Origin of the sequence: Companilactobacillus baiquanensis, from assembly GCF_003946605.1 — a bacterium.
Classification (GTDB): Bacteria; Bacillota; Bacilli; order Lactobacillales; family Lactobacillaceae; genus Companilactobacillus; species Companilactobacillus baiquanensis.
Window position 1 is genome coordinate 1 of the sequence record NZ_RHOQ01000001.1, and the last position, 768,246, is coordinate 768,246.

745 protein-coding genes, 5 tRNA genes, 2 other RNA genes, 6 pseudogenes, 2 riboswitches and 4 other annotated features are annotated in these 768,246 nt (G+C 34.1%); of the genes and pseudogenes, 373 read left to right on the plus strand and 385 right to left on the minus strand.

Translation table 11 applies throughout. The annotated features are described in order from the left end of the window. The first annotated feature begins 248 nt into the window (after positions 1-248). Positions 249-1,604: a type I glutamate--ammonia ligase gene (gene glnA, locus EKM77_RS00005; protein WP_125591391.1), complete on the plus strand. Its 1,356-nt coding sequence runs from the start codon at positions 249-251 to the stop codon at positions 1,602-1,604. A 53-nt stretch (positions 1,605-1,657) separates the two neighbouring features. Here glnA and EKM77_RS00010 read toward each other — a convergent pair whose 3' ends face one another. After that, entirely contained in the window at positions 1,658-1,978 is a 321-nt protein-coding gene (locus EKM77_RS00010) for a DsrE family protein (protein ID WP_125591393.1), read from the minus strand. 133 nt (positions 1,979-2,111) lie between these two features. Here EKM77_RS00010 and EKM77_RS00015 point away from each other — a divergent pair, with 133 nt between their 5' ends. Together EKM77_RS00015 and EKM77_RS00020 are read left to right on the plus strand one after the other, a co-directional pair. Beyond that, positions 2,112-2,564, plus strand: a complete 453-nt coding sequence (locus tag EKM77_RS00015; protein WP_125591395.1) for a MarR family winged helix-turn-helix transcriptional regulator — start codon at positions 2,112-2,114, stop codon at positions 2,562-2,564. 1 nt (position 2,565) lies between these two features. Then, positions 2,566-3,078 (plus strand): GNAT family N-acetyltransferase, encoded by a 513-nt coding sequence (locus EKM77_RS00020; RefSeq protein ID WP_164507672.1) that lies wholly within the window; start codon positions 2,566-2,568, stop codon positions 3,076-3,078. A 24-nt stretch (positions 3,079-3,102) separates the two neighbouring features. On the opposite strand, the gene EKM77_RS11100 is transcribed toward EKM77_RS00020, so the two are convergent. Beyond that, the gene (locus tag EKM77_RS11100; RefSeq protein ID WP_263852881.1) at positions 3,103-3,237 is read right to left on the minus strand and encodes a hypothetical protein; all 135 of its coding nucleotides are present in this window, start codon (positions 3,235-3,237) and stop codon (positions 3,103-3,105) included. Between the two features lie 94 nt (positions 3,238-3,331). Between EKM77_RS11100 and EKM77_RS00025 the strand changes: the two genes are divergently transcribed. Continuing rightward, positions 3,332-4,084: an NADPH-dependent oxidoreductase gene (locus tag EKM77_RS00025; protein WP_125591399.1), complete on the plus strand. Its 753-nt coding sequence runs from the start codon at positions 3,332-3,334 to the stop codon at positions 4,082-4,084. Positions 4,085-4,301: 217 nt separating this feature from the next. Here EKM77_RS00025 and EKM77_RS00030 read toward each other — a convergent pair. Next, positions 4,302-4,372 (minus strand) — tRNA-Gly (locus EKM77_RS00030). Between the two features lie 156 nt (positions 4,373-4,528). Here EKM77_RS00030 and EKM77_RS00035 point away from each other — a divergent pair. The 4 genes from EKM77_RS00035 to EKM77_RS00050 all read left to right on the plus strand — a co-directional run bounded on the left by EKM77_RS00035 (position 4,529) and on the right by EKM77_RS00050 (position 9,394). After that, on the plus strand, positions 4,529-5,008 hold the full coding sequence (locus tag EKM77_RS00035) for a hypothetical protein (protein ID WP_125591401.1): 480 nt from the start codon (positions 4,529-4,531) through the stop codon (positions 5,006-5,008). 483 nt (positions 5,009-5,491) lie between these two features. Next, entirely contained in the window at positions 5,492-6,529 is a 1,038-nt protein-coding gene (argF, locus tag EKM77_RS00040; RefSeq protein ID WP_125591402.1) for an ornithine carbamoyltransferase, read from the plus strand. A gap of 249 nt (positions 6,530-6,778) precedes the next feature. Continuing rightward, entirely contained in the window at positions 6,779-8,464 is a 1,686-nt protein-coding gene (argS, locus tag EKM77_RS00045; RefSeq protein WP_125591404.1) for an arginine--tRNA ligase, read from the plus strand. A gap of 9 nt (positions 8,465-8,473) precedes the next feature. Next, positions 8,474-9,394, plus strand: coding sequence for a prenyltransferase (locus EKM77_RS00050; protein WP_125591406.1), 921 nt, complete (start codon positions 8,474-8,476; stop codon positions 9,392-9,394). Between the two features lie 98 nt (positions 9,395-9,492). On the opposite strand, the gene EKM77_RS00055 is transcribed toward EKM77_RS00050, so the two are convergent. After that, positions 9,493-9,825, minus strand: a complete 333-nt coding sequence (locus tag EKM77_RS00055; protein ID WP_125591407.1) for a winged helix-turn-helix transcriptional regulator — start codon at positions 9,823-9,825, stop codon at positions 9,493-9,495. Between the two features lie 112 nt (positions 9,826-9,937). Here EKM77_RS00055 and EKM77_RS00060 point away from each other — a divergent pair, with 112 nt between their 5' ends. From EKM77_RS00060 to EKM77_RS00070, 3 genes are all read left to right on the plus strand, one after another. Then, positions 9,938-10,663: an SDR family oxidoreductase gene (locus EKM77_RS00060; RefSeq protein WP_125591409.1), complete on the plus strand. Its 726-nt coding sequence runs from the start codon at positions 9,938-9,940 to the stop codon at positions 10,661-10,663. Between the two features lie 72 nt (positions 10,664-10,735). After that, the gene (locus EKM77_RS00065; protein WP_125591411.1) at positions 10,736-11,164 is read left to right on the plus strand and encodes a hypothetical protein; all 429 of its coding nucleotides are present in this window, start codon (positions 10,736-10,738) and stop codon (positions 11,162-11,164) included. Positions 11,165-11,268: 104 nt separating this feature from the next. Next, entirely contained in the window at positions 11,269-11,901 is a 633-nt protein-coding gene (locus EKM77_RS00070) for an NUDIX hydrolase N-terminal domain-containing protein (RefSeq protein WP_125591413.1), read from the plus strand. Here EKM77_RS00070 and EKM77_RS00075 read toward each other — a convergent pair. Together EKM77_RS00075 and EKM77_RS00080 are read right to left on the minus strand one after the other, a co-directional pair. Further along, positions 11,898-12,716, minus strand: coding sequence for a helix-turn-helix domain-containing protein (locus EKM77_RS00075; protein WP_125591415.1), 819 nt, complete (start codon positions 12,714-12,716; stop codon positions 11,898-11,900). The genes EKM77_RS00070 and EKM77_RS00075 overlap by 4 nt on opposite strands. 69 nt (positions 12,717-12,785) lie before the next feature. Beyond that, on the minus strand, positions 12,786-15,311 hold the full coding sequence (locus EKM77_RS00080) for an isopeptide-forming domain-containing fimbrial protein (RefSeq protein WP_125591417.1): 2,526 nt from the start codon (positions 15,309-15,311) through the stop codon (positions 12,786-12,788). A gap of 215 nt (positions 15,312-15,526) precedes the next feature. Between EKM77_RS00080 and EKM77_RS00085 the strand changes: the two genes are divergently transcribed. The 4 genes from EKM77_RS00085 to EKM77_RS00100 all read left to right on the plus strand — a co-directional run bounded on the left by EKM77_RS00085 (position 15,527) and on the right by EKM77_RS00100 (position 21,405). Then, a complete protein-coding gene (locus EKM77_RS00085) occupies positions 15,527-16,420 on the plus strand; it encodes a zinc-binding dehydrogenase (RefSeq protein ID WP_125591419.1) in 894 nt (297 codons plus the stop codon). 249 nt (positions 16,421-16,669) lie between these two features. Beyond that, positions 16,670-18,391, plus strand: a complete 1,722-nt coding sequence (locus tag EKM77_RS10990) for a collagen-binding domain-containing protein (RefSeq protein ID WP_125591421.1) — start codon at positions 16,670-16,672, stop codon at positions 18,389-18,391. A gap of 151 nt (positions 18,392-18,542) precedes the next feature. Beyond that, a complete protein-coding gene (locus EKM77_RS00095; RefSeq protein WP_125591423.1) occupies positions 18,543-19,538 on the plus strand; it encodes a tRNA dihydrouridine synthase in 996 nt (331 codons plus the stop codon). A 139-nt stretch (positions 19,539-19,677) separates the two neighbouring features. Continuing rightward, a complete protein-coding gene (locus EKM77_RS00100) occupies positions 19,678-21,405 on the plus strand; it encodes a hypothetical protein (RefSeq protein ID WP_125591425.1) in 1,728 nt (575 codons plus the stop codon). Here the strand turns inward: EKM77_RS00100 and EKM77_RS00105 are convergent. Further along, complete coding sequence (locus tag EKM77_RS00105) at positions 21,402-22,280, minus strand: RluA family pseudouridine synthase (protein WP_125591427.1); 879 nt, start codon at positions 22,278-22,280, stop codon at positions 21,402-21,404. The two genes, EKM77_RS00100 and EKM77_RS00105, sit on opposite strands and share 4 nt — an antisense overlap. A gap of 85 nt (positions 22,281-22,365) precedes the next feature. Between EKM77_RS00105 and EKM77_RS00110 the strand changes: the two genes are divergently transcribed. The 5 genes from EKM77_RS00110 (at position 22,366) to EKM77_RS00130 (ending at position 29,329) form a co-directional block, all read left to right on the plus strand. Continuing rightward, a complete protein-coding gene (locus EKM77_RS00110) occupies positions 22,366-24,435 on the plus strand; it encodes a PBP1A family penicillin-binding protein (RefSeq protein ID WP_125591429.1) in 2,070 nt (689 codons plus the stop codon). 9 nt (positions 24,436-24,444) lie between these two features. After that, complete coding sequence (locus EKM77_RS00115; RefSeq protein ID WP_164507674.1) at positions 24,445-24,792, plus strand: YlbF family regulator; 348 nt, start codon at positions 24,445-24,447, stop codon at positions 24,790-24,792. A 70-nt stretch (positions 24,793-24,862) separates the two neighbouring features. Beyond that, on the plus strand, positions 24,863-26,017 hold the full coding sequence (locus EKM77_RS00120) for a metallophosphoesterase family protein (RefSeq protein WP_125591431.1): 1,155 nt from the start codon (positions 24,863-24,865) through the stop codon (positions 26,015-26,017). Between the two features lie 2 nt (positions 26,018-26,019). Then, positions 26,020-28,404 carry an ATP-binding protein gene (locus tag EKM77_RS00125; protein WP_164507675.1) on the plus strand — a complete coding sequence of 795 codons (2,385 nt, stop codon included), beginning with the start codon at positions 26,020-26,022 and terminating at the stop codon, positions 28,402-28,404. Then, positions 28,397-29,329: a 3'-5' exoribonuclease YhaM family protein gene (locus EKM77_RS00130; protein ID WP_125591435.1), complete on the plus strand. Its 933-nt coding sequence runs from the start codon at positions 28,397-28,399 to the stop codon at positions 29,327-29,329. The genes EKM77_RS00125 and EKM77_RS00130 overlap by 8 nt, the downstream gene beginning before the upstream one ends. A gap of 41 nt (positions 29,330-29,370) precedes the next feature. On the opposite strand, the gene EKM77_RS00135 is transcribed toward EKM77_RS00130, so the two are convergent. From EKM77_RS00135 to EKM77_RS00150, 4 genes are all read right to left on the minus strand, one after another. Next, positions 29,371-30,027 (minus strand): HAD hydrolase-like protein, encoded by a 657-nt coding sequence (locus tag EKM77_RS00135; RefSeq protein ID WP_125591437.1) that lies wholly within the window; start codon positions 30,025-30,027, stop codon positions 29,371-29,373. 119 nt (positions 30,028-30,146) lie between these two features. Beyond that, the gene (locus tag EKM77_RS00140) at positions 30,147-31,064 is read right to left on the minus strand and encodes a peptidylprolyl isomerase PrsA (RefSeq protein WP_125591439.1); all 918 of its coding nucleotides are present in this window, start codon (positions 31,062-31,064) and stop codon (positions 30,147-30,149) included. Between the two features lie 102 nt (positions 31,065-31,166). Continuing rightward, positions 31,167-31,460, minus strand: coding sequence for a hypothetical protein (locus tag EKM77_RS00145; protein ID WP_125591440.1), 294 nt, complete (start codon positions 31,458-31,460; stop codon positions 31,167-31,169). A 3-nt stretch (positions 31,461-31,463) separates the two neighbouring features. Further along, positions 31,464-31,892, minus strand: a complete 429-nt coding sequence (locus tag EKM77_RS00150) for an HIT family protein (protein WP_125591442.1) — start codon at positions 31,890-31,892, stop codon at positions 31,464-31,466. A gap of 226 nt (positions 31,893-32,118) precedes the next feature. On the opposite strand from EKM77_RS00150, the gene EKM77_RS00155 reads away from it, so the two are divergent. From EKM77_RS00155 to trmB, 3 genes are read left to right on the plus strand one after another with little or no spacing between them, the layout of a single operon-like run. Beyond that, positions 32,119-32,850: an ABC transporter ATP-binding protein gene (locus EKM77_RS00155; protein ID WP_125591444.1), complete on the plus strand. Its 732-nt coding sequence runs from the start codon at positions 32,119-32,121 to the stop codon at positions 32,848-32,850. Further along, positions 32,850-34,064, plus strand: a complete 1,215-nt coding sequence (locus EKM77_RS00160; protein ID WP_125591446.1) for an ABC transporter permease — start codon at positions 32,850-32,852, stop codon at positions 34,062-34,064. The genes EKM77_RS00155 and EKM77_RS00160 overlap by 1 nt, the downstream gene beginning before the upstream one ends. A gap of 21 nt (positions 34,065-34,085) precedes the next feature. Continuing rightward, a complete protein-coding gene (trmB, locus tag EKM77_RS00165; RefSeq protein ID WP_125591448.1) occupies positions 34,086-34,727 on the plus strand; it encodes a tRNA (guanosine(46)-N7)-methyltransferase TrmB in 642 nt (213 codons plus the stop codon). Positions 34,728-34,732: 5 nt separating this feature from the next. Here trmB and EKM77_RS00170 read toward each other — a convergent pair whose 3' ends face one another. Further along, positions 34,733-35,047, minus strand: a complete 315-nt coding sequence (locus tag EKM77_RS00170; protein ID WP_125591451.1) for a hypothetical protein — start codon at positions 35,045-35,047, stop codon at positions 34,733-34,735. A gap of 125 nt (positions 35,048-35,172) precedes the next feature. On the opposite strand from EKM77_RS00170, the gene EKM77_RS00175 reads away from it, so the two are divergent. From EKM77_RS00175 to EKM77_RS00205, 8 genes are all read left to right on the plus strand, one after another. Beyond that, the gene (locus tag EKM77_RS00175; RefSeq protein ID WP_125591453.1) at positions 35,173-35,499 is read left to right on the plus strand and encodes a thioredoxin family protein; all 327 of its coding nucleotides are present in this window, start codon (positions 35,173-35,175) and stop codon (positions 35,497-35,499) included. Positions 35,500-35,517: 18 nt separating this feature from the next. Continuing rightward, complete coding sequence (ytpR, locus tag EKM77_RS00180; RefSeq protein ID WP_125591454.1) at positions 35,518-36,150, plus strand: YtpR family tRNA-binding protein; 633 nt, start codon at positions 35,518-35,520, stop codon at positions 36,148-36,150. Positions 36,151-36,160: 10 nt separating this feature from the next. Next, positions 36,161-37,492, plus strand: a complete 1,332-nt coding sequence (murC, locus tag EKM77_RS00185; RefSeq protein ID WP_125591456.1) for a UDP-N-acetylmuramate--L-alanine ligase — start codon at positions 36,161-36,163, stop codon at positions 37,490-37,492. Between the two features lie 156 nt (positions 37,493-37,648). Then, positions 37,649-39,373, plus strand: coding sequence for a hypothetical protein (locus tag EKM77_RS00190; protein ID WP_125591458.1), 1,725 nt, complete (start codon positions 37,649-37,651; stop codon positions 39,371-39,373). A gap of 2 nt (positions 39,374-39,375) precedes the next feature. Next, positions 39,376-39,549, plus strand: coding sequence for a hypothetical protein (locus EKM77_RS10920; protein ID WP_164507676.1), 174 nt, complete (start codon positions 39,376-39,378; stop codon positions 39,547-39,549). Next, entirely contained in the window at positions 39,549-39,992 is a 444-nt protein-coding gene (locus EKM77_RS00195; RefSeq protein WP_125591460.1) for a hypothetical protein, read from the plus strand. Before EKM77_RS10920 ends, EKM77_RS00195 begins: the two co-directional genes overlap by 1 nt. 14 nt (positions 39,993-40,006) lie before the next feature. Continuing rightward, positions 40,007-41,575, plus strand: coding sequence for an AAA family ATPase (locus tag EKM77_RS00200; RefSeq protein WP_125591462.1), 1,569 nt, complete (start codon positions 40,007-40,009; stop codon positions 41,573-41,575). Positions 41,576-41,595: 20 nt separating this feature from the next. Beyond that, positions 41,596-42,057, plus strand: coding sequence for a hypothetical protein (locus tag EKM77_RS00205; protein ID WP_225425156.1), 462 nt, complete (start codon positions 41,596-41,598; stop codon positions 42,055-42,057). Between the two features lie 49 nt (positions 42,058-42,106). Here the strand turns inward: EKM77_RS00205 and EKM77_RS00210 are convergent, their stop codons facing one another. Next, positions 42,107-45,697 (minus strand): SLAP domain-containing protein, encoded by a 3,591-nt coding sequence (locus tag EKM77_RS00210; RefSeq protein ID WP_125591467.1) that lies wholly within the window; start codon positions 45,695-45,697, stop codon positions 42,107-42,109. 244 nt (positions 45,698-45,941) lie between these two features. Then, positions 45,942-47,129 (minus strand): hypothetical protein, encoded by a 1,188-nt coding sequence (locus EKM77_RS00215; protein WP_125591468.1) that lies wholly within the window; start codon positions 47,127-47,129, stop codon positions 45,942-45,944. Positions 47,130-47,362: 233 nt separating this feature from the next. Between EKM77_RS00215 and EKM77_RS00220 the strand changes: the two genes are divergently transcribed. The 32 genes from EKM77_RS00220 to EKM77_RS00375 all read left to right on the plus strand — a co-directional run bounded on the left by EKM77_RS00220 (position 47,363) and on the right by EKM77_RS00375 (position 80,689). Continuing rightward, on the plus strand, positions 47,363-48,559 hold the full coding sequence (locus EKM77_RS00220; RefSeq protein WP_125591470.1) for a metal-dependent hydrolase family protein: 1,197 nt from the start codon (positions 47,363-47,365) through the stop codon (positions 48,557-48,559). Between the two features lie 193 nt (positions 48,560-48,752). Next, positions 48,753-49,904, plus strand: a complete 1,152-nt coding sequence (locus EKM77_RS00225; RefSeq protein ID WP_125591472.1) for a multidrug effflux MFS transporter — start codon at positions 48,753-48,755, stop codon at positions 49,902-49,904. 118 nt (positions 49,905-50,022) lie between these two features. Continuing rightward, positions 50,023-51,405, plus strand: a complete 1,383-nt coding sequence (locus EKM77_RS00230; protein ID WP_225425157.1) for an MFS transporter — start codon at positions 50,023-50,025, stop codon at positions 51,403-51,405. Positions 51,406-51,519: 114 nt separating this feature from the next. Next, on the plus strand, positions 51,520-54,177 hold the full coding sequence (gene polA / locus EKM77_RS00235; protein ID WP_125591476.1) for a DNA polymerase I: 2,658 nt from the start codon (positions 51,520-51,522) through the stop codon (positions 54,175-54,177). Between the two features lie 21 nt (positions 54,178-54,198). Further along, positions 54,199-55,026, plus strand: coding sequence for a DNA-formamidopyrimidine glycosylase (mutM, locus tag EKM77_RS00240; RefSeq protein WP_125591478.1), 828 nt, complete (start codon positions 54,199-54,201; stop codon positions 55,024-55,026). Continuing rightward, entirely contained in the window at positions 55,023-55,616 is a 594-nt protein-coding gene (gene coaE / locus EKM77_RS00245) for a dephospho-CoA kinase (RefSeq protein ID WP_125591480.1), read from the plus strand. The genes mutM and coaE overlap by 4 nt, the downstream gene beginning before the upstream one ends. 21 nt (positions 55,617-55,637) lie before the next feature. Then, the gene (gene nrdR, locus EKM77_RS00250) at positions 55,638-56,111 is read left to right on the plus strand and encodes a transcriptional regulator NrdR (RefSeq protein WP_125591482.1); all 474 of its coding nucleotides are present in this window, start codon (positions 55,638-55,640) and stop codon (positions 56,109-56,111) included. Positions 56,112-56,122: 11 nt separating this feature from the next. Further along, positions 56,123-57,487, plus strand: coding sequence for a DnaD domain protein (locus tag EKM77_RS00255; RefSeq protein WP_164507677.1), 1,365 nt, complete (start codon positions 56,123-56,125; stop codon positions 57,485-57,487). Between the two features lie 2 nt (positions 57,488-57,489). Then, entirely contained in the window at positions 57,490-58,398 is a 909-nt protein-coding gene (gene dnaI, locus EKM77_RS00260) for a primosomal protein DnaI (protein WP_125591486.1), read from the plus strand. A 304-nt stretch (positions 58,399-58,702) separates the two neighbouring features. Beyond that, a complete protein-coding gene (gene thrS, locus EKM77_RS00265) occupies positions 58,703-60,649 on the plus strand; it encodes a threonine--tRNA ligase (RefSeq protein WP_125591488.1) in 1,947 nt (648 codons plus the stop codon). A 188-nt stretch (positions 60,650-60,837) separates the two neighbouring features. Beyond that, positions 60,838-61,368: a translation initiation factor IF-3 gene (infC, locus tag EKM77_RS00270; protein ID WP_057763533.1), complete on the plus strand. Its 531-nt coding sequence runs from the start codon at positions 60,838-60,840 to the stop codon at positions 61,366-61,368. A 14-nt stretch (positions 61,369-61,382) separates the two neighbouring features. Then, positions 61,383-61,580: a 50S ribosomal protein L35 gene (gene rpmI, locus EKM77_RS00275; RefSeq protein ID WP_057763535.1), complete on the plus strand. Its 198-nt coding sequence runs from the start codon at positions 61,383-61,385 to the stop codon at positions 61,578-61,580. A gap of 32 nt (positions 61,581-61,612) precedes the next feature. Next, complete coding sequence (gene rplT / locus EKM77_RS00280; RefSeq protein ID WP_125591490.1) at positions 61,613-61,969, plus strand: 50S ribosomal protein L20; 357 nt, start codon at positions 61,613-61,615, stop codon at positions 61,967-61,969. A 62-nt stretch (positions 61,970-62,031) separates the two neighbouring features. Beyond that, positions 62,032-62,559 (plus strand): YqeG family HAD IIIA-type phosphatase, encoded by a 528-nt coding sequence (locus EKM77_RS00285; RefSeq protein WP_125591492.1) that lies wholly within the window; start codon positions 62,032-62,034, stop codon positions 62,557-62,559. Continuing rightward, a complete protein-coding gene (gene yqeH / locus EKM77_RS00290; protein WP_125591494.1) occupies positions 62,546-63,661 on the plus strand; it encodes a ribosome biogenesis GTPase YqeH in 1,116 nt (371 codons plus the stop codon). The genes EKM77_RS00285 and yqeH overlap by 14 nt, the downstream gene beginning before the upstream one ends. 29 nt (positions 63,662-63,690) lie before the next feature. Beyond that, the gene (locus EKM77_RS00295; protein WP_125591495.1) at positions 63,691-64,008 is read left to right on the plus strand and encodes a YhbY family RNA-binding protein; all 318 of its coding nucleotides are present in this window, start codon (positions 63,691-63,693) and stop codon (positions 64,006-64,008) included. A 13-nt stretch (positions 64,009-64,021) separates the two neighbouring features. Further along, the gene (locus tag EKM77_RS00300) at positions 64,022-64,657 is read left to right on the plus strand and encodes a nicotinate-nucleotide adenylyltransferase (protein WP_125591497.1); all 636 of its coding nucleotides are present in this window, start codon (positions 64,022-64,024) and stop codon (positions 64,655-64,657) included. Beyond that, positions 64,650-65,252: a bis(5'-nucleosyl)-tetraphosphatase (symmetrical) YqeK gene (gene yqeK / locus EKM77_RS00305; RefSeq protein WP_225425158.1), complete on the plus strand. Its 603-nt coding sequence runs from the start codon at positions 64,650-64,652 to the stop codon at positions 65,250-65,252. Before EKM77_RS00300 ends, yqeK begins: the two co-directional genes overlap by 8 nt. Further along, entirely contained in the window at positions 65,253-65,609 is a 357-nt protein-coding gene (gene rsfS / locus EKM77_RS00310) for a ribosome silencing factor (RefSeq protein WP_125591499.1), read from the plus strand. Continuing rightward, positions 65,609-66,337, plus strand: a complete 729-nt coding sequence (locus EKM77_RS00315) for a class I SAM-dependent DNA methyltransferase (protein ID WP_125591501.1) — start codon at positions 65,609-65,611, stop codon at positions 66,335-66,337. The genes rsfS and EKM77_RS00315 overlap by 1 nt, the downstream gene beginning before the upstream one ends. An 8-nt stretch (positions 66,338-66,345) precedes the next feature. Beyond that, the gene (locus tag EKM77_RS00320; protein WP_125591502.1) at positions 66,346-67,440 is read left to right on the plus strand and encodes a nucleotidyltransferase; all 1,095 of its coding nucleotides are present in this window, start codon (positions 66,346-66,348) and stop codon (positions 67,438-67,440) included. Next, entirely contained in the window at positions 67,440-67,997 is a 558-nt protein-coding gene (locus EKM77_RS00325) for a DUF177 domain-containing protein (protein WP_125591504.1), read from the plus strand. Before EKM77_RS00320 ends, EKM77_RS00325 begins: the two co-directional genes overlap by 1 nt. A gap of 71 nt (positions 67,998-68,068) precedes the next feature. After that, positions 68,069-69,490, plus strand: coding sequence for an NADP-dependent phosphogluconate dehydrogenase (gndA, locus tag EKM77_RS00330; RefSeq protein WP_125591505.1), 1,422 nt, complete (start codon positions 68,069-68,071; stop codon positions 69,488-69,490). Positions 69,491-69,691: 201 nt separating this feature from the next. Continuing rightward, positions 69,692-70,378: a response regulator transcription factor gene (locus EKM77_RS11230; RefSeq protein WP_125591507.1), complete on the plus strand. Its 687-nt coding sequence runs from the start codon at positions 69,692-69,694 to the stop codon at positions 70,376-70,378. After that, entirely contained in the window at positions 70,375-71,457 is a 1,083-nt protein-coding gene (locus EKM77_RS00340) for a sensor histidine kinase (RefSeq protein ID WP_125591509.1), read from the plus strand. Before EKM77_RS11230 ends, EKM77_RS00340 begins: the two co-directional genes overlap by 4 nt. Before the next feature lie 54 nt (positions 71,458-71,511). Further along, complete coding sequence (locus tag EKM77_RS00345; protein ID WP_125591511.1) at positions 71,512-72,243, plus strand: class I SAM-dependent methyltransferase; 732 nt, start codon at positions 71,512-71,514, stop codon at positions 72,241-72,243. 121 nt (positions 72,244-72,364) lie between these two features. Further along, the gene (locus EKM77_RS00350) at positions 72,365-73,483 is read left to right on the plus strand and encodes a hypothetical protein (protein ID WP_125591513.1); all 1,119 of its coding nucleotides are present in this window, start codon (positions 72,365-72,367) and stop codon (positions 73,481-73,483) included. A gap of 10 nt (positions 73,484-73,493) precedes the next feature. Then, positions 73,494-74,978, plus strand: a complete 1,485-nt coding sequence (wsfD, locus tag EKM77_RS00355; protein WP_225425159.1) for a glycan biosynthesis hexose transferase WsfD — start codon at positions 73,494-73,496, stop codon at positions 74,976-74,978. After that, the gene (locus tag EKM77_RS00360; protein WP_125591517.1) at positions 74,968-76,521 is read left to right on the plus strand and encodes a hypothetical protein; all 1,554 of its coding nucleotides are present in this window, start codon (positions 74,968-74,970) and stop codon (positions 76,519-76,521) included. Before wsfD ends, EKM77_RS00360 begins: the two co-directional genes overlap by 11 nt. Before the next feature lie 5 nt (positions 76,522-76,526). Further along, positions 76,527-77,780: a glycosyltransferase gene (locus tag EKM77_RS00365; RefSeq protein ID WP_191987439.1), complete on the plus strand. Its 1,254-nt coding sequence runs from the start codon at positions 76,527-76,529 to the stop codon at positions 77,778-77,780. Continuing rightward, positions 77,725-79,842, plus strand: a complete 2,118-nt coding sequence (locus EKM77_RS00370) for a cellulose biosynthesis cyclic di-GMP-binding regulatory protein BcsB (RefSeq protein ID WP_318530702.1) — start codon at positions 77,725-77,727, stop codon at positions 79,840-79,842. The genes EKM77_RS00365 and EKM77_RS00370 overlap by 56 nt, the downstream gene beginning before the upstream one ends. Next, the gene (locus EKM77_RS00375) at positions 79,832-80,689 is read left to right on the plus strand and encodes a GGDEF domain-containing protein (RefSeq protein WP_125591523.1); all 858 of its coding nucleotides are present in this window, start codon (positions 79,832-79,834) and stop codon (positions 80,687-80,689) included. The genes EKM77_RS00370 and EKM77_RS00375 overlap by 11 nt, the downstream gene beginning before the upstream one ends. Before the next feature lie 204 nt (positions 80,690-80,893). On the opposite strand, the gene metF is transcribed toward EKM77_RS00375, so the two are convergent. Continuing rightward, entirely contained in the window at positions 80,894-81,754 is an 861-nt protein-coding gene (metF, locus tag EKM77_RS00380) for a methylenetetrahydrofolate reductase [NAD(P)H] (protein ID WP_125591525.1), read from the minus strand. A 1-nt stretch (position 81,755) separates the two neighbouring features. Continuing rightward, positions 81,756-84,002, minus strand: coding sequence for a 5-methyltetrahydropteroyltriglutamate--homocysteine S-methyltransferase (metE, locus tag EKM77_RS00385; protein WP_125591527.1), 2,247 nt, complete (start codon positions 84,000-84,002; stop codon positions 81,756-81,758). A 130-nt stretch (positions 84,003-84,132) separates the two neighbouring features. Between metE and EKM77_RS00390 the strand changes: the two genes are divergently transcribed. Further along, the gene (locus tag EKM77_RS00390; protein WP_125591529.1) at positions 84,133-85,056 is read left to right on the plus strand and encodes a LysR family transcriptional regulator; all 924 of its coding nucleotides are present in this window, start codon (positions 84,133-84,135) and stop codon (positions 85,054-85,056) included. A 146-nt stretch (positions 85,057-85,202) separates the two neighbouring features. Here the strand turns inward: EKM77_RS00390 and yidC are convergent, their stop codons facing one another. Both yidC and EKM77_RS00400 read right to left on the minus strand, forming a co-directional pair. Continuing rightward, entirely contained in the window at positions 85,203-86,192 is a 990-nt protein-coding gene (gene yidC / locus EKM77_RS00395) for a membrane protein insertase YidC (protein ID WP_125591531.1), read from the minus strand. Between the two features lie 56 nt (positions 86,193-86,248). Further along, positions 86,249-86,524, minus strand: a complete 276-nt coding sequence (locus EKM77_RS00400) for an acylphosphatase (RefSeq protein WP_125591533.1) — start codon at positions 86,522-86,524, stop codon at positions 86,249-86,251. Between the two features lie 65 nt (positions 86,525-86,589). On the opposite strand from EKM77_RS00400, the gene EKM77_RS00405 reads away from it, so the two are divergent. The 13 genes from EKM77_RS00405 to EKM77_RS00465 all read left to right on the plus strand — a co-directional run bounded on the left by EKM77_RS00405 (position 86,590) and on the right by EKM77_RS00465 (position 98,463). Next, the gene (locus EKM77_RS00405) at positions 86,590-87,348 is read left to right on the plus strand and encodes a TrmH family RNA methyltransferase (RefSeq protein WP_125591535.1); all 759 of its coding nucleotides are present in this window, start codon (positions 86,590-86,592) and stop codon (positions 87,346-87,348) included. A gap of 48 nt (positions 87,349-87,396) precedes the next feature. After that, positions 87,397-87,578 (plus strand) — a binding site (T-box leader). Positions 87,579-87,613: 35 nt separating this feature from the next. After that, a complete protein-coding gene (gene pheS / locus EKM77_RS00410; protein WP_125591537.1) occupies positions 87,614-88,660 on the plus strand; it encodes a phenylalanine--tRNA ligase subunit alpha in 1,047 nt (348 codons plus the stop codon). Between the two features lie 4 nt (positions 88,661-88,664). Then, positions 88,665-91,073, plus strand: coding sequence for a phenylalanine--tRNA ligase subunit beta (gene pheT, locus EKM77_RS00415; RefSeq protein WP_125591539.1), 2,409 nt, complete (start codon positions 88,665-88,667; stop codon positions 91,071-91,073). A gap of 52 nt (positions 91,074-91,125) precedes the next feature. Then, on the plus strand, positions 91,126-92,274 hold the full coding sequence (gene mltG, locus EKM77_RS00420; protein WP_125591541.1) for an endolytic transglycosylase MltG: 1,149 nt from the start codon (positions 91,126-91,128) through the stop codon (positions 92,272-92,274). Between the two features lie 110 nt (positions 92,275-92,384). After that, positions 92,385-92,861, plus strand: coding sequence for a transcription elongation factor GreA (gene greA / locus EKM77_RS00425; RefSeq protein ID WP_125591543.1), 477 nt, complete (start codon positions 92,385-92,387; stop codon positions 92,859-92,861). A gap of 51 nt (positions 92,862-92,912) precedes the next feature. Next, the gene (locus tag EKM77_RS00430) at positions 92,913-93,209 is read left to right on the plus strand and encodes a HesB/YadR/YfhF family protein (protein WP_057763585.1); all 297 of its coding nucleotides are present in this window, start codon (positions 92,913-92,915) and stop codon (positions 93,207-93,209) included. 28 nt (positions 93,210-93,237) lie between these two features. Beyond that, complete coding sequence (locus EKM77_RS00435; RefSeq protein ID WP_125591545.1) at positions 93,238-95,349, plus strand: peptidoglycan D,D-transpeptidase FtsI family protein; 2,112 nt, start codon at positions 93,238-93,240, stop codon at positions 95,347-95,349. 86 nt (positions 95,350-95,435) lie between these two features. Further along, a complete protein-coding gene (gene rpmG / locus EKM77_RS00440) occupies positions 95,436-95,585 on the plus strand; it encodes a 50S ribosomal protein L33 (RefSeq protein WP_083480699.1) in 150 nt (49 codons plus the stop codon). Between the two features lie 49 nt (positions 95,586-95,634). Then, a complete protein-coding gene (locus EKM77_RS00445) occupies positions 95,635-96,198 on the plus strand; it encodes a 5-formyltetrahydrofolate cyclo-ligase (RefSeq protein ID WP_125591547.1) in 564 nt (187 codons plus the stop codon). Then, a complete protein-coding gene (locus EKM77_RS00450; protein WP_125591549.1) occupies positions 96,185-96,856 on the plus strand; it encodes a rhomboid family intramembrane serine protease in 672 nt (223 codons plus the stop codon). Before EKM77_RS00445 ends, EKM77_RS00450 begins: the two co-directional genes overlap by 14 nt. Beyond that, positions 96,849-97,082 (plus strand): YqgQ family protein, encoded by a 234-nt coding sequence (locus tag EKM77_RS00455; RefSeq protein WP_125591551.1) that lies wholly within the window; start codon positions 96,849-96,851, stop codon positions 97,080-97,082. Before EKM77_RS00450 ends, EKM77_RS00455 begins: the two co-directional genes overlap by 8 nt. A 2-nt stretch (positions 97,083-97,084) precedes the next feature. Beyond that, positions 97,085-98,047 (plus strand): ROK family glucokinase, encoded by a 963-nt coding sequence (locus EKM77_RS00460; protein ID WP_125591553.1) that lies wholly within the window; start codon positions 97,085-97,087, stop codon positions 98,045-98,047. 11 nt (positions 98,048-98,058) lie between these two features. After that, positions 98,059-98,463: a rhodanese-like domain-containing protein gene (locus EKM77_RS00465; protein ID WP_125591555.1), complete on the plus strand. Its 405-nt coding sequence runs from the start codon at positions 98,059-98,061 to the stop codon at positions 98,461-98,463. Between the two features lie 44 nt (positions 98,464-98,507). Here EKM77_RS00465 and EKM77_RS00470 read toward each other — a convergent pair whose 3' ends face one another. Next, complete coding sequence (locus EKM77_RS00470) at positions 98,508-98,702, minus strand: DUF3042 family protein (protein WP_125591556.1); 195 nt, start codon at positions 98,700-98,702, stop codon at positions 98,508-98,510. Between the two features lie 82 nt (positions 98,703-98,784). Between EKM77_RS00470 and miaA the strand changes: the two genes are divergently transcribed. From miaA to EKM77_RS00485, 3 genes are all read left to right on the plus strand, one after another. Continuing rightward, complete coding sequence (miaA, locus tag EKM77_RS00475; protein WP_125591558.1) at positions 98,785-99,720, plus strand: tRNA (adenosine(37)-N6)-dimethylallyltransferase MiaA; 936 nt, start codon at positions 98,785-98,787, stop codon at positions 99,718-99,720. Further along, positions 99,704-100,960: a methionine gamma-lyase family protein gene (locus EKM77_RS00480; protein ID WP_125591560.1), complete on the plus strand. Its 1,257-nt coding sequence runs from the start codon at positions 99,704-99,706 to the stop codon at positions 100,958-100,960. The genes miaA and EKM77_RS00480 overlap by 17 nt, the downstream gene beginning before the upstream one ends. Positions 100,961-101,539: 579 nt before the next feature. Further along, positions 101,540-101,613 (plus strand) — tRNA-Arg (locus EKM77_RS00485). A 65-nt stretch (positions 101,614-101,678) separates the two neighbouring features. Here EKM77_RS00485 and EKM77_RS00490 read toward each other — a convergent pair. Both EKM77_RS00490 and EKM77_RS00495 read right to left on the minus strand, forming a co-directional pair. Then, on the minus strand, positions 101,679-101,963 hold the full coding sequence (locus tag EKM77_RS00490) for a hypothetical protein (protein ID WP_125591562.1): 285 nt from the start codon (positions 101,961-101,963) through the stop codon (positions 101,679-101,681). Positions 101,964-102,104: 141 nt separating this feature from the next. Then, the gene (locus EKM77_RS00495) at positions 102,105-102,296 is read right to left on the minus strand and encodes a hypothetical protein (protein ID WP_125591564.1); all 192 of its coding nucleotides are present in this window, start codon (positions 102,294-102,296) and stop codon (positions 102,105-102,107) included. Between the two features lie 209 nt (positions 102,297-102,505). Here EKM77_RS00495 and EKM77_RS00500 point away from each other — a divergent pair, with 209 nt between their 5' ends. The 15 genes from EKM77_RS00500 (at position 102,506) to recN (ending at position 114,524) form a co-directional block, all read left to right on the plus strand. After that, positions 102,506-103,876: a carboxylesterase family protein gene (locus EKM77_RS00500; protein WP_125591566.1), complete on the plus strand. Its 1,371-nt coding sequence runs from the start codon at positions 102,506-102,508 to the stop codon at positions 103,874-103,876. Between the two features lie 150 nt (positions 103,877-104,026). Next, positions 104,027-104,272: a hypothetical protein gene (locus tag EKM77_RS00505; RefSeq protein WP_125591568.1), complete on the plus strand. Its 246-nt coding sequence runs from the start codon at positions 104,027-104,029 to the stop codon at positions 104,270-104,272. 99 nt (positions 104,273-104,371) lie between these two features. Next, positions 104,372-106,027 (plus strand): DUF6541 family protein, encoded by a 1,656-nt coding sequence (locus tag EKM77_RS00510; RefSeq protein ID WP_164507678.1) that lies wholly within the window; start codon positions 104,372-104,374, stop codon positions 106,025-106,027. A 44-nt stretch (positions 106,028-106,071) separates the two neighbouring features. Continuing rightward, positions 106,072-106,139, plus strand: a sequence feature (ribosomal protein L21 leader region). Between the two features lie 9 nt (positions 106,140-106,148). After that, positions 106,149-106,460, plus strand: a complete 312-nt coding sequence (gene rplU / locus EKM77_RS00515; RefSeq protein WP_057763614.1) for a 50S ribosomal protein L21 — start codon at positions 106,149-106,151, stop codon at positions 106,458-106,460. Between the two features lie 2 nt (positions 106,461-106,462). Continuing rightward, on the plus strand, positions 106,463-106,804 hold the full coding sequence (locus EKM77_RS00520) for a ribosomal-processing cysteine protease Prp (protein ID WP_125591572.1): 342 nt from the start codon (positions 106,463-106,465) through the stop codon (positions 106,802-106,804). Between the two features lie 16 nt (positions 106,805-106,820). After that, the gene (gene rpmA, locus EKM77_RS00525) at positions 106,821-107,093 is read left to right on the plus strand and encodes a 50S ribosomal protein L27 (protein WP_125591574.1); all 273 of its coding nucleotides are present in this window, start codon (positions 106,821-106,823) and stop codon (positions 107,091-107,093) included. Between the two features lie 166 nt (positions 107,094-107,259). Then, a complete protein-coding gene (efp, locus tag EKM77_RS00530) occupies positions 107,260-107,823 on the plus strand; it encodes an elongation factor P (protein WP_125591576.1) in 564 nt (187 codons plus the stop codon). Between the two features lie 23 nt (positions 107,824-107,846). After that, complete coding sequence (locus tag EKM77_RS00535) at positions 107,847-108,266, plus strand: Asp23/Gls24 family envelope stress response protein (RefSeq protein WP_125591578.1); 420 nt, start codon at positions 107,847-107,849, stop codon at positions 108,264-108,266. Positions 108,267-108,277: 11 nt separating this feature from the next. Then, complete coding sequence (nusB, locus tag EKM77_RS00540) at positions 108,278-108,679, plus strand: transcription antitermination factor NusB (protein WP_125591580.1); 402 nt, start codon at positions 108,278-108,280, stop codon at positions 108,677-108,679. Positions 108,680-108,717: 38 nt separating this feature from the next. Further along, the gene (locus EKM77_RS00545) at positions 108,718-109,566 is read left to right on the plus strand and encodes a bifunctional 5,10-methylenetetrahydrofolate dehydrogenase/5,10-methenyltetrahydrofolate cyclohydrolase (protein ID WP_125591582.1); all 849 of its coding nucleotides are present in this window, start codon (positions 108,718-108,720) and stop codon (positions 109,564-109,566) included. Beyond that, the gene (xseA, locus tag EKM77_RS00550; protein WP_125591584.1) at positions 109,559-110,905 is read left to right on the plus strand and encodes an exodeoxyribonuclease VII large subunit; all 1,347 of its coding nucleotides are present in this window, start codon (positions 109,559-109,561) and stop codon (positions 110,903-110,905) included. The genes EKM77_RS00545 and xseA overlap by 8 nt, the downstream gene beginning before the upstream one ends. After that, positions 110,898-111,137 carry an exodeoxyribonuclease VII small subunit gene (locus EKM77_RS00555; protein ID WP_125591586.1) on the plus strand — a complete coding sequence of 80 codons (240 nt, stop codon included), beginning with the start codon at positions 110,898-110,900 and terminating at the stop codon, positions 111,135-111,137. Before xseA ends, EKM77_RS00555 begins: the two co-directional genes overlap by 8 nt. Before the next feature lie 2 nt (positions 111,138-111,139). Next, positions 111,140-111,979, plus strand: a complete 840-nt coding sequence (locus EKM77_RS00560; protein WP_125591587.1) for a polyprenyl synthetase family protein — start codon at positions 111,140-111,142, stop codon at positions 111,977-111,979. Between the two features lie 14 nt (positions 111,980-111,993). Next, on the plus strand, positions 111,994-112,818 hold the full coding sequence (locus tag EKM77_RS00565; protein WP_125591589.1) for a TlyA family RNA methyltransferase: 825 nt from the start codon (positions 111,994-111,996) through the stop codon (positions 112,816-112,818). Between the two features lie 8 nt (positions 112,819-112,826). Then, the gene (gene recN, locus EKM77_RS00570) at positions 112,827-114,524 is read left to right on the plus strand and encodes a DNA repair protein RecN (RefSeq protein WP_125591591.1); all 1,698 of its coding nucleotides are present in this window, start codon (positions 112,827-112,829) and stop codon (positions 114,522-114,524) included. Here the strand turns inward: recN and EKM77_RS00575 are convergent. Next, positions 114,516-114,842, minus strand: coding sequence for a hypothetical protein (locus EKM77_RS00575; RefSeq protein WP_125591593.1), 327 nt, complete (start codon positions 114,840-114,842; stop codon positions 114,516-114,518). The two genes, recN and EKM77_RS00575, sit on opposite strands and share 9 nt — an antisense overlap. 146 nt (positions 114,843-114,988) lie before the next feature. Between EKM77_RS00575 and gmk the strand changes: the two genes are divergently transcribed. The 10 genes from gmk to EKM77_RS00625 all read left to right on the plus strand — a co-directional run bounded on the left by gmk (position 114,989) and on the right by EKM77_RS00625 (position 125,546). Then, positions 114,989-115,600, plus strand: a complete 612-nt coding sequence (gene gmk, locus EKM77_RS00580; protein WP_125591595.1) for a guanylate kinase — start codon at positions 114,989-114,991, stop codon at positions 115,598-115,600. Positions 115,601-115,604: 4 nt separating this feature from the next. Beyond that, positions 115,605-115,859, plus strand: a complete 255-nt coding sequence (rpoZ, locus tag EKM77_RS00585; protein ID WP_057763643.1) for a DNA-directed RNA polymerase subunit omega — start codon at positions 115,605-115,607, stop codon at positions 115,857-115,859. 76 nt (positions 115,860-115,935) lie between these two features. Beyond that, positions 115,936-118,341: a primosomal protein N' gene (priA, locus tag EKM77_RS00590; RefSeq protein WP_125591597.1), complete on the plus strand. Its 2,406-nt coding sequence runs from the start codon at positions 115,936-115,938 to the stop codon at positions 118,339-118,341. Between the two features lie 13 nt (positions 118,342-118,354). Continuing rightward, positions 118,355-119,311 carry a methionyl-tRNA formyltransferase gene (fmt, locus tag EKM77_RS00595; protein WP_125591599.1) on the plus strand — a complete coding sequence of 319 codons (957 nt, stop codon included), beginning with the start codon at positions 118,355-118,357 and terminating at the stop codon, positions 119,309-119,311. After that, on the plus strand, positions 119,301-120,611 hold the full coding sequence (gene rsmB, locus EKM77_RS00600) for a 16S rRNA (cytosine(967)-C(5))-methyltransferase RsmB (RefSeq protein ID WP_125591601.1): 1,311 nt from the start codon (positions 119,301-119,303) through the stop codon (positions 120,609-120,611). The genes fmt and rsmB overlap by 11 nt, the downstream gene beginning before the upstream one ends. A gap of 16 nt (positions 120,612-120,627) precedes the next feature. After that, positions 120,628-121,371, plus strand: a complete 744-nt coding sequence (locus EKM77_RS00605; protein WP_125591603.1) for a Stp1/IreP family PP2C-type Ser/Thr phosphatase — start codon at positions 120,628-120,630, stop codon at positions 121,369-121,371. Next, positions 121,372-123,315, plus strand: a complete 1,944-nt coding sequence (pknB, locus tag EKM77_RS00610) for a Stk1 family PASTA domain-containing Ser/Thr kinase (RefSeq protein ID WP_125591606.1) — start codon at positions 121,372-121,374, stop codon at positions 123,313-123,315. It abuts the gene before it with no gap. Between the two features lie 3 nt (positions 123,316-123,318). Further along, a complete protein-coding gene (gene rsgA, locus EKM77_RS00615; RefSeq protein ID WP_125591608.1) occupies positions 123,319-124,209 on the plus strand; it encodes a ribosome small subunit-dependent GTPase A in 891 nt (296 codons plus the stop codon). A gap of 12 nt (positions 124,210-124,221) precedes the next feature. Then, positions 124,222-124,887, plus strand: a complete 666-nt coding sequence (gene rpe / locus EKM77_RS00620) for a ribulose-phosphate 3-epimerase (RefSeq protein WP_125591610.1) — start codon at positions 124,222-124,224, stop codon at positions 124,885-124,887. After that, entirely contained in the window at positions 124,884-125,546 is a 663-nt protein-coding gene (locus tag EKM77_RS00625; RefSeq protein ID WP_125591612.1) for a thiamine diphosphokinase, read from the plus strand. Before rpe ends, EKM77_RS00625 begins: the two co-directional genes overlap by 4 nt. A 46-nt stretch (positions 125,547-125,592) precedes the next feature. Here the strand turns inward: EKM77_RS00625 and rpmB are convergent, their stop codons facing one another. After that, entirely contained in the window at positions 125,593-125,778 is a 186-nt protein-coding gene (rpmB, locus tag EKM77_RS00630) for a 50S ribosomal protein L28 (RefSeq protein ID WP_010019437.1), read from the minus strand. 184 nt (positions 125,779-125,962) lie between these two features. On the opposite strand from rpmB, the gene EKM77_RS00635 reads away from it, so the two are divergent. The 14 genes from EKM77_RS00635 to rplS all read left to right on the plus strand — a co-directional run bounded on the left by EKM77_RS00635 (position 125,963) and on the right by rplS (position 141,035). Beyond that, positions 125,963-126,331: an Asp23/Gls24 family envelope stress response protein gene (locus EKM77_RS00635; protein ID WP_125591614.1), complete on the plus strand. Its 369-nt coding sequence runs from the start codon at positions 125,963-125,965 to the stop codon at positions 126,329-126,331. Positions 126,332-126,397: 66 nt separating this feature from the next. Beyond that, entirely contained in the window at positions 126,398-128,035 is a 1,638-nt protein-coding gene (locus tag EKM77_RS00640; protein ID WP_164507702.1) for a DAK2 domain-containing protein, read from the plus strand. A 53-nt stretch (positions 128,036-128,088) separates the two neighbouring features. Further along, entirely contained in the window at positions 128,089-130,125 is a 2,037-nt protein-coding gene (recG, locus tag EKM77_RS00645; protein WP_125591618.1) for an ATP-dependent DNA helicase RecG, read from the plus strand. 12 nt (positions 130,126-130,137) lie between these two features. Continuing rightward, complete coding sequence (gene plsX / locus EKM77_RS00650; RefSeq protein ID WP_164507679.1) at positions 130,138-131,142, plus strand: phosphate acyltransferase PlsX; 1,005 nt, start codon at positions 130,138-130,140, stop codon at positions 131,140-131,142. Between the two features lie 37 nt (positions 131,143-131,179). Beyond that, positions 131,180-131,422, plus strand: a complete 243-nt coding sequence (acpP, locus tag EKM77_RS00655) for an acyl carrier protein (RefSeq protein WP_125591622.1) — start codon at positions 131,180-131,182, stop codon at positions 131,420-131,422. A gap of 86 nt (positions 131,423-131,508) precedes the next feature. Further along, entirely contained in the window at positions 131,509-132,198 is a 690-nt protein-coding gene (rnc, locus tag EKM77_RS00660; RefSeq protein WP_125591624.1) for a ribonuclease III, read from the plus strand. Positions 132,199-132,211: 13 nt separating this feature from the next. Continuing rightward, complete coding sequence (gene smc, locus EKM77_RS00665; protein ID WP_125591626.1) at positions 132,212-135,766, plus strand: chromosome segregation protein SMC; 3,555 nt, start codon at positions 132,212-132,214, stop codon at positions 135,764-135,766. A gap of 3 nt (positions 135,767-135,769) precedes the next feature. Next, the gene (gene ftsY / locus EKM77_RS00670; protein ID WP_125591628.1) at positions 135,770-137,107 is read left to right on the plus strand and encodes a signal recognition particle-docking protein FtsY; all 1,338 of its coding nucleotides are present in this window, start codon (positions 135,770-135,772) and stop codon (positions 137,105-137,107) included. A 1-nt stretch (position 137,108) separates the two neighbouring features. After that, on the plus strand, positions 137,109-137,450 hold the full coding sequence (gene ylxM / locus EKM77_RS00675) for a YlxM family DNA-binding protein (RefSeq protein WP_125591630.1): 342 nt from the start codon (positions 137,109-137,111) through the stop codon (positions 137,448-137,450). Positions 137,451-137,459: 9 nt separating this feature from the next. Beyond that, positions 137,460-138,896: a signal recognition particle protein gene (gene ffh, locus EKM77_RS00680; RefSeq protein ID WP_125591632.1), complete on the plus strand. Its 1,437-nt coding sequence runs from the start codon at positions 137,460-137,462 to the stop codon at positions 138,894-138,896. 86 nt (positions 138,897-138,982) lie between these two features. Further along, the gene (gene rpsP / locus EKM77_RS00685) at positions 138,983-139,255 is read left to right on the plus strand and encodes a 30S ribosomal protein S16 (RefSeq protein WP_025024051.1); all 273 of its coding nucleotides are present in this window, start codon (positions 138,983-138,985) and stop codon (positions 139,253-139,255) included. Between the two features lie 67 nt (positions 139,256-139,322). Next, positions 139,323-139,838, plus strand: a complete 516-nt coding sequence (gene rimM, locus EKM77_RS00690; RefSeq protein ID WP_125591634.1) for a ribosome maturation factor RimM — start codon at positions 139,323-139,325, stop codon at positions 139,836-139,838. Further along, the gene (gene trmD / locus EKM77_RS00695) at positions 139,838-140,584 is read left to right on the plus strand and encodes a tRNA (guanosine(37)-N1)-methyltransferase TrmD (RefSeq protein ID WP_125591636.1); all 747 of its coding nucleotides are present in this window, start codon (positions 139,838-139,840) and stop codon (positions 140,582-140,584) included. The genes rimM and trmD overlap by 1 nt, the downstream gene beginning before the upstream one ends. A gap of 97 nt (positions 140,585-140,681) precedes the next feature. Continuing rightward, positions 140,682-141,035, plus strand: coding sequence for a 50S ribosomal protein L19 (gene rplS, locus EKM77_RS00700; protein WP_125591638.1), 354 nt, complete (start codon positions 140,682-140,684; stop codon positions 141,033-141,035). 46 nt (positions 141,036-141,081) lie between these two features. Here rplS and EKM77_RS00705 read toward each other — a convergent pair whose 3' ends face one another. After that, complete coding sequence (locus tag EKM77_RS00705; RefSeq protein ID WP_125591640.1) at positions 141,082-141,951, minus strand: LysR family transcriptional regulator; 870 nt, start codon at positions 141,949-141,951, stop codon at positions 141,082-141,084. 115 nt (positions 141,952-142,066) lie between these two features. Here EKM77_RS00705 and EKM77_RS00710 point away from each other — a divergent pair, with 115 nt between their 5' ends. Beyond that, a complete protein-coding gene (locus EKM77_RS00710; protein WP_125591642.1) occupies positions 142,067-142,606 on the plus strand; it encodes a prolyl-tRNA synthetase associated domain-containing protein in 540 nt (179 codons plus the stop codon). Between the two features lie 55 nt (positions 142,607-142,661). Here the strand turns inward: EKM77_RS00710 and lexA are convergent, their stop codons facing one another. Next, complete coding sequence (gene lexA / locus EKM77_RS00715) at positions 142,662-143,285, minus strand: transcriptional repressor LexA (RefSeq protein WP_125591644.1); 624 nt, start codon at positions 143,283-143,285, stop codon at positions 142,662-142,664. A 91-nt stretch (positions 143,286-143,376) separates the two neighbouring features. On the opposite strand from lexA, the gene EKM77_RS00720 reads away from it, so the two are divergent. Both EKM77_RS00720 and EKM77_RS00725 read left to right on the plus strand, forming a co-directional pair. After that, positions 143,377-143,619 carry a DUF896 domain-containing protein gene (locus EKM77_RS00720; RefSeq protein ID WP_125591646.1) on the plus strand — a complete coding sequence of 81 codons (243 nt, stop codon included), beginning with the start codon at positions 143,377-143,379 and terminating at the stop codon, positions 143,617-143,619. A 61-nt stretch (positions 143,620-143,680) separates the two neighbouring features. Beyond that, positions 143,681-143,899 carry a YneF family protein gene (locus EKM77_RS00725; protein WP_125591648.1) on the plus strand — a complete coding sequence of 73 codons (219 nt, stop codon included), beginning with the start codon at positions 143,681-143,683 and terminating at the stop codon, positions 143,897-143,899. Between the two features lie 26 nt (positions 143,900-143,925). Here the strand turns inward: EKM77_RS00725 and EKM77_RS00730 are convergent, their stop codons facing one another. Beyond that, positions 143,926-144,552: a lysophospholipid acyltransferase family protein gene (locus tag EKM77_RS00730; protein ID WP_125591650.1), complete on the minus strand. Its 627-nt coding sequence runs from the start codon at positions 144,550-144,552 to the stop codon at positions 143,926-143,928. 61 nt (positions 144,553-144,613) lie between these two features. On the opposite strand from EKM77_RS00730, the gene EKM77_RS00735 reads away from it, so the two are divergent. The 31 genes and pseudogenes from EKM77_RS00735 to EKM77_RS00880 all read left to right on the plus strand — a co-directional run bounded on the left by EKM77_RS00735 (position 144,614) and on the right by EKM77_RS00880 (position 179,316). Then, the gene (locus EKM77_RS00735; RefSeq protein WP_125591652.1) at positions 144,614-145,336 is read left to right on the plus strand and encodes a tRNA1(Val) (adenine(37)-N6)-methyltransferase; all 723 of its coding nucleotides are present in this window, start codon (positions 144,614-144,616) and stop codon (positions 145,334-145,336) included. Further along, the gene (locus EKM77_RS00740; RefSeq protein ID WP_125591654.1) at positions 145,326-145,607 is read left to right on the plus strand and encodes a GIY-YIG nuclease family protein; all 282 of its coding nucleotides are present in this window, start codon (positions 145,326-145,328) and stop codon (positions 145,605-145,607) included. Before EKM77_RS00735 ends, EKM77_RS00740 begins: the two co-directional genes overlap by 11 nt. A 123-nt stretch (positions 145,608-145,730) precedes the next feature. Continuing rightward, the gene (rpsB, locus tag EKM77_RS00745; protein ID WP_125591655.1) at positions 145,731-146,513 is read left to right on the plus strand and encodes a 30S ribosomal protein S2; all 783 of its coding nucleotides are present in this window, start codon (positions 145,731-145,733) and stop codon (positions 146,511-146,513) included. Between the two features lie 66 nt (positions 146,514-146,579). After that, on the plus strand, positions 146,580-147,458 hold the full coding sequence (gene tsf / locus EKM77_RS00750; RefSeq protein ID WP_125591657.1) for a translation elongation factor Ts: 879 nt from the start codon (positions 146,580-146,582) through the stop codon (positions 147,456-147,458). Positions 147,459-147,610: 152 nt separating this feature from the next. After that, positions 147,611-148,342: a UMP kinase gene (pyrH, locus tag EKM77_RS00755; RefSeq protein ID WP_125591659.1), complete on the plus strand. Its 732-nt coding sequence runs from the start codon at positions 147,611-147,613 to the stop codon at positions 148,340-148,342. Continuing rightward, positions 148,335-148,895, plus strand: coding sequence for a ribosome recycling factor (gene frr / locus EKM77_RS00760; protein ID WP_125591661.1), 561 nt, complete (start codon positions 148,335-148,337; stop codon positions 148,893-148,895). Before pyrH ends, frr begins: the two co-directional genes overlap by 8 nt. Positions 148,896-148,912: 17 nt before the next feature. Beyond that, positions 148,913-149,656 carry an isoprenyl transferase gene (locus EKM77_RS00765; protein WP_125591663.1) on the plus strand — a complete coding sequence of 248 codons (744 nt, stop codon included), beginning with the start codon at positions 148,913-148,915 and terminating at the stop codon, positions 149,654-149,656. A 13-nt stretch (positions 149,657-149,669) separates the two neighbouring features. Then, on the plus strand, positions 149,670-150,464 hold the full coding sequence (locus EKM77_RS00770) for a phosphatidate cytidylyltransferase (protein WP_125591665.1): 795 nt from the start codon (positions 149,670-149,672) through the stop codon (positions 150,462-150,464). An 18-nt stretch (positions 150,465-150,482) separates the two neighbouring features. After that, the gene (gene rseP / locus EKM77_RS00775; protein WP_125591667.1) at positions 150,483-151,748 is read left to right on the plus strand and encodes an RIP metalloprotease RseP; all 1,266 of its coding nucleotides are present in this window, start codon (positions 150,483-150,485) and stop codon (positions 151,746-151,748) included. A 16-nt stretch (positions 151,749-151,764) separates the two neighbouring features. Continuing rightward, the gene (locus tag EKM77_RS00780; protein ID WP_125591669.1) at positions 151,765-153,471 is read left to right on the plus strand and encodes a proline--tRNA ligase; all 1,707 of its coding nucleotides are present in this window, start codon (positions 151,765-151,767) and stop codon (positions 153,469-153,471) included. A 39-nt stretch (positions 153,472-153,510) separates the two neighbouring features. Next, positions 153,511-157,809 carry a PolC-type DNA polymerase III gene (locus EKM77_RS00785; protein ID WP_125591671.1) on the plus strand — a complete coding sequence of 1,433 codons (4,299 nt, stop codon included), beginning with the start codon at positions 153,511-153,513 and terminating at the stop codon, positions 157,807-157,809. A gap of 120 nt (positions 157,810-157,929) precedes the next feature. Then, positions 157,930-158,397, plus strand: a complete 468-nt coding sequence (gene rimP, locus EKM77_RS00790) for a ribosome maturation factor RimP (RefSeq protein WP_125591673.1) — start codon at positions 157,930-157,932, stop codon at positions 158,395-158,397. Positions 158,398-158,443: 46 nt separating this feature from the next. Next, positions 158,444-159,496, plus strand: a pseudogene (nusA, locus tag EKM77_RS00795) (transcription termination factor NusA); the annotation flags it as partial. 82 nt (positions 159,497-159,578) lie between these two features. Next, positions 159,579-159,887, plus strand: coding sequence for an RNase P modulator RnpM (rnpM, locus tag EKM77_RS00800; protein WP_125591676.1), 309 nt, complete (start codon positions 159,579-159,581; stop codon positions 159,885-159,887). After that, positions 159,884-160,183 carry a L7Ae/L30e/S12e/Gadd45 family ribosomal protein gene (locus EKM77_RS00805; RefSeq protein WP_125591678.1) on the plus strand — a complete coding sequence of 100 codons (300 nt, stop codon included), beginning with the start codon at positions 159,884-159,886 and terminating at the stop codon, positions 160,181-160,183. Before rnpM ends, EKM77_RS00805 begins: the two co-directional genes overlap by 4 nt. A 13-nt stretch (positions 160,184-160,196) precedes the next feature. After that, positions 160,197-160,259: pseudogene (locus EKM77_RS11205) on the plus strand (hypothetical protein); the annotation flags it as partial. Between the two features lie 978 nt (positions 160,260-161,237). Continuing rightward, positions 161,238-163,037 (plus strand): annotated as a pseudogene (infB, locus tag EKM77_RS00810) (translation initiation factor IF-2); the annotation flags it as partial. A gap of 11 nt (positions 163,038-163,048) precedes the next feature. Beyond that, positions 163,049-163,408: a 30S ribosome-binding factor RbfA gene (rbfA, locus tag EKM77_RS00815; RefSeq protein WP_057763742.1), complete on the plus strand. Its 360-nt coding sequence runs from the start codon at positions 163,049-163,051 to the stop codon at positions 163,406-163,408. 72 nt (positions 163,409-163,480) lie between these two features. Beyond that, a complete protein-coding gene (locus tag EKM77_RS00820; RefSeq protein ID WP_125591682.1) occupies positions 163,481-164,020 on the plus strand; it encodes a TetR/AcrR family transcriptional regulator in 540 nt (179 codons plus the stop codon). 99 nt (positions 164,021-164,119) lie between these two features. Next, positions 164,120-165,103 (plus strand): DUF5692 family protein, encoded by a 984-nt coding sequence (locus EKM77_RS00825; RefSeq protein ID WP_125591684.1) that lies wholly within the window; start codon positions 164,120-164,122, stop codon positions 165,101-165,103. 227 nt (positions 165,104-165,330) lie between these two features. Continuing rightward, the gene (locus EKM77_RS00830; protein ID WP_125591686.1) at positions 165,331-167,436 is read left to right on the plus strand and encodes an LTA synthase family protein; all 2,106 of its coding nucleotides are present in this window, start codon (positions 165,331-165,333) and stop codon (positions 167,434-167,436) included. A 73-nt stretch (positions 167,437-167,509) separates the two neighbouring features. Then, positions 167,510-168,418 (plus strand): tRNA pseudouridine(55) synthase TruB, encoded by a 909-nt coding sequence (truB, locus tag EKM77_RS00835; RefSeq protein WP_125591687.1) that lies wholly within the window; start codon positions 167,510-167,512, stop codon positions 168,416-168,418. Positions 168,419-168,430: 12 nt separating this feature from the next. Then, positions 168,431-169,369 carry a riboflavin biosynthesis protein RibF gene (ribF, locus tag EKM77_RS00840; protein WP_125591689.1) on the plus strand — a complete coding sequence of 313 codons (939 nt, stop codon included), beginning with the start codon at positions 168,431-168,433 and terminating at the stop codon, positions 169,367-169,369. Between the two features lie 164 nt (positions 169,370-169,533). Then, complete coding sequence (hrcA, locus tag EKM77_RS00845; protein ID WP_125591691.1) at positions 169,534-170,580, plus strand: heat-inducible transcriptional repressor HrcA; 1,047 nt, start codon at positions 169,534-169,536, stop codon at positions 170,578-170,580. A 16-nt stretch (positions 170,581-170,596) separates the two neighbouring features. Beyond that, complete coding sequence (gene grpE, locus EKM77_RS00850) at positions 170,597-171,172, plus strand: nucleotide exchange factor GrpE (RefSeq protein WP_125591693.1); 576 nt, start codon at positions 170,597-170,599, stop codon at positions 171,170-171,172. Positions 171,173-171,201: 29 nt separating this feature from the next. Beyond that, positions 171,202-173,055: a molecular chaperone DnaK gene (dnaK, locus tag EKM77_RS00855; RefSeq protein ID WP_125591695.1), complete on the plus strand. Its 1,854-nt coding sequence runs from the start codon at positions 171,202-171,204 to the stop codon at positions 173,053-173,055. Positions 173,056-173,294: 239 nt separating this feature from the next. Then, positions 173,295-174,422, plus strand: coding sequence for a molecular chaperone DnaJ (gene dnaJ, locus EKM77_RS00860; protein ID WP_125591697.1), 1,128 nt, complete (start codon positions 173,295-173,297; stop codon positions 174,420-174,422). A 130-nt stretch (positions 174,423-174,552) separates the two neighbouring features. Further along, positions 174,553-176,394, plus strand: coding sequence for a translation elongation factor 4 (gene lepA, locus EKM77_RS00865; RefSeq protein ID WP_125591699.1), 1,842 nt, complete (start codon positions 174,553-174,555; stop codon positions 176,392-176,394). 79 nt (positions 176,395-176,473) lie between these two features. Further along, complete coding sequence (locus tag EKM77_RS00870; RefSeq protein ID WP_125591701.1) at positions 176,474-177,811, plus strand: dihydrolipoyl dehydrogenase family protein; 1,338 nt, start codon at positions 176,474-176,476, stop codon at positions 177,809-177,811. Positions 177,812-177,849: 38 nt separating this feature from the next. After that, a complete protein-coding gene (locus EKM77_RS00875) occupies positions 177,850-178,416 on the plus strand; it encodes a sugar O-acetyltransferase (RefSeq protein WP_125591703.1) in 567 nt (188 codons plus the stop codon). Between the two features lie 78 nt (positions 178,417-178,494). Next, positions 178,495-179,316 (plus strand): Cof-type HAD-IIB family hydrolase, encoded by an 822-nt coding sequence (locus tag EKM77_RS00880; RefSeq protein WP_125591705.1) that lies wholly within the window; start codon positions 178,495-178,497, stop codon positions 179,314-179,316. A gap of 68 nt (positions 179,317-179,384) precedes the next feature. On the opposite strand, the gene EKM77_RS00885 is transcribed toward EKM77_RS00880, so the two are convergent. Genes EKM77_RS00885 through EKM77_RS00895 form a run of 3 tightly spaced genes read right to left on the minus strand, consistent with a single transcriptional unit; the run spans position 179,385 to position 181,604 of the window. Next, positions 179,385-180,311 (minus strand): polyprenyl synthetase family protein, encoded by a 927-nt coding sequence (locus EKM77_RS00885; RefSeq protein ID WP_125591707.1) that lies wholly within the window; start codon positions 180,309-180,311, stop codon positions 179,385-179,387. 15 nt (positions 180,312-180,326) lie between these two features. After that, complete coding sequence (locus EKM77_RS00890) at positions 180,327-181,322, minus strand: hypothetical protein (RefSeq protein WP_125591709.1); 996 nt, start codon at positions 181,320-181,322, stop codon at positions 180,327-180,329. Next, entirely contained in the window at positions 181,323-181,604 is a 282-nt protein-coding gene (locus EKM77_RS00895; RefSeq protein ID WP_125591711.1) for a hypothetical protein, read from the minus strand. It abuts the gene before it with no gap. Positions 181,605-181,742: 138 nt separating this feature from the next. Here EKM77_RS00895 and EKM77_RS00900 point away from each other — a divergent pair, with 138 nt between their 5' ends. The 6 genes from EKM77_RS00900 (at position 181,743) to EKM77_RS00925 (ending at position 187,792) form a co-directional block, all read left to right on the plus strand. Beyond that, positions 181,743-181,946, plus strand: a complete 204-nt coding sequence (locus EKM77_RS00900; RefSeq protein WP_125591713.1) for a heavy-metal-associated domain-containing protein — start codon at positions 181,743-181,745, stop codon at positions 181,944-181,946. Then, complete coding sequence (locus tag EKM77_RS00905; RefSeq protein WP_125591715.1) at positions 181,946-182,827, plus strand: DMT family transporter; 882 nt, start codon at positions 181,946-181,948, stop codon at positions 182,825-182,827. The genes EKM77_RS00900 and EKM77_RS00905 overlap by 1 nt, the downstream gene beginning before the upstream one ends. Before the next feature lie 144 nt (positions 182,828-182,971). Further along, positions 182,972-185,167 carry a Tex family protein gene (locus EKM77_RS00910; RefSeq protein ID WP_125591717.1) on the plus strand — a complete coding sequence of 732 codons (2,196 nt, stop codon included), beginning with the start codon at positions 182,972-182,974 and terminating at the stop codon, positions 185,165-185,167. A gap of 48 nt (positions 185,168-185,215) precedes the next feature. Then, positions 185,216-185,527, plus strand: coding sequence for a bacteriocin immunity protein (locus EKM77_RS00915; RefSeq protein WP_125591719.1), 312 nt, complete (start codon positions 185,216-185,218; stop codon positions 185,525-185,527). 211 nt (positions 185,528-185,738) lie between these two features. Beyond that, positions 185,739-186,737 (plus strand): GTP 3',8-cyclase MoaA, encoded by a 999-nt coding sequence (gene moaA / locus EKM77_RS00920; protein ID WP_125591721.1) that lies wholly within the window; start codon positions 185,739-185,741, stop codon positions 186,735-186,737. A gap of 164 nt (positions 186,738-186,901) precedes the next feature. Next, a complete protein-coding gene (locus EKM77_RS00925) occupies positions 186,902-187,792 on the plus strand; it encodes a helix-turn-helix domain-containing protein (protein ID WP_125592697.1) in 891 nt (296 codons plus the stop codon). 116 nt (positions 187,793-187,908) lie between these two features. On the opposite strand, the gene EKM77_RS00930 is transcribed toward EKM77_RS00925, so the two are convergent. From EKM77_RS00930 to EKM77_RS00965, 8 genes are all read right to left on the minus strand, one after another. Then, on the minus strand, positions 187,909-188,562 hold the full coding sequence (locus EKM77_RS00930) for a response regulator (protein ID WP_125591723.1): 654 nt from the start codon (positions 188,560-188,562) through the stop codon (positions 187,909-187,911). A gap of 11 nt (positions 188,563-188,573) precedes the next feature. Further along, positions 188,574-189,596 (minus strand): sensor histidine kinase, encoded by a 1,023-nt coding sequence (locus tag EKM77_RS00935; protein ID WP_125591725.1) that lies wholly within the window; start codon positions 189,594-189,596, stop codon positions 188,574-188,576. A gap of 27 nt (positions 189,597-189,623) precedes the next feature. Further along, positions 189,624-190,055: a GAF domain-containing protein gene (locus tag EKM77_RS00940; RefSeq protein ID WP_125591727.1), complete on the minus strand. Its 432-nt coding sequence runs from the start codon at positions 190,053-190,055 to the stop codon at positions 189,624-189,626. Positions 190,056-190,163: 108 nt separating this feature from the next. Further along, positions 190,164-190,640: a hypothetical protein gene (locus tag EKM77_RS00945; protein ID WP_125591729.1), complete on the minus strand. Its 477-nt coding sequence runs from the start codon at positions 190,638-190,640 to the stop codon at positions 190,164-190,166. After that, positions 190,640-191,119: a cyclic pyranopterin monophosphate synthase MoaC gene (gene moaC, locus EKM77_RS00950; RefSeq protein WP_125591731.1), complete on the minus strand. Its 480-nt coding sequence runs from the start codon at positions 191,117-191,119 to the stop codon at positions 190,640-190,642. Before moaC ends, EKM77_RS00945 begins: the two co-directional genes overlap by 1 nt. Before the next feature lie 104 nt (positions 191,120-191,223). Next, positions 191,224-191,388, minus strand: coding sequence for a FeoB-associated Cys-rich membrane protein (locus EKM77_RS00955; protein ID WP_125591733.1), 165 nt, complete (start codon positions 191,386-191,388; stop codon positions 191,224-191,226). 12 nt (positions 191,389-191,400) lie between these two features. After that, positions 191,401-193,395 carry a ferrous iron transport protein B gene (gene feoB / locus EKM77_RS00960; protein WP_125591735.1) on the minus strand — a complete coding sequence of 665 codons (1,995 nt, stop codon included), beginning with the start codon at positions 193,393-193,395 and terminating at the stop codon, positions 191,401-191,403. Next, positions 193,392-193,625: a FeoA family protein gene (locus tag EKM77_RS00965; protein ID WP_125591737.1), complete on the minus strand. Its 234-nt coding sequence runs from the start codon at positions 193,623-193,625 to the stop codon at positions 193,392-193,394. Before EKM77_RS00965 ends, feoB begins: the two co-directional genes overlap by 4 nt. A gap of 215 nt (positions 193,626-193,840) precedes the next feature. Between EKM77_RS00965 and EKM77_RS00970 the strand changes: the two genes are divergently transcribed. The 3 genes from EKM77_RS00970 (at position 193,841) to EKM77_RS00980 (ending at position 197,282) form a co-directional block, all read left to right on the plus strand. Then, a complete protein-coding gene (locus EKM77_RS00970) occupies positions 193,841-194,707 on the plus strand; it encodes a SufD family Fe-S cluster assembly protein (protein WP_125591739.1) in 867 nt (288 codons plus the stop codon). Between the two features lie 50 nt (positions 194,708-194,757). Continuing rightward, positions 194,758-194,965 (plus strand) — a binding site (T-box leader). Positions 194,966-195,011: 46 nt separating this feature from the next. Next, positions 195,012-196,451 (plus strand): proline--tRNA ligase, encoded by a 1,440-nt coding sequence (gene proS, locus EKM77_RS00975; RefSeq protein ID WP_125591741.1) that lies wholly within the window; start codon positions 195,012-195,014, stop codon positions 196,449-196,451. 246 nt (positions 196,452-196,697) lie between these two features. After that, positions 196,698-197,282: a GNAT family N-acetyltransferase gene (locus tag EKM77_RS00980; protein ID WP_125592698.1), complete on the plus strand. Its 585-nt coding sequence runs from the start codon at positions 196,698-196,700 to the stop codon at positions 197,280-197,282. Positions 197,283-197,486: 204 nt separating this feature from the next. Here the strand turns inward: EKM77_RS00980 and EKM77_RS00985 are convergent, their stop codons facing one another. Genes EKM77_RS00985 through EKM77_RS01010 form a run of 6 tightly spaced genes read right to left on the minus strand, consistent with a single transcriptional unit; the run spans position 197,487 to position 201,146 of the window. Beyond that, the gene (locus tag EKM77_RS00985) at positions 197,487-197,744 is read right to left on the minus strand and encodes a hypothetical protein (protein WP_125591743.1); all 258 of its coding nucleotides are present in this window, start codon (positions 197,742-197,744) and stop codon (positions 197,487-197,489) included. Further along, positions 197,741-198,283, minus strand: coding sequence for an NTP transferase domain-containing protein (locus EKM77_RS00990; protein WP_125591745.1), 543 nt, complete (start codon positions 198,281-198,283; stop codon positions 197,741-197,743). Before EKM77_RS00990 ends, EKM77_RS00985 begins: the two co-directional genes overlap by 4 nt. Beyond that, positions 198,273-198,755: a molybdopterin-guanine dinucleotide biosynthesis protein MobB gene (locus tag EKM77_RS00995; protein ID WP_125591747.1), complete on the minus strand. Its 483-nt coding sequence runs from the start codon at positions 198,753-198,755 to the stop codon at positions 198,273-198,275. Before EKM77_RS00995 ends, EKM77_RS00990 begins: the two co-directional genes overlap by 11 nt. Continuing rightward, complete coding sequence (locus EKM77_RS01000; RefSeq protein ID WP_125591749.1) at positions 198,734-199,963, minus strand: molybdopterin molybdotransferase MoeA; 1,230 nt, start codon at positions 199,961-199,963, stop codon at positions 198,734-198,736. The genes EKM77_RS00995 and EKM77_RS01000 overlap by 22 nt, the downstream gene beginning before the upstream one ends. Further along, on the minus strand, positions 199,963-200,430 hold the full coding sequence (locus EKM77_RS01005; RefSeq protein ID WP_125591751.1) for a MogA/MoaB family molybdenum cofactor biosynthesis protein: 468 nt from the start codon (positions 200,428-200,430) through the stop codon (positions 199,963-199,965). Before EKM77_RS01005 ends, EKM77_RS01000 begins: the two co-directional genes overlap by 1 nt. After that, entirely contained in the window at positions 200,427-201,146 is a 720-nt protein-coding gene (locus EKM77_RS01010) for a HesA/MoeB/ThiF family protein (RefSeq protein WP_125591753.1), read from the minus strand. Before EKM77_RS01010 ends, EKM77_RS01005 begins: the two co-directional genes overlap by 4 nt. A 113-nt stretch (positions 201,147-201,259) precedes the next feature. On the opposite strand from EKM77_RS01010, the gene EKM77_RS01015 reads away from it, so the two are divergent. From EKM77_RS01015 to EKM77_RS01070, 12 genes are all read left to right on the plus strand, one after another. Next, positions 201,260-204,928, plus strand: a complete 3,669-nt coding sequence (locus tag EKM77_RS01015) for a nitrate reductase subunit alpha (protein ID WP_125591755.1) — start codon at positions 201,260-201,262, stop codon at positions 204,926-204,928. Then, complete coding sequence (gene narH, locus EKM77_RS01020) at positions 204,918-206,477, plus strand: nitrate reductase subunit beta (RefSeq protein WP_125591757.1); 1,560 nt, start codon at positions 204,918-204,920, stop codon at positions 206,475-206,477. Before EKM77_RS01015 ends, narH begins: the two co-directional genes overlap by 11 nt. Then, positions 206,470-207,060: a nitrate reductase molybdenum cofactor assembly chaperone gene (gene narJ, locus EKM77_RS01025; RefSeq protein ID WP_125591759.1), complete on the plus strand. Its 591-nt coding sequence runs from the start codon at positions 206,470-206,472 to the stop codon at positions 207,058-207,060. Before narH ends, narJ begins: the two co-directional genes overlap by 8 nt. Continuing rightward, on the plus strand, positions 207,053-207,757 hold the full coding sequence (narI, locus tag EKM77_RS01030) for a respiratory nitrate reductase subunit gamma (RefSeq protein WP_125591761.1): 705 nt from the start codon (positions 207,053-207,055) through the stop codon (positions 207,755-207,757). The genes narJ and narI overlap by 8 nt, the downstream gene beginning before the upstream one ends. 62 nt (positions 207,758-207,819) lie before the next feature. Next, positions 207,820-208,749: a FecCD family ABC transporter permease gene (locus EKM77_RS01035; RefSeq protein ID WP_225425177.1), complete on the plus strand. Its 930-nt coding sequence runs from the start codon at positions 207,820-207,822 to the stop codon at positions 208,747-208,749. Continuing rightward, complete coding sequence (locus EKM77_RS01040) at positions 208,742-209,518, plus strand: ABC transporter ATP-binding protein (protein ID WP_164507680.1); 777 nt, start codon at positions 208,742-208,744, stop codon at positions 209,516-209,518. Before EKM77_RS01035 ends, EKM77_RS01040 begins: the two co-directional genes overlap by 8 nt. A gap of 2 nt (positions 209,519-209,520) precedes the next feature. Next, a complete protein-coding gene (locus tag EKM77_RS01045; protein ID WP_125591767.1) occupies positions 209,521-210,552 on the plus strand; it encodes an ABC transporter substrate-binding protein in 1,032 nt (343 codons plus the stop codon). Beyond that, positions 210,549-210,959 (plus strand): molybdenum cofactor biosynthesis protein MoaE, encoded by a 411-nt coding sequence (locus tag EKM77_RS01050; RefSeq protein WP_125591776.1) that lies wholly within the window; start codon positions 210,549-210,551, stop codon positions 210,957-210,959. The genes EKM77_RS01045 and EKM77_RS01050 overlap by 4 nt, the downstream gene beginning before the upstream one ends. Continuing rightward, entirely contained in the window at positions 210,956-211,195 is a 240-nt protein-coding gene (locus tag EKM77_RS01055) for a MoaD/ThiS family protein (RefSeq protein ID WP_125591778.1), read from the plus strand. The genes EKM77_RS01050 and EKM77_RS01055 overlap by 4 nt, the downstream gene beginning before the upstream one ends. Before the next feature lie 27 nt (positions 211,196-211,222). Then, positions 211,223-212,395, plus strand: a complete 1,173-nt coding sequence (locus tag EKM77_RS01060; protein ID WP_125591780.1) for a nitrate/nitrite transporter — start codon at positions 211,223-211,225, stop codon at positions 212,393-212,395. Between the two features lie 12 nt (positions 212,396-212,407). Continuing rightward, entirely contained in the window at positions 212,408-212,743 is a 336-nt protein-coding gene (locus EKM77_RS01065; RefSeq protein WP_125591782.1) for a metal-sulfur cluster assembly factor, read from the plus strand. A 130-nt stretch (positions 212,744-212,873) separates the two neighbouring features. Continuing rightward, positions 212,874-213,734: an aldo/keto reductase gene (locus tag EKM77_RS01070; RefSeq protein ID WP_125591784.1), complete on the plus strand. Its 861-nt coding sequence runs from the start codon at positions 212,874-212,876 to the stop codon at positions 213,732-213,734. 128 nt (positions 213,735-213,862) lie between these two features. On the opposite strand, the gene EKM77_RS01075 is transcribed toward EKM77_RS01070, so the two are convergent. Continuing rightward, positions 213,863-214,993 carry an AI-2E family transporter gene (locus tag EKM77_RS01075; RefSeq protein ID WP_125591786.1) on the minus strand — a complete coding sequence of 377 codons (1,131 nt, stop codon included), beginning with the start codon at positions 214,991-214,993 and terminating at the stop codon, positions 213,863-213,865. Positions 214,994-215,100: 107 nt separating this feature from the next. Here EKM77_RS01075 and EKM77_RS01080 point away from each other — a divergent pair, with 107 nt between their 5' ends. From EKM77_RS01080 to EKM77_RS01090, 3 genes are all read left to right on the plus strand, one after another. Then, positions 215,101-215,421: an ArsR/SmtB family transcription factor gene (locus tag EKM77_RS01080; RefSeq protein WP_125591788.1), complete on the plus strand. Its 321-nt coding sequence runs from the start codon at positions 215,101-215,103 to the stop codon at positions 215,419-215,421. A gap of 67 nt (positions 215,422-215,488) precedes the next feature. Beyond that, the gene (locus EKM77_RS01085) at positions 215,489-216,427 is read left to right on the plus strand and encodes an NAD(P)H-dependent flavin oxidoreductase (RefSeq protein ID WP_125591790.1); all 939 of its coding nucleotides are present in this window, start codon (positions 215,489-215,491) and stop codon (positions 216,425-216,427) included. Next, on the plus strand, positions 216,417-217,286 hold the full coding sequence (locus EKM77_RS01090) for an arginase family protein (protein WP_125591792.1): 870 nt from the start codon (positions 216,417-216,419) through the stop codon (positions 217,284-217,286). Before EKM77_RS01085 ends, EKM77_RS01090 begins: the two co-directional genes overlap by 11 nt. 151 nt (positions 217,287-217,437) lie before the next feature. Here the strand turns inward: EKM77_RS01090 and galE are convergent, their stop codons facing one another. Further along, on the minus strand, positions 217,438-218,430 hold the full coding sequence (galE, locus tag EKM77_RS01095; RefSeq protein ID WP_125591794.1) for a UDP-glucose 4-epimerase GalE: 993 nt from the start codon (positions 218,428-218,430) through the stop codon (positions 217,438-217,440). Between the two features lie 172 nt (positions 218,431-218,602). Between galE and EKM77_RS01100 the strand changes: the two genes are divergently transcribed. The 7 genes from EKM77_RS01100 (at position 218,603) to EKM77_RS01130 (ending at position 224,809) form a co-directional block, all read left to right on the plus strand. After that, positions 218,603-219,265 carry a class A sortase gene (locus EKM77_RS01100; protein WP_125591795.1) on the plus strand — a complete coding sequence of 221 codons (663 nt, stop codon included), beginning with the start codon at positions 218,603-218,605 and terminating at the stop codon, positions 219,263-219,265. 60 nt (positions 219,266-219,325) lie between these two features. Then, the gene (gene recJ, locus EKM77_RS01105; RefSeq protein WP_125591797.1) at positions 219,326-221,635 is read left to right on the plus strand and encodes a single-stranded-DNA-specific exonuclease RecJ; all 2,310 of its coding nucleotides are present in this window, start codon (positions 219,326-219,328) and stop codon (positions 221,633-221,635) included. Positions 221,636-221,655: 20 nt separating this feature from the next. Next, positions 221,656-222,174 carry an adenine phosphoribosyltransferase gene (locus EKM77_RS01110; protein WP_125591799.1) on the plus strand — a complete coding sequence of 173 codons (519 nt, stop codon included), beginning with the start codon at positions 221,656-221,658 and terminating at the stop codon, positions 222,172-222,174. A 24-nt stretch (positions 222,175-222,198) separates the two neighbouring features. Further along, positions 222,199-222,286, plus strand: a tRNA-Ser gene (locus EKM77_RS01115). Positions 222,287-222,518: 232 nt separating this feature from the next. Continuing rightward, positions 222,519-223,085 (plus strand): GNAT family N-acetyltransferase, encoded by a 567-nt coding sequence (locus EKM77_RS01120; protein WP_125591801.1) that lies wholly within the window; start codon positions 222,519-222,521, stop codon positions 223,083-223,085. 12 nt (positions 223,086-223,097) lie between these two features. After that, a complete protein-coding gene (map, locus tag EKM77_RS01125; protein ID WP_125591803.1) occupies positions 223,098-223,889 on the plus strand; it encodes a type I methionyl aminopeptidase in 792 nt (263 codons plus the stop codon). Between the two features lie 62 nt (positions 223,890-223,951). Then, positions 223,952-224,809: an SDR family oxidoreductase gene (locus tag EKM77_RS01130; RefSeq protein WP_125591805.1), complete on the plus strand. Its 858-nt coding sequence runs from the start codon at positions 223,952-223,954 to the stop codon at positions 224,807-224,809. A 47-nt stretch (positions 224,810-224,856) separates the two neighbouring features. On the opposite strand, the gene EKM77_RS01135 is transcribed toward EKM77_RS01130, so the two are convergent. After that, positions 224,857-225,600, minus strand: a complete 744-nt coding sequence (locus EKM77_RS01135) for a sulfite exporter TauE/SafE family protein (RefSeq protein ID WP_125591807.1) — start codon at positions 225,598-225,600, stop codon at positions 224,857-224,859. Between the two features lie 73 nt (positions 225,601-225,673). Between EKM77_RS01135 and EKM77_RS01140 the strand changes: the two genes are divergently transcribed. The 4 genes from EKM77_RS01140 (at position 225,674) to EKM77_RS01155 (ending at position 228,030) form a co-directional block, all read left to right on the plus strand. Further along, positions 225,674-226,225, plus strand: a complete 552-nt coding sequence (locus tag EKM77_RS01140) for a TetR/AcrR family transcriptional regulator (RefSeq protein ID WP_125591809.1) — start codon at positions 225,674-225,676, stop codon at positions 226,223-226,225. 130 nt (positions 226,226-226,355) lie between these two features. Beyond that, complete coding sequence (locus EKM77_RS01145; RefSeq protein WP_125591811.1) at positions 226,356-226,910, plus strand: M15 family metallopeptidase; 555 nt, start codon at positions 226,356-226,358, stop codon at positions 226,908-226,910. 90 nt (positions 226,911-227,000) lie between these two features. Continuing rightward, a complete protein-coding gene (locus EKM77_RS01150; protein ID WP_125591813.1) occupies positions 227,001-227,501 on the plus strand; it encodes an acyl-CoA thioesterase in 501 nt (166 codons plus the stop codon). Positions 227,502-227,601: 100 nt separating this feature from the next. Beyond that, positions 227,602-228,030: a universal stress protein gene (locus tag EKM77_RS01155; RefSeq protein WP_125591814.1), complete on the plus strand. Its 429-nt coding sequence runs from the start codon at positions 227,602-227,604 to the stop codon at positions 228,028-228,030. 80 nt (positions 228,031-228,110) lie between these two features. On the opposite strand, the gene EKM77_RS01160 is transcribed toward EKM77_RS01155, so the two are convergent. After that, positions 228,111-228,650, minus strand: coding sequence for a phosphatidylglycerophosphatase A family protein (locus EKM77_RS01160; RefSeq protein WP_225425161.1), 540 nt, complete (start codon positions 228,648-228,650; stop codon positions 228,111-228,113). Between the two features lie 20 nt (positions 228,651-228,670). Next, positions 228,671-229,327, minus strand: coding sequence for an HD domain-containing protein (locus tag EKM77_RS01165; RefSeq protein ID WP_125591818.1), 657 nt, complete (start codon positions 229,325-229,327; stop codon positions 228,671-228,673). 107 nt (positions 229,328-229,434) lie between these two features. Here EKM77_RS01165 and EKM77_RS01170 point away from each other — a divergent pair, with 107 nt between their 5' ends. The 3 genes from EKM77_RS01170 (at position 229,435) to EKM77_RS01180 (ending at position 232,126) form a co-directional block, all read left to right on the plus strand. After that, complete coding sequence (locus EKM77_RS01170; protein ID WP_125591820.1) at positions 229,435-229,998, plus strand: peroxiredoxin; 564 nt, start codon at positions 229,435-229,437, stop codon at positions 229,996-229,998. Between the two features lie 345 nt (positions 229,999-230,343). Beyond that, positions 230,344-231,111 carry a nicotinamide riboside transporter PnuC gene (gene pnuC / locus EKM77_RS01175; protein ID WP_125591822.1) on the plus strand — a complete coding sequence of 256 codons (768 nt, stop codon included), beginning with the start codon at positions 230,344-230,346 and terminating at the stop codon, positions 231,109-231,111. 106 nt (positions 231,112-231,217) lie between these two features. Then, positions 231,218-232,126, plus strand: a complete 909-nt coding sequence (locus EKM77_RS01180; RefSeq protein WP_225425163.1) for an alpha/beta hydrolase — start codon at positions 231,218-231,220, stop codon at positions 232,124-232,126. 60 nt (positions 232,127-232,186) lie between these two features. On the opposite strand, the gene EKM77_RS01185 is transcribed toward EKM77_RS01180, so the two are convergent. After that, on the minus strand, positions 232,187-232,573 hold the full coding sequence (locus EKM77_RS01185) for a hypothetical protein (RefSeq protein ID WP_125591826.1): 387 nt from the start codon (positions 232,571-232,573) through the stop codon (positions 232,187-232,189). 99 nt (positions 232,574-232,672) lie between these two features. Between EKM77_RS01185 and EKM77_RS01190 the strand changes: the two genes are divergently transcribed. Both EKM77_RS01190 and EKM77_RS01195 read left to right on the plus strand, forming a co-directional pair. Then, positions 232,673-233,419: a TraX family protein gene (locus EKM77_RS01190; RefSeq protein WP_164507681.1), complete on the plus strand. Its 747-nt coding sequence runs from the start codon at positions 232,673-232,675 to the stop codon at positions 233,417-233,419. 89 nt (positions 233,420-233,508) lie between these two features. Beyond that, complete coding sequence (locus EKM77_RS01195) at positions 233,509-234,612, plus strand: lactate oxidase (protein WP_125591830.1); 1,104 nt, start codon at positions 233,509-233,511, stop codon at positions 234,610-234,612. Positions 234,613-234,754: 142 nt separating this feature from the next. On the opposite strand, the gene EKM77_RS01200 is transcribed toward EKM77_RS01195, so the two are convergent. Continuing rightward, on the minus strand, positions 234,755-235,930 hold the full coding sequence (locus tag EKM77_RS01200; RefSeq protein WP_125591832.1) for a cation:proton antiporter: 1,176 nt from the start codon (positions 235,928-235,930) through the stop codon (positions 234,755-234,757). A gap of 179 nt (positions 235,931-236,109) precedes the next feature. Between EKM77_RS01200 and EKM77_RS01205 the strand changes: the two genes are divergently transcribed. From EKM77_RS01205 to EKM77_RS01235, 7 genes are all read left to right on the plus strand, one after another. Beyond that, entirely contained in the window at positions 236,110-236,571 is a 462-nt protein-coding gene (locus tag EKM77_RS01205; protein ID WP_125591834.1) for a GAF domain-containing protein, read from the plus strand. Between the two features lie 155 nt (positions 236,572-236,726). After that, on the plus strand, positions 236,727-237,680 hold the full coding sequence (locus EKM77_RS01210; protein WP_125591836.1) for a quinone oxidoreductase family protein: 954 nt from the start codon (positions 236,727-236,729) through the stop codon (positions 237,678-237,680). A gap of 2 nt (positions 237,681-237,682) precedes the next feature. Beyond that, complete coding sequence (locus tag EKM77_RS01215; RefSeq protein ID WP_164507682.1) at positions 237,683-238,117, plus strand: MarR family winged helix-turn-helix transcriptional regulator; 435 nt, start codon at positions 237,683-237,685, stop codon at positions 238,115-238,117. A gap of 21 nt (positions 238,118-238,138) precedes the next feature. Next, the gene (locus EKM77_RS01220; protein WP_125591839.1) at positions 238,139-238,681 is read left to right on the plus strand and encodes a 5-formyltetrahydrofolate cyclo-ligase; all 543 of its coding nucleotides are present in this window, start codon (positions 238,139-238,141) and stop codon (positions 238,679-238,681) included. A 128-nt stretch (positions 238,682-238,809) separates the two neighbouring features. After that, positions 238,810-240,156 carry a C40 family peptidase gene (locus EKM77_RS11165; RefSeq protein WP_125591841.1) on the plus strand — a complete coding sequence of 449 codons (1,347 nt, stop codon included), beginning with the start codon at positions 238,810-238,812 and terminating at the stop codon, positions 240,154-240,156. A gap of 106 nt (positions 240,157-240,262) precedes the next feature. Then, entirely contained in the window at positions 240,263-241,756 is a 1,494-nt protein-coding gene (gntK, locus tag EKM77_RS01230) for a gluconokinase (protein ID WP_125591843.1), read from the plus strand. Positions 241,757-241,767: 11 nt separating this feature from the next. Beyond that, on the plus strand, positions 241,768-242,790 hold the full coding sequence (locus EKM77_RS01235) for a YhdH/YhfP family quinone oxidoreductase (protein ID WP_125591845.1): 1,023 nt from the start codon (positions 241,768-241,770) through the stop codon (positions 242,788-242,790). Positions 242,791-243,028: 238 nt separating this feature from the next. Here EKM77_RS01235 and EKM77_RS10925 read toward each other — a convergent pair whose 3' ends face one another. Continuing rightward, the gene (locus EKM77_RS10925) at positions 243,029-243,187 is read right to left on the minus strand and encodes a hypothetical protein (protein WP_164507683.1); all 159 of its coding nucleotides are present in this window, start codon (positions 243,185-243,187) and stop codon (positions 243,029-243,031) included. A 399-nt stretch (positions 243,188-243,586) separates the two neighbouring features. Next, positions 243,587-243,862, minus strand: coding sequence for a MerR family transcriptional regulator (locus tag EKM77_RS01240; protein WP_125591847.1), 276 nt, complete (start codon positions 243,860-243,862; stop codon positions 243,587-243,589). Between the two features lie 104 nt (positions 243,863-243,966). On the opposite strand from EKM77_RS01240, the gene EKM77_RS01245 reads away from it, so the two are divergent. Continuing rightward, a complete protein-coding gene (locus EKM77_RS01245; RefSeq protein WP_164507684.1) occupies positions 243,967-244,419 on the plus strand; it encodes an arginase family protein in 453 nt (150 codons plus the stop codon). Positions 244,420-244,436: 17 nt separating this feature from the next. Then, positions 244,437-244,601, plus strand: a complete 165-nt coding sequence (locus EKM77_RS01250) for a hypothetical protein (RefSeq protein WP_164507685.1) — start codon at positions 244,437-244,439, stop codon at positions 244,599-244,601. A gap of 518 nt (positions 244,602-245,119) precedes the next feature. Here EKM77_RS01250 and EKM77_RS01260 read toward each other — a convergent pair. After that, positions 245,120-246,049: a helix-turn-helix domain-containing protein gene (locus tag EKM77_RS01260; protein WP_125591853.1), complete on the minus strand. Its 930-nt coding sequence runs from the start codon at positions 246,047-246,049 to the stop codon at positions 245,120-245,122. A gap of 127 nt (positions 246,050-246,176) precedes the next feature. Between EKM77_RS01260 and EKM77_RS01265 the strand changes: the two genes are divergently transcribed. Together EKM77_RS01265 and EKM77_RS11170 are read left to right on the plus strand one after the other, a co-directional pair. Further along, positions 246,177-248,462: an ATP-binding cassette domain-containing protein gene (locus EKM77_RS01265; protein ID WP_125591855.1), complete on the plus strand. Its 2,286-nt coding sequence runs from the start codon at positions 246,177-246,179 to the stop codon at positions 248,460-248,462. A 9-nt stretch (positions 248,463-248,471) separates the two neighbouring features. Beyond that, positions 248,472-249,122 carry a sugar O-acetyltransferase gene (locus EKM77_RS11170; RefSeq protein WP_125591856.1) on the plus strand — a complete coding sequence of 217 codons (651 nt, stop codon included), beginning with the start codon at positions 248,472-248,474 and terminating at the stop codon, positions 249,120-249,122. Between the two features lie 316 nt (positions 249,123-249,438). Here the strand turns inward: EKM77_RS11170 and EKM77_RS01275 are convergent, their stop codons facing one another. The 5 genes from EKM77_RS01275 to EKM77_RS01295 form a co-directional block, all read right to left on the minus strand. Further along, positions 249,439-250,089: an NAD(P)H-binding protein gene (locus EKM77_RS01275; protein WP_125591858.1), complete on the minus strand. Its 651-nt coding sequence runs from the start codon at positions 250,087-250,089 to the stop codon at positions 249,439-249,441. Between the two features lie 15 nt (positions 250,090-250,104). Then, positions 250,105-250,707 (minus strand): NAD(P)H-binding protein, encoded by a 603-nt coding sequence (locus EKM77_RS01280; protein ID WP_125591860.1) that lies wholly within the window; start codon positions 250,705-250,707, stop codon positions 250,105-250,107. 100 nt (positions 250,708-250,807) lie between these two features. Continuing rightward, positions 250,808-251,380, minus strand: a complete 573-nt coding sequence (locus EKM77_RS01285; protein ID WP_125591862.1) for a flavodoxin family protein — start codon at positions 251,378-251,380, stop codon at positions 250,808-250,810. A 59-nt stretch (positions 251,381-251,439) separates the two neighbouring features. Next, positions 251,440-252,024, minus strand: a complete 585-nt coding sequence (locus EKM77_RS01290; protein ID WP_164507686.1) for a TetR/AcrR family transcriptional regulator — start codon at positions 252,022-252,024, stop codon at positions 251,440-251,442. 161 nt (positions 252,025-252,185) lie between these two features. Beyond that, positions 252,186-252,866 carry a YjjG family noncanonical pyrimidine nucleotidase gene (locus EKM77_RS01295; protein ID WP_125591866.1) on the minus strand — a complete coding sequence of 227 codons (681 nt, stop codon included), beginning with the start codon at positions 252,864-252,866 and terminating at the stop codon, positions 252,186-252,188. Positions 252,867-253,036: 170 nt separating this feature from the next. Between EKM77_RS01295 and EKM77_RS01300 the strand changes: the two genes are divergently transcribed. The 7 genes from EKM77_RS01300 to EKM77_RS01330 all read left to right on the plus strand — a co-directional run bounded on the left by EKM77_RS01300 (position 253,037) and on the right by EKM77_RS01330 (position 261,414). Continuing rightward, positions 253,037-254,038 (plus strand): tRNA dihydrouridine synthase, encoded by a 1,002-nt coding sequence (locus EKM77_RS01300; protein WP_125591867.1) that lies wholly within the window; start codon positions 253,037-253,039, stop codon positions 254,036-254,038. 112 nt (positions 254,039-254,150) lie between these two features. Then, a complete protein-coding gene (locus tag EKM77_RS01305; RefSeq protein ID WP_125591869.1) occupies positions 254,151-255,131 on the plus strand; it encodes a LacI family DNA-binding transcriptional regulator in 981 nt (326 codons plus the stop codon). A 129-nt stretch (positions 255,132-255,260) separates the two neighbouring features. Further along, positions 255,261-256,613, plus strand: coding sequence for an SLC45 family MFS transporter (locus tag EKM77_RS01310; RefSeq protein ID WP_125591871.1), 1,353 nt, complete (start codon positions 255,261-255,263; stop codon positions 256,611-256,613). A 12-nt stretch (positions 256,614-256,625) separates the two neighbouring features. Further along, a complete protein-coding gene (locus EKM77_RS01315; protein WP_125591872.1) occupies positions 256,626-258,869 on the plus strand; it encodes a glycoside hydrolase family 65 protein in 2,244 nt (747 codons plus the stop codon). A 77-nt stretch (positions 258,870-258,946) separates the two neighbouring features. Continuing rightward, complete coding sequence (pgmB, locus tag EKM77_RS01320; protein ID WP_125591875.1) at positions 258,947-259,618, plus strand: beta-phosphoglucomutase; 672 nt, start codon at positions 258,947-258,949, stop codon at positions 259,616-259,618. A gap of 5 nt (positions 259,619-259,623) precedes the next feature. Next, a complete protein-coding gene (locus EKM77_RS01325; protein WP_125591877.1) occupies positions 259,624-260,619 on the plus strand; it encodes an aldose epimerase family protein in 996 nt (331 codons plus the stop codon). A 12-nt stretch (positions 260,620-260,631) separates the two neighbouring features. Continuing rightward, positions 260,632-261,414: a Cof-type HAD-IIB family hydrolase gene (locus EKM77_RS01330; protein WP_125591879.1), complete on the plus strand. Its 783-nt coding sequence runs from the start codon at positions 260,632-260,634 to the stop codon at positions 261,412-261,414. Between the two features lie 62 nt (positions 261,415-261,476). Here the strand turns inward: EKM77_RS01330 and EKM77_RS01335 are convergent, their stop codons facing one another. Both EKM77_RS01335 and EKM77_RS01340 read right to left on the minus strand, forming a co-directional pair. Continuing rightward, complete coding sequence (locus tag EKM77_RS01335; RefSeq protein ID WP_125591881.1) at positions 261,477-262,472, minus strand: aldo/keto reductase; 996 nt, start codon at positions 262,470-262,472, stop codon at positions 261,477-261,479. Positions 262,473-262,777: 305 nt separating this feature from the next. Then, the gene (locus EKM77_RS01340) at positions 262,778-263,995 is read right to left on the minus strand and encodes a M20/M25/M40 family metallo-hydrolase (RefSeq protein ID WP_125591883.1); all 1,218 of its coding nucleotides are present in this window, start codon (positions 263,993-263,995) and stop codon (positions 262,778-262,780) included. 101 nt (positions 263,996-264,096) lie between these two features. Between EKM77_RS01340 and EKM77_RS01345 the strand changes: the two genes are divergently transcribed. Continuing rightward, positions 264,097-264,288, plus strand: coding sequence for a hypothetical protein (locus tag EKM77_RS01345; protein ID WP_125591885.1), 192 nt, complete (start codon positions 264,097-264,099; stop codon positions 264,286-264,288). Positions 264,289-264,323: 35 nt separating this feature from the next. On the opposite strand, the gene EKM77_RS01350 is transcribed toward EKM77_RS01345, so the two are convergent. Further along, a complete protein-coding gene (locus tag EKM77_RS01350; RefSeq protein WP_125591887.1) occupies positions 264,324-264,506 on the minus strand; it encodes a hypothetical protein in 183 nt (60 codons plus the stop codon). Between the two features lie 170 nt (positions 264,507-264,676). Between EKM77_RS01350 and EKM77_RS11105 the strand changes: the two genes are divergently transcribed. Then, the gene (locus EKM77_RS11105; protein WP_263852882.1) at positions 264,677-264,808 is read left to right on the plus strand and encodes a hypothetical protein; all 132 of its coding nucleotides are present in this window, start codon (positions 264,677-264,679) and stop codon (positions 264,806-264,808) included. A 38-nt stretch (positions 264,809-264,846) separates the two neighbouring features. Here the strand turns inward: EKM77_RS11105 and EKM77_RS01355 are convergent, their stop codons facing one another. From EKM77_RS01355 to EKM77_RS01370, 4 genes are read right to left on the minus strand one after another with little or no spacing between them, the layout of a single operon-like run. Beyond that, positions 264,847-265,359, minus strand: a complete 513-nt coding sequence (locus tag EKM77_RS01355; RefSeq protein WP_125591889.1) for a hypothetical protein — start codon at positions 265,357-265,359, stop codon at positions 264,847-264,849. Beyond that, a complete protein-coding gene (locus EKM77_RS01360; RefSeq protein WP_125591891.1) occupies positions 265,343-265,981 on the minus strand; it encodes an ATP-binding cassette domain-containing protein in 639 nt (212 codons plus the stop codon). Before EKM77_RS01360 ends, EKM77_RS01355 begins: the two co-directional genes overlap by 17 nt. Continuing rightward, positions 265,982-266,677, minus strand: coding sequence for a hypothetical protein (locus EKM77_RS01365; RefSeq protein WP_125591893.1), 696 nt, complete (start codon positions 266,675-266,677; stop codon positions 265,982-265,984). Next, positions 266,667-267,470 (minus strand): hypothetical protein, encoded by an 804-nt coding sequence (locus EKM77_RS01370; RefSeq protein WP_225425164.1) that lies wholly within the window; start codon positions 267,468-267,470, stop codon positions 266,667-266,669. The genes EKM77_RS01365 and EKM77_RS01370 overlap by 11 nt, the downstream gene beginning before the upstream one ends. Positions 267,471-267,803: 333 nt before the next feature. Between EKM77_RS01370 and EKM77_RS01375 the strand changes: the two genes are divergently transcribed. From EKM77_RS01375 to EKM77_RS01385, 3 genes are read left to right on the plus strand one after another with little or no spacing between them, the layout of a single operon-like run. Then, positions 267,804-268,580, plus strand: coding sequence for an ABC transporter permease (locus EKM77_RS01375; protein WP_125591895.1), 777 nt, complete (start codon positions 267,804-267,806; stop codon positions 268,578-268,580). Beyond that, positions 268,580-269,584: a taurine ABC transporter substrate-binding protein gene (locus tag EKM77_RS01380; protein ID WP_125591897.1), complete on the plus strand. Its 1,005-nt coding sequence runs from the start codon at positions 268,580-268,582 to the stop codon at positions 269,582-269,584. Before EKM77_RS01375 ends, EKM77_RS01380 begins: the two co-directional genes overlap by 1 nt. Then, on the plus strand, positions 269,585-270,325 hold the full coding sequence (locus EKM77_RS01385; protein ID WP_125591899.1) for an ABC transporter ATP-binding protein: 741 nt from the start codon (positions 269,585-269,587) through the stop codon (positions 270,323-270,325). A 75-nt stretch (positions 270,326-270,400) separates the two neighbouring features. On the opposite strand, the gene EKM77_RS01390 is transcribed toward EKM77_RS01385, so the two are convergent. Continuing rightward, positions 270,401-270,910 (minus strand): aminoacyl-tRNA deacylase, encoded by a 510-nt coding sequence (locus EKM77_RS01390; protein WP_125591901.1) that lies wholly within the window; start codon positions 270,908-270,910, stop codon positions 270,401-270,403. 148 nt (positions 270,911-271,058) lie between these two features. On the opposite strand from EKM77_RS01390, the gene EKM77_RS10935 reads away from it, so the two are divergent. The 11 genes from EKM77_RS10935 (at position 271,059) to EKM77_RS01445 (ending at position 282,361) form a co-directional block, all read left to right on the plus strand. Continuing rightward, entirely contained in the window at positions 271,059-271,235 is a 177-nt protein-coding gene (locus EKM77_RS10935; RefSeq protein ID WP_164507687.1) for a hypothetical protein, read from the plus strand. Positions 271,236-271,379: 144 nt separating this feature from the next. After that, entirely contained in the window at positions 271,380-271,781 is a 402-nt protein-coding gene (locus tag EKM77_RS01395) for a hypothetical protein (RefSeq protein WP_125591903.1), read from the plus strand. A 69-nt stretch (positions 271,782-271,850) separates the two neighbouring features. Continuing rightward, on the plus strand, positions 271,851-272,768 hold the full coding sequence (prmA, locus tag EKM77_RS01400) for a 50S ribosomal protein L11 methyltransferase (RefSeq protein ID WP_125591905.1): 918 nt from the start codon (positions 271,851-271,853) through the stop codon (positions 272,766-272,768). Continuing rightward, positions 272,749-273,501: an RsmE family RNA methyltransferase gene (locus tag EKM77_RS01405; protein WP_125591907.1), complete on the plus strand. Its 753-nt coding sequence runs from the start codon at positions 272,749-272,751 to the stop codon at positions 273,499-273,501. Before prmA ends, EKM77_RS01405 begins: the two co-directional genes overlap by 20 nt. A 492-nt stretch (positions 273,502-273,993) precedes the next feature. Then, positions 273,994-276,165 carry a RelA/SpoT family protein gene (locus EKM77_RS01415; protein WP_125592700.1) on the plus strand — a complete coding sequence of 724 codons (2,172 nt, stop codon included), beginning with the start codon at positions 273,994-273,996 and terminating at the stop codon, positions 276,163-276,165. Between the two features lies 1 nt (position 276,166). Beyond that, positions 276,167-276,604, plus strand: coding sequence for a D-aminoacyl-tRNA deacylase (dtd, locus tag EKM77_RS01420; protein ID WP_125591911.1), 438 nt, complete (start codon positions 276,167-276,169; stop codon positions 276,602-276,604). A gap of 1 nt (position 276,605) precedes the next feature. Then, on the plus strand, positions 276,606-277,229 hold the full coding sequence (locus tag EKM77_RS01425) for an HAD-IA family hydrolase (RefSeq protein WP_125591912.1): 624 nt from the start codon (positions 276,606-276,608) through the stop codon (positions 277,227-277,229). A gap of 198 nt (positions 277,230-277,427) precedes the next feature. After that, positions 277,428-279,047, plus strand: coding sequence for an APC family permease (locus EKM77_RS01430; RefSeq protein WP_125591914.1), 1,620 nt, complete (start codon positions 277,428-277,430; stop codon positions 279,045-279,047). Positions 279,048-279,195: 148 nt separating this feature from the next. Continuing rightward, positions 279,196-279,735: a DUF1836 domain-containing protein gene (locus EKM77_RS01435; protein WP_125591916.1), complete on the plus strand. Its 540-nt coding sequence runs from the start codon at positions 279,196-279,198 to the stop codon at positions 279,733-279,735. Then, the gene (locus EKM77_RS01440) at positions 279,735-280,589 is read left to right on the plus strand and encodes a DegV family protein (RefSeq protein ID WP_125591918.1); all 855 of its coding nucleotides are present in this window, start codon (positions 279,735-279,737) and stop codon (positions 280,587-280,589) included. Before EKM77_RS01435 ends, EKM77_RS01440 begins: the two co-directional genes overlap by 1 nt. 125 nt (positions 280,590-280,714) lie before the next feature. Further along, positions 280,715-282,361 (plus strand): alpha,alpha-phosphotrehalase, encoded by a 1,647-nt coding sequence (locus tag EKM77_RS01445; protein WP_125592701.1) that lies wholly within the window; start codon positions 280,715-280,717, stop codon positions 282,359-282,361. A 25-nt stretch (positions 282,362-282,386) separates the two neighbouring features. Here EKM77_RS01445 and EKM77_RS01450 read toward each other — a convergent pair whose 3' ends face one another. Beyond that, positions 282,387-283,679: an N-acetylmuramoyl-L-alanine amidase gene (locus EKM77_RS01450; protein ID WP_125591920.1), complete on the minus strand. Its 1,293-nt coding sequence runs from the start codon at positions 283,677-283,679 to the stop codon at positions 282,387-282,389. A 442-nt stretch (positions 283,680-284,121) separates the two neighbouring features. Between EKM77_RS01450 and hisS the strand changes: the two genes are divergently transcribed. The 6 genes from hisS (at position 284,122) to EKM77_RS01480 (ending at position 290,275) form a co-directional block, all read left to right on the plus strand. Then, on the plus strand, positions 284,122-285,393 hold the full coding sequence (gene hisS / locus EKM77_RS01455; RefSeq protein WP_125591922.1) for a histidine--tRNA ligase: 1,272 nt from the start codon (positions 284,122-284,124) through the stop codon (positions 285,391-285,393). A gap of 2 nt (positions 285,394-285,395) precedes the next feature. Then, positions 285,396-287,165, plus strand: coding sequence for an aspartate--tRNA ligase (aspS, locus tag EKM77_RS01460; protein WP_125591924.1), 1,770 nt, complete (start codon positions 285,396-285,398; stop codon positions 287,163-287,165). Between the two features lie 142 nt (positions 287,166-287,307). Then, positions 287,308-287,748, plus strand: coding sequence for a peptide-methionine (R)-S-oxide reductase MsrB (gene msrB, locus EKM77_RS01465; RefSeq protein WP_125591926.1), 441 nt, complete (start codon positions 287,308-287,310; stop codon positions 287,746-287,748). Then, positions 287,748-288,266 (plus strand): peptide-methionine (S)-S-oxide reductase MsrA, encoded by a 519-nt coding sequence (gene msrA, locus EKM77_RS01470; protein ID WP_125591928.1) that lies wholly within the window; start codon positions 287,748-287,750, stop codon positions 288,264-288,266. Before msrB ends, msrA begins: the two co-directional genes overlap by 1 nt. Before the next feature lie 70 nt (positions 288,267-288,336). Then, positions 288,337-289,215, plus strand: a complete 879-nt coding sequence (locus EKM77_RS01475; protein WP_125591930.1) for a YitT family protein — start codon at positions 288,337-288,339, stop codon at positions 289,213-289,215. A 160-nt stretch (positions 289,216-289,375) separates the two neighbouring features. Next, complete coding sequence (locus EKM77_RS01480; RefSeq protein ID WP_125591932.1) at positions 289,376-290,275, plus strand: deoxyribonuclease IV; 900 nt, start codon at positions 289,376-289,378, stop codon at positions 290,273-290,275. 1 nt (position 290,276) lies between these two features. Here the strand turns inward: EKM77_RS01480 and EKM77_RS01485 are convergent, their stop codons facing one another. After that, entirely contained in the window at positions 290,277-291,098 is an 822-nt protein-coding gene (locus tag EKM77_RS01485) for a pyruvate, water dikinase regulatory protein (protein WP_125591934.1), read from the minus strand. 124 nt (positions 291,099-291,222) lie between these two features. Here EKM77_RS01485 and rpsU point away from each other — a divergent pair, with 124 nt between their 5' ends. The 20 genes from rpsU (at position 291,223) to EKM77_RS01585 (ending at position 313,319) form a co-directional block, all read left to right on the plus strand. Beyond that, positions 291,223-291,405, plus strand: a complete 183-nt coding sequence (gene rpsU / locus EKM77_RS01490; RefSeq protein WP_057765315.1) for a 30S ribosomal protein S21 — start codon at positions 291,223-291,225, stop codon at positions 291,403-291,405. Between the two features lie 98 nt (positions 291,406-291,503). Then, positions 291,504-292,478 (plus strand): PhoH family protein, encoded by a 975-nt coding sequence (locus EKM77_RS01495; RefSeq protein WP_125591936.1) that lies wholly within the window; start codon positions 291,504-291,506, stop codon positions 292,476-292,478. Between the two features lie 16 nt (positions 292,479-292,494). After that, on the plus strand, positions 292,495-292,965 hold the full coding sequence (ybeY, locus tag EKM77_RS01500) for an rRNA maturation RNase YbeY (RefSeq protein WP_125591938.1): 471 nt from the start codon (positions 292,495-292,497) through the stop codon (positions 292,963-292,965). Positions 292,966-292,983: 18 nt separating this feature from the next. After that, positions 292,984-293,379 carry a cytidine deaminase gene (locus EKM77_RS01505; protein ID WP_191987440.1) on the plus strand — a complete coding sequence of 132 codons (396 nt, stop codon included), beginning with the start codon at positions 292,984-292,986 and terminating at the stop codon, positions 293,377-293,379. A gap of 1 nt (position 293,380) precedes the next feature. Next, entirely contained in the window at positions 293,381-294,289 is a 909-nt protein-coding gene (era, locus tag EKM77_RS01510; RefSeq protein ID WP_125591942.1) for a GTPase Era, read from the plus strand. Beyond that, on the plus strand, positions 294,289-295,044 hold the full coding sequence (recO, locus tag EKM77_RS01515) for a DNA repair protein RecO (protein WP_125591944.1): 756 nt from the start codon (positions 294,289-294,291) through the stop codon (positions 295,042-295,044). The genes era and recO overlap by 1 nt, the downstream gene beginning before the upstream one ends. Before the next feature lie 222 nt (positions 295,045-295,266). Next, positions 295,267-296,175: a glycine--tRNA ligase subunit alpha gene (gene glyQ, locus EKM77_RS01520; RefSeq protein WP_125591946.1), complete on the plus strand. Its 909-nt coding sequence runs from the start codon at positions 295,267-295,269 to the stop codon at positions 296,173-296,175. Then, positions 296,168-298,234 carry a glycine--tRNA ligase subunit beta gene (gene glyS, locus EKM77_RS01525; protein ID WP_125591948.1) on the plus strand — a complete coding sequence of 689 codons (2,067 nt, stop codon included), beginning with the start codon at positions 296,168-296,170 and terminating at the stop codon, positions 298,232-298,234. The genes glyQ and glyS overlap by 8 nt, the downstream gene beginning before the upstream one ends. Positions 298,235-298,314: 80 nt before the next feature. Continuing rightward, complete coding sequence (gene dnaG / locus EKM77_RS01530) at positions 298,315-300,135, plus strand: DNA primase (RefSeq protein ID WP_125591950.1); 1,821 nt, start codon at positions 298,315-298,317, stop codon at positions 300,133-300,135. Between the two features lie 21 nt (positions 300,136-300,156). Continuing rightward, on the plus strand, positions 300,157-301,269 hold the full coding sequence (rpoD, locus tag EKM77_RS01535) for an RNA polymerase sigma factor RpoD (RefSeq protein ID WP_057765331.1): 1,113 nt from the start codon (positions 300,157-300,159) through the stop codon (positions 301,267-301,269). A gap of 124 nt (positions 301,270-301,393) precedes the next feature. After that, a complete protein-coding gene (locus EKM77_RS01540; RefSeq protein WP_125591952.1) occupies positions 301,394-302,590 on the plus strand; it encodes an SAM-dependent methyltransferase in 1,197 nt (398 codons plus the stop codon). 9 nt (positions 302,591-302,599) lie between these two features. After that, positions 302,600-303,289, plus strand: a complete 690-nt coding sequence (locus tag EKM77_RS01545; protein WP_125591954.1) for a tRNA (adenine(22)-N(1))-methyltransferase — start codon at positions 302,600-302,602, stop codon at positions 303,287-303,289. After that, positions 303,289-304,080, plus strand: coding sequence for a Nif3-like dinuclear metal center hexameric protein (locus EKM77_RS01550; protein ID WP_125591956.1), 792 nt, complete (start codon positions 303,289-303,291; stop codon positions 304,078-304,080). Before EKM77_RS01545 ends, EKM77_RS01550 begins: the two co-directional genes overlap by 1 nt. Before the next feature lie 12 nt (positions 304,081-304,092). Next, entirely contained in the window at positions 304,093-305,334 is a 1,242-nt protein-coding gene (gene pepT / locus EKM77_RS01555) for a peptidase T (RefSeq protein ID WP_125591958.1), read from the plus strand. A 142-nt stretch (positions 305,335-305,476) separates the two neighbouring features. After that, a complete protein-coding gene (locus EKM77_RS01560; protein ID WP_125591960.1) occupies positions 305,477-307,798 on the plus strand; it encodes an L-type lectin family protein in 2,322 nt (773 codons plus the stop codon). Positions 307,799-307,933: 135 nt separating this feature from the next. After that, positions 307,934-309,298 (plus strand): hypothetical protein, encoded by a 1,365-nt coding sequence (locus EKM77_RS01565; RefSeq protein ID WP_125591962.1) that lies wholly within the window; start codon positions 307,934-307,936, stop codon positions 309,296-309,298. Positions 309,299-309,524: 226 nt separating this feature from the next. Beyond that, entirely contained in the window at positions 309,525-310,964 is a 1,440-nt protein-coding gene (locus EKM77_RS01570) for a MucBP domain-containing protein (protein ID WP_125591964.1), read from the plus strand. A 142-nt stretch (positions 310,965-311,106) separates the two neighbouring features. Further along, positions 311,107-311,292 carry a 2-hydroxymuconate tautomerase gene (locus tag EKM77_RS01575; protein ID WP_125591966.1) on the plus strand — a complete coding sequence of 62 codons (186 nt, stop codon included), beginning with the start codon at positions 311,107-311,109 and terminating at the stop codon, positions 311,290-311,292. Positions 311,293-311,348: 56 nt separating this feature from the next. Beyond that, on the plus strand, positions 311,349-312,536 hold the full coding sequence (locus EKM77_RS01580; protein WP_125591968.1) for a DUF2075 domain-containing protein: 1,188 nt from the start codon (positions 311,349-311,351) through the stop codon (positions 312,534-312,536). Between the two features lie 195 nt (positions 312,537-312,731). Continuing rightward, complete coding sequence (locus tag EKM77_RS01585) at positions 312,732-313,319, plus strand: TetR/AcrR family transcriptional regulator (RefSeq protein WP_125591970.1); 588 nt, start codon at positions 312,732-312,734, stop codon at positions 313,317-313,319. Here EKM77_RS01585 and EKM77_RS01590 read toward each other — a convergent pair. The 3 genes from EKM77_RS01590 to lepB form a co-directional block, all read right to left on the minus strand. Continuing rightward, a complete protein-coding gene (locus tag EKM77_RS01590; protein WP_125591972.1) occupies positions 313,309-314,190 on the minus strand; it encodes a helix-turn-helix domain-containing protein in 882 nt (293 codons plus the stop codon). The two genes, EKM77_RS01585 and EKM77_RS01590, sit on opposite strands and share 11 nt — an antisense overlap. Before the next feature lie 141 nt (positions 314,191-314,331). After that, the gene (locus tag EKM77_RS01595; protein WP_125591974.1) at positions 314,332-314,517 is read right to left on the minus strand and encodes an LBP_cg2779 family protein; all 186 of its coding nucleotides are present in this window, start codon (positions 314,515-314,517) and stop codon (positions 314,332-314,334) included. Between the two features lie 45 nt (positions 314,518-314,562). After that, the gene (lepB, locus tag EKM77_RS01600) at positions 314,563-315,228 is read right to left on the minus strand and encodes a signal peptidase I (RefSeq protein WP_125591976.1); all 666 of its coding nucleotides are present in this window, start codon (positions 315,226-315,228) and stop codon (positions 314,563-314,565) included. A 169-nt stretch (positions 315,229-315,397) separates the two neighbouring features. Here lepB and EKM77_RS01605 point away from each other — a divergent pair, with 169 nt between their 5' ends. From EKM77_RS01605 to EKM77_RS01620, 4 genes are read left to right on the plus strand one after another with little or no spacing between them, the layout of a single operon-like run. After that, positions 315,398-316,420 carry an acyltransferase gene (locus EKM77_RS01605; protein ID WP_125591978.1) on the plus strand — a complete coding sequence of 341 codons (1,023 nt, stop codon included), beginning with the start codon at positions 315,398-315,400 and terminating at the stop codon, positions 316,418-316,420. 12 nt (positions 316,421-316,432) lie between these two features. Then, positions 316,433-317,200, plus strand: a complete 768-nt coding sequence (locus EKM77_RS01610; protein ID WP_125591980.1) for a hypothetical protein — start codon at positions 316,433-316,435, stop codon at positions 317,198-317,200. Positions 317,201-317,257: 57 nt separating this feature from the next. Continuing rightward, on the plus strand, positions 317,258-318,244 hold the full coding sequence (locus EKM77_RS01615) for a hypothetical protein (protein ID WP_125591982.1): 987 nt from the start codon (positions 317,258-317,260) through the stop codon (positions 318,242-318,244). Next, positions 318,234-319,577 (plus strand): RsmB/NOP family class I SAM-dependent RNA methyltransferase, encoded by a 1,344-nt coding sequence (locus EKM77_RS01620; protein WP_125591984.1) that lies wholly within the window; start codon positions 318,234-318,236, stop codon positions 319,575-319,577. The genes EKM77_RS01615 and EKM77_RS01620 overlap by 11 nt, the downstream gene beginning before the upstream one ends. Here the strand turns inward: EKM77_RS01620 and fni are convergent. From fni to mvk, 4 genes are read right to left on the minus strand one after another with little or no spacing between them, the layout of a single operon-like run. Further along, positions 319,566-320,615: a type 2 isopentenyl-diphosphate Delta-isomerase gene (gene fni / locus EKM77_RS01625; protein WP_125591987.1), complete on the minus strand. Its 1,050-nt coding sequence runs from the start codon at positions 320,613-320,615 to the stop codon at positions 319,566-319,568. The two genes, EKM77_RS01620 and fni, sit on opposite strands and share 12 nt — an antisense overlap. Continuing rightward, positions 320,608-321,687 (minus strand): phosphomevalonate kinase, encoded by a 1,080-nt coding sequence (locus EKM77_RS01630; protein WP_125591989.1) that lies wholly within the window; start codon positions 321,685-321,687, stop codon positions 320,608-320,610. The genes fni and EKM77_RS01630 overlap by 8 nt, the downstream gene beginning before the upstream one ends. Before the next feature lie 26 nt (positions 321,688-321,713). Further along, positions 321,714-322,676, minus strand: coding sequence for a diphosphomevalonate decarboxylase (gene mvaD, locus EKM77_RS01635; protein ID WP_125591991.1), 963 nt, complete (start codon positions 322,674-322,676; stop codon positions 321,714-321,716). Then, the gene (gene mvk / locus EKM77_RS01640) at positions 322,669-323,616 is read right to left on the minus strand and encodes a mevalonate kinase (protein ID WP_125591993.1); all 948 of its coding nucleotides are present in this window, start codon (positions 323,614-323,616) and stop codon (positions 322,669-322,671) included. The genes mvaD and mvk overlap by 8 nt, the downstream gene beginning before the upstream one ends. A gap of 111 nt (positions 323,617-323,727) precedes the next feature. On the opposite strand from mvk, the gene EKM77_RS01645 reads away from it, so the two are divergent. The 6 genes from EKM77_RS01645 (at position 323,728) to EKM77_RS01670 (ending at position 335,545) form a co-directional block, all read left to right on the plus strand. Next, positions 323,728-327,225: a PD-(D/E)XK nuclease family protein gene (locus tag EKM77_RS01645; RefSeq protein WP_125591995.1), complete on the plus strand. Its 3,498-nt coding sequence runs from the start codon at positions 323,728-323,730 to the stop codon at positions 327,223-327,225. Next, positions 327,225-330,848 carry a helicase-exonuclease AddAB subunit AddA gene (addA, locus tag EKM77_RS01650; protein WP_125591996.1) on the plus strand — a complete coding sequence of 1,208 codons (3,624 nt, stop codon included), beginning with the start codon at positions 327,225-327,227 and terminating at the stop codon, positions 330,846-330,848. The genes EKM77_RS01645 and addA overlap by 1 nt, the downstream gene beginning before the upstream one ends. Positions 330,849-330,870: 22 nt before the next feature. Beyond that, positions 330,871-333,675 carry a helicase C-terminal domain-containing protein gene (locus tag EKM77_RS01655; RefSeq protein ID WP_125591998.1) on the plus strand — a complete coding sequence of 935 codons (2,805 nt, stop codon included), beginning with the start codon at positions 330,871-330,873 and terminating at the stop codon, positions 333,673-333,675. Between the two features lie 47 nt (positions 333,676-333,722). Continuing rightward, complete coding sequence (locus EKM77_RS01660; protein WP_125592000.1) at positions 333,723-334,202, plus strand: cell wall elongation regulator TseB-like domain-containing protein; 480 nt, start codon at positions 333,723-333,725, stop codon at positions 334,200-334,202. 63 nt (positions 334,203-334,265) lie between these two features. Beyond that, positions 334,266-334,889 (plus strand): DnaD domain protein, encoded by a 624-nt coding sequence (locus EKM77_RS01665; RefSeq protein ID WP_125592002.1) that lies wholly within the window; start codon positions 334,266-334,268, stop codon positions 334,887-334,889. After that, entirely contained in the window at positions 334,889-335,545 is a 657-nt protein-coding gene (locus EKM77_RS01670) for an endonuclease III domain-containing protein (protein WP_125592004.1), read from the plus strand. Before EKM77_RS01665 ends, EKM77_RS01670 begins: the two co-directional genes overlap by 1 nt. Before the next feature lie 36 nt (positions 335,546-335,581). Here the strand turns inward: EKM77_RS01670 and EKM77_RS01675 are convergent, their stop codons facing one another. Further along, a complete protein-coding gene (locus EKM77_RS01675) occupies positions 335,582-338,017 on the minus strand; it encodes a transglycosylase domain-containing protein (protein WP_125592006.1) in 2,436 nt (811 codons plus the stop codon). Beyond that, complete coding sequence (recU, locus tag EKM77_RS01680) at positions 338,017-338,637, minus strand: Holliday junction resolvase RecU (RefSeq protein ID WP_125592702.1); 621 nt, start codon at positions 338,635-338,637, stop codon at positions 338,017-338,019. Before recU ends, EKM77_RS01675 begins: the two co-directional genes overlap by 1 nt. Before the next feature lie 66 nt (positions 338,638-338,703). Here recU and EKM77_RS01685 point away from each other — a divergent pair, with 66 nt between their 5' ends. From EKM77_RS01685 to EKM77_RS01700, 4 genes and pseudogenes are all read left to right on the plus strand, one after another. Beyond that, positions 338,704-339,255 (plus strand): SLOG family protein, encoded by a 552-nt coding sequence (locus tag EKM77_RS01685; RefSeq protein WP_125592008.1) that lies wholly within the window; start codon positions 338,704-338,706, stop codon positions 339,253-339,255. A 172-nt stretch (positions 339,256-339,427) separates the two neighbouring features. Further along, positions 339,428-339,727, plus strand: a pseudogene (gene gpsB / locus EKM77_RS11210) (cell division regulator GpsB); the annotation flags it as partial. A gap of 305 nt (positions 339,728-340,032) precedes the next feature. Then, an RNA gene (gene rnpB / locus EKM77_RS01695) (RNase P RNA component class B) lies at positions 340,033-340,390 on the plus strand. A gap of 71 nt (positions 340,391-340,461) precedes the next feature. After that, the gene (locus EKM77_RS01700; protein WP_125592010.1) at positions 340,462-341,580 is read left to right on the plus strand and encodes a THUMP domain-containing class I SAM-dependent RNA methyltransferase; all 1,119 of its coding nucleotides are present in this window, start codon (positions 340,462-340,464) and stop codon (positions 341,578-341,580) included. On the opposite strand, the gene EKM77_RS01705 is transcribed toward EKM77_RS01700, so the two are convergent. The 3 genes from EKM77_RS01705 to EKM77_RS01715 form a co-directional block, all read right to left on the minus strand. Further along, positions 341,577-342,521, minus strand: coding sequence for a magnesium transporter CorA family protein (locus tag EKM77_RS01705; protein ID WP_125592012.1), 945 nt, complete (start codon positions 342,519-342,521; stop codon positions 341,577-341,579). The two genes, EKM77_RS01700 and EKM77_RS01705, sit on opposite strands and share 4 nt — an antisense overlap. Positions 342,522-342,659: 138 nt before the next feature. Next, positions 342,660-343,673 (minus strand): lipoate--protein ligase, encoded by a 1,014-nt coding sequence (locus EKM77_RS01710; RefSeq protein WP_125592014.1) that lies wholly within the window; start codon positions 343,671-343,673, stop codon positions 342,660-342,662. Positions 343,674-343,756: 83 nt separating this feature from the next. After that, entirely contained in the window at positions 343,757-344,146 is a 390-nt protein-coding gene (locus EKM77_RS01715) for a reverse transcriptase-like protein (protein WP_125592016.1), read from the minus strand. A gap of 27 nt (positions 344,147-344,173) precedes the next feature. On the opposite strand from EKM77_RS01715, the gene EKM77_RS01720 reads away from it, so the two are divergent. The 7 genes from EKM77_RS01720 (at position 344,174) to EKM77_RS01750 (ending at position 351,717) form a co-directional block, all read left to right on the plus strand. Beyond that, positions 344,174-344,572 carry an EbsA family protein gene (locus EKM77_RS01720; RefSeq protein ID WP_225425166.1) on the plus strand — a complete coding sequence of 133 codons (399 nt, stop codon included), beginning with the start codon at positions 344,174-344,176 and terminating at the stop codon, positions 344,570-344,572. Next, positions 344,556-346,238, plus strand: a complete 1,683-nt coding sequence (locus EKM77_RS01725) for a formate--tetrahydrofolate ligase (protein WP_125592020.1) — start codon at positions 344,556-344,558, stop codon at positions 346,236-346,238. Before EKM77_RS01720 ends, EKM77_RS01725 begins: the two co-directional genes overlap by 17 nt. After that, positions 346,238-346,702, plus strand: coding sequence for a signal peptidase II (gene lspA / locus EKM77_RS01730; RefSeq protein WP_125592022.1), 465 nt, complete (start codon positions 346,238-346,240; stop codon positions 346,700-346,702). The genes EKM77_RS01725 and lspA overlap by 1 nt, the downstream gene beginning before the upstream one ends. Continuing rightward, positions 346,692-347,594, plus strand: a complete 903-nt coding sequence (locus tag EKM77_RS01735) for an RluA family pseudouridine synthase (RefSeq protein WP_125592704.1) — start codon at positions 346,692-346,694, stop codon at positions 347,592-347,594. The genes lspA and EKM77_RS01735 overlap by 11 nt, the downstream gene beginning before the upstream one ends. Positions 347,595-347,695: 101 nt before the next feature. Beyond that, positions 347,696-348,217: a bifunctional pyr operon transcriptional regulator/uracil phosphoribosyltransferase PyrR gene (gene pyrR, locus EKM77_RS01740; protein WP_125592024.1), complete on the plus strand. Its 522-nt coding sequence runs from the start codon at positions 347,696-347,698 to the stop codon at positions 348,215-348,217. 21 nt (positions 348,218-348,238) lie between these two features. Next, positions 348,239-349,327, plus strand: a complete 1,089-nt coding sequence (locus EKM77_RS01745) for a carbamoyl phosphate synthase small subunit (protein ID WP_125592025.1) — start codon at positions 348,239-348,241, stop codon at positions 349,325-349,327. Beyond that, on the plus strand, positions 349,318-351,717 hold the full coding sequence (locus EKM77_RS01750; RefSeq protein WP_125592027.1) for an ATP-binding protein: 2,400 nt from the start codon (positions 349,318-349,320) through the stop codon (positions 351,715-351,717). The genes EKM77_RS01745 and EKM77_RS01750 overlap by 10 nt, the downstream gene beginning before the upstream one ends. 14 nt (positions 351,718-351,731) lie before the next feature. Here EKM77_RS01750 and EKM77_RS01755 read toward each other — a convergent pair whose 3' ends face one another. Next, the gene (locus EKM77_RS01755; RefSeq protein ID WP_125592029.1) at positions 351,732-353,387 is read right to left on the minus strand and encodes an Rqc2 family fibronectin-binding protein; all 1,656 of its coding nucleotides are present in this window, start codon (positions 353,385-353,387) and stop codon (positions 351,732-351,734) included. Positions 353,388-353,533: 146 nt separating this feature from the next. On the opposite strand from EKM77_RS01755, the gene EKM77_RS01760 reads away from it, so the two are divergent. Together EKM77_RS01760 and EKM77_RS01765 are read left to right on the plus strand one after the other, a co-directional pair. Further along, positions 353,534-354,400: a DegV family protein gene (locus EKM77_RS01760; RefSeq protein ID WP_125592031.1), complete on the plus strand. Its 867-nt coding sequence runs from the start codon at positions 353,534-353,536 to the stop codon at positions 354,398-354,400. Between the two features lie 116 nt (positions 354,401-354,516). After that, entirely contained in the window at positions 354,517-355,728 is a 1,212-nt protein-coding gene (locus EKM77_RS01765; RefSeq protein WP_125592033.1) for a CAP domain-containing protein, read from the plus strand. A gap of 234 nt (positions 355,729-355,962) precedes the next feature. Here the strand turns inward: EKM77_RS01765 and recQ are convergent, their stop codons facing one another. From recQ to EKM77_RS01780, 3 genes are read right to left on the minus strand one after another with little or no spacing between them, the layout of a single operon-like run. Further along, positions 355,963-357,771, minus strand: coding sequence for a DNA helicase RecQ (gene recQ / locus EKM77_RS01770; protein ID WP_125592035.1), 1,809 nt, complete (start codon positions 357,769-357,771; stop codon positions 355,963-355,965). Between the two features lie 58 nt (positions 357,772-357,829). Further along, a complete protein-coding gene (locus tag EKM77_RS01775; RefSeq protein WP_125592037.1) occupies positions 357,830-358,603 on the minus strand; it encodes an HAD-IIB family hydrolase in 774 nt (257 codons plus the stop codon). Then, positions 358,596-359,102, minus strand: coding sequence for a methylated-DNA--[protein]-cysteine S-methyltransferase (locus EKM77_RS01780; RefSeq protein WP_125592039.1), 507 nt, complete (start codon positions 359,100-359,102; stop codon positions 358,596-358,598). Before EKM77_RS01780 ends, EKM77_RS01775 begins: the two co-directional genes overlap by 8 nt. Positions 359,103-359,179: 77 nt before the next feature. Between EKM77_RS01780 and EKM77_RS01785 the strand changes: the two genes are divergently transcribed. From EKM77_RS01785 to EKM77_RS01795, 3 genes are read left to right on the plus strand one after another with little or no spacing between them, the layout of a single operon-like run. Then, positions 359,180-359,749 (plus strand): bifunctional transcriptional activator/DNA repair enzyme AdaA, encoded by a 570-nt coding sequence (locus EKM77_RS01785; protein WP_125592041.1) that lies wholly within the window; start codon positions 359,180-359,182, stop codon positions 359,747-359,749. Then, positions 359,742-360,578 carry a phage integrase N-terminal SAM-like domain-containing protein gene (locus EKM77_RS01790; protein ID WP_125592043.1) on the plus strand — a complete coding sequence of 279 codons (837 nt, stop codon included), beginning with the start codon at positions 359,742-359,744 and terminating at the stop codon, positions 360,576-360,578. The genes EKM77_RS01785 and EKM77_RS01790 overlap by 8 nt, the downstream gene beginning before the upstream one ends. A gap of 5 nt (positions 360,579-360,583) precedes the next feature. After that, positions 360,584-361,147, plus strand: a complete 564-nt coding sequence (locus tag EKM77_RS01795; protein ID WP_125592045.1) for an LOG family protein — start codon at positions 360,584-360,586, stop codon at positions 361,145-361,147. 257 nt (positions 361,148-361,404) lie between these two features. Here the strand turns inward: EKM77_RS01795 and rbsU are convergent, their stop codons facing one another. The 5 genes from rbsU to parE all read right to left on the minus strand — a co-directional run bounded on the left by rbsU (position 361,405) and on the right by parE (position 368,927). Next, positions 361,405-362,292, minus strand: a complete 888-nt coding sequence (rbsU, locus tag EKM77_RS01800) for a ribose/proton symporter RbsU (RefSeq protein WP_125592047.1) — start codon at positions 362,290-362,292, stop codon at positions 361,405-361,407. Positions 362,293-362,489: 197 nt separating this feature from the next. Beyond that, positions 362,490-363,425 (minus strand): manganese-dependent inorganic pyrophosphatase, encoded by a 936-nt coding sequence (locus EKM77_RS01805; protein WP_125592049.1) that lies wholly within the window; start codon positions 363,423-363,425, stop codon positions 362,490-362,492. 23 nt (positions 363,426-363,448) lie between these two features. Next, positions 363,449-364,405, minus strand: a complete 957-nt coding sequence (locus EKM77_RS01810; protein WP_377729283.1) for a LysR family transcriptional regulator — start codon at positions 364,403-364,405, stop codon at positions 363,449-363,451. A gap of 75 nt (positions 364,406-364,480) precedes the next feature. Next, complete coding sequence (gene parC, locus EKM77_RS01815; RefSeq protein ID WP_125592053.1) at positions 364,481-366,916, minus strand: DNA topoisomerase IV subunit A; 2,436 nt, start codon at positions 366,914-366,916, stop codon at positions 364,481-364,483. A 10-nt stretch (positions 366,917-366,926) separates the two neighbouring features. Then, complete coding sequence (gene parE / locus EKM77_RS01820; protein WP_125592055.1) at positions 366,927-368,927, minus strand: DNA topoisomerase IV subunit B; 2,001 nt, start codon at positions 368,925-368,927, stop codon at positions 366,927-366,929. Between the two features lie 205 nt (positions 368,928-369,132). Between parE and plsY the strand changes: the two genes are divergently transcribed. Continuing rightward, positions 369,133-369,750, plus strand: a complete 618-nt coding sequence (gene plsY, locus EKM77_RS01825; RefSeq protein ID WP_191987438.1) for a glycerol-3-phosphate 1-O-acyltransferase PlsY — start codon at positions 369,133-369,135, stop codon at positions 369,748-369,750. Positions 369,751-369,762: 12 nt separating this feature from the next. Here the strand turns inward: plsY and EKM77_RS01830 are convergent, their stop codons facing one another. From EKM77_RS01830 to EKM77_RS01895, 14 genes are all read right to left on the minus strand, one after another. Further along, on the minus strand, positions 369,763-370,635 hold the full coding sequence (locus EKM77_RS01830) for an aldose 1-epimerase family protein (RefSeq protein WP_125592056.1): 873 nt from the start codon (positions 370,633-370,635) through the stop codon (positions 369,763-369,765). A 13-nt stretch (positions 370,636-370,648) separates the two neighbouring features. After that, on the minus strand, positions 370,649-372,079 hold the full coding sequence (gene hslU, locus EKM77_RS01835) for an ATP-dependent protease ATPase subunit HslU (RefSeq protein ID WP_125592058.1): 1,431 nt from the start codon (positions 372,077-372,079) through the stop codon (positions 370,649-370,651). A gap of 16 nt (positions 372,080-372,095) precedes the next feature. After that, positions 372,096-372,620: an HslVU peptidase proteolytic subunit gene (gene hslV / locus EKM77_RS01840; protein ID WP_125592060.1), complete on the minus strand. Its 525-nt coding sequence runs from the start codon at positions 372,618-372,620 to the stop codon at positions 372,096-372,098. Between the two features lie 13 nt (positions 372,621-372,633). Next, complete coding sequence (gene xerC / locus EKM77_RS01845) at positions 372,634-373,533, minus strand: tyrosine recombinase XerC (RefSeq protein WP_125592062.1); 900 nt, start codon at positions 373,531-373,533, stop codon at positions 372,634-372,636. Then, positions 373,534-375,618, minus strand: a complete 2,085-nt coding sequence (gene topA / locus EKM77_RS01850; RefSeq protein WP_125592064.1) for a type I DNA topoisomerase — start codon at positions 375,616-375,618, stop codon at positions 373,534-373,536. 116 nt (positions 375,619-375,734) lie between these two features. After that, complete coding sequence (dprA, locus tag EKM77_RS01855) at positions 375,735-376,556, minus strand: DNA-processing protein DprA (RefSeq protein ID WP_125592065.1); 822 nt, start codon at positions 376,554-376,556, stop codon at positions 375,735-375,737. Positions 376,557-376,599: 43 nt separating this feature from the next. Further along, positions 376,600-377,370 carry a ribonuclease HII gene (locus EKM77_RS01860; RefSeq protein WP_125592067.1) on the minus strand — a complete coding sequence of 257 codons (771 nt, stop codon included), beginning with the start codon at positions 377,368-377,370 and terminating at the stop codon, positions 376,600-376,602. After that, complete coding sequence (ylqF, locus tag EKM77_RS01865; protein WP_125592069.1) at positions 377,360-378,214, minus strand: ribosome biogenesis GTPase YlqF; 855 nt, start codon at positions 378,212-378,214, stop codon at positions 377,360-377,362. Before ylqF ends, EKM77_RS01860 begins: the two co-directional genes overlap by 11 nt. A gap of 9 nt (positions 378,215-378,223) precedes the next feature. Continuing rightward, on the minus strand, positions 378,224-378,448 hold the full coding sequence (locus EKM77_RS01870; protein ID WP_125592071.1) for a YozE family protein: 225 nt from the start codon (positions 378,446-378,448) through the stop codon (positions 378,224-378,226). An 11-nt stretch (positions 378,449-378,459) separates the two neighbouring features. Next, positions 378,460-379,050, minus strand: a complete 591-nt coding sequence (locus tag EKM77_RS01875; protein WP_225425167.1) for a YpmS family protein — start codon at positions 379,048-379,050, stop codon at positions 378,460-378,462. Further along, entirely contained in the window at positions 379,050-379,901 is an 852-nt protein-coding gene (locus EKM77_RS01880) for a DUF459 domain-containing protein (RefSeq protein WP_125592075.1), read from the minus strand. The genes EKM77_RS01875 and EKM77_RS01880 overlap by 1 nt, the downstream gene beginning before the upstream one ends. Before the next feature lie 87 nt (positions 379,902-379,988). Next, a complete protein-coding gene (locus EKM77_RS01885; protein WP_125592077.1) occupies positions 379,989-380,831 on the minus strand; it encodes a DegV family protein in 843 nt (280 codons plus the stop codon). 237 nt (positions 380,832-381,068) lie between these two features. Next, entirely contained in the window at positions 381,069-382,130 is a 1,062-nt protein-coding gene (locus tag EKM77_RS01890) for an acyltransferase family protein (protein ID WP_125592079.1), read from the minus strand. Positions 382,131-382,450: 320 nt separating this feature from the next. Further along, positions 382,451-384,802 carry an ATP-dependent DNA helicase gene (locus tag EKM77_RS01895; protein WP_125592081.1) on the minus strand — a complete coding sequence of 784 codons (2,352 nt, stop codon included), beginning with the start codon at positions 384,800-384,802 and terminating at the stop codon, positions 382,451-382,453. 150 nt (positions 384,803-384,952) lie between these two features. Here EKM77_RS01895 and trhA point away from each other — a divergent pair, with 150 nt between their 5' ends. Continuing rightward, positions 384,953-385,609, plus strand: coding sequence for a PAQR family membrane homeostasis protein TrhA (gene trhA / locus EKM77_RS01900; protein ID WP_125592083.1), 657 nt, complete (start codon positions 384,953-384,955; stop codon positions 385,607-385,609). On the opposite strand, the gene EKM77_RS01905 is transcribed toward trhA, so the two are convergent. The 17 genes from EKM77_RS01905 to EKM77_RS01985 form a co-directional block, all read right to left on the minus strand. Next, positions 385,606-386,094 carry a dihydrofolate reductase gene (locus EKM77_RS01905; protein WP_125592085.1) on the minus strand — a complete coding sequence of 163 codons (489 nt, stop codon included), beginning with the start codon at positions 386,092-386,094 and terminating at the stop codon, positions 385,606-385,608. The genes trhA and EKM77_RS01905 overlap by 4 nt on opposite strands. Before the next feature lie 12 nt (positions 386,095-386,106). Next, positions 386,107-387,057 (minus strand): thymidylate synthase, encoded by a 951-nt coding sequence (locus tag EKM77_RS01910; protein ID WP_164507688.1) that lies wholly within the window; start codon positions 387,055-387,057, stop codon positions 386,107-386,109. A 10-nt stretch (positions 387,058-387,067) separates the two neighbouring features. After that, positions 387,068-388,957 carry an ABC-F family ATP-binding cassette domain-containing protein gene (locus tag EKM77_RS01915; protein WP_125592087.1) on the minus strand — a complete coding sequence of 630 codons (1,890 nt, stop codon included), beginning with the start codon at positions 388,955-388,957 and terminating at the stop codon, positions 387,068-387,070. Positions 388,958-389,053: 96 nt separating this feature from the next. After that, positions 389,054-389,518, minus strand: a complete 465-nt coding sequence (locus EKM77_RS01920) for a hypothetical protein (RefSeq protein WP_125592089.1) — start codon at positions 389,516-389,518, stop codon at positions 389,054-389,056. A 45-nt stretch (positions 389,519-389,563) separates the two neighbouring features. Continuing rightward, positions 389,564-390,766 carry a CCA tRNA nucleotidyltransferase gene (locus EKM77_RS01925; RefSeq protein ID WP_125592091.1) on the minus strand — a complete coding sequence of 401 codons (1,203 nt, stop codon included), beginning with the start codon at positions 390,764-390,766 and terminating at the stop codon, positions 389,564-389,566. 18 nt (positions 390,767-390,784) lie between these two features. After that, on the minus strand, positions 390,785-392,029 hold the full coding sequence (locus EKM77_RS01930) for a tetratricopeptide repeat protein (protein ID WP_125592093.1): 1,245 nt from the start codon (positions 392,027-392,029) through the stop codon (positions 390,785-390,787). 62 nt (positions 392,030-392,091) lie between these two features. Continuing rightward, positions 392,092-392,367 carry an HU family DNA-binding protein gene (locus EKM77_RS01935; RefSeq protein WP_010623460.1) on the minus strand — a complete coding sequence of 92 codons (276 nt, stop codon included), beginning with the start codon at positions 392,365-392,367 and terminating at the stop codon, positions 392,092-392,094. 186 nt (positions 392,368-392,553) lie between these two features. Next, a complete protein-coding gene (gene der / locus EKM77_RS01940) occupies positions 392,554-393,867 on the minus strand; it encodes a ribosome biogenesis GTPase Der (RefSeq protein WP_125592095.1) in 1,314 nt (437 codons plus the stop codon). A gap of 27 nt (positions 393,868-393,894) precedes the next feature. Next, complete coding sequence (gene cmk, locus EKM77_RS01945; RefSeq protein WP_125592097.1) at positions 393,895-394,554, minus strand: (d)CMP kinase; 660 nt, start codon at positions 394,552-394,554, stop codon at positions 393,895-393,897. Between the two features lie 62 nt (positions 394,555-394,616). Beyond that, positions 394,617-395,660, minus strand: a complete 1,044-nt coding sequence (locus EKM77_RS01950; protein ID WP_125592099.1) for a LysM peptidoglycan-binding domain-containing protein — start codon at positions 395,658-395,660, stop codon at positions 394,617-394,619. Between the two features lie 82 nt (positions 395,661-395,742). After that, positions 395,743-396,303 (minus strand): ECF transporter S component, encoded by a 561-nt coding sequence (locus EKM77_RS01955; protein ID WP_125592101.1) that lies wholly within the window; start codon positions 396,301-396,303, stop codon positions 395,743-395,745. Positions 396,304-396,370: 67 nt separating this feature from the next. Then, positions 396,371-396,490, minus strand: a riboswitch (FMN riboswitch). A gap of 33 nt (positions 396,491-396,523) precedes the next feature. Next, a complete protein-coding gene (locus EKM77_RS01960) occupies positions 396,524-397,255 on the minus strand; it encodes a pseudouridine synthase (RefSeq protein ID WP_125592103.1) in 732 nt (243 codons plus the stop codon). Between the two features lie 2 nt (positions 397,256-397,257). Then, entirely contained in the window at positions 397,258-397,764 is a 507-nt protein-coding gene (gene scpB / locus EKM77_RS01965; RefSeq protein WP_164507706.1) for an SMC-Scp complex subunit ScpB, read from the minus strand. A gap of 20 nt (positions 397,765-397,784) precedes the next feature. Next, on the minus strand, positions 397,785-398,513 hold the full coding sequence (locus tag EKM77_RS01970; protein WP_125592107.1) for a segregation and condensation protein A: 729 nt from the start codon (positions 398,511-398,513) through the stop codon (positions 397,785-397,787). Then, complete coding sequence (locus EKM77_RS01975) at positions 398,510-398,887, minus strand: DUF829 domain-containing protein (protein ID WP_125592109.1); 378 nt, start codon at positions 398,885-398,887, stop codon at positions 398,510-398,512. Before EKM77_RS01975 ends, EKM77_RS01970 begins: the two co-directional genes overlap by 4 nt. Before the next feature lie 11 nt (positions 398,888-398,898). Further along, entirely contained in the window at positions 398,899-399,786 is an 888-nt protein-coding gene (xerD, locus tag EKM77_RS01980; protein ID WP_125592707.1) for a site-specific tyrosine recombinase XerD, read from the minus strand. A 37-nt stretch (positions 399,787-399,823) separates the two neighbouring features. Then, positions 399,824-400,684, minus strand: coding sequence for a CvfB family protein (locus EKM77_RS01985; protein ID WP_125592111.1), 861 nt, complete (start codon positions 400,682-400,684; stop codon positions 399,824-399,826). A 188-nt stretch (positions 400,685-400,872) separates the two neighbouring features. On the opposite strand from EKM77_RS01985, the gene EKM77_RS01990 reads away from it, so the two are divergent. From EKM77_RS01990 to EKM77_RS02010, 5 genes are read left to right on the plus strand one after another with little or no spacing between them, the layout of a single operon-like run. After that, positions 400,873-401,319 (plus strand): PTS fructose transporter subunit IIA, encoded by a 447-nt coding sequence (locus EKM77_RS01990; protein ID WP_125592113.1) that lies wholly within the window; start codon positions 400,873-400,875, stop codon positions 401,317-401,319. A 12-nt stretch (positions 401,320-401,331) separates the two neighbouring features. Beyond that, a complete protein-coding gene (locus tag EKM77_RS01995; protein ID WP_125592115.1) occupies positions 401,332-402,765 on the plus strand; it encodes a PTS fructose-like transporter subunit IIBC in 1,434 nt (477 codons plus the stop codon). A 52-nt stretch (positions 402,766-402,817) separates the two neighbouring features. Then, positions 402,818-403,984 carry a MalY/PatB family protein gene (locus tag EKM77_RS02000; protein WP_125592117.1) on the plus strand — a complete coding sequence of 389 codons (1,167 nt, stop codon included), beginning with the start codon at positions 402,818-402,820 and terminating at the stop codon, positions 403,982-403,984. Between the two features lies 1 nt (position 403,985). Beyond that, complete coding sequence (locus tag EKM77_RS02005; protein ID WP_125592118.1) at positions 403,986-405,659, plus strand: HTH domain-containing protein; 1,674 nt, start codon at positions 403,986-403,988, stop codon at positions 405,657-405,659. A 49-nt stretch (positions 405,660-405,708) separates the two neighbouring features. Further along, positions 405,709-406,494, plus strand: coding sequence for a Cof-type HAD-IIB family hydrolase (locus tag EKM77_RS02010; protein ID WP_125592120.1), 786 nt, complete (start codon positions 405,709-405,711; stop codon positions 406,492-406,494). 73 nt (positions 406,495-406,567) lie between these two features. On the opposite strand, the gene pyk is transcribed toward EKM77_RS02010, so the two are convergent. From pyk to dnaE, 3 genes are all read right to left on the minus strand, one after another. Next, entirely contained in the window at positions 406,568-408,337 is a 1,770-nt protein-coding gene (gene pyk / locus EKM77_RS02015) for a pyruvate kinase (RefSeq protein WP_125592122.1), read from the minus strand. 40 nt (positions 408,338-408,377) lie between these two features. Next, positions 408,378-409,337, minus strand: a complete 960-nt coding sequence (gene pfkA, locus EKM77_RS02020; RefSeq protein WP_125592124.1) for a 6-phosphofructokinase — start codon at positions 409,335-409,337, stop codon at positions 408,378-408,380. 105 nt (positions 409,338-409,442) lie between these two features. Beyond that, complete coding sequence (gene dnaE, locus EKM77_RS02025) at positions 409,443-412,757, minus strand: DNA polymerase III subunit alpha (protein ID WP_125592126.1); 3,315 nt, start codon at positions 412,755-412,757, stop codon at positions 409,443-409,445. 102 nt (positions 412,758-412,859) lie between these two features. On the opposite strand from dnaE, the gene EKM77_RS02030 reads away from it, so the two are divergent. Further along, a complete protein-coding gene (locus tag EKM77_RS02030; RefSeq protein ID WP_057764219.1) occupies positions 412,860-413,042 on the plus strand; it encodes a YjzD family protein in 183 nt (60 codons plus the stop codon). A gap of 68 nt (positions 413,043-413,110) precedes the next feature. Here the strand turns inward: EKM77_RS02030 and EKM77_RS02035 are convergent, their stop codons facing one another. From EKM77_RS02035 to obgE, 7 genes are all read right to left on the minus strand, one after another. Further along, positions 413,111-413,839, minus strand: coding sequence for a hypothetical protein (locus EKM77_RS02035; protein WP_125592130.1), 729 nt, complete (start codon positions 413,837-413,839; stop codon positions 413,111-413,113). Between the two features lie 54 nt (positions 413,840-413,893). Beyond that, positions 413,894-414,076 carry a 50S ribosomal protein L32 gene (gene rpmF, locus EKM77_RS02040; protein WP_057764109.1) on the minus strand — a complete coding sequence of 61 codons (183 nt, stop codon included), beginning with the start codon at positions 414,074-414,076 and terminating at the stop codon, positions 413,894-413,896. An 89-nt stretch (positions 414,077-414,165) separates the two neighbouring features. Next, the gene (locus EKM77_RS02045; RefSeq protein ID WP_125592132.1) at positions 414,166-414,480 is read right to left on the minus strand and encodes a LapA family protein; all 315 of its coding nucleotides are present in this window, start codon (positions 414,478-414,480) and stop codon (positions 414,166-414,168) included. 12 nt (positions 414,481-414,492) lie between these two features. Beyond that, entirely contained in the window at positions 414,493-415,290 is a 798-nt protein-coding gene (locus EKM77_RS02050) for an SDR family NAD(P)-dependent oxidoreductase (protein ID WP_125592134.1), read from the minus strand. Between the two features lie 2 nt (positions 415,291-415,292). Then, positions 415,293-416,231, minus strand: coding sequence for a ribonuclease Z (gene rnz / locus EKM77_RS02055; RefSeq protein WP_125592136.1), 939 nt, complete (start codon positions 416,229-416,231; stop codon positions 415,293-415,295). Between the two features lie 13 nt (positions 416,232-416,244). Continuing rightward, the gene (locus EKM77_RS02060) at positions 416,245-418,167 is read right to left on the minus strand and encodes an acyltransferase family protein (protein ID WP_125592138.1); all 1,923 of its coding nucleotides are present in this window, start codon (positions 418,165-418,167) and stop codon (positions 416,245-416,247) included. Positions 418,168-418,180: 13 nt separating this feature from the next. Further along, positions 418,181-419,458 (minus strand): GTPase ObgE, encoded by a 1,278-nt coding sequence (gene obgE, locus EKM77_RS02065; RefSeq protein ID WP_125592139.1) that lies wholly within the window; start codon positions 419,456-419,458, stop codon positions 418,181-418,183. Positions 419,459-419,658: 200 nt separating this feature from the next. Here obgE and EKM77_RS02070 point away from each other — a divergent pair, with 200 nt between their 5' ends. The 4 genes from EKM77_RS02070 to EKM77_RS02085 all read left to right on the plus strand — a co-directional run bounded on the left by EKM77_RS02070 (position 419,659) and on the right by EKM77_RS02085 (position 424,246). After that, on the plus strand, positions 419,659-420,411 hold the full coding sequence (locus EKM77_RS02070) for a DeoR/GlpR family DNA-binding transcription regulator (RefSeq protein ID WP_125592141.1): 753 nt from the start codon (positions 419,659-419,661) through the stop codon (positions 420,409-420,411). Next, positions 420,412-421,335: a 1-phosphofructokinase gene (pfkB, locus tag EKM77_RS02075; RefSeq protein ID WP_125592143.1), complete on the plus strand. Its 924-nt coding sequence runs from the start codon at positions 420,412-420,414 to the stop codon at positions 421,333-421,335. A gap of 14 nt (positions 421,336-421,349) precedes the next feature. After that, the gene (locus EKM77_RS02080; RefSeq protein WP_125592145.1) at positions 421,350-423,290 is read left to right on the plus strand and encodes a PTS fructose transporter subunit IIABC; all 1,941 of its coding nucleotides are present in this window, start codon (positions 421,350-421,352) and stop codon (positions 423,288-423,290) included. An 86-nt stretch (positions 423,291-423,376) separates the two neighbouring features. After that, complete coding sequence (locus tag EKM77_RS02085; RefSeq protein ID WP_125592147.1) at positions 423,377-424,246, plus strand: SPFH domain-containing protein; 870 nt, start codon at positions 423,377-423,379, stop codon at positions 424,244-424,246. Positions 424,247-424,301: 55 nt separating this feature from the next. Here EKM77_RS02085 and EKM77_RS02090 read toward each other — a convergent pair whose 3' ends face one another. Both EKM77_RS02090 and uvrC read right to left on the minus strand, forming a co-directional pair. Next, positions 424,302-424,808 carry a VanZ family protein gene (locus EKM77_RS02090; RefSeq protein ID WP_125592149.1) on the minus strand — a complete coding sequence of 169 codons (507 nt, stop codon included), beginning with the start codon at positions 424,806-424,808 and terminating at the stop codon, positions 424,302-424,304. A gap of 130 nt (positions 424,809-424,938) precedes the next feature. Continuing rightward, the gene (uvrC, locus tag EKM77_RS02095) at positions 424,939-426,756 is read right to left on the minus strand and encodes an excinuclease ABC subunit UvrC (RefSeq protein ID WP_125592151.1); all 1,818 of its coding nucleotides are present in this window, start codon (positions 426,754-426,756) and stop codon (positions 424,939-424,941) included. A 146-nt stretch (positions 426,757-426,902) separates the two neighbouring features. Here uvrC and EKM77_RS10940 point away from each other — a divergent pair, with 146 nt between their 5' ends. Then, positions 426,903-427,052, plus strand: coding sequence for an SPJ_0845 family protein (locus tag EKM77_RS10940; RefSeq protein ID WP_164507689.1), 150 nt, complete (start codon positions 426,903-426,905; stop codon positions 427,050-427,052). A gap of 129 nt (positions 427,053-427,181) precedes the next feature. Here EKM77_RS10940 and EKM77_RS02100 read toward each other — a convergent pair whose 3' ends face one another. From EKM77_RS02100 to EKM77_RS02120, 5 genes are all read right to left on the minus strand, one after another. Further along, on the minus strand, positions 427,182-427,628 hold the full coding sequence (locus EKM77_RS02100) for a hypothetical protein (protein ID WP_125592153.1): 447 nt from the start codon (positions 427,626-427,628) through the stop codon (positions 427,182-427,184). Between the two features lie 99 nt (positions 427,629-427,727). Continuing rightward, on the minus strand, positions 427,728-428,435 hold the full coding sequence (locus EKM77_RS02105; RefSeq protein WP_125592155.1) for an MgtC/SapB family protein: 708 nt from the start codon (positions 428,433-428,435) through the stop codon (positions 427,728-427,730). 45 nt (positions 428,436-428,480) lie between these two features. Continuing rightward, complete coding sequence (locus EKM77_RS02110; RefSeq protein ID WP_125592157.1) at positions 428,481-428,936, minus strand: low molecular weight protein-tyrosine-phosphatase; 456 nt, start codon at positions 428,934-428,936, stop codon at positions 428,481-428,483. A gap of 14 nt (positions 428,937-428,950) precedes the next feature. After that, positions 428,951-429,226 carry a helix-turn-helix domain-containing protein gene (locus EKM77_RS02115; protein WP_125592159.1) on the minus strand — a complete coding sequence of 92 codons (276 nt, stop codon included), beginning with the start codon at positions 429,224-429,226 and terminating at the stop codon, positions 428,951-428,953. Positions 429,227-429,831: 605 nt separating this feature from the next. Continuing rightward, the gene (locus EKM77_RS02120) at positions 429,832-430,713 is read right to left on the minus strand and encodes a LysR family transcriptional regulator (protein WP_125592161.1); all 882 of its coding nucleotides are present in this window, start codon (positions 430,711-430,713) and stop codon (positions 429,832-429,834) included. 106 nt (positions 430,714-430,819) lie between these two features. Between EKM77_RS02120 and EKM77_RS02125 the strand changes: the two genes are divergently transcribed. The 4 genes from EKM77_RS02125 to EKM77_RS02140 all read left to right on the plus strand — a co-directional run bounded on the left by EKM77_RS02125 (position 430,820) and on the right by EKM77_RS02140 (position 435,136). Continuing rightward, the gene (locus EKM77_RS02125) at positions 430,820-432,442 is read left to right on the plus strand and encodes a malolactic enzyme (protein ID WP_125592163.1); all 1,623 of its coding nucleotides are present in this window, start codon (positions 430,820-430,822) and stop codon (positions 432,440-432,442) included. A 39-nt stretch (positions 432,443-432,481) separates the two neighbouring features. Continuing rightward, positions 432,482-433,444, plus strand: coding sequence for an AEC family transporter (locus EKM77_RS02130; RefSeq protein WP_125592164.1), 963 nt, complete (start codon positions 432,482-432,484; stop codon positions 433,442-433,444). Between the two features lie 159 nt (positions 433,445-433,603). Continuing rightward, a complete protein-coding gene (locus EKM77_RS02135; RefSeq protein ID WP_125592166.1) occupies positions 433,604-434,332 on the plus strand; it encodes an alpha/beta hydrolase in 729 nt (242 codons plus the stop codon). Positions 434,333-434,407: 75 nt separating this feature from the next. Then, complete coding sequence (locus EKM77_RS02140) at positions 434,408-435,136, plus strand: alpha/beta hydrolase (protein WP_125592168.1); 729 nt, start codon at positions 434,408-434,410, stop codon at positions 435,134-435,136. A 139-nt stretch (positions 435,137-435,275) separates the two neighbouring features. Here EKM77_RS02140 and EKM77_RS02145 read toward each other — a convergent pair whose 3' ends face one another. The 3 genes from EKM77_RS02145 to EKM77_RS02155 form a co-directional block, all read right to left on the minus strand. Continuing rightward, complete coding sequence (locus EKM77_RS02145; RefSeq protein ID WP_125592170.1) at positions 435,276-435,779, minus strand: DoxX family protein; 504 nt, start codon at positions 435,777-435,779, stop codon at positions 435,276-435,278. A 151-nt stretch (positions 435,780-435,930) separates the two neighbouring features. After that, entirely contained in the window at positions 435,931-437,202 is a 1,272-nt protein-coding gene (locus EKM77_RS02150; RefSeq protein WP_164507690.1) for an NCS2 family permease, read from the minus strand. 119 nt (positions 437,203-437,321) lie between these two features. Next, positions 437,322-438,527 (minus strand): NupC/NupG family nucleoside CNT transporter, encoded by a 1,206-nt coding sequence (locus tag EKM77_RS02155; protein ID WP_125592709.1) that lies wholly within the window; start codon positions 438,525-438,527, stop codon positions 437,322-437,324. A 698-nt stretch (positions 438,528-439,225) separates the two neighbouring features. Between EKM77_RS02155 and EKM77_RS02160 the strand changes: the two genes are divergently transcribed. Beyond that, positions 439,226-440,569 carry a uracil-xanthine permease family protein gene (locus tag EKM77_RS02160; protein ID WP_125592172.1) on the plus strand — a complete coding sequence of 448 codons (1,344 nt, stop codon included), beginning with the start codon at positions 439,226-439,228 and terminating at the stop codon, positions 440,567-440,569. A 167-nt stretch (positions 440,570-440,736) separates the two neighbouring features. Here the strand turns inward: EKM77_RS02160 and EKM77_RS02165 are convergent, their stop codons facing one another. From EKM77_RS02165 to tyrS, 15 genes are all read right to left on the minus strand, one after another. Next, entirely contained in the window at positions 440,737-441,570 is an 834-nt protein-coding gene (locus EKM77_RS02165; RefSeq protein ID WP_125592174.1) for a Cof-type HAD-IIB family hydrolase, read from the minus strand. Positions 441,571-441,609: 39 nt separating this feature from the next. Beyond that, on the minus strand, positions 441,610-442,908 hold the full coding sequence (gene aroA, locus EKM77_RS02170; RefSeq protein WP_125592176.1) for a 3-phosphoshikimate 1-carboxyvinyltransferase: 1,299 nt from the start codon (positions 442,906-442,908) through the stop codon (positions 441,610-441,612). 167 nt (positions 442,909-443,075) lie between these two features. Continuing rightward, positions 443,076-444,587, minus strand: coding sequence for a YfcC family protein (locus EKM77_RS02175; protein ID WP_125592178.1), 1,512 nt, complete (start codon positions 444,585-444,587; stop codon positions 443,076-443,078). Positions 444,588-444,728: 141 nt separating this feature from the next. Then, complete coding sequence (locus EKM77_RS02180; protein WP_125592180.1) at positions 444,729-446,108, minus strand: DUF4097 family beta strand repeat-containing protein; 1,380 nt, start codon at positions 446,106-446,108, stop codon at positions 444,729-444,731. Positions 446,109-446,110: 2 nt separating this feature from the next. Next, positions 446,111-446,452, minus strand: coding sequence for a PadR family transcriptional regulator (locus EKM77_RS02185; RefSeq protein WP_125592710.1), 342 nt, complete (start codon positions 446,450-446,452; stop codon positions 446,111-446,113). A gap of 120 nt (positions 446,453-446,572) precedes the next feature. After that, positions 446,573-447,940 (minus strand): NAD-dependent succinate-semialdehyde dehydrogenase, encoded by a 1,368-nt coding sequence (locus tag EKM77_RS02190; RefSeq protein WP_125592182.1) that lies wholly within the window; start codon positions 447,938-447,940, stop codon positions 446,573-446,575. 77 nt (positions 447,941-448,017) lie between these two features. Continuing rightward, on the minus strand, positions 448,018-448,371 hold the full coding sequence (locus tag EKM77_RS02195; protein ID WP_125592184.1) for a metal-sulfur cluster assembly factor: 354 nt from the start codon (positions 448,369-448,371) through the stop codon (positions 448,018-448,020). 21 nt (positions 448,372-448,392) lie between these two features. Further along, a complete protein-coding gene (gene ilvD, locus EKM77_RS02200) occupies positions 448,393-450,099 on the minus strand; it encodes a dihydroxy-acid dehydratase (protein WP_125592186.1) in 1,707 nt (568 codons plus the stop codon). Positions 450,100-450,293: 194 nt separating this feature from the next. Next, positions 450,294-451,310 carry a quinone-dependent dihydroorotate dehydrogenase gene (locus EKM77_RS02205; RefSeq protein ID WP_125592188.1) on the minus strand — a complete coding sequence of 339 codons (1,017 nt, stop codon included), beginning with the start codon at positions 451,308-451,310 and terminating at the stop codon, positions 450,294-450,296. Then, positions 451,310-451,945: an orotate phosphoribosyltransferase gene (gene pyrE / locus EKM77_RS02210; RefSeq protein ID WP_125592190.1), complete on the minus strand. Its 636-nt coding sequence runs from the start codon at positions 451,943-451,945 to the stop codon at positions 451,310-451,312. The genes EKM77_RS02205 and pyrE overlap by 1 nt, the downstream gene beginning before the upstream one ends. Then, on the minus strand, positions 451,945-452,637 hold the full coding sequence (gene pyrF / locus EKM77_RS02215; RefSeq protein WP_125592192.1) for an orotidine-5'-phosphate decarboxylase: 693 nt from the start codon (positions 452,635-452,637) through the stop codon (positions 451,945-451,947). Before pyrF ends, pyrE begins: the two co-directional genes overlap by 1 nt. Before the next feature lie 9 nt (positions 452,638-452,646). After that, positions 452,647-453,915, minus strand: a complete 1,269-nt coding sequence (locus EKM77_RS02220) for a dihydroorotase (RefSeq protein ID WP_125592194.1) — start codon at positions 453,913-453,915, stop codon at positions 452,647-452,649. Further along, positions 453,872-454,813: an aspartate carbamoyltransferase catalytic subunit gene (locus EKM77_RS02225; protein WP_125592196.1), complete on the minus strand. Its 942-nt coding sequence runs from the start codon at positions 454,811-454,813 to the stop codon at positions 453,872-453,874. Before EKM77_RS02225 ends, EKM77_RS02220 begins: the two co-directional genes overlap by 44 nt. 342 nt (positions 454,814-455,155) lie before the next feature. Next, complete coding sequence (locus EKM77_RS02230) at positions 455,156-456,577, minus strand: Na+/H+ antiporter NhaC family protein (RefSeq protein ID WP_125592198.1); 1,422 nt, start codon at positions 456,575-456,577, stop codon at positions 455,156-455,158. A 24-nt stretch (positions 456,578-456,601) separates the two neighbouring features. Then, complete coding sequence (tyrS, locus tag EKM77_RS02235) at positions 456,602-457,846, minus strand: tyrosine--tRNA ligase (protein ID WP_125592200.1); 1,245 nt, start codon at positions 457,844-457,846, stop codon at positions 456,602-456,604. Positions 457,847-458,250: 404 nt separating this feature from the next. On the opposite strand from tyrS, the gene EKM77_RS02240 reads away from it, so the two are divergent. Further along, a complete protein-coding gene (locus tag EKM77_RS02240) occupies positions 458,251-458,838 on the plus strand; it encodes a histidine phosphatase family protein (RefSeq protein WP_125592202.1) in 588 nt (195 codons plus the stop codon). A gap of 12 nt (positions 458,839-458,850) precedes the next feature. On the opposite strand, the gene EKM77_RS02245 is transcribed toward EKM77_RS02240, so the two are convergent. From EKM77_RS02245 to rpsO, 13 genes are all read right to left on the minus strand, one after another. Continuing rightward, positions 458,851-459,729: a DNA-processing protein DprA gene (locus EKM77_RS02245; protein ID WP_164507691.1), complete on the minus strand. Its 879-nt coding sequence runs from the start codon at positions 459,727-459,729 to the stop codon at positions 458,851-458,853. A 103-nt stretch (positions 459,730-459,832) separates the two neighbouring features. Continuing rightward, the gene (gene sufB, locus EKM77_RS02250; RefSeq protein WP_125592206.1) at positions 459,833-461,275 is read right to left on the minus strand and encodes a Fe-S cluster assembly protein SufB; all 1,443 of its coding nucleotides are present in this window, start codon (positions 461,273-461,275) and stop codon (positions 459,833-459,835) included. A gap of 12 nt (positions 461,276-461,287) precedes the next feature. Further along, on the minus strand, positions 461,288-461,722 hold the full coding sequence (gene sufU, locus EKM77_RS02255) for a Fe-S cluster assembly sulfur transfer protein SufU (protein WP_125592208.1): 435 nt from the start codon (positions 461,720-461,722) through the stop codon (positions 461,288-461,290). Then, positions 461,709-462,941: a cysteine desulfurase gene (locus EKM77_RS02260; RefSeq protein WP_125592210.1), complete on the minus strand. Its 1,233-nt coding sequence runs from the start codon at positions 462,939-462,941 to the stop codon at positions 461,709-461,711. Before EKM77_RS02260 ends, sufU begins: the two co-directional genes overlap by 14 nt. Further along, positions 462,928-464,211, minus strand: coding sequence for a Fe-S cluster assembly protein SufD (sufD, locus tag EKM77_RS02265; RefSeq protein ID WP_125592212.1), 1,284 nt, complete (start codon positions 464,209-464,211; stop codon positions 462,928-462,930). Before sufD ends, EKM77_RS02260 begins: the two co-directional genes overlap by 14 nt. Before the next feature lie 11 nt (positions 464,212-464,222). After that, a complete protein-coding gene (gene sufC / locus EKM77_RS02270; RefSeq protein WP_125592214.1) occupies positions 464,223-465,017 on the minus strand; it encodes a Fe-S cluster assembly ATPase SufC in 795 nt (264 codons plus the stop codon). A gap of 143 nt (positions 465,018-465,160) precedes the next feature. After that, on the minus strand, positions 465,161-465,748 hold the full coding sequence (gene yihA, locus EKM77_RS02275) for a ribosome biogenesis GTP-binding protein YihA/YsxC (protein WP_125592216.1): 588 nt from the start codon (positions 465,746-465,748) through the stop codon (positions 465,161-465,163). A 63-nt stretch (positions 465,749-465,811) separates the two neighbouring features. Next, positions 465,812-467,059 carry an ATP-dependent Clp protease ATP-binding subunit ClpX gene (gene clpX / locus EKM77_RS02280; RefSeq protein WP_125592218.1) on the minus strand — a complete coding sequence of 416 codons (1,248 nt, stop codon included), beginning with the start codon at positions 467,057-467,059 and terminating at the stop codon, positions 465,812-465,814. Between the two features lie 165 nt (positions 467,060-467,224). Continuing rightward, on the minus strand, positions 467,225-468,511 hold the full coding sequence (tig, locus tag EKM77_RS02285) for a trigger factor (protein WP_125592220.1): 1,287 nt from the start codon (positions 468,509-468,511) through the stop codon (positions 467,225-467,227). Positions 468,512-468,714: 203 nt separating this feature from the next. Then, positions 468,715-469,905 (minus strand): elongation factor Tu, encoded by a 1,191-nt coding sequence (tuf, locus tag EKM77_RS02290; protein ID WP_125592222.1) that lies wholly within the window; start codon positions 469,903-469,905, stop codon positions 468,715-468,717. Positions 469,906-470,109: 204 nt separating this feature from the next. After that, entirely contained in the window at positions 470,110-471,060 is a 951-nt protein-coding gene (locus EKM77_RS02295; protein WP_125592224.1) for a tetratricopeptide repeat protein, read from the minus strand. Positions 471,061-471,091: 31 nt separating this feature from the next. Then, positions 471,092-472,789 (minus strand): ribonuclease J, encoded by a 1,698-nt coding sequence (locus EKM77_RS02300; RefSeq protein WP_125592226.1) that lies wholly within the window; start codon positions 472,787-472,789, stop codon positions 471,092-471,094. A gap of 177 nt (positions 472,790-472,966) precedes the next feature. Beyond that, complete coding sequence (rpsO, locus tag EKM77_RS02305; protein WP_125592228.1) at positions 472,967-473,236, minus strand: 30S ribosomal protein S15; 270 nt, start codon at positions 473,234-473,236, stop codon at positions 472,967-472,969. A gap of 253 nt (positions 473,237-473,489) precedes the next feature. On the opposite strand from rpsO, the gene rpsT reads away from it, so the two are divergent. Beyond that, positions 473,490-473,738, plus strand: coding sequence for a 30S ribosomal protein S20 (gene rpsT / locus EKM77_RS02310; protein WP_125592230.1), 249 nt, complete (start codon positions 473,490-473,492; stop codon positions 473,736-473,738). Positions 473,739-473,833: 95 nt separating this feature from the next. Here the strand turns inward: rpsT and holA are convergent, their stop codons facing one another. From holA to EKM77_RS02400, 18 genes are all read right to left on the minus strand, one after another. Continuing rightward, positions 473,834-474,847: a DNA polymerase III subunit delta gene (gene holA / locus EKM77_RS02315; protein ID WP_125592232.1), complete on the minus strand. Its 1,014-nt coding sequence runs from the start codon at positions 474,845-474,847 to the stop codon at positions 473,834-473,836. Continuing rightward, a complete protein-coding gene (locus EKM77_RS02320) occupies positions 474,822-477,080 on the minus strand; it encodes a DNA internalization-related competence protein ComEC/Rec2 (protein ID WP_125592234.1) in 2,259 nt (752 codons plus the stop codon). Before EKM77_RS02320 ends, holA begins: the two co-directional genes overlap by 26 nt. Further along, entirely contained in the window at positions 477,081-477,674 is a 594-nt protein-coding gene (locus tag EKM77_RS02325) for a helix-hairpin-helix domain-containing protein (protein WP_125592236.1), read from the minus strand. An 83-nt stretch (positions 477,675-477,757) separates the two neighbouring features. Continuing rightward, positions 477,758-478,804: a SepM family pheromone-processing serine protease gene (locus EKM77_RS02330; protein ID WP_125592238.1), complete on the minus strand. Its 1,047-nt coding sequence runs from the start codon at positions 478,802-478,804 to the stop codon at positions 477,758-477,760. A 5-nt stretch (positions 478,805-478,809) separates the two neighbouring features. Continuing rightward, positions 478,810-479,301: a pantetheine-phosphate adenylyltransferase gene (gene coaD / locus EKM77_RS02335; protein WP_125592240.1), complete on the minus strand. Its 492-nt coding sequence runs from the start codon at positions 479,299-479,301 to the stop codon at positions 478,810-478,812. A gap of 2 nt (positions 479,302-479,303) precedes the next feature. Further along, positions 479,304-479,852 (minus strand): 16S rRNA (guanine(966)-N(2))-methyltransferase RsmD, encoded by a 549-nt coding sequence (gene rsmD, locus EKM77_RS02340; protein WP_125592242.1) that lies wholly within the window; start codon positions 479,850-479,852, stop codon positions 479,304-479,306. A gap of 2 nt (positions 479,853-479,854) precedes the next feature. Next, a complete protein-coding gene (locus tag EKM77_RS02345) occupies positions 479,855-480,121 on the minus strand; it encodes a YlbG family protein (RefSeq protein WP_125592244.1) in 267 nt (88 codons plus the stop codon). A gap of 4 nt (positions 480,122-480,125) precedes the next feature. Next, a complete protein-coding gene (locus EKM77_RS02350) occupies positions 480,126-481,304 on the minus strand; it encodes an FtsW/RodA/SpoVE family cell cycle protein (RefSeq protein ID WP_125592246.1) in 1,179 nt (392 codons plus the stop codon). 140 nt (positions 481,305-481,444) lie between these two features. After that, complete coding sequence (gene typA / locus EKM77_RS02355; RefSeq protein ID WP_225425168.1) at positions 481,445-483,292, minus strand: translational GTPase TypA; 1,848 nt, start codon at positions 483,290-483,292, stop codon at positions 481,445-481,447. A gap of 84 nt (positions 483,293-483,376) precedes the next feature. Next, the gene (locus EKM77_RS02360; RefSeq protein ID WP_125592250.1) at positions 483,377-484,153 is read right to left on the minus strand and encodes an inositol monophosphatase family protein; all 777 of its coding nucleotides are present in this window, start codon (positions 484,151-484,153) and stop codon (positions 483,377-483,379) included. Then, positions 484,137-484,430, minus strand: a complete 294-nt coding sequence (locus tag EKM77_RS02365) for a UPF0223 family protein (protein ID WP_125592252.1) — start codon at positions 484,428-484,430, stop codon at positions 484,137-484,139. Before EKM77_RS02365 ends, EKM77_RS02360 begins: the two co-directional genes overlap by 17 nt. Before the next feature lie 147 nt (positions 484,431-484,577). Continuing rightward, positions 484,578-486,005 carry a dihydrolipoyl dehydrogenase gene (lpdA, locus tag EKM77_RS02370; protein WP_125592254.1) on the minus strand — a complete coding sequence of 476 codons (1,428 nt, stop codon included), beginning with the start codon at positions 486,003-486,005 and terminating at the stop codon, positions 484,578-484,580. 7 nt (positions 486,006-486,012) lie between these two features. Further along, a complete protein-coding gene (locus tag EKM77_RS02375; RefSeq protein WP_125592256.1) occupies positions 486,013-487,299 on the minus strand; it encodes a 2-oxo acid dehydrogenase subunit E2 in 1,287 nt (428 codons plus the stop codon). A 43-nt stretch (positions 487,300-487,342) separates the two neighbouring features. Next, positions 487,343-488,320: an alpha-ketoacid dehydrogenase subunit beta gene (locus EKM77_RS02380; RefSeq protein WP_125592258.1), complete on the minus strand. Its 978-nt coding sequence runs from the start codon at positions 488,318-488,320 to the stop codon at positions 487,343-487,345. Positions 488,321-488,322: 2 nt separating this feature from the next. Further along, entirely contained in the window at positions 488,323-489,423 is a 1,101-nt protein-coding gene (pdhA, locus tag EKM77_RS02385) for a pyruvate dehydrogenase (acetyl-transferring) E1 component subunit alpha (protein ID WP_125592260.1), read from the minus strand. 152 nt (positions 489,424-489,575) lie between these two features. Further along, the gene (locus EKM77_RS02390; RefSeq protein WP_125592262.1) at positions 489,576-490,574 is read right to left on the minus strand and encodes a D-2-hydroxyacid dehydrogenase; all 999 of its coding nucleotides are present in this window, start codon (positions 490,572-490,574) and stop codon (positions 489,576-489,578) included. 21 nt (positions 490,575-490,595) lie between these two features. Beyond that, a complete protein-coding gene (locus EKM77_RS02395) occupies positions 490,596-491,342 on the minus strand; it encodes an LrgB family protein (RefSeq protein WP_125592264.1) in 747 nt (248 codons plus the stop codon). A gap of 2 nt (positions 491,343-491,344) precedes the next feature. Continuing rightward, positions 491,345-491,770: a CidA/LrgA family protein gene (locus EKM77_RS02400; protein ID WP_125592266.1), complete on the minus strand. Its 426-nt coding sequence runs from the start codon at positions 491,768-491,770 to the stop codon at positions 491,345-491,347. A 657-nt stretch (positions 491,771-492,427) separates the two neighbouring features. On the opposite strand from EKM77_RS02400, the gene def reads away from it, so the two are divergent. The 4 genes from def to EKM77_RS02420 all read left to right on the plus strand — a co-directional run bounded on the left by def (position 492,428) and on the right by EKM77_RS02420 (position 496,018). After that, positions 492,428-492,988, plus strand: a complete 561-nt coding sequence (gene def / locus EKM77_RS02405; protein ID WP_125592268.1) for a peptide deformylase — start codon at positions 492,428-492,430, stop codon at positions 492,986-492,988. A gap of 134 nt (positions 492,989-493,122) precedes the next feature. Next, positions 493,123-493,335: a DNA-directed RNA polymerase subunit epsilon gene (locus EKM77_RS02410; RefSeq protein WP_125592269.1), complete on the plus strand. Its 213-nt coding sequence runs from the start codon at positions 493,123-493,125 to the stop codon at positions 493,333-493,335. Between the two features lie 3 nt (positions 493,336-493,338). Further along, positions 493,339-495,027, plus strand: a complete 1,689-nt coding sequence (gene rnjA / locus EKM77_RS02415; protein WP_125592271.1) for a ribonuclease J1 — start codon at positions 493,339-493,341, stop codon at positions 495,025-495,027. Positions 495,028-495,070: 43 nt separating this feature from the next. Continuing rightward, positions 495,071-496,018 carry a diacylglycerol/lipid kinase family protein gene (locus EKM77_RS02420; protein ID WP_125592273.1) on the plus strand — a complete coding sequence of 316 codons (948 nt, stop codon included), beginning with the start codon at positions 495,071-495,073 and terminating at the stop codon, positions 496,016-496,018. 54 nt (positions 496,019-496,072) lie between these two features. On the opposite strand, the gene EKM77_RS02425 is transcribed toward EKM77_RS02420, so the two are convergent. Genes EKM77_RS02425 through EKM77_RS02435 form a run of 3 tightly spaced genes read right to left on the minus strand, consistent with a single transcriptional unit; the run spans position 496,073 to position 498,565 of the window. Next, entirely contained in the window at positions 496,073-496,885 is an 813-nt protein-coding gene (locus EKM77_RS02425; RefSeq protein WP_125592275.1) for a PTS system mannose/fructose/sorbose family transporter subunit IID, read from the minus strand. Next, positions 496,860-497,660, minus strand: coding sequence for a PTS mannose/fructose/sorbose/N-acetylgalactosamine transporter subunit IIC (locus EKM77_RS02430; RefSeq protein WP_125592277.1), 801 nt, complete (start codon positions 497,658-497,660; stop codon positions 496,860-496,862). Before EKM77_RS02430 ends, EKM77_RS02425 begins: the two co-directional genes overlap by 26 nt. Before the next feature lie 2 nt (positions 497,661-497,662). Then, a complete protein-coding gene (locus EKM77_RS02435) occupies positions 497,663-498,565 on the minus strand; it encodes a PTS mannose/fructose/sorbose transporter subunit IIAB (protein WP_125592279.1) in 903 nt (300 codons plus the stop codon). Positions 498,566-498,780: 215 nt separating this feature from the next. Here EKM77_RS02435 and EKM77_RS02440 point away from each other — a divergent pair, with 215 nt between their 5' ends. Continuing rightward, positions 498,781-500,016 (plus strand): alpha-L-fucosidase, encoded by a 1,236-nt coding sequence (locus tag EKM77_RS02440; RefSeq protein WP_125592281.1) that lies wholly within the window; start codon positions 498,781-498,783, stop codon positions 500,014-500,016. A gap of 15 nt (positions 500,017-500,031) precedes the next feature. Continuing rightward, positions 500,032-500,757 carry a GntR family transcriptional regulator gene (locus tag EKM77_RS02445; protein ID WP_125592283.1) on the plus strand — a complete coding sequence of 242 codons (726 nt, stop codon included), beginning with the start codon at positions 500,032-500,034 and terminating at the stop codon, positions 500,755-500,757. A 52-nt stretch (positions 500,758-500,809) separates the two neighbouring features. On the opposite strand, the gene recD2 is transcribed toward EKM77_RS02445, so the two are convergent. The 26 genes from recD2 to mraZ form a co-directional block, all read right to left on the minus strand. Next, positions 500,810-503,194 (minus strand): SF1B family DNA helicase RecD2, encoded by a 2,385-nt coding sequence (recD2, locus tag EKM77_RS02450; protein ID WP_125592284.1) that lies wholly within the window; start codon positions 503,192-503,194, stop codon positions 500,810-500,812. Continuing rightward, entirely contained in the window at positions 503,181-503,849 is a 669-nt protein-coding gene (locus EKM77_RS02455; protein ID WP_125592286.1) for a tetratricopeptide repeat protein, read from the minus strand. The genes recD2 and EKM77_RS02455 overlap by 14 nt, the downstream gene beginning before the upstream one ends. 8 nt (positions 503,850-503,857) lie before the next feature. Next, entirely contained in the window at positions 503,858-504,511 is a 654-nt protein-coding gene (locus tag EKM77_RS02460; RefSeq protein WP_164507707.1) for a histidine phosphatase family protein, read from the minus strand. 184 nt (positions 504,512-504,695) lie between these two features. Next, positions 504,696-505,814: a tRNA 2-thiouridine(34) synthase MnmA gene (gene mnmA / locus EKM77_RS02465; RefSeq protein WP_164507692.1), complete on the minus strand. Its 1,119-nt coding sequence runs from the start codon at positions 505,812-505,814 to the stop codon at positions 504,696-504,698. Between the two features lie 10 nt (positions 505,815-505,824). Then, positions 505,825-506,160, minus strand: a complete 336-nt coding sequence (locus tag EKM77_RS02470) for a hypothetical protein (protein WP_125592292.1) — start codon at positions 506,158-506,160, stop codon at positions 505,825-505,827. A gap of 47 nt (positions 506,161-506,207) precedes the next feature. Then, positions 506,208-507,356, minus strand: coding sequence for a cysteine desulfurase family protein (locus EKM77_RS02475; RefSeq protein WP_125592294.1), 1,149 nt, complete (start codon positions 507,354-507,356; stop codon positions 506,208-506,210). A gap of 14 nt (positions 507,357-507,370) precedes the next feature. Further along, positions 507,371-508,060 carry a 5'-methylthioadenosine/adenosylhomocysteine nucleosidase gene (locus EKM77_RS02480; RefSeq protein WP_125592296.1) on the minus strand — a complete coding sequence of 230 codons (690 nt, stop codon included), beginning with the start codon at positions 508,058-508,060 and terminating at the stop codon, positions 507,371-507,373. A 13-nt stretch (positions 508,061-508,073) separates the two neighbouring features. Beyond that, on the minus strand, positions 508,074-508,367 hold the full coding sequence (locus tag EKM77_RS11010; RefSeq protein WP_225425169.1) for a hypothetical protein: 294 nt from the start codon (positions 508,365-508,367) through the stop codon (positions 508,074-508,076). Beyond that, a complete protein-coding gene (locus tag EKM77_RS02490; RefSeq protein ID WP_125592298.1) occupies positions 508,357-508,920 on the minus strand; it encodes an NUDIX hydrolase in 564 nt (187 codons plus the stop codon). The genes EKM77_RS11010 and EKM77_RS02490 overlap by 11 nt, the downstream gene beginning before the upstream one ends. Then, on the minus strand, positions 508,913-510,334 hold the full coding sequence (locus EKM77_RS02495; protein ID WP_125592300.1) for an MFS transporter: 1,422 nt from the start codon (positions 510,332-510,334) through the stop codon (positions 508,913-508,915). The genes EKM77_RS02490 and EKM77_RS02495 overlap by 8 nt, the downstream gene beginning before the upstream one ends. Positions 510,335-510,377: 43 nt before the next feature. Beyond that, positions 510,378-510,605, minus strand: coding sequence for a cold-shock protein (locus tag EKM77_RS02500; protein WP_125592302.1), 228 nt, complete (start codon positions 510,603-510,605; stop codon positions 510,378-510,380). Positions 510,606-510,607: 2 nt separating this feature from the next. Next, positions 510,608-513,388, minus strand: coding sequence for an isoleucine--tRNA ligase (gene ileS, locus EKM77_RS02505; RefSeq protein WP_125592304.1), 2,781 nt, complete (start codon positions 513,386-513,388; stop codon positions 510,608-510,610). Positions 513,389-513,569: 181 nt separating this feature from the next. Then, a complete protein-coding gene (locus tag EKM77_RS02510; RefSeq protein WP_125592306.1) occupies positions 513,570-514,301 on the minus strand; it encodes a DivIVA domain-containing protein in 732 nt (243 codons plus the stop codon). A gap of 16 nt (positions 514,302-514,317) precedes the next feature. Further along, a complete protein-coding gene (locus tag EKM77_RS02515; RefSeq protein ID WP_125592308.1) occupies positions 514,318-515,115 on the minus strand; it encodes a YlmH family RNA-binding protein in 798 nt (265 codons plus the stop codon). A 1-nt stretch (position 515,116) separates the two neighbouring features. Continuing rightward, entirely contained in the window at positions 515,117-515,386 is a 270-nt protein-coding gene (locus EKM77_RS02520) for a YggT family protein (RefSeq protein ID WP_125592310.1), read from the minus strand. 13 nt (positions 515,387-515,399) lie between these two features. Then, positions 515,400-515,783, minus strand: coding sequence for a cell division protein SepF (locus EKM77_RS02525; protein ID WP_125592312.1), 384 nt, complete (start codon positions 515,781-515,783; stop codon positions 515,400-515,402). A gap of 14 nt (positions 515,784-515,797) precedes the next feature. Further along, complete coding sequence (gene ftsZ / locus EKM77_RS02530; protein ID WP_125592314.1) at positions 515,798-517,018, minus strand: cell division protein FtsZ; 1,221 nt, start codon at positions 517,016-517,018, stop codon at positions 515,798-515,800. Between the two features lie 34 nt (positions 517,019-517,052). Beyond that, the gene (gene ftsA, locus EKM77_RS02535; protein WP_125592316.1) at positions 517,053-518,393 is read right to left on the minus strand and encodes a cell division protein FtsA; all 1,341 of its coding nucleotides are present in this window, start codon (positions 518,391-518,393) and stop codon (positions 517,053-517,055) included. A gap of 78 nt (positions 518,394-518,471) precedes the next feature. Next, positions 518,472-519,173 carry a cell division protein FtsQ/DivIB gene (locus EKM77_RS02540; RefSeq protein ID WP_125592318.1) on the minus strand — a complete coding sequence of 234 codons (702 nt, stop codon included), beginning with the start codon at positions 519,171-519,173 and terminating at the stop codon, positions 518,472-518,474. A gap of 13 nt (positions 519,174-519,186) precedes the next feature. Beyond that, positions 519,187-520,293: an undecaprenyldiphospho-muramoylpentapeptide beta-N-acetylglucosaminyltransferase gene (gene murG / locus EKM77_RS02545; RefSeq protein ID WP_125592320.1), complete on the minus strand. Its 1,107-nt coding sequence runs from the start codon at positions 520,291-520,293 to the stop codon at positions 519,187-519,189. After that, entirely contained in the window at positions 520,293-521,663 is a 1,371-nt protein-coding gene (gene murD / locus EKM77_RS02550; RefSeq protein ID WP_125592322.1) for a UDP-N-acetylmuramoyl-L-alanine--D-glutamate ligase, read from the minus strand. The genes murG and murD overlap by 1 nt, the downstream gene beginning before the upstream one ends. 10 nt (positions 521,664-521,673) lie before the next feature. Further along, positions 521,674-522,639, minus strand: a complete 966-nt coding sequence (mraY, locus tag EKM77_RS02555; RefSeq protein ID WP_125592324.1) for a phospho-N-acetylmuramoyl-pentapeptide-transferase — start codon at positions 522,637-522,639, stop codon at positions 521,674-521,676. A 15-nt stretch (positions 522,640-522,654) separates the two neighbouring features. Beyond that, positions 522,655-524,826 carry a penicillin-binding transpeptidase domain-containing protein gene (locus tag EKM77_RS02560; protein WP_125592325.1) on the minus strand — a complete coding sequence of 724 codons (2,172 nt, stop codon included), beginning with the start codon at positions 524,824-524,826 and terminating at the stop codon, positions 522,655-522,657. Then, positions 524,823-525,179 (minus strand): cell division protein FtsL, encoded by a 357-nt coding sequence (ftsL, locus tag EKM77_RS02565; RefSeq protein WP_125592327.1) that lies wholly within the window; start codon positions 525,177-525,179, stop codon positions 524,823-524,825. The genes EKM77_RS02560 and ftsL overlap by 4 nt, the downstream gene beginning before the upstream one ends. Positions 525,180-525,194: 15 nt before the next feature. Continuing rightward, positions 525,195-526,142 (minus strand): 16S rRNA (cytosine(1402)-N(4))-methyltransferase RsmH, encoded by a 948-nt coding sequence (gene rsmH / locus EKM77_RS02570; protein WP_125592329.1) that lies wholly within the window; start codon positions 526,140-526,142, stop codon positions 525,195-525,197. Continuing rightward, the gene (gene mraZ / locus EKM77_RS02575; RefSeq protein ID WP_125592331.1) at positions 526,132-526,563 is read right to left on the minus strand and encodes a division/cell wall cluster transcriptional repressor MraZ; all 432 of its coding nucleotides are present in this window, start codon (positions 526,561-526,563) and stop codon (positions 526,132-526,134) included. The genes rsmH and mraZ overlap by 11 nt, the downstream gene beginning before the upstream one ends. 237 nt (positions 526,564-526,800) lie before the next feature. Between mraZ and EKM77_RS02580 the strand changes: the two genes are divergently transcribed. Next, complete coding sequence (locus tag EKM77_RS02580) at positions 526,801-526,920, plus strand: DUF4044 domain-containing protein (protein ID WP_083480759.1); 120 nt, start codon at positions 526,801-526,803, stop codon at positions 526,918-526,920. A gap of 82 nt (positions 526,921-527,002) precedes the next feature. On the opposite strand, the gene thiT is transcribed toward EKM77_RS02580, so the two are convergent. The 12 genes from thiT to EKM77_RS02640 all read right to left on the minus strand — a co-directional run bounded on the left by thiT (position 527,003) and on the right by EKM77_RS02640 (position 540,882). Continuing rightward, complete coding sequence (gene thiT / locus EKM77_RS02585; protein ID WP_125592333.1) at positions 527,003-527,590, minus strand: energy-coupled thiamine transporter ThiT; 588 nt, start codon at positions 527,588-527,590, stop codon at positions 527,003-527,005. A gap of 50 nt (positions 527,591-527,640) precedes the next feature. Further along, a riboswitch (TPP riboswitch) is annotated at positions 527,641-527,743 on the minus strand. A gap of 27 nt (positions 527,744-527,770) precedes the next feature. Then, entirely contained in the window at positions 527,771-528,571 is an 801-nt protein-coding gene (gene minD, locus EKM77_RS02590; RefSeq protein WP_125592335.1) for a septum site-determining protein MinD, read from the minus strand. Between the two features lie 2 nt (positions 528,572-528,573). Next, positions 528,574-529,236 carry a septum site-determining protein MinC gene (locus tag EKM77_RS02595; RefSeq protein WP_125592337.1) on the minus strand — a complete coding sequence of 221 codons (663 nt, stop codon included), beginning with the start codon at positions 529,234-529,236 and terminating at the stop codon, positions 528,574-528,576. Further along, positions 529,233-529,775, minus strand: coding sequence for a rod shape-determining protein MreD (gene mreD, locus EKM77_RS02600; protein ID WP_125592339.1), 543 nt, complete (start codon positions 529,773-529,775; stop codon positions 529,233-529,235). Before mreD ends, EKM77_RS02595 begins: the two co-directional genes overlap by 4 nt. Then, entirely contained in the window at positions 529,775-530,635 is an 861-nt protein-coding gene (gene mreC / locus EKM77_RS02605; RefSeq protein WP_125592341.1) for a rod shape-determining protein MreC, read from the minus strand. The genes mreD and mreC overlap by 1 nt, the downstream gene beginning before the upstream one ends. 45 nt (positions 530,636-530,680) lie before the next feature. After that, positions 530,681-531,682 (minus strand): rod shape-determining protein, encoded by a 1,002-nt coding sequence (locus tag EKM77_RS02610; RefSeq protein WP_057765642.1) that lies wholly within the window; start codon positions 531,680-531,682, stop codon positions 530,681-530,683. A 94-nt stretch (positions 531,683-531,776) separates the two neighbouring features. Next, positions 531,777-532,412, minus strand: coding sequence for a RadC family protein (radC, locus tag EKM77_RS02615; protein WP_125592343.1), 636 nt, complete (start codon positions 532,410-532,412; stop codon positions 531,777-531,779). An 11-nt stretch (positions 532,413-532,423) separates the two neighbouring features. Then, positions 532,424-533,683: a bifunctional folylpolyglutamate synthase/dihydrofolate synthase gene (locus tag EKM77_RS02620; RefSeq protein WP_125592345.1), complete on the minus strand. Its 1,260-nt coding sequence runs from the start codon at positions 533,681-533,683 to the stop codon at positions 532,424-532,426. A gap of 130 nt (positions 533,684-533,813) precedes the next feature. After that, complete coding sequence (locus EKM77_RS02625; RefSeq protein ID WP_125592347.1) at positions 533,814-536,462, minus strand: valine--tRNA ligase; 2,649 nt, start codon at positions 536,460-536,462, stop codon at positions 533,814-533,816. A gap of 37 nt (positions 536,463-536,499) precedes the next feature. Further along, positions 536,500-536,687 (minus strand) — a binding site (T-box leader). A gap of 39 nt (positions 536,688-536,726) precedes the next feature. Continuing rightward, entirely contained in the window at positions 536,727-537,944 is a 1,218-nt protein-coding gene (thiI, locus tag EKM77_RS02630; protein ID WP_125592349.1) for a tRNA uracil 4-sulfurtransferase ThiI, read from the minus strand. 29 nt (positions 537,945-537,973) lie between these two features. Next, a complete protein-coding gene (locus EKM77_RS02635) occupies positions 537,974-539,119 on the minus strand; it encodes a cysteine desulfurase family protein (RefSeq protein WP_125592351.1) in 1,146 nt (381 codons plus the stop codon). Positions 539,120-539,193: 74 nt separating this feature from the next. Next, positions 539,194-540,882 (minus strand): septation ring formation regulator EzrA, encoded by a 1,689-nt coding sequence (locus EKM77_RS02640; protein ID WP_125592353.1) that lies wholly within the window; start codon positions 540,880-540,882, stop codon positions 539,194-539,196. 309 nt (positions 540,883-541,191) lie between these two features. On the opposite strand from EKM77_RS02640, the gene rpsD reads away from it, so the two are divergent. Then, positions 541,192-541,800, plus strand: a complete 609-nt coding sequence (rpsD, locus tag EKM77_RS02645) for a 30S ribosomal protein S4 (RefSeq protein WP_125592355.1) — start codon at positions 541,192-541,194, stop codon at positions 541,798-541,800. A gap of 57 nt (positions 541,801-541,857) precedes the next feature. On the opposite strand, the gene EKM77_RS02650 is transcribed toward rpsD, so the two are convergent. Then, positions 541,858-542,457 carry a DUF1054 family protein gene (locus EKM77_RS02650; RefSeq protein WP_125592357.1) on the minus strand — a complete coding sequence of 200 codons (600 nt, stop codon included), beginning with the start codon at positions 542,455-542,457 and terminating at the stop codon, positions 541,858-541,860. Positions 542,458-542,508: 51 nt separating this feature from the next. Here EKM77_RS02650 and EKM77_RS02655 point away from each other — a divergent pair, with 51 nt between their 5' ends. From EKM77_RS02655 to EKM77_RS02665, 3 genes are all read left to right on the plus strand, one after another. Further along, positions 542,509-543,813, plus strand: coding sequence for a replication-associated recombination protein A (locus EKM77_RS02655; protein ID WP_125592359.1), 1,305 nt, complete (start codon positions 542,509-542,511; stop codon positions 543,811-543,813). After that, entirely contained in the window at positions 543,803-544,084 is a 282-nt protein-coding gene (locus EKM77_RS02660; protein WP_125592361.1) for a hypothetical protein, read from the plus strand. The genes EKM77_RS02655 and EKM77_RS02660 overlap by 11 nt, the downstream gene beginning before the upstream one ends. A 79-nt stretch (positions 544,085-544,163) precedes the next feature. Beyond that, a complete protein-coding gene (locus EKM77_RS02665; protein WP_125592363.1) occupies positions 544,164-544,643 on the plus strand; it encodes a universal stress protein in 480 nt (159 codons plus the stop codon). Positions 544,644-544,712: 69 nt separating this feature from the next. Here the strand turns inward: EKM77_RS02665 and EKM77_RS02670 are convergent, their stop codons facing one another. The 22 genes from EKM77_RS02670 to EKM77_RS02775 all read right to left on the minus strand — a co-directional run bounded on the left by EKM77_RS02670 (position 544,713) and on the right by EKM77_RS02775 (position 561,476). After that, the gene (locus tag EKM77_RS02670; RefSeq protein WP_125592365.1) at positions 544,713-545,576 is read right to left on the minus strand and encodes a helix-turn-helix transcriptional regulator; all 864 of its coding nucleotides are present in this window, start codon (positions 545,574-545,576) and stop codon (positions 544,713-544,715) included. Positions 545,577-545,677: 101 nt separating this feature from the next. Next, positions 545,678-545,971 (minus strand): glycine cleavage system protein H, encoded by a 294-nt coding sequence (locus EKM77_RS02675; protein WP_125592366.1) that lies wholly within the window; start codon positions 545,969-545,971, stop codon positions 545,678-545,680. 10 nt (positions 545,972-545,981) lie between these two features. Further along, positions 545,982-547,184 (minus strand): FtsW/RodA/SpoVE family cell cycle protein, encoded by a 1,203-nt coding sequence (locus tag EKM77_RS02680; RefSeq protein WP_125592368.1) that lies wholly within the window; start codon positions 547,182-547,184, stop codon positions 545,982-545,984. A gap of 11 nt (positions 547,185-547,195) precedes the next feature. Then, positions 547,196-547,417, minus strand: coding sequence for a DUF2969 family protein (locus tag EKM77_RS02685; RefSeq protein ID WP_125592370.1), 222 nt, complete (start codon positions 547,415-547,417; stop codon positions 547,196-547,198). A 9-nt stretch (positions 547,418-547,426) separates the two neighbouring features. Then, positions 547,427-547,717 carry a membrane protein insertion efficiency factor YidD gene (yidD, locus tag EKM77_RS02690; protein ID WP_125592372.1) on the minus strand — a complete coding sequence of 97 codons (291 nt, stop codon included), beginning with the start codon at positions 547,715-547,717 and terminating at the stop codon, positions 547,427-547,429. Positions 547,718-547,721: 4 nt separating this feature from the next. Next, positions 547,722-547,904 carry a DNA-directed RNA polymerase subunit beta gene (locus EKM77_RS02695; protein WP_125592374.1) on the minus strand — a complete coding sequence of 61 codons (183 nt, stop codon included), beginning with the start codon at positions 547,902-547,904 and terminating at the stop codon, positions 547,722-547,724. 7 nt (positions 547,905-547,911) lie between these two features. Next, positions 547,912-548,901, minus strand: a complete 990-nt coding sequence (gene mreB / locus EKM77_RS02700) for a rod shape-determining protein (RefSeq protein WP_125592376.1) — start codon at positions 548,899-548,901, stop codon at positions 547,912-547,914. A gap of 96 nt (positions 548,902-548,997) precedes the next feature. Then, positions 548,998-550,320: a UDP-N-acetylglucosamine 1-carboxyvinyltransferase gene (gene murA, locus EKM77_RS02705; protein WP_125592378.1), complete on the minus strand. Its 1,323-nt coding sequence runs from the start codon at positions 550,318-550,320 to the stop codon at positions 548,998-549,000. Positions 550,321-550,354: 34 nt separating this feature from the next. Further along, positions 550,355-550,588 carry a DUF1146 family protein gene (locus tag EKM77_RS02710; protein WP_125592380.1) on the minus strand — a complete coding sequence of 78 codons (234 nt, stop codon included), beginning with the start codon at positions 550,586-550,588 and terminating at the stop codon, positions 550,355-550,357. Between the two features lie 136 nt (positions 550,589-550,724). Continuing rightward, positions 550,725-551,168 carry a F0F1 ATP synthase subunit epsilon gene (locus EKM77_RS02715; RefSeq protein WP_125592382.1) on the minus strand — a complete coding sequence of 148 codons (444 nt, stop codon included), beginning with the start codon at positions 551,166-551,168 and terminating at the stop codon, positions 550,725-550,727. Between the two features lie 17 nt (positions 551,169-551,185). Further along, positions 551,186-552,637, minus strand: coding sequence for a F0F1 ATP synthase subunit beta (atpD, locus tag EKM77_RS02720; RefSeq protein ID WP_125592384.1), 1,452 nt, complete (start codon positions 552,635-552,637; stop codon positions 551,186-551,188). A gap of 20 nt (positions 552,638-552,657) precedes the next feature. Continuing rightward, a complete protein-coding gene (locus tag EKM77_RS02725) occupies positions 552,658-553,575 on the minus strand; it encodes a F0F1 ATP synthase subunit gamma (protein WP_125592386.1) in 918 nt (305 codons plus the stop codon). A 17-nt stretch (positions 553,576-553,592) separates the two neighbouring features. Next, positions 553,593-555,119 (minus strand): F0F1 ATP synthase subunit alpha, encoded by a 1,527-nt coding sequence (atpA, locus tag EKM77_RS02730; RefSeq protein ID WP_125592388.1) that lies wholly within the window; start codon positions 555,117-555,119, stop codon positions 553,593-553,595. 15 nt (positions 555,120-555,134) lie between these two features. Then, positions 555,135-555,683, minus strand: coding sequence for an ATP synthase F1 subunit delta (gene atpH, locus EKM77_RS02735; protein WP_125592390.1), 549 nt, complete (start codon positions 555,681-555,683; stop codon positions 555,135-555,137). Further along, on the minus strand, positions 555,670-556,191 hold the full coding sequence (gene atpF, locus EKM77_RS02740) for a F0F1 ATP synthase subunit B (protein WP_125592392.1): 522 nt from the start codon (positions 556,189-556,191) through the stop codon (positions 555,670-555,672). The genes atpH and atpF overlap by 14 nt, the downstream gene beginning before the upstream one ends. 74 nt (positions 556,192-556,265) lie before the next feature. Next, complete coding sequence (gene atpE, locus EKM77_RS02745) at positions 556,266-556,478, minus strand: F0F1 ATP synthase subunit C (RefSeq protein WP_057765691.1); 213 nt, start codon at positions 556,476-556,478, stop codon at positions 556,266-556,268. 26 nt (positions 556,479-556,504) lie between these two features. Further along, complete coding sequence (gene atpB / locus EKM77_RS02750; protein WP_125592394.1) at positions 556,505-557,215, minus strand: F0F1 ATP synthase subunit A; 711 nt, start codon at positions 557,213-557,215, stop codon at positions 556,505-556,507. 88 nt (positions 557,216-557,303) lie between these two features. Next, positions 557,304-557,933 (minus strand): uracil phosphoribosyltransferase, encoded by a 630-nt coding sequence (upp, locus tag EKM77_RS02755; RefSeq protein WP_125592396.1) that lies wholly within the window; start codon positions 557,931-557,933, stop codon positions 557,304-557,306. A gap of 1 nt (position 557,934) precedes the next feature. After that, positions 557,935-558,954, minus strand: a complete 1,020-nt coding sequence (locus EKM77_RS02760) for an L-threonylcarbamoyladenylate synthase (RefSeq protein ID WP_125592398.1) — start codon at positions 558,952-558,954, stop codon at positions 557,935-557,937. A gap of 2 nt (positions 558,955-558,956) precedes the next feature. After that, positions 558,957-559,841, minus strand: a complete 885-nt coding sequence (gene prmC, locus EKM77_RS02765) for a peptide chain release factor N(5)-glutamine methyltransferase (protein WP_125592400.1) — start codon at positions 559,839-559,841, stop codon at positions 558,957-558,959. Continuing rightward, positions 559,786-560,883: a peptide chain release factor 1 gene (gene prfA, locus EKM77_RS02770; RefSeq protein WP_125592402.1), complete on the minus strand. Its 1,098-nt coding sequence runs from the start codon at positions 560,881-560,883 to the stop codon at positions 559,786-559,788. The genes prmC and prfA overlap by 56 nt, the downstream gene beginning before the upstream one ends. Before the next feature lie 20 nt (positions 560,884-560,903). Continuing rightward, entirely contained in the window at positions 560,904-561,476 is a 573-nt protein-coding gene (locus tag EKM77_RS02775) for a thymidine kinase (protein WP_125592404.1), read from the minus strand. A gap of 149 nt (positions 561,477-561,625) precedes the next feature. On the opposite strand from EKM77_RS02775, the gene EKM77_RS02780 reads away from it, so the two are divergent. Then, positions 561,626-562,963, plus strand: coding sequence for a Mur ligase family protein (locus tag EKM77_RS02780; RefSeq protein ID WP_125592406.1), 1,338 nt, complete (start codon positions 561,626-561,628; stop codon positions 562,961-562,963). Between the two features lie 31 nt (positions 562,964-562,994). Here the strand turns inward: EKM77_RS02780 and EKM77_RS02785 are convergent, their stop codons facing one another. From EKM77_RS02785 to EKM77_RS02800, 4 genes are all read right to left on the minus strand, one after another. Continuing rightward, positions 562,995-563,975 carry a serine hydrolase domain-containing protein gene (locus EKM77_RS02785; RefSeq protein WP_125592407.1) on the minus strand — a complete coding sequence of 327 codons (981 nt, stop codon included), beginning with the start codon at positions 563,973-563,975 and terminating at the stop codon, positions 562,995-562,997. Positions 563,976-564,090: 115 nt separating this feature from the next. Next, positions 564,091-567,009, minus strand: a complete 2,919-nt coding sequence (locus tag EKM77_RS02790; RefSeq protein ID WP_125592409.1) for a BspA family leucine-rich repeat surface protein — start codon at positions 567,007-567,009, stop codon at positions 564,091-564,093. Between the two features lie 274 nt (positions 567,010-567,283). After that, a complete protein-coding gene (locus tag EKM77_RS02795; protein ID WP_125592411.1) occupies positions 567,284-569,158 on the minus strand; it encodes an ABC transporter ATP-binding protein in 1,875 nt (624 codons plus the stop codon). Beyond that, on the minus strand, positions 569,158-570,879 hold the full coding sequence (locus tag EKM77_RS02800) for an ABC transporter ATP-binding protein (RefSeq protein ID WP_125592413.1): 1,722 nt from the start codon (positions 570,877-570,879) through the stop codon (positions 569,158-569,160). The genes EKM77_RS02795 and EKM77_RS02800 overlap by 1 nt, the downstream gene beginning before the upstream one ends. An 89-nt stretch (positions 570,880-570,968) precedes the next feature. On the opposite strand from EKM77_RS02800, the gene EKM77_RS02805 reads away from it, so the two are divergent. Further along, on the plus strand, positions 570,969-571,646 hold the full coding sequence (locus tag EKM77_RS02805; protein ID WP_125592415.1) for a CPBP family intramembrane glutamic endopeptidase: 678 nt from the start codon (positions 570,969-570,971) through the stop codon (positions 571,644-571,646). Then, entirely contained in the window at positions 571,647-571,853 is a 207-nt protein-coding gene (locus EKM77_RS02810) for a hypothetical protein (protein WP_125592417.1), read from the plus strand. A gap of 24 nt (positions 571,854-571,877) precedes the next feature. Here EKM77_RS02810 and EKM77_RS02815 read toward each other — a convergent pair whose 3' ends face one another. Beyond that, positions 571,878-572,258, minus strand: coding sequence for a VOC family protein (locus EKM77_RS02815; RefSeq protein WP_125592418.1), 381 nt, complete (start codon positions 572,256-572,258; stop codon positions 571,878-571,880). Between the two features lie 215 nt (positions 572,259-572,473). On the opposite strand from EKM77_RS02815, the gene EKM77_RS02820 reads away from it, so the two are divergent. Beyond that, the gene (locus EKM77_RS02820) at positions 572,474-573,157 is read left to right on the plus strand and encodes a hypothetical protein (protein WP_125592420.1); all 684 of its coding nucleotides are present in this window, start codon (positions 572,474-572,476) and stop codon (positions 573,155-573,157) included. Between the two features lie 402 nt (positions 573,158-573,559). On the opposite strand, the gene EKM77_RS02825 is transcribed toward EKM77_RS02820, so the two are convergent. Beyond that, positions 573,560-573,632: transfer RNA gene (locus tag EKM77_RS02825), tRNA-Glu, on the minus strand. 172 nt (positions 573,633-573,804) lie between these two features. On the opposite strand from EKM77_RS02825, the gene EKM77_RS02830 reads away from it, so the two are divergent. Beyond that, positions 573,805-574,602 carry a DUF5067 domain-containing protein gene (locus EKM77_RS02830; protein ID WP_125592422.1) on the plus strand — a complete coding sequence of 266 codons (798 nt, stop codon included), beginning with the start codon at positions 573,805-573,807 and terminating at the stop codon, positions 574,600-574,602. A 67-nt stretch (positions 574,603-574,669) separates the two neighbouring features. Here the strand turns inward: EKM77_RS02830 and EKM77_RS11175 are convergent, their stop codons facing one another. The 5 genes from EKM77_RS11175 to EKM77_RS02855 form a co-directional block, all read right to left on the minus strand. Then, positions 574,670-575,833: a cobalamin-independent methionine synthase II family protein gene (locus tag EKM77_RS11175; RefSeq protein ID WP_318530704.1), complete on the minus strand. Its 1,164-nt coding sequence runs from the start codon at positions 575,831-575,833 to the stop codon at positions 574,670-574,672. Between the two features lie 67 nt (positions 575,834-575,900). After that, complete coding sequence (gene yedF, locus EKM77_RS02845; RefSeq protein ID WP_125592426.1) at positions 575,901-576,236, minus strand: sulfurtransferase-like selenium metabolism protein YedF; 336 nt, start codon at positions 576,234-576,236, stop codon at positions 575,901-575,903. A 255-nt stretch (positions 576,237-576,491) separates the two neighbouring features. Then, the gene (locus tag EKM77_RS11110) at positions 576,492-576,620 is read right to left on the minus strand and encodes a hypothetical protein (protein WP_263852883.1); all 129 of its coding nucleotides are present in this window, start codon (positions 576,618-576,620) and stop codon (positions 576,492-576,494) included. 83 nt (positions 576,621-576,703) lie between these two features. Then, positions 576,704-577,528 (minus strand): aldo/keto reductase, encoded by an 825-nt coding sequence (locus EKM77_RS02850; protein WP_125592428.1) that lies wholly within the window; start codon positions 577,526-577,528, stop codon positions 576,704-576,706. A gap of 63 nt (positions 577,529-577,591) precedes the next feature. Continuing rightward, positions 577,592-578,671: a serine hydrolase domain-containing protein gene (locus EKM77_RS02855; protein WP_125592430.1), complete on the minus strand. Its 1,080-nt coding sequence runs from the start codon at positions 578,669-578,671 to the stop codon at positions 577,592-577,594. Between the two features lie 169 nt (positions 578,672-578,840). Between EKM77_RS02855 and EKM77_RS02860 the strand changes: the two genes are divergently transcribed. The 4 genes from EKM77_RS02860 (at position 578,841) to glyA (ending at position 582,457) form a co-directional block, all read left to right on the plus strand. After that, a complete protein-coding gene (locus EKM77_RS02860; RefSeq protein ID WP_125592432.1) occupies positions 578,841-579,389 on the plus strand; it encodes a LemA family protein in 549 nt (182 codons plus the stop codon). A gap of 12 nt (positions 579,390-579,401) precedes the next feature. Then, positions 579,402-580,313, plus strand: a complete 912-nt coding sequence (gene htpX / locus EKM77_RS02865; protein ID WP_125592434.1) for a zinc metalloprotease HtpX — start codon at positions 579,402-579,404, stop codon at positions 580,311-580,313. Between the two features lie 86 nt (positions 580,314-580,399). Next, positions 580,400-581,215, plus strand: a complete 816-nt coding sequence (locus EKM77_RS02870; RefSeq protein WP_225425171.1) for a DNA/RNA non-specific endonuclease — start codon at positions 580,400-580,402, stop codon at positions 581,213-581,215. A gap of 12 nt (positions 581,216-581,227) precedes the next feature. Beyond that, positions 581,228-582,457, plus strand: a complete 1,230-nt coding sequence (gene glyA / locus EKM77_RS02875; protein ID WP_125592438.1) for a serine hydroxymethyltransferase — start codon at positions 581,228-581,230, stop codon at positions 582,455-582,457. Positions 582,458-582,630: 173 nt separating this feature from the next. Here glyA and EKM77_RS02880 read toward each other — a convergent pair whose 3' ends face one another. The 3 genes from EKM77_RS02880 to EKM77_RS02890 all read right to left on the minus strand — a co-directional run bounded on the left by EKM77_RS02880 (position 582,631) and on the right by EKM77_RS02890 (position 584,757). Next, positions 582,631-583,404 carry a DUF4931 domain-containing protein gene (locus EKM77_RS02880; RefSeq protein ID WP_125592440.1) on the minus strand — a complete coding sequence of 258 codons (774 nt, stop codon included), beginning with the start codon at positions 583,402-583,404 and terminating at the stop codon, positions 582,631-582,633. A 69-nt stretch (positions 583,405-583,473) separates the two neighbouring features. Further along, positions 583,474-584,007 carry a DapH/DapD/GlmU-related protein gene (locus EKM77_RS02885; protein WP_125592442.1) on the minus strand — a complete coding sequence of 178 codons (534 nt, stop codon included), beginning with the start codon at positions 584,005-584,007 and terminating at the stop codon, positions 583,474-583,476. A 9-nt stretch (positions 584,008-584,016) separates the two neighbouring features. Next, positions 584,017-584,757: an SDR family oxidoreductase gene (locus tag EKM77_RS02890; RefSeq protein ID WP_125592444.1), complete on the minus strand. Its 741-nt coding sequence runs from the start codon at positions 584,755-584,757 to the stop codon at positions 584,017-584,019. 107 nt (positions 584,758-584,864) lie between these two features. Here EKM77_RS02890 and EKM77_RS02895 point away from each other — a divergent pair, with 107 nt between their 5' ends. Then, on the plus strand, positions 584,865-585,743 hold the full coding sequence (locus EKM77_RS02895) for a LysR family transcriptional regulator (protein WP_125592446.1): 879 nt from the start codon (positions 584,865-584,867) through the stop codon (positions 585,741-585,743). Here EKM77_RS02895 and EKM77_RS02900 read toward each other — a convergent pair. Then, a complete protein-coding gene (locus EKM77_RS02900; RefSeq protein WP_125592448.1) occupies positions 585,740-586,363 on the minus strand; it encodes an NAD(P)H-binding protein in 624 nt (207 codons plus the stop codon). The genes EKM77_RS02895 and EKM77_RS02900 overlap by 4 nt on opposite strands. 14 nt (positions 586,364-586,377) lie before the next feature. Then, positions 586,378-587,034 (minus strand): nitroreductase, encoded by a 657-nt coding sequence (locus EKM77_RS02905; RefSeq protein ID WP_164507693.1) that lies wholly within the window; start codon positions 587,032-587,034, stop codon positions 586,378-586,380. A 134-nt stretch (positions 587,035-587,168) separates the two neighbouring features. On the opposite strand from EKM77_RS02905, the gene EKM77_RS02910 reads away from it, so the two are divergent. Further along, entirely contained in the window at positions 587,169-588,245 is a 1,077-nt protein-coding gene (locus EKM77_RS02910; RefSeq protein WP_125592451.1) for a helix-turn-helix domain-containing protein, read from the plus strand. A gap of 42 nt (positions 588,246-588,287) precedes the next feature. Here EKM77_RS02910 and yjeM read toward each other — a convergent pair whose 3' ends face one another. The 3 genes from yjeM to EKM77_RS02925 are packed head-to-tail and all read right to left on the minus strand — an operon-like array spanning position 588,288 to position 591,597. Continuing rightward, positions 588,288-589,793: a glutamate/gamma-aminobutyrate family transporter YjeM gene (gene yjeM / locus EKM77_RS02915; protein ID WP_125592453.1), complete on the minus strand. Its 1,506-nt coding sequence runs from the start codon at positions 589,791-589,793 to the stop codon at positions 588,288-588,290. A gap of 37 nt (positions 589,794-589,830) precedes the next feature. Further along, positions 589,831-591,261 (minus strand): C69 family dipeptidase, encoded by a 1,431-nt coding sequence (locus EKM77_RS02920; protein WP_125592455.1) that lies wholly within the window; start codon positions 591,259-591,261, stop codon positions 589,831-589,833. Between the two features lie 9 nt (positions 591,262-591,270). Then, complete coding sequence (locus EKM77_RS02925) at positions 591,271-591,597, minus strand: heavy metal-binding domain-containing protein (protein ID WP_125592457.1); 327 nt, start codon at positions 591,595-591,597, stop codon at positions 591,271-591,273. Positions 591,598-591,721: 124 nt separating this feature from the next. Here EKM77_RS02925 and EKM77_RS02930 point away from each other — a divergent pair. From EKM77_RS02930 to EKM77_RS02940, 3 genes are all read left to right on the plus strand, one after another. Next, a tRNA-Gln gene (locus EKM77_RS02930) sits at positions 591,722-591,793 on the plus strand. Positions 591,794-592,280: 487 nt separating this feature from the next. After that, positions 592,281-593,426, plus strand: coding sequence for an Ltp family lipoprotein (locus EKM77_RS02935; RefSeq protein WP_164507694.1), 1,146 nt, complete (start codon positions 592,281-592,283; stop codon positions 593,424-593,426). 44 nt (positions 593,427-593,470) lie between these two features. Beyond that, a complete protein-coding gene (locus EKM77_RS02940) occupies positions 593,471-594,022 on the plus strand; it encodes a zinc-ribbon domain-containing protein (protein ID WP_125592461.1) in 552 nt (183 codons plus the stop codon). A 273-nt stretch (positions 594,023-594,295) separates the two neighbouring features. On the opposite strand, the gene EKM77_RS02945 is transcribed toward EKM77_RS02940, so the two are convergent. From EKM77_RS02945 to EKM77_RS02970, 6 genes and pseudogenes are all read right to left on the minus strand, one after another. Beyond that, positions 594,296-594,577 (minus strand): hypothetical protein, encoded by a 282-nt coding sequence (locus tag EKM77_RS02945; protein ID WP_125592463.1) that lies wholly within the window; start codon positions 594,575-594,577, stop codon positions 594,296-594,298. 44 nt (positions 594,578-594,621) lie between these two features. Beyond that, on the minus strand, positions 594,622-594,978 hold the full coding sequence (locus EKM77_RS02950) for a phage scaffolding protein (RefSeq protein ID WP_125592465.1): 357 nt from the start codon (positions 594,976-594,978) through the stop codon (positions 594,622-594,624). A gap of 102 nt (positions 594,979-595,080) precedes the next feature. Continuing rightward, positions 595,081-595,338 carry a hypothetical protein gene (locus EKM77_RS02955; protein ID WP_125592467.1) on the minus strand — a complete coding sequence of 86 codons (258 nt, stop codon included), beginning with the start codon at positions 595,336-595,338 and terminating at the stop codon, positions 595,081-595,083. 12 nt (positions 595,339-595,350) lie between these two features. Then, positions 595,351-595,734: a hypothetical protein gene (locus EKM77_RS02960; protein WP_125592469.1), complete on the minus strand. Its 384-nt coding sequence runs from the start codon at positions 595,732-595,734 to the stop codon at positions 595,351-595,353. Positions 595,735-595,746: 12 nt separating this feature from the next. Further along, positions 595,747-596,343, minus strand: a pseudogene (locus tag EKM77_RS02965) (phage minor capsid protein); the annotation flags it as partial. Between the two features lie 50 nt (positions 596,344-596,393). Beyond that, positions 596,394-596,804, minus strand: a complete 411-nt coding sequence (locus EKM77_RS02970) for a nucleoside 2-deoxyribosyltransferase (RefSeq protein ID WP_125592473.1) — start codon at positions 596,802-596,804, stop codon at positions 596,394-596,396. Between the two features lie 163 nt (positions 596,805-596,967). On the opposite strand from EKM77_RS02970, the gene EKM77_RS02975 reads away from it, so the two are divergent. Together EKM77_RS02975 and EKM77_RS02980 are read left to right on the plus strand one after the other, a co-directional pair. After that, positions 596,968-597,594, plus strand: coding sequence for an NAD(P)-dependent oxidoreductase (locus tag EKM77_RS02975; RefSeq protein ID WP_125592475.1), 627 nt, complete (start codon positions 596,968-596,970; stop codon positions 597,592-597,594). A 17-nt stretch (positions 597,595-597,611) separates the two neighbouring features. After that, on the plus strand, positions 597,612-598,325 hold the full coding sequence (locus EKM77_RS02980) for an alpha/beta hydrolase (RefSeq protein WP_125592476.1): 714 nt from the start codon (positions 597,612-597,614) through the stop codon (positions 598,323-598,325). 40 nt (positions 598,326-598,365) lie between these two features. Here EKM77_RS02980 and EKM77_RS02985 read toward each other — a convergent pair whose 3' ends face one another. The 9 genes from EKM77_RS02985 to pdxA all read right to left on the minus strand — a co-directional run bounded on the left by EKM77_RS02985 (position 598,366) and on the right by pdxA (position 610,606). Next, a complete protein-coding gene (locus tag EKM77_RS02985; protein ID WP_125592478.1) occupies positions 598,366-599,298 on the minus strand; it encodes an NADP-dependent oxidoreductase in 933 nt (310 codons plus the stop codon). A 15-nt stretch (positions 599,299-599,313) separates the two neighbouring features. Then, positions 599,314-600,804, minus strand: coding sequence for an MFS transporter (locus EKM77_RS02990; RefSeq protein WP_377729217.1), 1,491 nt, complete (start codon positions 600,802-600,804; stop codon positions 599,314-599,316). 107 nt (positions 600,805-600,911) lie between these two features. Further along, positions 600,912-601,400, minus strand: coding sequence for a GNAT family N-acetyltransferase (locus tag EKM77_RS02995; protein WP_125592482.1), 489 nt, complete (start codon positions 601,398-601,400; stop codon positions 600,912-600,914). 59 nt (positions 601,401-601,459) lie between these two features. Next, on the minus strand, positions 601,460-603,451 hold the full coding sequence (ppk1, locus tag EKM77_RS03000; RefSeq protein WP_125592484.1) for a polyphosphate kinase 1: 1,992 nt from the start codon (positions 603,449-603,451) through the stop codon (positions 601,460-601,462). Continuing rightward, positions 603,441-604,814: a DUF2252 domain-containing protein gene (locus tag EKM77_RS03005; RefSeq protein WP_125592486.1), complete on the minus strand. Its 1,374-nt coding sequence runs from the start codon at positions 604,812-604,814 to the stop codon at positions 603,441-603,443. Before EKM77_RS03005 ends, ppk1 begins: the two co-directional genes overlap by 11 nt. A 64-nt stretch (positions 604,815-604,878) precedes the next feature. Then, on the minus strand, positions 604,879-607,164 hold the full coding sequence (locus EKM77_RS03010; protein ID WP_125592488.1) for a hypothetical protein: 2,286 nt from the start codon (positions 607,162-607,164) through the stop codon (positions 604,879-604,881). 200 nt (positions 607,165-607,364) lie between these two features. Then, positions 607,365-608,591 carry a four-carbon acid sugar kinase family protein gene (locus tag EKM77_RS03015; protein WP_164507696.1) on the minus strand — a complete coding sequence of 409 codons (1,227 nt, stop codon included), beginning with the start codon at positions 608,589-608,591 and terminating at the stop codon, positions 607,365-607,367. Next, positions 608,584-609,564 carry a putative sulfate exporter family transporter gene (locus EKM77_RS03020; protein ID WP_125592492.1) on the minus strand — a complete coding sequence of 327 codons (981 nt, stop codon included), beginning with the start codon at positions 609,562-609,564 and terminating at the stop codon, positions 608,584-608,586. The genes EKM77_RS03015 and EKM77_RS03020 overlap by 8 nt, the downstream gene beginning before the upstream one ends. A gap of 13 nt (positions 609,565-609,577) precedes the next feature. Beyond that, positions 609,578-610,606 carry a 4-hydroxythreonine-4-phosphate dehydrogenase PdxA gene (gene pdxA / locus EKM77_RS03025; RefSeq protein WP_225425179.1) on the minus strand — a complete coding sequence of 343 codons (1,029 nt, stop codon included), beginning with the start codon at positions 610,604-610,606 and terminating at the stop codon, positions 609,578-609,580. 183 nt (positions 610,607-610,789) lie between these two features. Between pdxA and EKM77_RS03030 the strand changes: the two genes are divergently transcribed. Together EKM77_RS03030 and EKM77_RS03035 are read left to right on the plus strand one after the other, a co-directional pair. Then, positions 610,790-612,538, plus strand: a complete 1,749-nt coding sequence (locus EKM77_RS03030) for a sigma-54-dependent Fis family transcriptional regulator (RefSeq protein WP_125592494.1) — start codon at positions 610,790-610,792, stop codon at positions 612,536-612,538. A gap of 12 nt (positions 612,539-612,550) precedes the next feature. After that, complete coding sequence (locus EKM77_RS03035) at positions 612,551-613,180, plus strand: HAD family hydrolase (protein ID WP_125592496.1); 630 nt, start codon at positions 612,551-612,553, stop codon at positions 613,178-613,180. Positions 613,181-613,333: 153 nt separating this feature from the next. Here the strand turns inward: EKM77_RS03035 and EKM77_RS03040 are convergent, their stop codons facing one another. The 19 genes from EKM77_RS03040 to EKM77_RS03130 form a co-directional block, all read right to left on the minus strand. Beyond that, positions 613,334-614,113, minus strand: a complete 780-nt coding sequence (locus EKM77_RS03040) for a hypothetical protein (RefSeq protein WP_125592499.1) — start codon at positions 614,111-614,113, stop codon at positions 613,334-613,336. 32 nt (positions 614,114-614,145) lie between these two features. Beyond that, complete coding sequence (locus tag EKM77_RS03045) at positions 614,146-614,874, minus strand: sulfite exporter TauE/SafE family protein (protein ID WP_125592500.1); 729 nt, start codon at positions 614,872-614,874, stop codon at positions 614,146-614,148. A gap of 10 nt (positions 614,875-614,884) precedes the next feature. After that, positions 614,885-615,469 carry a sugar O-acetyltransferase gene (locus EKM77_RS11115; protein WP_125592502.1) on the minus strand — a complete coding sequence of 195 codons (585 nt, stop codon included), beginning with the start codon at positions 615,467-615,469 and terminating at the stop codon, positions 614,885-614,887. Between the two features lie 106 nt (positions 615,470-615,575). Further along, a complete protein-coding gene (locus EKM77_RS03055; protein WP_125592504.1) occupies positions 615,576-615,938 on the minus strand; it encodes a ribonuclease G in 363 nt (120 codons plus the stop codon). A 258-nt stretch (positions 615,939-616,196) separates the two neighbouring features. Further along, a complete protein-coding gene (locus EKM77_RS03060) occupies positions 616,197-616,568 on the minus strand; it encodes an iron chaperone (protein ID WP_125592506.1) in 372 nt (123 codons plus the stop codon). 35 nt (positions 616,569-616,603) lie between these two features. Then, a complete protein-coding gene (locus EKM77_RS03065) occupies positions 616,604-616,831 on the minus strand; it encodes a bacteriocin immunity protein (protein ID WP_164507697.1) in 228 nt (75 codons plus the stop codon). Between the two features lie 137 nt (positions 616,832-616,968). Beyond that, positions 616,969-617,244: a hypothetical protein gene (locus EKM77_RS03070; RefSeq protein WP_125592511.1), complete on the minus strand. Its 276-nt coding sequence runs from the start codon at positions 617,242-617,244 to the stop codon at positions 616,969-616,971. Between the two features lie 16 nt (positions 617,245-617,260). Beyond that, positions 617,261-617,551, minus strand: a complete 291-nt coding sequence (locus EKM77_RS03075; RefSeq protein WP_125592513.1) for a hypothetical protein — start codon at positions 617,549-617,551, stop codon at positions 617,261-617,263. A gap of 134 nt (positions 617,552-617,685) precedes the next feature. Beyond that, positions 617,686-618,396, minus strand: a complete 711-nt coding sequence (locus tag EKM77_RS03080; protein ID WP_125592515.1) for a gamma-glutamyl-gamma-aminobutyrate hydrolase family protein — start codon at positions 618,394-618,396, stop codon at positions 617,686-617,688. A gap of 76 nt (positions 618,397-618,472) precedes the next feature. Next, the gene (locus EKM77_RS03085) at positions 618,473-619,426 is read right to left on the minus strand and encodes a sugar-binding transcriptional regulator (protein ID WP_125592517.1); all 954 of its coding nucleotides are present in this window, start codon (positions 619,424-619,426) and stop codon (positions 618,473-618,475) included. Between the two features lie 81 nt (positions 619,427-619,507). Then, positions 619,508-620,428, minus strand: coding sequence for a ribokinase (gene rbsK, locus EKM77_RS03090; RefSeq protein WP_125592519.1), 921 nt, complete (start codon positions 620,426-620,428; stop codon positions 619,508-619,510). Between the two features lie 11 nt (positions 620,429-620,439). Beyond that, the gene (locus EKM77_RS03095) at positions 620,440-621,459 is read right to left on the minus strand and encodes an aldose 1-epimerase family protein (protein WP_125592520.1); all 1,020 of its coding nucleotides are present in this window, start codon (positions 621,457-621,459) and stop codon (positions 620,440-620,442) included. Between the two features lie 19 nt (positions 621,460-621,478). Then, the gene (gene fucP, locus EKM77_RS03100) at positions 621,479-622,825 is read right to left on the minus strand and encodes an L-fucose:H+ symporter permease (protein WP_125592522.1); all 1,347 of its coding nucleotides are present in this window, start codon (positions 622,823-622,825) and stop codon (positions 621,479-621,481) included. Positions 622,826-622,842: 17 nt separating this feature from the next. Next, on the minus strand, positions 622,843-623,490 hold the full coding sequence (deoC, locus tag EKM77_RS03105; RefSeq protein WP_125592524.1) for a deoxyribose-phosphate aldolase: 648 nt from the start codon (positions 623,488-623,490) through the stop codon (positions 622,843-622,845). Between the two features lie 141 nt (positions 623,491-623,631). Then, the gene (locus tag EKM77_RS03110; RefSeq protein WP_125592714.1) at positions 623,632-624,264 is read right to left on the minus strand and encodes a YczE/YyaS/YitT family protein; all 633 of its coding nucleotides are present in this window, start codon (positions 624,262-624,264) and stop codon (positions 623,632-623,634) included. A gap of 70 nt (positions 624,265-624,334) precedes the next feature. Next, positions 624,335-626,281, minus strand: coding sequence for an Ig-like domain-containing protein (locus EKM77_RS03115; RefSeq protein WP_125592526.1), 1,947 nt, complete (start codon positions 626,279-626,281; stop codon positions 624,335-624,337). A 161-nt stretch (positions 626,282-626,442) separates the two neighbouring features. Beyond that, positions 626,443-626,646 (minus strand): zinc-binding dehydrogenase, encoded by a 204-nt coding sequence (locus EKM77_RS03120; RefSeq protein ID WP_125592528.1) that lies wholly within the window; start codon positions 626,644-626,646, stop codon positions 626,443-626,445. 20 nt (positions 626,647-626,666) lie between these two features. After that, entirely contained in the window at positions 626,667-628,193 is a 1,527-nt protein-coding gene (locus EKM77_RS03125) for an ABC transporter permease/substrate-binding protein (RefSeq protein WP_125592530.1), read from the minus strand. Beyond that, the gene (locus EKM77_RS03130) at positions 628,186-629,130 is read right to left on the minus strand and encodes an ABC transporter ATP-binding protein (protein WP_125592532.1); all 945 of its coding nucleotides are present in this window, start codon (positions 629,128-629,130) and stop codon (positions 628,186-628,188) included. The genes EKM77_RS03125 and EKM77_RS03130 overlap by 8 nt, the downstream gene beginning before the upstream one ends. 170 nt (positions 629,131-629,300) lie before the next feature. On the opposite strand from EKM77_RS03130, the gene EKM77_RS03135 reads away from it, so the two are divergent. Then, on the plus strand, positions 629,301-629,741 hold the full coding sequence (locus EKM77_RS03135; RefSeq protein WP_125592534.1) for an Rrf2 family transcriptional regulator: 441 nt from the start codon (positions 629,301-629,303) through the stop codon (positions 629,739-629,741). A gap of 9 nt (positions 629,742-629,750) precedes the next feature. Beyond that, entirely contained in the window at positions 629,751-632,285 is a 2,535-nt protein-coding gene (locus EKM77_RS03140) for an excinuclease ABC subunit UvrA (protein WP_125592536.1), read from the plus strand. A gap of 59 nt (positions 632,286-632,344) precedes the next feature. On the opposite strand, the gene EKM77_RS03145 is transcribed toward EKM77_RS03140, so the two are convergent. From EKM77_RS03145 to EKM77_RS03175, 7 genes are all read right to left on the minus strand, one after another. After that, positions 632,345-633,202, minus strand: a complete 858-nt coding sequence (locus tag EKM77_RS03145) for an SDR family oxidoreductase (protein ID WP_125592538.1) — start codon at positions 633,200-633,202, stop codon at positions 632,345-632,347. Between the two features lie 143 nt (positions 633,203-633,345). Further along, entirely contained in the window at positions 633,346-633,969 is a 624-nt protein-coding gene (locus tag EKM77_RS03150; protein ID WP_125592540.1) for a WxL domain-containing protein, read from the minus strand. Positions 633,970-634,161: 192 nt separating this feature from the next. After that, positions 634,162-635,184 (minus strand): DUF916 and DUF3324 domain-containing protein, encoded by a 1,023-nt coding sequence (locus EKM77_RS03155; protein ID WP_125592542.1) that lies wholly within the window; start codon positions 635,182-635,184, stop codon positions 634,162-634,164. A 199-nt stretch (positions 635,185-635,383) separates the two neighbouring features. Continuing rightward, positions 635,384-635,563 carry a hypothetical protein gene (locus EKM77_RS03160; RefSeq protein WP_125592544.1) on the minus strand — a complete coding sequence of 60 codons (180 nt, stop codon included), beginning with the start codon at positions 635,561-635,563 and terminating at the stop codon, positions 635,384-635,386. 46 nt (positions 635,564-635,609) lie between these two features. Then, complete coding sequence (locus EKM77_RS03165) at positions 635,610-637,916, minus strand: lectin-like domain-containing protein (protein WP_125592546.1); 2,307 nt, start codon at positions 637,914-637,916, stop codon at positions 635,610-635,612. Between the two features lie 270 nt (positions 637,917-638,186). Next, positions 638,187-640,481, minus strand: a complete 2,295-nt coding sequence (locus EKM77_RS03170; RefSeq protein ID WP_125592548.1) for a lectin-like domain-containing protein — start codon at positions 640,479-640,481, stop codon at positions 638,187-638,189. Between the two features lie 172 nt (positions 640,482-640,653). Beyond that, positions 640,654-641,346 carry an NAD(P)H-dependent oxidoreductase gene (locus tag EKM77_RS03175; protein WP_125592550.1) on the minus strand — a complete coding sequence of 231 codons (693 nt, stop codon included), beginning with the start codon at positions 641,344-641,346 and terminating at the stop codon, positions 640,654-640,656. A gap of 161 nt (positions 641,347-641,507) precedes the next feature. On the opposite strand from EKM77_RS03175, the gene EKM77_RS03180 reads away from it, so the two are divergent. Next, positions 641,508-641,942, plus strand: a complete 435-nt coding sequence (locus tag EKM77_RS03180; RefSeq protein ID WP_125592552.1) for an ACT domain-containing protein — start codon at positions 641,508-641,510, stop codon at positions 641,940-641,942. A gap of 288 nt (positions 641,943-642,230) precedes the next feature. Here EKM77_RS03180 and EKM77_RS03185 read toward each other — a convergent pair whose 3' ends face one another. From EKM77_RS03185 to EKM77_RS03200, 4 genes are all read right to left on the minus strand, one after another. After that, positions 642,231-642,851, minus strand: a complete 621-nt coding sequence (locus EKM77_RS03185) for a LysM peptidoglycan-binding domain-containing protein (protein WP_377729288.1) — start codon at positions 642,849-642,851, stop codon at positions 642,231-642,233. Between the two features lie 268 nt (positions 642,852-643,119). After that, the gene (locus EKM77_RS03190; protein WP_125592556.1) at positions 643,120-643,806 is read right to left on the minus strand and encodes a hypothetical protein; all 687 of its coding nucleotides are present in this window, start codon (positions 643,804-643,806) and stop codon (positions 643,120-643,122) included. After that, positions 643,799-644,191, minus strand: coding sequence for a MerR family transcriptional regulator (locus EKM77_RS03195; protein ID WP_125592558.1), 393 nt, complete (start codon positions 644,189-644,191; stop codon positions 643,799-643,801). Before EKM77_RS03195 ends, EKM77_RS03190 begins: the two co-directional genes overlap by 8 nt. Positions 644,192-644,201: 10 nt before the next feature. After that, positions 644,202-644,798 (minus strand): NAD(P)H-binding protein, encoded by a 597-nt coding sequence (locus EKM77_RS03200; protein ID WP_125592560.1) that lies wholly within the window; start codon positions 644,796-644,798, stop codon positions 644,202-644,204. Between the two features lie 136 nt (positions 644,799-644,934). On the opposite strand from EKM77_RS03200, the gene EKM77_RS03205 reads away from it, so the two are divergent. Together EKM77_RS03205 and EKM77_RS03210 are read left to right on the plus strand one after the other, a co-directional pair. Then, positions 644,935-645,378 carry a flavodoxin gene (locus EKM77_RS03205; protein ID WP_125592562.1) on the plus strand — a complete coding sequence of 148 codons (444 nt, stop codon included), beginning with the start codon at positions 644,935-644,937 and terminating at the stop codon, positions 645,376-645,378. Positions 645,379-645,797: 419 nt separating this feature from the next. Then, positions 645,798-648,527: a glycoside hydrolase family 65 protein gene (locus tag EKM77_RS03210; RefSeq protein WP_125592563.1), complete on the plus strand. Its 2,730-nt coding sequence runs from the start codon at positions 645,798-645,800 to the stop codon at positions 648,525-648,527. A gap of 57 nt (positions 648,528-648,584) precedes the next feature. On the opposite strand, the gene EKM77_RS03215 is transcribed toward EKM77_RS03210, so the two are convergent. From EKM77_RS03215 to EKM77_RS03225, 3 genes are all read right to left on the minus strand, one after another. Continuing rightward, complete coding sequence (locus EKM77_RS03215; RefSeq protein ID WP_125592566.1) at positions 648,585-649,658, minus strand: hypothetical protein; 1,074 nt, start codon at positions 649,656-649,658, stop codon at positions 648,585-648,587. Between the two features lie 308 nt (positions 649,659-649,966). Beyond that, positions 649,967-650,308, minus strand: coding sequence for a MerR family transcriptional regulator (locus EKM77_RS03220; protein ID WP_125592568.1), 342 nt, complete (start codon positions 650,306-650,308; stop codon positions 649,967-649,969). A 78-nt stretch (positions 650,309-650,386) separates the two neighbouring features. Continuing rightward, positions 650,387-651,262, minus strand: a complete 876-nt coding sequence (locus EKM77_RS03225) for a LysR family transcriptional regulator (protein WP_125592570.1) — start codon at positions 651,260-651,262, stop codon at positions 650,387-650,389. Positions 651,263-651,384: 122 nt separating this feature from the next. Here EKM77_RS03225 and EKM77_RS03230 point away from each other — a divergent pair, with 122 nt between their 5' ends. From EKM77_RS03230 to EKM77_RS03245, 4 genes are read left to right on the plus strand one after another with little or no spacing between them, the layout of a single operon-like run. After that, entirely contained in the window at positions 651,385-652,320 is a 936-nt protein-coding gene (locus tag EKM77_RS03230) for an aldo/keto reductase (protein ID WP_125592572.1), read from the plus strand. Positions 652,321-652,336: 16 nt separating this feature from the next. Beyond that, positions 652,337-652,978, plus strand: coding sequence for an SDR family oxidoreductase (locus EKM77_RS03235; protein ID WP_125592574.1), 642 nt, complete (start codon positions 652,337-652,339; stop codon positions 652,976-652,978). A 4-nt stretch (positions 652,979-652,982) separates the two neighbouring features. Next, positions 652,983-653,906 (plus strand): amidohydrolase family protein, encoded by a 924-nt coding sequence (locus EKM77_RS03240; RefSeq protein ID WP_125592576.1) that lies wholly within the window; start codon positions 652,983-652,985, stop codon positions 653,904-653,906. Next, positions 653,906-654,916: an aldo/keto reductase gene (locus EKM77_RS03245; RefSeq protein ID WP_125592578.1), complete on the plus strand. Its 1,011-nt coding sequence runs from the start codon at positions 653,906-653,908 to the stop codon at positions 654,914-654,916. Before EKM77_RS03240 ends, EKM77_RS03245 begins: the two co-directional genes overlap by 1 nt. A 71-nt stretch (positions 654,917-654,987) precedes the next feature. Here EKM77_RS03245 and EKM77_RS03250 read toward each other — a convergent pair whose 3' ends face one another. Next, the gene (locus EKM77_RS03250) at positions 654,988-658,206 is read right to left on the minus strand and encodes a hypothetical protein (RefSeq protein ID WP_125592580.1); all 3,219 of its coding nucleotides are present in this window, start codon (positions 658,204-658,206) and stop codon (positions 654,988-654,990) included. Between the two features lie 236 nt (positions 658,207-658,442). Between EKM77_RS03250 and EKM77_RS03255 the strand changes: the two genes are divergently transcribed. Beyond that, the gene (locus tag EKM77_RS03255; RefSeq protein ID WP_125592582.1) at positions 658,443-659,789 is read left to right on the plus strand and encodes an MATE family efflux transporter; all 1,347 of its coding nucleotides are present in this window, start codon (positions 658,443-658,445) and stop codon (positions 659,787-659,789) included. Positions 659,790-659,827: 38 nt separating this feature from the next. Here the strand turns inward: EKM77_RS03255 and EKM77_RS03260 are convergent, their stop codons facing one another. From EKM77_RS03260 to EKM77_RS03275, 4 genes are all read right to left on the minus strand, one after another. Continuing rightward, positions 659,828-660,871: an alpha/beta hydrolase fold domain-containing protein gene (locus EKM77_RS03260; protein ID WP_125592584.1), complete on the minus strand. Its 1,044-nt coding sequence runs from the start codon at positions 660,869-660,871 to the stop codon at positions 659,828-659,830. Positions 660,872-660,883: 12 nt separating this feature from the next. Further along, positions 660,884-662,257, minus strand: coding sequence for an MFS transporter (locus EKM77_RS03265; RefSeq protein ID WP_125592586.1), 1,374 nt, complete (start codon positions 662,255-662,257; stop codon positions 660,884-660,886). A 430-nt stretch (positions 662,258-662,687) separates the two neighbouring features. Next, positions 662,688-663,794: an NADH-dependent flavin oxidoreductase gene (locus tag EKM77_RS03270; RefSeq protein WP_125592587.1), complete on the minus strand. Its 1,107-nt coding sequence runs from the start codon at positions 663,792-663,794 to the stop codon at positions 662,688-662,690. A 79-nt stretch (positions 663,795-663,873) separates the two neighbouring features. Beyond that, positions 663,874-664,239, minus strand: a complete 366-nt coding sequence (locus EKM77_RS03275) for a MarR family winged helix-turn-helix transcriptional regulator (protein WP_125592589.1) — start codon at positions 664,237-664,239, stop codon at positions 663,874-663,876. 296 nt (positions 664,240-664,535) lie between these two features. On the opposite strand from EKM77_RS03275, the gene EKM77_RS03280 reads away from it, so the two are divergent. Beyond that, the gene (locus tag EKM77_RS03280; protein WP_125592591.1) at positions 664,536-665,255 is read left to right on the plus strand and encodes an MIP/aquaporin family protein; all 720 of its coding nucleotides are present in this window, start codon (positions 664,536-664,538) and stop codon (positions 665,253-665,255) included. A 159-nt stretch (positions 665,256-665,414) separates the two neighbouring features. Here the strand turns inward: EKM77_RS03280 and EKM77_RS03285 are convergent, their stop codons facing one another. Further along, on the minus strand, positions 665,415-666,077 hold the full coding sequence (locus EKM77_RS03285; RefSeq protein WP_125592593.1) for a ribose-5-phosphate isomerase A: 663 nt from the start codon (positions 666,075-666,077) through the stop codon (positions 665,415-665,417). A gap of 9 nt (positions 666,078-666,086) precedes the next feature. Next, positions 666,087-666,659, minus strand: a complete 573-nt coding sequence (locus EKM77_RS03290) for a TetR/AcrR family transcriptional regulator (RefSeq protein ID WP_125592595.1) — start codon at positions 666,657-666,659, stop codon at positions 666,087-666,089. Positions 666,660-666,872: 213 nt separating this feature from the next. On the opposite strand from EKM77_RS03290, the gene EKM77_RS03295 reads away from it, so the two are divergent. Together EKM77_RS03295 and EKM77_RS03300 are read left to right on the plus strand one after the other, a co-directional pair. Beyond that, positions 666,873-667,139, plus strand: a complete 267-nt coding sequence (locus EKM77_RS03295) for a hypothetical protein (protein WP_125592715.1) — start codon at positions 666,873-666,875, stop codon at positions 667,137-667,139. Positions 667,140-667,294: 155 nt separating this feature from the next. Then, the gene (locus tag EKM77_RS03300; RefSeq protein ID WP_125592597.1) at positions 667,295-668,212 is read left to right on the plus strand and encodes an L-lactate dehydrogenase; all 918 of its coding nucleotides are present in this window, start codon (positions 667,295-667,297) and stop codon (positions 668,210-668,212) included. A gap of 221 nt (positions 668,213-668,433) precedes the next feature. Here EKM77_RS03300 and EKM77_RS03305 read toward each other — a convergent pair whose 3' ends face one another. Next, positions 668,434-669,762, minus strand: coding sequence for an enolase C-terminal domain-like protein (locus EKM77_RS03305; RefSeq protein ID WP_125592599.1), 1,329 nt, complete (start codon positions 669,760-669,762; stop codon positions 668,434-668,436). Between the two features lie 175 nt (positions 669,763-669,937). Here EKM77_RS03305 and EKM77_RS03310 point away from each other — a divergent pair, with 175 nt between their 5' ends. Next, positions 669,938-670,837, plus strand: a complete 900-nt coding sequence (locus tag EKM77_RS03310) for a LysR family transcriptional regulator (RefSeq protein WP_125592601.1) — start codon at positions 669,938-669,940, stop codon at positions 670,835-670,837. A gap of 160 nt (positions 670,838-670,997) precedes the next feature. On the opposite strand, the gene EKM77_RS03315 is transcribed toward EKM77_RS03310, so the two are convergent. Both EKM77_RS03315 and EKM77_RS03320 read right to left on the minus strand, forming a co-directional pair. Next, entirely contained in the window at positions 670,998-672,125 is a 1,128-nt protein-coding gene (locus EKM77_RS03315) for a lactonase family protein (RefSeq protein ID WP_125592603.1), read from the minus strand. 15 nt (positions 672,126-672,140) lie between these two features. Continuing rightward, positions 672,141-673,358 (minus strand): mandelate racemase/muconate lactonizing enzyme family protein, encoded by a 1,218-nt coding sequence (locus EKM77_RS03320; protein WP_125592605.1) that lies wholly within the window; start codon positions 673,356-673,358, stop codon positions 672,141-672,143. Positions 673,359-673,739: 381 nt separating this feature from the next. Between EKM77_RS03320 and EKM77_RS03325 the strand changes: the two genes are divergently transcribed. From EKM77_RS03325 to EKM77_RS03335, 3 genes are all read left to right on the plus strand, one after another. Then, positions 673,740-674,717 (plus strand): hydroxyacid dehydrogenase, encoded by a 978-nt coding sequence (locus EKM77_RS03325; protein WP_125592607.1) that lies wholly within the window; start codon positions 673,740-673,742, stop codon positions 674,715-674,717. Positions 674,718-674,747: 30 nt separating this feature from the next. Continuing rightward, on the plus strand, positions 674,748-676,160 hold the full coding sequence (locus EKM77_RS03330; RefSeq protein WP_125592608.1) for an SLC13 family permease: 1,413 nt from the start codon (positions 674,748-674,750) through the stop codon (positions 676,158-676,160). A gap of 92 nt (positions 676,161-676,252) precedes the next feature. Beyond that, positions 676,253-677,590, plus strand: coding sequence for a gluconate:H+ symporter (locus tag EKM77_RS03335; RefSeq protein WP_125592610.1), 1,338 nt, complete (start codon positions 676,253-676,255; stop codon positions 677,588-677,590). Here EKM77_RS03335 and EKM77_RS03340 read toward each other — a convergent pair. After that, the gene (locus EKM77_RS03340; protein WP_125592612.1) at positions 677,587-678,573 is read right to left on the minus strand and encodes a zinc-binding alcohol dehydrogenase family protein; all 987 of its coding nucleotides are present in this window, start codon (positions 678,571-678,573) and stop codon (positions 677,587-677,589) included. The two genes, EKM77_RS03335 and EKM77_RS03340, sit on opposite strands and share 4 nt — an antisense overlap. A gap of 211 nt (positions 678,574-678,784) precedes the next feature. Here EKM77_RS03340 and EKM77_RS03345 point away from each other — a divergent pair, with 211 nt between their 5' ends. Together EKM77_RS03345 and EKM77_RS03350 are read left to right on the plus strand one after the other, a co-directional pair. After that, on the plus strand, positions 678,785-680,392 hold the full coding sequence (locus EKM77_RS03345; protein ID WP_125592614.1) for a bifunctional aspartate transaminase/aspartate 4-decarboxylase: 1,608 nt from the start codon (positions 678,785-678,787) through the stop codon (positions 680,390-680,392). Between the two features lie 16 nt (positions 680,393-680,408). Further along, positions 680,409-681,614: a glycosyltransferase family 4 protein gene (locus EKM77_RS03350; RefSeq protein ID WP_125592616.1), complete on the plus strand. Its 1,206-nt coding sequence runs from the start codon at positions 680,409-680,411 to the stop codon at positions 681,612-681,614. 52 nt (positions 681,615-681,666) lie between these two features. On the opposite strand, the gene EKM77_RS03355 is transcribed toward EKM77_RS03350, so the two are convergent. Continuing rightward, positions 681,667-683,019 carry an NCS2 family permease gene (locus tag EKM77_RS03355; protein WP_377729290.1) on the minus strand — a complete coding sequence of 451 codons (1,353 nt, stop codon included), beginning with the start codon at positions 683,017-683,019 and terminating at the stop codon, positions 681,667-681,669. Between the two features lie 254 nt (positions 683,020-683,273). Between EKM77_RS03355 and EKM77_RS03360 the strand changes: the two genes are divergently transcribed. After that, positions 683,274-684,686: a C69 family dipeptidase gene (locus EKM77_RS03360; protein ID WP_125592620.1), complete on the plus strand. Its 1,413-nt coding sequence runs from the start codon at positions 683,274-683,276 to the stop codon at positions 684,684-684,686. 68 nt (positions 684,687-684,754) lie between these two features. Here EKM77_RS03360 and EKM77_RS11120 read toward each other — a convergent pair whose 3' ends face one another. Genes EKM77_RS11120 through EKM77_RS03370 form a run of 3 tightly spaced genes read right to left on the minus strand, consistent with a single transcriptional unit; the run spans position 684,755 to position 687,225 of the window. Further along, the gene (locus tag EKM77_RS11120; RefSeq protein WP_263852889.1) at positions 684,755-684,883 is read right to left on the minus strand and encodes a hypothetical protein; all 129 of its coding nucleotides are present in this window, start codon (positions 684,881-684,883) and stop codon (positions 684,755-684,757) included. A 20-nt stretch (positions 684,884-684,903) separates the two neighbouring features. Further along, positions 684,904-686,991 (minus strand): AAA family ATPase, encoded by a 2,088-nt coding sequence (locus EKM77_RS03365; protein ID WP_125592622.1) that lies wholly within the window; start codon positions 686,989-686,991, stop codon positions 684,904-684,906. Between the two features lie 12 nt (positions 686,992-687,003). Beyond that, the gene (locus tag EKM77_RS03370; protein ID WP_125592624.1) at positions 687,004-687,225 is read right to left on the minus strand and encodes a transcriptional regulator; all 222 of its coding nucleotides are present in this window, start codon (positions 687,223-687,225) and stop codon (positions 687,004-687,006) included. Between the two features lie 137 nt (positions 687,226-687,362). On the opposite strand from EKM77_RS03370, the gene EKM77_RS03375 reads away from it, so the two are divergent. Further along, positions 687,363-689,072 carry a DUF6792 domain-containing protein gene (locus EKM77_RS03375; protein WP_125592626.1) on the plus strand — a complete coding sequence of 570 codons (1,710 nt, stop codon included), beginning with the start codon at positions 687,363-687,365 and terminating at the stop codon, positions 689,070-689,072. Between the two features lie 99 nt (positions 689,073-689,171). On the opposite strand, the gene EKM77_RS03380 is transcribed toward EKM77_RS03375, so the two are convergent. The 5 genes from EKM77_RS03380 to EKM77_RS03400 all read right to left on the minus strand — a co-directional run bounded on the left by EKM77_RS03380 (position 689,172) and on the right by EKM77_RS03400 (position 694,878). Beyond that, positions 689,172-690,419: an SLAP domain-containing protein gene (locus EKM77_RS03380; RefSeq protein ID WP_125592627.1), complete on the minus strand. Its 1,248-nt coding sequence runs from the start codon at positions 690,417-690,419 to the stop codon at positions 689,172-689,174. 128 nt (positions 690,420-690,547) lie between these two features. After that, positions 690,548-691,174, minus strand: coding sequence for a TetR/AcrR family transcriptional regulator (locus EKM77_RS03385; RefSeq protein ID WP_125592629.1), 627 nt, complete (start codon positions 691,172-691,174; stop codon positions 690,548-690,550). A gap of 11 nt (positions 691,175-691,185) precedes the next feature. Next, on the minus strand, positions 691,186-692,550 hold the full coding sequence (locus EKM77_RS03390; protein WP_125592631.1) for an Nramp family divalent metal transporter: 1,365 nt from the start codon (positions 692,548-692,550) through the stop codon (positions 691,186-691,188). Positions 692,551-692,866: 316 nt separating this feature from the next. Continuing rightward, complete coding sequence (locus tag EKM77_RS03395) at positions 692,867-694,207, minus strand: glucose-6-phosphate isomerase (protein ID WP_125592633.1); 1,341 nt, start codon at positions 694,205-694,207, stop codon at positions 692,867-692,869. Positions 694,208-694,260: 53 nt separating this feature from the next. After that, positions 694,261-694,878 (minus strand): VanZ family protein, encoded by a 618-nt coding sequence (locus EKM77_RS03400; protein ID WP_125592634.1) that lies wholly within the window; start codon positions 694,876-694,878, stop codon positions 694,261-694,263. A gap of 115 nt (positions 694,879-694,993) precedes the next feature. Between EKM77_RS03400 and EKM77_RS03405 the strand changes: the two genes are divergently transcribed. Together EKM77_RS03405 and EKM77_RS03410 are read left to right on the plus strand one after the other, a co-directional pair. Further along, positions 694,994-697,138, plus strand: a complete 2,145-nt coding sequence (locus tag EKM77_RS03405) for an LTA synthase family protein (RefSeq protein WP_125592635.1) — start codon at positions 694,994-694,996, stop codon at positions 697,136-697,138. A 460-nt stretch (positions 697,139-697,598) separates the two neighbouring features. Next, positions 697,599-699,002, plus strand: a complete 1,404-nt coding sequence (locus tag EKM77_RS03410) for an amino acid permease (protein ID WP_225425172.1) — start codon at positions 697,599-697,601, stop codon at positions 699,000-699,002. Between the two features lie 85 nt (positions 699,003-699,087). Here EKM77_RS03410 and EKM77_RS03415 read toward each other — a convergent pair whose 3' ends face one another. Further along, positions 699,088-700,575, minus strand: a complete 1,488-nt coding sequence (locus EKM77_RS03415; protein WP_125592636.1) for a sensor histidine kinase — start codon at positions 700,573-700,575, stop codon at positions 699,088-699,090. Between the two features lie 3 nt (positions 700,576-700,578). Beyond that, the gene (locus EKM77_RS03420; protein ID WP_125592637.1) at positions 700,579-701,322 is read right to left on the minus strand and encodes a response regulator transcription factor; all 744 of its coding nucleotides are present in this window, start codon (positions 701,320-701,322) and stop codon (positions 700,579-700,581) included. A gap of 94 nt (positions 701,323-701,416) precedes the next feature. Between EKM77_RS03420 and EKM77_RS03425 the strand changes: the two genes are divergently transcribed. Next, positions 701,417-702,193, plus strand: coding sequence for a Cof-type HAD-IIB family hydrolase (locus EKM77_RS03425; RefSeq protein ID WP_125592638.1), 777 nt, complete (start codon positions 701,417-701,419; stop codon positions 702,191-702,193). Positions 702,194-702,259: 66 nt separating this feature from the next. Here the strand turns inward: EKM77_RS03425 and EKM77_RS03430 are convergent, their stop codons facing one another. Continuing rightward, entirely contained in the window at positions 702,260-703,252 is a 993-nt protein-coding gene (locus EKM77_RS03430) for a zinc-binding alcohol dehydrogenase family protein (protein ID WP_125592639.1), read from the minus strand. 104 nt (positions 703,253-703,356) lie between these two features. Next, the gene (locus EKM77_RS11025) at positions 703,357-703,998 is read right to left on the minus strand and encodes a hypothetical protein (RefSeq protein ID WP_225425173.1); all 642 of its coding nucleotides are present in this window, start codon (positions 703,996-703,998) and stop codon (positions 703,357-703,359) included. A 294-nt stretch (positions 703,999-704,292) separates the two neighbouring features. On the opposite strand from EKM77_RS11025, the gene EKM77_RS03440 reads away from it, so the two are divergent. Together EKM77_RS03440 and EKM77_RS03445 are read left to right on the plus strand one after the other, a co-directional pair. Beyond that, on the plus strand, positions 704,293-704,841 hold the full coding sequence (locus EKM77_RS03440; protein WP_125592640.1) for an NADPH-dependent FMN reductase: 549 nt from the start codon (positions 704,293-704,295) through the stop codon (positions 704,839-704,841). A gap of 213 nt (positions 704,842-705,054) precedes the next feature. Continuing rightward, a complete protein-coding gene (locus EKM77_RS03445; RefSeq protein WP_125592641.1) occupies positions 705,055-705,306 on the plus strand; it encodes a RodZ family helix-turn-helix domain-containing protein in 252 nt (83 codons plus the stop codon). Here the strand turns inward: EKM77_RS03445 and EKM77_RS03450 are convergent. Both EKM77_RS03450 and EKM77_RS03455 read right to left on the minus strand, forming a co-directional pair. Next, complete coding sequence (locus tag EKM77_RS03450) at positions 705,303-707,915, minus strand: glycoside hydrolase family 3 protein (RefSeq protein ID WP_125592642.1); 2,613 nt, start codon at positions 707,913-707,915, stop codon at positions 705,303-705,305. The genes EKM77_RS03445 and EKM77_RS03450 overlap by 4 nt on opposite strands. A gap of 190 nt (positions 707,916-708,105) precedes the next feature. Next, a complete protein-coding gene (locus EKM77_RS03455; RefSeq protein WP_125592643.1) occupies positions 708,106-708,747 on the minus strand; it encodes an NAD(P)-dependent oxidoreductase in 642 nt (213 codons plus the stop codon). Between the two features lie 154 nt (positions 708,748-708,901). On the opposite strand from EKM77_RS03455, the gene EKM77_RS03460 reads away from it, so the two are divergent. The 4 genes from EKM77_RS03460 (at position 708,902) to EKM77_RS03475 (ending at position 712,085) form a co-directional block, all read left to right on the plus strand. Then, entirely contained in the window at positions 708,902-709,768 is an 867-nt protein-coding gene (locus EKM77_RS03460) for a LysR family transcriptional regulator (protein WP_125592644.1), read from the plus strand. 235 nt (positions 709,769-710,003) lie between these two features. Next, on the plus strand, positions 710,004-710,345 hold the full coding sequence (locus EKM77_RS03465) for a MerR family transcriptional regulator (RefSeq protein ID WP_125592645.1): 342 nt from the start codon (positions 710,004-710,006) through the stop codon (positions 710,343-710,345). 2 nt (positions 710,346-710,347) lie between these two features. Continuing rightward, positions 710,348-711,205, plus strand: coding sequence for an aldo/keto reductase (locus tag EKM77_RS03470; RefSeq protein WP_125592646.1), 858 nt, complete (start codon positions 710,348-710,350; stop codon positions 711,203-711,205). A gap of 16 nt (positions 711,206-711,221) precedes the next feature. Continuing rightward, positions 711,222-712,085 carry an aldo/keto reductase gene (locus EKM77_RS03475; protein WP_125592647.1) on the plus strand — a complete coding sequence of 288 codons (864 nt, stop codon included), beginning with the start codon at positions 711,222-711,224 and terminating at the stop codon, positions 712,083-712,085. A 1-nt stretch (position 712,086) separates the two neighbouring features. Here the strand turns inward: EKM77_RS03475 and EKM77_RS03480 are convergent, their stop codons facing one another. Next, on the minus strand, positions 712,087-712,278 hold the full coding sequence (locus EKM77_RS03480; protein ID WP_125592648.1) for a hypothetical protein: 192 nt from the start codon (positions 712,276-712,278) through the stop codon (positions 712,087-712,089). Between the two features lie 79 nt (positions 712,279-712,357). On the opposite strand from EKM77_RS03480, the gene coaBC reads away from it, so the two are divergent. Then, positions 712,358-713,563, plus strand: a complete 1,206-nt coding sequence (gene coaBC, locus EKM77_RS03485; protein ID WP_125592649.1) for a bifunctional phosphopantothenoylcysteine decarboxylase/phosphopantothenate--cysteine ligase CoaBC — start codon at positions 712,358-712,360, stop codon at positions 713,561-713,563. A 56-nt stretch (positions 713,564-713,619) separates the two neighbouring features. Here the strand turns inward: coaBC and lpdD are convergent, their stop codons facing one another. The 6 genes from lpdD to EKM77_RS03510 all read right to left on the minus strand — a co-directional run bounded on the left by lpdD (position 713,620) and on the right by EKM77_RS03510 (position 720,161). Next, positions 713,620-714,030, minus strand: a complete 411-nt coding sequence (gene lpdD / locus EKM77_RS03490; RefSeq protein WP_125592650.1) for a prenylated flavin chaperone LpdD — start codon at positions 714,028-714,030, stop codon at positions 713,620-713,622. After that, positions 714,030-714,599 (minus strand): UbiX family flavin prenyltransferase, encoded by a 570-nt coding sequence (locus EKM77_RS03495; RefSeq protein WP_125592651.1) that lies wholly within the window; start codon positions 714,597-714,599, stop codon positions 714,030-714,032. The genes lpdD and EKM77_RS03495 overlap by 1 nt, the downstream gene beginning before the upstream one ends. Positions 714,600-714,610: 11 nt before the next feature. After that, on the minus strand, positions 714,611-716,086 hold the full coding sequence (locus tag EKM77_RS03500) for a UbiD family decarboxylase (RefSeq protein WP_125592652.1): 1,476 nt from the start codon (positions 716,084-716,086) through the stop codon (positions 714,611-714,613). A gap of 79 nt (positions 716,087-716,165) precedes the next feature. Beyond that, positions 716,166-716,861 carry a LysR family transcriptional regulator substrate-binding protein gene (locus EKM77_RS03505; RefSeq protein ID WP_225425174.1) on the minus strand — a complete coding sequence of 232 codons (696 nt, stop codon included), beginning with the start codon at positions 716,859-716,861 and terminating at the stop codon, positions 716,166-716,168. Positions 716,862-716,927: 66 nt separating this feature from the next. After that, on the minus strand, positions 716,928-717,053 hold the full coding sequence (locus EKM77_RS11030; protein WP_225425175.1) for a helix-turn-helix domain-containing protein: 126 nt from the start codon (positions 717,051-717,053) through the stop codon (positions 716,928-716,930). An 84-nt stretch (positions 717,054-717,137) separates the two neighbouring features. Continuing rightward, the gene (locus EKM77_RS03510; protein ID WP_125592653.1) at positions 717,138-720,161 is read right to left on the minus strand and encodes an MMPL family transporter; all 3,024 of its coding nucleotides are present in this window, start codon (positions 720,159-720,161) and stop codon (positions 717,138-717,140) included. Between the two features lie 296 nt (positions 720,162-720,457). On the opposite strand from EKM77_RS03510, the gene EKM77_RS03515 reads away from it, so the two are divergent. Continuing rightward, complete coding sequence (locus tag EKM77_RS03515) at positions 720,458-721,036, plus strand: TetR/AcrR family transcriptional regulator (protein ID WP_125592654.1); 579 nt, start codon at positions 720,458-720,460, stop codon at positions 721,034-721,036. A gap of 82 nt (positions 721,037-721,118) precedes the next feature. Continuing rightward, on the plus strand, positions 721,119-721,475 hold the full coding sequence (locus EKM77_RS03520; RefSeq protein ID WP_125592655.1) for a bacteriocin immunity protein: 357 nt from the start codon (positions 721,119-721,121) through the stop codon (positions 721,473-721,475). A 164-nt stretch (positions 721,476-721,639) separates the two neighbouring features. On the opposite strand, the gene EKM77_RS03525 is transcribed toward EKM77_RS03520, so the two are convergent. From EKM77_RS03525 to EKM77_RS03560, 8 genes are all read right to left on the minus strand, one after another. Continuing rightward, positions 721,640-721,828 carry a PspC domain-containing protein gene (locus tag EKM77_RS03525; protein ID WP_125592656.1) on the minus strand — a complete coding sequence of 63 codons (189 nt, stop codon included), beginning with the start codon at positions 721,826-721,828 and terminating at the stop codon, positions 721,640-721,642. A 9-nt stretch (positions 721,829-721,837) separates the two neighbouring features. Further along, positions 721,838-722,023: a PspC domain-containing protein gene (locus EKM77_RS03530; RefSeq protein WP_125592657.1), complete on the minus strand. Its 186-nt coding sequence runs from the start codon at positions 722,021-722,023 to the stop codon at positions 721,838-721,840. Positions 722,024-722,116: 93 nt separating this feature from the next. Beyond that, positions 722,117-722,803 carry a DUF4097 family beta strand repeat-containing protein gene (locus tag EKM77_RS03535; protein WP_125592658.1) on the minus strand — a complete coding sequence of 229 codons (687 nt, stop codon included), beginning with the start codon at positions 722,801-722,803 and terminating at the stop codon, positions 722,117-722,119. 111 nt (positions 722,804-722,914) lie between these two features. After that, complete coding sequence (locus EKM77_RS03540) at positions 722,915-723,604, minus strand: methionine ABC transporter permease (RefSeq protein ID WP_125592659.1); 690 nt, start codon at positions 723,602-723,604, stop codon at positions 722,915-722,917. Position 723,605: 1 nt separating this feature from the next. Then, positions 723,606-724,649, minus strand: a complete 1,044-nt coding sequence (locus tag EKM77_RS03545) for a methionine ABC transporter ATP-binding protein (protein ID WP_377729292.1) — start codon at positions 724,647-724,649, stop codon at positions 723,606-723,608. Positions 724,650-724,701: 52 nt separating this feature from the next. Next, positions 724,702-725,532 (minus strand): MetQ/NlpA family ABC transporter substrate-binding protein, encoded by an 831-nt coding sequence (locus tag EKM77_RS03550; protein ID WP_125592661.1) that lies wholly within the window; start codon positions 725,530-725,532, stop codon positions 724,702-724,704. Positions 725,533-725,544: 12 nt separating this feature from the next. After that, on the minus strand, positions 725,545-726,360 hold the full coding sequence (locus tag EKM77_RS03555) for a MetQ/NlpA family ABC transporter substrate-binding protein (RefSeq protein ID WP_377729294.1): 816 nt from the start codon (positions 726,358-726,360) through the stop codon (positions 725,545-725,547). 607 nt (positions 726,361-726,967) lie between these two features. Next, positions 726,968-727,633, minus strand: a complete 666-nt coding sequence (locus EKM77_RS03560) for a LysM peptidoglycan-binding domain-containing protein (RefSeq protein ID WP_125592662.1) — start codon at positions 727,631-727,633, stop codon at positions 726,968-726,970. A gap of 267 nt (positions 727,634-727,900) precedes the next feature. Here EKM77_RS03560 and EKM77_RS03565 point away from each other — a divergent pair, with 267 nt between their 5' ends. Next, positions 727,901-728,461: a YitT family protein gene (locus tag EKM77_RS03565; RefSeq protein WP_164507699.1), complete on the plus strand. Its 561-nt coding sequence runs from the start codon at positions 727,901-727,903 to the stop codon at positions 728,459-728,461. A gap of 54 nt (positions 728,462-728,515) precedes the next feature. Here the strand turns inward: EKM77_RS03565 and EKM77_RS03570 are convergent, their stop codons facing one another. From EKM77_RS03570 to EKM77_RS03635, 14 genes are read right to left on the minus strand one after another with little or no spacing between them, the layout of a single operon-like run. Continuing rightward, positions 728,516-728,827, minus strand: coding sequence for a rhodanese-like domain-containing protein (locus EKM77_RS03570; protein WP_125592664.1), 312 nt, complete (start codon positions 728,825-728,827; stop codon positions 728,516-728,518). 1 nt (position 728,828) lies between these two features. Further along, positions 728,829-729,248: a hypothetical protein gene (locus tag EKM77_RS03575; protein ID WP_125592665.1), complete on the minus strand. Its 420-nt coding sequence runs from the start codon at positions 729,246-729,248 to the stop codon at positions 728,829-728,831. A gap of 9 nt (positions 729,249-729,257) precedes the next feature. Further along, complete coding sequence (locus EKM77_RS03580) at positions 729,258-730,121, minus strand: nucleoside hydrolase (RefSeq protein ID WP_125592666.1); 864 nt, start codon at positions 730,119-730,121, stop codon at positions 729,258-729,260. Next, entirely contained in the window at positions 730,121-730,750 is a 630-nt protein-coding gene (locus EKM77_RS03585; RefSeq protein WP_164507700.1) for a TIGR04282 family arsenosugar biosynthesis glycosyltransferase, read from the minus strand. The genes EKM77_RS03580 and EKM77_RS03585 overlap by 1 nt, the downstream gene beginning before the upstream one ends. Beyond that, on the minus strand, positions 730,747-731,748 hold the full coding sequence (locus tag EKM77_RS03590; RefSeq protein WP_125592668.1) for an aminoglycoside phosphotransferase family protein: 1,002 nt from the start codon (positions 731,746-731,748) through the stop codon (positions 730,747-730,749). Before EKM77_RS03590 ends, EKM77_RS03585 begins: the two co-directional genes overlap by 4 nt. 1 nt (position 731,749) lies before the next feature. After that, positions 731,750-732,421 carry a TIGR04283 family arsenosugar biosynthesis glycosyltransferase gene (locus EKM77_RS03595; RefSeq protein WP_125592669.1) on the minus strand — a complete coding sequence of 224 codons (672 nt, stop codon included), beginning with the start codon at positions 732,419-732,421 and terminating at the stop codon, positions 731,750-731,752. Continuing rightward, a complete protein-coding gene (locus EKM77_RS03600; RefSeq protein WP_125592670.1) occupies positions 732,422-733,408 on the minus strand; it encodes an ABC transporter ATP-binding protein in 987 nt (328 codons plus the stop codon). Further along, the gene (locus EKM77_RS03605; RefSeq protein ID WP_125592671.1) at positions 733,409-734,203 is read right to left on the minus strand and encodes an ABC transporter permease; all 795 of its coding nucleotides are present in this window, start codon (positions 734,201-734,203) and stop codon (positions 733,409-733,411) included. After that, positions 734,193-735,068 (minus strand): ABC transporter permease, encoded by an 876-nt coding sequence (locus tag EKM77_RS03610; RefSeq protein WP_164507701.1) that lies wholly within the window; start codon positions 735,066-735,068, stop codon positions 734,193-734,195. Before EKM77_RS03610 ends, EKM77_RS03605 begins: the two co-directional genes overlap by 11 nt. Then, positions 735,058-736,302: an ABC transporter substrate-binding protein gene (locus EKM77_RS03615; RefSeq protein WP_125592672.1), complete on the minus strand. Its 1,245-nt coding sequence runs from the start codon at positions 736,300-736,302 to the stop codon at positions 735,058-735,060. The genes EKM77_RS03610 and EKM77_RS03615 overlap by 11 nt, the downstream gene beginning before the upstream one ends. 12 nt (positions 736,303-736,314) lie before the next feature. Beyond that, on the minus strand, positions 736,315-736,968 hold the full coding sequence (locus EKM77_RS03620; protein WP_125592673.1) for a TVP38/TMEM64 family protein: 654 nt from the start codon (positions 736,966-736,968) through the stop codon (positions 736,315-736,317). A 33-nt stretch (positions 736,969-737,001) separates the two neighbouring features. Continuing rightward, positions 737,002-738,141, minus strand: a complete 1,140-nt coding sequence (locus tag EKM77_RS03625; RefSeq protein ID WP_225425176.1) for a TVP38/TMEM64 family protein — start codon at positions 738,139-738,141, stop codon at positions 737,002-737,004. Between the two features lie 25 nt (positions 738,142-738,166). Then, positions 738,167-738,799 (minus strand): YdjY domain-containing protein, encoded by a 633-nt coding sequence (locus EKM77_RS03630; protein WP_125592674.1) that lies wholly within the window; start codon positions 738,797-738,799, stop codon positions 738,167-738,169. Between the two features lie 14 nt (positions 738,800-738,813). Beyond that, positions 738,814-739,854: a sulfurtransferase gene (locus EKM77_RS03635; protein ID WP_125592675.1), complete on the minus strand. Its 1,041-nt coding sequence runs from the start codon at positions 739,852-739,854 to the stop codon at positions 738,814-738,816. 486 nt (positions 739,855-740,340) lie between these two features. Between EKM77_RS03635 and ssrA the strand changes: the two genes are divergently transcribed. The 5 genes and pseudogenes from ssrA (at position 740,341) to EKM77_RS03655 (ending at position 744,853) form a co-directional block, all read left to right on the plus strand. Continuing rightward, positions 740,341-740,708, plus strand: a transfer-messenger RNA (tmRNA) gene (gene ssrA, locus EKM77_RS03640). Positions 740,709-741,260: 552 nt separating this feature from the next. Beyond that, entirely contained in the window at positions 741,261-741,344 is an 84-nt protein-coding gene (locus EKM77_RS11215) for a putative holin-like toxin (protein WP_225425180.1), read from the plus strand. 592 nt (positions 741,345-741,936) lie between these two features. Further along, positions 741,937-742,026, plus strand: a complete 90-nt coding sequence (locus EKM77_RS11220; protein ID WP_125592676.1) for a putative holin-like toxin — start codon at positions 741,937-741,939, stop codon at positions 742,024-742,026. A gap of 506 nt (positions 742,027-742,532) precedes the next feature. Then, positions 742,533-743,720, plus strand: coding sequence for an MFS transporter (locus EKM77_RS03650; RefSeq protein ID WP_125592677.1), 1,188 nt, complete (start codon positions 742,533-742,535; stop codon positions 743,718-743,720). A gap of 254 nt (positions 743,721-743,974) precedes the next feature. Further along, positions 743,975-744,853: pseudogene (locus EKM77_RS03655) on the plus strand (cation diffusion facilitator family transporter). On the opposite strand, the gene EKM77_RS03660 reads toward EKM77_RS03655, so the two are convergent. Beyond that, positions 744,850-745,974 (minus strand): glycerate kinase family protein, encoded by a 1,125-nt coding sequence (locus tag EKM77_RS03660; RefSeq protein WP_125592678.1) that lies wholly within the window; start codon positions 745,972-745,974, stop codon positions 744,850-744,852. The pseudogene EKM77_RS03655 and the gene EKM77_RS03660 overlap by 4 nt on opposite strands. A gap of 121 nt (positions 745,975-746,095) precedes the next feature. On the opposite strand from EKM77_RS03660, the gene EKM77_RS03665 reads away from it, so the two are divergent. The 3 genes from EKM77_RS03665 (at position 746,096) to EKM77_RS03675 (ending at position 748,281) form a co-directional block, all read left to right on the plus strand. Next, the gene (locus EKM77_RS03665; protein WP_125592679.1) at positions 746,096-746,941 is read left to right on the plus strand and encodes an aldo/keto reductase; all 846 of its coding nucleotides are present in this window, start codon (positions 746,096-746,098) and stop codon (positions 746,939-746,941) included. Between the two features lie 128 nt (positions 746,942-747,069). Then, the gene (locus EKM77_RS03670; RefSeq protein ID WP_125592680.1) at positions 747,070-747,390 is read left to right on the plus strand and encodes a DMT family transporter; all 321 of its coding nucleotides are present in this window, start codon (positions 747,070-747,072) and stop codon (positions 747,388-747,390) included. Between the two features lie 39 nt (positions 747,391-747,429). Further along, on the plus strand, positions 747,430-748,281 hold the full coding sequence (locus tag EKM77_RS03675) for a glycerophosphodiester phosphodiesterase (protein ID WP_125592681.1): 852 nt from the start codon (positions 747,430-747,432) through the stop codon (positions 748,279-748,281). A gap of 250 nt (positions 748,282-748,531) precedes the next feature. On the opposite strand, the gene EKM77_RS03680 is transcribed toward EKM77_RS03675, so the two are convergent. Then, positions 748,532-749,878, minus strand: a complete 1,347-nt coding sequence (locus EKM77_RS03680; protein WP_191987442.1) for an NCS2 family permease — start codon at positions 749,876-749,878, stop codon at positions 748,532-748,534. A 193-nt stretch (positions 749,879-750,071) separates the two neighbouring features. On the opposite strand from EKM77_RS03680, the gene add reads away from it, so the two are divergent. Then, positions 750,072-751,091 carry an adenosine deaminase gene (gene add / locus EKM77_RS03685; protein WP_125592721.1) on the plus strand — a complete coding sequence of 340 codons (1,020 nt, stop codon included), beginning with the start codon at positions 750,072-750,074 and terminating at the stop codon, positions 751,089-751,091. 35 nt (positions 751,092-751,126) lie between these two features. Here the strand turns inward: add and EKM77_RS03690 are convergent, their stop codons facing one another. The 6 genes from EKM77_RS03690 to EKM77_RS03715 all read right to left on the minus strand — a co-directional run bounded on the left by EKM77_RS03690 (position 751,127) and on the right by EKM77_RS03715 (position 760,475). Next, entirely contained in the window at positions 751,127-753,061 is a 1,935-nt protein-coding gene (locus tag EKM77_RS03690) for an elongation factor G (protein ID WP_125592682.1), read from the minus strand. Positions 753,062-753,071: 10 nt separating this feature from the next. Then, positions 753,072-754,652 carry a cation:proton antiporter gene (locus EKM77_RS03695; RefSeq protein WP_125592683.1) on the minus strand — a complete coding sequence of 527 codons (1,581 nt, stop codon included), beginning with the start codon at positions 754,650-754,652 and terminating at the stop codon, positions 753,072-753,074. Between the two features lie 287 nt (positions 754,653-754,939). Then, the gene (locus tag EKM77_RS03700) at positions 754,940-756,091 is read right to left on the minus strand and encodes a mannitol-1-phosphate 5-dehydrogenase (RefSeq protein WP_125592684.1); all 1,152 of its coding nucleotides are present in this window, start codon (positions 756,089-756,091) and stop codon (positions 754,940-754,942) included. 1 nt (position 756,092) lies between these two features. Beyond that, positions 756,093-756,536, minus strand: coding sequence for a PTS sugar transporter subunit IIA (locus EKM77_RS03705; protein ID WP_125592685.1), 444 nt, complete (start codon positions 756,534-756,536; stop codon positions 756,093-756,095). 4 nt (positions 756,537-756,540) lie between these two features. Continuing rightward, complete coding sequence (locus EKM77_RS03710; protein WP_125592686.1) at positions 756,541-758,619, minus strand: BglG family transcription antiterminator; 2,079 nt, start codon at positions 758,617-758,619, stop codon at positions 756,541-756,543. A 20-nt stretch (positions 758,620-758,639) separates the two neighbouring features. After that, positions 758,640-760,475, minus strand: coding sequence for a PTS mannitol transporter subunit IICBA (locus EKM77_RS03715; RefSeq protein WP_125592687.1), 1,836 nt, complete (start codon positions 760,473-760,475; stop codon positions 758,640-758,642). A gap of 213 nt (positions 760,476-760,688) precedes the next feature. Here EKM77_RS03715 and nagB point away from each other — a divergent pair, with 213 nt between their 5' ends. Further along, positions 760,689-761,420, plus strand: coding sequence for a glucosamine-6-phosphate deaminase (nagB, locus tag EKM77_RS03720; protein ID WP_125592688.1), 732 nt, complete (start codon positions 760,689-760,691; stop codon positions 761,418-761,420). A 289-nt stretch (positions 761,421-761,709) separates the two neighbouring features. Here nagB and rhaD read toward each other — a convergent pair whose 3' ends face one another. From rhaD to EKM77_RS03745, 5 genes are read right to left on the minus strand one after another with little or no spacing between them, the layout of a single operon-like run. Next, the gene (rhaD, locus tag EKM77_RS03725; protein WP_125592689.1) at positions 761,710-762,540 is read right to left on the minus strand and encodes a rhamnulose-1-phosphate aldolase; all 831 of its coding nucleotides are present in this window, start codon (positions 762,538-762,540) and stop codon (positions 761,710-761,712) included. 36 nt (positions 762,541-762,576) lie between these two features. Continuing rightward, positions 762,577-763,842: an L-rhamnose isomerase gene (locus EKM77_RS03730; protein WP_125592690.1), complete on the minus strand. Its 1,266-nt coding sequence runs from the start codon at positions 763,840-763,842 to the stop codon at positions 762,577-762,579. An 18-nt stretch (positions 763,843-763,860) separates the two neighbouring features. After that, complete coding sequence (gene rhaM, locus EKM77_RS03735) at positions 763,861-764,175, minus strand: L-rhamnose mutarotase (RefSeq protein WP_125592691.1); 315 nt, start codon at positions 764,173-764,175, stop codon at positions 763,861-763,863. Then, positions 764,172-765,644, minus strand: coding sequence for a rhamnulokinase (gene rhaB / locus EKM77_RS03740; RefSeq protein ID WP_125592692.1), 1,473 nt, complete (start codon positions 765,642-765,644; stop codon positions 764,172-764,174). Before rhaB ends, rhaM begins: the two co-directional genes overlap by 4 nt. A gap of 3 nt (positions 765,645-765,647) precedes the next feature. Continuing rightward, positions 765,648-766,961, minus strand: a complete 1,314-nt coding sequence (locus EKM77_RS03745) for an MFS transporter (RefSeq protein WP_125592693.1) — start codon at positions 766,959-766,961, stop codon at positions 765,648-765,650. A 134-nt stretch (positions 766,962-767,095) separates the two neighbouring features. On the opposite strand from EKM77_RS03745, the gene EKM77_RS03750 reads away from it, so the two are divergent. Then, positions 767,096-768,070 carry an AraC family transcriptional regulator gene (locus EKM77_RS03750; RefSeq protein ID WP_125592694.1) on the plus strand — a complete coding sequence of 325 codons (975 nt, stop codon included), beginning with the start codon at positions 767,096-767,098 and terminating at the stop codon, positions 768,068-768,070. Positions 768,071-768,246 lie beyond the last annotated feature (176 nt).

Genomic DNA, 768,246 nt, shown 5'->3' on the forward strand with positions numbered 1-768,246 from the left:
ATGACTTACGGCGTAGGCATAAAGGCATTCATCAACCTGATTAAAATCAGGAGATTTCTGCCATAATGTTTATTAAACTTTAAAAAAATTTGTTCAAGTTCTTTAATCTTTAGTACAATTTATAGGTACAATTAAATTAGTTTTAAAATTCGTATTTATATATTTGACAGTCTAATGTCAAATTGGTATTATCGTTCTATTATTAAAGAACACCAATAGCAAGGGCGTTAATTAATAACTCGCTAAAAATGGTATATACAATAGGAGTGGTAAAAGTGCATAAGTATTCTTCTGAAGATATTAAAAAAATGGTTGCTGATGAGAACGTAGAATTTCTATGTTTGATGTTTACAGACATCAATGGAATTATTAAGAACGTTGAAGTTCCCGTTTCTCAAATTGATAAGGTTCTTGCAAACAAGATCACTTTTGATGGTTCGTCAATTGATGGATTTACAAGAATAGAAGAAAGCGATATGTTATTGCATCCCGATCTATCAACATGGCTAATTTTCCCATGGGGATCAGAACATGGTAAAGTCGCTAGATTGATTTGTGACATCTATACAACTGATGGCGAACCTTTTGCAGGGGATCCTAGAGTTAATCTTCAACGTATTATTAAGAAAATGAAAGACATGGGTTACAGTAATTTCAATATTGGACCTGAGCCAGAGTTCTTCTTATTTAATACAGATGACAAAGGAAATCCAACATTACATTTGAACGATGATGGTAGTTATTTCGATTTTTCTCCAGTTGATCTTGGTGAAAATTGCCGTCGCGATATTGTTTTAGAATTAGAAAAGATGGGCTTTGAAGTTGAAGCAAGTCACCACGAAGTAGCACCTGGACAACAAGAAATCGACTTTAAGTATGAAGATGCTCTTTCTGCGGCTGATAGTATCCAGATGTTCAAATTAGTCGTTAAAACAATTGCTAAACAACATGGACTATATGCAACATTTATGCCAAAACCACTACAAGGAATCAATGGTTCCGGAATGCACATTAATATGTCACTATTTGATGGTGATACGAATATCTTTGATGATGAAAACGATAAATTGTCACCTATTGCTAAACAATTTATGAGCGGTATTTTAAAACATGCACGTGCACTAACAGCCGTTAATAATCCTACAATTAACTCATATAAGAGATTAGTTCCTGGATTTGAAGCACCAACATATATTGCTTGGTCAAGTAAAAACAGATCTCCATTGATCCGTGTACCAGCTGCTAAAGGTAAGTCAAAACGTGTTGAGATGAGAAGTGTTGATCCAACAACTAATCCATACTTAGCAATCGCAGCGATCCTTGATGCCGGACTAGATGGAATCAATAGCAGTTATGAACTAGTTCCAGAAGTTAAAGAGAATATCTATGAAATGACAGAAGAAGAACGTGCTGCAGATGGCATCATTGACCTTCCTTCAACATTGCATAATTCATTAAAGGCATTACGTAAAGATGAGTACGTTCAACAATCACTTGGCAAAGGACTTACAAATAGTTTCTTTGCTGCCAAGAATGCTGAATGGGCACAATATCAACAAACCGTTTCTCAATGGGAACGTGATACATATATGCCACTATATTAAAAATTAAAAAAAGATCGATAATTCCCAGACGAATTATCGATCTTTTTGTGTTTTTAAATAGTTACTGTATTATCTGACCAATCGACCATATTTACGCAATCGATCATTGTAGAAATTGGACATTCTGTTGAATCCTCACGGTGTCTACTCTTGATGCAAGTTCCACAAGCTAAGATTTCTCCACCATTCTCAAGGAATTCATGCATTTTTTCACTAACATCAAACTTTTCATCATGGATGTCCTCAACTTCAACACCTTCACCCATTAAGAAAATTTTAACTTCGTGACCTTGACCAAGTGAAGCAATAGCTAATCTAAAGCCATTCCATGCCTTTTCGTGCTCTTTAGTTTCTAAAATTATTCCTAGTTTCATATTGCCCTCCAAATATGTTAACGTTTTCACTTTCTATCATAGATTATTATTATTCGATGGTCAAATGGATTTTTAGTTGCAAATGCAACAAAAAGTGTTTATAATAAATCCATTCTTAAAAGAAGGTGACTAAATGCCAGAAATATTGCGATCTATTGGGGTTATTGCACGATCACTAGATTCAATCAGTAACATTGAATTTAAAGAAATCGAGTTGACGAAAGGTCAATACCTCTATGTTGTTAGGATAGGCGAGAATCCAGGAATAATTTTAGAAGATTTAGCAAATATCATTAAAATCGATAAAGCCACAGCTTCAAGAGCACTTCAAAAATTGGAAAAGAACGGTTTTATCGAACGAAAAAATGATGAAATCAATAAGAAAATCAAAAAATTATATTTAAGTGAAAAAGGTAAGGAAATCTATCCATTTATTAAGCGTGAAAATGAACATTCTAACAATAAGGCTTTGCAAGGTTTAACCAATGCTGAAAAAGATCAGATCAAAAAGTTACTGTCCAAAGTTCAAAAGAATATCGAATCGGACTGGGATCTAGTTAAAAATGGTGGAAAGAGGATTTATTAATATGGAAAAAATAGTTGATTGTAATTTGTCAGATTTACAAGCTTTGAGTGATATTAGTGTTCAAACGTTTTCTGAAACATTTGCCAAAGATAACACAGAAAAGAATATGAGTGAATTTCTGCATGATTCATACAATAATCAAACTTTAAAAGACGAGCTAGAGGATGATAATTCTCGTTTTTATTTTCTATTACATGATGATAAAAAAGTTGGATATTTGAAAATTAGATTGAAAGCCGATTTAGTAGATTTTGAAAACATTTTGGAAATTGAAAGAATCTATTTGCTAAAAGAATATCAAAATCATGGATGGGGCAAATTATTGATGAATTATGCACAGGATATGGCGGTTAAATTAAAAAAAGACGGTATTTGTCTAGGCGTTTGGGAAAATAATTTTAAGGCACAAAGATTTTATGATCGACAAGGATTTGTTAAGATTGGTTCGCATGATTTTAACTTGGGAGATTCGAGACAGACAGATTTTACTTTACTAAAAAAATTTGACCATTAAAAAAATCGGCATACGCCGATTTTTTTACATGTCGCATTTGTTGCTTAATAGACAATGTATTTCTTGATATAATTTTACTAATAAGTAGATTCCACCAGTTACAATTGAAGCAATAAACAACCATTGGTATGATTTTGCAGGTTTATTAACTTTTTCCATCTTAATTCTCCTAAAATGTTTTAACTTAACTATACTATCAATATGTGCAAAAATATATATCATGATACAAAATAATTTATAGTGAGGAAAATACATGGATAAGTCAGATAATAAAACGATTGAGGGCCTTTTAAAACACGTTTCAGTACGTTCTTTTACAGATGAACAATTAGACGATGAAACAGTAAAACAACTTGTAACAGCCGCTCAATCAGCCTCAACAACAAGTTTTCAGCAATCTTATTCAATAATTGATGTAGTCGATGAAAATATACGTGAAAAAGTAACCCAGGCAGCTCGTAATCAGCGTTTTATGAATCAAGGAGGACGTTTATTTGTCTTTTGTGCAGACCTAAGTAGAAATAACGAAATGGCAAAGAAATTAAATCTAGATGTTTCTCAGACAATTGAGGGAGTAGACGCAACCTTAGCAGGAACGATCGATGCAACATTGGCCGCCCAAAATATGGTTATCGCCGCGGAATCTATGGGTCTTGGAGTCTGTTTTATTGGTGGAGTTAGAGATAATATTCAAGTTGTGTCTGATCTTTTAAATATTCCAGAACACGTCTTTCCAGTATATGGATTGGTCATTGGCCATCCTAAAGGAAAATTAAATGATATTAAACCAAGACTGCCATTTGAAGCTGTTTATCATCAAAATAAATATGATGCAAAAATTGATGTAGTTGAAAGTTATGATAAGCAGACGAATAATTATTACAATAAAAGATATGGCCGACAAACAGATCGTAGTTGGGCTAAAACTGCCGTTAATAGTTTGATCAAGTTACCAAGGTCATTTATGAAAAAGTATCTTAATAGTCATCATTTGAGTGAGCATTAGGAGAGTCTAAAAAGGGCCACGACAATTGTCGTGACCACATGTATTCTTATTCTTTATTCCAATGTATTAACTTATGAATATTTATTGCGATTGAAAAAATATTTAAAATTGATGATATTGAAAGTAAAATGATGATTGCTTTTGTTTTGTTTGATTTCATTTTAATAAGACCACCTTATTGACATATATTCATAGCTAATAAAGCATATTTTTGATAAGCGAACTACGAGAATCGAACTCGCGACACTAGCTTGGGAAGCTGGCATTTTACCATTAAACTAAGTTCGCATTTGCTACAACTATTAATTATACAACAAAGTATTACAAATTAATAAAAAATTCGTAAATTTGACAGGAAATTGTGTAATATAAATTGATTTTTATTCCTGATTACAATAGAATCAAACATGATGAATGATTTTAAAGAGCATCGAGGAGAATAATATGAAAAAAACATTAGTTACATTGATGGCTGCTATCACTTTGATGGGTGGCTTCACAACTGTTGCTACTGGTTGTTCAAACGCAAGTACAACTCAAAAGAAAGATGTCCACTCAGCTAAAAAAATCACAAAGTCAGAGATCAAAGGTCATGACTATGTTGGTGTAAGCAAGGACAACAAGGACGAGTACATTACTTTCTTCACTGGTAAGGATAAGAAGGATGTTAAGTATTTCCGTGTAAACAAAGATGGCTCAAAGAAAACAATCACATATTTCCAAAAGTCTAAGTTAGTTATGAACAAAGACAACAAGAAGAAGTTTAAGATCACTGGTTTCAGAATTATTGCTGAACCTGACTTCTCATGGAAATTTACTAAAGTTGGTAAGACAACAATTAAGACTCCAGACGGTCAAAAGTGGAAGTTATACGAAGGCAGTCATAAGAGTGTTGTAAAACATGTTGAAAAGAGTGCTAAATAATAAATTGTAAAATTGGGGTGTGATATTCACATCCTTTTTTGTATTACGATTTTATTATTGAAACGCGCAACATATGGCAGAGACCTCCGCTTATCTACGAATATCGAACAATTGAAAGTACACAATTATTCGATATTCTAGGATATGCTCAGTATCTAACCGCCATATGTTGCGCTCTTTTTGTAAACTTTTAAATTGCATCTTCACTGGTTAGCGCTTACAATTAAAATATCTTAATGAGGCTGAGGGTGATTTGCAATGTTTAAATTACAAACTGGACTAGGATCGTTAATTGGAACAATTGGTGGCAATATATTAAGTGAAATTTTTATTTGGCGTGATAAAGCCTTGAAGAAATAGGCTATTAGAACATTCTAAAGTTAGAATGTTCTTTTTTTGTATGGATTTATTAAAATCTTTGCGTTATCATTACAGGCAGATTTTAACTTTATGAAATTATTTTTAATTTTAGGAGGATATATTATGGCATATCAAGGACAAGAATCATCAGTATTTCAAGGCAGAAGCTTTTTAAAAGAAAAGGATTTTACTCCAAAAGAATTGGAATATTTAATTAATTTAGGATTACATTTGAAATCTTTAAAGAAACAAAATATTCCTCATCATTATCTTGAGGGCAAGAACATTGCTTTACTTTTTGAGAAAACTTCAACAAGAACACGTTCATCATTCACAACGGCAGCTGTTGATATGGGTGCACATCCAGAATTCTTAGGTTCACATGATATTCAACTTGGCAAAAAGGAAAGTGTTGAAGATACAGCTAAAGTTTTAGGCAGAATGTATGATGCAATCGAATTTAGAGGTTTCAAACAAAAGACAGTTGAAGATTTGGCAAAATTCTCTGGTGTTCCAGTTTGGAATGGTTTGACTGATGATTGGCATCCCACACAAATGATTGCCGATTATATGACTGTTAAAGAAACTTTCGGAAAGATCAAAGGTATCACCTTAACATTCGTTGGCGATGGTCGTAACAATATGGCCAACAGTTTCTTAGTTGCCAGTGCAATGTTGGGTGTTAATATTCATATTTTGGCACCAAAAGAATTATTCCCAGAACAATCAGTTATCGATACTGCCAAGGGATTCGCTAAAGATTCTGGTAGTGAGATCTTAATTACTGACGACATCGACAAAGGTGTGAAAGGTTCAAATGTTATTTACACAGATGTTTGGGTATCAATGGGTGAAGAAGATAAGTGGGACGAAAGATTAAAACTTTTAACACCTTATCAAGTAAATATGGACATGTTAAAGAAGGCACAGATGCCGGATGATCAATTGATCTTTATGCATTGTTTGCCTGCATATCATGATACTTTAACAACGACAACTCATGATGTTTACGAAAAGTACGGTATAACTGAAATGGAAGTAACCGATGAAGTATTTAGAAGTAAATATGCTCGTCAATTCGAGGAAGCTGAAAACAGAATGCATTCGATCAAAGCTATCATGGCAGCAACATTAGGCCACATGTTTATTCCTGAAGTGTAGAATTAAATTGTAATTAATTTTTCTTTGTGCTAATATACTTATGCAAAAGAAGGATTAATTAATCTAATGATTCTAAGCGAGATCAGATGTTGGTGAAAGCTGATCGTATCAATGATTAAGTCGCACCTTTTTAAACAGTTAAATACTTTTTGAGTGGATATTTATCAATTAGAGTGGTACCGCGGGAATTCTCGTCTCTTTCAAATTATTTTATTTGAAAGAGGCGTTTTTTATTTTGAGGAGGACTTTATGAATTCAAAGAAACAGATTGTAGAAGCCTTGGCCAAGGTTTTACCAGCAGAAATTACTGCTGAACAAATTACAAAATTAATTGAAAAACCTAAAACATCAGATTTAGGTGACTATGCATTTCCAACTTTTATTTTAGCTAAAACAATGCATAAAGCACCAAATATGATCGCCGAAGAATTAGTTGGACAGATGGATCAAACAGGGTTTGAAAAAATCGTTAATACAGGCGCATATATTAACTTTTTCTTAGATAAAGCAGCATTTTCAGATGCTATTTTAAAAGAAGTTTTAAAAGAACAAGATAATTACGGTAATCAAAACGAAGGTAGTGGTAATGTTCCAATCGATATGTCATCACCTAATATTGCTAAACCAATGTCTATGGGACACCTTCGTTCAACTGTGATCGGTAATTCGATTGCCAAGATCTTGACTAAACTAGGATATTCACCAATTAAGATCAATCATTTAGGTGATTGGGGAACACAATTTGGTAAATTGATCGTTGGTTACAAGATGTGGGGTTCAAAAGAAGACGTTGAAAAAGATCCTATCAACAATCTTTTGAAGTATTATGTTCGTTTCCACAAGGAAGCCGAAGAAAAGCCTGAACTTGATGATGAAGCTCGTGCTTGGTTTAAAAAAATGGAAGATGGCGACAAAGAAGCTCTTGCATTATGGACATGGTTTAGAAGTTTATCATTAAGTGAATTTCAAAAGATTTATACACGTTTAGGTGTTGAATTCGATTCATTTAACGGTGAAGCTTTCTATAACGACAAGATGGATGCTGTTATTGATACTCTTGAAGAAAAGAATTTGCTTAAAGAAAGTCAAGGTGCTGAAATCGTTGATCTTTCTGATTTAGACCTTTCACCAGCCTTGATCAAAAAGACTGATGGAGCAACACTTTATATCACACGTGATTTAGCTGCTGCGATTTATCGTAAGAATACTTACAATTTTGTGAAATCACTTTACGTAGTTGGTAGTGAACAATCTGAACACTTTAAGAAATTAAAGGCTGTTTTGAAGATGATGGGTTATGACTGGTCAGATGATATTCACCATATCGAATTTGGTTTGATCACAAATGGCGGTAAGAAACTTTCTACTCGTAAGGGCCGTGTCATCTTATTGGAAAATGTTTTGAACGACGCTGTTGATCTTGCTAAAAAGCAAATTGAAGAAAAAAATCCTGACTTGAAAGATAAAGATCAAGTTGCCGAATCAGTCGGTGTCGGTGCGGTTGTTTTCCACGATTTGAAGAATGAAAGACGTGACAGTTTCGACTTTAACCTTGAAGAAGTTGTTCGTTTTGAAGGTGAAACAGGTCCATATGTTCAATATACAAACGCTAGAGCTTTGAGCATTCTAAGAAAAGCCGGTGATGTTGATTTTGATGGTGATCTTACATTAGCCGATCCAGAAGCTTGGGATACTTTGAAGATGATTCAAGAATTCCCAGAGATCTTATCACGTGCCGGACGTATTTACGAACCATCAGTAATTGCCAAATATGCTTTGAAATTAGCAAAGAGTTTCAATCAATATTATGCACATAGCAAGATTTTGACAGAGGATGATGGGCGAGTTGCTAGATTGGCACTAGTTAAATCAGTAACGATTGTATTGCAAATCTCCTTGGCACTGCTTGGTGTTAAGGCTCCAGAGGAAATGTAGAACATAGTTATGAATCGAAAACTTTTCGTTGAATTATCGGAAATTAGGACCACTGTACTTGATTTTGCTTGGCTAGTATTAGCAGCCAGTTATTCTTATTTAAATATTGGTAGATTCGATATTATAAATGGAATTTTAGGATTTATCACAGTATTTTTTATTCACATAATTATTAATTTTCATAATAACTATATGGATTTTCGCCATTCTAAAAGTGAAGAATATCGTAAAAAAATCAGTACCATCGGTGTTAATCGTGAATCATTGGTAATAGTCAAAAAATGGATGTACGGTTTGACCATTTTTCCATTATTGATTGGTGCATTTCTGGTTTATCGGACTAATTGGTGGACACTTTTGATCGGGATTATCTGTGTTCTCATTGGTTTATCATATTCAGCAGGACCAAAACCATTGAATTCAACAATGTTTGGATCGTCAGTGGTGGCTATTGCCATTTCCATATTGATTCCAGTTGTCTACGTCTATCTAGGGACAGTAACTAGTGGAAAATTGACTTCCAGTGCAATTATTAATGCGATCATAGTTTGTTTGCCGAATACATTTGCTATGTTTTCAGCACAATTATGTAATGATACTTGTGATTTGGAGGCTGATAAGAAAAATGGTCGTCATACATTAGTTACCAAGATCGGTAAAACTAATGCCTTGAGTTTGTTTAAAGCTAGTTGGTGGTTAACATTCTTGTTGATCCCAATACTAGCGGTTTTAAAGGTAGTACCTTACATTACAATGATAGCCGTGCTACTTTATCCCAATATTTGGGACAATTATCATCCTTATTTAAAGGAACAAGTTAAAAAGAAAACTTATCCTTTAGTTATGAAAGCTGTTGTAAAATTGGTCAATACATATGTTTTCTTAGTTGCTGTCGGGGCGATTATTAAACTAGTTAAAGCAATTTTATAGTAGTAATCAAAGAGATCACTCCTAAGATTTCTTTCGTGTAATAATTAAAAATGACCGTAATCCAAAGTCGGATTGCGGTCATTTTTTTAGTATTTAAATTAATTGCACAGTGTTTGTTTTAATTTTGAAGTATCTATATTAGCCAGTCCCCAATCACAAATTGCATCAACTACTGGGATAAGTGACTGTCCTCTTTTAGTTAAATGATATTCAATATGCAAAGGTTGTTCGTGAAAGTCTATTCGTTTGACTAATCCATCGTTGATCATTTGTTGGATTTGTTCCGATAAGATTTTGTGAGTCACAGGATCGAGATTTCTCTGCAAGGCATTGAAGCGGGTATGCGGGTCAGAATTTAACTCGTATAAAATTCTGATTTTCCATTTACCTCTAATTAACTGCATTGTTGCATCGAATTCATTTTCGTACATATTTAAAACTCCTGCCTGCCCAGTAACTAAAAAGTGCGTACTAGGAAAATAATTATCTCAGTCTATAATATTAATTCGTAATCGTCAAATTGATTTAATAGGAGATATATAAATGAAAAAATTAATCGTAATTACCGGTGCCAGTTCTGGGTTTGGTGCTGAAATGGCCAAAATATTTAACGCTGATGGTTTTCCATTATTGCTACTAGGACGTCGAACTGAAAAAATTGAGGCATTAGGCTTGAGTGGTGAAATAATAATCAGACATGCTGATGTAACTGATCAAGATGAATTGTCAAAGGTTATTAAGGAAGCAGAAAATGTTTATGGACCAGTGGACTTACTAATAAACAATGCTGGAGTAATGTTGTTAGGAAATATTTGGAAACAATCATCTAGTGAATGGCAAACAATGCTTGATACTAACGTTATGGGTGTCCTGAACGGTATGCAGGCTGTTCTTCCTGGTATGAAAGATCGTCAACATGGAACAATTATCAATATGTCATCAATTGCTGGATTTAAGGCTTTTTCAAATCATGCAGCCTATGTTGCAAGTAAGTTTGGAGTTCATGGTCTAAGTGAGACGATCAGACAAGAAGTTTCTGGTGAAAATGTACGTATTATGTTAGTAGCACCAGGTGCCGCGGAAACGGAATTATTAACTCACGTGACCGATAGCAGTGCTCTAAGTGAATATGAAGCATGGAAAAAATCAATGGGCGGCATTACGCTTGACCCGAAACATGTCGCAGAAACAGTGAAGTTTATGTACGATATGCCACAGGAAGTTAATATTTGTGAGATTGATATTGCAGCAACTAGACAAGATAGTTAATTAATTGTTATTGCTAGTTCATGGTGGTTCAATGAAGTTGACAGATCTATCGAGTCACAGGAGTAATGAATTATGAAAAAAATATTTAAGATCTTGTCACTGTTATTGTTGTTATTTTTGGTAGGATGTTCAGTTGAACCTTCGAGTGAATCAAATACTAAGAAACAGGCTGTAAATTATCAAAGTTTATCTAGACATGATAGACGGGATGTATCCTTTCAGTTTCACAAATCAAAAACAACATATAATTATGCAGTTAATATGACCGTTAAAAATAATTCAAGTAGAGATATTAGATTCTACTTAACTAAGTTTGCTATTCTGAATTCTAATAATCCTGATGTCAAAGTTGATTCTGATTCCAAAAAAATTATTGTTGTGGAGCCTAACAGTGAAGTAACTGTTAGAAATTTGTTTGAGCATGTATCAAGTGCGCTCTTCAATGGACCGAGTGGATATTATTATTTGAACAGTAATTATCTATTAGCAAATTTAAAGTAATAATTTAATAAAGTATATTTTTGTATATCGCTTTTGCTATATGAATCGTTATTTTAATGTAGGATAATTTTAATAATGAAATAAATTGGCAAAGGAGATAGATTATGAGTGATTTAAAAATGATGATCCAGCAATTACAAGCAATAGCTCAATCAGGACAACATTATACTAAAGATGTTTTTGATCATGAAAGATATAATCAATTAGAAGCGGTAGCCAAAAAACTATCAGCTGAATTAACTAATGCTACACCTAAACAAATGGATATTTTCTTTGATTCAGATAACGGATATGTCACTCCTAAAGTTGACGTTCGAGCAGTAACTTTTAATCATGAGAATAAGATATTGCTAGTTCATGAAAAAATGGAAGATACTTGGTCGATCCCTGGAGGATGGGCCGATATTGGATATACCCCAAGTCAAATTGCAATTAAAGAAACGCGTGAGGAAGCTAATATTCATGTGACTCCGAAGCGTCTTATTGCGGTAAAAGATATTCAAATTCATAATTATGAGCAAAGAAATCTAAATTATGTTTATAAACATTTCATTGAATGCGTGCCCGATAATGATCAACTTAATAGTGTTGATAATTCTGAAACTAGTGATGCAGAGTATTTTACTTTGAAAGAAGCTTTGAAGTTAAATTTGTCGCTTCACCGTAATTTACCCGAAGATATTGAATTAGCCTTTAAATGCCACGAAAGTGACGTTTGGCAAACAGTTTTTGATTAGTTGAATTCAAAGATTTTTTCATTAAACAAATCTGTAAAAATCTTCGATCTAGTTTGCGAATCTAGCGCCAGATCACCTTTATTTTCAGCTATCAAAACTTTGGCAAATAAATAATACAAATTTGCCAACATATAATGAGAATTATTTTTAGTAGCAAAATCGATGCCTTGATTGATCCAATTAAGTGCATCGATATTTTTTCCCATTAAAATATTTGCATACGCCGCTAAATAGAAAAGTATGATTTGGTTGTCTTCAAAATGGACTTCATTAAATTTAATAAAAGCATTATTTAAGTAGTCTAAGTATTTTGAATTTTTCCTTTTTGCATAAAGAACAGCCATTGAAATAAAGATCAAGCGATCCAAGGTGGTCAATGCGATAGAGTGGGGATGTTCAGACATTGCCAAATTTAAATTATATTCAAACTCGTCTAAATCATTGTCTGCCTGCAAATAAGCGATACTCAAATAATAGTAATAGGCTTTTTGCTGACTGGCTTTAACTTGTGCAATCGTATCGTCTGATAAAAGAAATTTTTTTAACTCAATGTAATTGTGATCGTTACATAATTTTTCAAGTTTTTGATTAAAGCTATTCAAAGAACTTATTTGATAATTACTACTAAGACTAAGCTGATCTATATTAATTCTTAGTCTTTTGCATAACAAAATTAATATGTGTGAATTGGGGATATATTTTCCTTGTTCAATAGAAGAAAGCATGGGCTGTGAACAAATATTTTCACAGGCTTTTTTTTGTGATAAATGCAAGGCGATTCTTTTTTCTTTTAGAGTTTTACCCAAATTATCCATATGTTTTCCTAAGTAAACTAAATTTTGGTATAAGTATAGCAATTTAAAAGTCTAATTAATATCGCCTATTTACAATGTATCTGCAATTGACCAAGTAATAATACCGTTATATTCTCCGGCTTGGCTATTGCCAGGCACACGTAATTGCCATTTATTCGTATCAACATAATTAGTTAAATCAAGATCATCATATGATCCAGCAAAACCATCAGAATTGATTGGGATAGGCGCCGTTGACAGTGGTTGCCAAGTATTTCCATCAGTTTGAGCTTGATTAATTAGTAGTGTATGCCCATCATCTTGAACTAGTTTATTACCATTACTAGAAAGAGAGTTATCACCACTGCCGTCATAACTAACGTTTACTTGAAATGGTGTATCCGAAGTATGACTAACTCGTAATTTACCGATGGTACTGATATTTTTTAAGAGACGATCAGTATTCAAACTATGAACAGTACCAAATTTAATTTGGGATGGTACTTCCTTGAATGAAGTTGTTCTTGGATTCTTAACATCCACTATGGCGGGTTCTTCTGTGTCTGTACGGTAGTTCAGATTACCACCGTCAAGAAAATATATTAGAGTGGATTTGTTGGAAATTGAAGATTCAGGTGTGTCTTTTTTAACTTTGGCTTGGAAAGAAATGGTATATGTTACGCCATTAGTAAGATTCCCAAGTGGGAAGTATAGTCCGTCATCACCGGGACCACCATTCCAGGTAACACTATTAGGTACTACCTCTAAGCCATCTGTTCCAAGTGTATTATAAAAACTTGTATTAGTTACAGTACTAGATCCATTGCTAACAAAGTTGACTTTATAATCAATAATATCTCCGGCTTTAGCGTCAACTCTGTTAGTGAAAGTACCATTAGGATCATCAGTATTATTTCTTAATTGTTCCGTGAACCGGTATTTAAAACTTGGGGTTTCCACAGGTATTTTGACACTATCAGTAAGTGTTATCGAATCATCTTTACCACTATTATTACCAGTCACACTAGCCTTGTTGATCAAATTTCCACTGGAGTCTAAGTTATATGGAGCAGTGTTATTGATAGTTGCCTCAAAAGTTAACACCCCAGTTGTTCCATCTTTAATAGCTAAATTAGGATCGTAGTCTATCGAATTGTCTTTAATACCAACTGTTGAAGGATCAAGCGTTAATCCTTGTGGCAGAACATCTAAAAGATGATTTATTATCCAAGTCGAGTCATAACCGTCATTTGGGACTTTAATTGTGAACTCTAATTTATCATTTACCTGATTTGTACCGTCTGAGCGGTTTAAATTTTTATATGTCATTTTCATTGAAGGTATAGAAATTCCCTTAATAGTTGCTCCAATTTTAGCAGAAAATCCCTTTATCTCACCTGCTTTTATGGATACTTCAGGCCATCTTAATGTATATGCAGAATCCTGCTTTCCATCACCATCAACGACATCATATTCTTGTCCGGCAAGAGTAGTGCGTAAAAGATTGGTATCCAGTGCAGTATCAGTGTCACCATTTTGTGTTGAGGTGGGGTTTGAAGCCCAGGGAAGAGTAGGGCTAGATATTGAAGGAGCATTTCCACTGCCGGTTTTACCCTTAACACCCCAATTACCAGGGTTAGTTAAAACTCTACCCATAAAATCCTTAAATCCATTATTGACATCATTAGAAATAAACAATTTTGAAGCGGGATCGTATTTGTCTCCGTTTTCATCCACCCCGCTTAATAGATATAAACCTTGTTTATTACCCATTGAGTACATTGGGACATTATCCACAGCTTGGGAAGAATCATTGTTTGGATCAAGACCAGTATCTTCGCCATAAAATACTTGGAATTTTTTCGCGGAATTTGCGTTATATATGTACAATTCACGCCGGACGATAGGTGCACCACTAGGATCAGCTTTTAAAACTATTTCTACATAGATACTTGATTTTGCATAGTAACCGGCTAATTTATATGCTGGTCTTCCGTTGGCATCTGATCCTTTGAAGAATAGTTTGGTACAACCATTATATGTACTAGAAATAGGAACTAATTTTGCAAGAATATTGGAAGAACTGTAGAATTCTGAGTCTAGATTACCAGTAGGTAAAGCAAAATCAATTGAGGTATCTGAAGCCGTTTGAGGTGTACCTCCATCACCAATATATGAGTTTTTTCCTTGATGTAAAATACCGTAGTATTGGCCATTTATATCTAAGAAAATATTAACCTTTGAATTAGTAATTGAAGGTGCGCTACTATTTGGACCTAGAACGGCATTAGTAACAGTACTTTCCTGAGTAATAGTTGTATCACCGCCAACTACTTTACCGGTAGCATCACGTGCAGCACCAAAAGTGTAGCCAAGTGACACATTGCCCCCAATAGGAATTCGCCCGATTTCATTAGGTGGTTGACCAGGTTGCAAGTCCCAATTATCTATGCCATCAAACTTTGCCATACGATTAGCACTATCAAAAACGGCTGAATTTGTTATAGAGGTCATAGCGGCATTGACAATTGTATTGAATTGATTAGAAATCAAAATTATTGAAATGTTTATAAATAATGCAAGAAATATTTTAAAAATAGCCTTAATTAATCTCATTTTTATCCCCCTGTGGTTATGGAATGAATAGAAATAATTTAACTGATGTTATTTACAAAAACTCTCTCACATTAATTATAAATCATAATAAATATATTTGTATCCTATATATCATGTTATTTTTTATGAAAATTGAATCTACTAATATAAGAACTCTTATTATCTTGAAAAATTGTTTCTTGTTATATTTTTGGTGAACAAAAGGAGAGATTATCATGCAAGCAATTATTCAAGATTCGTTTAATGGAATTGAAGATTTAAAAATCAAAGAAATTGCCGATCCGAAAATAAGTCCACTGTCGGTTTTGGTAGAAACCAAATATACACCGGTCCTGCCTTATGATTGGCGAACGGAATCTGGTGAATTACAAAATATCCGTCCGTTAAGATTACCGATCATTATAGGGTATGGGTTTGGCGGAATTGTTAAAAACGTCGGCAGTTTGCGGAGCAGTAAATTAATTGGTCAAAAAGTAATTGGAGCATCAATGTCTGGTTCCAACAGTGCATTAATAGATTCAAAAATACCGCCTTTGCTGTTTAAAGTCCCAGATAAAGTTGATCTATCAAAAGCGACAACGATTATCGGTGGTGCTGATGCGGCATTAGGAATAATTAATAAATTACAAGTTAAGGCGAATGAAAAAATTTTGATTACCGGTTCTTCAGGCGGGATAGGAACTTATTTGATTCAATTGCTAAAGCTTAAAAATGTACAAGTTGTTGCGCTAGGACATAGTTCTAACCTTGAATTTTTAAAGAAGATTGGAGCTGATCAAGTCATTGATTATTCATCCAATGTATTAAAGCAGCTGTTAAACCATAAGGATATTACTCAGATAGTTGATACGGCCGGAAATATTAATCTGCTTAAAATTATTTCTGAAGTTTTCCCAGATAGAAGGATATTTTCAATAGCGAATGACCAATTTGGACAATTCATTCAGCCTCGTATTTTTCCTAAAGATTATGAAAATCTATTAAATATGCTATCGAGTGGACAATTACAGGCATATATTCAAAATATCTTTAATTTTAGGGATGTAAGAACAGCACAAGCCTTATCGAAAAATCATCATTCGCAGGGAAGGATCCTATTAAGTTATTAGAGGTGGTCTTATGTTTGAACATTTGATAGTAATGTTTTTTAGTTCTTACTTGGTAATTCAAGCCTTGAGAATTGGAATAATCATCGTTTTAGTCTTATATTTTAGAAAAAAATTTAAAAACTATATTTAATGAAGAAACTGGAAATTAGAAATTAATTTCCAGTTTTCGTTGTGTTTAAACGTGACAAAGTTACAAGTAAATTTATAAAATATAATTATAATAAAAATCATGAAAAAGGAAGTGAAATTATGAAGCGAAGAGTAATTATGACGGCAACAGGTTTATCGATGGGAATTGGGTTGGCTAAGTCAGTCATCTACGCTCCCATGTTACCTAGTCTTGTGAGAACTAGAAAAATATATGCGGAAACTAATATAGATAATTTGCAACAAAATTTCAGCATTCAAACTAGAGCTAATAATGCTGATGTGAAGGATGGCTTGACCGTTGATAAGGACTTTCCGACGGCACCGCTTAACTTATTAAGTTATGCAGCCTACTTTCATATTTTTGCTGAATCAGCTCACTTAACAGCACATACTCACGGTAATTTAGCCGTCGGTGTGTTAAGCGGAACATCCAATTTTGGAACTGGTATTCATGAAGGTACTTTGGAAAGAGATATTCATTACATTCAAAATTTAAGTTCAATCGCTAACAGTTCGTTTATAGATAAAAATGATAATAGAGAAAACAAAGTTGTTTTTGGTAATGGTTTAAATCTTGATGTTTCAGGAACCACTATGACGGTGAATGGAATTAGTTTGGATCATTTAACTAAAGATGAAATTTATCAAGACAAAGATGATAATAAATATATTGATTTTGATACAATTTTTAAATTTCTAAGCGTACAATCAAGTGAGTTGTCACAGATGGAAAGTTATGGAGAAAAACTTACTAGAGCGGATTTTCCAAATGAAAATAATCGTGTGATCAACTTACGAGACTATACTCCGAATGCTGACAACGAAATCGTGATCAATATTTCTGCTGATGTTTTAACGCTTGATCGTCCGTTAACAATTGATGGCATAAGTGATGAAGTTGACGGTACAACTGTAATTATTAATGTTGATAATGAGGGTGATGATAACATTGATATGCGAGCACCCATTAAGATTAGATATAGTAACGGGGAGTATAGATACAACAAAGAAACAGATAAATTTGAGGACAATCATTTACTGTGGAATTTTTATGACAGTACATCAGAAGACAACTTATTCTACGGTTTGATTACGATGAATGCGACTTTTCAAGGAAGCGTCTTAGCACCTAAAGCTGATATTGTTGTTGAACAAAATTTAGATGGTAACATTGTAGCTAAAGTCGTTAATATTAAGGGTGGAGAGACTCATAGATGGGATCTTCAGGACGGTTCAAGGGAGGTTACTACTTATCCAGATCCGGATCCAACGGACCCAACAGATCCAGTAGATCCGACAGATCCAGTGGACCCAACAGACCCAGTGGACCCAACAGATCCAGTAGATCCAACAGATCCAGTGGACCCAACAGACCCAACAGATCCGGTAGATCCAGTGGACCCAGTAGATCCGACAGATCCGATAGACCCAACAGATCCAGTAGATCCAGTGGATCCAACAGACCCAACAGACCCAATTGATCCAGAAGACCCATTTAGACCAGAAACAGATGGTGGCGCGGAAAATCCATTCCCAGAGTTAACACCAGATCCTGAAAAGGAAGAAAAAGATGAAAAAGAAACTACTCCAGATACAGTTAAAGTGGAAAGTGCTTCAGAAAATCCTCTGAAAGCAACTAGAGTAGAAGAATTAACAAAAGAAGTAAGTACACCAGTTACTACACCAAATACTTCAGTGACTCAAGCAAGTAGTGAAGGATTTCTACCTAAAACAGGATTGTCCAGAAGTGGAGTTTTGGGAATTTTAGGAGCATCCCTGCTGGCAATCATTGGTACATTTGGATTTAGACGTAAGCGTTAATATTCGAAAAAAGATGTGACGAAAGTCGCATCTTTTTTGTATCCTAAGTATGGATTATTTTACAATCTTTAGATTAAAAACTTGCGTTAACTAGTAAGACATCGGTATAGTTGATAAGTTATAATTAACTATTTTGATTGGAGATGAGATTGTGACCCAGTCACCTTACTGGAATCGCATCGCAGAAAAGGCAAAAAAAGAGAATCGGCCATTTTTTAGTCTGGCGCCAATGGAAGCTGTAACTGGTTCGGTTTTTCGTCGTGTAGTTGAAAGAGCTGCATCACCAGATGTCTTATATACTGAATTTACTAATGCACTAAGTATTACGCATCCTAAAGCTAAAGAAACGACTAAAGGCAGATTATATATCGATTCCAAAGAAGATCCTAAGCCAATCGTTCAATTGTGGGGCAATAATTTTGAGGATTTCGCTAAAGCTGCTAAAGAAGTAAAAAAGCAGGGCTACGAAGCAATCGATGTTAATACAGGTTGTCCTGATATTGCGGTAATTAAAAATCATAGCGGAAGTGATTTGATCCGCCATTTTGACCGTGCTAAAGAAGTTATCGAAGGCGCACGTCAGTCAGATCTTCCTGTAACGGTTAAGACTAGAATCGGTTATAGCGAAGTGGATGAATACAAAACTTGGATTCCATTTTTGTTAGAACAACAAGTTCCAGTTTTAACGGTCCATGTTAGAACTCGTGAGGAAATGAGTAATGTTCCGGCCCATTATGAATTGATCGATGATCTAGTTAAAATGCGTGATGAGATTGCACCAGATACTCTTTTACAAATTAATGGTGATATTGCTGACTATCAAGCAGGGATGAAACTTTATCACGAACATCCTGGAATTGACGGTATTATGATCGGACGTGGAATTTTTACCAATCCTTTTGCTTTTGAAACAACCGCTAAAGAGCATTCAACGCATGAATTGTTAGGGTTATTGCGCTACCAATTAGATCTATACGATCAGTTCGTGGCTATGGGAATCCCTGGTCATTTTGCACCATTACAACGCTTTTTTAAGATCTATGTCCGTGGTATGAAAGGAGCATCTGCAATCAGAAATGATTTGATGCAAACTAAAACTACCGATGATGCACGTAAGATTATTGATAGGATCGATATTGGAAAATAAAAAAATGAACTTGTGACTTTGTCGCAGGTTCATTTTTTTAGTAGAGATTATAAAAATAATTTGTAGTTAATATTGGATTTATTTTTCACTTTTGTTTAAAATTTGTTTAAACAAATTGTAGATAAAGATGTGGAATTTTATGAATAAATTAATTAGAAAAAATTATTTCATTCTGTCACTTTTCATTTTGATCAGTATCGTGTTAATTGCTTTAGTCGATTGGCATATTGGATATATTTTTGCGACAGGTGATTATCATTACCACCTTGACCGAATTGAGACATTGGCGGGTTCAATGAAACATTTTGATTTCTGGCCCAAAGTTGATGGTCATTTTATTGGCGGTTATGGTTATGCATCAAGTCTTTTTTATCCAGATATATTTTTATATTTACCAGCTTTATTGAGAGTATTCGGTGCCAGTCCGGTGATCACTTATTTATTTACATTATTTTTGATCAATTTAGCTACGCTTTGGGTAGGGTATACTGCCGGAAAGAGAATGTCCTTTTCCACCAAAAGAGCTTTATTGTTCACACTTATTTATACTTTAAATCCTTATCGCTTACAGACTTTATACAGTCGTCAAGATCTTGGCGAGTTATTAGGACAAATATTTTTTCCACTAGTATTGTCAGAATTAATGAACTTTAAAAATGGATATTTTAGACAATGGTACGTATTAGCGTTTGCCATGATAGGTATAGGCTGTTCACATACGATTTCTTTATTTATGGCAATTATCTTTGTCGCAATGTACGTTATTTTGAATGCTAAATACTTTTTGAATAAGAAAAAAATCGTTGCTCTTATTAAAGCAGCTTTATTAACTATTGGCGCAACGGCAATGATATATTTACCCATCCTTGAACAAATGTACGGGCAAAAATATGCACTGACGACTGATCCGTTGATCAATATTGTAGGACAAGTATTTCCTGCATCGGATTTAGCTAAGAATTCTTTGCTGAATTCTGTTTTTCATGGCGATACAGTGAATATTGGGGTCATAATTTTTGTAAGTTTAATTGTTTATACGATTTATAACTTTATTAAAAGAAATAATTTAGATTTAACTGTTATTGCGTTATTTTTACTTTTTGCCTGTACGAATATTTTTCCATGGCATTTAATGAATCACTCAATTTTTGCGGTTATTCAGTTTCCATGGCGCTTCTTCTCAATTATTTCCTTAATAACAGCTTATTTGTTAGTAAATGATGACTTACATCTATTTTCTAAAAGATATTTTACATATGCCTTCTTGGCACTTTTGGCAATTTTTACGTTTAGTTTATCTCAACAAACTGTTGCCCAATCTAAAGAAAAGCTAGATAGTTATTCTGATTTTAATCAAATTGATAGTTATTATATTGGAGCTGGACATGAATATTTACCAAGTCAGGTTAATTATTCAGAGATCAGACAACATAAAAATCGTGTTCTTGATTATAATAAATCTGATATTTCTATCCAAAATCCAACGATCAATCGTCAATATATTGCCTTTGATTTCAAGACACTCAAAAAATCTGCAAAGATCCAATTACCTTTAATTTATTATAAAGGCTATCAAAGTGAGGTCTATGGTTCGGGCGAATCCACTGTACCTAAAATATCAGCACTAGGATTGGCAGAAATAAATCTAAGCGGTAGTGGTATGGTCAAAATTCAATACGATCATACATTGATTCAAAAAATTGGTCTATTTATATCAGGGATAACTTTCTTGTTAGTATTGTTGCACTTCCTAATTAATAGGAGAAGATACCGAGTTTCAGTTGTTAACCAAGTACCGATCTTTGCTTCACCAGGTTCTCCAGGTTACGTTTTTGTTTATCGAATTGTAGAAAAGGTGAAAGATTAATCACTTTTCGTTATGATGTTTGGTGCTTGCACTTGAACAACTTTAGTTTGCGTGGAAAAAGGGATTTGGTAACTTAATTTATAAGCAAATAGCTTTAAAGGTCCGGTTTTATGGTTGGAATTATACAGTGGATCATTGACGATTGGCCAACCTTGATTTGACAAGTGCACTCGCAATTGGTGAGTTCTCCCAGTGTATAATTTCAAGTCGATCAAAGCTTGTTTAGAATTTTTACTAAGTAGATGATAGTCTGTTTTGGCATTTTGACCATCGTTTCTAACCATTCTTTTTCGTTTGTCGTTAGGATCAATCCCAATCGGCTGATCAATTGTTCCAGCAGTATTGATCGGTTGGTTGAGGTCTACAACTGCAAGGTATTCTCTTTGTAAAATCTTACTGCTAAGCTGACGATTAAATATTGGAACTAGATATGGTGTTTTTGAAATGAGAACTAATCCAGAAGTTTCTTGGTCAATACGATGAACCATGTAGGGATGTTGGTTTTTTTGACTTAAATAACTTTCAGCGTCATTGAACAGTGTATCGTTTTCACGGTTTAAGTTAGGGTGAGTCTTTTGTCCAGCGGGTTTATTGACAACTATTATGTCGTCATCTTCATAAGCTATATTGAGTTTACTGTGACCAGGCAAGTATTTTTGTAAATTTGTTCTAGGAGAAAAATCAAAGTTCATAGTTACAACATCTTTATCTTTAACAATCGTATTAAAAGTTTGGTAGCTTCCATTGATCAATACTTTTTGTTCTACTCGTAAAAAATGCTGCCATTTTTTTGGGACTAGCCATTTTTTGAGTAGTTCACGTACTGATAATTCCTCTGATCCAACTTGATTATAGACAACTTTTTTTTGATACATTTATTTACCTCTGGTTAAGATTTTAATTGTAATTCAAAAAGTACGCAATTATATGATAAAATTTGTTCTTACAGAGGTATGTAAGATGAATAAGAATAATAGGTTTTGGGAATGGTTAAAACCAAAATTAGCCATTGTTTGGGCCTTCATAAGAAAATATTGGAAGAGATTCCAAATTACTCGTTGGTTAATTTTACTTTTTCTAACGTTAATTTTAATACTTAGTTCCTTTTGGACTTTTAAAGCCAAATCAGCTGATGTTGAAAATTTGCAATCGTCATTACAAACAAAGACGACGGTGGTTGATAAAGATGGGGATGACGCTGGTGAATTATATGCTAGTAAAGGAACCTATGTCAGTTTAAAGAAGATTTCACCAAATATACAAAATGCAGTTATTTCAACTGAAGATCGTACATTTTGGACTAATCCAGGTTTCAGTATCAAAGGATATGCCAGAGCGGCTTTAGGATATTTGATTCATCATGGAATTACCGGTGGTGGTAGTACCTTGACGCAGCAATTGGCTAAAAACGCCTTATTAACTCAAAAACAAACTCTTTCTCGTAAAGGTGAAGAATTGTTTTTATCAATTGAAATTAATCGTGTTTATTCCAAAAAAGATATTTTAACAATGTATTTGAACAATACTTACTTTGGTAATGGTGTCTGGGGTGTTCAAGATGCTTCAGAAAAATACTTTGGTAAAAGTGCTAGTGAATTGAATCCGGGTGAAGCAGCTGTTTTAGCAGCTACTTTAAAGGGTTCTACCATGTATAATCCAATCAATAACTATAATAATTCCGAATCAAGACGTAATTTGATCTTGGACTTGATGGTTCAAAATAATAAGTTGTCAGAATCACAAGCTAAATATTATCAAAGCCAGCCAATTAATTTGGATGATAATTACAATGATGGTAATTCTTATAAATATCCATATTTCTTCGATGCAGTAATTGCTGAAGCCGTTAATAAATATGGCTTAAAAGAAGACGATGTTTTAAACAAGGGTTACAAGATCTATACAACGCTGGATCAAAGTATGCAAAAATCAATGGAAAATTCGTTTGATAATAGCAATTTGTTCCCAGCTAATGCTAGTGATGGTACTGCTGTTCAAGGAGCTTCTATTGCTGTCGATCCTAAAAATGGCGGAATACTAGCGGTAGTTGGTGGTCGTGGTGACCATACATTTAGAGGCTTTAATCGTGCTACTCAAATGAAGCGACAACCCGGTTCATCGATCAAACCGCTTGCTGTTTATACACCAGCTTTAGAGAAGGGGTATAGTTACGATTCAGAACTTCCTGATCAAGTAACAAGTTTTGGTAAAAATAAATACACTCCAACCAATGCTGATGGATTGTACCAAGATGAAATTCCAATGTATAAAGCTTTAGCACAGAGTGAAAACGTTCCGGCTGTTGCTTTATTGGATAAAATCGGTGTAAAAGCTGGTGTCAATTCAGTCGAGAACTTTGGTATTAAAGTTCATAAAAACGATCAAAATTTGGCATTAGCTTTAGGTGGTTTGGAGACTGGTGTTTCGCCAATGCAAATGGCAAGAGCATATACGGCCTTTGCCAATGAAGGTAAATTATCAGAGACACATTTTATTACAAAAATTGTTGATTCAACAGGAACAGTAATTGTAAATAATACCGATACATCTAATAAGCAAATAATTAGTAAAGATACAGCTAAAGAAATGACAAGTATGATGTTAGGTGTTTATAACGAAGGTACAGGTAAAACAGCTAAACCAGCAGGATATAAGATCGCTGGTAAGACTGGTAGTACCGAAGTTCCTAATTCATATGGTTATCCAGGAACTAAGGATCAGTGGATGATCGGTTATACACCTGATGTAGTTGTTGCTAGTTGGATCGGATATGATAACACTGATAAGGATCATTTCTTGTATGGTGTCAGCGAAACAGGAGTGTCATCATTATTTAAGAATGAAATGAGTAATATTTTACCTAATACTGATAATACTTCCTTCAATGTTAAAGATGCATCAGATATTGCCAACGAAGATAGTGGAAGTAATAATGACAGTTCAACAAATTCCTTCCAAGATGGAGTAAATACCATTAAAGATAAGGCTTCGGAATGGTATAATGATATTAAAAGTTTTTTTGGTCAGTAGGAGGACAACATGATTAATATTTATGATAGTGCCAATCAATTAGAAGAAGATTTAAGAAAGACACAAGAGGTTGCCGACTTAAAACTTGCTTTTGAGGCTGTTAAAGCTAATGATTTAGCTTTCAAGCTATTCGATAAGGTTCAAAACAAACAATTTGAACTACAACAAAAGCAAATGGCAGGTCAAGAAATAACTGATGAAGATGTTGAAGCAATGCGTCAATTAACTGACCAACTTCAAAACTACACAGAGATTCAAAACTTGATGGAAAAAGAACAAAAGATGAATTCCATGATGGAAGAATTAAATAAGATCATTTCAAAACCAATTGCTGAAATTTATCAAGGTGAGAAATAAATTTACTTATCCAAAAAGTCCGGTATTTGCTTAGCAAATATCGGGCTTTTGTACTTTTAAAGGAGTTATTATGAAATTTATACATGCTGCTGATCTTCATTTGGATACACCATTTTCAAGTATTAGTAAATTTTCCAAACAGTTACAAGAAAATTTAAAACAATCGACGTATACTGTGGCTAAAAAAGTCTTTAAAACAGCTATTGATCAACAAGTAGATTTTATTATTTTGGCAGGAGATACATTTGATGACACAGATCGATCCCTTGAAGCACAGATGTTTTTGCGTGATGAATTTGAGCAACTAAATAATTTTGGTATTAAAGTTTATTTAATTTATGGAAATCACGATTATTTTAGAGATAATTTTTCTGTAATAAATTTCCCCAATAACGTAACTGTTTTTGGCAAAGATGTCTCAACTGCCGAACTTATTGCTGACGGTTTACATGTTGGTATTACTGGATTTAGTTATTACCAGCAACACGTTAATCAAAATGTCGTCGCCACGTATCCTAGTCACGGTAACTTTGATTATCAAATAGGTATTTTACATGCTGGAGTTATGGATAATAATTACTCTCCTTTTAAAATTTCTGATCTATTATCAAAAGGATACGATTATTGGGCACTAGGTCACATCCATAAACGAGAGATCCTGCATGAATATCCTTATATTATTTATTCAGGAAATACTCAAGGGCGTAATCAAAACGAAACAGGAATTAAAGGGTTCTATTTATTAGAAGTAAAAAACAAAGTAACTACTGCTAAATTCATTCCTAGTTCAGTCTATACTTGGCAAAATAAAAGCCTCAATGCCAGTGAGGACGAAACCATTGATAGTTTGATTTTAAAAATTAAAAATTTATTGTTAGATAAAAACAACTTGGTCACGATAGATATAAATAACGCTCAAAAATATGCCGCTGACGTTGTTAAGACAATTGATCGTGGAGAATTGTTAACACAATTTAAAGATAGTCCAGCAATTTTATATAAAATAAATTTAAAGTATGGTCGTAAAAGCAATCTGTCTGAAATTGACCAAAAATATTGGAATGAAAGTAAAGAAAAGACTTTCGATTTAAATGAAATCAAAGACTTAGATAGTCGATTATATGGTAATGAAGTTTTAAGAAAGCATATCAATCAGCCTGAATTTCTTTCCCACATGGAAGAACTGGTACAAAATACGATCAATAAGAAATATAACGGAGAATAAGTTTGAAATTAACAAAGGTAAAAATATATGGATTCGGTAAATGGATCGACCAAGAATTTGATATTGCTACCGATTATCAAATTATTTTTGGTCCAAATGAAGCTGGAAAAACAACACTTTTGACTTTCATAAAAAGCATCCTTTTTGGCTTTGCTACTAATCGTGGTGAAAATAAGTATCAACAATATAAACCAAAGCATGCAAGTAGATATGGTGGAGAATTGGAATTTTTTGACGGCAATTCTACTTGGACTGTGATTAGAGTTGATGGTAAATCGGGTGGTGATTTAACCTTATTTAGGGATGATCAGCAAGTCCCAGAATCTTTAATAACACAAATTACCGGTGGATTTAGTAAAGAAGAGTACGAGAATACACATGTTTTAAATGATGAAAGTATTTTCTCGATTTATAAAATGACTGAAGATCAGTTGGAAACTGAAATAATGTCAGTTGGAGCGGTTGGAAGTAAGGATTGGCTGGCAGTAGCTGATAATTTAGAAAATGATAGCGAACAAGTATATAAAAGCCGTGGGAAAAAACAGCCTTTAGTGCAAGCTTTAGTTCAAAATCAAAAACTTCTACAAAAAAAGGCCAGTTTTGAAAATCAACAAGCAGCATATAATGCTGTTAATGAACAACTGGACTCGACTAATGAGACTTCAAAAGAAAATCAATTGGTGCATCAAAAAGCTGTAAAAGAACAAACTGATTTGTTAAATCTATCTAAAAAATGGTCTAGATTTCAAGAATATCAACACCTTTCAATAAGTGACACGAATCTATCGAATCCAATTTCAACACAGGATTGGGAGCAGGCACTTAGACTTGATCAGGAATTAAAGACTATAAATAATAGCCAGCAGACAAGTGATCTAACCGCTAATGAGCAGACATATTTACAATTTTATTCAGCAAATAAATTTGAGTTAGATAATATTAAAAATCATAAGAGTGATATACAACAAATTAAATTTCAAATAGATAATTTAAATCGATCGTTGAATAACAACGATAATCAAATTGACCAATTGTTTGCTAAAAGTCCGCAGTTAGATGAGAATATGCAAATATTAACGACTGATGAATTAGATAGTTTAAAATCAACTAAGAAAGCTTTAAATACACCGTTGTTAGCGATTTCTGCCGCAGCATTATTATTGACCTTTTTTATGTCGGGTATACTTCGTGTTGCAGCGGGGATAATTTTTTTGATCAGTATAATTTCAGCCATTTATCAACAAAAATCTCTTACAACACCAATTGATTCACAGAATTTTTTAAATAAAAAAGGTTATTCAAACATTTCAATTGAAACTGTTAAAAATTTGCAACCCAGTTTGATCCAATTACAACAATTGCATAGAGAACAAAATTCATTAGAGAAAAATCTTCAGCAACAAGAATTTCAATTGGACACTTGGGAAAATAAACTGCAAAAACTTAATCTGATCGATAATTCGCAAGATCCAATAGTTAATATTGATAATTACTTTAATGAATTGAGTCGTATTCAAGCTAAATTCAATGTTATAAATTCAAACAGTTCAAAAGATGAGCAAATTCAAACTTTGCAACAAACTTTAAGCCGTATTTTTAATAAGTATCAAGTTGCCAATATGGATACATTAACCAAATTACATTCTGATCAGCAAAATAAACGTAATTTAGTTAATCAGTTAAGAGCTGATAAAGAATATTTAGGCAGTGATTTTAATAAACTGATGGAATTTAAAAATTTTGAGGAACTTTCTAATAGGATTGCTTTACTTGATAAAAAGGTGAAAGATTTAGCACAGACAAATGATCAGTTAAATCGTCAATTAGGTACGTTAAAAGCTAAAAAAGATCAAATTTTTGACGATAAAGAATATCGACAAGTTGTTGATGAACTAACTCAAAATGAAGCTGATCTAGTTGAATGGTATGATGAATGGCTGGCAGATAAATTGGCTAGTAATTGGATTCATGAAATGTTAAATCTCGCTAGTGAAAATCGTTATCCTAAAATGTTAGAAACTGCCAAGAGATATTTTAAATTGCTGACAACTGAAAATTATATAAATATCGAATTACAAGATAATAAATTACTGTTAACTAATCGAAATAAGACTAAGTTTGATGTTCACGAGTTATCTAAAGCTACCACGGTTCAGTTATATCTTTCACTAAGACTAGCTTTCATCAAAGAAATATCCGATATAGTGAATTTACCGATCTTGATCGATGATGCTTTTGTTGACTTTGATAGTAAGAGAACGGAAAATATAATAGAATTAGTAAAAGATATTTCAAAAACGAATCAAATAATTTATGTTACAGCTAAAAAAACAATTGAAATGGATAATAAACATATTTTGGATTTAAAGGAGGAAGATCATGCCTAAGATCATTGATTATAAAAACGGCGAACAGATGAGTTTAGAAGCAATTATAAAGAAATCTGATTATCGTTTAGCAAAAAACGGGAAAAACTTTTTATCATTAGTATTTGAAGATAAATCAGGTCAAATACCAGGTAAATTTTGGGATGCCAGTGAAGATGATGCCAAGAGGTTTCGAGTAGGTACAGTCGTCCAATTAGACGGAAAAAGAGATGTTTATCAAGGTAAACCTCAAGTTATTATCAATCACTTAGGACCTTTGGACCCTAATACGGTTGATATGTCACAGTTCATTCAGACTGCACCAATAAAACGGGCAGATATGGAAAATGAATTTGAAGATATTTTTCTTGAAATCACCAATGGAGCTTGGAACAGAGTAGTCAGATATTTATTTAAAAAATATCATAACCAATTTTTTACTAGTGCAGCAGCTAAAGTTAATCATCATGATTTTCAAGGCGGGTTAGCATTCCATACACTTAGCATGGTTCATTTGGCTGAAAAAATTGCGGATCAGTATCCTCAAATAGATAAAGCCTTATTGATTGCTGGCACTTGTTTGCATGATTTAGGTAAAACGATTGAATTATCAGGCACCTTAGATGTTGAGTATACTTTTGAAGGAAATATGTTAGGCCACATTACTATTATTGATGAAGAAATCGTCAAAGCCGCCCAAGAGTTGAAAATAGACTTGGATTCACAAGATATGGTTATGCTTCGCCATATGGTCTTGTCACACCACGGACTGTTAGAATACGGATCACCAGAACGTCCAAAATTGCTGGAAGCCGAAGTTCTACATGATATTGATGTTTTAGATGCATCAATTAATATGATAAGTAAAGCACTCGATAAAACAGAAGAAGGTAAGTTCTCTGAAAGAATCTTTGGAATGGATAATCGAGCATTTTATAAGCACTAGCAAACAAGCGAAGTAATCCGATTTTGGACTACTTCGCTTGTTTATTTCAATATTGGCAATATTTCATCTAACTTGGTTACTTCATAAGTGGGTCGAGCACTTCCGTAAGGCTTTTCTTGAAAACGATTGACCCAAATTGACTTCCATTCCATCTGTTCGCAGGGGACAATATCGTAATCATATCCTTGAGCAATATGGATATGATTTTTTTGTGTAAAGTTGTAGTGTTCTTGAACTGCTTTAAAGAAATGCAGATCTGGTTTATGAGCATGCACATCTTCTGCTGTCCAAACATCAAAGGGTACCTTTAGAGCATCAGAATTGTTTTTCATTAAACTCCAGGCAGAATTGGACATTATGATCAATTTGTAGTCCATCTCTAAGAATTCTTTTAAGGTTGAAATAACTTCAGGAAACGGTTTTAAATTACGATGTGCTTCTAAAATATCAACATAGTATTCTTCAAATTTATGATTCAAATTAAATTGATAGTCTAAATTGATCAAATTATTTCTAGTAAACAGATCATAATCCACATATGGATGAACGTTACTAGGATCTTCGCGGTATTCAATAAATTTTTTCAGAGCTTGTTTGCCATCGACACCAATTTCATTGCCAATTTGTTCAACTTTTTTGTAAAGAATATCTTCGTTTAATAAGGTTCCGTAACAATCAAAAGTTAAATACTTATCCATTTCTTTTTCCTCACAGTCAACTTATATATCGATACAAGCTGATTGTATCATTTTGTGAATAATTTAACTATCCAAGTATTAAAAAAAGCAACCATCAAAAGATGATTGCTTAATCGTAATTATTTACTTGATGAAGAACTTGATGATGATGATGAGCCTGAAACATATCCTGAAAGAATATCTTTAAGATCATTATCCTTGATTGAAACATCAGCCTTCTTCAAGACTTTAGAAATAACTTTTTGCATAACGGTTGAATCTTGCATCCATTCTGCATAGATCTTAGATTTCAATAGAGCCTTGTGGTCAGCAAGTTTACCCTTAGCAGGTTTCTTAACTAACTTGATTACTGAGTAACCATAACTTGTCTTAACTGGTTCTGATGTAACATCGCCAACTTTATCAAGTTTGTATGCGGCTGTCTTGAAGTCTGAATCAATTGTTGTACTGTCTTTATCAAATGCTGCCATCTTACCACCATTATTCTTTGTGGCAGAATCAGTTGAGTATTCTTTAGCTAAATCAGCGAACTTCTCACCGTTATTAAGTTTATCAATAACTTCTTGAGCAGTAGCCTTCTTCTTAACTAAGACTTGAGCAACAGTGATTTTTGGTTGATATGATTTCCATTCACTCTTAAGTTTCTTATCAGAGATCTTCTTGTTATCCTTCAAAGCAACTTTTGTAAGAAGGTTAGTACGGATATTCTTCTTAAATTGTTTTGTTGTCATACCATTTTGTTGAAGAATTGAACTGAATGAAGAACCATATTGTGACTTGTATTTGTTATATTCTTTAGTAACTTGTTTGTCACTAACTTTTTTACCATATTGTTCTTCAAGAGCCTTAGAGATGATCATTGTTTGAAGTGTTTGCTTACCAGAAGAAGAACTCTTCATTTCATCGTAATATTCTTGTTGAGTAATTCTTCCACCCTTCATAGAAGCAACGGTCTTGTTACCAGAACAACCAGCAACAACGGTTATCATTAGAAGACCAGCAATTGCTAAGATCCACTTAGTAAATCGTTTATTCATCCTTTACACATCCTTATTTAATATGTCTACAATTGAAGAGAATACCATAAAAAGGCAACTTAAGCCTGACAATTCGGGAAAAATTCATAAAAACTTCATAAATTATCCATTTATGCTCTTAAATTCATCAAGATTGTCTTGCATCTTAGAAATTGTCGATTGTATATTCTCAACATCAGGTTGTATATCGCTAGTATAATCCGAAAAGTCTTTTTGGAGGTCTTTAACGACTCCAGGAACAACTTTGACATTATTCGAAAGTTCTGTCAGCGATTCTTTAATTATTTTGATGTTCTTTAGGACTTTATTAGCGTCTTTAGTTAAAGAACCCTTTTGGTAATAATTTAATGCTACACCGGAAATGGTTCCAATAATAAAACCAGTAGCAAACTTCATAAATTAGCCCTCCAAGTTTTTCTTGATAGCATCGGCACGTTCTTGTAGTTGTTCATTTGATGCAAGTCCAGTGTTATCTGCCCATTTCATTGAAAAACCATCTTGATCAGAATATCTAGGTACTAAATGAATATGTGAGTGCATAACACTTTGGTAGGCGATCTCACCATTATTCAAACAGATATTCATACCAATGATATCTGGATTTGATTCTTTGATAGCACGAGCAATCATAGGAACCTTCTTGAAAACACGTTGAGCAAGATCTTCATCATATTCAAAGATATTTTTAACGTGCTTCTTAGGTACTATTAATGTATGTCCAGGAGTTACTTGAGAAATATCAAAGAAAGCTTTGATATCGTCGTCCTCATAAATAGTAGTATTTGGAATTTCGTTCTTGATTATTTTACAAAAGATACAATCGTCCATAAAAATCTCCTTTCAAAAACAGTATATTTATTATAATGCTATCATAATTGATTGCATCAGTTTACACAATTTCTATCTAAAAATGAATTTAGCTTTAATTGACCAATCAACAATAATGTAATTGATTAGCGCTTGGGTTATAATATTAATAAGTATAAGCACAGTTCAAAGTCATGTCGGCTTAGAATTGTGCTTTTGTAATTAAAACAGGTATAGGTGGTTATCTATGACTCTAGAACTTAAAGAATTGACCGGAGGTTACGGTCAAGTATCAGTCTTAAAAAAAGAAACTTTTACGGTTGAGGATGGTCAAGTTGTTGGATTGATTGGACTCAATGGTGCCGGAAAGTCGACAACTATTAAACATATTATTGGATTGCTTACTCCTCGTGGCGGTCAGATCCTTATTGACGGCTTGAGTTTGCAAGATAACGTTGAAGAATATCGCAAAAAAATTGCCTATGTTCCAGAAATGCCGATCCTTTATTCGGAATTAACTTTAAAGGAACATATCGACTTAACTATTATGGCTTATGATCTGGATCATGATAAGACTTGGGCAAAGGCGCATGAACTTTTGAAAACATTCAGACTTGATAATAAATTGGATTGGTTCCCACAAAACTTTTCAAAAGGTATGAAGCAAAAAGTCATGATCGTTTGTGCTTTTATGACTGATGCCAGATTGTTTATTATTGATGAACCGTTCACAGGACTAGATCCATTAGCAGTTAATGATTTATTGAATATTGTCGAAGAAAAGAAACAAAAAGGTTGTTCAGTATTGATGTCTACTCACGTTTTAGCAACCGTTCAAGATCACGCGGACAAGTTTATTCTATTAAATCACGGACAAGTCAGAGCTGATGGTACTTTAGATGAACTAAAGGAGAAGTTTGACATGCAAAATGGTAACTTGGATGATATTTATATCAAGATGTCAAACGAAGATCAGTAATGACAAAGTTGTGGAAAGAAAGATTAAGAAGACATCAGCTTGATCAATTCAAATATTTACGTTTGATATTTAATGATAATTTTGTTTTAGCATTCATTGTTTTAATTGGTGCATTAGGATTTTGGTACTCTAATTTTCTCGACACTATTAATCAAGTCAACGTTTTTGGAAAACCAGTAGTAATAATTCTTTTTTGGTTGATTGCTCAATCTGGTAGTGTTGCTACTTTATTGGAAGAACCCGACAGTACCTTTTTATTAGTAAAAGAAAAAGATTTTTATGAATATTTTCAAGCGGCCAAAAATTACAGCAGTATGTTGCCAGTTGTAACGATTGCTTTAGTAGGATTTTTAATGTCGCCATTTGCCTTTAAAGCTGCAGGTTTGTCGGTATTATCGATCGTCATGCTGACCTTGGGTGTTGTAGTTTATAAATTCGGTATGCTGAATTTTGAAGTCTTTGGTATTTACGGTAAGGACAATTTTAAAGGTTTATCTGCCAAAAATTGGATAAATCTGATTTTAATTGCTTTATTAATTTTAGCGGTCTATCTGAATAGTTTTATTTTATTGATAGGTGCCATAGTTTTACTTGGTATCGCGATCTCAAGAAGTAAACAGATCTGTGGATCTGGACAGCTTCAATGGCAAAATGCAATTGCTAAAGAGAATCAGAGAATGTTTAGGATTAAACGTTTTTATAATTTATTTACCGATGTTCCTGGTGTTAATAGTAAAATCAGACGTCGTAAGTGGTTAGATTTCCTATTTAAAGGGATCAAACAAGAACAGAGCAATACATATCTTTATCTATTTGCTCGTGGTTTTGTTAGAAATAACGAATATATCGGATTATTCTTTAGGTTAACAGTGATTCAGGCAATCATGCTATGTTTGATCGATAATTTTTATATTTCGTTAATTGTCGAGATGCTATTCATTTACTTAGTAGGATTCCAATTAAAGCCCTACTTTAAAGAAACCATGCAAAATTTGATGCAGCGGATCTATCCTGTTAAACAGACTGATAAAATCAAAGATTTTACTAAGTTAAGTACATTTGTACTGTTTGTCCAATGGATCATCAGTGCCTTTGCAATTTTGTATAAGTTCAGTTTCAGTATGAATAGTTTGATAATTATCGCAGCAGGTCTTTTAGTATTAGTATTTGTGGGATATTTTTATATTCCCAGACAGCTTAAAAAAATATTTTAATAGTGGAGTGTATTTAGATTTATGAGATTAAGAAACAAACCTTGGGCCAAAGATATGATCAATGACAATTTAGATTTGATTTCGGTTCAACCAGAGAATATGCAAGGTAAGTGGCAAGATAGATTTGAAAAGAAACAGCCGCTTTATCTTGAGTTAGGTTCAGGTAAGGGAGCATTTATCACTGAACTGGCAAAAAGAAACCCTCAAAATAACTATATTGCCATGGAAGTTCAAGAGGGTGCTATTGCTTTGATTTTGAAGAAACAAGTTGAGAATAAATTGCCTAACTTACAATTATTATTAGCCAATGGATCAAACTTATCTGATTTATTTGCTGAAAATGAGATCAAAGGTCTCTACCTTAATTTTTCTGATCCTTGGCCAAAGACACGTCATGTAAAAAGAAGATTAACTTACAAATCATTTTTAGAACAATATAAGTACGTGCTTGAAGATGATGGAAATATCGAATTTAAGACGGATAATCAAGGATTATTCGAGTATTCTTTAGTAAGCATGAATAATTTTGGTATGAAGTTTGATGAATTGTCATTAGATCTGCATAATGATGAGGCTTTAAATGAGAACAATATTCAGACTGAATATGAAGAAAAGTTCTCAAAAAAAGGCTTCAGGATAAATTACCTGAAAGCCTCGTTTTAAATTAATTATTGTACTTTTTTAATGTTTAGTAATTCGCCAGATACAGCGTCAGCGATAAAGTGGTATTGAGCAACATCGAATTCGTCCATAGTTGTTACGCCACCAACGATTCCCCATGAGGATTGTCCGTTAACATCGACACGTTGGTAGAATGGCTCAACCCATGAACCAATTACTTTGCTGTCTTCGCCAAGAACTGATTTAACTTTATCAATAATTTTCGCACTATCTAAATGATGTTTTACTAGAACAGTAGTAGCGGCACTAGCTACAAGCACAGCACCACAAGCAATTAAAGAACCGAAACCTTTTTTACTCATTTGAATCACTCCTTGATGTTTTATTAACCATATATTAACACTATTATATATTATTCTACTAGCCAAGGACATTTAATTGACCGAATTAGAAATAAAAAGTATCTTAATTACGAGAGGTGAATGATATGAAAGAATTTGAGGACTATGGAGTTAAAGATTGGCATGAAGTAACAAAAGAAGGCAAGTTTATTTTATTCTTCCACGCTGACTGGTGCCCAGACTGTAAATTTATCGAGCCTAAACTACCAGAGCTAGAAAAAGAATATTCTGATTTCGATTGGATCAGTTTTAATCGTGATAATAATATGGATATTGCCAGAGAATTAGATATTATGGGAATTCCTAGCTTTGTTATTATTGAAAATGGTCAAGAAATTGGTAGACTAGTAAATAAAGATCGTAAAACTAAAGAAGAAGTTGAGACCTTTATTAATTCAGTAGTAAATAAATAATAGTTGAGTGAGGAAATAATGTTATTAAGCTTTTATAACCCTGATGTCCTAGGTGACATTTTGATTGTGGAACTAGCAGATGATGCTGGTGTTAGTCAATCAAGCGAAAATAAGAATAATGTTGTAAGAATTTTTAATGATGAAACAAATGAAGCCATCGGCTTCAATTTTTTTGGTCTAGGTAAAAAGCTTAATTTGACCGAAAAGGGTCAAGTATTTTTGGATGACGACCAAGTTTCAATTTTAAATGATGCAATTGCAAATTCAGGCTTTAGCGACCAGTTAGTTGCTGACAATAGTCCAAAATTTGTGATCGGTCATGTTGAGGAAATGAAGGAACATCCTGATTCTGATCATTTACATATTACCCAAACAGATGTTGGACTCGACAAGCCTGTTCAAATCGTTTGTGGAGCTTCAAATATCGATCAAGGCCAATTAGTAGTAGTCGCTTTGCCAGGGGCTGTAATGCCAACTGGTACAGAAATATGGCCAGGTCAATTGCGTGGCGTAGATAGTTTTGGGATGATTTGTTCCGCTAGAGAACTGGGCATTCCTAATGCTCCACAAAAGCGCGGTATTTTAGTATTAGATTCAGGTAATGCTGGAGAAGCATTTGATTTTGATAAAGCAGCAAAAATGTTCGATTAGGAGTTATTTTATGGAAAATACAGTCTATCATTTCGTTGGTATTAAAGGTACAGGAATGAGTGCACTAGCACTTATTTTGAAAGATTTAGGATATACAGTTCAAGGTTCAGATATTGATAAATATACATTTACTCAAAGAGGCCTTGAAAAAGCGGGCATTAAGATTTTACCTTTTGATGAGAAAAATATTCATGAAGGTTTAACTATTGTTAAAGGTAACGCCTTTGATGATGATCAAGTAGAAATTAAAAAAGCCAATGACATGCATTTGCCAGTTGTCACATACCCACAAATGGTTGGTAAATTAGTTTCAGAATATACATCTATTGGTATTGCTGGATCTCACGGTAAAACTAGTACGACCGGATTATTGGCACATACACTAAGTGGTATTGCTAAGACGTCATATTTAATTGGTGATGGTTCGGGTAAAGGTGTTAAAGATGCTAAATTCTTTGTTTTTGAAGCTGATGAATATCGTCGTCACTTCTTAGACTATTCACCTGACTATTTGATCATTACAAATATTGATTTTGACCATCCAGATTACTTCTTTGGTGGGATCAATGATGTTGTCGATGCTTTTGAATCAGAAGCACGTAAGACTAAAAAAGGTATTTTCATTTGGGGCGAGGATAAGCACGCTAAGTCGATCAAGACGGACGTTCCTATCTATTATTATGGTCTAAATGAAACTGATGATATTCGTGCAACTAATATCAAACGTACTGTCAAAGGATCTTCATTTGACGTTTCTATCAAGGGTGAAAATATTGGTAATTTTGAAGTTCCATTGTATGGTGAACATAATGTATTGAATTCACTTGCAGTTATTGGCGTTGGTCACATGGAACATCTTGACCATGCTTTGATCAATAAGGAATTGCAAACTTTCAGTGGTGTTAAGAGACGTTTCAGTGAAAAGAAAGTCGCTGATATGGTTATTATCGATGACTATGCTCATCACCCACAAGAAATCAAAGCCACAATTGATGCCGCTAGACAAAAATATCCAGACCGCGAAGTAGTAGCTGTTTTCCAACCACATACTTATACAAGAACACTTGCATTAATGGATGATTTTGCTAAATCGCTAGATCTTGCCGATGATGTTTATTTAACAAATATCTTTGGATCCATTCGTGAAAAACATGGTGATATTACAAGTAAAGATTTAGGTGATAAGATCCATAAAGGTGGACAAGTTCTTAAACTAGAAGATATGTCACCATTATTGGACTACCATAATGCTGTTATTATTTTCATGGGTGCAGGGGATGTTCAAAAGTACGAGACTGCTTATGAACAAGTTTTGAGTAATTTGAATCCTAATCAACAATAAAATTTAGAATTAAAGGTGTATCAGATAAAATCTGATACACCTTTTTTTTATTTCAAACAAAAATATTTATATACGGAAAAATTAATGACAACGGTAGTTGCACTTGAGTATAATGTTATTGTTATAAGGAATTTTATAGGAATAGGGAGAAAACTAATGACAGAGGCGATTCAAGAAGCAGACCTTAGAACAATTGAGAGAAATTTGAGTGTTTTGGCTAATAATATAGGAAATGTTGATGCTAATGTTCAAGATGTTGATAATAAAGTCGCATCAGTACAAAGTGAAATTTTGACTTTGAGACGACAATTTAACAACTATGTGGAGCAACAAATGCTCAGTAATAATTTGAGTGTTTCAGAGACTAGAGTCGTTAAAATTAGACAAGAAATTGAAAAGAACTATGGTCATTATGATGAAATAAGAAGAACAACAGTTGGTATCCTGCAAGCAGATGATTTAGAAATAGTTCGAAAAGAAGTAATTACTTCTGCTAGTGAAAAAATGATGATTTCCGCTCCTGGATATTGGTTAGCACCTTGTTTGGTGGCATTGTCCGCATGGATAAACGATGATCATGAGTTAGCTGATAAAGCATTAAATGAAGCATTAAAGCGCGATAAACAAAAAACAGCATTGTTATTTGCATTAATATGTCGCAGAGCCAATCGAAAGAATGCTAGCCTTAAGTGGACTTCATATTATTTAAGAAGCCAAGATGAAACACAATTAGACCGAAACTCTATTATTATAATTGATGCTTTTGCTAATGGTTTATTAGGTGTTGATGCAGAAGGTACTGTATCCAATACCCTTGAACGTTGGTTAACTAACCTTGAAAATCGTCCGAACTTCACTCAACAGCAAGAAAAACAATGGGGTGAAGCTTTAGCCCTTTATAAACCTGATAAATTGAATAATCCGTATCCAATGTTGCAACAATATTCTTCAAACTGGGTAGATCTTGAGGATACCTTGAAAGGCGCGTATCTCCACCGAAACATTTTGGATTATTTTAAAGAAATATTCAGTAAAGTTGATTCAACTGAAAATACCAAAAAACAGTTAGATGAGATTTTAATGTCATTAGTTACCGGATTTGATAGTGAGGAACTTAAATATAAACGTGAGGAACGATTAAATGAACTTATCATTAAATATAGTGGTAATAAAGTAAGAGCTAATCAGGATATGAAGGTGGAGGATAAATCATATGTTGAAAGAAAGGATTTCTCTCAACTGTTGACTGATGCTGCTTTGATGAATGGCGGCAGTGGTGGTAGCTCCTCAACTCAAAAATTTGCCATTGCTCTATCAAAAGATTGGATCAAAGATGCTTATGGTGATTTAATTTTAAAAAACCGTAATCGAGTACCTGAAAAAGTTAAGTACACTGTAAATGGCTTTTCTGGTGTGACTGAAAACGGTGAGAATGAAATTGATAGTATAAATAATTATCAAACTGATGTTGAAGCTAAGAAACAAGTCGAATTAAATAAAAATAAAATAAGCAAAACTCGGTTTTATATTGGAGGAGTTTTGGGTGCAATAGGGATTATCCTTGCCTTATCTGGACACACAATTATAGGAGTTGTTTTGGCCTTATTTGGTGGTTATTGGGCTATTCATTCTAAACGAAAAATTGACATTATCGAAAAGAGAAAACAGGAAATAATTCAACAGTTTGAAGATCAGAAAAAAGATGGAGCTAATATAATTAGGCAAATTATGGCAGAAACCGTGGATATTAGGGATGAATTTGCGGTAGCAGATGCCGAATACAATAAAGTTATTGAGTTTTTAGATCAACTGACTCCACAACAATATGTACGTAATTTAAAAACTAGTACTCGTCACATTAATGTGAAAAGTGAGGCTTAATAATGGATAATAAAAATAATTCTGCATTTTCAACAATAGACGAAAATATCTTTAAACCAATTCAAACCTCGGATAATGAAAATTCAAAGACAGTGGAACACGAAGACGTATTTGCTAAAGGTCTACCTGACTGGGACCTAGTACCAGACAATATTTTAGTTAGGAGACATCAATAATGGCTAATATATCAACGTATCGTGAGTGGGTAGATTTATTAAAAAAATTTGATACTCATGAAAATGACGATCAAGTTTTAGAGATTGCAAAGAACGGTATACTAGTTTGGCAAACGGGTGTCGCAGATAGATTTATGAAACGTTTAACTACTGTAATTAATAAACGCATGACGGATTCAGTCAAAACTTTTGAAAAACAAATTAGTCATCCAGGTATACAGGAAGCTAATTTTGTTAAATCCGTTCATCAATTAAAAAAAGAGTTTGATACTATGAAATCCTTGGTTAATATAGAAGCAATTCCAACAGATCCAAGGCGAAAATTAATTGAGATGTTATACAATTCACGTAAAGATCTACAAAGTAACTTAGAAGAATCAGCAGAGGCTGATAAAAGTGGAAAATTATCTAGTTTAGTAAGAAATAATAGAGTGGATAATTAAGGAGGAAAACTTTTTTGAGCGGAATAAAAGAGGCTAAAGACTTATTAACGAGATATTCCATCGCTAGAATACCGTTCATTGCGTTGAATACGATCGAGAGATCAAGAGCGTTAGATTTACTAAAATCGATTTCTGAGGAATTAAATTTAGGCTTTTTAGTACATACCTTATCAAAAGGCACGTATAATATTGAAAATGACCAAGTAGTTAATGAAGATAAGTCAGTTTATGGTGCGATGGATTATATTGGTGAAGAGATGAAACATCGTCAAAATCTTACTTTGATTTTGACTGAAGTACCAGATATATCTAGCGGAAATGATGGTGCAAAGCAGATTCTTGATTTAGTTACGCTGGCTAATGAGTCAGGTGGAATGGTAATTACTTTAACGAATACAACTGTATGGAGTCAGTTACAGCGCTTGGGGATGGTTCTTAAACTGGATCTTCCTGATGAAAACGAAATGTACGATATTATTTCTGAATATATTGATGATTATCGTAGTGAGATCCCAATAGAATGGGATGATGAAGATGTTAAAGAAGCGGCAACATCATTAGTCGGTGTTACTAAAATAGAAACCGAAAATGTTATAGCTTCCCTTATTGCTAAGAAGTCGATTAAAAAAGATGATATTGATGAAATTAGAAAGTCCAAAGATAGATTATTTACCAATATATCCGGATTAGAAAAAATAACTGTTGATGATAGTGTCAAAGAAGTCGGTGGACTATCAGGTTTGCAACAGTGGTTAGCATCTAAAAAGAAATTATTAACACCTACTAAACATGCGGAGTTACGAAAACGTGGATTAAGACCTCCAAGAGGAATCCTGTTAGTCGGTGTTCCCGGTTGTGGGAAGTCTTTGTCTGCTAAATCAATTGCTGCTAATTGGAAGTTACCGTTATACAGATTAGATTTTGCAACGGTCCAAGGAAGTTACGTAGGCCAAACTGAACAACAATTAAAAGATGCACTTAATACAGCGGATCAAGTTTCACCGTGTGTATTATGGATCGATGAGATCGAAAAGGGATTATCAGGAGCTAGTTCAAGTAATGACGGCGGTGTGTCAACTAGAATGGTTGGACAATTTCTTTTCTGGCTTCAAGAAAGCAAGAAACAAGTTTTTGTTGTAGCAACGGCCAATGACGTTAGTAAACTACCTTCGGAATTATTAAGACGAGGACGTTTTGATGAGTTATTTTTCGTTGATTTACCAACTGCTGAAGAGAGAAGAGAGATTATTTCGCTTTATATGAAAAAATATCTCAAAGTTCAATTTGCCGGTCCGTTGTCTGATAATATCGTTGATATATCGAATGGTTTTACAGGTGCCGATTTAGAATCAGCTGTCCGTGATCTAGCGTATACAACGTTATCTGAAGATACTGATCTGTCAGAAAACTTAATTACGGAAACTTTTCAAAATGTGGTTCCCTTATCACAAACTAGTCCCGAAAAAATCGATGATATAAGAGAATGGGGTAAAAGTCGTGCTGTTCCCGCATCCGGTCGACCAATTGGAGCAGAGAAGAATGACTTAAATAAAGTTTCTAAAACTAGAAAGGTACTTTTGTAATGCCAAGAAGGTTACTCAATATGAGTTCTAATAGTTCCATGAATTTGTCTAGTAAGAAGAGGATAGATAATAATTCTAATACAGGAACTAAAACAGGCAGGGTTGCTAATATTTTACGAAAAAAACGTTCCAAAAAATATATGGATGCGCTTAGTAAATTAGATATTGGTGATGGTCGGTTAAATCAAGCAGAAATAGATCAAATCATTGCTACGATTCAAGGTGAATTTCCAGAAGTTAATTTAAATGGAATCCTAATGGGCTATATTTCTAAATGTTATTTAGGTGGTACTTATGAAGTTCACACGTTGACGTATGTTTTAGAAATATTAACTCATTATCATACTGGAGAAGTTTTACCGGATGGTATGGATCGCGCACGATCATTGGCGAAAAAGGGCATGTATGAATACATTGAAGTTTATTCTGATTGTTGTAGAGCAATTAGTAGAAATGGGGATGTTTCGGTTATAGATATATAAAAAAATAAGCTAAATTCCTATTTGGAATTTAGCTTATTTTTGTGTCTAATTAACGATTAATATCAACATCAGCTGCTTTAACAAATTCATTTGTTGAAACACGATAATATTGTTCACCGTTAATATTTGTAATACTATCAGTCTTCCAACTGCTGTTGGCACTTAATGATCTATTTGTAACTAGATCACCTTTAGCAGTGTACAGACTTGCATATGAACCAGCATGAGTTGTTACGACTGCGTCTATTGGAGTGTAAACATAAACATCTTTTTCGTTAACAAATTCATTAGTAGAAACACGATAGTGTTTTGTATTGTTGATTACATATGTTTGATGATCAGCAACCCAACTACTGTTTGGAGCAAGAGATCTGTTTTCAATCAAATCACTTTCAGCTTTGTAAAGTAGTTTAGCAGAATCATCATAAGCTCTGACATAAACATTAGGTGCAGTGTATGGATAAGCTTGGCTCATCTTAGCCCATTCATTTGTTGAAACACGATAGTATCCAACACCGTCAACTGTGATTACAGCATCACTTAACCAATCAGTTGCAGAAGCAAGTGAACGAGTTGTTGAAAGTGTCATCTTGCCATCTTCACCAAGTTGATAAAGTTGGACGGCAGGTTTGTCAGCGTATGTGGAGATTGTTTGGTTCTTGTACTCGATATCACCATTTTCAGGTGTATCTGGATCTGTTTCGCCTGAACTAGTTGGGATTGGTGTGTAAGTTAATGTACTTTGATCATCCACCTCTTTAGTTGGATCATTTGCGTAATTTAATGACGGTGTACCGTCTTCATTATTAAATGTAACAAGAACAGCAGGAGCTGTATATCCATTTATTGAATCAGGTGTAATTGTTATGGGATCATCACCATATTTATGAGAACCAGCGAGTATAGGAACTACTTGTGTACTACCATCAGGTTTTGTAAATGTGATAGAAATTGCTTTATTTGGTACACCTGTGTAAGTAGGTAATTTGTCACTAGTGATTTCAGAACCATCTAGATTAGTAACAGTTGCAGTCCCATCAGGATTGTAAGTAACTGATACTTCAGGAGCATCATAACCAGGTTTACTTTCAAGAGTTACTGGTTTAACAGTAGTACCAACTTCACCTTCAGGGACAGTTAGAGTAACAGGACCTTTATTTGTCTGAACGGTGACAGGGTCTGGTGTAATATTTTCACCATTAAGTTTAAGAGGGTCTTTAGTTGTACCAGTAGCTACATCTGCATCAGTATAAGTAGCGGTGTAATTACCCTGTTCATCAACAGAAATAGTAGCTTCAACCTCTTTAGGTTCGTATCCTTTTACGGAAACAGTGACCTTAGTAGGGGTACCGATTACAGCATCATCAGGAATTGTAACTGAAACTGGAGCGGAGATGGCGTTACCTGAAGCATCTGTACCTTGATCAGTAACGATAGTTACTTCGGAACCAGCTTTGACGGTTTTACCTGTGTAGGTAGGTAAGTTGTCACTAGTGATTTCAGAACCATCTAGATTAGTAACAGTTGCAGTCCCATCAGGATTGTAAGTAACTGATACTTCAGGAGCATCATAACCAGGTTTACTTTCAAGAGTTACTGGTTTAACAGTAGTACCAACTTCACCTTCAGGGACAGTTAGAGTAACAGGACCTTTATTTGTCTGAACAGTGACAGGGTCTGGTGTAATAGTGTCTCCCTCTAAAGTGATTTTTGAGTCTTCAGAAGCAACCACTGGTTCATCCGTGGAATTTTGGAATGTTACTTGAACTATAGAATCATCTGAAATGTGATATCCCGTTGGCAATTGTGCTGTTATCGTGGGATCACTCAAATCAACGTTAACGGTGTCGCCAACTAAATGATTGGTTGGATCAACTGTAATGGATATAGGGGTATTACTTTCATCGCTAGTATTTATTGTTACAGTTCCACCTGTAGCAGGAAGGGAATCATATGTTGCTTCTGGCAAAGCCGTGGCCATTGTTTGCCCAAATGTAAAACTAGCTGTTGTTGCGGTAGATGTTCTTGTGTAAGGGTTACCGTCTGCAAAAGTATACGTAGCTGGGATTTCTATAGTTCCGGTATCTCCAACTTTACCAGAAATATCCTGAACAATATCGCCTTTGTTAGTATGTAGGGTAACGTGGTTTACAACAGATGTCCCTGTTGCTAACTTATCAGTTGCATTTAATACTATTTTTACACTTTGACCATCTTGTTCCTTACTTGAGGATCCTTTAAAGACATCACCAAGACCATTTGATATTCCGGTTGCTGGGTTATCCTGTGGAACTCCATATAGGGATACAGACTTATCTTCCGTTGACCAAACGGTTCCTTCATTAGAAGTCAATAGTGTTTTGGGGTTAAAAGAAAGGATTGAACTTAATGTTAGTGAACTCAAGTTAGTTCCATCAAACATACCTTCACCAATTGATGAGTCACCTGTTTCAGCCCGGTCACTTTCAGAAACCGTCGATTTTGCCCATGCCCATGTGTACATATTAATTGTAGAAAGGGACACGTCATTTTTAAACATAGCTCTTAAATCTCTTTTACCTGGCACACTGCTGTCGGTATTAACAATCCAAGAATTGGTTCCTGAATTATCTGGATTTGGACTTAGTATGTCAGTTAATGAAGTACAATTAGCAAATGCATAACTTCCGTTAACAATTTTAGTGAAGCCAGTACCAATTCTATTAAAGTTTTTGTCAAGACCACCGAATTTGACCGTTATAAGACCAGTATCATTTTCAAACATATGGCTGATATTTGTGGCCATTTTAAATGAGTTTTGAGAAAAGTCAGGATTCGTTAAACTGATATCGTTTTTGAACATTCCTTCGGTACTTGCCACGTTGCTAGTGTCTAATTGACTCATATCAATAGAAGTAAGCTTAGGCATATTGGCAAATAAATAAGATGAATCAGTAGGCGCAGTTACGGCAGCAGTAACATTAATAGTAGTAATACTATTTAAATTATCAGTACCTCCCCAACCTTGGTAATCACTAGGGTTATCAGTGTCCAATTGACCATTAATTTCCAAAGTTTTACCATCTTCACTAATTAACCAACCAGTTCCGCTTGTTCTAGGACTAGTATTGTCACTTACTGGTTCGTCTTCAGCAACGGGTGCAGCTTCCGCACTAAATGCCTGTGCTTGTAGTTGTGGCTGTTGCTGTGTTGTTTCATTACCTGTATTAGTGGCATCAGTGCCACCATTTTCAACATTATTATTAGTTGGATCAGGTGTTGTTGATGTATCATCTGTTACTTGGTTAGTAGTATCGGCTGTATTAGCGGTATTTTCTGATGTTGCATCAGTATCTTTTGTTGTATCAGTAACATTTGTATTATTGCTATTTAATTGTGGCGTTTCTTTAGATCCGTCAGTTACAGGGGCTGCAGTTGTCGTTTGTGCCGACGTGGTCCCCGAACTGGAAGGGTCAGATGTTACGACTTCTTGTTGTACGGTGTCAGTTGTTGCAGCATTTGCAACGTAACTAGGAGCACCGAATAAGAATAATCCCCCTGCGATTGAAAGGCTGCTTACTACAACCCAATTTTTATTCGATTTAACCAATTTCTTTTTCATGACAGTATTTGGGTCATGATTTAGTTGTTGAAATCTCATGTTTTTTACCTCTATCCCTGATAATTGTCAAATTATGAATACCCTGTATGACATATTTAAATTATAATATTCATTCTTTGCTATATAATTCATTTATTGTAAGAGATGTTTTCTTAAAATGAGTATTTTTATGAAAGATTCATTTTATTAATTGGAAAAATCATGAAAATTGAATATCTAAATTTTGGCAAAAAAAATAAGTATTTCTTAAACTATATAAAATAGGAAAGAAATACTTTATTTTTTAAATTAGTTTCAAGAAAACCGAAGCAATAATTACTGATGCCATTGAAACTGTGGCGAAACCACCAACGAGCATTTTCGGTAACATATTTTGTGTTAAATATTCTTCTTCTTGATCGTTATCGGCAATGGTACGGCAAACTTCAGTTGTTAAAATAAAATCAGCCGGGAAGCCGAACAAGGCAGTAAGTGAACAAGCAAATGCCATTTGTTTACTCATACCAAAGGGTTTTGCTAGAAGATATGAAGCAACGAACATTCCAAAAATTCCCAAAGCAATTAAAACTAAGATTTGAACTAGTATGCCACCAATGATATCTGGTGTAGTTAAACTTAGTTGCGAGAATACGTAAGCCATTAATCCATAAATCAACCAATTGAAAACACCAGCTCGTGTTAAGGCGTTATCTTCTAGTAGTCCTAGTTGATGTGCTATAACACCTAAGATAAGGCAGATAACATTGGCGTTAATAACTCCATTCATCAATCCTGCTAACCAATTACCCAAAAGAGCAATCAAGGCGACACGTACGATAATGAAAACTGGAGATTGAAACTGTTCAGGCAAATTCAGAATATGTTTTTTAGTATCTAATGAATCAGCCATACCGGTGATTTTCGGTGCATTAGGATCGATGTGTCCTTTGCCACTCTTAAATTCATCTTTTAATCGTCGTCCTTCTTTTCGTAAAAGAATAGCGGTCATTGGGTAGCCAATAAATGAATGCAAGATAAACATTGAAACTGGTAGTGCGACTAATGTTGTTGCACCGGCTGCTTTTAAACCATCTGTCATCAAAAGTGTAGCAACCATACCACCTGTTAGTGGAGGAATGGCAGCAACAACTGTATGCCAGTCAAAAATCAATGTACCTACAGTAAGTGTTAGAACTAAAGTCCCCAAAACTCCTAATAGCGCAATACAAACTGCTTTCCATTGATTAATAAGTTCTTTTAAACTCATCAAAGTACCAAGGTGTACTAGTAATAGTGAAACCCCCATACCAGTGAAAGCGGTATTGAAAGATGCTTTTGCAACAATATCCTTAGGAATGATCGTCCAAAATCCAATAGCGAAAAGAACCGCCGTGATAAAGATAGATGGTATAAATGCTTTGGTGGCGGCTGAAATCCAGTCACCGATCAACATGAATACCATAACAATAGTGAATGCAATTAAGTATTCCATAAAATAGATCCCCCTTGAATATTAAGTAAAGAATAGGTCTAAATTTAATCTTTTCTAATCTTTATGTCAATGGAAAAATCGATAAAATGGGCAATATATGTCGATTTTGTTAATGTAAGTCACATGAAAGTATTAATTTTTTAATTTTAATTTGACAATAATTAGAAAGACTCTTAGAATTTGGAGTACATTTTAAAAAGTAAGGCGAAAACCTTCAATAAGGAGAGAATTTTATGACAACATTCACTAATTTTAATTTATTTAACGGAACCGATAACAAGATAGTTGAAAATAGCTATTTTACAGTTGATGATGGTGGAAAGATTACTGAAGTCGGTACAGGTACTCCAAATAGTGACGACGTTGTTGATCTTCATGGTAAATATGTTATGCCAGGTCTTATCAATGCCCATACCCATTTAATGATGGATCCTGATGACAGTGATAAGCTTGAATATTTATCAGAAACAGAAGTTACTTTCTTAGCTCTGAAAAATCTAAATACCTTATTACACGCAGGTGTTACATATATTAGAGATTGTGGTTGTGCCTTTAACACCGATATCAAGCTGGCAAAGATCCAAGCCGAAGGAAATTTGAAAGGGACTGAAATCTTACCATCAGGTCGTCCGATGACAATGACTGGTGGCCATGGTGATTTTACTGAAGGTTTAAACGGCGAAACTACTATGGGTCATTTAGTTGATTCACCAGATGCAATGAGAAAAGCAGTTCGTGAAAACTTCAAACTCGGTGCTAAAAATATTAAAGTTATGGCTACTGGTGGGGTTATGTCCTCAACTGACCAAGTTGATGATACTGAATTAACTGAAGGTGAAATGGCAGTTGCCGTTCAAGAAGCTCACACAAAACACATGACAGTTGCTTCACATGCTCAAGGTAATCGCGGTATTCAATTATCACTTGATGCTGGTGTCGATTCAATTGAACATGGTATCTATGTAGATGAAAAACAAGCTGAATTTATGAAGAAAAACAATGTTTACCTTGTTCCAACTTTGAATGCCTGTGCTGGAATTGATAAATACGGTGTTGGTAAGATCCCAGATTACATGATCAAGAAAAATGACATTGTTAAAGATGATTTCTTCAAGAATATTGGTATGGCTTTAAAGAAGGGTGTTAAAGTAGTTGTCGGAACAGATGCCGGAACTCCATTCAACAGTTTTGAGACAGGTACAACTGATGAATTAGCTCTATTAACAAGTATTGGCGCTACACCATATCAAGCACTTCTTGGTACAACTAAGTACGCTGCAGAATTACTTAGAATTACTGACGAATATGGCAGTCTTGAAGAAGGCAAGTTTGCGGACTTCCTAGTCTTAGACAACGATCCTTTGGAAAGTGTCGAAGCAGTAGCTCAAGCTGATAAGGCAATTTACAAAAAAGGCGAGTTAGTTAAATAGGAAACATTATTAAATAAGGACGGTAATCCGATTTTGGATTGCGGTCCTTATTTTGTGGGGGCTGTATATGCCGTCTCCGGAACTGGAAAAAATCACTGGCTGTGCGGAACGGTCAGAGCCTGAAAGGCTGTCTCTGACCTCGGTTTGAAGCCTTGCAAGTTCGGCAAGTCTCCAAAAAAGAGTACCATCATTATTGTTAATTATTGTTTTAGTAGGATTTCCACAAATAAGTGAATCCATTTTTACACCTGTATTGCCACAAATTAGTACGAATATGTTAGTCAGTGCCTCTAAAGCACAGTTGACTATGAGTATTTATTTTATTGCTTTTGCGTTGGGAGTATTTTTCTGGGGACAACTATCAGACAAAATAGGTCGTAGAAGTGCGATGCTTTCGGGTATTGTAGTTTATTTGGTCGGTAATATCGGTTTACTGATCAGTTTTAACTTTCAATTATTACTGTTAAGTAGATTTGTTCAAGCGTTTGGTGCAAGTGTTGGATCTGTTGTTACTCAAACCATTATGCGTGAAAGTTTTGATGGTATAGAAGGTGCTAAAGTGTTTTCTAAAGTAGGTGCAGCAATGGCGCTTTCTCCTGCTTTTGGCCCTTTGATAGGTGGAATCGTACAACAGTATTTAGGATATCGAAATGTATTCAGTACATTGGTAGTTATGGCTGTTTTAATATTGTTTTATAGTTTTTATCGTTTACCAGAGACACAAGTTATTACAAACACAGAAACAGTTTCAATTTTAAAAGTAACTAAACGACTTTTAACGGACTCTCGGGTTTGGTCGTATGGGATTCTGATAGGTGGTATCAATGGGATACTTTTTGGTTATTATTCCGAAGCACCATTTATATTTATGGATCATTTCGGTTTTACATCAGTACAATATGGAAGTTTGGGAATTGTTTTAGCACTAGCCAGTTTATTAGGTGCTTTTTTAGTTAACTATCTGGTTAATTACTTTAAATCAGAGATGATCTTAATATCTGGATTGGTCTTCAGTGTTATTTCTAGTGGCGTGTTGTTACTATTATTGTCATTTGACCAGTCGATTATTTTGATAATAGGATTTTTCTTAATATTTTTAGGATTAAATACTTCCTTGCCAATCGCGTTAAACTTAGCTTTGAAAGGTTATGAAGATGTCATTGGGACTGCTAGTGGAATTTTTAGTTTAGGTTATTATTTGATCGTCAGTCTTTTAACTTATGTGGTAAGTTTGATTCACAATGGAACGATTGCTTCTTTGCCAACTTTTATGTTTTTCATTAGTTTAATAATGCTAGTGGCTTGTGTTAATTTGCGTGTTAAAGCGGATCTGATCGAGGAATAATTTTGCTTTGACAAATTAATAATCTTGGCTTAGAGTAAAAGTCATTAAAATAATGTCTGTAACGGAGATATCGTTGAATACACGGTATCTCTATTTTTTTTGGAAAAGAGGAAGTAATTTGGATCAAAGAGTATCTACACGAGTTAAGTTATCAATTTTAGCGGTTGGATTACTATCCTTTGTGGGAATATTGGTAGAAACTTCGATGAACGTAACTTTTCCGACCTTGACTAAAGATCTCAATGTTAGTTTAGGAACGGTACAGTGGCTGACAACGGGGTATTTGTTATTGACGACCATTGTTATGAGTACGACTGCGTATATTTTGAAAAAGTTCAAACCGATAAAAATTTTTAGTTTTGCGGCGCTATCTTGTTTTGTCGGAACTCTAATATGTATGTTTTCACCAAATTTTGTTGTTTTGCTATGTGGCAGACTAATTCAGGCAATTGCAACTGGTTTAGCGACACCATTGATGTTTAATCTGATTTTTGAAGAGGTCCCTCCAGCAAGAATTGGTGTCTATACTGGATTTGCTAGTATTATTATTTCATTAGCGCCTGCACTTGGACCAACTTATGGTGGAATCGTGAGCGGTATGTGGTCATGGCGGGCTATTTTTATTGGCGTTATTCCTATTATTGTTTTACTTAGTATCATCGGATTTTTAAGTATTAAAGGTGAAAGTATAGGGACGCAGACTTCTTTTGATTATTTGAGTGTTGCTGGGTTAGCGGCAATATTTACAATGATCTTATTCACGTTTGATCAAGCTGGGCGTCATGGTTTTATTTCGATGCAATTTGGTATCTGGATTTTAATGACAATAGCAGTAGTGGCAATTTTTGGTTGGTACAATGCTAAAAGTAAACGCCAATTGATCGATTTTTCTATTTTAAAGATCCCGGTGCTTAGATTTAGATTATTCGGATATTTTGGTTTGCAGTTCATTAATATTGGATTATCGTTTGTACTGCCTATTTTTGCGCAGACGGTTTTAAAAATGAATTCGGCACAAGCTGGGTTGATGTTATTGCCAGGTTCATTGATCGGTGCGATGGTTGGACCTGTGGCGGGGTATATATATGATAAAAAAGGTCCAACTATTCCGTTAGTTTTAAGCGGATTCTTAGTTACTATTGGTGCATTTCTATTCTTTGTTGTCGGAAAGGATCTGACACTGGTAAGTATTATTTTAATTTACTTAGTGCTACGAGTTGGCTTTAACTTTGGTTTTGGACCGTCTTTGTCAGATGGTAGTATGCAAGTTACCGGACGCAGTAAATCTGATCAAAATTCACTTTTTAGTATGATGCAGCAATACGCCGGATCATTAGGGACTAATGTTTTGTCAGTCATAATTTCAGTGGCAGCTTTGAATCATGGTGAAGTTGCTAGTACAATAATTGGTTCAAAACTTGATTTTGGGATTTTAACCGTTATTTCATTGATGATCTTGATTTCAGTTATTTATGTTGAAAGAAAATATAAAGTAAAATGATTTTGAAGAGGAGCGCAGTTTGTTGCGTTCTTTTTGTTTGACCCTTTATTTTTCAATAAGTGGGATACTTTGTTAAAATAGATATGATTAATTTCGTTTTCAATGGGAGAAAATATGACGGAAAAGAAAAAATTACTTTTAATTGATGGGAACAGTGTTTCTTTTAGAGCATTTTTTGCCATGCATAATGTCTTAGATAAATTTGTTTCAGGCGACGGTATTCACACGAATGCTTTGTATGCCTTCAATAATATGTTAGAAATAGTTTTAAAGGACGAAAAACCAACACATGCTTTAGTAGCGTTTGATGCTGGTAAAACAACTTTTAGAACAGAGATGTTTTCTGATTATAAAGGTACTCGTGCCAAAACTCCACCAGAACTTATGGAACAGCTTCCACTAATTCAGGAACTACTGAATTTACGCGGGATCAAAACTTATGAGTTAAAAAATTATGAGGCTGATGACATTATTGGAACTTTGTCTAAAGAAGCTGACGAAGACAATATGGACGTAACTGTCATTACTGGTGATCGTGATCTAACTCAATTAACGACTGATAAAGTTACTGTAAAAGTTAATGTTAAGGGAGTTACTGAAACTGAAGCCTATACTCCAGAACATGTTAAAGAAAAATTAGGGATAACTCCGGAACAAATCATTGATATGAAAGGTTTGATGGGCGATAACTCTGATCACTATCCTGGTGTTGAAAAAGTCGGTGAGAAGACTGCCATTAAACTATTAAATGAATACGATACGATGGAAAATCTCTATGAACACGTTGACGAAATGAAGAAAAGTAAGCTCAAGGAACATTTGATCAACGATAAAGATCAAGCTTTTTTGAGTAAGAAATTGGCTACGATCAATAAAGAAGCTCCAATAGAGATCAAATTAACTGATTTGGAGTATCAAGGTGATAATCAGGAACAACTGATCAAGTTTTATCAAAAATTAGGTTTCAATTCATTTTTAGAGAGAATGAATGTTGAACCAGAACAAACTCAAGAGGCCTTATCTGAAATAAAATATTCAGAACTTAATGATGAAGCAGCTAAGAATATTTTAAACAGTACAGAACCTCAGACTTTGATCATTGAAAGCTTTGGAAGCAACTATCATCTTGATCCAATTATCGGTTTAGCAGTTAAGAGCGGTGATAATTATTACGCTACAACTGATATTTCTATCTTAGAAAATCCGGATCTTAAAGCATGGATAGAGGATGAATCTAAAGAAAAGTATACTTTTGACAATAAGAAGACGATTGCATTATTGCATCGTTATGGCTGTGATCTAAAAGGTGTAAGTTTTGATATGTTGTTAGTTTCATATCTTTTGGATACTAATGACAACAAGTCTGATATTGGGATCGTTTCCCAAAACTACGGTTACAACTTGCCAATGGAAGAAGAATTTTATGGTAAGGGTGTTAAAAAAGCCGTTCCAGAAGATGATCATGTCTTGATGAATTTCCTATCTCAAAAAACTAAAATTATCGCTGAATTAAAAGATAAGATGATGTCAGAGTTAAAAGACAATGACCAAGATAGTTTATATGATGAAATTGAATTGCCATTATCTAATGTTTTAGCCGAAATGGAGATCAAAGGTGTCAAAGTTGATGCAACTCGTCTAAAAGAGATGGAAAATACTTTTGCTACAAGACTTACAGAAATTGAGCAAAAAATTTACAAAGAAGCTGGACAAGAATTTAATATCAATTCTCCTAAACAACTTGGAGTTGTTTTATTTGAGGACTTAAAATTGCCAGTTATCAAGAAAACTAAGACTGGTTATTCAACTTCAGTCGACGTTTTGGAAAAATTAAAAGATAAGTCACCTGTTGTGCAAATGGTTTTGGATTATCGTCAAATATCAAAAATTCAATCTACTTATGTAGTAGGATTACAAAAATTTATTCAACAAGATAACAAAATTCATACGATTTACTTACAAACTTTGACTCAAACAGGACGCCTTTCTTCAATTGAACCTAATTTGCAAAATATTCCAATCAGGATCGATGAAGGAAGACAGATCAGACGTGCCTTTGTACCACAACATGAAGACTGGGAAATGTTTTCTGCCGATTATTCACAAGTTGAATTGCGTGTTTTAGCTCATATTTCTGGTGATGAACATATGCAAGAGGCATTTAAAGAAGACTATGATATTCATGCACATACTGCTATGAGGATCTTTGGACTAAATAGTACCGAAGATGTCACACCTGACATGCGTCGCCAAGCCAAAGCTACTAACTTTGGAATTGTTTACGGAATTAGTGACTACGGTTTGTCACAAAATATTGGCATAACTAGAAAGCAAGCCGCAGCATTTATTGATTCTTATTTTGAGCAATACCCTGGTGTTAAAAAATATATGGATGATATCGTTAAATATGCTCGTGAAAATGGTTATGTTGAAACGATCATGCATCGTCGTCGTTATTTGCCAGATATTCATTCTAAGAACTTTAATGTCAGAAATTTTGCTAAGAGAACCGCAATGAATACACCAATTCAAGGTAGTGCTGCTGATATTATTAAAGTTGCCATGATAAATATGCAAAAGATGCTTGATAAAGAAAATCTGCAAGCTAATTTGTTATTGCAGGTACATGATGAAATGATTTTTGAAGCTCCAAAAGAGGAAATACCAATTCTTGAAAAATTAGTTCCAAGTGTTATGGATTCAGCGGTTAAGCTAGATGTACCTTTAAAGGTTGAGTCAGCACATGGTAAAACTTGGTATGAAGCCAAATAAATTATAGAGTAGGTGAATTAAATGCCTGAAATGCCAGAGGTAGAGACGGTCAGACGTGGTCTCATTAAACAAATTAAGGGACGTAAAATATTAGATGTAGAAATACGTTATCAAAATTTGATCACTGGGGATGTTGAACAATTTGTCGACATGGTTACCGGTGCTACTATTACTGATATTGGTCGTCGTGCAAAATTTTTATTGATTCATTTGGATAATGGTTATACAATTATTAGTCATCTTCGTATGGAAGGTAAATACCGTGTTTCAAATGATCCCGCAATGATCGATAAGCATTCGCATGCCATTTTCACATTAGATGATGGTCAAAAACTTATATACAATGACGTTCGTAAATTTGGTCGCATGCAACTTTGGCGAACAAGTGATTTGGATGTTAATAAATCCATTCAAAAGTTAGGTCCGGAACCACTTTCAAAAGAATTTACTTTTGAAAATGTTAAACCAAGGATCATGCGTCATCGTAAAGATATTAAGACTGTTTTGCTGGATCAGTCAGTTATGAGTGGTCTAGGCAATATTTATGTTGATGAGGTTTTGTGGAATGCTAAACTGCACCCAGAAACTCCTGCCAACCATTTAAACGATGAAGATATTAAAAATGTTATCAAGTATTCTAATATGGAAATGAAAATGGGTATCGAAGCTGGAGGATCAACGGTTAGATCATATCTTGATTCAACTGGCCACGCTGGTCATATGCAGGATTTTTTGCATGCATATGGTAAAGAAGGTACTCCTTGTGATCGTTGCGGAACTGAAATTGAAAAAATCAAAGTCGGTGGTCGCGGAACACACTTTTGCCCACACTGTCAGGTAATCAAATGAGTAAAATATACGGGTTAACTGGTGGTATTGCTTCAGGAAAAACAACCGTTTTAGATATTTTGGCTGATAATGGCTGTAAAATTTTCAATGCTGATGATATCGCGCGTGAAGTAGTAGAAGTGGGCACAGTCGGATTAAATAAAATTGCCGCTTCATTTGGGAAGAATATTTTATTAGCTGATGGTAGTTTAGATCGCAAAAAAATGAGTCAAATTGTTTTTAGCGATAAACTGCAATTGAAAAAGCTGACTGATATTACCGCACCACTTATTCGTCAGCGTATTTTACAAATAGTAGAAAATATTCATTCATTAGATGACAAAGTTATTTATATCTTTGAAATTCCATTGCTATTTGAAAGTGATTATCAATCGTATTTTGATGCCGTTATTAGTATTTATGTTGATTCCAACACTCAATTGACTAGATTGATGAAACGAAATAATTTAGATGAGCAAACTGCTAAAAAACAAATTTCATCACAAATGTCGATGTTAGAGAAGAAAAAATTGGCTGATTTTGTTATTGATAATTCGGGTAATTTAGACGAATTAAAAATTGAAGTAAAAACGTTATTAAAAAATCTATAATCAAGAAAAGAGGTCTGTCTTATGATCTGTCCACATTGTCATCATGATTCATCAAAGGTTGTCGACAGTAGACCAAGTGATGAGGGACGTGCTATTCGCAGAAGACGTGAATGTGAGTATTGCGGTACTAGATTTACTACTTTTGAACGAATTGAAAAAGCACCTTTATTAGTAATTAAAAAGAATGGTAATCGCGAAGAATTCAGCCGAGAAAAATTACTTCGTGGTTTAGTTCGTGCGGCTGAAAAACGCCCGGTAACAATGGATCAAATGAATGAAATAGTTGATAAAGTTGAAAACCAAGTTAGAGCAACTGGCGAAAATGAAGTACGTTCACAGGTGATAGGTGAACATGTCATGAAGATCTTGGCTGATGTAGATGACGTTACTTATATTCGTTTTGCCAGTGTCTATCGTGAATTCAAGGATATGAATAATTTCATGAAAGAAGTTCAAGAAATGATGGCTAATGACGGCCAAAACAAACATGATTAAGGATGGGGAATTTGGATAGAGATAATAATTCCATTGTGGAAATTAATCCTTTAACAGGTTATTGGTGTCTTCCTCACGGCCAAATAAACGATTATGATCGTCATATTTTGACGGATCTTTATTTGCCGTTGTTAGGAACTGCCGCATATAGCGTGTATCTATTGTTGTGGGAAAAAATCCCTAACAAAGAAGTGATAACAGATCGAAAAAAACACAGTGATCTGTTGAGTTTACTAAATATTGACTTGAATAAATTCAATGCTGCTAGAGTTCGCGCAGAAGCTTTGGGTTTGATCAGAACTTTTACAAAACAAGATGACTTAGGTGAATACTGTGTTTATCAGTTGTTTGAACCTCTAACCCCTAAGGAGTTTTTTAAAGATGACCTGATGAGTATCTTTTTGTATGAGAAAATTGGACAAGTTAATTACAGTGAATTAATTTCTAAATATTCTAGATCTGAAAAAATTTTAGAAAATTCAACCGAAATAACTAAAGACTTTTTGGAAGTATTTCAACTAAATAATGACGATTTGATCAACACGCCGGCTGAAGTAAAGAAAGGCCAAAATGAGTTTTCAGGTGGATCTGATGAAAACAAACCTAAAGTTGATTCCAAAGCCATGGAACAGCTAGATTGGGAACTGATTGAAGATAGAATTGGCCAGCTATATAAGATCAATCCAGCTGATCTTTTGCAAAATCAGGAATTGATCATTAATTTGCATTTGTTTTATGGGGTCAATGAAATAGCTTTGATCGATTTGATAGGCAAGACTGCCAATATTGTTGATAACAAGATCGATCCAGTTCGTTTACGAAAAGCAGTACAGGATCGTTTTGAAAAGAATGCTAATATCACTGTTAAAGAGACGGTTCAGCCTGAAACAAATGCACCAGTGACTAATAATTTGAGCCGGGCCGATAATTTGTTATTGCAACAGGCAAAATCAATGGTCCCAGCTGACTTTTTGGCAGCTGAAAAACAAAAAAGTGGCGGTTTTACTGGTGCTGCTGAATCTAAAGCTCTTAGAGATATGGCTATGAAGACGTATCTTTCTCCAGCCGTATTGAATATTTTAGTAGATTATATTTTACAAAATTCACCAACACTATCAGTGGCTCTAATGGAGACTGTTGCCAATGACTGGCAGCAAAATCAGGTCAAGACACCAGAAGACGCACTGAAAAGATTGCGTGATTTTCAAAATAGACCTCGTAATACTCGCCGTTATAATAATCGTAATAAAAAAGTTGAAAAAGCTACTGACTGGAGTAAAGTCAAATCAAATACTCAAACTGACGATAAAAATGCCCAAGTTAAACGTCAAGAATTACAAGCAAGACTTAGAAAAATGCGAAATAAGGATAATTAATCATGGAAAATTTAGGAAAAACACTCTCAGACTATTTAAGCTCGAAAAATTTGACCGACGATTATCGAAAATTATTGAATAAAGCTTTGAATGATGTTGATGTTCAAAGATTTTTAAAAGAAAACCAAGAGTCGATCAATCAAGATGCTATTTCTGTTAGTGCGGCTAGTATTTATGAATTTTATAATCATAAAACTAATCAAAGTGAATTATCCAAGGGATACTATCCAAAATTAGTCGTTAATAATCATAATATCGAAGTAGCTTATGTGCCCAATGCTAAAAAACGTAATGAGGCGAAAAAGTCTGAATATGAATCTCGTTTTGTCTTGATGGATATGCCTAGTGATATTCGTAAGGCTACTTTAGACGATTACGACGGAGATGGCAGACAAGAGGCTTTAAGTGCCGCTATTGACTTTATTGAAAGTTACAATAACCACAAGGGCTATGTTCCCGGACTTTATTTAGCAGGGGATTTTGGCGTTGGTAAAACTTATTTATTGGGTGCGATCGCCAATGAACTGTTTAAATCCGATGTCAGAACTACGATTATGCATTTTCCAACCTTTGCTGTCGAAATGAAAAATTCTATTGGGCAAAATAATGTTTTGGATCGAGTAAATAAAGTTAAAGATTCAGAAATTTTAATGCTGGATGATATTGGTGCTGATTCAATGTCTAGTTGGATAAGGGATGAAGTCTTAGGAGTTATCTTGCAATATCGTATGCAAGAAAATTTACCAACATTTTTCTCGTCTAATTTTTCGATGAACGAACTGGAAGAACACCTTGCCGTTAATCAGCGTGGAGAGCAAGAGCCCGTAAAGGCAAAGAGAATTATGGAACGGGTCAAATATCTTTCAAAAGAGGTAATCGTCACTGGTCCAAATAAAAGATTTCAGCGATAAGACTTGCAAAAATAAAAAATAAATGTTTCAATGTGTTCATGAAAGACAACACTTCGGTTCTAATTCAGGGAGGGTACGATTACTGAAAGCTTACCCATTACTGGAGCTACCACTTTCATATTAAAACTGTATATTTGTAGTCGGTAACTTTATAACTAAAGAGAGAAAACTGTTCAATTGTCCAGTTTTAATGTGGGTGGAACCGCGTAGAAATGCGTCCCTGAGGTATATATGCAAATTTTGTATACATACTTCAGAGACGCATTTTTTTATTTGTTGTCAAAGAATTAGGAGGAAACAAGATATGTCAAAAATCAAACTGCAATTCCCAGATGATTCTGTTAAGGAGTTCGATCAAGGCACCACTGTCTTAGAAGTTGCTAAGTCAATTAGTACATCTCTAGGTAAAAAAGCTGTTGCCGGTAAAGTTAATGGCATCTTAGTTGATATTGAAAGTGCCATCAAACAAGACGGAAAAATTGAAATCCTTTCACAAGATGATAATAAGGATTCATTGATCACCTTGAGAAATACAGCTAGCTTAGTATTTGGTGCTGCTGCTAAGGAAATCAAAAAAGATCTACACTTTGGTGAAAAACAAAGTAATGATGATGGTTTCTATGTAGACACCGATGATAAAGAAGGCCAAATCAGTGTTGACGAACTTGAAGACATCGAAAAGTCTATGGAAAAGATCATCAAGAAAAACGACAAGATCGAACGTACTTTGATGGACAAATCAGAACTTGTTGAAATGTTCAAAGATGATCCATATAAGTCATCATTGATCGAAGCTATCGAATCTGTTCAAATTCCAGTTTACAAGTTAGATAACTTTGTTGACTTTGGTTATAAAGCAGTTCTTCCTAGTTTAAGCGGTCTAAAACACTTCAAACTTCTATCAGTTGCTGGTGCTTACTGGCAAGGTAAGTCAAGTAACCCAATGCTTCAAAGAATTTATGGTACAGCATTCTTTAACCAAGATGACCTTGACGCTGATATGAAACGCCGTGCAGAAATCAAAGAACGTGACCACAGAACATTAGGACGTGATCTTGACTTGTTCTTCGTTGATCCAGAAGTTGGTGCTGGACTTCCATACTGGATGCCAAATGGTGCTACTATCCGTCGTGTTATCGAAAGATATATCATTGATAAGGAAGTTGCTTGGGGTTACCAACACGTTTACACACCAATCCTTATGAACTTAAATGCTTATAAGACTTCAGGTCACTGGCAACATTATCGTGAAGACATGTTCCCACCAATGGACATGGGTGATGGCGAAATGCTTGAATTACGTCCAATGAACTGTCCTTCACATATTCAAATTTACAAACATCACATTCGTTCATATCGTGAATTACCAGTTCGTATCGCTGAATTAGGTATGATGCACAGATATGAAAAATCAGGTGCTTTAAGTGGTCTACAACGTGTTCGTGAAATGACTCTAAACGATGGTCACACATTCGTTGCTCTTGATCAAATTCAAGAAGAATTCAAACGTACACTACAATTAATGGTAGAAGTTTACAAAGACTTCGATATTACAGACTACTCATTCCGTCTAAGTTATAGAGATCCAGCTAACACAGAAAAATACTTTGATGACGATGAAATGTGGAACAGATCACAATCAATGCTTAAGGGTGCTATGGATGATCTTGGTCTTGACTACTATGAAGCAGAAGGTGAAGCTGCTTTCTATGGTCCAAAACTTGATGTTCAAACAAAGACAGCTCTAGGTAATGATGAAACACTATCAACAATCCAACTTGACTTTATGCAACCAGAACAATTCAAGTTGACATATGTTGGATCAGATGGTGAAGAACATAGACCAGTTATGATTCACCGTGGTATCGTTTCTACTATGGAAAGATTTATTGCATACTTGATCGAAATGTACAAAGGTGCTTTCCCAACATGGTTGGCTCCAATGCAAGTTAAGATCATCCCAGTTAACAAAGAGATCCATGGTGAATATGCTAAGAATCTTCTTGCTGAATTACGTGCTAAGAACATTCGTGCCGAAATTGATGATCGTGACGAAAAGATGAACTACAAGATCCGTGACGCTCAAACAATGAAGGTTCCATATACAGCCGTTGTTGGTGATCAAGAAATGGCCGACGCTACTGTTTCAGTTAGAAAATATGGTGAAGAGGATTCAAATTCAGAGAATGTTGCCATGTTTGTAGGTAGTGTTAAAGCAGATATTAACAATTTCAGTCGTAGAAATGGATAAAAACATCATATTTTGTTGACATATAAAGATTATGTTGTTACAATTTATAACTGTTGAGATTAAGCAGAAGCGCCCGCTTCTCACCTATGCAATTGCCTCTAGGTTATAATACGATTGTATAAATAATGGTGGGCGTTGTATGCGCCCACTTTTTTTGTGGGTCCAAATAATTATGGAGGTGGCTACTCATAGCAAGAGATCTATTAATAAACGATCAAATACGTGCCAAAGAAGTGCGATTAATTTCTGAAACCGGAGATCAAGTTGGGGTTAAACCAAGAGCAGAAGCACAACGTCTAGCTGACGCAGCTAGTATGGACTTAGTGCTTATGTCCCCTGGTGCAAATCCTCCCGTAGCTAGAATTATGGACTACGGTAAATATAAGTTTGAACTTCAAAAGAAAAACCGTGAAGCACGTAAAAAACAAAAAACCGTTAGTTTAAAAGAAGTACGATTAAGTCCTACTATTGAAGACAATGACTTTAATACAAAACTTAACAACGCTCGTAAGTTCTTGTCTAAAGGTGATAAGGTCAAAGTTTCTCTTCGCTTTAAGGGTAGGGCTATTACTCATAAAGAGATAGGTAAAGAAGTTTTAGACCGTGTTGCTGAACAGACTAAGGATATTGCAAACGTAACTACAAGACCTAAGATGGATGGTCGTAACATGTTCTTGATGCTTGATCCAATTAGTTCAAAAGATAATAAGAAAAAATAGTGGAGGGACTTTCAATGCCTAAACAAAAAACACACCGCGCATCAGCAAAAAGATTTAAGAAAACTGCTAATGGTGGCTGGAAGAGAAGTCATGCTTATACAAGTCACCGTTTCCACGGTAAGACAAAGAAGCAACGTCGTCAATTGGCTAAACCAGGAATGGTTGATGCAAGTGATATGAAGCGTATCAAACAAATGCTCGCTACATACTAATTAATTTTTGATAATTTAAAGGAGGAGTCATTATGCCACGTGTAAAAGGTGGAACAGTAACTCGCAAACGTCGTAAGAAAGTTTTAAAATTAGCTAAGGGATATCGTGGATCAAAACATATCACTTTTAAAGCAGCACATACACAAATCATGGTTTCATATCGTTATGCATTCCGTGATCGTCGTCAAAGAAAACGTGATTTCCGTAAGTTATGGATCGCTAGAATTAATGCTGCCGCAAGATTGAACGAAATCAGCTACAGCAAGATGATGCATGGTTTGAAGTTGGCTAATGTTGACATCAACCGTAAAATGCTAGCACAAATTGCTATTGAAGATCCAAAGGCATTTACAAGTTTAGTAGACACAGCTAAGAAAGCCTTAGCTTAATGATTAAAACGTAATTTGGACATTCCAAATTACGTTTTTTTACTAAGGATAGAGGATTGAAAATGTTTAAACCATATATTATGCTCAATAAAATTACTGATATTGATGCTCAAGATTTAAAAAAGTTGGGTATTACAACAATAATGACTGATCTTGATAATACTTTGTTGCCATGGGATAGTAACGATTATAATTTGTCGTTAAGAAAATGGCTTAATCAAATGAATCGTGCGAATGTCGAGGTAATGGTGGTTTCAAATAACAGTTATGAACGTGTGGAAAAAGCCGTTTTAGATTTGCCAGTAAGTATTGTTGCCAGAGCCGTTAAACCATTGCCATTTGTCATCATGAAGCACTTGCATGAAATGCAGATCGATCCACAAAGTGTCTTATTTGTTGGGGATCAAGTAATGACGGACGTTTTGGCTGGCAATATGTCAGGTCTAAAAACTGTCTTAGTAAAACCATTGGTTAATACCGATGCTAAAAAAACTCGTGTGAATAGATTTTTTGAACGTCCTCTTTTAAAATTTATGCAGAGTCATGATTCAAATTTAAATTGGAAGGATTCATTAAATGACAGAGACTAGTGAAAAAATGTATTGTATCGGCTGTGGTGCTGAACTTCAAACGGAAGATAAGAATAAACCCGGCTATGTACAAAATTCTACCTTGAAAAAATATCAAGAAGATGATTCACGTGAACTCTTTTGCAAGAGATGTTTTAGATTAAGAAATTATAATGAAATAACTGATGTTGATATTAGTGACGATGATTTCTTGAAATTATTGGATTCCATTGCTCAAGAAGATGGATTAATTGTTAATGTAATCGATATCTTTGATTATGAAGGTAGCGTTATTCCCGGATTGCAAAGATTCGTTGGCGATAAAGATATTCTAGTAGTAGGTAATAAGGTTGACTTATTGCCAAAATCAGTTAATCAAAACCGTCTGCTGAATTGGTTGCAACAAAAGAGTAAGGAAAACGGTATCAAGTCGGTTGATCAAATCATGGTATCAGCTGAAAAGGGCACTAATATAGATAAGTTAATGCGATTGATCGAAAAATATCGTAATGGTAAAGATGTATATGTCGTTGGAACGACTAATACTGGTAAATCAACGTTAATTAATAAAATTATTAGTCAAAATTCAGATGTAAAAAATTTGATCACAACATCTAGATTTCCTGGAACTACTTTAGATCGTATCGACATTCCTTTGGATGATGGTAAGAGTTTAGTTGATACACCCGGAATTATTCACAAATATCAATTGGCACATTTCTTGAATGATCAAGATTTAAAGACTGTTACACCTAAAAAGCCTCTTCGACCAGCAACTTTCCAATTAAGAGATGGACAAACTATCTTTGTTGCCGGATTGGCAAGATTTGATTTTCTTGATGAAAAGACGAACGTTGTTTTCTATGTAAATCAAAATTTGTTATTACATAGAACTAAGACAATTAATGCGGAAGAATTTTATCAAAAGCATTTGGGTGAAATGTTAACACCACCATCTGACATTGATGAATTCCCTACTTTGAAAAAAGAGGATTTTGTGGCACATCAAAAGTCAGATATTGTTATTTATGGTTTGGGATGGGTTACTATTCCTGCAGGTAGTAAGGTTAGAGTCTATGTTCCAGATGGTGTAAGTGTTTCTATTCGCGATGCCATTATTTAATTGTTAAAATGTAGATAAGGAAAAAATTAATGATAATAAAAGGTAAGAAGAATCGCTATTTGAGAAGTCAAGCAGCTACTATGAAACCAGTTATTCAAGTTGGACGTGAGGGTATCAGTGAGAATCTTTTAAATCAACTTGAATTGTTGATCAATAAAAAAGAGCTTATCAAAGTATCTTTGCTTCAAAATACAATGGTAGAACCAGCTGATTTAATTGATTCATTGTCAGAATTCGATGAACAAATAGTTCATATTCAGACAATTGGTTCCAAATTGGTTTTCTATAAAAAAGCGCCTAAAATCAAATATCGTAAGTATTCGATCGAACTAGAAAATATTCAGTAATAAGTGATGAAAAATGAACACACAACAACAAATATTAACTAAAGTAAAATCGCAATTTCAAACAAGTCATCAAAAGCGACATGTCGGAATATTGGGCGGAACTTTTAACCCGATCCACTTAGGACATTTAGTTATTGCTGACCAAGTTTCGGAGCAGCTTTGTCTAAATAAAATATTGTTTTTGCCGGATAAAATACCGCCACATCGTGGTGTTGAAAAACAAGAGCCGATCAATAGTGATGATCGTATCGAGATGGTAAAGCTGGCAATTGAGGATAATATTCACTTTGATTTAGATCTAACTGATGTAAATCGTGGTGGTGTTAGCTATACCTATGACACGATCAAATTACTTAAACAATATAATCCTGATACTGAATATTATTTCATTATTGGGGGAGACATGGTTGAAAATCTGTCAAAGTGGGCTCATATTGATGAATTAGTCAATATGGTTCATTTTGTCGGAGTTTGTCGAAAAGGTTTTGAGAAAAAGTCTAAATATCCTATACTTTGGGTAAATACTCCGGAACTAGAAATCAGTTCTAGTATGATCCGTCAACATGTCAAAAAGGGACAGTCGATCAAATATTTAGTTCCTAAAAAAGTTGAAGAGTATATAAAGGATAGGAGGCTATATCTTGACTAAATTCAATTATGAAAATATCAAACACGATTTGGATCGCGATAAACTTTTGGATCGTATGAAAAATCAATTAAGTGATTTTCGTTTTAACCATTGTTTACGAGTTGAAAAAGAAAGTCGTAGATTAGCGGCAAAATATAAAGTTGATGTTGATAGAGCGGGCCTAGCTGGTCTTTTACATGATTATAGTAAGGAACGTTCTGACAAAGAATTTATTGATGTTATAAAATCTAAACATTTAGATAATGACCTGCTTAACTATGGAAATGCCATTTGGCATGGAATTGTTGGAGCAGAGATCATTAAAAGTGAATTAGGTATCTATGATGAGGATGTCTTAAATGCTGTCCGTCGTCATACTGTTGGATCGACGAATATGACAGGAGTCGATAAGTGTGTTTTCGTAGCTGACTTTATTGAACCGGAAAGAGATTTCCCTGGTATCGATAAAGCTCGTAAGTATGCAGATAAATCTTTAAACGCAGCAGTCGCTTTTGAATTAAAGCATTCTGTTGCATACTTGGTTAAAAAAAATCGCGTAATCTATCCTGAAACATTTGATAGTTACAATTACTGGATAGATAAAGGAGAACTTTAATTGAATTCAAAAGAAAAGATGGAAATTGCTGTTAAAGCAGCAGATAGCAAACATGCTAATGATATTAATGTATTAAATATCAGTGAAGTAAGTATTATGGCAGATTATTTTGTCATTATGGACGCAAGTTCACAACGTCAAGTTGATGCGATAGTTCAAGCTGTTTTAGATGAAATGGGCAAGAATAATGTCGATGTTGGTCATGTTGAAGGTAAACGTGACTCTAAGTGGATCCTAATTGATCTTCATGATGTTGTTATTCATGTCTTTATTTCAGAAGAACGTGACTTTTACAATCTAGAAAAACTTTGGTCAGATGCACCAAGTGTTGATATTTCTAATTTGGTAACTGAATAATGATCTACAATTCATTTGCACGAGTTTACAGTGAATTAATGGATGACACTTTGTATGCCAAGTGGGCAGATTATGTTCAAAAACAGACACCAGATGCTAAAAGTCTACTTGATGTTGCCTGCGGTACAGGTGATTTGACGATTCAATTGGCAGATAATTATCAAGTAACTGGGACTGATCTGTCAGAAGAGATGCTAAAAATTGCTGAAGAAAAGGCAAAGTCTAATAATGTAGAAATTCCTTTTGTTCAAAGTAATATGATGGATCTATTTGAATTTGAAAAGTATGACGTCATAACTTGTTTCGATGATTCAATCTGTTATTTAAATGGTCAAGAAGAGCTAGAGATCGCTTTTAATCAGGCTTATAAACATCTAAATGAAGGTGGGCATTATCTTTTTGATGCGCACTCACTTTACCAGATGGATCAAGTATTTCCAGGTTACATGTTCAATCATAAGAGTGAAGATTCAGCATTTATGTGGAGCAGCTATGAAGGTGAGTACCCTCATAGTATTGAACATGAATTGACGTTCTTTAATTGGAATGAAAAAATCGGCGGATATTCAGTTAATACTGAGATCCATCGTGAAAGAACTTATCCAATTGAGACCTTTGTTAATATTCTAAAGGAAACTGGCTTTAAAAATATTAATGTAAGTGCAGATTTTGGTAGTTCAGAAGTTAAGGATGATTCTAATCGCTGGTTTTTCTCTGCTCAGAAATAGAGGTTAATATGCAAAAAATCTACGGATTTGTAGCTGAATTTAATCCATTTCATAATGGACACAAGATTTTTATAGATGAAATAAAACAAAAATTTCACCCCGATGTTTTAATTGCCGTAATGTCTGGTAATTATGTACAACGAGGTGATTTTGCCGTTCTCGATAAATGGACTAGATCACAAATTGCCGTAGAAAATGGAGTTGATTTAGTTGTCGAATTGCCATTTGCCTATGCAGTGCAACCTGCAGAATTATTTGCTAAAGGTGCTATTTTTTTGTTAGATCAATTAGAAGTCAATAATCTAGTATTTGGATCAGAAAGTGATCTAGATTTTGAATCATTAGCTTTCAAGATGTTACAAATGGATACGAGTTTTCAACAAGACTACCAAAAAAATACCGCTAGTAATTTGAATGAGTTTTATAAAAAGGCTGGAATCAATATCTTGGATCAGCCGAATCAACTGTTAGGGATCAATTACGTTCAGCAGATTTTAAAAAATAAATATCAAATTAAAACTAATGTTGTTTTAAGACAAGATCAGTCGTACAGTGCCACAAAAATTAGACAAAATTTACGTGATAATAATTCTGTCGCTGATTTAGTACCTGATAGTATATTGAATGCACTTAAAAATGATAAAATTATTATGTGGGATGATTTATATCCTTTCTTGAAATATCGAATTCTTAGCGAAACAACTGATAGTTTGCATAATACGTATCAGATGGTGGAGGGATTGGAAAATAAATTAAAAAAAGAGATTTCCAATAATAACTTTGAATCATTTTTAGATGCAATTAAATCTAAACGTTATACTAGAGCAAGGCTCAGAAGATTGTTGATGTATACTTTGGTCAATGTTAAAAACGAAGAAATCAGCGAGGTTTTTGAAGAACCTTATTTGAGAGTATTAGCTTTTAACAAAGTTGGCCAAGAATATTTAAGTCAATTGAAGAAGAGAACTGAATTTATCACGAAAGTTGGTAAAAATGAGCGTCAAGAATTGAGCTTAGAGTTAAAAGCTGATAGTATAATAAAACTCATTAATAATAGAGAACAAAATTTTGGAAAAATTCCTTTTATGGAGGGAAAAAATTAATGCTTAATTGGAATGTTTCAGATATTCGAAAGTACAAAGACAAGCCATTTGGTTTTAAAGAGGAAATCGATATAGAAACAGAACTAAAAAGTCGTTCAAAGGATATTTTGAATGCAGATAAAGTTATGGTTGACGGACAATTATTCAATGATAACGGATTAGTAATTTCAGATATTAAAGTATCAACAAATGTTACGCTTCCATCTACAAGAAGTCTTAAAGAAGTTAAGGTACCATTGGAATTTAGAATCAATGAGGCTTACAACATAGACAATGTAGATACGGAAGAATTTGAGGAAAACACGATCATTATTCCGATTGACGAAGAGGATCCAGTTATCAACGTCTATGAATCGATCGTCGATAATATTTTGTTGAATGTCCCAACTCAAGTTTTAACAGTTGAAGAACGAGAAGAAAACTTGATGCCTTCAGGTAATAATTGGACAGTTATTTCAGAAGAAGACTACAACAAGCAAAAAGAAGAAGATAAACAAGTTAATCCTGAATTTGTTAAATTAAAAAATTTATTTAAAGATACTGATAATGAGGAGTGATATTATACACTCCTTTTTTATTTTTTTGTTACTATTAAAGGTGTACATAATTACAGGTCGGAGGTATTAATATGTCAAAACCACAAATTGGTGTTATCGGAATGGCTGTTATGGGTAAGAACTTAGCCCTTAATATTGAAAGTCGTGGATACGAGGTTGCTATTTTCAACAGAACAGGCTCAAAGACTGAAAATGTTGTTAAAGAACATCCTGACAAGAAATTGGTACCAAGCTATACTATTGAGGATTTTGTGGATTCCTTGGAAAAACCTCGTCGTATTTTGATGATGGTCAAAGCTGGTGCTGGTACAGATGCAGTCATTAAAGAATTGATCCCATTACTTGATAAAGGTGATGTTTTGATCGATGGTGGTAACACATTCTTTGAAGATACAATTAAGAGAAGTGAACTCTTAGACAAATCAGGTATTAATTTCATCGGAATGGGTGTCTCCGGTGGTGAATTAGGTGCCTTACAAGGACCTTCATTAATGCCAGGTGGTCAAAAAGAAGCTTATGATCTAGTTGCTCCAATTTTGGAACAAATTTCTGCTAAGGCTGATGAAGATGGTGCACCTTGTGTATCATATATCGGACCAAATGGTGCCGGACATTATGTAAAGATGGTTCATAATGGTATTGAATATGGTGACATGGAGTTGATTTCTGAAAGTTACAATCTATTAACTCACTTGTTCAACAATGATTTGAACAAAGTTGCCGATGTCTTTAAAGACTGGAACAAAGGTGAACTATCAAGTTACTTGATCGAAATTACAGCTGAGATCTTAACTAGAAAAGATGACGAAGGCAGTGATGACTTTATCGTCAACAAGATTATGGATAAAGCTGGTAATAAAGGTACTGGTAAGTGGAGTTCACAAAGTGCCCTTGAACTTGGTGTTCCACAATCACTTATCACATCTGCTGTTTATTCACGTTACATTTCGGCTTATAAAGATGAACGTGTTAAGGCAAGCAAGATCCTTGCTGCACCAACAAGTAAACCAGAAGTAAATATTGATGAATTCGTTGAAAAGATCCGTAAAGCTTTGTACTTCAGTAAGATCATGAGTTATGCTCAAGGATTTGCTCAAATGAAAGCTGCTTCAGATCACTATGACTGGAACCTTCAATATGGTGAGATAGCACAAATCTGGCGTGCTGGTTGTATCATTCGTGCACAATTCTTGCAAAAGATCACTGATGCTTATGATAAAGATGCTGACCTTGATAACTTATTGTTGAACGATTACTTCAAAGATATCGTTGATAAGTACCAAGCAGCCGTTCGTGACGTTGTTAGCTATGCCGTTCAAGCAGGAATTCCTGTTTCAGGATTCATGTCTGCTGTTTCTTACTACGATCAATATCGTTCAGAAGTATTGCCTGCTAACTTAGTACAAGCACAAAGAGACTACTTTGGTGCCCATACCTATGAAAGAAATGACAAACCAGGTATTTTCCACTATACATGGTATAAAGAACAATAAGATTAAATTAGACCTCCGATAATTAAGTTTATCTGAGGTTTTTTTTACTTTCTAAAATTTTGTGAAAGAATAAAAATAAAAACTTGCCTTCTTTTAATATTTGCTATATGTTAAAATCATTAATGCATGTCCATAGACGGGCAATACAAATAAAAATGATTAAGCTATAATTAAAGATTATTTAATATATAGGAGATAAAAATGGCTAAGATACTTGTTATTGAAGATGAAGAAAATATGGCCAAGTTTGTTCAACTCGAGTTACAGCATGAAAACTATGATGTAACTGTTAAACGAGATGGCCGTACTGGTTTAGAAGCCGCACTAGGCGAAGAGTGGGATTTGATCCTACTCGATTTAATGTTGCCCGAATTAAACGGGATCGAAGTATGTCGACGTATCAGACAAGAAAAGAATACGCCAGTTATTATGATGACTGCACGTGATTCAATTATTGACCGTGTATCTGGACTTGATCACGGAGCAGATGATTATATTGTTAAGCCATTTGCAATTGAAGAACTATTAGCAAGAATTCGTGCTTTGCTTAGAAGAATCGATTTAGATATTGATGTGACAAGAAATAACGATCAAGTTTTGAAGTACAAGAACTTAGTTATTGATAAAACAACCCAAACTCTAAAACGCAACGGGGAAGTTATCGACCTTACAAGACGTGAATATGATCTTTTAAGTGCTTTGATGGAGAATGTTGGCACTGTTTTGAGTCGTGATGACTTGTTAGAACGTGTTTGGGGTTCAGGATCAAGTACTGAAACTAACGTTGTTGATGTTTATATTAAGTATCTTAGAAATAAGATCGACCGTGGCGGTGCTCCTAGTTATATTTCAACAGTTCGTGGTAAAGGATACGTGATGAGACGATGAGAATCTCGATCAAATTCAAATGGACTTCACTTATATCGTTAGTTATCTTGGCCGCATACGTTATTGTTGCGGTTATTGCTTCAAAAACTGTTGATGGTATAGCTACTGCTAATGAAATTCACGCCTTTAATGTAAAATTGATCATTGGTGGCGTGATAATTGTAATTATTGGGATCTTGATCAGCTATTTTGCAGTTAATCAAGTTCTAAATAATCTCAAGGTTATTAATCGAACAATTGATGATTTAAATAAGAAGCCTGATTCAGATTCCAGAATTAAGATCAGAAAACGTGATGATGAAATATATGATTTAACAGTTAATATTAATAAAATGCTAGATCGTATGCAGGCATACACGAATCAGCAAAAAGAATTTGTTGAAGACGTATCACATGAATTAAGAACTCCGGTTGCTGTGTTAGAGGGGCACTTGAGCATGTTGCAACGTTGGGGAAAAGATGATCCTGAAGTCTTAAATGACTCGATCAATTCGTCCTTGCAAGAATTAAAACGAATGCAGTCATTGATTCAAGAAATGCTAGATTTAACACGTGTTGAACAAATAGATAGTGACTATCTAAAACAAACAACTGAAGTTAAACCTTTGTTTATACAAGTTTATAATGATTTCAAAATGTTGCACCCTGATTTTGTGATCAATTTTGATGATGATATTAAAGAAGGCAGTTTAGTTCAAATATATCGTAATCATTTGGAACAAGTGTTAGTCATTCTATTAGACAACGCCTTTAAGTATTCTGCCGATCGTAAAGAGATCAGTTTGTCTGCTTCAACTAATTCAGCATTGCTAGAAGTGGTTGTTCAAGATTATGGCTTAGGAATCGCCAAAAATGACCTCAAAAGGATCTTTAATCGTTTTTATAGAGTTGATAAGGCACGCTCTAGAAAACGTGGTGGGAACGGTCTGGGGCTTTCTATCGCCAAAAGACTGATCGAAATATATCATGGTAGTTTGGAAGTAGAAAGTGTTGTTGGTTCAGGAACTGTATTTAAGATCGAATTGCCGATCGTAACTATTGAACCTGATGATGAAAAAACTAAAGATACTAAAAAATAAAATTAAAAGAATCGGCATATTTAATCAGTCGATTCTTTTTTTGTAGGAGAAACTATGAATAATATTTATGACAATGAAAAGTTTTTTGAAAAATATAGTCAAATGAATCGCAGTGTAAACGGATTAGCCGGTGCTGGCGAATGGAGCACGTTGAAAAAGTTACTGCCTGATTTTACCGATAAAAAAGTTCTTGATCTGGGATGTGGATATGGCTGGCATGACAGATATGCAGTAGAAAATGGTGCTAGTAAAGTTATCGGCATTGATTTGTCTGAAAAAATGTTAACAGTCGCAAGAGAAAAGACGTCTAGTAAAAAAATTGAATATATTCAAGATGACATTTCAAAAATAGATTTTAAAGAGGATCAATTTGATATTGTTTTAAGTTCCTTAGCGTTACATTACGTTGAATCATTTGATGATTTAGTTAAAAAAATCAGTAAATATCTTAAATCTAATGGAAAATTTATTTTTTCAGTTGAGCATCCTATTTTTACCGCACAAGGTAGTGAGGAGTGGGATTACGATAAAGACGGAAAAATAAAGAGTTTCCCAGTTGATAATTACTTCTATGAAGGAAAAAGAGAAACTGACTTTTTAGGTGAAACTGTTGTTAAATACCATAAAACTTTGACCACTTATATTGATGGTCTGTTAACGAATGGTTTTAAAATCGATCGTCTTGTTGAACCAATGCCGCCAAAAGATATGATGAATATTGCTGGTATGAAAGATGAAATGCGTCGTCCGATGATGCTGATTATTTCAGTTACAAATGAAAACTAGTAATCCGATTTTGGATTACTAGTTTTTTCATGTTTATTGTAATATTTACAATTTGAATCGATTAAAAAAGTATATAATGACCTATAATTATTTATGTAGATATACGGAAAGCTGTGCGTGTATGAAAAAAATATTTATTTTATTATTGTTGTTGCCATTAGTGCTTTTGTCGGGATGCAGTAGTGATGCCAAAGTCAATTTACCAAAAATGAGTTCCAGCAATTTTTTAAATAACAGCAGCTACGGTAATTATTCAGCTAAAAACAAGTTATTGGATAACTTTGTTAGTAAGAAGATGCTGACTAAACAAGGTATTTATACTAATTATCATCAAACCAATACCACAAAAAATGTCGCGACTGGTCATGAATTATTATCAGAATCGTCAGGTTTGTGGTTGGAGTATTTAGTTTATACACATCAATATAAGAAATATCGAGCGTTTTACAAAGAAACTAAGAAAACTTTCGATCAGGGAGATCAGTTTAGTTATCGCTATGATGCAAGTAAGAAGAAGCAGTCTAACGTCAATGCTACGCTGGATGATTTGAGAATTATTCGTTCACTTCAAATGTATGCTCAAGCTACTAAAAATAGTAAATATCAAAAAGAAGCGGCGACTCGTTTTGCAAAACTAAAATCTGGTTCGATCCCTAATGGTAAACTGGTAGATTTTTATGATACAAAGTCGAAAAAATCCAGTACCAATAGTTCTTTAGCCTATTATGATCTCAAAACTTTGAAGTATTTTGAATCTACGTCAGCTAAAGAAAAAAAATATTACAAGAGTCAGCTAAAACTTGTACAAAAAGGATATCTTGGGGATGCTTTCCCTCTATATGCATCAAGTTATAGTTGGAGTTCCGGTAGTTATAGCAGTAAAGATCTTAATACGTCTGAGGCTTTAGAAACGATCTTGCATCTTTCGGAAGTTGGAAAAGTTAAGCAAGTAACGTTGAATTGGCTTGAACAACAAGTCAAACATCATAAGTTGTACAATACTTATTCCATTAATGGAACAGTCGTCGATAAGGACCAATCCACCGGTAGCTATGCTTTAGCAGCAATGATTTTTGCGAATGCCAAGGATAAAAAGATGTATAGGTATACTATGAAGGTGATGTGGAAATCACAAGTTACTGATAAGAGTTCACCTATTTATGGAGCTTTAGGTATTAAACATTTAAAACAGGCTTATTCATTTAATAATTTGTATGGTTTAGTTGCATCAAAATATTGAGGGAATGAATTTGAAAAAAATTGTGAAAGTGTTGAAAGAAAATTTTAGTAAATATATTTCTCCTGCACTATTTGCCATGATTTTAGCTGCGGTGATCAGTGGGATACTACTTTTTGTACCACCGATTCATGGATATGCTGACAATGGTGACTTTTATCAAGCAATGACTACAAATGGTATTTATCGTTTAGGTCATGGTTCGATAAGTAATTATGTGATAACAAAATTTGGTATTTATCAATATTTTAATGGGAATGGAATAAATGGATTTTCATCTCAATCTATATTTATTCAAATTGCTTTGTTGCTGAATAAAATATTTTACAGTTCCAAATTTTTTGACATTAGATTTTTGGGGATCGTTTATTATGCGTTTTATTTAGGTGCTATTTATATGTTGACTAAAGCCCTAGTTTATCCTTATAAAGCATTAAAAAGTTATGCCATAGCTTTGGTAGTTGTCGTTATGTTCACTGACTCCTCATTTATGTTGTATTTTAATTCCTTCTTTGTTCAGCCAGTGATGATTATTTCTTTGATATATGGATTTTCTTCAATATTGCTGTTAGGACGGCAAGTCTACAAAAAGAATTGGCCCTTAATAACACTTTTCTTTGTCAGCGTGATGATATTGATCACATCTGAAGCACAGAATGCTTTGTTAGCTTTGAGTTTTTCAATTGTAGCAATTGGGTTGATGTTTTTACCTCATTTTAAAACTAGAAGATTTGCAGTCGCACTTGGGATGCTGGCTCTTATTTGTTCGGGTGTATTTACATATACGACTATGAATAATGAAAGAGAAGTTGATCGGTATCAATCATTCACGCACGGTGTCTTAATGGATGCTGGAGATCCTACTAGAAAAATTAAGAAAGAAGGGGTCAACGAACAATTTGCTTTATTGCAATCTCAAGATTACTACCCGCAGACATATACGGCTGTTGAACCTCAAGGAAAGATGATCAAAACTCATTTGTTATCAAATGATGGGATAATTTGGAAATTAAAATATTTTTCTCATAATACTAAACAATTTGGTCAGTTAATAAATTTTGCTTCTCAAGGCATTATGTTTACCCAGGTTAGATCGGTTGGAAATTACGTTCCAAGTAGTAATAAACCAAAGGGACAAGTTAGATACTTTACTATATATAGTCAATTGATGGGCGACTTATTTCCAAGTAAATATGCATTTCTTGTTCTGCTGATAGTAGGCTTGGTAAGTTGCTACGGTGTTGGATTGTATTTAGATTATAAATCCAAGCAATCTCTTGGGGTCATGCGCTTTTTCTTAGTATTGGGACTAAGTACCATCGTATTGTTTGTACCTGTAAATACGATTTTAAATTATGGTGTTATTAATATATCAGCCCATATTTTTATGGTTCCCTTATCTTTAGATTTGATGTTTATTTTGTTTATATCGGATGCTTTACATGATCGTTTGTGGAATACAGAAGTTAAAGAGGGGTCTTTGGATCATGCAAAATAGAGTTATCAAAGTTTTATTCCTTGTATTTTTGAGCATGATAATTGTTTTTGGATTCAATACTTCGCAAAAAGTAAATGCGGCTGAAAATAAAGATCAGGTCATGCTTGTATACGATTCTGAAAATACGACAGATAAAGGAAACAAGAAAATTGATGCTTTGCAGCGTGTTTTAACTAGTATGAATTTAAAAGTCAGGACCTTGAGCCAATCAAAATATAAGTCCGGTATGTTGACTAAGAAGTATCTTGGAATAATTTCAATGGTCAATTGGGATCAAGTTGGATTTGTTAATAAATCGTTTATAAAAGATAGAAATAATTTTTCTGGAATCAAATTACATATTGGAAATAATATTTCTAAAGATGAAGTATCTTCGTTGGGTGCCAAATCAAGCAAATTATACCAACAACAACTTACTTTAAAAAATAAGGGTAGTAGTCAAATACTTCCATTTAGTGAAACTATAACTGTTTTGACTGATCTTCCCGACGGATCACAAACAATTGGGGTTTTAAATACTCAACAACCTGATTTGAAGACTTATGGATATGGAATCATCAATGGTAAAAACGGTTATCTTCCTTATTTTGATTCGACTGGTTTAAGTTACCTTACAGCGGTAGAAATGATCTCTAAATTATTTGCTAAACAAGGTAGTTTTTTACCTATGTTGACTATTACCGGAGTATCGCCAATTAGTGATTTAAAAATGCTAGATAAAGTCAGTGAGTTTTGTTATAAAAACAAGATCCCATTTGCAATTAGTACTACTTCAGTTGCTGATAATACTGGAATGAAGGCTTTCACAAGATTTACTTCTGAGTTGCGTAATATTGAAAACAGAGGTGGGATCATCTTCATAAAATCTCCAGAAGTTGCTGGATCTGGGAATAACAGTAGCGAACTGCGACAAGTTTTAACTAGTTATATTGTCAGTCTTGCTAAGGATAAAGTTTATCCAGTTGGTATCAGTACAGATGGATTTTGGAATCAAGATAAAATTTTGCGAAAGAATTTTTTGATGAGTGCTGATCATTGGATATTACTTCCAAATTCAAATGTTACTTATTTAAAGCAGGACAATAGATCCCAAATTGCTGACATGTCGTATTTGGGAATCAAAGCGTCGTCATTAAAAGACGTTAAAAAATCTGCAAAGACTAAATTCACGACCCCAACAGCAATTCTGTTTCCTTTACCAGGATCTAATGTGGAGTTAGCCAGTTTTAAAGAAGAAATCAACAAGTTTGTGTGGTTCAACCCGAAAAAAGCGGGAATGACGACTGCAATCAGTACAGGGACTTCGACAGTTTCCTTTAAGAATGGTGATTATTTTGTTAACGGTAAGAAGGAAAATATTGATACAGCAAATTCTTCTAGTGTTTTCAATAAGACAATTAAAAAGAAAGCAGTATTGAAAAATTATTTCAATGTTCAAGGAAACGTTTTAATGATTTTGTTTGCAGTCATAACAATTATTTTAATCATATTCATATTACTAGGCAGAAGAATTTATTGGAATGGATTTAATAAGAGGAAGTGATAGGAATCACAGTCTTAGATGTATTCTTATTCATAGCAGTAATAGCAATTTGGGGAACCTTAGTAGTTAATCTTATTTTGACTATCGCTGGATATACTTGGTATCTTGGCCACGTCAATAAGCCCGATCCAAAATTACCAAAAGAAGTGCCTTTTGTATCCGTAATGGTTCCAGCACATAATGAGGGTGTAGTTATTGTTAAAACCGTTCTATCTTTATTGTCCTTTGACTATCCTCAAGATAGATATGAGATCATCGTTATCAACGATAATTCAGATGATAACTCGGCACAATTGCTGGCGAATCTTCAAGATAGATTTTCAAAAGAACGTTTGAAGGTCATCAACACTGATAAAACTAATGGTGGCAAAGGTAAATCCAATGCCCTGAATATTGGTCTTAAACAAGCAAAAGGCAGTATTATTTCAATTTATGATGCTGATAATACTCCCGAACACCAAGCGTTAAGAATTTTGGTAGCGGAGTTATTAAAAGATGATAAAGTGGCTGCGGTTATTGGTAAATTTAGAACACGTAATAAAATGGCAACTTTATTGACTAGATTTATTAATATTGAGACCTTGTCTTTTCAGTGGATGGCACAGGCTGGAAGACAACAGTTATTTCATCTTTGTACGATTCCTGGGACTAATTATGTTATCCGTCGTAGTGTGATCGAAAAAGTTGGCGGTTGGGATGTTAAAGCCTTGGCTGAAGATACGGAAATTAGTTTCAGAGTTTATCGGATGGGTTATCGAATCAAATTTCAACCTAAAGCAGTAACTTGGGAACAAGAACCACAAACCTTAGGTGTATGGTTTCATCAACGAACCCGTTGGGTTAAAGGAAATATTTATGTAGTTGTTAAAAATGCTCATTTATTGTTTAAAAAAGAAGGTCGTAGAATTAGATTTGATTTACTGTACTTTTTATCAATATATTTCTTATTGATGACATCGTTAATTTTATCTGATTCAGTTTTTGTCCTCTCGGTAGCAGGTATAGTTCATTCTGATTTGCAGGGATTTAGCAATTCACTATGGTTATTTGCGGTTTTGATGTTTGTCATAAGTACTTTTTTGACAATAACGACCGAGCGAGGGGAATTAACCTTTAGCAATTTGTTGTTAATAATATTTATGTACTTGGTATATAGTCAAATGTGGCTTGCAGTTGCGGCCTATGGAATGGTGGGGTATATTCGTGAACAAGTATTTCATAAACAGGCAAAGTGGTATAAGACAAAGCGTTATCAATAAATTTTTAATGGTGGTTTGTTTTGCTCTAGCAATAATATTTATCAGTAAAACAACAACTACAAATGTGTATGCAGATACCTACACACAACAGTTTCAAGATAATACGACTACTCTTTCCGGCAGATCAGTAGAATCGAATATGTATCTGACTAAGATGGATTATTGGGATGTAAAAAAAGTTACCTTTAACTTTAATTTTCAAGTGTCACAGTTAGCCTCACGTGATAGTTCAGATATTACTGTTTCACTTAATGGTGTGAAATTTTATTCGTTCAGACCATCAAAAAAGATGGGCGTCCAAACTAAGGCTATTAATATACCTGTAAAATTATTAGGCAAAAGTAACAAATTACAAATTGATGGTCAGGTTATTAGTTACGATAGAAGTAACAATTACCAGTTGGCACAAACGCCAGCTAATTGGCTGACAGTCGAAAAAAGTTCCAATGTTAATTTCGACTATGATTTAAAAGATGCTGACGTTTCAATTAAATCTTTCTACGATCATTTTTTGGGTCAAGATACGATTTCAACCGCACATTCAAGAATCGCTACGGCAAATGATCCAACCGCAGATGAATTGACGGCAAGTATGATAGCTCTTGCTGGCGAGTCGCGAGTCGTAACTAATGTTAATGATCAAATCCCAGTCGTCAAAATGGATAATATGAATGTGGCAGTTGGTGATTATATTATGATTATTTCTAAATACGATCATCTGGCTAAAAAGTTTAAAGATCAGTTCGATAAAAACGATTTGAATGATCACGGAGTTATAAAAACTTTTTACGACAATGGTAAACATTATTTAATCGTTACAGCAAATAGTGGATCAATACTAAAACGTGCGGCTCGATTCATTGCTAATGCTGAATTAATGAAAGAAACGGCGACAGACACAGAAAAAATTACCGATAAAACGGCCACATCGTCTGCTTCTTTGCACAGTGGCGATGTCAAAACTCTTACTTCGACTACGGATAAAATTACTGGGGTAGGTCATAGAGAAAATAATTACTTAATAAGTTTGCCCAATGATCGGACTAACGCTGATGGATCCGAAGTTCATTTAAAGTTTAGATATAGTAAAAATTTGAATTTTAAACGTTCGTTAGTAACTGTCAAGGTAAACGATACGATTTTAGGCAGCAAAAAATTAAGTTCAGTTAGAGCAAATGGAGATACTTTGAATTTGAAAGTACCTCGTGGTCTAAATCTAGGTAATAGTTTTACTGTAAATGTTGCTTTTGATTTGGAAATGAAAGATCAAAAAACTTCTGATAACAGTCAAACCCCTTGGGCAGAAATAGATAAAAATTCAAAGATGTTTGTCCAATCAAAAAGAAGTAATGATCTATTGTTTACAAATTATCCAACGATCTTTATTAATAATGAAACGTATGACAATATTGCGGTTGTTGCTCCACGTAATTTAAGTAATGATGATTTCAAAACATTAACGAATGTATTTAACTTGATTGGTAATTTTTCAAAGAGTAATACTGGTAATATCCAATTTTATTCTAAAATTCCAAGTAAGAATGTTTTAAAGAATAAAAACGTTATCGTAATTGGTACACCCAAAAATAATTCAATGATCAAAAAGTTGAATCCTAAATTATATTTTAAATATTCGAAGAATTTCAATCGAATCGTTTCCAATGAAAAATTAAGTATTGAACAAAATTATGGAAAAACTATCGGTACAGCGCAATTACTTCGTTCACCATATAATGATAAGCGCGGGATGATGGTTATTACGGGTGCCAATGATAATGCCGTTTATCTAGCTTCAACTCAAATTAATTTCCAGTCGAATATTCAGCAGTATTCTGGTGATGGAATTGTTGTTGATGCTAATAATACGCATCACGGTTATCGTTTCAAAAAGAATAAAGCAATTGATGAATCATTGACTACAAAACAACTGATAAGTAATAATACTCAATTGATCATCTATTTGATCATTGCCTTGGTCATTATTTTGATGATTGGTATTGCTGTATTTTTAGTTATGAGAAAGCAAGGTTTGATGAACGGAGGTAATAAAAATGGAAATTAAAGATCAAAAACGTTCATCATTGTTAGCCGATGTTGGTTTGTTGATGTTTTTAGTTCTGTTCAGCGCCACGGCGATATTAATGTCTCTATCAGGTCAAATCCTACTTAATACGATTTACTTGTTTGGAACAGTGGCATTATTGATGCTGACATATTTCTTTGGCATTATGCCTAGTTTGATCGCTAATATTTTGTTCATTGCCATGCAGGCAGTAATTATGATTTATCAATATGTTTCAAAAGGTAGTGATATTCATTGGCAAATAGCTTTTTGGATGTTGATCCCGATACTTTTATGTTTGACGTTGTATTGTATGACTTATAATCAATTGAAATTACAGAGTGCCAATAAAGAATTGCGAACGGCCATGGTCGAACAAGGTGCCTTCGATGAACAAACTCATTTACGTACTACGGTGGCTTACATGGAAGATGCTGCAGTTTACGCTGAAACTAATAAACGATTTGATCTTCCAGTTACCACTGCAATTATAAAAATTGGTTATTTTAATGATATTCGTCGAATGATGAGCGAAAATCAATTACAATCATTGTTACAGATGACGACTGACGCTATTAAGGATAAAACGCGTGTGAACGATATTATTTATCTGGTAAATAATGATGATCCGACATGGGCCATACTGTTATTTTCAAATGCTGATGGGGCCAAAATTGCTACTAATCGTGTTAGAAAAGGGTTTGATGAACGATTGAAAAAGAATTCAGAATTATCAACCATGGCAATTTCACTAGTAGTTGGGATTGCTTCTTGGGATGCTGAAAAGATGAAGACCCCTTACGATTTAATGAATGCCGCTATCAGAGAAACACAGTATGATGTCTGATATTTACAAAGTAAAGAAAATGAGATAGCTTTCTAGCATTAAGTTAAATAGGTCCAGTAATCCGATTTTGGATTACTGGACCTATTGATTTAAGCTGAAAAGATATGTTTTGTTCCAGACTATTTTGAAACGCGTGATATAAGGCAGAGACCTCCGCTTAGCCTAGGCTATGCTCAGTCTCTAACCGCCTTATATCACGTTCTTTTACTTCTTTAAATTGAAAAACGCAGCGGTATTTTTATAAATATGTTTTGCAGTTTTTGAGCTATTCATTGTATAAATATGAATACCGTCAACGTCATTTGTCACTAGATCAACAATTTGATCGATCGCATAGGCAAGGCCGGCATCCCTTAAAGCAACGGGGTTATCCTTATATTTATCCAAAATTGCTAAGAACTTTTTAGGTAGATGAGCGGAGCAGTTTTCTAAAACATGCAGTGCTTGTTTACGATTTATTATGGGCATGATCCCTGCCAATATAGGTACATTTATGTCAGCAATTGCACACTCTTCTTGAAAACGATAAAACTGTTCATTGTCATAAAAAAGTTGAGTTATTAATTGATCACACCCAGCATCTACTTTTTCCTTTAAATGCTTGATATCGTCGATCCTATTAGTAGATTCAGGATGGACTTCTGGATAACATGCGCCACTGACTTCAAAGTTAGGCTTTTCCTGTTTGATAAATTTTGTTAGATCACTAGCATATTTGAAATCACTTTCGGGTGCGTGACCGTCGATAATATCGCCACGTAACGCCAAAACTTGATTGATATCGAGTTCTTCTAGTTCATCAAGTATTCGTCTAACTTGTGCTTTATTGACGTATGCGGCGGGCATATGAACCATTGCGGGCAGGTTTAATTTATTATGGACGTGTTTGGCAAGTTCGATCGTGTTTTTCTCATAGTCGACATTATGATTACTACAAGTAACACTGATAAAACTAGGATCGAGTTGTTTAAGTTCATCCAATGTTTCAGTTAGTTTATCGACACCAACTTGAGAGTTAGGAGGGAAGACTTCAAATGATAGAGTGGATCTATTAGTTTCTGTCATATTAAAGCTCCTTTCTAACTTCCTTAGCGGCGGTTGTTAAGTTTTCGACACTAGCTTTGGCTTCAGTGATTCCACGGGTCTTTAATCCACAGTCTGGATTGATCCAAACTTTTTCCTTAGGAACTTTAGATAAAATAGCATGGATCGTGTTTGTGATCTCTTCAACTGAAGGTATACGTGGAGAGTGAATATCATAAACTCCCGGGCCAACTTGCAGTTTGAAATGTTGTTTTTGCAATTCATCTAAGATCTCTAGATTTGAACGAGAAGCCTCAAATGAGATAACATCGGCGTCCATACTTTCAATAGCAGGAATAATGTCAGTGAACTCGCTGTAACACATGTGAGTGTGGATCTGTGTTTCAGGTTTTACTTTGCTGTGAACTAGTCTAAAGGCGGGGATTGCCCAATCGAGATATTCCGAATACCAATCTGTTTTTCTCAAAGGTAATTTTTCACGTAGGGCAGCTTCGTCAATTTGAATAATTCTAATACCGTTTGCTTCAAGATCAAGAACCTCTTCTTGAATAGCCAAGGCAATTTGTAAAGTCGATTCTTTTATTGAAATATCTTCTCTAGGAAATGACCAGTTGAGGATCGTTACGGGACCTGTCAGCATACCTTTAACGATTTTATCAGTTTTACTTTGAGCATATTTGGACCATTTGACAGTTATCGGTCTGATCCTAGAAACATCACCCCAAATAATTGGAGGTTTAACGCCACGAGTTCCATATGATTGTACCCAGCCATTTTTACTGAATAAGTATCCGTCTAAGTTTTGACCGAAATATTCAACCATGTCATTTCTTTCAAATTCTCCATGAACTAAGATATCCAGTCCAATATCTTCTTGCCATTTAAGCCATTGGTCAATATGTCCAGCAATAAAACTATCATATTGTTCTTGAGAAATTTCATTGTGTCTAAATTTTGAACGTGTTTTTTTAACTTCTCTTGTTTGAGGGAATGAACCGATAGTAGTTGTTGGCAATAATGGTAGGTGGAATTCATTTTTTTGGATCTCGGCACGTTTTTCTAAGGCTGGTTTTCTAGTAAAAGAATCATCTGTCAAGTTGTTGATTGCTTGAGCCACTTTTTCATTTGGAGTTACACGGGCATTTTTAAATAAAGTATCATTTTGAGTTTCAACAGATTTGTCAGAGCCTTCTAAAATAGCTTGGAGCTCAACTAATTCAGTCAATTTTTCTTTAGCAAAGGCAAAATGAGCTTTAATTTTTGTTGGAAAGTCTTCGTTTTCGATCGTAAATGGTACATGTAAAAGTGAGCAGGAAGTCGATAATACAATGTTTTTGACATTTAAGCTATTTATTAATGAAATCGAATTCTGATAGTGATTACGCCAAATGTTTTTACCGTTAACAATCCCAGCAAAGAGGATCTTATCATCAGGAAAGCCTGATTTAACTAACTCTTTTGTCTTACGACCTTCAATAAAATCAAGTCCGATCCCTTCAACTGGCAGTTTTATTAAATCATCATAAACGTCACGAACATCACCGAAATAAGTTTGAATCAGAATTTTTAAACCAAATTTATTTTTGAGTAATTTTTGATAGATTTCTTTAAATAACTCTTTATCAGAGCCAACGACATCTTTTACTAATTCTGGTTCATCTAGTTGGATCCATTCAGCGCCTTGATCGGATAATTTTTGAAAGACTTCTTGATATATCGAAACGAGATCATCAACAAAATCAGTAGGTTTGGTGTTGTTAAATTCACTTAAACTCAAAAATGTAAATGGTCCAACAATGACAGGTCGTGTAGTAATGCCAGCGTCTTTAGCTTCTTGAAATTCGTCGAAAATTTTCGTATCTGTTAACTTAATATCAGTGTCTTTAGAGAATTGTGGAACTAAATAATGGTAGTTAGTATTGAACCATTTTTTCATGGGGAGGGCCTTAATGTCGCCTTTTTCACCTTGATAACCACGTGCTAGTGCAAAATATCGATCAAGCTTTGATAACTTTAATTCTTCATTATCTTTAGGAACGATATTAAAAAGAAAAGCAGTGTCCAGAGTAGTATCGAAGAATGAAAAGTCATTACTTGGAATATTGTCGATCCCGGAATTTTTGAGTAATTGCCAATGTTTTAAGCGTATGTCTTTAGCAAAGTCCTTTAATTCCTGTTCACTAATTTCATTTCTAAAATATTTTTCAGTTTTAAATTTTAATTCACGTTTTTCACCGATGCGTGGAAAACCAATAATTGATGTTGTCATATGAAAGCCCCCTTGTTATTGGTATATACGATAACATCGTGCACTAAAAATTAATAACTGGAAAAAACAATCAGTTATTATAGTTTTAAACTATAACCTGGAATATAATTATTGAAAATGGAGGTCAATTATGCGAATCCAACAACTAGAATACCTTGAAACAATCGTCAAAATGGGATCGATCAATGAGGCAGCCAAGGCACTTTATTTAACACAGCCTAGTTTATCCAACGCCATTAAAGAATTAGAAAAAGAAATGAGCATCACTATTTTAAAAAGAAGTAAATTAGGAGTGTCTTTGACCAATGAAGGTCGTGAATTTATGATTTATTCACGACAAGTGTTAGATCAGGTTCAACTATTGGAAGGTAGATACCAAAAACAAGTAATCAGAAAACAGGCCTTTTCAGTTTCAGCGCAACATTATGCTTTTGTCGTGCATGCGTTTGTTCAATTGATCAAAACAGTCGATGCTGACGAATACCAATTTACCTTACGCGAAACTGAAACAGAAAATATTTTAAGCGATCTGACTAGTTTCAAAAGTGAGATCGGTATTTTATATTTAAATCACTTTAATGAACGGATCATGCAAAAACTATTTAAAGAAAAGGACTTAGTTTTTACTCCTTTATTTAAGGCTTTGCCGCATGTTTTTGTCGGTAGGCAAAATCCTCTAACCAAAAAGAGGCGAGTTAGTTTAGATGATCTAGCTGACTATCCCTATTTATCATATGAACAAGGAGAGAGTAATTCATTTTATTTTTCAGAAGAAATTTTGAGTACCTTAGATCATAAAAAGAGTATCAAAGTAAGTGATCGGGCGACTATTTTTAATTTAATGGTCGGTTTAAATGGCTATACTATAAGTTCTGGAATTATTAGTAGTGCGCTAAATGATGATAAAATCGTTGCCATTCCTTTAGATGTAGATGATTCGATGACTTTAGGATGGTTAAAAAAGAGGCAGTTGGAATTGACCCCGATCGCCGAAAGTTATTTGGAAATGCTGAAGCAGCATATTCGTGGGTATGGCTTTGACATTATGGAGTAAAAATAGACAAAAAAATAGACCTGCACCAATCCTAGGTACAGGTCCAAGATTACATTATAGAAATCTTTGGAATGTATAATGCAATCCCATATGCAAGTAGGCTACTTGCATAGATAACAATACACTTTTTTAACTAAAATAGCTAATTATTTTTTATCTATATTTTGTTTACCCTTATTTAATTCACGAATCTTATCATGTTCGCTCTTAGGGGTATCAGTGTTTTCGTTAGAATCAGCTGAGCTTGTAGAATTATTATTTGAACCATTAATAATTTTATCAAGGATCTCTTCACTAACAACGACTTCAATGGGATGTTCTTTAAGATATTCGTCAGTTTCACGTCTAACTTTAGGAACCATTACGTAGTTAGTTAGTGCTTGTTGGATTAAAATTACAACACCACCAACTAGGAAGTAAAGTGCCAAAGCAGCCGATGCATACATTGAAATGAAGAATGTGAACATAGGATTCATGAACAACATCATTTGCATTTGTTTTCTTTGTTCAGGTGGGACAATTTGTAGAGACATCCAACTTTGGATGATATAGAAAACAGTAGCAACGATCGCAATGACGAAACTTGGTTTTCCAAGTGGGATCGTCAAGAATGCGGCAGATCCGATTTGTTTAGAATATTGCACCGCTTGATAAATGGCAATCAAGATCGGCATTTGTAATAATAGTGGCAAACATCCCATTCCACCAGTAATACTAAGATTGTTCTTTTTGTAAATATCCATCATTAGAGCACTTAATTTTTGAGAAACAGCAGGATCTTTAACTTCTTTTTGCTTTTCTTGAAGTAAAGCTAATTGAGGTTGTACAGAACGCATCTTTTCTTGTTGTGTAGTTGACTTGTACTGTTGATTTAGAGAAAGTGGCAAGAGTAATAAACGAACGACAAAAGAAATGATAACGATTCCCCAAGCGTAAGCATTTTTACCACCAACGATCCTAGCAGTAGCTAAAATCAAATTCTGGAACGGTACCCCCAGATACTTATAGATCAGTCCGTAAGGTCCGCTGCTTGGAGCATGCATATTGGCACCAGATTGAGCACAACCTGAAACAACTAATGCCAGCACTACAACGACCGATAGCACTGATACGTATTTGATAAATTTTTTATTCAATTATAAACCATCCTTTTAACCATATAAAAGTAATATACTTTAAAGTATTTGGTCTTTCAACCAATGACTTTGAAATTATCATATGATTTTAAATTATCGGAAAAAGTATAATCCAAATGTTTAACTTTTCCAAATGGAGATGGCGATTGCTGAATTTTACTCAAAAAAATGTATAATAGGCGTTCATCACCTTGAGCTTCGATTGAAACTGATCCGTCGCGTTCATTTTTTACAGTTCCAGTTACGCCTACATCAGTTGCTAATCTAACGGTTGAATATCTAAAACCCACCCCTTGAACGAGGCCGGTTACTTTAATTGAAAGATGTTTCATTTCTTTTCACTCCATATTTACGGTGTATGTTACGATTTAATTATAAAACAAGAGGGAATAAATATATGAAATACATTGAATCTAAAAAAAATGACGAGATAAAACAAATCTCTAAGCTGTCTTCTACTAAGTATATCAAGAAAACAGGTACATATTTGATCGAAGGTTTTCATCTAGTACGTGAGGCTGATGCTAATGATCAAAAAATCATTAAGTTATTGGTAACTGAAAATAATGAAAACGATCGTCTAGTAAAGAAATACTACGACAATGCAATTGGTATTTCAGATGATATAGCACAAAGTCTATCTGAAACTAAGACTCCCCAAGGTATTTTTGCGGTCATTGAAGTGCAAAAACATGAAGAATTAACTGCTCTAACAGGACAATGGGTCATGCTTTCTGATGTTCAAGATCCAGGAAATGTTGGAACGATCATTAGAACAGCCGATGCCGCAGGATATAATGGAGTTATTACTAGTCTTGATTCAGCCGATTTTTATCAACCAAAAGTTCAGCGAGCAATGCAAGGAAGCCAATTTCATTTACCAATTTATCGAATGGATCTAACAAAGGCAGTTTCTTTAGCTAAAGAATCTGGTCTTAAAGTTTATGGTTCAGAAGTAAATGATCAAGCAAAACCATACACTGAACTAACTAAGGTTTCTGATTTTGCCGTCATTATGGGAAATGAAGCTCATGGACTAGGAAAAGATATTTTAAGCGAGACTGATAAAAATATCTATATCCCAATTTTAGGTAAGGCAGAATCGCTTAACGTCGCAGTTGCAGCCGGAATTTTATTGTACGGTTTGAAGATCTAACAACTTGCTAAATTAAATACTTTTTGTATAATCGTAGATATATTAATAATTAAAACGTTGAAGAAAAATAGTAACTAATAAGTTTGTGACAGGAAGAATCGTTAACTGAGAAGATTTGACAAACAAATTGGTGAATTCACTTTTGGAGTTTTAGAGCCGGTTACTATATAACCATTTGAGTGCATGTCTTAACATGAACTAGGGTGGTACCGCGAGTCCTCGTCCCTTATTTGGGATGAGGACTTTTTTGTGTAGGAGGAAAAATATGTCATTAAATGATAAATTAAAAGATTTAAGAAAAAATGGTATTAACGAAGCTAAACGTGCTGAAAGATTACAGGAACTAAATGATCTGAGAGTTAATCTTTTAGGTAAGAAAGGTCCGATCACTAAGGCATTGCGTGGGATGAAAGATGTCCCAGCTGAAGAACGTCCAGAGATTGGTACTTTAGCTAATAATGTTAAAAAAGATATTCAATTAGCCATCGAAGAAAAAATGAGCGAATTGAATGAACAGATGATTGCTAAAAAGTTAGAAGAAGAAAAAATTGATGTAACTTTGCCTGCACAATCAAGAAATATTGGAACAAGACATATTTTGAAACAAACTATTGAAGATATCGAAGAATTCTTTATTGGACTAGGCTATCGTGTTGATGCTGGTCATGAAGTTGAAGAAGATCATTACAATTTTGAGAGATTGAACATACCAAAGGATCATCCTGCACGTGATATGCAAGATACATTTTATTTAACTGATGAATTGTTAATGAGAACACAAACGTCCGCTCAAGAAGGTCGTGATATGGAATCTCACGACTTTTCAAAGGGACCTCTAAAAGTCATTTCACCAGGTGTCGTATACCGCCGTGATGATGATGACGCTACTCATTCTCATCAATTCCATCAAATTGAAGGTCTAGTAGTTGATAAAAACGTTAGTATGGCCGATTTAAAAGGAACCTTAGAAGCTCTTTGCCGTCACGTCTTTGGACCAAACAGAGAAATTCGTTTCCGTCCAAGCTACTTCCCATTTACCGAACCTTCTGTTGAAGTTGATGTTTCTTGTTTCAACTGTAACGGTCAAGGCTGCCGAATTTGTAAATATACCGGCTGGATCGAAGTGTTAGGTGCCGGACTAAGTCATCCTAATGTCTTAGAAATGTCTGGAATTGATTCAACTGTATATAGCGGGATTGCCTTTGGTCTTGGACCAGAGAGATTTGCCATGCTTAAATACGGAATTACAGATATCCGTGACTTCTATCTAAATGATGTTAGATTCTTAGAACAATTCAAAGGAGTAAATTAGTAATATGAAAATTTCACTAAGTTGGTTAAAAGAGTATATTCCTGTTACTCATACGGTTGAAGAAATCGCAAATAAAGTATCATTAACAGGTATCGAATCAAGTCCCGTTAAATTGGGCCAAGGATTAGATAAGTTAGTTGTTGGTCATATTACTAGTATCAAACCACATCCTGATTCTGATCATTTGAACGTTTGTATGGTAGATGTTGGTGAAGATGAAGATATTCAAATTGTCTGCGGTGCTCCTAATGTTGCTAATGGACAATATGTCATTGTTGCCAGACATGGTGCTCATTTACCAGAAGGCAAGCGAATTAAACATGGTAAAATTCGTGGGATCGAATCTAATGGTATGATTTGTGGCCTTGATGAAATAGGAGTTCCTGAAAAATATGTTCCAGAAGCCTTTCAAAATGGAATTTATCTTTTCCCAGAAGCAGAAAAACCAGGTGCTGATGCTTTAGTATTGTTGGGATTGACTGATGAAATGGTCGATTTGGATATTACTCCTAACCGTGCCGATACTTTAGGTATGAACGGTGCAGCTTGGGAAATCGGTGCTACTTACAATGAGAAACCAGATATTAAATCAGCTGAACTTGATGAATCAAAAGTAAATGGATCAGTTGATATAACTGCTGAAGTAGACGATGAAAAATTGGTCCCAGATTTCTTATTACGTGAATTAAAGAATATTACAGTTGGTGAAAGTCCTTTATGGATGCAACGCCGTCTTTGGAATCAAAATATTCAACCAGTTAATAATGTTATTGATTCTGCTAATTACGTTATGATCGAATATGGTCAACCAATTCAAGCTTATGATTTAGATAAGCTACAAGAAAGTAACGTTGTTGTTAGAAATGCTAAGAGTGGTGAGAAGTTTACTCTTGAAGATAAAGAAGAAAAGGTTTTGAGTCATAATGATTTAATCGTGGCATCAGGATCACAAATTTTAGGACTAGCAGGTGTTGCTGGTGGGATCGATGCTAGAGTAACTGCTGATACTAAAAACATTTTATTAGAAAGTGCTGTATTTGATGGCGCTAGTGTTCGTAAATCAGCACAACGCCATGATCTACGTGGGGATGCTTCTAATCGTTATGAAAAAGGTGTCGACAACGGAAAAGTTTCAGAGGCACTTGTTCGAGCTGTTCAATTAGTTGAACAAACTGGCAATGTTGGTTCTATTTCAAAAGAAATTGTTGGAAACAAAACAGAAGCAAAACCAACAGTGATCAAGGGAAGCATTTCTCATATCAATCATTTAATGGGATTAGAGTTATCTTCTGATGAAATTATGGATATCTTTGATCGACTTGGCTTTGAAGCAAAACAAGATGGTGATAATGTCACCGTAACTATTCCAACTAGACGTTATGATATGTCTATTGAAGCTGACCTAGTGGAAGAAGTCATCAGAATTTATGGTTATGAAAACTTGAAAGGTACTTTACCTTCAGGAATGGAAACTAGTGGTGGTTATTCTCCTAAACGTGAGTTTGGCAACAAGTTGCGCAACACATTATTAGGTCAAGGTTTAGATGAAGTTATTAACTTTGCTCTATTGAGTAAAGCAGAAGTCAAAGATTTCAATATTAAAGAAACCGACTTAACGAAATTGTTGCATCCAATGACTGAAGATCATGAATACCTTAGAACTAGTTTAGTACCTGGCTTGATCAATAATGTAGCTTACAATCAAGCTAGAAATAATAATGACATTGCAATTTTTGAACAAGCTAGAGTATTTGATCGTCCAAAGGGTGAGGATCGTCCAAACGAAGTAGAATATATTTCAGGAGCTGTTAGTGGCAACATTGCCAATGATTCATGGAATACAACTAGTAAAGAAGTTGATTTTTATGATGTAAAAGGGATCGTTGAAGAACTGCTATCATTTACCAATGCCAAAGCGCATTTTGAATATGTTGCAACAGATCAAATAACTAATCTACATCCCGGACAATCAGCCTTAATAACTGCAGATGGACAAAGGGTCGGTTATATTGGTAAACTACATCCTAGTTACCAAAAAGAACATAATGTTAATGATGCTTTTGTTTTTGAATTGAATGTTGATGAATTATTTGATTTGAATAAACGTAAAGTTCAATCACAAGCAGCTCCAAAATATCCTAGCGTAAGTCGAGACTTAGCTATTTTGGTTGGCAAGGAGGTTGAAAGCGGACAAATTGTCAATGACATCTTCAATAATGGTGGCAAATACTTGATCGATGCTAATATCTTTGACCTTTATCAAGGTTCACACGTCAAACCGGGCCATAAGTCATTGGGGTATCATTTGGTCTTCCAAAACCCTAACGACACACTAACTGACGAAACAGTTGAACAAGCTTTTGATGTAATTAAAGAAAGTTTGGTTCAAAAATTTAATGTGGAAATAAGATAATAGCGCCCAAACTAATGGTATAATTTAATAAATTAACTCGGGAGGCTGTGTCTTGAGCCAAAAGGATGACAAGAAAGAAGCATTAAAAAAAGAATCAGAAGAGAAAATTTCAACACGTGCTAAAGAACGGACCGTTGCAAATCATATTGCGTATTGGATCGTTGGGGTAATTGCTGTTTTGGCGGTGATAGTAGCTATTATCGGTTTTAATTATGTTAATAGTTCACTTCAGCCATATAATTCAAAAAATACCGAAGACATCGTTGTTAAAGTACCTGTTGGTTCTTCAAGTAAAGATATCGCAAAAGAACTTGAGCAAGATAAAGTTATTAAAAGTGGTACAGTCTTTAATTTCTATATTAAGGCGCAAAATTATACTGATTTTCAAGCAGGTTATTATCACTTCAAGCAATCCATGTCGATGAATGAAGTCGTCAAACAATTGCAAAAAGGTGGTAGTGCTGAACCTACTGGAGCAGCATCAAATACTGTTCTAGTTCGTGAAGGTGTAACCATTGATCAAATCGGTGACCAAATTCAAAAATCTACTAGCTTTAAGAAGAAGGATTTCTTGAAGTTGATGAAGAATAAGAAATATCTAGCTTCACTTCAGAAGAAATATCCGGAATTATTGGATTCTTCAATGAAGAAAAAGAATGTTAGATATCATCTTGAAGGTTATTTATTCCCAGCTACATATGGACTTTATAAGGGAATGACTTTAAAAGAATTAGTCAACCAAATGGTTTCAAATGAAAATGATAAATTACAACCTTATTATGAACAAATTAAAGAAAAGAACTTAACGGTCCAACAAGTATTAACTCTTTCTTCATTAGTTGAACGTGAAGGTGTTACAAACAAAGATCGTAAGAAGATCGCTGGGGTATTTTTCAACCGTATAGATGTTGATATGCCATTACAATCTGATATCTCTGTTATGTATGCCTTGAATACGCATAAGACTAGTTTGACAAATAAAGATACCAGTGTAAAATCTCCATATAACTTGTATAAGAACAAGGGATATGGACCTGGACCATTTAATACACCAAGTTTACAATCTATCGAAGCGGTCTTGAATCCTTCTGATAGAAGTGAAGACTATCTATACTTTGTTGCCAATCTAAAGACGGGTAAAGTTTATTACTCACATACTCTAGAAGAGCACGAAAACAAGAATTCTTCACTAGGACAATAGTCCTAAGTTAGATATAATGGATAAGTGTCATCTGACCTCCTGGTTAGATGACATTTTGAAGTTTCAATAAAAATGATTAAAAAGATAAGTTAAAAGCGAGGAAGTTTAAAATGGCAGACAAAAGTTATCCAATGACTGCAGAAGGTAAGCAAAAACTTGAAGAAGAATTGGAAGATTTAAAGAAAGTTAAAAGACCAGAAGTAATTAACAGAATTAAGATCGCCAGAGGTTTTGGTGATTTATCTGAAAACTCAGAATATACATCAGCTAAAGATGAACAAAGTGTTGTTGAATCACGTATTTCACAAATTATTGAAATGCTACAATATGCTAATGTTATTGATACTGACAAGATTGCAAACGATGAAGTATCTGTTGGTAAAAAAGTAACTGTCCAAGAAGACGATGACGATCCAGAAGAATACATTATTGTTGGATCAGCTGAGTCAGATCCTGATGCAGGTAAGATTTCAAATGATTCACCTATTGCGAAAGCTTTGATCGGTAAACACGTTGGCGATGTAGTTACAGTTGAAACTCCTGTTGGAAGTTACGATTTAACTATCAAAGCCGTCGGAGTTGCATAATGTAATCGTTTTCTGCTATGTTTATTTCATACATATAGTGGGGTGAAAGAAATGAAAATTGAATTAACTGAGGAAGCATCAAAATGGTTTGAGGATGAAGTTGGCGTTAAACCAGGTGATGGTATTCATTTTTACGGTAAGGTATACGGAAAGACAATGGTTCATGAAGGCTTCTCTATTGCATTTAGAACTGAAAAACCAGTTAAACCAGAATCAAGTACAGAAATAAATGGTGTCACATACTTCATTACTGATAGTGATGTTTGGTTCTTTACACGTTATGACCTTTTAGTAGAATATGATCCAGAACTGGATGGTCCCAAATACATTTTTAAATCTAACGAATAATGCTTTTTAATGTTTTGAAGGGAAACCTATGAGAAAAATACTCGATATAATAAAGAAAAGAACAGGTAGTCAATCAAAGTCTACTATTCCATTTAGACTGAACCTGCTTTTTTTTATTGTTTTTGCCTTGTTTGCTTTATTGGTAGGACAACTTGCATATTTACAAATTGTTTATGGTGGTAAATTTGCTGCTGAAGTTAATCGAACGGACAAAACAGTAATGAGCGGTAATGTACCTCGTGGAATGATTTATGATTCAAAAGGAAGATTGCTAGTTGGTAATTCAACTGAAAATGCTATAACTTATACGAAAAGTTCAGGTGTTAAATCAAGTGATATTTACCAAATCGTCAATCGTCTAACTAAGTACGTCTCTTTTGAAAAAGAAAATCTATCAACTCGTGATAAGGCTGATTACATCCTAGCTGCACCGGGCAAGTCAGCTAAGGTGGCAAAACAAATGCCTAAGTCATACAGAGTTGACTCAAATGGTGATCAACTCTCTTCAAGCAAGATTTACAATAATGAAATTAAGTATATTAAGAATCAGGGAATTCATTTGAATTCAGAAGAACTTGCGAAAGCTTCTGTTTTTAAGAAAATGAGTTCTGCTTATTCTCTTTCTTCAATTTTTTTGAAAGATAAGAATCTTTCTTCTAAAGAGATTGCTCAAGTAAGTGAGCATTTAACTGAACTTCCAGGTGTAAGTATTGGTACTAATTGGAATCGTGAATACCCTCAAGGTAAATCCATCGCAAGTATTATTGGTGGTGTTTCGACTGAACAACAAGGTATTCCAGACGATGAATTAAATACTATGCTTGCATATGGTTATTCTCGTAATGATCGTGTTGGTACTAGTTACTTGGAAAAGAGTTATGAAACGATTCTTTCAGGTACTAAGAGTCAAAGAGAAGTTCAAATCGGTGGAAATAATCAAATCAAGCAGAGTAAACTAGTTTACAAAGGCCAAAAGGGTGGCAATTTAAATCTAACAATTGATTCTAAATTCCAAAAAAAGGTCAAGAGTATCTTAGACTCTGAATACAGTGCTGCACAAGCTGACGGTGTTACTTCATATTCTGATGGTGCCTATGTAGTTGCTACAAATCCTAAAACCGGTGCTATTTTAGCGATGGCAGGTATCAAAAATGATCCTACTACTGGTAAAACAACTGAGGATTCTTTAGGAGTTATCAATAGAGCCTTTGTTATGGGTTCTGCTGTTAAGGGCGCTACTGTTTTAGGTGCCTTGATGGATGGTGTAATTACACCAACTAATAATACTCAAGCGGATGTTCCTATTTACTTGCCAGGTACGGCAATTAAAAAGTCAGTTTATCCAATCGGTACTTTTAGTAGTTTGAATGCCGAAATGGCACTTCAAGTTTCATCTAATGAGTATATGATGGCTTTAGCTATGAAAGAAGCCAATGCTAAATACACACCTAATAAATATATCCATATGGATTCGGATATCTTCTCTAAGATGAGAGGTTACTTTAATCAATTTGGTTTAGGTGTCAAAACTGGTATTGATATTTCAGGTGAAACAACTGGACTTGTTGGTTCAACTCATACTAGTGATGGACAACTAAAGACTGGTTCTGCACTTGATTTGTCCTTTGGTAACTATGATTCGTACACTTTAATGGAAATGGCACAATATATTTCCACGATTGCTAATGGTGGATACAGAATGCGTCCATATATTGTTCAATCAACTCAAAAGACCACTGATAATGGTAAAAAGGGTGCTATTGAATCAGTTACTGAACCTAAAGTTTTGAATCGAGTAGGGTTTACTAGTTCAGAATTGAATGTTGTTAGAAAAGGTATGTATGCTGCTGTTCATGGGACTAATGGCTGGACCACAGCTACAAAGCTTAAGGACTTGAGTCAGGATGTCGCTGCAAAGACTGGTACTGCCCAAACATTCTACTTCAATCCTAATGACCCTGATAATCCTGATCCACCTGAAACAATCAACAACAGTTTAGTAACTTTTGGTCCATATGATGATCCTAATATTGCCATTGCAGTTGTATTCCCTAATATAACTTCTGAATCTGGTAATTATTCTCAAATGGTCGCAAAACAAATTTACGAATATTACTTTAAAGCTACTGGACAGGATTAATCTAAATTAATTCTTTTAATATCACTGAAAAAATGGTATATTTAATTAGTTGAATTTTAGTTAAGTATAATGAAAGGATGTTCCTAATGAGAGTAAATATAACAATGGAATGTACTTCATGTCATGAACGTACATATCTAACAAATAAGAGCAAACGTAACAATCCAGAGCGTCTTGAACTTAAGAAGTATTGCCCACGCGAACGTACTGTTACATTGCATCGTGAAACAAAATAAACAACAGGTGAATAGCCCTGTTGTTTTTTTTTACTAGGGAGGCAAAAATTTGGACAAAGTAAGTTTCAGAAAAAAGCAAATTGATTTAATTGATGAATTTATGAAGTCTGGTAATGCACAAGAAGAAATCAACGATCTTTATATGCAATTATTTCAAAATGAAGAATTTATTGAAGCTAAAAGTATTGGTATTACTTTAAGTATGAATAATGAGATTCCTACTTTTCCGATTATTAAATACTGCTGGGATATGGGAAAAAATGTATTTATTCCTAAGACATTTTCCGATTACACTATGACTTTTGTTAATTATACAAGCGAAACACCACTGGAAGAGAGTTCGTTTGGTGTAAAAGAACCAGTTGATTATGAAACTGATACTTTAGATCCTCCAGAACTGATAATCGTTCCAGGATTAGCATTTTCAAAAGAAGGAAATAATCGCTTAGGATTTGGTGCTGGATATTATGATCGTTATTTAGCATCATTTCCTACTAAAACCATTGCCTTAGCTTTGTCACAGCAATATTATTTAAAAACTCCTTGGCCTATTTATGTACTCGATAAATCAGTAGATAAAATTATTACGGTGAAAGGCAATGATAATGTATAGAGAAGAAGAACCATATGTTACGTGGTTTCTGTTAGCGCTGACACTTGCTGTCTTTGTGTTGGAGACTCTAAGTGGTGGTTCCACTAGTACTAGCACTTTAGTAAATTTTGGAGCTAAATTTACTCCACTGATACAAGATGGGCAATGGTGGCGATTGATTGCGCCAATATTCTTGCATATAGGTATTTTTCATATCCTGATGAACGGATTCACTCTGTATATCATGGGTAAGTCACTAGAACCTTTAATGGGACATGTGCGATTCTTTGTTTTATATATGCTAAGTGGGATAGTTGGAAATCTGGCCAGTTTTGCTTTTGGTAGTTACTATACAATTTCAGCCGGAGCCAGTACGTCATTATTTGGAACTTTTGCAGCATTTTTAGCGTTTGCTCTGATGTATCGCGATAACCCAGGATTTTTAGAATTAGGGAAATCATTTCTAACATTGATAGTTCTGAATCTATTGATCAGTTTAGTAGGATCGAATTTTGATATTTGGGGACATATCGGAGGCATCATCGGTGGATTCTTCTTAGGATTTGCCTTGGGATTGCCAAAGAGTAATCGTCCTAAGTTGATAATTCGAATAGTTTCAGTAATAATTATTATTGTTGTTTCTTACTTTATGTATTCAAGAGGTATGAACATTGGATAATTTGAGTTTTAAAAATCTCTACGATGTGCAGCAATTATTGAAGCGTTTTGGGACCTATGTTCATTTAGGAAAAAGACTTTGGGATATTGAATTGATGTCTATTGAAGTCAGAAAACTATATGACGATAAAATGATCGATAAAAACACCTTCATTAATGCACAATTAGTATTGAAGTCGGAACATAGAAAAGAAGAAAATAAAGATAAAAAAGAAAAGGATAGATAAAAGTGACAGAAAAGAAATTAATCGGTGTTGATCTAGGTGGCACAACAATCAAGTTTGCAATTCTTACTGCTGATGGAGAGATCCAACAGAAATGGAGTATTGAAACTAATGTCTTAGCTGATGGACAAATGATCATTCCTGATATTATAGATTCAATCAACCACCATTTGAAGATGTATGAAATGACTGCTGATCAGTTCAGTGGAATTGGTTTGGGTTCACCTGGTACTATTAATTTTAAAGAAGGTACAATTAAGGGCGCATATAATCTTAATTGGACTAATTCAGTTTATCCAGTTCGTGATATCGAAAAAGGTACAGGTATTCCTGTTACCATTGAAAATGATGCAAACGTTGCCGCCCTTGGTGAAAGATGGAAGGGTGCTGGTAACAATGCCGATGACGTTGTCTTTGTAACCTTAGGTACTGGTGTTGGTGGCGGTATTATCGCTAATGGTAATATCCTCCATGGTGCTAGCGGTGCTGCTGGTGAAATAGGTCATGTTACAGTTGATCCTAATGGTTTCTTATGTACTTGTGGTAAACGAGGATGCTTAGAAACTATTGCTTCAGCAACAGGTATCGTTCACGTTGCTAGAGATCGTGCTTCTGAATATGCTGGTGATTCTGAACTTAAGGCCATGCTTGATGACGGACAAGATATTTCAGCTAAGGATGTTTTTGATTTAGCTAAAAAGAATGATGATCTTGCATCTATCGTGGCAGATTATGTCTGTGCTTCACTTGGGTTTGCTTTAGCTAACGTTGCAAACTCATTGAATCCTAAATATGTTGTTATCGGTGGTGGTGTTTCTGCCGCCGGTGAGTTCTTATTGGATAAGGTTAATGAAACAATGCGTATTAATGAATTTGCTACTATCAAAGATTCAACCGAATTACGTTTGGCAAGTCTTGGTAATGGTGCGGGAGTTATCGGTGCAGCTTCATTGATCAAGATGAAATAGGGGGATTATTGATGGAAGTTTTAAATGTTGTTTTATATATTATTGTAATTGCTTTCTTCGTTTACATGGTTGGATCATGGGCTTACTACAAAATACAAGCCAAAAGATTACATGGTGCGATTGATCAAGATGAGTTTGAATCAAAAATGAGACGAGCTCAAATCATTGATCTACGTGAGAAAAACAATTTTGATTCTAAACATATTCTTGGGGCCAGAAATTTACCTTATACTCAATTGAAATACAATGAAGGTGAATTGAGACCTGATTTACCTGTATTCTTATATGAAGAACGTCCTTCTGTAAGTATTAGAGCAGCTTTGAAACTCAAAAAATGGGGTTTTGAGGATGTTAAATGGCTTGATGAACGCTTTTCTGAATGGAAAGGTAAGACTAAGAAGACTACTAAAATATAAAAAAAGTCGAGACATTGTCTCGACTTTTTGCTATGGATAAATGTTTAGCCTTGATGTGCTTGTAGACTTTTACGGTTTGCACGACGACGGTTATCTTCAATACGCTCATTTTCTTGATCCTCTGGTTCGATCACATGTTTCTTGAAAGCGTGAAGAGCACCATAAACTGCTGTTGCTGTAGTTATAGAACCAATTAAAAAGCCTTTAGCAAAGCGAAAATGTTTTTGTTCTTTAGCCATAATGTCATACCTCCTATCCTTGATTCCATTATGGCGTATTTTTGTAAAAATATCTATAAAATTGGCGTTAGAGGTGATTTTTTTGGAAAAAATTATAGCAATTGTTGGACCAACTGCAGTAGGAAAAAGTGCTTTAGGTTTAAAACTATCTCAAAAATTCAACGGTGAGATCATTTCTGGTGATTCGATGCAAATTTATCGCCATCTGGATATTGGGACTGCTAAAGATTCGCCTGACGAATTAAGAATGGTCAAGCATCATTTAGTTGATATTTGTGACGTAAATCAACGTTATACGGTTAAAGATTTTCAGGAAAAGGCAGTTCAAATAATCCATGATCTTGATGATCAGAAAAAAGTTCCATTTGTGGTTGGTGGAACAGGATTCTATCTAAATTCACTAGTAAGAAATTTGAATCTAGGCGGCGAATCTTCAGGAGATGATGACTTACGACAAGAATTACTGACTTTAGAACAGGATAATAAATTAGATGTATTGCAAAATATTTTAAAAGAAACTGATTTAGAGGCATTTAATTCAATTGATATAAGTAATTCAAGACGTGTTATCCGAGCTATTGAGGTATACAAAACTACTGGTAAATCAATTGTTGATCAAAGTAACGGATCTAAGTGGGCTGATTTTTATATCATCGGTTTAACTGATGATAGGGCTAAATTATATGATCGAATCAATTTACGAGTTGATAAAATGGTAGATATGGGTCTTATTGAGGAAGCTAAGACTGTTTTTGATAATCGTGAGAGTATTCCTCAAGCTAAGAATGGTATTGGCTACAAGGAGCTATTTCCTTATTTTGAAGGCATTTCTGATTTAAATAGTTGTTTAGATGAGATAAAAAAGAATTCTCGTCATTTTGCAAAGAGACAATTGACATATTTTAGAAATCAAATGGATGTAGATTGGTATAATATCAGTGAGGTCAATGATTACCAGCAAGTAATCAGCCAAAAGATAGAACAATTTTTAGGAGGAAAAAATGACAACTTGGGATAAACAATTTCCAGAAGAGTTAAAGGAAGTAATAAAGAAGACAGATCAACAAATTGCTGATAAATTGTCTGAGATCGATGATCGTGTTTTGGATAACCAAGACAAAGTATTAACTGCTTTTAGAAACGAAGGAATCGATGAGAGTAGTTTACTAGGGACAACCGGTTATGGGGATGACGACCGCGGACGTGATCAATTAGAGGCTATTTACTCCGAGGTTTTTAAAACTGAAGCAGCATTAGTAAGACCACAATTTGTATCAGGAACTCATACCTTGGCAACAGCACTATTTGGTATGTTGCGCCCTGGAGATAATTTATTATATGTCACAGGCGAGCCATACGACACTATGCAAGAAGTTGTTGGTACTGCTGGCAATAAAAAGGGTTCTTTGATCGATTATAAAATTGGCTTTGATTATGTTGAAATGATTGGTGACAAAGTTGATTTTGAGACTATGGAAAAGAAAATTAAAGAACAACAGCCTAAGGTCGTTGCGATTCAAAGATCAAGAGGATATTCAACCAGAAAGAGCTTAACAGTAAGTGAAATAGCTGAAATTATTAAGCATGTTCGTTTGGTTGAACCTAATGCCATAGTTTTTGTTGATAATTGTTATGGTGAATTTTCCGAAACAATTGAACCAACTGAAGTTGGAGCAGATATTATGGCAGGATCATTAATTAAAAATGCTGGTGGTGGTATTGCTAGAACTGGTGGATATATCGTTGGTAAAAAAGATCTTGTAGAACTATCAAGTTATCGCTTGACTGCACCTGGAATTGGGGATTCAGAAGGGGCAACGATCGATCGTTTAGCAGAGATGTTCCAAGGATTTTTCTTAGCACCAAGAGTCACAGGAAATGCTATCAAAGGTGCCATTTTTGAAGCTGCTATTTTTGAAAATCTAGGTCTAAATGTTTCTCCTAAATGGAATGAAGATCGAACAGATCTAATTCAAACAATTACGTTTAATGATCCAGATAAAATGGTGCAATTCACTAAAATGGTTCAAAAATTCTCACCAATCGACTCTAATGTTTTACCTATTCCTAGTCAAATGTCTGGCTATGAGGATGAAGTTGTCATGGCAGCGGGAACTTTTGTATCGGGAGCTAGTGTAGAGTTTTCAGCCGATGGTCCAATGCGTTCACCTTATATTATCTATATTCAAGGTGGATTAACTTATGAGCATGTAAAAATAGCTATCGCCAATGCATGTAAAGAATTATTCTTTAGTTAAAAATATGTTTAAACATATGAGCTGATTTTTTTATTGTTTTTATAAAACTTGTTATAATAACGGCAATTAAAAGATTGTGTCCAGATACGGATGACATAAAAAGCTGTCTAAAAAACTGGAGCGTAGGCCTATGAAATTAGAAAATCTAATTCAAATTTTGAAGAATAGCCCTAAGGAATCCAAAGAGACCGTTCACGATCGTGAAATTGCCGCAGAGTTACAAAGGGAAAATAAATAGTAGCCAGAATACGACAAAGTAAGGTCAATTTTCGGGCGTTCATGTAGAGAGTGGGACAAAACATGTTCAGCTTTCGAGCATTAAGGTAACTAGGTCCAGTAATCGTTTTAGATTACTGGACCTAGTTGTTTTAAGCGGAAAAAGCTATGTTTTGTTCCACGTTTATGCTGCATATTATGAGATATAATAGTTCTATCTCATTTTTTTGTTTTTAATAGATAAAAAAAGGTGTATTATATAAAACATTGGTGTGTTGATTTTAGCATTTTCTAATAAAAATGATTTTTTTTATTTTTCCGTTGACAGACCAATAGTTAGTTCTCTATAATAGTACAAGTGATGTTGCAGTGGCTCAGCTGGATAGAGCAACGGTCTTCTAAACCGTAGGTCGTGAGTTCGAATCTCACCTGCAGCATAATAAAAAAGTCGTAAGTATTGTTTATCAATACTTACGACTTTTTGTTTTGCATTTTTAAAATATTATTCTCTAGTAATGCTCAAGATTGCGGATGTTTTAATAGATCTGGAACTTTCTTTTCCAATACTGAACCAATCGCTTGTTCCAAGTAGACCTTCAATTTTTGCTACTTCGTCGATCGAATTGTATTGTTTCCCATCTTTAAAGAATCCTTCAAAGATTTCTTCTAAATAGTATGTATCTCCTTCGTCACTAAAACGTGATGATAAGGCCTTGCTAGTTTTAATGTATGTATCTGGATTAACTTCTAACTTTTCTCCATTTACTAACGTGATGATTAAACTCATAATCTTCACCCCCTATGGCAAGTATAGCAAAATCTTGCAAATAAATGATTGTAAGCCCTAACTTTTTTGTTTTAAGTCAATTTTAATTTTTGGATAAATAAAAAAAGTCGATAACTGAAAGTTACGCTTTCAATATATCGACTAATTAATTTTTTTGATCAATTCTTTTTTTCGGTTATCCATTATTTGTTGTAATTCTTCAAGATCGTCAAGAGTAGATTTTTTGCGGATGAAACTTCTGGCCGAAGATCGCATGGCAATATAGTTTGCTCGCTCTTTATTATTTTTATGCCATTTTTTATTTGCCTTTCGTTGTGCATCTGATAAAACCATAATAGTCTCCTTTAATTCCCCTGTTTACAAGATTATACACAGTTGCTTTAAATTAAATCAAGAAAATTCATAAAATGAACCTATAAAAAAATAATCTTGGTTAGTAAATACTCACAATAGATATTTCTTGTAGATTATTTTGATTGTTATACAATTATTATTAAAATAATTCATTATATAATAACTTTTAAAAGAGGGTTGAAGAATTTATGGAAAAGGTTATTGATACCACGACTGGAAAATATCAGGGGATAGAAACAAACAATGGTGTGAAGTTCATGGGTATTAAGTTTGGACATCCCAGACGATTTAAGCGGGCGGTACCTTATCGGGCTAAAGATAAACTAAATTTTGCGACTCGTGCTGGTACACAACCAATGCAAGAGGCTGCATTAGATCATGATTATAGTGATATCAAATTTAGTGAAGATTGTTTGAATCTGGATCTTTTTACACCGAATCCTAATGGCAAACATCCAATTGTAATTGAATTTTATGGTGGTGGCTTTCTTCATGGCGGAACTTTAGACGAGGTTATGCCTTGGCTTAATAACGGTAAAGTTATTCATATTATTCCTAATTATCGTTTGGGTCTATTTGGATGGGCAAATATTGCAGACGGTGATACAAATGTAGGTCTGTCTGATCAAATTTTGGCGATCAAGTGGGTAATTGACAACGCTGATAAATTTGGCGGTGATGTTGATGATATTAGTTTGGTAGGACATTCGGCTGGCGGAAAATCGATCGCCGCTTTGATGGCATCAAATTCAAATGTTTTAGATCATATTAAAAAGGTGGTTCTTTTTAGTGGATCTTTACAAACTATTCGAGATAAAGAAACTTCTAAAAAAGTTCTAGAGCGATTTTGTAGTGATAATAAGCTTACTTCAAAAGACTTATTCAATTTGACAGACGACGGTTTGTTGCTTGCTCAAAATAAAGCTATTGGAAATCATCTAGCAACTAATTGGTTTGGTCCGATAATTGATGATGATCTGATTTCTGATAACTGGCAGGATGTTTTGATAGATCGTCAAAAGAGGACTAATTTTAAGACGTTAGTTGAAGCGGGTAGTAATGAATTGATCCAACTTGAAAACTTCTCAATTAATGAATTAAAAAATTCTATTTTGGAAGATTTATTTGGAATAAATTCAAAAGTTATTTTAAAGCAACTGCCTGATGATTATCAAAAGTCAGAGTTATTAAATCTGATCGGCGAGGCTATGTATACTTACCCAGCTGATAGAACTGCACAATTATTGAAAGATAATGGTGAGGTTTATGGAAATTACTCCAATGTTCTTGATGGTCGACACGGTGGCAATGTTGAATATCTAGCAACTAAAAATGCCGATCTTCCGATCGATCAAAGAAAGAATCAAAAATTTTATTTACAATTGATCATGGACTTTATTGTAAATGGGAAACCATATAATGACAATTTGAAATATGAATGGCCTTTATTTGATGATAACCAATTAGTGATGAAATTAGATCCAGATGATATCAGTAGTGTTTCAATGATCAGTCACCAATGGATCCAAAATTTACCATGGCAAACATATAAATTATAAAAAAATAAACGCTATTATATGTTGATATATCAATTTTTCTGATTGTTGGAAAAAATATAGTATTGCAATTCTAAAAGAATGATTTTAGAATATGGTTGTTGTGCTTAAAGTTTAAGCGGTAAAACGCTTAGGATTTTCGAGGTGGGATGCTTGAAAAGAGAGTATTCATATTTAATTACGATAGCTTTTATACTGTTCGATTTAGTTGTTTCGGTTTTGACACAATTAAATGTCATAAGTAATTTGGCTGGAATAATGATAGGAATCTTTTTGATCGGTGCTCTGATTATTTTGACCAGAGCTACTAGGGGAATTAACCTTAGACGTGCTAGAGTGGCTATATCATTTTTTATGGCATTGTTCTTATCACTAATGGTTACGTCTTTGGCAGTTTAATTAATTTTGAATATTTGAAAAAGATTGTTGCAATGTATTTTGCTTCAATCTTTTTTAGTGTAATCTAAAATGTATATTGATTTTAAAAGGGGTATTTGCATGTCCAATAAAGCATTGAAACGGACCATTCTTGGAACTGTTTTCTTAGTTCTAAGTATCTTGTATACAATTTTATTTTCCCCACATGCAACGATTCGATTATTAGATAGTTACGATATGCTTTTTCATTTAAATCGAGTCAATAGTTTGGGTAATATTTTAGTTTCACCAGTCAACTTCAACTATTGGGATCACGTAGGTAATTTTACGAACTTATTTTATCCTTGGTTTACTATCACACCGGGATTTTTAATTTTTAAAGTCTTTAGTGATCCAGTCATTAGTTTTTTGATATTTTTGACTATAATAACCTTTTTGACTTTCGTTAGTTCATATTATTTTATGGCTAAATTTTCAAATAACACGCTTCAGGCATTTCTTTTCTCGATTCTTTACACCTTGTCATTTTTCAGAGTTGCAAGTGTTTTTTATCGGGTAGGGTTGGCAGAATATATTTCTTATATTTTTATTCCAATGATTTTTTATGCCTTTGCAAAAATTCTGTCAGGAGAATTTAATAAGTGGCCTTTGTTTGCTGCTGGATTGACGCTGACAGTTTTGACTCATCCGTTAACAGCTTTTATTACGGTTGTTATGCTGGTTCCTTTAGTTGTCTTAGTTTTATTTTCTAAGGTATCTCATAGTTTTAAATATTGGGGTAAATTGATTTGGGCTGGTATTCAGTCAGTTTTCTTGGTGGTAATTGCTTCATTAGGCTTTATTTTGCCGATGGTAGAGCAGAAAAGATCTTTGGCTGTAAACAGACCGGCGTTATTAGATCTAGCTCAAATGGCACAAAAGCCAATGGATCTATTTAATAACGCTCTACATACTGACGTGCGCAGTTATTCTATTGGTATTATTTCGTTACTAACGATATTAGTTATTGTGATTTTTATTTGGAAAGACCAATTCAAATATCGTGTAGTAGCAATTGAAGGTTTAATTGCATTGGTTTTATCGACCAGTATTTTCCCATGGCAAATTGTTCAAAATACATTTTTCAATCTAATGCAATTTCCTTGGCGATTTTTAAATATGGTAACGTTCTTCTTTGCAATTTATTTAAGTCATATTTTGGCAAAGTTAATGAAAGATAGGTCGTCTCTGACTAAATTATCAGTTTTAGTTTTAACTACTATTGCCTGTGGCAGTCAGGTGTATCTAAGTGCTACAAGAGTTAATAGTCAACCGTCACCATTTGCAATTGTTGATTCAAAAAATGCTGATCAGAAGATCCAAAGTTTTCATCAAGAAGATTACTATCCGCTTCAAAGTCTGCCTTATAGTAATGAGATCAAAAGTCATAAGTTCATTATTAATGACAAGAAAACTAAGATTCCTTTTAAAACGACGGATAATACTTATTTAGTTAAGTATTACAATAAGGAGTCTGTAGATATGGATATTCCAGTTTTATTTTATAAGGGACTTAATGTTTCAATAAATAACGAAGCCGTTAAAACAAAGATCTCTAAACGAGGAACAGTTGAGATCAAAACACAGCAAGGTCAAAATAATATCCAGATCAAATATCATTACACTAAAATTGCCATCGCTTCTATGTTAGTAAGTGTAGTCGGATTTATTATTTTAATTTGGTTATTAATTAATAATGGACATTGGTCATTTAGAAAACTTATTAAAGATAGTTGAAAATTATCTTAATATTTGCTATATTTTATTAGTTGCAATCACTATTGCATCTACAACCGCTCAAAATCAGGTTTAAGCCGTAGGCACCTGATTGGCGAGTCTTAGAAGGGAGTGTACACATATGTACGCAATTATTAAAACTGGTGGTAAGCAATATAAGGTTGAAGAAAATGACTCAATCTTTATTGAAAAACTTGATGTTAAAGAAGGGGACGCTGTTACATTTGATGATGTAATCTTAGTTTCTGACGGAGACAGTATTAAAGTTGGAGATCCTGTTGTAGCAGGTGCTTCAGTTACAGGTAAAGTTGAAAAACAAGGTAAGGACAAGAAAGTTGTTACTTACAAATACAAACCTAAGAAGCATTCACATACTAAGACAGGCCACCGTCAACCATATACAAGAGTTCTTATTGACAGTATCAAGGCTTAGTTATGATTAGAGCAAGTTTTTACCAGAATGAGGAACAAAAATTCCAATCTTTTTTGATCAAAGGACATGCTGATTCTGGACCATACGGTCAGGATCTTGTCTGTGCAGCTGTTTCGGCAGTTTCTATTGGTACGATCAATAATCTGGAAAAACTTACTAAGGATAGTCCGATTGTCGTTCTCGATGAAGAGAATGGCGGACACCTTGGTTGCCGCTTTGACAAAGAAGTATCCCATGATACAGCTTTGTTATTGGAAAACTTATATTGGACATTGAAAGATATCCAAGAGAGTTATCCTAAAAATATAGAAGTTCAGATCCAAAAAAATAAAATCGACTTTTAATTAGGAGGTAAATTTCATGCTTAAAATGAATTTACAATTTTTCTCTCACCACAAGGGTGGTGGATCAACTGCTAATGGACGTGATTCAGCTGGTCGTAGACTAGGTGCAAAGCGTGCTGATGGCCAATCAATCACTGCTGGTGCAATTATTTATAGACAACGTGGAACAAAGATTCATCCAGGTGCTAATGTTGGTCGCGGTGGCGATGACACATTGTTCGCACTTACAGATGGCGTTGTTAAGTTTGAAAGACTTGGCAAAGACAAGAAAAAGGTTTCAGTTTACTAATATGAGTTAGAGGTAACACCTCTAAGCAACTCAATTTGTTGAAAAAGAGGACATGGTCCTCTTTTTTTTATATAATAAGCGTGGGTTATTGCCATATTCATAGAAATATTGGTAAGATAATATGTAAAGTGTTTTTTAACGTTTAAAGTAATCGAGGAGATAAATTATGTCAATTTCAGTAAATGAATTTAAGAATGGCTTAACAATTGAAGTTAAAGATGGTATCTGGCGTGTTATTGAGTTTCAACATGTTAAACCAGGTAAGGGTAGTGCTTTCGTTCGTTCAAAATTAAAGAACTTGAGAACTGGCGCCGTTCAAGAAATGACTTTTAGATCAACTGCTAAAGTTGAAAAAGCTCAAATTGAAAACAAGAAGATGCAATATTTGTATGCTGACGGTACTAACCATGTCTTTATGGATATGAATACATACGAGCAACTTTCATTGCCACAAGAACAAATTCAAGAAGAACTTAAGTATCTTAAAGAAAATATGGAAGTTAACATCATGATGTACAATGGTGAGACATTGGGTGTTGATATTCCTAATACTGTTAACCTTGAAGTTAAAGAGACTGAAGCTTCAATTAAGGGTGACACACAATCTGGTGGTTCAAAACCAGCTACTATGGAAACAGGCCTTGTAGTACAAGTTCCATTCTTTGTTAACCAAGGTGATATGCTAACAATTAACACACAAGATGGTACATACATTTCACGTGCTAACTAATTTTTGATTATGGAGATAAGTTTATGGCTGAACAAAAATATGTTTCTCTAAAACAAGATAGTGGAAAAATAAATGGAAACGTTGAAATCTCACATCAAGTTATTGAGATTCTTTTAGGAATCGCTACTAGTCAGGTCGAGGGCGTTTATGAAATGAGAGGAAGTCTATCAAGCCGATTAGATTCTTTATTTGGAAGAATCAATCATGGCAAAGGTGTAGACGTAGTCTTAAGCAACAATCGAGTTTCTGCTGACGTGTTTGTTTATCTAGAATACGGTGTATCAATTCCCAAGGTATCATTGGAAATTCAAAAGTCAGCCATCGAACAACTTGAATTCATGACCGATTTGACTTTAGATGAGATAAATGTGCATGTTGTAGGTTTGATCGCTAAAAAAGAAGATGGCGATATAGAACGTGTAACAACGGAAAAAAAGGAATAAAATCAGTGAGTATGAATAGACATAAAATCAGAGAACTTGCAATTCAATCACTTTTTTCCATTGAAACGACAAAAGATGATTCACAAACAGCAATTAATTCTGTTATGAAAATATCTGATCTTGGTGAGGAAGAGGCACCTGATTATTTAGAGTTTTTAGTATCAGGAGCTTTAGAAAAACAAGATGAGCTGGATAAAGAAATTGCCGAACACTTAAAGAAGAAGTGGACAGTTCAACGTTTATCTCGAATTGATCGAGTTATTTTGCGTATGGGATTGTTTGAAATGGAAAATAGTTTAGAAGTCCCAAAGAAGGTAGCAATTGATGAAGCAATTGAGCTAGCCAGGGAATATGGTGACAAAGATTCTAAATCATTTGTTAATGGTATATTATCTAACTTTGTTGAAGGGTAAGGCTGGTACATAGTACCAGCCTTTTTATGGTGAATGAGATGGAAATTTTAGATGGTAAAAAAGTAGCTAGTGCATTAGATGAAAAAATGACTCAACGTGTTGCCAATTTGAAAAAGCAAAATATAACTCCCGGTCTTGCCGTAATTTTGGTTGGTGATAATAAAGCTAGCTCGATATACGTTAGAAATAAAAAAAGACGTGCCGAAAAATTAGGGATCAACTTTCAGCTAATTCATTTTGATGCTTCAGTGTCAGAAGCTGAATTACTAGAAAAAATTGAGCAGTTGAACCATGATGATGCTATTGACGGCTTTATTGTCCAATTACCTTTACCAGACCATATAGATGAAGAAAAGGTTATAAAGGCAATTGATTCAAAGAAAGATGTTGATGGTTTTGCACCTGATAATGTTGGTCATCTTTGGATCGGTGAACCTCATACATTACCGGCCACAGCTTCAGGAATTTTGATGATGTTAGATTTTTATAATGTCGATTTAGATGGTAAAAATGTCGTAATTATTGGTCGCAGTAATATTGTTGGAAAACCAGTTGCAGCCATGATGCTGGCAAGAAATGCGACTGTCACAATAACTCATTCTCATACTAAAAATTTAGCTGAAATTGCTAAGCGTGCTGATGTTTTGGTCGTAGCAATCGGGAAAGCTAAGTTTATTAATAAAGATTATGTTAAAGACGGCGCTGTCGTGATCGATGTTGGGATGGATCATGATGAAAATAATAAATTGTGCGGTGACGTTGATTTTGATGATATTAAAGACATTGCAAGTATGATCAGTCCAGTTCCCGGTGGTGTTGGACCAATGACAATTACTGCGTTAGTTGATCAAGTGATAGAACTTGCTGAAGGTCGCGCCAATGGATAATTCTCAATATTTGACAGTTACTGCCTTAACACAATATTTAAAAAGAAAATTTGATGTTGATCCATATTTAGGTCACGTATATTTGATGGGGGAAATCTCTAATTTTCGTCTAAGGCCGACTCATCAATATTTTTCATTAAAAGATGATAAAGCAAAAATTTCAGCAGTGATGTTTAAATCTAATTTCAGTAAAGTGAAATTTAAGCCCGAAGAAGGTATGAAGGTACTTGTAAAGGGAAAAATTTCCCTGTATGAGCCTAGTGGAACATACCAGATGTATGTTGAGTCTATGGAGCCAGACGGTTTAGGTGCATTGTATTTAGCGTTAGAACAATTGAAGAAAAAATTGTCCCAACAAGGGATCTTTGATTTGCCTAAACGTGAAATCCCACTTTTTCCAAAGCGGATCGCAGTTGTAACTAGTCAATCTGGTGCTGTTATTCATGATATTATGACAACAATAAAGCGTCGCTATCCAATCGTTCAATTGGTTCTTTTCCCAGCGCAGGTTCAAGGTGATACAGCTGCTGAGACAATTGTTCAACAATTAAAAAGAATAAATGAATTAGGTAATTTTGATACGATTATTATTGGACGGGGTGGGGGTTCTATTGAGGACCTTTGGCCATTTAATGAAGAAATCGTGGCACAAGCAATCGTTCAAAGCCAGATTCCAATTATTTCTTCAGTTGGACATGAAACTGATACGACAATTGCCGATATGGTGGCTGATCTTAGGGCAGCAACTCCTACTGCAGCTGCAGAGTTAGCAACACCTGTTTTAAGGGATGTTTTGTTGCATATTCAAGATTTGAAGGGTCGTCTTGCTAATGCTCAAGTTAAACTAATTCAAAATTATCGAGATCAAGTGAAAAATTACTCTCAAAATACTTTCTTACAACATCCTGAAAGAATTTATGAGGTATATTTACAGAAGGTCGATAACTTATCGTCTCGTTTAAATAAAGTTATTTCAGAAATGATATATAAAGATAAACAGACGTTATGGAATGTTCGGGGCCGATTAAATGATCAGTCACCAATGAGCCAACTACATTATTACGACACGGTAGTAACTGGGTTTCAGCAGAGAATTTTGAATTCGACTATAAGAATTATTAATAATAATCGAAATTCATTTAGTAAAGAAGTCGCTGCACTTGATTCTTTAAGTCCGTTAAAGACATTGAGTCGAGGTTTTTCAATTGCAACGAATAAAAATGGTAAAATATTAAAACAAGTTAAGGACTATCAAGTTGATGAAACCGTTGATCTAAAGGTTACTGATGGTCATGTTAAACTGATAACTAAAGAAATAAGCGAGGAAAATAATGGCTGAAGAAAAGAAATCATTTGAAGATAATTTAAAAGATTTAGAAGATATTGTAACTAATATTGAAAATGGAAATGTTCCTTTGGAAGAAGCCATGGAAAATTTCAAAAAGGGTGTTTCTTTAAGTAAAAAATTGGAAAAAACTCTAAGTGATGCTGAAACGACCGTAACAAAAATTATGCAAAAAGATGGTTCTGAATCTACTTTAGAAGATAAAGACAATGAAGGTAATGAATAGTTATGGATATAAAAAAATTTAGAGATTTTCATGAAAAGGTTTTACCTGAATTTGATAAATTTTTAACTGACAAGTTGACTAGAGAAATCAAACAGCCTAAATTAAGAGAAGCAATGCTATATTCTCTTAATTCTGGCGGAAAAAGAGTTCGTCCAGTTTTAATGCTGGCGGTTATTTATTCTTGTGGAGTTAAACTTGAGGATTTAAAAGATTACTATGACATTGCTGGTGCGATCGAACTGATCCATACTTATTCGTTGATTCATGACGATCTCCCAGAAATGGATAACGATGATTATCGTCGCGGTCAATTGACTAGTCATAAAAAATTTGGAACTGGTTCAGCCGTTTTAGCTGGTGATGGTTTACTAACACAGGCATTTTATTGGATCGCAAAGTCAAGTTTGGATGCATCTAAAAGAATGGCTGCCGTTCGTATTTTAAGTCATAACGCTGGTCCTATGGGAATGGTTGCCGGACAGATGACAGATATTAGTGGTCAAAAGTTGGACGAAGAAGAATTAACTGAACTTCATCAACATAAGACCGCCGATCTTATTGTTGCAGCCATTACTATTGGAGCATTTTGTGCTGATCATGAGTTATCAACTAATTTAGTTGAATATGCACAAAAAATTGGTTTAGCCTTTCAATTGAAAGATGATCTGGATGATAGTGACGATGGAGAAGATGTAAATAAAAATACATTTCCTAATTTGATCGGTAAGACTGCGACAGAGAAGAAATTACGTAATTTAGTTAAAGATGCCCTGAATGCAGTATTAAAAGAAGATAAGTTTGATAAGAATTTAATGGTCAGTTTTTTAGACTATTTCAAGTAGACAGGTGAAAATTATTGGCAAAAAAAAGAGTAGATGTTTTATTAGTCGAACAAAATTTATTTGAATCACGTGAACAAGCTAAACGATCGGTAATGGCAGGAGAAGTCTATAACCAAGACAATCTACGCTTCGATAAACCTGGTGAAAAAGTTGATCCCGATACTGTTTTTCACGTTGTTGAAGGTGCGCATAGTAAATATGTCAGTCGTGGCGGTTATAAGTTAGAAAAAGCTGTTGAATCTTTTGGTATCGATCTAAAAGATAAAATCTGTTTAGATATAGGTTCATCGACAGGCGGCTTTACTGATGTTGCTTTGCAGAATGGTGCTAAAATGGTCTATGCATTGGATGTTGGTTATAATCAATTAGCTTGGAAATTACGAAGTGATGAGAGAGTCGTTGTTATGGAACGTGTTAACTTCCGTTACAGTAAACCTGATGATTTTCATCAAGGTTTACCAGAATTTGCGATGACTGATGTTTCATTTATCTCTTTAGAGTTAATTTTGCCACCAATGTTCAATATCATTTTGCCAGGATCACAAGCTGTATGTTTGATCAAACCACAATTTGAAGCTGGTCCTGAAAATGTTGGTAAGCACGGAATTGTTCGTGATCATAAAGTACATCAGATGGTTTTAGAGAAGATTTTGAACTTTGCTAAAGAGACTGGATTTATCGTCAAGGGATTGGACTTTTCGCCAATTAAGGGTGGAGAAGGTAATATTGAGTTCTTGATGCAAATTCAAAAACCCAATGTAGAACAACCTGGTGAAATTTTGGATAATGTTTCTATTGAAGATACTATGAATGCAGCATATACAAGTCTTAATAAATAGGTGATTTGATGTTAAAGGAATTAATAATCAATAATTTTGCAATTATTAATGAACTACGGCTTGATTTCAATAAAGGAATGACTGCTTTGACAGGTGAAACTGGTGCCGGTAAGTCAATTATTATTGATGCTTTGGGACTTTTAGTCGGGAGCCGTTCGTCAATCGATTTTATCCGCACTGGAAAAGATAAATTAAAAGTACAAGGATTATTTGAAGTTAATTCAGATAGTCCTGTTTTTGCTATTTTGGATCATTATGGAATCGATCACACGGATAGTTCGATCATTATAAATAGAGAAATAAATCGTAAAGGACGTAATGTCTGTCGAATTAATAATGAATTAGTTAAAACGAATACTTTAAAAGATGTTGGAAAATTTTTGGTTGAGATACATGGACAAAATCAACAACAAGAATTAATGGATGAGGATAATCATATTGATATTTTAGATAGATTTTCTGATGATGATTTCAAAAAATCACTTCATCAATATCAAGAATTATTTCATCAATACCAAGAAAAATTAGCTAGATTACGTGCCATTCAAAAGGATTCACAAAATATTGTTCAAAGAATTGATATGCTGAAATTTCAAATAGAAGAAATTGATAGCGCACAATTAAAAAAGGGTGAGGATGAAGAATTAGAAACTGAAAAGAATCACCTTGCAAACTTTGAAAAAATTAATAGCAGCTTACAAGAAAGCTATCGTATTTTGTCAGAAAATAATATTGGCGCCGTTGATTCACTAGGAAATGTTCGTAATAATCTCGACGATATCAAAGAGTTCGATAAAACCTACCAAGAATTGTATGACTCAATTAATGGCGCTTATTATCAAATTCAAGATGATGCAGCCACTATTTCAGATGCTTTAGAAAATTTAGACTTTGATGAGGACCGCTTAGATGAGATCCAGAAGCGTTTGAATGTAATTGATAATCTTGAAAAAAAATATGGACCAAGCTTGGATGAAATAATTCAGTATGGGCAAAATGCTCATGATGAACTCAACAAAATTGATATTGATGATTCAACTGAAGATAAATTGACGAAGTCTATTGAAAAAGATAAGACTGATTTACTTGAATTAGGAAAAGCATTATCTGATGACAGACATGCAATTGCTAATGATTTAGAGAAATCGATCAATAATCAATTAAAAGAATTATTTATGAAAAATTCAAAATTCAATGTTCAGTTTAAAACTTTAGATAGTGATTCATTAACTGAAAAGGGGATAGATCAAATTAGATTCAATTTGAAAACTAATGTTGGAGAAGATTTCAAACCTTTAGTACGAGTTGCATCTGGTGGTGAACTTTCTCGTGTTATTCTTGCTTTTGAATCTATCATTGCTGAAAAAATGAATGTTGATACGATTATTTTTGATGAGATCGATACCGGTGTCAGTGGTCGTGTGGCACAAGCAATCGGTGATAAAATTTATCGAGTTGCTCAATCTGTTCAAGTTCTTTGTATCACTCATTTGCCACAGGTTGCCGCAATGAGTGATCAACAATTGGAGATAAAAAAAGAGACCGTTAGAAATAAGACGCAGACAAAGGTCTTATTACTTAACGATCAAGATCGAATTGAAGCTGTTTCATTGATGTTGGCAGGTACGAAAATAACTGATCTGACTCGAGAACATGCACAAGAATTATTGGAACTTGCACAAGGAGAACAAAAAAGACTAGATTAAATTTATTGATTTGAGATTCTTTAGATCAATTATTTGAAACAGGTTTTTATTTACTTCTAAAATGTATTTATTTGCATTAATTCTTTTAATCAACTTGCCTTGCATAGATTCTTCGTTTACCATAGTTACATTAATATAATATTGTTTTTGAAAACTTTGTTTAGCAAAGATAAACAGTTGTTTAATAGGCATTTGCTTGATTTGGGAAACACTTTTACTATCCATATTAAAATCGAAGTTCCTATCGATAAATTTAGCAGTATTGTTAATGATATTTTTGGTAAAGGTATTTGATAGATGTTGTTGTCTTAATTGCATGGTTTAATTCCCCCGAACGCTTGTTTGTGTCTTTATTATACGAACCTTTGTTCGTATAAGCAACTTTATTTTAGTATTTCTTAATATTTATTTGTATGCAACGAGTTTTTAATTATAAGAAAATAAGATAAGTAGGGATAAGTGATATGTCAACAAGGGGAATGTTAATCGTTCTATCAGGTCCGTCCGGTGTGGGTAAAGGTACTGTTAGAAAAGCAATGGTAAAGAAGTCTTCGATCAGATTTGATTATTCTGTTTCAATGACAACTAGGAATATGAGACCTGGAGAAGAAGATGGTGTCGATTATTATTTCCGAACCAATGAAGAGTTCGAAGAAGAAATTAAAAATGACGGAATGCTGGAATATGCTAAATATGTTGACCATTATTATGGAACACCGTTAAAATATGTTAATCAAAAGTTAGATGCTGGTATCGATGTTTTATTGGAAATTGAAGTAAATGGTGCTATGCAAGTGCGTGACAAGATGCCAGATGGAGTGTTTATTTTCCTAACGCCTCCAGATTTGCCAAGTCTTCGCCGTCGAATTACTCATCGAGGAACTGATGATACTAAGACGATCGATAAACGTATGGAACAAGCCAAAAAAGAAATTGAAATGATGTCAAACTATGACTATGCCGTAGTTAATGATAAAATACCTAATGCAGTCAAAAAAATTGAAGGTATAATTAGAAGTGAACACCTAAGAGTGCCACGTGTAATTGACAAATATAAAAAAATAATAGGAGAATGATAATATGATTATTTATCCATCAATTGACAAACTATTAGATCAAGTTGATTCAAGATATTCTTTAGCTGTTTTAGCAGCAAAGCGTGCTCATCAACTTGAAGATGGTGATGTAGAATTACTTAATAAGTACGAATCACCAAGAACCATCGGAAAAGCATTTGAAGAAATTGCTGACGATAAAATTGAAATCGATCCTAATTCAATTCTTCTTGAAAAAGAAGCTGAACGAGTTGAGGAAGAGAAAAAAGAAGAAAAATAGTTTTAAAATTCCTTCACTGATTGTCTGAATGATAATTGTGGGGGTTTTTTATTTATTGTGTAGGTGATTTTTTAATATGACAGTTGCAGAAGTTATTGTTGATGTACCAACAATGCAAACTAATCGTCCTTTTGAATATGATGTTCCAAGCAGCTTGTCAGAAGTTGTTGAGCCGGGAATGCGTGTCGAGGTACCTTTTGGACGTGGGAAACGTAAAATACAAGGCTTTGTGATGAAGTTAAAGGATACCAGTAATTTTAAAGGAAAGTTAAAGCCGATCGATCGGATAATTGATCTTCGGCCTGTTTTGTCGTCTGAAATGTTAGATTTATCATCTTGGTTAGCTGATCGAACTTATTCTTTTCAAATATCTTGTTTACAAACTATGTTGCCAAGTGTCATGAGAGCTAAATATCATCAAATGGTGATGCCAATAGACAATGAAGATACGGAAGTTAAACAATTATTTAAAGATCAAGATAGTTTAGAAGTAACTAGTCAAATGAGTGATGAAGAAATAAAACTGATCAATCATTTAAAGAGACAAAGTAAAGTAGAAATTGAGTACGTCGTTGAAAATAAAGCTAATAAAATTAAACGACAAGCCATTACAACTAATTTGAATCCAATTCAGTTACGTGAAAAAAGAAGTGAATTGCGATCTAATGCTAAGGCTCAATTGAAATTAATAAATTATATGATAGATAATTTAGATAAAATGCCAGTAGAATTGAGCGTATTAGCTGATTTAGATATAAATAGGGCCGCAATCAAGACCGCTGAAAAAAATAATATTCTATCTATTATAGAGGTTACTAAAAGACGCAAACCAGTCGGGATCACGCCTGAAAAAACGACTAAAATGGATTTGTCCAAGGAACAGTCAGATGCGGTAAAACAAATAAATCAGGCCATTGATAGTGAAGAAGATAAAACCTTTTTAATCGAGGGAGTTACTGGTAGTGGTAAAACAGAAGTTTATTTACAGACAATTGATCGAGCTATAAATAAGAATAAGACCGCTTTAATGCTAGTACCTGAAATTTCTTTAACTCCACAAATGGTAAATCGAGTAACAGGACGTTTTGGTGGTAAGGTAGCTGTTTTACACAGTGGCTTGTCTAATGGTGAAAGATACGACGAGTGGACAAGAATTGAAAATGGCAGCGTTCAAGTAGTTGTCGGAGCTCGTAGTGCCGTTTTTGCACCATTGATGAATATTGGCTTGATCATAATCGATGAGGAACATGAAGCAAGTTATAAGCAAGATGATAATCCTCGCTATCATGCAAGAGACGTCGCTTTATGGCGTGCTAAAAGGCATAATTGTCCAGTTGTTTTAGGTAGTGCAACTCCTAGTTTGGAATCTCGTGCTAGAGCTCAAAAAGGTGTTTATACGTTAATTAGGATGAAAAAAAGAATCAATCAACATCCGTTACCGCATGTTCAAATAGTAGACATGAGGGATGCAGAAAACTCTGCTGTAAAAGGAGATTTATCACCGCTACTACAGGATAAACTTTGGCGCGTCTTAAAAAGAAAAGAACAAGCAATCGTTTTATTGAATCGGCGCGGTTATTCTTCATTCATGATGTGTCGTGAATGTGGATTTGTTTTAAAATGTCCTAATTGTGACGTTTCATTAACTTATCATAAAGATTTAGGTAAGATGAAATGTCATTACTGTGGTCATGAAGAAGAAGTTCCTCAGATATGTCCACAATGCCATAGTAAAAAAATTGGATTTTATGGTACCGGAACACAAAACATTGAGCGACAATTAAATGAGTCTTTTTCAGAAGCTAGAATTTTGCGAATGGATGTCGATACCACCCGTAAAAAAGGTGCACATGCCAAGATTTTAAAGCAATTTGGAGATCATAAGGCAGATATTTTATTAGGAACACAGATGATTGCTAAAGGGCTTGATTTTCCAAATGTTACTTTGGTTGGAGTGATAAATGCCGACACAACATTAAGTCTTTCTGATTATCGTGCTAGTGAGAGAACGTTTCAGTTATTGACGCAGGCTAGTGGTCGTGCCGGAAGGGCGGATAAACCCGGAAATGTCATTATTCAAACATTTAATCCCGATCATTACGCAATAAAAGATGCAGCGGTTCAAGATTATGAAACTTTTTATAATCAGGAAATGTATTTGAGACATCAGGCAAACTATACGCCGTATTACTTTACAACTTTGATCAGCGTCTCTCATAAAGATGAAGGTCAGACTTTAAAACAGGCGTATTGGATCAAACGACAATTAAGTGCGGTGTTATCTGATCGAGCAATTTTATTAGGTCCAAGTCCAACTATGATTTCAAGAAAACAAAATAAGTATTATTATCAAGTTATTGTAAAATATAAACATGAGCCAAAATTACATCAAAAATTACTTGATATTTTAAATGATACTCAAGCAGATACTAAAAAAGGTTTTAATATCGCAATTGATAACGAACCACAACACATTGATTAAGGAGAATGATTAAATGACAAGCGTAATTTTTCTAGGTACACCAGATTTTTCGGCAACCGTTTTGAAGGGACTTTTGAAAGCTAACTATCAAGTAGAGGCCATAGTGACTCAACCCGATAAGCCGGTTGGACGTAAACAAAAACTTCAAAAAAGTCCAGTTAAACAAATAGCCGAACAAGAAAACATTAAACTGTATCAGCCAGCTAAACTTTCTGGAAGTGATGAAGTTGAGGAATTGAAAGCTTTACATGCTGATTTGATCATTACGGCAGCATTTGGACAATTTTTACCAACATCATTCTTAAATTCTGCCAAAGTTGCTGCAATTAATGTTCACGGATCTTTGTTGCCTAAATATCGTGGTGGCGCTCCGATCCAATGGTCGATCATGAACGGAGATAAAGAAACTGGAATTACGATCATGTACATGGTTAAAGCAATGGATGCCGGGGATATCATTAGTCAGGTTAAAGTTCCAATTACTCCAGAAGACGATAATGGTTCCATTTTTGACAAAATGGCTATTGCGGGCCGTGATTTGTTAATGGAGACAATTCCTCATATTTTAGATGGAACAATTGATCCTATTAAACAAGATGAAAATAAAGTTGTATTTTCACCTAATATTTCTAAAGAACAAGAAAAATTAGATTTTAGTCAATCAGCGGAACAGATTTTCAACCATATTAGAGCTTTAAGTCCAGAACCTGGCGCTTGGGAGAATTTTAATGGTCAAAGAACGAAGTTTTATAAGAGTGAAGTAGTCGACATCGACACTGATCAAGCTCCTGGAACAGTTTTTGAAACTGGTAAAAAGAAATTGGTTATTGTTGCTGGTGATAAAAAAGGCCTTTCAATTAAAAAAATTCAACCAGCCGGTAAAAAAGTAATGGATATTGCTAATTATATGAATGGTTTAGGCAATAATTTAGAAAAAGGACAAGTAGTGGTCAATATAAATGAAAAATAATCCTCGTGCAGTGGCAGTTGAAGCTTTAACTCGTATTTTACAAAACAAAGCATATTCTAATATTGAAATTAATAATTTGTTGAAGAGATCCGATTTGTCTAATGCGGACTCGAGATTGATGACCAATATTGTCTATGGTGTTTTACAAAATATGTACGTACTTCAGTATCAACTAGAACCTTATTTGAAAGATAAAAAAGTTAAACCTTGGATAATGAATCTTTTGATGAGTGCTATTTATCAAATGCATTATTTGGATAAAGTACCAGATCATGCGATTTTAAATGAATCTACTGAAATTGCTAAACAAAATGGCAGTATCGGTTTGGCCAAGTTAGTTACTGGAGTTTTAAGAAATTATCAACGTCACGGCTTCAAAGAATTACCTACTGGTCATGGCGAAGAGGACTTGAGTATTCGTTACAGTACACCTTTGTGGTTAGTTAAGCTTTTAATTGAACAACAAGGTATCAACAAAGCAATTGAAGTTTTGGAATCTATTAATCAGCCATCTCATGTTTCTATTCGTGTAAATACTAGAAAAATAAGTGTCGATGATTTGAAACGTCGTTTGGAAGAACAAGATTTTGAAGTTGAAAATAGTCGTATTTCTCCAGTTGGATTAACTTTGAATAGTGGTAGTTTATTTGATACTGAAGAATTTAATGAAGGACTTTTCACGATTCAAGATGAGAGTTCAATGCTTGTTGCACCAGCTTTAGATCTTAAACCTGATGATTTAGTTTTAGATACATGTGCGGCTCCTGGTGGTAAAACTACTCATATAGCAAGTTATTTGACAGATGGTCAAGTTACAGCACTAGATATTCATGAACGTAAGACAAAATTAATTCGTGAAAATGGTCAGAGACTTGGATATAAGGATATAATACAGACAAAAGCTATGGACGCTAGAAATGCTAAAGATCATTTTCCTGTCCAGAGTTTTGATAAAATTTTAGTAGATGCACCTTGCTCTGGTCTTGGTTTGATCAGAAGAAAACCAGAGTTGCGTTATTTTAGAAAATTTGAAGATCTACTGAATTTGCAAAAGATTCAACTAGATATCTTGGATAGTATCAGTGATTTATTAAAAGTAGATGGCAGATTAGTTTTTAGCACTTGTACTTTTGATGATGAAGAAAACGAAGCAATCGTTACGGAGTTTTTAAAGAATCACGAAAACTATGAATTAACACCAATAAAAAATGACCTTTCAAGTGGAGACACTATAAAGCTATTTCCTAGTGATTATTTTACGGATGGATTCTTTATAGCTGCCTTCAGACGAAAAAATTAATGAGGTAAAGTTGGATATGGATTACGCGTTATTAACCGACGTCGGTAAATTAAGAAAAAATAATCAAGATTATGTAAACGTATTTAAAAATAAAAAAGATGTTATTTTCGGTATCGTTGCTGACGGTATGGGAGGACATCGTGGTGGGGATGTTGCCTCTGATATGGCAGTTTCTCACTTAGGACACAATTTTGAACAGTCAGATATTGATGGATTAGATGATTTACGTGAATGGGTAATTAAAGAAATCAGTAAAGAAAATGATCGAATTGTCTCTGTGTCTAATCAATTTGATGATTTAAACGGTATGGGAACAACAATGGTCGGTGTTTTCTTTGCTGGAAAAACTATGATGGTGGTAAACGTTGGCGATTCACGTTGCTATATTTACCATGATCAAAAGCTTGAACAATTAAGTGTTGATCATTCATTAGTTCACGAACTCTTAGAAACTGGACAAATTAGTCCCGAAGAAGCAGAAAATCATCCGCAAAAAAATATTATTACGCAAACTTTGGGTGTTTCTCAGACTGTTCAACCACGGATCAAAAACTTTGATCTTATTGATGATGCAATTATTCTTCTATGTACTGACGGACTCACGAATATGATTTCTGAAGACGAAATAAAAGATGTTTTGAGTAAAAAGGATAGTTTAGACGCTAAATGCCATATTTTAATCGATAAAGCTAATCAGGCTGGTGGGAGAGATAATATCACCGCATTACTTTTTGCCTCAGGAAATGGGGGTATTGAGTAAATGGATAAAGGTTACCTTGTTGGTGGCCGTTATGAGATCTTAGGTACGCTTGGCGAAGGCGGAATGGCTAATGTTTATTTAGCAAAAGATATAAGACTCAACAGGAAAGTTGCTGTTAAGGCTTTAAGATATGATCTTCAAGATGATGAATCTGTTAAAAAGAGATTCGGACGTGAAGCTAAAGCTACCAGCGGTCTTTCAAGCCCTAATATTGTTAATGTTTTAGATGTTGGCAGTGATAATGGGATTCAATTCATTGTAATTGAATATGTTGACGGCCCCAATTTAAAAAAATATATCAAAACTCATTTTCCAATTCCTTATCATGAAGTTGTTGATATTATGGAACAAATTTGTTCAGCTGTTACGACAGCACACGAACATGGAATAATCCATCGTGATTTGAAACCGGAAAATATTTTAGTTGACGAATCACAAGATCCGATACAGGTAAAAGTGTCAGATTTTGGGATTGCACTGGCTCTAAGTGAACAATCGATCACGAGAACAAATTCACTTTTAGGCTCAGTTCATTATATGTCGCCTGAACAGATCCGTGGAAAATCGGCAACAGTTTTATCTGATATTTATGCTCTAGGGATCATTTTATTTGAACTATTAACAAAACATGTTCCCTTTACAGGAGATACAGCCGTATCTGTTGCTTTAAAGCATTCTAAAGAAGATATTCCTGATCTGCATGCAATTGATCATAATATCCCACAACCTTTGGAAAACGTTGTTTTAAGGGCAACTGCTAAAGATCCAGAAGAACGCTATCAAACAGTTAGAGACATGTGTGAAGATATTAATACATGTCTTTTACCAGAACGTGCTAATGAACCGAAGTTTATTCCGATATCTCATAATGACCTAGAAGAAACTAAGGTTATGCAACCAATACGTGAAGAAAATCAAGAAAAGCCAATTCAGAAGAAAAATAGTAAACGTAAAAAGATAATATGGATGTCATTGATACCGATTTTATTATTATTATTTTTAATTTTTGCAATTGTCAGAGGTAGTGCCGAGACATCGGTTCCAGATTTAAGTAATTTAACGATCAAGCAGGCTACGGTCATGTTGAAAGGGTCTAACTTACAAGTTGGATCTATATCTAAAGAAAATGACGATGATGTAGTAGCTGGACATGTTATTAAATCAATTCCGGCAAGAGGTCTCAAACTAAAGAATAATGCTAAAGTTAATTTAGTCGTTAGTTTGGGAGCAAGGTATTATAAGATGCCGAAGGTAACTGGTAAGCAATATGATGATGTTTCAGACGGTTTAAAGAAACGAGGATTTAGTATCCACTTGAAATATAAAGCAACTAAGGATTATTCAGCCGGGATCGTTATGAAACAAAGTATTAAGGCCGGAAGTAAAGTGGTGGCGAAAAAGAAACGTTTAGTTTTAACAATTGCCAAAACCCCGACGGTCAAAAAGAAAACTTACAAGGTACGTGATTTAACTGGCTATAATTTAAAGAGTATTCAAGATTATGCTGATGAGATAGATGCTGTTTTGGATGTTGACTATCAATATTCAGATACTATTACAACCGGAGTTTTAATTTCTCAAAATCCATCTGCTGGTAGTAGTATTATGCAAGGAGCAACGTTAACCGTTGTTATGTCAAAGGGTAAGGACGAAAGTGATAGTGACTCTTCTGACAGTGATAAAGATAGTGACACAAATAGTGATACAACCAAGACAGTTACAAAAGATGTAAGCATACCTTATGACGATGGTAGCGGCACTACTAATTCAGTCACGATTTATATTGGTGATGCTACTCATAGTATTAGTAATCCATATAAGACAATGACGATTACACAGACAACACCAGTAACATTGAGTTTTAATTTAAAGAGTGGTCAAACGGGTACTTATAATATTGTTAGAGATAATCAAACAGTTGTGACTGGCTCAGTAAGTGGGTAATGGATGAAAAAAGAAGGAAGAATTATTAAATCAATCAGTGGTTTCTATGACGTTTTAGATCATGAAAGTCACGAACTGGTTAGAACTAGAGCACGAGGAAATTTTAGAAAAAGAAAGATCAAACCAATCGTAGGTGACATGGTCACTTATGAGTCTAGTGGTGATCTTGGTTATATTCTGGAAATTGAAGATCGTGAAAATAGTTTGGTTCGTCCACCGATAGCGAATATTGACCAAGCTATTGTAGTAACTTCATCAGTCGAACCTAATTTTTCAAGTAATTTACTAGATAAAATTTTAGTAAATATTGAACACAATGATATTGAACCATTGATCTATCTTACAAAAACTGACTTACTAGATGACGCTAAGTATGATGAGCTTAAAAATGTCTTAGATGGTTATCATAAAGCTGGTTATACGGTTTTTGATAGTCGTGATAGTTACAGTAAAGAACAGGTAAACAACTTAATGGAGCATTTTTCCGACAAGGTTACTGTTTTTACTGGACAGTCTGGTGCTGGTAAATCGACATTACTCAATCATATTGATCCAGATCTTGGTTTAGCAACCGCTGAAATATCACAAACGTTGAATCGTGGTAAACATACCACTAGACAAGTATCATTATTTGATATTGCCGGTGGTTTAGTTGCCGATACACCAGGATTTTCTTCGTTAGAGTTAATTGAAATCGATCAAGAAGAACTACCGAACCTTTTTCCAGAGTTTGTTAAATATAGTGGTGAATGTCAATTTCGTGGTTGTCATCATGTCAATGAACCTAACTGTAAAGTTAAAGAAATGGTTGAAAAAGGTACAATAATGAAAAGTCGTTATGATAATTATTTATACTTTTTAAATGAAATAAATTCATATAAGAAAAAATACTAAGGAGTGTATCGAATGACAAATAAAATAGCCCCATCGATTCTTTCCGCAGATATTATGAATCTGGAAAGAGATGTAAAAATGGCCGAGGCTGCCGGTGCTGATTTATTCCATATTGATATTATGGATGGACACTTTGTTCCCAATATGTCTTTTAGCCCCAGCGTTGTTGAAGGGATGAATAAGGTTACTGATAAACCTTTGGATGTTCACTTGATGATCGATAATCCGGAAGAATATATTAAACCTATCGTAGAAGCTGGTGCCGATACGATTTTAGTACATGCGGAAAGTACACATCATACTTATCGTTCAATTCAAATGATCAAACAATTAGGTGCTAAAGCCGGGATCGTAGTCAATCCTGGTACTGCACTTGAAAATGTTAAAGAATTGTTCCCGATCATTGATCAAATTTTAGTTATGACGGTTAATCCTGGTTTTGGTGGACAAGAATTTTTGCCCGGAATGACCAAGAAAATTCAACGCTTAGATCAATTACGTCAAACGTCTGCTACTAATGACTTTCAAATTGAAGTCGATGGCGGGATCAATGACGAAACGATCACTAAATGTGCAGACGCCGGAGCTGATATTTTTGTTGCTGGTTCATATCTCTTTGGTAGTAATGATTTTGAGGGCAGAATCAATAAATTAAAGGCTTTAGTGGAAGACGAATGAAACGAGTCAATATTTTATTAGGCGGTCCACAAAGCGAGTATCCTGAAGAAATGAACAGTATCAAAGCTATCCCTGGGCCTTGGGTTGGCGCTGATAGAGGAAATCTTTATTTAGTAAAAAATGGAGTGATCCCGGAAATTGCGATTGGGGATTTTGATTCAATAAATAAAAAAGAACAAAAATTCTTAAAAGATAAAATTTCTAATTTTTACAAGTTTCCTCCAGAAAAAAATGATACCGATTCAGACTTATGTCTCTTAGCTGCTAGAGAAAAGTTCAATGCTCAGGAATATATTATTTATGGTGGCACTGGTGGTAGGATAGATCACTTCTTACGTAATCTGTTCATGCCTTTTGATAAAAGATTTTTCGATTTTTATGATAAGCTTTATTTCAAATCAGCTAATAATACTATTAGATTTTTTAAACCTGGTAGTTATACTGTTTATCATGAACATGGAATGAAATATATTGGATTTATAAATCTTGGACCAGTTACACGTTTAAATATAGTGAATGCCAAGTATAAGTTAAAAGATTTTAGTGCCGATCATCCTGTCAGTTGGTCCAGCAATGAATTTGTTGGTGATTCAATTGATTTTAATTTCGGCAGTGGAGTAGTGGCAGTAATTCAAAGCTCCGATAAAAAGGCAAAATAAAAAGGACTAACGATTAATCGTTAGTCCTTTTTATCATTTTAAAAAATTATACGCGGGTAACTTTTCCTGATTTCAAAGCTCTAGCTGAAACCCAAACACGTTTAGGTTTACCATCAACCATGATACGAACTTTTTGCAAGTTTGGCTTCCAAGAACGTTTTGATTGATTAAGAGCGTGAGAACGTTTGTTACCAAACACTGTCTTACGGCCTGTAATAATATCTTTTGCCATGGGACCGACCTCCTTTGGCTACATGTTTTCTTTTAAAATATCACCTGACTAATTTACCATAACATTGCAACTAAAGCAATAGAGTAATAATATTGATCTTAAATCTTTAATTCAAAATGTTGCTATGATAAAATTTTTATGGTTATGATAGGATAGATAAGGTCCAAAGATAGGAGGATCCAGAATGGCAGTTACAATTAAAACAAAGCATGGCGAAATAGTCGTGTCCACTAACAGTGTTTCGACAATTGTTGGCGGTGCTGCTTCAGACATATACGGTATTGTAGGTATGGCAAGCAAGAATCAATTGCGTGATGGAGTAAATACAATTTTAAACCGTGAGGATTTTTCTCGTGGCGTTGTTGTTGATCAAAAAGATGGTAAACTTGCCGTCGATGTATATATCATAGTAGGATATGGAATTAAAATATCAGAAGTTGCTAAAAATTTAAAAGCGAAAGTTAAATATAACCTAGAGACAATGCTCGGAACACCGGCCGGCACTGTTAATGTGTATGTTCAAGGAATTAAAGTTTTGGACGACATTAAATAGGTATTAAGCTGGTTGGAGGGAATTTTTTTGAGCAAAGAACTTATTACCAAAAATGAATTTTCTGATATGGTGCGTGTAGCATCACATCGTTTAGAAAAAAATGCTAAATTTGTTAATTCATTAAATGTTTTTCCTGTTCCAGATGGTGATACAGGAACAAATATGAGTCTTACAATTCAAAGTGGATTTAAGGCCGTTAATGAATCAGAGAGTACACATGTTGGTACTTTGGGCAAAGCTTTGGCTAAGGGATTATTGATGGGAGCTAGAGGTAACTCTGGTGTCATCACTTCTCAATTATTTAGAGGTTTTTCAAAGAGTATCGAGAAAAAAGAATCTTTAAATGCTGATGATTTGGCCTTAGCATTTGAAAATGGTGTAAAAACAGCCTATAAGGCCGTTATGAAGCCCGTAGAAGGAACTATCTTAACAGTTGCTAAATATGGTGCAGAAGCTGGTATGAAGAAGGCTAAGAAAACAAAAGACGCTTCAGAAGTTATGTCTGCTGTTGTTCAAGGAGCTAAGATCGGCTTGGAGAAGACACCATCACTATTACCTGTTCTAAAAGAAGTTGGTGTTGTCGATTCTGGTGGACAAGGATTAGTGTTTATTTATGAAGGCTTTTTAGAAGGACTTTCAGGTGAATCTGTAAGTAGTGAAGCTTATACGCCTGATGAAGCTGAAATGGATGAAATGATCAATGCAACCCATCATCAAGAGTCCGTTCAAAGTCAATTTAATACTGATTCGATCGAGAATGGCTACTGTACTGAAATGATGGTTGAATTGGGCGAGAACCCAACTTCTGATGAGAAGTTTGATTATGATAAATTCCGTCAATACTTAAGTGAAATTGGTGACTCATTATTAGTAGTTTCTGATGATGAAGTTGTTAAAGTTCATGTTCATACTAACTATCCCTATAAAGTATGGGAAGCTGGTAGAAAATTTGGGGCTTTAACAAAGATTAAAATTGATAATATGCGTATTCAGCATGAAACTATTGTTGATGAAGATGAAATTGCTACACCAGTTAATAGTCAACCGATCGATTATGCGGTTATTACCGTTTCTTCAGGAGAAGGGCTGTCTACTTTATTTGAAAGTCTTGGTGTAACACATGTTATTAGTGGTGGACAAACAATGAATCCATCCACAAACGATATTGTTGATGCAATCAATGCTTCTAATGCCAAACGCGCAATTATCTTACCAAATAACGGTAATATTATTATGGCCGCAAAACAGGCTGCAGAACTAGTAAATATTCCGGTTGCAATTGTCGCTTCAAAGACAATTTCACAAGGTATGACAGCCATGTTGTCGTTTAATCCAGAAGCTGATTTAGATGAAAATAAAGAAAATATGGAAGATTCATTAGATACCGTTAAGAGTGGACAAATTACTAAGGCGATCCGTGATACAGAAATTGATGGCTTGAAGATAACTAAAGGTCATTATATGGGAATAATCGACGGAAAGATCTTAGTAGACTCTGAAGAAATAATTAAAGGTACAGAAGAAACATTAGATAAAATGATCGATGAAGATAGTGAGGTAATCACGATTTTAATCGGTCAAGATGGAAATGAAGCTGATGCTCAAAAGATCTCTGATTATTTAGATGATAAGTATTCTGATTTAGAAACTGAAATACATCAGGGTGATCAACCAGTTTATCCATATTTAATTGCTGTAGAATAATTAACACTAAGTTTGGGACTTTTGTTCCAAACTTGTTTTGTTTAGGAGGGAAAATGGACTTAAGAACAGTTTCAGTATCGACTTTGCCAGGAGTGGGAACTAAGCGATTTGAGGCAATCAAATCCTTAGGGATTGAAAATATTTATGACTTATTGTTCTATTTTCCCTTCCGGTATGAAGATATGGAAGTAAAATCGTTAGATGATGCCATTGATCAAGAAAAAATTTTGTTGAAAGGTATAGTTGCCAGTGATCCAGTCGTGGCACGATTTGGATATAAAAAAAATCGCTTAAATGTGAGGATCATGGTCGAAAATGAATCCATAATGGTGACTTTTTTCAATCAACCGTGGCTAAAAGATAAATTTATAACCGGAAATGAAGTTGCGGTTTATGGCAAATGGAATGAAAATAGGCGTGCTATCACAGGAATGAAAGTTTTAGGCGATGGCCATGCGCAAGATTCAATAGATTCAGTTTATTCAGTGAATAAGAACATTCATCAAAAAACTTTAGTAAATCTCATTAAAGTAGCCTTTGATAAATATTCTGATCAAATCAAGACTGTTATTCCTGAATCACTAATTGAAAAATATCATTTGATGAATGATCGAGATATGGTTTTAGGAATGCATTTTCCTAAGACAGATGAACAAAACGAGTTAGCTAGACGAAGTGCCAAATTCCGAGAATTTTTCTTGTTTGAATGTGGAATTCAAAATATGAAATCCCGTGATAAGAAGGCACATGTCGGTTTATTAGAAAAGTACGATAAAGAGTATATTGATAAATTTATTTCAGGATTGCCGTTTGAATTAACTAAAGCCCAAACAAGAGTAACTGCTGAAATATTAGCTGATATGAATTCTTCACATCATATGAATCGGCTACTTCAAGGTGATGTTGGCTCTGGTAAAACGATCGTGGCGATCATTGCTATGTTAGCTTCTGTAACTGCTGGTTATCAGGCGGCAATTATGGCACCAACAGAAATCTTGGCTCAACAACATTTCGATAAAATTGGTAAGTTGCTTTCACCATTAAAAATCAGGACTAGTATCTTAACTGGTTCGCAGACAAAAAAAGAGCATGACACAATAGCTCAAAATATTCGTGAAGGTAAAACTAATATCATCGTGGGAACGCATGCTTTAATTCAAGATAGTGTTCAATTCAAAGATTTAGGGTTGATAGTTATTGATGAGCAACATCGTTTTGGTGTCAATCAACGTAAAAATCTGCGCGAAAAGGGAAATAATCCTGACGTTTTGGCTATGACTGCCACACCGATCCCTAGAACTTTAGCAATTACAGCTTATGGAGATATGGATGTTTCAAGAATCGACGAATTACCAGCTGGTAGAAAAAAGATTGAAACATATTGGATCAGAAGTACCAAAATAGAACAAATGTATCGCTTTGTGACTAAAGAATTAGCCAAAAAAGCACAGGTTTATGTTGTGACACCACTAATTTCTGAATCTGAAAAAATAGATTTAAAAAATGCCGAGTTAATTTTTGACAAATTTAATGAGTTATTTGCGCCTAAATATAAAATCGGCTTATTACATGGTCAGATGCCAAATGATCAAAAAGAAGATGTGATGAATCAATTTAGTCATCAAAAAATAGATGTTTTGGTTTCTACGACTGTTATTGAAGTTGGGGTTGATGTTCCCAATGCTTCAGTTATGGTGATCTATGATGCTAACCGTTTTGGTTTGTCACAATTACATCAGCTAAGAGGTCGAGTTGGTCGTGGTGAAAAACAATCATATTGTATTTTGATTGCTGATCCTAAAAATGAAACTGCTTTGGAAAGAATGAAAATTCTGACTTCAACAAATGATGGTTTTGTTTTGGCCGAAGAAGATTTGAAGATGCGTGGTGCTGGGGATGTTTTAGGCAGTCGTCAATCGGGGTTACCTGATTTCAAGGTTGGTGACCCTATTGCCGATATAAATATTCTAGAAACCGCTCAAATTGAAGCTGAAGCACTTTTTAAGAATGATGCTATGGCTAAACCAGAAAACAAAGTGTTAAAATCTTTCTTGAATGATGAATTTGAACAGTTAAATAATTTTGATTAGTGAGGAAATATAATGAAAATTGCCGTAGATGCTATGGGTGGAGATAATGCACCAGAGGTTGTAGTTGAGGGTATTGAAAAAGCACGTGATGAATGGACAGATTTAGAGTTTGTTCTTTATGGTGATGAAACTAAAATAAAAGAATATTTAAAAAATGATAAAAGAATAACAATCGTTAATACGGATGAGGAAATTTTAGGGACAGATGAACCTGTTAAAGCAATCCGCTCTAAAAAGAACTCTTCAATGGTATTAGCAGCTAAATCGGTTAAGAATAATGAAGCCGATGCGATGCTTTCTTTGGGTAATACGGGTGCTTTGTTAGCGGCTGGCATCTTTATTGTTGGACGTATCAAGCAAGTTTCAAGACCAGCTCTGATGCCAACTTTGCCAGTTACAAATTCTTCATTAGGGGTCAATGTTTTAGACGTTGGGGCCAATGCTGAAGCTAAAGCGGCTTATTTACAACAATGGGCAATAATGGGTTCGATTTATGCACATGATATTAAGCAAATTGAAGAACCTCGAGTGGCTTTATTAAATAACGGAACTGAATCTGATAAAGGGGATCCACTTCATAAAGAAGCATATGAACTACTGAAAAATACCGAAGGAATAAACTTTATTGGTAATGTAGAGTCGAATAATATCTTGGCAGGTGTAGCTGATGTTATCGTTACTGATGGATTTACTGGTAACGCTGCTTTGAAGGCTACTGAAGGAGCTGCAACTATCTTATTGAGCCAATTAAAGAATGCCTTGCTTAATAGTGGATTCTTTACTAAAATGGGTGCTGCTATTGTTGCGCCATCATTGAAATCTTTAAAAGATATGTTTGATACTTCTAAAGCTGGAGGAGCTGTTCTTTTGGGATTGAAATCACCAGTGGTTAAAGCGCATGGAGCAGCTGATTCTAAGACTGTTTTCTATACAGTAAAACAGATCTATGGTATGTTGCTTAACGATACAATTAATAAAGCAAATAAGTATTTCGAACAAATTGAAGAAAAGAAATAATTTAAACAAACTTGGGAAAAACAGGAGAGTTATTTAGATGTCAGAACAAGAAATTTTTGAAAAAATCAGTAAAATGATCGTTGATAAATTTGAGGTAGATCCAGATGCTGTTAAAAATGAAACTTCATTTACAGATGATTTGGATGCTGATTCGATCGATCTAGTAGAATTTGTTTTGGAACTTGAAGAAGAATTCGATCAAGAAATTCCTGATGAAGATGCTGAAAAGATCACAACTGTGGGTCAGGCTGTTAGTTATATTAAGGAACATCAAAAATAAGACCGCTAGGTCTTATTTTTTTGCTTGAATAAATATTTTAAAGCCAAAAATTTAGTATAATTAATATTATCGGAAAGGGGCATATCATGTTAGATCCGAAATTTTTAAGTTACTTAAGTGAAAACTATGGAATAACTTTCAATGATAAAAAATTGGTTGAACGTGCGATGACGCATTCTTCCTTTGATAATGAACATAAAGAATTAGGCATTGGTGATTATGAAAGATTGGAATTTTTAGGGGATGCTGTTTTAGAAATAAATATTTCTAAGTATCTTTTTGAAAAATTCCCACAATTGCCAGAAGGTAAATTAACACGTTTGCGTTCAGATATTGTAAGAACAGATAGTTTTGCAAGATTTGCCAAACAAATTCAAATAGATAAATATTTACTGATCGGTAAAGGTGAAGAAAAACAAGGTGCGCGTCAAAGACATACTCTACTAGAGGATATTTTTGAGGCTTTTAACGGAGCGCTTTATTTAGATCAAGGTAATGAAAAAGTAGATGAATTTTTACAAAGAGTAGTTTATCCACATATTGATTCAGGAGAATTTTCAGAAGATACCGACTTCAAAACTCATATTCAAGAAAAATTGCAACAAGCTGGTGAAGTTGAGATCGATTATGAGGTTATCGATGAAGAAGGACCGGATCATGATAAAAAATTTGAAGTGGAATTATTAGTAGATGGGAAATTCTTATCCAAAGGCTTTGGTTACAGTAAGAAACATGCAGAGCAAATGGCCGCTAAGAAAGCGTTAGAAGAATTATAGGAGTTAGTATTTTATGCCATTAAAATCATTAGTAATAAATGGATTCAAATCTTTTGCTGATAAAACAAAGATTGATTTTACAAGTGGAATTACCGGCGTTGTCGGACCAAATGGAAGCGGGAAATCAAATATTACTGAAGCTATCCGTTGGGTTATGGGTGAGCAGTCAGCAAAAAGTTTACGTGGTGACAAGATGGCAGATATTATTTTTGCCGGTAGTGATACTCGTCCACAAATGAATCACGCTGAAGTTATTTTAGAATTTGATAACTCGAAAAAAGAATTGAAATCAGATCAAGTTAATCTTTCGATCAAAAGAAAATTGTATCGAAACGGCGATACTGAATTCTCCATTAACAACAAAGATTGCCGTCTAAAAGACATCACTGAATTATTTATGGATTCAGGAATGGGCAAGCAATCCTTTTCAATAATTTCTCAAGGAAGAGTTGAAGAAATTTTTAATAGTAAGCCAGTTCAAAGACGGGCAATTATTGAAGAATCAGCCGGGATTGCTTTATTTAAGCAGAAAAAAATTCAAGCTGAAAATAAATTAGCTGAAACAACTGACAACTTGCATCGTGTATCAGATATTGTTTCTGAACTGTCTAAACAAGTGGAACCACTTAAAGAACAAGCCAGTATAGCTAGAGATTATCAAAATCAAAAGAGTCAATATGATGCCATTTATCAGCAACTTTTGACAATTGAGATAAAAGATACATCTGCTATTAAACGCAAAACAAATAATGAATTGCGTGAAGTGAAGTTGAGCTTACAAGAAATTGAGAAAAAAGTTAAAAGATCAACCGCTAATTTAAATGAAAACCGAACTAAAATAAGTAAACTGGCTAAAGAAATTGATTCTAAACAAAATGAATTAATGGAAAATACTCGAACTTTAGAAGTGCTTAATGGTCAAATTGCGGTTTCAGATGAACGAAATGGTTTTAATACTAGCAATCAAAATTCATTAAATGATCGTTTGGAAAAGCTTTTAGAAAATCAACAAGTTGAACAACAAAAATTAGACAATTGTCGAATTAAGCTTAGTAATTATCAAAAAAAGATCAAACTTTATCAGACTGAATTAAAAGAGATCGAACATCTTAAAGAGCAAACACCAGAAGATCTTCAAAATGAAATTAATCAATTACAGGACCAATATGTAAATACTTTGCAAGATCAAGTTTCTAATAATAATGAACAAAAATTTAGTCAGCGTCAGTTGGATAGAATTTCACAGCTAGAAAATGAACAAACAAAGAATAGTGAAGAAATATCTGAAAAAATCACTAAATTGAATCATGAGTTAGAACTTACTAATGAATCAATCAATAAATTAGTCGAGGATAATCAAGATTTAATAAAGAAAGGTCAAGATATTTCTTCGGCAATTGACCAAGTTACTGAACAAGGTCAAAAAGAGAATCAAGATTATTTGAAAGAACTGGAGAGCCTTCAAGAAATAAAAGCTCGTAAGACGGTTCTGGAGAATATGGAACAAGAGCATGCAGGTTTTTATGAAGGTACAAAAAATGTTTTAAACAATCAAAAAAACTTAGATGGTATTGTTGGTGCAGTCGCTGAATTAATTACAGTTCCAAAAAAGTACCAATTAGCGATTGAAACAGTTGTTAGTAATCAGCTTCAATCGATCGTGACAAAAGATGAAGCTTCTGCTAAGAAGGCAATTGGATTTTTACGTCAAAAGAATGCTGGACGTGCAACCTTTTTACCTAAAAATATTATTCAACCGAGAACAATTTATTCCACGGATTTAAATTCAGCACATAATGTGACTGGGTTTATTGATGTAGCAAGTAATCTAGTCGAATTTGATATGAGTGTCGGGAATATTGTGCAAAATATTTTGGGTAATTTGTTGATTGCTACTGATATTGACTCTGCTACTAAAGTTTCTGCAGCTGTAAATAGAAAATATCGAGTTGTAACTTTAGATGGAAACGTTGTTAATGCCGGTGGATCTTTGACAGGTGGACAAAAAAGACGTGTTAATTCGAGTCTTCTAAGTAGAAAAGAAGACTTGAAAGAATTAGTCGCTAGCTTGTCCAAAAAAGAAGTAACTTTAGATCAAAGACAAAAAACAGTGTCTGATCTTCGTAAAAAGTTAGTTAGTTTGCGTCATGAAAAAGCCAGTGTTGATGAAAAACTTTCGGCCTTTAATCAGCGTAAAGGTGAAATAAATAACACTTTATTAACTCAAGAAAATGAATTGAAACATTTAAAAAATCAGGAATCTGCTTATACATATAATCAGACGAAAACTCAAACTGAGAAAGACGAATTAACTGAAAACTTAAACCAACAAATCAGTACGGCAGATAAGTTAAAGGATAATTTGACTGAATTACAAAAAAGAATTGATGATAAAAAGAAGACACTTAAAGATTTTGACTCAAAATTATCTTCTACTAATGAAAAAATTCAAAAATACCAGACTGATTTGGCAGTCGTAAAAAGTAATTTTGAAAATGAAAATTCACAAGAGAACAGTTTACTAGCTGAAATCACTTCAAATGACGAACAAATTAAAGAACTGCGCATACGTTTAGATCAATTGAATAGCGAAAAAGATAATTTAGACCTTAGTAATTCAGAAATCAAAGCCAAAATAAGTGACTTAAATGTAAAAATTGATCAAATCAAACAGGAATTGAAGTCACTGCAAGAAAATCGTTCCGATGAAGAAATCAAAGCAAAAGAATTAAATGAGTTAGCTCAACGAAACTTTGATTTACAAAAGAGTGCTTCTGATCAACAAGAAAATTTGGCGATAAAAGTTACTAAGTTGACTAATGAGATCGATAGTCGTTTAGACATTTTGGATAAAGATTATCAATTGACTTATGAAGCAGCAATGGTTAATTTGAAGAAACAAGACGCAGAACCTGATGAATTAAAACGTAAGGCTGATTTATTGAAAATGGGAATAGATGAGTTAGGATCAGTTAATTTATCTGCAATTGCCGAATATGACAAAGTTAAGGACCGATATGAATTTTTAACACAGCAACAAGATGATTTATTAACAGCTAGAAAACAACTTCTAGACACTATGTCAGAGATGAATAATGAGGTTATGACTCGCTTTAAGAGAACTTTTGATGACGTTTCAGCCGCATTTGAAACCATCTTCCCTGAAATGTTTGCTGGGGGACGTGCTAAACTAGTTTTAACTGAACCCAATAATCTCTTGGAAACAGGAATTGAGATCATTGCTCAACCACCTGGGAAAAAATTCCAAAGATTAAGTCTTCTTTCAGGTGGAGAAAAGGCTTTAACAGCAATTACTTTGTTGTTTGCCATTATTAAGGTTCATCCTGTACCGTTTTGTATTTTAGATGAGGTAGAAGCATCACTTGATGATGCCAATGTTTATCGTTTTGCCAATTATTTAAATAAATATGACGATAATACCGAATTTATCGTAATTACTCATCGTAAAGGTACAATGATGAATGTAAATCGACTTTATGGGGTCACGATGGAAGAATCTGGTGTCTCTAAAATGTTATCTGTCAAAGTAGAAAAACAAGGAGATTAGTATATGGGACTTTTTGATCGAATTAAAAAAGCCTTCACAGGCAAAGATGATGAACCAAAAGAAAATGAAAAAGTTGAAGAGACAAAAGAGGAATCTGCTGAATCTGATATCAAAGATACTTCTGTCAATGAAAATCAGGACCAAACAGATTCTTTAGAATCTCATGAAGATGAGAAACAGGATGCTACTGATTTAGAAAAAGAAAAAGCCGAACCAAAAGAAGCCGTCGAAAAAGAAGTTACTGAAAAAGAAGCTACTAATGAGGAAGCCGAAGAAGAAGTTGTTGAAGAAAAAGAACCAGAACCTGCTGAAAAGCCTGAAACAACAGATGAAGAACCTGATGTACAGCCAGAACAACCAGAAGAAGCTGATTCTGAAGAAGAACCAAAAAAAGACGATGTCAAAGAATACGATGAAGGTTTAAAAAAGAGCCGTAATTCGTTTAGTGCACGTTTTAACCGCTTCTTGGCTAATTTCAGAAGTGTTGATGAGGAATTCTTTGATGATCTAGAAGAATTACTTATTGAATCAGATGTTGGATATGAAACAGCCATGCGTTTATCAGACGAATTGCGTGAAGAAGTTAAGCTAGAAAACGTTAAAAAGCGTTCTGATGTTTCTGATGTCATCGTTAAAAAATTAGTAGATATGTACGATGAAGAAGGAAAAGAAGAAGACAATAGCCTAAAATTTAGTAAAGATAAAACACCAACTGTTTTCTTATTCGTAGGTGTTAACGGAGCTGGTAAAACAACGACTATTGGGAAATTAGCTCATCGTTATCAACAAGAAGGTAAAAAGGTTCTTTTAGCTGCCGGAGATACATTTAGAGCTGGTGCAATTGAGCAACTACAAGTTTGGGGTAAGAGAGTTAATGTTCCAGTTCAAGCAAGTAAAGCTCAGACTGATCCAGCTTCAGTAGTTTTTGATGCAGTTCATCGCGCTGTTGCTGAAGATTTTGATATTTTGTTGGTCGATACTGCCGGCCGTCTTCAAAATAAAGAAGGCTTAATGCGTGAACTAGAAAAGATCAAACGTGTTATAACTCGTGAGCTTCCAGAGGCACCACAAGAAGTTTTACTAGTTCTTGATGGATCTACTGGTCAAAATGCGTTGAGTCAAGCCAAACAATTTAATGAAACCACTGATGTTTCCGGGATAGTTTTAACTAAGATCGATGGAAGTTCACAAGGTGGGATTGTTTTGGCAATTAGAAATGAACTCCACATACCAGTTAAATTAGTTGGTTTAGGTGAACAAATGGATGATTTACGTGATTTTGATCCTGAGAAATTTATCTATGGTTTATTTAAAGAGTTAATTGTCGGTTCTGGTGAATAATATGGAAATTGATGAAACAACAAAAGTAAATTTGTTGTATAATTTTTATCATTCTTTGTTGACGAAAAAACAGAGTGAATATTTAAATTTGTATTATGTTGAGGATTTATCCCTTGGCGAGATATCAGAACAATTAAAAGTGTCAAGACAGGCAGTTTTAGACAACTTGCATCGTTCAGTCAGTTTGTTAGAATCATTTGAGAAAGAGCTTGATTTAATTAAAAAAACTCAAGAAATCGACGATATTTCAAATAAACTAGAAAAAATTGTTTCCAGCAGATATCCAGAGGATAACGAATTAAGTGAATTAGTAAATCGTATTTCAAAAATAAATGAGATGTAGGAGTAAGATATGGCTTTTGAAGGATTAAGTGAACGACTTCAAAAAGTTTTTTCTACACTAAGAGGTAAGGGAAAACTTTCAGAAGACGATGTTCGTAAAGTAATGCGAGAAGTTAGAATGGCTTTACTTGAAGCTGATGTTAACTTTGACGTCGTTAAAGGTTTTGTTAAACAAGTTAGAGAGCGTGCTTTAGGCGCTGAAGTAATGGATAGTTTGAGTCCATCACAACAAGTTATTAAGATCGTTGATGATGAATTAACTAAATTAATGGGTGAAGAGGCTGTTCCATTAAATAAGGCTCCTCACATTCCGACGATTATTATGATGGTCGGTCTTCAAGGTGCTGGTAAAACTACAACAGCCGGTAAGTTAGCAAAATATTTAATTAACAATGATAAAGCTAGACCAATGTTTATTGCAGGAGACGTTTACCGTCCGGCTGCTATTGAACAGTTAAAGACAGTTGCACAACAAGTTGGTGCCCCAGTATATGAAGAAGGTACTGATAAAGACCCGGTTGAAATTGTTAAAAATGGTTTAGCACAGGCGGCTGAAAATAAAAATGATTATGTAATTATTGATACTGCCGGACGATTAGAAATTGACGATAAATTGATGGATGAGTTAGCTAGAATAAAAGAGCTAGCACATCCGAATGAAATTTTGTTTGTTGCCGATTCTATGACTGGTCAAGTTGCAGCTAAAGTCGCACATGGATTTGATGAACAGTTAGATATTACTGGTGTTGTTTTAACTAAGTTAGATGGTGATACCCGTGGTGGTGCTGCATTATCTATTCGTTCAGTAACTGGTAAACCAATCAAGTTCATTGGACAAGGTGAAAAACTTGATCAATTAGACGTTTTCCATCCTGATCGTATGGCCAACCGTATCCTTGGTATGGGTGATATGCTGACTTTGATCGAGAAGGCTCAAACTGATTATGACGAAAAGCAAGCCAAAGATATGGCCGAAAAGATTCGTGAAAATAGTTTTGACTTCAACGATTTCATTGATCAAATGGATCAGATCCAAAAAATGGGACCAATGGACGAATTGATGAAAATGATTCCAGGGATGGCTAATAATCCTGCCATGGCTAATGTCAATATTGGTGAAAAAGATATTGACCATTTAAAGGCAATCGTTTACTCAATGACTCCTAAAGAGCGTGAAGATCCAGATCTATTGAATCCATCAAGACGCCGCCGAATTGCTGGAGGCTCTGGTCAAAGTGTTCAAGAAGTTAACCGAATGATCAAACAATTCAAACAGTCACGTGACATGATGAAGCAGATGAGTAAAGGTAACATGTCTGGTATGGAACAAATGATGGGTGGCGGAATGTCCGGTAAATTGGGCAAGATGGCTATGCACTCAATGGTTAAGAAACAAAAGAAACGTAAAAAGAAGCGTTTAAAGAAAATCAAACGTTTTAAATCATAAAAAAAGAGGTGTAAAGAAAAAAACTTTACACCTCTTTAGTTTTTGTGTATACTAACAAAGTTAAGTATTTAGGAGGAAACAAAAATATGTCAGTTAAGATCAGAATGAAACGTATGGGTAGTAAGTTAAGACCATTTTACAGAATCGTTGTTGCTGATTCACGTGCACCACGTGATGGTCGCTTCATCGAACAAGTTGGTTATTACAACCCAATCACTCAACCAGAAGAAATCAAGTTGGATGATGACAAGATTATGGATTGGTTACAAAAAGGTGCACAACCTTCAGATACAGTTCGTAACTTGCTTAAGACACATGGTATTATGCAAAAGTATCATGAAAGCAAATATTCAAAATAATGAATAATAATGGGATCAGATAAAACTTTGTTTTGTCATGGTCCTATTTATTTATGCGGAGGAATTTATGGCTGATAATTTATATCGGGTCGGAACGATCGTAAATACACATGGTATCAAGGGTGAATTACGGATCATTCCCATTACAGATTTTCCTGAAGAACGATTTAAAAAAGGTGCTAAACTTTTTTTGAAGAAAGCCAATAATTCAAAAGAATTTATTGTTGAATCATCAAGAAAACATAAGAACTTTATTTTGATTAAATTTAAAGGTTACGACAATATTAATGATGTTGAACAATTCGTTAAATCCGAGTTGTTTTCAAATAATGATGTTAAACCAAAACTAAACGATGGTGAATTCTTTTACAGTCAAATTATTGGATTAAAAGTAATTGACGATAAGCTTGGTGAAATTGGTAAAATAAAAGAAATTATGGAATTAGGTCCAAATGATGTTTGGGTCGTTAAAAGTTCTAAATACGATGAAGTTTTAATTCCTTATATTGATGACGTTGTAAAAAAAGTAGATCTCGAAAATGGAGTTATTAAAGTCGAGATCCCGGATGGATTGATAGACTAATGGATATAACAGTATTAAGTATTTTCCCAAAAATGTTTCAAGCATTAAATGAGTCCTTAATTGGTAAAGCACAAGAAAAGGGCTTAGTAAATTTAGATATAGTCGATTTTAGAGATTTTACGACAGATAAGCAAAACCATGTCGATGATGCTCCATATGGTGGGGGAGCAGGGATGCTATTGCAAGCTCAACCCATCTATGATGCTATGGATCACGTGAACAAAGAAAAACCGGGTAAAAAACGAGTTATTTTACTTGATCCAGCTGGAAAAACTTTTAATACCAGTGTTGCTAGAGATTTTGCTAAAGAAGAACAATTAGTATTTATTTGCGGTCACTATGAAGGTTTTGATGAAAGAATAAAGAATCTTGTTACTGATGAAGTCTCGATCGGCGATTATATTTTAACTGGTGGCGAGTTGCCAACTATGAATATGATTGATGCCACATTGAGATTTGTTCCAGGTGTTTTAGGAAATTCTTATTCTGCCGAAGATGAATCATTTTCAAATGGACTTCTAGAATATCCGCAATACTCTCGCCCAGCAGACTTTAGAGGTATGAAAGTACCTGAAGTTCTTACAAGTGGGAATCATGAAAAGATTCGCATTTGGCGCTTAAAGGAAGCCTTGAAAAAGACTTTAGAGAGACGTCCAGATCTTCTTAAAACTACTGAATTGACAGACGAAGAGGAAAAACTGCTTCGTGAAATTCGTTCTGAAAATCAGTTTACAAATGATATTTAATATTGTAATATTGTAAGAGTGTTTTAACACATATTAACGATATTCCGCTGTGTATTAATTAAGATATATAAGAGTGTCGAATTAGGAGAAATTATTTATGAAACCATTAATTCAAGATATTACTAAGGAACAATTACGTTCTGACATTCCTGACTTCCGTCCTGGTGACACTGTTCGTGTCCATGCCAAGGTTGTTGAAGGTTCACGTGAACGTATCCAGTTGTTTGAAGGCGTTGTAATTAAGAGACGTGGAACTGGTGTTAGTGCTACATATACTGTTCGTAAGATGAGTAGCGGTGTTGGTGTTGAAAGAACTTTCCCACTAAACACACCACGTGTTGAAAAAATTGATGTTGTAAGACATGGTCTTGTTCGTCGTAGCAAACTTTACTATCTACGTGATCGTAAAGGTAAGGCTGCACGTATTAAAGAACGTCGTCTTGAAAAATAGATATTTAATTGAAGACATTTCGGTGTCTTCTTTTTTTGTCCAAAAATTACTTATTTCTGTAATCCAAGTAATTCAAGAATTTTTGACTGGCCAAAGATAAGGTATCTTGATCTTTCATAGCAATTACAATTTCTCGATGAAATTGTTGTGAAAGAGGTAAACTAATTATTTTATAAGAAGTTCTTTTTAAAATAAGTTTTGGCAAAATACTGATGCCTAGACCGCTTTCCACCATTGACATCACAGCATAGTCGTCCCAAGTCGTAAATTGAGTATTTGCGACAATATTATATTTTTCAAAGAAAGATGTTATATCTGAATTTTTATTTTTATCTAATAAAATAAAATTGGAATTATTAAAATTGTCGATGTCGAAAACTGCTGAATTAATTGGATAATCTGCTGGTAAAACGGCCATTAATGGATCATCTTCTAAATAAATAGTATCAAATTCATTTAGAGTCGGATTTCTAACAAAACCTAAGTCGACCCTACCATTAACGATCCAATTTTCGATTTCATGGTAGTCGCCCAAAAGAAGTTCGAATTCAATTTTTGGATAATCTTTTTTAAATGCGTTCATAATTTTTGGTAACCAGTGTGTGGCCACACTTGAAAAAGTTCCAATTCTTATCGTTCCTGATTGTAAGCCATGTAATCCATCAACAACTGAATTCAATTTTTGATAATCATCATTAAGGTTTTTAATATATGGATAAAGAAACTTTCCATCAGAAGTTAAAGTTAGTCCGGATTTGTTTCTCTCCAGTAAGGAGATGTTCCATTCTTTTTCTAGATCATTTATCATACGACTTATTCCTGATTGAGAGTAGTTCAATTTTTCGGCAGCCTTAGTAAAACTTCCTAAGTCAATCGTTTCGATTAAGGCAATATATTTCTGTAAATTAGTATCCATTTGTTCATCCTTATATCTGATTTTGTAATGCTATTCATTACATATATTCGCTTTTGTAATGTTAGTCTTGATGTTACGCTAATTAAGAATTGAATCAAGGAAATGAGATGAAAATATGTTCTATATTAGTGAAGTAAAAAATACTATGCCTAGTGAATTTGTGACACCTCTACAAAAAAAGGTTTATCAAACTTTAGATGAATTGAACTTATCATATGAGAGGGTTCATACGGATGAAGCGATAACGATGGATGACTGTACGTCAATAGACAATAAGTTAAATATGAAGATGGTAAAAACTTTATTTTTGTGTAATCAAAAGAAGACCTTGTTCTATTTATTTGTAACAACAGGTGACAAGAAATTTAAATCAAAGGATTTTAGCCATGCTTTAGATGTTTCAAGAGTTTCTTTTGCTCCCAAAGAGTTGATGAATCAAATGCTTGGTACTAAGATAGGCGCTGCTACTATTTACAGTTCTCTATTGGACGAAAATAATGACCTAAAAATTGTTATTGATAAAGACGTAATTAATGAAAAATGGTACGGCTGTTCCGACGGGACTACAACAGGATATATGAAAATCAAAACAGATGATATTTTGAATAAATTGTTGCCAAAAACTCATCATATTCCGGCAATTATTGAAGTTTAGACTAAAAAAGCTCTTATGTTGATCGAATTTCTCGATTTAACATAAGAACTTTTTTTTAGAATATATCGGAACGATAAAGTCCAACTACTTTTCCTAATATTTCAACGTTGTTTAGAATAATGGGGTCCATAGTGTCGTTTTCTGGTTGAAGTCTGTAATGATCCTCTTCTTGATAGAAACGTTTGCAAGTAGCTTCAATATCTTCAGTCATTGCAATTACGATCTCACCATTGTTAGCTGTATTTTGTGAATGGACAATTACAAAATCACCATCAAAGATTCCTATATTGACCATACTTTCTCCGTGAATCTCTAGCATAAATAGTTCGCCGGAATCACGATTTAAATCAGGTGGGATAGGGAAGTATCCATCTGGATTTCTTTCAGCAGTAATTGGTTGTCCAGCAGCAACTGCACCAAGTATTGGAATTTGTTTAGATTTAATTCCGATGGAATTTAATCCAGCAGTAGTCAACTCGATTGCCCTAGGTTTAGTAGGATCACGTTGAATAAAGCCTTTTTTCTCCAATCGTGATAAATGTCCATGTACTGTTGATGTAGATGATAGATCAACGGCTTCACAGATTTCTCTGACTGTTGGAGGATATCCATGATCATCTAAATAATCGTGGATACATTGTAAAATTTGGGATTGTTTAGAAATCTCGACTTTTGACATTAAAACACCTCATTGTTAGTATCTTATTTAGATTGTATCAAAATAGTGATACAAATTCAAACAAGTGTTCGCTACACAGGGGTGTTTATTAATGAAAGAGCAAGAGGAATTAATTGCTAAAATAAATGAACTGGCTCATAAGGCCAAAGCAGGTACGATTACACATGAAGAAGAGAAGCAACAAGCTGCTTTACGTGAAAAGTATTTGGAAAATTTTCGCGCCAGCTTTCGTTCACAAATTGAAATGATGAAAGTGTATGATAAAGAGGGTAAAGAAGTAACTCCTAATAAAGTTAAAGAAATTCAACGTAAAAAGGGATTACGTGACGATTAGTCTTTTAATTTAGTGAATTTTTTTGTAGTATTATTAGTTGTATAGAAAGGGTGAACGATATATGTTGACAATAATTCTTGTCGCAATCATTGCTTTATTAGCAGGATTGGCTGCAGGTTTCTTCATTGCAAGATGGTATATGAAAAAATACTTTGAAGAAAATCCACCAATCAGTCCAGACATGATCAAACAAATGATGGCACAAATGGGACAAAAGCCTTCACAAAAGAAATTGAATCAAGTGATGAGCTCAATGAAAGCCCAACAAAAGAAGAAATAAAAAAACTAGACAATGTCTAGTTTTTTTTATTTCTTCTTTTTGACCGGAACATACGTGAAATCTGGATCGATTTCATTATCGACTTTCTTCCAGCTACTTTCCATGTCAGCATTTACTTTTTCAGTTTGCTCATCATCAAGTTTTGCTTTAAAATCAAAGTCGATTTCTGGTCCAATTCCAATTGTTATTTGTTGATGCTTTAACAAACCGGAAAATTTCAATGGTCCTTGATAAACAAAAGGTACTAAAGGCGCTTTTGATAACTTTGCAATCAATGATGCACCGCCCTTTAAATCTTCTGAGTATCTTGTTCCTGATGGAAACATGATCAAGACTTGACCTTTTTTTTTCAAAGCTTTTACAGGCGTTTTGATAACTGATGGTCCAGGATGCTTACGATCAACTGGAAAAGCATGTGAATGGTTTAAGATAAAACGAATGATCGGATTTTTAAATAATTCTTTTTTTGCCATAAATGTTGCTTCTCTGGGTGCAATCACGAGTGCAAAGAAAACTGGCTCCCACCAAGTTCTATGGGGTGCCACAATGATGTATGGTCCGTTTGGCAGGTTTTCTTTACCGACAACGTTATATTTACCGTTTAAAATGAAAACCAACCCTTTAACTAAAGCTCGGATAAATTTATAAAACATAAAATTATCATTCTCCCTAAAATTAATTTACTTAAATAAAATACCATAAAGCAGGTGTACAATGTCCAATTTGTCTCAAGATATAATTTCAAACAGTGGAGTTCGAATATTCCAAGACAAAGAACTTTATTCTTTTAATTTAGATACCATTCTACTCTATAACTTTGCAAAACCGGTAAATAAAGGTACAGTAGTTGACCTTTGTTCTGGAAATGGAGCAATTGGTTTATCGTTGACCGCCAAAACTAAAGCTAAGATCTATTTAGTGGAATTACAAAGTGTTTTATCGGATTTGGCAAAAAAAGGCATCGACGAAAATGGATTAGGTGATCAAGTTAGTCTTATCAATGATGATATTAAAAATATTCAAAATTATATATCTCACGATACAGTTGATACGATAGTATGTAATCCACCATACTTTCCAATCAATGAAAATTCTCGAATTAAAGATAATCCGGTGTTAGCTGTTGCTAGGCATGAGCTTAAAACAAATTTATCAGAAATTTTGTATACTTCAAAAGTCTTACTAAAAGAGAATTCACATTTGTTTTTAGTTTATCGACCGGAACGTATGACAGAAATGATTAATGAAATGTCAAAAAACAAATTGAAACCTAGCAGGATCAAATTTATACGCTCTTCTGCAAATAAGGATGCTAACTTGATGCTGGTAGACGCCGTTAAAACGGTCAAAGAAACGTCTTTGAATGTTGAACCTGATTTAGTCATGTACAAAGATGATAGTTTAACTAAGGAGGCAAAAAAGATTATTGAAGGATAATTATTATGTCTATATTCTATTGTGTGCTGATAAAACATTTTATATTGGAACTAGTAATAATGTAGAAAAAAGAGTCCAGACACATAATTCTGGAAAAGGTGCGAAATATACAAAAACTAGAAGACCAGTGCAATTACTATATACTGAAACTTTGCCGGATAAGTCGTCAGCTTTGAAAAGAGAAATCGAGTTAAAAAAATTTACTCGTGCCAAAAAAGAAAAATTATTATCCGATGCAGGGATAAATTGGCGTAACCACTTGATTAAATAGTTTTTTTTCTATATAATATTTGCTTGTATTGAATACACACACTTAACGATTCTGTTGACGGTGCGCGATTGCGTATCAATGGAACACGACTTAAGTGGAGGTAAAAACCAGGAGGAATTTTTTATGTCAGTTATTTCTATGAAACAACTACTTGAAGCCGGTGTACATTTTGGACACCAAACAAGACGTTGGAACCCTAAGATGAAGCCATTTATCTTTACACAAAGAAATGGTATTTACATCATTGATTTACAAAAAACAGTTCGCATGATCGACGATGCTTACAATTACATGAAGGCAGTTGCCGGTGATGATGGTATCTTCTTGTTTGTTGGTACAAAGAAACAAGCTCAAGACGCTATCGAAGAAGAAGCAAAACGTGCAGGTCAATATTACGTTAACCATCGTTGGTTAGGTGGTACTTTGACTAACTGGAATACAATCCAAAAACGTATTAAGAGATTAAAGGATCTTAAGACAATGGCAGAAGATGGAACATTCGAACGCCTACCTAAGAAAGAAGTTGCCTTACTAACAAAACAACAAGCTAAGTTGGAGAAGTTCCTTGGTGGTATTGAAGATATGCCAAGAATTCCTGATGTTATGTTTATTGTTGATCCACATAAAGAAAACATTGCTGTTAACGAAGCTAAGAAGCTTAATATTCCTATCGTTGCTATGGTCGATACAAATACAGACCCTGACGATATCGATGTTATTATTCCTTCAAACGATGACGCTATCCGTGCCGTTCGTTTGATCGTTTCTAAGATGGCTGATGCTATCGTTGAAGGTCGTCAAGGTGAAGACGATATTTCAAGTGATGATTTTAATAAAGACCAACCTCAAGATGATAAATCTATTGAAAATGTAGCTGAATCATCAGATAATGGTAATGAAAAATAAAAATTAATAACTGTGAATAGAGTCATCTGAATAAGATGGCTTTATTTTACGACTGGAGGATAATTGATGGCTAAAATAACTGCTGCTCAAGTTAAAGAATTACGTGATAAAACAAGTGTTGGTATGATGGACGCTAAAAAGGCTTTGGTTGCTACTGATGGTGACATGCAAAAAGCTATTGACGAATTACGTGAAAAAGGTATTGCTAAGGCTGCTAAGAAAAATGATCGTATCGCTGCCGAAGGTTTAGCTGAAATTGTTATTTCTGGTAACAAAGCTGCTATCTACGAAGTTAACTCAGAAACTGACTTTGTTTCTTCAAATGATAAGTTCAAGACTCTTGTTGCAAATATTGGTAAAGCTCTTGTTGAGAATGAACCAAAATCAATGGATGAAGCTTTGGCAATCAAGACAAGTGATGGGGAAACGATCAATGACGCTATTACTGGTTTAACAGCTGTTATTGGTGAAAAGATCACTTTGAGACGCTTCCATATCGTTGAAAAGAACGATTCACAAGTATTTGGCTCATACTTACACAATGGTGGCTTAATTGCTGCTCTAACACTTCTTAATGGTTCCGATGAGGAAGCTGCTAAGGATGTTGCTATGCACGTTGCTGCTATCAATCCAACATATCTTAATCGTGATGCTGTACCTGCTGATGTTTTGGAACATGAAAAGAAAATTTTCACTGAAGAAACAAAAGCTGAAGGTAAGCCTGAAAAGATCATTCCTAGAATCGTTGAAGGACGCTTAAACAAATATCTATCAGAAATTAGTTTGGCTGACCAAGAATTTGTTAAGGATTCAGACATGACTGTTCAACAATATGTTGAATCAAAGAAGAGTTCATTGGTATCATTTGTTCGCTTTGAAGTCGGTGAAGGAATCGAAAAGGCTGAAGATAACTTTGTTGATGAAGTTATGAATCAAATTAAGTAATTATTTTTTTGAGAGGGGATCGCTTAATTCTTATGAATTAAACGGTCTTTTCTTGTATAATCAGCTTTTTTTTAATTAAAAATAGTGATTAATATAATTTAGCTTAATTGATTATGTTAAAATGTTTAGTAGCAAATTTAAAGGAGAGAACTATGCCTGATATCAAGTATAAAAGAATAATTTTAAAAGTTTCTGGTGAGGCCTTAGCAGGAGAAAAGGGATTTGGAATCAATCCACCTGTTATTAAACAAATTGCTGAACAAATCAAGAGTATCCACGAATTAGGTGTCGAGATTGCTATTGTTTGTGGTGGCGGTAACATTTGGCGAGGAGAAACTGGTGCCGAAATGGGTATGGATCGTGCTCAAGCCGATTACATGGGTATGATGGCCACAGTTATGAATGGTTTGGCATTGCAAGATGGATTAGAACAATTGCATGTCCCTACACGAGTACAAACATCAATTGAAATGCGTCAAGTTGCAGAACCATACATTAGAAGAAGAGCTATTAGACATCTCGAAAAGGGACGTGTAGTGATCTTTGCTGGTGGCACTGGTAATCCATATTTCTCAACTGATACTACTTCAGTATTGCGTGCAGCTGAAATTGAAGCTGATGTCATTTTAATGGCTAAGAACAATGTTGATGGTGTTTATTCAGCTGATCCTAAGAAAGACCCTAATGCTAAGAAATATGATGAATTGTCACAACTTGATATTATTAATAAGAATTTAGGTGTAATGGATTCAACCGCTTCATCATTGTCAATGGACAATAATATTCCATTGATCGTTTTTAATTTGAACAAACCTGAAAACATTAAACGTGTTATTCAAGGTGAAAATATAGGAACAATTATAAAGGGTGGTAATGATGACTGATAATATAGCTATTTCAAAAGCAAAAGAAAATATGACAAAATCAATTGAAGTTTTAAATAGAGAGCTTGCCAATATTCGTGCTGGTAAAGCAAATGCTTCAATTTTGAATAATATTAAAGTATTTTATTACGGTACAGAAGTTCCATTAAATCAAGTTGCTTCAATCAATATTCCAGAAGCACGTGTTTTGTTGGTTACTCCATATGATAAGACAGCTTTAGATGATATTGAACATGCTATTAATGCATCTGATCTTGGATTGAATCCTGCAAATGATGGAAATGTTATTCGTTTAGTTATTCCACAATTAACAGGTGAACGTAGACAAGAAATTGCTAAGCAAGTTGGTAAGGAAGCTGAAGAAACACGTATTGCCGTTAGAAATGTCAGAAGAGACGCAATGGATGATATCAAGAAACAACAAAAGAATGGCGACATTACTGAAGATGGATTACACGATCTAGAAGATCAAATTCAAAAGGTTACTGATAAAGCCGTTGCAGATATCAATGATCTTGCTGAAGCTAAAGAAAAGGAAATTACTGAAGGGTAACCTTCAGTTTATTATTTATGGCAGATCTAAATAATAGTAAACAAAATTCTGATTTGAGGGTTCCAAAGCATATTGCAATCATTATGGATGGTAATGGACGTTGGGCTAAGCGTTTAGGTCAACCAAGAATTGCTGGACATAAAGAGGGCATGAATAATGTCAAACGTATTGCGATCGCCGCAAATAATCTTGGAGTAAATGTTTTGAGTCTGTATGCGTTCTCGACTGAGAATTGGACTCGACCAAGTAAAGAAGTTAATTTTTTAATGCGTCTACCGGTAGATTTTTTCGGTACCTTTATGCCTGATCTTATTGAAGAAAATATCCAGGTCATGGTAACAGGCTTTACGGACAAACTCCCTTCTAAAACAAAGAAAGCTGTTTTGGATGCGGTTGAAGATACTAAGCAAAATACTGGAATGATTCTTAACTTTGCCTTTAACTATGGAGGAAGAGCTGAAATCGTTAATGCTGCTAAAATGCTAGCAATCAAAGTTAAAAATGGAGAAATCAGTCCGGATGAGATTGATGATCCTTTATTTGAGGAGCAGTTGCTCACTAATCCATTGGGTGATTTAGCAGATCCAGATTTGTTGATCAGAACTAGTGGAGAAGAACGTATTTCAAATTTCATGTTATGGCAAATGGCATATTCTGAAATGGTTTTTGATAAAACATATTGGCCAGATTTTACTTCTGACGATCTAGTTAATGATATTAAGATTTTTAATGACAGAGACAGAAGATTCGGGTCTGTTTAACTGGGGGAATATTATGAAACAACGTGTAATTACGGCAGTGATAGCACTAGCAATTTTTATCCCAATTTTATACTTTGGGGGAATTTGGCTAGAAGTTGCCGCTGCGGTATTAGCAGCAATTGGTGTATTTGAAATTTATATCATGAGAAAAAGAATTATTGTTTCGATTGATTTTGTTCTTACGATTTTGGGTACATTGGCTTTAGCGGTACCGATCAATTTCTATCGTGGCTGGTCTCCAAAGGGCTTTTCAAGACTAGATATTTTTTACGTTTTCGCTGTACTTTTGATGATAGTTACAGTTCTGACTAAAAATAAATTCAATTTTGAAGATGCAGCGGTTTCGGTAATTTCAATGATTTATATTGGAACAGGTTTTCATTATTTGGCATCTGTCAGAAACTCTAGCGGCGGACTTGGACTTTTAATGTTTGCGCTGATAGTTGTCTGGTCAACGGATATCTTTGCGTATACATTCGGAAGAAAGATTGGAAAGCATAAGCTATGGCCTGCTATAAGTCCCAATAAAACTTGGGAAGGTACGATTGCCGGAATTATTTCAGCCTTGGTTTTATCAGGAATTTACATGTACTTTGTTCCACAAAAGTATTCAATGGTTTCAATGCTGATAATTGCCTTGATCCTATCTGCATTTGGACAAATGGGTGACTTGATCGAGTCAGCTTATAAGAGATATTACAAAGTGAAAGATTCCGGAAATATTTTACCAGGACATGGTGGAATTTTAGATAGATTTGACAGTATGTTGATCGTATTGCCACTATTACATGTTTTTGGTTTAGTTTAAAGGTTCGTGGAGGTTAAAATGACCGCAATAATTACATTTATTATTGTCTTTGGGATATTGGTGGTAGTTCATGAATTTGGACATTACTATGCTGCTAAAAAATCAGGTATCTTAGTACGTGAGTTTTCAGTAGGTATGGGCCCAAAGCTTTATGCTTATCGAAAGAATAATACAACATATACATTGCGGCTTTTACCGTTGGGTGGCTATGTCCGAATGGCGGGAGCTCAAGAGGATGATTCTGAAATAAAGCCCGGAACGATGGCCTCTTTATTGATCAATGGTGATAAGGTTACAAAAATCATCACTTCAAGCAAGGTTTATGATGCACAAGCTGTACCAGTTCAGATTTCAAAGGCTGATTTGGTCGATGATTTAACAATTGAAGGCTATGAAAATGGTGATGAGTCAGAAATGAAGCATTACAATGTTGATCACGATGCCACGATTGTTGAAGAAGATGGTACAGAAGTTCAAATAGCTCCAAGAGATGTTCAACTTCAGTCAGTTTCAGTTTGGAAAAGAATGATCACAAACTTTGCGGGTCCATTCAACAATTTTATTTTAGCAATTGTTTGTGCCATCATTGCTGCATTTATGATGAATGGTATTCCCATGGAAACTAATCAATTAGGACATATCGAGAGCAACAGTGTTGCAAAAACGGCAGGTCTGAAGAGTAATGATAAGATCTTAGCTGTTGGAGATAAAACAACTTCAAATTGGACAACTTTAACAGAAGCAATTAGAGATGAACCTGGTAAAAAGGTTGATCTCAAAGTTGAGTCAAATGGAAAAGTTAAACATGTAACGGTAACTCCTAAAACAATAAAAGTCTCTGGTCAAAAGTATGGACAATTGGGGATAATGGCTAAGAGAGACTATAGTTTGGGAGCCAAGATAAAGTATGGTTTTACTTCTAGTTGGCAAACTACAGTATCTATTTTTCAAGTATTAGGTAAGATGGCTTCAGGTGGTTTCAATATAAACCAGCTATCTGGTCCAGTAGGAATTTATTCAATGACTTCACAAGTAGCATCGCAAGGTATCATTAATATTATCTTATTCATGTCGATGCTTTCACTTAACTTAGGAATTGTTAATTTGATCCCAATACCAGCATTAGATGGTGGAAAAATCTTATTGAACATAATTGAAATAATTAGACGTAAACCAATTCCTGAAGAGTATGAAAATATCATTACTTTGGTCGGGGTCGGCATATTAGTATTATTAATGGTTGCTGTCACATGGAATGATATTCAACGGTTCTTTATAAAATAGGTGGGGAGAATCAGTTATGAAACAATCCAGACTTTATATTCCAACTTTAAAACAAACTCCTAACGATACTGAGTCTATTAGTCATCAGTTAATGTTAAGAGCTGGGTATGTCAGGCAAGTATCGGCGGGAATATTCGCATACTTGCCTTTGGCATTGTCAGTGATAAATAAAGTTGAAACAATCATTCGTAAAGAAATGGATGAAATTGATGCTGCTGAAATGAAACTTCCGTCACTTTTACCCGTAGAATTATGGGAAGAAAGCGGACGTATCAATACTTATGGTGATGATTTATTTAAATTAAAAGATCGTCATGATAGAGAATTTATTCTAGGACCAACTCATGAAGAAACTATAACAACAATTGTTAAAGAACGTTTAAACAGTTATAAAAAATTGCCGATGGTTTTGTATCAGATGCAAAATAAATATCGTGATGTAACTTCTACAAAGTATGGACTATTGCGTAGTCGTGAATTTTTAATGGCAGATGCTTATTCGTTCAGTGCCAACTTGGAACAGTTAGATATAATTTATAATCAAATCGAACAAGCCTATCGAAATATTTTTGAGAAATTAGACTTAGATTTTAGAGTTATCTATGGTAATGCTGATTTAATGGGTGGTACTGAATCAAAAGAATTCTCCGCTTTGGCAGATATTGGCTCTGATACAATTGCCTATTCAGATGAAAGTGATTATTCAGCTAATCTGGAAATGGCATCAAGTAAATTACCTGATAATCCGATTGAAGCAAAGCAAACATCAGAACTAGTGGAAACTCCTGATGTACATACTATTGCGGGATTAGCATCTTTTTTGAATATCGAAGATGCAAAAATTATGAAGGCGGTAGCGTATATGGCCGATGATCAACCCGTTTTGGTTATGATCAGAGGAGATTATGAAGTAAATGAAATTAAAGTAAAGAATTTTTTGGAAGTACAAACTTTAATTGCCGCTACGCCAGATCAAGTAGTTAAAAATTTTGGCAGTATTCCTGGATTTATTGGTCCTAAAAATTTAGCTGCCGATGTAAAAGTCTTATATGATAGTTCACTCGAAGGACTTACAAACTTTGCAGTTGGCCCCAATATAAGAAATAAACATCTTGTAAATGCTAATTTTGAAGATATTACTGATGGTCAACCTGAATTCCATGATTTTCGTGTCGTTAAAGAGGGAGAGATCTCACCTGACGGCTATGGAACGATTAATTTTACAAAAGGTATAAAAATTGCTAATATTTTTAAATTAGGTACAAAGTTCTCAAAAGATTTTGGTGCTAATTTCTTAGATGAAGATGGGAAATCAGAACCTATAATTATGGGTTCATATGGTATTAGTATTTCTAGAGTTTTATCAGCGGTTATTGAGCAACATAATGACGAGAACGGTATTATTTGGCCAGCAAGTTTGGCACCGTATCAAGTACATCTTGTGCCGATTAATTATTCAGATGATACTCAAAAGCGTCTCAGTGACGAAATTGTAAAATTATTGAAGGACGAAGATTTTGATGTCTTATTAGATGATCGTAAAGAACGTCCCGGTGTTAAATTTGCAGATTCTGATCTGATAGGAATTCCCATCAGAGTAACGATCGGTAAAAAAGCTGCAGACTCAATTGTCGAATTGAAAATCAGAAGTACTGGTGAAACAATTGAGGTCAATAAGGATGAATTAGTAAATTCAGTAAAAATATTGCTTAAGAATCAGTAAATGAGGCTTAGGCCTTTTTTTATGTTTGAAGGGTAAAAAATGTCAGATAAAAATCAACTTTTTAAAATTTTAATTAAACAAATAAAACTAGAAAATTTATTGAATGAAGATCAATTGTTTGCTAGCGCTAATTTGAATAAATTGGATGTACATAAGGTCTCAAAAAAATGGGTCTTCTTTTTTGAATTTGAAGATGTTCTACCATTTAATGAATTTAAAATTTTTACGGAATCATTAAAAGAATCATTTAATGGAATCGCCTCTATTGATTGGGAAATTTCTACTACCAATGCACATTTAGACGAAAAAAAGATTCGTGATTATTGGGACTTTGTTTTGCAGACGGGCCAATTAAATTCACCGGTCGTGTCGCAATTAATGAAGCAGACGCCGCCAGTAATGGAAAATGGTCAATTATTTTTATCCGTCTCTAATGGATTTATAGCTGATTTTATGAATGGAGATCTGACAAAACAAATTCAAGATAAGTATCGAAGCCTAGGATTCCCTGATTTTAAATTGCATATTAATGTTGATGAGGAGAAGTCTAAAAAGAATTTAGAGGCTCTTCATACAGCAAACGATGAGAAGACAAAGCAATTTCAAACTAAGGTCCAAGAAATTAGTCAAACAAAGTCCAAGAAAACTCCAAGTAATATTTCTAAAGTAGGGCGTAAGATACCTGATGATCAAGAGATCACTCAAATGGTTGATATTATTGAAGAGGATCGTGGAAAAGTAGTTGAAGGAAATATTTTTGACAAAGACGTTCGGAAATTAAAGTCAGGTCGTTCATTGTTGATTTTGAAAGTTACTGATTATACTTCTTCGTTTAGTATTAAGAAGTTTTCTAACGGTGAAGATGATGAAGCATTCTTTGAAGAATTGAGTGAAGGTTCTTGGATCAGAGTTCGAGGTAGTGTTCAAGAAGATAATTTCTCACGTGAACTTGTCATTATGGCTAATGATATTAATATTATTAAACATACTGAGCGTCAAGATACGGCCGAAGAAGATAATAAGAGAATTGAGTTGCATGCACATACGAATATGAGTCAAATGGATGCAATACCGAGTGCGACTGATTTAATTAAACGAGCTAGTCAATGGGGACAAAAAGCAATTGCAATCACTGACCATAGAGCTTTGCAGGCCTTTCCAGAGGCATACAGTGCTGGTAAAAAATTTGGCGTTAAGATCGGTTATGGTGTAGAGGTCGATCTTGTTGATGAAGGAAATCCAATTGCTTATAATTTGCGAGATGAAGATCTATTAAATGCTGAATATGTAGTCTTTGATGTCGAAACAACTGGATTATCAGCTGTTTATGACAGCATCATTGAACTTGCAGCCACTAAAATGAAAGATGGCGAAGTAATTGATTCGTTTGATGAATTCATAAATCCTGGACAAGAACTATCTGAGTTCACAACTAATTTAACTAGCATTACTAATGACATGGTTAAAGATGCTCCAGATGAAAAAACGACTATTCAAAAATTTATTGATTTTGTCGGTGATGATGTTCTTGCTGGACATAATGTAACTTTTGATATCGGGTTTATAAACGCCGCCCTAACTAGAATGGGACACGATCGTGTGTCAGTTCCGGTTATAGATACATTGGAAATGTCCAGGACACTACATTCCGAATATCGTAATCACAAGTTAGACTCATTAGCTAAACGCTACAATATTGTTTTGGAACATCACCATCGTGCCAATGCTGATGCGGAAACAACCGGTTATTTAATGTATAAATTGTTTGAGGAAATGGAATCAAAATTTTCTACTACAAATATTTCTCAATTAAACGATCATGTCGGTGGCGATGAAGCATATAAACAAGCACGTCCTAGTCATGCTATTTTATTGGCACAAACCCAAGAAGGGTTAAAGAATATGTTTAAAATAGTTTCATATTCAATGACTGAATACTATTATCGAACAGCTCGTGTACCAAGAAGATTACTAAATAAATATCGCAAGGGTATTTTAGTAGGATCTGCATGTAAAGATGGTGAAGTTTTCAATACCATGATGCAAAAAGGTTATGAAGATACTCGTGAAGTTGCTCAGTATTATGATTATTTGGAAGTCATGCCCAAGCCGGTTTATCAGCACTTGTTAGATATTAAATTAATTAAAGATGAAGCCGGCCTTGAAGAGATCCTAAAAAATATTATTAAACTAGGAAAAGAGATCAATAAACCTGTTGTAGCGACTGGGGATGTTCATTATCTTGACCCACATGATAAGGTTTATCGAGAAATAGTTATTAAAGCCGTTAAAAGCAATCCTTTGGCACGTCAAGTTTTGCCAGATGTTCAGTTCCGAACGACTAATGAGATGTTTGATGAATTTGATTTCTTGGATGAAGCAACAAGAAAAGAAATCATTGTTGATAATCCAGCCAAAATAATGGATCAAATCGATGAAATTTCACCAGTTAAAGATAAATTGTACACCCCTAAAATGGAAGGTGCCGAGGACGAGATTCGTAGTTTAACTATGAATAAAGCCCATGAGTTATATGGTGAGAAATTACCAGAAATTGTTCAAGAACGCATGGATAAAGAGCTGAAAAGTATTATTGGTAATGGTTTCTCAGTTATTTATCTAATTTCACAACGACTAGTTTATAAATCAAACAAAGATGGATACTTAGTTGGTTCCCGTGGTTCGGTCGGTTCTAGTTTCGTTGCCACCATGACAGGTATCACTGAAGTTAATCCACTACCACCACATTATCGTTGTCCTAAATGTAAATACTCTGAATTCTTTACTAAGGGTGAAGTTGGTTCAGGTTTTGATTTACCAGATAAGAAATGTCCTAAATGTGGGGCGGAACTTAAAAAAGATGGTCAAGATATTCCTTTTGAAACGTTCCTAGGTTTTAAAGGTGATAAAGTTCCAGATATTGATTTGAACTTCTCGGGAGACTATCAACCAGTTGCTCATAATTATACAAAAGTATTATTTGGTGAAGATCACGTATTTAGAGCCGGTACAATTGGTACTATTGCTGATCGTACAGCCTTTGGTTATGTTAAAAATTATGAAGAACTAACTGAACAACAATTCAGAAATGCTGAAGAAGAAAGACTGGCTATGGGTTCAACTGGTGTAAAAAGAACCACTGGTCAGCATCCAGCTGGTATCATTGTTGTTCCAGATTATATGGATATTTTTGATTTTACGCCGATTCAGTATCCAGCTGATGACCAAAAAGCAGCTTGGAAGACAACTCACTTTGATTTCCATTCAATTCACGATAATATTTTAAAACTTGATATTCTGGGACATGATGATCCGACAATGATCCGTACTTTACAAGATTTATCTGGGATCGATCCATTAACTATCCCGGTTGATGATAAGGAAGTTATGGCACTATTTTCAGGTACCGAATCGTTAGGAGTTACACCTGAACAGATCTTTTCTAAGACAGGTACACTTGGTGTTCCAGAGTTTGGTACTAGATTTGTTCGTGGAATGTTAGAGAAAACTCATCCAACAACTTTTGCCGAGTTACTTCAAATCTCTGGTTTGTCACATGGGACTGACGTTTGGTTAGGTAACGCTGAAGAATTGATCGATAAAGGTGTTGTTACGCTAAAAGAGGTTATTGGTTGTCGTGATAATATTATGATGGATTTGATCCATTGGGGTATGGATTCACAAATTGCTTTTCAAATTATGGAACATGTTCGTAAGGGACGTGGTATACCTGATGAGTGGAAGCAGCAAATGAAAGACGCAGATGTGCCAGATTGGTATATTGATTCTTGTTTGAAGATCAAGTATATGTTCCCTAAAGCACATGCGACGGCCTATATTTTAATGGCGTTGCGAATTGCTTACTTTAAAGTTCACTATCCACTTTATTATTACAGTGCTTATTTTTCTGTTCGTGCTGATGACTTTGATTTAGTTGCCATGACAACTGGCAAGCAAGCCATTAAAGATGCAATGAAAGCCATTAATGATAAAGGGATGGACGCTTCTACCAAAGAAAAGAATTTATTGACGGTTTTGGAACTAGCTAATGAATGTGTAGAGCGTGGATTTACTATTAAAATGGTAGATTTAGAAAAATCCGATGCTTTTGAATTCAAGATTATTGATGATAAAACATTGCTGGCACCATTTAATGCCATACCTGGATTGGGTGATAATGTTGCTAAACAAATCGTAGCAGCTAGAGAAGAACAGCCATTTCTTTCTAAGGAAGACTTAGGGACTCGTGGTAAGGTTTCAAAAACCATCATTGAATATATGACAGAAAATCATGTATTAGATGGAATGCCAGATGAAAATCAACTATCGCTCTTCTAGTATCAAGGCTTCCAGTTGATTTTGTTTCACAAATGTGTTAAATTACTACTAGTTAATTATTGAGTTGAGTGAGCAGCAATGCTCACTCTTTTTATTGCCGATTACTTTGGAGGAGTGTTTTTGAATACAAAAGTTGATGAATTAAAAGCCATTTTGCAACCTATATTAGATCAACATGATTTCTTTTTAGTTGATTTAGAGTTTGTACATGAACATGGCGATTGGTATTTAAGAGTTTATGCAGATAAAAAAGGCGGAATCAGTATTGATGATTGCGCCTTGATTAGTGAAGAATATGGGGAAAAATTAGATGAATTAGATCCAATTGATCCAGCTTATTATTTAGAAGTTTCTTCACCGGGTGCTGAACGTCCCTTGAAAAATGATGAGAGTCTCTCAAATTATGAAAGCGACTATATTAATGTATCTTTATACCAAAAACAAGATGGACAAAAAGCTTTTGAAGGAACTTTAACAAAGGTAACCGCAGAGCAAATAACTTTAGATGTTAAAATTAAAAATCTTCATAAGCAAGTTGAGATAAGTCGAGATAAAATTGCTAAAATTCGACTTGCAATTGAATTCTAAGATTGAGAGTTTTTAGAAACTTAAAAACTCGTTAAGGAGAAATAGCATGAGTAAAGAAATGATCGATGCATTGGATGCGTTAGAATCCGAAAAGGGTATCAAAAAAGAATATGTGATCGAATCTTTAGAAGCAGCTCTAGTTGCAGCTTACAAACGTAACTATAATCAAGCTCAAAATGTTGATGTTGAGTTTGATGCCAAAAAAGGTAACATTCACGTGTATGCTGTTAAAGAAGTTGTTGAAGAGTCAGTTGATGATAGATTAGAAATTAGTCTTGCTGAAGCTCAAAAGAAGAGTAAGGGTTATGAGATTGGTGATCATATCAAAGAAGAAGTAACTCCGAAAGACTTTGGACGAATTGCGGCTCAAACAGCTAAGCAAGTTATTATGCAACGTGTTAGAGAAGCCGAACGTGACGTTATTTATAATGAGTATAGTCAATATGAACACGAAATTATCCAAGGAATCGTTGAACGAAGCGATAATCGTTTTGTTTATATTAACTTTGGTAAGATCGAAGCTGTTATGTCAAAGGCAGATCAGATGCCAGGCGAAACTTATAATCCTAGAGATCGAATCAGGGTTTATGTTACTAAGGTAGAAAATGCTACAAAAGGACCACAAGTATTTGTTTCAAGAACAGATCCAGGTTTGGTTAAGAGATTGTTTGAACAAGAAGTTCCAGAAATATATGATGGAACAGTTGAGATCGTTTCAATTGCCAGAGAAGCTGGAGATAGAACTAAAATTGCTGTTAAATCGGATAATGATGATGTTGATCCTGTTGGAACTTGTGTTGGACCAAAGGGTACTCGTGTTCAGGCAGTTGTTGATGAACTTAATGGTGAAAATATTGACGTAGTTCCATACGTTGATGATCCAATTGATTTCATTGCAAATGCTCTAAACCCAGCTGAAGTTATTGCAGTTCAATTTGATGATGATAATAAGAAACAATGTATGGTAATTGTTCCAGATTATCATTTGTCATTAGCAATTGGTAAGAAAGGTCAAAATGCTCGTTTGGCCGCTAAATTAACTGGTTATAAGATTGATATTAAACCAGAATCACAGGTTGAATTCGTTGATGATAACGATCAAGATGTAGATATTGATGATATCGATAAAAAAGATGTCGATAAAGATGACAGTGATTCTGAATAATTAGGGGGTGATTGATTTGGCAACTCGTAAAATACCCATGCGTAAAGATATTTTAACAAGTAAGATGTATCCAAAAAGAGAAATGGTCCGAATCGTAAAAGATAAGGATGGTAATATTTTCATTGATCCAACTGGTAAAAAGGCCGGTAGAGGTGCTTATGTTGGTTTGGATCCTGAAGCCGTGAAAAAGGCCAAGTCGCAAAAGATTTTGGAAAAGGTCTTTTCACATGCTGTACCAAGTGAATTCTATGATGAGTTATTCGACTTTGTCGATCATCAAAAAGCCAGAATGGATTTATTTGGGGATTTAGGTAAGAAACATTGATAAATAAATTTTTAAGTTTTTTAGGAATAGTTCTAAAATCTGGTAATATGGTCAGTGGAACAGACTTAACACTGCAAGGAATTCGTAATAAGAGTGTTAAACTAGTAGTGATGGCTAGTGATTGTAGTGATAGAACTAAAAAGGATTTATCTAATAAAACAGATTATTATCAAGTACCACTAATAACAGAGTTTACAAGTTATGAAATTAAAAAGTCTATTGGAAAAGATAGAAAAGTTATTGGAATAACAGACTTAAAAATGGCTAAAAGGTTGAGTGAACTTATGGAAAACTAAGGAGAGTGATAGGATGGCCAAAAAACGAATCTATACTATTGCAAAAGAAAATAACGTCGACAATCAAGTTGTAATTGACGCTGCCGAGAAACTAGGAATGGATGTAAAGAATCATATGTCATCTGTTGATGAAACAAGTGAATCAAAAATTGTTAGTAATCTAAAGAAGAATACTAATTCAAAACCTAGTACAAATAACGCCCATACTAATACCGAGAAGAAGGCTAGCACGACAGCAAGTAACGGTAATAGCAATAATGGACAACATAAAACTAAGATTAAGATTACGGCTGTAAGAAGAGATGCTACTAAGAGTAATAATAAGGGGCATTTCGACCATAATAACCGTAACAACAATAATCACCATGATAATAATCATGGTTCGGTAAATTCAAGTAATAGTAGACATAATACAAGTAATAATAGAAACGATAATCGTACTAATAGCAATAATAATAGTAACAATAATCGTTCATATAATAGTAATAATCGTTCTAACAACTCTAATAACAATGGTCGACCAAATAATAATCGACCTAACGATCGTCGCAACAATCAATCACGTGATAATCGTAACAATAGAAATGTTAGAAACAACCAAACGCAACAAGCTCCAAGACCAAGACAAAGTGCTGGAAATAAGTATCTAGAACAATATAAGACAAATATTCAAGATGCTAGTCGTGCAACAACACCTAGTCGTCCTAGAAACAATAATCATAACGGTAATAACGCTAACCGTAATAATCACAACAATAGTAATAATAGCCGTCCTAACAACAATAATAGTAATAACAATAGACGTTTCAATAACAACAGTAACCACACAAATAATAATAGTCATAATAACAATGTTAGAAAGCCAGTTGAGGCTAATAAAGTTCAATCAACTTCAAAGCCAAATACAGCTAAAGTTGAAGTTCCAAAACCAGAATACAAGAAACCAAAGACAACAAATAACCGTGACTTTGGACACAAGCAAAACTTGGCAAATCCTTTCGGAACTCGTAAGAAGAAGAAGGAAAGAAAGAGACAACAACGCCAACGTAATAATGAACCTAAGAAAGTAATGCCACAAAGAAAAGAACGTCCATTACCAGAAACACTTGTTTATACAGTTGGTATGAATGCTCAAGATATTGGTAAGTTATTGCATCGTGAACCAGCAGAAATTGTTAAGAAATTATTTATGCTTGGAATTATGATCAATCAAAACCAATCATTAGATAAAGATACTATCGAATTGTTGGCTACTGATTATGGAATTAATTCTGAAGAAAAAGTTGAAGAAGATATTGCTGATATCGACCAATACTTTGAAGAAGAAACTAAGAGTACAAAACACTTAGTTCCAAGACCTCCAGTAGTTACTATCATGGGACACGTTGACCATGGTAAAACAACTCTATTGGATCACTTGAGACATACTCACGTTACAGCTAGTGAAGCTGGTGGTATTACTCAACATATTGGTGCTTATCAAGTAAGATTACAAGATCGTTTGATTACCTTCTTGGATACACCTGGACATGCTGCCTTTACAAATATGCGTGCTCGTGGTGCTGATATTACTGATATTGTTATCCTAGTTGTAGCTGCCGATGATGGTGTAATGCCTCAGACTATTGAAGCTATTAACCATGCTAAAGCTGCTAATGATCCTATTATCGTTGCCGTTAATAAGATCGATAAGCCAGGTGCAAATCCACAACACGTAATCGAACAATTGATGGAATATGAACTTATTCCTGAAGATTATGGTGGTGACACGATCTTTGTTGAAATTTCCGCTAAGGAAGGTACAAACATTGATCAACTACTAGAAATGGTTCTATTACAAGCTGATGTTCTTGAATTAAAGGCCAACCCTGATCAAAAGGCTGTCGGTACTGTTATCGAAGCCAAACTTGATAAGGGTCGTGGACCAGTTGCATCACTATTGGTACAACAAGGTACACTTCACGTTGGTGATCCAGTCGTTGTAGGTAATACTTTTGGTCGAGTTAGAACTATGACTAACTACAATGGTAAAGAAGTTAAAAAGGCCACACCATCAGAACCAGTTGAAATTACTGGTTTGAATGATGTTCCAGAATCAGCTGATAAGTTTGTTGTCTTTGCAGATGAAAAGACAGCTCGTGCAGCTGGTGAAGAGCGTGCTAGTCGTGCAATTCAAAAAGAACGTCAAAATACTAACCCTGTAACACTTGATAACTTATTTGAAACAATGAAAGAAGGAGAACTTAAGAAAGTCGACGTTATTATTAAAGCCGATGTTCAAGGTTCTGTTGAAGCCATTGCTGGAAGTTTGAAGAAGATCGAAGTTGAGGGTGTTCGTGTTAATATTATTCATCAAGCCGTAGGTGCAATTACTGAAAGTGATGTTAACTTAGCTGCCGCAAGTAATGCTATCATCATTGGATTTAATGTTCGTCCTACTGCACAAGCTCGAGTTCAAGCTAAGGATGAAAATGTTGATATTCGTTTACACAGAGTTATCTATCAAGCAATCGATGAGATTGAAGCCGCTATGAAGGGTATGCTTGAACCAGTATACAAAGAAAAAATTACAGGTAACTTATCTGTTCGTGAAACATACAATGTTTCTAAGATCGGTACGATTGCCGGTTGTTATGTAAACACTGGTAGTATCACCCGTGAATCTGGTGTACGTTTAATTAGAGATGGTATCGTTGTCTACGAAGGAAAACTTGCTTCACTTAAGCGTTTCAAAGACGATGCCAAAGAAGTTAAAGCAGGATTCGAATGTGGTATCACAATCGAAAACTACAATGACATTAAAATTGGTGACGAAGTTGAAGCCTATGTGATGGAAGAAGTTCCAGTCAAATAGGAGATGATAATATGGTAAAACATCGAATTGGTCGTGTGGAACAAGAAATACAAAAAGAAGTAAATGATATTTTACTTAAACGTATTCGTGATCCACGAGTTCAAGGTGTAACCGTAACAGGTGTTGAGATGACAGGTGACTTGCAACAAGCCACAATTTACTACAGTATCCTTTCAGAAAAGGCTAGTGATGTTGAAAAAACTCAAGCTGGCTTAGATAAGGCCAAAGGTCTGATCAGAAAAGAGCTTGGTTCACGTCTAACACTTTATAAAGTTCCGGAATTAGAATTTAAGCAAGATCAATCAATTCGCTACGGTGAAAAAATTGACCGCTTGATTGCTAAATTACATCAAGACGAAGCTAATCGTTAAAAATGTCCGCTGAAATGAAAATTTCAGCGGGCTTTTTTCATGTTAAAATTTTTGATATAGGGAGGAAAAAATATGGATACAAAAGAGATACTTGCTCAAACCCTAAAAAAATTAATGAACGATACGCCAGTAGATAAAATTACGATCAATATTTTAACAAGTGAAGCCAACGTTGCTAGAAATACCTTCTATTATCATTTTGAAGATATTAAATCAATTTTGGAGTGGATATACGCAAGAGAAATAGTTGTTCAATTGGCGGCATTTCAAAGCCAATCCAAGTGGACTGATGGATTTGAAACTTTGTTAAATTATATAGTAGAAAATCAAAAATTTTGTTTGAATACTTTTAGTTCCACCAATCGTTCGTTTTTAGAACATTTCTTATATCGATTAGCCTTTGATATGGTTTCTGGAGTAGTCCTGGATCTACAACCAACTTGCAAGAATGATCTGCGTGATGAAATTAGTAATTTTTATGGTCGGGCCTTATCTAGTCAGGTCATTCAATGGTTAGTGACAGATATGCGGGAATCAGAAGATGAATTTGTTGATCTAATGGAAAGAATGCTCGGAGGAACGATTGAGGCTGTAGTTAAGAGAAACTCTTAAACTTTGGACAATAGGCTCTCTTTGACCATATGAACCTTCATAGTAACCGGTTACAATTAACTTGTGAAGTAATAAACATGGTGAATGGAGGGGATCAAAATGTTCTTATTTCAAAATATTACAGCTATTGATTGGGTAATGTGGATCGCAGTTATTGCTGCATTGATGTTACTTAATGAGGCTGCAAGAGCTAATAAGTGGGTAGGATTAACGCTCTTTGTCGCCGTTCCAATTATTTTAACGATATTTGTTTGGCCTAATACGGCAGGTTCTGGTAGTAGTACCGGTACTTGGTTTCATTGGGTAAAGGTTTATTCGGCTTTAGCAGGATGTTTAGGTTTTATGGCATTAAGATTTATTCCGAAATTACAAAATAATAAGTGGATGCTAATGTTTCCACCAATTATTCTTTCAGTTAATATTATGGAAGCCGTTTTTAGAGACTTCCAAGTTTATGGATTACACGGAATGGTAGACGGTGTTTTCATGAACGGTGGTGCCTGGAATATTATGAATGGTATTGCTGGTATCATAAATATTATTACAATCACTGGATGGATGGGGATCATTGTCAGTCGTGATAAGCAAAAGGATATGATCTGGCCTGATCAAATTTGGCCTTGGATCATTGCATATGATATTTGGAACTTTGCCTATGTTTATAATTGTGTTGGTGATCACTCGTTCTACGCTGGAGCAGCCTTATTATTATCATGTACCTTTGCAGCATTCTTTATTAAAAAAGGTTCTTGGCTGCAAGCTCGTGCACAGACATTGGCATTTTGGATGATGTTCACGATGAGTTTCCCAGCATTTGTTACAGATTCGCAATTTGCAGTTCAAAGCTCGCATAACAGTACTGCATTGATGGTAGTTAGTGCATTAGCATTATTAGCTAACGTTGGAGTACTTGTACTACATATTTATCGCGTGGTGAAATTACGCAGAAATCCATTGAAAGATTCTGTTTACGCTGGTACTAGAGCACATGATCAAGTATTAGCTGATAATTTACCAGAAGATAAAGTTACTAATGATTTAAATACTAAGGATTCAGATCCTAAAGATTCAGCGTTAATTTAGTTAAATTAGAAACATATACAAATCGCATAAGCCCAGTAATCCGAATTTTGGATTGCTGGGCTTATGTGTTTTAGGCTGGAAAATATATTTAATAAAAATAGTGATTTTGTTATAGTCAGATTTTTTTGACTAATCGTCAAATGACTTTTAGTGATAGAATTTGATTTTGCAAAGATTACTAGTATATGATTATTAATACGAAAAGTTGATCAACGGGAGTAAGTATAATGACCAAAAAGCCAGTAACTAAAATATCTCTATTTATATTTACATTGGTTATTATTTTTTGGCTAAAAAATATTTTTTCATATTATTTAGACTTTTCACTTGGAGTTCAAGGCATTATACAAAATTTCATTCTTTTAATAAATCCTCTTGCTACTATTACTATTTTACTAAGTCTTGGACTTTACTTTCGAAATCCTAAAATTGCCTATATATTTATGACTGCAGTTTACTTGATTGATTCTATTTTTCTATACAGTAATGTTTTATACTATCGAGAATTTACAAATTTTATTTCGTTAAATACTATCACTAGTTCAGCTAAGGCTGTTAAAAGTCTTGGTCCAAGTATTTTAAATTCAATGAAATACTATGATTTTATCTACTTGTTAGATTTGCCAATTATTGCTATCGTTGTAGGTTTAATAATTTTTAAAAAGAAGTTAGACGTTTTGAGAAAATTAAATGCTTTGGCCTGGACAACTTTTGGAATAATGTTGTTTTCTTTGAATTTAGCCTTAGCAGAGATGAATCGGCCTCAATTATTAACTCGACTGTTTGATCAGACGTATATTGTAAAATATTTAGGTCTCAATTCTTTTTTTGTTTATGACTCGATCAAAACTATTAATTCTGATCAGGTTAGAAAAAACGCAACGGCCACTGGTATAGATGGTCCATTGAATTTCCAGCAAGCAAATTATGCGATGCCAAATTCTAAATATTTTGGAGTAGCTAGGAAGAAAAATATTATCGTTATCCATCTGGAAAGCTTCCAGCAATTTTTAATTAACTTTAAAGTCAATGACCAAGAAGTGACACCGTTTTTGAATTCTTTGTATAGTAATAAAAATACTCTGTCTTATAGCAACTTTTTTCATCAAGTAGGACAAGGCAAGACTAGTGATGCGGAAACAATGCTTGAAACAGGTTTGTTTGGTTTACCAGAAGGATCTTTTTTCCCTCAATTAGGACCTAGTAATACTTTTCAAGCTGCACCGGCAATTTTAAATCAAAAACAAGGATACACTAGTGCAGTTTTTCATGGTAATGTTGGCAGTTTTTATTCTCGGAATAAGGTTTATCCTAATTTCGGTTATAATTATTTTTTTGATCAAAGTTCCTTTAATAGTTCTGAAAATAGTGATCTTGGTTTTGGTTTGAAAGATAAATTGATGTTTGCTCAAAGTATCAAATATTTGGAACAACTGCAACAACCGTTCTACGTAAAATATATTACTTTAACTAATCATTATCCGTTTGATCTACCGATTGAAGATAATGACGGCTTTGTTACTACGCAGACAAATAACAATGTAGTAAATAATTATTTTTTGACAGCACACTATTTAGATAATGCACTAAAGGAATTCTTTGCTTATTTGAAAAAAAGTGGTTTATATAAAAGATCGATGATCGTTTTGTACGGTGATCATTATGGAATTTCTAATGACAAAAACCCTGATCTCACGCCTTTATTAGGGTATTCTGAATCTCAACCAGAATTTAATAATGCAAAACTTCAAAGAGTTCCCTTTATGATTCATGTGGATGGATTAAAAGGTGGAATCAAAGATACATACGGTGGTGAAATTGATGTTTTGCCGACAATTTTGCATCTTGTTGGAATCGATACAAAGAACTATTTGCAATTAGGTCAAGATCTATTATCAAAAGAACATATTCAAATCGTACCGTTTCGAGATGGCAGTTATATGACATCTGAATATACGGTTATCAAGAAGGGTAAGAAATTTTATAATGTTTATTCAAATTCCACTGGAGAGCAGATTGATTTAGCAGAGAATCCTGTTTTATCCGGAAATATAAAGGATTGGGGCAAGCAAGTTGATCAGAGATTAAGTATTTCAGATAAAATCAATAATCAAAACCTATTGAGATTTTATACACCAGATGATTTTAAACCGGTTGATCCTAATGATGATAAATATGAATATAAAGATCAATTGAACAGGCTTTTAAAAACTCGAGATGATAAAGGTAATAGTTCCACTAGTATGTATTCTCAGAATAATGATAATTCCAGCACAGGTGATTATGAAACTGATGCTCCGGAATTAAAGCAATCAGATGTTAATGGTCTGTAAAACTTCCAATTCAATGGAAGTTTTTTTGTTATAATTAATAAAGTTGTTTATTAATAGGTACGGAGATAGATAAATGAATGGTGTAATTCCTTTACATAAAGAAATCGGATTAACTAGTTCTGATTGTGTTTACAAATTAAGAAAAATTTTGCATACAAAAAAAGTGGGCCATACAGGGACGCTTGATCCGTTGGTAGATGGTGTTTTGCCAATTTGCGTAGGTCAATCAACAAAACTGGTCAATCGTTTGACAGGCTCGCCTAAAGAGTATGAAGGTGAGATAACTTTAGGTATGTCGACAACAACTGAAGATCGTGAAGGGGATGTTGTTGAAGAAGTTAAATTAAATCAACCTTTTGAAATTCCCAAATTGGAAGAGACTTTTAAAAGTATGATTGGAGATTTAACTCAAATACCGCCAATGTATTCTGCCGTTAAGGTCAATGGCAAGAAGCTTTATGAATATGCACGAGCTGGTTTGAAAGTAGAACGACCTGAAAGAAAAATTCATTTGTACGATTTTTATCTAATGGGTGATCCAGTATTTGATTCTACCAGTGGCAAACAAACGGTTAGATTCCATGTCAGATGTTCAAAAGGAACATACGTTAGAACCTTAGCAGTTGAGTTTGGGTCAATACTAGGAGTTCCTTCTTATATGTCGAAATTAACTCGAACGCAAAGTGCTGGTTTTGATTTAAAAGACACATTTACGTTGTCAGATATCGAGTCAATGATAGAATCAAATGAGTACGGTTTTTTTAAAAGTATTGACGATGTCTTAGTAGATCTTCCAGTTCATGAACTAACTGATGAGGAATGGGAAATCAACGTTCAACATGGAGGCTTCTTGGAGTTTTCACAATATGATACAAATAAAAATCTCAGAGTTACCAAGAATAATATTACAAAGGCCATCTACAAGTATGATCCTAAGGATTCCATGTGGAAGCCAGAAACAATGTTACTGAACAATGAGTAGAAAAGATTGAATATGCAGACTTTAAATGTAAAGCACCCATTAAAAGCAGATCAGATACCTTCTGAAGATACAGTTTTGATAATGGGATTTTTTGATGGTGTTCATGAGGGACATCAAAAGGTTATTAATAAAGGTGTTAAAATTGCTAAAGAAAATGGCTTAAAATCGGTATTATTAACGTTCGATCGCTCACCAAGAGAAGTATATCAACACGAGAAAAACTATCAGTATTTATCAACAGTAGCTAGAAAGTCTGAACTAGTTGCTAAGTTAGATGTTGATTATTTATATGTTATGGAATTTAGTCAAAAATTTTCTAAATTAACTCCGCAAGAATTTGTTGATCAGTATATGGTAAGAATGAATGCGAAGTATGTTGTTGCTGGATTTGATTATACTTATGGCAAACGCGATATCGCTAATATGAAAAATCTACCCAAATATGCTGCCGGTCGTTTTGAAGTTGTAACGATTCCTGAACAGACTTATGATGGCCGAAAAATTGGATCTAGTTCGATCAAAGAATTGATCGAGAACGATAAAGTAGATCAGGCAAATACGGTTCTAGGGTACAATTATCAAAATCAAGGTGTGGTTATTCATGGCTTGCAAAGAGGGCGTACTTTAGGATATCCAACGGCAAACATACTAACTACATCTGATCAAGTTAAACCATCTATTGGTGTCTATGTGACTAGAATTAAGGTTCACGATCGTTGGTATCGAGCAATGACTTCGGTTGGTTACAATGTCACTTTTAAAGAAGATACTGGCGTTACGATCGAAGCTAATATCTTTGATTTTGATGAAGATATTTATGATCAACCTGTAAGAGTCGAGTGGCTCCATTACTTGCGTGGTGAAGTTAAATTTAACAACGCTGAAGAATTGATCGAGCAGTTACACTTGGATAAAGAAAATTCGATAAACTATTTTCAGCAAAATAATTAAAACGGGATAGAGTAGATATTGTTCTAGCTCTATTTTTGCGTGCTTATTTTCAGTAAAATTCTTTTTAGTTTCTAAGGCTCAGCACTTGACACTAATAGAAGAGATTGTTATATTTTACATTGTTAGCACTCATAGATGATTAGTGCTAAAAGGAGGGCGGTATAATGTTATCGAAACGTCAAGATGCTATCTTGAAAGAAGTAGTGCGCATTTTTACAGATACCGGCCAACCGGTTGGTTCAAAGACATTAATGAATGCGTTGTCGTTTCATGTTAGTTCAGCCACTATTAGAAATGAAATGGCAACGTTAGAGGAGATTGGTTATTTAGAGAAAACACACCTTTCTTCCGGTCGCATTCCATCTGCAATGGGATATCGTTATTATCTTGATCATTTGGTTCGACCTATGTCAGTACCTCAAAATATTGCTCAAAGAATCGATGAAGATTTTGGAAAGACTTATCATCAAATAGATGATATTATCGAACAATCCGCAAAGATCCTTTCTCATTTAACAAGTTATACAGCAATTACATTAGGTCCTGAAAGCAACGCTGTTTTATTGACCGGTTTCAGAATCGTACCATTAAATTCACGTCAAATAATGGCAATTATTGTTACTAGTGATAATAATGTTGAAAGTAATATATATACAATAAATGAAGAGTTTGATACGGAACTGATTGAAAAAATTGTTAGGGTAGTAAATGATAAATTAGTCGGACAACCTTTACCTAAGGTTATTAAAATGTTACATAATGATGTTCCAGCAATTTTATCTGAATATATGTACTCCAATGATGGATTGATCGATATGATCGATCAGCTCTTTAGAAAAGCCGGTTCTGAAAAATACTTTGTTGATGGTCAGCTTAATTTATTGAATTACGCCAACAATGAAGATTTGTCAGAAGTACAGTCACTTTTCTCAATTATTAATGAAAGTAATGATTTGAAAAAATTATTAGATCCAGATATTGCTGATGACGGCATTCGTGTTCGTCTTGGTAGTGAATTGGGTTCAGATGCATTTAAGAATTACAGTATTATTACTGCTAATTATGATGTTGGTCATCATGGAAAAGGTGTTATTGCCTTATTAGGTCCAACTACAATGCATTATTCACAATTGATCGGATTGCTTGGAGAATTCCGCCAAGAATTAGCCAAAAGATTGATCGATTATTATTCACGGTATGATGATTCTTGATACTTAGGAGGAAGTAATGGCAGATAAAGATGAAACAAAGCAAAAAGTAGACGACCCTCAAAAGCCAGAAGAAAAAGTTGAAAGTTCAACTAAAGATAATTCTTCAAAGGAAAGTCCAAAAGAGAAAATTGATCCAAAGGACGTTGCTTTAAAGGATCTAAAGGCAAAGAATGCAGAGTTGGAAGACAAGTTTTTAAGAAGCCAAGCTGAAATTCAAAATATGAATAATCGTCATAAAAAAGAAGTCGCTGGTATTCTTAAATATGATGGTCAAAAATTGGCCACTGAAATACTTCCAGTGCTTGATAATTTGGAACGTGCTTTGACAGTTGAAGTTGATGACGATGCTGGCAAGCAATTGAAAAAGGGTATCGATATGGTCCAACAACATATGGTAAAAGCTTTAAAAGATAATAAAGTTACTGTTATCGATGGTGTTGGAGATAAGTTTGATCCTACTGATAGCCAAGCAGTGCAAACTGTTCCAGCAGATGATGATCATCCTAAAGATACTATCGTTCAAGTTTTACAAAAGGGTTATAAATTAGAAGATCGTGTATTACGTCCTGCAATGGTCGTTGTCGCTCAATAATATAAAATTTTAAAAAGAGGTTTTAATTTATGTCAAAAGTTATTGGTATTGATTTAGGTACTACAAACTCAGCTGTTGCAGTACTAGAAGGTGGATCACCTAAAATTATTGCTAACAAAGAAGGTGCCAGAACTACTCCTTCAGTTGTTGCTTTTAAAGATGGCGAAATTCAAGTTGGTGAAGTTGCTAAGAGACAAGCAATCACTAACCCAGATACAGTTTCATCAATTAAAAGACATATGGGTGAACCAGGTTATAAAGTAACTGTTGCTGGTAAATCATATACACCTCAAGAAATTTCAGCTATGATTTTGCAACATATTAAGAAATTCTCAGAAGAGTATCTTGGTGAAGATGTTACAGATGCTGTTATTACAGTTCCTGCATACTTCAATGATTCACAAAGACAAGCTACAAAAGATGCCGGTAAAATTGCTGGTTTAAACGTTCAACGTATCGTTAACGAACCAACTGCTTCTGCACTTGCTTATGGTCTTGACAATGACAAGGGTGACGAAAAGATCCTTGTTTATGACCTTGGTGGTGGTACATTTGATGTTTCTATCCTTGAATTAGGTGACGGTGTGTTTGAAGTTCTTTCAACTAATGGTGATACACGTCTTGGTGGTGATGACTTTGACCAAAAGATCATCGACTGGTTAGTTGAACAATTCAAGAATAAGAACGGCGTTGACTTATCACAAGATAAGATGGCACTTCAAAGATTGAAGGATGCCGCTGAAAAAGCTAAGAAGGATCTATCAGGTGTTAGCCAAACATCTATCAGCTTGCCATTTATTTCATCTGGTGCTAACGGTCCACTTCATTTGGAAGAGACTTTGACACGTGCTAAGTTTGATGAGTTAACATCAGAATTAGTTGAAAGAACAAGAATCCCTGTTGATAAGGCTTTGAAAGATGCTAATCTTACAGCTGCAGATCTTGACAAAGTTATCTTAAATGGTGGTTCAACACGTATTCCTGCCGTTCAAGATGCTGTAAAGAACTGGACAAATAAGGAACCTGATCACTCAATCAACCCTGACGAAGCCGTTGCTTTAGGTGCTGCTATTCAAGGTGGTGTTATCTCTGGTGATGTTAAAGACGTTGTTTTACTTGATGTCACACCACTTTCATTAGGTATTGAAACTATGGGTGGAGTATTTACTAAGTTGATCGATAGAAATACAACTATCCCAACAAGTAAATCACAAACATTCTCAACTGCTGCAGATAATCAAAGTGCTGTTGATATTCATGTTTTACAAGGTGAACGTCCAATGGCTGCCGATAACAAGACCTTAGGTCGTTTCCAATTAACAGATATTCCAGCTGCACCACGTGGTGTACCTCAGATCGAAGTTAAATTCGATATTGATAAGAACGGTATCGTTAATGTTTCGGCTAAGGATCTTGGTACTAATAAGGAACAAAAGATCACTATCAAGAGTTCGTCAGGTTTAAGTGATGAAGAAATTGATAAGATGATGAAAGAAGCCAAGGAAAACGAAGACGAAGATAACAAGCGTAAAGAGGAAGTAGACGTTAAGAATGATGTTGAACAAACATTATTTGCTACTGACAAGACTCTTAAAGATATTAAGGGTAAAGTTTCTGACGACGAAATCAAGAAGGCAGAAGACGCTCGTGATGCTTTGAAGAAGGCTCAAGATTCTGGTGACCTTGAAGATATGAAGAAGAAACGTGACGATTTGAATAAGATCGTGCAAGATCTATCTGTAAAGCTTTATCAACAAGCTCAAGATCAACAAAAAGACGCAGGCAATGCTGCTGAAGGTACTACTGACGACAAAGGCAAAGACGACGGTAAGACAGTTGATGGCGACTTTGAAGAAGTAGATCCAGATAAAGATAAAAAATAAGTTTTGTGATAAAGAGCAGCGATTTTAATTACTAGACTGTTAATGGTATAGTATAAAAATGTACTGCTCTTTTGAGCTTGAAAATGAAAAACAGAGCGTGACTTAAGGCGGTTAGAGACTGAGCATATCGTAGATAAGCGGAGGTATCTGCCTTATGTCGCGCGTTTCAATAAATAATAATCGTAATACAACAAGAGGGCGTGACGAAAGTCACATCCTCATCACAAAGGTGATTTTTAATGGCAAATAGAGATCCATATGATGTTTTAGGCGTTGATAAAAGCGCTTCTGAAGATGAAATAAAAAAAGCATTTCGTAAGCTTTCAAAAAAATATCATCCTGATATCAATAAAGCACCTGATGCTGAGGCAAAGTTTAAAGAAATAAATGAAGCATATGAAACTCTTAAGGACCCTCAAAAGCGCGCCCAATATGATCAATATGGATCAGCAGGTATGAATGGCGGACAAGGATTTGGCGGTTTTGGCGGCGGAGCTGGCGAACAATTCGGCGGCTTTGATGATATTTTCAGTCAATTCTTTGGCGGCGGTACTGCTAGACAGAGTCCTAATGCTCCAAGACAAGGTTCAGATCTGCAATATCGAATGGATCTTTCTTTTGAAGAAGGAGTTTTTGGTAAATCGACTAATATTAATTATAATCGTGAAGAGGAATGTAAGACTTGTGGCGGTAACGGTGCTAAACCCGGTACTCAGCCTGAAACTTGTCATAAATGTCACGGTTCAGGACATATTGAAGTAGAACGTGCAACTCCACTAGGCCGTATGCGTACTAGAGTTGTTTGTGATGTCTGCAATGGTACTGGTAAAGAAATTAAAGAAAAGTGTCCAACATGTCATGGTAAGGGTAAAGTAAATAACAAGCATACCCTTAAAGTTACAGTTCCAGCTGGTGTTGAAGATGGACAACAAATGAGATTAGACGGTCAAGGTGAAGCCGGAGAAAACGGTGGTCCTTACGGTGATCTTTATATTGTCTTTAGAGTTAAACCAAGCAAGGAATTTACCCGTGACGGTGGAACTATTTATACATCTGTAAATATCAGTTTTCCTCAAGCAACTTTAGGTGATGAAATTGAAGTCAATACAGTTCATGGACCAGTTAAATTAACTGTTCCTGGTGGTACTCAAACGGGTACATCATTTAGATTACGAGGTAAGGGAGCACCAGTTTTAAATAGTGATAAAGTTGGTGACGAAAAAGTTACAGTAAACATTGTTACTCCTCGTAAGTTATCAAGTGAACAAAAAGATGCTTTGAAGAAATTCGCTGAAGCAGGTGGAGATAAGGTCAAAGAAAAAGATAGTAATTTCTTTGATAAATTAAAGGATACTTTTAAGAGCTAAAATTTTATTAAAAGAGAGCTTTAATTAGGCTCTCTTTTTTGCTGTATTTCAAACTGCCTCCTTTATGGTGGTATTAGGTCAAATAGTGTAAAATGAAAAGAATGAGATAATTGATAGAAGGGAATAATTTATGGATCTAGATTTAGATAAATTAAAAGAACGACAAAAAAGAATTCGTAATTTTTCTATCGTAGCGCATATCGATCATGGTAAATCAACGATTGCCGATCGTATTTTAGAGAAAACTAAAACCGTCTCCAAGCGTGAGATGAAGGCTCAAATCTTAGATGATATGGATCTTGAGCGCGAACGTGGAATTACAATAAAATTAAACGCAGTTGAATTAGAGTATGAGGCTAAGGATGGAAAGGATTATATTTTCCATTTAATAGATACACCAGGACACGTGGATTTCTCATATGAGGTTTCACGTTCTTTGGCAGCTTGTGAAGGAGCATTGTTAGTTGTTGATGCTGCCCAAGGTGTTGAAGCACAAACCTTAGCTAATTCTTATTTGGCAATTGATAACGACTTAGAGATATTGCCAGTCATCAATAAAGTTGATCTACCATCAGCTCAACCTGAAAAGGTTCAAGAAGAAATAGAAGAAATGATTGGGATTGATGCTGAAAATGCTGTTATGACTAGTGCTAAGACTGGCCTTGGCATTGATGAGTTACTCGAAAGAATCGTTTCAGATTTTCCTGCTCCAGAAGGTGACCTTGAAAAGCCTCTGAAGGCACTTATTTTCGATTCGGTTTACGATAGTTATCGTGGAGTTGTTTTGAATGTCCGTGTTCGTGAAGGAATCGTTAAAGTCGGTGATACGATCGAATTAATGAGTAATAAAAAGACTTTTGAGGTCACTGATGTAGGTGTCATGTCGCCAAAGGCTGTTTCGCGTGATTATCTTATGGCCGGCGATGTTGGTTATATCACAGCCAGTATCAAATCAGTTGTTGAAACACAGGTTGGTGATACAGTCACATTAGCCGACAATCCGACTGATGAACCATTAACTGGCTATCGTAAGAGCACACCGATGGTTTATGCTGGTATGTATCCAGTAGATAATGCTCGTTATGAAGATCTCCATGAAGCTTTGGAAAAGTTAAAACTTAACGATGCCGCCTTGGAATATGAACCTGAAACTTCACAGGCCTTAGGATTTGGTTTCCGTGTAGGATTTTTAGGTTTACTTCACATGGATGTTGTTCAAGAGCGTCTGGAAAGAGAATTTGATCTTGATTTAATTATTACCTCACCATCGGTTGATTATCATGTCACAACTAATGGTGGTGAAGAAATAGTTGTCGATAATCCGGCCGAATTGCCAGATGCATCGGAAATAAAAGAAATACGTGAACCCTATGTTAGAGCTGAAATAATGGTTCCTGAAGACTATGTTGGTCCGGTTATGGAACTTTGCCAGCGTAAACGTGGACAATTTGAAACAATGGATTACTTAGATAAATATCGAGTTAATGTTATTTATAAGTTGCCATTGTTGGAAATTATTTTTGACTTCTTTGATGATCTTAAGTCTAACACTAAAGGCTATGCCTCATTAGATTATGATGTAGATGCGTATGAAGCTAGTGATTTGGTCAAGATGGATATTCTTTTAAATGGGGAAATCGTCGATGCTTTAAGTTTCATCGTTCATCGAGATTTTGCCTATCAAAGAGGACGTGACATTGTATCTCGTTTGAAAGAAGTTATCCCTAGACAAATGTTTGAAATTCCAATTCAAGCTGCCATCGGTAATAAAATCGTTGCCCGTGCGACTGTTAAAGCTTATCGTAAAGATGTTACTGCTAAACTTTATGGTGGTGACCGTACTCGTCGTGATAAGTTATTGAATAAACAAAAAGCTGGTAAAAAGCGTATGAAGGAAGTAGGTAAAGTTTCCATTCCTCAAGAAGCTTTCATGTCAGTTTTGAATTTGAATAAAGGCAAAGCGGATGACTAAGCAAATTAATAATTAAATTTAATCGGAACACTTATAATAGAAATGTTATAAGTGTTTTTTTATTGAGGAGGTATTTTTAATGGTTGATTCTGAAAATAAATTTGACGTTATTGTTCTTGGTGCAGGTCCGGCTGGATTAGCAGAAGGTTATGCCTTAAAATCTGCTGGTAAAAGTGTTGCCATAGTTGAAAACTATCAATGGGGTGGAACTTGCCCCAATCGTGGCTGTGATCCTAAAAAAATACTCTTGAGTGGCGTGCAGGCTAGAGATAGAGTGGAACAACTTCAAGGAAAAGGTTTTTCAAGCGTTCCGTTTGTTAACTGGAGTGAGCTCGAAGCTTTTAAAGAGACATATACTAGTAAGATTCCTAGTGGTAGTCGTAATGGAGCTGTTAGCGCGGGTATTACGGCTATTGATGGGGATCCTGAATTTATTTCAGATGATAAAATTCAAGTTAATGATAAAGTTTATCAAGCTCAAAACTTTGTGATCGCAACTGGTCAAAGACCTAGTCAGATAAATATTTCTGGAAAGGAAAATTTACTAACTAGTACTGATTTTTTGAGTTTGAAAGCAATGCCTAAGAAAATTACATTTATTGGAGCTGGTTATATTGCCTTTGAACTTGCTACAATAGCTAACTCTACTGGTGCAGAAGTCCATATTGTCCATCACAATGATCGTCCGCTTAAAGGTTTCGATAAACAATATGTTGATGAATTGATTAAACAATTAGAAAATCGCGGTATTAAATTTCATTTTAATGTTGATACAAATGCCATTGAAAAAAATGATCAAGGATATACTTTAAAAGCTAAGAATTTTAGTTTAGATAGCGATTTAGTTGTCGGTGCAACTGGTAGAATTCCTAATACTGATAAACTAAAGCTAGATAAAGCTCATGTTGAATACTCTGCTAAAGGTATTCAGACGAATGATCATTTACAAACATCCAATAAAAGAATCTATGCTATTGGGGATGTACTTGATAAGAATGAACCTAAATTGACCCCTGTTGCTGGTTTTGAAGCTCGTTATGTAGCAGATATTTTGAATGGTAAAAATGATCAAGCAATAGTTTATCCAGCTATTCCAACTTTGGTTTATGGAAGTCCGGAATTAGCTAAGGTAGGTTTAAGTACGATCGATAAAGAAAACTCTGATCAATTTCATGTGGTCGATCAAGATCAGACTAAGTGGTTTACGTACTATCGTACAAATGAACATGTTGCTAAAGCTAAGATCGTTTTCGATAAAGATGAACAAATCGTTGGTGCAACTATTTTGAGTAATGAAGCTGATGAAGTTATTAATTATTTAACAACAGCCATAAATAAAAAAATGACACATGATGAGGTAGTTAATACTATCTTTGCCTATCCAACTCCTGCTAGTGATCTTCAATATTTACTTTAATTGAAGAGTATAATATTAATTATGCTGGGGGTAAATTTATGAAGACTGAGAAAGAAAAATTTTTAGCTGGTGAGCCATATCAGATCATGGATCCAGAATTAGCAGCTGATGAAACTAGATCGAGAAGATTATGTAAAATATTGAATGAATTAGATGATGCTGCCATCTCAGAAAAGGATAAGGTGATTCGACAACTCTTTGGTTCAGTTGGAAAAGATCCTTATATCCAGCCTAATTTTAGATGTGATTTTGGCTATAATATTCACGTTGGTGACAATTTCTTATGTAATTACGACAATGTTATTCTAGATATTGCACCAGTAACGATCGGAGATCATTGTTTGATGGCACCGCATGCGCAAATATATGCCGCATACCATCCCTATGATCCCACACAGAGAGCTAATTTTATCGGCTTAGGCAAACCTGTTACAATCGGGGATAACGTTTGGATAGGCGCTAATGCGGTTATTTTGCCAGGTGTGACTTTAGGTAATAATGTTATCGTTGGTGCTAATTCAACCGTAACAAAATCTTTTGGCGATAATGTGATTATTGCCGGTAGTCCAGCTAAGGTGTTACGTAAAAATATGCCTAAAAATTAAGTTGTTATATTTAAGTACACTCTTTAAGTTAGACACAATCTTAAAGGGTGCTTTTCTATATTTGAAGGAGAAGAAGTTATGACCATTAAATTAGTTGCTTTTGACATGGATGGAACTTTCCTAAATGATCAAAATGGATACAATCATCAACGTTTTGGAGAGATTTTAAGTAAATTACGTTCTAAAAATATTCGAGTAGTTGCGGCCAGCGGTTCACAATATCAACGTTTATTAAATCAATTTGATGAATTTAAGTCGGAGATGGATTTTGTTTCTCAAAATGGAGCTGCTGTTTATAGCAATGGGGAACCACTTTTAATTCAGGCTATCCCAGAAGAATCAGTTAAAGCTACTTTGGATATTATTAATCATCAGTTTAAAGCAACAGATATTGCTGAACATTTAGTCGTTGGCGTAAAGTCAGCTTATGTTGATCAAAGTATTTCAAAAGAAGCTTTTGATTTAACGTATCGCTATTATAATCATTTAAAACGAGTGGACAATTTACCAAAGGTCACTCCACAAATTTTACAAGATCAGGTTACAAGTATTGGAATAACGTTTGATGCTGGTGTTAATTTTAAAAAGGTGATCACTGATCTTCGTCAGGCTTTGCCAATTGGTTTATCTAGTCAGACATCTGGATATAACACGGAATTGATCAGTGAAAATTCAGTTAATAAGGCTGCAGGGTTAAGAGAATTTCAAAATAGATACAATATAGCAGATGATGAGATCATGACTTTTGGAGATAATGAAAATGATTTAAGTATGTTGAAATTGACACCATATGGTTATGTTGTCGATAATGCTTCAGATAAAATGAAAGCACAGGTTGATCATATTACTGACTCAAATAATGACGAGGGCGTATTAAACGTATTGAGTAATTTGATTTAAAATTTTTTACAGACTAAAACGGGAGTAAACAGACTTTTTTGTCTATTTGCTCCCGTTTTTTTAATGTTTTAAAGCAACATATTAACTAGCTTTTTTAAACTTTCTTTTTCAGGTATTTCTGGCAACATGTTGATATCAAAAATTGCCTGATCCTTATATTCTTTGACCATAACTTGAGCGGCGTCAACGCCACTATCTATTACTTGTTCAGCCGTTTCAGCTAAGGCTTTATCTCCGGTACGTCCGGCCTCGGCAATCTTGTTCATGAAGTCATTACCATTTTTTCCGATCGCAAAAATTACTGGTAAGGTAAATTCACCGTTTTGTAGCATGTATAGAGGTCCAAATTCATTTTCAGAAGTATTGATGCCAATTAAATCAAATATTTCACTTTTAATTTGATAGGCGATACCAATTGTTCTGCCAATTTCACCTGCAGAATCAATTAATACATCTGAAGCATGCGCGGCCTGTGCACCAAAACGACAGGCAAATTCAAACATGACAGCTGAACGAGCTTCAACTCGTTTAATATATTCGGCAATGTCTTCAACTGGCTTGATCATTTCTTCATCAGCTAATAATTGATTAGTTGTGATTTCTTGAACAGCATCAATTTTACCTTGAAGGTCATCATCGTCAGCTGAACATTTTCTGAATTCAACGTCGATCAAGTCAGAAAAATATTCGACCATAAAATTTAAATTGATCGCATCTGGTCCGGCTTGATGTTTTCTCATTAATTCGTTTCTAATATAGAACATTTGAGCAGCAGCAGCGGCAGATTGAAGCGAATTTTCACGTAATTTATCTGCATCTCCGAAACCAGCAAACAAATAAAAGAATGCCGCGTGTAAAAATCTGCCTGAGTGTAGATATCCCTTAGCTTCATTGATAATGTCATTTTTATTTAATTCGATCAATCTCAACATATAATCTTCTAAATTGATCAATTTAGGATTCAATTTTGGAAATTGTTGGAAAGGAGATTCCATTAATTTTTACTCCCTTTATTTAAATTTATCGATTTCTACTTCTAGATTTTCAGCGATAGGTAAAAATACTTCTGTAAAGAATTTTTGAGATTCAAATTTCTTTTGATCCTCGATGATATCATTACAACGTTTCCATGCCGCATTACGCATATTAGTTGCAAGATTTTTGCGAATAGAGTGTAAATGCTTTTTTAGATTAGCATCGGTTGCACCATAGGCTTGAATATAAAAGAAGATTATTTCGTTATAGGTGTTATCTAGTATCCAAAAGAAAGTATTTCTTAGTTGAGCAATATTCATCATTTGAGTGAAGACTTTACCTTTTAAGATTTGATCTTTAGTGAAGGTACTTGCAGAAACGATAATTGAATTTACTTGGCTCATATCAGCAATGTAGTTTGAATAATGCTCCCATTGTGATTCTTTGAGATCAATGCCGATTTTTTCTTTAATATCTTCTTTTGAAAGAGATTTTAATTGATTTAAGGTGTTTTCTTTTATTTCATCTTTTTCTTCAACGAGTTTTTTTTCAAGATTATAAAGAATGGTTTGATTTTCGTTCAAATATTTCATAACAACAGGCCAAATGACTTTGTTAAAAGTATCATGAAAGTGATTGAACAGATCATCAGTATAAGTATTTAAAATTTGTTTATCTGATTCTTCGTCTTTAACATGAGAATCAAATTTCACAACGAGGGGAGTTCCTTCTTTTTTATCAGTCGTACCGAAAGTTACGCCACTTTTTTGACGTTGTTTGTCTTCCCATTCTTTCAGTTCATTCAAGTCGAGTAATCCTAAAGGCATAATTGTAATATCTGAATGAGTTGCCATTATTTGCAGTGCAAAAGGAGTTGTAATATTTTGTGTCTCTGTGAACGACTTTAAAGTTACACGTAATTTTTTTTGATTATCCAGATGATCCTCTGGGTCAGCATAAAAGGCTGAAGATTGAATCGGTGAATTTTCAAAACGATCATTTATTTGTTTTTTTAAATCATTAATATCCATTTATTTATTATCCTTATCTACATCGTATTTAACTTTTAATTCTTGTAATTTTTTTTGACCTTCATTTGTTAAGGTTGCATCTTTAAGAGTTACTGTTGCTAAAGAGTAATTTTCAATAGCCTCAATTTTAAGATTTTCAAACCAATCACTATTTTGAACTTCTTCAACTGTTTTATATAACATTGATGTTTTATTTAATTGTCGATTTGAAGTGAAGTAATTGCGATCAACATCTTTTAGTAATTGATAAATAGATTCTTCCATAGTCACATTAATTGTCATAATTGATTCTCCATTCCTATTTAATTATAGTTTACCGAAAATCAAAATAATAAAAAATTAGTAAAATTCCTAAGTTAAAAGAAATTGTCCATCTGTTATGATAAAAAAGTAATAAAATTGATATATGGAGGGAATATTATGTCAAAGAAAATTTTAATTAGCGGTTTACATTGCGAGAAGTGTCCAGTACATATCGCAGAAATGATTAAAGATATACCTGGAGTTGAAAAGCAGGAGAAAGATATGGACAAAATGACTTTAACTCTAACTGGTAATATGGATTTAACTAAAATCCAAGAAGCTCTAAGCAGCAAACCATTTACTGTTGAGGAGATTGCTTAATGAAGTCGGCTTCAAACAAAAAAGCTCAACTTTTAGGAGTTGAGCTTAATTTAATTTCTCTATTGTTCAGTAGTATTAGTCCAGTATTAAACAAATTTTCATTGGTTAGTTTAAATCCTATTTTAGGTGCCTTATTAACTAGTGTCTTTGCGGCAATTCTGAATTTGATTTTAGTTTTTATTATGTATCATGATTTTTCTATTATAAAAAATAAATGGGTGATCTTTTTAGGATTATCAAATGCAGTCGGGGTTATTTTACAATATGTGGCCTTATCGCTATTGAGTCCCGTTACAGTTACATTGATCGCACGTATTTATTTAGTTTACGTATTTGTGTTGTCTTACGTATTCTTAAAAGAAAAATTGACCAAGTTAGATTATTTAGCAATTGTCTTATGTATTGCTGGATCGATCTTTGTTTCTCAAGGACGAATCCAGATCGATAATGTTTGGGGAATTCTTTGTGCCTTTATTTATCCATTGATGTACGCAATCAATAATATAATTGCTAAATATTTAGTTGAAGATAATAATCCAGGGAATGTTTTATTTTATAATCATTTAGTTTCTGCAGCTATGCTTTTGATCTATGCATTGTTTGCTCCAGGAACTTTCTCAGGTATCCAAGCTAAAGCTGTCACATTTAACTTTTTTGGAGCTTTCTTTAATGGATTTTTATCATTATTATTGTTCTATACAAGTTTGAAATTTATTACTGCAGGGAAGGCTAATATTGTCCGTGCTTTAGGACCAATAGTAGTTATAATTTATTCATACTTCTTCTTCCCAATACAAATTACAACTAATATTATTTTAGGTGCTTTGTTGTTGATTTCTTCAACCGCAATAGTAACTTTTACTAAGACGAAGAATGCTTAGTTAGAAAAATATCGAGTAGACCTAGTAATCCAAAAATCGGGTTGCTAGGTCTTTTTGTTTTTACTCTCTTTAACTAGATACATGGTATAATTGCTAGCGTCGTTTAACTACAAATAAGCAACTTGATTAAAACTGGAGGATAACATGGTAGTAAATAAATCAAAAAAAGATTTAATTGATTTTGTCAAACCTGTTCAACAACAATTAAATCAGTACAAATTTCAGCAAATTAAAGCAGTTTTGGAATTGTTGGATGAAGATAATACTGTGCCCTTTATTGCCCGTTATCGAAAGGAACGTACCGGTACTTTGGACGAAGTTTCTATTCGTGAAATTGAAGATGAAGCACATCGATTAATGAAATTAGATCAACGTCGTGAAGATGTAATTAATTTGATCCAAGAGCAGGGTAAATTAACTCCTAAGTTAAAAGAACAGCTTGAACATGCAACAGTTTTACAACAAGTAGAAGATCTGTATCTTCCGTATAAGCAGAAAAAGCAAACTAAGGCTAGTATTGCCAAAGAATCTGGACTAGAACCCTTAGCAAATTGGTTATTGAGTTTTCCAGCTGAAAACTTGAATAATAAAGCAACGTCATTCATAGATCCTAATAAAAATTTAGCTGATTTAGAATCAGTCTGGGCTGGAGTTCATGAGATCTTAGCCGAGAAATTCAGTGAAAAAGCTAGTTTTCGTGAATGGATCAGAGGTTATACATTTCAAAACGGTGAGCTAACCAGCAAAGTAAAACGTGGCGCCAAAGAAAAAGATGAAGGTCAAACATATGAAACATATTATGACTTTCAACAATCATTGAAACAGATCCCTCCATATCGTATTTTAGCGATCAATCGTGGTGAACGTGAAAAAATATTAACTGTTGGTGTCTCAGTTGATACTGATATTATTTTTAAATATGGATATTCAAAAATAATAGGTCAAAAAAAGGGTCCAGCTGTTAAAAAAGTAGAAGAGGCCTTTTTAGACTCGTATAAACGATTTTTGGGACCAGCTATTGAAAGAGAAATTCGTCGTAAGCTATCTGATCAAGCTAATGAACATGCAATCAAAGTTTTTGGGAATAATTTATATCATCTCTTGATGATGTCGCCATTGAAAGGCAAAGTTGTCATGGGCTTTGATCCCGCTTATCGTACGGGATGTAAATTAGCAATTGTGGATGCTAACGGACGCTTTTTGACCAAGCAAGTGATATATCCTCATAAACCAGCAAATAAAGAGAAAAGAGCAGCTGCTAGCACCGAGTTTGAAAAATTACTCGAAGACTATCAAGTTGAGATGATTGCTATCGGTAATGGAACTGCTAGCCGAGAATCAGAAGAATTTGTCAGTGGTATTTTAAAAACTTTGAAACGTCCAGTTTATTATGTAATTGTTAATGAGGCAGGTGCTTCAGTTTATTCAGCAAGTGAAAATGCCCGAAAAGAGTTTGGTGATCTTCATGTAGAGGAACGTTCAGCAATTAGTATTGGACGCAGATTGCAAGATCCATTAGCTGAATTGATCAAAGTCGATCCTAAAGCAATTGGTGTAGGACAGTATCAACATGATGTTCCTGAAAAGGATTTAGATGAACAACTAGATCGAGTGGTAGAAACGGCTGTGAATCAAGTCGGGGTAAACGTTAATACAGCAAGCCCGGAATTATTAACTCATATTTCAGGATTAACTAAAACTACAGCTAAAAACATCGTTAATTTTCGAAATGATAATGGGACCTTTAATGATCGGAAATCTTTAAAATTAGTTCCAAGATTAGGACCAAAAGCCTATCAGCAATCAGTTGGATTTTTGAGGATTATCTCTGGAAATGATCCATTAGATAATACTGATATTCATCCGGAAAGTTATGCAGCAACACGCAAATTATTAACTGGGATCGGGATGTCTAATGAAAAAATCGGTACTACTGAAATCCATCAAAGCTTGATGAAGTTAAATAAAAGTGAATGGTCTCAAAAGCTAAATATTGGTGAACAGACGCTGTCTGATATTATTGACGGGCTAAGTAAACCAGGACGAGATCTTCGTGACAGTATGCCCGCACCGCTTCTTAGACAAGATGTGTTAAGTATGGATGATCTTAAACCAGGTATGGAACTGCAAGGAACGGTTCGAAATGTAATCGACTTTGGTGCTTTTGTTGATATTGGCGTAAAACAAGACGGATTAGTCCATATTTCACAATTGGCCGATCGATATGTCAGTGATCCAAGTACGGTAGTTACAATTGGAGATATTGTGACTGTCTGGGTATTGAGCGTTGATAAGGACCGCAATCGTATTCAGTTGACGATGCGTCAAGATCATGAATAACAAGTTAGTCATCCCAAATAGTATAATTACTCTTGGAGGGGATACTTTATGGCTGACAATTTAGAAAATAGAACTTTTGCGATCATTGATGAAATGTATCAGGATCTCAAAGATAATAATCGTGATCAAGAACTCTTGGATTTAGCTTTAAAGGCAGCAACAGCCCTTGATAAGGGAGTAAATGCACAAATTGTCGCAACAAAAATGGTTAATGGGTTTAGTTTGTATATTTTAACTCATAAAAGAGAAAGTTTTGGTCCTAAAATAGGTCAGAGCCTTTCTGAATTAACCAAAATAGCCAGAACTGGTGGTTATGTGTGGAGTTCCATTGGCTTAGGGGATTTACGAGTACAATTTTAAAAGAAACATGTTCAGCTTTCGAGCATTAAGACAGGTCCAGTAATCCGATTTTGGATTACTGGGCCTGTTTATTTTAAGTGGAAAAAATTATGTTTTGTTCCAGACCATTTTTTAAGTTCAGATATTATTAAATTCTTTTTATTAGGGATTTAACCAATTCATTTTGATGCTTACTTTTGAAATAATATAAACAAGATAGCGAGGGATAAATATGGAAAAATTATATGATAGTTACGGTCGATTACATGATTATGTTCGTCTTTCAATTACTGATAGATGCAATTTGCGTTGCGTTTATTGCATGCCAAAAGAGGGACTCCCGTTTTTCCCAACAGATAAAGTGTTATCCCAGGATGAAATTGTTAAATTGATTGAGAATTTTTCTGAAATGGGTGTATCAAAAGTTAGAATCACAGGTGGAGAACCATTATTAAGAACTGATGTGGTTGATATTATTCGACGCATCAAAGACGTTGATGGAATTGAGGATGTTTCCATAACTACTAATGGATTATTTTTGGCTAAAAAAGCCAAGGCACTAAAAGAAGCTGGACTTGACCGATTAAATATAAGTTTAGATACTTTTAAACCAGATAGATACAATGAAATAACTCGTGGTGGAAGTATCGATCAGGTGCTAGAAGGAATTGAGGCTGCTAGTGAACTCAACTTCAGAAAGATCAAACTTAATGTAGTGCTGATCAAAGGTCAAAATGATGACGAAGTTTTAGATTTTCTAGAATATACGAGAAATCATAATGTGAATGTCCGATTCATTGAATTTATGCCAATTGGTAATCCAATCAAAATGTGGAAAAAAGAGTATGTTGGATTAGATAATGTTTTTAAAATATGTGAAGAAAATGACTTTAAATATGACCCAATTGAGTTGAAGGGAAATGGTCCATCGGACAATTATCAAATTTCTGGATTTAAGGGCAGTTTTGGATTGATCCATCCGATCAGCGCTAAATTCTGTGAAAATTGTAATCGTATGCGTATTACTGCTGACGGCTATGTCAAGGCTTGTTTGTACTGGAATGAAGAGATCGATATTCGTAAGGCGATCCCTGACAAAAAAGAATTTCGTCGTTTGATTCAAAAATCATTAGATAATAAACCTTTAAATCATGAAATGGCCATGGATGAGGCAGATAAGATCATAGATAAAGCCCCAACTTGGCGACATATGAGTCAAATAGGCGGATAAAGCTGTTATTACAAGGTTTATCAGTAAGAAAATTCTTATAAAGCAGGTTTAACCCTGTAAAAGTTACTTATTTTATAATATTATAATTATAGTAATAAAGTTTTTTCAGGTTGATAAATTGTCGACACTTGTAGGCAGATTTTGGAGAAATAATAGTGAAAGAAATAAATATTGATGTATTCATAAAACGTCGGAAACAACTTAAATTATCACAAGTAAAACTTTGTGAAGGAATATGTACTCAAGCAACACTCAGTAAATTTGAGAATAACGGTCGTGTACCATCGTTATCGATCTTGAATAAACTGTGTGTTCGTTTGGGTCTAATCGTTGATGATCTATACCAAAGTTCTACGGCCAATACTTCTAGACTTCATGATTTACTAGATACCGCCGAGAAGAAATTGATGATGGAGGATTATCAGGAAGTTATCAAGTTGTTAGACGAAATTGATCCCGAAAAAATTGAATTTGCACCGCTTAAAACTCAATTTTACTATTTAAGGGGATTATTGAATGCGCTAACAAATCAGCAGCCAGTTGATGTTCTCTTTGATTTTTCGCAGATCCTAGATGATTTAGATGATGAGCATGAAACAATTTTTACGCAACTAGCTTATGTTGGATCAGGAATAATGTACTCTCGGAAAAAACAATTTAGTAAGGCCGACTTTTATTTTGATAAAATTTGCCAATTCATCGATGAATATCGTCAAAACTCAAATCCTGATGAAGAAGATAAAGACAATTACTATTTAAGAATATTGACCTTGATTTTCTTTACAGCAGAATATCATGCTCAACAAAATGACTTTAGAGTCAGTGATAATTTAGTTAAATTAGGTGTTAAATTATGTTCTGAATATCATGTCACATATTATTTACCAAGATTAAAATTATTGGAAACACAAAATGCCATCAGTGAAGGCAAACCAAGAGATTTGATCGACCAGTTAATGAATGAAACGCTTGCTTTTGGGCGTATAAATAATAATCAGGTCGTTGAAGTTAGATTAGCAGCTTTAAAAAAACAATATGAAACTTTGAATAAATAATAATAGTCTGGAACAAAACTATTTTTTCCACTTAAAACAAATAGACCCAGTAATCAATCAGATTACTGGGTCTATTTGCCTTAATGCTCGAAAGCTGAACATGTTTTGTCCCACTCTTAAAATTCAATTAGATGATGATGAATTGCGTATCGAACTAAATCCGTTCTTGAATCAAGATCTAACTTGCGAATTATACTTGCTTTATGAGCCTCGACAGTTTTTGTTGAAATAAACATTTGACTGGCTATTTCTTTATTGGAATATCCTAAAGCAATTAACGGAAATATTTCTTTTTCACGTTTTGATAATCCGTTATATCCCTCAAGATCAACGTCAACACCGTCTGAGTTGATTTGCTGGATATCTGATTTGGTTATTTTAATATTTTGATCAATGTAATTTTCACCATTTGAAAGTGACTTGAGTGCTTTTAATAATTCCTCATCAGATGAACTTTTTAAGACATATGACATTGCACCATTATGAATCGCTTTATTGATATATTCTTGCTCTTCATGCATGGATAAAATTAAGATCCTTACATCCGGACAATGTTCATGAATGCGTTTAGTAGTTATAAGTCCACTTTCACCAGGGGGCATACTAAGATCCATAATTAAAATATCAATTCCACCTTGTTCAACTCTTAAATAAGTGTCAGTTCCATTTGCTTCTTCATCGACAACTTTAAAATTAGCTTGTTGATTGACTAAAAAAGATAAGCCGGATCTAACAATTGCATGGTCATCTGCAATTAAAACGTTATACATATTTTCCCCCTCTAAGCTACTGGAAATTTTACGGTAATAGTAGTCCCTTCACCGGACTTAGACTCCATTTTAAATGCACCGTTAAATGTTTTAACTCGTTCATTCATATTCATCAGTCCCATCGACTTACCATTAAAGTGCTGATACTTTGGAACATCAAAACCATCACCATCATCCATTATCTCTAAAGTAATGTAATGGTTATGAGCTACTAGTAGAACCGTTATTTCATCGGCATTAGCATGTTTTAAAGCATTATTTATGGACTCTTGTGTTATGCGATATAAGACACTTTGGATATCATCAGATAGATGTTCAGTATTAGCATTCCCGGCAACATTGATCGTTACACCAGAGTTTTCCTCTAATCTCTTAGCTAAAACTTTTAGAGCTGCTAGTAGTCCAAAGTTATCTAAAACAGAAGGTCGTATATCAAGTGCCATTTCTTTGACCTCTGTTAAGGTATCGTTTAGTTGTGATTCAATGACAGTCGTTAATTCCTTGATCTCTTCAGCTGTGAAGTGGTTATTTTCCAATCTTCTTACACCCATTATTGCTGAATAAACACCTTGAGCAATACTGTCATGCAGATCTTCTGAAATTCTTTTGCGCTCTTTTTCATGGGCTCTATTTACATATTGTGTTAATTTTCTTTGCTGAGCCAATTGATCCATTCGATCGATCGTTCCACGATTTTTTAAAGTTAAAGAGAAAACTTTTTCGTTTTGATCTATGACATTGTAAATCATGAAATAATTAAGGGGATGGGGCATGTTCTTTGCTAAAGTTATTGGAATTGAGATTTCCTTCATTTTGTTTTGAATAATACAACTAAAGCAATTATCAGTTGGAGAAAATTTTTGTTTAACTGATGAGTCGGCAACTTCGACTAAGTATTGTGGATTTAACTCTAATTCATTTTGCAGATCTTTGGCAATTTGGTTACTAAGGATCAACTCATCATCTTTAAATATCATAATTGCATCGGTAGAATCATTGAAATAATTATTTATCCACCGTGTTGTTTCAAGCAAAAAAATACCCCTCCTCAAATAACTGAATTACAGGTATTGAGAAAGGGTCAGGGCTGTTTGTCCTGAAATTTTTATTTTATTTGAACGATATCCTGCTAATAACACCCCTCGTACTAGATTAGTTAAAGGTGAAATAATCGGAATTGCAACGGCCGATCGTAGTGATTCAGTTTTAGCAATAGGGGTATACATTTCATCGGAAAATTCGTAATGGTTCAAATTATTATCCCAAAAAGGTTTACCAGTTCTAACAACTAGTCCGGCAATCCCAATACCACTTCTCAAGACGATTTTTCTGAATCTTTCATTAGTATTACCAGCTACAAAATCCCATTTGATAGAATGAGGTGCCTCTGAAGATTGAAGGGCAATTCCTACAAAATCAAATTGTTCATTTTGATAAATTTTATTGACGATTGTTTGAAAGTCGTTTGGACTGTTCAACTGTTCTGGATTCACGTCTTGCACCTCCTAATAATAACATTATTGAATTAATATAACAGATTATAAAACAAATTTTTATGATTTTTATTTACTTATGGAATATTAAATAAGGATATTTATATATTAAAACATATCACCACTGCTAAAAGTAAGTGGCAAACACTGCATTTCTTGAGTTATGAATTGTTTCAAATCAAGATCATCCAGATGTAAGTATTGAGATAAGTCAGGATTACTGATATTGAAATGACTAATTTGATAGTAACTGTGATCGATCGTTGCTGCGTAACAGTTTGAATTATTAACTAAGGTGGTCAGAATTGAAGGTCTTAGTTGATCATATTCAGTTGAGAGTGTTATAAAGTCAGTTTTATCAGGATATATTGAGCTAGCGGCATAAATCTCACCGAGTTGATTTTTATTAGTAAACGGTTTTTGTTGAGAAATTACTGAAATATTTGGGTGCTCACCAAAAATACTTTCAACTTGTTTGTCGTTAGTAACAATCACAACATTTGTTGAAACTAGTAGGAGTTTATTAGCGGTAATGCGGAGTTTTGAAATTGAGGTTTTATTAGAATTTAAAGCAATTCCGATCATTATTGTTCCTGATAAACGAAGTGTCCACTTTTACCGCCGTCTTTTTCTACTAAGTGAACATCAGTAATAACCATACCGCGATCAATTGCTTTACACATATCATAAATAGTTAATAAAGCTGTTTGGGCGGCAAGTAATGCTTCAATTTCAACACCAGTTACATGTTTAGTTTTAACAATAGTTGTTATAGTTATCGTATCCTGATCATTGTCAGTAAACTTTATATCAACACCTGTCAAAGGAATTAGGTGACACATGGGTATCATTTGACTAGTCTGTTTAGCTGCCATGATACCAGCTATTTGTGCTACCGCTAAAACGTCACCTTTTTTTATTTTTCCTTCATGAATGCGGTTTAAGGTTTCAGGATGCATTGTTATTTTTCCGGTTGCCTGGGCGATTCTTGAGGTCACGTCTTTATCTGTGACATCGACCATTTTAGCCCTATTTTGGTCGTTGAAATGTGTTAATTTATCCACTTTGACGGCCTCCTTTAAAGTTTGATAAGTTCTTCATTGACCAAAGTATAACAAATAGGCCATCTCTCTAATATTAGGGAAATGGCCTATCTTTATTATTATATTTATCCGTTTTGTCGTTTGGCACGTTCAGCCATCATTTTGGCCTCACATTTATAATCACAAGCTGCACATTTACCTTTTTTGGATTTTTGAGCAACTTTGTAAATTTCATATCCGGCAAAACCAATAATGACAGAGGCAATAATTAAGTTTGTTAATAGTGACATCTTTTTTCTCCTTTACATGAATAATGATCCAACTTGGAAGATAACAAATGACAAAGCATAGGCAATTAAGATACTAGAAAATACTGAATAGACTGCCCATTTAGTGGAGCCTGTTTCTGATTTAATAGTACCGATCGTAGCAAAACAAGGTACGTATAACAGAATAAAGACTAAAAGAGCGTAGGCCGAAATAGGTGTGAACAGTTGCCCAAAAGTAGCAATCAAGGTTGTCTGGCTAGTTGTGTGGAAGAGAACCATCATACTTGAACTAATAACTTCTTTAGCCAAAATACCAGTGAATAGAGCACTAATGGCCTCCCAAGAAGTTATCCCGATAGGAACGAAAAGTGGTAGTAAAAACTGGCCCAACATCGCTGAAAAGCTCTTATCGATATTAGTAACAAAACCACTAGGTCCAAAGTTAGAAAGTAGCCAAATTAAAACAGTTCCGGCAAAAATGATCGTTCCGGCTTTTCTAACAAATCCTTTACTTTTATCCCAAGTACCACGCCAGATAATGTCAAACCTTGGTAAATGGTATTGTGGTAATTCAACGATAAAGACGGTATTTTCTTTGACGTGGAAAATTAGTTGATAAAATTTTGCCATAGCTAAGGCGACTATAATACCTAGAAAATAAATTGATAAAACTATTAAGGCTTGATTTTTGGGAAAGAAGGCAGCTACAAAAAGACTATATATTGGTAATCTAGCTGAACAACTCATAAAAGGAGAGATCAAGGTGGTAATTAACCGCTCTTTTGGCTGTTCAATAGTTCTGGCTGCCATGATTCCAGTAACGTTACATCCAAAGCCAATGATCAAGGGAATAAAGGCTTTACCGTTTAGTCCAATAGCTTGCATAACTCGATCAGTCACTAATGCAGCTCGAGCCATGTATCCCGAATCTTCTAATATTGATATACAGGCAAATAAGACCATTATTTGCGGAATAAAAGTTAAAACACCACCGACACCAGCTATTATCCCATCAACGATCAATGAACGTAAGAAGGGCATTGCACCGATACTTTTAAGAAAAGTATTGGAATAATTTGAAATTGGCCCTGATAAAAAGGCGTTTAGCTGATCAGATAATGGGGTCCCGATCCAATCAAATGATAATTTGAACATTAAATAAAAAATGGCAACAAAAATTGGTAATCCTAAGATTGGATTAGTAACAACTTTATCGATTTTAGAAGTCATTTGAATATTACTTGAAGATGAAACGTTTTCTCTGGCAGACGTCAAAGTTTCCTCAATAAAATTTAGTCGAGTTTGGAAAATTTTTTCTTCAAATTTTTCTTTATCAAACAAATCTGCTTTTTCTAATAGTGGTTTAAAATTATTATGTGAAGCAAATTGTCGAACAATTTTGTTTTTGTTCATGAACTGAATCGTTAGCCAAGTGGCAAATTTTTCTGAAACTTGATAATTTTTGACTAATTTTGTAGTTGCGAGATTTAATTCTTTTTTTATTTCTTTTGGATAATCTAATTTAAGATTTGCCGTAGGGAACTCATCTACAGGACTGTTTTTTAATTTGTCACGTAGTTGTTCTATTCCATCGTGATTTCTAGCGTTGGTAGTTTTTACGATACAGCCAAGTCTTTTTTCAAGTGTTTGAATATCGTAATAAACACCTGTCCGCTTGAGATCATCGATCATGTTTAATGCGATGATGACGGGCTTGCCAAATTCAAGTAACTCAATTGAAAGTAATAAGTTGCGTTTTAATTGATTGGCATTAGTGACATTTAAAATAATATCAGTATCATTTTCTAGAAGGTAATTAATGGCAACGGATTCATCCTTAGTGATTGGATTTAAAGAATAAATTCCTGGAAGATCAACAACAACGATTTTAGTATGTTTGATACTTCCCATCTTTTTTTCAACGGTGACGCCGGTCCAATTACCAACATATGCGTACGAATCGGTCAATTGATTGAAAAGGGTAGTTTTGCCAGTGTTGGGATTTCCCATGAGTGCAACAGTTGTCATTGATCGATCCCTCCCATCAAGAGCTTAAATACTGCATAACGAAGGCCAATTTTTTGATGATCTATTTCAACTATTACAGGCCCATGAAAGGGAAGAAATCTCATAATTGTCATTTGACTTCCAACGTGAATACCCAGACTATGTAATCTTTGTTTTGTTTGATCATCTAAATAATCAAGATCTTTTACGTAATAGCTTTTATTAATTGATTGTTCAGAAATAAGCTGCATCTATGATTCACGCTCCTTGAATATAAATATTCCAAAAATAAATAAAAAATATCTATTAGTGAAATAATTAACTTTTAAGCATATTATGCAATAATTTCAACACTTTGTACATAAGCAAAATGCTCAATTAATTTGTTTATTATCTGTATTTTTCTGATGAAAACGGTATATATTATATATATGATGAATATTTATTTTATTCGAGGGAGGATCTTATGAAAGAAGAAGTTCTGGAAGATATTGAGATGGCCGCAAATGATCATGGTGAATCACATTGGATGGTTGATCGAAGATTAAATGCTGCAAAATCAATCACTAGTCTGCCAGCAGGATTTGAAATTGATAAACTTAATTTTAAAAGATCGAATAAGGATTTAGCCAAAATTACTGATGAACCTGGGATAAAGGTTGTTCAGTTAGGACAAAAAATTATTAAGAATGAACTTCCTGATGAATTAGATGACAAGGGGGTAGTATTAACTGATATTTTTACAGCTTTACGTGAGCATCCCCGCTTAATTCAAAGATACTTTATGGATAAAGTTATTAATTATGATGAATCAAATTTAACGCGTTATCATTTAGCGATGATAAATTCAGGAATATTCCTATATATTCCTAAAGGGATCAAAATAGATCAGCCAATAGTTGCCCAAATAATTCAAGATAGTACGGTTAAGAATCCGATGGTGAGTCACATCTTGATCGTGGCAGAAGAGGATAGCCAAGTTACCTTTAAGCAAACTTCGATCACTGTTGGTGATGAGTCAAATATCGTACAGCCATTCGTTGAAATTTTGACAAGAGCCAAGAGTATTGTTCATTATCAGTCCAAAGATAAATACGCTAAAAATAGTCAAGTTTTCTTTGATAACCAAGGATTTTTGAATCGAGAATCTCAAATAGATTGGGATATTTCTATTCAAAATGAAGATAAAACAGTTGGCAAAATTGTTAATAATCTGTTTGGATCTAATTCAACTGCCAATGTTAATTTAGATTCAAAAAATAAGAATAATGAAATTGATTTATCGGTTAAAAAACATGGTAAAGATGTCAATTATTCAGAAACGATTATCTAATTAAATAAATTAGTCACTTGACAAACTGAATTATAAATAATATCGTTGTGTCATGAATTAACATTTGGATCATTAGTAAATTCGACCGATCAAAGAGAGCCTGTTATGCTGAGAATCAGGTATCGAAGTCATTTACGAACCTACCAATTTGACTTTATCGTTGTAATGACGATACGCATATCGGCGTTAATGATTTGAGTGAATCTTTATAACAAAGATTAATTAAGGTGGTACCACGGAAGCTGTTTCGTCCTTTTAGGATGGAGCAGCTTTTTTATTTTCTATAAATTTAGGAGGATGTAAAATGTCAGATTTACAAAAAACAGATTTTTCAAAATGGTATATTCAAACTATTCAGAATGCTGATTTAATGTCATATTCACCAGTTCGAGGCTGCATTATTTTCAAGCCAGATGGGTATGAACTTTGGGAAAGAATTCAACAAAGATTTAACGATTATTTGAAGACTCAAAAGATCAGAAATGCATACTTCCCAATGTTGATCCCAAAACACTTCTTTGAAAAAGAAGAGGAACATATTGAAGGATTTGCACCAGAACTTCCTTGGGTAACTGAGGTTGGTAATGAAAAGCTTGAGGAACCTTACGCTTTACGTCCTACTTCAGAGACAATGATCGGTAATGCTTTTAGTGATTGGATTCAATCATATCGTGATTTACCTTATGAAATTAACCAATGGGCTAATGTTTTCCGTTGGGAAAAGAAAACACTACCTTTCATGAGAACTTCGGAATTTCTATGGCAAGAAGGACATACTGCCCATATTTCAGAAGAAGATGCTCGTAAGAGAACTTTAAGTGTGCTTGATGCATATACTGATTTAATTGAAAACTTCTTGGATATTCCAGTTTATAAGGGTCAAAAGACTCCTTCAGAACGTTTTGCTGGTGCGGTCGATACGTATTCAGCAGAATCAATGATGCGCGATGGAAAGGCTGTTCAAGCTGGTACATCACATTATCTTGGAAATAACTTTGCGAAATCATTTGATATTAAATATCTTGATAAAGATAATCAAATGAAGTATGTTTTCACAACATCATGGGGAATTTCAACACGTTTAATTGGTGCTATGATCATGGAACATGGTGATGAAAATGGTTTAGTATTGCCTCCAGCAATTGCTCCTACACAAGTTGTTTTGATCCCAGTTGGACCATGGCAAAAGAATCCTGAAATTATGGAAAAACTTACTGCCCTAGAAGAAAGTCTTAAGGCTAAAGATATTCGAGTTCAAATCGATGATACTGATGCTTCACCTGGTTACAAGTTCAATGATTGGGAACAAAAAGGTGTTCCAATGCACGTTGAATTTGGACCACGTGATTTGAAGAATGATTCTGCAGTTATTAAGATGCGTGATCTTGATGATAAGGAATCCGTTGCATTAGATGGTATTGAAGATAAGATTGCCAATGAATTAGACATTATGCAAAAACGTCTTCTAGAGTCAGCTCGTGCACGTAATAAGGCAAATGAGTATTATGATATCGATACACTAGATGATCTTAAGAAACATATTGAAACAAAGAAAGAAGCTAATGAAACTCCTGGATTTGTCTTGATCGGTTGGGACGGAACAGAAGAAACAGAAGCAAAGATCAAAGAAGAAACTGGATTCACAACTAGAAATATTCCTTTCAATCCACCAATGGAAAAGAAAGTAGATATTGTCAGCGGCAAACCTGCTAAGTATACAGTTTGGATTGCCCGTGCATATTAATAAGTTTTAAAAAATCCCGGAATACCGGGATTTTTTTGTATGTTATAATCATTAATAATGAAATTTAAGGAGTATTAAATATGACAAATAATAGACTGGACATTGTTGCATAGCCGGAAGGTTTGCAACAAAGAAAATTTTCAAACCTTCCTTAAGTAGTTAAATTAGGAGGAAGATATTTTGAATTTAAACAATAATATTATCATTAGAACTGAAACACCTGCCGATTATCAAATCGTTGAGGAAATGATCCGAGAATCTTTTTGGAATTTGTATGTACCGGGATGTGCTGAACATTATTTGGCACATACAATTCGGACACATAGTGACTTTATTCCTGAATTAGATTTGGTCTTAGAAAAAGACGGTCAGATAATAGGTAATGTCATGTATACAAAAGCTAAATTGACTGATGAACAAGGCAATGAAAAAACTATTCTGACATTCGGGCCTGTCTGCATTCGACCACAATTTCAACGTCTTGGATACAGTAAGTTATTACTTGAAAAGTCTTTTACGATTGCTAAACAATTAAATTATGAGGCAATTGTGATTTTTGGGATGCCAAGTAATTATGTTAGTCGTGGTTTTGAAGGTTGTTATAAGTATCATGTTTCAATGGATGAAACTTATTATACGGCGATGTTGGTTAAAGAATTAGTACCTAAGATTTTAGAGGACCATACTTGGTCTTATCAGGAAAGTCCGGCACTAGAAATTGATCTAAGTCTTGTAGAAGAATATGATCGTAAATTTCCGCCATTGAAAAAACTTTGGCAAGCAAGTCAAGAAGAATTCGATATTATTAGTAAGTCGATAATTAAAAGCTAGCCGTAGGAAGAGAGCGTGTCATAAGGCGATTAGAGACTGAGCATAGCCTAGGACATCGAATAATTGTGTACTTTCAATTGTTCGATGTTCGTAGCTAAGCGGAGGTCCCTGCCTTATGGAACGCGTTTCAATTAAAGAATAATCGCAATACAAAAAAGGGGTCGTGACGCAAGTCACGGCTCCTTTTGGCGTTAAAAGTATTTTTTAGTCTACATCATAAGTAGCTTCTGATTTATCAAAGGTAGGATCAGAAAATTCTTTAAAATGTTCATAATCCTTTTTTATTAACATAATATTACGCTCTAATTTTTCAATAGCTTGATCTTGTTCAAGTGTTCTTAGATCATCACGCTGATGTTGAATCTCATTTTCTAGTAAGGTACGTTGAATACTTAAATCATTTAAGCCGATAGCTAACAATTTTTGAAAGTCACCATTACTCATATCGTCTTTTGATTTCATTTTAGATCCTCCGGATAATTAATATTTTTAACATTACCGTTAAACTGAATTTCTTGGCAATTGGCTTCGTTTAACAAGCTGCGCCAACGATAATTTTTTTGACGGATATATTTTTCCAATAGTTCAAGTTTAATCTTCAAATGGCAACAAGTGTAGTAGGGAACACGCTTAATTTCGATATAGCCAACGTTTTTAGATAAACAATCAATTGCTGATTCGTCAATAATATAGTCTGTGGCGATTACTAAGAGATCAGCGGCATTTTTTTTAGTTATTTTAAAATAGGACCATAAAGCAGACATTGGTCCACAATCGATCAGTGGTTCAACATCTTGAATAACGACTTGTTTACTAAAAAGTTTCTTAATTGTTTGATAATTATTGGCATTAGTTGAAATAAAACATTGATCTACATATGGAATAGTCAAGTTAGCTGTGTATTTGACATTAGGAATAATTAAATCGTTAAAATGAGCGAGTGCTTTATCACTATTGAATCGAGTAGATTTACCACCAGCCAATATGAGACTATCTGTCATTTTTTAAATCCTTTAAAAATTTATTTATAAATTCTTTTCTATCATCTAGATTTTCAATATCCATCGCCAAATTGTTTTTTTGAATGGAAATAAAAGATTTGATATTAGTCACATTATTAAAATCGGCTTTAGTTTCAGCAGGTTTTAATAAAACTAGTTTGGGAAAATTTAATTCTTTTATTCCTTCAATAATAATAAAATCAGCGGAAGTTTCTTGTTGCATTATTTGAATGTTTTCTAGTTCAGTCAAAGACAAATTTCTTTGATAATGAATGGCCTGTTCATTATTCAACAACAATACATCGTCCGAGTTTTTAAAGAATTTGCCAGTATCATTGCCATCTGAAACAGTAATGGGTAGATGAGTATGTTTAACAACACTGAACTTATAGTCAGTCATGGTTAAAAAATTTTCGATCAAGGTCGTTTTACCACTTTTTTTATGACCAATTATTTGAAAGGTAAGAGCCATGTCTTTAAAACACTTCCTTTAGGAGTAATTGATTTACCGCGAGGGATCTCAAACATACAAGTAGCACGTTGTAAATTATTAAGATTACCGGAGGCGTCTCCACCAACACGACCGATTTCAATGTTATTTCCTTTAAAACTATATTGTCCACGAAGAATACGATCGTACATATTAGTTTTAGTATATTCAGCGTTCAAAGTTCCTAGGCATTCAAGACAACGACTAGCTTGATGTTGCATTAGTCGCAAAGCGTACTCTACATATAGGTAGAAACCGGTGAAACATGCTCCAGGATTTCCTGATAATCCAAAGAAAAGAGTTTGATCGTAAATAAAGGCGGTTGTAACACTGCCGGGACGCATTTCCAGTTTGTTGAATAGTAATTTTTCAGATGATTTAGCCAAATCGGCAATAATATCAAAATCTCCAACCGATACTCCGCCATCGGTAATAATGACATCACATTTTCCTAGGACATCATTAACGGCATTCTTCAAAGCCTCTGGATCATCTTTTATTTGCGTATAACTAATGACATCGGCACCATTTTCAGTACATAATTCTCTGATCATAGGACCATTGCTGTTAAAGATTTTTCCATTAACGATTTTTTCACCAGGATTTAACAATTCAGATCCGGTTGTGATGATCCCAATCGTAGGTTTTTTATAGACAGAGATTTCTTGAACATCAAAGGCGCTTAATAAACTGATTCCACCGGGATTTATTTCGGTATTTTTAGCTAAGAGAGTATCACCTTGTTTAAAGTAATCGCCGATTTGAGTTATATTATCCTTTTTTTGAATTTCGGTGATTTGAACGGTGTCGTTGTCTATCATTTTAGTTGTTTCTAGCATGACAACAATATCTGCACCATCGGGAACATAGCCACCGGTCATGATTCTAACAGCTTCGCCAGAAACTAATGGACGATCAAAATCTGCACCGGCAGGGATGTCACCAACAACTTTTAAATTAGCGGGTAGATTTTTTAAGTCTGACTGCAACATGGCAAAACCATCATAACCTGAACGTCTAAAAGTAGGGAAGTCATGCGGTGCAGCAATATCTTCAGCAATTATGCGGTGATTTGCTTTAGTGGTCGGTATTTTTTCTGTTTTAAGCGAAACACTTTCAATATTATCGACAATAACTTTTCTAGCTTCATCAATACTGATAGCATTTCTTTGATCAACTGGTTTATACATTATTTAGTGATCTCCTTAATTAAATGATTTAAATCGGGTAAAATAATTTTTTCTAAGGCTGTTTTACAAGCATTGGTCGAACCTGGTAATAAGTAACAAATTTGGTCACTGTCGGTAATTCCAGCCGTAGCACCTGATACTAAAGCTTTTAATCCAATATCTGCAATGCTTATTTGTCTAAAGTATTCGCCAAATCCGGGAATGACTTTGATAAATTTGGGCTCAAGAGTATCAATTGTAACATCGCGTCTTGCAATACCAGTTCCTCCATTTACCAAAATCAATTTGCAGGATGAGACAAGTAGTTTATTATATGCTGCGGTTATTTGGCTGGCATCATCTTTGACGATATATTTTTGAACAAAATTGTTTCCAGCTTCAACCATAGCCTTTTGAATATAAAGTCCAGATTTGTCAGACTCTTCTGTTCTGGTGTCACTTACGGTGATAATTCCAAAGTCGATCATTTACTTACCTCCAAAGGACAATCCTTTCTTTTCTTGACATGTATTTTTCTAAAATCAAAATTCCAATTATCTACTACTATTAAAGATCCAAATTCGATATTTTTAGGATTAGTTAAATATTTTAGAGCCATAGATGCCTGCAAACTGCCAGTAATAGCGACGATCATCGGATTAGTACCAATATTTTTACTTAATCCTAGTTTATCAATTGTTTCTTTAGGGTAGAGACATTCTAAACATGCTGAATTCTGATCAATAAACATTACCTGACCTTGATTAGCAGCACAAGTTCCAAAAATATGCTTCAATCCCAATTTTTGGCAATCTTCATTAATTTGATATTTAATAGGAAAGTTGTCCGTACAATCTATAACTAAGTCATATTCTGCTGATAATATATCAACGGAATATTTTTTATTTATAATATTAATCTTAACATTACTATTTGCTTGTTGAAGATGATTTCTCATAGCTTCTAATTTATTTGTTCCAACATCTTTTTCAATATAAAGATTTTGTCGATGGAGATTAGTTAATTCAACGTCGTCAAAATCTACGAGCGTAATTTCTCCAATTCCTGCCTTTACCAATTCGGAAGAAACAAAACTACCTAATCCTCCAACTCCAATCACCAATACATGTGAATCCTCAAATTTTTCTTGACCAACTGTACCAATTTGTTTGATTTTTAGTTGTCGATCGTATCTATTTGCCATATTAATCACCTGCCTGTACAAAATGTTAGGGAAAATCCTAATCAAAATCAATTAGGATAAGTGCTAGATTTATAGTTAGAACAAAGTATGTAGAACTAGGTGGGAATTTACATATGTTAAAATCGAGATTTTTTAAAAAAGTAGAAAAGTTCAATGGTAATTTCACTCAACTAGAAGAAGATTCAAGACGTTGGGAAAAATTATACAAAGAACGTTGGTCACACGATAAGGTAGTCCGTACAACACATGGTGTTAACTGTACTGGATCATGTAGTTGGAATGTTTATGTTAAACAAGGGATCGTTACTTGGGAACATCAATCGACTGATTACCCATCTTGTGGACCCAATATGCCAGAATTTGAGCCCCGTGGTTGTCCTCGTGGTGCCAGTTTCTCATGGTATGAATACAGTCCATTACGGATAAAGTATCCATATATTCGTGAGCGACTATGGAAAATGTGGCAAGATGCCAAGGATCAATTTGAAAATCCAATTGATGCCTGGGAATCTATCGTCACTGATCCAGAGAAAACTAAATCATATAAGAGTGTGCGTGGACATGGTGGTTTGATCCGTGTTAAATGGGATGATGCAACTGAACTTATTTCAGCCATGCTTTTATATACCATTAAAAAATATGGACCTGATCGAATTGCCGGATTTTCTCCAATTCCTGCAATGTCGATGTTGAGTTACGCTTCAGGTGCCAGATTCATGTCATTGATTGGTGGAGAAATGTTAAGTTTCTACGATTGGTATGCCGATCTACCACCAGCATCACCTCAAGTTTGGGGTGAACAGACTGATGTTCCTGAATCTAGTGACTGGTATAACAGTCAATATTTGATGATGTGGGGTTCTAACGTTCCATTAACTAGAACACCGGATGCTCATTTTATGGTTGAAGCTAGATATAAGGGAACAAAGGTCGTTTCGATCAGTCCTGACTATGCGGAAAATGTAAAATTTGCTGACAACTGGCTAGCACCAAATCCTGGATCAGATGCTGCTTTAGCACAAGGATTCACTCATGTTATTTTGAATGAATATTACAATAATCAACAAGTTCCATACTTTACTGACTATGTTAAAAAATTCACTGATTTACCATTCGTTATTATGCTTGATCAAAGTGAAAATAATGAAGAGCATGTTGTATCAGGTCGTTTCTTAAGAATTTCAGACCTTAAAGATACCAATGAAGCTAATCCAGAATGGAAACCAATGTTAGTTGATGAACCGACTGATAAATTGGTCGTTCCAAACGGAACAATTGGTCAAAGATGGGATAAGAGCGAAAAATGGAATCTGGATCTAACTTCAGAATTTGGTCGTGAGATCAGTCCTAAACTTTCATTCTTGGGTGAAGACTATAAAGTAATTGATATGCCTAATTTCGATAATGAAGGTAATTCAATTTATTGCAGAACTATCCCTTGTCGAGAGATCACTTTAAAAGATGGATCGAAGAAATATATTACGACCGTGTTTGATTTAATTATGGCTCAATACGGTATCAAACGTAAAAAGATCGATGTTTATGCAGCTAAAGGCTATGACGATGCGGACAGTCTGTTTACACCAGCTTGGCAAGAAAAAGTTACCGGCGTGCGTTCTGATCTAGTTGTTCAAATAGCACGTGAGTTTGCACAAAATGCAGCTGATACTAAAGGTAAATCCATGATCATCGTTGGTGCAGGTATTAACCACTGGTTTAACAGTGATATGACGTATCGTGCCATTATTAATATGCTGATGCTAACAGGATGTATCGGTGTTCAAGGTGGTGGCTGGGCTCACTATGTTGGACAAGAAAAATTACGTCCGGCTGAAGGTTGGGCTAACATTGCTTTTGCCAATGATTGGCAACCTGGTGGCGCCCGTCAGCAACAAGGAACATCATTCTTCTACTTTGCAAGTGATCAATGGAAATATGATGAACTTGATAACGAAGGAATGAAGTCGCCAGTCAAAACAATTGAGGATGGATATAAACATCCAGCTGACTATAATCAAATGGCGATCAGATTAGGTTGGATGCCATCATATCCACAATTTGATCGTAATAATTTGAATTTTGTAAAAGATTACAAGACAACTGATATTAAAGAAATATCTAAGAAAGTCGTTCAAGAGTTAAAAGATGGCAGTCTTCATTTCGCTGCTGAAGCACCAGATAAAGATATCAACCAACCTAAGGCTTTATTCATTTGGCGTTCTAACTTATTCTCATCATCTGGTAAAGGTCAAGAATACTTTATGAAACATATCCTTGGTTCAGAGAATGGTTTATTGGCTAAACAAAGTGAAAACTTTAAGCCAGTTGATATGGAATGGGATGAAAAGAGTGTTACTGGTAAATTAGATCTTGCCGTAGCATTTGATTTCAGAATGGTAACGACACCACTTTATTCAGATATAGTTTTGCCAGCAGCAACTTGGTATGAAAAAGAAGATCTTTCAAGTACCGATATGCATCCATTCATCCATCCATTCAATAAAGCAGTCGATCCACTTTGGGAATCACAAAGTGACTGGCAAGCTTTCAAGCATATTTCAAAACGATTCTCAGAAATGGCTAAAAAGTATTATAGTGAACCACAATACGATTTGAAGACCCAACCGCTAGGTCATGATTCAATGGGAGAAATCTCACAACCATACGGTAAGATCAAAGATTGGAAACGTGGTCAAATTGAACCTATCCCTGGCAAGACTATGCCAAGCTTGTCATTAGTAAAACGTGATTATACGGCTGTTTATGATAAGTATGTTGCTTTAGGACCAAACGCTTGCGGCAAAGTTGGATCAAATGGATATAGTTACAGCGTAGCTGATGAATATAACGAATTGAAAGATATTATCGGAACATATTCTGATGGTGTCGATAAAGGCTATCCAAAACTTGATGAGGATAAAAATGTTGCGGAATCAATTCTTCATCTTTCAAGTGCTTCAAATGGTCATGTGGCTAAAAAAGCTTGGGAAGATGCAGAAGAGATAACTGGTAAGAAATTAACAGATATTTCAGCAGGTTTAACAGAGAAACAAATGACGTTTGCTAATATCACTGCTCAACCTAAAGAGGCTATCCCAACACCAATTTTCTCTAGTGCGAAACATGATGGTGACAGATATTCACCATTCTCTGTCAATATCGAAAGAAATGTTCCATTTAGAACTTTGACAGGACGTCAACAGTTCTATCTAGATCATGAGATCTTCCAAGAATATGGTGAGGAGTTAGCAACTTATAAACCAACACTTCCACCACATGTTTTAGGACCAGCTGATACTAAAGTTGAACCGGCTGATAAAGAATTAACACTTCGTTACCTAACACCGCATGGTAAATGGAACATTCATACAACCTACCAAGATAATCTATACATGTTGACCTTATTTAGAGGTGGTCCAACTGTTTGGTTGAGTTTGGATGATGCTAAAAAGATCGATATTAAGGATAACGATTGGGTTGAACTTTATAACAAGAATGGTGTTGTAACTGCAAGAGCAGTTGTTTCACAACGTATGCCTGATGGCACAATGTATATGTATCATGCTCAGGATATGGAAATTGAAGAACCATTATCAACAATTACTGGTAACCGTGGTGGTAGTCACAATGCTCCAACACAGATCCACGTTAAACCAACTCAAATGGTTGGTGGTTATGCTCAATTGAGCTATGGATTTAACTACTATGGACCAATCGGTAATCAAAGAGACTTATATGTAAATGTTAGAAAATTAAAGGAGGTCAAGTGGCATGAAAGTTAAAGCACAAATTTCCATGGTATTGAATCTGGATAAGTGTATTGGCTGTCATACTTGTTCAGTAACATGTAAACAGACATGGACAAATCGACCAGGCGCTGAATATATGTGGTTTAACAACGTTGAAACAAGACCTGGTGTTGGTTATCCTAAAAAATGGGAAGATGAAAGTCATTACAAGGGTGGCTGGAAACTTAATCGTAAAGGTAAATTGGAATTACGTGCCGGTAGCAAGTTAAATAAAGTTGCTCTGGCTAAGATTTTTTACAATCCTGATATGCCTAATCTAGACGATTATTACGAACCATGGACTTATGATTATCAAACACTTTTTGGAAAAGAATCAAAACATCAACCAGTTGCACGTGCAAAATCACAAATTACTGGTGAATATATGGACCTTACCAATGGTCCTAATTGGGATGATGACTTGGCCGGTTCAGACCGCAGTTTTGGTGAAGATCCTAATATGCAAAGTATTGAATCAGACATCAAAGGTAACTTTGAAAGAACCTTTATGATGTATCTTCCAAGACTTTGTGAACACTGTTTGAATGCTGCTTGTGTCGCTTCATGTCCAAGTGGTGCCATGTATAAACGTGACGAAGACGGAATTGTTTTAGTCGATCAAGAACGTTGTCGTGGCTGGAGATTTTGTATGACAGGTTGCCCTTATAAGAAGGTCTACTTCAACTGGAATACAAATAAAGCCGAAAAATGTACATTTTGTTATCCAAGAATTGAAGAAGGTTTACCAACAGTTTGTTCTGAAACTTGTGTTGGTAGAATCAGATATATCGGGGTCATTCTTTATGATGCTGATCGAGTTGCAGAAGCTTGTGAGGAACCAGATGATACAAAACTTTATGAAGCTCAATTAGGATTATTCCTTGATCCTAATGATCCAGAAATTGTTGAACAAGCATTAGCTGATGGTGTAGATATGGAAACAATCAGATGTGCTCAAAAATCACCTATTTATAAGATGGCAGTTGAACAAAAAATTGCTTTCCCACTACATCCTGAATACCGTACAATGCCAATGGTTTGGTATGTGCCACCATTGTCACCAATTATGAATTATTTTGAGGGAAAGAATTCAATCAAGTATCCTGAAATGATTTTCCCTGCAATCAATGAAATGCGTATCCCGGTTGAATATTTAGCAAATCTTTTGTCAGGTGGAAATACCGAAGTTATTAAGAGTGCATTATATAAATTAGCAATGATGAGATTATATATGAGAGCAAAGACTAGCGGTAAAGACTTTGATCCTGAAAAATTGGATCGTGTCGGATTAACTGAAGATTCAGCTACATCACTATATCGTTTACTTGCTATTGCAAAATATGAAGATAGATTTGTTATTCCAAAGAGTAAAAAAGAAAAAGTTGCTCCTGTTGCTGAAGACCAAGGTGGATTGGGCTTTGAGCAATGTAACGGTTGTGCATTAGCTCCAGTTCATGGAAGTATGCTTCGTAAAGCCAAGGCTGGTGAATCAACTAAAGACATTTACGCAGAAAGCTTCTACGGAGGAATTTGGCGTGATTAATATTGAAAAGTTAAATTCTTTAAAACAAGGTTTTGTCTATCTTTCCAGATTATTGGATTATCCGCAACAATCTATCTTAACTGATGATTTTATCAATGATTTTAAAAATGACTATGCAGAAACACCATCAAAGGAAAAATTGCTAGATATAATTTATAAAATGCAAAGATATTCATTAGAAGAATTAAAAACACATTATGTTTCACTTTTTGAGTTGAATAATCGTTATACTTTATATATGAGTTATTATAAAATGACGGATTCAAGAGAAAGAGGACAACTCTTAGCCAAATTGAAGATGCTTTATGAAATGTTTGGAGTGCGAATTGATGGGACAGAAATGTCTGATTATTTGCCGCTAATGCTAGAATTTCTGGCTTTTAGTGATTGGAGAAACGATGATCGTCAACAAGATTTACAATTACTATTCTCCGTTATTGAAGATGGTACTTATAATTTGTTGAAGAATTCTAAAGTACAGTCAGATGATTCGTACTTTGAGATTATCAAAATCGTTAGAGCCGAGTTCAAGTCTTGTCTTGAAGGTAATTCTGTTCAAGAGGGGGAAGTAAGTAATGGATAATGTTTGGGGCTATATCTTATGGGTAATATTCCCTTATGTTGCTTTAGGATCATTCTTCTTTGGTACAATTATTCGTTTAGCTTTATACGGTGGAAATATAACTGCTAAATCTAGTGAATTATTGGAAAAGAAGCAATTAATGGTGGGAAGTATTTTATTCCACATCGGAATTATTTTTGTATTCTTTGGACATGTCGTTGGGATCTTTATTCCTAAATCATTTACTGATTTTTTAGGTATTCCAAATGAGGTGTATCATATGGGTGCTTTAGTAATGGGAGGATTAGCTGGATTTATGGCTTTGGCCGGGATGTTGATCTTATCTTATCGTCGATTTTCTAATAAGCGTGTTTTCAGAACTAGTTCTTTTAGTGATTTAGTAGTTAATGTTTCATTCTTGATAGTTATTGTTTTAGGATTGAGTGCTTCATTAATAGAAGGTACTATTTTTCATCCCGAATTTAACTATCGTTTAAATCTTTCAGTCTGGGCTCGTCAATTGTTTTATTTCCACCCAGATTATCATTTGATGTTACAAGTTCCGATCGTCTTTAGAATTCATGTTATATGCGGATTACTTATCTTTGCCTTTTTCCCATATACAAGATTAGTTCATGCCTTAACTTTGCCATGGCAATATATCTTTAGACGTCCGATTGTCTATCGTAAAAAAGGCTTGAGAGGAAGATCAAAATAGTAATCAAAAAAAATCAAAATAAATTTTTAATTACATTAACGTTTATCGTACTAATAATTCTAATATTTTGTTCGATGATGATTGGACGATACAACTTGTCGATGACCGAGGTTTCTAAGTTCTTTTTTGGCAACGCTAATAGCGCAACCAAATTGATTTTAAATCTTAGATTCATTCGTATCATTGCTGTGATTTTAGTTGGCGCTGGTCTATCTATGGCTGGCGCCACTTTTCAATCTGTCTTCAATAATGGTCTAGCTTCACCGAACATTCTTGGTGTCTCTACTGGTGCAAGTGTCGGTGCGGCAATTGCCATTTTGAATAATGCTCCAATTTATATAATTGAGTTGGCGGCTTTTGTAATGGGAGTTGTCACGGTTGTTTTGACACTAGTGATCGACAGTTTTTTGCATAGTAAATCCAGTATTGGTTTGATTTTGTCAGGAATAATTATGTCCGGTTTAATGCAATCAATTTTAGGATCTGTTAAATATGTCGCCGATCCTGAAGACCAATTACAAAGTATTGTTTATTGGGAAATGGGTAGCTTTATGAAGGTTGATAAACAAGCACTATATTCAGTTGGACCCGTAATAATAGTAGGGATAATTTTCTTGCTTGTTACTAGATGGAGATTAAATACTTTATCACTAGATTTAGCTACCGTTAAAACAATCGGTATTAATCCTAGATTGAATCGAAATGTCATGATTGCTTTTGCAACATTGTTGACTGCTGCAGCAGTTTGTCTTTGTGGCGTTATTGGTTGGATCGGGTTAGTCGTACCGCACATTAGTAGACAAATAGTTGGGGATGATAATCGTTATGCCTTACCAATGTCAGCAGTTGTCGGTTCAGTGCTGTTGTTGATTTCTGATACTATTGCCCGGAGCATCTCTGTGAATGATATTCCTTTAAGCATCGTTACAGGATTTATCGGGGTACCGATTTTTATTTTTATCTTAATAAAAGGAAGGAATATTGGTGTTTAGTTTAGTAACCAGTAATTTGTCATTTTCATATAAAGATTCCAACACTATTAGTAATGTTGATTTAAAAGTTGAATCAGGTCAGGTTCTGGTGATCTTGGGCCCTAATGGTATTGGTAAAAGTACACTTATAAACTGCCTGAGCGGCGTTTTTAACAATTACCATGGCAGTATAAAATTAGATGGTGACGAATTAAAAAAAATTAGCAGTAAAGAATTATCACACAAATTGGCTCTAGTTAGTCAGGGAGTTAATATAAATACCAATCTGAGTTTGTTTGATTATCTATTGTTAGGACGAAGTTCGTTTCATTCTATTTTCAGCCAACCAAATAAGATCGATGAAGAATTAGTAGATAAAGTTATCGATCGAATTGGTTTAGATGATTTAAGATCCACTAGCTTGCAAAATATGAGTGGTGGACAAAAGCAATTGGCTAGTATTGGTCGTGCTTTGGTTCAAGAACCTAAATTATTGATTATGGATGAACCGACATCGGCACTGGACTATAAAAACCAAGTTAAAGTTTTAAAATTAGTTAAAAGACTTTCAGATCAAGGCATTGCAGTTGTGATGAGTACCCATGATCCCAATCAAGCAACGATGGTTGCTAGTAATGTTGGTCTATTGATGAGTAGAGAAACTTATCATCAAGGTTCAACTGAGGAAATTTTAAATGATGAATATTTATCGAAATTGTACCAAACGCCGATTATTTCTACTTTTAATGAAGTATTGCAACGAAATGTTTTTGGAATAGGAATGGGGTAATTATGAGGAAATTTAAAACATTAATCATTTTGACTTTAGGAATATTATTCTTGTTTATGGGTGGATCGAAAGTTCAAGCTGCTGCAACTAGAACAGTAGTTGATAATACTGGTAAAAAAGTAAAGATACCAAAAAAAGTTAAACGTGTCGCTGATTTATGGCATGCTAACAACCCCATTTTTTTAATGTTGGGTGGTGAAAACCAATTAGTGGCAACCACTCAATTGATTCATGATAATGCTTTGCTGACAGATCTATATCCAGAAGTTAAAAAACAAGCCGTGCCTTTTAATGGTGATAGTTTTCAATTGGAAGAATTGATCAAACAAAAACCAGATGTAGTAATTAGTTCTGATGACGCGCAGATCGAGACAATCAAAAAAGCTAATATTCCAGCAGTAAATTCGATGTTTCAGGATTTCACAGGATTAAAGAAAACGGTTACACTTACTGGTGATATAATAGGCGGTAAGGCTGATAAAAAGGCTAAAGCTTATAATAAACAATTGGATAGTGATATTAAAAAAGTTAAAAGTAAAGTTTCAAAGTCTAAAACTAGACCAAGTGTTTTGCATATCGTAAGTAAAGCGGATCTAACCAAGGTCGATGGTAAAAAGACGATCGTTGACCAATGGATAAATATTGCCGGTGGCAAAAATGCTATTAAGACTAAAGGGAATATGATTGAAATTTCTGCCGAAGAAATTATCAAAGCAAATCCCAACATTATAATAGTAGGTGGAACCACAAGTAAGAATGCTTTGAAACTTCTAAAAAAGGATTCACGTTTTTCGTCGTTAAAAGCAGTTAAGAATAAAAAAGTATACGGTAATCCAACAGGTATTTTCGCACTTGATAGATATAGCGCTGAGGAAGATTTGCAGATCTGGTGGGCTGCTAAATTATTCCATCCTAAACAGATGAAAGATGTTAATTTAAAAAATAAATTTAGAAGCTTTTATGTGAAATACTTTGATCATAAGTTTACTGACAAAGAACTTGAAAAGATTTTATCCGGGGAGGTCATTAAATGAGTTTAATTAAAATAACTGATCAACCCATTAATACAGATGAACTTACAAAAAGTTTAATTCATCCTGAATTTGGCGGAGTAGATATTTTTATTGGAAATATCCGTAAGTTTACTGATGAAATCGAAACTGAAAAAATTGAATATACGACTTATAAGCAAATGGCTGAAAAAGAAATGCAAAAATTGGCTGATCAAGTTTTAGCTAAAGGAATGGATGTTGTTATGGTTCATCGCGTCGGTGAACTTGAACTAGCCGATATTGCGGTATTTATCGGAGTCGCCGCCCCACATCGAGCGGAGGCATTTGAGAATTGCCAATTTTTGATCGACCAGTTAAAAAAGACCGTACCGATTTGGAAAAAGGAGTACGATCGAGACAAAATACGTTGGGGAGGTTTAGGAGAATGAAAGTAAAACTATTTTCAATTTTGGCAGAAGAAATTGGTTCAACAATTGATTTAAGTTTGAATGACGGTTTTTATGCTAAAGATGTTAAAGATAGTATTAAAAAAGCTTATCCTGATTTTTCAGATATTTTAGATCAATCGTTAGTTGCAATTAATGAAGAATATGCTAATGATGAAGCTTTTAAGTTAGCCGATGTAACAGAAATAGCAATCATTCCACCTGTTAGTGGGGGCTAGAATTTATAACGAATGGAGATATTTAATATGGGAAGTAAATCCAGATCTTATTTTGCTTTGGCAATGGGAACGTTAGCGATGATGGTGTGCTTTATGGTGTGGCTTAGTTTAGCACCCATGATCGATATTATTCTAAAGAATGCAGGTGTTGAGGTTTCAGAGCTACAAAGATCATTACTTTTAGCTACACCTATTTTGCTTGGTTCTATCATGAGAATCCCAATGGGGATCATGAGTGATAGATTTGGCGGTAAAAAGACTTATATAATTTTAATGTTATTTTTGATCATTCCAGTCTTGATGATCCCAAGAGTTCATTCATATGGAATGTTGGTTTTTTCAGCACTCTTATTGGGTATGAGTGGTACTTCTTTTGCTATTGGTGTTTCGTATGTAACTAGATTTTTCCCACCGGAAAAACAAGGTTTAGTTTTAGGTATTGCTGGTGTAGGTAATATTGGTACTGCATTTTCAGCCTTCTTTTTCCCAAGATGGGTTAAAACGATTGATTTAAATGGAGTATTTTACGTTTTGATTGGATTATTAGTTTTATTTATTATTTTATTACTATTCAGTCCTGAATCAGAGACGAATAAGAACGCTAGTCTTGTTGCATCCCTATCCGTTGCAAAAGAGCGTGATACTTGGTTGTTAGCACTATTTTATTTCTTAACATTTGGTATGTTCATGTCAATGACTAATCTTTTATCAACTTTTATGGTGGGATTATTCCACGACAATTTGGTTGATGCTGGATTATGGGCTGCCTTATTTGCGGTAATTGGTACTTTAGTACGTCCAGTTGGCGGTTATTTGTCTGATAAAATTAGACCAATGTCATTATTGCGGTATGACTTTATCTTAATTATCATTGCTGCTATTGTTTTGGGAATCTTCTTAGAAACAAAAGGAATATTTACGACTATTATTGTTGCACTCGCTATTTTAGTTGGTTTAGGAAATGGGATTATCTTTAAGATGGTACCATTTGTTTCATCAGGTAATACCGGTGCTGTTACAGGATTTGTTGGAGCCATGGGTGGACTTGGCGGTTATTTCCCACCAATTATTCTTGGATTAATTAAACAAATGACCGGAAGTTATAAAATTGGAATATATCTGATAGCTATTTTTGGTATAATATGTTTAGTATTATTACAGAAAATATATATTTCTGGTAGCAGAAGAATCGTTAGCTAAAGGAGTCCAATTATGAGTGAAGAACAAGCACAAGATCCAAAGGTTCAAGCAGAAACAGAACAAGTAACAGAAGCATTGGAGAGCGTTATTGATCCAGAATTGGGAATCGATATTGTAAACCTTGGTTTGATCTATGGAATTGATATTAAAGGCAGTCATTGTACTGTAACGATGACTTTAACAACTATGGGTTGTCCTTTGAGTGATATGATCAATGACGATATTAATAAAGCCGTTAAGTCCGTTGAGGGGCTTGATACTTGTGAAATAAATCTTGTTTGGTATCCAATTTGGGATATGAGCAAGATGAGCCGTTTCGCACAAATTGCCTTAGGTATTCACGGATAATAAAAAAAGTTCTAAGTAGAGATCAAATTTTCTACTTAGAACTTTTTTAATCCAACTGAATGCTTATTAAGAGAGTTTAAAAAAGAAAAGTTGTAACCTAATAAACAGTGGAAAGTGAAAGGAGTCGGAAATGACGAAATTAAATAGTTTAACAGATACATACACATTAAGTAATGGTGTTAAAATTCCTATCGTAGGTTTTGGAACTTGGCAAACTCCAGATGGTGAAGTTGCTAAAGAAAGTGTTAAATCTGCAATTGAGGCAGGATACCGTCATATTGATACAGCTGCAGCATATGGAAACGAAGACAGCGTAGGTGAAGGTATTAAAGCTTCTGGTATTAAACGTGAGGATCTATTCTTGACAACTAAATTATGGAATGATGATCATGGCTATGAATCAACCAAGAAAGCAATGGATAAATCATTGTCAGAATTGGGCGTTGATTATGTAGATCTATACTTGATACACTGGCCTAATCCAGTTAAGTTCCGTGATAATTGGAAAGAGGTTAACGCCGAAACATGGCGTGCAATGGAGGAGCTATTAAAAGAAGGAAAAACTCGTGCCATTGGTATTTCTAATTTCCGTCAGCATCATATGGACGAACTTTTGAAGACTGCTAAAGTTACACCGATGGTCAATCAAATATTTTTGAACCCAAGTGAATTACAGTCAGAAGTAGTAGCCTATAATAATGCCCATAATATTTTAAGTGAAGCATATAGTCCACTCGGTACTGGTAAAATATTTGGCGTTCCTGAATTAAAAGATATGGCTTCAAGATACGGTAAGACAGTGGCTCAATTAGTATTACGCTGGTCATTGCAACATGGATTCTTGCCACTACCAAAATCAGTTCACGCTGATAGAATTAAAGAAAATACTGATCTTTTTGATTTTGAAATTTCTGATGCAGATATGAAAACAATTGATGGTCTTCATGGTCTTGCCGGTGAAGTTCAAGATCCTGATACAGCCGAATTTTAAAAAATTCAAATTATTTGTTATTAATCGTTAGCGGCCGTAAACTAAATGTGAGGAAGAGATAGCTTTCTTCCTTATGAGATCCGTGTCACCAAACGATAGAAACGATATTTCATATATATGCCAGCTCATTAATCTTGAGCTGGTATTTTTTTTGACTCTTTTTTTAAAGTTGCATTTCTAACTAATTGATAAATAGTAGCTACAATAGGGACACTTAAAAGCATTCCGACAATTCCAGCAAGCCCACCTCCAACTGTAATGGCGACTAAAACTAAGATTCCAGGTAATCCAATTGAACCTCCAACAACTCGTGGGTAAATTAAATTTCCTTCTAGTTGTTGTAAGACGATAATATAAACAACAAATAAGACACCTTGAAGTGGGGATGTAACAGCAATAAGAACAAAACCAACTCCACCACCGATCCATGCACCGATCATTGGGATCAGTGCAGTCATACCAACTAATGCACCAATTGAGAGAGCATTAGGGAAACGGAAGATCCACATTCCTAAGGCACACAAAGTCCCTAAGATAAATGCTTCAGTAACTTGTCCTGCAATAAAACTGGAAAATGATTGATTAGCTACATGTAAAACATAACGAGTTTTTTTCATTATTTTAGGAGATACAAAGGCATCTAAAACTCGACTTAATCTTTTACCGATAATTTCTTTTCCACTTACTAAATAAATTGCAAAAGTTAATGCCAAAATAAAGTTGAAAAGACCTTTTGATAAACTACCAAAAATAGAGATGGTAGAAGAAAAGACACCAGACAATCCAGTAGAAACAAACTTCATAATTTTAGATTGAATAGTATTCCAATCGATTTGTGTGGTCTCTAGTTGTGAAGATATTGCGCTGGCTTGATTGGAGTTATTTAACCATTTATTAAATTGATCGATCAAGTCAGGAAGACTTGAGAAAAATCCGCTGATGGCTGTTATAAACTGTGGCAAAACTAGTCTTAAAACCCAAGCAATTATTGCTACGATCAAACAAAGAGAGATCAATAAGGCAGTCGGTCTTCTAAACCCGATCGCCCATTTATTCTTGGCATTGGGCCAAAACCACTTTTCTAATTTTGATGATAATAGATTGATACAATAGGCAAGTGCTGCCCCAATTATCAAAGGAAATGAGGCACTATAAATAATTTTAAAGAGATTGAATATTTGTGCCGGATAAACTAATAGGACTAAAAAGATAGCAATTAATACGCCATATCGAATAAATTCATGCTTAGTAAGTTTCATAAACGGTGCTCCTCAAATTGTTTTTACAAGTTTATAATATTTTAACATTAGTTAGGTTTAATAAAATTATATATTTACATATCGAGAATAAGTGATATGATTATTTTATGAAAATGAATGCAAAGTTATTTAAAGTACTTTCTAATCAAACTAGATTAGATATTTTAGGATGGCTTAAAGATCCTGAAAAAGAGATTACCAGTGTAACTTGCGAGACGGTTCAATATATGATGAATGAAATGGGGGGTATATGTGTAGGGGATATTGTTGAGAAGTCAGGTTTGGCACAATCGACAGTATCTAAATACTTGAACGATATGCAAGAAGTAGGACTACTTGAGTCTGAACGTCATGGTAAGTGGACGTATTATCGTCGTAATGAAAGGAACATAGTTGAGCTAGCAAAAAAAATTAAAGAAGAGTTGTAAGATACTCTTTTTATTTTTAAGAATAATATCGACAATTCACGATATATAATTATGAGGTAAATTAATTATGAATAGAGTATCAAAAATATTAAAAACAAAATATCCTTTGATCCAAGCACCAATGTCTTGGCTTACAGATGCAAAAATGGTGGCAGCCGTAAGTAATTCTGGAGGAATGGGAGTTTTGGGTCCAAATGCTGGACGTAGTGAAATAATACATGGACCAAAAAATATTTCTGAAAGTATGCGTAAAGAAATTATCAAAGTAAAACAGCTAACTTCTAATTCTTTTGGAATAAATATCAATACTCCCGATCCAAGGGAATTATTGTCAGAAAATAAATATGTATCAGAACTGTTAAAAGTTGCTTTTGAAGAAGAAGTAAAATTCTTTGTTGTCGTAGGAAGTGTTCATAAAGAATTATTTGATTTAATCAAAAAGAATAATGGAGTAATTATTTTTCGACCTTTGACCCCAACTATTGAGCAATTTAAATTGGCTGAGAAATATGGAGCAAGTATCGTTGTGGCTACCGGATATGACGAAGGAGGAGTTTTACCGGAACACTCTTTTGGGACATTTACAGTTATTCCTAATACAGTTGATGAAGTATCTATTCCAGTAATGGGAGCAGGCGGGATAAATGATAAAAGAGGCGTCAATGCAGCTTTTGATTTAGGTGCTGAAGGAATATATATTGGTAGTAGATTCTTAGTCACCAAAGAGTCACCAATGAATTTGAAGGCAAAGCAAATGATTATTGAAAGTGACTCTAGTGATTTAATCAGTGTGTCTAAAACACAACGATCAATAAAGACAAAAAAAGCGTTACAATTGGCTAATTCAAAATTTGATGTGGCCATGAATTTACGACCAGCAATGAGATTGGGAGAGATCGATCAGGGGATAATTACTGTTAATACTGGTCTAGCAACAATAAAACAGCTTTTGAGTGTAAAAAAATTAATAAAGAATTTAATGGAGGATTTTGAAGATGTCAGTTAATAAAACAGTACGTTTAATTTTGCCACAATGGCAAGGTGGAGTTAATCCAGACTATTATTTAGGTTCAAAGATACTTTCGGCCATAGTACCTGAAAGTAATTCGATAAGAACCATTGAAGTACCAGTGAGTCAAGATTTTGATAGTGATCTTAAAATAGAACAAGATATTAATGGTAGAAAAGTACTTTTGAAACAAACCGAACTGACTAAGAATATTTTAGATATTCAAAATCCTGATAAAGTAATCACATTAGGCGGCGATTGTTCAATATCAGAAGCTCCGATTGACTATTTGAGTGGTAAATACGGTAAAAAATTAGGAATAATCTGGTTGGATGCGCACCCTGATGTTTCAACAAATCAAGATTCGAATCATCTTCACGAAATGGTTTTAGCTAATTTAATGAATAAAAGTTCAAATGAATTTGACCGACATATCAAGAATCATATTGATAGCAGTCAGATCATGTTAGCCGGTTTACAGTATCAAGATTTACGTCCAATGGACCATCTTGTTAAAGATCTGAATATGAATTTCATTACACCGGATCAGATAAAGATAAGTTCAAAAAAAGTTATTGATTGGATAAATCAAAATGATTTTGAAAAACTGGTAATTCATTTTGACTTAGATGTACTAGATTCAAATGACTTTAGATCTGTTTTGTCAGCTGAACCATATATTGATAAAGAATCGCTAGATTATGCGACCGGTACTATGAAGTTAAATGAAGTATTTGAATTTATCGAAAATATTTCAAAAGATAGCGAGATAGTTGGTTTTAATATTGCTGAACATATGCCCTGGGATGCGATAAATTTACATAATATGTTATCTAAAATTGATATATTTAAATAAAAAGCAGGTTAGTCTTTGACAAAACCATTTTGACCCTAAATATGCAACATTAACGTAAATAGTTCCAGTAATCTAAGATCTGATTACTGGAACTATTTACGTTAATGCTCGAAAGCTGAACATGTTTTGTCCCACTCTTTAATATTCTAAATTATTCTTCTTCGTAACCGTTTAAGTGTTTCTTTTTGAAATTCCAGGCATCTTCAATTACTTTATGAACGTCATCATATTTTGGTGACCACTTTAAGACTTTACGAGCCTTAGTAGAATCGGCAATTAAGGTACTTGGATCGCCAGCACGTCTAGGACCTATTTCTGCCGGGATTTCTTTGCCAGTAACTTCACGAGCAGTTTTTAAAATCTCTTTGTTAGAAAATCCAGTTGACGAACCTAGATTAAAGACATCGCTGTCATTTCCAGAACGAAGATATTCCATTGCTAAGCGATGTGCTTCAGCTAGATCTTCAACATGAACATAATCACGGACATTAGTACCATCTGCTGTATCATAATCATCGCCAAAAATCGTTAACTTGTCTCTTTGCCCTGCAGCAACTTCTAAAACTACAGGAATCAAGTGAGTTTCAGGATTGTGATCTTCACCAATCGAACCATCGGGCTTTGCACCGGCAACGTTGAAGTATCTTAATGCGACATATTTAATGCCATACGCAATTTCTGACCAGTGGATAATCTTTTCCATTGCCAACTTACTTTCACCATAGGGATTAGTTGGGATCGTTGGATCAGATTCTTTAATTGGAATCTGTTTAGGTTCACCGTATGTAGCTGCGGTGGAAGAGAAGATTATATGTTTTACATCAAAATCACGCATAACTTCTAATAAAGAAATCATACCAGAAGTATTATTATCAAAATATTTCAGCGGATCTTTCATTGATTCTGGTACAATTGAAAAAGCAGCAAAGTGTATCACATCAGTTATTTTTTCAATTTGAAAAATTCTACTTAGAAACTCCCTATCACGAATATCACCTTGATAAAAAGTTGCGTTTTCGTTAACAGACTGTTTGTGACCAGTTTCTAAATTATCCGCTACAACGACGTCATAGCCCATTTCACAAAGATGGTCGACTGTGTGAGAACCGATGTATCCGGCTCCACCTAAGACAAGAATGCTCATAAAGTACCTCCAAAATTGTTTAAACTCTAAATCTAGGTCTATTATAACTTATATTTGTAAATTAACAGAGCTACCTTGAGTGAAACTTAAATCTATACTAATAATTTAACTTTTTGTTGCGGATGCCTTATTATGGTTAATATAACAAATTACCCGAATGGAATGAAAACCTATGAAAAAATTCTTCTCGATTTTTGGGACAATTTTATTATTATTGATTGCTCTTGCATTGATCTTTAATGAACCAATCAAAGAATATGCTGTAAATTATATGTCAGAACAACATATGAATTCGTTAACAGCTAAGAAAGTTAAGTCAAATGAAAAGAAAAAGGGGCAGTATGACTTTAAAAAAGTTAAACCTATAAGTGCCTCGCAAGTCGCCAAAGCGTCGGTAAAGAATACCGCTGCACCGATCGGGAAAATGGCGGTTCCATCAGTTGATTTATATCTACCTATTGTTAAGGGGCTAAGTGATGATGCACTATCAACTGGTGGTGGAACGATGAAAAAGGGCGAAAAAATGGGCAAGAGGAATTATGCTCTTGCAGGTCATTACATGACTCAAAATGGTGCCTTGTTCTCACCTTTAGAGAATGTCCAATTAGGAGATTTAGCTTATATAACAAACATGAAGAAAGTTTATGTTTATAAAGTATTTTTTAAGAAGATCGTTGCTCCAACGGCAGTATACTTACTAGATGATGATGAGCATAAGGTTATGCTTACTTTGATCACTTGTGCAGATGGTGGAACTAATCGCTGGGCTATCCAAGCTTCATTGGTCAGAACTCTTCCAGCAAATAAAACTACTTTAGCAACATTTTCTAAATAAGCCGATTAGGCTTATTTTTTTGTTTTCTTAATATATAATAAAGTAATAGTAGGTGATGTATTGGTTTCTAAAAATTGGATAAAAAGAAAAGAAGTATCGTCAAAAGAGATTGATGACTTTTCAAAAAAACACAATTTTGACAAAATTTTGTCTGAATTATTATTAGAGAGAGATTTAACAGATAAAACAGAGTTAGAGGATTTTTTAAATGCGGACATTAGTGGTTTGCAGGACCCATTTGGATTACACGATATGGATAAAGCCTTAGAAATAATTGATGAGGCTGTTGAAACAAATAGTAAGATCGCTATTTATGGAGATTATGACGCCGATGGTGTAACTAGTACTTCGATCATGAAATTAACTTTGAAAAAATTGGGCATAGACCCGATCTTTTATATTCCTGATCGCTTTAAAGATGGTTATGGTCCTAATCTGGATGTTTATAAATTTTTGGCTGAACAAAATATTGATTTACTAATAACAGTGGATAATGGTGTTAGTGGTAAAGACGAAATTAAATATCTAAAAGATCAAGGTATTAAGGTCATTGTGACCGATCATCATGATTTGCCGGAAGAATTACCAGATGCTGACGCAATTGTACATCCGACTATTCCTGGTTTTGAATATGTTTGTCCGTATTTATCAGGTGCCGGAGTGGCGTTTAAAATTGCAGATGCCTTACTAGGTGACGAAGCGCTAGAGTTGATCGACCTGGCTGCAATCGGAACAGTGGCCGATTCAGTACCTCTTTTAGGTGAAAATCGTGTTATCGTTACTGAAGGTCTTAAACGTATGTCTGAAAATAATCATGTTGGTCTTAGTGAACTGATCAAAAAGTGCAAGTTGAAGATCAATAACATGAGTGAGGAAGATATTGGTTTCAAAATTGCCCCACGGATCAATGCTTTAGGTAGAATGGCTAATGCTTCATCAGGAGTAGAACTTCTAACCACTGGGGATGCTGATTTTGCTAAAGAAATAGTGGATGAAACTGAAGACATCAATAAGAAGAGGCAAGAAATTGTTTCAAAAGTATATGAAGATACTTTGGTACAAGTTGAGGAACAAAAAGATAACGGTGTTTTAGTTTTAAGTGGTAAAAATTGGCATCAAGGGATTTTAGGCATTGTCGCCAGTCGAGTGGTTGAACAAACTCATAAACCAACACTAGTTTTACAACTTGATGCAGAATCAGGAATTTATAAGGGTTCTGGTCGTAGTCCTGAAGGATTTAATTTGTTTACAGCCTTAAATAATTATCGCGAGTTGTTTGTAGCCTTTGGTGGTCATGCTCAAGCGTGTGGATTTTCGGTAGATGAAGATAAATTGGGTGAATTAACTGAAAAAATACAATCTGAAACAAGTAAGCAGAAATTTGATGTTAATGGATCTGTAAATGAAAAATACGATTTGGATTTAAATGTTTCTGAATTGAGTTTTGATTTGATTAAAACTATAAATAATTTAGCTCCATTTGGAATGGGAAATCCTAAGCCAGTTATTAAATTGAAGAATGCTGATCTAAGTCAAATACAGTCGATTGGTAAAGATGGGACTCATTTAAAAGCAAAAGTGGCATCTGATAAATATCAAGTGGACGCAATCGGCTTTGGGATGTATGAGAAAGCAAAAGAACTAACTACTAGTATTTGTGACGTTTACGGTGAACTAGGCGTCAACGAATGGGCTGGCAGGAAAAATCTTCAGTTGATGCTTGATGATTTTGAAGTATCCGCTGAAGGTAAAAAAATGAGCCAATTGAAATCTATTTATTTGGATTATCGTAATAAAAGAATTGCACCTTCAATTTTGGATAAATTTGATAGTATCGTTTTCTTTAATGAGACATATTATGAAGTAGTTAAACGCCATGATGCCAATGCTAAGTTAGTCATGTATGATCAATCTTGTGATGGTGAAAATATTTTGATTTATGATCGTCCGCATGATATCGAATTATTTAAGAAGTTTATCAAAGAGAATAAAACCTTACATACAGCTCTTTATTTCCATACAGATTTAAATAGTCGTTATTTAACTCCGGATATGCATAAGATGAAAGTTTTACTTAAGTATTTATATACACATCAAAATATCCGTGAAACTGACATGCAAATGGTGGCAGATTATTTAAAAATTCAAAAAAGTGATGTAGATTTCTATTTAAAAGTGTTTTTTGAGTTGGATTTTGTTAAAATAGTAAATGGTTTTGTTGAAAAAGCAGATGCTTCAAAACAACGCGAATTAACTGAATCTCCGACTTACTTGAAGAGATTAAAACGTAATGATGTTGAAAAAATATTAATTGAGTCTGACTTCGGCAGTCTTTTATCATGGATTAGTGAATATGATTGCCACAGCTAGATTGAATGGAGAAATTTAAGATGGATATTGATTTTAAGAAATATGTTGCTAATGTTCCGGATTTCCCAGAACCAGGTGTACTATTTCGTGACATATCACCATTGATGTTAGACGGCAAAGCATATGCTGCTGCTACTGATAAAATAGTTGAATACGCAAAGAGTCGTGGAGCTGAAATGATTGCTGGACCTGAAGCCCGTGGGTTTATCGTGGGTTGTCCAGTAGCTTATAGATTAGGAACTGGTTTTGCACCAGCTCGTAAAAAAGGCAAGTTACCTCGTGAGACTGTTTCAGTTACTTATGATCTTGAATATGGTCAAGGTTCTTTGTATATGCAAAAAGACTCGATCAAACCTGGTCAAAAAGTATTAGTTGTTGATGATTTAATGGCAACAGGTGGGACACTTGCTGCTACGATCGATTTAGTTGAAGAACTTGGTGGCGAAGTTGTCGGAACAGCTTTCCTAATTGAATTGAAGGACCTTCATGGTCGTGATAAAATTAAAGGGTATGATATGTTTACCTTAATGCAATATTAATAGCAGGGCAGATGCCCTTATTATGGAGAGTTGGCAGAGTGGTAATGCACCGGACTCGAAATCCGGCGAACCCGTTAGTTCGGGCGCGCAGGTTCAAATCCTGTACTCTCCTTAAATTGAATAAATAAGAATGTACGTTCGTAAAATGAAAAGTAAGAAAGCTGATATAGCGGCTTTCTTACTTTTTTGTTTTGTATAAAATGGTATAGAAAGTAAAAACGTTTTGCACGTCTTTTTTGAATTTAAAAAATTAAACGATACAATAAAATAGTACATACAATGAATAATTTGGAGGAAGTATAATTATTAAAATTCAACAATTTAAAAAGCAGGATCTATCAAAATTGGCCGAATTTTCAGCTGTGGGGATGAATTTTGACCGTTATACAAATTCAAAATTCACCGAAAGTTTATATTCTAAATATTTTGTATGGGATGCTTATATAAATGCAACTACTGCCATTGCGGCTTATGATGGCGATGTTCTTTGCGGTGTGATCATGGCTAAGTTCGATAACGAACTTATGATCGATCAAAAGGTTGTAGATAAGGTACATGCCAGCTCATTACAATATATGATGGGATTAGTATTCGACCAAGGAATAATTACTTATGATCAAGTTAATCAGGCAATGTTAAAAGAGTTAAAGGCTAAAACTAACCTAGATGGTGAAGTCTTACTATTTGCTGTTAATCCAGATATTAAGAATAAAGGCATTGGAACTAAATTATTGAATGAACTTGAACGTAAATATTCAGGTAAAAGAGTTTACTTGTTTAGCGACAGTAACTGTTCATATCAGTTTTATCAGCATCGTGGTTTTCATCAAAATAATGCTATAAGGATACCTGAACCAGGACGAGTTGATGGATCAAAATTAACTTGTTTTCTATTTGATAAACAATTATAGAAGGAAAAATAAATGATAACGATAAAATCAGCTAGAGAAATAAAAGGAATGCAAAAGGCCGGAGAAATTTTGACCGGTTTGTTTCATGAATTAGAGGACTATATCAAACCAGGCATGAGCACTTGGGAGATTGATAAATTTTCTTATGAATATATTGTTGGTCATAACGCTACACCCGGAGAATTGAATTTTGAAGGATATAAATATTCTACTTGTATTAGTGTTAATGACATGATTTGTCATGGCTGTCCTAGTAAAGATATTATTGTAAAAGATGGTGATCTTATAAAACTAGATACCGTTATTGAATATGATGGCTATTTAAGTGATTCTTGTCACGCTATTGTTGTGGGTAACGCCTCACCGGAAGTAAAAAAGTTAATGGATGTAACACATAAGGCCTTGTATTTAGGAATTGATCAAGCTGTGGTCGGTAATCGCATTGGTGATATTGGTCATGCGATTCAAAGTTACGCAGAGAATCTTGGATACGGTGTCGTACGTGACTATATTGGACACGGAATTGGTCCTACTATGCATGAGCTTCCTGACGTTCCACATTATGGAAAACCGGGGCATGGTACACGTTTAAAAGCTGGAATGACTATTACGATCGAACCAATGATCAATGTTGGTGATTGGCGTTGCAGTGAGCCGGCAGATGATGGTTGGACTATTTATACTGTTGATGGAAGTTTAAGTTGTCAATACGAGCATACGATCGTTATTACCGATGATGGTCCTAAAATCTTAACTTCATTTGATAAAAATGCGGATGCAAAATATTTAATAAAAGAAATTTAATACTTGCATACCTGTAATTTATAAAGTAACATGTAGGTATTAAATTTTGGGAGTTGTTAAAGATGAAATATATCGTTACTGGTGCAACTGGACACTTAGGATCACAAATTTTAAAAGAAATTATGAAACTTGTACCTAATTCGGATATCAGTGTTGGTGTTCATACCGTTAGTAAGGCCAAGAATCTATCTGATCAAGGTTTAGAAGTATTGCCAATCGATTATATGAATGAAAAGATGATGATCACTGCCTTAGCTAATAAGGATATTTTCATCTACGTTCCAAGTAAAAGCCATGACAGTTTTAGTCGAGTTACTGAACTGGAGAATGTGATAAAAGCAGCTGAGAAAGCCAATGTTGGACAAATTTTAGCAATGGGTTTCATTGCGGATCAGGAAAACAATCCGTTTGATCTATCAGCTTTTTATGGATATTTACCAAGAAGATTGGCTGAATCAGATTTGAAATTCACTATTATAAAAAATGCCTTATACGCTGATCCGTTAGTCCCATATTTACCAGAATTGATTGAGCGTAAAAACGTTATTTATCCTGTTGGCAAACAAGCTTTGACATTTATTAGTTTGGAAGATAGTGCTAAAGCGTTTGCCAAAGTAGCTACTTCAGAAGATTTGCGAAAAGATGGAAAAATTTATACCTTAACGCAGTCTAAAAACTACACTATGCCAGAATTAGCCGATGTATTAACAGAAGTTTCAGGTCACAAGATTGGCTATCAACCGGTAACTTTACAAGAGTTTTCTGATATGTATGATCAAGGTGGTGAAGGTCACATGCTTGGATCAATGTATCAAGCAGGGGCCATGGGACTATTAGATATTGTGACCGATGATTATCAAAAAATAATGGGACATCCAGCAACTGACTTAAAAGCGTTCTTAAATTCAAAATTAAACTAAAAAAGTACAGAATATATGATGATTAACATCAATATGTTCTGTACTTTTTAAATAATCATTTTTAGACCTAAGAAGACGATCAATACTGCAATTATAGGTTTAACATATGTATTGAATTTTACGGGATTTACTTTGGACAATAACTTTGGTGCTAAAAAGGCCCCAATTACAGCACCAATCATTAAACTTATTCCAATGGACCAATCGATATTTCCATTTAAATGAAAAATAAGTCCGATTACACTGGTTCCGACTAATACATAAGATGATGTCGCTACAGCTCGGACCATATCCAGATTCAACAAAAGTAATCCAGCTAAAATTGGAGCACCACCACTTAATCCAGCAATTCCGACCATTAATCCACTAACGATTCCAAAAATTGATGCCTTCAAATTATCGTATTTGGATTTTTTAATATTCTTACTTGGAAAAAACAATTGAATAAAAATTTGTAAACCAAGTGCTATTAAGACAATCGCTATGATCCAAGTATAGATAATTTTTGGGATGTATGGTGATAGTAGTGACCCAATAATTGTTGCGGGTATAGCTGTAATGATCATTCTATTACCTATTTTGAAGCGAACATTTCCGGATCGGTAGTGGCCAATTGCTCCTACTACTAATGATGGAAAAGCAGTGAATAGTGACGTAGCCGCTGCCACTGGTGCACTCAAGTGAAATAGTCCAGTTAAGACGCCTAAATATAAAGCGCCACCGCCTCCACCAGTTGATAGAACTAATAAACCTATCAGAAAGCCAATTGCTATTAATGCTATATAAGTCATTTTTGCATCTCCTTGTTTACAATTAGTAATTTTAATTTACAAAGTGTAAAATGTAAAGCAAGGAGAGTTATAAATGACAAAAAAACGTGATTTATCAATAGAAAAAATTATTCAAACGGCAAAAGAATTAGTTTTGGACAGCGGCTCTCATTCAGCAACGTTCTCAAATCTTGCTAAAAAGTTAGATTGTAAAACGCAGGCGCTTTATTTCTATTTTAAAAATAGGGATGAATTAAATCAGGCCGTAGCCCAAGACTACATAATATCCCTCAGTGAAGTTTTGAAGAATGAATGTCTAGGATATAGCGGCAAAGCTGGATTGATTCAAATGGCAAAAGTAATGCGTAAATATGGACTAAATAATCTGTCGTTATCTTTATTGACACTAGAATCCTTAAATCTGTCTACCGAAGAATCTTATAAAAATGTTATTCATATTAATTCTATGATGAAAGTATTTATGGATAGCTTTGTTCAAGATCCCGCCAAACAAATGACAATTACTAGAGGTATTCGTGGATTAGTTATTGGTGAGGTAGTCAGCGAAAGTGTAGGTATGTTCCATAATCCGTTGATCAAGAATACTCAAAGTTTTGAGGACAATCTAAATAAGATATTGGAATAATTATATGCTTTGAAGTTGTGGACTATATATAGCGCTTCCAATTCCGTCATAATAGTATGAGCAAGAAAGATGCTCACATAATAATAACTTAGTATACTGAAGTCTAATACGTATTTTTGGAGGATACCCTATGTCAAAAACAAGATCGGATTTTACGAATATTCAAGTTTTAGATCCTAGTATTATTGTTGACTTAAGATATGCGACCACAAATAATTTTACTGGACAAGTTGTTTACGATTTTAATACTGCAATTGCCCGTACAGGAACTGCGAAAAAGTTAGCAAAGGCCAGTGCTGATTTGAGGGAAAAAGGTTATAGGATCAAAGTTTGGGATGCTTATCGTCCTGTATCTGCACAAGAGAGATTATTCGAGGTTTACCCAGATCCATCCTTTGTCGCCAAACCAAATCCTAATTTTTCTCATCAAAAAGGTGTTACTTTTGACTTAACTATATGTGATTTAGACGGTAACGAAATGTCCATGCAGACAGAGTTTGATAACTTTACTTCAGCTGCTTTTAGAAATGCTAAACGATCGGCAATTCACGAAAAGAATTATAATATTTTAAACGATGCGATGATTGCCGCTGGTTTTGTTGGATATGAAAATGAGTGGTGGGATTATCGTGATTCTGAAATGGATTCTTATGAACCGGCGATCGCCGATCCTAACATGTACTAAATTTCTTTTCACAATATGAAAACGCTTGAATTCATAGTACAATTGAAGTTGCGGGTTTAAAAATCTATTAAAAAGTGAAGGAAGTTTAATATGAGTTCAATCGACTGTTCAAGAACCTTATCAATTAGTAATCATCGAGTATTTTCATCGGATTTAAATGAACATAATACTGTATTTGGTGGAAAAATCCTGGCTACGATCGATGATAATTCTTCAATTCCAGCCTCTAGAGTTGCCAGAATTGAAACAGTCACAGCTTCAATTGATCAAGTGAATTTTATTCTGCCTTTTAAATTGCAGGATTCGATGTGTACTGAATCATATGTGTCAGGAGTTGGGAGCCGTTCAATTGAAGTGTTCACTAAAATCATTGGCGAACACTTGAAAACTGGTGAGAGATTTTTAGGATTAACTTGTTTTTCAACCTTTGTCGTTATTGATAAAGATATAGAATTGCCAAAGATCAATCCTGATAACCCTGAAGCTAAGTATGTTTGTCAAGGGTATGAGAAGCGTCAATCGGAACGAATGAAAAAATTGTTAACACAGGAAAAGTTTAATGAGAATATTAGTTTAGATTTTCCATGGTAATTTGGTCTTAAAACTTGACTAGTATCGGATTGGTAATTTCTTGTTCTTTGTTCATGGCTCTTATAATCTTTAATTAAGAGAATTATAGGAGGATATAATAATGTTCAAAACAATTTTGATAGCTTTAGATGGCAGCCCAGTTTCATTTCGAGCTTTAGAGACAGGAATGGAACTTGCTAAGAAGTGTGACTCAAAAGTGATCGTGACTTCAATTTCTAATGTCGATAATATTCCTGTTAATGTTGGCGTTGATTATATGCCTGATTTAATTCACGATGTAAAAAAACAGACCAATCAAATTTTACGAACAGCAGAAAAGCAATTGGTCAATTCTAAGATGTTTTATGAAGTGATTTCAAAAGAGGGAGATCCTAAATCCCTAATAGCTAAGGTGATCCCAGAAAATAGTCATGCCGATTTAATTATTTTGGGAAAAACTGGTAAGGGAATGATGACTAAAATATTTATGGGTTCAGTTGCAAGATATGTTTCTGAGAATGCTGAACTGCCAGTTTTATTGATTCCTTAAAGTTAAATATAGTCCAAAACTATTAAATTCATTAAAATAAAGCTCAGTAATCTAAAAAAATCAGATTATTGAGCTTTATTTTAATTCTCTTTTTTTGTTAAATTATTTTCCAACCATTCTTGAACGGCTTCTTCATTATGAGCTAACCAGCCACAGGCTGCAGCGGCGATGGCTCCAACTAGATCATCTAAAAAGACATTGATCTTACCAGTTGATTTATCGTTTAGTTTAGCTAATACACCATGTTTTAATTTATCAACATATCCGTAATTTGTAACAGATACAGAACCATAAAGACTGGCTAGAGTGATCGCCATATTTTCATCAATACCATAGGTTGATTCATCAGTTTCCATAATACGTTGCATAGGTGATGATAATAGTCCTTTTTCAGCTAGGACGTCTAACTCGATGCCGGTCATTATCGCATTTTGAGCTTCACGTTTATGTAATACTTTATTGATCGCATGTATCGATAATTCTTCATCCAGTCCTTCAACATAGTCTTTTTCTAAAAAAATTACTATTTCGGCAATGTCTTTAAGATGTACACCGCGTTCTTTTAAGTTTCTTACAATATGATTGTAGTATTCTTGATCCTGTTGTTTGAATGATGTCAAAATTAAACACTCCTTAAGATCTATTTTTCGCCATTCCATTCACCTTTAAATTCTTCTAGAAATTGAAGCATGAATTCATGACGCTGATCAGCAATTTTCTTTGCAGTATCCGTATTCATCATATCTCTTAATTTCAGTAATTTCTCATAAAAATGATTAATAATAGTCTCATCTTTTAAATTGCGATATTCTTTTTTATCCATATTAGTTCTTGGTTTCATCTTTGGATCGTAAATAACTTGAGCGTTTGCGCCTCCATAATAGATTGCCCGAGTAATTCCAATTGCCCCGATTGCATCTAAACGATCAGAATCTTGGACAATTTGTCCAGCTAATGATAGTTTTGGGGGGTTAAGACTTAAGGTCTTACTAAAGGAGAGATTGTGAGTAATATAAATGATTTCAGTTATTTGTTCATTTGCTAGCTCGATGTCGTTCAAAAAATCAGTAATTTCGTTTTCTAATTTTTGAGGATCATCGACTAATTTATCATCGGCAACATCGTGTAAATAGGCTGCACCATAGGTAATAAGTGGGTCAGCTTTCTCAGTTAGAAGAATTTTATCAACATTTTTAATTACACGTTCGATATGATCAAAGTTATGTCCAGTAGCGTCATTATGCATTTTATTATATGCAAAATTTCGGATGTATTGTATTTGTTGTTTAAATTCCATAATTTCCCCTTTTTGATATAAATATTTTATCAAACTTGAATTATATTTAGTATTAATAGTGATAAAGTATAACTGTAACCGAGTAATTAAATTTGGGAGGACTAGTGATGAATTACATTAACAAAGAACTACCTGATTTTGATGTTAAGGCTTACCACCAAGGTGAGCTAGTAAATTATAAAAAGAGTGATCTCTTAGGTAAATGGTCAATTTTATTTTTCTATCCAGCTGATTTCTCTTTTGTTTGTCCAACTGAACTTGAAGATCTAGAAAGTTCGTATTCAGAGTTTAAGAAAAATAATGCTGAAGTATATTCAGTTTCAGTTGATAGTGAATTTTCACATATGTCATGGGCTCAAAATACTAAGACGATCAGTAAACTTGAATATCCAATGCTGTCTGATCAAAAACACGAATTGGCTAATTTCTTTGATTTGATCGAAGAGGATAGTGGTCGTGCATATCGTGGAGTATTTATTATCAACCCAGAAGGAATTATTAAGTCATACACAATTAATGCGATGGGTATAGGACGTAATGCTCAAGAAATCCTTAGAACACTTCAAGCAGCACAATTTGTTGCCGAGAATGGTGATAATGTTTGTCCTGCTAATTGGCATCCTGGTGAAAAGACAATTAAACCCGGTGCAGATCTTGTAGGTAAAATTTAAATTAGTGAAAAGTCGGAATTGTTCCGGCTTTTTTTATTTTCTATATATAGTGTCTTTAAGATATTAACATACTTCATATGGTATTTATCGTTTTAAAAATTTATCCAGTGATAAATTTTGTATAACTCCTTGTCCCTCTAAGTATATTTAATTTTAATAAAATAATCACAAAATAAATTATCTCAAAAGACTTGATTTAGGTGTGGGTGTTAGTGGTATTATTTTAGTCGTTGTCTGTCAGGTGAACAGACGTTTGATTGTAAGACCAATTTATTTTATATCCTAGGTTAATTTATTGAGGCCTTTTCAATAATTCGAGGGGGAATGTTTTGTTACATTCTCAAAATGAGGAGAAGATTTTTTATGACTAGTATTTTCAGCCCTAAGTGGTATGTTGAACAAATGAAACATTGGAGCTTCAAGAGTTATATGCTTTTAATGTTTGGATTGGGTGCTATCACAGCTTCAACATTATCAAGCCATATTACAACTATCGCGATATTAACATGGTTTGCTGGTGTTCTTGGTTTTACATGTACCGTAGCAATTACTAATGCTAAACCATTAAATGGTGTGTTAGGTTTAGTTTCCGCTCTTATTTATATCATTGTAGCTATCAACGCTAAGAACTTTGCTGACGTTGTTTTACAAGCCAGTTATATTGTACTTTTGGATATTCCAGTTCTAATTAGTCCACAATGGGCCAAAGATGCTGAAAAGCATATCCATGGATTAACAGCACCTAAATGGTTGCTAACAGCATTATTCTTCTTTGCATCATGGGGATTGCTTTACTTGATGGATACTAATTTATTCATCAGTCCAAGACCTATTATTGATTCAGTTGCCAGTGCGATCGGATTTACTGGTGCTTTATTATGTACCTTACGTTTCCGTGAACAATATTATTTCTGGACTGCACAAGGAGTTATGTCAATTGTTTTATGGGGTGTCACTGCTATGCAAGGAGATGCAAGTCCAGTATTATTCCTAACATACATTATGTACTTTATGAATGATATGATCGCATTCTTTGATTCACATACACATTGGTTCCATAAACCTAATGAAATTAAAACTAATAATGAAAAACTTCAACAACAAGTAAATTAATTTAAAAAAAAATTCTATTTTTGTTAGCGCAAAAATAGGATTTTTTTGTTTTCTAATTGTAAGTTTTAGTTTAAACTCTACTAAAATCAAAAAAAAGGATATAAAAATGAAAAAGGGATTAAAAATATTTTTAGTAGTTTTAGTCGGTATATTGTTGGTTGCCGATTTAGGTGGGGGAGCCTATCTATTTAATTTTGCCTTTAAAAAGGGTAATTATAGTAGTAAAGATGCAAACATGGAACTAAAGGGTAACGACAAATGGTTTGCCTCACAAGATCAGACTATTTGGACGGAAAAGTCAGAGGATGGACTAAAGTTAAAAGCCCGTTATTTACCTGCAGCTAAAAAGACTAATAAAACTGTTGTAGTGGTTCATGGATACGGTAGTGCCAGTAAATATATGGGATCTTTCGTAAAGATATTCCACGATTCTGGTTATAATGTTTTAGCACCAGATAATCGTTCTTTTGGAATGAGTCAAGGTGAATATGCTGGTTATGGCTGGCCAGATCGAAAGGACATAATGGGATGGATCAATCGAATAAATAAAAAAGATCCGCAATCTAAAATAGGAATGTATGGAATTAGTATGGGAGCCGCAACGGTTATGTATACTTTAGGTGAACATCCCAAAAATGTAGATTTTGCAATTGCTGATTGTGGTTATTCAACTATTTCTGGTGAACTGAATTATCAACTTAAGGAAATGTTTAATTTACCAAGTTTCCCATTAGTTCAAACAGCAGCTATCTATTCTAAAATTTTTGCAGGCTATAATTTTTATCAAGCTGATACTAAAAAGACCTTGAAGAACAGCCATGTACCAATATTCATTATTCATGGTTCTAAAGATACGTTTGTTCCGGTATCTAATGCTTATACGAATTATAAAAATGCCAATGATCCAAAGAAATTATGGATCGTAAAAGGTGCTGAACATGGAAAATCCTATAATACAGATAAGAAAGATTACGTACGAAAAGTAGATGATTTTTCTCAAAAGTATTTTAAATAGTAATTTTCTAGTGTTAACGTAAATGATCTCCGTAATCCAAAGGATTGCGGAGATCATTTTTTAATTTCCAGTTATCAAAGTATCGTCTTGATATTCACCGTGATCTGTATGATATTTGATAGAAATCTTTTTAACAGATTCAATTTTTAATGAATATATCTCTTTAGGATTTATTGAAATACTGGGCAAATCGGGAAGTTCATTTTCATCAATTACTATCGAATCAATTTCTGCCTGAGAATTACCGCTATTTTTGATGATTAAATGTTTTTTTGATAATGTGCAATTTAGATAAGGACGTTCTGAATTTTGAATTAATTCATTATGTTTTTTCAAAGACTTACTGATTCTAAATAGATTGGTAGTTATTAAGATAGTTCCAACTATTATCGTAGTAGCAAGTATAATTAAAGATATTGATATACTAAATTGATTAAATAATGACATAAAATTCTCCTTACATTTTTGTAAGCTGCTCGAACACAATTGCAAGGTCTATTTACTCTAAATAAATTATCAATAATAATGATACTAGAGGAGAGATGCATGCAAAAATTCGCTTATGATCGAGAAGTATTTAAAATTATTTTAATGTTACTTATGGTATTAGATCACATATCATATTTTATTTCACCATACTTAGCCGATACTTTCCACTTAATTACACGTGTTGTAGCAGTCGGTTTTGGTTATTTAGTCATCGAGGGTTTAAGATACACACACAATAAGAGAAACTATTTAGGAAGATTATTTGGTTGGGGAATATTCATGTTAATTGGTAATTTTATCATGAATCAATTTTTGAAACCGGAATTTCAAATGTCGATACTTGGTGACAACATCTTCCTAACTTTATTTCTTGGAGCAATAATTGTTACGTTATGGGAGTCCGATAATCGTCGTAATAAATTTATTGCCTTTTCCATGCTTTTGATCGGATGTATTCCTTTACTCGAAGGTAGTTATTTATTACTACCATTTATGTTTATTACCAATCTAAATTATGATGATGTCAAAAGAAGAGATCTATCGTATTTGGTATTAGCGTTGTTCTTTGCAATCATCGAGATTTCCATGACAGTGCCAGTGATCGATTTTAGCAGTTGGTTGAATATATATGATGGAATTGCTATGAACGCAAGTAGTATGTTTTTTATTTTAATAATTCCCATGCTCCATTTCTATAATGGAAAACAAGGCAGGCTAGGTCCAAAGTTAAAATACCTATTCTATATTTTCTATCCACTACATCTCTGGATAATCCACCTTTTGGCAAACTATGTGGTTAAATAAAAATTTATTTATAATTAAGAGAACAATCATTTGCGACTATTTATAAGTAATGCTAAATTGATCATGTATTTTAAACAAGAGGTATTCATATGACAGAGGTAAACGGTTACATTCAAAGTGATCGAGAGGAAAAAATTGATGTTTTGAATTTGGCTAGTTTGGAAAAACGAGCTGAAAAGATTATTCCTGCAGGTGGTTTTGGTTATATTAGTGGTGGTTCAGAAGATAACTGGACTTTGAAGGAAAACACTGAGGCTTTTAACCATGCACAAATCGTTCCTAGAGTTTTGAGCGATATTGATGATCCACAAACAAAAACAAGTATTTTTGGGATCGATCTGGATACACCTATTATGATGTCTCCTGCCGCTGCACAAGGTTTGGCTCATTCACAAGGTGAAAAGGATACTGCCAAAGGCATGGCTAAAGCAGGAGCCTTGATGGCACAAAGTACCTATTCATCAACATCTATTTCTGATGCTGCTAAGGCAGGAGATGGCGCACCACAATTTTTCCAACTATACATGAGTAAAGACTGGGAATTTAACAAGAGTTTGTTAGAAGAAGCTAAAAAAGCTGGTGTTAAAGCTATTGTTTTGACATCTGATGCTACGGTTGATGGTTATCGTGAATCTGATATTGTTAATGACTTCCAATTTCCAATTCCAATGGCTAATTTAACTAAATTTAGTGAAGGCGATGGAAAAGGTAAGGGCATTGGTGAAATTTATGCTGCCGCTGCTCAAAAAATTAGTCCTAAGGATATTAAACGTATTAAGGATATCGTTGATCTACCAGTTATCGTTAAGGGTGTTCAAAGCCCAGAAGATGCTTTATTAGCTATCGGTGCAGGTGCTGATGGTATTTATGTTTCAAACCATGGTGGTCGTCAATTAAATGGTGGACCAGCCTCATTTGATGTTTTGGCCGATATTGCAAAGGCGGTTAATCATAAAGTTCCAATTATTTTTGACAGTGGTGTACGCCGTGGATCTCATGTATTCAAGGCTTTGGCAAGTGGCGCTGATATGGTTGCACTTGCAAGACCAATTATTTATGGTTTGGCACTTGGTGGTGCTGACGGAGTTTATTCAGTTGTTGAGCATTTGAATGATGAATTTAAGACAATCATGCAATTAGCTGGTACTAAGACAATTGATGATGTAAAACATGCAAAATTACTTCATAAATAGTTTAATTAGTATGTTGTGAAACATGTTCAGATTTTGAATATTAAGACAAGGCCCAGTAATCTGATTTTAGATTACTGGGCCTATTTCGTCTTTATACGTATTGAAACGCGTGGCATAAGGCAGAGACCTCCGCTTAACCGCCTTATGCCACGTTCTTTTTATTTTTGGCGGAACTAAGTATTTTATTAAAGATCATTGGACAAACGATACATGTAATGATTGCTGCCAAAGTGATGGCACCATTTTGAGCTTCATTAATGATTTTAAGATTTTGTCCAACTTGTAAAATTGGTAATACCAAAGTAATAGTAGTTGACATTAAGACTGCTGCGGCGAAAGAAAACTTGTTTCCAAATCTATGACGTAAGACTAAAAAGATGATCGACTTTGCTAAAATGAATGCTACAAAGAATATTGGGATTAAAATAAGAGCTTGTTGGTCCTTTAGCATTGTTCTTAAGTTTAAATTAACTCCAGTAACAATGAAAAATATCGGTACAAAAAATCCATAGGCCATGGAACTAAGCTTTTCTTGTGTGTCTGGTTTAGGATTCAGTAATTTCATTACTACTCCCGCTAAAAAGGCCCCCAGGATACTTTCAGCGCCAATTTGTTCAGCAACCGTTACCAGTGTAAAAATCAAAAAGAAAGCAAGTCTAATGTCTAATTGTGTAGTTGTTTTATCGATTTTATCGAAAAAAACATAAACTTTTTTAAATCTACTTAGTAAAATAATTGCTACAATAAAAATCGTTGGTAAGAGTAGGGCTGAAAAGTAATTTTTTTGTTGTATTGCAGAATAAATAGTCAAGGCCACCAGTGGAATAAATTCTCCCATGGCTGAAATCAATAGAAGTGTTTGTCCATACTCGATTTTTAAAAGACCTACTTCTGTTAACAGAGAAATAATTACTCCTAGTGCAATTGTGCTGACTAAAATTGTTGATAATATGACGTTGTCGAACAGACCAGTATAGTAAAGTACCAAACTCAATACGATTGACATTGCTAAAACTGACATAAAACTTCCAAATGCTAATCCTAGTGGTGATTTTTTCCCATCAGGATCAGTCTTCTTTTCAAATAGTGAAAAATCGATCTCCATTCCACCTAGAAAGATCAGCATGATGACACCAAGATTTGCTAAATAGGTCAATGTATCACTTGGCTGAATTAAATCGAATCCTGTTTTCCCGATAATGATTCCCATAATGATCTCGGCCACAGTTCCAGGAATTCTGGTTATCCTGAATCGTGCCATTATCAAAGGAGTTGCTAAGGCGGCAAACAATGTAATTAATACTGAAAATTTACTCATAAAAATTTCCTCTTTTGTATAATGAAAATATAGAATATGAACATTTTAAACCATTAATAGTATTTGAGTAAAAAAGTATGGTTTTTTGTAATCTTAGCAGCGAGGGATAATAATGATAATTCGCTTTTACAAGTGATATACTAATTTACATTATTTGAAATGTTTGAGAGGGATCACATATGGCAGATACAAAATTATCACTTATAAATAAGCAGTTGGACGCTTTACTTTTTGAGGAGAAGAATCTGGTAGCTAATTTAGCAAATGCTAGTGCTTTGATCAACGATATGTATACTGATTTAAACTGGGCTGGATTTTACTTATATAATGAAGAAACTGATGAATTAGATCTTGGACCTTTTCAAGGTAAAGTAGCTTGTATGCATATAAAGGTTGGGTCAGGGGTAGTGGGTACCGCCTTTAAAGATCAAACTGTACATAGAGTTGCCAATGTTCATGAATTTCCTGGTCATATTGCTTGTGACAGTGCCAGTAATTCAGAAATCGTTGTGCCAATAACTAAAAATGGTAAAAAAATTGGTGTTTTAGATATTGATTCACCTTCTTTAGATAGATTTACTGTAGAAAATGAACAAGAGTTAAAACAATTCGCTGAAGTTTTAGTAGAACATATTGATTAAATACGTAATTATAGTGAGTAAATATATTTCAGGTGGGAAATGTATTTACTCATTTTTTTATGCGTTATATAAAATTTGTTTGCGTTTTGCACATAATGATGCTAAATTAAATACGTGCATAAAGCACATAAATTTAAAAACAAGAGGCAACAAATATGAAAGCAGCAATCGTAACAAAAAAAGGAACAGCACCAATTTATGGTGATTTTGAAGAACCACAAGAAGATGAGAATAATGTAGTTGTAAATGTAACAGCATCAGCCTTAAGCAATTTAACAAAAATGAGAGCTATGGGAAATCATTATTCAGCTAGTCGAATCTATCCAAATTTTGCTGGAACAGATGGTGTTGGAATTTTGAATGGCAAAAGAATTTACTTTGTGGCAACTAATGCACCGTATGGCACTTTGGCAGAAAAGACACTCATTAATAAAAAATTGATCATGTCAGTACCAGATGGAATTGATGATATAACCGCTGCAGCAATTGCAAATCCCGGAATGTCATCATGGGCAGCACTAGTTGATCGCGCTAATTTTAAAGCAGGTCAAACGGTTTTGATAAACGGTGCAACAGGAACTGCTGGAAGTTTAGCTGTCAAAATTGCCTACCACCTGGGTGCTAAAAAAGTTATCGTTACTGGACGTAATTTAGAGAAACTCAATAATCTAGGAGCAGATGTAGCAATTGCATTTGATATGACGGATGAAAACGGAACTAATAAATTTATTTCTTCATTAGAAAAAGAGTGTAATTTAGGAATAGATGTCGTACTTGATTATTTATGGGGTGACAGCGCTTTATCAATTATGACGGCGATTGCTAAATTTAGTCAAAATGATAGAACCAAATTTATTAGTATTGGTTCAGCTTCAGGTCAAGCAAATATATCATTACCATCAGCCATTTTACGTTCATCTAAAATTGAATTATTAGGTAGTGGGGTCAAAAGTGTATCAATGAAACAATTAATGTCTGCAATCAGCAATGTCTTTAACTGGGCGGCCGAAAATAATATCACAATGAAGACTAATGAGTATGACCTTTCAGAAATATCAGAAGCATGGAAGGCACCGTTGACACCACGTGCGGTTATAAAGGTACAGTAATAATGGAAAAAGAATTAATTCAGGCTTTAGTGACGATTGTTTCTTTTTTCAACCGAACTGATCGTGATCAAGCTTTTATAAAAGATGCTGGGGTTGACTTAGAAGCTACCTCGTTTCAGCTATTTGTAACTATTGGTCGAATTCAACCAACTAATATTAGCGATTTAGCCAATTTGTTAGGTAAAAATCATTCCAGTATCAGTCGACAAATTGATAAACTAGAAAAGAAACAGTTAGTTGAAACAAGATCCGCAAGTGATGCAAGAGTGCGCTCGATTTGTTTATCAGAATCAGGAGAAAAGTTAAAGAAAATTTTGGATGCTACGAGGATTCAAAATATAAATAATGCCCTGTCTGATTGGACGACGGAGGATAAGGATTTATTGCTGAAAAGTTTGGATCATTTAGCAGATACGTTGAATAAATTTGAAAATTAATTATATTAGGAGAAAAGAAATATCGATAAGAAAACATTACGTCAACAACAAATAAAGAAATTGAATAGTAATCAATCAAAGACCGTTTCTGAGGGTATTGAACTGCTACACAAATTACAAGAAACAACAGAATGGAAGAATGCTAAAACGATTGCTACTACCGTTAGTGGACCGTTTGAATTACCAACAACTCCAATTATTAAGGCGGCACAGGCAGGTAATAAAAAAATCTATTTACCTAAGACTATGCCGCATCGTCAGATGGCGTTTTTACCCTTCACTAATTCCCAAGATTTAGTAAGAAGTGATTTTGGAATATTAGAACCAGTTTATAATGAAAAATTAATGAATCAGACACCAGATTTAGTTATTGTTCCGGGACTTGCCTTCGCTAAAGATTCTAATTACAGAGTCGGTTTTGGAGGCGGATATTATGATCGTTTTTTGGCTGATTTTGAAGGCAATACAGTTGCCTTAGTTCCTTCGATAATGTCTTTTGATAGCGCTATTTGGGATGTACAAGATCATGATATAAAAATTCAACGTTTGATTTGCTTAGATTAAGCTTTGAAAAAATTTTTCTAATTCTTCTTTTACATAACAAAATTCTTATTGAATGATTCATGATGAGATGATAGTCTTGGATAGTGAAATAAGATTTGATTTTTTGGGATAAATTAAGAGGAATAATAATGAATAAAAGAATAATAACCGCTTTTGCAATCGGCGCTAGTTTCGCCGGGGGAATTTTATTAAATACCGGTTTGGTACATGCTGATACGGACTTTAATGGTATTGTTAATACAACAAAAGTTACGTCATTATATAACGACGACGGAAAACTAGTTACTAATCGTGCTTTGGCAGCAAATACACCTTGGATTACTGATAAGAAGATTCAAATCGGTGATAAAGGTGATTTTTATCGAGTATCGACTCACGAATTCGTTAAAGCTGGTGATGTTCAACTTCAACACGGACAATCAGAAAATGGAATTGTTAAAGCTGGATCAAATGGTGCTTTAGTTTATACATATGATAATGGTGATTATAAGTCCACTGATAGAAAGCTATCTGCAAATAGTGCTTGGAAGTATAATCATATCGATACTATTGGTAGTAAAACTTGGTATCAAGTCAGTGACAATGGTTGGATCAATAGTGATGATGCTTCAACATCGACATCAATTACTAATACTGGAGTTGCCAAAGTAAGTTATGCTCCAGATAGTGGAATTGATTTGTGGCAAGGTTATGGCACTAATAAAGTAGCCACAGGTCAAAAATTATACAATGGTTCAGAATGGCGCTTTGATTCTAAAGTAATTGACTCTAATGGTGATGCTTGGTACCAGATTGGTACTAATCAATGGATCGAAGGTACATACTTACAAATAACTAATGAATCCTTTGATCAGGCGGCTGCTGAAATTTGGGATCCTAATTTTGCAGCGGTAAAGGTTAACAGCGATACGAATATATACAACAATAATGACTATAATTCTGGTAAGAAGGCCAGTGCATATGCTGGTCAAACTTTACAAGTTGATTCAACCCTACAAAATGGTAATACAACTTGGTATGAAGTAAGTAATGGTGGTTGGATCCCATCTTCCGCCGCAACTCAAATTACAACATATCGTTCCCCAATTGTTTTGAATGGTAAAACAAAAGACCAAGCAATTAGCGATGTAATAGCTGCCGCTAAGCAAGAACTTGGAAAACCTTATGTATGGAATGCCAAAGGTCCTGATAGTTTTGACTGTTCTGGGTTGATGCAATATGTTTTCCGCCAAGCCACGGGTCAAAATATTGGTTCATGGACAGTTCCACAAGAGACCGCTGGGACCAAAGTTTCATTAAGTGATCTACAACCTGGAGATCTTGTTTTCTGGGGTCCAGCAGGTGTTACTTATCACGTTGGATTGTATCTAGGTAATAATCAGTATCTAAATGCTTTAAGACCAGGTACTAATGTTAAAATAGATACAATTTCATCTGATTTTGCACCATCATTTGGTGTTAGAGTTATACAATAGTTAAAAATAAAAAAATCTATTACGTAATAATTGCGTGATAGATTTTTTGTGTTAATCGACAGTTAGTTTTAATATATAAGAAATATAGCTAAGTAGGAGACAAAATATGGATTACACAATGGGCATTGATGTGGGAACGACTAGTACAAAATGTGTTCTGTATGATTTGAATGGACAAATCATTGCACATGCTGATAAAGGATATCAACTGTACCAAACAAAACCCGGTATGGCAGAAGAAGATCCTGAAGAAATTTTTGAAGCAGTGATTAAAACTATGCAAGAAGTTTTGAAAAATATCGACTCTCAAAGTTTAAAATTCGTTTCCTTTTCGACAGCGATGCACAGTTTGATTTTAATGGATGATAATGATCGTCCTATCACAAAGGCAATCACTTGGGCGGACAATCGTGCCGTAAAGTATTCTGACGAGTTAATTAAGAGTGGTTTGGGAGCTGAAATATATGCCAAAACAGGTACTCCAATTCATCCAATGGCACCATTGTCAAAAATGCTTTGGTTAAAAAAAGAACACTCAGATTTGTTTGATCGTGCCAAAAAATTTATCGACATTAAATCTTATATATTTTTCAAATTATTTGGCATCTATAAAATTGATTATTCGATTGCTTCAGCAACCGGAATGTTTAATATTTTTAATTTGAAGTGGGAACCTCAAGTATTGAATTTACTTAATATAGAAGAAGCACGTTTGCCAGAGGTTGTTCCTACAACAAATGGTGTTACAGGAATCTCTGAAAAGTATCAAGAAAGACTAGGAATTGGTTCAGATATTCCATTTGTTTTTGGAGCTAGTGATGGGGTTTTATCCAATCTAGGATTAAATGCAATCGATCCAGGCGTTGTTGCTGTAACCATTGGTACCAGTGGTGCGGTAAGAGTTGTAGTTGATAAACCTGTTATTGATCCTAACGGCAATTTATTTTGTTATGCTTTGACAAAAAATAAGTGGGTAGTCGGTGGACCGGTAAATAATGGTGGAATTGTATTTCGTTGGGTTCGTGATCAATTGTTCGATTCAAAAGTAAGTTATGACGAATTAACAAAGATGGCCAATGAAGTTCCAGCTGGATCAAAAGGATTATTATTTCAACCATATCTAGGAGGAGAACGAGCACCCATTTGGAATGCTTATGCACGAGGGTCATTTTTTGGACTTACTCGTCAACATACAAGATCTGATATGGTTCGCTCATCACTTGAAGGTATCGTGTTCAATTTATATGCTGTCATGTGTCTGATTGAAAAAATCACTGGAAAACCAGTAAGTATCCAGGCTACTGGTGGTTTTGCAAGATCTTCAATGTGGCGGCAGATGCTAGCAGACATTTTTGATCAAGATGTAGTTGTGCCAGAAAGCTTTGAGAGTTCTTGTTTAGGAGCGGTGGTATTAGGCATGTACGCTCAAGGATATATTGATGACTTATCTGCAGTAAAGGATATGGTCGGTATAACCGAGATTCATCATCCTGATCCTAAAAATGTAAAAGTTTATCAAGAATTATTTCCCATCTGGCAAAGAATCACACACGCTCTAGAACCAGAATATAAACAAATTGCAAAATTTCAAGATCGTTAGAAAGAGTGCTTATGAAAAATTTTAAAGCGATTGTTGTAGAAAATGATAATAAGGAAGTCAATTATGGTTTAAGAAATATTTCATTGGATAACTTGTCTGCTGGAGATGTTTTGATAAATGTTTGTTATAGTTCACTGAATTTTAAGGATATGCTGGCAGTTCAAAAGAATGGTGGCGTTATCAGAAATTATCCGATGATTCCAGGTATTGATTTGAGTGGGATAGTAGTTGAATCCAATAGTGGTAAGTTTGTTGCCGGAGAAAAGGTTTTGGTGACTGGCTTTGGTTTGGGGATGTCTCATACAGGGGGCATGTCGGAATATGCCAGAGTTCCCGCTAATTGGATCGTCAAATTGCCAGCCGAATTATCATTAAAGCAGGCCATGATGATTGGAACTGCTGGTTTTACTGCCGCATTATCTGTCATCAAATTACTTGATAATGGTATGAGAATTGAAGATGATCCTGAAATTTTAGTGACTGGTGCTAGCGGCGGTGTTGGAAGTATTGCGTTACTTATTTTGTCAGTTATGGGATTTAAACATATCAATGCGCTGGTTCGTAAAAAATATCAAATTGAAGTGGCCCAGAAATTGGGGGCAACTAGAATAGTTACGCCAGAAGACTTAAATATAAGTGGTAAATTGTTGTCTAAGCAAAAGTATAATTATGTCATTGATACGGTTGGCGGAGAAGTAGCGTCTGAATTAATACCTCAAATTTATTATGGTGGAGGAATGACAATGTGCGGCAATGCAGGTGGAATAAACTTATCTACTAATGTATTACCGTTTATCTTAAGAGGTATAAGTCTTTACGGAATTGATTCAGTTAATTATCCGATTGAAGAACGAAAAATTGTTTGGGATAAGTTTTCCGATCAATGGAGGATTTTCGATAAAATTGAATATAGTGAAGTGACGCTAGATGAAGTATCACAAGTTCTGGAACAAATAAAAAAAGGCAATCATCTAGGTAGAACTATTATTAAGATTTATGCAAGTACAATTAAAAAAAATCCTAATAATAATTGAATTCATACAGTTGTGGATGGATTATTTGAGGATTGGCGTGGTAAGTCTAAAGTTGATTTTGAGATGAAGGATTAGGATGCTATAAAGCCTGATGGTAAAGAAATATGGTAGAAAAATCAGTTTTGGTATTATAGGATTTAACAATAAGAAAGCCTCCTAGTTTGGGAATAAATCCAATCTAGGAGGCTTTGTTCATAATATAGTTGAATGCTTTGATCAAATTTTATTTCATAAAAAGTTACTTTTCAGGTAATTTAACTCTAAGTTCGGTAATAAAATCATTTTCATCATGGTAGTCATAATAATCAACTGAAGAAATCTCGTATACAATTTCTGATGTATCTGGATATTGCTGATTGAATTCTTGTTGAATTTTTTGATAATAATTAAAATACATACTGCGATCCCAATAGAAGGAGATACATAAATAATTACCTTCAAGAATTTTTTTTGAGTAATTTTTCAATTTAGGAATATTATCAGTGAATACTTGAGTAAGTATTCACTGATAATGAATATCCTTTAATGATTGATACTCTTTTAAAGGAAAACTGAACCCATATTGTAAATTTCCAATAGTGCCATTATCAATTAGTATCCGATCCAGTTCATTGGTTTCTTTATCTGGGTAATTTAAAGGTGTGATGATTTGTTGAGTAGGAATTTGAATAACATTTTGTTCTTTGATATGTCGTTGATAAACTTTTTCTAAGGGATGTTGCGTGATATTTTTAAGTTCTTTTAACTGCCTTATTTGTCCATTGATTAACTGTTGACTATTTTGAAGTTGCCCTATTTAATCATAAATGTTTTGTGATTGTTCAGTTAAAAAATCTGCTAAGACATCACCTTTTAGGTTGATGGTTCGGCGTATTTCCTCAATCGATAGTCCCGCATATTGCAAGTATTTGATGATATTGATTTGAAATACTTGTTGAATTAAGTAATAACGATAGTTATTCTCAGGATTACGCTCAGCTGGGTTGATTAGATCAATTTTGTCATAATATCTGAGAGTTTGAATAGAAACATTACAAATTCTTGCCATTTCACCAATAGAAAATTTTCTCATAATTGCCTCCTTGACACTATTGTATGTATAGACTTTATGATTATCTCAACAATGAAAAAAGAGATAAGAAATATGACTAAGACAATAAGAATGATATACCCAGATTGGCAATCTGGGTATATCATTCTTATTATTTCGGAGCACAATTACTAAACTGGTTAGCTCCGCAAAATCCACAACAAAAATCGATTCAAGTTCCAGTTGTTGCGCCGCAAAAGGATCAACCTAAATTAAAAGTGGAAAGTGGTGTTACAGCTAAGTCAACAGTATTAGACAATGTCCATCAAGCACAGAAAATAGTTGACGCAGAACAACCAAATAGAATAATTACTTTGGGTGGTAATTGCATGGTATCACAAGTACCGTTCTCATATTTACATGATAAATACGGAGATGACGTAGGAATAATTTGGATCGATGCTCATCCTGATATTTCAAATCCGCAAATATTTTCTAATGAGCATGCAATGATTTTAGCTAATTTGATGGGGAAAGGTGACCCGGATTTATCAAAATTAATTAAACATCCATTCTCCAATAATTCAATTTGTATGTAGGATTGCAAGAACCGACTGTGGACGAGAAAAAATTATTGCCAGAATTAGGATTAGATTATCAACTGGAAGATGATCAACAAGTTGATGTAAAAAAAATTCAAAAGTGGATCGACCAACATCATTTTTCAAAAATTTTAGTTCATTTTGATATCGATGTCTTAGATCGAAAGCTATTTTTTTGATCAGTATTTTGATAAACCAGTGGTAACTGATTATGAAGTATCCGGTGGAAAGTTAAATCCTGATAAAGCAATTCACGTACTGAATAAACTTGGTTCTGATAACGATATTGTTGGATTGACGATTGCTGAATACCTTCCTTTTTTTAGAAGTTTTCAATACAATCACGATGAATTTATTGTCGTGTATATCTGCAATGATACGATATTTTCCGACATGATATCTCCACAGTGTCCCTAATTATCCCTTAAGGCCTTTACCCTTGATTTGGGATTATCAGAATTCTCAATATGAGTATCAAGTCATTTAACTATTCTAATTTGAATTTGTTTGTCTAGTTTACTAAATTCCTTATGTGCTTTTTTTGCAAATTCTCAAGTGTATTTATTCATTCTAGATCCAACCTTTTTATAATTTCAGAGCGCTTAACAGTTTTACCCTGATTTTTTTTGAGGTTTTCCATCGCATCAGCGTAATTATTTTCGTCACGGTCATTCAACCTACTTTTTGAGTGATTTGTTTAAGTTAATGGTGTTTTGTAGTCTGAAGTGGGAAGCTTTTGAATTTTTGATCGATATTGTTTTGGTGTCATTTTAAATAATGATTTGAATTTCTTTCCAAAATAACTAGCAGATTGGAATCCACAAGTTGTCGAAATCTCCGTTAATGGTTGTGAGGTGTCTTTTAAAAGGGAAAGAGCCATTGACATCCTATAGTCATTTAGAAATTCATTTGGAGTTTTATCAAAGGCCGATTGAAAAATACGAAAACATGCGGTGCGACTAATTTGTGCATTTGAAGCCATATCTTCAGCGGTGATTTTTTTTGAATAGTTTTCGTGAATGAATTGAATCAATTGCTTAATTATTTCTTCATTCTGTTTGTCACCACCTGATTTATCTTTGAAGGACTGAAATTTAATTACTAGTTGATTCCAAATTTTGAAAGTCAATTCGAGACTTTGTAGGTCATACGTAATTCCGGTATCTGATAATTCACAAAGATGATTAATACTAGAAATTATCTCATCATTACTATGATTATTTTTTTGGAAAAAGAGATATTTTCGATTTGAGTTAACTACAGGTGAAAGTGCTTGTTCCTCAAAATTGCCAAAAGTGGGAGAACTAAATAGTGTCCTTGGAAGAACAAAACAATTTAAAATGGTGTTCTTATCTAGAGCATTGGCACTGTGTAGAACCTCTGAATTGATAAAGATACCATCGCCTGGAGATAATTCAATTACTTGCGTTTTATTATATGAGTTAAAGATTGTGTATTGTAGTTTCCCACTAACCAAGACACCAAATTCAAATTCTTCATGCCAGTGGCATTCCCATTCACGCTTGTAATAATCATCAAAGTGATCAACGCAAATTGATAGAGGGATAGTGTGGCTATTGTAAACTACATGTTCTCGAAGATTTGATTCTAGGGTAAGTGATTTCAAAATTATTATTACCTCCAATTTAGTTTGATACGATAATACTATAATTATGTACTAATTTTGCTTGTTTGGGTACTATTTTGACACTATACTTAGATTCCGTTGTGGAAAATAGTTGAAGGAGAGAATAATGATAGAAAATGATTATTCATCAGAAGATAAAATTGAAATACAAAATGCCCATGAACATAATCTAAAAAATATCAATTTAACGATACCTAAAAACAAAATTGTTGTTTTTACTGGAGTATCGGGTTCTGGAAAAAGTTCACTAGTATTTGATACATTGGCCGTTGAGAGTAATCGCCAGTGGCAGTCTTCATATTCGCAATATATTCGTAATAAAATGCCTCACTATGCTCGTCCACAAGTTGATTCGATTAAGAATTTAACACCATCAATTGTAATTAGACAACAGACTTTGAATTCTAATAGTCGTTCTACCGTTGGAACTATGGTTGATACGGCACCCTTAATGAGATTATTGTTTTCCAGAATTGGTCATCCTAGTGCAGGAGGATCAATGTCATATTCTACTAATCATCCCTTAGGGATGTGTCCTACTTGCACTGGTTTAGGTAAAGTTCAAATCTTAAATGAAGAAAGTTTATTCGATACTAGTAAAAGCATTAATGAAGGTGCAATAAAATTCAGTCAATTCAATTCTGGTTGGCAAAGTTATATCTATTCCACTAATTCACTTTTAGATCCTGATAAAAAGTTAAATGATTATAATGATGACGAATTGTCAATATTAAGGAACGGTCCTTCTAAAACGGTCAGCATTGAGATACGTTCTAATAAATCTGGACGTGTTGATCGTGTCAATTATGAAGGAGTTATTCCCCGATTTAAGCGCCTATACCTGACAAGGGATATTACTAAACTTAAAAAATCTTTACGGGATGAAATAAAAGAACATATTAATACTATACCTTGTTCTATTTGTCAGGGGACAGGTCTAAATCCCAAAGCAATTGCTTTTAAAATTAATGGTTTAAATATTATAGAGATGATGCACATGGACGCTAGTCAACTAATAGACGAGTTGCGTAAAATTACTGAGCCTAGAGGTATTTCAATTGTAAATCAATTAATAGATTCTCTTAAGAGAATGGTTGATATTGGAATTGGCTATCTTGATTTTGCCAGGAAGACCAGTACCTTATCCGGTGGTGAACTTCAACGAATCAAGATAGTTCGTAATTTAGGTGGAATATTGAACAATGTAACTTATATTTTTGATGAACCAACAATTGGACTCCATCCTTCTGACATCAGTAAAATTATTAAGATGTTACAGCAATTGCGTAACGCTCATAATAATGTTCTAGTCGTAGAGCACTCAAAACAAATTATGAAAATAGCTGATGAAATCATTGATATTGGCCCCTTGGCTGGGAAAAATGGTGGGAAAGTTGTTTATCAGGGGGATGTTAAAAATATCAGTTCAGTTTCTACTCCAACCGCTGAAGCTATAAATAGTAGAGTTGGTGTCAATCAACAGCCATTAAAATGGACCAAAGGTTTTGAAATAAAAAATGCTTCGAATAATAACTTGAAACATTTAAATATTACTATTCCTAAAAATATTTTAACAACTGTTTCAGGAGTAGCCGGTTCCGGTAAAACTTCTCTTATCAGGGGAGATTTTGCTAAGCAATATCCTGGTTCGATTATCATTGATCAAAGTCCAATTGGTACTTCGATTCGATCAACTCCTGCCACGTACACCGGGGTTATGGACGAAATACGAGAAGTCTTTAGTAAGAAAAATAATGTTCCAGCATCCTGGTTTAGCTTCAATTCTAAAGGAGCATGTCCAGTATGTAATGGTAAAGGAAAAATTAAATATGATATGGCGTTTGCGGATTCTGTTGAAGTGATTTGCGAAGAATGCAATGGTCGGAGATACAATGAAACAGCATTGGGGTATTTATATAACGATAAAAATATAATAGAAGTTCTTAATATGACTATTGATGAAGCATTAAATTTCTTTAATGACAGAAAGATAACAAAGCGATTGATTAGTCTTAAGAATGTTGGTCTTGGTTATCTTACTTTAGGCCAGCCAACTAGCACTTTATCCGGCGGTGAGACCCAAAGAATAAAAATAGCAGCGGAACTAACGAAAAAAGGAAATGTTTATATATTTGATGAGCCAAGTGTTGGGTTACACCCTAAAGATGTTCAGGTACTAAATAAATTGTTGCGGAAACTTGTTCAAAATAGAAACACTGTTATCACAATTGAACACAATTTAGATATTATTGGTAATTCAGATTGGGTTATTGATCTTGGACCAAAAGGCGGTAAAAACGGGGGTCAACTAGTTTTCAGCGGAACACCAAATAACTTGTTGCAGTGTTCAACATCACTGACAGCGAAATATTTAAATTTAGCATCTAAATAAGGAGAAATTATGATTTCACAAGAAAAAATCAAACAATTTAAAAAATTAATTAATTCAGGAGAGATTTATGACAGTGTCGATGAAGAATTCATCGAATATCAGCATTCATTAGTCCAGAGAATTAATGAATTGAATCAGACTTCGGATAATCCAGATGGGTTGAAAAAACGACAACAGATTTTAAAGGAAGTCGTTGGAACATATGGTGATAACTTATACGTGATTCCGCCAATTCATTCCAATACCGGATTGGTCAATGTTCATTTTGGTAAAGATGTGTTGATTAACTTTAACTGTAATTTTGTTGATGACGGAGCAATTTATTTTGGCGATAATTGTATGGTTGGCCCCAATGTAACTTTTGCGACAGCTATACATCCAGTTTCACCTAAGTTAAGAGAAAGTAAACTTCAATATAATAAACCAATTACAATTGAAAAAAATGTTTGGATTGGTGCTAGCGCCACAATCCTACCTGGTGTAACTGTTGGTGAAGGTTCAATTATTGGAGCTGGAAGTGTTGTTACTAAAGACGTAGAATCTAATGTTGTTGTAGTTGGAAATCCTGCAAGAAAAATCCGTTCAATTGATGAAAATGATGATAAGTATTATGACAGTGGTAAAAAAATTCCTGAAGATATTATTGAAAAATATTTATAGGATAAGCTAGTATATCTAATTGAACTCTTTGATGTTCGTAAATCAGCGAATGGAATTATTTAATAATTTAAAGGTTAGAATGGTAAGTATAAAACTGACTCCGAGATGAAAGCTTGGCATGTTACGAAGCCTGAAGGTAAAGAAATATGGTAGAAAAAATTTCTAAACCATGATATATAATTTTTTCTTTCTTTATGAGTAGTGAAATTAGAAAATAATGGTTTTGATAGTAAAATAAAAATTAAATTAAACTTGGCCACATAAAAAGTGCTCCATAACTGTTAAATTTCTTGTTTAACAATTATGAAGCATTTTTTTAATATACAGGACGATCTAATCCTTGTGTATCAGGATCAGCCATACCAAGACTATCGTTAGCACCAAACTTTGGATCTTTAACAATGTGTAATACGACATCGGCAACACTTTGGCGTGAACCTGATACACCATCGTATTGTTGATTCTTAGTAGTGACTGAATACTTTACTTCATCACGGTCATTCAACCAAGGAAGGCGAAGGGTGGTATATGTTAATCCAGATTCTTCAAGTAATTTGTCTGAATTGATAGCGGCTTGTAATCCACCAGAAACTTGTTGATGATTCCAGCGACCAAATTCGCCAGGGACTTCGTTATAGAGACCGAGAATGTTAGTGAATGCTACACGATCGACATTGTTATTTTTCATAGCATTAATAACATTGTGGGTCATTGCATTGTCACCATCATGGTCAACTACTGCAACGAAGACCATATCTTGTCCTACAACTGCATCATTAACTGACTTTGCATCTTCAAGGTCAGTTTCAATGACGTTTACTCGAGGATTACTTGCCAGATTTGATAGTCGATTGCTATTACGTAATCCTAATGTCAGTTCTACATCTTTAAATTCGTTCTCATTTAAAATTCTATTTTCAACGATACGGGCGATTTGTCCGTTTGCTGCTAAAATTAATAATTTCATTTTATTACCTTCTTCTTATTTTCTGTTGATTCCTAAACTGTCACGTGAACCTAGTTTGGGGTCGTGGGATAGTCTAACCACTAAATCGGCGATATTCTTGATTGAAACATTATGGCCGCCGAACGGTTCACCTTTGTGTGTGACTTCGTAATTTGTATCATTACTATTATCAAACCAGCCGGGACGAATAACTGTGTAGTTTAAGTCTGATGATTCAATGATATCAGCGGCATTACGATAAGTTTGTAACATTGGATTAGATGATAAATTACCACCAGCACCAATGGAAGCGGGGATTTCATCATAAATACCCATTGAAGTAATGAATAGGAGACGTTTAACATCTGACTTGTCCATTGCCTTAACGATACTTTCAGCCATTTTTGCCAAGTTGCCACTTAAAGCAGCGAATACTACATCTTGACCTTTAAGTGCCTCTGCTAAAATAGATTGATCTGTGACATCACCTTGAATAATTTTTTCGCGGTTATCATTGACGTTCAAACCTCTAGGATGACGTGCCATTAATGTTAAGTTGTCATCCGTATTGTCTAAAAAGTAGTTGCGTGTTGTTTGTCCAACGGAACCTGTAGCTCCGATTATTAATACATTTGTCATTATTATTTTCCTCTTTTGTTTAATTGATGTGGTCATCATAAACCTTGAAGTTTACTTCAATGCAACAGTTTTTTGTAAAAAAAGTGACTAAAAGTCATAATTATTTAATTTCTTCTAGCCAGTTAATAAAATTAACTTGGTCTTTTCTAGCATGGATATCTTGAACGGAATAATTGTTTAGAATCTTTGTAGAATTCGGAGTTAATTCTGAAATAACTCTTTGTGTTTCTCCTGAACCATATCCCGCATTAGTGGAGAATGAGGCAACTTTTTTATTTGCAAGTAATTCTCCGTACTCTTCAAGAAATTCTCTCATGGGATTGGCAATTGTCATTGCCCAGATAGGGTGCCCAAGTAATATTGTGTCGTATTTGTTTAAATTAGGGATTTTACTTTGAAGTTCTGGCCAAACCTGTGATTCTCTCTCATCGGTTGATCGATTAACGGTTTGAGTATAGTTAGATGGGTAAGAATTTTTGACACTCAATTCAAAAATATCAGCGTTCAAAAACCCTTGTGCTATTTTGGCTTGTTTCTCAGTATTGCCACTTCTGGAAAAATAAATTATTAATGTTTTGGTAGCATTATTTAATAATTTGGTTAGTTTTTCATTAGCATTAGTATCCATTCCATCAGAAACAGCACCACGACCAGTTGTTAGTATTTTATTCATCTAAATACACCTTCTATAATATGACTGGTGGTCATTTTATTTTTAAAATTAAAACCTTACTATATAAAATAAGGTTCCAGCAAACTATTTAATTGTATGTCACAAAATTTATTCATAGATGTGACGGGATCGATAGTAGTGGGGGAGATACACCAACTGAATATTATTCCATAAACTTCAGTAATTAATAAAAGTGAAATATCATCAATAGGAATAGATGGTTTTAATTTTTGATTAGTGATCAGGCCTTTAAATAGTTTTTGTAATAATTTGTTATCATATTGCCACTTATCCTGATTTGATGATGAAGCTACAAACCTGACCCATTGGCGTGCCATATTTACTTTTGAGTTTACAACTATTTGTAAAAAATTAGTTAGATACAGGCGAATACTATTTTCGGCTGGTTCTTTTGCAAGATCGTCTATTTGATCAGATAAATCATCCATGTGACGTTTATTCAGTTCAAAAATAATATCTTCTTTTTTTTCAAAGTAGTTATAAAAGGTACCTTTGGCCACGCCACTTGTTTTCGCTATATCAGCTACAGACATTTTTTCGTAACCATTCTTTTGTAAGATATTTTCTGCAGTATTTATTAATTTTTCTCTTGTTGCTGCAGTAGCAATTTCTCTTTTTGTCATTATCATCACCACGTAAGCTAATATAAATCATTAATATGAGTAAGTCCAATACACTGGTCCTGCGATTTCGTATAATATGTCGATGGTTTGGATCACAGTTTTGTCAGTTATTGCCATGGTATTCGCTATTGAAATTGTGAAGGCTGATAAGTAAATATTTTTTAAACAATCTTTGTTAACTGATTTAAATTAGTAATTGTATATGTTGATTTAATTTCTGAATCATTCCCTGCATTTTTGGTATCATACCAAACACTATCGATGTGTGAGCGATTGGCTCCATCAATGTCAGCACTTAGAGAATCACCAACGACTAGCATATTGGATAGCGTTGCACCATTAATATCCGATTGAACAGAATCAAAAAATTGAGTGTCCGGTTTTTTGAAACCAATATCTTCCGCTAAAAATATTTCATTAAAATACTTTGAAATATCAGCACCAGCTAATTGAGTTAACTGTTTTTGTTTAGATCCATTGGAAACTACGAAAAGATTGTGATTTTGATTAACAGCTTCTAGCATACTAATTACGTTGGGCATCAATGAGTGTTCAGCGGCAAATAAAGCCTGAAATTCTTTTTCAAATTTTGCACTATCAACTTCGATGTTATATTTACCAAAGAAAGTTTTAAAACGTGAGTCCAAAAGTTCTTTTCGACTAATTGATCCATTCTCAAACTTACCCCAAAGTAAATCATTAACTTTAAACCACCAATTCATTTTTTCTGAATCAAAAGAAAACGACTTCGCAATTCTCATTTTATGTAACGCTAAAGTAGCATTCTTTTGAGTATCGAAAATTGTATTGTCTAAATCAAAAAGTATATTTGTATAATTCATTTCTATCCCTCAAAGTCTGAAAAATTTTTTTAAAAATTATATATAGTATTATATGGTAAATGGTTGTAGAAGACTATGTTAATTGAAGTGACACATTATTAGATTCTCAAACCATAAACTAGTAATATATTAGTGATATGAAACTTTCACAATTAAAGAGGTAAACTAGTTTGACAGAATCAACATTTTGGCAAGAAATTTCAACTAAAGCTAAGTCAGAAGATCGTCCATTTTTCACGATGGCACCGATGGAAGCTGTTAGTAATACGGTCTTCCGTCAGGTAATCACTAAAGCATGTCCACCGGATAAATTTTTTAGTGAGTTTGTTTATGCTAAGGCGATAACTGATCCCAATACTAAATTTCCTATTCATGGACGACTTTACATTGATCAAAATGAGAAGTCATTACCTGTTGTTCAATTATGGGGAAATGAAGCTTCAGACTTTGAAATTGCAGCCGTTACTTTGGCAGAACGTGGTTTTCAAGCAATAGATATCAACATGGGATGTCCAGATGGAACCGTTATCAAAAATCATGGTGGCAGTGACTTAATTAGGAATCATCAGTGGGCCCAAAATGTAATCGCAGCCGCAAAAACTTCAGGACTAGCTGTCAGTGCTAAAACACGTCTTGGTTATAGCAAAGTTGAGGAGTTTAAAGACTGGATTCCATTCTTGTTGCATCAAAATATTGATGTTTTGACGATCCACTTGCGTACAAAGATGGAAATGAGTAAAGTTCCCGCACATTTAGAGGTCATTGATGAGATCATTAAAATGCGTGATGAAATAGCTCCGCAAACTTTGATTCAAATTAATGGTGATATTCCTGATTATCAAGCAGGGATTAAATTGTATCAAGAACATTCCGGTCTAGACGGTATTATGATCGGACGTGGGGTATTCGCAAATCCTTTTGCATTTGAAAAAAAACCTAAAGAACATCCTTTAGATGAATTATTGGATCTGTTACAAATGCAGTTAAATCTATTTGACGATTTTTCACAGCATTATGATTATCCACGTTTCCCATCCCTCAAACGTTTCTTCAAAATCTATGCTCGACCAGAATTAGGTGCAACTGACTTAAGAAATGCAATGATGGATACAAAATCGACTGATGACGTCAGAAAAATTTTAGCCGAAAAAGATAAATATTTGAATGATTAAAAGACAGGCAAATTTTGCCGGTCTTTTTTAAAAACAATTCTTATTTATACATTGTTTACCAAAAACTATATTAAAATAGTAATAAGAGCAATTGTACAAGTGGGGTTCAATAATGATTACAATTAGAGATATAGCCAAAAGAGCTGGAGTTTCAGCATCTACAGCATCAAGAGCTTTAAATAATAATTCACGTATCAGTGAAGCGACGATAAAAAAAGTTAAAAAAATCGCTGATGAAATGGGGTACTTGCCAGATTATAATGCTAAAAATTTAACTAACGGTGAAGCAAATGCAGTCGGTGTTGTATTTCCAGTCGGTAGTGAAACAGCAAGTAATCCATTCTTTATCAACATTCTTTCAGGTATCAATTCAGAATTAGTTAAAAGACAATATTCATTATCAGTAGCAATTGCTAATACTGATGAGGCGTTGTTAGAAAATGTTCGTTCCATGGTAGTGCAGGGAAAAATCAAGCGCTTTATTTTGCTTTATTCAAAATTTAACGATGCCATCAGTGAATTCTTGAGAGAGAATAAATTACGTTTTGTTGTTATCGGGCAGCCAACTTCAAGTAATGACTTTTACGTTGATAATAACAATGTAGAAGCAGGTATTACTGCTACTGATTTCTTGTTAAAAAAATTGCATGTTAAATTTCCAATATTTGTTGAATCAAGTAACGATTGGACTTACGAACAACAAAGATATCAGGGATTTAAGAAGATCAGTAACGAAAGTTTAGTTGATTTTGATAATGTGCAGGTTTCTTCAGATAATGTTGAGGAAATAGAAAAGTTTATTTTTGAACATCCCCAAATTGATGGAATTGTTGCTACTGATGATTTTAGAGGATTGAGATTTTTGAATTATTTTAAGAAAATTTATCCTAAAAAGAGTCTTTCGATCGTAGGATTCAATAAGTCATTTCCGGCATCTTTGGTTCAAGATAATTTTCATTCAATAGATGTTTTTCCGGATCAAATGGGAATTAAAACAGTCATTTTGCTATTTAGTGATCGAGAAAATCAAGAAATAAATATAAAAAAGCATTTAATTGTTTCACATAAAATTAGTGATGAGATAGGGTTTTAGAAGAGAAATTATCATTTTGGGTATTTTCTTTTTTTATTTTTATTTGTGCAAACGGTTGCACAAAAAATGAAAGCGTTTTATAATGAAAAAGTAATCAAAAATGATTAGTCAGAAAGAGGGATATTAAATATGGCAGATAACAAAAAGCCAAAAGAGGGCCAAGGACTTCCAAAACTGCCAGCAAGTACCATTTGGATGTTGAGTTTTGGATTCTTAGGTGTTCAAATGGCATTTACTTTGCAGAGTTCACAAATGAGTCGTATTTTTCAAACAATTGGAGCTGATCCAAATAACTTAGGTTGGTTCTTCATTTTGCCACCATTGGCTGGATTGATCGTTCAACCAATCGTTGGATATTATTCAGATAGAACCTGGGCACCAAAATTAGGTGGTAGACGATTACCTTATTTAATTTTAGGTACGATCGTTGCCGCAATCGTTATGTTCTTATTACCAAATTCTGGATCGATGGGATTTGGATATGCATCATTTGCTGCATTACTATTTGGTGCTATTACAGTTGCATTTTTGGATCTATCATCTAATGTCGCCATGCAACCATTCAAGATGATGGTTGGTGATATGGTTAATGATGATCAAAAGAGTTATGCATATGGTATTCAAAGTTTCTTATCAAATACCGGTGCCGTTATTGCCGCAATTTTCCCATTTGTTTTAACAGCCTTTGGATTAGCTAATACAGCTAAAAAGGGTGTCGTACCACAGTCAGTTATTTGGTCATTTTATCTTGGAGCAGCTATTTTAATTATTTCAACACTTTTCACTATGGGACGTGTTAAAGAATACGATCCTCAAACATATGCTAGATACCATGGAATTTCAGAGGATGCTAACAAAAAGGGTGGAAATTGGCTAAATCTACTTAAAAAAGCTCCTAAAATATTCTGGACGGTTACACTAGTTCAATTCTTCTGTTGGATGGCGTTCCAATATCTATGGACATATTCAGCTGGTGCTATCTCAGTTAATGTTTGGCACACAGCTAATGCCAGTTCATCAGGATATCAAGCTGCTGGTAATTGGTATGGTGTTTTAGCAGCTGTGCAATCGATTGCAGCCGTGATCTGGTCTTATGTACTTGCTAAAATTCCTAATAGTAAACATAAACTTGGTTATAGTTTGAGTTTACTTCTCGGTGCAGTCGGATTTATTTCAGTATTTATGATTCATAGTCAATACGCTTTAGTTGTTTCATATATTTTAGTTGGTATGGCTTGGGCAGCTATGAATACTTATCCGCTAACAATGATCACAAATGCATTATCAGGTGAACATATGGGTACTTATCTTGGACTTTTCAATGGTTCGATTTGTTTACCACAAATTGTCGCTTCATTAGCAAGTTTTGGATTGTTCCCATTATTCGGTAATTCGCAACCACACATGTTCTTACTAGGTGGAATTATTATGGCAATCGCCGCATTATCAGTTGGATTTATTAAAGAAACTTACAAGGCATAAAAGGAGAAACTAATGAAAAGAATATTTGAAGTACAACCTTGGGATGTTGTCACACATAAATTTGATCCTCAAGATAAGCGTTTACAAGAATCAATGACTAGTTTAGGAAATGGTTATATGGGTATGCGTGGATTCTTTGAAGAAGACTATTCTGCCGATACTTTGCAAGGCCTATATCTTGGTGGCGTTTGGTTCCCAGATAAGACTCGTGTCGGTTGGTGGAAGAATGGTTATCCTAAGTATTTTGGTAAAGTGATCAATGCTGTTAATTTTATTAAGATGAATTTCTTAATTGATGGTGAAAAGCTAGATCTTGCTAAAGATGATTTTACTGACTTTACTCTTGATTTAAATATGAAGGATTCACTATTGACTAGATCATTTATCGTTAATAAAAATGGTAAAAAGGTTAAACTTACATTTGAAAGATTTTTAAGTGTTGAACAAAAAGAACTTTCAGTTCAAAAAGTCAGTTTTGAAAACCTCTCTGATGATACGGTTAATATCAAAGTTATTTCTGCTATCGATGCGAATGTTAAAAACGAAGATGCCAATTACGATGAACGTTTCTGGGATGTTTTAGATTTAACAGATGACAGTATCGTAGCTAAAACAAAACCTAATAATTTCGGAACTCCTCAATTCACTTCCGCTATGCAGATGAGCCATGTAACTTCACTTAAAGAAGTTGATCAGACAAAGACAGAAACTGAAACAAGCAAGACTTTTGAAATCGATTTGGCTAAGAGTGCACAAGCTTCAATTGAAAAACGTGTGATCGTAACTACCTCAAGAGATTACGATACAGTTGATGAGTTAACCGCTGCAATGAACTCTTTGACTAAGAAAGTAATGTCTAGAACCTTTGACGAATTGTTTACTGCACATCGTGATATTTGGGCAGAACGTTGGAATAAATCTGATGTTCAAATTAAGGGGGATGTCGAAGCACAACAAGGAATGCGCTTTAACTTATTTGGATTATTCAGCACTTATTATGGTGACGATGCTAGATTAAACTTTGGTCCTAAAGGATTTACTGGTGAAAAATATGGTGGGGCTACTTATTGGGATACTGAGGCCTTCTGTATTCCAGTTTACTTAGGTATCACAGATCCTAAAGTAACTAGAAACCTTTTGATGTATCGCTATAAACAACTTGATGGAGCCTACGTAAATGCCAAAGAACAAGGTCTTGATGGAGCTTTGTTCCCAATGGTTACCTTTAACGGGATTGAATGTCACAACGAATGGGAGATCACTTTTGAAGAGATCCATCGTAATGGTGATATTGCTTTTGCCATTTATAACTACACACGTTATACAGGTGATAAGTCATATGTTCTTAACGAAGGTAGTAAAGTTCTAACAGAAATTTCTCGTTTCTGGGCTGATCGTGTTCACTTTAGTCAACGTAATAATCAGTATATGATTCACGGTGTTACTGGACCTGATGAATATGAAAACAATGTCGATAATAATTGGTATACAAATTATTTGGCACGTTGGACACTTGAATATACCCTCAAAGTATTAAATGAAGTTTCAGATGAACAAGCTGCTAAATTAAATATTTCAGCTGATGAAAAGAAGCATTGGCAAGATATTGTCGATAGAATGTACTTACCATATGATGAAAAATTAGGTATTTTTGTACAACATGATGGCTTCTTAGATAAAGATATTAAGCCAGTCAGCGAATTGCCAAGTGATCAATTGCCATTAAATCAAAACTGGTCATGGGATAAAATTCTTCGTTCACCATATATTAAACAAGGTGATGTTATTCAAGGTATTTGGGACTTTATGGATGACTTTACAGAAGATGAAAAGAAGAAGAACTTTGATTTTTATGAGCCATTAACAGTTCATGAATCAAGTCTTTCAGCCTCAATTTATTCTGTTCTTGCCGCTGATTTACATTACGAAGATAAAGCGGTTGCATTATATGAAAGAACAGCTAGACTAGACTTAGATAACTATAATAATGATACCGATGACGGTTTGCATATCACTTCAATGACAGGTGGTTGGATCTCAATTGTGCATGGATTTGCAGGTATGCGTGTCCATGATGATGGAACTTTGAGTTATAAACCATTCCTACCAAAGAAGTGGGATAGTTATTCATTTAGACAAGTATTTAGAGGACGTGTAATTGAAATAACAATTGATAAATCTGGTTCACACTTTAAATTAATTTCAGGTGAACCACTATCAATTAAAGTTAATGACGAGTTAGTCGAATTAAATTAAGGAGTTGTGAGGGAACGCCGTTTTGCTTAGTGTGCAAAAAACGTTTCGTCACGCTTTTTTTATAAAGGAGAATTCAAATGGTAAAATTTGAGCAGATTAAAGGATTCGTTTTTGATTTAGATGGAGTTATTGCTGATACATCAGTCTATCATGCTAAGGCATGGCGCCAATTGGCAGAAAAATTAGGTGTTACTTGGACAGATGAATTAGCTGATGGACTTAAAGGAATCAGTCGTATGGACTCATTAAATTTGATTTTAAAGAGCGGCGGAATCGAAAATAAATATTCAGAAGCAGAAAAAGAAGATTTTGCAGCAGAAAAGAACACTAATTATTTAAATCTTTTAAAAGATATGGATGCTACAGCAATTCTTCCAGGAATTGCAGACTTTTTAAAGGATCTTAAAGAGCATGATTATAAATTATCACTTGCTTCAGCCTCAAAGAATTCACCATTAGTTTTAAAACAATTAGGACTAGCAATGTATTTTAAGAACAAAGTTGATCCAACAACTCTAAAGCATGGTAAACCAGATCCTGAAATATTTGCTCGTGGAGCAGAGGCTTTAAATCTTAAACCAGAAGAATGTATCGGGATCGAGGATGCTAAAGCTGGAGTTCAATCGATCAATGGAGCTGGAGAATTATCTATTGGTATAGGTGATAAAAACATTTTAAGTGAGGCTGATATTAATTTTGCTGATACAAGTGAATTAACTTTGGCAAATATTAAAAAGGCTTTGGACTGATCTCGATGAAAATAACTAAAGAACAGTTTGGGACTTATCAAAATGGGCCGGTTTATTTATATAAAATTGAGAATAAGCATAAGACGCAGTTAAATGTATTATCTTACGCTGCCACTTGGCAGGATTTCAAAGTTGTTGAAAATGGAATCACGCATTCACTGATCAGTCATTTTGATAATTTGGATGATTATATCAAGACTCCTTATCAAGTAGGGAAAACCGTTGGTAGAGTTGCAGGTAGAATTGGTCACGCTAGCTTCAAATTGGATGATAAAAATTATCATTTACCAGCAAATGATGGTTCAAATTTGATCCATGGTGGAGATAATGGATTTCAAAGTGTTAACTTTTCCGGTTCGGTTATTAAAGATGAAGTTATACTGTCACATAAATTTTTAAGTGCTGATGATAATTTTCCAGGAGATCTGGAACTAAAAATTACTTATAGTTTAAGTGAAGAAAACGAAGTTAAAATTTCCTATACTGCGACAAGTACCGCAAAGACACTCTTTAATCCAACTTGTCATGTTTACTTCAATGTAACGGATAATGAAGATGTATTTGGACAAGATGTGAAAATCAACTCTAACTCGATACTTGAGGTTGATTCCAATAAAGTTCCAACTGGTAAAATTTTGCCAGTAACGAAGGGATATGAATTTAAAGAATTCAAAACGATTGCTAAAGCTTTAGATGATTTGAAATCTGATAATGGTAAACTAGAATTTGACGATACATTTGTTACTGATGGAAATTCAGTAGCTACTATAAAATCGAATAAGCGAGCCGTTGATTTTTCTTCTGATCGAAATGGTTTGGTCATTTTTACAGCAAACCCCAATGATCCCAAAAAAGCGGATAAAAGAGAATATAATTCCCTAGCAATGGAAATGCAGACGTTGCCTGATGCAATCAATCATGTAGGATTTGGTAATATAGTTTTGCCTGCAAATGAGTCTGTAACTTATACCAATAGTTATAAGTATCGTCAAATTAATTAAAGGAAAATTTTGATGAAACTTGTAATAACTGATTTAGATAGTACCTTTTTAGATAAAAATAAGAATTATAATGTAGAACATTACAATAAGATAAAAGAAGAGTTAAAAGCCCGAAATATTAATTTCGCTGCTTGCACTGGCAAACAAGCCGAAAAGGTTGAAGAGATTTTAGGTTCTGACATCTGGATCGTTGGTGATGGTGGGGCTAGAATTAAATATGAAGGTAAATTCTATTATAAGAACTTGATTCCTAACAAATTAGGTCAAGAATTTATTACTGCTTTGCAAAATCTGAATATTGATTTTAATATTGTTGCTTCAACTGAAGATCGCAGTTATATCCCAACTGGTCGTAGTGATGCCGAGATCAATCGAATTAAAAAAAGTTATCACCTAGTAACCGAAATAGCAGATTTTAAAGCGATAACTCAAGATTTTACTAAAATTTCTGTATACGATGCTAAGGCACATACTTTTGAATATTGTCATCGTTTAGATAATTTTAAAGATAGATTATTTATCGTTGCTCCAGAGCCGACTTGGATCGATGTTTCCAATTTTGGAGCGCATAAAGGAACCGGAATTCAAAAGCTTCAAAATATCCTCGACTGTACTAAGGATGATACGATTTGTTTTGGTGATGGCTATAACGATTTGGAAATGTTCAACCAATCTGGAGTTAAATTTGCCATGGGTAATGCTTTTGATGATGTAAAAGATAAAGCTGATTTTGTAGTCAAAACTAATAATGAAGATGGCGTTTTACGTGCAATTGATAAATTACTAATGATTTAAAAAAGGAAACTTTCACTCACTTAATTAAGTGGAGAAAGTTTCCTTTTTGTAATTATAAAATTTTATTTTATTAATTTGTTTATTTCACTAATTTCATCATTTGAGAATTCAAGATTATCGAGAGCCTTTAAATTTTCGTCTAGATGATCATTATTAGTTGTTCCAATAATAACGCTGGCAACGACAGGATCTTTTAACAACCAGGCAAGTGACATTTGACTAAGTGTCTGATCTCGGTTCTTGGCGATATCATTTAATTTATTCAATTTAGCGACTAAAGCATCAGGACCATCGTCTAAGAGTTCAGAATTTGTATGATGTATTTTGAATGAATCGGTAATTCCATTAAGATAGCGGTCGGATAATAATCCTTCACAAAGTGGACCATAGGCGATTACACCAGCACCGTTATCCTTTAATAATTGAGCTAATCCACTAGTTTCTACATGATCATTTAATAAGTTCATACTCATTTGATCCAAAACAAATGGGGTACCGAGTTTTTTAAACAGGGCAATAGCTTGTTTTAATTCGGGAACTTCATAGTTTGAAACACCGACATATAGCGCCTTACCAGAACGTACTATATCATCCAAAGCTCTAACGGTTTCTTCGATAGGGGTTTTATCATCATATCTATGAGCATAATAAATATCTACATAATCCAAATTTAGTCTTTGTAGTGAGTCATTGATACCTTGAAGTAATGATTTTCTGGAAGTACCGATACCATAAGGTCCATCATGAATTTCATAACCAACCTTAGTAGAAATGACTAATTCATCACGATAAGATTTCAAATCATTTTTCAAAATCTGACCTAGTAATTCTTCTGAAGTACCAAAGCCAGTATTGCCATCACCATAGTGATTAGCATTGTCAAAATGGAATACACCTTTGTCAAAAGCATGTAGAATCGTATTTCTGCGTTCGCTTAATGGATCAGCACTACCAAAATTACGCCACAATCCTAAAGAAATTGGGGGTAACATTAAACCAGTTTCACCAGCGTGACGAACAGAGTAATTGTCATAACGATTTTCTGAAGCAACATACATTTTATCTTCCTCCTCATTGTTCATACTATTAATAGTAAGCCATTGCAAACGGTTACTCAAGGAGATAGGTTGGGATCATTTTGAATTGATCAAACGATAGTAAGTGAAGTGAGCAGCCGATAACCAAAATAGGATCGTAAACGACCAGCCAAAAATTCCATGTGGCTTATTGTGAGTAATAACAGGCCCAAGTGAGGACCAGCCGTAATGTGAGCCCCAAAATATAAATAAACCTATCCATAAGATCCATAATAGTATTAGAAGTATTCTTGATAGTTTGCGCATTGTTGTTTCCTTAATTGTTTTTATTCAAAATATTTCAGAGCAATTTTTTCGTAAATATTAATAAATTGTAGGTAATCATCTTCAAAAACAAATTCATTAACTTGATGAGCACTTTCGTTACCAGGGCCAGCGACAACTACTTCTAAATCAGGATTGACCTTAACAAATTGAGATGCATCAGTACCACCAGGTGCACCAACTGCCAAAGCTTCTTTTTCAAATACTTCTTGATAACTTTGACGAACGATCTTTAGAAAGTTAGAATCCATATCAGTTTTAACTGGCCAGTTGCTGCTTGTTTCATTAAGTTCCAAAGACATATGTGGAGTTTGATTTAACTCATTAATAATATTTTTGAGATCAACGATTAATTTATCGTTATTGTATTCTGGAATAGTTCTGATTTTAACATTCATTTCTGCATAGTCGGGGATAGTATTCTCTTGGTCACCGGATTTTATAATTGTAACTGCAGGTGTTGTCTTACCAAGAATTTCATCTTTAGCAATTAATCCATTGAAGTATTCTTTTTGTTTGTTATAGAAAGTAATCAAATTGTCTAAAGCATTAATACCAGCTTCTGGCATAGAACTATGTGCGGCTTTACCATGTGAAACTTTGTAGTCAATTGAGCCCTTATGAGCGCAAAAGATAGCATGACGTCCATATTCAGAAGGATTAGAGTCTGGAATTTGAATCAAACCACTGTTAATTAGTTGATCCATAACAGGTGTCGAAGAAGCATTACTTGGCTCACCGACAACAAGTGCATTAAGATCATCAGCGTACCCAGATTCTGATAACTGTTTAGCACCAATTTCACCTAATTCTTCACCGACAGTGGCGATAAATTTAATATTACCCTTAAAATTATCATCTTCGTTTAACTCGATCATGGCAATCGTTAATCCAGCTAGGCCAGATTTCATATCTGATGTTCCACGTCCAAAGATTTTTCCATCGATGTGCTTAGGGTTAAATGCTCCGTAATTCCATTTCTTTTCATCAACTGGAGCAACAACATCCTCATGTCCTGTAAACCCAAGTGTTTTTTCGGCATTATTATTAATAGAAGCAATTAAATTAAAGCGATTATCATCTGTTTTAACTAATTCCGTCTTAATTTGATGTCTTTCGAACAGTTTTTTAAGATAATTGGCCACCAATTCTTCATGACCATTTACGGTCTCAAGTTTTATTAAATCGTCTAAAATAGATAACTTCTCTGTTTTATCCATTATGATTCCTCCAAGAATAAAGTTTCATGTATAATAGTAAGTATCGAACAACTATATATTAGTATTAATTAAACTAAAAAGTAATAAAAGGTGAATAAAAATTGAATTTATTGATGAAGATCGATCGATGGCTAGGAGCCATCTTGGTAATCGTTGCCATATTAGGATATTTATTTCATTGGTTTACAAGCCAATTACTATTAAGTGCACTTGCAGCAGGTATTTTGCTGGTGATAATTTCTTTTACATCTGACAAGGGAAGATCCAGAGGTACTAGAAATAAAAAAGACTAGAAGTCCAGATGGATTTCTAGTTTTTAATTTCAATATTAGTTAACCTTCTTACGTCCCTCAGGAGTATAGCGGCTAGATTTGTAGCGCTTGTATAAATAATAGATCCCAAACGCAATGGCAGCCATAATTAATAGAGGGATACCAATGTAGAAGAAAATAGCTATTGCAACAGCAACGATCAGAAACCATTTAATGAATCTCAAAAATAAATCGAACATTTAGTTCTCCTTTTCATAAGTCTACAACTATATAATTATTTATATTCTTTATTAAGTCAAGTAAAACGATTAAAAAACAAAATGATTGACTATTGTCGGACACCCTAGTATAGTAACCACTATCGCTACCTCTTAGAGATATAACTTTGTAAGAAGGAGGTGTGAATAATATGAAATATAGAATTCTATTAAATACTAATGATCAATTATTCACAGCAATTGATGTTAAAAATAGCAATAACTTTGGTAACGGTACAACCATTGAAAAAGCTATTACTGATTTAAAAACTAAAGTTGCTTAACCAATGACTATAAGAGAGTCTAAAAAGGCACTGTCAGATTAATTTCTGACAGTGCCTTTTTTTAGTGGTAAAGCATATTTGATCATAGATTTATTATTGGATACTAGGAAATAAAATTTGCCATTCTCAAGAGCTTTATTATTTCTGAAGGAAACTTTAGCAGTCATCTCTTTTCCGTCAGCGTATTTCTTCATATCAAATTTTCGATTGTCTTGATCAGTTATCGCTTTATTATAATGCTGACTGAACACATAAGGACTAGCGATCCACATATTCTCGTAAAAATTATCACTACTTTTCATACCATAGAATCCTGGACCAGTTTGTTTGATATTTAGCGTTACGATAATGGAATCTCGATCAGAAAAAATATCTACAACTTTGAATTCAACGTTATTAGCCGTTATTTTTTTGTTTTTAACAATACTTATTTCTCTAGTATTGTAATATTCAGCGTTAATTTTTTGATATTGTAATGTTAAAAAAATAAGAGTAATCATTGAAATGGTGAACAGCAGAATCACTTTTAGATGATTATGATATTTTTTCATGTATTCCTCCATTTTCAATACGGAAATGCTTTGTAGAGATTTTTTGTAAAAATTGAGCATCATGGGATGTTACTAGGAAAGTAGTTTTATTGGTATTAAAATCTTTAATGATTTTAACTAGTGATTCTATGCTTTCTTTATCTAGAGCATTAGTCGGTTCGTCTAACACTATTAATTGATTTCTTCCCAATAGAGCTTGGGCAATTCCTACTTTCTGTTTCATACCTAAGGAAAATTTCTTAACTTTTTGATGAATGTTTTCTTTAAGACCTAGTAAAGTTAATAGTTGTGTAATGTCATTATTATTTACGTTGTCCTGCAGTCGAGCTAATAGTTTTAGATTTTGAAACGCGGTCATATTTTCAAATAAACTAGGTCTTTCGATTAATATTCCTACACTGATGGGATATTTAATCTTGGGATTTATTATCTGCTGATCAATTGAAATTTTACCGTCAATTTTTATCAAACCGAGAATAGCTTTTAAAATAATCGTTTTACCAGAACCATTGATCCCTTCAAATGTAACAATTTCTCCTTGGTCTATTTTGAGATTTACATTGTCGATTAAAAGCTGATCGTTTAATCTTTTATTCACTGCTTCTAGTTCTATAAATTTCATTTAATTTACCTCTAAAAATTCTTTTTTAAATATTATTTTGTTGATCGAGACGGTGAATACAATCGTCAAGATGACCATAATAATGGATCTTACCAATATTCCTAGTAAACTTTTTGGCGTTACAAAGTAATAGATCAAAGAGTTAATTTTGATTTTTGATAAATAAAAGTCGAAGCAATTAATTCCAAATGCCGTTGTAAAGGCTATGATTTTGCTTCTTATTATTGTAAGGATAAATAATTCAACTAAAGATAGAAGAAGAAGGACAAGATAGACATAAAAATATAAAATCAAAATTTCAAATCTTGTTAAGATAAGAAGATTTCCAAGACCGCTTAAAGTTATTGTAAGTATCGAAGAACACATCCAAAGTAGCCAAATAATAAGTTGTATGAATCCTGTTCTAATGATTATTGAGACAGTAATACTAGTTCTGGTTCGAGTGATCAAAAAATCATTCAGTCTAAATTTTTCGGTATTCAAACTAGCAATTAAAGAAATTGTGAATAATCCAAAACATAGTGTGTAGGGACTAAATATGGAAGTTAAAAATTGTGACATATCAGCAGATTTTCTTAAAATAGTTAATTGTCCAAATGGTGATAAACCTATAACTATTGCAAGAACAGAAAATAGAATGATTGAACGATCATGGTAAATCAGGCTAAGCTGTTGTTTTAAAATTTTACCAAACAATTTTCCTGTTCCTTCCTATAAGTAATAGAAAAATACTCGAAAGTGAAAATATAATAGTCATGATAATTACAGTTGCGATATTTATTACACTAGGTGCGGTCTCTCTTAAAAAGTCAGATGGCAAAAAGCTAACAAAATGAGGAATTTTTATAAAAATATTTAATATCAATATAGAGATCTGAAGAAGTAAAGTTGAAAGAAGAGATAAAAATTTCCCTTTGATCCATATAGAAAATGAACAAGTTAAGACTGCAAATAAGCCTCCCCAAAATGAGGTTAGTAAAATGGAAAAAATTCCATGCATTAGTGGATGTTGATAATATAAGTCAACAAAAAGCGTATTTTCGTTTATTATTAATAAATTTTCATTGATGAGAAAATCAGGTCTTATATTAGGTATAAAAAGAAAATAAGTTAGAAAATTGGTAACTAGGGGAATAATTGCCGAAACGAATCCGCCAATAAATGCTGCTGATGCGTAAGAAAAGACAATTTTATTCAAATTAAATTTATTTCTAAGATAAAAAATGAATCCGGAATCTAGATCTTCTTTTAAGATAAGTGATGTTGGTATGCTGGCTATTAGTGGCAATAGTATATAAAAAATAATTGGTTCAAAATTAAAAGGATCCACTGAAAACCATCTAGTGTATGGAGATTCTAGAAATGTATTACCAAATTTTAAAATTGGAGTGAGTGATTGTACTATTTGAAGACCGGAGAGGATTAAACTAATACCTAATGAGATCAGGGCCAATCGCTTAACAATCCGCATTTTTAAGTAATTTATCATTAAATATTGTCCTTCTTAGAATATATTTTGAAAATAAATATCATTAACAAAATGTATCATATGATATAACTTAATCATAATTTAAATGATAATAAAACTAGATTGTGACACTATATAATTACATATGTTCATATCTTTTGAAACTAAATTTACTTGGTAATGGCAACGCTTTAAAATGGTGCTGAATTGGGTTTTTCAATGTAATTTTATGGTGTACACTGGATAAGTAAGTTCTATTTAATTATTTTGAACTACAAATTTGATTCATAATATGAAGAAGATGTAGTTATCCATTGGGAGTAACTATATTTTTTTCGGTCTACGGAGGGAAGTATGAATTCGAAAGGGAAGAAGAATTATTGGCTGATTACCATTGCAACTTGGTTACTTATCTTTGTTGCTTGGCAAATTGCCACGTCATTTAGAATGGTTCCAGAAATACTGTTACCGAGTCCAGAGAAAGTTGTTTCAACTTTTGTAAAATTGAGTGAATATGGATATAACGGTATACCGCTTTGGCAACACTTTTTGATAACAATGGCGAGATTATTGAGTGCCGTTTTTTTGGCTATTGTTACAGCAATTCCGTTAGGTTTGATCAGTGGGAGGATCAAAATTGTTTATTCAATATTTGATTCAATAATCCAGTTTATAAGACCAATCCCACCACTTGCGTACTACACTATTTTGATTTTGTGGGTCGGTATTGGAGAGACATCTAAAGTAGTTCTGTTGTATTTGGCAGCTTTTGCTCCCATTTATTTAGCTTGTATATCAGGGGTAAATCGTGTTAAGGACGATTATATTAAAAGTGCTGAATCTTTAGGCGCTAGTTCCAAACAAGTTTTCTTTCATGTAATTTTTCCGTCAGCATTGCCAGATATATTTACTGGGATCAGAACAGCAGTCGGTATGGCATATACGACTGTTGTCGCTGCTGAAATGGTAGCTGCTACATACGGAATAGGATGGATGATTATTAACGCTTCCAAATATCTAAAGAGTGATGTTATGTTTGTTGGAATCATTATTTTAGGTATAACCGGAGTTGTTTTAGATCAAATTTTAAAATATATTGAAAGAAAGATCGTCTTTTGGAGTGGCCGCTAATGAAAAAAATAGTTAAGCTTCTTACTCTTTTAGTAGTTTTTTTATTGTTATCTGGGTGTACTAGTAGTACAAACGATAAGAAAACCACTGAAGTTAGAATTGGAATTTTACAAGTTCCAAATGATGTAGCCGCTTCAAGACAATTAAAATATATAAGTAATTATTTTGATCAAGAGCATATTAAAGTAAAATATATAATTTTTGATTCTGGTGTCGACGCTAATAAAGCTTTGATTTCAGGAGATATAGATTTTGCAACTATGGGGGATACTAATGCCGTCGTAGCATTGACCTCAAAAATTGATGCAAAATTAGTCTGGGTTAATGATGTTTTAGGAAATAATGAAGGTCTCGTAGTTAGAAATGGCAGTGGTATTAAGGATTTTGACGATTTGGCTGGTCAAAAAATAGCTACCCCATTTGCATCAACTTCGCATTACAGTTTAATGATGACTTTAAAAAAACATCACTTATTGAATAAAGTCTCATTGTTGGATATGGATACACAAGATATTGTTGCAGCTTGGAATAGAGGAGATATTTCGGCGGCTTATACTTGGCAGCCTACTTTAACGCCAATGTTGAAAAACGGTCATTTTTTAATAACTAGTGAAAATCTACGTGATCAAAATCGCATAACCGCCAATGTGACTCTAGTTAGAGGTGGATTTGAACGAAAGAATCCCAAACTAGTTTCAGGATTATTGCAACAATTGAATAAAGCTCATATTGAGATGCAAAAAGATCCTAATATTACTATTAAGGCTGCCTCTAAACAGATGGATCTTAGTTATTCAGAAGCTAAGTCACAAATTGGTACTTCAAAATGGCTGACTTCAAAACAGATGGTTGATGATAAATTTCTCAGTGAAACATTTCCTGAACAACTTTATATAACTGGTAAATTTATGTCTCAACAACAAACAATTGACCATGCACCAAGTAAAAAAGAGATAAATGACTTTATAGCAGATAAATATGTGAACGAATTGGGGGATGATTAGATGGAAAAAATTATTGAGGTTAAGGATCTGACTTTAACTTATGAAAATGATGATAAGCCAACTTTAAATTCCTTAAATTTGGATATTGAGCGTGGCGAAATTGTTACTGTTATTGGAAAGTCTGGATGTGGTAAAAGTACATTACTAAATACTATTGCTGGCTATTTAGAACCAACTTCTGGGGAAGTTTTATTAAATGGCGAGCCAGTCAGTGGACCTAATTGGAAATTAGGAGTTGTTTTTCAAAATAATGCCTTATACCCTTGGCTAAATGTTGCTGACAATATTGGCTTTGGACTTAAAATGAGACATTTTGATAAAGAAACGATCGATAAAAGAGTAACCACCCTGCTGGAACAAGTTCAATTGACTGATAAAAGAAAAGACTATGTATTTTCTTTATCCGGAGGAATGAGACAAAGAGTCGCAATTGCACGTGCTTTAGCTAATCAGCCGCAGTTGGTAATGTTTGACGAATCCTTTGGAGCATTAGACGAGTTCACTCGTAATGATATTCATGATGTTATTTTAGGATTATGGAAATCTTTAAACTTAACTTTCTTTATAATTACTCATGATATTGATGAAGCTATTAAATTGGGAAATCGTATCATGATCATGACACCAGATAAAACATCACAATTAAAAGTAGTCCAAAATCCGTATTTTAATATAAATTCAGATAATATCGATTCGAATTATATGAAATTTAAAAATAGTATTTTGAAACAAATAATATAGATAGTTTCTTTACTTAAAAAAATAGGAGCAATAATCCAATTTTGGATTACTGCTCCTGTTTTTAATCAAAAATTTTTATTCGGGTTCGTTGACTGCAAAATCTCCAAATTTAGCATTAACAACTTTAGCTAAATCGTGAGGTTCGATCAATAGTGACTGTCCAAGTTTTCCGGCAGAGACGATAATTTTTTTGGATCTATCAGCCTCATCATCAAAATAAATTGGATAATTATGAAGTGAATGAATACCAACTGGACTATTGGCACCATGTTCAAATCCACTAGTTTTAATGAGATCTTTCAAAGGGACCATACCAACCTTTTTGTTACCTGATATTTTAGCTAATTTCTTATAGCTTAAATGTTTATCCAAGGGGATCATACCGACTAAGGGACCGGTTTTGTTCCCAGTTAAAACTAATGTTTTGTATATTTTGTATCCATCTTGCATACTACCATCATGAACTAATTCTTGAGTATCACCATCAGCTTTTGTAGGAAAAGTCATAGCTGTATATTCGACTTTTTCCTTATCAAGAATTTTTTCGACTAATGTTTTTGAAACTTTTTTTTTCTTCTTACTCATTTTCCTCACCAGATTAATAGATTACTGATTCAATCATAACAAAAGTCAGAACTTTTGAAAGTTTTTAAGCGCTAAATTAAAATAATAAGTAATATTTTAATAATTTGTTATATAATAACAACGTTTAATAGTTGAAGGAGCGAAAAGAATGAGTTTTTTTAAACGCAACAAAAAGGATAATGATCCTATTCAAAATGATTTCAGTAGAATATCTCAAGAAATCAAAAAAAGCCCGGAAAAGTTATCAGAAGCACAAAGATTGTTTAAAGATAATGAATCTTTAAGAAAAGTTGCTGCTAAAGAAAAACTTAATCAAGAAAAGTAGTCTTTAAATACTGTTATGGATGCGTATTGATCATATTGATTAATGCGTATTTTTTTACAAAAAAATTTATTATATTTATAACTTATGGTTTCCATAAGTAAAAATGTATGATATATTATAAAAAACAGAAATGAGGTGTTTTAAATGGGAAAAACAATGGAAAGAAGTCAAGTATTAGAAACTAATGTATTCGTTGAAAGGTTTTTAACATATCGTGAAGTTTTCGTTGAGTATTTTAAAACGATGAGTCTAATTGAACGTGGAGAGGCTTTGACTCATGAGAATTATTCTCGTTTAACTCACAATTATGTAATAAACGTTAAACGATTCAGCCAGCTTTGCAATTCATATATAACTAAGTATCATCTTGAGGGATCTAAAGTAGATCAGACTTTAAATAATTATTTCATTGAATTGATCAATGGTTTAGAGTGTATGGATGAAAAACACAATGTGCTCAATAAGGAACTATCAAATAAGGCACAAGATAAAATTAAAAAATGTGAATTTAACTTTATGGAAACAATTAGAGGATATATTAACTAAGACGCGAGAAACGTCTTTTTTTTATTGTTAATTTTTAGTAACCTTAATAGTAATTACGGAGGAATTTTTATGATTTGGAAAAAGCTTAGTGTTTCAATTCCTGATGATTTTGATCAAGAAATTATTTCTGATATTTTTATGAAGATCGGCGCTAATGGGACTGAATTAGTCGATGATGAAAATAAATCAGTTAAAACCAAAATAAATTCATATTTTGATGATAAGGTTTATAGACCTGAGATAAAAAATGAATTAATAACTGAAATAAATAATTTGGCAAATTTTGGCTTTGACGTAAGTAAGGTAACAGTTTTTGAAGATACAGTTGACGATAAAAGCTGGGTAGATGAATGGAAACAATATTATCATCCGGTTCATATTAGTCGTTATTTGACTGTTGTACCGAACTGGGTTGAATATCAACCTAAGTTTGCCGACGAACATTTAATCGTCATGGATCCAGGAAAGTCGTTTGGGACCGGAACTCATCCTACAACATACTCGTGTATGCAGGCATTAGAAATGATCTTAGGCGATGCACGATCACTATATGATGTCGGTACCGGATCAGGGATTCTTTCAATTCAAGCCCGTCAATTAGGTGTCTCAAAAATAACTGCCTTTGATTTAGATCCCGAGGCAGTAGAAGCTGCTAAAGCTAATTTAAAATTAAATGAGGGCTGTTCAGATATTGAAGTTTACGAAAATTCATTACTCGATGGAGTAAATGGAAAAGTAGACGTAATCGTCGCTAATATTTTGGCTGATGTTATTATGAAATTTATTCCAGATATTGATCAACATTTAAATAATAAAGGATTTGTTATTTTATCAGGTATAATTAATGAGAAGGAATCAATTATTAGTTCTGAAATGAAGAAACACGGTTTTACGGTACTAGAAGTTTTCCACCTCAAAGGTTGGTCAACATTGATTTGTAAAAGAGTAAAGGACGCTGAATTACAAGATGGAGCAATACTTCGTTAATCAAATATTCACTGATGAATCGGTTATAATAGAAGATACTGAAATTTTTAAACATGTTGTGACGGTTTTACGTCATAAAATATCTGATCAGATATATCTGGTCGATGAATCAAAAAGTCTTTATTTAGCAACTATTGAAAACATAAATAAAGATGAAAAAACAATTAAATTTCAAGTCGCCAAGAGTGAGAAAGCATCGACCGAATTACCAGTTGAAGTTACTATAGCTTGTTCTTTGTCAAAAAAGGATAAGATAGAGTGGATAACCCAAAAGGCAACAGAATTAGGTGCAAGCAAATTAATCTTTTTTAATTCTAAATATTCAATTATGCATTGGAAAGCAAACGTAATTGAGAAGAAGTTGATCAGATTACAGGAAATAGCTAAAAATGCGGCACAGCAGTCAAAGCGCAGAGTAATACCTGAAGTTACTTATTTAAATGATTTAGCTTTATTGAACGATGATAATTCAGATTTAAAATTTATTGCCTATGAAGAATCCGCTAAACAGGGCGAAACTAGTACATTGGTGAAATCGTTAGAAGAATCAGTGACTAATTCTATAATTGGTGTTTTTGGTCCAGAAGGTGGTTTCTCACCTGATGAAGTAGAACTTTTAAATAGAAATGGGTATTTATCCATTGGATTAGGACCAAGGATTATGAGAGCTGAAACTGCACCACTGTACTTCTTGTCAGTGCTATCATATAATTATGAATTATCGTCAAAATGAGGAATAAAAAATTGAAAAACATTTGGAAAAAAATAGAACAATCGAAAACAACTTATATAGCACTTATTTCTATTATTTTGGTTTTTATTATGCCAATCTTGTTTAATTTGTTTCACTTAGGAAAATCTAATCGGATTATTTGGTTATTCTTCGTAATCAATATTTTCTTCTCTGGTTTTCTAGGCTGGTTTTGTCGAAAATATTCATTATCGTTTTATAATATGATTATTTTTCCAGTTATATTTGTAATCAGTGTTTTTATAAAATATGGCCGTTATGGTTACTTTCTGGCTGGGATCTACTTAATTTTGAGTATTTTAGTATATTTCTTATTTGATAAGGAAAATTGATTGTTTTTTCTTAATAAAGCAAGCATAATAATACGTAAAGAAAGCACTCTTAGAGTGCTTTTTATTGTAGAAGGGGCGGGGTAATTTGAAAAAAAATAGAGACTATACTCCTGACGAAGTCCTAGATATTTGTCGAAAATATATGAATGAAGAACATGTTGAATTTGTTAATAAATCATATAAATTTGCGGCATACGTCCATAAAGAACAAAAACGCGCTACTGGGGAACCTTATATTATTCATCCAACACAAGTAGCTCAAATTCTTGCTTCTTTACATATGGATCCATATACAGTAGCCGCTGGATATCTGCATGATGTTGTTGAGGATACTAATATCACACTCGGCGATGTCAATGAATTATTTGGGGACCAAGTTGCTACCATCGTTGATGGAGTTACAAAGATAAGTAAGTATAAGTATCATTCACATCAAGAACTATTGGCTGAAAACCATCGAAAAATGCTTTTGGCTACCGCTAAAGATTTACGTGTGATCATGGTTAAATTGGCTGATAGATTACACAACATGCGTACTTTGAAAGCATTGCGTCCCGATAAACAACGTCGAATTGCCACAGAAACTTTGGAAATTTATGCTCCATTAGCTGATAGATTAGGTATCAGTAAGATCAAATGGGAGCTTGAGGATCTATCACTGCACTATATTAATCCTCAACAATATTATCGAATTGTTCATCTAATGAATAGTAAGCGTGACCAAAGAGAGGCTTATATTGCTGAAGCTATCGATTATATTAAAACTAGTGTTGATGCTTTAGGTATCAAATATGATATTTATGGTCGTCCTAAACATATTTATTCCATTTATAAAAAAATGCGTGATAAGCATAAGCAATTTTCAGAATTATATGACTTGTTGGCAATTAGGATCGTTGTAGATTCAGTTAAAGATTGTTATGCGGTTCTTGGTTCGATCCACTCGAAGTGGAAGCCAATTCCTGGTCGTTTTAAAGATTACATTGCCGTACCAAAGGCTAATGGCTATCAATCATTACATACGACCATCATTGGACCAGGTGGACAGCCACTAGAAGTTCAGATAAGAACCTTTAAGATGCATGAAGTTGCCGAATATGGTGTCGCAGCTCATTGGGCATATAAAGAAGGTAATTTTGAAGGCGTCAAATTAGATGAAAATGAACAAAAAATTGATGTCTTCAGAGAAATTCTTGAATTACAGGAAAATTCTGATAATGCCGCTGACTTTATGAAATCAGTTAAGGGTGAAATTTTTAATGATCGTGTGTATGTGTTTACACCTCAAGGTGAAGTAGTTGAGTTGCCAAAGGGTTCAACTACTCTAGATTTTGCCTATCAAGTTCATACAGAAGTTGGTAATCATGCGGTTGGTTCTAAAGTCAATGCGAGAATGGTGCCATTAAACTATCAATTGAAAAATGGCGATATTGTAGAAATCATGACAAGTGCCAATGCTAAGCCTAGTCGTGATTGGGTCAATGTCGTTTATACATCAAGATCAAGAAATAAAATCAAACGTTATTTTAGAGTTAAAGATCGTCAAGAAAATATCGAACTTGGCCGTGAATCAATTGAAGAAGAACTAAAGAACCGTTCAATGTCAGGAAAGAAGTATCTTGATAAGAAACATCTTGAACTAGCAATGGATATTTTTAACTTTACTGATCCAGATGAATTATTTAATGCAGTCGGTTATGGGGAACTATCAGCTATCAACGTGGTACATAAATTGCTTAGTGAAGACCCTGATCGAAAGAAACAAGCGGAGAAAAAAGAGCTTGAAGAATCATTAATAACTGATGATGAAGAGAAAAAGCCGCAACAAAATGAAAGCACTCAAGTTAAAAAGACTCAAGATAATCCTAATAATAGTATTTCAGTTCAAGGTATCGATAATCTCTTAATCCGTTTAGCAAAATGCTGCAGTCCGATTCCTGGGGATGATATCGTCGGCTATATTACTAAGGGACGTGGATTGACAATTCATAGAGCTGATTGTCCTAATGTCCAAAGTGAAGAGGCAAAACGTAGATTTATTGAAGTTAGTTGGGATAACGTTACTCAAGAAAAGCGTTACTCTGCTGAACTAGATATCTATGCTTTTAACCGCAATGGGTTATTGAATGAGGTCTTACAAGTCATTAATTCCACTACTAATTCTTTGAATAATGTTAACGGTCGTCTAGATAAAGCGAAGATGGCAATTATTCATGTTAGTGTCGGTGTTAATAATAAGGAACATCTAGATAAAATAATTTCTAAACTGAATAATATACCTGATGTTTATGAAATCAAAAGGACGATAGAATAATATGAAAGTAGTTATCCAAAGAGTTTCAGATGCAAAAGTTTCAGTTGATAATAAGGTTTTAGGTCAGATTGATCAAGGCCTTTGTTTACTAGTAGCCTTTGCGGATGAAGATACAACAGATACTCTAAATTATATGGCTCATAAAATTGCTAATATGCGTATATTTACTGACAGTGAAGGGAAGATGAATCTTTCTCTAAAAGATGTAGGAGGAAGCATTCTATCAATTTCACAATTCACATTATATGCTGATACAAAGAAGGGAAACCGCCCTAGTTTTGTTGGGGCAGGTGGTTTTGAATCATCAAGTCAAAAATATGATCAGTTTAATCAAACCCTAAGAAGCTACGACTTAAAAGTTGAAACTGGTGAATTTGGTGCTGATATGCAAGTTGCATTAACTAACGATGGACCTGTAACAATAATAATGGAGCGATAAAATGACAAGTATAATTTGGGATTTTGATGGAACGTTGGCAAACAGCTATCCTGGAATGGTAGCGGCAACGCAAAAATCTCTAGAAGAAAATTTTAAAATAAAACTTTCAAAAGATACAATTTATAGCGGAATAAAAGAAACTTCGATTAAAAAATTTGTAACGGAAACACTAAAAAATGCCGATAATGTAACTAACGGCGGACTAACAGAATTTTATAAAATCTATACGCTGTATGAAAATGAGTATCATTCTCAAATACGATTGATGCCGCATGCAAAAATAGCCTTGGACTATTTAAAATCTGAAGGCTTTGAGCAATTTATAGTTACGCATCGGGATGAATCCATCTTTGACATAGCTAAGAATTTAAATATATCTGAATACTTTAAAGAAATAGTTAGTGTCAGTGATAATTTTGTTAGAAAACCAGATCCTGATATGTTGAACTATCTAATTAGAAAGTATGATCTCGATAATCATGATATGTTTGTTATTGGTGATCGTAAGATAGATATAGACTTTGGTAAAAGTGTTTCTGCTAAAACTATTTTATTAAGCGATGATAAAAATATGGACGCCGATTATAAAATTGAAAGTTTAAATGATATAAATACAATTCTTTAAAATTTTAAGATAGCAAGACTAACAGACTAAGTTTTTGTGCATTAAAATGAAGCCAGTGATCTAATTTTAGGTTGTTGGTTTTATTTTTTTCTAAAAAATTTAAATTTTAAAACGTTTTCCCCTTCTCTAATTAACAATAAGTTGTAAAATATTAAGTTGCACGTAATATTTTTATATTTTATTATCGGGGGAATCATTATGGAGAGTTTAGAACCGAAGAAGTCTTTCATTAGTTGGCCAGTTTTGGCGCTAATGAGCTTCGTTACGGTAATTGGTTTTGATGACTTAACCTATAACTTTCAAAACCAGGGAATGGGCGTTATTACCTCTTGGGTTATTATGCTATTCTTGTATGTCATTCCATATTCACTTATGGTTGGACAATTAGGATCAGTTTTTAATCATGAAGGAGGGGGCCTTTCATCATGGGTTCGTGGAACTAGTGGTGAATTTCTAGGATATTTTACAGCTTGGACTTATTGGGCTGCTTCAGTACCATACGTTGTCGATACAGCAAACTCAATCGTTGTTGGATTAGGTTGGGCTTGGTATGGCAATGGTAAATTGCAAGACACAATGTCTAATGGCTGGTTTGCCTTTTGGACTGTGATCACTTTTATTGTTTTCATTTTTGTGCAATCTCGTTTTAAGCATTCATTGGAAGTTCTAAGTACCATTGGTGGTGTGGCAATGTTTGGAATGACTGTATTATTTGTTATTATGACTTTTGCTGCATTAGGTATGGGTGGACATATTGCTACTCAACCTATGAATATTCATACGATCATACCAAAATTTGATTTACATTATTTAACTACTTTAGGTCTATTGATCTATGCCATGAATGGGGCAGAGTTAATTGCACCATTTATTACTAAGATGAGAAAGCCTAAGAGTGAATTTCCTAAGGCAATGATCATGTTGGCTGTTATGACAGCTTTCTTGACTATTTTTGGATCATTTTCATTAGGAGTTTTCTTTAATGCTTATCATTTACCAAATGATTTGAAGATGAATGGTTCATATTACGCTTTCTTGGCATTAGGTGAACAATTCCATATGGGTAGTATACTGATGTATATTTTTGCTTGGACGGAAGTATTTTATTTGGCAGCACTTTTGGCTGTCCTATTAGATGCCATGACCAGAATGTTGATTTCAGATACAGGTGCCAAATTTATGCCGAAAGTTCTTCGTAAGAAGAATAAATCAGGATTACCTGTTAATGGTTATTTATTAACATGTGGTTTAAGTGCGTTTATTATGCTACTTGGTATTTTCTTACCAAGTATGAACGATATCTTTAATTGGTTACTAAATCTTAATGGAATTATTTCCCCCGGTGTTACATGCTGGATTTTCTTTGCTTTCATTAAAATTCGTATGGATAGTAAGAAATTCCCATCTGAGTATGTTTATATTAAAAATGATAAAGCAGCCCTAACTGTGGGCTGGTGGTGTTTGATCGTTACGATAATCGCGACAGTATTTGGTATCGGACCACAAGACGTTGCCTTTGGAACCAGCACTTGGTGGTATGAATTGATCATCAATTTTGTGGCAATTATTGTTCTGATTGGTTTAGGTACGATCATGCCTTACGTTACACGTCGTGAAGAAAGAAGTAAGACAGGTTCTGCCTTCACACGTTTACAATGGACAGGGATTTTAACTGCATTGTTAATCGTTATTGTTGGTGACTTATATCTAGGTGGATCTAAGATCAATAATAATATTCCTATGGTCATTGGCTTAAGTGTTATCGGTATTCTTGTAATTATAGGTATTGGTTGGCATGAACGTGATCTAATTTCTTAAAATTTTAAAATATCTCATGAATGTTAGAGGAATACTCTATCATTTGTGAGATATTTTTTTATAATTTCAATCTAGTTTTTAAAACTAGATTGAATGGTAATTAATATTATGATAAGTTATATTAGTAATTATAAAGAGGTGCTTTTTGATGGACGAACTGCAAGAATGGTTAGATAATTTAGAAGAGTTCAAGTTGCCTAGGTGGAATGACCTTCCCGAACTTGACCTATATCGTGATCAATTATTAACGTTAATAGATAAGTATTTAAATCCAATTTGGATTGAAGACGGTCCTATCGTTACAACATCGATGGTTAATAATTATGTTAAAAATGGTTTACTGCCGCATCCCATAAAAAAACGATACACCAGGGAACACTTGGCATATCTTATTGCCATAACTTTTTTAAAACAAGTCGTTTCAATTAATGAGATTAAATCAGGATTAAAAGTTATGACTGATTTAAATGGCGGCATCGAAAAAGCTTTTGATTTTTTTTGTGACAAACAAGAATTAGCTTTGAAAATGTTAAATTACCGAAATGAAAAACAAAAAATTTCTGAAGATAATTCAACGTCTGCCTATTTGATGGTTGAAATGGTAACCGTATCTTTTGCAACCAAATGGATGACACGTAAAGTATTGATGATTGAAAATGAAGCATCAGAAGAAAAGAGTAAAAAATAATGACTGAAAAAATTGCTGTTCTGGTAGATTCTTGTTGTGATATTCCAGAAGAATATTTACAAAAAGATGGTGTTTATGAAATACCTATGCAAATTATTTATAAAGACAAAACTTACCTTGATCGTGTAAATATTTCCGCAGTGGAAGTATATGACGATTTAGAATCTGAAATACCAAAAACTTCACTACCATCAGGTGAAGAGATCCAAAAAACTTTAGATAAAATTTATAATGATGGTTATACTCATATTATTTCTATCTCAATTTCTTCTGGGTTGAGTGGAACTTATAACTTTTTGAAAGTGTTGTTAGATGAAGACGGAAGATTTACCTATACATCATTTGATACCAAACAAGTTGCCGTTGCAGCTGGACTAATTGCCGTTGGAACTAAAGATGCTATTGATTCAGGAATTGTCTATGAGAGAGTTTTAGAGAAGACAAAAAGAATGATCGATAATACTGTTGTTTATTTCTGTATACCAACTTTGGAGTATTTAAGAGCAGGAGGCAGAATAGGCTTGGTTACATCAGTAGTTGGTAGTATGTTGAAACTTGCTCCGATCATCACTTGCAATTCTGATGGAATTTATACTACTGCCGCTAAAGCACGTGGTATGAAACGTGGTCAGAAGATGATGTTAGACATGGTTAGCAAGTTTATTGGTGATCACAAAGATTATCTATTAGCGGTTGGACATGGTGCTGATGAAGTGTCTGGAGGTCATATGATGGCATTGTTAGATAGTAAAGGTATCAATGGTAAAAAGGAGTTCTTTGGCCAAGTTGGTCCAGCTCTTGGAGTTCATACTGGACCGGGATTAGTTGGCGTTGGAGTATGTTTATTGGATTAAAAAAAGTTCTAAGTGGAATTTATCCGCTTAGAACTTTTTAATAGTCTAATTTGACATATGTTTAGACAAATTATAATATACTAGTTATGAAAAAGTGCTTGAAAGAAATTGAGGAAATTACAGAAATGCAGCAATGGCAAAAATCCACCGTTTATCAAATTTATCCTAGAAGTTTTCAAGATTCCAATGATGATGGCATTGGCGATATTAAAGGCATTATTTCACGTTTAGATTATTTACATGATTTAGGGATCGAATTGATTTGGATCACTCCAATGTATGTTTCACCAGGGAATGATAATGGATATGATATTGCCGACTATTATCAAATTGATCCAATCTTTGGCACGATGGATAATTTTGAAAAACTTTTAAAAGAAGCCCATAAACGAGATATTAAGATAATAATGGATATGGTCTTAAATCATACTTCAAACGAACATAGTTGGTTCAAAGAAGCTATTAAATCAAAAGACAATCCTTATCACGATTATTATCTTTTCAAAGATCCAGTCGACGGCCATGAACCTAACAACTGGGTTTCAAAATTTAGCGGCAGTGCTTGGGAATACGTCCCATCGTTAAACCAATATTATTTGCATCTGTATGATGTTACCATGCCAGATTTAAATTGGCGTAATCCAGAACTTCGTCAAAAGATATTTGAAATGCTGACTTTCTGGGCTAATAAGGGTATTGATGGTTTTAGATTGGACGTTATTAATAACATCTCAAAGACCAAAAATATGCCAGATGATACATTTGAAACGCCGACAGATGATGGTCGAAATTTTTATACAAATGGACCGCATGTGCACGAATATATTCATGAGATGTATCGAAAAGTCTTTGGTCCTAATAACTTCGTGACGGTAGGCGAGTTATCATCAACACCGATCAGCGAAGCAGTTAAGTATACTGATCCCAAACGAGAAGAACTATCAATGGCCTTTACATTTCATCATGTCAAAGTCGACTATACCAATGGTAAAAAGTGGACCTTAGGTCATTATAAATTGACTGATTTAAAGAGTATCATCAGTGATTGGCAGATAAAAATGCATAAAAATAATGGTTGGAATGCCTTATTCTGGAATAACCATGATCAGCCACGTGCCATTTCAAGATTTCTAGATGATAATAAATATCGTGATGAGTCTGCCAAACTATTGGCGTTGGTGGAATTTGGATTGCAAGGTACACCTTATATTTATCAAGGTGAAGAAATTGCAATGAAGAATTCTTATTTCACAGATATTAAGCAATATAAGGATCATGAATCGATCAATGCCTATAATGATTTGTTAAAAAAAGGAACTGATAAGAAAACTGCAATTAAGATATTACAACAAAAATCACGTGAAAATTCACGTATACCAATGCAATGGGATTTAAGTGAAAATTATGGTTTTACGAAAGGTATGCCTTGGATTAAATCATTCCAAAAAGATAATTACTCTGTAAAGTCAGTAAGAAGTCATTCAAACAATATTTTTAGTTTTTATCAAAATTTAATCAAATTACGAAAGACAAATAAAACTCTGATGGAAGGTAGTTATAAATTATTAGATCCTGAAGACAACAGTGTATATTCTTACATTAGACAAAAAGATGATAAAAGAATTATGGTAATAGCTAATTTTACTGAAAAAGAACAAAAGAGAACCATTCTCAACGATTGTAAGTTGATTTTAGGAAATTATGGAAATATTCGTAAGACAAGTAATATTGTTAAGTTACGTCCTTATGAAGCGTTAATGTTAGAACAATAAAAAAAGCATCCCTAAGGATGCTTTTTTACTTGAAGTATTCTTTTAGTCCATTTGTAACGTCTTGAGCTACTTTTTCTTTATAGCTATCTGATTTAATATTCTTATAATCAGTTGAAGAATTAATATAACCAAGTTCAATTAAAACTGAAGGCTGGCTATTGTAGTGAAGTACGTATAGATCTTTTTTCTGTGTTCCACGATTATCTATAGCCAAGTTTTTTAATTGATCATTGATACTAGTTGCTAATTGACCATCTTTATTCTTTTCGTAGTAATACGTTGTAACACCAGAACCGGCATTTGATTGATCACTGGAATCAAAATGCAAACTGATATATGCATCTGCTTCAATTTTACTTGAAAGACGAGCTCGATCACCAAGCGATTTAGTATCATCACCAGATCGTGTCAAAACAACACGTGCACCAGTTTTTTCTAGATCAGCTTTTATAGCTTTGGCATATTCTAGGGTGAAGTTTTTCTCATAAGTCTTCTTTTGCGATTCAGCACCAACATCACTACCACCGTGGCCGGGATCAATTACGATCGTAGCTTCTGAAATGTTTGTTGCTGCTGATTTTACAGCACTTTTAGATCCAGAAATAGTTACTAACCAACTAGCTACATAGCCAACAGAACCATCACTGTCACGAACTTTATACCAGTTGCCGGATTTACTTAAGTAGTCAAACTTCTTACCAACGGCAACACTTTTGACTATGCGACCACTATCATTTGGTTCAATACGTAATTTGGTGTTAGCTTGCGTCACTGTAACAGTTTTAATGTCATCACTTGAGTTATTTGAAGATCCAGAGGTTTCTTGTGTTCCTTGAATAAATTCTGTTTTTACCCAGGCTGCCGTGCCTTTGTAAAGGATTTGAGACCAATTTTGTTCTTGGTACATAACAGTTACTTTTTGGGATTGCTCAATTGTTCCAAGAACCTCACTGTTAGAATTATTCTTTTTAAATACGGTTGTATTAGGAACTTTTACAATTCCTACTTTATTAGTCGCTGAACTGACTTCAGTATTATCAATTAGCCAGCTTGCGACCCAACCAATTTTATCGCCAGAAAGGCGGACTTGATACCATTTATTTTTTTCTGCCAAGATGGCCAGTTTGTCACCTTTTTTTACTTGTCCCATATTAGAATAAGATAAGCCCGGACCAACACGTACGTTGACTGAATCAGACTCTACAACAATTGAATTGGCGTTTGCCAAGGCTACAGTTGACCAACTAGATAAGGAAATTAAAAAAATAATGGCAACAAATAGCTTATTTTTAATTAAAAAAGTTATTATCTTTTTCATTTAAAGGATTCCTTTGTTGTCGCTATAATAGGTATATATATGTATATCTTACTGAAAAAAGTCAAAACTTAAAAGATAGAAAGTAAAAAAATCACAGAAAATTGACAAATTTATTTAAAAAATATTCATTAAAGTGAATTATAGTTAAAAATATTTAAAAAAACAGTCTTCATAACCACTTAATTATAGTGTATTGTAGCAAAATCGGCTTGACAATTAACTTCATTTTGATTAGTTTATATTTATATTCTTAATCAGATCAAAAATTACTGTACAGAGAACCTGCAGGCTGAGAACAGGTGAGTAATCAGATTGTGACGTTTTATAAACGTTTGACAGGCGTTAACTGTAGAAAAAATACTAGGTGGTACCGTGCAAGAGCACCCTTGTCAAAAGACAGGAGTGCTTTTTTTATGCGGTGATCCTTAAAAAGGAGAGTTTTATGCGTTACCAAAAGCCAAAAGGTACGATGGATATCTTACCTAACGAATCAGTTAAGTGGCAGTATGTAGAGTCAGTTGCTGAAAAAATTTTTAGTCGCTATCGTTTTTCAGAAATAAGAACCCCAATTTTTGAATCATATGAGGTATTTGAACGTTCATCTGGTGATACATCTGATATCGTTTCAAAAGAAATGTATGATTTCAAAGATAAAGGTGATCGTCATTTAGCACTTAGACCTGAAGGAACAGCTGGTGTTGTTAGAGCTTATGTTGAAAATAAGCTTTATGGACCAGAACATATTAAACCTTATAAAGTTTGGTATAAGGGACCAATGTTTAGATATGAACGTCCACAATCAGGACGTCAAAGACAATTCCATCAAATTGGGGTTGAAGCATTTGGATCAGATTCACCTGAATTAGATGTTGAAGTAATTACAATGGGTCTTAACTTTTTAACTGAATTAGGAGTTAAAAACCTTAAAGTAGCAATCAATACATTAGGTGATCCTGAATCACGTGCAAATTATCATCAAGCTTTAGTCGATTACTTCACGCCATTTAAAGATCAACTTAGTGATGATTCTAAAATTAGATTGGAAAAAAATCCCTTGAGAATTTTAGATAGCAAAGATTCCAATGATAAAAAGATCGTTGCCAATGCACCATCTATCTTGGATTATTTAAATGAAGCTTCAAGTGAACGTTTTGAATATTTGAAGAAACTATTAGATGATTTAGATATAAATTATGAAGTTGATTCAACAATGGTTCGTGGCTTGGATTATTACAACCATACGATTTTTGAATTCATGGTCACTGATCCAGCCTTTGATAACAAAGAAATTACCGTTCTGGCTGGTGGTCGTTACAATGGTCTTGTTGAAGAATTAGGCGGACCACAAACACCGGGAATTGGTTTTGGACTTGGTGTTGAACGATTGATGTTACTACTAAAAGATGAAGATTTGGTTATTAATAATGATCTAGATGTTTATCTTGTTACTATTGGTCAAAAAGCTGAACAAGCTTCGGTAAAGATTTTGTCCAAAATCAGAAAAGCTGGATTTACAGCTGATAAAGATTATCTACAAAGAAAAATCAAAGCTCAATTTAAGACTGCCGATCACTTACAAGCTAAATACACTGTTACTATCGGTGACGATGAAATTGAAAATAATACAGCTAATGTAAAAAATATGTCAACAGGTGATCAAGTTAGTGTTGCTTTAGATAATTTAGCTGAAGAATTAAAGAAAATCGAGGGATAATAATGGAAAAGAGAACAGACTACTGCGGCAGCATAACTGAAAAATATGTTGGTCAACGAGTATCTCTAGACGGCTGGGTTCAAAAACGCCGTGATCTTGGTGGGTTGATTTTTATCGATCTCCGTGACTATAAGGGAATCGTTCAATTAGTTTTTAATACAGATCATAAAGAAGCACTAGAAATTGCTGAATCATTGCGTTCAGAATATGTTATAAACATTTTAGGTACTGTAAGATTACGTGATGAAAGTGCTATTAATGACAAAATGACAACTGGTAAAGTTGAAGTTGTTGTTGATACAGTAGAACTTTTAAATAAATCAGTTACACCTCCATTTGAGATCACTGACAATGTTGATGCTTCTGAAGAAACAAAATTGAAGTATCGTTATTTGGATCTTCGCAGACCAGAAATGCAAAAGGCCATTAGAACAAGAGCTCAAATAAAACATTCAGTTCATGAATATTTACATGATAATGGTTTCATTGATATTGAAACTCCTAATTTAACACCATCAACACCGGAAGGTGCTCGTGATTACTTAGTACCATCTCGTGTTTATCCAGGACATTTCTACGCCTTACCACAATCACCACAACTATTTAAACAATTATTGATGGTGGGTGGTTTTGATCGTTACTATCAACTAGCTCACTGTTTCCGTGATGAGGATCTTCGTGGAGATCGTCAACCAGAATTTACTCAAATCGATCTTGAAATGAGTTTTATGTCTGCTGAAGAAATCCAAGAAGTTACTGAAGGATTGATTGCCCGTGTCATGAAAGACGAAAAGGGTATTGATGTTAAATTGCCATTCCCAAGAATTGATTGGGATGACGCTATGGCAAGATATGGTTCAGATAAACCAGATATTCGTTTTGGTATGGAATTACAAGACTTAAATGATATTTTTGCTGAAAGTGAATTTAAAGTATTTAAAGGAACAATCGATAATGGTGGTCACGTTAAGGCTATCGTTGTTAAAAATAATGCTGACAAATATTCAAGAAAAAATATTGAAGCATATCAAGAATACATTAAACGTTTTGGAGCTAAGGGACTTGCTTGGCTTAAATTTAACGATGACAAGATCACTGGTCCAGTTGCTAAATTTATTACTGCTCAAGAAAGTGCTTTAGTTGAGCGTTTAGGACTTGAAAACAATGATTTAGTATTATTCGTTGCTGACAAGAAAAAAGTTGTTGCCGATGCATTAGGTTACTTACGTGTTGCGATCGCTAAAGAATTAAAACTGTATGATCCTAATGAATTTGCCTTCACATGGGTAGTTAACTGGCCATTATTTGAGTATGACGAAGGTATTCAAAGATGGACAGCGGCTCATCATCCCTTTACAATGCCAAATGAAGAAGACATTCATTACTTAGATGAGGATCCACATAAAGCTTATGCTCAAAGTTATGATATCGTTCTAAACGGCTACGAATTGGGTGGTGGCTCGATCCGTATTCATAATGCTGAAATTCAAGAAAAGATGCTAAAGGCCCTTGAATTCACTAAAGAAAAAGCCTACGCACAATTTGGATTCCTATTGGATGCTTTGCAATATGGATGCCCACCACACGGTGGTTTAGCAATAGGTCTAGATAGATTTGCAATGCTTCTATCAGGCAAAGATAATATTCGTGATGTTATTGCATTCCCTAAGAACTCAAATGCCACAGAACCAATGACACATGCACCAAGAGAAGTTGATCCTAATCAGTTAGTTGACCTAGGAATCGAAGTTTCAAAGACAAGCGACAAGTAAAATTAATCAAAAATTAAAGATGAAAGTGTGATGTAAATCATATTTTCGTCTTTTTTTAATTGCTTTTTAATTAATATGAGCAAAATTATAGAAATACCAATATACTTGGTTATACTAAATAGTACAGTTAGGAGTGAGAGAGTTGACCAAAGAATATAAAAAAGATCTAGAGGGTTTAAGTGATCTTCAATATAATGTCACACAAAAAGCCGCCACTGAACGGCCTTTTAGTGGGAAATATGATGATTTTTACCAAAAGGGAATTTATGTTGATATTGCTAGTGGCGAACCATTATTTTCATCTGCTAAAAAATTCGATGCTGGATGCGGGTGGCCTTCATTTAGTCAACCAATTGCGAAGTTAACTGAAAATAAAGATAATTCATTGTTAGTCCAAAGAACTGAGGTTAGAAGTGAAATAGCTAATTCCCATTTAGGACACGTATTTGACGACGGTCCAAAAGAATTAGGCGGTTTGAGATACTGCATTAATTCCGCTTCTTTAAAATTTATCCCATATGAAAATATGGATAAAGATGGATATGGTGAATTTAAAAAATTTGTTGATGAGGGTGACAAATAATGAAAAAAGAAACAGCTATTTTTGCTGGTGGATGCTTTTGGTGTATGGTAAAGCCATTTGATACTCAACCAGGAATTATTTCAGTAATATCAGGTTATACAGGCGGACATGTTCCCAATCCAACCTATGAGCAAGTATGTACAGGTACAACAGGGCATACTGAAGCCGTTAAAATTACTTATGATGCAGATGTTTTCTCATATAAGCAATTAGTAGAGATATATTGGCAAGTTGCCGATCCAACAGATGCTACTGGACAATTTCAAGATCGTGGCGATAGTTATCGACCAGTGATCTATTATGCAAATGAAGAACAAAAAGAAATTGCTGAATCAGAAAAGAAAGCACTAGCAGAATCTGGTCAATTTGACGAACCGATCGTTACTCAAATCCTTCCCGCAAAAGAATTTTATGTTGCAGAAGATTACCATCAAGATTTTTATAAAAAGAATCCTGAACGCTTTGAAATGGAAGAAAGAGGCGGAAGAGGAGAATTTATCGAAAAACACAGCAAATAAGCTGAAAAATACTGTATCTGTGCTAAGATTACATTGGTGAAAATGAATTTATTATAGGAGTAATCTTAATATGGATGAAATAGATAAGTTAATTGAGAGGCATCAAAACTTATCAAAACTTTCAGTAGCTTTCTTATATTCAATCACAGTTTCAATTGCTGTTAATATGTTTTGGACCCCCGGAGGAATATACGGTTCAGGTGTTACCGGTGCAGCCCAGTTAGTTTCAACAGTAACTGAGCGCTGGTTTCCATTCCATATATCAACTGCCATAATGTACTTTGCTTTAAATGCTCCATTATTTGTTTTGTCTTGGCGCAAAATTGACCACAAATTCACCCTTTTTACCGTGGTTGCAGTCGCTTTAGCCAGTACAATGATGCATTTATTGCCTAGTACAAAAATCACGGCTGACCCGTTGATCTGTGCCATCTTTGGTGGTGTAGTAAATGGATTTGGTACAGGGATGTCATTGAGAAACGGTATTTCGACCGGTGGTATCGATATTTTAGGAATCATTTTAAGGAAAAAAACCGGAAAGAGTGTAGGAACGATAAATATTATCTTTAATGTCTTTATTATTTCCTGTGCTGGTTTAATATTCGGTTGGGTTCATGCTTTATATAGTGCTGTAAGCATTTTTATAAATGGTCAAGTAATTGACATGGTTTATAATAAGGATCAAAAATTACAAGTTATGATCGTAACATCAAAACCTAAAAATGTAATTACCCAGATCCAAAGTGAAATGCGTCGTGGGATCACGATCGTTCATGATGCTGAAGGTGCTTACAAGCATGAAGAAAAAACCATTCTTTTTACGATTATCTCTAGATCAGAATTGCATGATTTAGAAACTGCTATGGAAGCATCTGATCAACATGCGTTTGTCAGTGTTACCGATACAGTTAAGATAATGGGAAGGTTCTATCAAAAGCATATTTACTAAATAGTGTTACAAAATGCGTTAAATTTTTTAGAATCAAAAAATCAAGCCAGTGATCCGATTTTGGGTTACTGGCTTGATTTGGTTCAAGAGAAAAAATAATGGTTTTGTCATCGACTTTTTTGTTTTAAAATTATAATATCATTTCAAAAGGAGCGTAATTATGATAATTGGTTCGCATGTTGCAATGAAAGCACCAAAAATGTTGGCAGGATCAGCGATAGAAGCACATAGCTATGATGCCAACGCGATGATGATCTTTACTGGAGCACCACAAAATACTCGTCGAAAAGATATTTCTGAGATGAATATTGAAGAAGGACAGCGCCTATTAAAGCTATATGTGATAGATCACATAATTGGTCATGCGCCATATATAGTTAATCTAGGTAATACTGTAAAACCTGAAAATTTACCCTTTGGAATTTCGTTTATGCATGATGAAATAAAGAGAGCTGATGCTTTAGGTATTGAAGCTCTTAGTTTTCATCCGGGAGCACATTTAAAACAAGGCCCAGAAGTGGCTTTAAAACAAATTGCTGAAGCACTAGATGAAGCAATAGATAATGAACAAAAAGTAAGCATAGCTTTAGAAACAATGGCTGGTAAGGGAACAGAGGTCGGAATAACTTTTGAACAGTTAGCGATGATCTTTGATCACTGTCAGCACAATGATAAATTATCGGTAACGATGGATACTTGTCATATGAGTGACGCTGGATATAATGTTAAAGATGATTTTGATGGAGTTCTAAACGAATTTGATCATATACTTGGAATCGATAAAATTTCTGTGGTTCATTTGAACGATTCTAAAAACGAACAAGGATCACATAAAGATCGTCATGATAATATTGGCTTTGGAACGATTGGCTTTGATGCTTTAAATTATGTTGCTCATCATCCACAATTGGAACAAGTTCCTAAAATTATGGAAACTCCATATGTAAAGAAAAATGAAGATGATAAAAAAGGCGTGGCTCCATATAAATTAGAAATTGAAATGTTGCGCAATCAAAAGTTTGATCCAGATATGAGAGAAAAATTAAAAAAGCTAGCCTAGGCTAGCTTTTTGTATATCCATTGATATTTAATTGTTCCATGATCAACGCTGCTGTTTCCTCAATAGAACGATCAGCTACATTGATAACGGGACATCCCAATTCTTTATAGATTTTATTGGAATAATCTAATTCCTTTTGAATTTCATCTTCTTCTGAATAGGTTGTGTCAGGATCAAGTCCGTAAGCAATCATTCTTTGGCGCCTTATTTTTGTTAGGACATTCATATCATTTGTTAATCCAACAATTTTTTTAGGATTTACTTTCCATAGCTCGTCTGGTATCGCGGCTTTTGGAACTAATGGTAAATTAGCTACCTTGATGTTTTTATTAGCCAGATAGAGTGATAATGGCGTCTTGGAAGTTCTGGAGATACCAAGCAATACTAAATCAGCTTCAAGTAATCCTTTGGAGTTTTTTCCATCATCATTGTTAACGGTAAACTCCATAGCAGAGATCATGTCAAAATAGTTTTGATTTAGTTCGTGGATCAGGCCCTTTTGTCTTATTGGTTCTTCATGGGTCATTTGTCCAAAAGTTCCAATGATGGGATTAAGTATATCGTAGTAAGTAATTTGATGTTCCTGACAGTAAGTATTGATGATCTTACTGATTTCCTTTGATACTATGGTATGTAAAATAACTGCTTTTTTCTCATTTGCCAAAGTTAAGATGTTTTTTAATTGATCATCATTTTTTACGAAGGGATATTTTGTATAAACAATATCCAATTGTGGGAACTGTGCGAAGGCCGCTTTAGCAACACGCACAGCCGTTTCTCCGGCAGCATCTGATAGTGCAAAGACATCAACTCGTTGGGACATAACAAATTCCTCCTAAAAAATTTAAAAAATTGTTTGAACATTACCTTCTTTTTGTTATAATAACATATGAACTGTGAAAGAAATAGACAGTTACGCTTTAAATCGGAAGGAGGGATATCATAATATGTCAAAAACAGTCGTTCGTGAAAATGAATCGCTAGATGATGCTCTTCGTCGTTTTAAACGCTCTGTCTCAAAAAGTGGTACACTTCAAGAATATCGTAAGAGAGAATTTTACGAAAAGCCAAGTGTAAAGAAAAAGCTTAAGTCAGAAGCTGCTCGTAAACGCAATAAGAAACGTCGTTAATATAAAGAAAGGGTTAAAACATTATATGTTTTAACCTTTTTTTATAAGTTTTTTACATTCTTGTGCTATCATTCAAGATAATAGGAGGGTATGTGTGATTGACAGAAAATAGCGAACAAGTTAAGCAAAATATTACTATTAAGAACCCACAAGATGCCGCAAATATATTTGGTATCAATGATAGCAATTTAACACTTATTGAAGAGGGTATGAATGTCAAAATACATGCCTTTGGGGATCAGTTGGATGTTACTGGGGATGAAGATAATGTTGCTAAGACAGTTACCTTCTTAAAAATGCTCATCAAATTATCCAGTAATAAAATTAGTATAGGTGCTCCTGACGTCGTTAGCGGCTTGAAGATGATCGAACGCGGTACGTTGGATTACTTTGAAGAACTGTATAAAGATGAATTGATCAAAGATTATGGCGGTAAACCTGTCAGAGTTAGAAATTTTGGTCAAAGACAATATATTAATGCGATCAAACACAATGATATAACTTTTGGAATTGGTCCTGCTGGTACAGGTAAAACTTATTTAGCTGTGGTCATGGCAGTTGCTGCGCTTAAAAAAGGCACTGTTAAACGGATCATCCTAACACGTCCCGCTGTTGAAGCAGGAGAGAGCTTAGGATTTTTGCCAGGTGACTTAAAGGAAAAAGTTGATCCATATATGCGCCCAATATATGATGCTTTATATGCTATTTTGGGGACAGAACATACAGGAAGATTATTAGAACGTGGAGTCATTGAAGTAGCACCACTTGCTTATATGAGAGGTCGTACTTTAGATGAAGCGTTTGTGATCTTAGATGAGGCTCAAAATACAACTCAAGAACAAATGAAAATGTTTCTGACAAGACTTGGTTTTGGTTCAACAATGATCGTTAATGGTGATATTTCTCAGATCGATTTACCTAGAAATGCTAAAAGCGGTCTAGTTCAGGCCAAAAAGATTTTAAATAATCTACCACACATCGGATTTGTTAACTTTACTTCAGCAGATGTTGTCAGACATCCAGTTGTGGCAGAAATCATCGATGCATACGATGAAACAGATAAAACAGAATAATGATACGGGGATAAAAATGGATTTAGAAATTTTTAATGATGATAAATTAATTGATGAAAAACGTGAAGATTGGGTAAAAAAATTAGTTCAATTTACTTTTGATGATTTGGAATTAAAGGATAGTACCGAACTCTCTATTCATTTTGTAACTAAAGATAAGATTCACGAAATCAATAAAAAATATCGTGATGTTGATCGAGCAACTGACGTTATCAGCTTTGCAATCAATGATGGTGAAGATTCGTTGGACTTTATTGAAAGTCAAATTCCAGATTTACCAGTTGATTTAGGGGATTTATTCATCAGTGTTGAAATAGTTGATGAACATGCTAAAGATTACGAGCATTCGTTTGATCGAGAATTAGGATATACTATTGTTCATGGAATTTTGCATTTAAATGGCTATGATCATATAAAGCCTGAAGATGAGAAAGTTATGATCGGACTACAAGAAAAAATTCTCAGTGCTTACGGACTAGAGAAATAAGGAGTTTACCTAGTGGAAATTAACGAAAAAGATTTATTCGATGTTGCTATAAAAGCTATGGAAAAAGCATATACACCATATTCTCATTATAATGTGGGTGCAGCTTTAGTTGCCGACAATGGTAAGGTTTATTCCGGTGTAAATATCGAAAATGCTTCATATGGATTGACTAATTGTGCTGAAAGAACAGCTATTTTTAAGGCAGTTTCTGAAGGTGTACGTAGTATAGAAGCATTGATCGTTGTTAATGGGACTAAAGAGATGTCAAAGCCTTGTGGCGCTTGCCGTCAAGTCATGAGTGAATTTATGGGTGGATCAGCACCTGTTTTCTTGTCAAATAATAGTAATGATTTTAAAGAATATAAATTTAAAGAAATTTTGCCGCTAGCATTTAGCGATAAGGATATGGATTAATATGAATAAAAATTTTCGTTCTGGTTTTGTAGCAATTATTGGCCGTCCAAACGTTGGTAAGTCGACTTTTATGAATCGTATTATTAAAGAGCAAATTGCAATCACTTCACCTAAAGCCCAGACTACTAGAAATAAAATACAAGGAATTTATACAGATGATGAACGTCAGATCATCTTTTTAGATACACCGGGTATTCACAAACCTCATAATGGCTTGGATCAATATATGGATAAAGCGGCTGTATCTGCTTTAAAAGAAGTTGATGCAGTATTATTTATGACTGAAGCCGGCCAAAGTGCCGGACCTGGAGATAAATTTATTATTGATGAATTGAAGAAAGTTAAAGCTCCAGTTTTCTTAATTCTTAATAAGATCGACTTGATCAATCCTGATGAAATGGCACCTCAAATCAGTGAATACATGGATCTATTAGATTTTGCCGAGGTTATTCCGATTTCAGCTACTAATGGTAATAATGTCGAGGATTTGATCAATTCATTAACTAAAGCATTACCTGAAGGCCCACAATATTATGATGACGATCAGATTACTGATCATCCTGAATACTTTGTCGTTGGAGAACTTATCCGTGAAAAAATACTGCAAGATACACATGATGAAATACCTCATGCGGTCGCAGTTATTGTCGACTCAATGAATCAACGCAGTGAGACTGGTAAACTTCAAGTTGAAGCTACTATTTATGTAGAACGTGATACACAAAAAAAGATCGTTATCGGTAAGGGTGCCAGTATGTTAAAGAATATTGGGATCGGTTCTCGTATTAAGATAGAACATTTATTAGGTGAGAAAATCAATTTGAAGCTTTGGGTTAAAGTTAAAAAGAATTGGCGTGATGATCCACTATTTTTGTCTCGTGCAGGATATTCGGTCAAGGATATTAATTAATGAAATTACCAACTAATTTTTTTGGAATTGTTGTTAAACGTCAGCGTTATCGTGAAAAAGATGCTTTAGTGACAATTTTGACTAAAGAGTATGGTTTTAAAACCTTTTTGGTTAGAGGAACTCAAGGTCCTAAATCTAAAATTTCTGGGTCGGTCATTCCTTTTTCATATGGAGACTATTCAGGAATTGTAAAAGAAGAAGGATTGTCTTACTTGAATTCGGCAAGTAATATAAAACAATTCGACGAGATAGTTAAAGACATTGAATTGAATGCTTATGCGACATTTTTGTTTGATTTACTGTCCAATGCGTTTTTGAATGAAGTCTTATCTGAAGATTGGTATAAAGATCTATTTAAAGCTTTACTTTATATTAATAATGGTTACGATGCTCAAATAGTGGTAAATATTTTACAAATGCATCTTTTGAAAGTCTTTGGAGTTGAACCCAATATGGATCGTTGTGTTGTTGGAGGTGAGACGACTGGACGCTTTGATTTTTCAGTTATTTTAGGAGGATTGATTTGTTCAAAACATTTTGATCAAGATATCCATCGATTACATTTATCTGAAAAGACGATTTATTTTTTAAGATTGTTTAGTAAAATATCTCTAAACCAAATTAGCAGCATTAGTATAAAAGATAGTAATAAAGATTTGATTCAGCATGCGATCGATTCTATTTATACAGGTTCGATCGGATCTTATCCGAAAAGCAAAATATTTATTGATAATATGCATACTTGGCATATTTAATGAATTGACAATTTTTATGAAAATGGTTATCATTTAACTATATATAACAGCGACACGGGGTAGTGAAAGCCGTGATTAGTTTTATGGTGCACAAACTTTATTTTTATACAAAAGTGCAGGACTTAGGTCCTGAATAAGGGTGGAACCGCGATTAGTCGTCCCTTGCATGTATTTAGTATACTTGCAAGGGCTTTTTTTGCGTCTATCTGAGAGGAGAAAGTAATGGATAAGAAATTAGATGTACAAAATATGATTTTGACATTGCAAAGTTTTTGGAGTGAAAAGGGCTGCATGTTGATGCAGGCTTATGATACTGAAAAAGGTGCCGGGACAATGAGTCCGTATACTTTTTTAAGAGCTATCGGACCAGAGCCTTGGAATGCAGCATATGTTGAGCCATCAAGACGTCCTGCTGATGGACGTTATGGTGAAAATCCTAATCGTTTGTATCAACATCATCAGTTTCAAGTCGTAATGAAACCAGCTCCCGAAAATATTCAAGAGTATTATTTAGATTCTTTACGTGCTTTAGGAATTGAACCATTGGAACATGACATTCGTTTCGTTGAAGATAACTGGGAGAATCCTTCAATGGGTTGTGCTGGTGTTGGTTGGGAAGTTTGGCTTGATGGTATGGAAGTCACACAATTTACTTATTTCCAACAAGTTGGTGGCTTGCAAGTTCATCCTGTAACTAGTGAAATTACATATGGTGTTGAACGTTTGGCATCATATATTCAAAACGTTAATTCTGTTTATGATCTTGAGTGGGGTGACGGTGTTTTATATGGTGATATTTTCAAAGAACCAGAATATGAACACTCTAAGTATTCCTTTGAAGAAAGTAATCAAGACATGCTATTCAAATTTTTCAATGCGTACGAAAAAGAAGCTAACCGTTTGATGGATTTAGGATTAGTACATCCCGCTTATGATTATATTTTGAAATGTAGTCATACATTTAATTTACTCGACGCCAGAGGAGCCGTTTCTGTTACTGAAAGAGCTGCTTACTTATCAAGAATCAGAAGAATGGCGCATAAAGTTGCCAAGGCATTCGTTGAGGAACGTGAAAAATTAGGTTTCCCATTGTTGGCAAGTAGCAAAGTAAAGGAGAAAGAAAATGACTAAAAATTATTTATTAGAAATTGGTTTGGAAGAGATGCCAGCCCACGTTGTTACTCAAAGTGAGAATCAATTAGCACAAAAGGCAGCTAAATTTTTAAAAGATAATCGTCTATCTTTCTCTACTATTGAAAAGTATTCAACACCTAGACGTTTGTCGATCCTTATAAAAGATGTTGCCGAAAAGCAAGAAGACATCGATGTTAAAGCAAAGGGTCCAGCAAAGAAGATCGCAAAAGATGCTGATGGCAATTGGACTAAAGCTGCACAAGGATTCGCCCGTGGTCAAAAGATGACCGTCGATGATATTTTCTTTGAAGAATTAAAAGGTGTTGAATACGTTTACATTCAAAAACATGAAGCTGGTAAATCAGCTAATGAAATTTTAAGCAATATTACTGAAGTTATTGAGTCACTAACATTCCCTACAAGAATGCGTTGGGGATCATACGATTTTGAATATATCCGTCCAATTCATTGGTTAGTTTCATTACTAGGCAGTGAAGAGATTCCTTTGAAAGTTTTGGATGTTAAATCAGGACGTATAAGTCGTGGACATCGTTTCTTAGGCAAAGATGTTGAAATTGACAATGCTGATGATTATGTTGAAAAATTACGTTCACAGTTTGTCATAGTTGATGCAACAGAGCGTAAAAATATTATTAATGATCAAATTAAAAAAATTGCTGCTGATAATAATTGGGTTATCGACATTGACAGTGACTTGCTAGAAGAAGTTAACAACTTAGTTGAATATCCTACAACCTTCTACGGTTCATTTGATAAAAAGTATCTTGAAATACCAGAAGAAGTTTTGATCACATCTATGAAAGATAACCAAAGATATTTCTTTGTGAGAGATCAAGCTGGTAAATTATCACCTCACTTTATTGGTGTAAGAAATGGTAATACTAAATATCTTGAAAATGTTATCCAAGGTAACGAAAAAGTTCTTGTCGCTCGTCTAGAAGATGCTGACTTCTTCTTTAAAGAAGATCAAAAGAAGACGATTGCCGATTATGTTGAAAAACTTAAATCAGTTAATTTCCACGTTAAAATCGGTACAATGTTTGAAAAGATGCAACGTGTTCATGCAATTTCAGAACATTTAGCTAAATTATTTAACTTGAATGAACAAGAAACAAAGGATCTACTTCGTGCAAGTGATATTTATAAATTTGATCTTGTTACAAATATGGTTGATGAATTCCCAGAACTACAAGGTACTATGGGTGAAAAATATGCTGCCATAATGGGTGAAACAGAAGGTGTTGCTAAAGCAATCAGTGAACACTATATGCCGATCTCTGCTGAAGGAGATCTTCCCAAGACTAAAGTAGGCGCAACTTTGGCTCTTGCTGATAAGATCGATTCTTTAAAGACTTTCTTTGCGGTTGATCTTATCCCTAGTGGTTCAAATGATCCATATGCATTAAGAAGACAAGCTTATGGTGTTGTAAGAATCTTGGATCAAAACCAATGGTCATTAAATATTACTGATCTTCAAGAATTCTTAGCAGGTCTTAATGTTAAGGAAGGATTGGATCTATCGAAGAACCAAACAGAATTTACTGACTTTATGATCGATCGTATCCGTCAATTGTTAAATACACTTGATATTAGAAACGATATTATTGAGGCTGTCAGTGAAGGATCAACTGTTGATCCAGTAGCAATGATCGATATTGCTAAAGTATTGCAAAATCATGTTTCAGATGATGACTTTAAACAAGTTATTGAAGCATTGAGTAGAATTGTTAATTTATCTCAAAAGGCTGGATTCAAGTTTAGTGATGATTTATCAGTTGACGATAAGTTATTTGAAAATCCATCTGAAGGTAAATTAGAAGAAGCAATTTCCAAGATAAGCAAATCAAATACTAATGATGCAGAAAAGTTGTATACTGCATTAGCTAGTCTAAAACCAGTTATTGATAATTACTTTGATGAGAATATGATCATGGCCAAAGATGAAGCGGTTAAGAACAATCGACTTACTCAATTAGTTATTGCAAACCATTTAATTGCAAAATTAGGTAACTTGTCTAAAATTGTAGTTAAGTAGGTGTATTATTTGTGTTTTATGAATCCATGTGTTAATCTATAATTCACTGTTTTTATAAACATTTTGAGGAGGTGACAGCCGTGGCAACTCGAATTCCACAGGAATTTATAGATGAGGTTACCTCGAAAACTAACATCGTCGATGTTTTAAGTAAATATGTTCAACTCAAGAAAGCCGGTAAGAATTTTGTAGGTTTATGCCCCTTTCATGAGGAAAGAACCCCTTCGTTCACCGTCACAGAGGAAAAACAATTTTTCCATTGTTTTAGCTGTGGTCGTGGAGGAAATGTTTATAAATTCATTATGGAAATGGAAAGCAAGTCTTTCCCTGAGGCCGTAATAGAAGTAGCCAAAATGGGTAATATTCCTATTCCGGATAGTTACCAAACCGAAAACACTAATTATCAAAATTCGGATAGCAGAACTTTACTGAAAATGTATGAAGAAACTGCTAAGTTATATAATCATATTTTGTTGAAGACAGAAAATGGTAGTGGGGCATTAAAGTACCTTAATCAGCGTGAAATCGACAATGATTTAATTAAAACGTTCAATTTGGGATATGCTCCAAATAACTCTGATTTGCTATTACAGTTTTTCAAAGATAGGTCAATTTCTGAAGATATCTTGAGAAAATCAGGATTATTTGCAGAAAATGAAGATGGTCAACTGTTTGATCGATTTAGAGATCGAATGATGGTCCCAATAACTGATGAGGCAGGAAACGTTGTTGCATTTTCAGGTAGAATTTTAGATAAAAATGCTAGTACGGCTAAGTATTTAAATAGTCCAGAAACCGAAATTTTTAGTAAGAGCAAAGTTCTGTTTAACTTAAGCAATGCTAAAAAAAGTATTCGAGATAATCAAAATGTTATCTTATTTGAAGGCTTTATGGATGTGCTTAGTGCGTATAAAGCAGGTGTCAAAAATGGTGTCGCATCGATGGGTACTAGTTTGACAGATCAGCAGCTGTATACGTTAAGTCGTCTGACTAATCAAATTAATATTTGTTACGATGGCGATGATCCTGGTGTTGAGGCAACTTATCGAGCGTTAACGCAACTTAGTGATGAGCGTTTTACTTATGGAGTCATCAGTGTTCCTGATCAAAAAGATCCAGATGAATATATCCGTAGTGAAGGCTTTGAGAAGTTTAATAGTTTAGTCAAAAATGGTGTACAAACACCAATTTCATTTATCCTTAATTATTTTCGTCGGCACTACAATCTTAATAACGAACATGACCAACTAGAATTTTTGAATCAATCGCTTCAAGAAATCGTCAAGTTGAGTTCACCAGTAGAAATTGATATGTATGTCGGTAAGGTTGCCGATGAGATGAATGTCTCTAAAGAATCTATCAATAAAGAACTAGATTCTTTAAGACGAAGTAACGCTATCAAACAGCCAGCTAATAATTATAAAGATATTCAAAAGGTATCATTAGAACGTGCAACTGCAAGTGTCAGATCTAATAAATTTGATAGAATTGAAAAATCTGAGCGTTGTTTGTTGTATTGGACCTTAAATTTTCCAGAGTTAAAAGCTAATTTAAAGGGTAATAACTTTCATTTTGTTCACGATAATTATCAAAAACTCTATGAATCACTGTTAGCCTTTGGTGATATTAACAATAATATGGAAATGTCTGACTTTATGAATGGGCTGGATGACGGCGGCAAGAATCTTTTGGCTGAACTAGAGATGATGAAGATGCCTCAAGAGTATTCTGAACAAGAGATTGAAGATTATATATCCAATATCAACAATTATGATTTGGAATCACAGGTGTCAGAAATCAATCAACAACTTAAACAAGCTGCAATGGTAGGTGACAATAAATTACAATTAGAGCTAACAAAGCAATTAATTGATTTAAGAAAATTGTTAACTAGTAATTAGAAGCATACTGGAGGAAAATACATGGCAACTAAAAAAACAACAGTATCAAAAGAACTTAAAAATGCTACAAAGAAGCTTGTTAAAGATTTAAAGAAAACTGGTAAGATCACTGAGACTGACTTAACAGAAAAAATTATTACTCCATATAAATTAAAGGGCGATGCTCTTAATACCTTTATTGAAGAACTTGAAGATCAAGGTATTGGTGTTGTTGATGATAAAGGTAATCCAAGTAAGCTTTCACTTCTAAAAGAAGAAAAGAGTGCTAAGAAAACTAAAAAAGAAACACCAGCTCCAACTGATATTAAAGTCAATGATCCAGTTCGTATGTATCTAAAGGAAATTGGTCGTGTTCCTTTACTTAATGCACAACAAGAAGTTGATTTGGCTTTGAAGATCGAACAAGGTGATGAAGAAGCTAAGCAAAGACTGGCTGAAGCTAACTTACGTTTGGTTGTTTCAATTGCTAAACGTTATGTTGGACGTGGTATGCAATTCCTTGATTTGATTCAAGAAGGAAATATGGGTTTGATGAAGGCGGTTGAGAAATTCGATTATCGTCTAGGATTCAAGTTTTCAACATATGCAACTTGGTGGATCAGACAGGCTATTACGCGTGCTATTGCCGATCAAGCTAGAACTATTCGTATTCCTGTTCATATGGTTGAAACTATTAACAAATTGATCAGAATTCAACGTCAATTACTTCAAGATCTTGGCCGTGAGCCATTACCAGAAGAAATTGGTGCTGAAATGGATATGGCAACTGGTAAAGTTCGTGATATTCTAAAGATCGCTCAAGAACCAGTTTCATTGGAAACACCAATTGGTGAAGAGGATGATTCTCATCTTGGTGACTTCATCGAAGATTCTGATGCAACTAGTCCTGAAGACCATGCTTCATATGAATTGTTGAAGGAGCAACTAGAAAATGTTCTAGATACTTTGACAGATCGTGAAGAAAATGTGCTTCGTTTGCGTTTTGGTCTAGACGACGGAAGAACAAGAACACTAGAAGAAGTTGGTAAAGTATTTGGCGTTACTCGTGAGAGAATTCGTCAAATCGAAGCCAAAGCTCTTAGAAAATTGCGCCATCCATCAAGATCTAAACAATTAAAAGACTTTTTGGAATAGATTTTGGAAAAGAACAGTATGAAATTTACTGTTCTTTTTATTTTTTTCATTTATTCATATTAAATAGTTATGTTTTTTTACAAGTTGCGTTAACATTAATATATCTACTTTTTGGAGGGTTTATATGCTAGATAAAAAGATTTATGATGAAATTTTTTCACATTCATTTACAATTCCGATCAAGGTCGTTTTTTGGGATGGAAAAGAAAAAAACTATGGACCAGAAGGAAAGTCTGACATAACAATCAAGTTCAATAAGAAAATTGCAATTTCAGAAGTTGTTAAACATGCCACACTTACTTTAGGTGAAGCTTATATGGATAAGGATATTGAAATCGAAGGTTCGATTCAAAAGCTTATTACATCAGCTTACACACAATCTGACAGTTTTATGTCGAGTATCAAGTTAAAGAAATTTGTTCCTAAGTTCAGTCATAGTGAAGAAAATAATAAAAAAGAAATTCAGGAACATTATGATATCGGTAATGATTTCTATAAATTGTGGCTTGATAAGACAATGACTTATTCATGTGCTTATTTCCGTACCCCAGAAGATACACTTGAACAGGCACAAATGAATAAAGTTCATCATATTTTAAATAAATTAAATACAAAACCTGGCGAAAGCATTATCGATATTGGTTGTGGTTGGGGAACAATGATGTTTACAGCAGCCAAAGAATATGGATTAAAAGCTAAAGGTGTTACTTTAAGTCAGGAACAATATGACTATGTTAAAAATAAGATTGAAGAAGAAAATTTAACTGATCAAATGGAAGTTATCCTTGAAGATTATCGTGAAATCGATGAAAAATTTGATCACGTAGTTTCAGTTGGTATGTTTGAGCACGTCGGTGAAACACACCTAGAAGGATACTTTAAGACAGTTAAAAAGATGCTTAAACCAAATGGTAGTGCTTTGATCCATGGTATTACCGGACAACATGAAGGCTTAGGTGTTGATCCATGGTTAGTTAAGTATATTTTCCCAGGTGGCTATATTCCCGATATTAAAGAAAATATTGGACATATTATGGATGCAAAATTACAAATTGATGATCTTGAGCCATTACGTCGTCATTACCAAAAAACAGTTGAAATTTGGCGCCATAATTTCTTAAAAGTTGAAGACAAAGTTAAAGATATGTACGGTGAAAGATTTGTTCGTATGTGGGATCTATACCTTCAAGGTTGTGCTGCTTCATTTGAAAGTGGTAATATCGATGTAATCCAATATCTATTAACAAATGGACCAAGTGGTACAGCAATGCCAATGACACGTGAATATATGACAGACTTAGATCGTAAGACTGCAGAATAGAGGTTTAATTTGACTTTACTATCAAACAGACTGCAAGCCGTAGCTAAAATGGTTGATAAAAATGCTAGAGTTGCCGATATTGGTTCCGACCATGCTTATTTACCAGTTGAATTAATTGAAAAGAAGATAATTGATTACGCAATTGCCGGTGAAGTAGCCAAAGGTCCGATGTCTCGCTCTAAAGCTGATATTGATAAATTTGGCTTAAGTGAAAACGTTGATGTCCGTTTAGGTGATGGTCTAGCCGTTATTTTTCCAGAAGACAGAATTGATACAGTTGTTATTGCAGGCATGGGTGGAATATTAATTTGTGATATTTTAACACGAGCTACGAAAGATCAGTTATCAAATGTAGAGACGTTGATATTGCAACCTAATATTGGTGAACCATTGGTCAGACATTGGTTGATCGAGAATGGATTTGAAATAGTTGATGAAGATATTTTAGAAGATGAAAAACATGATTATGAGATTATTAAAGCTCATAAGACAGCAAATGCATCAAATTTAAATGACGCCCAATATTTAATGGGTCCTATTTTGATGGAACAAAAGTCTTCCGATTTTCTAAAAAAATGGCATCGTAAACTGAATGGCTATAATAAAGCTGTTAGTAATATGCAACATGCCAAAAAAATTGATATCGATAAAATAAACAAAATGAAGCAATATATTAAATATGTTGAGGAGATTTTGTAATGGTCAAAGTACAAGATATTATTAATCATGTAGAAGAATTTGCACCATTAGCTATCAAAGAAGATGGTGATCCAACTGGTTTTCAAATTGGTGATCGTAACCAAGTAGTTCATACTATTATGACGACACTTGATGTTCGTCCTAAGGTTGTTGAAGAAGCTATCAATAAAAATGTTGATATGATCATGGCTCACCATCCTATAATGTTTCACTCACCCAAAAATCTCGATTTAGACTCGCCACAAAATAAAATGTATCGCGATTTATTGTCACATAATATTGCTGTTCATTCAGCACATACTAATTTGGATAAAGCACATGGTGGTATGAATGACTGGTTAATGGAAAAACTAGAGTTGAAGAATGCTCGCTATCTTGATCCTAACGATGATTATTCAATCGGTCGTATGGGTGATTTGCCTGAAGAGATGGATCTGTTAGATTTTGCGAAAAAGGTTCGTGATACTTATCATTTACCAAACCTACGCTATGTAAAATCAGAATTAGGTCAACCAGTTAAAAAAGTAGCAATTATTGGCGGAGATGCTGGTAAATTTTATCCAGAAGTTTTAAAAGCTGGTGCTGATACTTTTATTACCGGGGATGTTTATTACCATACTGCTCATGATATGATGTCAAACGGATTGAACGTGATTGATCCTGGTCATCATATTGAAGCTATTTTTATTGAGAAAATGGCCCGTTTATTAAGCGATTGGAAAAAAGCTAATAAGTGGGATATCGAAATCATTCAATCAGAAGTAAATACTGAACCATATAATTTTATTTAGGGAGTGAAACTAATGGCAGTAAAATATGAAAAATTAATTCCACGTTTTTTGGATTATGTTAAACAGAATACTCGTTCAGATGAGAATTCAACTACTGTTCCTTCAACAAAAAGACAAACAGTCTTTTTAAATAAATTAAAAGATGAGTTGAATCAAATTGGTTTAGTTGATGTTAAAATCAATCCAGTTGATTCTTATTTAACAGCTGAATTACCTTCTAATTTAGATTATGAGGTACCTGTCTTAGGGTTAATTTCTCATGTTGATACTGCTGATTTTAATTCAGAGAATATTAAACCTAAAATCGTTGAAAATTATGATGGTGACGTTATTAAGTTGGATGCTGAAGGGAAATATACTTTAGATCCAAAAGTCTTTCCTTCATTAAATAAATATGTTGGTCAAACTTTGATCACGACAAGTGGTGATACTTTGTTAGGATCTGACGATAAGTCAGGTGTTAGTGAAATTATTACTGCTATGGAATATTTAATAGCTCATCCTGAAATCAAGCATGGGAAAGTAAAAATTGGTTTAGGTCCTGATGAAGAGATAGGAACTGGTGCTGACAATTTTGATGTTAAAAATTTTGGTGCTGACTTTGCCTATACAGTTGATGGTGGTCCAGTTGGACAACTTGAATATGAAACATTTTGTGCTGCTAGTTTAAAAGTCAATATTGCCGGAAAAGATGTTCACCCAGGTTCAGCAAAAGGTATCATGATCAATGCCATTGGTGTTGCAAATGAATTTCAAAATGCTTTACCAAGTGATGAAGTCCCTGAAAAGACTGATGGTCGACAAGGTTTCTTCCATTTATTGGATATTAAAGGAACTGTAGATTCAGCTTCACTTTCATATATTATTCGTGATTTTGAACGTGATGGATTGGAAAATCGTAAAAATAAAATCATTCAAATTGTGAAGAATTTGAATGATAAGTATGGTGTAGATACGGTTAAGATCGACATGAAAGACCAGTATTATAATATGATCGATGTTATTAAGGATCATATGGAGGTTGTTAGAATTGCTGAAAAGGCTATGCAGAATTTAGGTATTGAACTTGATGAAGATGCTGTACGTGGTGGAACTGATGGTTCAAAGATCTCATTTATGGGCTTACCAACTCCTAATATGTTTGCTGGTGGCGAGAATATGCATGGGCGTTTTGAGTATGTGGCTGAAGAGTCGATGGAAAAAGCGGTCGATGTAATTCTCGAAATTATCAAACTTAATAGCGCAAATAAATAATAACGATTTATAAATAATCACACTTTTGAAGTGTGATTTTTTTGTTATCAAATATAAAAAAATCGTATACATCCTAAACCTCATTATTTGATATAATTAATTAACTAATTTGATCAATTAATTATATTAAAGAGGTTATTTTATGCGTATTAATGAAATAAGCAAGAAAATAGTAATCATATTTTTTTTGTTATTTAATTTTACTATCATATCTTTTATTAATAATAACTATCTAATTGTAAATTCCATTGCAGCTGAAAAAAAACTGCCAGCAGATGAAGATCCAGAAGATCCGATCGATCTGCAAAATGCTTTAGATACTGCTCCTAGAGGCTTGGATATTTCAGATCCAACCTTTCAACAAGGTGTTTTTACTAAAGTAGATTCATCTGAAAATATGAATTCTTCTAAAGTTATTAAACGAAACGCCTTGGATCGATCAGACAATACGCGTATTTTGCGTGTTAATCATGGGCATTATCAATTAGGATCAATTTGGAGTAATATCGATCAATCTAATTATCTTGATATTTCTAAAGATCAAACAATGTCGATGTGGTTATATTTTGGTCATCCGATTAATAGTAGTAAACCTAAAGAAGTGGGTGATGGGATGGCATTTGTATTACAAAATGCTCAAGATGATCCGAAAAATACAGATAATCCCTTCGGAGGTATACGAGCTATTTCTAGATTCAAAGGAAACCCAGCTCCAGGAGAAACTTTAGGAGTTTGGGGAGCAGACTTTGATAACCTTAGTCCGAATTTTGGAGAAACCGATAAAATTTTACCAACTGCGATTCAAAATAGTTTTGCAATTGAATTTGATACTTTTCTGAATATTTTGGGTGAATATAAGGATATCAGTGGTGAAGGAGTTTCATTTGAATATAGAATACAAAGATTTCACAAGCCTCCTATAAAAGGACAGCATATTAATATGGATTACCCGGATGTTTCTGATACTTATTTCCCATGGTTTTCTACTGTGGATAGGGAAAAGGATTATTATGTTATGAATCATAATAATTTAGTTGATGAATTGAATCTAACTAATAGTAAGTGGCACCATATGACAGTCAAATTTAATCATTCTAATAGTGTTCTTTCTTATACATTCGATGATAAGAATAGTGTAGATGGAACAGCTTTGCCTAATCCAATTAGTAAATCTATTAAATTGGATATGAGTCACTTCAAATTAAATGGTAGTAATAAGTTAAGGTGGGGTTTTACAGGTTCTACTGGTAAATATATGGAGAATAATTTAATTGTCTTTGAAAGTATTCCTTCATTTGTTAGTGCAGATTCCACGACAAGTATTAAAGATAATACTAAGAATAAAGTTTTGACCGCAACTGATAAACACGTTGATTCTGGGGACGAACTAAGTTTTATTTATAATTTAAATTATAAGAATGGTTCTAAAGAATGGTCTAAAATTTTGGCAAAGATCAATTTACCAAAACAAGTTAGTTATACTTCAGGAACTATCACTTATAGCGATGGTACGAGTGAGGAAATACCATTAAGTGAATATAGCAATGATCAAGTCATACACACATTGGGCAGAGCCTTATCTAATAATATGAATCATGCCAAAATCGAATTGCATGCTAACGTTAATTTAGTAGGTGAACAAACTAAAGTTCCTATGACTCACGTTAAGTTTGAAAGTGATAATTTCATTATTGATGATGATAATCAAGATTTTATTATTGATTTGCCGCAAATGATGATAAGTGCTAAATCAGCAGTTTCAATCGATGGAATTTCTTTAGATAAGGTACCTGATCAAATTCCAATTAATGGTGAGGTTTGGTATACAAACGGAAATAATATTCGTCCAAGTGATGTTACTTTACATATTAATATGGGCAAATATACTAATGAATTCAATTTGACTAAATATAATGGGTCGAATGCAGCTTTTGACTTTGAAATTCCCAAAACTGAACTGATCAAAGGCCAAAATATTTTAACGATTTATGCGACCGATAATAAAGGCCTGCAAACGGGAAAAGTGCAGCTGATCTTTAATATTAGTGGAAATCTAGAATTTGGTGATTTTGAAAAGAAAGTTTCATTTCAAAATATTAAACAAGTTCAATCAAACGAAATAATTCCAAGACAAGATGGTTGGCAGGTAGAGGTTATTGATGGTCGTAATTCTGGACAAGGCTGGACTCTCCAAGCTAAATCAACTGATCTTTTTAATGAATTGGGTCATAAATTAGATGGGAACATAATATATCGTAGTTTAAATGGTCGAATCTATCCTTTAAATAATTATCAAAGTATTTATTGGAATACTAAAGAAAGTGACGATGTTCAAACTGTTGATGTTGCCAGTGAGTGGACCAAAGATAGTGGAGTATTATTGCAACTTGGGAAGTATAATCCTGCTGGTGTGTATAGTGGGACGATTTCTTGGTCACTAGTCGATGGCATAAAAAACATCTAATTCCGTCATACAATAATAAATTTAATGTATAATATTTTGTATGGAAATAATGAATTTGTAAAATGTGAATGTATCTGATATTTTTTTAGTATATCAATGCATTCTTTTTTGCATTTCATTGTTGGGGGAGGAAGTATGAGGAAAAGAAATTATTTATTACTAATTATAAGTATGATATTTTTACTTATCTTGGGCGGATGTACTAGTGCCAAGCCTAAATTAAGTAAAACTAGCAGTAATGGTAATATTGTCATCAAAGGACACAATTTTAGAGGTTTATATCAAGGTAATGGAACAGCTAATGATCCAGACTATAAATATTCGATGTATTTTGGAAAAGATGGTAATTTTGTTCAAGATATAATTAGCTCCAAAGGTTTTGCCGGACGATTTACTGAAAAAGGTACTTATACGATCGCTAAAAATGGTGATGTTACGATGAATATCGATAGTGTAACCGAAGAACGTTTCAGTAGTGATGCTGCTTTAAGAAAGGGAAAAGCTCCAACTAGTATTGTTCAAAGACAAGGTAATACTTTAAGTGCAGCCGAAGATCATCCAATAAAAATTGAGAATAAAAAATCTTATTTGTTGGGTACGGTCAATAAAGTTAAACTTTATCCAACAAGTAAAGCAACTGTTAATTATCATAAACATTATCGAAGTGAACTAAAGAAGTACGATAGTGCTCATAATAGTTTTTCTGGTCATGGTTTCACTTCAAATGGTATGGACACACCAATGAATGCAATTACTTTTAAGAATAATAAATTTATTTGGAGATACGGTTATCAAGATTCTAGGAATACTGCAAAAAATTCTGCTGTAATGGCAGTATTTCAAGGTACTTATTCATATAATTCGAATAATCATATTATGACTTTGAAAGTATCTAATCAATCTAAAGCATATTATGGTGATTTGATGAAACTTGGTGGATTTGAATATCAAAAGATTGGTGAATCCTTAGCAGGTAAAACTTTGAAACTGAAATATCATGATAATGATTTAGATTTGATCAGTGGTGAATTCGATACTTGGACGATGGAGGATGGTCATCCTGATGATGCATCGCAAAGTCAGCCTAAGTACGATGACTATATTAATAGTTATTCTGTTTCAACTTTTGATTCACAAATGAAGAAGGGTTCAAGTTCTGATTCTTCTGGTAGATCAGTTGAAGATGTTTTCCCAACAAAGGAAGACTTTGCTGATTGGGTAACTGATTATTTTAGAAATAAAGGAGACGATTATTTCCATGTTTTAGAAGCTGGGGATGGTGAAACATTACCAGTCCGTTCACCTGAAAAAATGGATGGTACCTCTAACCCAGTGCCTATGATTTATAGACTATATTATTCAATTGCAGAAGAAGGTAATGAAATAAGTGATGTTGGTAGAAATATCGGTATTACTGAAGATGGTAAACTATATAGTGGTCATTTCATAATGTATGATGATGAATTAACTCAAGCTTATAGGGCTTACGCAAATAATTAAAAAAAACAATTCTAACTTAATTGACAGTTAGAATTGTTTTTTTAGAATTATTTCCTTATATCAATGTAAGGGTCTTCATTTAGTATATATGTTGTTATATACTATAGTGTATAGGAAAATTGATAAATGAAATATGTGTGTTGAGGAATTTTTTTATTTATGCGTGATTTAAGCATATTTTTTCTGTAAATTTTCCCAAATTTGTTTCGAGGGGACGAATGAATAGATGGACTTTAAAAGAAAACGCCTAGAAAAAGCATTAGAGGAGAAAACTTATCGTGTGAAATTAGTTCATGGTAAGAAAGGATGGTTAGCTGTTGGCTTAACCTTTATTACATTATTTGGTGTGTCAATTTTAGGTCAAAAAACAGTAGATGCATCAGCCGTTAATAATGTAGCAACAGTCAATACAACTAACGGAAGCTCAATTCCGTTATGGAATGATGTCACTACAAGTAATATTCATAGATCAGACAGAGGACTTCAAAGTGGAACTTCTTGGAAGACAGATAAAGCTGTCATCGGTGTGGATGGCAAGACGTATCTTAAAGTAAGCACAAATGAATATGCAAATATCGATCAAATGGACTTACAGGATGAAACTTCCAAACAAGATTTAAGTGGTGTTGTTCATGTGGGAAACAATACTCAACTTTATAGTAATCCATTAGAAGGTGCTAAACCGATTTCTAACCGTGCTCTAGCAGCTAATACAGATTGGAAAACAGATACTAAGGTTACAGTTGATGGTGTTACCTATTATCGTGTTTCGACCGATGAATGGGTAAAAGCAGAGGATTCTAATTTAATTTCCGAAAGTTCACGTTCAGATAAGACATATATTGCAAATGATCCAGACGCTGAACCATTGCCAGATACTGACACAGATACAGGCGAAGGTACTGATACAGATAATAACGGTAACAATAATAGTGGATCTGGTGATACTGATGGTGGTGGTACTACTACACCAGTAGCCAAAACAGCAAATGTAACAGTTAAGTATGTAGATACAACAACTAATGACGAACTCACTGATTCTGAAGAAACAGTAAAGGATCAAGAAGTAGGTAAGGAGTATAAAGCAACTCCAAACTTACCAGAAGGCTATGAATTAGATAGTGCCAAAACATCAACAGATACAGTTAACGTAACTGAAGCTGGTCCAAATGAGATAACGTTCTACGTTACACCAGTAGCCAAAACAGCAAATGTAACAGTTAAGTATGTAGATACAACAACTAATGACGAACTCACTGATTCTGAAGAAACAGTAAAGGATCAAGAAGTAGGTAAGGAGTATAAAGCAACTCCAAACTTACCAGAAGGCTATGAATTAGATAGTGCCAAAACATCAACAGATACAGTTAACGTAACTGAAGCTGGTCCAAATGAGATAACGTTCTACGTTACACCAGTAGCCAAAACAGCAAATGTAACAGTTAAGTATGTAGATACAACAACTAATGACGAACTCACTGATTCTGAAGAAACAGTAAAGGATCAAGAAGTAGGTAAGGAGTATAAAGCAACTCCAAACTTACCAGAAGGCTATGAATTAGATAGTGCCAAAACATCAACAGATACAGTTAACGTAACTGAAGCTGGTCCAAATGAGATAACGTTCTACGTTACACCAGTTACCGACACTTCAACAACAGAATAAATCATTCCAAAACACCCAAACCAGCCAAGGTTTAGGTGTTTTTAATATTCTAAAAATAAATCAAATTAATCCTACAATTAACCATAGATTTGTTCTATACTGTGGATACAGCACTTATAAAATATAACTTTGGAGGGATATTATGCCACTAGTACACATCGAACTAATTGAAGGACGCGACCATGAACAACTAAAAGGAATGGTAAAAGACGTTACTGAAGCTATTTCTAAGAATGTTGGGGCACCTAAAGAAAACATCCATGTTGTTTTGAGTGAAATGAAGAAGGAACATTATGCAGTTGGCGGTGTTCTAAAGAGTGATGAATAAGTAAACTTTGGCTGTGTCGGAATGCGACATAGCTTTTTTATTTTGAAGGAGAGAAAATGTTAGACTCTGTTTTACCAAATAAACACCTTACGATTGAGCAGCAAGATGTTTTAAATGATATATTAAATTTTTGTCGTAGTAATTTGCAACAAAACACCAAAGGACTTTTCCAATTAAATGGAGATGCCGGTACTGGCAAAAGTGTTATTTTAACGCAATTATTTTTAAAAATCGAACAACAAGAACATCGAACTAATAATTACTTTTTAGTAAATCATCCCGAACTTTTAAAAGTTTACCAAGATAATACTGGTGAATTTCCGGAACTACGTAAAAATAGATTCTTAAGGCCAACCACGTTTATCAATCAAATGAATAAAAAACAGAAAACTGCGGATATTGTAGTTATAGATGAAGCTCATTTATTATTAAGTGAACCTGATCGCTATAATAATTTTTCTCAAGATAATCAATTGGAAGAAGTTATCAAACTTAGTAAAGTTGTGATCATAGTCTATGATGAACGACAAGTTTTAAAAATGAAGAGCTACTGGTCCCAAAATTATATTGATAGTTTGGTTTCCCGATATAATTTGAATTATCAGTTAAAGACACTTCATACACAAATGAGAATGAAAGCACCAAGAAAAATTACTCAATGGATCGATGATTTAACTAATAAACTAAAACTAGATCCTATTAATAAGCAAACTAGTTCATATTTAGGCGGCACTATTCAAGGATATGATTTTAAAATATTTAAAGATGCAGAAAAAATGTATCAGCAATTGCGTTTAGATAATCAGATCTTTAAAAAATCACGGATAGTTTCAACGGCTGATTATCCATCAACTTTAGATGGCAAAAAACATTATATTAATGAAGGCAATTTCCAATTGCCTTGGGATCAATATAACTATTCTCAAACTACTTGGGCTGAAAAAGAATCGACGATCAACGAAGTAGGGTCCATCTATACCATTCAAGGATTTGATTTAAATTATGTTGCAGTGATAGTTGGTCCATCAATTGTTTATGATAGTCCAGGTAAAATAAAGATCTATATTTCTAAATATGAAGATCATGAAGCTTTTAAAAAGAGACCTTTTAAAGATATTGATGATATCGATCTAGCAAAGCGACAAATTATTCTTAATTCTATGAATGTTTTACTTAAAAGAGGAGTTAAGGGATTGTATATTTACTTTCATGACTCAAGAATTTTTGATTTCTTAGTAAACTAATAAGGTTACATAACAAAAAATATTTAAAGTTAACGAACCTGATCTCGGTAAAGAGATCAGGTTTTTTTTGACTCAATTAATAGAGAATAGGTAAATATGTTACGCTACTATATAGACATAGTGTTGTTTTAGTAATAAGATAACAACTATTAAACACACTAAATCAACATATAGTTGTATTAAGGAGGCACAAGTATGAAAAGAAATACTCAAACGGATAGTAAAATAAAAAAATCCTTCATCAAATTGATGGAGGACAAGGGTTTTGAAAATTTATCTGTTAGTGATATTACCGATAATGCCAAAGTTAATCGTAGTACATTTTACGCGCATTATGATGATAAATTCGATTTATTACAACACTATGAAGATGACACGTTAAAGTCCTTAGGTCAGACTTTGAATAAGGTTTTACGTGATAAGACAAAAAGAGATTCGGTAATCGAGCCGATTATTGGCTATATCGAATCTGAATTTGATTTAGTTAAAATTTTGATCAAGATACCTTCTTTTGAAGACAAGATAAGAAATGTTTTACGACAAGTTGTCGATCAAGGTCTATATCTAGATAAAGGAAATGATGAGACTGTTAATTTGATCCCTAGTGATTATGCTTATGAGATCGTAGTTTCTGGTTTGCTTAATACGATCAAATATTGGCTTTCTAAGGATCATCCAGAAGACCAAGACACGATCATTGACATTATCATGAAAACTCGTTATTTAAGTCCATACGATCTTTTGGGCGTTGATGATCAGTTTGGCAATACTATTAAGGTTTGATTTTTAACTCATTGATGTTGTGAGAGCTCATGAGTTGCTTTATTTGATCCATCAAGTCGGTGTTGTTATTGTAATCAGCAAATGCGATTGCGGTGGTTAAAGCATGACTTAATTTGTTGTAGTTGATGGGATCCTTTTTTAATATATTGACCGCTGATAAAAAGTACAATTGATCAGTGAATTTGGCCGTAAAGAATTTATCAAACTTGTGTAGTCCTAAATTTATTAACTCATCACTTTTTTGATAGTTTTGTTTCTCACTATACCAATTGGCCAGTCTTAGGATAGTAGTCCGGTAATAGAAATAATCAAAGCTAGAACTGACAACGACATCAATACTGCTATATGCTAAATCGAAATAATAGGCTGTTTTTGTTTCTTGAGACTTTTCTAGATATATTTGTCCTAATTCAGAATAGATCATGTTTCCCCAAAAACTATTGCGATTAGTTAGTATATCTAACGAATAATTTAATTGAAAAATTGCTTCGTCGAAATCATTTTTGGACTTTGCTAAAGCAGCCCATAAAAAATGCAAATGTGCTTTTTGTGAGGAGGGGAGGGCACTCTCTTTTATTGTAGGTAGGTTACTTTGAAGTTTTGAGTAATTATTACTTTGCATAGCTGCATCTAATTCTTCAAATTTATCTTGAACTAGATTACTAGATGGCAGTGAAGAGAATTCAGAAAACACTTGATCTAAAGTTAAATTTAATTTTTGGCAAATGGAGATCAAAATGCTAATTGAAGGAGCAATATTTTGATTTTCTATTTTACTGATGATTGCCTGGGTACAAATTCCGTCAGATAACTCGGTTTGATTTAGATTCATAGATTTTCGTTTTTCTTGAATTACGTTACCTAAAAGCATAATTATTCTCCTTTAATATTATCTTTAATCATATTTGGACCTTATATATCTAGTGTATATTACATATAGTAATATTAGACAGTAAAAAGTTTAAAATTATCCATAAAAAAAGAGCGGACATTGTCCGCTCAAATCAATTAATTATGAATGTAGCTTGATGTATTCTAGGATTACTTTTTCTTCTTCAGCTGTAGCTTCATAATCACCAGATTTAAGATTATGAATTCTTTCAACTGAGAGGTGACTTTCAAAAGCAAATTGTGTATCGTTCATATTTTTATCACGTTCAAAGTGAATAATTGTTTCAGCAATATTTGGTTTATCCATATCACTACCTCCATTAATTAAATCATAGCATTAAGATGAGATTAATTAAAACGTTGACCACTTATTTAATGGCCAGTAGCGCCATTTGACTTCACCAATAATACTCTTTTTATTGATAAAACCAATAATTCGGCTATCCTTTGATACTGTTCTGTGATCTCCCATTACAAAGTAGGAGCCTGCAGGAACCTTATTAGTCTTTTCAACTTTTTTAAGATAGCTGTTACTATATCTTTGTTTATACTCTGAAGATTCTTTAGCAAGTTCACTTAGGGTAAAATCATAGGTATAGCTGTATGGTTTGTTAGCATAAATACTTGTTTCTGGTTCTTTTAGTTTAGAACCTGCATCTAAAAATGACTCATCTAATTTCTTTCCATTGACATAAATCTTGTTGTTCTTAGAAACTACTGTATCACCAGGTAATCCGATAATACGCTTAATATAAAATGATCCAGGTTCGTCAGGTGCCTTTAAAACAACTACGTCTCCTCGAGATAATTGTGTATGCCTAAAGGCAATGACTTTATCTCCATTTTCAAAGGTTGGTTGCATCGAGGGCCCTGAAACCTTGTCATTTGAAAAAACGAATTGCATAAGTAGGAAGAGGACTGCGTATATGGCTGCGGTCAACGCTATTGTCTGCAGCCAAAACTTCCAACCGCCTTCTTCATCCTTCTTAGGCTTTCGTCTTGTTCTATTGTCTGCCATAATTCACCTCGTATGTATACTAACTAGAATATTACACTTTTTGAAGATTATTGGAAATAATTGTATTGTTTTTAAATCTTTTTTAATTAGCAAAATGAGAGACTAACTATTGTATAATGTTTAAGAATTTTATTTAAAGGGGATCATAATTATTAATTCATCAAAGAGATTGATTTATATTGATTTTATTAGAGTTATTGCAATGCTTGGAGTGGTCATGGCACATTCAAGTGCTGATATTTTAATTACGAAATCTTTTTCAAATTATTGGAATCTTGCCAACGCGATTATTGTTATTGTTACTCCAGCTGTACCACTATTCTTTATGATCAGTGGGGCAAATCTATTAAATAGTGACAAAACTTATGGGGTTTGGTACTTATTCAAACATCGTTTAACTCGTGTCTTGATACCGTTTGTTTTTTGGTCATTTGCTTCAACCGCTTTTTTTCAAACTATCGATCCAAATACAGGTTTTTCTTGGCATCAGACGCTGAAAAATATGTTAATGATCTATCATCAACCAGTGTTAGAGGCATATTGGTTCATTTATCCGTTGATTGCTTTTTACTTGATATCACCTTTGATCAAAGCACTGGTAGATAATATGAGTGAACAATTATTAAATTACGCCTTGATTCTTTGGTTTATTACTAATATGGTATTTCCATTTTTGGTTGTCACTATGCCAAGTCCGTGGGCAGATATTTTTAAAGTAGATAATTTTGGTAATTTATTTTTCATATCTAAATCTCTGGGATACTTTATTTTAGGTTATAAATTATCTAAAGTAGATACTAGAAAGCTTCATTTATCAATTAATTTGATCATCAGTCTTATTTTAATCGTTACTATGATCGGCATTAATTATTGGACTTATCATGATAGTAGTGTTCATATTCCTGTAACTGGCTATGAACCATCCGTCTTTGTACCAGTAATTTCAAGCTTGATCTTCCTATCATTTAAGATGATCAATAAAAAGATACCTTCTTTTGCAGGTAAAATTATCGAATTCATTGCTCCTTTGACATATGGCGTTTATTTAGTTCATGGAATTGGGATTCGTTTGGCACAATATTATGTTAGTAGTTTAAATTTCTTGGGTGTTTTTGCATTAGCAACGTTGATTTCATTAGTAATTGTTTGGCTTATCAGTTTAATTCCAATTGCTAAAAAATATTTAATTTAGAGGTAATAGTGTATGGTTTCAAGCTATATTGGTGGATTAAGACAACAGATATCAAATTTACCTAACGGTAAACGTTTTAAAGCTCGAGTAGATTTTATGGATCATGTTTGTCAATCACTTGCCAATAAAGAATTACCAAAATATCACTTTCCACATTTTCAATTGTCAAAAAAAGAAGTTTCCAGTTATTTGAGTTCTTTGATCGAATTAGGTCAGCCAGAATTTGAAAAAGTAGTTTTAGATCTACAAAAATTTGATCATGATTTGCGTGAGTTCAGGACTTATTTACAAGTTCGATTTGGGTATTGGGCTACGATAACAAGTGATTTGATGAAGACCTGGAGTGAACTTTATCCTAATAAGATCTATTTAGAATTAATGGCTGGTAATGGCTATATTTCAAAAGGATTTATGGATAACGGTATAAAGTCCATTTGTACTGATGATTTAAGCTGGTCTAAACAAAGTCAAACTGGCCTCAATACTTTGGTCAATGTCGAAAACCTTGATGCAATAGCCGCTTTAAACAAGTATTCACAATCAGTGGATGCGGTTGTTTTAGCGTGGAGTCCCGATCGAGAAGAAATTGATTACGATATTTTACAGTTAGTTCGCCAATTTGATCTTGAATTATTCGTCATTGGCGAAAAGAATGGAGCTACAAACAGTCGTAAATTTTGGGAGAGTGCCCAAGTTCTTGATAGTCCTGAAGTTGAAAAGTTAAATGAGCTTTATAAACAGTATGATCTTGTTTCCGATAAAATCTATTTGATTAACTGAAAAATTGCAACATAAAAATGTTATCGTACAAGTAATACTAAGATTAGGTGGGTTTCAATGAAGAAAATAATTTCTAGTATCATAATATTTATTGTGGTTCTACTGGCAGGGACGGCAATCTCTAAGAGTGATTCTATTAAATATAGCAATACGATGAATCGGCTAGGTATGAGTGAAGATGCTACTGTTTTGGAAACTAATTCAAAGAAAAATTTAGTAACTGCTATTAAAGATTTGAATGAAAAAAAATTATCTAGTTATCAATTGATCTTCTTTGATAAGAGTAATAGTGACATTGGATACATATACAATTATAAGAAGAATGGAAAGCTGCCAATAACTTCCGGCCGTTACTTCTCTAAGAGTGACTTTTCTTCGCAGATACCTTTTGCTGTACAAGGAAAAAGCTCAGAAATAGAAGAGTACAAGCCTCAAAGTCAGTCTTATATTAAAGTGGGTAAACGCTATATTTCTGTGATTGGGAATATGGGATTTGGTAATTCAGATTTATTAAATGACCAAACTTTGATCTCACTGTCGCCTAATCAGCAAAAGAGTAACAAGTCGTTGAAAAATGTCATTACTGTTTTAGATGGTAAAGCGCTTAGTTCAAAAGAAAATTACAGTTTTATCAAAAAAACCTTACATGTAAAAGGTTCGCATAAATACAGTCCGCAAACAGACGATTTTAGTGCAGTTAAAGTAGAGAATAATGGTGAAATTTATAAAGTCGGTATAGTATTGCTATTCATTTTATCGATCGCAATTGAATTTTATATTTTAGTGCCATTAAAATATGATTTGTCACGTTCTCATTTAACTGGTGATCTTAAAAACAATTATCGTAATGGATTACTTTTAAGATATTTACTTTATACTTTGGTACCTTATTTAGCGGGTTACTTAATGGTCAATTGGAAAATTGTGATCATTAGTCACACGACGTTTAATATATTTATGATCGGTTCGATCGTGGTAGCGGTTGTTATTGGTTTATATCAAATATTTTTTGTGAAACGAACGGAGAGATTTAATGAGAGTTAACTTGAGTGAAGATTTTAAAACTAAATATAAAGAATTGCTGGGTGATAGAGCAGAGTCCCTTTTCCAAGCTATCGAAGTTGATAGTAAGAACGCCTTTCGTCTAAATCCTCTAAAGAATAATTATCAAAATGTTCAGTACAAATTAGATCAACCTATCGAGTACAGTAAATTTGGTTACTTTGGTGACATTGACGGCAATTCGATCGACCACTTATCTGGTTATGTTTATAGTCAAGAACCAAGTGCAATGTATGTTGCAGAAGTGGTCGATCCAAAAGATGAGAAAGTTTTGGATCTTTGTGCCGCCCCTGGAAGCAAGACAACTTATTTGGCCTCGTTAATGGGCGGTAGCGGCCTTTTAGTCAGTAACGAGATAAATAACAAGCGTGCACGGGTACTTTCCTCAAACGTGGAAAGAATGGGCATAAAAAATGCTATTGTGATAAATAACTCTCCTAAAGATTTAGAAGGATCATTTGAAGGCTACTTTGACAAAATATTGGTTGATGCGCCATGTTCTGGTGAGGGGATGTTTAGAAAAGATCCTGAGTCGGTTCAATATTGGTCACCTGAATATGTTGAACAATGTGCCAATCGACAGAAACACATCTTAGATTCAGCTTTTTTCATGCTTAAAGATGGTGGAACGCTAGTTTATTCAACTTGTACCTTTGCACCGGAAGAAAATGAAAATAATATTGCTGAATTTGTAAAACGACATCCAGAAATGGAAATCGTACCAATCAAAAAATATTCCGGTATGGAAGATGGACGTCCAGAGTGGGGACATGACAATCAAGATCTAACTAAGGCTTTAAGAATGTTTCCTGACAAGTTTGATGGCGAAGGTCATTTTATTTGCAAGATGATTAAAGCAGGCGTTGAAAAATCTGCCAAAATTAGAACTTTTAAAAATCAACCAACAAAAATAGAGATGTCATATTTAGATAAGTTTATTAAACAAAATCTTACTAGCAATAATTTAAGTGAGATCTTTAAAGTTAAAGAAGATCTTTATCAAGCTGCAACTTTTGATAATAGATTTAAAAAATTACATGTTTTAAGAAATGGTCTCAAGTTAGGCGAATTCAAAAAAAATAGGTTTGAGCCTAGCATCTCGTGGATGTTAACACTCAAACCTGATGATTTGAAATCAGTATATGAATTAGATGATGACCAATTTATTAAATACTTACATGGTGAATCAGTCTTGATCGAAAATGATTTTTCAAATAAGTGGATCGGACTTAGCTATCAAGGTAAACTTTTTAGCTGGGGTAGATATAGTAATAAACAAATTAAGAATGTTTATCCTAAAGGACTAAGAAAATAAGTTTATTTGACGCTGTTTTGCATAATTTATTAAGCTCTCATCATAAATGATGGGGGCTTTTTTTATTTCTTTAATATTTTTAGCACCAATATTTGCCATAATAATTCTCAATTGAACAATAAAACTTTCAAAGAAGAGACTTGTTTCTTCATACGAGTACTTCTGTAAGTGATGTAAAACAAGGCCTGACATGCCAACTGAACTAGCTCCCATGCAAAGAGCTTTGATAACGTCCATTGGTGTTCTTATACCACCTGATGCAAAGAAGTTTAATTCATTTTGATATGGTTTAGTTTCAATCAATGATTCTACTGTTGAAAGTGAAAATTGATCCAAATAAGTTAAGTCTAGTTCGTGGTTTCTAGCACTTTCAATTTGAGCAAAATCAGTTCCGCCAAATCCAGAAATATCGACGTTTTGGACACCAATATTTTTTAATTGCTGAATGTTCTCTTTTGACATCCCGAAACCAACTTCTTTAACGATAATGGGCACTGAAACATTCTTTACAATCGACTCAATGTTTTTTAGCCAAATAAATTCACGATCACCTTCAGGCATGGCAAGTTCTTGAGTAACGTTCAAGTGGATCTGCAAAGCATCAGCAGAAATTAAATCGACTGCTTGTTGAGCTAATTTAGGAGTTGCTTTAGCTGATGTATTAGCAATTACAAATCCAGTTGGGTTATTTTCTCTTAAAGTTTCAAAACTATTGGCAGTTTCTGGAATCCTAAAATAAACTCCCATTGAGCCACTGGAAACGGGGATGTTCAACTCATTTGCTAGCTTGGCTAGTTCAGTGTTGAATTTAGTTGATTGTTTAGAGCCACCTGTAATGGCATTAAAATAGATCGGTAAACTGGCTTTAAAACCTAAGAAGTCAACCGATAGATCAATATCATGATAATTTAATTCAGGTAAAGCATCGTGAAGCAATCTGACATTGTCAAAATCAGCAAATGATTCGTCAGTAAAGTATTTTTCAGCTAGAAAAAGATGTTCGACCTTACGCTGAATTTGTTTATCTTGTTTAGGCATTAGCGATTATTTCTCCGATTTTTAATGATAGAGGAGTGATTCCAACCTTTTTCCACTTTTCTTCTAGTAGATCAAGATTTAAGTCGCGGTCACTGATAACAATTCCACAATCACCACCACCGGCACCAGACGTCTTAGCGGAACCACCAAGTTTTTGAGCGATGTCACATAAGTCAGTTAGAAGTTCAGTTTCAATATGAACATTACTAAACTCGGCCAAATCAGACAGTAAAGTACGATATTGATTGATCATTTTTTTAATAAGTTCTGAATTGCAAGTTCTAAAACCATGAATTAGCGTCTCGACACTATTACGGCTGGCTTTTAAGAAGTTTTGATATTTTTCAACTTTTTGTGCTTTTGTTAAAGCTATTCGATCGACCAGAATAGAGGTTGAAGCAGGTGATCCTGTCCAACCGACAGTTAATTCAAGATCGCTAGGTAAAATCAATGTTTCGATTTCAAGATTAGGCCAGTTTAATTCCAAAACGGTTGATAAACTATGATTTCGAATAATATTAAAAACCCAGTTACGGTCAGGTGATTTATAAGCTACGATACCACCAAAAGCACTAGCAGCAATATCACCAAGACTTCCGTTTCCTTGAACCGATAAGTGGGCGATAGAAGCTAGTTTATAGATATCCATAGGAGTTAATTTTAGTTTATAAAAATCCCCTAAGGCTTTTACAACGGCAACTGTTACAGCTGCCGATGAACCTAGACCGTATTTTTTTCCATCTTTTGAATCTAATTCACTAGTTACGAGTAGGTCATAATATGCTAGATCTTTTTTCTTTTCCAAAGCATATTTTTCTACAAAATTAATGGCCGCCAAAATGTACTGTAATTGACTTTCAGTATCGTCAAAAACTAATTCTGTACCTTGTCGGTCCCAATGAATAAGTTCTTTATTAAGATTTTTAGATTGAATCGTACCGCCATCTTCAGACTTAGTGATTGTGGCAGTAACGTATTGGTTAACTGAAGCAATAACAGCAGGGAAGCCGGTTTCAACAACGGCATATTCTCCTGCTAAATATAACTTCCCAGGTGCTTTTCCTGTAGACAAAAATATCATACCTTTCAATATCTGTATCAGAAGTATTGTATACCATGACCAATATTCGCTACAACTGTAGTAACATCAGATAAATTATTTAAATAAGTTTTAACTTGTTCAATTGATTTATGAGTTCCAAGTATTTTTACGTTTGGACCAGCATCTATCGTAACATATGCCAGAATCCCTTTTTGTCTTAGATCCTGAATTAAATGAATTATTTCGATAGTCTTTGGTTCAAAATACGTAAATGATGGTTTGGCGGATAATGTCAATGCATGCATACTCATTGCATTGTGTTCAGCAATCTCACCGATCTTTTGAATATCTTTTTGTTTGATTGCCTGTTTGATCTCGATTATTTCTGAAGACACTATTTTAACCCAATTTGAATAAAATGGGGAAGTTTCAACACTTTTTTTCATACCGACAGTCGAAGAAATTTTCTTGGCACTTTGATTTACGACAACTGACAAGACTTCCAAATCAATATTAGGTTCTTCATCTATGGGCACAGCATACGAATTTTCGTTGTTATTACCGGCGATCCATTCGACAAAACCACCATAGATCGAGCGACTGGCTGATCCAGAACCGCGTCTCGCTAAAATTGATAACTGTGATTTATTGAGATTTAAATTCATCGTTTGATCAATTGAAGCAGCTAGAGCCGCAAAACCAGAAGCTGATGAGGCAAATCCAGCTGAGGTAGGGACATGATTGATAGAATTTACTTTTAAATGTTCGGAAAACCCATATTCTTTTCTAGTTTCTTCTAAGTAATTAACGATTCTTTTACTCTGAGTTTCATTCAGTAATTCATCATTAAGGTAAATGATATCCTTATCAGAGTCGATTACTTCAGAACTTGTATCAGTATAAAAACGATCTAAAGTTAATGAAAGACTATTCGTACACGGTAATTTTAATTGTTGATCTTTTTTACCCCAGTATTTTATTAGAGCAATATTTGTAAAAGCTCGAGCAGTTTTAGTCAACGTCTGTTTCCTCCGTATAAATAGATAAAGGCTGGATCCAAGTTTGTTCGGCACCATTTTTGATGAGTGCTTTTTGGACCATTGTGGCATTATTAATATTTCTAGTTAAAGATATCATGCAGCCACCACGACCGCCTCCGGTTATTTTACTACCAAGTGAGCCAGCGTTTTTAGCGGCTTTGATCAATTGATCAGTTTTAGGAATAGCCAGATTTAATTCTGACAAAATTTGATTTGCTTTATCAAAAGTTTGACCAAGTAATTTTAATTGATTGTTTATTAAACTGTTTTTAGTGGTTAGAGTGCAAGCCCCTAGATCTTCTAAAAGTTGGCCAATTCCTTTTTGATCATTTTGATACATTTGATGAACTTCAGCGACGGTTTCTTTAGTTTTTCCTTTAACACCAGAATCACCAATAACGATAAAACCGTCTGATGAGAAGTTAAAATGTTCTATTGTATCTTTACTGTAAAGTACCGGAGCATTTGAAATGACCGTTAAAGCATCTAATCCACTAGCTTTACCGTGTGTTACAGTTTCTGATTTGTTAACATATTCAAGAAGTGTTTTAGTATCTAACCTTTGATCAAATAAGTTGAAAAAGGCTCTTGTTAAAGCCGCCGCAATTGCAGCTGATGACCCTAATCCACGTTCAATCGGTAGGTTACTGTCAATATTGATGGCGTAATTTATTTTATTATTATTTAAATGTTCATCAAGTAATTCAATTAAATACTTAACACCTGAAAGTGTATCAGGTATTTGCGATATTTTACCAACATAATATTTTGATGATAAAATATTTTCTGGATTTTGTTTTATTTTAACGATTACAGGGATGCTAACTAAAGGTACAGCAATTGCAGGGTATCCGTAAACTACCGCATGTTCGCCCATAATGATCGTTTTTCCGTGACTTTTTCCAATTCCTTTAAGCACAGGCTCACCTCTTGTTTTCTTCAAATACTTATTTTATACATCTATTGTTCAGATTTCCACTTTCTATATAATTATAATTAATTAAGATAAATTTTTTTAGGGAGAAATATTATGGCATTGAATTTTGTATTAGGAAAAAATCAGTTTGATCATCATCAAAAAATGATGGAGCTCTTTAGAAAAGAATATCAAAAGAATCCTAATGATCAGTTTTTCTTTTTAGTCCCTAATCATATTAAATTTGAATCTGAAATTAACATGCTAAAAGAATTAGGAGAGGATCAAGATGAACTAATTGCTACAAGCAATGTTCAAAGTTTTTCTTTCTCTAGATTGGCTTGGTACTTTCTTCGCAGTAATTCTACATTTACTGCGGAAAGTCTAACTGAAACTAAGTCGGCGATGATTTTAAGAGATATTATCAATAAGAATAAAAAATCACTTCAGATCTTTTCTGGTATGACTGAAAAAAGTGGCTTTTTTGAGCAACTATCTAAACAGTTCAATGAATTTCAAAACGGTCAAATTCAGCCAGATGATATTGAAGAGTCTTTAAAAACAGGTGATGAAGTCTTTTTTAAAGATAAGGTAGCTGAATTGAATTTGATCTATCGAGATTATTTAGATGCTACTAAAAACTATCAAACTAATGATTATCAATTAAATGCGCTTGCTAATTATTTGAACCAGGATTTAAAGTCTAAAAACTATCACTTTTACATTGAAAGCTTCTCATCATTTACAGCGGCGGAATTGAACTTAGTCAGTTCTTTGATCATTAATGGAGCAAGCTTTAATATCTCATTAATAATGGAAAAACCAGTTTTAGGAGAGCTTGATAGTGCAAGTTTTTATTATCGTCCCGAAAATACTTATCAGCAGTTATATAAACTAGCTAGAAATAATCAGATAGCGGTCTACAATGTTTTTGCTAACGAAGTTAGGATCAATAAAGATATTAGAAGTTTAGAAGATTATTGGATCCAGTCTAGTAGTTTAGGGCCAGTTAATGGAGATACTAAATTAAAGAGTCCTAATTCCGTCCAAATTTGGAAGTGTACGAATAAACAAACGGAAGTTTCAGCCATTAGTACGTATATTCGTCAATTAGTAGCAACACAAAATAATCGTTATAAAGATTTTTTGATCGTTGCCAGAGATTTAGGACAATACCGTTCATTCATAGAATCATTTATGGAAGTAAACGATGTTCCTTATTTCATTGATCTAGAAAAAAAGATGACTGACCACCCATTTAAAAAGATGATCGATCTATTATTTAAGATCTTGAATCGGGGAATGCAAAGTAGTGATGTTATTTCTTTACTAAGAACTGAACTGATGTTGCCAGTAGAATTTGAATCAACGGCTAAATTTCGTGATGCAGTTGATTTAACGGAAAACTACGTCCTAGCTACTGGTATCACTAAAAGAAATTGGCTAGGGGATGATTTTAAGCCAGATGCTGATTTGGACAAGGATATTGATACATCGGTGATTGAAAAATATCATTTGATAAATATCGTTAAAAACTTTGTCAAAAACTTATTTACTAAATTAGATGAATTTTTCAAGACTGATCACTCTTCGGTTGATGCAGCAACTTTTTTGTATAATTTTTTGGATGAACAAGGGGTATTCAAACAGTTATTACTTTGGCAAAAACAGGCAACAGAAAAAAATGATCTGTCACTAGCAAATCAGCCAGAACAAGTAGTTAATAAATTTAATGAAATTTTAGATGAATACGTAAGCGTCTTTAATGATGCAAAATTTGATGCTAAAAACTTTATTGAAATATTAGATGCGGCTTTTGAAACGGCTCAATATTCGCAAATTCCATCGACACTAGATGCAGTTAATATATCCGAAATAGGGATGGTACAACCTAATAATCGAAAGATAACTTTGATTTTAGGTGCGACTACGGACAATATGCCGGCGGCATCAGTTTCCAATAATATTATTACGAATGATGAACGAAAACTTATTTCAGACTCATTGGGGGATGATAAGTTTTTAAAGGATTCTGACGAGGTGGTTAATAACTCCGAACCCTTTTTACACGATTTAGTATTCACCACACCAAGTAGTCGTTTGATTTTTACTTATCCTGGTTTTACTGATGATAATAAACAAAAAGATTTATCAAGTTATGTAGTAAGAATCAAAAATCACTTTCAGCTTGAGGAACAAGATATTTTATTTAATCCCGATGCTAATGAAAGTGAAGATCAAGTTATTCGTTACGTTGGATCGAAGTCATCTAGTTTAAATTATTTGATACGTGTGTCACGTCTGGCACTTGATAATAAGGATGACATTTCAAACTCATGGAAGTATGTCAGAAATCAGCTTTATAATGAAGAACCTGATAAAACTGAATTTGTTTTGGATTCACTAAATTATAAAAACCTACCTCATGATTTAAATCCTAAAACAGTTGCCAAATTGTATGGGGAAAATGTTAACGTATCCATTTCAAGACTTGAGACTTTCTATAAGAATGAGTATGAGTATTTCTTAAAATATGGTTTGAGATTACAGCCAAGACAAATTTTTGAAGTTACTCCTGCCCAGACTGGTTCGTTATTCCATGCTGTTTTAGATGGGTTAGTTAAACGTTTGAATAATGACAGCACTAATTTGAAATATTTATCGGATAGTCAGATACAGCAGTTGGTTCATCAAATTTTTAGTGATCAAATCGTTTATCCTGAAAATCGTATCTTTAGGATCAATGATCGAATGGATTTTATTTCAACTAAGTTAGAAGCAACAGTGTTGCAACTGATCATGTCGATGAAAGAACAATTAACGCATAATGAATTCGTTCCTCGAGCTTCTGAGGTTACTTTTGGACGAATCAAGAATCAGCAGAATTTACCTGGGTTGTCATTTGATTTGTCTAATGATCATAAAATCAATGTACGTGGGAAAATCGACCGAATTGATGAACTAACGATCGATGATGTTAATTATTTAGCTGTGATCGATTATAAATCTAGTAAGCATGATTTTTCATTCGCTGATTTCTTGGCCGGTTTATCAATGCAGATGCCAACGTATTTACAAAGTTTGGTTGCTAACTTGGATTTTCTATCAGAGGGCAATAATACGCAGATAGCGGGAGCCTTTTATTCACACATCCAAAACCCCAAGGTCACTTTGAATAATAAAATTAAGCCTGATTTGGAGTTGCTGAAGAAGTTTAAACTTTCAGGCTTAATTGTTGATGATAAAGAGCTACTAGATAATTTGGATACACGTTTGATTTCAGGTATATCAACGGTACTTCCGATGCGTAAGAAAAAAGATGGAACTATTAAGGTCAATGAGTCTAGTTTAATAACTAAAGACGATCTGTTTAGAATACTTAGTTACAATAAGCATTTGATAACGCAAGCGGGGGATGATATCTATTCAGGACGTTTACGTTTGAATCCTTATCGAGATCGTAATTTGAATACTGGTCTTCAATATAGTGATTACAAATCTATTTTTGAGTTTGATGCTATGTTGCCTGAAAATGATTATCACGAAATTATTAATTACAATAAAAAAGATGTTTTAGAAAAAATTCAAAGTATTTTGGAGGATGGGGAATAATGCCTGAGTGGACAAAAGAACAGCAGCAAGCAATAAATCACCATGGACATGATATTTTAGTCTCTGCCTCAGCTGGATCTGGTAAGACGACAATCTTAATTGAACGAATTATCGAAATGATCAAACAAGGTGAAAATGTAGATAATTTGTTAGTGGCGACATTTACTGAAGCAGCCGCGGCGGAAATGAAAGATAGATTAGTAAATCGCTTAAAAGATCTAGCTAATGATGGTTTAATAAAAAATGTTTTACGAAAACATATACAAAAACAAATCTTCAAAACACCCGTGGCAAACATTAGCACGCTACACGCTTTTTGTTTAAGTATCATCAAGAAGTTCTATTATATAATTGATCTCGATCCAAATTTTAGACTGCTAAGTGATGATACCGAAAAATCAATTATTCAAGACCAAGCTTTAGACAATGTACGTAACAAATACTATGAAAATCATGATAAGGATTATTTAAAACTAGTTGATAATTTCTCCAACGATCGTAGTGACGATGGACTAACGGACATAATTTATCAATTGTACAATTTTGCCATTACTAATGATCAAACTGATAAATGGCTGGATCAATTAACTAATATTTATACCGTTGAAGAGCCTATAAACAACTCTAATTTCTATAAGCTACTGTACGCGCCCCAAATACTTCGTAAACTTGATCAAATTAAAGATCTTCTTGATAGTGGTTTAGATATTGCGGTGGAAGATCCAGCTAGCAATACATATACTCCTGTATTTCAAGATATGACTACCAAAATTGAAAAAATAGCCCAAGATGTCAAACAAAATGTTAGTTATGATGACGTTCGTGAAGAAGTATTTAATCTAAGCTTTACGAATAAAAAAAGAGCCCCTAAAGATTTCGATCCAGATCCTGATCGTATGGAGCTACTTAAAGATATCCGTAAAACACTAGGTGATAAAGTAACAAAAAATTTAGTAAACAACTTCTTTTTGCTTAACGAACAAGATACTTTAAAGGAAATTAAAAAAGCTAAAAGCTTAATTGTTAAATTAGTTGAAGTTGAAAGAAACTTTATGAAGGAGTTTTCCCGTCTAAAAAATCGCCAACAAGTCTTAGATTTCAATGATTTGGAGCACATGGCAATGCAGATACTTTCGACCGAAGTCAATGGAACTAAAACAGCCTTGAAATTTTATCAAAATAAATTTCATGAAATTATGTTAGATGAGTATCAAGATATCAATGCAATGCAAGAGGGAATTATTCAACTTTTAAAAACTGATGATAACAATATATTTATGGTTGGAGATATTAAGCAGTCTATTTATGGATTCAGACAGGCTGCTCCTTATATTTTTGCTGGTAAATATGAAGATTTTCAAAAAGAAGATAACCCTAATGAATTAATCCAATTATCGAAAAATTTTCGCTCATCAGAGCAAGTTGACGATTTAGTAAATACGATTTTTACTCGAATCTTCGATAAAAACATTGGAGAGATCAATTACGATGAACAGTCCAAACTGATCGTGGGTACTAATTTCCCTAAAGAAGTTGATACTGACAGTGAGATGTATGTTTTAACCAATGAGGACGAAATTAATAAGGTTGAAAGAAGACAGTCTCAAATTCAGTTTGCAGCAAAAAGAATTCAAAAGTTAATTACTTCAAAATTCAAAATATTTGATGCCAAGAAGGGTGAAGTTAGAGATATAAAGTACTCTGATATCGCTATCCTTGTCAGAAATCGTAATAACAATACCGATTTGATTTCTTATTTTGCAAAATCAGAAATTCCATTAATGGTAACGGACGCTCAAAATTATTTTCAAACGACAGAACTACAAATAATGATGTCAATGCTTGAAATCGTTGATAATCCACGCCAAGATATACCTTTAGTTGCTGTACTTCGTTCACCGATAGTTGGCTTAAATGAAGAGGAATTGGCTCAAATTCGTCTGGTCAACAAGAATGAGGATTACTATACGGCAGTTATCGACTACATTGCAGATGATAAATCTCAACCAAATTTAGTAAAAAAACTGCAGTCATTCTTATTACAACTAGAAACTTATCGAGATTTTTCAAATAAGAATACTATTGCTAGATTGATCTGGAAAATCTATCAAGAGACGGCCATTTTGGAATATGTTTCAGGTATGCCTGGTGGTAAACAAAGATCAGCCAACCTGCATGCTCTCTATCAACGTGCTAGTGACTATGAAAATAATAATCTCAAAGGATTACACGCATTCATCGACTTTATTCAACGAATGGAAAAAATGGATAAAGATCTGTCACAACCAAACAGTATTGAAGCTACTGACGATACAGTTAAAGTTATGACGATCCATGCTAGCAAGGGATTGGAATTTCCAGTCGTAATTTTGTTAGATGCTGGTGGAGCTTTTAATATGCGTGACGTTAATAGTGAGACACTCTTTGACGCCGAACTTGGTCTAGGATTAACTGTTCTTAATAATCAGACTAGGGTCGCAATCAAAACCTTACAACATTCAATAATCAGTGAAAAAAGGCGAATATCAACGGTATCAGAAGAAATGCGGCTTCTGTATGTTGCTTTAACTCGTGCTAAGCAAAAACTAATTATTATCAGCTATGAAAAAGATTCTCAGAAGATGTTAAATAAATGGGATCAAATCAAGTTATCTAAAAAGGGTGTAGTTGATGATGGCTCAAGATTAGCCGCAACAAATTATCAAAATCTAATTGGAATGGGTGCTTTAAACAGTGATCAAAGGATTAAATCAAATACTCATACATCCAAGAACACATCGTGTCGTTTAAACTTTGATATCATTTTCGATGAAGCTTTGGACAAGAATAATGATAAGGGACTTTTAAAAGTAGTGGACGTAAGTGAACCGTCTGCTTTGTTCAAACAGACAGTTGATAGCATTTTAAATTTCAATTATCCCTATCAAGAATCCGTCGAGACTACCGCCTATCAATCAGTCTCTGAAATTAAAGGATTATTTGAAGATCCTGATGAAGATAAAATGGCCCAATCAAGTTTGTTAAGTGACAGTGGTCGATATAATATGGAAAATTTTGCTAAACCCAAATTTTTGGCTCAAACTAAGGTATCATCTGCTGATGTAGGAAGTGCGACGCATCTAGTTTTACAACAAATATCAATTGATGAAACTCCAAAGTTAGCTGATTTTAAAAATCTGATCAATGATTTAGTAAATGAAAGAATAATTGAACCTGAAGTTGCAAAAAGAATTGATATTACTAGTTTGAGTAACTTTTATCAAAGTACACTAGGTCAGGAAATAGTAGCCAATAATCAACATGTTTCCAGGGAAGTACCTTTTTCATCCCTAATGCCCGCAAAAAAACTCTTTAAAAAGAAAATCAACAATGAATCTTTCAATGATAAAATACTAGTTCATGGTATTATTGATGGTGTGATTGAATTAGAAGATGGAATAAAGATTTTTGATTATAAAACCGATAATGTAACTAGTCAAAACTTAACGAGTAAAGTTAAAGACTACTCTGGTCAGTTGAATCTTTATGCTCAAGCTATTTCAACAATTAAAAATAAACCAATTCTTGGTAAATATCTTTATTTCTTAAAGATCAATGAAATGGTTGATTTGAATAAAAATTAAACTAGATGAGTGGTGAATTAATTTGAAAAATTCCTACGCTGTTGTTGACTTAGAAACAACAAATGCTAATTGGCATGACAACGGGCGTATTATTCAATTTGGTTGTGCCGTTATTGAAGACGGAAAAATAACTAAGGTCTACAATCAAAAAATTAATCCTCAAGTTCCTATACCTGGCAGAATTACTGCCTTGACTAAATTGAGCGATAAAGATGTCGCCGATTCACCAATTTTTGAAGATGTTGCACCTGATATTTTTAAAATATTAAAGAATCGAGTATTTATTGCACATAATGTGAATTTTGATTTAACTTTTCTCAATCGAGAATTAAAACGTATTGGAATGAACGAGCTTAATGTAAAAGCAATTGATACCGTTGAGTTATCACAAATATTATTTCCAACTATCAGTAGTTATAAATTGCAGGATCTGACGCACTACTTAAGTATCGAACACGATAATCCGCATCGAGCTGATAGTGATGCTTTGGTGACAGCTAAATTATTCTTAATAATTAATAAGCGCCTTCAGCAGCTGCCTTTGCCAACTTTGGAATTACTTACTAAATTAGGTAAGTCGACCTTACGAGAAACTAATTTGGTTTTTAAAAATGTCTTAGAAAAAGTTAAAAACAAAAATAATATTCTGCCAGATTACTTATATGAGAAAAATGGTCTAGTTTTACGCAAGAAAGATTTTCATATAACGGAAAAATTAGATGGTGGCCGCAAGTATCCTGATTCTAAAAAGAAGAAGAAAGAACTTTTAGAAGGAATTTTGGAATACCGCAAAAATCAATCGCAATTGATGGATAATATTTATCAAACTAGTCAGCATCGAAACAAGCAAAAAAAATGGAATTTGATCGAAGCTCCAACAGGGGCTGGTAAAACACTAGGTTATCTACTACCTTTGTCATATTTAATAAATGGTAAACAAAAGTTAGTTATTGCTACGACAACAAAAGTTTTACAGCAACAAATTGCAGACCAGGCTATTCCTTTGTTAAATCAAGTTACTGGCAATAATCATCATGCTGAAATCGTAAAAAGTAGTTATAATTTCATTGATTTGGATCGTTTTTTCGAATCGATCGACAATTACAAGCTACATAGTCATACAGCTATTTTAAAAATGAAAATAATCGTCTGGTTAACGATGACGACAACCGGTGATTTAAGCGAACTTCATTTAACAAATTACAACAGTCCATTGTTTACGATCATCAGACATCGTGGAGCTTTAAAAACTAAGACTTTGTTCAGTGATGATGATTTCTGGCTCTATCAGCAAAATCGTTATCAAGAGTCGTTGATACTTGTAACTAATCAATCATATCTTTCCAGAAATATTGATAGTCCCATTTGGGGTGAAAATTCTTATTTGGTTGTTGATGAAGCAAATCATTTAGCTGATAGTCTAAGAAATGTTGCTTCGCCAACGATAGACTTTTTAAGATTAAATGAATATGTTAGAAAAATCAGTGATATTCTTTATCAAAATAGAGTTACCTTGAGATATGCATTTACTGAAGTCACAACTCAATTATGGAATTATCAGGACTTGCAAGATATGGAAGCACATTTTCAAGTTATCGACGAATTAATGCAAAGGATCGAATATAATATTTTTGACAATTACGTTAAAAATGAAGTCAGTTTTAAAGATAGAGAACAATTTGTTTCGATAATTGACAGCGAACAAAAATTTGGACAAGATAATCTAGAATTAATTGAGCTGATTTCTGATTTAATTGTCGAACTAACTTTAGTAGTTAATCGAATCGATACTTTATTTGATCAATATAATTTTCAAAAGAATTTTATTTCGATCGAACTTTCTAAAATAATCTCCAATTTAATTATTGAAAACAGTAAATTACATGGTGAATTAGGAAATCTTGACAAACTTTTGCAATCACTACAAGTTCCAAGTGATGAATTTGGCGTGCAAATTGAAATGCGCGATTACTATGAACCTAATAGTCTTAAGTTGAGTTGGCGTCAATTTGACATTCAAGCTCAAGTTGAGGCAACTAATGATCGGTTTAGTCAGATTTTTGCTGTAGGAGCTGCTATTACAGTTCAAAAAGATTTTTCGTATTTTATTATGAATTTGCAACTTAGTCAAAATCAGATCAATCAAATGATTATTTTGCCTGATACAAACAACATGTCCAAAAATAGTAAGATCTATTTGCCGGATCAGATAAATGATATTCAATCTTTAAACAGTGACGAGTATTATGATATGGTAACTCACTATATTGTTGAGATATTGAGTGATATGGATCATCAAACGATGATTCTTTTCAATTCATTGAATACATTAAGTCATGTTTACGATCGACTGATGTCAACTACCATCAAAGAAAAATGGGAGATATTGGCACAAGGTGTTAGTGGTTCAAACGAAAAGATCAAGAAACGTTTTGCCATAGGTCAGCGTTCTGTTTTATTGGGTGCCAATTCATTTTGGGAAGGTGTCGACTTTCCAAATAAATCTTTGGAAATACTGATCGTGACTAGAATTCCTTTTGAATCACCTGAACAGCCGGATGTTAAAATTAGACAAGATATTTTACATGAGCAAAAACTAGATGTCTTCAAAGTAGATACACTACCAAAAGCAATACTACAACTTCGACAAGGTCTTGGTAGATTAGTTCGTAGTCCGGAAGATAAAGGTGTAATCTTATTATTAGATAATCGTATTTTAACTAAGAATTACGGCAAAGAGATCCTAGATTCATTGCCAAAGGGTCTTCCAGTCGTCAATGAAAGTATGGATTTAATTAAAAAAGATATAAATGAGTTTTTGAATTAGACAAAAAATTGCTATACTATTTTTGTTGACTAAGTAAAGGAAGAATTATGACTAGAGGCACAAAAATCTTATTAGGTATATCGCTTGTTGTGTTAGCGATAGTATCGGTACTTACTTATATAAATATCTCATTTGCACCTTATTCTAGTGCGAAATCACAAGCTAATAAAATTGCAGAGCAAAAAGCTGAAATAGTAGAACCTGATTATTTTGGCAATTATACTAGAGACAAGCAATATTATTCTGTCGGTGGTTTAACTAGTAAGCAAAAATACCGTTATATTATAATTAATGCAAAAAGTGGTAAAACCGAAATTATTAATAAAAATAATGCACCCGTTCGTAAAGAAATTGTCCAAGGGGTAGTCGATAGATATGATCCCAAAAAGGTATTACATATTAATCTAGGAATTTATAAGGATAAGCCTACCTGGGAGATAGCCTTTAAAAATAAAAAGGGCACTATCGGTTATAACTTAGTAGATTTCAGAACTGGTAAGAGTGTACAAATTATAAATAATATTTAACAAAAAGGAGGAGGGGATTTTTCTCATTCTCCTTTTTTGTCATCTTTTGAAGGGAACGAAAATATGAATGAAGATTTTTTACAGCAAATTATTAATGGCGGATCAACCAATTTAAATAATTTAATTTTAAAAAATTACAGTAAACTAGGTATGACTGAAAAAGATTTAGTCATTTATTTAGTTTTATCAATGTATGCTCAAAAGGGTGTTCAATTTCCAATGGCCAAAAACATCTCTAATGATACTGGAATGGATGAAGCTAGTATTTATACAATTATTCAAGGACTGATCAAATTGGGAATTATTGAACTCAAAACGGTAATTGAAAATCATCAGCAACGTGATATTTACTCTTTAACTCCTATTTATCAGAGATTAAATAATCTATTGCAGCAAGAAAATCAAAGTCAGAAACAAAAGAAATTAATGACTGATACTGAAGAATTATTTAAAAAAATTGAAGTTGAATTTGGACGTCCCATTTCTCCTATTGAACAAGAGCAAGTCCATCAATGGATAGATGGAGATCATTATAGTATCGAATTAATTGATTTGGCTTTAAAAGAAGCCGTTTTAAATCAAGCTTATTCATTAAAATATATGGATAGAATTTTAATTAGCTGGGAAAAGGGCAATATAAAAACTGCCGAACAATTACAAGATAGACGAAAGAGGTTGGGATATTAATGTTAAAAGACGACCAAATAGTATGGGCTATTAAGGAAATGGAAAAAGAAATGGGTCCTGTCGGTCCATCTTTAGATTCAAGGACACCATTTCAATATTTAATATCAGTTATTTTGAGTGCTCAAGCGACCGATGTATCAGTTAATAAAGTGACACCAGTTTTATTTGCAAAATACCCTGAACCTAAGGATTTAATGAGTGCCAATTTAGAAGACGTAGAGAACATTATTAAAAGCGTAGGACTATTTCATAATAAAGCTAAAAACATCATCAAAACAGCTGGAATCGTTCATAAAGAATTAAATGATGTTGTCCCTACAACAAGATCTGGAATCATGTCTTTGCCAGGAGCAGGGCGTAAGACAGCAAATGTTGTGTTAAGTGATGTTTTTGATCAACCAACATTTGCTGTTGATACACATGTTTCGGCCATTTCTAAAAGAATGCATTTCGTTGATCAGAAATCTACTCCTATACAAGTTGAGAAAAAAATTGTTAGCGTATTAAAACCAGAAGAATTACACCGGGCACATCATACAATGATCGAATATGGCCGTAAGTATTCTATGAAATTAGCTCCAGAACAAGAGACTAATCCGTTGATAAAAGAATGTGATCGTTTAAATGAACAAAACTATTTATTAGAGGGCAAATAAAAAAGATCTTCACCTTAAGGTGAGGATCCTTTTTATTTAATTAGAAGTAGTGGAACTACCTTGTGTGGAAGAATTTGATGATCCACCTTGAGTAGAACTATTACCGCCAGTGTTGCCAGTATTTCCGGTATTACCAGTATCAGTTCCAGTACCACCATTTCCACCAGTATTGCCAGTGTTAGTACCACTGTTATTTCCGGTGTTACCAGTATTTCCGGTATTACCAGTATTATTATTACCTGTAGTTCCAGTATTTGAATTGGAATTATTTTCAGAGTTTGTAGTTCCATCTCCAGTTTCTGTATTACCATTTTCGGTACTATTAGTTGAAGTATTAGAATCTGACTCTTCATTATCAGTTGATCTTCGATTAGTAGTTACATCATTGTCACTAGATTCAGATGTACTATTTGATGAAGACGAGTAGCTTTCACCCTTATATGGATTATTAGGGGCATGTCCTTTAACAAATAGTTCTTTGGTATAACTTGAAGAGCTAGGTGATGCGACCACTGGAGTAGTTGAGCCACTGTCTCTAATTCTCAGTGATACTACACTACTTGGCTTTTTCCAGTCGGAATTAGTCTTTTTAGACTTCAGATAAGACATTTCAGCCTTATAAATCTTTCCGGCGACGTTTTGATAAGATTCTGTTATACCTTCAGAATTAGGGGAGTCGTATCCAGTCCATATACTCATAGCATAATTTTTGGTATATCCAGCATACCAAGCATCCTTAGCTTTACCACTAAGTGCAGAATTACTTGCAATGGCACTATCGCCATAATTAGTAGTACCGGTTTTACCAGCTTGATGCAGTCCGGATATATTAGCATATGTAGCATAAGTCTTAGGTACACCTTTTAAAACATCTGTGATCATATAAGCAGTAGAATCTTTCATAACTCGCTTACCTTCAGAATGGTATGAATGAGTTATTCCGTCTGCTGTTTCAATTTTAGATACATAGGTAGGTTTATAGTATTTTCCTCCATTAGCAAATGAAGCGTATGCGGCGGCGTTTTGTAAACTAGATACATCACTACCAATACCTGCAGATAAACCTTGATCAGAGGTTATCTTAATACCTAAACCAGAAGCAAATTTCTTGGCTTTAGAAAAGCCGACTGCTGAAAGTGTTCTTATAGCAGGGACGTTTCTAGAGTTTACTAATGCTTTACGTAAACTCATTTGGCCTTCATATTGCTCATCCCAATCTTTTAAAACAATATCAGTCCCAGGATATGTGTATTCAGTATCTTCCAATTGATGATAAGTTGACCAATTAAGATATTCAATTGCTGGACCATAATCAAGAATAGGTTTCATGGTTGATCCATTACTACGTGTTGTTTGAACGGCACGATTCAATCCAAATTGAATATTTTCAAGATTTCTTCCACCGATCATCGCAATAACTTTTCCGTTATTAGGATCTACAATAGATGCACCAACCTGCATTTTGGAATCTTGGAATTGCACATAATTTGAAGAGTTAACGATATTATAAAGCTTCTTTTGGGCATCATAATCCATGTTAACTGTAATCTTCAAATTATCTCGATAAGGATCAAAGCCCTTTTTCTTAACTTCAGTAATAGCTTCCTTAATATAAGGATCGGCAATAGTTCGACGTGTATTACTGCTGTTTGAGACTTTCTTATATGGTTTCAATCCATCGGTAATTGGTGTATTTATTGCCTCAGTTGCTTCGGATTTGGTGATTTTATTATTATTATACATAGCTGAAATAACAGTATCACGACGTTCTTTAGCAGCTTCTGGGTGGGTATATGGATCATAACTGCTTGGTGCATTTGGCAAACCAGCGATCATTGCCATTTGAGCTAAGCTTAAATGTTTTAGAGTTGTACCATAATAATATTTGGCACCAGTTTCGGCACCGTAGATACCATTATTCAAATAAACTTTATTTATGTAAAACTCTAGGATTTGTTGCTTAGAAAACTTTTGACTAACTTTCATTGCTAACCATGCTTCTTGCATCTTACGTTTGAAAGTTTGATCTTTAGTGTCAGTAGAGAAGACCGTCAATTTAATTAATTGCTGCGTCAAGGTACTACCACCTTGTAATGTCCCTCTGGTTATATTTGTGTACGCTGATTTAACAATACGAACAGGGTCAATTCCTAAAGGTTCATTATAAAAATTTTTATCTTCAATTGAGACCACAGCATCTTGCATTTGTTGTGGAACTTTATCGATCGTTACGTAATTTCTTTTGTTATCTCCAAGAGAAGCAATCGTTTTGCCGGTGGCATCGACAATAGTAGAGGAGCCACCACTTTGCAAGTTTTCTTGACTAACAGTAGGGGCACGTAATGCAAAATAGATAAATATAACTAAAAATATACCAATCAGTATCCCTAATATAACTCCAAGCCATTTCATTAAATTTCGAAAGGTTGAAGGAGTTTTAGGATTTCTTCTATCCTTAGGTGTATTACTCATTATTTCTCCTTCTCATTATCAATTAATTGTTGTACAGCCTCTATATAAGGTAGGGTAGGGTTATACGACGAATTAATTTCGATAGAACAGTCAACAATCTGTTTAAACTGAATTGACTTTGCTCCATCTTGATTTTGATTATCCCAATATGTTATCAGATTTTGGGCAGGCATGATAAAATATCTTTTCAATAAAACATATTTTATGATTACAAAGCAGACACCGCCTTGTTTTTGACAGGCTTTTAAATGATCTATTTGATGCTGATGAAAGTTCTTTAAGGGAAAAGTATTTTTATGTTTCGTCTCCTTAGCTTCAAAATCAACATAGTATCCATTGTAAATTCCGTTATAATCAGTAGTAGAAGCTTGACGAAAATACGCTTCCTTAATAACGGCACGACTTCTTTTGGGATAATCTACTTTTACTATTTGAATAGGTGTAGGCTTTTTATAGATAACCGCAATGTCATGGCTACGATAATACTTGTTGCTTTCGTTGATCTCTTCTTCAAGAGTCATCCCTCTATCACCAAAAAGGATTTTCTTTTTTGTAGAGGATAGTGCTGGTTTATTTGATGGCTGATTGAATTTTCTGCCATCTGGATAGTTTAGGTTCAAAATATCAACTCCCATCTGTGAATTATACCATGGCAATGAAAATATTAATTACTGGAGGGACGCTTAATGCTTAAAAATTTATGGATCACTGGCTATCGTTCCTATGAAATAGGTATGTTTAAAGAAGATGATCCAAAAGCTGAAGTGATACAAAAATTTTTTGAAGAACGTTTAATTAATTATGCAGAAGACGGCACTGAATGGATCTTGACGGGTGCTCAATTGGGAACTGAGCAGATAATTGGCAAAGCGGTGACCTCATTAAAGAATAAAGGTTATAATATAAAACATGCTGTTATGTTACCATTTGCAGAGTTTGGGGATAAATGGAACGACAATAACAAGCGATTACTAAATATTTTTTTAAGAAATGCTGACTATGTCAATAAATTAACAAATATGCGGTATCATTCAGGTAAACAACTAAAGGTATGGCAGGAGTTTATGTTAAATCATAGTGATGGCTCAATTATTTTTTACGATCCAGAGAGTGGTGGCAAACCTCAATATGATTATGAGGCAATGAAAAACTATGTGGATCGTGGAAAAGATTACCAATTAGAGCTTGTAGACTTTGATACTATGCAGGACTTTGCTAATATTATGTATGACAATTAGTTTAATTTATTTTTTGCTATTAAAATAATGCAATGGGGTGTTTTTAATGAACAATATGAATCAGATGAATGGTTATAATCAACAAAATCAATCTCCTGAGGGCGACGACGGTAGTAAGTTTGTTTTAAATTATCAACCAAATGATATTTTGCAAAAAGAATTTAAAAATAAAATGCGTGGCTATGATCCCGTTGAAGTTGACCAATTTTTAGATGGTATCATCAAAGACTACGAAACATTCTCTAATGAACTTGGACGTCTAAGTGAAGAAAACGATGAACTAAAACAACAAATGGGTCCTGGTGGCAATAAACAACAACCAAGAGCAGGATTGAAAAACAATATAAATCCCGCTATGCAACAAGCTAGACAAAAAGCTACTGCTAAAGCTGAAAAACCATCAACAAATTATGACATCTTGAGAAGAGTATCAAATCTTGAAAGACGAGTTTTCGGTCATGATTTTTCTAACGGTGTGCCTGAAGAAGAAAATAATGGCATAAAGCAATTTGCTTCGGCTGTTGTACCTAATAATATGAATCATGATAATTTAGAGAATGGTCACAACAAAATAAACTCTAATCCTATGAATAATAATATGAATCAAGGTCCAATGAATGGTCAAAACAATATGAACAATCAAAATGGATTTAATAATGCACCAGACCATTTTCAAGCAAACCGTCCAAATCCTAATCAAGATATGAATGGCTTTAATAAAAATATGAATAATGGTGGAAATTATAATCAATTTTAGTTATAATAGTTCCATTGGTAAATTTTGAGTAATCGCGGCTTAGTTATCTAAGCTGAGGAAAGTCCACGCCCGCACGGGCTGAGATGCTGGTAGTGTTCGTGCTTGGCCCAATAAGCCAAGGTACCTTTTTGGTAACGGCAACGAAAGCACTAAGGTTTTTAACTATGTGTTATTAGTTTGAAAGTGCCACAGAGACGTAGTGTTGAGAGAAATCTCAGCAGTGGAACGAGGTAAACCCCACGAGCGGGCAACCCAAACTTTGGTAGGGGCGCTTCATAACGAGAAATGAATCTACTGTGAAGGCTTGATTGTAGATAGATGATTACTAACTGTATCGGATCGCCTAGTCGGTACATGAACAGAACGTGGCTTATAGAAATTTGCCCAAGGCAGAGGACGACTTTGTTCGTCCTTTTTTTGTATAAAAAATAAAATTTAAGAGGAATAACATGAAATTAATTGCAACCATGTCTAGTGGTTTTGAATCTATTACAGCAAGAGAACTTCAAGATCTTGGCTATAAAACACAAACTGAAAATGGCAAAGTTTATTTTGAAGGTGAACAAGAGGATATTGCCAAAGCCAATTTGTGGCTAAGAAGTGCTGATCGTATCAAAATTCTCATCGATACTTTTAAAGCTACTACTTTTGATGAATTGTTTGAAAAGGTTTATGCCATTGATTGGGATAACTGGTTGCCGTTGAATGCTGCCTTTCCAATTAAAGCAAGAACCGTCAAATCAGCTCTTCATTCAGAACGTGATATTCAGGCGATCACAAAAAAAGCCATCGTAAATAAGATGGCTGATATTTATATGAGACGTGGAAGATTACCAGAAACTGGGGCAACTTTTCAAATTGAAACTAGGATCCATAAAGATGAAGTTGAAGTAACATTGGATACTACTGGTGCTTCACTTTATAAACGTGGATACAGACAAGAACACGGTGCTGCACCATTAAAAGAAAACTTTGCCGCTGCAATGATCTTATTGACGGTATGGCATCCTAATATGCCTTTTGTTGACCCAACGACTGGATCAGGTACGATTGCGATCGAAGCTGCACGTTTAGCAAAAAACATAGCTCCTGGTATCCAGAGACACTTCTTATTTGAGGATTTTGACTGGTTTGATCCTAAACTTCTAGCAAATCTCAAAGAAGCAGCTAAAGCAGGCGAAACGAATCCTGAATTGAACATTTTTGCTAGTGATATTGATGGTTCTATGATTGATATAGCAAAACTTAATGCACATGATGCAGGTGTTTTACATGATATTGAATTTAAGCAAATTGCCTTAAAAGATTTAAAAATTGAAGGAGATGATGGTGTAGTAATCGCCAATCCTCCTTATGGTCAACGTATGAGTGAAATTTCCAAAGTTAGAGAGTTATATAAAGAAATGGGAACAGTCTTTGCGACTATCCCCACTTGGAGTAAATATATTTTAACTAGTGACTTGGAATTTGAAAAATACTACGGACAAAAGGCTACTAAAAAACGTAAATTATATAATGGTTCTATTAGAACTGATTATTATCAATATTGGACAACTAGACGTCACTAAGAGTGATCTCGTCGATTAAGATCCCAAAGGATCAATCCAATCATAAAAATCGTTAAAATTATTGAAAAAACCCAAGACCATTTCTTATCAGAAACGGGTAAGGGCATATTCATTCCATAAAATCCTGATACGATCGTGGGAATACTTAAGACAATAGTATATATTGTCAGTATTTTCATGGTCGTATTTGTTTGGTTATTTAAAATATTATTGTACGTATTAGCAACTCGATCGATAATATCTGCAGTTAAACTGGCTTGTTCTCTAATTTGTTCAATTTCAATAATTGAATCGTGCAAATGTTCGTGAGAGTCCTTAGTTAGACTAATATCATGAATTTTACCGTTAGAAATTATTTCCATCTGTTTAACTACATTAAAGTTACCATTAATAGATGTACTAATATATGTTATCAGATCTTGTAGATTCGATAATTCAAAGATTTGTGCGTTACTGGAACGTTTGCGCTTGATATGTTCTTGAATTCGATTACGATCATGATTTATTTCATTTATTTTATCATTATAGTCGTTAGACATTTGATCAAAGACGTTAAATATCAAGGACCAAATACGATCATCGGACGAATTGTTTAAATTCTTATCGGCTTTTATAATATAGTCCTTTACGTAATGAGTCTGGTTATTGGTAAATAAAAAGATATTATTACCCTTAACTGCAAAAGAAATGGGTAGTGTGATCTCAGATGCTTCATCGAGGTTATTTTGTTCATTTTGAGCATTGTAAACAATTAGAAACACATTGTTAGGTTCGTCATATTCAAGCCTAGCACGCTCATTAGTATCATCGGCATAGTCGAGAATTTCATTAGTAATTTGGTAGTTTTCGATTAAGTTAGATCGATCTTCATCATTTAGATCCTTTACAGAATGAACATCAATTAGACTAATATCATTATTTAATTTTTCTTGAGTGATCATAATTTGACTCCTTATCGAAAATAATCATAGCATAAATGTTATCTGACTGAAGCATCATAATGAGTAATTATTTTCATATGGACACAAAAATTCCCATATCCAAATAATGAATACGGGAATTTAATATATATTATCTTTTTATGGAGTGAATAAGGTTACTAAATCGTCTTTAGCTATACCCTTAAAGTAATCATCCAAATTGAATTTATCTAAAATTGCTAAAATATCATCACGGTCAAATTTAGTATTCAAAAGTTCTTTCTTCAAATCTGTAACATCTTTCATACCGAAATAGTCACCGTAAATTTGAACATCAGAAATCTTACCATCAGAAACATTGTAACGAATATCAACTGTACCCATATCAAAGTGTTTTCTCTTCTTTGATGTGAAGGCTGGGGATTTACCGTAAACCCAATCCCAATTGTAGTAGTATTTTTCTTTTAGCTTGTCGATCTCTTTTTGGTCGTCTGGTGTTATTACATATTCGTGAGCTTTGATATCTTCAAGATTCTTAGCATGGAATAATTCCAACAATAATCTGTCTCTGAATTCTTCAGTGCTCAAGTTTTGATATTCTTTTGCTAAATATGGACGAAGATTAGTTACACGACTTCTAATTGATTTAATACCCTTAGAAGCAATCTTATCTTTTTGAACATGTAAAGCATCGGTCAAAACATCCAAATCAACATCAAGAGATAATGTTCCGTGTGAGAATGTCTTACCATTTCTTGAATACATTGCATTTCCTGAGAATTTCTTACCATCAACTAGTAAGTCGTTTCTACCAGAAACTTCAGCAGTTGTTGCACCCATTTGATGTAAAGCATCAATGATTGGTTGTGTAAATGATTTGAAATCACCAAAGTTACTATCATCTGAATCTACCATAAAGCTAAAGCAAAGGTTTCCAAGGTCTTGGTATACAGCACCACCACCAGATAGACGGCGAGTAACCGTAATATTATGATCCTTAATGTAATCAGTGTTGATTTCTTCCATGGTATTTTGGTTTCTACCAACAATGATACATGGTCCTTCAATGTAAAACATAACGAGTGGTTCGTTAAATTCAACATTGTTCATCAAATATTGTTCAGTTGCTAAGTTATCACGAATATCGCGATCTTTCATTACAACATAGTACATACAAAGTGCCCCCTCGGCTAATTATTGAAAACGTTTTTATCATACCATATAATTTAGGAATTATATAATGAAAACAATTGTTATTAATGTCTTAGTTTAAGCAATTCTTGATGAACCAAGGTATGAGCAAATTTATTATCTTTGTCGGCAATATGTTTAACAAAATAACTCGGAAAATATTCTAGTTGCTCGAGTATTAAATCTAAAATTTCTTGGTAATGTTTAGAATATCTTTTTGTGATACTATCAGTTAAAATTTTACTATCCGAATGAATAAATAAGATGTCGGATAAATTCATTTCAATAATTTTTTTAAGAGCTTTATTTAAAGCTAAAAATTCTAGATAGTGATTATCAGTAGCTGGTGTCTGTTCAACAAAGGTTGTTGTCTTGTCATTTTCTCTTATTACATAAGCAATGGCAGCAATATTTAAATTAGTATTTAAACCAGCGTCGGTGTACAATCTAATCATATTATCAAAAGCCTTTCAGGAGAGATTATGAAGAAGTATTACGTTCAACCCACGGGATCATGGGGTATTATTATTTGGTCTTTAGCATTAAGTATTATCTTTTTTGGGATAATTATGCAATTAGAAATATTTGCATTAAGTGTTGTACCTTTCATTATTTGGTTTGTCGGGATCGTTTATGTTTTTTATGTGATATCTAACTCTTGGATCAAAGTATCTAAGGATCAAATTATTGTCAAAGAACCCAACTACTACAGGGCAAGAATTTTCGATCGTAAAGATGTCAGTTTAAACTTTCTTAATGAACGATTCATTATGATAAATTTTGAAAACCACAATTACTTCCCAATAAAAGTTATTTCAACAAAAAAGGTTTTATTGTCAATTAAGAGAGAAGCGGGTGGGATAAATGTCATTTCCAAGTGATATTGAAATTGCTCAAATAAACGAGCACGATAATATGAAAAATATTGAAGAAATTTCGGGCCTATTAGGACTCGATACAGAGGATATTGAACCATACGGTCATTTTAAAGCTAAGATTTCAAATAGTGGAATTAGAAAAGCCATGAAACAAGATAATGGAAAGCTTATTTTAGTTACTTCCATTAATCCTACTCCAGCAGGAGAGGGCAAATCGACTGTTGCCATCGGATTAGCTGATTCTATGCAATCTGTTGGTGAAAAAACAGTCTTAGCCTTAAGAGAACCATCGCTAGGACCCGTTATGGGTATGAAAGGTGGTGCTACTGGTGGCGGTTATGCTCAAGTAGTACCTATGGAAGATATCAACCTGCATTTTACAGGTGATATGCATGCTTTAACTAGTGCAACTAATACTTTGGCTGCATTGATCGATAATCATTTACATCAAGGTAATCAACTAAATATAGATCCTAGAAGAATTATCTGGAAACGAGTTTTAGATATAAATGATCGTTCTTTAAGAAATGCTGTGATAGGTATTGGCGGACCTACAAGTTCTATACCACGTGAAGAACATTTTGAGATCACTGTTGCTAGTGAGTTAATGGCAATTCTTTGTTTATCTCAAGATCTAGACGATTTAAAAGAACGTATTTCCAAAATTTTGATTGCCTATACTTACGATAAAAAGCCAGTATTTGTCCGTGATTTAGGTGTTGAAGGAGCTATAACTGTTCTATTAAAAGACGCTCTAAAACCTAATTTGGTACAAACACTAGAAAACACTCCGGCTATTGTCCATGGTGGACCATTCGCCAATATTGCCCATGGTTGCAATAGTATTTTAGCAACTAAATTGGCAATGAAGCTTGGTGATTATGCAGTTACAGAAGCTGGATTTGGTGCCGACCTTGGTGGAGAGAAGTTTCTTGATATCGTAACTCCAAAATTAGGTCATACACCTGATGCCATTGTTATTGTAGCAACAGTTAGAGCACTTAAATATAATGGTAAGCAAAAATTAGATGAATTAAAAGAAGAAGATCTAAATGCTTTAACAGTCGGATTTAAGAATCTAAAACGACATGTTCAAAATATGCGTTATTACCATATTCCTGTTGTTGTTGCTATCAATAAATTTGAAACCGATACTGATAATGAGATTAAATTACTAAGAACTCTTTGTGAAGGTCTTGGTGTTGATGTCGCAGTCGCTGATATTCATCATAAAGGTAGCAAAGGCGGTAAAGAATTGGCTCGTATGGTGATACGTGCAACTGACAAAGATGCCAACTACACCAGATTATATGATGATGCACAACCTACAGTCGAAAAAATTGCTACGATTGCTTCTGAAATTTATGGAGCCAATAATGTTGAATACAGTAAGAAAGCTGAAAATCAACTAAAAGTACTAAAAAATAACGTTTGGGACGAAATGCCCATTTGTATTGCGAAGACACAATACTCACTTAGTGACGATCCAAAATTATTGGGAAGTCCAAGAGATTTTACTCTACATGTAAAGGAGATTGTTCCAAAGTTAGGTGCAGGCTTTATCGTAGTTCTTACCGGAAATATTTTGACAATGCCAGGTCTACCAAAGAAACCTGCTGCTATGAATATGAATATTGATAACGATGGAACAATTAGTGGATTATTCTAATGCCGGCAATTTATGCTATTGTTTTAATTTTACTAGTTGTAGGAGATCAAACTCTTAAACTTTATGTAGTTAATAATATTGCTACATTACATTTTCAAGAAGTGATCCCTGGTATTCTTTCATTAACACATATAACGAATACAGGTGCAGCCTGGAGCATGTTGGAAGGAAAAATGATATTCTTCTATATTGTGACAATTATTGCTGTTGTAGTTTTGATTTATCTATTTATCAAAGCTCCTAAGATCAACTATACATATCGATTCTCATTGATTTTTCTGTTGGCTGGTACAATCGGTAATGCTATCGATCGCTTTACTCAACATTATGTTATTGATATGTTTAGTTTTGATTTTATTAATTTCCCAATCTTCAACTTAGCGGATACTTACATAACCATTGGAGTTATTTTAATAATAATTTCATTAATTTTTACGTCAGCAGGTGATCAATATAAGCACTAAATTACAATTAATCTTTGATGAAGCTAAAAAGGCACGTCTTGACAATTTTGTCAGTGAAAATTTAGAAGATCAAACAAGATCACAAATTCAAAGATATATTAAAGACGGTAACATTTTAATAAATAATAACGTTGCCGAAAAAACAGGTTCTAAATTAACTAAGGGTGATGTAGTCGATATTACTATTCCCGACGAAAAACCCATTGAGGCAATTCCTCAAGATATTCCTTTAGATGTTATTTATGAAGACGATGATGTTTTAGTAGTTAACAAACCACAAGGAATGGTCGTTCATCCAGCAGCGGGACATCCGGATCATACATTGGTAAACGCAATTTTATATCATAGTAAAATCAACGATAATGATATTTTGCGACCCGGGATAGTCCATAGAATCGATAAAGATACTTCAGGATTATTGATGGTTGCTAAAGATGACTTGGCAAAACAGTCTTTAATGAAGCAGTTAAAAGATAAAACTAATTTAAGAGAATATTTAGCAATTGTTCATGGTAACTTCAAAGAAACCAATGGGAAAATCAATGCTCCGATCGGACGCTCGAAAAAAGATCGTAAAAAACAAGCAGTCATCGATGATGGTCGATCTGCAGTAACTCATTTTACTGTTTTAGAACAATTTGATGGATATTCATTGCTAAAACTCAAATTGGAAACCGGCCGAACTCATCAAATAAGAGTTCATATGAAATATATCGGTCATCCAGTTGCCGGAGATCCGCTTTATGGACCTAAAAACACTTTACAGGGGCATGGACAATTTCTACATGCGCAAACATTAGGATTTGAACATCCAAGAACTCATAAATGGCTAGAATTTTCAGTTGAACCACCAAGAATTTTTCAAGAAACTTTGAATAAATTGCGCAGTTGACAGGCGTAACTCAGTGCTATAATCTGAAAATAAGGTTATGTGAGAAAAATTATAAAGATCGCTCACAAAAGTGAGTGGTCTTTTTTATAAGGAGAAGCTTTATGGCTAAAGAAATAATTGACGGACAAACAATGACACGTGCATTGACTAGAATTACTTATGAAATAATAGAACGAAATAAGGGAATTGATGATTTGGTATTAGTTGGCATCAAAACTCGTGGTGTGTTTGTTGCTCATCGAATTGAATCGAGATTGAAACAACTTGAAAATATTAGTATTCCGGTAGCAGAACTTGATATCACACCATATCGTGACGATATGACTCACGAAGAAATTGAAAATATTACTGTTCCACCTTTGGATATCGATATTGATAAAAAACATATTATTTTAACTGATGATGTTTTATATACTGGTAGAACAATTCGTGCAGCCATGGACGCGCTAATGAAATTTGGTCGTCCCAAGAAGATTTCTTTGGCAGTCTTAGTTGATAGGGGACACAGAGAGTTGCCTATTCGTGCTGATTTTGTCGGTAAAAATATTCCCACATCACAGAAAGAAAAGATTCGCGTTTCTATGAAAGAAATCGATGGTGAGAATAAGATCGAAATCGAATAATTTGGAGGAGTTCCTTTAAATATGAAACGATATCTAATTTTAGAAGATGGAACCGTTTTTCCCGGTGTTGGTTTTGGTTCTTCCATCATAACTACCGGTCAATTAGTCGTCTCAAATAACAGAACGGGTATTGAACAGTCAGTAACCGATCCAGATTCTGAAGGTCAAATTATAGCATTTACAGTCCCTGCAATTGGATTATCAGGTATAAATAGAGATTTTTATGAATCAATCAATTCTCAATGTAAGGGAGTTGTTATTGGATCATCCAGTTCAGCAACCGTTGATGGATCGATTCCTTTTGGTGAATGGATCGAAACACTAGGTATTCCAGGCATTAAAAATGTTGATGTCAGAGCATTATCAAAGCATATTTCTGAACATGGCGAGATGAAGGCAAGCATCATGGATACTCATGATGAACATGCAATTGATCAAATCAAGGCATTAGTATTGCCGCCAGATCTGGTCAAAAGAGTGTCGACTAAACAATCTTATCCTAATCCAAATATGGGATTGAAGATGGTTGTAGTAGATCTAGGACTAAAATATTCAATTTTACGTCAGTTATCATATCGTGATTGTAATTCAGTAATTGTAAATTATAATGTCTCTCCAGAGGAAGTCGAAAGTTTACACCCTGATGGAATTATTTACTCAAATGGACCTGGTGATCCTAAGGATCTACCTCGAACTATAGAAAACATTAAAGTTTTACAAAAAAAATATCCAATTCTGGGAATTGGACTAGGTAATCTATTAATCGCCTTAGCTAATGATTGTAAGATCGAACTATTAGATCAACCACATCATGAATCATCATTAGCCGTAAAAGAAGTTGCCAGTGGAAAAATCGATTTTGTGAATCACAATCATTCATATACGATCGATCCAAAATACATAAGTGCTTCTGACTTTATCGTAACGAATATTTGCGTGGCTGATGGTAGCATTGAAGGAATGCGACATGAATATTTACCAATTATGTGCGTATTATTTGAACCTGAAGCAGCACCTGGTCCAACAGATGGATATTATGTTTTTGATGAATTTATTGATTTAATTAGTTCAACTAACAATCAATATGGAGGTGGAGATCGTTGGCAATAAGCGAAGTACATAATATTTTAATTATTGGACCAACAGCTAGTGATAAGAATGTTGATTTATCGACGGCTCTTTACGATACGGTCGAAATACTTCATAAACTAGGCTATAAAACCTCGATCATTGTTGAAGATCCAACCTCACTACTATCATCAGGAGAATTTTTGGACCGAGTAATTGTTGAAAGAGTTACCGGAGATAATATTTTAAAGTATTTGCACGATTATCATCCAGATGCTATTTTACCAACGATCGGTGATAAAAATGCACTTGGTATCGTAGCTAGTTTGAACGGAAAAATAAGTAATATAAAGATTTTAGGAACTAATTATTTAGCATCGCTAGCTACATTTAAACGTGAATTGTTTATAAAAAAGTTAAGTCAAAACGACTTGCCGGTCATAAATTTTGTTTCTTCAGATGATGAAACTGAAATTTATAGTTTTATCAGAAAAATCGGCTTTCCAATAATTGCGAGAAGGAAATATTCTAACCGTCATTTCAGCGGTTGGACTAATATCAATAATTTATTTGAATTAGATAATTTTATGGCTTTGGAAGATTTGGAAGATACTAAAATTGAAATTGAACGAAGTATCCGTGGTTTTAGCGAGTATTCTTTTACAGTTATGCGTGATCGTTATGAAAATGCGGCTTTAGTTGGGACGATCGAAGATATTGAGCCAATTGGAATTCACCATTTGGATTCTAATTTAATTTCACCAGCAGTTTCTTTAAATGACTCAAAATTACAAAAATTACGTAATTATTCTATTAAATTAGCCCAGTCATTTAATATTATTGGTGCATGTACAGTGCATTTTGCATATAATCATAAAACTAATGAGTGCTATATTACCGAATTTATTCCAAGATTAAGTGAAGAAACTAAGTTCTTAGAATATGCAACGAGTTATCCTTTAGCAACAGTTGTAGTAGAACTTAGCCTAGGTTATCACTTAGATAAAGTCCAATTAGATTCAGGTAGTAATTTCAATGGTGCTACTGAACCATTTGTAGATCATATAACATCAAGATTTCCGCTTTGGACGGATCCTAAGCAACGTTACTTAGGACCAAGTAAGACCTCAAATTCAAGTATCGTCGTTAATGGATTTAGTATTGAAGAAGTTCTTAATCGTGGTGCATTGAATGATAAGATAAATGATAATCTTGAACGATATAATTCGCTTCGCAAACTAAATGATGACGAACTATTTGAAAAGATAATTCATCCAACTAATTGGATGCTGGATGTCTTATTAGAGGCTTTAAGAAGAAAATTCGAAATACCTGTTTTATCTGAGATCACAAGTATCAATGTACCTTATCTAGTAGCTTTACAAAATGTCATTGATAATAGTGCTGTTATTAGAGATGACGAAGTAGATAAAGATAACATTGAAAGACTAGTCGATTACGGTATTAAAGGTGTTGGTAATAGCAAATTGCTGATGGACGAAAACGACATTGTGACACATACTGTCATAAAGAGTAAACGTTCGATCGGTGCATCTGGACCAGGATTTATGAATCATAACTACTTTGTTACAAGCGGTATCTCAAACGATATTGAATTCAATGACCGTAATAAAATTATCGTCAGATCTCCAATCATTACTTCTAAAAGAGATATTATGGTCCGTCAATTTGTCTTGTTACAGCTAGTAAAATCTATTGCTCAAAATGGATTGGAACCAGTCGTTATCGGACGTGAACCTTGGACGGCACCTTTATCTGTTCGTTTCAGTGTACTTGAAATAGATGATCCTCATCGAGAAATGCGTGATTTAAACTTGATCCCGGATAATAAGATTTTTAAAGTGATTGATTTTTCTAAATTTTGGAATTTAGATACTTCAGATAGCGAAAATGATGATGTTTTCCCAATAAATGCTAGGGAGATTAAGAATGTAAATATCACCGGTGATACGACTATTAAGGTTATGGTCGTAACTGATGGTACGAATTATCTAGCACCATCAATTATTTATCGAACGGTTAAAAATTCGCAAACATATGAAATCAGTGATTTTAACAATTTTTTGAGTGTTGCTAACAAAGATGAAATACTCAAAATTATTAAGCATGAGTTAGATTTATACAAAGAGATAAACATCTTTAACTTAGAGATCGTTAAAAGAAATGATCATTGGATAGTGACAAAAGTATATGAAGGTATGACCGAGGACATCATTCGTCATGAACTGGCTAGTTCAGTGCACGTCATTGATACACTAGTTAAATTAATTTTAGGTAATAAAATTGATGAGGGACTAAGTCTTGATGAAATATTCAAAAATTATGACTCAAATTATTTAGTTACTACTAATGATAAAAAATTCCAGCTATTAGATTATGATGGAGTAGAAAAACTACTTGAAAGTATATAAAAAAGAAGGCTAAATTAGCCTTCTTTTAATTTGCCTACTAAATTTCTATCTGGATCTACGAGAATCGTTTTCTGACCTTCAAATATCACAAACCCTGGTTTGGCACCATTAGGTTTTCTGATATTACGTACTTGTACATAATCAACAGGAACTTTATCCGAATCTCTTGCTTTAGAATAGTACGCTGCAATTTTTGCTGCTTCAACAATTGATTCTTCATCAGGATCGCTATCTTTTAAAATAACATGAGAACCGGGAATATCCTTAACATGAAGCCAATAATGATTTTTTTGAGCCAACTTCATTGTTAATTTGTCATTTTCAATATTATTCTTACCAACAACCATTTCGATACCATTAGTTGTCATGAATTTTTCACCGACAGTTTTTTTACGTTTTTTACGACCGTTCTTACGCTTCTTCTTAATGTATCCAGACTCAATTAACTCTTCTATAATACCGTCAACATCTTCAATATCCACGTATTCCAAAGAAGCTAAAACAGATTCGAGGTAATTTATCTCGTTGGTAGTAATTTCTAACTGTTCTTTAATATGTGGGATAGAATTTTGCAACTTACGGTACTTTTTGTAGTAATTTTGGGCATTATCTGAAGGAGAGTATTCAGGATTTAGTTTGATAGTCACTTCTTCATTATTGTAATAATTAGTTAATTTAATAGATTTTGAGCCACGTTGTATTTTTGACATGTAAGTAGTCAGCAATTCCCCGTAAAGATTATATTTATCCATAATCTTAGTTTGACTCAATTGTTTGTTGAGTTTTTTAACCTTAGATTTATCCTTTTTAAGGATTACACTCAATCGATGAGTAATACTCTTAGTTTGTTGCTCAATACGATCAATACGCGCACGGTCCAAGTAATAATTATCTAGTAATTCACTCAAATTATCGTAATTTACTGCATTTTTAGTAGTCTTATTAAATAAAATTGGGAAAAATCCTAGTTTGTTATTCTTAATAAAATGTGCCGCATTAGGAGTAGGGGAGTCGTAACTATTTATGATTTTCTTGGCATTTTCTAAATCAGCAAAAATTTCATCTGATGTATCGATTCCAATTCCCTCAAACTTCTGACGAATATCTCCGGCAGATTCTAAATTATCGAAGTCAGCTTGTTCAGAATCGAATGGATTAATTTTATCCTGCTTTGGAGGTAATTTATAATCGTCATTTGGTAAAAGACCTCTAAAACTATTGTTTTCCGGAGAAACTCGTTTGATCAGATCAATAATTTTACCGTTTTCCTTATTGATTAAGAAAATATTACTATGGCGGCTCATGATTTCAGTGATCAAAGTATACTCGTGAATATCTCCTAACTCATTTTTGGCACTCAGATCGATCATGACAATACGATCATTGTTTAATTGATGAAAACCTTGAACAATAGCACTAGTGATATATTTCCTCAAAGACATCACAAAAGTAGCTGGTTTGGCCGGATTTTCAAATGGTTGTTTGGTAATTTGTACTCGAGCATAACTAGGATGTGCTGATAATAGCAATTGTTGATTTTTACGATTACTTCTAACCGTTAAAATCAATTCATTTGCAAAAGGCTGCTGAATTTTAGCAATACGACCGCCTGTTAAGTTTTGATTTAGTTCATTTACCATTGCATGGGTAAACATTCCGTCAAATGACATATTTAAGTTGATCCTCTCTTATAAAAAATAATAAAAAAACAAATTTTGCTTTTTGCCGAGTGGTAAAAATTTTGCAAAAGTAATATGATATAATTTAATGGTCATACAACCATTATACGTAAGTAAAACAAGGAATTGATAATTTTATGAAAATAGCCATCGTTACAGATAGTACATCATACCTACCACAAGATATCGTCGATAAATATCATATAACTGTTGTTCCAATCGAGGTAGTTTTTGATAGTAAGACATATCGTGAAGATATTGATATAACGACTTCAGAGTTTTATGAACTCTTACAAAGATCTAAAGAATTGCCATCCACAGCACAACCTTCAATCGGTGAAATGATGAATATCTATGATAAATTGGCCAAAGAAGGCTATGATACCGTAATTTCTATTCATTTGGCAAGTACAATTTCAGGATTCGTTAATAATTTAAAGAGTGCCGTATCATCAATTAATAATATCAAAGTTGTAGCCTATGACTCATGGATCACAGTTAGATTGATGGGGTATATGGTCCAAGAAGCAGCTAAAATGGCCCAAGAAGACAAATCTCTTGACCAAATAATTGAAAGACTAAATATACTTAGAGATTCTATGGGTGAATCATTCGTAGTTAATGATCTTAAGAACTTGGTTAAAGGTGGACGTCTATCAAATACATCAGCTGTAATCGGCACAATGTTAAATATAAAGCCATTGTTGGAATTTGATACTGAAAGCCATAAAATTGTCGCATACGATAAAGTACGTTCAATTAAAAAGGCTAAACTAAAAGCCGAAGAAAAGCTAGAGAAAGCCATTGGAAACTCTAAATATCCGCTAAGATTATTAGTTATTGATGCTGATGATAAAGAATCGGGTGATATCTGGGCAAAACACATAAAAGAACGTCATCCAGAGTTAACTTTGGATAGATCATATTTTGGACCAGTTATTGGAGCTCATTTGGGTAAAGATGCGCTAGCCATTGCCTGGATAAGAGATTTTGAAAAATCATAATGAAATTTATTTTTAAAAGCCTAAAGGCTTTTTTATTTTGTCCAAGTACATTAAAATATAGTTTATAGATATTTAATTTTTTTATTGTTATTTTCCTATCAGGAAAGGGGATTATTATGTTTTCAAAAATTAAAAAAATAGCTGTTCTATTGGCTTCAGGGGTACTATTGTCAACATCATTTAGTACAACTGCATTTGCTGATACGACAACAGACTCCGATACAGCGGTTTCAACAGCAACAAACAATACAGACAATGGCAACAGCCAAGTAAATGCAAATGATTCAAATACTGATAATAATGGTTCAACCACTAACAACACTGATAATCAGTCAGCCGTAACTCAATCTAGTGCTAGTGATATTGATGTAAGTGCTGTTAAAGCAGCAATGCTAACTGAAATAAATCGGTTACGTGCCCAAAATGGATTGAATCCCTTAACCTCAGTTGATGTATTAAATACATATGCACAATCAAGAACAGATAGTTTTACTAATACTGGTGTCGATGATCACGCTGGATGGAATTCAGCAAATATGTATCCATATAATCAAAGTGCAGAGGAAAATATTGCTCAAACTCCCTTCTCGATTTTAGGAACTACTGATCCAACAACTATAGCTCAAAAGATTACAACTGAATTTTACGTAGAGAAGTATGATCCAGAACCAAACTATGGTCATCGTAAGAATATGTTAAACCCATACGTTAATTACATTGGTATTGGTGTAACAGTTGCAAATGGCATGGTTTATTTCTCACAAGAAATTGGTAATGATAAAGCAGCAAATGATAAAAACAATTCTAATGACATGTACAACTATTATTTAACAAATAATAATGATTTTGCGAACGTATCAAACTATGATCTAGCTGATTCTGCTCGTCAAAGCACTAATGATGATTACATTTCAAAAGATAACTATACAATAATGGATCTTCGTGGTGGTGTAACTACTAAGGGAGATTATGTAAGTATCTATGATAAAGATGGAAACAAATACGATAGTATTGCACTACAGCCACATACAGATTGGGCTTCAGATTTAATAGCAATCATTAACAACAATATCTATTTCCATGTGTCAACAAACGGGTTTGTTTTAGCAGATGATGTATTGCCTTGGGCAACATTCTTAGCTGGAACAACGGTATCAACTAACACCGATGCTCAAATCTATGATGATTATGGAAATCCAACTGGTCAATATTTACCTGCAGGTTCTGATTGGATAACTGATCGTCGTTCTACAAACTTAATGACTGGAGCTAAAATGTATCGAGTTGGTACAAATGCTTGGTTAAGAGCTGCAGATTTATCATATTAGTATAAAATTTAAAGACGTTTAAAAAACGTCTTTTTTTATTGGTTTGAAATGAAGGGGATAGTAAAAATAGCTCTTTCTTTAAATCGTGGTTTTTAAGGTTACATAATATGTATTATAAGAAGCTGTATTTTGAACTTTGATTACTTGTTTTTTGTTTTTTTGATAATGTTTTCGTAAAACATTTAATTTAAATGTATTCTATTATTTTTAAAATAAAAAAAATCCCAATTTACATTAGGATTTTGCAGTTGATGATTTATTTACTTGATATTCTTTGATAACATCCATAAATCTTGTTCCGTATCTTTCTAGTTTGGCATTACCAACACCGTTAACTTGTAAAAATTCGTTATCAGTTGCCGGTAATTTCTGTGACATATCTTTTAACGACTTATCTGAAAAGATAACGAATGGTGGCAAGTCCTGGGCATGAGCAATATTCAAACGCAACTTGCGAAGCTCTTCGAATAATCCTTCGTCAAAACTTCCATCAGAGACGATCGAATTTCTACGCTCTGGGATAACAACATTTTTACGTCCAATGATCGTATGACCCCTTAAAGCTGAAGCTCCAGTCTCAGTGAGCTTTAAAATTGGATAAAGGCCATTGGTCATATTCAAAAAGCCGTTTGCTACCAAAAAATCAATAAACTCATTAATAGATTTTAAAGTCCAATCTTTTAATAATCCAAATGTCGGTAATTGTCCAAAATTACGCCAATCATTTGCAACATCATCTTTGCCAGCTAGAACGCGAGAAATGGTCTTTTTACCGTAGTTTTGCTTCATTCTAACCACACAGCTAAGTATCTTTTGAGCATCACTAGTAACATCAGTAACTTCACGATTATCTAAACAATTAGAACAGTGTCCACAAACTTGGGTAGTATTTTCACCAAAGTAATTTAAAATAAATTGCATTAAGCATTTTTCGGTTTTAGCATATTGATTCATTTTTCTTAATTTTACATTCAAGCTCTGCTTGTAGGAGTCATCAGCCTCTGATTGTTCGATAAAAAACATATGCAACCTTAAATCAGCAGGCGTATACAACAATACAGCTTCAGCGGGAAGTCCATCACGACCAGCTCTACCGACTTCTTGATAATAATTTTCAATAGTGCCAGGAATCGTAAAATGAAGTACATATCTTACGTTAGTTTTATTTATACCCATACCAAAGGCATTAGTAGCAATGATCACATCAACTTTATCAAATAAGAAAGCTTCTTGCTGATCATGTCTTTCTTCGTCACTTAATCCAGCATGGTATTTACCTACATTAATACCCCTATCCTTCAAAAAATCATATAGCTTATCGACATCTTTTCTTCGACCTGCATATATGATTCCCGACTCGTTTTCGTGTGATTTAACATAATTTAAAACATACGAAAATTTATCGACACCACGTTCGACCTTCAATGACAGATTATTTCTGGCAAAACCAGTTTTAATAACATTTTCATCTTTAACATTCAAAATGGACATTAAATCTTCTTGAACTTGATTTGTGGCGGTAGCTGTTAATGCTAACCAAGCTGGATTACTTGGCAATTGATTTAACGGTTCGATAATATTCAAATAACTTGGTCGAAAATCATGGCCCCAAGATGACAAAACGTGAGCTTCATCAATCGCTAATAAATCAATCGGCAACTGTGTTAGCCAACTATAAAAATCAGGATTTTCTATTTTTTCGGGTGCAGCATACAGTAACTTTACCGCACCTGACTCAATATAGCGCATTCGTTCCTCTAAATCGTGATACTCTAACGTACTATTAATAAATGTTGCAGGGATATTTAATTCATTTAAACTATCCACTTGATCTTTCATCAAAGAAATCAATGGAGATATGACTAAAGTTAGACCTGAAAACATTATTGCTGGTATTTGATAACAAATCGACTTACCTCCACCAGTTGGCATAATACCTAGAGATCTCTTGCCAGATAACACTCTATCGATTATTTCTCTTTGGCCATTTCTAAAATCGTCATAACCAAAAGTTGATTTTAATATGGACTGCGGATCGTTCAACTTAAAAACTCCTTATTTATAGAATACAGTTACTAGAATATCACTAAATGGTTTATCTCTAAAACAAATTCAAATACTTACATGCATTCCAGATGCCATTATCACTAACATCACTGGTTACATAGTCAGATAATTTCTTAATTTCGTCGATACCATTCCCCATTGACACTCCATATCCCACTGCATTAAACATTTCAATATCATTCTCCTCATCACCAAAGGCTAAAGATTCATTAGCATCTATATTCATTGCCGTGAGGATTTTATTAACACCAACAGACTTATTCGAATTTTCCATAGTTATATCATAAACTCTTGGTGCTACTTTTACAGCTTGAATTTTAGGAATTGGAATTTCAAATGATTTTTCGCTTCTAACTATCATTTGAATAACCTCGCTTGGGATTTCCCCCTCCCCTATCCTTTCAAGTCCCATAGAACCATCGTCTAGAAATTTGGAATTACGATTAATAAATAAATGATCGTCGGTTTCAAAACAATAATCTATCTTTCTATGATCAAAATATTCTACTATTTCTTTTACTTGTTCGTGATCAAAAGTATCATGAGATACTTTTTTATTTTGAAAAACCACGTATCGTCCATTATTTGCTATAAAACTATCGATCTTCAAAGCATCCAAAAGTTCTCTGATCATTCCATGGTTTCTTCCCGTAGCAATTATTGGTTCAATTCCAACCGATTTTAAATTCTTAATTGCCAATTTTGTCGATTCTGGAACTCTCTGTAACATGGTTGTCTGATTTTTGGGATCACTGTGCTCTGCAAGAGTCCCATCAATATCAAAAAAGGCTAGTTTGAAATTAGTCACCTTTACTTACCTCTTTTTCTAAGTTTAGTAATTCTCTCTTCATTGGTAATCCCCCACGATAACCACCTAATCCACCATTCTTAGATAAAACCCGATGACATGGAACGATAATTGAAACAGGATTTTTGCCAATAGCGGTCCCCACTGCTCTGACCGACTTAGGACGACCTATTTTTTCCGCAATGGCAGAATAATTACTGACCTGTCCATAAGGAATTTCTTTTAACTGATTCCAAACTTGTTTTTGAAACTGTGTTCCTGATACATCTAGTGTTAAATCAAAACGAGTTCTCGACCCGTCTAAGTATTCTTCAAGTTCTTTTACATACGGTTGATTTATTTTGTCGTCATAAACAAGATTATCCTTTTTAAAGAAAAATCTTAATTCATCCATATTACCATTTTGACAACCGACAAATGCTAATCCTTTATTTGTTGATGCAATTAAATACTCTCTATTATGAATTTTTATTTTAGAATAGAAAACTTCTCGTGCCATTGTATACACCTACTTTGTAATAGGTTTATTATATGCTATAATTCACTTAAAAATCTTGCTTTTTAATTGGAGTCATTATGAAAAAATATTTACTGACCAACCAAAGATGGAATGCAATTATAAGTAATGATAATCACTTTGATGGAAATTTTTATTATGGTGTAACTACAACTAAAATATTTTGTAAGCCGTCATGCAGTTCTAAAAATCCTAATAAAGATAACGTTAAGATTTTTAAGACCGCCTCTGAAGCAGTAAAAATGGGATTTCGACCTTGTAAAAGATGTCATCCTGCTGGAATAAAACTATCTGATAATGAGTGGATCTTGCAAATAGAGTCATATTTAAAAAATAACTTCAAACAAAAAATAACGTTGAATAAAATTGCTGAAGACTGCCATAGCAGTCCATATTATTTACAACGAACTTTCAAAAAAATAGTCAAAAAGACACCTCTATCATACTTAAGTGATGTTAGATTAAATTACGCAAAAGAATTATTAACGAATACAAATTTAACAATCAACAATATCTCACTTGAAAGTGGATTTTCCAGTGATACATATTTTATGACTTTTTTTAAAAAGGAACTGGGACTGACCCCTAGTGAGTATAGAAAAAAAGTGAAAGGAGCTATTCATGGTTAAAATACCTTATAAAACTGGTTTTGATGCTTATTTAAAAACTAGACACATCTCTAAAAGAGCTAATGTTGAATATACTAATTCATTGAATGATTTCTTTTCTTTTGTAATTGAGCATAATTCTGAATATCAAATATCTGAAGATATTAAGGATGTACATGAAATAGACGTTAGAGAATTCAAAAATTTTATGCTGACTAACTTAGAGTTAAGCCCTAGTACGATCAATAAAGTTATTAGTAATTTAAATGTTTATTTCAAATATATCTTTGGTATCAAAAAATCCATTGAAATTCCTACTTTATACGTTAATAGTGTTACTGTTCCTAAACAGTCAGATTTTCCAATCGAAATATTCTTGGAATTGCCCAAGTATTTAAACAAAGAAATAAGTGTTTATACAAGACTACTGATTTTGATCATATCTAAGGGCTTTAACTATAAGGATGCCTTAGCACCTGACTTTTATAAAACCTTTCGACAATTAGAATTTGCTCAATACGAAAAAAAGTTCTTAAATATTTATGATGCCTTTATTGAACCATATAAAACATATTGGAATGATGACAATTTATTTTTAAGCAGAAATAAGGCGGCCAACACTCCGCTATTATCTGTTCCGGCCTTACATCGTGATTTAAAAAATGACAGTGCTGAATTGGGATTAGATTTAGCCCCTAAAAAACTCTATACTACATTCATTTTAATTGCTTTAAGTACAAAACACATTTCAAAAGATCAACAACGTGCCCTAGATGCGTTAGATACTGCATCTATTTTATACTATCGCCGTTTAAAACGTGAAACCTACTTTACATTAAATAAGGAGTGATCTATATGAAAAATATTGCAGTTTACTGTGGCGCTGCATCTGGAAATAAGGCAGTTTTTAAAGAAAGTGCCATTAATCTGGGTCATTGGATCGTTAAAAATGATTACGGATTAACATACGGTGGAGGTCATTTTGGACTGATGGGAGTTATTGCTGACACGGTGTTGGCCGATCATGGATATGTTCACGGCATAATAACTGAAACCTTAAATGAACGAAATTTATCTCATCAAAAGCTTTCAAAACTTGATATTGTTGACAGTATGGATACACGAAAAATATTGATGCTCAGTGACTCTATCGCCAGTATTGCTCTACCCGGTGGTCCTGGAACACTAGAAGAAATATCAGAAGCTTATTCTTGGACTAGGATCGGCGATAACAATAATCCCTGTATTTTTTATAATGTGAATCATTACTATGATCCTTTAGAAAAATTCTTTGATAGTATGACAGAAAATGGCTTCTTAGATGAATATGCTAGAAAATCACTTCTGTTTTCTGACTCATTAGCTGAAATAGGTAAATTCATTCTAAATTATAAAACACCACCCATTAGGCATTTTTAGATGTTTAAACATATCGTTTTACTTTTTGACTAATTGAGGTTATATTGTACTTGTCAGATGAGATAAATGAATCTCTTATCTGACTGAATACTCCTTAAATATATAACCATCATTTAATTTCCCCCCTCAATTATTGAATGATGGTCCCTCCCAATTTCAAGATTAATTTGTATAAATTTTAAATATCAATAATTCCATCAATTCCCTGACAAATAAACAAGCCATATCAGAAAAATCTGATATGGCTTGTTTTACTTTTATTTAATAAATGCTGTAATAACTCCGGCCACTACTACCAAGGCTAATCCTGATAGAACTGCAACCATTTCTTTTTTTGTTTTCTTTTCATGTAATACGTAAATTCCACCAAGAGTCGCAATGATAACGCTCATTTGAGATAAGGTGAAACCTGTTGCCAATCCATTGACATCAGGACGAGCTGATATCAAGTAAGTTAAAGCTGCTAAGGCAAAGAAGAAACCACTAATTATATTAGTGTATGAACTTTTTGTGGTAAAAGGTTTAGAATCTCTGTTGCTTTTAGTAACTACTGCAAAGATCGTGGCAACAACCGCCATACCTAGTGCTTGTGGTAGAAATGCTTGGAAACCGTCAACTTCGATTGCTTGAGGGAAAGCTGAATATCCTAGATAACCTACTTCAGCAAGTAAAACCAAGATAACACCCTTAACTGCGCTAGATCCACTCTCTTTTGTCTTATTCTCACCATATGTTGTCAAATAGACACCAATAATAATAAGTAAGATCGAAAAGAATCCAATTAATTTAGCACTTGTACTAGACCACTCTCCTAATACCAATACTCCCCACATTGAAGCACCAATAAGTTGAAATCCAGTTGAAATAGGCATTGTTCTGGATACTCCCATTTCAGTAAATGCATAGAATACTAAAATTTGTCCTAAAGACCAGCATGCACCAGAAATGAAAGTAAAAAGAAATTCTTTTCCGCCAATAATTGAAGTCTGCTTAACAAGTGCCACAACAATGGCCATGATCAAAGTTCCATAAGTAGCTCCAAGTATTTGATTAATTGGCTTTCCACCAAATTTACCAGTCAAGATTGGAAATAGACCCCAACCGACCATTGGCACAAGACCAATTAATATATTTAATGCATTCATTTAAAAACTCCTTTTTCTTAAATAAAAGCGCCAAATAAAAACTGCTAGATTTCGAAAAAATCTAGCAGTTTTTGACGATAAAGGTATTATACATATATAAGATAACGTTTTCAAGAAAATAAGTCATTTTTTCACAAATAAATTCGATACTTTTTTGTTTATATTATTTTCATAAAATACTTGGTAAAAAATAATTATTAAAAGTTTTCATTCAATGGAGGAACAACTTGTTTCTTACGTGAGACAACGCCTGGTAAGGAAGCCTTGTTATTTTCAACTTTAGTATTTAAAGCTTTTTCGAAAACAGGGATAGCGTTTTCATCTCCTAATACTAGGCCAGTAGTATCACTAGTAAGGATATTTGTGATTAAAAGAATGAAAAGATTATAACCATTACTTTCATTCTCATTTGTAATATCAGCAGTAAATTCGGCTTCACGTTTCAATGTATCAGCAATATCAACTGTATTTACTTGAGCAATACGTACACTCTTGCCGTTCATATCAAAGCTCTTTGCATCCATGTCGATCAATTCTTTTGTAGACTTGCTATCAAGATTTGTTCCTGCTTTTAACATGTCAAGACCATAAGATTCATAATCAATTCCAGCAGTTCTTGATAGACTCTCTAAGGCATCTTTATCTTCATCAGTTGTTGTAGGTGATTTCAATAAAAGAGTGTCAGAAATGATTGCTGAAGCCATTAATCCAGCTAATTCAGCAGGTAATTCAACATCTTCTTCAGCGAACATTTCCCAAAGAATAGTACTTGTACATCCAACTGGTTGTGCACGATAAAATAGAGGATTTGCTGTTTCAAAGTTAGCAATTCTGTGATGATCTACAACGTGAGTAACTGTTAGATCATCAATATCATCTAAACTTTGTTGTTTTTCATTATGATCAACAAGCATAACTGACTTAACTTCGCCATTGGCTGCTGAAATTACACGAGGATATTTAGCATTAAATTTATCAAAAACATACTTTGTTTCTTCATTTGGTTCACCCAAAGCAACAGCTTCAGTATTGTAACCTAATTGATTTTGTAAATATGAAAATGAGATAGCTGCAACCACAGCATCTGTATCAGGATTCTTGTGTCCGAAAACTAATTCTTTTTCTTTAGTCATTTAAAAATTCCCCTTTTTATATTTTATCTTGAAGATTTTAGACGTTCGATATAGCCCACTTTGTCTAAGAAACTACTCCACTCCTCAAAGAATTCTTTGATCCGTGGAATCTTTTCTTTATCTTCTCGATATACAAATGATAATTCACTTGATATAGCTGGTTCAAGTGGTGTTTGATAAAGTTTTATTAATGATTCATGTGCAAGGCAAAAACTAAGCGGTAACCCTGTATAAATATTTTCTGATTCTTGAGCAAATTTAAGTAACTGATATGGAGATGAGAATCTAGCAATAACATTAGGTGTATCAACTAGTGCATCCCTAAAATGTTCCGTCAGCAAATCGGACAAATAATAATCCTCAAGATAAGCCGCCCAAGGACGTCCAACAGCATCTTTATAAGTTGCTTTACCTTTTTTATTAATGCGCTCGTTGTCATGGATCAACATAATATTGTCACTAATGATCTTCTTTGATTTATATATTTTCCAGTTTTTTATATTCTCATCTGGTAAATACATAATTGCAAGATCAATACGGTTATTTTCAATATTATCCCAAATATCTTTTCTAGTTAGAGAGTTCAACTCAATTTCAATACCAGGGTTGTTTTTCTTATACTCCACAATAAAATCTTCAATAACTACTGATTCAGTTGTCGCTAAGAGTCCAATACTAATTTTTCCAGTGGTGCTAGAAGATTCTTGTTGGATTTTATCTGTAACTGTATTAATTGTATTAAAAATATCATGAGTGGCCTCAAGAAGCGCTGTACCAGCATCTGTTAAGTAAATCTTTTTCCCCATACTATAAAACAATGGTGTACCAACAACGTGTTCGATCTTTTTTATCTGTTGCGTTAAAGCAGGCTGTGTAATACCTAAAGATTGAGCTGTTTTGGTGTAACTCATATTCTTGGTTAATTCATCGAAATAGTTTAGCGCTTTTGAACTAAATACTCTTCTTGATTTTTCATCCAGCAATCAGAAATCCTCCTAATCATTTATATAAGCTAATAATACTATATAACTTAAACTTATTGTTTATATAATAAATTATTTTTCAATTTGATTTTTAACAAAGCGAGTAGGATTACCATCACTTGCTGGATCCATAATAAATGAACCGTTAGAGTATCTATCTGAAATCGGATGATTCTTTTGATTAATTTTTATGATTTCATTTTTATCAGTAATTATTGATAATTCAACATTCTCAGTTAAATCTGTGACTAACTTGATTCTATGAGGTTCACGCTTTAACTCACGCAGCGTTAATATGCCTCTTTTGGCACGACTAGTTATCGGTATCTCTGATAGTTTCATCTGCTTGTATGCTCCACGTTGTGTTACTAAAGCCACTTTATTATTTGGATCAGTTAAAAAGAAGCCGGCAATTTCATCATCATCTTTTAGATTGACAAACTTAACACCGATCGCACGATTTCCAACGACTGGAACTTCATCTAATTCAAATGAGCAAGCATAAGATCTCTTAGTGAAAACATAGATCAAGCGGCTGATGTCAGTCACATAATATATATCTAGCACTTGAGCAGAACTATCCTTCAATTTTGCATAGCAACTGGCTCGTGACTTATAAGTCCTACCAGGAAGTAAGTCCTTAAATGCGACTTGCTTAATATAATTTTCGCTTGTTGCAATTAAAAAGCTGCCAGTTTGTTTAAGGTCACTAAAGACAAACGCTCGTAAAATAGTTTCATCTGCAGATAGCCCGATTTCTTGTGACAAATGAGAACCAGTATCCTTCCATCGACTATCATCAACTTCAAAAATTTGACGATAGATCATATTTCCTTTATTCGTAAAAATAAACAAATGATCCAATGTACTTACTTCACGATCTAAAATCGGATAATCTTCATCTTTTAAGCCATTATCATTAGTATCTGAAGCTTGATAAGAACGAAGACTGCTTCTCTTCACATATCCATCATGACTAACAAGTAAACGTACAGTCTCATTGGCAACTAATACACTAGTATCAACTTCAATTTCAGCAACTTTGGCTTCAATTTTAGTACGACGCTTGTCAGCATACGTTTCTCTAACTTTTGTTAATTCATCTTTAATAACTTTCATCAAAGTATCGTGGTCATTGATAATACTATTTAAATAGTCGATCGTCGTATTCAATTCTTTATCTTCTTTTTGCAACTCTGTAACGTCGGTATTAGTCAAACGATAGAGTTGTAATGAAACAATAGCTTCAGCTTGTTTTTCAGTGAATTGATACTCTTTTATTAAATTGTTTTTAGCGTCTGATTTATTTTTACTTGCACGGATCGTTTTTATTACTTTGTCTAAAATTGATAGAGCCTTAATAAGTCCTTGAACAATATGTAATCTCGTCTTAGCTTTAGCCAAATCAAACTTGCTACGTCGCAAGACAACGTTTTCTTGATGTTTAACATACTCAGTTAAGATTTTGACCAAACCAACTTGTTGCGGACGCATATCAGCGATAGCAACCATATTAAAGTTATAGGAAATTTGTAGATCAGTGTTCTTAAATAAATAATTTAGGATACCCTGTCCGTCAACATCCCTCTTTAATTCGATAACAATAGACAATCCTTGACGATCACTCTCATCGCGAACTTCAGCAATACCGTCAACTTTTTTCATGACACGAGCTTCATCGATCTTTTTAACTAATAAAGCCTTATTAACTTCATAGGGAATTTCAGTTACAACAATTTGAGATTTATGTCCACGTAGATTTTCAATTGAAGTTTTTGAGCGCAGATAAACTTTGCCACGACCAGTTTCATATGCTTCTCGTATACCTTTAGCACCTTGAAGAATACCTCCGGTTGGAAAATCAGGACCCTTAACGATCTTCATAAGATCATCCAAAGTCGAATCTGGTTTGTCGATCAATTTAATTGCGGCATCGATCACTTCACCTAAATTATGCGGCGGAATCTCTGTAGCATAACCCGCTGAAATACCGGTTGAACCATTTACCAATAAATTAGGGAACCTAGCTGGCAGTACTTTAGGTTCTTTCTCAGTATCATCAAAATTCCATTCTTCATCAACTGTATCTTTATTGATATCTCTAAGCATCTCAGCTGATATCTTACTTAGTCTAGCTTCGGTATAACGCATCGCAGCTGGTGGATCTCCATCCATCGACCCATTGTTACCATGCATTTCGATCAATGGTGCACGTAATTTCCAATCTTGTGATAAACGAACCATAGCTTCATAAATTGATGAGTCACCATGAGGATGGAAATTACCCATAACATTACCGACGCCTTTAGCCGACTTTCTAAACCCTTTATCATAAGTATTTCCGTCAAGATACATCGAATAGAGAATTCTTCTTTGAACTGGCTTTAATCCGTCACGGATATCTGGCAAAGCTCTTTCCTGAATAATCGATTTAGAATATCTCTCAAAACGATCTCCCATAATTTTCTCTAAAGAAATATCTTGAATTTTAGGAGAATTATTAACCAAATTTTATCACCTATTCCTTATTCAATAAGTCATCAACGATATTTTGATCAATAGGATCAGTATCATCAATTTTCTCTAAAATAGTGTCGCCCTCTTCAGTACCGTTAAACTTAACATTTTTTTCGATCCAGTCACGTCTTGGTTTTACCTTATCACCCATTAATGTTGTTACACGGCGTTCTGCTAAAGCAGCGTCATCTATATTAACTCTAATTAAAATTCTAGTTTCCGGATCCATTGTCGTCTTCCATAATTGGTCAGCGTTCATTTCACCTAAACCCTTAAAACGTTGTAAATCATAACCTTTACCAATTTTTTCGATTGCATCTTTCAATTCTTCTGGTGTCCATGCATATTTGATCTGGGTCTTAGCTCCCTTACCCTTTTGCAATTTATAAAGCGGTGGAAGAGCAATATACACATGTCCTGATTCGATCAATGGACGCATATAACGATAGAAAAATGTTAATAACAAAATTTGAATATGTGATCCATCGTCATCAGCATCGGTCATAATGATTACTTTATCGTAATTACGATCGTCTAATTTGAAGTCAGCACCAACACCTGCTCCAATTGTATAGATCATCGTATTTATTTCTTCGTTCTTATAAATATCTTCTAGTTTGGCTTTTTGAGTATTTAAAACTTTTCCTCTTAAAGGCAGAATGGCCTGAAATTTACGGTCTCTACCTTGCTTAGCGGAACCACCGGCTGAATCACCCTCGACTAAAAATAACTCATTCTTACCTGAGTTTTTTGATTGTGCCGGAGTTAGTTTACCAGATAGCAATCCGTCATTTTTTTTACTCTTTTTACCACTTCTAGTGCTCTCACGGGCTTTTCTAGCCGCCTCACGAGCTTCTCTTGCTTTTAGCGACTTCTTAACTAAGGTTTGTGCTTGTTCCCCGTTTTCCATCAAATAAAAGCTCATTTGTTCATAGACTAATTGATCAACAGCAGATCGAGCTTGAGGAGTTCCTAGCTTTCCTTTAGTCTGACCTTCAAATTGTAAGATCTCTTCTGGTATACGCACAGATATGATCGCTGATAAACCTTCACGGACATCGCTACCTTCAAGATTCTTACTATTTTCTTTTAATAAACCGACTTTACGGGCATAATCGTTGAAAGCTTTCGTTAGTCCAGATTTCATACCAGACTCGTGTGTCCCGCCATCAGCAGTTCTAACGTTATTTACAAATGAAATAATATTCTCTGAATAACCATCGTTATATTGTCCTGAAAATTCAATTTCAATGTCAGAATTCGTTCCTTCGACATAGAATATCCCACCAATTGTATCTTTATCTTCATTTAAGTATTTAACAAAAGATTGGATACCATCTTCATAGTGGAAAACATCTTCTTTCGGTTCTTCAGTACGGTTATCAATAATAGTGAATTTAACACCCTTAAGTAAAAATGCTGATTCACGTAAACGTTCAGCTAAAGTGTCGTAATTAAATTTAGTTGTCTGAAAAATACTAGCATCTGGCTTGAAACTAATTGTCGTACCATTACTTTCTTTTGTAGTACCGACTTTCTTTAAGGTACCAACTGGATGTCCACCATTTTCAAAACGTTCCTCATAAACTTTATTGTCACGAACAACACGAACAGTCATCCATTCTGATAAAGCATTTACGACTGAGGATCCAACACCATGCAGACCACCTGATGTCTTATAACTATTTTCACTAAATTTACCACCAGCATGAAGAACAGTTAAAATAACTTCAATTGTTGGCTTACCAGACGCATGCATACCCGTAGGCATACCTCGTCCATGATCGACAACAGTTATACTGCTATCTTTATTTATTGATACATTTATTTCTTTTCCATAACCTGAGAGTGCTTCATCGACTGAATTATCGACGATTTCGTAAACAAGATGATGAAGTCCACGTGAATCCGTGGAACCAATATACATACCTGGACGTTTACGAACTGCTTCCAGCCCTTCCAGAATTTGAATTGAAGAATCATCATAAGATGATTTTGGCATGCAAATCATTCCTTTTTTGTAGAATCTAAGTTAACATTTTACTATTATATCACTAGATTAAGATATTGATCTTAAGAATTGAACATATGTTCGCTCCTTTCAATTCTAACAGATTTAGTAGATAATGTCTTAGTTAGTATTTTTGTAAAAGTACCATAGAGTTACAATATACCAAAAAATTATAGCTAAGAGAGTGATTTTTAGAATGAAACTTCTAGTTTGTGCAATTTTAGCCTATTTAATCGGCTCATTCCCGACTGCATATATTGTCGGAAAGATCTTTTTTCACAAAAATATCTTTGAATATGGTAGTGGAAACGTTGGAACGACCAATGCCTATCGTGTCTTTGGTCCATTTGCCGGAACTTTTGTTTTGATCATTGATATTTTAAAGGGGACGTTAGGAGCATTAATGCCAGTTTTCTTTAATCTTGATCATCACTGGGTATTATTCATTGGAATATTCGCTGTTATTGGTCACGTATTTTCAATTTTTCTAAAATTTCGTGGTGGAAAGGCAGTTGCCACTAGTGCTGGTATACTTCTAGCCTATAATCCGCTACTATTTTTAATTTGTTTTATCTGTCTTGCTACAATCGTTTATCTTACTAGCATGGTAAGTGTGGCTAGTTTAACGACTGTTTTAGTCTTCACGATTGCTACATTGTTCATGCATGATTGGATTTTAACTACGGTTGCACTAATAGTGACTATTATCATTTACGTCAGACACATCCCTAATATTAAACGTTTACTAAAGGGAAAAGAAAATTTAGTACCAATTGGATTACGATATAAGAAACAACAAAAAAACGACCATTAAGCGGTCGTTTTTTTATTTGATTGAAATACTATAATAAGCTTCAAATTGATCATCCGGAGCCAATTTATTAATTCCATACTTTGTCTTAAATTGATTATCAGTATCAGTTTTATCAGCAATACCCCACCAAGGTTCGATACATACGAAATTACCTTCTTTAGGATATGGTGACCAAATCCCAACAAATTTGGCATTACCTGTATCAACAGTTAACTTATGATCTGACTTTTTACTCTCGATCGTTAAAACAGCAGGATCATTCAAACGATAAATAATTGCGTCCTCAGCAAAAACATCGTGTGTTAACTCTAGGTCCTGATTAGCAACTTTAAATTCCTTATTCAAGTCTATATTGCTTCCTACAAGAGGAATACTAGTTCTTAACTCACTAGGACTTATTCCAATACGAAAATCTTCAAAATTCAAATCTTTTTCAAAAGGAACCGAAAATCCTGGATGTGCACCGATAGAGAAGTATATATCATCATTTTCTAGATTATTAACGATATAACTCACTTGAATACTATCTTTAACTAGTTGATAAATAACTCTTAATTCAAAATGATAAGGATACTTTTGAATTAGTTCTTCATTAGTTGTCAAAAGAAAAACTAGTTTTGAGTCCGTTTGAGATTCCAATTCAAACTCTTGATCACGAGCAAAGCCATGTTGGTTTAGTTTATATTCAGTATCATCAATAAAATAGTGATCATCTTTTAAACGACCTACGATTGGAAAAAGAACTGGCGCATGTCGTCCCCAAATATTAGGATCAGCCTGCCAAATAAATTCAGTCTCATCACTATTTTTAACACTGATCATTTCCGCACCAGTAGATTTAACTTGTACGGTTAAATAGTCATTTTTTAATTGAAAAATTTCCATAGATCACACCACCCTAAAGGATGTAACGAGAAAGATCCTTATCGGCAACAATTTTACCGACTTGTTCTTTAACGTACTCTCTCGTAATTGTAATATCGCCCATCTGCATATCAGGTCCTTCATATAAAATATCTGCAAGGATTTTTTCAAGGACTGTAGATAGACGTCTGGCACCAATATTTTGATTGGCGTTATTAAGATCAAAAGCAACTTTAGCAATTTCTTCCACTGATTCTTTAGTGAAAGTTAAACTGATCCCATCAGCTTTTGTCAAAGCTACATACTGCTTAGTCAAGGCATTGTCAGGCTTAGTTAGAATTTGAATAAAGTCACTTTCAGTTAGGTCATTTAATTCAACTCTGATTGGGAAACGTCCTTGAAGCTCTGCAATGAGATCACTAGGTTTACTTTCTGCAAACGCACCAGATGCGATAAATAAGATATGGTCTGTATTTACGGCACCATACTTAGTATTGATCTGTGATCCTTCAACGATAGGTAAAATATCACGTTGTACACCCTCACGAGAAACTTCACCTGAACTTTTTTTGTCACCTGCAGCGATTTTATCAAACTCATCAATGAAAATAATTCCATTATCTTGAGTTCTTTCGATAGCTGATTGATAAATTTCATCATGATCAACACGTTTTTGCGATTCTTGTTGAATTAAAATTTCACGTGCTTCTTTAACTGGAAGCGTTCTTGTGATCATCTTTTTAGGCATCAAGGAATCCATCATACCGCTCATATCAATACCCATTTGTCCCATTTGATCATTCATAGGACCAACTTTACGAGATTCTTCAACTTTTATTGTAATCTCTCTATCTTCTAGTAAACCTTGATCCAATTGTTCTTTTACAGACAAGCGCTGATCACGAATAGAATCAGTCACTTCTGAATCACTGTCTGGATCATCATCATTATTATTTTGTCCTAGAGCATCCTGTAATCCGTTTGCTGACTGCAAGTTATTTAACATAGACATAAAATCCATATTATTTTCTTGACGACGTTCTTTTTTGATACCAGGAACTAATAATTTAACGAGCTTCTTATCAACATCTCGCTTAACTTCTGGTCTGATCTCATCAAATTTTTCTTTTTCTTCCATTGAAACAGCAACATCTACTAGGTCACGTACCATTGATTCAACATCTCGTCCTACATAACCGACTTCAGTAAATTTAGTAGCCTCAACTTTAACAAACGGTGCTTTAACAACTCTAGCAAGTCTTCTGGCAATTTCAGTTTTACCTACCCCAGTAGGTCCGATCATCATTAAGTTTTTTGGTGTTATTTCTTGTTGCATCTTCTTTGGAACTTGCATACGACGATAACGATTATATAGAGCAATGGCAACTGCCTTTTTAGCATCTTGCTGTCCAATAATATAATTATCTAATTGTTCAACGATTTGTTTTGGTGTTAGTGTCTCCATTTATTGATCTCCATTTTTAAAATTTGTCTGAAATAATATTCTCATTCGTAAAAATATCAATCCCTGAAGCTATTTTAATAGCCTCACGAGCAATTTCATCTGCAGTCATATCACTAGCATGTCTTTGCATAGCGATTGCAGCAGCTTGAGCAAAATTTCCACCTGAACCAATTGCAACGACATCTTCATCTGGTTCAATAACTTCACCACTACCTGAAATAAGTAATAAATTATCTTTATCCATTGCGATCAACATAGCTTCAAGTTTTTGTAAAGTAGGGTCCTTACGCCAATCTTGTGCCAACTCAACAGCTGAGCGCTTTAAATTACCAGAATAAGCCTTTAATTTCTTTTCAAGCCAATCTTGTAATGTAATAGCATCTGCAACTCCACCAGCAAAACCGATAACAACTTGGTCATCAAAAATTCGTCTTACCTTGTGTGCTGATCCTTTCATGATATATTTCTCACCTAAAGTAACTTGACCATCTCCTGCAATAGCAGTGTGACCATCATGTTTTACAGCAACGATTGTTGTCATTTATTTTACCATCCTATCTTGGAAAATATTTTTTATAGTCTTTTTGTAAGTGTTCCATAGTTACATGTGTATATATTTGAGTAGTTGATAGACTAGAATGACCTAACAACTCTTGAACCGTCCTAAGATCTGCCCCATGATCCAACATATGTGTAGCGAAGGTATGTCGTATCATATGGGGATGAATATCTGCAGTTAAACTAGTCTTTTTTATTACTTGATCAAGAACATACTCAATACCACGACTGGTTAATTCTTTACCTCTATTATTAACAAACACAAAATCATGTTCCTGATGATATTTTGCCATAAGTTTAGCTCTACCATCATCAATATATTCTTTTAATGCATCTTGAGAATAACTTCCAAAAGGAACATAACGATCTTTATCACCTTTACCATGAATTAAAACAATACCATTAGTAAAATCCAATTGACTTAATGTCAAATTTGAACATTCACTAACACGCATTCCCGTGGCATATAGTAACTCTAAAATTGCTGAATTACGCTGTGACAGCGGATCATCGCCTTTAACAGCTTCAAATAATTGCTGCATCTCTTTTTCATAAAAGAAATGTGGTAATTTTCTTCCTTTATGTCGTAATTGTACCAAATCAAACGGATTAGCAGATATATATTTATTCTTAACTAGGAAATTATAAAACGATCGCAAGGCAGAAATTCTCCTAGCAATCGTTTCGTCAGCGTAATCTTTCTCATCTAAATACGTCAAATAGGTTTCGACATCTACTCGATTAACTTCAGTGAATCCTTTAAATCCACCATTAGAATCTAAAAAATTAACAAAGTTATTAATATCTTCTAAATATGATTCTTTAGTCTTCACAGAATAATGATGATTAATCAATAAATAATCAACAAATTGATCAACTAATTTTTGTTCTAACATCTATTTTTGAATATCCTCTTCATAATCGCCATTTGGACAGATTATTTGACGTCCGCCTTTGACTTTCTTTTCAACTAAGTAATGACCATCTTTAGGACAATCACGACCAATAGGTTTATCCCATGAAACAAAGTCACAATCTGGATATCTTGAACAACCATAGAAAATACGATTCTTTTTAGACTTTCTTTCGATAACTTGGCCTTTTTTACATTTTGGACAAACGACACCAATTTCTTTAACGATCGGTTTTGTATTTCGACAATCTGGGAAACGTGAGCAAGCATAAAACTTACCATAACGTCCCATTTTGATAACCATTGGTGCACCACAGATATCACAATCCATACCTGCGGGTTCATCTTTAATTTGAACCTTTTCTATCTTCGATTCTGCTGACTCAAGTTCTTTAGCGAATGGTTTATAGTAGCTATCGACAACTTTGACCCAGTTTTCTTTACCTTCTTCGATCTCATCTAATTCATCTTCAAGATGAGCAGTAAAGTCAATATTAACGATATCTGGGAAATAATTTTGAATCAATTCATCAACAATTTCACCTAATTCAGTAGGTTCAAAACTTTTACCATTCAATTTAACGTAATAACGTCTTTGAATAGTATCGATAGTTGGAGCATATGTTGATGGACGTCCTACACCATTTTCTTCCAATGCTTTAACAAGAGAAGCTTCAGTAAATCTTGCAGGTGGCTGAGTAAAATGTTGAGCCGGATTATTGGCTTGTAATTTTGCCTTATCACCTTCAACTAATTCAGGAAGTATATTATCTTTTTTATTTGATTCAGCTGTACTTTGATATACCTTACGATATCCCGCAAACTTCATCTTGGAACCATTAGCTCTAAATTTAACTCCATTTTGAGTTAAATCTACCGCCATAGTGTCGTAAACAGCTGGTGTCATTTGGCTAGCAACAAATCTTGACCAAATCAATTCGTATAAACGATATTGATCACGGCTAAGAATGTCCTTTAATGACTTAGGTGTTCTGAATACTGATGAAGGTCTAATGGCTTCATGGGCATCTTGAGCACCTTCTTGGTTTTTGTCCTGACGTTTTTTCACAGCTGCAAATGGTTCGCCATATTCTTCATGAATGAAGTCAGAAGCTTCTGTTTGAGCAATCTTAGAAATACGTTTTGAATCGGTACGCATGTATGTAATTAATCCAACTGTACCTTCTTTACGACCCAAATTAATTCCTTCATACAATTGCTGTGCGACCATCATAGTTTTTCTAGTCTTATAATTTAAACGACGGTTAGCTTCTTGTTGTAAAGAACTAGTTGTAAAAGGTGCTGCTGGTAAGCGCTTACGCTCTTTCTTAGAAACTTTTTCAACGATAAAGTCTTCATTCTTATCAACACGTGATAGAACTTCTTTAACTTGATCATTATTTTTTAATTCTGTCTTTTTATTATCTAATCCATAGAAATTGGCATTGAAGACATCTTTATCATGTTTAAAAGTCGATTCAATTGACCAGTATTCTTCTGGAATAAACTTCTTAATTGATTTCTCACGTTCAATAACTAATTTTAAAGCAATTGACTGTACACGTCCGGCACTAAGTCCTTTTTTAACTTTTGCCCAAAGAATAGGAGAAATTGAGTAACCAACGATCCTATCTAATACACGTCTAGCCTGTTGTGCATCAACCAAATTCATGTCGATACTACGTGGTGATTTGAAGGCCTGCTTAACTGTATCTTTAGTAATTTCGTTAAATACAACACGGTTTTTATCTTCAGAATCCAAACCTAATAAATGAGAGACATGCCAAGCAATAGCTTCTCCTTCACGATCCGGATCGGCTGCCAGATAAACTCGTTTGGCCTTTTTTGCCTCTTTCTTTAAATCTTTAATAACGGGACCTTTACCACGAATAGAAATATATTTAGGTTCGTAGTCATGATCAAAATCTATCCCCATCTGACTCTTAGGTAAATCACGAACATGTCCTAAACTAGCTACTACATGGTAATTACGTCCTAAATATTTTTCAATTGTTTTTGCCTTTGATGGTGATTCAACGATCACCAAATTTTTTTGTTTTGATGGCACGCAAAGTGCTCCTTTCTGAATGAACCAATTAGAAATAAAAAACTGTCCAATATAATAAGTATTGAATTCTGATTTGTCAATTCAAATGATACATTTAATTATTCATTTAACAAAGATTATTTTAAAATTTCAATATTCAAAAGCGGTGTCGCTCCGTCAAAAATCAATTGATTGCAGCCATCAGAGAGTTTTGAATCAACTCTTCCTGGGATAGCAAAAATTTCTCGATTATTTTCAAGAGCAAGACCTGCTGTTATCAAAGCACCGCTATGAATCTTAGCCTCAACGACAATTAACTTTTGACTTATACCAGCAATAATACGATTACGTTGCGGAAAATGCCAAGGATTTGCTGTACTATCTGGTGGATATTCACTTAAAACTAATCCATAGTTGGCAATTTGTCTTTGCAAATTCTGGTTATTACGTGGATAAAATTGATTTAATCCCGTACCAATAACTGCAATAGTATTACCACCATTAGCTACTGCACAGCGGTGAGACCGACCATCGATCCCATTTGCTAAACCGCTCACAATAGTATAACGGTCAATTAAGTTTGGTACAAGACCATCAACACAGCTTATTCCATATTTACTTGCTGATCTTGACCCCACAATAGCAATCGTCTTAGTTTTCAATAGTTCGATCCTACCCTGGTAAAACAAAAGTGCCGGAGGATTATAAATTTCTCGTAAATTATCTGGATACTCATTACTTAAATAATTGATCGCATGAATTTTACCCACGTCTATTTTGTTAAATAATAGAAGGAACTGATCAAATTCATTTTTAGAACGTTCTTTTTCTACCATTTTAAGTGTATCCATTTCTAGATTAGCACTTTTTATAGATTTTTTTATTATTTTAAGCATATCTTGATTAGAAACCAGCTTAGTCATCCGACATTTTATTAAAATTTCCGTTAATTTATCCATAATAAAAACACCACTTTCTTAAACTAAATTACGAAAGTGATGCTTAATATAATTTATTAACTTGTCTAACTGGTGAAAAGCTCATTCGATGAATTGGTGTTCTGCCATATTTTTCTAAGGCTGACAAATGTTCTTTAGTTCCATATCCATCATTGTGGGTGAAATTAAATTCAGGATAAATTTGCGCATAAACATTCATTAGATGGTCTCGCGCCACCTTAGCAATGATACTGGCAGCTCCAATACTTAGAGATTTAGAATCACCTTTATACAATTTAGTCTGACCAATTTCAACCGGGATAGTCATTGCGTCAACTAAAATATGATCTGGTTTAACATACAACCCATCAATCGCATTTTTCATTACCAGCTCGGTTGCATGATAAATATTCTCCTGATCGATCAGTTTAGAACTACCTATACCAATACTAATATCAATCGCTTGTTCACAGATCTCTCGATAAATTTTCTCACGTTTTTTTTCAGAAAGTTTTTTAGAATCGTCAACTTCATAAAGAGTATTATCGGTAGGCAAAATAACCGCTGCCGTTACCACGGGACCAGCTAAAGGACCCCGTCCAACTTCATCGACACCGGCTACTAACAAATCATGATCCCAAAAACTTTTCTCAAATTGTTTCTTAGATTCAAACTTGTCTAGTAATTTTGCTCTTTTAATGCGCTTTTTTTCAAATTGGATCAATAATTTTTGAACTCCAGCTCGAGGATCATTTTGCAGATCTTTTAATTGATCTGAACTTATACCATCATTTAGTAACTCTTTAACATCACTGATAGTTAAGTTATTCTTCATAGAATTCACCGGGAACGTCAAAAGTGATTCGCCCAAATCTCAACTTTCTTACATCGTTGATGATTTTTCTTGAAGCCTTATCATAATCATCTTTATAACCAAATTTTTTAGTTAAATTCATTAATAATTCTGGCGTTGTACTATTGTATAAGTCCGTTCGATCAATTTTATATGCTTCCATCAATTGATCAATATAATAGGTTTCCATAAAATTCAAAGCATAAATTGCTACATCATCAGGTGAATAAATTTTATCTTTGATAGCACCTGATAAAGCTAGTTTCATACCCACTTTAGGATCATCGATCTTAGGCCAAAGAATACCTGGAGTATCCAAAAGATCAATACCTAAATCTGTCTTTAACCAATTTTGGTTCTTAGTTACACCTGGTTTATTTCCAGTAACGGCAACGTTCTTACCAACGATTCGATTTAAGATGGTTGATTTACCAACGTTAGGGATACCGACACACATTGCTTTAATACGATAATTTTTAACACCATTAGCTTCATACTTAGCAATTTTTTCAGACAATTCACCACGAATCAGATCCTTAATTTTACCTAGACCTTTGTTATGTTTGGCATCTAACTCGACAGATTTTGTACCTTCTTGTTCAAAATTAACTTTCCATTCTTTAGTGCGTTTAGGGTCAGCTAAATCAGCTTTGTTTAAAATAATAATGTGCTTTTTCTGATCGATTATTTGTTCCAATACTGGATTTCTAGAAGAAAAAGGCAGTCTTGCATCTACAATTTCTAGCACAATATCAACCATTTTCAAACGATCTTGCACTTGATTTTTTGCCTTGTTCATATGACCTGGATACCACTGCATCACCATAAATTTCACCTATTTCCTATCTGTGTCTTGATATTTTGCATATGTTTCGTCAAAAATAGTCATGCTAGGCAGATAACCTGCATTTAATTCTAAATACTCTGAAATTTTCTCATAGTCTTGTTCATGTTTGGGAAAAGACTGGTCCCGAAAAGCGTTGTTCGCAAATTCTGCGTCTGGTTCAACACTTTCTGTATTTCTTAAAGTCATTAAATACTCGTAAAAGCTTCGTTTCATATTTTGTTCCTTTACTGATTTTTAGTTATTTTTTCATTCATAACAAGAAATGATAATTTATCACGTTTTAAGTCGATATTTTTAGCTCTAATGCCATATCCTTCTTTTGTTGTAAATTTAGTAAATTTTAACAAAATAGTTTTATCACTACCATTAACACTTACCCAATCAGGAATTTTAAAACTATTCTTAATATAATTCATAACAAAGGTTATCGGCAATGACAAATCACCTATTTTTAATTTCTTAGCTTTTAATAATACATCCCCATTAGTTTTCGCATATGGTTGCATTACTAAATTAAAGTGTATTTTTGAACCTAAAAAGGCGATCGCACCAGTTAATTCAGCATCTTTTTTTAATTTTAATTGATACTGTGTCTTACCATCATTTAGTGTATTTTTTAAATAATACTGAGCCATTTTATTTGCCTCAGCCTTATTCATATTAACAGTAAATACCCTGTCACTGGAATCGATTTTAGATGTTACTTTGTATGTCTCACTTGGTGCACTCATAACCTTAGTTCCGATAATTCCTAATCCTACTACTAAAATTGCTACAAGTGCAATAAATGCATATTTCCAATAATTCTTTTTCATTATTTAATCAGCCAATCTTTCGTTGTTTTACTTACCTCATCAAAAACTTTTTCAGTCATCATATCATAACCTGTGCCATTTGGATGGAAATGATCCTTTTTATAGAGGTATGGATTAGTACCTGTTTTCTTAACTTTCTTATCTATCGCCTTATTTTGATAAAGGTTATTAATATCAATAAAGTAAGTTAACTTTTCCTCACTTGCTACTTGTTCTGATGCTTTATTCCAATTAATAAATGCTGTCTTAGCATTTTTAACATTAGATAAGTAAATACTAAAGGGATTGTAAATACCTATCAAATAAATTGGAGCATCACTATTGTAATATCTTAAATCTTCCAATAAATTTTTCAATCTAACATCAAATTGTTTTTCTTCGTTAGCAATATCAGTTTCAGTTAGATCAATTCCCTTTTTTTGTAATAAATGCATGAAATCATTTCCACCAACTGTAACTGTAATCACATCCGCTTTAGGTAGATCTTGATGCATTTTTTTATCAGATTTAATTCGAGAAATGATTTGCGTACTAGTATCACCTGAAACACCATAATTATAAGCATTAGTTTTAACTTTATACTTCTTTGCAATATCTTGTTTCAAGCGAGTCACGTAGCCTCCACCAACTGACTTTGAATCACCAACACCTTGGGTCAAAGAATCACCGACGGCGACAATGTTTATTTTAGATTTATTAGGATCAACTTTTTTCTTAGTTTTCTTAGGTTTAGCTTTTTTTATAGCAGTAGTTTGTGAACTATTTTGATTATTTAAATAAGAATAACCAATCCCACCACCAATCAGTAAAATAACAATTATTACTAATATCCATATATTTCTTTTCTTCATATATAATCCATCTTTCAAAAAAGAGGGCAAGACAGAATTTATCTCTCACCCTCTTTTATATATAAGTACGATCAAAGATCGTTATGTTTATTCTGTATAGAATTCAATTGCGAAAGCACCTGAACCAGCATGTGTAGCAATTACAGGGCTTGTAACTCTAATTAGCAAAGGAACATCTGGAACGATTTCTTTGAGCTTTTCTTTTAGTTCATTAACATAATCAAGCTTATCAACATAAGAAATACCAATAGCCTTAATGTTCTCTAAACTCTTGATCTCTTCCATTACATTATTCATATACTTTTCAATGGTCTTTCTACCACGACCACGTTTAGCGATATCCAAACTATTGTTTTTCAGTGTTAAAACTACATTAATATTTAATAGAGTCGACAACGTACTAGCAAAACGACTCAAACGTCCACCACGTAAGATATTTTCAATACTTGTAACACCCATGTATAAACGAGTTTCATCGCGAACTTTTTTAATGGCATCTTTAATTTCGTCTATTGATTTGCCTTCTTGTGACAATTGAGCTGCTTTAATAACTTGGAAAGCCAGGGCACGATCTGTAAATTCAGAATCGACAACTTCCATATGTTTATCAGTCATTTCAGCTACTTGTCTTGCAGCATTAACAGTTCCACTAATTGCTTCAGTCATATTGATTGAAAGAATATCAGTATAATCCTCAGAAATACCGTCAATAACTTTCATAAAAGTACCGATCGATGGTTGTGAAGTTTTAGGTAATTCCTTTGAAGAATCCATTTCCTCAACAAACTTTTCACGTGTAATGTCAACACCATCAGTATAGGTATTGTCATCAATATTGATAGTCAAAGGTACTACGCCAATGTCGTACTTTTCGATTTCATCAGCTGTTATTTGAATTGATGAATCGGTGATAATTTTTACTTTACTCATTTTATCCCTCTTTCACGATATAGGGTTTTACATTGTTTATTGGTTAAAGTATAACAGAAATCAATCAGAGTATTATACTGGTACACCAAAGTTTTCAGCTATTTTATTTGTTAAAACAAATTTTGCAAATAAATATTAACGTCACTTATCATTATATTATATTTACGACTGATATTGAAAATAAAAATAAGTTCTTAACCAAAATTAGTTAAGAACTTAAAAATTATTTTGAGGAATCTATATATTTATGTTTTCATGTTGCTTGTTTTTAGAAAATTTAAACATTCTAGAAAAGATAACGAACACTTCAGATCTTACTAAATCTATCAGATAACAACCAAGCATTATTAAAATAACGGATAGAAAACCAAATAAATTTACTTTGACCAAATTATTCAAATCTGAAAAATAAAATCTACTCCATAGTTTAGGTAAAACAAAGATATTTTCAGTTATCAGATAAATGGCAAATACATGCTTAGCCAATTGATTAATTATTGAACTGTAATGGCTTTTCATACTTACAAAAATCAAAAACAAGCCAATTGAACAAATTAAAGCAAAAAATCCCGTATAAATATTAGTGTAACGATTTTTAGAAACTATAATATCAAAATACATCTTCCCATAAATGATGGATAAATTAACTAAAAACAAACCTATCCCAATTAGGTAATTGATCTTATTAGATGTATCGACGAATCTTCTAATAAAAGTTCCAATAAGATAAGCAGTGATCAATATACCCAGACCTACCGATTCTGATGCCACATTATTATTTATCAAAGGAAAGATACTGCATGAACCAATCAAAATGATCAACAAATAAACAAACCTTCGCTTAGTTAGATTCATGATTGCTTTATTTATATACGGTATGAACAGCATCAATAAAATATAAGCTGTCACGAACCAATAATGATTAAAGATAAATGGTAGCAAAGATTTAAATAACCTAGAATCTTCTGTTAAAGACCAATTTTTAATTACAGCCATCATTAAAAATAAAAAACTATAAAAATAAAGCTGTAAATAAACATTTAATGCCTTCTTGAAAGTTTTTTCCTCATTGTAATCATTTGCTCCCATATAAAATCCAGTGATCATTACAAATGCATAGACGCCAATGTCCCCTAATGGCAAATAAAACAAAGAATAAAATGCATTTGTTAATTGATTACTTGCTATCAAAGCATCGCTTCTCGGACCCTGCGCCCATAAACTGAAGTGGTGCAAGGTGATGAATAGCATACTTAATATACGTAATAGCTCAATATTAGAATTTCTCATCCGACTCATTTAATCAAACCGACTTTCCCCTTATAGTTGGTTAATGAAAATATATATTAAATAATTTATCTTACTTTGCTTTTAAATTCCTCACTTGATTAAAGTAAAATGTAAAATTATCCTGTTATTAACATACCATATGAGATTAAATAATTATATATATAGTAAATATATAAAAATCATGCTAGTTTTGTGTCAACACTTTGAATGTTTTTCCGATGTATAAAATTGCAGGATTTATTGCACAAAAATAAGCCTTTTATTGTCATGCTTAGGACAAATAATTGGTTCCATTCGTTTATATACAGAAAGTTAAATTATTTTAATAACTAAATCGAATTACTTTCCCAAAACCTATCAATCTCATCCTTCAACTGCGGCAATGAACGAATCTTCTGATAATTTTGCCAATGTGCTGGAAACAAATTCGTATAACGACTATTAGCGAATCTCTGATCTAACAATAAAATAATCCCAACATCGTGACTACTTCTGATCAATCTACCAGCGGCTTGTAAAACATTATTCATCCCCGGTAATTGATAAGCGTAAGCAAAACCTTTGCCGTTTTCTTGATCATAATAATCACGGATCAAGTTATTTTCAGAACTCAACCCTGGAAGTCCAACGCTAACTATCCCTACTCCGATCAAACGATTCCCATCTAGATCAATTCCTTCAGAAAAAATCCCACCTAAAACGCAAAATCCGACCAATGTTTCTTTAGGATCAGACTTAAATTGATTTAAAAATTCTTCTCGCGCAATTCCATTCATTTCATTTTCTTGCTCAATTATTTTGACTTCAGGGCAAGCATTCTCAAATACCTCTTCAATTTGTCTAAGATAACCATATGAAGGGAAAAAGAACATATAATTACCTTTTTTGGCTTCAATTAATGTTTTTAAACTATCAACGATCGCTTTTTCACTATATTGACGCTTACTATACGTGGTCTGAATATATTGAGTTACCAAGATATCTTGATTTTGAGCTGGAAAAGGTGAAGGCAAGCGATATGCCAGACTATTATCACTACCACTCAAAATATTTTGATAATAATCCATCGGCGTAAGTGTAGCTGAAAATAAAACTGCTCCTGATCCTAGTTTTAATGAATTATCCAAAAAGTCACTAGGATCAAGACATAATTGCTTAATGATCACCCTTTGCTTATCAATTACGATCCTCGTACAGTAACTGTCATTAAATAAATTTCCAATTTTTACAAAAGTTAAACAATCAAAAAAGTAGTCTTGTACCGACTTAACCAGTTCCGATGGCTTTTGCTTTTGCAACCATTCGGTGATAAATTCATCAAATTTACGCAAGACTTTTAAAATTTTTTCTGGTGCTTCTTCTGAGATATATTCGTCTTCATCAAGTTCATCGGCTATTTGTTTAAAACAGCGACGAACTTTTTTTAATTGTTTTTGAAGATCCTCACTAGGTTGACTTTTATCAGGCTTAGCTAGTTTTAACAAATTACTGATTGGCTGATTTGAAATTTCTGCTGAATACATATCCCGGGAACGACTCACTAAATTATGAGCTTCATCGATCAAGAAAAAGTTCTCCGGATCACTTTCGGTGAAGAACCTTTGTAGATAGACTAAAGGATCGAATAAATAATTATAGTCACAAATTATCACATCGCAAAAAAGCGACGCATCTAAGGAAAATTCAAACGGATCAAGCATATGCTTTCGAGCATATTTTTCGATCACAGGTCTGGTCAATGTATCTTCATTTGTCAGCATGTCTTTTAAAGCTGGCTTTAATCGATCATAGTAACCTACCATATACGGATTATCTTCAGGCAATAGATCTTTTTCTTCAGGAAAACGAATTTGATCTTTTGCTGTCAAAGTAACGCATTTTAAATGTAGTCCTTGTTTCTCCATTAATTCGATAGCTTCTTCAGCAACATGTCTGGTACTTTGTTTAGCTGTCAGATAGAATAATCGCTCAATCAAATCTTCACCCATTGCTTTTAAAGATGGAAATATTGTTGAGATGGTTTTACCAGTTCCTGTTGGAGCCTCCACGAAAAGTCTTTTTTGTAAATAAATAGTTTTATAAACTGCCCCGGCTAATTCATGCTGCCCACTACGAAACTCAGGAAATGGGAAAGATAATTGTTTGATCGACTTATTTCTCGTCTTACGCAGGTCGGCTCTTAATTTAAGCCAATATTCGTATTCAGATATTAGATCATTGAAAAACTTTGTTAATTGAGACTTAGTAAAAACCTGTTTTACTTTAGTTACTTTTTCGGTAGTAACTTGAAAGTATGTTAATTGCAAAGTAACTTCATCATAAGCTTCATCCTGCAATAATAAATATCCATAAACCTTAACTTGTCCCCAGTACAAATCATTGGTATTCTCCGACAGATCCTCATATGCTTGATCTGAAGTCTTTATCTCTTCGATCAATGCAGCATTATCTGTCATCGAAATTCCATCTGCACGTCCGGAAATGACATAATCCTGACCATTCATCGTAACTGTCTTCTTTAAGTAAACTTCACTTTCATAGTCAGTCGATCTATGGCTTTGAATTTGCCGATGTATCCTGGCACCGGCTAAGGCAGTATTTTGGCTGTTCTTATTTTCAACCAGGTCACCTTTTTTCAAAACAAATTCAACCAACTGCCTAATTCCAATCTTCGTTGCCATAAAAACTCCTCTTTTTAAATCAATCAATTCCAATTATAAAACACACGTTCGTAATTGTCTTCAAAAAAGAGGACATGGCTTTTGTCATATCCTCATAATCTTTTTGTGTATTATAATGTAATTAAATAACCTGAAAGTCGAGATCTTAAATTGAATAAAATTAAGAAAACCTTTTCCAGAAGGTATCTAATAACCAATGAGATTTTTAGTGCGATAACTCATGGAATAGGTATAATTTTAGCTATTATAGGTGCTGTATTTCTACTGATCAAAGGATTTAAAAGTGGCGATCCCCTAACAATAACTGCCTATTTCATTTATGCATTTACCCTGTTCTTCTTATACTTGAGCTCAACTTTATTTCATAGTCTGTACTTCACTAAAGCACAGCGAGTATTTCAAATATTTGACCACAGTTCCATTTTTTTACTAATTGCTGGTACGTATACTCCATACTGCTTACTTGCTCTTAGAGGTTCAGCATTTGGGATCGTTATATTATCAGCCATTTGGTTATTAGCCATTTTTGGAATTTTATATAAAATATTTAACGTAGGTAAATTCAAATACTTTGAAACACTTCTTTATGTTTTGATGGGTTGGGCTATCATCGTAGCCATGAAACCACTCTATCAATCAATTGGATCAACTGGTGTTTGGCTACTAGTATTTGGTGGTATCGCCTTCACATTAGGTGCAGGTGTATATCTGATCAAAAATCTCAAATACGTTCACGTTATCTGGCACGTCTTTGTGATGATCGGTACAGCATTAATGTATTTTTCAGTTTACTTATATGTACATTAATTTCTTTGATAAGTTTCGAAGGTATATGGATAGATATTTTTCTCATCCACAATACCTTCTTTTTTTTCGGTTAAAGTAAATTTACTATAATCTAAATCGATCATTTTAACATCGCCAGTAAATTCATGATTGATCCTAGTTACATAGAGTCGATCGACAACATCTTTAAATTCTTCAAAGACTTTACTGCCACCAATAACAACAACTTCAGATTTCATATTAGCGTGATTTTTCAAATCACCATAACTATTTATTAAAATAGCCGGTTTAGCTACCTGATAATCAGGATTTCTAGACATAACAATATTTAATCGTTTTGGCAGTGGTCCATTAGGAAAGCTCTCATAAGTTTTTCGTCCCATTACAATCGTTTTTCCAATAGTCAGTTCTTTAAAACGTTTCATATCGTTGGGCAGACTCCAAGGCAATTTACCTTTATAGCCAATTACGTGATTTTTATCTTCCGCCCATAAAAAACTAATCATTAAATCACTCCTTTAAACAGCAACTGGTGCCTTAATCGCTGGTGCTGGGTCATAACCATTTAATTTAATATCTTTAGTATCAAGTTCAAATATGCTTTTATCAGAAGTAATTTCTAGTTTTGGACCAAGTTGTGGTTTTCTAGATAATTGCAATTCAACTTGTTCAATGTGATTGGAATAAATATGTGCATCCCCAAGTGTATGAATAAACTCACCGACTTCTAAATTAGTTTCACGAGCAATTAAGTGTGTTAATAATGCATAACTTGCAATATTAAAGGGAACACCTAAAAACAGATCCCCACTTCTTTGATAGAGTTGACATGACAACTTACCATCGTTCACATAAAACTGAAATAGTGTATGACATGGAGGAAGTGCCATTGTTGGTACATCTTCTGGATTCCAAGCACTGACGATCAAACGACGTGAATCAGGATTCTTTTTGATTTGATCAATAACATTTTTGATCTGATCAATAAAACCGCCATCACGAGTTTGCCAATGACGCCATTGTGCACCATAAACAAAACCTAAATCTCCATATTTATTAGCAAAATTATCATCATTTAAAATTTTTTCATCAAAAGCTTTTTTTTCAATTTTATAATCTTTAGCAAAGTCATCATCAATTAAACTGCGACGACCAAAATCAGTCATATCAGGACCAGTATAATCAGAACTTTCAATATATTTTTTAAAAGCCCATTCATCCCAAATATGATTTTTATGCTCTAACAAAAATCTAATATTAGTATCTCCATGTAAAAACCAGAGTAATTCACTTTTTATTAAACCAAAAGGAATTTTCTTAGTGGTTAGTATTGGAAATGACTTTTGTAGATCAAATCTCATTTGGTAACCAAAAGTACTGATTGTACCAGTACCGGTACGATCAGATTTCTTATGTCCATTTTCTAAAACATATTTCAACAAATTTAAATATTGTTGCTCGTTGTCCATCAGTCTTCTCCTAGGCAAATTGTCCTAAATATTCCCAACGTTCCATCAATTTATCTGCTTCAGCATTTTTCTCATCTAATTGACGTTGAAAGTCCATTAATTTTTGGTAATCATTGCTGTCATCATTTAATTGATTCTTCAAAGCAGTGATTTCATCATCTAGTTTTTCAATTTTTGGCTCTAATTTATCGAATTCTACTTGTTCAGAGTAAGTTAATTTAGTCTTTTCAGCTGGTTTTTTCTCTTCATGTTCAGCTTTTTCTTCATTTTTCTTTTCTTTAACTTCTTGATGCTTTTCTTGACTCATTTTTTCAACGTAATTGGAATATGAGTCGTAGCTTTCTTGGATCTTACCGTTACCCTTAAAAATCAATAGTTTATCGGCTACTTTATCTAGGAAGTAACGATCATGTGATACTGCCATTACTGTTCCCTTAAAGTTCTCTAAATAATCTTCAAGAATAGTTAAAGTTCCAATATCCAAATTATTAGTTGGTTCATCAAGTAGTAAAACATTAGGTTGTCTGATTAAAATAGCTAAAAGATATAGACGTCTCTTCTCGCCACCAGATAATTCTCTAATGTAGGCTCCTTGCATTTTATGGTCAAACATAAAGGTATCTAACAATTGTGAAGCAGACATTGATTCGCCATCAGAATTTCTTACACCTTGTCCAATACCTTCTAGATATCTGATAACCCGCTTTTCTGGATCCATATCTTCAGTATATTGTGTGTAATATCCAATCTTAACCGTTTGACCAGTTTTGATCTCACCAGAATCTAAAGGAATCTTTTTAACAATAGTATTCAAAAAGGTTGTCTTACCAGAACCATTAGCACCAGTTATTCCAATTCGATCTCCTCTTGTGACCAAATAACTAAAGTCATTGATGATCACTTGGTTATCAAACTTCAAATTGGCATCTTTTATATCAAACACATCATTACCTAATCTTTGTTGGGCAATGTCAATTGTCATATCCATTTTAGCTTCTGGTTTATTACTAAGATCATCTTTCAAGTCTTGAAAACGATCTTTTCTAGCTTGTTGTTTAGTTCCACGAGCTTTTACACCTGCACGCATCCATTCCAATTCTTTTTTGAACATCTGCGTTTTATGATGTTGCTCAGAATTATAAATTTCTTCATTAATTGCTTTTTGTTGGAGATATTTTTCGTAATTACCAGAATATTCAGTAATATTTTGATTCTCTAATTCAAGAATTCTTGTTGAAACTTTATTTAAGAAGTAACGATCATGGGTTACAAACAGAACAGAGCCACGATACTTATTTAAGTAACCTTCTAACCAATCGATTGCTTCATAATCCAAGTGGTTAGTTGGCTCATCTAGGATAAGTAGATCAGAATCAGCAATTAAGGCTTGTGCTAAAGCTACACGTCTTTGTTGACCACCTGACAACTCTTTAACTAATTTATCCAGTTCAGTAATTCCCAGTTTATTTAAAATAGATTTAACATCTGATTCCATTTGCCAAGCTTCAGCAGCATTCATTTTTTCCTGTAATTTAAAGAATTCATCTTGAATTTTTTTATCAGTTGAATTGTTATTGAATTGTGTCAATGATTTTTCATATTGACGGATCAATTGAAACTGTTCGCCATTACTAGCAAAAACAGCATCAATGACCGAAAGATCCTCATCTAATTCAGGTTGCTGTCTTAGATAAGTAATTTTATAATCCTTGGGCATTTCCATTTCAATGGTATTTAATTCATTATTATCAACTATCCCATCCAAAAGGGTAGTTTTACCAGCACCATTTAATCCAAGCAGTCCAATTCGGTCGCCTTCATTAATTGTAAATGTCACATCTGTAAAAAGCGTTCTTTCTCCAAAAGATTTGGAGGCATTAGATATATTTAAAGTTTTCAAATAAGTCACCACATATTTTTTTAATTACTTAATATTTTAGACGAACATAACCATTAAAAAAAGAGATTAGGCTAAATTAGCCCAACCTCTTAAATATTACAATTGATTTCTGTACAAATCGAATACTGTATGTGCAGGGTCAATTGTTAAGTAGAGATTACCATTCTTCTTTGAAATAGCTGATGATTGATAAATGTTATCTAATCCGTCAGCATCCTTCTTCTTGAATGGGAAGTAAATTTGTAGTGGATCTTTGTCTTCGTCATCTTCAAAAACAAGATCACATTTTTCAATATCTTGATACTTCATGATACGATTGAACATTCCATCGGCCATAGCAGCTGTTGAAACATCAGCGTCTTTAATATAGTCAGCATCTGGAAGAATTTCAATTCTAAAGCGCTTGCATGGATGGATCTCTTGCATTCTGCCTCCTGAAATACGTCCATAACTAGTTGTAACTCGACTTAGCCAAACATCGCTCATTTCACTATGACTTACTGTCCAAGTATCATCGTTTCTAAAATAGAACTTCAATTCTTTAAATACATGCTTTGACATATTATCACCCTTTCAATACTTTATTAACTTAATGATACCACAGCATTAACGATTGCTTAACACATAACTTTTTAATTCATCAAAATTATTGGAAACGTTTTCTTCAACGACTGATTTCTCAACATTTTTAAGGATCTTTCCAATTTCTGGACCAGGTTTTATATTTAATATTTTGATTAAATCATTACCAGTAATTGCTAAATCATGACTTGATCTGATGGGTATTTTCTCAATAATTTTTGAGAGTTGATTATAATTAATTTCAATATTGAATAATTGACATAACTTAACTGTTCTTTCAAAGTTATCTACACCTAAATTATAGATCTCCCAGACAGAAAATTTTTGATCAGCAAATAATACCAGCATCTCATAAATTTGCAAACTAACTTCCCGAGTTTTATTGGACACTTTCCAAACTCTTAAAAGTTTATTTAGTTCTGAGTCGGATAATTTTAAAATAAACCCGATTGCTGCCCACACCGAATCTTCATCTTGAAATTTAATAGGATTTAGATTGGTCAATTTGTCTAACTCTGATCCATGCTGCTTCATTCCGGGAGCATAGTCACAAAGTTTAAAGCTCAAAAAATTAGCAAATCCCTTTTGCCAAGCTTGACCTAACATCATTTTAATGAATTCTTCACGTGTTCTTTCAACAGCAATTTTTTCTAACAAGTGAGCATTAACTGAAATTGCTTCAGCTGTTTTGGTTTCAATTTTAAAATCCAGCTGAGATTGAAATCTGACCGCACGCATCATTCTCAAGGCATCTTCATGAAATCGCTCTTCAGCTTTACCTACGGCGCGAATCAAGTGGTTATCAAGGTCTTTTAATCCATCAAACTTATCGATCACATCACCATTTCGATCCAATGCTAGTGCATTAATAGTAAAGTCACGACGTTTCAAATCATCTTCTAATGAGCGCACAAATGTAACTTGGTCAGGTCGTCTATAATCTTGATAGCCTGACTCAGTCCTAAATGTAGTAATTTCATAAGATGAACCGTTAAATAACACCGTCACAGTTCCATGTTGAATACCTGTATCAACGGTATGTTTAAATATCTCTTTTATTTCTTCAGGATAAGCACTAGTAGCAATATCCACATCATGGATCGGTAAGCCTAGAATATGGTCGCGTACACTTCCACCTACAAAATAAGCCTCATATCCGGCCTGTTCAATTTCTTTTAAAACCGGCAGAGCTCGTTTAAAGTCTGCGGGAAGTTCTCTCATACGCATAAAAATACCTCACCTTTTTTAAATCTGTTCTAATAACTCTTGCATATCAATATTATCTGGGTCAAGTTTCAAATACATTTGCACTGCAACTTTTAATACTTGGCGATCACCACTGCTACGAAGGATTTCAATTACATCTGATAAATAATCAAGATTATCTTTAAATTCATCAAATACTAATAAGATATTATCTTGAGCCAGTTTTTGATTGTCAGTCTCATAGTATGACTTAGCTAAATTCCAAGTAAGTTTAGGATTATTACCTAAATCTCTACCATCTAAAAGATCTAGGTTATTTTTAAATTGACCTCTTGTGATATAGAAATCACTTAATTTGATTATCAATGGTAAAGGATTTTCTACTTTTTTAATACCCGTCTCAATTAAATTCAAAGCTTCAGATAAATTTTCCGAAGTTCCAGCCTCAAAAGCAATCATATATAGATTCTCATCAAGCTCATTTAAATTTAATCCAAGTTGAGCATACTTAAAGGCATCATCATTTCTCTTAAGATTCAAATAATCATCTGCCAAGATACTATAAGCTGTTGGATAGTCATGATTGACCTCAAGTAACTTCTCCAACACTTTAACAGACTTATTATAATCTTTTACCTGATTATATAAAAATCCTAATTGATACTGGGCATCTTCATTTAATTCAATTGCATTTAATTGTTCAAATTCAGCGATAGCCTCTTCATATTCCCCAGAACCGGCCAATGAACTAGCTTTACGCAAGACGATTGAAATACCGGAATAGTTATCAATACCTTCATCTAATAAAATATCATAATAAGTTAAAGCTTTATCAAATTTATTTTCATCAAAATACAATTCAGCCAAAGCAAACTTAAAAACATCTTCGTCTTGAAATTCTCTAATACCTGTTAACAGTTTTTGTTCGCTAACTTCATATAATCCTTGCGATTGATAAATATCAGCTGATACCAACAAACTTTCAGCATAAGCTTCATCATCAGGTTCTATCTTAGTTATATAATCTAAAGCCTTATCCGAATCACCATCTGATACAGCTATTTCAGCTAATCTAGAAAGGATTTGTCCTTCATCTGGGTAATGTGTCAATAATGCTTCATAAACTACTCTAGCCTGCACTGAAAGACCTCTGCTCAATAGTGTTTCTGCTAGAGAAAATTGTGTTTGGTCGTCGTCTTGTTCAATTGATGATTGGATCAATCCATCTACATCACTAAAATCACCAGCATCAATATTTTCAATTACCTCATTTGCTTTACTCACAAATTTACCTCCATAATTTAAAAATAAAAAAGACGGTCAATTGACCGCCCCCAAAAATAACTCTATTTAACTGAATCCTTCAAAGCTTTACCTGGCTTGAATGCAGGAACCTTGCTTGCAGGAATCTTAATTTCTTCACCAGTTTGTGGGTTGCGACCCTTACGAGCAGCACGTTGACGTACTTCAAAGTTACCAAAGCCGATTAATTGAACTTTGTTACCTTCTGATAAGTTTTCTTGGATTGATTCAAAAACAGCATCAACTGCTGAAGTTGCATCTTTCTTTGTCAAACCTGTTTTACTTGCAACACTATCGATAAGTTCTGCTTTATTTGCCATACATAATACCTCCGGAGATTTGTATAAATAATTTAGAACACATGAACGACGACTGTGTTCATCATTCCATTATTCAAAATACCATAGCACCAAGGCTGTGGCAAGTTTTAACCCCTTAAAATGGGGGAATTCTAAATTTATTTAAAATTTTGGCTTAAATACTTCCAAATTAGCGTCAATTAAGGTTTATTTGCGCTTTCTTGGCAAGATTTTAATTGGTGTTCCTTCAAAGTCAAATGTGTCTCTTAATTGATTAATTAAGAAACGTTCATAAGAAAAATGCAATAATTCGTTGTCGTTAACAAATACTACAAATGTTGGTGGTTGAACCGCCACTTGAGTCATGTAATAAATACGCAATCTTTTACCATTAACAACCGGTGTTGGTGCAATCGACGTGGCACGCAATAATAGGTCGTTTAAGATAGCTGATTGAATTCTTCTTTGACGATTATCGTAAACTTTTGATACTAGTTCAGGAATTTGATCTAATCTTTGACCTTTAACAGCCGAAGTGAACAAAATCGGTGCATATGAAAGATATTGGAATTCAGTTCTGATCTGATTTTCAAAATCTTTCATTGTATGAGTATCTTTTTTTAGAGCATCCCATTTATTTACAACGATAATAACACCTTTACCGGCATTATGAGCATATCCTGCAACACGTTTATCCTGCTCACGAATACCTTCTTCAGCATTCAAAACAACACAAACCACGTCTGATTTATCGATCGCACTTAGGGCTCTTAAAACTGAATACTTTTCAGTATTTTCATAGACCTTACCACGTTTTCTAATACCAGCAGTATCAATAATCGTAAAGTCCTTATCCATTTTTTCATCGTGATATTTTGTATCAACAGCGTCACGAGTAGTACCTTCCATATTAGAAACAATTACTCGCTCATCGCCAAGAATGGCATTAACTAATGATGATTTTCCAACATTAGGACGTCCAATAAAACTAAATTTAACTGATTCATCCTCTTCATGTTTGGCATCAGCAGGAAATGCATGCACGATTTCATCCAAAAGATCACCAATACCAGTACCTTGTGCACCAGAAATTGGATTTGGATCACCAAAACCTAACGTATAAAAATCATAGATATTTTGACGCTGTTCAGGATTATCAGCCTTATTTACTGCTAAAACGATTGGTTTTTTAGTTCTATAAAGAATTTTAGCGACATCTTCATCCTCTTTAGTCACACCATTTTGACCATTGACGATAAAAACAATAACATCAGCTTCATCTATCGCAATTTCAGCCTGATTTTTGATTTGAACGGTCAAAGGTTCGCCACTCATATCAATACCACCTGTATCGATCAATCTAAATTCTTTTCCCAACCAACTTGCTCTGGCGTAGATCCTATCTCTAGTAACGCCTGGCGTATCTTCAACAATAGATAGACGTTCATTGATAATACGATTAAAAATCGTTGATTTACCAACATTAGGGCGTCCTACTAATGCAACTACGGGAACAACCATAAATCTACCTCCTCATATTTTTAAATTTTATTTCTTTTCATTAACAATTTCTGTTACACGCTCTACAACTTGTTCGATTGTCATATCAGAAGTATCCACTTCAATTGCATCATCAGCCTTTTTCAAAGGAGATATTTCACGATGTGAATCTTTGTAGTCACGAGTAGCTATTTCATCCTCTAATTGTGCTAAAGGAACATCAATTCCACGTTCTTGATTATCTTTAAATCTTCTTTGGGCACGAACAGAAACACTAGCGATCAAGAATATTTTGACTTCAGCTTTAGGCAAGACGGTCGTTCCAATATCACGTCCGTCCATGACAATATTAGTATTGTCGGCCATTTTGCGTTGCATTTCAACTAATTCTGTTCTAACTTCTTTAATGGCTGACACTTGCGAAACATTATTAGTGATCTCTTCTGTACGAATAACTTCTGAGACATCTTTATCATCTAAATAAACATGTTGACCATCAGTCTTATTAACAAAATAAATTTTATGATCATGCATTAATTCTAAAATACCCGACTCATTACCATAATCTACTTGATTCTCTTTTGCAAGTAAAGTAACAGTTCTATACATTGCTCCTGTATCACAATAAACAAAATCCAAGTTTTTAGCAATTAATTTGGCAATTGTACTTTTACCAGCAGACGCTGGACCATCAATAGCAATTTGCATTAATAATTCTCCCCTTAATAAAAGGGCCCGACAATTTAATGTCCAAGACCCTTCTTAAACTTCTATTTTAATCTTAATGTTGTACCTGGTGTTAATGTTGAAACTCCACTATTCAAGCCCTTTAGTTGAGCCGTCGTCATGTTATTATTATAAGCAATTCTAAACCAATTATCACCAGCTTTTACTGTATACGACGAAGCACCGGCAGAGTCACTACTTGTTGATCCAGTATTAGTTTGTGTTTGTGACGTATCCGTCTGTGTATTAGTTGTACCAGTATTATTGTTAGAAGTAGTACCAGTAGTTGCTTGGTTTGTAGAGTTATCAGTTGTGTTGTCTTGAGTAGTTGTATCAGTTGATTGACTAGTGTCAGCATTAGAGTTTGAGTCCGCACTATTATCAGTTGTAGACTTTTTCTCTGTCTTTTTCTTTGCTGCAGATTTCTTTTTAGTGCTACTCTTCTTTTTCTTAGTAGTTTTCTTCTTTTTAGAACTCTTATCTTTACTCTCAACGGATTTTTCAGATTGAGTGCTATCCAAATCACTACCACTATTATTGTTCATAGCATTAATAACAACTGGAGCAAACATAATAACAATTAAAGCAATTACTAATGTAGTTACTAATGTGTGATTTCCACGTTGTTTCTTCTTACTTACAGCTCTAGAAACATGTCCACTTTCGTCATTATCATCATCAAAACTTTTTTCCCAAGGTTTTTCTTCATCTTCTGATTCTTGTGGTTCTGGTTTCACATCAGAATCCAAATCTTGATTATTTACTTCATTTTGATCAGGTTCATTGGATTCTTCATATTGCGTTAAATGATCTGGTTGTTCTTGACTTGCGTGTAAATGATCATCGTTATTAGTTGTTGGAACAACCGGTGTTGATGGTTCATCAAAGTTATTTTCATTTTGATTTACATCATCGTTAGAATCATTATTAGAATCATTTTGTTCTGGTTGTGAATCTTGAATACTCTCATTATTACCAGGTATCAAATGATATTTCTTTAAATCTTCTTGACTGACTGATCCTTCTAATCCAGCAGTTGAATTGGGGATATTTTCACCAGAAGTGTTATTTTTGTTGTTCTCGGCCATGGAAAACCAACCTCCTAATTTCTATCCCTTAAAGCATATCATAAAAATTCCAATTTATTCTTTAAAGATTTATAAAGAATCGCTAGTTTGCAGTTTTATTGACGAAATGACCCTTCAAGCGTGGGTATACTACTAAAACTCCCACTGAAACAATCAATGACTTTACAATATTAAACGGAATAACTCCGGTTGCTACATACTTAGCTAAACTCATATTTAGTTGCATCCCAATTACATTTATGTAAAGAGGCATAATAATAAAGTAATTTAAAACTGACATTACAACTGTCATTGAAATTGTTCCAGCAATGATCGCCATTGTTTTATTATTTTTCTTCCAGAAATAACTGAACGGTAATAATAAGGCAATCGCACCAACTACGTTAGCTCCATTTCCAATGATACCAGCAACGCCTGATCCTGTTACAAGCCAATGAACTAAGGCTTTTAGTAAGGCAATCAAGCTTCCTCCTACTGGTCCATAAAAAATCGTTCCGATAATCGTTACAACATCGCTCAAATCTACTTTCAAGAACGGGAACCACGGTAAGACCGGGAATTCGAAAAACATAATAATTGCCGCAAAAGCAGCAAAAATCGATATAGTTACCATCTCTTGAAATTTGTAAGTACTCTTTCCCATAAAATCAACCTTCCTTGCCGATTTCCAAAGAAAATAGGCCTATTTTGGGCATACCAAAACAGACCTAATCTGTTTTCTTTCATCTAGACTTTACTATCGGTTTGGGAATTGAACCCAATCAACCAGGAAAACCTGGGTCGCGGACTATACCGCCGGTCGGGAATTTCACCCTGCCCTGAAAACCAACTTATTAAATTTTTAACAAACTAACTATAACAGATTATTTTCTATCTTTCAACCTAGCAACTTCTTGTCTTGTAAGGTCACGATATTTTCCTGAGACCAATCCATCTAAAGTTAAAAAGCCATATTTTTCACGAGATAATTTGACTACCGGATGACCTACCGCAGCAAACATATTCTTAACTTGGTGATTATGACCTTCATGAATAACGAGTTTCACAATTGAAGTGTTCTTCTTTTTATCTTTAGAAATAACTTGTACCTTTGCTGGGGATGTCTTAAAATCTTTTAATTTCATCCCATGCTCAAGTTTCTTTATTTCTTCAATTGCTAAAGTTCCTTGAATCTTAGCAACATAAGTTTTTTCAACATGATATTTAGGATGCATCAATTTATTAGCAAAACTACCATCGTTCGTCAAAAGAATTAATCCCGAAGTGTCATAATCCAGTCTACCTACTGGATAAACACGTTCTCTAAAATCGTCCTCTAATAAATCAGTAATAACTTTCCGGTCTTTATCGTCTTTTACAGCCGAGATAACACCTCTTGGCTTATACATTAAAATATATCTTTTCTTTTCATCATGGATCGGAACACCATCTACTTCGATTTTGTCATGATGATCTATTTTGACACCCATCTCTTTAACAACTTTACCATTAACTAAAACATGTCCACTGGCGATCAATTCTTCTGATTTTCTTCTCGAAGCAATTCCCGCATCAGCCATAGCTTTTTGTAACCTAATTTTATCTGTTTCTACCATCTTTATTCCTCTTTATAATCTTCAAATTTTTCAATTTTAGGAAGTTCTTTAATATTTTTAATTCCAAAATAATCAAAAAATTCATCTGTTACAACATATAAATTCGGATGACCAATGACATCTTTCTTGCCATTTTCTTTGATTAATTTTCTAGCAAGCAACGTATTTATACTTCCTGAACTCTGCACTCCTCTGATTTCATCAACTTCGATCCTTGTTATAGGTTGACGATAAGCAATTATTGACAAAACTTCCAGAGCAGCTTGACTTAATTTGGTTCCCAAACCAGTTTTAAAGTATTTAGTCAGCAGTTCGCTGTATTCACTCTTTGTTATCAATTTATATGATGTATTAAATTCTTCCAGCATAATTCCTGATTCAACATCACTCATTAATTTTATTTTTAACTGTTCAACACTTTGCCTTAAAGCTGCACGATCTATTTCTAATAAATCCGCTAAATCTTTTTCACTGATACCTTGATCTCCTGCGACAAAGAGCAAAGCCATAATTTTTGCTTGATACACTTTTAATTCCTCAATTCAATAAACAAATCACTTTGATAGCCATGTTGTATTGCTAGAACTTGTTTCTTTTTGACCATTTCCAAAATAGCCATAAAATTCGTAACAACTTCTTCAATATCGTTATTAAGCTTTAAAAGTGATTGAAAATTAGCTTTCTTAACTGCTGTTAATTTTTGTAAAATATTTTCTTCTGCATCTTCGATCGACAGAGTTTCATTTTGAATAATTTCTGTTTGTGGCTGACGATTACTTTGATTGATCAAAAGATCAACATAGGTTTCCCTCAAATCTTCTAGAGCGATTGAATCCGGCAAAAGAAATTTATCAACTGGCATCTGTGAAACACTGACATCTTTATCAAATGATAATCTGCGTATCTTTTCTTTTTCAGAAAAATACTCCGAAACACGTTTAAAGGTTTGGTAAGTCAACAGTTGAGATACTAATTGATCTCTAGGATCTTCCATTTCCAAATCATCATCTTCAAACTCGTCCGGGGTTTTTGGCAGCAACATTTTACTTTTAATAGACATTAATGTGGATGCCATTACTAAATAGTCACCCGCAATATCCAACTCCAAAACTTTCATCTTATTAAGATAGTCCAGATATTGCTGAGTAATTTGTGCTATGGGAATATCATAAATATCTATTTTGGATTCTCTAATTAAATGCAATAACAAATCAATCGGACCTTCAAAATCAGTCAAAACTAAATTCAGCTTTTTCATTCTGCTTCAGACACTTCCTTAGCTCGCTTATTGTGCCAGTCCTTGATCAATTTGACAAGATTAAAACTGCCTAAAACAGTTTGTCGAGGAAATTTCTGCTGAACCTCATCTAATATCTTGTACATATTACTTTGAGATCTATATGAAGGATTTAGTGAAATATACTCAACAAAAATTGTATGCTCGGAAAAAGATAATGCGACAATTCCCGAGTAATCTTCTAAATTACTCTTCCATAAATATAATTGTCTATTTTCGTCTTCGGCATACAGTCTTAATTCTTGTTCCATGTTATCCATATCTTTTAAATCAGGAATATAGGAAAGAAATCCCATGGCTATTTTCTTATTTTCATCACTATATTTATTAAGCATAATTCCTCCAATCAAGCGCGTGGATGAGCTCGGTTATAAACTTGTTTCATTTGTGTTTTGTTAATGTGAGTATAAATTTGGGTCGTAGAAATATCAGAATGTCCAAGCAACTCTTGAACCACTCTTAAATCAGCACCATTTTCTAACAGGTTTGTCGCAAACGAGTGTCTCAATGTATGGGGGGTGACATCTTTTTTAATGCCCACTTTTTGGATATATTTTTTGATCATTCTCCAAATCGATTGACGAGTTAACTTTTTACCTCGAAAATTCAAAAAGACTTCTTTTTGTGCGCCATATTTCTCAACTAATTTAGTTCTAGTTTCTTCAAAATACTTATTCATCCACTTAATAGCGGTATCTCCAATCGGTAATAGTCTTTCTTTATCACCTTTCCCTAAAGTTTTAATTAAACCTAGGTCCAAATGAAGATCGTCCATGGATAAATTTACTAACTCACTGACTCTTAATCCAGTCGCATACATAACTTCAAATATTGCTCGATCACGCACGCCTAGAGGTGTTGAGACGTCAGGAGACTCAATCAATGAATCAACTTCTTTCATCGACAAAACAACCGGTAAATGAGAGCCCTTTTTGGGGGCATCCAACTCATTCATCGGATTACTTTGGATTTTATCAGTCAATTCCAACCATTGATAAAATTTTTTCAAGGCCGAAAACATTCGCATTTGTGAAGTTTTAGATTTACCTTTTTTGTCTTGATCTGCAAAAAAATTGGTTACTAAAAAATGATCTTTAGGATAGTTTTCTATCTTATTTTCTTCCAGATAACAACTATATTCGTATAGATCTTGATGATAAGAAATAATTGTGTTTTTAGAAAGACCACGGTCTAATCGTAAAAACCGCGAATAATCACTTAACGCATCTAACATAGTTTGATTTTTTAGTGTCTCGTCCAAATAATCACCCTTACTTTAAATAAGTATAACCATCTTTTTGTTCAATTTTACCTTGCTTCATTAGATTTCCTAATGCACGTTTAAAACTGCCTTTACTGATGCCAAAATATTCACGGATTGAATCAGGATCACTTTTATCAGTGTAAGGAATTTTTCCATCACGAGCATGCTCTAGAACGGCCATGATCATCTGAGCATCAGGTGTGATCTCTTCAAAAGCACGAGGTTTTAATGACAAGTTCAAACGTCTATGACTTGATCCAATAACACGTGCTGTTACGTGTTGTCCTATATGCATTGGACCATCTTGTTCATTTTGATGAATGAATCCTAAATAATAGTCCTTAGTAATTACGAAAGTACCAGAATTTCTAATGGCAATAACCGTACATTCTTTATCTTTATTTTTATCATCTAAATTAGCGCTACGCATTAATTGCATATAAATATTTAAATCAGCTAATTTACCCCACAAACGGCCTTTATGGTCTATAACTAACTTGACCATTAAAGTATCTCCCTTTTTAGGCCATTCAGAATGTTCCAGTGGAAGATCATCTAATGAAACAACGATATCCTTGTCATCAAGTCCAATATCGACAAAAACACCAAGGTCAGTTCTAACCTCAGTTACTTCCGCAAAGTCCCAAACTCCTTGTAATACTCCAGGGAGATTAGTCGTCATCCTATTTTTGCGAGCTTGATTTTCATAGACAAAACCAGTTATCTCATCACCTAATTCAGGGATTTCATCTAATTCGCTTAATTTCAAAGCAAAAGTATTACCTTCGATTTGAACAAAGGCTTCATCTTTATTTAAGTCAGTAACTGTACCAACGAGTACATTCCCATACATATCTTTTAGTTCCATAATTCACCATATTCTTTTTTTATTTGCTTCTCTATTCTACCAGTAATAGGAAGACTTTCATAATTTTGGAAGTGAGATCGAACAAATTTTTAATGTCACACCTTAGTGACATTTTGCACATTAAATCTGTAAACGTTTTCTCATACAATGTATTTGAAATCAAATGAACAAAAGAGGAGTCACAACATATGAATATTTTTGAAACTAGCCACATCAATATGAATCTAGCAGGTTCAAGCCAAAAAGAAATAATGTCATCTTTAGCCGACTTGGCATTTGATATTAATGTTATCAATGATAAATCAGAATTAATTAAGGACTATTTAGAACGTGAAGAAGAATCAACAACCGGCTTTGGTAACGGCGTTGCCATCCCCCATGCACGTTCAAATAATATCAAAAGTGCAACTATTTTATTCGGTCGCAGTAGTTCCGATATTGAATGGGATTCACTTGACGGGAAACCAGTAAATACCTTTATCAGTCTACTAGTACCAGACGATCAAGCCGATGAACATCTAAAATTACTGGCTAAGCTTAGTCGTAAATTAGTTCACAAAGATTTTGTTGAAATTTTAAAAACTGGTTCTGAAGCTGAAGTATTTGAAGCAATAAACAATATAGTTAATAATTAATGAGGTGACATTATGACAAAGATAGTAGCCGTAACAAATTGTCCTGCCGGAATTGCTCACACTTATATGGTAGCCGAGGCAATTGAAGAAAAAGCTAAATCACTTGGTTATGAAGTTCATGTAGAAACTCAAGGTGCCAGTGGTGTCGAAAACAAGTTAACTTCTGAACAAATTGCTCAGGCCGATTATGTTATTTTAGCAATCGGTAAAGGTTTAACTGATCATGACAAGGAAAGATTCAACCAGAAAAAAGTTGTTGAATTACCCGTATCTGAGGCTTTAAAACATATTGATACATTATTTGATGACCTAGAAGGCAATTCACATATACTTTCAGCATCTAAAGTAAAATTAGGATCTGATCAAGAAAAAGTTACTGAAGGTGTTATGAGTTACTTAATGGCTGGTGTATCAGCTGCCTTACCATTCGTTATCGGTGGTGGTCTTCTAATTGCTATTGGTAGCTTGATGGTCCAATTTGGAATGCCAAATACTCCGCTTGGTAAAGGAACTTCTCCTTCAATTGCATGGATCATTACTAACATAGGTAATTTAGGATTCCAATTCATGATTCCGATCATGGGTGCTTACATCGCGTATGCAATTTCTGATAAACCCGCATTTGCTCCAGCATTTCTAGTTACATATTTAGCAAATGACAATCAACTACTTGGTACAGAATCAGGTGCCGGATTTCTAGGTGCTATTGTTATCGGTCTTTCAATTGGTTATTTTGTTAAGTATTTCAAGAAGCTTAAATTAGGTAAAAACTTCCAATCAGTTTTAGGATACATGATTATTCCATTTGTTACTTTACTAGTATTTGGATTACTGACCTACTTCTTGATAGGTCCAGCAATGGCATGGTTAATGAGTGTCATGTTAAGTTTCTTACAAAACATCCCTACTTCAATGAAAATTGTCGGAGGATTCATAGTTGGGGCAATGTTGGCCTTTGATATGGGTGGTCCAATCAATAAAACAGCATGGTTCTTTAGTTTTTCACTATTAAGTTCACATGTCTTTAACTGGTACGGAATCGTCGGTGTTGTTACACTATTACCACCAATGGCCGCAGCCATTTCAACTTGGATAAAACCTGCTATCTTTTCAAAACAAGAAAGAGCCGCATCTTGGTCAGCCTTCTTAGTTGGTATGACCGTTGCCACAGAACCGGCTATTCCTTATGCACTAGCTGCTCCACTACCAATGATCACAGCAAATACTTTAGCTGGTGGTATCACAGGTGCTTTAACCATCTTTTTAAATGTTGAAAGAACTGCTCCTGGTATCGGAATATTTGATCCATTATTAGGTCTTGAATCACCATGGTATTGGTTCTATCTATGTGTTGCAGTTGGTTTAGCATTAAATGTATTATTTATTATAACTTTCAAGAGTTACTGGCTTAAAAAACAAGCCGCTAAAGAAGAAAAAACTGCTTAAAATTTGAGGGGTGGGATTAATATCCCAGCCCTTTTTCTGAAAGGAAAAACAAATGAAATATAACTTTGATAACGTTATTGATCGTAAAAATACATACAGCACTCAATGGGACTATATTGCCGATCGTTTTGGTAGAAATGATATTCTTCCCTTTTCCATCTCTGATACTGACTTTCCCGTTCCAGATTCCGTTCAAAAAACCCTAAAAAAACGTATTGAACATCCCATTTATGGATATTCTCGTTGGAACCATGATGACTATAAAAATAGCATAGTCTATTGGTATCAAGAACGCGATCAATCAGAAATTGATCCATCTTGGATCGTATATAGTCCGAGCGTCATTTTTAGCGTAGCAACTTTCATCCGGCTATTATCAGAAAAAAATGATGCCGTGGCAACATTTACCCCAATGTATGATGCTTTTTATAAAGTTATTGAGCAAAATGAACGTATTCTAATGCCTATCAGACTAGGAAGTGCACAATCAGATTACAAAATTGATTGGGATTCTTTAGAGACTGTCCTAGCGCAAAAACAAACTAAAATATTTCTTTTGACTAATCCTCATAATCCGACTGGTAAAGTGTTCAATCAAGATGAATTAACAAGAATCGTTGAACTATGTGACAAATATCAAGTTTTTATTATTTCTGATGATATCCATAAAGACATCGTCTATCCGGGAGCAAAATATATTCCGATAACAAACATTACTCAAAAAAATGTCGTAATTTGTTCCTCTGCTTCCAAAACATTTAATACCCCAGGTCTAATTGGCTCATATACTTTTATTCCTGACGAAAAATTACGAGATGCTTTTTTAATCGAATTAAAAGACAAGAATGCTTTATCATCAGTCAGCATATTAGGAATGTACGCCCAGATGGCGACTTATAGCAAAGAAGGAGTTGAATATTTAGACCAATTAATACCATATCTCCAAAATAACTTTACAATTATTGATAAATTCTTAAAAAGCAACCTACCACAGCTGAATTTTAAACTACCACAAGCAACATATTTAGCTTGGATCGATATATCAGGACTTGAAATGTCGATGGATGACTTACAAGATAAACTGATCAATAAAGGTAAAGTCGGTATCATGCCAGGAACAACCTATGGTGATAGTAACTATTTAAGAATGAATATTGCTTGTCCTAAATCCAAACTAGAGGAGGGTTTGAAGCGAATGGAACTAGGAATTCGCAGTTAACATGTTAAATGTTCGGCAAATACAAATTTTAATACTACTTTGGAATGATGATTACACTGGAACCGAACTAGCAGAAAAAGTTACAAGTTCTCGTAGAACCATTATTCGAGATATTAACGAAATCAATCAATACTTAACAGAGAGATCCATTGCTCAGATAAAATCTAGCAGCAAATACCACATGATCATTAAAAACTATCGAGAGTTTCAATCACTGATCGAACAATTTGAAATTGACGACCAAACTTTTCTATTTAAATTACTTATCTTGACAAATAAAAGTATCGACAACTTAATGGCCGAAACCTACCTGTCTAAAAAAGAAGTCATCAATACTGTCGACAGATTAAATGGACGTTACCATGACTTCATTAACATTTCTGCCAAAATTGGCAAAGGCTATCAGATACAATTTCAAAAGATAACTAAAGTCGATCTTCTAGCCTATTTAATCTTCAATAACCCCAAGTTACTTCAGAATCTTCCAAATTTAAATATGGTCGTTATCAATGATTTGATTGAAAAAGATAAGAAATTTATTCCGCCTGCAATCAACAAATATTTAATTACCAAACAAATTACGGCACAATTGATTGCTTTAAATATCTGTCAAACAGAAGATATCAAAGAATTTTATTCAGAAAAAATCCAAACCTTAAATAAATTGAATACCACTTCAATTAAAAACATTCTCAACAAGATAACTAGTAAATATGGATTACGCATCGACGAAACTACACTAGTTACAGACATTAGTGAACATTTATGTCGTAATAATCTCTTTCCCACCTTTATATCTGCTTCTTTGACAAAGCAAATTAAGGATATAAAAATAAAGAATCCTTTTGCCTTTGATTTAGCGTGTGATTTCCGTAAATTGGCCGAGCAAGAGATTGACGGCATCTCTATCAATGATGAATACATTGGTCTATATGTAGTTCGTGCTATGGATATCTTTTCTGAAGATAAGAACATAAAAATTTTGATGTATACATACCAACGATCAATCGCTAATATCAACGAAAACATCTTATTGGAAAATATCAACAATATTAATCTAAAAAGTGTCTATTCAAAAGATGAATTTGATAAACTTTTAGAAACTGAATCTTATGATATCAGTATTATGAATGGACCAAACCATGATAATGCTGGACAATTTGATATTTCCATCAATGGAATAATCGACCAGCAGCATATAAACCACCTAAAGAGAATCACTAGTAATTATTACATCAATAAAAATTTAAGTAATATCATCACTCCTAACCAATATCTACATTTAGATAATAAAAACAGTAGCTACCTAGATAATTTAAGAATTGGTCTATCTGAATTTTACAAACGTGACCTATTGTCGGCTGATTTAATTAAAACCTTGATCAACCGTGAAGAAGCTGGTAACCAATTGATCATTGATGGGATGATCGCCATTCCTCACGCCGTAGCAAATGTTAAATTCGGGAAAATATTTGCTATCAACTTAGAAAGCCCTGTCATCCTTAACAATAGTTCAATCAATCTAATTCTAAGTGTTGTTATTGATGATCAAGAAGAGGAATCGCGACAAATTTTTAGTTACTTGTATAAGATTTTTCATAATATTCCTAAGGAACAAATAAAACAAATTTCTAGTTATGAAGATATATTTAAAATACTTAATATATCAGAATAAATTAACATGATATAATTTTAAATATCAAATTTGCTTAGGAGTTTTTTAAATGATAAAACTATTTGCTACAGACATGGATGGTACTTTTTTGCGAGATGATATGACTTACGATGAAAAGAAATTTTTTGAACTTCACAAAAAGATGACCGATAAAAATATTCAATGGGTGGTAGCCAGCGGTAATCAATATTTCCAACTAAAATCTTTTTTTGAAAAATATCCTGATACTATTTATGTTGCCGAAAATGGTGCGTATATTCGTGATTTAAACAAGGTTTATGCTGTACATTCTTTTAATGAAGAAACTACGAATACTGTCATATCAAAATTACAAAACATTCCTGACCTTAAAATATTGGTCTGCGGTGTTAAAAGTGCCTATGTTTTGAATAGTGAATCAAAAGATTATATTGATAACGTTAAAAATTACTATCATGAATTATCTATTCTGAATGATTTTAACGAAATTGATGATCAAATTCTGAAATTTGCGTTATCTTGTCCTCCATCAGAAACTGAAAAAATAGTAGCTAATCTAAAATTGGAATTAGCAAATTTGGCTGAACCTACTAGTAGTGGTCATGGGGACATTGATATTATTCAAATTGGTAGAAATAAGGCCGCTGGTCTAGCGGAACTTGGAAAAGAACTAAATATTTCTTTAGATGAGATGTGTGCCTTTGGTGATGGTGGCAATGATTTAGAAATGCTAAGAGAAGTTGGCTTAGGTGTAGCGATGGAAAACGCTCAAAGTCATGTCAAAGAGGTTTCCGACAAACAAACAACTAATAATCAAAATCAAGGTGTTTTGAATTTTATATCGGAATTTATATAAACAAAAAAGCTAACCTACTTAGATTTCATAGTAGATTAGCTTTTATTTTATATCATTTATTTAATGGTATGTATTATAGAGAGCGTGAAGCACCCTTGTATACAACACCACGTCTTGAATCAACTGTTACTGTTTCACCATCATTGATAAGTGAAGTAGCATCCTTTGCGCCAACAACAACTGGTAGACCCATAGCAATACCAACAACGGCTGCATGTGATGTCAAACCACCGTTTTCAACAACAACGGCACTAGCCTTTTCAAGAGCTGGAAGGTAATCCTTGTCTGTCATTTCTGTAACAAGAATGTCTCCTTCTTTAACTTTGTCATTTGCTTCTTTAGCAGTGTGAGCAACAACTGTATTACCAACAACTGATTCTTCACCAACACCTTGGCCCTTAACAAGCTTTGAACCAATTAATTGTACCTTCATCAAGTTAGTTGTACCACTTTCACCAACGGGAACACCGGCAACAACAAGGATCAAATCTCCTTCTTTAGCAAAGCCAAGTTCTTGAGCTTTCTTTGCAGCAAGATCGAACATTTCATCAGTGTTTGATGGTCTGTCAGCAATAATAGGATCAACACCCCAGTTAACTGTCAAACCACGTTGTGTTCTTTCGTCAAATGTAATAGCAAGAATATCAGCACTTGGACGATATTTAGAGATCATACGTGCAGTGTATCCTGATTTAGTTGCTGTAACAATAGTATTGATGTTTAGTTCTTCAGCAGTTCTAACAACTGATTCACCAATTGATTCTGTAACGTTTGAACCCTTGTATTCTTCGAATCTTTGGATAGCAAGTTGGTTACTTTGATCTAATTGATGTTCTGTACGAACGTTGATTTGGTTCATAGCAGCAACGGCTTCAACAGGGTAATCACCATTAGCACTTTCACCTGAAAGCATTGTAGCATCTGTACCATCAAGAACAGAGTTAGCAACATCAGTAACTTCGGCACGTGTAGGACGTGGATTTTCTTGCATTGAATCAAGCATTTGTGTAGCAGTAATAACTGGCTTACCAAGAGCATTACACTTCTTGATCAAACTCTTTTGAACGAATGGTACGTTTTCAAATGGAATTTCAACACCCATGTCACCACGAGCAACCATCAAACCATCAGAAACTTTCAAGATTGAATCGATATTGTCGATACCTTCTTGTGATTCGATCTTAGGGAAGATTTGTACATCTTCGCAGTGTTTTTCTTCAAGAATTTCACGGATATCAAGAACATCTTGAGCTTTACGAACAAATGAAGCTGAGATGAAGTTAATTCCATTGTCACAACCGAAACGAATATCATCAGAATCTTTTTCTGTGATACCTGGTAGGCGAATTTCAACACCAGGTGCATTAACACCCTTCTTTGAACCGATCATACCTTCGTTTTGTACAACTGTAACTAATTCACGGTGTTCGTCATCTTTTTCTGTGATCTTTAAGTCAACAAGACCATCATCAATCAATACGTGACCACCAACATGTGTATCATCATAAAGACCTGGGTATGTAACAGCAATTTTTTCTGGTGTACCAGTCAATGAATCATCCATAGAAATACGAATAACATCACCGATCTTAGCTTCGAACTTTCCGCCTTCTTGAACAGTTGTACGGATTTCAGCACCCTTAGTATCTAAAACGATACCAACAGTCTTACCAGTAATTTTTTCTGCTTCATGAACCATCTTCATACGTGAAAGATGTTCTTCATGATCACCATGTGAGAAGTTAAAGCGGAAAACGTTAGCTCCAGCTTCGATTAACTTAGTAATTGTTTCAACATCATTACTTGCAGGACCAAGTGTACTTACAATTTTTGTTCTTTTCATCAAGAAACCCCTTTTCTTTTGATAGATCTATTGTACCAAATTATCTGCTTAATGATTTATTTAAATCATATAGCTCTAAATCAGGTTTGTGCTTTCCATCGAATAAATCAAGCATGCTATGGTATGTTAACTTGTTGTCTTCTGTACCAATAGCTACTCCACCTTTACCTTCTTCAAGAAGGTCAACAGCATATGCACCCATCTTACTTGCTAAGACACGATCTCTAACTGTTGGTGAACCACCACGTTGAACGTGACCTAAAACAGTGCTACGTACTTGGAAATCTCCAAATTCATTTAGCTTATCTGTGAATTCTTGAGCATGCATGACACCTTCGGCAAGAACAACAAGCATGTGCTTCTTACCTTTTTCACGACCTTGTTTAATACGGTCTGCAACTTCGGCGATATCAAAATCACGTTCTGGAACAACGATTTCTTCGGCACCACCAGCGACACCAGCCCAAAGAGCGATATCACCAGCACCTCTACCCATAACTTCGATAACAAAAGTTCTTTCGTGGGAAGTGGCTGTATCTCTGATTTTATCGATTGATTCGATAACAGTACTTACGGCTGTATCAAATCCAATTGTAAAGTCTGTGTAAGGAATATCATTATCAATAGTTCCAGGTAGACCAACTGCATTATAGCCATGTTCTGTAAGACGTAATGCACCATGGTAAGAACCATCTCCACCAATAACGACCAAAGCATCGATACCGAACTTTTTAAGTTGTTCAATACCTTTTAATTGGCCTTCTTCTTTAGCGAACTCTGGATATCTTGCAGAATACAAGAAAGTTCCACCACGTTGAATACGGTCAGATACATCAGAAGCAGTTAGTGGGAAAATGTCTCCAGCAACTAAACCAGCATATCCATAATTAATACCATACACTTCTAAGCCTTTATCCAAAGCTCTACGTGTGACTGCTCTAATAGCAGCGTTCATACCAGGGGCATCGCCACCACTGGTTAAAATACCTATACGCTTCATTATTCACACTCCAAATTTATTTGTTTCAAAAACAAAACCTTATAAAATATAACATTTTTTTCACATTCTTTATAGAGCTGAAAACGTTTTAAGTTGAAATTAATACTATTTTTTTAAATAGACATTCTTTTCACCCAACATTTCTACAAGTTTTGTCTTCATATCATCATTAAAACGCACCCATCGATTCTGTTTCAATAATAATGCTTGTTTATTTTTTTCAAAATACAAAATCACAGGTACTTTTCCGTTATCGACTTCTATTAAATCGTACAAAGCTCTGAGTTTTTCATCCGAAAAATTACTAGGGATCTTTAAAAATAATCTTTCCGGTGGCAATTGCACCATATACTGTTTAGGATCATTTATTTTACCGGCAATAAATTCCAGATCTCCTCGTCTACCATCTTCAGCGTGGCCGACGATCAGAAAAATTTTATTTTCTAAATCATCTTCAGATAAACTTTGGAACAGTCGTGGAAAAACAGTAATCGAAACTTTCCCTGTTTCATCTTCTAAACTCAAAAAGCACATTTGTTGCCCTTTTTTGGTCCTGATCACATGAACGTCTTTAACTAATCCTAAAATATTTACATTTTGCTGTTTATTTTGATTCAGCTGTCCAATTTTTACGGTCGTAGTATTTAATAACTTCTGTCGAATTTTTTCAACCGGATGACCAGACACATAAATGCCTAGATATTTTTTCTCTTGATTAAGTTTTTCCGTCAAGGTAAAATCGTCAACTTCGTGCTTTTTAGGCTCTAACACATCAAATAGTGAAAGATTAGAACCAGATAGTTGAATACTTTCAGTTAGGTCTCGAAAGTCTAACAAAAGTTCGCGACGATTTTTATTAAATTTATCAAAGGCACCTGACAAAACTAACGGCTCCAGATACTCATTTTTAACGAATCGTCGATCTATTCGTTGTAAAAAGTTTCTTATATCCAGATACTCACCATTTTTTTGGCGTTCATCTAAGATATCTTGTGCTAAATCACGACGAACCCCTTTAATATTCAATAATCCAAATTGAATCGCTTTAGTGTCAAAGGTAAAACTGGCCTCACTTTGGTTAATATCAACATTTTCAATCTTTAAATGACTATCTTTTGCATCTTGAATATAAAGTGACAATTTTTCTTCATTATTAAGATTAGAATTTAATAAACAAGTATAAAATACTCCAGGAAAATGGACTTTGATATAGGCTAGCCAAAAGGCAATCATTGAATATGCCACCGAGTGCGATTTATTAAATCCATAATTACCAAAGGTCTCAATATATTGATAAACTTTTTCCGCAGATTCTTTGGCAACTCCTTTTTTTATCGCGCCATTAACGAATTTTTGATGATTCTCTTGCATCAAAGACTCGTTCTTTTTACTAATGGCCCGACGTAAAATATCAGCATCAGCTAAAGAAAAACCCGCCATCTGTGAGGAGACCTGCATTACTTGCTCTTGGTATACTAGGATTCCATATGTTGGCTTTAAAATCTTCTTTAGAGATTCATCTGGGTAAGTTACTGGTTCATCCCCATGTTTTCGAGCTATAAAAGTAGAGATATTTTGCATTGGACCAGGTCGATATAGCGCATTAGTTGCAACTACATCATCAAATGATGTTGGTTTTAGACGTCTTAAAACACTTCTAATACCATCTGATTCAAATTGAAAAACGCCATCAGTCTGGCCTCGTTGAAATAGCTCCAAGGTTTTAGTGTCATTCAAAGGTATTTTTTCTGGAAGAAATTCTCGACCATATTGTTTAGTTATCAATTGTATCGCCGTATCAAGGATCGTTAAATTTCTTAGGCCTAGAAAATCCATTTTCAACAGTCCAACGCTTTCAACATTGTTCTTAGTTTGTTGCGTCAAATTAATTCCGTCATCTTCTAATTGAACTGCGACAATATCGGTCATTGGTTTTTTACTAAGCACAATTCCTGCTGCATGAGTTGAATAGTGTCTAGGAATACCCTCAATTCGACGAGCAACTTTAAAGATAAGTTGATTTTCTTTAGAATCGGCAACAATATTTCTTAATTCGCTAGATTCATCGAAAGATTCCTTCAAAGTTATATTCAACTTTCGTGGTATAGAATCAGACCATTTACTCAGTTGAAATTGTGTCTGGCCAAAAGTACGCGAAATATCTCTTAAAGCCATCTTTGCTGCTAATGTTCCAAAGGTAATTATTTGGGCCATATGATTCGAACCATATTTATCATGCATGTACTCAACCATCTCGTCACGACGGTTATCAGGAAGGTCTAGATCAATATCAGGCATATTAACACGTTGCGGATTCAAAAAACGTTCAAAGAGCAGATCATACTTGATAGGATCAACTTGAGTGATACCTAGAGTATATGAAACTAATGACCCTGCCGCTGAACCACGTCCAGGACCAGTTTTGATACCTACTTGATGTGCATGTTTGATAACATCCCAAACAATTAAGAAATAATCGGAAAATCCCATTTTATCAATAACTTGTAATTCATAATCCAAACGTTTTTTATATTCGACATTGACCTGATTATTAAAGCGCTTGTTTAATCCCTTGATAGATAACTCTCGTAAATAATTGGTCGAATCGGTCCCCGGAGTTTCAAATTTTGGCAATTCTGTTTCCTGGAATTTAATTTCTACGTTGCACCTATCTGCTATCGATTCAGAATTAGTTACAGCCTCATTTAAATCATATTCCTTATATATAGAAGAAAATTTCGTAGCAGAATGTAAATAATGATCTCCATGCTCAACAACTTGCTCTAAATTATCAAATTTATCTCCGGTTCTAACGAAATTTAACACTTGATAGGATAAATGATCATCTTCATTTATATAACGGACATCGCCTAAAGCGGCAACTGGCAAATTCTGCTTTTGAGCAGCTTCTCTAATATCTTTAACGTTATTAATTTGTTCTGAATAAAGACCTAATCCTAAATATAATGAATCAGCATCTGTTAAATTATTCAAACTTGTAAAGTATTCACTTAAATCAGTTATACTCAAAAATTCAGCATTGATCGAAGGAGTTATTACAAATAAATTTGATAAAAGATCCTTGATAGTTGTTATTTGAATTTTTTCTTTAGAAGACATAATAATAGAAGAAATTTTAATTAAGTTTCTGTATCCTTGATCATTTTTAGCAAGTAAGATCAATTGATAATCATTATTTACGTCTATTATTCCTTGGGTTTCAATTACTAGCCCAATAATAGGTTTGATACCTTGTTTTTTGGCATATTTATAAAAATCAATTGAACCATATAGATTATTTAAATCAGTTAAAGCAACCGCTTGATAACCACGTTTTTTGGCTGTATCAACTAACTCGGTCAACTTTAGTGGACTATGTAATAAACTATAACTGCTCATTACTTGGAGTTGTGCTTGCAATTGACTACCCCCTTTGGTTAAAATTATATCAAAGTGTTTAAGAACATTATTGGGCAAAGCTCATTTTTGTGCTAAACTACTGAAGAAAGTGAGATGGAAGAAATGAGATATTTCGATGTATTGTTATGGACGATCATTTTAGGTCAAGTTGCCGGCTTCATTGGTGGTGCTTTAAACCAACAAGCTTATAACTTCCAAACTTCTGTTGTTGTCAGTGCTGTTTTCGCAATTATTTTCTTTATCGTTCCAGCTATTTTGGATAAGAGCGACAATCGTGCTAAATAATTTTATTTAAAAAAGCGAGACTAGTTGATTAACTAGTTTCGCTTTTTTGATGTTAATAATCTAAATATTTACTTCGTCACATATAGATAAAAATCTTTAGTGGTCAAATTAATATTGAACTTAACACCATTGGAAGTAATTTGTTTCATGGTCGTTGTTCCACCATCAGCATCTTTTATCTGCTTTGAAAGGTCCTTTAAGACAGACTTTCCATCAGCACCAACTAACTGAGAAACCATTGCTAAGTCAGTAGCAAAATTCTTCATACCGGCTTTTGATTTCATAGTCTTATAAGATAAGTTCATGGCGATCCCCATAAGTTGATCATCTTGAACATTCATAACTAGATTAGTACCACTAGCAGTTTTATGCTTAATTATCCCATTATCATTAACGATCAGTTTTAACTGATCGTTTTGTTTACCTAAGGTTAAGTTTGCATAATTATATTGTTGAGCAAATGTAGTATAACCAGTTAATGCTTTGGCCTTTTTTACTTTAGCAATTTCTGTTGTAGTTTTCTTGCCCTTAGTTGCCTTGATTCTGACATTTTTATCATGAGTGGCAACTGGTATTGAAATGGCAAAGTGATCATCATTAATTTTAACGTTTTTAGTTTTACCACTTACTGTATAAGTAACTTTATCGGCGCTTGAAGCTTCTCCTTTAACGATAGCGACTAATCCGTCAGCTTTGTATGTATCTTTTGTGGTAGTTAAAGAAAGCTTAGAACAACCTGCTAAAAGTAATAAAAATACTGGAATGACCAATAAAAATAGATATTTAAATTTTTTCATGAGAATTTCCCCATTTATTAAAAAAAAGCCAAGCATAATTTACTTGGCTTTTAATTAAGCTTCTTTTTTAGTATCAACTACTTGATCACCTTTATACATACCTGATGGTGATACATGGTGACTTAAACGATATTCACCAGTAGCGACATCAAATTGCATGTTTGGTGTATTCAACTTGATATGTCCACGTCTTTGACGTTTTCTTTGTTTTGATGTTTTTCTCTTTGGAACAGCCATATTTAAAAACTCCTTTAATTTATATTAACTTAATCAAATCTAACGTTTAATATAATACTATCATAAAAACATTAGAGCAAGCAAAATTACTATTTTGTTTGTTTTTTTCCATCATTTTCTTTTAAAGCATCAGCAATTTGACTATCATTTGAAACTTTTAGATTAGAAAATTGCTTCTGTGCAGTTCTAGTTAATTTCTTATTACTCTTCTTACCTGTGCTCGATAACAACATCGTAATAACTGCCCCCAACAATAAAGTTACGATGATCAATACGATTAAGGGTAACTTGATGTGCGTAAACCCAAAACTAACAGTTACTGGATTCACATTAAGAATTGCAAAAATTACAACTATCAATGCAATTACTAAACCAATGACAAATCTTGATTGTTTACTATTCATACTTATCTCCCCTTATTTACGATTACCAAATGTACTTGCAAGTAAATCACCAACACTAGGTGCCAACTTATAAAGAACGGCTGCTAATCCCATATATCTAGGACGATTAATTTCTCGCTTGTTAGTATTGAATGAATTAACAATATCCCAAGATAATTTATTTGGATCAAGAACAAAATATTTAACTGAATCTAGATAATTACCGCCATGATCTGCTACATCAAAGAAATTAGTAGCCACAGGACCCGGATTAACGGTTGTGACGTGAATTTTGAATGGCTTTAGCTCTAATCTCAAACCATCTGAAAAAGCAATGACAGCCGCTTTAGTGGCCGAATAGGCTGCTGACTTAGGCGTAGTTATCTTACCGGCAATAGAACCAATATTGATAATATGTCCATTACCTTGGCCGATCATATTACTAGCAATCAAACGAGTCATCAGCATTAATCCCAAAACATTTACACGAAACATTTTTTCAACTGTTGCAAATTCCGTATCCAAGTAATTGGAAAAATCACCAAAACCAGCAGCATTAACCAAAATATCAACTTTATTAGTCAATGTGTAGATCTTATCAACTCCGTCTGATATTTGCTTAGGATCAGACATATCAACACTTAAATATTCATGACTGGCATTTTCTGCACCAACTCTAGTGCATTCATTTTTTACAGCTAATAGTTTTTCTTCGTTTCTAGCCAATAGAATAACATTAGCGCCCAGTTTAGCTGAATTAATCGCTACGTCCTTACCGATCCCTGATGATGCTCCAGTTATAACAACTGTTTGGTTTAGTAAATCAGTCATATTTATCCTCTCTTTTCTGTAAAGGGTACTTCGTAAATATCAAAATCATTAACAATTCTAGTATTTTTAAAAATCTTTTGTGCTTCTTTTTGAAGAGTTAAAGCATTTTTACCAGTATATCTAGCAGAAATATGTGTCAGCAATAATCCCTTAGCATGTGCCTTACTAGCTACTTCGGCAGCGCTTGTCGCAGTCGAGTGGAAATAATTATAGGCCATTTTTTTATCAGAATTAGAAAATGTAGACTCATGTACAATGACATCAGCATTTTGTGAAAGTCGATCGATCTCTGGAGTATAGCGAGTATCTGAAATGATAGTTACAACTTTACTAGGCTTATCTGGACCAATAAAATCATTTCCATTTAAAGTAGTCCCATCTTCCAGTTTAACAGTTTTACCGGCCTTCAATTGACCAAAAATAGGACCGTTTGGAATATTATATTCCTTTAACTTATCAACCTGTAACTCGCCCACACGCGGCTTTTCAGTTACACGATAACCAAAACAAGTGATGCGGTGCTTAAGTTTACCGGCTTCAACTTTAAAAGTCTTATCGTTAAAAATCTCGCCACCATTTTTCAATTCAATATACTTAATGTGATAATTTGGTCTACTGCCAGTCACATTCAAAGATGTTTCTACAAAATCTCTAATTCCAACCGGACCATATATTTCTAAAGGAGCTTCTCCTCCTTGATTTGAACGACTTGACAAAAGTCCTGGCAGACCAAATATATGATCTCCATGAAGATGAGAAATAAAAATTTTAGTAATTTTTCTCGGCCTGATCGCCGTTTTTAAAATTTGATGCTGTGTAGCTTCGCCAACGTCAAACAGCCAAACTTCATTTCTTTCATCAAGCATTTTTAAAGCAACGCTCGAAACATTACGGCTCTTTGAAGGTACGCCAGCCCCAGTTCCTAAAAATTCTAATTCCATACAAAAATCCTATCTATTTTTTATCTAATTGTTTAAGTATCTGTTTTACAACAAATGATGAATAGTACATAGAACCATCAGGATTTGGATGAACGTTATCATCGTAGAACCAATCAGTATGGCCATCTGAATAACCATTCCAATCAATAATAGTTAGATTTTTATATTTCTTACTTGATTCATCCAAAACGCCATTTACGGTCTTTTCCCATGGTCTTGTTGGTACATGAACATTGATCCAAAAGACATGTCTGTCAGGACCAGCCAATTTCATAACTTGATCAACTTGATCATCATTAAATGGACCATTTGTTCCTAAACCGATCAAAATATTTGGAGCTAAAACGCCTTGATCTTTATACTTTTGCAAAATATCCAAACTTGAATCTAGCTGACGACTAACAGCAGCATCAACGATCACTTTCTTGTCATCGAATAATTTCAAGAAATTATCTGATCCATCAGCCATAACTGAATCACCGACAGCAGTTAGTGGGATATCCTTTAATCTTTGAAGATCAATTTGTGATAGTCCGTATTTTTCAAAGTCCTTGTTAACTGGATGATCTTTAGCGGCTTTTTTATATTTAGCCAGATCAGCAGCACTAAGTTTACCATCCTTAGTTTTGTCCTTAGACTTCTTTAAGTTCTCAATAGCTTCTTGTTTCTTTTTCTTGTTTGCTTTTTCATTCTTATTAATTTTAGTAGCCAATTGACTGTGGTTAACATTAGGTTTTGGAGCACCAACAGCCTGAACTACACCATAACAGCCAGTAATACTTATCAAAGCAATAATAACTGCTAAAGTTCTTTGAATGGCTGAGGATGATCTGAAAAAGTTTTTGAAACTTTGCCAATTAACGTGTGCCAATGGCTGTTCTACGAATCTAAATGAAAATTCAGTCACTAAGAAAATCAACACAACCTCTATAACTGGATAAAGAACTGGATGATTAGCAACATTTTTAAATCTTGATTCAAAGAATATCATAACTGGAAATTGATACAAATATAGTCCATAACTTCTGCTACCGATGTAGTGGAATACTTTATTTGATAAAGCACGATTCCAAAAAGCATCCGGATGAGCAACAACGGCAATCAAAATACATGTGACTACTGAAAAGATAAACATCCCTCCGCGATACAAGAAGGCTGACGAATCTTTCATTGTAAATATCATCAATATCATTAAAGCAATCGACAATGTTCCGATCACATTTAATTTAATTTTATCTGCCCTAGCTAATCCACCTTTAAGTTTTTCGGCAGGCCAAACAATGGCTAAACCACAACCAAGTAGAATTGAGAACAATCTTGTGTCTGTACCATAATACAAACGACTTGGATCAACTCCTGGTTTAAAGAGGATCGCCATCCAAACAGCAGAAACTACTGATACTATCATAGCAAATCCAAATATTCTACTCTTCTTTACACCGAATTTTACAAATAGCAACAATAATAAAGGCCAAATTATATAAAATTGACCTTCAATTGAAAGCGTCCATAAATGTGTGAACGGTGATTCATTATTAGCAAATCTCTCAAAATATGATTGACCATTAAATATTTGCCACCAATTATAAACATTTAAAATATTAGTGATAAAAATTTGATCTAAATGGTATAAAAGATCTTTTAAGAAAAATACTATATATGCACTAGAAGCTAATAATACAAATAGCATCCCTGGGTACAGTCGTTTAATTCTCTTACCATAAAAATTTCCAAGTGAAAACTTTCCACCATAATCAACGGTATTAAAGAAATGATCTGTAATCAAATAACCGGAGATCAAGAAAAATATGGGTACCCCTAAGTACCCACCAGAAAAGACAGTTGGGTTTAAGTGATACATGATAACACCAATAACCCCTAATGTCCGTAATCCATCAAATCCACTGATAAATCTTCTTTTCGGTGCCTTATTCATTATTTTATAACCCCTAAATAAATTCAAAAGTAAAATCAAGAATCGTTACTGAATCTCCAGATTGTGCACCAGCCTTCATTAGGGCTTCTTCAACCCCCATTCCCTTAAGCATACGTGCAAATCTCATAATTCCATCTTGATGATCTAAATTACTTCTTTGAAGAAGTCTTTCGACATCTTCACCTTTGACAATAAAGCTATGTTCTCCATCTTTTTCAATCTTAAGAGGACTAGCATCAGACTCATAGTTGTATTCTTTTGTCTCATCTTCATTTTGAACCTCGAAATGAATGGGTTCTGCATTTTGTAAGACATTACTTGTATGATTCATCAAATCTTTAACACCGGTATGTTGAATACTTGAAATTGGGAAAATATCAACATCATCTGGCAACTGATCTTTAAATTCTTTCAGTCTTTCATCTGAACCAGGAATATCCAATTTTGTTGGAACGATCACTTCTGGACGCTTTAAGATGTTGTCATCATATTTAGCGAGCTCATTTCTGATCGAAACATAATCTTCATAAGGATCACGACCATTTTCTGGATCCATATCGACCAAATGCAAAATGACTCTAGTTCTCTCAACATGACGTAAGAATTGAATTCCTAAACCGACACCATTAGATGCACCTTCGATTAAACCTGGAAGATCAGCAATAACAAAATCTAAACCACTATCCAATTTAACCATTCCTAAATTAGGAGATAAGGTTGTAAAATGATATGCCGCAATTTTAGGCTTTGCAGAAGTTGCAACAGACAATAAAGTTGACTTCCCAACTGAAGGGAAGCCTACCAAACCAACATCAGCAATCAATTTTAATTCCAAACGTAAGTGTAATTCTTGTCCAGGCTCACCATTTTCAGCAATTTCAGGTGCACGATTCTTTGAATTAGCAAAGTGAATATTACCTCTACCACCTGAACCACCTTTAGCAACAACTAATTCTTGATTATGTTCAACTAAATCACCAATTAATTTTCCAGTATCCTCATCGTATACTGACGTACCAGCAGGCACAACAATATAAACCGGATCTGCTTTATGACCATACATACCTTTAATTTGGCCATTTTGTCCAGCTTCAGCTTTAAAAATACGCTTGTATCTGAAATCCATCAGCGTATTCATTCCTTCATTGGCCTTGAGGATAATATCTCCACCTCGACCTCCGTCTCCACCGGCTGGACCGCCTAAAGGCACATATTTCTCGTGGCGGAACGAAACAGCTCCGTCTCCACCTTTACCGGATCTAACGGTGATTTTAACGTTATCTACAAACATTAAAATCCCCCTTTCTAAACATAATTATCATTTTTAAATTTTAGCACAAAAACGGGTTTCATAATACTTTGAATAAAATAAACCTTTGAAAAGGCATTCATCTATTCTAAACGTTTATGAATGGTTTTGAAAGAAAATGAACGTTTTTGGTTGATTTTGATTGAATTTGGTTGTAATATACTTTCTGGAGGAGAATGAAAGTGCTTACTGAAGAAAGACAACAGATTATATTACAGCAATTAAAAATACATAATATCGTTAAATTGCACGACTTGATTCCTCTTACTGGAGCATCAGCGTCAACTTTGCGAAGAGATTTAAAAGATCTTGAGAGTTGCCATAAATTATTAAGAATTCATGGAGGCGCCCAAAATGTTATTTCATTACATGAAGAACCTGCTCTTTCACAAAAGGCAACAGTTAATTTAGATGGAAAAAAAGCAATCGGAAAAGCTGCGGCAAATTTAGTTCAAAATAATGAGGTTATTTTCCTAGATTCTGGAACGACGATTCAATTTATGATTCCTTACTTAATAGAACATAAAAATTTGTTAGTTGTAACCAATAGTGTTGATAATGCTTCTATGCTAGCCGATTACAGTATTGATACTTTTTTACCTGGCGGACGTCTTAAATCAGCCACCAAGGCCTTAGTTGGTTCAACCATGATCCAAACTCTTGAAAGCTATCATTTTGATAAAGCTTTCATTGGAGCAAATGGTTTTTCAGCTGAATCTGGTTTTACAACACCTGATCCAGAAGAATCAGCTATAAAAAAATTAGCGATCGATCAATCTAATTTAGCTTTTGTTCTCTCAGATAGTTCCAAATATTGTCAAGTCAGTTTTAGCAAATTTGCTGATTTGAAAGATGTGACGCTAATTACCAGCGGATTATCTGACAAGGAATTGGAATTACTTAATAAAAAAACGAAAATTATGGAGGTTAATTAATTGATTTATACTATTACAGCCAATCCTTCAATTGACTATGTATTACAATTAACGACTCTTACTACTGGTGAGGTCAATCGTTCTATTAATGATGTTAAGCTCCCTGGCGGTAAAGGTATCAACGTTTCAAGAATTTTAAAAGAATTGCAAATCGATTCTACTGCTTTGGGATTCGTTGGTGGTGCTACTGGTAAAATGTTTGAAAACTTATTATCCGAACACGAAATAAAAACATCATTTACGACCGTTGCAGAAGATACAAGAATAAATGTCAAAGTCAACGCCATTAAGCAAGACGAAGAAACTGAGATCAATGGTACTGGACCAGCAATCTCGGATCAGGAAAAGAATACTTTTATCGAACAACTCAAAAAGGTTGGAAATGGTGACGTCGTGATCATGTCCGGTAGCCTACCTCAAAAAATTTCCGACACGTTCTATCTTGATATAGCCGAGATGATCCAAAAACAAGGTGCTGATTTCGTTATTGATACAACTGGACAAGCATTATTGGACACATTACCGCTCAATCCACTAGTTGTTAAACCAAATCATCATGAACTAGCTGAATTGTTCAATGTTACATTTAAAAATAACCAAGATATTATTGATAATGCTAGAAAATTACTAGCAAAGGGTGCCAAACATGTTTTAGTTTCAATGGCTGGTGACGGTGCACTTCTAGTTACTAAAGAACACGCATATCTAGCCAACGCTCCAAAGGGAACAGTAATAAATTCTGTTGGAGCTGGTGATTCAATGATCGCAGGTTTTGTTGGAACTTTTATGAAGACAAACGATGCTATTGAGAGTTTTCATATGGGAGCAGCCTGTGGATCAGCAACGGCCTTTAGCCAAGATATTGCTGTAAAAACTAAGATCAATGAAGTTTATCAAGATATTTCTATTAAAGAATTAGGTTAAGGGGGAAATTCCTAATGGATCTAAAGCAGTTATTACTAAAAGACGCCATGATCATGGATTTAAAGGCTTCTACTAAAGAAGAAGCTATTGAGGAAATGGTCGACAAGTATTACCAAGTTGGTGTCATAAATGATAAAGAATTATACAAATCTGATATTTTAAAACGTGAAGCACAAACAAGTACCGGTATTGGTGACGGAATCGCTATGCCACATGCTCGTGATAAAGCAGTTCAACGTGCGACCGTATTATTTGCTAAAAGTGATAAAGGTATTGACTACAAATCATTAGATGGTCAACCTGCCTACTTATTCTTCATGATTGCCGCTCCAGATGGTGCAGACAATCTTCACTTGCAAGCTCTTGCAGCATTATCATCACTATTGATCAACCCTGATCTTGTAGCAAACTTAAAGAAAGCTACAACTGCTGAGGAAGTTCAAGAATTATTTGACAATGCAATGAAGGCTAAAGAGGCAAAAGATAAAGCTGATGAGGAAAAGCAAAAAGCTAAAGAAGCTGAAATCGAAGCCAGTGCCGCTAATAAAAAAGATGAAAAATCATATGTAGTTGCTGTTACAGCCTGCCCTACCGGTATCGCCCATACATACATGGCTGAAGCCGCTCTTAAAGAACAAGCTGAAAAAATGGGTGTCGATATCAAAGTCGAAACTAACGGTTCTGAAGGTGTTAAACATAAGTTAACTGCAAATGAAATTGATCGTGCTGCTGGTGTTATCATTGCTGCCGATAAAAAAGTGGATATGCCTAGATTTGATGGCAAACATCTTGTAAATCGTCCTGTTAGTGATGGTATCAACAAAGCTGAAGAATTGATCAATTTAGCAGTTGATCAAAAAGCTCCTGTCTTCCATTCTGAAGGCGGTGCTGTTGAGGAAGAAGAAAGTACTGAAAAGAAATCACTTTGGTCAAAAATTTATGCTGACTTAATGAATGGTATTTCAAATATGTTACCATTCGTTGTTGGTGGTGGTATTTTAATGGCTATCTCCTTCTTATTGGAAAACTCTGTTGGATCACATTCACAATGGTTCTTGTTCTTCAATAACGTTGGTAACTATGCATTTAGTTTCTTAATCCCAGTTCTTGCCGCATATATTGCCGTTTCAATTGGTGATCGTCCTGCTCTACTACCTGGTTTTGTAGGTGGTTATATGGCCTCACAAGCTAGCGCTTCAGTTATTTCTTCAAAGAGTCCTGCCGGATTTATCGGTGGTCTACTTGCCGGTTTCATCGCTGGATGGACAGTCGTTTACTTGAAGAAAGCTCTAAAGAATTTACCTAAATCATTAGATGGTCTAAAACCTATCCTATTATATCCAGTTCTAAGCTTACTGATTGTCGGAGCTATTATGTACTTCGCAGTCGACCCAGTTTTCGCTGTTGTAAACCATGCAATCACTTCATTCCTAGAAACAATGGGTACCGGTAATGCTGTTGTTCTTGGGGCTTTACTTGGTGGTATGATGTCAATCGATATGGGTGGTCCTTTCAACAAAGCCGCTTATACATTTGCTATTGGTACATTTACTGCTACACAAGATGGTGCTTTGATGGCTGCTGTTATGGTTGGTGGTATGATCCCACCTCTAGCAATTGCTATTGCCACAACATTTTGGAAGAGTAAATTTACTGAACAAGAAAGACAAGCTGGTCTATCTAACTATGTCTTAGGTATTTCATTCATCACAGAAGGTGCTATTCCTTTTGCTGCTGGAGATCCATTACACGTAATCGTATCTAGTGTTATCGGTTCTGCAATCGGTGGTGGTTTGACACAACTATGGCATGTTAACGTTCCTGCCCCTCACGGTGGTATCTTCGTTACACCATTAGCTAACAAACCATTAATGTATCTATTAGCCGTAATCATTGGTTCAATCATTTCTGGTGTTATCTATGGTATCTGGAAACCTGCTAAGAAAAAAGATTAATAACTAAGGCCGTCCTCATTTGAGGGCGACCTTTTTGTATTACATAAACATTCCATATATACTTATTATATTAGGAGGTTAATTCAATGAAAGAAAAACAAGTATTTCATATTAATGGTTATATTGGTTTAATTTTAGCCATTTTATTCATCGTAGGTGGTGGATGGCTATTTCTCTCCGGAACAAAGACTGCTAGCTCTACAAGTATTATTTTGGGAATTATCTTAATTTTAATTGCAATTTTTGGTGCTAGTTCTCTAACAGTTATTGGACCTAATCAAGCTAAAGTCCTAACTTTCTTTGGTAAATATATCGGAACAATTCGTGATGCCGGATTATTTATGACAGTTCCATTGACTGGTAAAACATCAATTTCTCTAAGAGTTCGTAATTTCAACAGTGCTATTTTAAAAGTTAATGACTTGCGTGGTAATCCGGTTGAAATTGCCGCCGTTATTGTATTTAAAGTTGTCGATACAAGTATGGCATTGTTTGCCGTCGATAATTATGAGCAATTCGTTGAAATTCAAAGTGAATCTGCTGTTCGTCATATTGCTTCTGAATATCCTTACGATACTTTTGATAACAGTAAACAACCTTTGACATTGCGCAGTAACCCAACTGAAGTTTCTGACCGCTTGACTCAAGAATTACAGGAACGCTTGAACGTAGCCGGTGTTGAGATCGTCGAAACTAGATTAACTCATCTAGCCTATGCAACTGAAATCGCTAGTGCAATGCTGCAAAGACAACAATCAACAGCCATTCTATCTGCTCGTAAAGTCATCGTTGAAGGTGCTGTTTCTATCACTGAAGATACTATTAAACGTTTAGAAAACGACACTGGTATGCAATTATCAGACGATAAGAAGTTACAGCTAATAAATAATATGATGGTAACGATTATTTCAGAACGTGGTTCTCAACCGATTATCAATACTTCTGATGTTAAATAATTAAAAAAAGTTCCTTTATAAGTGATCAGTTTGTAAGCACTTATAAAGGAACTTTTTAAATCCATTTTTCAAATAGTCTTTTCTTAGATGCATATTGGTAAACCAAGAACAATGAAGCTCCGATAAAGATCCCAACGCCATTGGATATTACATCACTAATATCACTAGTTCGATTAATTAAGAATAAGTGTGATAAATAAAATTGTAGAGTTTCAATTGAAGCACCAACTATTAATCCGATGGGAATCACATCAAATAATGAGATTTCAGCAAAATATTCTTTGATTAGATAACCTAAAGGAATTGTCAAAATAATATTTTCAATAAATCCTAAATCATAATAGATTCGATGTATATTTACTGATCCAGCTCCTGCTGGCATTACATAAACTGACCTGCCGTCAAATGACATCGGTGTAAATAAAATAACACCTATAAAAGTTAAATAGCCTAGACTGAATAGCGCCATTCTTCTCTTCTCAAATTCTTTAACATTAGTTAAAATATAAACTCCGCTTAAAAATGAAATACTGGAAATCACAAAAAATGGTATCCACCGCATTAACATCGCTCCTTTTTAAATTTGCTTTTATGCTTTTGATTGTCTGAATTAATTTATAGATTAACCTTACTATCGACAAGTTTAAGCAAACTTAAAAAAGTGTGACTATTTTGTGATGGAAACCATTTATTTAACCTTTTTTATACTTTTTATGAAAATCTGTACTGGCCAATGTAATTTTAATAGTCTGAGCAGTAGTCTTGGGAATTCCCAGATCAGTCATTTCTTCAACTGAAGCTTCCTTCATTTTCTTAACTGAACCGTACTTCTTTAATAGTTTAGTTCTAGTTTTAGGTCCAACGCCTTGAATACCATCTAATCGAGATGACAAAGCATTTTTACTTCTAGTCTTACGATGGAATGTGATTGCAAATCTATGAACCTCGTCCTGAATTCTTTGTAATAAATAAAATCCCTGACTTTTACGATCTAACGGTACTTCTTCCCCATCTTCACCAACGATCAAATGGGATGTGTTATGATGATCATCTTTGACCATCCCGGCAACCGGAATATGTATTCCTAGTTCATTTTCCAAAACATCCATCACAGCTCGTAGCTCAATAATGCCACCATCCATTAAAATTAGATCCGGTAAATTATCTTTTTCTTTGATCAATCTGGAATATCGACGATAAATAACTTCTCTTGTATTAGCGGCTTCATCAGCGCCAGACTGGTGTTCTACTTCACCTTTAATTTTATATTTACGATAACCACTCTTTTCAGGACGTCCATCTTGAAACATTACCATTGCAGAAACTGGACTTGTTCCTTGGATATGAGAATGATCAAATGATTCAATAACATGTCCATATGGTAATCCTAAAGCATCAAAAATTTGTTTTTGCGCACCATAAGTCTGACGGTTATCTAATTCCATCAAACGGAATTTCTCTTGTAATACTAACTTGGAATTCTCATGTGCCATTTCCATTAAATCACGTTTTTGGCCACGTTGAGGTGTTCTAAAGGGAACGTTTAATACTTGTGATAAAGTCTCTTTATCCAAATTATCAGGTACCAAAATTTCTTTTGGCAGAACCTGATTACGACGATTATAGAACTGTAAAATAAATGTCGAAAGTTCTTCTTCTGGACTATTGATACAAGCAAAGACACGTTTTTCTCGTTTCATAAGTCTGGCTTGTCGAATGAAGAAAATTTGAATAGAGATCCAGCCTTTTTCAACATAATAATTAAAAATATCTCTTGGTGTACTATCGTTAGAAATAATTTTTTGCTTCTCGACAGTAGCTTCAATATATTGAATTTGATCACGTAGTTCTGCTGCTCGCTCATATTCTTCTTTTTTGGCAGCCTTCATCATTCTGCTGTTCAGGCTGCGCTTAATTTCAGCAACATTACCACCTAAAAAGCTCTTAATTTTTTCAATCTGCGTATCATATTCAGATTTTGGAACTTCTTTAAAACAAGCCCCTAAGCACTGTCCCATATGATAATACAAACAAGGACGACCTAAATGCCCCTGACAACGTCTTAATGGATAAACTTTCTGTAAAAAATTCAAAGTATTTTGAGCCGCATAAACATTAGGATATGGGCCAAAATAATATCCACCATCTTTTTTAATTAAACCAGTTATTTCCATTTTGGGATCACGTTCATTTGTGATCTTTATATAAGGATATCCTGTCCCTCGTTTTAACTTTATATTATAGTATGGTTGATGTTTTTGAATAAGAGTTATTTCTAATAGAAAAGCCTCCTTGTCGTTTGAAGTAATAATCGTTTCAAAATCACGTATTTCAGAAACTAATCTAGCAGTCTTACCTTCATGTGAACTTTTAAAATAGGAACGAACTCGATTCTTTAAATTCTTAGCCTTACCAACATAAATAATCTTTGAATTAACGTCCTTCATCAGATAACATCCCGGTTTTGGTGGTAAAAGACTTAATTTATGTTCAAGATATTCAGTAGCCAATCGACTATCTCCTTCCTATTAATGAATTATTGCATGCTCTTTATATTTTAAACTATTAAAAAAAGGTTGCAACAATTTGAGTTTTCTAGCTGATGGTCCTATAATGTACTTAAAAGATAAAGAATAACTGAAAGGGGCTGATTCCGATGGGCTTAACAGTGAAACGCGAAAATGATTTTGGCAGTTTATTTGATAAATTTGCCTCACTTCCCGATGATGTAAAAGAAAACGTTAAACGCGTTGAATCTGCGGAAAAGAAATCTTCAAAGGATGAAAATTCCAAAGATCATAAGTAATGATAACTTCTCATATGTTTCATTCTTCCTTAGTAGAAGAGTGATTGCCATTTACATATACTGTCCGTTACAATATAAAACCCTTTTGATAAATAAAAATAACAGGACTCACCGATTTGGTGGGTTCTGTTATTTTTTTAGGTCAACATAATTTGCATTTATAACTGGACGTGAAGTTTCTCGACCTCTTCCAGTCTCGTATTCTTCCGATTTAGCCACTCTACCGTAGAATCTTACCTCTGTTCCAACGGAGAAACGATTGGCATTATCAGACTTACTATAATCAAAATTCAGTTTAATAGCATTTGATTGATCTTTACCATTTAAAACTACCAACATGTAGCTACTATCACGATTAAAAACAACTTTTTCGACTGTACCATATTGATATATCTTAGTACCTTCATACAATTGTGGATTTTCGTAAAGATTCTGAAATGAGACATAATTATAATCTTTACGCCTGATCACACGATCGAAATTTACAGCATTAGTTGTATTGTATTTCATTGAAATAATTGATCCACCACTAATAAGTGTTATGAGTGAAATTCCCAATACCACTCGCTTAAACATTTAATTCCCCCTGACAAGAAAACTGTATCAGATGATTTTTTCTATTACAACCAAGAAAAAATTATCAAAATCATAAATTGTTACATCAAAAATATAAATTTATCCTGCAGCAATTGTTCTAACTTTGATAACGTCATCGTGATTGGACAGATCTTCTATAACTGTCACATACTTCAAAGTTCGAGGTAACTTTACCTCATAAACATTCGTATATAAATATTCACCGTCGATTTTATTAGCTCTAAAAACCACATTACTTATAGCAATATTTTTATTTTGAAAATAATCTGAAATAAACTTTTTTGTATCAACTTTATTTCGATATTGAATTTCAATGCTTTTTACCGCACTAACTCTAACAATACGTTTCAAAAAAGCAATAACCCCAAAAACAACTATAAAACTTGCAATGGCAATCACATAATCGCCCATACCAACGGCAAGCCCCATACATGCTACTACCCACAGACTTGCTGCAGTAGTTAAACCTTTGATGGAGTGATGTTCAACAATAATAGTCCCAGCACCAAGAAACCCAATTCCACTGACGACTTGAGCTATCAAACGAGCCTCATCAGTTCTAATGATCCCCTTATACTGCGGATATTGTGCGGCTATTCTCAATGCGTTAAACCCTATTTCTTTTTGAATCAAAGCTACAATACAAGCACCTAAACAGACCAGGATATGTGTTCTAATACCAGCTGGTCTATTTTTATGCTCTCTATCCCAACCAATAACACCTGAAATGGCAGTGGCGATGATCAATCTTACTATTATAGTAACTGTACTTAATTGCACAGTAATGCCTCCCCCATAAAAAAAGAGCTTGAAACAATCAGTCTCTGACTCTTATTTAATACTATTCAAAAGAAAATTTGCCCAATATGGAATTGCCTGACTTAATTGTGAATAAGTTCGGTCAAACTTGTGATCATACCAGGGATCTTGAATTTCTTTATTATCAATAAATTCCAATGCTAAATGGATCTTATCTTGATAGACATTAGTCATATTCTTTAAATCAATAATATTTTGATGATCCATTCCAATAATTAAATCTGCTTGAGAAAAATCTAGCTGAGAAATTTTCTGTGATCGATGTTGGATTATTTTTACATGATGTTTTTTTAATTCAGTGACCGCTCCATCATGCATCGGATTACCCATTTCATAATCCTCAGTTGCACGAGATTTAACAGAGATTTTATCAGTTAAATTATGAGCATCAATATACTCACGCATCATCATTTCGGCCATTGGCGAGCGACAAATATTACCCAAACAGACAAAAATAATACTCTTCATTTGTTTTCCCTCGATTAATCTATTAATCCTAAGCGCCGTTTAACGTCTTCCAATTGTTGTTCTAACACCGGATCACGACGACTTAGAATGTCTAAGGTACTTGCCTTTGATGAATCTTCAGAAACCCTTGCTGGTTTTTTAGCAACTGTTTTTGAAGATTCATATTTTCTAACCCAAGCTGCTACTTGCTGGTAAGAGATGTCGTATTTAGTACCTGTCTCTTTATAGCCATAATTATTATTAATTGCATATTTAGCGATTTCAATCTGTTGTTCTTTATTATATTTCATTGTATAACCGAATACTCCTAGTAACTTAGTAAGAAAATTATACCATATCAACAATCATTCTTTGAAATCTACCCCAAAGTGATCATTATAACCAAAAAAAGGCATAAAAAAATGGCAGCTCAGGGAGGAACTACCATTCAGGGTAATAACAGATTATCAGACTGTTATAAACATGAAATTATCAAGGAAGGGGAAACAGGGATTTCCCCTCCAACGAACAATATAGCATAACGTATCTATATATATAAGTATAGATTGTATATATTTGCAATTAGCTTAATTGTTATAATCCTTGAAACCACGCCAGGCCTGTAATGAGAATACATTTTTAATATTTTGCTATATTTTTCTATTTTCAATATTTTGTTGTAAAAAAAAGAAGCTGAATCACTTCAGCTCCTCCAGAAACAGTTATTTGAAGAACTATCCCAATAATTACCTGTTTCTGTAAAGATAATTTGTTGGATCAAAGTCGACTATTTGACACTAAATTATCTGTCACCGAATAGTCGGATTAATCCAGGTATACTATCGGCGTCTATAATTGTATATCACTCCAAGCAGACATGTATACCACAAAAAATTCATAATGTTTCATAGAAATATTAATTTTTTAAAGTAATATTCTCAAAAATGCTAATTAATTTTTGGAATATTGAACCTTTAACTGTACCTCTACGGTAAACGATCATTATATAAAACGACGGCAATTCCAAATTATTAAACTGTAATTCTTGTATTCCAGAAGTTTTACTTATAGCTGTTTCAGTAATAAAACTAATGCCCTTATTTTCCTTAACAAGTTGCAAAAGTAATTTATAGTCACTCGTTTGAAAAATAATTTTCGGCGAAACATTATATTTATCTATAAAATTATTAAAAACTTGTTTATGAACTGATTTTTCATCCAAAATAATGAAATCTTCATTTATTAGATCTGATAACTTCAAATCATCCTTAAAATTTCTATCTTTACTAGCAATTATTTTAAATGCATGGATATCTAAAACTTTATATTCTAACTCCGGATCAACTGGCAATGTGGTTGAGCCTAATAAAGACAAATCTATATCACCATCTTTAAGACGCTCCATTAGTTCTTTAGATCCATCAACAACTGGAATTAAACGATTCAAATAATCAAAGTCTTTTAAATCATCAAAAATTTGAGGAACTAAATAATTAGTAATTATAGGTGGCAATCCCATTTTGATCTTTTTTTGTTTTATCCTACTTAAATCTGCTTTCACTAAGTTGTCTTCACGTAAGATTTTTTCAACATGTTGTAGTAATTGTTGACCTGAAAAAGTAAGCGACAACGAATTAGCATAACTTTTTCTTTCTACTAATTTAGTATCGTATTCTGTCTCTAATCTCTTTATAGCATAAGTGATAGTCGGCTGACTGACATTAAAATAATGTGCTGTTTCAGAAAAACTTTTCATTTCGCTCAATTTTTTAAAATACCTGAAGTCGTTTAAATTCATAGCATTGACCTTACTTATAAATATTTTTTATCAATTATAACATATTTGACTATATTTTTTATAAGGGTTTATAGTAAGCCACGAAAGTTATTTCAGGAGGCAAAAAATGACATATACAGGTTTAGATTTATTAAATAATCCTTTTTTAAATAAAGGAACTGCTTTTACAAAAGAAGAAAGAAAAGCTAACAAAATTGAAGGTTTACTACCTCCCTTCGTTCAAACGCTTGATCAACAAGTTGCCCAAGCATACGAACAATATGGTACAAAACCAACTTCATTAGCAAAACGCATGTATCTAATGGATCTTTTCAATGAAAACCGCACTTTATTCTACAAGTTATTCAGCGAACATGTTTATGACTTCATGCCAGTTGTTTATGACCCAACAATTGCTGACACGATCGAAAATTACAGTCACTTTTTCTTAGATTCACAAAACGCCGCATTCTTATCGATCGATGATCAAGATGAGATTGAAAAGACATTAAAAAATGCTGCTGGTGATAGAGACATCAAGTTGATCGTTGTCACTGACGGTGAAGGAATTCTTGGTATTGGCGATTGGGGACTACAAGGTGTAGATATTTCAGTTGGTAAACTTATGGTATATACAGCTGCTGCCGGTGTTGATCCTAAATCTGTTTTACCAGTTGTTCTTGATGTTGGTACTAACAATAAATCATTATTGGATGATGATTTATATCTTGGTAACCATCACGAACGTGTCACTGGTGAAAAGTATTACAACTTTGTCGACAAGTTTGTTGCTAAGGCTGAAGAACTATTCCCTGACATGTATCTTCACTTTGAGGATTTTGGACGTGATAACGCTGCCAATATTTTAAATAAATATAAGGATCAAATTTTAACATTTAATGACGATATTCAAGGTACTGGTATCATCACTCTTGCTGGTATTTTAGGTGCTTTAAATATTTCAAAAGAGAAATTTACTGACCAAGTTTACATGTCATTTGGTGCTGGTACCGCCGGTGCTGGTATTGCAAAACGTATCTTTGACGCTATGGTTGAAGAAGGTTTATCAGAAGAAGAAGCTAAGAAACATTTCTATCTTGTTGATAAACAAGGTCTATTGTTTGATGATACTGAAGGTTTGACACCAGAACAAAAACCTTTCACAAGAAGTCGTAGTGAATTTGCTAATGCTGACGAACTTACAACACTAGAAGCCGCCGTTAAGGCAGTTCACCCTACAATTCTTGTTGGTACTTCAACACAACCTGGTACCTTTACAGAACCAATCATTAAAGAAATGGCCGCTCACACAGCACGTCCAATTATTTTCCCATTATCAAACCCTACAAAACTTGCTGAAGCTAAGGCTGAAGATTTATTGAAGTGGACTGATGGTAAAGCACTCGTTGCTACTGGTATTCCTGTCGATCCTGTTGAATACAACGGTGTTACTTATAATATCGGACAAGCTAACAATGCCCTTGTTTATCCTGGACTTGGTCTTGGTGCTATGGCTGTTAACGCGAAATTACTTAGTGACGGCATGATCAATAAAGCTGCCCATTCATTGGGTGGAATCGTTGATCCAGAGGAAGCTGGTGCTGCAGTATTACCTCCAGTTTCAAAATTAGATGAATTTAGTATGACAGTTGCTATGGGCGTTGCTCAACAAGCAATTGATGAAAAGCTCACAGATGCAACAGATGCTAAAAAAGCTATCGAAGACATCAAATGGGAACCAAAATATTAATTTTAGGATTTAAGTTATAAGAGAAGGGGATTTTATTTCATGGAAGCATTTATTACCTCACTAGAAAGTGTTGCTGAAATCGTCATCGTTATCGCTCTTGGTTACTGGCTAAGAAGTTCCGGACGTCTTGGTGACGAATTTAAGAGCAATATTTCGTTTATTATTATGAAAATTGCTTTACCAGCTTCAATTTTTGTTTCAGTATTAAAATATTTAACTCGCGACAAGTTAGCCAGTCTATCAGGAGGTTTAGTCTTTGCCTTTGCCAGTTTTGCCTGCAGTTATTTACTAGCCTGGATCCTAACTAAAGTATTCCGTATTAAAAAAGGTCGTCGTGGTACATTCATTAATATGTTTGCCAATGCTAATACTATTTTCATCGGTCTACCACTAAACATGGCTTTGTTTGGAACTAAGAGTTTGCCATACTTCCTTGTTTACTATGTTATGAATACTATTTCAACTTGGGCAATTGGTGTATTCTTCATTTCTAATGATGATCCAACTGTCGAAAAAGGTGCTAAAAAAGAATTCAACTGGAAGAAACTCCTCCCTGCTCCACTAGTTGGTTTCTTAGTATCATTAGTATTCCTACTATTAGCAATTCCTGTTCCAGAATGGATCAACAAGACTTTAGATATGGTCGGTGGAATTGTTACACCAATGTCTCTTATCTATATTGGTATCATTTTGGCCGATGCTGGTCTTAAATCAATTGGTTTTGACCGTGATACAATTCTGGCATTACTTGGAAGATTCGTCTTTGCACCAGCAATTATGATCGGTTTTGTAATGTTAGGTGTTTCAATGGGACACCCAATGCCAAGTCTAGAAAGCAGCACATTGATCATTCAAGCCGCCGCTCCTGGTTTAGCCGTTCTCCCTATCTTGGTTGGTCAATCACATGGTGACGTCGAATATGCAACTAATGTCGTAACAACCTCAACAGTCTTATTCGTAATCGTTGTTCCAATTCTCATGCAGATCGTTAATTTCATATAAATCATTATTTCAACGACAAAAAAGATCACACAATGTGTGATCTTTTTTATTTACTTCCATAAATATATCTTATGTAACTATAAATTTCATTTGGCTTGACACAACTCTTTTTGAGAACCAAACTTCATATTGGATATTCAAATTATGGAGGTATATATTATGACGTTATTAAATACCAGTTTTCGTACAAACTTTTTACATACTTATTTTAAAACAACCGTGGTAATTCCCGACACAGACAAGGCAAATTATAAAGCTGTCTGGCTTTTACACGGATATACTGCCGATGACACTACTTGGATGAGAAATGTTAATATCGAACAACTAGCCGCTAAATATGATATGGCAATTATAATGCCTGAAGGAAGAAATGCTTTTTACACTGATTCTAACTTTATTCCCTACTATAGTTTCTTTGTTAAGGAACTAATGCCAAAGATCCAAGGTATGTTGCCGATCTCTGATAAGCCTGAAGATAACTATATTGCCGGTGTAAGTATGGGTGGATATGGTGCACTAAAAATCGGTTTCTTAAACCCTGAAAAAATCAGTAAAATTGCCGCCATGTCACCTGTTGCTGATATCGAACATTTTCGGAATAATGAAAAAAGCCCAATGCCTTTAAACACTTTTGATACTATTTTCGATTCACCTGAAAAAATTAAAGACAACCAAATTATTAATATTTTTAATCAAGTTCATCCAGATCAAAAAGTTTTACAATTATGCGGTGATGAAGATTTTATGCATGAAGATAATATTGTACTTAAAAAATTTCTAGAAGATAAACTAAATGACAATTACACTTGGCTACCAGTCAAAGGTGATCATTCTTGGACAACTTGGTCTAAAAACATTGATCAAGTGCTGGGCTGGTTAGCTAAGTAAAGTTATGCAAGTGGACTTTGAAATTAAGATTCACTATTATAAGGTCAGTTAATATAATTAATCGAGGTATTGTAAATGACACTGATAAATCTCAGTTATAAAACTGATTACTTACACACATACTTTAAAACTACGGCCGTCATTCCCGATTCTGGAAAAGAATCTTATAAAGCGGTCTGGCTATTGCATGGTTATACTGGGGATGATACTGCTTGGATCAGACATACTAATATCGAAGCTCTAGCAAAGAAACACGACTGGGCCATCATAATGCCTGAAGCAAAAAATGCTTTTTACAGCGACTCTGATTTCATTCCCTACTATACTTTCTTCATCAATGAATATATTCCTAAAATTCAATCACTACTACCTATCTCAAAAGATAAATCTGACAATTATATTGCCGGATCTAGTATGGGCGGATATGGTGCTTTAAAAATTGCATTTAAAAATCCAGATAAATTTAGTAAAGTTGCTGGATTGTCACCAATCGTTGATATTGAAAAGTTTAGAAATAACCCTAAAGCACCGATGGAAAAAAATACTTTCGATACAATTTTTGATAGTCCTAAAAAAATCTCTGACAATCAGTTAGTTAATATTTTTAATCGCGAACATCCACAAATCAAGGCCCTTACTATTTGTGGGGACGATGACTATATGCATGAAGATAATGTCATGTTTAAAAACTTTCTCAGTGTTCATTTAAAAGATAATTTTAAATACATGGCTGTTGAAGGTGATCACTCATGGGTCACTTGGGTAAATAATATTGAAAATGTTATGAATTGGTTTGAAAAATAAGATAGTGTAGAAAATATGTTCAGCTTTTGAGCATAAAAATAAGCCCGGTAATCCGATTGGATTACTGGGCTTTATCTATTTTAAGCGGAAAAATGGTTCTATCCGCAATTACGCTACGTATCTAATAATTGTTAAGTCTTTAATTCAACTTAACTTCGGACTTCTGTTTAAAAATATGAGTTCTGATCCATGGGATAACCCAATAGTCTAAACCAATTTTACCGGCATTGAATCCAGCAAAGATGATAAACATTTCAAAGAAAATATATTCTGGATTAACTGAAACTGTTCCTGCTAGCATGTATGAAAAGTTCATCATCATCGCAAAGAAAGTTGCAGCAGTTGTTAAACAACCAAAAATCAATCCTAATCCAACGAGGAATTCACCCCAAGCAACCATAAAACTTACGGCTCCTGAATTTGGCAATACCATATGTTGGATCATTCCATTAAACCATGGATATAAGACATTACCTTCTGGACCCTTAACTGGGTTCTTAATAACACCCATCAGCATCCCTGAAGCTGAAAATCCGCTAGTTATTTTGCCCCAGCCTGAAATAGCCCATTCAAAGCCAAAGTAAACCCTGATAATTGCTAAAATAATAGAAGCAATTTTATTATTACGTAAAAATTTTACCATTTGTTTCATCTCCCAATTTGATAACAAAATGTATACTACACCTTTGAGTGATTATTCACAAACGTTTTGTTTTAAATATGGAATAATTTTTATAATTAAATGGAATATTACTAAAAATACTTCTATATCTAGATCAGATTAAAGCAAATTTTTAAATTACAGCTGATAATATTAAATTGATCAAGAATAAAACAGATACGATCATGATAACTGGATTAATATCTTCCATTTTCTTTGAGAAGATTTTAACCAATGGATATGAAATAAATCCAAATTGTAATCCCGTTGAAATGCTTCCGGTTAGTGGTATTAAGGTAATAATTAAAAAAGCCGGTATCCAATCATCTAACTCGCGCATATCAATACTCGAAAGTTCTTTCATCATTATGGCACCCGTTATGATAATAACTGGTGAAATTGCAGCTTGTGGTATCAAAGCTATTAGTGGTGCAGCAATTACTGAAATACCAAATAAAATCCCAGTAACTAATGCAGTGATTCCAGAACGCCCCCCGCTTTGAATACCAGAAGCACTCTCGGCAGCCGCAACAGTTGGACTAGTGGACAAACCAGCTGACAAGATTGCCGTAATTGAACTGGCCTGAAATGCCTTTTTGAATTTCTTAGTATCCTCTAATAGTCCTTGAAGTAGTCCCATTGATTCAAAAATTAGAATCATCGACATTGAAAAAATTGCGATAATAAACTTGGCACTAAATAATCCAGAAAAATCAAATTGCAAAAGAGAATGTGAAAATAATCCTATATCACTTAATGAGACCACTGATTTCGCCGAACCAGTTACATTTAGTAACTTTGCAATAACAGTTGTTATAATGATGCCGATCAAAAAATCTCCTGGGATCTTTTTCATCATTAAAAATAAACAGATCAAGATCCCTAGAAAAGCTACCAGAGTTGAAGCATTAGTTATCGAGCCAAAAGATAGTAACGAATGACTTCCGCCAGATTTGATAATCTCGGCCTTCTCCATGCCCAATTCAACCAAAAATAATCCAATACCGACGGTAATCCCCCGCTTCAAATTATCGGGTATATCTTCTGACAAAATTGAACTCAACGGCGTAAATGCGACAACCGCATAGATAATTCCACTAAATAAAGAAACCGTTAACGCCTGCTCCCAAGTCAACCCCATGCTGCCTACCAAGGTATAGGTGAAAAAGGCATTCACACCCATCCCCGGTGTCAGAGTGATGGGACTGTCTCCCCAAAACGCCATGATAATACATCCAATAAACGACGAAATGGCAGTCGCAAAGAAAGTTATTTCAATGGGCATTCCAGCATCTTTTAAAATCATGGGATTAACGATCAAAATATATGAAATTGCAAAAAAACTGGTCACACCTGCAATTATTTCTTTTTTTAAACTGATTCCATTTTTTATATTTTGTAGCAAAAATAATTTCCCCCAAATCAAAAATACATATAAATTTTATACATATTTTAGTATAGCAAAAAGTGCAAACCTTTTTCAGATTTGCACTTTTTTTATGTCTGGAAGATGCCAGTCTCATTTTACCAAACGAATAGTCCGACAAATGCGGCTGATAATAATGAAACTAAAATTCCTGATAGTAACATATAACCAACGTTCTTTGAAATTACATTATTTTTTTCTTTATCAACGATACCTTTAAAGCATCCAATAATCATTCCCAATGTTGAGAAGTTAGCGAATGATGTAATAAAGACGGTTAAGACTGCTTTAAAATGCGGATCAAATTTATTTACAATACTGGTTACTTTACCCATAACGACAAATTCATTGGTTACAAGTTTCGTACCCATATATTGAGCCATTTGGAATGAATCATTACTATTTAATCCTAACAACCAAGCAAAAGGATACATGATGATTCCTAAGATGTGTTCCAAAGTTAACCACGGATTAACTAATTGCAAGATTTTATCAATTAGTGCTGCTAGAGCAACAAAGGCAATAACGTTTGCGGCAATAATCAAAATCAATTTACCGGCTCCAAGAATAGAATCACCTAAAAATGAAAAGAAGGGTTCTTTCTTGCCACTTTCACCTTCACCACTAAGTTTGGCAATTGTGTCTTCTTCTGGTGTGACAGTCACTGGATTTAATAGACTAGTCACAATAATTGCATTAATAATATTAATCGGTATTGCCGTTAAAACAAATCTCCCCGGCATCATTTGAATGTACGCACCGATAATTGAAGCAGTTACACAACTCATTGACATCATAGCCAAGGTAACATTACGTTGTGCTTTCATTTGCTTCAACTGTAAACTCGAAACAGCCAAAGCTTCTGTATTTCCTAAGAACATCATTTCTACTGCAAAGAATGATTCAAACTTAGGTTGTCCAGTAATAAAGGATAACCCTTTACCGATCCATTTAATAATGAATGGTAATACCCCTATATATGTCAAAATATCGAACAATGGAACAATTAGTAAAATTGGTAATAACGCGCTAGTTACAAAGTCCATTTGCTTTACATGAACCCAACTTGGCAATGCAAATTCAATTCCGACATATGCCACTTGAACTAACCAATTAAAACCGTCAGCAGCGCCTGAAACAATCGCACGACCGACCCCAAAACTTGTCAAAAACCATGCCAATACCAAGTTCAATACAACCATGATTGCAATTGACTTCCATTGAATTGCTCTTCTATCTTTAGAGAACAAAAAGCCAATGGCAAGAAAAATAACTAGACCTATAATATTGATTATTAGGTACATACCCATTTTATTAACCCCTTTTTTAATAGATAACTCCAAGAATTTATATAACATCATTATTAACTGAATTAAATCGTCAAATAATATTATATTAAAATAAATATATTAGAGTTTATTCATCTTCCAGACAGATAAGTAATTAAACTTCAAAATTATTTGAAATTTCTTATAATATATCTATTAAACTTATCAATGTAAAGTATTTTTTTATTCAAAAAAAATACAAACACTGTCTTAATAAGATTTAAAGAAAAAATTGGATTAATATTTTTTATGGGTGTAATGCATTGCACATTAATTTTTATCTAATGAATGTTTAATATTAATTTGAAAATATACGTTTACGTTATATTACAGCCATTAATTTAATTAAAAAAGCTAAATAGAGCTAAATCACGAACATTTTAGCCTTTATTATATTTTTCATACATGTTAACCTATTAACTATTATATTTAAGGAAGTGTCAGATTATCACCTATCAAATCGTTTTTGAGGATTTGTTTGATCCTTTAGCGTTGTTTGACAAGGCGGATTTTGCACCCAATGTTATCACGTGTATTTTCCATATACTCGCGTATGAATCGGATTATAAATCGGTCAAGCAAACTGCGACTAGATCTACCTAAGATCAGGCAATCGTTTAATTTGTTTTGTCCGATTTTTTAGTTTCATTGTAATTATTTTGAGGGAGAAAATTATGGAAAATAAAAGTAATCTTTTAGTAGGACCTGATGACAAAGTTGGTATTGTTGAGTCAGGATTTCTAGGCTTGCAACATGTCTTAGCGATGGATATATACGTTCCACCAATAATTTTAGCTGGTATGATGTCCATGGGTTTATCGGATCAAATGGGCTTACTGCAATCTACTTTTCTAGCTGCTGGAATTGGTACCATTTTGCAAACATACTTCTTTATGAAAATGCCAGTATCACAAGGTCCCTCATTCGTACCTTTAGGAGCCGCTGCGGGTGTTGTACTTGCTTCTGGTGGAATTAATAATGGTATGGGAAACTTAGTTGGTGCATTGTTAGTAGGATCGATTATTTTAATAATTATGGGTACCACGGGTATATTTCAAAAAATCATTAGCAAGTTAGTCCCTGCCTTAGTTGGTGGAACCATAATTACTTGTGTAGGATTATCATTGATACCTTCAGCTTTGAACGATAATATTTTTAAAGCATCTGGCAATATAAATAACAATATTATTTTAGCTTCAATAACTGCGCTAACCCTTTTAGTTGCGGTTGGCATTAGTATGCGTTTTCCAAACGTCAGAAGATTCTTTAGAACTGGCTCAATTATTTTAGCATTGGCCGTTGGAACTATTGCTTCAACAATGATGGGCATTTTCGACTGGGAAACAGTTTCAAAAGCGGCATGGTTTAGTCTTCCACAAAGAACTGTCTTTCACTATGGAATTCATTTTTCTGCTTCTGCCATCATAACTTTTATCATTATCTACGCTGTCATTACAACGGAAACCACTGGTACTTGGTTTGCCATGGGAGCTGTTACAAATCACAAAATAAGTAAAAAGCAATGGAATATGGGAATAATCGGTGAAGGATTCAGTTGTCTGATTGCATCATTATTAGGTACGACTCCTGTCACGGGCTATTCAACTAATGCGGGAATTATTTCTATTACCGGAGTTGCCAGTAAACGTGTCTTTTTATTTGCTGGAGTTTGGTTCACTATTTTAGGATTTTTTAGTAAGTTGTCTGCCTTTCTAGCAGCTATCCCAGCACCAGTTATTGGAGGCGTTTTTGCAATTATCTGTGTGACTATTATGTTGAACGGATTAAACGTTATTAGAAGTCTGCACACTACTGATCGTGATATTTACATTATTGGACTACCAATCATTTTGACACTGGCCCTCGTATTACTACCCCAGTCAGTCGTTAAACAAGCACCACAATTATTACAGTACTTGCTAGGCTCTCCAATTGCTATTGCTGCAGTTTCGGCAATCTTATTAAATCTTTTAATGCCAAACGTTAAAGAAGCAATTTCTAAGACTGAAGCAGCTTAAATTATCATCTTCACTAAAAAAAGGGCTAGTAATCATTGATTACTAGTCCTTTTTATTGAAACGCGTGACATAAGACAGAGACCTCCGCTTATCTACAAATATCGAACAATTGAAAGTACACAATTATTCGATATTCTAGGATATGCTCGGTCTCTAACCGCCTTATGTCACGCTCTGTTTTTATTGAATTCGCCTTTTAAAACTCGATCGATCATAAATGAAACGCCATTATCATTATTTGTTTTAGTGATCTTCCACGATTCTTTTTTTAATAAATCAATGGCATTACCCATGGCAACACCATAACCAACATTTTTAATCATTTCTAAATCATTTCCGTAATCACCAAAACACATAAAATCAGTAACTGGAATATTTTCAAGTTCAGATATTTGCTGTAACGCAGAAAGTTTGGAGACATCTAAAGCATTGATCTCAAAAGAATCTTTACTTGCGCGACTAATTGTTACTTCTAAAGACGTCAAAGACTCTAATTTTTTATTTAATTCAGGTAGGCGTTCAGGTGGTGTATTGAAACAAACTTTATATATTTTAAAATCATCACTCTCATTCACTTCTCGAAGCTTTTTAAAATTTTCAGCTAAAAAATGATGGTCATCTATTTCATTAAATTCAGGCAAAGGGTAATCATCTGGATAATAAATATATGAACTATTCAATCCATCTAAAACAACTTTAAAATTACTAAATTCCATTTTATTAAAGATTGCTTCAACGATCTCTTTATCGATTGGATTATCTGCAATTTTATTGCCTTTGGGATCAACAATTACCGCACCGTTCAAAACGACCTGATATCCATCAACTTTAAGATCTTTTGAAAAATAATCGTTAACTGAATACAAAGTTCTTCCTGAACAAACGGCAAATTTAATACCTGTATCTACTGCTTTTTTGATGATACTAATATTTTCACTTGATATTTCACAATTACTATTTAACAAAGTACCATCCAAATCAGTTCCTATAAACTTAATCATTCAGTGACCCCTTACATAATTTACTTACATTGTGGAACTTTAAAAATTAACTAGTCGCTTCAAATCGGAAATGAAATTAGGATATGAGACATCGATCGCCTCAATATTTTTAATTTGGAATGGAGTTGTAGTTAAATTAGAAGCTATCACAAGCATCATTGCGATTCGGTGATCTTTATGACTATCTACGTCATCTTTAACTTTGATCTGCTGATTTCCTTCTATCACGATCGAGTCAGCATTTATTTGCATAATAATTCCTAACTTAGCTAGTTCGGTCCGCATAATTCTAACTCGTTCACTATTTTGAAGATAGACATCTTGTACTTCTTCAATAATAGTTCTTCCGGTTGCTTGTGAAGCAATCAAAGCAATCAGAGGTATTTCATCTATAATCGTTGGAACTTGTTCAGCAGTTATAGTAGTTCCATGAAGCGATTGAGTACCGACTGTTAAATCGCCATATGGTTCAATATTATCTACACGATTACTAATATCTATTTTTCCACCCATTTGCTTGATAACATCTAAAAGTCCGATCCTAGTAGGATTTAATCCAACTTTTCTTAAGGTGATTTGACTGTCCTTTGATAACATTGCTCCGACCAGATAAAACGATGCCGATGAAAAATCACCAGGAATATTAAGACTCTTTCCCTTTAATTTTGTTTTTTTAGGATCAATTGTAATTATTTTAGAGTTCATATCAATTCCCGCTCCAAAATAGTTAGCCAAAACTTCAGTATGATCTCTCGTAGGTATCTTACGAATAATCGTAGTTTTAGACTTGGCATATAGTCCAGCCAAAATTAAACTGCTTTTGATTTGTGCACTTGAGATCTCTTGCTGATAAGTTATCCCATTTAATTCGGTACTTCCTAATATCTTTAAAGGTAAAGCCTCATCTGACACTTGGTTATACTGTACCCCCATTTGATGTAAGAACGATAAGGTACTACTTTGAGGACGATTTTTTAAGAATTCTCCTCCATCAATAATATATTCCTGTGGTACAGATGCTAAAACACCTAGTAATAAACTTTCTAGTTCACCTACATTATGTATCTCTAAAGGTTTGTCAGTTGGCTTAAATTGATGATTTGTTCCTTTTATGACCATACTCTTAGTGCTAGGTTCAGAATGAATTTTCGCACCTAATTCTTTAAAAGTTCGGGCCGTTGTTGCCAAATCTTCAGAGAAAGAAAAGTTACTAAGCTGAGTTACTCCCTTTGCTAAAGAACCAAACATAATAGCTCGGTGAGCAATACTCTTATCTCCAGGAACAGTTATTTCACCATTTAGTGAATATTTTTTAGGTTGCGTATTAAAGTTAAACATTTTACCAACTTTTCAAGGAAACTAAGTCCTTTCCTTTCTTATTAATTTGATTTATCAAAATACTTATTAACTCTAAACTAACCAATTTCCTTCTATAAAACAAATTTTTAGCACTTTTATAAAATAAAAAAACATCACAACTAATGATTCTAGTCGTGATGTTGTCATTATTGGAAATTAAAAATTGTACAAAATGCCAAAAAGATACACGTGAAGACAATGAAAATCAATAATAATTTCCAAATATATTTAAACCAAGTAACAATACCAACATGACCTAGTGCTAGCGATCCCATAACAATTGCTGACGTCGGAGTAATGAGATTTACTAAACCTGAAGCAATTTGATATGCGGTTACCACAGTCGATCCTGGAACACCAGAGAATCTACCAATAGGTCCGATAATACCCATTGTTGAAACGGCTAAACCAGAACTTGAAGGAATCAAGAATGACATAGGAATATAAAAAATGTATGTCAAGATAATGAAAACAGACGATGACAATCCGTGTAGACCAACTTCACCGGCGTGAAGGATAGTTGCTGAAATATAGCCATTATTCATAATAACTTGAATACCACGAGCAATAGCCACGATCATTGCTACTTCAACGAAGTCTCTCACACCACCCATAAATGCATCAATAAAGTCTGCTTCCTTCATTTGATAAATAGCCTTGATAACAAGTGACGCAAAGAAAATCAAAGTAGTGATCTCAACAAAGCCCCATGTTCCAAAAGGAACCATATCACGTCCAACAAAAGAGCCAATAAATGGCATACTATTCAGCCATTTTAGAAAATCTGCAAAAAATGTCCATTTAGGATTTAATGTAGCCCAAGGAACAAGACCGATGATCATAATTACAAAGGTCATTATAAAAGCAAACAAAACCCACTTTTGTCTCTTGGTTAATTCAGTGACCTCAACATCGCTTGATGAAACAAATTCGTCAAGATCCTTCTTGTAACGTTCGTAAACTAACGATTGATCTGGTTTATTTTTTACTTTTGCGGCATAACGCATGACATAAATAATACCGATTATTAAAGATAATATTAAAAATACGACCCGAGGCAAAATTCCTTGTCCTAACGAAATATGGATCGTATCAGATGCTACACCTGTCGCAAATGGGTTAACTGTTGAACCCATACATCCAATTTGAGATCCGATCAAAGTGATCGAAATAGCCGTAATAGTATCATACCCAACGCTCAACATAATAGGAATAACAATTGGGACAAAGGCAATAGTTTCCTCGCCCATACCAAAAACCGTCCCGCCTAAAGCAAATAACGTCATTAAAAATGGAATTAAATATTTTTCTCTACCTTTATACTTTTTAGCCGCAGAGCCAATTCCGTCTGCAAAAGTATTAGTTCTATTAACAACTCCTAAAACACCACCAATAACCAAAATATAAAGTGATACGGGAATTGCTCCATCAGTTGTTTTTGTTCCGATCATTCCGTTTATGGGAGCTTCAAAAATGTCCCATAGTCCTTGAGGACTGCTACTTCGGCTTCGGTAAGTCCCGGCAATAACATTGCCCGCCTTAGTAGTAGCATATTCTCCAGCTGGAATGATCCAGGTTAAAATTGCTACAAGAATTATTAGGATAAACAATATGGTAAATGCCGAAGGCATATGCCATTTACTTTTTGTTTCCTGCATAAACTATCTCCCCTTATCTTGTAGAATGATACTAAGGATACGTTTATTTCTTACAAATTACAATATCAAATTAGAATTTTTTTAATTATTTTTAATTTTATGTGTATTTATTTGATAATATGAACAAAAAAATAATGACTATCAGTATAGCTTAACTACACCAGAAGTTGTTTTTCCCTTTATCGTATATTTGGGATCATTTCCAACATGTCCATCTTTAAAACTAAAAGTATCATGTTTAAAAATAGAATTTTCTGGAGCTTTAACGACTCCATTATTTGACTGTAAATCAAAGTAGTAATCATTAGGAAACATGGTCAATTTGACTGCACCACTATTTGATTCCGCAATTATATCACCTGTAAGTTCCGTGACATTCAACGAAACCGCACCCGAATGTGTGATCACTGTGCCACTTCCACCTAGGCCTTCTCCACGAATGGAACCAGAATGTGCCTTTATTTCAAACTTTCCACCTAATACATTATCGATTCTAATAGATCCGCTATGTGCTAATAATTGTAAAACGTTATTAGACTTAACATTTTCCATTTTGATCCTACCTGAATGAGCATTTATAGACAAATTTTCTACGGATATATTATTAAAATAACCGTTACCACTATTTATAATCGTTTTAACCGTGCGCAATCCTGAAATATTGTTCAAATATAGTAGACCAGAAGTATTAGATATTCTCAAATCATGTTTGAAATTATTAGGTATCAATATTTGTACTCTAACTTTCAAATGTAGAAAACGAGGATAACGTCCTTGTGTGATTCTAAGTGTTTCTGATCCAAAGGACGATTTAGCAAAATAATCAGGATTATTACGAGACATATACTCTCTTAAAATAATTTTGTCACCATTGATAGGCAAAACTCTCACGGTAGCCGAATCATAGGAAATATCTAATCTTTGAACGTCATCAATTGTGAATTCCTGCTCATTTACTAAATTCAAAGTCTCCACATAAACTTCAGTATCCACATTATGATCAAATTGTTCATCAAATTTTGAAAATGTATCGCGCACTTTGTCTTCATTTTGTTCAAAATTTATCCCACGCCCGTCAATAGTCATATTGCCAACTTTAACACCATTCTCATCAGCTTTAAAAATTTTCCCGTCACCAATTGAAACGCCTGTCCCATCAGCTCTAAATGATTTTCCTTCATTGATAAACATCCCTGTTTTATCAATTTTTAATTTATCGCCGCCATCGATCGTAATCCCTGATTGGTTAATATCAATTCTGTGTCCATGATCTTGTGTTGATTCATTTTCAGAATCATCGGCCATGACATCATCGATAAGTTCAGTAATATCGCCAAATTCATTAAACGACTCTTTGACCGCATTTTCGATTGTTTGACCTTCACTGACCTTATCTTCGGCCGCAGCTACTAAGTCAGATTGTAATTCTTCAGCTAGTTCATGAATATCTACCGTATCAGGATAATCTTCAAATATTGTTGATAATTGTTTTTTTACAAGTTCTCTAATTTCATTATTCATAATTAATTGATCCTTCCAAGAATTAAGTCGTCAATAACGTGTTTGGCAAAATTCCATTCTTTAACATTATTATTTAAAGTCTCAATGCCCTTTTGAGTGATTTTGTAATATTTTCGTCTGCCACCTTGGCTTTCATCACCCCAATAACTTTCAATATCATCGTTTTTTTCTAAGCGCCTAAAAACTGTATACAAAGTAGCTTCATTTAATTCATATGATTCATGACTTAATTTTTTGATCATTTTGGCTATCTCATATCCGTAACTATCGCCTTGACTAAGGATGTTCAAAACGATCGTAGTTGTATGTCCACGAATTATATCTTTGGAAATTATCGGCTTCATAAAATATCTTCCTTTCAATAAATACAATGTATCACCAACTACTGTGTGTGTCAAAGTAATTATTTCAATAGAGTAAAAAAGACGAGCAATCCTTTGAGATTACTCGTCTTTTTATTCAAATTATTTATACAATATGGTTTTGGCATTTGCGAACTCTTTTATTCCCAAATCACTTAATTCACGACCATAGCCTGATTTCTTAACTCCGCCAAAGGGAATTTCTGCATGTGAAGTCATGACTTGATTTATCGCAACCATTCCCGTTTCAATATGTCTAGCTAAACTTTGAGCTCGTTCTACATCTGTCGAATAAATAGCTCCACCTAAACCATAATTGGAATAGTTAGCTATCTTAATAGCTTCAATATCATCTTTAACAGATAACACTTGAGCTACTGGCCCAAATAATTCTTGGTCATACATGGGATTATCAGGTGTCATTCCTGAAATTATCAAAGGATTAAAGCTGGCACCCGGACCACTTATTTTATTGTTATCTCCCCAAATTACTTTTGATCCTCCAGAAATAGCATCATCAACTTGTTTCTTTAATTTCTCTTGGGCTGACTTGGACGATAGTGGTGCCAAGGTGGTATTTAAGTCTAGCGGATCTCCTATCCTTCTCTTGGCAAATTCAGCACTAATACCTTCAATAAAGTCATTATAAACTTTTTGATTTACTATAAAGCGTTTTGCAGAAGTACAGGCTTGACCGGCATTGCCTAAACGTGCTGATATAGCATTTTTAATTGCTAATTTTAGATCGGCATCATCTAAAACTATCAAGACATCTGTTCCGCCTAATTCCATCGTTGATTTCTTTAAATTTCTCCCAGCTTCAGCAGCCAATGTCATTCCAGCTCTTTCAGAACCAGTTAAGGCCACTCCTTGAACTCTAGGATCAGCAATAATACGATTTACTTGATCATAACTAATAAAGAGATTTTTAAACGCTCCAATTGGTAAGTCTGCTTTGATAAGCGCCTCTTCAAAGGCTTGTGCGGCTTCTGGCACAATACTAGCATGTTTTAGAATAGTTGGATTACCAATTATATAATTAGGCGCAAAAACTCTCATAACTTGCATAAATGGAAAATTCCATGGTTCAACCGCCATAATTGCACCTATTGAATCATATTCAACATAAGCATAATTATTATCTATTTCATATGGCTGATTTTTTAATAAAGAATCCCCATTCTGAGCATAGTATTCAGCAAATTCAGCTGTTTTAATGACTTCTTGTTGCGATTCTTCAAAAAGTTTACCCATATTAAGAGTTAAAATTTTGGCATAATAATCAGTATTGACCCTTAATTCATCAGCAATCTTTTTTAGATTCTTTTCTCTTTCTAAAATGGGTTGATGTTTCGCATCCATATAAAATTCGTGAGCATTTTCCAATGCTCGTTCAACTTCTAGATCAGTCGCATTGGGAAACTCTCTAATTAACTTTCCATCAAATGGGTTAATCGCTTTATAAGTCATAAAATGCCTCCTTTAGTAATCGATTTCAAGATACGTTTTTTAACGATCTTTGTCAATTCATTAGGTATTTTATAACTTTACCTTACTGCCCCTTTGGGACTGATCCCCAAAGTTATTCGACCTAAACGGCTGATACGTGTCATTTGCCAAGCTGGACTCCAAACAACATCAACAGATACATCATTTATTCCTTCGATTTCCTTTAATGACTGCTTAATTGCTACTGGAACCTCACCAATACAAGCGCAACCAACCTCTGAAAAAGTTATCACGACATTACAGTGACCTTCTTCATTTAAATTTATTTCATAAATGAATCCTAAATTATAAATATCTAATCCTATTTCTGGTTCAATTATTTTTTCAAATTTTTCGATCATCTGATCACTAACTAAAGCAGCCTGATCGTTTAATTTTATATCTTCTCTCATATAACCAAACACCTTTATAAATTATTTATCGTCTCGGTTCCAAAAATCAGTGATAGCACCTTTGGATGAACTGGAAACAAGATGTGCGTATTTACCTAGTACACCTCTTGAATATAGTGGAGGGATCACTGTTTCATTTTTACGCTTTTCAAATTCTTCACTCGAAATATCTACCGTGATCTCTCGAGTATCCTGATCAATGACAACTTCATCGCCATCTTTTAGATAAGCAATTGGTCCGCCATCTTGAGCTTCAGGTGCAATATGTCCAACAACAAAGCCGTGCGACCCACCAGAAAATCTTCCATCAGTTAATAAAGCAACCGATTCATCTTGACCTTTACCAACTAAAATACCTGAAAGAGACAACATCTCGGGCATTCCAGGACCACCTTTTGGTCCAACATAACGAACCACTAAAACATCACCATCGACGACTTTATCAGCTAAAACTGCTTCAATAGCATCTTCTTCATTATTAAAGACCTTGGCTGGTCCAACATGACGTCTAGTTTTTAATCCCGATACTTTGGCAACTGCTCCTTCTGGAGCTAAATTACCATGTAAAATTATTAAAGGACCGTCTTTACGTTTAGGGTGATCTAAAGGCATGATAACTTTTTGCCCAGATTTTAAATCCTCAACGTCCTTTAAATTTTCCGCAACTGTTTTACCAGTTACAGTTAGGCAATCACCATGTAAATATCCATTTTCGTATAACAATTTCATAACAGCTGAAACACCACCGGCATTATATAGATCCTGAAATACATATTGTCCACTTGGCTTTAAATCAGCAATATGAGGAACTCTCTTTTGAATCGTATTAAAATCATCAATTGTTAATTCAACATTGGCAGCATGCGCCATTGCTAATAAATGCAAAACAGAATTAGTTGAACCACCTAAAGCCATAACAACAGTGATTGCATTCTCAAAAGCATCACGAGTCATAATATCTTTAGGATAAATACCTTTTTCAAGTAATTTTAAGACAGCTTCTCCGGCTGCTTCTACATCTTTCTTTTTAGCTTCTGTAGTAGCTGGGTGTGAAGCAGATCCTGGTAAGCTCATCCCCATTGCTTCAATTGCTGATGCCATCGTATTGGCTGTGTACATACCACCACAACCACCAGGTCCAGGACAGGAATTACATTCAATATCTCGTACTTCTTGTGCACTAACATCTCCATGATTCCACTTACCAACTGCTTCAAAAACAGAAACCAAGTCAATATCTTTACCATCTAAATTACCAGGAGAAATTGTTCCTCCATAGACAAAGATTGCTGGAATTTCAGCATTGGCGATTGCAATCATACTTCCAGGCATATTTTTATCACATCCACCGACAGTAACAAGTGCATCACAATTATGCCCTCTAACCGCAGCTTCAACTGAATCCGCAATAATATCTCTTGAAGGTAATGAATAGCTCATCCCTGGAGTACCCATTGAAATACCATCAGAAACTGTAATTGTTACAAATTGAACTGGCCAACCACCAGCAGTAATGACACCTTCTTTTGCTAATTCACCTAAGCCTCTTAAATGCATATTACAAGGTGTATTTTCAGCCCAAGTGCTAATTACACCTACAATCGGTTTCTCAAAATCCTCATCTTTCATACCAGTAGCACGCATTAAAGCACGATTTGGCGACTTAACCATACCGTCGTATACGTGACTTCTGATTCTAAGATCCTTTTTTGATTGTTCGTTTGTCACAATAAACACTTCCTCTATGATTAAATTAAATTACATCAAGTTAATATAATTATAATTTATCGTAATTCTAGCACAGATTTATTGGTCAAAATATCAAATTTGCAATTAGTTGAAAACTTAGTATATTCCCTAATATACCTTTCTAATAATCAACTAGAAAAATTAGAATAAAAAAAATACCGACTTCGTCGGTATTAAATTTTTTCTAATAATATCTGTTCAGACAAGTGACGATTAATTTTTTCAATCATTTCTGGACCGTTATAAATAAATCCAGAATAAACTTCGACTAAACTTGCTCCAGTTTTTAAAGCTAATTGTGCATCTTCTGGTGTGAACACTCCACCTGAATAAATAATTGGCATGTCAGGAAATTCTGCATGTATCTGCTTAGTTAAAAACATTGAACGTGCAAAAATCGGTTTGCCGCTTAATCCACCTTTTTCTACTTGATTATGTGAGATCAGGTTATCGCGTTTGGTTGAGCAGTTAGATAAAATAACGCCATCAAACAATCCTTCTACTTCATGCAAATTATGTTTCAATTCTTCAACATCAATATCGTTGCCAAATTTACAAAAAATAGGTTCATCAATTTCTAATTGGCTGATACCTTTTAATAAAGGTCTTAAAACTTCTAGTTGTTGTAAAACAGTAACTCCGACTTGATTTGGACAACTTAAATTCAAGGCAATGTAGTCAGCATATTCATGAATATCTCTTACATCTCCGATCATTTCCTGAATCATTTCATCACTCTCTAAACCATGACCAGGTGCAATACTGATACCTAATTTAGTTTGAGCGGGATGATTTTTTAAACGGCTTTTAGTTTCTTCAATACCAACATTATTTAATCCCATTCGGTTAATGATACCTTGGTCTTCAGTCAATCTAAAAACACGCTTCTTAGGATTACCTTTTTGGGGATGTCTCGTCACACTGCCAATTTCAACAAAACCAGCACCTAATGCTCCCAGACTATTATAAAATTCAGCTTTTTTATCAAAGCCAGCCGCAATTCCAATCGGTGAATCAAAAGTTACATTTTTTATTTTAACTTTCAAAACCTCACGCTTACGCGTATAAAATAATTTCTTTAAAAATTTAGGATGATCATTGAAGATCTTAAGTCCACTACCAACAAGTCTATGATCTACTTCAGGATCAATGGCAAATATCATGGGACGAGCAACTTTATACCAATCCATTATTTACACCATCCTTCAGGGTCTTGATACCATTTTTTCAACAATTCCATATCTTTTTCTTCAACGTAATCTTTTTCATTTGCTACTTCGATCATGGTTGGATAATTCGTTAAAGTAAGAAGTTTAGTTTTAGCGTTTTCAAAATTGACTTTACTTTCTGGTAAGTTATATGAAAAAATAGCGACCGTTCCGATAACTTCTGCACCTGCATCACGAACTGCTTTAACAGCTTTTAAGATACTTCCACCAGTAGAGATCAGATCATCAATTAAGACAACTTTATCGCCTGGTTTACAGCGTCCTTCTATTTGGCTATTTTTACCATGATCCTTAGGTTTTGAACGTACATAATTGAGTGGCAGATTCAAGATATTGGAAACACCAGTAGCATGAGGAATACCTGCTGTTGCTACACCACCGATCACTTCGGCATCAGGATAATTATTTTTGATCAAGTCAGCTAAATCTTTAGCTATTTGTTGTCTAAAATTTGGATATGAAATGGTCAAACGATTATCGGTATATATTGGTGCTTTGATTCCACTTGCCCAAACAAAGGGAGTTTTAGCATTTAAGGTTATCGCTTTGATCTCTAATAGTTTACTGGCTGTTTGATATGCTACTGATTTATTCATTATTTATTCCACTCCTGACAAATATTTTGATAGGCTACAAAGCCGTTTTCTGCTTGTGTGATCGGTCTTCCGACAACAATTGCATCACTACCTAAATTTCTTGCTTCACTAGGTGTGGCAACACGTTTTTGATCACCAACTTGGGCAGTTTTAGGACGAATACCAGGTGTAACACAGAGAAAGTCCTTATCGGTAACTTCTTTGATCATTGGAACTTCAAGTGCTGAAGAAATAACCCCGTCAGCACCATTATCAAAGGCCAATTTTGCTAAATGTGTAACGTAATCTTGAGATTTCAGTGGAATCATCAACTCATCTGATAATTCTTTTTGACCCAAAGATGTTAATTGAGTTACTGCTAAAAGATTAGTTTGTGAACCTTCAAGTCCCTTTTTGGCAGCTGCAATCATTTCAGCACCACCACTACCATGAACGGTTAACATTTGAACATCCCATTTAGCAATCATTTCACAAGTTCTTTTTACAGTATTAGGAATATCATGTAATTTCAAATCCAAAAATATTTTATATCCACGATTTCTTAAACTTCTTACAAATGGATATCCAAATTGGCAAAACATTTCCAATCCTATTTTTACAAATAAGTCCGTATCCTTAGGAAACTGGCTTAAAAATTCAATACATTCAAAATCATCTGCAAAATCTAACGCTACTATAACTGGCTTTGACATTTTTTCCTCCTAAATTGAATACACTTCACGACCATTAACAAAGGTCTTTTGTACTTGTCCATATACGTCTTGTCCCAAGAATGGACTATTAACTCCCTTGGAAATAAAATCTTCTTTTTTAATTTGATAATTTTTATTCAAATCTATAATTGTTAAATCAGCATTTGCTCCAATTTTAATTTCTCCAGCTGATAGGCCAAAAGTTTGCGCTGGTTTAATAGTCATCAATTCTAACAATTGTTCCAAACTCATCAAACTTGTCTTGACAAAACGGCTATACATCAATGGAAATGATGTTTCTATCCCTGTAATTCCAAAAGCACTTTTTAGAAATCCTTGGTTTTTCTCAGATTCAGCATGTGGCGCATGATCTGTTGCGATCATATCGATCGTGCCATCTAATAAACCATCTATCAATGCTCTACGGTCTAATTCACTTCTCAATGGAGGATTCATCTTAAAATTAGCATCATCCTCAACAATATTATTGTCACTTAACAATAAGTGGTGTGGTGTGACTTCACAAGTTACATTTATTCCGGCATTTTTAGCAATCTGAATCATCTTGACACCATCAGCAGTCGATAAATGACAAACATGATAATGAACCCCTGTTTCCTTAGCTAAGATCAAATCTCTAGCTAGTTGAGAAGTTTCGGAAACTCTTTCAATTGCTGGAAGACCTAATTCAACAGCTGCAGGTCCAGCGTTGATGACACCTTTATTGAATAGATTTTGATCTTCAACATGTGCGGCCAAGTGACTATTAACTGCTTTAATGCGCTGCATTGCATCAAACATAGTTTTAGCATTATTTATTCCATGACCATCGTTTGAAAATGCTATCGCGCCAAGTTTTGCTAGATCTTCAATTGGACTAAGTTCATCGGTTGTCTCTTCCTTTGTTACAGGTGCATATTGCAAAGTTTTAATAACCGATTGTTTATTTAACTCTAATTGATTTTTGAAATCATCACTATTATCTGGAACAGGAGTTACATTAGGCATTGCAAAAACAGTCGTGAATCCTCCGTGAGCAGCCGCTCTTGAGCCAGTTGCAATCGTTTCTTTATGGACTTGTCCAGGTTCTCTAAAATGAACATGTACATCGATCAACCCTGGTGCTACTAAATTATTTTTGGCATCAATTACTCGATCAGCCTGTTCATTAATAACTTCAGCAATTTTAAAAATTTTGCCATCTTTAATTAAAAGATCACTTTTATTTAAATGTTTAGCGTAAAACAAATTCGCGTTCTTGATCAGGATCGTTGTCAAATTGTTTTCCTCCAAGTAAGGATTCGATCATTGCCATTCGCATGTAGACACCATTTTCCATTTGTTTAAAGATATATGACTTACCACACTCAACTACATCATCAGCAATTTCTACTCCTCTATTAATTGGTGCTGGGTGCATAATCATTGTATCAGCTTTCATCATCTCTACTCGCCTCATATCGATACCAAATTGTTTAAAGTAGGATTCTTTAGAAAAGTTTTGATTTTCATCATCAGCTAATCTTTCGTGCTGTACTCTTAACAACATTACAATATCCATTTCTTGGCAAAGTTCATCAACTTCCATATGTGGACCGATTGCCTTAAATTCATCGCTATACCAATCATTTAAACCGCCAAAGTTTACTTCAGCACCTAGATTAGTTAATGCTTGTGCATCAGAGTGTGCTACTCTTGAATGTTTTAAGTCTCCAATGATACCAACTTTCAATCCTTCAAAATAACCAAATCGTTCGTAAATAGTCATCAGATCTAAAAGTGATTGTGAGGGATGTTGGCCAGTACCGTCTCCGGCGTTGATCAAATGGATCTTTAAGTTTTTACCTAACAGTTCTTCATAAAATTTATCTTTTTTATGACGAATAACGGCTAAATTTACCCCCATACTCTCAACTGTTTTAATCGTATCGTACAATGATTCACCTTTGTTGACGGATGAATGTCTAGCATCAAAATCAATTTGTTTTATTCCTAATTTTGCTTCTGCGACTTGAAAACTTGTATTAGTTCTTGTGCTGTCTTCAAAAAATAAATTCATTGCAAATTTATTATCGCAATTAGATTGAACCTTACCCGATTTAAAATCCATCGCTAAATTGATCAGGTCAAAAATTTCTTCGTTTGATAGTTGTGACATAGAAAGTATATTTTTCATTGTTTTCCTCCAATAAAAAAGGACACCTACAGATGTAGTTGTCCCAAAGGTAGAATACGCCACTTGACCTTTGAGACCTCACTGGATCTGATTAAAAGTTCCTTTTATTTTTTTATTAAGTAAACAAAAAACTTCCTACCCACAAGGAGAGGAAGTTTACGCATGACGTGTTGAACCTTCCAAGCCTCACAGGACTTGTTTAAAAGTTTTCGTTGAAAATAATATAAGTTAGTTTCACGATAACGTCAAGTTTTTTCAGATTTTATTTAAGATTTAATTGATTTAAAAGATTGCTATATCAAGCTTAATGTCGATAAATAATATCTTTTTTATAAGTGAATATTATTTAGCATCCAAAACTAAATTTTTAGAAGCAACTTTTTTTGAATCAGTAGATTTGAAGTAATTTTTACCAAAGACAAAGGCAAATATTACTGTTAGCAATGGATTTAACCAAACGTAAAAGGCAAATGGAATGAAATGAACTGGACTAACACCAAGTATTCCGGAAATAAAGATACCACTAACACCCCAAGGTACTAAAGCGTTAATATCTGCACCACCACTAGCTAAGACACGTGATAAGTATTGTGGTTCGATACCAAGATCCTCGAAGTTTTTACGGAAAGTAGTTCCTGGAAGAATAATTGAAATGTATTGTTCACCAACTAAGAAATTAACACCAATGGCACTTAACATTGAAGCGGCAATAACTTTACCTGGTGTATTAACACTAGATCTAAGTTTACCAATTAGATTATCAACAACACCAAGTTTTAATAAGACACCACCAAGTGTTAGAGCAACTAAGATCAAAGAGATACTATCAAGCATACTTGAAACACCACCACCACTGACAATGGCATTGATATGTTTGTCAGGTGATTTTAATACAAAGCCCTTCATGATCACATTACTGATCGTACTAAATGATGTGTGATTAATTGCAACATCCATAATTATCGCTGTTAGTGAGCCACTTAAAAGAGTTGGAATAGCTGGGACCTGCAAAAACGCGCACGTGATCAAAACTACAATTGGTAAGAGCATGATCGGTGATACGAAGAAATTAGCTTGTAAAGCATTAATAATATGATGTACTGAACTCATATTTACTTGGGCACTTGTATGACCAACAAATAAGAAAATAATTCCAGTAATTACAGCAGCTATCAATGCAGTATGAGAAATAGTTCTGATATGTGTAAAGACGTTATCAACTCCGGCAATACCAGTCGATAAATTAGTTGTTCCAGAAAGTGGTGACATGTTATTACCAAATAAAGAACCAGAAACAATTGAGCCGGCTGTCAAAACAGTATCAATCCCCATAACTTGACCAATACCCATAAAAACAATTCCTAGTGTAGAAATAGTTGTAAATGAACTACCAACAATAACTCCAACTAAACAACAACTTACAAAAACTGTAAACAAGAAGAATGTCGGATTTAAAATCTCAAGACCGTAAACCATAATAGTTGGGATAACTCCAGAGATCAGCCATGAAGCAACTAATACACCAATCATAACGAAAATAATCATCGGTATGATACCTGGTTTTACACCATTAATGATTCCATCTTGTAATTCGTTCCAACTAAATCCTCGAAATTTTCCATAAAACAACAACAAGGTAAATGTTAACAATATTGGAACTTGAGGAGTCATTTTGAACTTGATCATCATAGTTCCTAAAATTCCAAACATAACCAACATAATAATGATACTCTCTAAAACACTTAGTCTATTTTTCTTTTCCATTTCGTTCATCGCCTTAAATTAAATTTATTTAATTTTGGCTAAGAAGTACTTTTTCTTTCCGCGACGGATAACGATGTATTTGCCATCAAACGATTTTTTAGGATCGATCATTTCTGTAGTATCAGTTAATCTTTCCCCATTGATTCTAATTGCCCCATTTTGAATATCTTCACGTGCTTGGCGCTTTGATTTATCAACATTTGCAGCAATTAATAAGTCGACCAAATTAATCTCTTCAGAAGAGATCTCTTCACTTGGTACACCGTGAAAGGCTTGTGCAACTTCATCTGTCGTTAGAGCTTGTATTTCACCTGAGAATAGTACATCAGTAATTTTTTCTGCTGTTTTAAGTGCTTCTTCTCCGTGAACAAACTTAGTAACTTCTTCTGCCAAAGTTCTTTGTGCAACACGTTTCTCTGGTTCTGTTTTAACTTTTTGTGCTAAAGCTGCGATTTCATCTTGATTTAAGAAAGTAAATTTCTTAAGAAGATTAATGACGTCTTTATCATCTTGGTTGAACCAAAATTGATAGAATTCATAAGGCGATGTTTTTTCAGCATCTAACCAAACTGCCCCACCAGCGGTCTTACCAAATTTTGTACCATCAGCTTTAAGTAGTAATGGAATTGTCAAAGCATAAACTTTGGCATCTTGGCCTTCAGCTTTATGAATAAGATCCAATCCAGCTGTAAGATTACCCCATTGGTCACCACCACCAACTTGTAGTTGAATATCGTGTTGTCTATAAAGTGTTAGGAAGTCCAATGATTGTAGGATTTGATAAGTAAATTCTGTAAAGGAAATACCTGCTTCCAAACGACTTGAAATAATTTCTTTATTAAGCATAGTATTAACATTAAATAACTTCCCATAATCGCGAAGAAAATCTAAAATACCAATTGGTTCTGTCCAGTCGTAATTGTTAACCATTGTGAAGTCTTTAAAGATTTTCTTAGCTTGATTGCTAAGTGCTTCAACATTGTGATTAACTTGGTCCATTGTTTGCATTGGTCGTTCAGCTTTTTTACCACTTGGATCACCAATTGAACCAGTAGCTCCACCGATAACAATATACGGATGATGTCCCATATCACCAAAACGTTTTAAAGTCATGAATGGTAATAAGTGACCGATATGCATTGAGTCTCCAGTTGGATCCATACCACAATAAAGTGAAATGTCTTTCTCGTCGACTAACTTTCTTAAGCCCTCTTCATCAGATTGTTGGTTGATCAGACCACGCCATGAAAGTTCATCAATAATGTTCATTTAAATATCCTCCTATTATTTTGTCCGGATTACTGGGAATAAAAAAAGCGCCCCTGCAATTATATGCAGGGACGCTTTTTGCGCGGTACCACCCAAATTCAAATAGACTGATCTATTTGCTCTTTACTCCTGTAACGTCGGACACGAAATTTCAGCTAGGTATTTTATCAATTTATCCTGCATGACTCGCACCAACCGTCAATTCTCTGAACACCCAGATAAATGATTACTTTTTGTGAAGCTGAAATTTAATTTATGTATATGATACTAGCAGACAATATATTTTTTGCAAGTAGTTTTCTTAAAAAAATTGTAAATAAATTAAAATAGTCGTTGTCACTTTAATTCAAATCATAAATCCTTTACAATCTTATAAGTACAAAAAAATCATGAGGAAGTTATGTATGAAAAAGACTCTATATTTAATGCGCCATGGTCAAACCATCTTTAATGAACGAGGAAAGATGCAAGGATGGTCTGATGCACCACTAACAGAACTTGGTTTTAACCAAGCTAAAGTGGCAAAGAAATACTACGAAGATAATAATATTACTTTTGATGCTGCCTATTCTTCAACATCAGAACGTGCAAGTGATACTTTGGAACTTATCACAGATATGCCTTACGAACGTCGTAAAGGCTTAAAAGAAATGTATTTTGGATTATTCGAGGGTGAAAACACTAAATTAAACCCTATCAAATCCCACTACGAGCTCTTCAATGACGCTTTTGTTCAATATGGCGGAGAAGATATGCTAAACGTTCAAAAACGTGTAACAAAGGAACTAAACGACATTATGAACCAAGATGTTAACAATGTATTGGTTGTCAGTCACTACGTTTCCATTTTGTCATTCAACAACCAATGGAACGACTCAATTGAAGTTCTAAGAAGTGGTTTTACTAACTGCAGTATTTTGAAATATACTTTTGAAGATAACAAATATAATCTTGAAGAAGTTGTTAATCACGACTACTCAAAGCTTAAATAATGAAAGTCATGTCTATTGGGACATGGCTCTTTTTATTTCTAAAGTATTTTTAACCGAGAACATCCCTTTGGACAAGAAATGCTGATTACCCTCTAATTTTTTATCATCAAAGATCATTATTTTTTTCTGATGCTTGATCGAAAAATTAATAGTATTAGTCGTCCCACTATGAATTCCCGTTTCAGCTACGATCAAGCCATCACTCAACGCACTCTGCCATTCGTCTCTGGCTACTAAATTATGTGGATAAACCTTAGTACCGTTGGGATATGTTGAAATTAATAATCCTTCTGCTTTTAAAATTTCTAGGGCGAGATCTTTATTTTCATAAGGATAGATTGGCATATCTAATCCATGTGCTAATACGGCAATGGTGGATCTTTTATTAGTGACTACCGCTTGATGAACTATCGTATCAATTCCTCGAGCCAGTCCACTAATAACAACGTACTCATCTGACAAATCAGTTATTATTTTTTCTGTCCAAATTTGACTAGTTACAGAAGGCGTTCTCGTCCCGACCATCGTAATTATTTTATTAGCGTTCAATAACTTCTTATTACCCTTTAAATAAAGCAAAACAGGGCGATTTGAAATTTTCTTCAATCTCTGAGGATACTCATTATCAAGACAATTTATTATCTGAATTTTTTTGGACAAACTATCACTAAGTTTTTTGGAACTATTTTGATTAATTTTTGGCCACGATTTATTGGTAATAGTTTTGTTTACTATTAGTTTCTGGATCTTTTTTATCTTGGTCGTCCTTAGTTCCGTAAAAGAAAAGTCTTTTCGATGGTTTTTTGATTCATCTAAATAATTTAAAACAGTCTGATTTCCGATTCCCTTAAATGACAATAAACTTAAGATCAATATCGTTAACTTATCCATAATCGACTCCATTTAGTATTTAAACTAAATTTCGTAAATTTTTGGAATTTCCCATAAAAAAAACAAGAGAATATGATTTTCGTCACATTCTCTTGTTGCAATTTTATCCAACAGTACCTTCCATTTCATAACTGATCAAACGGTTAAGTTCAACGGCGTATTCCATTGGCAATTCTTTAGTAAATGGTTCAACAAATCCCATGATGATCATTTCAGTAGCTTTTTCTTCACTCAATCCACGACTCATCAAGTAATAAAGTTGTTCCTCTGAAACTTTAGAAACTTTGGCCTCATGCTCCATTGAAACATTCCCATTAAGAATTTGGTTATATGGAATCGTATCTGAACTAGAGTCCTCATCCATAATGATCGTATCACACTCAACGTGGGCTTTTGATCCATCCGAATTTCTCTCAAAACGAACTGTACCACGATAATCAACTGCTCCGCCATCTTTAGAGATCGACTTAGAAACAATTGAAGAAGATGTGTTCTTAGCAGCATGGATCATTCTGGCACCAGCATCTTGATCAACGTTATGACCAGCAACGGCAATAGAAAGCATTGTACCTCTAGCACCTTCACCATCTAGATAAACACTAGGATACTTCATAGTTATCTTAGAACCCAAGTTACCATCGACCCACTCCATTGTGGCATTTTCCATTGCCTGAGCACGTTTTGTCTCAAGACTGTAAACATTATTCGACCAGTTTTGAATGGTTGTATAACGTACATATGCGTCTTTCTCGGCAAATACTTCAACAACAGCGGCATGCAAACTGTCAGATGAATAGTTAGGAGCCGTACAGCCCTCAACATATTGAATACTTGCCCCTTCGTCAACAATAATCAAAGTTCTTTCAAACTGACCACTGTTTTCGGCATTCAAACGGAAATAAGATTGGATCGGAATATCCAACTTAACACCTTTTGGAACATAGATAAATGATCCACCAGACCAAACAGCACCATTTAAGGCCGCAAATTTATTGTCATCTGGATGAACTAATTTACCAAACCACTTTCTGAATAGTTCAGGATATTCACGTAAGGCAGTATCAGTATCAGTAAAAATAATTCCAAATTTAGCGAATTCATCACGCATATTGTGATAAACAACTTCTGATTCATATTGAGCAGATGATCCAGCTAAATATTTTCTTTCGGCTTCAGGAACACCTAAACGATTGAAGGTATCCTTCAATTCAGTAGGAACATCGTCCCAGTCACGATACTTTTTATCAGTTGCTTTTTGATAATAGCGCATATTCTTCAGATCTAATCCTGATAAATCTGGACCAAAATCTGGCATTGGCATTTTTTTATACATTGCATAACATTTTAATCTAAAATCAAGCATCCACTGTGGTTCGCCTTTTTCTTTTGAGATAGCACGAACTACATCTTCTGTCAGTCCTCTACCAGTAGAGAACACAGGCTTAACATCATCATGAAAACCAAAGTCGTAATCATCTTTTAGATCCAATGATTTAACAGAAGAAACAGCTTCTTCATTATTTTTTGTATTTTCAGTTTCTGGCATATTATTCACTTCCTATTTACTTTGATTAGTCAATGATCTGTGTAATGCTTTCCAAGCTAAAGTTGCACACTTTATACGAGCAGGAAATTTTGAAACGCCCTGCAAGACAGCAGCATCTCCTAAAACGTGCGTATCAACATCGTCACCAATAATCATGTCAGAAAATACTTGAACCATGTTATCTGCATCTTCAACTTTTTTATTGATTACGGCATCGGTCATCATACTAGCTGATGCTTGACTGATCGTACAACCATATCCACTAAACGCAGCATCCTTGATAACTCCATCTTTAACTTCAAGTTGTAATTTTAATACATCACCGCAAGTAGGATTTTTTAATTCAATTTCATTTGTGGACTTAGGTAATTCCCCATGATGATGAGGATTATCTGAATGATCCAAAATAACTTGTCGATAAAGATTATCCATTTTAGACAGTGCCATTTTTAAAGAACTCCTTTGTTGCCTTAATTGCTTCAACTAATCTGTCAGCATCATCGATCGTGTTGTACAAATAGAAACTAGCTCTAGCAGTGGCTGAAAGTCCTAAATATTCCATCAATGGCTGTGCACAATGGTGTCCAGCACGAACTGCCACACCTTCCATGTCTAATCCAGTAGCTAAGTCATGGGGATGTAGTCCTTTAAGATTAAAGGAAATCACCCCTGTATGATTGGCTGGATCTTTAGGTCCATAAACTTCAAGGTCATCGATAGCAATTAATTTAGGCAGTACATAATCAACGATTTCTTGAGTATTTTTTTGAATATTATCCAATCCAACTGACTGCAAATAATCAACTGCATATCCAAGTGAAATCGCACCGGCAATATTAGGTGTACCTGCTTCAAATTTCCAAGGTAATTCATTCCAAGAACTATCAAATTTTTTAACAAACTCAATCATTTCACCGCCAAATTCAACGGGTGACATTTGTTCTAATAGTTCTTGTTTACCATATAAAACGCCTATTCCAGTTTCTGCCATCATCTTATGGCCGGAAAAAGCAAAGAAATCACAGTTTAAATCAGTCACGTCAACAGGCATATTAGGAATCGACTGTGCTCCATCAACAACCATGACAGCATTATGACTATGAGCAATAGCGGCCAATTTCTTAACTGGATTTATTACACCTAAAACATTTGAAGCTTGAGCAATCGAAACAATTTTTGTTTTATCTGTAATTTTTCTTTCGGCATCTTCCATATCAAGTTGGCCATCATCAGTCAATTCAATATATTTTAAAGTTGCCTTCTTTTTCAAAGCTAACTGTTGCCAAGGAATCAGATTACTATGATGTTCCATGTAAGAGATAACAATTTCATCACCTTCATGAACATTTTCACCATAGCTTTGAGCAACTAGATTCAAAGAGTTAGTTGCTCCCTTAGTAAAAATAACTTCTTTACTAGATTTTGCATGAATAAAATTCTTAACTTTTTCACGGGCAGCTTCAAATTGTTCAGTTGAACGTTCTGCCAAAGTATGAACACCACGATGAACATTAGCGTAGTCACTGAAATAAAAGTCAGTAACTTTTGACATGACTTGCTTTGGCTTTTGAGTTGTTGCCGCGTTATCCAAATAAACTAAATCTTCATCATTTACTTTTTGATCAAGTATTGGAAAGTCTTTTCTCCAAACATTATTGTTGTCCATTGACTAATTTCCTCTCAATCATTTGAGTTAAACTAGTACGTACGTCTTTTTCAGGTATTTCCGAGATAACACTACTTAAAAATCCACGAATAACTAATCTTTGAGCAGTTTTTTCATCAATACCACGACTCATTAAGTAATACATTTGATCTTCATTAACACGTCCGACACTGGCAGCGTGTCCGGCAGTAACATCATTTTCATCGATCAAAAGAATTGGGTTGGCATCCCCTCTAGCTTTTCTTGAAAGCATCAAGACACGACTTTCTTGTTGAGCATCTGAACCTCTTGCTCCTTTGACAATATGACCAACACCATTAAAGGTAAGTGTTGATTTTTGCAAAATAACACCATGTTGCAAAATATGACCAATTGTATGTTTACCATAATTAGTAACTTTAGTGTCAATTCCTTGGACTTGATCGCCGGTTGTAATAGCAACAACTTTAGCTTCAGTATGTGAACCTTCACCCAATAGATCGGTACCAAAGTCCCCAATAACGTCTCCATCGTTCATAAAGCCGATTGCCCAATCAAGACGGGCATTATTTCCGGTACATCCACGACGATTTAAGTAAGTGGTTGTATCCTTTGATAATTCATCTAATGCTGAAAAATGTACTCTGGAATTATCTGCTGCAATTACTTCGACTACGATATTAGCTTTATTTTTATGACCTGTTCCCTTAGAAACCAAATTTTCCAAATAAGTAACATCACTATCTTCTTCGGCAACGATCAATACATGATGAACAAAATCGCGTTCAACAGAATTATCTTGAATAAACATGGCTTGAATAGATTTAGTTATACGTACGCCCTTTGGTACATATAGGAAAACTCCACTATTTAAAAAAGCTGCATTTAAAGCTGTTAACTTATTGTCAGTAGTCTTAGTAACTTTAGTCATAAAGTATTTTTGCATCAATTCAGGATAATCATTCATTGCTGAAAAGATATCAGTTAAAATAACACCTTTATCTGATAGATCTTTTTCCAAATTAGTTGAGATCGTCTTATCTCCAGCTTGATAGATGTAATTAAGAGCTTGAGGTTTATTATCAGCTCCAATTTCAACATCAGCATCAATTTTACCAGGACGATCTAAGCGCCAACTTCGATAATTGATTTTTTCATATTTAGGGAGAGATAATTCGTCAGCTTTAGCCAAACTGTCAAGACGTACTTTTTGATACCAGTCAGGTTCACTTTTAGATTTAGAAAAAGAAATTACGTCATCTTTATATTTATCTATTAAATTAGCTCGCATAACTCCTCCTCCTAAATTTCATCCGTTAGTTTAACATCAAGATGTAAATCGTCACGTAGACCAGCATATCCCTCGTCTTCTAGTTTCTTAGCCAATTCAGGACCACCGCTTTTGACAATTCTTCCATCCATCATAACGTGTACTTGATCTGGAACAATATAATTTAAAAGTCTTTGATAGTGAGTGATAATTAATGAGCCAAAATTATCGCCACGCATTGAATTAACGCCACGTGAAACGACTTTTAAAGCATCAATATCAAGACCTGAGTCAATTTCATCTAAAATTGCAAATTTTGGTTCGATCATTAGCAATTGTAAAATTTCATTACGTTTCTTTTCACCACCAGAAAAACCTTCATTTAAATATCTTTCTGACATTTCATCAGTCATATCCAAAATATTTTGTTTTTCTTCAAGTTTTTTAATAAAATCCATAACTGGAATTTGCTTATCTTCATCACGACGTGCATTGATAGCAGCACGCATAAATTCAACATTTGTAACGCCAGGAATTTCAGCTGGATATTGCATTGCTAAGAAAAGTCCTAGACGAGCGCGTTCATCAACAGGCAATTCCAAAATACTCTTACCATCAAGTAAAATATCACCTTGAGTTACCTTGTAAGCAGAATTTCCCATAATTGCTTGTGATAATGTTGATTTACCAGTTCCGTTAGGACCCATAATCGCATGGATCTCACCTGTACTCATTGATAAATTTACGCCTTTTAAAATCTCTTGTCCCTCACCGTTCTCATCGTCAGTTACTGAAACATGTAGATCTTTTATATCTAAAGTAGACATTCATATCCCTCCATTACTGTTAATGCTTTCATTATAGTATTGTTTCAATTCGAAACCAATATAATTTAATATATTCTATAGTAATAAATTAAATTCCTCACAAATGTAAGTAAAAAAAAGACCACAATTAGAATTTGTGATCTTTAATTTGACATTTTAGATTCGATCCAATCCCAAACTTGGTCTTTACCATATTTAGTTTCTGCACTAAACATTTGTAAATCATCAGTTTGGTTGATCTGCATCGTCTTTAATATTTGACTGCTGCTTTTGTTCCATTGATTCTTTTTAACTTTATCCATCTTAGTTGAAACGATCAACGTAGGGATATGGTAATAACTAACGTATTGGTACATAGAAACATCATCATCACTTGGTGCATGACGTCCATCGGTCAAGATGATGACACCCTTTAGTACCTTTCTAGTTGTTAAATATTCCTCGATCATAGCACCAAATTCTTCTCTTTGTTTTTTAGAAACTTTAGCAAAACCATAGCCAGGTACATCAACTAAGTAGAGTTGATCCTCTATATTATAGAAGTTAAGTGTTTGAGTTTTACCAGGAGTACTTGACGTTCTGGCAAAACTCTTACGATTGATCAGCGTATTGATCAAAGATGATTTACCAACGTTAGAACGTCCTAAAAGAGCAATTTCAGGGTAACCATCATCGGGATATTGTTTTGAGCTAACCGCACTCAAATTCATTGAAACATTATTTACCTGCATAATTCACCTCAATGCTCTTATTTTAACATATCACTTATTAATTAATAGCAAAAAAGGCCACCATTAGGCGACCTCTCCATCTTTTAGAATTAATTCTGGTTCTTTAATTTTACGAACGGCATCTTTAGTTACTTTAACTGCTTTGACATCAGTTCTTTCAGGAATATCAAACATTGTGTCTAACATTGTTTCTTCAACAATTGAACGCAATCCACGAGCTCCTGTATTTCTTTCAATTGACATCTTGGCAATCTCATTCAAAGCGCCATCTGTGAATTTCAACTCAACACCATCAAGTGACATTAACTCTTGATATTGCTTAATAAGTGCATTCTTAGGTTTAGTAAGAATTTCTACTAAATCACTCTCAGTTAACTTCTCAAGTGCTGTAACGATAGGAATACGACCGATAAATTCTGGAATAATACCAAACTTCATCAAGTCTTCTGGAATGATTTGTTGCATCAAACTCTTTTCCTCATCAATATTTACATCATGCTCTGCACCAAAACCAATCGTTTTATCACCTAAACGGTTTTTAACGATTTGTTCGATACCATCAAAGGCACCACCAACGATAAATAAGATATTAGTTGTGTCGATTTGAATAAGTTCTTGTTGGGGATGTTTTCTACCACCTTGTGGTGGAACACTAGCAATTGTTCCTTCAAGTATTTTAAGCAATGCTTGTTGAACACCTTCACCTGAAACATCACGTGTAATTGATACATTTTCACTCTTCTTTGAAATTTTATCAATTTCATCAATATAAACAATTCCGTGTTCAGCTTTTTCAACATCAAAGTCAGCATTTTGTAGCAACTTCAATAAAATATTCTCAACGTCTTCACCAACATAACCTGCCTCAGTCAAAGTAGTTGCATCGGCGATGGCAAAAGGAACTTTCAAAATACGTGCAAGAGTTTGAGCAAGGAATGTTTTACCTGAACCTGTTGGTCCAATTAAAGCAATATTACTCTTTTGTAACTCTGTGTCACCATCTTTTGAGTTTTCCATTTTATTAATTCTCTTATAGTGATTGTAAACGGCAACTGATAGCGCACGTTTAGCATCACTTTGTCCAATGACATAATCATCCAAGATCTTCTTAATTGCTACTGGTGTAGGGATATTTTCAAGATCCAATGGTTTATTTTCACTTAATTCCTCATCAATGATCTCTTTACAAAGATCGATACATTCGTTACAGATGTATACTCCTGGTCCTGCAACAATTTTTTGAACTTGGTCTTGTGTCTTTCCGCAGAAAGAACAACTGATTGTGCCTGTAGTTTCTGTACTATCAAACATATGCAATTTCTCCTTCAATAGTTCCAATACTTTGAAAGTCTAGCATTGAAGCTGTTAAGAGTAAAGTAATTAGTTTTAAACTATTTTTTCCATGAATCCTAACAAATTTTATTACCTAAAAAAAAGAAGCCCAAGGCTTCTTTAATTCAGTAACAAATTTATTACCTATTTTTCAACGGCTGAATCAACGATTAGTTCGATAGCCTTCTTAGCTGAAATATCATGGGCCAACATATCGTCTGTAAGAGCATTTCTAACAGCCTTTTCGTCCATATTATATTCATCAGCAAGTGACTTAACTTCTTCTTTGATTTCGTCTTCAGTAGGTTTGATGCCTTCTTTAGCAACGATTGCTTCAATCACAAGGTCAGTCTTAACACGTTCTTCAGCATCATTTGAGAATTGCTTCTTCAAATCATCTTCAGTTGTACCTGTCATTTGATAGTACAACTTAGGATCGATTCCTTGACGACGCAAGTTTGATAGATATTGATTCATTTGGTTAGAAACTTCAGTATCGATCATTGCTTGTGGTACTTCGTCAATTTTAGCATTCTTTACAGCAGCTGAAATTGCTTCTTCTTGAATATTGTCTTCAGCAGTTTGTTTCTTTTGATCCTTCAATTCATCATGAAGTTTCTTCTTAAGTGCGTCAAGTGTATCAACGTCTTCGTCAACGTCTTTAGCAAAGTCATCATCAAGTTCAGGCAATTCCTTTGTCTTAACTTCGTGAATCTTTGTCTTGAAAATAGCTTTCTTACCAGCTAGTTCCTTTGCTTGATAATCTTCTGGGAATGTTACGTTAACGTCAACATCCTCATCAGCACTATGTCCAACAAGTTCATCTTCAAATCCAGGAATAAATGAGCCTGAACCTAATTCAAGTGAGTAGTTTTGAGCACTACCACCGTCAAATTCTTCTCCATCAACTGTACCAACATAGTCGATAACAACAGTATCGCCATTTTCAGCTTTACCGTCTTTAAGAACAAGTTCTGCTTGTTGTTTTTGTAGTTCCTTTAAACGAGCTTCAACATCAGTCTTCATGACGTTACGTTTTTGCTTCTTAACTTCAAGACCAGTATAGTCGCCAAGTTTTACATCAGGTTTAACAGTAATAGTTGCACTGATAGCCCATGGTTGGTCTTTTTCCATTGATTCAACACTAATTTGTGGTTGATCAACTGGTTCTACCTTAGTATCACTAACAGCCTTGTCATATGCTTCTGGTAAAACAGCGTTCAAAGCATCTTCATACAAAGCTTCTTCTCCGTACATACGGTTGAAGATTTGACGAGGTACTCTTCCCTTTCTAAAACCAGGAACATTTAAGTTCTTCTTTACACGATCAAAAGCAGTATCTAAACCTTTTTTGATTGTATCTTGGTCAATTTCAAATTTTAATTCACCAGTATTTTTTTCTTTTTTTGTAAATTCAGCCTTAGCAGACATTTTATCCCTCCGGTATTTCACGATCTCATACTTTGTAATATTACCTTAAATCAATAATATTGTAAATATTTCACGCTAAATATAGGCTTTTAAGCCATTACTTCACTATTATAAGATAACTTAAAGCGTTTTCCTAATCAAATTTGATAATAAAAAAAGAGCTGAGACATAGTCTCAACTCTTTTTAATTAGAATCAAAGAGATTAGTCTAAGATATCTGTAACAACACCAGCACCAACAGTACGTCCACCTTCACGAACAGTGAAACGTGTACCTTCTTCAACGGCAACTGGAGCAATCAAGTCAACTTCAAAAGTAACTTGGTCACCAGGCATTACCATTTCAACGCCTTCTGGCAATTCGATAACACCAGTAACGTCAGTAGTATGGAAGTAGAATTGAGGACGGTAGTTTGAGAAGAATGGAGTATGACGTCCACCTTCTTCTTTTGTCATGATATAAACTTCACCCTTGAACTTTGTGTGAGTTTGGATTGAACCTGGTTTAGCAAGAACTTGTCCACGCTCAACTTGGTCACGGTTAATACCACGAAGAAGTACACCAACGTTATCTCCGGCTTCACCAAGATCCAATGTCTTACGGAACATTTCAAGACCAGTAACAGTTGACTTGATAACGTCTTCCTTCAAACCAACGATTTCAACTTCATCACCGACTTTAACTTCACCACGGTCAATACGACCAGAAGCAACAGTACCACGACCAGTGATTGTAAATACATCTTCAACAGGCATCATAAATGGTTTGTCTGTTTCACGTTTTGGTGTTGGGATGTATTCATCAATAATATCAAGAAGTTCTTCAACGTGTTTGATTTCCTCTGGGTCACCCTCAAGGGCCTTCAAAGCTGATCCACGAACGATAGGTGTATCGTCCCCAGGATAATCGTATTCTGAAAGTAATTCACGTACTTCCATTTCAACTAAGTCAACAAGTTCGTCATCATCAACAAGGTCTGTCTTGTTTAGGAATACAACGATGTATTCAACACCAACTTGACGAGCCAAAAGGATGTGTTCACGAGTTTGTGGCATAGGACCATCAGTTGCAGCAACAACAAGGATGGCACCATCCATTTGTGCAGCACCAGTGATCATGTTCTTAACGTAGTCAGCATGTCCTGGAGCATCAATATGTGCATAGTGACGCTTTTCAGTTTCATACTCAACGTGAGCTGTGTTGATTGTGATCCCACGTTCTTTTTCTTCTGGGGCCTTATCAATATCAGCGTAATCTTCAGCTTTAGCTAAACCTTTGTCAGCCAAAACCTTTGTAATTGCGGCTGTTAATGTTGTCTTACCGTGGTCAACGTGACCAATTGTCCCAATATTTACATGGGGCTTTGTTCTCTCATAATGTTCTTTTTCTGCCATTACAAAGAATCCTCCTAAAATTTCATTTCATAAGATTAATCCAAAGAAAATGTTCTTTAGATGACTCTTTACTGAAAAATTATACTACTTTCAGGGGCGAAAGCAAAGCAATTCAACGCAAATCGCCTACTAAAAATATACTCTTTGGATTATACGGGGCACAATCCAAATTGTAAATACTAATAACGAAAAAAATGTATATTTTCATTGTTGAAACACATTTATTAAAGAATCGAACCTATCGACCCAACTCTTCACCTCTGAAAAGTGTGAATTGTCTTTAACATCAGACTCATCTATAAGACCATACCTCAAAAGGAAAAGGTTTGTCCAGAGACTAGGGTCTTTTATTATATTTTCTCCAAACGGATAGACCATCGCCGCATAAAGAGATAACTCACCACGTAAATTTTCTAGCTGAGTTTCATTTTTACTTCCGGACAATACTTTATCCAATTCGTCACACATTTTTAAGTAAACATCTGTTGACATGATCGGCTTTAATTTTGAAGGTTCAAATGTTTTCATTTCACCATAAAATGAAATATCAATTTTTTCAGTTATGCCTAACTTATACAAGTTTTCAGCCAATTCACTTTTCAATAGTGGATGTAAAAGTGGGTTTCCCAATAATAATTTACTTCCTGCTATGTAATCTTTTTTATCAAACTCTCGCATACTTCTGATCAACTGAATTTGACTTACCATGGGTTTTGTTACGATTGAACGCAAATGTGTCAAAATACTTGTCATATGAGGCTTAAACGAACGTAAATGACGTTCTTCTGCTAGAGAAACACGACGCTTAAAATCCAATATAAATGAATCATCGATCGTTGAAAAATTATTGTTATTGTAGTAATTGATAATTTGATTAGCCAACAAAAAATCATTATTTTCCAACACAATATCAGCTGCAAGTTTAGCCGCATCTGCATTGCTAAGGTAATAATTAAAATAGTCTAAAATAACTGCTTCAGCATCGTCAGCTTTTTTTAGGTTCAACAAAGAAGCAGCCAATCCTTGATTGATTAAAAAGGATGGCTGCATAGTATATGCTTCGGTATAAAGTTCAGTGGCTTCATCCCAATCACCTTTATTGAATGCATCGTCAGCTGCGTCTAATATCTTTTTTAGGTTATCTGAGTCGTCCATAAAATACCTCTTTATAGAAGATCAATTGATCTTACTTTTTAGATTTGCGATGTCTATTTTGATTAACTTCCATAATAACTGGCAAGATAACCGGATGGCGATTTGTTTGTTCATACAAGAAATGGTTCAGCTTATCTCTAACACCTTGTTTTAAATCAGACCAATCAAAATCCTTACTATTTTGCAAGTAATCAACAATAGTATCGACGATTAAATCTGAACTCTCGCTTAATAAATCTCGACTTGCACGCATATATACGAATCCGCGGGCTGTTATTTTAGGTTTAGCAATAACTTTCTTTTTCTTACGATCAATAGTAGCGACGGCAATAAAGACACCATCTTCAGCCAACAACTCTCGATCACGGAGAACGATACTTCCAATATCACCAATACCGATACCATCGATCATTGTATCTCCAGCTTCAACACCCTTACCTAAATAGAATTGTCCGTTTTCATAATTTAAAACGTCACCCTTTTTAGTTAAGAAAATGTTTTGATAAGGTACGCCCGTTTCATGGGCGATTCTAGCATGTGCGTCTAATAATCTATATTCGCCTTGTATTGGAACAATATTTTCAGGATTTAACAAGTTAATCATCAACTGCAGATCCGTTTTATTAGCGTGACCTGATGAATGGAGATCATCGCCTAATGATTTAACTTCTGCTCCAGTTCTATAAATAGCATCACGTGTCTTAGCAAAGCTTGTATCCATTGCGTGAGAAGGTGTTGTAGCGATAAATACTAAATCACCCTTCTCAATTTGAAATTTAGTTTTTGAGGCTGGATTGGCCATTTTAAGCAACAGCTTAATTGGTTCACCCATTCTACCTGTCTCAATAACAACTAATTTATTAGGATCTACATCCCCTAATTCCTTAGCTTTAACGATAAGTTTTTTATTGTCGATCTTCAAATAGCCAAATCTCATGGCTGTTTTAAGAATTCTTTCAGCATCTGTTCCTGACAAATAGACTTGTCTTCCAGTTTGATCGGCTGCATCAAGGACTTGTTGCATTCTTTGAATATTAGAAGCTACTTGAGCAACGACTATTCTTCCATTATGATAATTAAACATATCAAGAATGTATTCAAAAATATCACGTTCATTTGAATTTTCATATGGAGATTCAGCATTTGCCGAGTCACTTAATAAGGCAAGAACTCGCTCGCTACCAATTTTGGCAATACGTCCAAAATCGGTACGATATGTTGGGACTGCCGCTTGATCAAATTTAAAATCACCAGTATAAACAATTTGACCTTCACTAGTTTTAATATCAATTCCTAATGAACCAGGGATTGAATGTGTTGTCTTGAAAAATGCCACTGTAGCTTCTTCAAAGTCAATTGCTGTATTTTCATCAATAACATGAAAATCATCAAATTTTTTAGTACGACGGTCATTAGAACAAACTATTTTAGCCAATTCAATAGTCATCTTTGAACCGAAAACAGGAATATCATAATCACCTATCAAATAAGGTAGTGCGCCAATTGCATCGGCATGACCGTGTGATAGAAAAATTCCAACGACTTTATTAATATTTTCTTTTATATAAGTCATATCTGGAACGACTACATCAATTCCGTATAGATCATTATCAGGATATTGTAAGCCAATATCTAAAATATAAATTTCATTGTTAACTTCGACGGCATACATATTCTTACCGTTTTCACGTACTCCGCTTAATATAACAATTTTTATTTTTTTGCTCATTATTTCATCTCTCATTTCGTAAATATGGATAGATAACAATATCTAATTGTCGTTTTGAGTCCCTCTACTTAAGACTACTTGATATGTACCTGATTGTTATTCTATCACACCACATAATAAATTGAAATTTAGCGAAAAAAATAGGAAATTCCATTACGGAATTTCCTAAAATATATATTAACGACGTAGACCAAGTGACTTGATTAATTCACGGTAACGTTGAACATCATTATCTCTAAGATATTTAAGCAAGTTACGACGGTGACCAATCTTCTTCAACAAACCAACATATGAATGGTGGTCCTTCTTGTTAACCTTTAAGTGATCATTTAATGAGTTAATATCATAAGTTAAAACAGCAATTTGTACTTCTGGAGAACCAGTGTCTCCTTCTTTACGAGCATATTGCTTAATAATTTCTGTTTTCTTTTCTTTTGAAATAGCCATTTCATTCACCTTTTCCTAATTAATTTAGCCAAACTATGCAAGACGCTGGTGAGTCGCCAAACAGAGCATGGTTAGTACGATTAAATAGTTTACTATAAACTCCACTTACTTTCAATATGAAAATTTTATTAATCTTGATGAATTATCATAAAGCAATTCAATTAATTACAAATAATTTATTGCAATGAAACTATCAATTATGTATAATTCTATGTATTGAGTTTAAGTCAGTAGGTAATCGGAGGTGAAATAGATGCCACAAATTAAATCAGCAATCAAGCGTGTGAAGTCTGCAGAAAAGGCTAACCTTCGCAACAGTTCACAACGTAATGCTATGCGTTCAGCTATCAAGAACTTTGAAAGTTCAGCTGCTAATAACGCCGACAATAAAGAAGATTTATTCAGATCAGCAGTTCGTGCTATTGATATGGCTAAATCAAAAGGTCTTATCAAAGCTAACAAGGCTGCCCGTGATAAGTCAAGACTTGCTAAAATGAATTAAGACATAAGCAACTAAATGGTTGCTTATTTTTTTTGCACAAAAAAAGAGTCGTGATCTCAAAGTCACAACTCTTTTTTAGTTTAAAAGAACATATATTACGCAAATTTAGCAATGAATAAATCAAAAAGTAATTCCTTATCACCTTGTCCGGATTTAATTTGGTAATCTAAATCAACAATTGAGTGAAACATCATGATCAACTGTTGAATTTCCAAATTTCTAGCTTGTTTTAATGACATTTTGACACGATATGGATGTAATTTTAAATTTTTGGATATTGTTGACTCCGATAAACCGCGTTCGCTAAGTATTTTTGTCTGAATCAAGGTTCTCAATTGTGACATTAAAATGGCAACCAATAAAATTGGATCGATCTTTTGTAATAAAAATTGTTGATATAATTCTTCTGCTTGATAAATATTTTGAGCCAATATTTGATTCATCAACTCAAATACATTGTCATCCAAACTTTGTGGGACTAATTCATTAACAGCCTTTTCGTCAATAACCTTTGATTGTAAAGCATATAGTTTTAACTTTTCCAGTTGATTAACAATTTGAGAATAATTACCCTGAGTTTTATTGATCAGTAAATCTAATGCTTCTCTATTTATAGAATAACCATCATTTCTAAGATCTTCATTTATAGTTTTGACCAAACGTCCACTATCCATTTTGCTGGCATCAACCATCACGGCTGATTTTTTAAGTTGTTTAACAATCTTTTTACGTGAATCTAGTTTATCGTACGTAGCAAAGATGACCATAATAGTCGATGGTGTAGGATTTTTAACATATTCCGTTAACAGATCCATATTTTGATCAACAAAGTTTTTGGATTTTTCTCCAGTCAAAAAGTATGGGTGATTGATAAAGACCAAACGTTTTTCACCAAAAAAAGGTGCTGATATAGCTTCATTGATTGCATCGTCCAAAGATGTATCTTCTAAATCAAATGAAGAGAAGTTCATATCCCTTTCTTCTGGTAGTAAAAGATCCTTAAATGTTTTTTCAATTTGGTCAACAAAAACTTCTTCTTTTCCAGTTACAAGATAAACATTTTGAATATTTGATTTTCTTAATTCATTTTTTAATTCCGTTATTTTCAATTAATTCACCCTTTAAAAAAGTTTTTATCTTGTTATTTTGCATAAGCGGATAATAATACCAAGTAATCATACCATAATCTGCGGTATTCATATGTTGTACCTGATGATTATCATATCGTTTGATAGTCTCCTTATTTGGATGACCGTAACGATTATTTACTCCTGCAGATATAAACGCTATATCTGGCTTTGCTTTCTTTAACAGATCATTTCCACTCGACGTTTTAGAACCATGGTGTCCGGCCTTCAAGTAATCAATTTTTATTTGATAATCGTTTAATATCTTCTTTTCACTATCAATATCAAGATCTCCAGTAAACAACCAAGATTTACCATTAATAGAAGCTAACAAAGTTAGTGAATCTCCATTCTCACCAATACTTCTTTTCTTAGGCCACAGAACATTCCAAATAATTCCATTGGTTTCAAAATTATCTCCCTGTTTTAATGAAGTAAACTTTATTTTTGGGTGCTCATTAATGATAGTTTTGATGGACTTATTATCTTGTAACCCACTACCAAAACTTACTTCCAAAACGGGAAATTGATCCAATAAAGTAGGTAAATTTCCCATATGATCAACATCCTTATGTGACAAAAATACTCTATCAATTTTATTAATACCCTTTGATTTAAGATAAGGTATAGTAGAAGTTTCCACTTGATTTTTACTACTCCTTTTTTGCCAGTTTCTTTGTGGAAACGACAACTTACCACCAGTATCAATTAAAAATGTTTTTCTAATAAATGGAGTTGTAATGAGAATACTATCACCTTGTCCAACATCTATTAGAGATACTTGACCAAATAATGGAACCTTATTAAAAATAATGGCCATCGTAAATACAAACAGATAACTTTTTAAGTATATATTTTTAACATTCTTTGTTTCTAAATTAAATAGACTAAGAACTATTAAAATTAAAACAACGACTAAGGAAAACTTCCCTGTGATCAGAATGAACTGTCTATTTAGAGAAATATTTTCTAAAAACGAGTAAATGATTTCAAAAAAATCATTTACTAAATTCCATATTGAAAGATCAGGTAATATAGAAGAAAGAATTGTAGTCGGAAGTATAACATACGAAAAAAATGGAACAAAAAGTAAATTTGCTATCAAGATCAACCAACTGAACTGATATGTATACGTGGAAATAATCGGCAAACTAACTAAATTAAGTTTAAATGTCGCCATCAAAGCATTACTGGACTTATAGATAAACAATAAGGAAAAGGATAGTAAAAAACTCAATTGACCACCCATGTCCAAAATTGATTTCGGTTGTACAAAAAGACAAATCATCAAGGTTAGACTAAAAATATCTAAACTACTAAATTGTAATTTACTTTTAGTCAAAATAATTCCAATCAATGTTAATAAAATGGCTCTCCAAATTCCGATTTTTGATCCAACTAAAACCCCATAGGCTGGTAAAAGGAACAACAACATCCAGTCGGTCAGTTCCCTTATGACTTTAATGGTAGAAAAAAATTTTCTAAAAAAAGTTACAAATATCAACACATGTAGCCCAGAAAGACTAAATAGATGAATAATACCAAGAACACTTAGACTACTAAAAAAATCTTTCTCTTCTCCATTACTGTAGCCTAGTAAAAGACTTTGGCTATGTATTTTTAACCATTTTGGTAATGTATTTAGTTTTTTTAAATAATGTATTCGTAAAACATTTATTCTTTCAACAATCGTTTTTGGAATATAAGTTTTAAGATCATTCATTTTTACTAATTTAATTGAATAATAAATATTTTTATTACTCAAAAATTTTTGATAATCAAATTCACCCGGATTCCGAGTTGCTTTAATTTTTTCCACGTTATCAATGGAACCAATAAATTCAACAGGATCAGATAAAGATTGCCACATTTGTTTTTCTTTAAGATTCTTTAATTGATAAATGAATCTAACGTTTTGACCATCGACTAAGGTGTCACCGCTTAGTAAATCCCCATTTATCTTCGTATGATCTGGGAAAATGACTAATTTGGATTCTTGTGGGTTAATTTCAGATGTTGCCTTAATATTATTAACTCGAATAAAGAAGGTACCGCCTAATAAAATCATTAATAACATTAATAATGGTCGCTTCAACAAAATTACTCGTAACAATAGTAAAAGCATCAATATAATCCAAATGATTTTGTGATCACTGGTCAAAACTTCAGCCATGAAGTAGCAAAGTAATGCCGGAAAAATAAAATAATTCTTCATTTAAACGGTCAATTGATCTTTCAAGGATTCTAAAGTTTTATCACCTATTCCCGAAACTTTTGTTAAATCCTTCAAACTTTTAAAATTACCATTCTGTTCTCTAAACTCAATAATTTTTTGAGCCTTTTTAGGACCAATTCCAGTGACTGCTTGGAAATCTTCAACTTTAGCAGAATTTATATTCACAGGACTCTTACTTTCTGAGCCCTTATTCTCTGTTTTATTTTCTGAAGTATCACCAATTCTAGGAACAATAATTTGCATCTGATCAGTTACTTTTTGTGCTTGATTCACTTGTTTTATATCAGCATCTTCCGTAATGCCACCAGCCAATTTAATCACTTCTTGAGTAATTGCACCTTCCTTTAATCGGTAAACACCTGGTGATTTAACTGCACCTTGAATATCTATCATAAGTATCTTTTCTGCTGATTTTTTAGGTAGATCGGGCTTTTTTTGAATTGATTCTGTCTTTATAGGCACCGGTTTTGATGCTTGCTTAGTATTTAAATTCCAGATTCCAAACCCTAGGGCTAAAAATATCAAAACTATAATAGCTTTATTATCACGACTAAATTTTAAAATTTTTTCCATTTCATTCACCTCAATAAAAAATACGATGAAAATTCAAAAATTGACGAAAAAAAAGATGTGACGCAAGTCACACCTTATTTAGCTTATTTAGTTTTTTCAAGATATTTTATTGCTTCATTCAAAGATTTAACTGGTACGATTTTCATCTTAGTGTCAATCTTCTTAGCGGCACGTTTTGCTAGATGGTAATTATTCACATAATTAGGATCGTACTTTTTAATTTCTTTTGTTACTGGATCATCTGGAGCAAAGAATATCGTAGCTCCCTCAGAAGATGCTGCATAAACTTTTTTCTCAATTCCACCGATCGGTCCAACCGTACCATCAGGGGAAATTGTACCAGTACCAGCTACTATCCGATCTTTTTTGAGATTTTTATTAGTGATCTGTGAATATACTTGTAAAGTAAACATTAAACCTGCAGAAGGTCCGCCAATATCGCCGGCATTAATTTTTGTTGGTGGTGTTCCTTTTGATTCAGTATTATCGGTTAAAGTAATTCCTAACCCATAACGTTTGGTACTTGCTAATTTTACCAGCTTACCGCTTGCAGATTTATTTTTACCATTTCTTGAAAAAACAATTTTAACTGTGGCATTTTTGTTCTGCTTGCGGACATATTTTATAAATTGATTAGAGTTTTTAAACTTATAGCCATTAATGGAACTAATAGTATCTCCAACTTTTAATTTGCCTTTAAAATCAGAATTACCCAAGATATCCATCACATAGACACCTAAATACTTCTTAGTAAAAGGCTTGTCGGCAGCTGAATATGCAGCTTGAATAGCATTATTTGTGGCAGATTTCATATAATATTGCTGAACTTGCATATATTGTTGATCCGTCTCATTACCCATCAGTTCTTCACGAGGATAGATTGTTTCAAAATCATCCCCGATCGAACGTAATAAACTAAACGGCGTACCTTGCATAATACCAACGGTTGTCAGTAAAAAGTCGCCCTTTTTCTTATCATGCTTTCCATCAACTTTAACGTACTGGGAAGTGGATTCTGCACTACCAGGGACTTCTAAATAATAATTAGTTGGAAAAGTAAAAAACGCTAAGACGATTATAAATAGAAAAATCCCACCAAAGATCTTATTTCTTGTTTTATTAAATTTCAATAAGCTTAGTCCTTCCGCAATTTCTTAATCAAAGCTGTTGCCACATTTTCAGGGACGAACTTAGTAACATCACCACCAAATTTAGTAACCTCTTTGATCATTGATGATGATATATTAGCATACTTAGAATCAGCCAATAGAAATATTGTTTCAATTTCAGGGTTTAACGATTTATTCATTGAAAAAACTCCTGCTTCATAATTGAAGTCACTTGAATTGCGCATTGAACGAACTAAAGTATTTGCGCCATATTCCTTAGCTAATTTTGTTGTTAGTTGTTCTTTCCCATCGATTACACGGACATTTTTCAGATCAGCTATTTCAGCCTCAATAAAAGCTTTTTTCTCTTCATAATCAAACATGTAGTTTTTAGAGTTATTGGTCATAGTGGCTACAATTAATTCGTCAAACAACTTAGATGCTCGACGAATAATAGTTAGATGACCATTGGTAACAGGATCGAAACTTCCTGCATACATTCCAATTCTAGTTGGCATTTTTATCCTCCAAATTGATACATTGCTACTTTTGTATCTTTATAATCTTTTTCTTTAATAAGTGTTATTTTATCAGAGTTTAACTGAACATTATAATCCGTTTCGTCAACAATAATAGCCCCGTCATTTAATAAATCATTTTCGATCATATCCAAAATAATTTGTTCAGTGATCTTCATTCTATACGGTGGGTCTAAAAATACTAAATCAAACTTTATATTGTCTTCAGAAAATTGTTTTAAAGCTTCAGTGGCAGATTTTTTTATAATCGCAAATTGAGCTTCATGATGTGTTTTTTCGACATTATCTTTAATCGTATTAATGGCTTTATATGCCTTATCTACTAAGTATGCCTTCTCAAAACCCCTAGAAACAGCTTCAATGCCAAGACTTCCAGTTCCTGCGAATAAGTCTAGAGCAGTTCCATCATTAAGATACGGCGTTAACATACTAAAAATTGCTTCTTTTACTTTAGCAGAAGTAGGTCGAGTATTATTTCCGGGAACAGGTTTTAAATTCAACCCGCCAAAGTCACCTGATACAACTTTCATATTTAATCTCCTAACTCATCCTTTTTCTTATCTTTTAACACATAGTGATCGTCTAATTCTTTTCGATGAGCCATCGTTACACGTTTAACATATTTTTTATTAATTAATTCTTTTTTTACTTCAGCTGCCCTACTTGAATTAACATACAACATTACATACTTCATTTTTGGAGAAGAATAATAAATTGTTCCATAATGCTGTAATTTCTTTTTCCATTTCATCGAGTAGATCCAGACGTACATAGCCTGGCGCTCCACTTTTTTGTACATAAAATCACCCGTGTTTTTCTGTCATAAATTTATTCGTGGCTTCCAAATTTAAAACGATTCCTAGTGAAAATGAAAGAACTAGCAAACTGGAACCACCATAACTAATAAAAGGTAACGTAACACCAGTCAATGGTAATAGTCCTAACAAGCCACCAACATTAAATGCCATTTGCGCTAACAACATAATCGCTACACCATAATATACTAGAACGTTATACGTATTGGTCGATTTAATACCTAAATACAACATTCTAAAAATAATGAATCCTAATAATCCTAAAACAACAAAGACCCCTACTAGACCCAATTCTTCACTAATAATTGCCAAGATAAAGTCGGTATAAGGTTCTGGTAAATAACCTCTTTTTTGAATACTGTTTCCGAGTCCAACTCCAAAGATCCCACCGTTACTAATTGCATAAAAAGAATTTACCAACTGATTCCCAGATGTTCTCTCCAACTTAAACGGATGAAACATCGCCAAAATACGTTGATATTGATAATTTTTAACAATAAAACCAGGTTGAAATTTTGCTATCCAAAAAATTCCAGCTAAAAAGGCAGCTAAAAGACTACCATCCAACTTAAGAATATGACCAATCGGAATAGAAGATGAAGAAATTAGAACAACAGTGATCAATCCCAAAATAGCTGCCCCACCAATATCAGGCTGGAATGCTACCAAAAGTATAATTGCCACCGTCGTTATTACTGGTTCTCTAATTACCTTTAAAGAATCAAACAATCTGTCATTATCTAAAAGACTACTTTTTCGACTGGTTAGAATATACGCCAGATATAAAATTAGGGTTATCTTTGCTACTTCCAAAGGTTGAAAATTAATAATTTTTAAATTGATCCAAGCCGAAGCACCATTGATCCTGGTACTTGGATTTAATACCGCTCTTATTAATAAGAACGCCAGCGAACCCAAAGTAACAAATAATAAAAAGGCTCTAGTTCTAAAACTTTTAAACAGCTTAACTTTTAGCATAAAAGTTACAAATAGAATGAATAAACTAAGAATCGAATACAATCCTTGTTTTATCAGATATTTATTGGTACTTCCACCATGTGACATGACATTATAAAAACTGGCGGAATAAACCATAACTACACCAATACCCAAAAGTATGATGTAAGGAATTAAAATCCATAAGTCTATTAACTTTAGTTTTTTCACATTGATACTCCTAAAATCTAATAATAAGATTATACCACCAATCAAATATGGCGTATAGAATAGCAATGGATACCCGATTTTTGCCTAAAAAAATAAAGCTAGCAATCCAAAATCGGATTACTGGCTCTATTTAAGCTCTATTAAGCTTTCTTAGACATTTTTCTTTGTTTGTCATACTTCTTACGTTCGTTTGTGTTTAAAATCTTCTTACGTAATCTGACGTTCTTAGGTGTTACTTCACAAAGTTCGTCTTCATTTAAGAATTCGATTGATTGTTCAAGTGACATTTCCTTTGGTGTCTTGATTGCGGCAGCATGATCCTTACCAGCGGCACGAGTATTTGTAAGGTTCTTACCCTTTGTAACAGTAACGGCAATATCTTGATCACGGTTACTTTCACCGACGATCATACCTTCGTATACTTCAACACCGGCACCGATAAACAATTGTCCACGGTCTTCAACAGATTGCAAACTATATGTAGTTGATGGACCTTGGTTGATTGAAACCAAAGCACCTGTTCTTCTACCTGGTTCCCAATTCTTTACAACTGGTTTGTATTCTTCGTATGTATGGTTCATGATACCGTAACCACCAGTCATTGATAAGAACTCTGTTGAGTAACCGATCAAACCACGTGAAGGTGCTGAGAAGATCAAACGAGTTTGACCATTTCCAGTACTTTCCATGTTCTTCATGTCACCTTTTCTTTGTGACATTGAGTCAATTACTGAACCAACATATTCATCTGGTGTATCAATAGTAACCTCTTCGAATGGTTCACTGTTTACGCCATCAACATTCTTGTAGATAACTTCTGGACGAGAAAGTTGTAATTCAAAGCCTTCACGTCTCATCTCTTCAACAAGGATTGACAAGTGCAGTTCACCACGTCCTGAAACCATCCAAGCACCAGCTTGATCAGTATCTTCAACTTTTAGTGAAACATCAGTATGCAATTGTTTTCTTAAACGTTCTTCGATCTTTCTAGCAGTAACTTCTGTACCTTCACGACCAGCAAATGGTGAATTATTTTGTAAGAACATCATTTGTAGTGTTGGTTCATCAATACGTAACAATGGAAGTGCTTCTTCATGGTCAACTGGACAAACAGTTTCACCAACATAGATATCTTCCATACCAGAAACAGCGATTAAATCTCCCGCCTTAGCTTCTTGAACTTCGACACGATCCAATCCCATGAAACCAAAGATCTTAGTAACACGGAAATTCTTTGTCGAACCATCAAGCTTCATAACTGTAACATTATCACCGATCTTGATCGTTCCACGGAAGACACGTCCAATACCAATACGTCCAACGTAATCATTGTAATCAAGCAATGCGACTTGGAATTGTAGTGGTTCATCGGAATTATCAACAGGAGCTGGAATAGTCTTCAAAATTGTATCAAATAATGGATCCATAGTATGTTCTTGTGCAGCTGGATCTGAATCATAACTTGATGTTCCGTTAATAGCTGAAGCATAAATAACAGGGAAATCAAGTTGTGAGTCGTCAGCACCTAATTCGATAAACAATTCAAGAACTTCGTCAACAACTTCTTCAGGACGAGCACCTGGTCTATCAATCTTGTTGATAACAACGATTGGTGTAAGATGTTGTTCCAAAGCTTTCTTAAGAACAAAACGTGTTTGAGGCATAGTTCCCTCGTATGCATCAACAACTAGCAAAACACCATCAACCATCTTCATGATACGCTCAACTTCACCACCGAAATCGGCATGTCCTGGTGTATCCAAGATGTTTATCTTCTTACCTTTATAATCAACAGCTGTATTCTTTGAAAGGATTGTGATACCACGTTCCTTTTCAATAGCGTTGGTATCCATAGCACGATCTTGAATTTGATAATGCTCCCCTAATGTGTCTGATTGTTTTAGCATTTCATTAACTAAGGTTGTCTTACCGTGGTCAACATGGGCGATAATGGCAATATTTCTAATATCTTCTCTTAATTTAGTCAAAGTACTTCTTCCTTCCATCAAATAATAATGCGACTGGATTACTTGCAATAAAAAAACTGTGATAGTAATTCACAGTTTCAGTTATTATTTTTTAACTGTCCTTAGTACCTCTGAAATAACTTTCTTGGTACCAACTATTACGACTTGTGATTTTAGCATATTTACGGGGCTATCGTCAATAGTTGCGACCTCTAAACCTAGACTTTCGCATAGTACACGACCTGCTGCTAAATCCCAAGGCGCCAAATAAGACATATATAGAACTTCTCTACCAAAGATCAAATGTTCAAAAATAATTCCTGCACTACCATATATTCTTAACCCGCTACTTTTCTTAACAACAGCTTGAGAATTAAATTTATCCGCCATGACCATAGGCCAGCTTATATCAACTAAACCTTCTGGTAATGACTGATTTTTGGGACTAGTTACTTCTTCTTCATTTCTAAAAATTCCATAATCGGGTCCGCCATGATAGATTTCGCTTTTAACGACATCAATTATTGCGCCTAGAAACGGTTTGCCATCAAGATAAACACCTATCATTGAGGCAAAATCATCGCGTCGTTTCACAAAGTTCATTGTACCATCAATTGGGTCCACAAAGAAAACTAATCCTGACATATCGTTAACAACATCGCCATAGCCTTCTTCACTGACAATCGTTGAATCAGGATATTTTTTCTTAATTTCACCGACTAACCATTTTTCGGTTGATTTATCAAAATTAGTAACTAGATCTATACGACTACTTTTTGTATCGACTGACTTATCTTTCGCGGAATCTACCACCAAATTATCACCAACAGTCCGAAGAAGCTTTACTAAGTATTCATCCATCTCTTTAATATCTATTTTCATATTTAACCCTTACTTTCTGATTTTCAGGTGTAGATTTACTTTGTTTAAATACTTTATAAATGGAGTATCCTGATTCGGTTTCAAATTCATGATCAAGACGTTTTTGTTCCATCTTCATTGGTACCACCTGTTGAAATGATCGATATTTATCCAAAAAAGTTTCTCGTTTAATACCATGCTCATAGGCCGCCTCAACAGCATTGTATAGTGCCATAACCGTAATTATTTCATTATTATTCCAATCTTCGTCTAATGGATAACTATAGTTTTCATGCATTAGTATTCCCCTTTTCAACCATTTACTATACTATACAAAAAAAGTGACACAAGTGCATCACCTATGTCTCAATTTCAAAAGAAGTGTAACCCAAAAAAGACCAGAGATTCCTTAATTGGAATTTCTGATCTTTTTATTCACATTTAATTAGATATGTGTAGGATAACCAATAAGAATATCAGCTGCTTCTTGAATTGGTTCACCCAAAGTTGGATGTGGATGAATTGTCAAGGCAATATCCTCGGCATTCAATTGACAGTTAACAGCAACACTTAATTCAGAAATCAAGTCACTGGCACCTGGTCCAACGATTTGTGCACCGATAAGTGTACCTGTATCTTTCTTAGCAATTAATCTTACAAATCCTTCTGGAGCATCTAGTGATACGGCACGAGCATTACCAGCAAATGGGAATTTAGCTGATGAAACTTCAATACCTTTATCTTTAGCTTCAGCTTGTGTCAAACCAACACTTGCTAATTCTGGGTCTGTAAAGCAGACAGCTGGAACACCGATAAAGTCATTAGCAGTATTCTTTCCAGAGATAGCACCTGCAGCAGTTTTAGCTTCAAAGAATGCCTTATGAGCCAAAGCTGGACCAGGAACAATATCACCAATAGCATAAATGTTAGGAACATTTGTACGACCTTGTTCGTCAACTTCAATAAGTCCACGATCAGTAGTCTTAACAGATGTCATTTCAAGACCAAAGTTATCAGTATTAGGACGACGTCCAACAGTTACCATACAGTAATCTGCAACAACTTTTTCTTCTTTACCATCAACTTCATAAGTTACAGTAACGTTGTCTTTAGCGTTTTCACCCTTCTTAGCCATAGCGTTATTAATAATTGTAACGCCTTTCTTTTCAAGGTTCTTCTTAACAACTGAAACCATATCTTTTTCAAAGTTAGGAATGATTTGTGGTGTACCTTCAAGGATAGTAACATGTGCACCTAAATCAGCATATGCTCCAGCCAATTCAGTACCAACATATCCACCACCGATGATTACAAGTTCCTTAGGAACTTGTTTAAGGTTCAAACCACCAGTTGAGTCAATGATTCTGTCTTCAAACTTGAATCCTTTGATTTCAACAGGACGGCTACCAGTAGCAAGGATCAAATTCTTGAACTTGATAGTTTGTCCGCCACCATTGTCCATAAATTGACGAGGGCCAGCAGGCATGATACGTAGTTGTGTATCGTTGTCCAAGTATGCTTCTCCTTGAATCAATTCAACCTTGTGCTTCTTCAAAAGCATGTTAACACCACTTGTCATACGAGCAACAACTTTTTCGTCTTTCCAAGCTTGTGTCTTTGTGAAGTCGATTGTAGCTTCTTTAGTTGTAATACCATATGTTTCGGCATGTTTAGCTTGTTGTAGTCTGTGTCCAGCTGTAATTAAAGCCTTTGATGGAACACATCCAACATTCAAACAAACTCCGCCGACTGTATCTGATTTTTCAATAACGGTTACTGATTGTCCCAATTCAGCGGCACGAATAGCGGCAACATATCCACCAGGTCCTGAACCAATGATAACAGTATCTTTTTCTACAACATTCTCTGCCATTTTTAAACTAGCCCTCCATTAGTAGCATATCTGGTTCATGCAATAATTTCTTCATGAGGTTCAAGGCATTTTGTGCCAATGCGCCATCAATTAGTCTATGATCATAACTTAATGAAAGCTTCAACATCTTACCAACTTGGATGTTTCCATCTTCATCAACGTAAGGTTCGTTAGCAATCTTACCAACACCCAAAATAGCACTTTCAGGTTGATTAATAACTGGTGTAAACCAACCACCACCGATTGAACCAACGTTACTGATAGTAATTGAACCACCAGACATTGACTTAGCATTCAATTTGTTATCATATGCGGCTTGTGTATTTTCTGAGATTTCCTTGGCAATTTCAAACATTCCCTTAGAATCTGCATTTTTAATATTAGGTACATACAAACCATGATCTGTATTTGTAGCAATACCAACATTAAAGTAATGCTTGTAAACAATTTCCTCAGTTGTATCGTCAATAGAAGCGTTAAATTCAGGATATTCCTTCATAACAGCAACTAAAGCTTTAACAATATATGGCAAGAATGTTAACTTGATATCTTTATCAGCAGCAACTGCCTTATATTTCTTACGGTTAGCCATAAGTGCTGAAACTTCAACATCATCGAAACTTGTAACGTGTGGAGTTCTATGTTTAGAATTTGACATTGCCTTAGCAATGGCTTTTCTAGTCATAGTCATCTTTTCACGTGTTTCTAATTCTGGATTATCTGACTTGTAAGGTCTGATTGCTGTAGCTTCTGCGGCTGGTGCTGCAGCGGCTTTAGCTGGTGCTGCTTCTGCAGGAGCTGCGGCTGCACCGTTAAATCCTTCAACGTCAGCTTTTGTAATTTGTCCATGGTCACCAGTTGGTGTAACTTGTGATAGATCAACACCCTTATCACGAGCCAATTGACGTACTGATGGCATTGCAAGATAGTCATTATTGGCTGATCCTGTTGCTTCTTTAGCAGGGGCTGCAGCTGGAGCTGCTTCTTCTGCTGGTGCATCAGCTTTAGCATCATCTGATGCAGCTGGAGCTTCTTCGTCGTCACCTGTATCAGCTGATCCATCATCAATAATGATCAATGTATCACCAATTTCTACAGTTTGTCCTTCTTGAGCAACGATTTGTTTAACAGTACCTGAGACTGGTGATGGTAGTTCCTCAACAGACTTATCATTTTGGATTTCAACTAAAGAATCATCTTCTTTAACTGTGTCTCCTTCTTTAACAAGCCAGCTAGCGACTTCACCTTCGGCCATTCCTTCGCCTAGTTCTGGTAGCTTAAATTTAAATGCCATGGCTAGAATCCTTCCCTTCAATTACCTATTATTAGTAGTTTTATTAATAATTTAAGATTTCTCTTACTTTTGCTTCGATTTCCTCTTCGCCTGGAATCCAAATATCTTCGGATTGAGCAAATGGATATACACTGTTTGGAGCGGCAACTCTACCAATAGGTGCATCAAGAGACATAATGGCATCTTCTGAAATAGCTGAAGCAACTTGTGCTCCAACACCAGCCATCTTTTGAGCTTCTTGTACAACTACAACTTTGTGTGTCTTTTCAAGTGATTTGAAAATTGTTTCAGTATCAATAGGTGAAACAGTTCTTAAATCAATAACTTCAACAGAGATTTTTTCTTCAGCTAATTTATCAGCAACTTTAAGTGCTTCATTTACTTCAGCACCATAGGCAACAATAGTAATATCTGTACCTTCGCGTGAAACGTTAGCTTTGTCTAATGGAACTGTATACTTGCCATCAGGAATATCATCCTTCATTGAACGATATAACTTAAGGTTTTCCATAAATAGAACAGGGTCATTGTTTTCAACAGATGAAATCAATAGTCCTTTAGCATCGTATGGATTACTTGGCATAACAACACGTAGACCTGGTGTACCTGTAAAGTAGTTTTCCAAGTTATCAGCGTGCATTTCAGCAGTATGTGTACCACCACCATAAGGTGTACGGATCGTAACTGGTGAAGTTTGTTTGCCGTCAAAACGGAAGCGCATTCTAGCTTGTTGTCCAACAATTTGGTCAACAGCTTCAAATGAGAATCCCATAAATTGGATTTCAGGAATTGGACGCCAGCCAGTAACACCTAGACCAGTTGCCATACCTAAAATACCTGATTCGGCCAATGGAGTATCGAAGACACGATCTTCGCCATATTTTTCTTGTAGGCCTTGTGTAGTTCTAAATACACCACCGTTTTTACCAACATCTTCACCGAAGATTAATGTCTTTGGATCTTCATCCAAGACAATGTCAAGTGCGTCAGTAATTGCTTTAATATAGGTTTTCTTTGCCATCGTTACTTCGACTCCTTTTCTTCAAATTTTGCAATTTCAGCTTTAATTTCTGGAGTTGGAACCTCAAATGTACGTTTCAACATAGCTGATACTGTATCTGGTTCAACTGCATCGGCTTCCTTGATAGCGTCCTTGAATGATGACTTATATTCATCAACAAGTTTTTCTTCGTCCTCATCTGACCATAGACCTTTGTCTTCAAGAACTTTTCTTAAACGAATTAATGGATCCTTATCGAACCAAGGTTTTGTCTCTTCTTCAGTTCTGTAACGCTTAGGATCATCACCAGCACTTGAGTGAGCACCGTAACGATATGTTAATGTTTCGATCATAACTGGTCCATTACCGGCTGTGATATATTCACGAGCAGCTTGAGCAACCTTGTAGCAAGCTAAGATATCCATACCATCAACTTGTACACTAGGAATACCAGCAGCAACTGCTTTTTGTGCCAATGTTGGAGCAGCAGTTTGTTTCTTACGAGGTGTTGAAATGGCAAAGCCATTATTTTGAACGATGAACAATGCTGGAGCTTGATAAGCACCTGCGAAGTTCATACCTTCATAACTATCACCTTGAGAAGTACCGCCATCACCAGTATATGTGAATGCAATAGCATCTTCACCGTTCTTCTTAAGACCTAATGCAACACCAGCTGCTTCATTATAAGCAGCACCAATAATGATTTGTGGCATCATAGCACGTGCTTCATATTTGTTACCTACAACATGTCCTCTTGACCAAAGATATGCTTCTGTAACAGTAGCACCATGTTGAATTAATTGAGGAATATCACGATATGCTGGCAATAAGTAATCTTGTTTCTTCATTGCCAAAACAGTACCCATTTCAGAAGCTTCCTCTCCTTCTGTTGGTGCGTAGAATCCCATACGTCCTTGACGTGAGAAGTTCATAGTTTGTTCATGCAATGCACGTTCCCAAACCATTTTCTTCATAAATTCTACTAAGTCATCATCTGAAAATGAATCAAATACCTTTTGATCCACAATTTCAGCGTTTTCATTTAAAACTTGTATTGGCTTTGGAGTATTTGATAAATCTTTTTTAATAGTTTCAAAGTCAACAATCGGTTTGTTTGCCATTCTCTACAGTCCTTTCATTAAAGAAACTCACCCGTCCAACCTGCATTGAAAGGGCTTTCACACTCTTTATACTATCATTGATTATGAAAAAAACAAGGGTTTTTTAACCGCTTTCAATAAAAATTTCTGTAATTACTTTGTGAATGAATTAACTATTTTGCTATATTTATTTCATTTTTTGAGGTACCTGTTTCCAACTCTTCTACCATTGAATCAAGAGAGATCGTAGCCATGTTCTTTACCGCTCTAGTAGTGTAAAAGGCTATATGTGGTGTAATGATGAATTTTGGATGATCGATCATTGCTTTTAGAAGATCGTCATTAAGTTCACTGTTGGAAAGATCACTATTGAAAATTCCAACTTCGTTTTCGTAAACATCAAGCACAGATCCAGCTAATTTCCCGCTTTCTACTGCATCATATAAGTCTTTTGTCTTAATCAAGTCTCCGCGACCAGTATTGACTACAATGGCACCATCTTTCATTTCTGAAATTGTATCTTTATTGATAACCGTATTGCCTTTACCAAGACTAGGCAGATGTAACGTTACCACGTCGGAATTCTTTAGTAGTTCATCTAGACTATCAACGTATAGTCCTTGTTTTTCTATATCTGGATTGTGAAATTTATCATAAGCAATCAATTTTGCGCCAAATCCTTGATAAATTTTAATCGCTGCGCGGCCAATTCTACCGGTACCAGCAACACCTACAGTAAGTGAATTTAGTTCTCTTCCAATATCTGGGGCCCATCTAAAGTCATGATTATCTACTTTTCTGATCATAGATTTCATATTTCTCAATAGAGCCATCAAACCTGTTACCGAATATTCTGCAATTGCCTCTGGTGAATAACTTGGAACATTCGTTAGTCGTATATTATTTTTAATAAGTGCGTCCATAGGTAAATTATCAGTACCAACATTTCTCAATGAAATAACATGAATTCCATATTCATTCATTTTATCGAAAATGATTGGATCATATGGAAGTTGTTGATAAGCAACTACCCCATCAAATCCTTTAGCGGCTTCAATCGTTTCCGCTGTCAAAAGGTCGGTTACGATTTTAACTTCAATATCGTTTTCCTTTGACCAATCTTTAATATATTGCATTTCATCTTCTCTTACACCGTAGTCAATAAGTTTCATAACAATCTCTCCTTAAAAGAATTATTTTAAACCGATCAATCGTGCAAATAATGGAACAACAATATTGGTTACAATTCCAACAACAATGACCGCAATTGAAGCCATTGCTCCTTCTATGGAACCAAGCTTTACAGCTTTAGCGGAACCGATTGTATGTCCAGAAGTACCTAAACCTAATCCAACACCGATCGGATCAGCATCAAGTTTCAGCCACTTGACTATCTGATCCCCTATTGCCAATACAATCACCGAATTTAAGATTACCGTCATAGCAGTAATGGCGGGTATTCCGCCAATACCTGTTGATAGTGGTAATGCAATAGCTGTTGTTGCTGATTGTGGTAATAATGAAGCAATTACTGAATCACTTAAGTTTAAAGCTCTACATATAAAGTAAATAATGATTAAACTAATGAATAATCCTACTATTAAAGAAAGCAGGATTTCGACCCAATAGTCCTTAACGATATCATTTCGTTTATAAAGTGGAATCGCGAATGAAATCGTTGCTGGACCTAAGAACCAAAATAAAAGATTAGCGCCAATGAAGTTATCTTTTCCTCCATGCCAAAAAGCATCATAGATTATAGTAGAAGAAACTCCCATAGTTTGTTCCAAAACCCAAAGGACGAAAATCCCTAAAACCATTCCGACAAAAAGTGGTTGAAACAAAAAAAAGTTATTAAATCGATTAAACAAATAAAGACCTATTAAATAAACAACCACTGAAACAAATATTCCAAAGAAAGTATTATTGATGAACTGCATAATCATTTCCTCCTGTTTCTAATTTTTTTACTAATAGAAATAAAAAGTCGTGTAGTAAAAGTCACAGTTATCAGTAATACAATCGTTGAAGCAATAATCGCAATGAATAAAGTGAGTCCATCCTCCTTAATTAAATCCAAACTCTTGTACATCTGAATACCAGATGGGACAAAGAAAACTCCAATTATCCCGATCAAAAATCCGGACAGCTTTTCAACTTGATGCAGTTTAACCACATGAGTTGTCAAAAGCACATATAGAATTATCAAGCCCCATACTGGCACAGGTACTGGAAAAGCCTTGGGCATTATTAGTGACAAAATATTAGATACAAACAATACCGCAGCAAAAATTCCGAGCTGAATTATTACTGGAGAAGCGTCTTTTTGCTCCTCCTCGATAATCCGTTCTTTCTCAGTTTTGTTCATAAGTATATTCCCCTTTAGCTATGCTGAAAACGGTTACATCGGTGTGCGAGCTAATCTTATCACGTTTCTTGAAGGGTTGACAACTAAGTTAATTTCATCACATTTGACAGCTTAAATTTATAAATTATCTTCAAATTAGCCTAAATTTCCTTTAATAACAATAATTTGAAAAAGCATCGATAATTATTTGATTCACAATTATCATTTTTTTGTTCAATATTTGAAAAAATGTTCAAAATTATTTTATATATCGCTATATCAATAGAACAATAATCTCAAATCAAAAGTATTCAAAAACCCTTGATATCACTATTAAAAAGACTCTATTTATATCAAAAATTTTTTATTTTAACAGATTGATGAATTATTGATTTTTCCTCAGTTAAACATCTATAAACATTTCACGATTGAGATTAATTAAAAAAATTCCTTAATTAGTTATTTCAGAAAATTTGAAGATCAAACTTGAAAAATTAATTTCAAAAAAATGACAATTCATCTCAACGATATTTTGTAATAAATAGTCAATAATCCCAGAAGTTTTACTGATCAGAATATTTTTGTGAAGTAATTTAGGTTATATTTCATTTTTTAACGTAAAATAATTTATAATAGATAGTGCTGATATAACTCAAATCTAAATATCTGGAGGAAATTATGTATTTAATGAAAGACATTGTTCGAGATGGAGACCCTGTATTAAGAAAGGTATCCCAAAAGGTTGAATTCCCTTTGAGTGATGAAGATAAAAAACTCGCCGACGACATGATGGAATACTTAGTTAATAGTCAAGATGAAAAAATTGCTGAGAAACATCAATTACGTGCCGGTGTCGGCCTTGCTGCACCACAAGTCGGGGTCTCAAAAATGATGGCATCTGTTTTAGTCCCCGCAGAAGACGGATCAGATAAGCCACAACTTAAGATCACATTGATAAACCCTGTTATCATTAGAAATTCAGTTCAAAATGCCGCTTTATCTGAAGGTGAAGGTTGCCTTTCAGTTGATAAAGACGTTCCTGGATTTGTGCCACGTTCTGACAGGATCACTATTAAATATGATGACTTTGATGGCAATTCTCAAACTCTTCGTGTCAGAGATTACCCTGCTATTGTTTGTCAACACGAGATAGATCATTTAAACGGTCACCTATACTACGATAAGATCGACAAGAAAGAACCATTCGAACTTGATCCAAGTACAGTGGTAATTTCATAGAATCTCGTTTTGTATACTTGATAACTTTTATATGTTAAACTTGTGTCATCTGTATTATTGCACGTTTAATGGACAAGAAATGAATAAACGAAGCTGACCTGTTTCGTTAATAATTATTAAAAGGAGAAAATAATTTGATTTATAAAGTTTTATACCAAGAAAGCGAACTAGATAACCCCCGTCGTGAATTTACTAAGTCACTCTATGTAGATGCTGACTCAAGTATCGAGGTTCGTGAAGCAGTTGAAAAGAACACAAAATATCACATTGAATTTATTCAGGAGCTTGATGAAAAACATTTGGAATACGAACAAAAAGACCCTTCATACAAGCTTACGGAGTTTTAATTAATGTCTTTTAAAGTTAAAAATAATGAAGTTGCCGTTTTTGCCATCGGGGGCCTTGGCGAAATTGGTAAAAATATGTACGGCGTCCAATATCAAGATGAATTGATCGTGATCGATGCCGGAATAAAGTTTCCAGAAGATGACTTACTAGGAATTGACTACGTAATTTCCGATTACAGCTATCTTGTTCAAAATCAAGACAAGATCAAAGGTCTATTCATTACCCATGGTCACGAAGACCACATTGGTGGTATCCCATTCTTACTTCAAAAATTACCTAATATTCCTATATACGCTGGTCCATTAGCCTGTGCTTTAATAAAAGGTAAACTTGAAGAACATGGTTTACTCAGAACTACCAAGATGTATCCCATTGAAGAAGATACAGTTATTAAATTTCCTAAAACTAGTGTTTCATTCTTCAGAACAACTCACTCTATCCCTGATACTTTAGGTGTTGCTGTTCATACGCCTCAAGGTACAATTGTAGAAACTGGTGACTTCAAATTTGACTTAACACCAGTTGCCGGTTTACCTGCACCTAATTTGCAGAAAATGGCACAATTGGGACAAGATGGTGTTTTATGCCTACTATCCGATAGTACAAATGCCGAAATACCAACATTTTCTAAATCTGAAAGATCAGTTGGACTAACAATACATCAAATATTTGAAACAATTGAAGGAAGAATTATCTTCGCTACCTTTGCCTCTAATATTTATCGTGTTTCTCAAGCTGTTGATGCAGCAATGCAACAAGGTAGAAAAATTGCTGTTTTCGGACGAAGTATGGAGTCAGCAATTGCTAATGGTCGTGAATTAGGTTATCTAAATATACCTGATGAAATGATCATCGATCCTCATGAATTGAATCAAACTCCCGCAAATGAGACTTTGATTTTATGTACTGGATCACAAGGAGAACCATTGGCTGCTTTAAGTAGAATTGCTAATGGAACTCACAGACAGATAAGTATTCAACCTGGTGATACAGTTATCTTTTCAAGTAACCCCATCCCTGGTAATACGATCAGTGTTAACCACTTGATCAACCAATTGTCTGAAGCTGGAGCAGAAGTTATTCACGGTAAAGTAAATAATATCCATGCTTCAGGTCATGGTGGTCAAACTGAACAAGAATTAATGCTTCGTTTAATGAAGCCAAAGTTCTTTATGCCAATTCACGGTGAATACAGAATGTTAAAGATCCATACAGAATTAGCTGCTTTATGTGATGTGCCAATGGATCACTCTTTCCTACTAGAAAACGGCGATGTTTTAGCATTAACTAAAGATTCTGCCCATGTTGCTGGTCACTTCCCTGCTGGAGATGTTTATGTCGATGGTAAAGGTGTTGGCGATATTGGGAATGTAGTTATTCACGATCGACAAGTGCTTTCTGAAGAGGGAATGGTTGTGGTCGTTGCAACAATTGACTATCAAAAGCATATCGTTCTTGCAGGACCTGATATTTTATCACGTGGTTTTGTTTATATGCGTGAATCAGGTGAGTTAATCAATCAAGCACAAAAACGTGTTTTCCATTTAATTAAAAGTGCCTTTGATGGCGAGGAAAAAGTTACAGAAGCATCATTGAAACGAATTATAATTGAGGGATTACAAGAGTTTCTATATAAACGTACAGCTAGAAATCCTGTGATTTTACCAATGATAATTTCCACTTCTATTTAAGCAGATCAATTGATCTGCTTTTTTATTTTTTAAGGGGTTTATTATGACAAAAATAGCAAAATTGGAAATAATTTTAAATCGCAGAGCCGGAAATGGCGAATCAATCAGAATTTGGAAAACTGTTAAAAAATTCTTGAAAAAAAACGAAATTGATTTTCAAATCCACACTACTCAAAAAAACGGTGATGGAGTTAGAATTGCCAAAGATTTGGCTGATTCAATCGAAAAACAAACTAAAATACTTGTTTTAGGCGGAGATGGAACCTTAAATCAATCGGTTAATGGCGTTAAGCTCTCTAAAAATCCTGATACTCCTCTAGCATATATCCCAGCAGGTTCTGGAAATGATTTTAGCCGAGGTATTAAAATTAATCACATTAAACCGATCGTATTATTGCAAAGTATTTTATCAATGGAAAATCCTCGTCAAATCGATATTGGCAGAGCAATTTTCCCAGATCAAACAAAATATTTTGTAAATAATATTGGGATCGGCTTAGATGCTAATACGGTTTATACAACCAATCATTCTAAAAGAAAAGACTTTCTCAATAAACTTAAATTAGGTACATTGGCCTATGTATCTAGTTTGATAAAAGTCATCAAAGAACAAGGTGCTTTTCCACTTACAGTAACTACAAAAGATGGAATTAAAAAGTTTGATCAAGCATATATTGTTTCAGCAACTAATCATCCCTATTTTGGCGGTGGCATTGCGATTGATCCCATCGCTACTCCTTTTGACGGTAAATTAGACTTAGTTGTTGTCAATAAAATAAAAGGACGTACATTTGTTAAACTATTCAGTAAATTGTTAACTGACGGATCGCATTTACAAGATGAAAATGTTTGGCATATTCAAGAAAAAGAGTTTACTTTAAGTAGTTTACATGATGAATATGGTCAAATGGATGGTGAAGAATTAACCCCACAAGAATTTGAAATTAATTTTGAGGTTTCATCGCATCCCTTCTGGTTACCAGTTGAATAGCAGACAAAAAATAATCCGATACTTATTAAAAAGTATCGGATTATTTTTTATCCGCTATTTACTTAAAATACCAAATCCACCAAGAATTATTCCGCCGATTAAGACACAGATGATCAAACGTGTTGAGTTCATCTTTTTCTTTCCTAAAAGCCAATAACAAAGAGCAACTAATAGAACTGGAACCAACGATGGCATAATTTGATTTAAAACAGATTGAGCTTTCAAAACAACTTTTCCGCTTTGAAAGACTAAGGGAACTTTTGCTGAAACAACCGTTGGTATCAAGGCACCAACGACTGTTACACCTAGAAGGATGGCTGCATCTGTAATACGATTTAACTTATCACCAGCAGCATAGATCAACTTTTCACCTTGAGAATACCCTAAAGGTAATAAAGTAAATCTTAAAAATAAAACTGCGAAGTTAACTAGTAACCAAATAATTGCACCAATAGGATTACCTTTTAATCCCATATAAGCACCAATTGAACCGAAAATTGTTGGTAAAATAACTCCGACGATCGTATCTCCGACACCGGCAAATGGTCCCATTAAACCAGTTTTCAAGCCGGCAACTGTATCTTTGGATTTTACACCCTTTTTCTCTTCGATCGCCATATCCATTCCGACAATAAAACCACCAACGTAGGCATTAGTATTGAAGAACTGATTGTGCATCTTCATCATTTCAATTAAATCTTTATCGTCTGGATATAGTTTCTTTAATGTAGGTAAAACAGTATAAAGATATCCTGTTGACATCATTCTTTCATAATTCCAACAAATTTGGCTGGACCAGAGCCAACGCCAATTTGCTTTAAAAAGATCTTTTTTAGTGATCTTAGTTTTCGTATTCGCCGAGTTCATTTTCCACGCCTCCATCATCTTGAGATTGTGACTTATCGTTATTGTTATTATCGCTTTGTTTGTAATACATAATTGCTAATGCAAGACCTAATAAAGCCACACCTAACATTGGTATCTTTAAGTATGCTGCAGCGATAAATCCGACGATCAAGTATGCAATAAACTTCTTTGTTGGTAAAAATCTCAACAAAATAGCAATACCAACAACTGGTAAAATACCTCCAGCAACAGTCAAACCATTTGAAAGCCACTTTGGCATCCATTCAACTATTTTTAAAACAACATTATTACCTACTATCAACATAATGAAAACTGGGATTGCTCTAGATAATCCCCATGGGAATACACCATAAACAATGTTTCTAGCAACATGTTTAGTGTCACCTTCTGAAATATATTTATCAACACGATGCAAGAAGAATGTATTGATAAAACGTGCTAAAACATCCAATTGAACCATCAACAATCCAACTGGTACGGCTAAACCTATGGCAAAATCAATTCCTTTACCTGTCATAACCGCATAGGCTGTACCAATAATTGCACCAGTCATGAAATCCGGCATACTTGCACCACCATAAGTACCAACACCTAAAACCATCAACTGCAATGTAGCACCGACCACCAAGCCGGTTTTAATATCGCCCATAATTATTCCGGCAACAAAACCAATTAGTAATGGATAATTACATAAAATACCAACCGTAATTTGATCAATAATCATCCAAAACGCTAAGGCCGTTAATAGTAATATTTGCCACCAAACTATTGTCATGATTATTTACGCCCCTTTTTCAATAAATTCATAAATTCCTGTTTATTATCATTTGGAACCATCTGATGATATAGATCAACATTTTGACTTGCTAAATATTCAAAGACTTTTTGATCATCATCAGTGACAGCAACACTCTTAGCAATTTGTCTTGCGTTTTCTGCCATTGACATATTACCGACGTTAATCGACTTTAAGGTAACACCTTGTTCAACTAAGTCTTGCAAAACTTTAGGATCTCTTACTAGAATAAATACTCTTTGACCTTGATACTTTTTATCTTTTAATCTCTTAGCAGCACCTTGACTAGTCAATATGCTCAAATGTACGCCTCGAGGAACGGCAGTTTTCAAGGTCATCTTTTGAACGTCACTTTTTACAATTTCATTATCAATAACCATTATTCTCGTTGCATTCAATTTTCTAGTCCACATTGTTGCAACTTGTCCATGGATCAGACGAGCATCCACCCTAATATTTACAATTGGATCTTTTGTTGAAGTTGTATCGATATTACTATCATCCAATTTTGAAGAACTGTTAGTTTCAGGATTTATTTCCCCCATAACCTTTCGGTTCTCTTTTATTGCTTCTTGAATTGGAGTTCCAGTTGCAATGGTCAAAACTAAACTTAATGACAATCCAGAAAATACTTTGATATTTTCATGCTTATCTTTAAATAGCATTGCTGCATTTGCTGGAGTTCCATTTTTTATGTCAGTGATTATATAAAATGTATCTGAAGAATTATCTTTATATAATTTTTCGTATTCATTTACAACATCATCAACACCCATAGGATCATGGAAGGAAATTACTGCAAAATCGGATAGTTCACCAGTTATCATCTCGCAACTCTTTAAAGTCTCCTTTGCATAGTTTCCATGACTTGATAATACGTACATTACTTCTCACCACCGTCTCAAATTTTAAACTTAATACATCAACTTATTTCGAAGCTAGTCTAGCACATTAAGTAATCGATTACAATATTTCTTAAAAAACATTAAAACATTGATTAATCAAGGAAATTAACAAATTGTTAACTCTTGAACTAATAACCCCTAATGTGTTAACTTGGTACTAAATTGAGTAACCCACTCAACAAAGGAGGACCAAAATGAATGTTCCTTTAAAAAGAATCAAGAACTATGAGGATTTAGGATTAGGTCTATTTATTCATTGGGGACTTTATTCTCAATTAGAACAAGGTGAATGGACGGAATTTATTCATGGAATCGATAAAACTAAATATGAAAAATTAGCAGATACTTTTACTGCTAAAAATTTTGATGCTGAAAAAATTGTAAAACAAGCTAAAAATATGGGTGCTAAATACATTGTTTTAACTTCAAAACATCATGAAGGATTCTTCTTATATGATAGTAAAGGTTTGAGTAATTTTGACGCAGTTCACAGTGCTGCCAAAAGAGATTTGATCAAAGAATTTGTTGATACCTGCAATAAATACGATATTAAGCCGTTTCTATATATGGCAACTTACGATTGGCATAACCCTCTTTATGAAACAGATTTCAACAAATACTTAGAATATTTAAGAAAGTCAGTGGAAATACTTTCTAAAAATTACGGACCAATTGGTGGATTTTGGTTTGATGGAAACTGGAATAAGAAAGATGCTGATTGGAAATTAGATGAACTTTATGGAACTATTCGTAAATATCAGCCCGAAGCAATGATCATTAATAACACTGGACTTAAAAATCGTGGAAAAATCATTAATCCAGAAATAGATGCTGTAACTTACGAACGTGGTACTCCTGATTCCATTAATCACGGTGATGCCGACCAAAAATACGTTGCTGGGGAAATGTCATTAACACTAAATCAGCATTGGGGTTACGCTAAAGCAGATATTAACTTTAAATCACCTAGAGAAATCATCGAAAATATTTGTCATGCTAGAAATATTGGAGCCAACATTTTAGTTAATATTGGTTTGACCGGTACTGGCTCAATACCGACAATTTCAAAAGAATACATGAAAATGATCGGTCTTTGGATGCAAAATAATGGTCAAGCTATCTATAAAGCTCGCCCAACTGAAATTAAACCTGGTGATGGTCTGAAAGATTTTGCTTTATTTGATGGTAAAAACTTGTACCTATTCATCTTTAACTTGAAAATAGTTGGCAATTCCAACGTCGTTTTGGGTGGTGAAGGCATAAATCCGCGTTCATTTACTGGAATTTCTCATAATATTAAAAATATTTCCTGGTTAGATAATCAAGAAGAGTTAAGTTTCATTCAAAATAATGATATGCTAACTATTAATGCTACTGGTTTTAAGTATGGAACTGACTTAATTGTCCGTGTGGCAAAAGTTGAATTCTAATCAGGGGGTATCTAATTGCTCACACCTAAATATCAGGAAATTATTGAAATCCTAACCGATGAACTTAATCACGGTTCTTTTAATCAAGGTGATAAATTTTATAGTGAATCAGATATTTGCAAACGTTTTGATGTCAGCTCTACCACAGCTGTCAAAGTTCTTAATGATTTGCAGCAAAAAAATAAGGTCACTCGTATTAAAGGTAAAGGAACTTTTGTTGCTAAAGAAAACCACCGCAGTGTTGTTTTGCTAACCGATCTAAATATGGCTAACGGTAATACTGAGGGTGTCAAAGTTCTTTCTGCCCAAGAAAATAGTGACCCAAAGATCCAAGAGATATTAAAGCTCGATCCAGATTCTAATTATTTTGAAATCAAGCGTCTGCGCTATATTGGCGATGAAGTAGTCCAATACACAGTTAATTTTATTAATCCCAATTACATATCAAAAGACGCACTTATTGATTTACATAATTTCGATTCTGTCTACCAGAGGATTCGCGAAGATTCTGGAATTGATCCTTACAAGCTGTCATATACACAAAAAAATACAGTGGAATTATTAGATAATCAAAATATTTTAAATTATTTTAATAATAAAAAATATCCACTTTTTATGTATCAAAGGAGAAGGACGTACTTACCTAACGTTAAAGGTTCTATGCTCGAATTTGCCTATACGTATAAGGATCCCGCCTATTGGGGTTACCAAACAGATTCCGTTTTCGGAAGTAATATATAAAGAGTCCAACAAAATACACTCAGTTTTTGAGTATGTTTTGTTGGACTCTTTTTTACTTCTTATTTTTTTCAATAAAGTCAAACGGAGTAATATTCTCCATCCCTATCATTGGATCAATTGAATTATTCATAACCATATCTAATGTTAATCGATAAGAATCAGGTTCAATTTCTTGATCTGGCTCCTCTTTTACTACTTCTTTAGGTTTTACTTTAAATGCTGTAAATAAACGATTTTTAAGGTTAGTTTTTCTTTCGGCAGATTCATCTGTTATAGAGCGCTCAAATGCCGTTCTATTACCAACCATGATCAGTAACCTCTTAGAACGTGTAATCGCTGTATAAAGCAAATTACGACGCAACATGCGTGACTCTTCATTTACTAATGGTAGAATTACCATTTCAAATTCAGAACCTTGAGCTTTATGGATCGACGTACAATAAGCCAATGCGATATTCGTCCAATCTTTGCGGTCTAAAGTCACTTCATTGCCATCAAAATCGATTACTAATTGATCAACATGATCCGTATTTTCCTTGGATAAAATAATTCCGATAATTTTACCGATTTCGCCATTGAAGACATTATCTTCAGGAGTATTGACTAAATAAACAACTTTATCATTGATTCGATAGTGGATATTTCCCATCAAAACTTCTTTACGCTTTTCTGCCATAGGATTAACCACATTTTGAATCACTGCATTCAAATTATCGATCCCCGCAACACCACGATACATTGGTGCTAAAACTTGAACGTCAGAAATATCAAAGCCACGGTCACTTGACTTGCTAACGATTTGCGACAAAACTTCAGGCACATTTTTACTACTGCATTCAATAAAACTACGATCAGAACGATTCTGAAAAACTTCATCAGTGATCAGACCCTCATTAATATCATGGGCCAATTGAATAATGGTAGAATCTTCATCTTGCCGATGAATATCTTTCAAAATTACGGTCGAAAATATTTGACTATTAATTAAGTCAGAAAATATTTGGCCAGGTCCAACCGATGGAAGCTGATCCTTATCACCAACTAAAACAACTTGGGTTCCTGGTTGAACTGCATCGATCAAAGTCTTAAATAGCTTTGTGTCGACCATCGACATCTCATCAATTATCAATAATTTACAATTCAAAGTTGGTTCAGCAAACTCATCATCTTCGGTTCCAGTTAACCCTAGTAATCGATGGATCGTCATAGCAGGCAAACCGGTTGATTCACCCATATGTTTAGCTGCTCGCCCAGTTGGTGCTGCTAGAGCAATTGCATAATCATCAGAACTTGGATCCAGTGTTTCATCATTTAATTTTGCATATGCGGCCACAATACCATTGATAATCGTCGTTTTCCCAGTTCCCGGACCACCGGTTAGTAAGAATACTGAATGTGTTAAAGATTCTTTGATGGCCTTTTCTTGAGAAGGATCGTACTCAACTTCAAAAGATTTTTCAATTTTTCTTAATTCTTTGGAGAATTGATGGTTGCTCCACTCTACATCTTTATAAGTATCAGTAATCATTTTTAAAGATTGCGCGATCGACCATTCGGCATCAAACAATGATTTATCATAAACTTTACCTTCTTCAGATATTAAAAGACCATCATTGACTAAAGATTTTAGGCCATCCTCGATTTTATTCTTCAATTCATCCAACTTATTATCTGAACGTAAAATTGCCATAGCTCGTTTGAATAAATCGTCTTTTTCAATCAATGTATCGCCGGTAGAATTATTCAGCAACGTTACTAATTGAATAAGTGCACCCTTTATTCTCCTAGGATCATCTAGTGGAATATTTAAATTACGAGCTAACTCATCAGCACGTTTAAATCCGACTCCCTTGATATCAGTTACTAGTCTATAAGGATCTTCAGTTATTTTTTCTAAAGTATTGGCACCATATTTTTGATAGATCCTAGCACTCAATGTATTACCAAAGCCGAAATTGCTTAACTGATATAAAACTTGTTCTGATTGATGATTTTTGGAAATTTGTTCGACGATCAAATTAGTTTTTTCTTCACCTAATTTAAGAAAATCAAGGGCATTGGGATCTTGCAAAATTTTATCAATGGCATTTTCACCAAGAGTATCAACGATTTTCTCAGCTTTTTTCTTTCCAATACCTGGAAACTCATCACTAGAAAAGAAACTGATCAATTCTTTTTTACCACTAGGTCGGCTATGCTGATAGGTCTCGGCTTGAAATTGTTTACCATACTTTGGATGATCGACCATGTGGCCTTCAAATTTATATTCTTCTTCTTCAGAAATATTGCCAAAACTACCAGTTACAACAATATCTTGACCATCCCATTTAGTATTGGTTTTTTTAATTTTAATAGTAAATATTTTGAAAAGATTTTCAGGATTCTCAAAAAAAATAGCTTTGACAGTTCCAACAAAATACTCTTTATCGTCTGCCATTGCTATCTCCTGTTTCTGTTAAATATTTTTGTAAATTTGATAATTTCTTTTCATTTTCAGCAAAATACTTAGGATCGATCTCTTTAGCTTTATTTAAATATTGTTGATAGTCTGCCTTTAAATTCATAGCGCAAAGGGCAATATTGAGATAATATTTTGCTTTTTTTTCGATTTTAATAGCTTTTTGATAATAATTTTGTGCTTCTGAGAAATTACCGTTAGCTAGTAATAAATCTGCCATTAATTCAAGTGAGGCCAAATCTTTAGGTGCTTTTTCAACTGCCGTCAGCGCATAAACAATGGCTAATTGACGTTTCCCTTGTTCATTTAAAGTCTTAGCTTCCATAAAGTAAGCTTCAAAACCGTAATTATCCTGAATTAAGTTTGAGAAAATTTCATTAGATTTGTCATATTTATTAGCCAAAAAATAAACATTTCCTAAATTATATCTAATATCCTTATTATCGTTAAATAAAGTTAATGCCTTAGTAAGTAATTCTTCAGCTTGCTCTAAGTCACCAACTTCTACCAAATAAGCTGAAAGTTGTAAAATTTTATCTAATTGTTGATGATCATTATTTAGTTCATCAACAAGGGTTTTGATGGCTTTTTCCTTCTCACCATTACTAAATAATTTTTCTGCTTTTTTATCCATTGAATACCTCAGATAGTATCGGTACTTTCCAATTTCTTATGTAAGTACCCTGTCTCATTCCATTTAATAAGTTTGAACTCGTTATTACTATATTTTAAGTGTGTCAGACTTGTGTTTGATAATCCGCCATCTTTTCTTATGTCAGCAATTTTAGTCCCTAATAATGATTGAATAAGTGTCACTAAAGCGGCACCATGGCTAACAATTAAAATTGATGAGTTAGGATCATTTTCAGCTACAATTTTTTTTACTGCTGTAGTCGTTCTTTCAGCTACTTCCTCAAAAGATTCGCCTTTAATTAGACTAGAATCATAATCTTTAGGTTCATACCTAAATGCATGAATGACTTCTGGAATTTCTCTTTCCAATTTGACAAATTTTTGACCTTCCATAATTCCTAAATCAAATTCTCTCAAATCATCGACAACCGTTAACTTAACTGATTGTTTCATATCATTTATCAATGTTTCAGCGGTAGTTTTTGCTCGTGGTAGTGGGCTTGTATAGGCATTAGAAAGATTTACTCCATCTAATCTCTTTGAAAGTAACTTAATATCTTCTAAACTTTCTGGCAACAAAGGTGAATCTCCATGACCACCTTGATATTTACCTTCTAAATTCCATTCTGTTTTTCCATGTCTGACAAAATATAGTTCCATAATTTATTCACCCTATAAAGTTAATTACTTACTATTATGATGATTTACGATTCTATTTTCAAGTTTTGGACAATTCTATGGAAAAGTCGTGAAAACTTTTTTCTATAAAAAAAGAGGATGCGACGAAAGTCACATTCTCTTGTGTATTACGATTATTATTTATTTCACGCTCTGTTACCTTAAAAAACTAAATATATTGTAACTTCTTTTCCTTCATATATGCTGCATCGATAGTTGCGCCACCTAGACACTCTTCACCATCGTAGAAAACAACTTCTTGTCCTGGTGTAATTGCACGTACAGGATTATCGAAGTCAACAGCTACCTTACCATCATCCAAAACGTGTACTGTAACGCCTACATCTTGTTGACGATATCTAAACTTAGCAGTGCTATGGAATTCATCACCGTAATCTAAACCAGTAATAAATGATAAATCAGATGCTTCCAAATGATCAGCATATAATCTTGGATTATCATATCCTTGATCCACATAGAGAATGTTCTTGGACATATCCTTACCAACAACAAACCATGGCTCGTTAGACTTACCATTTCCACCAATACCAAGTCCTGATCTTTGGCCAATTGTGTAATACATCAAACCAGCATGCTTACCTTTAACTTCACCATCTGGTGTCATCATTGTACCAGCTTGGGCAGGTAAAAACTCACCAAGGAACTTTCTGAAGTTTCTCTCACCGATGAAACAAACACCAGTTGAGTCCTTCTTCTTGGCAGTTGAAAGACCAGCCTCTTCAGCAATACGACGTACTTCAGACTTTTGCATTCCACCGATTGGGAACAAAGCCTTTTGTAATTGATGCTGTTGTACTGTACTTAAGAAGTAAGTTTGGTCCTTGTTAGCATCTCCACCACGAAGCAAGTGAACAACACCGTTATCATCACGGAAGCTCTGTGCATAGTGACCCATTGCAATATAGTCGGCATTCAACTTCTCAGCGTAATCTAAGAATGCCTTAAACTTAACCTCTTTGTTGCACATAACATCTGGATTTGGTGTTCTTCCCTTACGATACTCTGCTAGGAAATATTCAAAAACACGATTCCAATATTCTTTTTCAAAATTAACTGAGTAATAAGGAATACCAATCTTATTGGCAACCTTAGCAACATCCTCATAATCCTCTGTGGCAGTACATACACCAGAATCATCAGTGTCATCCCAATTCTTCATAAAGACACCAATAACCTCATAACCTTGTTGTTTCAACAAAAGAGCACTAACTGATGAGTCCACTCCTCCACTCATTCCAACAACAACGCGCTTTTTTGTATTATCCATAATAAACCCTCTATCTCTTAACTAAAATATTTTTTTCTATTAAAAACTTCATTAAATATCTAAAATCCTCAATTTCTTGAGTTGTATTTTTCGATTTAAAAATATTTAAACTATGTAATCCACTCTTATCTGTTGTTGACATTTTAAGATTACTAAAATCTTTACTAATTGTAACTTTCAAGAAGTAACGGGCATCATATGGTGAATCACCATTAATTGGACGTTCAAGTCGGAAGTTACCTTGTTTAGTCTCTTGAAAACCAACATCTAATAGTGCGTATTTTTTTATTTCAGGACTGATTTCATAAAAGTCAGTATCTCCTAAAATTTGTGCTTTTGTACTCATAGTAATAACCTCCTAAACTCAGTTAAATTAAGTTTGAAGAAACTCAACTAATTAGTCAAGTCTTTAACTATTGAAACTAACTTATTGGAGAAATTAACGATCTCTTCATCAGTATTGTCTTTACCAAAACTGATCCTGATCGAATCATCTATTTTGGGGCTATCTTTCCCAAACATAGCAAGAAGAACATGTGAAGGTTCAAGACTTCCAGCAGTACAAGCAGAACCACCAGAAACAGCAAAATATTCTAAATCTAATCTTGTCAGTAACACTCCACGGTCAATCCCCGGTAAATAGAGATTAAACACATGGTTCAAAGCATTAATGTCTTTTGGTCCGTTAATTTCAAATTTAATATTATTATCTTTTAAAATAGCTTGAATATGTTGTTTAAAGCCAAAATAACGCTCACGGCGCTTCTTTTTTATCTCAGGAGTAATAAGTTCTACTGCTTTGGCAAATCCAGCGATAGCCGGAACATTTTCAGTTCCAGCACGACGTTTAGTTTCTTGATCCCCTCCTTTAATGAAAGAAGGGATCTGAATTTCGTCATTAATATACAAAAAGCCAATGAATTTGGGACCATTTATCTTATGAGCCGAAGTTGACATCATATCAATATGTTGATCTTTAACATCGATTATTTCTTGTCCATATGCTTGAACAGCATCAGTATGGAAAAAGGCTTGATGATCTTGCAATAACTCGCCTATTTCTTTAATTGGATTCTTTGAACCAACTTCGTTATTCCCATACATAATTGAGACTAAGATAGTATCATCTGTCAGAGCATCTTTAACTTGATCAGCTGTAACTTCACCACATCCATTAGGTTTCAAATAAGTGATTTTAAAACCTAAAGACTCCAAATACTTCATAGGTTTAAGAATCGCCTCATGCTCAATTGCCGTAGTAATAATATGTTTACCTAGATTTTGACGTGATAAAGCAGTTTCAATAACTGCAGTATTGTCACTTTCAGTACCACCGCTTGTAAAAACAATTTCCGAATCTTTAGCATTAATACTTTGGGCAATAGTATGACGACTTTCATCTAATACTTTACGTGCTTGACGACCGAAATAATTAGTAGCCGAAGCATTACCAAAATTATTTGCCATTTGTTCAGAAATAACATCAACGACCTCTTTTGCCATTGGTGTCGTGGCAGCATTATCTAAATAAGTAAACTCCAATTTAAAAATCCCCTCTACTCTTGATCTAAGAAGTTCAATAACATTTCAACTGACTTCTTACCAGCTTGAATAACAAAATCGTCGAAATTCACGCTTGCATCCTCATCACCAACATCACTCATTGAACGTATAACAACAAATGGTGTTTTAAATTGTGCACAAACTTGTGCCACAGCTGCACCTTCCATTTCAGAAGCTAGTGCATCTGGGAACGACTTTTTAATTGTAGCAATTTTTTCTTTTCCGTCAACAAATTGGTCTCCGGTTACAATTACACCAACATGTGCAGTCAAATTAGATTTTTTGGCAGCTTTTACTATTTCATCAACATAGAATGAATCTGCTTCAAAAAATAATGGTTGTTCAGGTAGTTGTCCCATTTTATAGCCAAAACCAGTTGCATCTGCATCGTGATAGGCTAATTTACTAGAAATAACAACATCTCCGATTTTTAGTCCTTCACCAATACCACCAGCGGATCCACTATTAACAACGAAATCAGGTTGATAACGGTCATTAACAATTGTCGCTGTCATTCCGGCTTGAACTTTACCGATACCACTTTTGGCAAGGTAAACTTGATGATTTTTATATGTACCGATCGTAATTTCAACTCCGGCCACCTCATCTTTAGTTACGTCGCTTAAAGATTCTCTCAGTAATTTTATTTCTTCTTCCATCGGAACAATTACGCCAATTTTCATTTCATATTCTCCTTTATATAAAAAATAAAATTAAAAAAACAATAATTATTAAGCCAAACACTGTAATAATCGCAATATTTAACTTTTTTTTCAATTTATTTGTCTTATTCTCAAATGATTCTAATTTTTCTTGCATAATCTGATCAGGATGTTCATTACGATACTCTTCTTCAGCACGGATTCTTTCCTGATCTCTCATTTCTTGCTGTCTTTTTTCTATTTGATCTGCCGGTACAACTGAATCATAACTTGATCCATTAGATTTTGAAAAGCGATTTTTAACTTTAGATAGGAAGTTATTTAGCATTCATTAACTCCCAATAAGTAATCGCATAAATTGACTTAGAATCGCAAATAACACCGGCTTCAATTTGTTTTTTAGCTTCATCTAATGTGAGCCTTTCAACATTTAAAAATTCATCTGAATCTAAAGGACGTTTAAACTCTACTTCTTTTAAATTGTCAGCTTTAAAAACTGTTAATTTCTCATTGGAATAACCTGGACTAGCAAAAAAAGCTGTTACTTTTTCTAAATTATCAGTCGTCATACCTAGTTCTTCATTCATTTCACGCAAGGCAACTTCCTTTAGATCACTACCTTCATCAGGATCGATTTTACCTGCTGGGATCTCTAAAGTTTCTTGATCTAGTGGCGCACGCCATTGACGCACAAAAATCATCTTTCCATCATCAGTAAAGGGAATAATTGCGACAGCTCCGTGATGTTTAACTACTTCTCTAATTGCTGGAATTCCATTTGGTAGCATAACTTGTTCCACATCAACATTGATGATCTTTCCACCAAAAACCCGCTTTTGAGCAGTAACTTCTTCATAATATCTAGAATCTTCTTTAGCCATTCTTTAAACCTCTTGATTTTATTAATCTTACTATTGACATAATAATAGCAAATATACAAATTACCAATGCGAATGTCATTGTAACACGCATACCATCAATAAAGATATCTGGTCTATTATTAACATAAGTTGTTACTGATTTTCCGTAAAATCCGCTCATGGATAAAAATAAGATGGTAGTTGATACGGAGACACCAATTATCATTCCCATATTTCGAGCCAAAGCATTTAATCCGCCCGCAATACCCAGATCCTTAGGTTCAACAGAACTCATGATCATAGTATTGTTTGGAGCTTGAAATAATCCATTACCTAGTCCGTTCAATCCAATAAATAACAATATAAACCATAGACTAGTATTTACATTAAAGAATAAATACCCCATTTGAGCAATAGCTAACACAACTAAACCAGTAATAGTCAGTAAAATCGGATTAATTTTAGCTGACATTTTACCAGATATTGGTGCAACGATCACTTGAACGATTGGGAACATCATTAATATGTAACCTGCAATTGATGCCTTCATTCCCAAAGCGTTCTCTAAATAAAATGGTGATACAACATTGAAAAAGAAATTAGTAACAAAAATCAAAAATCCAACAACTAATCCTAACGTAAAATCATGATTTTTAAAAATCCTCAACTCGATCATTGGTTGCTCTGTATTCTTTTGTAAGTGAATAAACCAAGCAAATAATAAAATTGCCAAAACAAATGCCAAAATAATATAAATATTGCCAAAACCAACCGATTGACCAATAAAAATTGCTGCAAAGAAAACTAATAAAGTTACAAAATACACTGAAAATCCACGTAAATCAAATTTTGTTGGATTTTTAGGCTCTTTCTTAGGTAAATTTAAATATCCTAATATTAAAGCTATCGCACCAATTGGCAAATTGATCCAAAAAATATAACTCCAATGGAATTGAGAAAGTATTAATCCACCGATTCCAGGTCCAGCAATAGAGCCAATTGACACGAAAGATCCAATATAGCCTAACGCATAACCACGTTCACGTAATGGAAAAGTTTGAGTGATTATTCCATTGTTAGTTGCCATCGCCATTGATGCACCAAAAGCCTGCAACGCACGTCCGGCTAAAAGAATTGGTAAATTAACACCAAAGCCGCAGATCAAGGATCCTAAAATAAATAAAACGGATCCTGTTTTAAAAACTTTAACTTTACCAATAGAATCAGCCAATTTTCCAAACAATAATAGAAAAATACAAATAGTAATTAAGTAAATTGAAACGATCCATTCGGCCATATTCATCGGAATATTTAGATCCTTACTAATAACTGGCAAAGCAATGTTGACGATCGATCCGTCTAGTGTTGCCATCAAAGTAAAGATTCCGACCGAAATAAGTACCATCCATCTTTTAGGATTTAACTGATCATTCATATGATTTCTCCCTGATAAATAAATTCGATAAAAAAAGAAAGCACTATTCAGCGCTTTCTTTATCTTGTTTAGGATCTAATATAGTTATATTAATTGCCTGTGGTCCTTTAAAACCAGGTGCAATTTCAAACTCAACATCTAGATCTGGCTTGATAAAGAAGTCTTCACGATTCAAAACTGAATCCGCAAAGAAAAAGATATCCTCTTCTCCATCATTTACAAAACCAAATCCTCTTTCATTATTAAAACGGATTATTTTTCCTTGAAACATTTTTAGCCCTCAAAACCTTCTTCAATTGTTTGAGGATATTCCTCAGTAACAATCTTAGCACATCTAGAACAGAAAGTTGGGAAGTTTGAGTCACTACCGACATCTGTCTTGATCATACGACATCTTTGGCAAACGTCACCTTCGGCTTTTTCAACTAATACACTGACTCCTTCGTACTTATCAGCGTTGCTAGGTGCACTGTCTTGACTAACTTCAAATTGAGAAACGATCAATAATTGACCAAAGTTACTATCAATTTTATCCAAAGTGGCTTTTAATTCATCGTCTGGATAAATTGTAACTTTTGCTTCCAAAGATTTACCAATTAATTTATTAGTACGAGCAACTTCAAGTGATTTCAAAACATCATCACGGAATGACATGAATTTACTCCAATTTTCGTGAATTTCATCAGCATCGGATAGTTCTTCAACTGCTGGTAATTCTGTCAATTGAACATATTCTTCAGGTTCTTTTAAGTATTCCCAAACTTGTTCCATAGTATGTGGCAAAATAGGTGTCATTAATTTTGCGATTTTAACAGTTGCATCGTAGATAACTGTTTGCATTGAACGACGAGAATGTGAATCCTCAGGATCGATATAAACAACATCTTTGGCAAAATCAAGATAGAATGTTGACATTTCATTAGTGATAAAACGAATAACACTCTTTGTCACATCAGCAAAGTCGTATTCATCATATTCGTCATGCAAGTTTTTAACTAAATCATTTAGTTTAACAGCAATATATTTGTCTTCAGGACGAAGATCCTCATAAGCAACACGATCAGCCTTAGGATCAAAGTCAGAAGTATTAGCCAGCATAAATCTCATAGTATTACGGATCTTACGATAAGTTTCTGAAACTTGTTTGAATGAGTCGGTTGAAACAGCAACATCAGAACTTGAGTCAACTGATGCAACCCACAAACGAATGATTTCAGCGCCAAATTGTTTTTCAATATCAGAAGGTGCAATTACATTACCAAGTGATTTACTCATCTTAACGCCATTTTTATCAAGCGTGAATCCTTGTGAAAGGATAGCTTTATAAGGAGCAACTCCAAAGGCAGCAACTGAAGTGATCAATAATGAATTAAACCAGCCACGGTATTGGTCAGATCCTTCAAGAACTAAGTCAGCTGGGAATGTTAAGTTATCACGCAACTTAGCAACTCCGGCATGTGCTGTTCCTGAGTCAAACCAAACATCCATAATATCTGTTTCTTTAGTGAATTCACCATTTGGACTAGCAGGATTTGTATAGCCTTCAGGTAAAAGATCTTTAGCATCGCGTTCAAACCAAACATTTGAACCATATTTACCAAATAGATCGGCAACGTGATCAATAATTTCCTTGGTCATAATAGGTTCGCCATTTTCAGCATAGAAAATTGGAAGTGGAACACCCCAAGCACGTTGTCTTGAGATAACCCAGTCACCACGATCACGAATCATATTATAAAGACGTGTTTTACCCCAATCAGGGATAAAACTTACTTTTTCAAGTTCTTCTAATAATTGTGGTCTAAATTTATCAATTGAAGCAAACCATTGAGGAGTAGCACGGAAAATAACTGGCTTTTTAGTACGCCAATCATGTGGGTAGCTATGGCTGAAGAAGCTTAACTTCAATAATGATCCATTTTCAGACATACGTTCAGTGATCATCTTGTTAGCTTTATCATAGAAGACACCTTCATATTCAGGAACCTCATCAGTAAAACAACCATGAGCGTCGATTGGTGAGAAGACTGGTAATTTATACTTCATACCAACTACAAAGTCATCAGCACCAAATCCAGGAGCAGTATGAACTAATCCAGTACCATCATCTAATGTAACGTGGTTACCTAAAATAAGTAATGATTCTCGATCATAGAATGGATGTGTAGCTGTTAATCCTTCTAGTTCACTACCTTTAAATGTCTTTAGAGTTTCAACATTTTCCCAGTCCAATGTTTCTTTCAAGAAACTAATACGTTCTTCTGCTACAACGTATTTCTTACCATCAGCATTGATCAAAGCATAATTGAATTTAGGATTTACACAAATAGCTTCGTTTGATGGCATAGTCCATGGAGTAGTTGTCCAAATAATAAATGATGTATCAGTATCTAATAGGCCTTTACCATCACGGACTTTAAAAGCAACAAAAATTGATGGAGATTTAATATCTTTATATTCAATTTCAGCTTCTGCCAAAGTTGATTCTGAAGATGGTGACCAATAAACTGGTTTTTTACCACGATAAATGTAACCTTTATCAACCATTTCACCGAAAACTTTTACTTCTTCTTTTTCAAATTCTGGTTGATAAGTAATGTATGGATGTGCCCAATCAGCAGAAACACCTAAACGCTTAAATCCGGCCATTTGCTTCTTAATTTCTTTTTCCGCAAAATCACGACACATCTTACGGTATTCAGTCATACTGATTTCTTTACGCTTAACACCCTTTTTAGCCAATTGTTGTTCAATTGGTAGACCATGAGTATCCCATCCTGGTACATATGGTGATCTAAAGCCATTCATTGACTTATATCTAACAATGATATCTTTTGAGATCTTGTTTAAGGCATGTCCCATATGAATATCACCATTAGCGAATGGAGGTCCATCGAGTAATTCAAAAGTAGGTTTACCTTCATTTAACTTTTGACGCTTTTCATAAATTTTATTTTCATCCCAGGCCTTTTCCCACTCAGCTTCTTTGTTGGGCAAGTTACCACGCATTGGGAATTTAGTTTTACCTAAATTTAAAGTATCTTTTACTTTCATCCTTACACTCCTTAATAAAAAATAAAAAGAACCCATCCAAATTAGGACGAGTTCTCGCTATACCACCTATTGGTAAATAATTATAGAAATTTTTAAGAGTTGATATACTAAATAAATTATCCTACTAACCTCTCACCATACGTTAGTTCGCTGAAGAATGTTTTATAAAGCACTTGTTCTCTTAATTATTGTTATTATTCTGATCGTCATTATCAAACTGGAATGTTGGTCCGTTTTGATCATGGTTGATCGTATACGGATCATCCGGCGTTTTATCAGTTTCCTGACTATCAGCAATGTTGTCATTATAATTCATTTGGCCGTCATTGGAAACACTATCTTGATAATTTTCATAATTATCTTCAGGATATTGATTGTTTTCCATACCTACTTTTTGTTTCAAATCACTGGTAGACGTGGCATCAGCCAATTGTTGCCACTTAGGATTATCAATCATTTTCAATTGTTGTTGCAACATTCCTTGGAGCCCTTGGCGGAAACTATTAGTTTTTTGTTTTAATTCATCGGTCTCAATAGTAACTTGACGGGCTTTATCAGAGGCATCTTGTAAAATTTGGTTAGATTTATCTGTTGATTGATCCAATAACTCGCGGGCCTTTTTTTGTGACTCTTCAATTATCACTTGTGCCTCTTGTTCAGCACTAGATTTAACTTTATCAGCTGCATTTTGAGCAACCAAAATTGACTGATTTAGAGCATCTTTCATATCAGTAAAATATTTGAGCTGCTCTTTCATATCAGTAAGCTCTTTTTCTAATTGTGAGTTTTTTTGCAAAGCTAAATCATAATCCTGAACTACTTGGCTCAAGAATTTATCGACTTGGTCACGATCGTACCCACGAAATTTGTGGTCAAAATCTTTATCATGTATCTCAACTGGTGATAATACCATAATTTCACGCCCCTAATTATTTATTAATGACATTCACAAACAATATATATTTATTATTTCTAGACTTTCCCATAATATCATTAATTCTTATTCGACCGTATCCGCGGACACTTAAAGTATCACTCATTGTGATAAAATCACTAGCATTACGCGTACTAGTCCAATTAAGTTGAACTTTACCATGTTCAACTAAAGACTTAGCAACTTGTCTTGATAAATCATAAACTGTTGCAATTACTGTATCAATTCTTAAAGATTGCACACGGATGTCTTCATCGACTGAGTCATCTTTAGGCATCAATAAATCAGCAAAATCTTTTCGGATTAAATGAATCTTATATGGTCCAATCTTTGTAACTTGATCTTCTACATAATCATCCATCTGATCAAATACAAAAAATTGCCATCTTTCACCATCGGTAATGATGTCACCAAAATGATCACGATCGACCCCAGATCCTGTTAACGAACCGAGAATTTGACCGTGATGCAAGTTAGCAAATTTTTCTGGATATCTTATTTCGTACATTGAAACCTTAAAGTCGGATTCTTTTGGTACAAAATAATCAGGGGCAATTATACCCCTGACCCTTTCCGCATTTTCGTAACCACCAAAATAATGAACAAAGAGATCATCATATTTATTGATCAAGTTATCCAAAATCAACTGTTCTCTTAGGTTTAGAAAATCAGTCAATTGCGGTGTATACATTGTCTGTGATTTCAAAAGCAAATCACTTATGCGATCGACAAAAGGTTTTTCTTCTGGACGAAAAAAGCCGCTTTTTAAGCTTATTTTTTCTTTGTCAGCCATTTTAAATCACCATAAATATTACTTTCTGTACTAGTTGTAAAATAATCAAAGCAATTAATGGAGAAAAATCTAGGACTTGTCTATTTAAAAATGGTAAAGCTCTATGAATCAATGCTAGAAATGGTTGTACCAAGCGTACGATCAATTGTCCAAATGGATTTTGATACAATCTGGGCATAAATGAAAGTATACAATAGATAAATATTATCATTTCGTACAACTGAAAAGCTCCAGCAATGATATATGGTAAACCGGTTAAAATTCGATCCATGTAACTCCCCTATCTATTCATTAATATCGGGAATGCTACCATCAATTTCAAATTTAGGGGGTGTGCATAGAAAAATTTTATCTCCTACACGCTTGATCTCACCATTTATGGCAAAGATAGATCCCGTTAAAAAGTCAACGATGCGTTTTGCCGAATCATCATTGATATTGTTGAAATTAACAATAACAGCCTTATTGTTTAACAATTGTTTGGCAACTACCTTGGCATCAGCATATACCCTTGGTTGATAAATAGCTATTTTACTGCTGGTAGTTCTGGAATCTGTTGTTGAATTCATGGAAACAACCTTTTCATTATTAGAATAATCAGCCTCTTGTTGTACAGGTTGATCTTCATCATTAATACCAAAAAAGTTACTGAACTTTTCAAATGCCATAGATAAGTTCTCCTTTATTTGTTGTTACGACGTTTAAAAATTGGTGGTGTTGAGTCATCATCATCGTCATTCAAATCAATTGTTTCTGGTTTTTGGAAAATTTCAAATTCGCCTTTTTCGCCAGATACATTGTTTGACTTAGTTTCACGATTGATATCCCAATCTGCCAATGGGTCACCCTTTGTTTGTGGCAAAGGTTGAACGCTTGATTTTGTATTGTTATTTAAAGTAGCAGCTTTGTTATTTAAATTAGGCATCTTAGCGTTCTTCTTAGAATCTTCACTCTCAACACCAGTAGCAATAACTGTGATCTTCACTTGATCACCAAGTGTTTCATCCATTGATGTACCAAAGATGATATTTACATCTGAAGTTGCTTGATCTGAAACGATTTGAGCAGCTTCTTGGGCTTCATAAAGTGATAGATCCGTTCCACCAGTGATATTAAGAAGCACTTGTTTAGCACCATCAATTGAAACTTCTAATAATGGTGATGAGATAGCCTTATTTGTAGCTTCAGTGATTCTATTTTCACCATTTGCTGTACCAATACCCATAAGAGCAGAACCTTGATCAGACATAATAGTTTTAACATCAGCAAAGTCCAAGTTAACATAACCAGGTGATGTAATAAGGTCAGAAATACTTTGAACACCTTGACGTAATACATCATCAGCAATACTGAAAGCTTCACTCATTGGTGTCTTCTTATCAACAACTTCAAGTAATTTACTATTAGAAATAATAACCAAAGTATCAACATCTTTTTTAAGTTCTGTAATACCATCGGCTGCAAAACGTGAACGCTTTGAACCTTCAAATGCAAACGGACGAGTAACAACACCAACTGTTAATGCGCCGCTTTCTTTAGCAATATTAGCTACGATTGGGGCTGCACCAGTACCAGTACCGCCACCCATTCCGGCAGTGATAAAGATCATATCAGCGCCTTCAAGAGCCTCTTTAAGTGCTTCTTCACTCTCTTGAGCAGCTTTTTGACCGATCTCTGGATTTGAACCAGCACCTAAACCTCTTGTTAATTTAGGTCCCAATTGAATTTTTGTTTCAGCTTTAGAACTTTCTAAGGCTTGAACATCAGTATTTGCAGCAATAAACTGAACACCTTTGATTCCTGTGTCTACCATTCGGTTAACAGCGTTGCCACCGGCACCACCTACACCAATAACTTTTATTACTGCTCCCATGTTGTTGTTTGAGTCTAAAGAATATTCCATTAAGGAGTTCCTCCTGTTTAATTTATCTTAGTTTTTAATCAAAAAATTTACTCCAGAAATCTCTAAACTTATCCATTCCCTTGCGCTTTTTAGCTTTTGGAGTGTTAGATTTTTCAATTTCATCTGGTATTTTTTTATTTGTTGGTTCTGGTTCAACGACCTGTTTGGCTTTTGCCACAGGTTGAGGAGTCGAATTATTTTGGTTAATTGTTGCTCCATTAACAACATTGTCAGCAATAATTCCGATATCGTTTAACCTTGAAGCATAGGTCACCAATCCTAAGCCTAACGCATAAGAAGGATGACGCATTCCCATTTGGGAAGGCACATAGCTTCTGACCTTCACACCAAAGACTTTTCTTGCAAGTTCTTCAATATTAGGGGTAGCAGCAACGCCACCTGTTAGAACTATTCCTCCTGGCAATGATAAAGCGCCAGAATTTTCTAATGGACTCTTTAATCTATTAAATATTTGCTCTAAACGAGCTTCAATTATTTCTGAAATATATTGTTCTGAAATTTGTTCTGGATCAGATTTTCCAACTACTTCTACACTGATAGTTTCATCAGATGAAGTTTCATCAGGATCGGCATTTCCATAGTAAACTTTTAGTTGATCTGCATTTTCAACGGTAGTATTCAAAACTACTGATATATCATGTGTAACATAATGTCCACCTTCAAAATCAACCGTTGATAATTTTAAGTTGTAATCATGAACAACAGAGGCAGTAGTTTGACCTGCTCCCATATCAATGATCACTGAACCAAAACCACTTTCACCATCATTCAAAACTACTTGGCTAAGTGCCATTGGAGAAATAACCTTATGAACAATGTTCAATCCGGCTAATTGAATGGCTTTTTTGGTATTATGGACAATTGTTTTCGGTGCAGTGTAAATGATACCTTTCATTTCTAAACGAACACCGATCATCCCGCGAGGATCCTTAATATTATTAAATCCATCAACAGAAAACTGTCTGGGAATTAAAGATACTACTTCGCGTTCACTAGGTAAGTTTTGTACCATAGCTGCTGCCATAACTTGTCTTACATCGTTCTCAGTAATTTCTTTTGATTCTGAACCAACGGCAATCATACCTTGGCACTTTTCAATTTGTAACATATTAGCAGAGATACCTACTACAACATCGTGGATAGTGATGTTAGCCTGCGTCTCGGCTCGCTTAACAGCTCTTTTTATTGCGCCAGCAGCTTTATCAATATCAACTATGACGCCTCGACTAACTCCTTCGGATCTTTCGCTTCCTACGCCAACAACATTTAGCTTGTCATCTGACGATTCAGCAACCACTACTTTGATTGAACTAGTACCGATATCTAGTCCTACGAAAAACTCTGAATTGTCCATATATACGTGGCAGCCTCCCTTACCTAGAAAAAAATCTTTTCATTAGAAAATTTTAACACAAATATGACTATATTAAACCTATTTCTTAGCTTTAAAAGGATAAGAATATGCACCAATTTCTAAATTAATTACACCCTTTTGCTTCATTTGTGCCGCAATTCCTGGATAATACTTCATTTTTGCTTCAACAGTCCTAATATCAGCGACTACCTTATTACCATCATTCATATCTATTTTGATACGATATGGATTTAATTTAGTTGGAGAATTATAAAATTGAGAAACGTTTGTTCTTACATTATCAGGCAATTTCTTATAAATTTTTGAAATTTTCTTTAAACTTTTTTTAGTCTTAAATCCACTATAGATTGGATAGTTTCCAATTGGCGAATGCATTTTTTGATTTATTATATGCCCGCCATTTATAACACGATAATAATATCCATCCTTATAAATCAAACCTAAGGTAGGAAATTCTCTAACCTTTATCACTACGTCACGTAAATTATTTGATTTAAAAGAAACTGTTTCGATCGAAGGCAATTTTTTCTTAGTTTTATTTGCAATAGATTGATGATCGAGTAAGACATTGACCAATAAACTATTATTATTTATCGCAGTTGCATCAATTACTTGCTGTGCTCCTAAATCATTAACACCTTCAACTGTAATATTTCTTACCTTACTAAGCGGAGAACCTAGGTAAGCGATAAATATTATCACAACAGCTAAAATTAAAATAATGCTATTTTTACCTACATTCTTCCTTTTCTTTGCCATAATGACTCCTCAATTACTTAACTAAAGCAGTTAATACCTTGATCAATTTATCAGCTGCATCTGGTACACCGATCTCTTTTGAAGCATTGGACATCTTTACTCTAATGTCCTTACTGCTCATTATCTTATTTACCTCTGAATAAAGCGATTCTTCGGTTAAATTATCTTCAGTGATCATGACTGCTGCACCATTTTTAGCGACTGACAAAGCATTTTTGGTTTGATGATCATGTGTAACATACGGGCTGGGAATAAATATTGCTGGAATTCCTAATGCTGTTATTTCAGCAATACTTGTAGCACCACTTCGCCCAACGATCAAACTGATATCTGGCAAAATTTCAGGCATATTATCAATATATGGTTGCACAGATATATTTTCCATGTTAATGGAATTAGAATCAATTTTTTTGATTACATCCTCATAGTGGACCCTACCTGTTACAAACAAAACTTGATAATCTGATTGAGAAAATTTGCTTAAAGATTCGATAGTTGTTCGATTAATAGGCGCTGCACCACGCGATCCACCAAAGATCATAACTGTCGGCTTATCTGCTTGTAACTTATAATACTTTAAACGGTCATTTACTTTAATTTTTGCTACTTCTTGTGCTCTAGGATTACCCGTAAAAACAATTTTTCTCTTTTCACTGAATTGATCCTGTGCCTCTTTAAAAGCAATCGCTATCTTATCGACAAAGTGTCCTAAAAATTTATTTGTAATACCGGCGATAGTATTTTGTTCATGGATCACTGTTGGGATATGTAATCTATGTGCTGCATAAACAACCGCACTGGAAACATAACCACCAGTACCAATCACAACATCAGGCCGGAATTCTTTAATTATTTTTTTAGACTTGCCGACACTCGACAGGAATAATTGCATAACTTTGATATTTTCTAAAGTTAACTTACGTTTGAATCCTTTGATCTCAATTGTTTTAAAAGGAATACCAGCATTCTTCACGATCTTGCTTTCTAGGCCTTTTTGTGTACCTACATATAAAACCTCATCAACGAGTTCTCTTTCCTTTAGACGCTTAATTAACGCCATTGCGGGATAAATATGTCCACCGGTACCGCCACCAGAAACTACTATTCGTAATTTGGTCATTATGATTCTCCTTTAAGTCCTTCGACTTCTTCGATAAATTGATCTCCACGTTGTTCAAAATTATCAAATTGATCCCAACTTGCGGCTGCAGGTGACAATAAGACAACATCACCTTTATCACTTTGAGAGTATGCCTCAGGTACAGCTTCTGTTAAGTTAGAAACTTTTATAATATTAGTTATATTGGCCTTTTGAGCGGCATCGACCATTTTATCAGCGGTTTCACCATACAAGACAATATTTTTAACTTTTTCAAGTGGTTTGATCAATTCATCAAAGCCATTGCCTCGATCCAAACCGCCGGCAATCAATGTTAATGGTTTGTCGCCAAATGCCTCTAAAGCCACTGTTGTAGCTTCGATATTAGTAGCTTTTGAGTCATTGTAAAATTTACGACCGTTAAATTCATCTACAAATTGAATACGATGCTTAACTCCCTTGAAAGAAGTTAAGACATTGATTATATCTTCATTGCTGACGTCGAATATTTTGGCAACATTGATTGCAGCTAAAGCATTTTGAACGTTATGTTCACCAGGGATCTTTATTGCATCAATGTTCAAAATGAATTCTTTATCATAATAAATTTCATTATTTTTAACATATGCACCATGTTCTAATTCTTGTTTATCTGAAAATGGAACAACTTGTGCTTGAGTATCTTTTGCTAATTGACGCCATTCATCTTCATTCCAATTGACGATAAAGTAATCATCTTTAGTCTGATTTTTTGTTATGTGCATCTTAGCTTTAATATAATTGGCTCTTGTGCCATGAAAATCTAGATGAGTTGAATATATATTATTTAATACAGCCACGTGGGGGTGTAAGTCAATTGTTCCTTCTAGTTGAAAACTTGAAAGTTCAGTCACTACAACGTCGTTTTTAGTAGCCTTTTGAATAACCTCAGAAATAGGGATACCAATATTACCTGCATAAAAAGAATTGGTGAATTTAGGTGAGTGCGACAACATCAATTTAATTAAAGTTGTAACAGTTGTTTTACCATTTGTTCCAGTAACACCAACCATATGTGCATCAGAGAAGCTATATGCTACTTCTGGTTCTGTAATAACAGGGATCTTTAATTCCAAAGCGTGTTGAATTAAGTCATTTGAATAAAAGATACCGGGGTTTTTTACAACATAATCGTATGATTCATCGATCAAACTAGCGTCGTTACTGCCAGTGATAACTTTAAAGCCCTGTTCCAATAATTCTTTAGCTTCCGTATTTCCTTCTAATGGATTCGAGTCGACCACAGTCACTTCTGAATTCATTTTCTTTAATAGCTTTGCTACGGCAAAACCACTTTTGGCTAAACCTAAAACGAGAATTTTTTTATTTGAATATCTACTTTCTGATTTCATGACTGACTTCCTATATAAATAATATTAGATAAATTCCTGAACAAACGATTCCGACGATCCAAAAAATAATATCAACTTTCCATTCATTCCATCCCATCATCTCAAAGTGATGATGAATTGGTGTCATTTTAAAAATACGTTTATGGAAAACTTTGAATGAAAAGACTTGCAACATAACACTAGCAGTTTCCAAAACATAAACTAGTCCTATTAAAAGCAATGACCAGTAACGTCCTAACAAAATAGCTATGGCAGCAAGACCAGCTCCTAAAGCTAATGAACCGACATCACCCATGAATATCTTTGCTGGTTTATGATTAAAAATCAAGAACGCAAGTAATCCACCGACTACTGAAAAACAAACAATAGCAATGTCTATTCTATTTTGATTCAAGGCAATTATTCCATACGTTCCATAAGAAATAGTTGCTAAACCACCTAAAAGTCCATCTAAACCATCCGTTAGGTTAGTAGCATTTGAAAATCCAACCAGCCAAAAAATAGTAAATAAGATAAAAATTATTACTGAATCGATCGACCAAATTCCCGGAATAGTGAAATTAAACGGCAATTGATCAGTCGCATAAACGTAGATGAAAATAAAAGCAACAATAATTTGTAAAACCAATTTTTGTAAAACTTTTAATCCCAAATTACGTTTTTTAAATACTTTAATAAAATCATCAATAAATCCGATTCCACCGTAAAGAATTATCACCAAAGTAATAATTATCAGTGAATGTGTTAATTGATTTTGCCAAGCTCCGACCCATACATTGGTGATCGCCATGGCTATGATGATCAAAAGTCCTCCCATAGTAGGAGTTCCTGACTTCTTTGCGTGCCATTTTGGCCCAACTTCACGTATCGATTGACCTTCTTTATGCGATATTAAATATCCAATAAAAAAGGGCATTAGAATTGAGACGATAGCAAATGTGCTAACTATATCTATAATAATTTGACTTAGTTCCATGTAAATCCCCTTAACCTATTTATTTTTCAATGTAACTATAATTTTACCACTGTCATTTAAAACATGACCTGACTTGAGTGATTGAGATACTACATACCCATCTCCTTTTGTCGTAACATGTTTTCCAGTAACTTCCGCAAATTTTAGAACATCATTTTTTGACCAACCGGTTAAATCAGGCATTGTCATGGCTCCATTAGTTAATAAAACTATTCTTTGGCCAGGCATAACTTTTTCACCGCTTGCTGGTAGTTGTTGAACAACTTTATCACCAGTACCAATGATACCTGCTTGTAGATCTAATGCTTTGATCTTCTTACTTGCATTATCAGTCGTACCATTCAAAAGACTTGGAATACTTACATATTGACTTCCAGCAACTGTTGATTTTGTGGGTGAACTTCCTTGATTGACTAAGCGAGTAACCAAAGGATTAAAAATTTCTGATAATATTTTTTCTGGAGATTCAGTCATCTTTTGAGGCTGTTTCATCGTAATATACACAATATAATTAGGATCATCATATGGGACCATTCCCGCAACTGAGAATATATAATTATTGGTTCCACTTAGATATCCGCCACTCTCTGATGCAATTTGAGCAGTACCAGTCTTAACTCCGACCTTTACATCAGGGACATTATAAACTAAACCTGTTCCATATTTTTTTGTAACAACTTGGCGCATGGCTTTTTTGACTTTTTTGGCTGTACTTGCTGAAATAGGATGACCGACTGTTTCTGTCTTGTAGCTCTTTTCTGTTTTCCCAGTTTCTTCATTGACAACTTTTTTAATAATTTGTGGTTTAACCATTTTCCCATTATTTGCCACGGCCGAAAATGCTTGCAACATTTGAATGGCGTTGACATTAACACTTTGACCAAAAGAAGTCATAGCTTGGTCACTAGCATGTTCATAAGAAATACTTCCTGAAACTTCACCGGGCAATTGTATACCTGTTTTTTCACCGATCTTAAATCGTTTCATATATTTCATCCAAGTATCAGAACCCATCTTTTCTTCTAAATGGACCATTCCAACATTGGACGACCTTGGAAATGCTTCAGAGATAGGAATAGATCCCCATCCAGCATCATTCCAGTCATTGATCTTTCTACTACCGACTTCAACAGAACCAGATTGATATAACTCATTGGGATCATAATTTCCGGAATCAATAGCTGCTGATAAAGTCAATATTTTCATGACTGAACCAGGCTCGTATTGATCTTCCACTAAAGTATCACGCCAGCTATCACTCAATCCTTTACCAGTTGTAGGGTTAAAAGTCGGTCTTTGAGTAGCGGCTTCAATTTGACCAGTTTTTGCATTCATGACAACTACTTGCAAATTCTTAGGTTCATATTTTTCTTCAACGTTTTGAGCTAAGATCTCGGCATATTGTTGAATCCGGCTATTTAAAGTAAGGTAAATATTTGCCCCGTCAACAGCACTTTTTTCTACTACTTGGGAATTAGGCAATTCATTACCATTCGAGTCTTGTTTAACTATCTTTTTACCATTAGTTCCTGAGAGCATTTTATTAAAATACTTCTCGATCCCCATGACACCACTAATATTACTGTTAGCATCATTAGCATTAATAGCTTGAGTAATTCCAACTAAATTAGTGGCAAAAACGCCGTTTGGATAGGCTCTTGAAGGTAATTCAACAAATTTTATCCCAGTTAACTTTTTTGAAGCAATTTTATTCTTTATTTCAATCGACAAGTCACGTCCGGCTTGACCAAATTCGACCTGATATTGTTTTTTATTCTTAGGATTTAAATATTTTAATGCTTCTTTTTTTGAAATAGGCAAATATTTACTCAAAACTGTTGCCACTTGAGATTTATCCTTTACATAATCAGGTTTCCCATCTTCAGTTTTAGCAGAATGAGAAACAACCGCATAAATATTATAAATACTTGAATCTCCAGCAATCATTTCACCATTAGTATCTAATATTTCACCACGATGCGCGTTAACTTTTGATGAATGCTCATACTTTAATTTAGTTCTTTGAGCTAAATTTACTCCGTTATATTGTTTATTTATCGCAATTGAAGTAAATCTAGTGGTTAAAGCTATAAAAAAAAGGGCAGTCACGAGCACTATGATAATTCCCACAATATAGTGATTTCGTGTTGCCTTATTTGATAAAGCTTTTTTTATAATCCGTCTCATTTTGAAACATTCCTTACATTCTTGTTACTCATTTTTAAATTATGTTCTTTAGCAAATGAAGACAGACGATCAAAGCTTGTCATCTCTGAAATTTCTTGTCGCAAATTGACATTTTCAGTACTTGCTTTATTTACTTTAGTTGTAATCTCATCTAAATTGTTTTGAGCTGCGGTCATAGAAACATTAATGCCAACCAAAGTCACCATTAATGACAACACTAAAACACCCAAACCTACCAATAAACTAATTTCTAGTTTAGATATGGCCACTCGGCGTGATATTTTGGGTGTTGCTATCGGCTCTTGTTGAACCTCTTCATAGTTTTGTAGATTTCTAGCTGTACTCTCTCTCATTTTCAATTCTCCAATTTAAATCTTTTCTACAACTCGCAGCTTGGCACTATGTGCCCGATTATTTTCATCTAATTCATTTTCATTTGGTAAAATTGGTTTTCTTGTAATCATTTTTAATTCAGGTTTTAAATAGTCCGGAATAACTGGTAAGCCCTGTGGTACATCGATCTGTGACTTTTCTTTAAAAATATGTTTAACAATCCTATCTTCTTTTGATTGAAATGTTATTACACTAATTCGACCCTTTGGTGCCAAAAGTTCAATCGCTTGTTCGAGCGATCTTTCCAGTGATCCTAATTCATCATTAACCGCAATTCTAATAGCTTGAAAAACTCTTTTGGCCGGATGGCCTCCAGTTCTTCTTCTAGCTGCTGGAATTGCATTTTTTATAATATCTGCTAATTCTAAAGTTGATGTAATTCGATGATCTTCTCTAGTTCTTTCAATCGAACGAGCTATTTGTTTAGAAAACTTCTCATCACTATATTTATAAAAAATACTGACTAAATCACCATAATCCCAGTCGTTAACGATTTTTTCAGCGTCCAACTCTTGTCTTTGATCCATACGCATATCTAAGCGAGCTTCCTTTTTATATGAGAAGCCTCTTTGTGCATCATCAAATTGTGGTGAAGAAACTCCTAAATCGTATACCACACCATCTACGGATGTAACATTCAATTTATTTAGACTTTCTTTCATATCTTCAAAATTACTTCTGATCAAAGTTAACTGATTGCTACCGAGAAATTCACTTTTTTTCAGATTTTCACCGGCTTCAATAGCTTTCTCATCTCGATCAAAAGCATAGACATGACTATTACTTATCTGACTAAGTAATTCTTTAGTATGTCCACCACGACCAAAAGTTGCATCAACATAAATACCATTATCACGCGGATTAAGTTGTTCAATTGTTTCTTTTAATAAAACTGTCTTATGTTTAAATTCTTTAGAAGTCAAAATCCGTCATTTTCTCCGATATTTCTTCAAAATTCTCTTCAGCTTGTTTGCTGAAATCATTCCATCGAGTTTCATCCCAAATTTCAATTCGGTCAGAAACACCAACTATAACGCAATTTTTTTCCAGTTTGGAAAAATCAATTAGAGGTGCTGAAATATTAATTCTTCCTTGCTTATCAAATTCGACTTCCGTTGCGGCCGAATAAAAAAATCTTGTAAAAGAACGAGCATCTTTTTTTGTTAAAGGTAATTTATCTAATTGAGCTTCTAACTTATCCCATTGATTAAGGGGATATCCAAACAGGCAACCATCCATACCACGAGTAATAACAAAACTAGTACCCATTTCTTTACGGAATTTGGCAGGCACAATAATTCGTCCTTTACTATCGATCGTGTGATGAAATTCACCCATGAACATGCCAGTCACCCCAATTCTTTAACACTACTTAATTTACCACAATTCCCCACAATTAACCACTTGATATTGAATATTGGTATTGACAACGAAAAAAAACTCCCGATTCACTGATAAATCAAATTTATCAATGGTGGGAGGTATTTTCTAATACTTATCTGTATATATGATTTAAGTTGCATTAAACAACTTGGTGAAGTAGTATTTCATTATATGAAATCAGATTAGGTGGTGGAAGTTTTGAACGACGAAAAAAAGCCTAAAAGCACTTTAACTAAGATCATTCAAGTTGTTGTTTGGTTAATGATTTTAGTTACCATCGGCGGTGTTGTCCTAGGATCCCTTATGAGTTTTATCTAAAAACAAAGTATGGCATAAGACATTTTAATAATTAATATTCGTGAAGCAAAAAGGGGATGTGGCTAAGCCACATCCTCTTTTTTTATTCTTTAACTATGATAAAACGTTTGAAAACTCGATTTAAAACTATTAACAATACGATCAGCATGATCATGTTGGCGATAAAACTACCACCATTGATTACTAAAGAATAGATCCAAGGGTTCATGGTCTTTGGTGCATATGCTCCCCAGTAAATACCACCGGCCAAAAAGTGAAGAAAATACTTGACCAAAAATCCAAGCGATGAATAAATTATTATCAATCCTAACGGATTTTTACCGTCCTGAATTTTGTTTTTAACTTGAACACTACCAAGTCCTACTAAACCGACAGCCGCAAATGCCAATGGGAATTCAACGATTCCTTGCAGAGGATTTAAGAAACTACCACTACTAAATCCCTTTAAAATTAAATCCAAAATACCCCAAACTAAGCCAGCGGTAAGACCAGGTTTAACACCTCTTCTTAAAGCATAAATTGCCATTGGAATAAGTCCATATTCAACTTGAATAGAAGAAACCCCTAAATCATGAGGTACAAATGACAATGCTTGAGCAGCAGCAACAATAATTGCTCCTTCGGTCAAAACAACTAACCCATTATTTCTAGTTGCAATATTTTTTTGCATATAAAAAGACTCCCTTATAATTTGCCATCACAAGAGAGTCCAACTGTATACAGTGTCCCTAAACACAATCCCTACGCATGTATTAACATAACAGGTTTAAAGGGTCTGAATTTCAATTCACTCTCAGCCAAAGTGGCTCCCCTTGTGTTGACTATTTAATATAAACACACTATATCACATTTAATTATTTCTTCCAAAAATACGACCCAAAAATCCAGTTTTTTTTGATTGGCTCAAAATATCAAGCGGGATATTTTCACCAAGCATTCGATGAGCAATATTTTTATAGCTATGGCCAGCATCACTCTTATCATCAAGCACAACCATATGTCCAGAGTTTGATGCGGCTATCACTTCATCTTCATCAATAACGATTCCCAGTAAAGGAATACCCAAATGATTAACGATATCATCAATTTTCATTGATGTTCCATTATTGATCATATTTTTTCTAACACGATTTATGATCAAATGCGGTGTAATTGGCATATTCATATTTTCCAAAATTCCAACAACTCTATCGGCATCACTGACAGATGCAATTTCTGGATTAGTCACTACTAAAGCACCATCGGCGACAGTGACAGCATTTTGAAATCCATACTCGATGCCAGCTGGACAATCGATCATGACAAAATCAAAGCGCTGTTTCAAATATCCAATAATACTTTCTAAAGATGTTTGATCCAAAGCATACTTGTCAGTAAATTGAGAAGCTGCCAATAAATATAGATTATCATCAAACTTAGGATCACGGACTAATGCTTGTGACAAAACTACTCGACCTTGCGCCACATCAACAATATCGTAAACCACTCGATTAGTTAGTCCTAAAACGGAATCCAAATTACGTAATCCAATATCAAGATCAACCATACAAACCTTTTTCCCAAGACTTGCTAAAACCGTACTAATGTTGGCAGTTGTAGTAGTTTTACCTACTCCACCTTTACCGGAAGTTATAACAATCGAAATCCCCATTATTATACCGTCCTTTTTCTAGAATCATTTATAATCTCACGATAATTCTGCATATCTTCAACATTTATCGTATGAAGATCATCTAGATAAGCAAAACTATTATTTTTAAACTTCTCTGAATTATCCTCAGTAACAATTTCAATTACATCGGCAATTCTAAATTGTGCGGCTCCAGATAAATTTCCACAGATCGCTGCTCCAGTGTTATCAGGATATCCAGCCTGAACAATTCCGTGAACATCACCAATAATAAAAATTGAGCCGGTAGCACTAATATGTGCTCCATCATGTAAAGTTCCTAAAAATAACAGATCACCATCATATTCAAGCTTTTGTCCACTCCGAACAATTCCTGCTTCAACATTTATTTGACTCGCTTTGATCAATTTCTCAATAACAGATTTATCCTCAACATCAGAATCAATACTTTTTATCTCAATTTGAGGATATTCTGAAAATGACGTCTTAAGTTTCTTAATTTGATCATCGGTTAATAATCGATTACCAGTTTTAATAGTAAATTGAATAACTTCTTCTTCAGAAGATCCAACATTTTGATTAGCAATAAGCTTTTTTAATTCTTTTAATGAATTGCTAAAATCGCCCTGATCATTAATGGTCATGACATAACCGTCTTTACTTCCTTTAAGAGTAACGTTACTCATTTACTATCCCTCCTGTATTTAACAAGCCAGTCACTAAGATTGGCTAGCGGAATATAAAGTATAAAAAATACAATAATATTCCATAGTAAAGTGGGTCCTAAAGTAAAGGTTATAAAGTCCATAATATTTACACTAGTTTGTTGTAAGAGTCGTTCCAAAACATAAATTCCAGATTGAATAAATGTTAAAGCTAAAAAGTAAATTGAGATTTCATATCCCATGTTTGCTTTAACAAATAAAAACTTAAAATGATCTACTCCGACCATTGCTAAAGGTAATAAGACTGTATATAATCCTATCAATCCAAAATAATAAGAATCATAAATCAACCCAAACACAACTCCATAAAGAATTAGTTGTCTACGAGTGCTAATTCTCATAGAGAGCATGACTAAGACCATCAGCATAAGCTGAGGAACAATCATAATTTCCCCAGTATTCATATTATTTAAGAAAGCCCATTTCATTAGACCATCTAAATAAAATGCGACTAAGACCAAAATAACTTGGCCCGTAATTTTACGTGTTTTGACGTTCATTACTTTTCACCACTTACTGATGTCTTGATAACAGTTACAACAGTGAAGTTTCTCATTTCAGCTGCGGGAACTATGTAGACAGAATTAGTCATTCCGTAGTTATCTTTTTTAATTGCACTAACTTTACCAATATATAGACCTCTAGGTGTCACCCCACCTAGACCTGATGTAATAACTTTTTGACCTTTTTTAATATCTTTAGTTGAAGTAACATTTTCCATTACCAAATCACCAGATTCGCTGTCATACTTGCTTACAACACCAGTAATATTCTTGTTTTCACTTTGAATTTCAGCTGCAAATTTATCATTTAATTCATTATTAGTTGAAATTAATTCGACTTTAGAACTGATCTTATTAACTTCAACAATACGACCTATCAATCCTTTACCAGACATAACCGGCATGTTCTTTTTAAGACCACTTGTTTGTCCACGATTGATTGTTAAATAATTTTGCCAGCTGCTAGGAGATCTTGACAATACAGATGCATTGATTGAACTGTAATCAGTCAAAGTAGCATTTAATTTCAATTCTTCTTTTAACTTCTTGTTTTCTTCTTGGACAACTTTTAATTTAGCTTGGTTTTGTGCTAATTCGCCAATTTTAGCTTTCAATCGACGGTTTTCAGTATATGTATTATATAAATCTGAAAATTCTGAAGTTGCGTTTTTGACAGCATTAGTTGGGTAGGCAAATATACCTCCGACAATACTAACAGTGTCATTACCTACCTGCTGTATAACAGGAGGAGTATTTTTTTTATCCTTAATATTGACTGATATGGCCAACAATCCGAAGGTCACGATAATGATCAACATTAGAATAATTAACTTTTTATTTGAAAAAAACTTTTGCATTGCTTCCTCCTAATTGAACAAATAAAAAAAACGGGATTAACCCGCTTATTTTTGTCGACGCATTACATCGATATTTTTAAGAGACTCTCCAGTACCGATGGCTACACAATCTAGTGGGTCTTGAGCAATGAATACGGGTACTCCAGTTGCTTCAGAAATGACTTCTGGTAAATGATGTAAAAGGGCACCACCACCAGTAAGTACGATACCATGATCAATTACATCTGCAGCAATTTCAGGAGAAGTTTCTTCAAGTGTTTCTTTAATAGTTTCAATAATTTCTTGAACGTCTTCATGGATAGCTGTAGCTATGTCTTCACCAGTTAATTGAATTGTTTTTGGAAGACCTGTAACTAAATCTCGACCGCGAATTTGCATCGATTCAATTTCTTTAGCTTTTTCGATTGAAGCTGAACCAATTTGAATCTTAACATCTTCAGCAGTTCTTTCACCAATTTGTAAGTTAAAGTTAGTTTTAATAAATGATGAAATTGATTCATCAAATTTGTCACCAGCAACTCGAATTGAACGTGATGAAACGATACCACCTAAGGAAATAGTAGCAACATCTGTTGTACCACCACCGATATCAACAACCATATTACCAGTTGGATCCATAACAGGTAGTCCTGCACCGATCGCAGCAGCAAAAGGTTCTTCAATTACATATGCTTCACGTGCTCCAGCATGTTGAGTTGCCTCAATAACTGCACGTTTTTCAACTTCAGTAACACCACTAGGTACACAAACCATAACTGATGGTTTAGAGTTACCAGCTGTTTTTTCAATGAAATATTTCATCATAGCTGCAGTTGTATCATAATCAGCAATAACTCCATCTCGCATAGGACGAATTGCTGAAATACTTCCGGGTGTACGACCAATCATTTCACGGGCATCGGAACCAACGGCAACGATTTCTCCAGTGTTGTTATTCTTTGCTACAACTGATGGTTCATTAAGGGCAATACCCTTACCTTCTACATAGACAAGAGTATTAGCAGTACCTAAGTCTATACCAAGTTTTTTTGATCCAATACCAAACAATTTATATTCTCTCCTTTAAAGTACACACCACATTTTACGCTAAACAAAATTATATCATACAAAAGGTCAATTTAAACTAGCACAGTTACTTAAACTAAATTAAATTAGATGTCCTCATACTCAAATATGAATTTCTAGTTATTATTAAATGATCAACTAGACCAATTCCGATTAATTGACAACATTTATTCAACCTTAATGAAAAATCCTGATCATTTTTTGACGGCTGTAAGCTTCCTCCCGGATGATTATGGGCAATAATTATTCGGTGCGCCGAAACTCTTAAAGCTTCACGTATAATATCTCGAGGATGAACCGTGGCCGTATCAATAGTACCAATAAAAATGATTCTTTCCATAATAATATGATTACTACTATCTAGATATACCGCAATTAACTTTTCTTGTGGTGAGCTCCCAATTTTTTTTATTAAATGTTCTCCCAATATCGATAATTTCATTATCTTATCAGGTAACTTATCAGCTTTTAATTTACGATCTCCTAATTCTAAAGCAGCCAGAATTTTGCAAGCTTGCGCCACGCCAATTCCCTTTTGGTTCATTAACTGTTTTAAATTTAATTGAAGGTTTTCCGATTGCAACAAAATACCTCTGGATATCTCCAGAATATTTTGCCCTTTAATACCATTTCCTAAAATTACAGCGATTAGTTCTTCTGTTTTTAAAGATGTTATTCCGTGATTTAAAATTTTTTCTCTTAATTTTATCATTGTATCCTAAATTACGAGAACTTTTTTTCTAAATCAGAAATTAGATAAAATGAACCTGTTACTAGTAAAACTTGCTGATCCGTTAAATTATCTTGAAGACTCTTTATTTTACTTCGATAATCTTTTACAAAATCAACATTATTATACACTGAAATATCATAATCAGCTTCATCAGCGGAACGTTGCATATCTAATGTTGTGACATAGACTTTACTAACGTGTTTTGCTAAGTAATTCAAAATATCTTTGCGATCTTTGTCCTTCATTCCAGCGTACACTACAATTATATCTTTATTTTGCCAATTTGATATTAAAGAATTTATTAAATTATAGATTGCTGCAAAATTGTGTGAACCATCCAAAATTATCGTCGGTTCTTTTTGAACGATTTGCATTCGTCCCGGAATTAAATGTGATTCAATTCCTTCTTTGATCAATTCTAAATCAATCTTTTCATGATTAATAGCTTGATAGACTAAAAATGCCTTAATTGCGATCGACATATTCATTGCGGTTGTCTTTTCAAAACCAGCACATTTGATTTTTTCAATTTTGATATTATTATCAACATAATCAAATTCACTTGTATGACCGGAAAGAAAGTTTTCAACTTTAAAATCATGACCAAACTCAAATAACTGACTATCTAAGTCTTTAGATTTATTTAAGACGATATTGCGAATATCATTTTGAAGATAACCAGTAACTATTGGTTTGTGGTTCTTAATTATACCTGACTTTTCAATGGCAATATCTTGAATCGTCGGACCAATTATTTTTTCATGATCCAAATCGATCGAAGTTATAATTGAGACTTCTGGAACAATAACATTAGTTTTATCATGAGCTGCGCCAATGCCAACCTCAATAATAGCAACATCGACTTTTTTTTGAAAGTACATAAACCCTAAAATTACAACAAACTCAAATTCAGTCAGATCTATTTTATCTGTAATCTCTCTAACTTCAGAAACTAATGACACTAATTCATCATCTGAAATCATTTCGTGATTGATCTGAATCCTCTCGTTAAACTTAGTTATAAAAGGAGAAGTAAACATCCCCACTCTTTTGCCAGTCGCTTCTAATAGGTTTGCTAAATAATTACAAGTGCTGCCTTTGCCATTTGTACCAGTTACATGAATAGTTTGATAACTATTTTGAGGATTACCTAATTGATTCAAAGCATTTTTAATATTCTCTAAACTGTTGGTTCTATGAAACTTAGAAAACGAATGTATATAATTGATAGTTTCTTGATAATTTAACACGAAGTAAATCCCCCTAATAATAGTAAAAAGCCGTTATTTGTATAAAAACAAACAACGACTTTTTTGTAGTCAAATGGAAATAGACCACAAACTAACTATTCGTTAATTTGTCACATTCCCCATTATAAGACTATTTATTAGCTTTTAGTTGATCAATTCTTTGATTGATCTTAGCTTGACGTGATTGATAGTCAGCTAATTTTTCTTTTTGTTCAGCGACAACTTTTTCAGGTGCCTTTTTAACAAAGTTTTCATTTGAAAGTTTCTTATTCAAACGAGCTATTTCTTGATCCATCTTTGCCATTTCTTCTTCTTGACGAGCTATTTCTTCATCAAGATCGATCAATTCAGCCAATGGAATATAAACTTCAGTTCCATTTGTAACAGAAGTCATAGCCAATGCTGGTGCATCAAGATCAGTATCAATTTGTAATTCCTTTGGATGTGCAAAACGATCAACGTAATCTTTGTTATTTAAAATAACTTCCTTAACGGCATCATCTTGAGGTTTGATCAAGATATCAATTGCCTTAGAAAGTGGCGCATTAGCTTCAAGACGAATCTTTCTAACTGACTTGATCAAGTCGATTAGAATATCCATATCACTCATAGCTTTTTCATTCTTAAATTCATCATGATTCTCTGGATATGCTGCTAATGAGATCGACTTGCCATTATGTGGCATTGATAACCAAATTTTTTCAGTTACAAATGGCATAATTGGGTGCATTAATTTCAAAATCTTATCCAATACGTAAGTTAACAACATTCTCTTTTGATCTTTGGCATCCCCATCTTCGCCAGTCAATGTTGCTTTACTCATTTCAATGTACCAGTCACAGAAATCATTCCAGATAAAGTTATAAAGATTACGGCCAACTTCACCAAACTCAAATTTATCCATCAAACGATTAACTTCATTAATTGTTTGATTCAATTTAGCCAAGATCCACTTATCAGAAAGATCATAAGTAGTTACCTTAGATAAATCATCCATTGCTGGTGTATTTTCATCAAGGTTCATGATAACAAAACGGCTAGCATTCCAAATCTTATTGATAAAGTTCCAAGCTGAATCCATTTTATCGTAACTAAAACGAGTATCTTGACCAGGAGTTGATCCATTCATTAAGAACCAACGTAAAGCATCGGCTCCATATTTTTCGATAACATCCATTGGATCAATACCATTTCCAAGTGATTTACTCATCTTACGTCCTTGTTCATCACGGATCAAACCATGAATAACCACATGTTCAAACGGACGTTTCTCAGTAAATTTCAAACTTGTAAAGATCATTCTTGAAACCCAGAAGAAGATGATGTCATAACCAGTTACTAAAGTATCAGTTGGGAAGTAGCGTTTGTAGTCATCACTATCTGTATCTGGCCAGCCCATGGTTGAAAATGGCCATAGAGCACTTGAGAACCATGTGTCAAGGACATCACTTTCTTGTGTCCAGTTTTCGATATCCTTAGGTGCTTCTTCACCAACGTACATCTTGCCAGTTTCTTTATTGTACCAAGCAGGAATTTGATGTCCCCACCATAATTGTCTTGAAATAACCCAGTCATGAACATTATCCATCCATTGCGTAAAGGTATCTTCAAAACGTTCTGGAACAAAGTTTACTTTTGAATCCTTCTTTTGGTTCTTCAAAGCTAACTCTGCTAGTGGCTTCATCTTAACAAACCATTGTGTTGAAAGACGTGGTTCAACTTGTACGCCTGAACGTTCTGAATGACCAACACTATGCACGATCGGTTCGATATTTAACATGTAGTCTTGATCTTTAAGATCTTTAACCATTGCTTTACGAGCTTCAAAACGATCCATACCATTATACTTGCCGGCATTTTCATTCATTGTTCCGTCAGCATTCATTGTATTGATACGTTCAAGATCATGACGATTACCAACCGCAAAGTCGTTAGGGTCATGAGCAGGCGTGATTTTAACCATACCAGTACCAAATTCTTTATCAACATAGTGATCAGTAATAATAGGAACTTCACGATTGACTAGCGGTACGATAACTTTTTTACCAACTAAATTAGTATAACGTTCATCACTTGGATTAACGGCAATGGCAATATCACCAAACATTGTTTCTGGACGAGTTGTAGCAATTTCAATATATCCTGATCCATCGGCATAAGGGTACTTAACATGGTAGAAAGCACCTTGATCATCCTTATGAATAACTTCAATATCTGATAGTGCTGTTTGTAGTTGTGGATCCCAATTAATGATATATTCACCACGATAAATCAAACCTTCGTTATATAGGTTAACGAAAACCTTACGAACGGCTTTAGATAAGCCTTCATCAAGAGTAAAACGCTCACGATCATAATCAAGTGATAAACCTAATTTACCCCATTGTGATTTGATGATTGAAGCAAATTCATCTTTCCACTTCCAAACTTCATCAACAAACTTTTCACGTCCCAAGTCATATCTTGAAATACCTTGTTCACGTAATTTAGCTTCAACTTTAGCTTGAGTAGCGATTCCGGCATGGTCCATTCCGGGAAGATACAAGGTATCATATCCTTGCATACGTTTATAGCGGATCAATGTATCTTGAATAGTCGTATCCCAGGCATGACCCAAGTGCAATTTACCAGTAACATTTGGTGGTGGAATAACTATTGAATATGGCTTTGCTTTTTTGTCGCCGGAAGGTTTAAATACTCCTTCATCAAGCCATGTTTGATAACGTCCTGCTTCGACTTCTTTGGGACTATATTTAGTATCCATGTCGATTTCTCTCATAAAAATTCCTCCATAAAATAAAAAAAGCACTCATCCTGAATAGGACGAATGCTCGCGGTACCACCTAAATTAAGAGTCTTAGACTCTTCTCTCAACAGATAACGGTGGCCCGATCATTTTTGATAGCTCCCAGGTAACAATTAATATCTTTAACTAAGCACTTTTCAGCTGACGTGCTCTCTCTAAAGCTAAAGGATTATTAATACTCCTGATCTAAGCTGTTGTTTATGATAATAAAACATTATTTTAAAAACGTCAATCGCTTTAAAGTAAGCTATTGATATTTTCCTGATTACTTTCCATAAAGTGATCACCATGTTCGATGGTAGTGATCTTAACTCCTGCAAGTGATCTTTCAATTAAACCATCAATATCCAAGACACTTTCAAACTTTCTAGTCTTTTCAACATTGGGTCTAGTTTTAGGACTTGGTGGAGCAAAGACTGTACAACAGTCCTCAAATGGTTGGATAGAAAGATTGAACGTATCGATCTTTTCGGCAATTCTTATGATCTCTGTTTTATCCATAGTTGCAACTGGACGAAGAATTGGGGTTGTTGTGACGTCATTGATAGCCAGCATACTCTCTAATGTTTGAGAGGCAACTTGTCCAACAGCCTCACCATTAAAAATGGCTAAAGCGTGTTCTTTTTCACGCAATAGATCTGTTAGTCTCAGCATAAAACGACGTTGGATCGTCATCAAATATCCTTCTGGAACATTAGCTTTAATAGTTTCTTGAATCTCAGCAAAAGGAACTTCAATAAACTTAATATTTCCACCAAAAGCAGTCAACTTGCTAGTTAACTCTTTGGCCTTATTTAACGCTTGTTCTGAAGTATATGGAGGACTAAAGAAATGAACCATTTCAATATCAACTCCACGCTTCAAAGCATAGTATCCTGCAACTGGTGAATCGATCCCACCAGATAGCATCAACATTGCCTTTCCAGCTGTACCGACTGGCAAGCCACCAGCACCTTTGATAGTTAAATATGATAGATAGATTCCATCTTGTCTAACTTCAACAGAAATTTTAATATCAGGGCGTTTCATTTCAACGTCGATTCCTGGAAATTCATCACAAATTGCATCCCCAAGTTGCAGATTAATTTGATTAGTATCCAAGTAATAACTATGGTCTGAACGCTTAGTCCCAACTTTAAAACTCATGCCAGGTTTGTATGCTTCATGCATCATTTCAATAGCTTTTTTCTTAACATCTTCAAAATCTTTTGAAACCTCAACACTTAAAGAAAAGGTTTGAATTCCAAATACATTCTTCAGCTTTTCCATAACTGGCTTAGCATCGACACCGTTTAATTCAATATGAAGACGATCACGATGCGGTCTCATTCTTAAATCAGGATAATCCTTTAAAACTCTAGCGACATTACCGTGCAAACGATCAATGAAGCTTTTACGGTTCTTACCCTTTGTTGACAGTTCACCATAGCGAACCATAATTTCAGTATATTCCATTAAATTCTCCTATTTATGTTTCATTAAATCTAATTCAAAATTTGGAAATGTTGATGAATTTGATCCAAGTTTTTGATAAATTCTTTCATTTCAGCTTCAGTATTATTTTCATCTAAGCTGACACGTACAGCGCTAGTTGCAACTTTTTCAGGTGTACTCATTGCTTTCAAAGTGCTAGATTCCAATCCTTTTTTAGATGAACATGCACTAGTAGTTGAGATATAAATGTCACGATCTTCAAAAGTATGAACCACCGTTTCACCACGAACTCCATCGATCGTAAAACAAATAATATGTGGTGCAAAATCATCTGCTATCTTAGAAAAGACGTGCGTATTTGGAAGACTTTCAATATGTTCGATCAATTCAGATTTCAATTTTAACATCTTATCAGCTTTTTGTGCTTCGTTATCTTTTAATAGACGCAAAGCTTTAGCCATTGCTGCAATAGCTGGTGTATTTTCTGTACCACTTCTAAGATTTTTTTCTTGTCCGCCACCGGCCATAAGTGGCTCTAATTGTTTACCAGATTTCATATAAATGAAGCCAATCCCACGTGGTGCATGGAACTTATGACCAGAAAATGTATAAAAATCAACTCTAGGATCGATAAATTTATCATCAATATTTTTACCGATTGCTTGTGTACCATCAACATGATAACTGATATTTGGATAGTCATCTAAGACCCTAGCCATTTCATGGATCGGCTGAATAGACCCAATTTCGTTATTAACTGCCATAGTAGAAACTAAAATGGTGTCATCTCTAATTGCATCTTTTAGGTCCTTCGCACTGACATGTCCAGTCTTATCAACTGGTAAATATGTGACTTCATATCCTAATTCTTCTAGTTGATGCATTGAATTCATCACTGATGGATGCTCAATAGAAGTCGTAATAATATGTTTTCCAAATTCACGTTTCTTAAAGGCTGTCCCTTTAATGATCCAATTATTACCTTCAGTACCACCACTTGTAAATACTACCTCATAGGGTTTAAAACCCATTAATTGGGCAATTTGCTTACGTGATGTTTCCAATAACTCATAAGCTTTCAAACCTAATTTATGCAAACTAGATGGATTCCCAAAATAATTCAAACTAGCAGCATTATATGTTTGTAATACTGATTCCTCAATTTTTGTTGTTGCACTATTGTCAAAATAAATCATATTTTTTCCCACCAAAATAAAAAGGCCCGCAGGCCTAAAATTTTATCTCTTATACGATACATCAAAACTCTTATTTATGCATTAATTGTCTCTTTAATTCTTTCTACTGAACCCGGTTCAACACGTTCTAGTTCCTTAGAAATTATCTCAACCGCTTTGTTGTAATCGTATTCATTATCGAAAATGGATCTTGAACGTTCCAATTGATCTTTGAACTCATCATCATGATTACCATATCTATTAGCATATTGTATTAACTTTTCTGCTAATTTAACTTGCTGTTTTAATTCGGTAGTCTTTTGAACTAAGTTTTCCAAATCTTCTTGAGCAACGATTACTTGTTTACTAATATCTTCCATATTAACTTGTTTAGAATTCAATTCATCATAGAGTTTATTTATTTCATCGTAAACCATATAGAAATAATCTAAATAATAATCTGGCAAACCATTTAATCTTAATTGCTCTACGATTTTCTTTTGAATCTCTAAACGCTTAGCATATTGATCCACACTATTAACAGCAATTTTTTCACTTGAAATCATCTGGTTAAGACTTTCATTAACCGATTTTTCTTCCTCTTCAATGCGATCCAATTTTTCAATTATATCTTTAAATGTTACTTCGGCTTGCGAATAAATAACTTTTTTATCAGCAATGTCTTGAACATCTTGATCATAGCTTTCACGTAAATCGATCAATTCTTTACGATTATCCTCAATGGATGTCTTATCACTACTTTTAAGTATGTAGTGTTCCTCAAGCTCCTGCATACGTCGTTCCAATTTATTATGTTGATAATTGGCATGATTGATATAGTCTAATACCGGTTTTTGCTGCTTCAATACGCTTCGTTTAGCTTCTACTTCAAGTGTTAAAATGTCATAAAGATTTTCAATATTAGCTTTGATTTTATCATTTAAATTACTTGTTTCATCAAAGTTTAACTCGCCCAAAGCATTATCGGATTTAATCATTTTTTCTTGAACGTCATTGATCAAATCGGCGATATTATCATTAAACTTAAATTGTTGATTCAACAATTTTTGATAAACGTCATTTATCTCTTCTACTTGTCCTGGGAAAATTTCATTTAATTCACGGTGAAGTGGCTCAATAACTTTCAATTGATCAGTTATTAAAGCAATTTTTACTCTAGCATCGTCTAAAAACTGACTAGCTTCTAGATGATCTCCATCTTTAGTAGATGTCTCTTCTTCATCTAATAGTGTGGCGACCTCTGAAAGTTCATCCTCTAAGTTATCAGCCGCTGAACCATAATCAAATGACTGCGTTAAAACTTGTTTACGCAATAATTGGTATCCCTTATGTAATTCATCACGACGTAAGGAATTTTGCTCATCACTATTTGAAAGATTATCCAAATCAGCTTCTAACTTGCCAAATTTAGTCTCAACATTTGACATCTCACCATCAATTTCTTTAAGCAGTTTACTTGCCCCGAAAACTTTAAACTGAGTATTCTTATATTCAGCCTTTCTCATTTCAGTAGAAATATCAGGAACAACTTCATTTAACTGCTGATAATATTCCTTTTTAACGCTGACAAAGCGCTCACTACTTGAACCGGTTAGATTCATATCTTCGATTTTTATAATTTTATCTTTGAAACGATCTTCTTTTAAGTTAGTTATATTGTCCTTATAACTATTCAATACTCCAGCGTTCTTCTTTTGCAAGAACCACATATACCACAAGAAAACCAGCACCAATAAGATAATTACAATAATAATTATAGACACATTTACACCCCTAATGATGTTACTTAACATTCATACTCAAAAGTATAACAAAAATTCTTGTTACTATTACTGATGTTCCATATTCATAATAAAGTTTTAAATATTTACTTTGACAATGGTTATTATTCACGTTACACTAGTCCTCGTGTAAAATATGCAGCAAAGAGCGACAAGAACGTCAACAGTTAAAGGCTTTTTGTTCGATTAGTAACCTGTGGCTGCGCATGGTGAAGATCGTAACGATAACTGCACGAATGTTAAGCTCACGTTAATTATTTTACTCCATTACAATTTTGGAGGAATTTATTTATGTCTAGATATACAGGACCTCGTTGGAAATTATCCCGTCGTTTGGGTATTTCACTATCAGGATCAGGAAAAGAAATTGCACGTCGTAACTATGCACCAGGTCAACATGGACCAAATAGTCGTCGTAAGATTTCAGAATACGGTCAACAATTAACAGAAAAGCAAAAGTTACGTTTCATGTATGATGTTAACGAACGTCAATTCCGTAACCTCTTCTTACGTGCCGGTAAACTTGAAGGTATCCACGGTGTTAACTTGATGATCCTTCTTGAAACAAGACTTGATAATGTTGTTTACAGATTAGGTTTAGCAAGCTCACGTCCACAAGCTCGTCAACTTGTAAACCATGGTCATATCACTGTTGATGGCAAACGTGTTGATATTCCATCATACGAAGTACAAATTGGTCAAAAGGTTTCTCTACGTGAAAAGTCAAAAGACTTAGCTATCGTTAAGGAAAATCTTGAAAATGTTGTTGGTCGCCCTGGTTTTGTTAGCTTCGACGATAACACATTGACAGGTTCTCTAGTACGTAACCCAGAACGTGACGAACTAGAACCAAATATTGATGAATCACTAGTTGTTGAATACTACAACCAAATCCTTTAATATTTATCTTAAACATCCACTTAAGTGGGTGTTTTTTTATTATAAAAAACAGGCCGCCTAATTGACGACCTGTTCATTTATTTCAACCATTAGCTGGCTCAATTTCATAAATTTATCAAATAACAAGGTATCAAAATTACCCTCACTAACAATATCAGAGTCTTTATTTAAGGTAAATCCAATTACAAAGTCACTTGATTTTACAGACAAATATCTTTTAAAAACATCATCATAAGAATTTGCGTTAAAGAGTTCTGGTTGAGTGTGATCATTTGATACACCCCACCCCTCTTTAATGATCCTATCCTTCATTTTTTCTATCAAGGGATAATATTCTGATCTCTTATTAATGTCGGCCAATAAACTCAAAGTTATGAAATATCTGTCGGGCCATAATCCAAGTTCGACATGAGGTGTTTTTTTATACCCACGTTTATTCTGATTGATCGCCAACCAAGTATCAGGTGGTGGATTTTTTGTTCTACGTTGGTGTTTGGCTATTTTCATATAAAATTGTGCTTGATATTTTTCTTCGAGCGCCGTCATTAATTCGTCACCAATTTTTTGGAACTTTGGATCAAGTTGCTGGCGAATTAATTCTAAGCGTCCGGATAATGTATCATCATCAAAAACTTCAAAATCACTTTTCTTAAACATCATATTCTTCCTTTGTTGTAGAATATACATATTGATTATATAGGAGGTATCATGCAAAAACCACTAGCATATCGTATGAGACCAACTAACATTGACGAAATTGTTGGTCAACAACACCTAGTTGGTCCAAATAAAATCATCCGAAGAATGGTTGAAGCCAAAATGCTATCTTCGATGATCCTTTATGGACCACCTGGTATTGGTAAAACTAGTATTGCCAGCGCTATTGCCGGAAGCACCAAATATGCTTTTAGAAAGCTTAATGCGGCTACTGATAGTAAAAAGGATCTGCAAATTGTAGCTGAAGAAGCAAAAATGAGCGGCACTGTTGTGCTGCTTTTAGATGAAATTCATCGATTAGATAAAACCAAACAAGATTTTTTGTTACCACTTTTAGAAAGTGGTTCAATAATTTTGATCGGTGCAACTACTGAAAATCCTTATATCAATATAAGCCCTGCTATTCGTTCTAGAGTGCAAATCTTTGAACTGTATCCATTATCAGTAGATGACCTAAAAAAAGCCGTAGAGCGTGCTTTAGGTGATAATAAGAACGGTTTGGGACAATATGATGTTCAAATAGACGATGTCGCATTAAATATATTGGTCGGGTCGACTAATGGTGATCTTAGAAGTATTTTAAATGGACTGGAATTATCCGTCCTTTCAACCAAAAAAAACGACCAAGGAAAAATTCATATAGAACTGCACGATATTGAAGAATCGATCCAAAAGAAAGCCATCTCGGCAGATAAAGACGGAGATAGTCATTACGATGTTATCTCAGCTTTTCAAAAGTCAATTAGAGGCAGTGATCCTGACGCAGCATTACATTATTTAGCCAGACTACTAGAAGCCGGTGAACTTACGACTGCTATCAGAAGACTTTTGATCTGTGCGTACGAAGATGTCGGCTTAGCAAATCCTCAAGCTTGCTCTCGTGCGGTCCAAGCAGCTCAAGTTGCTCAAATGGTCGGACTGCCTGAAGCGAGAATTCCCTTAGCTAATGCCGTAATTGATTTATGTTTATGTCCAAAATCAAATTCTGCTATGTCAGCAATTGATTCTGCATTAGATGACGTTAGAAAAGGCAAAGCCAATTCGATCCCTGATGACTTAAAAGATGCTCATTATAGTGGTGCCAAGAAGCTCGGACATGGTGTAGGATATAAATATCCTCATAACTACCCAAATGATTGGATAAAACAACAATATCTTCCTGATAATCTGATCCACACTATATATTACACACCAAAAAATACTGGTAAATATGAGCAAGCTTTAAATATGCGTTTGAATCAATTGAATGACTGGAAGAAAAAAACAAATTGGAGTAATAAAGAACATGGTAATTAAGATCCTAATGGCACTATTCATTTTATTTCTACTAGCTCTTTCTTATAATTTATGGTATCACAGCGATAAGAAGTTTTTGATTTACTCACCTGATGAAAATTCCACTCTGAAATCGGCAATGAGAATTACATCAGTGATTTTAGTTGTCATATCTATTGTGGGCGTTATCATATTACTAGTGGGTAGTGAAAAAGCTAATTTCATTACTTTACTTTTAGGTAGTTTAACTGCAGCGATATTTTCAATTTATTTAGCAAATATCAACAGATAGCTGTATTTATTTTTCCGAATAAACTAAAATATAAGTATAGGTATATTACTTATACCAATACAATAACGGGGTGATTATTATGTTACAACAATACAAAAACATTCTCGTACCAATCGATGGATCCTTTGAAGCTGAATTAGCTTTCAAAAAGGCTGTCGAAGTAGCAAAAAGAAATAAGGCCGCTGTACACTTACTACATGTAATTGATACACGTGCATTTCAAAATGTTTCTAGTTTTGATTCAACTATGGTTGAACAAATCACAGAAAAAGCAAAAGAAACAGTTAAAGGTTATGTTAAAACAGCCAAGGATGCTGGATTAACTGAGATCGATTATAGTATCGAATACGGTGCCCCTAAAGCAATCATTGCTAATGACTTCCCTAAGAAATTAGGTGTTGATTTAATCATGATCGGTGCAACTGGTTTAAATGCTATGGAAAGATTGTTAATTGGTTCTGTTACAGAATATGTAACAAGAACAGCAGCTTGTGATGTACTGGTTGTTAGAACTGATTTAGATAATAATCCAATTAAAAATGTTAAAAAGAATAAATAGTTAATATTAAAAGAGTGAGTCGAATTTGAAATTCGACCCACTCTTTTTTTGAAATTAATAAATTTTTATTTAATTGTTAAATACGTTAAAGTCCATATCCTTAATTTTATCTTTTAATTTATTAAAGATATTTTTGTTATCAATAATACTTGAAAGTACATAAGCTTTAATATAGTTTTCATCGGCTTTTTTACCTTCACGTGTACCAGCTTCAGCTAAAGAACTATACATCTCGTCTAGTTTGAACAGTGATTGTTCTTTTCTAGCAATATAAATACCTTCGCCAGCGTAATCTGCAGCTCTCTCATTATCACCCAGATTCAAAGAAAGATCAGACATATTAGCATAAATTGAAATACTATCGTGATAGTTTTCATCGCTAATTTTTTCAACACTAGCTTTGATCAAGTCTTTAGCTTGTTCAAAGTATACCTTTGCTTCATCAGTTGATTTCTTATTGACATAAGCCTTGGCGGTGTAGATATCAATCAAGATATCATACATGTCAACGTTCGCAATATTGACATTCATCGCACGATTGAAATCGAATATAGCTTTGTCATAATTCTTGCTGAGTTCATATTCTACTAACCCATTGAAGAAATGAATCAACTTGATTTCTTGCTTATTATTGATATTGATATCACTTAATTTATTGAGTTTATTCTCAATAGCTTCATAATCGTCAAAGTAAAATGATTTTTTAATATCACTGATAATTGAATAAATCTGACTATCATCATTGACGATCACAAGGTTCATTGTGATACCCAGTCTTTCACAAATGCGAACCAAGATTTCCATACTTGGAATCTTATTTTTTTTCTCGATTAAACTAACTGTTGCCTGTGTGCATATGCCATCGGCCAGCTCAGACTGAGAAATACCTCTGAGCTTTCTATAATGGCGAATTTTTTCACCTAAGATTTTCATTTTAAACTACCCCATTCATTTATTAATTTCAGGATAATTTAAACAGTTCTTAAAAAAAGTTGCAAGGAATAAGCAACAATAAATGTATTGGTTATAATTATTTAATTATTCACTTCAAAAAGCCATGCATCTTCTTCAGAACCATTTAATAGTTCCGGATTATCAGTTAACTTATCATTGATCTTAACAATCTTACCAGCAACTGGTGATTGTAGCTCAACAACAGCTTTTTGTGCCTCAACCTCACCAGTTGAGTCACCGACTTTAATATCATGTCCTAATATTGGCAAATCGACAAACTTAACTTTACCTAAAGCTTCCTGTCCGATTTTCGTCAAACCGACACGTGTTGTCTCTTCTCCAACTTTAGTCCACAAATATTTTTTTTCAGACATACCCTCATACCTACCTTTGATTAAATGTACCATTTTCAAACATATAACTCTTATGATGGAATCTCATCGACATTATTAGACCAATACCAATCATATTTCCCAAAAGTGCCGATCCACCTTGCGAAATAAATGGTAATGGAATACCTGTCAATGGTAACAGACCAATACTCATACCAATGTTTTCGAAAACGTGGAATAAGATCATCATGATAACACCAGTTGAAACATAAGCATAAAATTCATTTTTAGTATCAAAAGTGACTTGGATCATTTGATAAATTAATAAGAAATATAAGAATATCAAGACACATGAACCAATAAATCCAAAGTTTTCTCCCACAACAGAGAAAATCATATCTGATTCACGGACAGGAACATAGACATTAGAAACATTAAATCCTTTACCAAATAACTGTCCAGAACCAATTGCTTTCATATTCTGCCAAATTTGATACCCATTCTCTGAAGTATCTTGAGAAGGATTCAACCAACTATCAATTCTCGCAAATTGATAGGCTCTAAATCCAAAATGGGATAACTGCGATCTTCCCCAATCAGTCGTAGCAAACATTAGTGCCACACCACCAATTACTGCGACGATTAAGAAAGCCGTTCCAATAATTTTCCAATCGATACCTGAAACTAAAATAATACCACCTAAAATGGCGATAAATACCAACAATGTACCTAAGTCATTTTGCAATTTTAATAATACTAAAACTGGCAATGTCCAAAGAATTAATTTTCCTAATAATGAAAAATCACTTTTTAGAGTATGACTTCTAAATTCAGTATTATGATTCGTTACGATCTTGCTAAGCATTAATATATACGCCGGTTTCATTACTTCAGACGGCTGGAACGTAAACGGACCTAAAGCAAACCAACTTTTTGCACCTGTTTGAGCAAAATAAGTTCTACTGTATAAAACTAAAACTAATACCAGTAACGCTAATCCACCAAAATAGGCTATATTTGCGACCTGCCAAAGTTGCTCAGCATCTAGCTGCATTATAACGACAACAATAACAGCTCCAATGGCATACCATACTATTTGTGATGCAACATTTTTCAAGGGATTTTGAGAATCTTGAATTGTTGCAACGTAAATAGACATCAAGCCGATAAGGGCAAGCATCATAACCGAAAAGATGACCCCATAATCAATTCTTGATTCTAAATCATTTTCTCTTTTATTATTTTTTATTTGCATTTTAACACCTATTAATGATTATGTAGATTATACTGCATCAATAATTCATTTATTGCATCGTCAAGTTTTACTGACTTAAAAGGTGTGTCGTTACTTTCAACGTATGATAAGTAACGCTCACCTTCTTTTTTTATTGTACCAATGTACTTTTTACCATTCCAAAGTTCATAAACTTCAGGATCGTCACTGATATCTTTTAAACTAATTTCAATTGCTTTCTTTTTTCTAACCATTAAATCTTCCTATTCTTTACTATGAAATTTCTTAGCAATAATCTCGTCTTCATAATCTTCAGGATGAGGATTACGAAAAATGGTGAAATTATCCGGAACAGGATCCACTCCACCACGAACAAAGGGATTGCATCGCAAAATACGAGAAATTCCCATAATTGCTCCTAAAATAGCACCATGCTTTTTTACGGCATCAATAAAATAAGTGGAACATGTTGGATAATATCGGCAACTAGGTGGTAATACTGGAGAAATAAATTTCTGGTAAATTCTGACTAAGCCAATTAATATTTTTTTCACTTAGCTACCGTAGAAAATCTATCATATGAATCCATGTACCAGGCCACAAAACAGCCAATGGATTTGATCCACCAAGTGCAGAACCGATTAACATGCCAAGAATAAAGAAAATCAGAATAAGCAGAAATACCCAACCTATTTTTCGAAAAATATCTTTACGATATTCCCTACCAAAATCTTTTTTCATTATTCACCTAGTATTTTTTATGTTTTTCGATATTTTCAAGCAAAATTCCAGTTCCTAAGGCAACAGAATCAAGCGGACTTTCAGTCATTAAAACAGGAACTTCCAACTGTTCAGCCAATAATTTATCTAGATTCTTAAGTAATGATCCACCACCAGTGAGCATAATACCGCGATCAATAATATCAGCAGATAGTTCTGGAGGTGTTTGTTCTAGAACACCTTTAGCTGCTTCGACGATTTGAAGAACACCATCATGCAATGCTTCTTCAATTTCTTTTTCATTAACTGTGATTTCTTTTGGCAAACCAGTAACAATATCAATACCACTAGCAGAAAAAGTAACTTTTTCATCTGACTCCATTGCAGAACCAATTTCAATCTTGATTTGCTCTGAGGTTCTTTCACCTATAATTAAACCATGATTTGATTTAACATAAGCTTGGATAGCACTAGTCATCTTATCACCAGCAAAGCGTAACGAACGACTGGTTACTACATCACCCATTGAAAGAACGGCGATATCACTAGTACCACCACCAATATCAATAACCATATTACCTTGAGGTTTGAAAATATCAAGGCCCGCTCCAACTGCAGCGACTTTAGGTTCAAATTGTAAATAAACCTTTCCACCACCAGCTTGTTCAGCCGCCTCAATAATTGATTTCTGCTCAACTGGCGTTACATTAGTTGGAGCACATATCATAATTGTTGGTTTTGAAAAACGACTTCTAACATTTAATTTATCAATAAAATATTGAAGCATTTTTTCAGTGATATTAAAATCAGCAATTACTCCATCTTTTAGTGGACGGATGGCTTTAATATTTGCAGGGGTTCTACCCACCATTTGATAAGCATCCTGTCCAACCGCAACAACATCATCATTCTTAGTGTTGATTGCTACTACTGAAGGTTCGTTTAATACGATACCTTCTCCTTTTACATCAATAAGTACATTTGCTGTACCCAAATCAATTCCTAGATATTTCGACATACTATATCCTCCAAAATCTAAACAAAAAAAGTATATCATAACAAGCGCAATCATTAAATTGCCATAAATAAAAAAAGAAAGTGGATCAACCACTTTCTAAGCCAATTTATTGATGCTTGAAACGGTATGTAATACTAAAGTTTCTCTTCCGTCTTTATCAATTGAAACACGTCTTATATTGGCGCCTAAACTTCTTAACTTTTCAGTGAAATGATAATAACCACGATCTAAATATTGCAAATTAGAAACTCTTGTTTCTCCTTCAGCAACAATACCTGCTAATACTAAAGCAGCGGCAGCTCTCAAATCAGTTGCAGATACTTTAGCACCTGTTAATTGCGCAGGTCCAAACATAATTACAGAATTACCTTCTATCTTATAATCAGCCTTCATTTTACCAAATTCAGGGAAATGCATGAAACGATTCTCAAAAACAGTCTCCGTCATAACGGTAGTTCCCAAACTTAACAATTGGACCAAAGTCATTTGTGCTTGCATATCTGTTGGGAATCCAGGATGTGGTAAAGTCTTAACATCAACCGGCTGAAGATTATCAGTTCCAATGACTCTAATGCCTTCATCAGATTCTAAAATATTTACGCCCATTTCTTTTAATTTAGAAATTAGTGGGCGATTATGGATTGAAATAGCATCCTTGATCATAATGTCACCACCTGTAACAGCGGCGGCAACCATGAATGTACCAGCTTCGATCCTATCTTGCATGATTGAATGTTCACAACCATGTAAAGCTTTAACGCCTCGGATACGGATGGTATTAGTACCAGCGCCACTAATATCTCCACCCATTTTGCTTAAAACATTAGCAAGATCTACAATTTCCGGCTCACGAGCGGCATTATCGATAACTGTCTCTCCATCAGCCAAAGTTGCAGCCATCATAATATTTTGAGTAGCACCAACGCTAGGGAAATCTAGATAAATGTTAGTTCCCTTCAAACCAGAAGTTTTCGCGTCTATGAAGCCACCGTTTTGTTGAAACTCTGCACCCATTGCTTCTAATCCCTTAATATGCAAATCAATGGGACGTGAGCCAATAGCACAGCCACCAGGCATAGCTACATGAGCTTCTTTATTACGCGCTAACAATGGGCCTAAGACCACAATTGAAGCACGCATTTTATCGACTAGTTCTTCTGGTGCAGTTGTTAAAATTCCTTTTGTTGCATTAACTGTTAATATTTCATTATCTTCATCAAAAGTTACATCAGCACCAAGTGCTCGTAACATTTTTGTCATCGTTATGACGTCTGACAACGGAGGGATATTTGTTAGGCTCACTTCCCCTGAAGAGGCTAAGAGTGTAGCCGCTAAAATTGGTAGCGCGGCGTTTTTAGCCCCTTCAATTTTAACAGTTCCCTTTAACTTAGATGGTCCATTTACGATAATTTGTTGCACAATATTTTCCTCCAAAATGCTGGAATCATTAGAATTAGAAAAGTAAGGTCAAGTTTTGTGAAACACTGATTATGTTCAAGAAGAAAGAACTGACAGTGTATCCTAAAGCAACTGCTAAGAATGCAATTAATAACTGTAACATTCTAGGATTAACTGTTTTATTGTAAATTTTTTTCCAGTCAATAACTTGTAGACAATTAAAACTTAGCCAAATAAAAACTACGTGACTGACTAATGTAAAAATTGCATTAATTCCTAGATTTTGCATTCTGTAACCTCACTTTGTATAGCATAACACTGTCATAATGATATGTTTTACTTTATTAAAAATACTTAACTCTTTTCATAGTACCAAAAAAAGGGCAAAGACTAAACCCGAAAGTTTTATCTTTGCCCTTTTATTTTTATAATTTGGTATCTTCGTGTGAACTAACATTAATTCTGTTGATAGCTTTACGCAATGATACTTCTGCACGATCAAGATCGTCCACATTATGTTTTTCTTTAGCTGTTTGAATTTTCTTCTCAGCTTTTTCTTTTGCATATTTGGCACGTCTTAGATCGATATTTATAGCTCTCTCGGCACTATTGGCAACAATAGAAACGAGATTATTGCTGAACTCCAAAAATCCACCGTTAACTGCAATTGAATCTTCATGATCAGGACTATCTGGACGTTTAACACGTACTTCATCGATCTTTAACGGAGCGATGATTGGTTCGTGATTAGACATAATACCGATATTCCCACTGATCGTACTTGCAACGATAAGATTTGCATGATGGTCATAAACAACACCATCAGGAGTGACAATATTGACCGTCATTGATTCACTTTGATCAGCCATATTATTCCCCTCCCTTATTAATTAGCGACTGCCTCAGCAGCACCATTTTGTTGTTCATCTTCTGGTTCCCAGCCCATCTTCTTGGCTTTTGCAAGTACATCTTTAATTCCACCAACACCATTAAAGGCATCTTCTGGAACATCATCGTACTCACCATCTAAGATGGCTTTGAAATCTTTAACAGTTTCTTCAACAGGAACATAAGATCCTGGTACACCAGTAAATTGTTCGGCAACACTAAAGTTTTGTCCTAAGAAGAATTGAATACGTCTTGCACGTGCAACCGTAGTCTTTTCATCATCAGACAATTCATCCATACCAAGAATTGAGATAATATCTTGCAATTCACGATATCTTTGAAGAGCTTGTTGAACCCTTGTAGCAACATCATAATGTTCTTTACCAACGATTGATGGATCAAGAGCTGAAGATGATGATGCTAGTGGATCAACGGCTGGATAAATACCTTGTTCTGTTAACTTACGTTCAAGGTTAGTTGTAGCATCCAAGTGAGCGAAAGTTGTGGCTGGAGCAGGGTCAGTATAATCATCAGCTGGAACATAAACGGCTTGAATTGAAGTAATTGAACCCTTCTGTGTAGAAGTGATTCTTTCTTGCAATTGACCCATTTCTGTAGCCAATGTTGGTTGATAACCAACGGCTGATGGCATACGTCCTAATAGGGCTGAAACTTCAGAACCGGCTTGAGTAAATCTAAAAATGTTATCGATAAACAATAGCACATCTTGACCCTCAACATCACGGAAGTACTCAGCAATTGTCAAACCTGTTAAGGCAACACGCATACGAGCACCGGGTGATTCGTTCATCTGTCCATAAACCATGGCAGTTTTTTCAAGAACACCTGATTCCTTCATTTCATAGTAAAGGTCATTACCTTCACGTGTTCTTTCACCAACACCAGTAAATACTGAAATACCACCATGCTCTTCAGCAATATTGTGGATCAACTCTTGAATTAAAACGGTTTTACCAACACCGGCACCACCGAACAGACCAATTTTACCACCACGAACGTAAGGTTCGAGAAGATCGATAACTTTGATACCTGTTTCAAGAATTTCTGTTGATGTATTTAATTCATCATAAGCAGGTGCTTGTCTGTGAATACTGTCTCTTCTGAAGTCCGCGGGAAATTTCTCGCCTCCATCGATTGATTCACCTAAAACGTTAAACACACGACCCAATGTTTCTTTTCCAACAGGAACAGAAATTGGACTACCAGTATTAATAACGTCAACACCTCTTTGAAGTCCGTCAGTAGAACTCATAGAAATGGCACGTAAAGCACCATCACCTAATTCTAGGGCAACTTCAAGGGTAATTGTTGATCCGTCATGCTTTGTAATTTTCAAAGCATCATTAAGTTCAGGAAGATCTCCGTCTAAAGGAAACTCCACATCAACAACCGGACCAATTACCTGAATAACTTTTCCTTTGCTACTCATTAATTTGGCTCCCTTCTAAACTATTCTAGTGCAGCAGCACCGCCGACAATTTCAGTAATCTCTGTAGTAATTTGAGCTTGACGAGCACGATTATAGTGCAATGAAAGATCAGAGATCAATTCATCAGCATTATCAGTAGCACTCTTCATGGCTGTAACAGAAGCAGCATGTTCAGCTGTTTTTGCATCCATGATTGCTCCGAAAGTTAAGCATTCAATATATTGAGGTACAAGTGAAGCCAATACTACTTCAGCACTTGGTTCTGTTAGATATTCACTAGCAATGTGCTCTTCCTCAGGTGTTGTATCTTTAGGTTTAGATAATGGTAATAATTTATCATTAGTAAATCTTGATACAAGTGAGTTGACATGGTGGTTATGACAAACATAAATTTCATCAAAGCTACCTGCTTGATATAATTGTAAAATGGTTTTCACAATAGGCTTTATATCTTCAACTTCAGGAACATCTGGTAAACCACGATATTCGTAAGCTATATCGTAACCACGTGTCTTAAAGAACTCAGTTCCGGTATTGCCCAATGAAACAATTGTAAATTTACTTTTATCGTTATGATATTTCTCTTTAAAAAGATCCATCATAGCTTTTAAAATATTACTATTGTATCCACCGACAAGTCCACGGTCACTAGTTATAACAACATAAGCTGTCTTTTTGACTTCACGCACTCTAAGAAGATTATTAAGACTCATTGGATCCTTTGAGTTTCCACCAGCAGCAATCTCACTAAAGACATCGCCAACTGTTAAGTGCCTTATAATTTCATCAACTTTGTTTGCATATAATTGATAAGCAATAGATTTCTTTTCAATACGAGAGAGTTTAGCACCAGAAACCATTTGCATGGCTCTTGTTATTTGACCGGTTTTCTTAGTAGAAGAAATTCTTCTTTTAATGTCCATAAGTGACTCAGCCATAATTTAAACCTCCTGTATTATTTATCCTGCTTGTCAGATTTTGAAGCCAAGTAGTTTTCAGTGAATTCTTTAACACCTTCACTCATCTTGTCTTCATCAGGTAATTTACCTGTTTCCTTAATTTCTTTTAAGAGATCGGCATGATTTGCATCGAAAAATTCAGAAAGTGAAGCTTCATATTCTAGAATATTGTCAACTTTTACCTTATCAAGGAATCCTCTAGTTAAAGCAAATAAAATCAAAACTTGTTTCTCAACGGCCATAGGAGCATGTATAGGTTGTTTTAAAACCTCAACAGTACGACGACCACGATCTAGTTTTTCTTTAGTAGCTTCATCAAGATCAGAACCAAATTGAGCAAATGATTCCAATTCACGATATGAAGATAGATCCAAACGTAAGGTACCAGCAACTTTCTTCATTGCCTTGATCTGAGCGTCACCACCAACACGAGAAACAGATGCACCAGCATCGATAGCTGGACGAGTACCTGAATAGAATAAATCACTACTCAAGAAGATCTGTCCATCAGTGATGGAAATAACGTTTGTTGGAATATATGCGGAAATATCACCGGCTTGTGTTTCGATGATTGGTAAGGCGGTCATTGAACCACCACCAAGATCATCACTCAACTTAGCAGCACGTTCTAGTAAACGTGAATGCAAGTAGAAAACATCACCAGGATATGCTTCACGCCCAGGTGGTCTACGAAGCAATAGCGATATCTCACGATAGGCAGTTGCTTGTTTGCTTAAATCATCATATACGATAAGAACGTGCTTACCGTTATACATGAAATACTCACCCATAGCAGCACCAGCATATGGTGCAAAATAAAGCATTGGAGCGGGTTGACTAGGACCAGCTTCAACAACAATGGTATAATCCATTGCTCCGTTCTTTCTTAATGTTTCAACTTGACTTCTAATAGTTGATTCCTTTTGACCAATTGCTACATAAACACAAATCATATCTTGATCTTTTTGGTTAATGATCGTATCAATAGCGATTGAAGTCTTACCAGTTTTACGGTCACCGATAATCAATTCACGTTGACCACGTCCGATTGGAACTAATGAGTCAACGGCTTTCAAACCTGTTTGCAAAGGTTCAAAAACTGATTTACGTTGCATAACACCTGGTGCAGGTGATTCGATAGGTCTTGTCTTATCAGTCTTGATTTCTCCAAGTCCATCAACTGGTTGTCCCAAAGCATTAACAACACGTCCAATAAGTTGATCACCTACTGGAACCTCCATGATACGACCAGTTCTTTTAACTGTATCGCCTTCACGAATTTTGTCGTAATTACCTAAAATGATAATACCAACATCATCACTTTCAAGGTTTTGAGCCACACCAAAAGTACCGTCTTGGAATTCAAGTAATTCACTTGCCATAGCGTTTTCAAGGCCATTAGCACGAGCGATACCATCACCGACGTATGTAACTGTACCTACTTCATCAACTGAGAGTTCATTTTTATAGTTCTTCAACTGTTCTTTGATCAGTGAACTAATCTCTTCAGTTTTGATGCTCATTCTTTTCACCTCTACTTATTTATTAACTAATAGCATGTTTTTGATGTCATTAAATCGCTTAACAACGCTTCCATCAATTACTTGATCACCAACACGGATAATAACCCCACCGATGATTGAAGGATCGACCACTTTTGTTAAGTTTGCTTGTTTTACAGAAAAACGTTGTTTAACAACAGATCTAAGATTCTCTTCTTGTTTTGAGTCAAGTGGAACTGTTGTTGTTACGGTAACTTCAACAATTCCATTGTCAACGTCATATCTTTCGATATAAGCATCGGCAATTTCAACCAAACAATCCATGCGATCACGATCAAAAAGCATACTTAAAAAATCTTGCATTAGTTCGCCCAAGCCAGATTTTAAAGTTTCTACAACTTTAGCTCTTTCAGTTCGGGAAACTGAACGTCCAGCAAATAATATATTCAAACCAGGATTAGCAAGATAAACTTTTTTTAGACCTTGTAGATCTTTTAAGTTTTCTTCAACAGATTCTCGTTCGACTGCAACTTCGTAGAGTGCTCTACTGTAGCGCTGCCCCACTTGAAATTTACTTAGTTTCATTATTTACGGTCAACTCCTTAATATAAGAGTCGATTAGAGACTTTTGATCGTCTGCATTAAGCTCTTTAGAAATAACTCTTGAGGCTATTTCTAAAGACAAGTTTGCGATGTCATTTTGGGCATCTTGCATAGCATCTTGTTTTGCTTTTTCAGCGTCTTGTTTAGCTCTTGTTCTTACAGTTTCAGCTTCACTATGAGCGTCTGCTACGATGGCTTTCTTTTGTGAATCACCATTGTCTTTAGCTTTGTTGACGATCTCAATTGCTTCAGCACGTGAATTCTTTAATGCTTCTTCACGTTCCTTACCCAGCTTGTCTGCACGTGCACGTTCTTGATCAGCATAATCTAAGTCGCCAGAGATTTTTTCTGATCGGGCATCCATCATCTTTGTGACTGGACCCCATGCATAGTGTTTAACAGCTAGCGATAACAGGATAAAAGAAATAAGAATAAAAAGCATATCACCTAAAGCTAATTTGCCTGCTCCGAGTACTAATAAACTTGCCAATATTCTCAACTCCTTCCTTTCCTATAAAACATAAAAAAGGCGATTATATTTTTTATCGCCAACTAATGTATGTATTATACGAAAAGAATAACGAATGAAATAGCAATGGCAATGATAGGAACAGCTTCGATAAGACCAACACCGATAAACATAGTTCCTCTTAATTGACCAGCTACTTCTGGTTGACGAGCCATACCCTCAAGGGTTTTAGAAATAACAAGTCCGTTACCAATTGATGCACCAAAAGCTGCTAAACCAGCTGCAATAGCTGCCGCGATTTCTTTCATAATTTAAAAATCCTCCAATATAAAAGTTATTCTTTTTCCATTTTACGTGAAATATAAACCATTGATAATGTAGTAAATACGTACGCTTGGATGGCTCCAATAAAGACTGAAAAGCCTTGCCAGATCATTTCTACCGGAATAGCAATAACAAATGATACTAAGCCAAAACTCTTAGCAACAGTTCCAATAAGTGCAAGAAGTACTTCACCGGCAAATATATTACCGTAAAGACGCAATGACAACGTTAAGAAGTTCGTGAACTCCTCCAGAAGGTTAATTGGTAGCAAAAAGCTCACCGGTCTCGCATAATTGGACAAGTATGTGCCGAATCCGAATTTCTTTACAGAATAGTAATGTGCCAACATCAATGAGACTAATGCCAATGACATAGTAACTATCGGATTAGTTGTTGGCGACTTAATATACGTGAAACCATCAACCTTGATTTGGAATATTAATCCTAATTGGTTAGATACAAAGATAAACAAGAATAATACAAATGCGTAAAGACTAAAGCGACTACCAGAACCATCTGGAAATGCCGACTTAACAATACTATCTGTAAAATCAATCATCCACTCTAAAACATTTTGCGCTTTTCCTGGCTTCATCGTTATCTTACGAGATAGTGAGAAAACTAAAATAAAAACAAGAATAGCAGCAACAAGTGCTGATAGGTCATTTGCAACATTGAATCTTAAACCTAGGAAATCAATAAACTTGTACTTATCATCCAATAATAACCCCCCTTTCTTTACTTATTGAAAACATATTGATACCTCAAAATAATAACACTATAAAAAAAATATTCAAACAGTGTTTTTTTTATTTAGTACCAAATAATCTGTCTCCAGCATCACCTAATCCAGGGAAAATGTAACCACTATCAGTAATCTTTTCATCAAGTGAAGCTGCATAAATATCAACATCAGGATGTGCTTCTTGTACCGCTTTTACACCTTCTGGTGCGGCAACTAATACAACAAGTCTCATATGTTTTGCTCCACGTTTCTTCAAAGCATCGATCGCCATATTAGCCGAACCACCAGTAGCGAGCATTGGATCAACAATAAACAAGTCACGTTGATCGATATCACTAGGAAGTTTTACAAAATATTCATGGGGTTGGAGTGTCTTTTCGTCACGATACATACCAATATGACCAACTTTAGCAGCTGGAATTAGTTCTAAAACGCCATCAACCATTCCTAGTCCCGCACGGAGAATAGGAATAACGGCCAATTTCTTTCCGGCAAGAACCTTTTGAGTTGATTTACCCATTGGAGTTTCAACTTCAACATCCTTCAATGGCAAATCTCTAGTAATTTCATAAACCATTAATTCACCAATTTCATTGGCTACTTCTCTAAAAACTTTTGTTCCTGTGTGTTTGCTTCTGATGATTGTAAGTTTGTGTTGAATTAATGGGTGGTTCAATACTTGAAATTTAGACATTTTATTTCTCCTTATTTTCGTAATGTTTTTGTCCAGCAGATTTATTTAAACGGTTTCGATAAGCATCCCCATGATCTGCATCAGGAAATCCTTGCGCCAAAATATAATCAACTTTTTCAGCATCTAGACCTCTCAATCCTGCAAAGAGATGTTTTGAAGCAGAAAATACGTCGTTTCCCAGTGAGAATTTTCTGAAACTAGCAGGTGCTTCTTCAAGAATTTCATCAGTAGCTAAAATCCCGATTAGATCACCTTTATTTTGATATTGCGAAATTGCTTCAGGAAAATCATCTGTATCATCGACAATTATAACTTGCGCACTAGGGGCATAATGTTTATATTTCATACCCGGAGCTTTAGGAATTTCCTCATTCTTCACCTTATGATGATCACTTCTTACATCGTCAATAACCTTCAAAAGGTCATCAACAGTGATCATACCAGGTCTTAAAATCGTTGGTACATCAGTCGATAGGTCAATAACCGTTGACTCAACTCCAAGGATCGTTGGACCATCATCCAAAATCGCAGCTATCTTTCCTTTAAGGTCATGATAGACATGTTTAGCTAAAGTTGGACTAGGCTTTCCACTAGTATTAGCAGAAGGACCAACGATAGGTTTACCAAATTTTTCAATCAAGTCCAAAGTAACTTTATTCTTTGGCATTCTAAAAGCAGCTGTTGAAAGACCACCTGTGACTTCTTTTGACAATGTTCCTTTCTGAATAGGCATAATAATTGTCAAAGGACCTGGCCAAAAATTTTTCATTAATTTTTCAGCTAACGGCTTATAATCATTGTCAGCATATTGCCAGACCATCTCTGGACTAGAAACATGGACGATCAAAGGATTATCACTAGGACGCCCCTTAGCAGCATAGACATTTTTAACAACATCTGGTCTAGTAGCATCTGCACCAAGTCCATAAACGGTCTCCGTTGGAAATGCTACTAATTGTCCTTCACTAAGAAAATCGACCGCCCTTTGGACCTGTGAATCTTTCAGTATTTCTGTTTCCAAATCTACACCCTCTCCTTTTTAGCTTTAAGATACCGATCGTTACCATTAATATCCTTATAGAATTTTACCTGATATTCGGGCATATTATTAGCAAAAATTTTTTTTATTTCAGATTTTTGATGATAACCAAATTCCATATAAAGTGAACCATTCGAATTTAAATAATCAGCGGCATCTTTAGTTATACTCTGATAGAATTCTAACCCTTTATTTTCCCCATATAAAGCTAAATCCGGCTCATATTTAATAACACTTTGATCCATAACTTTTTTTTCATCAAGAGAAATATATGGTGGGTTTGATACGATCACATCAAATTTATCATTTTCAATTTTTTCAAACACATCGCTTTGCTTAAAAAAAACATTATTAGTTTGATAATTATCGGCGTTTAATTCAGCGACTTTTAATGCTTCGTTTGAAATATCAGTGGCTAAAATATCATCTTCTGGAAATTTCAGTGCTAGATTAATCGCAATAATACCTGAACCTGTACCGATATCCAAAATATTTTGTTTGTGATCAGTGTGATCATCAATTATTTTTTGTACCATTTCTTCGGTCTCTTGGCGAGGTATCAACGTATCACTATTGACCGTAAATGTTTTATTCATAAAGTATGCGTATCCCAAAATATATTGCACTGGTTCATCCATGCCTAAACGGATCACTCCGTCACGAAATTTTCTCATTATATCTCCAGGAACAATATCAGATCTATGCAATTGCAATTGAGTGTAATTAAAACCAGATAATTCTTCCATTAAGTATTGAGCATCTTCAGGATATTTATTTTGTTGTTCTAGCATTAAAAAAGCCCTTTTCAGGGCGTTAGAATAGTTTAGTCTCTCCACTTTGAATTTGCTCCAGTTTTTGAGTTTGATCATAAACAATCAAGGCGTCAATTATTTCTTCTAATTCACCATTCATAATACGATCCAATTTATTTAACGACAAACCAATACGATGATCTGTTACACGATTTTGTGGATAATTATAAGTTCTGATTCGTTCTGATCTGTCACCTGTACCAACGGCTGATTTACGTTTTTCATCATATTCACTTTGATTTTCTGATTCGTAATAATCATAAACACGTGATTTCAAGATCTGCATTGCTTTTTCACGGTTTTGTTGTTGTGAACGTTGATCTTGCATAGCAACTACGATACCTGTTGGTAAATGGGTCATACGAACGGCTGATGAAGTTTTATTGATATGCTGACCACCAGCACCAGATGAACGATAAACATCGGTACGGATATCTTTAGGGTCAAGTTCCAATTCTACTTCATCATACTCTGGCATAACTGCAACAGTCGCAGTTGATGTATGAACACGTCCTTGTGACTCAGTTGAAGGAATTCTTTGAACACGATGGGCACCGTTTTCGTATTTAAGTTTTGAATAAACTCTGTTACCAGTAATCATGACAGCTACATCTTTGTAACCACCAACTTCAGTATCTGTTTCATCGATAATTTCAAAGTTCCAGCCTTGCTTTTCAGCATATTTACTGTACATAGTCAAAAGATCAGCGGCAAATAAACTAGCTTCATCACCACCAGCAGCTCCACGAATTTCCATAATAATATTCTTGTCATCATTAGGATCTTTAGGAAGCATCAAAAGAGTTATCTCATGTTCAACTTTTTCAAGTTCTTCTTTTGATGAGTTTAGCTCTTCTTTTGCCATAGCTTGCATCTCAGAGTCATCAGTTTCACGTAAGATCTCATCGCTATCACTAATACTTTGTTTTAATTCTTTGTAGTGATTAAAAGCACTAACAACATCACGCATATCAGCTTCTTCTTTTGAATACTTCATATAACGCTTTGTGTCATTAATAACTTCAGGATCACTCATTAATTCTTGTAGTTCACTGTATCTTTCAACTAGAGTTTCTAGTTGCTCTAATATTTTATCCAACTTAACGATCCTTTCTTAAGCTATTTTATCGGAGGATTATTATAATGGCGGCGACAAACGGGATAATACATTTCATTCCCACCAATGGCAATTTGTTCACCTTCATATACAGGTTTTCCATTAGCCATTCTCATATTCATCGTTGCCTTTTTCTTACAAAACCAACAAATAGTTTTCATTTCTTCCAATTTGTCGGCATATAATAGTAGGTATTTTGAACCTTCAAATAATTCATTCCTAAAATCATTTTTTAAACCAAATGCCATCACGGGGATATTCATCTCGTCAACCACTTTAGTAGCTTGTAATACTTGATCTTTAGTCATAAATTCGCACTCATCGATCAAAATACATGCTGCATCGGGATTTTCACTTTTGACTATTTCATAAAAATTTGACTCTGGTGTGAGCGCAATTGCATCAGCAGATAAACCGATCCTACTCTTAATTGTACCAACACCTGAGCGTGTATCAAAGGCACTAGTCATTAAAATAACTGATTTACCTTGTTCTTTATAGTTGTGAGCCACTTTCAAAATTTCAATAGACTTACCACTATTCATTGCACCATACTTAAAAAATAATTGCGCCACTTTTCCGCCTCCAAATAGATTCCTTGAAGATTATAACTAAAAAAACGACTATTGAACATATTAAACATTACCTAAATTGAATCAATTTGCGATAAAATAGCATTTAATTATGATAATATTATTTTAATTAAGTTAATTGGGGTTTTATAATGACATTTAAATCAAGTATTGCAACACTAGCAGGAAAGAGTTCCTATTTTATTTTAAGTAAATTTTTTAACGGTGGTTCATCCTACCCAGGAAAAATTGCTTATAAGATCGACCCAGATATTTTAAAAAGTCTTGGTAAAAATTATGATTTGATCATCGTTACCGGAACAAATGGTAAAACATTAACTACATCTTTGATCAATAAGATGTTAACACAAAAGTACGATGACGTTTTGACCAACCCAACTGGATCAAATATGATTCAAGGTATCGTAACCAGTTTTGTTACACATCATAAAAAATCTAAAAAGCCACTTGCTGTTTTAGAAGTTGATGAAGCTAACGTAGAGATAATATGTAGATATATAAAACCTAAGTATTTTATTTTAACTAATATCTTTCGTGATCAAATGGATCGTTACGGTGAAATATACACTACTTATCAAAAAATTCTAAATGGTATCAAACTTGCGCCTGAAGCCACGATCATTGCTAATGGAGACGCATCAATTTTTTCTTCAAAAGAACTACCGAACAAAGTTATTTATTATGGATTTAATGCTGATGGTCACGAAAACGAAGACTTCAAAGCACCTACAAATACAGATGGCGTCTTATGTCCTAAATGTAATCATATTATGCATTATCACATGATAACCTATGCAAACCTTGGTAGTTATTTCTGCCCTAATTGCGGATTTAAACGTAATGAATTGAAATATCAAGTAACTTCAGTTGATGAACTGCTACCTAATATCAGTAAATTTTCAATTGATGGCAATCACTTCGAGATGAATATCGGTGGTAAATACAACGTTTATAATGCTTTAGCAGCCTATGCTATTGCAAAAGAAATGGGTATCAACACAGATCAGATCAAAAAGGCTTTTGCTTATGATGAAAAGGTTTTTGGAAGACAAGAAACAATTAAAGTCGATAACAAAGAAGTAAATATTATCCTAGTTAAAAATCCTGTTGGATTAAATCAGGTTATAGAAACTATTCTTAGTGATCACGCTGATTATTCATTGGCCTTCTTATTAAATGCAAACTATGCCGATGGAATCGATACTAGTTGGATCTGGGACGGTAATTTTGAAGACTTTGATTATCAAAAACTACCATTAGTTATTACTGGTGGGAAACGTGTTAAGGATGTTACCTATCGTTTTAAGATCGCCGGATTAGATATGAATAAGAACAAAGAAACAATCGAGATAGAAGATTTTGTCAAAGAAATCCCCAATATCCCTACAGATAAAATTTACGTTTTAGCTACATATACGGCTATGTTGTCATTAAGAAAAGTTCTAAATGATAAAGGTTACATTAAATAAAAAATCAAATCGGAAATTCCGATTTGATTTTTTATTTGCTCTCATTTAAGAAACTATTTAAAATTGTCTCACGACGCTCCAAAAAAATTTGATTATGCTCAACTGGATGAACACGATTGGTTAAAACAACCATTGCATTTTGATGCTGATAATCTAAGGCAATAAAATGTCCCGTATAGCCAGTGTGGAATAAAATATTTCCCGGTTTAATATCCCAACCAAATGACCTACCTGGATTCAAGTCAGTATAATTTTTATAGAGAAACTTATAATTAGTATTCAACATAATTTTAGAAAATTGCATGACATCAATTAAATTATCAAACATACCAGCAGAACCACAATGTTTTCCTAATTGACGTGCTTTAGGATCATTGGGAATTCCAACCAACATTTTCCCATTTACTTCGTACGTCGGCGTACAACGACTTACTTCCGGGTCAAATGTTGCATCTTCTAAATTAAATGTTTCATGAACAAACTTTTTAATAACATCCTGAATCGGTTCATGATAGATAGTTTCAATTATCAATCCTAAAAAGATCATGCCTGTATCCGTATAAACGACTTTCTTATTGAAATTATCAGTCACAGGTAGTTTTAAAAGTGCAGAAATAAGCTGTTCACCATTCAAACTATCACGATTAGGAATATATCCTGCAATACCTGAAGTGTGCGTCAATAGATGAAATATTTCCACACGCTCATCTTTAAATTGTGGTAAATATTTTTTAATAGGATCATGCAAATTTATTTTTTTCTCTTCAATCAACTTCAAAATAATCGGTACTGTACCCATTACTTTAGTTAAAGAAGCTAGATCATATAATTCATTGCCTTTAAGCGGTGTGATCTCCGGAACCCAAGATTTATTTCCCGCATAATTAGCTTCATCATAACTAGTCTTTATCTGCTTGCCATGGTTACTGATAAATCCATAGCTTACTCCCGGAACAATTTGTTGATTAACCAAATTTAAGATTTGTGCTTCAGTTTCTTGAAATTTTTTCATGCCATTATCTCCACAACGTTTAGTAAATTTATTGTATCGTAAAAATAACCGACAGGATAATTTTAAGTAAACAAAAAATCTCCTCATCACTTGTGATTTGGAGATTTAAATATATCTATAGATTCTTACTTAAAGTAACTGCATCGGCTTTGACCCACTCATTTGTAGATACTCGGTACATTTTAATACCATTGATAACAGCTACTTTATCGATCTTCCAAGATGTATTGGCAGATAAATTACGTCCTGACTCTATACCATTTTCATTATAAACAGTTACATTGTTATCGGCATTGACAACTCCATCAACCGCTACATAAGGTAGAACACTTTGGTCTTTTACAAATTCATTAGTTGATACTCGATAGTATTTAACATTGTTAATTTCTGTATAACGATCAAATAACCAATCTGAACCTGCTGTCAATTCTGGTTCAACAACATTACCATGTTCATCGAATAAAGTCTTATTGCTATCAAGATAGGCTTTGACAGTACCTTTATCAGAAGCATAAACATAAACATCGTCTGCTCTTACCCATTCATCAGTTGATACTCGATAATACATTAAATTATTGCTCATCAAGACTTGATCACTTTGCCAATCAGTATCAGCGTCTATAAATCTTCCGTCTATTGTATTGCCGTTACTATCATACAATTGAACTTTAGGTTTATCTGAGTAAGTACTGATCGTTTGATTTTGATCAACAATTTTTGAATCATTTGTTTCTGAATTATCAGAAGGATAATCAATAGAATTCGAATTATTATTATTGTCATTCGTCTGATTACCAGTATTTGTACTATCAGTAGATCCAGAATCATCACTGGCCTTTTTTGGAACATATTCAACGAATTCATCAGTTGTAATAGTACTATCGCTGTTAACAACTGCCGTCACAGTGGTCTTATCCGCTTTATACTCATCAATTTGGGGAACGTCCACAGTAATGCTTTGACCAACTTTACCGGTGACATTTAGAACAATTTGCGGCCCTAAATTAGAGTTGATCGTTACATTAGCAGTTACTGATTGGTCGGTAACTGCACCTTCACGTACCCAAGTATCACTAGGTCCATTGCTGGCAGAATACAAATTCATAAGCTCATCTGAAGATAATCTAGAGCTTGCATCTGGATTTTCAACGGTTCCACTACCTACATTGACCCAATAGCCAGTTAAAGTACCTTCTTTAGGCAGTTCTGGTAAAGCAACTTCTGAGCTACTTGGAGCAATAAAGTGATCATTTGGACCCAATATAAATTCTTGGATATCACTATTTTCAAACATTAATTGGGCAACGGCATTGGTTGAACTCATTGTCCAAGTAGATAAATCTAAAGTATGGAGATTCTTAACACCGCTGAACATATTATTAAGGCCGCCAATTATTCCTGCCCAAGATAAACTGTTATCAATTACATTACTCAAGTCCCAATTAGAAACGTCTAAGTTAGTGACTTTACTGCCTTCAAACATTGAATTCATAGTTGTTACTTTTGAGATATTCCAATTTGAAAGCTTTATATTTTGAGATCCAGAGTCTTCAAACATCGAAGACATATCCGTTACGTTAGAAGTTTTCCAATTACTTAAATCTAAATCTCCCAATGATGTAGTACCGCTAAACATTGAAGCAAAAGTATTGGCACTGCTTGTATCCCAGTTTGAAAGGTCTGTATAGCCTAATGAAGAGTCTTTTAAGAACATTCCATTAAATCTTTTTACATTTGAAACATTCCATCTTCCTAAAGCAATCGATCTTAGATTGTAGTCATTCATAAACATATAAGTCATATCGGTTACGTTTGAAACATCCCAATTTAAAAGTCCCAAGTATGTAATATTATTTTGACCGGCAAACATTGACGCCATATTTTTTACTTTTGATGTATTCCATTTAGCTACTTCGATGTCATTTAACTTACCCCAGCCAGAAAACAAATCATTACTAAACATTTCTTGCATAGTAGTAACGTTTGAAGTATCCCAATTTGATACATCTAGGCTTGTTAAAGAAGATGTTTGATTAAATAAATAACTCATATCAGTAACTTTAGAGGTATTCCATTTTGATACATCAAGATCATTTAGTGCCAAATCACCTTGAAATAAATAGCTCATATCGGTTACGTTGGAGGTATCCCAGTTTGATACATCAATGCTCTGCAAACTGGCTAAATTACTTAACATAAAACTCATATCAGTAATACTTGAGGTATCAAAGTCACTTGCATTATCAATATTAGTAACATTTGATAACCCTGAAAACAATGCTTTTGAATCAGCGGAACCTGAAACCTTACCATCAAAAGAAATAGATTTAACTTGACCACTATATGATGTCCACGGACCAACTGGATTAGAACCATTATCATTTAAGTCAGTTGTATCACCAAGTTGTCCGGCACCAATATGCAAAACACCATCTGAATTTATATACCAGTATGAAGTACCAAAAGTTCCTTGAGCAATATTAGGTTCAGAAACATCTGCACTAGTAGCGACCGGAGCTGAATTTTCTGGTGTTTTTTGAATTACACTTTGATTATCAGAACCACTATTAACCGTATTGACCGCATTACTATCATTACTTTCATTTGCTGTTGTAGATGAATTATCATTCAAATTACTTGAATTTTGATCATTTACTGGTTCTTGTGAATCTTTCTCTTCACCATTATCCGAATCAGTAGCAGTACTATTTGTATTATTTTGAGTATCGCTAGTACCAGCATTAATATCTTTGTTAGTTGATTCTGTATCTGTTGATGAACTGTCCGTTCCATCTTCAATGGTACTTGAATCATCTGAAGTATTACTATTTGAATTTGTTATTTGGGATTGATTATCGGCCGTTGGGGTTGATTGAACTGTTTGATCAGTATCAGCATGAACAGTGGTTGTTCCACCAAAAAGAATTGCACCTGCAAAAAAAAGACTGCTTACAACAATCCACTGTGTTCCAGATTTCTTTAATCTCTTTTTTACAACACTATTTGGATCACTTTTTAACTGATTAAATCTCATAATTGACACCCTCGATCCTTAATATCATTACATGAATAGTATAAATCTGAGAATGTTATAAAAAATTTCATAATTCGTATACATTTTTTATCAAATTTGGCATTTAGAATAATTATTTTAATATAAATCGATATTGTTGATCAGTTATATTTCCAAGAGTCTGAGACAAATAAAACGAAAAGGTCCGGTAATCTAAAATCAGATTACCGGGCCTTTTAGCCTTAATGCTCGAAAGCTGAACATGTTTTGTCCCACTCTCTGATATATTAAATTTTTACATTGCGACATTTCCAGCAAATTGTGAGTTATATAAGTCAGCATAAAAGCCATTTTTTGCCATCAATTCATCATGATTACCAGTCTCAATAATAGAACCTTCGTTCATAACGATTATCTTATCGGCATTTTGAATTGTTGATAGTCTATGAGCAACAACAAAACTTGTTCTATTTTTCAATAGTCGTTCCATCGCATGCTGAATATGGATCTCTGTTCTTGTATCAACCGAAGACGTAGCTTCATCAAGGATCAAGATCTCAGGATCTGCCACAAAAGCACGTGCAATTGTGATCAACTGACGCTGACCTTGAGAAATATTTGATGCCTCTTCATTCAAGACAGTGTCATAACCCTTTGGCAATTGACGTACGAAGTTATCAACGTGCGCCGCCTTTGCTGCAGTGACTATCTCTTCTTCAGTAGCATCTTCACGACTATATTTCAAGTTATCATAAATAGTTCCTGTAAAGAGCCAAGTATCTTGAAGCACCATCGCATAATGCTTTCTGACGTCTTCTCTAGTCATATTACGAATGTCTTTACCGTTAAGTTTGATCGATCCACCCTTAACTTCATAGAAACGTTCTAATAAGTTAATAATTGTCGTCTTTCCTGCACCCGTTGGTCCAACGATAGCTACCATTTCACCAGGCTTTACTTGTAAGTTATAATCCTCTAGTAAAATTGGCTTATCGTCATATCCAAATTTAACGTGATCTAAAGTAACCTTGTCATCAGTTTGAACATCAGGAATATCGACTTTCTCATTTTTCATTTCTGGTTCATCGATAATTTCAAAAATACGTTCTGCTGAAGCAATCGTTGCTTGGATCGTATTTGTCAAATTGGCAAGTTGAGCAATCGGTTGAGAAAATTGGTTCATATATTGTAAGAAGGCTTGGATATCACCAATTGGCAATTTACCATTAGCAACTTGAATACCACCATACATGGCGACAAAGACGTAACCTAAGTTATTTAAGAATGTCATCATCGGCATAACTAAACCGGAGATAAATTGCGCCTTCCAAGATGCCTTATATAATTTTTCGTTTTCTTTTTCAAAGACATCGATTGATTCTTGTTCGTGTGTAAAACTTTTTACAACTACATGGCCTGAATAATTTTCTTCAACTTGATTATTCAACAGACCTAATGATTTTTGTTGACGTTTAAAGAATTTTTGTGATTGTGGAGCAATTAATCCAACAACTATCAAACTAACTGGGATAGTTGCTAAAGCAATCAGAGTAAGTTTCCAACTGATCGTAAACATCATCCACAAGACACCAATGAAAGTAACAGTACTTGTTACTAACTGCGTGACACTTTGCTGCAAGGTACCAGCGATATTATCCATATCGTTAATAGCACGCGACATAATATCCCCATTTGAATGAGAATCATAATAATTAATTGGTAAACGTTCCATTTTAGATTTAAGATCTCGTCTTAATTTGAAAACAGTTCGTTGAGAAATACGAGTCATTACGAATTGTTGTAAGAAACTAAATAATGCAGATGCAACATACATCAACAATACGATCAAAATAATATGTTCGATTTTTGTAAAGTTGATTGGGAATTTACTTACTTGCATACCAGCCTTTTGCTGAGCCACACCAGTCATAAATCCCTTATAAATTTCAGTCGTTGCTTCACCTAAAATTTTCGGAGTTCTAATTTGGAAAATGGCAGATGCAATTGCAAGAACCATAACCGTTATGATTCCCACCATATATGAAGACATATACTTAGCAAGTCTGCCGGTCGTTTTCCAGAAATTCTTAGGTTTTACTTTTACTCCTGGGCCGTGATTACCTGGACCATGTCCTCCAGATGGGCGTGTTTGGGATTGTTCTTTAGCCATTACTTACCCTCCCTTAATTGAGAATCAATGATCTCTTGATATGTTTCATTATTTTCTTTCAATTCTTCATGTGTCCCTAATCCGACCATCTTACCGTCATCAAGTACAACAATTTGATCAGCATCAGCAACGGTTGAAATTCTTTGACCAACAATAACAACGACACTTTGCTTGATTCGTTGATCATTTTTCAAAGCCGTTCTTAAGTTTAGGTCAGTTTTAAAATCTAGTGCAGAAAATGAATCATCAAAGACATAAACTGAGGCATCTTTAACCAAGGCACGAGCAATTGCTAAACGCTGGCGTTGACCACCAGAGAAATTCTCTCCACCTTGTTCAACTTTGGCATCAAGTTGTCCATCTAATTCCTTAACAAATTCAGCAGCTTGGGCAATTTCCAATGCATTCCAAACTTCTTCATCTGTTGCATCTTCTTTACCATAAATCATGTTCTCACGAATGTTACCTTTAAAAAGCACTGCTTTTTGAGGAACCATTGATACGTGATGATTTATATCTTCATTGCTTAAAGCCTTAACATCAGTCCCATTCAGACTGACAACACCAGTTTCGGCATCAAAGAATCTTGGGATCATATTGATCAAGGTACTCTTACCTGAACCAGTACCACCAATAATTGCCAAAGTCTGGCCAGCTTCTATCGAGAAGTTAAGGTTTGACAATGCTAGTTTCTCCGCACCGTTATATCTAAAGTTAACGTCACTAAAACTTAATGATGGTTCATCCTTTACCTTAATTGGTTTGTCCATCGTATCAATTTGGCTTTCAGTTGCAAAAACTTCTTGGATACGAGCGGCTGAAGCAGAAGCACGAGGAACAAAAACAAACACTAGTGAAAGGATCATAAAACTCATTAAAATTTGCATTGCATAAGTCATAAAGGCAATCAAATTACCAACTTGCATTGACTGATCAGCGATATACTGTGCTCCAAGCCAAGTAATTCCAATATTAGTTCCACTCATTACTAAAGTAACGATTGGAAACATTAAGGCTACGATCGTGAATACTTTAATAGCATTGTTAGTGTAGTCAGCATTGGCGCCCTCAAAGCGATCTTGTTCGAACTTATCTTGTCTGAAAGCTCTTATAACACGAACTCCAGTTAGTCCTTCACGGAAAATCAAGTTCAATCGATCAGTCTTTTTTTGCATTGCTTTAAATAATGGCACAGCAAAATACATGACTAATCCAACCAAAACGATTAAAACTGGTATTGATATTAAGAATATTTTAGTCATAGCCGCATTCTTTTGATAGGCCATGAAACTAGCACCGATCAACATGATGGGTGCCATGATCATCATTCTTAACATCATTATCATAACGTTTTGAATTTGAATAACGTCATTTGTAGTTCTTGTAGTTAATGAAGAAGTATCGAATTTGTCGAATTCATCATTAGTAAAGTATAATATTTTTCTAAACAGGTCAGATCGTAATTTTCGACCTAATCCCTGTGATGCTTGAGATGCCATTAAGACATTTCCCAAGGCGGCTACGATCGTGATGAAAGAAACAATTATCATCTTAAAGCCGGCATGCATGATATAGTTAGTATTACCAGTAGAAATACCATTATTAACAATATCAGACGTGATATTTGGCAGGTACAACGTTGCAATAACTTGTGCTGTCATAAACAACAAAGCACCAAGAACTTGCCAAAGATTAATTCTCCCTCGAGCAATTTTAAGCATGTATTCACTCCCTTTAAAAAACTCATTCTAGTATTAAAGCACTTATTCGCAAAAAATTCTAATTTTTATTTAAAAAGGTGGAACTTCTATTGAATAATAATAAAAATAATTTCAACCCTTTAATAGGTATATTTCATGTTATGGCATTTTTGGGACTTTTCTTATTAGAGCAAATTCCCTTGGGACTTCTAACCTTAACAAAAAAAGACCTAGGTCATAATTATGCTTCATATTTAAAAATTGTGCCAATCATAACCATTATACTGCTAGTTGTTGTCGCTTTCATTATTTGGTTAGTTTTTAAGCGTGCTCAACAATTTAAAACCGAACCGTTCAAAAAGTCAACTTGGTTAATTGTCGGTATTGCTGTTCTACTCACATTTGCCATCAATGCCGTTACTGTTCCACTAATGCACAAAACCAATGCCAACGTTGATGCACTACAATTAGTAGCTAAAAATAATATTGCTATTTTAATTTTCTTTACCATAATTGTTGCTCCAATTTTAGAGGAGATCCTCTTTAGAGGAATATTTATGAATTGGTTTTTTGCTAATACACCCATTGCATCCGTTATTTTAAGCGGACTATTTTTCGGTTATGCTCATGCTCCAATAAGTGCTAATACAGACTGGATTTATTTTTTATCAAAAGTTCTTTTAGGAATCGTTTTGGCAGCCGTTTATGCAAGAACTAAAAATATTAAAGCTAATATTACCGTTCACTTTTTAAATAATTTCTTAGCCATAATAGCTGGTACCCTTTAAATGAAAGACAAAGAAAAAAAAGAACTTAATAACGCTTATCAAAGTGTTATTAGACAACTAGTCATGTTTAGTGTTCTATCTATATTATTATTAGCAACTTCAAAAATAACCAATTGGGTCATCATGGAATTCGCTGGATTCGCCGGTGTTGTTTATTCAGTGATTTTATTAGTAATTTTGATTTACATAGCAATTATTAAACGTTAAGAGAACGCAGTGTGCGTTCTCTTTTTACTTTGCCTCGTAAACCATCCATTGATAATTATCCGTATCCTTTAAGAGCATATACAACATTTTTTCATATGGTTCTTCAGTTATCGGAATAGTTAATTCAAAACCCGCTTTAATAGCAGCATCTTTAGTTTTTTCAATATCGTCAACAATCACATTTACCCAAATAGATTCAGGTGTATTTTGAGGGATTTTAAATCCAATTTCTTTATTCTCACTTAAAAAGTGAATTTTCATCCCTTCCATATCAACGAGTATTGTATCATCAGCTTCAATCGTACTTTGAATTTCCTCAATTTTAACGTTAAAAACGTTTTGAAATCGATCAACCGATCTTCGAGCATTTGAAACCACAATGTCTAACTCAATTCCCTTTTTCATTAGTTACTACCTCCTAGTGATGTTTTAAAGATAATGGTTTTTATTGCAAAATGGTAGTAATAACTGTTGGGATTTTTTAGAGATTTAGAAATGTATTATTGTTCATGATGAGTAACAATGATAATGTAAAAATATATTAATTAAAGCGTTTTACAATGCGATTATGTCCAAACACTGATGACTTAAAAAGCTGATTATATTCGGGGGATTTTTAAATGAAAACCAAGAGTTTAGTTTTATCGGGATTAACTATTCTTTTAGCTTCCACACTTACTGGATGTTCAAGTAGTAGTGACTCATCTAGTAAAAATTCAGATTCTCATGTAAAGACGTCTCAAAAGAATAGAAAATCAAGTTCTTCAAAAGAAGTTAAAAGTGGTCAACTTGCGAAAGTCGGTGAATGGCAAAACGACATGATGCAAGGTAAAATGAAATTAATTAAAATTTCAAAAATAAACAAAACTTATTCAAGTAATGAATATGATATTACCCTTAAGAATTTTAAAATGTTTGAAGTAACTCCCAAAGATAATGAACAGAAAGAAAATGCCGCGAGTTCATTTGGTGCAACTGAGGAATTAACTTCACCATACTACGAAATACAAATACAATATTCCATTAAGAACAACACAGATAACGCCGTTCAATTTAATGGAATAAAGTCTATTGTTACTGCATCTGGAACACAAATGGACCCTAGTTCAGGGCTACAAGATCAAGGTATGGGTGCAGAAGTTGCTGGTAATGCCACAAAAGATACTGCAGTTATGGGTTTAATCAAAACAGATGAAAAGAGTAAATTATCAAAATTAACAATCAATTTCGATACATTTGCCAATACAACCGATTTCTCAGAGGCCGCTCCATCACTTGATCCGGTAACTATAGAATTCAATTAAAATAATTTAAATAAGTCTAACCTAGGCTTATTTATTTTTCTCAAAAATCAATGAAAGGCGTTGTTGCCCTACTCATTAAAACAGATCCCACAGCAGTTTAGGAGAACACAATGACTGAAATTAAAAAATATACCCAAAAAGACGGATCTATACCTATATGTTTAATGTATATTTAGAAGCGTATTTAAAACTAAAAATGCAACCAAGAGTGTTTGAAAATAATCTTTTACCCGCTTTTGAAAAATATAAAACAAAGACTATTATTTCTTCGCAATTTTTAAAATTGAATACCCTTTTGAATACCCCGTATTGATATATTAATTATCATTGAAATAAAGGAAAATAAAAAAGACCGTCATACCAAGCTTTTGAGCCTGATTGACGGTCTTTGAATATCAAATATCACCCGTATGGGAATCGAACCCATAACTCCACCTTGAGAGGGTGGCGTCTTAAACCATTTGACCAACGGGCAATCAAACAACAAATAACATTTTAACTTGAATCAACTATCCATGTCAATATTGTTTGAACAATTATTTTTTATCTTTAGATTTTTCCTAAACGCTTTCAACTATACAATAAGTTCTATACTATATAAGAAAGATAATATTTCTATTTGGGATTAATTCACGGGGGTGAAATTATTGAACAATAATAAGAATATGACACGGGGACAGCTTCATAGCAAAAAAGCAAAAACCAAGAAAAAACGTGGTCCCATCCTTCCACGAGACTCTAAATCCATCTTTAGAAAATGGTGGTTATGGACCTTTCTAACTTTAATTATTGTTGCTCTATCAGGCGTTGGTATCAGTAAAGCCGCTGACGCTAGAAATCAAGAAGAAGCAGCTGCTCGAACAAATAAAGTAAGTAAAAGCAAACCTGCAAAAAAAACAACTCAATCTAAAACTAAGAAAACTCCTAAAAAGAAATCCGTTAAACCTGAAGTTGCTAAAGATGAGACTCAAGAAAATCAAAATGATCAGAATGCTGACACAAATGATAATTCTAATCAAAATACTGATTCTCAATATTACTTTAAAGATAATAAAGCTGTAATTCATGATATTGATATAGAAATAACGCAAACAAAAGTAATTCAACCAGGAGATACTGGAAACGAAAATGGGAAAAAGCCAATTTTTGCTATTTGGTATAAAACAACAAATAAAACTGACAAAGACATCAACCCCACTACAGCCTGGGTAGCAATTTTTAAGGCCACACAAAAGAGTGACAATGACGAAGAAAAGGATTTGGAAGTTGCCGCTCAACCAGATAGTAGATTTGTTGATACCCAGCTCAACACTATAAATCAAGGTGATACTGCTGAAAGTGCTGTCGCCTATGCTTTGGAAGATACCTCAAAACCAGTAACATTGATCGCCACTAAAGGTGTCAATGGAGAAACAATCGGGTCACAAGAATATCAAGTTAAATAAGACTAAATACATAATTTACTCAAAATCCCTCTAATACAAATGAAAAGATTGTATTGGAGGGATTTTATTATTCACCATATTTTTTTCTTAATTTATTAGCAGCAATTTTCATTGAATTTATTTTTTTACCTATTACTTCATAGGAATTTAACGATCTACTAGAAAAAGTAGCAAATCCACAATCAGGATTTAACCATACTCTTTCTGGTGGTAAAAACTTAAGTGCTTCTTCAGCAGATCTAATAATAACATCGGGATCCTCGATTTCTGTACTTCTAGGATTAACTACTCCCAATCCTAAAATGATCTTATCTTTTAAATCATTATTTTCAAAAAGAGAATCTATATCACCCGCTCTTGGTGTAGAAAATTCAAGCGTGAGCATGTCTACATCAATTGATTCAAAGAACTTACCTAATTTATCATATGAACCAGATAAAAGTGTATCTTCATTATTGGTCCAATTACCTCTACAAACATGAATCGATCCTAAAGATCCACTATTTTTGATAATCTTGAACAAAGGTTCTATCAAATTATGAGCAAAATTCAATTCTCGGTCAACCTTGACCTTCTGAGATAAGGCACCTCAAAAAAAAGTATTCTCGGTTCCAGGTTTAGAAAAAACAACTTCCGATAAAATTGGATCGTCAATTTGAATTACATCTACACCGATTTCAATCAATCGCTTAATTTCGTTTGAAAGTAATTCAACAACATCTTCTCCTAAATCAGCCCGATCTTCATAAACTTTTCCAGTAACTTCTTCTAACCACATCGATCTAGTTAGTAAATATGGACTAGGCAAAGTTGCCTTTATTGGCTTATCAGTCAATGTTTTTAATCTTTTTATTTCTTCAAAATCTAATACACAATCAGTTTTAATGCGTTCAACCGCAATAGGATTATTAATAGTATCGTCCGCATCCATTGAGCTTACACTCTCATCAAAACTAGATTCATCATCAGTCAATTTTGAGACTTCATCTAGGGACATTAATTTAACTCCATCAACTTTATCCGCAACAAAGGACATATAGTTATCTCTAGAAAGTTCACCATTGACAATTACATCTATACCATTATCTTCTTCTAGTTTTACTACATCTTTTGTATCATTAATAAGGATCTCATCAAATTTACTTTTATCGCCTTCATCTCTGGCACTTAAAAGTTCAGTACTTCTGGGCATACTACCCATTAACGAAGTGCTAAATGATTTAAATTTCATGGTTAACCTCCTTTATAAATAATTAACACCATAAAGTCCCAATCACTTTATGGTGTTATTTTTAATTCTATGGATAAATCAAATTATCGCTAGCGGCAAGAAGATTAACCACTTCTTCCATAGTTGTTACTCCACCAACCCCAAGTTTCTTACTAATTTCAAAATAATCTAAACAGATTCCACATGAAAGGATATTTACTCCAACTTTTTCCATTTCAATTAGGTCATTAATTGCCTCAGAATTCTTTTTTGCTAATTTTACTCCCTCTCCATATAAAATAATGTTCTTAGGCTTTTCATCTTTTTCCGTTAATTGATGAATAAAAGCTAACATTAAATTTTTGGTTAAAGCTTCCTCACCATCACCCATCTTTGTTGTTTTTAACACGACATCATAAGACATAAGAAAATCCTCCTTTTATATTTTGACAAATTAATTATACCACAATCTTTGCGCTTATCTACATATAGTACAAGTTAAATTCAAGCTAATATTCATTAAAACAAATATTAATATTTTATGTAACGCCAATATAGCAGTACTTTATAAGTCAATATATAATTTTTTCACTTTCTTGCATCAATCAAGACAATAAAATAAACCTTTCAATATCATAATGTATGATTGAAAGGTTTATTTAGAAAGGATAATTTATCTTTATTTCTTATTTAAAATCTTTTTAACAGCTTCTTCAATTGATTTACCGTGTGCAGAAACATTCTTGTTTTTTTTATCAACAACGGTAAACAAATGATGTTTTTTATCCATAGTCACACTATATCTCATATGCTTACCTCCTATAATTTAATTTCATAGTTTATAAGCATTTTTGTGAAAAGTCAATAAAAAAAGATGCCGCTAGGGACATCTTAGAATTCTTCATATTTTGCAGGGTCTTGATCATGGACACGACCATCTGATTTAGTTAATAAATTAATTTGACTCATATCTTCATCAGAGATCTTAAAATCAAAAATATCAATATTTTCTTTTTGACGTGTTGTCTTAGATGATTTAGGGATAGGAATAGTTTTCAATTGATATTCCCATCTCAAAATAATTTGACCGACTGATTTATTATACTTACCAGCTAGTTCATTTAACTTAGGATCTGACATAACTGAACTTCCACGACCTAATGGACTCCAATCCATCGTAATAATGCCGTTATCTGCATCATACTTGCGCATCTTGGCTTGGTTAAAAAATGGATGTAACTCAATTTGGTTAATTGCCGGCAAAACACCAGTATCTTCTTGAAGTTTTTCTAGATACTCTGGTAAAAAGTTGCAGACACCGATTGATTTAACTAATCCAAATTTTTGAGCATCAATGAGAGCTCTCCAAGCTTCTGGGTACATCCCCTTTTCAGGATTAGGCCAATGCAACAAATAAAGGTCAAAGTAATCCAACTTTGAACGATAAAGTGATTCCTGTAATGCGGCTATTGCATCATCATATTGATAATAGCGACCAGGTAATTTTGAAGTTACAAATAAATCAGATCTTTTGGCAGAACTTTCAGCAATTGCCTGACCAACAGTCCCTTCATTTTCATAATTATAGGCTGTATCAAACATTTTATAACCAGTATTGATAGCTGAAACGATACTTTGAACGCCAGAATGTCCTTTAAGTTTATATGTTCCAAACCCAATTTCAGGAATTTCTCTTCCATCATTTAATTTATACATAGCAACTCCTCCTTACTTAATAAACTACACCAAATAGTTTTATTAAAAAAGAAATTGCTGATATTAGTCGTTTACCATCTTAAAAATACTTTTGGCAGTTGGTTTTAAATCATCACTAATACGCGAATAATTACTCAAAACGATCACGGCATTTTTACCATCGCTTGATAAATGAACTATACCTTGAAAACCATAGCCCCAACCGTTAGCGAAGTGATCATTATATGTGTTATAAAAGCCACCGCCATAATTACTAACACTAGCAGGCACAAATAACTCTTCTCGAGATGCTGCTGTTAACATGTTACCGGCCAAAATATAGTTTTCAACCTTATATAAATCGTGCGCACTCATAAAGACTTGACCTGTTCCTAATTCATCAAAAGTTTCAAACTTTGTAATATTAAATGGATGTCCATATGAAGAAGCCCCTGATATTGGATCAATATTTGTGTATCCAGTTGATTTATCGGCTGATTTTAAATAATGTGAGTAAGCAAACTCAGTCTGTTTTAAATTTAACTGTTTAATATAGGATTCATAAAATAGATGACGGTAACTTTGCCCGGTTACCTTCTCCAAGACACCACTCAATAGATTAAAATTGATCGGTGAATAATACCAGTTATTATATAAAGCACGACTAAACCTTATTCGTTTAATATCACTACTAATAATTGATTGATCTGATAAAACCTTTTGTGGACCAATATCTCCTGGTAGGATCAATCCTGATTTCATATCTAACATTTGACGAATGGTGATCTTGTGGCTTCCAGGAACAGAAGGATAAAATTTACTTAATTTGTCGCTCAAAGCTAAATTGCCTAATTCGACTTGTTTCATTATCAAAGCCGCTGTCAATGACTTTTGAATTGAATCAATTTCATAACTTGTATTATCTTTATTTTTATATTTATTGTCTTTATCTGCATATCCCTTACTAGTTGAATACAAAACTTTACCATTTCTTACTACTAATATAGTCCCTGAAAAATTCTTTTGATCTAACATTTGGTTAACTTGTTTATCAAATGAATCACTATTAACAATGTCAGCCTTGACTACATCAGCTTGAACAGTCGTTGCATTAAATGAAATTCCTAAAACTATGACTAAAAGAGTTATTATTATTTTTTTCATATTCGTTTCCCCGTACAGAAATCGATTGATATATTTATATGGCACATTATAATTACAATTTTTTAAAAGTAAAAATCAAATGCTCTTTTTTTCCCCAAAATCCTTGTAGTAACTGTTGTAAAGCTAATATGTTAAAATGAATATTAATAAAAGTAAGAAGGAGAAATATATGACCACAATAATAATTGTTGTTATCATAGCTTTGATTGTGATTGCCTACGCTGGACTATACAATGGTTTAGTTAAGTTTCGCAATCGTGCTCGCGAATTTAGTTCACAAATAGATGTTCAATTGAAACGTCGTACTGATTTGATACCTAATTTGGTTGAAACAGTAAAAGGATATGCTACCCATGAAAAGGAAACTCTTTCAAAAGTAGTTGAGTTAAGAAATAATGTTACAAATGCTGATTCTTTGCAGGATAAAGTTAATGCTGATAATGCGTTGACTGGCGCTTTAAGACAAGTTTTTGCACTGGCAGAAAATTATCCTGATTTGAAAGCTAACCAAGAATTTTCTAAATTGATGGAAGAATTATCCAACACAGAAAATAAAGTTGCTTATGCCCGTCAAGCTTACAATAGTCAAGTTCAATCATATGATACTGCTATTGAAACATTCCCAAGAAACATTATTGCTAAAATTCATGGATTTAAGGAAATGGACTTCTTACAGATTCCTGAAGCAGAAAAAGAAGCTCCAAAAGTTAAGTTTTAATAGGAGCATAATATGATATACCAGCAAATTGATCGTAATAAGCGTAAAACATATTTGATTTTTACTATTTTCTTCATAATATTAGCTGGTTTAGGTAGTTTTATTGGTGAATACTTTTTAAATAACATTTGGAGCGGTGTAATTACCGCTCTTGTTATTGCTTTAATTTACACACTGATCACTTATTTTCAATCAACAAGTATTGTGATGCAAATGAATGGTGCTAAGAAACTTAAATCTGAAGCAGATGCACCTGATCTCTGGCATATCGTCGAAGATCTATCAATGGTAGCTGACATTCCATTACCAGATATTTATATAATAAATGATAAAAGTCCTAATGCTTTTGCTACTGGACGTGATCCAAAACATGCTGCAGTTGCTGTAACATCCGGTCTTTATGAAATGATGAACCGTGAAGAATTAGAAGGCGTATTAGCTCACGAGATTTCACATGTTAAAAACTATGATATTAGAGTATCTACAATTTCATTAGCTTTATCATCAGCAATCATTTTTATATCCTATTTGATTGGAAACGCTTATCGATGGGTACTACCATTTAGAGATGACGATGATAATGATAATTCCAATTGGGTAGTTGTACGTTTGGTTCTTTGGGTAGTTGGTTTGATTTTCATGATCATAGGACCATTTATTGCCAGCCTCGTACAATTAGCCATTTCCAGAAATCGTGAATATTTAGCTGACGTTTCTGGTGCTGAATTAACCCGTAATCCACAAGGATTGATCAACGCACTTGAAAAATTAAAAGCTAGCACTGAACCAATGAAAAAAGTTGATGATGCTAGTGCAGCTTTATATATTGACGATCCTAAGAAAAAGAAACACTTCTCAGGACTATTCGATACTCACCCTCCATTGGATGATAGAATAAAAGAACTTAAGAAAACATTTATGTAAAGGGATCTGTGTGCAGATTCCTTTTTTTTTCCAATGATATGATAAAATTACTATTGAAGATTTTTAATCTTTGAGTTTTGAGGGGATTGAATTATATGTATTCAGTATTACTGATCCTTCTAGGGGTCATTATTTTATTTACGACTTTTATGACAAAGCCGAAAAAGAAAATTCATCGTAGTTTAGTTTCAGCCAGTTTAGTTTTAATTTTGGCTGGCGGATCTGGGGTCTATCAAACATACCAAAATAATTCTCCTAAAGCCGGTGATAATCCTCGGCAAGAAGAAAAAACCACAGACTCATCTACTAACTTAGCTAATTTGAATTATCAAAATAATCAAGAAATAACAGTTAACAATAATAAACCAACTTTTTCCCAATCGGATTTAAGCATTCAAAATGGTGCTTGGCAAAGTTTTGCTAACTTAGATGATTTGAACCGTGCTGTTCAAGCTGACGCTCTATTGAATAAAAGTTTAATGCCAACAACTAAACGTGAACCACTCTATGTAAATCCAACCGGCTGGCATAATAAAAAATTGGCAACTGGCTGGCTTTATAATCGTTCACATCTTATCGGCTACCAATTAACGGGGCAAAATAACAACCCTAAAAATCTTATGACCGGAACAAGATCTTTAAATGCTCCTGAAATGCTTAAACATGAAGATGATATTGCTTATTATATAAAGCAAAATCCTAATAACTTTATCAGATATCGTGTTAAGCCGATCTATCGCGGTAACGAACTTGTCGCTCGTGGAGTTCAAATGATGGCGGAATCACTAGATAGTCAAGGTAATAGCGATGGTCAAGTATCCTTCAATGTTTATATTTTTAACGTTGAAAAAGGTGTAACTATCGACTATTCTACTGGTACCAGTGTTGTTAATAACAATTAAGGAGATGGCTAAATGAATTATAGTAAAGGTGATAATGAAGTTTTAGATTTAATCAAAAAAGAAGAAATTCGTCAAGATAGAAATATTGAATTAATTGCTTCGGAAAATATCGTTTCTGACAATGTTCGTAAAGCTCAAGGGTCAGTATTAACTAATAAATATGCTGAAGGTTACCCTGGGCACCGCTATTATGGTGGTTGTGAATACATCGACCAAATCGAATCACTTGCCATAGATCGTGCCAAAAAACTTTTTAACGCAGAATATGTAAATGTTCAACCTCATTCAGGTTCACAGGCAAATGCCGCAGCTTATCAAGCAGTTTTAAAGCCAGGCGATAAAGTTTTAGGTATGGATCTAAATGCTGGTGGACATTTAACTCATGGTTCTCGTGTTAACTTTTCAGGTAAAATGTACGATTTCCATTCATACGGTGTTAACGATGAAGGATTGATCGACTATGACGATGTAGAAAAGATTGCTCAGGAAGTACAGCCTAAATTAATCGTCGCTGGTGCTTCGGCATACAGTCGTGTGATTGATTTTAAAAAATTCCGTAAAATTGCTGATTCAGTTAACGCTTTATTAATGGTCGATATGGCACATATCGCTGGTTTAGTTGCGGTTGGCCTACATCCCACTCCAATTGGAGTTGCCGATATTGTTACAACTACTACCCATAAAACACTTCGTGGACCTCGAGGCGGTATGATTTTTGCCAAACCTGAACTAGGTAAAAAAATCAATTCTGCAATCTTCCCTGGTACACAAGGTGGACCATTAGAACACGTTATTGCCGCTAAAGCAGTTGCTTTTGGAGAAGATCTTCAACCAGAGTTTAAAGACTATATTGCGCAAGTTATTAAAAATGCTGCAGCAATGGCTGAAGTGATCAATAATTCCAAACACCTTTCAGTATTAACCGGTGGAACTGACAATCACCTTCTAAATGTTGTTTTAACTGACACTGATTTAAACGGTATGGAAGTTCAAGATCTACTGGACTCGATCCATATAACAGCTAATAAAGAAGCTATTCCAAATGATCCGCTGCCTCCAAAATTAACATCAGGTTTAAGATTAGGAACACCAGCCATTACTTCACGAGGATTTGATGAAGATGACTGTCGTGAAGTTGCTAACATTATCATTGAAGCAATTGATAATCACGATGATCCTGATAAATTAAAAGAATTAGATGAAAGAACAAACGCTCTAACAAAAAAACATCCTGTTAAATAAAAAATGAGCCTGGGACAAAACTAATTTATCTCGAAATATGCAGCATAAACGTGGTCCAAAACATAGCTTTTTCCGCTTAAAACGAAAAGGGTCCAGTAATCTAAAAACAGATTACTGGACCCTTTTCGCCTTAATGCTCGAAAGCTGACCATGTTTTGGATCACTCTCTTTTTTTACTTAAAATCTGAATTAAAATCTATTACTTCTTTTGATACTTTTTCAATTTGTTCTAAATTATCAACTTGTGGCATCTTGTATCCCATAACGACTGGAGAAGTATTGATCCTTGGAATAAGTTTACAAATTATTTCATCATTTACATGATAAAAGAACAAATTATAACTATCAAACTTACCATTAAAAAATTTATTCAAAATATAATTTGTTAACATTCTTACAGCATCTGCCATACTTTGTGCATCTGAAATATCTTTAATGCGAATATTAAACTCCAAAAAACTCAAAATTGGTTCTGTTGAAATATTTAAACTGGCATTACCGATTTTCAAGTAATCTTTACCCTCAAAATTATTTTCATGTACATGAGTATAGGCATCAACCTTATCCAAACCAATGATCTGCATATGGGGATGAAGTAAACTTCCACCAGAATGAGGTCCGAAATTTTTATACATAATAACTGATTTATACTTAGGATCTGCTCTCATTTCGTCAAAACATCTTAAAGCAAACTCCATAATTTCTCCGGCATTTTTAGAACTGTAATTAGACCAATCCCCATTATGATCAGATGATTCGATCAAAACAGTTTGCATACTATCAGCTAAAACACGATATTTATTCATTAACCAGATTCTATCATCCTCATACTTAAAAATATTGGTCAAAGATTCAACATCACAAAATGGACAATAGTTATTTTCATGAACTATATTCTCAGGTTTACCTTTCGCATTACTGACAATAAATTCAATTTGCTCTTGCATTCCAAAACCTCCTATTAGCTACAATTTAAAATTATAAGCTAACTATTTTATTTTGGAAAACAAATTATCTTATATTTCTTTAATGATCTTAGCTGGATTACCAACCACGACTGAATTATCGGGAACATCTTTAGTTACTATTGAACCAGCACCAACAATAGAATTCTCTCCAACAGTGACCCCAGGTAAAATTATGGCATTTGCTCCGACCCAGGCATTTTTCCTTATTAAAACTGGATCAGTAATAACATTATGTCTCTTCTTAGGGTCGATGGGATGATTAACTGAGATCAACTTCACTCCTGGTCCTATTAAGACATCATCTTCTAACGTAACTCCACCCAAATCAACGAACATACAATTACGATTAATAAAAATATTCTTACCTAATTTTATATTGGGACCATAATCTGAACTGAACGGTAGATTAATTTCGTTACTCGAATCTATCTCATAACCAACAACTTCAGACAAAATTTTTAAAACAGACTCATTGTCATGATAACCAAAATTCAATTTAGAAATCAGTTTATTTGTATGTTGAACTATTTGATTTATTTGATCAAAATCAGTTCCACCTTTTTTATACTCAATACTTGTCATCAAAACACCTTACATTTCTTGTGCTGTTGGTCTAATAATGATCTCACTGACCGATGTACGATCAGAACTATCTAGTGCGTAAACTACACCATCTGCAATATCTTCTGCCTTCAATGATTTATTAGGTTGTTTCCAAGATTCGATCAAATCCTTTTGTGCTTGTTCACCAGAAACACTCTTATATAGTTCTGTATCAACTGCACCTGGTGAAATTATAGTGGATTTAATACCTTTAGATCCTTCTTCTTGGCGTAATCCTTCCATAATTGCACGAACTGCAAATTTAGTTCCACAATAAACAGCAGATCCTGGATAAACCACATGTCCAGCAACCGAAGATGTGGCAAGAATATGTCCACTACCTTGTTTTTCCATTGTTGGTAAAACCGCCTCAATTCCATTTAAAACACCCATTATGTTAATGTTGACCATACTTTGCCATTCATCATGACGATATTCATTTAATAAAGCGGTCGGCATTACTCCGGCATTATTATAAATTGCATCGATCCTACCAAATTTTTGAATCGCCAAATTTGCTAAGGATTTCATATCGTCTAAATTGGAAACATCAGTTTTTTGATAAATAACCGTATCTTTAGGAAACTTATCGGCTAATTCTTTAAGTCTTTCCTCACGTCTAGCTCCAATTACTACTTTGGCACCTTTTTCCACTAACTTTGCGGTAGTTGCTGCACCTATTCCGCTAGAAGCACCAGTTATAATTACTACTTTATCTTTTAAAGACATTTATAATTCCTCCGTTCCTTTTCAAAAACTAGTATAATGCGTTATTATATCCATAACAAATACTAATATCTTATAACTAGATATAATGAGTAGTTATGGAGGAAATTATGGAATTACGCCTAATCAATTATTTTATCGCTGTTGCCAATGAAGGAAACATCTCTAATGCAGCCAAAGTTCTGCACATTTCACAACCAGCACTATCTAAACAAATGTCTGAATTAGAAACCGAATTGGACACAAAGTTATTTATTAGAACCAATCGCAAAATTCAATTAACCGATCAAGGTCAATACTTTTTAAAACATTCTCGGGAAATTGTTTCTCTAGTGGATAAAACCATTAACAACATAAATGACAGCACAGAGATCCAAGGAGATATTTATATCGGTGGTGGTGAAACACAAACCTTTAAAATGGTCGCAAAAACCATGCAAAATCTATTAAAAAAACATCCCAAAGTAAAATTTCGTTTATTCAGCGGTAATGCTGACGATATTTACTCTAAGATGTCGAATGGTTTATTAGATTTCTCAATATTGATCGAACCATTTGAGACTAAAGATTATGATTACTTAAAACTTCCTTTTATTGATCAATGGGGAGTTTTGATGAGTCGAGATTCACCATTAGCCACCAAAAAATTTCTCACACCCGATGATTTGAAAGACAAACCTTTGATGATGTCCAATCAAACATCCGTACAAAATATTTTTAATACATGGTTTGGTCAATCCACAGAAAATTTAAACATTATCAGCACTTATAACTTGATAACTAATCCTTCAAAAATGGTTGCTCAAGGACTAGGATATGCTTTTACTTTTGAAGGATTGATAACTCCTTCTGAAGAAAACGGACTAGAATTCGTGCCTTTAAAACCAGACCTATTAGTTAACTTAGACTTAGTTTGGAATAAAAATCCCCATTTTTCAAAAGCGGCTAAAGCTTTCTTGGAGCAATTTAGAGAAGATTGGCAGATTTAAATTTCAGCCAAAGCATCAGCAATATTCTTTGATCCTGAACCCATAAGAATAACTTTCTTGATCGTATTATTATTATCAATTAATTCTGCCAAAACCTCTGCCACATCAGAAATAGAGTTTTCAGATAATTCTGTTAATTGAAAATCAGCTTTTCCCGTTGCTGGAGTTTCCGTTAGTGCACTAGGTTGTAAAATCGTATAATCCAAATCAGTATTATTGATCAGCCATGAATCTGAATAAAATTTAGCAACATTATAATCAGGAATATCTTTTAAATAACCTTCATCCCAACGAGACTGATCCAAAGCATATGTTGAACTCAATTGAATGAATCTCTTAATTCCGACTTTTTCTGCGGCCATCATCACTTTAACAGCCCCATTCAAATCCGTTTGAAGCAGATCCTTGCCACGTGATCCGGCCACAAAATAAATTACGTCAAATCCATTTACTAATTTGGCAATTTCAGTAACAGAAGAATGTAAATCCAATTTAAACGAATTTTTAATATCCAATTTTTTACTATTATAAGTTCCAGTAACCTCATGTCCAGATTTTTCTAATTTGTTTACTAAAAGTGAACCTACACGTCCACTTGCACCAACTACTAAGATTTTCATAATTAAATCCTCCTTTAATCTAAAATTGTTAAAATACTGTCGGTATCGACCCTACCGGCTCTAAAATCATTGATCTTGCTTGTTTTTTCATGACCTAAGGCAATACCCATTAATAATTTCTCACTCGATTCCAAGTTCAAAAGCTTTCTTGTTTCATCAGGGTATCTGACAAGTTCATATGCTGGTATTGATTGAATATCATTATTAGCGGCGCTCAACATCAATGTCTGAGAAAAAGCTCCAAGATCAAATATTTCCCAATCATTTATTGGTTCTGAGACAACCAGATATATTAATGCCGATGCGTAAAATAAGTGAGATTGTACATCTGCATAATCTGTTTGTGGCAAACCATTTTTATTCAAATGATTGAAAAAATTTGTGTTCCAACCACCAATATTTTCACGAGCATTATCAGCCCACTCTGTTCGATGGGCTGTTTCCATATCTGAATTACCAGGAATGCCTTGTCTACTTAATTTCAAATGATTTTCTTTGATCTCATTTAAAGTATTACCCGTGGCAATAATTACTTTCCATGGTTGTGAATTTGCCCAAGATGGAGCTTTTTGAGCATCTAAAATAATTTTCTTTAAAACATCTTCGTCAATCTTTTCATCATTAAATTTTCTTGTAGAATGACGATTATTGAGTACATCTTCAAACTTCATTTCTATACCTCTACTTATCATTGACTACTCATGAGTACATGTGCAACTATAACATCAGGAATATTCAATGAACAACTTGCATTGTGCACATAGTTTCATTGTTAAAGTGTTCATAATGCACACCGGAGGAAAATATGCTAGAACAAGATTTTTTACTACAAGCAGTCAAGTGTACTACCATCGATCAAATCACAAACCTTATTGGAAATTTTTTAGAACAAGATGTTTTTATCATAAATGACAAGAATATTTTAATAAGTTCTAATATTAAAAATATTCCTCAAATTCAAACGAATTGGTTAGAAGATAAAACTAAAAAGCAAAGTTTTTTCTATCAGCGAAAAGAATATATTCGTAATACCATCAATACATTTTCATTAAACACTTGGTATTTATTCGTTGCTCAATCTAAAGCCTATCCATTGATAAATGATCAGCTCAATTTGGCCCTTAAAATCATTAATAGTTTTAACGAACGCTATTCAGCTAATCCTGATCAAAGCGAATTAAATACACTTTTTTCTAAATTACTTCAAAATGATTCAAACCTCGATACTAACGCTTTTTCAAATCTTTTTCCTGATAAAGTTATTTGTCTAACTGCCATGACAAATAATGGCAGCAATCAACAAGAATTTATTAAACAAATGCAGAAATTAGTCTCACCCATGCCAATCACAGAAGATAGTGAGCAAAACCTAGTTACTATAATTGAGGAAAATACTTTAAGCAAGATATCTAAGCAGCTCAAAAAACTGGGTAAAGAATTCAAGCACTATTATTTTGTTTCAGAACCATATCAAAATGTCGCTAGAACACCAGATTTTTTGGAATTATGTAAACAATCATCAGAAATTGCAGATAAAATGTGTACCACTGAAGTGATGAATTCAACTCAAAAATATAATATCTATGTCATTTTAAGCAACATTCAAAATATAGATCTTTTAAAAAATACAATGTGTACACAACTTTTATTTTTGAGGAACTATGATCGTAAAAATAATACTGATTTATTTGAAACACTTTATGAATATATAGAATCAGACTGTAAACTCAATACTGCCGCTGAAAAATTGCATTTACATCGAAATAGTCTCTCCAAACGATTAAAAAAAGTGGATGATTTACTATCGATCCATTATGAAGATCCCAACAAAACTTTTGGTCTACGACTCAGCTATCGTATCTTTAATTTTTTAAATATTTAATAAAAAAACGATACCCGCATTTTTTTGCGAATATCGTTTTTTTTACATTGCACGCTTCTTTTTATGTGAATATTTTCCATAAAGAATTAAAGCAATAATACCAAATAATACTGGTCCAATAATAGTCCAAAAAGCATCCATATATGCGTGTTCTAGGATTGGCTCGATCAAAGTAAAGATTACCGCGAAGGTAATAACAAATAATACTCCGATCGTTGTGATCCACATCCAAGGTTTATTCTTGTAGAAAGAATAAGGTTTTTCAATTTTATCATTCAAATTAAAGAATGGATAAGCACCGACTAAAAATAGATATGGCACGGTCGCTGAAACATTAGCCATCAGTGTCAAAACATTATAGAGTGCTTTAGCATTTCTACCACCAAAATCAACTAGAATAATAACGATCGCAACAAAAATAGCTTGAACCCACATTGCATTGGCAGGCATACCATTCTTATTTACTTTTGTAATACGTTCTGGCCAGAAATCTTTTGGTGTTCCCAAAATAAATGATTTGATCGGTGAATAGATCAAAACAAAGAATGAACCCAAGTACAGGATAAACATATCTAATCCTGTAAAACGGGCCATCCATTCACCAACAGTAACGGCAGCAGCGCTGCTAAGTCCGATGTGTTGACCAAAAGTATATCCTAAATTGCTCATCATAACATAAGTAATATTACCTAGGTTAACACCGTCCTTACCAATAATTGCATGCCAGTTTGTACTAACTCCCCACAAGAGGATCGTTAATGAATAAAGTACGGCAATAATTACAGCAGAAATCAAAACACCACGTGGAAAATCACGCTTAGGGTTTTTCATACTATCTGTAACACCACCCATTGACTCCATACCACCATAAGCAAAGATAGCATAGACAACGAATGAAACCATACCAACAGGTGAAGCAAAAGCTTGATTTGCCGAGTGAATAAAGGTACTAAAGCCATGTATTGGTTCAGCTGTATGGAATCCAGAAAGAAAAATCATACTAATACTTAAAACTAAAAATAAGACATTCAATACGATCATCATAGTTCCACCAAATGATGAAATTTTTGAGATCTTATCAACACCTTGAGTAGCCGTAAAGGTAATAACTAAAATCCAAAATACAGCCAAAATACCAATAACTTGATTAGAATTCAAACCAAACAGATGCCAAGTTTGAGTAACATCATGTCCCGCAAAAAATGTAGATAATGGGATCCACACTTTTGAAGATGTCGAAACTAACCAAACTTCCCAAGAAGCAAGCCAAATGAACGTTCCTGTAAAGGCGATCCGAGGGCCAACTGCTCCTTCAATCCAAGAATAGATTCCACCTTGGGCTTCGTTAAAAGCAGAACCATATTCCGCCATCATAAAACCTACCGGTAAAAAGAAGAATACGGCCGCAAAAACGTACCATATAATACTGGCTAACCCCATCTGTTCATATGCCACTGTGGTATTAGCAAATCCATAAACCGACGTGAAGATCATCATTATTAAAGCAAATAATGTAATGGTCTTTTTTGTCGAACTACTATCATTCATAGTAAAACAATCCCCTTATTAAATTTTCAATGTGCAATTACAAATTGCTATCATGCTTGAAGTTTAAGGGTGAAAAATCAGTCGAGTCCGTAATTAATTGGGCGATCAATTCTTTAAAACCATCTAATGCTGTATCGGATAGTTGGAATGATGCGTCTGTCAAAAATTGTGGTAATTCTTCAGCATCCTTGCTTAAAGCTTTCATATCAAAATCACGTAACATTTTGCGTAAAGTAATATTGATATCTTTTTGTTTTTCTTGATACATTTTTCCAAATTCAGAATAATGACCATCTAGCAAAATACCAGCCAATTTATAAGTCCAATAGGCAGACTTACTGTCATATGGTAATCCACCGAGTTTATATTCTTTTGGTGTATCAGTCATTCCTAAATAGAAAGGTACATAGATACTTTGTGAAGCTACTCCCATAGCTAACCAATGGATACACGAAATATCAACATCCATGTCAGGTCTGATTTGCAGAACATGTGATTCTTGCGTTTTAGCTAGACTAACAGGACGATATTTTTTACTGTTTTTTCCATTCTTCAAAGGATCAAATTCAGTTTTTTGATAATGTGAAGATAAATAATCTTGTGCATCATCAACACTCAATAATCGATCAGCTTGTTTGATAAAGGATAGATCTTCACTTTCAGGGCTCTCCTCAGACTCTCCAGAAAGAAATTGCTGTCCCCACCAAACACGTGGCGTATTGTAAACTTCATCTGATTCATCATGTGTACCAAATATTTTTCTAAAATTAAATCCTTTAGCCGCAGGATTTAAATTATTATCGTTAACAAATTCAATAATATCTTCTCGATAAATAAAGTCATTACGGTTATTAAAATCTATCTCTTGGATAGCCAATTGATTGGCAACAACAGCATAACTATCATCAGGAATACGCTGTGCCACCCAATAATGGCCTGATCCATTTTCAAAATACCAAACTTCATTTTTATCAGAAAAAATAATTCCATTTGTCTCACATGTACCATATTTTTCAATTATTTCACCAAGACGTAAAACACCTTCTCTAGCAGTCTTGATATATGGTAAGACAACTGTGACCATTGCTTCTTCGCCAATACCATCTTTTACTAATGGATCAGCACCTAATACTTGTTGATTTGAATATGCACTTTCAGTTGCACTCATCGCCACACCGTATTCATTAAAGCCATCTTCTTCAAATAGACCTTCTTTAAAAGTCCACTCGGGTGTAGAAGTATACTTATAGCGAATTTGTGGTAAGTCCATTTGAAAACCATTAGCTTTAGAAACGAACTTTTGAGTCTCGGGAAACTCAACATGCTCATTTACAACAAAATGTTTTGGCCACGATGCCTGTGAATCTTCATTACGACCCACAATTGTTGACCCATCAATTGTTGCTTTTTTTCCAATTAAAATACTTGTACAAGCTGACAAAGTATTTTTGTTATATTCTAAAGACATAATTTCACCTTACTTAAATTTTACGGCGGTACCATATGCAGCCACCGTTTCCATATCTTGACTAATTGAGTCAGAATCAAATCTCATCATTACAACTGCATCTGCACCCATCTTAACAGCATTCTCACGCATACGATCGATAGCAATGTCACGGGCTTCAGATAGCAATTCAGTATAAGCCTTGATTTCACCACCAACTAAGTTTTTAAGACCAGCTCCAATGTTTTTAACAACATTCTTAGACTGTGTCGTTATTCCAAAAACTTCGCCAATGATTTCATATTCAACACCAGGTATATGTTCAGTTGTGCTTACTAAAATCTCACTTTTTTCCATTTGTTCACCTCACAATTTATTTATTGATCACTCCTGATATATAAGATAACATATTAAGAATAATAATTTATGTATATTTTGAACTTGACACAAGGACAATCTTTTTATAGAATTTTACTGTTAGTGGGCAATCGCCAAACGGTAAGGCCACGGACTCTGAATCCGTAATTTGTAGGTTCGAACCCTACTTGCCCAATCGATACACTTCAATGAAGTTCAATAGGCTTCAAAACGTTGATTTAAACGCATTCTTGGTTTTTATAGTTTCAACCAAAATCAAACAAATCGGGCCCTAAACCGGGCCCTAAAATTGAATAATAAAAAATAATGTCTCTTAATCACAAGACTTGTGGTAAGAGGCATTATTTTTATTGTCCAAAGTTGGAGAACAGATTTTTTTAATATTGTAAGCAGGCTTAAAAGTAATTGGCTACATAATAGAGATTAAATATCCAGGCTTAGGTAATGATAAAAAGTAATAAGATAAGCCTATTACTTTGTGTATAATAATTATAGTGTGATTTTAATTTTAAATATTATAAAAACATTCATATTATTTTCAACAACACTATATGGATATGTGGGACTCATAATTAGAAATAAAATAAATGGTTATTATAAATAAAGAGTATGTCCAAATACCGAAGACATTAAAAGCTGATAGTTACCGGGGGGAAACTAAGATGCCAAAGTATAAATTCTGTATTAAATGTGGGAAAAAACTAGTATTAGAAGCTGAATTTTGTCCATATTGTGGTACAAAACAGCCCAAAATCAACGAATCAGATAAGGAATATTCCAATAACATTGATAATCACAAGGAAACTGTTGACGATTCAACAATAAATATATTAGATAAAAAAAATAAGTCCATTCAGCAAGAAAAATTAAAATCTACAAAAGAAAATTATGAAGATATAAGAACTAATCCCAGCAAATCAAATATACAAAACTATCCTAAACCAACAGATGAACAATCTAATATAGATCAAATCAAAAATAAAGAGATTAAAAATTCACAACAAAGAAGTAATCGCTCCAGTTCAAACAACACTAATCAATCAAATCGAAATAAATGGTTAGTTATTATTTCTTGTCTAGTCGTATTATTTGCAATTATTTTTGGAATTGCTAGCTGTAATAAGGATTCTACTGAACCACCTAAGTTAGAATTAAATGCAACTTCTGTCAAAATAACCGGCAATAACACAACTGGAAAAGTAAGTGGTAAAACATCACCCAATACTAAGGTAGTAGCCAAAGACGTCGATGATATTTCAGATGACATAAATGTTAAATCAGACAAAAATGGTAAGTTTACCCTTACAAAAATGGACGATGATACTACATATAAAGTTCAAGCAAAAAATGAGTATGGTAAATCTCAAATAAAAAAAGTAAAAGTAGGTGACATATCCGACGATGATGATTCATGGGATTCTTCAGATGATGATTCTTATAGTGATGAAGATTCGAGTGATGAAGATTCGAGTGATGAAGATTCGAGTGACTCATCAGAAAAAGTAAGTTCTGAATATAAGGCAGCTTTAAGGTCTGCAAAAGACTATTCGGATACAATGCACATGTCAAAATCTGGGTTGTATGATCAACTTACTTCAGATGCCGGAGAAGGATTCCCAGCAGATGCTGCTCAATACGCAATTGATAACGTCAAAGCAGACTGGAATAAGAATGCTTTAGAAACAGCCAAAACGTATCGTGATGATATGTCTATGTCCGATAACGATATATACGATCAATTAACATCTACTGACGGTGAAGGATTTACATCAGATCAAGCAAATTATGCAATTCAAAATTTAGATTAATAAATATTTTAAAAAACATAAAATATTTATAGGGGGATGTTTAAATGTCAAAATATAGTTACTGTATAAAATGCGGTAAAGAATTGGCACCGGGGGCCACCTTTTGTCAGTATTGCGGAGCTAAACAAATTCAATTAGAAAATGACGATATCGAAATAAACAAAGCTAATGAGCCTGAAAATGTAACGTTTCCTAAAAAAAGAACAAAAACTGTAGAGAGCAAAAAAAACATTAGTCCAACAGTAAGATTAATTTTTGGAATAATATTTATAATCGTCTCCGTTATGGCGCTATTCCAATCTTTTGGAGTTATGGCAGCCTACTCTATTGGTGGAAACTCCACAGGATCCGCATCTGGTGCTGCTGGTATTATTGTTTCATTAATAATGTTATCCTTAGGAATTATTTTAATTGCTACTAGAAAAAATAACTCTCAAGGATTAAAAATTACTATTTATATTCTAGGAATAATATCAGCACTTATGGGATTTGGAATTTCATCACATTTTAGTGATATGTCAATTTATGGCATACTATTGATAGTTGGTACAATTCTATGCAATCTACCATTGGCAAGCCAATATGAAGATGATTAAATAGTATTATTGAATTAAATAACGGCACTATATATATCGAGATACGCAGTAAATATTCTTATTTTAAAATCTTGATTAATTTGATCATAAGAAAAACTCTTTAGTTTGTATTTGTGTCCAAACCAAAGTGTCCACTTCATTGAGAGATGTTCTAGCATCTCTTTTTTTAGCTCATACTATTGATTATTTCTGATTTCGTAGAGCATCCTTTACAAATTAATTTCATTATCTTTTTGAGATATATAAGTGATACTACACTTAATTGTTAAATGATTAATAAACTACATTAGAATCATAGTGAAACATATCATCTGATGGTGAAATAATATCCTCAGCTTTATAAAAATCTATAAATGCAGCATACAATCCCTCTGGATCATCCAATGTAACACCTTGTGTTTCTCCTACTGGAAGTGGCATTTCATAATTAACAAGTGGCATCATATCAATAAAATGTTTCTCAAACTCTTTATCGTCAAATGAAAGTTTTCCATCATCATACGAGGCAGTTATATCTCTACCTCTAAAATTCAGTTTAACCTTGAAGCTTGCCATAATCAGTCTCCTAAATAATTTTTAGTATTCCTAAAATTAAACTATCATAATATCCATCTTTTCCCAATCAATGCTTTTAAACCGGCATCTTTCAGATAACTTTGAACCGCATTGTCTTGTTTTACTTGAAGCAAATTGCTAGCAACCTTTTGGTCATTTTCTTCAATGGTTGATTTGAGATTTTTAATAGTCTCCTGCAATCCGTCACTATTACCAACCTTTTCGCCTAAATCTTTAATTTGATTATCACAATCAGTTACTTGGGATTTCAAGCTATCTCTTTCTTGCTCGGCCGTAGCAAGTTTAGAGTTAGTGTCTTGAATATCCTTTGCGTGCTCGGTCATGACCTTCTCAATCAATTCATCTGTTAGACCTAAATTTTTCAAAAATTCTCTTTTCATGCTTTTCTCCTTTACGCTTTTTTATACGGTGCAACGACACCGAAAGAATTTTTTGCATAAAAAATAAGCCTTTTATCGTCATACTTAGGACGAAAAACAAAATTAATAATCAACTAAGTTAATTGAATCAATAATTGATTCTACTCTTAATCCAATTTTATTAGGTTCAATACCATCTAAAGCTTTATCAGAGAACTGTGCTTCTTCTAAAATGGTAACTACTTTTTCTCTTTCTTTATCTGAATGATAATCAACAGTTAAACCATCAGAATTTAAAAGCTTTTTTATTTCATAAAAAGTGTTTGGAAAATTTTCTTCGATGAAATCTAAATCATTTCTTTTAAAATGTGCTTTTTTCATTATTTATACCTCCTATTTTCCAGGTGATACAGTTATAATATTTCCTTTCTCGCTAACAACAACATGCGTATGATTACCAGAATACTTTTGTGCCCTAGCATATTTACGAACACTCCCATTCTGTAAATCATTTTTAATATCATCGACAGATACACCAATACGTTTATTGTTATCATGGCTACCATCATGCATGGCTGCAAATGTACGTGCAATTGTATGGTTAGAATAATCAGTAATTACTGTGCCATCACTAGCCTTCATCCCCACAATTTTACTATCTAATTCATGCGTTCGGTCAATAAAATCTTTATATGTAACAACGGGTTCAACAACACCACCTTGGTGTGCTTGAACATACGCTCTAACAGCTCTTGAACTATCTTTATTATAAATCACTTTGCGGTATTCCTATATATTATTAGGAAAACCATGTGGTCCAAATTCATCTTTCAATTGCCTCAAATATGATTCATCTCTCTTGATACTAAAACTTAATTCACTCTTCTTTTTATCACTAAGATCAGTAGCTATTTTTTCACGTTTATAGTCTCTATTTAAAAATGAATTGTCATTTACTAAGTTCCTCAATTCGTATCTATGTCTATTTAATAGATTTTTATATTTATAAGAGCCACCTATATCGTTTAGTTCTTTGGTGTAATTCAAAGATTTTTTGTCGTTCCTAATTCGTCTTTCAAGTGCTCGTTGCTTCTGTTGAATCTTACCGTTCTCAATAGCCTTTTGCGTATCAGGGTGGGTAAATGGATTAGTAGATACTCCTTCAATATATGGGAACAACTCATGGTGGCAGTTAATACCTTGCGTTCCACTAGGTTCACCATAACCATGATTATAAATAGAATCACACTTTGGATTATATCTTGGATCACTTGATGGAATCGTATTGACGACCAAGCCTTGAATTGGTGCACACGCTGGACGTGATGCAGCATGACTACTCATCATAGCCAAAGTCACATCATACTTATCCATCACATTCATACGAGTTTGATTATATTATGTGCATCTGTATTGATGACAACCTACAAATCTCACTACCCAATCTTCCTCTTCAATATCTCCAAAACCTCATCAACATCAGAATAATAATTAATATCATTAAAATACTTAGAGCCCTCTATCATAGCCGATAGCTGGCTTTTTTTCTTGTTATGAAGAATAATAACTGGCTTTCCTATTTTTTCAGCATAAGCTAATTCATAACCTACTCCTAAACTAGGATTACTTGTATCAGCAACTACTAAATCACTTTCTTTTAGCCAATCAATATCTCTATTCCTGATATAGTCATTATCCAATTGATTTTGACCTTTAACGGACAAACTATAATCGCCAATATGTTCCGTCAAAATTTTATTATCCGTATTTAAATAATCGATTATTTTTTTGTAGATATCAACATCACTTCTACCGCCACGGATCGAACCTGCAAAATATATTTTCAAAATTAATACCTCACTATTCAGATAGTTTTACCTAGAGTATAAAACAACCTAGTGCTTTGATTCTTTTTTATTTTTAACATCATTTGGTTGCTTATTATTACTCAAAAAAATAAAATATGAGTAACAGGTTTACAGCAAATTTTTAGAAAAAAAGGCGAATCAAATGAAAATTTTAATTATTGGTGCCACTGGACCAACTGGTAGAAAAACAATCGAATCGGCCCTAGATTTAGGTGATACTGTAACTGCTTTTGCTAGACATACAGAATCTTTAAACGACATTAAGGATAAAATCAACATCATCAGTGGTGATGCGATCCTCACGTCTGATCTGGAAAAAGCCATGATAGGACAAGATGCTGTTATCTCTACTTTAGGACGTGGTGGTTCGATGCAATCACATAACCTATTTACCAGAGCTGCAGTTTCAATAGTAAACTCATGTAACCACACTCAAGTACCGCGTTTAATCTGGTTATCTTCATTTGGTGTTGGTGAAACTTACAAGGATGCTACTGCCACTCAAAAAATAGTCTACAAAACATTTTTAAGAAATATTTATGCAAATAAAAAAGCTTCAGAGCGAATTATTCATGCCAGCAAATTGAATTGGACGGTCGTTTATCCTTCAACTTTGACAAATGGACAGGCGAAAGGAAAATACAACATTGATGAACATATAAAAATGCACGGGTTACCTTCAATAAGTCGAGAAGATGTAGCCGACTTTTTATGTGCCGCCGCACATGATAATAAATGGATCCGCCGTAATGCAGTAATTACAGATTAATGAATCAGGGAGTCAATATGAAGAAATTTACTAAGTGGATACTCACTATCACAATTGGAATATTGCTTATTGTAGCAGCCACTTATTTTGTAATAAAAAACAAAGAATATCAGCCAACTAATACAGCAATGAACGCTTCTTCCACTACCACGACTGTTGATAACAGCATTAAGTTTCAAGGAGACGATACTAGACCGGCTGTTATCTTTTATCCAGGTGCATTGGTGGAACCAAAGAGTTATAGTGTTTGGGCAAATGAAGTCTCTAAAGCTGGATATTCAGTGTACATTGTCAGATTTCCACTTGATTTAGCGGTTATGAATGCCAATGCCGCCAAAAAAGTTCAAGCTAATAAGCCTTATATTATTGGTGGCCATTCTCTCGGTGGAACTATGGCTGCTCGTTACGCGGTTAAAAATAAAAAAGAATTACGTGGGATCTTCTTTCTAGCAAGTTATCCTGAAAAAAAGGGAAATCTTAGACACGTTAAAGTTCCAGTCTTATCTATAACTGCTAGCCAAGATGGGGTACTAAATAAAGGTAATTATAATAAGGCTAAAAAACTATTACCTGCTTCCACTAAATATTTAGTCATCAATGGCGGAAACCATGCTGGATTTGGTAGTTATGGCAAGCAAAAAGGTGATGAAGAAGCTAGCATAAAAAATTCTGATCAGCAAAAAATCACTGCCAGTTTATTGATCCATTGGTTAAATTCAAAAATAGACTAAATTATTTGCAACAAAAAAATCGTCTAAATTAGACGATTTTTTATTTGAGTAAAACAACTTTTCCAAAAACATGATTATCTTCATAATAGTCTTGCGCATCCCTAACCCCATCAGCATTGAGAGGAAAAGTTTGCTGAACGTTGATTTTAACTTTACCTTCAGAAACTAACTTAACTACCTTACTTAAAGGATTATCAAATTTACCACTTAAATACATCGCTTCTACTTGATATTTGTCGGCTAATTTATCATCAGGATTTTCCACTAGAGATACAATCCGTCCAGATTTTTTTAACACTTCAAAACTATGTTTATACGTATAATGACCCACCGTATCGATAACTAAATCAAGATTGGACAATTCTTCTTCAAATTTTTCTTCATGATAATTGATTACTTTTGTCGCACCTAATTGTTTTAACTTGTCAAAATCATTACCGGCTGTGGTATAAACTATCGCGCCGGCATTTTTAGCAAGTTGAATTGCCATTGAACCAACTCCGCCAGTTCCTCCATGGATCAAAACCTTTTCACCTGCTTGTAATTTACCTAAATCAAATAAGGCATTATATGCAGGTATTGCTGTCATTGGTAAAGAAGCTGCCACTTCAGTGGGAATATTTTCTAGGACTTTGGCGGCCTTGCTTTGTCCTAATATGGCATATTCAGAATAAGCGCCAAATCCCTTCACACCAACCATTCCGCAAACTAAATCGCCAATTTCAAATTTATCAACTGCTGAACCGATCTCAACTATTTTCCCAGTAACATCAGTCCCAGTTATAGCAGGAAATTCTATCTCAAAGTCATTTTTAAAAACGCCATTTCTAACCGCAATATCAAATGGTGCAACTGAACTACCCGCAACTTTTATCAAAATTTGTTTTGGCTTTAAATCGGGAATTTCGATTTCTTGATCTTTAAATTTACTACTATCTCCATAATCCTCAATAACAACTGCATTCGTTTTCATATAACAATATCCCTCCTAATTCAATGTAACCCGTTTAGCGATATTTTGTCTATGATAATGCACTAGCATACTAATAACGATTATCATTGAAATAATAATCAACAATAATCCGGCTATCATAATATTTCGATATCCACTATATAGAATATTTCTCATTTCTGGCACTAAATTTTGTGGCAACTTTTTTGCAGCACTAGCATCACTTAGTTTATTCAACATTTTCATTGTAATTGTATGATGTGAATTATTGACACCTTTTATAAGTGCATGATTTAAAATAACTCCGTAAACTGATGACATCAGCGTTTGACTTAATATTCTCAATAAATAAGCTAGTGAGGTTGCCGTAGGTATATCTCGTCTTTGAGCGTCGGTTTGAACATTAACTTGTAAAATATTAAAAATAATCCCAACTCCAAAACCTTCAAATCCACCAGCTGTTAATAACAGCCAAAAAGGTGTCTTCTGTCCAAATAAGAGAATAATTACAAAAGAAATAAAAATAGTAATTGTACCAACCGTTACGATCAAATACTTGCTCCATTTTGTTTGTAAAAATGCTACTGATTCTGATCCAATAATATTAGTAGCTGCACCGGGTATTTGAGTCATTCCCCCCATTAGTGCACTCAATCCTAGTATTCCTTGCGCCCACATAGGAATATAGGTAATAAAAGCGATAAAAGAACCCCAAATTATAACGAACAAACTAAAATCAATAACCAAATCTTTATTTGTCAAAAGTCGACTAGGTACAATTGGATCTTCAGCCTTACTATCAACTTTGATCATCCAAAGAATTAATCCTATTCCTACGATCAAAAGGAGAATGATGATGAAAATCGAAGATACACCAATCATTTGAATACCGGTTAAAATTGAAACCAGACCGATAACTAGTAAAGTGGCACCTAGATAATCAACCGGTTTACCAGCAGCATTTCGTTTTGTATCTTTATAAAATAGCATCAAAATCGTAACTGATAATAAAGCCACTGGAACGTTCAAATAAAATACCCATCTCCACGTCAAAACATCAACTATCCAACCACCCAATAATGGACCAATAATTGAGGCCGTGCTAAATAAGGCTGTTGCTAAACCAATAATCTGCGAACGCTTTTTTAAATCTGTATAAATATCGGCAAAAACAATAAAGGGAATAGTATTCATACCACCCCCACCGATTCCCATCACCGTTCTAGCAATGATAAACCATTGAATATTTGGTGCTATTCCTTGAAATATTGCACCAATAGAAAAGAGGATCGTTGAATAAATATATCCCTTCTTATTTCCTCTGTGTTCACCAAACTTACTCCAAAGAGGTGTTGAAACTGCTAATCCTAGAAGAAATGTGGCCACGATCCATCCCATATATGCAAGTCCATGCAAATCTCCGGTGATGGCAGGTAACGCTGTATTAACGATCGTAGCGTCCATCCCCGTCATAATATTTGATAATAATAAAGCAATCGTCACTAAAGTTCGCTTATTACTTTTCAACCCCAAACCCCCAACAATATAAAAATACTTTTCTTTTCAATTAAACAGCTAATTACATGAAAAAGTAAATGGTAAAAAAATAATTTTTCAGAAAAAAGATCATCAAATTAATTGATGATCTTTTCCATGTTATACCAAATTTCATTACCGTGACTTGAAGCAGAAACACCTTGATCAGCAAAGCCATTTTTTTCATAAAACGGAATTTTACCCTCTAAGCAAGTTAAAGCAATGCTTTCTCGATGATTTTTACGCGCTATATTTTCAAATTCACTTAACAATTTACTTCCTATACCTCGACCTCGATAGTTCGGACTAATGGCAATAGTAAAGATCAATTGATGCCCACCCTGACTTAAATTTAGCGGCGTATCATCATACATCTCATCTTGTACAAAGCGCTTTTTTACTGCTGGACCAACCACAAAGCCGATCAACTTTCCAGAGTCGTTTTTAATTGTCAAAAAGGTATCGTGCAGTTTATTTATCCTATCTTTATACACTTCTTCACTACCTGCCTCTTCTTTATTAAAACCCGCTCTCTCTAAATCCATGATTTCGTTTAAATCTTCCATAGTTGCTAAATCATATTTCATAGATATTTCTCCCTCCATATTAAAAACACTACCGAATTTATATTTCAGTAGTGTTTTTGCTAGACGTATTTGCGCCATTTAATCCGTTTCAACCAAGTTTGTTGAGCCGAAACATTAAAGAATTTATTTTTCTTAATGTACTCGCCATCTTGATTAAGATAATAGGAATTAGCAGTATCTTTTTGATACATCTTAATTAATTTCCTCATTGTCTTTTTAATTGATTCTTCAACTAGTGGTGCGGCGATCTCAACACGACGATCCAAGTTTCTTGTCATCAAATCAGCAGACGAGATCCAAATTTCATCTTCGCCATTACCATAATCAAATTTGTAGATTCGACTGTGTTCCAAAAGCTCTCCAACGATACTTTTAACTTCAATATCTTCTTTTTCACCGCATAAACCTAATTTAAGTGAACAAGGGCCACGAACAATAATTCTAAATGGCAGGCCCAGTCTGGCGGCGCCATAGATACCATTGATAATTTCAATATCTGTCAATCCATTTACTTTAATGAAGACTTCACCTTTACCCGTACGAAGGTAATTTCTAGTAGCCTTCCTAATTTTATGGAGGATCAGTTGTTTAATGCCATTTGGAGAAGTGTCCAATAAATTAAATTCATCAACTGATTTTCCAGCTAATCTGTCAAAAAACAATCTGGCGTCATTGACATACTTTGAATTACTAGTAAAGAAGCTCACATCAGAAAAGACTTTTGAAGTAATTGCATTATAATTTCCCGTTCCGATTTGAACATATCCTGAATTACCTTGTTCAATCAGGCAAATTTTGGCATGAACTTTATTTACCCGATCACCGTACAAAATTTTACAACCGGCATTTTCTAATTCTTCAGCGACTTCTAAATTATGTTGCTCGTCAAATCGAGCCCTTAATTCAACAATTACTGTTACCTGAATCCCCTTACTTGCAGCCTCTTTTAATAGACTAACAACGTGAGATTGCTTTTCAGTCCGATAAATCGACATCTTGATCGCAGTAGTTTTAGAATCATGTACTGATGCCTTTAAAAACTTCAAGAAAATGTCAAAAGAATCATATGGATAATTTACCAATATCGATTTATCATTCAAATATCCTAAAATATCTTTAGAGTCGCGCCACGTTAAACCTGTAAAAGGTGCAAAAACTAACTTAGGATCATTTCGATATTTTTTAAATAACTTATCCAAAATTCTTAAGTCCAAGGGACCACAGATCTCATAAACACTTTTTTTACTAATTCCAAAAAGTGAGCTGAAAAATACTCGATCTTTTGGTTCATCATGACTTACAAACTCAACTCTAGTAACTTTTCTATGACCATTATTTGTTAAATAGTCGTTCATATCTTTCAAATATTGTCGATCACTCAAATTCTCATCCAAAAAATCATAGCGTTTATTCTTATCAAAAGTTAAACGATAAATGTAACCATCAATAATTTTATGTTTTCTAAAATGATCTTTTGCACTGTTGATAATTAAATCTTCCAACAAGACAAAATGGTTTGGAACATTCGTTTCAACTAATCGATTCAAATCGTCTGGTATTTCAGCCGAATATAACTTTTCTTCAGAACATAATAAAATATTTAAATTATTATGTGATTTCTTGTCTGTATTGAAGTCGACAACTTTAATTCTTTTAGAAATATTTTTTAAATAATAGTCTTGTAGATATTCCTTTTCCTTATCACTTACATCGGAAAAATATGAAAGATCAAAAATCCCCTTATCTTTTATATCATCCAAAATAATACCTAAGGCTTGATACTGTTTAGCAATGTTTCGAGAATTAAAATCATAGACAAAACTTAATAGGTCCACTCCATCTAATCCCGTTCTACGATCACGTTTTTTTCGAGTGATCATACTATAAACATTGTGCATTCTTACTCGAAAAAATTCGTCCAAATTATTTGACGCAATCGATAGAAATCGCAATTTTTCAAGCAGTGGGACCTTATTATTATATGCTTGGTCGATAACTCGATTATCAAATAATAACCAGCTTAAATCCCTATTATAATATTTACTTTTCATTTTCCAGTTCCTTCTTAAATGAATCAAAATCGTACTCAACTTGCTTTGCATAGCTGTTAGCGAAATTCATCAAAGAATTATCTAGATCTTGATACTCTGCACCAAATCCAATAATCAAAGGATAGTTTGGCGAGTGCGAATGAGCTCTAGCAAGCAAGATCACACATACTGTTACATAGTCTTCAAATGAGGCATAATCAAGTTTGTCTAAATTGATCGAAGTCTTCATATCCTTAAACTGACGCATATAAAAACTATACTTATCCGTATCAAAAGCTCCTAAAAACGGATCGGAAGCACTTTGTAAAATAAGTTGACTGTCAACAATATTTTGACCTTGACTGACCTTCTTATCCGAGTACAAACCTTCAACATTATAGATTGGCAAGGCTTGTTTAGCCTGCAAAACAAGATAGTTTTTATCCAAATCCTGTAACAAAATCAGATAACATAAAGTACCGACACTTCCCACACCGACACTGTGTCTGACAACATCTATAATATTGAAATCTTCGAGAAATAGTCTCACATCACTTCTTTGTCGAGCTTTATATTCCTTGTAACCTTTAACTAAAGAATTAAAATCTTCCTTAGTAATGTGCTGTGTGACCGGCTTATTTTCTTCGAATCTTCTTTCACCTTTTTCGTTCAAAATGGTATATTTCTCAATTACCAATTTGGAGTTACTTTTTTGAGCCTTTTTTATACTTTTGGTAATCATTTTTTCAAATGAATTTTGAAAATATTCCTCGTTATCTTTTAAATTACCAAAGATCTCGGTAATATTTTGCAATGTGTTTGGTAAAATAAATCTCTTCATTTCTGAAATTTTAGTCATATGTTTTAGAGTATCAAAATATGTATTAATTACACTCAATAGGAACTCCTGAATATCAGTTTCCTCAAAGTTATGTGATCTAGCAACTAATAATGCACTGACTAAAAACCGCTTTAAATCGTATTCCCAATAACCTAAATGAGCTTCATCAAAATCATTCATATCAAACAATAATTGTCCTTCAGAAGAACCATAAAAACCAAAGTTTCCTAAATGTGCATCCCCACCGATCAAAACTTTGATCTCACTATCAGAATGACTTGCTAAATCGTAATGCATTACGTCTGCTGTTCCCCTGAAAAAAGCGAATAATGATTTTGACATTCTTTCTCTTTTGACCGCCAATAATTCCGGTACAAGTAGCTTATTCTTAATGTTCAAAATCTCATGAATATTCCTCTTTTGCGGTTCAAATGTATTAAAATCATCTGGAACCATCGTAGCAAAGTAACGTCCTTTTATGATCAACTGTTCCGTACTTTTAAAGGCATCCGTGTCCTGAAAAGTATATGGTGTTTGATTCATGCCATCATCTCCCTAAAAGTATTATACCTTAACCTTTCACTAAATTAGGAGATAATGCGACCTTTTATATCACATCCATTGCGGTCCATTCAAGCTTGGCATGATAAGTCCCCGCAGCAATGTTTCCTAGATCAGTTTCATCAACATGCATCAACAATCCACAGTTCTTTTCCCAATTGATCGAGTCAATTCCAGACATATCATCTTCAATAATATCTTCATCAGGGATCGGGACATCACCGTTATCTAATATTGTAAAACCGCCATCTTCGTCATAATATCTCAATGAAACAGGCAATGTGGCGCCATTACTTTCACATTTGAATTTGCTCTTTTGACTAACAGACAAATTATGTTTACAGTTTTTTCTTCTATTATCATTAATAACAACTACTGAATTTAATTTATCATTATAGTTAGTTCGATTCACTATTTCTCCAGAAGTTAGGTTTGACACTTCGCCAAATGAAATTTTGTTTGGAGTAATTGTGAGCTTATCATTTGTATAATTAATTAATAATTGTTGGGGACTTTGATTAGCATAATTATGTGCATTATCAGAAGAATCATTTGAATCAAATTTCGTGTTACCATGAATTCTTGGCTGAGTGACGAAATTCATTGTTTCATCTGGCTCTCTTGCATCAAACTCAACCTCAACGACATGAAATAGTCCCTCCCCATTACCGCTGACAACAAAATCAATATTTTCAATTCTTACGTGTGGACACCCATCATCATTAGATACGGAAAAATCTTTATTTTTAAGTTTCTTCCCATCCATAACAACACTTTTAATATGTTTTTCCTTCATATTAGGTTGTAGTGGTAATTCAAATACCCCATATTTTAAAACACTTAAAGGATTTTCGTTATTCATACTACTAGTGATCTTTATCCGATCTCCTTGCATAACTTTATCCGTGTTATGTTTATGGTTCTCGTCTTTGTAAGTTAAATTCTCTACTTCAACGTCAAAACTAATATTTGGAGTATATAAATTCAACACGTTTAAATTTGCGACCCTTGTTTCAAAACTATGTTCCTTTTGATTTCCTGAACCATTCGTTTTGGCGTAAACTTTCGCATAAATTTTTCTTTGATGATCGTAAATAGTAGTTTTCTCGATTGTAAAGGTTGGATCTTTCTCCCCTGATTTCAATTTCTTATCCTTACCTTTTTTCTGTTCGTACCATTCTACGCGCCATTCATCCATCATTTGCTCTTGATCGACACCTTTTAATTTAAAAGTGGCATTTTCCCCAACATGAACAGTCTCATCATCGAGACCTCCACCTATTTCTATTTTTGTGTTAGCGCTTAACTTTGTGCCGTCATTATTTATAAATGTACCTGTTACGGTGTACTCCCCAGATATACCTTTTTGATTTGCTTCGATCTCCCCACTGATTGGATCAATTCTTGCTAATGTATTATTATCACCACTCCATTCAACGTAACCTGTTGCATCTTTGGGCTCAATTGTTTCATGCGCCGTGGTGATATTATCTAAACCTTTTAAATTGTATAAATAATCTTCTTCAGTTTTAACTTTTAAGTCGACAATATTCTTTGGTTCTTTTACTACATGAACCGTTGCTACTTCAGAATAATAATAAAGAGCACCTAATCCCAAAAGCACCCCTGATGATGCTCGAGATTGAAAATAATACTTCCCTGCTTTTTTTGCCTTAAATTCATAATTTTTAGAATGGGCAACTTTTTTCTTAAATCTAAGCCAATGCTCCATATCTTCAGAATATCTCCAGCGATAATTTGGAACTGGATCTTTCAATATTAAAACACCGGATAATCTATTCCAAATCGATTCCTTAAACTTGGATTTTATAATTATTGATTTGCCTTCTTTGACGTAGTATTCCTTTGAAGGTTGAACGAAAAATCCTGCTCTAATAATCATTCCTAACGATTTTAATGGTCTCGGACTTGGAGAGACGTACTTCCCCTTCCCTTGAGAAGCACCCTCCTCTCCATCACCATCAATATCGTCAGTATCGTTTGCTGCCTTATTTTCCACTAAAAATTCTTCAAACATCGATTTATCATCGTCATTTTCTTGATTTGAATTCTTAGTGTCAGAATTTTCTTCACTCGGTATTTTAATATCGTTAATATCATCTACATTTTTTTCTACATCTGGTATTTCTTTGGAAACGTTTTCCTCAATAGGAACAGTTTCATCGGCTTTGACATTTAAATAGCTAGACATCAAAATTATTGCATAAATTAAGGCTCCAATTACTACTAAAACCTCTAACAGCATCCCCTTCTTCATACTTGTTTCACTTCCTTTAACATTTTTGCTTGTTAGAAAAAACTTATTGATCATATCAGTTAGTTTTTCGCCCGCACAAAATTATATCTGTTTATTTTCAAAAATTCAAAAATACTTTTTCATATTTTGACAATAAAAAAACTATATGAAAACGTATTCATTTTCATATAGTTTTATTCTTTTTAATATTAGGAAATGTATCTTTTTTTGTTTAATCAGAAAAATATTATTGTAAGCGGCATAATCAATATCTACTATTTACTTACTTCTTTTAATTTTTTGAAGGAGAAGGAAATCAAATCGTCATTTCCAAATGCACCAGCTTTAGTTATTACTCTTAGATCATCATATTCTCCACCCTTTATTCTCATCATAGGTGTTCCGGTTGCCACTTCGGTTATGATGTCTACACTGTTTGCCTTAATTACATCAAAAAATCCTTTAGCAGTATCACCACCTGTTATAAATAATCCAGATGGTTTAATTCTCTTAATAATTCTTCTTCCAAGACCCCCGAGAATCGACTGGACAATCAATCCGATTTCATCAATTGAAAGCCCATCAGATTTTAATTTATCTTGAGTATATTTGAGTTCATCCCTATTAATAGTAGCAGAGGATGTCACAATAACATCTTGACCAGACTTCATTGCATCAATAGCCTTTTCTACATAATTAGAATATGACTCATTTTTGTAAACATTATAAATAGGTATTGAAATAACTTTGACATTATTTTCCTTAGCAAATTGTACTTGTCTTGATGTAACTTCACTGACACTACCTACAATTGCTAGGGCCGGCACTACTGGATTTTCTATGCTAAGAATTGCATCCATTATTCCAGATGAGCCTACCCATAGAACTTTCAATTTAGATTTCAAAACTTTTTTAACAAGTAACTGTAAATCTAAATCATTCATCGAATCGGCCGCATAAAATTTAGTATCCACTTTAAATTTTAAATCAGTATTTCTGATTTCATTTAGAGAAAAAGTGCCAATTTTTTCTCCAGGAAAAGCATTTTTCAGAATGTTAAAAATATTATCATCAATTAATGGTTTTACTGGATCCTTTGCAAATTGTGTATTCAATCCTTTAACGCCATTAATGGTCAGAACACTATCTTTTACTTGACGACCAATAGAAGGTAGTGACGGAGCAAATATCAAAACATCACTTTCATATAGTTTATTAAGTTCATTCAATTCGTCCGAAATATTTCCTCGCAATGTTGAATCAACTTTTTTTATTGTATAGTCAAATTGTTTCATATTAGTTTGCAATACAGCTCTTGTAATTTTATCTCGTGCATCTTTAGGGCTTAAATTTCTAGACTCTGTATCAACGACTAGAGATGAATAATCACCGTTTTCGTCATGAAGTCTAACCTGAACTGGAATACCTCTTTTTGCTAACTGAACACCGGTATCAGTAGAACCAGTAAAATCATCCGCCATAATTAAATATTTTTTATCCATTTGCAATAACACCTTGTTTCTCAGCATTCTTCTTCTTAGACTTGTCTTCATGTTTTACCAACCATGAAACTAGCAAGGGACATAGAATGGCTGTAATTATAACTGAAGCAGCAACTTGAGCGGTTGCAACAGCAGTAGTATGAGCAAATGAAGGTACGACAGCTGCAATTGCTGCTGGGGTTGCAGCTGCGTTCCCTGCAGTTGTACCTATGGCTGCACCAACGGCAGGATGTTCTGTTCGTAAAATATATTTCATAATTAGGTAACCACCGAATCCGGCAATTAATGTTACTAAAATTCCAAGAATGATTCCTGGTAAACCAGCTTTAATAATTTGTGAAAAATTCAGTGCAGCTCCCAACGTGAATGCAAAGAATGGGATAGGCATAACAGTTCCTGCTTTGAAGAATTCCTTTAAATCAGGATCTAGATTACCAAAAATAAAGCCTAAAACAATTGGTACCAATGCTGCAACAAATAACATGACTGGCAATTTGGCAGTTCCAGTTGCACCTAAAGCAATCATAGTAAAGAATGGTCCATCCATTAATGTTGTAATTGATATAGCACCAACATCACTAGCATCACCATACTCACCTGCCAATGCACCGTACAAACCACCATTAGCATTGGTCATAGAAGAAATTAAAGCTAACGGCAAAATCCCTAAGAAAGTACCTTTTCCAAAAACTGAACCAACAAGCCATCCAAAAAGGAGACCTAATAGTAATCTAAAGAATGTTAAAGCGGCACCTCTTATAACAGGTTGACCTGCTTGTTTAATTGATATTTGGGCACCATTACAAAAACAGAATAGTGATAGTAAAGTTAAAGTACCTGTTTTAAAAAGTGCAGTTGTAAATCCACCTATTTCAAGTGAATTTGGTAGAAAAGTATTAAAAGCTGTTCCTAATAAAAGTGGAACAACCATTAAACCTCCAGGAACTTTATTTATTCCTTTCAGAATTTTCATTATAAATCCTCCTCTATTTATTTATAGCTAGTCTAGTTGCATAATCGATTGCGTTTAAAAGACTTATATCATTTGCTTTTCCAGTCAAAACCTGGTCAAAAGCGGTTCCGTGATCAACTGAGGTACGAATAATTGGTAGGCCTAATGTAATATTCACACCCGAAACATTGCCCCATGTCTTAGTCTTTTGATCATATTTGAAACCAATTAGTTTGATAGGAATGTGTCCTTGGTCGTGATACATTGCAACGACAATGTCAAACCAGCCACCTGCTGCTTTAGGAAATACAGTATCTGGTGGCACTGGTCCAGTAACATTGATTCCTTTATCTTTTGCTGCATTAATTGCTGGAATAATTTCTTTTTCTTCTTCATCCCCGAATAATCCGTTCTCACTACTGTGAGGATTTAAACCGGCCACACCAATCTTAGGTTCAGATATTCCAAGCTGTTTCATAGCTTTATTTGCAATTTCAATTACTTCAAGCACACGTGGCTTTTTTACTAATTCAGTCGCGTGCTTCAATGAAACATGTGTACTTACATGTACGACACGTAAATTTTCATGTGCTAACATCATTGTGTAATTTTTAGTTTTAGTTCTAGTAGCATAAATTTCTGTATGACCGGCAAAATGATGACCAGCTAAATTCATAGCTTCTTTATTAAGTGCATTAGTTACTGTTGCATCCACTTCATGGTTCATGGCTAAATCGATTACAGTAGTGACATATTTATATGCAGCGTCACCTGCCATTGAGCTAACTTGACCAAATTTAAGAGAATTAATATCAACTAAATTCAAATCCAATACGTCCATTGTTCCAAATTCAAACTTGGCATCTTTAACATTTTTAATTGGATTTAAATTGATTTTCAATTCTGGTAATTTCTTAATGACATAATCCAAAACTGAAATATCTCCAACAATTAATGGACGACATTTCTTATATAATTCCTCATTTTTAAAAGCTTTTAATGATATTTCAGGACCTATACTTGCTGGATCCCCCATTGTAATTGCTATAATAGGTAATTTCATTTTTATGGTATTCAATTGAATACCTTCACTCCCCTCTCTTTATCTTTCATAATTTAGTTTAGAAGGGTTGAAATTAAAGCGCTATCATAATATGATTCATATTGAAACGTATTTCTTTTATCGAAATGTATAAAGCATCTAAATAATGTCAAAACGTTCAATTATGAAACAAAGGGGGCTACTATGAAATTTAAAATATTAGGAATATACCCATATGCTGGATTAGAACAATCCATAAAAGGACAGCTGCCTAAATTCCCCGAATTAGAAATCGACCATTTTCTTGGAGATTTGAGTTACGGAATAGAAATAGCCAGTCAACAATTAAAAGAACATAATTATGACGCAATTATTTCTCGTGGTGGAACTAAACGTGCATTAGAGCAAAAATTCGATCTTCCTATAATCGATATTGGTGTTTCTAAATATGATATTTTGCAAGCTATTCAAAGCCTCAGACATATTAAAAAAATTGCCATTGTAGGATTTGATTTTTTAAGCATAAATGCCGAACATGTTATAGAGGATTTCAATAAAAATTTAACAGTTTATCAAATTCATTCTTTAACTGATGCACAAAAAATCCTCCTTAAACTTAAGGAGGATAATTATGACGTTATTATTGGAGATAGAATTACAAGTAGACTTGCAAGTGAAATTGGAATAAATTGCATTTTAATATCATCTGGAGATGAAAGTGTAAATTCAGCTCTGAGAAATTGCCTTAATCTATTAAAGAATAAATACTCCGAAAAAGAATCCAGTAAAATACTATTAGACTTACTTAAATATCGTGATGAAAGTTTAGTAACAGTTGACAGTGACAATATTATCAACTATACGGCAAATTTAAATTATTCTAACAAACTAATACCCCACATTAAAAAAAGAATTAGATATATAGATTGGGACGAAAATAAGACAAGTATTTTTAAAAGTCAAAACAAGTATTATCAAATGAGTAAGTTGAAAAATTCCGTTTATATTATTAGAAAATTACCCAATTATCAACCTAACAAGCCATTAAATACTTCAATTAATAAAAATAGTGGAACTTTTAATTCTTATCTAAAAAGTAGTTTGTCTCAAGAGTTTTTAAACGCATTAGAAATTTATAAGCACAATGATGATATACTTTTTATTGCTGGTGAAGACGGTTCTGGCAAAAAATTATTGATCGATGATATAAGTTCGTCTGAAGCAAAAAAAACATTTAAAATTGATTGTAAAGAATTGACTGAAACTACATTAAATAATTTAGAAAACTCTTTAAATTCTCCTTTTTTAGATACTAAGAATACTATTGTCTTCGATAATTTAGAAAAATTGAATATAAATATTCAACGAAAATTAATATACTTTATAAATGAGACTTTACTGTTTAAACGAAATAAATTAATTTTTAGTTACGAATTAAATTCTCAAAATGATAATAATTTAACCAAGTTATTACTTAAACAACCTAAATATATTGAACTAAAACCCTTTAATTATCTAGATGAACAACAAATTTCTCTTCTTATTTCACTATTAATAAATCAATTAAATATTAAATATGGTAGAGAAATACTTGGTGTAACAGATATAACATTTGATAGAATTTTAAGAGGACCCTGGGAAAGAAACTACCGACAATTTGTCACTGTTTTAACTGAAGCATATAAAGCAAACAAATCATCGTATATAGATTTAAGTAGTTTAAAATATGGATTAAATCAAGAAAGCAACGAATACAATCTTGTAAACAATCATAAATTTACTTCAATCCAACACGATCTTTTAAATATTCCAATCAACAATACTTTAGACAACAGCATTGACTTAATTATAAGCAAAGAACTATCTATAAATAATTTTAATAAAACTAAAACGGCAGACTCACTAGGAATTTCTAGATCAACTCTCTGGCGTTTTCTAAAACGAATAAAGTAAAAGGAGCAAAACATGCTTAAAAATATTCTCTTTGATATTGACGGAACTATTACTGATACAGAATATACAATCATCAAATCTCTTCAAGCATTACTTTTACGTGAAAAAGGATTAACCGTAAAAGATGAAGATCTCTATTATATTCTGGGAATTCCTGGAGAGGATGGTATGAGAAAATTTGCTGATAACGAAGCTGATTTAAATGACCTATTAGAAAAATGGCGCATAATGATTGCTGAATATGCAAATTATTCTACGGTATTTGATGGTATGGAAAATCTCTTACAGAATTTGAACAATCATAATTTAAACCTAGGTATCATTACTTCTAAAACTAAACAAGAGTTAAAAAATGATTTTTCTAGATTTAACTTAAACAAGTATTTCGACATTTTTGTGACTGCATCTGATACTAAAAAACATAAACCAAATCCCGATCCAATTTTCAAGGCTCTAGAATTGTTAGATGCAAAGGCTGATGATTCAATTTATGTTGGCGACTCTATTTATGATATGCGGTGTGCTCACGGGGCTAATCTTCCTTTTGCCTTAGCCACTTGGGGAGCCAAAAGCAATCCTGAATTTGAACAAGCTGAATATAAATTAACGGTTCCGGATTCTTTAATGCAAATAATTTTTTAGTTTTTTGAGCAAAATTCTGGAATTGTTTATCTCAAACTGACAAAATACATCATAGATACAAACATTCCCCCAACTGTTTGTATCTCCCCCGTTGATTTTTATAACTCAACTAAAAAAACCACCAGATTCCCCGATCTGATGGTTTTTATTTGTCTAAAATATATCAAAAATACCTAAAATCTTAATAACAACTATTGCTAAAACCATACTAATCACGGCATGGACCATAAAGAAAATTGAAAATGATGTGAAATACAAAAGATAATTATTTAATACATTAATTTTACCAACGATTATAAATGCATTTCCTACAACAAACTGCACTATTAACCAGGGAATAATTCCTTGATGAACTGTTTTAAAATCAGCATCGCTTAAATCATAACCTGTACTTGCGATCATGATCGTGAGGAGTAAGTATAAAGCGATCATTGACCAAGTACCGTTAGCAAAAGACATTTTTAAGTTATTTAAAACTGACTCAACTAAATTATTTGCATCTAACAAAGTATCTGTACTCATACTGGTGAAATTAAGTTGTGCTTTTAGCAAGAATTTTTGCAATAAATACAGTACTAAAGAACAAGTATAATACGGGGCTAAACCAATAAAAAAATTACCTAAACGTTGGTAAATATTGTTCTCATTCCAAGAATGCTGAACTGAACCAAGGGCCCCAGAGTTTTGATAGTGAATGTTCAATAATTGAACCTTAGTAACTTTATGACCAAATATAAACGCAAAAAGTGCATGACCGAATTCATGGATCACAACACCTAAACCGCCAACAACTAATTGACTATTATTACCTAAATTATCTACCAAAGTCTTCTTGGCAATATGACCGATCCAGGAAACTATTCGGGCTGTCACATATGGGACAATTGTAAAAGTCACCAAAACACCCAATATCCACTTTAAATAATCTGTCAAAAAAAGATTCTCCTTAATTTTAAAATAAGATCTTATTTTATTAAGAGGATCGCACCAAATAATATTAAAATCATGTAAACATATTTTATAAAATGAGCACTATTTATTTTAGATGAAATCCAATTACCTAATGGTATCACTACTAATAACAAAGGAACGATTACTAAAAGTAATTTAACAACTTCCATACTCCACATTCCAGATGAAATTTGACTTAATACGACTATACTACCAACACAAATGAAGTGCCCTTGTAGTATTCCTCTTAGTTTGAAAATATCCCATTTTTTGGCGGTTCCATAAACCACGATTGGGACACCATGGCTATTAAAAGAACTGCCTAGTATGCCTGAAACAATACCTGCCAAGTAATCGTATTTATCACCCATCTTAAAATTTATAGGATTTTTTTTATTAATAAAATATAAATTATATGTACCATAGACAATAATAAATATCCCTAAAATCTTCATAATTATTTGTGGAGAACCTAATTTAATAATTAAAATTCCAATTGGAATTCCCAATATTGATCCAATAACCAATCTCTTTAATACTGAATAATCAATACTTCCTTTATATTTCATTGCAGCCGGAATAGCCACAATTAAACCTAAAGCACCAATTATTGCCGTTGATGATTCAATATTAAACGTCATTAGTGCCAATAGTGGCATTGTAACAAGTGCTTCTCCAAATCCGAAAATGGTTCTCATTAAAGCTCCAAACAGGGCAATCAAAACAACTAAGAAATAAGTCACATAAAACCTCCTAAATGGTTGTTGAAATACGATCTTTTTCAGATATTTTACGTAAAACTTTACATGGTGCCCCGACTGCAACTACTCCGGAAGGAATATCCTTATTTACAACACTACCAGCACCAATAACACTATTTTTACCAATAGTTACACCACCTAAAACAGTTACGTTGGCACCCAGCCACACATTATCTTCTATATGGATCGGCGCACTAGTTTCCATTCCTGACGCTCTTTGATCAGGTACTAATGGATGACCTGCACATGCCAAACAAACACCTGGTGCAATGAAGGTACCATCGCCTAAATAAACTGGCGAAGTGTCAAGAATAGAACAATTATAATTAATAATGACCCTGCCATTAGCGTGAATATTAAAACCATAATCACATCTAAAACTAGGTTCAATAAATGTTGTATCACTTGACTCAGCAAACAATTCTTTAATTATTTTTTGACGTTTTTTTGTTTCCGATGGTCTAGTTTGATTATATTCAAAACATAACTCTTTAGACTTTGTCTGTAGCCCCATTGGCATATCTTGATAACTAATTACATAGGGACTGTCTTTCTTTATCAATTCTGTAATATCCATTATTCACCTCATTTATCTATGTTAACAAATGGCCATCAAAAAAACTCTCTTAGGTCGAATCCAACCAAAGAAAGTTTCCAATAATTTTATTTACTCGTTATTTTAATTACATACCTAGACTACTAAATGCTTGAACCGTTGAATAGATCCAATAGAACGTAATTGCATAAATTACTATTGAAACAATAAAAAATACCAATCCTGCTAAATTCCAAGTTTGCTGGACTTTCTTAAAACTTTCAATATTGTTATAATCTCCGTTTTTCCATGCCCATTCATTTCCTTTAAATCCACAAACAAAAGCCCAAATAATATTAAAAACTGGAATCAGACAAAGTAGCGGTAAATATGTTTTATTACCGATTCCCCACCAGATATTGAAAGCAAATGCTCCCCAATTCCATCCCTTAACTTCTTTAGGTGTACCTCGTAACTCTACTAGATCACTACTTGGTTTGGATTCCTGCATATAATACTCCTCAAAAGATATTTTACAGTGCACTTTAATGTTAACAAACAGCCTTCTTCATTAATATGTCGAAATATTAATAATTGGTTATTAATATACTTAATTGATATGCTTTTAGTAAAGGAGTCATTATGAAAATACCAAAGAGAAGATTCAATATTCCAATAATATTTTTGATGATCGCCTTATTGTTGCCACTGATCGGCGTTAGTAAAAAAAGATGAACGACAATCAAACTCGTGATTGTCATTCATCTTTTTACTTTGCCCAAAAGGTTGTACATTCTTTTTTGTCTTCAATATTGAATTCGATTATTTCTTTCAGTAAATCAAAATCAACATCTTGATCAAATTTTATCCTAAACATTTTCTTACCAAAGCTATATTCAGCAAGCTTCAACTTTTCCTCAAACTGCTCCATAACTTTCCCCTCAGGGGCAATTGAAATATGATTCTTAGCTACACTAAACCCAATTATGAAAGTTCCATGATCTGTAAACATTGGCTGATTCCAAGCCACTCTAGTATCTAGATTAGGGAAGTTTTTTTCAACCCATGTCAATATTTCAATAACACGATCTCGATGTTCGTCAACATCAATACCTTCTATGTATTCATCAAAAGTATCCATATCGCTTCTCCCATACTTTTATTTTCTGTATAGCCTTATTTTTCTGCTTTTTTTAGCTTGGAAATTATTTCAGTTTGATTTTCATTTAATTTACTATCATTTGACTCTATATAAGTAAGTAGTTGATCGACTAAACTAGCCTCATCGCCACCTTTTTGCAGATGTACATATGTATTCATCAATACTTGCTTAAACTCTTCTGAGTTATTTTCAGTTAAACTGTTAAATAATTCATGAATAATTGTTAATACTGTTTCAGTCATAACTTTATCCTCTACCATGAATTTACAGAAAACGATTCATCTGTATTGGACTTTATAGTAACATATCGTGCGAAAACTGATTAATAATTTTCATTAATTTCTCAATTTAAGACAAATAAAAAAGGTGCCAAAGCACCCTACTCTACTGTGAATCCTGGATTATGAGATAAAGAATCTATTTTCTGAATATATTCAGCTCCCGAATCCATTCCCTCTAAAGCTTCTGAAATTTTATTATCATCTTTTAATTTACCAAACAAGTGTGTCAATGAATAATTTTCATCAAGCAACTTATATGTAGATAAAATTAATTCTTTACAATATCCATCTTGATCGACTGTTTCTGTTTTGTTCATATCTGTATAAAGTTCTGATAAAACCTTCTTAGCTTCTGAATTATCATTTAATTTCATAACTACACCGCCTATATTAATAGATTTTACCTAAAGAACGTTCTAGGTTTATTAAACTGTCTTCGATTTCTTGAATATATTTACTTGCCTCTTGATTGAACTCTAAACCCTCGGTTATTGATAATTGATCCAAATAAGCTTTCAAAGATGACATCGTATTATCATTCAAAAAATCTTTATCATCTAGCCTCAAATATGTATCTCGTATTTTCTCCGCCGCCATTTTATCGCATTTTCGAGACATATCTAAAGTACTGTATAATCCCGATAATGCCGATTTCAATGTCGTTAGATCTTCATACTCCAATGACCTTCACCTGCCAGTCTCAATAATTTATATAAAATTATTTTTGATTTATAGTCATCATACATCTTTAAAATGATAGCGTCTACATTTTGGATAATTACTTAATCTTATTTAATAATATGGAAAAATTGAAGTTAAATTCTGTCGATATAATCTTTAAACAAGCTAAATTGACTGGTTGATTTTTCCCACATATTTTCAGGGTGCCATTGCACCGCTTGAATACTGGCATCTTTATTTTCTATTGCCTCTATAACTCCATCGGGTGCTTTTGCCACAACTGTCAAATTAGGAGCGACTTCTTTTATAGCCTGATGATGTCTGGAATTAACGAATGGATTACTCCCAACAGATGAACGCAAGAAAGAATCAAACACTTCAACGTGATGAGTTGGAAGATCACCAGGTGCAGCTTGATGATGCTTGATTAATTTACCAGCATATTGAACACCCAGATCTTGATAAATCGTTCCACCAAGAGCAATATTGATCAACTCCGCACCTCTACAAATACCCAAAATAGGCATGTTGCGAGTAACTGCACCTTTTGCTAAAGCAATCTCAAACGAATCACGATATCGATCAGTTCTACCTAATTCCGGTATTGGTTCTTCATCCATAAAAGTTGGATCAATATCAGGACCACCTGTGAAAATAATTCCATCTAGTTTATCCAGTAGAGAGCTTACCCGATCATCAGGTAAATATGGCAATCCCACTGGAATCCCACCTGCATTTAGAACAGCGTTAACTGCAGGACGCGGTACAAAATCAGCATTCTTCTGGTTGATCAATGAAGTATTATTTAAAAAAATATCTGCTGTAATACCAACTAATTTATTAATATTTTCACCATTCTTTCAGTAAATATGGTGAAAAGGTTAGCACTTTTTTCATGTTAGTCAAATTATTTACTATTAGTTATTCGTTTAATAATTGATTGGCCGTATTTTCATCAATTATTAGCACATTGGCATATTTACCTATTAATGCGGCTTTAATAGCTGCTATTTTCTTTTCTCCACCAGCAACCAAAATTGAATATTCTTTATCTTTCAATTCATTTATATTAATTCCGACCGTTCGAGAATTAAGCGCTTCATCTGCTATTTGTCCCTTTGAATCAATAAAGCGTGAACTAATATCGCCAACCGCAGATCCTTTTAAAGTAGAAATTTCTTTATCATTTAAATATCCTAAGTTGAACAACATTGCATCATCTCTGACTGTACCAACAGTAAATACTGCTATATTAGCTTTCTTTCCTTGTTCAATAATATAGTTAATATGACGATCTTGCATAACTAATTTACAAGTTTCTGAATTATCAAAAATAACTGGCAAAGGTAGGCTATCGGAAGTTGCATGAAAGGCATTTGTAAAACCTTTCATAACTTCATGTGCATAATTATCAGTAGTAGTGTCTGTCTCACTACCCTTCAATTGAACAATTCTAATACCTTGATGAATATTATCTTCAGGTACTAAATTGTCAGATATTTCCTTCAAAGTAAAACCCCAAGTTACGCCGATAATATCATTATCCTTAACGATATCTTCTAAATATTCAGCGCCCGCTTTCCCAAGGCTTTTAATAATTGATTGATAATTGTTTGATGGAGCATAGGCAATAATAACTTTATCCAATCCAAATTTCTTAGCCAAATCCGTTGATAGATTGGACGCTTCATCAAATGGATCTTTAATATTTATTTCTACATATCCATTATCCTTGGCATACTGTAGTAATCGAGAAATTGTAGGTCTAGAAAGACCCATTTCTTTTGCAATTTTACTTTGATCAAGATTATTCTCATAATAATATCTTGCAACTTTCAAAGATTGACGAATCCTTTTTGACTTTACTCTTTCCATAAAAAACCTCTCTTAAATCTATTATATTAACTTTAGCATAACTAATAAAAAACGACATGTCGCATCAACATGTCGTTTCAATTAAACAATCTTATTTAAAGTTTGTTCCAATTCCTTGGCGGTTGGATAAGATTTTTGAGTTCCTTTTCTTGTAACTGTCACAGCTGCATACTGATTTGCATGTCTCAATGCTTCTGCAACATCTTCGCCTTCAGTATAGTAATGAGAAAAAGAACCAATGAAAGAATCTCCAGCGCCTGTTGTATCAACAGCTTCAACATGTTTACCTGGAATCACTTCCTCATGATCTTTATCAACCCATAATGCACCCTTTGAACCAATGGTAACAATTATATTTCCAACGCCTCGATCAATCAGAACATGTGCTGCTTGTTTAATCTCTTCTAGATTACTTGTTGGCATACCGGTTAAAGTTGACAACTCTGTTTCATTTGGTGCAAAAAAATCTACTTTAGAAACATGTTCTATATCTAAATCATCGTTAGCTGGGGCGGGATTCAATAATACTGGAACATTGTGCTTAACGGCCAAATCAATCGCATGGTAGTTGGTTTCTAGTGGTATTTCTTGTTGTAATACAATCAGTTTAGAATTTTTAATCTGTTCTTCAAAATCATCAAGTATTTGAGGTGTTAGTTCGTTATTAGCACCTTTAACAACAATTATTCGATTATCTGATGAAGGATCTACAAAAATAGGAGCAACTCCGCTGTTTTGATTACCAACTCCAATACAACGTGTATCTATACCTACATTTTGGAAATTTTCCAATTGTTCTTTTCCAAAATTGTCGTGACCAACCATTGTAATTAATGTTACCTTTGAGCCTAGTTTTGAGGCTGCCACTGCCTGATTAGCTCCTTTTCCTCCATATCCCAATTCAAACTCTGGGGCAGAAACTGTCTCACCTTCTACCGGCATTCTTTCCAAATATGTCATCATATCAATCATATTGGAACCGATAACTGTAATGTCGCTCATTATGATCCCCCCTAATTCTCTAATCCAGTAGTTACACTGAATTCACGTTTTTCTAATGGATCTAGGAAAATCAAAGTTCCGGCTTTCTCTGCAGCATGATAACCTTCAGGTCTACTAGTACCAGGAAGAGCGAATGCAGCAACTTGTTGATCCGCATTATAGAGAATCCAACGAGTTACGATTGGAAATTCCGCTGTATTTATTTTTGTCATAAAGTTTTTACCATTTTCTAACTTCATTCTAAATTCAGCTGTATCACTATATTTGGACAAATCATCTGTAAAGAAAACAATTTCTGGATCGTATCTTGTTGCATCATCCAATTTATTAATAATTTTTCCTGAAGCTTTTAATTCTTCATTATATTTCAGCCATTCTTCTGTTGGATGTACATGATCTGGAATACTCTCACGTAACTTAAAAGCATTGTCAGGTATACTTTGACCAATTTCAGCATTAGCACCATATGCATAATTCATATGGCACATATATTGAAGAGGCATTTTCTGATATTTAGATAAATTAGTAACACTCATCTTAATATCAAATAATCCACTATTTTTATTTAACACAACACTGGGTTTAGCTAAATAATGATGGCCAAATCCTTTAACATATTCAAAAATACTACCTACTTTGATACGATCTTCATCAAATTCAATATATGCATCACTCATTTTGGATGTTGGAAATTCACCATGTAGTTGATAGTTATCTTCTGGTCCAGGTGTACCATTAGCCAATAGACCTGATGAAAATTGGAAACATCCATATGTATCAGCAATTCCTTCACCTGGCATAGGTTGAGAAAACATATCTTTCATCTTGAGAGATTCTCCATCAAAAATGGCATCCCAAATTATCATTCCCATATAAGGCAAAAGTATCAAATACCCTCTAGAATTACTTATTTTTAAGCCTTCAACACCTGATGGATATACAAATGATTCAGCACTAAAATTGTCGTTTTCTAAAATTTTAAAGGGAGTGTCATTGAACAGTTTATGTGTTAAATGAATCGTATTTGTCATTTTTAGGATCTCCTTTGGATTACAAATTATTATGCTTTATTTGATCTACTGAATAGAAAAATACAACTACAAAACTTATTAAAGAAATAACAAATGAATAAGACATTGAATTCATCAAATCAGCTGCCAAACCTTGTACTAAAGGTAAAAATGCCCCACCGATAATTGACATAACAATAATTGCTCCAGCTGTCTCTGTATGTCTTTTATCTTGAACAGTATCAAGAGTTTTTGAATAAATGGTTGCCCAACATGGTCCAAATAATCCACTAACCAAAACTGCTGCATATACAGCTGACATATTATGAACAAAAATGATATAGATTAATGATAATGATCCTGCAACACTGAACCATTTAAGAACTCTAGATGGCGAATATTTATCCATAAGCACATTGGCAATCATTTTACCAACAAAGAATGCTATATAGCTGTATACCATAAACGTTGAGGCGTCTCGCTCATTAATATTAGAATTCAAACTCATTGCTAAACGGATAGTAAATGACCAAACCGCTGTCTGCATTCCGATATACATAAATTGCGTCAAAATACCTTTTACAAATTCTTTATTATGAATTAAATATTTTAATGTTTCTGAAATTTTTGCCTCTTTAACTCCATTACCCTTAGTCTTACTCTTAGGAAATTCTGTCAGTGCAAAAATAATAATTGCGATAAGTAAAATAACAATAATATATTTATACGGTAATAAAGTTTTTTGTAGAGCCTGTTCACCAAAAGAAATTCTTGCTTGTCCAGTTAATCCACTCATTTGTTTATCTAGACTAGCTCCAGAATCAAAAATCATATATTTACCCATTAAAATTCCTGCAACCGCACCAACTGGGTAAAATGTTTGAGAAATATTCAATCTTAATGTGGAACTTTTTTGTGGTCCAAGTAATGAACTATATGTATTAGCAGATGTTTCTAAGAAGCTCAAACCAATAGCAATCGCGAAAAGTGCCACTAAGAAAATGCTGTATGTAGCCATTGTTGAAGCTGGGAAAAATAAACTACATCCGACTGTATAAAATAGCAAACCAATTAGTATAGCTAATTTATAAGAAGTCTTTTTAATAACAAGTGAAGCTGGAATGGCGATAATGAAATATCCACCATAAAAAGCACTTTGAACGAAAGCACTAGCAAAATTACTTAATGTAAAAATAGTTTTAAATTGAGTAATTAAAATATCATTTAAACTTGCTGCAGCACCCCACATAGGGAATAAACATGATAATAAGATAAATTGAAAAATAGGAATTCTATTTAAATATCCGTCATCGTTTTCTTCTGCATGAAGCTTAAATAAATGAAATCCTTTTTTTCTTGTTTGATCGGTCGTGTCAGAACTGTTCATTATTCATTCCTCCATTTCTACCCATTAACAATTTTCATACTTGCGCTAGTTCCTAATCTGGTTGCCCCTGCTTCTATCATTTGCAAAGCTTCTTCTTTTGAATGAATTCCACCTGAAGCCTTAACACCAATCTTGTCTCCAACAACCTCTTTTAATAACGCAACATCTTCAACCGTAGCTCCCTTAGTAGAAAATCCAGTAGATGTCTTAACAAACTCTGCTCCTGAATTCATAACTAATTTGGTAGCAGTAACTTTTTCATCATTTGTAAGAAGTGCTGTTTCAATGATCACTTTCACTATTTTTTCTTGAGAATGTCCAATATCAACAACTGCTTTAATATCTTCTTCAACCTTTTCCAAGTTACCTGATTTCAATTCTCCAATATTTATTACCATATCTAATTCATCTGCGCCATCTTCCATGGCTTTTTTTGCTTCCGCAACTTTTATGGCCGTTGTATTTGCTCCTAATGGGAAACCAATTACAGTTGCAGTATGTACATCGGTCCCGGCAAGTGACTTATGTGCATGACTCACCCAATAAGGATTTATCATTACTGATGCAAAATCGTATTCTTTTGCCTCTTTAATAATTTGATCTACATCTGATTCTGTTGAATCAGCTTTTAATAAAGTATGGTCAATATATTTTGAAAGTTTCATTTGTTGAAACCCCTTTCATTGATTTGTAAGTTCATAATATCATCTATTTTTACATTTGCAAACTTTTATTATGAAATTATGTTCAACAATCAACAAAAAAAGAACATGAACCATTGATACGATTCATGTTCTTACAATTTATTATTTTTCTTCAACACTCTTAGTTTTAAAATTATGCTTCAAGCTAGGCCAGATTATTTTATCTGCCGTAGCAATTAAAATACCATTAAATAAAATAGAAAATAGTGTTCCAATATTTACTGAATAAATATTTCCTGTGACAAAAAAGGCAATAATAACAACTATTGTCGGTGGAATAAAGTCAATTATCTGTGCTGCGGTAGAATTTCCCTTTAAGTAAAAGAATCTCAAAATATTGGTTGTATCGTCATTAGGATGCATCACTATATTTGCTCTTTGATAAAGTGAGATCGCTACACAGAAAAATACTATTCCTAAACATGATAACAATGCTCTTATAACGATTGGCAACGATGGTATTCCAGCATTATTCAAAAAGTCTGTAAAAATATCGACAAAGGAACTAAAGAATAATATATAAAGAATTTCACCAATCAATCGTTTACCGTCAAATCGTCTAATCAAAAATTGATTAGTTATAGCATTTAAGATACCAATTATACATAAAATCGTTCCCACGCTTAATCCAAAAATTTTATTCAAATTAACCGCTGATGCTGTCCAGATCCCGCTTCCCATATTTGCGGAGATACAAAGTCCATTCCCAAAAGCATTTAAAACCAACCCGATAATTAATCCTAATACTCGAGTCGTTACTGTATTTTTAATACAAATCACTCCAAACTACTAACAAGTATACTACTTATACGCTGGCTACTTCAGTCCAAGTTAGTTTGGTAGTATAACTTCCCGGCTTAACATCCGAAGAATTAAAATAAAGCTTCAAGCCTTCATTTTTATACCAAGAAAGCGAGTGCGCACTTTCACCTTCATTTCCAAAGGTTAGATAAACATTATTTTTTGATAAATCAGTATAATTCCCATCTGAATAGTAATACTTCAAACTAACCGGCAAAATGATATTTTGATCTTTGGTATTTCTAAAGTAATCATCTTGGGATAATTTTATGGTAACTTCTTTTTTATTACGTCTTTGGTCATCCACCTCTACTACCGGGTCATCAACGTTATTGTGATTTATCCGATCAACACTTTGACCCTCTTGTACAAAATGGTGTGTTCCAAATTCAATATTATGGGCAGTTAGCTTTAAAAGGTTATCGAATAAATTAAGAGTGAGCGGCAGACCCGCTTGTTGGTAAAATAATCCATCAGAATCAGTTCCCTTAATGAATGGGGTCGAAACAAATTCCTCTTTGGCAGTGGGCCCCATAGTTAAACTTATTTCAATACTATGATAATCGATCCCTAAAAAATTGATCTTTGAAATTTCTAAAATATTATTTTTGACAGAATATTGAGTCGAATCAATTAATTTATCATCAACCCAAATTTTTTGGATACTCATATTCTTATAAAGCGGCAGAATAAAACTCGCATCATTTAAAGAGGATTCACTACTTTCGTTAAATAGTTGCGATTTTATACTAATAACATCCCCACTAACAACATTACTCAAAAATGTATCTGACTTATCAAATGAATTATCTTCATAGGTCAAATTACCGATTGAATCGTTCATGACTATTTTAGGACTGCCAGAAGATTCGACCGTCAAAGTCGCATGACTGGTAGTTAATTTTTGGGAATTGGTTCGTTCGTTGATTTTAATTTCTGCAAAGTATTGAGTACCATCATCAGGCAATTTGGCTGGAGGTGTCGTATAACTAATACCTGATTCAGCTACCTTAACTGGAGTACTATTTTGAACCTTATACCAATTTATACTAGTTTGTTGCTGATCAATATTACCTCTGATTTTAAAAGTAGCTGTTTTACCGGACTTAATTGTCTGCGAATCAAGACCACCACCAACTTCAATTTCAAAAGAAGAAGTTATATTATTATTCGAGTTTCCTTCCTCATCATTTGCCGTTGCAGTAATTAATAGTTTTCCCGAATTACCAACATTATTCGCTGTTATAAGTCCCGTGTCAGGATCAATTTTGGCTAAATTATCATTACTACTAGACCAAGTTATTCTATTTGTTGAATTAAATGGAATTAATTGCGCATGAGCATATACCGAACTATTATTATCCTTCATGTTATACAAATAAGAATCGTCAACTTCAGTTTTAATACCCGTCGCTGGAACCTCAAAATCAGTAAACGAAACCATTGCTAAATTAGAATATATTACAGTCGAAGGAAACGTATTCCAAGTTACTTGTTGTTGGTAGTATCTGGTCCGTTTCACTTCTTCTTTAATTTTCAAATTTTTATTAGTTCCACCATCTTCTTTACTTATTGGAATCCAGTTTTTGTCATAGTACGGGCGGTAATACCACTGATATTTGGGGCGGGCAAACCAATTAGACCAAGAAGAAAGAGCTGATCGATCCGAGTCTGTATATAAAGTAACTGTCGAACCCATTTTGGCGTATGTTTCTTTAGTGGGCTGCTTCCTATATCCTGCACTCAATAAAGCTCCTAAAACACTACCAGGGATCGGGGTTGGTGTCTCATATGGCTCTACACTATCTAAGTCTCGAAAATTAGGTTTTTTAATGGATGTTTTCTCAACTTCACTTGCATTTACTACAATGTTTCCTCTGTCCTCTGAAAAAATGAGTAGTAAAATCATATTCAATAAAATAAAAACGGATAAGAATATGCATTTTTTCATATTAACACCTTCTATATTTTATATTTCAATATAATAATATGATTATAGTATCTATAACCGTATTCAAATGTTAACATGAATCATTTCGTTTATCATTTCATTTTACATAATATTGGTCTAGAACAAAAAAACACTCTCAAATTTGAGAATGTTTTTTTTATTTAAATAACTACAACAACTTTTCTAAAACTATTTTTACCCTCCAAAAACTCATGTGCCAGTTGAACTTCACTCAATTTAAAAATTTTAGTTGGAGCTACATTAATTTTTTTCTGATCAATAAAATTTAAAAGTTCTTGTAATAATTGTTTGTCTATTTGTCCAGAGTAATAGAGTAAATTTGACGTTTGGAGAACCAGGTTCATTAACAATTACTGCTTTCATTTTAATCACGTTTGATTAAATTGTGTTTTACTAAATAGTTATGTGCAACTTTAGAGGCTTTTTCGTGTTTAACAGATACGAGATAATTCATTTTCTGCATATCCTCAACACTGATTTTACCTGCTAATTTATTCAGAGTTGTTTTCAATTCTGGATATTTAGTAATAAATTTCTCAGATACCAATGGTGCTCCTTGATATGGTGGGAAAAATTCTTTGTTATCTTTTAATGCTACCAAATCATATTCTTTAATCTGCGGATCAGTTGTATAACCATCGACTAAATTAACTTTATTATTAGCGATAGCTTTATACCTGATTGAGGATTCCATCGTTTTAGCACTGGCAAACTCTAAATTGTAGGCTTTACTGATTCCTGGATAACCATCTTTTAATTGATAAAAATCAGGATCAAATCCAGCATGAATCTTATTTTCCACTTTGATCAAATCAGAAACAGTTTTGAGATCATATTTCTTAGCGAAACCTCGTTTAACGACTAATGCATATCCATTCTCGTATTTCATTGGTTTGAGATATTCTAGACCTTCTTGATTCTTCAAAAGTTTTTTAGCCAATTCATACGTCGCTTTTGGATCATGGCTGGCACTCTTATTAGTTTTAACTAGTGATTCCAAAACTGTACCCGTGAATTCCGGATAAATGTCGATCGAACCAGATTTTAAGGCTTTATACAAGAAAGATGTGCCACCAAAATTCGGTTTAATTGAAACTTTCATATTAGGGTGATCATTTTCAATTAATTCTTTATACATATTGATCAATATTTCTGGTTCACTACCCATTTTACCCGCAATAGTAATGGAAACTTTAGGCTGCTCGATTGCTCTATATCCAAAATAGCCACCCATCAAAACAATTACGGTTGAAAAAATAATTCCAATTTTTCGTAGAGAAAGTTTTGAGATTCCCTTTATTAAAGCACTAAATATCAATGCCAAAATGGCTGAAAATACCGCTCCAATAATCAATAAGGCGTTATTGTTAGTTTCAATACCTAACAAAATATAAGTACCTAAACCACCAGCACCGATAAGTGCGGCTAGAGTTGCTGTTCCAATGATCATTACCATAGCAATTCTAAGTCCTGAAATAATCATCGGCATAGCTAAGGGAATTTCGATCTTTACTAATTTCTTATTTCTTGAGAGACCAAAAGCTTCTGCAGCTTCTTCTAAATTTGGATCAATTGTCGTTAATCCAGAATACGTATTTTGAAAAATCGGCATGACAGCGTATAAAACTAATGCAATGACTGATGGAACTGTCCCAATACCCACAATTGGAATCAAAATACCTAACAATGCTAAACTGGGGATGGTTTGCAAGACACTAGTTATCTGCAAGATCACTTCAGCAATTTTTTTATGATTCATCAAAATTATTGCCAATGGAATTGCTATAACCGCAGCAATCAAAAGTGAAACTAGTGAGATAGTAATATGCTGACCGATAGAATTTAAAATATCATTACCTTGAGTTTTTAAAATGTGAATAATACTATTCATCTTTTTCACCATCCCTTGCTAGATAATTCAGTAAACTTTGGATGGTTAATTTCCACACTTTACCATTAGAACTTTCAACCAAGGCAGATTTCTTATTTCTTAATATTTGAGCCAAATCAGAAATATTGTCTTCCTCATTTAAATCAGGTTCTTGGTAATCAACTTCCTGACAATTTTGACTATCAATAATTAATTTTATTTTTTTATCATCATTATGTTGATTTCTAAAAAAACCGTTAACAAAAGAGTTTTTAGGGTTATGAATGATCTCATCACGCGTACCAATTTGTTCTAAGTGACCCATTCTCATAATTGCAATCGTGTTGCCTAGTCGTAACGCTTCATTCATATCATGGGTAACAAAAATAAATGTAGTTTTCATTTCTTGATGCAGTTTTAAAACTAATTCTTGTAGTTGATTACGAGATATTGGATCCAACGCACTAAAGGGTTCATCCATCAAAACTATTTTAGGATTAGATGCTAAGGCACGAATAATTCCGACCCGTTGCTGTTCTCCACCGGATAATTCTCGTGGAAATCTTTTAGCATATTCTTGGGGAATACCAACTTTGTCCAATAGATCCATTGCCGACTTATGGCGTTTTTCTCTGGACCATTTTAAAGATTCGGGTTGAATCGTTATATTTTCTTCAATCGTCATATTTGGGAATAGAGCGATATTTTGTAAAACATATCCCATCTTTAAACGCATTTCTTGCAAGTTCAAATTTTCAATATTTTGACCATCAATTAAAATTTCACCAGATGTTTGTTTAATGAGCCTATTGATCATCTTTAAAGTAGTAGTTTTACCACTACCACTAGGTCCAACTAAAACAAAAAAATCGCCATCATTTATTTGAAGATTTAAATCGCTAATAGCTGTATTCTCGTTGTTCTCATACTTTTTATAGACGTTCTTAAATTCAATCATATATGCCCCTTTTATAGCATAATTGTGTAATCCAATAAGTTACAATCACAATATAATTAAGGAGTTATTTTGTCAATTGATAAGCATTGCTATTCATTAATGTTGACTGAATTCCCAAAAAAACCTATCATCTACTGTAATTAATCAAGTTACATCAAAGGAGACTATAAATGCGTATTTCAACTCGTTTTAGTGACTCGATCCACATATTAGCATTTATTGAAGTGTATAAAGATATAAAATTATCCAGTGATGTTATAGCCAATAGTGTGAATACATCGGCGGTGGTTATCCGCAGACTAATGGGTGTTTTAAGAGCAGCCGGATTGATCGATACTAAACAAGGATCTGCCGAACCCAAATTAGCAAAAGATCCTTCAGAAATTACTCTTTTAGATATTTATTTTGCAACTGAAGGCAATAAACCTATCTTTGAACTCGATAAAAATACTAACCCTGATTGTATAGTCGGTGGAAACATTCAAGAAGTTCTTGGAACCTATTATGAAGATGCTAAAATTGCGGCTAAACGGAAACTAAATGAAACTACTTTAGAAGATTTAATTGAAACTATTCTAGTTAAGCAAAAATATAAAAATAGTAAAAATTAGGAGAAAATAATGGCAATTAGACATAAAAATTATATTCCCGACAACATTGAAGTCCGAGGTGCCAAAGCTAACAATTTAAAAGATTTAAATGTTGACATTCCCCTCAATTCTTTTGTTGCTATTACTGGTGTTTCCGGTTCAGGTAAATCATCTTTAGCAATGGATACTATTTATTCTGAAGGAGCCAGGAAATATCTTAATGCACTATCTACCTATACTAGACGTCGTATTACTCAAATGGGACGTTCAAATGTGGAAAATATCAAAAATCTTCCTTCTACTATTGCCCTAAGACAACGACCAACTGTACCTGGTGTTCGCTCAACTGTGGGGACAATGACTGAAAGTCTTAACGTCTTGAGATTGATGTTTTCAAGACTTGCCTCAGTTGTTTGTCCAAATGGACACAGAATAGATCCAACCCTTAAAATCTCTCAAGCTATGGACTTGCCCGGAACTGATGACAATATGGGAGTTATCACCTGTCCTGTTTGTCAGGCCAAATTTATGGCATTTGGTGCCGAAGATTTTGCTTTTAATTCAACTGGTGCTTGTCCTACTTGCCAAGGTACAGGATTTTTAAAAAGCATCGAATTGGATAAAATAATCCCCGACAAAACATTGACGCTTGCCCAAGGTGCTGTCAGATCATGGCGTCTACCCGGTCGTTCACTTCAAATAGAAGTAGTTCAACAACTAGGAGTTCGTATCAATGTTCCTTTCAAAGATTTAACAGACAAGGAAAAAGAGATCGTTGTCCACGGTAAAGGCGTTAAAAGAGAAGTGATCATCCCTACGTCAACCGGTAAATCATTTAAGCTGAATGCGTTATATGAAAATGCCTATGATGCCGTTAAACATAGTCTTGCCAGCACCAAAAATGAAAACACTTTAACTCGTTTAGGAAGATTTTATTCAATTAAAGAGTGTCCTAACTGCCAAGGAAGCCGCTTTGATCCAAAACTTTTCACTAATGAATTGGTTGGAAAGAATATTGCTCAAGTTTGTCAATTAAGTATTAATCAGCTTCAATCTTTTTGCCAAGAGATTCTTAATTGGTTGCCGAATGACATGCAAAAATTGGGTAAGAATTTAACTAACGAGTTATTAGAATTATTACAGCCGATAGACGATTTAGGACTCAATTATTTAACCTTAACTAGAGCTGGTAATACTCTATCAACCGGTGAACTCCAAAGGATACAGCTAGCAAGAACCATAAGAAATCAAATGACCGGGGTACTTTATGTACTTGACGAACCTAGTGTCGGATTACATCCCGCAAATGTCACAGGATTAATAAAAATTCTTCGCCAGTTAGTTCAATTAGGTAACTCACTGATCGTTGTTGATCACGATACTAGTATCATTTCTGCAGCTGACTATGTCATTGAAATCGGTCCTTCTTCTGGTGACGATGGTGGTCAAGTAATTTCTCACGGTAGTGTAGATGAGATCAAAAAAAATAATAACTCTGTGATCAAACCATTTTTAACTGGCGAAGCAGAAATTATTAAACACAAACAGCTGACACCTTTTAAAAAGGGCGAAATAGACATTGAAGTTGGTGACCGTTTCAATATCCACAATATGAAAGCTAGGTTCAGTAAAGAATCGCTTAATGTTGTTTCAGGGATGTCTGGATCTGGTAAAACTACCTTGATTTTTGGCAGTTTGATACCTTCTTTAGAAGCTGAATTTAATAAAGAACCACTACCTAATTACGTTAAATCAATCAACGACGGTGGCATTAAAAATGTCATCACAGTTAATTCAACTCCTATTGGGAAAAATGTTCGTTCAACTGTTGCTACCTATACAAAGATTTTAGACAAAGTTAGAAAATTGTTTGCTGCAACAGATCAAGCTAAAGAAAAGAAATATACAGCCAGCTATTTCTCATATAATAATAAACAAGGAGCCTGTCCTAATTGTGGCGGAACGGGTGTGATCACTCTAGATATCCAATACTTACCTGATATAGTTGAAACTTGTCCTGTTTGTAACGGGGATCGCTTTAAAAAGGAAATCCTTAATATTACATGGCATGGTAAAAATATTGCCGAAATATTAAACATGTCGATTGATTCGGCAGCAACTTTCTTTAAAGATGAGTCAAATATTGAATCAGTTATAAATACCCTTTCAGAAATAGGTCTAAGTTATCTAAAATTAGGTGAAAGTACACCTACACTTTCTGGTGGTGAAGCCCAACGTCTAAAACTTGTAACTTATATTAAACGTAGTCAAAAAAATCAATTGTTTGTTTTTGACGAACCTAGCGTCGGATTGCATCCAAAAGACGTTTCTGTATTGATAACTGTTTTAAATAAATTGATCAATAATCATGCCACGGTCATAGTCATTGAACATGACTTAGATATAATTTCAAATGCTGATTATATCAATGATTTAGGACCAGAAGGCGGGATAAATGGCGGTAAGATCGTAGCTTCCGGTACACCTAAAGAAATCTGTTCAAAAAATGACAGTATAACTGGTACATATCTTAAAAAACATTTACAACAATTTAATGTGGAATAAGAAAATATTAAACCAAATAGACGCAGTAATCCAAAAATCGGATTACTGCGTCTATTTAGTTAGGTATAATTATCACTCAAAAAATCCTCTAAAGATGTAGCTTGATGACCCATAATTAGTCGATAGTCATTTGAGACCTCTGCTAAAAATCCTCGAGATCCAGCATCATACAGAGAACTTAAAATATAGCCCTCTCCATATTCATCGTTTAAATCTTTATATTCTCTTAGGCTAACCGGTTTATAACCTATTTTTTGTCCAGTAATTTTGGTTAAAATCTCGGCAAGTTCTGACATTGTATAATTCTTTTCTTGAGTAAGAGTATATACTTTTTCATTCTGTCGTAATGAACTAGTAACCGCAACTTTAGCAATCGCCTTAGCAATATCATTTAAACCTATATAAGACAAAGCTTTATTCCCCACCGGATAAAACACATTTTCTTGTTTAATAAAATCTGGTATTTGAGATATTAATGTATCAGCATATAACGCATTACGAATAATCGTATAGTCAACGCCTGACTCAGCTAAACGTCGTGGAAGGTATCCGTAAAATGCCGACAATGCAAACGGATCATTGATCTGATCAGCAATAAATCCCATTGCTAAAATATGAGCAACATTTGATTTTCTAGCTGCTTTAACAACATATTCCAATTCCGTTATCCTAGTAAAACTGTCATGGCTTTTAGTTGGAACATATATAAATACATCTATATTTTTTAAGGCGTTAACTAAAGAATCTCTGTCGAAATAATCCACTTGTACTATTTTTAAATTTTGTTCTTTTAAGTGGGCTGCTTTAGAAAGAGTATGCACACCTGCAACGATATCCTTATCGGAGACTAATTTTCTCATTTCTGACAAAATCTTAGAACCGAGATGTCCTGTTGCGCCTGTAATTAAGTATTTCAATTCTAATCCACCCCCTTTTTCGGTCTAATAGATGTATGATACTTCATTAGCTAATTAGTTGCAAAACTAAAAGAAGATCTGTAATTCAAAAAATCGAATTGCAGATCTTCATTAAATTAATATTTAAAATTATTGATTAAAAATTAGGCAGGTGCATCTGACAATGTCCATGTCAATGTTGAAGTATAACTACCGCCAATATTACCAGCTGGGACATATAGAGAAGCGTCTCCAGAAGCATAAGTACCTGTATAGGCACCAATACCATCACCGAGGCCAGCATCAGCAACTAGTGCTGCTGAACTTGATACATCAACTGAAGCATTAGCTGTTGGAGGTGTTGATTGGTTAGTACTATCGTCAGCGGTCAAGGTTGGATCAGTTAATGATAGAGCAGCACCTTTCAACGTTGTGCTTGTAGTTGAACCGGTACTAGTAAATGGTGTATCGGAAAGTGTTACTGCCCAGCCACTTGGAAATCCTGGGTTAGTAACATGTAATGTACTGTCGAACGTACTATTTGTATATGTAGTTTTGCTTACATCCAAATTTTGTGTACCAAATGAAATATCTGGAGCACTATCCAACATTAAATTACCAGTTTGTTGCAAAGCAATATCGGAACTCTTAGTTGTTGGAGCTGGAGAAGTTGGTGTTGTTGCGGTCAAAGTCGTCGGCGTTGTTGCCGCTTTAACTGTTATTAAACTTCCTGTCGTGGCCAATGCCACTGCACATAAAGCTGTGATACCTTTTAACATTTTCATCATGATTATTTTCCTCTATTTCTTAATACATAAAAGAAACTTTCCCATGAGCTTCCCCTCGTTGGTTCATGATTTATCCTAGATAAGTTATTTCCTTATCCGCCTTAGATATACAACATTTCAGACAAGTATTCAAAAAAACAGCACATAAATAAAAACTTCATCAAATTATAAAAATTGATGAAGTTTTATATACTATTTCTTATTTTTATTCTTGTTTTTAATAATAACAAACATTAATGCAATAATAATTAGGATCAATATTCCAATCAAGGTTAACATTAACCAGTTATTATTGGACTTAGTTTCACCAACCGCAGTCTTGTTCATCTGTTTAGCTTTAGTTGAAGAAATTGTAAAGTTTTTAGTGAAATTCCAAGTCTTAGTGCTTGTGGATAGTTTCAAATGTAATGTATATTTTCCAGCTTTTAGCGGTTTATTATTAGTGCTTACTGGTAAATCAAAATTACTGTTTGGTGCCATATCCAATCCAGGTTTAGCTAATTTATAAACAGCTATTTCGCCACCCTGTTTTGTAATCCTAGCATTAGCATCGATCTTATTGATCAATGTAGGTTGATCATTTTGAAGATTTGCCACAATATAATTCTGATAGTTTATTTGTTTGGATTTAACATAATTCAAATTAATATTTGGTTTGATAGATGCGGAACTTTCTTGTAACTGCAATCCAATAACATATGCATATTGATTATTCAGAGTAACACCCTTTTTGTTAACAGGTTGTTTATTAGAATCAAGTGACTTTACTTGAATACCACCTAAAACTATACCTTTAAATTCATTCTTAGGTACATTAAGTTCAAAACTTTCGGCTTGATTAGTATTAGCTGGTACTGTGACCGTTTTTGGTTGTGGAACCATTTTTTCAATATCAGACTCAAGTGAAGAATCAGCCTTAGTACCATGCTTACTGTAATCAATAACACCATTACTATTAGTATTCGCACGATTAATGGAAATCAAATATTTATGTGCAGTACTGTCAGTGTTATCTATGTGGATCGTTAATTTTTGATGATCATCTGGTTTTACTTTCAAATCAAAATAACTGATATTTGAACTTACTTGATTATCCGGATGATCTACTGAAACTGTATAGTTCAAATTTGCAGCTTGTGCAGTCGTTGGATGAACCGTAAAAATTCCTATGACAAATAGAAATAAAAAGGTAAACATTATCGATAGCTTTTTCATATTAATATCTCCTAAGAAACCATCAATTCCCAAAAAGACAATTTCAAAAAAGAGTCACCATCAATTCTATCCGTCCCAATTATCCTTAAATAATTTTTAAAACTAGATTTCGACTTTGATAAAAAGCAATGATTATTATCATGTTTTTCAAAATCGATTATATGAATTTATCATCGACAATACAATTAATTTGCCTATTTTACCAATTGTTATGATCCCAAAGACGGCCATCAAGCTCGCTTTGAGCCTGTTCGATCCGCTTTTGTTGTTCAATGACAACTTTTTTTAAAGAAATCAACAAAGCTCTTTTTTTATAATCATTTTGTTTAGTAGATAATTCATCAATCTGATTTAATAACCACTCTGTATTCTCATCCATAAAATATTACCTCGAATCTAAATCTGCACCATAATATAACATATTATCAATGGATTGAATCAGTTAAACTCCAAGTAATAGTATATTGATAAGTTCCGGACTTTGTCGTGGATTTAGTTTTCAACAAAATACCATTGTTTGTATTCCATGAATTGGCAACTTGATACGTTGAATCATTAACAATCTGATTACTAGGAAACGTATCCTTTTTAGCGATTTCAATAATTGAACCATCCAAAATGGATCTAGTAATACCATCACTGTCAACATAGACGAGATCACCATCTAGAACGGGACTTCCTGGAGTTTGAATTGCAGAGGCGTTTAAACTCCAGTTTGATGTATCCACTGCATTATCAATAATATTTACCTTCCAACTCCCTTGGCGCAAAATAGTTTGGTCACGCCCGTTAGATTTTACATTTTGAAAAGACATTTTTTCATCAGCATCAATTAAGATTGGGGCCGCAGTTGGTTTGGAAATATTATAAGTAACATAATTAGAACGGTTTCCATCTTTATCGGTAGCATACACGGTTAAACTATTATCCCCATCCTTCAAACTAGTTCTCGGAATAGTGATTTTCATTTTTCCATCGGTACCGCTATCTAGGTTAGTGGTTTTTTCAGAACTTCCATTTAGAGAATAATGGACAGTAATATTAGAATTAATGACCCCGCCACTCAAACCGATATAACTAATTTTTCCGGTAGCATCAATTGATTGTGCATCATCAATATCTAAATTTAAATTATCTGGTTCAAGTAACATTGGTGTTGTTTTGATTACAAAATCCTGTAATTGTGTATATTTGATCAAATCATCACCTATAAAAGAAACATCAGTTGCAGCGATAGCCGTATCTTCAGCCGGTGTACTTGAATAAGCAATTGCATTAAGAGTTATCGTGGCACTATTAGGATCTTTATCTTTTAAAAGATCCTTAAGTGTTCTTTTAAATTGAGTTGTTGTTAGTTCATTTGAACCAATCGTCTCACTGGTTCCATCACTATATTTGATTACTCCATTACCGTATAAAACATTTTTGGGAAGATTGATAGTTGCTACAATATTCGTCCAATCTTGTGCCCCACTATCACGTTTAACATTATAAACAAATCTCAATTGATCATAATTATAAACATTTTTATCAGTTGAACTTAATTCTTTTCCACCTTGTGAATCATCAAAAACCTGTGTATTAGTGGATCCTTCAACTAACGAAGGTATAGATTCAAAGATAACCATATTCCTAGCATATTGTTCTCCTGTACTTCCGGTAAAGCCCCAGATTACTTTACCCGCATTTTGAGCAAATTGTTGAGTCGTATTTTTATAAAAGTAACTTGTGTCAATAGGAATGTCGCTCGTACTAACTGGTTGAGCATTATTTCCTGCCGTCACATCCGCAGTGTGAATTTTATCATCTAATGAATAGGATAAGTATCCAATTGTGCTTCCTGTTTCTGGAGGTGTCCAATTGATAACCAAATGATGCCAAAGACCATTACTCAATGTAAAGTTGTAATTAGAATTGGGCCCATAGGTAGTTTTTAAATTGTTATGAATTAATTGATACCAGTAAACATCTACAGAATCCGGCAGACCACTAACTATTTGCATTGTTTCTTTTTTTCGAACATAAGATTCTGGTGACGCTGGATAATTACTGGCAATATGGGAAAATGATTTAGATGGATTATCGACAATAGTTGTAACTAAAGAATCAAAAGCATTATTTACTCCAGTTGGGCTATCAGTTGGCCGACCGTTGCTAAATAACTCAGCGCCCTTAGTTACTTTATTTATATGCGTATCAAATTCTAATGCCCAACTATTTTGAATTGCATTGCTTGATAACTTTTTTGGATCACTATTATGGTAATCATTATCTAAACCCCAAACTCCCATAGTTTGACCTTTGGCCGGTAAAACTCCGTCCTTTGAAATACTATCATAGCCTGAATTTTGTAACACAAATGCCAATCCATCAGCTGGATCCTTTTCGTTTCCAAAGTACATCCACATTGATAATGTTTGTTTATTATTTAAATCAAAGTAATTGTTAGCCGCGTCATTAGACCAAACACCACCAATAGTGCTACCTTGCTTAGGAGTTATTTGAATAATACTAGTATCACCATTCTTAAAACTCGATGTATCAGCACTGTTACCCCTAAATGTGCCTCGAATGAAATAATCATCAAAATTTAATCCTTTAGGAGCATTGGTAACCGGCAAATCGGCAGCCTTTACTAATGATTGATTCATTTGATCAATATTAAGAAACAAAACAGTCGTTAATAAGACTAAGAATAAATACATTCCCTTTATAATTTTATTTATGGTCATATAATCCCTCACTTATATAATCAAATAATCTCTAAATATAACTTAATTCTCTTTACGGAATATATATTACACGCAAATTGTAATAATTAAAACTCAAAATTATAAATATTTTGTTATGAAATATGATCAATTAATGTATATCATAATGATTTAAAAACTTATGAAAACGAACTGAAAAAAATAAATTTAATTTGAAATATTCAATACAAAAAGAGCATCAGTAATCTAAAAAATCAGATTACTGATGCTTTTTTGTGAATAATTACTGTCTTAGATAGAGTCTGTCAAATCCCAAGTAACATCATATTTATAAGTTCCTGATTTGGCACCAGAGTCGGCCTTTAATATCATACCGTCATCACTATCCCATGTATTAGCAACTTGATAGGTATTGCCATCACTAATGAAATTTGATGGGAAGGTAGACTGGTCAGCTATTTGGACAATCGATCCATTTAAAATAGATTGACTTGAGCCATTATCATCAACATATAATAAATCACCATCAAATTTATTACTATCCGGATCTTGAATCGCACTAGTTGATAATTTCCAATTTGAGTTATCTTCATTATCAACAACATTAACTTTCCAGCTGCCATTGCGTTTGACCATTTGATCTTTACCATTAGAATGAATCGTTCTAAACGACATTTCACTATCAGCATCGATCAAGATGGGGGCTACCGTGGGTTTATTTATATTGAAAGTTATTGAATTTGAACGATTACCAGAAGAATCAGTTACATAAACTATCAGCGTATTATTACCATCATTCAAATCGGTTTTGGAAACTTTAATTGCTACTTTACCGTCAGAACCACTTGAAAGTGATTGCATTTTTTCAGAATTGTCATTGATTTTATAATGTGCTGTCACTTTTGAGTTATCCATAGACACATTTGTATCAATATACGATGCTGTAGAATCAGCCTCGATATTAGATTTTGAACTAAGATCTAAATCAGTTGTATCAGATGTTAATTTCATAGTCGTTGCCTTGATTGTAAAGCTTGGCGAATCAACATTTTTAATCAAATTCGTACCCTCAAAGGAAGCGGTTGTGGAAGCAACTTCTTTATCGACACTAGGGGTATCAGAATTAGCCACTCCTTCAACCGTTATCGTCGCACTCTTAGGCTCGCCGGATTTCAATAGGTCTTTTAAGACCTTAGTAAAACTGGCACTTGATAAATCATTTACTGAAATATCTTCACTACTTCCATCACTATACGTAATATTTCCGCCAGTATATGTCATATTATCAGGTAAATCGATTTTTGCATTGATTCCGCTCCAATCTAGTTCTCCACTCTCACGTTTTACATTGTAGACAAAACGTAAGTTGTCACCGTTATATACTTCATCGTTTGAAGAGTTTATTTCTTCTCCGGCCTGTGAATCATCGTAAGCTGTGGCAGTGGCATCACCTTCGACAAGTGAAGGAATTGATTCAAAAACAACCATATTTCGAGCATGACTAGAACCTGTACTTCCGGTAAAACCCCATAATACCTTTCCATCATTTTGTGTGAATTGTTGAGTAGAGTTTTTATAAAATTCACTGGTATCAATCGGAATATTTTTTTCTGAAATTGGCTGACGTATAACACTTAAAGAGTCATTAACAGGTTTTACTTTATCATCAAAAGTATATGATAAATGTCCAATCTGACTTCCATCAGCAGGTGGCGTATATGAGATTACAACATGATGCCACATTCCATTACTTAATTTCAAATTAGAACTTGATCCGTCATCTGGTTTATATTTAAGGCCTTGATGCAACATGCTATACCAGTATGTCTGAACATTTGAGCCTAAAAATCCTCCCATTGAAATAGAAGTTGTTTTTTGTGCATAAGTCGTCGGTTCAGCTGGATAATTATAAGCAATGTGTGAGGCGTCGCTCGCAACCTGTGACAAACTATCATCGTAACTATTACTAAAATACTTATAATTATTATCTGATGGAGTACCATTTTCAAACATCGACGATCCACCAACGCCATCATTTTTAAAAGTATCAAATTCCAATGCCCAACTATTTTGAATGGCTTTAGCTGCAACTGTATCTGTTGAGGTTCCACTTTTATAAGTATCATCAGATCCCCAAACACCCATGGTTTCACCTGCTGCTTGGTTACCTCCTGTTAATGTGGCATTTGCATTATTTCCGTAGTTTTGCAAAACAAATGCCAATCCATCACCCGGAGATGTGGATGCTCCTAAATATACCCACATTGAAAGAGTCTGTCTCTCATTCAAATTAAGATAATTCATTTTACTAGGATTTGACCAAACGTACCCTTGTTGTTTTTGGTAATCACTAGTGATTTGAACAATACTAGTATTACCATTTTTAAATGTAGTAGTATTAGCGTTATTGGTTCTAACATCACCCTTCAAAAAATAATCCCCAAAATTTAAACCCGTAGGGGCACTACTTATCGGATCATTATCAGCAACTGCTGCTTGTATTTCATTACTCTTACCAAAAAATAAACTAATTAAAATAATTGTTGAGACCATCCAAATATATCTCAACTTGACCCTATCTGACATAAGAAAATCCCTCTTTTTGCCCGTTCATTTATATCCCAATATAATAAGATAAAATCATAATACAATAACAAAAATAATATTATTATCCAATATTAGTAATGATTTATTACATAAAATGATAAAAATCATTTAACTATAAATTAATTAGCAAAAAAAGATGATTAAAGAGAAATCAGTCTTCTTCATTCTCTTTAATCATCGATAAGGTATCATTTAACTGTTCTAATTCTTCAGTGCGGTTTAAAAAGTTATCCAAAATCAATTCAACGGATCGTTCATCTGCAGTATCTGAATCTAGGCTCATTTCTTGAAGTTTTTTTTCAAACCAAATTTGCTTATTGGCTAAGGAATCTGGCATATCTTGAGTTAAATATCTTTGATAATCTATCAAAAGTTCCATCTGCATCAACTCTGTTTTATACCAAAATTGTTGTACGGTAAAAATAGGCAAGATCTTCATTTTAGCTTTATCAGCAATCGCTCTAAATGGTGTCATTAATTCATCTAATGAATAATTTTCAGCAGCACCTTTTTGATAATCCTTCAAAGGTAGTCCAGTCGTTACCACTAAACCAAACTCCTTGTCTTCTAAAGGAAAACTCTTATCACCATAAATAAAGTTCCTAGTTAAAACTGTATCTTCCCAATTTTTTAATCCACTAGGTGCTGAATACCAATAAAGTGGAAATTGAAATATTATTCGATCTGCATCAGTTAATAATTGTTGCTCCTGTTTGATATTTATTTCATTAATTTCTTCAACATGATTCCAAGTTACATTATCTAATTTAGATCCTTGATATAAAAATTGTTGTGTTTGTGAATTTTCTATCTCTGGATGAGAAACTATTATTAGCGTTTTCATTGTTCCCTCTCCTACTTATCCTAATTACTCATGAGCATAACAAAATACTAAGAAATTTTATACTATTTTATCTCTAGAGTATTTATTTTAGACTGATGTTGTAACCGTTTAAGTGATATAATTTACAATACATGTAGACGTATTAGTAGAGGAGGATTATTGTGGAAAAGTATTACATTGTAGATCGTTCTATTTTGCCGGATTCCTTTGATAAAGTCATTCAGGCACGCAACTTGTTGGAGACAGGTAAAGCTTCTAATGTTAGTGATGCTGTTAAAATGGTCAATATTAGTCGTGGTACTTACTATAAATATAAAGATCTGGTCTTTTTGCCAGATGAGAGTACCAGTGATCGTAAAGCTGTCTTTTCAATGATCCTAGATCATGAACCTGGAATTTTATCAAAAGTTTTATTGATTATCTCAGAATCAAACGCCAGTGTATTAACTATTAATCAAGATATACCTATTCATAATATGGCTAGTGTCTCCATTTCACTTGATATAAATCATATGACTGGAACTATCAATGATTTAATGGAAAAATTGCGAAGCTATGAATTTATTAGTAATGTTCAACTTATTGCCGTGGAATGACTACTTCGGCCAGGCAATGTACATTGCCATAATAACGCCAACAGTTCCTACGCAGTAAAACAGCTTGGAGACTGTGTTGCTTTTCACATGGCTGCCGGAGATCAATAAAATCAATCCGACTGAAAATATTATTGCAATAATTAAGAATTCCATAAAACACTCCTTATTATTCACTTGAAATTATTCATTGTTTTAACTCTAACGAATAAATGTGACGAAAAAGTGAATAACTTGTGGAGTTTTATGAAAAAAAAAGAACCCTCACGGGTTCTTTTTTATTATTCAAAATTAGATAACTTCAACAGTAGCTGATGTAACACCGTATGAAGGAATTTGAGCATTTGGCATAGCAACGTCTAATTGTTGAGGATTGCTATATGCAAATGTACCTGTATCATTAACTGTTCTATACATTACTGTACCGTCAGCTAAAGTGATCTTAAGTTGTGTACCCTTAGGGAATACTGAAAGGTTGGCAGCAACACCACCATAACCCATGTTTGAACCTAATACAGCTGGATCATAGAAACTGATCTTAAATGTACCGTGTGATGTACCTGTTGTACTTGATTGTGTTGTTTGTGTTTGTGTAGTATTTTGTGTTGCTTGTGGTTGTGCTTGTTCTTGTGTTTGGGCTGCTGGTGTTGTATCAGTAGCTTGTGTTGTTTGTGTTGATGTTGTATTTGTTGCTGCTTGAGCTGTTGGTAAAGTAATTGTTTCGCCAGGGAAGATCAAATCAAATCCACCGACTTCTCTTCCGTTAGCTTGTTCAAGTTCAGCAATTGATACACCGTTTGCGGCTGCAATACTCTTATATGTATCACCTGCTTCAACACTTACGTGTGTGCTGTCAATAGTTGTAGCAGCTTGGGCTGTTTTAGCAGTTGCTCCCATTGCTGTTAATGCCATAGTGCTTAATAAAGCGATTGATAATACTTTTTTCATAAATTTAATTACATCCTCATTTGTTTATTTAGCTCTTAACGCTACGAGTGATATAGTAACAGGGTTATATTACACAAATAGCATTAATAGATTACAATTTTGGAATTTTCTGTAATCTTAGTAACACAAATGAAACATTTGTTCCCGTTGATACTAGTAAATCAACTTTTACCAAAGTTAAATAATTTATGAAAATAATGATTATTTACAAAAAAAGCTTATAAAAACCTACTTATTTAAAAAAACTTTTCATTTCTAGTGCCATTTGAATCAATTCAAACGATTCTTTAAGCTGTAAATCGACTAAAGAAAATTCAATTTTATGAATTTTGCTTAATTGATATAAATCTTGAAATGCTTTAGCCGCTTTTGAGTATTCTGTAAACTTGCTAAATTCAATCTTTATTTCTTGTTTATCAAAGTTCGGTGCTTGATAAGGTTCTTCAATTAACTTATTCAAAAATCTTTTATCAAAGTCATTCCAGTCGGTTTGATAAAAATCTTCTATATTATCAAACAAGTTATGATTCAATGAACTGATAAAAGCTACTATTAATAGGTAAGTCAATTTTTTTGATAATTTAAGTTTCTGAGCTAACGCGGTTGCTAAATAAACTGCTCCCAAGTCATTTTTGAGCGGATAATTTTCTAATTGATCGATCAAAGTAAAAGCACTATCTAAATAAATACTTCCGCAAGTCTTTTCATTCATGAAGTCATCCATTGTTTCTTGTTTATAAACATAAAGATCACCTATATCGATCAAATCATCTAATGAATACTTCTTATCGCCCATTAATTTAACTAAGACCACGCCTTTATATCTTTTTAGAGCGTTTAAGATATTCTTACTGTCAGTTTGCCAAGGCATAATTAACTTATCGTGTTGCATAGCCGAGTAATAAATTTTTTTAGACATGTTCCTTATTTTCGAGCTTCTCTTCTTCAAATTTGGCTATATGACTATCATAATTATCAACTTTTTTAGTTAATCGCTTGTAAGTTGCTTGAAGGTCACTTAGCTTTTCTGCCATGATAGCTTGTTGATCAAGTAAGATCTGCTTTCTTTCAGCAATAGTTGAATCACCCTTTTGAAATAATGCTACATATTTTGACAAGGCTTCAACTGACATCCCGGCATTACGCATGCACTTAGCAAATTCGACCCAATTAATATCTTCTTCTGTAAAATCACGATAGCCAACTTCATTTCGGTTTACCTTAGGGATCAAGCCGACTTTTTCATAATATCTCAAAGTATCAGCTGTTAAATCGTATTTTTGTGCGACTTCTTTAATATTCATATCTTCTCTCCTATACTCTCGCTAATCCTAAACTTTCATTCATGTAAAGAGTTGGTTCATTAATTATTCTAGCAGCTAAATCAGCTACGCTGGTTCTTGATACCGCATGACCAACAAAAGCTTCACCTTTAAAGGTTATTTGGTAGTTAGTATCGGGATCGTCATCAAACCATCCTGGTCGTAAAATCGTATATTGAATGTCAGAAGCTTCTATTATATCGGCAGCTTTTCGATATGGTATTAAAACATCAGGAATATCATCAGCAAATCCATTTGAACTTACTTCATTATAGATGCCCATAGATGTAACAAAAACAACTCGACCGACTTTATTTTGGTCCATCGCTGCAACAACATTTTTAGCGATTTCGACTAGTTGACTATTTACACTGACAAAAACTACATCTTGATTTTCGACTACTTTATTTAAATCATCAATATTAGTGGCATCCCCAGCAACAGCTGTTTCTCTTTTCTCATCAATTTCGCCCAATTTCTCAGTGTTTCTTACGAACAAAGTTAAATGACTATCACTTGTATCTAGCAATTCTTTACGCACTAATGATCCAATGGAACCACTTGCACCAATTATTAATACATTTTCCATTCAAACCACCTCTTTACTTGTAGAATAATATAAACCTTAAAGTGTACTCTAAAGCAAGTATTTTATTTTTTTTATAAATTTTTCTTGCATTAAAATTTAATCACGAGACAATATAAGTGATAAAAGGAGGAAGATTATGAAATCTATCGTTATTTATTTTACTCAATCAGGCACGACTAAAGCTGCAGCTGAAAAAATTGCTGCTAAAACGGATTCTGATATAGTGGAAATGACCACTTCAGATGTTTATCCAGATAATTTTGACGATTTAGTTGCTAAAGCAAAAGAACAAATTGATGGAAATGAGCGTCCGGTAATTAATGAGGACTTTGATTTTTCTGATTATAAAACGATCTATTTAGGATTCCCCATTTGGTATCAACAACCACCAATGATTATTCATAGTTTCTTTGAAAAATTCGATTTGACTGACAAAACCGTTATACCTTTTATTACTAGTGGAAGTAGCAGTTTTTCTGTCTGCGAACCTTATATGAATAATATGAAGACAAATGCAAAATTAGAAAATGGCTTTAGATCTAATTCCGATTTGGAAATCGAAGAGGGATTGGCTTTATAATTCCGTCTCCAGTCGAAAAAGAAAATCACGCTGTGAGGAACGCTTGAAGTCACGGTCTTCAAGCTCGATTTTGAACTTCGCAAAGTACGCGAATTTCAAAATTCATCCTGTGCTGTAATGACGAGAAAATCACTCGTCCTAACAGCACGCCACTACGAGTTTTTCGTTTTCGACTTCCGACTAGTTCGTAATCATAAATAAATTTAAAAAATAAAGAGTGTACCAACGTTAAAAAAATACGTTGGTACACTCTTTTTGTGATTGTGGGTATTATTTAGATTTTTTCAGGTTTGAATAAATATTTTTATCAAAATTGTTTAAACAAATAATGATAAAACAGTTATAATATATTTAGAGCTAAATATGTTTAAACATATTTGCCAAGGAATTCAAATTTTATGAATTGGGAGAATATTATTATGCTGCCATTATACTTAACAGTTACTGATAAATATTTAAAGTATTCATACAAAGATAAAGATACTGAAGAATCTATCGATAAAATTTATAATCTTAATCCAGAAATAGATCTTAATGCTAATTTCAGCAATTTTAAATCTAAGGTTCCAGATTACTTTGACATTATTGTGATCATGAATCCGATCGATATTGAGATCAAAGATACTATTGTTAGTTGTGCAAACCAACCTGTTGATATCAGTATTTATATGGAAAATCTTTTCCACATCCCAACGGTAGGTATTAATGATGTTAAAAAATACAGTCTTCAAAAAGCGGCCGAAATTGAGAAAGAATATTCTGGCTGGCATTTAGATTACTTTGGAACTTACAAAGGAAAGAAACAATACGGACAGGAATCGCTTTTAACAGTTGGTAATGGTTACTTTGGCATTCGTGGTGCTTATATGGAATCTCGTGCTAGTGATGATGCTTATCCAGGTACTTATGTTGCTGGGGTCTACAATCAATTAACAACTTTCATCAACAATCAAGATATTACTAATGAAGATTTAGTCAATTTACCTAATGCTCAATATACGACGTTCAGTATTGATGATGGGGAATTTTTCAAATTAAGAGAAGAAGATATTGAAACTGTTTATCGTTCCCTTAATATGAAAAATGGAATTTTATCTACTATTATGTATATCTCCTTACAGAATGGTAAAAAGCTGAAAGTTACCACAAAAAAAATGGCGCATATGCACCATTTCCATAGTTATTCCTTACAATATACGGTCGAGCCATTAAATTTCTCTGGTAAAATCAAAATTTACACAGAAATAGATGGTGCTATTTCCAATAAAAACGTTAAAAGATATCGTACCTTGGATCATCATCATTTAAGAATCGATAAAACCGAGGTATCTGATAACTTCGCCCTACTTTTGGCCCATACTCGTAATTCGCATGTCGATATTGCTGTTAGTTCCATAATTTCATCACCAAACGAAATAGATCCAAAAATTCATTCCGATAAATCACAAGAAAAAATCGGTCAGTACATAACTTTTGATGCGAAAGAAAATAAATCCTACACACTTGAAAAAACAGTTAGTATCTATACCTCACTAGAAACTAAAGGTGATTTAATAGAAGTATTAAAAGCTAATAAATATCACCACAATTTTTCAGATGTAATCAAAAATACTACTGGCTCGTGGGATGAGATTTGGAAAAATGAATATTTAGAGATCGATGGCGATATAACATCTCAAAAATTGATCAGAATGAACGCCTATCACTTAACAATTACTGCTCATCAAAATGCCAATAAGAATCTTGATGTGTCAGTAGGATCACGTGGTCTACATGGTGAAGCTTATCGTGGACATATTTTCTGGGACGAACTTTTTGTACTGCCATATTATAATATCCACTCTCCAAAACTAGTCAAATCACTCTTAATGTATCGTTATAATCGTTTAAATGCTGCTAAGAAATATGCATCAGAAAATGGTTATCAAGGAGCTATGTATCCATGGCAAAGTGGGATGTACGGTGATGAACAATCACAATCAATTCATCTAAATCCAATAACTAATCATTGGGAACCCGATAATTCAAGAAAACAACGTCATGTTTCTTTAGCTGTTGCTTATGATGTTTTAAATTATTACAACATGTCTGATGATAAAGACTTCTTACAAGAATATGGTCTCGAAATGTTACTAAATATCGCCAAATTCTGGATCAGTTCGGCAAAATACAATGGCAAAACTAATAAATATAGTATTGAAAATGTCATGGGACCTGATGAATTTCATGAAGGCTATCCTGGTGCTAAAAATGGCGGACTTAAAAATAATGCCTATACAAATATTATGACCAGTTGGCTCTTCAAAAAAATTGAAGAAATAATTAGTAAAGAATCTTCAGCAGTTCTTCAAGAGAACTTCCGTCGGGCACACTTCTCTGATGAGGATCTTAAAAAAATGAACGTCATCAGATGTAATCTCAAACTAGAATATAGTAAAGACGAAATTTTAGGACAATTTGAAGGTTACTTCGATCTCAAATCGATCAACTTTGATTTTTATCGTCATCAATACGGAAATATCTCCCGTATGGATCGTATATTAAAAGCTGAAGGCGACTCGCCTGATAATTATCAAGTCGCTAAACAAGCTGACGCTTTAATGCCACTTTACAATTTACGACTTGAAAACTTCTTTGAAATCATGGACGATCTTGGTTATGAAATTGATGACAAAGATAAATTCATCGAAAAAAATATTCACTACTATTTAAGCCGGACTACACATGGATCAACCCTATCAAGAATCGTCTACGCAATGTTGGCTCTAAAAGTAAATGACTCTGATTTGGCTTGGAAATTATTTGATGAATCATTAACAAGTGACTATTATGATATTCAAGGTGGAACAACGGCTGAAGGAATTCACTTAGGAGTTATGGGTGCTACCTTAAATGTTGTTATCTCATCTTTTGCAGGTATCGACTATCGTGGAGACAAAATAGAAATTAATCCTAAAGTTCCCAAAAATTGGAATAGTATTAAATTCAATATGAATTTCAAAAATGTTAATTACTGTTTTTCAGTTGATCACGACAGTGTCAAAATTAAAACTGATCAAGATACTCAAGTATCGTTCCAAGGTCAGCCAGTAGATATTAAAGCGAATAAAGAACGAATCATTGATTATTCAAAGATAGCTGTAGAATAATTCACTCATAAAAAAACAGGAAGATGTGAAAAATCACAACTTCCTGTTTTTTAATTTTTAAAATTTAATTTCGTATTCAAAAGCTAATTTTTTAAAATAATCCAATTCGATGAAATCAGTGGGTCGAACATCCCCAGCATCTTTTTCAAAGAATTCTAGATTGGCAATTTTTAACATCTTATATACAAATTGGGAACAAAACATAATATTGGGCCTAAAAGAATGTTTTGCCACTAGGCCCACTAAATTATAGGCACTACCCTCACGATTTATTTCTGCAATTTTATCGATCAGTATTTGTTTTTGCTCTCTAGTTACTGGCAGACTATATATTAAAACTGAAGCGTCATCTTTTTGATGAAAATATTCAACTGCTTCAGCGTTCATCCCGGGAGGATAAACGTTATTTCCACCGTTGTAACTAATTATTGTATTAAGTTCCTTATCAAACGACAAAGAAACGTGGTTGTACTGCTTTTGTGTAAATTGTGATATCAGCTCGCTAGCAGGACTACCAGTATTAGAAACAACTATGTAAATATGTTCATCATCCAAACTATCTTTAGCAATATTAAAATAATAGTCTGTTAAACTGCCGTGATTGACGTAACGAGTTGAGCTGTGTCTAGGAATATCTTCAAGGATCGTCTTCATATGATCTATTGAGACGCTTTCTTTCATATTAGTTGCACTTTGCAGCATTGATTTGATCTTTTTTGAATTATTATGTAACTCTTCAAAACTAATTGCTGTCACATCTTCGATCGTTGGCATATAAAATTCAGTGCCATTATTTATAGTCGTAAAACGTTCAACAAAATATGGTACTCCTAATAATATCAGCGCAAAAACTTTTGAAGGATAATACATTAAACTTACATTGTGCATTGGAAAAACCGTAATAGAAATGAAAGTTATCTGAAATGCCAAAATAACGCCATATAACACGATCAAACTAGTCTTAATACGCTTTTTAAATCCCACTTTTAACCCAGTGTGAATAATTAACATTAATGCCACATAACAATAGGCAATGATCATTATCGGCAAATTGCCAAACATAAATAGACCAATTAACAATATTGTACTCATCGTTCTAGATATCTTATATTGATGCAGTAAATCATTCATACAAAAATCTCCCATTTAATAACTAGGGTTAATTGTACATGTTAAGGAATTAATAATATATATTATTTAACGTATGATGCCAATTGATTGTGAAAAAACTAGTCGGAAGAGCTGAAAAAAGAATTACTGGCAGTGAAAGTGGCGTTAGCGATTTATCGCTTACACCACCGGGCGTGTTTGGAGACTTGCCGAACTTGCAAGGCTTCAAACCGAGGTCAGAGACGCCTTTCAGGCTCTGACCGTTCCGCACTGCCAGTGATTTCTTTTTACAGCTCTGGCGACGGCATATTTAACTAACACCACAAGTATCATTTAATCTTATTCCTCAAATAATCCAATTTTTCTATTTGTTTCTCTAATAGATGTATTTTTTTTAATTTCAGATTTCTTTGTTTTTGAATAATAGTTAACAATAAGGCATTGGCCTTTTTATCTTCTTTAACCAAAGTTTTCATATATTCTTTGATCGTATCATTATCAAATCCAATATCATGCAAGGTCATTATCATGCTTAACCGATCAAGATCTTCATCATCATATTGCCAATCTCCCATTACTAACTTTACCGAATCACAAAGGTTCCACTTTTCATATTCAGATAAAACATCAATCGGAATACTGTATTTTTTACTTACTTCTTGCTTATTCATCAAAACTTCCTCCACAATACTTACATTAATATTATGAAGAGATTAAAAATATATGTCTAATACCTATTTAAAATACAATTAAATGCCTTTTAGGTATCTTTTAACAAATTCAATGAATGCTGAAGTAGTTTTAGAAAATACTTGTCCCGAAGACCATACTAAAACACTATTTAATATTGGTGATTCTTGTAAAGGAACAAAGGTTAAACCTTCATAATGATCATCTAGTTTTAAACAAATAGCCACTCCTACATCATTTTGAACAAGTTTAGAACTGTTATAAAGTAAATTATACCTAGATACTACTTTGACATCATCAGGATCAATATTTAACCAATTCATTATTTCATGGTTGATCTCACGTCTTCCAGGTAAAATCAGAGGATAATTTTTTATATCAGCAGCCGTAGCAAATTCTAAATTCGCTAATGGTGATGAATCCTTAACTAAAATCCCCCACTTTTCATCAATATCCATTCTGACGAAATCAAATCTATCGATCTGGACCGGTTCCATCAATAATCCCAGTTCCAATAAACCTTGATTCATTAAAGATTTAATGTTTTCTGAATTCCCACTAAAAATATTAAAAGACACATCTGGATGTAATTCCTGAAATGACTTGATTATCTTCGCTAACGTATCAACACTTCGTAATTCTCCGCAGCCGATAGCAATTTCACCGGATAATTCTTCATTATTATGTGAGACTTCATTTTTAGTTTTTTCTGACAAATCGATAATTTCTTGTGCTCGACGACGTAATAATAAACCATCATTAGTTAAAGCAATTTTATGTTTATTACGATCGAATAATTTAACTTCTAGTTCGTCTTCTAATTGTTTTAATTGTCTTGAAAGAGTTGGTTGAGTAATATTCAATCTCTCAGCGGCTCGCGTAATGTTCTCTTCTCTAGCCACCGCAACAAAATACTTTAAAACTCTAAGTTCCATTATTATTCCTCCACAATTAAATCTTCTATGCTTGTAAGGCATTTTTATCGATCAATTATAAGTATTGTACAACTTTAAAAGGATAAATTAAGATGAACCTATAAAAAACAGGGAGCAATTAAATGAATAATAATAATTTACCAAAAGTAGCACTAGGAACTTGGGCTTGGGGATCAAAAGATGTTTTTGGAGATTCTCTAACAACTGATGATCTTAAACCGGTAGTAAAAAAAGCCATGTCAGAGAATTTAAATCTCTGGGATACAGCAACAGCTTATGGAATGGGAATTTCTGAATCATTTGTCGGTGATTTATTAAAAGATTACAATCGTGAAGATTATCTTCTCTCAACTAAATTTACACCACAAATTGCAGACAACAGTGAATATCCCGTTAAAAATATGTTAGAAGAAAGTCTTAAAAGACTTCATACAGATTATATCGATATTTATTGGATCCATAATCCCGCAGACGTCAAAAAATGGACTCCACAACTAATACCATTAGTTAAAAGTGGCAAGATCAAACGTGTTGGTGTCTCTAACCACAACCTTGCAGAAATAAAATTAGCTGATAGCATTCTTCAAAAAGAAGGTATTCATATTTCAGCCGTTCAAAATCACTTTAGCTTGTTATATCGTTCATCAGAAGAGTCAGGGATTATTAAATATTGCAATGATAATAATATTGATTTCTTTTCATATATGGTTTTGGAACAAGGTGCTTTAAATGGTAAATACAACACCAATAATCCTTTACCAAAAGGAAGTTCAAGAGCCGACAAGTACAACAAAATGTTGCCTGAATTAGAAGCTCTAACTGATGAACTTAAAAAGATCGGTCAAAAATATTCAGCCAGTGCCGCTCAAATTGCTGAAGCATGGGCAATTAATAAGAGTACTTTACCAATTATTGGTGTCACAAAAGAAAAATACATTGATGAAACTAAAAAAGCCGCTTCAATTACTTTAACAACTGAAGAAATAGCTGAACTAGAATCACTCGCTGATGCAACAAACGTTGAAACAAAAGGTTCTTGGGAAAAATACATGAATTAAAAAGGAGAAAATTCTTATGTCAAAAATTTTAATTGTTGGAGCACACGGTCAAACTGCTAGAATAGTAATCGATCGAATAATTTCAGAAACAGATGATTCATTAGTTTTATTTTTAAGAAATAGTTCACGTCTTAATGAATACGACAATAATAGTCGAGTTGAACTAATAGATGGCGATGTTTTAAATACCGACAGCTTAGTAAGCGCGATGAAAAATGTTGATATTGTTTACTCTAATGTCGGCGGTACCGATTTAGCAAAACAAACTGCAAGTATCCTTGAAGCAATGACAAAATCAAATAAAAAACGTTTGATCTTTATCAGCTCGCTTGGTGCATATCACGAAGTTCCTGGAAAATTTGGAGAGTGGAATGAACAAGCAATTGCCGCATACTTGCCTGGTTTTAGAGAATCAGCTAAATTGATCGAAAATTCAAATACTGAATACACAATGATCCGTCCCGCTTGGATGAGTAATAAAGATGAGATCGATTACGAGACTACTCAAAAAGGTGAACCCTTCAAAGGTACTGAAGTATCACGTAAGAGTATTGCTGACTTTGTAATGGAACTATTGAGTGATCCTACTCAACATATCGATGAAAGTATCGGATTAAATAAACCAAATACCGATGGCGATAAACCAGAATGGATCTAATTAAATGACAAAATTTGATGTTTTTGCTCACGTATTACCAGAAAATTTATTTGATCAATTGAAAAAAGTTGATGACAATCTAATCACCAAAAATCCCTATTTAAAAAATAACGGTTTGACTAATATCAAAGAAAGAACCGCAGATTTGAATCCGGATGTTAGACAAATAATTTCTAACGTAAATTTAAATCCCGAAGACTATCTTGATGCCGAAAAATCCAGTGAACTGTGCAGATCCGCAAATGATGAATTAGTAAACCTGGTTCATGATAATAAGGACTTTTACGCTGCAGTTGCTATGATCCCTATGAATTCTATCTCAAATGCAATCGAAATTATTAAAGATCAAATTTCCACAAAAAAAGACTTGGTCGGTATTCAACTATTTACTAGAGCCTTAAATAAGCCGCTGACATCAAAAGAATTTGAGCCCATTTTTGAAATATTAAATAAATTGAATATTCCGATCTGGTTACACCCTGTATTTGACGAAACACGTCATGACAACAATATAACTTTTAGTTGGGAATACGAATTGACGCAAACAATGTATGATTTGGTCAAAAAAGGCTATTTTCAAAAATATCCTAATTTAAAAATCATTGTTCATCATGCCGGAGCCATGATTCCTTTCTTTTCACAGCGGATCAAATACACAATGTCAGATGCTGAATATAATGATTTCAAAAAATTCTATGTGGATACAGCTCTATTAGGAAATACTAAAGCTCTAGAATTGGCCGTTGAATTCTTCGGTATAGAACACGTATTATTTGGGACCGATGCGCCATTTGGCATTGCCCCCTACGGAGCTACTAACGAAATTATTTCCGCAATTGATAACATGAACATTTCTGATAAACAAAAAGATTTAATTTATAGTAATAACTTTCTAAATATTTTAAATGGAAAAGACGGTAATGATTAATGAAATATGCAAAACTTGGTAATACCGGACTGGATGTTTCTCGAATTTGTTTAGGGACAATGGGATTTGGTAATGCCTCAACTGGTATGTTTCCTTGGGCTATCGATGAATCAAAAAGTCAAGAAGTTATAAAAAATGCTCTAGACTTAGGGATCAATTTTTTTGATACAGCAAATATTTATTCTCATGGTGATAGTGAACAATTTGTTGGTAACGCCTTAAAGAAATACGCTAACCGAGATGAGATCGTGCTAGCAACAAAAGTCTTTTTCAGTCCTGAACAAAAACCTAATCTTGCCGGATTATCGCGTAAAGCCATCATGTCACAAATTGATCAAAGTCTAGCCAGACTAAAAACAGATTATGTAGACTTATACATAATTCATCGTTTTGATTACAACACTCCCATTGAAGAGACTATGGAAGCTTTGCATGATGTTGTAAAATCTGGAAAAGCTAGATACATTGGAGCATCGGCTATGTTTGCATGGCAATTTGAAGAAGCACAGGCAATTGCCAAAGAACATGGCTGGACTGAATTTGTCTCGATGCAAAATCATTTAAATCTTTTGTATCGCGAAGAAGAACGTGAAATGATGCCTCTTTGCGAAGCAAAAAATATCGCTGTGACACCATACAGTCCATTGGCATCAGGACGACTTACTAGAGATTGGTCATCTACTTCTAAACGTTTTAAGACAGATAAAGTTGCCCGTTCTAAATACGATTCAACTGAAGAACAAGACGAACCAATTGTTCAAAGAGTTGGTAAAATTGCCGATAAATATGGTATTAAACGTGCTCAAGTTGCTTTAGCTTGGTTATTACAAAAACCACAAGTAGTAGCTCCTATTGTCGGCGCAACTAAAAAAGAACATTTAATTGATGCTGTTGATGCTTTAGATGTAACTCTAAATAAAGAAGATATTGATTTTCTTGAAGAACCTTACTTGCCACACAAATTAGTTGGTGCTTTTACAAAAGCTGCTGCCAACGATTATAGAAGATAAAAAAATTGATACTCGTGGAAATAAATTCACAAGTATCAATTTTTTAATATATTTTAAAACAAGAATTTTTACTAAACGCTATCCGTCAGGCCCCATTGAATCTTTCCAGTATAAGAACCTGAAACATTTCTTGAATTCAAATCAAGTAATACACCTTGATCCGAACTCCAATTCCCTGCAACATCAGTTGTTTCTTGATCACTATCATCTGAATCACTTTGAATAAATGTTTGGGTACTTAAATCATGCGTAGTATTATCCTTTGAAACGAAAACTAAATCTCCATCTAATACCGCCTCATCAGCAGTACCAGCATCTTTTACCATTTCTCCGGCTTTAGCTGTTAAAGTCCATTTAGTCATCACACTGTCCACTTTTAGATTCCAGTTTCCTTCACGTTTTACTCGTTTAGGAGTATTTATTGCGTGAACACTTTGGAATTTATAATCACTATTCTCAATTGTGGCCGTCTTATTGATTATATTTATTGAATAATCAAGTGTATTAGACTTTCTTCCATAAGGGTCTGTGTAATAAACCGAAATCTTATATGGATTTTGAGCTTCATCGTCCATTCCATTCTTAGTTGATTCAATCGAGAATTCTTGTGAAATCGGTGTGGCTAAAGGAGTGTCTCCACTATAACTCTTGATGCTCTTATTACCATTGACATCCATATTCCAAGTTAATTTACTTGGAGTAACTTGATAGTCATTATCGTAATTGACATCTGCATTAAGATCGATCAAATCATCTTGGATAACGTTAAATTCATTTTGAGTTGTCGTTAAAGTAGGCTTAATATCTGGAACATTAACAATTACATCTTTAGAGTCAGACTTATGCCCGTCTTGGTCAACGATATTAATAGTAATGGTATTCTTACCTACCTTGAGACCGGTTGTACCAGTATAGTCATCTAGTGATGTAGCTTCATCTTTATCATAAGCATATGGTTTCAAAGTAAAGGCATACTTACCATTATTAGTTTGATTTTCAGTTACAGCATCCTGCTTTGTTCCATCATCATTAGTAATGGTATAAGAAATTTTAGAATTACCACCTTCATCTGAGGTAGTAGTATCATCAGAATGCAGATAAGATCCAGAAAGGATCAGTGGTTCGTTATCGTTAACGGTTATGTTGGAATCATCAGGTGTGATAACAACTTTTTTGTTAGTTACATTAACTTTATAAACCAACTCATTTGAAATCAACGTATCAACTCCATCAGCAGTTTGGAAATTACTATCGATCACATGGATCTTGATCGTATGTTCACCTTCGGTCAGAACTCCAATATCAGCAGTAGTATCACTAAGAATTGGAATCGTGAAGCCATTCCCCGAGCTACTATCTTGACTAAGAATAGGTTCTCCATCGTCAATTGTCGTACTGATGTACATATCTGATTTATTGATCGCATCTCCACTCTTTAGTGAAATATCACCGGTCAAATTTGTGGAAGAACCTAATTCTAGATCAGAAGTTAATGGTGATGTTGCTGTAATTATCAAAGTATCAGCTGGTTTTACAATATCAAAAGCAGTTGAATCAGCGTTTGCCTTATAATTGTCACCCTCAAAACTAGTTGTTGTCGAAGGAACTGTTAGTTTGGTTGTTCCATCTGGTAAATCATTGGCAGTAGCATTCAACTCAACTCGAGCGTATTCCCAATTATCACTATCAGGATCACCAATTGCATCATCCATATCACAAGTTAAAACGTTTCCTGACAAACTACCAGCAGGTATATCAACTTCTTTAGTCTTAGTATTCCCGTCAGCATCTTTTTTACTTGTGTAATAAACTTTACCAATATTACCACTACTATCGGTACTTACAGTCACATTATCAGGAACATTGATAGTTTCTTTTAGGCCAGTTGCCGGTTCTTCACCACTTAGATAATGGAACATATAATTAAGCGTCAAATCATCTTTAGGGTGAACTCTACTTGTGAGTGCCAATCCTAATGATTCGTCATCGACTAACGAATCATTTTGGTTGGCCTGTGTAGGGTCGTATTCATCTTTATTTGCTGGTTGAACTCTTGATTTGGTAGTTTTATCCACGGTATAAGCATTTACTTCAGCATTAACTAGTGATGGCATAGTTTCAAATATTACCGCACTATTGGTTGGAGAATTAGCCCCAGTTGAAGCAGTAAAACCATATCTAAGCTTATGTGAACCACTTAAATTAAAAGCAGTCATATCTAGCGAAAGTGTTACATCGGTAATTGGTTTTTTAGACTTACCATTTACAGGATTTTTATCTCCAACTTTATAGGTCAATGTTGCATTGGTACTACCAGTATCTGCTGGAGTATATTGAATTGTAATATGGCGCCATGAATCCAGGGGATCAGTGCTGTTACTTAATTCTTTTTGAAGGTAAACGTTGGCTCCATTTTCATCTAATTCAGCCTGAGAAGTTCCTGTACCAAGATTATGTATCATTCCTACAACAGAATTTTGAAAAATATTAGGAGTAGCTAACTGAATATATGTATCATCTCTGGCTGGATAATTCCAAGCAATGTGTGAACGTTGAGAATCGTTATTAGCATAAAGAAAATTACTATTACCGTTATAATAATTATATGCTAAAAAATCAAATGCATTTGTCGCATCTGGTAAAGAACCACTATTATATTTCCAATCAGAATATGTAACTGTTTTATCTCCCTTAAAATGATTAGTATAAGTATCAAATTCAATTGCAAAACTGTTTTGTATGGCTTGCTCGGCGAGCGTTGGAACATTATTCATTCTTGGAGATTTTGCCATAGCGTATTTATTACTATCTGATCCCCAAACACCAAGGGTTTCACCGGCATTAGGCGTCCCATTAAGATTTGAAATAGCATCGGTTCCGCCATTTTGAAGTACAAATGCCATTCCATCAGGAACACCTAAATTGCCAGGTTCTGTACCAAAATATGCCCACATTGATAGTGTCTGTTTTTGATCAGTATTTATATAATTTTTATCATTATTACTCCATACAGCACTAGTTTGAACACCTTTATTAATGGTATCTGTTAATTGAACGTAATCTTTTCCATTAGAATTTTGCTTAACAGTAGCTTTATTACCACTAAATGTACCAGGAGTGAAGTATTTTGCAATTGATAATCCCCCAGCAGGCTGTTTATTTAAAACATCAGAATCGTTATATGATGCTCCTGCCTTTACTATTGTAGATGTTCTTTGCAAAATACCAAAAAAGGCCACCATAGCAAAGAGGACCGTCAACAATCGTTTAACTATCTTTTTTGTCTGCATTGAATATCCCTCCCCTTTAAAGTAACTTGTATAAACATATCGTTATATTTATATTATGCCACGATTGAAGTTATTTTGTGTATCAGTTTATGTAAACGTTTTTATCTTAAAATAAAAAAATTGATTTATATTCCTAAAATCAATTTTTATTCAAATAAATAAAAATGCTTCATATTTACCAAAAATGGTGTATAGTTTTAGAATTGTCTAAATCAGTTAAATAGGGGGTCAGATCATTGACAGATTTAACTAAAGGAAACCCTACTAAAATTATTTTCCTTTATACTATTCCTTTGTTATTAGGAAATTTCTTCCAACAATTTTATAGTTTCATTGATACCTTAATAGTAGGTAAAACTATTGGTGTCAACGCTTTAGCCAGTGTCGGTGCAACCGGCGGTTTAACTTTTCTAGTAATTGGATTTGCTCAAGGTATTACAAGTGGCTTATCCATCTTGACTGCCAAGAAATATGGAGCCAACGATTTAAAGGGTGTTACTAAAAGTTTTGCTTCAGGAATAATTATTTCCATAGCAATAACTATTATCTTTACGATCATTGCCACTGTTATTGCCTATCCTCTTCTAGTAGTTATGCAAACACCCAAAGTATTGATCCATGATTCTTTTGTATTCTTGGAAATCATTTTTGCCGGTATATTTTCATTTATAGGATTTGATTTTCTGGGCAACACTATGAGAGCTTTAGGAAATTCAAGAGTTCCTTTATTCTTCTTAATCGTCAGCACAGTTTTAAATATTGTTCTTGAATTGTTCTTTATCCTATATTTACATATGGGTGTCGCTGGTGCTGGTCTTGCTACCGTCAGCGCACAAACGATAACTTTTATTATTTTGTATTTTTATATTAGAAAAAAAGTTCCCTATCTGATTTTAACGATTCATGATTTTGCAATCGATTGGGACGAAATAAAAGAACTGCTAAATATCAGTTTGCCAATGGGATTTCAGTCTTCGATCATTGCAATCGGCTCAATTATTTTGCAATTCATGCTAAACACTTTGGGTGCCGATGCGGTTGCCGCCTATACAGTTGCCGGTCGTGTCGAACAAATCGCTACTTTACCAGCTATGAGTTTTGGTGTTTCTTTGGTAAACTACACCGCTCAAAACTTAGGAGCCAAAAAATACCGTCGAATTTTAAAAGGTGTAAAATCCGGTATTATCTTATCTGTTACTTCTAGTTTAGTTATCGGATCTTTACTAGTCCTCTTTGGTCGTAGTATTTCACACTTATTCATGAATGGTAGTGAAACACACGTTTTAAATTTGGTTCAAATTTATTATTACTTCAATGGAACTATGTATTTCCTATTATCGATCCTCTTTATAGTCAGATATACTTTACAAGGTTTAGGAAATCAAAAAGCTCCTACAATTGCTGGTATTGCCGAACTTGTCATGCGAGTCTTTGCCAGTGTCGTTTTGATCAATCTATTTGGATTTTACGGTGCTGCCTTAGCAAATCCTCTAGCTTGGTTAGGATCATGTCTAGTATTAGTTGGAACTTGGCGCATTGAATTAAAGAAATTAAGATCCTTACAATCTGATAACACAATCTGATAATACGTAAAAAGCCTGTGAAAACTTCACAGGCTTTTTTAATTTTCTAAAAATTTAGCACATTCATGAATTGCATCTTCAGTGGCGGCAGCTTTTCCAACTAAGTTTAAAAATGCATGTCCCATTCCACCATAACGAATGTATTTAGCATCACAGCCTGCCATACCTAATTTACTTAAAAATGCCTCGTCTTGAAGTCTGAAAGGATCAAACTCCCCTGTCATTACTAGCACTTTTTTAAAAATAGCAGGATCTGCATAGAGTGGTGAAACAATTGGCGAACGATAATCTATGGGCTCATCAGGCATATAAAGCTGGGTCATTTTTGTATCCAATTGTTTAAACAACGTATAGCTATTATGCAAGACGTTTCTTTGTTCATCCACGATCGGAATTTTTTTATCATTCCACAAAGATCCTTCGAGATCTGAACCGTGAACAACGGTTGGATAGAAAAGAACTTGGCTGTCAACGTCGTATATTCCCATATAATGACTAAGCTCACTAACTCCTAAAGCCATTGAAGCTCCAGCTGAATCTCCACCGACCGTGATATTTGTTTTAGTTTTGGCAACCATTTTTAAAACTGATAAACAATCCATAAGCCCAAGTGGGTAAGGATTCTCTGGTGCCAAGCGGTAATCGACACTATAAATAACTCCATCGTATTGGCTGGCTAATAATTTTAATGATACCAATGAGTCAGATGGACTTCCGCCATAGTACGATCCACCATGGATATATATTAAAGCCTTATTTTTACCAAGACTTTCAGGTCGATAAATTCGATAATATCGTACTTTTTGATCTAACTCCGACATATATTTTGGTTCGACATTAACGTCATTGGAACTAATATCAACGACCCCTTCAGCAACAGTTCCAGCACGTAACATATCTAAATTATTAGAAAGAACTGGATCATCACCTAATTCTTTTAATAGTTCAAATGTGTGCGGTTCATAGGAGTGTACATCGACACGATCTTTCACGACCATTTTCACACGTTCAAGCCTTGGAACATCTGATGCTTCTATTTGTTTTAAACGACTTAGTTCAGTATCATAATCATTTTTCAACATAATATCCATCTCCTAAGCTTCTTTTAAATTAGTATTGTCAATTTTCTTTTCCGGAACGTTCATTTTACTTTCGTTCAATCTATAAAATTGAAGAATTGCAATAATGACAATTGATAAAACAATTGGTAACCAAATGAAATTGATATCAATCGATGTCAAAGCTTTAGCAGGTTGAACTTTACTACCTGATGAAAATCCACCCCATGTGAGGATCCATCCCGATAAAGCTCCGCCAAGTCCCATACCGATTTTTGCACCGACAACAGGAACAGATGATAAAAATCCCGGTTCTTCAATGTGCAGATGCACCCTGGCATATTCAACCGTATCGGCGATCATTACAAAAGCTAGTGTGAATACTGATCCCATTGCGATCATGCCAATAATATTACCGGCAAATAATAAGATTAAATTACCTGATTTTTCTCCTAATGGCATTAATATTGAACCGATAATAAAGAGAATTAATGCTGCATCCATTAAATTACGATTTTTAAATTTTTTTGATAGTAGTGGTACGAGTAAATTACCAGGAACAGCAAAGATAGTCATACCTAAAAATAAACCAACGATATCTGGACGTTTATAAACATAATTGATATAGAAAACACCTGTTGCCATACGTACGACCCAAAATGTTTGAACGGCGATAAAGCTAATCGTCAAAACTACCCAAGGTTTATTTTTAAAAGCACCCTTAAACGAATCCTTGATCGACAACTGTCCTTTAATTTCATCGACTTTTTTTCCTGCCGCAACTGGACGCTCTTTGAGGTTCAAGAATGCTAAGAAAAAGCAAGCGGCAATAATCAAACCAACAACTGCGCCCCAAATTGTAAATCCTAATTGTTGATTTTTGCCACCAAAGAAACTGACCATTGGCAAAGTTATAGCACCAATAATTGCACTACCAGTATTTGTCATGACCATTCTAGAAGATGCCAAATTAGCACGTTCATCAGGATCATCGGTTAAACTTGGTAAAATTGCTGTAATAGGAGTATTTGATCCTGAATAAACTAGGCTAAACAATGTATAAACTATACTGATCCAAATCATTTCTATAACTTTATTACCACCAAAACTAGGATTAAAGAATAATAGAAATGATAGAATTCCTAGTGGTACACCAAACCAAAATAAATATGGTCTTGCTTTACCATATTTAGAATGTGTATGATCGATCAAAAATCCAAAAAACATTCCATCAAACGCATCAATAAATCTTACACATAGAAATAAGGTCCCTACGAAGGCCGCTGAGATATCCAATACTGTTGTATAGTAGAATAAAAGGTACAAACCTACCATTTGCCAGATAAGATTTCCAGCCATATCAGTAGTACCGTAAAACAGACGCTGTTTCCACAACTGTAACTTGGTCATTACGATCTCCCCCTTTATGTTGATTTACGATAGTATTGAAATAATTATAAAATTATATTACAAGTTCATTATATACAGCTGTTTAAACATGTTCAATGCTAATTTTTAAATTTTATTTTATTTAATTTGATCAACTCTTACTCTGAGAAAGCGTTTGCAGATAATAAAAAAATCTAACAAAAAGAAAGGGCTTGCCGATTGGCAAGCCCTTTGTACCTGTTTTTAAGTTTTTCATAAGTAATACTCCTAAATTTTTATTTGTTATGATTATTTTTTCTCTCATAATCAAGTACCGCTGTTCTTGTATTTGACTATGTATAAATAATAACTAACAAATTTGAATAAACTTTTGCTCTTTTACGATAAAAACATAAAGATTATATGAAGAAAATTTGAGTTCACGTTCAATTACTTACAAAAAATATACAGTCTATTTAATTATTTTTTCAGGCATTTTTTGATCCAAAAATCCTAAAACACCATTGCTGATCATTAAGGCATCAGTATCAAATAACGACAATGTGTGATGGATCGAAGAATCTTGACCTGACAGAATCTTGACGACAAAGTGAGGATCAAGCAACATTTGTCCACCAACGGCGATTAACTCACCATTTTTCAAGACATCGTTGGCATCTTCTCTACTACTTACACCACCGACTCCAACTAGTGGAACTCGACCATTGATCTTATCGTGAACATACTCAAGGATGGTTTTATCTTGATGATCCTTACTTATTGAAACACGTTTAAAATCATTTTCTGATAAATGTAAGTAATCAAGTGGTTTATCCGCCAATTTATCCAGCAAAAACATCGTATCATCCATACTAATACCAGGATTTTCATATTCCTCTGGGGAGAAACGATATCCAACAATAAAGTTTTTAACTCCAGATTTATCAACAACTTCAGTAACTCCATCTACTAAGTCATTAATAAACTTGTAACGTTTCTCAAGTGTGCCACCCCACTCATCATTTCTACGATTGGAATGTGGTGAAAAGAATTGTTGAATAATATATGTATTGGCACCGTGTAATTCAACACCATCAAATCCTGCTTGAATTGCACGCTTTGTGGCTTTTTTAAAGTTCTCGATCAACTCATTGATTTCTTGCTCTTCCATCGCTCTAGGAGTCTGTGCATTATCACGTTCTGCGGCAACTGCACTAGCTGAAACTGGCTGTACTCCATGAAGAACACCTGAATCAGTCATCCTGCCGGCATGAAAAATTTGAACGATTGCTTTTGTACCGTTCTTTTTAATATTAGCTGCTAATTTAGCAAGTCCCGGAATAAACTTATCATCAGCAATGCTAAGTTCTCCATCCCAGCCTTTACCATTATCTTGAACATTTGCAGCTCCGGTAATTACTGCACCAATTTCGCCACTTCTTAGTCCATAATAGTTTATTTCATCATTTGTTACCGTTCCATCAAAGAAACTCATTTTAGTTGTCATTGGAGACATCATAAAGCGATTTTTCAAAGTTAAACCACGCTTAAACGTCAGTTTTTCATCTAAATTAGTCATTTAAATACTCCTTTTAAATATATTTAGATCATATTGTATGCACATGCATATAATATGCTTAAAAAAAGCAAAAAGCAATTTAGAAATAATCTTTTAAAATACTAGTAACGATTTTAGAAGCATCTTCTAAGATCGTTTCACCTTTAGTAGTTAGATGTATATATATGCCACGTTTATCATTTTTACAAACACTTCTTTCAATCGCACCAAAATCCTTTGATTCTAAACGGGTAACTAAACGAGACATTGCACTTTGACTAAGGCCAACATGTTTTTGCAAGTCTTGCAGGCGTAACTTTTTATTCTCTTCAAAATTCAGAGCATATAAGACGTAAAATTCATTTAATGACAAATCTGATTTAGATAATCCTAGTTCAAGATTATTTTCGATCATTCGTTGTTTTCTCGAGAACTCAAGCCACTTTTCAATAGTTGTATTATTCATAGTCGACTCCCCCAATACTTAACATTATCATATCAATTTTTCACAAAGTCAATTTTAAAACTCCAAAATAATTTGTTTAAATATTGACTTTAAAATTCAGCGTTATCCATGGGAAATACAATATAATTCCATATATTATTATTTCTATATTTATCAAAAATATGGATCCTTTTTTCACTAATTATTTTAATATTTTTTTCAATTAACGGCACCTTAAAAATAGATTTTACGATATGGGCTATGTATAATGTCTGTAAGCGGTATCAGACCGTAATAAACTTTAAGGGGTGTGTTTTATGCAAGATAGCTTAACACTGCAGCTATTGGGTGAATTTATTGGAACACTTATTTTGATATTATTGGGTGACGGTGTTGTCGCCGCTGTTAGTTTAAAGAAATCAAAAGCCTACGGAGCAGGCTGGGTTGCCATCGCTTTAGGATGGGGATTAGCGGTTACCTTAGGTGTCTACTGTTCTGGATTTTTAAGTCCAGCACATTTAAACCCTGCTGTTACACTTGGAATGGCAATAGCTGGATTATTCCCATGGGCATATGTAATACCTTACATAATTGCTCAAATTTTGGGAGGTATTGTCGGAGCTGTCTTAGTTTGGATCAATTACTATCCTCATTGGCAAGAAACAGATGATCCTGATGCAATTTTGGGAGTATTTGCAACAGGACCTGCTATCAGAAACTATCCAATGAACTTCATTAGTGAATTTATTGGAACATTCGTTTTAGTGTTTGCGTTATTAGCATTTACTAGAGGTAAATTTACTGATGGATTAAATCCTATGGTCGTCGGAGTATTGATTACATCGATCGGTTTCTCACTTGGTGGGACAACTGGATATGCGATCAACCCTGCCAGAGATTTAGGACCAAGAATAGCGCATCAAATTTTACCAATTGCTAACAAAGGTAAATCAGATTGGTCATATAGTTGGGTTCCAGTCTTTGGACCCATGGCCGGTGGAGCACTTGGAGCATTAATTTATTTACTTATTCCATAAAAAATATGAAGAAACATGTTTAACTTGCATACATTAAAGCGTACAAGAAGCCCAGTAATCAGATTCTAGATTACTGGGCTTCTTTCTTTAAGCAAAAAGATCATGTTTAGATACACGATTATGCTTTTTCACATTATCTTTGTCTCGTTAGTATATTTTTTAAACTTCATTTAATAGTGAGACAACTTCATCCCCATCGGCTAATAAAGCTCCAGTAATCAAGTTATGAAAATATGACGTTCCAACGACTCCGTTAAAAGAACTCAATTCTTGATTAACTTGATTAATATTGTCCCAATTTTCAAAAGTACAATCGACTAAACAATTACCTAGTTTAGTTCTTACCATCCCTGCTATATCAGTAGATTGACGAATTTTTGCATTACCTCCTAATGATTTTACTCTATCAATCACTTCAAATACTGCTGGTTCAATTACTTCTAAACTCAAAAAAATATCAGGATTAAGTTTGGTTTGCATTCTTTCTTTAGGTCCCAAAATTATATATTGAGAAGCCATCTTAGCATATATTTTTTCAAAGACATGAATGCCGCCCTTACTTTTTAAGGCATTGAAATTTCTATCCAAAGAATCACAACCATCAAAAGCCAAGTCGATCTTTTTCAACTGATTTAACTCACGAACTGGCAATCCTAATTCTAGACAAGTTTGCTTTGTTATTTCGGAAGGAGTACATACTGTAATATCTAAATTTCTAGTAGCAATCTCTTTTAATAACCGCCCTACCGTATTACCTCCGCCAAAACTAATAGTCATTTTGGGCTTAATCAGCTTAATTGCTTCTTCTAGTATTTTTTCCATCTGCTTCTCCTATTTATCTGGTTGAATTTGTATCAATATAGACTCACGAATAGTATTAACTGCTGCTGCCACAGCATCCATCTCAGTTACACCATGAGCTAAAGCCCATTCAATAACTGTCATTTGTAGATTCATCCCCATAGATGCCAGTAAATCAATTGGAACCCCCGTATCTGATCCCGAATCTTTGATAAAATCCTTCCATTTTTGTAACAACAAGGACTTAAAATTAGCCTCTAAGTCAGCACTAGGCTCGTGAATAGTAAACAAGATAATAATCGCATCACGGTTATTTCCCATATCTTTTAATAACCCACGAACTAAAGAATCCGTGTCCCCTTTAATGATTTGGTCAAATCGTAAATTAACTCTTCCAGCAAATAATTTTGTAAGATTATCCACCATCTTATCTAATAAATCATATTTATCTAAATAATGAGCATAAAAAGTTGAACGACTTGTCAGTGAAACCTGACAAATATCGGCAACAGTAACTTGACGAAATGTTTTAGATTCTAATAATTTCAATAAAGCTTGTTGAATATCTCGTTCCGTTTTTATTTTACGGACATCTTTAGCCATAATTTAACCCCATTTTTTTAAATCAATTTCAGCATAACACAGTCACTTTTAATTTAAATGTATGATTTCGAACAAAATGTCCGAAAAGTGTCCGAAATCATACAATATCAAAAATTTTGCTAGTGTAACCTTATTCCAAAGCGATTTATCATGTATTTGTTGAAAGCAATAAGGAACAGCTTTCAAATACAAATGAGAAATGGGGTAATCAATATGTTTACATGGATGTTTTGGATTTTAATAATTTGGTTCGTCATTAATGCCGTATGGATGTGGTTTGATCTCAACAATACAACTTTGCAAAAGACTTTTGCTTGGATCAACGTGGTAGCGGTAATAATTGGTTTTTGGACTTTCTACGGAGCTACTCCGGTGGACAGTTTGTCAACATGGTTCCAAGTTCTAAACTGGGTCAACATCGTCTTAGCTGCCACTCAATTTTATTTCGGCTATCGTAAATCACAACATAAGGTTGCATAATTAAGTATCAATAACAAAAATTTAATAAACAGTTCGATAAACACCTCATAATCCCTCGATTGTGGGGTATTTATTTTGTCTTAGTTATCAAATAATCTTTGTAGCAAAGTCAATTTTTGGTACACTAAAAGAAAAATGAAAGAAGATCTTAGAAAATGAGAAAATTTGGCATAATTGGGATTGGTCATGTTGGAGTTACGATTGCTTATACACTTGTAACTAAAGGCATTGCAGATGAATTGATTTTAATTGATAACAATGAGGGAAAGGCTATCGCTGAACAGCTTGACCTTGAGGACGCTCAGGCTAGACTAGATACAACGACACAAATAAAGATTCAAGATTATTCTGAATTAAAAGATGTCGATATTTTATTCCTAACTGCCGGTAAAATTGATGCCGCAAAAGAAACAGGAAATCGTTGGGCTGAGTTTGAGTTCACCAATGCGATGGTTAAAGAAGTTGCTCCAAAGATCAAGGAATCTGGCTTTAACGGTGTTGTTATTGATACTACTAACCCCTGTGATGCTATTACTCAATATCTTCAAAAATCGACTGGTTTATCTCAACAACAAGTATTTGGAACTGGAACATTTTTAGATACTGCAAGAATGCAACGCGTGGTTGCCAAACAATTTAATGTTAATTCCAAAAATATTGCAGGCTACACCCTTGGCGAACATGGAGATTCTCAATTCGTTGCTTGGTCTGGCGTAACTGTAAATAGTCATCCCCTAGTTGAATTTGCCAAACAACAAGGAAAAGATCTCGACTATACTGCACTTGAAGAAGAAATCAGAAAAGGCGGCTGGTCAGTATATCAAGGTAAAGGATATACAAGTTACGGTATCGCTACTTGTGCTGTTAAATTAGCCGAAGCAGTCTTATCTGATGCTCAATTGGAATGTCCAGTATCTTGTTATAACGATGAATTTGACACATATATTGGTCAACCAGCTGTCATCGGTAAAAACGGTATTGAATACGTAAATAACGTTAAAATCACAGATGATGAAAAAGCAAAATTCAAAAATTCTGCTGAAACTATTAAAAGTAAATTCGCTACTATGTAATTTGTAACAAAACTACTCAACTTTCAAGCATTGAGAAAAAAATCCCAGCTATCCGAATTTGGATAGCTGGGATTTTTATTCGTTACGAATTTTTATTGAAACGCGTTACTTAAGGCAGAGATCTCCGCTTATCTACGAACATCGAACAATTGAAAGTTCACAATTATTCGATATTCTAGGATATGCTCAATCTCTAACCGCCTTAAGTAACGCTCTACTCTTTATCTAACCATAGCTGGTTTCTTAGAATCAAATTTCCATCCAGGAATCAAGAATTGCATTGCGGCAGCATCATTACGTGCGCCTAAATTCTTTTCAACATATAGTTGGTTAGCTTTCTTGATGCTATCTAAGTCAATTTCAACTCCAAGACCTTCGTTAGTCTTTGGAACAGTCAATTGACCATTTTCGATCTTGTAAGGATTCTTAGTCAAGTTTTGACCATCTTGCCAGATCCAGTGAGTATCTACATCAAATACACGTCCAGGAGCAGCAGCGGCAGCATTAGCGACCATAGCTAGTGAAATATCAAAGTGGTTGTTTGAATGAACACCCCAATTTAAATTAAATTCGTTACATAATTGGGCTACTCTGACAGCACCTTCCATTGTCCAGAAATGAGGATCAGCTAAAGGAATTGAAACGGAGTTTAAAGCAATTGCATGTGACATTTGACGCCAATCAGTATCAACCATATTTGTAGCTGTTGGCATATGAGTGATTTGTTGAAATTCTGCTAGTATTTCACGACCTGAAAATCCATCTTCAGCACCACATGGATCTTCGATATAGTGCAAAATATCTTTCATTTCGTCAGCATAATGGAGTGCTTGCTTGAGTGACCAAGCTCCATTTGGATCAAGATCAAGCTTTGCATCAGGAAATGCTTTATGTAAGGCCTTCATAGCGGCAACTTCTTCTTCACCGTCAAAGACACCACCCTTTAACTTGAAAGTCTTAAATCCATATTTATCATAGGCCGCTTGAGCTAATTTGACGATCGATTCAGGATCCATCGCTGGTTTACGGCGTAATTTACCCCAGTCGCTAGTGTCATCGTCATTTTGGATATAAGGCAAATCAGTTTTACTTGCATCACCAACATAGAATAGGTAGCCTAATACTCCGACCTTTTCTCTTTGTTGACCATCACCTAATAATGCAGCAACAGGAACGTGCAAATGTTTACCTAAAAGATCCAAGAATGAAGTTTCAATAGCTGTTAAGGCATGGACCATAATTCTTAGATCAAAGGTTTGTTTACCTCTACCACCCTTATCTAGATATGAGAATTTCTCTTTCACTTTTTGAAGAACGTCTTTATATTCACCGATCGATCGACCGATAACTAATTCTTTTGAGGCTTCCAAAGTACTTGTGATCTTTTCGCCACCTGGCACCTCGCCAACACCAATTTGTCCTTCATCAGTCGTTAGTACAACAATATTTCTTGTAAAATATGGACCATGTGCACCACTCAGGTTCATCAACATGCTGTCATATCCGGCAACCGGATAAACGTCCATTTTTGTTATTTTAGGAATACTCATAATAAAATCTCCTTTAAGTGTTTGTGATTTAATTAACATTAATTCTTAATTCCATTATATTGTGTCCACAATAACTAAAACAGTCACACTTTGGACATATGATGAACCAATGGTACGCATCAATATTAGTGTATAATTAGAATTATTAAAAAAACAAAATATAGGGGTTGTATCTATGGACATAAATAAGCTAAAAACCTTTTTAACCGTATCTAAGTCCGGAAGCTTTAAGTCTGCCGCTGAAAAACTTTTCTTATCTCCTAGGGCTGTTTCTAAGCAAATGGATCAAATCGAAAATGAACTAGGCGTTGAACTTTTCAGCCGAAATAAAAATAGTACCGAATTAAATTCAACGGGGAAGCAATTTATTGTCACGGCTCAAGACATTGTTAATAGTTACAATGATGCACTGACCAGAATTCAAACGGTTGATAATACCCCTGAAAATAAGTTGCAAGTCGGATTCTCATCAATGAATCAAGCTACAATTTTACAGACTATGTTTTTACCTTATATGATTAAAAATCCAGACATCAAAGTTGAATTGAAAGAAGAAAGCGGCAAGCGGCTTGTAAATTTAATCAAACGAGACGCACTTGATTTTGCCGTAACACCTTTTTATGCAATCGAACAAGATACTGATGATTTTGAAATGGTAAAATCTATAAAACTTGCTGAGGGTGAACTACTATTGGGTATTAGTCGTATAAACCCTTTGAGTGAAGCTGATTCTATTAGTTTGAAGCAAGTTAAGGATATGAAATTGTTGTATTACAGTTCATCTGATTCTATTTATTTACGAGATGTCTTCTTTAAGAAATTCACCGGTTATTTTGAAAGAGATCAAATAAGCCGTGTTTCATCATTGGAACAAAGAGATATGCTAGTCGCAACAAATAATGGAATAGGATTTTATCCAAGTCCTCTTTTCAATAAAGAAAAATCTCAAAATCCCATGATAAAATTCCTTAAAATCAATGATGATGTAAATAAGTACTACGCTTCAACATTTTGGTATAACAAGAATAATAAAAATCCTATTTTAAAAAAATTAGTTACAGAGTTATCTAAATAATTAGGGAGCCTGGCAAAAGTCAGGCTCTCTTTTTTACTGAAATGCGCTCCATAAGGCAGAGATCTCCGCCTAGCTACGAGCGACAAACAATTGAAAATACTCAATTATTTGTCGCTCTATGCTATGCTCAATCTCTAATCGCCTTATGTCGCACTCTTTTTTACTTCAAAAAATCAGTAGCTTCGAGTACACGGACACAAGCGTCATGTTTAATATTCTTTTGTGCTACGGATAAATATCCACTTTCTGTATCACGTTTATAAAGAATCAAATCATTAGTATTTTGATTTGCACACAATAGATAGTCTCCATTCTTGCTCAAGCTAAAGTCACGAGGGAAAACACCTTCTGTTTTAATTTGTTGAATCTTTTCAAGATGTTTGCCATCATCAATAACTTTATAAACAGTTAGTGAGTTATGACCACGGTTTGAAATATACAAGAATTTTTCATCTGCTGATAAACGAATGGCGGCTGATCCATTATGACCAACATATCCTTCAGGAATATTGGAGTAGTCAGCGATTCGTGCCAAAGTACCAGTCTTTGGATCATATTCAACTACTCCTACTCGACTTGATAATTCGCCTAATACATAAACATAATTACTGTTTTTAGCAATCGCCAACTGACGTGGTCCAAATCCCGGTTTAGTATCGAATGCAGAAACTAGAGTAATTTCAGCATTATCAAAATTAACATCGTAAATAAATAATTTATCGCAACCTAATCCACAAACCATTAATCTGCCATCAGGTAATTGTCTAGCAAAATGAATATGCGCATGATCTTGTTCTACTAATGGGCCATTTCCTTCAATTGGATATGTGTGACTGTCAGTAATGTTGTAATTATCGTCCATCTTATATGTATGGATCGCATTAGTATTGTAATTTGCAGCAAACAAAACTTTATGTTCAGTATCGATCGAAATATATGAAGGAACTGTATATGGCAATTCATTCCAGAAATATAAATTCTTAGCTGCATCATAAGCTTCATATGATCCATGCTTCTTTGGAAGAAAACTAGTTGAGATCACTTTGCCAGTTTTAACATCAATAATACCAACGCCACCTTGGTTATTATCCTTAGTCATAACTGTCGCAATTTTTTGATCTTTAGTTGAAAAATTGAAGAAAGCTGGATTTTCTACCTTAGCTAATAAACTAATATCAGTAATTTCTCCTTTATCAGTATCAAGAGTTGCTGTATAAACACCATCTGATTGATTGTTTGGAGTGTAATTATCCTCTGTATATCCACCTAAAATAAATTTATCTAACATTATTAGTACCTCCTCTTATTTAATAGTTACCATCTTGCACTTAGCAATAACTTCTGGTTTTAATTCTTGTCCAATACCAGGACGATCTGGAATATCAATGAATCCATCAACTGGTTGATAGTCATCATAAATACATGTAGCACGATCTTTAGCGTTGATAGCACGTTGATAAACTTCATGGATCAAGAAATTAGGAATAACTGCTTCAACTTGTAATGCCGCCGCAATAGCAATTGGTCCCCCACAAACATGAACTTGAGCATTGATGTCATATGTATAAGCCATATCACAAATTTTCTTTGCTTCTGAAATTCCTCCAGCCAAACATAAATCAGGTTGCGCAACTTTAATAGAACGATCTTCAAAGAACTTACGGAATCCAAAACGAGTAAAGACACGTTCACCAGCTGCAACCGGAATATTGACCTTTTGAGAAACTTCTAATGTGTTATCAGGATTTAAGGTACTTACTGGTTCTTCATAATACAAAATATTTAAATCTTCTAGAGCTTGTCCGATCTTAATAGCGGAAGTTGTATCAGAATTAGCGTGCATATCAATAATGATATCTAAATCATCCCCGCCAGCTTCACGCATAGCTTTAACACGATTATAGGCAACATCAATAATATGTTTAGAAACAGTACCTTTAGTGTTCCATTCTCCACCGCCATCTGGTTGATCACTCAACATGATAGGATCAAATTTCAAAGCGTCATAACCTTCAGATCTAACTTTCTTAGTAACTTCGGCATAATCTTCTGGTGTGATAAGTTTCAATTTGTCGATATGTTCACCCCAGTTATATTGAAGCTGACTTGCATAAGCTCTTAAATGGTCATTTGTTTTGCCACCAAGGATCTCATAAGTAGGAGTGTTGTAATACTTACCTTTGATATCCCAAAGAGCAATATCGATCGCACTGATAGCTGCATCGACAACGACTCCGCCGGCAATGCCCCAATAAGTAGTTGTAAGTAATTTATCCCAAATTTTTTCAATATTTAATGGATCTTCGCCAATGATGACTTCACTAAAATCTTGAAGCATACCAAATCCACCGCGCCAGCCTTTTCCATAAGCCAATCCAGCTTCGCCAAATCCAGAAATTCCTTTATCTGTGTTAACTCTAATTACTAAAGGACACCAATCTTCTTTTGAACCTTGTCCATTTCCACTGAAACTAGGATCTTCACTAGGAACTTTCATAATATCTACACTAACAATTTTCATTATTTATCCTCCGCTCTCGTTTATAAATAAATACCTCAAAAACTAATTTCGTTAACTAACGGTTTTCAGTAACCGTTTACAAATTTGATTATAGTTAATTTTTTCACTAATTCACAGTCACGCCTGATTCCCCTGATGAACCTTTTATGTATATTGGAGAATGTTTTTCATTTAATAAACAAGACTATATGCCTTATATAATAGGATATCCTTTATTAAAATTAATATTTGTTTTCATCACATGACATATTTAGTTCGGCAGGCGTCCATTCAGTAACTGTTGGTTAGTGAATTTATTAACTATAATGAGATTTGAAAGCGGAACATTGCTTAATGAATCGAAACTACATTACAAGGAAATATTACTGGGAGGCTCAAATTATGAGGAAAGTTTTATTGAGTGAAAAGATAGATGAAAAAGGAATCCAACTTCTAAAAGATAACGGTTTTGAAGTTAAGGTTTCTGCTAATACAGATGCTGAAACTATGAAAAAAGAAATCGCCGATGCATACGCCGTTATTATGCGTTCATCTGAATTACCTGCTGAAGTCATTGAAGCCGGTAAAGATCTAAAAATAATCTCTAGAAATGGTACTGGAATAAATAATGTTGATGTAGATTATGCAACTAAGAAAAATATCATGGTCGCTAAGGTCAACGGAGCCAATGCCTTTTCAGTTGCTGAATATGTCATTACTACTATGTTGATGCTAAGTAGAAAAATCTTACCTGCCAATCAATTAATTCACGACAAAAAAGAGGAACTAGCAGCTGACGGTTCACTACCCGGTTTCTCAACAAAATACAATTTGAATGGTAATCAATTAAAAGATAAGACTTTGGCAATTTTAGGTTTAGGAAAAATTGGTCAAGTTCTAGTAAAGCTAGCCGAAGCATTTGGAATGAATGTCGTTGGTTATGATCCATACATTAAGGATTCACCTGTAAAACTTTATGACAAGTTAGAAGATATTTATAAAGTGGCTGATTTCTTATCGATCAATATGCCACTAACACCTGAAACAAAGAACATGATCACTGCTAAAGAATTAAAGACAATGAAGAAAAACGTCTTCATTATTAATTCAGCTCGTGGAGGGATCATTAACGAAAGCGACTTGGCAGATGCACTAAACAATGATGAGATCGCCGGTGCCGCACTTGATTCATTCAATCCCGAACCACCAGCTCCCGATAATCCATTATTCTCAAGTAAAAACACTATTCTAACAACTCATTTAGCAGGTACAACTGTTGAAGCTAATCAAGCACTAGGATTAGGTGCCGCTCAAGCAATTATTGACTTTTCTAACGGCAAAACACCTGAATTTCCAGTAAACGCAAAGGATTTAAAATAATTAGTTATTCATAAAAGGAGGACTTCCATTATGAAACATAAAAAATTAATTGCCGGCGTAATTGGAATTATTTTAGGAGTAATTATTGCCTTTCTGATTCCCACACCAGAAGGTTTAACTCATGCCGGAATGATCGTTTTAGCATCATTAGTTACCGCAAATATCTTTTGGATCTTTAATGTTATACCTAGTTTTGCAACTGGTTTACTAATGTTGTCATCTTGGGTCGCATTAGGCGCTGTTAAATTTGAAGTTTCATTTGCTATCTTTTCTTCAACCACAATGTGGATCATTATTGGTGGTTTAGGATTAGGTGCTGCGGCTACAAAGACAGGCTTGATCAAACGAATCGCCCTTAAAATTATGACTTATTTTCCTGCTAATTTTAGAGGTCAGACGCTAGCACTATTCACTGCTGGTACAATTGTTGCACCAATGATACCTAGTGCTCACCCTAAAGCTGCTATGAGTACCCCAATCGCCAAAGGTATCAGTAATGCTTTAGGTTACAAAGAATATGGAAAAGGTAGTTCTGGTATCTTCTTAGCTGCCATGTGGGGATTCTTCGTTACTGAAGCCAGTTTCTTAAGTGCCACTGCTCAAAATTATGCCTTTAAAGGTCTCATCCCTGCTAGTGCTCAAAAAGTATTGAGCTGGGGTAATTGGTTTGTCATGATGATTCCTTGGACTATTATCATTCTAGTCGGTGGATATTTCTTATTGACTTTCCTATTTAAACCTAAAAAAGACGAAGCAATTTCTAAACAATTTATTTCAAAACAATTTATTTCAAAACAATTAACTGAATTAGGACCTATGTCACGTGATGAAAAGATCACCGCTGCGGTAATCCTTGTTTCCATTATTTTCTGGATCTTAGAATCAACTGTTAACATCCCTGCTGCCGTTACTGCATTGATCGGTGTCAGTGTCTTAGTTGCTTGCAAAGTTCTTACTCCAGATGATTTCAAGAATCGCTTAAGTTGGAGTACGATCATCTTCATCGGTACAGTTATGGCTTTAGGTAATGTTATGCAATCAGCTGGTTTAACAACTTGGTTACGTACAGTTCTACAACCAGTTATCAGTCCAATTATCGGTAATATTTATATCACAGTTATTGCTCTACCTATTATCATCTACCTATGCAAGTTTGTCGTTGTTTCACTTATTTCAACTGGTACTTTGATCACGATCGGACTATTGCCATTCTTCAGTACAATGAACTTTAGTCCTGCTATTATCGCAATTATCGTTACAACAAGTGTTAATGTTTGGTTGCTTTCTTACATGAACGCACCATTCTTAACTGGTGGCGCTGCGGTTAATAACAGCATGGTCTCGAGAGGTGCCATGGCAAAATCTTCACTTGGATACATGCTTTTAAATATTATTGGTTTACTTATCTGTGTCCCACTTTGGCAAGTTATGGGAATTGCATAGAAAAAAAGGGAATGCATTATTGCAGTCCCTTTTATTTTAAAATCGTATGTGAAATAAATCACTTTATTAGAGGATAGAGAGGAGTGTTTTCCATGTCAATCTACATTATGTTACTTGGGGTCATAATTTTATTTTTCTTAATTATCAAACTCAAATTAAATACCTTTTTCTCGTTAGTGATCGTCTCAGTTATTGTTGGATTATTACTTGGCATTCCCTATGCTAAACTTCCTGAAGTAATCGAACAAGGAATCGGTGACCAAGTTGGTCATTTGATAATAATCTTTGGTCTTGGATCAATGTTAGGGATGTTAATTTCAGATTCTGGGGCTGGAATTTCTATCGCTAATACTTTTACGAAGAAAATTGGTCGTAAATACATTGTCTGGGCGGTTGTTTTAACGTCATTTATTATCGGATTGGCACTATTTTTTGAAGTTGGATTAGTAATTTTACTTCCTATTATCTTTGTCATCGCAGAAGAACTTAATGTTGCTTTCTTATATCTTGCTTTACCAATGGCAGTTTCGTTAAATGTAGCTCACGCCTTTTTACCACCTCATCCAGCACCAACCGCAGTATCAGAAATTCTTGGTGCTCCCATCGGACACGTTATTTTACTAGGTATTCTAGCAGCGATCCCCGTTGCAATATTAATGGGACCTGTTTACAATCATTATCTTAAAAAAATTTATCCAAAAGTTTATCGTAAACATGTTCAAATTCCTTCATTAGGTAACATCAAAACTACTGCTAAAAATAATAATATCCCCCGTTTTTCGACAAGTATCTTAACTGCAACAATGCCTTTGATATTAATTATCTTAGCCACAGTTTTCAAATATATCCTACCCGAAAAAAATGCAATCAATATTATTATCCAATTCATTGGTGATCCTGATATTGCCATGATTATTTCATTATTAATTGCTATTTATACTTTAGGAATCTCTCAAAAAACTTCGATGAAACATATCGGTCAAACTATGGAAACCGCCATAAAACAAATTTCGATGATGCTATTAATCATTGGTGGTGCTGGAGCTTTTAAACAAGTCTTGATCACCGGTGGAGTTTCTAAAGATGTTTCCAATTTATTTATTAATTCAAGTTTCCCAGTTTTAATTGCCGCTTGGATCATCCCTGCTGCCCTTCACTTCTGTCTTGGATCAACGACAGTTGCCGCCTTGACTGGTGCCGGATTAGTGGCTCCTTTAGTCGCTAGTTCAACAATCAATCCAGCACTGATGGTTTTAGCTGTTGGTGCAGGATCAGTCTTTTGCGACCACGTTAACGGAGCTGGTTTTTGGATGATCAAGCAATACTTTGGTTTGTCATTAAAAGAAACAATTCTCACTTGGACAATTTTATCAATGGCAATGTCCGTTACTGGATTGATTGTTGTCTTGTTACTATCTCTAATTTTCTAATCTATTAACGTTATTTTACCAACGTTGTGCCCCGTATTAAGAAGCTTTAATGCTTCATTGACACCCGTTGCATTTATTCCAACAATCGTTTTAGTATCGATCCTTTTAAGTTGGTTTGAATCGATCAAGTCAGTTATTTTCTTTAGGATTTCACCTTGAGATTCCATATGATAATTTTCAGCCGACTTAGTAAACATTAATTCCCAATCAAATGATAAAGATTTTCTTTGTAAGGCCGTAATATCTATAGGTCTATTTACTCCAACAATCGTACCTATATGGCCAAATGGTTTGGTCAATCTAATCAAATCTGATAAATAATCGCTAATGTCGTAGAAGCAGACCGTCGCATCAAAACTATTATCGGATAGTTTTTGCAGCGAATTATCACTATCGGTATGATAATCAATCGGAAAATCAACGCCATGACTTTTTAACCATTCAAAATTTTTAGGACTTGCAGTTGCATAAACGGTTAATCCGGCCCATTTGGCTAGCTGACTAGCAACTGAACCAACACCGCCAGCACCATTGATGATCAAGATCTTTTTACCTTTATTAGCATTCTTTTCAGCTTTAAATCTAAATTTTTCAAAAAGGATCTCATAGGCTGTCAAACTTACTAGCGGAAATCCGACCGATTGAGCGATACTTAAAGTCTGCGGCACTCTTGCCACTAATCTAGCATCGACTAATTGCCGCTCTTGAAAACTTCCCGGTCTAATATTGCTGCCAGCGTAATAAACAACATCACCTACTTCAAAATTTTCAACATTACTCCCCATTTGGATTATTTTTCCTAATCCATCATATCCGACAATATTAGGGCGATTTGGTTTTAAATGCTCTACCTTTCTTGCATCAGCTGGATTTATTGAAACTGCTTTGACTTCGACTAATAAATCATTTCCTGTTGCCTTGATATCATCAACTTCAGCATCCACAAATTTATGATTTTCTATTTTAATTACTTTCTTCGACAATTTGATCACTTCCTAACTATATTATATCAAATTGGTTATTATTTGAGTAATGAACTTAGACATATGTTCATTAATATCATACTGTTAAGCGGTTACAAAGATAATCTGAATTTAAAGTGATTTTTTTCACATTTAAGGCAAAATATAGTATCTTTTTTGTAATTTATCGTTACAATAAACTTGATAGAAACTATTTATCAGGAGGATACTCATGAAAATCTCTGAAGAAAGAAAACTGGAAGATCTAGAATCTTTTGTTATTAGTAGCAAAATGACCTCTCTAGCCAAAGAGAACGCAAAAAATAATATTTTCTTAGATGCCGGACGTGGTAACCCTAATTGGATCAATAAGAAAGCTCGCTTAGCTTTTAATCGCTTAGTTGAATTTGGAATTATTGAATCAGAGCGTACGATCAATAAAGGTGACATGGCAGGATATACTGAACAACATGGTATGAGACAGCGTTTTGAAGCTTTTTTGAGACCAGAAGAATACAAAATTGATGACTTCTGGTTGAGTATTTTAGACTATATTCATGATGATTTAAAACTTAATCAAGACGAAGTTATCAAAGAGTTCGTTGATGGAGCAATTGGAAATAACTATCCTATGCCTGCACGAGTTTTAAAAAATACTGGTAAGATCATTAATCAATATTTACAAACTACCCTATACAATGGCGTCAACTTAAAAGATGAAACCGATGTTTTCGCTACTGAAGGTGGAACTGCAGCGATTGTTTATATTTTTAATACCTTACGCGAAAATAAATTGATCAATTATGGTGATAAAATTGCTATCAATACTCCTATCTTCACTCCCTATATTGAAATTCCTACTTTAAACGACTATCAAATGGTCGAAGTCGATCTCAATTCTGATGCTTCCAATCATTGGGAAATCGCACCTGGTGAAATTGATAAATTATTAGATCCTTCGATTAAATTATTTGTCGTAGTAAATCCAAGTAATCCCGGCTCTAAAGCTTTTAGTGAGAAAGATTTAGCTGAAATAAAAGAAGTCATTAAAAAACGTCCCGACTTAATGATCGTCACAGACGATGTTTATGGAACTTTTGTGGAAAACTTTCAAACACTTTATAGCGTCGTCCCTGATAACACCTTATTAGTTTACTCATTTTCTAAGTTATTCGGTGCCACTGGTTGGCGTCTAGGTTTAGTAGCGGCTCATGAAAAAAATGTCTTCGATAGACTAATTTCACAACTTCCAGAAAAAGATAAACAAGAATTAAACAAACGTTATGGATCAGTTGAATTTGAACCAGCCAAAATGAAATTTATCGATCGTCTAGTTGCTGATTCACGTTCAATCAGTCTTTATCACACTGCTGGATTGTCCACACCGCAACAAATAATGGAAGACTTATTCAGTTTGACTCATTTAGTAAATCGAGATAAATCCGACACTTACATTGAAACATCCAAGAAAATTGTTGATAAAAGATATACCGACCTACACGACTCTTTGGATTATCCTAAAGACGAAAGCAATGATAATTCTAAATACTACTCCATCATCGATATTTATACTGTTGCTGCACGAAAATACGGTCAAGAATTCCGTAATTTCTTAGAAAATAATTTTGAACAACTGGACTTCTTAATCAATTTGGCACAAAAAAACGGAGTTGTTCTGATGGACGGCGTAGGATTTGGAACTCATCCTGGTTGTTTACGAGTTTCGCAAGCTAACTTGCCGACTGAAGATTATCGTTTGATCGGTAATCAGATGATGCAATTATTAGCCGATTATCATAAGCAGTTTATTGAACATAAAGTTAAGATTAAGAATAAATAAATATCTGGGGGAAAATATGAGAATTCTACATATTCAAGCTCAACTACCATCAAAAAGTGGAAGTGGGGTCTACTTTTCCAACGTCATCAAGGGATTAAAGAAAAATCACGAACAAGCTTGTGTCTATGGACGCTTTGATAACTTTGATTACCAAATGCTACCAAAAAATTTACAGTTTCCAGTGACATTTCCTAATGAAAAATGCTCCTTCCCTATGCCAGGTATGAGCGATGTCATGCCCTATGAAAGTACGATTTATAGTGAAATGACACCTGAAATGATAAAAGACTGGCAAGACGTCTTCAGTAAAAAAATTCATCAAGCTATTGAAACTTTTAAACCTGACGTAATCTTTTGTCATCATCTTTGGTATTTAACATCCCTAGTCTGTCAGGAAATTCAAAATATTCCTATCTACGTATTTTGTCATGGAACTGATATCAGACAAGCCAAACAACATCCTGATCTTCTCAAAAAATATGTCACTGACTTTGATAAATTGACACATGTTTTTGCACTAAGTCACCCTCAAGTTAAACAAATAGAAGATATTTACAAAGTTCCTCAAAATAAAATTACCGTTATCGGTGGTGGTTTTGATCCAGAAATATTCTATCCCGTAACTAAACCTGAAAAGAAAACGATCGATATCGTTTATGCCGGTAAAATGTCATCTGCTAAGGGAATTTTTGCACTGGCTAATGCCTTTAATGCTATCAGTAAAGACTACCCCAATGTCTTTCTTCATTTGATCGGAAATACTTCAGAAGAAGCTGAAGAAAAATTAAGACCATTTTTGGATAACACACAAATAAAAGTTTATAACGTGGTCAATCAAAGAAGACTCGCTGATATCTTTAGACAATCAGATATTTTTGTACTCCCATCTTATTATGAGGGTTTAGGACTAGTTGCGATTGAAGCACTAGCCTGTGATTTAAGAGTTGTCGTAACAACAATTCCACCATTACAAGAACAATTAGGAAAACTAGTTAATAATAGTGGTTATATCAGCTACGTTGATTTACCAAGATTGGTTAACCAAGATGAACCAATAAAAGAAGATCTTCCAGCCTTTTATAATCGATTGGAAAAAGCTCTAAGAAAGCAAATTTCTGGGGTTATCAACAAGCCGCAATTTCCTAAAGATATTCAAGAGTCAATTTCAACTAATAGTTGGCCTCAATTGATAACACATATAGAACAAATACTTGAAAAGTAAATAAGTGCAGCAATCCAATTTTTGGATTACTACACTTATTTTTTCGCACTTTTTAACTGTGAGGTAAAACATTAATAATATAAAGTAATAATGCAAAGACAAAGAATAGTCCATACATAATTCCATTAACTTCTTTTCTTCTACCTGCAGCGATCATTGTCAAAGGATAAGCTAAAAATCCAAAAGCAATACCGTAAGTAATATTGTAAGTCAATGGCATGGCTAGAACGGTCAAGAATGCTGGTAAGGCAATCTCGAATTTTTCCCAATGAATCCCCTTCATCGATTGTGCCATCAATGCACCAACGATAATTAAAACTGGTGCTGTAACGTTAGTTGTGACAACTGTCAAAAGTGGTGAGAAAAACATTGAAACAGCGAATAATGCCCCAACCACGATCGAAGTCAAACCAGTTCTACCACCAACTGCAATTCCGGCACTGGATTCAACATAGGCTGTTGGTGGAGTAGTACCCATAACCGCACCACTGACCATTGAGATCGAATCAGCCATCAATGCTCGACCAATTCTTGGCATCTTGCCATTTTCCATTAAATGAGCTTGTTCTGCTAAACCGATCAAAGTACCAGCAGTATCAAAGAATGCTACCAATAAGAAGATAATAACAACTGCCCACAATTGTGGCTGCTTGATGTCGCCGACATGCGCGATTCCTACTCCAAAAGTAGGTTTCAAACTAGGAACACCAGAAACAATATGACTTGGTAATGGAATAAGTTTAGTAACCAAACCAGCAACAGTTGTAAAGACCATTCCTATAAAAATAGCTCCTGGAACCTTACGACACATCAATCCGGCAGTGACGATCAAACCAGCAATCGTCAATAATGTTGTTGGATTTGTGAATGAACCGATTTCAACTAGTGATGATTTACTAGCCTCGATCAAACCCCCACCTTGTAAACCAACAAAAGCGATAAATAATCCTAAACCAGCCGAAACAGCTAATTTCAAATCTTGTGGAATAGAATTAATAACTAATTCACGTAACTTCAATAATGAAACAATCAAAAAGATAATACTAGCAACAAAAACACCAGCCATAGCTGTTTGCCAAGGAATTCCCATCGCAATAACAACTGAATAACTAAAGAATGCATTGTCACCTAATCCCGGTGCAATGGCGATTGGATAGTTTGCTAAAATCCCCATCAAAACGGATCCAATTACACCAGTTAGAGCAGTAGCAGTGAATAAGGCACCCTTATCCATACCTGAAGCTCCCAAAACTTGTGGATTAACAAATAAAATATATGCCATTGAGACAAATGTTGTTAATCCCGCTAAGACTTCACGTTTTATCGAAGTTCCAGCTTGATTTAGATGAAATAAACGTTCAATTAAACTCAAGTTTTTTCCATCATTATTTAATGATTCCAAAATAAACGCCCCCGAAGAAAGATTACGAACTTATCTAGTATTACAGAAATGTTTTTATTTTTCAAGACAATTAGAAACATTTATCACATAATTTTAATTATAGTTCGTGTTTTACAGAACATTATTTAAATATACGCTTAATTTTGGTATCAAATATTTTTCAAAATTAATATTATCCTTGTGACCGCATAGTTTAGAACTAATTCCACAAGGGTTATAATATAACTCAAATATAAAAAAAGGAGTGCTTCTAAAAAATGACAAAAAGAATTAAGGGTTCATGTACTAGTATTTTGGTCGGTAAAAAAGCTTCTATTGACGGCTCTACTATCATCTCAAGAAATGACGATGGCCACGAAGCTTTGGATCCAGAGCGTTTTGTAGTTATAAATCCCGAGGATCAACCAAAACATTACCAATCTGTTATTAGTAAGGTTAAAGTTGAACTACCTGATAATCCATTACGTTATACTTCAATCCCTAACTCAATTTTGACTAACGGAATTTGGCCAGCCGCTGGTATTAATAGTGAAAATATTGCTATGTCAGCTACTGAAACTATCACAACAAATCCCCGTGTCTTAGGACTTGATCCATATGTTGACGGTGGTATTGGTGAGGAAGACTTAGTTACACTTGTCTTACCATATATCCACAGTGCTAAAGAAGGTGTTGAACGTCTGGGGTCTCTTCTTGAAGAATATGGAACTTATGAACCAAATGGAATTGCTTTTTCTGATAATGACAATGTTTGGTGGCTTGAAACAATTGGTGGTCATCACTGGGCAGCGGTTCGTATACCCGACGATGCTTACGTTATCGCTCCAAATCGTATGAATATTGATGAATTCGACTTTGATTCAGATGATACTTTAGCATCAGCGGATTTGAAAAAATTTATCGAAGATAATGATTTAAATCCAGACACTAATGTTTATAACTTACGCCACATTTTTGGCAGCTCATCGATCAAAGATACTGTCTATAACAACCCCCGTGCATGGTTTGGCCAAAAATACTTCACTCCAGAAGTTGAACACGATCCTATGGATCAAGATCTTCCATTCATTTGTCATGCAAATCGAAAGATTTCAATTGAAGACGTAAAATTTGTTTTGAGTTCTCATTACGAAAATACAAAATATGACGTTTATGGTGATGGTACTGAAGCTGAAAAAACTTTGTTCCGTCCAATTGGTATTAATAGAAACCACGATGTTCATATTCTTCAGATTCGTAATAAAGTCCCTGCCGAAATTGCCGGTATCCACTGGTTAGCTTTTGGTGCAAATACCTTCAATTCAGTGGTTCCATTTTATGCAAACGTTAAAGACACTCCTGCAGCATACAAAGATACAGATGATGAATTTAACCTAAACAATATGTATTGGTTAAGTTGTACAACTGCTTTGCTTGGTGATACGGACTATGATTTGTACGTTGACTTTAGAAACACCTTTGAACTTGAAGCAATGGGTTCATATAGAAAAATTCAACATGATACAGACATTGACATTAAAAAACAAAGTAGTACCAACATTCAAAAATATCTTGAAGATGCTAATAACAAACTTGCTCAAGATTCATTGAAACGTCAAACTAAGTTACTTGGCGAGATGGTAATTTTCGGTTCAGAAAAGATGAAATTAAGATATAACTTAAACGACTAGTTAAAATGAAAAGGTGCTGTATTTGAACCGTTAGGTTCAGATACAGCACCTTTTTTTAAAGATTTATATCAAACTCTATGTTTCAATTTATCAACGGCTTCTTGAATTGTTCTACCGTTCTCAAAAACATTCGAATCATTCTTGTCCACAGCCGTAAATAATTGATCTTTTAGATTTAACAAAATTCTATACTTCACGATCAATTACCTCCTTTGGACTATTTTTTAACGATTTTAATCGTACCGTCGGCTAATTCAGCCTTTAGATCTTTAACATCCAAGTTATCCAAATAGAATTCAGCGACTTTATCCCTGATTTGCTGTTCAATAACTCTTCTTAATGGTCTTGCACCCATTGCTTCATCATAACCTTCGTCTATCAACCATTCTTTTGCTTCTGGTGTGACTTCCAAAGTGATTTGCTTCTTGGCCAAATTCTTATTAACATCATCTAGCATCAGATTTACGATTTGATTTAAATCATCCTTTGAAAGATGTGTAAATTCAACAATTCCATTGAATCTATTTAAGAATTCTGGACGGAAGTATGGTGCTAATTTATCCATTAGTTTTTGATCTTTATCAGTTTTTTCACCAAAACCGGCATTTGATGTAGCAATTATAATTGTATTCTTAAAATCAACTACGTTACCTTGGCCATCAGTTAAACGACCGTCATCCATAACTTGTAAAAGTAATGTCAAAACTTGTGGGTTTGCTTTTTCTATTTCATCGAGCAATACAATGGAATATGGATTACGTCTTACTTGTTCAGTTAAGGTATTGCCGTTGTCCTCATAGCCAACGTAACCAGCTGAAGTACCTATCAATTTAGATACAGCGGTCAAATCAGAATACTCACTCATATCCAAACGGACGATAGCATCCTTACTGCCAAACATGTCACTGGCTAATTGTTTTACTAGTTCTGTTTTACCAACACCAGTTGGGCCAACGAATAAGAAACTTCCAATTGGACGGTTACCTTCATCAAATCCAGCACGATTACGACGAATGGCTCTAACAACCATATCAACGGCTTCATCTTGACCTATGACATGACCCTTTAACCTCTTACCCATATCCTTTAGTCTTTCAATATCACTAGCACCCATTTGTGAAACAGGAACACCAGTTAATCTTTGAACGGCTTCAGCAATATCGTTTACTTTTGCTACTGGTTCAGCCGAATCGTCACTATCCAGTTTTTTGTTAATATCCTCAATTTGTTTCTTTAAGTCAGCAGCCTTTTCGAATTCTTCATTCTTGGCAGCTTCTTCTTTTTTAGTTTCTGCTACCTTTAAAGACTTCTCAAGGCTAACTTTATCAGTAACAGGATGTTTGGCAGCTAAATGAGCCGCTGTCATATCGATTAAATCAATTGCTTTGTCAGGGAGTGATCTTTGTGGAATATATTGAACTGAATAATCCACAGCAGCCTTCAAAACGTCATCAGGTAATTCCACCTTGTGATGATCTTCATAGGCTTTTCGTAATCCCTTCAAAATAGCAACAGTTGCTTCTTTAGATGGTTCATTGATCGTTACATCGTTGAATCTTCTTGCTAAAGCTGCATCTTTCATAATCGTATTACGATACTCATCTTGAGTTGTAGCACCAATGACTGCGAGATCACCACGACTCAAAGCGGGTTTAATTATGTCTGATAAGCCTTTACTACCAGCTTCTCCACCAGCAGCACCTGTACCAATGATTTGATGGATCTCGTCAAAGAATAGGACCACATTGCCAGCTTTTTTAACTTCTTTGAGTAAATTTTGAACATTTTCTTCAAATGATCCACGATATTGAGTTCCAGCTTCAAGGGCTGATACATCAACTGAAATAATCTCTTTATCTTTGATTGATGCAGGAACATCGCCTTTAACTATTGCTTGTGCTAATCCTTCAACAACAGCGGTCTTACCAACACCAGCATCTCCGACTAAAATTGGATTATTTTTTGTACGACGGCTCAAAATTTCAGCCGTTTCTTGAATTTCCTTATCACGGCCAATGACGGGATCAAGTAAACCATCACGTGCCTCTTGCGTTAAATTACGTCCTAATTTATCTAATAATTTACCATTACTACTATTGTTACTTGTTTGTTTTTGTTCTTCAACCGGAATACTTTTACCAGCTGTCCGCATTTCTTGATATCTTGCTAGTTCATCAGGCGTTAATTCGTGTCCGTTAACATAGTACTTAGTACCTGAACCTCTATTCTCACCCATTAAACTGTTAAAGATATTATTCATGTCGTTATTTGAAAACAAATCGTCATCCCAAAATGATCTTGCCATAAAATTGCCTCCTCACTTCAGATAATGTAATTCCAATTCACGTAAAACTCTCCACATTTCAATATCTTGCGCTTTGGCAATAGCCTCAATATCACGCAAATTAAGCGGAGTGGCGGAAGATTGGTCTTTATTAAATGACTTATGCAGAGTCGTATAACCGAATCCACTCTTCTTGGCTATAAAGTAGATCGTTAAGTGTTTATCCTCTAAGTACGATTTAATATCTATTTCCATGTCTCCAACCTCCACAAGTACATTATAGCACATTTGTGATATATTACAAATGTGAAGTATCACAGATGTGTCATAATGTATTTCTATTCTTATTTTTTTAAAAGTTTTGTTAAACTAATAATAGCAGAGGTGATCAAATGCGAGAATTACTCAAATCATTAGACAAGCTAAATCACGTCTATGAACAATTTGACTTGTTAAATTTTCGAGCCCACAAAGTAATGCCATTAACTTTTAATAAGAAGGATAGCAAGGCTTTACTACCACAAAACAAACGGCTTTACTTCAGTTACTCTTATCTCGATAAAGAAAAAACTAGACTAACAAATCTGATTCTTACTCAAGTCATAAACTTAAAAGATCCACTTTTTAAACAAAAAAAAATGCTCCATCCAAAGTTGATCGATAAGGCTCTAAAGTTAAAAAATATCGATGAAACACACAAAAAAGAAATGTCCGAACTGCCTAATAGAAATCGGAAAATAAATAAATTAAAACGTCTGATAAATATGATAAACGACGAGAATATCGGAATCTGTCAAGGATATCTAACCCAGATAAAACTTTTACTATACCAAAATAAAAAATCCTTGTTCATCGAACGTCCCCAACAATATAAGGAACGAGAACTACTCGACGACTCAGATTTTAGAATGAAAATTATGCAATTTGATTATGATCGTTATCTATATGATGATTTCACACCAGAAGATTTTTTGGATTATTTGATTTTTGAAAAGATTCGACGTCATGCAAGTTTTATTAAATCTTACGATGCTAGAGTCTTATTACCTGATGCAACAAATTGCGGATTCTCTGGCATTGCTTATGAAGTAGAGATCGATGGAATAAGTGAGTGTTACGTTACCTTTAAAGGTACAGAAGCGGATATGGACTATACCGAAAATTCTCGAAGTAAACGATTAGAAAAGTTTCTATTAGAAGGCTATAAAGACTGGAATTATAACGTTAATGCAATTTTAGTTGGAAAATCTGAAGAAAATGATCAACTTGTCGTTGCTAGAGAATTTATGAAATATCTACAAGAACATCTGAAAGATAATTGCTTAGTATATGGCCTAGGACACTCTTTAGGTGGCCATTTTGTCCAAACCTTACAACTTATCGACGATTGTTTTAAAGCCGGTTACACCTTAAATTCAGCACCTGTAAACTTAAAACAAGTTCAACAAGTATCACCAGATTTATTTGATGAAACAACTTGGCAAAAATTATTTGAATTAACCAATCAAAAAACCGTAACCAATATTCTCAATCGAGAAATAAAAAGATTATTGCCCAGAGAATACCCAGAAATCATCAATCAAAGTTTTGAGCAAGACTTAACCCAAGTGTTCTATGAAATTTCCTATACAATCTGGGTCGGACAAAAATGGGAATACAATTTGAATACTTGGAAATACCCATTCAAGCAACATCTTGCTTCATACTTGAATGAAGAAGAAATTCATTCATATCAACACTTTTTCGAGCAGTTATTTGCTTATTTACGTGATTCAACGACAGGAACCCAAATAATGCGCAATACACTTAGTTTTGTGAGGGCTAGAGTTAAAATACTACAGGACGATATAGACAAACCCGAAACATCAGAGTTTTTCTATGACTACTCCAACTACCTGCATGAATCAGGAATATTTCTAGATAGACCTCAAGAAATAAATGATGATTTGAATAATTCACAGCTAACGATGTGGAAATCATCCCGCCGCGAATGGCCATTTCTAAAAAGCCTAAATATGGATATGCTTGATCTATCAGTTTATTTTCATATTATTTCAGGAGTTAAATATTTCTTGAATCGAACACCTAATAGGATAGATTAAAAAGCCCGCTAATTTAATAATTAGCGGACTTTTGGTTTTGTTTTGAAACGTGAATTTGAAAGAATTATTGGAGGATAGTATCAAACAAATTTACTTTAATTACATAATATCAGCTGCAAATACCCATTCGTTAGTTGAAACACGATAAGCATCTTTACCGTTAATTTGTGTCTTTTTGTCTGTTCTCCAAAATGTATTAGGAGCTAAGGCACGATTACTAACCATTTCACCTTTGCTGTTGTAAAGATGTTTTGCACTACCAGCTGAAGTCCCAATCACTGTATTTAATGTTTTATATTCAAAAACATCACTAGCTTTTACGAATTCATTAGACGAAACACCGTAATATGTTTCACCATTCAATGTCATTTTCTTATCGGACACCCAATCACTGTTACTCCCCAAGCCTCTGTTGGCAATTCTCTTACCATCTTTTGAGTAAAGTACAGATTGCTTGTTAGTTGAAATAAAACCTTTATATGATGTGATTTTCCCCACTACTGCAGGAGTTTTTACTACTTTTATTTCAACTTTAGTTTTGTTTTTATCAATGGTAATTGTTTTAGCTGCGCCTTGAACAAGTTCATATCCTTCTGGCAAAGTATAGTTCACCTTTTGTCCATCTTTACCTGATAGTGTAATTGAATGAACTTTCTTTTTTGTTGATTGATCGACAAAGTTAACTGTTGTACTATATGTTTTCTTATCTGTACTTGGCTTTGTACTTGGTTTTGGAGTTGGTTTTGGAGTTGGTTTTGGATTGGGTTTTGGATTAGGCTTTGGAGTTTCAATAGCCTTAACCTTGATACTAACGACACCATCGACAATTTTTACTGATGTCAAAGATTTGTCAGTTAATTCATAACCTGTAGGAATAATATCTTTGGTAATTGACATTGCTTCTAAAGCTTTTGGTACATATTTAGAAAAATCAGAAATTTTCTCATCAGCCTTTGGTTTATCAATTGTATATTTTACTGTAATTTTTTTAGCCTTTTCCAAGTCGTGCGTGACATGAACAGTAATTGTTCCTTTTTCAATTGAATATTTACTACCTTCTACTTGAGATAATTTGTATAATTCAGGAATTTTTTTAGAATCTTCAACTGTTTTAACATCAACGGTTGTATCCGACTTCTTCACATTGATATCGATACTTTCAATTTTGTTTGTATCGTCCTTATCATCACTAACAAAATTTACTTTAACTGGCTGTGTATCAGAATCTGGGATACTTGTAGTATCACCAACACTGGCAGCTTGGACAACTCCTTGAATTGTACTTGGATTTAAAACCATGGCACTAAATAATAAACTAGTTATAACAAGGGACTTTGTTTTTTTCATAAAATCTCTCCTAAGTGTTTGATTATTTGTTACCAGATAATCATATTCAATTATTGTAGATTTCATGTAAATACAGTGTAATTTTGATGTAAATTTTCAGAAAGCAAAAAAGAAGATGCAAGTGAATTTTATTTTTCACTTGTATCTTCTTTTGTAATTAATTTAGTCATTAAACTTATTTCTGATTCAGTTATTCTTTTAACTTCATCACTTATAACTTTATTGTTCTTTAAAACCAACTCATCGTAAATTGATTTTTGAATAATGGAAATTATTATTCCAACCGTATCATCAAAATTTTTAGAACTAATATTCAATAAATCCTTAATTAAGTCTAACTCTTTAACCAATTTGATTCTAATATTATTCAAAATTTCCAATAACCAGTCAGATTGACTATCCGTTAAAAGTGGACGTTCTCTAATCGTAATCATAAACGAGCGGTAACTATCTTCATCTTCAAAGATCAAACAAATACGTTCGTACAGATTAATAATCTGTTGCTCTAGATCCGATACTGTTTTGATCTCTGAAAACCAATCATCGATAACGACGGTTCGACTTTCAATTCCTTGATGAACAATTGTATCAAGTATCTCTCGCTTTCCATCAGGAAAATAATAGTATAACGAACCATCAGATATTCCAGCTTCTCGACTGATCTCTCTAGTAGTAGTTGCCTCAAAACCTTGCTCGGAAAACATACTTTGCGCTACTTTTAAAATCTTATCTTTTTGAAGTTCACTCTTTTCCATAAGCTTGCTCCTTATATTCCTGCAATAGTTTGAACAATTAAGTAAATATTCAAAATAATTAGGACAATTGTGGCAAACCAAGCACTGTACTTAACCCACTTCTTATTGATAAATTCACCCATCAGCTTTTTATCACTAGTGAAAATAACTAACGGAATAATTGCAAATGGTAATGCAACACTCAAGAATACTTGAGAAAATGTCAACAGATTTTCAATTTTAGCTTCATTATCATGATAGTAAATGGCGAAAATTAAAACTGGTGTAACTGACAAAAGTCTTGTCAAAAGACGTTGTGCCCATAGGGGCATCTTTAATCTGATAAAGCCTTCCATGATAATTTGTCCTGAAAGTGTACCAGTGATAGTTGAACTTTGACCTGAAGATAACAAAGCAACTGCAAAGAGCATACTTAAAATCGGGCTGGCGATTGCACCTACGACTTGCTTATTACTCAAAGCATTGAATAAATCAACGAAACGTCCCAATTCACTATTTGTTCCATAAAATAGAGCTGCACCTAAAATCAACAATAAACTATTTACAATGAAAGCTAAGAATAATTGGATATTAGAATCAATCGTTGAAAACTTAATTGCCTTAGCGATGTCTCTCTTATTTTCACGATCAACTTTTCTAGTTTGCGAAATTGATGATCCCAAATATAAATCATGTGGCATAACCGTCGCACCAACAATACCTAATGACAGATAAAGCATTGATTTATTTGTAATAATACTGCTTGCTGGAACATATCCACCAATAATTCCTGAAACACTAGGCTTTGCTAAAAATACTTCATACAAGAAAACTAATAAAATAACTGCAACTAATGTAGCAACAATGGCTTCGATTTTACGAAAACCTAATTTCATTAATAATAACAAGATTAAAACATCGGCTGCTGTAATCAAAATACCTACAATTAAAGGAATATTGAACAATAACTTAATAGCAATACCAGAACCAATAATTTCAGCAATATCTGTTGCCATAATAGCAAGTTCGGCTATGATCCATAGAATAAATCCACCGACTTTAGAAGTTCTCTCTCTAGTTAATTGAGCGAGATCCTTACCAGTTACGATACCTAATTTGGCTGACATAGACTGTAACAGCATGGCTATCAAACTGGAAATAAGTACAACTGATAAAAGTGTGTACTTAAATTGAGCCCCACCAGCAATAGATGTGATCCAATTACCTGGATCCATATAACCCACAGCAATCAAAACTCCGGGTCCAGTAAATGTCATTAAAGTTCTCCAAAAGCCTGCACCTTCTGGAACTTCGATACTTCCATTAATTTCGTCCAGACTCTTATTGTCGGCAGAACTTGAGCTGACAAACTTCTTTGTTTCACCACTATTCTTCATAGTAGTACCTCTTTTCTATTGGTTTAGAAATTCGGCGATATATTATCATTTCAACTTATGACGTTATCTCCGTATTTTTCAGATAATTAAGCACACGATTAAATTATGCAGTTGTATAAAATAATTGTTATTGAATAATTTGAGCGTGCGCTCAATTGACCATTGATACTATATCACGATTTACTGAAAAAAACAGTATTTTTTTTAGTATTACTTAAAAAATTTTCAAATAATAAAAAGTGATTTTATTTGATCCACAAAAAAAGTCTCATTGATCCAAAATCGGATCAATGAGACTTTTTGATATATTTTTATCTTATAGACGTTCGTTTAATTCTTTACCAAGTTCCTCAAAGCCAGGTTTGCCAAGCAATGCGAACATATTCTTCTTGTATGCTTCAACACCTGGTTGGTTAAATGGATTGATACCATTCAAGTAACCAGAAATACCAACAGCAATTTCGAAGAAGTAAATCAAGTAACCTAATGTGTAGGCATTTTGTTCTGGAATATGAACACTCATAACTGGGACACCACCGTCAGTATGGGCAAGAACAACACCTTCGTAAGCACGCTTGTTTACATAATCCATTGTCTTTCCTTCAAGATAGCCAAGACCATCAAGGTCTTTTTCTTCCTTAGGAATTTCAAGTTCAAAACGAGGCTTGTCGATCATAACAACTGTTTCCATCAAGTTACGACGACCTTCTTGGATATATTGACCTAATGAATGTAGATCAGTTGAGAAGTTAGCTGATGATGGGTAGATACCTTTTTGGTCTTTACCTTCTGATTCACCCATCAATTGCTTCCACCATTCACCAAAGTATTGTAGGTTTGGTTCGTAGTTTTCAAGTAATTCTGTTGTGTAACCTTTACGATATAAGATGTTTCTCAAAGCAGCATACTTGTATGCTTCGTTCTTTGTAAGATCAGCTGATGAGTAGTCACTACGTGCAGCAGCAGCACCTTCCATCAACTTGTCAATGTCAATACCTGCAACGGCGATTGGCAATAGACCAACAGCAGTAAGAACTGAGAAACGACCACCGATATCATCAGGAACAACGAATTCTTCGTAGCCTTCTGCATCAGATTCACTCTTAAGTGCACCTTTAGCACGGTCAGTTGTAGCAAAGATACGTTCCTTTGCTCCTTCTTTACCATATTTTTCAACTAATTTAGCCTTCAAAATTCTAAATGCGATTGAAGGTTCTGTTGTTGTACCAGATTTTGAAATAACGTTAATACTGAAATCACGATCACCGATAACATCGATCAAGTCAGAAAGATAATTAGGAGAAATTGAGTTACCTGCAAAGTAAACTTCTGGAACATCTTTACTGTTTTTAATGTTATAGAATGATGAGTTTAAGAAATCGACAGCAGCACGAGCACCTAAGTATGAGCCACCAATACCAATTCCAACAAATACTTCTGAATTAGATTGGATCTTTTTAGCAGCTTTCTTGATACGAGCAAATTCATCCTTGTCATAATCAACGGGTAAGTCGATAAAACCACGGAAGTCATTACCTGCACCAGTACCCTTGCGTAATTCTTCGTCAGCGGCGTTTACAAGTGCTTGCATTTCGCCAAGTTCATTTTCATGAACAAATTTGCTTAACTTAGAATCGTCAAATTTAATGTGTGTCATATTATCTCCTCCATATTCTTCAAAAACTAGATTAATCATTTTCGATGAAAATTTCAAATATTTATTCGTTTTTTTACTTTGTAACACACCCAATATAACAAAAATCCGATGGCTGTTCCAATAGTATTGAAGATAACATCGTCAATATCTGTTACACCAGTATTTAGTATAAACTGCATAGCTTCAATTGATACAGAGATCAATGCACCCATAATAAGAACTTTCAGGAAGTTTCTTTTTATCCCTAAAGCTGGTATAAAAAATCCCATCGGAATAAACCAAAAAATATTTCCGTACAAATTATAAATGAAGTCCACTAGCGACTTCCCACTAGCAAGCTTAATTGTTTCCACTAATGGGCTAAAATTGATATCTGAAAACGAGCGATGCCAATAAAATTTAAATTGCCAAATGAAATATCCATCCCTGAACACAGTCAATGCGAATAACAACAAAACATAGAAAGCAAATACTATTATCCAAAACTCCTTAGAGATAGTAGTATTTCGATGTTTTACTTTTAACCAGATAATCCTTAATATTATAAAAAATAACGTATATAATATAGCTTTATCCACTGCGTAAAACGAAAGTTGAATCAACGGAAAATGATTGATTCTGGTAGCATATGTGTTAGCTATATAATTATATAACGGTCCTAAGAATATCATTTTCCCGTTCTTCCTCCATTTTCTTACTAATACGTATTATACTAACAATTAAGTAATTTATTTAGAAGCAATACGAAATAATTATAAGTAATTTTAATAAATAAGGATTTTTTAAATGAATAAAATCAAAACTTTTTTAAATAAACGCTTGGGATTCATGACTCTATTGATTATTTTTTTATGGATCAAAACGGTCATTGCCTATTATCTGGACTTTTCGCTAGGTGCAACCGATATCCTTCAGCACTTAATTATGATCATCAATCCTATCGCCACAGCGATAATTTTGTTAAGTTTAGCGTTATACATTAACAAAACGCGTATATCATACATCGTTATGGGGATAATCTATCTCCTTGAAACGGTCTTACTATATGCAAATATCTTATATTACCGGGAATTTAGCGATTTTATTTCCTTTAATACAATTATGGGAGTTTCTAAGGTCTCAAAGGGTCTTGGAACTAGTGCCATGACTTCAGCATCACCTCACGATTTCATTTATTGGATCGATTTTATCGTTATAGCACTGTTATTTGCCTTCCATTTTATAAAATTAGACAAACGACCAATTAGAAAATTAACTGCAGCTGCCACAAGTATTTTAGGTATTATGCTGTTCTCATTTAATTTGATGCTAGCTGAAAGTAATCGTCCACAATTACTAGGTCGTACTTTTGATCGTGCTTATATCGTGAAATATTTAGGATTCAATTCCTTTTTAGCATATGATTCCATTAAAACGGCTCAAAATAATCAAGTCCGTTCGTCGGCCGTTGGAACTGATATGGATAACGTTCTTCAATATACTAGTAAGAATTATGCAAAACCTAATCCAGTCTACTTTGGAAAAGCTAAAGGTAAGAATATAATTATTATCCATTTGGAAAGTTTTCAACAGTTTTTGATCAATATGAAGGTCAATGGACAAGAAGTTACACCGTTTTTAAACAGTCTCTATTCCGATAAAAATACTATGTCATTTGATAATTTTTATCATGAAGTTGGTCAAGGAAAGACTAGTGATGCCGAAACAATGCTTGAAACTGGTCTGTTTGGTACACCTGAAGGTTCATTTTTCCAATCATTAGGTGGCGATAATACCTTACAAGCAGCACCGGCGATTCTTGGACAAAAAGAAGGCTATACTAGCGCTGTTTTCCATGGGAACGTTGGTAGTTTTTGGAATCGTGATAACGTCTATAAAAACATGGGCTACAATTATTTCTTTGACGAATCCTACTATAACCAAACACCCAATTCCAATACTGGTTACGGTATGAAAGATAAATTGATGCTATCAGAGAGTGTTAAGTATCTGGAACAATTACAACAGCCCTTCTACGCTAAATATATTACTGTTACTAACCATTATCCTTTTGAATTATCAGACGATGATAATGACGGATTTGCTAAACCAGACACTAATGCTGAAACAGTCAACAATTACTTTTTAACAGCGCATTACCTAGATAATTCCCTAAAAGAATTCTTCAATTATTTAAAAGATAGCGGCTTATATGACAACTCGATGATCGTCTTATATGGAGATCATTATGGTATCTCTGATGATAAGAACCCTGATCTTGCACCATTACTTGGTTATGATGCTGACACTTGGAATGATTTCAATAATTCACAATTGCAACGTGTTCCTTTTATGATTCATATGAAAGGCTTAAAAGGTGGAATTAATCACACTTATGGTGGTGAAATAGATGTTCTTCCAACAATTATGCATCTTGCTGGAATCAACACTCAAAACTACGTTCAAGTCGGAACTGATCTACTTTCTAAACAGCATAAGTCCTTAGTCGCCTTTAGAAATAAGACATTCGTCACAACTAAATATACTGTCTTAAAGGGCAATGATGGTACACCTAGAGTCTACAATAATAAGACTGGTGAATTGATCGACTTAGATACTGATCCTAAGTTGAAGAAGCAAGTTGAAAAATGGCAACAAGAAGTTAATCAAAAACTTAAGATCTCCGATGTAACTAATAATAAAAATCTACTTAGATTCTATACTCCGACAGGATTTATGCCGGTAGATCCCAAAAATTATAACTATCAAGATGAAATACAACAGTTGATAGCAACAAGAAATAAACTAGGATTAAAATCAACCAGTGTGTATTCTAAAAATGGTAATCAATCTACAACTCCACTGTACAATACAGACGCTCCAGAAATTGGTAGCGACAGAACAAATATCGACAGTTGGGAAAGTATTCTAAAGGATGACGCCAATGATTAGTACAATAATTTAATTAGAAATATTTAACAATATGATCAATATATTTATTGAAAAGCTCCTGTTCCAGTGTTCATAAGTGAAATTTTAAATTAAAATATTTTAATTTAAACTTGACAGAGTCTTTAATAAAAACTATATTGAATAGCAACAAGAAAAGTTCAAACAATAAGATTCGGAAAGTAATTTCGATTAAGTGATAAAGAGAGTTGCCATTTGGTGAGAGGCAATCACTATATGAAAAATGAAAATGGCCGATGATTGGTTAGTATGATCGCTTTGAAAATACTAAACGGTTTGGTCCACGTTATTAGGACACGCCTTTATTTATAAATGAAGGTTGTTAAGGTTTATTTGGGCAACCAATTAAACAAGCCAGAATGGTAACGTGCTTAGAGCACTTCTGTATATTGTAGGAGTGCTCTTTTTTTATTGTTTGACCTTAGAAAGAGGTTCGATAATATTGTTAAGTAAAACAAATGAAATTGAAATCAATGCGGATGGAACTAGACGTGGTCTATCAAACCTAGCCGTACAAATGATTGCTTTTGGGGGTTCCATCGGAACGGGTCTATTTTTAGGTGCTGGTAGTACGATCCACAAAACTGGTCCTTCTATTATGCTAATTTATCTAGTGATAGGGATCTTCTTCTTCTTCATGATGAGAGCAATTGGAGAAATGATGTACTCTGATCCCGAGCAACACACCTTTGTTTCATTTATTGGAAAATACATTAGCCCCAGATTTGGATACTTTGCGGCTTGGAGTTATTGGGCTGAACTTATTTTAGCGGGGATGGCTGAATTAACTGCTATTTCAACTTACATTAAGTATTGGTTGCCAGATACTCCTGCCTGGTTAGTTCAATTATTCTTCTTAGCAGTATTAACTATTGTCAATTTATCCATGGTTCGTTCATTTGGTAGATCTGAAACTTTCTTATCAGGAATTAAGATCGTTGCCATTTTGGTTTTAATCGTCGTTGGTATTTATATGATCGCTATTCATCATGAAAACCCTGCTGGTACACATGCATCACTGTCAAATTTAACTGATGGCTTTACAATGTTTCCTAATGGTTTTCATTCATTTATCAACGCCTTTCCAATGGTATTCTTCGCCTTTCAAGGAATGGAATTTGTTGGTATTACAACTGCCGAAACAAAGCAACCTCTGAAAGTATTACCACATGCTGTAAATCAAATTATTGGTAGGATCCTTTTATTTTATATTGGTGCTTTATTTATTATCATGACCATCACTCCTTGGAGATCATTAAGCCAATCACAAAGTCCTTTTGTTCAAATATTTGAGTTGGCCGGACTTCCTGCAGCTTCACAAATTATCAATTTAGTTGTTATTGCAGCCGCCTGTTCGACTTTAAATAGTGCAATTTTTTCAACCGGACGTCATCTATATCAACTCGCACAGGAATCTACTGGTAAAAATATGAAACAATTTGAAAAAGTTTCTAAAAGTGGGATCCCATTTGGCAGTGTTTTGTTCTCAGCTGGAATGATGATTCTGGCACCTATCATTAGTTCATTTAATGGTTTAGGAACGGCCTTCACTTTCATAGCCTCTATCTCCAGTGATATTTACATCTTAGTTTGTATTTTAACAATGGTCGCTCATTGGAAGTATCGTCACTCTAATGATTTCTTAGAGAATGGTTTCCTAATGCCCCATTACAAGATAACTAATCCTATAACAATAATTTTATTTGTTGGAATTTTTATTACTTTATTCTTTAATAAAGAAACATTATTACCAGCAATTGGTGCGGTTATTTGGCTAGTTGGATTTAATATTATTTTGTCAATTTCTAATCGTAAGAACAAATTTTTAGAAAATGGAAAATTTTAATTTTTTAAAGAGTAAAAAAATACGCAGGAATAGTGATCCGATTATGGATCGCTGCTCCTGCGTATTTTAACGCTTAAAATTTTAATTATTCACTAGTCTTATTGTGTTCATGACCCTCATCAAAGAAAGTTACTGTAAAGGTCGTACCCTTATTTAGCTTACTCTTAACTTCGATTTCTCCACCATGATTTTCAATCAATTGATGAACGATCGATAATCCGAGACCAGATTCACCATATTTGCGGTTTTTACGTGACGGATCAGCTTTGTAGTAACGATCCCAAATGTTTTTAACTTGGTCTTCTGACATCCCAATACCGGTATCTTGAATTTTGAAAATAGAAGCATGTCTATCTTCAGCGCGGTATCCTGTCACAACAACTTCACCATCGTTAGTAAACTGGATCGAATTTTGAATGATATTAAACATCACTTGTACAAAACGATCATAATCAGCGTAGGTCATCAACTTATCTTCAGGCGTTTCCAAAATTAGTTTATCTTTGGACTCTTCAGCCTTTTTCTTAAGTTGTGAAGTAATATCTCTTAACGGAACGTTGGCATCGAATTCTCTTCTAGCCAAAGTTATCTGATTAGTCCTGATTTTTTCATAATCAAGGTTCTCATTAACTAAACGGATCAAGCGATTAGTTTCATTTCTCATCAGTTCAATACTTTGTCCCTTAGATTCTTCAGGAATAGCATCATATGCCAATCCCTCCAACAACCCATTAATAGTCGTTAAAGGCGTTCTCATCTCGTGTGAGGCATCAGCCATAAATTCCTTACGACGTTGTTCTTGACGCTTGATCTCTTTATCCGATGCTTCCAGTGATTTAACCATCTTATTAAAGTCATCAGCTAGATCATCTAACTCATCACGATTTTTACTTTCAATTTGAACAGAAAAATCATTATTAGCAACTCTTCTAGTTGCACCACGTAGACGATTGATCCGGTTAACTTGATATCTGGAAAGTAAGAAACTTAAAATAATTGCTGCCAATAGCGAGATCAACAAGGCAAAATAAAGCCTGCTATTGATTTCTCCAATATTTGTTTGTAATTCACTAACATCTGATCCTGCCCAAACAGCTGCCACTAATTTACCATTTTGAAACCACGGGGTCAGCACATAAACATAACTAATATCGCCCTTTTTACTTAATTGAGGATTTCCCTCTGTACCTTCAGGCTTTTGGATATTACGAATTGTTTTCCCTTGTTTTAACTTATTCCAATACGATTTTTTTAGATGCAGTTTGACGTTACTTGGGTGTGTTGGATAGACTTGATTATTTTTATAATCAAACACAGCAAACTGAACATTACGTTCTGATAAAACTTGTTCAACAGTACGAATGTTATCGCCAGTAATATTATGAATTTCCCCCGTATCAGGATCTGTCTTTAAAGCAATTTTTTCAAGATTTCCTGCGTAACTTTCTAGACTCTTATAAGTTCGGTTATATTCCCAAGTGGTGGAAGTGCTCGTAACCGAATAGAGAATAATACCAAGAGTCGTCAAAATAACGATCAGAAAACTCAGCATATTTTGATAAATTAATTTCATATTTTAATCAGCCTTGACTCCAGAGTCATCAAATTTATATCCAACTCCCCAAACAGTTTCTATTACTTGAGGACCGACTTTTTCAATTTTTTGACGTAATTTTTTTATATGAGCATCAACAGTACGTTCCTCGCCAAAATAATCATAATCCCAAACTTGTTCCAACAATTGTTCTCTTGAGAAAACTTGTTTAGGTTTACTTGAAAGAGTCTTCAACAAATCAAACTCCTTTGGAGTTAAGTCAGGAATCTCTTTACCACCTAAAAAGGCTTCACGGGTACTTGAGTTGAGTTTGAAATAACCAGTATTAATATCAAAACCTTCACTAGTTTCATCTGACGATTTATCATTATTTGTTTTGGCAACTTCTTCGGCAATATTTTCATTTCTTCTATGAATGGCCTTCATTCTAGCAATCAAAGTAATGGGACTAAATGGTTTAGTAACGTAATCATCGGCACCAAATTCCAATCCTAAAACTTGATCACTTTCAGTATCTCTAGCTGTCAGCATAATAATTGGAACTGTCTTTGAGACCTTGCGGATCTCCTTGGCAACTTCCATACCGTCTTTACCAGGCAAATTAAGGTCCAAGGTGATCATATCCCAATCATCGGCATGTTCATTAAACATATCGACAGCTTCGTTACCATCATAAGCAAAACTAGCATCCCAATTCTCTTTTTGGAAAAACATGCTCATCATTTCCGAAACAGATTTATTATCTTCTATCATTAATATTTTCATTTATATTACACTCCATATAGTTAGCACTACCTCAAACAGATAAAACTTGTTACTATAAGCATAGTATACAAAATAAATTGAGGTTGGTGATTTTTTGAATAAGAACTATCAAGGCACAGTATTTTTTGATCTTGACGGCACTTTATTAAACGAACACTCGAAAGTTGATCCTGATGTAGCAAATGCAATTCATCAACTACGAGAAAATAACTATCTTCCAGTTATCTGTACAGGTCGTGCACCTGATGAGATCGTAGAAATCTCAGAGGCAACTGGTATTGATACTAATATTACTTTAAATGGCGCACTTGTCCAATCAGAACAGGAAATTATTTATGAAAATATTCTTGAACCTGAATTAATAGAACAAGTCATCGATACGGCGAATGAATTTGATGATGTTATCGGTATGCATTCATACACATCAACATCGATCAATCGTAAAACTGATGTCGTGGAAGATTTCTATCAAATGGTACATTTACCATTGCCTAAGGTTGACGCAGATTTTTATAAAAAAGTGAAAGTCCCAATGATCGTGGTCGTTTCTCCAGAAAAAGAGGATCGCTATCAAGTTCAATATCCAGAGTTGAAATTTTATAAAACAGGTACTTACTCTATTGATGTTGTTAAAAAAGGTATCACTAAAATGAGTGGTATAAAAAACCTTATCAATAACATGCAACTAGATGACAAACCTGTCTATGCTTTCGGAGATGGTCCAAACGATTTAGAGATGATCAAATCAGCAGATTATAGTATAGCTATGGAAAATGGAACTGAGGAAATCAAAAATTCTGCCAGTTATGTTACTTCGGCAAATACTGCCGGTGGTATTAGAAATGGTCTAAAGCATTATAATTTGATTTAAATAAGATTTAGAAAAGGATTCGAAATTTACAAAACGTAAATCACGAATCCTTTTTTGTTACAAAAATTAGGCAATAACGACAACTTTACCTTTCATGTGACCCGCTTCAACTATTTTCGTAGCCGCTTTTAAAGACTCAAGATCAAATCCTCGAATTATCTTTGTAGTAGTTGACTTTATAACCCCTGAATCTAGGTCGTTAGCCAATTTTTCTAGATAATCGCCTTGAGTAGACATTGAATCGAGATTATAAAATGCCTTAGTGAACATCCATTCCCAATTGAAGTTAACAGACTTATTCTTTAAATCTGCCACACTAGACTCTCTTAGGTTTGTGATCGTAGCAAAAGTACCGAATGGTTTAATTAATTCAGTAATTTCATTCCAGTGCGGATCGTTATCACTTAAACCTAGGATATAATCGACATTTTTTATCTTTAGATCATGCATTTGCTTGATCAGGTCATGATGATGGTCAATAACTTGATCTGCGCCAAGTTTTTTGATCCATTCTACCTTCTCACCAGTTGCGGTAGCAATAACTCTTAGACCGGCTAAATGAGCCAATTGGACGGCAATTGAACCTACTCCCCCAGCACCATTGATTATCAGCACTGTTTTTTGGGAATTATCTGCTTTAGGATCAATCTTTAACTTTTCATATAGTAATTCACTAGCGGTCAAAGTAATCAGCGGCATAGAAACGCTATCTTCAATAGATACTGTTTTTGGTGCTTTAGCTATTAATCTTTGATCGATCAGTTCAAATTCTTGATAACTACCATCTCTTGAATAATCTCCTGCAAAAAAGACTGTATCACCAATTTGAAATTTATTAGCATCTGACCCTTTTTTAACAATTTTCCCATAACCGTCAAAACCAACTACTTTAGGATCGGTTAATTGACCGGCTATTTTTTTTCGAGTAGCAATATCAACTGGATTGATAGAAACTCCAGCAATCTTAACTAATACATCTTGTCCGGTTGGTTCAGGTGTATCTTTGATAAATTCTGTCAAACTATCTAGATCATTATTAACAAAGCCATATGTTTTCATTCAGCAACACGCCCTTTCGCTGATATTTTACAACAAATATCAATAGTTACCAAAAAAGACCAAGAGAAAATATTCCCCTGATCTTTTTGATGTGATTATTTTTTTTAAACGATCTCAACTGTTGCACTTGTTATTCCGTATGAAGGAATCATATTATTTGGCATTGCAACATCGATTTGGTATGGATTCGATGCGGCAAATGTTCCTGTATCGTTAACAGTTCGATACCAAACATCACCTTGTGCAGTGGTAATTTTCAAACGTGTACCGCGTGGAATAACCCCCAAGTTAGTTGCCACGCCGCCGTAACCCATATTAGATCCTAATACTGCTGGATCGTAAAAACTTATTTTAAAAGTTCCTACATTCTGAGTCGTTTGAGCAGGTTGAGTTGTTTCTGTTGTATTTTGTGTAACGTTAGTCACACTTTCTACTTGATTCACTACTGGTTCTGCCTTTGGTTCTGGTGTGAGATCGACATGTTCCATCTGGTGGTCTTTCTCACTATATTCAATACCAGGAATAAATTCTTTATCACCTGATACAGAGATTTTCTCATTTAGTTTTTTAGCATTATCATCATTATCAGCTAAACCTGACAATGTGCCATTAAAATCCCCTACATTACTTGTTACTTGTTCACTGTTATTTTGAGTTGCAGCATATGCATTAACTGAATATCCTGTACCTGCCATCAACAGTATTCCTGCTAGAAGTAATGCTTTAATTTTAGTTTGCTTAATCAACTAATCCCCCCGTTTTTTCTTAATCACCAGAGGAAACTATACAAGATGAATATTTCAAACATATTACGTAGAGAATAAAAAATTTCTATCTCAAGTCAATTCTGTAACAGTTGTGTAATATACGTCAGATTATTCATATAATTTTTAGCAAAATTGATAAATTAAACAATTGGCTATTAATTTTAAACATATATTAAATTTACGTAAAAAAATAATGTCTTGCGAGAACAATCATTTGTTCAATAATTTTATTTATGCTAAGTTGGATATATATAAGGAATGGAGGAATTTAATATGTCAAAGAAAATTGCTGTTATCGTCGGTAGTTTACGTAAGGGTTCATTCTCACGTCAAATTGCCAACAACTTGGTAGGATTATTCCCAAGTGAATATGAACCAGAATTTGTAGAAATTGGTGATTTGCCACTTTATAGTGAGGATATTGATACACCTGAAAACGTTCCGGACAGCTACACAGAATTCAGAAATAAACTTAAAGATGCCAGCGGTGTATTATTTGTAACACCAGAATACAATCGTTCGATCCCTGGTGGACTAAAGAACGCTATTGATGTAGGTTCACGTCCATATGGAGAAAATGCTTGGGAGAACAAGCCAGCTGCCATTGTCAGCGTTTCACCTGGTGCTATCAGTGGATTTGGTGCAAACCACATCTTACGTCAATCATTGGTATTCTTAAATATGCCAACTCTTCAACAACCAGAAGCTTATCTTGGTAATGTAACAAATATTCTTGATGAAAACGGTAAAGTTTCAGATAAGACTATTGGATTCCTACAAAGCATCATTGATGCATACGTAGAATTATTAAATCGTTATTAATTTAGCAAACGTCTCATATGAGACGTTTTTTATTTGCACAATTGTACATTAATATTGTATATTACAATTTATCGACAGTTCAGTCCATGTCGTTGTACAGAGGGAAAATTGTGATACCTTAAATATATTGCAAATTCCATGTTGTTTTTCAAAAAAAAGTCACATTTTTATGGTAAAACAACATGTATAGAAGATGGAGGCAATGTTGGTTGTATGGTAACAATTGGAAAATATTTAAGAACAAAGAGATTCTTTAAGGAAATGACCTTACAACAGGTAGTTTATGCTGCTAAACACGATTATAATTTATCAACATCAACTTCTGTTCTAAGTGCATTAGAAACTAACAAAACTAGAACTATGGATGGGGCATTATTATTTGTCCTAGCGGATCTATATGATATTGATTTAAACGAGCTTCGCTCAGTTATTCTAGATGGTAAAAAGGAACAAGACGTAGATTAGTCTTGTTCCTTTTTTTTATTCATTTGTAATTTAAATTTATCTGTTTTCATAATAACTTTAAGAATATGGATCGCAGACTTTTGCAGATCACCTAAATTAAGATCGTTGTTATCTTTCCACTTTCCCTGAAGTAAAATATGATCTTTATCCAATATTTGAACGCTCCCGTTATAAAACGACTCTTTAATTTTTTCATCCAACTGATCAGATGAAATTTTAACTCTTACTAAAACATCCCCATCATTATCTGGGATAAAGTCATTTAAGAGATTAATTGTTTCTATTTTCATCAAAGCAGAATTAAGAACCTTTTTAGTAGCAATACTTCCATCAGAATTAAATTCAGGTTTAAGATTTGAAACCGCCGCAAATAATGTGTCTTTAGAATTACCGGGCATAATTAAATCATTACCAGCATGCATACTTTCTTTAGGATCAGCCACACTGAACCAGTCAGTCATGACCAATCCTTGAAATCCCCATTCATCGCGCAAAACATTAGTTAAGGCTTCAAAGTTTGCTCCTGAATAATAATTATTGACCATATTGTAAGATGACATTATTGCTAATGGCTGTTCTTCTTTGATGGCAATTTCAAAATTCTTCAAATAAATTTCTCTTAAAGCTTGCTCACCAATTAAACTATTGCCAATATTACGAAAACTTTCTTGATTATTACCTAAGAAATGTTTAATCGTGACACCTAAACCAGCATGACTTTGCACACCTTTAGTCTCGGCAGCAGCAATCGTTCCAGATAGAAATGGATCTTCTGAAAAGTATTCAAAATTACGGCCGCCTAACGGATTACGATGAATATTCATCCCTGGAGCCAGCCAGAATGTAACTTTGCAGTGCTTCATTTCTTCACCTATCGCTATACCCATCTTTTCAATAAGAGATCGATTCCAAGTTTGTGCCACTAAAGTTCCGATCGGCCAAGCAGTATTTTTATAACTTGAATCTAATCTTAATCCAGCAGGGCCATCGGCACTAACAGTTGCTGGAATGCCACGCTGCACATTACTAACCGTCTGCCCGGCCGCTCCTTTTACAAGGCTAGATGCATTGCCAATAATGCTATCATTATCTTGGCCTAAATCTCCTTCGACTATATCTACCAGTTCTTTATCAGACAAGTTGGCTACAAATGTTTCTAAAGAAATTCTTTTATTATATACATCGATCAAATTTAAATTTTCTATTTTATCTCTGGAAATAACTTCTTCATTAAAGTATTTACCCGGTAGTTTTCTATCGTCGACTACATATGTCGTAACATCTGATTTATCTTGATATTGAACTTGATCAGCTTGACGAAAGTTTTCAGATTTTAACAAGAATAAAGGTACATTGAATGTTCTAGACAATTCAACATTATTTTTTATAAGCTTAGTTGGATCAACTTGCGGACACATTTTGTGTTCAACCGTTTTAATAATAGTCTTTCGGTCTAATTTTATTTCAGCAACAACTTTAGTATTACGAGAACTATTACCGACTCTTACTGAATAAACGCCCGGTGTCAAAACAAAAGCAGCATTTTTTTCGTCATAAATAACTAGATCTTCTGTCTTAATATCAAATTGTAACTGTTGCACTTCATGCGGTTTTAATACTTTAGTTTTAGAATATGCTCGTAGAACTTGATAAGGAGTAGGTATATCGGATTGAGGATTGGAAATATATGCTTGAACTACTTCCTGCCCTTGGAATTTATCGCTCTCATTTTTTACTTCTAACTTAATAGAAATGTGCTCTTCATTTACTGATATTTTATTAACTTTTATGTCAAATTCGGCATAGCTTAGTCCATATCCAAATTCATATCTTGGTTTAATATTAAAACTATCAAAATATCTATAACCAACATAAATTCCTTCAGAATATTCAGGATTCCTAACTCCAAAATTATCAATTGCCGGATATTCTTGATAATCAGTCCAGGTATCAGATAATTTTCCAGAAGGAGTTTTTGTTCCATCTAATATTTCTGTCACTGCATCTCCAGCTGTCATTCCAGGTTGAGAAATTAATAAAATACTATCTAGTAATGGACATTGATCCACAAAACTAGTATCAATTACTCCGCCAATATTCAATAACAAGATGCTATTTTCATAATATTCACTCAAGCGTTTAATGTTAGAAAATTCATTCTCAGATAATTGAAAATCACCGGGTTCATTCTTTCGATCGTACCCTTCACCAGAAGTACGTGATATTACATAAATACCTACGGTACCTTCTTTAAAGTCGTGAATCTCGGGGTCATCAATACTGAAAGCTGGCGATAATATATTAGTGTCTTTATTGTATTCAGTTTCTTTTGCTTGATAAAATCTTTGAAAACGATTGAGCCAAGATTTAGTTGTAACAGTAAAACCTGATTTTTCCAATCCTTCAACGATCGAAGTAGTCTCTTGGTTAACATTACCAGAACCAGTTCCGCCCTTTACTGTTGCAAAGGCACCACTTCCATACACTGCAACTACTTTAGTCTTTAGAGGTAGCACATGATGGTTATTTTGTAGTAAAACCATCCCCTCTTGGGCAATTTCTTTAGATAGTTTCGTGTGATCAGCACTACTAAAATTTGTGTTTTCCATCTTCTCACTACTCCTTTGGTGGAAATATATCTATCATTTTCAATTTTACACTTCTTGGTTACAAAAAAGAGTCACCATCAACCGATTTTTCACAAAAAAGCCCGGTAATCTAAAAATCAGATTACCGGACTTATTTGATTTAATTCTCGAAAGCTGAGTATTTTATTAACATTCTCAGCTCTTATAAATACTATTTTTCATTAACAAGCGTAATTCTTTGACGTTCATAAGTTCCTTTTTCAATAATATCCAACATCCCTACGGCGTAGTCTGCATAGCTGATATAGTGTTTACTATCATCTTGAGCATGATACTCCTCGCCATCAATTTGATATTTACCAGTTCGGGTTCCTTTTGGATCATAATTAAAAGCAGGTGTCATATATGTCCAACGAATGTTTGAATACGAACGTAAACGACTAAGGCTTTCAACTAAAGCATCAGCAAGCGGCATCCAGTCATCCGGATAATTTGTCCGATCTTTTAACATTTTTGTATGTTCTGAATTGATGAACAGTGTCCCAGCACCACCAACTTTTAGATAACGAATATTTGTACCTTTCAAAATATTCATAATATGAGATATTCCATCAGTATGAACGTAAAATGTTTCCGGAGTCCAGGCACTGATTGCGTCTACTATGGCATCGACCTCTTTTAAATCATCTGTTGTCAGGTCCATAATATCTTTGATCAATAGTTTGTCGGCTTTTAATTCTATTTCTGCATGATCCTTATGGGCAATCGCCAAAATTTGATGTCCTCTACTCTGGGCCTCATTGATTACAGCTCTACCTGTTTTTCCAAAAGCTCCAATAACAGCAATTTTCATTTATCTTCTCCTTATTTAAAAAATTAATTACTTTCATTGGCTAGTCTAATAGAGGTTAGTTACATTTGAAAATGCTTATTTCAAGTGACCAGTTATGCAATTATTGTATGTTAAACTTTAATAGTAAATAAATAATTAGTGGACTGGTGAGAAAATGGATATTCGTGTTTTAAATTATTTTTTAATTACCGCTCGTGAAGAAAATATCACTAAAGCTGCATCCTTATTAAATCTGACACAGCCAACGTTATCACGACAACTAAAGGGTTTAGAAACTGAATTAAATGTTGAATTATTTCACCGCAGTAATCATAGTATTTATTTAACTAAAGAAGGACTCTTATTTCGACAAAGAGCTCAAGATATAGTAAATATCTTTGAACATACACGTGATGAACTACAATCGACTGAAGAATTGATAGGAACAATTGAAATTGGCTGTGGTGAACTCCATAGTACGGCAGAATTAGCACAACTGCTAGATGAATTTCAGGAATTATATCCGAAAGTGAAATTTAATTTAAGAAGTGGCAATAATAATGACATTAAAGGATGGATCGAACAAGGCGTTTTAGATATGGGGCTCTTAATTGAACCAGTGGAAATCGGTAAATACGATTTTGTACATATGAATAGTAAGGAAGAATGGGGTATCTTGGCGCATAAAAAATCCAAATTTTCTGAATTTGACGCGATTCGTCCTGGTGATTTAGTCGGTACCAAAGTAATTACAATTTCTGATCGAATAGTTCAAAACGAGCTCGGCAATTGGTCTGGTAAATACGCCATTCAAATGGAAAATAAAGCTCGCTATAATCTTTTATACAGTGCAGCAATGCTGGCACAACAAAATCATGGTGTAGTAATTTGTTTAAAAACAGGTCAACATTTTGACGACTTAAAATATATTCCATTAGAACCAAAGCTAGAATTAAATTCCGTTTTAGCTTGGCGTGGTCAACAACCACATTCAGAAGCAACTAAAGCCTTTATTGACTTTATACGTAAAGAAAAAAATTGAAGTTCACCATTCCATCTTTAATAAGTTAGAAAAAAATGACTCATACGAAATATTTCGTGTGAGTCATTTTTAAGTTAAGATATACATAATGTGAATTTCTTATAATGTGATATAAGCATTTTACATACTTATCATTAGCATTTAAACTACACATATTGATCAACGAAGTTTCAACGATTTCTTGGATTAACGTTGATCAATTGATTCTTACTATTATTTTATCGAGGTGAATTTTGTGAATGAAGATGAACTACAAGCTAAGTATCAACTTACCGAACAAGTTTTGAATGATTTCGATATTTGGCAATCTCGCAATCACTTTTCTAAAGATAAGTTTTATTCCCAAAGTGACTTAACTCAATTACAAATATTTACTCAGCTACACAATATTGGCTTTAACCTGGTAGAAATTGAAGATTATTTAAATTCAGATAAAACCAGTAAACTGCGGGTCACTCAAAAAAATAAACTTTTAAAGCGAAAAAGAACTGAGAAACTAATCACCATTCACAGACTTGAGAAACAAATTGCTACCATCGACTATTTAAAATTTCAATTAACAAAAGGAGATCTTTAAAAATGGAATACGTTACTTTAAATAATGGTGTTAAAATGCCAAAACTAGGTTTAGGAATATTTCGTGTCACCAATCTAAATGAAGCTGAAGAAGCAGTTTATCAAGCAATTAAACTTGGTTATCGCTTAATCGATACTGCGGCTGCTTATGGGAATGAAAAAGCCGTTGGACGTGCAATTAAACGCAGTGGTGTCGATCGTTCAGAACTATTTATAACTTCAAAATTATGGCTAACTGATAATTCATACGAAGGTGCACAAGCAGGACTTGAGCGTTCATTGAATAACTTAGGTTTAGATTATTTAGATTTATATTTAATCCATCAACCAGTAAGTGATTACTATGGTGCATGGCGTTATTTAAGTGAGGCTTATAAAGCTGGGAAAATTCGTGCCATTGGTGTTGATAACTTTACGCAACAAAAATTAGTAGACTTGATCAATTTCACAGATATTCGTCCAGCCGTAAATATGATTGAGACAAACGTCTTCAATCAACGCGAAGAAGATCAACAAGCAATGATCGACTATGATGTTCAAATGGAAGCCTGGGCACCCTTTGCCTCAGGAAACAATAACGTCTTTGATTTGCCATTGTTAAGTGATATTGGAAATAAGCATGGGAAATCTAGTGCTCAAGTAATTCTACGTTGGTTACTACAAAGAAATATCGTAGCAATTCCTAAAACAGTTCATATAAATCGTTTAAAAGAAAACTTAGATATTTTTGATTTTGAATTAAGTGACCAAGAAATGGATCAAATCAAAGCCTTAAACTCTGGTAATGGATTCAATCTTCCTGAAGATGCCAAAGGATTTCAAAATATGTTAGATATGTCAAAACAATTTTCAGTAGAATAAAAAGGTGGAATAAAAGATGAATAAAACTTCAAAATATACATTAAACAACGGATATAAGATTCCAGTAGTTGGCTTTGGAACCATTATTCCTGATGGAAAAGAAACCGTTTCTGCAGTAAAAGATGCCATCAAGAGTGGTTACCATTTAATTGACACAGCAGAAATTTACGGCAATGAAATAAGTGTTGGTAAAGGTATCAGAGAAGCAATGGTTGAAAATAATTTAAAGCGTGAAGATATTTTGGTTAGTACTAAAGCTTGGCACACTAATCGTGGCTATAAAAAGACAACTGCTGCATTTAACGAATCACTAAAAAAACTAGGATTAGACTATATTGATATTTATTTAATTCATTGGCCTGCTAATGCTAAATGGCATAATGATTGGCGAGAATTAAACGCTGATACTTGGCGAGCTTTAGAAGATCTATATAAGTCAGGTAAAATTAAGGCCATCGGAGTTTCTAACTTTTTAGATCATCATTTAAAGGCTCTAATTGAGGATAGTGAAATAAAACCAATGCTTAACCAAATTGAATATCATCCTGGATTTGCTCAAACAAAGGCGGCAGAATATTCACACAGTCAAAACATTCAAGTTGAGGCCTGGAGTCCTTTTGGCGGACCTGGCAGTGATGTCTTAAAAGATCCTACTGTTAATAAAATTGCACAAAAATACGAAAAAAAGCCTTCACAAGTTATTCTTCGTTGGTTAATTCAAAAAGAAATTATACCTTTAACAAAATCAACAAACATTGATCATATGCAAGATAATCTTGATGATTTTAATTTTGAGCTAACAAATGAAGAAATGGTTGCAATTGACAAGGCCCCATATAGCGGTGGATTTCAATTTGATCCTGATACAGCTAAATCATAGATCATTTTTTAGAAAAAATTTTCTTTAATACAAATTTGTAAATCAAAAAGATAATAATCAGTATGATAACGGCAATGAAAATCTCACTGGCCCAAAAATTCAAACCAAAACTTTGAAATATTTCTAGTAACCACTCATTACCTAGCATGAACAGTAAAATGGTAATAATTATAACGATAGTTGAAGTATACATACGATTCCCCCATTACTAAAAATTCTATCATACGGTAAAACATGTATAATAGAAGATAGAATTTTTTTGAGGTGAAAATATGTTAAAGGATAAACATGTAACTCTTTACGTTTCGGGAGGTATTGCCGTTTACAAAGCACTCGGTGTTGTCCGTGAGTTAATTAAGGCAAAAGCCGAAGTCCAAGTGGTCATGACAGATGCTGCACAAAAATTTGTCACTCCATTAACTTTTTCTACATTAAGTCAAAGACCAGTTCTGACGAATAATTTTTTAGCTCAATCTAGTCAAGATGACTTCATCCCGCATATCAAACTTGCACGTTGGACTGATTTAGCAATTATTTTACCAGCAACTGCTAACATCATTGCCAAAATTGCTAACGGAATAGCTGACGATCTGGCAACAACGACTTTATTAGCCACTGATGCGCCCAAAATCGTCTTCCCAGCTATGAACACTACTATGTGGGAAAATCCAGCCGTTCAAAAAAATCTTCGGACACTAGATTTGATGGATATTACCGTTGTTGAGCCAGATTCAGGCTTTTTAGCCGAAGGTGAAACTGGTAAGGGACGTTTACCTGAATTAACAAATATCATGGTTGAAATTTATAAGACTTTCACTAAACCTGTCTTAGCCGGAACAAATGTCGTTATTACCGCCGGTGGAACACAAGAAGCCATTGACCCCGTCCGCTTTATTGGTAACAGATCATCAGGAAAAATGGGAATTGCATTAGCTAATGTTGCTGCCGATATGGGTGCTCATGTTACTTTGATCAGTACCGTGCATGATCCTATCAGTTCCCCCAATATTGAAGAAGTGCACGTTTCCACTGCCATTGAAATGCAAAAGAAACTTGAAGAAGTTTTTGCTATAAATGACGTATTGGTAATGGCCGCAGCTGTTTCTGATTTCAGACCTATCCACAAAGCAGATCAAAAAATCAAGAAAAATAATGATCAAGATCTATATACAATTAAATTACAAAAAAATCCTGATATCTTGAAAGAAATATCTAGGCAAAAAACTAATCAATTTGTTGTAGGATTCGCTGCTGAAACAGAAAACTTGATTCCCTACGCACAAAAGAAATTATACGAGAAAAACGTTGATATGATCCTAGCAAATGACGTTTCAAAGGCTGGTTCAGGATTTAACACTGACACTAACGAAATAACTGTAATCCAAAGAGACAAAGAACCAGTAACTTGGCCCTTAATGTCAAAAAATGACGTTGCATCAAAATTTTGGGAATTTTATGAAAACAATATAAAAAAATAAAGAGCATGACATAAGGCACTCAGAAACCGAGTAAACCCTTGTGTTACGCTCTTTTTCTATTTAGGATTTTCATTATCACTATAGTAAATGGGGTCAGTTGCATTAAATTTGTATGATTTGAGCCATTTCAAAATCTGCTGACCTAAATCAACAGCCATCGAACTAGAAACCATAATTTGTTTTTTTGAAATATGATTTACATGAACTCCAGAAGTTATCGTACAACTTCCAGGTAGATCACTTTTGATTATCTTAGCAATCCGATAGGCTAAAATGTCGTCCTTATGAAACCTGCCGTCGTGGCTAGGATAACGAATGGTTTGAATATCAGTCTGACTACTTAAAGTAGTCACTGTGCCGATATGAGGATTATCACCGCCAGTTACCACAATGAACAGATCTATACCAACGATTAAGACTTTTGCTGTCATAGTGTAATCTTCTTTAGTGACTTGAAATTCTGGCATTAAATCCCCTCCCAACGTCCTTTAGAGTCGTTTTCAATACGCAATGCATCCATTAATTTCATTGTCTGATGATCAACTAGATCTTGAATAGTTTTCGGATGATTGTAAAATGCTGGGATAGGAGGAATCATTTGTACGCCCATTTTCGATAATTTAGTCATATTTTCTAAATGAATCGTATTCAAAGGCGTTTCTCTAGGAACCATGATCAATTTACGTTGTTCCTTTAAAGTAACATCAGCAGCACGAGAAATAAGATTGTCACCAAGTCCAACGGCAATGCTGGCAACGGTTTTCATACTAGCAGGCACTATTACCATGCCATCAGTTAAAAATGAACCACTTGCTATCCTAGCGCCTAAATCACCGCTACTATAATAAAAATCAGACAGAGATTTTATATCATTCAAAGACATATCAGTTTCAATTTTCAAATTTTGCTTGGCCCACGGACTCAAAATAACATGTGTTTCAATATTATTGATTTGTTTCAACTTTTTAATTAAATCAATTGCATATATTGTTCCAGACGCCCCTGTGACTCCAATAACAATTCTTCTCTTACTCAATGACGACACCTCTACTTCAAATACTTTTGCCAATCCTTAACTTTCTTAAATTGAGCTCTAACAAAATGATCTTTCATATCAAAAGGTACTGTCCCATCCAAAATAGTTTTAGAACTCATTCCACGAAAACGAATCGATTTGGGATCATATTCTGGTAGTTCCGAAGGATCTAATGGATGATTTCTCATACCTGGTAAAACCATAATATCTTTGTCGCCTTGAAATCTTGTATTCAAGGTCCAAATAACATCATTCATATCAAAGATATCCACATCTTCATCCACTAAAATAACTGTTTTCAATTCCTTAAATGCCGATAATGCTAAAATAGCAGCTTGTCTTTGCAAACCTTCATCGGCCTCATTATCTTTATGGATCTGCATAATGGTCATTAATTTTCCACCACCAGCTGGTGGATTATAAACATTAACTACTTTTCCGGGAATAGCTTTATCAACTAATTCCAAGATACTTGCTTCTGTGGGGATACCTGCCATTGAAACATGTTCCTCACTAGGACCGATAGTTGTCTGCATAATAGGATTATTTTTTCTATGTGTAACTGCCTTTACTTTCACAACATTAACAGCTGGATTGGCATCGCCATCGTAGCCGGGAAATTCTGGCATTGCTTTGCCTGTATTAGTATTAATGTCTTCTTGCATAGTTTGATTAGGCATAATTTCAGCCTCAATAATGTACTCCGAACGTGCAATTCCCATCTCATTTACCGATACGCCATCAACCAACTGAACAGCTTGATTTCTCAAAGCACCGGCGATCCATAATTCATTATAGCCAAGTGGTGTTGTAGGCGGTTCAAACGTAGCTCCTATCGTTATAGCGGGATCCAAGCCGATATTTATTGTGATCGGCATTGGTTTGTTGATCTTCTCAAATTGTTTTTGGAAATGTCCTATATGACGCCCTCCCGGCATGATATACATTCCAATCGTATCCTTATCTTCCAAGACCATTCGATGTATCGTTACATCACTCATAGTTTTGTCGGGATCCGAGCCAAAAACTAATCCCATTGTAATATAAGGACCAGCGTCATATTCAGTATTTGTCGGAGCAGCAATTAATTTTCTAATGTCAAAATCTTTATCAGTTGATAAATGTACTACTTCCTGTGCTGGCGCTTCTTGATGGCTTACTTTTACAGGTTTGATTGGATTTTCAACTGAATCTTTTAATAGGCGACCAAGCGTTTTGTAATCGTGATGAAGTATCTTACCAACACGTTTACGACTTGCCATAGTACCAATTAAAACTCTAGTATCAGGAAATCCTTTAACATTATTGAACATCATCGCTGGACCTTCAGTTGTCGGGCGTTCAACTGTTCCACCTGCACCGATATAACGATAAACTCCAGATAATTCTGCATTTGGATCAACTGGAATATCTGTTTCATGAAATTGTCCAGGCAATTCTTTCAACTCGTCGATAACTTTTCTTAAATCATATAATTCATCTGACATTAAGTTTGCCTCCTAAATTTATTAACAAGTTAAGTGTAATTTTTTATGCTGATTGAAACAATTCAAATAAAAGAGAGAACTATTCCGAAATGGAATGGTTCTCTCTTATATATTCCCAAAAGCGATTATTAGCATCTGAGTGCTGACCTTTTTTCCTAAAAAAACTCAATTTACTATCAATACTATGCTTTAAGGGTAATATGGCGATATTTTTATTTTTAAAGGCAGAGATAGTTTTTTCAGTCAAAATAGAAACTCCTACTCCCTTTTCAACCATTTGTACAATTAAATCCGTCCTTGAGCCTTTATAAGTTATTTGTGGATCAAAACCGGCTTGATTTGCCAGCGATATTACTGGTTCATAAAGATTAGTTGAAGGTCCTAATATTAAAAATCTCTCTGTATTTAAAGCTGATAATTCTATTTCTTTTTTGTTGGCAGATTTATGATCTCTTGGCAATACCGCAACGAATTTGTCGGTTTCCATGGGTAACTCTTCAAATTTATCATTATTGAAGTTGAATGTACGTGCAAAAATAATATCACATTGATTATCACTTAGATTTGAAAATAAACTATTACTTTCTGCTTCTTTAAGTAACAACTGAATATTAGGATGTGAATTAATGAACTCCGTGATCATCGTAAAGCTTTGATAATTTGGCATAGTTGGAATTGTTAAAATATGAATTGTAGAGTTGATCTTAGTATTAATATCGTTTAATTCCTGCTTCATTAGGTTAGATTCAGAAATTATTTTTTGAGCGTGGTTCAAAACAATTTTTCCAGCGGGCGTTAACTCAATTTTACGATGTGCCCGTTCAAATAACTTAATTTTAAGTTATTTTTCCAAACTCAAAATTTGTTTGGAAATGTTACTTTGAGTTGTAAAAAAGTTTTCGGCAGTATTTGTATAATTAAGTGTTTTAACTAAATCTATAAAAATTTCTAAGCGATAAATATTCATAACAGTCCTCCCTCTCATACCAATAATACTAGTTTAAAACAAATAAGATCTGTAACCCAATCGGATTACAGATCTTATCATCTTTTATTCAGTTGTTTCTGGTTTCTTTTTCTTACGGTTACTTATACCTTTTTTAGGTTGTGCTACTCGATGAATCCTATTTTCATGCCAGGTTATCATACTTATTAGCGATGATAACGTTAATGGAAGGATTATTACTAATATAATCAATCCAATTATGACACCTAGAGCAACCTGAATCAAAGTTGTAACGCCAGATGGGATTAAAGCAGCGAAGGTACCACTTAAAATAATTGCTGCTGAAATTACGACTGAACCTATTGCAGTTGCAGCATTTAGCATTCTAACTTTTAGATCAGGTTCTTTTTCATCCTTAAAGCGAACCATCAAGAAGATACTGTAATCAACACCTAAGGCCATCAACATAATGAAAGTAAAGAACGGTGTGTTCCAACTTAACATCGAATCACCTAAAGCCACACGAGATACAAAACGTGTGATTCCCATAGATGCTTCATAAGTTAATAGTAATGTTCCAATAATTGTCATTGGTTGCAAAATTGACTCAGTAACAACGATCAAGGCTATACCAATACCAATCGTCATGATGATTGCTGTACGACCAAAGTCGCCATTAGCTAATTTACGTAAATCATTATTTTCAGAAGTTTGTCCACCAACTGCAACAGTTGTGTCCTTTAGGGCACTATGTTTCAAGTGAGACTTCATATCTGATTGAATGGTCTTCAATTGCTTAGAAACTTTCTCACTATTTGGATCACCCTTAAATACTAAGGTTAATTCAGCAATCTTACGATCTTTATCCATATATGCATCTAATGAAGGTTTAAAGACAGAACTCTTGATGGATGCCTTTGGAAGATAGAAATCATTTCCAATATATGACTTTTGTAATTCATCAAGATATGATTTCATACTTGCGTTACCTTGTGCCAAAGTATCAAGACCATCAGTTGCACTAGTTAGACCATCTTCAAGTTCAGTAACTTGAGCTGCCATTGCTTGAAGTTGTGTGTTCATTTGTTGAACACCGCTATTAACAGTTGCAGCACCACTAGCGACACTTTGACCACCACTAGTTAATGTAGAACTAGATGCGGCTAAGGTACTTGTACCATTTGCCAAAGTAGACATACCAGAAGTAAGTGCTGGTACTTGACCTTGCAATTGATTCATACCACCAGAAATTGCGGCAGAACCTGCTGACAATTGACTAATTGCACTTTGCAACGCACCCATTTCTGATGCCATTGCCGAAGTATTTTGTCCAGAACTTGCCAACATAGCCATAATTTGACTAGCTTGTGATGATAACGAACTAACTTGAGTTTGTAATTGAGATAGACCTGAAGTTAATTGTTGAGAACTACTTGTTAAAGTAGAAACTCCACTTGTTAAAGCAGGCATAGAACTATTAGCACTTTGAAGTCCGCTATTAACACTTGAAACTCCGCTTGTATATTGATTAATACCACTAGATAACTGTTGAGCTCCACTTTGCAATTGGCTAGTACCATCTGCCAAAGCTTGTACTTGAGCTGTACTGCCACTAATATCAGATGCTTCAAGTTGAGTACTTGCTGAAGTTAATCCAGCTTTGATTTGTTCAATACCTTTAGTTGAAGTATTTAATCCATTAGTAATAGTAGCTAATTGATCTTTTAAGTACATACTCTTAATTTTACTTCCACCTGGTTGTGTTGCTGAAGCAACTGTTTTAACACCTGGCTCTTGTTTCAAGTATTGTGTTAAATCATCAATAGCAGCAAGTTTAGCCTGTGTATTCAGTTTAGAATCACTTTGAATATAAACTGTTGCTGGAGCAGACATTCCCTTACTAAAGTGATCTTGAATTACTTCATAACCACGTTTAGCTTGATAAGTATCAGGAACTTCATCGGCATTGTTAAAGTTTAATTGTGAGTTGGAATTAATCAAGAATGGAATCCCGATAACAGCGATAACGGCGATGATAACGACTGGATATGCCAATGCTGAACGTGATAAACCATACCAGATACGGCTCTTACCAGAACCTTTAGTAATTTTACTTGGCCAAAACATTCTGGCTCCAAGTGTTTCCATAAAGAACATATTTAAAGTTAATAACACTGCTAGTAAAACAAGAACTCCGATTGCAACCGCAACCGCACTTTGATAGAACTCAAATTTAGCAAGTGCTAAAACTGTAAATCCAATTAAAACAGACAATCCACTATAAAGTATCGTTCGGCCACCATGGCGCTGGGCATCGTGTGCTGCTTCGACCGCCGACATTCCCCTAGAAAGAGCTCCTTTAAAGTAGTTATAAAGTAAAATATTATAATCTGTACCAATTCCGAATAGTACAACTACCAAGAACACTTGAGTAAAGTTGGATATTGGAAAATTAGCCTTTTCCGCCAAGTTCATTACAATACTCAACGATGTAACAAAGGATATACCAACATTCAATAATGAAATCAAAGGTACAATAGGCGATCTGAAGACTAAGATCAATACGATGAAAATGAAGATAACCGCAATAACTTCAGTCTTTTGGATACCTTTTTCAGTAACAGTTGTAAAGTCATCATTTAAAGCATCAGAACCTGTAACATAGGTTTTAATACCTGAAACCTTTAATTGACTTTGTAATTCATCAACTTGTTTACTTATTTCGCCGTTACTCTTAACAGTTATTTGAGCTAATTGTGTTGTTTTATCCTTAGCAATCAACTGCTTTTTAGTTTGAGCATTGTCACTAGGACCCATTACCTTTTTAACTTTAAGATAACTAGTATTTTGTAACTGATTTAGCTTGTCAGTAATATCTTCCGACTGACTTTTAGATAATTTAGTATTATCAGTATTATTAAATACAGCCGTATATGTTATGACTGACTTGTTGCCATTAGCCTTCTTTTCAATTCTTTGAGCCTTTTGACTCTCAGTATAGCTTGGTAATGTAATCGTTCCATTATCACGAACCAACTGAGAAACATTTGGCATAGCAAAAATTGCAGCTATAACAACAACAACCCATAAAATTAATGCCGCTGTATATTTTTTAGTAATCCATTTCATTCCTATACTCCCAATCCCGTAATCAATTCAAGTGTAAAATAATTGACAGTTGTCAAACACAAAGATAATAATAAAATTATTTTAGGATATAGGCAAGAGACAATCCCTAATTTACTGTTAAAATTTAGACAAATTTAATAATAATGCAAAACATTTAAAACGTATTTCCTGAATAAGATGAAAAATGGAAAAATCAATGAAAAAATAAATCGTTTACATTTTTGCACTTGTAAAAAAATGAACATATGTTAAAGTCGAAATATTGAAATGCATTTAATATTAGGGTGAGATAACGTATGAAAATTGATGTGACTAAGCACCTGACACTAGGCGCAAAGCGAACACTAAAAGCCTTTCGAATGGCACTTTTTGAAGCCTTGGGCGAAAAAGAATTTGATAAGATAACTGTAAATGACATTTGTAAAAAGAGTGAATATCCTCGTGCCACTTTCTATAATTATTTTGACGACAAGTATGATTTACTTCAATATTTTTGGTCCTACATTGGAAAAGATATTCTATCTAAAATTTCCGATGATTCTGATGATGAAGAAGGAATCATTAGTATTTTTAATCTCTTATTAGATTTTTTTGACCGTCATCAAGATCTAGTAAAAAATATAACTAAAAACAATGGTGTCGATTCTAATCTCTGGCGCAGCATGTCTGGGTATTTACGACAAGAAGCCAATAAATTAGTTTATGATTACTGCTCAACCAATAACCAAATTGAAGTCCCCGCTAAATTATTAGCACGTTTTTACAGCGATTTGATTATTGCCGTTCTTGAATGGTGTCTATTCGAGCAACCTAACATTGACTCAAAAACTGCTGATAAATATTTAACATCCTTATTGAATGGTGGTTTTAAGTAAATTGACGAACATCAATTTCTGTAATAAAATTGACTTGGTTTTCAATACTATAATTAGTGTAAATTCATGGGGGGAATTAATTATGACAGAAGTAAAAACAAGCTCAGACGCAAAAATTGCAATTGAGGATCTCAATAAGGGATTATTAAAATATGACAATCAGTCATCAGAATTATTAGATATTATTGATGTCTTAAACCAAGTAGAAAAGAAAGTTGATAGCGACAAGAATCCCGAATCTTTAATCATTAAAATGATTAACTATATACGTAGTATGGCTATGAAGGGAAAAATCCATTTTCTAAAGCCAGAAGAATCAATCATAATAGACCTTGGTACCTTTGGTCAAAAAGCTGGTTTAAATGGTCAATATATGGCTGATTTTTCTGATAAGTCACAATTTTACAGTTTTAACGAAGAAATTCCACGTCATAATTAAATAGAAAAAAATGAGGATGTGACGAAAGTCACATCCTCTTGTTGTATTACTATTGAACCGCGCTCCATAAGGCAGAGACCTCCGCTTATCTACGAATATCTAAAAATTGAAAGTACACAATTATCCGATGTTCTATGATATGCTCAGTCTCTAACCGCCTTATTTCACGCTGGCTTATCCATCAATAGCCATAATAATAGGTAAACTATTAATCCAGGGAAAACTGGGGTGATTGTTAAAACAACGTAAAGCACACGACCGACGGCTGGATCCCAATCGTAATGTTCACATATGCCGGCAATGACTCCACCAAAGATTTGATTTGTTTTTGAACGTTTAATTGGTATATGCATAAGTCTCTCCTATTCTGGACTTTCCATTAACATCCATAGAACTAAATAAGCAATAATACCAGGAAGTGGTGTTAGGGCAATTATTACCCAAAGTACACGTGCAATTGCAGCATTCCATCCGTAATGTTCAGCAATACCGCCAACGACACCCGCAATAATCTTATTATTTTTTGATCTCTTAATTGGAATATGCATAAGTAATTCCCCCTTTTCTTTATTAATAATATAATTGATTTAACAATTTAAGTACATTTATGACACTTACAATCACCTTACAATTTTGTCACATTATCTAGTTTTAATCATAACTTGTCCTGAACCACTATTTATTCTTAATTGATTACTTTCATGATCATCATAAGTCTCGTTAGAGCTTATTTTTTTTGTCCCATTTAAGGTAAAACCACCATTTTTAATACTAACTTTTAAGCCTTTTACGTTTATATCATTCAACGAAGTTTTACCATTCTTCTTATCGATCGAACCAAGTTCATCTATTTTTAAACCATTCGCTAAAGTGGTTCCATTTTGATGTTCTATATTTAATTGACTTACTTCTAAATTATTCAAATTGATCGTCCCATTTAACTGTCTTATGGTAATATCCTTGACCTTTTTGGGAACTACAATTTTTATTTCAGATGATTTCCCAATTTCAAAATTATGTCGATCAGCATTCTTTTCAAAAATTCTTGTATCATTGTTAGTCTCGTCTATCTTATATTGATCCTTTGAAACATTTTTTAAGATCACCTTTGAAACATCCCCACTAACAATCTTTAATTTGGTACTTCGAACGGTTATGGAAAGGTTATCCACATTATTCAAATTTATTTGACGGTTACCTAATTTACTAACTGAAAAATTATTAACGTTGATCCTTCTATCGGTTTGTTCTGCCCAAGTAAACAAGCCAACGAATACAACTGCCAATAAAAAAATAATTAATAATCCCTTTATCATCATTGATTTCATTTTTTCCTCCGTAGCTTACTGAATGAATTATAAATATGTTCATTCAGTAAGTCAATAAAAAAAATCCAAGTAGATAATTTAACTTCTACTTGGAATTTTTGAGATTATTATTTAATGTTCCAGTTTACGAACTAGTAAATCACCAATTCCCTGAATAATAAAGACTAGTATCAGGATGAATACCATGGAAATAATAGTTACATCATTTTCAAATCTTTGATAACCGACCGCAATTGCCATGTTACCAAGACCACCACCACCAACGGCTCCAGCCATAGCAGTTAATCCGATCAAACTAATTATTGTAAAAGTACCTGAACGGATCAATTCAGGAAGACCTTCTTTTAAGTAAACTCTAAAAATAATTTTTAAAGGTGATAATCCCATTGCTTCTGCTGCTTCAATGACACCATGATCAACTTCAACCAGTGCTAATTGAACTTGTCTAGCAAAGAACGGTGCAGTACCAATAATCAATGGTACTAATGCACCCTTTGGTCCAATTGTTTGACCAACGACTAACTTTGTAAAAGGTCCAATAACAGCAAGTAAAATAACAAACGGGATCGAACGGAATAGATTGACTAATTTATCTAGGATATTATAAAAGTTTTTGTGTGGTGTAATACCATCATCTGTTGTCACTACCAATAAGATTCCTAGAATGATACCGAAAATCCCAGCAAATACAGCACTGACAAAAGTCATATATAAAGTTTGCCAGATAGCGACTACAAAGCCATTATCGCCTTCCCAGTTTGCTACAACGTTAGGAAGATATGTATTAATGAAGTTTGTCAAATTAATCCTCCTCACTTTCTGCAATATTGATCTCTTTAACATTAACGTTTAATTCATTTAAATATTTAATTGCTTCACTAACTTTTTCATCATCACCTGTTAAAGCTAGTAACATAATACCTACCGTAGTTCCTTGTAATCTCTCAATATTACTGAAAAGTATGTTAGCTTCTACATTAAACTTCTTATACAAACCAACTACTAATGGTTCATTAGTTACATTACCAATGTAATTCAATTCAACTAGACGACCAGAAATAGCTCCTGCAATACCGCTCTTCTTGATTTCTTCTAAAACAGAACTGATTTGTGTCGATGTATTAACAAAGTCTTTAGTTAATTTCTTCTTAGGGCTACCAAAAATAGTTAATAAGTTTCCTTCTTCTATTAATGCCCCATCTTCCATAACTGCTACTCGATTACAGATCTGTTTGATCGCGTCCATTTCATGGGTAATAATAACGATCGTAATTCCTAATTCTTTATTCAAACGTCCTAATAAAGTTAAAATTTCAGTTGTTGTTTTAGGATCCAACGCACTAGTAGCCTCATCTGAAATCAAAATCTCTGGATCACTGGCTAAGGCACGGGCAATAGCAACACGCTGCTTTTGTCCACCAGATAGTTGCGAAGGATAGTTATTGGCACGATCGTCCAAGCCAACTAGATTTAATAGATTATTAACCTTTTCTTTACGTTCTTGTTTTGACAATTTTGAATCACGTAAAGGAAAATCTACATTTCCAAATACTGTCAGTGAACGCATCAAATTAAAATGCTGAAAAATCATACCAATATTTTTTCGTTCTTTTCGTAGATCTTTAACGCTTAATTTAGTCAAACTCTTGTCATTAACAATAACTTCACCTGATGTAGGTTTTTGCAATAAATTAATGACACGTACCAACGTACTCTTTCCTGCGCCGGAATAACCAATAACACCGAAGATATCACCCTTATTTACATTAATGGATACATCCTTAACAGCTTCGATAGTTTTTCCTTCATTATGGAAAGTAACATCAATATTCTTAAGCTGTATTATTCCGCCTTTTTCTACCATTCAATTACTCCTCACTTAAATTCTAATAATTATGTTAGAACTTGTAGTCCCATGCTGCATACGTTGAACCATTATAAACTTCTTTGATCTTCTTGGCAGTAGCTTCTGTTTGGTAAGCCTTTACAACTTTCTTGTATGTCTTGTTATCTTTGTTCTTCTTTGTTGTAGCAACAATATTTACATATGGTTTTGATTCTTTAGTTATCTTTTCTTTATAAATAGCTGTACTTGGTTTTAATTTTGCATCTTGAGCAACATCGTTATTAACAACAGCAATAGCTACATCAGTAAGTGAATGAGCTGTTTGAGCAGCATCTAGTGGTGTAATATCCAAATTCTTAGGATTATCAGTTATATCCTTTGTAGTCAAAAGTGATGACTTATCCTTTAATTTAATAAGTCCAGCTTGTTTCAAGACTCTTAAACCACGATCTTCATTTGTTGAATCACTAGGAATGGCGACTTTAGCACCATCCTTTAATTCGCTGATACTCTTTAATGACTTAGAATAAACTCTTAAAGGTGCGATATATGTATCACCGATAGAAACAATGTCACCTTTATTGGCTTTATTCCAATCATTCATGAAGTGATAGTTTTGGAAAGCATTAATATCTAATTCTCCTGATTCCAAAGCTTTGTTTGGTGTGTTGTAATCATTAAATTCAACAATTTTAAGGGTAATTCCTTGTTTCTTTAATTTACTGACGATTGGCTTCCAGACACGGTCATCTGATCCGTAAATACCAATTTTAACTGTTTTATTTTCGGAGTCTTTTTGTTGACCACAACCTACTAGTGCAAAAATTGAGAAAAATGAAATAGCTAGTAATAAAACCTTAGTTAGTTTATTTAATTTCTTCATAATTAATTCCCCCTATTTAAGATCGTTGTTCCAAGCTGGAATTGCACTTCCTCCATAAACCTTCTTGATTTCTTTAGCAACGGCTTTAGTTTGGAAAGCTTTAACAACTTTCTTATAATCTTTATTATCCTTATTCTTCTTATCTACAACTATGATATTGATCCATGGTTTGGATTTAGCATTAACTTTTTCTGTATAAATTGCCTTATTAGGATCTAATTTAGCATCACTAGCGACGTTACCGTTAACGATAGCAACATCTACATCATCAAGTGAACGGGCTGTTTGAGCAGCATCTAACGGTGTAAATTTAAGATTCAATTTATTTGATTTGATGTTTTTTGTTGTTGGCATCTTTACACTGTCATCAAGTTTAATAATTCCCGCTGACTCCAATAATTGTAAAGCACGGCCTCCATTAGAAGCATCGTTTGGAATGGCAACTTTAGCGCCACTCTTTAATTGATCTAAACTAGTAATTTTGTGTGAAAAGGCGGCCATTGGTTGAATAACGGTATCGCCGATCGGAACTAAATTAGTATGATGTGACTTGTTCCATGAATCTAGGAAATATCTATGTTGATAAGCATTCATATCAATTTCGCCTTGTGCCAGTGCTGTATTTGGTTGATTATAGTCACTGAACTCGACAATTTTGAGATCAATACCTTCTTTTTTAACCTTTTTCTTAACAACTTTCCAAATCTCAGTATCAGAATTATTAATTCCTACTTTAACGGTTGTATCTTTCTTTTGATTTCCACAACCTGCCAGTACGAAAATAAATAATGCTGTAAAAACTAATAGAAATACTTTCTTAAACTTCATCTTCATCTTCTTATCCCCACCCATATAAATTATTATTAATAAATCATTAACGGAAACAAAAAAAGTCGCTTCCAAAAACATCATTCGATATTTTTAGAAGCGACTTATCGCGGTACCATTCTAATTCAAAATAAGCTTACACTTATTTTCTTAACAACACACGGAAATAATCTATGTGCGTGTACTGTAAAGGGTACCAACCATTACATCTTTATCCAAATGGACTCAGTGTACCAATCACAGGTCATTTTCATTTAAGTTGTCCGTCCTCTTCTCAACAGCCGAGGCTTTCTGTACAAACAACTATAAATTACTTCCCCTGATCTCTTTGTTTGAAGTTATTGATTTATTAATCGTTGACAAGATAATACAATCTATGAATTAAAATGTCAACTGATTTATTAGAAATAGTTAACATTAAAATCATTAATTATATAAAATATAATCATTTTAAACTCATTAATTTCCGTCATAACAACCTTTTAAGATCTTTTTTGAAAATTAGAAAAAGCAAATTTTTCCTTGTTATAAATTCTCTTTATTAAAATAAAAATATTAAATTGAATAAAAAAGAACCCCTTTTCGGAGTTCTCATTAATTCAATCTATTAAACAATTTCAACTGTGGCTGATGTAACACCATATGAAGGAATTGATGAACTTGGCATAGCAACGTCTAATTGTTGTGAGTTGCTGTTAGCAAATGTTCCTGTATCATTAACTGTTCTATACATTACAGTACCGTCGGCTAAAGTGATCTTTAGTTGTGTTCCTTTAGGGAATACTGAAAGGTTGGCGGCAACACCACTGTAACCCATATTTGAATCTAATACAGCTGGATCATAGAAACTGATCTTAAATGTTCCTTGTGAAGTACCTGTTGAAGCACTTGTACTTGTTTGTGTAGTATTTGATGCTGTTTGTGTATTTGTTGTATCAGTTGTTACTTGAGTATTTGCTGATTGTGTATTTGCTGTTGTTGTAGCAGATTGTGTAGTTGTATCTGTTGAAGCTGTATTCGATGTTGCTGATGGTAATGTGATTGTTTCGCCTGGGAAGATCAAATCAAATCCACCGACTTCTTTATTATTAGCTTGTTCCAATGCAGAAACTGAAACACCATTTGCGGCTGCGATACTCTTAAATGTGTCACCTGATTCAACTTTTACATGTGTACTGTCGACTGTTGTTGCGGCGTCAACTGTGTTTGTTGTTGCTCCAATGGCTGTTAGTGCTACTGAACTTAACAATGCGATAGATAATAATTTTTTCATAAATTTATTTACATCCTTATATTTAATATTTATAATTCGTTGCTTATCAACTTAACGATGCTTATACTAACAGGCTAATGTTACATAGCCACCAACACAGGGTTACAATTTCAACTATTTTTGTAACCTTAGTAATACTTCTGCAACAACAATCGCTGTAACACCTGCTATAAAGGCAATCCTAATTATTGTCTAGGCACAATATGCTGTGGTATATTTTTAAGTATGACGAATAAAAATATAAGAATTATCGCGAAAATACTCATTATGTTCGTTGCACTGGAGTTGATAGCCTTCAGTCTGAACATGTTTTTTGAACCAAATAAAGTGGCTGCAGGTGGTGCAACCGGCATTGCTATCCTCCTATATGAAGGCTGGTCGATACCCACATCCCTTTCTGTTTTCATTATTAACATCATCATGCTTATCTTCTCTTATTTCCATCTGGACAAGATGACAACTGTTAAATTGATCTTTGGTAGCTTTATGTTGCCGGTCCTGTTATTCCTAACTCCGGTTTACAATATTATTCCCGGAAATAGACTGATTGCAATAATAGTAGGAAGTATTATTTTTGGAATTGGTGTTGCCATTCTTTATACACTTGATATGTCGAGTGGCGGAACAACAGTCCCACCCATGATCATTCACAAGAACTTTGGAATCGATAAATACATTAGTCTATTCGTTATCGATGGAATAGTCTGCTTTGGAAATATTATTCTAACCGGATATTTATCATTCTTCCTTGCACTAATGTCAGTCGCCATTTCAAGTGCCGCCATAAAATTAGTTACAATTGTAGAAGACAAGTATGCTGATGATTAATAACGTAACAGAGTATAGAAAAAGGAGCCGATCGAATTGATCAGCTCCTTTTTACTATGCTTCTTTACCTGTGTTGACATCGTAGTTCCATTTAACCATGCCGCCTTTGATATTAACAACATCATATCCTTTAGCAGTTAACTTCTTAGCAGATTTAACACTGTTAACTCCTGAATGACACATAATGTATGTTTTACCCTTAGGTACAAAATTCTTAATCGTCTTATATGGAACGTTTATAGCCCCTGGTATATGTCCTGCTTCATATTCCTCAGGAAAACGAACATCGATCACATTAGGATGTTCTGGTAATAATTTATGAAAGTCATCGATCGAGATATTATCTATTTTTGTAAAAATTGACATTTTAAAAACCCCTTTTGATTGATTTTCTTATTTTAAATACTAGTAACAAGTTAATGAAAGCTATGACACTAAAACACATTAAGTCGTAATAATAGAGTGGACTTTCACTTCCAATGTGCAAAATACCGAAAGTAGTTAATCCTGTTATCAAAACGATCCAGAGTTCCATAAGATATGGAAATACTTTTTTTACTCGTCTTTGTCTTGTAAGTTCAATAAAGCAAACTACTAAAGCCACCATTAAGATCCAAAAGATCCAACGGCTGACACTAACTGGATATGATTCATTCATAAATAGAATTTGTCTCATAAATCCGAGACGCGTGTCATAGAGATCTTGAAATTCAGATGGTAACCATAACAATACAACTTGCAAGACCATTGCTAAACCGTACAAAAATCCACTAACTATTTTTTTCATACAAACACCTTAATATTTATTTAATGTCTTAATTAACATTGAATTTAATTTAGCTAAATCTTTGATCTCTGTTAAAACTTTGGCCGGTCTCTTATCCGGTAGATCAGTTTCTTCAATCAAACCTGTTTCCATATCAGTGGCGCTTGTTCTAAGTCGAGTGTTCTTGAAGACAAATTCTTCAGGATTTAATAAAGCAAATGCTGTGATTCCATCCCAATTTATGAATCCATCGACATCCCAAATGCCTTTGGTATAGTCCATCCAATCTTTAACAACCTTCTTTAACCAAACAAACTTCTCTTCAGATGAGTCTTTGATCTGATCTAGGTCATCATAACTGAATAGAGCCCCGGCAATATATTGTCCACTCGAAACAGTTAATTTAGCATTACTATTTACTACTTCATGAGCTGCCTTATCTGAAATTGAGAAATTCAATTCCGTTACAGCGGTTTTATTAATATACATTTGAGCAAATCGTCCGCCCATAACAACGATTTCTTTAACTAAGTTGAAAAAATCAGGTTCAATTTCTGCTGCTTCTGACAAATTATTCAAACTTCCGGTTGCCAAAATAGTAATTTCATTAGGATTATCACGAACAGTCTTGGCCAAGAATTTAGCCGCTTCTGAATGTTCCTTATCTGAATCATATTTTTCTTTACCAAGATAAGTTTTCACATCAAGTGAAAAGAGTTCTTTCAGTTTGTCAGTCTGTTGAGCTACTTGTTCAACCGTTCCGTTACCAAAAGTTAATGTGACTCCCAGTAATTCCACATTAATCTGTTGATAGAGATAGAGCAGTGTTAAACCATCATCAACATCTTTTCCATGAATTCCAATTGTATTGTCGCAATCATAGATTAATTTCATTAGTTTTCCTTTATAAACTCGATATTTTTATCTAAATCAGCCTTAAAATCTACATCTAAAAGCTTAGGTAATAGTTTTACTGTTTTATCAGCATCTTGCAAAAGTTTAATAGTAGTATCTAAAACACTAGCTGTACTCCACGAAATATCAGCATCCAAAAATTCTTCCACTGATAATTGACCAGCTCCAAACATATAATAGCCACCATCATATGATGGTCCTAAAACTACGTCGTGGTCTAGCAATGCTGCTTTAGCATTTTCAATGGCCTGTGGCGTCAACTGCGGAATATCTCCACCAGTTAGAATGACCCTTTTATAACCTTGTTCTTGAACAGCTTCGATAGCTTTACTCATCTTGAGTCCAATGCTTCCCTCAACTTGTGGAAAACAATGGATCCAATCAGGTAAATTGTTCAAAAAGTCAGCCGTTATTGCATCATCATGTCCTTTATACGCGAAAAAGATATCAGTTGAAATCTTAACTTGCTTACTCACACGAATTAATTTATCCAACATTAATTTTTGAATGTTGGCAGCTTCAACTGCGGAAAGATCAGGTTGCAGTCTAGTTTTAACATATCCTGCTTCCGGTATTTTAGAAAAAATGATATATGCATCTTCGATCAAAGGATCACCCCATATTTTTGTAGTAATGGTAAAGCAAATTCCGGTTTTAAATACATTTGACAGCGATTGTATATTTCCTCATTTTTAATAGGCTTGTCATCATAAGTGCTGATCAGCATCCCGCACCAAGATAAAGCTCTTAACAATAAGAACGGCATATATACTTTAATATTTTCTTCAATTTTCTCAAGTGGCTGTTTAGTCAACTTAGCATACTCTGTCAAAAAATCTTTAATTTGTTCTTCAGATAATTTTTCATCAGTACGCCACAAAGTAGTCGTATCCGACATAAACTGTGTTAAATCTTGAACGGCATTACTAATAACCGGTTTTTCCCAATCAATTAACCAACCATAATCTGGCGTGATCAAAAAGTTATTGGAATTTACTTCGGTATTAACTAGACATTGTTTTTGACCAATGAAATGTTCGTCAGCGTTATGTTCCTGACACCAATCATACAGATCATACAAAATTTGAGCACTCTTTGGCGCTAGTTTTTGATTCTCTTTAATTGGCTTTAGCAACTGCCAAGCCTCATGTAAACGATCGGAACAAATACTGTTTTCAACAATTAACTGTTGATAAGCTGTATCATCCAATTTCAAATTGTGAATTGAAGCAAATATTTGTGCTGCTTTTTTTAGATCTCGATGATAAACTAGCGGTTCTCCCGGCAAAAATTTTTCCATCAAAATATCGTGCTCGAAAAATTCTTCTGAATCATCTAACCAAAGTGGTTCTGGTGTATGACGACTTTCAGAGAGAATTTTTAAAGCTTGATACTCATAGCGAGCCTGCTGTTTAACATTGATCTGTGAACCATAATTGATTCTAAAAACTACTTTTTGATCATTTTTATCAACGATCAAAAAATTGCGATTATATTCACCTTGAGCTAAAAAAGAAATATCTTTTAATTCAGCTAAATTTAATTTGTTTAAAATATCATTCTGATCGAGATAGGTTTGAATTTTCTGTACAATTTCTTCTGTCATTTTATCCTCTCCTGTAATACATTCTCTTCAGAATTTCTGGATCAATACCCATTCTATAAAAGAATCTTATTTTTTGCATTCTAAAAAAAGTTTTAAAATGCCCTTCATTTTGATATTTTCTGGCACTAGTCATAATTGGCATCTTGAATTCAGTAAAATCAATATGCAATTTACTTAAAGTACGGCTAAATTCGTAATCTTCCATCAATGGTAAGACTGGAAATCCGCCCGCAAATTGATAAACTTTTTTAGTTATGAACATTCCTTGATCACCAAAAATTAGTTTTAACCTCTTTGCCCTGATGTTTGAGCTAAAGGCTAATACTTTAAAAAATAATGCTGAATCGTCAAAGTGAATTCTAAAAAATCCAATCTGAGCCGATGTTTTTTTCAATAATTTTAAAGGAGACCCATTGATGAAGTGAGAATCCGCATGTAAGAACAACAGCTTTTCAGAATGTGCTTTTTGAGCCCCAAGTTTTAGTTGGTAACCTCGATTAGCCTTGCTATTTAGATAAGTAACAATTTTAGGAAGCCATGTTGGACGAGTCCTATCTTCTCCATCGACAACAATCACTTCGACACCAACCGGATCCCAAGTTTGAATCTCATAAACAATATTTTTCAACGAAACGTCATCATGATAAGTTGGAATAATTATTGTTAACCACATTTAAAACACCACTGGTAACTTTGAAAAATAAAATTGATATTCTTTATTTTCGTCGACACTTTCTGAAGCTAGGTCGCAATAAATAACATTTTTATCGATCTCTATTGAAACACGCTCCGAATTGCTACCCATCCATTTCTTTTCAACGATTTTTCCTTTAAAAGCTGGATAGTCAGTTTGATCAAGTTGCAACTGTCCAGAAAAAGGTAGATATAACTTTCCTTCTTCTGTAACAACGTTGACTTTGCCTGAATAAATCGGTGAAACAAAATCATCATTAGTCAAACTACCCTCAATAAAATTAGCCTGACCCAAAAATTTTGCTACTGAAAAATTCTGTGGATTACTCTCAAGTTTTTTAGGAGCATCTACTTGCATAATCTGGCCATTAATTAAAATTGCAACCTTATTCGAAAGCATATAAGCTTCAGTTTTGTAATGAGTAACAAAGATGATCGTCAATTGAAATTTCCTCTGTAATTCCTTTACGAAATCAAGCATTTCAATTCTTAAAGCTTCATCCAAACTAGAAAAAGGTTCATCCATCAACAACAATTTAGGATTAAGGATCAAGGCTCTTGCCAAAGCAACCCTTTGTTGCTGTCCACCTGATAATTCATCTGGATAGCGATTGATCAACTCTGAAATACCCATTGTTTCTGTAATATCTTTTGCTCTTTGTTTAATATCAGAGCCTTTGGTCTTTTTAACCTTAAGTCCAAAAGTAATATTTTGAAAAACAGTCATATGTGGAAATAGACGATAGTCTTGGAAAACCATGATTCCTCTTTCCACTTGACCATCTTCATTCAAAAATTTACCGCCAGTTGGGCGATCAATACCTGCTAAAATATTTAGCAGCGTTGTTTTACCACTTCCAGAAGGCCCCAGAATAGCAAAAATACTGTCTTCATCAATCTTTAAATTGATTCCGTTTAGTATTTGAGTATTTCCCTTTTTTTGAGAAATATTATCTAAATGATACATTTAAGCTATCTTCCTTCCTTTATGTGTGACCCAAACGTCAATCAAATATAGAGGTATTAACGTTACCAGCATAAATGTGATTCCATAAACCGCTGCCATCCGATATTTCCCAGAGGTTGTGAATGGAAACATTCTAACTGATAAGGTTAAGTAATTGCCGTCACCGATCAAAAGTGTAGCAAGGTATTGTGTCATAGAAACGATATACGTCATCATAACTGCACCTTGTAATCCACTTTTATTCATCGGAACCGTTACTTTAAAAAATGTTTGTAAAGTTGAGGCCCCAAGGTTTCGACTCGCTACCTCATATTTGTCTTTCCATAGTATTAAATTATCGTATAAAAGTTTAATCGCATACGGTAAACAGAATAGTGTATGCACACTAACAACACCAAAGAATGTTCCGTTTAATCCATATTTGATCATAATGAAATCCATATTTGTTAATAGTGCAATACTAGGGATTATTAATGGAAGGTAAACTAGTACATTCAATAATTTTTTACCTCTAAAATCATAATAAGCCAATGCCATTGCCGTAGGATATGCAATTACGATCGTCAAAACTACTGTCCCTACCGCTAGCTCTAAACTAGAAAATAGTGAAGACTGTATTTCTTTGCTCGTAAATAAGAAACGGAAATAATATCCCCAATCGACCCATTTAGGCCAAAGTGATGGATAACTCCAAGTTTTGCTGATCGCCAGCATAAAAATAACAAACAGCGGCATCAAAACTAGTATCGCAAAAATCAAATAGACTATTAATTTAGTAAATTTTTTAGATGCCACCTGTATGACCTCCTGGTAAATGTTTGCTCAACCAAATAACTAATCCTGCAAAAGCAATTGAGAAAACAGATAATATCAAGTTCAAACTCATGATCATTGGCAACTGCGTATAATCACCCTGAACATAAAGGTCATAAATATAAACTGGTAGCAATTCTTTAGTTTGATTACCTAATAAATAGGGAACTTCATATGCACCAAAGTTGAAAGAGAAATTAATAATAAAAGCATTAACAATAGCGGGCATAAGTAAAGGCAATGATACCTTCCAGAATGTCTGCCATTTAGTTGCTCCTAAATTCTCCGAAACAATTCGATAGCGGTTATCCATTTGTCGTAAAACTAAAATTAAAGATACGATAACAAAAGGAATCTCCTTCCACAAATATGTCAGGATAATTCCTATTTGCCACTGATCATTTAATAGTAGTGGAAAACTATTATAAGAATGTATAATACCGATTTTAGTCAACAAACTTGATACTAATCCTGTTTGACTTAGTAACTGCAGTAAAGCTAACACAATAAAGATATGTGGCAACATTACTGGTAATTGAGCAAGTTTAAAGAAAGGCTTTGTAAACGGATTATCGTTTTTCTTAAACAAGAATGACAAGGCCGTTCCGAAAAAACACGCTAATACCGCACTAAATAAAGCAAAGATAAAAGTTCTAAAAAATATTCTTAGAAAAACTTTGTTATTCAATGCATCAGTATAATAATGCAAGCTCAACTTTTCCATCCCCATTAAAGGGTAATAACCAAAACTAGTCACTAATGACTTAGCTAAAGCACTGAAAAAGAAGAAAAGCATAAAAAGACAAAACGGACTTAATAACAAGATAAGTTTTCTTTTAGTCAGCATTCAAAACATGTTCTTTCCACAAGTCTTCGATAATAGGAATCTTCTTAGCAGAAACTTCTGGAACACGTTTCTTAGATAATTCATTCATTGTCAAAGTATTGTTTTCTTTAGCTTGACCATTTAATTCATTAGTAATGCTTGCTGGAACCTTGCTTCCAGAATATGGAGGAATACTTGATCCATATTTAGCTTTTAGACGTTCTGTTTGGGCTTTCTTACTCAACATTGTGTTAATAAGAACTGCTGCGGCAGCTTTATTATCAGATGTCTTTGGAACAGCAAGATAACTATAATTACCAACAGTACCTTTATCAAAGACGAATGTTTGAGCATCGTCAGTAAATTTACCATCAGCTCTTTGAGTTGCCGCATACATTTGGTTGTATGAGAATGTCATAGCAATTTGATGATCAGCAAACATCTTATCCATTTGAGCACTTGTCTTAGGATAAGTCTTACCTTCTTGCCATAGATAAGGTTTTAATTCGTTCAAGTAATCAAGACTTGGTTTGATAGCTTTATAAACTCCAGCTTTTGTTGCAGGGGCTTTATTAATAGCGTCAAATCCAACTGTTTCATAAATAATATTTCTAATGAATGCACTACCAGTGAAATCTGGTGGAGCAACATATGTTAATTTGCCAGGATTTTCCTTAGCCCATGAAAGTAATTTTTCTGAACTAGTTGGGTAATCCCCATTGAACATTTGCTTACTACCGATCATAACTAATTGAGCATTTCCAAAAGGAACTTCCATGTTATTGATCTTTGTACCCATATCACTCTTAGCATCAGGATCACTACCAGAAATATATGTCTTCATATTTGGAATCAAAGAGTTATCTAAGTTACCAGATAATAATGACAATTTCTTAGCAGTATAGAAGTTTTCACCATTGATCCAAACAACATCAATGTTTCCTGACTTCTTGTTAGCTTCTTTTTCGTTAGTCAACTTTTTAAGAATATCTTCGATATTCATTGGAACACGTTTAACTTTGATGCCTTTATCTTTCATCATTGGTGTAACAACGTCGTCAACCCAACGATTTTGTGTATCTGAACCACCGTAACCATAGAAAGTTACAGTCTTACCTTTAGCTTCTTTTAAAGCAGTTTTATAACTAGTTGGCATTTCTGATCCTTTAGAATCATCGCTCTTATTTGAGCAACCTCCTAGTACCAATAAAGGAAGTAAAAATGCTAATAATGCAATTAGCTTTTTGCCTCGCATAATATCCCCTCACTATATCATTTTTTTATGTTGTCCAATTTTCTTTGGAATATATGTTAATAAGAACAAAATCACACCAAAAATGGCAAATTTGATCGACAACGATGTCGACAATCCTTCCGTCAAAATATCAGATGCCATATAAGCATAGATAAAACATGCCGGAAGCATTGTTAAACCGGATATCGTTGAAAACTTCCAAAATCCCATTGGAGTCAACGCATAAGCGTAACTTTGCAGTGCATATGGAAAAATTGGAACTAATCTCGTCAAAATCAAAAATGAAACACCATTTTCATTGACACCATTCATGATCTTATTAAAGGTGGGTTTATCACCATATTTTTTTATGACCGCATCTCTAAGCAAGGTTCTGCCTAAAACAAATGAAATACTTGCCCCTACTGTGCTGCCAATAACGGTTAACAGTCCACCTAAGAATCCACCATAGGCGATTCCGGCAACAATAGCCAATAATCCTCCTGGTAGCATAAAGACGGCCGTAATAATACACAATAGAATGAAAGCAAAGTATCCCAGAAAACCTTGCTGCTGAAACCAAGTTTGCATTGCTGAAACATTATGAAGTTCATCAATCAAACCAGTTTCATAAAAGAAAATAATTCCTACGATCATTAAACCGATAAAAATTACTACTTTCTTCATTCCTACACCTCATAATCACAGTCAAACCATCAATTATTTGGACATATTTAATTTTTTGTTTTGTTGTTTATTCATCATAACTTTACGCACAATTAATGAAACTACGATCAAGATAATGAAGGCAATTAAGCCCATGAACATCATCATCTTGCTTCCACCTAAACTTCCACCAACGAAAGAATAAACAATAGTAGCTGGCAATTGACCAATTCCGGTAGCAATTAAGAACTTGCCGACCTTCATGTCAGTGAAGCCTGCACCATAACTAACTTCATCGAAAGAAACAAACGGTAGTAAACGTAAAATCACAATTGTATAATCACCGTACTCATCGAAAAATCCATCCATTTTTGCTAGAGCTCTCTTAGTGATTATTTTTTCAGCTAATGGACGACCAATACCTCTGGCAATGTAGAAACATAATAATGCTCCCAACATAGCACTACCCCATGATAATGCTGCACCAAAGTACCATCCATATAGATATGCATTAGCGAATGTTAAAACAAACGCTGGAAGTGGAGCCAAAACAGATTGGAAAACCATCAATAATGTTGAAATCAAAGGACCCCACATACCAAAGCCGTCGATATAGTCTCTGACACCTTTAATATCTAATCTAGCTAATAAAGAACTCATTGTATCAATGAAATCCTTATAAGCCGGAATCCAATAATAAAAACCAATTAAAAGACCTAAGAATACAATTGTTACAACTAAACTAATTTTACTTTGAGTAGTTAATTTATTGATCTTATCTCCAGACACGATCTTTTCAACTGGATGCATCCTACTATCAACATATAAAGCAATTAACCAAATAATTAAAATAGCAAATATTATTCCCGAAGTGACCCCAAACGACCACTGTGCATGGAATAATTCCCTTATTGTAGCTCCCAGAACAACAATAAGTGGTTGCCATCTATATGTCATTAATAATATCAGAAATGTGACGACTGTAATTCCCAGTGTTTCTGGGAATCGAAAGATTGCCCAGTTTTGTTGCAGATGCTTACCATAGTACAAGTAACATAGATAAACAATTATCGCCACGATCGGTATAATCCATCCCAACGGAACACGCATTTGAAGCCAAGTTGACTTCCAAGCCATTAAAGAACAAAGAATACCTATGACGACTCCGTTATAAAGAATTCGTAACCTCGTCATCTTATTTTCCTCACTTTATTAAATACTATTTAACTTGCATAATAACTTTAACTTGTTTGCCATCCTTTGGTAGAACACTTGATTTACCAGTGAAATGTTCACCATATTCAGTTCCAAACTTAGAACCTGAAACAGTACCTACGGCACAACTATCAAAGCAAAGAACACAACCTGTCTTCATCTTATTGTTCATAGCCATGTTTCCACCAAATCTGAACTTAAGATCTTTAACGTCTTTACCGTTAACTTGAACAGCTTTTTCAGCTCTTATTTTCTTACCATTAATTACAAAATAAACTTTAACTTTTGTACCTTTAACTTTTGTACCTGGTTTTGATTGTTTTGTAACATTGTCACCAGGTTTTGCATCAAGTTTCTTTAAATCTTTATAAACTTCTTTAGGTTGAACATTAGTCTTCAATAGAGACTTGTTACCATTTGTACCATCAACATTAACAATTACGTGACGAGTTCCTTGTGTAAAGTAAGTTCCGTTAACTGTTGTCAACATTGTGATAGTCTTTTTCTTCTTATTAAGTTGGATAGGATTATCCTCTGATAATTTTGCTGCTTGTGCAGTTACGTCTGAAACTGCAAACATCCCGATTATTACTAACAAACTAGCAAAAAAACTAATTAAAAGGCTCTTTTTCTTCATTATAGTTAACTCCCCTATTTAAGAATTTTAACGTCTTTTGAACGTGGATCTCCTACTTGTACTTGATACTTAGATGGGTTCTTCTTGTGGGCTTTATCCCATGCGAACCAGCCACCATCGTATACATGAACATTCTTCCAACCAGCTTGGTATGTAATAAAGAAGGCTGTAGTTGCACGCCAACCAGTACCACAATAGAAATCAATATTACTGTCTGACTTAATACCCCATTTTTCCCATGTTGGAGCAATTTCTGAAGCTGATTTAACAGTTCCATCTTTGTGCAATAAGTATGCTACATCGGCACTTGTCTTACTTGACTTAGCGTAAACAGCACCCTTTGGTTCACCCTTGTCTTTAATATATGAATAACCACTTGTCTTACCAGTGAATTCTTTCCATGAACGAGTGCTTGCTAAAATAACATTAGGATCTTCTTTTTGTTGCTTCTTGAAATCAGCTGGTGTTTTGATTTCATACTTAGCATTTTCTGACTTCTTAACACCAAAATCTTTGGCTGCTTTAACTTTCTTGGCAGCACCTTTTTGAACTTTATAGTCGCTCTTTGTCCAGCCTTTGTATCCACCGTCAACGATCTTGATATTATCAACACCTGTAGTGAATGCAGCAAAGGCAACACGTGAAGCAGCATTAACATCTGTTGAGTAAACAATCAAAGTTGTTTTACTAGTTACACCATTCTTTAATAGAAGCTTCTTGATCTTATTTGCTGAAAGCAGATTCCATTGATTAGCCTCTGATTCAACAGAATTAGTATTAATGTGGACAGCACCAGGAATATGACCTTTCTTAAATGTCTTGTCATTACCATATGATGCTTCAAAAATCTTATAGTCTTTGACATCTGTCTTTCCATTAATTACTTTATTAGTCCATTTTGGACTAACGAACACTCTTGGACCGTCTGTTTGTTCAGTGTCGTCATTAGATGCAATAGCATCAGCATTAACTGTACTAGTATTTAATGCAGCAGCTAAACCTACACCGGCCAATAAAAGTGTTGCAGTTACAAAAAGTTTTTTAAACTTTTTCATAAGCCATTCCCCCAATTTTATAAGTACATTACAAAATAAGAAATTCACAAAAACTGCATAAATGTCAAAAAAAATTTTAAAGATTTACCCAGATTTAAACCAATAAAAGTGTCTTTGATTCGCGAACAGTTATTGTTAATTTCTTCATTTGTAGCGCTTCCATTATATCATTGTCAAAAATATTTTAATATAGTGTAAGCAAAATAATTGACATTTCGTCATTTCTGACCATTATCCCTGAACAACCCTTCATTTAATCAAAACGGATTCTTGCAGGTAGAAAAAATATTATTTATCTATATAATTCATATTTCACTATGTGTATATTTTAAATGAACAAATATTATTAATGCTATTCACAAATTATCACTCATATTGACAGTTGTTCATTGAATTGATATTTTCACAAAATAATCAATATTATGTTGAAAAGCCCATAAAGTTGCTAAAAAAGAACAAATTCGTTATTATAGTAGAGAACATTTTGGGGATGTTCTGGATTCGACATGTGTAGTAGCGTGTAGGCTGCACTTCGGTTTTCGTGTTCCGTAAAAACACACAGTTTATTATAACTGCAAAAAATAATAATTCTTACGCATTAGCTGCCTAAAAACAGTCTAAGCGTGATCCGTCTGATTTTGCTCAAGGGTCAGAGCCGGGTCTCAAATTAATTGAGCTACGTTTAGCTTGTCCAGCCTGAACAAGCTAAAAAGAGATTAATCGGGGTTAGCCGCTATGGCTAGCCAGGTTGTGCGGCGTTCATAGTGGCGAAATTTAAAATAGTACAACTATGAGTGTAGAAGCTTACATAGCATTATGCTTGGACAGGGGTTCGATTCCCCTCATCTCCATTAAGAGACATCAGCCAGTTATATTGGAGCTTAAAAGCCTTGATATTACTGGTTTTTCTATTTTTAAGAATCAATTACAACTTAGTCAAAAGTGGTTTTACTTAGTCAAAACTTAGTCAATTCGGTATTCAAATGGTAGTAAGTTACAACAAAATAATTTTCTGGACGGGCACTAGTCATCACATTTTCTGTGATAGCTTTTTTATATCCACTATTGTAATGCTTTAAATATTAACCCTACGATATTTTCCGACAATTCAAATGATTAACTATATTGCTTTAGGGCCTGACATAGCTGCCATGTTTGTTTTAAAATGCTAATTTGAGGTTACAACCTCCCTATCAAAAAAAGGATGCAACCTTTTTGCATCCCTTTTAGGGTCTCGTATTTATTGAATTTTATAAATTACTTTAAGAATTATCTATATCGCTATTCATTTTCAATTTTTTAATAGATAATTATTAGCGATAGCAAGTTAATGGCGGTGGCTAACTTCAAGAATATTTGAGGTGATGCCTATGATTAATAATGTGTTACCTCTCGAAAGGATAACCATGAGTATTTATCAGGTTTTAACGTTGATGATCTCTTTTGCAACGTTAGTTGTTATAATACTCGATTTTAATCAAAAAAAATAACCGTCTAAACTTTTGGAGTAGTTTACGGTTATTAATTAACTTTTAAACAACAGCCACCGTCTTAAACGGGCTATCTGGGGGATGTTCATAGCATCCCTCTTTTTTATTACACTGATATTGTATCACGTTAACATGAATACATCTATCGAACAAACATACTTAGTATGTTCAATCACTAAAACTAATATTAATTAAAATTCTTCACAACTTTTTGTGGCTCTAAGTCAAAAAAACACATCATTTCTGATGTGATAAATGGGCTAAAAAGTCTCACAAATACGATTTGACTTAGAGCCGATATGACTGGCTTTTTGTTTAAATTGATAATTTTAAGTATTGTATAATAACATTTTTTTGGTAATCAATTAGATCAAAAAAAGGGATACAACCTTTTGTATCCCTTTTATGGCCTCAGATTCATCGGATTTTATAAATTACCTTAAGAATTATCTATATTGCTATTCATTTTCAATTTTTTAATAGATAATTATTAGCGATAGCAAGTTAATGGCGGTGGCTACAACTTTAAAGGCGGTGATGTTTATGGTCTTCTTACTGTAAGTTATTCATATCCTATGAAAGGAGTAGCATTTTGTCTGTTTCAGACGCTTTGAATCTTATGTTAACGTTCGGTATATTTCTAATTGCCCTGTTATCATACATTCATAGTGATAAGAAATGAGCAAAAAAAATAACCGTCTAACTTTGGCGAGTTACGGTTATTTAATAACTTAATTAATCTAATATAGCCACCGTCTTAAACGGGCTATCTGGGGGATGTTCACAGCATCCCTCTTTTTTATTACACTGATATTGTATCACGTTACTATGAATACATCTATCGAACAAACATATTAGTATATTCAATAACTAATACTAACTAAAATTCTTTACAACTTTTTGTTTAGAAATGATTTTCTGCCCTCTTATCTGCATCTATCAATATATTTTGTATTTCTCTAATATCCTCATACATTTCAATATTAATATTAATCTCCACTAAGTAAAAAAAACAATTTCTCCTATAATATACAAATTATTAATGATTAGAATATATTTATAGACATCATCAAAATTTAAGTGTATTGTTTGTCTTAATGTTTTTAATAAGAAAACCGATAATCGAGCGATGAACTCGAATTATCGGTTTTTATTCTGAATTTTAATAAATCATGAGGGAGGTAAAATATGGGGAAAAATAAAAGATCCATTTATATCTTAGTATTCAGTAACTTTTTAATCTGTTTAGGAATTGGTTTGGTAATACCCGTCACACCGTTTATCAAAAACGAATTCCATTATACGACATCTGACATGGGACTAATGACTTCACTATTTGCTTTTGCACAATTCATTGCTTCACCAATTGTTGGAAAATTATCAGATAGAGTTGGACGCAAGCCTGTCATTGCAATTGGTTTAGGAGTCTACATGATTTCTGAATTTATCTTTGCCATTGCAACTTCACTACCAATTTTTAATTTATCAAGAATCATCGGTGGTATTTCTGCCGCCATGGTAATTCCGACTTCAATGGCGCTTGGTGCTGATTTAACTGATTTGAAAAATCGTGCCAAAGTTATCGGATGGTTATCAGCTGCCTTTAGTGGCGGATTGATCTTGGGTCCTGGTCTTGGTGGCATGTTAGCCAATATCGATTATAAAACACCATTTTGGGTTGCCGGTGTTATGGGATTAATAAGTGCTTTATTTACGCAATTCTTCCTTAAAGAAGACGATAAAACTCGTGAAATAGAGCAAGAAGAACAAGCTCGAGAAAAACAAAAAGGTATTTCTTCAATCAGAGCCATTTTAACTGCACCTATGGTCATGCTCTTTGCTATGATCCTAGTCGCATCATTTGGTCTACAAGGATTTGAAAGTATTTATAGTATCTACGTCAATCAAGTTTTCAATTTTGGATTGGGAACAATCGCCTTAGTATTAACCTTAAATGGAATCATTTCTCTTATTTTACAAGTGACCGCCTTCAACTGGATCATCGTTAAAATTGGTGAAATGAATTTGATCAGTTGGTGCTTTTTACTTAGTGCTGTCTGCGTTTTTTGGATCACACAAGCACATACAAAAATAGAAGTGATCGTCGCTACTTTGATCATCTTCTCTGCCTTTGATTTATTGAGACCCGCTATCACTACTTTACTTACTAAATCTAGTGAAAGTAACCAAGGATTAATCAACGGTATGAATATGTCATTGACTAGTATCGGTAATATTATCGGACCTTTGATGTCCGGTGCTTTAATGGATTGGAATACACATTATCCATATATCGTAGCGGCAATCATATTAGCAATTTCATATTTGTTTACTTTAGTCGTAAAGAGATTTCCAATTATTCCAAAAAAAGCTTAAAAAATTATTATTAAAAGAAATCCCCAAATTATACAGTATGTATAATTCAGGGATTTTTTTTATGGATTTTATTAAACTAGACCGGCCCCTTTAATTTCCATCAAATAATCCTATAATAAGGTACTTGAGGACAAGATAAGGATGATGATTGAATGAATACATTAACTAAGCATTTTTTACAAGAGACTAAACAGCAAAATATCATTCAGCAAAGAGAAATTAAAAATTTGAAAAATTCTAAAAACTCACTTTGGATGAATGTATTAATCTACATTATTATAACAATTGTTGAATATTGGCTATCAATAATTGGTCATTCACAAGCCTTGCGTGCTGATGCTTTTAATAATTTATCAGGAGTGATCTCAACCGTTATTTTAATTATCGGAATCTTTGAAGCCACAAATATTGACGATGATGATTTTATTGGTAAACCTCTTTCAAAAAAATACGGTCGCAGTAAAAATGCATTACAATTGTCCAGATTTAGATTGGAAACTATATTCACTTTAATAACTAGTTTTGTCATCGTTATAATTGCGCTACAAATTATTTTCCAAAGCAGTGTCAGTTTATTTCATATAAATGGTAAAGAGATACCGAATCTAACCTCTGCTGTTGGTGCGGCAATCGCAACCTTAATGATGCTGATCGTCTGATTTTTGAATCGTCATAACGGCAAGAAGTATAACAGCACTTCTCTTTTAGCAGCTTCAAAAGATAGCCTTGGCGATGTTGTTACTAGTTTAGGAACAATGATAACCGTTTTGCTATCATATTTTCTAAAATTACCTTGGATCGATAGCGTGGTTAGTATCGCCATTGGCCTATTTATTCTTTGGTCAGGATTAACAATATTTCAAGAATGTACTTTGAATTTAGCTGACTATGTTGACCCTACTTTAGAGCACAATATGACAGAAGAGATTTCTAAAATAAAGGGTGTCAATAAAGTTTCTGATCTACGTAGCCGTTACAATGGAAATATTTTTATCGTTGATATCTTTATTATGGTTGATCCAAATAAAACCGCTCTGGAACTATATAGTTTAGATGAAAAAATTGAAAATAAACTACAAAAGAAATTTAATGTTTTTGATACAACAATCACCGTAATCCCAGACTCTAATTAAATAATAAAAGCTTTATACGCTGTGTAACCAACATCTTCTAGCAATTTGGGTGTGGATTCGATTGCTTCTGATAACGACATCGGGCTAGTGGTGGTAGATAAGACCAGATTGATCCCACTTTTATAGACATCTTCTATATTTGATCCGATACTACCAGCAACTGCGATTACTGGTAAATTGAATTTTTTAGCCAATTTGGCAACTCCAATTGGAACTTTTCCCATCAAAGATTGCCCATCGATTTGACCTTCTCCAGTTATGACTAAATCAACTTTTTTCATTGGTTGATTTAAATGGATTATATTCATGATCGTATCAATTCCCGATTCAATTTTGGCGTTGCAAAATGACATTAGTCCGAATCCTATTCCACCAGCGGCGCCTGCACCAGGAACTTTGGAGAAATCATGTCCTAAAAATTTTGATGTTTTATCTGCTAAATTTGCCAAATTTCTATCTAATAATTTAACTTGTTCAACGCTTGCACCCTTTTGAGGTCCAAAAATAAAACTGGCACCATTTTTACCTATTAAGGGATTTTTTACATCAGATAAAGCTACAATTTCAACTTTATTTAACCTTTTATCTAGATTAGAATCATCAATTTTAATTAATTTATCCAAACTACCGCCACCAAAAGGTAATTCTTGTTCAAATTTGTCTAAAAATTTCATCCCAAGAGCTTGCGCCATGCCTAATCCGCCATCATTAGTGGCACTACCGCCTAAGCCAATATATATTTTGTTAACACCCGCATCTAAGGCTAATTTAATGAGTTCTCCTACACCATATGTGGTTGTTTTTAAGGGATTTAATCTGTCACTTATTAACGTGATTCCACTAGTTTCAGCTACTTCAATAATTGCAGTTTTATTTTCAACTATCCCCCAATTAGCGGAAACTTTTTCTCCCAGTGGACCAGTAACTGTGGATTTTATAAATTTACCCTTTAATGCGTCAGTAATACTTAAAACAGTCCCTTCACCACCGTCAGCAACTCCATATTTATAGACTTTTGCTAAGGGATCAGCTTTTTTAATACCTTTTTCTAAATAATTTCCAACTTCCAATGAAGTCGCACTACCTTTAAAAGAATCAGATGCAATTAAGACTTTGGTCATAAAATTCCCCTTCTATGTAAATTCTTCATTAATAATCTAGCATAGTAAAAAATTTAAGTAAATTAGACTATGTGATAAGCTGTACAAAGATCACAGTTACAAGGAACAAGGAGGAACAATTATGAGACAGATTAGTTTTAATCAGCAAGATACATCTGCTATTGGCCTGGGAACTTGGCGAATGGGTGAAGGTAATGCTGCTAAAAATGATGAAGAACTTAAAACAATTCAATATGCTTTAAATAACGGTGTAACACTTTTAGATACAGCCGAAATATATGGTGACGGACAATCAGAGACTCTCATTGGAAAAGCCATTAAGGGATTTAATCGTTCCGATTTTCAAATCATTTCAAAGTTTGCTCCGAATCACGCCACTCCTAAATTAATGAAAAAAAGTTTGGAAAACAGTCTTAAACGCCTACAAACTGACTATTTGGATTTATATTTACTACATTGGCGTGGATCTACTCCTTTAGAAGAAACGATCCAAGGATTACAAGAAGTACAAAAAGCAGGTTACATTAAAAATTGGGGAGTTTCCAATTTTGACATTGCTGATTTAGAGGAATTGAGTAAACTTCCTGGTGGCTCAGATTGTCGTGTCAACGAAGATTTGTACAATGTTGGCAGTCGCGGAATCGAATACTCAATTCTACCTTGGCAAAAAGAAAATAATATGTCATTGGTTGGTTACTCGCCTTTTGGATCAGATGGTGGAGACTATTTAACAATTAAACCAGTCTTAAAAGATTTAGCTAAGCAAAAAAATGTTTCTGTTTATCAACTTCTATTAGCTTGGGTCATTAGAAATCGTGATCTCTTGAGTATCCCTAAATCAAGCTCTGTCGAACATCTAAAAGCTAATATGGCAGCAACAGATATTGAATTTACTGCTGACGAACTAGAATTAATCGATTCACAGTATCCAAGACCAAATAAAAAAACACAACTTGAAGTCATTTAAATAATTTGTTATTGTTATTTGAAATATGAAACACCGCCGGGTGTATAAAAAAAAGAGTGCTCTTAACAATTCCATTAGGCCAATGAAGGAATTGCTAGGGGTACTCTATTTTTTTGGAGGAAAATATTATGAATTGGATCTACCTAATAACTGCCGGATTATTTGAAATAGTTTGGGCAACCACGATGAAACTTAGCCATGGATTTAGTAAATTAAATTTTACTGTCTTAACTATTATCGGAATGATAGCTAGCTTCATCCTTTTAGCCCAAGCTACTAAAAGTCTTCCTTTAAGTATCGCCTACCCTATTTGGACTGGAGTTGGAGCTGTTGGCTCAATTATTGTAGGCGTTGTATTTTTCGGGGACAAAATTTCAATATTAACTTGGCTATTCATCATTTTACTTTTAATTAGCATTATTGGCATAAAGTTTACTACTAAAGGCTAACTTGTTAAAATATGTTTAAACATATATTAGAAGGAAAATATGAAATTAATAAAATATTTAATCATCAGTTTGTTAGGCCTTGCGATACTCTTTTTTAACACAACAACGATCTTTGCCAAAACCACTTTAAATTCAGTAGAATATGACGTCAGCCATGCATCAGCCAAAACACCACTTGTTTTCTCTCATCGTGGAAGTCCGTACAATAATCCAGATCATTCATTTAGCGGATATGATCAAGCTATTAAAGATGGCACCCAATTTATTGAACCCGATGTTTGGCTGAGTAAGGACAATATTCTCTATGTTTCTCATGATAACAATCTCAAGAATTCAACCGGAAAAAATATTAACATTTCGGATTCGACAGAAAGTCAACTTTCAAAAGTTAAATTAAGAAACGGTGAAAGTCTACATAAGCTAAGTGATCTATTCAACAAATATAAAAAAACAGTTCATTATATTATAGAAGCAAAAAAGAATACTGGTAGTAATACCGAAACTGAAAAGGCTATTGCTGAAGATTTGGATGACTACAAAATGAACGACAACGTAATCATGCAGGGATTTAGTATTACTGGAATTAAAGAATTTCACAGTCAAAGTGCTCAAAGAAACATTCCTACACTCTGGTTAATGAATGCTGATACTCAACATCAATATCTAGAAAAGATAAATGACGCTCCTAAATATATCGACTTCGTTTCAGTCAGGCTGGATCAACTTACACCTGAAATTATTAAAGCAGCACATAAGAATGGCTTTAAAATAAATACATGGACGATGAATAATTATAAAGACAACTTCAGTGCATTAAATATATATAAGGTTGATAGCGTATTTACAAACAATACTAAAGAAACAATGAATCTAATCAAAAAGTGGAAATAATATGGCCAGAGAGTGGGACAAAACATGTTCAGCTTTCGAGCATTAAGGCGAAAAGATCTAGTAATCTGATTTTAGATTACTGGATCTTTTCGTTTTAAGCGGAAAAAGCTATGTTTTGTTCCACGTTTATGCTGCATATTTCGAGACAAAATAGTTTTGTCCCAAACGCGTTTCAATAAATAAAAATCGTAATCCAAGTGGATTACGATTTTTATTTGTCTTAAACTGTTTTACAAATTCATATTGCACTTTAACTAGGAAGAATATTAATGATATAAATTAGACCAATGAAAACGAAGAATAAGATATACATAATTGGGTTAATTTCTTTTCTTCTACCTGCTGCAATCATTGTAAGTGGATAAGCTAAAAATCCAAATGCAATACCGTAAGAGATGTTATAAGTTAATGGCATACCAACAATCGTTAAGAAAGCTGGCATAGCTATTTCAAATTTTTCCCAATGTATTTGTTTCATAGATTGTGCCATAAGAATACCAACAATAATTAAGACTGGTGCCGTTACGTTAGTAGTAACAACCGTAAGTAAAGGTGAGAAAAACATTGCTAGAGCAAACATAACACCAACTACAAGTGAAGTAAGACCAGTTCTACCACCAATTGCGATACCAGCACTAGATTCAACATATGCTGCTGTTGGTGTTGTACCCATTACGGCACCACCCAACATAGAAATAGAATCTGCCATCAATGCCTGACCGATCCTAGGCATTTTGTTATCCTTCATAAATCCTGCTTGTTCTGCTAAACCTATCAAAGTACCAGCAGTATCAAAGAATGCAACTAATAAGAAGATAAGAACTACTGCCCACAACTGTGGCTGACTAATATCACCTAAATGGGCAATACCAACACCAAAAGTAGGTTTCAAACTTGGAATAGTTGAAATAATATGAGTTGGTAATTTAATCAACCCAGTAATAAGTCCTAAAATAGTAGTCAAAACCATTCCAATGAAAATAGATCCTGGTACTTTTCTAGCCATTAAAATACCTGTAACAATCAAACCGAATATTGTTAACCATGTTGTTGGAACTGTAAATGATCCCATTGCTACAAGTGTTGATTTACTAGCTACGATCAAACCTCCACCTTTTAAACCAACAAAAGCAATAAAAATACCAATACCAGCTGCAATTGATAGTTTTAAATCGTGAGGTATTGAGTTAATAACGATCTCACGTAATTTAACAACTGACAATAATAAGAAAAGAATACTAGAAATAAAAACTCCCGCCATTGCTGTTTGCCAAGGAATACCCATTGCTAAAACAACTGAATAAGTAAAAAATGCATTATCCCCAAGGCCAGGTGCGATTGCAATTGGATAATTAGCTAAAATTGCCATAAGAAGTGAACCTAAAATTGCTGAAAGCGCTGTTGCAGTGAAGACAGCACCCTTATCCATCCCCGCATCACCCAAAACTTGTGGATTAACAAATAAAATATAAGCCATTGAAACAAATGTCGTTAGACCAGCCAAAACTTCACGTCTAACGGTAGTCTTTGCTTCTTTCAAATGAAATAAACGTTCAATAAAGCTTAAATTGCTTACTGTCGATTCCAATGTATTAATCTCCTTTTAAATTACTATACTCGAAGTATCGCAAATAAAATATAAAAGGTCAAGTAAAATACGATTAATTTGAGATATATATTATTCTATTGTTCGTGTTTTATAATAATTTAATTAGTTAAATTCATTGATTAAAGTCTAATTTCATATTATTCTTAACATTAAATAATTTAAAAGGAGTCTTCCCTTGACCATAAAAGAAGTTACATCTAATTTTGTTTTTGGACTACCTAAAGCAGAACTACACGTTCATCTAGAAGGTACACTTGAACCAGAATTAAAGCTTTCACTAGCACAAAAGAATCAAATTAATATCGGTTTTGAAACAATTCAAGATATTCGTAAAACGTATAACTATAATTCTCTGTCATCATTCTTAGATGTTTACTATTCTGGGATGTCAGTCTTACAAACTGAAGGAGATTTTTACCGTCTTGCTATGGAATACTTTAAGAAGGCTAAAGAGAATAATGTCAGACACGTTGAAGCCTTTTTTGATCCTCAAGCACATTTAACTCGGGGAATTAACTTTGATACATTTATCAATGGATATTATCGAGCATGTCAAGATGCGAAAGCATTAAACGTTGATGCGCATTTAATTATGTGTTTTTTAAGAGATATGCCCGCTCAATCAGCTAATGAAGTTTTATTGATGGCCCAACATCATCGTGAAAAAATACTTGGTGTTGGCTTAGATTCGGATGAACACCACAATCCCCCTTTAAAATTTGCATATCCATTTAGTAACGCAATTGCTCAAGGTTATCACACTACCATGCACGCAGATGTTGATCAAGTCGATTCTATTGAACATATCAAACAAGCTCTGGAAATCATTAATGTCGAGCGAATAGATCATGGAACTAATATCGTTGAAAATGATGATTTGGTAGATTTAGTTAAGAAAACACAATTAGGATTAACTGCTTGTCCATTATCTAATAAGTTCATTTCTGATGACTATAAAGGAAAAGAAATCTTAGAATTGTTAGATCAAGATATAAAAATTTCAATAAACTCAGATGATCCAGCCTACTTCGGCGGTTATATTAGTGATAATTATTTGGCATTGGCTAAAAATTATGAATTAACAGTTGAAGATGTCATTGAATTTGCTAAAAACTCCTTTAAAACCTCATGGATAAGTCCGGTTCAAAAGAATATCTATTTAAATGAAATTGATGACTATCTTGAAAATTATCAAGCATAAAAAATAGTTCAGTAATCACAAAACGGATTACTGAACTATTTTTTTGTGCTCTCTAAATACGGAAAGTGCGCCATGTTAGGAACATCATCCCAATAAACTGGATATCCAGCACCATGCGCACAAAATACCGAACCTGGAGTGTTTTCTAAATCAGAAACAGGATCATAATTAAACGATTCCACAATTTTCTTCTCATTATGACAAGGTTGATATCCTGCAATAGAACAATCCAATTGACCTTGACCGTGCGTATATGAATTAACTTCTTGAGTGTATCCTCTCATTGCAGCTACTGGAGCACTTCCAGATAGAACCACCTTTTCCGTTCCAATTGGAGGTTCAAATTTTCCGTGCATCCGTTGAATATCGCTCATTGCACGCCCCACTTGATCTGAAGGCACAGCTAATCTGAATCTATACCAAGGCTCTAATAATTGACATTTATTTTCTCTTTTTGCCATCATTAAACCTTGTCTGACAGCTCTCCAAGTAGCTTCCCTAAAATCTCCACCTACGGAATGAACGATACTTGCTTTACCGCCAACTAAGGTTATCTTCATATCAGTTATGGGTGAACCTGTTAAAACACCTAAATGTTTTTTAGAAGCCAAATTAGTTAATACTTGATGCTGCCAATTACTTTCTAAAACTTCCAAACTACAATTGCTATCAAAAATTAAACCACTACCCTTTGGACCAGGTTGAAGAAGTAAATGTACTTCAGCATAGTGTCGCAAAGGTTCAAAATGTCCTACTCCCTCAATATCACCAGTTATCGTTTCCTTATATAAAATACTTCCGGGACCAAAGCTGATTTTTAAGCCAAATCGATTTAACATCAATTGTTCCAAAACTTCAAGCTGAACTTCTCCCATTATTTGGACACTAATTTCCTGTAATTGTTCCGACCATGATACGTGCAATTGCGAATCTTCGTCTTCCAACTCTCTAAGAGCGGTCAAACATTCATGAATATCATTACCCATTGTTTCTAATGAATAATTCAAAACAGGTTGGATCTCAGGTTTTATAGTATCTACTTCAATTCCAAGACCTTGACCAGGCCTAGTATTTGTCAAACCAGCAATAGCACAAACATCACCTGACATAACTTTTTGAACTAAAGTATATTTATCTCCATTATAAATTCGCAATTGATTAGCCTTTTGACCATTTAAGACAATCGCTTTATTATGTAAAACTCCGCCGGTAACTCGAATCCAAGTTAAACGTTCTCCTTTTTCGTCATGTGAAATCTTAAAAATACGAGCTCCAAACTCACTTGAATAATCTTTTTCATTCGTCAATTCTTCAAGCCCATTCATAAATTCTTTAATCCCATTTAGTTTTAAGGCTGAACCAAAGTAACAAGGAAAAACTTTTCTTTGTGAGATGAGGTTTTTTAGGTCAGATTCTTCAACTGTTCCAGAATCCAAGAATTTTTCTAATACGGCATCGTCTTGCATGGCAATTTCTTCATATGATTCGTCTGAAATTTTTTCATTAAATTCAACGCAACCTTGAGATAGCTCATTTTTTAACTGTTTCAAAACTTCCTGCTTATCGACTCCAATTGCATCCATTTTATTAACGAAAATAAACGTTGGTATTTGATAATGTTTTAATAGACGCCAAAGGGTTCTTGTATAACCTTGAATACCATCAGTTGCTGAAACAACTAAAATTGCATAGTCTAAAACACTTAAAACTTGTTCAGTTTGCGATGCAAAATCGATGTGTCCTGGTGTATCCAGCAAGGTTAATTCTAAATTTTTAAACTCTAAACTGGCTTGATGTGAAAAAATAGTGATCCCACGCTGCTTTTCTAATTTATCGGTATCTAAAAAAGCATCCCCATTATCAACTCGACCTAATTGTCGTAAATTACCAGCGCAATAAAGCAAACTTTCTGATAAAGTGGTTTTCCCAGCATCAACATGGGCAACTATACCAGCCACAATATGTTTCATTTTAATACCTCTATTCCTCATATGAATCTAAAACTAATGACTCTGATATTAATAATTCACTATAAACATCATAAATATATTTAGCTTTATCTAAAGCTGTTCCATCGACTAATTCATACAAATACTTACGTTCTTCTTCAAAAGCATTCATTAAAATCTGTCGTTCCTCAACTGCTTGAAAACCAGTAAAGACATAGCGCTTACTATTTACGCCTAACCATTGTGACAAAAATTGTCTCAAAGTAGTATTTCTATTCTGATCCAATAAATCAAAAGTAACACTCTCTTTAACTGCTGGGGAAATTTGTAAACCGGCAACATATTCAATGCCGACATTGACCATTTTTTCTCTTATTAACTTCTTATTCATTCGCAGGTCGTCTTCATTTTGAACCGGATCCAAGATAAATTTAAAAAGGATCGTTGGCGTCAGCATACTAAAGACGATCACAACTGTTTCTGTTAATAAAATCAAATTAAATAAATGAGTTGAAATACCTTGTCCAACTAGTGAGAACACCAAAGCTAAGGTGACCGCTCCATGTACGCCACCTAGTGAAAAACTAATTGCTTCCATTTTGTCATATCTAGTTATAAATCTAGCGTACAAATAGCGTACCATTAATGAGACTAGATAGATGGTAAGTCCGATCCATAACCATTCGAGCGTACTAGTTAATTCAGGTTTCTCCTCGATCACGATACGCATTAGAGATAATCCTAAAATAACAAACACAAAGCCATTCATTGTATCTCCAAAAAAAACGACTATTTGATTGAAGAAGCTTAGGTAGCGCGGACTAGAAAAACGACTTCGACTCATTTCACCATTAAATATCAACCCAGCACTGACAACCGCAATTATCCCAGAAAGTCTCAATTCTTCAGCCGCAAAATAAATCAAAATTGGAGTTGCAAAGTAAATGATCACATGTGAATAAGTCACATTGAATCGTGTTCTAATAATCATCTGACGACAAATCATAATTATAAACGCTACTATTATCCCAATAAGAGCGCCACCAATTGCCGTTAAAATGAAAACTCCGAAGTTTCTCGCATAAGATAAATGACCGGTTTTGAACCAAATCACCCCAGCCTGCAAAAGAATAATGCCTGAAGCATCATTAAATAAAGATTCCATCTTTAAAACAATTTCACTTCTTCTAGGCATCTTACGTCCTTCACTAACAGAATCCATCGCTGTGGCATCTGTTGGTGTGCTTATGGCAATTAAGATCAATGCAAAAGGCAATGTCAGACTAAACAATTGGCTAATTGCAAACAGTCCTGCAATAGCAGATATCAATGCTAAGACAACTGCCGTTCCAATGATTGACTTTATTTTTCTTCTCACCAGAATACTTCTAGTTTTTTGTCCCTCTAAAAATAGTAATGGAGCAATTATAAAAGCCATGAAAAATTCAAAATCAAATTTCAAAATATATCCATTTATTAAAGGAATAGCCGCAAAAACTATTCCAACAAGCAGACTAATATAAGTTTTAGAAATTGAACTAACAAATTTTGCTAGAAAATTACTCAGTGCTACCGCAATCAAAATCACGATAGTGGATATATACATTTCCATAACTATCTTTCCCCCAAAAACTAAAGAAGGGTGTTTGACGTAAGTCTCACCCCCATTTTGTATTACTATTTTTATTTATTGAAACGCGTGACATAAGGCAGAGACCTCCGCTTATCTACGAACATCGAACAATTGAAAGTACACAATTATTCGATGTTCTAGGATATGCTCGGTCTCTAAACGCCTTATGTCACGCTCTGTCTATCAATCATTTTTGAGATTATATTAACTATTTAATTTTGTCAATTGATAAGTAAAAAGCCACCTAAAAAGGTGACTTTTTAAACTTATTTATTAATTTTTGCTTCATATGATGCAAGAATTTCATTAACTAGATCTTCATCTTTAAGACCAGTTACTTTCTTAATTACATCGATAGCTTTATCTTCTTTAAGCATTTTTTGTAATTCAACACTTTCTGAATCTTTTTCTTCATCAAATGTCAAAATCATACCTACTGTATCTAGTAAAACACTGTAATCTAATGAACGTTCTTTTAGTTCACGGATTGGACGAATAAATCTTTCATCAAAGCCTAATTTACGAATTGGTGTACGACCAACTCTTAAAATATCATCAGAAATATATTTATTTTCAAAACGGCTAAGAATCTTATCTTGATATGCTTTATGTTCTGCAGGATCAAAGTTCCACTTGTGGATCAATAAGTCACCAGTTTCTTTAAGGGCACCTTTAACTTGTTTAAGGACCTTCTCATCAGCAATAGCATCACCAATTGTCTTATAACCAAGGTATTCACCAGTATATGCAACTGTAGCATGCCCTGTATTAACAGAGAACAATTTACGTTCGATATATGGTTCTAGATCTTTAACATAAACAACTGTATCAAGTTTAATTGCTGGATTCTTCATTTGTGATTCATCAACGACCCATTCCTTGAATGGTTCAACAGAAACTGCCAATGGATCCTCATGATGTTGAATAGGAACGATACGATCAACAGCAGCATTAGGGAAGCCAATATATTCGTCAGCAAACTTCTTATCGTCATCTGACAAATGTTTGTATACTTCACCCTTTAGAAATTGGCTACCACCGATCATGTTTTCACATGCGATAACGTCCAAAGTCTTTTCATTACCATTAGCTTTACGTGCACTAATACCGTCAGCAATCAAACCGGCAATAAATGGCAAAATCTTAGGGCCAATGGCTGTTGTAACCATGTCAGTATTTTCAATAGCAGAAACAACCTTTTCAGGATTATCCTTGTTATTAATACCGTCTACGTTAGAAACATGAATCTTCTTTTTGCCTTCAGCGGCTAATTCAATATCATATTCTTTTCTATCATTTAAGGCATCAATGATTGTTGAATTAACATCAACAAAGTGAATGTCAAATCCATTAGATGCTAAAGTTTCACCAATGAAACCTCTACCAATATTACCTGCTCCAAAATGTACTGCGTTCATCCTAATCAACTTCCTTTAATAGATTAATTACTTCTTCTGGTGATTGAGCATCTGCTAATTTTTCGACATTAGCAATATCACTACAAAATAGTGCGATTGATGACAACAATTGTAAATGCTCACCATTTAATCCTGCAATACCAAATACTACTGTAACTAGCTTTTCGTCAGCTGGATCTTCACTAAAGTCAACACCCATTGGATATTGAACGATTGAAATTCCAGTTTTCTTAATAAACTGCTTACCATTTTCGGTACCATGTGGAATAGCAATAAAGTTACCCATATAAACTGATACATCTTTATTACGGTCGATCATTGAATCAATATATCCTGGTTCAACATAACCATTATCAACTAATAATTGTCCAGCTTGTTTAATGGCATCTTCTTTTGTCTTTGCTTCTTGATTTAGTTTGATGAGATTTTCATCTAAAGCCTTCATCGTTTCACTTCCAATCCTTTTGTTTGATTACATCTAAAAATAATTTAGATACTAATTCTTTTAATTCATTAGTATTACCGTTTTGATAAACCTTCAAATTACTTTCACTATCAATGATCGAACTGGAAATACTTCCCATTAACTCAACACTAAAATCATTCATTTCTCTCGGTGCCAACATGAAAAAACATTTTTTCAAATTCATTGCCTTATGATCCATTCCCTTAATAACAATTGAATTAGACAATTCGTAAATCGAGAAAAATGGTTCAATAATAGTCTCATTAGTTGTATGGACTAAACCCATACCTGTATTGGGAAGTCCCACTGGGGCTCGCTTCATTCTTTGATAAAGAGCGGTTGCTACTTTATCAGCATCTAAAACAAACTCCGGTCGTAATCTTCTTGATAGTAGTAACAACGTTTGTTGTAAATTGTAATCACGGTTATCAATTTTTTTTACTTCGATATGATTCAATAACTTTTTGGCTATCTTTAATTCATCATAAAGATTATTCAACTTACTTATCGGATCATTTGAATCACTCGTAATAGTAAGTCCCCTCTTGACTTCTATTGCACCAAATTGATCACTTAAATAATCTTTGATTTCTTTGATTTCATTTTGCAAAAGCAATGGCGAAATGACTTTATATGGATACTTAAACCCAGGTAAGAAAATCGTTGAAAGTATCAGATCATATTGCTTCAAATCTAATTTACTCAATTCCGCAACTCTAGAAACTTTATAATTACTAATTTCAGGTACGGTCTTTTTTAAACGACTCTCTAAAACTCTGGCAGTTCCAATACCATTCGCACAAACAACTAAGGCACTGATAATTTTATCTTGTCTTTGTTGTTCAAAAGCAGAAGCAAAATGAATCAATACGTAGGCTGCTTCACTACTGGACAATCGATCATTAAATACGCTTTTTAAACTATTCTGTACCTTTTCAAACAATTGAGGATAATTACTAATAACATTTTTCAAAACGGGATTATTTATCTCTGGTAACTGAGAGATCTGTCGTTTTAAAGCGGATCCAATGTGTGCCATTAAATCGTTAAACAACGTATCATCCGTTTTAAAGTCATACCCAAAACTATCTGAAACTTGTTTGATCAAACTTCTAACCTGATAGGAAAGTTGAAGATCATAATCGTCAAGCAAGACATTATTTGAAATGGAAAAACTCATTCCTTGAATCTGTTGTGCCATAAATTCTAATTCCATTAACGAAATTCTATCTCTGATCGTTTCATTAAACTGACTAAAAAGTTCAATTGCAACATGTTGATATTTAAACAAATTGCTCTGATCAATGTGGTTTAGATGAGTGATAACTTTTTTATCTTCAATTCTCTTAGCCGAAACAGCCAATATAATAATCAGCTGTTTTAATTGGCTATCGGAGAAATTTGAAAAATCAGTTTTAATTCGACTTTGGATAGCCGTGTTAGCTTGTTTGACCAATTCAAAATCTAGTAAATTGATAAAATACTGTGAAGTTGTGATCGATTCAAGCGCGGTTTCGTTAGTGAGAAATTCAAAGAACTCATACTCATTGATTTCACTAGAAAGGATTCCACTTATAACTCGACGAATATTACTTTCTTTTCCGATTACTTCAATACCTTTGGCCTTAATTCGGGATATTTCTACCTGATAATCGTTAAATATTCCTTCAATCACTTTAAGATCCTGGGTAATAGTTGAGACACTGACCTCAAACTCTTCAGCTAATGATCCGATGGTAACTATTTCATTCACAGTCAACAACTTGCAGGCTAAAGCACTTTGACGTGTCTCGACTGAAGTTATTGTTGCTTGATTATTTGGTTTGACCAACATGAAATTTAGTTCTTCAAAACTGTCTTTACTGCCGACTAAACGATAACTACCATCTTCTTTAGTTAAACTAATAGCTAAATGAGCTAAACTTGTTTCCAAACTTGATAATTCACGATAAATCGTTCGACGACTTACATGAATATTTTTCATTAAATCAGCGATCCCTAACCCATTAGGATTCTTTAGTAAAAGTAATGATATTTCCGATTCTCTACTTGATAGATTCATCCTTTTTCGTCCTTGCAGAATTATTTAAGTTCTGCAATAAGTTTATCATACTCAGGAGCATCCATTAGATTGTCAACAACAAGAACCTGAACATTCTTGAACGATAATTTGATACGTTTTGCTGTATCACGACTAGCGATTACAAGAACATTTTCTTCATCATCAACTTCTCCAACTGATAGATGTTGAACTTTAATATCTGATACTCCGGACTTCTTCATATTATCTTTGAACAATGAACGTCCCATTGTAGCAGAACCAACATTTTGATCATGGTGAATGAAGTCGATTACTTTAATTTTTGAAACATCAATATCTTGAATATTACTCTCTTCAGTTGTTTCTTTCTTATCTTGTTTTGTTTCACTAGGTGCGTCAGTTGTTCCAGAAACTTCCTTAGTCTTTAATCCTGTAACAATTTCATCATACTTAGGTGAATTTAAGAAGTTTTCAACAGCGACGTGAACGGCTGAAGGTGTCTTTTGAAGGGCACGACTTGCCAATTCATCTTGTGTAACGACCAACAATCCTGGTTCATCTTTCAAACTATTGATTGCTGTATTTGTAACTGATAAGTCCAAACCAGCTTTTTTAACTTTATCTCTAAGAATTGAAGCACCCATTGCTGATGAACCCATTCCGGCATCACAGGCAAAAATAATGTGGTTAACTTCGTTAGCTGTTGAAAGAATGGCACGAGCATCTTCAGTAGAAGCAGCAGTTGCTTCTGATGAAGTTCCCTTAGCTGATCCTTTCATATTTGCCATTTTAGCTTGGCTAGCTTCAAGATCTGTATCTTCTGATTTATCACGTTTTAGAATAACCATTGAAACTAAGAATGAAACTGCTGTAGCAACAGCAACACCACTTAATACCGCGATATAATTTCCTAATCCCTTAGGAGTCATTAGAAGAATTGAAATGATAGAACCTGGTGAAGGTGAAGCCTTCAAACCTGCTCCCAATAGGTTGAACATGAATGTACCTGAAACACCACCAGCGATAACTGATAGGAACAATGCAGGTTTCATCAATACATATGGGAAGTAAATTTCATGAATACCACCAAAGAAGTGGATAATTGCGGCACCAGAAGCACTACTCTTGGCACTACCTTTACCAAAGAACATAAAGGCTAACAATACACCAAGACCTGGACCTGGATCTGGTTCAAGCAAGAATAGAATTGATTTACCAGCTTCTGCTGATGCTTGAATACCTAATGGTGTTAAAATACCTTGATTAATAGCATTATTTAAGAACAAAATCTTAGCTGGTTCAATGAAGACATTAGCTAGTGGAATAAGATTACGTTTGATAATCCAATCAACACCTACAGCTAATGCTGCGGAAAGTCCTGAAACAACTGGACCGATTCCAAAGAATCCGATGATAGCTAACAACATACCTAAGATACCGGCTGAGAAGTTATTAACAAGCATTTCGAATCCTTGTTTAGTTCTAGGTTGAGCCCATGCATCAAATTTCTTAATACACCAACCACCTAAAGGTCCCATAATCATAGCACCAATAAACATAGGAATATTAGTACCAACAATGACACCCATTGTTGCAATAGCACCAACGACACCACCACGATGTTCGTCAACCATGCTACCACCTGTAAAAGCAATTAATAATGGCAATAAATATGTAACCATTGGCGTGATCATTTTTGCCAATTGGGCATTAGGTAGCCACCCTGAATCCATAAATAAGGCTGTAATAAGTCCCCAGGCAATGAATGCACCGATGTTTGGCATAACCATTCCTGAAAGCTTACTACCTAGACGTTGAACCTTCGTTTTAATAGAAGTTTTTTCTTTTTTTGCGTCTGTTTTTGAAACTGCCTCCATATTTTTAACACTCCTTCCAAGCACTTAAAACGCTTACAAGAAATATTGTATGCGTTTGCTAAAATTCCATCAACGATAGCTTTGGCACAAAAATCTATGACAAAATCTGGTCTATACAATTTTCTTGTAAATTCTTGACAGATGGACTTAAAAACAACTATAATTGGACTATACCAAACAAGAGGTATAATTCTGAAGGGAGTAACATATATAATGAAAGTTATTGTTACAAGTAATAAAGAAATTGCCGGTAAAGAGGCATTCAAACTTATTAAATCAGCTATGGATGATGGTGCTAAAGTTCTTGGATTAGCTACTGGTAGTACACCAATTCCTATGTATAAGGAAATGATTGCCAGCGATGTTGATTTTTCAAATATGACATCAGTTAACCTTGACGAATATGTTGGTCTTGCACCAGAAGATCCACAAAGCTACCGTTACTTCATGCAATCAAACCTATTTGATAAGAAACCATTTGCTGAAACATTTGTTCCAAATGGTAAGGCAGAAGATCCTGAAGAAGAAACAAAACGTTACAACAAAGTTATTGCCGACCATCCTATTGACCTTCAAGTTCTTGGTTTAGGTCGTAACGGTCACATTGGTTTTAACGAACCAGGTTCACCATTTGACGTTGAAACAAGAAAAGTTCAATTAACAGAATCAACTATCGAAGCAAATTCAAGAAACTTTGAAAATGAAAATGATGTACCTCGTTACGCATACTCAATGGGTATTGGTTCAATCCTAAAGAGTAAGAAGATCGTTTTAATGGCATTTGGTAAAGAAAAAGCCGACGCCGTTAAGGGAATGATCGAAGGAAAAGTTACAAACGACTGCCCTGCATCAGTTCTTCAAACAAAAGATGACGTTACAGTTATCGTTGACGCAGATGCTGCTAGCGAATTAAGTGATTCATCAATCGACGAAAAAATTAACTAGTTTTTACTATTATATGTAGAGAGTGGAACAAAACATGTTCAGCTTTCGAGCATTAAGGCGAATGGCTCCAGTAATCTGATTTTAGATTACTGGAGCCATTCGTTTTAAGCGGAAAAAGCTATGTTTTGTTCCACGTTTATGCTGCATATTTCGAGACAAAATAGTTTTGTCCCAGACTCATTCGTTTTACCCTAATTTTTACTTTCAAATATGACACTATGATATTATATATAATAGTAAGCATATAAAAAAAGAGCTATGCCTCACGGCATGGCTCTTAATTTTATACTTACTTAACTTTGTCCATTGACAAGAACTTAGGATTTGGTGTAACGCCAAATGATTTAGCTAAATCTCTTAGGTCATCGTCTGTAATTTCTTGTTTGATGTCTCCACCTTGGCTTTGGATAGTTGTGTAGATCAATGCTGCCTTCTCAACAGTTTCAATCAATCCATAAACTTCATCCATACTATCGCCGCAGCCGAAGATACCATGATGTGGCCACATAACAACTCTGAATTCATTCATCTTATCAGCAGTTGCTTGTCCGATTTCGTTTGTACCAGGTGTCATATAAGGGATGATACCAACACCTTCTGGGAAGACAACCAATGATTCGGCTTGCATCTTCCACAATAACTTACTAATTTCTTTTTCATCCAAATTACGAGTAAATGATAGTGCAACCCAGTTTGTTGGATGACAGTGCATAACAACTCTTTGATCTGAATCAACTTTTTGTCTTGTAATATGTGTCATCAAATGTGCAGGGAATTCACTAGTTGGTTGTCCACCATCGTTGAAGCCCCATAGTAAGTCTACGGAATTTCCTTCATTGGTAATTTTAACCAAACCTGTATCTCTCTCTGGATAATTGTGAACATTCTTGAAATAACGACCTGTACCAGTAACCAAATAATATTGTCCAGCTAGAGGGGTTGCATCAAATTTAATAGGAATGTTTCTAATAACCTTGTTGAGGTCATCAAATTGATCTACTTCGTCTTGTGTTAAACGAAGACTGACATTACCACCGTTTCTTTCGTCCCAGCCATGTTTATATAATTCGTTAGTGATTTCGGACATTTTTTCTACATACTTTGAATTCTTAAATTCCATTATTTTGCTTCCCTTCTGAAGATGAACTAATTAATTTTAGTTACGTTTGAATTGAACGTCTTTTTCATATTGATGAATATTGTCTAGCCAATCGTTACCAACTGGTACATCGTTACGTAGACAGAATTCGTCCCAAACAGCACCAAATGGATATGATTTAAGCTCTTCTGTTTCAACCAATCTTGTTGTAAAGTCGTAGTTTAATTCGGCTTTCTTCAATTGTTCGATTGGTTCAAGCATACCTTGTAACAAGGCCTTTTGTGTAGCACGTGCACCAACAACCCAAGCAGCAACACGGTTGATTGTAGCATCAAAGAAGTCAAGACCAATATTTGTCTTGTCAAGTTCATTATCACGAACTAATGAACGAGCAATTCTTACAAGTGCTTCATCAAAGATAACAACGTGGTCACTATCCCAACGAACAGGACGTGAAACGTGTAACATCAAACCTTTACCAAATGGTAGGAAGGCTGAGAACTTATCAGAAACATCTTCTGTTGGATGCCAGTGTCCAGCATCAATTGTCCATAACTTGTTTCTTGTCAAAGCATAGTTGTTGTAGAACAAATGTGAACCAACAGTATATGATTCAATACCAGTACCGAATAGTTTACCTTCAAAGGCTTCGATAGTGTTCTTTTCATCATATTCTTTCTTGTCGATTTCATCCAATGATTCGATTAGACGAAGACGTGGTGTAGCTTTATCAACAGGATTATCCTTAAAGCCATCTGGAATCCACAAGTTATTAACTGATTGTTGACCTAATTCTTTACCAAAGTAGTTAGCAACGGCACGAGTTCTCTTACCATGTTCGATCCAGAAATCACGGATATCTTTATCAGGACTTGCTAATGTAAAGTTATGTTTTACCTTTGGATGTGAGAAGAATGTACCATTCATATCCAAACCAATCTTTTCTTTCTTAGCCCAGTCTACCCAATAACTGAAGTCTTCTGGTTCGATTTCATCGAGATCCTTCTTCTTGTCAGTTACGGCATAGATAGCGTGCATTTGAACCTTATGTGATCCAGGGATAAGTGAAAGAGCTTCACTCAAATCACCAGATAATTCATCAGGTGTACGTGCAATACCAGGATAGTTACCACTTACACCAATACCACCAGTTAATTCTTGACCTGGGAATAAGAATCCATGAATATCATCGCCTTGCCAGCAATGTACAGATAATTTAACTTTGTTTAATTGTTTGATAGCTGCTTCGGTATCAACACCGATTTCAGCGTATCGTTCTTTAGCTACTTTGTATGCGCTTTCAACTTCTTCAGACTTAACCATCAAAAATTCCTCCTAATATTAATCTAAATGAAACATCTCGTCTAAATCTACAGTTACAGGGCTCTTATCAGGATTTGTATCCATCAAAGGCTCCATGTATGCCCACCATTTCTTGGCAGCATCCGTTTTGGCAATATCATTATATTTTTCAACATTGTCGACCTCAAGATAAGCAAACAACATACCATCATCTTTATTCAAAAAGATTGAATAGTTGTGTGCTCCGGCTTCCTTCAAAGCCTTACGCATTTCTGGAAATAGATTATTGTGTCTCTTTTGGTATTCAGCATAAGAATCCTTATGCAAATACATTATTTGACCCATTCTTTTCATTGAACTGTATCTCTCCCTTCAGTGTTTAAAAAATCTTGATACTCATGGAGCGTGTTACCGTATTTATTTGTTTCAGGCTTGAAAGTCTTAACAGGATATGAATCTCTGATAACCTTTCTACCTTCAGCAATATTGTTGATGTCGTTCTTTGTAATCATTTGAACCATCAAATTACCGATGGCTGTTGCTTCGCCTGGTCCAGCGTAAACTGTAATGTTTGACAATGTACTTGTTAATTGGTTAAGTAGCGCAACATTTGATCCACCACCAACAATATTTAATGCATCCAATTCGTAGCCTAAAATCCTATTTAGTTCTTGTATTTCATTTGCGTAATACAAGGCTAAGTTGGAATAGACTGCCATTGTCAACTCACCAGGAGTTTCAGGAACTTTTTCATTGTGTTCTTTACAATAATCCTGAATTTCTTTAGTCATATTCTCAGGATTTGCGAAACGATCGTCGTTAACATTAATGAATTGTTCGAATGGACTGACTTTTTCAGCCATTGAAGCTAATTCACTAAAGCTATACTTATCATCGAATTCGTGTTTTAAGTTTTGAACCATCCAAAGTCCCATGATGTTCTTTAGGAAACGGTATGTACCATAGGCACCCCATTCGTTTGTATAATTACCTTGGAATGCCAATTCACCGTTTTCAGGGACATTCAATTCTGTACCTAGTAATGACCAAGTACCTGAACTCAAGAATGCCCAATGATCGCCTTCACCAGGAGTACCCAAGACAGCTGATGCTGTATCGTGAGTAGCAACTGTAATTACTTCTGTTTCAGGCAAGTCATAAATGGTGTGCCACTTATGACGAATCTTACCTAAGATTGTTCCTGATTCTACCAATCTAGGGAATTGATCTTGTTGAACATGAACTTTGTCCAATAAGTTGTTATCAAAGAGTCCCTCACGAAGATTAAGCATTTGTGTAGTAGAAGCATTTGTTACTTCTGTTACTGCATTGCCAGTCAAGACATACCCGATATAATCAGGTATCATCATAATCTTGTCAGTCTTTGCAAGTTCTTCTCTATTTTCTGTATAAAGTTGATATAAAGTATTGAAGTTAAGGAATTGAATACCTGTCTTCTTATAGATGTAACTCTTTGGAAGATCAGATGTTAATTCTTCCATAGCATCCTTTGTTCTAGCATCACGATAACTAATTGGATCTTCGACCTTTTTACCGTCCATGCCGACCAAAACATAATCGACGGCCCAAGTATCGATACCTAATTGAACGTCATCATATCCAGCTTTTTTAATTTTTTCCAAGCCAACGAAGATTTCATTCATAATTGACTCGATGTTCCAGCGATCATGACCGTTTTCTTTAGTAAAGCCATTCTTAAAACGATGCATTTCTTTTAATTGAAGCTTGCCACCATCTAAGGTTCCAAGCATCAAGCGACCACTTGAAGCACCAATATCAACAGCTACATAAGCTTTGCTCATTGATTAAACCTCCTGTCCACTTGTGGAATCATCAGAATCTGTTGCAGATCCATCAGCATTTCCATATCTCTCTTTAGAAATTTCTTCCAATGATTTTCCTCTTGTTTGTGGAGTCCAGATTGTACCAATTACTAGAGAAATTAGTAGTAGAACAATCATGAATGTACCGGCGGCCTTGAATCCCATTGTTGATAGGATAGTTGGGAAAATAATTGACCAAATACCAGCAGATGCACGAACAACGAAGAACATAACACCTTGTGATCCAGCACGATACTTAGTTGGGAACAACTCTGTTGCCCACAATGCGTACCAAGCTTGAGCACCGATACCAGCTGAAACACCCCAGATAATAACGAACAACCAAAGGCTAGTCCAGTTCATACCAGCAAATGTCAAGATGATCCATGAAGCTGCGGCCATTGCTGCACCAACAAAGAAGAAGATTCTATGGTTAGCTTTATCACCGTATTTAGCAAAGCCAAAGTATGTTGCTAAGGCTGTAAATACCCAAAGTACGGCTTGTAATAAGTTAGCTTGTAGGTTTGTTAAACCACCAGCTGTTTCGTATACGTATGGCATGAAGAATCCCATAGCACCAGCTACAAGGTTCCAGAACATATATACACCTGTTAGGAATAATAGCGATTTAATATTAATTACATTTGAAAATAGTTCTTTATATGGATGTGGTTTTTCGCCACTAAGTTTCTCTTTAGCTTTTTGCTCTTCCCAATCTTTTGATTCGTCCAGATTTCTCTGCAAGCTCCAAGCAATGAAGGCAACTACGGCCAAGATAGCAAATAGAATTCTGTTACCTAATAAGCCAAGTGGTGCAAAGATAACACCTAATGTAAAGATAAGTGCTGGTCCCATTGACCAAGCAAATTGCGAAATACCAATGTTTCTGGCACGATCTGTATCTTCAGATGTTTCTGAAATGTAAGTCCAACTTGCAGGAACACCAGCACCAACAGCGATACCAGTTACAATAAATCCAGCTAATAACATTGGAAAGTTAACTGAAAATGTTACTATAAGTGCACCAAGTAAATATATAATCATATCGTAAGTATAAATAACCTTACGACCATATTTATCTGATAAATGTCCACCGATCAACGCACCAATCGCTGATCCAAAGGCATTGGCACTCAATGCACCAAGTAAACCAACTTCAAAACTACTTAATCCAAACTCATGAGTCCATAAAGTCAAACCACTAGCACCGGCAACAATACAACCGGAATCTAGGAAGTTAGTTAACGATACGGCCATCGTTGACTTTAAAGATCCCTTTCCACTTGAATCACTCATAACTACACCTCACCCCGAATTAATTTTGAGAAAACGTTCACATGTTGTTACAAGTTCTAATTTACAGTGAACGCTTACATTCTTAAATGTCATTAGCACAGTTTATTAGTGACAAAATCACAGGGGGTAACTTTATGAATCCGCGTACAATCGCACGTTTAAAGCAACATGAGTTGATTGAAAATCGTCAGTTAAAAACTGGCAAACACGTAGACGATATTCCGAATAGAGCGGTAAAACACTCTGATTCTAACGATGAATTCAGAATCCTGAATAATTATTTTTTTAGAAATCGAAATATTTATATTAGTAAACACAGTAGATTTGCGGAGTATCCAGAACACACACATCAATTTTTAGAAATGAACTATATGTTAAGCGGTGAGTGTGATCAAGTAGTTAATGGAAAGAAGGTACATCTAAACAAGGGTGACCTACTATTAATAGATGTTGGCTGTGCTCATTCTATTTCCCGACTGGGAGAAGATGATATTTTAATAAATCTCCTATTTAGGGATCAGTCTATAAACATTAATTTCTTGAGTGGTATGAGAAAAAGTAATTCTTTGGTATACAACTTCTTATTAAATCGTGTATCTGGTGGTGGAAAGGAAACTCCAAAGTATCTAATTTTTAGAAGCGAACATAGTCAAGATATTAAAATGACAATGGAACAAATAATTGAAGAATATTATGAGAAAAGAGAATTCTCAGACACTATTCTTCAGGCGTATCTTTCTATATTATTAGTGAAACTCGTACGTAATTATCACGTCAACGCTCCTGAAGGCAGTAGCGCCAAGCAAAAACTGATCATTAATATCCTAAAAGATATCTCAAAAGATTATCGAAATATCTCTTTGGGCACTTTGGCAGCTAAGTATAAATATAATAAAAATTATTTAAGTAATGTTATAAAAAAAGAAACTGGCGATTCTTTTAAAGATTTATTAACAAAACAACGATTGATCCAAGCTCATACTTTGATCACTTCAACTACCCTCCCTATAGAGGAAATAGTTGAAAAAATCGGCATGAAAAATAAGACTCATTTCTATAAAAAGTACAAAGAGTTTTACCAAAGAATGCCTGGTGATGATCGAAAATAATAATTATTTAATTGCTTTTTAAAATATTTTGTGAAATACTTATCGATGAGAAAACGTTCACGGTTATTTAGAAATAAATAAAAGTGAGGAATTTACACATATGAAAATTAAAGCTGCTGTAGTTGATAAAGTTAATGATCCATTCGTTATTAAAGATGACGTTGAACTAGCCGACC

Coding starts and splice junctions, on each gene's coding strand:
- glnA (WP_125591391.1), top strand. CDS start 249: ATGGTATATACAATAGGAGTGGTAAAAGTGCATAAGTATTCTTCTGAA.
- EKM77_RS00010 (WP_125591393.1), bottom strand. CDS start 1,978: ATGAAACTAGGAATAATTTTAGAAACTAAAGAGCACGAAAAGGCATGG.
- EKM77_RS00015 (WP_125591395.1), top strand. CDS start 2,112: ATGCCAGAAATATTGCGATCTATTGGGGTTATTGCACGATCACTAGAT.
- EKM77_RS00020 (WP_164507672.1), top strand. CDS start 2,566: ATGGAAAAAATAGTTGATTGTAATTTGTCAGATTTACAAGCTTTGAGT.
- EKM77_RS11100 (WP_263852881.1), bottom strand. CDS start 3,237: ATGGAAAAAGTTAATAAACCTGCAAAATCATACCAATGGTTGTTTATT.
- EKM77_RS00025 (WP_125591399.1), top strand. CDS start 3,332: ATGGATAAGTCAGATAATAAAACGATTGAGGGCCTTTTAAAACACGTT.
- EKM77_RS00035 (WP_125591401.1), top strand. CDS start 4,529: ATGAAAAAAACATTAGTTACATTGATGGCTGCTATCACTTTGATGGGT.
- argF (WP_125591402.1), top strand. CDS start 5,492: ATGGCATATCAAGGACAAGAATCATCAGTATTTCAAGGCAGAAGCTTT.
- argS (WP_125591404.1), top strand. CDS start 6,779: ATGAATTCAAAGAAACAGATTGTAGAAGCCTTGGCCAAGGTTTTACCA.
- EKM77_RS00050 (WP_125591406.1), top strand. CDS start 8,474: ATGAATCGAAAACTTTTCGTTGAATTATCGGAAATTAGGACCACTGTA.
- EKM77_RS00055 (WP_125591407.1), bottom strand. CDS start 9,825: ATGTACGAAAATGAATTCGATGCAACAATGCAGTTAATTAGAGGTAAA.
- EKM77_RS00060 (WP_125591409.1), top strand. CDS start 9,938: ATGAAAAAATTAATCGTAATTACCGGTGCCAGTTCTGGGTTTGGTGCT.
- EKM77_RS00065 (WP_125591411.1), top strand. CDS start 10,736: ATGAAAAAAATATTTAAGATCTTGTCACTGTTATTGTTGTTATTTTTG.
- EKM77_RS00070 (WP_125591413.1), top strand. CDS start 11,269: ATGAGTGATTTAAAAATGATGATCCAGCAATTACAAGCAATAGCTCAA.
- EKM77_RS00075 (WP_125591415.1), bottom strand. CDS start 12,716: ATGGATAATTTGGGTAAAACTCTAAAAGAAAAAAGAATCGCCTTGCAT.
- EKM77_RS00080 (WP_125591417.1), bottom strand. CDS start 15,311: ATGAGATTAATTAAGGCTATTTTTAAAATATTTCTTGCATTATTTATA.
- EKM77_RS00085 (WP_125591419.1), top strand. CDS start 15,527: ATGCAAGCAATTATTCAAGATTCGTTTAATGGAATTGAAGATTTAAAA.
- EKM77_RS10990 (WP_125591421.1), top strand. CDS start 16,670: ATGAAGCGAAGAGTAATTATGACGGCAACAGGTTTATCGATGGGAATT.
- EKM77_RS00100 (WP_125591425.1), top strand. CDS start 19,678: ATGAATAAATTAATTAGAAAAAATTATTTCATTCTGTCACTTTTCATT.
- EKM77_RS00105 (WP_125591427.1), bottom strand. CDS start 22,280: ATGTATCAAAAAAAAGTTGTCTATAATCAAGTTGGATCAGAGGAATTA.
- EKM77_RS00110 (WP_125591429.1), top strand. CDS start 22,366: ATGAATAAGAATAATAGGTTTTGGGAATGGTTAAAACCAAAATTAGCC.
- EKM77_RS00115 (WP_164507674.1), top strand. CDS start 24,445: ATGATTAATATTTATGATAGTGCCAATCAATTAGAAGAAGATTTAAGA.
- EKM77_RS00120 (WP_125591431.1), top strand. CDS start 24,863: ATGAAATTTATACATGCTGCTGATCTTCATTTGGATACACCATTTTCA.
- EKM77_RS00130 (WP_125591435.1), top strand. CDS start 28,397: ATGCCTAAGATCATTGATTATAAAAACGGCGAACAGATGAGTTTAGAA.
- EKM77_RS00135 (WP_125591437.1), bottom strand. CDS start 30,027: ATGGATAAGTATTTAACTTTTGATTGTTACGGAACCTTATTAAACGAA.
- EKM77_RS00140 (WP_125591439.1), bottom strand. CDS start 31,064: ATGAATAAACGATTTACTAAGTGGATCTTAGCAATTGCTGGTCTTCTA.
- EKM77_RS00145 (WP_125591440.1), bottom strand. CDS start 31,460: ATGAAGTTTGCTACTGGTTTTATTATTGGAACCATTTCCGGTGTAGCA.
- EKM77_RS00150 (WP_125591442.1), bottom strand. CDS start 31,892: ATGGACGATTGTATCTTTTGTAAAATAATCAAGAACGAAATTCCAAAT.
- EKM77_RS00155 (WP_125591444.1), top strand. CDS start 32,119: ATGACTCTAGAACTTAAAGAATTGACCGGAGGTTACGGTCAAGTATCA.
- EKM77_RS00160 (WP_125591446.1), top strand. CDS start 32,850: ATGACAAAGTTGTGGAAAGAAAGATTAAGAAGACATCAGCTTGATCAA.
- trmB (WP_125591448.1), top strand. CDS start 34,086: ATGAGATTAAGAAACAAACCTTGGGCCAAAGATATGATCAATGACAAT.
- EKM77_RS00170 (WP_125591451.1), bottom strand. CDS start 35,047: ATGAGTAAAAAAGGTTTCGGTTCTTTAATTGCTTGTGGTGCTGTGCTT.
- EKM77_RS00175 (WP_125591453.1), top strand. CDS start 35,173: ATGAAAGAATTTGAGGACTATGGAGTTAAAGATTGGCATGAAGTAACA.
- ytpR (WP_125591454.1), top strand. CDS start 35,518: ATGTTATTAAGCTTTTATAACCCTGATGTCCTAGGTGACATTTTGATT.
- murC (WP_125591456.1), top strand. CDS start 36,161: ATGGAAAATACAGTCTATCATTTCGTTGGTATTAAAGGTACAGGAATG.
- EKM77_RS00190 (WP_125591458.1), top strand. CDS start 37,649: ATGACAGAGGCGATTCAAGAAGCAGACCTTAGAACAATTGAGAGAAAT.
- EKM77_RS10920 (WP_164507676.1), top strand. CDS start 39,376: ATGGATAATAAAAATAATTCTGCATTTTCAACAATAGACGAAAATATC.
- EKM77_RS00195 (WP_125591460.1), top strand. CDS start 39,549: ATGGCTAATATATCAACGTATCGTGAGTGGGTAGATTTATTAAAAAAA.
- EKM77_RS00205 (WP_225425156.1), top strand. CDS start 41,596: ATGAGTTCTAATAGTTCCATGAATTTGTCTAGTAAGAAGAGGATAGAT.
- EKM77_RS00210 (WP_125591467.1), bottom strand. CDS start 45,697: ATGAGATTTCAACAACTAAATCATGACCCAAATACTGTCATGAAAAAG.
- EKM77_RS00215 (WP_125591468.1), bottom strand. CDS start 47,129: ATGGAATACTTAATTGCATTCACTATTGTTATGGTATTCATGTTGATC.
- EKM77_RS00220 (WP_125591470.1), top strand. CDS start 47,363: ATGACAACATTCACTAATTTTAATTTATTTAACGGAACCGATAACAAG.
- polA (WP_125591476.1), top strand. CDS start 51,520: ATGACGGAAAAGAAAAAATTACTTTTAATTGATGGGAACAGTGTTTCT.
- mutM (WP_125591478.1), top strand. CDS start 54,199: ATGCCTGAAATGCCAGAGGTAGAGACGGTCAGACGTGGTCTCATTAAA.
- coaE (WP_125591480.1), top strand. CDS start 55,023: ATGAGTAAAATATACGGGTTAACTGGTGGTATTGCTTCAGGAAAAACA.
- nrdR (WP_125591482.1), top strand. CDS start 55,638: ATGATCTGTCCACATTGTCATCATGATTCATCAAAGGTTGTCGACAGT.
- dnaI (WP_125591486.1), top strand. CDS start 57,490: ATGGAAAATTTAGGAAAAACACTCTCAGACTATTTAAGCTCGAAAAAT.
- thrS (WP_125591488.1), top strand. CDS start 58,703: ATGTCAAAAATCAAACTGCAATTCCCAGATGATTCTGTTAAGGAGTTC.
- rpmI (WP_057763535.1), top strand. CDS start 61,383: ATGCCTAAACAAAAAACACACCGCGCATCAGCAAAAAGATTTAAGAAA.
- rplT (WP_125591490.1), top strand. CDS start 61,613: ATGCCACGTGTAAAAGGTGGAACAGTAACTCGCAAACGTCGTAAGAAA.
- EKM77_RS00285 (WP_125591492.1), top strand. CDS start 62,032: ATGTTTAAACCATATATTATGCTCAATAAAATTACTGATATTGATGCT.
- yqeH (WP_125591494.1), top strand. CDS start 62,546: ATGACAGAGACTAGTGAAAAAATGTATTGTATCGGCTGTGGTGCTGAA.
- EKM77_RS00295 (WP_125591495.1), top strand. CDS start 63,691: ATGATAATAAAAGGTAAGAAGAATCGCTATTTGAGAAGTCAAGCAGCT.
- EKM77_RS00300 (WP_125591497.1), top strand. CDS start 64,022: ATGAACACACAACAACAAATATTAACTAAAGTAAAATCGCAATTTCAA.
- EKM77_RS00315 (WP_125591501.1), top strand. CDS start 65,609: ATGATCTACAATTCATTTGCACGAGTTTACAGTGAATTAATGGATGAC.
- EKM77_RS00320 (WP_125591502.1), top strand. CDS start 66,346: ATGCAAAAAATCTACGGATTTGTAGCTGAATTTAATCCATTTCATAAT.
- EKM77_RS00325 (WP_125591504.1), top strand. CDS start 67,440: ATGCTTAATTGGAATGTTTCAGATATTCGAAAGTACAAAGACAAGCCA.
- gndA (WP_125591505.1), top strand. CDS start 68,069: ATGTCAAAACCACAAATTGGTGTTATCGGAATGGCTGTTATGGGTAAG.
- EKM77_RS11230 (WP_125591507.1), top strand. CDS start 69,692: ATGGCTAAGATACTTGTTATTGAAGATGAAGAAAATATGGCCAAGTTT.
- EKM77_RS00340 (WP_125591509.1), top strand. CDS start 70,375: ATGAGAATCTCGATCAAATTCAAATGGACTTCACTTATATCGTTAGTT.
- EKM77_RS00345 (WP_125591511.1), top strand. CDS start 71,512: ATGAATAATATTTATGACAATGAAAAGTTTTTTGAAAAATATAGTCAA.
- EKM77_RS00350 (WP_125591513.1), top strand. CDS start 72,365: ATGAAAAAAATATTTATTTTATTATTGTTGTTGCCATTAGTGCTTTTG.
- EKM77_RS00360 (WP_125591517.1), top strand. CDS start 74,968: ATGCAAAATAGAGTTATCAAAGTTTTATTCCTTGTATTTTTGAGCATG.
- EKM77_RS00375 (WP_125591523.1), top strand. CDS start 79,832: ATGGAAATTAAAGATCAAAAACGTTCATCATTGTTAGCCGATGTTGGT.
- metF (WP_125591525.1), bottom strand. CDS start 81,754: ATGACAGAAACTAATAGATCCACTCTATCATTTGAAGTCTTCCCTCCT.
- metE (WP_125591527.1), bottom strand. CDS start 84,002: ATGACAACATCAATTATTGGTTTTCCACGCATCGGTGAAAAACGTGAA.
- EKM77_RS00390 (WP_125591529.1), top strand. CDS start 84,133: ATGCGAATCCAACAACTAGAATACCTTGAAACAATCGTCAAAATGGGA.
- EKM77_RS00400 (WP_125591533.1), bottom strand. CDS start 86,524: ATGAAACATCTTTCAATTAAAGTAACCGGCCTCGTTCAAGGGGTGGGT.
- EKM77_RS00405 (WP_125591535.1), top strand. CDS start 86,590: ATGAAATACATTGAATCTAAAAAAAATGACGAGATAAAACAAATCTCT.
- pheS (WP_125591537.1), top strand. CDS start 87,614: ATGTCATTAAATGATAAATTAAAAGATTTAAGAAAAAATGGTATTAAC.
- pheT (WP_125591539.1), top strand. CDS start 88,665: ATGAAAATTTCACTAAGTTGGTTAAAAGAGTATATTCCTGTTACTCAT.
- greA (WP_125591543.1), top strand. CDS start 92,385: ATGGCAGACAAAAGTTATCCAATGACTGCAGAAGGTAAGCAAAAACTT.
- EKM77_RS00430 (WP_057763585.1), top strand. CDS start 92,913: ATGAAAATTGAATTAACTGAGGAAGCATCAAAATGGTTTGAGGATGAA.
- EKM77_RS00435 (WP_125591545.1), top strand. CDS start 93,238: ATGAGAAAAATACTCGATATAATAAAGAAAAGAACAGGTAGTCAATCA.
- rpmG (WP_083480699.1), top strand. CDS start 95,436: ATGAGAGTAAATATAACAATGGAATGTACTTCATGTCATGAACGTACA.
- EKM77_RS00450 (WP_125591549.1), top strand. CDS start 96,185: ATGATAATGTATAGAGAAGAAGAACCATATGTTACGTGGTTTCTGTTA.
- EKM77_RS00465 (WP_125591555.1), top strand. CDS start 98,059: ATGGAAGTTTTAAATGTTGTTTTATATATTATTGTAATTGCTTTCTTC.
- EKM77_RS00470 (WP_125591556.1), bottom strand. CDS start 98,702: ATGGCTAAAGAACAAAAACATTTTCGCTTTGCTAAAGGCTTTTTAATT.
- EKM77_RS00480 (WP_125591560.1), top strand. CDS start 99,704: ATGACAACTTGGGATAAACAATTTCCAGAAGAGTTAAAGGAAGTAATA.
- EKM77_RS00490 (WP_125591562.1), bottom strand. CDS start 101,963: ATGAGTTTAATCATCACGTTAGTAAATGGAGAAAAGTTAGAAGTTAAT.
- EKM77_RS00495 (WP_125591564.1), bottom strand. CDS start 102,296: ATGGTTTTATCAGATGCACAACGAAAGGCAAATAAAAAATGGCATAAA.
- EKM77_RS00500 (WP_125591566.1), top strand. CDS start 102,506: ATGGAAAAGGTTATTGATACCACGACTGGAAAATATCAGGGGATAGAA.
- EKM77_RS00510 (WP_164507678.1), top strand. CDS start 104,372: ATGTCCAATAAAGCATTGAAACGGACCATTCTTGGAACTGTTTTCTTA.
- rplU (WP_057763614.1), top strand. CDS start 106,149: ATGTACGCAATTATTAAAACTGGTGGTAAGCAATATAAGGTTGAAGAA.
- EKM77_RS00520 (WP_125591572.1), top strand. CDS start 106,463: ATGATTAGAGCAAGTTTTTACCAGAATGAGGAACAAAAATTCCAATCT.
- rpmA (WP_125591574.1), top strand. CDS start 106,821: ATGCTTAAAATGAATTTACAATTTTTCTCTCACCACAAGGGTGGTGGA.
- efp (WP_125591576.1), top strand. CDS start 107,260: ATGTCAATTTCAGTAAATGAATTTAAGAATGGCTTAACAATTGAAGTT.
- EKM77_RS00535 (WP_125591578.1), top strand. CDS start 107,847: ATGGCTGAACAAAAATATGTTTCTCTAAAACAAGATAGTGGAAAAATA.
- nusB (WP_125591580.1), top strand. CDS start 108,278: ATGAATAGACATAAAATCAGAGAACTTGCAATTCAATCACTTTTTTCC.
- EKM77_RS00545 (WP_125591582.1), top strand. CDS start 108,718: ATGGAAATTTTAGATGGTAAAAAAGTAGCTAGTGCATTAGATGAAAAA.
- xseA (WP_125591584.1), top strand. CDS start 109,559: ATGGATAATTCTCAATATTTGACAGTTACTGCCTTAACACAATATTTA.
- EKM77_RS00555 (WP_125591586.1), top strand. CDS start 110,898: ATGGCTGAAGAAAAGAAATCATTTGAAGATAATTTAAAAGATTTAGAA.
- EKM77_RS00560 (WP_125591587.1), top strand. CDS start 111,140: ATGGATATAAAAAAATTTAGAGATTTTCATGAAAAGGTTTTACCTGAA.
- recN (WP_125591591.1), top strand. CDS start 112,827: ATGTTAAAGGAATTAATAATCAATAATTTTGCAATTATTAATGAACTA.
- EKM77_RS00575 (WP_125591593.1), bottom strand. CDS start 114,842: ATGCAATTAAGACAACAACATCTATCAAATACCTTTACCAAAAATATC.
- gmk (WP_125591595.1), top strand. CDS start 114,989: ATGTCAACAAGGGGAATGTTAATCGTTCTATCAGGTCCGTCCGGTGTG.
- rpoZ (WP_057763643.1), top strand. CDS start 115,605: ATGATTATTTATCCATCAATTGACAAACTATTAGATCAAGTTGATTCA.
- priA (WP_125591597.1), top strand. CDS start 115,936: ATGACAGTTGCAGAAGTTATTGTTGATGTACCAACAATGCAAACTAAT.
- fmt (WP_125591599.1), top strand. CDS start 118,355: ATGACAAGCGTAATTTTTCTAGGTACACCAGATTTTTCGGCAACCGTT.
- rsmB (WP_125591601.1), top strand. CDS start 119,301: ATGAAAAATAATCCTCGTGCAGTGGCAGTTGAAGCTTTAACTCGTATT.
- EKM77_RS00605 (WP_125591603.1), top strand. CDS start 120,628: ATGGATTACGCGTTATTAACCGACGTCGGTAAATTAAGAAAAAATAAT.
- pknB (WP_125591606.1), top strand. CDS start 121,372: ATGGATAAAGGTTACCTTGTTGGTGGCCGTTATGAGATCTTAGGTACG.
- rsgA (WP_125591608.1), top strand. CDS start 123,319: ATGAAAAAAGAAGGAAGAATTATTAAATCAATCAGTGGTTTCTATGAC.
- rpe (WP_125591610.1), top strand. CDS start 124,222: ATGACAAATAAAATAGCCCCATCGATTCTTTCCGCAGATATTATGAAT.
- EKM77_RS00625 (WP_125591612.1), top strand. CDS start 124,884: ATGAAACGAGTCAATATTTTATTAGGCGGTCCACAAAGCGAGTATCCT.
- rpmB (WP_010019437.1), bottom strand. CDS start 125,778: ATGGCAAAAGATATTATTACAGGCCGTAAGACAGTGTTTGGTAACAAA.
- EKM77_RS00635 (WP_125591614.1), top strand. CDS start 125,963: ATGGCAGTTACAATTAAAACAAAGCATGGCGAAATAGTCGTGTCCACT.
- EKM77_RS00640 (WP_164507702.1), top strand. CDS start 126,398: ATGGTGCGTGTAGCATCACATCGTTTAGAAAAAAATGCTAAATTTGTT.
- recG (WP_125591618.1), top strand. CDS start 128,089: ATGGACTTAAGAACAGTTTCAGTATCGACTTTGCCAGGAGTGGGAACT.
- plsX (WP_164507679.1), top strand. CDS start 130,138: ATGAAAATTGCCGTAGATGCTATGGGTGGAGATAATGCACCAGAGGTT.
- acpP (WP_125591622.1), top strand. CDS start 131,180: ATGTCAGAACAAGAAATTTTTGAAAAAATCAGTAAAATGATCGTTGAT.
- rnc (WP_125591624.1), top strand. CDS start 131,509: ATGTTAGATCCGAAATTTTTAAGTTACTTAAGTGAAAACTATGGAATA.
- smc (WP_125591626.1), top strand. CDS start 132,212: ATGCCATTAAAATCATTAGTAATAAATGGATTCAAATCTTTTGCTGAT.
- ftsY (WP_125591628.1), top strand. CDS start 135,770: ATGGGACTTTTTGATCGAATTAAAAAAGCCTTCACAGGCAAAGATGAT.
- ylxM (WP_125591630.1), top strand. CDS start 137,109: ATGGAAATTGATGAAACAACAAAAGTAAATTTGTTGTATAATTTTTAT.
- ffh (WP_125591632.1), top strand. CDS start 137,460: ATGGCTTTTGAAGGATTAAGTGAACGACTTCAAAAAGTTTTTTCTACA.
- rpsP (WP_025024051.1), top strand. CDS start 138,983: ATGTCAGTTAAGATCAGAATGAAACGTATGGGTAGTAAGTTAAGACCA.
- rimM (WP_125591634.1), top strand. CDS start 139,323: ATGGCTGATAATTTATATCGGGTCGGAACGATCGTAAATACACATGGT.
- trmD (WP_125591636.1), top strand. CDS start 139,838: ATGGATATAACAGTATTAAGTATTTTCCCAAAAATGTTTCAAGCATTA.
- rplS (WP_125591638.1), top strand. CDS start 140,682: ATGAAACCATTAATTCAAGATATTACTAAGGAACAATTACGTTCTGAC.
- EKM77_RS00705 (WP_125591640.1), bottom strand. CDS start 141,951: ATGGATACTAATTTACAGAAATATATTGCCTTAATCGAAACGATTGAC.
- EKM77_RS00710 (WP_125591642.1), top strand. CDS start 142,067: ATGTTCTATATTAGTGAAGTAAAAAATACTATGCCTAGTGAATTTGTG.
- lexA (WP_125591644.1), bottom strand. CDS start 143,285: ATGTCAAAAGTCGAGATTTCTAAACAATCCCAAATTTTACAATGTATC.
- EKM77_RS00720 (WP_125591646.1), top strand. CDS start 143,377: ATGAAAGAGCAAGAGGAATTAATTGCTAAAATAAATGAACTGGCTCAT.
- EKM77_RS00725 (WP_125591648.1), top strand. CDS start 143,681: ATGTTGACAATAATTCTTGTCGCAATCATTGCTTTATTAGCAGGATTG.
- EKM77_RS00730 (WP_125591650.1), bottom strand. CDS start 144,552: ATGTTTTATAAATTTATCCGAGCTTTAGTTAAAGGGTTGGTTTTCATT.
- EKM77_RS00735 (WP_125591652.1), top strand. CDS start 144,614: ATGTCCAATTTGTCTCAAGATATAATTTCAAACAGTGGAGTTCGAATA.
- rpsB (WP_125591655.1), top strand. CDS start 145,731: ATGTCAGTTATTTCTATGAAACAACTACTTGAAGCCGGTGTACATTTT.
- tsf (WP_125591657.1), top strand. CDS start 146,580: ATGGCTAAAATAACTGCTGCTCAAGTTAAAGAATTACGTGATAAAACA.
- pyrH (WP_125591659.1), top strand. CDS start 147,611: ATGCCTGATATCAAGTATAAAAGAATAATTTTAAAAGTTTCTGGTGAG.
- frr (WP_125591661.1), top strand. CDS start 148,335: ATGACTGATAATATAGCTATTTCAAAAGCAAAAGAAAATATGACAAAA.
- EKM77_RS00765 (WP_125591663.1), top strand. CDS start 148,913: ATGGCAGATCTAAATAATAGTAAACAAAATTCTGATTTGAGGGTTCCA.
- EKM77_RS00770 (WP_125591665.1), top strand. CDS start 149,670: ATGAAACAACGTGTAATTACGGCAGTGATAGCACTAGCAATTTTTATC.
- rseP (WP_125591667.1), top strand. CDS start 150,483: ATGACCGCAATAATTACATTTATTATTGTCTTTGGGATATTGGTGGTA.
- EKM77_RS00780 (WP_125591669.1), top strand. CDS start 151,765: ATGAAACAATCCAGACTTTATATTCCAACTTTAAAACAAACTCCTAAC.
- EKM77_RS00785 (WP_125591671.1), top strand. CDS start 153,511: ATGTCAGATAAAAATCAACTTTTTAAAATTTTAATTAAACAAATAAAA.
- rbfA (WP_057763742.1), top strand. CDS start 163,049: ATGGTAAAACATCGAATTGGTCGTGTGGAACAAGAAATACAAAAAGAA.
- EKM77_RS00820 (WP_125591682.1), top strand. CDS start 163,481: ATGGATACAAAAGAGATACTTGCTCAAACCCTAAAAAAATTAATGAAC.
- EKM77_RS00825 (WP_125591684.1), top strand. CDS start 164,120: ATGTTCTTATTTCAAAATATTACAGCTATTGATTGGGTAATGTGGATC.
- EKM77_RS00830 (WP_125591686.1), top strand. CDS start 165,331: ATGACCAAAAAGCCAGTAACTAAAATATCTCTATTTATATTTACATTG.
- truB (WP_125591687.1), top strand. CDS start 167,510: ATGAATGGTGTAATTCCTTTACATAAAGAAATCGGATTAACTAGTTCT.
- ribF (WP_125591689.1), top strand. CDS start 168,431: ATGCAGACTTTAAATGTAAAGCACCCATTAAAAGCAGATCAGATACCT.
- hrcA (WP_125591691.1), top strand. CDS start 169,534: ATGTTATCGAAACGTCAAGATGCTATCTTGAAAGAAGTAGTGCGCATT.
- grpE (WP_125591693.1), top strand. CDS start 170,597: ATGGCAGATAAAGATGAAACAAAGCAAAAAGTAGACGACCCTCAAAAG.
- dnaK (WP_125591695.1), top strand. CDS start 171,202: ATGTCAAAAGTTATTGGTATTGATTTAGGTACTACAAACTCAGCTGTT.
- dnaJ (WP_125591697.1), top strand. CDS start 173,295: ATGGCAAATAGAGATCCATATGATGTTTTAGGCGTTGATAAAAGCGCT.
- lepA (WP_125591699.1), top strand. CDS start 174,553: ATGGATCTAGATTTAGATAAATTAAAAGAACGACAAAAAAGAATTCGT.
- EKM77_RS00870 (WP_125591701.1), top strand. CDS start 176,474: ATGGTTGATTCTGAAAATAAATTTGACGTTATTGTTCTTGGTGCAGGT.
- EKM77_RS00875 (WP_125591703.1), top strand. CDS start 177,850: ATGAAGACTGAGAAAGAAAAATTTTTAGCTGGTGAGCCATATCAGATC.
- EKM77_RS00880 (WP_125591705.1), top strand. CDS start 178,495: ATGACCATTAAATTAGTTGCTTTTGACATGGATGGAACTTTCCTAAAT.
- EKM77_RS00885 (WP_125591707.1), bottom strand. CDS start 180,311: ATGGAATCTCCTTTCCAACAATTTCCAAAATTGAATCCTAAATTGATC.
- EKM77_RS00890 (WP_125591709.1), bottom strand. CDS start 181,322: ATGGATATTAATGATTTAAAAAAACAAATAAATGATCGTTTTGAAAAT.
- EKM77_RS00895 (WP_125591711.1), bottom strand. CDS start 181,604: ATGACAATTAATGTGACTATGGAAGAATCTATTTATCAATTACTAAAA.
- EKM77_RS00900 (WP_125591713.1), top strand. CDS start 181,743: ATGTCAAAGAAAATTTTAATTAGCGGTTTACATTGCGAGAAGTGTCCA.
- EKM77_RS00905 (WP_125591715.1), top strand. CDS start 181,946: ATGAAGTCGGCTTCAAACAAAAAAGCTCAACTTTTAGGAGTTGAGCTT.
- EKM77_RS00910 (WP_125591717.1), top strand. CDS start 182,972: ATGGTAGTAAATAAATCAAAAAAAGATTTAATTGATTTTGTCAAACCT.
- EKM77_RS00915 (WP_125591719.1), top strand. CDS start 185,216: ATGGCTGACAATTTAGAAAATAGAACTTTTGCGATCATTGATGAAATG.
- moaA (WP_125591721.1), top strand. CDS start 185,739: ATGGAAAAATTATATGATAGTTACGGTCGATTACATGATTATGTTCGT.
- EKM77_RS00930 (WP_125591723.1), bottom strand. CDS start 188,562: ATGTATAACGTTTTAATTGCAGATGACCATGCAATTGTTAGATCCGGC.
- EKM77_RS00945 (WP_125591729.1), bottom strand. CDS start 190,640: ATGATCGGAATTGCTTTAAATTCTAATAAAACCTCAATTTCAAAACTC.
- EKM77_RS00955 (WP_125591733.1), bottom strand. CDS start 191,388: ATGTCACTATTAACAAACTTAATTATTGCCTCTGTCATTATTGGTTTT.
- feoB (WP_125591735.1), bottom strand. CDS start 193,395: ATGACAACTGTTGCACTCATGGGAAATCCCAACACTGGCAAAACTACC.
- EKM77_RS00965 (WP_125591737.1), bottom strand. CDS start 193,625: ATGCAGCTTATTTCTGAACAATCAATTAATAAAAGCTATTACGTAAAA.
- EKM77_RS00970 (WP_125591739.1), top strand. CDS start 193,841: ATGAAAGAAGAAGTTCTGGAAGATATTGAGATGGCCGCAAATGATCAT.
- proS (WP_125591741.1), top strand. CDS start 195,012: ATGTCAGATTTACAAAAAACAGATTTTTCAAAATGGTATATTCAAACT.
- EKM77_RS00980 (WP_125592698.1), top strand. CDS start 196,698: ATGATCCGAGAATCTTTTTGGAATTTGTATGTACCGGGATGTGCTGAA.
- EKM77_RS00985 (WP_125591743.1), bottom strand. CDS start 197,744: ATGAAATCAAAAGACGATATGAGTAATGGTGACTTTCAAAAATTGTTA.
- EKM77_RS00990 (WP_125591745.1), bottom strand. CDS start 198,283: ATGACAGATAGTCTCATATTGGCTGGTGGTAAATCTACTCGATTCAAT.
- EKM77_RS00995 (WP_125591747.1), bottom strand. CDS start 198,755: ATGGCTCTTACCTTTCAAATAATTGGTCATAAAAAAAGTGGTAAAACG.
- EKM77_RS01000 (WP_125591749.1), bottom strand. CDS start 199,963: ATGTATAAACCAGTTGATCAAAGAAATGCTATCAGTATTGATGAAGCT.
- EKM77_RS01005 (WP_125591751.1), bottom strand. CDS start 200,430: ATGATCGACTTTGGAATTATCACCGTAAGTGACACCAGAACAGAAGAG.
- EKM77_RS01010 (WP_125591753.1), bottom strand. CDS start 201,146: ATGGCAAATAGATACGATCGACAACTAAAAATCAAACAAATTGGTACA.
- EKM77_RS01015 (WP_125591755.1), top strand. CDS start 201,260: ATGTTAAAATCGAGATTTTTTAAAAAAGTAGAAAAGTTCAATGGTAAT.
- narH (WP_125591757.1), top strand. CDS start 204,918: ATGAAAGTTAAAGCACAAATTTCCATGGTATTGAATCTGGATAAGTGT.
- narI (WP_125591761.1), top strand. CDS start 207,053: ATGGATAATGTTTGGGGCTATATCTTATGGGTAATATTCCCTTATGTT.
- EKM77_RS01045 (WP_125591767.1), top strand. CDS start 209,521: ATGAGGAAATTTAAAACATTAATCATTTTGACTTTAGGAATATTATTC.
- EKM77_RS01050 (WP_125591776.1), top strand. CDS start 210,549: ATGAGTTTAATTAAAATAACTGATCAACCCATTAATACAGATGAACTT.
- EKM77_RS01055 (WP_125591778.1), top strand. CDS start 210,956: ATGAAAGTAAAACTATTTTCAATTTTGGCAGAAGAAATTGGTTCAACA.
- EKM77_RS01060 (WP_125591780.1), top strand. CDS start 211,223: ATGGGAAGTAAATCCAGATCTTATTTTGCTTTGGCAATGGGAACGTTA.
- EKM77_RS01065 (WP_125591782.1), top strand. CDS start 212,408: ATGAGTGAAGAACAAGCACAAGATCCAAAGGTTCAAGCAGAAACAGAA.
- EKM77_RS01070 (WP_125591784.1), top strand. CDS start 212,874: ATGACGAAATTAAATAGTTTAACAGATACATACACATTAAGTAATGGT.
- EKM77_RS01075 (WP_125591786.1), bottom strand. CDS start 214,993: ATGAAACTTACTAAGCATGAATTTATTCGATATGGCGTATTAATTGCT.
- EKM77_RS01080 (WP_125591788.1), top strand. CDS start 215,101: ATGAAAATGAATGCAAAGTTATTTAAAGTACTTTCTAATCAAACTAGA.
- EKM77_RS01085 (WP_125591790.1), top strand. CDS start 215,489: ATGAATAGAGTATCAAAAATATTAAAAACAAAATATCCTTTGATCCAA.
- EKM77_RS01090 (WP_125591792.1), top strand. CDS start 216,417: ATGTCAGTTAATAAAACAGTACGTTTAATTTTGCCACAATGGCAAGGT.
- galE (WP_125591794.1), bottom strand. CDS start 218,430: ATGAGCATTCTTGTCTTAGGTGGAGCCGGATACATCGGTTCTCACACA.
- EKM77_RS01100 (WP_125591795.1), top strand. CDS start 218,603: ATGAAAAAATTCTTCTCGATTTTTGGGACAATTTTATTATTATTGATT.
- EKM77_RS01110 (WP_125591799.1), top strand. CDS start 221,656: ATGGATATTGATTTTAAGAAATATGTTGCTAATGTTCCGGATTTCCCA.
- map (WP_125591803.1), top strand. CDS start 223,098: ATGATAACGATAAAATCAGCTAGAGAAATAAAAGGAATGCAAAAGGCC.
- EKM77_RS01130 (WP_125591805.1), top strand. CDS start 223,952: ATGAAATATATCGTTACTGGTGCAACTGGACACTTAGGATCACAAATT.
- EKM77_RS01135 (WP_125591807.1), bottom strand. CDS start 225,600: ATGACTTATATAGCATTAATAGCAATTGGCTTTCTGATAGGTTTATTA.
- EKM77_RS01140 (WP_125591809.1), top strand. CDS start 225,674: ATGACAAAAAAACGTGATTTATCAATAGAAAAAATTATTCAAACGGCA.
- EKM77_RS01145 (WP_125591811.1), top strand. CDS start 226,356: ATGTCAAAAACAAGATCGGATTTTACGAATATTCAAGTTTTAGATCCT.
- EKM77_RS01150 (WP_125591813.1), top strand. CDS start 227,001: ATGAGTTCAATCGACTGTTCAAGAACCTTATCAATTAGTAATCATCGA.
- EKM77_RS01155 (WP_125591814.1), top strand. CDS start 227,602: ATGTTCAAAACAATTTTGATAGCTTTAGATGGCAGCCCAGTTTCATTT.
- EKM77_RS01165 (WP_125591818.1), bottom strand. CDS start 229,327: ATGGAATTTAAACAACAAATACAATACATCCGAAATTTTGCATATAAT.
- EKM77_RS01170 (WP_125591820.1), top strand. CDS start 229,435: ATGAATTACATTAACAAAGAACTACCTGATTTTGATGTTAAGGCTTAC.
- pnuC (WP_125591822.1), top strand. CDS start 230,344: ATGAGGAGAAGATTTTTTATGACTAGTATTTTCAGCCCTAAGTGGTAT.
- EKM77_RS01180 (WP_225425163.1), top strand. CDS start 231,218: ATGAAAAAGGGATTAAAAATATTTTTAGTAGTTTTAGTCGGTATATTG.
- EKM77_RS01185 (WP_125591826.1), bottom strand. CDS start 232,573: ATGTCATTATTTAATCAATTTAGTATATCAATATCTTTAATTATACTT.
- EKM77_RS01190 (WP_164507681.1), top strand. CDS start 232,673: ATGCAAAAATTCGCTTATGATCGAGAAGTATTTAAAATTATTTTAATG.
- EKM77_RS01195 (WP_125591830.1), top strand. CDS start 233,509: ATGACAGAGGTAAACGGTTACATTCAAAGTGATCGAGAGGAAAAAATT.
- EKM77_RS01200 (WP_125591832.1), bottom strand. CDS start 235,930: ATGAGTAAATTTTCAGTATTAATTACATTGTTTGCCGCCTTAGCAACT.
- EKM77_RS01205 (WP_125591834.1), top strand. CDS start 236,110: ATGGCAGATACAAAATTATCACTTATAAATAAGCAGTTGGACGCTTTA.
- EKM77_RS01210 (WP_125591836.1), top strand. CDS start 236,727: ATGAAAGCAGCAATCGTAACAAAAAAAGGAACAGCACCAATTTATGGT.
- EKM77_RS01215 (WP_164507682.1), top strand. CDS start 237,683: ATGGAAAAAGAATTAATTCAGGCTTTAGTGACGATTGTTTCTTTTTTC.
- EKM77_RS11165 (WP_125591841.1), top strand. CDS start 238,810: ATGAATAAAAGAATAATAACCGCTTTTGCAATCGGCGCTAGTTTCGCC.
- gntK (WP_125591843.1), top strand. CDS start 240,263: ATGGATTACACAATGGGCATTGATGTGGGAACGACTAGTACAAAATGT.
- EKM77_RS01235 (WP_125591845.1), top strand. CDS start 241,768: ATGAAAAATTTTAAAGCGATTGTTGTAGAAAATGATAATAAGGAAGTC.
- EKM77_RS10925 (WP_164507683.1), bottom strand. CDS start 243,187: ATGTATTTTAATTATTATCAAAAAATTCAACAAGAATTCAATCAGCAA.
- EKM77_RS01240 (WP_125591847.1), bottom strand. CDS start 243,862: ATGAGAAAATTTTCTATTGGTGAAATGGCAAGAATTTGTAATGTTTCT.
- EKM77_RS01265 (WP_125591855.1), top strand. CDS start 246,177: ATGATAGAAAATGATTATTCATCAGAAGATAAAATTGAAATACAAAAT.
- EKM77_RS11170 (WP_125591856.1), top strand. CDS start 248,472: ATGATTTCACAAGAAAAAATCAAACAATTTAAAAAATTAATTAATTCA.
- EKM77_RS01275 (WP_125591858.1), bottom strand. CDS start 250,089: ATGAAATTATTAATTTTAGCAGCAAACGGACAAATCGCCCGTATCGTT.
- EKM77_RS01280 (WP_125591860.1), bottom strand. CDS start 250,707: ATGACAAATGTATTAATAATCGGAGCTACAGGTTCCGTTGGACAAACA.
- EKM77_RS01285 (WP_125591862.1), bottom strand. CDS start 251,380: ATGAATAAAATACTAACAACTGGTCGTGGTGCTGTTTCTGATGGAATG.
- EKM77_RS01290 (WP_164507686.1), bottom strand. CDS start 252,024: ATGACAAAAAGAGAAATTGCTACTGCAGCAACAAGAGAAAAATTAATA.
- EKM77_RS01295 (WP_125591866.1), bottom strand. CDS start 252,866: ATGAATTATACAAATATACTTTTTGATTTAGACAATACAATTTTCGAT.
- EKM77_RS01305 (WP_125591869.1), top strand. CDS start 254,151: ATGATTACAATTAGAGATATAGCCAAAAGAGCTGGAGTTTCAGCATCT.
- EKM77_RS01310 (WP_125591871.1), top strand. CDS start 255,261: ATGGCAGATAACAAAAAGCCAAAAGAGGGCCAAGGACTTCCAAAACTG.
- EKM77_RS01315 (WP_125591872.1), top strand. CDS start 256,626: ATGAAAAGAATATTTGAAGTACAACCTTGGGATGTTGTCACACATAAA.
- pgmB (WP_125591875.1), top strand. CDS start 258,947: ATGGTAAAATTTGAGCAGATTAAAGGATTCGTTTTTGATTTAGATGGA.
- EKM77_RS01325 (WP_125591877.1), top strand. CDS start 259,624: ATGAAAATAACTAAAGAACAGTTTGGGACTTATCAAAATGGGCCGGTT.
- EKM77_RS01330 (WP_125591879.1), top strand. CDS start 260,632: ATGAAACTTGTAATAACTGATTTAGATAGTACCTTTTTAGATAAAAAT.
- EKM77_RS01335 (WP_125591881.1), bottom strand. CDS start 262,472: ATGTATGTTGCTTCAGAAAATCGTTATGACAATTACTCTGTTCGTCAC.
- EKM77_RS01340 (WP_125591883.1), bottom strand. CDS start 263,995: ATGGATAAAACAGAGAAGTTATCTATTTTAGACGATTTAATAAAACTT.
- EKM77_RS01350 (WP_125591887.1), bottom strand. CDS start 264,506: ATGTTCGATTTATTTTTGAGATTCATTAAATGGTTTCTGATCGTTGCT.
- EKM77_RS11105 (WP_263852882.1), top strand. CDS start 264,677: ATGAAATATAGAATTCTATTAAATACTAATGATCAATTATTCACAGCA.
- EKM77_RS01355 (WP_125591889.1), bottom strand. CDS start 265,359: ATGAAAAAATATCATAATCATCTAAAAGTGATTCTGCTGTTCACCATT.
- EKM77_RS01360 (WP_125591891.1), bottom strand. CDS start 265,981: ATGAAATTTATAGAACTAGAAGCAGTGAATAAAAGATTAAACGATCAG.
- EKM77_RS01370 (WP_225425164.1), bottom strand. CDS start 267,470: ATGATAAATTACTTAAAAATGCGGATTGTTAAGCGATTGGCCCTGATC.
- EKM77_RS01375 (WP_125591895.1), top strand. CDS start 267,804: ATGAATTCGAAAGGGAAGAAGAATTATTGGCTGATTACCATTGCAACT.
- EKM77_RS01380 (WP_125591897.1), top strand. CDS start 268,580: ATGAAAAAAATAGTTAAGCTTCTTACTCTTTTAGTAGTTTTTTTATTG.
- EKM77_RS01385 (WP_125591899.1), top strand. CDS start 269,585: ATGGAAAAAATTATTGAGGTTAAGGATCTGACTTTAACTTATGAAAAT.
- EKM77_RS01390 (WP_125591901.1), bottom strand. CDS start 270,910: ATGAGTAAGAAGAAAAAAAAAGTTTCAAAAACATTAGTCGAAAAAATT.
- EKM77_RS10935 (WP_164507687.1), top strand. CDS start 271,059: ATGAGTTTTTTTAAACGCAACAAAAAGGATAATGATCCTATTCAAAAT.
- EKM77_RS01395 (WP_125591903.1), top strand. CDS start 271,380: ATGGGAAAAACAATGGAAAGAAGTCAAGTATTAGAAACTAATGTATTC.
- prmA (WP_125591905.1), top strand. CDS start 271,851: ATGATTTGGAAAAAGCTTAGTGTTTCAATTCCTGATGATTTTGATCAA.
- EKM77_RS01405 (WP_125591907.1), top strand. CDS start 272,749: ATGGAGCAATACTTCGTTAATCAAATATTCACTGATGAATCGGTTATA.
- EKM77_RS01415 (WP_125592700.1), top strand. CDS start 273,994: ATGAATGAAGAACATGTTGAATTTGTTAATAAATCATATAAATTTGCG.
- dtd (WP_125591911.1), top strand. CDS start 276,167: ATGAAAGTAGTTATCCAAAGAGTTTCAGATGCAAAAGTTTCAGTTGAT.
- EKM77_RS01425 (WP_125591912.1), top strand. CDS start 276,606: ATGACAAGTATAATTTGGGATTTTGATGGAACGTTGGCAAACAGCTAT.
- EKM77_RS01430 (WP_125591914.1), top strand. CDS start 277,428: ATGGAGAGTTTAGAACCGAAGAAGTCTTTCATTAGTTGGCCAGTTTTG.
- EKM77_RS01435 (WP_125591916.1), top strand. CDS start 279,196: ATGGACGAACTGCAAGAATGGTTAGATAATTTAGAAGAGTTCAAGTTG.
- EKM77_RS01440 (WP_125591918.1), top strand. CDS start 279,735: ATGACTGAAAAAATTGCTGTTCTGGTAGATTCTTGTTGTGATATTCCA.
- EKM77_RS01445 (WP_125592701.1), top strand. CDS start 280,715: ATGCAGCAATGGCAAAAATCCACCGTTTATCAAATTTATCCTAGAAGT.
- EKM77_RS01450 (WP_125591920.1), bottom strand. CDS start 283,679: ATGAAAAAGATAATAACTTTTTTAATTAAAAATAAGCTATTTGTTGCC.
- hisS (WP_125591922.1), top strand. CDS start 284,122: ATGCGTTACCAAAAGCCAAAAGGTACGATGGATATCTTACCTAACGAA.
- aspS (WP_125591924.1), top strand. CDS start 285,396: ATGGAAAAGAGAACAGACTACTGCGGCAGCATAACTGAAAAATATGTT.
- msrA (WP_125591928.1), top strand. CDS start 287,748: ATGAAAAAAGAAACAGCTATTTTTGCTGGTGGATGCTTTTGGTGTATG.
- EKM77_RS01475 (WP_125591930.1), top strand. CDS start 288,337: ATGGATGAAATAGATAAGTTAATTGAGAGGCATCAAAACTTATCAAAA.
- EKM77_RS01480 (WP_125591932.1), top strand. CDS start 289,376: ATGATAATTGGTTCGCATGTTGCAATGAAAGCACCAAAAATGTTGGCA.
- EKM77_RS01485 (WP_125591934.1), bottom strand. CDS start 291,098: ATGTCCCAACGAGTTGATGTCTTTGCACTATCAGATGCTGCCGGAGAA.
- rpsU (WP_057765315.1), top strand. CDS start 291,223: ATGTCAAAAACAGTCGTTCGTGAAAATGAATCGCTAGATGATGCTCTT.
- ybeY (WP_125591938.1), top strand. CDS start 292,495: ATGGATTTAGAAATTTTTAATGATGATAAATTAATTGATGAAAAACGT.
- era (WP_125591942.1), top strand. CDS start 293,381: ATGAATAAAAATTTTCGTTCTGGTTTTGTAGCAATTATTGGCCGTCCA.
- recO (WP_125591944.1), top strand. CDS start 294,289: ATGAAATTACCAACTAATTTTTTTGGAATTGTTGTTAAACGTCAGCGT.
- glyQ (WP_125591946.1), top strand. CDS start 295,267: ATGGATAAGAAATTAGATGTACAAAATATGATTTTGACATTGCAAAGT.
- glyS (WP_125591948.1), top strand. CDS start 296,168: ATGACTAAAAATTATTTATTAGAAATTGGTTTGGAAGAGATGCCAGCC.
- rpoD (WP_057765331.1), top strand. CDS start 300,157: ATGGCAACTAAAAAAACAACAGTATCAAAAGAACTTAAAAATGCTACA.
- EKM77_RS01540 (WP_125591952.1), top strand. CDS start 301,394: ATGCTAGATAAAAAGATTTATGATGAAATTTTTTCACATTCATTTACA.
- EKM77_RS01550 (WP_125591956.1), top strand. CDS start 303,289: ATGGTCAAAGTACAAGATATTATTAATCATGTAGAAGAATTTGCACCA.
- pepT (WP_125591958.1), top strand. CDS start 304,093: ATGGCAGTAAAATATGAAAAATTAATTCCACGTTTTTTGGATTATGTT.
- EKM77_RS01560 (WP_125591960.1), top strand. CDS start 305,477: ATGCGTATTAATGAAATAAGCAAGAAAATAGTAATCATATTTTTTTTG.
- EKM77_RS01565 (WP_125591962.1), top strand. CDS start 307,934: ATGAGGAAAAGAAATTATTTATTACTAATTATAAGTATGATATTTTTA.
- EKM77_RS01570 (WP_125591964.1), top strand. CDS start 309,525: ATGGACTTTAAAAGAAAACGCCTAGAAAAAGCATTAGAGGAGAAAACT.
- EKM77_RS01575 (WP_125591966.1), top strand. CDS start 311,107: ATGCCACTAGTACACATCGAACTAATTGAAGGACGCGACCATGAACAA.
- EKM77_RS01580 (WP_125591968.1), top strand. CDS start 311,349: ATGTTAGACTCTGTTTTACCAAATAAACACCTTACGATTGAGCAGCAA.
- EKM77_RS01585 (WP_125591970.1), top strand. CDS start 312,732: ATGAAAAGAAATACTCAAACGGATAGTAAAATAAAAAAATCCTTCATC.
- EKM77_RS01590 (WP_125591972.1), bottom strand. CDS start 314,190: ATGCTTTTAGGTAACGTAATTCAAGAAAAACGAAAATCTATGAATCTA.
- EKM77_RS01595 (WP_125591974.1), bottom strand. CDS start 314,517: ATGGATAAACCAAATATTGCTGAAACAATTATTCACTTTGAACGTGAT.
- lepB (WP_125591976.1), bottom strand. CDS start 315,228: ATGGCAGACAATAGAACAAGACGAAAGCCTAAGAAGGATGAAGAAGGC.
- EKM77_RS01610 (WP_125591980.1), top strand. CDS start 316,433: ATGGTTTCAAGCTATATTGGTGGATTAAGACAACAGATATCAAATTTA.
- EKM77_RS01615 (WP_125591982.1), top strand. CDS start 317,258: ATGAAGAAAATAATTTCTAGTATCATAATATTTATTGTGGTTCTACTG.
- EKM77_RS01620 (WP_125591984.1), top strand. CDS start 318,234: ATGAGAGTTAACTTGAGTGAAGATTTTAAAACTAAATATAAAGAATTG.
- fni (WP_125591987.1), bottom strand. CDS start 320,615: ATGCCTAAACAAGATAAACAAATTCAGCGTAAGGTCGAACATCTTTTT.
- EKM77_RS01645 (WP_125591995.1), top strand. CDS start 323,728: ATGGCATTGAATTTTGTATTAGGAAAAAATCAGTTTGATCATCATCAA.
- addA (WP_125591996.1), top strand. CDS start 327,225: ATGCCTGAGTGGACAAAAGAACAGCAGCAAGCAATAAATCACCATGGA.
- EKM77_RS01660 (WP_125592000.1), top strand. CDS start 333,723: ATGACTAGAGGCACAAAAATCTTATTAGGTATATCGCTTGTTGTGTTA.
- EKM77_RS01665 (WP_125592002.1), top strand. CDS start 334,266: ATGAATGAAGATTTTTTACAGCAAATTATTAATGGCGGATCAACCAAT.
- EKM77_RS01670 (WP_125592004.1), top strand. CDS start 334,889: ATGTTAAAAGACGACCAAATAGTATGGGCTATTAAGGAAATGGAAAAA.
- EKM77_RS01675 (WP_125592006.1), bottom strand. CDS start 338,017: ATGAGTAATACACCTAAGGATAGAAGAAATCCTAAAACTCCTTCAACC.
- EKM77_RS01685 (WP_125592008.1), top strand. CDS start 338,704: ATGCTTAAAAATTTATGGATCACTGGCTATCGTTCCTATGAAATAGGT.
- EKM77_RS01700 (WP_125592010.1), top strand. CDS start 340,462: ATGAAATTAATTGCAACCATGTCTAGTGGTTTTGAATCTATTACAGCA.
- EKM77_RS01705 (WP_125592012.1), bottom strand. CDS start 342,521: ATGATCACTCAAGAAAAATTAAATAATGATATTAGTCTAATTGATGTT.
- EKM77_RS01710 (WP_125592014.1), bottom strand. CDS start 343,673: ATGTACTATGTTGTAATGAAAGATCGCGATATTCGTGATAACTTAGCA.
- EKM77_RS01715 (WP_125592016.1), bottom strand. CDS start 344,146: ATGATTAGATTGTACACCGACGCTGGTTTAAATACTAATTTAAATATT.
- EKM77_RS01720 (WP_225425166.1), top strand. CDS start 344,174: ATGAAGAAGTATTACGTTCAACCCACGGGATCATGGGGTATTATTATT.
- EKM77_RS01725 (WP_125592020.1), top strand. CDS start 344,556: ATGTCATTTCCAAGTGATATTGAAATTGCTCAAATAAACGAGCACGAT.
- lspA (WP_125592022.1), top strand. CDS start 346,238: ATGCCGGCAATTTATGCTATTGTTTTAATTTTACTAGTTGTAGGAGAT.
- pyrR (WP_125592024.1), top strand. CDS start 347,696: ATGGCTAAAGAAATAATTGACGGACAAACAATGACACGTGCATTGACT.
- EKM77_RS01745 (WP_125592025.1), top strand. CDS start 348,239: ATGAAACGATATCTAATTTTAGAAGATGGAACCGTTTTTCCCGGTGTT.
- EKM77_RS01755 (WP_125592029.1), bottom strand. CDS start 353,387: ATGTCATTTGACGGAATGTTTACCCATGCAATGGTAAATGAACTAAAT.
- EKM77_RS01760 (WP_125592031.1), top strand. CDS start 353,534: ATGAAAATAGCCATCGTTACAGATAGTACATCATACCTACCACAAGAT.
- EKM77_RS01765 (WP_125592033.1), top strand. CDS start 354,517: ATGTTTTCAAAAATTAAAAAAATAGCTGTTCTATTGGCTTCAGGGGTA.
- EKM77_RS01780 (WP_125592039.1), bottom strand. CDS start 359,102: ATGGCACGAGAAGTTTTCTATTCTAAAATAAAAATTCATAATAGAGAG.
- EKM77_RS01785 (WP_125592041.1), top strand. CDS start 359,180: ATGAAAAAATATTTACTGACCAACCAAAGATGGAATGCAATTATAAGT.
- EKM77_RS01790 (WP_125592043.1), top strand. CDS start 359,742: ATGGTTAAAATACCTTATAAAACTGGTTTTGATGCTTATTTAAAAACT.
- EKM77_RS01795 (WP_125592045.1), top strand. CDS start 360,584: ATGAAAAATATTGCAGTTTACTGTGGCGCTGCATCTGGAAATAAGGCA.
- rbsU (WP_125592047.1), bottom strand. CDS start 362,292: ATGAATGCATTAAATATATTAATTGGTCTTGTGCCAATGGTCGGTTGG.
- EKM77_RS01805 (WP_125592049.1), bottom strand. CDS start 363,425: ATGACTAAAGAAAAAGAATTAGTTTTCGGACACAAGAATCCTGATACA.
- parE (WP_125592055.1), bottom strand. CDS start 368,927: ATGCCAAAATCATCTTATGATGATTCTTCAATTCAAATTCTGGAAGGG.
- plsY (WP_191987438.1), top strand. CDS start 369,133: ATGAAACTTCTAGTTTGTGCAATTTTAGCCTATTTAATCGGCTCATTC.
- EKM77_RS01830 (WP_125592056.1), bottom strand. CDS start 370,635: ATGGAAATTTTTCAATTAAAAAATGACTATTTAACCGTACAAGTTAAA.
- hslU (WP_125592058.1), bottom strand. CDS start 372,079: ATGGAGACACTAACACCAAAACAAATCGTTGAACAATTAGATAATTAT.
- hslV (WP_125592060.1), bottom strand. CDS start 372,620: ATGACAACAATCGTTGCTGTAAAACATGATGGTCACACTGCTATTGCA.
- xerC (WP_125592062.1), bottom strand. CDS start 373,533: ATGTTAGAACAAAAATTAGTTGATCAATTTGTTGATTATTTATTGATT.
- dprA (WP_125592065.1), bottom strand. CDS start 376,556: ATGGATAAATTAACGGAAATTTTAATAAAATGTCGGATGACTAAGCTG.
- EKM77_RS01860 (WP_125592067.1), bottom strand. CDS start 377,370: ATGAAGAATAACTTAACTATCAGTGATGTTAAAGAGTTACTAAATGAT.
- ylqF (WP_125592069.1), bottom strand. CDS start 378,214: ATGGTGATGCAGTGGTATCCAGGTCATATGAACAAGGCAAAAAATCAA.
- EKM77_RS01870 (WP_125592071.1), bottom strand. CDS start 378,448: ATGAAACGAAGCTTTTACGAGTATTTAATGACTTTAAGAAATACAGAA.
- EKM77_RS01875 (WP_225425167.1), bottom strand. CDS start 379,050: ATGAAAAAGAATTATTGGAAATATGCATTTATTGCACTTGTAGCAATT.
- EKM77_RS01880 (WP_125592075.1), bottom strand. CDS start 379,901: ATGAAGAAAAGAAATATATGGATATTAGTAATAATTGTTATTTTACTG.
- EKM77_RS01885 (WP_125592077.1), bottom strand. CDS start 380,831: ATGAGTAAAGTAAAAATTATCACCGATTCATCAATTCAAATAACAGCT.
- EKM77_RS01890 (WP_125592079.1), bottom strand. CDS start 382,130: ATGAGTCGGATGAGAAATTCTAATATTGAGCTATTACGTATATTAAGT.
- EKM77_RS01895 (WP_125592081.1), bottom strand. CDS start 384,802: ATGGCAACGAAGATTGGAATTAGGCAGTTGGTTGAATTTGTTTTGAAA.
- EKM77_RS01905 (WP_125592085.1), bottom strand. CDS start 386,094: ATGATTAGTTTTTTATGGGCGGAAGATAAAAATCACGTAATTGGCTAT.
- EKM77_RS01910 (WP_164507688.1), bottom strand. CDS start 387,057: ATGGACAACGAGCAACAATATTTAAATTTGTTGAAATATGTTTTAGAA.
- EKM77_RS01920 (WP_125592089.1), bottom strand. CDS start 389,518: ATGTCAAAGCATGTATTTAAAGAATTGAAGTTCTATTTTAGAAACGAT.
- EKM77_RS01925 (WP_125592091.1), bottom strand. CDS start 390,766: ATGCGTATGAGAGAACTTCCCGCAGACTTTAAACGAGCTCTGCCGGTT.
- EKM77_RS01935 (WP_010623460.1), bottom strand. CDS start 392,367: ATGGCAAATAAAGCAGAACTTATCGATAGTGTTGCAAGTAAAACAGGT.
- der (WP_125592095.1), bottom strand. CDS start 393,867: ATGGTTGTTCCCGTAGTTGCATTAGTAGGACGCCCTAATGTTGGTAAA.
- cmk (WP_125592097.1), bottom strand. CDS start 394,554: ATGCAAATTGCTATTGATGGTCCAGCGTCTGCTGGTAAAAGTACAATT.
- EKM77_RS01950 (WP_125592099.1), bottom strand. CDS start 395,660: ATGGCCGAGAACAACAAAAATAACACTTCTGGTGAAAATATCCCCAAT.
- EKM77_RS01955 (WP_125592101.1), bottom strand. CDS start 396,303: ATGGGAAAGAGTACTTACAAATTTCAAGAGATGGTAACTATATCGATT.
- EKM77_RS01960 (WP_125592103.1), bottom strand. CDS start 397,255: ATGGTAGAAACAGATAAAATTAGGTTACAAAAAGCTATGGCTGATGCG.
- scpB (WP_164507706.1), bottom strand. CDS start 397,764: ATGGCTTTGCTCTTTGTCGCAGGAGATCAAGGTATCAGTGAAAAAGAT.
- EKM77_RS01970 (WP_125592107.1), bottom strand. CDS start 398,513: ATGAAAAAGCTGAATTTAGTTTTGACTGATTTTGAAGGTCCGATTGAT.
- EKM77_RS01975 (WP_125592109.1), bottom strand. CDS start 398,887: ATGCTTAATAAATATAGTGATGAAAATAAGAAAATAGCCATGGGATTT.
- xerD (WP_125592707.1), bottom strand. CDS start 399,786: ATGTTAGATGCGTTAAGTGATTATTCGCGGTTTTTACGATTAGACCGT.
- EKM77_RS01985 (WP_125592111.1), bottom strand. CDS start 400,684: ATGGAACTAAAAGATATGTATGGGAATGTACTCGTTGGTACAGTTACT.
- EKM77_RS01990 (WP_125592113.1), top strand. CDS start 400,873: ATGAATATTTTTGAAACTAGCCACATCAATATGAATCTAGCAGGTTCA.
- EKM77_RS01995 (WP_125592115.1), top strand. CDS start 401,332: ATGACAAAGATAGTAGCCGTAACAAATTGTCCTGCCGGAATTGCTCAC.
- EKM77_RS02000 (WP_125592117.1), top strand. CDS start 402,818: ATGAAATATAACTTTGATAACGTTATTGATCGTAAAAATACATACAGC.
- EKM77_RS02005 (WP_125592118.1), top strand. CDS start 403,986: ATGTTAAATGTTCGGCAAATACAAATTTTAATACTACTTTGGAATGAT.
- EKM77_RS02010 (WP_125592120.1), top strand. CDS start 405,709: ATGATAAAACTATTTGCTACAGACATGGATGGTACTTTTTTGCGAGAT.
- pyk (WP_125592122.1), bottom strand. CDS start 408,337: ATGAAAAGAACAAAAATTGTAAGTACACTTGGTCCTGCAAGTAATGAT.
- pfkA (WP_125592124.1), bottom strand. CDS start 409,337: ATGAAGCGTATAGGTATTTTAACCAGTGGTGGCGATGCCCCTGGTATG.
- EKM77_RS02030 (WP_057764219.1), top strand. CDS start 412,860: ATGAGATATTTCGATGTATTGTTATGGACGATCATTTTAGGTCAAGTT.
- EKM77_RS02035 (WP_125592130.1), bottom strand. CDS start 413,839: ATGAAAAAATTTAAATATCTATTTTTATTGGTCATTCCAGTATTTTTA.
- rpmF (WP_057764109.1), bottom strand. CDS start 414,076: ATGGCTGTTCCAAAGAGAAAAACATCAAAACAAAGAAAACGTCAAAGA.
- EKM77_RS02045 (WP_125592132.1), bottom strand. CDS start 414,480: ATGAATAGTAAACAATCAAGATTTGTCATTGGTTTAGTAATTGCATTG.
- EKM77_RS02050 (WP_125592134.1), bottom strand. CDS start 415,290: ATGACTGATTTACTAAACCAAACAGTTGTTATAACTGGAGCATCATCA.
- rnz (WP_125592136.1), bottom strand. CDS start 416,231: ATGGAATTAGAATTTTTAGGAACTGGGGCTGGCGTACCTTCAAAGAGC.
- EKM77_RS02060 (WP_125592138.1), bottom strand. CDS start 418,167: ATGAATAAGGCACCGAAAAGAAGATTTATCAGTGGATTTGATGGATTA.
- obgE (WP_125592139.1), bottom strand. CDS start 419,458: ATGTTTGTAGATAACGTTAAAATCACCGTTAGATCCGGTAAAGGTGGA.
- EKM77_RS02080 (WP_125592145.1), top strand. CDS start 421,350: ATGGATCTAAAGCAGTTATTACTAAAAGACGCCATGATCATGGATTTA.
- EKM77_RS02085 (WP_125592147.1), top strand. CDS start 423,377: ATGAAAGAAAAACAAGTATTTCATATTAATGGTTATATTGGTTTAATT.
- EKM77_RS02090 (WP_125592149.1), bottom strand. CDS start 424,808: ATGCGGTGGATACCATTTTTTGTGATTTCCAGTATTTCATTTTTAAGC.
- EKM77_RS10940 (WP_164507689.1), top strand. CDS start 426,903: ATGGGCTTAACAGTGAAACGCGAAAATGATTTTGGCAGTTTATTTGAT.
- EKM77_RS02100 (WP_125592153.1), bottom strand. CDS start 427,628: ATGTTTAAGCGAGTGGTATTGGGAATTTCACTCATAACACTTATTAGT.
- EKM77_RS02110 (WP_125592157.1), bottom strand. CDS start 428,936: ATGAAGAGTATTATTTTTGTCTGTTTGGGTAATATTTGTCGCTCGCCA.
- EKM77_RS02115 (WP_125592159.1), bottom strand. CDS start 429,226: ATGAAATATAATAAAGAACAACAGATTGAAATCGCTAAATATGCAATT.
- EKM77_RS02120 (WP_125592161.1), bottom strand. CDS start 430,713: ATGAATTTAAACGACTTCAGGTATTTTAAAAAATTGAGCGAAATGAAA.
- EKM77_RS02125 (WP_125592163.1), top strand. CDS start 430,820: ATGACATATACAGGTTTAGATTTATTAAATAATCCTTTTTTAAATAAA.
- EKM77_RS02130 (WP_125592164.1), top strand. CDS start 432,482: ATGGAAGCATTTATTACCTCACTAGAAAGTGTTGCTGAAATCGTCATC.
- EKM77_RS02135 (WP_125592166.1), top strand. CDS start 433,604: ATGACGTTATTAAATACCAGTTTTCGTACAAACTTTTTACATACTTAT.
- EKM77_RS02140 (WP_125592168.1), top strand. CDS start 434,408: ATGACACTGATAAATCTCAGTTATAAAACTGATTACTTACACACATAC.
- EKM77_RS02145 (WP_125592170.1), bottom strand. CDS start 435,779: ATGGTAAAATTTTTACGTAATAATAAAATTGCTTCTATTATTTTAGCA.
- EKM77_RS02155 (WP_125592709.1), bottom strand. CDS start 438,527: ATGTACCTAATAATCAATATTATAGGTCTAGTTATTTTTCTTGCCATT.
- EKM77_RS02160 (WP_125592172.1), top strand. CDS start 439,226: ATGGAAAATAAAAGTAATCTTTTAGTAGGACCTGATGACAAAGTTGGT.
- EKM77_RS02165 (WP_125592174.1), bottom strand. CDS start 441,570: ATGATTAAGTTTATAGGAACTGATTTGGATGGTACTTTGTTAAATAGT.
- aroA (WP_125592176.1), bottom strand. CDS start 442,908: ATGTTTAACTTTAATACGCAACCTAAAAAATATTCACTAAATGGTGAA.
- EKM77_RS02175 (WP_125592178.1), bottom strand. CDS start 444,587: ATGCAGGAAACAAAAAGTAAATGGCATATGCCTTCGGCATTTACCATA.
- EKM77_RS02180 (WP_125592180.1), bottom strand. CDS start 446,108: ATGAATAATGAAATTAGAGAACTTGTAAAAAAACAATTATCAACAATA.
- EKM77_RS02185 (WP_125592710.1), bottom strand. CDS start 446,452: ATGAAGCCGATAATTTCCAAAGATATAATTCGTGGACATACAACTACG.
- EKM77_RS02190 (WP_125592182.1), bottom strand. CDS start 447,940: ATGACTTATAAAGCGATTAACCCATTTGATGGAAAGTTAATTAGAGAG.
- EKM77_RS02195 (WP_125592184.1), bottom strand. CDS start 448,371: ATGAGAGAAGATATAAAATTAAACGATCAGGCTGCTTTAGTTAGTGAT.
- EKM77_RS02205 (WP_125592188.1), bottom strand. CDS start 451,310: ATGGATTGGTATAAAGTTGCTCGTCCCATGATATTTGCCATTGATCCT.
- pyrE (WP_125592190.1), bottom strand. CDS start 451,945: ATGAATAAATCAGTAGCATATCAAACAGCCAGTAAACTATTAGAGATC.
- pyrF (WP_125592192.1), bottom strand. CDS start 452,637: ATGTCAAAGCCAGTTATAGTAGCGTTAGATTTTGCAGATGATTTTGAA.
- EKM77_RS02225 (WP_125592196.1), bottom strand. CDS start 454,813: ATGAAAAATATACTTTCTATGTCACAACTATCAAACGAAGAAATTTTT.
- EKM77_RS02230 (WP_125592198.1), bottom strand. CDS start 456,577: ATGGAAAAGAAAAATAGACTAAGTGTTTTAGAGAGTATCATTATTATG.
- tyrS (WP_125592200.1), bottom strand. CDS start 457,846: ATGAACATTATTGATGAACTTTCATGGCGTGGTCTGATCAACCAACAA.
- EKM77_RS02240 (WP_125592202.1), top strand. CDS start 458,251: ATGAAAAAGACTCTATATTTAATGCGCCATGGTCAAACCATCTTTAAT.
- EKM77_RS02245 (WP_164507691.1), bottom strand. CDS start 459,729: ATGGATAAGTTAACGATATTGATCTTAAGTTTATTGTCATTTAAGGGA.
- sufB (WP_125592206.1), bottom strand. CDS start 461,275: ATGCCAGAAACTGAAAATACAAAAAATAATGAAGAAGCTGTTTCTTCT.
- sufU (WP_125592208.1), bottom strand. CDS start 461,722: ATGGCACTGTCTAAAATGGATAATCTTTATCGACAAGTTATTTTGGAT.
- EKM77_RS02260 (WP_125592210.1), bottom strand. CDS start 462,941: ATGGACAACAATAATGTTTGGAGAAAAGACTTTCCAATACTTGATCAA.
- sufD (WP_125592212.1), bottom strand. CDS start 464,211: ATGCGAGCTAATTTAATAGATAAATATAAAGATGACGTAATTTCTTTT.
- sufC (WP_125592214.1), bottom strand. CDS start 465,017: ATGTCTACTTTAGATATAAAAGATCTACATGTTTCAGTAACTGACGAT.
- yihA (WP_125592216.1), bottom strand. CDS start 465,748: ATGCAGGTAAATAATGTTTCAATGAATTTGAGTGCGGTTAGCTCAAAA.
- clpX (WP_125592218.1), bottom strand. CDS start 467,059: ATGTTTGATAGTACAGAAACTACAGGCACAATCAGTTGTTCTTTCTGC.
- tig (WP_125592220.1), bottom strand. CDS start 468,511: ATGTCTGCTAAGGCTGAATTTACAAAAAAAGAAAAAAATACTGGTGAA.
- tuf (WP_125592222.1), bottom strand. CDS start 469,905: ATGGCAGAAAAAGAACATTATGAGAGAACAAAGCCCCATGTAAATATT.
- EKM77_RS02295 (WP_125592224.1), bottom strand. CDS start 471,060: ATGGACGACTCAGATAACCTAAAAAAGATATTAGACGCAGCTGACGAT.
- EKM77_RS02300 (WP_125592226.1), bottom strand. CDS start 472,789: ATGAGCAAAAAAATAAAAATTGTTATATTAAGCGGAGTACGTGAAAAC.
- rpsO (WP_125592228.1), bottom strand. CDS start 473,236: ATGGCTATTTCAAAAGAAAAGAAAACAGAAATTATTAAGCAATATGCT.
- rpsT (WP_125592230.1), top strand. CDS start 473,490: ATGCCACAAATTAAATCAGCAATCAAGCGTGTGAAGTCTGCAGAAAAG.
- EKM77_RS02320 (WP_125592234.1), bottom strand. CDS start 477,080: ATGAAGAATTATTTTATTTTTCCGGCATTACTTTGCTACTTCATGGCT.
- EKM77_RS02325 (WP_125592236.1), bottom strand. CDS start 477,674: ATGGAAAAAATTTTAAAATTTAGTCGTGATAATAAAGCTATTATAGTT.
- coaD (WP_125592240.1), bottom strand. CDS start 479,301: ATGCCAACTAGAATTGGAATGTATGCAGGAAGTTTCGATCCTGTTACC.
- rsmD (WP_125592242.1), bottom strand. CDS start 479,852: ATGAAAGTTGTATCAGGTGACTTTGGCGGGTTGAATTTAAAACCTGTT.
- EKM77_RS02345 (WP_125592244.1), bottom strand. CDS start 480,121: ATGTACAAAAAAGTGGAGCGCCAGGCTATGTACGTCTGGATCTACTCG.
- EKM77_RS02360 (WP_125592250.1), bottom strand. CDS start 484,153: ATGAAAATAGATATTAAAGAGATGGATGAATACTTAGTAAAGCTTCTT.
- EKM77_RS02365 (WP_125592252.1), bottom strand. CDS start 484,430: ATGCATGAAAACTATAGTTATCCATTAGACGAAGATTGGAATAATAAT.
- lpdA (WP_125592254.1), bottom strand. CDS start 486,005: ATGGCAGAGAATGTTGTAGAAAAAGATACTGTTATCATTGGTTCAGGA.
- EKM77_RS02375 (WP_125592256.1), bottom strand. CDS start 487,299: ATGGCATTTAAATTTAAGCTACCAGAACTAGGCGAAGGAATGGCCGAA.
- EKM77_RS02380 (WP_125592258.1), bottom strand. CDS start 488,320: ATGGCAAAGAAAACCTATATTAAAGCAATTACTGACGCACTTGACATT.
- pdhA (WP_125592260.1), bottom strand. CDS start 489,423: ATGGCAAACAAACCGATTGTTGACTTTGAAACTATTAAAAAAGATTTA.
- EKM77_RS02390 (WP_125592262.1), bottom strand. CDS start 490,574: ATGAAACTTATTGACTACGGTGTAAGAGAAGATGAAATGCAATATATT.
- EKM77_RS02395 (WP_125592264.1), bottom strand. CDS start 491,342: ATGCAGTTCATCAATAATACTTTCTTTGGAATATTTGTTTCAGTGGTT.
- EKM77_RS02400 (WP_125592266.1), bottom strand. CDS start 491,770: ATGAACAAAACTGAGAAAGAACGGATTATCGAGGAGGAGCAAAAAGAC.
- def (WP_125592268.1), top strand. CDS start 492,428: ATGTATTTAATGAAAGACATTGTTCGAGATGGAGACCCTGTATTAAGA.
- rnjA (WP_125592271.1), top strand. CDS start 493,339: ATGTCTTTTAAAGTTAAAAATAATGAAGTTGCCGTTTTTGCCATCGGG.
- EKM77_RS02420 (WP_125592273.1), top strand. CDS start 495,071: ATGACAAAAATAGCAAAATTGGAAATAATTTTAAATCGCAGAGCCGGA.
- EKM77_RS02425 (WP_125592275.1), bottom strand. CDS start 496,885: ATGAACTCGGCGAATACGAAAACTAAGATCACTAAAAAAGATCTTTTT.
- EKM77_RS02430 (WP_125592277.1), bottom strand. CDS start 497,660: ATGACAATAGTTTGGTGGCAAATATTACTATTAACGGCCTTAGCGTTT.
- EKM77_RS02435 (WP_125592279.1), bottom strand. CDS start 498,565: ATGTACGTATTATCAAGTCATGGAAACTATGCAAAGGAGACTTTAAAG.
- EKM77_RS02440 (WP_125592281.1), top strand. CDS start 498,781: ATGAATGTTCCTTTAAAAAGAATCAAGAACTATGAGGATTTAGGATTA.
- recD2 (WP_125592284.1), bottom strand. CDS start 503,194: ATGGCAGACGATAAAGAGTATTTTGTTGGAACTGTCAAAGCTATTTTT.
- EKM77_RS02455 (WP_125592286.1), bottom strand. CDS start 503,849: ATGGATAAAAAAGCAGAAAAATTATTTAGTAATGGTGAGAAGGAAAAA.
- mnmA (WP_164507692.1), bottom strand. CDS start 505,814: ATGGATAATACAAAAAAGCGCGTTGTTGTTGGAATGAGTGGAGGAGTG.
- EKM77_RS02470 (WP_125592292.1), bottom strand. CDS start 506,160: ATGAGTACAAAAGCACAAATTTTAGGAGATACTGACTTTTATGAAATC.
- EKM77_RS02480 (WP_125592296.1), bottom strand. CDS start 508,060: ATGAAAATTGGCGTAATTGTTCCGATGGAAGAAGAAATAAAATTACTG.
- EKM77_RS11010 (WP_225425169.1), bottom strand. CDS start 508,367: ATGCTAAATAACTTCCTATCTAAAGTTAAAAATCGCTTTTCAAAATCT.
- EKM77_RS02490 (WP_125592298.1), bottom strand. CDS start 508,920: ATGGCTAAAGAAGATTCTAGATATTATGAAGAAGTTACTGCTCAAAAG.
- EKM77_RS02495 (WP_125592300.1), bottom strand. CDS start 510,334: ATGAATGATCAGTTAAATCCTAAAAGATGGATGGTACTTATTTCGGTC.
- EKM77_RS02500 (WP_125592302.1), bottom strand. CDS start 510,605: ATGTTTCAAGGAAAAATAATCCGTTTTAATAATGAAAGAGGATTTGGT.
- ileS (WP_125592304.1), bottom strand. CDS start 513,388: ATGAAAGTAAAAGATACTTTAAATTTAGGTAAAACTAAATTCCCAATG.
- EKM77_RS02510 (WP_125592306.1), bottom strand. CDS start 514,301: ATGGTATTATCACCAGTTGAGATACATGATAAAGATTTTGACCACAAA.
- EKM77_RS02515 (WP_125592308.1), bottom strand. CDS start 515,115: ATGGCTGACAAAGAAAAAATAAGCTTAAAAAGCGGCTTTTTTCGTCCA.
- EKM77_RS02520 (WP_125592310.1), bottom strand. CDS start 515,386: ATGGATCGAATTTTAACCGGTTTACCATATATCATTGCTGGAGCTTTT.
- EKM77_RS02525 (WP_125592312.1), bottom strand. CDS start 515,783: ATGGCATTTGAAAAGTTCAGTAACTTTTTTGGTATTAATGATGAAGAT.
- ftsZ (WP_125592314.1), bottom strand. CDS start 517,018: ATGGAATATTCTTTAGACTCAAACAACAACATGGGAGCAGTAATAAAA.
- ftsA (WP_125592316.1), bottom strand. CDS start 518,393: ATGGACAATTCAGAGTTTTTCGTAGGACTAGATATCGGTACTAGTTCA.
- EKM77_RS02540 (WP_125592318.1), bottom strand. CDS start 519,173: ATGGCAAAGAAAAGGAAGAATGTAGGTAAAAATAGCATTATTTTAATT.
- murG (WP_125592320.1), bottom strand. CDS start 520,293: ATGACCAAATTACGAATAGTAGTTTCTGGTGGCGGTACCGGTGGACAT.
- murD (WP_125592322.1), bottom strand. CDS start 521,663: ATGAAATCAGAAAGTAGATATTCAAATAAAAAAATTCTCGTTTTAGGT.
- mraY (WP_125592324.1), bottom strand. CDS start 522,639: ATGGAACTAAGTCAAATTATTATAGATATAGTTAGCACATTTGCTATC.
- EKM77_RS02560 (WP_125592325.1), bottom strand. CDS start 524,826: ATGAGACGGATTATAAAAAAAGCTTTATCAAATAAGGCAACACGAAAT.
- ftsL (WP_125592327.1), bottom strand. CDS start 525,179: ATGAGAGAGAGTACAGCTAGAAATCTACAAAACTATGAAGAGGTTCAA.
- mraZ (WP_125592331.1), bottom strand. CDS start 526,563: ATGTTCATGGGTGAATTTCATCACACGATCGATAGTAAAGGACGAATT.
- thiT (WP_125592333.1), bottom strand. CDS start 527,590: ATGCAAAAAAATATTGCAACTAGAAATAATGGGTTAGTTGTTTTGACC.
- minD (WP_125592335.1), bottom strand. CDS start 528,571: ATGGGGATTTCGATTGTTATAACTTCCGGTAAAGGTGGAGTAGGTAAA.
- EKM77_RS02595 (WP_125592337.1), bottom strand. CDS start 529,236: ATGAGTAACGTTACTCTTAAAGGAAGTAAAGACGGTTATGTCATGACC.
- mreD (WP_125592339.1), bottom strand. CDS start 529,775: ATGAACGTCAAAACACGTAAAATTACGGGCCAAGTTATTTTGGTCTTA.
- mreC (WP_125592341.1), bottom strand. CDS start 530,635: ATGCAAAAGTTTTTTTCAAATAAAAAGTTAATTATTCTAATGTTGATC.
- radC (WP_125592343.1), bottom strand. CDS start 532,412: ATGATAAAATTAAGAGAAAAAATTTTAAATCACGGAATAACATCTTTA.
- EKM77_RS02625 (WP_125592347.1), bottom strand. CDS start 536,462: ATGAGAGAAATCGACATGGATACTAAATATAGTCCCAAAGAAGTCGAA.
- thiI (WP_125592349.1), bottom strand. CDS start 537,944: ATGGAATATACTGAAATTATGGTTCGCTATGGTGAACTGTCAACAAAG.
- EKM77_RS02635 (WP_125592351.1), bottom strand. CDS start 539,119: ATGATTTATTTTGACAATAGTGCAACAACAAAAATTGAGGAATCAGTA.
- rpsD (WP_125592355.1), top strand. CDS start 541,192: ATGTCTAGATATACAGGACCTCGTTGGAAATTATCCCGTCGTTTGGGT.
- EKM77_RS02650 (WP_125592357.1), bottom strand. CDS start 542,457: ATGTTTAAGAAAAGTGATTTTGAAGTTTTTGATGATGATACATTATCC.
- EKM77_RS02655 (WP_125592359.1), top strand. CDS start 542,509: ATGCAAAAACCACTAGCATATCGTATGAGACCAACTAACATTGACGAA.
- EKM77_RS02660 (WP_125592361.1), top strand. CDS start 543,803: ATGGTAATTAAGATCCTAATGGCACTATTCATTTTATTTCTACTAGCT.
- EKM77_RS02665 (WP_125592363.1), top strand. CDS start 544,164: ATGTTACAACAATACAAAAACATTCTCGTACCAATCGATGGATCCTTT.
- EKM77_RS02670 (WP_125592365.1), bottom strand. CDS start 545,576: ATGAAAATCTTAGGTGAAAAAATTCGCCATTATAGAAAGCTCAGAGGT.
- EKM77_RS02675 (WP_125592366.1), bottom strand. CDS start 545,971: ATGTCTGAAAAAAAATATTTGTGGACTAAAGTTGGAGAAGAGACAACA.
- EKM77_RS02680 (WP_125592368.1), bottom strand. CDS start 547,184: ATGCAAATAAAAAATAATAAAAGAGAAAATGATTTAGAATCAAGAATT.
- EKM77_RS02685 (WP_125592370.1), bottom strand. CDS start 547,417: ATGGTTAGAAAAAAGAAAGCAATTGAAATTAGTTTAAAAGATATCAGT.
- EKM77_RS02695 (WP_125592374.1), bottom strand. CDS start 547,904: ATGAAAAAAGATTTTGGTAGGGAATATCGTAAAGATATTTTTCGAAAA.
- mreB (WP_125592376.1), bottom strand. CDS start 548,901: ATGTCGAAATATCTAGGAATTGATTTGGGTACAGCAAATGTACTTATT.
- EKM77_RS02710 (WP_125592380.1), bottom strand. CDS start 550,588: ATGCAAAATCTAGGAATTAATGCAATTTTTACATTAGTCAGTCACGTA.
- EKM77_RS02715 (WP_125592382.1), bottom strand. CDS start 551,168: ATGGCTGATCAAAGTGAATCAATGACGGTCAATATTGTCACTCCTGAT.
- atpD (WP_125592384.1), bottom strand. CDS start 552,637: ATGAGTAGCAAAGGAAAAGTTATTCAGGTAATTGGTCCGGTTGTTGAT.
- EKM77_RS02725 (WP_125592386.1), bottom strand. CDS start 553,575: ATGGCTGAGTCACTTATGGACATTAAAAGAAGAATTTCTTCTACTAAG.
- atpA (WP_125592388.1), bottom strand. CDS start 555,119: ATGAGCATCAAAACTGAAGAGATTAGTTCACTGATCAAAGAACAGTTG.
- atpH (WP_125592390.1), bottom strand. CDS start 555,683: ATGAAACTAAGTAAATTTCAAGTGGGGCAGCGCTACAGTAGAGCACTC.
- atpE (WP_057765691.1), bottom strand. CDS start 556,478: ATGAAAGAAATCGCGGCAGCTATTGCAGCTGGTTTAGCAGCTTTTGGT.
- upp (WP_125592396.1), bottom strand. CDS start 557,933: ATGTCTAAATTTCAAGTATTGAACCACCCATTAATTCAACACAAACTT.
- prmC (WP_125592400.1), bottom strand. CDS start 559,841: ATGATCAAACTCAAAAACTGGAGCAAATTCAAAGTGGAGAGACTAAAC.
- EKM77_RS02780 (WP_125592406.1), top strand. CDS start 561,626: ATGACATTTAAATCAAGTATTGCAACACTAGCAGGAAAGAGTTCCTAT.
- EKM77_RS02785 (WP_125592407.1), bottom strand. CDS start 563,975: ATGAAAAAATTTCAAGAAACTGAAGCACAAATCTTAAATTTGGTTAAT.
- EKM77_RS02790 (WP_125592409.1), bottom strand. CDS start 567,009: ATGAGATTTAATCAGTTAAAAAGTGATCCAAATAGTGTTGTAAAAAAG.
- EKM77_RS02795 (WP_125592411.1), bottom strand. CDS start 569,158: ATGGCTAAAGAACAATCCCAAACACGCCCATCTGGAGGACATGGTCCA.
- EKM77_RS02800 (WP_125592413.1), bottom strand. CDS start 570,879: ATGCTTAAAATTGCTCGAGGGAGAATTAATCTTTGGCAAGTTCTTGGT.
- EKM77_RS02810 (WP_125592417.1), top strand. CDS start 571,647: ATGAAAGACAAAGAAAAAAAAGAACTTAATAACGCTTATCAAAGTGTT.
- EKM77_RS02815 (WP_125592418.1), bottom strand. CDS start 572,258: ATGAAAAAGGGAATTGAGTTAGACATTGTGGTTTCAAATGCTCGAAGA.
- EKM77_RS02820 (WP_125592420.1), top strand. CDS start 572,474: ATGAAAACCAAGAGTTTAGTTTTATCGGGATTAACTATTCTTTTAGCT.
- yedF (WP_125592426.1), bottom strand. CDS start 576,236: ATGTCTTATGATGTCGTGTTAAAAACAACAAAGATGGGTGATGGTGAG.
- EKM77_RS11110 (WP_263852883.1), bottom strand. CDS start 576,620: ATGAGATATAGTGTGACTATGGATAAAAAACATCATTTGTTTACCGTT.
- EKM77_RS02850 (WP_125592428.1), bottom strand. CDS start 577,528: ATGTATAAATTAAATGATGGAAGAGAAATTCCTGAAATTGGGTTTGGA.
- EKM77_RS02855 (WP_125592430.1), bottom strand. CDS start 578,671: ATGAAAAAAATAATAATAACTCTTTTAGTCATAGTTTTAGGAATTTCA.
- EKM77_RS02860 (WP_125592432.1), top strand. CDS start 578,841: ATGACCACAATAATAATTGTTGTTATCATAGCTTTGATTGTGATTGCC.
- htpX (WP_125592434.1), top strand. CDS start 579,402: ATGATATACCAGCAAATTGATCGTAATAAGCGTAAAACATATTTGATT.
- glyA (WP_125592438.1), top strand. CDS start 581,228: ATGAATTATAGTAAAGGTGATAATGAAGTTTTAGATTTAATCAAAAAA.
- EKM77_RS02880 (WP_125592440.1), bottom strand. CDS start 583,404: ATGCAAGAGCAAATTGAATTTATTGTCAGTAATGCGAAAGGTAAACCT.
- EKM77_RS02885 (WP_125592442.1), bottom strand. CDS start 584,007: ATGACAAGTATTGAGTATAAAAAAGGTGGAACTGATTTTGATCAAATA.
- EKM77_RS02890 (WP_125592444.1), bottom strand. CDS start 584,757: ATGTCTTTAAAAGATAAAGTAGTAATTATAACTGGTGCTTCTAGCGGA.
- EKM77_RS02895 (WP_125592446.1), top strand. CDS start 584,865: ATGGAATTACGCCTAATCAATTATTTTATCGCTGTTGCCAATGAAGGA.
- EKM77_RS02900 (WP_125592448.1), bottom strand. CDS start 586,363: ATGAAAATCTTAGTAGTTGGTGCAAGTGGACGTGTAGGTTCACTTTTA.
- EKM77_RS02905 (WP_164507693.1), bottom strand. CDS start 587,034: ATGAAGTTTGAAGATGTACTCAATAATCGTCATTCTACAAGAAAATTT.
- EKM77_RS02910 (WP_125592451.1), top strand. CDS start 587,169: ATGCTAGAACAAGATTTTTTACTACAAGCAGTCAAGTGTACTACCATC.
- yjeM (WP_125592453.1), bottom strand. CDS start 589,793: ATGAATGATAGTAGTTCGACAAAAAAGACCATTACATTATTTGCTTTA.
- EKM77_RS02920 (WP_125592455.1), bottom strand. CDS start 591,261: ATGTCTTTAGAATATAACAAAAATACTTTGTCAGCTTGTACAAGTATT.
- EKM77_RS02925 (WP_125592457.1), bottom strand. CDS start 591,597: ATGGAAAAAAGTGAGATTTTAGTAAGCACAACTGAACATATACCTGGT.
- EKM77_RS02935 (WP_164507694.1), top strand. CDS start 592,281: ATGCCAAAGTATAAATTCTGTATTAAATGTGGGAAAAAACTAGTATTA.
- EKM77_RS02940 (WP_125592461.1), top strand. CDS start 593,471: ATGTCAAAATATAGTTACTGTATAAAATGCGGTAAAGAATTGGCACCG.
- EKM77_RS02945 (WP_125592463.1), bottom strand. CDS start 594,577: ATGGCAAGCTTCAAGGTTAAACTGAATTTTAGAGGTAGAGATATAACT.
- EKM77_RS02950 (WP_125592465.1), bottom strand. CDS start 594,978: ATGAAAAGAGAATTTTTGAAAAATTTAGGTCTAACAGATGAATTGATT.
- EKM77_RS02955 (WP_125592467.1), bottom strand. CDS start 595,338: ATGAAAAAAGCACATTTTAAAAGAAATGATTTAGATTTCATCGAAGAA.
- EKM77_RS02975 (WP_125592475.1), top strand. CDS start 596,968: ATGAAAATTTTAATTATTGGTGCCACTGGACCAACTGGTAGAAAAACA.
- EKM77_RS02980 (WP_125592476.1), top strand. CDS start 597,612: ATGAAGAAATTTACTAAGTGGATACTCACTATCACAATTGGAATATTG.
- EKM77_RS02985 (WP_125592478.1), bottom strand. CDS start 599,298: ATGAAAACGAATGCAGTTGTTATTGAGGATTATGGAGATAGTAGTAAA.
- EKM77_RS02995 (WP_125592482.1), bottom strand. CDS start 601,400: ATGAAATATGATTTAGCAACTATGGAAGATTTAAACGAAATCATGGAT.
- ppk1 (WP_125592484.1), bottom strand. CDS start 603,451: ATGAAAAGTAAATATTATAATAGGGATTTAAGCTGGTTATTATTTGAT.
- EKM77_RS03005 (WP_125592486.1), bottom strand. CDS start 604,814: ATGAATCAAACACCATATACTTTTCAGGACACGGATGCCTTTAAAAGT.
- EKM77_RS03010 (WP_125592488.1), bottom strand. CDS start 607,164: ATGATCAATAAGTTTTTTCTAACAAGCAAAAATGTTAAAGGAAGTGAA.
- EKM77_RS03015 (WP_164507696.1), bottom strand. CDS start 608,591: ATGGATAAAAAATATTTAATTATGGCGGATGATTTTACTGGTTCTACT.
- EKM77_RS03020 (WP_125592492.1), bottom strand. CDS start 609,564: ATGAAAATTCTGAAAGGAATAAATAAAGTTCCTGGAGGTTTAATGGTT.
- pdxA (WP_225425179.1), bottom strand. CDS start 610,606: ATGAAATTACCTATTATAGCAATTACAATGGGGGATCCAGCAAGTATA.
- EKM77_RS03030 (WP_125592494.1), top strand. CDS start 610,790: ATGAAATTTAAAATATTAGGAATATACCCATATGCTGGATTAGAACAA.
- EKM77_RS03035 (WP_125592496.1), top strand. CDS start 612,551: ATGCTTAAAAATATTCTCTTTGATATTGACGGAACTATTACTGATACA.
- EKM77_RS11115 (WP_125592502.1), bottom strand. CDS start 615,469: ATGGATATTACAGAATTGATAAAGAAAGACAGTCCCTATGTAATTAGT.
- EKM77_RS03055 (WP_125592504.1), bottom strand. CDS start 615,938: ATGCAGGAATCCAAACCAAGTAGTGATCTAGTAGAGTTACGAGGTACA.
- EKM77_RS03060 (WP_125592506.1), bottom strand. CDS start 616,568: ATGGATACTTTTGATGAATACATAGAAGGTATTGATGTTGACGAACAT.
- EKM77_RS03065 (WP_164507697.1), bottom strand. CDS start 616,831: ATGACTGAAACAGTATTAACAATTATTCATGAATTATTTAACAGTTTA.
- EKM77_RS03070 (WP_125592511.1), bottom strand. CDS start 617,244: ATGAAATTAAATGATAATTCAGAAGCTAAGAAGGTTTTATCAGAACTT.
- EKM77_RS03085 (WP_125592517.1), bottom strand. CDS start 619,426: ATGGAAAGAGTAAAGTCAAAAAGGATTCGTCAATCTTTGAAAGTTGCA.
- rbsK (WP_125592519.1), bottom strand. CDS start 620,428: ATGAGCGACATTACAGTTATCGGTTCCAATATGATTGATATGATGACA.
- EKM77_RS03095 (WP_125592520.1), bottom strand. CDS start 621,459: ATGACAAATACGATTCATTTAACACATAAACTGTTCAATGACACTCCC.
- fucP (WP_125592522.1), bottom strand. CDS start 622,825: ATGAACAGTTCTGACACGACCGATCAAACAAGAAAAAAAGGATTTCAT.
- deoC (WP_125592524.1), bottom strand. CDS start 623,490: ATGAAACTTTCAAAATATATTGACCATACTTTATTAAAAGCTGATTCA.
- EKM77_RS03115 (WP_125592526.1), bottom strand. CDS start 626,281: ATGAAAAAATGCATATTCTTATCCGTTTTTATTTTATTGAATATGATT.
- EKM77_RS03120 (WP_125592528.1), bottom strand. CDS start 626,646: ATGAACCTGGTTCTCCAAACGTCAAATTTACTCTATTACTCTGGACAA.
- EKM77_RS03125 (WP_125592530.1), bottom strand. CDS start 628,193: ATGAATAGTATTATTCACATTTTAAAAACTCAAGGTAATGATATTTTA.
- EKM77_RS03130 (WP_125592532.1), bottom strand. CDS start 629,130: ATGATTGAATTTAAGAACGTCTATAAAAAGTATGAGAACAACGAGAAT.
- EKM77_RS03135 (WP_125592534.1), top strand. CDS start 629,301: ATGCGTATTTCAACTCGTTTTAGTGACTCGATCCACATATTAGCATTT.
- EKM77_RS03140 (WP_125592536.1), top strand. CDS start 629,751: ATGGCAATTAGACATAAAAATTATATTCCCGACAACATTGAAGTCCGA.
- EKM77_RS03150 (WP_125592540.1), bottom strand. CDS start 633,969: ATGATGAAAATGTTAAAAGGTATCACAGCTTTATGTGCAGTGGCATTG.
- EKM77_RS03155 (WP_125592542.1), bottom strand. CDS start 635,184: ATGAAAAAGCTATCGATAATGTTTACCTTTTTATTTCTATTTGTCATA.
- EKM77_RS03160 (WP_125592544.1), bottom strand. CDS start 635,563: ATGGATGAGAATACAGAGTGGTTATTAAATCAGATTGATGAATTATCT.
- EKM77_RS03165 (WP_125592546.1), bottom strand. CDS start 637,916: ATGACCATAAATAAAATTATAAAGGGAATGTATTTATTCTTAGTCTTA.
- EKM77_RS03170 (WP_125592548.1), bottom strand. CDS start 640,481: ATGTCAGATAGGGTCAAGTTGAGATATATTTGGATGGTCTCAACAATT.
- EKM77_RS03175 (WP_125592550.1), bottom strand. CDS start 641,346: ATGAAAACGCTAATAATAGTTTCTCATCCAGAGATAGAAAATTCACAA.
- EKM77_RS03185 (WP_377729288.1), bottom strand. CDS start 642,851: ATGGCATTAACAGCAATGGGAGCAACTGCTAAAACAGCCCAAGCTGCT.
- EKM77_RS03190 (WP_125592556.1), bottom strand. CDS start 643,806: ATGTCTAAAAAAATTTATTACTCGGCTATGCAACACGATAAGTTAATT.
- EKM77_RS03195 (WP_125592558.1), bottom strand. CDS start 644,191: ATGAATATTAAAGAAGTCGCACAAAAATACGATTTAACAGCTGATACT.
- EKM77_RS03200 (WP_125592560.1), bottom strand. CDS start 644,798: ATGGAAAATGTATTAATAATTGGTGCAAGTGGTTCCATTGGATCATTA.
- EKM77_RS03205 (WP_125592562.1), top strand. CDS start 644,935: ATGAAATCTATCGTTATTTATTTTACTCAATCAGGCACGACTAAAGCT.
- EKM77_RS03210 (WP_125592563.1), top strand. CDS start 645,798: ATGCTGCCATTATACTTAACAGTTACTGATAAATATTTAAAGTATTCA.
- EKM77_RS03215 (WP_125592566.1), bottom strand. CDS start 649,658: ATGAATGATTTACTGCATCAATATAAGATATCTAGAACGATGAGTACA.
- EKM77_RS03220 (WP_125592568.1), bottom strand. CDS start 650,308: ATGAATAAGCAAGAAGTAAGTAAAAAATACAGTATTCCGATTGATGTT.
- EKM77_RS03225 (WP_125592570.1), bottom strand. CDS start 651,262: ATGGAACTTAGAGTTTTAAAGTATTTTGTTGCGGTGGCTAGAGAAGAG.
- EKM77_RS03230 (WP_125592572.1), top strand. CDS start 651,385: ATGAATAATAATAATTTACCAAAAGTAGCACTAGGAACTTGGGCTTGG.
- EKM77_RS03235 (WP_125592574.1), top strand. CDS start 652,337: ATGTCAAAAATTTTAATTGTTGGAGCACACGGTCAAACTGCTAGAATA.
- EKM77_RS03240 (WP_125592576.1), top strand. CDS start 652,983: ATGACAAAATTTGATGTTTTTGCTCACGTATTACCAGAAAATTTATTT.
- EKM77_RS03245 (WP_125592578.1), top strand. CDS start 653,906: ATGAAATATGCAAAACTTGGTAATACCGGACTGGATGTTTCTCGAATT.
- EKM77_RS03250 (WP_125592580.1), bottom strand. CDS start 658,206: ATGCAGACAAAAAAGATAGTTAAACGATTGTTGACGGTCCTCTTTGCT.
- EKM77_RS03260 (WP_125592584.1), bottom strand. CDS start 660,871: ATGTTGAAAAATGATTATGATACTGAACTAAGTCGTTTAAAACAAATA.
- EKM77_RS03265 (WP_125592586.1), bottom strand. CDS start 662,257: ATGACCAAGTTACAGTTGTGGAAACAGCGTCTGTTTTACGGTACTACT.
- EKM77_RS03270 (WP_125592587.1), bottom strand. CDS start 663,794: ATGACTAATTTAGATGAAAAACTGACGTTTAAGCGTGGTTTAACTTTG.
- EKM77_RS03275 (WP_125592589.1), bottom strand. CDS start 664,239: ATGAATAATACAACTATTGAAAAGTGGCTTGAGTTCTCGAGAAAACAA.
- EKM77_RS03280 (WP_125592591.1), top strand. CDS start 664,536: ATGCAAGATAGCTTAACACTGCAGCTATTGGGTGAATTTATTGGAACA.
- EKM77_RS03285 (WP_125592593.1), bottom strand. CDS start 666,077: ATGGAAAAAATACTAGAAGAAGCAATTAAGCTGATTAAGCCCAAAATG.
- EKM77_RS03290 (WP_125592595.1), bottom strand. CDS start 666,659: ATGGCTAAAGATGTCCGTAAAATAAAAACGGAACGAGATATTCAACAA.
- EKM77_RS03295 (WP_125592715.1), top strand. CDS start 666,873: ATGTTTACATGGATGTTTTGGATTTTAATAATTTGGTTCGTCATTAAT.
- EKM77_RS03300 (WP_125592597.1), top strand. CDS start 667,295: ATGAGAAAATTTGGCATAATTGGGATTGGTCATGTTGGAGTTACGATT.
- EKM77_RS03305 (WP_125592599.1), bottom strand. CDS start 669,762: ATGAGTATTCCTAAAATAACAAAAATGGACGTTTATCCGGTTGCCGGA.
- EKM77_RS03310 (WP_125592601.1), top strand. CDS start 669,938: ATGGACATAAATAAGCTAAAAACCTTTTTAACCGTATCTAAGTCCGGA.
- EKM77_RS03315 (WP_125592603.1), bottom strand. CDS start 672,125: ATGTTAGATAAATTTATTTTAGGTGGATATACAGAGGATAATTACACT.
- EKM77_RS03320 (WP_125592605.1), bottom strand. CDS start 673,358: ATGAAAATTGTTAGTGTAGATATTATGAAAGTTCCTAGTGAAGATCCT.
- EKM77_RS03325 (WP_125592607.1), top strand. CDS start 673,740: ATGAGGAAAGTTTTATTGAGTGAAAAGATAGATGAAAAAGGAATCCAA.
- EKM77_RS03330 (WP_125592608.1), top strand. CDS start 674,748: ATGAAACATAAAAAATTAATTGCCGGCGTAATTGGAATTATTTTAGGA.
- EKM77_RS03335 (WP_125592610.1), top strand. CDS start 676,253: ATGTCAATCTACATTATGTTACTTGGGGTCATAATTTTATTTTTCTTA.
- EKM77_RS03345 (WP_125592614.1), top strand. CDS start 678,785: ATGAAAATCTCTGAAGAAAGAAAACTGGAAGATCTAGAATCTTTTGTT.
- EKM77_RS03350 (WP_125592616.1), top strand. CDS start 680,409: ATGAGAATTCTACATATTCAAGCTCAACTACCATCAAAAAGTGGAAGT.
- EKM77_RS03360 (WP_125592620.1), top strand. CDS start 683,274: ATGACAAAAAGAATTAAGGGTTCATGTACTAGTATTTTGGTCGGTAAA.
- EKM77_RS03365 (WP_125592622.1), bottom strand. CDS start 686,991: ATGGCAAGATCATTTTGGGATGACGATTTGTTTTCAAATAACGACATG.
- EKM77_RS03370 (WP_125592624.1), bottom strand. CDS start 687,225: ATGGAAATAGATATTAAATCGTACTTAGAGGATAAACACTTAACGATC.
- EKM77_RS03375 (WP_125592626.1), top strand. CDS start 687,363: ATGCGAGAATTACTCAAATCATTAGACAAGCTAAATCACGTCTATGAA.
- EKM77_RS03380 (WP_125592627.1), bottom strand. CDS start 690,419: ATGAAAAAAACAAAGTCCCTTGTTATAACTAGTTTATTATTTAGTGCC.
- EKM77_RS03385 (WP_125592629.1), bottom strand. CDS start 691,174: ATGGAAAAGAGTGAACTTCAAAAAGATAAGATTTTAAAAGTAGCGCAA.
- EKM77_RS03390 (WP_125592631.1), bottom strand. CDS start 692,550: ATGAAGAATAGTGGTGAAACAAAGAAGTTTGTCAGCTCAAGTTCTGCC.
- EKM77_RS03395 (WP_125592633.1), bottom strand. CDS start 694,207: ATGACACACATTAAATTTGACGATTCTAAGTTAAGCAAATTTGTTCAT.
- EKM77_RS03400 (WP_125592634.1), bottom strand. CDS start 694,878: ATGATATTCTTAGGACCGTTATATAATTATATAGCTAACACATATGCT.
- EKM77_RS03405 (WP_125592635.1), top strand. CDS start 694,994: ATGAATAAAATCAAAACTTTTTTAAATAAACGCTTGGGATTCATGACT.
- EKM77_RS03415 (WP_125592636.1), bottom strand. CDS start 700,575: ATGAAATTAATTTATCAAAATATGCTGAGTTTTCTGATCGTTATTTTG.
- EKM77_RS03420 (WP_125592637.1), bottom strand. CDS start 701,322: ATGAAAATATTAATGATAGAAGATAATAAATCTGTTTCGGAAATGATG.
- EKM77_RS03430 (WP_125592639.1), bottom strand. CDS start 703,252: ATGAAAACATATGGCTTTGTTAATAATGATCTAGATAGTTTGACAGAA.
- EKM77_RS03440 (WP_125592640.1), top strand. CDS start 704,293: ATGTCAAAGAAAATTGCTGTTATCGTCGGTAGTTTACGTAAGGGTTCA.
- EKM77_RS03445 (WP_125592641.1), top strand. CDS start 705,055: ATGGTAACAATTGGAAAATATTTAAGAACAAAGAGATTCTTTAAGGAA.
- EKM77_RS03450 (WP_125592642.1), bottom strand. CDS start 707,915: ATGGAAAACACAAATTTTAGTAGTGCTGATCACACGAAACTATCTAAA.
- EKM77_RS03455 (WP_125592643.1), bottom strand. CDS start 708,747: ATGAAAATTGCTGTTATTGGAGCTTTTGGAAAAACAGGTAGAGCTGTA.
- EKM77_RS03460 (WP_125592644.1), top strand. CDS start 708,902: ATGGATATTCGTGTTTTAAATTATTTTTTAATTACCGCTCGTGAAGAA.
- EKM77_RS03470 (WP_125592646.1), top strand. CDS start 710,348: ATGGAATACGTTACTTTAAATAATGGTGTTAAAATGCCAAAACTAGGT.
- EKM77_RS03475 (WP_125592647.1), top strand. CDS start 711,222: ATGAATAAAACTTCAAAATATACATTAAACAACGGATATAAGATTCCA.
- EKM77_RS03480 (WP_125592648.1), bottom strand. CDS start 712,278: ATGTATACTTCAACTATCGTTATAATTATTACCATTTTACTGTTCATG.
- coaBC (WP_125592649.1), top strand. CDS start 712,358: ATGTTAAAGGATAAACATGTAACTCTTTACGTTTCGGGAGGTATTGCC.
- lpdD (WP_125592650.1), bottom strand. CDS start 714,030: ATGCCAGAATTTCAAGTCACTAAAGAAGATTACACTATGACAGCAAAA.
- EKM77_RS03500 (WP_125592652.1), bottom strand. CDS start 716,086: ATGTCAGATGAATTATATGATTTAAGAAAAGTTATCGACGAGTTGAAA.
- EKM77_RS11030 (WP_225425175.1), bottom strand. CDS start 717,053: ATGAATATTTATCGCTTAGAAATTTTTATAGATTTAGTTAAAACACTT.
- EKM77_RS03510 (WP_125592653.1), bottom strand. CDS start 720,161: ATGAAATGGATTACTAAAAAATATACAGCGGCATTAATTTTATGGGTT.
- EKM77_RS03515 (WP_125592654.1), top strand. CDS start 720,458: ATGAAAATTGATGTGACTAAGCACCTGACACTAGGCGCAAAGCGAACA.
- EKM77_RS03520 (WP_125592655.1), top strand. CDS start 721,119: ATGACAGAAGTAAAAACAAGCTCAGACGCAAAAATTGCAATTGAGGAT.
- EKM77_RS03525 (WP_125592656.1), bottom strand. CDS start 721,828: ATGCATATACCAATTAAACGTTCAAAAACAAATCAAATCTTTGGTGGA.
- EKM77_RS03530 (WP_125592657.1), bottom strand. CDS start 722,023: ATGCATATTCCAATTAAGAGATCAAAAAATAATAAGATTATTGCGGGT.
- EKM77_RS03535 (WP_125592658.1), bottom strand. CDS start 722,803: ATGAAATCAATGATGATAAAGGGATTATTAATTATTTTTTTATTGGCA.
- EKM77_RS03550 (WP_125592661.1), bottom strand. CDS start 725,532: ATGAAGAAATTAAATAAACTAACTAAGGTTTTATTACTAGCTATTTCA.
- EKM77_RS03555 (WP_377729294.1), bottom strand. CDS start 726,360: ATGAAGTTTAAGAAAGTATTTCTATTAGTTTTTACAGCATTATTTATT.
- EKM77_RS03560 (WP_125592662.1), bottom strand. CDS start 727,633: ATGAAAAAATTATTATCTATCGCATTGTTAAGTTCAGTAGCACTAACA.
- EKM77_RS03565 (WP_164507699.1), top strand. CDS start 727,901: ATGTTCGTTGCACTGGAGTTGATAGCCTTCAGTCTGAACATGTTTTTT.
- EKM77_RS03570 (WP_125592664.1), bottom strand. CDS start 728,827: ATGTCAATTTTTACAAAAATAGATAATATCTCGATCGATGACTTTCAT.
- EKM77_RS03575 (WP_125592665.1), bottom strand. CDS start 729,248: ATGAAAAAAATAGTTAGTGGATTTTTGTACGGTTTAGCAATGGTCTTG.
- EKM77_RS03580 (WP_125592666.1), bottom strand. CDS start 730,121: ATGAAATTAATCTATGATTGCGACAATACAATTGGAATTCATGGAAAA.
- EKM77_RS03590 (WP_125592668.1), bottom strand. CDS start 731,748: ATGACAGAAGAAATTGTACAGAAAATTCAAACCTATCTCGATCAGAAT.
- EKM77_RS03595 (WP_125592669.1), bottom strand. CDS start 732,421: ATGTGGTTAACAATAATTATTCCAACTTATCATGATGACGTTTCGTTG.
- EKM77_RS03600 (WP_125592670.1), bottom strand. CDS start 733,408: ATGTATCATTTAGATAATATTTCTCAAAAAAAGGGAAATACTCAAATA.
- EKM77_RS03610 (WP_164507701.1), bottom strand. CDS start 735,068: ATGCTGACTAAAAGAAAACTTATCTTGTTATTAAGTCCGTTTTGTCTT.
- EKM77_RS03615 (WP_125592672.1), bottom strand. CDS start 736,302: ATGCGAGGCAAAAAGCTAATTGCATTATTAGCATTTTTACTTCCTTTA.
- EKM77_RS03620 (WP_125592673.1), bottom strand. CDS start 736,968: ATGAAGAAAGTAGTAATTTTTATCGGTTTAATGATCGTAGGAATTATT.
- EKM77_RS03625 (WP_225425176.1), bottom strand. CDS start 738,141: ATGACGAGGTTACGAATTCTTTATAACGGAGTCGTCATAGGTATTCTT.
- EKM77_RS03630 (WP_125592674.1), bottom strand. CDS start 738,799: ATGAAGAAAAAGAGCCTTTTAATTAGTTTTTTTGCTAGTTTGTTAGTA.
- EKM77_RS03635 (WP_125592675.1), bottom strand. CDS start 739,854: ATGAAAAAGTTTAAAAAACTTTTTGTAACTGCAACACTTTTATTGGCC.
- EKM77_RS11215 (WP_225425180.1), top strand. CDS start 741,261: ATGAGTATTTATCAGGTTTTAACGTTGATGATCTCTTTTGCAACGTTA.
- EKM77_RS03650 (WP_125592677.1), top strand. CDS start 742,533: ATGGGGAAAAATAAAAGATCCATTTATATCTTAGTATTCAGTAACTTT.
- EKM77_RS03660 (WP_125592678.1), bottom strand. CDS start 745,974: ATGACCAAAGTCTTAATTGCATCTGATTCTTTTAAAGGTAGTGCGACT.
- EKM77_RS03665 (WP_125592679.1), top strand. CDS start 746,096: ATGAGACAGATTAGTTTTAATCAGCAAGATACATCTGCTATTGGCCTG.
- EKM77_RS03670 (WP_125592680.1), top strand. CDS start 747,070: ATGAATTGGATCTACCTAATAACTGCCGGATTATTTGAAATAGTTTGG.
- EKM77_RS03675 (WP_125592681.1), top strand. CDS start 747,430: ATGAAATTAATAAAATATTTAATCATCAGTTTGTTAGGCCTTGCGATA.
- EKM77_RS03690 (WP_125592682.1), bottom strand. CDS start 753,061: ATGAAACATATTGTGGCTGGTATAGTTGCCCATGTTGATGCTGGGAAA.
- EKM77_RS03695 (WP_125592683.1), bottom strand. CDS start 754,652: ATGGAAATGTATATATCCACTATCGTGATTTTGATTGCGGTAGCACTG.
- EKM77_RS03700 (WP_125592684.1), bottom strand. CDS start 756,091: ATGAACGCAGTACATTTTGGAGCAGGTAATATTGGTAGAGGTTTCATT.
- EKM77_RS03705 (WP_125592685.1), bottom strand. CDS start 756,536: ATGAAGGCTTTAGATGAAAATCTCATCAAACTAAATCAAGAAGCAAAG.
- EKM77_RS03710 (WP_125592686.1), bottom strand. CDS start 758,619: ATGAATCTATCAAGTAGAGAATCGGAAATATCATTACTTTTACTAAAG.
- EKM77_RS03715 (WP_125592687.1), bottom strand. CDS start 760,475: ATGGAGGCAGTTTCAAAAACAGACGCAAAAAAAGAAAAAACTTCTATT.
- nagB (WP_125592688.1), top strand. CDS start 760,689: ATGAAAGTTATTGTTACAAGTAATAAAGAAATTGCCGGTAAAGAGGCA.
- rhaD (WP_125592689.1), bottom strand. CDS start 762,540: ATGGAATTTAAGAATTCAAAGTATGTAGAAAAAATGTCCGAAATCACT.
- EKM77_RS03730 (WP_125592690.1), bottom strand. CDS start 763,842: ATGGTTAAGTCTGAAGAAGTTGAAAGCGCATACAAAGTAGCTAAAGAA.
- rhaM (WP_125592691.1), bottom strand. CDS start 764,175: ATGAAAAGAATGGGTCAAATAATGTATTTGCATAAGGATTCTTATGCT.
- rhaB (WP_125592692.1), bottom strand. CDS start 765,644: ATGAGCAAAGCTTATGTAGCTGTTGATATTGGTGCTTCAAGTGGTCGC.
- EKM77_RS03745 (WP_125592693.1), bottom strand. CDS start 766,961: ATGAGTGATTCAAGTGGAAAGGGATCTTTAAAGTCAACGATGGCCGTA.
- EKM77_RS03750 (WP_125592694.1), top strand. CDS start 767,096: ATGAATCCGCGTACAATCGCACGTTTAAAGCAACATGAGTTGATTGAA.